At 62.5% G+C, this 908,610-nt stretch carries 839 protein-coding genes, 7 tRNA genes, 38 pseudogenes and 2 riboswitches (2 of these 886 running past the window's edge); of the genes and pseudogenes, 429 read left to right on the forward strand and 455 right to left on the reverse strand.

The features are described 5' to 3' along the window. The 4 genes from ACD578_RS00540 to hemA form a co-directional block, all read right to left on the reverse strand. A protein-coding gene (locus tag ACD578_RS00540; RefSeq protein ID WP_404289934.1) for an alpha/beta hydrolase family protein crosses the window boundary here: on the reverse strand, positions 1-467 show its 5' portion. It extends 340 nt beyond the left edge of the window; only the first 467 of its 807 coding nucleotides appear in the window; it begins with the start codon at positions 465-467; the stop codon falls past the left edge of the window. After that, a complete protein-coding gene (locus tag ACD578_RS00545) occupies positions 451-1,560 on the reverse strand; it encodes a DUF3182 family protein (RefSeq protein WP_404289936.1) in 1,110 nt (369 codons plus the stop codon). The genes ACD578_RS00540 and ACD578_RS00545 overlap by 17 nt, the downstream gene beginning before the upstream one ends. Before the next feature lie 579 nt (positions 1,561-2,139). After that, positions 2,140-2,214 (reverse strand) — tRNA-Thr (locus tag ACD578_RS00550). A gap of 64 nt (positions 2,215-2,278) precedes the next feature. Further along, on the reverse strand, positions 2,279-3,505 hold the full coding sequence (gene hemA, locus ACD578_RS00555; RefSeq protein WP_404293626.1) for a 5-aminolevulinate synthase: 1,227 nt from the start codon (positions 3,503-3,505) through the stop codon (positions 2,279-2,281). Positions 3,506-3,888: 383 nt separating this feature from the next. On the opposite strand from hemA, the gene murA reads away from it, so the two are divergent. From murA to ACD578_RS00580, 5 genes are all read left to right on the forward strand, one after another. After that, positions 3,889-5,178 carry a UDP-N-acetylglucosamine 1-carboxyvinyltransferase gene (gene murA / locus ACD578_RS00560; RefSeq protein ID WP_404289938.1) on the forward strand — a complete coding sequence of 430 codons (1,290 nt, stop codon included), beginning with the start codon at positions 3,889-3,891 and terminating at the stop codon, positions 5,176-5,178. Positions 5,179-5,310: 132 nt separating this feature from the next. Further along, positions 5,311-5,751, forward strand: coding sequence for a DUF2948 family protein (locus ACD578_RS00565; RefSeq protein WP_404289940.1), 441 nt, complete (start codon positions 5,311-5,313; stop codon positions 5,749-5,751). Beyond that, positions 5,751-7,043: a histidinol dehydrogenase gene (gene hisD / locus ACD578_RS00570; RefSeq protein WP_404289942.1), complete on the forward strand. Its 1,293-nt coding sequence runs from the start codon at positions 5,751-5,753 to the stop codon at positions 7,041-7,043. The genes ACD578_RS00565 and hisD overlap by 1 nt, the downstream gene beginning before the upstream one ends. Positions 7,044-7,061: 18 nt before the next feature. Then, entirely contained in the window at positions 7,062-7,547 is a 486-nt protein-coding gene (locus ACD578_RS00575) for a UPF0262 family protein (RefSeq protein WP_152713128.1), read from the forward strand. A 3-nt stretch (positions 7,548-7,550) separates the two neighbouring features. Continuing rightward, on the forward strand, positions 7,551-8,033 hold the full coding sequence (locus ACD578_RS00580; RefSeq protein WP_152713129.1) for a low molecular weight phosphatase family protein: 483 nt from the start codon (positions 7,551-7,553) through the stop codon (positions 8,031-8,033). Here the strand turns inward: ACD578_RS00580 and ACD578_RS00585 are convergent. The 3 genes from ACD578_RS00585 to ACD578_RS00595 form a co-directional block, all read right to left on the reverse strand. Then, positions 7,998-8,321 carry an AzlD family protein gene (locus tag ACD578_RS00585; RefSeq protein WP_404289944.1) on the reverse strand — a complete coding sequence of 108 codons (324 nt, stop codon included), beginning with the start codon at positions 8,319-8,321 and terminating at the stop codon, positions 7,998-8,000. The genes ACD578_RS00580 and ACD578_RS00585 overlap by 36 nt on opposite strands. Next, positions 8,318-9,019: an AzlC family ABC transporter permease gene (locus tag ACD578_RS00590; RefSeq protein ID WP_404289946.1), complete on the reverse strand. Its 702-nt coding sequence runs from the start codon at positions 9,017-9,019 to the stop codon at positions 8,318-8,320. The genes ACD578_RS00585 and ACD578_RS00590 overlap by 4 nt, the downstream gene beginning before the upstream one ends. 78 nt (positions 9,020-9,097) lie before the next feature. Then, positions 9,098-9,769, reverse strand: coding sequence for a TerC family protein (locus ACD578_RS00595; RefSeq protein ID WP_404289948.1), 672 nt, complete (start codon positions 9,767-9,769; stop codon positions 9,098-9,100). 436 nt (positions 9,770-10,205) lie between these two features. On the opposite strand from ACD578_RS00595, the gene ACD578_RS00600 reads away from it, so the two are divergent. The 8 genes and pseudogenes from ACD578_RS00600 to ACD578_RS00635 all read left to right on the forward strand — a co-directional run bounded on the left by ACD578_RS00600 (position 10,206) and on the right by ACD578_RS00635 (position 19,217). Next, positions 10,206-10,877, forward strand: a complete 672-nt coding sequence (locus ACD578_RS00600; protein WP_404289950.1) for a tripartite tricarboxylate transporter TctB family protein — start codon at positions 10,206-10,208, stop codon at positions 10,875-10,877. Continuing rightward, on the forward strand, positions 10,877-12,379 hold the full coding sequence (locus tag ACD578_RS00605) for a tripartite tricarboxylate transporter permease (RefSeq protein WP_404289952.1): 1,503 nt from the start codon (positions 10,877-10,879) through the stop codon (positions 12,377-12,379). Before ACD578_RS00600 ends, ACD578_RS00605 begins: the two co-directional genes overlap by 1 nt. A gap of 61 nt (positions 12,380-12,440) precedes the next feature. Then, positions 12,441-13,413 (forward strand): annotated as a pseudogene (locus ACD578_RS00610) (tripartite tricarboxylate transporter substrate-binding protein). A gap of 121 nt (positions 13,414-13,534) precedes the next feature. Then, positions 13,535-13,611: transfer RNA gene (locus tag ACD578_RS00615), tRNA-His, on the forward strand. A gap of 435 nt (positions 13,612-14,046) precedes the next feature. Then, entirely contained in the window at positions 14,047-15,384 is a 1,338-nt protein-coding gene (locus ACD578_RS00620) for a M10 family metallopeptidase C-terminal domain-containing protein (RefSeq protein WP_404289954.1), read from the forward strand. A gap of 130 nt (positions 15,385-15,514) precedes the next feature. After that, positions 15,515-15,772 (forward strand): hypothetical protein, encoded by a 258-nt coding sequence (locus ACD578_RS00625; protein WP_404289956.1) that lies wholly within the window; start codon positions 15,515-15,517, stop codon positions 15,770-15,772. A 201-nt stretch (positions 15,773-15,973) separates the two neighbouring features. Next, positions 15,974-16,903, forward strand: a complete 930-nt coding sequence (gene rarD, locus ACD578_RS00630; protein WP_404289958.1) for an EamA family transporter RarD — start codon at positions 15,974-15,976, stop codon at positions 16,901-16,903. Between the two features lie 283 nt (positions 16,904-17,186). After that, positions 17,187-19,217, forward strand: a complete 2,031-nt coding sequence (locus tag ACD578_RS00635) for a mechanosensitive ion channel family protein (protein WP_404289960.1) — start codon at positions 17,187-17,189, stop codon at positions 19,215-19,217. Between the two features lie 99 nt (positions 19,218-19,316). Here the strand turns inward: ACD578_RS00635 and ACD578_RS00640 are convergent, their stop codons facing one another. The 5 genes from ACD578_RS00640 to ACD578_RS00660 form a co-directional block, all read right to left on the reverse strand. Further along, complete coding sequence (locus ACD578_RS00640; protein WP_404293628.1) at positions 19,317-20,252, reverse strand: sugar-binding protein; 936 nt, start codon at positions 20,250-20,252, stop codon at positions 19,317-19,319. A gap of 118 nt (positions 20,253-20,370) precedes the next feature. Continuing rightward, positions 20,371-21,420 carry an ABC transporter permease gene (locus ACD578_RS00645; RefSeq protein WP_404289962.1) on the reverse strand — a complete coding sequence of 350 codons (1,050 nt, stop codon included), beginning with the start codon at positions 21,418-21,420 and terminating at the stop codon, positions 20,371-20,373. Beyond that, positions 21,420-22,160, reverse strand: coding sequence for an ATP-binding cassette domain-containing protein (locus ACD578_RS00650; protein WP_404289964.1), 741 nt, complete (start codon positions 22,158-22,160; stop codon positions 21,420-21,422). Before ACD578_RS00650 ends, ACD578_RS00645 begins: the two co-directional genes overlap by 1 nt. A 229-nt stretch (positions 22,161-22,389) precedes the next feature. After that, a complete protein-coding gene (locus ACD578_RS00655) occupies positions 22,390-23,232 on the reverse strand; it encodes an amidohydrolase family protein (protein WP_404289966.1) in 843 nt (280 codons plus the stop codon). Between the two features lie 5 nt (positions 23,233-23,237). Continuing rightward, on the reverse strand, positions 23,238-24,251 hold the full coding sequence (locus ACD578_RS00660; protein ID WP_404289968.1) for an aldo/keto reductase: 1,014 nt from the start codon (positions 24,249-24,251) through the stop codon (positions 23,238-23,240). Between the two features lie 308 nt (positions 24,252-24,559). Between ACD578_RS00660 and ACD578_RS00665 the strand changes: the two genes are divergently transcribed. Then, positions 24,560-25,252: a FadR/GntR family transcriptional regulator gene (locus ACD578_RS00665; protein WP_404289970.1), complete on the forward strand. Its 693-nt coding sequence runs from the start codon at positions 24,560-24,562 to the stop codon at positions 25,250-25,252. A 97-nt stretch (positions 25,253-25,349) separates the two neighbouring features. Here ACD578_RS00665 and ACD578_RS00670 read toward each other — a convergent pair whose 3' ends face one another. From ACD578_RS00670 to ACD578_RS00695, 6 genes are all read right to left on the reverse strand, one after another. Then, positions 25,350-26,924 carry a polysaccharide lyase family 7 protein gene (locus ACD578_RS00670; RefSeq protein ID WP_404289972.1) on the reverse strand — a complete coding sequence of 525 codons (1,575 nt, stop codon included), beginning with the start codon at positions 26,922-26,924 and terminating at the stop codon, positions 25,350-25,352. 533 nt (positions 26,925-27,457) lie between these two features. Further along, positions 27,458-27,982 (reverse strand): hypothetical protein, encoded by a 525-nt coding sequence (locus tag ACD578_RS00675; RefSeq protein ID WP_404289974.1) that lies wholly within the window; start codon positions 27,980-27,982, stop codon positions 27,458-27,460. A 199-nt stretch (positions 27,983-28,181) separates the two neighbouring features. Continuing rightward, complete coding sequence (locus ACD578_RS00680) at positions 28,182-28,427, reverse strand: hypothetical protein (protein WP_404289976.1); 246 nt, start codon at positions 28,425-28,427, stop codon at positions 28,182-28,184. 179 nt (positions 28,428-28,606) lie between these two features. Continuing rightward, entirely contained in the window at positions 28,607-30,322 is a 1,716-nt protein-coding gene (locus ACD578_RS00685; protein WP_404289978.1) for a methyl-accepting chemotaxis protein, read from the reverse strand. 269 nt (positions 30,323-30,591) lie between these two features. Continuing rightward, positions 30,592-31,530 carry a dihydrodipicolinate synthase family protein gene (locus ACD578_RS00690; RefSeq protein ID WP_404289980.1) on the reverse strand — a complete coding sequence of 313 codons (939 nt, stop codon included), beginning with the start codon at positions 31,528-31,530 and terminating at the stop codon, positions 30,592-30,594. A 32-nt stretch (positions 31,531-31,562) separates the two neighbouring features. After that, positions 31,563-33,296, reverse strand: coding sequence for an IlvD/Edd family dehydratase (locus ACD578_RS00695; RefSeq protein ID WP_152714756.1), 1,734 nt, complete (start codon positions 33,294-33,296; stop codon positions 31,563-31,565). Positions 33,297-33,459: 163 nt separating this feature from the next. On the opposite strand from ACD578_RS00695, the gene ytfQ reads away from it, so the two are divergent. The 8 genes from ytfQ (at position 33,460) to mmsB (ending at position 42,922) form a co-directional block, all read left to right on the forward strand. After that, positions 33,460-34,422 (forward strand): galactofuranose ABC transporter, galactofuranose-binding protein YtfQ, encoded by a 963-nt coding sequence (ytfQ, locus tag ACD578_RS00700; RefSeq protein WP_404289983.1) that lies wholly within the window; start codon positions 33,460-33,462, stop codon positions 34,420-34,422. A gap of 66 nt (positions 34,423-34,488) precedes the next feature. Beyond that, on the forward strand, positions 34,489-35,997 hold the full coding sequence (gene ytfR / locus ACD578_RS00705; RefSeq protein WP_404289985.1) for a galactofuranose ABC transporter, ATP-binding protein YtfR: 1,509 nt from the start codon (positions 34,489-34,491) through the stop codon (positions 35,995-35,997). Beyond that, positions 35,998-37,002 carry a galactofuranose ABC transporter, ATP-binding protein YtfT gene (gene ytfT / locus ACD578_RS00710; protein ID WP_404289987.1) on the forward strand — a complete coding sequence of 335 codons (1,005 nt, stop codon included), beginning with the start codon at positions 35,998-36,000 and terminating at the stop codon, positions 37,000-37,002. Next, a complete protein-coding gene (gene yjfF, locus ACD578_RS00715) occupies positions 36,999-37,958 on the forward strand; it encodes a galactofuranose ABC transporter, permease protein YjfF (protein WP_404289989.1) in 960 nt (319 codons plus the stop codon). Before ytfT ends, yjfF begins: the two co-directional genes overlap by 4 nt. Positions 37,959-37,978: 20 nt before the next feature. Beyond that, positions 37,979-38,749, forward strand: coding sequence for a FadR/GntR family transcriptional regulator (locus tag ACD578_RS00720; RefSeq protein WP_404289991.1), 771 nt, complete (start codon positions 37,979-37,981; stop codon positions 38,747-38,749). Between the two features lie 314 nt (positions 38,750-39,063). After that, positions 39,064-40,107 (forward strand): multiple monosaccharide ABC transporter substrate-binding protein, encoded by a 1,044-nt coding sequence (chvE, locus tag ACD578_RS00725; protein WP_404293629.1) that lies wholly within the window; start codon positions 39,064-39,066, stop codon positions 40,105-40,107. Positions 40,108-40,191: 84 nt separating this feature from the next. Beyond that, entirely contained in the window at positions 40,192-41,721 is a 1,530-nt protein-coding gene (gene mmsA, locus ACD578_RS00730; protein ID WP_404289993.1) for a multiple monosaccharide ABC transporter ATP-binding protein, read from the forward strand. Between the two features lie 13 nt (positions 41,722-41,734). Beyond that, entirely contained in the window at positions 41,735-42,922 is a 1,188-nt protein-coding gene (gene mmsB, locus ACD578_RS00735; protein ID WP_404293630.1) for a multiple monosaccharide ABC transporter permease, read from the forward strand. Positions 42,923-43,008: 86 nt separating this feature from the next. On the opposite strand, the gene ACD578_RS00740 is transcribed toward mmsB, so the two are convergent. Beyond that, positions 43,009-43,323 carry a hypothetical protein gene (locus tag ACD578_RS00740; protein ID WP_404289995.1) on the reverse strand — a complete coding sequence of 105 codons (315 nt, stop codon included), beginning with the start codon at positions 43,321-43,323 and terminating at the stop codon, positions 43,009-43,011. Between the two features lie 182 nt (positions 43,324-43,505). Continuing rightward, entirely contained in the window at positions 43,506-43,679 is a 174-nt protein-coding gene (locus ACD578_RS00745) for a hypothetical protein (RefSeq protein WP_404289997.1), read from the reverse strand. Between the two features lie 230 nt (positions 43,680-43,909). Here ACD578_RS00745 and ACD578_RS00750 point away from each other — a divergent pair, with 230 nt between their 5' ends. Beyond that, positions 43,910-44,134, forward strand: coding sequence for a hypothetical protein (locus tag ACD578_RS00750; RefSeq protein WP_404289999.1), 225 nt, complete (start codon positions 43,910-43,912; stop codon positions 44,132-44,134). A gap of 76 nt (positions 44,135-44,210) precedes the next feature. On the opposite strand, the gene ACD578_RS00755 is transcribed toward ACD578_RS00750, so the two are convergent. From ACD578_RS00755 to ACD578_RS00770, 4 genes are all read right to left on the reverse strand, one after another. Then, complete coding sequence (locus ACD578_RS00755; RefSeq protein ID WP_404290001.1) at positions 44,211-44,912, reverse strand: outer membrane protein; 702 nt, start codon at positions 44,910-44,912, stop codon at positions 44,211-44,213. 296 nt (positions 44,913-45,208) lie between these two features. Beyond that, on the reverse strand, positions 45,209-45,643 hold the full coding sequence (locus tag ACD578_RS00760) for an NUDIX hydrolase (RefSeq protein ID WP_404290003.1): 435 nt from the start codon (positions 45,641-45,643) through the stop codon (positions 45,209-45,211). A 62-nt stretch (positions 45,644-45,705) separates the two neighbouring features. Beyond that, positions 45,706-46,197, reverse strand: a complete 492-nt coding sequence (locus ACD578_RS00765) for a phasin family protein (RefSeq protein ID WP_404290005.1) — start codon at positions 46,195-46,197, stop codon at positions 45,706-45,708. Between the two features lie 35 nt (positions 46,198-46,232). After that, positions 46,233-46,613, reverse strand: coding sequence for a phasin (locus ACD578_RS00770; RefSeq protein ID WP_152711510.1), 381 nt, complete (start codon positions 46,611-46,613; stop codon positions 46,233-46,235). A 202-nt stretch (positions 46,614-46,815) separates the two neighbouring features. Between ACD578_RS00770 and ACD578_RS00775 the strand changes: the two genes are divergently transcribed. Next, positions 46,816-49,485, forward strand: coding sequence for an ATP-binding protein (locus ACD578_RS00775; RefSeq protein ID WP_404290007.1), 2,670 nt, complete (start codon positions 46,816-46,818; stop codon positions 49,483-49,485). 91 nt (positions 49,486-49,576) lie between these two features. Further along, positions 49,577-52,300, forward strand: coding sequence for a bifunctional acetate--CoA ligase family protein/GNAT family N-acetyltransferase (locus tag ACD578_RS00780; RefSeq protein ID WP_404290009.1), 2,724 nt, complete (start codon positions 49,577-49,579; stop codon positions 52,298-52,300). A gap of 237 nt (positions 52,301-52,537) precedes the next feature. Here ACD578_RS00780 and bfr read toward each other — a convergent pair whose 3' ends face one another. From bfr to ACD578_RS00815, 7 genes are all read right to left on the reverse strand, one after another. Then, entirely contained in the window at positions 52,538-53,023 is a 486-nt protein-coding gene (bfr, locus tag ACD578_RS00785) for a bacterioferritin (protein WP_404290011.1), read from the reverse strand. Between the two features lie 81 nt (positions 53,024-53,104). Beyond that, entirely contained in the window at positions 53,105-53,362 is a 258-nt protein-coding gene (locus tag ACD578_RS00790; RefSeq protein WP_152711507.1) for a bacterioferritin-associated ferredoxin, read from the reverse strand. Positions 53,363-53,480: 118 nt separating this feature from the next. Continuing rightward, positions 53,481-54,050: a putative glycolipid-binding domain-containing protein gene (locus ACD578_RS00795; RefSeq protein WP_404290013.1), complete on the reverse strand. Its 570-nt coding sequence runs from the start codon at positions 54,048-54,050 to the stop codon at positions 53,481-53,483. Between the two features lie 431 nt (positions 54,051-54,481). Continuing rightward, complete coding sequence (locus ACD578_RS00800) at positions 54,482-55,153, reverse strand: lactate utilization protein C (protein WP_404290015.1); 672 nt, start codon at positions 55,151-55,153, stop codon at positions 54,482-54,484. Then, a complete protein-coding gene (locus tag ACD578_RS00805; RefSeq protein WP_404290017.1) occupies positions 55,150-56,583 on the reverse strand; it encodes a LutB/LldF family L-lactate oxidation iron-sulfur protein in 1,434 nt (477 codons plus the stop codon). Before ACD578_RS00805 ends, ACD578_RS00800 begins: the two co-directional genes overlap by 4 nt. Before the next feature lie 9 nt (positions 56,584-56,592). Beyond that, positions 56,593-57,378, reverse strand: a complete 786-nt coding sequence (locus ACD578_RS00810; RefSeq protein WP_404290019.1) for a (Fe-S)-binding protein — start codon at positions 57,376-57,378, stop codon at positions 56,593-56,595. An 8-nt stretch (positions 57,379-57,386) separates the two neighbouring features. Further along, on the reverse strand, positions 57,387-57,776 hold the full coding sequence (locus ACD578_RS00815) for a c-type cytochrome (RefSeq protein WP_404290021.1): 390 nt from the start codon (positions 57,774-57,776) through the stop codon (positions 57,387-57,389). A gap of 135 nt (positions 57,777-57,911) precedes the next feature. Between ACD578_RS00815 and ACD578_RS00820 the strand changes: the two genes are divergently transcribed. From ACD578_RS00820 to ACD578_RS00855, 8 genes and pseudogenes are all read left to right on the forward strand, one after another. Continuing rightward, a complete protein-coding gene (locus tag ACD578_RS00820; RefSeq protein WP_404290023.1) occupies positions 57,912-59,345 on the forward strand; it encodes an FAD-linked oxidase C-terminal domain-containing protein in 1,434 nt (477 codons plus the stop codon). Further along, positions 59,342-60,525, forward strand: a pseudogene (locus ACD578_RS00825) (FAD-binding protein). Before ACD578_RS00820 ends, ACD578_RS00825 begins: the two are co-directional and overlap by 4 nt. A gap of 67 nt (positions 60,526-60,592) precedes the next feature. Further along, positions 60,593-61,144: pseudogene (locus ACD578_RS00830) on the forward strand (DUF2585 family protein); the annotation flags it as partial. A gap of 9 nt (positions 61,145-61,153) precedes the next feature. Then, a pseudogene (glcF, locus tag ACD578_RS00835) lies at positions 61,154-62,508 on the forward strand (glycolate oxidase subunit GlcF). A gap of 244 nt (positions 62,509-62,752) precedes the next feature. Next, positions 62,753-64,120 (forward strand): chromosome partitioning protein ParA, encoded by a 1,368-nt coding sequence (locus ACD578_RS00840; RefSeq protein WP_404290024.1) that lies wholly within the window; start codon positions 62,753-62,755, stop codon positions 64,118-64,120. A gap of 324 nt (positions 64,121-64,444) precedes the next feature. Then, positions 64,445-65,296: an SDR family NAD(P)-dependent oxidoreductase gene (locus ACD578_RS00845; RefSeq protein ID WP_404290026.1), complete on the forward strand. Its 852-nt coding sequence runs from the start codon at positions 64,445-64,447 to the stop codon at positions 65,294-65,296. 71 nt (positions 65,297-65,367) lie between these two features. Continuing rightward, the gene (locus ACD578_RS00850; protein ID WP_404290028.1) at positions 65,368-65,949 is read left to right on the forward strand and encodes an NUDIX hydrolase; all 582 of its coding nucleotides are present in this window, start codon (positions 65,368-65,370) and stop codon (positions 65,947-65,949) included. A gap of 57 nt (positions 65,950-66,006) precedes the next feature. Continuing rightward, positions 66,007-66,729, forward strand: coding sequence for a DUF2076 domain-containing protein (locus ACD578_RS00855; protein ID WP_404290030.1), 723 nt, complete (start codon positions 66,007-66,009; stop codon positions 66,727-66,729). Between the two features lie 51 nt (positions 66,730-66,780). On the opposite strand, the gene ACD578_RS00860 is transcribed toward ACD578_RS00855, so the two are convergent. After that, entirely contained in the window at positions 66,781-67,110 is a 330-nt protein-coding gene (locus ACD578_RS00860) for a DMT family transporter (protein ID WP_404290032.1), read from the reverse strand. 120 nt (positions 67,111-67,230) lie between these two features. After that, positions 67,231-67,989, reverse strand: a complete 759-nt coding sequence (locus ACD578_RS00865) for a L,D-transpeptidase (RefSeq protein ID WP_404290034.1) — start codon at positions 67,987-67,989, stop codon at positions 67,231-67,233. Between the two features lie 209 nt (positions 67,990-68,198). Here ACD578_RS00865 and ACD578_RS00870 point away from each other — a divergent pair, with 209 nt between their 5' ends. After that, positions 68,199-69,044 (forward strand): DMT family transporter, encoded by an 846-nt coding sequence (locus ACD578_RS00870; protein ID WP_404290036.1) that lies wholly within the window; start codon positions 68,199-68,201, stop codon positions 69,042-69,044. On the opposite strand, the gene ACD578_RS00875 is transcribed toward ACD578_RS00870, so the two are convergent. Together ACD578_RS00875 and ACD578_RS00880 are read right to left on the reverse strand one after the other, a co-directional pair. Next, the gene (locus ACD578_RS00875) at positions 69,041-69,529 is read right to left on the reverse strand and encodes a PaaI family thioesterase (RefSeq protein WP_152711492.1); all 489 of its coding nucleotides are present in this window, start codon (positions 69,527-69,529) and stop codon (positions 69,041-69,043) included. The two genes, ACD578_RS00870 and ACD578_RS00875, sit on opposite strands and share 4 nt — an antisense overlap. Positions 69,530-69,588: 59 nt before the next feature. Further along, positions 69,589-70,023, reverse strand: coding sequence for a MarR family winged helix-turn-helix transcriptional regulator (locus ACD578_RS00880; RefSeq protein WP_404290038.1), 435 nt, complete (start codon positions 70,021-70,023; stop codon positions 69,589-69,591). A gap of 196 nt (positions 70,024-70,219) precedes the next feature. Here ACD578_RS00880 and groES (ACD578_RS00885) point away from each other — a divergent pair, with 196 nt between their 5' ends. Next, positions 70,220-70,507 carry a co-chaperone GroES gene (gene groES, locus ACD578_RS00885; protein ID WP_152711490.1) on the forward strand — a complete coding sequence of 96 codons (288 nt, stop codon included), beginning with the start codon at positions 70,220-70,222 and terminating at the stop codon, positions 70,505-70,507. 56 nt (positions 70,508-70,563) lie between these two features. Continuing rightward, positions 70,564-72,210, forward strand: coding sequence for a chaperonin GroEL (groL, locus tag ACD578_RS00890; protein ID WP_404290040.1), 1,647 nt, complete (start codon positions 70,564-70,566; stop codon positions 72,208-72,210). Positions 72,211-72,289: 79 nt separating this feature from the next. Here the strand turns inward: groL (ACD578_RS00890) and gstA are convergent, their stop codons facing one another. Together gstA and ACD578_RS00900 are read right to left on the reverse strand one after the other, a co-directional pair. Continuing rightward, entirely contained in the window at positions 72,290-72,904 is a 615-nt protein-coding gene (gstA, locus tag ACD578_RS00895) for a glutathione transferase GstA (protein WP_404290042.1), read from the reverse strand. A 26-nt stretch (positions 72,905-72,930) separates the two neighbouring features. Further along, complete coding sequence (locus tag ACD578_RS00900) at positions 72,931-73,380, reverse strand: DoxX family protein (protein WP_152711487.1); 450 nt, start codon at positions 73,378-73,380, stop codon at positions 72,931-72,933. A gap of 122 nt (positions 73,381-73,502) precedes the next feature. On the opposite strand from ACD578_RS00900, the gene ACD578_RS00905 reads away from it, so the two are divergent. From ACD578_RS00905 to ACD578_RS00925, 5 genes are all read left to right on the forward strand, one after another. Further along, entirely contained in the window at positions 73,503-73,934 is a 432-nt protein-coding gene (locus ACD578_RS00905; protein WP_404290044.1) for a MarR family winged helix-turn-helix transcriptional regulator, read from the forward strand. 99 nt (positions 73,935-74,033) lie between these two features. Continuing rightward, complete coding sequence (locus tag ACD578_RS00910; RefSeq protein ID WP_152711485.1) at positions 74,034-74,555, forward strand: VOC family protein; 522 nt, start codon at positions 74,034-74,036, stop codon at positions 74,553-74,555. Between the two features lie 82 nt (positions 74,556-74,637). Next, complete coding sequence (locus ACD578_RS00915; protein ID WP_404290046.1) at positions 74,638-75,024, forward strand: hypothetical protein; 387 nt, start codon at positions 74,638-74,640, stop codon at positions 75,022-75,024. Between the two features lie 102 nt (positions 75,025-75,126). Further along, on the forward strand, positions 75,127-75,633 hold the full coding sequence (locus ACD578_RS00920) for a sigma-70 family RNA polymerase sigma factor (protein ID WP_404290047.1): 507 nt from the start codon (positions 75,127-75,129) through the stop codon (positions 75,631-75,633). After that, entirely contained in the window at positions 75,630-76,439 is an 810-nt protein-coding gene (locus ACD578_RS00925; protein WP_404290049.1) for an anti-sigma factor family protein, read from the forward strand. Before ACD578_RS00920 ends, ACD578_RS00925 begins: the two co-directional genes overlap by 4 nt. A 15-nt stretch (positions 76,440-76,454) precedes the next feature. Here the strand turns inward: ACD578_RS00925 and ACD578_RS00930 are convergent, their stop codons facing one another. Further along, positions 76,455-77,282: an aldo/keto reductase gene (locus ACD578_RS00930; RefSeq protein WP_404290051.1), complete on the reverse strand. Its 828-nt coding sequence runs from the start codon at positions 77,280-77,282 to the stop codon at positions 76,455-76,457. A 149-nt stretch (positions 77,283-77,431) separates the two neighbouring features. Here ACD578_RS00930 and ACD578_RS00935 point away from each other — a divergent pair, with 149 nt between their 5' ends. Beyond that, entirely contained in the window at positions 77,432-78,511 is a 1,080-nt protein-coding gene (locus ACD578_RS00935; protein ID WP_404290053.1) for a flavodoxin family protein, read from the forward strand. Between the two features lie 51 nt (positions 78,512-78,562). Here ACD578_RS00935 and ACD578_RS00940 read toward each other — a convergent pair whose 3' ends face one another. The 3 genes from ACD578_RS00940 to ACD578_RS00950 are packed head-to-tail and all read right to left on the reverse strand — an operon-like array spanning position 78,563 to position 81,132. Next, on the reverse strand, positions 78,563-79,348 hold the full coding sequence (locus ACD578_RS00940; protein WP_404290055.1) for a MetQ/NlpA family ABC transporter substrate-binding protein: 786 nt from the start codon (positions 79,346-79,348) through the stop codon (positions 78,563-78,565). 34 nt (positions 79,349-79,382) lie between these two features. Further along, positions 79,383-80,048, reverse strand: coding sequence for a methionine ABC transporter permease (locus ACD578_RS00945; protein WP_152711478.1), 666 nt, complete (start codon positions 80,046-80,048; stop codon positions 79,383-79,385). After that, complete coding sequence (locus ACD578_RS00950; RefSeq protein ID WP_152711477.1) at positions 80,038-81,132, reverse strand: methionine ABC transporter ATP-binding protein; 1,095 nt, start codon at positions 81,130-81,132, stop codon at positions 80,038-80,040. Before ACD578_RS00950 ends, ACD578_RS00945 begins: the two co-directional genes overlap by 11 nt. 261 nt (positions 81,133-81,393) lie before the next feature. Between ACD578_RS00950 and ACD578_RS00955 the strand changes: the two genes are divergently transcribed. Beyond that, complete coding sequence (locus tag ACD578_RS00955; RefSeq protein ID WP_404290058.1) at positions 81,394-83,490, forward strand: ABC transporter ATP-binding protein/permease; 2,097 nt, start codon at positions 81,394-81,396, stop codon at positions 83,488-83,490. 218 nt (positions 83,491-83,708) lie between these two features. Here ACD578_RS00955 and ACD578_RS00960 read toward each other — a convergent pair whose 3' ends face one another. The 7 genes from ACD578_RS00960 to ACD578_RS00990 all read right to left on the reverse strand — a co-directional run bounded on the left by ACD578_RS00960 (position 83,709) and on the right by ACD578_RS00990 (position 90,939). Further along, positions 83,709-84,188, reverse strand: a complete 480-nt coding sequence (locus ACD578_RS00960; protein WP_152711475.1) for an META domain-containing protein — start codon at positions 84,186-84,188, stop codon at positions 83,709-83,711. 141 nt (positions 84,189-84,329) lie between these two features. Continuing rightward, positions 84,330-85,304 carry an ATP phosphoribosyltransferase gene (hisG, locus tag ACD578_RS00965; RefSeq protein WP_404290061.1) on the reverse strand — a complete coding sequence of 325 codons (975 nt, stop codon included), beginning with the start codon at positions 85,302-85,304 and terminating at the stop codon, positions 84,330-84,332. Further along, complete coding sequence (locus ACD578_RS00970) at positions 85,304-86,398, reverse strand: ATP phosphoribosyltransferase regulatory subunit (RefSeq protein WP_404290063.1); 1,095 nt, start codon at positions 86,396-86,398, stop codon at positions 85,304-85,306. Before ACD578_RS00970 ends, hisG begins: the two co-directional genes overlap by 1 nt. Before the next feature lie 260 nt (positions 86,399-86,658). Continuing rightward, the gene (locus tag ACD578_RS00975; protein WP_404290065.1) at positions 86,659-87,123 is read right to left on the reverse strand and encodes a hypothetical protein; all 465 of its coding nucleotides are present in this window, start codon (positions 87,121-87,123) and stop codon (positions 86,659-86,661) included. Positions 87,124-87,193: 70 nt separating this feature from the next. Beyond that, positions 87,194-88,678, reverse strand: coding sequence for a histidine--tRNA ligase (gene hisS, locus ACD578_RS00980; RefSeq protein ID WP_404290067.1), 1,485 nt, complete (start codon positions 88,676-88,678; stop codon positions 87,194-87,196). 542 nt (positions 88,679-89,220) lie between these two features. Beyond that, positions 89,221-90,570, reverse strand: coding sequence for an aspartate aminotransferase family protein (locus tag ACD578_RS00985; RefSeq protein ID WP_404293632.1), 1,350 nt, complete (start codon positions 90,568-90,570; stop codon positions 89,221-89,223). 147 nt (positions 90,571-90,717) lie between these two features. After that, positions 90,718-90,939, reverse strand: a complete 222-nt coding sequence (locus ACD578_RS00990) for a heavy-metal-associated domain-containing protein (protein WP_152718581.1) — start codon at positions 90,937-90,939, stop codon at positions 90,718-90,720. A 285-nt stretch (positions 90,940-91,224) separates the two neighbouring features. Between ACD578_RS00990 and ACD578_RS00995 the strand changes: the two genes are divergently transcribed. The 3 genes from ACD578_RS00995 (at position 91,225) to ACD578_RS01005 (ending at position 94,754) form a co-directional block, all read left to right on the forward strand. Next, a complete protein-coding gene (locus ACD578_RS00995) occupies positions 91,225-92,520 on the forward strand; it encodes an EAL domain-containing protein (protein ID WP_404290069.1) in 1,296 nt (431 codons plus the stop codon). Between the two features lie 165 nt (positions 92,521-92,685). Next, on the forward strand, positions 92,686-93,561 hold the full coding sequence (locus ACD578_RS01000) for a TIGR01459 family HAD-type hydrolase (RefSeq protein WP_404290071.1): 876 nt from the start codon (positions 92,686-92,688) through the stop codon (positions 93,559-93,561). 248 nt (positions 93,562-93,809) lie between these two features. Next, positions 93,810-94,754 (forward strand): bifunctional riboflavin kinase/FAD synthetase, encoded by a 945-nt coding sequence (locus ACD578_RS01005; RefSeq protein WP_404290073.1) that lies wholly within the window; start codon positions 93,810-93,812, stop codon positions 94,752-94,754. 213 nt (positions 94,755-94,967) lie between these two features. On the opposite strand, the gene ACD578_RS01010 is transcribed toward ACD578_RS01005, so the two are convergent. Continuing rightward, the gene (locus tag ACD578_RS01010; protein WP_404290075.1) at positions 94,968-96,137 is read right to left on the reverse strand and encodes a DUF3095 domain-containing protein; all 1,170 of its coding nucleotides are present in this window, start codon (positions 96,135-96,137) and stop codon (positions 94,968-94,970) included. Positions 96,138-96,145: 8 nt separating this feature from the next. Then, positions 96,146-96,649 (reverse strand): peptide-methionine (R)-S-oxide reductase MsrB, encoded by a 504-nt coding sequence (msrB, locus tag ACD578_RS01015; RefSeq protein ID WP_404290077.1) that lies wholly within the window; start codon positions 96,647-96,649, stop codon positions 96,146-96,148. A gap of 294 nt (positions 96,650-96,943) precedes the next feature. On the opposite strand from msrB, the gene ileS reads away from it, so the two are divergent. The 8 genes from ileS to ACD578_RS01055 all read left to right on the forward strand — a co-directional run bounded on the left by ileS (position 96,944) and on the right by ACD578_RS01055 (position 108,750). Next, positions 96,944-99,892: an isoleucine--tRNA ligase gene (gene ileS, locus ACD578_RS01020; RefSeq protein ID WP_404290079.1), complete on the forward strand. Its 2,949-nt coding sequence runs from the start codon at positions 96,944-96,946 to the stop codon at positions 99,890-99,892. A gap of 149 nt (positions 99,893-100,041) precedes the next feature. After that, the gene (gene lspA / locus ACD578_RS01025) at positions 100,042-100,509 is read left to right on the forward strand and encodes a signal peptidase II (protein ID WP_338105315.1); all 468 of its coding nucleotides are present in this window, start codon (positions 100,042-100,044) and stop codon (positions 100,507-100,509) included. A gap of 87 nt (positions 100,510-100,596) precedes the next feature. Beyond that, positions 100,597-101,235 carry a hypothetical protein gene (locus ACD578_RS01030; protein WP_152711356.1) on the forward strand — a complete coding sequence of 213 codons (639 nt, stop codon included), beginning with the start codon at positions 100,597-100,599 and terminating at the stop codon, positions 101,233-101,235. Positions 101,236-101,450: 215 nt separating this feature from the next. Further along, positions 101,451-102,782, forward strand: coding sequence for a M16 family metallopeptidase (locus ACD578_RS01035; protein WP_404290081.1), 1,332 nt, complete (start codon positions 101,451-101,453; stop codon positions 102,780-102,782). Positions 102,783-102,808: 26 nt separating this feature from the next. Further along, a complete protein-coding gene (locus tag ACD578_RS01040) occupies positions 102,809-104,086 on the forward strand; it encodes a M16 family metallopeptidase (protein ID WP_404290083.1) in 1,278 nt (425 codons plus the stop codon). Positions 104,087-104,237: 151 nt separating this feature from the next. Then, positions 104,238-105,554, forward strand: coding sequence for a glucose-6-phosphate isomerase (locus ACD578_RS01045; RefSeq protein ID WP_404290085.1), 1,317 nt, complete (start codon positions 104,238-104,240; stop codon positions 105,552-105,554). 289 nt (positions 105,555-105,843) lie between these two features. Continuing rightward, positions 105,844-107,697, forward strand: coding sequence for a DNA mismatch repair endonuclease MutL (gene mutL, locus ACD578_RS01050; protein WP_404290087.1), 1,854 nt, complete (start codon positions 105,844-105,846; stop codon positions 107,695-107,697). Positions 107,698-107,895: 198 nt separating this feature from the next. Further along, positions 107,896-108,750: a transporter substrate-binding domain-containing protein gene (locus ACD578_RS01055; protein ID WP_404290089.1), complete on the forward strand. Its 855-nt coding sequence runs from the start codon at positions 107,896-107,898 to the stop codon at positions 108,748-108,750. A gap of 111 nt (positions 108,751-108,861) precedes the next feature. On the opposite strand, the gene ACD578_RS01060 is transcribed toward ACD578_RS01055, so the two are convergent. The 5 genes from ACD578_RS01060 to ACD578_RS01080 all read right to left on the reverse strand — a co-directional run bounded on the left by ACD578_RS01060 (position 108,862) and on the right by ACD578_RS01080 (position 114,645). Next, complete coding sequence (locus tag ACD578_RS01060) at positions 108,862-109,266, reverse strand: PilZ domain-containing protein (RefSeq protein WP_404290091.1); 405 nt, start codon at positions 109,264-109,266, stop codon at positions 108,862-108,864. Positions 109,267-109,378: 112 nt separating this feature from the next. Further along, positions 109,379-110,422 carry an L-glyceraldehyde 3-phosphate reductase gene (gene mgrA, locus ACD578_RS01065; protein WP_404290093.1) on the reverse strand — a complete coding sequence of 348 codons (1,044 nt, stop codon included), beginning with the start codon at positions 110,420-110,422 and terminating at the stop codon, positions 109,379-109,381. Positions 110,423-110,706: 284 nt separating this feature from the next. Then, positions 110,707-111,747 carry a zinc-dependent alcohol dehydrogenase family protein gene (locus tag ACD578_RS01070; protein ID WP_404290095.1) on the reverse strand — a complete coding sequence of 347 codons (1,041 nt, stop codon included), beginning with the start codon at positions 111,745-111,747 and terminating at the stop codon, positions 110,707-110,709. 94 nt (positions 111,748-111,841) lie between these two features. Beyond that, positions 111,842-112,399 (reverse strand): 16S rRNA (guanine(966)-N(2))-methyltransferase RsmD, encoded by a 558-nt coding sequence (gene rsmD / locus ACD578_RS01075; RefSeq protein WP_404290097.1) that lies wholly within the window; start codon positions 112,397-112,399, stop codon positions 111,842-111,844. A 164-nt stretch (positions 112,400-112,563) separates the two neighbouring features. After that, positions 112,564-114,645, reverse strand: coding sequence for a pseudouridine synthase (locus tag ACD578_RS01080; protein ID WP_404290099.1), 2,082 nt, complete (start codon positions 114,643-114,645; stop codon positions 112,564-112,566). A gap of 57 nt (positions 114,646-114,702) precedes the next feature. Here ACD578_RS01080 and ACD578_RS01085 point away from each other — a divergent pair, with 57 nt between their 5' ends. Continuing rightward, positions 114,703-115,179, forward strand: coding sequence for a nucleoside deaminase (locus ACD578_RS01085; protein ID WP_404293634.1), 477 nt, complete (start codon positions 114,703-114,705; stop codon positions 115,177-115,179). A gap of 63 nt (positions 115,180-115,242) precedes the next feature. Here the strand turns inward: ACD578_RS01085 and ACD578_RS01090 are convergent, their stop codons facing one another. From ACD578_RS01090 to purD, 4 genes are all read right to left on the reverse strand, one after another. Beyond that, positions 115,243-116,244, reverse strand: a complete 1,002-nt coding sequence (locus tag ACD578_RS01090) for a YsnF/AvaK domain-containing protein (protein WP_404290101.1) — start codon at positions 116,242-116,244, stop codon at positions 115,243-115,245. A 170-nt stretch (positions 116,245-116,414) separates the two neighbouring features. Further along, positions 116,415-116,852, reverse strand: a complete 438-nt coding sequence (locus ACD578_RS01095; protein ID WP_404290103.1) for a YsnF/AvaK domain-containing protein — start codon at positions 116,850-116,852, stop codon at positions 116,415-116,417. 75 nt (positions 116,853-116,927) lie between these two features. Continuing rightward, on the reverse strand, positions 116,928-117,836 hold the full coding sequence (locus ACD578_RS01100) for an alpha/beta fold hydrolase (protein WP_404290105.1): 909 nt from the start codon (positions 117,834-117,836) through the stop codon (positions 116,928-116,930). A gap of 144 nt (positions 117,837-117,980) precedes the next feature. After that, positions 117,981-119,258: a phosphoribosylamine--glycine ligase gene (purD, locus tag ACD578_RS01105; protein WP_404290107.1), complete on the reverse strand. Its 1,278-nt coding sequence runs from the start codon at positions 119,256-119,258 to the stop codon at positions 117,981-117,983. 185 nt (positions 119,259-119,443) lie between these two features. Between purD and xseA the strand changes: the two genes are divergently transcribed. Continuing rightward, positions 119,444-121,018, forward strand: coding sequence for an exodeoxyribonuclease VII large subunit (gene xseA / locus ACD578_RS01110; protein ID WP_404290109.1), 1,575 nt, complete (start codon positions 119,444-119,446; stop codon positions 121,016-121,018). Positions 121,019-121,088: 70 nt separating this feature from the next. Beyond that, on the forward strand, positions 121,089-121,310 hold the full coding sequence (locus ACD578_RS01115; RefSeq protein WP_152711385.1) for a DUF2093 domain-containing protein: 222 nt from the start codon (positions 121,089-121,091) through the stop codon (positions 121,308-121,310). A 36-nt stretch (positions 121,311-121,346) separates the two neighbouring features. Here the strand turns inward: ACD578_RS01115 and lpxK are convergent, their stop codons facing one another. The 7 genes from lpxK to ACD578_RS01150 all read right to left on the reverse strand — a co-directional run bounded on the left by lpxK (position 121,347) and on the right by ACD578_RS01150 (position 126,987). Then, positions 121,347-122,360, reverse strand: a complete 1,014-nt coding sequence (gene lpxK, locus ACD578_RS01120; RefSeq protein WP_404290112.1) for a tetraacyldisaccharide 4'-kinase — start codon at positions 122,358-122,360, stop codon at positions 121,347-121,349. Beyond that, the gene (locus ACD578_RS01125) at positions 122,360-123,649 is read right to left on the reverse strand and encodes a 3-deoxy-D-manno-octulosonic acid transferase (protein ID WP_404290114.1); all 1,290 of its coding nucleotides are present in this window, start codon (positions 123,647-123,649) and stop codon (positions 122,360-122,362) included. The genes lpxK and ACD578_RS01125 overlap by 1 nt, the downstream gene beginning before the upstream one ends. Beyond that, entirely contained in the window at positions 123,646-124,380 is a 735-nt protein-coding gene (locus ACD578_RS01130; RefSeq protein ID WP_404290116.1) for a lysophospholipid acyltransferase family protein, read from the reverse strand. The genes ACD578_RS01125 and ACD578_RS01130 overlap by 4 nt, the downstream gene beginning before the upstream one ends. Positions 124,381-124,394: 14 nt before the next feature. Further along, positions 124,395-124,628, reverse strand: a complete 234-nt coding sequence (locus ACD578_RS01135; RefSeq protein ID WP_152711373.1) for a DUF4170 domain-containing protein — start codon at positions 124,626-124,628, stop codon at positions 124,395-124,397. A 59-nt stretch (positions 124,629-124,687) separates the two neighbouring features. Next, positions 124,688-125,503, reverse strand: coding sequence for an inositol monophosphatase family protein (locus ACD578_RS01140; protein WP_404290118.1), 816 nt, complete (start codon positions 125,501-125,503; stop codon positions 124,688-124,690). A gap of 67 nt (positions 125,504-125,570) precedes the next feature. After that, complete coding sequence (gene ubiA, locus ACD578_RS01145) at positions 125,571-126,500, reverse strand: 4-hydroxybenzoate octaprenyltransferase (RefSeq protein WP_404290120.1); 930 nt, start codon at positions 126,498-126,500, stop codon at positions 125,571-125,573. Positions 126,501-126,516: 16 nt separating this feature from the next. Next, a complete protein-coding gene (locus tag ACD578_RS01150; RefSeq protein WP_404290122.1) occupies positions 126,517-126,987 on the reverse strand; it encodes a hypothetical protein in 471 nt (156 codons plus the stop codon). A gap of 216 nt (positions 126,988-127,203) precedes the next feature. Between ACD578_RS01150 and ACD578_RS01155 the strand changes: the two genes are divergently transcribed. The 4 genes and pseudogenes from ACD578_RS01155 to ACD578_RS01170 all read left to right on the forward strand — a co-directional run bounded on the left by ACD578_RS01155 (position 127,204) and on the right by ACD578_RS01170 (position 133,546). After that, positions 127,204-127,950 (forward strand): 16S rRNA (uracil(1498)-N(3))-methyltransferase, encoded by a 747-nt coding sequence (locus tag ACD578_RS01155; protein ID WP_404290124.1) that lies wholly within the window; start codon positions 127,204-127,206, stop codon positions 127,948-127,950. 174 nt (positions 127,951-128,124) lie between these two features. Beyond that, entirely contained in the window at positions 128,125-129,264 is a 1,140-nt protein-coding gene (locus ACD578_RS01160; protein WP_152711377.1) for a carboxylate-amine ligase, read from the forward strand. Positions 129,265-129,522: 258 nt separating this feature from the next. Continuing rightward, a pseudogene (locus ACD578_RS01165) lies at positions 129,523-130,892 on the forward strand (glutamate--cysteine ligase). 218 nt (positions 130,893-131,110) lie between these two features. Continuing rightward, a complete protein-coding gene (locus ACD578_RS01170) occupies positions 131,111-133,546 on the forward strand; it encodes a hypothetical protein (protein WP_404290127.1) in 2,436 nt (811 codons plus the stop codon). A 2-nt stretch (positions 133,547-133,548) separates the two neighbouring features. On the opposite strand, the gene ACD578_RS01175 is transcribed toward ACD578_RS01170, so the two are convergent. The 4 genes from ACD578_RS01175 to ilvD all read right to left on the reverse strand — a co-directional run bounded on the left by ACD578_RS01175 (position 133,549) and on the right by ilvD (position 137,862). Beyond that, positions 133,549-135,042: a sensor domain-containing diguanylate cyclase gene (locus ACD578_RS01175; RefSeq protein ID WP_404290129.1), complete on the reverse strand. Its 1,494-nt coding sequence runs from the start codon at positions 135,040-135,042 to the stop codon at positions 133,549-133,551. Between the two features lie 24 nt (positions 135,043-135,066). Then, entirely contained in the window at positions 135,067-135,384 is a 318-nt protein-coding gene (gene sugE, locus ACD578_RS01180) for a quaternary ammonium compound efflux SMR transporter SugE (protein ID WP_404290131.1), read from the reverse strand. Between the two features lie 138 nt (positions 135,385-135,522). Continuing rightward, the gene (locus tag ACD578_RS01185; protein ID WP_404290133.1) at positions 135,523-135,822 is read right to left on the reverse strand and encodes a hypothetical protein; all 300 of its coding nucleotides are present in this window, start codon (positions 135,820-135,822) and stop codon (positions 135,523-135,525) included. A gap of 210 nt (positions 135,823-136,032) precedes the next feature. Further along, positions 136,033-137,862 (reverse strand): dihydroxy-acid dehydratase, encoded by a 1,830-nt coding sequence (gene ilvD / locus ACD578_RS01190; protein ID WP_404290135.1) that lies wholly within the window; start codon positions 137,860-137,862, stop codon positions 136,033-136,035. A 262-nt stretch (positions 137,863-138,124) separates the two neighbouring features. Here ilvD and ACD578_RS01195 point away from each other — a divergent pair, with 262 nt between their 5' ends. Beyond that, a complete protein-coding gene (locus ACD578_RS01195) occupies positions 138,125-138,727 on the forward strand; it encodes a cation transporter (RefSeq protein WP_404290137.1) in 603 nt (200 codons plus the stop codon). Positions 138,728-138,774: 47 nt separating this feature from the next. Further along, positions 138,775-139,011, forward strand: a complete 237-nt coding sequence (locus ACD578_RS01200) for a hypothetical protein (protein WP_152716783.1) — start codon at positions 138,775-138,777, stop codon at positions 139,009-139,011. Here ACD578_RS01200 and ACD578_RS01205 read toward each other — a convergent pair. Both ACD578_RS01205 and ACD578_RS01210 read right to left on the reverse strand, forming a co-directional pair. After that, complete coding sequence (locus ACD578_RS01205; protein ID WP_404290139.1) at positions 139,008-139,445, reverse strand: YqaA family protein; 438 nt, start codon at positions 139,443-139,445, stop codon at positions 139,008-139,010. The two genes, ACD578_RS01200 and ACD578_RS01205, sit on opposite strands and share 4 nt — an antisense overlap. A 219-nt stretch (positions 139,446-139,664) precedes the next feature. Beyond that, complete coding sequence (locus tag ACD578_RS01210; protein WP_404290141.1) at positions 139,665-140,135, reverse strand: aminoacyl-tRNA deacylase; 471 nt, start codon at positions 140,133-140,135, stop codon at positions 139,665-139,667. 308 nt (positions 140,136-140,443) lie between these two features. Between ACD578_RS01210 and ACD578_RS01215 the strand changes: the two genes are divergently transcribed. The 3 genes from ACD578_RS01215 (at position 140,444) to ACD578_RS01225 (ending at position 143,035) form a co-directional block, all read left to right on the forward strand. Continuing rightward, positions 140,444-141,622: an NAD(P)/FAD-dependent oxidoreductase gene (locus ACD578_RS01215; RefSeq protein WP_404290143.1), complete on the forward strand. Its 1,179-nt coding sequence runs from the start codon at positions 140,444-140,446 to the stop codon at positions 141,620-141,622. Between the two features lie 112 nt (positions 141,623-141,734). Beyond that, positions 141,735-141,980, forward strand: coding sequence for a hypothetical protein (locus ACD578_RS01220; RefSeq protein WP_404290145.1), 246 nt, complete (start codon positions 141,735-141,737; stop codon positions 141,978-141,980). Between the two features lie 113 nt (positions 141,981-142,093). Then, entirely contained in the window at positions 142,094-143,035 is a 942-nt protein-coding gene (locus ACD578_RS01225; protein ID WP_404290147.1) for a D-alanyl-D-alanine carboxypeptidase family protein, read from the forward strand. Between the two features lie 158 nt (positions 143,036-143,193). On the opposite strand, the gene ACD578_RS01230 is transcribed toward ACD578_RS01225, so the two are convergent. Further along, positions 143,194-143,457, reverse strand: coding sequence for a glycine zipper domain-containing protein (locus tag ACD578_RS01230; protein WP_404290149.1), 264 nt, complete (start codon positions 143,455-143,457; stop codon positions 143,194-143,196). Positions 143,458-143,948: 491 nt separating this feature from the next. Between ACD578_RS01230 and ACD578_RS01235 the strand changes: the two genes are divergently transcribed. Together ACD578_RS01235 and ACD578_RS01240 are read left to right on the forward strand one after the other, a co-directional pair. Then, positions 143,949-144,518 (forward strand): DUF1269 domain-containing protein, encoded by a 570-nt coding sequence (locus ACD578_RS01235; protein WP_404290151.1) that lies wholly within the window; start codon positions 143,949-143,951, stop codon positions 144,516-144,518. Between the two features lie 258 nt (positions 144,519-144,776). Next, a complete protein-coding gene (locus ACD578_RS01240) occupies positions 144,777-145,349 on the forward strand; it encodes an HdeD family acid-resistance protein (protein WP_404290153.1) in 573 nt (190 codons plus the stop codon). 22 nt (positions 145,350-145,371) lie between these two features. Here ACD578_RS01240 and ACD578_RS01245 read toward each other — a convergent pair. Next, a pseudogene (locus tag ACD578_RS01245) lies at positions 145,372-145,680 on the reverse strand (SLC13 family permease); the annotation flags it as partial. Between the two features lie 382 nt (positions 145,681-146,062). Between ACD578_RS01245 and ACD578_RS01250 the strand changes: the two are divergent. Next, entirely contained in the window at positions 146,063-147,082 is a 1,020-nt protein-coding gene (locus ACD578_RS01250; RefSeq protein ID WP_404290155.1) for an AI-2E family transporter, read from the forward strand. Here the strand turns inward: ACD578_RS01250 and ACD578_RS01255 are convergent. The 4 genes from ACD578_RS01255 to kynA form a co-directional block, all read right to left on the reverse strand. Continuing rightward, a complete protein-coding gene (locus tag ACD578_RS01255; RefSeq protein WP_404290157.1) occupies positions 146,976-148,835 on the reverse strand; it encodes a metallophosphoesterase in 1,860 nt (619 codons plus the stop codon). The genes ACD578_RS01250 and ACD578_RS01255 overlap by 107 nt on opposite strands. A 64-nt stretch (positions 148,836-148,899) precedes the next feature. Further along, the gene (locus tag ACD578_RS01260; RefSeq protein ID WP_404290159.1) at positions 148,900-150,234 is read right to left on the reverse strand and encodes an alpha/beta fold hydrolase; all 1,335 of its coding nucleotides are present in this window, start codon (positions 150,232-150,234) and stop codon (positions 148,900-148,902) included. A 240-nt stretch (positions 150,235-150,474) separates the two neighbouring features. Next, positions 150,475-151,668, reverse strand: coding sequence for an aminotransferase class V-fold PLP-dependent enzyme (locus ACD578_RS01265; RefSeq protein WP_404290161.1), 1,194 nt, complete (start codon positions 151,666-151,668; stop codon positions 150,475-150,477). A gap of 15 nt (positions 151,669-151,683) precedes the next feature. Further along, on the reverse strand, positions 151,684-152,508 hold the full coding sequence (kynA, locus tag ACD578_RS01270) for a tryptophan 2,3-dioxygenase (protein ID WP_404290163.1): 825 nt from the start codon (positions 152,506-152,508) through the stop codon (positions 151,684-151,686). A 179-nt stretch (positions 152,509-152,687) separates the two neighbouring features. Here kynA and ACD578_RS01275 point away from each other — a divergent pair, with 179 nt between their 5' ends. Beyond that, positions 152,688-152,930, forward strand: coding sequence for a DUF3297 family protein (locus ACD578_RS01275; protein WP_152714691.1), 243 nt, complete (start codon positions 152,688-152,690; stop codon positions 152,928-152,930). A gap of 110 nt (positions 152,931-153,040) precedes the next feature. Further along, a complete protein-coding gene (locus ACD578_RS01280; RefSeq protein ID WP_404290165.1) occupies positions 153,041-153,334 on the forward strand; it encodes a hypothetical protein in 294 nt (97 codons plus the stop codon). A gap of 71 nt (positions 153,335-153,405) precedes the next feature. Here ACD578_RS01280 and ACD578_RS01285 read toward each other — a convergent pair whose 3' ends face one another. The 6 genes from ACD578_RS01285 to ACD578_RS01310 form a co-directional block, all read right to left on the reverse strand. Beyond that, positions 153,406-154,809 carry a virulence factor family protein gene (locus tag ACD578_RS01285; RefSeq protein WP_404290167.1) on the reverse strand — a complete coding sequence of 468 codons (1,404 nt, stop codon included), beginning with the start codon at positions 154,807-154,809 and terminating at the stop codon, positions 153,406-153,408. Next, positions 154,806-157,292 (reverse strand): bifunctional lysylphosphatidylglycerol flippase/synthetase MprF, encoded by a 2,487-nt coding sequence (gene mprF, locus ACD578_RS01290; RefSeq protein ID WP_404290169.1) that lies wholly within the window; start codon positions 157,290-157,292, stop codon positions 154,806-154,808. Before mprF ends, ACD578_RS01285 begins: the two co-directional genes overlap by 4 nt. A 29-nt stretch (positions 157,293-157,321) precedes the next feature. Beyond that, a complete protein-coding gene (locus tag ACD578_RS01295) occupies positions 157,322-157,465 on the reverse strand; it encodes a hypothetical protein (protein WP_404290171.1) in 144 nt (47 codons plus the stop codon). A gap of 88 nt (positions 157,466-157,553) precedes the next feature. Then, positions 157,554-157,964, reverse strand: coding sequence for a hypothetical protein (locus ACD578_RS01300; RefSeq protein WP_404290173.1), 411 nt, complete (start codon positions 157,962-157,964; stop codon positions 157,554-157,556). Positions 157,965-158,411: 447 nt separating this feature from the next. Continuing rightward, complete coding sequence (locus tag ACD578_RS01305) at positions 158,412-158,678, reverse strand: hypothetical protein (RefSeq protein WP_404290175.1); 267 nt, start codon at positions 158,676-158,678, stop codon at positions 158,412-158,414. Between the two features lie 120 nt (positions 158,679-158,798). After that, positions 158,799-159,212, reverse strand: a complete 414-nt coding sequence (locus ACD578_RS01310) for a response regulator (RefSeq protein WP_404290177.1) — start codon at positions 159,210-159,212, stop codon at positions 158,799-158,801. A gap of 216 nt (positions 159,213-159,428) precedes the next feature. Here ACD578_RS01310 and ACD578_RS01315 point away from each other — a divergent pair, with 216 nt between their 5' ends. Next, on the forward strand, positions 159,429-159,752 hold the full coding sequence (locus tag ACD578_RS01315; protein WP_404290179.1) for a hypothetical protein: 324 nt from the start codon (positions 159,429-159,431) through the stop codon (positions 159,750-159,752). Positions 159,753-159,882: 130 nt separating this feature from the next. Here the strand turns inward: ACD578_RS01315 and ampC are convergent, their stop codons facing one another. Further along, entirely contained in the window at positions 159,883-161,049 is a 1,167-nt protein-coding gene (ampC, locus tag ACD578_RS01320) for a class C beta-lactamase (protein ID WP_404290181.1), read from the reverse strand. 49 nt (positions 161,050-161,098) lie between these two features. On the opposite strand from ampC, the gene ACD578_RS01325 reads away from it, so the two are divergent. The 4 genes from ACD578_RS01325 to ACD578_RS01340 all read left to right on the forward strand — a co-directional run bounded on the left by ACD578_RS01325 (position 161,099) and on the right by ACD578_RS01340 (position 162,915). After that, positions 161,099-161,338 (forward strand): hypothetical protein, encoded by a 240-nt coding sequence (locus tag ACD578_RS01325; RefSeq protein ID WP_404290183.1) that lies wholly within the window; start codon positions 161,099-161,101, stop codon positions 161,336-161,338. A 32-nt stretch (positions 161,339-161,370) separates the two neighbouring features. After that, complete coding sequence (locus ACD578_RS01330) at positions 161,371-161,667, forward strand: hypothetical protein (protein WP_404290185.1); 297 nt, start codon at positions 161,371-161,373, stop codon at positions 161,665-161,667. A 508-nt stretch (positions 161,668-162,175) separates the two neighbouring features. Further along, complete coding sequence (locus tag ACD578_RS01335) at positions 162,176-162,484, forward strand: putative quinol monooxygenase (RefSeq protein WP_404290187.1); 309 nt, start codon at positions 162,176-162,178, stop codon at positions 162,482-162,484. A 173-nt stretch (positions 162,485-162,657) separates the two neighbouring features. Beyond that, positions 162,658-162,915, forward strand: coding sequence for a DUF6894 family protein (locus tag ACD578_RS01340; protein ID WP_404290189.1), 258 nt, complete (start codon positions 162,658-162,660; stop codon positions 162,913-162,915). A gap of 124 nt (positions 162,916-163,039) precedes the next feature. Here the strand turns inward: ACD578_RS01340 and ACD578_RS01345 are convergent, their stop codons facing one another. From ACD578_RS01345 to ACD578_RS01355, 3 genes are read right to left on the reverse strand one after another with little or no spacing between them, the layout of a single operon-like run. Continuing rightward, positions 163,040-163,810, reverse strand: coding sequence for an ABC transporter ATP-binding protein (locus tag ACD578_RS01345; protein WP_404290191.1), 771 nt, complete (start codon positions 163,808-163,810; stop codon positions 163,040-163,042). Continuing rightward, positions 163,804-164,868 (reverse strand): FecCD family ABC transporter permease, encoded by a 1,065-nt coding sequence (locus tag ACD578_RS01350; RefSeq protein ID WP_404290193.1) that lies wholly within the window; start codon positions 164,866-164,868, stop codon positions 163,804-163,806. Before ACD578_RS01350 ends, ACD578_RS01345 begins: the two co-directional genes overlap by 7 nt. A 4-nt stretch (positions 164,869-164,872) precedes the next feature. Next, complete coding sequence (locus ACD578_RS01355) at positions 164,873-166,009, reverse strand: ABC transporter substrate-binding protein (protein WP_404290195.1); 1,137 nt, start codon at positions 166,007-166,009, stop codon at positions 164,873-164,875. Between the two features lie 207 nt (positions 166,010-166,216). Between ACD578_RS01355 and ACD578_RS01360 the strand changes: the two genes are divergently transcribed. Both ACD578_RS01360 and ACD578_RS01365 read left to right on the forward strand, forming a co-directional pair. After that, the gene (locus ACD578_RS01360) at positions 166,217-166,999 is read left to right on the forward strand and encodes a class I SAM-dependent methyltransferase (RefSeq protein ID WP_404290197.1); all 783 of its coding nucleotides are present in this window, start codon (positions 166,217-166,219) and stop codon (positions 166,997-166,999) included. A gap of 71 nt (positions 167,000-167,070) precedes the next feature. Then, positions 167,071-167,754 carry a hypothetical protein gene (locus tag ACD578_RS01365; RefSeq protein WP_404290199.1) on the forward strand — a complete coding sequence of 228 codons (684 nt, stop codon included), beginning with the start codon at positions 167,071-167,073 and terminating at the stop codon, positions 167,752-167,754. A 153-nt stretch (positions 167,755-167,907) separates the two neighbouring features. On the opposite strand, the gene ACD578_RS01370 is transcribed toward ACD578_RS01365, so the two are convergent. Further along, positions 167,908-168,915, reverse strand: a complete 1,008-nt coding sequence (locus ACD578_RS01370) for a threo-3-hydroxy-L-aspartate ammonia-lyase (protein ID WP_404290201.1) — start codon at positions 168,913-168,915, stop codon at positions 167,908-167,910. A gap of 226 nt (positions 168,916-169,141) precedes the next feature. On the opposite strand from ACD578_RS01370, the gene ACD578_RS01375 reads away from it, so the two are divergent. Beyond that, a complete protein-coding gene (locus ACD578_RS01375; protein WP_404290203.1) occupies positions 169,142-170,197 on the forward strand; it encodes a hemerythrin domain-containing protein in 1,056 nt (351 codons plus the stop codon). Between the two features lie 87 nt (positions 170,198-170,284). Here ACD578_RS01375 and ACD578_RS01380 read toward each other — a convergent pair whose 3' ends face one another. The 5 genes from ACD578_RS01380 to ACD578_RS01400 all read right to left on the reverse strand — a co-directional run bounded on the left by ACD578_RS01380 (position 170,285) and on the right by ACD578_RS01400 (position 175,574). Beyond that, positions 170,285-170,422 (reverse strand): hypothetical protein, encoded by a 138-nt coding sequence (locus tag ACD578_RS01380; protein WP_404290205.1) that lies wholly within the window; start codon positions 170,420-170,422, stop codon positions 170,285-170,287. Positions 170,423-170,434: 12 nt separating this feature from the next. Beyond that, entirely contained in the window at positions 170,435-172,930 is a 2,496-nt protein-coding gene (locus tag ACD578_RS01385; protein ID WP_404290207.1) for a glucose/quinate/shikimate family membrane-bound PQQ-dependent dehydrogenase, read from the reverse strand. A 93-nt stretch (positions 172,931-173,023) separates the two neighbouring features. Continuing rightward, positions 173,024-173,797 (reverse strand): ABC transporter permease, encoded by a 774-nt coding sequence (locus ACD578_RS01390; RefSeq protein ID WP_404290209.1) that lies wholly within the window; start codon positions 173,795-173,797, stop codon positions 173,024-173,026. Further along, the gene (locus tag ACD578_RS01395; protein WP_404290211.1) at positions 173,794-174,600 is read right to left on the reverse strand and encodes an ABC transporter ATP-binding protein; all 807 of its coding nucleotides are present in this window, start codon (positions 174,598-174,600) and stop codon (positions 173,794-173,796) included. Before ACD578_RS01395 ends, ACD578_RS01390 begins: the two co-directional genes overlap by 4 nt. Then, on the reverse strand, positions 174,600-175,574 hold the full coding sequence (locus ACD578_RS01400) for an ABC transporter substrate-binding protein (RefSeq protein ID WP_404290213.1): 975 nt from the start codon (positions 175,572-175,574) through the stop codon (positions 174,600-174,602). The genes ACD578_RS01395 and ACD578_RS01400 overlap by 1 nt, the downstream gene beginning before the upstream one ends. Positions 175,575-175,927: 353 nt before the next feature. Here ACD578_RS01400 and minD point away from each other — a divergent pair, with 353 nt between their 5' ends. The 3 genes from minD to ACD578_RS01415 all read left to right on the forward strand — a co-directional run bounded on the left by minD (position 175,928) and on the right by ACD578_RS01415 (position 178,118). Beyond that, a complete protein-coding gene (minD, locus tag ACD578_RS01405) occupies positions 175,928-176,737 on the forward strand; it encodes a septum site-determining protein MinD (protein ID WP_404290215.1) in 810 nt (269 codons plus the stop codon). Then, positions 176,734-177,012 carry a cell division topological specificity factor MinE gene (gene minE, locus ACD578_RS01410; RefSeq protein ID WP_152712542.1) on the forward strand — a complete coding sequence of 93 codons (279 nt, stop codon included), beginning with the start codon at positions 176,734-176,736 and terminating at the stop codon, positions 177,010-177,012. The genes minD and minE overlap by 4 nt, the downstream gene beginning before the upstream one ends. Before the next feature lie 170 nt (positions 177,013-177,182). Then, entirely contained in the window at positions 177,183-178,118 is a 936-nt protein-coding gene (locus ACD578_RS01415) for a DUF5996 family protein (protein ID WP_404290218.1), read from the forward strand. A 169-nt stretch (positions 178,119-178,287) separates the two neighbouring features. Here the strand turns inward: ACD578_RS01415 and ACD578_RS01420 are convergent, their stop codons facing one another. Then, the gene (locus ACD578_RS01420; protein ID WP_404290220.1) at positions 178,288-178,584 is read right to left on the reverse strand and encodes a hypothetical protein; all 297 of its coding nucleotides are present in this window, start codon (positions 178,582-178,584) and stop codon (positions 178,288-178,290) included. On the opposite strand from ACD578_RS01420, the gene ACD578_RS01425 reads away from it, so the two are divergent. The 6 genes and pseudogenes from ACD578_RS01425 to ACD578_RS01450 all read left to right on the forward strand — a co-directional run bounded on the left by ACD578_RS01425 (position 178,583) and on the right by ACD578_RS01450 (position 183,011). Continuing rightward, positions 178,583-179,038: a ComEA family DNA-binding protein gene (locus ACD578_RS01425; RefSeq protein ID WP_404290222.1), complete on the forward strand. Its 456-nt coding sequence runs from the start codon at positions 178,583-178,585 to the stop codon at positions 179,036-179,038. The two genes, ACD578_RS01420 and ACD578_RS01425, sit on opposite strands and share 2 nt — an antisense overlap. Positions 179,039-179,274: 236 nt before the next feature. Continuing rightward, positions 179,275-179,386: riboswitch (TPP riboswitch) on the forward strand. Then, positions 179,377-179,985, forward strand: a complete 609-nt coding sequence (locus ACD578_RS01430; RefSeq protein ID WP_404293636.1) for a YkoF family thiamine/hydroxymethylpyrimidine-binding protein — start codon at positions 179,377-179,379, stop codon at positions 179,983-179,985. Its footprint overlaps the riboswitch before it by 10 nt. Positions 179,986-180,023: 38 nt before the next feature. Next, the gene (locus ACD578_RS01435) at positions 180,024-180,608 is read left to right on the forward strand and encodes an ECF transporter S component (protein ID WP_404290224.1); all 585 of its coding nucleotides are present in this window, start codon (positions 180,024-180,026) and stop codon (positions 180,606-180,608) included. Further along, positions 180,580-181,065, forward strand: a pseudogene (locus ACD578_RS01440) (ATP-binding cassette domain-containing protein); the annotation flags it as partial. The gene ACD578_RS01435 and the pseudogene ACD578_RS01440, both read left to right, overlap by 29 nt. Positions 181,066-181,375: 310 nt before the next feature. Beyond that, positions 181,376-182,167, forward strand: a complete 792-nt coding sequence (locus ACD578_RS01445; RefSeq protein WP_404290226.1) for an energy-coupling factor ABC transporter ATP-binding protein — start codon at positions 181,376-181,378, stop codon at positions 182,165-182,167. A gap of 64 nt (positions 182,168-182,231) precedes the next feature. Next, positions 182,232-183,011, forward strand: a complete 780-nt coding sequence (locus tag ACD578_RS01450) for an energy-coupling factor transporter transmembrane component T family protein (protein WP_404290229.1) — start codon at positions 182,232-182,234, stop codon at positions 183,009-183,011. Positions 183,012-183,165: 154 nt separating this feature from the next. On the opposite strand, the gene ACD578_RS01455 is transcribed toward ACD578_RS01450, so the two are convergent. Then, positions 183,166-184,068: a CAP domain-containing protein gene (locus ACD578_RS01455; protein ID WP_404290231.1), complete on the reverse strand. Its 903-nt coding sequence runs from the start codon at positions 184,066-184,068 to the stop codon at positions 183,166-183,168. Between the two features lie 242 nt (positions 184,069-184,310). Between ACD578_RS01455 and pepT the strand changes: the two genes are divergently transcribed. The 3 genes from pepT to ACD578_RS01470 all read left to right on the forward strand — a co-directional run bounded on the left by pepT (position 184,311) and on the right by ACD578_RS01470 (position 187,448). After that, positions 184,311-185,546, forward strand: a complete 1,236-nt coding sequence (pepT, locus tag ACD578_RS01460; protein WP_404290233.1) for a peptidase T — start codon at positions 184,311-184,313, stop codon at positions 185,544-185,546. 179 nt (positions 185,547-185,725) lie between these two features. Continuing rightward, positions 185,726-186,265: a hypothetical protein gene (locus ACD578_RS01465; RefSeq protein ID WP_404290235.1), complete on the forward strand. Its 540-nt coding sequence runs from the start codon at positions 185,726-185,728 to the stop codon at positions 186,263-186,265. A 178-nt stretch (positions 186,266-186,443) separates the two neighbouring features. Then, positions 186,444-187,448 (forward strand): Bug family tripartite tricarboxylate transporter substrate binding protein, encoded by a 1,005-nt coding sequence (locus tag ACD578_RS01470; RefSeq protein WP_404293638.1) that lies wholly within the window; start codon positions 186,444-186,446, stop codon positions 187,446-187,448. A gap of 27 nt (positions 187,449-187,475) precedes the next feature. Here the strand turns inward: ACD578_RS01470 and ACD578_RS01475 are convergent, their stop codons facing one another. The 3 genes from ACD578_RS01475 to ACD578_RS01485 all read right to left on the reverse strand — a co-directional run bounded on the left by ACD578_RS01475 (position 187,476) and on the right by ACD578_RS01485 (position 191,293). Further along, the gene (locus ACD578_RS01475; RefSeq protein ID WP_404290237.1) at positions 187,476-187,736 is read right to left on the reverse strand and encodes a hypothetical protein; all 261 of its coding nucleotides are present in this window, start codon (positions 187,734-187,736) and stop codon (positions 187,476-187,478) included. A gap of 313 nt (positions 187,737-188,049) precedes the next feature. Continuing rightward, positions 188,050-189,198 (reverse strand): glycerophosphodiester phosphodiesterase, encoded by a 1,149-nt coding sequence (locus ACD578_RS01480; protein ID WP_404290239.1) that lies wholly within the window; start codon positions 189,196-189,198, stop codon positions 188,050-188,052. A 220-nt stretch (positions 189,199-189,418) separates the two neighbouring features. Further along, the gene (locus ACD578_RS01485) at positions 189,419-191,293 is read right to left on the reverse strand and encodes a calcium-binding protein (protein WP_404290241.1); all 1,875 of its coding nucleotides are present in this window, start codon (positions 191,291-191,293) and stop codon (positions 189,419-189,421) included. A gap of 708 nt (positions 191,294-192,001) precedes the next feature. On the opposite strand from ACD578_RS01485, the gene ACD578_RS01490 reads away from it, so the two are divergent. After that, positions 192,002-193,285, forward strand: coding sequence for an epoxide hydrolase family protein (locus ACD578_RS01490; protein WP_404290243.1), 1,284 nt, complete (start codon positions 192,002-192,004; stop codon positions 193,283-193,285). Between the two features lie 182 nt (positions 193,286-193,467). Here the strand turns inward: ACD578_RS01490 and hmpA are convergent, their stop codons facing one another. From hmpA to ACD578_RS01510, 4 genes are all read right to left on the reverse strand, one after another. Then, on the reverse strand, positions 193,468-194,679 hold the full coding sequence (gene hmpA, locus ACD578_RS01495) for an NO-inducible flavohemoprotein (protein ID WP_404290245.1): 1,212 nt from the start codon (positions 194,677-194,679) through the stop codon (positions 193,468-193,470). 258 nt (positions 194,680-194,937) lie between these two features. Continuing rightward, on the reverse strand, positions 194,938-196,218 hold the full coding sequence (locus tag ACD578_RS01500; RefSeq protein ID WP_404290247.1) for a family 1 glycosylhydrolase: 1,281 nt from the start codon (positions 196,216-196,218) through the stop codon (positions 194,938-194,940). 248 nt (positions 196,219-196,466) lie between these two features. Further along, complete coding sequence (locus ACD578_RS01505) at positions 196,467-196,940, reverse strand: VOC family protein (protein WP_404290249.1); 474 nt, start codon at positions 196,938-196,940, stop codon at positions 196,467-196,469. 173 nt (positions 196,941-197,113) lie between these two features. Further along, positions 197,114-199,654, reverse strand: coding sequence for an AMP-binding protein (locus ACD578_RS01510; RefSeq protein ID WP_404293640.1), 2,541 nt, complete (start codon positions 199,652-199,654; stop codon positions 197,114-197,116). A 549-nt stretch (positions 199,655-200,203) separates the two neighbouring features. Here ACD578_RS01510 and ACD578_RS01515 point away from each other — a divergent pair. Then, positions 200,204-200,476, forward strand: coding sequence for a DUF2312 domain-containing protein (locus tag ACD578_RS01515; RefSeq protein WP_213562749.1), 273 nt, complete (start codon positions 200,204-200,206; stop codon positions 200,474-200,476). Positions 200,477-200,560: 84 nt separating this feature from the next. Here the strand turns inward: ACD578_RS01515 and ACD578_RS01520 are convergent, their stop codons facing one another. Both ACD578_RS01520 and ACD578_RS01525 read right to left on the reverse strand, forming a co-directional pair. After that, the gene (locus tag ACD578_RS01520) at positions 200,561-201,151 is read right to left on the reverse strand and encodes a hypothetical protein (protein ID WP_404290251.1); all 591 of its coding nucleotides are present in this window, start codon (positions 201,149-201,151) and stop codon (positions 200,561-200,563) included. Between the two features lie 57 nt (positions 201,152-201,208). Continuing rightward, complete coding sequence (locus ACD578_RS01525) at positions 201,209-202,024, reverse strand: hypothetical protein (RefSeq protein WP_404290253.1); 816 nt, start codon at positions 202,022-202,024, stop codon at positions 201,209-201,211. A 198-nt stretch (positions 202,025-202,222) separates the two neighbouring features. Here ACD578_RS01525 and ACD578_RS01530 point away from each other — a divergent pair, with 198 nt between their 5' ends. Both ACD578_RS01530 and ACD578_RS01535 read left to right on the forward strand, forming a co-directional pair. Beyond that, positions 202,223-203,023 (forward strand): class I SAM-dependent methyltransferase, encoded by an 801-nt coding sequence (locus ACD578_RS01530; RefSeq protein WP_404290255.1) that lies wholly within the window; start codon positions 202,223-202,225, stop codon positions 203,021-203,023. Positions 203,024-203,294: 271 nt separating this feature from the next. Continuing rightward, positions 203,295-204,227, forward strand: a complete 933-nt coding sequence (locus ACD578_RS01535) for a DMT family transporter (RefSeq protein ID WP_404290257.1) — start codon at positions 203,295-203,297, stop codon at positions 204,225-204,227. A 13-nt stretch (positions 204,228-204,240) separates the two neighbouring features. Here the strand turns inward: ACD578_RS01535 and ACD578_RS01540 are convergent, their stop codons facing one another. Then, entirely contained in the window at positions 204,241-205,131 is an 891-nt protein-coding gene (locus tag ACD578_RS01540) for a LysR substrate-binding domain-containing protein (RefSeq protein WP_404293642.1), read from the reverse strand. 289 nt (positions 205,132-205,420) lie between these two features. Here ACD578_RS01540 and ACD578_RS01545 point away from each other — a divergent pair, with 289 nt between their 5' ends. Then, on the forward strand, positions 205,421-205,747 hold the full coding sequence (locus tag ACD578_RS01545) for a DUF1127 domain-containing protein (protein ID WP_404290259.1): 327 nt from the start codon (positions 205,421-205,423) through the stop codon (positions 205,745-205,747). Here ACD578_RS01545 and ACD578_RS01550 read toward each other — a convergent pair. The 3 genes from ACD578_RS01550 to ACD578_RS01560 form a co-directional block, all read right to left on the reverse strand. Further along, positions 205,744-206,493 carry a DUF937 domain-containing protein gene (locus tag ACD578_RS01550; RefSeq protein WP_404290261.1) on the reverse strand — a complete coding sequence of 250 codons (750 nt, stop codon included), beginning with the start codon at positions 206,491-206,493 and terminating at the stop codon, positions 205,744-205,746. The two genes, ACD578_RS01545 and ACD578_RS01550, sit on opposite strands and share 4 nt — an antisense overlap. A 123-nt stretch (positions 206,494-206,616) precedes the next feature. Further along, the gene (locus ACD578_RS01555; protein ID WP_404290263.1) at positions 206,617-207,963 is read right to left on the reverse strand and encodes an MATE family efflux transporter; all 1,347 of its coding nucleotides are present in this window, start codon (positions 207,961-207,963) and stop codon (positions 206,617-206,619) included. A 32-nt stretch (positions 207,964-207,995) separates the two neighbouring features. Beyond that, a complete protein-coding gene (locus ACD578_RS01560; protein ID WP_404290265.1) occupies positions 207,996-209,846 on the reverse strand; it encodes a monovalent cation:proton antiporter-2 (CPA2) family protein in 1,851 nt (616 codons plus the stop codon). Between the two features lie 296 nt (positions 209,847-210,142). On the opposite strand from ACD578_RS01560, the gene ispH reads away from it, so the two are divergent. Genes ispH through rnhA form a run of 3 tightly spaced genes read left to right on the forward strand, consistent with a single transcriptional unit; the run spans position 210,143 to position 212,535 of the window. Further along, positions 210,143-211,102: a 4-hydroxy-3-methylbut-2-enyl diphosphate reductase gene (ispH, locus tag ACD578_RS01565; RefSeq protein WP_404290267.1), complete on the forward strand. Its 960-nt coding sequence runs from the start codon at positions 210,143-210,145 to the stop codon at positions 211,100-211,102. 3 nt (positions 211,103-211,105) lie between these two features. Next, positions 211,106-212,071: a homoserine kinase gene (locus ACD578_RS01570; protein WP_404290269.1), complete on the forward strand. Its 966-nt coding sequence runs from the start codon at positions 211,106-211,108 to the stop codon at positions 212,069-212,071. After that, a complete protein-coding gene (gene rnhA, locus ACD578_RS01575; RefSeq protein WP_404290271.1) occupies positions 212,068-212,535 on the forward strand; it encodes a ribonuclease HI in 468 nt (155 codons plus the stop codon). Before ACD578_RS01570 ends, rnhA begins: the two co-directional genes overlap by 4 nt. A gap of 246 nt (positions 212,536-212,781) precedes the next feature. Here rnhA and ACD578_RS01580 read toward each other — a convergent pair whose 3' ends face one another. Continuing rightward, a complete protein-coding gene (locus tag ACD578_RS01580) occupies positions 212,782-213,264 on the reverse strand; it encodes a peroxiredoxin (RefSeq protein WP_152711801.1) in 483 nt (160 codons plus the stop codon). Between the two features lie 41 nt (positions 213,265-213,305). Continuing rightward, positions 213,306-214,133: a protein-disulfide reductase DsbD domain-containing protein gene (locus ACD578_RS01585; protein ID WP_404290273.1), complete on the reverse strand. Its 828-nt coding sequence runs from the start codon at positions 214,131-214,133 to the stop codon at positions 213,306-213,308. A 106-nt stretch (positions 214,134-214,239) separates the two neighbouring features. Here ACD578_RS01585 and ACD578_RS01590 point away from each other — a divergent pair, with 106 nt between their 5' ends. Continuing rightward, positions 214,240-214,851 carry a YqgE/AlgH family protein gene (locus ACD578_RS01590; protein ID WP_152711798.1) on the forward strand — a complete coding sequence of 204 codons (612 nt, stop codon included), beginning with the start codon at positions 214,240-214,242 and terminating at the stop codon, positions 214,849-214,851. Positions 214,852-214,862: 11 nt separating this feature from the next. Here ACD578_RS01590 and ACD578_RS01595 read toward each other — a convergent pair whose 3' ends face one another. From ACD578_RS01595 to ACD578_RS01610, 4 genes and pseudogenes are all read right to left on the reverse strand, one after another. Continuing rightward, positions 214,863-217,742 carry an EAL domain-containing protein gene (locus tag ACD578_RS01595; protein WP_404290276.1) on the reverse strand — a complete coding sequence of 960 codons (2,880 nt, stop codon included), beginning with the start codon at positions 217,740-217,742 and terminating at the stop codon, positions 214,863-214,865. 199 nt (positions 217,743-217,941) lie between these two features. After that, on the reverse strand, positions 217,942-219,225 hold the full coding sequence (locus ACD578_RS01600) for a M16 family metallopeptidase (RefSeq protein WP_404290278.1): 1,284 nt from the start codon (positions 219,223-219,225) through the stop codon (positions 217,942-217,944). Next, positions 219,222-220,636, reverse strand: a pseudogene (gene thrC, locus ACD578_RS01605) (threonine synthase). The gene ACD578_RS01600 and the pseudogene thrC overlap by 4 nt, the downstream one beginning before the upstream one ends. 75 nt (positions 220,637-220,711) lie before the next feature. After that, complete coding sequence (locus ACD578_RS01610; RefSeq protein WP_404290280.1) at positions 220,712-221,239, reverse strand: GNAT family N-acetyltransferase; 528 nt, start codon at positions 221,237-221,239, stop codon at positions 220,712-220,714. A gap of 235 nt (positions 221,240-221,474) precedes the next feature. Here ACD578_RS01610 and ACD578_RS01615 point away from each other — a divergent pair, with 235 nt between their 5' ends. Continuing rightward, positions 221,475-221,831: a hypothetical protein gene (locus ACD578_RS01615; RefSeq protein ID WP_152711791.1), complete on the forward strand. Its 357-nt coding sequence runs from the start codon at positions 221,475-221,477 to the stop codon at positions 221,829-221,831. Here ACD578_RS01615 and ACD578_RS01620 read toward each other — a convergent pair. The 8 genes and pseudogenes from ACD578_RS01620 to coxB form a co-directional block, all read right to left on the reverse strand. Continuing rightward, positions 221,814-222,575: an SURF1 family protein gene (locus tag ACD578_RS01620; protein WP_404290283.1), complete on the reverse strand. Its 762-nt coding sequence runs from the start codon at positions 222,573-222,575 to the stop codon at positions 221,814-221,816. The genes ACD578_RS01615 and ACD578_RS01620 overlap by 18 nt on opposite strands. Next, positions 222,575-222,946: a DUF983 domain-containing protein gene (locus ACD578_RS01625; protein WP_404290285.1), complete on the reverse strand. Its 372-nt coding sequence runs from the start codon at positions 222,944-222,946 to the stop codon at positions 222,575-222,577. The genes ACD578_RS01620 and ACD578_RS01625 overlap by 1 nt, the downstream gene beginning before the upstream one ends. Before the next feature lie 117 nt (positions 222,947-223,063). Beyond that, entirely contained in the window at positions 223,064-223,921 is an 858-nt protein-coding gene (locus ACD578_RS01630; RefSeq protein ID WP_152711787.1) for a cytochrome c oxidase subunit 3, read from the reverse strand. 68 nt (positions 223,922-223,989) lie between these two features. Then, complete coding sequence (locus tag ACD578_RS01635; protein WP_152711785.1) at positions 223,990-224,580, reverse strand: cytochrome c oxidase assembly protein; 591 nt, start codon at positions 224,578-224,580, stop codon at positions 223,990-223,992. 10 nt (positions 224,581-224,590) lie between these two features. Continuing rightward, the gene (locus ACD578_RS01640) at positions 224,591-224,752 is read right to left on the reverse strand and encodes a hypothetical protein (protein ID WP_162866276.1); all 162 of its coding nucleotides are present in this window, start codon (positions 224,750-224,752) and stop codon (positions 224,591-224,593) included. Between the two features lie 4 nt (positions 224,753-224,756). Then, positions 224,757-225,712: pseudogene (locus ACD578_RS01645) on the reverse strand (heme o synthase). 133 nt (positions 225,713-225,845) lie between these two features. Beyond that, positions 225,846-227,465 carry a cytochrome c oxidase subunit I gene (gene ctaD / locus ACD578_RS01650; RefSeq protein ID WP_404290288.1) on the reverse strand — a complete coding sequence of 540 codons (1,620 nt, stop codon included), beginning with the start codon at positions 227,463-227,465 and terminating at the stop codon, positions 225,846-225,848. 28 nt (positions 227,466-227,493) lie between these two features. After that, positions 227,494-228,351 (reverse strand): annotated as a pseudogene (gene coxB / locus ACD578_RS01655) (cytochrome c oxidase subunit II). A 312-nt stretch (positions 228,352-228,663) separates the two neighbouring features. Here coxB and ACD578_RS01660 point away from each other — a divergent pair. Continuing rightward, the gene (locus ACD578_RS01660) at positions 228,664-229,176 is read left to right on the forward strand and encodes an invasion associated locus B family protein (RefSeq protein WP_152711777.1); all 513 of its coding nucleotides are present in this window, start codon (positions 228,664-228,666) and stop codon (positions 229,174-229,176) included. Between the two features lie 27 nt (positions 229,177-229,203). Further along, complete coding sequence (locus ACD578_RS01665; protein ID WP_404290290.1) at positions 229,204-229,776, forward strand: hypothetical protein; 573 nt, start codon at positions 229,204-229,206, stop codon at positions 229,774-229,776. Positions 229,777-229,779: 3 nt separating this feature from the next. Here the strand turns inward: ACD578_RS01665 and ACD578_RS01670 are convergent, their stop codons facing one another. Continuing rightward, positions 229,780-231,084: a hemolysin family protein gene (locus ACD578_RS01670; RefSeq protein ID WP_404290292.1), complete on the reverse strand. Its 1,305-nt coding sequence runs from the start codon at positions 231,082-231,084 to the stop codon at positions 229,780-229,782. Between the two features lie 170 nt (positions 231,085-231,254). After that, positions 231,255-231,346, forward strand: a riboswitch (glycine riboswitch). 157 nt (positions 231,347-231,503) lie between these two features. Here ACD578_RS01670 and gcvT point away from each other — a divergent pair. From gcvT to gcvPB, 5 genes and pseudogenes are all read left to right on the forward strand, one after another. After that, positions 231,504-232,651, forward strand: a pseudogene (gene gcvT, locus ACD578_RS01675) (glycine cleavage system aminomethyltransferase GcvT). A 21-nt stretch (positions 232,652-232,672) separates the two neighbouring features. Beyond that, positions 232,673-233,047 carry a glycine cleavage system protein GcvH gene (gene gcvH, locus ACD578_RS01680; RefSeq protein ID WP_404290294.1) on the forward strand — a complete coding sequence of 125 codons (375 nt, stop codon included), beginning with the start codon at positions 232,673-232,675 and terminating at the stop codon, positions 233,045-233,047. A 14-nt stretch (positions 233,048-233,061) separates the two neighbouring features. Next, positions 233,062-233,538 (forward strand): OsmC family protein, encoded by a 477-nt coding sequence (locus ACD578_RS01685; RefSeq protein WP_404290296.1) that lies wholly within the window; start codon positions 233,062-233,064, stop codon positions 233,536-233,538. A 108-nt stretch (positions 233,539-233,646) separates the two neighbouring features. Then, positions 233,647-234,987 carry an aminomethyl-transferring glycine dehydrogenase subunit GcvPA gene (gene gcvPA / locus ACD578_RS01690; RefSeq protein ID WP_404290298.1) on the forward strand — a complete coding sequence of 447 codons (1,341 nt, stop codon included), beginning with the start codon at positions 233,647-233,649 and terminating at the stop codon, positions 234,985-234,987. Next, positions 234,987-236,630, forward strand: coding sequence for an aminomethyl-transferring glycine dehydrogenase subunit GcvPB (gene gcvPB, locus ACD578_RS01695; RefSeq protein WP_404290300.1), 1,644 nt, complete (start codon positions 234,987-234,989; stop codon positions 236,628-236,630). Before gcvPA ends, gcvPB begins: the two co-directional genes overlap by 1 nt. 209 nt (positions 236,631-236,839) lie before the next feature. Here the strand turns inward: gcvPB and ACD578_RS01700 are convergent, their stop codons facing one another. The 9 genes from ACD578_RS01700 to ACD578_RS01740 all read right to left on the reverse strand — a co-directional run bounded on the left by ACD578_RS01700 (position 236,840) and on the right by ACD578_RS01740 (position 245,096). Continuing rightward, entirely contained in the window at positions 236,840-237,490 is a 651-nt protein-coding gene (locus ACD578_RS01700) for an HAD family hydrolase (protein ID WP_404290302.1), read from the reverse strand. 67 nt (positions 237,491-237,557) lie between these two features. Continuing rightward, on the reverse strand, positions 237,558-238,043 hold the full coding sequence (locus ACD578_RS01705) for an ATP F0F1 synthase subunit B (RefSeq protein WP_404290304.1): 486 nt from the start codon (positions 238,041-238,043) through the stop codon (positions 237,558-237,560). A gap of 13 nt (positions 238,044-238,056) precedes the next feature. Beyond that, entirely contained in the window at positions 238,057-238,605 is a 549-nt protein-coding gene (locus tag ACD578_RS01710) for a F0F1 ATP synthase subunit B' (RefSeq protein WP_404290306.1), read from the reverse strand. Positions 238,606-238,725: 120 nt separating this feature from the next. Beyond that, positions 238,726-238,950: a F0F1 ATP synthase subunit C gene (locus tag ACD578_RS01715; RefSeq protein ID WP_152711757.1), complete on the reverse strand. Its 225-nt coding sequence runs from the start codon at positions 238,948-238,950 to the stop codon at positions 238,726-238,728. Between the two features lie 55 nt (positions 238,951-239,005). Then, a complete protein-coding gene (locus tag ACD578_RS01720) occupies positions 239,006-239,734 on the reverse strand; it encodes a F0F1 ATP synthase subunit A (protein ID WP_404290308.1) in 729 nt (242 codons plus the stop codon). Between the two features lie 59 nt (positions 239,735-239,793). Further along, the gene (locus ACD578_RS01725; protein ID WP_404290310.1) at positions 239,794-240,165 is read right to left on the reverse strand and encodes an AtpZ/AtpI family protein; all 372 of its coding nucleotides are present in this window, start codon (positions 240,163-240,165) and stop codon (positions 239,794-239,796) included. A 206-nt stretch (positions 240,166-240,371) separates the two neighbouring features. Beyond that, complete coding sequence (gene smc / locus ACD578_RS01730; RefSeq protein WP_404290312.1) at positions 240,372-243,830, reverse strand: chromosome segregation protein SMC; 3,459 nt, start codon at positions 243,828-243,830, stop codon at positions 240,372-240,374. 45 nt (positions 243,831-243,875) lie between these two features. Continuing rightward, positions 243,876-244,514, reverse strand: a complete 639-nt coding sequence (locus ACD578_RS01735) for a DsbA family protein (protein ID WP_404290314.1) — start codon at positions 244,512-244,514, stop codon at positions 243,876-243,878. Positions 244,515-244,586: 72 nt separating this feature from the next. Continuing rightward, positions 244,587-245,096: a DUF721 domain-containing protein gene (locus ACD578_RS01740; protein WP_404290316.1), complete on the reverse strand. Its 510-nt coding sequence runs from the start codon at positions 245,094-245,096 to the stop codon at positions 244,587-244,589. Between the two features lie 57 nt (positions 245,097-245,153). Here ACD578_RS01740 and mutY point away from each other — a divergent pair, with 57 nt between their 5' ends. Further along, positions 245,154-246,257 carry an A/G-specific adenine glycosylase gene (mutY, locus tag ACD578_RS01745; protein ID WP_404293643.1) on the forward strand — a complete coding sequence of 368 codons (1,104 nt, stop codon included), beginning with the start codon at positions 245,154-245,156 and terminating at the stop codon, positions 246,255-246,257. Here the strand turns inward: mutY and ACD578_RS01750 are convergent, their stop codons facing one another. From ACD578_RS01750 to ACD578_RS01780, 7 genes are all read right to left on the reverse strand, one after another. After that, entirely contained in the window at positions 246,258-247,154 is an 897-nt protein-coding gene (locus tag ACD578_RS01750; protein WP_404290318.1) for a LysR family transcriptional regulator, read from the reverse strand. Positions 247,155-247,463: 309 nt separating this feature from the next. Beyond that, positions 247,464-249,272 carry an ABC transporter permease gene (locus ACD578_RS01755; protein WP_404290320.1) on the reverse strand — a complete coding sequence of 603 codons (1,809 nt, stop codon included), beginning with the start codon at positions 249,270-249,272 and terminating at the stop codon, positions 247,464-247,466. After that, a complete protein-coding gene (locus tag ACD578_RS01760; protein ID WP_404293644.1) occupies positions 249,269-250,225 on the reverse strand; it encodes an ABC transporter substrate-binding protein in 957 nt (318 codons plus the stop codon). The genes ACD578_RS01755 and ACD578_RS01760 overlap by 4 nt, the downstream gene beginning before the upstream one ends. 167 nt (positions 250,226-250,392) lie before the next feature. Beyond that, entirely contained in the window at positions 250,393-251,589 is a 1,197-nt protein-coding gene (locus ACD578_RS01765) for a site-specific DNA-methyltransferase (RefSeq protein WP_404290322.1), read from the reverse strand. Between the two features lie 159 nt (positions 251,590-251,748). After that, positions 251,749-252,387, reverse strand: a complete 639-nt coding sequence (locus tag ACD578_RS01770) for a ribonuclease HII (protein WP_404290324.1) — start codon at positions 252,385-252,387, stop codon at positions 251,749-251,751. Between the two features lie 11 nt (positions 252,388-252,398). Continuing rightward, positions 252,399-252,806: a GFA family protein gene (locus ACD578_RS01775; RefSeq protein ID WP_404290326.1), complete on the reverse strand. Its 408-nt coding sequence runs from the start codon at positions 252,804-252,806 to the stop codon at positions 252,399-252,401. A 247-nt stretch (positions 252,807-253,053) separates the two neighbouring features. Further along, on the reverse strand, positions 253,054-254,139 hold the full coding sequence (locus ACD578_RS01780) for a PA0069 family radical SAM protein (RefSeq protein ID WP_404293647.1): 1,086 nt from the start codon (positions 254,137-254,139) through the stop codon (positions 253,054-253,056). Between the two features lie 220 nt (positions 254,140-254,359). On the opposite strand from ACD578_RS01780, the gene ACD578_RS01785 reads away from it, so the two are divergent. Continuing rightward, on the forward strand, positions 254,360-254,851 hold the full coding sequence (locus ACD578_RS01785; RefSeq protein WP_404290328.1) for a hypothetical protein: 492 nt from the start codon (positions 254,360-254,362) through the stop codon (positions 254,849-254,851). A gap of 6 nt (positions 254,852-254,857) precedes the next feature. On the opposite strand, the gene moaB is transcribed toward ACD578_RS01785, so the two are convergent. From moaB to ACD578_RS01805, 4 genes are all read right to left on the reverse strand, one after another. Next, positions 254,858-255,412: a molybdenum cofactor biosynthesis protein B gene (gene moaB / locus ACD578_RS01790; RefSeq protein ID WP_404290330.1), complete on the reverse strand. Its 555-nt coding sequence runs from the start codon at positions 255,410-255,412 to the stop codon at positions 254,858-254,860. Between the two features lie 261 nt (positions 255,413-255,673). Next, complete coding sequence (locus ACD578_RS01795; RefSeq protein ID WP_404290332.1) at positions 255,674-256,543, reverse strand: neutral zinc metallopeptidase; 870 nt, start codon at positions 256,541-256,543, stop codon at positions 255,674-255,676. A gap of 89 nt (positions 256,544-256,632) precedes the next feature. After that, complete coding sequence (locus tag ACD578_RS01800) at positions 256,633-257,469, reverse strand: uracil-DNA glycosylase family protein (protein WP_404290334.1); 837 nt, start codon at positions 257,467-257,469, stop codon at positions 256,633-256,635. A 249-nt stretch (positions 257,470-257,718) separates the two neighbouring features. Beyond that, positions 257,719-258,285 (reverse strand): methylated-DNA--[protein]-cysteine S-methyltransferase, encoded by a 567-nt coding sequence (locus tag ACD578_RS01805; protein ID WP_404290336.1) that lies wholly within the window; start codon positions 258,283-258,285, stop codon positions 257,719-257,721. Positions 258,286-258,559: 274 nt separating this feature from the next. On the opposite strand from ACD578_RS01805, the pseudogene ACD578_RS01810 reads away from it, so the two are divergent. From ACD578_RS01810 to ACD578_RS01820, 3 genes and pseudogenes are all read left to right on the forward strand, one after another. After that, positions 258,560-260,223, forward strand: a pseudogene (locus tag ACD578_RS01810) (electron transfer flavoprotein-ubiquinone oxidoreductase). 293 nt (positions 260,224-260,516) lie between these two features. Beyond that, positions 260,517-262,307 (forward strand): tetratricopeptide repeat protein, encoded by a 1,791-nt coding sequence (locus tag ACD578_RS01815; protein WP_404290338.1) that lies wholly within the window; start codon positions 260,517-260,519, stop codon positions 262,305-262,307. Between the two features lie 224 nt (positions 262,308-262,531). Further along, on the forward strand, positions 262,532-263,395 hold the full coding sequence (locus ACD578_RS01820; protein WP_404290340.1) for a 4-(cytidine 5'-diphospho)-2-C-methyl-D-erythritol kinase: 864 nt from the start codon (positions 262,532-262,534) through the stop codon (positions 263,393-263,395). Positions 263,396-263,532: 137 nt separating this feature from the next. On the opposite strand, the gene ACD578_RS01825 is transcribed toward ACD578_RS01820, so the two are convergent. Beyond that, positions 263,533-264,339, reverse strand: coding sequence for a MetQ/NlpA family ABC transporter substrate-binding protein (locus ACD578_RS01825; protein WP_404290342.1), 807 nt, complete (start codon positions 264,337-264,339; stop codon positions 263,533-263,535). 539 nt (positions 264,340-264,878) lie between these two features. Here ACD578_RS01825 and ACD578_RS01830 point away from each other — a divergent pair. Further along, on the forward strand, positions 264,879-266,909 hold the full coding sequence (locus ACD578_RS01830; RefSeq protein ID WP_404290344.1) for a glycoside hydrolase family 113: 2,031 nt from the start codon (positions 264,879-264,881) through the stop codon (positions 266,907-266,909). A gap of 45 nt (positions 266,910-266,954) precedes the next feature. On the opposite strand, the gene ACD578_RS01835 is transcribed toward ACD578_RS01830, so the two are convergent. Then, positions 266,955-267,974 carry a polyprenyl synthetase family protein gene (locus ACD578_RS01835; protein WP_404290346.1) on the reverse strand — a complete coding sequence of 340 codons (1,020 nt, stop codon included), beginning with the start codon at positions 267,972-267,974 and terminating at the stop codon, positions 266,955-266,957. 114 nt (positions 267,975-268,088) lie between these two features. Between ACD578_RS01835 and ACD578_RS01840 the strand changes: the two genes are divergently transcribed. Together ACD578_RS01840 and ACD578_RS01845 are read left to right on the forward strand one after the other, a co-directional pair. Beyond that, positions 268,089-268,313 carry a DUF2007 domain-containing protein gene (locus ACD578_RS01840; RefSeq protein WP_404290348.1) on the forward strand — a complete coding sequence of 75 codons (225 nt, stop codon included), beginning with the start codon at positions 268,089-268,091 and terminating at the stop codon, positions 268,311-268,313. A 7-nt stretch (positions 268,314-268,320) separates the two neighbouring features. Further along, positions 268,321-269,061 (forward strand): tRNA1(Val) (adenine(37)-N6)-methyltransferase, encoded by a 741-nt coding sequence (locus ACD578_RS01845; protein WP_404290350.1) that lies wholly within the window; start codon positions 268,321-268,323, stop codon positions 269,059-269,061. A 62-nt stretch (positions 269,062-269,123) separates the two neighbouring features. Here ACD578_RS01845 and ACD578_RS01850 read toward each other — a convergent pair whose 3' ends face one another. Beyond that, on the reverse strand, positions 269,124-269,453 hold the full coding sequence (locus ACD578_RS01850) for a hypothetical protein (RefSeq protein ID WP_404290352.1): 330 nt from the start codon (positions 269,451-269,453) through the stop codon (positions 269,124-269,126). A 163-nt stretch (positions 269,454-269,616) separates the two neighbouring features. Here ACD578_RS01850 and ACD578_RS01855 point away from each other — a divergent pair. From ACD578_RS01855 to ACD578_RS01895, 9 genes and pseudogenes are all read left to right on the forward strand, one after another. Next, a pseudogene (locus ACD578_RS01855) lies at positions 269,617-270,502 on the forward strand (S49 family peptidase). Between the two features lie 76 nt (positions 270,503-270,578). Beyond that, positions 270,579-271,520, forward strand: coding sequence for a glycine--tRNA ligase subunit alpha (locus tag ACD578_RS01860; protein ID WP_404290354.1), 942 nt, complete (start codon positions 270,579-270,581; stop codon positions 271,518-271,520). A 44-nt stretch (positions 271,521-271,564) separates the two neighbouring features. Continuing rightward, positions 271,565-273,521 (forward strand): annotated as a pseudogene (gene glyS / locus ACD578_RS01865) (glycine--tRNA ligase subunit beta); the annotation flags it as partial. Further along, on the forward strand, positions 273,501-273,821 hold the full coding sequence (locus tag ACD578_RS01870) for a DALR anticodon-binding domain-containing protein (protein WP_404293650.1): 321 nt from the start codon (positions 273,501-273,503) through the stop codon (positions 273,819-273,821). The pseudogene glyS and the gene ACD578_RS01870, both read left to right, overlap by 21 nt. Before the next feature lie 189 nt (positions 273,822-274,010). Further along, positions 274,011-274,649: a L,D-transpeptidase gene (locus ACD578_RS01875; protein ID WP_404293653.1), complete on the forward strand. Its 639-nt coding sequence runs from the start codon at positions 274,011-274,013 to the stop codon at positions 274,647-274,649. 514 nt (positions 274,650-275,163) lie between these two features. Continuing rightward, positions 275,164-277,842, forward strand: a complete 2,679-nt coding sequence (gene ppdK / locus ACD578_RS01880) for a pyruvate, phosphate dikinase (protein WP_404290356.1) — start codon at positions 275,164-275,166, stop codon at positions 277,840-277,842. A gap of 2 nt (positions 277,843-277,844) precedes the next feature. Beyond that, on the forward strand, positions 277,845-278,111 hold the full coding sequence (locus tag ACD578_RS01885; protein ID WP_404290358.1) for a hypothetical protein: 267 nt from the start codon (positions 277,845-277,847) through the stop codon (positions 278,109-278,111). A gap of 20 nt (positions 278,112-278,131) precedes the next feature. Then, positions 278,132-278,482 (forward strand): GFA family protein, encoded by a 351-nt coding sequence (locus ACD578_RS01890; RefSeq protein ID WP_404290360.1) that lies wholly within the window; start codon positions 278,132-278,134, stop codon positions 278,480-278,482. A gap of 169 nt (positions 278,483-278,651) precedes the next feature. Next, a complete protein-coding gene (locus tag ACD578_RS01895; protein ID WP_404290362.1) occupies positions 278,652-281,426 on the forward strand; it encodes a PAS domain S-box protein in 2,775 nt (924 codons plus the stop codon). A gap of 169 nt (positions 281,427-281,595) precedes the next feature. On the opposite strand, the gene ACD578_RS01900 is transcribed toward ACD578_RS01895, so the two are convergent. Then, positions 281,596-281,997, reverse strand: a complete 402-nt coding sequence (locus tag ACD578_RS01900; RefSeq protein WP_404290364.1) for a hypothetical protein — start codon at positions 281,995-281,997, stop codon at positions 281,596-281,598. A 127-nt stretch (positions 281,998-282,124) separates the two neighbouring features. On the opposite strand from ACD578_RS01900, the gene ACD578_RS01905 reads away from it, so the two are divergent. The 5 genes and pseudogenes from ACD578_RS01905 to ACD578_RS01925 all read left to right on the forward strand — a co-directional run bounded on the left by ACD578_RS01905 (position 282,125) and on the right by ACD578_RS01925 (position 288,298). Continuing rightward, positions 282,125-282,973, forward strand: coding sequence for a helix-turn-helix domain-containing protein (locus tag ACD578_RS01905; RefSeq protein ID WP_404290366.1), 849 nt, complete (start codon positions 282,125-282,127; stop codon positions 282,971-282,973). 111 nt (positions 282,974-283,084) lie between these two features. Next, a complete protein-coding gene (locus ACD578_RS01910) occupies positions 283,085-284,314 on the forward strand; it encodes a cell wall hydrolase (RefSeq protein WP_404290368.1) in 1,230 nt (409 codons plus the stop codon). A gap of 86 nt (positions 284,315-284,400) precedes the next feature. Beyond that, complete coding sequence (locus tag ACD578_RS01915; RefSeq protein WP_404290370.1) at positions 284,401-285,831, forward strand: M10 family metallopeptidase C-terminal domain-containing protein; 1,431 nt, start codon at positions 284,401-284,403, stop codon at positions 285,829-285,831. Positions 285,832-285,984: 153 nt separating this feature from the next. Next, the gene (locus ACD578_RS01920) at positions 285,985-287,226 is read left to right on the forward strand and encodes an MFS transporter (protein WP_404290372.1); all 1,242 of its coding nucleotides are present in this window, start codon (positions 285,985-285,987) and stop codon (positions 287,224-287,226) included. Between the two features lie 84 nt (positions 287,227-287,310). Beyond that, positions 287,311-288,298: pseudogene (locus ACD578_RS01925) on the forward strand (MDR family oxidoreductase). 125 nt (positions 288,299-288,423) lie between these two features. On the opposite strand, the gene ACD578_RS01930 reads toward ACD578_RS01925, so the two are convergent. Next, the gene (locus ACD578_RS01930; protein ID WP_404290374.1) at positions 288,424-289,371 is read right to left on the reverse strand and encodes a LysR family transcriptional regulator; all 948 of its coding nucleotides are present in this window, start codon (positions 289,369-289,371) and stop codon (positions 288,424-288,426) included. A 171-nt stretch (positions 289,372-289,542) separates the two neighbouring features. Between ACD578_RS01930 and wrbA the strand changes: the two genes are divergently transcribed. After that, positions 289,543-290,145 (forward strand): NAD(P)H:quinone oxidoreductase, encoded by a 603-nt coding sequence (wrbA, locus tag ACD578_RS01935; RefSeq protein ID WP_404290376.1) that lies wholly within the window; start codon positions 289,543-289,545, stop codon positions 290,143-290,145. Positions 290,146-290,297: 152 nt separating this feature from the next. On the opposite strand, the gene ACD578_RS01940 is transcribed toward wrbA, so the two are convergent. Beyond that, positions 290,298-291,269 carry an L-threonylcarbamoyladenylate synthase gene (locus ACD578_RS01940; protein WP_404293655.1) on the reverse strand — a complete coding sequence of 324 codons (972 nt, stop codon included), beginning with the start codon at positions 291,267-291,269 and terminating at the stop codon, positions 290,298-290,300. Between the two features lie 138 nt (positions 291,270-291,407). Between ACD578_RS01940 and ACD578_RS01945 the strand changes: the two genes are divergently transcribed. The 4 genes from ACD578_RS01945 to ACD578_RS01960 all read left to right on the forward strand — a co-directional run bounded on the left by ACD578_RS01945 (position 291,408) and on the right by ACD578_RS01960 (position 296,243). Continuing rightward, a complete protein-coding gene (locus tag ACD578_RS01945; RefSeq protein WP_404290378.1) occupies positions 291,408-293,186 on the forward strand; it encodes an acyl-CoA dehydrogenase in 1,779 nt (592 codons plus the stop codon). A gap of 4 nt (positions 293,187-293,190) precedes the next feature. Continuing rightward, positions 293,191-294,042, forward strand: coding sequence for an SDR family oxidoreductase (locus ACD578_RS01950; protein ID WP_404290380.1), 852 nt, complete (start codon positions 293,191-293,193; stop codon positions 294,040-294,042). A gap of 300 nt (positions 294,043-294,342) precedes the next feature. Next, positions 294,343-295,338 carry a magnesium transporter CorA family protein gene (locus ACD578_RS01955; protein ID WP_404290382.1) on the forward strand — a complete coding sequence of 332 codons (996 nt, stop codon included), beginning with the start codon at positions 294,343-294,345 and terminating at the stop codon, positions 295,336-295,338. A gap of 155 nt (positions 295,339-295,493) precedes the next feature. Then, on the forward strand, positions 295,494-296,243 hold the full coding sequence (locus ACD578_RS01960) for an SOS response-associated peptidase (protein WP_404290384.1): 750 nt from the start codon (positions 295,494-295,496) through the stop codon (positions 296,241-296,243). Positions 296,244-296,512: 269 nt separating this feature from the next. Here ACD578_RS01960 and ACD578_RS01965 read toward each other — a convergent pair whose 3' ends face one another. After that, positions 296,513-297,763 (reverse strand): class I SAM-dependent RNA methyltransferase, encoded by a 1,251-nt coding sequence (locus ACD578_RS01965; protein WP_404290386.1) that lies wholly within the window; start codon positions 297,761-297,763, stop codon positions 296,513-296,515. Next, a complete protein-coding gene (locus ACD578_RS01970) occupies positions 297,756-298,484 on the reverse strand; it encodes a TlyA family RNA methyltransferase (protein ID WP_404290388.1) in 729 nt (242 codons plus the stop codon). Before ACD578_RS01970 ends, ACD578_RS01965 begins: the two co-directional genes overlap by 8 nt. Positions 298,485-298,587: 103 nt before the next feature. On the opposite strand from ACD578_RS01970, the pseudogene ACD578_RS01975 reads away from it, so the two are divergent. After that, positions 298,588-299,300: pseudogene (locus tag ACD578_RS01975) on the forward strand (superoxide dismutase). 196 nt (positions 299,301-299,496) lie between these two features. On the opposite strand, the gene dxs reads toward ACD578_RS01975, so the two are convergent. The 10 genes from dxs to ACD578_RS02025 all read right to left on the reverse strand — a co-directional run bounded on the left by dxs (position 299,497) and on the right by ACD578_RS02025 (position 310,964). Beyond that, positions 299,497-301,404: a 1-deoxy-D-xylulose-5-phosphate synthase gene (gene dxs / locus ACD578_RS01980; RefSeq protein ID WP_404290390.1), complete on the reverse strand. Its 1,908-nt coding sequence runs from the start codon at positions 301,402-301,404 to the stop codon at positions 299,497-299,499. 101 nt (positions 301,405-301,505) lie between these two features. After that, the gene (locus ACD578_RS01985) at positions 301,506-301,754 is read right to left on the reverse strand and encodes an exodeoxyribonuclease VII small subunit (RefSeq protein ID WP_404290392.1); all 249 of its coding nucleotides are present in this window, start codon (positions 301,752-301,754) and stop codon (positions 301,506-301,508) included. Between the two features lie 35 nt (positions 301,755-301,789). After that, positions 301,790-304,480: a DUF2339 domain-containing protein gene (locus ACD578_RS01990; RefSeq protein WP_404293658.1), complete on the reverse strand. Its 2,691-nt coding sequence runs from the start codon at positions 304,478-304,480 to the stop codon at positions 301,790-301,792. Between the two features lie 56 nt (positions 304,481-304,536). Next, positions 304,537-305,055 (reverse strand): tyrosine phosphatase family protein, encoded by a 519-nt coding sequence (locus tag ACD578_RS01995; RefSeq protein ID WP_404290394.1) that lies wholly within the window; start codon positions 305,053-305,055, stop codon positions 304,537-304,539. 297 nt (positions 305,056-305,352) lie between these two features. Next, on the reverse strand, positions 305,353-305,946 hold the full coding sequence (locus ACD578_RS02000) for an HD domain-containing protein (RefSeq protein WP_404290396.1): 594 nt from the start codon (positions 305,944-305,946) through the stop codon (positions 305,353-305,355). Then, entirely contained in the window at positions 305,946-306,554 is a 609-nt protein-coding gene (locus ACD578_RS02005) for a DNA-3-methyladenine glycosylase I (RefSeq protein WP_404290398.1), read from the reverse strand. Before ACD578_RS02005 ends, ACD578_RS02000 begins: the two co-directional genes overlap by 1 nt. Positions 306,555-306,820: 266 nt before the next feature. Next, a complete protein-coding gene (gene aac(6'), locus ACD578_RS02010) occupies positions 306,821-307,267 on the reverse strand; it encodes an aminoglycoside 6'-N-acetyltransferase (protein WP_404293659.1) in 447 nt (148 codons plus the stop codon). A gap of 16 nt (positions 307,268-307,283) precedes the next feature. Then, positions 307,284-307,931 (reverse strand): FMN-binding negative transcriptional regulator, encoded by a 648-nt coding sequence (locus ACD578_RS02015; protein ID WP_404290400.1) that lies wholly within the window; start codon positions 307,929-307,931, stop codon positions 307,284-307,286. A 98-nt stretch (positions 307,932-308,029) separates the two neighbouring features. Continuing rightward, positions 308,030-309,976, reverse strand: coding sequence for a PAS domain S-box protein (locus ACD578_RS02020; protein ID WP_404290402.1), 1,947 nt, complete (start codon positions 309,974-309,976; stop codon positions 308,030-308,032). A 109-nt stretch (positions 309,977-310,085) separates the two neighbouring features. Further along, positions 310,086-310,964: a YgfZ/GcvT domain-containing protein gene (locus tag ACD578_RS02025; protein ID WP_404290404.1), complete on the reverse strand. Its 879-nt coding sequence runs from the start codon at positions 310,962-310,964 to the stop codon at positions 310,086-310,088. A gap of 73 nt (positions 310,965-311,037) precedes the next feature. Here ACD578_RS02025 and ACD578_RS02030 point away from each other — a divergent pair, with 73 nt between their 5' ends. After that, positions 311,038-312,372 carry a dihydroorotase gene (locus tag ACD578_RS02030; protein ID WP_404290406.1) on the forward strand — a complete coding sequence of 445 codons (1,335 nt, stop codon included), beginning with the start codon at positions 311,038-311,040 and terminating at the stop codon, positions 312,370-312,372. Between the two features lie 339 nt (positions 312,373-312,711). Here ACD578_RS02030 and ACD578_RS02035 read toward each other — a convergent pair whose 3' ends face one another. The 4 genes from ACD578_RS02035 to ACD578_RS02050 form a co-directional block, all read right to left on the reverse strand. Then, positions 312,712-312,975 carry a hypothetical protein gene (locus tag ACD578_RS02035; RefSeq protein ID WP_152714631.1) on the reverse strand — a complete coding sequence of 88 codons (264 nt, stop codon included), beginning with the start codon at positions 312,973-312,975 and terminating at the stop codon, positions 312,712-312,714. A 251-nt stretch (positions 312,976-313,226) separates the two neighbouring features. Further along, positions 313,227-313,811: a TIGR02301 family protein gene (locus ACD578_RS02040; protein WP_404290408.1), complete on the reverse strand. Its 585-nt coding sequence runs from the start codon at positions 313,809-313,811 to the stop codon at positions 313,227-313,229. Beyond that, positions 313,808-314,257, reverse strand: a complete 450-nt coding sequence (locus tag ACD578_RS02045) for an NUDIX hydrolase (protein ID WP_404290410.1) — start codon at positions 314,255-314,257, stop codon at positions 313,808-313,810. The genes ACD578_RS02040 and ACD578_RS02045 overlap by 4 nt, the downstream gene beginning before the upstream one ends. Continuing rightward, positions 314,257-315,387: a citrate/2-methylcitrate synthase gene (locus ACD578_RS02050; protein ID WP_404290412.1), complete on the reverse strand. Its 1,131-nt coding sequence runs from the start codon at positions 315,385-315,387 to the stop codon at positions 314,257-314,259. Before ACD578_RS02050 ends, ACD578_RS02045 begins: the two co-directional genes overlap by 1 nt. Positions 315,388-315,463: 76 nt before the next feature. On the opposite strand from ACD578_RS02050, the gene ACD578_RS02055 reads away from it, so the two are divergent. Both ACD578_RS02055 and ACD578_RS02060 read left to right on the forward strand, forming a co-directional pair. Continuing rightward, complete coding sequence (locus tag ACD578_RS02055; RefSeq protein ID WP_404290414.1) at positions 315,464-316,534, forward strand: citrate synthase/methylcitrate synthase; 1,071 nt, start codon at positions 315,464-315,466, stop codon at positions 316,532-316,534. 187 nt (positions 316,535-316,721) lie between these two features. Beyond that, positions 316,722-318,704 (forward strand): acyltransferase family protein, encoded by a 1,983-nt coding sequence (locus ACD578_RS02060; RefSeq protein WP_404290416.1) that lies wholly within the window; start codon positions 316,722-316,724, stop codon positions 318,702-318,704. A 25-nt stretch (positions 318,705-318,729) separates the two neighbouring features. Here ACD578_RS02060 and ACD578_RS02065 read toward each other — a convergent pair whose 3' ends face one another. The 3 genes from ACD578_RS02065 to pdxH form a co-directional block, all read right to left on the reverse strand. After that, positions 318,730-319,155 (reverse strand): hypothetical protein, encoded by a 426-nt coding sequence (locus ACD578_RS02065; protein WP_404290418.1) that lies wholly within the window; start codon positions 319,153-319,155, stop codon positions 318,730-318,732. Between the two features lie 11 nt (positions 319,156-319,166). Further along, positions 319,167-319,889 carry an SDR family NAD(P)-dependent oxidoreductase gene (locus tag ACD578_RS02070; protein WP_404293661.1) on the reverse strand — a complete coding sequence of 241 codons (723 nt, stop codon included), beginning with the start codon at positions 319,887-319,889 and terminating at the stop codon, positions 319,167-319,169. 104 nt (positions 319,890-319,993) lie between these two features. Next, positions 319,994-320,602 (reverse strand): pyridoxamine 5'-phosphate oxidase, encoded by a 609-nt coding sequence (gene pdxH, locus ACD578_RS02075; RefSeq protein WP_404290420.1) that lies wholly within the window; start codon positions 320,600-320,602, stop codon positions 319,994-319,996. A gap of 99 nt (positions 320,603-320,701) precedes the next feature. On the opposite strand from pdxH, the gene ACD578_RS02080 reads away from it, so the two are divergent. The 9 genes from ACD578_RS02080 (at position 320,702) to ribB (ending at position 330,491) form a co-directional block, all read left to right on the forward strand. After that, positions 320,702-321,127 carry an RT0821/Lpp0805 family surface protein gene (locus tag ACD578_RS02080; protein ID WP_404290422.1) on the forward strand — a complete coding sequence of 142 codons (426 nt, stop codon included), beginning with the start codon at positions 320,702-320,704 and terminating at the stop codon, positions 321,125-321,127. A gap of 119 nt (positions 321,128-321,246) precedes the next feature. Further along, positions 321,247-322,185 (forward strand): DnaJ C-terminal domain-containing protein, encoded by a 939-nt coding sequence (locus tag ACD578_RS02085; protein WP_404290424.1) that lies wholly within the window; start codon positions 321,247-321,249, stop codon positions 322,183-322,185. A 265-nt stretch (positions 322,186-322,450) separates the two neighbouring features. After that, the gene (gene fabI, locus ACD578_RS02090; protein WP_009764813.1) at positions 322,451-323,275 is read left to right on the forward strand and encodes an enoyl-ACP reductase FabI; all 825 of its coding nucleotides are present in this window, start codon (positions 322,451-322,453) and stop codon (positions 323,273-323,275) included. Positions 323,276-323,315: 40 nt separating this feature from the next. Further along, positions 323,316-323,909, forward strand: a complete 594-nt coding sequence (locus ACD578_RS02095) for a histidine phosphatase family protein (RefSeq protein WP_404290427.1) — start codon at positions 323,316-323,318, stop codon at positions 323,907-323,909. A 116-nt stretch (positions 323,910-324,025) separates the two neighbouring features. After that, positions 324,026-324,379, forward strand: a complete 354-nt coding sequence (locus ACD578_RS02100; RefSeq protein ID WP_404290429.1) for a hypothetical protein — start codon at positions 324,026-324,028, stop codon at positions 324,377-324,379. A 315-nt stretch (positions 324,380-324,694) separates the two neighbouring features. Then, complete coding sequence (locus ACD578_RS02105) at positions 324,695-326,605, forward strand: potassium transporter Kup (protein WP_404290431.1); 1,911 nt, start codon at positions 324,695-324,697, stop codon at positions 326,603-326,605. A 705-nt stretch (positions 326,606-327,310) separates the two neighbouring features. Then, a complete protein-coding gene (locus tag ACD578_RS02110) occupies positions 327,311-327,703 on the forward strand; it encodes a hypothetical protein (RefSeq protein ID WP_404290433.1) in 393 nt (130 codons plus the stop codon). 122 nt (positions 327,704-327,825) lie between these two features. Further along, the gene (gene aroC, locus ACD578_RS02115; RefSeq protein WP_404290435.1) at positions 327,826-328,941 is read left to right on the forward strand and encodes a chorismate synthase; all 1,116 of its coding nucleotides are present in this window, start codon (positions 327,826-327,828) and stop codon (positions 328,939-328,941) included. A 260-nt stretch (positions 328,942-329,201) separates the two neighbouring features. Continuing rightward, a complete protein-coding gene (gene ribB / locus ACD578_RS02120) occupies positions 329,202-330,491 on the forward strand; it encodes a 3,4-dihydroxy-2-butanone-4-phosphate synthase (protein WP_404290437.1) in 1,290 nt (429 codons plus the stop codon). A 147-nt stretch (positions 330,492-330,638) separates the two neighbouring features. Here ribB and ACD578_RS02125 read toward each other — a convergent pair whose 3' ends face one another. Continuing rightward, on the reverse strand, positions 330,639-331,040 hold the full coding sequence (locus tag ACD578_RS02125; protein WP_404290439.1) for a hypothetical protein: 402 nt from the start codon (positions 331,038-331,040) through the stop codon (positions 330,639-330,641). A gap of 276 nt (positions 331,041-331,316) precedes the next feature. Here ACD578_RS02125 and ACD578_RS02130 point away from each other — a divergent pair, with 276 nt between their 5' ends. Both ACD578_RS02130 and ACD578_RS02135 read left to right on the forward strand, forming a co-directional pair. Beyond that, entirely contained in the window at positions 331,317-331,745 is a 429-nt protein-coding gene (locus tag ACD578_RS02130; protein WP_404290441.1) for a hypothetical protein, read from the forward strand. Positions 331,746-331,841: 96 nt separating this feature from the next. Beyond that, positions 331,842-332,843, forward strand: coding sequence for a hypothetical protein (locus ACD578_RS02135; protein WP_404290443.1), 1,002 nt, complete (start codon positions 331,842-331,844; stop codon positions 332,841-332,843). 44 nt (positions 332,844-332,887) lie between these two features. Here the strand turns inward: ACD578_RS02135 and ACD578_RS02140 are convergent, their stop codons facing one another. Further along, the gene (locus ACD578_RS02140; RefSeq protein WP_404290445.1) at positions 332,888-333,829 is read right to left on the reverse strand and encodes a histone deacetylase family protein; all 942 of its coding nucleotides are present in this window, start codon (positions 333,827-333,829) and stop codon (positions 332,888-332,890) included. 195 nt (positions 333,830-334,024) lie between these two features. On the opposite strand from ACD578_RS02140, the gene ACD578_RS02145 reads away from it, so the two are divergent. After that, positions 334,025-334,612: a L,D-transpeptidase gene (locus tag ACD578_RS02145; protein ID WP_404290447.1), complete on the forward strand. Its 588-nt coding sequence runs from the start codon at positions 334,025-334,027 to the stop codon at positions 334,610-334,612. 698 nt (positions 334,613-335,310) lie between these two features. After that, positions 335,311-338,562 carry a peroxidase family protein gene (locus ACD578_RS02150; RefSeq protein ID WP_404290449.1) on the forward strand — a complete coding sequence of 1,084 codons (3,252 nt, stop codon included), beginning with the start codon at positions 335,311-335,313 and terminating at the stop codon, positions 338,560-338,562. A 94-nt stretch (positions 338,563-338,656) separates the two neighbouring features. Here the strand turns inward: ACD578_RS02150 and ACD578_RS02155 are convergent, their stop codons facing one another. The 4 genes from ACD578_RS02155 to ACD578_RS02170 form a co-directional block, all read right to left on the reverse strand. Next, the gene (locus ACD578_RS02155) at positions 338,657-338,845 is read right to left on the reverse strand and encodes a hypothetical protein (protein WP_404290451.1); all 189 of its coding nucleotides are present in this window, start codon (positions 338,843-338,845) and stop codon (positions 338,657-338,659) included. Between the two features lie 131 nt (positions 338,846-338,976). Then, on the reverse strand, positions 338,977-339,447 hold the full coding sequence (locus tag ACD578_RS02160) for a DoxX family protein (RefSeq protein WP_404290453.1): 471 nt from the start codon (positions 339,445-339,447) through the stop codon (positions 338,977-338,979). A 55-nt stretch (positions 339,448-339,502) separates the two neighbouring features. Next, the gene (locus ACD578_RS02165; protein WP_404290455.1) at positions 339,503-340,348 is read right to left on the reverse strand and encodes a patatin-like phospholipase family protein; all 846 of its coding nucleotides are present in this window, start codon (positions 340,346-340,348) and stop codon (positions 339,503-339,505) included. Between the two features lie 8 nt (positions 340,349-340,356). Then, positions 340,357-340,839, reverse strand: a complete 483-nt coding sequence (locus tag ACD578_RS02170) for a MarR family winged helix-turn-helix transcriptional regulator (RefSeq protein WP_404290457.1) — start codon at positions 340,837-340,839, stop codon at positions 340,357-340,359. A 197-nt stretch (positions 340,840-341,036) separates the two neighbouring features. Between ACD578_RS02170 and ACD578_RS02175 the strand changes: the two genes are divergently transcribed. The 3 genes from ACD578_RS02175 to ACD578_RS02185 are packed head-to-tail and all read left to right on the forward strand — an operon-like array spanning position 341,037 to position 344,124. Further along, the gene (locus ACD578_RS02175) at positions 341,037-342,257 is read left to right on the forward strand and encodes a YjgN family protein (RefSeq protein WP_404290459.1); all 1,221 of its coding nucleotides are present in this window, start codon (positions 341,037-341,039) and stop codon (positions 342,255-342,257) included. 8 nt (positions 342,258-342,265) lie between these two features. Continuing rightward, positions 342,266-343,345, forward strand: a complete 1,080-nt coding sequence (locus ACD578_RS02180) for a M48 family metallopeptidase (protein ID WP_404290461.1) — start codon at positions 342,266-342,268, stop codon at positions 343,343-343,345. Then, positions 343,345-344,124: a DUF1499 domain-containing protein gene (locus ACD578_RS02185; RefSeq protein WP_404290463.1), complete on the forward strand. Its 780-nt coding sequence runs from the start codon at positions 343,345-343,347 to the stop codon at positions 344,122-344,124. Before ACD578_RS02180 ends, ACD578_RS02185 begins: the two co-directional genes overlap by 1 nt. A gap of 124 nt (positions 344,125-344,248) precedes the next feature. Here the strand turns inward: ACD578_RS02185 and ACD578_RS02190 are convergent, their stop codons facing one another. Then, on the reverse strand, positions 344,249-345,160 hold the full coding sequence (locus ACD578_RS02190) for an MBL fold metallo-hydrolase (protein WP_404290465.1): 912 nt from the start codon (positions 345,158-345,160) through the stop codon (positions 344,249-344,251). 324 nt (positions 345,161-345,484) lie between these two features. On the opposite strand from ACD578_RS02190, the gene ACD578_RS02195 reads away from it, so the two are divergent. After that, positions 345,485-346,093: a biotin transporter BioY gene (locus ACD578_RS02195; protein ID WP_404290467.1), complete on the forward strand. Its 609-nt coding sequence runs from the start codon at positions 345,485-345,487 to the stop codon at positions 346,091-346,093. A gap of 204 nt (positions 346,094-346,297) precedes the next feature. On the opposite strand, the gene ACD578_RS02200 is transcribed toward ACD578_RS02195, so the two are convergent. Beyond that, positions 346,298-346,588 carry a hypothetical protein gene (locus ACD578_RS02200; protein WP_404290469.1) on the reverse strand — a complete coding sequence of 97 codons (291 nt, stop codon included), beginning with the start codon at positions 346,586-346,588 and terminating at the stop codon, positions 346,298-346,300. 175 nt (positions 346,589-346,763) lie between these two features. Here ACD578_RS02200 and ACD578_RS02205 point away from each other — a divergent pair, with 175 nt between their 5' ends. After that, positions 346,764-347,462 (forward strand): hypothetical protein, encoded by a 699-nt coding sequence (locus ACD578_RS02205; protein WP_404290471.1) that lies wholly within the window; start codon positions 346,764-346,766, stop codon positions 347,460-347,462. A 55-nt stretch (positions 347,463-347,517) separates the two neighbouring features. On the opposite strand, the gene ACD578_RS02210 is transcribed toward ACD578_RS02205, so the two are convergent. Continuing rightward, the gene (locus ACD578_RS02210) at positions 347,518-347,925 is read right to left on the reverse strand and encodes a DoxX family protein (RefSeq protein WP_404290473.1); all 408 of its coding nucleotides are present in this window, start codon (positions 347,923-347,925) and stop codon (positions 347,518-347,520) included. A gap of 615 nt (positions 347,926-348,540) precedes the next feature. Here ACD578_RS02210 and ACD578_RS02215 point away from each other — a divergent pair. The 3 genes from ACD578_RS02215 to ACD578_RS02225 all read left to right on the forward strand — a co-directional run bounded on the left by ACD578_RS02215 (position 348,541) and on the right by ACD578_RS02225 (position 351,162). Further along, positions 348,541-348,864: a hypothetical protein gene (locus tag ACD578_RS02215; protein ID WP_404290475.1), complete on the forward strand. Its 324-nt coding sequence runs from the start codon at positions 348,541-348,543 to the stop codon at positions 348,862-348,864. A gap of 80 nt (positions 348,865-348,944) precedes the next feature. Further along, positions 348,945-349,115, forward strand: a complete 171-nt coding sequence (locus ACD578_RS02220; protein ID WP_404290477.1) for a hypothetical protein — start codon at positions 348,945-348,947, stop codon at positions 349,113-349,115. Positions 349,116-349,989: 874 nt separating this feature from the next. Next, positions 349,990-351,162, forward strand: a complete 1,173-nt coding sequence (locus ACD578_RS02225; RefSeq protein WP_404290479.1) for a GNAT family N-acetyltransferase — start codon at positions 349,990-349,992, stop codon at positions 351,160-351,162. An 825-nt stretch (positions 351,163-351,987) separates the two neighbouring features. On the opposite strand, the gene ACD578_RS02230 is transcribed toward ACD578_RS02225, so the two are convergent. After that, positions 351,988-352,305, reverse strand: a complete 318-nt coding sequence (locus ACD578_RS02230) for a LuxR C-terminal-related transcriptional regulator (protein WP_404290481.1) — start codon at positions 352,303-352,305, stop codon at positions 351,988-351,990. 360 nt (positions 352,306-352,665) lie between these two features. Further along, a tRNA-Pro gene (locus ACD578_RS02235) sits at positions 352,666-352,742 on the reverse strand. A 148-nt stretch (positions 352,743-352,890) separates the two neighbouring features. Here ACD578_RS02235 and ACD578_RS02240 point away from each other — a divergent pair. Next, positions 352,891-352,965, forward strand: a tRNA-Gln gene (locus tag ACD578_RS02240). A gap of 115 nt (positions 352,966-353,080) precedes the next feature. Next, positions 353,081-353,590, forward strand: a complete 510-nt coding sequence (locus ACD578_RS02245; RefSeq protein WP_404290483.1) for a DUF6538 domain-containing protein — start codon at positions 353,081-353,083, stop codon at positions 353,588-353,590. Between the two features lie 398 nt (positions 353,591-353,988). On the opposite strand, the gene ACD578_RS02250 is transcribed toward ACD578_RS02245, so the two are convergent. The 8 genes and pseudogenes from ACD578_RS02250 to ACD578_RS02285 all read right to left on the reverse strand — a co-directional run bounded on the left by ACD578_RS02250 (position 353,989) and on the right by ACD578_RS02285 (position 362,535). Then, positions 353,989-354,693, reverse strand: coding sequence for an RraA family protein (locus ACD578_RS02250; protein ID WP_404290485.1), 705 nt, complete (start codon positions 354,691-354,693; stop codon positions 353,989-353,991). 50 nt (positions 354,694-354,743) lie between these two features. Further along, the gene (locus ACD578_RS02255; RefSeq protein ID WP_404294064.1) at positions 354,744-354,947 is read right to left on the reverse strand and encodes a hypothetical protein; all 204 of its coding nucleotides are present in this window, start codon (positions 354,945-354,947) and stop codon (positions 354,744-354,746) included. 116 nt (positions 354,948-355,063) lie between these two features. Further along, positions 355,064-355,639: pseudogene (locus ACD578_RS02260) on the reverse strand (NAD-dependent epimerase/dehydratase family protein); the annotation flags it as partial. Between the two features lie 216 nt (positions 355,640-355,855). After that, positions 355,856-356,782, reverse strand: a complete 927-nt coding sequence (locus tag ACD578_RS02265; RefSeq protein ID WP_404290487.1) for a 3-keto-5-aminohexanoate cleavage protein — start codon at positions 356,780-356,782, stop codon at positions 355,856-355,858. 22 nt (positions 356,783-356,804) lie between these two features. Next, the gene (locus tag ACD578_RS02270; protein WP_404290489.1) at positions 356,805-357,737 is read right to left on the reverse strand and encodes a 3-hydroxyacyl-CoA dehydrogenase; all 933 of its coding nucleotides are present in this window, start codon (positions 357,735-357,737) and stop codon (positions 356,805-356,807) included. 20 nt (positions 357,738-357,757) lie between these two features. Continuing rightward, positions 357,758-360,274, reverse strand: coding sequence for an ATP-binding cassette domain-containing protein (locus tag ACD578_RS02275; protein WP_404290491.1), 2,517 nt, complete (start codon positions 360,272-360,274; stop codon positions 357,758-357,760). Positions 360,275-360,278: 4 nt separating this feature from the next. Then, positions 360,279-361,154 carry a branched-chain amino acid ABC transporter permease gene (locus tag ACD578_RS02280; protein ID WP_404290493.1) on the reverse strand — a complete coding sequence of 292 codons (876 nt, stop codon included), beginning with the start codon at positions 361,152-361,154 and terminating at the stop codon, positions 360,279-360,281. Positions 361,155-361,284: 130 nt separating this feature from the next. Then, positions 361,285-362,535: an ABC transporter substrate-binding protein gene (locus ACD578_RS02285; protein ID WP_404290495.1), complete on the reverse strand. Its 1,251-nt coding sequence runs from the start codon at positions 362,533-362,535 to the stop codon at positions 361,285-361,287. A 73-nt stretch (positions 362,536-362,608) separates the two neighbouring features. Here ACD578_RS02285 and ACD578_RS02290 point away from each other — a divergent pair, with 73 nt between their 5' ends. The 11 genes from ACD578_RS02290 to ACD578_RS02340 all read left to right on the forward strand — a co-directional run bounded on the left by ACD578_RS02290 (position 362,609) and on the right by ACD578_RS02340 (position 372,707). Beyond that, positions 362,609-363,334 carry a GntR family transcriptional regulator gene (locus tag ACD578_RS02290; protein WP_404290497.1) on the forward strand — a complete coding sequence of 242 codons (726 nt, stop codon included), beginning with the start codon at positions 362,609-362,611 and terminating at the stop codon, positions 363,332-363,334. 82 nt (positions 363,335-363,416) lie between these two features. After that, entirely contained in the window at positions 363,417-364,193 is a 777-nt protein-coding gene (locus ACD578_RS02295; RefSeq protein ID WP_404290499.1) for an SDR family oxidoreductase, read from the forward strand. A 40-nt stretch (positions 364,194-364,233) separates the two neighbouring features. Next, entirely contained in the window at positions 364,234-365,187 is a 954-nt protein-coding gene (locus ACD578_RS02300) for an NAD(P)-dependent oxidoreductase (protein ID WP_404290501.1), read from the forward strand. Positions 365,188-365,455: 268 nt separating this feature from the next. Continuing rightward, the gene (locus tag ACD578_RS02305) at positions 365,456-366,445 is read left to right on the forward strand and encodes a TRAP transporter substrate-binding protein (protein ID WP_404290503.1); all 990 of its coding nucleotides are present in this window, start codon (positions 365,456-365,458) and stop codon (positions 366,443-366,445) included. A 67-nt stretch (positions 366,446-366,512) separates the two neighbouring features. Further along, positions 366,513-367,067: a TRAP transporter small permease gene (locus tag ACD578_RS02310; protein ID WP_404290505.1), complete on the forward strand. Its 555-nt coding sequence runs from the start codon at positions 366,513-366,515 to the stop codon at positions 367,065-367,067. Continuing rightward, a complete protein-coding gene (locus ACD578_RS02315) occupies positions 367,067-368,386 on the forward strand; it encodes a TRAP transporter large permease (RefSeq protein WP_404290507.1) in 1,320 nt (439 codons plus the stop codon). Before ACD578_RS02310 ends, ACD578_RS02315 begins: the two co-directional genes overlap by 1 nt. Positions 368,387-368,449: 63 nt before the next feature. Next, positions 368,450-369,238, forward strand: a complete 789-nt coding sequence (locus tag ACD578_RS02320; RefSeq protein WP_404290509.1) for an SDR family NAD(P)-dependent oxidoreductase — start codon at positions 368,450-368,452, stop codon at positions 369,236-369,238. 254 nt (positions 369,239-369,492) lie between these two features. After that, positions 369,493-369,612, forward strand: a complete 120-nt coding sequence (locus tag ACD578_RS02325; protein WP_404290511.1) for a DUF2938 family protein — start codon at positions 369,493-369,495, stop codon at positions 369,610-369,612. A 143-nt stretch (positions 369,613-369,755) separates the two neighbouring features. Further along, positions 369,756-370,730 (forward strand): Bug family tripartite tricarboxylate transporter substrate binding protein, encoded by a 975-nt coding sequence (locus ACD578_RS02330; RefSeq protein WP_404290513.1) that lies wholly within the window; start codon positions 369,756-369,758, stop codon positions 370,728-370,730. 14 nt (positions 370,731-370,744) lie between these two features. Then, a complete protein-coding gene (locus ACD578_RS02335) occupies positions 370,745-371,203 on the forward strand; it encodes a tripartite tricarboxylate transporter TctB family protein (RefSeq protein WP_404290515.1) in 459 nt (152 codons plus the stop codon). 13 nt (positions 371,204-371,216) lie between these two features. Then, a complete protein-coding gene (locus ACD578_RS02340) occupies positions 371,217-372,707 on the forward strand; it encodes a tripartite tricarboxylate transporter permease (protein ID WP_404290517.1) in 1,491 nt (496 codons plus the stop codon). Between the two features lie 42 nt (positions 372,708-372,749). On the opposite strand, the gene ACD578_RS02345 is transcribed toward ACD578_RS02340, so the two are convergent. Both ACD578_RS02345 and ACD578_RS02350 read right to left on the reverse strand, forming a co-directional pair. Next, a complete protein-coding gene (locus ACD578_RS02345) occupies positions 372,750-373,295 on the reverse strand; it encodes a 2,4'-dihydroxyacetophenone dioxygenase family protein (protein WP_404290519.1) in 546 nt (181 codons plus the stop codon). Between the two features lie 29 nt (positions 373,296-373,324). Beyond that, a complete protein-coding gene (locus ACD578_RS02350; RefSeq protein WP_404290521.1) occupies positions 373,325-374,074 on the reverse strand; it encodes an SDR family NAD(P)-dependent oxidoreductase in 750 nt (249 codons plus the stop codon). A gap of 361 nt (positions 374,075-374,435) precedes the next feature. On the opposite strand from ACD578_RS02350, the gene ACD578_RS02355 reads away from it, so the two are divergent. After that, positions 374,436-375,614 (forward strand): iron-containing alcohol dehydrogenase, encoded by a 1,179-nt coding sequence (locus ACD578_RS02355; RefSeq protein WP_404290523.1) that lies wholly within the window; start codon positions 374,436-374,438, stop codon positions 375,612-375,614. Between the two features lie 46 nt (positions 375,615-375,660). Here the strand turns inward: ACD578_RS02355 and ACD578_RS02360 are convergent, their stop codons facing one another. From ACD578_RS02360 to ACD578_RS02370, 3 genes are all read right to left on the reverse strand, one after another. Continuing rightward, positions 375,661-376,104: a hypothetical protein gene (locus ACD578_RS02360; protein ID WP_404290525.1), complete on the reverse strand. Its 444-nt coding sequence runs from the start codon at positions 376,102-376,104 to the stop codon at positions 375,661-375,663. 550 nt (positions 376,105-376,654) lie between these two features. Continuing rightward, positions 376,655-379,183, reverse strand: a complete 2,529-nt coding sequence (locus ACD578_RS02365) for an ATP-binding protein (RefSeq protein ID WP_404290527.1) — start codon at positions 379,181-379,183, stop codon at positions 376,655-376,657. After that, a complete protein-coding gene (locus tag ACD578_RS02370; protein ID WP_404290529.1) occupies positions 379,129-381,300 on the reverse strand; it encodes a putative bifunctional diguanylate cyclase/phosphodiesterase in 2,172 nt (723 codons plus the stop codon). The genes ACD578_RS02365 and ACD578_RS02370 overlap by 55 nt, the downstream gene beginning before the upstream one ends. Positions 381,301-381,847: 547 nt before the next feature. On the opposite strand from ACD578_RS02370, the gene ACD578_RS02375 reads away from it, so the two are divergent. Next, a complete protein-coding gene (locus ACD578_RS02375; RefSeq protein WP_404290531.1) occupies positions 381,848-382,816 on the forward strand; it encodes a crotonase/enoyl-CoA hydratase family protein in 969 nt (322 codons plus the stop codon). Positions 382,817-383,143: 327 nt separating this feature from the next. Continuing rightward, positions 383,144-384,031, forward strand: coding sequence for a LysR substrate-binding domain-containing protein (locus ACD578_RS02380; RefSeq protein ID WP_404290533.1), 888 nt, complete (start codon positions 383,144-383,146; stop codon positions 384,029-384,031). Between the two features lie 117 nt (positions 384,032-384,148). Here the strand turns inward: ACD578_RS02380 and ACD578_RS02385 are convergent, their stop codons facing one another. The 3 genes from ACD578_RS02385 to ACD578_RS02395 form a co-directional block, all read right to left on the reverse strand. Continuing rightward, on the reverse strand, positions 384,149-384,586 hold the full coding sequence (locus tag ACD578_RS02385; RefSeq protein ID WP_404290535.1) for a DoxX family protein: 438 nt from the start codon (positions 384,584-384,586) through the stop codon (positions 384,149-384,151). 172 nt (positions 384,587-384,758) lie between these two features. Further along, positions 384,759-385,778: an aldo/keto reductase gene (locus ACD578_RS02390; protein ID WP_404290537.1), complete on the reverse strand. Its 1,020-nt coding sequence runs from the start codon at positions 385,776-385,778 to the stop codon at positions 384,759-384,761. Positions 385,779-385,856: 78 nt separating this feature from the next. Continuing rightward, positions 385,857-387,197, reverse strand: coding sequence for an NAD(P)H-dependent oxidoreductase (locus tag ACD578_RS02395; RefSeq protein ID WP_404290539.1), 1,341 nt, complete (start codon positions 387,195-387,197; stop codon positions 385,857-385,859). 66 nt (positions 387,198-387,263) lie between these two features. Here ACD578_RS02395 and ACD578_RS02400 point away from each other — a divergent pair, with 66 nt between their 5' ends. After that, positions 387,264-387,500, forward strand: a complete 237-nt coding sequence (locus ACD578_RS02400; protein ID WP_404290541.1) for a hypothetical protein — start codon at positions 387,264-387,266, stop codon at positions 387,498-387,500. A gap of 7 nt (positions 387,501-387,507) precedes the next feature. Here ACD578_RS02400 and ACD578_RS02405 read toward each other — a convergent pair whose 3' ends face one another. From ACD578_RS02405 to ACD578_RS02440, 8 genes are all read right to left on the reverse strand, one after another. Then, entirely contained in the window at positions 387,508-388,494 is a 987-nt protein-coding gene (locus ACD578_RS02405) for a ketopantoate reductase family protein (RefSeq protein WP_404290543.1), read from the reverse strand. Positions 388,495-388,593: 99 nt separating this feature from the next. Next, on the reverse strand, positions 388,594-389,238 hold the full coding sequence (locus ACD578_RS02410; protein WP_404290545.1) for a ThuA domain-containing protein: 645 nt from the start codon (positions 389,236-389,238) through the stop codon (positions 388,594-388,596). Between the two features lie 30 nt (positions 389,239-389,268). Next, positions 389,269-390,444 carry a Gfo/Idh/MocA family protein gene (locus tag ACD578_RS02415; RefSeq protein WP_404290547.1) on the reverse strand — a complete coding sequence of 392 codons (1,176 nt, stop codon included), beginning with the start codon at positions 390,442-390,444 and terminating at the stop codon, positions 389,269-389,271. Between the two features lie 5 nt (positions 390,445-390,449). After that, the gene (locus ACD578_RS02420) at positions 390,450-391,217 is read right to left on the reverse strand and encodes a sugar phosphate isomerase/epimerase family protein (protein ID WP_404290549.1); all 768 of its coding nucleotides are present in this window, start codon (positions 391,215-391,217) and stop codon (positions 390,450-390,452) included. Between the two features lie 70 nt (positions 391,218-391,287). Next, entirely contained in the window at positions 391,288-392,367 is a 1,080-nt protein-coding gene (locus ACD578_RS02425; RefSeq protein ID WP_404290551.1) for an ABC transporter ATP-binding protein, read from the reverse strand. Positions 392,368-392,370: 3 nt separating this feature from the next. Continuing rightward, positions 392,371-393,255, reverse strand: a complete 885-nt coding sequence (locus ACD578_RS02430) for a carbohydrate ABC transporter permease (RefSeq protein WP_404290553.1) — start codon at positions 393,253-393,255, stop codon at positions 392,371-392,373. Further along, positions 393,252-394,136, reverse strand: a complete 885-nt coding sequence (locus tag ACD578_RS02435; protein WP_404293663.1) for a carbohydrate ABC transporter permease — start codon at positions 394,134-394,136, stop codon at positions 393,252-393,254. Before ACD578_RS02435 ends, ACD578_RS02430 begins: the two co-directional genes overlap by 4 nt. 245 nt (positions 394,137-394,381) lie before the next feature. Then, entirely contained in the window at positions 394,382-395,620 is a 1,239-nt protein-coding gene (locus ACD578_RS02440) for an ABC transporter substrate-binding protein (RefSeq protein WP_404290555.1), read from the reverse strand. Between the two features lie 181 nt (positions 395,621-395,801). On the opposite strand from ACD578_RS02440, the gene ACD578_RS02445 reads away from it, so the two are divergent. The 3 genes from ACD578_RS02445 (at position 395,802) to ACD578_RS02455 (ending at position 399,587) form a co-directional block, all read left to right on the forward strand. Next, the gene (locus ACD578_RS02445; RefSeq protein ID WP_404290557.1) at positions 395,802-396,848 is read left to right on the forward strand and encodes a LacI family DNA-binding transcriptional regulator; all 1,047 of its coding nucleotides are present in this window, start codon (positions 395,802-395,804) and stop codon (positions 396,846-396,848) included. Positions 396,849-396,892: 44 nt separating this feature from the next. Next, positions 396,893-397,891: a Gfo/Idh/MocA family protein gene (locus ACD578_RS02450; protein ID WP_404290559.1), complete on the forward strand. Its 999-nt coding sequence runs from the start codon at positions 396,893-396,895 to the stop codon at positions 397,889-397,891. A 235-nt stretch (positions 397,892-398,126) separates the two neighbouring features. Continuing rightward, positions 398,127-399,587 carry a phosphomannomutase gene (locus ACD578_RS02455; RefSeq protein ID WP_404293665.1) on the forward strand — a complete coding sequence of 487 codons (1,461 nt, stop codon included), beginning with the start codon at positions 398,127-398,129 and terminating at the stop codon, positions 399,585-399,587. Here ACD578_RS02455 and ACD578_RS02460 read toward each other — a convergent pair. Further along, a complete protein-coding gene (locus ACD578_RS02460; protein ID WP_404290561.1) occupies positions 399,564-400,469 on the reverse strand; it encodes a glycosyltransferase family 2 protein in 906 nt (301 codons plus the stop codon). The genes ACD578_RS02455 and ACD578_RS02460 overlap by 24 nt on opposite strands. 446 nt (positions 400,470-400,915) lie before the next feature. Here ACD578_RS02460 and ACD578_RS02465 point away from each other — a divergent pair, with 446 nt between their 5' ends. The 14 genes and pseudogenes from ACD578_RS02465 to ACD578_RS02530 all read left to right on the forward strand — a co-directional run bounded on the left by ACD578_RS02465 (position 400,916) and on the right by ACD578_RS02530 (position 416,367). Further along, on the forward strand, positions 400,916-402,223 hold the full coding sequence (locus ACD578_RS02465; protein WP_404290563.1) for a nucleotide sugar dehydrogenase: 1,308 nt from the start codon (positions 400,916-400,918) through the stop codon (positions 402,221-402,223). Positions 402,224-402,363: 140 nt separating this feature from the next. Continuing rightward, positions 402,364-403,167, forward strand: a complete 804-nt coding sequence (locus ACD578_RS02470; protein WP_404290565.1) for an ABC transporter permease — start codon at positions 402,364-402,366, stop codon at positions 403,165-403,167. Between the two features lie 9 nt (positions 403,168-403,176). After that, complete coding sequence (locus ACD578_RS02475) at positions 403,177-403,935, forward strand: ABC transporter ATP-binding protein (RefSeq protein WP_404290567.1); 759 nt, start codon at positions 403,177-403,179, stop codon at positions 403,933-403,935. A gap of 181 nt (positions 403,936-404,116) precedes the next feature. Beyond that, on the forward strand, positions 404,117-406,009 hold the full coding sequence (locus ACD578_RS02480; protein ID WP_404290569.1) for a glycosyltransferase domain-containing protein: 1,893 nt from the start codon (positions 404,117-404,119) through the stop codon (positions 406,007-406,009). Positions 406,010-406,173: 164 nt separating this feature from the next. Continuing rightward, complete coding sequence (gene rfbB, locus ACD578_RS02485; protein WP_404290571.1) at positions 406,174-407,235, forward strand: dTDP-glucose 4,6-dehydratase; 1,062 nt, start codon at positions 406,174-406,176, stop codon at positions 407,233-407,235. A 57-nt stretch (positions 407,236-407,292) separates the two neighbouring features. Further along, positions 407,293-408,231: a glycosyltransferase family 2 protein gene (locus ACD578_RS02490; protein WP_404290573.1), complete on the forward strand. Its 939-nt coding sequence runs from the start codon at positions 407,293-407,295 to the stop codon at positions 408,229-408,231. Between the two features lie 8 nt (positions 408,232-408,239). Further along, on the forward strand, positions 408,240-411,074 hold the full coding sequence (locus ACD578_RS02495; RefSeq protein ID WP_404290575.1) for a glycosyltransferase: 2,835 nt from the start codon (positions 408,240-408,242) through the stop codon (positions 411,072-411,074). A 171-nt stretch (positions 411,075-411,245) separates the two neighbouring features. Further along, the gene (locus ACD578_RS02500) at positions 411,246-411,500 is read left to right on the forward strand and encodes a hypothetical protein (protein ID WP_404290577.1); all 255 of its coding nucleotides are present in this window, start codon (positions 411,246-411,248) and stop codon (positions 411,498-411,500) included. Between the two features lie 334 nt (positions 411,501-411,834). Then, positions 411,835-412,917, forward strand: a complete 1,083-nt coding sequence (locus tag ACD578_RS02505) for an NAD-dependent epimerase/dehydratase family protein (protein WP_404290579.1) — start codon at positions 411,835-411,837, stop codon at positions 412,915-412,917. Between the two features lie 510 nt (positions 412,918-413,427). Beyond that, positions 413,428-413,985, forward strand: coding sequence for a dTDP-4-dehydrorhamnose 3,5-epimerase (rfbC, locus tag ACD578_RS02510; RefSeq protein ID WP_404290581.1), 558 nt, complete (start codon positions 413,428-413,430; stop codon positions 413,983-413,985). A gap of 111 nt (positions 413,986-414,096) precedes the next feature. Beyond that, positions 414,097-414,966: a glucose-1-phosphate thymidylyltransferase RfbA gene (gene rfbA / locus ACD578_RS02515; RefSeq protein WP_404293667.1), complete on the forward strand. Its 870-nt coding sequence runs from the start codon at positions 414,097-414,099 to the stop codon at positions 414,964-414,966. Positions 414,967-415,275: 309 nt separating this feature from the next. Beyond that, positions 415,276-415,695, forward strand: a pseudogene (locus tag ACD578_RS02520) (helix-turn-helix domain-containing protein); the annotation flags it as partial. Between the two features lie 43 nt (positions 415,696-415,738). Continuing rightward, positions 415,739-416,167: a transposase gene (locus tag ACD578_RS02525; RefSeq protein ID WP_404293668.1), complete on the forward strand. Its 429-nt coding sequence runs from the start codon at positions 415,739-415,741 to the stop codon at positions 416,165-416,167. A 5-nt stretch (positions 416,168-416,172) separates the two neighbouring features. Continuing rightward, positions 416,173-416,367, forward strand: a complete 195-nt coding sequence (locus tag ACD578_RS02530; protein ID WP_404294067.1) for a hypothetical protein — start codon at positions 416,173-416,175, stop codon at positions 416,365-416,367. 14 nt (positions 416,368-416,381) lie between these two features. Here ACD578_RS02530 and ACD578_RS02535 read toward each other — a convergent pair whose 3' ends face one another. The 3 genes and pseudogenes from ACD578_RS02535 to ACD578_RS02545 form a co-directional block, all read right to left on the reverse strand. Next, complete coding sequence (locus ACD578_RS02535; RefSeq protein WP_404290583.1) at positions 416,382-417,476, reverse strand: acyltransferase family protein; 1,095 nt, start codon at positions 417,474-417,476, stop codon at positions 416,382-416,384. 443 nt (positions 417,477-417,919) lie between these two features. Next, entirely contained in the window at positions 417,920-418,222 is a 303-nt protein-coding gene (locus ACD578_RS02540) for a hypothetical protein (protein ID WP_404290585.1), read from the reverse strand. Positions 418,223-418,303: 81 nt separating this feature from the next. Further along, positions 418,304-418,642: pseudogene (locus ACD578_RS02545) on the reverse strand (transposase); the annotation flags it as partial. Positions 418,643-418,797: 155 nt separating this feature from the next. On the opposite strand from ACD578_RS02545, the gene istA (ACD578_RS02550) reads away from it, so the two are divergent. Further along, positions 418,798-420,060 (forward strand): IS21 family transposase, encoded by a 1,263-nt coding sequence (gene istA, locus ACD578_RS02550; RefSeq protein ID WP_404289333.1) that lies wholly within the window; start codon positions 418,798-418,800, stop codon positions 420,058-420,060. Continuing rightward, positions 420,057-420,914, forward strand: a complete 858-nt coding sequence (gene istB, locus ACD578_RS02555; protein WP_404289335.1) for an IS21-like element helper ATPase IstB — start codon at positions 420,057-420,059, stop codon at positions 420,912-420,914. The genes istA (ACD578_RS02550) and istB (ACD578_RS02555) overlap by 4 nt, the downstream gene beginning before the upstream one ends. A gap of 78 nt (positions 420,915-420,992) precedes the next feature. Here istB (ACD578_RS02555) and ACD578_RS02560 read toward each other — a convergent pair. The 6 genes and pseudogenes from ACD578_RS02560 to ACD578_RS02585 all read right to left on the reverse strand — a co-directional run. Next, a pseudogene (locus ACD578_RS02560) lies at positions 420,993-421,976 on the reverse strand (IS5 family transposase); the annotation flags it as partial. 230 nt (positions 421,977-422,206) lie between these two features. Next, a complete protein-coding gene (locus tag ACD578_RS02565; RefSeq protein WP_404290587.1) occupies positions 422,207-423,343 on the reverse strand; it encodes an acyltransferase family protein in 1,137 nt (378 codons plus the stop codon). 225 nt (positions 423,344-423,568) lie between these two features. After that, positions 423,569-424,677 (reverse strand): IS3 family transposase gene (locus ACD578_RS02570; RefSeq protein WP_404290589.1). Its coding sequence is split into 2 segments (ribosomal slippage): positions 423,569-424,425 and positions 424,425-424,677, totalling 1,110 coding nucleotides; the frame shifts between segments, so codons are not numbered across the junction. A gap of 91 nt (positions 424,678-424,768) precedes the next feature. After that, positions 424,769-425,925: pseudogene (locus ACD578_RS02575) on the reverse strand (IS3 family transposase); the annotation flags it as partial. 246 nt (positions 425,926-426,171) lie between these two features. After that, positions 426,172-427,407: a class I SAM-dependent methyltransferase gene (locus tag ACD578_RS02580; RefSeq protein WP_404290591.1), complete on the reverse strand. Its 1,236-nt coding sequence runs from the start codon at positions 427,405-427,407 to the stop codon at positions 426,172-426,174. A gap of 517 nt (positions 427,408-427,924) precedes the next feature. Then, on the reverse strand, positions 427,925-430,042 hold the full coding sequence (locus ACD578_RS02585) for a glycosyltransferase (protein ID WP_404290593.1): 2,118 nt from the start codon (positions 430,040-430,042) through the stop codon (positions 427,925-427,927). A 326-nt stretch (positions 430,043-430,368) separates the two neighbouring features. On the opposite strand from ACD578_RS02585, the gene ACD578_RS02590 reads away from it, so the two are divergent. Then, positions 430,369-431,889 carry a glycosyltransferase gene (locus ACD578_RS02590; RefSeq protein WP_404290595.1) on the forward strand — a complete coding sequence of 507 codons (1,521 nt, stop codon included), beginning with the start codon at positions 430,369-430,371 and terminating at the stop codon, positions 431,887-431,889. A gap of 25 nt (positions 431,890-431,914) precedes the next feature. Here ACD578_RS02590 and ACD578_RS02595 read toward each other — a convergent pair whose 3' ends face one another. Beyond that, entirely contained in the window at positions 431,915-433,597 is a 1,683-nt protein-coding gene (locus tag ACD578_RS02595) for a glycosyltransferase family 2 protein (protein WP_404290597.1), read from the reverse strand. Between the two features lie 760 nt (positions 433,598-434,357). Here ACD578_RS02595 and ACD578_RS02600 point away from each other — a divergent pair. From ACD578_RS02600 to ACD578_RS02615, 4 genes are all read left to right on the forward strand, one after another. Beyond that, complete coding sequence (locus tag ACD578_RS02600; RefSeq protein WP_404290599.1) at positions 434,358-435,161, forward strand: hypothetical protein; 804 nt, start codon at positions 434,358-434,360, stop codon at positions 435,159-435,161. A 33-nt stretch (positions 435,162-435,194) separates the two neighbouring features. Further along, complete coding sequence (locus ACD578_RS02605) at positions 435,195-435,830, forward strand: hypothetical protein (RefSeq protein WP_404290601.1); 636 nt, start codon at positions 435,195-435,197, stop codon at positions 435,828-435,830. 144 nt (positions 435,831-435,974) lie between these two features. Continuing rightward, positions 435,975-436,145 (forward strand): antitoxin, encoded by a 171-nt coding sequence (locus tag ACD578_RS02610; RefSeq protein ID WP_404293670.1) that lies wholly within the window; start codon positions 435,975-435,977, stop codon positions 436,143-436,145. Continuing rightward, the gene (locus tag ACD578_RS02615) at positions 436,145-436,558 is read left to right on the forward strand and encodes a type II toxin-antitoxin system VapC family toxin (protein ID WP_404290603.1); all 414 of its coding nucleotides are present in this window, start codon (positions 436,145-436,147) and stop codon (positions 436,556-436,558) included. Before ACD578_RS02610 ends, ACD578_RS02615 begins: the two co-directional genes overlap by 1 nt. A gap of 93 nt (positions 436,559-436,651) precedes the next feature. Here the strand turns inward: ACD578_RS02615 and ACD578_RS02620 are convergent, their stop codons facing one another. Then, entirely contained in the window at positions 436,652-437,029 is a 378-nt protein-coding gene (locus tag ACD578_RS02620) for an HNH endonuclease (protein WP_404290605.1), read from the reverse strand. A 962-nt stretch (positions 437,030-437,991) separates the two neighbouring features. On the opposite strand from ACD578_RS02620, the gene ACD578_RS02625 reads away from it, so the two are divergent. After that, entirely contained in the window at positions 437,992-438,132 is a 141-nt protein-coding gene (locus tag ACD578_RS02625) for a hypothetical protein (RefSeq protein WP_404290607.1), read from the forward strand. A gap of 271 nt (positions 438,133-438,403) precedes the next feature. Here the strand turns inward: ACD578_RS02625 and ACD578_RS02630 are convergent, their stop codons facing one another. The 3 genes from ACD578_RS02630 to ACD578_RS02640 all read right to left on the reverse strand — a co-directional run bounded on the left by ACD578_RS02630 (position 438,404) and on the right by ACD578_RS02640 (position 442,035). Continuing rightward, positions 438,404-439,309 (reverse strand): calcium-binding protein, encoded by a 906-nt coding sequence (locus ACD578_RS02630; RefSeq protein WP_404290609.1) that lies wholly within the window; start codon positions 439,307-439,309, stop codon positions 438,404-438,406. Positions 439,310-440,032: 723 nt separating this feature from the next. After that, on the reverse strand, positions 440,033-440,506 hold the full coding sequence (locus tag ACD578_RS02635; protein ID WP_404290611.1) for a peptidoglycan-binding protein: 474 nt from the start codon (positions 440,504-440,506) through the stop codon (positions 440,033-440,035). 401 nt (positions 440,507-440,907) lie between these two features. Continuing rightward, entirely contained in the window at positions 440,908-442,035 is a 1,128-nt protein-coding gene (locus ACD578_RS02640) for a calcium-binding protein (protein WP_404290613.1), read from the reverse strand. Between the two features lie 978 nt (positions 442,036-443,013). On the opposite strand from ACD578_RS02640, the gene ACD578_RS02645 reads away from it, so the two are divergent. Next, positions 443,014-446,778, forward strand: a complete 3,765-nt coding sequence (locus tag ACD578_RS02645; protein ID WP_404290615.1) for a beta strand repeat-containing protein — start codon at positions 443,014-443,016, stop codon at positions 446,776-446,778. 94 nt (positions 446,779-446,872) lie between these two features. Then, positions 446,873-447,055, forward strand: a complete 183-nt coding sequence (locus tag ACD578_RS02650; RefSeq protein ID WP_404290617.1) for a hypothetical protein — start codon at positions 446,873-446,875, stop codon at positions 447,053-447,055. A gap of 51 nt (positions 447,056-447,106) precedes the next feature. Here the strand turns inward: ACD578_RS02650 and ACD578_RS02655 are convergent. Beyond that, positions 447,107-448,088, reverse strand: a pseudogene (locus tag ACD578_RS02655) (aldo/keto reductase). A gap of 1,694 nt (positions 448,089-449,782) precedes the next feature. On the opposite strand from ACD578_RS02655, the gene ACD578_RS02660 reads away from it, so the two are divergent. The 3 genes from ACD578_RS02660 (at position 449,783) to ACD578_RS02670 (ending at position 451,788) form a co-directional block, all read left to right on the forward strand. Further along, the gene (locus tag ACD578_RS02660; RefSeq protein WP_404290619.1) at positions 449,783-450,001 is read left to right on the forward strand and encodes an antitoxin; all 219 of its coding nucleotides are present in this window, start codon (positions 449,783-449,785) and stop codon (positions 449,999-450,001) included. Continuing rightward, positions 449,998-450,414 carry a type II toxin-antitoxin system VapC family toxin gene (locus ACD578_RS02665; protein ID WP_404290621.1) on the forward strand — a complete coding sequence of 139 codons (417 nt, stop codon included), beginning with the start codon at positions 449,998-450,000 and terminating at the stop codon, positions 450,412-450,414. The genes ACD578_RS02660 and ACD578_RS02665 overlap by 4 nt, the downstream gene beginning before the upstream one ends. Before the next feature lie 426 nt (positions 450,415-450,840). Next, entirely contained in the window at positions 450,841-451,788 is a 948-nt protein-coding gene (locus ACD578_RS02670; RefSeq protein ID WP_404290623.1) for an NAD(P)/FAD-dependent oxidoreductase, read from the forward strand. 8 nt (positions 451,789-451,796) lie between these two features. Here ACD578_RS02670 and ACD578_RS02675 read toward each other — a convergent pair whose 3' ends face one another. Beyond that, positions 451,797-452,816: an alpha/beta hydrolase gene (locus ACD578_RS02675; protein ID WP_404290625.1), complete on the reverse strand. Its 1,020-nt coding sequence runs from the start codon at positions 452,814-452,816 to the stop codon at positions 451,797-451,799. Between the two features lie 161 nt (positions 452,817-452,977). Here ACD578_RS02675 and ACD578_RS02680 point away from each other — a divergent pair, with 161 nt between their 5' ends. Further along, the gene (locus tag ACD578_RS02680; RefSeq protein WP_404290627.1) at positions 452,978-454,309 is read left to right on the forward strand and encodes a solute carrier family 23 protein; all 1,332 of its coding nucleotides are present in this window, start codon (positions 452,978-452,980) and stop codon (positions 454,307-454,309) included. A 130-nt stretch (positions 454,310-454,439) separates the two neighbouring features. Further along, positions 454,440-455,300, forward strand: a complete 861-nt coding sequence (locus ACD578_RS02685; protein ID WP_404290629.1) for an SDR family oxidoreductase — start codon at positions 454,440-454,442, stop codon at positions 455,298-455,300. 50 nt (positions 455,301-455,350) lie between these two features. Here the strand turns inward: ACD578_RS02685 and ACD578_RS02690 are convergent, their stop codons facing one another. Continuing rightward, on the reverse strand, positions 455,351-455,608 hold the full coding sequence (locus tag ACD578_RS02690) for a hypothetical protein (protein WP_404290631.1): 258 nt from the start codon (positions 455,606-455,608) through the stop codon (positions 455,351-455,353). Between the two features lie 144 nt (positions 455,609-455,752). On the opposite strand from ACD578_RS02690, the gene ACD578_RS02695 reads away from it, so the two are divergent. After that, the gene (locus ACD578_RS02695) at positions 455,753-455,926 is read left to right on the forward strand and encodes a DUF1328 domain-containing protein (RefSeq protein WP_009494036.1); all 174 of its coding nucleotides are present in this window, start codon (positions 455,753-455,755) and stop codon (positions 455,924-455,926) included. A 95-nt stretch (positions 455,927-456,021) separates the two neighbouring features. Here ACD578_RS02695 and ACD578_RS02700 read toward each other — a convergent pair whose 3' ends face one another. Both ACD578_RS02700 and ACD578_RS02705 read right to left on the reverse strand, forming a co-directional pair. After that, positions 456,022-456,567 carry a sigma-70 family RNA polymerase sigma factor gene (locus ACD578_RS02700; protein ID WP_404290633.1) on the reverse strand — a complete coding sequence of 182 codons (546 nt, stop codon included), beginning with the start codon at positions 456,565-456,567 and terminating at the stop codon, positions 456,022-456,024. After that, positions 456,564-456,788 (reverse strand): NepR family anti-sigma factor, encoded by a 225-nt coding sequence (locus tag ACD578_RS02705; RefSeq protein ID WP_404290635.1) that lies wholly within the window; start codon positions 456,786-456,788, stop codon positions 456,564-456,566. The genes ACD578_RS02700 and ACD578_RS02705 overlap by 4 nt, the downstream gene beginning before the upstream one ends. A gap of 183 nt (positions 456,789-456,971) precedes the next feature. Between ACD578_RS02705 and ACD578_RS02710 the strand changes: the two genes are divergently transcribed. The 5 genes from ACD578_RS02710 to ACD578_RS02730 all read left to right on the forward strand — a co-directional run bounded on the left by ACD578_RS02710 (position 456,972) and on the right by ACD578_RS02730 (position 461,876). Further along, entirely contained in the window at positions 456,972-457,778 is an 807-nt protein-coding gene (locus ACD578_RS02710; RefSeq protein ID WP_404290637.1) for a response regulator, read from the forward strand. A gap of 39 nt (positions 457,779-457,817) precedes the next feature. Continuing rightward, complete coding sequence (locus ACD578_RS02715) at positions 457,818-458,597, forward strand: hypothetical protein (protein ID WP_404290639.1); 780 nt, start codon at positions 457,818-457,820, stop codon at positions 458,595-458,597. A gap of 400 nt (positions 458,598-458,997) precedes the next feature. After that, the gene (locus ACD578_RS02720; RefSeq protein WP_404290641.1) at positions 458,998-459,726 is read left to right on the forward strand and encodes a PRC-barrel domain-containing protein; all 729 of its coding nucleotides are present in this window, start codon (positions 458,998-459,000) and stop codon (positions 459,724-459,726) included. Positions 459,727-460,281: 555 nt separating this feature from the next. Then, the gene (locus tag ACD578_RS02725) at positions 460,282-460,830 is read left to right on the forward strand and encodes a hypothetical protein (protein WP_404290643.1); all 549 of its coding nucleotides are present in this window, start codon (positions 460,282-460,284) and stop codon (positions 460,828-460,830) included. A gap of 143 nt (positions 460,831-460,973) precedes the next feature. Continuing rightward, positions 460,974-461,876, forward strand: a complete 903-nt coding sequence (locus tag ACD578_RS02730) for a DMT family transporter (RefSeq protein WP_404290645.1) — start codon at positions 460,974-460,976, stop codon at positions 461,874-461,876. 80 nt (positions 461,877-461,956) lie between these two features. On the opposite strand, the gene ACD578_RS02735 is transcribed toward ACD578_RS02730, so the two are convergent. Further along, complete coding sequence (locus ACD578_RS02735) at positions 461,957-462,151, reverse strand: general stress protein (RefSeq protein ID WP_152712488.1); 195 nt, start codon at positions 462,149-462,151, stop codon at positions 461,957-461,959. 441 nt (positions 462,152-462,592) lie between these two features. Here ACD578_RS02735 and ACD578_RS02740 point away from each other — a divergent pair, with 441 nt between their 5' ends. Beyond that, positions 462,593-463,018 (forward strand): HIT family protein, encoded by a 426-nt coding sequence (locus ACD578_RS02740; protein ID WP_404290647.1) that lies wholly within the window; start codon positions 462,593-462,595, stop codon positions 463,016-463,018. A 27-nt stretch (positions 463,019-463,045) separates the two neighbouring features. Here ACD578_RS02740 and ACD578_RS02745 read toward each other — a convergent pair whose 3' ends face one another. The 4 genes from ACD578_RS02745 to ACD578_RS02760 form a co-directional block, all read right to left on the reverse strand. After that, positions 463,046-463,195, reverse strand: a complete 150-nt coding sequence (locus tag ACD578_RS02745) for a hypothetical protein (protein ID WP_404290649.1) — start codon at positions 463,193-463,195, stop codon at positions 463,046-463,048. A gap of 45 nt (positions 463,196-463,240) precedes the next feature. Then, positions 463,241-464,737 (reverse strand): glycerol kinase GlpK, encoded by a 1,497-nt coding sequence (gene glpK, locus ACD578_RS02750; RefSeq protein WP_404290651.1) that lies wholly within the window; start codon positions 464,735-464,737, stop codon positions 463,241-463,243. Between the two features lie 14 nt (positions 464,738-464,751). Continuing rightward, positions 464,752-466,272 carry a glycerol-3-phosphate dehydrogenase gene (locus ACD578_RS02755; RefSeq protein WP_404290653.1) on the reverse strand — a complete coding sequence of 507 codons (1,521 nt, stop codon included), beginning with the start codon at positions 466,270-466,272 and terminating at the stop codon, positions 464,752-464,754. Positions 466,273-466,474: 202 nt separating this feature from the next. After that, a complete protein-coding gene (locus tag ACD578_RS02760; protein ID WP_404290655.1) occupies positions 466,475-467,677 on the reverse strand; it encodes an MFS transporter in 1,203 nt (400 codons plus the stop codon). A 271-nt stretch (positions 467,678-467,948) separates the two neighbouring features. On the opposite strand from ACD578_RS02760, the pseudogene ACD578_RS02765 reads away from it, so the two are divergent. Both ACD578_RS02765 and ACD578_RS02770 read left to right on the forward strand, forming a co-directional pair. Then, positions 467,949-469,431: pseudogene (locus ACD578_RS02765) on the forward strand (DEAD/DEAH box helicase). A 204-nt stretch (positions 469,432-469,635) separates the two neighbouring features. After that, on the forward strand, positions 469,636-470,889 hold the full coding sequence (locus tag ACD578_RS02770) for a DUF763 domain-containing protein (RefSeq protein ID WP_404290657.1): 1,254 nt from the start codon (positions 469,636-469,638) through the stop codon (positions 470,887-470,889). On the opposite strand, the gene ACD578_RS02775 is transcribed toward ACD578_RS02770, so the two are convergent. The 9 genes from ACD578_RS02775 to ACD578_RS02815 all read right to left on the reverse strand — a co-directional run bounded on the left by ACD578_RS02775 (position 470,886) and on the right by ACD578_RS02815 (position 483,515). Next, the gene (locus ACD578_RS02775) at positions 470,886-471,833 is read right to left on the reverse strand and encodes an acetamidase/formamidase family protein (protein WP_404290659.1); all 948 of its coding nucleotides are present in this window, start codon (positions 471,831-471,833) and stop codon (positions 470,886-470,888) included. The two genes, ACD578_RS02770 and ACD578_RS02775, sit on opposite strands and share 4 nt — an antisense overlap. A gap of 73 nt (positions 471,834-471,906) precedes the next feature. After that, complete coding sequence (locus tag ACD578_RS02780) at positions 471,907-473,070, reverse strand: ABC transporter permease (protein ID WP_404290661.1); 1,164 nt, start codon at positions 473,068-473,070, stop codon at positions 471,907-471,909. Further along, the gene (locus tag ACD578_RS02785) at positions 473,067-474,086 is read right to left on the reverse strand and encodes an ABC transporter permease (RefSeq protein ID WP_404290663.1); all 1,020 of its coding nucleotides are present in this window, start codon (positions 474,084-474,086) and stop codon (positions 473,067-473,069) included. The genes ACD578_RS02780 and ACD578_RS02785 overlap by 4 nt, the downstream gene beginning before the upstream one ends. Continuing rightward, on the reverse strand, positions 474,083-475,996 hold the full coding sequence (locus ACD578_RS02790) for an ABC transporter substrate-binding protein (protein WP_404290665.1): 1,914 nt from the start codon (positions 475,994-475,996) through the stop codon (positions 474,083-474,085). The genes ACD578_RS02785 and ACD578_RS02790 overlap by 4 nt, the downstream gene beginning before the upstream one ends. Further along, complete coding sequence (locus tag ACD578_RS02795) at positions 475,996-477,861, reverse strand: dipeptide ABC transporter ATP-binding protein (protein WP_404290667.1); 1,866 nt, start codon at positions 477,859-477,861, stop codon at positions 475,996-475,998. Before ACD578_RS02795 ends, ACD578_RS02790 begins: the two co-directional genes overlap by 1 nt. Positions 477,862-477,892: 31 nt before the next feature. Beyond that, positions 477,893-479,833 carry a glycosyltransferase gene (locus ACD578_RS02800; protein WP_404290669.1) on the reverse strand — a complete coding sequence of 647 codons (1,941 nt, stop codon included), beginning with the start codon at positions 479,831-479,833 and terminating at the stop codon, positions 477,893-477,895. Between the two features lie 9 nt (positions 479,834-479,842). Beyond that, positions 479,843-480,961 carry a glycosyltransferase family 4 protein gene (locus tag ACD578_RS02805; protein ID WP_404290671.1) on the reverse strand — a complete coding sequence of 373 codons (1,119 nt, stop codon included), beginning with the start codon at positions 480,959-480,961 and terminating at the stop codon, positions 479,843-479,845. Beyond that, on the reverse strand, positions 480,958-482,229 hold the full coding sequence (locus tag ACD578_RS02810) for a glycosyltransferase (RefSeq protein ID WP_404290673.1): 1,272 nt from the start codon (positions 482,227-482,229) through the stop codon (positions 480,958-480,960). The genes ACD578_RS02805 and ACD578_RS02810 overlap by 4 nt, the downstream gene beginning before the upstream one ends. A gap of 8 nt (positions 482,230-482,237) precedes the next feature. Next, positions 482,238-483,515 (reverse strand): glycosyltransferase family protein, encoded by a 1,278-nt coding sequence (locus ACD578_RS02815; protein WP_152712475.1) that lies wholly within the window; start codon positions 483,513-483,515, stop codon positions 482,238-482,240. Positions 483,516-483,661: 146 nt separating this feature from the next. Here ACD578_RS02815 and ACD578_RS02820 point away from each other — a divergent pair, with 146 nt between their 5' ends. The 3 genes from ACD578_RS02820 to ACD578_RS02830 all read left to right on the forward strand — a co-directional run bounded on the left by ACD578_RS02820 (position 483,662) and on the right by ACD578_RS02830 (position 488,078). Next, on the forward strand, positions 483,662-486,376 hold the full coding sequence (locus tag ACD578_RS02820) for an ABC transporter transmembrane domain-containing protein (RefSeq protein WP_404290675.1): 2,715 nt from the start codon (positions 483,662-483,664) through the stop codon (positions 486,374-486,376). Further along, entirely contained in the window at positions 486,373-486,819 is a 447-nt protein-coding gene (locus ACD578_RS02825; protein WP_152712473.1) for a Crp/Fnr family transcriptional regulator, read from the forward strand. Before ACD578_RS02820 ends, ACD578_RS02825 begins: the two co-directional genes overlap by 4 nt. Positions 486,820-486,989: 170 nt before the next feature. Then, positions 486,990-488,078 carry a transglycosylase SLT domain-containing protein gene (locus ACD578_RS02830; RefSeq protein ID WP_404290677.1) on the forward strand — a complete coding sequence of 363 codons (1,089 nt, stop codon included), beginning with the start codon at positions 486,990-486,992 and terminating at the stop codon, positions 488,076-488,078. Positions 488,079-488,164: 86 nt separating this feature from the next. Here ACD578_RS02830 and ACD578_RS02835 read toward each other — a convergent pair whose 3' ends face one another. Then, on the reverse strand, positions 488,165-488,524 hold the full coding sequence (locus ACD578_RS02835) for a winged helix-turn-helix transcriptional regulator (protein ID WP_404290679.1): 360 nt from the start codon (positions 488,522-488,524) through the stop codon (positions 488,165-488,167). A 103-nt stretch (positions 488,525-488,627) separates the two neighbouring features. On the opposite strand from ACD578_RS02835, the gene ACD578_RS02840 reads away from it, so the two are divergent. Next, positions 488,628-489,236 carry an NAD(P)-dependent oxidoreductase gene (locus ACD578_RS02840; RefSeq protein ID WP_404290681.1) on the forward strand — a complete coding sequence of 203 codons (609 nt, stop codon included), beginning with the start codon at positions 488,628-488,630 and terminating at the stop codon, positions 489,234-489,236. Between the two features lie 42 nt (positions 489,237-489,278). Here the strand turns inward: ACD578_RS02840 and ACD578_RS02845 are convergent, their stop codons facing one another. The 3 genes from ACD578_RS02845 to ACD578_RS02855 all read right to left on the reverse strand — a co-directional run bounded on the left by ACD578_RS02845 (position 489,279) and on the right by ACD578_RS02855 (position 491,893). Beyond that, a complete protein-coding gene (locus ACD578_RS02845) occupies positions 489,279-489,944 on the reverse strand; it encodes a DUF924 family protein (protein ID WP_404290683.1) in 666 nt (221 codons plus the stop codon). Positions 489,945-490,111: 167 nt separating this feature from the next. Next, positions 490,112-490,348: an Lrp/AsnC ligand binding domain-containing protein gene (locus tag ACD578_RS02850; RefSeq protein WP_009494007.1), complete on the reverse strand. Its 237-nt coding sequence runs from the start codon at positions 490,346-490,348 to the stop codon at positions 490,112-490,114. Positions 490,349-490,588: 240 nt separating this feature from the next. After that, complete coding sequence (locus ACD578_RS02855; protein ID WP_404290685.1) at positions 490,589-491,893, reverse strand: UDP-glucose dehydrogenase family protein; 1,305 nt, start codon at positions 491,891-491,893, stop codon at positions 490,589-490,591. A gap of 170 nt (positions 491,894-492,063) precedes the next feature. Between ACD578_RS02855 and ACD578_RS02860 the strand changes: the two genes are divergently transcribed. Then, complete coding sequence (locus ACD578_RS02860) at positions 492,064-493,077, forward strand: asparaginase (protein WP_404290687.1); 1,014 nt, start codon at positions 492,064-492,066, stop codon at positions 493,075-493,077. 7 nt (positions 493,078-493,084) lie between these two features. Here ACD578_RS02860 and ACD578_RS02865 read toward each other — a convergent pair whose 3' ends face one another. From ACD578_RS02865 to ACD578_RS02875, 3 genes are all read right to left on the reverse strand, one after another. Then, positions 493,085-493,909 carry a hypothetical protein gene (locus tag ACD578_RS02865; protein WP_404290689.1) on the reverse strand — a complete coding sequence of 275 codons (825 nt, stop codon included), beginning with the start codon at positions 493,907-493,909 and terminating at the stop codon, positions 493,085-493,087. A 602-nt stretch (positions 493,910-494,511) separates the two neighbouring features. After that, a complete protein-coding gene (meaB, locus tag ACD578_RS02870; RefSeq protein WP_404290691.1) occupies positions 494,512-495,495 on the reverse strand; it encodes a methylmalonyl Co-A mutase-associated GTPase MeaB in 984 nt (327 codons plus the stop codon). Positions 495,496-495,526: 31 nt separating this feature from the next. Continuing rightward, a complete protein-coding gene (locus ACD578_RS02875) occupies positions 495,527-496,285 on the reverse strand; it encodes a DUF3750 domain-containing protein (RefSeq protein WP_404290693.1) in 759 nt (252 codons plus the stop codon). A gap of 174 nt (positions 496,286-496,459) precedes the next feature. Between ACD578_RS02875 and ACD578_RS02880 the strand changes: the two genes are divergently transcribed. After that, the gene (locus ACD578_RS02880; RefSeq protein WP_404290695.1) at positions 496,460-497,431 is read left to right on the forward strand and encodes an alpha/beta hydrolase; all 972 of its coding nucleotides are present in this window, start codon (positions 496,460-496,462) and stop codon (positions 497,429-497,431) included. Between the two features lie 201 nt (positions 497,432-497,632). Here ACD578_RS02880 and scpA read toward each other — a convergent pair whose 3' ends face one another. The 3 genes from scpA to ACD578_RS02895 all read right to left on the reverse strand — a co-directional run bounded on the left by scpA (position 497,633) and on the right by ACD578_RS02895 (position 502,563). Further along, a complete protein-coding gene (scpA, locus tag ACD578_RS02885; RefSeq protein WP_404290697.1) occupies positions 497,633-499,795 on the reverse strand; it encodes a methylmalonyl-CoA mutase in 2,163 nt (720 codons plus the stop codon). A gap of 216 nt (positions 499,796-500,011) precedes the next feature. Continuing rightward, entirely contained in the window at positions 500,012-500,380 is a 369-nt protein-coding gene (locus ACD578_RS02890; RefSeq protein WP_404290699.1) for a hypothetical protein, read from the reverse strand. A 215-nt stretch (positions 500,381-500,595) separates the two neighbouring features. Beyond that, the gene (locus tag ACD578_RS02895; RefSeq protein WP_404290701.1) at positions 500,596-502,563 is read right to left on the reverse strand and encodes a methylmalonyl-CoA mutase family protein; all 1,968 of its coding nucleotides are present in this window, start codon (positions 502,561-502,563) and stop codon (positions 500,596-500,598) included. Positions 502,564-503,268: 705 nt separating this feature from the next. On the opposite strand from ACD578_RS02895, the gene ACD578_RS02900 reads away from it, so the two are divergent. Continuing rightward, positions 503,269-504,645, forward strand: coding sequence for an IS110 family transposase (locus ACD578_RS02900; protein ID WP_404290703.1), 1,377 nt, complete (start codon positions 503,269-503,271; stop codon positions 504,643-504,645). A gap of 272 nt (positions 504,646-504,917) precedes the next feature. Here ACD578_RS02900 and ACD578_RS02905 read toward each other — a convergent pair whose 3' ends face one another. Next, positions 504,918-505,298 (reverse strand): DUF2267 domain-containing protein, encoded by a 381-nt coding sequence (locus ACD578_RS02905; protein ID WP_404290705.1) that lies wholly within the window; start codon positions 505,296-505,298, stop codon positions 504,918-504,920. A 231-nt stretch (positions 505,299-505,529) separates the two neighbouring features. Here ACD578_RS02905 and ACD578_RS02910 point away from each other — a divergent pair, with 231 nt between their 5' ends. From ACD578_RS02910 to ACD578_RS02920, 3 genes are all read left to right on the forward strand, one after another. Further along, entirely contained in the window at positions 505,530-507,068 is a 1,539-nt protein-coding gene (locus tag ACD578_RS02910; RefSeq protein WP_404290707.1) for a helicase HerA-like domain-containing protein, read from the forward strand. Positions 507,069-507,318: 250 nt separating this feature from the next. Continuing rightward, positions 507,319-507,975: an SGNH/GDSL hydrolase family protein gene (locus ACD578_RS02915; RefSeq protein ID WP_404290709.1), complete on the forward strand. Its 657-nt coding sequence runs from the start codon at positions 507,319-507,321 to the stop codon at positions 507,973-507,975. A 55-nt stretch (positions 507,976-508,030) separates the two neighbouring features. Beyond that, positions 508,031-509,413, forward strand: coding sequence for a M20/M25/M40 family metallo-hydrolase (locus ACD578_RS02920; protein ID WP_404290711.1), 1,383 nt, complete (start codon positions 508,031-508,033; stop codon positions 509,411-509,413). A gap of 121 nt (positions 509,414-509,534) precedes the next feature. Here the strand turns inward: ACD578_RS02920 and ACD578_RS02925 are convergent, their stop codons facing one another. Beyond that, positions 509,535-510,212: a haloacid dehalogenase type II gene (locus ACD578_RS02925; protein ID WP_404290713.1), complete on the reverse strand. Its 678-nt coding sequence runs from the start codon at positions 510,210-510,212 to the stop codon at positions 509,535-509,537. A gap of 169 nt (positions 510,213-510,381) precedes the next feature. Between ACD578_RS02925 and ACD578_RS02930 the strand changes: the two genes are divergently transcribed. Beyond that, on the forward strand, positions 510,382-511,257 hold the full coding sequence (locus ACD578_RS02930; protein ID WP_404290715.1) for a branched-chain amino acid aminotransferase: 876 nt from the start codon (positions 510,382-510,384) through the stop codon (positions 511,255-511,257). Between the two features lie 101 nt (positions 511,258-511,358). On the opposite strand, the gene ACD578_RS02935 is transcribed toward ACD578_RS02930, so the two are convergent. Beyond that, a complete protein-coding gene (locus tag ACD578_RS02935; RefSeq protein ID WP_404293673.1) occupies positions 511,359-513,158 on the reverse strand; it encodes a methyl-accepting chemotaxis protein in 1,800 nt (599 codons plus the stop codon). A 374-nt stretch (positions 513,159-513,532) separates the two neighbouring features. Here ACD578_RS02935 and ACD578_RS02940 point away from each other — a divergent pair, with 374 nt between their 5' ends. Both ACD578_RS02940 and ACD578_RS02945 read left to right on the forward strand, forming a co-directional pair. Next, positions 513,533-514,252 carry a DUF1194 domain-containing protein gene (locus ACD578_RS02940; protein ID WP_404290717.1) on the forward strand — a complete coding sequence of 240 codons (720 nt, stop codon included), beginning with the start codon at positions 513,533-513,535 and terminating at the stop codon, positions 514,250-514,252. Between the two features lie 71 nt (positions 514,253-514,323). Next, positions 514,324-515,493 (forward strand): adenylate/guanylate cyclase domain-containing protein, encoded by a 1,170-nt coding sequence (locus tag ACD578_RS02945; RefSeq protein ID WP_404290719.1) that lies wholly within the window; start codon positions 514,324-514,326, stop codon positions 515,491-515,493. On the opposite strand, the gene ACD578_RS02950 is transcribed toward ACD578_RS02945, so the two are convergent. The 5 genes from ACD578_RS02950 to ACD578_RS02970 all read right to left on the reverse strand — a co-directional run bounded on the left by ACD578_RS02950 (position 515,482) and on the right by ACD578_RS02970 (position 519,813). Then, a complete protein-coding gene (locus ACD578_RS02950) occupies positions 515,482-516,195 on the reverse strand; it encodes an RNA polymerase sigma factor (protein ID WP_404290721.1) in 714 nt (237 codons plus the stop codon). The genes ACD578_RS02945 and ACD578_RS02950 overlap by 12 nt on opposite strands. Positions 516,196-516,265: 70 nt before the next feature. Beyond that, positions 516,266-516,781, reverse strand: a complete 516-nt coding sequence (locus tag ACD578_RS02955) for a plastocyanin/azurin family copper-binding protein (protein WP_162866294.1) — start codon at positions 516,779-516,781, stop codon at positions 516,266-516,268. After that, positions 516,778-517,197 (reverse strand): DUF5602 domain-containing protein, encoded by a 420-nt coding sequence (locus ACD578_RS02960; RefSeq protein WP_404290723.1) that lies wholly within the window; start codon positions 517,195-517,197, stop codon positions 516,778-516,780. Before ACD578_RS02960 ends, ACD578_RS02955 begins: the two co-directional genes overlap by 4 nt. Positions 517,198-517,294: 97 nt before the next feature. After that, complete coding sequence (gene murJ, locus ACD578_RS02965; RefSeq protein WP_404290725.1) at positions 517,295-518,821, reverse strand: murein biosynthesis integral membrane protein MurJ; 1,527 nt, start codon at positions 518,819-518,821, stop codon at positions 517,295-517,297. A 5-nt stretch (positions 518,822-518,826) separates the two neighbouring features. Next, positions 518,827-519,813: a glycosyltransferase gene (locus ACD578_RS02970; protein WP_162003269.1), complete on the reverse strand. Its 987-nt coding sequence runs from the start codon at positions 519,811-519,813 to the stop codon at positions 518,827-518,829. A 96-nt stretch (positions 519,814-519,909) separates the two neighbouring features. On the opposite strand from ACD578_RS02970, the gene ACD578_RS02975 reads away from it, so the two are divergent. Continuing rightward, positions 519,910-520,761, forward strand: coding sequence for a ChbG/HpnK family deacetylase (locus ACD578_RS02975; RefSeq protein ID WP_404290727.1), 852 nt, complete (start codon positions 519,910-519,912; stop codon positions 520,759-520,761). Positions 520,762-520,765: 4 nt separating this feature from the next. Here ACD578_RS02975 and ACD578_RS02980 read toward each other — a convergent pair whose 3' ends face one another. Together ACD578_RS02980 and ACD578_RS02985 are read right to left on the reverse strand one after the other, a co-directional pair. Beyond that, entirely contained in the window at positions 520,766-521,245 is a 480-nt protein-coding gene (locus tag ACD578_RS02980; RefSeq protein ID WP_404290729.1) for a DUF2938 domain-containing protein, read from the reverse strand. A 70-nt stretch (positions 521,246-521,315) separates the two neighbouring features. After that, positions 521,316-521,915 carry a superoxide dismutase gene (locus tag ACD578_RS02985; RefSeq protein ID WP_404290731.1) on the reverse strand — a complete coding sequence of 200 codons (600 nt, stop codon included), beginning with the start codon at positions 521,913-521,915 and terminating at the stop codon, positions 521,316-521,318. 286 nt (positions 521,916-522,201) lie between these two features. Here ACD578_RS02985 and ACD578_RS02990 point away from each other — a divergent pair, with 286 nt between their 5' ends. After that, on the forward strand, positions 522,202-523,152 hold the full coding sequence (locus ACD578_RS02990) for a hypothetical protein (RefSeq protein ID WP_404290733.1): 951 nt from the start codon (positions 522,202-522,204) through the stop codon (positions 523,150-523,152). On the opposite strand, the gene ACD578_RS02995 is transcribed toward ACD578_RS02990, so the two are convergent. The 3 genes from ACD578_RS02995 to ACD578_RS03005 form a co-directional block, all read right to left on the reverse strand. Continuing rightward, complete coding sequence (locus tag ACD578_RS02995; RefSeq protein WP_404290735.1) at positions 523,145-523,699, reverse strand: hydrolase; 555 nt, start codon at positions 523,697-523,699, stop codon at positions 523,145-523,147. The genes ACD578_RS02990 and ACD578_RS02995 overlap by 8 nt on opposite strands. A 6-nt stretch (positions 523,700-523,705) precedes the next feature. Then, a complete protein-coding gene (locus ACD578_RS03000; RefSeq protein ID WP_404290737.1) occupies positions 523,706-526,093 on the reverse strand; it encodes a PAS domain-containing protein in 2,388 nt (795 codons plus the stop codon). 87 nt (positions 526,094-526,180) lie between these two features. After that, a complete protein-coding gene (locus ACD578_RS03005; RefSeq protein ID WP_404290739.1) occupies positions 526,181-528,292 on the reverse strand; it encodes a S9 family peptidase in 2,112 nt (703 codons plus the stop codon). Positions 528,293-528,714: 422 nt separating this feature from the next. On the opposite strand from ACD578_RS03005, the gene ACD578_RS03010 reads away from it, so the two are divergent. Then, a complete protein-coding gene (locus tag ACD578_RS03010; RefSeq protein ID WP_152715227.1) occupies positions 528,715-529,149 on the forward strand; it encodes a MucR family transcriptional regulator in 435 nt (144 codons plus the stop codon). A 114-nt stretch (positions 529,150-529,263) separates the two neighbouring features. On the opposite strand, the gene ACD578_RS03015 is transcribed toward ACD578_RS03010, so the two are convergent. Beyond that, the gene (locus ACD578_RS03015; RefSeq protein WP_404293675.1) at positions 529,264-530,409 is read right to left on the reverse strand and encodes a transcriptional regulator FtrA; all 1,146 of its coding nucleotides are present in this window, start codon (positions 530,407-530,409) and stop codon (positions 529,264-529,266) included. A 67-nt stretch (positions 530,410-530,476) separates the two neighbouring features. Here ACD578_RS03015 and ACD578_RS03020 point away from each other — a divergent pair, with 67 nt between their 5' ends. Continuing rightward, complete coding sequence (locus ACD578_RS03020; RefSeq protein ID WP_404290741.1) at positions 530,477-530,911, forward strand: rhodanese-like domain-containing protein; 435 nt, start codon at positions 530,477-530,479, stop codon at positions 530,909-530,911. 187 nt (positions 530,912-531,098) lie between these two features. Continuing rightward, complete coding sequence (locus ACD578_RS03025; RefSeq protein WP_404290743.1) at positions 531,099-532,067, forward strand: DUF6456 domain-containing protein; 969 nt, start codon at positions 531,099-531,101, stop codon at positions 532,065-532,067. Here the strand turns inward: ACD578_RS03025 and ACD578_RS03030 are convergent. Next, on the reverse strand, positions 532,064-532,492 hold the full coding sequence (locus ACD578_RS03030) for a SufE family protein (RefSeq protein WP_404293677.1): 429 nt from the start codon (positions 532,490-532,492) through the stop codon (positions 532,064-532,066). The two genes, ACD578_RS03025 and ACD578_RS03030, sit on opposite strands and share 4 nt — an antisense overlap. A 68-nt stretch (positions 532,493-532,560) precedes the next feature. Continuing rightward, positions 532,561-532,884 carry a hypothetical protein gene (locus ACD578_RS03035; protein WP_404290745.1) on the reverse strand — a complete coding sequence of 108 codons (324 nt, stop codon included), beginning with the start codon at positions 532,882-532,884 and terminating at the stop codon, positions 532,561-532,563. A 354-nt stretch (positions 532,885-533,238) separates the two neighbouring features. On the opposite strand from ACD578_RS03035, the gene ACD578_RS03040 reads away from it, so the two are divergent. Next, positions 533,239-534,096 carry a peptidoglycan-binding domain-containing protein gene (locus ACD578_RS03040; protein WP_404290747.1) on the forward strand — a complete coding sequence of 286 codons (858 nt, stop codon included), beginning with the start codon at positions 533,239-533,241 and terminating at the stop codon, positions 534,094-534,096. Then, positions 534,096-534,437 carry a DUF1491 family protein gene (locus tag ACD578_RS03045; protein WP_404290749.1) on the forward strand — a complete coding sequence of 114 codons (342 nt, stop codon included), beginning with the start codon at positions 534,096-534,098 and terminating at the stop codon, positions 534,435-534,437. Before ACD578_RS03040 ends, ACD578_RS03045 begins: the two co-directional genes overlap by 1 nt. Here the strand turns inward: ACD578_RS03045 and ACD578_RS03050 are convergent. The 9 genes from ACD578_RS03050 to ACD578_RS03090 form a co-directional block, all read right to left on the reverse strand. Further along, entirely contained in the window at positions 534,434-535,480 is a 1,047-nt protein-coding gene (locus tag ACD578_RS03050; RefSeq protein ID WP_404290751.1) for an aldo/keto reductase, read from the reverse strand. The genes ACD578_RS03045 and ACD578_RS03050 overlap by 4 nt on opposite strands. 3 nt (positions 535,481-535,483) lie before the next feature. Then, positions 535,484-536,719, reverse strand: coding sequence for a multidrug effflux MFS transporter (locus ACD578_RS03055; RefSeq protein WP_404290753.1), 1,236 nt, complete (start codon positions 536,717-536,719; stop codon positions 535,484-535,486). A gap of 48 nt (positions 536,720-536,767) precedes the next feature. Beyond that, the gene (locus ACD578_RS03060) at positions 536,768-537,343 is read right to left on the reverse strand and encodes a TetR/AcrR family transcriptional regulator (protein ID WP_404290755.1); all 576 of its coding nucleotides are present in this window, start codon (positions 537,341-537,343) and stop codon (positions 536,768-536,770) included. Between the two features lie 173 nt (positions 537,344-537,516). Further along, on the reverse strand, positions 537,517-538,101 hold the full coding sequence (locus tag ACD578_RS03065; protein ID WP_404290757.1) for a carboxymuconolactone decarboxylase family protein: 585 nt from the start codon (positions 538,099-538,101) through the stop codon (positions 537,517-537,519). A 124-nt stretch (positions 538,102-538,225) separates the two neighbouring features. Then, positions 538,226-539,233, reverse strand: a complete 1,008-nt coding sequence (locus ACD578_RS03070) for a hypothetical protein (protein WP_404290759.1) — start codon at positions 539,231-539,233, stop codon at positions 538,226-538,228. A gap of 486 nt (positions 539,234-539,719) precedes the next feature. After that, positions 539,720-540,229, reverse strand: coding sequence for a GNAT family N-acetyltransferase (locus tag ACD578_RS03075; RefSeq protein ID WP_404290761.1), 510 nt, complete (start codon positions 540,227-540,229; stop codon positions 539,720-539,722). Between the two features lie 5 nt (positions 540,230-540,234). After that, positions 540,235-540,798 carry a hypothetical protein gene (locus ACD578_RS03080; protein WP_404290763.1) on the reverse strand — a complete coding sequence of 188 codons (564 nt, stop codon included), beginning with the start codon at positions 540,796-540,798 and terminating at the stop codon, positions 540,235-540,237. Continuing rightward, complete coding sequence (locus ACD578_RS03085) at positions 540,795-541,445, reverse strand: DUF1214 domain-containing protein (RefSeq protein WP_404290765.1); 651 nt, start codon at positions 541,443-541,445, stop codon at positions 540,795-540,797. The genes ACD578_RS03080 and ACD578_RS03085 overlap by 4 nt, the downstream gene beginning before the upstream one ends. A 20-nt stretch (positions 541,446-541,465) precedes the next feature. Continuing rightward, positions 541,466-543,649: a transglycosylase domain-containing protein gene (locus ACD578_RS03090; RefSeq protein WP_404293679.1), complete on the reverse strand. Its 2,184-nt coding sequence runs from the start codon at positions 543,647-543,649 to the stop codon at positions 541,466-541,468. Positions 543,650-544,001: 352 nt separating this feature from the next. Between ACD578_RS03090 and ACD578_RS03095 the strand changes: the two genes are divergently transcribed. From ACD578_RS03095 to ACD578_RS03105, 3 genes are all read left to right on the forward strand, one after another. Continuing rightward, positions 544,002-544,505 carry a YcgN family cysteine cluster protein gene (locus tag ACD578_RS03095; protein ID WP_404290767.1) on the forward strand — a complete coding sequence of 168 codons (504 nt, stop codon included), beginning with the start codon at positions 544,002-544,004 and terminating at the stop codon, positions 544,503-544,505. Positions 544,506-545,034: 529 nt separating this feature from the next. Continuing rightward, positions 545,035-546,426 carry a M10 family metallopeptidase gene (locus ACD578_RS03100; RefSeq protein ID WP_404290769.1) on the forward strand — a complete coding sequence of 464 codons (1,392 nt, stop codon included), beginning with the start codon at positions 545,035-545,037 and terminating at the stop codon, positions 546,424-546,426. A 23-nt stretch (positions 546,427-546,449) separates the two neighbouring features. After that, positions 546,450-546,671, forward strand: coding sequence for a hypothetical protein (locus ACD578_RS03105; RefSeq protein ID WP_404290771.1), 222 nt, complete (start codon positions 546,450-546,452; stop codon positions 546,669-546,671). Positions 546,672-546,713: 42 nt separating this feature from the next. Here ACD578_RS03105 and ACD578_RS03110 read toward each other — a convergent pair whose 3' ends face one another. The 6 genes from ACD578_RS03110 to ACD578_RS03135 form a co-directional block, all read right to left on the reverse strand. Then, entirely contained in the window at positions 546,714-547,061 is a 348-nt protein-coding gene (locus ACD578_RS03110; protein WP_404290773.1) for a hypothetical protein, read from the reverse strand. A gap of 281 nt (positions 547,062-547,342) precedes the next feature. Further along, a complete protein-coding gene (locus ACD578_RS03115) occupies positions 547,343-548,425 on the reverse strand; it encodes an AI-2E family transporter (protein WP_404290775.1) in 1,083 nt (360 codons plus the stop codon). Positions 548,426-548,818: 393 nt separating this feature from the next. After that, on the reverse strand, positions 548,819-549,133 hold the full coding sequence (locus tag ACD578_RS03120) for a glycine zipper domain-containing protein (RefSeq protein WP_404290777.1): 315 nt from the start codon (positions 549,131-549,133) through the stop codon (positions 548,819-548,821). Between the two features lie 86 nt (positions 549,134-549,219). Beyond that, positions 549,220-549,810, reverse strand: coding sequence for a DUF2939 domain-containing protein (locus ACD578_RS03125; RefSeq protein ID WP_404290779.1), 591 nt, complete (start codon positions 549,808-549,810; stop codon positions 549,220-549,222). A gap of 160 nt (positions 549,811-549,970) precedes the next feature. Next, positions 549,971-551,059 carry a TRAP transporter substrate-binding protein gene (locus tag ACD578_RS03130; RefSeq protein ID WP_404290781.1) on the reverse strand — a complete coding sequence of 363 codons (1,089 nt, stop codon included), beginning with the start codon at positions 551,057-551,059 and terminating at the stop codon, positions 549,971-549,973. A 535-nt stretch (positions 551,060-551,594) separates the two neighbouring features. Then, positions 551,595-551,789 (reverse strand): hypothetical protein, encoded by a 195-nt coding sequence (locus ACD578_RS03135; RefSeq protein WP_404290783.1) that lies wholly within the window; start codon positions 551,787-551,789, stop codon positions 551,595-551,597. A 160-nt stretch (positions 551,790-551,949) separates the two neighbouring features. Here ACD578_RS03135 and ACD578_RS03140 point away from each other — a divergent pair, with 160 nt between their 5' ends. The 9 genes and pseudogenes from ACD578_RS03140 to ACD578_RS03180 all read left to right on the forward strand — a co-directional run bounded on the left by ACD578_RS03140 (position 551,950) and on the right by ACD578_RS03180 (position 561,013). Next, positions 551,950-552,996, forward strand: coding sequence for an endonuclease/exonuclease/phosphatase family protein (locus ACD578_RS03140; RefSeq protein ID WP_404290785.1), 1,047 nt, complete (start codon positions 551,950-551,952; stop codon positions 552,994-552,996). A gap of 893 nt (positions 552,997-553,889) precedes the next feature. Next, positions 553,890-554,441 (forward strand): hypothetical protein, encoded by a 552-nt coding sequence (locus tag ACD578_RS03145; protein ID WP_404290787.1) that lies wholly within the window; start codon positions 553,890-553,892, stop codon positions 554,439-554,441. Further along, a complete protein-coding gene (locus ACD578_RS03150) occupies positions 554,374-555,702 on the forward strand; it encodes a DNA-packaging protein (RefSeq protein WP_404290789.1) in 1,329 nt (442 codons plus the stop codon). Before ACD578_RS03145 ends, ACD578_RS03150 begins: the two co-directional genes overlap by 68 nt. A 1,143-nt stretch (positions 555,703-556,845) precedes the next feature. After that, positions 556,846-558,018: a phage portal protein gene (locus ACD578_RS03155; protein WP_404290791.1), complete on the forward strand. Its 1,173-nt coding sequence runs from the start codon at positions 556,846-556,848 to the stop codon at positions 558,016-558,018. A gap of 485 nt (positions 558,019-558,503) precedes the next feature. Then, complete coding sequence (locus tag ACD578_RS03160; protein ID WP_404290793.1) at positions 558,504-558,704, forward strand: hypothetical protein; 201 nt, start codon at positions 558,504-558,506, stop codon at positions 558,702-558,704. After that, on the forward strand, positions 558,701-558,850 hold the full coding sequence (locus ACD578_RS03165; protein WP_404290795.1) for a hypothetical protein: 150 nt from the start codon (positions 558,701-558,703) through the stop codon (positions 558,848-558,850). Before ACD578_RS03160 ends, ACD578_RS03165 begins: the two co-directional genes overlap by 4 nt. Further along, positions 558,847-559,382 (forward strand): annotated as a pseudogene (locus ACD578_RS03170) (HK97 family phage prohead protease). The gene ACD578_RS03165 and the pseudogene ACD578_RS03170 overlap by 4 nt, the downstream one beginning before the upstream one ends. Before the next feature lie 107 nt (positions 559,383-559,489). Further along, positions 559,490-559,693 carry a hypothetical protein gene (locus ACD578_RS03175; protein ID WP_009493947.1) on the forward strand — a complete coding sequence of 68 codons (204 nt, stop codon included), beginning with the start codon at positions 559,490-559,492 and terminating at the stop codon, positions 559,691-559,693. Between the two features lie 81 nt (positions 559,694-559,774). Beyond that, positions 559,775-561,013, forward strand: coding sequence for a phage major capsid protein (locus ACD578_RS03180; protein ID WP_404290797.1), 1,239 nt, complete (start codon positions 559,775-559,777; stop codon positions 561,011-561,013). Between the two features lie 266 nt (positions 561,014-561,279). Here the strand turns inward: ACD578_RS03180 and ACD578_RS03185 are convergent, their stop codons facing one another. Further along, positions 561,280-562,077 carry a S1 family peptidase gene (locus tag ACD578_RS03185; protein WP_404290799.1) on the reverse strand — a complete coding sequence of 266 codons (798 nt, stop codon included), beginning with the start codon at positions 562,075-562,077 and terminating at the stop codon, positions 561,280-561,282. 384 nt (positions 562,078-562,461) lie between these two features. Beyond that, positions 562,462-563,205: a trypsin-like serine protease gene (locus ACD578_RS03190; RefSeq protein WP_152712425.1), complete on the reverse strand. Its 744-nt coding sequence runs from the start codon at positions 563,203-563,205 to the stop codon at positions 562,462-562,464. A 23-nt stretch (positions 563,206-563,228) separates the two neighbouring features. On the opposite strand from ACD578_RS03190, the gene ACD578_RS03195 reads away from it, so the two are divergent. From ACD578_RS03195 to ACD578_RS03225, 7 genes are all read left to right on the forward strand, one after another. Further along, complete coding sequence (locus tag ACD578_RS03195) at positions 563,229-563,795, forward strand: head-tail connector protein (RefSeq protein WP_404290801.1); 567 nt, start codon at positions 563,229-563,231, stop codon at positions 563,793-563,795. Between the two features lie 298 nt (positions 563,796-564,093). Continuing rightward, on the forward strand, positions 564,094-564,429 hold the full coding sequence (locus tag ACD578_RS03200) for a phage head closure protein (protein ID WP_404290803.1): 336 nt from the start codon (positions 564,094-564,096) through the stop codon (positions 564,427-564,429). Then, positions 564,426-564,836 (forward strand): DUF3168 domain-containing protein, encoded by a 411-nt coding sequence (locus tag ACD578_RS03205; protein ID WP_404290805.1) that lies wholly within the window; start codon positions 564,426-564,428, stop codon positions 564,834-564,836. Before ACD578_RS03200 ends, ACD578_RS03205 begins: the two co-directional genes overlap by 4 nt. Before the next feature lie 290 nt (positions 564,837-565,126). Further along, complete coding sequence (locus ACD578_RS03210; RefSeq protein ID WP_404290807.1) at positions 565,127-565,537, forward strand: phage major tail protein, TP901-1 family; 411 nt, start codon at positions 565,127-565,129, stop codon at positions 565,535-565,537. A gap of 252 nt (positions 565,538-565,789) precedes the next feature. Beyond that, positions 565,790-566,167: a gene transfer agent family protein gene (locus ACD578_RS03215; protein WP_404290809.1), complete on the forward strand. Its 378-nt coding sequence runs from the start codon at positions 565,790-565,792 to the stop codon at positions 566,165-566,167. 8 nt (positions 566,168-566,175) lie between these two features. Continuing rightward, the gene (locus ACD578_RS03220; protein ID WP_404290811.1) at positions 566,176-566,346 is read left to right on the forward strand and encodes a phage tail assembly chaperone; all 171 of its coding nucleotides are present in this window, start codon (positions 566,176-566,178) and stop codon (positions 566,344-566,346) included. Between the two features lie 307 nt (positions 566,347-566,653). Then, the gene (locus tag ACD578_RS03225) at positions 566,654-567,337 is read left to right on the forward strand and encodes a phage tail tape measure protein (protein WP_404290813.1); all 684 of its coding nucleotides are present in this window, start codon (positions 566,654-566,656) and stop codon (positions 567,335-567,337) included. Between the two features lie 7 nt (positions 567,338-567,344). Here ACD578_RS03225 and ACD578_RS03230 read toward each other — a convergent pair whose 3' ends face one another. Next, positions 567,345-567,590, reverse strand: coding sequence for a YdcH family protein (locus tag ACD578_RS03230; protein ID WP_404290815.1), 246 nt, complete (start codon positions 567,588-567,590; stop codon positions 567,345-567,347). An 84-nt stretch (positions 567,591-567,674) separates the two neighbouring features. Between ACD578_RS03230 and ACD578_RS03235 the strand changes: the two genes are divergently transcribed. The 20 genes from ACD578_RS03235 (at position 567,675) to ACD578_RS03330 (ending at position 592,649) form a co-directional block, all read left to right on the forward strand. Further along, on the forward strand, positions 567,675-568,313 hold the full coding sequence (locus tag ACD578_RS03235) for a TIGR02217 family protein (RefSeq protein WP_404290817.1): 639 nt from the start codon (positions 567,675-567,677) through the stop codon (positions 568,311-568,313). 159 nt (positions 568,314-568,472) lie between these two features. Then, entirely contained in the window at positions 568,473-569,363 is an 891-nt protein-coding gene (locus ACD578_RS03240; RefSeq protein ID WP_404290819.1) for a DUF2163 domain-containing protein, read from the forward strand. A 232-nt stretch (positions 569,364-569,595) separates the two neighbouring features. Beyond that, positions 569,596-570,024 carry an NlpC/P60 family protein gene (locus ACD578_RS03245; protein WP_404290821.1) on the forward strand — a complete coding sequence of 143 codons (429 nt, stop codon included), beginning with the start codon at positions 569,596-569,598 and terminating at the stop codon, positions 570,022-570,024. Continuing rightward, entirely contained in the window at positions 570,024-573,881 is a 3,858-nt protein-coding gene (locus ACD578_RS03250) for a glycoside hydrolase/phage tail family protein (protein WP_404290823.1), read from the forward strand. The genes ACD578_RS03245 and ACD578_RS03250 overlap by 1 nt, the downstream gene beginning before the upstream one ends. A 231-nt stretch (positions 573,882-574,112) precedes the next feature. Further along, positions 574,113-575,651, forward strand: a complete 1,539-nt coding sequence (locus tag ACD578_RS03255; protein WP_404290825.1) for a DUF2793 domain-containing protein — start codon at positions 574,113-574,115, stop codon at positions 575,649-575,651. Positions 575,652-575,661: 10 nt separating this feature from the next. Beyond that, positions 575,662-576,210, forward strand: coding sequence for a glycoside hydrolase family 108 protein (locus ACD578_RS03260; protein ID WP_404290827.1), 549 nt, complete (start codon positions 575,662-575,664; stop codon positions 576,208-576,210). Position 576,211: 1 nt separating this feature from the next. Further along, positions 576,212-576,421, forward strand: a complete 210-nt coding sequence (locus ACD578_RS03265; RefSeq protein WP_152712451.1) for a hypothetical protein — start codon at positions 576,212-576,214, stop codon at positions 576,419-576,421. A gap of 95 nt (positions 576,422-576,516) precedes the next feature. Beyond that, a complete protein-coding gene (locus ACD578_RS03270) occupies positions 576,517-576,831 on the forward strand; it encodes a PepSY domain-containing protein (RefSeq protein ID WP_152712453.1) in 315 nt (104 codons plus the stop codon). 14 nt (positions 576,832-576,845) lie between these two features. Beyond that, the gene (locus tag ACD578_RS03275) at positions 576,846-577,517 is read left to right on the forward strand and encodes a response regulator transcription factor (protein WP_162002980.1); all 672 of its coding nucleotides are present in this window, start codon (positions 576,846-576,848) and stop codon (positions 577,515-577,517) included. Then, positions 577,514-578,911, forward strand: coding sequence for a sensor histidine kinase (locus ACD578_RS03280; RefSeq protein WP_404290830.1), 1,398 nt, complete (start codon positions 577,514-577,516; stop codon positions 578,909-578,911). The genes ACD578_RS03275 and ACD578_RS03280 overlap by 4 nt, the downstream gene beginning before the upstream one ends. 65 nt (positions 578,912-578,976) lie before the next feature. After that, complete coding sequence (ccmI, locus tag ACD578_RS03285; protein ID WP_404290832.1) at positions 578,977-580,077, forward strand: c-type cytochrome biogenesis protein CcmI; 1,101 nt, start codon at positions 578,977-578,979, stop codon at positions 580,075-580,077. Further along, positions 580,074-580,532, forward strand: coding sequence for a cytochrome c maturation protein CcmE (gene ccmE / locus ACD578_RS03290; RefSeq protein ID WP_404290834.1), 459 nt, complete (start codon positions 580,074-580,076; stop codon positions 580,530-580,532). The genes ccmI and ccmE overlap by 4 nt, the downstream gene beginning before the upstream one ends. 15 nt (positions 580,533-580,547) lie before the next feature. Next, positions 580,548-582,530 (forward strand): heme lyase CcmF/NrfE family subunit, encoded by a 1,983-nt coding sequence (locus ACD578_RS03295; protein WP_404290836.1) that lies wholly within the window; start codon positions 580,548-580,550, stop codon positions 582,528-582,530. Positions 582,531-582,533: 3 nt separating this feature from the next. Continuing rightward, positions 582,534-582,992 carry a cytochrome c-type biogenesis protein CcmH gene (locus ACD578_RS03300; protein WP_404290838.1) on the forward strand — a complete coding sequence of 153 codons (459 nt, stop codon included), beginning with the start codon at positions 582,534-582,536 and terminating at the stop codon, positions 582,990-582,992. Between the two features lie 194 nt (positions 582,993-583,186). Next, on the forward strand, positions 583,187-583,612 hold the full coding sequence (locus ACD578_RS03305) for a hypothetical protein (protein WP_404290840.1): 426 nt from the start codon (positions 583,187-583,189) through the stop codon (positions 583,610-583,612). Positions 583,613-583,740: 128 nt separating this feature from the next. Further along, on the forward strand, positions 583,741-584,955 hold the full coding sequence (locus tag ACD578_RS03310; protein ID WP_404290842.1) for a S1C family serine protease: 1,215 nt from the start codon (positions 583,741-583,743) through the stop codon (positions 584,953-584,955). A gap of 140 nt (positions 584,956-585,095) precedes the next feature. Further along, the gene (locus ACD578_RS03315; protein ID WP_152712461.1) at positions 585,096-585,794 is read left to right on the forward strand and encodes a response regulator transcription factor; all 699 of its coding nucleotides are present in this window, start codon (positions 585,096-585,098) and stop codon (positions 585,792-585,794) included. Positions 585,795-585,804: 10 nt separating this feature from the next. Beyond that, complete coding sequence (locus ACD578_RS03320) at positions 585,805-587,238, forward strand: ATP-binding protein (protein WP_404290844.1); 1,434 nt, start codon at positions 585,805-585,807, stop codon at positions 587,236-587,238. Positions 587,239-587,502: 264 nt separating this feature from the next. Then, complete coding sequence (locus ACD578_RS03325) at positions 587,503-590,490, forward strand: bifunctional [glutamine synthetase] adenylyltransferase/[glutamine synthetase]-adenylyl-L-tyrosine phosphorylase (RefSeq protein ID WP_404290846.1); 2,988 nt, start codon at positions 587,503-587,505, stop codon at positions 590,488-590,490. 479 nt (positions 590,491-590,969) lie between these two features. Next, positions 590,970-592,649 carry a calcium-binding protein gene (locus ACD578_RS03330; protein ID WP_404290848.1) on the forward strand — a complete coding sequence of 560 codons (1,680 nt, stop codon included), beginning with the start codon at positions 590,970-590,972 and terminating at the stop codon, positions 592,647-592,649. A 294-nt stretch (positions 592,650-592,943) separates the two neighbouring features. Here ACD578_RS03330 and ACD578_RS03335 read toward each other — a convergent pair whose 3' ends face one another. Beyond that, on the reverse strand, positions 592,944-595,217 hold the full coding sequence (locus ACD578_RS03335; RefSeq protein WP_404290850.1) for an ATP-binding protein: 2,274 nt from the start codon (positions 595,215-595,217) through the stop codon (positions 592,944-592,946). Positions 595,218-595,462: 245 nt separating this feature from the next. Next, positions 595,463-598,114 carry an aminopeptidase N gene (pepN, locus tag ACD578_RS03340; protein ID WP_404290852.1) on the reverse strand — a complete coding sequence of 884 codons (2,652 nt, stop codon included), beginning with the start codon at positions 598,112-598,114 and terminating at the stop codon, positions 595,463-595,465. 197 nt (positions 598,115-598,311) lie between these two features. Here pepN and ACD578_RS03345 point away from each other — a divergent pair, with 197 nt between their 5' ends. After that, complete coding sequence (locus tag ACD578_RS03345; RefSeq protein ID WP_404290854.1) at positions 598,312-598,752, forward strand: VOC family protein; 441 nt, start codon at positions 598,312-598,314, stop codon at positions 598,750-598,752. A gap of 96 nt (positions 598,753-598,848) precedes the next feature. Here ACD578_RS03345 and ACD578_RS03350 read toward each other — a convergent pair whose 3' ends face one another. After that, the gene (locus tag ACD578_RS03350) at positions 598,849-599,640 is read right to left on the reverse strand and encodes a calcium-binding protein (RefSeq protein WP_404290856.1); all 792 of its coding nucleotides are present in this window, start codon (positions 599,638-599,640) and stop codon (positions 598,849-598,851) included. 870 nt (positions 599,641-600,510) lie between these two features. Between ACD578_RS03350 and xdhA the strand changes: the two genes are divergently transcribed. The 6 genes from xdhA (at position 600,511) to ybaK (ending at position 607,019) form a co-directional block, all read left to right on the forward strand. Then, complete coding sequence (xdhA, locus tag ACD578_RS03355) at positions 600,511-601,992, forward strand: xanthine dehydrogenase small subunit (protein ID WP_404290858.1); 1,482 nt, start codon at positions 600,511-600,513, stop codon at positions 601,990-601,992. Positions 601,993-601,996: 4 nt separating this feature from the next. Beyond that, the gene (xdhB, locus tag ACD578_RS03360) at positions 601,997-604,327 is read left to right on the forward strand and encodes a xanthine dehydrogenase molybdopterin binding subunit (protein ID WP_404290860.1); all 2,331 of its coding nucleotides are present in this window, start codon (positions 601,997-601,999) and stop codon (positions 604,325-604,327) included. Continuing rightward, entirely contained in the window at positions 604,324-605,289 is a 966-nt protein-coding gene (xdhC, locus tag ACD578_RS03365; protein WP_404290862.1) for a xanthine dehydrogenase accessory protein XdhC, read from the forward strand. Before xdhB ends, xdhC begins: the two co-directional genes overlap by 4 nt. 6 nt (positions 605,290-605,295) lie before the next feature. Next, positions 605,296-605,781, forward strand: a complete 486-nt coding sequence (locus ACD578_RS03370) for a nucleoside deaminase (protein ID WP_244627228.1) — start codon at positions 605,296-605,298, stop codon at positions 605,779-605,781. 71 nt (positions 605,782-605,852) lie between these two features. After that, positions 605,853-606,518, forward strand: a complete 666-nt coding sequence (locus ACD578_RS03375) for an urease accessory protein UreE (protein ID WP_404290865.1) — start codon at positions 605,853-605,855, stop codon at positions 606,516-606,518. Between the two features lie 30 nt (positions 606,519-606,548). Further along, entirely contained in the window at positions 606,549-607,019 is a 471-nt protein-coding gene (gene ybaK, locus ACD578_RS03380; RefSeq protein ID WP_404290867.1) for a Cys-tRNA(Pro) deacylase, read from the forward strand. Positions 607,020-607,190: 171 nt separating this feature from the next. On the opposite strand, the gene ACD578_RS03385 is transcribed toward ybaK, so the two are convergent. Both ACD578_RS03385 and ACD578_RS03390 read right to left on the reverse strand, forming a co-directional pair. After that, a complete protein-coding gene (locus tag ACD578_RS03385) occupies positions 607,191-608,351 on the reverse strand; it encodes a M20 aminoacylase family protein (RefSeq protein WP_404290869.1) in 1,161 nt (386 codons plus the stop codon). Between the two features lie 10 nt (positions 608,352-608,361). Beyond that, on the reverse strand, positions 608,362-609,561 hold the full coding sequence (locus ACD578_RS03390) for a diaminopropionate ammonia-lyase (protein ID WP_404290871.1): 1,200 nt from the start codon (positions 609,559-609,561) through the stop codon (positions 608,362-608,364). A gap of 108 nt (positions 609,562-609,669) precedes the next feature. On the opposite strand from ACD578_RS03390, the gene ACD578_RS03395 reads away from it, so the two are divergent. From ACD578_RS03395 to ACD578_RS03410, 4 genes and pseudogenes are all read left to right on the forward strand, one after another. Then, entirely contained in the window at positions 609,670-610,155 is a 486-nt protein-coding gene (locus ACD578_RS03395; protein WP_404290873.1) for an Lrp/AsnC family transcriptional regulator, read from the forward strand. Between the two features lie 251 nt (positions 610,156-610,406). After that, positions 610,407-610,835, forward strand: a complete 429-nt coding sequence (locus tag ACD578_RS03400; protein WP_404290875.1) for an Lrp/AsnC family transcriptional regulator — start codon at positions 610,407-610,409, stop codon at positions 610,833-610,835. Between the two features lie 117 nt (positions 610,836-610,952). Beyond that, positions 610,953-613,985, forward strand: coding sequence for an aminotransferase class III-fold pyridoxal phosphate-dependent enzyme (locus ACD578_RS03405; protein ID WP_404290877.1), 3,033 nt, complete (start codon positions 610,953-610,955; stop codon positions 613,983-613,985). Positions 613,986-614,161: 176 nt separating this feature from the next. Then, positions 614,162-615,411: pseudogene (locus ACD578_RS03410) on the forward strand (NAD(P)/FAD-dependent oxidoreductase). Between the two features lie 117 nt (positions 615,412-615,528). On the opposite strand, the gene ACD578_RS03415 reads toward ACD578_RS03410, so the two are convergent. The 3 genes from ACD578_RS03415 to ACD578_RS03425 form a co-directional block, all read right to left on the reverse strand. Continuing rightward, positions 615,529-616,641, reverse strand: coding sequence for an amino acid ABC transporter permease (locus ACD578_RS03415; protein WP_404290879.1), 1,113 nt, complete (start codon positions 616,639-616,641; stop codon positions 615,529-615,531). A 3-nt stretch (positions 616,642-616,644) separates the two neighbouring features. After that, the gene (locus tag ACD578_RS03420) at positions 616,645-617,817 is read right to left on the reverse strand and encodes an amino acid ABC transporter permease (RefSeq protein WP_404290881.1); all 1,173 of its coding nucleotides are present in this window, start codon (positions 617,815-617,817) and stop codon (positions 616,645-616,647) included. A 66-nt stretch (positions 617,818-617,883) separates the two neighbouring features. Beyond that, complete coding sequence (locus tag ACD578_RS03425) at positions 617,884-618,903, reverse strand: amino acid ABC transporter substrate-binding protein (RefSeq protein WP_404293681.1); 1,020 nt, start codon at positions 618,901-618,903, stop codon at positions 617,884-617,886. Positions 618,904-619,115: 212 nt separating this feature from the next. Between ACD578_RS03425 and ACD578_RS03430 the strand changes: the two genes are divergently transcribed. Continuing rightward, positions 619,116-620,753 carry an amidohydrolase gene (locus ACD578_RS03430; protein ID WP_404290883.1) on the forward strand — a complete coding sequence of 546 codons (1,638 nt, stop codon included), beginning with the start codon at positions 619,116-619,118 and terminating at the stop codon, positions 620,751-620,753. 85 nt (positions 620,754-620,838) lie between these two features. On the opposite strand, the gene ACD578_RS03435 is transcribed toward ACD578_RS03430, so the two are convergent. From ACD578_RS03435 to ACD578_RS03460, 6 genes are all read right to left on the reverse strand, one after another. Then, complete coding sequence (locus ACD578_RS03435) at positions 620,839-621,555, reverse strand: amino acid ABC transporter ATP-binding protein (RefSeq protein ID WP_152710371.1); 717 nt, start codon at positions 621,553-621,555, stop codon at positions 620,839-620,841. 74 nt (positions 621,556-621,629) lie between these two features. Further along, the gene (locus tag ACD578_RS03440; RefSeq protein ID WP_404290885.1) at positions 621,630-623,081 is read right to left on the reverse strand and encodes an amidohydrolase family protein; all 1,452 of its coding nucleotides are present in this window, start codon (positions 623,079-623,081) and stop codon (positions 621,630-621,632) included. 51 nt (positions 623,082-623,132) lie between these two features. Continuing rightward, complete coding sequence (locus ACD578_RS03445; protein ID WP_404290887.1) at positions 623,133-623,804, reverse strand: aspartate/glutamate racemase family protein; 672 nt, start codon at positions 623,802-623,804, stop codon at positions 623,133-623,135. 7 nt (positions 623,805-623,811) lie between these two features. Continuing rightward, positions 623,812-625,182 carry an amidohydrolase family protein gene (locus ACD578_RS03450; protein ID WP_404290889.1) on the reverse strand — a complete coding sequence of 457 codons (1,371 nt, stop codon included), beginning with the start codon at positions 625,180-625,182 and terminating at the stop codon, positions 623,812-623,814. Positions 625,183-625,332: 150 nt separating this feature from the next. After that, positions 625,333-626,796, reverse strand: a complete 1,464-nt coding sequence (gene hydA / locus ACD578_RS03455) for a dihydropyrimidinase (RefSeq protein ID WP_404290891.1) — start codon at positions 626,794-626,796, stop codon at positions 625,333-625,335. A 405-nt stretch (positions 626,797-627,201) separates the two neighbouring features. Further along, complete coding sequence (locus ACD578_RS03460; protein WP_404290893.1) at positions 627,202-627,903, reverse strand: FRG domain-containing protein; 702 nt, start codon at positions 627,901-627,903, stop codon at positions 627,202-627,204. Between the two features lie 162 nt (positions 627,904-628,065). Between ACD578_RS03460 and dusA the strand changes: the two genes are divergently transcribed. From dusA to ACD578_RS03490, 6 genes are all read left to right on the forward strand, one after another. Next, complete coding sequence (gene dusA / locus ACD578_RS03465; protein ID WP_404290895.1) at positions 628,066-629,082, forward strand: tRNA dihydrouridine(20/20a) synthase DusA; 1,017 nt, start codon at positions 628,066-628,068, stop codon at positions 629,080-629,082. 1,083 nt (positions 629,083-630,165) lie between these two features. After that, on the forward strand, positions 630,166-630,417 hold the full coding sequence (locus ACD578_RS03470) for a hypothetical protein (protein WP_404290897.1): 252 nt from the start codon (positions 630,166-630,168) through the stop codon (positions 630,415-630,417). Between the two features lie 264 nt (positions 630,418-630,681). After that, positions 630,682-630,915 (forward strand): hypothetical protein, encoded by a 234-nt coding sequence (locus ACD578_RS03475; RefSeq protein WP_404290899.1) that lies wholly within the window; start codon positions 630,682-630,684, stop codon positions 630,913-630,915. 49 nt (positions 630,916-630,964) lie between these two features. Continuing rightward, positions 630,965-631,762, forward strand: coding sequence for an ADYC domain-containing protein (locus ACD578_RS03480; protein ID WP_404290901.1), 798 nt, complete (start codon positions 630,965-630,967; stop codon positions 631,760-631,762). 410 nt (positions 631,763-632,172) lie between these two features. Then, positions 632,173-632,448, forward strand: a complete 276-nt coding sequence (locus tag ACD578_RS03485) for a hypothetical protein (RefSeq protein ID WP_404290903.1) — start codon at positions 632,173-632,175, stop codon at positions 632,446-632,448. A 129-nt stretch (positions 632,449-632,577) separates the two neighbouring features. Then, positions 632,578-632,721: a hypothetical protein gene (locus ACD578_RS03490; protein WP_404290905.1), complete on the forward strand. Its 144-nt coding sequence runs from the start codon at positions 632,578-632,580 to the stop codon at positions 632,719-632,721. On the opposite strand, the gene ACD578_RS03495 is transcribed toward ACD578_RS03490, so the two are convergent. Genes ACD578_RS03495 through cobS form a run of 3 tightly spaced genes read right to left on the reverse strand, consistent with a single transcriptional unit; the run spans position 632,705 to position 634,473 of the window. Continuing rightward, positions 632,705-633,406 (reverse strand): TIGR02281 family clan AA aspartic protease, encoded by a 702-nt coding sequence (locus ACD578_RS03495; RefSeq protein WP_404290907.1) that lies wholly within the window; start codon positions 633,404-633,406, stop codon positions 632,705-632,707. The two genes, ACD578_RS03490 and ACD578_RS03495, sit on opposite strands and share 17 nt — an antisense overlap. Beyond that, positions 633,406-633,621, reverse strand: a complete 216-nt coding sequence (locus ACD578_RS03500; protein WP_152716863.1) for a DUF1289 domain-containing protein — start codon at positions 633,619-633,621, stop codon at positions 633,406-633,408. Before ACD578_RS03500 ends, ACD578_RS03495 begins: the two co-directional genes overlap by 1 nt. A gap of 15 nt (positions 633,622-633,636) precedes the next feature. Beyond that, positions 633,637-634,473: an adenosylcobinamide-GDP ribazoletransferase gene (gene cobS, locus ACD578_RS03505; protein ID WP_404290909.1), complete on the reverse strand. Its 837-nt coding sequence runs from the start codon at positions 634,471-634,473 to the stop codon at positions 633,637-633,639. A 77-nt stretch (positions 634,474-634,550) separates the two neighbouring features. Here cobS and cobT point away from each other — a divergent pair, with 77 nt between their 5' ends. The 3 genes from cobT to ACD578_RS03520 are packed head-to-tail and all read left to right on the forward strand — an operon-like array spanning position 634,551 to position 636,086. Further along, positions 634,551-635,576 carry a nicotinate-nucleotide--dimethylbenzimidazole phosphoribosyltransferase gene (cobT, locus tag ACD578_RS03510; protein WP_404290911.1) on the forward strand — a complete coding sequence of 342 codons (1,026 nt, stop codon included), beginning with the start codon at positions 634,551-634,553 and terminating at the stop codon, positions 635,574-635,576. Next, positions 635,573-635,731, forward strand: a complete 159-nt coding sequence (locus ACD578_RS03515) for a hypothetical protein (protein ID WP_404290913.1) — start codon at positions 635,573-635,575, stop codon at positions 635,729-635,731. Before cobT ends, ACD578_RS03515 begins: the two co-directional genes overlap by 4 nt. Next, positions 635,706-636,086, forward strand: coding sequence for a thermonuclease family protein (locus ACD578_RS03520; RefSeq protein WP_404290915.1), 381 nt, complete (start codon positions 635,706-635,708; stop codon positions 636,084-636,086). The genes ACD578_RS03515 and ACD578_RS03520 overlap by 26 nt, the downstream gene beginning before the upstream one ends. A gap of 36 nt (positions 636,087-636,122) precedes the next feature. On the opposite strand, the gene ACD578_RS03525 is transcribed toward ACD578_RS03520, so the two are convergent. Next, positions 636,123-636,545 (reverse strand): VOC family protein, encoded by a 423-nt coding sequence (locus ACD578_RS03525; protein ID WP_404290917.1) that lies wholly within the window; start codon positions 636,543-636,545, stop codon positions 636,123-636,125. 220 nt (positions 636,546-636,765) lie between these two features. Between ACD578_RS03525 and ACD578_RS03530 the strand changes: the two genes are divergently transcribed. The 5 genes from ACD578_RS03530 to ACD578_RS03550 all read left to right on the forward strand — a co-directional run bounded on the left by ACD578_RS03530 (position 636,766) and on the right by ACD578_RS03550 (position 642,066). Continuing rightward, positions 636,766-637,401 (forward strand): uracil-DNA glycosylase family protein, encoded by a 636-nt coding sequence (locus ACD578_RS03530; protein ID WP_404290918.1) that lies wholly within the window; start codon positions 636,766-636,768, stop codon positions 637,399-637,401. 121 nt (positions 637,402-637,522) lie between these two features. Then, on the forward strand, positions 637,523-637,726 hold the full coding sequence (locus tag ACD578_RS03535; RefSeq protein WP_404290920.1) for a hypothetical protein: 204 nt from the start codon (positions 637,523-637,525) through the stop codon (positions 637,724-637,726). 910 nt (positions 637,727-638,636) lie between these two features. Further along, entirely contained in the window at positions 638,637-639,428 is a 792-nt protein-coding gene (locus ACD578_RS03540; RefSeq protein WP_404290922.1) for an enoyl-CoA hydratase-related protein, read from the forward strand. A gap of 12 nt (positions 639,429-639,440) precedes the next feature. Then, entirely contained in the window at positions 639,441-639,647 is a 207-nt protein-coding gene (locus tag ACD578_RS03545) for a hypothetical protein (protein ID WP_152717277.1), read from the forward strand. Between the two features lie 106 nt (positions 639,648-639,753). Next, complete coding sequence (locus ACD578_RS03550; RefSeq protein ID WP_404290924.1) at positions 639,754-642,066, forward strand: caspase family protein; 2,313 nt, start codon at positions 639,754-639,756, stop codon at positions 642,064-642,066. A 66-nt stretch (positions 642,067-642,132) separates the two neighbouring features. Here ACD578_RS03550 and ACD578_RS03555 read toward each other — a convergent pair whose 3' ends face one another. The 3 genes from ACD578_RS03555 to moaA form a co-directional block, all read right to left on the reverse strand. Beyond that, positions 642,133-642,999, reverse strand: coding sequence for an NAD(P)-dependent oxidoreductase (locus ACD578_RS03555; protein ID WP_404290926.1), 867 nt, complete (start codon positions 642,997-642,999; stop codon positions 642,133-642,135). A 220-nt stretch (positions 643,000-643,219) separates the two neighbouring features. Continuing rightward, positions 643,220-644,008, reverse strand: coding sequence for a transporter substrate-binding domain-containing protein (locus ACD578_RS03560; protein WP_404290928.1), 789 nt, complete (start codon positions 644,006-644,008; stop codon positions 643,220-643,222). A 28-nt stretch (positions 644,009-644,036) separates the two neighbouring features. Further along, positions 644,037-645,074: a GTP 3',8-cyclase MoaA gene (gene moaA, locus ACD578_RS03565; RefSeq protein WP_404293684.1), complete on the reverse strand. Its 1,038-nt coding sequence runs from the start codon at positions 645,072-645,074 to the stop codon at positions 644,037-644,039. A gap of 94 nt (positions 645,075-645,168) precedes the next feature. On the opposite strand from moaA, the gene ACD578_RS03570 reads away from it, so the two are divergent. Continuing rightward, a complete protein-coding gene (locus ACD578_RS03570; RefSeq protein WP_404290930.1) occupies positions 645,169-645,537 on the forward strand; it encodes a gamma-butyrobetaine hydroxylase-like domain-containing protein in 369 nt (122 codons plus the stop codon). A 121-nt stretch (positions 645,538-645,658) separates the two neighbouring features. Here the strand turns inward: ACD578_RS03570 and ACD578_RS03575 are convergent, their stop codons facing one another. Continuing rightward, positions 645,659-646,243, reverse strand: a complete 585-nt coding sequence (locus ACD578_RS03575; RefSeq protein ID WP_404290932.1) for a L,D-transpeptidase — start codon at positions 646,241-646,243, stop codon at positions 645,659-645,661. A 247-nt stretch (positions 646,244-646,490) separates the two neighbouring features. Between ACD578_RS03575 and ACD578_RS03580 the strand changes: the two genes are divergently transcribed. Then, positions 646,491-646,565: transfer RNA gene (locus ACD578_RS03580), tRNA-Val, on the forward strand. A 69-nt stretch (positions 646,566-646,634) separates the two neighbouring features. On the opposite strand, the pseudogene ACD578_RS03585 reads toward ACD578_RS03580, so the two are convergent. Next, positions 646,635-647,335 (reverse strand): annotated as a pseudogene (locus ACD578_RS03585) (HAD family hydrolase). Positions 647,336-647,426: 91 nt separating this feature from the next. On the opposite strand from ACD578_RS03585, the pseudogene ACD578_RS03590 reads away from it, so the two are divergent. The 3 genes and pseudogenes from ACD578_RS03590 (at position 647,427) to ACD578_RS03600 (ending at position 649,325) form a co-directional block, all read left to right on the forward strand. After that, positions 647,427-647,880, forward strand: a pseudogene (locus ACD578_RS03590) (hypothetical protein). A 211-nt stretch (positions 647,881-648,091) separates the two neighbouring features. Continuing rightward, the gene (rpiA, locus tag ACD578_RS03595) at positions 648,092-648,787 is read left to right on the forward strand and encodes a ribose-5-phosphate isomerase RpiA (RefSeq protein WP_404290935.1); all 696 of its coding nucleotides are present in this window, start codon (positions 648,092-648,094) and stop codon (positions 648,785-648,787) included. Positions 648,788-648,818: 31 nt separating this feature from the next. After that, positions 648,819-649,325 carry a DUF2059 domain-containing protein gene (locus ACD578_RS03600; protein ID WP_404290937.1) on the forward strand — a complete coding sequence of 169 codons (507 nt, stop codon included), beginning with the start codon at positions 648,819-648,821 and terminating at the stop codon, positions 649,323-649,325. 60 nt (positions 649,326-649,385) lie between these two features. On the opposite strand, the gene ACD578_RS03605 is transcribed toward ACD578_RS03600, so the two are convergent. The 3 genes from ACD578_RS03605 to ACD578_RS03615 all read right to left on the reverse strand — a co-directional run bounded on the left by ACD578_RS03605 (position 649,386) and on the right by ACD578_RS03615 (position 652,406). Next, positions 649,386-650,885 (reverse strand): tripartite tricarboxylate transporter permease, encoded by a 1,500-nt coding sequence (locus ACD578_RS03605; RefSeq protein ID WP_404290939.1) that lies wholly within the window; start codon positions 650,883-650,885, stop codon positions 649,386-649,388. 9 nt (positions 650,886-650,894) lie between these two features. Then, entirely contained in the window at positions 650,895-651,368 is a 474-nt protein-coding gene (locus tag ACD578_RS03610) for a tripartite tricarboxylate transporter TctB family protein (protein WP_404290941.1), read from the reverse strand. A gap of 66 nt (positions 651,369-651,434) precedes the next feature. Then, entirely contained in the window at positions 651,435-652,406 is a 972-nt protein-coding gene (locus ACD578_RS03615) for a Bug family tripartite tricarboxylate transporter substrate binding protein (protein ID WP_404290943.1), read from the reverse strand. Between the two features lie 228 nt (positions 652,407-652,634). Between ACD578_RS03615 and gor the strand changes: the two genes are divergently transcribed. From gor to ACD578_RS03630, 3 genes are all read left to right on the forward strand, one after another. Beyond that, positions 652,635-654,020 carry a glutathione-disulfide reductase gene (gor, locus tag ACD578_RS03620; protein ID WP_404290945.1) on the forward strand — a complete coding sequence of 462 codons (1,386 nt, stop codon included), beginning with the start codon at positions 652,635-652,637 and terminating at the stop codon, positions 654,018-654,020. 32 nt (positions 654,021-654,052) lie between these two features. Then, positions 654,053-654,280 carry a hypothetical protein gene (locus ACD578_RS03625; protein WP_162003052.1) on the forward strand — a complete coding sequence of 76 codons (228 nt, stop codon included), beginning with the start codon at positions 654,053-654,055 and terminating at the stop codon, positions 654,278-654,280. A gap of 297 nt (positions 654,281-654,577) precedes the next feature. After that, a complete protein-coding gene (locus ACD578_RS03630) occupies positions 654,578-655,963 on the forward strand; it encodes a class II 3-deoxy-7-phosphoheptulonate synthase (protein ID WP_404290947.1) in 1,386 nt (461 codons plus the stop codon). A gap of 81 nt (positions 655,964-656,044) precedes the next feature. On the opposite strand, the gene ACD578_RS03635 is transcribed toward ACD578_RS03630, so the two are convergent. Beyond that, positions 656,045-656,353: a hypothetical protein gene (locus ACD578_RS03635; RefSeq protein ID WP_404290949.1), complete on the reverse strand. Its 309-nt coding sequence runs from the start codon at positions 656,351-656,353 to the stop codon at positions 656,045-656,047. 110 nt (positions 656,354-656,463) lie between these two features. Here ACD578_RS03635 and ACD578_RS03640 point away from each other — a divergent pair, with 110 nt between their 5' ends. Together ACD578_RS03640 and gltX are read left to right on the forward strand one after the other, a co-directional pair. Beyond that, positions 656,464-658,197, forward strand: coding sequence for an NAD+ synthase (locus ACD578_RS03640; protein WP_404290952.1), 1,734 nt, complete (start codon positions 656,464-656,466; stop codon positions 658,195-658,197). A 209-nt stretch (positions 658,198-658,406) separates the two neighbouring features. Beyond that, positions 658,407-659,747 (forward strand): glutamate--tRNA ligase, encoded by a 1,341-nt coding sequence (gltX, locus tag ACD578_RS03645; protein WP_404290954.1) that lies wholly within the window; start codon positions 658,407-658,409, stop codon positions 659,745-659,747. Positions 659,748-659,852: 105 nt separating this feature from the next. Here gltX and ACD578_RS03650 read toward each other — a convergent pair whose 3' ends face one another. From ACD578_RS03650 to ACD578_RS03665, 4 genes are all read right to left on the reverse strand, one after another. Further along, complete coding sequence (locus ACD578_RS03650) at positions 659,853-660,614, reverse strand: ABC transporter permease (RefSeq protein ID WP_404290956.1); 762 nt, start codon at positions 660,612-660,614, stop codon at positions 659,853-659,855. Continuing rightward, the gene (locus ACD578_RS03655; RefSeq protein WP_404293686.1) at positions 660,611-661,582 is read right to left on the reverse strand and encodes an ABC transporter ATP-binding protein; all 972 of its coding nucleotides are present in this window, start codon (positions 661,580-661,582) and stop codon (positions 660,611-660,613) included. The genes ACD578_RS03650 and ACD578_RS03655 overlap by 4 nt, the downstream gene beginning before the upstream one ends. Positions 661,583-661,792: 210 nt before the next feature. Continuing rightward, complete coding sequence (locus tag ACD578_RS03660) at positions 661,793-662,458, reverse strand: DUF2865 domain-containing protein (RefSeq protein WP_404290958.1); 666 nt, start codon at positions 662,456-662,458, stop codon at positions 661,793-661,795. After that, on the reverse strand, positions 662,395-662,916 hold the full coding sequence (locus ACD578_RS03665) for a hypothetical protein (RefSeq protein ID WP_404290960.1): 522 nt from the start codon (positions 662,914-662,916) through the stop codon (positions 662,395-662,397). Before ACD578_RS03665 ends, ACD578_RS03660 begins: the two co-directional genes overlap by 64 nt. Positions 662,917-663,072: 156 nt before the next feature. Between ACD578_RS03665 and ACD578_RS03670 the strand changes: the two genes are divergently transcribed. Together ACD578_RS03670 and ACD578_RS03675 are read left to right on the forward strand one after the other, a co-directional pair. Then, positions 663,073-663,456 carry a VOC family protein gene (locus tag ACD578_RS03670; RefSeq protein ID WP_404290962.1) on the forward strand — a complete coding sequence of 128 codons (384 nt, stop codon included), beginning with the start codon at positions 663,073-663,075 and terminating at the stop codon, positions 663,454-663,456. 63 nt (positions 663,457-663,519) lie between these two features. Beyond that, positions 663,520-664,026, forward strand: a complete 507-nt coding sequence (locus ACD578_RS03675) for a CreA family protein (RefSeq protein WP_404290964.1) — start codon at positions 663,520-663,522, stop codon at positions 664,024-664,026. Between the two features lie 12 nt (positions 664,027-664,038). On the opposite strand, the gene ACD578_RS03680 is transcribed toward ACD578_RS03675, so the two are convergent. Continuing rightward, a complete protein-coding gene (locus ACD578_RS03680) occupies positions 664,039-664,650 on the reverse strand; it encodes a LysE/ArgO family amino acid transporter (RefSeq protein ID WP_404290966.1) in 612 nt (203 codons plus the stop codon). Between the two features lie 94 nt (positions 664,651-664,744). Here ACD578_RS03680 and ACD578_RS03685 point away from each other — a divergent pair, with 94 nt between their 5' ends. Next, positions 664,745-665,650: a LysR family transcriptional regulator ArgP gene (locus ACD578_RS03685; protein WP_404290968.1), complete on the forward strand. Its 906-nt coding sequence runs from the start codon at positions 664,745-664,747 to the stop codon at positions 665,648-665,650. A gap of 12 nt (positions 665,651-665,662) precedes the next feature. On the opposite strand, the gene ACD578_RS03690 is transcribed toward ACD578_RS03685, so the two are convergent. Further along, on the reverse strand, positions 665,663-665,986 hold the full coding sequence (locus tag ACD578_RS03690; protein WP_152713111.1) for a hypothetical protein: 324 nt from the start codon (positions 665,984-665,986) through the stop codon (positions 665,663-665,665). 293 nt (positions 665,987-666,279) lie between these two features. Between ACD578_RS03690 and cysS the strand changes: the two genes are divergently transcribed. The 4 genes from cysS (at position 666,280) to ACD578_RS03710 (ending at position 670,640) form a co-directional block, all read left to right on the forward strand. Beyond that, a complete protein-coding gene (gene cysS / locus ACD578_RS03695) occupies positions 666,280-667,749 on the forward strand; it encodes a cysteine--tRNA ligase (protein ID WP_404290970.1) in 1,470 nt (489 codons plus the stop codon). A 151-nt stretch (positions 667,750-667,900) separates the two neighbouring features. After that, on the forward strand, positions 667,901-668,410 hold the full coding sequence (locus ACD578_RS03700) for a GNAT family N-acetyltransferase (protein WP_404290972.1): 510 nt from the start codon (positions 667,901-667,903) through the stop codon (positions 668,408-668,410). Next, positions 668,407-670,002 carry a citramalate synthase gene (gene cimA / locus ACD578_RS03705; protein WP_404290975.1) on the forward strand — a complete coding sequence of 532 codons (1,596 nt, stop codon included), beginning with the start codon at positions 668,407-668,409 and terminating at the stop codon, positions 670,000-670,002. The genes ACD578_RS03700 and cimA overlap by 4 nt, the downstream gene beginning before the upstream one ends. 188 nt (positions 670,003-670,190) lie before the next feature. Continuing rightward, the gene (locus ACD578_RS03710; protein ID WP_404290977.1) at positions 670,191-670,640 is read left to right on the forward strand and encodes a DMT family transporter; all 450 of its coding nucleotides are present in this window, start codon (positions 670,191-670,193) and stop codon (positions 670,638-670,640) included. A gap of 10 nt (positions 670,641-670,650) precedes the next feature. Here the strand turns inward: ACD578_RS03710 and ACD578_RS03715 are convergent, their stop codons facing one another. Beyond that, entirely contained in the window at positions 670,651-671,259 is a 609-nt protein-coding gene (locus ACD578_RS03715) for a TIGR00730 family Rossman fold protein (RefSeq protein WP_404290979.1), read from the reverse strand. 128 nt (positions 671,260-671,387) lie between these two features. Between ACD578_RS03715 and ACD578_RS03720 the strand changes: the two genes are divergently transcribed. The 7 genes from ACD578_RS03720 (at position 671,388) to ACD578_RS03750 (ending at position 677,706) form a co-directional block, all read left to right on the forward strand. After that, positions 671,388-672,692 carry a LysM peptidoglycan-binding domain-containing protein gene (locus ACD578_RS03720; RefSeq protein WP_404290981.1) on the forward strand — a complete coding sequence of 435 codons (1,305 nt, stop codon included), beginning with the start codon at positions 671,388-671,390 and terminating at the stop codon, positions 672,690-672,692. Between the two features lie 130 nt (positions 672,693-672,822). Further along, a complete protein-coding gene (locus ACD578_RS03725) occupies positions 672,823-674,736 on the forward strand; it encodes an ABCB family ABC transporter ATP-binding protein/permease (RefSeq protein ID WP_404290983.1) in 1,914 nt (637 codons plus the stop codon). A gap of 53 nt (positions 674,737-674,789) precedes the next feature. After that, positions 674,790-675,491 carry a phosphatidylserine decarboxylase gene (locus ACD578_RS03730; protein ID WP_152713118.1) on the forward strand — a complete coding sequence of 234 codons (702 nt, stop codon included), beginning with the start codon at positions 674,790-674,792 and terminating at the stop codon, positions 675,489-675,491. Positions 675,492-675,629: 138 nt separating this feature from the next. Beyond that, complete coding sequence (locus ACD578_RS03735; RefSeq protein WP_404290986.1) at positions 675,630-676,484, forward strand: CDP-alcohol phosphatidyltransferase family protein; 855 nt, start codon at positions 675,630-675,632, stop codon at positions 676,482-676,484. A 108-nt stretch (positions 676,485-676,592) separates the two neighbouring features. Continuing rightward, positions 676,593-677,243 (forward strand): Maf-like protein, encoded by a 651-nt coding sequence (locus tag ACD578_RS03740; RefSeq protein ID WP_338105391.1) that lies wholly within the window; start codon positions 676,593-676,595, stop codon positions 677,241-677,243. A gap of 82 nt (positions 677,244-677,325) precedes the next feature. Continuing rightward, positions 677,326-677,529 carry a DNA gyrase inhibitor YacG gene (yacG, locus tag ACD578_RS03745; RefSeq protein WP_152713121.1) on the forward strand — a complete coding sequence of 68 codons (204 nt, stop codon included), beginning with the start codon at positions 677,326-677,328 and terminating at the stop codon, positions 677,527-677,529. 101 nt (positions 677,530-677,630) lie between these two features. Continuing rightward, positions 677,631-677,706 (forward strand) — tRNA-Phe (locus tag ACD578_RS03750). Between the two features lie 213 nt (positions 677,707-677,919). Here the strand turns inward: ACD578_RS03750 and ACD578_RS03755 are convergent. From ACD578_RS03755 to ACD578_RS03785, 7 genes are all read right to left on the reverse strand, one after another. Next, the gene (locus ACD578_RS03755) at positions 677,920-679,278 is read right to left on the reverse strand and encodes a tyrosine-type recombinase/integrase (protein WP_404290989.1); all 1,359 of its coding nucleotides are present in this window, start codon (positions 679,276-679,278) and stop codon (positions 677,920-677,922) included. Then, entirely contained in the window at positions 679,256-679,627 is a 372-nt protein-coding gene (locus ACD578_RS03760) for a helix-turn-helix transcriptional regulator (protein WP_404290991.1), read from the reverse strand. The genes ACD578_RS03755 and ACD578_RS03760 overlap by 23 nt, the downstream gene beginning before the upstream one ends. An 84-nt stretch (positions 679,628-679,711) precedes the next feature. Next, on the reverse strand, positions 679,712-680,209 hold the full coding sequence (locus tag ACD578_RS03765; protein WP_404290993.1) for a hypothetical protein: 498 nt from the start codon (positions 680,207-680,209) through the stop codon (positions 679,712-679,714). A gap of 356 nt (positions 680,210-680,565) precedes the next feature. After that, positions 680,566-681,393 (reverse strand): hypothetical protein, encoded by an 828-nt coding sequence (locus ACD578_RS03770; RefSeq protein ID WP_404290995.1) that lies wholly within the window; start codon positions 681,391-681,393, stop codon positions 680,566-680,568. 53 nt (positions 681,394-681,446) lie between these two features. Then, the gene (locus tag ACD578_RS03775) at positions 681,447-681,746 is read right to left on the reverse strand and encodes a hypothetical protein (RefSeq protein WP_404290997.1); all 300 of its coding nucleotides are present in this window, start codon (positions 681,744-681,746) and stop codon (positions 681,447-681,449) included. Positions 681,747-681,858: 112 nt separating this feature from the next. Beyond that, entirely contained in the window at positions 681,859-682,491 is a 633-nt protein-coding gene (locus tag ACD578_RS03780; protein ID WP_404290999.1) for an SGNH/GDSL hydrolase family protein, read from the reverse strand. 246 nt (positions 682,492-682,737) lie between these two features. Then, complete coding sequence (locus ACD578_RS03785; protein ID WP_404291001.1) at positions 682,738-684,111, reverse strand: cytochrome P450; 1,374 nt, start codon at positions 684,109-684,111, stop codon at positions 682,738-682,740. 349 nt (positions 684,112-684,460) lie between these two features. Here ACD578_RS03785 and ACD578_RS03790 point away from each other — a divergent pair, with 349 nt between their 5' ends. Both ACD578_RS03790 and ACD578_RS03795 read left to right on the forward strand, forming a co-directional pair. Then, the gene (locus ACD578_RS03790; protein WP_404291003.1) at positions 684,461-685,111 is read left to right on the forward strand and encodes an HAD hydrolase-like protein; all 651 of its coding nucleotides are present in this window, start codon (positions 684,461-684,463) and stop codon (positions 685,109-685,111) included. Positions 685,112-685,165: 54 nt separating this feature from the next. Continuing rightward, positions 685,166-685,579 (forward strand): VOC family protein, encoded by a 414-nt coding sequence (locus ACD578_RS03795; protein ID WP_404291005.1) that lies wholly within the window; start codon positions 685,166-685,168, stop codon positions 685,577-685,579. Between the two features lie 75 nt (positions 685,580-685,654). Here the strand turns inward: ACD578_RS03795 and ACD578_RS03800 are convergent, their stop codons facing one another. Both ACD578_RS03800 and ACD578_RS03805 read right to left on the reverse strand, forming a co-directional pair. After that, positions 685,655-685,981: a hypothetical protein gene (locus ACD578_RS03800; RefSeq protein ID WP_404291007.1), complete on the reverse strand. Its 327-nt coding sequence runs from the start codon at positions 685,979-685,981 to the stop codon at positions 685,655-685,657. Positions 685,982-686,019: 38 nt separating this feature from the next. Beyond that, a complete protein-coding gene (locus ACD578_RS03805; protein WP_404291009.1) occupies positions 686,020-686,544 on the reverse strand; it encodes a DUF6398 domain-containing protein in 525 nt (174 codons plus the stop codon). Positions 686,545-686,720: 176 nt separating this feature from the next. On the opposite strand from ACD578_RS03805, the gene solA (ACD578_RS03810) reads away from it, so the two are divergent. The 3 genes from solA (ACD578_RS03810) to ACD578_RS03820 all read left to right on the forward strand — a co-directional run bounded on the left by solA (ACD578_RS03810) (position 686,721) and on the right by ACD578_RS03820 (position 690,491). Further along, positions 686,721-687,863, forward strand: coding sequence for an N-methyl-L-tryptophan oxidase (gene solA, locus ACD578_RS03810; RefSeq protein WP_404291011.1), 1,143 nt, complete (start codon positions 686,721-686,723; stop codon positions 687,861-687,863). Between the two features lie 650 nt (positions 687,864-688,513). Next, the gene (locus ACD578_RS03815) at positions 688,514-689,623 is read left to right on the forward strand and encodes a hypothetical protein (protein ID WP_404291013.1); all 1,110 of its coding nucleotides are present in this window, start codon (positions 688,514-688,516) and stop codon (positions 689,621-689,623) included. 709 nt (positions 689,624-690,332) lie between these two features. Beyond that, positions 690,333-690,491: a hypothetical protein gene (locus ACD578_RS03820; protein ID WP_404291015.1), complete on the forward strand. Its 159-nt coding sequence runs from the start codon at positions 690,333-690,335 to the stop codon at positions 690,489-690,491. On the opposite strand, the gene ACD578_RS03825 is transcribed toward ACD578_RS03820, so the two are convergent. The 8 genes from ACD578_RS03825 to ACD578_RS03860 all read right to left on the reverse strand — a co-directional run bounded on the left by ACD578_RS03825 (position 690,451) and on the right by ACD578_RS03860 (position 697,709). Then, the gene (locus ACD578_RS03825) at positions 690,451-691,992 is read right to left on the reverse strand and encodes a hypothetical protein (RefSeq protein WP_404291017.1); all 1,542 of its coding nucleotides are present in this window, start codon (positions 691,990-691,992) and stop codon (positions 690,451-690,453) included. The genes ACD578_RS03820 and ACD578_RS03825 overlap by 41 nt on opposite strands. A 594-nt stretch (positions 691,993-692,586) precedes the next feature. Then, positions 692,587-693,543: a site-specific integrase gene (locus ACD578_RS03830; protein ID WP_404291019.1), complete on the reverse strand. Its 957-nt coding sequence runs from the start codon at positions 693,541-693,543 to the stop codon at positions 692,587-692,589. Positions 693,544-693,895: 352 nt separating this feature from the next. After that, entirely contained in the window at positions 693,896-694,273 is a 378-nt protein-coding gene (locus ACD578_RS03835; RefSeq protein WP_404291021.1) for a nuclear transport factor 2 family protein, read from the reverse strand. Positions 694,274-694,307: 34 nt separating this feature from the next. Next, positions 694,308-694,670, reverse strand: coding sequence for a DsrE family protein (locus ACD578_RS03840; protein WP_404291023.1), 363 nt, complete (start codon positions 694,668-694,670; stop codon positions 694,308-694,310). A gap of 136 nt (positions 694,671-694,806) precedes the next feature. Beyond that, positions 694,807-695,517, reverse strand: a complete 711-nt coding sequence (locus ACD578_RS03845; protein ID WP_404291025.1) for an NAD-dependent deacylase — start codon at positions 695,515-695,517, stop codon at positions 694,807-694,809. A 144-nt stretch (positions 695,518-695,661) separates the two neighbouring features. Further along, positions 695,662-696,504, reverse strand: a complete 843-nt coding sequence (locus ACD578_RS03850; RefSeq protein WP_404291026.1) for a hypothetical protein — start codon at positions 696,502-696,504, stop codon at positions 695,662-695,664. A gap of 300 nt (positions 696,505-696,804) precedes the next feature. Beyond that, positions 696,805-697,170, reverse strand: a complete 366-nt coding sequence (locus ACD578_RS03855; RefSeq protein ID WP_404291028.1) for a GlsB/YeaQ/YmgE family stress response membrane protein — start codon at positions 697,168-697,170, stop codon at positions 696,805-696,807. A gap of 80 nt (positions 697,171-697,250) precedes the next feature. Further along, positions 697,251-697,709, reverse strand: a complete 459-nt coding sequence (locus tag ACD578_RS03860) for a hypothetical protein (RefSeq protein ID WP_404291030.1) — start codon at positions 697,707-697,709, stop codon at positions 697,251-697,253. Positions 697,710-697,877: 168 nt separating this feature from the next. On the opposite strand from ACD578_RS03860, the gene ACD578_RS03865 reads away from it, so the two are divergent. The 3 genes from ACD578_RS03865 (at position 697,878) to ACD578_RS03875 (ending at position 700,900) form a co-directional block, all read left to right on the forward strand. Beyond that, a complete protein-coding gene (locus ACD578_RS03865) occupies positions 697,878-700,076 on the forward strand; it encodes an ATP-dependent RecD-like DNA helicase (RefSeq protein WP_404291033.1) in 2,199 nt (732 codons plus the stop codon). A 52-nt stretch (positions 700,077-700,128) separates the two neighbouring features. Next, positions 700,129-700,326: a hypothetical protein gene (locus tag ACD578_RS03870; protein WP_404291035.1), complete on the forward strand. Its 198-nt coding sequence runs from the start codon at positions 700,129-700,131 to the stop codon at positions 700,324-700,326. 154 nt (positions 700,327-700,480) lie between these two features. Beyond that, on the forward strand, positions 700,481-700,900 hold the full coding sequence (locus ACD578_RS03875; RefSeq protein WP_404291037.1) for a hypothetical protein: 420 nt from the start codon (positions 700,481-700,483) through the stop codon (positions 700,898-700,900). Positions 700,901-701,100: 200 nt separating this feature from the next. Here the strand turns inward: ACD578_RS03875 and ACD578_RS03880 are convergent, their stop codons facing one another. From ACD578_RS03880 to ACD578_RS03895, 4 genes are all read right to left on the reverse strand, one after another. Next, a complete protein-coding gene (locus ACD578_RS03880; RefSeq protein WP_404291039.1) occupies positions 701,101-702,942 on the reverse strand; it encodes an adenylate/guanylate cyclase domain-containing protein in 1,842 nt (613 codons plus the stop codon). A 112-nt stretch (positions 702,943-703,054) separates the two neighbouring features. Continuing rightward, entirely contained in the window at positions 703,055-703,849 is a 795-nt protein-coding gene (locus ACD578_RS03885) for a class I SAM-dependent methyltransferase (RefSeq protein ID WP_404291041.1), read from the reverse strand. Positions 703,850-704,079: 230 nt separating this feature from the next. Continuing rightward, positions 704,080-704,622 carry a YqhA family protein gene (locus ACD578_RS03890; RefSeq protein ID WP_404291043.1) on the reverse strand — a complete coding sequence of 181 codons (543 nt, stop codon included), beginning with the start codon at positions 704,620-704,622 and terminating at the stop codon, positions 704,080-704,082. Positions 704,623-704,917: 295 nt separating this feature from the next. Next, positions 704,918-705,196, reverse strand: a complete 279-nt coding sequence (locus ACD578_RS03895; RefSeq protein WP_404291045.1) for a hypothetical protein — start codon at positions 705,194-705,196, stop codon at positions 704,918-704,920. A 745-nt stretch (positions 705,197-705,941) separates the two neighbouring features. Between ACD578_RS03895 and ACD578_RS03900 the strand changes: the two genes are divergently transcribed. The 4 genes from ACD578_RS03900 to ACD578_RS03915 all read left to right on the forward strand — a co-directional run bounded on the left by ACD578_RS03900 (position 705,942) and on the right by ACD578_RS03915 (position 709,355). After that, complete coding sequence (locus ACD578_RS03900; protein ID WP_404291047.1) at positions 705,942-706,172, forward strand: hypothetical protein; 231 nt, start codon at positions 705,942-705,944, stop codon at positions 706,170-706,172. Further along, positions 706,162-706,707: a sigma-70 family RNA polymerase sigma factor gene (locus tag ACD578_RS03905; RefSeq protein WP_404291049.1), complete on the forward strand. Its 546-nt coding sequence runs from the start codon at positions 706,162-706,164 to the stop codon at positions 706,705-706,707. The genes ACD578_RS03900 and ACD578_RS03905 overlap by 11 nt, the downstream gene beginning before the upstream one ends. Positions 706,708-707,588: 881 nt before the next feature. Further along, a complete protein-coding gene (locus ACD578_RS03910) occupies positions 707,589-708,116 on the forward strand; it encodes a response regulator (RefSeq protein WP_404291051.1) in 528 nt (175 codons plus the stop codon). 99 nt (positions 708,117-708,215) lie between these two features. Next, positions 708,216-709,355, forward strand: coding sequence for a sensor histidine kinase (locus tag ACD578_RS03915; RefSeq protein WP_404291053.1), 1,140 nt, complete (start codon positions 708,216-708,218; stop codon positions 709,353-709,355). A 384-nt stretch (positions 709,356-709,739) separates the two neighbouring features. On the opposite strand, the gene ACD578_RS03920 is transcribed toward ACD578_RS03915, so the two are convergent. Continuing rightward, a complete protein-coding gene (locus ACD578_RS03920; protein ID WP_404291055.1) occupies positions 709,740-710,144 on the reverse strand; it encodes a PRC-barrel domain-containing protein in 405 nt (134 codons plus the stop codon). A gap of 152 nt (positions 710,145-710,296) precedes the next feature. Beyond that, complete coding sequence (locus ACD578_RS03925; protein ID WP_404291057.1) at positions 710,297-710,896, reverse strand: hypothetical protein; 600 nt, start codon at positions 710,894-710,896, stop codon at positions 710,297-710,299. Positions 710,897-711,273: 377 nt separating this feature from the next. On the opposite strand from ACD578_RS03925, the gene ACD578_RS03930 reads away from it, so the two are divergent. Beyond that, complete coding sequence (locus ACD578_RS03930; RefSeq protein ID WP_404291059.1) at positions 711,274-711,501, forward strand: hypothetical protein; 228 nt, start codon at positions 711,274-711,276, stop codon at positions 711,499-711,501. 384 nt (positions 711,502-711,885) lie between these two features. On the opposite strand, the gene ACD578_RS03935 is transcribed toward ACD578_RS03930, so the two are convergent. Then, positions 711,886-712,020 carry a hypothetical protein gene (locus ACD578_RS03935; protein ID WP_404291061.1) on the reverse strand — a complete coding sequence of 45 codons (135 nt, stop codon included), beginning with the start codon at positions 712,018-712,020 and terminating at the stop codon, positions 711,886-711,888. A 28-nt stretch (positions 712,021-712,048) separates the two neighbouring features. Then, positions 712,049-712,252 carry a hypothetical protein gene (locus ACD578_RS03940; RefSeq protein WP_404291063.1) on the reverse strand — a complete coding sequence of 68 codons (204 nt, stop codon included), beginning with the start codon at positions 712,250-712,252 and terminating at the stop codon, positions 712,049-712,051. A gap of 260 nt (positions 712,253-712,512) precedes the next feature. On the opposite strand from ACD578_RS03940, the gene ACD578_RS03945 reads away from it, so the two are divergent. Next, positions 712,513-712,731 (forward strand): hypothetical protein, encoded by a 219-nt coding sequence (locus tag ACD578_RS03945; RefSeq protein WP_404291065.1) that lies wholly within the window; start codon positions 712,513-712,515, stop codon positions 712,729-712,731. Positions 712,732-713,229: 498 nt separating this feature from the next. Here ACD578_RS03945 and ACD578_RS03950 read toward each other — a convergent pair whose 3' ends face one another. Continuing rightward, positions 713,230-713,538 (reverse strand): SWIB/MDM2 domain-containing protein, encoded by a 309-nt coding sequence (locus tag ACD578_RS03950; RefSeq protein ID WP_404291067.1) that lies wholly within the window; start codon positions 713,536-713,538, stop codon positions 713,230-713,232. 55 nt (positions 713,539-713,593) lie between these two features. Continuing rightward, complete coding sequence (locus ACD578_RS03955) at positions 713,594-714,280, reverse strand: sigma-70 family RNA polymerase sigma factor (protein WP_404291069.1); 687 nt, start codon at positions 714,278-714,280, stop codon at positions 713,594-713,596. A 155-nt stretch (positions 714,281-714,435) separates the two neighbouring features. Between ACD578_RS03955 and ACD578_RS03960 the strand changes: the two genes are divergently transcribed. Both ACD578_RS03960 and ACD578_RS03965 read left to right on the forward strand, forming a co-directional pair. Next, on the forward strand, positions 714,436-714,894 hold the full coding sequence (locus ACD578_RS03960; protein WP_404291071.1) for a YybH family protein: 459 nt from the start codon (positions 714,436-714,438) through the stop codon (positions 714,892-714,894). Positions 714,895-714,977: 83 nt separating this feature from the next. Next, positions 714,978-715,501: pseudogene (locus tag ACD578_RS03965) on the forward strand (arsenate reductase ArsC). Between the two features lie 31 nt (positions 715,502-715,532). Here the strand turns inward: ACD578_RS03965 and ACD578_RS03970 are convergent. Together ACD578_RS03970 and ACD578_RS03975 are read right to left on the reverse strand one after the other, a co-directional pair. After that, entirely contained in the window at positions 715,533-715,889 is a 357-nt protein-coding gene (locus ACD578_RS03970) for a hypothetical protein (protein WP_404291073.1), read from the reverse strand. A gap of 59 nt (positions 715,890-715,948) precedes the next feature. Then, positions 715,949-716,095 (reverse strand): DUF6894 family protein, encoded by a 147-nt coding sequence (locus ACD578_RS03975; RefSeq protein ID WP_404291075.1) that lies wholly within the window; start codon positions 716,093-716,095, stop codon positions 715,949-715,951. A 172-nt stretch (positions 716,096-716,267) separates the two neighbouring features. On the opposite strand from ACD578_RS03975, the gene ACD578_RS03980 reads away from it, so the two are divergent. After that, positions 716,268-716,564 carry a hypothetical protein gene (locus ACD578_RS03980; protein WP_404291077.1) on the forward strand — a complete coding sequence of 99 codons (297 nt, stop codon included), beginning with the start codon at positions 716,268-716,270 and terminating at the stop codon, positions 716,562-716,564. 248 nt (positions 716,565-716,812) lie between these two features. Here ACD578_RS03980 and ACD578_RS03985 read toward each other — a convergent pair whose 3' ends face one another. Both ACD578_RS03985 and ACD578_RS03990 read right to left on the reverse strand, forming a co-directional pair. Beyond that, the gene (locus ACD578_RS03985) at positions 716,813-717,205 is read right to left on the reverse strand and encodes a response regulator (protein WP_404291079.1); all 393 of its coding nucleotides are present in this window, start codon (positions 717,203-717,205) and stop codon (positions 716,813-716,815) included. A 141-nt stretch (positions 717,206-717,346) separates the two neighbouring features. Beyond that, the gene (locus tag ACD578_RS03990) at positions 717,347-717,610 is read right to left on the reverse strand and encodes a hypothetical protein (RefSeq protein ID WP_404291080.1); all 264 of its coding nucleotides are present in this window, start codon (positions 717,608-717,610) and stop codon (positions 717,347-717,349) included. Positions 717,611-717,887: 277 nt separating this feature from the next. Here ACD578_RS03990 and ACD578_RS03995 point away from each other — a divergent pair, with 277 nt between their 5' ends. Together ACD578_RS03995 and ACD578_RS04000 are read left to right on the forward strand one after the other, a co-directional pair. Next, a complete protein-coding gene (locus ACD578_RS03995; protein ID WP_404291082.1) occupies positions 717,888-718,307 on the forward strand; it encodes a hypothetical protein in 420 nt (139 codons plus the stop codon). A 36-nt stretch (positions 718,308-718,343) separates the two neighbouring features. After that, complete coding sequence (locus ACD578_RS04000; protein ID WP_404291084.1) at positions 718,344-718,823, forward strand: hypothetical protein; 480 nt, start codon at positions 718,344-718,346, stop codon at positions 718,821-718,823. Between the two features lie 381 nt (positions 718,824-719,204). On the opposite strand, the gene ACD578_RS04005 is transcribed toward ACD578_RS04000, so the two are convergent. Further along, entirely contained in the window at positions 719,205-719,828 is a 624-nt protein-coding gene (locus tag ACD578_RS04005; RefSeq protein WP_404291086.1) for a PRC-barrel domain-containing protein, read from the reverse strand. An 882-nt stretch (positions 719,829-720,710) separates the two neighbouring features. Between ACD578_RS04005 and ACD578_RS04010 the strand changes: the two genes are divergently transcribed. Next, positions 720,711-720,968, forward strand: coding sequence for a hypothetical protein (locus ACD578_RS04010; RefSeq protein ID WP_404291088.1), 258 nt, complete (start codon positions 720,711-720,713; stop codon positions 720,966-720,968). Positions 720,969-721,064: 96 nt separating this feature from the next. Next, positions 721,065-721,307: an RNA chaperone Hfq gene (gene hfq, locus ACD578_RS04015; RefSeq protein ID WP_404291090.1), complete on the forward strand. Its 243-nt coding sequence runs from the start codon at positions 721,065-721,067 to the stop codon at positions 721,305-721,307. 73 nt (positions 721,308-721,380) lie between these two features. Here the strand turns inward: hfq and ACD578_RS04020 are convergent, their stop codons facing one another. Next, positions 721,381-721,932, reverse strand: coding sequence for a sigma-70 family RNA polymerase sigma factor (locus ACD578_RS04020; RefSeq protein WP_404291092.1), 552 nt, complete (start codon positions 721,930-721,932; stop codon positions 721,381-721,383). Then, entirely contained in the window at positions 721,929-722,129 is a 201-nt protein-coding gene (locus ACD578_RS04025) for a NepR family anti-sigma factor (protein WP_404291094.1), read from the reverse strand. Before ACD578_RS04025 ends, ACD578_RS04020 begins: the two co-directional genes overlap by 4 nt. A 483-nt stretch (positions 722,130-722,612) precedes the next feature. Here ACD578_RS04025 and ACD578_RS04030 point away from each other — a divergent pair, with 483 nt between their 5' ends. Continuing rightward, the gene (locus ACD578_RS04030) at positions 722,613-722,819 is read left to right on the forward strand and encodes a hypothetical protein (protein WP_404291096.1); all 207 of its coding nucleotides are present in this window, start codon (positions 722,613-722,615) and stop codon (positions 722,817-722,819) included. An 83-nt stretch (positions 722,820-722,902) separates the two neighbouring features. On the opposite strand, the gene ACD578_RS04035 is transcribed toward ACD578_RS04030, so the two are convergent. After that, entirely contained in the window at positions 722,903-723,625 is a 723-nt protein-coding gene (locus tag ACD578_RS04035) for a Crp/Fnr family transcriptional regulator (protein WP_404291098.1), read from the reverse strand. A 330-nt stretch (positions 723,626-723,955) separates the two neighbouring features. Between ACD578_RS04035 and ACD578_RS04040 the strand changes: the two genes are divergently transcribed. From ACD578_RS04040 to ACD578_RS04060, 5 genes and pseudogenes are all read left to right on the forward strand, one after another. Further along, positions 723,956-724,723 (forward strand): LuxR C-terminal-related transcriptional regulator, encoded by a 768-nt coding sequence (locus ACD578_RS04040; RefSeq protein WP_404291100.1) that lies wholly within the window; start codon positions 723,956-723,958, stop codon positions 724,721-724,723. A gap of 1,611 nt (positions 724,724-726,334) precedes the next feature. Continuing rightward, positions 726,335-726,586 (forward strand): annotated as a pseudogene (locus ACD578_RS04045) (MHYT domain-containing protein); the annotation flags it as partial. 66 nt (positions 726,587-726,652) lie between these two features. Next, positions 726,653-729,334, forward strand: a complete 2,682-nt coding sequence (locus ACD578_RS04050; protein WP_404293688.1) for an EAL domain-containing protein — start codon at positions 726,653-726,655, stop codon at positions 729,332-729,334. Between the two features lie 457 nt (positions 729,335-729,791). Further along, positions 729,792-729,980 (forward strand): hypothetical protein, encoded by a 189-nt coding sequence (locus ACD578_RS04055; RefSeq protein WP_404291102.1) that lies wholly within the window; start codon positions 729,792-729,794, stop codon positions 729,978-729,980. A gap of 104 nt (positions 729,981-730,084) precedes the next feature. Further along, positions 730,085-730,411, forward strand: coding sequence for a hypothetical protein (locus ACD578_RS04060; RefSeq protein ID WP_404291104.1), 327 nt, complete (start codon positions 730,085-730,087; stop codon positions 730,409-730,411). 128 nt (positions 730,412-730,539) lie between these two features. Here ACD578_RS04060 and ACD578_RS04065 read toward each other — a convergent pair whose 3' ends face one another. Beyond that, positions 730,540-730,857, reverse strand: coding sequence for a hypothetical protein (locus tag ACD578_RS04065; RefSeq protein WP_404291106.1), 318 nt, complete (start codon positions 730,855-730,857; stop codon positions 730,540-730,542). Positions 730,858-731,186: 329 nt separating this feature from the next. Between ACD578_RS04065 and ACD578_RS04070 the strand changes: the two genes are divergently transcribed. Then, complete coding sequence (locus tag ACD578_RS04070) at positions 731,187-731,669, forward strand: MucR family transcriptional regulator (RefSeq protein ID WP_404293690.1); 483 nt, start codon at positions 731,187-731,189, stop codon at positions 731,667-731,669. An 86-nt stretch (positions 731,670-731,755) separates the two neighbouring features. Here ACD578_RS04070 and istB (ACD578_RS04075) read toward each other — a convergent pair whose 3' ends face one another. The 4 genes from istB (ACD578_RS04075) to ACD578_RS04090 all read right to left on the reverse strand — a co-directional run bounded on the left by istB (ACD578_RS04075) (position 731,756) and on the right by ACD578_RS04090 (position 735,892). After that, entirely contained in the window at positions 731,756-732,613 is an 858-nt protein-coding gene (gene istB / locus ACD578_RS04075) for an IS21-like element helper ATPase IstB (RefSeq protein WP_404289335.1), read from the reverse strand. Then, on the reverse strand, positions 732,610-733,872 hold the full coding sequence (gene istA / locus ACD578_RS04080) for an IS21 family transposase (RefSeq protein ID WP_404289333.1): 1,263 nt from the start codon (positions 733,870-733,872) through the stop codon (positions 732,610-732,612). Before istA (ACD578_RS04080) ends, istB (ACD578_RS04075) begins: the two co-directional genes overlap by 4 nt. A 739-nt stretch (positions 733,873-734,611) precedes the next feature. Further along, positions 734,612-734,743 (reverse strand): hypothetical protein, encoded by a 132-nt coding sequence (locus tag ACD578_RS04085; protein WP_404291108.1) that lies wholly within the window; start codon positions 734,741-734,743, stop codon positions 734,612-734,614. 633 nt (positions 734,744-735,376) lie between these two features. Then, complete coding sequence (locus tag ACD578_RS04090) at positions 735,377-735,892, reverse strand: hypothetical protein (RefSeq protein ID WP_404291110.1); 516 nt, start codon at positions 735,890-735,892, stop codon at positions 735,377-735,379. Positions 735,893-736,328: 436 nt separating this feature from the next. Between ACD578_RS04090 and ACD578_RS04095 the strand changes: the two genes are divergently transcribed. Further along, on the forward strand, positions 736,329-736,709 hold the full coding sequence (locus ACD578_RS04095; protein WP_404291112.1) for a hypothetical protein: 381 nt from the start codon (positions 736,329-736,331) through the stop codon (positions 736,707-736,709). A gap of 104 nt (positions 736,710-736,813) precedes the next feature. On the opposite strand, the gene ACD578_RS04100 is transcribed toward ACD578_RS04095, so the two are convergent. The 4 genes from ACD578_RS04100 to ACD578_RS04115 form a co-directional block, all read right to left on the reverse strand. Next, complete coding sequence (locus ACD578_RS04100) at positions 736,814-736,948, reverse strand: hypothetical protein (RefSeq protein ID WP_404291114.1); 135 nt, start codon at positions 736,946-736,948, stop codon at positions 736,814-736,816. A 40-nt stretch (positions 736,949-736,988) separates the two neighbouring features. Beyond that, positions 736,989-737,450 (reverse strand): hypothetical protein, encoded by a 462-nt coding sequence (locus tag ACD578_RS04105; protein WP_404291116.1) that lies wholly within the window; start codon positions 737,448-737,450, stop codon positions 736,989-736,991. Between the two features lie 151 nt (positions 737,451-737,601). Further along, positions 737,602-737,835 (reverse strand): hypothetical protein, encoded by a 234-nt coding sequence (locus tag ACD578_RS04110; RefSeq protein WP_404291118.1) that lies wholly within the window; start codon positions 737,833-737,835, stop codon positions 737,602-737,604. Positions 737,836-737,865: 30 nt separating this feature from the next. Further along, positions 737,866-738,306 (reverse strand): GNAT family N-acetyltransferase, encoded by a 441-nt coding sequence (locus ACD578_RS04115; protein WP_404291120.1) that lies wholly within the window; start codon positions 738,304-738,306, stop codon positions 737,866-737,868. Positions 738,307-738,786: 480 nt separating this feature from the next. On the opposite strand from ACD578_RS04115, the gene ACD578_RS04120 reads away from it, so the two are divergent. Beyond that, positions 738,787-739,164 carry a response regulator gene (locus ACD578_RS04120; protein WP_404291122.1) on the forward strand — a complete coding sequence of 126 codons (378 nt, stop codon included), beginning with the start codon at positions 738,787-738,789 and terminating at the stop codon, positions 739,162-739,164. Between the two features lie 82 nt (positions 739,165-739,246). After that, entirely contained in the window at positions 739,247-740,401 is a 1,155-nt protein-coding gene (locus ACD578_RS04125) for a sensor histidine kinase (RefSeq protein WP_404291124.1), read from the forward strand. A gap of 247 nt (positions 740,402-740,648) precedes the next feature. Here ACD578_RS04125 and ACD578_RS04130 read toward each other — a convergent pair whose 3' ends face one another. Further along, the gene (locus tag ACD578_RS04130) at positions 740,649-740,813 is read right to left on the reverse strand and encodes a hypothetical protein (RefSeq protein WP_404291126.1); all 165 of its coding nucleotides are present in this window, start codon (positions 740,811-740,813) and stop codon (positions 740,649-740,651) included. Between the two features lie 1,517 nt (positions 740,814-742,330). Further along, positions 742,331-742,555: a hypothetical protein gene (locus ACD578_RS04135; RefSeq protein ID WP_404291128.1), complete on the reverse strand. Its 225-nt coding sequence runs from the start codon at positions 742,553-742,555 to the stop codon at positions 742,331-742,333. A gap of 333 nt (positions 742,556-742,888) precedes the next feature. Between ACD578_RS04135 and ACD578_RS04140 the strand changes: the two genes are divergently transcribed. Beyond that, a complete protein-coding gene (locus ACD578_RS04140; RefSeq protein ID WP_404291130.1) occupies positions 742,889-743,146 on the forward strand; it encodes a hypothetical protein in 258 nt (85 codons plus the stop codon). 245 nt (positions 743,147-743,391) lie between these two features. On the opposite strand, the gene ACD578_RS04145 is transcribed toward ACD578_RS04140, so the two are convergent. The 9 genes and pseudogenes from ACD578_RS04145 to hutI all read right to left on the reverse strand — a co-directional run bounded on the left by ACD578_RS04145 (position 743,392) and on the right by hutI (position 753,392). Then, on the reverse strand, positions 743,392-744,543 hold the full coding sequence (locus tag ACD578_RS04145) for a hypothetical protein (RefSeq protein ID WP_404291132.1): 1,152 nt from the start codon (positions 744,541-744,543) through the stop codon (positions 743,392-743,394). 208 nt (positions 744,544-744,751) lie between these two features. Then, positions 744,752-745,543, reverse strand: a complete 792-nt coding sequence (locus ACD578_RS04150) for an ABC transporter ATP-binding protein (RefSeq protein WP_404291134.1) — start codon at positions 745,541-745,543, stop codon at positions 744,752-744,754. Continuing rightward, complete coding sequence (locus ACD578_RS04155) at positions 745,540-746,316, reverse strand: ABC transporter permease (protein ID WP_404291136.1); 777 nt, start codon at positions 746,314-746,316, stop codon at positions 745,540-745,542. Before ACD578_RS04155 ends, ACD578_RS04150 begins: the two co-directional genes overlap by 4 nt. Before the next feature lie 108 nt (positions 746,317-746,424). Continuing rightward, a pseudogene (locus ACD578_RS04160) lies at positions 746,425-747,365 on the reverse strand (ABC transporter substrate-binding protein). Between the two features lie 188 nt (positions 747,366-747,553). Beyond that, the gene (locus ACD578_RS04165) at positions 747,554-748,135 is read right to left on the reverse strand and encodes a HutD family protein (RefSeq protein ID WP_404291138.1); all 582 of its coding nucleotides are present in this window, start codon (positions 748,133-748,135) and stop codon (positions 747,554-747,556) included. After that, positions 748,135-749,799 (reverse strand): urocanate hydratase, encoded by a 1,665-nt coding sequence (hutU, locus tag ACD578_RS04170; RefSeq protein WP_404291141.1) that lies wholly within the window; start codon positions 749,797-749,799, stop codon positions 748,135-748,137. Before hutU ends, ACD578_RS04165 begins: the two co-directional genes overlap by 1 nt. 16 nt (positions 749,800-749,815) lie before the next feature. Next, positions 749,816-750,646, reverse strand: a complete 831-nt coding sequence (gene hutG / locus ACD578_RS04175) for an N-formylglutamate deformylase (protein ID WP_404291143.1) — start codon at positions 750,644-750,646, stop codon at positions 749,816-749,818. Beyond that, complete coding sequence (hutH, locus tag ACD578_RS04180) at positions 750,643-752,178, reverse strand: histidine ammonia-lyase (RefSeq protein ID WP_404293692.1); 1,536 nt, start codon at positions 752,176-752,178, stop codon at positions 750,643-750,645. The genes hutG and hutH overlap by 4 nt, the downstream gene beginning before the upstream one ends. A gap of 11 nt (positions 752,179-752,189) precedes the next feature. After that, positions 752,190-753,392, reverse strand: coding sequence for an imidazolonepropionase (gene hutI / locus ACD578_RS04185; protein ID WP_404291145.1), 1,203 nt, complete (start codon positions 753,390-753,392; stop codon positions 752,190-752,192). A gap of 150 nt (positions 753,393-753,542) precedes the next feature. Here hutI and ACD578_RS04190 point away from each other — a divergent pair. Next, positions 753,543-754,900 (forward strand): annotated as a pseudogene (locus ACD578_RS04190) (formimidoylglutamate deiminase). Positions 754,901-754,918: 18 nt separating this feature from the next. Continuing rightward, positions 754,919-755,623: a histidine utilization repressor gene (gene hutC, locus ACD578_RS04195; protein WP_152714374.1), complete on the forward strand. Its 705-nt coding sequence runs from the start codon at positions 754,919-754,921 to the stop codon at positions 755,621-755,623. Positions 755,624-755,873: 250 nt separating this feature from the next. On the opposite strand, the gene ACD578_RS04200 is transcribed toward hutC, so the two are convergent. Continuing rightward, complete coding sequence (locus tag ACD578_RS04200) at positions 755,874-757,034, reverse strand: cystathionine gamma-synthase (protein ID WP_404291147.1); 1,161 nt, start codon at positions 757,032-757,034, stop codon at positions 755,874-755,876. Continuing rightward, positions 757,031-758,407: a pyridoxal-phosphate dependent enzyme gene (locus ACD578_RS04205; RefSeq protein ID WP_404291149.1), complete on the reverse strand. Its 1,377-nt coding sequence runs from the start codon at positions 758,405-758,407 to the stop codon at positions 757,031-757,033. Before ACD578_RS04205 ends, ACD578_RS04200 begins: the two co-directional genes overlap by 4 nt. A gap of 539 nt (positions 758,408-758,946) precedes the next feature. On the opposite strand from ACD578_RS04205, the gene msuE reads away from it, so the two are divergent. Next, a complete protein-coding gene (msuE, locus tag ACD578_RS04210) occupies positions 758,947-759,531 on the forward strand; it encodes an FMN reductase (protein ID WP_404291151.1) in 585 nt (194 codons plus the stop codon). Between the two features lie 125 nt (positions 759,532-759,656). Here the strand turns inward: msuE and ACD578_RS04215 are convergent, their stop codons facing one another. The 3 genes from ACD578_RS04215 to ACD578_RS04225 form a co-directional block, all read right to left on the reverse strand. Next, on the reverse strand, positions 759,657-762,578 hold the full coding sequence (locus ACD578_RS04215; protein ID WP_404291153.1) for a hypothetical protein: 2,922 nt from the start codon (positions 762,576-762,578) through the stop codon (positions 759,657-759,659). Further along, the gene (locus ACD578_RS04220) at positions 762,566-764,143 is read right to left on the reverse strand and encodes a hypothetical protein (RefSeq protein WP_404291155.1); all 1,578 of its coding nucleotides are present in this window, start codon (positions 764,141-764,143) and stop codon (positions 762,566-762,568) included. Before ACD578_RS04220 ends, ACD578_RS04215 begins: the two co-directional genes overlap by 13 nt. Before the next feature lie 466 nt (positions 764,144-764,609). Then, entirely contained in the window at positions 764,610-764,915 is a 306-nt protein-coding gene (locus ACD578_RS04225) for a hypothetical protein (RefSeq protein WP_152717967.1), read from the reverse strand. 117 nt (positions 764,916-765,032) lie between these two features. On the opposite strand from ACD578_RS04225, the gene galE reads away from it, so the two are divergent. From galE to tyrS, 5 genes and pseudogenes are all read left to right on the forward strand, one after another. Next, the gene (gene galE, locus ACD578_RS04230; protein ID WP_404291157.1) at positions 765,033-766,025 is read left to right on the forward strand and encodes a UDP-glucose 4-epimerase GalE; all 993 of its coding nucleotides are present in this window, start codon (positions 765,033-765,035) and stop codon (positions 766,023-766,025) included. A gap of 118 nt (positions 766,026-766,143) precedes the next feature. Further along, the gene (locus tag ACD578_RS04235; protein ID WP_404291159.1) at positions 766,144-766,686 is read left to right on the forward strand and encodes a DoxX family protein; all 543 of its coding nucleotides are present in this window, start codon (positions 766,144-766,146) and stop codon (positions 766,684-766,686) included. A gap of 244 nt (positions 766,687-766,930) precedes the next feature. Then, positions 766,931-768,004 (forward strand): outer-membrane lipoprotein carrier protein LolA, encoded by a 1,074-nt coding sequence (locus ACD578_RS04240; RefSeq protein WP_404291161.1) that lies wholly within the window; start codon positions 766,931-766,933, stop codon positions 768,002-768,004. Positions 768,005-768,138: 134 nt separating this feature from the next. Further along, a pseudogene (locus ACD578_RS04245) lies at positions 768,139-769,114 on the forward strand (phosphoribosylaminoimidazolesuccinocarboxamide synthase). A 205-nt stretch (positions 769,115-769,319) separates the two neighbouring features. Further along, the gene (gene tyrS / locus ACD578_RS04250) at positions 769,320-770,573 is read left to right on the forward strand and encodes a tyrosine--tRNA ligase (protein ID WP_404291163.1); all 1,254 of its coding nucleotides are present in this window, start codon (positions 769,320-769,322) and stop codon (positions 770,571-770,573) included. Positions 770,574-770,757: 184 nt separating this feature from the next. Here the strand turns inward: tyrS and ACD578_RS04255 are convergent, their stop codons facing one another. Continuing rightward, positions 770,758-771,603 carry an alpha/beta fold hydrolase gene (locus tag ACD578_RS04255; protein ID WP_404291165.1) on the reverse strand — a complete coding sequence of 282 codons (846 nt, stop codon included), beginning with the start codon at positions 771,601-771,603 and terminating at the stop codon, positions 770,758-770,760. Between the two features lie 278 nt (positions 771,604-771,881). Then, complete coding sequence (locus ACD578_RS04260) at positions 771,882-772,649, reverse strand: EAL domain-containing protein (RefSeq protein WP_404291167.1); 768 nt, start codon at positions 772,647-772,649, stop codon at positions 771,882-771,884. Positions 772,650-772,864: 215 nt separating this feature from the next. On the opposite strand from ACD578_RS04260, the gene ACD578_RS04265 reads away from it, so the two are divergent. Then, the gene (locus ACD578_RS04265) at positions 772,865-773,824 is read left to right on the forward strand and encodes a homocysteine S-methyltransferase family protein (RefSeq protein ID WP_404291169.1); all 960 of its coding nucleotides are present in this window, start codon (positions 772,865-772,867) and stop codon (positions 773,822-773,824) included. Here ACD578_RS04265 and ACD578_RS04270 read toward each other — a convergent pair. From ACD578_RS04270 to ACD578_RS04280, 3 genes are all read right to left on the reverse strand, one after another. Continuing rightward, positions 773,807-774,190, reverse strand: coding sequence for a DUF1622 domain-containing protein (locus ACD578_RS04270; RefSeq protein WP_404291171.1), 384 nt, complete (start codon positions 774,188-774,190; stop codon positions 773,807-773,809). The genes ACD578_RS04265 and ACD578_RS04270 overlap by 18 nt on opposite strands. A 320-nt stretch (positions 774,191-774,510) precedes the next feature. After that, complete coding sequence (locus ACD578_RS04275; protein ID WP_404291173.1) at positions 774,511-774,714, reverse strand: DUF2892 domain-containing protein; 204 nt, start codon at positions 774,712-774,714, stop codon at positions 774,511-774,513. Between the two features lie 105 nt (positions 774,715-774,819). Further along, positions 774,820-775,518, reverse strand: coding sequence for a L,D-transpeptidase (locus ACD578_RS04280; protein ID WP_404291175.1), 699 nt, complete (start codon positions 775,516-775,518; stop codon positions 774,820-774,822). A gap of 290 nt (positions 775,519-775,808) precedes the next feature. On the opposite strand from ACD578_RS04280, the gene ACD578_RS04285 reads away from it, so the two are divergent. Beyond that, a complete protein-coding gene (locus tag ACD578_RS04285) occupies positions 775,809-776,387 on the forward strand; it encodes a tyrosine phosphatase family protein (protein ID WP_404291177.1) in 579 nt (192 codons plus the stop codon). Between the two features lie 264 nt (positions 776,388-776,651). Here the strand turns inward: ACD578_RS04285 and cueR are convergent, their stop codons facing one another. Together cueR and ACD578_RS04295 are read right to left on the reverse strand one after the other, a co-directional pair. After that, positions 776,652-777,107, reverse strand: coding sequence for a Cu(I)-responsive transcriptional regulator (gene cueR, locus ACD578_RS04290; protein WP_404291179.1), 456 nt, complete (start codon positions 777,105-777,107; stop codon positions 776,652-776,654). Further along, the gene (locus ACD578_RS04295) at positions 777,104-779,629 is read right to left on the reverse strand and encodes a heavy metal translocating P-type ATPase (protein WP_404291181.1); all 2,526 of its coding nucleotides are present in this window, start codon (positions 779,627-779,629) and stop codon (positions 777,104-777,106) included. The genes cueR and ACD578_RS04295 overlap by 4 nt, the downstream gene beginning before the upstream one ends. Positions 779,630-779,880: 251 nt before the next feature. Here ACD578_RS04295 and ACD578_RS04300 point away from each other — a divergent pair, with 251 nt between their 5' ends. Together ACD578_RS04300 and ACD578_RS04305 are read left to right on the forward strand one after the other, a co-directional pair. After that, complete coding sequence (locus tag ACD578_RS04300; RefSeq protein ID WP_404291183.1) at positions 779,881-780,690, forward strand: endonuclease/exonuclease/phosphatase family protein; 810 nt, start codon at positions 779,881-779,883, stop codon at positions 780,688-780,690. Between the two features lie 158 nt (positions 780,691-780,848). Next, positions 780,849-781,646 (forward strand): glycosyltransferase family 2 protein, encoded by a 798-nt coding sequence (locus tag ACD578_RS04305; protein WP_152712928.1) that lies wholly within the window; start codon positions 780,849-780,851, stop codon positions 781,644-781,646. Positions 781,647-781,660: 14 nt separating this feature from the next. On the opposite strand, the gene ACD578_RS04310 is transcribed toward ACD578_RS04305, so the two are convergent. Beyond that, positions 781,661-782,014: a RidA family protein gene (locus ACD578_RS04310; RefSeq protein ID WP_404291185.1), complete on the reverse strand. Its 354-nt coding sequence runs from the start codon at positions 782,012-782,014 to the stop codon at positions 781,661-781,663. Positions 782,015-782,156: 142 nt separating this feature from the next. Then, on the reverse strand, positions 782,157-783,248 hold the full coding sequence (locus ACD578_RS04315) for a C45 family autoproteolytic acyltransferase/hydolase (RefSeq protein ID WP_404291187.1): 1,092 nt from the start codon (positions 783,246-783,248) through the stop codon (positions 782,157-782,159). A gap of 226 nt (positions 783,249-783,474) precedes the next feature. Here ACD578_RS04315 and ACD578_RS04320 point away from each other — a divergent pair, with 226 nt between their 5' ends. Both ACD578_RS04320 and ACD578_RS04325 read left to right on the forward strand, forming a co-directional pair. Further along, positions 783,475-784,251 (forward strand): SDR family NAD(P)-dependent oxidoreductase, encoded by a 777-nt coding sequence (locus ACD578_RS04320; RefSeq protein WP_404291189.1) that lies wholly within the window; start codon positions 783,475-783,477, stop codon positions 784,249-784,251. A gap of 37 nt (positions 784,252-784,288) precedes the next feature. After that, positions 784,289-785,029, forward strand: a complete 741-nt coding sequence (locus ACD578_RS04325; protein ID WP_404291191.1) for an SDR family oxidoreductase — start codon at positions 784,289-784,291, stop codon at positions 785,027-785,029. 197 nt (positions 785,030-785,226) lie between these two features. Here the strand turns inward: ACD578_RS04325 and ACD578_RS04330 are convergent, their stop codons facing one another. The 3 genes from ACD578_RS04330 to ACD578_RS04340 form a co-directional block, all read right to left on the reverse strand. Next, positions 785,227-785,598 carry a response regulator gene (locus tag ACD578_RS04330; protein ID WP_404291193.1) on the reverse strand — a complete coding sequence of 124 codons (372 nt, stop codon included), beginning with the start codon at positions 785,596-785,598 and terminating at the stop codon, positions 785,227-785,229. A 36-nt stretch (positions 785,599-785,634) separates the two neighbouring features. Continuing rightward, positions 785,635-787,086, reverse strand: a complete 1,452-nt coding sequence (locus tag ACD578_RS04335) for an ATPase domain-containing protein (RefSeq protein ID WP_404291195.1) — start codon at positions 787,084-787,086, stop codon at positions 785,635-785,637. Between the two features lie 560 nt (positions 787,087-787,646). Then, a complete protein-coding gene (locus ACD578_RS04340) occupies positions 787,647-787,907 on the reverse strand; it encodes a DUF6894 family protein (RefSeq protein WP_404293694.1) in 261 nt (86 codons plus the stop codon). Positions 787,908-788,055: 148 nt separating this feature from the next. Between ACD578_RS04340 and ACD578_RS04345 the strand changes: the two genes are divergently transcribed. Together ACD578_RS04345 and ACD578_RS04350 are read left to right on the forward strand one after the other, a co-directional pair. Continuing rightward, positions 788,056-788,793 (forward strand): Crp/Fnr family transcriptional regulator, encoded by a 738-nt coding sequence (locus ACD578_RS04345; RefSeq protein ID WP_404291197.1) that lies wholly within the window; start codon positions 788,056-788,058, stop codon positions 788,791-788,793. A 45-nt stretch (positions 788,794-788,838) separates the two neighbouring features. Then, entirely contained in the window at positions 788,839-788,967 is a 129-nt protein-coding gene (locus ACD578_RS04350) for a DUF2934 domain-containing protein (RefSeq protein ID WP_404291199.1), read from the forward strand. Positions 788,968-788,981: 14 nt separating this feature from the next. On the opposite strand, the gene ACD578_RS04355 is transcribed toward ACD578_RS04350, so the two are convergent. Continuing rightward, positions 788,982-789,389 carry a hypothetical protein gene (locus ACD578_RS04355; RefSeq protein WP_404291201.1) on the reverse strand — a complete coding sequence of 136 codons (408 nt, stop codon included), beginning with the start codon at positions 789,387-789,389 and terminating at the stop codon, positions 788,982-788,984. Between the two features lie 110 nt (positions 789,390-789,499). Here ACD578_RS04355 and ACD578_RS04360 point away from each other — a divergent pair, with 110 nt between their 5' ends. Further along, a complete protein-coding gene (locus tag ACD578_RS04360) occupies positions 789,500-789,688 on the forward strand; it encodes a hypothetical protein (RefSeq protein ID WP_404291203.1) in 189 nt (62 codons plus the stop codon). A 23-nt stretch (positions 789,689-789,711) separates the two neighbouring features. Here ACD578_RS04360 and ACD578_RS04365 read toward each other — a convergent pair whose 3' ends face one another. After that, positions 789,712-789,897, reverse strand: coding sequence for a hypothetical protein (locus ACD578_RS04365; protein ID WP_404291205.1), 186 nt, complete (start codon positions 789,895-789,897; stop codon positions 789,712-789,714). Positions 789,898-789,909: 12 nt separating this feature from the next. On the opposite strand from ACD578_RS04365, the gene ACD578_RS04370 reads away from it, so the two are divergent. After that, positions 789,910-790,140 carry a DUF6894 family protein gene (locus tag ACD578_RS04370; RefSeq protein WP_404291207.1) on the forward strand — a complete coding sequence of 77 codons (231 nt, stop codon included), beginning with the start codon at positions 789,910-789,912 and terminating at the stop codon, positions 790,138-790,140. A gap of 230 nt (positions 790,141-790,370) precedes the next feature. Here the strand turns inward: ACD578_RS04370 and ACD578_RS04375 are convergent, their stop codons facing one another. From ACD578_RS04375 to ACD578_RS04405, 7 genes are all read right to left on the reverse strand, one after another. After that, a complete protein-coding gene (locus tag ACD578_RS04375; RefSeq protein WP_404291209.1) occupies positions 790,371-791,978 on the reverse strand; it encodes a hypothetical protein in 1,608 nt (535 codons plus the stop codon). A 46-nt stretch (positions 791,979-792,024) separates the two neighbouring features. Next, positions 792,025-792,768 (reverse strand): SDR family oxidoreductase, encoded by a 744-nt coding sequence (locus tag ACD578_RS04380; protein ID WP_404291211.1) that lies wholly within the window; start codon positions 792,766-792,768, stop codon positions 792,025-792,027. Beyond that, positions 792,768-794,102, reverse strand: coding sequence for an FAD-binding protein (locus ACD578_RS04385; protein WP_404291213.1), 1,335 nt, complete (start codon positions 794,100-794,102; stop codon positions 792,768-792,770). Before ACD578_RS04385 ends, ACD578_RS04380 begins: the two co-directional genes overlap by 1 nt. Next, a complete protein-coding gene (locus ACD578_RS04390) occupies positions 794,099-794,494 on the reverse strand; it encodes a GtrA family protein (RefSeq protein WP_404291215.1) in 396 nt (131 codons plus the stop codon). Before ACD578_RS04390 ends, ACD578_RS04385 begins: the two co-directional genes overlap by 4 nt. A gap of 9 nt (positions 794,495-794,503) precedes the next feature. Then, positions 794,504-796,048, reverse strand: a complete 1,545-nt coding sequence (locus ACD578_RS04395) for a UbiA family prenyltransferase (RefSeq protein ID WP_404293696.1) — start codon at positions 796,046-796,048, stop codon at positions 794,504-794,506. Positions 796,049-796,644: 596 nt separating this feature from the next. Next, positions 796,645-796,971, reverse strand: a complete 327-nt coding sequence (locus ACD578_RS04400; RefSeq protein ID WP_152717484.1) for a hypothetical protein — start codon at positions 796,969-796,971, stop codon at positions 796,645-796,647. Between the two features lie 29 nt (positions 796,972-797,000). Further along, the gene (locus ACD578_RS04405) at positions 797,001-797,345 is read right to left on the reverse strand and encodes a response regulator (protein WP_152717482.1); all 345 of its coding nucleotides are present in this window, start codon (positions 797,343-797,345) and stop codon (positions 797,001-797,003) included. 496 nt (positions 797,346-797,841) lie between these two features. Between ACD578_RS04405 and ACD578_RS04410 the strand changes: the two genes are divergently transcribed. Together ACD578_RS04410 and ACD578_RS04415 are read left to right on the forward strand one after the other, a co-directional pair. Next, the gene (locus tag ACD578_RS04410) at positions 797,842-798,648 is read left to right on the forward strand and encodes an SGNH/GDSL hydrolase family protein (protein ID WP_404291218.1); all 807 of its coding nucleotides are present in this window, start codon (positions 797,842-797,844) and stop codon (positions 798,646-798,648) included. 86 nt (positions 798,649-798,734) lie between these two features. Continuing rightward, positions 798,735-799,091, forward strand: a complete 357-nt coding sequence (locus ACD578_RS04415) for a DUF2934 domain-containing protein (protein ID WP_404291220.1) — start codon at positions 798,735-798,737, stop codon at positions 799,089-799,091. Positions 799,092-799,158: 67 nt separating this feature from the next. On the opposite strand, the gene ACD578_RS04420 is transcribed toward ACD578_RS04415, so the two are convergent. Continuing rightward, on the reverse strand, positions 799,159-799,848 hold the full coding sequence (locus ACD578_RS04420) for a PRC-barrel domain-containing protein (RefSeq protein ID WP_404291222.1): 690 nt from the start codon (positions 799,846-799,848) through the stop codon (positions 799,159-799,161). A gap of 516 nt (positions 799,849-800,364) precedes the next feature. Here ACD578_RS04420 and ACD578_RS04425 point away from each other — a divergent pair. The 4 genes from ACD578_RS04425 to ACD578_RS04440 all read left to right on the forward strand — a co-directional run bounded on the left by ACD578_RS04425 (position 800,365) and on the right by ACD578_RS04440 (position 802,337). Continuing rightward, positions 800,365-800,628, forward strand: a complete 264-nt coding sequence (locus tag ACD578_RS04425; RefSeq protein ID WP_404291224.1) for a hypothetical protein — start codon at positions 800,365-800,367, stop codon at positions 800,626-800,628. A 92-nt stretch (positions 800,629-800,720) separates the two neighbouring features. Then, positions 800,721-800,981 (forward strand): NepR family anti-sigma factor, encoded by a 261-nt coding sequence (locus tag ACD578_RS04430; protein WP_404291226.1) that lies wholly within the window; start codon positions 800,721-800,723, stop codon positions 800,979-800,981. Beyond that, positions 800,971-801,522: a sigma-70 family RNA polymerase sigma factor gene (locus ACD578_RS04435; protein WP_404291228.1), complete on the forward strand. Its 552-nt coding sequence runs from the start codon at positions 800,971-800,973 to the stop codon at positions 801,520-801,522. Before ACD578_RS04430 ends, ACD578_RS04435 begins: the two co-directional genes overlap by 11 nt. Positions 801,523-801,746: 224 nt before the next feature. Beyond that, entirely contained in the window at positions 801,747-802,337 is a 591-nt protein-coding gene (locus tag ACD578_RS04440) for a LemA family protein (protein ID WP_404291230.1), read from the forward strand. A gap of 29 nt (positions 802,338-802,366) precedes the next feature. Here ACD578_RS04440 and ACD578_RS04445 read toward each other — a convergent pair whose 3' ends face one another. Both ACD578_RS04445 and ACD578_RS04450 read right to left on the reverse strand, forming a co-directional pair. Then, complete coding sequence (locus ACD578_RS04445; protein WP_404291232.1) at positions 802,367-802,648, reverse strand: hypothetical protein; 282 nt, start codon at positions 802,646-802,648, stop codon at positions 802,367-802,369. Between the two features lie 292 nt (positions 802,649-802,940). Further along, the gene (locus tag ACD578_RS04450; protein WP_404291234.1) at positions 802,941-803,120 is read right to left on the reverse strand and encodes a hypothetical protein; all 180 of its coding nucleotides are present in this window, start codon (positions 803,118-803,120) and stop codon (positions 802,941-802,943) included. A gap of 199 nt (positions 803,121-803,319) precedes the next feature. On the opposite strand from ACD578_RS04450, the gene ACD578_RS04455 reads away from it, so the two are divergent. The 5 genes and pseudogenes from ACD578_RS04455 (at position 803,320) to ACD578_RS04475 (ending at position 807,838) form a co-directional block, all read left to right on the forward strand. Then, entirely contained in the window at positions 803,320-803,601 is a 282-nt protein-coding gene (locus ACD578_RS04455) for a hypothetical protein (protein WP_152717292.1), read from the forward strand. Positions 803,602-803,936: 335 nt separating this feature from the next. Continuing rightward, a pseudogene (locus ACD578_RS04460) lies at positions 803,937-805,138 on the forward strand (tyrosine-type recombinase/integrase). A 509-nt stretch (positions 805,139-805,647) separates the two neighbouring features. Continuing rightward, entirely contained in the window at positions 805,648-805,899 is a 252-nt protein-coding gene (locus ACD578_RS04465) for a helix-turn-helix transcriptional regulator (RefSeq protein WP_404291236.1), read from the forward strand. Between the two features lie 291 nt (positions 805,900-806,190). Continuing rightward, the gene (locus tag ACD578_RS04470) at positions 806,191-806,502 is read left to right on the forward strand and encodes a hypothetical protein (RefSeq protein WP_404291238.1); all 312 of its coding nucleotides are present in this window, start codon (positions 806,191-806,193) and stop codon (positions 806,500-806,502) included. Between the two features lie 757 nt (positions 806,503-807,259). Next, positions 807,260-807,838 carry a hypothetical protein gene (locus tag ACD578_RS04475; protein ID WP_404291240.1) on the forward strand — a complete coding sequence of 193 codons (579 nt, stop codon included), beginning with the start codon at positions 807,260-807,262 and terminating at the stop codon, positions 807,836-807,838. 55 nt (positions 807,839-807,893) lie between these two features. On the opposite strand, the gene ACD578_RS04480 is transcribed toward ACD578_RS04475, so the two are convergent. From ACD578_RS04480 to ACD578_RS04525, 10 genes are all read right to left on the reverse strand, one after another. Continuing rightward, positions 807,894-809,393: a hypothetical protein gene (locus ACD578_RS04480; RefSeq protein ID WP_404291242.1), complete on the reverse strand. Its 1,500-nt coding sequence runs from the start codon at positions 809,391-809,393 to the stop codon at positions 807,894-807,896. A 268-nt stretch (positions 809,394-809,661) separates the two neighbouring features. Next, positions 809,662-810,645: a DUF4238 domain-containing protein gene (locus tag ACD578_RS04485; protein WP_404291244.1), complete on the reverse strand. Its 984-nt coding sequence runs from the start codon at positions 810,643-810,645 to the stop codon at positions 809,662-809,664. Positions 810,646-811,328: 683 nt separating this feature from the next. Beyond that, positions 811,329-812,417, reverse strand: coding sequence for an NYN domain-containing protein (locus ACD578_RS04490; RefSeq protein ID WP_404291246.1), 1,089 nt, complete (start codon positions 812,415-812,417; stop codon positions 811,329-811,331). Positions 812,418-812,584: 167 nt separating this feature from the next. Next, on the reverse strand, positions 812,585-813,067 hold the full coding sequence (locus tag ACD578_RS04495) for a hypothetical protein (protein WP_404291248.1): 483 nt from the start codon (positions 813,065-813,067) through the stop codon (positions 812,585-812,587). A gap of 607 nt (positions 813,068-813,674) precedes the next feature. Further along, positions 813,675-813,765: transfer RNA gene (locus ACD578_RS04500), tRNA-Ser, on the reverse strand. Between the two features lie 386 nt (positions 813,766-814,151). Next, positions 814,152-814,415, reverse strand: a complete 264-nt coding sequence (locus ACD578_RS04505) for a hypothetical protein (RefSeq protein ID WP_404291250.1) — start codon at positions 814,413-814,415, stop codon at positions 814,152-814,154. 124 nt (positions 814,416-814,539) lie between these two features. Continuing rightward, a complete protein-coding gene (locus tag ACD578_RS04510) occupies positions 814,540-814,839 on the reverse strand; it encodes a hypothetical protein (protein WP_152710463.1) in 300 nt (99 codons plus the stop codon). A 268-nt stretch (positions 814,840-815,107) separates the two neighbouring features. Further along, entirely contained in the window at positions 815,108-815,350 is a 243-nt protein-coding gene (locus ACD578_RS04515) for a hypothetical protein (RefSeq protein WP_404291252.1), read from the reverse strand. 211 nt (positions 815,351-815,561) lie between these two features. Next, positions 815,562-816,053, reverse strand: a complete 492-nt coding sequence (locus ACD578_RS04520; protein ID WP_404291254.1) for a YidB family protein — start codon at positions 816,051-816,053, stop codon at positions 815,562-815,564. Between the two features lie 85 nt (positions 816,054-816,138). Then, positions 816,139-816,363, reverse strand: a complete 225-nt coding sequence (locus ACD578_RS04525; protein WP_404291256.1) for a hypothetical protein — start codon at positions 816,361-816,363, stop codon at positions 816,139-816,141. 159 nt (positions 816,364-816,522) lie between these two features. Between ACD578_RS04525 and solA (ACD578_RS04530) the strand changes: the two genes are divergently transcribed. Both solA (ACD578_RS04530) and ACD578_RS04535 read left to right on the forward strand, forming a co-directional pair. After that, positions 816,523-817,662, forward strand: a complete 1,140-nt coding sequence (gene solA, locus ACD578_RS04530; protein WP_404291258.1) for an N-methyl-L-tryptophan oxidase — start codon at positions 816,523-816,525, stop codon at positions 817,660-817,662. A gap of 31 nt (positions 817,663-817,693) precedes the next feature. Beyond that, complete coding sequence (locus ACD578_RS04535) at positions 817,694-818,812, forward strand: branched-chain amino acid ABC transporter substrate-binding protein (RefSeq protein WP_404291260.1); 1,119 nt, start codon at positions 817,694-817,696, stop codon at positions 818,810-818,812. 82 nt (positions 818,813-818,894) lie between these two features. On the opposite strand, the gene ACD578_RS04540 is transcribed toward ACD578_RS04535, so the two are convergent. From ACD578_RS04540 to ACD578_RS04550, 3 genes are all read right to left on the reverse strand, one after another. Next, positions 818,895-819,341 carry a hypothetical protein gene (locus ACD578_RS04540; protein ID WP_404291262.1) on the reverse strand — a complete coding sequence of 149 codons (447 nt, stop codon included), beginning with the start codon at positions 819,339-819,341 and terminating at the stop codon, positions 818,895-818,897. A gap of 151 nt (positions 819,342-819,492) precedes the next feature. Further along, complete coding sequence (locus ACD578_RS04545; protein WP_404291264.1) at positions 819,493-819,777, reverse strand: hypothetical protein; 285 nt, start codon at positions 819,775-819,777, stop codon at positions 819,493-819,495. Positions 819,778-819,882: 105 nt separating this feature from the next. Next, positions 819,883-820,668 carry a Crp/Fnr family transcriptional regulator gene (locus ACD578_RS04550; protein WP_404291266.1) on the reverse strand — a complete coding sequence of 262 codons (786 nt, stop codon included), beginning with the start codon at positions 820,666-820,668 and terminating at the stop codon, positions 819,883-819,885. Between the two features lie 354 nt (positions 820,669-821,022). Between ACD578_RS04550 and ACD578_RS04555 the strand changes: the two genes are divergently transcribed. The 5 genes from ACD578_RS04555 to groL (ACD578_RS04575) all read left to right on the forward strand — a co-directional run bounded on the left by ACD578_RS04555 (position 821,023) and on the right by groL (ACD578_RS04575) (position 825,967). After that, positions 821,023-822,483, forward strand: coding sequence for an amidase (locus ACD578_RS04555; protein ID WP_404291268.1), 1,461 nt, complete (start codon positions 821,023-821,025; stop codon positions 822,481-822,483). Positions 822,484-822,687: 204 nt separating this feature from the next. Continuing rightward, on the forward strand, positions 822,688-823,443 hold the full coding sequence (locus ACD578_RS04560; RefSeq protein ID WP_404291270.1) for a rhodanese-related sulfurtransferase: 756 nt from the start codon (positions 822,688-822,690) through the stop codon (positions 823,441-823,443). Beyond that, a complete protein-coding gene (locus ACD578_RS04565; RefSeq protein ID WP_152710453.1) occupies positions 823,436-823,648 on the forward strand; it encodes a SlyX family protein in 213 nt (70 codons plus the stop codon). The genes ACD578_RS04560 and ACD578_RS04565 overlap by 8 nt, the downstream gene beginning before the upstream one ends. A gap of 324 nt (positions 823,649-823,972) precedes the next feature. After that, positions 823,973-824,287, forward strand: coding sequence for a co-chaperone GroES (gene groES, locus ACD578_RS04570; protein ID WP_404291272.1), 315 nt, complete (start codon positions 823,973-823,975; stop codon positions 824,285-824,287). Positions 824,288-824,341: 54 nt separating this feature from the next. Continuing rightward, a complete protein-coding gene (gene groL, locus ACD578_RS04575; RefSeq protein WP_404291274.1) occupies positions 824,342-825,967 on the forward strand; it encodes a chaperonin GroEL in 1,626 nt (541 codons plus the stop codon). A gap of 82 nt (positions 825,968-826,049) precedes the next feature. On the opposite strand, the gene ACD578_RS04580 is transcribed toward groL (ACD578_RS04575), so the two are convergent. Further along, complete coding sequence (locus ACD578_RS04580) at positions 826,050-826,841, reverse strand: hypothetical protein (protein WP_404291276.1); 792 nt, start codon at positions 826,839-826,841, stop codon at positions 826,050-826,052. A 536-nt stretch (positions 826,842-827,377) separates the two neighbouring features. On the opposite strand from ACD578_RS04580, the gene ACD578_RS04585 reads away from it, so the two are divergent. Together ACD578_RS04585 and ACD578_RS04590 are read left to right on the forward strand one after the other, a co-directional pair. Then, positions 827,378-828,466, forward strand: a complete 1,089-nt coding sequence (locus ACD578_RS04585) for a TRAP transporter substrate-binding protein (RefSeq protein WP_404291278.1) — start codon at positions 827,378-827,380, stop codon at positions 828,464-828,466. Positions 828,467-828,634: 168 nt separating this feature from the next. Continuing rightward, the gene (locus ACD578_RS04590) at positions 828,635-829,633 is read left to right on the forward strand and encodes an LLM class flavin-dependent oxidoreductase (RefSeq protein WP_404291280.1); all 999 of its coding nucleotides are present in this window, start codon (positions 828,635-828,637) and stop codon (positions 829,631-829,633) included. Between the two features lie 148 nt (positions 829,634-829,781). Here ACD578_RS04590 and ACD578_RS04595 read toward each other — a convergent pair whose 3' ends face one another. The 3 genes and pseudogenes from ACD578_RS04595 to ACD578_RS04605 all read right to left on the reverse strand — a co-directional run bounded on the left by ACD578_RS04595 (position 829,782) and on the right by ACD578_RS04605 (position 833,256). Further along, positions 829,782-830,624 (reverse strand): ABC transporter permease, encoded by an 843-nt coding sequence (locus ACD578_RS04595; protein ID WP_152710447.1) that lies wholly within the window; start codon positions 830,622-830,624, stop codon positions 829,782-829,784. Next, positions 830,621-831,567: pseudogene (locus tag ACD578_RS04600) on the reverse strand (ABC transporter permease). Before ACD578_RS04600 ends, ACD578_RS04595 begins: the two are co-directional and overlap by 4 nt. Positions 831,568-831,774: 207 nt before the next feature. After that, entirely contained in the window at positions 831,775-833,256 is a 1,482-nt protein-coding gene (locus ACD578_RS04605; protein WP_404291282.1) for an ABC transporter substrate-binding protein, read from the reverse strand. Between the two features lie 200 nt (positions 833,257-833,456). Between ACD578_RS04605 and ACD578_RS04610 the strand changes: the two genes are divergently transcribed. Next, positions 833,457-833,744 carry a DUF2218 domain-containing protein gene (locus ACD578_RS04610; protein ID WP_404291284.1) on the forward strand — a complete coding sequence of 96 codons (288 nt, stop codon included), beginning with the start codon at positions 833,457-833,459 and terminating at the stop codon, positions 833,742-833,744. A 156-nt stretch (positions 833,745-833,900) separates the two neighbouring features. On the opposite strand, the gene ACD578_RS04615 is transcribed toward ACD578_RS04610, so the two are convergent. From ACD578_RS04615 to ACD578_RS04625, 3 genes are all read right to left on the reverse strand, one after another. After that, the gene (locus ACD578_RS04615; protein ID WP_404291286.1) at positions 833,901-834,650 is read right to left on the reverse strand and encodes an SDR family oxidoreductase; all 750 of its coding nucleotides are present in this window, start codon (positions 834,648-834,650) and stop codon (positions 833,901-833,903) included. A gap of 235 nt (positions 834,651-834,885) precedes the next feature. Then, complete coding sequence (locus ACD578_RS04620) at positions 834,886-836,358, reverse strand: aldehyde dehydrogenase family protein (RefSeq protein ID WP_404291288.1); 1,473 nt, start codon at positions 836,356-836,358, stop codon at positions 834,886-834,888. A gap of 13 nt (positions 836,359-836,371) precedes the next feature. Continuing rightward, a complete protein-coding gene (locus tag ACD578_RS04625) occupies positions 836,372-837,985 on the reverse strand; it encodes an ABC transporter ATP-binding protein (protein WP_404293698.1) in 1,614 nt (537 codons plus the stop codon). A 133-nt stretch (positions 837,986-838,118) separates the two neighbouring features. On the opposite strand from ACD578_RS04625, the gene ACD578_RS04630 reads away from it, so the two are divergent. Further along, positions 838,119-839,546 carry a coniferyl aldehyde dehydrogenase gene (locus tag ACD578_RS04630; RefSeq protein ID WP_404291290.1) on the forward strand — a complete coding sequence of 476 codons (1,428 nt, stop codon included), beginning with the start codon at positions 838,119-838,121 and terminating at the stop codon, positions 839,544-839,546. A gap of 50 nt (positions 839,547-839,596) precedes the next feature. On the opposite strand, the gene ACD578_RS04635 is transcribed toward ACD578_RS04630, so the two are convergent. Continuing rightward, entirely contained in the window at positions 839,597-841,705 is a 2,109-nt protein-coding gene (locus ACD578_RS04635) for a sensor histidine kinase (protein WP_404291292.1), read from the reverse strand. A gap of 245 nt (positions 841,706-841,950) precedes the next feature. Here ACD578_RS04635 and ACD578_RS04640 point away from each other — a divergent pair, with 245 nt between their 5' ends. Both ACD578_RS04640 and ACD578_RS04645 read left to right on the forward strand, forming a co-directional pair. Next, positions 841,951-843,762, forward strand: coding sequence for an ABC-F family ATP-binding cassette domain-containing protein (locus ACD578_RS04640; protein WP_404291294.1), 1,812 nt, complete (start codon positions 841,951-841,953; stop codon positions 843,760-843,762). A 636-nt stretch (positions 843,763-844,398) separates the two neighbouring features. Beyond that, the gene (locus ACD578_RS04645; RefSeq protein ID WP_404291296.1) at positions 844,399-845,364 is read left to right on the forward strand and encodes a DUF6454 family protein; all 966 of its coding nucleotides are present in this window, start codon (positions 844,399-844,401) and stop codon (positions 845,362-845,364) included. Between the two features lie 537 nt (positions 845,365-845,901). Here the strand turns inward: ACD578_RS04645 and ACD578_RS04650 are convergent. After that, on the reverse strand, positions 845,902-846,117 hold the full coding sequence (locus ACD578_RS04650) for a dodecin (protein WP_152710437.1): 216 nt from the start codon (positions 846,115-846,117) through the stop codon (positions 845,902-845,904). A 198-nt stretch (positions 846,118-846,315) separates the two neighbouring features. Between ACD578_RS04650 and ACD578_RS04655 the strand changes: the two genes are divergently transcribed. Continuing rightward, positions 846,316-846,846 (forward strand): DUF4142 domain-containing protein, encoded by a 531-nt coding sequence (locus ACD578_RS04655; protein WP_152710436.1) that lies wholly within the window; start codon positions 846,316-846,318, stop codon positions 846,844-846,846. A 78-nt stretch (positions 846,847-846,924) separates the two neighbouring features. Here ACD578_RS04655 and ACD578_RS04660 read toward each other — a convergent pair whose 3' ends face one another. After that, on the reverse strand, positions 846,925-847,944 hold the full coding sequence (locus ACD578_RS04660; RefSeq protein ID WP_404291299.1) for a fumarylacetoacetate hydrolase family protein: 1,020 nt from the start codon (positions 847,942-847,944) through the stop codon (positions 846,925-846,927). Positions 847,945-848,017: 73 nt separating this feature from the next. Between ACD578_RS04660 and ACD578_RS04665 the strand changes: the two genes are divergently transcribed. The 5 genes from ACD578_RS04665 to ACD578_RS04685 all read left to right on the forward strand — a co-directional run bounded on the left by ACD578_RS04665 (position 848,018) and on the right by ACD578_RS04685 (position 853,392). Next, a complete protein-coding gene (locus ACD578_RS04665; protein ID WP_404293699.1) occupies positions 848,018-849,106 on the forward strand; it encodes a TRAP transporter substrate-binding protein in 1,089 nt (362 codons plus the stop codon). Positions 849,107-849,307: 201 nt separating this feature from the next. After that, a complete protein-coding gene (locus ACD578_RS04670) occupies positions 849,308-849,811 on the forward strand; it encodes a MarR family winged helix-turn-helix transcriptional regulator (RefSeq protein ID WP_404291301.1) in 504 nt (167 codons plus the stop codon). Next, positions 849,808-850,434, forward strand: a complete 627-nt coding sequence (gene maiA, locus ACD578_RS04675; RefSeq protein ID WP_404291303.1) for a maleylacetoacetate isomerase — start codon at positions 849,808-849,810, stop codon at positions 850,432-850,434. Before ACD578_RS04670 ends, maiA begins: the two co-directional genes overlap by 4 nt. Positions 850,435-850,522: 88 nt before the next feature. Then, entirely contained in the window at positions 850,523-851,638 is a 1,116-nt protein-coding gene (hppD, locus tag ACD578_RS04680; protein ID WP_404291307.1) for a 4-hydroxyphenylpyruvate dioxygenase, read from the forward strand. A 500-nt stretch (positions 851,639-852,138) separates the two neighbouring features. Continuing rightward, positions 852,139-853,392 (forward strand): porin, encoded by a 1,254-nt coding sequence (locus tag ACD578_RS04685; RefSeq protein WP_404291309.1) that lies wholly within the window; start codon positions 852,139-852,141, stop codon positions 853,390-853,392. Positions 853,393-853,617: 225 nt separating this feature from the next. On the opposite strand, the gene ACD578_RS04690 is transcribed toward ACD578_RS04685, so the two are convergent. Both ACD578_RS04690 and ACD578_RS04695 read right to left on the reverse strand, forming a co-directional pair. Continuing rightward, positions 853,618-854,499, reverse strand: coding sequence for an alpha/beta fold hydrolase (locus ACD578_RS04690; protein ID WP_404291311.1), 882 nt, complete (start codon positions 854,497-854,499; stop codon positions 853,618-853,620). Positions 854,500-854,545: 46 nt separating this feature from the next. Continuing rightward, complete coding sequence (locus ACD578_RS04695; RefSeq protein WP_404291313.1) at positions 854,546-856,588, reverse strand: transglycosylase SLT domain-containing protein; 2,043 nt, start codon at positions 856,586-856,588, stop codon at positions 854,546-854,548. Between the two features lie 192 nt (positions 856,589-856,780). Here ACD578_RS04695 and dapA point away from each other — a divergent pair, with 192 nt between their 5' ends. Genes dapA through ACD578_RS04710 form a run of 3 tightly spaced genes read left to right on the forward strand, consistent with a single transcriptional unit; the run spans position 856,781 to position 858,726 of the window. Beyond that, entirely contained in the window at positions 856,781-857,665 is an 885-nt protein-coding gene (gene dapA, locus ACD578_RS04700) for a 4-hydroxy-tetrahydrodipicolinate synthase (protein WP_404291315.1), read from the forward strand. 6 nt (positions 857,666-857,671) lie between these two features. Beyond that, positions 857,672-858,145: an SsrA-binding protein SmpB gene (gene smpB / locus ACD578_RS04705; RefSeq protein WP_404291317.1), complete on the forward strand. Its 474-nt coding sequence runs from the start codon at positions 857,672-857,674 to the stop codon at positions 858,143-858,145. Between the two features lie 50 nt (positions 858,146-858,195). Continuing rightward, on the forward strand, positions 858,196-858,726 hold the full coding sequence (locus tag ACD578_RS04710; RefSeq protein ID WP_152710426.1) for a glycine cleavage system protein R: 531 nt from the start codon (positions 858,196-858,198) through the stop codon (positions 858,724-858,726). A gap of 56 nt (positions 858,727-858,782) precedes the next feature. Here ACD578_RS04710 and ACD578_RS04715 read toward each other — a convergent pair whose 3' ends face one another. The 6 genes from ACD578_RS04715 to rpoZ all read right to left on the reverse strand — a co-directional run bounded on the left by ACD578_RS04715 (position 858,783) and on the right by rpoZ (position 864,533). Further along, positions 858,783-859,430 (reverse strand): NYN domain-containing protein, encoded by a 648-nt coding sequence (locus tag ACD578_RS04715; RefSeq protein WP_152710425.1) that lies wholly within the window; start codon positions 859,428-859,430, stop codon positions 858,783-858,785. A 242-nt stretch (positions 859,431-859,672) separates the two neighbouring features. After that, on the reverse strand, positions 859,673-860,257 hold the full coding sequence (gene pyrE, locus ACD578_RS04720) for an orotate phosphoribosyltransferase (RefSeq protein WP_404291320.1): 585 nt from the start codon (positions 860,255-860,257) through the stop codon (positions 859,673-859,675). A gap of 73 nt (positions 860,258-860,330) precedes the next feature. Further along, a complete protein-coding gene (locus ACD578_RS04725) occupies positions 860,331-861,035 on the reverse strand; it encodes an HAD family hydrolase (RefSeq protein WP_404291322.1) in 705 nt (234 codons plus the stop codon). 24 nt (positions 861,036-861,059) lie between these two features. Then, positions 861,060-861,761 (reverse strand): gamma-glutamyl-gamma-aminobutyrate hydrolase family protein, encoded by a 702-nt coding sequence (locus tag ACD578_RS04730; RefSeq protein ID WP_404291324.1) that lies wholly within the window; start codon positions 861,759-861,761, stop codon positions 861,060-861,062. A gap of 8 nt (positions 861,762-861,769) precedes the next feature. Beyond that, on the reverse strand, positions 861,770-863,941 hold the full coding sequence (locus tag ACD578_RS04735; RefSeq protein WP_404291326.1) for a RelA/SpoT family protein: 2,172 nt from the start codon (positions 863,939-863,941) through the stop codon (positions 861,770-861,772). A gap of 184 nt (positions 863,942-864,125) precedes the next feature. After that, a complete protein-coding gene (gene rpoZ, locus ACD578_RS04740) occupies positions 864,126-864,533 on the reverse strand; it encodes a DNA-directed RNA polymerase subunit omega (protein WP_404291328.1) in 408 nt (135 codons plus the stop codon). A 409-nt stretch (positions 864,534-864,942) separates the two neighbouring features. On the opposite strand from rpoZ, the gene fabD reads away from it, so the two are divergent. From fabD to gmk, 7 genes and pseudogenes are all read left to right on the forward strand, one after another. Next, a complete protein-coding gene (gene fabD / locus ACD578_RS04745) occupies positions 864,943-865,890 on the forward strand; it encodes an ACP S-malonyltransferase (protein ID WP_404291330.1) in 948 nt (315 codons plus the stop codon). A gap of 12 nt (positions 865,891-865,902) precedes the next feature. Further along, positions 865,903-866,640, forward strand: a complete 738-nt coding sequence (gene fabG / locus ACD578_RS04750; RefSeq protein WP_404291332.1) for a 3-oxoacyl-[acyl-carrier-protein] reductase — start codon at positions 865,903-865,905, stop codon at positions 866,638-866,640. A 234-nt stretch (positions 866,641-866,874) separates the two neighbouring features. Then, positions 866,875-867,111, forward strand: a complete 237-nt coding sequence (locus ACD578_RS04755) for an acyl carrier protein (protein WP_009764365.1) — start codon at positions 866,875-866,877, stop codon at positions 867,109-867,111. A 67-nt stretch (positions 867,112-867,178) separates the two neighbouring features. Next, the gene (fabF, locus tag ACD578_RS04760) at positions 867,179-868,441 is read left to right on the forward strand and encodes a beta-ketoacyl-ACP synthase II (RefSeq protein WP_404291335.1); all 1,263 of its coding nucleotides are present in this window, start codon (positions 867,179-867,181) and stop codon (positions 868,439-868,441) included. A gap of 207 nt (positions 868,442-868,648) precedes the next feature. Further along, positions 868,649-870,016: an endolytic transglycosylase MltG gene (mltG, locus tag ACD578_RS04765; RefSeq protein WP_404293701.1), complete on the forward strand. Its 1,368-nt coding sequence runs from the start codon at positions 868,649-868,651 to the stop codon at positions 870,014-870,016. A 93-nt stretch (positions 870,017-870,109) separates the two neighbouring features. Beyond that, positions 870,110-870,995 (forward strand): annotated as a pseudogene (locus ACD578_RS04770) (YicC/YloC family endoribonuclease). 4 nt (positions 870,996-870,999) lie between these two features. Beyond that, positions 871,000-871,650: a guanylate kinase gene (gene gmk / locus ACD578_RS04775; protein ID WP_404291337.1), complete on the forward strand. Its 651-nt coding sequence runs from the start codon at positions 871,000-871,002 to the stop codon at positions 871,648-871,650. 24 nt (positions 871,651-871,674) lie between these two features. Here the strand turns inward: gmk and ACD578_RS04780 are convergent, their stop codons facing one another. From ACD578_RS04780 to lptF, 6 genes and pseudogenes are all read right to left on the reverse strand, one after another. After that, on the reverse strand, positions 871,675-872,787 hold the full coding sequence (locus tag ACD578_RS04780) for a D-alanine--D-alanine ligase family protein (RefSeq protein WP_404291339.1): 1,113 nt from the start codon (positions 872,785-872,787) through the stop codon (positions 871,675-871,677). 152 nt (positions 872,788-872,939) lie between these two features. Beyond that, the gene (gene rsmA, locus ACD578_RS04785) at positions 872,940-873,743 is read right to left on the reverse strand and encodes a 16S rRNA (adenine(1518)-N(6)/adenine(1519)-N(6))-dimethyltransferase RsmA (protein ID WP_404291341.1); all 804 of its coding nucleotides are present in this window, start codon (positions 873,741-873,743) and stop codon (positions 872,940-872,942) included. 52 nt (positions 873,744-873,795) lie between these two features. Next, positions 873,796-874,805, reverse strand: a pseudogene (gene pdxA / locus ACD578_RS04790) (4-hydroxythreonine-4-phosphate dehydrogenase PdxA). Positions 874,806-874,820: 15 nt separating this feature from the next. After that, positions 874,821-877,319 carry an LPS-assembly protein LptD gene (locus tag ACD578_RS04795; protein ID WP_404291343.1) on the reverse strand — a complete coding sequence of 833 codons (2,499 nt, stop codon included), beginning with the start codon at positions 877,317-877,319 and terminating at the stop codon, positions 874,821-874,823. Positions 877,320-877,354: 35 nt separating this feature from the next. After that, positions 877,355-878,440: an LPS export ABC transporter permease LptG gene (gene lptG / locus ACD578_RS04800; RefSeq protein ID WP_152713246.1), complete on the reverse strand. Its 1,086-nt coding sequence runs from the start codon at positions 878,438-878,440 to the stop codon at positions 877,355-877,357. Between the two features lie 2 nt (positions 878,441-878,442). Continuing rightward, a complete protein-coding gene (gene lptF, locus ACD578_RS04805; RefSeq protein WP_404291345.1) occupies positions 878,443-879,603 on the reverse strand; it encodes an LPS export ABC transporter permease LptF in 1,161 nt (386 codons plus the stop codon). A 203-nt stretch (positions 879,604-879,806) separates the two neighbouring features. Here lptF and ACD578_RS04810 point away from each other — a divergent pair, with 203 nt between their 5' ends. The 4 genes from ACD578_RS04810 (at position 879,807) to ACD578_RS04825 (ending at position 884,063) form a co-directional block, all read left to right on the forward strand. Beyond that, positions 879,807-881,300: a leucyl aminopeptidase gene (locus ACD578_RS04810; protein ID WP_404291347.1), complete on the forward strand. Its 1,494-nt coding sequence runs from the start codon at positions 879,807-879,809 to the stop codon at positions 881,298-881,300. A 65-nt stretch (positions 881,301-881,365) separates the two neighbouring features. Further along, on the forward strand, positions 881,366-881,818 hold the full coding sequence (locus ACD578_RS04815; RefSeq protein ID WP_404291349.1) for a DNA polymerase III subunit chi: 453 nt from the start codon (positions 881,366-881,368) through the stop codon (positions 881,816-881,818). 299 nt (positions 881,819-882,117) lie between these two features. Then, positions 882,118-883,680 (forward strand): S10 family peptidase, encoded by a 1,563-nt coding sequence (locus ACD578_RS04820; protein WP_404291351.1) that lies wholly within the window; start codon positions 882,118-882,120, stop codon positions 883,678-883,680. 5 nt (positions 883,681-883,685) lie between these two features. Further along, positions 883,686-884,063, forward strand: coding sequence for a hypothetical protein (locus tag ACD578_RS04825; RefSeq protein ID WP_404291353.1), 378 nt, complete (start codon positions 883,686-883,688; stop codon positions 884,061-884,063). Positions 884,064-884,124: 61 nt separating this feature from the next. Here ACD578_RS04825 and ACD578_RS04830 read toward each other — a convergent pair whose 3' ends face one another. The 6 genes from ACD578_RS04830 to ACD578_RS04855 all read right to left on the reverse strand — a co-directional run bounded on the left by ACD578_RS04830 (position 884,125) and on the right by ACD578_RS04855 (position 888,262). After that, a complete protein-coding gene (locus ACD578_RS04830) occupies positions 884,125-884,322 on the reverse strand; it encodes a hypothetical protein (RefSeq protein ID WP_404291355.1) in 198 nt (65 codons plus the stop codon). 439 nt (positions 884,323-884,761) lie between these two features. Continuing rightward, positions 884,762-885,049, reverse strand: coding sequence for a hypothetical protein (locus ACD578_RS04835; protein ID WP_404291357.1), 288 nt, complete (start codon positions 885,047-885,049; stop codon positions 884,762-884,764). A 147-nt stretch (positions 885,050-885,196) separates the two neighbouring features. Further along, a complete protein-coding gene (locus ACD578_RS04840; protein WP_404291359.1) occupies positions 885,197-885,334 on the reverse strand; it encodes a hypothetical protein in 138 nt (45 codons plus the stop codon). A 74-nt stretch (positions 885,335-885,408) separates the two neighbouring features. Beyond that, positions 885,409-885,591 (reverse strand): hypothetical protein, encoded by a 183-nt coding sequence (locus ACD578_RS04845; RefSeq protein WP_152713238.1) that lies wholly within the window; start codon positions 885,589-885,591, stop codon positions 885,409-885,411. Positions 885,592-885,766: 175 nt separating this feature from the next. Further along, positions 885,767-886,159, reverse strand: a complete 393-nt coding sequence (locus ACD578_RS04850; protein ID WP_404291361.1) for a hypothetical protein — start codon at positions 886,157-886,159, stop codon at positions 885,767-885,769. Between the two features lie 225 nt (positions 886,160-886,384). Beyond that, positions 886,385-888,262, reverse strand: coding sequence for an ABC-F family ATP-binding cassette domain-containing protein (locus ACD578_RS04855; protein WP_404291363.1), 1,878 nt, complete (start codon positions 888,260-888,262; stop codon positions 886,385-886,387). Between the two features lie 216 nt (positions 888,263-888,478). Between ACD578_RS04855 and ACD578_RS04860 the strand changes: the two genes are divergently transcribed. Then, entirely contained in the window at positions 888,479-889,165 is a 687-nt protein-coding gene (locus ACD578_RS04860) for a Crp/Fnr family transcriptional regulator (RefSeq protein ID WP_152713235.1), read from the forward strand. Here ACD578_RS04860 and ACD578_RS04865 read toward each other — a convergent pair. After that, positions 889,125-889,826, reverse strand: a complete 702-nt coding sequence (locus ACD578_RS04865) for a TetR/AcrR family transcriptional regulator (protein WP_404291365.1) — start codon at positions 889,824-889,826, stop codon at positions 889,125-889,127. The two genes, ACD578_RS04860 and ACD578_RS04865, sit on opposite strands and share 41 nt — an antisense overlap. Positions 889,827-889,975: 149 nt before the next feature. Between ACD578_RS04865 and ACD578_RS04870 the strand changes: the two genes are divergently transcribed. Then, positions 889,976-891,172, forward strand: coding sequence for an HlyD family secretion protein (locus ACD578_RS04870; protein ID WP_404291367.1), 1,197 nt, complete (start codon positions 889,976-889,978; stop codon positions 891,170-891,172). Positions 891,173-891,177: 5 nt separating this feature from the next. Beyond that, positions 891,178-892,772 (forward strand): annotated as a pseudogene (locus tag ACD578_RS04875) (DHA2 family efflux MFS transporter permease subunit). Between the two features lie 45 nt (positions 892,773-892,817). Here the strand turns inward: ACD578_RS04875 and ACD578_RS04880 are convergent. The 6 genes and pseudogenes from ACD578_RS04880 to ACD578_RS04905 all read right to left on the reverse strand — a co-directional run bounded on the left by ACD578_RS04880 (position 892,818) and on the right by ACD578_RS04905 (position 897,369). Then, complete coding sequence (locus ACD578_RS04880; RefSeq protein WP_404291369.1) at positions 892,818-893,126, reverse strand: hypothetical protein; 309 nt, start codon at positions 893,124-893,126, stop codon at positions 892,818-892,820. 37 nt (positions 893,127-893,163) lie between these two features. Then, positions 893,164-893,646 carry a DUF2267 domain-containing protein gene (locus tag ACD578_RS04885; protein ID WP_404291371.1) on the reverse strand — a complete coding sequence of 161 codons (483 nt, stop codon included), beginning with the start codon at positions 893,644-893,646 and terminating at the stop codon, positions 893,164-893,166. A gap of 64 nt (positions 893,647-893,710) precedes the next feature. Continuing rightward, positions 893,711-893,896 carry a hypothetical protein gene (locus ACD578_RS04890; protein WP_404291373.1) on the reverse strand — a complete coding sequence of 62 codons (186 nt, stop codon included), beginning with the start codon at positions 893,894-893,896 and terminating at the stop codon, positions 893,711-893,713. Positions 893,897-894,176: 280 nt separating this feature from the next. Then, a pseudogene (locus ACD578_RS04895) lies at positions 894,177-895,222 on the reverse strand (HlyD family secretion protein). A 7-nt stretch (positions 895,223-895,229) separates the two neighbouring features. Further along, positions 895,230-896,771 (reverse strand): MFS transporter, encoded by a 1,542-nt coding sequence (locus ACD578_RS04900; RefSeq protein ID WP_404291375.1) that lies wholly within the window; start codon positions 896,769-896,771, stop codon positions 895,230-895,232. Positions 896,772-896,937: 166 nt separating this feature from the next. Beyond that, positions 896,938-897,369: a MarR family winged helix-turn-helix transcriptional regulator gene (locus ACD578_RS04905; RefSeq protein ID WP_404291377.1), complete on the reverse strand. Its 432-nt coding sequence runs from the start codon at positions 897,367-897,369 to the stop codon at positions 896,938-896,940. 228 nt (positions 897,370-897,597) lie between these two features. On the opposite strand from ACD578_RS04905, the gene ACD578_RS04910 reads away from it, so the two are divergent. Genes ACD578_RS04910 through ACD578_RS04920 form a run of 3 tightly spaced genes read left to right on the forward strand, consistent with a single transcriptional unit; the run spans position 897,598 to position 900,475 of the window. Next, on the forward strand, positions 897,598-898,767 hold the full coding sequence (locus ACD578_RS04910; RefSeq protein ID WP_404291379.1) for an ABC transporter ATP-binding protein: 1,170 nt from the start codon (positions 897,598-897,600) through the stop codon (positions 898,765-898,767). 2 nt (positions 898,768-898,769) lie between these two features. Beyond that, on the forward strand, positions 898,770-899,675 hold the full coding sequence (locus ACD578_RS04915; RefSeq protein ID WP_404291381.1) for an ABC transporter permease: 906 nt from the start codon (positions 898,770-898,772) through the stop codon (positions 899,673-899,675). Then, on the forward strand, positions 899,672-900,475 hold the full coding sequence (locus tag ACD578_RS04920) for an ABC transporter permease (protein ID WP_152717371.1): 804 nt from the start codon (positions 899,672-899,674) through the stop codon (positions 900,473-900,475). Before ACD578_RS04915 ends, ACD578_RS04920 begins: the two co-directional genes overlap by 4 nt. Here the strand turns inward: ACD578_RS04920 and ACD578_RS04925 are convergent. Next, positions 900,469-902,280 (reverse strand): AsmA family protein, encoded by a 1,812-nt coding sequence (locus ACD578_RS04925; RefSeq protein ID WP_404291383.1) that lies wholly within the window; start codon positions 902,278-902,280, stop codon positions 900,469-900,471. The genes ACD578_RS04920 and ACD578_RS04925 overlap by 7 nt on opposite strands. Before the next feature lie 361 nt (positions 902,281-902,641). Here ACD578_RS04925 and ACD578_RS04930 point away from each other — a divergent pair, with 361 nt between their 5' ends. Further along, entirely contained in the window at positions 902,642-903,376 is a 735-nt protein-coding gene (locus tag ACD578_RS04930; protein WP_404291385.1) for a CoA transferase subunit A, read from the forward strand. Then, the gene (locus ACD578_RS04935; protein ID WP_404291387.1) at positions 903,376-904,056 is read left to right on the forward strand and encodes a 3-oxoacid CoA-transferase subunit B; all 681 of its coding nucleotides are present in this window, start codon (positions 903,376-903,378) and stop codon (positions 904,054-904,056) included. The genes ACD578_RS04930 and ACD578_RS04935 overlap by 1 nt, the downstream gene beginning before the upstream one ends. Positions 904,057-904,148: 92 nt before the next feature. Here ACD578_RS04935 and ACD578_RS04940 read toward each other — a convergent pair whose 3' ends face one another. The 4 genes from ACD578_RS04940 to ACD578_RS04955 form a co-directional block, all read right to left on the reverse strand. Further along, a complete protein-coding gene (locus ACD578_RS04940) occupies positions 904,149-905,285 on the reverse strand; it encodes a DJ-1/PfpI family protein (RefSeq protein ID WP_404291389.1) in 1,137 nt (378 codons plus the stop codon). A gap of 286 nt (positions 905,286-905,571) precedes the next feature. Next, positions 905,572-907,311 carry an ABC transporter permease gene (locus ACD578_RS04945; RefSeq protein ID WP_404291391.1) on the reverse strand — a complete coding sequence of 580 codons (1,740 nt, stop codon included), beginning with the start codon at positions 907,309-907,311 and terminating at the stop codon, positions 905,572-905,574. Positions 907,312-907,392: 81 nt separating this feature from the next. Then, positions 907,393-908,430 carry a Fe(3+) ABC transporter substrate-binding protein gene (locus ACD578_RS04950; protein ID WP_404291393.1) on the reverse strand — a complete coding sequence of 346 codons (1,038 nt, stop codon included), beginning with the start codon at positions 908,428-908,430 and terminating at the stop codon, positions 907,393-907,395. Positions 908,431-908,580: 150 nt separating this feature from the next. Then, positions 908,581-908,610, reverse strand: the final stretch of a protein-coding gene (locus ACD578_RS04955) for a Crp/Fnr family transcriptional regulator (protein ID WP_404291394.1). 633 nt of this gene lie beyond the right edge of the window; the window shows 30 of its 663 coding nt (coding positions 634-663); the start codon falls outside the window, past its right edge — the gene reads right to left on this strand; it ends in the stop codon at positions 908,581-908,583.

Raw genomic sequence — 908,610 nt, forward strand, 5'->3', positions numbered from 1 at the left:
CGGTAGTCGGCCAGACCGTACTTCTTCAACTGCTGCTTTGGCAGAGGCCAATCCTCGTCGCGGTAGAGTGCCGGAACACGTAAGGCGAGCCAGCGCACGGGACGCAATGAACTCAGGATTGCGGCGAGATAACCGCCATAGCTGCTGCCCACAACCGCGATCGCGTTCCGGTCAACTGCGGGGTAGCGGACCAGCGTGTCGTAGGCCGCAAGCACGTCACCCAGGTTGTCCGCGCGCGTGACCGTCTCCTTCTGCGCTTCGGTTCCGGCATGGCCCCGGAGATCGACTGTCAGACAGACACAGCCCAAGGCTGCAATCTCGCGGGCCCTTGCCAAGTACTGTTGTTGGCTGCCGCCCCAGCCATGCAGAAATAGGACGCCGGGCAAAACCGTTGCCGGTGTAACCAAGGTGCCTGAGATCTGCTGATCGTCGACTTGGATGTCGACCTGCTCATCTCGTATCGCCATGCGCCTCAACCACTACGTACTTGGTCAATAATCCTACCCGGTCATCCGTCCCACGGAAATACACCGTCGCCTGGGGCGGAGGAGCCTGGCTCTCACCGTAGACCTCGTAAGTCGACGCACGCACGACCTGGAGGGCAGGATCGGCCCGGAAGGCCTCAAGCGCGGCGATTTCGGCACCTGTGGCGCCACCCATACGCCAGGACTGCTCCAGAACACCCGAGCGCCACTGGCCGCGTGCGTTCGTTCCTTGAGCCACATCGTAGTTACGCCGTGAGGCAAACATTTCCGGAAAGACACTTGTGGCGGCATCGTAGACCCGAGCCTGCCCCACGGCGATGCGAATGCTCTCGGTCAGCGGAAGCCGGACCAGCGCATCAAAGTCGCCGCGCACGACCACGAGATCGGATCCGCCATAGACCTCATCTCCGGCATTGTCCGTTGTCAGGCGCTGACTGCCATAATATGTGGCTGTGAGGTCGACCACGCGCACTTGGCCCACGCTGTAGGTCGTCACCGCTGTAAGGTTCTCCTCCAGGACCAGCCCGGAGTGTAACAGTTCGGTTGGGTCGATTCTGGTAAGGGCTTCCACGAGCTCGCTCAGGCTCCGGATCACCCTCTGTCCCCGTCCGGCCGTTGCGTGCACTGGCTTGAGGCGAGCAGGCCCGTCCTTCAGAAGACGCTCACCGGCGGCATAGGCTTGGTCTTCCGTAAAGACGGAATACCCCTGAAGCACAGCGCTTTGTACTCGGCGGGCGAAGGAGTTGGACCAGCCCCGGGGTGCAGATGCATTGTGCTCAACGAGTGGATGAGTGATGATTTTGGTGGCAACGAACGGATAAGGCACAGCCCCGCCGAAGAGATCGCGCTCGCCCGTGATGCCAAGCTGCGCTGCCTGCTTGATGCCAACCAATGTGTTGCTGGGGACGAAATAAATTCTGCCAGGATGAAGGGAGGATTGGTCGTATTCGCCCGCATAGTCAAATCCCATCAGGGCAGCCAATCGCTTAGCGACGGCTGCCCGGGTGATCCGCTCATGCATATCGACGAACCCGCCGTCTTGGGGAGAGTACTCGACCACTACATCGTCCGCCAAGCTAAGCCCCCATCCGCAGACATCGAAGACCTGTCAGAGCCGAGTGTTAGCGATGCTGCGGAAACCAAGCTCCCGGGCGACCAAGAGTTCCGGTTTTGATGCAGTCCATCTCACCGTTAGGTCAGGTCGTAGCCTGCGGCGGACCTTAACACAGGGACGTACAAGGTCCCGACGCTCTACCGGTAAAGTCTTGAGATTGCCCAAGGACGGGTATTCGCGACGAAACTGACCAAGAGAAGGGTGAGGACTAGACTTCACCAGGGCGCCGGAACGTCGAGGTCATACAAGACCCGAGCTCACGACATTACTCTCGGTAGGCAGTGCCGAGTCTCGCGCTGTCCTCCGGGTCGTGTCCGCCACGTTCGACTTTGAGGCCAAGCGGTTATCAGCGTGGCCGAGTCCTCGGCAACCACAATCGACGGCGCGCCAACTCAAATTCCCGTTTGCGGCAATTCCTGCTCACGGGAGTGTACAGCCAATCATTTCGGGTATGCCGCCCTGGTGCTGCCCGCGATCTACAGGGGTGATTACCAGGTAAGCGAGAAATCCAAGAAGGTTAGAACCTTCAAAGGGTTTGGCTGGTGCTGCCAGAGAGGATCGAACTCTCGACCTCTCCCTTACCAAGGGAGTGCTCTACCACTGAGCTACGGCAGCGCGCCAACGGGGAGGGCCGCTTACTGCCACAGGGCAGCCCTCCATGCAAGCTTGAAAATGATCTTTACTCGGCCGCCTGGACTTTCGGCTCCAGAGGCAGCCTGAGCGCCGTCCAGACCTCCACCAGGGCGGCGGCGAGGGCGTCGATATGGGCGTTGGAGTGGAACGGGCCGGGGGTGATGCGCAGACGCTCGGTACCACGGGGCACGGTGGGATAGTTGATCGGCTGGATGTAGATGCCGTGCTTGTTCAGCAGGCGGTCCGAGGCCGCCTTGCAGGCTTCCGCATCTCCCACCATCACTGGCACGATATGCGTGACCGTGTCGAGGACAGGCAGGCCGACGCCGCTGAGCACCGCTTTGGTGCGGGCCACCTGATGCTGCTGCTGCTGGCGTTCGGTGGACGATTCCTTGAGGTGCCGGATGGATGCCGTGGCGGCTGCCGCGACCGCCGGGGGCAGGGCGGTGGTGAAGATGAAGCCTGGGGCAAAGCTGCGGATGGCGTCCATCACGGCCTTGGTGCCGGTCAGATAGCCGCCCATGACCCCGAAGGCCTTGCCCAGCGTGCCCTCGATCACATCGATCCGGTGCATCGCGCCTTCGCGCTCGGCAATGCCGGCGCCGCGGGAGCCGTACATGCCGACCGCATGAACCTCGTCGATATAGGTCATGGCGCCATAGCGCTCGGCGAGATCGCAGATGGCATGGATCGGGGAGATGTCGCCATCCATGGAATAGACGCTCTCGAACACGATCAGCTTGGGGCGATCACCGGCTGCCTGGAGCAACTCTTCCAGGTGATCGAGGTCGTTGTGGCGGAAGATCGCCTTGTCGCAGCCGGACTGGCGCACGCCCTCGATCATCGAATTGTGGTTGAGCGCGTCCGACAGGATCAGGCAGTCCGGGATCAGCTTGGCGAGCGTCGAGATGCCGGTCTGGTTCGAGACGTAGCCCGAGGTGAAGACCAGCGCCGCCTCCTTGCCGTGCAGGTCGGCGAGTTCGGCCTCGAGCGCCACGATGGGATTGCTGTTGCCGGAGATGTTGCGGGTGCCGCCGGCTCCGGTGCCGAGGCGCCAAGCGGCTTCGACCATGGCCCGGGTGACGTCCCGGTTCTGGCCCATGCCGAGGTAGTCGTTGGAGCACCAGACCGTGATGGGACGGGCCCCCTCCGGAGAGTGCCAGATCGCCTGGGGATAACGGCCGGCCAGCCGCTCGATATCGGCAAAAACGCGGTAGCGCCGCTCGACCTGGAGACGCTCGAGGGCTGACGTGAAGAAGTTATGATAATCCATCATCTCACCGGGTGGGCAACGCAATGCCCGGGGATACTGGACCTATTATGCCAGATCACATTGATCCGGGTCAAAGTCCTGAACCGTGATATTGCGGTTGAGAGCCGCTTGCGAAGCCTCTATTTGATAAAGGCGACGATGGGTCGCGTGAACCATGACTGACGTGAAATCGCAAGAGAAAGCTGACCGGCTGAAGGCGGCCTTGAAAGAGAATCTTAAGCGTCGCAAGGCTCAAGCTCGGGGACGGCAGGCTGTGAAGACGTCCGGAACCGAAGCTGAGAGCTTGAGCGTTTCAGCTGAGCGCGACAAGCCGTCAGACTAGCCTGAAGGGCTCAAGGCGCGCATAGCGCATAGCTCGCTAAAAATATTGCAAGGGGAATTTGATGGATCGCATTCGCATCCGGGGCGGCGCGCCTCTCAACGGCTTGATTCCGATTTCAGGTGCCAAGAATGCGGCCCTGCCTCTCATGATCGCCAGCCTTCTGACGGAGGAAAACCTGGAGCTCGGCAATGTGCCGCGGCTCGCCGATATCTCCTCGCTCCTGCGAATCATGAGTAATTTCGGTGTCGATCACTCGATTGCCGGCCGCCGGCCCGGCCAGTCCTCGGAGACGGGGCAGACCATCCGACTGACGGCCAAGAACATCATCGACACCACGGCCCCGTACGAACTGGTCTCGACCATGCGGGCGAGCTTTTGGGTCATCGCTCCCCTGGTGGCCCGGTTCGGTCATGCCAAGGTGTCCATGCCGGGCGGCTGCGCCATCGGTACCCGGCCGGTCGACCTCCTCATCATGGCACTCGCCAAGCTGGGAGCGGCCATTGAGATCGAGAGTGGTTACGTGGTGGCGACCGCTCCTAAAGGTCTGATCGGCGCCGAGATCGATTTTCCGAAGGTGACGGTCGGCGGCACCCATGTGGCCCTGATGGCGGCAACGCTTGCCCAGGGCACGACCGTGATCCGCAACGCCGCCCGCGAGCCGGAGGTGGCGGATCTGGCCGAATGCCTGATCAAGATGGGCGCCAGGATTGAAGGAGCCGGCACCTCTGAGATCGTGGTCAAGGGCGTATCCCGCCTCGGCGGGGCCTCCCATGACGTCATGCCCGACCGGATCGAGACCGGCACCTATGCCATGGCGGTGGCCATGACGGGCGGCGACCTCGTTCTGGACAACACCCGGCCCGAATATCTCCAGGCCGCCCTCGACGTGCTGGGTCAGGCGGGCATCGACGTGTCCTCGACCCATGGCGGCATTCGCATCCGGCGCAACGGCAATGGCATCCAGCCGGTCGATATTACCACCGACCCGTTCCCAGGCTTCCCGACCGATCTGCAGGCCCAGTTCATGGCCCTCATGACCCGGGCGAACGGCACGTCCCGTATACGCGAGACGATCTTCGAAAACCGCTTCATGCACGTGCAGGAGCTCGCCCGCCTCGGCGCACAGATACGCCTCGACGGGGACAGCGCCTATGTGGATGGCGTGGCCGGCCTCAAGGGAGCGCCGGTCATGGCGACGGATCTTCGCGCCTCCGTGTCCCTGGTTATCGCGGGCCTCGTGGCTGAAGGCGAGACCACCATCAACCGGGTCTACCACCTGGATCGCGGCTTCGAGGCCCTCGAAGCCAAGCTCGCCCGCTGCGGCGCTCAGATCGAGCGCCTGAGGGGCTAAGGACAGAAGGGCCGGCATTTTCAGCCGGCCTTTTCTTTTCGAGCCATGAAGAAGAAGCCGCAGCCGAAAGGTTGCGCCAGGGCAGGGGGCTCTCTACCTAAACCTTAAAGTTCAACAATAGGTTGGTGCCCCATGGATCTCCTGAGACTTGTCGCTTTCGATCCGGAAGATCTTGCCGTTATCTCCGCCCACTTGCAGGATTCCCTGCTCAGGGTGGGCGATATCGCCTATCTGCCCAAGGAACGGCGTTTTGCCATTCAGACCCGCCGTTATGACTGGGAGGCGGCAACCCCCCAGCGCCGGCTGACCTGCATGCATTTCGAGAATGTCACGGGCGTGCGTGTCCGTGGCATCGACCAGACCAACAAGGATGCGGTTCTTAACCTTCTCGCCATTGCCTTCGAGGAGACCAGCGCCCCATCGGGCACTGCCACCTTGATCTTTGCCGAAGGTGGCGCCATCCAGGTGGACTTGGAGTGCATCGAAATGCAGATGAAAGACACTGGCCCCGTCTGGGCTGCCGAAAGCCGCCCCTCGCACGAGGAACAGCTCCAATCGGCGGAGCGCCTGTAATGGCGCAAAGGCTCGATGCGCGGGAGCCGTCCTTCCCGCAGGCTTTCTCTGCTCTCCTCTCGGCCAAGCGGGAGGTGTCGGAGGATGTGGACCAGGCCGTCCGTGCCATCATCGAGGACGTGGTGGTGCGAGGCGACGAAGCCCTGATCGATTTCACCTATCGCTTCGATGGGCTGGCGCTCCAGCCTGAGACCCTGCGCATTTCGGGTGCCGAGATCGATGCCGCCGAGGCCCAGTGCCCGAAGGAGGCGCTGGAAGCTCTCGCGCTGGCAAAGGAGCGCATCGAGACCTACCACCGGACGCAGCGCCCGCAGGATTCCATGACCACGGACCCGCTCGGGGTCACGCTGGGCTGGCGCTGGACCGCGATCGAATCCGTCGGGCTTTACGTGCCCGGCGGCCGGGCGAGTTATCCCTCCTCCGTCCTGATGAATGCGGTGCCGGCAAAGGTCGCAGGGGTACCCCGCATCGCCATGGTGGTGCCGACCCCGAAGGGCGAGACGAACCCGCTCGTTCTGGCGGCTGCGCGCCTTGCCGGCGTCGACGAAGTCTTTCGCGTGGGAGGCGCGCAGGCGGTGGCTGCGCTCGCCTATGGTACCGAGTCCGTGCGGCCGGTCGCCAAGATCGTCGGTCCCGGGAATGCCTATGTGGCGGCCGCCAAGCGCCGCGTCTTCGGCCAGGTCGGCATCGATATGATTGCCGGTCCCTCCGAGGTGCTGATCCTGGCGGATGCCCACGGCAATCCTGATTGGATCGCCGCCGACCTTCTGGCCCAGGCCGAGCATGACCCCGCAGCGCAGTCGATCCTCGTCACGGATAGCCCTGCTCTCGCCGATGCGGTGGAGAAGGCGGTCGAGCGCCAGCTTCAGACCCTGCCCAAGGCGGAGATCGCCGGCGCGAGCTGGCGCGATTACGGCGCCATCATCCTGATCGATCGTTTGGAGAACGCCATTCCCCTGGTGGACAGGCTTGCTCCTGAGCACCTGGAAATCGAGACGGAGAATGCAGAGGAGCTTGCCTCCAAGGTGCGAAATGCAGGTTCGATCTTCCTCGGCAGCCACACGCCTGAAGCCATCGGCGACTATGTGGGCGGTCCGAACCACGTGCTGCCCACGGCCCGGTCCGCCCGCTTCTCGTCGGGCCTGGGCGTGCTTGACTTCATGAAGCGAACCTCGATCCTGAAATGCGATGCGAACGCTCTGCGTGCGCTCGGCCCAGCGGCGATTACGCTCGGGCGATCGGAAGGGCTGGAGGGGCATGCGCGGTCGGTCGCGATCCGCCTGAATCTCTAAAGGGCGAGCGGAGGGGGGATGGCGAGCGAAGCGAAGGAGCGGACCCGGCTGGTCGCCGTCACGCTCGACGAGGCCTCCATCGGCCGCGGCAATCCCGATCAGGAGCATGAGCGGGCCATCGCCATCTATGACATTCTCGAAGAAAACACCTTCGCCCTGCCGAATTACGACGGTGGGCCTTATGCGTTGCGCATCTCGCTCATCGAGAAAAAACTCTGCTTCGAGGTCACGGCACAGGACGGCGCGCATCTCGTTTCGCATCACCTGTCGCTGACGCCGTTCCGCAGAGCCATCCGTGATTACGAGATGATCTGCGACAGCTATTACCAGGCGATCCGTTCCGCCTCGCCGGCTCAAATCGAAGCCATCGATATGGGGCGGCGCGGATTGCACAACGAAGCGGCCGAACTCTTGATGAAGCGCCTGGATGGCAAGCTGATCCTCGATTTCGATACGGCGCGCCGCATCTTCACTTTGATCTTCGCGCTGCACTGGAAGGGCTGACGCTTGGACGAGCCCCGCTCGAAACGGATCCATTCGGTTCTGTTCGTCTGCGCCATGAATGCCGTGCGCTCCCCCATGGCGGAAGCCATTGCGCGCCATTACTTCGGCAAGTCGATTTATGTGCAATCCGCCGGCGTTCGCAAGAGCGAGACGGATGGGTTCATGGCATCGATCCTGGCCGAGATCGGGATTGATGCATCCAAGCACAAGCCGCGCACGCTCCAGGAGTTGGAGGAGTGGGAGGGGCTCAACTTCGACCTCATCATCTCCCTCTCTCCGGAGGCGCATCACGCAGCGCTGGAGCTGACGCGCACCATCGCCGCCGACGTCGAATACTGGCCGACGCCTGACCCGACGATCACGCAGGGCTCGCGCGAGCAGGTGCTCGATGCCTATCGCAATATCCGCGACGGATTGATGTACCGCATCCGTCTGCGGCTCAAGCAGAGCTCATCCAAAAGCCCTGATGATGGAGAGGGTGCCTAGGCCCACCAGGAGACCGACGATGTCGATCCGCGTCACGACCATCGCCACAATGGCCGCAGTGAGGGCAATGCTCGCGGGCAGACCGTTGTCGATCACCACCGGCAGGATCGTTGCCAGGATGATGGAGCCGGGCAGGGCGCGCAGGCCCCGCTCGATGCGCGGCGTAAGCCGGACCCGACTCATGACCACGACCCCTGCGATGCGGCACAGGAACGTCACAAGGGTCATTGCGGCAATGGCGAGAACGGGTCCCCATGGGCTCTCGATGACGGCACCGAGCGAGTTCATTCGACCAGTATCCCGGCTGCGACCCCGGCCAAAGCGCCGGCGATGATGAAGACATAGCCGGGCACGAGGGCATGGACGACAAGGGAGACCAAGCCGGCCACGAGCCAGGGCAGGGCGGGCTTTGCGCCCTTCCACAGGGGCACGAGCATGACGCCGAAAAAGATCGGCATGACGAGATCGAGGCCGAAGCGCCTCGGCTCCGGCACGAGGGCGCCGGCGAAGAAGCCAGTGAGCGTTGCGACGAGCCAGACCAGCCAGAGGATGATTCCGCACCCCAAAAGCACACCCACATCGCGGCCGCCCTCGCTGTGATAGCGGGTGCCGACGAGCCAGCCCGCTTCGGTGAGGAGAAAGAGGTTGAGGGCAGTGCGGGCGAGCGGCTCATCCTTGAGCCAGGGCTGAAGGGTGGCGCCAAGAAGGATCATGCGCGCATTCACGACTGCGGTGACGGTCATGATCGTGAGGATCGTCGAAGGCGTCCAGACCTGCTGCCAGATTTCGAGCCCGACCATCTGGGAGGCACCGGCATAGACGAAGGCGGAGAGGCCGAGTGTTTCGCCGAGCGACAGGCCCTTCTGGGCCGCTGCCGTGCCGAAGGCCACGGCAAACATGATGAAGCCCGGAAAGGCGGGTAGGGCGGCACGGGCGCCGTGCCGAAGACCTGCAGTGGAAAAATGAGGGCGGAGAGCGGGGGACATGAGCGTCACGCTCTGTGCCGTCCCGCATCCCCGCCGTCAATTGGAGATTAGTGTCTTGTGGGCGAAGGAGCCGATGCTCTAGCCGACGGTGCCGTTGACCATCGGGTAGATCTCGAGGAATCCTTCGTAGATCATCTTGAGCGACACGTAGAGGATGATCGCCAAGCCGACATACGCGATCCAGCGGTAGCGCTGGAGCAGGCGGGCGATAAACGAGGCTGCAATGCCCATGAGGGCGATCGACAGAAGCAGACCGAACGCGAGGATGTAGGGATGCTCGCGTGCGGCGCCGGCCACCGCGAGCACGTTGTCGAGGGACATCGACACGTCGGCGATGATGATCTGCCAGGCAGCCTGGGCGAAGGTTTTGCGCGGGACGCCTCCGGCAATGGTGCCGTCCTCGTTGATGTCGCGACCTTCCAGAGCCTCCTCTGCGGCATGCTGTTCGGCCTCATGGCCGGTACGCAGTTCTCGCCACATCTTCCAGCAGACCCAGAGCAGTAGGATGCCACCGGCGAGGAGAAGGCCCACGATCTGGAGGAGCTGGGTCGTCACCAGCGCAAAAATGATACGCAGGACGGTGGCGGCCAAGACGCCGAGCAGGATCGCCTTGTTGCGCTGCTCCTTGGGAAGACCGGCGGCGGCCAGGCCGATGACGATGGCATTGTCGCCGGCGAGTGCGAGATCGATGCCCACGACCATTAGGAAGGCGACGACCTCGGGTCCGAAAAACTGCGAGAGATCAAACATGCAGTGCCTCATATGTCGGGTTGGGAGCAGCGCATGCGAAACGTTCAAAAAGACGCATCTGGCACTGGCCTGGTCCGGAATTCCTCGGACCGGGAGCCGAAATGCAGGCAAAACCGTCTTTTTGAACGAACCCAGGCCGCCCTGGTTTTCATCCAGTCCGACATCGCCGCTCCTATTCTAAGAGCGACCAGAGGGGCCCGGCCTGGCTACAGGGGTCCATCTAGACAAGATGCCGCGGAGGATCAAGTGATCTCCCGCGGGGCTCTGGCTACTGTCCTATAGTTTAATAGACGTTTTCTCAGGGGCTGTTCATTCGAACAGGTCTTGTTGAGAAGCATTCTCTGCAGGACATCAGAAGCTTGATCCAGGCTGCGGCCTCGGGCCATATCGGTCTCAATAACCTTGGGCGCGGGATGCGCCTGCTGGGAGGTCGTCCATGTCTGTTCTCCATGAAGGCTCCGAGCCTCCGCGGCATCGCGGACCGGTGCGTGCCCCGCAAAGCTTGGCGGGTGGCCTGCTTCTCATCGCACTAGCCGCTCTGGCGCTCTGGCTGACGCAGGATCTCGACCAGGGCACGCTTAACGCCATGGGCCCGGCCATGCTGCCGCGCTGGCTCGCAATCGGAGTCGGCCTGTCCGGCTTGGCTCTGCTGGCCGCGGCCTTCCTCAAGAACGGCGATCGTCTGGAGCGCTGGAGCCTGCGCGGCCCGGTTTTCGTCATCGGAGCCATCCTGGCCTTCGCCCTCACGATCCGCCCCTTCTCCTTCGGCGGCGGCCTGACCACGCCAGGTCTTGGCTTGCTCGTCGCCGGCCCCTTGGCGATCATCCTCGGCGGCTTCGCCACCCCCGAGGCGCGGTTGCGGGATCTCGTGATCCTGGCCTTGAGCCTCACCCCGTTCTGCATGGTGCTGTTCGGCGACCTGTTGAACCTACCCATCCCGGTCTTCCCGCAGGCCCTCACCGGCCTGTTCCCCGCCGATTGGTCGCAGAAGGCAGTGCTACGGGCCACGGCCGCCATCATGGCTGCGGTAGCCATCCTGGTGTTCCTCACCACGCGCAACCGTCGCCGGGCTCCGGTCGATGTCGCCGACCATAGCGGGAGAATCTGATGGGTGATTTCTTTGCCAACCTGAGCCTCGGCTTCGGCGTTGCCCTGACCCCGATCAACCTCGGGCTCGCCTTCCTGGGCTGTCTCGTCGGTACGCTGATCGGCGTGCTGCCTGGCGTCGGGCCGATCGCCACCATCGCCATGCTGCTGCCGATTACCTTCGGGCTCGATCCGACCGGCGCCCTGATCATGCTGGCCGGCATCTATTACGGCGCGCAGTACGGCGGCTCGACCACGGCGATCCTGGTCAACATCCCCGGCGAGGCCACCTCCGTGGTCACCGCGCTCGACGGCCACCAGATGGCCCGCCAGGGTCGTGCCGGCGTGGCGCTCGGCATCGCGGCCATCGGCTCCTTCTTCGCCGGCACCGTGGCGACCCTGGTCATCGCGGCGCTGGGCGCCCCGCTCACCGGCCTCGCCTTGATCTTCGGCCCAACCGAGTACTTCTCGCTCATGGTCATGGGTCTGGTCTTCGCGGTTGTGCTGGCGCGCGGCTCGATCCTGAAGGCCATCGCCATGATCCTGGTCGGCGTGCTGCTGTCCACGGTCGGCACCGATCTCGAGACCGGCGAGGAGCGCATGACCTTCGGGCTGCCGTTCCTGGCCGACGGCATCGACTTTGCCGTGCTCGCCATGGGTATCTTCGGCATCGCTGAGGTCATGCGCAACCTCGACCATACCGAGCACCGGGATGTGATGCGCCAGGCCATCGGCCGCCTCTTACCGAGCAAGGAGGACTTCAAGCAGTCCTACAAGCCCATTCTGCGCGGCACCTTCATCGGGGCGATTCTGGGCATCCTGCCGGGCAACGGCGCGGTACTTGGGCCGTTTGCCGCCTACACGCTGGAAAAGAAGCTCGCCAAGGATCCGCGCCGCTTCGGCCGCGGCGCCATCGAGGGCGTGGCCGGGCCGGAATCGGCCAACAACGCCGGGGCGCAGACTTCGTTCATTCCGCTGCTGACGCTCGGCATCCCGCCAAACGCCGTGATGGCCCTGATGGTCGGCGCCATGACCATCCACGGCATCATTCCGGGCCCGCAGGTGATGACCAAGAACCCGACCCTGTTCTGGGGCATGATCGCCTCGATGTGGGTGGGCAACCTGATGCTGCTCATCATCAACCTGCCGCTGGTGGGCATGTGGGTGCGGCTGTTGAAGGTGCCGTACCGGCTGATGTTCCCGGCGATCCTGATGTTCTGCTGCATCGGCATCTACTCGATCAACTCGCTGCCCACCGATGTCATGTTCATTGGGCTATTCGGCTTCGTGGGCTACGCGCTGATCAAGTTCGGCTTCGAGCCGGCCCCGATGCTGCTCGGCTTCGTACTCGGCAAGCTGATGGAGGAGAACCTGCGGCGCGCGCTGATCATCTCGCGCGGGTCGCTGGAAACCTTCATCGACCGTCCGATCAGTGCCGGCCTGCTCGCCGTCGCCGCTATCCTGCTTGTGATTGCCCTCCTGCCCTCCATCCGGAAGGGACGCGACGAGGTGTTCACGGAGTAGCTTGCCTTCGATCCAGCCTTACCCACATGTAAGGCCATAACTTATCCAGGGAGGAAAACTGATGAAGAAAGTTGTACTGGCTCTTGCCGCTGTCGCCGGCTTGGCCGCAACGGGCGTCCAGGCCCAAGGATACCCCACCCGTCCGATCACCATGATCGTGCCCTTCGCGGCCGGTGGCCCGACGGACGTGATCGCCCGCATCGTCACCGACCACATGAGCCGCACCCTCGGCCAGCAGATCGTAATCGAGAACGTGGCGGGCGCCGGCGGCACCACGGGCATCACCCGCGCTGCCCAGTCCCAGCCCGACGGCTACACCATCATGATGGGCCACATGGGCACTCACGGTGCTGCGCCGGCCCTGTACCCGAACCTGAAATACGATCCGACCAAGGACTTCGCCCCCATCGGGCTCGCGGCCGGCACGCCGATCGTGATCGTGGCCAAGAAGGACTTTCCGGCCAATGACCTGAAGAGCTTCCTCGACTACCTGAAGGCCAACGCCGAGAAGGTGAACATGGCCCATGCAGGCGTGGGCTCCGTCTCCCATTCGACGGGCATCTTCTTCAATTCCGTGGTCAAGGTGAAGCCGACCATGGTCGCCTATCGCGGCACGGGTCCAGCCCTGAACGACCTGATGGGCAACACGGTCGACTTCATGACCGACCAGATCGTCAACGTGGCTCCGCAGATCCAAGGCGGGAACATCAAGGCCTTCGCCATCGCGACCCCCGAGCGCTCCCCGGTGCTGCCGAACGTGCCGACCACCAAGGAAGCCGGTCTTGAGGGTTACGAGGTCAGCGCTTGGAACGCCGCCTTCGCGCCGAAGGGCACCCCCGGAGGTGGTCAAGAAGCTGAGCGACGCGCTCATCAAGTCTCTCGAGGACGAGAACACCAAGAAGCGCCTCCTGGAGCTTGGCGGCGTGATCCCGAGCGCGACCGAGCGGACCCCGGAAGCCTTGCAGAAGCTCGTCGAGAGCGAGGTGGCCCGCTGGACTCCGGTTCTCAAGGCTGCCGGCGCTACGGCCGAATAGGCTTTTCAAAGCTTGAGCATTCAAGGCGGCGGGCCCCAGGCCCGCCGTTCTCATTTCGGGCTTTGAGATCTCGAACAGGACTTGAAATTGCCCGCCCGGGCGATTACACCCTGCCTCACGTGCAGCCGTAGCTCAGTTGGTTAGAGCACCAGATTGTGGATCTGGGGGTCCCCCGTTCGAGCCGGGGCGGCTGTACCATCTATAAAAATAGAGCTTTCCGCGCTTTCGAACCTTCGACCTATGCTCCCCCTTGGGCGCCGGGCTAGACGTTCTGGTTCCTTCAAAGACCTCCCAATCGGTTATAAAATGCTCGGTGAGCATCCGGTCTCCCTGGGCTTGTCCGACCTGCAATTCAGTCACTGAAGGTGGCTATTGCTCGGCTTTGTGGAGTAAATTTTTCCTGTTAAGCTGAACAGGAGATTTGGATCGGTTACAGACTGCCGATTGTGTCATCCTCGACGGGAGGGCGAATATTCGGTCCTATGAGGCGGATAGACCGGGTGCCGAGGCGGTGGCAGACATCGTCGTGCCTGACTTGTCTCATGCCTGCGTGTCCTTCGGAGTGACGCACGCCCCGAATTGAGCGGCACCGCTACTCTTTCTCTAAAGGCACCTGGCCGCGTGCTGACTAGTATGATCGCGCTCGATTCCTGGTCGGAGATTCACGTCATGGCGACATATCCGGGATTTCTCCGTGCAGTGCGCAATGAGAGCGCTGAGACCATCGACTGGCGCTACTACCAGAACACGGCCGATGGAGAGCCGGTCACCATCACCTACAATTTCATGACGGGTCCCATGGGTCCCGCTTGGTATGGCGATCCGAATTATCGTTTCAAGGCTTACTCGGCCCTTGACAAGGCTCTCGTGGAGACCGCGCTTCACGCTTTCGGCGAAATCTCAGGCGTGACCTTCGTCAGGGACAATTCACAGAACGCCGATTTGATGTTCGGCCGATTCGACATCAGCGGCAGCGTCCTTGGCTATGCCGATATGCCATGGGTCAACAAGACGGGACCCGTTACTCAAAGCAGTCAGCTCATCATGATCGACGTCGATCAACCACTGACCACGGCAAGCTGGGGCTATCAGGTGGCGCTGCACGAAATCGGGCATGCCTTGGGATTGAAGCATACCTTCGAAGGACAGAGCCGCCTTTCGCCAGCAGAGGATAACATCGACAACAGCGTGATGTCCTATACGGAGGGCGCCACGTCATATGGTCTTGGGCCTTATGACATCATGGCTTTGCAGAGCATCTACGGGCCGGCCAAAGGGCGCCTAGGTTCATCGACCTACAAATTCGGCGCCAATAAAATCATCTGGGATGGAGGAGGGATCGACACCATCAGCGCGTCCCACCTGCATGAGAAGGTCACCCTCTATCTGGATGACGGCACGCAAAGCTACTTCGGAAGAAAGCATGCGATCCTGGCGAGCAAGCAGGTCTGGCTTGGACATTTCACCATGATCGAGAATGCTGTCGGCGGTACTGGAAACGATGCGATCTACGGCAATGAGCTTGCGAACGACCTGAAGGGTGGATCAGGCAATGACAGGCTGTCCGGCCGTACTGGCGATGACCGGCTCCACGGCGGCAGCGGCAATGATCATCTTTACGGAGGCGCGGGCGCAGACACCCTCTATGGCGGTCCAGGCAAGGATCGATTCATCTTCAAGACGCTTAATGAACTTGGATCGTTAAGCTCCTTCGATCGTATTCAGCAGTTCGATAGGAACGATGTTTTGGATTTCCGCTCCTTCGATGCCGATCCGGTGGCGCCCGGTCGCCAGAAGATCATGTTCACCGGCAATTTCAGCGCAGATGTCGAGCATCAAGCTGCGGGCACAGCATATTATAACAGGGTCACCGACACGCTGATGATCGAAACGACAGGTGACGGCGTCGCCGATTATCAATTGGCGATCAAGGGTGTGGACGTGCTGAAGTCCGCTTATTTCTTTGTCTGAGCGCCTGCGCCCGATGGATGAATCTTCGCTGAAAAATTATCGGATCTCTCGGGAATAAAGCCTAGGCCCAGCTGTCTTTGGCAGGCGGTTCCGTCCGGAGCCTCTGACCAATCTGCGGGGGAGGAGTCCGTTGCCTCCTGCAAATCCTGAGATCGCCGACGATCCTTTCGAGGGGCTGTACCTACCGGTGAGCGCTTGGAAGGCCCTTGAGGAAGCGCACATCACCAGCCTCGAACAGCTCAAGACCATGGTGCCCGTCATCGAGCAGATCCATGGTATCGGGCCGGAGATGGCTCAGGTGATCAGAGACAGAGTTGAGCTGTTGGCCACACGGCGAATTGTACGGGTCAGGCTGATCTTCCCGAAGCGGTCTCACCGCGAAAAATGACGCATTCAATGGAGAGCGGACACTCGTGATCCTTCCCGATCCCTCCATGCATTGTGCAGCGTGGTCATGGACTGAATTGGCCTGCAGTGTCACAAAGTCGGGGCTATCACCCTCGCACGAATCGAAATAGGACCGGGACATGCGGGGAGACTTGGCAAGAAAGGCCTGCCTCGGAGAACCAGGCAAGGCCAGAGGCTCACCATGGAAACAGGATTAGCGGCTTCCGAGGCACGTCGGACACGGGCCGGCGTTCTTTATGCCTTGGCCGCATTCTTCATGTGGGGCTTGGCCGTTCCGCTTCACTTCAAGCTTGTCTCAGCCGTGCCGGCCCTGCAGATCCTCGCTCACCGCATCGTCTGGGCGAGCGTGTTCGCGCTGGGCCTGATCCTCATCGGCCGGCAATGGCGCAAGCTTGTTGAAGCGCTGACCTCCGGCAGCCGGCTCCTGCTCTTGTGCCTATCGGCCGGTCTGATTGCCATCAACTGGCTCATCTATATCTGGGCCGTCAATTCCGGCCATCTCGTTCAGACGAGTCTCGGCTATTTCATCAACCCGCTTCTGAACGTCGCGCTGGGCGTCCTCTTCCTTCGGGAGCGGCTGAACCGGGCGCAGATAGCGGCCTGCATGATTGCTGCGCTGGGCGTGCTTGCCCTCGCCGTCTCCTCGGGTGAGATGCCGTGGGTCGCGTTGGCTCTGGCTTTCAGCTTCGGCTGTTACGGTCTCGTCAGGAAGATCGTACCGGTCGCGCCTCTCATCGGCTTCTGCATCGAGTCGCTTCTGCTCACTCCCCTGGCCTTGGGCTACCTCGTTCATACGGCCGTAAATGGCCAATCCGTGGCATTCCGGGGCGATCTGCGCCTTGACGCGCTTCTCATCCTGACGGGGCTCAGCACCGCTTTGCCCCTCATCTGGTTTGCGGCGGCCGCTCAGAGGCTGAAACTCTCCACCATCGGCCTGCTGCAATATCTGGCGCCATCATGCCAACTTGCGCTTGGGGTCTTCGCTTATGGAGAGGCCTTCGGGCGGATCGATGCCATGGCTTTCGGGCTGATCTGGCTCGCTCTTGCGATTTATACCGTGAGCGCCCTGAGGTCCGCTCCTCCGGTGCCAAAGCCGGCGAGCGCCGGTTAAGGAGTTGGAGCGCCACCCAGGGAAGGGGCAAGCTGATGAGCCGGTGGACTTTTTGAAGGCTTGGCCCGATGCTGTGGACCAACCGCGGCCGGGCCTGCGCGAAGCCTTTCAGATCAGGCCCTGAACAGGATGCTTGTCTGTGATACGTGGGCACTTATGGAGCAAAGTGCTGGCAGCAGCCTTTTATGGCGTGGTTCTCCTATTCCTGGCTTCCGCAGGCTCCCTAGGAGCCAAGGCTCAGTCTGCGCCGGCTCTAAGCCCTCCGCCACCCCAGGTTCAGCAATTGCTGCAGCTCCTGCAGGATCCCGCCGTCCGCTCGTGGATCGACGAACAGCGGAAGCCTCCCGTCGCGGTGACGGCATCTGAACCCGAGCCGACGACATCTGAGATGATGATGCAGCGGATCACGGGCCTGCGGGAGCGCCTTGCAGCCTTGGCCGCTGCCATGCCGCGACTGCCGGACGAGTTCCGGAACGCGTCCGGTCGGCTCCTTGGCGAACTCCAGGGGCGAAGACCAGTTTCCGTGTTGCTCCTGGTCATCGGGTTCCTGGCCCTGGGAACCGGCGCCGAGCGGCTGTTCCGCAGAGTGACGGCCTCGTCCAGGAAGCGGGTCGTGACCCGGCCGGTGAACGCTACCTCCGAGCGACTGCACGCGATCGCCCTGCGCTTCGTTTTCAACCTGGCCGACATCGCGATCTTTGCAGTCGGGAGCATCGGGGCGTTCCTGGCACTCGATTGGCCGCCGCTTCTCAGGCAGGTCGTGGTGGCCTATCTTTTTGCCGCCGTCATGTTGCGTCTGGTCCTGATGGCAAGCCGGCTCCTTCTCGCACCCGATCATGCCGCCCTGGAGGATGCTGAACGGTTCCGCCTGATCCCGATGGGCAGGGCAGCCGCGCAATTCTGGCATCGGCGGTTGGCCCTGTTCGTCGGCTGGTTCGCCTTCGGATGGGCCACCGTCGACGTGCTCAAGATCCTGGGCTTCACGCCGGAGGCGCGCGCCGTGGTGGCCTATATCCTCGGGCTGGGGCTTCTCGTCATCGCTCTCAACGCTGTCTGGACACGGCCCCTGCCGGGATCGAGCGAAGTCTCGGAGACCAGGGCGCCGAGGCGTATGTCTCATACGGTGGTGGCCAGCCTGTTTTCCGTCTATTTTATTCTTATCTGGGGTCTGTGGGTGGCGGGCCTCATGGGCTTCTTCTGGCTCGCCTCCGTCGCTTTCCTGCTCCCGGCCGCGATTACCATCACCGAGAAGGCAAGCCGCCACGCCCTTCGCCCGCATGAGGGCTTGGGAACCTCGGGGCAAACGGGATTGATGGCGGTCTATCTGGATCGCGGAATCCGGGCGCTGCTCATTGCCGGAGCAGTGCTGCTGCTGGCCGATGCCTGGCACATTGATCTGGTCGAGATGACAAGCCGCGACACGCTTCTGACCCGCCTCATCCGGGGCGCCCTGAGCGCCGTGGTCATCCTGCTCGCTGCCGATCTGGTTTGGCAGATGACAAAGACCTTGATCGATAAACGGCTCACGCGCGCGCAATCTGCCACCTCCGTGAACAGTGAAGTCGCGTCGCGAGAGGCAAGGCTGCGTACGCTCCTGCCGATCTTTCGCAATGTGGCTTTCGCCGTTCTGGCAATCGTCGCCGTGTTGATGGTTCTCTCCGCGCTGGGAGTGGAAATCGGTCCATTGATTGCGGGCGCAGGCATCGCGGGCGTAGCCATCGGCTTTGGTGCGCAGACACTGGTCAAGGATGTGATCAGCGGCGTTTTCTATCTCCTCGACGATGCCTTCCGGGTCGGAGAATACATCCAGAGCGGCAGCTACAAGGGAACGGTTGAATCTTTCTCCTTGCGCTCGGTCAAACTGCGCCACCATCGCGGGCCGGTCTACACAGTTCCTTTCGGCGAGCTTGGGGCAGTGGAGAACATGAGCCGGGACTGGGTAATCGACAAGTTCCAGATCGGCATCACCTATGACTCCGATCTGGAGAAGGCACGCAAGCTCATCAAGAATATCGGTCAGGACATGGCTGCCGACCCGGAGTTCGCTCCGAACATCATCGAGCCTCTGAAGATGCAGGGCGTAGAGCAATTCGGGGAGTTCGCAATTCAGATCCGCTGCAAGATGACGACACGCCCAGGCGAGCAATTCGTGATCCGCCGCAAGGCCTTTGCCCGCATCAAGCAGGCATTCCAGGACAACGGGATCAAATTCGCGGTCCCGACGGTTCAGGTCGCCGGCGGCGGCGGGGAGGCGGCGGCAGCCGTTGCGCAGGAAGGGCTTCAACTCGTCAAGCCGGCGGGCGCGGCAGAATAAGTCTCACCGCAGAATCAGCGGAAAGCAGGATGTGAAAAGATCGCCCTGGAAAGACGATCGTCTTTCCAGGGCGAGTTCGCCGTTGGTTGGAATGTCAGCTCACTTCAGCATGGAAGCGACGTTGTCCTTCGTCACGCGGTCGATACCGGCATAGACGATGTCCTGAACCTTCTCGCCTTTCTTGAGCTGCAGTAGGATGTCCATCGCCTTCTCGCCCATCTCGTAGGGCCGCTGTCCGACGAGAGCGTTGGCATAGCCGTCGCGCAGCAGCTCGAGCTGGACTTTCAGGGTATCTGCCACCACGAGCGTGAACTTGTTCTGGTCCATGGCAGCCTTGTTCTTGTTCACGAAGCTCTTGTAGGCCTCCGGAACGAACATCGGCCAGCCGCCGACGGGAACGATGGCGGCGAGATCCGGATTGGCGGTCTTGAGATCCTGCATCTGCTGCACGGCGAGCGCGAGATCGTCATTGCAGTAGGTGGGCGAACCGGACACTTCCGCCCACTTGGACCCTTTCAGAGCATCCCGCACGCCCTCGACGCGCTCCTTCAGGTTGGCGGCCGCCGGACCGCCTGACACCATGGCGTATTTGCCGCCTTCGGGCCGCAGCCTCAGGAGCTCCTCGCCAAGGGCGCGGCCCATGGCCCGGTTGTCGGTACCCACATGCGCCTGGCGCGCGGAGCTCGGCGCATCCGCGTCGAAGGTGATCACCGGAATGCCGGCATCGCGAGCTGCCTTGATCACGCGTACGGCTGCGGCTGCATCCGATACCGAAATGGCGATGCCGTCGACCTTCTGACTGATCAGATCCTGAATGATCTGCGCCTGGCTTGCCGGTTCATGCTCCACCGGGCCCTTGTAGATGCATTCGATATTCCCGAGTTCCTTTGCGCGCTTGATGCATCCGTCGCGGGAGAGATCGAAATAGGGATTGTTCATCGCCTTCGGAACGATGGCGAATTTGTATGTCTGCTGTGCCATGGCCGGGGCGGTGAGCGCCGCAGCGGCGACTGCGGCAAGGATCAGGCGCTTCATCATGTCTTCCTCCTGGTTGATTGATCGCCCCATGCCTGGGGTCTCGTGACCGGCTTCTGTCGGCCGGTTGTTCGCATCCGCCTTCGAAGCAAGACGTGCTTGCCTCCGACAACGGTATTCAAGACGTCATGCGCAGGGTCCGCAGGCGGTCGACCAGGACCGCGAGGATGATGATCCCGCCGACGAGCACGATCTGCCAATAGGCATTGATACCCGCGAGCACGAGGCCGTTGCGGATGACTTCGATCAGAAGAGCGCCGATGACCGCTCCGGCCGGCCCGCCTATGCCGCCGTTGAGGTTCGCGCCGCCGATGACGGCCGCGGCAATGATCGTCAGTTCATATCCCGTGGCCAGATTGGCCGGAGCGGAGCCGAGCCACCCAACCATCAGGATGCCGGCGAGTCCGGCGGAGAGGGCAGACAGCACATACACGGCAATTTTGACGCGCTCGACCGCAATGCCGGTGAGGGCTGCGGCCTTCTCATTGCCGCCGAGCGCGAAGACATGCCGCCCAAAGGCCGTGTGATGAAGGATGACGCCGATGATCGCAGCGAGAACGAGAAGATAGATGACGGCCACTGGAACGCCGGCGATGTTGCCGTCCGTGATGTCGTAGAAGAGGTTCACGTCCGGCCCGGTCGGGGCCTGCCCACGGCCCTCCGTGACTGCATAGGCGAGGCCGCGGACGATCGAGAGCATGCCGAGCGTCGTCACGAAGGGAGAGAGCCCCACGCGGGCGATCAGCAGGCCGTTCGCCAAGCCAATCAGCAGCGCGACACCAAGGCCCGCTCCGAGCGAGACCACCATGCCCGCAAGCGGAATGCTGTCGAGCACTGTGCCGCTCACCGCCTGCATGACGATGGCGCAGGTGATGGCCGACAGCGCCATGGTCGAGCCGACGGAGAGATCGATGCCGCCGGTGACGATGACGAGGGTGACTCCCAGCGTCACGATGCCGACGAAAGAAAAGTTCTTGGCGACATTGGCCAGGTTGCCGGGGCTGAGAAAAGCCGAACTTAGGAAGGACATCACGATCATGATGACGATGAGGGCGGCCGCTACATAGGCGGTCTGGCTCGCGAAGAAACCGCGCCGCCACCAGCGGGCCCGCCCCACATTCGAGAAGTCGCTCGTTTCCGTGCCGGTTGCTGGAGAGAGTTCGCTCATCACGCCGCTTCCTTGGCGCCCGTAATCAGCGCGGTGACTTCCTCGGGGCTCGATTCGCTGATCGGCTTGTCCGCCACCTTGGTTCCGCGGCGCATCACGACCACCCGTTCGCATACCGAGAACACATCCGGCATGCGATGCGAGATCAGAATCACGGCGATGCCTGCATCCTTCAGGCGGTGGATGAGATCGAGGACCTCGGCCACCTGACGAACGGAAATCGCCGCGGTCGGCTCATCCATGAGGATGAGCTTGGCCTTGGCGAGGCGCGTCCGGGCAATCGCGACCGCCTGCCGCTGCCCGCCCGACATGGTGCGGACCAGATCGTCCGGTCGTGTCTCGGATTTCAGTTCGCGAAACAGGGCCGCCGTTCTCTGGTTCATCGTGGCGTGGTCGAGAAACGAGAACGGCCCGACCTTGCGTTTCAGTTCGCGCCCGAGAAATACGTTGGCGGCCGCCGTCAGGTTGTCGGCGAGGGCTAGATCCTGGTAGACGACCTCAATGCCGACCGAGCGGGCATCGATCGGTCTGGTGAAATGAACCTCTTGGTCCTCGAACAGAACTTTGCCGTGCGAGGCCGGGAAGTTGCCGGCGATGATCTTCACCAGGGTCGATTTGCCGGCACCGTTGTCGCCCATCAGACCGACGACTTCTCCGGGCTTGATCGTAAGATTGACATGGGACAGGGCCCGGATGGCGCCGAATTCCTTCCCGACGTCTTGCAGGACGAGGAGTGACAAGAGCGTTCCTCCCTTTATATCAGGCTATCGCCTGTGCGGCGTCTTTGCGCCATCGTTGATCTAAGCACGGGGCCCCGTGCGATGTCATCTGCACCTTTGGTGAAAAAGATGCGAGCGAAGGCGATCTCACCTCAGATCGTTCCGGTACTTGCGGCGTTTCAATAAGGCCAGGCGTTCTTCCCCTGAACGCCCGTATGTGAGGGTGAAACTTTGCCGTTCATGTTCGGTATCATGCCTCCTGCTCATGATGGCTCACATCGAGCTTGTAGAAACGGCTCGCATTCGCTCCGAAGACCATGTCGTGATGGCTGACGGGTACGAGCGTCTGACACATGGCGAACCAATCCCCATAGTCGCCGGCAAGCCTGAGAACGGGCCAGTCGCTGCCCCAGATGAGGCGCTCCGGGCCAAACAACTCCAGGAGAGTGCCGGCATAGGGCATGATCGATGCCGCATCGCGCCGCTCTCCGGCCTCCGTGAGAAGGCCCGACAGCTTGCAATGAACATTGGGGAGGGTCGCCAAGCCGGCCATGGATTCGCGCCACTGGCGGATCTCGCCTGTTGCGATGCGAGGCTTTGCTCCATGATCAATCACGATGGAAAGGTCAGGGTGGCGCTTGGCAAAGGCCGTCAGCGCCCTCAGGTGCTGCGGCATCACCAGGGCGTCGAAACGCAGATCCGCCTCTTTCATGGCTGCGATGGCAGGATCGAGATGCGGGTCATCGATCCAGTCGGGATCCGGAATATCCTGCAGCATCGGCCGCAGGCTCTTCAGTTTCGGATGCGCCGCGAGGCGGGCGATATCGGCGGAAGCATCGGAGGACTTGAGATCGACCCAGCCCACGACGCCAAGGATGAAGGAGTGTTGGTCTGCCAGTTCCAACATGAAATCGGTGTCGTCCAGCGTCGGAAGAGATTGCACCAGGACCGTGCCGCCGATGCCGCAGGACCTTAAGGTCGGCTCCAGATCGCGCGGCATGAAATCGCGATGGATGTCTGCCAGGTCCGGCGGCGGCCACTGGCCCTTTCGGTTGCGCATCAGCCAGAAATGCTGGTGAGCATCGATCCGCATGGGGCTCATTCGCCTTTGCCGGGGAGGGGGGCGGCTTCGTTCACCAATCCGAGCTTCCGGAGCGCTGTCCAGAGTTCGGCCGGGATGGCGCTTTCGAACCAAGCCGCATTGGTCTGAAGCTGCCGAGCGTTGCAGGCTCCGACCACACAAGAGACAACCGCCGGATGAGCCATAGGAAATTGAAGGGCCGCCGCAGGAAGTGGGACATCGAAATCGTCGCACACGGCTTTCAGGGCCTGGACGCGCTGCACCACATCGGGCGGCGCATCCTGGTAGTCGAACTTGTTGTTTCCGACGAGGATGCCGGAATTGAAAGGACCGGCGACGACGATACCAGTTCCTGCGCGAACGCATTTCTCCAGCAATGGAAGGCTCATCTGCTCCAGCAGCGTGTAGCGGCCCGCAAGCATCACGACATCGAGATCCGCCTCCTGCATGGCATCGTGAACGACCTCCGCCTCGTTGACCCCGAGGCCGATGGCCGTGACGCGTCCACTGCGACGCAAATCCAGGAGCGCCCGGAACCCGCCGCCGGCGGTGAGCTGGCGCCAGTAATGCTCATGCCGGTCGCCATGGGTGTAGCGGCCGATATCGTGAATGTAGAGAATGTCGATCTTGGTGATTCCGAGGCGCTGCTGGCTGTCCTCAAAGGATTTCAGGATGGCGTCATAGGTGTAGTCGTAGGTAGGGCGGAACGGAAGAGGGCGGACCCAGCTATTCTCTTCATCGCTGACCCCGTCATCGGGCACCATCAGGCGCCCGGCCTTCGTGCTGATGACGTAGCTATCCCGCGCGCGGTCGCACAGCAAAGCACCGAGGCGGCGCTCGGATCGCGTGTAGCCGTAATAGGGAGCGGTGTCGAAATAACGAATTCCCTGGTCCCAGGCGGCTTCCGTGGCGGCCTGAGCCTCGGCATAGCTGGTGGGGCTATAGAGCCCACCCATCGGCGCACTCCCAAGACCAAGCGCGGTGAGGGGCAGATCTCTGCGAGGAAGGGCGCGGCGATCGGAAATCTTCATGACAGACCCTCGGTCGGCGGGCGACAGGAAACAGCCAACCGCTGAGCCCTTTCAGGCCCTGTCGGCGTGCCGGTGCAATGACGAAGATGGGCTGTCAGGCCTCGCATGTTCCTCCCTCTGCAACATGGCCCGTCTTCTGCAGGGCTCTCTAATGGCTCGAATTGGTCAGGCCAATCCGAGCGCTATAGGAATATGGCCGGGAGTAATAATTGGTCAAGTCGAAAGGATAGGCAGGTGGTGCTAGCCCGACCCTCATTGTCAGGTTCCGGAGCGAGGCTTATGGTCAGGCCAATTTCAGGTTCCCGCTCATGTCGATCCCATTCAAGCCAATAGAGACCAGGCGCCTTTATCAGCAGATCGCCGATCAGATCCGCGGCCTGATCCAAGGAGGCCAGTTCGTGCCTGGCGCCCGCCTTCCTGCCGAGCGGGATCTCGCGCACCAATTGGGCGTTTCGCGCCCGTCGCTCCGCGAGGCGCTGATCGCTCTCGAAATCGACGGGAGCGTCGAAATCCGTTCCGGATCGGGCGTCTATGTCTGCACACCGGTCGAACGGCCGGCCCATATGATCCGCTCGATGGGGGAGAGCCCATCGGAACTCATGCAAGCGCGGGCGGCTATTGAGGGGACGGTTGCTGCTCTTGCCTGCGCGCGTATGACACCGGAAGGGCTTGCTTCCCTTTACTCAACGATTCAAGCAATGCGAATCGATATTGCCGATGGACGCGACCCGCTCGAGCAGGACCGCCAATTCCATCTCGCCATTGCGGGCTTGTCGGGCAATTCGGTGCTCGTGCGTATCGTGCGCGACCTGTTCGATGAACGCCATAGCCCCATTTCCGCTCAGCTGAGCGTCAGATTCGACAGCCGCGAAGGTTGGCGCGCCGCTCTTTCGGAGCATGAGTCGATTTATGCAGCCCTGGAGGCTGCGGATCCGCTTCTGGCGCAAGCTGCGATGCGGATGCATCTCGACGCGTCGAAGAAGCGTTGGCTCGGGGATTGACGCGAGGCCGACGGCGCTTTGGACGTTACGTACACCATAAAGAAAAAGCGGCTCCGGTCTGGACCGGAGCCGCTTCAAAAAGCTCGATCTGAATCGCTTAGATCACAAGGAAATCGGCCGCCGTGAGCTTGGCGAAGTTCTCGATGACGGCGAACTTCACCGCTGCCGTCGAGCCCGTGCCGTCCGCATCATAGGAGAGCACGCCTGTCTTGTCGTTGTAGATGATGCGATCACCGGCATCCAACGCCTTCGTGCCGATGACGAAGCTGCTCGAGGAGAGCGCGCCGTACTTGAGCTTGGTGAACGCCGTGTCGTTGAGGCGGATCGTGTCATCGGCGACACTGAAGTCGACGATCACGTCCACATTAGCGCTGCCCGACTTGGTGTCGAAGGTGAAGGTGTCCTTGCCTGCACCGCCTATCAGCACGTCGCTGCCGTTCTTGGCCCAGATCTTGTCATCGCCGCCCTTGCCGTCGATCAGGTCGTTGCCGGACGTGCCCGTCAGGCTGTCGGCACTGCTCGTGCCATTGACCGTCTTCGTGGTGGTGGGCCGCGGCGAGGGCGTCGGAGTGGGTGTCGGGGTCGGGGTTGTCTCAGGTACGTCGGTGACCTGGAAGGTGACCGCGCCGGTGTCGGTGTCACCATCCACGTCCTTGGCGGTGTAGCTGAAGCTGTCCACACCGGAGAAGTTGGCCTTCGGCGTGTAGACGAAGGAGCCGTCGACGTTGAGCTTTATGCTGCCGCCCTGAGCGGTCGCGAAGGTGCCGGCAATCGCCGCTTTGCCGCCATCGGCCGCAATGTCGTTGGCGAGCACGCCCTGGGCTGCGGAGATTGTGAGAACCGTGTCCTCCGTCGCAGCATAGGTGTCGTCTGTCGCGGTGACAGGCTTGTCGCCCGCCCCAGGTGTCGGATTCGGTGTCGGTGTCGGCTCCGTCGGCGTGGTGCCGGTGCCGTTGTGGTTGAAGCTCAGGGCATAGAACGAGGTCTGGCCGTAGCCCGAACCATTGCTCTCGTTCGCACCCAGATAAGCGCCGGCCTTGAAGTAGAACGTATCCGACTGCCACACGCTGTTGATCTTGCTGACCGACTTGTAGATCTGGCCGTCGGCGAAGACCGTCACCTCGAGGTTATCGCCCTTGGCGTTGATCGTGTAGGAGAAGCGTTCGTCCAGGGACACGTCAGGCTGCTGGCCCGAAGCGTTCACGAAGTAGAACTTCGTCTCGCTGTTGTTGGAACCGGCCTGATCGTTGGCGAAGTAGAGCTTGCCGTTCTCCCAGTAGAGACGGACCAGTTCGTCGTCTTGGCCGTGGATCTGCCCGACGACGATCTTGCCGCCAGCGCCATCGCGGTTCGGAGCGGCGTCGACTTCAAGGGTGGCGCTCATGAAGCCGCCGGTCTGGAGGTTCCAGGCGGCGTTGGCAGTGCCGTTCATCTCGCGCAGCTCGGAGCGGGCATAGGAGGAGCCGCTGGTGGTAGCGCCCTCGACGGGAGCCACGAAGGTCATGGCGCCGTCGGCCGCAGTGTAGAAGTACTTGGAATGCTGGTAGCCAGAAAGATTTTTCACTTCCATGGCGGTGCCGCTGAATTGGCCATTCGAATCCACAGGAAGGGTGATCTTCCAATTGGACAAGTCAAAGTTGCCGCTCGGTGCGACAGAAGAATTCAAAGCCATGTTGTCTGCCCCATAATTGAGCGAGCCTCTTTTCCGAGGCTTCTGAATAAGAATTGTGCAGTTCTATTGAGAGTTTGCCAGGATGCTGGCGGAAAGTGACACGGATACGCACAGTTAGGAAGAAGCGTTAATCTACACGCTGACAATACTGCGGCACTTGAGAGTTATATCTCGCTATCCGCTTGTGGTGTTCTGCTAATGGAATAAGGCAACATCGTGGCATTGCAGGAAGAATTCAGCTTGCAGGTAAGTATTCTGTCGCCCCATAAGATTATAGAGATTGGAGAGGACTTTAAGCCTTATGGCTGCTATCCTGGGGGCCGCTTCCGAAAGGGCACGGTAGCCTGGAGGTCTGATAGACGTGAGGTGATGATCAGCTAGGTGCCATCTCGGATCGTCCCAAAGAAAGAGCGCCCGTTGTTTGGCGCTCTAGGTAGGCCGCTGTTGCGACCAGAGGGAGGACCGTGCCAGCCAGGCACATGAGAAGGCTGCGCCTGAAAGGTAAACGAGTGGTTACGAAAAGCGCGCGATGGCTAGTCTTTTAAAACGTCCTCCGGCCGTGCCACGTCTCGCGGATCTGCTGCCTCGACGGGTGCATAGCCGAACCGCTTCGTGAGAGCATCGAATGTGTCGCTGGTGTGGTGCCCGCTCTGCACGCCATGGCAGACGGCAAAATACTCGATGACGGCATTCTCCTCAGCCCCGGAGGGCGAAGCCAGGTTCAGGATGGCCACCTTCCATGACCCTGCATCGTCCTGCCAGATGGCGGACGGCTTCGTCTTGGAACAGAAATAGTAACCCATCGACGCTTCACCGCCTGTCCTGGGACGGCGCCTGTCATAGATGCCGTTCGGGTGATGGGACGTCCATTCCTTGGAGATGACCCTGAAGAGGGCACCATTCGCATTGGAGCCGACGATGTCGCGGCTCTCTATGCTGAACCACGCGCAATAGTCCATCCGGCAACGGCCCTGCATCAGTTCGGCCGAGAGCGCAGCCCCACTCGATGTGAGGCCGCCGATGCAGGCGATGAGTGCGGCAGTGTAGGCAAGTTTCATAGAGACCCTTTGGCAACGACGTGGCTCGTCAGTGTAATACAAGAAGCCAGCCGACCAACGCCACGGGGGCGATGATGCCGAGAACGAAGGAAACAGCACCATGAGCCATGGAAACCTCCTGCCAACTTCCTTAACGTAATCCCATGGGGCTCAGGAGGCGGTGCGCTGCAGCACGTCCCATGGAAGCGGGCATTCCGGTTCAGGATTTCTGATCGCTTGACGACCCAGGTTCGGGAGGGGAGGTTGGGGTCGTTCCATCTTCGGCAGGCGTGCCGTTCCGGGCCTTGCGCTTCTTGCCGAGCCATTTGAACAGCATCCACCCCAAGCCCGAGCTGAGGGCCGCAATCACCACAAGGCCGGAACTCGGATAGTCACGGAAGTTGATGCGCTTCGTGCCATTCAGCTCTTCCAGTTCATCTTCCGGCTGTTCGTCTGTCTCGGGCATGAAACGGGTCTCGCAGGGGGTTCCTCCCATATAAGCCTCGCAACCCGGGTTTCCATCGCTTTCTGAAAGCAAGTGGCACGAGAGGCTCTGTGTCTGGAGAAGCTCTCGTCTGTAAGTGTCAAAGAAAACGCCCGGCTCGGGTGAGCCGGGCGGGAATGTTAAGTTCTGTGTGGGCCGGGTCAGGCTGCTTTGACGCCGTGGAGGAAGGTTTCGACCTCGCGCCCGAGATCGTTGGAATGACGCGACAGCTCCTGCGCCGCGCCCAGCACCTGGCTCGCCGCCGCTCCGGTCTCGCCGGCGCCCTGCTGCACGTCGCCGATGCTGCCGGTCACCGCTTCCGTACCGCGCGCCGCCTCCTGCACGTTGCGGGCGATCTCGGCGGTCGCCGCGCCCTGCTCCTCCATGGCGGCGGCAATCGAGGTCGAGATCTGGCTCATCTCGGTGATCGTGCGGGCGATCTCCTGGATCGCCGAGACCGTCTGCTGCGTCGCCTGCTGCACCGAGCCGATCTGAGCCGAGATCTCCTCCGTCGCCTTGGCCGTCTGGCTCGCCAGCTCCTTGACCTCGGTGGCCACCACGGCAAAGCCCTTGCCGGCCTCGCCGGCACGAGCCGCCTCGATGGTGGCGTTGAGCGCCAAGAGGTTGGTCTGGCCCGCGATGGTGTTGATCAGCTGCACCACGTCGCCGATCTTGGCCGCGGTCGCGGCCAGGTCCTGCACCGCCGCATCGGTACGCCGCGCGCCCTGCACGGCGCGGTCGGCGATCTGCGAGGACTGCGCCACCTGGGAGGCGATCTCACGGATCGAGATCGACAGCTCCTCGGTGGCGGCCGCTACCGTCTGCACGTTGGCCGAGGTCTGTTGCACCGCAGAGGCGACACCAACCGACTGCTGCGTCGTCTGGCCGGCGATGGCGGTCATCGACTGCGCGGTGGCTTCCATCTCGGTGGCGGCCGAGGACAGCCCTTGCGTCAGGGCCGAGACGTTCAGCTCGAAGCGCTTCGTGAGCTGGTCCAGCACCTCGGCCCGGCGGGTTTTGGCGTCCGCCTCCAGGGCTGCGGCCTCATCGGCCTGCTTCTTGGCGATCATGGCGTCCTTGAACACCTGAACCGAGCCGGCCATCACGCCGATCTCGTCGCGGCGGGAGGTTCCCTCGATCGTCACGCCAAGATCGCCGCTGGCGAGCGCGCGCATGTTCGCCACGAGCTTCTGGATCGGCTTGGAGATGCTGCGTCCGAGACCAAAGGCGATCAGGAGCAGGAACGCTGCGGCGCCTGCAACGAGTGCCAGGAACAGATTGCGGTAGGATGCGGCTGTCGCGGCAAGGTCATCGATGTAGACGCCGCTGCCGATCACCCAGCCCCATTTGTTGAAGTTCGTTGCATAGGAGAGCTTTGGAAGAGGCTCCGGCTGGTTCGGCTTCGGAAAGAGATAGGCAACGAAGCCGCCACCGGTCCGCCCGACATTTCCGATCTCTTTGAGGAATGCGACACCGTTGGCGTCCTTCACTGCGGAGTTGTCCTTCCCTTCCAGGGTCTTACTGAAGGGATGCATCAGCATCACCGTCTGGTAATCCTGGATGAAGAAGTATTCAGAGCCGCCATAGCGCAGAACGCGCAGCGTATCGGAAGCACGCTTCTTCGCTTCGTCCTCTGACATTTCTCCACGCTTTGAGCGGGTTTCGAAATCAGCCACGATGCTGACGGCCGTTTCCACGAGGTGCTTGAGCTCGGTTTTCTTCTGTTCGGTCAGGACGGTCGAGATCGTGACGGAGCCGAAGATCGCGAGCGCAATCAGGGCCACGATTCCTGCCGCGATCCCGGCATAGAACCGGCCGGCAACACCGGAGAACGAACGCGTCAGCTTGTTGCGAATGGTAGAACTCTTATCAGACATTTTTCTTTGCGAACCTGCCCGCATCGCCACGGGGGGCGCGTGCCCCCACGACACGCTCTACCAGGTGCTTCAAGTCTGAAAAAGTTGTCGTGGTCGTCAATAAGTGAAAACACTTAGCGTTTTCTGGCACCTTGTTATCAGTTCGTTAAATCAGCTGACAGCGCCTCTTCGCGGAGAAGAATATTTGCCTCAGTTAGAAAGAAAAAGCCGCAGATGTTATGCATCTGCGGCGAATTATACTTTAGATGATGTCAGATCGCGGCTTCATTTTACCGGCCCCAGCGCAACACCATCGGGTCGAGGCGGCGGGCGACCTCGATCAGGCCTTTCCGTGTCTCGGGATGAAGGGGCTGCAGCGGACGGCGGACGGCTTCCGACTGAATGACGCCGCCTTCCTTCATGAGCACCTTGGCGGCCAGAAGTCCGCACTGCCGGTTCTCGTAGTTGATCAGCGGAAGCCAGCGCTCGTAAGCCGCGGCGGCCTCTTCTTTGTTGCCGGCCATGTAAGGATCGATGATCTTGCGAATGCCGTCCGGATACGCTCCGCCCGTCATGGCGCCCGTGGCGCCGGCATCAAGATCGGCCATGAGGGTGATCGCTTCCTCGCCGTCCCACGGTCCTTCGATGGCATTCCCGCCGAGAGCGATGAGATCGCGCAGCTTGGACGCCGTGCCGGGAACCTCGATCTTGAAGTAGGAGACATTGGCGATTTCCTTGGCCATGCGCGCAAGGAATGTGGCCGACAGGGAGGTGCCTGCCATCGGTGCGTCCTGGATCATGATCGGGATGCTGATGGCATCCGAGACCTGACGGAAGAACTCGTAGATCCCAGCTTCCGAGACGCGCAGCGTCGCGCCGAAGAAGGGCGGCATGATCATGACCATGGCTGCACCTGCGGCTTCCGCCCGTTTGCAGCGATCGACGCAGATGTCCGTCGAGAAATGGCTGGTGGTGACGATGACCGGAACACGCCCGGCAACGTGATCGAGCACCGTTGTCATCACGGTCTCGCGTTCGCTGTCGGTTAGAAGGAACTGCTCGGAAAAGTTCGCGAGAATGCAGATTCCGTCGGAGCCCGCATCGATCATGAAATCGATGGCGCGCTTCTGCCCTTCGAGATCAAGTTTGCCGTTATCATCGAAAATGGTCGGTGCCACCGGAAATACGCCACGATAGGAGCGCGTGGAAGTCTTGCCAGACAAGGACATGGTTTCTCCCTTCAATATCTACAGTATCGTGTTCAATGGTTGTCGCGTGGAACGGGCGATCCTGTCCGTCCGACGAGAAAGTCCAGATCGACACCTTTGTCGGCCTGCAGAACGTGGTCGATATAGAGCTTGGCCCAGCCCCGATCGGCATGCGGTGTGGGCGGAACCCACGCGGCGCGCCGGCGCTCCATCTCCTCGGCCTCGACGTGAAGATGTAGGCTGCGCGCTGCCACATCGAGGGTGATCAGATCGCCGTTCTGCACCAAGGCGAGCGGGCCGCCGGCGGCAGCCTCGGGTGCCACGTGCAGTACCACCGTGCCGTAGGCGGTGCCGGACATGCGCGCATCCGAGATGCGGATCATGTCGCGAATGCCCTTCTTGAGCAGCTTCTGCGGGAGCGGCATGTTGCCAACCTCCGCCATGCCCGGATAGCCCTTCGGGCCGCAGTTTTTCAGCACCATGATGCAGGTCTCGTCGATGTCGAGATCCTCATCGTCGATGCTGTGATGCAGATCCTCGATGGTCTCGAACACGACCGCGCGGCCCGTGTGCTGCATGAGCTCGGGCGAGGCCGCCGACGGCTTGATGACGGCGCCGTTGGGGGCGAGATTGCCTTTCAGGATCGCAATGCCGGCTTCCGGCTTGAAGGGCTCCTCGAAGGTGGTGATCACCTCGCGGTTCCAGCACGGTGCGTCCTTCACGTTCTCCCAGATCGGCTTGCCGTTGACGGTGAGCGCATCCTTGTGCAGCAGGCCACGCTCGCCCAGCGTGCGCAGAACGACCGGCAGACCGCCTGCATAATAGAAATCTTCCATCAGGAATCGGCCGGAGGGCATGAGATCGACGAGGCAGTGGATCTCGCGGCCGAGCCTGTCGAAATCGTCGAGGGTCAGGTCGATGCCGACGCGTCCCGCGATGGCGAGAAGATGCACGACCGCGTTGGTCGATCCGCCGATGGCAGCAAGCGTGCGGATGGCGTTCTCGAAGGCTTCGCGCGTCATGACCTTCGACAGCACGAGGTCTTCGTTCACCATTTCGACGATGCGCCGTCCGGCCATGCGCGCGAGATGGTTGCGCCGTGCGTCGGCGGCGGGGATCGCCGCATTCTCCGGCAGGCCGACGCCGAGCGCCTCGACCATTGACGCCATGGTGGAACCGGTGCCCATCGTCATGCAGTGACCGGCCGAGCGGTTCATTCCGCCTTCCGCCTCATGGAATTCCTGCAGCGTCACTTCCCCGGCGCGCAACTGCTCGCTCATGGAAATGATATTGGTGCCGGAGCCGATATACTTGCCGCGATAGACGCCGCGCAGCTGGGGACCGCCCGACACGCCGATGGTCGGCAGATCTGCCGAGGCCGCGCCCATCAGCAGGGCAGGGGTGGTCTTGTCGCACCCCATGAGGAGCACGACGCCATCGAGAGGATGAGCGCGAATGGCCTCTTCCACGTCCATGGCCGCCAGATTGCGGAACAGCATGGCGGTCGGGCGCATGGTCACCTCGCCGAGGGAGGAGACGGGGAATTCGAGCGGGAAGCCGCCGGCATCCAGCACGCCGTATTTCACATGCTCGGCAATCGTGCGGAAATGGGCGTTGCAGGGTGTCAGCTCGGACCAGGTGTTGCAGATGCCGATCACGGGCCGGCCCTCGAACTGATCCTGGGGGAAGCCGCTGTTCTTCAGGAAGGAGCGATAATAGAAGCCCATCTTGTCCTGACGGCCGAACCAGGCTTGGCTGCGTAGCTGGCGTTTCTTGTCCTCAGTCATTCTCTTGGTGCCTTTGAAACTCTGTATCGCCTCGCCGAAGGAGGCTTAAGGGAACGCGACTTTGGTTGAATAGGCGCTCAATTCGATTCATATAATAGTACTAATAGTCAGCTGTTAAGGCTGCTAAAGTCGAACAGCAACGACTAATTTAGGGAGAAAGCTCATGAAGGCCCGTCATCTTCTGACGACAATCGGCATGGCTGCGCTGATGCTGTCCTCAGGCGCCGCCTACGCCCAGAACAAAATGACCATTGGATTTTCGCAGGTCGGATCGGAATCCGGCTGGCGGGCTGCCGAGACGAAGGTCTCGAAGATCGAGGCCGAGAAGCGTGGCGTCGATCTGAAGATCTCCGACGCACAGCAGAAACAGGAAAACCAGATCCGCGCCGTCCGGTCGTTCATCGCGCAGGGTGTGGACGGCATCTTCATCGCGCCGGTTGTATCGACCGGTTGGGACGCCGTCCTGAAGGAAGCCAAGGACGCCAAGATCCCGGTCGTTCTCCTCGATCGTTCCATCGACACGAAGGACGAGTCTCTCTACCTCACGGCCGTGACCTCCGACACCGTCTATGAAGGCAAGGTGGCCGGTGAGTGGCTCGCCAAGGAAACCGGCGGCAAGTGCAATGTGGTGGAGCTGCAGGGAACGGTCGGCTCGAGCCCGGCGATCAACCGCAAGAAGGGCTTCGATCAGGTCGTCGCCGCCAACCCTGGCATGAAGATCGTCCGCACTCAGTCCGGCGACTTTACCCGTACCAAGGGTAAGGAAGTGATGGAAAGCTTCATCAAGGCCGAAGGCGGCGGCAAGAACATCTGCGCCGTCTACGCGCATAACGACGACATGGCGATCGGTGCGATCCAGGCCATCAAGGAAGCGGGTCTCAAGCCCGGCAAGGACATCAAGATCGTCTCCATCGACGGCGTTCCTGACATCTTCAAGGCCATGTCCGATGGAGAGGCCAATGTCACGGTCGAGCTGACACCGAACATGGCAGGCCCGGCCCTCGATGCGCTCGCGGCCTTCAAGAAGGACGGCACGGCGCCGAAGAAGTGGATCCAGACGGAATCCAAGGTCTTCACGCCCGAGACGGCGAAGGCCGAATACGACAAGCGCAAGGATCTCTACTGAGATCTTCTTTGTAGGCAGCAGGCGGGCAATCGCCTGCTGCCTTGCGTGTGAGGCGTCGAGGACGTGATGCAGCCATTGAGTGAACAGCCTCAGCTTCTTGAGATCAGGAGTCTGACAAAGGGCTTCCCGGGCGTGCAGGCGCTCGACCGCGTGGATTTCACGCTGCATACGGGTGAGATTCACGGCCTTTTGGGTGAGAACGGCGCCGGCAAGTCGACATTGATCAAGGTGCTGACCGGTGTCTTCAAGCGCGATGCCGGCACCATCCGCCTCGATGGACAGGAGATCGAGGCGCGGGATCCTGCGGACGCGCTCTCGCTGGGCATCGGAACCGTCTATCAGGAGGTCAATCTGCTGCCGAATCTGTCGGTGGCGGAGAACCTCTTCATCGGTCGTCAGCCGCATCGCTTCGGCCTCGTGCGCACGGGCGAGATGCGGCGCCTGTCCGAAGAGCTTCTGGCAGGCTACGGTCTCGACATCGACGTCGCCAATCCCTTGAGCACCTATTCGGTGGCCGTTCAGCAGATCGTCGCCATCGCCCGTGCGGTCGATCTCTCGGCCAAGGTGCTGATTCTCGACGAGCCGACGGCGAGCCTCGATGCCCATGAGGTTGAAACCCTTTTCAAGATCCTGAGGGATCTCAAGCGCCGCGGCATCGGCATCGTGTTCGTCACGCATTTCCTCGATCAGGTTTATGCGGTCTGCGACCGGATTACCGTTCTGCGCAACGGGCGTCTCGTGGGATCCCGCCCCATCGCGGAATTGCCGCGGATCGAGCTCGTCTCCATGATGCTAGGGCGCGAGCTTGCAGCAGAAGCGCTCCACCGCAACCAGCGCAGCGCCGTGACGGCAGAACCGCTCGTCGCCTTCAAGGATTACGGGAAGCGCCGCCTCATGGAACCGTTCGACCTGGCGGTGCGTCCCGGCGAGGTGGTGGGGCTCGCAGGTCTTCTCGGGTCCGGCCGGACGGAGACGGCTAAGCTGGTCTTCGGCATCGAGCGTGCCGACAGCGGGCAGGCGTTCGTCGACGGCAAGCCCGTGCGCATCGCCACGCCACGCGACGCCGCCCGGCTGCGGTTCGGCTTCACGCCCGAGGATCGCAAGACGGAAGGCATCGTGGCGGAATTGTCCGTGCGCGAAAACATCATCCTGGCTCTCCAGGCGCAGCGCGGCTGGCTGCGCCTGATCCCGAGACGCAAGCAGGAGGAGATCGCCGACCGTTTCATCAAGCTTCTCGACATCCGAACGCCGGATGCGGAAAAGCCCATCGGGCTTCTCTCCGGCGGCAATCAGCAGAAGGCGCTGCTCGCCCGCTGGCTCGCCACGGAGCCGCGCTTCCTCATCCTGGATGAGCCGACGCGCGGCATCGATGTGGGTGCCCATGCCGAAATCATCCGCCTGATCGAGCGCTTGTGCGAGGATGGGCTTGCCCTTCTCGTGATCTCGTCCGAACTGGAGGAGATCGCCTCCTACAGCGATCGGGTCGTCGTCCTGTGCGACCGGCGGCACGTGCGGGAACTCTCCGGCTCGGAGGTGAGCGCCGACACCATCATGACAACCATCGCAGGCCATTGAATGAGCGCTATGATTCAGGCCGGTCCCTCGCGCATCCTTCCCAAGGGGCTTCCGCAGGTTGCGGCGCTTCTCATCGTCTTTCTCGTCAACTGGCTCGTGTTCCGCGACTTCTTCGCTCTGCGCCTGCAGGATGGACGCCTCTTCGGCAGTCTCATCGACGTGCTGAACCGTGGCGCGCCGGTCGCCATTCTGGCCTTGGGGATGACCCTCGTCATCGCGACCCGCGGCATCGATCTCTCCGTCGGTGCCGTCATGGCGATCGCCGGTGCAACGGCCGCGGCATTGACGGCTCAGGGCTATCCGCTGCCTGTCGCGCTCGGAGCGGCAGCCGGGATCGGCCTTCTTTGCGGCTTATGGAACGGATTTCTCGTCGCGGTTCTCGAGATCCAGCCCTTCGTGGCGACCCTGATCCTGATGGTGGCCGGGCGCGGCTTCGCGCAATTGATCACGGAAGGACAGATCATCACCTTCGTGAGCGAGGGGTTTGCCGCCATCGGAGGCGGCTCCTTCCTGATGCTGCCGATGCCGGTCGTGATCGCCATCGTGATGCTGATCATCACGCATTTCATTGTCCGGTATACGGCCTTGGGTCTCTTCATCGAATCGATCGGCGCCAATGTCCGATCGAGCGCTTATGCCGGCATCGGCACCAAGGTCGTGACCATCGCGGTCTACATGTGGTGCGGCCTGTGCGCGGCCATCGCGGGGCTGATCGTGACGGCGGACATCCGCGGCGCCGACGCCAACAATGCCGGTCTCTGGCTCGAGCTCGATGCGATCCTCGCCGTGGTGATCGGCGGCACGTCCCTGTTCGGCGGGCGCTTCAGCCTCGGCCTCTCCGTTGTCGGAGCCCTGATCATCCAGGCCATGAACACGGGCATCCTGCTCAGCGGCTACCCGCCCGAATACAACCTCATCGTGAAAGCCATCGTGGTGCTCGCCGTGCTTCTCGCCCAGTCGCCCGTTCTGTCGGCCGTCCGTTCCGTGTGGAAGGCAAAGGCATGATCAGGCGCCACCTTCCCGTCCTCATCACGCTCGCCGTCTTCATCGTCGGCTATCTGATCTGTCTCGCGCAGTTTCCGAGCTTCGCCTCGACCCGGGTGATCGGTAATCTGCTGACTGACAATGCGTTTCTCGGCATCGTGGCAGTCGGCATGACGTTCGTGATCCTGTCCGGCGGCATCGATCTCTCGGTCGGCTCCGTCATCGCCTTCACCGGCGTGTTCCTCGCCGTCACCATCGAGAAGTACGGGCTCAACCCCTATTTCGCCTTCGTCCTCGTCTTAGGCGTCGCAGCCCTGTTCGGGGCCGGCATGGGCTTCCTGATCCACACCTTCCAGATCCCGGCCTTCATCGTGACGCTGGCGGGCATGTTCCTGGCGCGGGGCTTATGCTTCGTGCTCACCACGGATTCGATCCCGATCAACGCTCCGGCCTATGGCCAGATCACGGACATCGCTTTTGGACTGCCCGGCGGTGGCCGGCTGACCTTCATCGCCATGATCATGCTGCTGACTTTCGCGGTCGGCATCGTCGTGGCGCATTTCACCCGCTTCGGCGCCAATGTTTACGCGCTAGGCGGCAACAGGACCTCGGCGGAGCTGATGGGTGTGCCGGTGGGGAGGACAACCGTCCGCATCTACATGCTGTCGAGTTTCCTCGCGGCCTTGGCCGGAATCGTTTTTTCCTTCTATACCTCCGCAGGTTACTCCTTGGCCGCGACGGGCGTCGAACTCGACACGATCGCGGCGGTCGTCATCGGCGGCACCCTTCTCACGGGAGGCTACGGGACGATCATCGGCACGCTCGTGGGCGTGCTCATCCAGGGGTTGATTCAGACATACATCACGTTCGAGGGAACCCTGAGTTCCTGGTGGACCAAGATCGCCATTGGCGCCCTGCTGTTCGCATTCATCGTGCTGCAGCGCGGCCTGTCGGCGGCATCGCTTCGGACAAGGTAGAGTAAAAAGGGAGAATGGTGTTGCTGCACGATGTCCAAAGGCCTTCGAGAGCGCGATCAGCCCACGATCTCGTTGCCCATGGGATCGGCCAGAACATCATGCAGGGCCGCTTCCCCGTCGGCAGCATCCTTCCGGGCGACGCGGAATTGATGGAACTCTTCGGAGTTTCGCGAACCGCTCTCCGGGAGGCGTTGAAGACCCTCGCGGCGAAGGGCCTGATCGAGTCCAAGACGAAGGTCGGCACGAAGGTTCTTGATCGGAACAACTGGAACATGTTCGACGCCGATATCCTCGGGTGGCATCTCGAGATGGGTGTCGATTCCCGCTTCCTCGGGTGGCTCTTCGAGATCCGGCAGATGCTGGAGCCTTTGGCCTGCGCCACCGCCGCCGTGCGGCGCACGGCGGAGCAGCTCGAGGGCATGCACAGGGCGCTCCAGGCCATGTACCAGTGCGAAAGCAGCCGGCAAGGCTTCACCAAGGCGGATCTCGCCTTCCATCAGGCCATTCTGGAAGCCTCCGGCAATCCCTTCCTGCAATCGATCGGATCGGTCATCGGCGCGGCGCTCGCCACGTCGTTTACGATCAGCTCCCCGGTCTCCAGCGACGCCCGCTTCAGGGAGGTGATGCGGCAGCATCAGGCAGTGTTCGATGCCATCGAGCAGCGCAACCCTGTCGCTGCAAGTGAGGCCATGTCCGAGCTGATCCTGCAGGCGGCGGAGCGGGTTCAGATCAAGCATGTGGAGAGTTCGCTCGCGGTGGTCCAGATCCACGCCTTCTCGGGCGTCGAGTAGATCTGCCGGCTATTGGTTTCCGACGGCGAAACCAGAGGCTTCGGTACCTTTCAGGAGCCTTGCCGGACCAAATAGTATTATAGTATGATTTATGGGCTGGCATGAGAGGTCTAACACTCGGCCCGCCAAGAGGCAGGTGGGGCTGTTCCAAGGCGCCTTTCTGCCTTTATCATAGGATCAAAAGGGGCTGCTGGGCGGCGTCCGAAGCCGCGAGCTGGCCTGGAATGAAGAATGCTGAATATGCGCCGGGCGAGATGATGTCGTTCCGGGCATGGACTAGAGGGAGAACGACCTTGAAGACATTCACGACCACAATGGCGGCCGTGGCTCTTGGAGCCTTTGGCCTGCTCGGCGCCGCCCAGGCGCAGGATAAGGGCACGGTCGGCGTGGCCATGCCGACGAAGTCGTCCGCGCGCTGGATCGACGACGGCAACAACATGGTCAAGGTGCTCAAAGAGAAGGGCTACAACGTCGACCTGCAATATGCAGAGGACGACATCCCGAACCAGCTGGCCCAGATCGAGAACATGATCACCAAGGGCTCCAAGGTGCTCGTGATCGCGGCCATCGACGGCACGACGCTGTCGGACGCGCTGCAGCAAGCCGCCGACAAGGGCATCAAGGTCATCGCCTATGACCGTCTGATCCGCAATTCCAAGAACGTCGACTACTACGCGACCTTCGACAACTTCCAGGTCGGCGTGCTCCAGGGCGGCTATATCGAGAAGGCGCTCGGCCTGAAGGAGGGCAAGGGCCCGTTCAACATCGAGCTCTTCGGCGGTTCGCCCGACGACAACAACGCCTTTTTCTTCTACAACGGCGCCATGTCCGTTCTCGACCCCTACATCAAGAGCGGCAAGCTCAAGGTCGCCAGCGGCCAGACCGGCATGGACAAGGTCTCGACCTTGCGCTGGGACGGCGCGGTCGCTCAGGCCCGCATGGATAACCTTCTGTCCGCCTACTACACCGACAAGCGCGTCGATGCGGTTCTCTCGCCCTATGACGGCCTGAGCATCGGCATCATCTCCTCGCTCAAGGGCGTAGGCTACGGCACCCCGAAGCAGCCGATGCCGGTCATCACCGGCCAGGACGCGGAAGTCCAATCCGTCAAGTCGATCCTCGCCAAGGAGCAGACCTCGACGGTGTTCAAGGACACCCGCGAGCTCGCCAAGGTCACGGTCAACATGGTCGACGCCGTGCTCTCCGGCAAGCAGCCGGAAGTCAACGATACCAAGACCTACGAGAACGGTGTGAAGACCGTGCCGTCCTATCTCTTGAAGCCGGTCAGCGTCGATGCGTCGAACTGGAAGGAAGTTCTGGTCGGCAGCGGCTACTACAAGGAAGACCAGTTCAAATAATTGGTTTTCTCGACGATACGGACCCTGCGCGCCCGCGCAGGGTCCTTGCTCATTTCTGGAAGGCCTGTTGCCTGAGGTTATGCGATGAATGCGATCCTTGAGATGCGGGGGATCACCAAGACGTTCCCGGGCGTGAAGGCGCTGGACAACGTCAATATCACCGTGAAGGCCGGCGAGATCCACGCGCTGGTGGGTGAGAACGGCGCCGGCAAGTCCACGCTGATGAAGGTCCTGAGCGGCGTCTATCCGCACGGCTCCTATGGCGGCGAGATCCGTTACGAGGGCGAGGAGCGCCGCTTCTCCGGCATCGCCGACAGCGAGAAGCTCGGCATCATCATCATCCACCAGGAACTGGCCCTCGTGCCGCTCCTGTCGATTGCGGAAAACATCTTCCTCGGCAACGAGCAGGCCCAGTACGGCGTCATTGACTGGTCCGCGGCGTTTGCCCGAACGAAGGAGCTGCTGAAGCTCGTCGGCCTGAAGGAGTCGCCCGAGGAGCTGATCACCAATCTGGGCGTCGGCAAGCAGCAGCTGGTTGAGATCGCCAAGGCGCTCTCGAAGAAGGTGAAGCTGCTCATCCTCGACGAGCCGACCGCGAGCCTGAACGAGAAGGACAGCGACGCGCTCCTGAACCTTCTGCTCCAGTTCAAGGCGCAGGGGATTTCCTCGATCCTGATCTCGCATAAGCTGAACGAGATCTCCAAGGTCGCCGATTCCATCACGGTCCTTCGCGACGGCGGCACGGTCGAGACGCTCGACTGCCGGGCAAAAGAGGTGAGCGAGGACCGCATCATCCGCGGCATGGTGGGCCGCACCATGGAGGATCGCTATCCGAAGCGCGAGCCGAAGATCGGCGAGACCATCTTCCAGGTCGAGAACTGGTCGGCCTATCACCCGCTCCACAACCACGTGCAGGTGGTCAAGAACGTCAACCTGAACATCCGGCGCGGCGAGATCGTCGGCATCGCCGGACTGATGGGGGCAGGGCGGACCGAGTTCGCCATGAGCCTGTTCGGGCGCAGCTACGGCCAGAACATCTCCGGCCGGGTGACGCTGCACGGCAAGCAGATCGACGTCAGCACGGTGGAAAAGGCCGTCTCCAGCGGGATTGCCTATGCCACCGAGGATCGGAAGACCTATGGCCTGGTTCTGGCCGAGGACATCCGCAAGAACGTGACGCTCGCCAATCTCGAGGGCGTCTCCAGCAAGTTCGTCATCGACGACATCCGGGAGCTGGCGGTCGCCAACGACTACCGCGCCAAGATGCGGATCCGCAGCCCCAGCGTCTTCCAGGAAACGGTGAACCTGTCGGGCGGCAACCAGCAGAAGGTGGTGTTGAGCAAGTGGCTCTTCTCCGATCCGGAGATCCTCATTCTCGACGAGCCGACCCGCGGCATCGATGTCGGGGCGAAATACGAAATCTATACGATCATCAACAGGCTGGCCGATGCCGGCAAGGGTGTTCTCATGATATCCTCGGAGATGCCGGAACTGCTCGGCATGTGCGACCGGATCTATGTCATGAACGAAGGCTCCCTGATTGCCGAGCTCGACATCGCCGAGGCATCCCAGGAAAAGATCATGCACGCTATCGTTAAGTCGGGGAGGCGCTGAGATGGACACGAGAATCGCTGACGAGATTCAGGTTCCCCAGCAAAAAGCGTCGTGGACGGCGTTCGTCAAAACCCATTTTCGCGATTACGGCATGCTGCTGTCGCTGCTGGTCATCATGCTGTTCTTCCAGGTGGTGACCGACGGCACCCTGCTGCGGCCGCTCAACCTCACCAACCTGGTGCTCCAGAACAGCTACATCGTCATCATGGCGTTGGGCATGCTTCTGGTCATCGTCGCCGGGCATATCGACCTCTCGGTCGGCTCTATCGTCGGCTTCGTCGGCGGTCTGGCTGCCATGATGATGGTGCGCTGGGGCTTCGATCCCGTGACGACCACCATCGCCTGCCTCATCGTGGGCGGCATGATCGGCGCGGCTCAGGGCTATTGGGTGGCCTATTTCAAAGTGCCGTCCTTCATCGTCACGCTCGCCGGCATGCTCGTCTTCAAGGGCCTGACCCTGGCGCTCCTCGGCGGCATGTCGGTCGGCCCGTTCCCGGTGGTGTTCCAGCGCCTGAGCTCCGGCTTCATTCCGGATGTCTTCGGTGGCGAGGGCTTCAACTACACCGCGCTGTTCCTCGGCGTCGCAAGCGTCGCCGTCATCATCTATTTCAGCTTCCGCAGCCGCGCCAACCAGTTGAAGCACGCGGTCGAGACGGCACCGTTCGGCCTGTTCGCTTTCAAGAACGTTCTGCTGGCCCTTCTCGTCGTCGCGTTCTGCTATCTGATGGCGACCTATCGCGGTCTGCCGAACGTGCTCGTCATCATGGCGGTCCTGATCGCACTCTATGCCTTCGTGACCAACCGGACCACCATCGGCCGGCGCATCTATGCGCTCGGTGGCAACGAGAAAGCGGCCAAGCTGTCTGGCATCAAGACCGAGCGCCTGACCTTCCTCACTTTCGTCAACATGGGCGTGCTGGCAGGCCTCGCCGGCCTGATCTTCGCAGCCCGCCTCAATACCGCCACGCCGAAGGCCGGTCTCGGCTTCGAACTCGATGTGATCGCGGCCGTCTTCATCGGTGGCGCCTCGGCCACCGGCGGCGTCGGCAAAGTGACGGGGGCCGTCATCGGCGCCTTCGTCATGGGTGTCATGAACAACGGCATGTCGATCCTCGGCATCGGCATCGACTACCAACAGGTCATCAAAGGCCTCGTGCTGCTCGCAGCCGTGTCGCTCGATGTCTATAACCGGAAAAAGTGAGGGTTGTTGGCTTCAAGCAAGCATTCAGCCAAACGGCGAGCCAAGGCTCGCCGTTTCCATATGGAGCTTTTCTGCAGTAATCTAGCTTAGCGTGCCGCCGCGGTCATGCCGGCGGCTTCGGGAACTGGGCTCTTGGTCAGCGTCATCTTGCTGTTGCTGCGATCGCACGACACTGTGACGAAGCCGTCCGACGCGCTGATCCGGACTGTGACCACATCGTTCGTGCTCACGAGCTTGACCGGTTCCTCGTCCACCTCCTGCGCAGCCTCGTTGATGATGGAGAGGCATTCCTCGAATGGCATGGATGCAATGCGCGTGTCAGCGGACTGGGCCAGGACAACCGAGCCGCTCGCAAGGACACCCATGGTGCCGAGCATGATTGCAAGCAAAGAGGAGCGCATTGACCGATTCTCCTAACGCTCGGAGAACACCACTCCCGAGGGTTTTCCGCTGTGTCCTATCGCACACGGGGAAGGAACGTGCCTCACCACAGACCGTTCCTCGCTGTCAATGTCGCAGGGGAGGGCGGGCCGCCGTCATCGACAGACATCGCACGGCCACCGTTAGAAATGTCTGAAGAACCTTAGCCGCTGGATTCTTTCTGATGCCCAGAAAACTGGCGTCCTCGTTGCTCGGCCCTTTCCAAGGCGTCAGCGAGTAGGCGGCGGCTCTGCATCAGGGCATGTTCATCCGCCATCGCCGTTCTCAACGTGGCGAGGATCCTCTCGGCCTCCATCTCGTGGCGTGTTTCAGGCATGACAATCTCCAGCAAGCTATGCCGATGCAACTTCCTGACGTCTTCCCGGTTCCCGCACGCCGGATCGGACCGCGTCAGGACCATATTTTTGGCGTAATAATATCTAGCTTGATCAATATTGCGCGATGGCTTCAGGGACTATGTTCCTGGCCGGCAAAACCGATTAATGTTCAACCTCACACATTGCGCGTTCAGACATGATTCATCCCCGGATTGTCAGGGATGGTCCTATGGCGACAGACGGACCAGACCCGTTGAAGGATGCTCTCGCTCTCCAGGCTCGGGTAAGGGGCTTGCAAGCGCTGCTCGAGTTGCAGCGCTGGCAGATCGAAGTGCTCAACAAGAGGCTCTATTCGCCGGAGCCGGGTGGCGTTGCCGCGCGGCGCCTGCTGGCCCTGAAGCGAAGCGAGAAGGAAGCTGAGTTCAAGGTGCCGAAAGGTGTGAACGATCCCTGACGCAGCGATGATCGCCCAAGACACAAAAAGGCCCGGTGCTGCCACCGGGCCATTGGATTTCGAACGCCTTGCTTGATCAGTTGAACTTGTAGTTCACGCCCGCACGCAGCACGCCGAACTCCGCATCGCGATCCACGTTCACGCGGCCGCCGAGGGTGTAGTTGTCCTTCGTGTCGAGATCGACATAGAGGCCTTCGACCTTGGCGGTGAAGTTGTTGGTGATGGCGTATTCCACGCCGCCGCCGAGGGTCCAACCCCAGTTGATCTCGTCGCCGCTGTGATAGCCGAGCAGCGTGTCGTAGCCCCGGTTGCCGCCGATATCGCCATAGGCGAAGCCGCCGGTGCCATAGACGAGAGCGCGGTCGAAGGCGACGCCGGCGCGGGCGCGGATCGTGCCGAAGAAGCCGTCCGAGTCGCCCGGGTAATAGGTGGTGCCGTAGGAAGCGCCCTTGTTGCCGACGGCGGCATACTGAAGGTCCGTCTCGAGGCCGCCCACGAACATGCCGAACTGATAATTATAGCCGGCTTGGGCACCGCCGACGAAGCCTCCGCTCCGTTTGCCGTTCCTGAATGCCGGATCGTAATAGCGGCTGTCGCCGACGTTCCAGCCGTAGCCGGCATTCAGACCGGCATAGAAGCCGGTCCAGGTGAAGACTGGAAGCGCATTGTAGGCCGGAGCAGGAGAATAGCGGCCCGGCAGATCAGCCGCGTGGGCCGTCGAGGCCGCAATGGCGAGAGCCGCTGTGGCAGCGAGCAGTCCAAGAGCAGAGGTACGCATTACTGTATTCCGTGCTTAACAACAGAGATTAGATAGGCATTTATTACCTGTCACGGATCTAATAAGGGATGACGAGAGATTGTTGCAATATGCTCGCTTGTAACCATTCGAAACATGATTGACGGTTTATGAATGTTTACTGTTCATCAACCATGACATCCGTGCTCGACTTGAGATCACAGGCCGATTGTGCGCAGATCAGAGCGTGAAGTTCGGCCGTGAGGCCTCAAAGTAAGAGACAAAACTTGGCCTCGCCTTTTTCGAGGCGGGGCCTTTTTCGTTATCTTAAGCAATGCTCAGGGATCGCCCAGGTTCGAAGCCACGTGAGCGCGCCGGGCAATCACATCCACATCAACACTCATGGCCAGCGTGTCCGGATCGAGTTCCGCGATCGGAAACCAGCGTGCCTCGAGAGCATCGTCGCCGGCAACGGGCTCGCCTGAAATCCAACGGCATTGAACGGCGATCAGGATGTAGTGCTGACGAACGTTGCCACCGACATCCCGCACCAGAACATCGAGCGTGGTGAGGACGTCCCGGGCTTCCGCATGAACTGCGGTCTCCTCCAGAAGCTCCCGAATTACTGCATCCTTGACCATCTCGCCGAACTCGATCTTTCCGCCCGGAAAGCCCCACAATCCGGCATCGGGCGGATTGGCCCGCCGCACGAGCAGGGTCCAGCCGTTGCGGATGACGACGGCGATGACGGCGGGAATCGGAGATGGGGACATGAAAAAGGCCCGGCCAAGGATGGCCGAGCCTTAACGCATACGATCGCCGCTGGGTAGCTTGATCAGCGACCCGAACGGTGCAGCGCCGATTGCAGGGGCTCGAGGCTCTTGGTGAACCAGAGCGCCGTGGTCTCGGCGATGTCCTTCCACTGGGCGGAAGCCGTCTCGTAGGCCTGGCGTGTCGCCTGGCTCTGCGCCTTGAGGGCCTCGGGTAGAGGAGAGGGGCTGATCGCCGAGCGCCACAGATCGAGGGCAGCAAAGCGCTGCGTGTTCATGGCGTCGATGATCTTGTCGTTCACTTCCAGGGCACCCTTGGCCGAGGCCGACACGGCCTCGCTCATGGCCTGACGGAGGGCGTCACCCTGCTTCTTGGCGGAAGAGAAGATGGCTCCTGCCTCAACAGGTGTCGCGCCGATCGCAGGAAGCGAAGTGGGCTTCGCCTCTGTCACGGCCTCGACAGTCTCGGCTGCCGAGATGGCGGCCATCTCGACAAGATCGGCCTTCGGCGCGCTTTTGACTGTACTCTTGGCTCTGGGCTTCTTCACTTCCGCCATCGTGACGTCCTCGCAAGATTCTAGGGAGAAGGAGTTTACTTCTTGGAGCCCGGCTGCTTCATGGCCGACTGGGCCAGGGAGCCGAATTCCTTCATCTGGGACTGCATCGCCTCGAACTGAGTGCGGACGAACTCGGCTTGGATCTGCATGGCTTCCTGCATGTCCTTGGCGCGCACCATCCTCTGAGCGAGGTCGAAAGCAGCCGAGAGGTTCTGCTCCGTATAGGAGAAGGTCTTGCGGGCGGCATCCTTGGCGCTGGTCTGGACGGTGTTCGCCGAACCTTCGAACGTGTCGGCCGTCTTCTGCGCGGCGCTCATGAAGCCGTCGATGGCCTTGCGGGCCTGCTCGACGCTCTTCTCGGCGAAATCGCGCATCTCCGGGGGAATCTCGTAACCTTGGGGTTGGTTAGTGGCCATGGACTGCTCCTTGTTGCTAAGACATTTGTGCAGTGCAATATCACATTGTGCACCGCAAAATCAACTCCCTCATGCCTTGTCCTATTAAGGTTACCTCAAAGTAAAAGGATTCAAGTGTCCCGCCTTGCATGCTTGGCCGCTGATATTAGTCTAGAAGCTGTTGAAGAGGTGACTCTGAGACCTTTCACAGCAAAGGCCGTTGATGACCGGTGGTGCCAACCCATTCGAAGCGCTGATCGCGCGGCTTGCCGCCGAGCCGGACCTGGGCCTTTTGGCCGGGCCTGGAGCGGGCGTACTCGTCTGGGATCAGGCGGGGGAGACGCTGCTCTGGACATCGCCGGCCGCCGAGGGATTGCGCGGCGCCTTCACGGATGAAGCCGGCCGGGTGATCCCAGGCTTCCGGGCGCACGATCGCATCAAGGCCCTGGCCGGCGGCCGTGCCCCACGGCAGGGCACCCGCCAGGAGCGCCTGCGGCTCGATCCGACCCGCCCCTGGCTGCCGGTTCCCACCATCTGTCGCCTCGCATCCCTGGAGAACGGCGAGACCGTCCTCGTGATTGCATTCACAGGACCCGTGCCCAAGGCATCCTCTTTTCCTGCCACGGCCCGGCGGATCGAGCCTGCTAGTCTTGAGCCGGTGACGCAAGCCGAAGCCGCTCCCCGACCGGAAGGGCATACCGGCCCGATCCGTTTCATCTGGCACACGGATGCGGAAACTCGTTTCACCGATGTGTCACCCGATCTTGCCCAGGCTGTCGGCGCCATGGCCGGCAACATCGTCGGACAGACCTGGGAGGAGGTGGCGCGCTCGGTCGTCGAGGATCCGGGTGGAGCCGTTGCGGCCTTGTTCGCCCGCAACGAAACCTGGAGCGGACGCACGGTCCTTTGGAACATCGACAATTCGCGCCTGCAGGTGCCGGTCGATTGGGCCGGCATGCCGGTTTTCGGTCCAGGCCGGGAACTCATCGGTTTCCGCGGCTTCGGTCTCCTGCGCATGGATGCCATCCAGGAGCGCGAGGCCTCGGACGTCGCCGCCGATCTGATCGCGCAGAGCCTGGTCCATGGCGAGACGCTCCCGTTCCGTCCGCCCGAGGAAATGCCGGCGCAAGAGCCTGCTGCCGAACCCGAGCCGCGCGAGGAGGAAAGCTGGTTTTCGAACCTTCGCGATCAGGTGGCCGAAGCGCTCGGCAGCACTAAGCCGGAGCCCGCCCAGCCGACCCGCCCGGCCGAGAAACCGGCCCAGACATCGGGCCTCTCCAATGCGGAGCGCAGCGCCTTCCGTGAGATCGCCCGCGCTCTCGGAGCGCGCTTAGAGGAAGATACGCCGACTCAGGTTGATAGCCGAGAGGAAGCGGCTGTCTCTGAAACGATTGAGTCTGCAGCCACGTCGGAACCGGCTCCTTCGCTGCCGCCAGCAACTCTTGCCAAAAGCAATCCTGTACTCGACCGGCTGCCGATCGGAATCCTGGTCCACCGCGGCGAGACCATCCTGTTCGCCAACCGCTTTCTTTTGGACCTGACCGGCTATGACGATGTCGAGCAGATCCGATCCGACGGCGATCTCGTACATCTGTTCCGCGGCTCTCCTGCGCTTCGAGGACAGGGCGACGAGGATTCCGCGCTGGCGCTCACCACACGGGGCAGCGAGAACATCGCCGTCACCGTGCGCTCCTCATCCGCCGAATGGGATGGCGAGCCGGCCGATCTTATGGTCATCCGCAAGGCGTCCAGCATGGAGGCTCCACCGCCTCCGCAAGACAGCCGCGTCCATGAACTTGAGGCGATCCTCGATACGGCGACCGACGGCGTCATCGTCCTCAACGAGACCGGACGCATCCTGTCCCTCAACCGCTCGGCCGAAGCGCTGTTCGGATATGACGAGCGGGCGGTTGCGGGCGATGCCATTACCGTGCTTCTGGCGCCCGAGAGCCATATGGTGGCCCTCGATTATCTCGAAAGCCTGCGGTCGCCGGGCGTGCGAAGTCTGCTCAACGACGGGCGCGAGGTTCTCGGCCGGGAGCGTCAAGGCGGGTCGATCCCTCTGTTCATGACCATGGGGCGCCTGGGCGACGGACCCGATCGCCGGTTCTGTGCGGTTCTTCGCGACATCACGGCCTTCAAGAAGGCTGAGGGCGAACTGATCGGCGCCAAGCATGCGGCCGAGGAGGCGAGCGCCCAGAAATCGGATCTTCTGGCCAAGATCAGCCATGAAATCCGGACGCCGCTGAATGCCATTCTCGGCTTTGCCGAGGTCATGCTCGAGGAGCGGTTCGGAGCCATCGGCAATGACCGCTACAAGGAATATCTCAGGGACGTTCACGCCTCCGGCTCGCATGTGATCAGCCTCGTGAACGATCTGCTGGATCTCGCAAAGATCGAGGCCGGCCGTCTGGAGTTGTCCTTCACAAGCGTCAGCCTCAACGAACTGGTCTCGTCCTGCGTAACCCTGCTTCAGCCGCAGGCCGCACGCGACCGCATCGTCATGCGCATGAGCTTCGCGCCCAAGCTGCCGCCTGTGGTGGCCGATGAACGCTCCATGCGCCAGATCGTGCTCAACCTCGTCTCCAATGCCATCAAGTTCACCGATGCGGGCGGGCAGGTCATCGTCTCAACGGCGACGACGGATCGGGGCGAGGTGGCCTTCCGGGTGCGTGATACCGGCATCGGCATGACGCCGGACGAAGTCGAGGCCGCCCTCGAGCCGTTCCGGCAACTCGCCACCTCGCGAAAGCGCGGCGGCACGGGGCTTGGATTGCCACTGACCAAGGCTCTCGTCGAGGCGAACCGGGGCGCTCTGCAGATCGCCAGTCAGCCGAGCGAGGGGACGCTCGTCGAAGTCATCTTCCCGCCGACGCGGGTTCTGGCGGAATAATCGTCATCGACAGCAAAAAGACCGATTCTTGCAGGATTGGCATTAGCCTGTAAGTCATAGGCTCTCCGCCTCCACGAGACGAAGGATTGTCATGTCCACCTATCGCCTCGATAAGCTCTTCAATCCCCGCTCCATCGCGGTGGTCGGCGCGAGCCCACGTCCCGGTTCTCTCGGCCTGACCTTCCTGCGCAATCTCATCGCGAGCGGCTTCGAGGGAGAGCTTTTTCCCGTCAACCCCCATCATGTCGAGGTCGAGGGGAGGCCCTGCTTCGCCTCCCTGTCCGGGCTTCCCGAAGCACCGGACCTCATCGTCGTCGCCGTGCCGCCCGAGCGAGTGCTCGGCGTGATCGAGGAGGCCGGGAGCGTAGGAGTGAGCGCCGCCATCGTGGCCACAGCGGGAATGGGCTACGGACCGAACTCTCTGGGCGATCAGGTCAGGCTTGCGGCACGCGCCCATGGCCTGCGCGTCGTCGGTCCAAACTGCATCGGCGTTCTGGCGCCTCGTGCCAAGATGAATGCCAGCTTCGCTGCTCACAGCGTGAGGCCTGGGGATTTAGCTCTCGTCTCCCAGTCCGGTGCGCTTGCAGCGGGTCTTGTGGAGTGGGCGGCCCAGCGACAGGTCGGCTTTTCGGCCATCGTTTCGCTGGGTGACAAGGTCGACGTGGATTTCAGCGATTGCCTGGATTTCTTCTCCGCCGACAGCGGTACCCGGGCGATCCTGCTCTACATCGAGTCCATCGACAACGCGCAGAAGTTCATGTCGGCCGCCCGTGCCGCCGCGCGCGTGAAGCCGGTGGTGGTCATCAAGGCCGGGCGGCATGCTCAAGGAGCGAGGGCGGCTGCGACCCATACCGGAGCTTTGGCGGGGTCTGATGCGGTCTATGACGCCGCTTTCCGCCGGGCCGGCCTGCTGCGGGTTCTCGATCTCGACCAGCTTTTCGCCGCAGCCGAAACGCTGGGTCGGCAGAAGCCGTTTCCTGGCAGCCGATTGGCAGTTCTTACCAATGGAGGTGGTATCGGGGTTCTCGCCGTCGACCGGCTGGTCGATCTCGGCGGAACACTCGCCACCCTGTCGGAGAAGACCCGGAACTCCCTCGACGCCATTCTGCCGTCGACCTGGTCCCATGCCAATCCCATCGACATCGTCGGGGATGCGGACCCGGCCCGTTATGCGGGGGCTCTGGAGGCGCTGCTCGCCGATCCGGAGAACGATGCCGTTCTCATCCTCAACGTGCCGACGGCAATCGCGGGAGCCTCCGACGTGGCCGCAGCCGTCGCCAATGTCGTCAGGCGCGATCGTTCCAGGGGCTATCGCCAGAAGCCGGTCTTTGCCGCCTGGATCGGCGAGGATCCGGACTCGGCCCGCGTCTTCGAGGAGGCGCGTATTCCCCATTATGCGACTGAGGCCGATGCGGTCCGCGGCTTCATGCAGCTCGTCCGCTACCGGGAGGCGCAGGACGAGCTGATGGAGACGCCCGATAACCTCCCGCACGACTTCGAGCCGGATCCGGAGGCAGCCCGCGCCGTCGTCGACCATGTCCTGGCGCAGAACCGCCGCTGGCTCGATCCGCTCGAGGTCAACGCGCTCCTGCGGGCCTATGACATTCCGACCGCCCCGGTGACCCTTGCGACCACGCCGGCCGAGGCGGCCGAGGCGGCCCGGCCGATCATTGCCGAGGGCGGCACGGTCGCCGTCAAGGTACTCTCGCCCGACATCGTGCACAAATCCGACATCGGCGGCGTGAAGCTCGATCTCACGACCGAGGAGGCGGTGAAAAAGGCGGCTGCCGACATCTTCGAGCGCGCCGCTCGCCTGAAGCCCCAGGCCCACGTGGCCGGCGTGACCGTTCAGCCCATGGTGCGGCGGGCGAAGGCCCGGGAGCTGATCGTCGGCCTGGCGGACGATCCCTCCTTCGGCCCCGTCGTGCTGTTCGGGCGCGGCGGCACGGCCGTCGAGGTCATCAACGACAAGGCGCTGGCGCTGCCGCCGCTCGATCTCAAGCTCGCCAATGATCTGATCGCCCGCACCCGCGTGTCGCGCCGCCTCAAGGCCTATCGGGACGTCCCGGCCGCCGACGAGGGCGCGATCGCCCTCACATTGGTGAAGCTGGCGCAAATGGCGGCCGATCTGCCCGAGATCCGCGAACTCGACATCAATCCGCTGCTGGCCGACCATACCGGCGTGGTCGCGGTCGATGCCCGCGTGGCGGTCGCGCCCGAGACCCGGAAGGGCAGCGGCCATCCGCGCTTCGCCGTCCGGCCCTACCCCAAGGAGTGGGTGCGCCACATCAAGCTCCGCAACGGGCAGAGTGCTTTCGTTCGGCCCGTTCGGCCGGAGGACGAGGAGGAGTTCCGGCGTTTCTTCGAGAAGATCACGCCGGAGGATCTGCGGCTTCGCTTCTTCGCCCCGGTCCGGGATTTCAGCCACACGTTCCTCGCCCGCCTGACGCAGCTCGATTATGCCCGCGCCATCGCGTTCGTCGCCTTCGATGAGGAGACCGGGGAGATGATGGGTGCGGTCCGCCTCCATGCGGATGCCAACCACGAGACCGGCGAATACGGCATTCTTCTTCGCTCCGACCTCAAGGGGCTCGGACTGGGCTGGGAGCTGATGCGGCTGATGATCGAATGGGCGAAGTCCGAGGGATTGCGCGAGATCGACGGGCAGGTCCTGCGCGAGAACTCCACCATGCTCGACATGTGCCGCAGCCTCGGCTTCTCCATCCGCATCGATCCGGACGACCCGGAACTGCGCCTCGTCACCCTGCCGATTGCCTCGATCGAGGAGCCGGAAAAGCTCGCTCAATCGACGTGACAAGAAAAAGCCCGCCGTAAGAGCGGGCCGTTGCAATTTCTTCTAGAACTTCATCCTGAGAGTTTCGCTGATCGTCCTCGACCTCATCCTGAGGAGCCTGCGCGGCAGGCGCCTCGAAGGAGGACCCAGTGTGCGCTGGAAGCGCCCTGATCCTTCGAGACACCGCCTTTGGCGGCCCCTCAGGATGAGGGCTCAGGGGAGAGCCGGCTACTGAGCCGGACTCTCAGGAGCAGAATCTCAGTCGTGGCCTTCGAGCCCGCCGATATGCTTCTGGGCGTAGAGTTCGATGCCGACCTGCTCGACCAAGTTGATCTGGGTCTCGAGGAAGTCGATATGGCCTTCCTCGTCCTTCATCAGCTCTTCGAACAGGTTCTTCGAGACGCGGTCGCCGACGCTCTCGCAATAGGCGGCTGCCTCGCCGTAGAGGTTGCGGGCCTCGTATTCTGCCGCGAGGTCGGCTTCGAGGATTTCCTGGATGTTCTGGCCGATGCGCAGGGGATCGAGCACCTGCAGGTTGGCAAAGCCCTCAAGGAAGATGATGCGCTCGATGAAGCGATCCGCGTGGTGCATCTCCTCGATGGATTCCTTGCGCCAGGTTTTCGCAAGCTCCTTGTATCCCCAATCGTCCAGCAGCCGGTAATGCAGCCAGTACTGGTTGACGGCCGTCAGCTCGCTGCGCAGGCCGCGATTGAGATACTCGATTACCTTGGGATCACCCTTCATCCTACCCTCTCGTCCAATCGGCGCCGGATTCGCCGGACCATTCCTTAGAGGATTTATGAACTAGGGTGAAAGTCCTTTTCTTCAAAGGGTGGGTTCGGCCGCCGCTTTTTCCAATGTCGTCGGGCAGCAGCCGCGGTTGCAGGCAGCGATGGGTTCCACGCCCGCGTCGCTCAGGGCCTGGTCCATGATGGCGCGGATCGTCCGTGCGCAGCGCCCGCAATTGGGACTGCAGCCGAGACAGCGATAGACCTGCGCCGGAGTGCGCGGACATTCCGGTCCCGGTCTAAGGCACGCTTTGACATCACCGTCGGAGAGGATGTTGCAGGAGCAGACGATCATTTGTTGTTCTAGTTTAGAATGACTAAAAACTACATGCGATTTCAAATACTTAGCTGAGAAATGGGCCAAGGGCCAGCACTATTCCCTGTGCCCAGATGTCACGGTTAAGGCGTCACCCTCAAGCGAGGCGCTTGAACAATCGCGGGTAGTCCAGGACGAAACCATCCTCATCCACGGGGAGATCTGCGGTAAACCCACTCTCCAGGCTCTCGAACCGATAGAGGGTGCCTGCATCGAGGGCTGTATAACGCTGGTTGGCGGGTGAGGCGGTCAGATCCGGCATGTCGATGTAGCAGAGGCGGATGTCCATGCTCTCGTCGGTCTCCAGGTCGAGGCGCCGGATGGGTAAGGTGTTGGTGAGCGGTGTCGCCTGGATGTCGACATCGATACAGCCCTGAAGATCCGGCCGGTCCCTGCCGTTCTCCCGCCAATGCCCCCGACCATCGCTCTCCAGATGCAACGCGTGGCCGGACGTGGTTCTCAAGCGAACCTCCTTCGTATGCCACAGGGCATCCAGCTTGACGCGATAGGTTAGGCCGAACTCGGTCTCGCACTCTTGGGCGATCACGACGCCGGAGATGGCAAGCCCGCCATCGGCCGGGCGCACGTCCACATGCTCCAGCCCCGCCTCGCAGCCGTCCCAGGCCGACCAGCGGATGGTGCGGAAGATCAGGGTCGGAATGGACATGCCGTGGCTCCAAGCTTTGCCGCTGCTTTGCCGGACGATTATGGCCCTGCCGAACGGCTTGTCGAATCGGGCGCTCGTCGGAAGCAGTCCGCGATATGCCGCGCGCTTTTCCTCCCCCTTGCGGGAGGGGCGGGGGGAGAGTGAACGGCTGGGTGAAACTTTCCCGTCCTGGCCGTCCCCGGACTTGATCCGGGGATCAGCCCCGGCCGTCTCGCTAAGGTGATGCTCAACATTTCCTGTGATCGGGATCACCGGCACAAGGCCGGTGATGATGTGGAGAGAGCGGCGCCGGATCCATCCGGTCCAGCGCTCTGACTTTTCGACTCATACCCTTTTGAATCAGGTTTTCAGAGGACAAGCCCGACCCGGCTCGTGGACGTCTCCAGCCGAACGCCATCATGCGTGATCGGCGGTGCCGTTTGAGCTTGTCCTCAATCCCTGACGACCACCACATGCAGCCGCCGCGGGCCGTGCGCGCCGAGCAGCAGAGTCTGCTCGATGTCGCCCGAGCGGGAGGGCCCGGTGATCCAGTTCACCGTACGCGGCATGGTGCTCTTGCCGTAGGCGAAGCGCACCCGGTTCCAGACGGATTCGTAGTCGCTGGCGATGTCCTTGGCCGAGACCACGATGATGTGGTTGTCGGGCAGGAAGTTGAGGGTAGACGGATTGTCCGCGCTCGACACCATCGCGAGCGTGCCGGATTCGGCGATGCCCCCGAAGGCATGGCTCACCGCGTTGAGATCGCTGCCCTGGCTCGGTCCATGGGCGATCTCGAGCGTCGTGTCGGACCACGGCATCGCCTTGAGGCGCGGATCGTCGCCCATGCGCAGGGTCGCCGGCAGGTTGTGGTTGCGCAGGAAGAGCGCGATCGACTGCGGCACCTCCGCCGGGGAGGCGACTTCCGTCACCGTGGCGAGAGCGGTCTCGACCATGGTCTTGAAGAGAGCGATCCGCTCGTCGCCGGAAACCTGTCCGCGCTTGGGAATCACGCCCTTGGGCGCGCGCTCCAGGCGGTCCGCCACGATCTGCTGTCGGATGGTCTCGCTGCCCTTGACGCCGAGCGACCGGCGGATATTGGCGAAGATGTCGTCGCGGGCGCTCATGCGGAGGCTCCCCGGCGCTCGCGCTTCCAGCGCTGCTGGAACGTCTCGCCCTGCGGGGCCGGAAAATCACGATACTTCGTCCAGCCCTTCGACATGGGCAGCCATGTGAAGCGTCCACGCCGGCGGCCCGCCAGGGCGAGTGCGCCCATCGCGACGCGGGTCGCCAGCCGGTAGAGGGCAGGGCGCTTGGCGAAGAAGCCCCAGAACTTGAGGCCGGAGCGGACGGTGGCGGGAGTCAGGTGCCGCTCGAATTCCCGCTCGCGCCAGTGGCGCATGAGCTTGGGGAGAGGAATGCGCACCGGACACACGCTCTCGCAGCGTCCGCAGAAGGTGGAGGCGTTGGGCAGATGCCCGGCCTGGTCAACGCCGATGAGGGAGGGCGTGAGCACCGCGCCCATGGGACCGGGATAGACCCAGCCATAGGCGTGTCCGCCGACCGCGTGATAAACCGGGCAATGGTTCATGCAGGCGCCGCAGCGGATGCAGCGCAGCATCTCCTCGAAGCTCGTGCCGAGCATGGAGGAGCGGCCGTTATCGATGAGAACCACGTGGTAGTTCTCCGGCCCGTCCGCGTCGGCGCTGCGGCGGGGACCCGTGGAGAAGGTGGTGTAGACCGAGAGCTCCTGGCCGGTCGCCGAGCGGGCGAGCACGCGCAGCAATTGGCTCACATCCTCCAATGTCGGAACGAGCTTCTCGAGGGAGGCCAGCACGATATGCGTTTTCGGCAGGATCTGGGTGAGATCGCCATTGCCCTCGTTGGTGACAATGACCGACGTGCCGGTCTCGGCGACGAGGAAGTTGGCGCCCGTGATGCCCACATCGGCCGCGAGGAACCGCTCGCGCAGAACGGCGCGGGCTTCGGTGAGAAGCTGCACGGGCTCGGAGAGATCGCGCTTGGCGTCGAGATGGGTGTGAACGCGCCGGAAATCCTCCTCTACCTGCGTGGCGTTGAGGTGGACGGCGGGTGCGATGATGTGACTGGGCAGCTCGTTGCGGAGCTGGATGATGTATTCGCCGAGATCCGTCTCGATGGGCCTGATGCCGTTCGCTTCCAGGTGATGGTTGATCCCGATCTCCTCCGAGATCATGGACTTGCCCTTCGTGACCGTCCTGGCACCGGCCTCGCGGCAGATGGTGAGAATGATGTCGCGAGCCTCATCGGCATTGCGGGCGAAATGCACATGCCCGCCGGAGGCCTTCACCTTCTCCTCATAGGCCTCGAGGTAGAGGTCGAGGTGCTCCAGGGTGTGGTTCTTGATGTCCCGTGCCGCATCCCGCAGCGCCTCGAATTCCGGCAGCTTGTCGGCGGCCATCCGGCGCTTGTCGATGAAGCCCTGCTTCACGTTGCCCAGCGCCTTCTGCAGCTGAACGTCGTTCAGCGCCCGCGCGGCATTCTGCTTGAACTGGGGAGAAGTGGAATGAACGGTCATGATTGACTTCTACTTGATCGCGTCAGCTTTTGCAGCACCGATCGGCGGTTCGTCCGTCATGCCGGCCAGAACCTCCGCCACGTGCCGCACTTGAATCGGCTTGCCGTCGCGGCTGAGCTTGCCGGCCATGTTCATGAGGCAGCCGAGATCGCCCGCGAGCAGGGTGGGCGCATGGGTCGCCTCGATGTTCTTGGCCTTGGCATCGACGATGGCACCGGAGATGTCGCTGTATTTGACCGCGAAGGTGCCGCCGAAGCCGCAGCAGACATCGCTGTCCATCATCTCGACGAGGGTCAGGCCTTCCACGCTGGCGAGAAGTCTGCGTGGCTGGGTATTCACGCCGAGTTCCCGCAAGCCGGAGCAGGAATCGTGATAGGTCACGGCGCCGTCGAAGGAGGCATCGACCTTCGTGACACCGAGCACGTCGACCAGGAAGCTCGTCAGTTCATAGGTCTTGGCGGCAAGCGCATCGGCCTTGGCGCGCCAGTTCGGATCTTCCTCGAAGAGCTCCGGGTAATGGGCCTTGATCGTGCCGGCGCAGGATCCGGAGGGGGCGACCACGTAATCGTAGCCGTGGAAGGTCTCGATCACCTGCATCGCGAGATCGCGTGTCGTGCCGCGGTCGCCCGAATTGTAGGCCGGCTGGCCGCAGCAGGTCTGGATGGGCGCATCGACGATGCAGCCGGCATCCTCCAGGAGCTTGACGGCGGCAAAGCCCACGGAGGGGCGCATCAGGTCGACGAGGCAGGTGACGAAAAGGCCGACGCGGGTTTTCTTCGGGCGGCCTTGCGACATCAAAACGCTCATTGGGCGGCCTTCTTGCCCGACGCATCGAACTGCTTGAGATAGGCGACGAGATCGTTCACCCTCTGCTCGTCCTTGACGCCGGCGTAGATCATCTTGGTACCCGGAATCTTGGCCCGCGGATCCTTGATGTACTCCCGGAACGTGGCCTCGTCCCAGGTGATGCCGGAATTCTTGTTGGCCGGGGAGTAGTTGTAGCCTTCGACCGATCCCGAGTGGCGACCGAAGAGGCCGTTCAGCACCGGACCCACGGCATTCTTCGCGCTTTCGCCGATTTGGTGACACGCCCGGCATTGCGTGAACACCTTCTCGCCGGCGGCGGCGTCCTGAGCCTGGGCGGAACCGAGCCCGGCCAGAAGCAGGGCGGCGGAAAGAACGAAGGAACGCATCAAAAACTCCTTTGCTGGACCCCTGTCCCATCTTAGAGACATTCTACATTATTGGAAAACGCCTCCAGGGAAAGCCGCCTTATTGTTAAGGTAGCCATACCTTGAGCGCAGTGATGATTCCCCAGGGAGGGTGCCATGACCATTGCATTTCCGAAACCGGACGAAGCGGTTCTGGCGCGCCGGAAGGAGATCGTCGAGGGTTTGGGACGCCTTGTCGCGTCTGAGGCGTTGATCGTCTCCGAGGACGAGCGCCGGGCCTTCGAGACCGACGGCCTGACCTCCTATCGCCAGATTCCCCTCGCGGTGGTGCTGCCGTCCACGACGGAAGAGGTCTCTGCCATCATGCGCTTCTGCAATGAGCATGGAGTGAAGGTGGTCCCGCGCGGGGCCGGGACTTCGCTCTGCGGCGGCGCGATCCCGCAGGCAGACGCCATCGTGCTCGGCGTCGCCAAGATGAACCGGGTGCTGGACGTCAATTTCGAGGGTCGCACGGCTCGCGTTCAATCGGGCATCACCAATCTCGGCATCAGCCAGGCGGTGGCCCATGAGGGCTTCTTCTACGCTCCCGATCCTTCGAGCCAGCTCGCCTGCACCATCGCGGGCAACATCGCCATGAATTCCGGCGGGGCGCATTGCCTGAAATACGGCGTGACCACCAACAACCTGCTCGGGGTCACCATGGTGCTCCTCGACGGAACGGTGGTGGAGATCGGCGGCGAGCATCTGGATGCTGCGGGCTACGATCTCCTCGGCCTCGTCTGCGGCTCGGAAGGCCAGCTCGGCGTGGTCACGGAGGCGGTGGTGCGGATCCTGCGCGCCGCAGAGGGCGCGCGGCCGGCGCTCTTCGGCTTCGGGTCGGTGGAGGCTGCCGGCGCCTGCGTGGCGGCGATCATCGGGGCGGGCATCATCCCGGTGGCGCTCGAATACATGGACAAGCCCGCGATCCAGATCTGCGAGGCCTTCGCCCATGCGGGCTATCCGCTCGACGTGGAGGCCATGCTGATCGTGGAGGTCGAGGGCTCCGATGCGGAGATCGACGACATGCTTCGCCGCATCGTCACGATTGCCGAGCCGTTCAAGCCGAAGACCATGAAGGTCTCGCAATCCGAGGCCGAGAGCGCGGCGATCTGGAAGGGGCGCAAATCGGCCTTCGGCGCCACGGGCCGCGTGGCCGATTACATCTGCATGGACGGCACGATCCCGACGGGGCAGCTGCCTTACGTGCTCAACCGCATCGACGAGATCGTGAAATCCTACGGGCTCGGCGTCGCCAACGTGTTCCATGCGGGCGACGGCAACCTGCATCCGCTCGTCATGTTCAACACCAACGTGCCGGGCGAGATGGAAAAGGCCGAGAAGGCGGGCGAGGACATCCTCAAGCTCTGCGTCGAGGTCGGCGGCTGCCTCACCGGCGAGCACGGCGTCGGCATCGAGAAACGCGATCTGATGACCTGCCAGTTCAACGCCACCGATCTGGAGCAGCAGATGCGCGTGCGCGGCGTGTTCGATCCGCGCTGGCTGCTCAATCCCGCAAAGGTCTTCCCGCTCGAAGGAAGGTTCGCCGCGTGACAACCCATACCCCTCGCGACGAGCAGGACGCATCGATCATCATCCGCGAAGCCGCCGGCACAGGCACGCTTCTGAACGTTTCCGGCAATGGCACGAAGGCGCCGATGGGCCGCCCGAACCAGACCGACGCCTCGATCTCGTCGTCCGCCATGGCCGGGATCACGCTCTACGAGCCGGCGGAACTGGTGATCTCCGCCCGCAGCGGCACGCCGGTGCTGGAGGTCATGCGGGTGCTGGCCGCGAAGGGGCAGGAGCTGCCGTTCGAGCCGATGGATTACCGTTCGCTCCTCGGCACCAGGGGCGATCCGACCATCGGCGCCATCGCGGCCATGAACATCTCCGGCCCGCGCCGGATCATGGCCGGTGCCGCCCGCGACAGCCTGATCGGCGTGCGCTTCGTCAACGGGCGGGGCGAAGTGGTGAAATCCGGCGGCCGCGTGATGAAGAACGTCACCGGCCTCGATCTGGTGAAGCTCATGGCCGGCTCCTGGGGTACCCTGGGCTTTCTCACCGAGGTCACGTTCAAGGTTCTGCCCAAGCAGGAGCGCATGGCGACCCTCGTCATCCGTGGCCTCGACGACAGGCAGGGCATCGAGGCCCTGTCGATGGCCCTCGGATCGCCCTTCGACGTGACAGGCGCCGCCCATGTCCCGGATCGCGACCGGCGCGGCGGCAGCACGCTGATCCGGCTCGAGGGATTCAGGGTCTCCGTTGATTACCGCATGAACGAGCTCAAGCGCCTGCTGAAGCGCTTTCGGTTCATGGATCTGCTCGAAGGCGTCGGGGCCGAGGCGCTCTGGCAATCGGTGCGCGATGCGACGCTTCTGACCGATCGGGGCGAGCGGGCGATCTGGCGCGTGTCCACCGCGCCGACGAAGGGGCCGGATCTCGTAGCCCAGGTTGCGCGATCTCTCGATGCGCAATGGTTCTACGATTGGGGCGGCGGACTTCTCTGGATCTCGACGCCCATTGACGACGATGCGGGCGCCTCCGTCATGCGCGAGGCGACCAGAGCCTTCGGCGGCCATGCCACCCTCGTGCGCGCGCCGGCCGAGATCCGCTCCACCCTCGACGTGTTCGAGCCGCAGTCCGACGCCTTGATGACGCTTACCCGCGGCATCAAGGCTTCCTTGATCCCGCCGGAATTCTCAATCCGGGCCGGATGTATGCGGGGATCTGAGATGGTGGGCACGGCTTCTCTCGCGTCGGAGGCGAGGACGTTGAGCGGCTCGCGGACGGTCCTCATCGTCGGCCTTGCCCTCGGGCTCATCGCGCTCACCGCCGCCATCCTTCTCATGATGGGCCGCACGCCGATCTGCACATGCGGCACCGTCGAGCTGTGGCACGGAACCGTGAAGGATTCCGGCAATTCGCAGCACCTGACCGACTGGTACACGCCCTCCCACGTCATCCATGGCTTCCTGTTCTATCTGGGGGCTTGGAGCATCGGCGTCCTGCGCGGAAAGGCGCTTCCCCTCGGTGTCGCGCTTCTGCTCGCCATCGGGCTGGAGGCAACGTGGGAGATCGCCGAGAATACCGACTCCGTCATCGATCGTTATCGTGCAACGACCATCGCGCTCGATTATTATGGCGACAGCGTCGTCAATTCGGTCTCGGACATATTCGCCATGATCGCCGGGTTCGTGTTGGCCCGCCTATGGCCGGTCTGGCTGACGGTTCTGCTGGCGGCGATCATGGAAGCGTTCGTCGGGTTCTGGATCCGCGACAACCTGATCCTGAACATCATCATGCTGATCCATCCCATTGACGCCATCAATCGATGGCAAGGGGCGATGTGAGATAAAACGATGCAAACCAATTTCACGCCCGATCAGCTCAGAGATCCCGCCATGGCCAGTTCGGAGAAGATCCTCCGGACCTGCGTCCATTGCGGCTTCTGCACCGCCACCTGCCCGACCTATCTGCTGCTCGGCGACGAGCTCGATTCCCCGCGCGGGCGCATCTACCTGATGAAGGACATGCTGGAGAGCGGGAAGCCCGCCTCTCCGGAGGTGGTGAAGCACATCGACCGCTGCCTCTCGTGCCTGTCCTGCATGACCACCTGTCCGTCCGGCGTGCATTACATGCATCTGGTCGATCACGCCCGCGCGTATATCGAGGCCACCTATACGCGGCCCTGGCATGATCGGCTCCTGCGCTGGGTTCTTGCCAGCGTGCTGCCATATCCGAACCGCTTCCGCGTTGCTCTGGGCGCGGCGATGCTGGCCAAGCCCCTCAAGGGCGTGATCGGCGCGTTGCCGCTCGTCGGCAACCGCCTGCAGGCGATGATCGAGCTGGCGCCGGTGAAGGCTCCCGCGCGCTCGCCCTTCGATCAGCCCGGCACCTTCAAGGCGCATGGGGAGCGCCGGGGCCGGGTCGCCATCCTGTCCGGCTGCGCCCAGCCGGTGCTCAAGCCTGGCTTCAACGAGGCGGCCATCCGCCTCCTCAACCGTCACGGCGTCGATGTGGTCCAGCCCAAGGGGAGGGGTGCTGCGGCGCGCTCGTTCACCACATGGGCCGCGACGAGGAGGCCCACGGCTTCGCCAAGCGCAATATCGACGCCTGGATCGCCGAGATGGACGGGGCGGGGCTGGACGCCATCATCATCACGGCGTCGGGCTGCGGCACGACGATCAAGGATTACGGCTTCATGTTCCGGGAGGACCCGGACTATGCCGAGAAGGCGGCCCGCGTCTCCGCCATCGCCAAGGACATCACCGAATACGTCATGTCCCTGAAGCTCATGGAGCCGGTGCGTGAGACGGACCTGGTGGTGGCCTACCATTCCGCCTGCTCCATGCAGCATGGGCAGGCGATCCGCACCGAGCCGAAGACTCTGCTGAAGCAGGCGGGCTTTGCCGTGAAGGACGTGCCGGAAGGGCATATCTGCTGCGGCTCGGCCGGCACCTACAACCTGCTCCAGCCGGAGATCGCCGCCCAGCTCCGGGCCCGGAAGGTCGCCAATATCGAGCGCACCAAGCCCGACCTCATCGCCACCGGTAATATCGGCTGCATGACCCAGATCGGGAAAGGCACCGAGATCCCCATCGTCCATACGGTTGAGCTTCTCGATTGGGCGACTGGCGGACCCATGCCGGAAACGCTGGAGGCGGCGGGTTTTCAGAAGCGCGTGTCTCGGCCGTTAACCGTCGCGGCAGAGTGAGCCTGCTACATTCTTACGCAACGAAATTTCATTTCCAAACTGCTCCCATCTGAGCTAAAAGTTAGGAAAGTGTAAATTTCAGGGGCGTAAGGGCCGGCACATGTCTTCGGGATGGACGTCTTTCAGGAACCGTTTTGGCAAGAGGCAGGATGATGCTGAGGTCAGCTCTCTGCACGAGAGGGGCAGGAGCGCCGAGGCCGTTGCCGCGACTGCCGTTGCTTCTCCGGAAAAAGGCGAGACGATTGTGGTTCGCCCCAACGCAGCGCTCGATTCTGTCGGCCAGAAGAACGAACTGATCCGCGTCCGCTTCGCCAACATGATCGACCGGCTGGAGGAGATCCGCAGCCTCAAGGAGGATTTCGCCCTCCTCAACGAGCCGGTGATCGAGCTCATCCGCAGCTATCCGCAGCTTCAGTCGCGCCTTCTCGAAACCGAGGCGGTGCTCAAGCAGGAAACCGAGACGACCCTGGCGCTGCGCCGGGAGCTCGGCGATCTCAACAGCCTTCATGCCCGGACGGTGGACGATCTGAATTCTGCGGTTTCGCAGCTGCGCAAGGCGGAGACCAGGGTCCGCGAGCAGGATTCCTTTGTCGAGGACCTGCGCCTCAATGTGAAGGACAAGGAGGCGATCGTCACCGATCTGGAGAATCAGCTCTCCATCGAGACCGAGCGAGCCCGCAACATCACCGAAGAGAACCAGGCCCTGCGCCTTGAAACCCAGGAGGCCGACCAGACGGTGGCCCGCGCCGAGCGCGAGCTCATCGAAACCCGCGAGCGCAATGGCCTGCTCGATCACGAGGTCAAGCGTCTGCAGAAGGTGGCGGAGGAGCAGAATTATCGCCTCTCCAGCCTGACCAATCGGTACGGCGAACTGGAGACCCAGCTCGAGGCCACACGCCAGCGCGCCTCCGAGCTCGAGACCAAGCTCATGGCCGAGCAGGTGCTGCGCCAGCGCCTGGAGACCCAAATCGATTCCGAGCGCTCGGCCCACCAGACCGACCTTTCGTCCCTCGACATGAAAATCGAGGGCCTCAATTCACGCCTGTCCGCCACGGACAAGATTCTGGCCCATACCCGCGATCAGCTGCGGGACAAGAACGAGGCTCTGCGCGGCGTCGAGCGTTCCTTGAAAGAGACCACCATCGAGAAGAACACCCTCGACCGGCGCCTGGAGGCGACCCAGCAGGAGGTCGAGCGTCAGGTGGCCATGGTCAACGAGCTTCAGCGCTCGCGCATCGAGCTGCAGGAGCGCGTGGAGATGCTCAACAAGGCCATCGCGGCCAAGGACTTCCAGATCGAAAGCTCCGACAACAAGCTGGCGAGCCTTTCCGAGCGCATCGACCAGGTCACCAAGCGCTTCGAGCAGGAGCGCAACACCCTGGAGGCTGCCAACCGCCGCCTCACGGAAGAGCTGCAGAACGAGAAGGCCGAGCGCTCCCTCATGCAGGGCGCCCTCGAGATCGCCCGCGAAAGCCGCATCAAGATCCAGAAAAAGTATATCTCGCTGCGCAAGAAGACGCGCCTCGACGCGCAGGAGGACGATCCGACCCTCTTCGACGAAGATGAAATCGAGACGAATGTCCGGCCTCTGAAATCGTCCGACGCGGAGTAGACCCTTTACCTCAAGAGCCCCGCAGAGACGCGGGGCTTTTTCTTTGGAATTGGAACTCCTCTCCACCACGTCATCACCGGCCTTGTGTCGGTGATCTCGATTGGAAAAGCGCTGCACCACACCGTATCGGGATGGCCGGCACAAGGCCGGCCATGACGGGGAGGGTGTCATCTCCGACGGCTGGAAGGCCAAACACGAAGAACGATGTGTCGGACGCATATTGCCGATCCTTTCACGGCCCTTGGCGAACGATCCGCTGCGCGCCACTTTGGGCTCATAGTCGAATCGCACACGTCTCCAGAACAACAACGAAGGATCCAAGCGATGGCCCAGCATCCAGCAATCGCCCCCGAGCGCGTCGCCGTCATCACAGGAGCCGCAAGCGGCATTGGGCTTGCGGCCGCCAAGCGGTTCGCGGAACTCGGGATGAAGGTCTGCTTGGCGGATCTCGAGGGCGAAACGCTCCAGCGCAGCGCCGTGGACGTGGCACGCGTTGCCGGCAAGCCGGAAAACGTCCTTGCGGTGGCGACCGACGTCAGCCGGCTGGAGGCCGTCGAGAGCCTCAAGGAGAAGGTCTATGCCGCTTTCGGCGAGGTGGCTCTGCTGATGAACAATGCCGGGACCGAGGGCGGCGGGCAGATGTTCGGCGATCCGCAGCGCTGGCACTCCATTATCGAGACGAATCTCTGGGGCGTCATCAATGGTGTTCATGTCTTCGCACCGGCCATGATGGACCAGAAAAGCCCGTGCGCGATCATCAATACGGGATCGAAACAGGGGATCACCACGCCGCCCGGCAACACCGCCTACAATATCTCCAAGGCCGGCGTGAAGGTTTTCACCGAAGCCCTGGCCCACGACTTGCGCAACAGGCCCGATTGCCAGGTCAGCGCGCATCTCCTCATCCCGGGCTTCGTCTATACGGGCTTCACCAAGGCGAGAGGCATCACGGAGAGGCCGGCCGGCGCCTGGGAGCCCGAGCAGGTCGTCGACTTTCTGCTGCCGGCCCTGGAGCGAAACGATTTTTACGTGCTCTGCCCCGATAACGAGACGACGCGGGAGATGGACGAGAAGCGCGTCCGCTGGGCCGCCGAGGACCTCATCGAGAACCGCCCGCCGCTGTCGCGCTGGCATCCCGATTACAAGGAGGCGTTCGCCAAGGTGATGGAAGGCTAGAGCATCGTGCGGAACCGAAGGTCCGCGTCAGCGAAAAGCGGATTCATTCGATGCTCCAGGAGAGTTCGTCCGTGAGTTTCGATCCGGCAGCCTTCCGGAATCATGTCGGAACGATCCTCGACGATCACGCCGGGGCCTTCGGTGTGCCCGATGACAGACACGCCATCCTCCGTCGCCAGATCGAAAGCGGGGATGACATTCATTCCCGCCGCACCTTTCCCGGGCATGTCACGACCTCGGCGTTCATCCTCGATCGGACGGGACAGCGGGTTCTCCTGATCCACCACCGTTCCCTCGGGCGTTGGCTGCAGCCGGGCGGCCATTACGAGCCGCCGGACGATCTGGCGGAGTCCGCTCTCCGGGAGGCTATGGAGGAAACTGGCCTGAACCGTCTCTTCATCGACCCGTGGCATGAAACATCCGGCATGCCCATCGACATCGACAGCCACCGCATACCGTCCCGGCCCGAGCGGGGTGAGCCCGAGCATTGGCATCATGATATCCGCTATGTCGTGAGGGCAGAGGAGGGTGATGCCATTCGTGCCGATCTGCGGGAGGTGCATGGTGCCGAATGGCGCGACCTTCGGGATCTGGAAAGCATCGCTGCGCAGGGCTTACGGAATATGCGCAAGCTCGGCCTTGTCCGCCCCTAACAAAAGCAAGGGCCATACTTACATCCTTCTCCAACGATCGATTGAAGGAGGCATGCCATGAACGATCAGGAACGCCAGGTCATCAGCGATATCTTCCGACGCCTGGAGCAGGTGGCGAACCAGCCGCGGGATCCGGAGGCCGAGCGCTTCATCGCCGAGAAGCTGCGCCAGCAGCCCTATGCGCCCTACGCCCTGGCGCAGGCGGTCTTCGTTCAGGAGCAGGCCTTGGCCAATCTCCAGGCTGAGAATGAGCAGTTGCGGGCCGAGGTCGATCACGCCAACCGCCAGCCCCAGCAGGGCGGTTTCCTGTCCAGCATCTTCGGCGGCGGCGCATCGCGCCCACCGGGACCAGCCTACAACACACCGCCGGTCCGCCAGGCGTCGCCGTGGGGTCAGCCCCATCCGCCCCAGCAGCATTACGGCGCTCCCCAGGGTGGCATGATGGGCGGCGCGCCCGGTCCCTGGGGCGGCGGCATGATGCAGCGCGGTGGCGGGGGCGGGTTCCTCGGGACCGCTCTCACGACGGCGGCGGGTGTCGCGGGCGGCATGATGATCGCCAATGCCCTGACCCATGCCTTCAGCGGTGAGAACAACCCCTTGGGCGATGTGGCGTCTGCGGCCGGTCTCGGAGGGGCAGATAAAGCGGCCGATGCGGGTGCGGCCGATGCGGGCAATGCCGGCATCACGGACTCGCTCTACCAGGACGCGAGCCAGCAGGAAGACCAGGGCGACTTCTCCGACTTCGGCGGCGATGGTGGAGACGAGGGCGATTGGACCTGAGGACCGGTCATCGGTTTCGGAAGCGCCCGCCGGATGGCGGGCGTTTTTGCTTCAGTGACCAGCGGTCTTCGAAAACACATTGATGATCAGCACGCCCGCCAGAATGAGCGCCATGCCGATGAGCGCAGGTGCGTCCAGCGATTGGCGGTAGAACAGCAGGCCCACGAGAGCGATCAGCACGATGCCGACGCCGGACCAGATCGCGTAGGCGACGCTGATAGGGATCGTGCGCATCGTCAGGGACAGGCAATAGAAGGCAAGCCCATAGCCGACGATCACGATGACCGACGGCCAGAAGCGCGAGAAGCCCTCTGCCGCCTTCAGGGCCGAGGTCGCGATGACTTCGCTGACGATGGCGGCGAAGAGATAGACGTAGTTCATGACGTCCCTCGTGCGGCAGGCGATGTCGCCTTCAGCAAGACTTCCCGCGATTCTCAAAAGCGAATGGCCGGGGCGAGCCCGGCCATCACGAACGACGATGAATGTCGATCTAGGGCGCGATCAGATCACGATCACGGCCGTTCCGACCTTCACGCGGTTGTAGAGATCGACCACGTCGTCGTTGAGCATGCGGATGCAGCCGGAGGAGACGGCCTGGCCGATGGTGTGCGGCTCGTTGGTGCCGTGGATGCGATAGAGCGACGAGCCGAGATAGAGCGCGCGGGCGCCGAGCGGGTTATCCGGACCGCCTTCCATGAAGCGGGGAAGGTCGGGACGACGGCGCAGCATGTCGGCCGGCGGACGCCAGGACGGCCATTCGCGCTTCATGGAAACGGTCTGGCGTCCGCTCCACTCGAAGCCTTCGCGGCCGACGCCGATGCCGTAGCGGATGGCGCGACCGCCATCCTGAACGAGATAGAGGAACTTGTTGTTGGTATCGACGATGATCGTGCCGGGACGCTCGGCGCCGCGATAGGACACGAGCTGGCGCTGGAACTCCGGCGCGATCGCATAATCGATGCTGTTGTCGTAGCCCGTGCCGTTCCCGTAATCCTGCGGCAGGGAGGCAACCGTGCTGCCGGTGGACGTCACGTCGTAGGGATAGCCGGCCTGATTGGCGCGGGCGCGGGAGGACGGACGCGTCACGAGAGGATAGCTCTCGGTATAACCGTCCTCGGCCCGCGCATAGGGGTAATCGTAGCCCGGAGCGACGTAGGTATTGCCGTAGAAATTGCCGCTCCTGGGGACGGGCTGAGCCGAGGCGGCCGTCGGAAGGAGGGCGGCCAAAAGCATTGCAGAGCAAGGGATCCAAGCACGCATTGAAATATCCTGTTTTCCGTGTTTTGCAGAATAAACGGCAAGCGCGGCTTTTGTTTCCGCCAAGCTCCATGAATTTAAGCGGAAGCCCGAGGAGAGCTTTCCTGTCGATGCCCTGAAAAGAAGGATGAAGCTTCGCGGAAAGTGCTGTAAGAGCCTTTTTCCTTGACGGCGCTCATCCCGGACGCCGACCTTCACATCGTCGTGACATCATGAAATTCGGTCCCGCTTTGCGGGCGGCTGCAGGCATCGCGGTTCTGTCCATCATGGATGCGGTCATCAAGGGGATGTCCGTCTATTACCCGACCTTCCAGGTCGCCTTCCTGCGCTTTGCCTGCGGCTCGTTGGTGGTTGCGGGCGTCGTGGCCGTCCTGAAGCCCGGGTGGCCGAGCCGCGAGACCGTCGCGGCCAACGCGATCCGCTCCGTGATCGCGGTCGTCACGGCCTTGAGCTTTTTCTATGCCCTGGGGCAATTGCCCCTGGCCGAAACCCTCGTTCTGTCCTTCCTGTCGCCGATGTTCATTGCCCTGTTCGGGATGCTGATGCTGCGGGAGAAGGTCGATGCCCGGATCGTCGGCGCCATCGGCATCGGATTTCTCGGAACGCTCGTCGTTGTCCTGGGCCAGACGGAGGAGGCGGGTGCCGCCCGCTCTTGGCTGGGCGTCGGCGCGGCGCTGCTGTCGGCCATCACCTATGCGCTGAGCCTCGTGCTGCTGCGTCAGCGCGCTCAGCGGGACAAGTTCCTGCACATCGTCATCTTTCAGAACATCGGGCCGTTTCTGCTGGTCGCACCGTTCGGCATCTGGGCATGGCAGCCCCTGAACTACGCGCACCTGGCCTGGTTCATGCTGATGGGAGTGCTGGGCGTGATCGGCCATGTACTCATGGCGACCGCCTATGCCAAGGCGGAGGCCGCGCGGCTGGCCCCGCTCGAATATACCGCCCTGATCTGGGCGGTGCTGATCGGCTACGGCGTGTTCAGCGAAATCCCGACTTGGGCGACGCTCGCCGGCGGCATCCTCATCGTCGGCGCAGCGATGCTGACCTCGCGCCGTTAGGCCGCTTTGCGCGCAGCCGCATCGAAGATCATGCAGGTCTCCGTGCCATGGGCCAGAAGTCTCCCCTTCGCATCGAAGAGCTTGCCCTCGGAGGTTGCGAGCGTGCCGCCGCGATGGATCAGAACGCCCTCGCAGGTGACCTTGCCCATGTTCGGCAGGATCGGCCTGACGAAATTGAGCTTCATCTCCACCGTCGTGTAGCCCTGGCCGGCCGCCAGGGTCGTATGGACGGCGCAGGCCATGGCGCTGTCGAGGATCGCGGATGTCCAGCCGCCATGAATCGTGCCGAGCGGGTTGAAGAAGGCCTCTGTCGGCTCGCCCTCGAAGACCACCCGGCCTTCCTCCACATGGGTCATGTAGACATGGGTCGTGCGCGAGAAGGGTGGAGCCGGGTGGCGGCCGTCGAGCATGCTGCGCAGGAAGGCGAGCCCCGGCTCGGCCGTCAGAACGTCCCGCGATACGATTCCGTGAACCCGCTCAAGCATCGCCACCTCCGTCTGTGCAGATACACACTATGGCAGGCTTGGAGGCTTCGCAACGGTTCTTAAGAGGGGTAGGCGGCGTTCCGCAGGGCGCGCATGGCCTTGCGGGCCTCCTCGGCATCGGTGTCCTTCAGTTTGGCTTCCAACCGGTCTTGGGCCTTCTGCCAGAGCGGGATCGCAGCCTCCAGAATGGCTTGCCCGGCAGGCGTCAGCCTGTGGCGCAGCCCCCGGCCGTCCCCCGTTACAGGCTCGATCCAGCCATTCTCGGCCAGGACCTTCAGGTTGCGCACCAGGGTGGTTCGTTCCAAGCCCAGGCGGTCCGCCAGAACGGTTTCGGAGGCCGTCGTTCCATGGCCGATGGCTCCGAGGATGCCGAACTGGGGCAGCTTGAGGCCCAGGGGGCGCAGCGCCGCCTCGTAGGTCCGGCTCAAGAGCCGGGCCGTCATGCGGGCATGAAGGGCAAAGCAGGTCTTGCCGATGGCTTCCAGGTCGGTCATGAAACGATCATGACCCGCCCTTATGGAGCGTCAAGCCTCACTTTTTTGAAGCTGACCTTTAGGCAGGCGTCTTGACTCCCTCGTCGCATATGCCTATCTCGCGGCCAGCGTTAGCACTCGTCAACGAACAGTGCTAACAGCCAGCAGACCACGGTGCGGCCAGAGGGGCCGCGCCCATCGTCAAAGGGGAAGTTCCATGAAGTTCCGTCCGCTGCACGACCGCGTTGTCGTCCGCCGCATCGAAGCCGAAGAGAAGACGGCCGGCGGCATCATCATCCCGGACACCGCCAAGGAGAAGCCGCAAGAGGGCGAAATCGTCGCCGTCGGCCCCGGCGCCCGTGACGAGAGCGGCAAGATTGCTGCCCTCGACGTGAAGGCCGGCGACCGCGTGCTGTTCGGCAAGTGGTCCGGCACCGAGGTGCGTATCGACGGTCAGGATCTCCTGATCATGAAGGAATCCGACATCATGGGCATCGTCGGCTGATCGAGCCGCCAAGAGCCCTACTCTCAAGTTTCACAATTTAACTGGAGGCATAGCCCATGGCTGCCAAAGACGTTAAGTTTTCCTCGGACGCTCGCGACAAGATGCTCCGTGGCGTCGACATCCTCGCCGACGCGGTGAAGGTCACCCTCGGTCCCAAGGGCCGCAACGTGGTGATCGAGAAGTCCTTCGGCGCGCCGCGCATCACCAAGGACGGCGTCACCGTCGCCAAGGAGATCGAACTCGCCGACAAGTTCGAGAACATGGGCGCCCAGATGGTGCGCGAAGTGGCCTCGAAGACCAACGACATCGCTGGTGACGGCACCACGACGGCGACCGTGCTCGCCCAGGCCATCGTCCGCGAGGGCGCCAAGGCCGTGGCCGCCGGCATGAACCCGATGGATCTCAAGCGCGGCATCGACATGGCCACCGCCGAGGCCGTGAAGGACATCCAGTCCCGCGCCAAGAAGGTGAAGTCCTCCGACGAGGTCGCCCAGGTCGGCACCATCTCGGCCAACGGCGACAAGGACATCGGCGAGATGATCGCCCATGCCATGCAGAAGGTCGGCAACGAGGGTGTCATCACCGTCGAGGAAGCCAAGACCGCTGAGACCGAGCTCGATGTCGTGGAAGGCATGCAGTTCGACCGCGGCTATCTCTCGCCGTACTTCATCACCAACGCCGAGAAGATGGTGGCCGAGCTCGAGGATCCCTACATCCTCATCCACGAGAAGAAGCTCTCGTCGCTCCAGCCGATGCTGCCGATCCTCGAAGCTGTCGTTCAGACCGGCAAGCCGCTCCTCATCATCGCCGAGGACGTGGAAGGCGAGGCTCTCGCCACCCTGGTGGTCAACAAGCTGCGTGGCGGCCTGAAGATCGCCGCCGTGAAGGCTCCGGGCTTCGGCGACCGCCGCAAGGCCATGCTCGAGGACATTGCCGTTCTCACCGCCGGCCAGACGATCTCCGAAGACCTCGGCATCAAGCTCGAGACCGTTCAGCTCCCGATGCTCGGCCGCGCCAAGCGCGTCCGCATCGAGAAGGAGAACACCACGATCATCGACGGCGCCGGCCAGAAGGCCGACATTGAGGCCCGCGTTTCGCAGATCAAGGCGCAGATCGAGGAGACCACCTCGGACTACGACCGTGAGAAGCTCCAGGAGCGCCTGGCCAAGCTCGCAGGCGGCGTCGCGGTGATCCGTGTCGGCGGCGCGACCGAGGTCGAGGTGAAGGAGAAGAAGGATCGCGTCGACGACGCTCTGAACGCCACCCGCGCTGCGGTGGAAGAGGGCATCGTTCCCGGCGGCGGCACGGCTCTGCTGCGCGCCAAGGGCGCGGTTGCGAAGCTCACGACCGACAATCCGGACGTGCAGGCCGGCATCAAGATCGTGCTGCGCGCGCTTGAGGCTCCGCTCCGCCAGATCGCCGAGAACGCTGGCGTCGAGGGCTCGATCGTTGTCGGCAAGATCAACGACAACACCAAGTCCGACACTTACGGCTTCAACGCTCAGACGGAAGAGTTCGTGGACATGCTCCAGGCCGGTATCGTCGATCCGGCGAAGGTCGTGCGCACGGCTCTGCAGGACGCCGCTTCGGTGGCCGGCCTGCTCGTCACCACCGAGGCCATGGTGGCCGAGGCTCCCAAGCGCGAATCCGCTCCGGCCATGCCGGGCGGCGGCATGGGCGGCATGGGCGGCATGGACTTCTAAGTCCTGCCCGAACGGCTCTGACTTAACGAGAGGCCCCGGAGGAAACTCCGGGGCCTTTTTTATGTGCGGCCGATGAAGCTTACGCCGCCTGCTTCAGGCCTTCTGCCTCAAGAGCTTCCTGCACCTTGGGACGCGCGGCGACGCGGGTCATGAAGGCGCTCAGGTGCCTGAATGACGAGATGTCGATGGCGTGGAAGTTCGTCCAGTTCACCACCGTGAAGAGATAGGCGTCGGCAATCGTGAAGGTCTCTCCCATCAGGTAGGGCTGCTTGGCCAGAATCTCGTCGAGATAGGCGAAGCGGCTGGCGAGACGATCCTTCGTGGCAGCCTTCACGCTATCGGGCGTGGCGGGGTTCCAGAGCGGGCCGAAACCCTTGTGGATCTCGGAGCTGATGAAGGTGAGCCACTCGATCAGGCGATAGCGCTCCGTGGTGCCGTTCGCGGGCGCGAGGCCGGCGCCGGGCTTCTGGTCGGCGAGATACTGGATGATCGCCGCCGCTTCCGTGAGCATGGAGCCGTCGTTCAGGGCGATGGCGGGCACGTACCCCTTGGGGTTGATCGTGCGGAAGTTCACGCCGGTCTCGGTGAGATGCTTCGCGAGGTCCACCTTCTCGAGGGTGACCGGAAGGCCGGCCTCGCGGGCCACGATATGGGGAGCGAGCGAGCAGGCGCCGGGAGCATAATAGAGCTTCATGGGAGTGGTCCTTTTCTGTGGAAGATTCAGGCAGCGGGCTTCAGGGCAGCCTGGGCGGCAGGAAGGGGGAGGCGGGAGGAAGGCTTAAGTGCATAGGCGCCGTCGCCAAGAAGGGCCTGTGCCACCGAGAGCACGATGAGGTAAAGCGGATATTCCCATCCTCCGCCGGCGGCGGAGAAGACCCAGCCGTTGCCGGAATGAACCCAGGCGGCTCCGGCGAGGATGGGCAGGAGAGCCAGCGCCACCCAGCGGGTCTGGACGCCGAGAACCAGCAGGATCCCGCCGGCGAGCTCGGCAAGGAACGTGGCGTAGGCCAGGACAGCGGGAAGTCCGAGGGATTCGAAATACTGCGCAGTGCCTGCAAGCGTGAAGGTCATGAGCTTCAGGATAAGGCTGTGGGCAATGAACATGACGCCCAGGGAAACCCGGAGGAGAAGAACCCCATAGGCGGTGCTTGAGGAGGTGTGATGTGCCATCGGAAAACTCCATGCAGATGCATAGATATTTATATGCACTTGCATGGAAATGTCAAACATGATGCAATTGCATAGAAACAAGAGGAGCTTTGCCGTGGTGCAAGACATGCAGGAGCCGTCGGATGCGGTCACCGACGCCTGGGTCCACTTGGTCCGGGCGGGGAGAGGAGGTGGTCGGCCAGATCGAGGCGGAGCTGAGAGGCGCCGATTTTCCCAACCTGTCCTGGTACGATGTGCTCCTTCACCTGAAGCGTCGGCCCGATGGCCGCTCCTCGCCGCGGGAGATCGAGGACGCAGGGCTCTTCGAGCAATACAACCTCTCCCGCCTTCTGGACCGCATGGAGACCGAGGGGCTCGTGCGCCGCGTCCCGTACCCGGGCGACAAGCGGCGGCAACTGGTCGAGATCACGGAAGAGGGGCGATTGCTGCAGCGGCGCATGTGGGGTGTCTATGGCCCGGCCATCAACCGATCCATCGGTGAGAAGCTCACCGATGAGGAGGCCGCGCACTTGGCCGCTCTGCTCCTCAAGCTGATGCGTTCCGAGAATACCTGAAGCCCCAAGAACGATCTGGACCGACGGGCGTTCATGGAAGTAGACGGCTAAGTTCCGTTTGCCGATGAGGGACGATCCGTGAAAGCATGCTCCGCCTCAATGTCTCGCCGATTGCGCCACATCCTGCAGGCTCTGGCTCTCTTGTTCATCGGCGCTTTCCTGTTTTCGACGGGACCTTCCGTCCAGGCGCAATCGGCATCCACTCCGCGACCGAGCTCAGCTTCGATTCGGACGCCGGACTTCGACGAGAGCGTTCAGTGGTATCAGGACAAGCTGGGCTTTCGGCTGCTCGGCAGTCAGAGCCTCGTTCCCGGACGACGGGCCGTGATGGAGAGGAGCGGGTTCCTGCTCGAAATCAACGAGGCCGATCACATCCTGCCCTCGGAGCCGGATACGACTGCGACCGTTCAGGTGACCAAGGCTCCCGTCGTGAGCGTGCTCGTCCCCGATGTGGACAAGGAGATCGAGCGCCTGCGGAAGGCGGGCGTGGAGGTTCTCCAAAATCCCGAAGACGAGCTTGACGGCCGCTTTCGCACGGCCCAGATCCGCGACAACGGCCGCCATCGGATCGAGCTGCGCGAGCCTATCGACGAAAACGGCTTCAACGCGATGGGACGGTGAAGAAAATTTCCCGATGCCGGGAATAATGCCAAGCGTGGTGTGTCTTAAAGGCGTGGTCACCATCGACCTCGGGAGGACACCCATGAAGCTGTTTCTGCGTCACGCCATCCTGACCGGAGCCCTCGTCGCCGCATCCGTCGCGTTCGCGCAAACCGCAACCCCTGCGAAGGTGGCGGATACGAGCAAGGGCAAGGCTCTCGTCGACGCCAAGGGCATGACTCTCTACACCTTTGACCGCGATACGATGGGTAAGTCGGCCTGCAACGGCCAATGCGCCCAGAACTGGCCGCCGCTCATGGCGGCTGGCGGTGCCGCCGCATCGGGCGAGTGGAGCGTGGTGACCCGCGACGACGGTTCCAAGCAATGGGCCTATAAGGGCAAGCCGCTCTATCTCTGGGTCAAGGACACCAAGCCCGGCGAGGTCACGGGCGATGGCGTCAACAACGTCTGGCATATCGCTGCGCCTTAGCGCATCGCGCGAAAAGTGGTGTCCACTTTCGGGTTCGATGCTCTGGGCTTGCAGGACGAGCAGGTTCATCGTTGAATGATGCCTGATGCGTGAGAATTGACCTTGGACGAGATCGCTTCCCTTCTCGAGCCGCAGATTCCGGGCTTGCGCCGTTACGCCTGGGCCCTTCTGCGCGATTGCGAGGCGGCGGACGATCTCGTCCAGGATACTCTGGAGCGTGCGATCAGCCGCTGGAACCAGCGACGCGACGGCGATCTGAGAGCCTGGCTCTTTGCCATCCAGCGCAACTTGTTCATCAACGGCTTGCGCCGGCGCAAAGCGCGCGGCACCCGCGTGGGAGAAGAGGCCCTGAACGATGTTCCGGCGCCCGGGATGAGCCCCGAGAGCCATGCCGGTCTGCGCGACGTTCTGAAGGGGCTCGATGCCTTGCCGGAGGAGCAGCGCTCCATCCTGCTGCTGGTCGGCGTCGAGGACCTGTCCTACGAGCAGGCCGCGCAGGTGCTGGACATCCCGCTTGGCACGGTGATGTCTCGCTTAAGCCGGGCGCGTGCGCGGCTGAGAGAGTTCATGGAGACTGGACGCGGCGCCGTCTTGAGGAGAGTGAAGTGACGGGCGAGCGACCCATCGGAGAAGACGATCTGCAGGCCTTCGTCGACGGCAGGCTCTCACCGTCGCGGCTCGAGGCGGTGAGGGCGTATCTCGCCGATCATTCGGCGACGGCCGAACAGGTCGAGCGCGAGATCGAGCACCGCGAGGCCTTGCGCACACGACTCGCCTTCAAGGCTCAGGAGCCCATTCCTTCGCGCTTGCGCATTGCCAATCTCGTTGCAGCCCAACGCCGTTCTCCGCTGGTTCGTCCGGCCGCTTACGCCGCCGCATTGGCGTGGCTTGCAATCGGCGGAATCCTTGGAGCTTGGGGCGGAGTCTGGTGGGCGTCCCGCGCACAGACGCAATCGGCGGCTATAAGCGTTGCCGACAATGCCATTGCGGCGCATCGCATCTATGTCAGCGAGCGGTTGCACCCTGTGGAAGTTCCCGCCGATCAGGAGGCGCATCTCGTGCAATGGCTGTCGCGCCGTGTGGGCAAGCCGTTGACTGCCCCGAACCTCAATGCCCAGGGCTATCATCTCATCGGGGGCAGACTGCTTCCCGACAGCGGCGAGGCCGCGGCGCAATTCATGTATGAGAATGTGGGGGGCAATCGCCTCACACTCTATGCCCGCTCCGGGGGAAGCGAGGCGCAGACATCCTTCCGCTTCGAAGAGCAGGGCGGTGTGTCGGCATTCTCCTGGATCGATAAGGGATTGTCTTACGTGGTCTCCGCCAAAGCGGATCGGACCCAGCTCCTGCCGATCGCCGAAGCGATCTTCAAACAGTTCGAGGCTGCAGGCGACCCTGCGAAGGGTCACCTGTAGCATTCGTTGCAATCTTCAGCCGAAGACCGCCGGATCGGGTCCGACACGGCCGGAAGCATCATTGAGACCTTCGATCGCGCGCATATCCTCCGCATCGAGCTTGAAGTCGAACACGCTGATGTTCTCGCGCATGCGGGAGGGCGTCACGGATTTCGGAATGACGACGAGGCCGTTGTCGAGATGCCAGCGCAGGATGACCTGAGCCGGCGTCTTTCCGTACTTGCGGCCGATCGCGGCAAGGGTTTCATCGGCGATGAGGGTGCCTTGTCCAAGCGGGCTCCAGGACTCCGTGGCGATCCCGTTCTTGGCATGGAACTCGCGAAGTTCCGTCTGCTGGAGGCGGGGATGAAGCTCGATCTGGTTGACGGACGGCGTCACGCCGGTCTCGTCGATCAGCCGCTGCAGATGCTGCACCATGAAGTTCGACACACCAATGGATTTCGCACGTCCATCCTGCTTCAGCTTGATCAGCGCACGCCATGTCTCGCGATAGGCCTCGCTGCCCGCGACGGGCCAGTGGATGAGATAGAGATCGACATGATCGAGCTGGAGACGAGCCAGGCTCTCGTCGAAGGCGCGCAGCGTCTCGTCATAGCCGTGACGGTCGTTCCAAACCTTCGTGGTGATGAAGAGTTCGTCACGCGAGACCGGCGCTGCCTTGATGGCCTGTCCGACGCCTTCCTCGTTGCCGTAGATGGCCGCCGTATCAATGGAGCGGTAACCTGCCTTGATGGCCTCGCCGATAGCGCTCGCGGCTTCCTCGTTGGAGACCCGCCAGACGCCGTAGCCGAATTGCGGCATGGCGTTTCCATCGTTCAGGCGGACAGTGGGTATGGTCGACATGGACTGCTCCATTGATTGTGCGGCAGGAAGATAGAGCTCATTGGGACTAAGCAAATAGTGATCGCCCCGAGCCAGCGCCATGCCGGAACCGGCATGGCCAACCTGCGTTGCAAGCTTGGCACACCAATTCCTTGCAGCAGGAGCTCGTCTTGTCCGTTCCAGAAGCGCGGAAAGGCACGCCCGATCCGACCCTTGACGAAGGTGAGTTCCGGAAGCGATTTCTCGAGCAGTTCCAGGACCCCGCTTTCGAGGCACTGGGAGGCGAGCTTCAACGCGTCGCCGATGCTGCCTGGGATGCCTACAGCCATCACAGGAAGAGCCCTAAGACTCGCAAGGCGGGCCCAGGTTTCGCCGATCCCGAGTACGATCTCGCGGTCGATTGGATCGCCGCGAAGGAAGCGATCGACCTTGCGCAGAAGCGGCACGAGGACAGGACGGGGCCAGCCCGCTTTCTCCTCGTCTCCGCTTCGTCTCGCAGCGAACATACCTGTCCCGGCGAGATGTCCAAAAGCTATCGCCTTGTCGAGATTGCGCATCAGGTTCTTGCCAGTGCCGGCAACACCGAGGTCGAAGTGCTCGAATTGAGCCGTCTCACCGCCGAGTACGGCCGTCACATCCATCCCTGCAAGGCCTGCTTCTCGACGGCGGCCGCTTTGTGCCACTGGCCCTGCTCCTGCTATCCCAACTACTCCCTTGGCCAGACGCAGGACTGGATGAACGAGATCTATCCCCGCTGGGTCGAGGCTCACGGGGTGATGATCGTTACTCCCGTCAACTGGTATCAGGTCTCATCCCCCTTGAAGCTGATGATGGACCGGCTCGTCTGCGCCGATGGCGGCAATCCTGACCCGACCTCGACCCAGGGCAAGAAAACCGATCTCGCGAAGGGTCTCGAGCTGAAGGGCTGGGATTATCCCAAGCACCTGGAGGGCAGGCTCTTCTCCGTCATCGTCCATGGCGATACCGAAGGCGCGGGCGGCGTCCGCCGCAGCCTGTCCGACTGGCTGCGCGCCATGGACCTCGTGCCCGCCGGCGGGGCAGCGGAATTCGACCGCTATATCGGCTACTGGAAACCCTATGCCACCAGCCACGAGGAGCTCGATCAGGATCGGGCCGTGCAGGACGAAGTGCGCAACGCCGCCTGGACTTTGCTGGAAGCCGTCAAGGCCAAACGGGATGGAAAGCTGAGCGCCGCTGGAGAGAACTTGAAGGAGCCGCGGCAGAAATAAATGGAAAAGCCGGCCCTTTGGGCCGGCTTCCTGAAATCTCGGACGGAGAGCTTACCAGCTGGTGAGCACTGAGCCTTTGAACTTCTCCTCGATGAACTGCTTCACCTCGGGAGTGTGGTAGGACTCGACGAGAGCCTTCACCCACGGCTTGTCTTTGTCCTCGCTGCGTACCGCGATGAGGTTCACGTAAGGACCTTTCGGATTCTCGCGGGCGATCGGATCCTTCACCGGATCCAAACCGCCCGATGTCGCATAGTTGGTGTTGATGACTGCGGCATCGACGTCGTCGAGCACGCGCGGTCCCTGGGCAGCTTCGATCTCGACGAATTTCAGCTTCTTGGTGTTCTCTGTGACGTCGAGAGGCGTCGGCTTGTAGCCTACACCGTCCTTCAGCTTGATGAGGCCCTTGTCCTGCAGAAGAATGAGCGCACGGCCGCCATTGGTCGGGTCGTTCGGGATCGAGATCGTCGCACCGCTCGGCAGCGCCTCGAGGCTCTTGTGCTTCTTCGAGTAGATGCCGATCGGGAAATTCACGGTGAGCGCGACGCTCTCGATCTTGAAACCGCGGTCGGCGACCTGATTGTCGAGATAGGGCTGGTTCTGGAACGAGTTCGCCTCGATGTCGCCGCCGGCCAGAGCCGTATTCGGCACCACGTAGTCAGAGAACTCGACGATCTTGAGGTCGAGCCCCTTCTTGGCGGCGATCGGCTTCACGGCTTCGAGGATCTGCGCGTGCGGGCCGGGCGTGGCGCCGATGCGGACGGTCTGCGTCTGCGCGAGTGCGGGCAGGGCAGCGAACGAGAGGAGGGCGGCGAGGCCCAGTTTCTTCAGGGACATGTTGGTACTCCTTGTACGATATTTTCTTGAAGGGTTAGGCGTGACGGATGCGCTTGTTGAGGCTGCGTGCAAGGCGGTCGCCGATGCTCTGCACCGCCTGAACGAGAACGATGAGGACGACCACGACGGCGAGCATCATTTCGGGCATGAAGCGCTGGTAGCCGTAGCGAATGCCAAGATCGCCGAGGCCGCCGCCGCCGACTGCGCCCACCATGGCCGAGAAGCCGAGGAGCGAAACGATGGCGAGCGTCAGGCCGAGAACGATGCCGGGCAGGGCTTCCGGGATCAGCACCTTGCCGACGATCTGCAGCGGGCTTGCGCCGAAGGCGCGCGCGGCCTCGATCAGTCCCTGGTCCACCTCGCGGATCGCGCCTTCGATGAGACGCGCGATGAAAGGCGTGGCAGCGATCGTCAGCGGCACGATGGCGGCGTTGGTGCCGATGGACGTGCCGGCGATCAGACGCGTGAAGGGAATGATCGCCACGACGAGAATGATGAACGGCGTCGAGCGCGTGGCGTTGACGACGACGCCGAGCACGCGATTGACCCAGGGCGCGGCAAAGAGCTCGCCCTTGCCGGACGTGGCGAGAAACACGCCGAGCGGCAGGCCGAAGGCCGTTGCGATCAGCGCCGCGACCGCGACCATGTAGAGGGTTTCGCCAGTGGAGTTGGCGATGAGGCGGATCATCTCAGGCGACATGGCCGAGGACCTCCGTGTCGAGACCGTGCTTGTTCAGGAAATCGAGTGTAGTGGCGAGGAACTGCTCCGGCACGCCGACGACGAGGGTGCCGAAGGGGCGGCCTGCGATTTCGTCCACCGAGCCCGACAGGATGTTGGTCTCGATGTTGAGATCGCGCGCGAGCCGCGCGAGAACCGGATCGGTCGCATGCGGACCGCGGAAGCCGATCCGGATGACCGCCTGGCTGCCGGGCGTCGCCTCGGGCCGAAGCCTGCTCTGCACATAGGGCGGCAGCGCGCGGCCGGACTCGTCGGCCAGGAAGGAGCGGGTGACTTCGTGCTGCGGGCGGGTGAAGACCTCGAACACGTCGCCCTGCTCGACGATGCGTCCGCCTTCGATCACCGCGACCTCGCGGGCGATGTTGCGGATCACCGCCATCTCGTGGGTGATGAGCAGGATGGTCAGGCCGAGCTCGTCGTTGATGCGCCCGAGCAGGTCGAGGATCGAACGGGTGGTTTCCGGGTCGAGGGCTGAAGTTGCCTCGTCCGACAGGAGAACCTTGGGCTTGGTGGCGAGCGCACGGGCGATGCCGACGCGCTGCTTCTGGCCGCCGGAGAGCTCGGACGGATAGCGGTTGCGCTTGTCCGAGAGGCCGACGAGGGCCAGCAGCTCCTCGACGCGGGTCTTGATCTCGGCCTTGTCATAGCCCGCGACCTCGAGCGGCAGGGCAATGTTCTGAGCCGCCGTGCGCGAGGAGAGCAGATTGAAGTGCTGGAAGATCATGCCGATGGAGCGGCGGGCATGGCGAAGGGCGGCCTCGGGAAGGGCCGCGATATCGGCGCCGTCAACGATCACCTTGCCGGAAGTAGGCTTTTCGAGTCCGTTCACCAGCCGGATCAGGGTCGATTTGCCCGCGCCGGAACGGCCGATCACGCCGAGGATGGAGCCCTGGGGTACGGCGAGGTTGATCTCCTGCAGCGCGGTCACGGGCTGGCCGTCACGGCCGGGGAAGGTCTTCGACGCCTTTTCCAGGCGCACGATGGGCTCCGCCGGGATCAGGCGCTGGGCAGTCTGCTCGCCGAGATATCCAAGAGGGGCGTTCATGGGGTCGCCTTTTCCAGTGACGTGGGGATGTCGAAATGACACATGAAACATCCCGTTCTCTAAGTCAACCTTTTCGTTCTTTAAACAGGACAATCTGTTTTGTCGAACGTGATAGGCCAATAACCGCCTATTGCTCTTCTCACAAGGCTGCTATCGCTTGTGCCGGAAGGAAGTTCCTCCTTTCTTTCGCCACAAGCACGATTGATCCGGCTTCTCCAGGTTTCTATGGAGCCGAGAACGGGATCTCGGCAGGAGATATGTATGATCAAGGCGAGCATTGCGCTGGCACTCATAGGTCTGGGCGTCCTGGTGGCTTCCCTGTCCGGGGCGGCTGCGGTTCCGTTCTACCTGCCCCTCTCGACCCTGGCCCTCGCCGGGATCGTGTTCGTCGGACGGGATATTCCCAAGTTCCTGCGCATCTTCGTTGTGATGCTGTCGGCGACCCACCTTGTGCTTGTGGCTCTTGTCCTCGGTGCAGCCGCAGGGGTGATCACGGGCGACTACACGGGATATGTTCCGCCGCCGTCTGCCGCGCTTGGCGCGACGGGCTTCGGTGCCATCATTTATGGCCTGTCCTACGTTCCCGTCGTCCGCACCATCTGCCGCATCACCGATCTTTATCTCGCCTCCCAGGCCGATAGCGTCATCCGCATCCCTTTCATCGGTCTCGTGCGGGCTCGCGAAGGTGTCATCGGCACCTGGATGATCGGAATTCTCATCGCGATCAACCTCGCTCAGGTCGCGCTCAACGTCCGTCTCAGCTTCTTTTCGCGCGATATGTTCAATGCGCTCGAGGCCAAGGATGCCGCGGCCTTCTGGTATCAGCTCTTCGTCATCTTCACGCCTTTGGCAGCCGTGTTCGTGGCCATCGCGCTGACCGAGGTGCTGCTGCAGAACGTGCTCACCATCCGCTGGCGTGCCTTTCTCAACACCTATTACCTGCGCGAGTGGCTCGGCGACGGGACGCATTACCGGATGCAGATCATGGGCCGTGGCGCGGACAATCCGGACCAGCGTATCTCGGAAGACCTGCGCAAGTTCGTCGAGAGCACTTATTCCCTGTCCGTCGGCCTGATGAACCAGGCCGCGACCCTCGTCTCCTTCGTGGCCATCCTCTGGACCATCTCGGCCGGCTTCACCTTTCCGGGGACGAGTGTGGAGATACCGGGTCTGCTGGTGTGGGTCTGCGCAGGGTACGCCATTCTCGGCACGTGGGTGACGCACCTCATCGGTCGACCGCTGATCGCTCTGAACTTCGAGCAGGAGCGTGTGGAGGCGAACTACCGCTTCTCCCTGGCACGCCTGCGCGAATACGCGGAGCAGGTCGCACTTCTCTCCGGCGAGTCGGCCGAGCGGGAAGGCCTTGGACGACGGTTCGGACAGATCGTCGACAATTACATGCGGATCGTGTTCCGCCTCATCAAGCTCAACACCTTCACCTCGGCCTATTTCCAGGCCAACGTGGTGGTGCCTTACATCCTGACCGCGCCCTACTACTTCGTCGGCAAGATCTCCCTGGGCCAGATGCAGCAGGTGGTGGGCGCGTTCTCACGGGTGGAGTCGGCGCTGACTTACTTCATCACGATCTATACGACGCTTGCCGACTACAAGGCCGTGCTCGACCGTCTCACCACGTTCGAGGGCGCGATTGCGTCCGCTCAGCGCGTCGGTGGCGATAGCAAGCTGGCGATCACTCCGAAGGTAGGCCGTGAGCTGCACCTGGAGGATCTCGACGTGCGACTGCCCGATGGGAGCGCCCTGCTGCACACGGACGAGCTTGATTTCCGCCCGGGCGAGCGCACCCTGATGACGGGTCCATCGGGCTCGGGCAAATCGACCCTCTTCCGTGCCATCGCGGGCATCTGGCCCTTCGGCGAAGGGCAGATCCAGGTGCCGGAGGGGCAAAGCATGATGCTCCTTCCGCAACGCCCCTACATTCCGATCGGGACGCTGCGCGATGCCGTGACCTATCCGAGCAAGGTCGATGCCTACACGGATTCCGAGATGGCGGAAGCCCTGCGCACCGCCAAGCTCCCGCAGATCGCGGACCGGCTCGACGAGGAGCGCAACTGGGGACAGACCCTGTCGCTCGGCGAGCAGCAGCGCCTCGCGGTCGCCCGCGCACTTCTCGCCAAGCCCGACTGGCTGTTCCTGGATGAGGCGACGGCCGCCCTGGACGAGCCCACGGAGGCGGAGATCTACCGCATCATCAGGGAGAAGCTGCCGAACACGACGGTCGTCTCCATCGGTCACCGCTCGACGCTCGCCGCCTATCACGACCGGCGCATCGACATGAAGAAGACCGAAGGCGGCCTCTCGACCCCTGTCGACCTGCGGCAGGCCGAGCCCGCGGAGTAAGCCTCTCCAATACTTTCGTCATGCCCGGCACAAGGCCGGGCATGACGGTATGGGATCATCCTCAGGCCAAGCCGAAGGCGAGGGGAGGGATTCACCCACGCGCACTGAGCTGAGGGATTCCTTCCCCTGGGATGGCTGCGCCATCTCCGGCCGGCAATGACCAGGACAACGAAAAAGGCCGGCGTGAAGCCGGCCTTCGTTCGAATAGAGCGAATGCCTCAGAGCGACCGTTCGAAGCGCAGTTCGCCGCCGTTCTGGGTGCGGATGATCAGGTTGCGGCCCTGGATGTCCCACTTGCCGGAGGAGCGGAGCGCCACGAGGAAGGCCTGTTCGATGGCCATAGTGGTCTTGTCGCAGCTCTTCTTCGTCAGGGCGAAGGGGCCGACTGCCAGACTCTGCTCGCGCAGGGGATAGGCGGCGGTCGCATAGGTGTTGCAGCCGCTGAAACCCGTGGCTCGGAGCTGATCGTCGAGCTTGAAGCTCGGGCGGTCGCCGGAGAAGGGCTTGCCGTTCAGGCTGACGGCCACCCAAGAGGAGTTCAGCGGGAAGATCTTGCCTCCCTCGCCCGGCTGCGGAACCTTGTTGTCCACCTGGCGGGTCGGGCCGACCGGCCGGCCGAGCGTCGCGGCTGTCTGGGCGTGAGCCATGGAGACGGTAGCGAGGGCCGCCAAGAATGTCGCAAGTCGAAGGGCGTTCATCGGAACCTCTTCATCGAAAAAACGCAGGGACCATAAGGGGCCTTGAGCATTGAGGCAACGCCCAAGGTGATGTTGTCTTGTCTCTCACGTAATGGAACGCACGAAACCTGAAGTCTTCGTGAAAGAGGCTGCAGGATCATGCTATCCAATCCGCCGCAGGAGCCGCTCGGTGAGAGCATTGGTGGGGCGAAACAGATAGTCGAAAGCGCGGACCGTGATGTCCTGCGCACCGATGCCCTGCAGGGCCGCCACGATCTCGAACACCGTCGCTGCCCGGCAATGCAGCACGACCTCTCGGCCCAGAGCATTGCCATAGGGGAGCGCGGCGCCGTGGCCCTTCGCCAGCGACACGAGCGCGGAGGCCCGGGCCGGATCGAGCGCCGCCCGCACCTCGCGGCTCGTGCGTGCCTCTTCCTCGGCGGCGATGCGGGTCAGCACGGCGGTCGCGGCAGCCCGCGCCCGATCCGTCCAGGGAGCGCGGGCCGAAGCCACGAGGTTGGCCTCGGAGCGCAGCATGATGCCATCGTCGAGGATCTTCAGCGCGTTGGCCGCAAGCGTCGCGCCGGTTGTGGTGATGTCGACGATGAGCTCCGCCGAGCCCGCGCCCGGCGCGCCCTCGGTGGCGCCCAGGCTCTCGACGATCCGGTAATCCGCCACGCCCTGCTCGGCAAAGAAACGGCGGGTGAGGTTCACGTATTTGGTCGCGACCCGCATCTTGTAGCCGTGACGGGCGCGAAGATCGGCCGCCACCTCGTCGAGATCGGCCATGGTGCGCACGTCGATCCAGGCCTGCGGCACGGCGACGACCACATTGGCATGGCCGAAGCCGAGCGGGGTCAGCATCTCCACGGCCTCGTCCGCATCCGCGATCTGCTCGCGGATCAGATCCTCGCCGGTGATGCCGAGATGGGCCATGCCGCTGGCGAGCTGGCTCACGATCTCGGAGGCCGAGAGGAAGGCGACCTCCACGTCGGGTACGCCGGCGAGCGTGCCGCGATAGTCGCGCGCGCCGCGGGACTGGGTAAAGACAAGGCCGGCACGGGCGAAGAACGCAGCCGCGTTCTCCTGCAGGCGCCCTTTGGAAGGGACGGCCAGAATGAGAGGAGAATCGGTCATCAGGGCCTCCCCACGATGCGGTCGAGCCAGAAGGAGCAGCCGACCGCCGGGATCGGAGCCTCGGCGCCGAGATGCTCGAGCAGGCGGTCATAGCGTCCACCGCCCACGATGGGCTTGCCGTCGCTGCGGCGGGGGTCCTGCACCTCGAAGATGAAGCCCGTGTAGTAGTCGAGATTGCGGGCGAAGGTGGCGGCGAACGAGAAGGCGCTCACATCGAGGCCTCGGGCCGCCATGAAGCCGGTGCGCTCCTCGAAGGTGGCGAGCGCCCCGTTGAGGTCGAGCCCCGCATCCTTGGCGAGGGTCCGGACCGCATGGGCCGCCTGGTCCGGATCGCCGGCGATCGTGAGATAGCGCTCCAGGACCTGCCGCGCTTCGTCGGACAGGCCGGTGCGGTTCGCCGCGCGGGCCAGGAAGCGCTCGGCGATCTCGCCCGCGCTGCGCCCACCGACGCGGGCGATGCCGGCAATCGACAGGATGTCTTCCACGAAGGCTTTGGCGGCCTGGGGCGCCTGGCCCTCGATGGCGGCGAGCAGGCCTGCATGCTCTTGGGCACCCGGCCCCTCGGGCTCGGCGAGGCTGGCCAATCCCTGGCCCGACACGATGGCCCGGATCACGCGCCGCTTGGCGGCGGGCGCGATGCCCAGGGCATCGATCAGGGCGTGGAGAAGGCCCATGTCGCCCAGCTTCACGATGGGGGCGGGGCCGTCGATCTGCTTGAGGCCGTCCAGGGCGAGGGCGAGGATCTCCGCATCGACAGCCGAGACATCGGTCCGGCCGATGGATTCAAGGCCCGCCTGCAGGAACTCGCCGCTCTCGCCTGCACGCATCCGGAAGACGGGGCCGCCATAGGAATAGCCGGAGGGCTGGGCGCCATGCCGGGAGAGGTGCTGGAGGCAGGCGGGGATCGTGTATTCGGGCCTGAGGCACAGTTCCGTGCCCGAGGCATCCTGGGTCACGAACATACGGCGCCGGATATCCTCGCCGGAGAGGTCGATGAACACGTCCGCAGGCTGAAGTACCGGCGGCTCGATCCGCGCATAGCCCTCGCGCTCGAAAAGCGCGATCAGCGCAACAATGGCATCCGTCTCCGTCACTGGCCTTGCCCAATCCTTGTGTCGGCATGCTCTCTAGCAATGCCCGGCCAGGAAGGCGATTGTTTTTGACGGGAAGGGTGAATGGGGCGGGAAAGTGCGTCGTTCCGGGGCTGCGAAGCAGAACCCGGAACTCATGGATACTTGGTTGGAGGAAAGAGCGGTGGTGTAACCGCTGCATCGATCCGTAGGCCGGCAGCAATTATGGGTCCCGGGTTCGCGCCAAAGGCGCGCCCCCGAATGACGGCGTGGCGATGAGAAACTCAGGGCTTCTCGGCCGTTTCGCTCTTCGCGCTCTTTGCCCTGGTCGTCTTCCGCTTGCTGTGATCGCTGGAGCGTTGGACGTACTTGACCTTCTTGGGCTCGGACTTGGCGCCGCTCTCGGCCTCTCCTTCGCCCAGGAGGCTGGGGGGCAGGAAATGGCGGGCGGCTTCCGTCACGACGCCGGCGACGGCGCCTGCAGCCGTCTGGGTCAGGTCGGCGCCCTGTGCGCCCGTATTGGCCAGGGCGGAGCCTGCCTTCTTGGCCGTGCGGGTCTTGGTGAGGGCGGCAGCGGCAGCGCCGGCGGCGGCGATCAGGGCATCCGCGAGGATCTCACGACCGAGGTCCGTGTTGATCAAGTCCATAAGGCCGGACCTCTTCGCCGATTTCGCCAGCTTCGTACCGGAGCCCTTGCCCGAACCCTTCTTCGATTTCGCAGTGCTCTTCTTGTCCTTATCCTTCGGCATATTCATCTCCTGATGGTCAAGCTTGGGAGATAACCCCTATGAAACCATAGGGGTTCCCGAAAGGCCAAGCTTATCCGAAGTGGCGGCCCAGGACCTCGCGCACCGCCTTGACGAGATCCGGTTCAGAAACGGAAAACTGCGCCGGACGCGCAGCCTTCCACTCCTCGTTGGACGCGATGGCCTGGGCCGCCTTGGCGCCTTCGATCAGGTCCTTGATCTCGACCTCGCCGCGCTCGCGCTCGTTGGATCCCTGGATCACGACGCAGGGGCTCTGCCGCCGGTCGGCATATTTCATCTGCGCCTTCATGCCCGACGAGCCGAGATAGAGCTCGGCGCGGATGCCGGCTTGGCGCAGGGTGAAAACCATGCGCTGGTAGGCGGCGATCTGGTCCTTATCCATGACGAGCACGACCACCGGACCGGGCTTTTCTGCCCCGGCGACGATGGGGCTCTTGACCATCTGCAGGGCCGAGAGAAGACGCGAGACGCCGATGGAGAAACCGGTGGCCGGAACCGGCTCGGAGCGGAAGCGGCCCACGAGGCCGTCATAGCGCCCGCCGCCTCCCACAGAGCCGAATCGGACGGGACGCCCGTCCTCGTCCTGGACCTGGAAGGTCAACTCGGCCTCATAGACGGGGCCCGTGTAATATTCGAGACCGCGCACCACGGACGGATCGATGGTCACGCGATCCTCGTAGCCCGAGGAAGCGACGAGCGATGCGATCTCCGCGAGCTCGTTCACGCCCTCGACGCCGCGGGCGGACGAGCCCACGACCCTGCGCAGATTCTCGACCGTCGCCGCATTGTTCGCGCCCTTGGCATCCGTGAAGGCGAGCACGCGCGCGATGGCATCGGGCACGAGGCCCGCGCCCTTGGTGAAATCGCCGCTCTCGTCCTTGCGGCCCGCGCCGAGGAGCTGGCTTACGCCCTCGGGACCGAGGCGATCGAGCTTGTCGATGGCACGAAGAACCGTCAGGCGCTGATCGGCCTTGTCCTCGCCGCCGAGACCGATGGCTTCGAGCACGCCGTCGAGAACCTTGCGATTGTTGATCTTGATGATGAAGTCGCCGCGCTTGAGGCCGAGCCTCTCCATCGTGTCGGCGGCCATCATGCAGATTTCCGCATCAGCCGCGACGGAGGCGGCGCCCACCGTATCGGCGTCGAACTGCATGAACTGGCGGAAGCGGCCGGGGCCCGGCTTCTCGTTTCGGAACACCCAGCCGACCCGGTAGCTGCGATAGGGCTTCGGCAGGGCATCGAAGTTCTCGGCCACGTAACGGGCGAGCGGCGCAGTCAGGTCGTAGCGCAGGGACAGCCACTGCTCGTCGTCGTCCTGGAACGAGAACACGCCCTCGTTGGGACGGTCCTGGTCGGGCAGGAATTTGCCCAGCGAGTCGGTGTACTCGACGAAGGGCGTCTCGACACCCTCGAAGCCGTAGAGCTCATAGGAGTCGCGGATCGCCGCGAGCATGCGCTCGGTGGCGGCGAGGTCGGCGGGAGTACGGTCGGCAAAGCCGCGCGGGGCGCGGGCCTTGATCTTGTCGGCCTTGGACATGGTTTTTACAGCAGCCGTTGGATTGGAAAAACGTGCTGCGGTCCTACTCCCTGCGGCGGGGAGGGGCAAGGCTTGTTGCCATATCGGCAACGTTCGCCGTTCGGCCCTCGCGCCCTCCGACTGCACCCTCAGCCGTCATCGCCGGCCTTGTGCCGGTGACCTCGATGGATAGCCGGCGCCTAGTTCCGCTTGCGATTTCATTTGGCCCTCGCGTTCCCCAGCGTCATCGCCGGCCTTGTGCCGGTGATCCCGATGGTCTGAAGTACCGAGCCTCACCGGATCGGGATGGCCGGCACAAGGCCGGCCATGACGGGAGAGGGTGTCCAGGGCGGTGATCCCGTTCGTCTCGCACGGCCTCATCCTAAGGAGCAGCCGTGAGGCTGCGTCTCGAAGGAGGGTCCGGAAGAGCACTGAACTCCTCCTTCGAGACGCCGCTTGCAGCGGCTCCTCAGGATGAGGGCGATGAGTCTGAAAGCGGGATGGCCCGGACCGATCCCCGGATCGAGCCCGGGGACGGCCATGGCGAGGGAGAATGTGGAGCGTTACGCCACTGTCTTGATCACCTTGGTCAGCTTCTCGACGATCTCGCCGATCTGCTCCTCGGTGATGATGAGCGGCGGGGAGAGGGCGATGGTGTCGCCGGTGACGCGCATCATCAGGCCGAAATCCTGGAAGGCCCGGTCCATGGCCTCGTAGGCGCGCTTGCCCACGCCGTCGGGACGCGAGGCGAGGTCGATGGCGGCCACGATCCCGATGGTGCGGATGTCGAGCACGTTCGGCAGGTCCTTCAGCGAATGGATCGCGTCGGCCCAGACCGGCTCCAGGGTTTTGGCCCGCTCGAACAGCTTCTCGTCGCGGTAGATGTCCTGGGTGGCGAGCGCCGCCGCGCAGGCGAGCGGGTGGCCGGAATAGGTGTAGCCGTGGAACAGCTCGATCATGTGCTCGGGGCCGTTCATGAAGGTGTCGTAGAGGCCCTCGCGCACCAGCACGCCGCCCATGGGCACGGTGCCGGAATTCACGCCCTTGGCGAAGGTGATCATGTCGGGCACCACGCCGTAGCGCTCGGCGGCAAACGCCGTGCCGAGGCGGCCGAAGCCCGAGATGACCTCGTCGAAGATGAGCAGGATGCCGTGCTTGTCGCAGATCTCGCGCAGGCGCTTGAGATAGCCCTGCGGCGGCGGCAGCACGCCGGTGGAGCCTGCCATCGGCTCGACGATCACGGCCGCGATGGTCGAGGCGTCGTGGAGCGTCACGATGCGCTCCAGCTCGTCGGCGAGATGCGCGCCCCATTCCGGCTCGCCCCGGGAGAAGGCCTGCTCGGCCCGGTTGTAGGTGTGGGGCAGGTGGTCGACGCCCGCCAGCAGCGAGCCGAAGAACTGGCGGTTCTTGACGATGCCGCCGACCGAGATGCCGCCGAAGCCGACACCGTGATAGCCGCGCTCGCGGCCGATGAGCCGCGTCTTGCTGCCCTGGCCCTTCACGTTCCAATAGGCGAGAGCGACCTTGAGGGCCGTGTCCACCGCCTCGGAGCCGGAATTGCAGAAGAAGACGTGGTTCAGGTCGCCCGGCGCGAGCTGGGCGAGGCGCGAAGCGAGGGCGAAGCCGCCCGCATGGCCGAACTGGAAGGCGGGCGAGTAGTCGAGCTCCTGCGCCTGAGCCTGGATCGCCTGCGTGATCTCGTCCCGGTTATGACCGGCATTGCAGCACCAGAGGCCGGCGGCGCCGTCGATCACCTCCCGACCGTCCGGGGTGTAGTAGTACATGCCCTTGGCGCGGGCGATCATCCGGGGGCGCTGCTTGAAGGAACGGTTGGCCGTGAACGGAAGCCACCAGGCATCCAGGTCGTTGGGTGCAATGAGGTCGTTGGCGGCTCTGGAGGTTTGGGCGGTCATCATGGTCCCCGAAAATGGCTGGCGGAAGGGAACCTAAAGCATCGGCCCCGAAAGTGGAATCCACTTTCGGGGCCGATGCTACTTTCCTATCAAGGCGCCGCAAAAAGACCTTCGGGCGAAGCCCTGGAGCCGGGCGCGACCCTCGGCTCATCCGGTCATGGCGCGGGCCTCATAGCCGGCCGCATCGAGGGCGCGCGCCACCTCGACGCTCTGCGCCGTGGTCGCGACATGGACGCGCCCATGCTCCAGATCCACCTCGACCCTGGCGCCCGGATCGAGACGCTGGATCGCCTTGGTGACTGAAGTGACACAACCCTGGCAGGTCATTCCATCGACCTGCATCAGCAGATCCTTGCGGGGCTCTTCCATCGGATATGTCCTTTCTTATGCGCCGCCCTGTCCATCGACGCCATGGGCGGGCAACGCAGGGCTGCGAAAAAATGTCCATTGCGGGAATGCGAAACTTGCCCGGCGATTCGCCGTGATTCATTGTCTGTTAACAACTGATTCGCGCACTTTCGCCGAGCCAGGGGAGCGGGGGCACCCATGGTGACGAAGAACAATAAGATTTCGGGCCGAGAGCACTGGACTCAAAAGTGGATTCCGCTTTTGGATTTCATCCGACGCTCCTTTCCTTTCCAAGGGCATCGTTCGGTGCGAACCGAAGGTCCGCGTCCGCGAAAAGCCGGGTCCCCTTTTCCGCACGATGCGCGAGGGGACAGGAAGACGGCGCTCCTCGCCTTCACGCCGGCCTTTCTGACGGTCGCCGCTTCGGCCTATGTGCCGATGGAGGCGAGCCTCGTCCTGCCGCTTCTCGGCCTCGTGATCATGACCGTCTTCTTCGGTCTTGTCGTTCTGTGGTGGCAAGCAGAAACGGAGCGGCAGACATTGGCCATCCAGCTTGCGGGCCTCGAGCAGGAAGAGCGGATTCCGGCCGCTCCGCTGGTCCTGCGCCCACCGGTGCTTGCGGACAGCCCGGTGACTGTACTGCGCGAGCTGGCGCTGTCCGTCAGCTTGCAGGAAGCCAGCGCGGAGACGAGCCCGATGCTGCCCGAGCGCGTGCAGGCCGCGCGCTTCCCCGAGCCGTCCCTGCTGCCCTCCATGCGCAACCCCTCGGCCGAAGAGGTCAGCCGCATGAGGCTGGTGACCCAGGCCTTCGAGGCCGACCAGATCGAGCTGCACCTGCAGCCCGTGGTTTCGCTGCCGCACGGCAAGATTCGCTTCTACGAGGCGCTGGCCCGGCTACGCTTGGCGGACGGAACCCTGCTGGGACCGGCTGAATTCCTACCTCTTCTCGAGGCTTCCGGCCGCGCGTCGGATTTCGACCGGCGGGTCCTGATCCGCTCCATGGCCATCGCCCGCCATCTCGTCGCCCGCGGCAGCGAGGCCATCGTGGGCGTCAACCTCACGGCTCATTCCATCGCTGAGCCCGGCTTCCTGTGGTCGCTTGCCGGCCTGCTCGACACCAGCCCCGATCTTCTCGGCAAGATCGTCCTGGAAATGCCCCAGCACAGCTGGCGCCATCTCGACGCGGATCACAGAGCGGCGCTCGCAATGTTGCGCGAGCGTGGCGTGCCATTCTCCCTCGATCGCGCCACCGATCTTCGGTTCGACCCCAAGGCGCTGGCGGATCTCGGCATCCGGTTCATGAAGTTGCCGGCCGATCTCATGATCGAGGCGGCCGAGCAGGCGGATGGCCGCTATGCCGGGCCGGAGCTCGACGTGCGCGATTTCGCCTCGGCCCTGCGCCGCCAGGGCATCCGGCTCATCGCCGAGCGGGTAGAAGAGGAGGACACGGTGCCCATGCTCTGCGATCTCGGCGTGCCGCTGGCGCAGGGCTTCGTCTTCGCGGGACCTCGCCCGGTCAAGCCGGAGATTGCCGGTGAGCAGACGGCTCCGCAGCCCTTCGGCCTGGAGGATGCGCCGACCCTTCTGCGCCGCGCTGGCTGACCGGAACGACGCAAGGGCCTACCCGCCCGGGTTCGTCACAAGAGCGCCGGACCTGAACGTGGAACCCACTTTTAGGATCAATCCGACGCTCGTCATCTTGACTCACGCACCGTTTGGCGCGGAAAACCGGGCCCACTTTTCCGCCCGATGCGCTAGTGAGACCCCATGACCGCCTTGACCCGCCCTGTTCACGTCAAAGGCCTGCAACATCTCGCCGACCGCTACGATCTCGTCCTGTGCGATGTCTGGGGCGTGCTGCATAACGGTGTGAAGGCCTATGGGGCGGCCAGCGATGCGCTCACGCGCTTTCGCGCCAAGGGCGGACGGGTCGTCCTCGTCTCCAACGCGCCGCGTCCCGGTGCGTCGGTCGGGACGCAGCTCGACGGCTTCGGCGTGCTCCGCGCGGCCTATGACGCCATCGTCACCTCCGGCGATCTGACGCGGCTCGCCATCGAGGAGCGCATCGACAGGATCGTTCACCATGTCGGCCCGCCACGCGACATGCCGATCTACAACGGGCTCGATGTCCGTTTCGGCTCCATCGACGAGGCCGACTACGTGGTCTGCTCCGGTTTCGACAACGACGAGGAGGAGACGGTCGAGGATTACCGGGCCCCGCTCGAAGCCATGCGCCGGCGCGACCTGCTCATGGTCTGCGCCAATCCCGATCTCATCGTCGAGCGCGGGAACATGATTCTGCCCTGCGCGGGAACGATTGCCCTGGCTTACGAGGAAATGGGCGGCAAGGTCTTCTATGCCGGAAAGCCCCACGGTCCTGTCTATGATCGGGCTCTTAACGTGGCGGCCGAGTTGAGCGGCCGGGCCATTCCGAAGGAGAGGGTGCTCGCCGTCGGCGATGCGATCCGCACCGACATCGCGGGCGCCGTGGGTTTCGGCATCGACTCGCTGATGGTCGCCCGCGGCATTCACGCGGAGGAACTGGGCCTTCACAACGGGGGCTTGGTCTCGGATCACGTGCAGGATTGGGTGGACCGGCAGCCGGTCCGGCCCACAGCTTTTACGGAAGTGCTGTCCTGGTAGAGCCTGCCCGAGGCCCCTCACGTCATCAGGGGCCTAGTGCCGGTGATCCCGATGTGAGAGGCGCCGCGCTTCAAAGAAACGGGATGGCCGGGACAGGTCCGGCCATGACGTCCGAGGGTGTTATCGTCGTCCGAGAATAACGTCGGATTGGATCGCTAACGCAGCCTCCCTTGACCCGAGAGCCGGTTTTCGACAGGGTCGCGCCCGCACCGATACCTGCACAGATGAGTTCCGAGGTTTCTCTCCCGATGCCCACCCCGTTCGCGATCTGCCGCGATGGCGAGCCCGTGCCCGAGAGCCTCAAGGGAGCCATGGCGGCCATCGGCAATTTCGACGGCGTGCATCGGGGACACCAGCATCTCCTGAGCATGGTCCTGACCTCCGGAAAACCGGCGACGGTCGTCACCTTCGAGCCGCATCCGCGCACCTTCTTCCAGCCCGACAGGCCGCTGTTCCGGCTGACGCCCGAGGCCGTGAAGCTCAGGATCTTCGCGCGTCTCGGCCTCGACGGCGTTTTCCAGAGAAGGTTCAGCGGAAGCCTCGCGGCGCTGACGGCGCCGGGCTTCGTGGATCTGCTGGCGCAGGAGCTGCAGCTCTCAGGGGTGGTGATCGGCCACGATTTCCATTTCGGCCGCGGACGCGAGGGCAATCCGGCACGCATGGCCGAGCTTTGCCGCGAGCGGGGACTCGAATGCCTGATCGCTCCGGCCATCGTCGAAGGAACGGAGCCCGTTTCCTCCAGCGCCATTCGCGCCGCTCTGGAGGCGGGGGACATCGCCACCGCCAACCGGCTTCTCGGCTATCGCTGGTTCGTCCGGGCCGAGGTGCGCCACGGTGACAAGCGCGGTCGGGTCCTCGGCTATCCCACGGCCAATATGCGCCTGCCTGACGATTGCCGCCTCCGGCATGGCATCTACGCGGTCAGGGCTTCGGTGGCAGGCAAGCCCGTTGACGGCGTCGCCAGCTTCGGCCGCCGCCCCACCTTCGACAACGGCGCGCCGCTGCTCGAGGTGCATCTCTTCGATTTCGCCGGCGATCTCTACGGGCAGGTTCTTGACGTGGAGTTCATCGGCTGGATCCGCGGCGAGGAACGTTTCGACGGCATCGAGGCACTGATTGCGCAGATGGACCGGGATTCCGTCGAGGCGAAGCGGGTGCTCGCCGCGGACGGCACGGTGTCGATGATCGCTTAGCTGCGGTCAGCCCGGGGCTGCGCCGCGGTACGCGGGATCTGCCCCGAAGCTTCCACGTTATGGCCGGCCTTGTGCCGGCCATCTCGATAAAGTGGAATGCAGCGCTTTTCACAACGGGATCACCGGCACAAGGCCGGTGACGACGCAAATGGATATGCCCTTCCGCGCCCGAGCTCGGAGTCTGCTTCGCAGCTCCGGGAGTGACATGTAAGTCTATCCGGCCGGCTTCAGCGTCCGTGCGGCCATGGCATAGCCACCCATGGCGCCGTCGACGAAATGGATGTGATCGCTGCGGGTGGCCGAGGGCACGAAGCAGGTCATGAGGGCGGCGTCCTGCCGATGCAGGCCGTACTGGGCCGTCCCCTTGTGCTGCGCCTCCATGAGCAGGGCCTCCAATCGGTCGGCGAGGGCAGGGGTGCAGTCGAGCGTCATGCGCAGGCCATCGTCGAATTTGCGGAAGTCGGTGTTCTCGACGAGCTGGCGCCGATAGCGGGCGGGATCGAACCCGCCGACCTTCAGTCCGAACCGGAAGACCAGGAAGGAGATCAGGCGACGTCCGGCCAGCTTCGCCAACGCGCCGAGGCCCGCTCCACCCTTCTTGACGGTTTTCGCCTCCATGCCGAAGCCCTTGAAGGGCGTGGTCAGGGCGGGCCCGCCCTCAGGGAGGGGGCGGCCGGCCTCCTGGCCGTCGACCAGCGAGAGAACCTGCCCGACGAGAGCGTTGAAGGCGTCCGTGCTCGCCTTGGGATCGGGAAGAAGGATCAGGGAGAGAATGACGCCGCGCTCGGGGGTGATCTCGTCGAAGCGGCAGGTGAGACCGGTAAGGTCGGGCAGGGTGCCGGGTTGTGCGGGAGGAATGGTGAAGACGCCCTCCTTCATCCGCTGTTCGGCATAGGCGAGGCCGCCTCCGGAAAACATGGCATAGGAGACGTCGGGAGAAGCCGCGAAACGGGCGATACGCACGTCATGGCCTTTGGCTCGGATTTCCGACACCGGAACGACCGCGATGCGCAGTTCGAAATCGAACGAATCGCGCACCCAGGCCGCCACGGCCGAAAGCACTTCCCGCGCCAGATCGGATTGCGAGGCGGGCAGGGCGAAGCTCGCCCCGTCCCCGCCGAACACGAAGGGAAACTCGCTCGTGCCGAGCCTGTTGGAGACCGCCGCGATGACGGAGGCGGCGGCCGTGTTGACCTCCTTGTAGCGCCCGGCCCCGATGGCGGAGGTCGAGCGCACGATGTCGCTGAGGCCGAGCACCCAATCATCCGGTACCGGCATGTAGAGCCCGGGATCGGTCAATTGGGAGAAATGATCGAAGACGGGCAGGCGGGCGTAGAAGTCCGCTTCCGCCCTGCTGCCCGTCTGGGGACCAGTGGCGTCCATGGGTGGCCTTAGCCCACCACTTCGCCCTCCGGCGCTCCTCGGCCCAGCTCGTCAGGCAGCGGATCGCCTTCGGCCACGAAGCGCAGGGAGACCGAGTTCATGCAGTAGCGCTCGCCCGTGGGAGGCGGGCCGTCGTTGAACACGTGGCCGAGGTGACCCTCGCAGCGGGCACAGCGGATCTCGATGCGGACCATGCCGTAGCTGGTGTCGCGCACGAAGGCGACATGATCGCGGTCGATCGGGTCGAAGAAGCTCGGCCAGCCGGTGCCGGATTCGAACTTGGTGCCGGCGTTGAACAGGGGCAGCCCGCAGAGGCGGCAGCAATAGGTGCCCTTCTCCTTGGCCTCGTTGAAGATGCCGCAGAACGGGCGCTCCGTGCCGTGCTCCAGAAGAACCCGGCGCTCCTCGTCGTCGAGATTGTCGGTGAGCCTGCGGAGTTCCTCAGGATTCGGGGGTGTCAGGTCGAAGCCTGCGCGGGAGCGCTGTCCGGCCGTGGTGGTTGAGTCTGCCATGGTTCGATCCTTCCTGCCCGTCCTGTTGCTCGGGAGAGTATAGAGCTGGTTTCTGCCCTTAAATAGGGAGCCGTCCAGGCAATCACCACGCTTTATTATCCGGCCCGGCGCTGCTAAAAGGCTCGTCATGTCCATGCTTTCTCAGGCTCAGCTGGCGGCCCGCATAGGCGCTGCGCGAATTATCGGCCCGGCTTTCGCATGACCTGCGAAGGTCCGGGATCCTAGCCGCTCGCCCCTGACAGAAGCCTGATGAGCCCGCCTGATTTACGGGCCTCACGAGACCGATTGACCGTCATGACCGATAAGCCTGAAAGCGCCGCCCGAGACTATTCCGAGACCCTGTTCCTGCCTCAGACCGAGTTCCCCATGCGGGCCGGACTGCCGCAGCGCGAGCCGCAGCTCCTGCAGCGCTGGAACGAGAACAATCTCTACGAGCGCCTGCGCGAGGTCCAGAAGGGCCGTCCGCGCTTCGTGCTGCACGACGGCCCGCCCTATGCCAACGGGAACATCCATATCGGCCATGCGCTCAACAAGATCCTGAAGGACATGGTGGTCCGCTCGCAGGGCATGCTGGGCTTCGATTCCAATTACGTGCCGGGCTGGGACTGCCACGGCCTGCCGATCGAGTGGAAGATCGAGGAGGAGTATCGCGCCAAGGGCAAGAACAAGGACGATGTGGACATCGTCGAGTTCCGCCGCGAATGCCGGGCCTTCGCCGAGAAATGGATCGACGTGCAGCGCGAGGAGTTCAAGCGCCTCGGCGTCGAGGGCGACTGGACGAACCCCTACCAGACCATGTCGTATGACGCGGAAGCGCAGATCGCCCGCGAGATCATGAAGTTCGCGGTGAGCGACCAGCTCTATCGCGGCTCCAAACCCGTCATGTGGTCCTCCGTCGAAAAGACCGCGCTCGCCGAGGCCGAGGTCGAGTATCACGAGAAGACCTCCACCACGATCTGGGTGAAGTTCAAGATCACCAACACGCTCGACGGCGATCTCGACGGCGCGTCCGTGGTCATCTGGACGACGACTCCCTGGACCATCCCGGCCAACCGCGCCATCGCCTATGGCGAAAACATTGCCTACGGCCTCTACGAGGTCACGGAAGCGGCGGAAGACAATTGGGCGAAGGTGGGCGACCGTCTCGTCATTGCCGACAAACTTGCCGCCGACGTGTTCGCATCCGCCCGCGTTGCCGAATACAGGCGCGTGAAGGACGTGCTGCCGGTGATGATCGAGCGCTGCGCGCATCCGTTCCGCGGGCTCGACGGCGCGAACGGCTACTGGGACTTCGGCGTTCCGGTGCTGCCGGCCGATTACGTGACCGACGATGCAGGCACGGGCTTCGTGCACACGGCTCCCGGTCACGGCGCGGACGACTACAACACGTACGTGAAGCACCGCGACGTGTTCGCCGCCTGCGGTACGAAAGAGGTGCCGCACACGGTCTCGCCGGATTCGTCCTACTTCCCCGACGTGCCGTTCTTCGCGGGCGAGCGCATCTATGACGACAAGGGCAAGGACGCGGGCGCCAACGAGGCGGTGATCAGGAAGCTCGTCGAGGTCGGCGCGCTCATCGCGCGCGGGCGTCTCAAGCACCAGTATCCGCATTCGTGGCGCTCGAAGGGCCCGCTGATCTTCCGCAACACGCCGCAATGGTTCATCTCCATGGACAAGCCGCTCGACGACAAGGGCGACACCCTGCGTCAGCGCGCGCTCCATGGCATCAAGACCGTCGAGTGGGTGCCGGAGACGGGCGAGAACCGCATCAACGGCATGATCGAGAACCGGCCCGACTGGGTGGTCTCGCGTCAGCGCGCCTGGGGCGTGCCGATCGCGGTCTTCGTGAAGAAGGGCTCCAACGAGATCCTCAAGGACGACCGTGTCAACAACGCCATCGCGGAGGCCTTCGAGATGGAGGGCGCGGATGCATGGTACGCGGATGACGGTTCGCGCTTCCTGAAGGCGGGCGGCCACGACCTCGACGATTTCGACAAGATCAACGACATCCTCGACGTGTGGTTCGATTCCGGCTGCACCCACGCCTTCGCCCTCGAAAAGCGCGACGACCTGAAGGTCACGCGCAAGGTGGATGGCGGGCCCGATCAGGTTATGTATCTCGAAGGCTCCGACCAGCATCGCGGCTGGTTCCACTCCTCGCTGCTCGAGAGCTGCGGCACGCGCGGCCGCGCGCCCTACGACATCGTTCTGACCCACGGCTTCGTCCTCGACGAGAAGGGCCAGAAGATGTCGAAGTCGCTCGGCAACGTGGTCGCGCCACAGAAGGTGATCCAGGATTCCGGCGCTGACATCCTGCGCCTTTGGGTGGCGGCGTCTGACTATTCGGACGACCTGCGCATCGGCCCGGAGATCCTGAAGACCTTCGTCGAGACCTATCGCAAGCTGCGCAACACGGTGCGTTGGATGCTGGGTTCGCTGGCGCATTTCCGCGAGACCGACAAGGTTGCCGTGAACGAGATGCCGGAGCTGGAGCGCTTCGTGCTGCATCGCCTCGCCGAGCTCGATGGCGAGATGCGCGAGGCCTACTCCACCTTCGACTACAAGCGGGTGATCGCGCTTCTCAACTCGTTCATGACGACGGATCTGTCGGCGTTCTATTTCGACATCCGCAAGGACGCGCTCTATTGCGATCCGATCTCGAGCCCCGTTCGCAAGAGCGCGCTCACCGTGATCGATCAGGTCTTCCGGTGCGTGGCGACTTGGATCGCGCCGATCCTCGCGTTCACGGCGGAGGAAGCCTGGCTCGCGCGCTATCCTCAGGCCGAGTCGGTGCATCTCGAAACCTTCCCGCAGGTCCCGGCGGAATGGCGCGACGAGGCGCTTGCCGAGCGCTGGGCGAAGATCCGCCGCGTGCGCCGCGTGGTCACCGGCGCGCTGGAGATCGAGCGTGCGCAGAAGCGCATCGGCGCGAGCCTCGAGGCGGCGCCTGTCGTCCATATCGCCGATGAGAGCCTGTTCAAGGCCGTGCAGGGTCTCGACCTTGCAGAGATCTGCATCACGTCCGGCATCCAGGTGGCGAAGGGTGATGGCCCGGCCGAGGCCTTCCGTCTTGAGGACGTGAAGGGCATCGCCGTCGTGCCGGCACTCGCTCAGGGCCGCAAATGCGCCCGCTCGTGGAAGGTCACGCCCGATGTCGGCACCGATCCCGATTACCCGGACGTGACGCCCCGCGATGCGGCGGCCTTGCGCGAGTGGGATCAGCTGAAGGCGGCGGCGGAATGAGCAAGTCCGAGGATACCGGCTCGCCGCTCACCGATGCGGGGATGACGTCTCGACCCGGCTCGCCGCGTCCGCGCGTGGCGAACCGGCCGCGCGCCTCGAAGGGATCGGGCAGGGGCCGTACGGCTCAACGAGGCCTGTCCGTCGCTGCGATCCTCGGCTTCTCGGCTGCCCTGATCACCCTCATTCTCGATCAGGTCACCAAGCTCTACAGCCTGTTCGTCTACGACTTGCCGGTGAAGGAGCCGGTCGAGTTCGCTCCCTTCATCAACCTGATCGTGGTCTGGAACCGGGGCATTTCTTACGGACTGTTCCAGCAGAACTCGGAGATCGGCCGCTGGGGGCTGATCGTTATTTCCATCCTGGCCGCCATCGGCCTGTCCTTCTGGATCCGCCGGACCACGGCCAAGCTGCTCGCCGTCTCTCTCGGGCTGATCGTGGGCGGAGCGATCGGCAATGTCATCGACCGGCTCGCCTACGGGGCCGTGTTCGATTTCATCCAGATCCACATCGGCTCGTGGTCCTGGTACGTGTTCAATGTGGCGGACGCCGCCATCGTTGCGGGGGTGGTCGGTTTGCTTTATGACTCCTTCGTCCTGGAGGGGCGGCGGGCAAAATAACGATATTTTATCGCGCCGTCTGCCATATGTTCGCCAGAATGAGCGATCAGGCCTTCCGGCCACAATGAGAAACTAATGGTGGGTGCCATGAAGGGAATGAAAATCATCGGCCGGGCGGGGGCCTTGGCGCTTCTGATCGTCGCCACCGGCGCTTCGGCCCAGGAAGGCGAGGCCGTGAAGAGCCTTCTCGGCAGCATCGGCATCCTTCCCAAGGAAAAGGCACCCATCACCTACAACGAGCGTGCTCCGCTCGTGCTGCCGCCCAAGATGGACCTGCCGGCTCCGGCCGCAGGCGGCGGTGCCGAGGCGCGCAACGGCAGTTGGCCCAAGGATCCGGACGTGGCCGCTCGCCGTAAGGCCGCCGCCGAGGCCCGCACGCCCTATACCAGCTCCGAGCTCTACAAACACTCCGAAGGCAAGCCCCTCTCCATCGAGGAGATGCGTGCCGGACGTAACCCGAACAATTATTCGAACGGCCCGCAGGGCCCCGTCGGCCGCCAGACCGATATTGGCCGCATGAGCCCCGACGAGCTGCGCGCCTTCGCGAAGGATGATAAGCCGGAGCTGCAAGGCAATGGCCTCGACCGCCGCTACCTGAGCGATCCTCCGGGCACACTGCTCAAGGCCCAGGGCGGCGGCCGGCTCAAGGCTTCCGCCGATCCGATCCCGTCGGGCGATCCCGACAGCCCGTCGGCCTATCTCCGCCAGCAGCAGAGCAGGCAGTAAGCATTGTCTCTCCCTTCTTTCTTCAGGCGAACGGGTTCACCCGCTTCGCCTGAAAACGTTATGGGGACTATGAAAAGCCAAGTCTGTCCCAGCGACTCCAGACAAAGAGTGCCGCACAGGAAAGATCAGCGGCTTCGCTTGCATAGCCCCCTAATTTGACTATCCCGTAGGAACCATCCTGCGAAACGATTTGATGTCGCTAAGGTTGAAACGTCATGGACACTGCCTCAAAGCCCCTTCTTCGCGCTGACGCCGCCTCCTTCGGGCGGACGGAAGGCAGTGGTCCGAACCTGTCCTCCTTCACGCTCGATAACGGCCTCGATGTCGTCGTCATTCCGGATCGCCGCGTTCCCGTCGTCACGCACATGGTCTGGTACCGCAACGGTTCGGCGGACGATCCGCTCGGACAATCGGGCATCGCGCACTTCCTCGAGCACCTGATGTTCAAGGGAACCGAGAAGCATCCGGCCGGCGAGTTCTCGAAGGTGGTCTCCGGCCTCGGCGGTCAGGAGAATGCGTTCACCTCGTTCGACTACACGGCCTACTTCCAGCGCGTCGCCCGCGAGAACCTCAAGACCATGATGGAGTTCGAGGCGGATCGCATGACGAACCTCCTTCTCGAAGAATCCGTCATTGCCCCCGAGCGCGACGTGGTGCTGGAAGAGCGCCGCATGCGCGTCGAGACCGACCCTTCCGCTCAGCTCTCGGAAGCCATGGCGGCTTCGCTCTTCGTGCATCACCCTTACGGCATTCCGATCATCGGCTGGATGCACGAGATCGAGACGCTCAATCGCGACAACGCGCTCGATTACTATCGTCGTTTCTACACGCCCGAGAACGGCATCCTGGTCGTTGCAGGCGACGTGAGCGAGGACGAGGTACGCCGCTTGGCCGATGCCACCTATGGCCGCATCGCGCCGCAGGGCAAGCGTCCGGTGCGGCTGCGTCCGCGCGAGCCGGAGCCCGTGGCTGCGCGTCACGTCACCGTAGCCGATCCCAAGGTCGAGCAGCCGACCATGCAGCGGCTCTATCTCGTGCCGTCCTGCCGCACGGCATCGCAGCGCGATTGCTATGCGCTCGAGCTTCTCGCCGAAGTGATCGGCGGCGGCCCGACATCTTATCTCTACCGCAAGCTCGTGATGGAGCGCGGCATCGCCGTGAACGCCGGCGCCTGGTACATGTCCTCCGCCATGGAGGACACGCGTTTCTGCGTCTATGCGGTACCGGCCGAAGGCGTATCGCTGCAGGCGCTGGAAGAGGCCGTCGATCAGGTGCTCAAGACGATTCCCGCCGAGGCGCTGGATGCGGATTCCATCGAGCGCGCCAAGACGCGCCTCGTTGCCGAGACGATCTATTCCACCGACAGCCAATCCTCGCTCGCCCGCATCTACGGCTCGGCGCTCGCCATCGGCGAGACCATCGAGGAGGTGCGTCGCTGGCCGGTCGAGATCGAGACCGTTCTGAAGGACGATCTGGCCTCCGTCGCCGAGCGCTATCTCACCCCCCGCCGTTCCGTGACGGGTTATCTGCAGAAGTCGGCTTCCTGACCGCCTGCACAAGAACCGAGGTAACCATGACAGCTTCTGTCGAAACCATGTCCTCGTCTCCGACCACGGTGAAGGCCCTGACCTCAGCCCGCGGCGTCGAGGCTTGGCACGTCGAATCCGACGTGGTGCCGCTGATTGCCGTTTCCTTCATTTTCGAGGGCGGCTCGGCACATGATCCTGCGGACAAGCCCGGCGTGGCGCAGATGCTCGCGCGTCTGCTCGACGAAGGTGCGGGTGAATACGATTCCGATGCGTTCCAGGAGCGTCTGGCGGCGAACGCCATCGAGCTGTCCTTCAATGCCGGCAACGATGCGCTCGGGGGTTCCCTGAAGACGCTGGTCAAACATGCGGACGAAGCCTTCGAGCTGCTGCGCCTCGCGCTCGCCGAGCCGCGCTTCGATCAGGATTCCATCGAGCGCGTCCGGGCCCAGACCATCGCGGGCCTGAAGTACCAGCAGAACGATCCGGGCGTCATGGCGACGCGCCGGTTCTTCGAGGAAGGCTTTGCCGGCCACCCCTATGGTCGCCCGACCTCCGGCACGCCCGAGAGCGTTGCGGCAATCACGCGGGATGATCTCATCGACATGCATAAGGCGATCATCGCCCGCGGTCGCGTGAAGGTCGCCGTCGTTGGGGCCATCGGCAGCGACAATCTCTCGGTTCTGCTCGACAAGGTGTTCGGCTCCTTGCCCGAGGCCGAGGCGCTCAGCATCATCGAGCCCGCGTCACTGCAGATGCTGGGGTCGCGCATCGTGGTCGATCTTGACGTGCCGCAATCGGTCATCCGCTTCGGCATGAACGGCATTGCCTGGCGTGATCCGGGCTTCATCCCGGCCTATGTGCTCAACCACATCCTCGGCGGAGGCGCCTTCACCTCGCGCCTGTTCCAGGAGGTGCGCGAGAAGCGCGGCCTCGCCTACAGCGTCGGCACGTCCCTCGTGAGCTACCGCTCGGCGAGCATGACCTGGGGCTACACCGCCACCAAGAACGAGCGCGTGGTCGAAGCGCTCGACGTCATCGCCGACGAGATGGCGAAGCTGACGAGCGAAGGCCCGTCCGACGACGAGTTGCAGAAGGCCAAGGATTATCTCATCGGTTCCTATGCACTCGGCTTCGACACGTCGACCAAGATCGCCCATACCCTGGCGCAGATCGCCTTCGAGGGCCTCGGCATCGACTATATCGGCCGCCGCAACGGCCTAGTCGGTGCGGTGACGCAGGCCGACATCCGCAAGGCCGCCGAACGCATCTTCGGCGACGGAAAGATGCTCACGGTGATTGCTGGACGGCCGACAGGGGTGTGAGGCTGCCATGATGGTCGGAGATTTCCGGCCATCGCACGGAATAACCATCGGGCACAGGTGCGATCGGTGAGGCCGAAATCCTCGACCCTAGCCTCGGGCCCCGCTCTGCCCTAATCTTTCGCTCCCACTTTGAACGAGTCGGAGTACGCTCATGGCCCTGCAGCAATCGATCGATCTTGCCCTTGACGCCAATATCGGGGGAGGCGGTCTGACGCAGGCGGCGCTCGACGACGCGCTGGGGCTTGTCGGAGATGCCATGAAGCGGCTGGCCGAGGACGATGCTTCGGGCCGGCTGCCGCTGCTCCACATGCCTCGCACCACGGACGATCTGGCAAGCATTCGCGAGGCGGCGGCCTTTCTGCGCGATGATGCGACGGATGTGGTCATTCTCGGCGTTGGCGGATCGAGCCTCGGCGGGCAGACCCTGGCTCAGCTGAAGGATTATGCGGTGCCGGGCACCGGGCGGTTCACCGAGAGTCCGCGCATCCACTTCCTCGACAATCTCGATCCCATCACCTTCGACCGCGTCCTGCACAAGCTGCCGCTCTCCTCGACCAAGTTCGTGGCGATCTCGAAATCCGGCGGTACGGGCGAGACGCTGATGCAGACCATTGCCGTGCTCACGGCCCTGGAGAAGGCAGGCCTGCGCTCCCATCCCAATGATCTGTTCCTCGGCCTGTCCGAGCCTCGCAAGGATGGCGGCAAGAATGCTCTTCGCGATCTCCTGGAGCCTGAGGGGGTGCGCTTCCTGGACCACCACACGGGTATCGGCGGGCGCTATTCGGTGCTGACCAATGTGGGCCTTTTGCCGGCCGCCGTGCTCGGTCTCGACATCGAAGCCATCCGGCAGGGCGCGGCGGATGCCTATGAACCCTTCCGAAAGGGTGCGGCGGCCAAGGACGCGCCGGCCGCTCTGGGCGCTGCGCTCAACGTCGCGGCGGCGAAGGCCGGCAAGGGCATTGCGGTCACCATGGCCTATGCGGATCGTCTCGAGCGCTTCACCCGCTGGTGGGTCCAGCTCTGGGCCGAGAGCGTGGGCAAGGACGGCAAGGGCACGCAGCCCGTCGCCGCCATCGGGCCGGTGGACCAGCACAGTCAGCAGCAGCTCTATCTTGCCGGCCCCAACGACAAGCTCTTCACGGTGTTGACCACCGGCGTTGCCGGCAAGGGCCCCGTCATGAATGAGGCGCTGGCCAAGCGCGCGGGCCAAACGGGCTTCGCAGGCAGGACCATCGGCGACCTTGTGGCTGCCCAAGGCCGTGCCATGGCGGACACCTTCGCCAAGAACAGCCGCCCGACCCGTCAGATTCATATCGAGACCCTGAACGAGCGTGCTCTGGGCGAGCTTCTCATGCATTTCATGCTGGAGACGATCCTGGCCGGCTACGCCACGGGCGTCGACCCGTTCGATCAGCCGGCCGTGGAAGAAGCCAAGATCCTGGCGAAGGAGTATCTGACGCAGGGGTGAGGGATCATCATTCCACGTCATGCCTCCACATCATGCCTCCATGTCATGGCCGGCCCTGTGCCGGCCATCTCGATAAGGAGAGGCGCGCCGCTTCATGCAATCGGGATCACCGGCACGAGGCCGGTGATGACGGCAAGCGATATGTCCATCCTGGGTACCGATCCCGGATCGGCTGCGCCGTCCGGGATGACACGTGAAGTCAGCAGGGGAATAACGTCGCGCGTTCTGGTTTCCGCCGCCTTCAGCCCCTATGTTCTCTTCTTACGAATCTGAAGGTTAGACGCCTCGCATGCATGTCCGCCGCCTCGATCCCATCCTCGTCGACCGCATCGCTGCGGGCGAGGTCGTCGAGCGCCCGGCGGCAGCGGTGAAGGAGCTCGTGGAGAACGCCGTCGATGCGGGCGCCTCCTCCATCGAGATTGCCGTCGAGGCCGGCGGGCGGCGCCTGATCCGCATCATCGACGACGGCCGGGGCATGACCCCGGAGGATGTGGAGCTGGCGGTCGAGCGCCACGCCACCTCCAAGCTGCCGGACGGCGATCTGTTTTCGATCAACACGCTGGGTTTCCGCGGCGAAGCATTGCCCTCCATCGGCGCGGTCGCGCGCCTCGCCATCGTCACCCGGACGGCCGAGGCCGAGACCGGCTCGTCCATCGTGGTGGAGGCCGGCGTCAAGGGTCCGGTGCGACCGGCACCCGCGCCCAAAGGCACGCGCGTCGAGGTGACGGATCTGTTTGCCGCTACGCCCGCGCGTCTGAAATTCCTCAAGAGCGACCGCTCCGAGGCTCAGGCGGTGGCGGAGATCGTCAAGCGCTTGGCCATCGCGCATCCGACGATCCGCTTCACCCTGTCGGGCGAGCACATCACCGCCTTCACCTACCCGCCGGAGGAGCCCGGCGAGCATGGTTTCCTGCGCCGTCTCTCGCGCGTGCTGGGGGCGGAGTTCCACGAGAACGCCATGTCCATCGGCGTCGAGCGCGAGGGCGTTCGGCTCACCGGCTTTGCGAGCCTGCCGACCTATCATCGCGGCACCGGCACCGCGATCCATTTCGTGGTCAATGGGCGGCCCGTGCGCGACAAGCTGCTGCTCGGCGCCGTGCGCGGCGCCTATGCCGATGTGATGGCGTCCGACCGGCATCCGGTGCTTGCCATCATGATCGATCTCGATCCCCGCGCGGTGGACGTCAACGTGCATCCGGCCAAGACCGAGGTGCGCTTCCGCGATCCTGCTTTCGTGCGCGGCTTCGTGGTGGGGGCGCTGAAGGAGGCCATCACCCGCTATGCCTTCCGTGCCTCGTCGACCGGCGGCACGCGTACGCTGGAAAGCCTGCGTCCTCATGGGGCGCTGCCGTCGCCTCGGGCCTATCCTCATCGCACGCATGGGATGATCCGTCCGACCAGCGCCTTTGCCAATTGGCAGGCTCCGCTCGATGGATCGGAGAGATCGTACGCTCCGGCGTCCGGACTTGCCGAACGACAGGCGAGCCTTCCCGATCTTGCAAGCCCCTCCGCCGACAGCCGGGCAACGCTTCACGAGGTCGAGTCGGAAACGGAAGAGGCGCCTCTCGGCGCCGCCCGCGCGCAATTGCACGGCACCTACATCGTCGCACAGACGCAGGACGGCATCGTCATCGTCGATCAGCACGCGGCGCATGAACGCCTCGTCTACGAGCGCCTGAAGCGTGAGCGCGCTTCGTCGGGCATTGCGCGGCAATTGCTGCTGATCCCCGACGTGGTGGATCTCGATCCCGTCGATGCCGACCGCGTGCTGGCGGAGGCCTCGTCCCTCGAGAGCCTCGGTCTCGTGGTCGAGCCTTTCGGTCACGGCGCACTGCTCGTGCGCGAGGTGCCCTCCGCGCTCGCGGGCGGGCGTATCAAGGCGTTGGTGCAGGACGTGGCCGATGCGTTGGCCGAATGGGGGCAGGGGGCTGCGAGCCCGCTGGAGGAACGTCTGGACGCCGTGCTCTCGCGCATGTCCTGCCACGGCTCCATCCGGGCGGGGCGGCGCATGCGGCCCGAGGAGATGAACGCCCTGTTGCGCGAGATGGAAGCGACGCCGCTCTCCGGCCAGTGCAATCACGGACGGCCGACGTACGTGGAGCTCAAGCTGACGGATATCGAGCGGCTGTTCGGGCGGCGATAGGGAACACTGCCGTGGAGGGCGGACGTTCTACGCATATGCGTGAAAATGCGCTAAAGTTGCTAGTGCTGAGATAGGTTTTATCCCGTGCTGCCGGCGCCTTTGTTCGCCCTAAGTCATCACAACGGTGTGACGTGCTTCGAACGATTACGAGCAGCGCGATTTAACCTTAGGCCAGCCCTTTGAAACAGGAGAATGGCGATGAAGGTCTCAAAAATCGTTGGTGTATCTCTCCTCGGCGCCGCGCTGGCGGTTGGTGGCGCCTTCGCACAGGGCAAGAAATGGGAAACCGTCAAGATCGCCACCGAGGGCGCCTACGAGCCGTGGAACTTCACGGGCCCCGGCGGCAAGCTCGAAGGCTTCGAGATCGACCTCGCCAACGAACTCTGCAACCGAATGAAAGTGAAGTGCGAGATCGTGGCCCAGGATTGGGACGGCATCATTCCGGCGCTCACCGCCAAGAAGTACGATGCCATCATGGCCGGCATGAGCATCACCGACGAGCGCAAGAAGACCATCGACTTCTCGAACCCCTACGCCGCCGGACCCAACGGCTTCCTCGTTTCCAAGGACTCGCCGCTCGCCAAGATGCCGGGGACCGGTCAATCCTTCAATCTGTCGACCCAGCAGGCGGCTGCCGAAAAAGCCATCGCCGATCTGAAGCCGCTCCTGAAAGGCAAGACCATTGGCGTCCAGACCTCGACCATCCACTCGAACTTTGCCGACAAGTATCTGAAGGACGTCGCCGAGATCCGCGAGTACAAGACCACAGAACAGCATGATCTCGATCTTGCGGCGGGGCGCATCGATGCGGTTCTGGCGGATGCAACGGCTTTGAGCGGAACCCTGCGCAAGCCCGAGTTCAAGGACTATGCCCTGGTCGGACCGTCGATCACCGGTGGTCTTCTGGGACCTGGCGTCGGTGCCGGCCTTCGCCAGGAAGACACCGATCTGAAGGCCATGTTCAACGATGCGATTGCAGCCGCCAAGGCGGATGGAACCATCAAGAAGTTGTCCGAGAAGTGGTTCAAGATCGACATCACGCCGGTGACTTGAACGGCGTCGCAATCACTGAATGTCGGCTGACGGACAGTGATTGCCATGAACCACGGGCTCGGCAGCAATGCGCGATCAATTCGCCTGCCGGGACGATGTGCTGACGATCGGTTAGACGGAAGTGCGGTAGAGCTTGAGCTCTTTGCGCGCCGGAGCCGATGCAAGATGGGCCGGCATGGCGGCCTGATCGAGGCAATCCTCGAATCGCAGTGACTCGGCTGCATTCACGGCCGGGGTCATATCGGATTCTTCGGCGCTGAACGCGACGCCCGCGAAATCGCCATGGCGCCAGCACACCCGTGCGCGGCGAACCTGCAGGTCATGGGCCGCGATGTACAACTCGAAGGTTTCCGGCAGGTCCATGTGCCGCTTGACCGCGATCCTGGCCCCGCCGGTGGAGATATCCTTCACCAGGCAGGAGATCATCGCCTCAGGACCCAGCATGATTTTTGCCGGGTGATGGGTGCGAAAACGCCTGGCTTGCCGACGATTGTCGATGGCGGTGACGGGAACCATGGAAGCGACCTTGGGACAAATGGCCAATGAACCTTGGCATTAACCATTTGTTAACCGGCATCTCAAGTCCCTCCTAAGGGGTATTCGCCTAATTGCTGAGCCTCCTCGCGATTCAGCGCGACGGTCCTTTGCGCTCCGCCGAGGCCGCCCAGATGTTCAGGTTGCCCTCGCCGGCATGTCGGTCGATTTCGGCGAGCTCGTCCGCCGTGAACGACAGGTTCTTGAGCGCGCCGACACAATCGACGACCTGCTCGGGGCGGCTCGCGCCGATGAGCGCCGAGGTGACGCGTCCGCCGCGCAGAACCCATGCCAGCGCCATCTGCGCCAGGGTCTGGCCGCGCCGTTCGGCGATGCCGTTGAGGCCGCGGATGCGGGCGATGTTGTCCTCGTTGAGGAAGCTCGTGCGCAGAGACTTGCCCTGGGCCGCGCGGCTCTCGTCGGGAATGCCGTCGAGGTACTTCGTCGTCAGCATGCCCTGCGCCAGCGGCGAGAACACGATGGAGCCGAGGCCCAGATCCTCGAGGGTGTCGAGCAGCCCGTCCTCCTCGATCCAGCGGTTGAGCATGGAATAGCTCGGCTGGTGGATGATGCAGGGAGTCCCGAGCTCGCGCAGGATGGCGAGAGCCTCGCGGGTGCGCTGGCTGTTGTAGGACGAGAGGCCGACATAGAGCGCCTTGCCCTGCCGCACGGCCGAGTCCAGCGCCAGCATGGTTTCTTCCAGAGGCGTGTCCGGATCGAAGCGGTGGGAATAGAAGATGTCGACATAGTCGAGCCCCATCCGCTTGAGGCTCTGGTCGAGGCTGGAGAGGAGATACTTGCGGCTGCCCCACTCGCCGTACGGGCCGGGCCACATGCGGTAGCCCGCCTTCGTGGAGATCACCAGCTCGTCGCGCAGGCCATGGAAATCGTTGCGCAGAATCTCGCCGAACAATGTTTCTGCCGAACCGGGAGGAGGGCCGTAATTGTTGGCGAGATCGAAATGCGTGATGCCGAGATCGAAGGCTGTCCGGCAGATCTCCCGCGCGGTCGCGGCCGACTTGTCCTCGCCGAAATTGTGCCAGAGCCCGAGCGAGATCGCCGGCAGCAACAGTCCGCTGCGGCCGCACCGATTGTAGATCATCTCGTCGTAGCGATTTTCAGCGGGCAGGTAGGCCATCGAACTCTCCAGCGGGCAATTAGGCAGAAGAGTTACATAGCGCGTCTCGTGCTTGTTCAACAACATGAACGCACGATGTGGCGCGTGTTTCCCTCCCCCTTGCGTGGAGGGGCCGGGTGGAGTGGTGCAGCTGGGTGAGTCCTTCCCGTCATGGCCGTCCCCGGACTTGATCCAGGGGTCAGTCCCGGCCATCCCGATCAGGAAGAGCGTTGCCCCTCAATCAATCGAGATCACCGGCACAAGGCCGGTGATGACGAGCGAGGGGTATGGAACGTTTGCCGTTCTCAGAAACGCGTAATGACGCTGATGCCAAGTCCTTCGAACCGATCCATGGCCATGAGGGCGTCGGGCGCCTCGTCGAGGCTGATGTGCTTGCCGACGAGTTTCTGCGGCGCGAGCTTGCCGGTGCGGATCATGGCCATCATCTCCTGGTAGCGGAAGGCCTGCATGCCGTGGCTGCCGTAGACCTCCAGCTCATGCGCGATGATCTGCGCCATCGGCACCTGCGCGCGGGCATGCTCGCCCACCATCAACCCGACCTGCACGTGACGCCCGCGGCGGCGCAGATTGGCGATGGAGTTGAAGCAGGTGGCCGGATGGCCCAGGGCATCGATGGACACATGTGCGCCGCCCTTGGTGATTTCCTTGACAGCTCCGACCACATCCTTGCTGTCTCGCGCATTCACCGTCGCCACGGCTCCCAAGGCTTTCGCGAATGCGAGCTTCTCGTCCGTGAGATCGATGGCGATCACGTTCGCCCCCATGGCGCCCGCGATCATGATTGCGGACAGCCCCACACCGCCGCATCCATGCACCGCCACCCATTCCCCGGGCTTTACGCGTCCTTGGTCGACGATGGCGCGGAACGACGTGACAAAGCGGCAGCCGAGGCTCGCCGCGGTGGCGAAATCCAGTTCCTCCGGGAGCGGGACGAGGTTCGTATCCGCGTAATCGACTGCCACATATTCCGCGAACGAGCCCCAGGCCGTGAAACCCGGTTGGAATTGCTGCTCGCAGACCTGGTGATTGCCGGAATGGCATTCATGGCAATGGCCGCATCCGCCGACGAACGGCACCGTGACGCGATCACCCTTCTTCCAGCGCGTGACCTGCTTGCCGGTGGCAAGCACCGTGCCGGCGAGCTCGTGCCCCGGCACATGCGGCAGCACCACGTCGGGATCGTGTCCCATCCAGCCGTGCCAGTCGCTCCGGCACAGGCCGGTCGCCTCGACCTTGATCACGACGCCTTCCGCGGAGGGCGTCGGGTCCGGCACGTTCTGCACGCGCGGCGGCTGCCCGAACTGCTCGAAGAGAACTGCTTTCATGATGAGCCTTTCCTACGCGACCAACAGGGAAGGGGCGGTATAGCGGGCAGATGATGATGGGACAATCGCACGGACATCTGCCGGCTGAGGAGGGTTAAGCGCGATACCGCCCGAACACCACCTTCGTCTCCCCGTAATCGCGCCGCTCGATCTCCTCGAAACCTTCCGGCAGCGTGAACTCGACGCCTTGCGCCTCTTCCACGATCACAAGCGCATCGGGCACGAGCCAGCCGCCCTCGGCGCAGGAGCGCAGGGCTTTCGGCGCGAGGTCCCGGCCGTAGGGCGGATCGCAGAACACGATGGAGAAGGGCGCATTGGGCGCGGCCCCGCCCATGCGGGTGGCGTCGCGGCGGAAGAGGCGGGTGGCGCCGCCGGCGCCGAGAGCCTCGACGTTCTCGCGGATGATGCCGCGGGACTGCGCCCCGTCGTCGACGAAGAGCGCGAAGGCGGCGCCGCGTGAGAGCGCCTCCAGCCCCAGGGCGCCGGTGCCGGCGAAGAGGTCGAGCACGCGCGCGCCCTCGACGGGATCGTCATAGCCGTGCTGCAGGATGTTGAAAAGCGTCTCGCGCAGGCGGTCCGAGGTCGGGCGGATCGCGTCCGAACTCGGCCCCTTGAGCGAGCGGCCGCGCCAGCGCCCGCCCACAATTCTCATGGCATGATTCCCAATTCAGAAACTCTTCAGAAGCCTTCGACCTGAGGAGGCCTGAAAGGCCGTCTCGAAGGACGAGGGCGTCTCCGATGCTCTCCGGACCCTCCTTCGAGACGGTCGCTTCGCGACCTCCTCAGGATGATGACCAGGATGGTGTCAGGCGCTGGTCAACGGCGACCGCGCGGGCCGCCCTTGGAACCGCCTTTGAAGCCGCCCTTCGAGGCTCCGCCCTTGGACGCGCCTCGAGGACCGCTCTTGAAGCCGCCGCCTCTCGGGCCGCCACGGGAAGGGGCATCCCCTCGCGGGGGGCCACGGCGGGGACGGTCGTCATCGCCACGGGCGCGGAACGGACGGTCCCCCTGTGGCTTGCGCGGGCGGTCGTCCCCGCCCTCGCGGGACCGGAAGGGGCGCTCGCCTTGATGAGAGCGCGGACGATCCTCCGCTCCCTCCGAGCGTGCCCGGAAGGGCCTGTCGCCGGCGGGACGCCGCGGGCGCTCGTCATCGCGGCGCGAAGGACGTTCTCCACCCTCGCGACCGCGGCGGGCCGGAGCCGCATCGCGGTCGTCACGGCGGCGCGGACGATCCTCGCCACCGGCAGCGCTGCGGCCCCTGCGGGGAGCGGGCGCCTCCTCTTCCTGCGGCTGGCGCACGAGGCGCTCCACCACGACCTTGCGGCCTTCGCTCGACGAAATGGCGCCGACACGCTCGCGCTGACGCTCCGCGCTGGCTGTGCGAGCCTCCTTCGGATCGGCACCGCGGCGCGGGGTCTTCCGGCGCGGGGCGTCCTCGTCGGTTTCACCGGCGCGCCACACGCTCGTCTTCACATCGAGGCGCGACGGGCGCTTCCTGGGTTCCTCCTCGTCGCGGCTGAAACGGTCGCCATCGCGGGAGCGTGATGGCCGCTCATCCCCATCGCGGTGACGGCGGGGGCGCTCGTCATCCCGGTCTCTGCCAAAGCGCGAGGGGCGCTCGCCGCGCTCATCACGATCCTGCCCCTTGGGAGAGCCGAAGGGCGCGATCGGCTCGCGCACCGGGCTTTCGAAATCGACACCCGCCTCGAGGGCGAGCGCTTCGCCAAGCTGATCCTTCAGCACCTTGGTGCGCACCTCTTCCACGAGGCCGACCTCGAGGTCGCCGAGCTGGAACGGGCCGAAGGACATGCGGATCAGGCGGTTCACCCGGACGCCCAGATGCTCGAGGATGCGCTTGATCTCGCGGTTCTTGCCCTCGCGCAGGCCCATGGTGATCCAGGCATTGTCGCCCTGCACCCGGTCGAGACGCGCCTCGATGGGGCCGTAATCGATGCCGTCGATGCTGATGCCGTCGCGTAAGCGGTCGAGGTCCGCCTGGTTGATCTCGCCGTGGGCGCGCACCTTATAGCGCCGCAGCCAGCCGGTATCGGGATGGGCGATCATGCGGGCAAGACCGCCGTCGTTGGTGAGCAGCAGAAGCCCTTCCGTGTTGATGTCGAGCCGACCGACCGCCACCACGCGGGGCAGGTCCTCGGGCAGGTTGTCGAACACGGTCGGCCGGCCTTCCGGATCGCGGGCCGTGGTCACGAGGCCGCGCGGCTTGTGGAAGAGCCACAGGCGCGTGCGCTCCTTGGCCGGCAGGGGCTCGCCGTCCACGGTGATCTTGTCGGCCGCCGTCACGTTGATTGCGGGGGATTCCAGCACCTTGCCGTTGAGGGTGACACGGCCCTCCGCAATCAGCACCTCCGCGTCGCGGCGGGACGCGATGCCGGCACGGGCGATGACCTTGGCGATACGGTCCTCGGTGGGCTCCTGCGGTTCGGCCTGAACCTCGGGGCGCTCTTCGCGGGCGCGGCGCGGACGATCCTCGGCGGAGCGGTCGAAGCGACGCGGGCGTTCGTCGCCGGAGCGGCCGCGGAAAGGCTTGTCACCGGCGCTGCGGGCGCGGAACGGCTTGTCGCCACCCTCGCCGCGGGGCCGGAAGGGCTTCTTGTCGCCGCTCTCGAAGCGGCGAGGACGATCATCGTTATCCCGGCTGCGGAACGGCTTATCGCCACCTTCTCCGCGCGGGCGGAACGGCTTATCGCCATCGCGGCTGCGGAAAGGCCGGTCGCCTGCTTCACGCGGCTTGCGCGGGCGGTCATCGTCGCCTCGGGCGCGGAAGGGGCGCTCGCCGCCCTCGCGGGGTTTGCGGAAGGGCCTGTCACCGGAGGTGCGGCTGCGGTCGGAGCGTCCCGAGGAGCGGCCCCTGCGATTATCGTCGTTGCTGTCGGTCATGGGAGCCTGATAGCAGAGGAGTGGCAGAGAAGCGAGGATTAAGGAACGAACCGATTGATGGATAACGCCGATCACGAGCCGCTTGATCCGGGAAGACCGGATCCCATGAGCGTGGCCTTCGACGAGGCCCGCGCCGCTGCGGCGCGCGGGGAGGTGCCGGTGGGGGCCGCCATCGTGAAGGACGGCCGGGTCGTCGCCTCGGCGGGCAACCGCCCGCGCGAGCTGCGGGACCCCTCAGCCCACGCGGAAATGCTCGCCATCCGCCGCGCCTGCGAGGCTCTGGACGACGAGCGGCTTTCCGGCTGCGATCTCTACGTGACGTTGGAGCCCTGCACCATGTGCGCGACCGCGATCTCGTTCGCCCGTATCCGGCGGGTCTATTACGCGGCTTACGATCCGAAGGGCGGCGCGGTCGATAACGGCGTGCGCTTCTTCGACCAGCCCACCTGCCACCACGCCCCGGAGGTTTATGGCGGCATCCGGGAGAGGGAGGCGGCGGCGCTGCTGAAGGAGTTTTTCGAGGGCCGGCGATAAAGGGTTGCATGAAACAGGCCCGGAGCGACGCTCTCCGGGCCTGCGCTTCTTCCGGTGTGAGGATTAACGGCTGTTATCCGTCGTGCCGGTGCGGGAGACGGTGTTGCCCCGCTCGTCCTCCACCTCGACCTCGGTCTTGCGAACCGTATCGGAGATCGTCTCGGTCCGCTGGTCTGCTTCCTTGCGCACGACAACCTCCTCGACGACGCGAGCCTCCTTGGAGACCACCGCTTCCTCGGCGCGTTCCTCCATCTCTATGGTACGCTCCTGGAAGAGATCGCCATCGTTGATGGATCCGGCATGCAGGGAGCCTTCGACCGGGCGGCGCTCGACGGCGACGCGCTCCTCGGAGAGGGTAACCTGCTCCTGCACGGGACGCTCGATCACATGAGAGCGAATGCGCACGCGGCCGTGGCTGACCTCGCGCTTGCCCACATGCAGCTCTTCCTCCGCCACGGGGATCACTTCGTCGCCGCGGCTTACGTCCCCGCCGTGAAGCTGGGTTCGATCAGACCCGAGATCCGTACCAAGGGCCGTGCGGTCATCAGACGTCGCATAGGTGCGATCTTGCGCGATGTCACTGTCGCGCATGTCGCTGCCGCTCGTCAGCCCTGCGCTACCCAGCATGCCGGACGATGTGGTGGCAGCGCCGGAGCCGAGATCGGAAACACCCGAACCGTAATTGCTCCAGCCTTCCGAACGCCAAGCACCCTGACGCTCGTCGAGGTCGAGAACATCGTCATTGTCGAGGATATCTACGACCCGATCCGCCTCGCCGTCATCGCAGCGTACGGCGATGAGAGCGTGGCCGCGGCGCACGCCTTCTGCATAAGCGCGAGCATCGTCACGTGGCACGCCGTTGGTGGTGAGGTAATTCTCGACGCGATCATGGTGCGATCCACCTGAGCTTTCGTCGAAGCTGCTGGCGTCATCCCAGAAGCGGTTGCTGCCCGAGTTGGTGAACATGCAGATCTTGCCCTGCGAGATGCCGGATTGCTCCAGCTCACGAACGATTGCAGAAGCTTGAGAGTCGCTGCCATAGAGGCAGGTTACAGTCTTGGCCATTGCGAAGAGCTCCAGAGGTGATCGACAAACAAATGGAATTTTGCGAAGTCTAGCTCATGCTCAATTACTGCTGCCGTATTACTCAATTCAGCACGGCTTCAGGCGCACTGATCTACCAATTGCTGCTGGGCAACTTCGTTCCCAAAATCGATTTGTTGATGCTTGCAATCTCACGAACTGGTGTTCGTGTCGTCCTCATCTGCGGGAAGCCGTTCGATGACGGCATGCTGCTTGCGAAGCTCAACCGGGATCTCAACTTCCTCCGTCGTTGCAAGCTTGCGAATGTGCACTTCCTCTTTCAGGACGAGGCGCTTTTCGATGATGAGAACTTCTTCCAGAACGGGGATGATGGTCACATTGTCTTCGACGCGGATGCCGGGAGCCTGATCCACGATGCGGTCGATGGGAACGCGCGTGATATCGACTGTCTCGCCGTCGAGCGTACCTTTTGCCAGCTCAGTCTCGACGTCGACGATTGTACGAACACGAACCTTGCCCGTTGTCACCATGCGCTTGTCGAGCCGCACTTCCTCTTCAGCACGAGCAATGACTTCCGCCTCGGAGGAGGTGTCCTGTGAGACCGGCTGGTCTGGAATGTGCTTTGTCATTGAAAAGGTCCCGTCTGCACCGGTGAACGTGCGCTGATCAGACGGGTTCCTCAGGCAGAAGCGCCAATCGAAGCTTCAGCTCTGCAGGAAAGCCTGCAGCGCCTCCAACGTCGCGCTCGGGTTTTCTTCTGCTACGAAATGCCCTGACGTGACCCCGATGCCGGTCGCTTTCGGGGCGAAGCTCTGGTGCCAGATGTCGAGTGGTTGCTTCCGGTCGCCGACGGGGCCGCTGACGAGATAATAATCGCTCCAGATCACATAGGTCGGGCACTGGATGGTCTTGCCTGCGGCGAGATCGGCTTCGTCGGCCTCGATGTCGCGGGTGGCGCCGGCCCGGTAATCCTCGCAGAAGGCGTGGATGCGGCTGGGTTCGTTGCAACTCTGCCAGTAGGAGTGGAGCGCGCGATGGTCGAAGGCACTGAGATCGCCCGCGGCCGACCATTCCCGCATCAGGCCTTCGAAATACGGGATCGGATCGCGCCCGATCTCTTCCTCGGGTTTCGGTCGGGGCTGTGAAAGATAGCCCCAGTGAACTTCCGGAATTCTGCCTGCTCCCATCTGCTCCCACACATGGTAGGTCGGCAGAATGTCGAGAAGGGCGAGCCGCTCCACCCGGCCCGGATGGTCGAGGGCGAGCCGGTACGCGACACGCGCTCCGCGGTCGTGTCCGACGACGGCGAAATGCACATGGCCCAAAGCCTCCATGACCCGCACGACATCCCGGCCCATGGCGCGCTTGGAATAGGTCTCGTGCTTCGGGTCGCCTTCCGGCGCTGAGGACCAGCCATAGCCACGCAGGTCCATGCAGACGACCTTGTGGGTCTCGGCCAGAGTCGGCGCGAGGTGGTGCCACATGGCATGGGTTTCAGGAAAGCCATGCAGCAGAACGAGCGGCTTTCCCGTGCCTTTGGAGCGGGCGAAGATGCGCCCGACCTCCGTGTCGATCCAGTGGCTTTCGAAATCGGGAAAGAGTTCGTCGCTCATGGATGGCCGCTCGCTGTTGTAAGAAGATCGCTTCCAGAAGCTAGAGCATTCCCATGCGAATTGGATGAGGCCGCTTAGGAAAAAAGAGAGTTACAACTTAAAGTGGACTATGTTCCGTCGCGTCATCCCTCGATTGAAGTACGCTCAGTTCAGCTCACGCTCCACTGCACGCCAGCCGATGTCCTTCCGGCAGAAGCCCTCCGGCCACTCGATCCTGGCAACAGCCTCATAGGCTTTCCTTTGCGCCTCGGAGATCGTGTGTCCCAACGCCGTGACATTGAGCACGCGTCCACCATTGGCAACGATCCTGTCGCCGTCCTGTTTCGTGCCGGCATGAAACACGATGACGTCGTCCAGCTCTTCAGCCTTGTCGATGCCCCTGATCTCCGAGCCCTTCTCGACTGATCCCGGATAGCCCTGCGCGGCCATGACGACGGTGAGCGCAGCTTCGTTGGTCCACTGCAGGGAGATGCTGTTCAGAACGCCGTCGCAGGCGGCAAGCAGCGCCGTCACGAGATCGGATTTCAGGCGCGGCAGCAGAACCTGGGTTTCGGGATCGCCGAGGCGGGCATTGTATTCGATGAGCTGAGGCCCGTCCTTGGTGAGCATCAGCCCGGCATAGAGGATGCCCGTATAGGGCGTGCCGCGTGCCTTCATGCCCGCGAGAGTCGGCTCGATGATGTCCCGCATGGCGCGGGCCTGGAGCTCCGGCGTCATCACGGCGGCCGGCGAATAAGCCCCCATCCCGCCGGTGTTGGGTCCCTGGTCGCCGTCGAAGACGCGCTTGTGGTCCTGCGCCGTGCCGAAGGGGATCGCATGCGTGCCGTCGCAGAGGGCAAAGAAACTCGCCTCTTCGCCTTCGAGAAACGCCTCGATCACCACCTCGGCTCCGGCCGCTCCGAGACCGCCGCCGATCATCATGTCGATGGCCTCTTCAGCCTCCTCGAAGGAGGTAGCGACGACCACGCCCTTGCCGGCGGCAAGGCCGTCCGCCTTCACCACGGTCGGCACGCCGTAACTGCGGACGTAAGCCTTGGCCGCTTCCGCATCGGTGAAGCGCCGATAGGCAGCGGTCGGGATGTTGAATTCGGCGCACAGATCCTTGGTGAAGGCCTTCGAGCCTTCGAGCTGGGCGGCGGCCTTGCTTGGCCCGAACGCCTTGATTCCCGCAGCCGTGAGATCGTCCACGAGTCCTGCCACCAGCGGCGCCTCCGGCCCGACCACGACGAAATTGACCTTCATCACCCGGCAGAGATCGATCACCGCCCGATGGTCCGTCACATCGAGCACGACATTGGTGCCGTGCTGCGCCGTGCCGGGATTGCCGGGGGCGACGAGAAGCCTGTCGCACAGGGCACTCGCCGAGAGGCTCCTGGCCAGAGCATGCTCCCGTCCGCCGGACCCGATGAGAAGAATGTTCATGACTTTCGCCTCCCTGTGCTGCTGCGCTCTTAGCGGCTATGGGCTTTTGCGCCTAGTCTTGAAAGTGCGAGGCCAAGACCTGTTTTGCGGGCGCGGCGAAATGCACAGGGGATAGGTTGCCATTGTGAACGTCTGTTGCGGCCGTGCCCTTGGCAGGCCCCGGGTGGGCGGATTAGGTTCACCTCATGTTCGCAGAAAAAGCTCCCTCGAATGCTTCCGAATGGTCGGTGTCCGATCTGGCGGGCGCCCTCAAACGCACCTTGGAGGATGCGTTCGGCCATGTGCGCTTGCGTGGCGAGGTCTCGGGCTATCGCGGGCCTCACTCGTCGGGGCATGCGTATTTTTCCCTGAAGGACCAGAATGCCCGCATCGACGCGGTGATCTGGAAAGGGGCCTTCGCCAAGCTCAAGATCCGCCCCGAGGAGGGAATGGAGGTCATCGCCACCGGGCGCATCACCACCTTTCCGGGCTCGTCCAAGTACCAGATCGTCATCGATACGCTCGAGCCCGCCGGCATCGGCGCGCTCATGGCGCTGCTCGAAGAGCGCCGCCGCAAGCTGAATGCGGAGGGGCTGTTCGCTCAGGAGCGCAAGCGCCGGCTGCCTTTCCTGCCGCAGGTGATCGGCGTCGTCACCTCGCCGACCGGCGCGGTGATCCGCGACATTCTCCACCGGCTGGAGGATCGATTCCCGCGCCGGGTGCTGGTGTGGCCCGTGCGCGTGCAGGGCGAAACCTGCGCGGCGGAGGTCGCCGCCGCCATCCGCGGCTTCAATGCGTTGGAATCCGGCGGGCGAATCCCGCGCCCCGACGTACTCATCGTGGCCCGCGGCGGCGGATCCATCGAGGACCTGTGGGGCTTCAACGAGGAGATCGTCGTGCGGGCCGCGGCCGAGAGCGGCATCCCGCTCGTCTCGGCGGTCGGCCACGAGACCGACTGGACCCTGATCGACCATGCGGCCGACATGCGTGCGCCGACGCCCACGGGCGCCGCCGAGATGGTGGTGCCGGTCCGGGTCGAGCTCATGGCCGCCGTGAACGATCTCTCCCGGCGCCATGTGGAAGCAGCCCTTCGCCTTGTGGAGCGCCGCCGGTCGGACCTGCGCGCCACGGCCCGTGCCCTGCCGAGCCCAGAGGCCCTGTTCTCGCCCAAGCGGCAGCGGCTCGATCTTGCGGCCACCAAGCTCTATCCGGCGCTCGCCCGCAACGCCCGCGGCCACGAGGAGCGGCTGCTCAAGGTTGCGCGCCAGCTTGCCCATGTGTCGCCGGTGGCCAACGTCGCCCGCATGCGCGCCAGGCTCGATGCGGTGGGGCCGCGCCCTTACAATGCAGCCTGCCGCTCCATCCTGCTGCGCGAGGAGAGCCTGAAGCAGATCGGCCGCCGTCTGGTGGTGTCCCGAGAGGCGCTGTTGCGCGCCGAGCGGGTGCGTCTTGCTCAAGGGCATGAACTCACCCAGCGGGTCGCCGAACGCCTCGGGCCGGCGCTGCAAGGCCAGATTGCCCGCAAGGCCGACAAGCTGGACGCAGTGTCCAAGCTCTTCGACAGCCTCAGCTACAAATCCGTGCTCAAGCGCGGCTTCGCCCTCGTCCGCGATGCGGACGGACAGCCGCTCAACTCGGCGGAGGCGGTGCTGGACGGCCAGGCCCTCGTGCTCGAATTCGCCGACGGCAAGGCGGATGCCACCGGTGGGCGGATCGGGACGAGGCCAAGGGTAGCCAAGCCGAAGCTTGTGGCGGCGGAAGAGCAGGGCGCCTTGTTTTGATTGAGGATTGGAAATCCTCGTCTAGCCTGCTTATGTGGAAGACAGCGCAACGCATTTCTTGATGTCATCGATGTTGAACAAGATCGAACGCAGCGGCGGCGAAGCCGTCGTGCAATATCTCGACAGCAACCTCCGGGTCTTGAAGCCCGGGGCGTATGTGCGTTGCGCGGTGACGGGTGTCGAGATCCCCCTCGACGAGTTGAAGTATTGGAGCGTCGAGAGGCAGGAGGCCTATGCCTCGCCCGAGGCGGTGATGATGCGCATCACCGGCGGGGGCGGGCCTCAAAAGTAGAGTGCTTCCGGCGAGGTGGATCCGGTTCGCCGTCGTTCATGCGACATGCAGCCGCCTTTCGTTGATGCGGCGCAGGAGCAGGTTGCGCAGGCCCGCCTCGTTCTCGATCCGAAGCCGCACCCGCAGCACCATCAGATCCGGCCAAGGCTCGGCCTCCTTCACCGCCGCGATCCGTGCAAAATCCTTCTCCGTGGTCACGGCCTGAAGCCCGCGTGCCTCCGCTTCCTGGCGCAGAGCCGTGAGTTCGGCCGCCTTGTAGCGATGGTGGTCGGGGAACGGATGTACGGCTTCGACGATGGCGCCGCAGGCGTGCAGGGTGTCGAAGAACTTTTCGGGCCGTCCGATCCCTGCAAAGGCCAGCACCTTCTTGCCTTGGAGGGATTTGGCCACATCCATTGCCGGTTCGAGCCTTGCTCCGAACACGCGCTTGCCGCGCCGTTCAGCTTCCTCGGCAATCTGTCGTCCCGGCTCTCCACTGCCGATGATGAGAACCGCATCGATGGCGGGCCATTGCACTTTCATTGGCGCGCGCAGCGGCCCGGCAGGCAAAGGCAAACCATTGCCGATTCCCGTTGCTCCATCCACGACTGCAATGGCGCAATCCTTGATCAGCGACGGATTCTGGAGCCCGTCATCCATGATGACGACGGTCGATCCTATCTCGTAGGACAGCCGGGCCCCGGCCGGGCGGTCGCGGGAGACGATGGTTCGCGCCGCGCCCGAGAGCAGGATGGGTTCGTCGCCCACATCGAAGGCCGTGTGCTTCATCCGGACCTGCACCGGGCCGCGCAGGCGACCGCCATAACCCCGTGACAGGAAGGCGGGGCTTTCACCCGCCGCATCGAGTATCTTGGCGACGGCAAGTGCCGTCGGTGTCTTGCCGGCGCCGCCCACGGTGAAATTCCCGATGCAGATGATGGGAAGATCCGCCTTCTCGCCCTGTCGCCGCATCCGTTGCGCGGCGATGGAGGTGTAGATGATGCCGGCTGGGCGCAGCAGACTGGCCTGCAGCGAGGGGGAGGGCTGCCACCAGAAGCGTGGTGCGCGCATCAGCGGCGCGCTCCCAGTTTCGCCTGGACGATGAAGGGCTCGACCGATTGCATCGTCCGGTCCACGGCGCCGCCGAGCGCCTGCACAGCCTCCCCGGACTTGCGAGCCATATCGCGCGTAAGGGCCGCGTTGTTCAGCAATTCGTTGACCGCCCGCGCCAGGGTGGCGCTGTCCTTCACCATTACTGCGCCCCGCGACCGATCGAGGGCCTCATAGATCTCGGTGGCGGTATGGACATGTGGTCCGTGCAGGATGGCCGCGCCCAGCTTGGCCGGCTCGATCGGGTTATGCCCGCCGATGGGAACTAGAGTGCCGCCCATGAGGACGATGGGGGAGAGCCGGTAGAACAGGCCCATCTCGCCGACCGTGTCGACCACGTAGATATCCGTCGCCCGATCGGGGTGAATGCCCTCGGAGCGCCGGCTGGCGCGCAGATCGGCCTGTCTGGCAAGGGAGGCAACGTCCGGCCCGCGATGGGGATGCCGTGGGGCGATGATGGTGAGCAGGTGAGGATGGCGATTCGCCAAGGCGCGGTGCACGGCGATGATCGCACTTTCCTCGCCGGGATGCGTGCTGGCTGCAAGCCAGACCGGGCGCCCTGCAATCAGCCCCGAGAGATGTGCCACCACCCGCGGGTCCGCTGGCGGGGGAGCCGCATCGAATTTGATGTTGCCCGTCACGATCACCCGGGGAGCACCGAGCCGTGCCAGACGTTCGGCGTCGTCGGACGTTTGGGCAAGGCATAGGGCGAACCGTTCGAGAAGGCCTCTGATGATGCCCGGCATTTTCTGCCAGCGCTGGTACGATCGATCCGACATGCGGCCGTTGACCATGACGAGCGGGATGTCACGCTCGGCCAGCGCCATGATCGTGTTCGGCCAGATCTCGGATTCCGCGATCAGGGCCAGATCGGGATGCCAGTGCTCCAGGAAGCGTTTTATATAACGTGGCACGTCCAGCGGGACAAACTGATGAATGGCGCCGGGCGGAAGCCGCCGGGCGATCAGAGAGGCCGATGTCTTCGTGCCTGATGTCACCAGGACCGCAAGGCCGCGCTGGGTCATCCGTTCCACGATCGGCAGCAGGGACAGGGTCTCGCCGATGCTGGCACCATGAACCCACATCAGGTGGCCCTTGGGCCGTTGGCGGCTGGGATAGCCCTGCCGCTCGCCGAGCCGCGTGCGATCCTCGCGACCCTTGTGCCGGCGCCAATACAGGAGGCCGAGCACGGCCGGCTCCAGCATGGACACCGCCGTGCGGTAGGCCTTGAAGATGATCGGGAAGCTCATGCCCGGAAGCCTCCCATGAGCACGGGACTGGGTTTGGCGCCCGGATCCCTCGATCCGATCAGAGCATAGGCCCGCTCGTGCACTCGGTCGAGTTCCCTCTCGACGGTCTTTCTTAAGGATTCCAGCGTCTGCTCGTCCGCTTCCCGCGGGATATGGATCTGATCTCCGAGCACCATGGCTCCGCGGCCGAACGGCAGCCCGATGCTGGCCCTGTCCCAGCTGTCGAAGTCGATGCGGCGGCTCGTGACCACGGCGACCGGCACGATGGGACGACCGGACAGCTGGGACAGAGTGACGATACCTTGGCCGCAGATCCGCGAAATCTTCGGGACGTCGGCGGTCATCACCACCATCTCTCCATCGCTCAAGGCCCGCAGCATGGCCCGCATGGCCTGGGCACCGCCCTTCTTGCGGATGTCGCGGCCGCGTGCACCGGAGCCGCGGATGGCCCGCACCCCCAGATGGCGCAGCGCGACGGCATTGAACTCACCGTCGCCCGAGCGTGAGACGAGGCTCGCGGCGCGGTCCTGCGGCCTCTTGGCGAAATGGATCATGAAATGCTGCCCGTGCCACATGGCGGCGATCACGGGCATCTCGACTCGGTCATAAGCATCGGCCGGCTCCATGACGAACCGGTTCGTGCGCTGCACGAACTTGAGATAGCCCGCGACAAGAAAGCCCAGGATTTCCTGGACCGCTCGCGACCGGGTGATGCGCTTCATGAAACCCATTGTGACCTGAGGAATCAGCCGATCTGCGGATCCAGCAGGCGGTGAAGGTGGACGATGAAGTAGCGCATCTGCGCATTGTCCACCGTCGCCTGTGCCTTGGCCTTCCAGGCCGCGTGAGCACTGGCATAGTTCGGGAAGATTCCGACGATTTCGAGCTTGGAAAGATCCTTGAAGTCGACGGATTCGAGGCTGCTGAGTTCGCCGCCGAAAACCAGATGCAGGAGTTGCTTGCCAGGCGTGTCGGTCATGATGATAGGGCTCTTCTGAAGAGGGTTGGAGGGTCGGTGTTGATGTGAGCCAACTTTGTTCAGGCTCTCATGGCTCCAATAGCACGAGGATGCAACCGTGACGCAACGGCAATCATCTCATCGTGGGAGGGATAAGGCTTGTTGTAGATCGGGGTCGAACCGTCGAGACCGGTCAGGCATGCGCCTGCTTCCTGCAGGATGAGGTCCGCGGCCGCGATGTCCCAATCCTGGGCATTGGCCGAGACGAGGCCGATATCGATGGAGCCTTCCGCCACCCGCGCCAGTCTGAGCGCCAGGGACGGCACCTTGGGCAGGCGCTCGACCGGGCCCATGTGGCGCTCGAGCTGGTCCACGAGAGGCTTGGGCCCCGCAACCCGGGCATGTGGGACATCTTCGGCCTCGGACACCTGCAGCCTCTCGCCGTTGCACCAGGCTCCTTCGCTGATCCTTGCTTCGTAAAGACGATCATGGATCGGCGCATAGAGGATGCCGAGAACCGGCCTGGCGTCCCTGACCAGGGCGATGGAGATGGCCCAATCGGGATGGCCCGAGGCAAAGGCCCGGGTGCCATCGATGGGGTCGACGATCCAGACATAGCTCTGCTCAAGGCGCGCCGGGTCGTCGGCCGTCTCCTCCGAAAGCCAGCCGGCTTGGGAAAACAGCGCGGAGAGATGCTCCTTCAGGAAAACGTCGAGGGCGATATCCGCTTCGGTCACCGGGGAGCTGTGCCCCTTGTACCAGAGCTTGGCCGCCGTCTGCGCGCCGGCGCGGAAATAGGGCAGGGCCAGATCTCCCGCCCGGCGGGCGGCATCCCGCACGGCGGGCGCGAGGGAGGGGCCTGGATGAGATGAAGGAGACAGCATCGAACCTGACATGGGGGCCATCGGGAGGAGATACCATATCCCTCGAGCCCAAACCTTCCTTTTCGAAAGGTCGGCCTTTCTAGACGAGGCAGTCGAGGGTCATGGCCGCGAACAGGATCAGGCCCGCATCCCGATTCGAGCGGAAGAGACGCAGTGCGCCGGTGCCGTCCGCCCGGTCGATGCGGGCGACCTGCCAGCCCAGGTGAACGGCAAAGAGGCTCAAGCCGGCAAAGGATGGCAAGCCTGCGCCTGCCAGAACCAGCGATGCGGTGATGGAGACGATGGTCAGCGCATAGCAGATGCCGACGCCGAGCTTCACGTTCTCGCCGAAGAACCGGGCCGAGGATTTGATCCCGGCAATCTCGTCGTCCTCGATGTCCTGCAGGGCATAGATCGTGTCGTAGCCCACCACCCAGGCGATGCTGCCGAGATAGAGCAGGATGGCGGCCCAGCCCAAAGATCCGAAGGCGGCCGTCCAGCCCATCAGGGCCCCCCAGGCGAAGGCGAGGCCCAGCACGATCTGCGGCATCCAGAAGAAGCGCTTCATGAAGGGGTAGAGCGCGACGATGCCAAGCGAGGCGAAGCCGGTCGCGATCGCGAAGGCATTGAACTGGAGCAGGACCAGAAGGCCCAGGATGGCCTGAAGCGCGAGAAAGGCCAGAGCCCCTTTCAGGGTGACCTGGCCTGAGGGAAGGGGGCGCTGACGGGTGCGCTCGACGCGGGTGTCGAGATCCCGGTCGACGATGTCGTTATAGGTGCAGCCCGCTCCACGCATGGCCACGGCGCCGATCAGGAAGAGGAGGCAATGGACCGGGTTCGGCCAGGGCTGTCCCGCCGCGATGGCGGCGAGCGCCGCCGACCACCAGCAGGGCAGGAGAAGCAGCCACCAGCCGATGGGTCGCTCGATACGGGCGAGGCGCAGGTAAGGCTTGAGGCCCGCCGGCGCCGATCGTTCGGCCCAATGGCCCTTGACGGCATCAGGCAGGGACGGGTCCGCGGGACGCTCCATAACTTAAAGGACCGGCTTAGAGCGCGCCCTTCGGGACGCTCAGGGTGCCGGTCAGACCGCCGCCCATCTTGCCGGCAGGACCACCTTGCTGAGTCTGCTGCTGCTTGGCGCGCTTTTCCATCTCGGCCATCTTCGCGACAGCGCCGCAGGCCTGACCCTTGAACTGCTGGGAGCGCTTGTGATCCTCGGCAAAGCTCTGGACCAGCTGATCGGGAACCTGGCACCAATCCTTGTTGTCGGTCATCCACTTCTGACCGGCGGAGCCATTGGTCACGAGCTTCGAGAAGATGGTGCAGGCTGCGCGCGGGTCGATCTGCTTGTTCTTGCCACCATTAGTGAGCTTGTTGACCTGCTGGATCAGGCTCTGCCGCTCCTGCAGAATCTTCTGCCCTTCCTGGCAGGCGCTCGACTGCGCGAAGGCAGGAGCTGTCACGAAAATGCCGGCGACGGCCAACGCAGCCAGAAGATGCGAACGGATATGCATCATGCCCAAAATTCCCTCAAAAAGCGCGCGACGTCTCGCACGCCTGCGTTCTGTTAACAGGTTCAGGGCCTTGAGGCCAAGAGGCGAATGGTCGCCTTAAGCTTAAGCTGTGCCATCCCGCACCTGAATTTCACGTGACCAAAAGGGCCGACCCACTCCCTCGGGGCGGGGGAACTTGATACAGGGAGAGCGGTTCAGCACAAGGTTCCCAGATCCCCAATGGCCGAATACGATTTCAACGCTCCCCGTCTCTTCATCGATGCGCCCCTCCAGGCCGGGGCCAGGATCGCCCTCGACCGGGGACAGGCCAATTACCTGCTCAACGTCCTGCGCCTGAAGGCCGGGGAAAGCGTGCTGATCTTCAACGGGCAGGATGGGGAATGGCGCGCCGAAGTCGAGGTCGAGGGGCGCAAGGCCGCCGGTCTCGTCTGCGTGGAGCGGACCCGGGAGCAGGGGGCTGCCCCCGACATCATCTATGCCTTTGCGCCGCTCAAGCACGCCCGCCTCGACTATATGGTCCAGAAGGCGGTGGAGATGGGAGCGGGCGTACTCCAGCCCATCCTGACGCGCCGGACCCAGGCCTCCCGGGTCAATCTCGAGCGCATGCGCAGCAACGCCGCCGAGGCGGCCGAGCAGTGCGGGATCCTATCGATTCCGGAGGTGCGCGAAGAAGAGAATTTGGAGCGTTTTCTCAAGGGGTTGGAGAAAGATCGCCTGGTCGTTTTCTGCGACGAGAATGCGCCGGTTTCGAACCCTGTCGCGGCTCTGGCCAAGCTTGGGAACAATCAAGCTGGTCTGGCCGTTATTGTGGGCCCCGAAGGAGGGTTCACCGATCAGGAGAGAGCGCTTGTCGCCGCCCACGAAAGATGTGTTTGCGTATCGTTGGGTCCGCGAATCCTGCGAGCTGACACAGCCGCTGTGGCCGCGCTGGCGATCGTTCAGGCCGTGCTTGGCGATTGGAACTGACCTCATCGTCCGACAACGGCTAAAACCAAACCGCCTCTAGCTTCAAAAGCTTAGCAGTTTCGCGTCGATTCGCCCCATTCTGGCCCCATTAAGCCGGAGTTTGGGCTCGGTCGCCGCAGGCCGGTCCGCATGCGCGAAAGGCCATTTCTGAATAAGAACAGAGGACACAGGGAAATGAGCTGGGACTTCAAGTTCGGCATCGAGGAAGAGTATTTCGTCAACGATGCGCCGAGACGGGATATCGCCAGGGGGAGGATCAAGGAATTCTTCGCCGCCTGCCGTGACAACATCTCCGGCGACATCCAGCCCGAGATGCTGGAGCCGCAGATCGAGGTCGCGAGCAAGCCGGCCGTGGAATTCTCCGAGGCCCGCGCGCAGCTTGCCGAGCTGCGCTCGTCGGTGGGATCCGTCGCCCGCGATTTCGGCCTGTCCATCATGGCCTCCGGCACCCATCCGCTCGCCATCTGGTCCCGGGTGCGTCCCACGGCGCAGCCACGCTATGGCAAGGTCATGCACGACCTGCAGATGCTCGGCAGCCGCAACGTGCTGTGCGGCATGCATGTCCATGTGGAAGTGCCCGACCTGAGTATGCGCGTGGACATCATGAACCGGATCCAGCCCTACCTGCCGCTGCTGCTCGCGCTCTCGACCTCCTCGCCGTTCTGGCAGGCGCAGCGCACGGGTCTTCTCGGCTACCGGCTTGCGGCCTATCGCGAGCTGCCGCGCACGGGATTCCCCGACCTCTTCGAGAGCGCGCAGGACTATCAGCGCTATATCGACACCCTCGTGGCCGCCCGCGCCATCGAGAATTCCAGCTATGTCTGGTGGGTCATCCGGCCGTCCCTGAAGCATCCGACCCTCGAGCTGCGCGTCGCCGACAGCTGCACCCGGCTCGACGACACCATCGCGATTGCCGCGCTCTATCGCTGCCTTGTCCGCCGCCTGAGCCTGGATACCACGCTGAACGCCGGACAGACGGGCGCCTCCCGCGCCATCAACGACGAGAACGGCTGGCGGGCCCAGCGCTACGGCATCCACGGCAGCTTCGTCGATGAGAAGACGCGCACCGCAAAGCCGGTGCGGGAGCTCCTCGACGAGACGCTCGATCTCGTGGCCGAGGATGCCAAGGCCCTCGGCTGCCAGCGCGAGCTCGATCTCGCCCGCTGGATCGTGGCCCGCGGCACCAGTGCCGACCAGCAGCTGACGCTCTATACTGAAGCGGTCGGCCGCGGCCTGTCGAACCGGGACGCGCTTGCCGGCGTTGTCGACTGGCTCAGTGCGGAGACGATGGGAGAAACGACGATCCGTCACTAGCACATCGTGCGGAACCGAAGGTCTGCGCCTGCGAAAAGTGGACCCTGTTTTCCGCATCAACGGTGCGCCAGCGATGAGGAGAAGCATCGGACCACCCTCGAAAGCGGTATCCACTTTTGAGGCCGATGCTTTGATGGGGGCGGCACCGCCTCGTCGCTTTTATGTCTTCGTCCCTCATTGCGCCTTGGCCTTAAGCCCCTTATGGAGTCCCGACCCTGAGTCGGCGCGCCTTGAACGCGCTTTTTGATGAGGTGATGCATGGCGCGGGACGTATCCGATACGACCCCCATTGGTGCACGGTCGGAGCTCGTGGATTGGATCGCCTCCGGCGAGAAGCCGCGCGAGGCTTGGCGGCTCGGCACCGAACACGAGAAGATTCCGTTCTACACGGCCGATGCCACGCCCGTGCCCTATGACGGGGGCAAGGCATTCGCGCCCTCCTGGAGGGCTTGCAGGAGCGCACCGGCTGGGCGCCGATCATGGAGGGCGACCACCCCATCGGTCTCGCCGACGAGGTCGGCGGCGGAGCGATTTCGCTCGAACCCGGCGGGCAGTTCGAGCTGTCGGGTGCGCCGCTCGAGACGCTGCACGAGACCGCCCGCGAGACGGCGCAGCATATCGCCGATGCGAAGGCTGTCGCGGAGGGACACGGCATCGGCTTTCTCACGCTCGGCATGAGTCCGCTCTGGACGCGCGCCGAGACCCCTGTGATGCCGAAAGCCCGTTACCGCATCATGACGGACTACATGCCGAAGGTCGGCTCGCTCGGCCTCGACATGATGTACCGCACGTCCACCGTGCAGGTGAATATGGACTATGCGTCCGAAGCCGACATGGTGAAGAAGCTGCGCGTCTCAATCGCGCTGCAGCCGATTGCGACCGCGGTCTTCGCCAACTCGCCCTTCACCGACGGCAGGCCCAACGGCTACCTGTCCATGCGTTCGCAGATCTGGCGCGACACGGATAACAATCGCGCAGGCATGATTCCCTTCGTGTTCGAGGACGGGTTCGGCTACGAGCGTTATGTGGATTGGGTGCTCGACGTGCCGATGTATTTCGTCAAGCGCGACTCGACCTATCACGACGTGGCGGGCTCTTCCTTCCGCGACCTCTTTGCTGGCAGGCACCCTCAATTGCCGGGCGAACACGCGACGCGCTCGGATTGGGCGAACCACGTTTCCACTGTCTTTCCGGAAGTGCGTCTCAAGCGCTATCTCGAAATGCGCGGTGCAGATGTGGGCAACCTCGAACACATCGTGGCTCTCTCGGCCTTCTGGACAGGCCTTCTTTACGATGACGCCGCTCTCGACGGTGCGTGGGAACTGGTGAAGCATTGGAATGCGGACGAACGCGAGCAACTGCGCGCCGACGTCCCGAAGCAGGCCCTCAAGGCCCGCATCGCGGGCCGCTCCGCGCAGGAGGTCGCCCGGGACGCGCTGGCGCTCTCCCGCGCCGGTCTCCAGCGCCGCGCGCATCGCGACGAAGCGGGCCGTGACGAGACGCTTCATCTTGCCTATGTGGAAGAGATCGTCGCCTCGGGCCGCACGCCGGCAGAGCGGCTGCTGGAATTGTACCACGGGTCGTGGGGTGGATCGGTTCTGCCTGCCTTTAGGACATGCGTGTTCTAGCACGGGAAGGGCGGCGGGGTCTCCGTCGCCCCTGACACTCTTCAGGCGCCGAAATTCTCCGCAGCCGAGGCGCAATATCCTTTCTTGAGGAGGGGACTTTTCTTATCGGTCTTTATAACATAATAACGTTCATCGAATTGCTTGGTCCAAATGACTCTGCCGTGGAGACCCTGGCAGGTGTCCTGTCCAGGACCGAAGCCCTGCAGGGGAGATGAACGATGGCCGGTCCGCAGATCCACAATCTTGGCTTTACGTCCATTCTGCGAAAACCTGGGGAACCCGTCTTCATCGACCAGGGAAGTGATGCGGTCGTCGTGGAAGGGGATCATCCCTTCCGATACCTCGATGTCTATTTTGGACCCTCAGAGGTGACCGATGTTCTCGGTGTCCGCACCACGGTGGGCGAGGTCGAGTTCCCGGACGGTCTCGAGACAGGCAAGAAGATCATCGTTGCGAACGTGGAAATCGGATTTGTCTCTTACGCCGATCAAGACGCCCTTCAATTCGAGTTTAATGACGATGCGACGGCCGAGCGGGTTCAGACTCTCATCCGTTCGCTGACATACACCGACGAATCGACCGAAACCGGTTTCTCGAATACCCGGTACCTGACGGTTGCCCTAACGGATAGCAATAACGATTATGCTCAATTCGAGGTCACCGTCGGCGACGGCATTCAGGGAACGGCCGGGGACGACGTCTTCACGGCCGAAGAAGATGCGATCGGTTCAGGAGACGAACTGGACGGGGGAGCGGGCAACGATACCCTTAAGTTGACCGGCGGATACTATCGTCTTGATCTCATGAGCAAGCTCACGGGTGTCGAAACCCTCGAAGGCTCATCGACGGATGATTTGATCATAATCGAGAGCGAGCAACTGGCCGGACTTCGGCGGATCGACGGAAAGGGAGGTGGAGCCATAGGGGATAAGCTCTTCGTCGATGGCACGGATATCGATCTGACCGTCAAGACGATCTCGGGCTTCGACATCCATCTCAGGTCCGACCTTGCCGAGATTACGGTCGATGGTTTCGATTTGGCGCAGCATGTTTACGGGTATGAAACCGACAATGACACGCTGATCCTGAAATCCGGAACGCTCAGTGCCGACGAACGGCTTCTGATCCATCGGCACGGGATCGATACGATCGTCACGCTCGACGGTCACCCCCCGACGACGCACCATGCCCCTCAGCTGACGGCCTTCGCCGAGGGCGCTGTCCACGCGGAACGGGGAAAGCTGACGTTCCTCGATGTGGGCCGAAACGCCGGTCTCAGCGCCGATGATGGCCTCATAAGAACGCTGCAGGTTTTTCTCCTCGGGGATGACTCGCACGAGAGGTTGGGGATTGATGCGTCCAACGGCATTGCGCTCGTCGGTTCCGCTTCATCCGGACAGAAGATCTTCGTCGATGGAACCCATATCGGTGAGCTGTACGATAACGACAGCTTCATAAGCGTTTACTTCAATGGGAGCGCGGTGCCTGCGCTCGTTCAGAAGGTCATTCAATCCCTCACCTATCGCAACGACGGCGAGGGTGGGGCTGGAACACGGCAGATCACCCTTGTTCTGGACGATCCGGGCCTCCGCGAAACGACCGTCCAGTTCAACGTCGATCTCGCGGCGAGCGTCCCTCCCGAGCCGAACAAGCCGCCGACGGATATCGCGCTTCAAGGCTCGTCCGTTCTCGAACTGGCGGCGAACGGCACCAGGATCGGCGACTTCTCGGCCACGGATGCGGCAGGCAGCAGCTTCACGTTCCAGATCCTCAAGGCGGACGGGACCTGGGGCGCGACGGACGGGCGTTTCACGATTGAAGGCAGTCAGCTGAAGGTGGCGAATGGCCTCCTGCTCGATTACGAGCAGGCCAAATCCTATACGATCAAGATCAAGGTCACCGATGGAGGAGGGCTTAGCTCCGAGAAGGAGTTCGTCGTGACCGTCGGTGACGTCAATCCTGAGAATGCCAGTGGATCTGCCGGAAGCGACTCGCTTGTCGGCGGTTCGGGGGACGACATCCTGAACGGCATGGCAGGGGCAGACGTTCTGGTGGGTGGCGGCGGGAATGATACCTACTATGTCGACGATGCCAACGATCGGGTGATCGAGACTGCCACCGGCGGGATAGCCGATGAGATCTACACCACCATCAGCTACACCTTGGCGGCCTATGTAGAGCGTCTCACGGGCAGCGGCTCCGCGGCAATCAACCTGACCGGCAATGCCCTATCCAACAGGATCAAGGGGAATGCCGCCGCCAACAAGATCAACGGGGGCAACGGCGACGACACGCTCGCCGGCGGTGCTGGCAACGACAGGCTCACCGGTGGCAACGGCAAGGATGTGTTCGTGTTCGACACGGCTCCGGCCAGGTCCGGCAACAAGGACACGATTATCGACTGGAGCGCCAAACACGATACGATCCAGCTTGAGAACGCCGTCTTCAAGGCGCTGAAGAAGACCGGCGGGCTCAGCAAGTCTCATTTCGTCAAAGCGGCCAAGGCGCTCGATGGCAACGACTACGTCGGGTACGACGCAACGACGGGCAATCTCTGGTACGATCACAACGGCAGCAAGGTCGGCGGTCAGTTGGTCTTCGCCAATATCGGCAAGCACAAGTCCATTGCTTTCAACGACTTTCTTGTCATTTGATCTCAGGCGGCTTTCGCGGTCGCAACGCGGTTGCGGCCATCCTGCTTGGCACGGTAGAGGGCTGCGTCGGCGAGCGTGATCAGGTCCTCCGGGCCGTTGCGGGACCGGTCCAGGCTTGGAACGCGGGTCGCGCTGCCGATGCTGACGGTCAGGGTGCGCGACGGGATATTGGCCTCGTGCCGCACGCGAAGCGCCTCGACTTTCGCGCGGATGTCCTCGGCCACGGCCGCCGCGCCGGCCTCGTCGAGGTCCGGCAGAAGAACCACGAGCTCCTCGCCGCCATAGCGCGCCACCAGGTCGCCCGGTCTGCGGGCTGCGCCCGCGATCGCCTTGGCGATGGTGCGCAGGCATTCGTCGCCGGCCTGGTGCCCATAGATGTCGTTGTAGGCCTTGAACTGATCCACATCGACGAGAAGCAGGGAAACCTGTGATTTCTCCCGCGAGGCCCGAATCCACTCCGTCTCGAGCTGCTTGTCGAACATGCGTCGGTTGGCAAGACCCGTCAGGCCATCGGTAACGGCAAGGACGGAGAGCTCGGCCTCTGCCTCCTCCCGGCGGCGCAATTCCGCAGACAGGATCCAGCCGAGGGTGGCGATCGTCGTGACGAGCAGGCTGATGACGATGGTGCGGAAGACGAACTCACGATTCCAACTCGCCAGCGCCTCGTCTCGGCCGACGGATGAGAGAACGCCGATGGGAAAGATGTGGTTGCGGTAATAGCCGCCCATGCGGGTCACCCCGTCGACCGGGGAGACATATTCATAGGAACCCGATCCTTTTCCTTCCCGGAAGCGAGGTTGGTTCGACAGGTCGGTCCCGATGGCACGTTCAGTATAGGGGTAGCGCGATAGGAGCGTACCGTCCTTGTGAATGAGCGTGATGCTGCCCTGCGTTCCGATATCGAAGCGGCCGAAGAAATTGGCGAAATAGCGGGGCGGAATGCTGGCCTGAACGACGCCGCCGAAGCTGCCGTCCGGCTTGTCGAAGCGGCGGGAGAGGGTGAGAACCCAGTCGCCGCCGAGCGGGTCGCGGATCAGGGGGCCGAAAAACCAGTCGCTGCTGGAGGATGCCTTGTGATGCTGGAAGAAAACTTGGTCTTTGGCGTTCACCTTGCCCCGGTGGCCGGGCAGGGAACTGGTCAGGAGAAATCCATCGTCCTCATAGACCGACAGGGACTTGATGCGCTGCAGGGACTGAACCCGCTCGACCAGGAACGTATCCAGTCTCTTGACCGCAATGGGGAGCACGCCGCCGGCCTCGACCCGGTCCGCCACGTCCACCAGAAGGGCGTCCGCCACCTCGAAGGTGTCCTCTGCGTGCTGGACCAGCGATTTCGCGAGGTTCAGGGTCTCCGCGCTGATCCGGGCAATCTCCTGCTCCCGCTCGTTCCAGTCGCGCCAGCCCTCAAGGCCGACGATAACGAGGCATACCACGACGACGAAGGCTTTCAGCCCTCGTGCCGCAGATTTCGGCCTAATGTGAGCAAATGCAGTCATGACCCCTAACCATAACTGCCGTGGCTAGCCTGAGGCTAACTTCAGGCCAAGGATTCCGGATACGATCAGGCCGATGCAGACCAGGCGCGTCGCTGTCGCGGGCTCGCTGAAGAGATAAATTCCCAGCAGCGCCGTGCCGACCGTTCCGATCCCGGTCCAGACCGCATAACCCGTTCCCACGGGGAGGGTTTTCAGCGCCACGCCGAGCAGTACGACGCTGATGACCATGCTCACAGCGGTCAGAATGGAAGGAATGGGGCGGGTGAAGCCATCGGTGTATTTCAGGCCGATGGCCCAGCCGATCTCGAACAGGCCGGCAAGACCGAGCCAAGTCCATGCCATGACAGGACCTCCGTCATTGGCAGGGCCGTCCCTACCGGTGTCATGAAGGCGCGAGGTCGTCCTCACCCCTTCGAATATAGGGGGAACGGAAAAGGTTCTCAATACGCTGCAAGCGCGGCCAAAAGTCAGTTTGCTGGCTTAGTTACCGCCTTCTTCCGAGGGCGGGTTGGAGCGGCCCAGTGAAGCGAGAGGATTGAAGGGAGTGTAGATCTGGTGCTTCCACCCGTCGCCGCAATTGACGCAGATCGAACGGATCATGTGGTTGCTCTGCTCGAGCCGCTTGAGCAGCTTTTGCTGCCGCTCGGTCGCTTCGTTGGCCTCGGCCTCATAGCCGGATGGGCGGACGGTCAGCTGGAGGGCCTCGCTCTCCGGAGTTCCCTGGGCGAATCCGGGGCCGGCAAGGAGAAGGAAGCTGACGGTCAAGGCGAAGCGGGTCATTCAGGATCCTGCAGCGAGCTGATTTGGGCTTTTACCAACTGGACCCCAGGAGACAGTGTTTCGTCAAGGTTCGAGATCTGACTGAGACCTTTGGCAGCGCCAGAACATCGGGCCCCAAAGTGGAGCGCACTTTTTGGTCCGATGCCTATTCTCTTCACCTGCGCATCGTTCGGCGAGACGCTTATTCGTCACCCACCCAGCCGATGAGGGTCAGATCTGCCGGACGGCGCCCTTGGCGGCGCTGGTGGCGAGCATCGCGTAGGCCTTGAGGGCCGCCGAGACCTTGCGCTTGCGCGGCTGAGCCGGCTGCCAGCCCCTGGCCTGCTGCTCGGCGCGCCGCCGCTCCAGCTCGGTATCGGCCACGGCCAGATGAATGCGGCGGTTCGGGATGTCGATCTCGATCCGATCACCGTCCTGCACGAGGCCGATGGTGCCGCCTTCGGCGGCTTCCGGCGAGGCGTGGCCGATGGAGAGGCCCGAGGTGCCGCCGGAGAAACGCCCGTCGGTGATGAGGGCGCAAGCCTTTCCGAGGCCCTTCGACTTCAGGTAGCTCGTGGGATAGAGCATCTCCTGCATGCCGGGTCCGCCGCGTGGGCCCTCGTAGCGGATGACGACCACGTCGCCCGCGGCGACCTTGCCATTGAGGATGCCGCTGACGGCATCGTCCTGGCTCTCGAAGACGATCGCCGGGCCGGAGAACTTCAGGATGCTCTCGTCGACACCCGCCGTCTTCACGATGCAGCCGTCGAGGGCGAGATTGCCGGAGAGAACGGCGAGACCACCGTCCTTCGAGAAGGCGTGGTCCTTGTCGCGGATGACGCCGCCCGCCCGGTCCATGTCAACGCTGTCGTAGCGGCTTTCCTGGCTGAAGGCGGTCTGCGTCGGTACGCCACCGGGGGCGGCGCTGAAGAATTCATGCACGGCATGGCTGTTGGTGCGGCATACGTCCCAGCGGTCGAGGGCGGCTTTCATGCTCTCCGAGTGGACCGTCGGCACAGAGGTGTCGAGCAAGCCCGCACGGTCGAGCTCGCCCAGGATGCCCATGATGCCGCCGGCGCGATGCACGTCTTCCATGTGCACGTTGGCGATGGCAGGCGCGACCTTGCAGAGCACCGGCACGCGGCGCGACAGGCGGTCGATGTCGTCCATGGTGAAATTGACCTCCGCCTCATGGGCGGCGGCTAGCAGGTGGAGCACCGTGTTGCTCGAGCCGCCCATGGCGATGTCGAGCGTCATGGCGTTCTCGAAGGCCGCGAACGAGGCGATGGAGCGCGGCAGCACGCTCGCGTCGTCCTGCTCGTAATGGCGGCGGGCGAGGTCGACGATCAGGTGGCCGGCTTCCACGAAGAGGCGGCGGCGGTCGGCATGGGTGGCGAGCGTCGAGCCATTGCCAGGGAGCGAGAGGCCCAGCGCCTCGGTGAGGCAGTTCATGGAATTGGCCGTGAACATGCCGGAGCACGAGCCGCAGGTGGGGCAGGCGGAGCGCTCGATGACCTTGATGTCCTCGTCCGCGATTTTGTCGTCGGCGGCGGCGACCATCGCGTCCACGAGGTCGAGCTTCTTGGTCACGCCGTTGAGCACGACCTTGCCCGCTTCCATCGGCCCGCCGGAGACGAAGACCGTCGGAATGTTGAGGCGAAGGGATGCCATCAGCATGCCGGGGGTGATCTTGTCGCAGTTGGAGATGCAGACCATGGCGTCGGCGCAATGGGCGTTGACCATGTATTCCACGGAATCGGCGATCAGCTCACGCGAGGGCAGGGAATAGAGCATGCCGTCATGGCCCATGGCGATGCCGTCATCCACCGCGATGGTGTTGAACTCCTTGGCGACGCCGCCCGCCTTCTCGATCTCCCGCGCTACCAACTGGCCAAGGTCCTTGAGGTGGACGTGGCCCGGCACGAACTGGGTGAAGGAGTTGACCACGGCAATGATCGGCTTGCCGAAATCGGAATCCTTCATGCCCGTGGCCCGCCAGAGGCCGCGAGCCCCCGCCATGTTGCGGCCGTGGGTGGTGGTACGAGAGCGATAGGCTGGCATGATTTCCCCTAGAGCATCAGACCCAAAAGTGGACTCTACTTTTGGGATCGATCCGATGCTCGATCCCTTGAGTGGCGCATCGTCCTTCGCGGAAAATCGGGTCCACTTTTTCGCACGATGCGCTGAACTTTGCCGCCTTGTTCAACTGAAATTGCGCGGTTTGCAAGAAAATTTGCCATTCCTTGTGGTCGCGCCTGCTTTGCCGCAATGGAATTGCTGATGGCCCGGAACGAGACGAAGCGGCCGTAGGAGTGCGAATACCATGAATGATCCAAGTTCCAGCAAGGGCCTGCGCCGGGTCGTTGTCATCGTGGCGGTCCTGAACCTGGGCTATTTCGGGATCGAGTTTGCGGTCGCGCTCGCCATCGGCTCGGTGTCGCTCTTCGCCGACAGCGTCGACTTCCTGGAGGATGCCTCGATCAATCTCCTCATTTTCGCGGCCCTCGGCTGGGGACCGCGGATGCGGGCACGGGTCGGGATGGTGCTGGCGGGGATCATCCTCGTGCCGGGCCTCGCCACCCTCTGGACGGCCTGGGGCAAGTTCTGGGTGCCGATCGCGCCCGATCCGGTTCCGCTGACGCTCGCCGGGGCAGGGGCTCTCGCGGTCAATCTCGCCTGCGCCTTCCTTCTCGCACGCTATCGCCATCATGGCGGCAGCCTCACGAAGGCGGCCTTCCTGTCGGCCCGCAACGATGCCGTTGCCAATGTTGCCATCGTAGGGGCGGGCCTGGTTACGGCCATGATGGTCTCGGCTTGGCCGGACCTGATCGTGGGTCTTGCCATCGCGGCGATGAATGCCGATGCCGCGCGGGAGGTCTGGGAGGCTGCCCGCGAGGAGCACCGGGCTGAAACGCCTTCAGCCTGAAGAACGTTGTCCTGCTCAAGCACCCCTAACGAAGGCAGGACCGCGACATGCTCACCAAAGCCGAATTGGATGCTCCGGCCCATCTGCAATACGAGCCGATCGGCACGACCGGCCAGGGCCATCCCAGCGACGTGAGGGAATTCGCCACCCTCCGCGAAGCCGTTCACTGGGCCATGAACAACGAGCCGCCGGCCGGCATGGAGGCCGTCATACGTGCCGCCTCCGGCGCGGTGCTGGGGCCACGCCATCTGGAGGAGATCTGGTCGAGCCTGCAGGGACCCTAGATCCATCCCAGGCTCAGCGCTCCGACGGCGAGATAACGCCCCGTCTTGGCGAGCGCCACGAGAGGCACGAAGACCCGCAGGGGTTCCCGCATCAGGCCCGCCACGATGGTGAGCGGATCGCCGACGATCGGCAGCCAGCTCAGAAGCAGCGTCCAGCGTCCGTATCGATGATACCAGCCTTCGGCCTTGGCCACTTGCTTGCGCTTCACCGGAAACCAGGGGCGATTCTCGAAATGGGCGAAGAAGCGGCCCAGGAACCAGTTCACGATGGAGCCGAGGATGTTGCCCACGCTCGCCACGAGAATGAGAAGCCACGAGGGATAATGCTCCGCCGCCAGCATGACGAAGAGCACGGCTTCGGACTGAAAAGGGAAGATGGTGGCCGAGAGAAAAGCGGCTGCAAACAGGGCGCCGTATTCGGCGAGATGCGGCATGAGGCGAGGATCACGTTGGACTGAGGACGGGCGGGTTCAAGGCTTTGCACGAAGGCGGAATGAAACGAGCCTTATCACGGTTCCTGGATGCCGCCGAGCTGACCCATCGAGCGCACCGGATCCAAAAGTGCAGATCCACTTTTGGATCCTATGCTCCAGTGATAGATCACCTATCGGCACTCGTACGCCACCGCACGCATGCCTCACCAACTCCCAGCATCATATCCGGTCGCTGAACGTGCCGTGCTGAGCCCGCGGGTTGAGGCGCGCGAAGTCATCCCCTTTCACGTGAACCAGCGTGGCATGATCGCCGCCTTCGAAATAGACGTCCGGCTGCCGCTCCACGCTGTCTTCGACGATGACATCGAGGCCATAGCATGTACCGACGGGCGGGATGGCGCCGCGATCGCAGTCGCGGAATACTTCGACGATCTCATCCTCGGAGGCCAGACGCAGTTCCTGGCCCAGCTCCATCTTCAGGTCGGACAGACGCAGGTGATGCGACGCCGGCAGAACGGCGAGCATGTAGTTCTGCCCGTTGCTGAGCATGATGCCCTTTGCCAGCCGATCGCCCGGCACATGCCCAGCATGGGCCGTACCCAGCGACGTCATTGCCGGTTCATGTTGGATCAGGTCGTAGCTGATGCCTTGATCGGACATGTAGCGTTGAAGGGTTGGTGCGATCGTCATGACAACCTCCGATGAGACGAGGACGCTCGCATGCCAGGAGGGCGGCTGTACTGACACACCGTCGCTTCGGGATGCGCGGTTGCTTGGAAACGCCTCGATGGTACACCCCTGACGGACCGGCTTCAATCGACTGACTGCTGTGGCCGCAAATAATGCCTGATGCGGCTGAGCTTCAACGCAGTCCTCCTGCACGATACTTGCGCCTTCTTCCGAGGTTCACTACGAACAGCCTTTCCATGTCCTCAGGCTAAGTTCTCCATGCGTCTCTCAAGCGGAGGCGTCAGAAATTTCTTTCAGGAAGACCTCTCTTGGATCAGTTCGACGTTGTGGTGATCGGCGCCGGAGCCGCTGGGATGATGTGTGCGGCGGAGGCCGGCAAACGCGGCCGTTCCGTGCTCATCCTCGACCATGCCGCGAAGCCCGGTGAGAAGATCCGCATCTCCGGCGGCGGACGCTGCAACTTCACCAATCTCAATGCCGCGCCGGCAAATTTCATCTCGCAGAACCCAAGCTTCGCCATTTCGGCCCTGCGCCGCTACACGCAACGCGACTTCATCGCTCTCGTGGAGCGCTATGGCATCGCCTATCACGAGAAGACCTTGGGCCAGCTCTTCTGCGACGGCTCGTCGAAGCAGATCATCGATCTGCTGTTGAGCGAGATGCGACAGGGTAATGTGGAGCTTCGTCTCTCGACCTCCGTCGAGAGCGTGGAGAAAGCACCGGAAGGATTTGCGCTGAAGCTTACGCAGGGCGCAGTGCAATGCCGTTCCGTCGTGGTGGCGACGGGCGGAAAGTCCATTCCGAAGATGGGGGCTACCGGGTTCGGCTACGATCTCGCGCAGCAATTCGGCTTGAAGATCGTCGAGACGCGGCCGGCTCTCGTTCCGCTGACCCTGGAGCCGACCTTGCTGGAGCGCCTTACGCCTTTGGCGGGCGTGTCGGTCGATGTGGTGGCGGGCTGCCGGAAGACCACGTTTGCCGAGGCCATGCTCTTCACCCATCGCGGCCTGAGCGGCCCCGCGATCCTGCAGATCTCCTCCTATTGGCGCGAGGGCGACGAGATCGTGCTCTCCATGTTGCCGGGCGTGAACCTCTTCGAGGAGCTGCGTGCCGCCCGCGCGCAAAACGGCCGGCAGGCCCTGCAGACCGCTCTGTCCGCCTTCCTGCCCAAGCGCTTGGCACAACTGATCGCCGAGACGGAGAAGGGGCCGGCCAACCTTGCCGATTATTCCGACAAGAAGCTTCGGACCATCGACGAGGCCGTGAACCGCTGGCGTTTCAAGCCGGCCGGCTCGGAAGGTTACCGGACGGCCGAGGTGACGCTCGGCGGCGTCGACACCCGCGAACTCGACTCCAGGACCATGGAAGCCAAGGCGGTGCCCGGTCTCTACTTCATCGGTGAGGTGGTGGACGTCACCGGCTGGCTCGGCGGATATAACTTCCAGTGGGCTTGGTCGTCCGGCTGGTGTGCTGGACAGGCGGTCTGACCACAGCGACGATGATGTCTCCGTACTTCTCGTTTCGGCCAGCCCAACGCCTGGGTTCTCTTGGAGCCCTGTGCTATGCTCGCGAGCATTGGACCTCATCAGGGAGGGTTTCATGCAGTCGGGCATGCTCCTCATCTGGATCGGTGCGCTGCTGATCGTGGGCGGGATCGTGCTCGCGGCAGGTCAGGTTCTCTGGAAAGGGCGCCTGAGCGACCCGCATCGCATGGGCTCGACGGGATCGGGCGCGACCCTGGAGCCGCGGGAGCGGGTGCGCGCTCTTCATCCCAAACACCACTGGCCCAGCATCGTCATGGTCGCGCTGGGAATCGTCCTCCTGCTGGCCGAGGCGGCCGTCTGACAGACCTGGGGACCACTCCCAAATCCTTTTGCGACAACCCGAAAGTAGTAGAGCGGGACGGTTTTTGCCGTCGGGTGCTTGCGTAAGGCCGCGGTTCGGGCAACGATCCGGGCATGAAGCCGCTCTCGATCCTCCTGGCTGCCGGCCTTCTCCTGACGCCCTTATCCGTCGGCGCCTCTCCCATGCTGCTGGTGGATGCGTCCACTGGCGACATTCTCGCCGCACAGGAGGCGACACGCTCCTGGCATCCGGCATCGCTCACCAAGATGATGACTGCCCATCTGGCGCTGACGGCCGTCAAATCGGGCCGGGTCAGCATGGACACGTCGATCGTCCTGAGCCCAAGGGCGACCGCCCAGGCGCCGACGAAGCTCGGTGTCCCGCCGGGCACGTCGCTTCGCTTGGAGGACGCACTCACGGTCATGATGGTCAAGAGCGCCAACGACGTGTCGTTCGCGATTGCGGAAGCCATCGGCGGAAGCGAGGAGGCCTTCGTCTCGGCGATGAACCAGGAGGCGAGGCGCCTCGGAATGACCGGGACCCGGTTCGTCAATCCGACCGGCCTGCACGATGACCGACAGGTGACCAATGCGCGGGATATGGCCGTGCTGATGCTGGCACTCCTGAGCTACCATGCCGATTACCTGGACCTCCTCAGGACGCCCTCCATTACGGTCAACGGGCGGATGCTCAAGAACACCAATAAGCTGGTGGAGGATTACACAGGTCTCGAGGCCTCGAAGACGGGCTATGTATGCGCCTCCGGGTTCAATGTGACCGTCTCGGCCCTTCGCGGGAACCGACGCGTCATCGGCGTGGTTCTCGGATCGCCCAGCGCGGCGACACGGACGCTGGTCATGCGGGAACTCCTCAACACCGGCCTGTCGGAAGCGGCGAGTCCCGTCGGCAATCTCCGCACGATGAAGGCCGAAGCGCCGATGCCTGCCGCTGACCTGCGTCGTCTCAAGTGCGGGCGGCAGGATCCCGCACGATTGGAGGCCAGGGCTGTCGGCACCATTGCGAAGCATACGGAGGTTCAGCCGCTTCGTCGATGACGGAGGGCCTAAGGCTTGCAATGGCACAACGCGTCGGCTGATACAGCCCTGGCTGGCATACGGGTACAGTCGCCTGCTCCCGCACCGCTAAGTTACGGGGTCAAGCGACTGCAGAACGCATCAGCGAACGATAAGTCCTACGCCTCTGCTTCGGACCGTCAACGGCAAAACAGATTGCCGGAAGCATCCCGGTAGGTGCCATAGGGGCATGGGCTGCGCGGGGCGGTCGATGCTCCGACGATCGCGCCGCCGGCAGCACCGACGGCCGCTCCGGCCAAGGCTCCGCTCGTCCGGCCCGTTGCCGCTCCGCCGACCGCGGCACCCGTAACGCCGCCAATGACCGCACCACCGGCCGCGCGTTCTCCCGGTGTGGTGCAGGCCGCCATGGAAAGCATGAGCGTACTCGCCGCGATGGCTGTCATGATTGTCCTCATCGCACTTTCCTTCCTCGGTTCTGGGTTTTGGACCCGGCTGCGGGCCACGGCATCGGCCCCAAAATTGGAACACACTTCTGGGATCCATCCGATGCCCAATCCTCAAGTAGCGCATTATGCGCAGCGGGAAACCACGTCGGCTTTTCGCTGACGCAGAGTTTCGGTTCCACGCGACACGATCGGATCGGATACAGCCTCACCCGAGAGGCCGGATTCGGCTACTCGGGAAATCCCTGGTTTCCCGTGGTGCAAAGCCTGATCTATGGCCGCAGCAATCTCCCTTTTCCAGGGTTTCTCTCCCGTGATGGACAAGAGTTCATGCAACTCCGCAGCCACGAATGATGCTTCGCACCGTATCAGGACTGAATATTCAGCCGAGCCTCATGAGAATCCCCGCACTGGCTCGGGGTAATACCTGATGGACGTATCAGCCATTCACTTTACTCTCCAGGGACTGTCGCTACAGGAGGAGGGGTCTCATGGCCGAGCTGGTAGTCGTTGGATTCGACAACCCGAATGATGCAGACCGTGTCCTGACGGAACTGACCCGACTGCAAAAGGAATACCTCATCGATCTCGAGGACGCCGTCGTCGCCATACGTGGATCCGACGGTGCCGTGCGTATCAAGCAGAGCATGAATCTCGTGAAGCTCGGAGCGACCTCCGGCGGTCTGTCCGGCGCGATGTGGGGCAGCCTCATCGGGTTGCTGTTCCTCAATCCGCTCGCTGGCCTTGCCATCGGCGGCGCCGTCGGAGCAGGCTCGGGAGCCTTGTCCGGGAGCATGATCGACTACGGCATCAACGACGACTTCATCAAATCCATCGGCGAGACGCTTCAGCCCGACACCTCCGCCTTGTTCCTGCTGATCCGGAAATCGCAGCCCGAGAAGGTGCTGGCCGAACTTTCAGGGTTCAAAGGGCGCGTCATACGTTCCTCGCTGTCGCCGGAACAGGAAGCAAAGCTCCAAGCTGCCCTGTCGCAGGCCCATGCGCCGAGTCCGGGCGAGGGCGTCGCGGCTGCAGGCGCAATGGCGGCGGAAACACCGTAGACGGGTCCGGGCGATCGAAGCGATCCGAAGTTGCTCTTTCTGGGCTCCTGCCGGTGTATCGGGAAGGAGGCAGTAAGCTGCGTCTTTCAGTGGAGATGCAGAGCACTAGTTTACCGACATGAGCGTTCTCAAGCCCTTCATGTTCGCACTCGTCTGTGCTTCGGGGAGTATGGTTTGGGATCCGACTGGCCCACAGGCATCGAGCGCGGTGCGGGTGTTCGGGAGCTGACGTGAGCGCTGAGATGTAGAGAGGGTGCTATGGCAATATCGTTGGACGCCGCGGCGGAAGTGTTCCGCGAAGCGATGCGGAATGCCGTCAAGCGTTATTCGCTATGGTATCTCATCGAGGGGCTCCTTCTGATCGCAGCCGGCGTTCTTGCGATTGTCTATCCTATCTTTTCATCGACGGCAGTGATCGTTCTCCTCGGCTGGCTGTTGGTGATCAGCGGCCTGCTGCAGGCGCTCAGTCTCATCAGCGCACGGCACGTGCCGCATTTCTGGCTGCAGCTGATCTCCATCTGCCTTGCCATGCTGATCGGCTTCCTGTTCCTGCGCGACCCGGAGCAGGGACTGACGACGATCACGCTCCTCCTCATCGTGTTCTTCATGATGGAAGGTATTTCCAAAGTGGTCTTCGCACTGACGATCCGGCCGTTCCCCAACTGGGGCTGGGTGCTGGCAAGCGGCATGGTCGGCATCGTGCTTTCACTCGTCCTCTGGGTTAATCTGCCGGTGACTTCCGTATGGCTTTTAGGATTTCTGCTTGGCATGAATCTGATCAGCGTCGGCTCGGCGATCGCCTATCTCGCCTGGCAGGTGCGGATGAGCTGATGTCGAATCGTCGACGAGCCGGTCAGAATCGCCAGATCAGCGGCACCAGGAAGACCGACACGACGAAGAACCAGATCATCAGCGGCAGTCCGAGCTTCCAGTAATCGCCAAACGCGTATCCTCCCGGTCCCATGACCATCAGGTTCGTCGGCGTTGCGACGGGGGGCAGGAAAGAACCGGCTGCGGCCACCGCTATGCTCATGAGAACGGGGCGTGGCGAGATCCCCATGCTTGTCGCGGCCGCCAATCCGATGGGAATGACGATCAACGCGGTCGCGGTGTTGCTGATCAACTGACCCATGATGGCGGTGAGCACCAAAAGACCGGCAAGGGTATCGATAAAAACCCTGGAGGAGCCAGGTAGAAGTCCTGATCTGCGACTTTTCCTCGAGCTTCCTGCATCAGGCGGATGTCATCTCCTTGCAGAACGAGGCTCATTGGGCATGCAGCGATCAGCCGATTGCTCCTGATGCGAACTCTCGGTATTGTATAACGAAATCGCGTTGCGGCGTGCCACTCCGGAGCCGTCGAGACAGAGGGTATCTGAAATCCCGGCAAGCGCCGTGACGACAGACGGCAACGGATAGAGCCACTGATCTTCGACGCTAGGGTGAACCGGGAGAGACGACGTGAATCGGCCTCAAGCTCCCTTGAAAGAAACGCATCGCGTACCCTCTGACTTTGGCTTGATTCACTGGGCTTTGATCACGCTCGTGATCCTGGCTTTCCTCGGCGCGATCTATGTGGCCGAGGCGGTTATCGCTCCGGTTGCCTTCTCGCTGTTTCTGATCTCGATCGTCTGGCCGCTGCAGTTCCGTCTCCAGGCCTACATTCCACGCCTTATCGCGTTGGCGATCAGCGTCCTGCTGCTCGTGGTGGCGTTCAGCGGCTTCGCCTCGCTCATCGTCTGGGCCTTCAGTCGGGTCGGGCGTTGGATCCTCATCAACTTGAGCCGGTTCCAGGCGCTTTACAACCAAATGACTTCCTGGCTCGAGGAGCAAGGAATTGCCGTGGCGAGCCTCTGGGCCGATCACTTCAACGTCAGCTGGATCGTGGGCCTCATGCAGAAGCTCACCGGCCAGGTGAATACGACCTTGAGCTTCTGGCTCGTCGTTCTCGTCTACGTCATCATCGGCTTGCTCGAGGTCGAAGGGACGGCGAGGAAAATCGAGGCTCTTCCGAACCGTCGTATCGCGCGGGTCCTGCTCGCCGGAAGCGAGGAGACAGCGGCGAAGATCAGGCGATACATGGTGGTGCGAACCATGATGAGCGTTCTGACCGGTGTACTCGTCTGGGCCTTCGCGATGCTCTTCGGTCTGCCGCTCGCCCAGGAGTGGGGAGTGATCGCCTTCACGTTGAACTACATCCCCTTCATCGGTCCCTTTATCGCGACCCTGTTTCCGACGTTGCTCGCGATGGTCCAATTCGACACCTGGCAGGCCGTCATTGTGGTTTTCGCCTGCTTGAATGTAATCCAGTTCGTGGTTGGGAGTTATATCGAGCCGCGCCTTTCCGGTACTGTGCTCGCCATGTCGCCCTTCGTCGTGCTGTTCTCGATTTTCCTCTGGACGTTCCTATGGGGATTGCCGGGAACGTTCATCGGCCTCCCGATCACGATTGCCGTTCTCACCTACTGTGCTCAGGATCCAGCGACCCGATGGTTGGCGATCCAACTGGGTCCGCCGGAGGAGGCGGATCTGCCGGCCCCCGATCACCCTCGTCCGGAAGCTTGATCTCCACTCGCTCCGGGGCGGCGAGCTTCAGCTCACCGCCGCTGACCGCAAGGGTGTGTATGAGGAATGAAACGCTGCCGTTCTGCGCCGGATTCATCACGGGAGAGGCGGCGGAGACGATCCGAACGCCTCCGGATTGCCCGATCCATTCGGTGTGCCGGTGCCCGTGGAACACCACCAGCCGGTCGGCAAAGGGGCGGAGTTGCCTGACGAACCAGGAGCCGTTGATAAGAGCCGTGCCAATACGCTCGGAGAATGCTTTTGCCGGCGTGGGATACTCCACGAGATGGTGGTGAAGCGCCACGATCCAGCCGGCGCGCGGATATCGCTCCATGGCGGCCATGAGATCTTGCGCTTGAAGAGCGGATATGATGCCAAGAGCGTTCGTGAAGGAAAAATGTGCTTCCGCATTCGAGTTGAGAAGCATGACGCCGATCCCATCATCCGTTTTCGGTGGAACGATCATGGGGAACACGTCATCCCAGATCTGTGCCAGTCGAAGGGATTGGCGGATCCCTCCTGTATCGGCAAAGGCCTCGATATCGTCCCGGTACGGAGCGAGTCTCTCGGTCAGAGTGGGGCCGAGGCGCCCCTTGTCGGAATCGAAGCAGAAAACCTTGTCCCCATGCAGAGCTTCGATCGCGGAGAGCGTTCGAAGTTGGCGAAGGCGCTTTCCTGGACTCGTCGGCAACTCGAGTCGAGCCGGATTGGCGCGATCGACGACATTCACGTCATGGTTGCCGGGAAGGATCAACAGGCGCTCCGCCAGACCGGGATGAGCCGCGACCGCATCCATGAACTCCGCCCACTCTCCAGACCGGCCGGCATCCGTCATGTCGCCGGTGATCAGCACAAGGTCCAAGGGATGCTGTGCGTGAAAAGCATCCAGTCGATCGAGGACACGGTGTATCTTCTCGTTGCCTTGAGGTCCCGTCCGGCCGCTTTCGATCCGGAATCCGTAGCGCTCTCCGACCACATGGAGATCGGAAAGATGTGCGACGCGCCAGGTCCGGGCCTCGGACGGCATGTCGGCGAAGGCCATGAGATCGGCGGGCCGCCCCAGGGCGCCATCCGCAAGGGCCCATATGAGGGCGGCGCCTGTGACATAGCATCCTATGATGACTACAGCATTGGCGAGGGCGGGGACGATCAGCTGGAAAGGCGCCAGAATGTCTCCCGCTTCACCGACCCAGCGCGAAGCGGGCCAGGCAAGGACGACGAACCAAAACGACAAGGAGCTCACCAAAACGCCGCCTCCGACTGCAGCGATGGCGTAGAGATGTGTATGGCGGCGCGGCCTGAGATCGGGAGCGAGTTTGCCGATGATGTGCCGCAACCCTTCTCGAAACAGGGCATAGACGGGCTGAACGGCCAGTGCATTGAGCGACCAGAAGCTTTGTTCGGCTGCGCGCAACACAGGCTTGCCGCCGATCCACGCGAGGCTGATGAGACCGGCAACGATCAACAGCGACCAGAATCCTGCCAGTGCGGTCGCGACCTGTCCGGATATCGTGGTCGCCCATCCCAGAATGACCAATGGCGCAAGTCCCAGGAGGATGGCAGGAAGGCCGATCAGCATGAACCAGGCGACGGCGAGCTTCGGAAGACTGATTTCCGCAAGAAGTCGTCCGCCGATGGCAACGAGTGACCGGCTCTTGGTACTCGCGATGTCGTCCTCCGCATCGCCAAGGCGCGGATCGATCAGCATGGGCTTCCACAGATGCATTCGTGGCAACGGATTCGGCTCCTGCATGGTCTCTCACCTGCCAAGCTCTGCCGCTGCCGTCTCTTCTGCGGCAGTCGGAACAATCACCAAATCAAGCGCCCATTCCCGCTCGCTGAAGCGCTGCAACGGCATAGAGCGGCATGCGCTCACTCAGTCCCTTCAGGGCAAAATTGCCCCTTTCCTCCAACGGCAAATCGGATCCGGCGACGAGATCGCGCACCGTCCGCGATACCAGTACGTCACCGCCATCTGCCAAGGAGGCGATCCGGGCTGCGATATGAACCGCAATGCCGCCGATATCGTCACCCTTCATCTCGACCTCGCCGGTATGGACGCCACATCTGACATTCAGGCTCAAGGGATGAAGCGCGTCGATGATCGCGCTCGCGCATCGGACGGCGCGTGCAGGGCCGTCGAAGGTGGCCAGAAACCCATCGCCGAGAGTCTTGATCTCACGTCCCCGGAACCGGTCGATTGCGGCGCGGACGATCCTGTCGTGCTCGTCGAGAAGGGCATGCCAGCCGCGGTCGCCCATCGCTTCTGCTTTTCGGGTTGAATCCACGATGTCCGTGAACAGGACGGTCGCCAGCACACGGTCCGGTTCCTTCTCGCTATGCGTGCCGGTGAGAAACTCCTCGATCTCATCCGCCAGCGGATTCACGTTGCCGGCCCACATCACATGATCCATGCCCGGAAACTCTACATATTTCGCTCCTGGTATGTTGGCTGCGAGATAGCGACCTCCCTCCACATTGACCCGCGTGTCGCCCGAGCGATGCAGGACGAGTGTCGGCACGCGGATCGCCGAAAGGATGTGGCGCACGTCGATCTGGCTGTTCATCCGCATGAGGGTGATGACGGCCGAGGGACTGGCGCCTAGCCGCTCGAAGCGCGCCCACCATTGTTTGAATCGCTCATCCGCCATCATGGTCGGCGCAAAGGCGCTGAGACTTTCGCCTTGTCCCCAGGTCCTGTCGATCTTCTCCAGAAACGGCTCGAACCGCTCAGGCGGCAGCACCCAGGTGTGGAAATCGGCATAGGTGCCGTAGAGGATCAGAGCCTGTGTTCGTTCAGGATAGGTTGCCGCAAAGAGCATGCTCATTGCGCCCCCTTCGGATATTCCGAAGAGGGCGGCTCTCTTGCTGCCCACGGCATCCATGACCGCGCGTACATCGTCCATGCGCTCTTCGAGTGTCGGAAGGTTCCCCAGGCGGTCCGAGAGCCCGGTGCCGCGCTTGTCGAAGAGGATGAGACGGCTGAATGCACTCAGGCGAGACAGGAAGTGAGCCATGTTCGGCTCATCCCAGTAAAGATCGAGGTTCGAGATGAACCCTGGGACAAAGACCAGATCGAGCGGTCCTCGGCCGACCACCTGGTAGGCGATCCGGAGATCACCGCTTCTGGCGTAGTATGTGTCGACCGGCATGGCCTGGCTCCGAAGCTGGCTGTCCGACGCGACGGTCGGAAGCAGGGGATTCAGGTTGGGTCCGACACGGATATGCCACCATGGCATCGTGCGGGCTGAAGCAGGGCTAAATGCTCTGCTCCATGCCGCGTCATGTCAAATCGAAAAGGCGAGGGAGCAAGATCACGGATTCAGGCAAGTGACAGCGAAACTGTGTTTCCTCGCGCTCGACGGAGTGGTGCATGTGGGGTGCGGTCTTCTTCAGGCCGCCGAGGATGTATTGACGGGCAGGGACTCCAGCGCGCCCGCCTCGTCGATGCGGCGCACGAGATCGTCCACTTCTTCTTCCGTCTGATAGATGCCGAACCCGAGACGCAGGCGTTGGCCGCGGACATCGGTCACCACGCGCAGCTCTGCAAGGTCGCGATAGATCCTTTGAGCCTCTGGGGTCTGAAAGGTGAGGAAGTTGCCGCGCCGTGTCTCGTCGGCCGGCACCACGAGCGTGGCTTCCGCGAACAAGGCGGATGCACTGATGCAGCGCAGGAAATGCTGCTGCAGCGCCTTCGCGTGAGCGTGGATGATGCCGGGCGTGATGCCTTCATCCGCAAGCCAGCGCATGACCGCATTGAAGCGGTAGAGACCCGAGGGATCGAAGGTCGCGCCCATGAAGCGCCAGGCATCGTCGCTGTAACCGACCTGTCCGTTCTGCGCGCTGGCGAGGTTGCCGAAGGCGGCATACCAGCCGGTGTCGCGCGGGCGCAGACCCCATCCGGGCGGGCAGTGCATGAAGCACGCACCTTCGCCCGCCATCGCATATTTGTAGCCGCCCGCGATGTAGAACACCCGCTCCGCGATGCTGCCGAGATCGGTCGGCCGTGCCATGAAGCCGTGATAGCCGTCGATCACGATCATGGCGCCGTCGCAGGCGCATTCCGCGAGCCTGCGCCCATCCGGTGCAAAGCCCGAATTGAAGAAGACCTGGCTTACGAAAACGAGATCGTAGCCTTCCTGCGCAGCCGTGAAGAAGCGGTCTTCGAAGGTCGTGAACGGTTCCGCCGGCACGCGTGTCACGGCAACGATCTGCTCTTCCTCCAGGCGCGCAATCTGGCGCGTGAAGGAATGGAACTCGCCGTCCGAGGTCAGGATGCGGACCGGGCGATCCGTAGGGAGGCAGGAGAGAATGCGCTTCAAGAATTCATGCGTGTTGGGTGCAACCGCGATGGTCGACGGATCCGGCAGGTTGAGGTGCCCGGCCACATGGCCGCGATACTCTTCAAGAACAGGTCCTAAGACATGCTCCCACTTGTCGTCGATGAGGCGGGCAGCATCGTCCCAGGCTTGGAGCTGCGCGTCGCGCGTCACATCCGGCCAGGGATGGTGACTGTGGGATGCAAAATGCAGGCGGTCCGGCTCGGTGTTGAGGAAGCGGGAAAATTGTGAACGAAGGTCAAGCATTGCGTATTTCCCCCGTCACAGCCTGCCGCGCACGGACCAGAGTTCGGGAAAGAAGTAGTGTTCGAGCGCCTTGCGCAGATAGGTCACGCCGGTGCTGCCGCCCGTGCCGCTGCGCATGCCGATGATGCGCTCCACGGTCTTCATGTGCCGGAAGCGCCATTGCTGGAAGGCGTCCTCCAGGTCGACCAGCTCCTCGGCGAGTTCGTAGAGATCGAAATGCTCGCCCGCATGGCGGTAGATCTCCCCCCAGGCGGCCTCGACGCTGGGATGTGCCGTGTAGGGTTGAGTTACATCGCGGTCGAGCACTTCGGCCGGGATCGCGTAGCCGCGCCGCGCCAGCAGGCGCAGGGCTTCATCGTAGAGGCTCGGCGCCTGGTAGGCGGCTTCGAGCTGGTCCGCGAGGTCGCTCCGGTGCTTGTGCGGCGCCATCTTGATCGCGTCCTTGGCGCCGAGCTTGAACTCCACCAAGCGGTACTGCCAGGACTGGAAGCCGGAAGATTTGCCGAGCGCCGGCCGGAAGCTCAGGTAGTCGGAGGGCGTCATGGTGGAGAGCACGGTCCAGGCCTGGATCAGCTGCTCCTGGATCCGGTTGATGCGTGCGGTGCATTTGAAGGCGGGCTGGAGTTCGTCCGCCCGGATATGGGCCAGCGCCATATCGAGCTCCCGGTTCAGGAGCTTCAGCCAAAGCTCCATCACCTGATGGATCGTGATGAAGAGAAGTTCGTCGTGCTCGGCCGTCAGGGGAGATTGGGCGGAGAGGAGGGTGTCGAGCCGGAGATAGTCTCCATAGCTCATGCCTTCTGAAAAATCGGTGTGAATCCCGTCTGTCGCTGCGGACAACGCTGTCTCCCTGATCTGTCTCCGCTTTGCCGCGGATTATCGTCTTACCCTTAGAAGAGTTCGACGAAAGTAGGACATTGCGGCGAGCTTGTCACGTCGGGCGCGTCACAATTGGCATCCTGGTCCCAAGAGGGTAGGTTGCCCGCCCCAGATTGACCCATCATTGGAGAAACCTTCGCATGACCGACACGCTTCCCGACCGCCTGTCCTCGAACCCGAACAGCCCCTATTTCAACGAGGAGTTGATCGCCAAGGGGGTAGGCATCCGGTTCAACGGGGTCGAGAAGACCAATGTGGACGAGTATTGCATCAGCGAAGGCTGGGTCCGTGTCACCGCCGGCAATGCCAAGGATCGCTTCGGTAATCCCATGACCATCAAGCTCAAGGGCAAGGTCGAGCCTTATCTGCAGCCCAAGGAGTGAGGCCTTATTGGGCCTAGGGCAGAGGACTGGACGCGCGGTGTAGCGCGGGCCAAGATCCGGGATGAGCTTGTCAATCGGGGAGTTGCTTCCTCGGGAAAGGCCTGTCCTGGATGGCCGATTGCCGACGGCGAACGATACTCGTGGTAGCGGGTTGGCTCCTCAGCGCGCCCGCCCTGGCCCATAGCTGGTACCCGGCCTGGTGCTGCAATGATCATGATTGCCGAGAGCTGATCGAGGCCAGAGGCGAGACCGTGACCGAGACGGAAGACGGCTGGAGGCTCTGGGATGGGCGCCTCGTCGGTCGGGACTATGCCAAGATGTCTCCCGATGCGAAATTTCACATCTGCGAAGAGCCGAAGACGCGAGCCATCATCTGCTTCTTCGCTCCACAAGGGGCGTCGTGATGGCGGGCTCCGTTGATTGTCCCGTGATGGTCCCCTCTTGATGGGTGCATCGTTCGGTTCCTCACGATGCGTTAGGGAGCCGGGTTCAGCCGCCCCCAAATCGCTTCCGCGGCTTTGCTGTAATCGCCGTCGAAATGATGCCCACCCTCCAGTGCGACCCGCTGCGCTTCGCCAAGTTCGGGTGCCGTGCAGGAGGTCTCGTTGTCGTCCGCCTCCTCCGTGCCGTAGATGCATTGCGTCCTGTCCAGCGGCAATTGATGCAGGAGAGGAGCCAAGGGACGGCTTTCGGCCGAGGCTGAGCCGATGAAGCCCTCCACGGTCACTTCGAAATCGGCATTGGTGCCAAGCGCAAGAAGCGACACGACACCGACGCGGTCTCGGATCGTTTTCGGCAGTTCGGGCCACACGTCGGGCATGATGTCGGAACCGAACGAGAAGCCGACGATCGCGTAACGGTCGGTGCCGAATTCGGCGCCGTAATGATCGAATAGCAGGGCGAGATCGGCAGCAACGTCCTTCGGATTTTTCTTGGACCAGAAGTAGCGCAGCGAATCCAGCCCCACGACGGCAACACCTTTCTGTGCCAGCCACTCGCCGATGGACTTGTCGATATCCCGCCAGCCGCCGTCTCCTGAGACGATCACGGCCATCCCTTTCACAGGGCCTTCGGGTCGGATGACCGAAACGGGCATCTGAGAATGCCCGCGCTCGCCGGTCTTGCCCAGTTCGACGGCGTTCTCGATCAAGGCTTCACGGATTGCGGCGTCATCTTCGGCAGGCACGAATGCCACGTCACCGTCGATGCCCTGGAAGGCCTCGGTGCTTTGGCGCTCGCGTTCGGGTGCAATGGCCCGCCAGGGTGCAGGCAGATCGGGCACCTGGCGCAGGGCAAAGTATCCGTCGCCAGCAGGTTCCAGCTTCGGCTCGAAGCAATAGGTTCTGTCGGTTCTCAGCAAGGGCTTGAAGCCGATGCCGATGGCGCCTCCCAGGGTATTCGCCGGAGCCTGCGCCAGAGCGGCATAAGCGAAGGCTGCTCCATCACCCCGCCCAACGATTACGGGAAAGAAGTAGCGCTGGAGCCCGAGCTTGCGCTGCACCGCCTGAGCGAGATCCTTGAGGTCGTCCGACACGTAGTGACATTCGTCGGTTGGCGGCGACTTGGCAAAGTCTGCGCGCAACGCCTCGAAGTTGAACGACACGGCAACCAGCCCGGCCTTCGCCAGCGCGAATGCATCCTGTCGGCCTGCGGTCGCATCGGCTTCATTCGCCGCCAGAATGACCAATCCCCGAGGCTGACGATCCTCCGCTTGGACAACATCGACAGGGCCGAACTCATCCACATCGATCCTCATGGTGGTGATGGTGGGCGGCATCAGGGCGGACCAGGCGGAGCGTCCGAGCAGAATGCTTCCGAACAGCAGGGCGGCGAGCGCCAAGATGACGGTCAGAATGTGGATCGGCTTGAGCGGCTTCATGATCTGGCCCCCTTGCTGATGGTTTTGATCGGGCCGCCCGAAATCAAATTGCTGACGTCGAGCAGAATCTGCGGCAGTGCCCATCCGCCGGGGCTGGCGAGATAGCGCGGTTCCCAGACGGGGCCGAACTTTTCCTTGTAGGCCCTCAATCCCTTGAAGCCGTAGAAACGCTCGCCGTTACGAGCAACGAAGGCTGCAACCTTGTGCCAACTCGGAGCAAGGCGATGGTCGGACAGGCCCGAGAGCGGCGCCATGCCGAGGTTGAACCAGCGATAGCCTCGCGCCTTGCCCTCCTGCATGAGCGTGACGAAGAGAAGATCCATGATGCCGGCGATATCCGGCAGATGGCGCATGAGATCGATGGTGATCTCGCCTCCGGGCTGGCCATACCAGATATTCGCGAAGGCGACGATGCGGCCTTCGCGGCGAATCACGGCAACGTCGAAATACGACACGTAGCGTTCCGACCAGAAGCCGATGGAGAAGCCCTTCTCGCCTGCACCGCGTACGGCCAGCCAGGCATCGGAGACAGTCTTGAGTTCGGCGAGATGCGCGGGCACCTCGGCGGCGGGGATGATTGCGAATTCCAGGTTCTCGCGTTTGGCGCGGTTGAGTGCGGCGCGCCAATCCTTGCCGACCTTGCCTTCGGTCGTGAAAGTCTCAAGGTCTACATGCGCCTCTTCGCCGAGCTTCACGAGGGACAATCCGCCGTCGAGATAAAGAGGCAGGTGCGCGGGGCTGACCTGATAGAATACGGGCCAGCCTGCATGCCGATCAGCCTCCTCAAGGAATTGCCACATGAGATCGGCCGCATGTTCGGGCTTCCCGATCGGATCGCCCATGGCGATCCAGCTCTTGCCGCGCACGGCATACATGAGGAAGGCCTCGCCTGATGCGTGGAAGAGGAAGCGCTTGTCCTCCAGGAGAGCGAGATGCGCGTCGGCCCGCTCCGCATGGGCCAGCGCGGGAGCAAGCGCTCCGGTCTTCAGGGGCTCCACCCGTCGGACACCGGGATGGCGATGGATCATGGCGTAGAGCGACAGGGCCGCGCCGATGATGATGGCACCGAGGCTGCTGCGCAGGAAGCGGGAGGCATCGTCGTGCCAGTTGAACTGCCACCACAGGTCATGGCTGTAATCGACATCCTGGAACGTCGTGAGGCCGAGCCAGATGCTGCAGCCGAGAATGAAGGCCACGGCGACCAGCCATCGCGGCTCAAGCGGTTCGGTGAAGATTCCTGCTCTTCGGTAAAAGGCCGAGCGGTGGGTCAGGAGCAGAGCGAGAACGGCGCCAAGAACGAGCGCCTCCTCCCAATCGAAGCCTTTGGCCAGCGATACCACGATCCCGGCGCCGATGACGACGATGGACAGGCTCCAGGCACTCGAAAGGCGGCGCATCAGCCCCCGGGACAGGATGAGGAGCACGACACCGGCCGTGCTGCCGACGAGGTGCGAGACCTCCGCAAAGGGCAGAGGCACCAGAAGCCGCAGGGCACGCACGCGCGAGTAGTCGTTGGGAAGCGCGCCGGAGGTGAGCAGCACGAGGCCGCCGATGAATGTGAGAATGGCGAGGGCCGCGGGCACGAAGGGCAGCACGAGATGGCGGACGCGCCGTGCCGCTCGTGTGAGCTTTGCGTCCCATCGTTTCACTTCGTGGACCGCGAAAAGCACAACGGCGAAAAGGAATGGGATCAGCGTATAGGTGAGCCGCCAGACGAGAACGGCAGACAGCAACTCGGCTGACGGAACATGTGGGAAGGCCAGCAGGATCGCCGCCTCGAAAGCGCCGAGCCCGGCCGGGACGTGACTGACGATGGCCAGCAGAATTGCGCTGGCGAAGACGGCGGCAAAGGCCGGAAAGCCGATGCCGATATCCTGCGGAAGAAGGACCCAAAGGGCTGCGGCGGCTGCGCATATGTCCGTCAGGCCAAGGCCGATCTGGACAAGCGCCGCTCCGCCGCCCGGAAGGCGGATCCGCACATTGCCTCGGCCGATCTCCCGGCCGCCCCTGCGGCTCCAGGCCAGGTAAACGGCAAGACCGGCCAGCAACACCATGCCGATGGCGCGGTTGAGGCCGTCGGGCAGATGGTCGAGGGAGGCGAGAGCCTGCGGCTCGGAGGCGGCGCTCAGCCCAAGAACCCCGGCCATGCCGATCCACAGGGTCATGGCGGCAACAGCCGTGAGCTTCGCGACCTCGCCCAGGGTCAAGCCGGCTCTGCCATAAACGCGCCAGCGCACGGCGCCGGCCGTCATGAGAGGAAAGCCGAGGGTATGGCCGATGGCGTAGCTCGTGAACGACCCGAGGGCGACAGTCTTGAGCGGTACCGCCTTGTCCGTCGCCGCGCGGATGCCGAAGACATCATACCCGATCAGGGCGCCGTAGCTTGTGGCCGCAAGGAGAAGGGAGAGCCCGATGAGCTGGAGCGGTGTGCCGAGGGCGCTCGCAGCCACGGTCGAAAGATCGAGCCCGGACAGAAGCTTCATGAGCAGAAACGCCAGACCGGCACATCCTGCTATGGCAAGAGCCGGCATCGTCCATCGTAGGTGTGGATACCGACGGCGAGGGAATCGACCGCAATGGGGCGGGACGCATCGGGCGCCTGCTGCGCCCCGATGGCGGGCCTCACCTCGGCTGCACGAAGAGCGTTGGTTGGCATGGGAGAACTCGTCTGATTTTCAGGGCGCCTGCAATCTCGGCGCCGGGATGCCTCGACCGTCGGTCAAAGCATGAGCAAGGATGGTGTGCTAAGGCTGCACACGCGGGCGCTCACGCACGCGGGAAAGCGGCGTAGCGGCGGGCTCAGACGAGAGGGGGCCGGTCGGTGGGGCGGCGCAGGGCCTGTGAGAGGGCGGTGCGTTGGGATAGGAGACGCAAGATATCCTGATCAGACGGGCGTGATCGAGAACGATGGTCGGCGCGGCGCCGGGCAGGACGGACCCCGAATCGTCATCGCCGCCACTGGGCGCGGCCTGGAAGTATAACGAGGTGTCTTCAAGCGGGGCGATGACATCGCCGGAAAGGCTCAGCGTGCTTTCACCCGATTCGATCCGGTCCCTGGCCTCGAAGAGGCATGGCTTCGCCTGCACTGCGCCTGCCATGAGCAGAAGCGCCAGAAGCGACTGGGCGAGAGCCAGAAGGATTCGGTGCGGGATCACGGAAGAATTGCCTTAACGCCTATGCGATCATTTCACAGGAAAACTGAATGATTCCTGATTGCGGCAAAAGCAAGTGGAGGCCGGATCGTCAAAAAAGAAAGCGCCCGCTTCAACGGGCGCTTTAAGGTCCGACCCGTAGGGGCAAATAAGAAGGTCGTGAACCTATCTATTCGTGGAGTATTTTGGCCGAATTGTGACCGTTCGTGGTCTGAATAGGATGTGTCAATAGAATATCCGCGCTATTCTGACGCCCTCCGATGGTTCATTTGCAAACTATTTGGACTTGATCAGCCATAATATCTGATTTATGTCGAGCCAACCGTAGGGGCAAATACGGTTCGAAGGGTCGCGAACACAGTCGTTTAAAGACTGGGCGCGGCCCTTTTCTATATATGGCTATGATTTCTGTTTATTGCTAGCATGGGGAGTGTTTGGGAATGGGGTCCGTTATTTGGGCCTGCTGCGGGCCTCCTGCAGCCGCTCCATCATCGCCTTGATCTCCTCAGCCGCCTTCAACCCGCGAATGCCGATCACCCCGCGGTCGATGCTTCGTCCGTTCTCGTCCTTCCGGCCGTTGAAGAAGACGTCCCGCTCCTGCTTGGACATCTTGAGGACGGCGCGGGCCTCCGTCTCGATCCTCCATTCCTCGGACCAAGTGCTGACGGGCTCGCCGGTGAATTCTGAAATGGCTTTGGTGTCGCGGGAATAGGTCATCCCGCCTGTATGCCGGACGGGCGTGACAAGATCGTTAATGCTCGTGTGATCGCCACGGCAACACGGCAAGGTCGTCGACCAGCAGGCCGAGAGTTTGGCTGCGGCTGCGAGTGAAACGGATCAGGCGGCCTTCGAGCTGGGAAATGGGAGAACTTGAGCCGCTTCCGGACTCCTCAGAGCCTGCAGGACCTCGAGAACTCTGACCGGAGATGCCGGCGGGACAAAGACCGCGTGTGCAGATGGGATCTCGGCCGGGTCGAGGGCCGCGATCAGCAGCACCGGCCGATCGGGATGATGGCTCTGGTACTCGTCTTTCAGGATCCAGCCACAGACGAGCCCTGGCAGGTTCACCTTGCTCACGAGCCAGTCGATCTCGTCTCCTTGCTGGCACAAGATCAGCAACGCGCGCTCTCCGTTGGGTGAGGCCATCACCTCGAACCCGCTCGTCTGCAGAAGCTGAGCCAGGAGCTCGCGGGTAATCGCATCATCTTCGACAACAAGGACCGTAGCCCTGGATCGAGAAGCGGAAAGCATTCTGGTTCCCCCAGATGACAGATGAGTCTCCGCCTTTTCCGATTAACGCCGTCTTAATCGAGGCTGCTCCTTCCGGGGGATCGTACCGAATGGTCGCTGCCACGTCCCCGAGGCAGACGTCGGGTCCTGGCCGAGGTTTGAGAATGCCGCCACGCTGAAACGGGAGGCCGCCTTCGCCGTTATCAAGGCGTCCTTTGAAAATTTGGAGAACGAGCCATGCGTGCCTCTAATCTCAAGTTTGCGGTTGCTGCGGTGCTGGTCGCGGTTCCGACTCTGGTATGTGCGGAGGAGGGTGGTGCGGCGGCAGGCGCGATTGCCGGCGGCACGGCGGGGGCCGTCGTGGGCGGGCCTGTCGGTGCAGCTGTCGGAGCGGGCATCGGTGGGGTGGCCGGTGGCGCCGTGTCCGGCCCGGATCAGAAGAACGTGATCATCGAGCACCGGGATGTGGGGACGACCGGCAGCACCGGATGCTCAACAACGACAAAACAGAAGACGGACGAGTTCGGCGACACCACGACGAAACAGAAGACCGAGTGCTAGCGGATCATGCGGACCTTCGGTCCAATACTCTCGTATTGCCGAGGGCGAGAGGCCCGAAGGGCGCCGCGGCATTGGGCGGCGCTGGGTGAGATGGGATACGCCATTGTCGAACGAAATCTCATCGTGAGTTCTATTCCGTCAGGCGCGAAAGCACTTGATGGGCCGCCTTCACGCGGGCGTCATTGGGATACCCCTTGTTCGCCAGAATGACGATGCCGACCTTCTTGTCCGGAATGAAAGCCGCATAGGCTCCGAATCCGAGGGTCGATCCGGTCTTGTTGATGATCACGTTTCCACGCGGCGCCATGGGCGGATCGATCGCAGTTGCAGGATGCGCCTTCTGGTTCATCGTGTTGCCGGCAATGAATTTGTCCAGCGCAACCGGATAGGGATATTGCTCCCAGATGAGATCCTGGATCAGTTCGCCCGAGCGGAAGTAGCCTTTGTGTGTTGCACGGACGGCTTGGGCGAGTTTCTCCGACACCGAGCCGATGCCCATGTTCACCTCGAGGAAGCGGATCATGTCGACGGCGTTCGACTTCACGCCATAGGCTTCGTCCGCGAGCAGGGCTTGAGAGACGCGGATGGGCTTGTCGTCGCGGCTGTAGCCCCAGGCGTATGATTTCATCTCGGCCGCGGGAACATCGATATAGGTTCGCTGCATCCCGAGTTCAGAAAACAATCGGCGTTCCGCAAGGGCCTTGAAACTTGCGCCCATGGTTCGTGCGGCGACCGTGCTGAGAAGCCCGATGCTCGGATTGGCATAGCTGCGATACGTCCCCGGAGCGTATTTGGGCTTCCACGCGCGATAATAGGCGATGAGCTGCTCTTGATCCTTCACGTTTCCGGGCAGCTGTAGCGGGAAGCCGCCGGCGGTATGCGTCGCGAGATCCAGGAGCCGCACCTTGTCGAGGGCGCTGCCCTTCAGCTCGGACATGTGTTGGCTGACGCTATCGTTCAGCGACAGCTTGCCCTCGACCTCGGCATAGGCCGCCAAGGTTGCAGTAAACGTCTTGCTGATCGATCCCAGCTCGAAGAGCGTATCGCGCGTGACAGGAGCCCGGGATTCCTTCGAGGCCAGGCCATACTCGATGAAATGGCGTTGTCCATCAATTGTCACCGCAACGGCTAGGCCGGGAATTCCATATTGCTCGATGACCGGCTTCATCGCGTCGTCGACGGCCTGCCGTACCCTGGCGTCCCGATCGGGACCTGCGGCGAACGCGTGCGACAGGGTGAAGGCAGAGGCGACAAGAGCGGCTGCAAGCCTGGGGTAAAGTCGCGACAGCAAAAGCATCTCCTTTCGGCCCGGCATATGGGCCTTTGATGAGGATACGTCCTCACTCATGTTGCCGATGGCGAGCGAAATGATGCTCAATCCCATAAACGGCGCATCGTCCCTCGCGGGAAACCGGATCCTCTTTTCCGTACGATTCGCTAAACAAGAGGTCATGACGGTTCGGCTGATGCTCTCGGCAACGATGGTGGCGCATAGGGAAGGGCTGGTTGAGCCCGGAGTTCGCCGCTTTCAACAGAGATCACTGTATTCCATCAAGAAAGTCTTTGCTTTGCTGACGACATCTTGAGATCTCTACTCACGTTCTCCTGGAGCCCGACAATGCGCTATGTGGCAATCGCTTCGCTTCTGATCATCGGCTTGACGAGTCAAGCCGTGGGCCAAACCGGCCCTGCGCCGACAAACGACGTCGTGACCGCAAGCCGGACGGAAATGCGCGAGCTGATCGAGGCGACGCAGGCCGTTGCGAAGGCATCCCGTGAGAACGTTGATCATGCCCGGGTCGTCCCGGACCTCCTCTACCAGATCCTGACGAAACTCGATAAAATCGAGGACAAGCTCGACAAGGTCGAAACGACCCTCAAAGCGACCCAGGCGGCCGCTTCCAGGAAGCGATAGGCCGCAGTCGGCAGCGAGCACAAGCCTTCATCGCAGCCTTGCCTATCCCGTCGAGCCTTTAAAGAATTCCTTGAGCCTTCAGGAGGACCGCAACGGCTATCAGAGTGCCGCTGACGGCATAAGGAAACCAATTGGGATAAGGGCGGTCATGCCCGTTGTAATTGCTCATCATGAGCCCCATTGCAGTTCATAATGCTGTGCTCCGGTTGCCCATCATGGGCACGACACAGCTTGCAGCGATGATCATACGACTAAAGTCGATAATGACCAGCGGAAATCTGCCGTAGGGTAAACATTATGCCCGGCGGCTTTGGCCCGTGCGTTTGGAGATGGCAGCGGTGCCGCGGGAGCATGTCATGCAGACGGCATGGTCGAATCGGTGAAGAGAGCTTTAGCCTGCTGCCCTACCGGAGAGGGAGAAGGTCGATGATGGACCGACCTAGGCGTTGCCTGCACGCGCTCCATATTCTTGCCAGCCGTCTCAAAGGGGCCGGAAAAGGATCGTGGCATGGCCAAACTCGCTCTGTATGTGGCTCTCGAGGCTAGGGCGGACAAAGAGGAGGAGGCGGCGGAGTTTCTGCGCTCGCTGTTATCCCTCGCGCAGGAGGAGCCCGGTACGACCACCTGGTACGCGGTTCGCTTCGACCACAATACCTTTGCAATCTTCGATGCTTTTCCCGACGAGGACGCCCGGAATGCTCATCTGGCGGGTCAGGTTGCCGTGACCTTGATCCAACAGGCTCCCGATCTGTTCGTCGACCCTCCCGAGATCCAGCGCCTGGAGATCCTGGCCTATAAGCCTCATCAGGCGCCGTAATCTCCCCACCTGATGCCGCCGCTCAGTCGCCAAGGTCCCGAGTGGGTAGCCGGGTGGCTCGGAGATGGCAGTGATGTCATGGGCATAGGTCATATTCAGGTCTATGATCGGATGGAGTGAACAAAGGCTGCGCGCAACCATTGACAGCCACAGCTTTTCGCCCGGGGAGTTCAATGCCGCGCTTCTTCTTCGACACTTATGATGGGGAAAAACTCATTCCCGATGATGTGGGTTTGGAACTGGAAAGCCTGGAGGTTGCCAAAACCGAGGCACAGAAATGCTTGCCCGAGATGGCGAAGGATGCTCTTCCTGACGACAATCACCGAACCTTCGTGGTCAACGTGAGGGATGAAGCGGGGAAGGTCATGCTGCGGATGGCCCTCTCTCTTGTCATTGAAGAGGGCGCGGTCGACGATCAACCTGTCGAATAGGTCTTCCCTTGGTATGGCAGATGATGTCGGACGGCATTGACGCTCCCACCTCTTGAAAGACTCGGCAGAAGAGGGAGCAAGTCGGTGGGTCTTAAAACCTCGTAAGCCTAGGCCCTGTTGCCGCTCACGCCCGCTCGAGAGGGCCGTCGATAATCACATGAGGACAGAGGCGGGAGCATTGCTCGATGCGGCCTTCCACCTTGTAGATGTTTTGGAGCAGGGTAGAGGTGATCACCGTGTCCACCGGACCGCAGGTCACCATGGTGCCGGCATCGATCACCATCACCCGGTCCGCTACGCGCAGAACCTGGTTGAGGTCGTGAATGGCGAGGACGACACAGATTTCGCGGTCCTTCGCGAGCGAGCGGATCAGGGCCAGCACCTCCACCTGCCGGTGCAGATCGAGGGCGCTTGTCGGCTCGTCGAGAAGCAGGATCTTCGGGGTACGCACCAGCACCTGGGCGAGCGAGACCAGCTGACGCTGCCCGCCGCTGAGTTCGTGCAGGCCCTTGAAGGAAATAGGCTCGATCTGAAGGCTGTAGAGGACGCGGTCGACCTCCTCGAGATCCTCGTCGGTGACCTTGCGGGCAGCACCCTGCTTGCGGGCGAGCAGGATCGACTCGTAGACGGTCAGCACCGTGTTCACGGAGGTGTCCTGCGGCATGTAGCAGACATGGCTCGAGCTTGCCTTATGCGCCGTATCGTCGATGCGGATGACGCCGGGACCGTCGAGCAGGCCGGCGATGCGTCGGAACAGGCTCGACTTGCCGGCGGCGTTGGGCCCGATCACGGCAGTGACCTCGCCGCCCTTCAGCAACGGCGTGGTGACGCCGGAGAGGACCTCCTGCTTGCCGTAGCGAACGCCGACATCGGTCAGTTGCAGGGTCGCTACCATGAGCGCCTCCGGCTGGACATGATCAGACTGAAGAGGAACGGCACGCCCACGAGTGCCGTGATGATGCCGATGGGAAAGATCGTTCCGGGCACGATGGATTTGCTGACGACCGAGGTGAGCGACAGGATCGCAGCACCCGACAGAACGGAGGCCGGCAGGAAATAGCGCTGATCCTCGCCCACCAGCATGCGCGCGATATGCGGACCGACGAGACCAATGAAGCCGATGGTACCCACGAAGGCCACGGGTACGGCGGCCAGCAGGCTGATGATCATCATCGTCTCGAGGCGCAGCCAGCGTACGTTGACGCCGAAGCTTGCCGCCTTGTCTTCGCCGAGGCGAAGAGCCGTGAGCGCCCAGGCGCGACGCATGAAGAGCGGAAGCGAGACCGCGACAACGATCGTGGTGATGGCAAGCTTCGGCCATGTGGCGCGCGTCAGGCTGCCCATGGTCCAGAACACCACGGCGGACAGCGCCTGTTCGGAGGCGAGATACTGCACCAGTGCGAGAAGCGCGTTGAAGGTGAAGACGAGGGTGATGCCGAGGAGCACGATGGTCTCGACGGTGACGCCGCGCTTCTGGCTCATGAAATGGATGAAGAGCGCAGCTGCCATGGCCATCAAAAGCGCGTTGATCGACACCACGTAATCGATGGCCCAGGGCAGGATGCCGACACCGAAGACGAGCGCGATCGAAGCGCCGAAGCTCGCCGCCGCCGAGATGCCGAGCGTGAAGGGGCTGGCGAGCGGGTTGTTGAGGATGGTCTGCATCTGCGCGCCCGCCGCCGAGAGCGCTGCGCCCACAACGACCGCCATGAGCGCGACCGGCATGCGGATCTCCCAGATCACCACGCTGATCTGCAGCGAGACATCGGGCGAACCCATCAGCGCCAGCACGACTTCGCGCATGGTGTAGCGGGCCGGTCCCAATCCGAGATCTGCGATCACGGAAAGGGCCAGAACAAGGCTCAGTGCAAGAAGCACGAGCTTCTTGCGCTGCACGAGGACGCGGTAGGCCCCGCGTCCCTTAAGTACGCCGATGGCGGGCGAGTGAGCCAAGGGGCTATTCCTTGTCGGTGAGCGACACCCAGTATCCGGTCTTGTAGGGAACCGGCAGGAAGCGATCATAGAGTGCCTTCATGGTCTGCTCAGGGTCGATGTCCTTGAACAGGTCAGGGTGCAGCCACTTGGCCATCGCCTGGATGGCGATGAACTGGTAGGGGCTGTTGTAGAACTGGTGCCAGACGGCGTGGACCTGATTGTCGCGCACGGCCTTCACGCCGGTATAGGCGGGACGCTTCATCAGTGCGGCGAGCTTGTCGCGCGCCTTCGCCTTGTCCGCGCCGGAGCCGACGCCGACCCAGGCGCCGCCGGGAACGTAGAGCTCCCAGTTCGAACCCGTGATGATCACCTGATCCGGATTGGCCGCGATGATCTGCTCCGGATTCACCACGCCGAAAGTGCCGGGGATGATCTTGGCCGCGAGGTTCTGCCCGCCCGCGACTTCCACGAACTTGCCGAAGTTCTCGTTGCCGAAGGACATGCAGCAATCGTCGGAATAGCCGGCCGCGCGCTCCACCATCACCACCGGCTTCGTCGGGTTGGCCTTGGCGAGGCGCTCGGTCACGAGGTCGATCTGCTGTTTACGAAATGCGATGAACTCCTCCGCGCGCGCCTCCTTGCCGAACAGCTTGCCGATGAGACGCATGCTCGGATCGGTGTTCTCGAACGGCTTCTCGCGGAAGTCGACGAAGACGACCGGGATGTCGATCTTGGCGAGCTTCTCGATGAGCTTGGCGTCGTCGGTCGCCGTCTTCGCCTCGATGTTGAGGAGGATCACGTCGGGCTCGAGGGAGACGGCCTGCTCCACATCGAAGGTGCCTTCCTTGAAGCCGCCGAAGGTCGGGATCTTGTCGATCTGCGGATACTTGGCGAGATAATCCTTGTAGCCGTCGAGATCCGCCTTCTGCAGATCGTCGCGCCAGCCCACCACGCGCTTGAACGGCTGGTCCGTGTCGAGGGTCGCCACGAAGTACATCTGGCGGCCTTCGCCGAGGATTACCTTCTCGACCGGGGCTTTGACCTCGACCTGACGGCCGGTGATGTCGGTCACCTTGATCTTGTCGGCGGCATGGGAGGAAACGGGCAGGAGCCCGACCAGCGCCACAGCGGCACCGAGAGCCAGTTTGGAGAGTTGCATGACGCGCCTCGTATCAAGGGAAAGCGGGCTTTTCCTATGTCCGGGCCAAGTGTCAGGCAAGCAATATCTTTTAGAATTACTTTAATTAAAAAGTGAAAACTCCAGTTTAAAATCGTTCTATTCTACAGTTTATAGTCATTACAATTTGACGTCCTCCGGATTTATGCCTAGAGGAGCGCCGAAACAACCTGCATTCATGGGCCCTCGATGAACTCGAACTACACTCTTCGGGACGAGATCCGCGACTATTGGTCTTTACGTGCGCCGACCTTCGACGAACAGGTCGGGCACGAGATCTTCTCGGAGGCGGAGCGGCAGGCGTGGCGTGATCTTGTCCTGCGCCATCTCGGCCCCGGCGAGGGCCGCAGAGCGCTCGATCTCGCCAGCGGCACCGGCGTGATCTCGCACCTGCTGCACGGCGTCGGCTTCGACGTCACGGGTCTCGACTGGTCTGAGGCGATGTTGAACCAGGCGCGAACCAAGGCGGCCAAGCGCGGCGCCGACATCCGGTTCGTCATGGGCGATGCGGAACGCACCCTGGAAAGGCCGGAGAGCTACGACGTGCTCGTCACGCGCCATCTGGTGTGGACGCTCGTCGATCCCAAGGCCGCGTTCCGGGAATGGCACTCCCTGCTCAAGCCCGGTGGGCGGCTTCTCATCGTCGACGGGGACTTCGTGTCGGAGACGCTCGTCAAGCGCATGATCCGGTTCGTCGAGAAGCTAGTGCCGGGACTTGCCGGAGCCTCGCATGCGCCCAATGCCATGCGCGAGACCCATGAGCGTATCCTGCGCCGAGTCTACTTCTCCAAAGGCGCGCGGGCGCAGGAGGTGGCGGCGCTGCTGCACGAGGCCGGTTTCGCGCAGACGATCATCGATCGCGATCTCACGCAGATCCATCGGCAGCAGGCGAAGAATCTGCCGCTGCTCAAAGGCCTCGAGCGCGCGACGCAGCATCGCTATGCGGTTCTCGCGGTGAAGGCCCCCACCTGAAAAGCCATGGCTTGTGGAGCCGGATCGTGCTCTCCTGATGCACTCTCTAGAGCGGCATCGGGAGAAGACCCATGGGACACAGCCTGATCAAGCTTGTCGTCGTCTGTGTTGCCCTGACAGGCGGAATGACTTTTGAGGCACGGCCGCAGCAGCGCCCCGATATCGATGTCGCAACGCCGGAAGGCCTGCCCGCCATCGGCAGATGGATGCTGACGGCCCAGAGTGTGCCCTCTGACTGGCTCGGCGAAATCTACGAGGGCAGGAATCTGCGCGAGCCCATCAATGTCATCATCGTCGATGAGGGAGCCTCGAGCGTCGACGATGCAAAGGCACGGCTGCTGGCTGCTGCTGCTCGTGCCGGCTATCCCATCCGCTTCGGCCATTCGACGGGCTACCAGGGCTTCATCGGCGGACAGCTTTATGCGCAACTGCCCCAGGGCAGGGACGATGCCTTCTCAAACGACATCTTCGAGGTCAGCAACAATCACGGCCGCATCTTCGGGCCACATCAATTCGGACAAGGATATCTCTTCGCAGGTGCCTTCAGCCGTGAGGAAATCGACCCGATTCGCGATCCGCCGCACAGTTACGGCTCGTTCAACCGGGCGCGGGACGATTTCACCCAACGTCTCAACCGCAGCACCGACTTCAAGGTGAGCCGGTTCGTCGATCTCGGCAACGCGCTGATCGGCGATCCCAAGCTCACGACCGGCGATCACGACGGGATCGCCGTTGTCGTGCGCGTTGGGCCGTGAAGCAGAAGTTTGGAGGCGTCCACGCACTTTTCACGTCATCACCGGCCTTGTGCCGGTGATCTCGATATCAGAGGTGCGGCGCTTCACAGCATCGGGATGGCCGGCACGAGGCCGGCCATGACGTGGTCGTGTGTCACCCCCGGCGCGCGAAGGTTACCCCGCCAGAAATCCCGCCAGCGCTCTCGGGTCCACGTTGCCGCCGCTGATGATGATGCCGACCCGCTTGTCCCTGCAGGGCACGAGGCCGTGGAGGGCGGCCGCGGCCGCGAGGCATCCGGTGGGCTCGACCACGATCTTCATGCGCTCGACGAAGAAGCGCATGGTGTCCACCAGCTGCGCGTCCGACACGGTGAGGATGTCATCGACGAGGGCGCGCATGATGGGAAACGTCTTGTTGCCCACATAGGTCGTCTGCGCGCCGTCGGCGATGGTGGCGGGCACGGGGATCCTGACGATGGAGCCCGTGCGGAACGATTGCTGCGCATCGTTGCCGGCTTCCGGCTCGACGCCGTAAATTAAGCAATCGGGCGAGAGCGCCTTGGAGGAGAGCGCCGAGCCCGCGAGCAATCCGCCGCCGCCGACGCAGACGAGCAGCATGTCGAGCGGGCCGACCTCTTCGATCAGCTCCTTCGTCGCCGTGCCCTGGCCGGCGATCACGTCCTCATGGTCGTAAGGCGGGATGAGGGTCAGGCCGCGCTCCTGCGAAAGCTTGCGCCCGATGGCCTCGCGATCTTCCTTGTAGCGGTCGTAAAACACCACCTCGCCGCCATAGCCCTTGGTGGCCGCGACCTTCATGGCCGGCGCATCCTGCGGCATGATGATGACGGTCGGCACCTCCTGCAGCTGCCCGGCATAGGCGATGGCCTGGGCATGATTGCCGGAGGAGAACGCCACGACGCCGCGCTTTCTCGCGTCCGGAGACAGCCGTGCGATGGCGTTGTAGGCGCCGCGGAACTTGAACGCGCCGCCGCGCTGGAAGTTCTCCGCCTTGAAGAACAGCCTTCCGCCCGTGCGCTCGTCGGCGGTGCGGGATGTCAGAACCGGCGTTCGATGGGCCACCCCGTTGATGCGCCACGCCGCCGTGACGACGTCGTCGTAAGTCGGCAGGTTCACCGAGGCAGGGGCGACGGCCTCAACGGCTTGCAGGGTTTGCGCGTTCATCGATCTCTCACGCTTTTTGAAGCTTCGGACAAGCCCTTACGCCTCCCATGCGCAAGGCCCAGCTCTGGTTTTTGTCCATAGCAACTTTGTGCAATGCTTGTCACCTTTGGGGCTTTTTTGAGAGCCGGGAGGTCTTTCGGATTAGGTTTGGCCAAAGTCCATCGCCAGCGGAACAGCCCTCCGCTCCGGCCGTTCATGCTTATCAAGGCAAGACAGGAGGCCTCCCATGGACCTATGGCAAATGGTGGTGACGGACCACGCGAATATCGAAGAGCTCTGTCGCGAGGTTCTCCGGGCCACTGGCACCGGGCCCAACAGCCGCGCCGAGCTCTTCGCCGATCTCCAGGACGAGCTGGAACGGCACATTGCAGCGCAGCAGAACGTGCTTTATCCGGCTTTGTCAGGCCACGAGCGCACAGCCAGCTACGTGGCCGATCTCGAGAGATCACAGGACGATATCCTGCGTCAGATCGATGAACTCGCTGCCCGGCCCGACAAGAACAGCCAGGATTGGGCTGCGGACTTCAAGGACCTGACCAGCTCCATCCGGCACGCCTTCACGCTCGAAGAAAACGGCGTGATGATCGTCGCCCGCGGCGTCCTCTCCCCGAGCGAACTCAAGAGCCTCCAGCGCACCTACGAGCGCGAGCGGATCGCATCCTACGAGGCGGAGCGCTGGCATATGCCGCAATCCATGATGCCGAGCCGCTACGGCCTTCCCTCCGGCACTGTGTTCGGCGTGCTTGCAGGCGTTGCCGCCATCGGGGCCGGTGCGCTCCTGTGGACCATGACCCGGTCCGGCCATACCGGCTCGCGGCAGAACAGGCCGATGCACGTGGCACGCCGGCGTCCCGAGCCGCCATTCCCGCTCGAGAGCGGAGTCATCGACCGGAGCCTCGAAGGCTCCCACCGTGGCACCACGGGGCAGACGTCATCCGGGGCCCGGACATACAAGGCCGCAGGTGCAGCTTCCACCGGTGCGGCTTCCACCACAGGAACGTCGGCGAGCAGGATGGGCGGCGAGCAGGGAGCGGCCCAGGGCGACGAAGCGCTGCTGCACGGTGCAGGCGGAACGTCTCCGGCAGCGGGCGGAAGCCCCTCGGACGACAACTGGTTCTCCTCGGCCCATCCGCCGCGCGCTCCCTCGGGTCTCTCGACCCCGCTGCAACCGGGCGGAACGCTTCCCGCGGGCGGTCCTGCTGCCTCCACGGGCTCGGTCGGCACCGGCGGCGCTCAGACGGGCGGGGCGGATTCAGGGTCGCTGAAACGGGACGGGCGGTAACAGCCGCCCTTCTTCCCTACGTTTAAGTCCGGTTCCGTTTTCTGGCGAAATACCAGATGGCGAGAACCGCCACCACGGCCAGGACGATCAGCCACCAAGCATTCCCGGCGCCATCTGCAGCGCCGGGCGTGTTGGGGGAGCGCCTTCCACGGGCGGGCTGGCCTGTGCCAGCGCAGCCGATGTCGAGAGAAGCAGCGTCATCAGGCCGGCGACGATCCTGCGCATCGAATCCTCCCATCAGGTCCTCGGCAGGGCATAGGCGATGACGTAATCGCCCGCCTTGGTGCCGAGCGAGCCGTGGCCGCCCGCCACCACGAGCAGATATTGCCGCCCATCCGCCCCGGTATAGGTCATCGGCGTCGCCTGTCCACCGGCGGGAAGCCGCGCCTCCCAGAGCTGATTGCCGTTGGACACGTCATAGCCGCGCACGAAGTAGTCGATCGTGCCGGACAGGAACGCGACGCCGCTCGCCGTCATCATCGGCCCGCCGAGATTGGGCACGCCCATCGGGAACGGCACGGGGATCGGCGAGGCGTCGCGCACGGTGCCGTTCTTGTGCTTCCAGGCGATCTTGCCGGTGGTGAGATCGGCTGCCGCCACATAGCCCCAGGGCGGAGCCTGACAGGGGACGCCGAGCGCGGAGGTGAAGGCGGAAAGCTTCACCGCAAACGGCGCGCCGAAATTCTCGTTCAGCGCCGGCAGGCTGCTCTCGGGTCGGTTCTCGCCCTGCACATAGAGCGTCTTGTCGTCCTGGCGCGGCACGAGCTGCGACACGAAGGCGATGTAGGTCGGCGTCGTGAACGCGATCTGCCGCTCCGGATCGACCGCGACGCTGCCCCAGTTGAACACGCCGAAATTGCCGGGATAGACCAACGTGCCTTCAAGCGAGGGCGGCGTGTAGCGGCCCTCGTAGCGCAGCTTCTTGAACGCAATGCGGCAGGCGAGCTGGTCGAATAGCGTCGCGCCCCACATGTCGCGCTCGGTGAGCGGTGGCGGGTCGTAGGACAGGGCGGAGACGGGCTGCGTCGGAGACGTGCGGTCGCCCGGTGCCGCGCCCTGCGGCGCGGGCTTCTCCGTCACGGGCAGGACAGGCTGTCCCGTGCGCCGGTCGAGCACGTAGAGTTCGCCCTGCTTGGTCGGCTGCACGAGAGCCGGCACAGTCTGGCCGCCGATATTCAGGTCGATGAGGCTCGGCTGGGAGGGAACGTCGTAATCCCACAAATCGTGATGCACGGTCTGGAAGACCCAGCGCAGCTGCCCGGTCGCGATGTCGAGCGCCACGACGGAAGAGGAGAAACGGTCCACATTGGCGCTGCGGTTGCCGCCCCATTGATCCGGCGGCTGGTTGCCGAGCGGAATGTAGATGAGACCCAAGGCTTCGTCGACGCTGGAGATCGACCAGGAGTTGGGCGAGTTCGGCACGTAGGTCTCGCCCGGCGCCAGCGGCGTCGTGACATCGGGCCTGCCCGAATCCCAGTTCCACACCAGCGCGCCCGTATTCACGTCGAAGGCGCGGATGACGCCGGATTGCTCACTGGTCGACACATTGTCGAGCACGGTGCCACCGACGATGATGAGGTTTCTCGCGATGGCGGGCGGCGAGGTGGAGTAATAGGCGCCCGGCTTCACATTGGGCATGTTGGCCCAGAGATTGATCTGCCCCGTGCCGCCGCCGAAAGCGGTGCAGACGGCGCCGTTCTCCGGGTTCAGGGCGATCAGGCGCCCGTCGGCGGTGGGCATGAAGAGCTTGGTCGGGCAATTGTCCGCAGCCGGGCGCTCGCTCGCTGCAACCGGCAGGTCCGGAAGTGGCGAGGCCGTCGTGACAGGCGCAGGAGTTGGAGGCGGCGCGGCCGCAGCAGCACCATTGCCGCGATAATAGGACAGGCCCCGACAGGTCAGATGCTGCAGGGCGAGTTCGCCGCGGATCTTCGGGTCGTAGCGCCAGACCTCCTTTCCGGTCGTGTCGTCCAGCGCGATGATCGATTGATGCGGCGTGCACAGGTGCAGCCGGTTGCCGAACTTGAGCGGCGTCACTTGGAATGTGGTCTCCTCAGGATCGCCGGGGCGTCCCCTCACGTCGCCGGTGCGGTAGGTCCAGGCTTCCTGGAGGTTGGCGACGTTCTCGGGCGTGATCTGGTTGAGCGGCGAGTAGCGCTGGCCGAAAGCCGTGCGCCCATAGGCATGCCATTCGCCTGGCGGAACGCCGAGCATATCGTCGGGCACGTCCGCGCGCGGCCCCGGGGCCGTGCCTTCGATCCGCGTGGGATCGGTGAACCACGAGGCCGCCGCCACCGCAAGCGCAATGGCCAAAACTCCGGTCAGCGGCAGTCCTGCGCCCCGGAAGGCCGAGACGCGCCGCGCTGTTGCATCTCGGTCCGATGTCGAAGCGGCCGGTCGATTATCGAGGCTGCGGGTCACCCAGGGCGTGAGCAGCAACAGGCCGATGAGGAACACCACGTCGCCACGCGCCGCGAGAGGCCACCAATGGAGACCCACCTCCCACAGGGCCCAGCCGAGCGTGCCGGCGAGGACGAGTGCGAAAACCCACAAGGCTGCGGGCTTCTGCGCGAGGAGGAGAATGCCCGTGAGGAGAAAGCCGACGGCCGCAATCGCATAAAACCAGGAGCCGCCGAGCGTGATCAGCCATATGCCGCCGATGGCGAGAGCCACTCCGATCAGAAGCGTGAGAATGGCCGCGATGATGAGAACAGGGCTGCGTCCCGGGCCAGGCATGAATAGACTCCTCCGGACATTCGGCTTCCAACGTCAGGGGAGGGGAAATGTTTCACAGGAATACGACGCCAAGGCAGCCGCAATGCAGCCCTGCTATGCCTCCTTCACATTCGTGCCCCAGCGCCGATGCAGGAACCGTTCCCAGGGCGAGAACAGCAGGCGATCCACCAGAAGCCCAATCACCACGATGACGATCATGATGCCGATCACCTGCTCCATGGCGTTCAACTCGCGTCCGTAATGCAGCAGGTGGCCGAGGCCGAAGCCGGTGAGGATCGTCACATAGATTTCCGCCGCCATCAGGGAACGCCACGCAAAGGCCCAGCCCTGCTTCATGCCGCTGACCAGGAAGGGGAGCGAGGCGGGCAGGATTACCCGGGTCCATTTATGGAAGCCCTCCGATCCCATGGTGCGTGCCGCGCGCGCATAGATGGGCGGGATGTTGCGTGCGCCGTGATCGGTCGCGAGAATGACGGACCACACGGTGCCCATGACCACCACGAACAGCATCGCGCCTTCCGTCTGCCCGAACCAGACGAGGGCGAGCGGCACCCAGCACACGCTCGGCAATGTCTGGAACCCGAGAGCCAATGCTCCGATGGTGTCTTCGAAAACCTGCGACGTGCTAGTCAGCAGGCCGAGTGGCAGGCCGACGAGAACGCCCACGGCATAGCCGACCAGAAGCCGCTTGAGCGTTACCCAGGTGGATTCGAGAAGCGTGCCATCGAGCAGCGCATTCCAGATGTATTCGCCGACGAAGATGGGCGAGGGAAGAAGAACGATGGACCAGCGGCCGGTGCGCACGGCAAGTTCCCACAGGCCGATCAGCGCGGCAAAGAAGAGGAGGGCGACAGCCAGACGCTTCATTCGAAGACCGCTCCCTTCAGAGCACCTTTGAGGGCTGCTGCGATGCTGGAGGTGTTGCCGGCCAGATCGCGGCTGTTGATGTCGCGCGGACGAGGCAGGTTGATGTCGAAGATTTCCGAAATACGGCCCGGCGAGGGCGACATGAGCACGACGCGATTTCCCAGGCACACCGCTTCGCGCACGTTGTGCGTGACGAAGACGATGGTCTTCCGGCTCTCCATCCAGATGCGCTGGATGTCGTCGTAGAGCTGATCGCGGGTGAGCGCATCGAGCGCGGCGAACGGCTCGTCCATGAGCAGTACCTGCGGATCGGGCGCGAGCGCGCGGGCCAGTGAAACGCGCTGCTTCATGCCGCCCGAGAGCTCGTGCACATGCGAGCGCTTGAATTTCTCGAGGCCGACGAGGTGCAGAAAATGATTGGCGATGTCCTTGCGCTCCGCATGGGTCAGATCCGGTCGCAGCTTCAGCCCGAACATCACGTTCCCGAAGGCATCGAGCCAGGGAAACAGCGCGGATTCCTGGAACATGACGAGGCGCTGCCGGCCAGGACCTTCCACGAGCTTGCCGTCGGCGAGCACGCGGCCCGAATCCGGCATGGTGAGCCCCGCCATGATGTCGAGAAGAGTGGACTTGCCGCATCCGCTGGGGCCGATCAGGCAGACGAATTCCCCCTCCGTGACGGTGAGGGAAACGTTCTCCAGCGCCTGCACGGTGGCGCGCGATGACGTGAAGCGCTTGGAGACGTTCTCCACGAGGAGTTTGGCAGGTCTGGCCGTAATGGAATCCGGCTGGGATACCTCCATCAAGGCGCCTCGATCAGACGGGACAGATCGGGCGTGTCGCGCAGGAAGCCGACCTTCTGAGCACTGGTCACGAAGGATTGAAACGCCTCGCGCGACGTGTCCGGCGTGATCACCATGCGGCTCCAGGCACGAGCAACGAGCTCCGGCGACATGTCGAGGCGGAAGGAGGCCCGCAGCTCCTCGCGGGCCATGCGCTGGGCCTCGTCCGGGTTTTTCTGAATCCAGTCGGTGAGTTCGCGATGGGCTGCCACGAAGCGCTTGGCGAGATCGCGGTTCTTCTCCAGGAAACCCGCGCTCGACACAAGGATCGTCGTGATGGCGTCCTTCTCCTCCACCAGCACCTTGCCGCCAGCCTCGGATTCCAGCCGCGAGACCCAGGGCTCCACGGTCCAGACCGCATCGAGCTGCTTACTCTGGAACAGGGAGAGCTGATCGGGATTGCTGGTGGGCACCACATGTGCGTCGCCGCCGGTTTGGGTAATGCGCAATCCGCCTGCGACGAGCCAAGCGCGGGCTGCCACATCCTGCGTATTGCCGAATTGCGGGGTGGCAATGCGCTTGCCTTTGAAGTCGGTGGGCTTGGAGAGGGGCGAATCTCCCTGCACGACCAGAGCCGAGCCGCCGTTCACGGCGCCACCGATCACGCGGACCTCGGCGCCGCGGGAGCGGGCATAGGCGTTGAGCGCCGGATTGGGGCCGACATAGGTCAGGTCGAGGGAGTTGGCGAAAATCGCCTCCATGGCGCTCGGACCGGCATTGTAGGTGTACCATTCGATCTTCACCCCAGGCCCGAGCCGCTCCCCGAGCCAGTTCCGCCCCTGCCGCTCGAAGGCGCGGGCCACCAGGGCCTGCACATGGGTGATATTGGGAAAATGCCCGACCCGGACCGTCGTGCTCTGCTGAGCAAGCGTCGAGGCATGAGCCGCAACGAGGGACAACGCCGACAAGAGAAGTAGCCGCCATCCGTACCGCATCGGAGGTCCTCCAGTGACATCGATTCAAGGCTAGGGGTTCCCGGCTGAAGGTCAATGGGAAGGCGGCGACGGGCGCCGGTACATGCGGCTTTATTTCCTTATAGAGGATCTAATTCCTCAACCGTTTCGAATCCGGCTGAAAACGTTGGTTTTTCAACAAAAAACTTGCTTCCAGCAGGAAATATTAACCGCCCGGTAACCATACTGGGCGCCGAATAAGATGCATCACGTAGCGTAAGAAATCCGCGACAGCCTGATCCGCCTCCACTCTCCGAACATGTTCTGCGGTCCTCCGGGGAACCTGCTGGTGATGCCGTCGCAGGAGCAGCTTTGTAGGGTGAGGAGAACCAAGGATGGCGAAAGTACTTGTCGTGACATCGGGCAAGGGCGGTGTCGGAAAGACGACATCGACGGCGGCGCTGGGCGCCGCGCTGGCACAGAGCGGCCAGAAGGTGGCCATGATCGATTTCGACGTGGGCCTGCGCAATCTCGATCTGATCATGGGCGCCGAGCGCCGGGTCGTGTTTGACCTGATCAACGTGATCAAGGGCGATGCGAAGCTCGAACAGGCGCTCATCCGCGACAAGCGCATCGAGACCCTGTACCTGCTGCCGGCCTCGCAGACGCGTGACAAGGACAACCTCACCGACGAAGGCGTCGAGCGCGTCATCAACGGCCTGCGTGAAAAGTTCGACTGGATCATCTGCGACAGCCCGGCGGGCATCGAGCGTGGCGCGACGCTCGCCATGCGCCATGCGGATGTTGCCGTCGTCGTGACGAATCCGGAAGTCTCCTCCATCCGCGATTCCGACCGCATCATCGGCCTGCTCGATTCCAAGACGGAGAAGGCGGAAAAGGGCGAGCAGGTGGAAAAGCATCTCCTGCTCACGCGTTACGACCCGGCGCGCGCTCAGCGCGGAGAGATCCTCAAAGTCGAGGATGTGCTGGATATCCTCTCGATTCCGCTTCTCGCCATCATCCCGGAAAGCACGGAAGTGCTGCGCTCGTCGAACCTCGGCGCGCCGGTGACGCTCGGCAGCCCGAACTCCGCACCGGCCCGGGCTTATCTCGAAGCCGTGCGCAAGCTCCAGGGCGAGACGATCGTCGAAGTTCAGAAGCAGCGCGGCCTGTTCAGCAAACTCTTCTCACGGAGGGCCGCATGAGCCTGTTCAATTTCTTCAAGCGCAACACGTCCGCACCCGTCGCCCGCGAACGGCTTCAGGTTCTGCTCGCCCATGAGCGCACCATCGTCGGGGGCGGCGAGTCCGATCTCGTGGCGATCCTGCGCGAGGAGATCATGGCCGTCATCGCCAAGCACATGGCGGTGCCGCAGGACAACGTGCAGATCAAGATGGACCGCGGCGCCTCCGTGTCGACCCTGGAGGTCGATATCGAGATCCCGACAGCCATCGCAGCTGGCATGCGTCCGGCCGCGTGATCGTGAAAGTCTTCTGAACCGGCGTGGCATTTCATCGGAATGCCACGCCGCTTCAGCTGCACGCTGGATCGATGTGAATGTTTGCTGTTCGTCGGTTTTAAGTCGCCCGGTTGCCTGCCCCGAACGATGCCCTAGCTTTGCTTGAGGTCCGTTTCTCACGGGAGCGCTTGATGCGCGACGCTTCTTGGCCTGAACTGTCCTATCCCGCTTGGCGGGACACGGCAGCGACCCTGCAGCTCTGGACGCAGATCGTCGGCAAGATCAGACTCTCGCTCTCGCCCTGGCTCAATCACGGCTGGCAGGTCCCGCTCTATATCAGCGTGCGAGGCTTGGGAACGTCACCCATTCCCATCGGACGCGAGATCCTGGAGATCGAGTTCGACTTCATGTCCCACCTCCTGCTCGTGCGCACGAGCAGCGGGGAGGAACGGGAACTGCCGCTGCAGCCGCAAAGCGTCGCGGAATTCTATTCACGCATCCTCACGGTCCTGAACGATATCGGCGTCGAGGTTGCCATCAACGGGATGCCGAACGAGGTGGCAGATCCCATTCGCTTTTCCGAGGATCGGGTTCATGCCTCATACGATCGGGATGCGGCGCATCGCTTCTGGCGCGTGCTCGTGCAGGTGGACCGAGTATTCAAGCACTTCCGCAGCGGGTTTCTCGGAAAGTCCTCGCCGGTGCATTTCTTCTGGGGCAGCTTCGATCTCGCGGTGACGCGCTTTTCGGGGCGCAGCGCTCCTCTCCATCCCGGCGGTGTGCCCGGCCTGCCGGATCCGGTGACCCGCGAGGCCTATTCGCACGAGGTCAGCAGTGCCGGCTTCTGGCCTGGCAGCGATGCCTTTCCGCAGCCGGCCTTTTACTCCTATGCCTATCCCGAGCCGCCGGGCTTTCGCGATGCGAAGGTCACGCCGGGCGCTTCCTTCGACGCCACGCTCGGCGAGTTCATCCTGCCTTATGACACGGTGCGCCAGGCAGACGATCCCGATGCGCTGCTGCTCGACTTCCTCGTCACGACCTACAATGCCGCGGCCGATGCGGGCGGCTGGGATCGCGCCGCGCTCGAATGCACCATCGGCGCGCCCGCGAAGGTGCGGACAGTTTGAAACCGCATCTTTCGAAAGGTGATGACGTTGCCGGTCGCCGTCATCGACCCTCGGAAGATATACGCGCCTAGCCGAAATTGCCGTTGAAGCCGCTTTACGTGTGCCGATTGCCACGCCTGCGCCACATCCTCCGTCTAGCCCTAACCCACATCACGGTTCCGTCGTCGAGTCAAAGTGCGAGGATCCCATGCAGGTTGGCAATTTGTCCCGAACCCAAATGCCCCGCGAACCGCACGACAACGCGGCCTTCCAGGCCATCCGCGTTCTGCTCGTAATCGGTCTCATGAGCGCCGGGTGGCTGGCCCTGTGGCGGACCCAGGGAAGCGGCCCCGCCACGGAAGGCATGGTGGCCGCCGCCCCGCCACAGACGATCACCGTGGAACCAAGAACTGCAGTTCCACCCGATCGGACCGATCGCGTTCAGGTTGCCGATGCGAGATCCATCCGCGCCGATCGCGCTGCCCATGAAGCGGCCGGCAGTCGCTCCTCCGCCCGAGACGGACGAGCAGGATTTCGACCAATCCTCGGTCGAACCTGCCATCGACCGCGCTTCCATCGGGCTCGCTCACGATCATTCCCTTGCCGTCTTGCAACAGTTCGAGGCCGTCGTCCGACAATCGTCCAAGAGCAAACCTGCAAAGCCGCTGCCTGCTGCACCCACCGACATGAATACGACGGGCACCGTAACGGAGCAGGCGAGCCTTGCGGATTCTTACGTCCCTGCCGGGGATGCTGCGGCAACTGTCGTCGATCTCAACAAGGGCTCCGTCGAGCAGCTTAACAGGCTGAAGGGTGCCGGTTCGCTCGGCCGCGCCATCGTCAGGGGACGTCCGTATAAATCCGTGGAAGACCTCGTGACGAAGAGGGTGGTGCGCCGCGCCGCCTACGAGAGGATCAAGAATCAGGTCGCTGTGAAGTAGGTGCCCTGATCCGTCTTCAAAGTCTGGCTCGTGAACCGTCACCCTCATCCTGAGGAGCCTGCGCAGCAGGCGTCTCGAAGGATAACCCAGACTGCGCTGGAGTCGCCCTCGTCCTTCGAGACACCGCCTCCGGCGGTCCTCAGGATGAGAGCTGTGGGGAGCCATCGATTGCGAGCCTGCTTCTCTGCAAGCATGCGGCCTGCTTGCCATGCCGCGGCAATAGGTGCTAAGGAGTTCGCATCTGACAGGGGTGCTCCGTATTGCCGGGGCTGAGATAACGGCGCGAAGCCGTTGGACCCTCAAGCTGATCTGGGTAATGCCAGCGGAGCGAGGTGACGATGTTTTCCGGCGCACAAATATCCCTCTACCCGATGACGGACGATTTCGTCGATGTCATCCTCGGCGCCATCGGGGCGCTTGAACCGTACCGTCCCAATTTCAGAATCGAGACCGACGACATCTCGACTCTGATCGTCGGCCCGCCCGAACAGCTCTTTCCCGCCATGCGCGATCTGTTTCTCGCCGCATCGGGCCGCGGCGTTCACTGCGTGCTCGCCGCAACCGTCTCGCGCGGTTGTCCGGGCGAGCCCGACGATCCGATCTGCACGCCGATTGCCGGTTCGAACCACGATCAACCGCTCGCAGCGCGCATTGCCGCCGCCGTGAGGCATGTGGAGGCGGCTCCCAGGACCGGGCAGGTCGTAGCCGCGCAATTCTCGCTCTATCCGCTCGGCAGCGGACATCACATGGACGAGATCTACGGCTGCATCGACTTTCTGAAGGCATCCGGCGTCTTCGACCGCTCGAAGAATTTCTGCACCAAGCTGCGCGGCGATGCGGGCCCGGTCTTCGCCACGTTGAGCGAAGCCTTCCTGCGCTTCGGCGCACCGCAGGGCCATGTGGCGCTCGATCTCAAGGTCTCGGCGAACAGCCCGAGCAAAGCGTAATTTTCCGCAACGACTCGTCGCACAATAAGGAGGTCGTCATGTCCGTGTCCCGTGGCTGGACATTGAGGGAAACCCTCATCGTCACCGTGATCGGCGCGGTGTTCGCCGTGCTCTATCTCGGCTGGGTGCAGGTGTGGCTGATCGCGCAGGCAGCCTTCGGCCCCCTGACGATGGATGTGGTGATGGGCTTCTGGTTCGTCGCCTCGATGGTGGCCGCCGCCATCATCCGCAAGCCCGGCGCCGCCTTCGCGGCCGAAGTGCTGGCCGCCGCGGTGCAGGTGCTGCTGGGAAGCCCCGCCGGCTTGCTGCTCGTGGTCAGCGGCATCGTCCAGGGCGCGGGCGCGGAAGCGGTCTTCGCGGCAACGCGCTGGCGCAATTATTCGCTGCCGGTGCTGATGGCCGCAGGCGTGGGCGCGGCGATCTTCTCCTACATCTACACCTGGATCCGGTTCGATTACGGCGCGCTGCAGCCGACGCTGCTCGTCGCCATGTTCGTGCTGCGGACTTTAAGCGGTGCGCTGCTCGGCGGATGGCTTGCCCACATCATCGTGCAGGCGCTCTACAAGACGGGCGCGCTCGCGGGCCTTGCGATCGATGTCGAGAAGCGCTCCGCTGCCGCCTGAACCCGCCGCGGAATGGAGTGGGGTCGAGATCCACTATCCCTTCGCCAGGCGCCCCGCTGTCGGACCCGTGGACCTGTCGATCAGGCCGGGCGAGCGGGTGCTGCTGCTCGGCCCGTCGGGCTCCGGAAAATCCACGCTGCTGCTGACGCTGACGAGGCTCATTCCCGACAGCATTCCCGCCGAGGTGAGCGGACATGTCCGGCTTTTCGGTCAGGATGTCTCGTCGCAGAAGCCGTGGGACTGGGCGCGCCAGGTTGCGCAGTATTTCCAGGATGCGGACCAGACGCTCTGCGGCATGCGGGTTGAGGACGAGCTCGCCTTCGCGCTCGAAAACCGCGCCCTGCCGCCGGAGCGCATCACGCAGGCCGTCACAGAGGTCATGCGAAAGGTCGGCTTGCCGGAGGAGTGGCGCCACCGCCGCTCCGCGCAGCTCTCGGGTGGCGAACGGCAGCTCGTGGCGCTGGCGGCGACCCTCATTCAGGACGCACCGCTCTTCGTCGCCGACGAGCCGACCGCGCATCTCGCGCCGGAAGCCGCGCGCCGCCTGCACGCTCTGCTGACGAGCGGTGAGGGCGGGCAAACGATCCTCATCGTCGATCACAGGCTCGACGGCCTGATCGAATCCATCGACCGCATGGTCGTGCTCGGAGCGCGACGGCACCGTCATCGCACAAGGCGAACCGCGCGCGATCTTTCGCGACGAGCGCGCGCTTCTGCAATCGCACGGCATCTGGTGCCCTGCCGCCAGCGCGCTCGATGCGGCACTGATGCGGGCGGGCATCGCCGCGCCGGTCGCGCCGCTTTCTGTCGAAGAAGCGCTCGCGCATCTCGATCCCGATGGCGCTCCGAGCGAACATCTCGACAGAGCGCGTCCCGCCGTAGAGGCCTTCGTTGCCTCGGCCAAGTCGACGATCGCCATGCGCGATGCACCTGTGCTCGTTCAATTGGCAAAGGCCGATTGCGCACCCTTCCTCGGCCCCACTGTGCTGCGCGGCGTCGATCTCGCGATCCGCCAGGGCGAGGTCCTCGGCGTGCTGGGCAGGAATGGCGCAGGCAAGTCGACGCTGGGTCTCTGCCTCGCCGGTCTCCTGCCGCTGAAGGCGGGCACGCGCCAAGGCCCATCGGGCGGCTATGCGTTCCAGCGTCCCGAGAACCAGTTCACCGCCGGCACCGTGTACGAGGAGCTGCTCACCGCGCTGCCGGAGCGCATGAACACGGATGAGAAGGCGGAGCGCGTGGCGGCGGCGCTGGAGGCCTGGGGCCTCGCGGAGCTCACGAGGAACCATCCGTTCGAACTGTCGCAGGGCCAGAAGCGCAAACTCGCGCTGGCCTCGCTCACCCTGTCGGACCGTTGGCCGCTCCTCGTGCTCGACGAGCCCATGGCGGGGCTCGATGCCCATGGCGCCGCGCTCCTGACACAGGAGATCCTGTCCCTGCGCGAGAAAGGCCATACCCTTGCGCTGATCACGCACGACTTGGATCTCGCCTTGAAGCTCTGCCCGCGTTCCATCGTGGTCGGGGAGGGGGAATCCTGGCCGATGGTCCCACGCAGGAGCTGATGAACGATGCCGCTCTTCTCGGCCGTGCCGGGCTTGCGGAGCCTGCCTGCGCTGCGGCGATGCGATGGCTGAAGGCCACCGCCCGACGGCTGGCGGTCGTCCCGTGCTGACATCGCTCAACCCGCTATCGAAACTTGTCGTCTGCTCCATCTGGCTCGTCGCCGCGGTGGTGGTCTTCGACCCGCGGTTCCAGCTCGCGGCGATCCTGGCGCCGGCACTCGCGCTCGTCGTCCTCCATCGCACCTCGCCGCTGGTGCTGCTCGTGCTGATGGTGCCGTTCGCCCTGTTCGGCTTCGGCTTTCTCACCACCAGCCTGCTGTTTCGCCAGGAGAGCGATTTCGCCTTGCGCATGGCAGGTGAATCCGTTCTCGCCTCGCCCGAGTTCTCGGCGGGCGTCACCCTGTTCCTGCGCGCGCTCGCTTGCGGCATGATCTCCCTGTTCTTTGCGCTCACCACCGATCCCGGGCTCTTCGTGCGCGCTCTGATGCGGCACGCCGGACTGCCGCCGCGCATCGGCTATTCGCTGTTTGCGGCCATGCAGCTCGTGCCGGACCTGGCCGGGGAGGCGCAGCAGATGCGGCTTGCCCGCGCCATGAAATCCGGCCGCCGCCCGCGGCGCATCCCGGGGCCCTTCGAGCTGACGAGCCTCGTCATCCCGTTGCTCGCCTTCGCCATCCGCCGCGCCGGCCGCACGGCGATCGCCATGGAGGCGAGGGGCCTCGGCACTGCTGGCCCACGCACGATCATGAACGCGCCTGCGTTTCACGGGCGCGATGGGGTGTTCGTTGTCGTTGCGTTGGGAGTGCTGGGAGGATGCGTCGTCGCGGTGGTTGGGGGCTTCTGAGAGCGCCGCCGATCACGATCGCCGGCGCATCGTATCCCCTTCGGGATCACCGGCACCAGGCCGGTGATCCCCAAGGTTTGAAGCGCTGAGCCTCTTCTCATCGAGATGGCCGGGACAAGCCCGGCCATGACGTGGTGAGATTATGGCTCGTCCGTTAGAGCACGAAATCGGTGCTCATGAAGCTATGAGCCCCAAGCGCCTTGATCGTGAAATCGGCAGTGCCGTCGCCGTTGACGTCCCCGGCAAGGTACGTGTTGCCGCTCGATTGATACGCCTTCAGCTCCCCGGCGACCTTGTGGAATCCCTGCGTGTCGATGAACTTGAACGCCTGGTTTCCGGATGCCCGGGTGCTGGCATCGATGCCCGACAGGTTGATCTTGTCGGTGCCATGGACGAAGTCGCTGATGGTGTCGCCGTTGGCTTCCGATGCCGTATCGAACACGAAGGTATCGCTGCCGGAATGGCCCCAGAGCACGTCCCGCCCGGCGTTGCCGTTGAGGGTGTCGTTGCCGGAGGTGCCGTACAGCGTGTCGTTGGAGTTGTTGCCGATGACGGATTGTCCGGTGGGCGTAGTCGGAGTGGTCGGAGTGGTCGGCGTTGTGGTGCCGACGTCGTTCGCCTCGGCCCGCTCCGTCGCATTCGGCGTGCCGAAGTTCTGCGTCACGAACACGACCTTGTAGCCGTTGATCGTGCCTTCCTTCAGGCCGATCCCGATCTCCTCGAACGAGCCGTTGACGATGTTCGCGTAGTGGCCCGGCGAGTTCATCAGGTTGGTGTGCAGCTGGCGGACGGTCGCTTCGGTCATTCCGCCGCTCACATAGGCGATGTTCTCGCCCCAGCCCTGCCATCCGTAGCCGGCCGAGGTCATGCGGGCGCCCGCGCTGGAGCCGTTCACGCCGGTGTGGGAGAACGTGTCGGTCTGGTCCATCCATGCGCTGTGAGCGTCAGTGGAGTCTAGAAGTTCGCCGTCGAACGTAAGCGGCTTGGCCCCGGCATTGGCACGAGCCTCGTTGATGAGCTGCAGAAAAAGCGTTTCTAAATTGGTTGGTGTCGTCATTCTTGAAAAGGCCCCTTGGAAAAACGTCTTAGGCTTACATTCCGACGCAATAAAACGGTCTTGTTCATTGTCGGAACGAAAGACCGCGCATGACCCGCCAATGTGTTGACAATGTGATTGGCGCCCCCAGCAGCAGGCCTGTCCCGACGGTCAAGAAGAAGAATTTCCCGTCGGCCCATTCACGAGACGGCTTTGCCCCGCTACAACTCCGTTGCATCTCCTCGCAATCCGGATCACCAGCCATGGCCGCCAGCGTTACAGACCGTTTCCTCCGCTACGTCGTCATCGACACCCAGTCGGACGCCCAGTCTCCGACCCAGCCTTCGACCGAGAAGCAGAAGAATCTCGGCCGCCTCCTGGTCGAGGAACTGCTCGAGATCGGAATCTCCGACGCGCATCTCGACGAGCACGGTTACATCTATGCGACCATTCCGTCGAATACGCCCAAGAACAACGTGCCCGTGATCTGCTTCTGCGCCCACATGGATACGGCACCGGACTTTTCCGGCACGAACGTCAAGCCGCAGGTGGTCCGGAACTACCAGGGTGGCGACATCCGCCTGCCGGGCGATCCTGCGCAGGTCATCCGCGTCGCGGATCAACCCGTGCTGAAGGACCTGATCGGCCACGACATCGTCACCTCGGACGGCACCACGCTTCTCGGCGCCGACGACAAGGCCGGAATCGCCGAGATCATGGCGGCGGCAGAGTTCCTGATCAACAACCCGGATATCAGACACGGTACGATCCGCATCCTCTTCACCGTGGACGAGGAGATTGGCCGCGGGGTCGACAAGGTGGATCTGAAAAAACTCGGCGCCGATTTCGGCTACACCATGGACGGCGAGACGGCCGGCACCATCGAGGACGAGACCTTCTCGGCCGATGCGGTGGAGATCGCCATCAAGGGCGTGGCGATTCATCCGGGCTTCGCCTACGGAAAGATGGAAAACGCCATCAGGATCGCCGGCGACATCATCGCGCGTCTGCCCAAGGACATGGCGCCCGAGACCACGAAGGGCCGCGACGGCTTCATCCATCCGACGGGCGTCTCCGGCGTGATGGAGAAGGCGAACTTGAGCTTCATCATCCGCGATTTCACGGAGGAGGGGCTCAAGACCAAGGAGGCGCTGCTGGAGAGCATCACCCAGGAGGTGATGAAGAATTATCCGGGCTCCGGCTACACCTTCACGGTCAAGGAGCAGTACCGCAACATGAAGGTCGTGCTCGACAAAAATCCGGAGATCGTCGAATACGCCGTGGAGGCGATCCGCCGGGCCGGCATGGATCCGGTGCGCGGCAGCATCCGCGGCGGCACGGACGGTTCGCGGCTCTCCTTCATGGGGCTGCCCTGTCCCAACATCTTCGCCGGCGGCCATGCCTTCCATTCTCCGCTGGAATTCGTCAGCAGCCAGGACATGGACAAGGCCGCGACGACCATCGTCGAACTCGCCAAGCTCTGGGAAGAGCGCGCGTAACGCGCCTCCTCTTCAGAACATGCCGATGTTGATGCGGCGCGGGATTTTTAAGACATCGCTAACCATAAAATCGAGAAACGGGACTTGCCGCATGCGATCATGGGAATCCTGCGTTAGGTTAAGGGCGTTCCCAGGACAACACGTTCATTTCGCACGATATCGCGCGGGCACGATCCATTATGCTGCGTTTCCTCATTCTCCTCACCCTCGTTACCATCTTCGTTCATTTGTATGGACCGGTGCTCTTCAGCCGGGCTCCGCTGCTGAGCAAGCTGAAGCGAATACCGATCCAAACCGGTGTCTTCGCCATTCTGGCGCTCGCGACCGTCAACGGATTCCGTGGCGATCCGCAGGCCGCCGAGCCGCAGGTGTCCACGACGAAGCAGGCGCCGGACGTCGAGACGACAGCGGCCATCGCGCAGCCCGTCGCGCCCGAGCCCCTGCTGCCGAAGGACGCCGCGGCAGCCTGTGTCGAGCAGGCCCTGAGCGAAGCGCGCGCCACGGAAGACGTGGTCGGCCAAACCTGGTTGTCGTCCGTCGAAGGTTTTATCGAGACGGCTCCTGGAGAAGTGACGGTTCAGTTTGCCGTCGGGCCGAGAGCCGGCCCGCCGAAGGGGCCTCAATGCCGGTCCGAGGCACGCCTGACCTGTGCCGTCGCCGGTCGCGATGTCAGGCCCATCACGCCCGTTCACATGACAGGGGCTCAGATCGCCTGCTGAGGTGATCAGCACATGCCGGTCGGGGCATCCGGGCCGGAGAGATGCTGGTCGAGGAGAGCATTCCCGGCGCACGATCAAGCACAGTTCAACTCCGTACCGGTTTCCGGGCCATGGACATGGCCCGCCTGTCGGTTATGTGAGACTGCCATGGGGGGCTCCTTCCAGTCCCTTGCCCAACATGGGAGACATCATCGTGATCAAGACAACACGACGCCAAGCCGTTCTCGCCGGCGGCGCCCTTCTGGCCGCGACTGCTCTGGGTCTGGCCCCAGCAGCTGCTCAGACCTTCCCGACACGCCCGATTACCATGGTCGTGCCCTTCGCGGCCGGCGGCTCGACCGACGTGGTCGCCCGCATCATCGCCCAGAAGATGTCCGAGGGCTTGGGCCAGCAGGTGATCGTCGAGAACGTCGCCGGCGCCGGCGGCAGCACGGGCGCCGCCCGGGTCGCCAAGGCCGATCCCGACGGCTATACGATCCTGATGGGCACGGTGGCCACGCACGCGCTCAACCCGCTCATGCTCAAGCGCAAGCCCTACGATGCGGTGACGGACTTTACGCCGGTGTCGCTCCTGGTCATCGTGCCGAATGTGCTGGTGGTTCATCCCAGCTTGCCGGCCAAGACCGTGCCGGAATTGATCGCGCTGCTGAAGGCCGATCCCGCCAAGTACAACTACGCTTCCTCCGGCGTCGGCACGCCCCTGCACCTGTCGGGCGAACTCTTCAAGAGCATGGCCAAGGTGTCGATGCAGCACATCGCTTATCGCGGCTCCGGCCCCGCGTTGAACGACGTGGTGGCGGGCCAGGTGCCGATCATGTTCGACAATCTGCCGTCAGCCTCCGAGTTCATCCGCGCGGGCACGCTGCGGGGTATCGCGGTGACGACCAAGGAGCGGGCGCCGTCCTTCCCGGACATGCCGACCATCGCCGAGGGCGGGCTCGCCGGTTACGAGACCTATACCTGGAATGCCTTGTTTGCCCCACCCAAGACCCCGAACGAGATCGTCGACCGGCTGAACGCCGAAGCCCTCAAGGCCGTCAAGGACCCGGCCGTGCAGGAGCGGCTGAAGACCTTCAGCGCCACGGTGGTCGGCTCGACCCCGGAAGCCCTGGGCGAGCATGTCAAGACCGAGATCGCCAAGTGGACGCCGGTCGTGAAGGAAGCAGGCGTTCAGATCGACTGATCCGCTTCGAAGACGGCGGGCGCGACCTCAGTGCAGCGCGGACATGATGCGCCGGATGGTCGCCTGGAGGAGCTCGATCGCGGGCTCCTCCTGATCGGCGAGCATCGCAAGGGAGGCATCGCCCCGGCTCGCCATCGCCGTGTCGAGCACCGCGTAATAGGCGAGATCCCGGGTCCGGCCGCTAGTCTGATCCCGGAGAGAGCTGATCGCTTCGATGATCCCGAGCGACTGCCCGCTGCCGACGAGGTCGCAGGCCTTCTTCAGAACGCCGAGGACGGTGGTTTCCATGAGACATGCCCCTGTTCAGCCGGGTTCGACCCGGCCTGATCCCGTGATGGTGTCGGTCGGCCCAGGTGAGCCCGAGCCTGATGGGCAGAATATCATAACGACCCGGCCGCGAACCATGCGTTTTGTCGCGCCGGCCGCACGGTCCTGAGCGCGCCTGACGGGACACGGAAACGAAAACGCCCCGGCCCGTGACGAAGCCGGAGCGTTTTCGTGAATGCAGGTCCGATGCTCAATCCCTCAAGCGGCGCATCTTTCACCGCGGAAAACCGGGACCGCTTTTCGCGGGCGCGGCACTTCGGGTCCGCACGATGCGCTAACGCGCCTTCACGGCGTGATCGGTGAAGTCGCTGAAGAGGCCGTCGACCCCGAGCGCATAAAAAGCCTTGTATTCCGCCGCCGGCTCGCCCTTGAAGTCGGAGGTCAGGCGCTTCGGCTCGCTGCGGAAGGTCCAGGTGAACACCTGGAGGCCGGCGGCATGGGCATCCTTGACCACGCTCGACGGTTCCACGAGCACGCGGTCGCGCTCGTCGATCGCGCCGTCGCCGTTGAGATCGTCCGGCTTGCCGTCGTTGTTCCTGTCGACCTGCCGGCTCGCCAGGATGTACGGCTTCCACGGAGCGATGATGTCGGCATAGGTCTTGACCTCGGCCAGACCCTCCTTCGTCAGCAGGTCCTTGTTGGTGCGCTTGTCGCCGATCACCACGAAGTCATAGGGCTGCGCGTATGGCGCCTCCGTCACCATGTTGCCGTCCTTGTCGACATCGGCCCCGTCGACGAGCTGCGCCAGGCGCACGTCGATCCTGGTGTTCAGGTACTTGAGATTCGCGGTCTCGAAGCTCTGGATCACCACGGGCGAGTCCTTGGCCGTCCAGCCGGACTTCGTGAGCGCGGTGACGAGGCGATCCTCGATCGGCAGGCCCAAAGCCGCGTGGAAGGTGGGATGCTTGGTCTCGGGTGCGATGCCGACGGTGCGCCCGCGCGCCGCCGATTCCTTCTTCACCAGGTCGATCACTTCGTCCAGGGTCGGGATCTGGAACTGGCCGTTCTTGGACTGGTCGCGGTCCGCCATGGCCTGCTTGGCGCGCAGCTGCTTGATCTCGGCCAGGGTGAAGTCGCCGGCGAACCAATCGGTCGTGTCGACGCCGTCGACCTTGCGGGTGGTCTTGCGCGACGCGAATTCCGGACGGTTGGCGACATCGGTCGTGCCGCTCAGCATCGGCTCGTGACGGGCGACCAGCACACCGTCCTTGGTCACCACGAGGTCGGGCTCGACGAAGTCGGCACCCAACTCGATGGCGAGCGTGTAGCCCTCGAGGGTGTGTTCCGGGAGATAGCCGCTGGCGCCGCGATGGGCGACCACGGTGGTTCGTTCGCCGGTCAGTGTCTTCTCCTGGGCCATGGCGGGCCCGAGCAGCGCGGGCAGCGAGACGGCGAATGCACTCAATATCGCAATGGGCTTCATGGGATCCTGTTCCTCCTGGACCGGTCACCTGCCATTGAACCCGTGACATCCCGATGACGAAGATGCCACGGTCCTGGCGACCGGTTTGCGGACAAACGTCTCACAATTGGGCTGAGGACGGAACAGGTGGATCCAATGAAGTCTGACCGCCGCGTCGGCTGGATCCGAAGCCGCCACCGAGAGCCTCGGTGGCGGCTTCGTCACATGACAGGCGTGAACGTCAGAGGACGAACGTCACGTCATTGATATTGGTGATGCCCTGGAGCACCACGATGTCGTTGTCGCCGCCGGCAAGGGTCAGCTGGAGATTGCCTCCAACAACCGTGTTACTGGCCACGTCTGCGTCGATCAGATCCAACTCGGTTTCGCTGTAGCCGATAATGAGGTCCGTCTCCGTCACGCCGTTCGCAGTCGCGCCACCGAAGACGAATGTGTCGCCGCCGAGACCACCGGTCAGAGTGTCGTTCCCGGCGCCGCCATCCACAATGTCATTATCAGCATCGCCAGATATGGAATCGTTACCCGCACCGCCGGTTAGAGTGTCATTCCCGGCACCGCCGCTGATCTCCAGCGCAACGGCGATGTTCGTCTGGCCTGAACCGTCGATGGAGTCGGCTCCGCCCAATCCGTCGACGTCGACCCGTTCCACATTGGTGGTGTCGACGATGATGTTGCCGACATCGCGGGTGAAGCGGAATCCGCCGCCGGCGAGGTCGGCGATCGTCATGACCTCAGGGGCGTCCGAGCCGTTGAAGATCAGCGTGTCCGTGCCGGCACCACCGTCGAAGAGGTCGTTGCCGTCGCCCGGGTTCCAGGTGAAGCTGTCGTTGCCAAGACCGCCGGCCGCGGTATCGTTACCGGTGTTGCCGATGATGGCATCATTCCCCGCGCCACCCGTCAGGCTGTCGTTCCCGGCACCGCCGCTGATTTCCAACGAAACGGCGGCGTTCGTCTGGCCCGAGCCGTTGATGGTGTCGTTGCCGCCCAATCCGTCGACATCGACCCGTTCCACATTGGTGGTGTCGACAATGATGTTGCCGACATCGCGGGTGAAGCGGAATCCGCCGCCGGCGAGGTCGGCGATCGTCATGACCTCAGGGGCGTCCGAGCCGTTGAAGATCAGCGTGTCCGTGCCGGCACCACCGTCGAAAATGTCGTTCCCGTCGCCGGGGTTCCAGGTGAAGCTGTCGTTGCCAAGACCGCCGGATGCGGTGTCATTGCCTCGATTGCCGATCATCGTGTCGTTGCCGTCGCCGCCGTCGAGACTGTCGCCGCCGGCACCACCTAGCAGGCTGTCGTCGCCGGCACCGCCGCTGATGTCCAGCACGACGCCGGCATTGGTCTGACCCGAGCCGTCGATGGAGTCGTTGCCGCCCAATCCGTCGACGTCGACCCGTTCCACATTGGTGGTGTTGACGGTGATGTTGCCGACGTCACGGGTGAACAGGAACCCGCCATTGGCCTGGGTGGCGATCGTCATTCGCTCGGCGGCGTCCGAGCCGTTGAAGATCAGCGTGTCCGTGCCGCCGCCGCCGTCGAAAATGTCGTTCCCGTCGCCGGGGTTCCAGGTGAAGCTGTCGTTGCCTTCGCCGCCGAATGCGGTGTCATTGCCGGTGCCGCCCCGCAGCACATCGTTGCCGTCGCCGCCATCGAGGTTGTCGTTGCCGCTGCCACCCAGCAGGGTATCGTTGTCGCTGCCGCCGGACAGCCGGTCATTGCCGCTGCCGCCGTCGAGAGAGTCGTTGCCCCTGCGCCCGTGCAGACGGTCATGGCCGTTGTTGCCGAACAGCCGATCGTTGCCGTTGCCGCCGTCCAGGGAGTCCTGACCGTTGCCGCCGAACAGACGGTCGCGACCGTCATTGCCGAACAGCCGATCGTTGCCGCTGCCGCCGTCGAGCCAGTCATTGCCGCTGCGGCCCAACAGACGGTCGTGGCCGTTGTTGCCGAACAGACGATCATTGCCGCTGCCGCCATCCAAAGTGTCGTTGCCGCTCAGGCCGGACAGGCGGTCGTTGCCGCCTCTTCCGAAAATTCGGTCCGTGCCATTGGTGCCAATCAGATTTTCGCTACGTCCGCGGCCAAATATGAGTGCCATTCGATCCTCCCGTTACAGGGAACTTTGCTGATGGGACTTGGAGGCTTCTACTACGCCTTCTGCGGTACGCCTTTTGCAGTATGTGAACTTGTCTAAACCGGCAGTCATTCCTCTCGATAAGTATATATTGAACGAAGAGAGTTTTCGGAGGTGATCGTCTGTTAAAGAATTCCTGTCTTGCTTCGAGAGTTGCGCGGTTATTCGTAGCTCTTCAGATCTCAAGCGAGCGTGATTATCTCGATGTTACATGCGAGTACGCATCGATACTGGTCGAAGACATAGCGCGAGAATAAGTCCATTTAGCGTCGAACCGCGGCGCCCTTCATGAACCCGTCTGCAGGACGCGCCACCGAATGGTGCTGCTTGCTATGCGGGCCACCGAGGCGTATCCTCCCCGACCAATCAACGTCCCTGCGTTCGACCTGGCCTCCCGACAGGCCGCTTTTGATCGACAGCCTTGCCGACGTCGCTCCTGAACCGAGTGGTTGCGTAACCCGAAGGGGGAGGATCTGACAGCAAGAGCTGCAGACTCCCTTGAAATGCGCGGACTTGACCGCAAAGCCGAAGCCTTCATCGACGTGTGAGAGTGGTCCAGGAACGACTGCTCTGCGGTGGCTTGTGCATGCACAAGCCACGCGGCTCGCGGCTGTCCGCTCGTCAATCTCGAGGAACGTCACGTGTGGCGCCTCGAACGAATGGAGACAATCAATGTCGGAGCCATCATTACTGCCGAACCAGCCCGACCTTCAGGCTGCATCGGCGGCTGCAGCTGCCTTGAACATGCTTTCCGAGGACGTGACCAAACCAGCTGAAGGCGATGCCATCCGCCCCTTCCGCGCCGACATTCCGGAAGCGGACCTCGTCGACCTTCGCCGGCGCATCGCCGCAACTCGCTGGCCTGAACGGGAAACGGTCGCGGATGATACGCAGGGCGTGCAACTCGCGACGATCCAGAAGCTCGCGCAATATTGGGCAACGGAACACGACTGGCGCAAGGTCGAGGCGAAACTGAATGCCTATCCGCAGTTCATGACCGAGATCGACGGCCTCGACATTCATTTCATCCACGTGCGCTCGAAGCATGAGAATGCGTTGCCGCTCATCGTCACGCATGGCTGGCCCGGTTCGATCATCGAGCAGCTGAAGATTATCGAGCCGCTGACCAATCCCACGGCTCATGGAGGACGTCCGGAAGATGCTTTCCATGTGGTGATCCCGTCGATGCCCGGCTACGGATTTTCGGGGAAGCCAACCACGGCGGGCTGGGATCCCGTCCGCATCGCCCGTGCCTGGATCGTGCTGATGAAGCGCCTCGGCTACACGGGATATGTCGCGCAGGGCGGCGACTGGGGCGCGCTCATCGTGGACCTGATGGCGGTGGAGGCGCCATCGGAACTGCTCGGCATCCACACCAACATGGCTGGCACCGTTCCGGCCGATGTCGGGAATGCCCTGCAGGTTGGCGGTCCGCCGCCGGCAGGCCTCGCAGGCGAGGAGAAGAGCGCCTGGGATCAGCTCGACTTCTTCTTCAAGCGCGATGTCGCCTACGCCCAGGAGATGGGAACCCGCCCGCAGACGCTGTACGGGATTGCGGATTCACCGATCGGCCTCGCGGCCTGGATCCTCGACCACGACATCCGCAGCTACGAGCTCATTGCCCGTGTCTTCGACGGTCAAGCCGAGGGCCTGACGCGAGACGACATCCTCGACAACATCACGCTCTACTGGCTGACGAACACGGCGGTCTCTTCGGCTCGTCTCTATTGGGAGAACAAGCTCGCCTTCTTCGCCCCCAAGAATGTCACGATCCCGGTGGCCGTGAGCGTCTTTCCCAATGACATCTATGCGGCACCGCGGAGCTGGACGGAACGCGCCTATCCCAAGCTGATCCACTACAACCGGCTTCCCAAGGGCGGCCACTTCGCGGCCTGGGAACAGCCGGAATTCTTCACGCAAGAGGTCCGGGCGGGGCTCAGGTCCCTGCGCATGTAGTCGAAGCGTCGCGTGCGCGACGCCGGTCTCGTTATGGCCGGGCTCGTCCCGGCCATCCGCGCCGCAGGCGTGGAAACCCGTGGACACGGACGTTTGAGAACAACGCGGACGGCGTCACACGTCATCGTTGACTGTTGTGGATCCACGCCATCGCTGGGATGACACCGGAGAGAAGGATCATCTCAGGCCGCTGCCAGGATCTCGTCGGCAGGCCCGAAGAACTCGTAGTGGATGCGGTTCAACCGAACGCCGGCCAGCGCCAAGCCGCCCACGAAGGCGCGCAGGAACGGCCGCGGGCCGCAGAGGTAATAGCCCGCCTCGTCCAGCGGCGTGTTGGCGCGCAACCATTCGACCGTGATCAGGCCCTCGTGATCGTAGTCGGTCCCGGGCCGATCCTCCGGTCGCGGCTCGACATAGAAGGTCGTGGCTTTGATGTTCGGGTACGCTTGCGCCAGGGTCCTGACCCGTTCCTTCATGGCATGGGTCGCGCCGTTCAGGGTGCCATGCACGTAATGGACGGCCTTGTCGGGGTACCGGGCGGCAATCGTCTCCAGCATGCTCATCATCGGGGTCAGGCCGACGCCGCCGCTCAGGAGCACGACCGGGCGCGGCGATTCCTCGTTGAGGAAGAACTCGCCGGCGGGCGGCGCCACCTTCAGCACCGTCCCGATCTCGGCCTGATGCAGCCAGGTGGACGCGATGCCCTGCGGCTCCCGCTTCACGGAGACGCGATAGGTCTCGTCGTTCGGCGCGCTCGAGATGCTGTAGTTGCGCTTGAGCGGGTGCTGGCCCGGCACCTCGAGCCAGAAGGTGAGGTACTGCCCCGGCTGATGGCGCAGGACCGGCTGGCCGTCCTCGGGCCGGAGCACGAAGGAGGTGATGATCTCGCTCTCGTTCTGCTTGCTCTCGATCCGGAAATTGCGCCAGCCGTTCCAACCCCCGGGAGCGGTGGCGAGATGGGTGTAGATGGCCTTCTCGCGTCCGATCAGCACATGGGCCAGGAACCAGTACGCCTCGCCCCAGGCGGCCAGGATCTCGTCGGTCGCGGCGTCGCCGAGCACGTCCTTGATCGCGCCGAGCAGCGCCTCGGCCACATGCGGATAGTGCTCGGGCAGGATGTTGAGTCCGACGTGCTTCTGCGCGATGCGTTCGACCGCCGGGACCAGCGCCCCGAGGTTGTCGATGTTCTGGGCATAGGCGAGGATTGCGGTCGCGAGCGCCTTGGGCTGCGAGCCGGTCTCGCCGTGATGCGACTGGTTGAAGAGATCACGGATCTCCTCGTTCTGGAACATGCGTTCGTACATGCGCTTCGTGATCGCCAACCCATGCTCCTGGATGGCGGGAACGGTGGCCTTCACGAGATGTATGGTCGTGTCGCTGAGCGAGGTGGACATGGGATCATCCTTGACACTTCGTCGTGGGCGGACGGGATGATCGCAGACATACGAGGCATCGGTATGGCGCAATCCGTATGGTCGTCCCGTCCCTGAGGATGACTGACGGATACGCCGGGACGAGGTGGCCGGGAACTCAGATCATGTCCCTAAGGAGTTGTCCTGAGCACCACCGGTCGCAGCGCTCCGGCAGGCTCTCAAAGCTCCGCAATCAGGCTTTGCAATCGGCAAGCCACGAGTACCCATGGCCGTTTCCGGTCAGCACCAATCCTTGTCCGACGTCATCTTCATCTCATCGGCCGCTTTCTTGATGTCGGCGAGATCGACCGGATCGCTGAACGGGTCCTCGTCGAGTTCCGTCACCCGGTTCAGGCGCTTCTGCCAGCGCCTCAGTTCGTCGATGTAAGGCTGGAACGGAACCCGCTTCAGGCGGCCGCTCTCTTCCACCAGATCGCAGAGGCCGTTGTGCAGCCATTCGCCATTGTGCCAGTCGGGCATGTCGATGGCGGGGAACAGGCACACGCCGTGAAGATCGATGCCCTTGCGCACGGCGGCGAGCGATTCCTGGACGATGTCGCAGAGCCAGTCCGGCCGCCCTTCGCGCAGGCCGCTCGTCTCGCCCACGATCATCGGGCGGCGATAGCGCTCCCAAGCGTAGGTGAGCAGGTCGCCGAGCGGCCGGATGCGCTCGTCATGGGGCTCGAGCGATGCATGCGGTCCGTTCTCGCGATACTCCATCTGGCCGAACGAGTAGCAGTTGACCCCGACGATATCGAGCACCTCCGGCGATCCGCCGAGCTCAGGGTGGCGGTGTCCCGCGATCACATCCCAGGCGTAAAACGTGTCCACAAAGGTCTCGCGCTCCGCATCATCCCGAAGGTCCGGCCGATCCTTCGGCGCGACCACGAGGATGAGCGGATCGATGTGCACCATGCGTGCCTGCGGATCGACCTCGCGAATGGCTTTGACCGCCGCGATATCGGCCCGGCACAGGGCAAGCCGCAGCTTCTGCCGCTGCTCGTCCGTCTTGCCGAAGGGCGCGGTCCAACCCCATTCGCCACCCATGAAGGCGAAGAAGGTGATCTCGTTGATCGGCGTGAAGAAATGCGGGCCGCGGATCCGCGGCGTCACATACTCGGCCGCCGCTTTGGCATAGGCCGCAAAGCGATCGGCGAATTCGGGGGCGAACGGATCGGCATCGTCTGGATAGCCGTAATGGCACAGGTCCCAGATCGGCAGGATCTGGTAGCGGTTCATGGCATCGATGAACGGATCGAGGCCCGAGAAATCGTACGCGCCGCCCTTGTCCACGAAGGGCCAGGGAATCCCCTGGCGGGCGACCGCGATGCCGAGCGAGCGCAGGAAGGCGTAATCCTCGTCCACGTGCTCGCGGTGCTGCGTCTCGGCCACGAGATCGCGCCGGCCCTGATCCTTCCAGATGAAGGTGGAGCACTCGAAGCCCGACAGGAAGAAGGTCGGGAAGATGCCCGCCTGAACAGAGGTTCGTGCCGGACTTTCCGATGGTGATGGGGTGTTCAAGAAGATGTCCTCATGGCCAGCCGTACAGACCTATGTAGGCCCCTCCGCTCGATCGGGAACATGCGGAACCTGCTCGAGGGCGTTCCCCGCCTCCTCAAGGCGGATGGTCTCCCGAGGTTCGGGCCGTGAAGTTCGCCGACTTTCGGAATGTCTGGTTCCGTGAGATTGCTGCCCTCGGGCTCAGGTCTCAGGTGCGCCGGGAGCGGACAAGGGCTGGCAGCGATTTCGCCGCCAGCCGCGCTGGAGCATCAACCGCGCCGCGCCGCCTCGATCGCCGCGACGTCGATCTTCTTCATGTTCATCATCGCGTCGAACGCGCGTTTGGCTTGATCGCCGCCTGCCGCCATCGCTTCCATCAGTGCGCGCGGCGTGATCTGCCACGACACGCCCCAGCGGTCCTTGCACCAGCCGCACGCGCTCTCCTGGCCGCCGTTGCCTACGATGGCATCCCAGTAGCGGTCGGTCTCGTCCTGATCGTCGGTGGCGATCTGGAACGAGAAGGCTTCGTTGTGCTTGAACGTGGAGCCGCCGTTGAGGCCGATACAGGCCACGCCCGCAACGGTGAATTCGACCATCAGCACGTCGCCCTCCTTGCCGGACGGAAAGTCGCCGGGAGCACGGTACACGGCGCCCACCGCGCTGTCGGGAAAGGTCTCGGCGTAGAAGCGGGCGGCAGCCTCGGCGTCCTTGTCGTACCAGAGGCAGATCGTATTCTTCGCCATTTCGTGTTCCCTTCGTGTCGAAGCCAATAATCCGGCCTTTTCCCCGCCGCTCTTCCGAGACAGGCAGCGAACCGCATTTCTCCATCCGGATCAAGTCCGGGAGGTGGTGACGGGTGAGGATGTAGCCAGTGACGGTGTCATTCCCGAAAGAACGCGAAGCAACACGGCTTTGCTCATTTCTGTGGGATCAGGCCACCAGCGACGGAATCGATCCGCTGCCGCAGGTGCTTGACCAGAACCTCTGCGCCGATGCTGAGGCAGTGGTCGTGTCCCACCGACATCTCGATCACTTCAAGTTGGGAGCTGAGCCGCCGCCAGGCCCGGCCGTCGTGACCGGCTGAAAAGAAGATCACGGGCACGTCGAAGGGCGCCGGCCGGTACTGCGCCATCGCGGTTGTATACGGATGCCATCGTAGCAGGTGCAATCGTTGTTTATCGGCCTTGAGCCGCGCTTGCATCTTGGCGAGCAACTCGCCCGACGGCATTCTGAGAACCCGCTCCACTCGGCCGATCTGGTCATAGATCCGGCCCAAGTAGTGTGGCGACACAAGGGGCTTCAACAGCTTGAGCAACGTCCGCATCGCCGGGCGAGCGCTGACGGTCGGCGGGTCGACCATTGCAACCATCTCAACCCTGTGGCCAGCTGCGACCAACAGGCGGGCTGTTTCGAATGCCACCAGAGCGCCGTTGCAATATCCTCCCAGAAGGAACGGCCCGCTCGCGTGCTTCTCGAGAATGAGCGGCAGACGCTCGGCTGCCATCGCCTCGATGGACGCTGGAGACGGCTCGCCATACAATCCATGGGGATCGATGGTGATGATCGGCTGGTCGGGTCCGAGAAGCTGAACCATGCGCCGTGCGCCGAGGCCGCCGCTCGCGAAGTCGCCGTGAAAGAAGAACAGCGGGGGCCGGCTGCCATCAGCGTGGAACGAGTGCAATGGGGTTGCCGACACATTGATCTGCTCGGCAAGCCGCGGGAGAAGCTGACGGATCGTTTCCGCCCCGACCATGATCGCTTCCGGCACGGGATGGCCAATCAGGCGCTCGACCTCGATGAGCATTTCCGTCGCCAGAAGAGAATCGCCGCCGCTTTCGAAAAAGTCGTCGTTGTCCGACAGCGTCTCGGATTTGAGCAGCCTCCGCCACAGCATCAGCAGTTCGGCTTTTAGATCCTGTGGTGCTTTGGTCATGGCAGGCAGATGCTCCGCCGGTTCATGCAGCGGCGGACCGAGAATCCCAAGCATCCGGCGGCGCTGGACCTTGCCCGTGGTGCCCTTGGGCAGCTGCTCGAGGAAGTGGATGTGGCGGGGGATCTTGAATGAGGCCAGTTCACCCTGAAGAAACCGGCGGAGATCAGCAGGTGTCGTCATCGCGCCTGGATGCAGGACGACCGCAGCGGCGACGTCCTCGCCGAGGCGCGGATGGGGGACAGCGTAAGCGGCAGCCTCGGCGACCGCCGGATGGCGCACGAGCGCGGCATCGATCTCGGCGGGGGCGATTTTTTCTCCGCCACGATTGATCAGTTCACTCAGGCGGCCATGCAGGGAGAGATAGCCGTCCTCATCAAGACTGCCGATGTCGCCTGTGCGAAGCCAGCCGTCGACGAAGGCGGACCGATTGAGTTCCGGCGCATCGAGATAAGCGGTCATCACCGTGGGGCCGCGGACCCAAACCTCCCCCTGCTCGTTGGCCGGAAGCGGGCGCCCGTCCTCGCCAGAAATCATGACCGTGCCAGGCCAAGGTTGTCCGCAGGTCCCCGGCCTGCTCGGACCGGGCGGCGGCTGGTTGGAGGCGATTTGCGCGGCTTCGCTGGAGCCGTAATGCTCCAGCACCGGCACACCCAGGACCTGCTGGAGCTCGTCCCGCACCGCCCCCGAAAGCGGCGCGCCACCGGACACGACCATGCGCAGGGTATGCATCGCCTGCGCATCCACAAGACACCTCGCTTTGTCCAGCACGGCATTGTGGAGCGTTGGACCCGCCGAGTACCACGTCGGCCGCAGGACATCGAACCATTCAGCCAGGTCGACCGCGGCGGCATTCGTCGGCAGCGCGATGCTGCCACCGGTGAGGAGCGGCGTGAACACCGTCACTTTGAGCCCATGAGAATAGTACGGAGGCGAGACGCTCAGGCAGCGATCCTGCGCCGTAAGCCCGAACCACGTTTCGAGCCGCGCCGCCGCTGCCAGCATGTTGGCGTGGCTGAACGGAATCAGCTTCGGCTCGGCCGTCGTGCCGGAGGACTGCAGAATGAAGGCCGGCGAGCCTGGATCGGGTTCGGTGTCGATAGCCGGGGATGCGGAGAAAGGCACGGTCACGTCGAGCCCGAGCCGACCGTCTCCGATCGCGGCGGCTTCGAGGATGGGAAGCCTTTTCCGCTCCGCGGTCCGACGGGCTTCGGAGGCACTCCCGCGCAGGACGAGAAGAGCGTCGAGCCGCAACATGTCGAGCCGCTGATCGATTTCCGCCGGAGACAGTCGCGGATCGAGCGGGACCGCTGTGCTGCAGCAGGCCACCGCCACGATGGCGAGAATGGCCTCCGGGCCGCTTGGCATCAGCACCCCGATCCGTGTGTGGCAACCGAACCCGGCTTGGCGCAGCTGCCGACGGATCCTCTCCAGCTGTCGCTGCAGATCCTGGTAGGTCAGAGGCGGGAATGCGGGTGAGACGATCGCGGGCTGGTGCGGAACCCGCAGGGCATTCCGACCTATCACCTGACCCAAGGTGGGTTGTGCTCCAGGCCCTGCTCCGGCGGAGCAATCCGGGCCAGCCGATTTCTCGTTCTCAAGGAACACATTCCCCTCCCTGAACTCGGTACTCCCCCGGTGGATCGCCATGCGGTGCTGTCATCGCGAGACCGTGACGGCTCTCGAGACAGGCTGCACTAAGTCACTGCAATTCCAAAGATCTCCAAAGGAGCCTAGGTGGATCAAAGGGAGGATGATCCGTTTTGCAGTTGACGCGGGAACCGACCGAGATGAGTACCCCAGGAAGGCTGGTCGAATTTTAACCTATGTTATTTCCACTGCGCGGGAAGGTAGCGTTTGGGCCAAAGAGGATTAGCGGGTGAGGCCGCCCGGCGGTTCGCCGGCAATCCGTGACCTGATCTCGAGGCTTTCTCCCTAAATCCCCCCACCGTCCTTGAACCACCATTCGCGCACCTCCCAGCCGTAGCCTTCCTCGTGCCTCCACCCCGCCGCATTAACGGCGCGCTTACTCCGCCTGCCCGATAGTGCCTGTCACCCCAAGGCAAAGGAGAAGCCATGAGTGACGTCGTTGGAATTCCGGGCAATCGGATCCGCTCGTTCGTGGAGCGCATCGAGCAGATCGAGAACGAGATCAAGGAGCTGAACGAGGCCAAGAAGGAGGTCTTCTCCGAGGCCAAGGGCGAGGGCTTCGACGTGAAGATTCTCAAGGAGATCATCAAGCTGCGCAAGCAGGACCAGGACGAGCGCGACGAGCACGAGAGCCTGCTCGACGTCTACATGCGGGCCATGGACGAAGCCGGCCCCGCGCCGGTCGCCGAGGCGGCCTGACAACGCCTGAGAGCATCCGACAATGAGAAGGCCGCCTGCGACGAGGCGGCCTTTTTTGCGGTTCCGCGCGATGCGCCCGCCGCCTTAAGATTTTTTGCGCGAGGAGGTCCGCCCGCCGGTCCGGCTGGTGCCGTTGCCGCCGTCCTCGCCTGGCGCGCCCCTGAGCGCACCCGTCAGGACGTCACCGGCGGCTCCGATGGCCGCGGCGGCAACCTCCAGGGGAGCGGCCACGATCTCGGCCCCGAGGCTTCCGGCGGCCGACACGGCCCTGCGGCCTTCCTGCGCTCCACCGCCTTTGCCGTGCTCGCCGCCCCGCGGCGCCTCTAGCACGTTCGCCACGGCCCTGAGGGCCTCCGCCATCACGGCCCGTGCCTGCGGAGAGGTCAGAGTCGTTTCAAGGGTCGAGAGCCACGCCATCGGATTCAGCAGGCCGCTCTGCTGGCGGGATGCGGAGCGGCTCCGTGTCGTCGAGCGTGCCGATGAGCGCGATCCTGCGGAGGAGCGGGCTTTTGCGGGAACGGCCTGGGACTTCGTCGCGGAGCGCGCGCTGGCCTTGGGTTGCGCGCGCTTTTGTGCGCCAGTTCCTTTCCTGGCCGCAGATCGGGAGGCGGACTTCTCCGATGCCTTCCGGCTCCTGCTGGGTTGTGACGTTCCGTCCTTCTTATTCGTTGCCATCGTCAGCTCCTCTTACTCTCGAATCCGAAAGCCGGCCGCGCCGAGGAGCGGCCGATCTCACCCATGACAATGACAGCGAGTCCATTCGGTTCGCACGCACCGGCGATCGATGACGGGGAATCCTGTCACCGAGGGGTGCGGGCAGGTTCGTCGGTGGCGGCTCCGCCCCGGGTCAACAAAGCCGCCGGGCGATGCCGCGCAACGATCCGTCAACCGTTCCGTGTCGGCGCTCAAATCCCCCCCGCCGTCCTTGAACCACCATTCGCGCACCTCCCAGCCGTAACCTTCCTCTCGGTTGATGCGCTCGAGATGGGCGGCGAGCTCGTCGCGCAGCTCGTTGAGGCTGCGGCGGGGCTTGGGGGCGTCGAGGGCGCCGTCGGGCGCAGCCAGGGGCGGGCGGATGTGCTTGTCCATCTCGCCGAGCGTCCGGGTGAGGCGGGCGAGCGGCTGGAGGGAGCGTTCGGCGCGCTCGATGGGCTGGGTCTCCAGCACCTCGGCGTGGCGCTCGGCGAGGGTCCAGAGCCGGTCGACGATCTGGTCGCGCCGGTCGGCCGGCGGGGCGTCCCGGCGGGCGCTTTGCCCGGGCGGGGCGGGGCTCGGAGACACGGGGTTCGGGGTCTCGGGGTTCGTGGGCGCGGGGCTCGGGGTCTCGGGCCTCGGGGTCTCGGGCCGGTCCGGAGCCGCAGAATCGGCCGGGCGCCGCCAGCCTTCCTGGCGCGCATAGCGCGACACGGTGGTGGCCGACAGGCCCAGCGCCTGGGCGATCTGCCGGAAGGAGAGGGTGGAGCCCTCCACCCGCGCGCGCATCTCGGCGACCTGTTCGGGCGTGAGCTTGTCCCGGTAAAACGCGGACAGGGGCAGGACGGGCGGCATGGCTTTCGCCTCTTCGGACCAGAACAAAGAGTGAACAATATAACGGTCGCACGGAAACCGTCAAGGTCGGAAGGGGCGTCCGCAAGCGCGAGCGTTGCCGCGCCGGGCCGGGCGGCGTAGATTTTTCGGCAGGGGGTCTCTTGGGGATCTCGCAAGGGATCTCATGGAGACCTCTTGAAGGCGCGGAGGATCTGTCGGATGCCTGTTCAGCCGGGTCTTTGGAGCGGAAGCGAGGCTTACGAGCGCTATATGGGCCGCTGGAGCCGGCGGGTGGCCGCCCGCTTCGCCGACTGGATCGGGGCTCCGCCGCAATCGGGTATCATCGACGTGGGGTGCGGGACGGGCGCTCTCGCGGCCGCTCTGCTCGGGACCTGCGATCCGGCGCGCCTCGTCGGCATCGACAGCGCGCCGGCCTTTCTCGACGCGGCGCGGGAGCAGGTGCGGGACCCGCGCGCCTCCTTCGCCCAGGGCGATGCCCAGGCGCTGCCCGGGGCGGACGGCGCCTTCGACGTGGCCGTCTCGGGGCTGGTGCTGAATTTCGTGCCCGACAAGGCGGCGATGATCCGGGAGATGGCCCGAGTGGTGCGGCCGGGCGGAACGGTGGCGCTCTATGTCTGGGATTATGCCGGGCACATGCAGATCATGCGGCCCTTCTTCGATGCGGCCACGGCGCTCGATCCCCGGGCCCGGGAGTTCGACGACGGCGTGAAGGCGCCGGTCTGCCGGCCGGAGCCCCTGCGGCGGCTGTTCTCGGATGCGGGCCTCGAGTCCGTGGAGGTGCGCGCCATCGACATCACGGCCGAGTTCGCGGATTTCGACGATTACTGGACGCCCTTCCTCGGCGGAACCGGATCGGCCCCGAAATACTGCCAGTCCCTCGACGAGCCGTTGCGCGAGCAGGTGCGGGAGAGCGTGCGCCGGCGGCTTCCGACCGGACCCGACGGCGAGATCCTGCTGGCGGTTCGGGCCTGGGCGGCAAAGGGACGGGTCGCCGGGTAGGGGCCTCGGCCCGGGTCGCGCGCCCATCCGCCGGGGCGGCGATCGAGACCGGGCACGGGCTGTGACGCGTCACAGCCCGTCACAGCCCCGTAACAGCCCCGTAACAGCCCCGTCACAGCCCGTTTCAGGGGGTGTCACAGCCCCCGTTTCAGGTTGGCAGCCGTTTGCCGTGTGTTTCATCACCGCTGCAAGGGCAATCGATCAGATTTCATCATTTGTGCTGATGCGTGGCTGAGCGTATTCCGATTCTCTCAAAGGGGACGGGAATGCCATGAGTCACGCCAGCGCCGCCATGCCCGCGCAGAACCTGAAGGGAATCGACGGGACGACCCTCGGGCTCTATGCGGCCACCGTGTTCCTGTGGGGCGTGAGCTGGATCGGCATCCGGGCGCAGCTCGGCGTCGTGGCGCCGGAGATGTCGGTGCTGTGGCGGTTCCTGCTCGCGGCCGCACTCATGTGGGTCTGGGTGCTCGCCACCGGGCACCGGGTGCGCTTTCCGCTCGCCGATCACCTGCGCTTTGCAGCCGTGGGCTGCTGCCTGTTCTCGTTCAACTTCATCTCGTTCTATTACGGCGGTTTGAGCGTGCCGTCCGCGCTGCTCTCGGTGGTGTTCTCGCTCGCCTCCGTGTTCAACTTAGGTCTCGGCTTCGTGATCTTCCGGCAGAAGGTCGAGCCGCGGGTGGCGCTCGGCGGCGTCATCGGAGTTGCGGGAATCGTGTTCCTGTTCTGGCCGGAAATCACCGGCGCGGGCTTCAACGCGGCGGCGCTGAAAGGCCTCGGGCTCTGCGTGATGGGCACGCTGTTCTTCTGCTCGGGCAACATGATCTCGACGGTCGTGCAGCGCCGGGGCGCGCCGCTTCTCTCCGCCACCGCCTGGGCCATGACCTATGGCTGCGCGGTGCTGCTGGCGCTGAACCTCTTGCGCGGCAACGCCTTCATCATCGAGCCCACGGTGAAGTACATCGGCTCGCTGCTCTACCTGTCCATCGGCGCGTCGGTGCTCGCCTTCATGTCGTACCTCACCCTGCTGCGGCGGCTCGGTGCCGCGCGGGCGGGCTACGCCACGGTGCTGTTCCCCATCGTGGCGCTCACGGTCTCGACCCTGCTCGAGGGCTATGTGTGGACGCCGCTTGCCGTGATCGGCGTCGTGCTGGCGCTCGCCGGCAACGTGCTCGTGCTGCGCAGGCCCGCGGCGAAAGCCTGATCACGAAGCCTCGTCACTCCGCCGCGAGCGGCGCCATCGCGCGGGTCGAACCGAGATTGTCGAGCGACTGCTTGATGTGAACGCCCAGGGCATCCGCGAGCGGGTTCTCCTCGCCGCGGGCGCGGATGAGGCCGATCTTGCACGAGGGCAGGGCCGGGAAGCCGTCGGACGGTCCGAGGATGCGCATGCCGGAACGCACGGCGCTCTCGGGCAGGACCGAGACCGCAAGTCCCGCCAGCACGGCCGCGCCCACGGCCGTCGAGTGATAGCTCACATAGGCGACGCGGAAGGTGCGGTCGGCGCTTTCCAGCGCTTCCGTGGCCGAGTGGCGCCAATCGCAATTGGGGCGGCCGAGCGCCAGCGGGACCGGGCTTTCCTCGTGCACCCCGTGGCGGGCCGAGGTCACCCAGAGCAGCTGCTCGATGCGCACGATCTCGGACGGGCCGCGCCGGTCCACATGGGTGATGATCGCGAGATCCAGGTCGCTGTGCTGCACCCGCTCGATCAGGTTGTGGCTGGGCTCGCACACCACCGTCACCTCGGCCTTCGGGTTGGAGCGCGAGAAGCGGGCCAGGATCTCCGGCAGATAGCGGTCGGCGTAATCGTCGGGAAGGCCGAGGCGCACGCGGCCGGTGAGCTCGTGCTCGTTGAAGGAGGCCATGCATTCGGAATTGAGCCGCACGATCCGGCGCGCGTAGTCGAGCAGGCGCTCGCCTTCGTCGGTGAGCTTCGACAGGCGCCCGTCGCGCTCGAAGATCGTCTTGCCGACGCGATCCTCCAGCCGCTTCATCTGCATGGACACCGCGCTCTGCGTCTTGTGCACGATCTCCGCCGCGCGGGTGAACGAACCGGTATCCGCAATGGCCACGAAGGTCCGAAGCTGGTCGATATCAAGCAGATGCATGGCGATGCCCTCATCATCAATCATGTTGATGATACATATCTCAAACAATCGTTTCAAGTGATGATAAGCGTCTGGTACAACCGTCCACAGGATGGAAATATACCAGCGGAATCAGTGGCTTCACTGAGAGCTGCCTGGTGCATTCTTCCATCGCGCGGCTACCAGAATCCTGGGATTCCCTTGCAACGGCCTTGCAACAAGCCTTGCAACAGGTGCTGAAACGCCTTGAAACGCTGTAACAAGCTGTTTCAAGGCAATTGAATTGAAAGTGAGAGCAAGGAGACCTCCGATGAACCGGTCTGCATTTTCGACGACGCCCTTCTCAGGAATGGCTGCCCTGAAGCAGTTCACCCGTTCGTTCGTCGCTCTCACGCAAGCGTTGAGGCACCGCCGGGAGGTCAAACATCTCGCCGAGTTCGACGACAGGATGCTCAAGGATATCGGGTTGACGCGCAACGATGTGTCGAGCGCGCTCGCCGAGCCGTTCACGCGCAATCCGTCATGGGTGCTGATTCGAAGTGCGGAGCGACATTCCCGCGCTGAAAAGCCCGACTACTCGGCCAGGCAGGCCCGACCCGTGGTTCCCATGGTGACGCCGGTCAAGCGCTGCGCCTAGGACTTCGAAGAATCCGTCTTCCAGGCATCGCTGAAGATCGATTGCAGGGACGCGAGATACTGCAACTGCATCTCGCGTCCTTTTTCCATCATCTCGTCGAAGGACGGCGAGGGTCGCGGCTCCTCCTTGGGCGCTTGCTTGGGCGGTTGCGGAATCTGCATCTGCAGAACGCTTGCCATCATGTCCTCGAACGGATTGGCATGCTTCTTCTCGGGCGCCGTCGCGGTCGTCCAGCCTGCCCAGAGATCCGCCCAAGGGTTGACGGCGCCGCTTGGCTTGTCTTTCGCGCCGTCCTTGGAGGATGCCATGGACTGGATCGCATGCGCGTGCGCCGTCATCCAATGCGACATGCCTCCCGCCATGACGCCGGCGAGAACCGGCAGCAACTGCTGCATGGTCTCGGTGCTGACGCCCGCGTAGTCGGCGGCCTGATGTGCCACGCGGCGGCTGATCTCGTCGGAGCCGAAGAGCTGGTCGAGCAGCCGTCGTCCTTCCTGCTGCGCCTGCGGGGTGAAAGGGTTGCCGGCGGCCTGCCAGAAATTCTGGTAGGCGCCGCTCATCATGGATTGGAACAGGCGGGCAGGATCGCTGGACGCGGTGGCGTGCTGCAGCCCCATGGCGAAGGCCGGCATGAAGGCCGCCATGGTCTTCTGCGTCTGATCACCTGAAAGGTTAAACTGCTGCGCGAGGGAGGCCAGGGCCGCATTGGTCTGGGCTTGGCGCATCAGGTCGAACCAGTTGAACATGGCAGCCTCCTCGAATTGAAACGCCTGCGGCACTTCTTAGGCCGGCGGATCGTTGTGCGCGACCCGAAGGGCCGCGTAAGCGAAAAACCGGATCCACATTTTGAGCCCGATGCGCCTGGAACGTCACACGGCTCGAACAGCTTGCCTCTCCAAACGCCGGATTGTCCAGAACGCAGTGATGACGGCTGCAATTCCAAACACCACGGATCCCGCGCCGATCCCCAGGAGGGCCCCCTTGGGGCCGCCGATCTGGGCCCCGAAATAGGCGAAGGGAATCATGCCCAGCGTGGCCCGTCCCCAGTTGAAGAAGGTGGAGAGCAGGGGATAGCCGAGGTTGTTGAACGAGGCGTTGGCCACGAAGACGAGGCTGACGAAGAACCAGATGAAGCCGCTGAGCTGGCAGAAGAACTGGACGATCTCGGCCGTTGCCGGCGGTGCATTGAAAGCTTGGGTGATCGGGACTCGCACGAGAAACAGGATCAGCCACATGCTGCCGACATAGGCCACCGTGAAGATCAGTGCGTCCTTGAGCGTCTGCTTCATGCGGTCATAGCGCTGCGCGCCCCAGTTCTGCCCGAGCACAGGGCCGATGGCTCCGGCGAGCGCAAAGACGCCCGCGAAGGACACGGGCGTGACCCTGTCGATGATCGCCGAGGCGGCAATCGCCTGATCGCCGAACTGCGCCATCACCCCCATGAAGAAGGCGTTGGCGATGGGAGCCGCGATATTGGTGAGGACAGCCGGGATCGCAATGGAAAAGAACGACCGCGCATCACCGGCGATCGACGTCCAGTCGGGCCGGGCCAGAAGGTGGTGGGCACGAGTGAGGTAAAGGAAGGCCACATAGACATAGGCGACGCGCGCGATGTTGATGGTCAGCGCCGCGCCGTTGGCCTTCAGGCCCAGTCCGAAGATGAGAATTGGATCGAGAGCGACCGTGACGGCTGCCACGGACAGGCTGGCATACATGCTGCGCTTGGCATCGCCCGCAGCGCGCAGGACGGTGGAGAACGCCATGCCGATGGCCATAAGAACGTTCGTCGGCAGCGCGATCCAGAGGAAGCTCTTCGCGACCTCGTAGGCTTCGTCGCGTGCGCCCATCGTACCCAGGATCAACGGCAGCAGAGGCAGAATGATCAGGCTCACGAGGGCTGCGACCGCCGCCATGAGGATGCTGCACGAGGTCGCCAGGCGGCGCGCATCGTCGGGCCGGCGCGCCCCGAGGGAGCGCGAGACGAGCGCTCCGATGGGAATCATCAGGCCCACATTGATCGAGACCGTGAAGAACATCACCACTGTGGCGAGGCCGACGCCGGCCGTCAGGCTCGGATCGTGCAGCCAGGAGATGTAGAGCAGCGAAACGAGGTCGACGATGAAGATCGCAATGAGGCCGGCTGCTGCCGTTCCCGTCATGACGAGAACGTGGCGCATGGTCGAGCCGACCACGAAGCGCGGTGACTCACTCGTCATGTCGGTTTTCTTCACCGAAGGCTCAGCATCCATCACGTCACGCCTTCGCCGAGGATGTCTCGCGTCTCCGGGCTCAGCGCCCTGGCCCTGCTCGTGGGAACCGTAAGCGGTTCCGGGGTGATCTTGGCGCCCACCACGAGCTCGGCGCCGCCCATGGTGCCGACTTCCTTCTGCAGCACGAGGCGCGCGATATCGCGCTTGCGCACGTCGTTGGCCGCGGAAGCCGCCGCATCGGGCTCGGTCCCGAGTTCCTCGAGCGCCGCCCGCCCGAAGACGATGGCGGATTCGAACACCTCGCGGATCTGATAATCCACATCCCGGTTCATGAGCTCGATGGCGTGAATGCGATCGAAGGCGCGCACGAAGCTGCGGGCGTTCTGGAAGTTCTCATGAATGATCTCGATGATCTTCATCATCGCTTCCTGATCGTCGATGCAGATGCAGATCATCTCGGCCTTCTCTGCACCGGCCGCGCGCAGCACGTCGAGGCGGGTGCCGTCGCCGTAATAGACCTGGAGCCCGAAGCGCCCCGCATCGCGGATGCGCTCGACATCCTTGTCGATCACGGTCGCGTGAATGCCCTGCGCCAGCAGAACCTGGTTCACGATCTGCCCGAAGCGGCCGAAGCCGATCACGAGAACGCGGCTCTCAAGCTCGCCTTCCTGACCGGGAAGTCCCTGCAGATCCGGGTCTTCCTCGCTCTCGCCGCTCCTGGCGACCATCTTCTCGACGAAGGTCGACAGGAGCGGGCCCAGCAGCATCGTGATGGCGGCGAGCGCCGTGACCGGCTGCGCCTCGGCCGGAGACATGACGCCGAGCCCCATCGCAACGGGGAGAAGGACGAAGGCGAATTCGCCCGCCGTGCACAGAAGCGTTCCCGACCGCAATCCATCGCGCCAGCTTGCGCCGAACAGCTTCGACAGGACGGCGATGAGAAGGCTCTTGCCGATGATGATTGCAGGTGCGGCGATGGCGAGCAGCACCCATTGCTCGCGAACGAGGGCCAGATCGATCGACATGCCCACGCTCATGAAGAACAGGCCGAGCAGCATGCCGCGGAACGGCTCGATATCGGCTTCGAGCTGGTGGCGAAAATTCGATTCAGCGAGCAGCAATCCTGCGAGGAACGCACCCATCGCCATGGAGAGGCCGACCTCCTGCATGAGCAGGGCGGCGCCGAGCACCACGAGCAGCGCCGAGGCGGTCATGACCTCGCGGGCGCCGCTGCGGGCGAGGATACGGAAGAAGGGATTGAGCCCGTAACGGCCGATCAGCACGACGGCCGTGATGCCGAGAAGCGCTTCGCCGACTGCCAGGAGGCGATCCATGAGTGAACCATGATCCGCAGCCGCCCCGGAGGCGAGAAGCGGCAGGATGGCCAGGAGCGGAACGACGGACAGATCCTGGAACAGCAGGATCGCGAAGGAGCGCTGGCCGTAAGGGGTCGGCAGATCGTTTCTCTCGCCCAGCATCTGCAGGGCGATGGCTGTCGCCGAAAGCGCGACGGCGACGCCCGTGACGAAGGACGCCTTGGGCGAGAAGCCGATGGCGTAGGCAGCGGCACCGAGGCAGAGGGCCGTCACGGTCAGCTGAGCGAAGCCGAGGCCGAAAATGTCCCGCTTCATCTCCCAGAGATGGGACAACTTCAGTTCTAGCCCGATGATGAACAGAAGCAGCACCACGCCCAATTCCGCGACCGTCGCGATGGTCTCCGGGTCCTCCACAAGGCTCAGGCCCGACGGGCCGATGGCGACGCCGGCCGCGAGATAGCCCAACACGGCGCTCAGTCCCAAGAGGCGGAACACGGGCACGGCCACAACCGCCGCCCCGCAGAAGGTCAGGATGGGTGGAAGGAAGCTGACGTGGGAAGCGGTGGAGGCCATGAGCGATCAGGGGAAATGAAGGGCTGTTTCACCTTTCTAGGGATTCTTATGGGCAAGAGCGAGCGATTCTTGACCGGAACAGCCCCGCTTCGTGCCTCATCGCACAGGTTCGGGAAGGCCACTCCACGTCATCACCGGCCTTGTGCCGGTGATCCCGATCTAAAAGGCGTGATGTTTCATGTGGTCGGGATGGCCGGGACATGCCCGGCCATGACGTCGGAGGGCGTCATCTCCGCCGCGAATAAGCGTCGCTCCCGCTTGACAGGAGGGGCCTCGTCTCGCCACATCGCCAGATCATGACGAAGCCCTCTCTCGACATTCTGCTCTGTGCCCCGCGCGGCTTCTGCGCCGGGGTCGTCCGTGCCATCGATGCGGTCGAGAAGGCGCTCGCGATCCATGGCGCGCCGGTCTATGTGCGCCACGAGATCGTGCACAACAAATATGTCGTGGAAAACCTGAAGCGGAAGGGCGCGGTCTTCGTCCGGGAGCTCGACGAGGTGCCGGATACGCAGGCTCCGGTGATCTTCTCGGCCCACGGGGTCCCCAAGTCGGTGCCGGAGGCGGCAGAGGCGCGCAACCTCTTTGGGATCGACGCCACCTGTCCGCTGGTGACCAAGGTGCACCGGGAGGCGCAGGTCCACCACAAGCGCGGCCGCCACATCATCCTGATCGGTCATGCGGGGCACCCGGAGGTGATCGGCACCATGGGGCAATTGCCTCAAGGAGCGGCCACCATGGTCGAGACCGTGGACGATATCGCCCGGCTGCAGCCTGCGGATCCGGACAATCTCGCCTTCGTCACCCAGACGACGCTCTCCGTCGACGATACCCAGGACATGGTGGATGCCCTGAAGGCGCGGTTCCCATCCATCGTCGGGCCGCACAAGGAAGACATCTGCTACGCCACCACGAACCGCCAGGGCGCGGTCAAGCGCGTGGCGCCCCAGGTCGATGCCATGATCGTGGTGGGCTCGCCGAATTCCTCCAATTCCCAGCGTTTGCGCGAGGTCGCCGAGCGGGAGGGCTGCCCCCTGGTCCGGCTGATCCTGCGGGCCGAGGACATCGACTGGAGCCTGTTCGACAACATCCGCAGCCTCGGCATCACCGCCGGCGCCTCCGCACCCGAGATCCTCGTCGAGGAGATCATCGACGCGTTCGCGGCTCGCTACGAGGTGTCGGTCGAGAGCGTGTCGACGGCCGATGAGAGCGTGTTCTTTCCTTTGCCTCGCGAGCTTCGTGAGCAGGCGGCGGAGTAAGCGGTGGCAGTCTATACGGAAGTCGGCGACGAGGAGCTCTCGGCCTTCCTCGAAACCTACGACATCGGCACGGTGCTCTCCTACAAGGGCATCGCCGAGGGCGTGGAGAACACCAACTATTTCCTTCATACCACGAAGGGCTCGTACATCCTGACCCTCTACGAGAAGCGGGTGCGGGAGGACGATCTGCCCTTCTTCCTCGGCCTCATGCAGCATCTGGCGCTGAAGGGGCTGAATTGTCCGCTGCCGGTCGACAACCGCCGCGGCGAGCCTCTCGGCCGGGTGGCCGGACGGCCCGCGGTCATCATCACGTTTCTGGACGGCATCGCGGTCCGCCGCCCCACGGCGCAGCATTGCGGCGCGCTCGGTGCCGCCCTGGCGAAGCTGCATCTCGCCGGACATGACTTCTCCATGCAGCGGCCCAACGCGCTTTCGCTGGAAGCCTGGGCGCCGCTCTTCGCGCAGGCCGAGGCCCAGGCCGACACGGTGTCTCCCGGCCTCGCCGAGCGGACGCGGCGCGAGCTCGCGAGCCTGCAGGACACCTGGCCCCGCAATCTGCCCTCCGGCATCATCCACGCGGATCTCTTCACGGATAACGTCTTCTTCATCGGCTCCGAGGTTTCGGGACTGATCGATTTCTACTTCGCCTGCACGGATTCCTTCGCCTACGACGTCGCGATCTGCCTCAACGCCTGGTGCTTCGAGATCGACGCCTCGTTCAACCTGACCAAGGGCAAGGCAATGCTCGCAGGCTATCAGTCCGTTCGCCGGCTCGAGCCGCGAGAAGTCGAGGCCCTGCCGGTGCTCTGCCGGGGATCGGCCATGCGCTTCATGCTGACGCGGCTGGTGGATTGGCTCAACGTGCCGCCGGGTGCGCTGGTGAAGCCGAAGGACCCGCTGGAATACGACCGCAAGCTCAACTTCCACCGCCATGTGAAGCATGCGCGCGAATACGGACTCGACGCATGAGCACACCTGAGCGCGTGATGATCTACACGGACGGAGCCTGCTCGGGAAATCCTGGACCGGGCGGCTGGGCCGCGATCCTGTTCTTCAAGGGCAGCGAGAAGGAGGTCTCCGGCGGGGAGGCGCATACTACCAACAACCGCATGGAAATCCGCGCGGCCATCGAGGGCTTGAACGCCCTCAAGCGTTCCTGCGCGGTCGATCTGTTCACGGATTCCCAGTATGTCCGCCAAGGCATCACGCAATGGATGCACAACTGGAAACGGCGCGGCTGGCGCACGGCCGACAACAAGCCGGTGAAGAACGAGGATCTCTGGCGGGAGCTCGACGAAGCCGCGTCCCGGCACGACGTCGCTTGGCACTGGGTGAAGGGCCATGCGGACGATCCGACCAATATCCGCGTCGACGAACTCGCCGTTGCCGCCATGAAGCCGTTCAAGAGGCAGGGCCGGAGGGTCAGCGTCTGACCGTTTCGGCTGGTGAGGCCGGACGAGAATGACACTCTCCCACGTCATCACCGGCCTCGTGCCGGCCACGACGTTTGTTTGATGCGCAGCGCCGAGGAGGCGCTACGGTGTCATCCCCGGCGAGCCGCAGGCGAGGGAAGGGGATCCACGATCAAGCGATGAGTTGATGGATTCCCTTCCCCTCCGCTGCGCTCCGGCCGGGAATGACACCGTTGCACTCCGTTCCCGGATATGCCCCGAGAGCGATCAGAGATCCTTCATGATGTTGTCGGCGCCGGAATGCTGCGCCTTGGAGGGAGCGTCCTCCACGTTGATCGCCTTCACCACGCCGTCGTCGACAACCATGGAATAGCGCTGCGAGCGCGTGCCGAGGCCGAAGCCCGAGCCGTCCATGGAGAGGCCGATGGCTTTGGCGAAATCGGCATTGCCGTCGGACAGAAAATCGATGCCTTCGGCGCCGGAGGCCTTGCTCCAGGCTTCCAGAACGAAGACGTCGTTGACCGAGGTCACCAGGATGGAATCCACGCCCTTGGCTTTGATCTCGTCCTTCTTCTGCACGTAGCCGGGCAGATGGTTGCGATGACAGGTCGGGGTGAAGGCGCCGGGCACGGCGACGAGAACCACCTTGCGGCCCTTGAACAGATCGTCCGTCGTTTTGGCCACGGGCCCCTCCGCCGTCATGATGCGGAAGGTGACCTGGGGAAGGCGTTCTCCAACCTGGATGGGCATGGGCATATTACTCCAAAGGGATGCCGTTGTGTGCTTCATCCCTAGCGCGGTTGCCCGTTGCCGTCGAGGCTGACTTCCGTCTCGACGGACCTTCCGCCCGCCACCAGGGTCAGGCGCACGGGAATCGGGCCCGAGGCATCCTTGGGCTTTTCATCCACGATCACGGTAAAGCGGTTCGCGTCGTCGGGCAGGGAGGTCGAGAGATACCAGTTCTCCGGGCCCTCGGCGAAGAGGGAGGGTTTTGCGCCCTCCGGAGCACGGACGGTGACGGAGAAGGTGGGCTTGTCGTGGATCGCGGGCTCGACGGAGAGGACGGACAGATCGGCCTGCGCCCCCAAGGCCTGCGGGCGCGGCACCTTCGCCAGAGCGGCCTCGATGACGCTGCGGTCCGGGCCATCCTGGGTCAGGTCCAGGGTCAGATCCGCTCGGGCCGGGATGCAGATATCCTTGCAGACCCCGTATTCGGCCGAAAGCACAAGCGTGACCGGCTTGTCCCTGTCCTTCGCCGTGACCAGGACCGGCAGAACGACCTTCTTGCCGTACACATAGGCCACGCCCGCGGCATCCATGTGCCGGTACGGGGCGGGAAAGCGGATGTCAGCGCCGGCCACATTCTCGGATCGCGACCAGTCGAAACGGGGCGGCAGACCGGAATCGCCCGGATTGCGCCAATAGGTCTTGAAGCCCGGGTCGAGGGTGATCTCGATGCCGGCAAGCCAGACATCGCCCTGCCGGCCGCCTGAGATCAGACGGGCCTGAGAGTGAAAACCCTGGGTGACGGCGGTCGGCTTGGACGGTTGCGCGACAACCGCGGCAAAGGACAAAATCGAAAAAATCGCGGCCGAAACGGTGCGGAGCATGAATGCCATGGAACTGACGCCTCCCTGACGCGCTTCCCTTATGCGTTTTATCTTCGGGTCCGCCATCCACGATCCTGTGATCAGACGGCAGGTCCGGCAAGGCAGAATTTGGAATATGGGCTCTCAGCTTCCTCCCTACGATACCGAATCCCCTTACCTGGATGGGCAGGTCCTCGTGGCCATGCCGGGCATGATGGACGAGCGTTTCGCGCGATCCGTCATCTATGTCTGTGCCCATTCGGCGGAAGGCGCGATGGGGATCGTCCTCAACCGGCCCGCCGCCAACCTGAACATGCCGGATCTGCTGGTGCAGCTCGAGATCCTTCCCGAACCGGAGCGGATCCGGCTGCCGCAAAGGGTGGGCAGCATGCAGGTGCTGATGGGAGGGCCTGTGGAGACGAGCCGGGGCTTCGTCCTCCACTCGCCGGACTTTCATCTCGCCCAATCGACCCTGCCCATCGACGACAGCATCTGCCTGACCGCAACCATCGATATCCTGCGGGCCATTGCCCGCGGCGACGGGCCGGAGAATGCCGTGCTGGCACTGGGCTATGCCGGCTGGGGCGCCGGACAGCTCGAGATGGAGCTTCAGGCCAATGGCTGGCTCAATTGCCCGGCCGACGCGGAGCTGATCTTCAACACCGCCGCCGATCTGCGCTACGAGATGGCCCTGCGCCGGATCGGGATCGAGCCGGCCATGCTGTCGATGGAAACCGGCCACGCCTAAACAGTGATGCTCTAAGCTGCCGCCGGGGCCGCGCCGACGAGTTGGCGGGCCTGCAGCGTCGACATCGGCTCTCCGAACACGGGACCCTGCGCATATTCGCAGCCGAGCTGGTAGAGCTCGATGGCCTCGGATTCGCTCTCTGCGCCTTCCGCCACGATCGCCATGCCGAGCTCATGCGCCATCTTCACGATGGAGCGCAGGATGACGGGCTTGCCGGCGGCCATCAGGCGCACGAAGGATTCGTCCACCTTGATCGTGTCGAATGGGAAGCGCTGCAGATAGGAGAGGGCGGAATAGCCCGTGCCGAAATCGTCGAGCGAGAGGCCTGCCCCGAGATCGCGCAGGCGCGTGAGCATCTGGGCCGAGTATTCCGGATTTTCCATCACGAGGCTCTCGGTCATCTCGATCTTGAGAGTGCCGGGAATAACGCCCGAGCGGGCGATGACCGTCTTCACGTCCTGCAGCAGATCGTGGCGCAGCAGGTGATGGCTCGACATGTTGACGCTGGCGAAGATCGGCGGCTCGACTTCGAGCGCGTTCTGCCAGGCGGCGAGTTCGCGCCCGGTCTGCTCCAGCAGGAAGACGCTCAACTTGATGATGAGGCCGGTTTCCTCGGCAATCGACATGAAGTCTTCGGGCCCGATGCGGCCGAGGCGCGGGTGATCCCAGCGCAGCATGGATTCGAACCCGGCGATGGTCCGGTCTTCCAGGCGCACGATGGGCTTGAACAGCACCTTCATCTCGTTGCGGTCGAGCGCGTGGCGAAGGTCGGTTTCCATCGTGAAATGGTCGCTGCGATCCGAGCGCATGGTGGGCCGGAAGACCTCGATCCGGTCGCCGCCGTGGCGCCTTGCATGAGCCATGGCGATCTCGGCGTTCCGCAGCACCTCTTCGCGCCGTGCGGCGATCTGCGGATCGTACAGGGCGATGCCGATGGAGGCAGTGAGGAAGATCTCACGCTCCGCATAGGTGAAGGGCGTCGTCACGACGCGCCGCACCATGTCGGCAAAGGAGATGATGCGATCCGGTTCGCGCTCGGAAAGCAGGATGATCGCGAACTCGTCACCCGAGATGCGCGCCAGGGTGTCCTGCGGCTTGAGCAGGCGACTCAGGCGGCGGGAGAGGGTGAGCAGCACCGAATCGCCGGCGGCATAGCCCGCCGTGGCATTCGCATCCTTCAGCTTGTCGATGTCGATGACGAGTACGGTGGGACGCAACGAATCGTCCTGGCTGGCGTAGGTGAGGGCCGCCTCCAACCGGTCGTAGAAGAGTTGTCGGTTCGGTAGACTCGTCAGGTTGTCGTGCACCGCGTCATACAGCAGGCGTTCCTCGGCGGTCTTGCTATCCATGACGTCGGCAAGAGTGCCGACGATGCGCAGCACCTCGCCGTCCGAGCCGATCACCGGGCGGGCCTTGAGGCGGAACCAATTGTGGGTGCCCGAAGAAGAACGCAGGCGGAAATCCTGGGTCAGGCGGCCCCGGCGCTGCTCGATCACCGCATCGAGGGCGAGCCGGTAGCGGTCCTTGTCGAAGGGGTGAATCAGGTTGAGCCAGGCGGAGGCGGGGCCTTCGAGCGAGCCACGCTTGAGCCCGAGCTGATGTTCGACCTCCGGGCTGACGAAGATGTTGTCGGAAACCACGTCCCAGTCGAACACGATGTCGCCGGCACCCGTCAGGGCCAGGGCCCGGCGTTCCGTGTCGTTCACGAAGCCGCGGGTGAAGGCGCCGCCGGCAAAGGCGTGCTGCATCACGGTGAAGCCGATGAGCATGACCACCAGAACAAGGCCGCCGACGAGGGCAGGCGGAACGAGATCCGACGAGAGCTGGCCCACGACCGTGAAGCTCGCCGCCGTCACCCAAGCCACCAGAAGGAGCCAAGTCGGGACGAGCATCACGGCCCGGTCATAGCCGTGCGTCGCCAGATGGATCACGAGGACGAAGCCGATGCCGGCAACGGCCGCAATGGACATCCGAGCCACGCCCGAGGCCACCGGCGGATCGACGATGGCGAGCGCCACCATGGCTCCGAGGAACAGCAGCCAGAAGGCCGTCACGTGGCTGTAGCGCACGTGCCAGCGGTTCAGGTTGAGATAGGCGAAAAGGAAGACGAGGAGCGTTGCCGACAGCACCGCCTCCGCACCGGCGCGGTAGATCTGCTCCGTTGCCTCGCTTATCGGAAAGATGCGCTGGAAGAACCCGAAATCGATGCAGGCATAGGCCAGCACCGCCCAGGCCAAAGCCGCCGCCGCCGGGAAGATCAGGGCACCCTTCACCACGAAGACGATGGTGAGGAACAGGGCCAGAAGGCCCGCGATGCCGATAATGATGCCCTTGTAGAGCGTCAGCCCGTTGATGCGGTCCTTGTAGGCATTCGCGTCCCACAGATGGAGTTGGGGCAGGTTGTTGGAGCGCAGCTCCGCCACGAAGGTGACAGTCGTGCCCGGATCGAGGGTAATGAGGAAGATGTCCGCATCCTCGCTGTCGTCGCGGTCCGGCCTGATCCCCTGGCTCGCAGTGATCGCCGCGATGCGGGTCGCGCCGAGATCGGGCCAGAGAACGCCGGAGCCGGTGAGGCGAAAGTGCGGAGCGACGAGGAGGCGGTCCACCTGCTCGTCGGTATCGTTGGTGAGTGCGAAGACGATCCAGTCGGGCCGCGTGCCGGCCTCACGCGCCTTCACGGCAATGCGGCGGACGATGCCGTCACGCCCCGGCGCCGTCGAGATCCTGATCTCGTCCCCGTCCGAGTTGTAGCGCTCGATGGCCGGGGTGAGGTCGATGGCCTTCATCTTAGGGTCGACGCGAACGGATTCCACCGCCCAGCCGGTCGACGGCAAAGCCAGCCCCAGGAATGTCGCCAAAAGAAGGGTTATGGCGAAAGATACGATCCGCAATGCTTCGGTCTTTCGTCCGGTACTAAACAGTGGAACAGGATTGGTACCGGTCAGGAGCCTTGAGAGCAAGCTGGAGCCGGAGAGGCTCCCCACTTGTCCGCAGGACTCATTTGTTATCGTTACTATGTGGCCATGAGACCAGTTTGCGGCGGGATTGAGGAGAATCGCCCGTGACCAAAGGGAAGGTGTGGCGGAAAATTCAGCCCTGCAGCCCTGAGGCGATGCTGTCCAGCGATGGCAGCCCTTTGATGGGGCCGATGGCCGCGAGCGTGGGTGCGCTCTTCAGCAGGCGACGTCCGGCTTCGCGCACATGCTCCACCTCAAGAGCATCGACCTTCCTGACGATCTCCTCGCTCGCCACCACGCGTCCCCAGGACAGGAGCTGGCGGGCCACGCGCTCGATGCGGCCGCCGGGTGTCTCGAGAGCGGTGAGGAGCGCGACTTTCATCTGCGCCTTGGCGCGCACGAGTTCGATCTCGCTGATGTCCTGGGTCGCCTGAGCCATGCAGGCGAGCGTGACGTCCATCAGCTCGCGCACGTCCGAGCCTGCCGTTCCGGCGCCGATGCCGAAGAGACCGCAATCGGAGAAGGGCCAGTGGAAGGAATCGATCGAATAGGCGAGGCCCCGGGTCTCGCGCACCTCGTGCCAGAGGCGCGACGTCAATCCGCCGCCGAGCATGTGGGCGAAGAGATGGACGGCGTAATAACCGGGATCCTTGAACGAAAGGCCCGGCAATCCGAGCACCAGATTGGCCTGTTCGAGCTTGCGTGAAATCCGCCTCTCCCCGCCCGTGTAGCGTCCCGATTCCGGCTGCTGCGGGGCGATTGCGGGCATGCCGCCGAAGAGGCGTTCCGCCATGTCGACGATCTGAGCATGGTCCACATCGCCTGCGGCTGCGAGCACCATCTTGCCCGGTGTGTATTCCCGCGCCAGGAAGGCGCGGATCGTCGCCTCGTCGAAGCTTTTGATGGTGTCCGGCGTGCCGAGGATCGGACGTCCGACGGCCTGTCCCGAGAATGCCGTTTCCATGAAGGCGTCGTAGATCAGGTCGTCGGGCGTGTCCTCGACGGCGGCGTATTCCTGCAGGATGACGCCTTTTTCACGGGCGAGCTCGCCGGGATCGAAGGCGGAATTGATGAGAATGTCGCCGAGCACATCGAGAGCGACATCCACGTCCGCGCCGAGAACGCGGGCGGTGTAGCTCGTGTATTCGACGCTCGTCGCGGCGTTGATGTCGCCGCCCACATTCTCGATGTCTTCGGCGATCTGGCGCGCGGAGCGGCGGGCCGTTCCCTTGAACGCCATGTGCTCGATGAGGTGCGACAGGCCATGCTCATGGGGACGCTCGTGCCGTGAGCCGGTGCCGACCCAGACGCCGAGCGTCGCGGTGGCGATCTCGGGCATGCGTTCGGTCGCCACCATCAGGCCGTTGGACAGGGTGGTGATGTCGACCCGCTTCTCGCGGACGAAGTGCTGATTCATGCGGCGGCGCCTTTGACCGCCCGCGCGCGCTCGCGGATGAAGCGCTCGACCGCAGCCTGGTCGTTGGGAAGAACCGTGAAGCTCTCCTTGCGCTCCATCAGATCAGCCATGTGCGGCGGAAGTGCGGGGCGAACGCCCGTCGCGCGCTCGACCGCATCCGGGAACTTGGCCGGATGAGCGGTGGAAAGCGCCACCACGGGAGTTTCGGGATTCTCATTGAGCAAGGCGCGTCCGGCGCGGGTGCCGACGGCGCTGTGCGGATCGAGCACGTAGCCGGTCGTGCGGTAGGTCTCGGCCATTTCGGCGACGACGCTGTCCTCGTTCACGGCCCGAGCCGAGAACTCCTCGCGGATGCGCGACAGCGGCTGTGCGTCGATCATGAAAGCGTGCGACTGATTGAGGTTCGCCATCAGGCGCCGGATCGCTCCGCCGTCGCGGCCATAGGCCTCGAACAGCAGGCGCTCGAAATTGGACGAGATCTGGATGTCCATGGACGGCGAGGTCGTGGGCTGCACGCCCTTGATCTCATAGGAACCGGAGCCCAGCGTGCGGGCCAGGATGTCGTTGGCATTGGTGCCGATCATCAGCTGCTCGACGGGAAGGCCCATCCGCTTGGCGGCCCAGCCGGCGAGAATGTCGCCGAAATTGCCGGTGGGCACGGAGAAGGAAACCGGCCGGTGAGGGGAGCCGAGCGCGACGGCGGCGGTGAAGTAATAGACCGCCTGCGCGGCGACGCGGGCCCAGTTGATGGAGTTCACACCGGAGAGCTGCAGCTCGTCGCGGAAGCGGGCATGGTTGAACATGCCCTTCACCATGTTCTGGCAATCGTCGAAGTTGCCCTCGACGGCGAGCGCATGCACGTTCGGCGAGGCCACCGTCGTCATCTGCCGGCGCTGCACGTCCGAGACGCGGCCATGGGGGTAGAGGATGAAGATGTCGACCTGATCCAGGCCCTTGAACGCCTCGACCGCGGCGCTGCCGGTATCGCCCGAGGTGGCACCGACGATGGTGGCCCGCGCTCCACGGGCCTTGAGCACGTGATCCATGAGGCGGCCCAAAAGCTGCATCGCCACGTCCTTGAAGGCGAGCGTGGGGCCGTGGAACAGCTCGAGCACGAAGAGATTGTCGCCGATCTGGGTCAGCGGGCAGACGGCCGCATGCCGGAACGACGCGTAGGACTCGTCGATCATGCGCCCGAGCGTGGCCTCGGGGATGTCGCCGTCGACGAGCGGCCCGAGCACGGCCTTCGCGGCGTCCGCATAGGGCTTGCCGGCAAAGCCCCGGATCGTCTCCCGGGCCAGGGTCGGCCAGCTTTCCGGCAGGTAGAGGCCGCCGTCCCGGGCAAGACCGGTCAGCAGGGCATCGGCGAAACCGAGCGCGGGGGCTTCCCCCGGGTCGAGACATGGAGCACGTTCGATCTCCTGGAAATTCGGCCGGACATTATGGGTATGGACCGGTTGCGGCAAGCCGCATCCGGTCGCAGATTTCACGGTTTTATCCGCGCCATGGCATAGGCATCGACGAAGACCCCGCCCCGGAAGGCGAAATCCCGGTGGGTGCCTTCGATCTCGAAACCGTTACGCTTGTAGAGCGCGATGGCCGGCGCGTTGTCCACATAGACCGTGAGCTCGATCCGGCGCAGGTTCAGCCAGTCGTCGGCGATCATGATGATTTCGCGCAAAAGCCGGAAGCCGATGCCTTGGCCGCGAAAGTCGTCATGCAGACCCATGCCGAGATAGGCCGCATGGGAGCGGCGGCCGGGCAGGCGCTCGAAACCGCCCAGACCGATGATCCGGCCGTTCTTCTCTACCACGAGACTGACATTGTTGGGGCCATTGCCTTCAAGCCGTTTGCGGGTCTCTTCGGGGCTTTGATAGGGCAGGCGCAAAGTGCCCCAGCGATAGCCGGGCATATTCCCCAGCGCGGCGATTCCTTCACAATCGATAGGACGCGCCGCACGGATGACGACGTCGTCGGTAGGATTGGGCGGATGGACAGCTGGTTCCGCGTTCATGTCGCTCTCCTCTGGATGAGGCGGAGGCGAACGGAACCTTCGAGAAGCCCTGCTCGTCTCCGCAGGGCTTGCCGGGAATGCTCGACGCTTGTCTAACCGCGCAAAGCCTCTCCCGTGCGCCCTGCAAGGCGCATCGTGAGATGGGTTACGGTAATGACGAGCGTGAACATGCGAAGCATGGTATATTACATAGGATCATAAGCCAAGCTCGTCTCGTTCGGAGATGCTTTTGCCCGTGCGCATGACCCGGATCGACTGGATCCTGCTGCCCGTTCTGGTCGGCGTGCTGGCGGGGGTGGTCGTGGGCGCGTTCCTGCTCGCGGGCTTCCTTGGATTAGGCATTCTCGGACTTATCGTCGGCGTTATGGCCCAGCGCATCGAACTCGAAAAAGATGGTGCCACCAGCAACGACATGACGACGTCCCTCTATGCGCAGCAATTCAAGGCTCAGGAAGGCATGACCCGCGCCGAGCGCGCGGAGCGGAAGGCCGAGAACGAGGCTCTTCTGGCGTGGCTGTTCGTCGCCAAGGTCGTTAGCGCCGGACTGATCATCCTCGGCTTCGGCCTCTTCGTCCTATTTCAGCTCGGCTGAACCCGGCTCCTTCAACCGACCCCGGGCGAAAGCGGTAAAGACGCCGATCAGGGTCAGCGCGATGCCGAACCAGGTGACCGCGTATTGCAGATGGTTGTTCGGCAGAGTGAGCGGGGTCTGGCCGCCTCGCGGCCAGCCGCCCGGGTTGGGGCTGGCATCCGCGTCGATCAGGAAGGGCGCCACACGTTCGAGATTGTGGGCCACTGCAATCGCCTGGGGGTCGCGGGCGAACCACTGGTTCCGGGCGGGATCGTCGCTGGGCGTGAAGGGATTGCGGGCTTCGGGCGCACGCACGAGGCCGGTGACCGTCACCTCGCCCTGCGGCTGGCTCTCCGGGCGCCGGGCCGGGTCGCGCAGGTCCGTGGGCACGAAGCCTCGGTTGACCATCACGATGGAGCCGTTCGCGAGCTTCAGGGGCGTGATCAGGTAATAGCCCTGGATCGGCGCGCCCTGGCGCTCGCCGGGGGCGAGGCCGTAAACGGGGGCTTCGAACGGGTGCAGGAAGGAGCCGGTCAGCCGCACCTTGCGGAACTCGTCCTGATCGGCGCGCCAGGAGGCCCAGTCCGCCTCCGGGACGATGGCGCCGGGCTCGCCATAGGCCCGGGCCCCGATCTGCGCGATCAGGTCTTCCTTCCACGCCTTGCGCTGGAGCTGCCAGGTGCCCAGGCCGATCAGGATGGCGAGGGCGACCAGCGCCGCCAATCCGGGAACGATCAGCGAGCGGGCCTTGTGGGAGGCGGCCATCACTTCTGGAAGCGCCCTTCCTCGGCCTTGTGGTGATATTGCAGGGCGACCAGAACGCCCTTCAGCGGACGGACGAGGGCGAGGCTCAGGACGATGCTGAGAGTGGACCACATGACGAGATGGAGCCAGATCGGCGGGGAATAGGCGAACTCGGCCCAGAGGGCGAGCGCCACCACCACGATGCCGACGATGGACATGACGAAGAAGGCCGGGCCGTCGCCGGTATCGGCGAAGGCGAGATCGAGGCCACAGACCTCGCATTTCGGCTGAACCTTCAGATAGCCCTTGAACACATGTCCCTTGCCGCAGCGGGGGCACAGGCCCTTGAGGCCGGTGATGATGGGGGAGGGGGCGGAAGGATCGTGTGCCACGGCTTTTCTCCAAACGGTTGCCGGTCAACGAACTCCCGAGCCAATGGTGCCGGGGAGCCCAAAAAGCGAAGGGCGGCTTCGAGAGCCGCCCTTGCTGAGTTTGTCATACTGAGCGGCTTAGTGGCCGGCTGCGTGGCCGCCGAAGCCCCAGACGTAGATGGCGGCGAAAAGGAAGAGCCACACCACGTCGACGAAGTGCCAGTACCAGGCCGCGAACTCGAAGCCGAGGTGCTGCTTGGGCGTGAAGTCGCCGCGATAGGTGCGCAGCAGGCAGACGGCCAGGAAGATCGTCCCGATGATCACGTGCGCGCCGTGGAAGCCCGTCGCCATGAAGAAGGTGGCGCCGTAGATGTTGCCTTTGAAGCCGAAGGTGGCGTGGCTGTACTCGTAAGCCTGAACGCAGGTGAAGATCAGGCCCAGGATCACCGTGAGCCACAGGCCCGCCTTGAGCCCCTGACGGTCGTTCTCCAGCAGCGCGTGGTGCGCCCAGGTGACCGTGGTGCCGGAGGTGAGCAGGATCAGGGTGTTGAGGAGCGGCAGGTGCCAGGGATCGAAGGTCTCGATGCCCTTGGGCGGCCAGACGCCGCCGAGAGCCTCGACGCGGGCATAGAGCTGCGGGTCGCCGGCATAGAGGGCGGCATCGAAATAGGCCCAGAACCAGGCAGCGAAGAACATCACCTCCGAGGCGATGAACATGATCATGCCGTAGCGGTGGTGAAGCTGGACCACGCGGGTGTGGTAGCCGGTATTGGCCTCGCGCACCACGTCTGTCCACCAGCTGAGCATGGTGTAGAGCACGCCGATGATGCCCGCGCCGAAGATGAACGGACCGAGATGCATCCCGGCGATGGCGATGTCCTTCCACCAGGTCACGAACCCGGATGCCATCAGGAAGGCACTGACCGCGCCGATGAGCGGCCACGGGCTCGGTTCAAGAATGTGGTAGTCGTGGTTCTTGGCGTGGGCCTCGGCCATTTCGTGTCGTCTCCGTGCCTCAAATGTGAACTCGCTTTAAGACGTTTCCGCCCAGCTTGTCACGTCCCTTATTGCGCAATGGGTTTGGTGGATGATGTCACCTCCGCCACCGGCTTGCCCCCCTTGGAGGGGAAGTAGGTGTAGGAGAGGGTGAGAGAGGTCAGGTCCTTCACGTCGGGATCCTGCACGAGGCGGGGATCGACGTAGAATACGACCGCTGATTCCAGGGTCTCGCCCGGCTGCAGGGTCTGCTCGGTGAAGCAGAAGCATTCGAGCTTGGAGAAATAGGTCCCGGCGAGATCGGGCTGCACGTTGTAGGTGGCGATGCCCGTGCTCGCCTTGTCGCCGGTATTGGTGACCTTGTAATAGACCGTCGTGGTCTCGCCGAGCTTGACCTTGACCTCCGGCTTCTCCGGCGCGAAGCGCCAGTTCAGGCCGGGCGCGACATTGGAATCGAAGCGGACGGCAATCGTCCGGTCCATGACCTCCGAGCCGTTGGCATCGCGGACGATCGGGGTGCCGCCGAAGCCGGTGACCTTGCAGAAGAGATCGTAGAGCGGCACGGAAGCATACGCGAGGCCGACCATTCCCACGGCGACGCCGACGCAGGCGAAGGCCGTGCGGTGCATCTTGCGTTGAAGGTTGGAGGTTTCTGCCATCGATTCAATCTCACAGAGGCCGCTGCATGACGCCCGGCCCAAGCTTTGCGATCGTGACCACGTAAAAAATCAGCACGAGGGCACCGAGAATGAGCGCCAGAGCAAGCGAACGCTTGCGACGGCGCTTCTGTTCCTCGGGGGTCAGGCTATGAGGAGCTTTGTTACCGGCCATCCGATCACCCGAAGACCGGCCGGAAGAAGCCGAAGCCATGCTCCGCGAGAAGGGTCGCGAAGAGGAGGAAGAGATAGAGGATCGAGAAGCCGAAGAGCTGCTGGGCCACGCGCATGGCGGGCTCGCCCTGGCGCACGCGATAGACCTGTACCGCGAGCGCCAGCATGCCGAGGCCTCCAATCAGCGCGATGATGGCATAGGCCAGCCCGCCGAAGCCGAGAGCCACCGGAGCCAGGCCCAGCGGGGCCAGGAGAACGGTATAGGCCAGGATCTGGAAGCGCGTGGAATCGGGGCCGGCGACGTTCGGCATCATCGGAATGCCGGCGCGCTCGTAATCGCCCGACTTCACCAGAGCCAGGGCCCAGAAATGGGGCGGCGTCCACATGAAGATGATGGCGAACAGCACGACGCTGTCCCACGCGACATGACCGGTGACGGCAGCCTGCGCGACGATCGGGGGAGGGCGCCCGCCGCACCGCCTATGACGATGTTCTGCGGCGTCGAGCGCTTCAGCCACATGGAATAGACGACCACGTAGAAGAAGATCGTGAAGGCGAGCAGCCCGGCCGCAAGCCAGTTGCTGACGAGACCGAGAATGATCACCGAGCCGACGGAGAGCGTCACGCCGAAGGCCAGAGCCTCACCCGGCTGGATCTTCCCGGCCGGGATCGGACGCTTGCGGGTGCGGATCATGATGGCGTCGATATCCGCATCCCACCACATGTTCAGGCAGCCTGACGCGCCGCCGCCGACGGCAATCATCAGCAGCGACACGAACGCCACGACCGGATGAACGTCCGGATGGCTCACGACCATGCCGACGAGCGCCGTGAACACGACGAGAAACATCACGCGCGGCTTGAGGAGGGCGAAGAAGTCGGACACGTCACCCTGCGAGAGGCCTGCCGTGGCAAGTTGCTCTGCGTGGTTATCGGCCAAACTGTTCGACATGGTGCTCATGACTGATTGATCTTCCGAAATGCCGGGACGAGGCCAAAAAAGCCTCCGGATTGTCGGCTCCTCGCCGGAAGGCTTGTCATCGCAAGCCCTCTGGGGAGGAGCGGGCGGCATAGGGCCGCCCGGCTCGCTTTAGTTAGTGTCCGGTGTCGACGATGCGGGGCAGCGTCTCGAACTGGTGATACGGAGGCGGAGAGGACAGGGTCCATTCCAGCGTCGTTGCACCTTCACCCCACGGATTGTCGGCAGCTCTTTCCTTGCGGATGAAGGCATAAACGACGCCGAACATGAAGATGAAGAGACCGGCGAAGAAGATGTAGGAGCCGATCGAGGAGACGAGGTTCCAGCCGGCGAAGGCGTCCGGATAATCCGCATAGCGGCGCGGCATGCCGGAGAGGCCGAGGAAGTGCATCGGGAAGAACAGCACGTTGGCGCCGATGAAGGCCACCCAGAAGTGCAGCTTACCGATCCATTCGGGGATCATGTAGCCGGTGATCTTCGGGAACCAATAGTAGATGCCTGCGAAGATCACGAAGACCGCGCCGAGCGACAGCACGTAGTGGAAGTGAGCCACCACGTAGTAGGTGTCGTGCATGTACCGGTCGACGGGAGCGTTCGCCAGCACCACGCCGGTAACACCGCCGACCGTGAACAGGAACACGAAGCCCACCGCCCACTGCATGGCCGCCGTGAAGCGGATGGAGCCGCCCCACATGGTGGCGATCCACGAGAAGATCTTCACGCCGGTCGGAACCGCGATCACCATCGTGGCGAACACGAAGTAGGCCTGTGTCTGGAGCGAGAGGCCGACGGTGTACATGTGGTGCGCCCACACGACGAAGCCGACCACGCCGATCGCCACCATGGCGTAGGCCATGCCGAGATAGCCGAAGATCGGCTTCTTGGAGAAGGTGGAGATGATGTGTGACACGATGCCGAAGGCCGGCAGGATCATGATGTACACTTCGGGATGGCCGAAGAACCAGAACAGGTGCTGATAGAGCACCGGGTCGCCGCCGCCCGACGGCTCGAAGAAGGTCGTGCCGAAGTTGCGGTCGGTGAGCAGCATCGTGATCGCACCCGCGAGAACCGGCAGCGACAGGAGCAGCAGGAACGCGGTCACCAGCATCGCCCAGGCGAAGAGCGGCATCTTGTGCAGCGTCATGCCCGGAGCGCGCATGTTGAGGATCGTGGTGATGAAGTTGATCGCGCCCAGGATCGAGGCCGCACCGGCAAGGTGCAGGGCCAGGATGCCGAAGTCGAGCGCAGGGCCGGGATGGCCCACGGTCGAGAGCGGCGGGTAGACCGTCCAGCCGCCGCCGAAGCCGAGCGAGCCTGGAGCGCCTTCGACGAAGAGCGAGCAGAGCATCAGGCAGAAGCCCGAAACGGTGAGCCAGTAGGAGATGTTGTTCATCCGCGGGAAGGCCATGTCCGGCGCGCCGATCATGAGCGGGATGAACCAGTTGCCGAAGCCCCCGATGAGCGTGGGCATCACCATGAAGAACACCATGATGAGGCCGTGACCGGTCACGAAGACGTTGAAGGCCTGCGGGTTCGAGAAGAACTGGAGGCCGGGCTCCTGGAGCTCCAGGCGCATGCCGATGGACAGAAGGCCGCCGACGATGCCGGCCGTGAAGCCGAAGATGAGGTAGAGCGTGCCGATATCCTTGTGGTTCGTGGAATAGAACCACCGGCGCCAGAAGCTCGGAAGATGATCGTGGTGATCCGCATGAGCGGCATCAGCTGCATGTGCCATGATGAGACCTCTGTGGTCCTTCTTACAATTACTGAGCGGTCGCGAACTTGAGCGGGGCTGAGCCCTCGGTCGAAGCATACTTCTGCTTCGCCTCGGTAAGCCAAGCGGCAAATTGCTGCTCGCTCACGACACGGATTTCGATCGGCATATAGGGATGGCCGTTGCCGCAGAGCTCCGAGCACTGGCCGTAATAGACGCCTTCCTTCTCGGCCTTGAACCAGACCTCGTTCAGGCGGCCGGGAACCGCGTCGACCTTGATGTAGAACGACGGCATCGCGAAGGCGTGGATCACGTCCGCGGCGGTCACCTGAACGCGCACGACCTTGCCGACCGGCACGACCATGGCGTTGTCGGCGCCCAGCAGACGCGGCTGATCCGGCTTCAGGTCCTTGGCATCGGTGATCATGTTCGAATCGAACTTGAAGCCGCCGCCCTGGTCGGCCGGATACTCATAGCCCCAGTACCAGGCATAGCCCGTCGCCTTGACCACGAGATCGGCCTGCGGCGGCACGAGGCTGCTGGCGCAGGAGACGGAAGGAGGGAATGGCGATCGCCACGAGGATCAGGACCGGAACGATGGTCCAGGCCACCTCGAGCAGGGTGTTGTGGGTGGTCTGTGAGGGAACCGGGTTCTTGCGCTCGTTGAAGCGGGCAACGATCACAAGGAGCAGGGCCAGCACGAAAAGGCAGACCACCGTGATCAGCCAAACCAGGTATGTGTGGAAGTTGGACACGCTCTGTCCCAACTCGGTCACCATCTCCTGCATGCCGGTTTCCCAGGGGAGGGCCGGCCGGCGGCGGCCCATGCCTCACTTATGCCCAACACAAGTGCGACCGCTGCCGTGGAGAGGGCGGTCACCGATCGACGTCCAGTCTCGATCCGCATCGGCGTTCCAAAGCTCCTAAAGATGTGTGGCGCATGGCCATGAAAGCATCGGGGAAGGCGCGGGCGTGCGGAAGGCGGTGCCCGGCTTGCGCCATCACCTTTGATCTGCGTCAAAGATCACAGGACGCGCTCAAGCGCAACGGTAGAAGCGTTCCAAACTGTGCGTCATAACCGCCAAAAATCATTTCGGCCCTCCAAACAGCCCCTCTCGCTTGACATCGCGCCCCCTGCCATGGTCCCAACGGGCCAAAGATGGACCGAAGCGGCGGCCGGCCGCGACCCTTTCAGCAGGGTTATTGAATGGAGAAACCGATGGGCGCATCGCGGTGGGCTCGCCATTGTGCGGCGGCAATCCTGGGGCTGTCGGCCCTTTTCGGGGCCAGTGGCGCCGGCGCTCAGGGCATGGTCAAGAACACCTACGGGGAATGGCAGATGCGCTGCGAGACGCCGGCGGGCGCGACGGCCGAGCAATGCGCCCTCGTGCAGAACGTCGTCGCCGAGGACCGCCCCAACGTCACCCTCGTCATTATTGTGTTGAAAACCGCCGACGGTAAAAGCCGCCTCCTGCGCGTCGTCGCGCCTCTTGGTATTCTGTTGCCGTCAGGCTTGGGTCTCAAGATCGACCAGACGGATATCGGCCGCGCCGGGTTCGTGCGCTGCCTAGCCACGGGCTGCGTGGCCGAGGTCGTGATGGAAGACAACTTGATCAACCAGATGAAGACGGGTCAGGCGGCCACCTTCATCGTCTTCCAGACGCCTGAGGAGGGGATCGGGATTCCCGTGTCCCTGAACGGATTCGCGGCCGGGTTCGATGCCCTTCCGTAACAGATGAACAAGAAGGTGGGGGCGAACATGAGAGATGGATTGAGCCGGAAGGCCGGGTGGACGCTCGCTGTGCTCGGCCTGTCGGCCCTGACGGGCTGCGGCGCGCCGGGAGAGGGCGGCTTCGGCGTGGGCGACATGCTGCTCACGGCGGGAACGACCCAGGCGCCGGCCCAGTCGGCCGAGATCCGGGACGTCTATTGCCCGACCGTCGACATCGTCGATGGGGGCGCCGCGATCCAGGTCCGCGGGGGCGGGGAGGGCGGTTCCGTCCGAAGCCAGGTGTCTCTGGGCGAGGTGGCGCGCGAATGCATCGGCCAGCCGGATGGCTCGACCCTGGTCAAGGTCGGCGTCGAGGCGCGGGCGCTTGTGGGCGTCGGCGGATCGTCGGGGCGCTACGACGTGCCGATCCAGATCGTCGTGAAGGACGGCTCGACCGTCTTCGCCAACCGGTCCCGCCGCGTCGCGGCCGCGATCCCGGCCGGACAGTCCCGGACGACCGTGTCGGTGATCGAAGAGGGCATCGTGGTTCCCGCCTCCTATGCCAACAGCTTCGAGATCGAGGTCGGCCTCGGCGGCCGCGCGGCAGGCCGGCGCGGCTAAGCCTCAATAGAGCGTTGCGGCGCCCGCTCTCTGGTTGAGAGGAGCGGCCAGGACCTTGTCGATCCGCCGCTCGTCCAGATCGATCACCTCGAAGCGCCAGCCAAGGGTGTCCACATGCTCGCCCGTGCTGGGCAGACGCTGGAGTTCGCTGATCACCAGGCCCCCGACCGTGTGATAGCTGCGGGTCTCGGGCAGCGTGACGCCCAGGACCTCGGCCATTTCGTCGACCGGCATGGAGCCCGCGAGCAGCCATGAGCCGTCATCGCGCCGGATGGCATCCGGCTCCGGCGTCTCCCCGTCGGAGCGGAAGGCGCCGACGATGGCCTCCAGGGCATCGGCCGGGGTCACGACCCCTTCGAAGTGCCCGTACTCGTCATGGACGATCGCCATCGGCACCTCCGCATCGCGCAAGGTCGCAAGCGCATCCAAGGCATAGAGCGTATCCGGAATGACGGGGGCTTGCTGCACGTGCCCGCGGATGTCCAGGGGCTGGCCCGACAGCATGGCCGCGAGAAGCTCGCGCGACTGGACGACGCCGATCACGTTGTCGGGCGTCCCCTCGCTGACGGGCAGGCGGGAATGTGGCGTCTCGATCAGCAATTCGCGGATCGCCTCGTCGTCGTCGTCGAGGTCGATCCAGTCCACATCCGTGCGAGGGGTCATGAGCCCGCGCACCGTGCGGTCTCCGAGGCGCAGCACGCCCGAGATCATGCGCCGCTCCTCCTCCTCGATCACGCCGGCGCTCTCGGCCTCACCGACGAGCATCTTAATCTCTTCTTCCGTAACGGTCGACGAGTCGTCGGACTTGGCCCCGAGGAGGCGGAAGATCAGGCTCGTGGAGGCGTTGAGCAACCAGACGGCGGGGGCGGCGACCTTCGAGAGCACCAGCATCATGGGCGCCATGGTGCAGGCGATGCCCTCCGGATTGCGCAGGGCGATCTGCTTCGGCACCAGCTCGCCGATGACGATGGAAAGATAGGTGATGATGCCGATCACGATGCCGTAGCCGAGAGGCTCGGCCGCACCCTCGGGCATGCCCTGGGCAAGAAAGATCTGGGTCAGCCGGTCGCCGAGCGCGGCACCCGAGAAGGCACCGGCCAGGATGCCGACGAGGGTGATGCCGATCTGGACCGTGGAGAGGAAACGGCCCGAATCCTCCATGAGGGTCAGGGCCGTGTCGGCGCCCGAACGGCCCTGTTCGGCCATGGCCTTGAGGCGGGCCCGGCGGGCGGAGACGATGGCGAGTTCGGAAAGAGCAAAGACGCCGTTGAGGGCGACGAGAGCGAGAGCGATGATCAGTTCGAGCAACGATGCGTGGAGCTGCCGACCGGATCAGGTCGCGTTCTCCCCTTCTGTGAATGAGGCGCTTAGGATGGAGTGTCCGGAGGCTGCCGTCAATTAAGGCGGGGAGATATCCCGTGCGGCAGCCTGCTTTGTTGACAGGAGTGCAATTCCTCTTCAGAGCTTAAACCCAGCCGATGATCCCCGCGGAAGAGACCGGACCTCAGCGTCCGGCGCCGAAGGCGCAACCGCCCCGGAAACGCTCAGGCCAAAGGACCGCGCGGGAGCTGGCACTCTGGAAAGCGGCGACGTTTCAAAGCGTCGCCCACCGACGGGCGTAACCTGCCGCGAAAGCGGTAAGGGAAATCTCTCAGGTCTCGGGACAGAGGGGGCGCACAGCAACGGGCCGCGAGGCTCGATGGAACGCGCACCTTTGAGGGAACCCGATGGCCGAGCCAGCACATAGCGACGAGCCGCTCCTGCAAACCCCGCTTCATGCCGAGCATGTGGCCCTTGGTGCCCGCATGGTGCCCTTCGCCGGCTACGACATGCCGGTGCAATACCCCGCCGGCATCCTGACCGAGCACAATTGGACCCGCGAGCATGCGGGCCTGTTCGACGTCTCGCACATGGGCCAGGCCTTCCTCGTCGCCGAGGACAAGAGCCACGAGACCGTGGCCAGGGCGATCGAGGCGCTGATTCCCGCCGACGTCCTGAACCTGAAGCCGAACCAGCAGCGCTATTCGCAGCTTCTGGCGGACGACGGCGGCATTCTCGACGACCTCATGGTCACCCGCGTCGGCGCCCCCGGTCACGAAGGCTGGCTCTATCTGGTGGTGAACGCCTCCATGAAGGACGCCGATTACGCCCATATCCAGGCTCGCCTGCCCAAGGGCGTTTCCCTAAACCCCAAGGACGGCCTGGCGCTGATGGCCCTGCAGGGGCCCTCAGCCGAGGGCGTGCTCGCCAAGCTCGCGCCCGAGACCGCCGATCTGCCGTTCATGATGTCGGCCGACGTGCAGATCGATGGCATCTGGTGCCACGTCTCCCGCTCCGGCTACACGGGCGAGGACGGTTATGAAATTTCCTGCCACGCCGCAGATGCCGCCAAGCTCTGGAACACGCTCCTCGCCGATCCGGAGGTGAAGGCCATCGGCCTCGGTGCGCGCGATTCGCTGCGCCTCGAAGCGGGCCTGTGCCTCTACGGCCATGACATCGACACCACGACTTCACCCATCGAGGCAGGCCTGATCTGGTCGATCCAGAAGCGCCGCCGCGAGGAGGGGGCTTCCCCGGAGCCGAGCGCGTTCAGCGCGAGATCAGGGACGGTGCTGCGCGTGTGCGCGTCGGCATCAAGCCCGAAGGCCGTGCTCCGGCCCGCGAGGGAGCCGTCATCACGACGCCCGATGGCCGCGAGGTCGGCATCGTGACCTCCGGCGGCTTTGGTCCCACGGTCAACGGCCCGGTCGCCATGGGCTATGTCGCGAAGGACGTGTCCGCTTCCGGCACGGACCTTCACCTCATCGTTCGCGGCAAGCCGCTGCCGGCCAAGGTCGCGGCCATGCCTTTCGCCCCCCATCGCTACAAGCGCTGACATTCAAAGAGGGAATTCACCATGACCACGCGCTATACCAAGGATCACGAATACGTCCGCATCGAGGGCGATGCCGGCATCGTCGGAATCTCCGACTACGCCCAGGGCCAACTTGGCGATGTCGTCTTCGTGGAGCTGCCGAGCGTCGGCAAGACCCTGTCGAAGGGTGACGAAGCCGCCGTCGTCGAAAGCGTGAAGGCCGCGAGCGAAGTCTATGCTCCGGTGTCCGGCGAAGTGGTCGAGGTCAACAGCGATCTCGAATCGTCTCCCGGCACGGTCAACGAGGATCCCGCCGGCCGTGGCTGGTTCATGAAGATCCGCCTTACGGACCAGAGCGAGCTCGACGGCCTCATGACCGAAGAGCAGTACCAGGAATTCGTGAAATCGATCTCCTGAACGAGAACACGGCAATGGCGCACGAATACAAGGCGACAATTCGCTGGATGCGCGGGGCGGACGAGACCTTCTCCGACAACCGCTACGGCCGCGGCCACACCTGGAGCTTCGATGGCGGCATCGAAGTGCCGGGCTCCGCGTCGCCGTCCGTCGTGCCGTTGCCTCTCTCACGGGAGGATGCCGTCGATCCGGAAGAGGCCTTCGTGGCGGCGGTCTCCAGCTGCCACATGCTGACCTTCCTGTCGATTGCCGCCAAGAAGCGCTTCGTCGTCGATGCTTACGAGGACCAAGCGCTCGGGATCATGACCAAGAACGAGAACGGCAAGCTATTCGTGTCCAGGGTCACCCTGGACCCAAGAATCGAATTCTCGGGCGACAAGGTTCCGACGCCGGAGCAGATCGCCGACATGCATCACCTCGCCCACAAGGAATGCTTCATCGCCAATTCCGTTCTCACGGAGATTGTCGTGGCCGGCATTCCCTCGCCGTAGTGCGTCTCCGTGGAGACGCACTACGTTTATAGAAAGCCGCATTTTCTGACGCAAAACCGGTGTCCACATTTGCGGAAGATGCTCTAACCCACTCAAGGTTTTTTGCCGATGCGCTATTTGCCTTTGTCCGACACCGACCGCGGCGAGATGCTCGCGCGGATCGGCATCAACCATGTCGATGAGTTGTTCGCCGACGTGCCGAAGAACCTGCTCCTCAAGGAGCCGGTGGATCTGCCGCGGCGCAAGGGCGAGCTGGAGGTGGAGCGCATCCTCTCCCGCATGTCCGCGAAGAACATCTCCGCCTCGTCCGTGCCGTTCTTCGTCGGTGCGGGCGCCTACAAGCATCACGTGCCGGCGACCGTCGATCACCTGATTCAGCGCTCCGAGTTCCTGACGAGCTACACGCCGTATCAGCCGGAGATCGCACAGGGCACGCTGCAATATCTCTTCGAGTTCCAGACGCAAGTAGCCGCGCTCACCGGCATGGATGTGGCGAATGCCTCCATGTATGACGGCTCCACCGGCACGGGCGAGGCGGTGCTCATGGCGCATCGCGTCACCAAGCGCCGCAAGGCCGTTCTCTCCGGCGGCCTGCATCCGCATTATGCCGACGTGGTGAGAACCCTGTCCGACATGGCGAGCGACGAAGTCGTCACCATGCAGCCGGACGTGAGCGGCACCGAGGACATCCTCTCGCAGATCGACGACAAGACTTCTTGCGTCGTCGTGCAGACACCGGACGTGTTCGGCAATGTGCGCGATCTGAAGGCCATCGCCGACAAGGCGCACCAGCACGGCGCGCTGCTGATCGCCGTGTTCACGGAAGCCGTGTCGCTGGGCCTGCTGAAATCTCCCGGAAGCCAGGGCGCCGACATCGTGGTGGGCGAGGGCCAGTCGATCGGCAATGCGCTGAACTTCGGCGGGCCTTATGTCGGCCTCTTCGCCACGCAGTCGAAATACATCCGCCAGATGCCGGGCCGCCTCTGCGGCGAGACGGTGGATGCGGACGGAAATCGCGGCTTCGTGCTGACGCTCTCGACCCGCGAGCAGCACATCCGCCGCGACAAGGCGACTTCGAATATCTGCACCAATTCAGGACTTTGCTCGCTCGCCTTCACCATTCACATGACCTTGCTCGGTGAGGCAGGCCTGTCGCGGCTTGCCCGCATCAATCATGCGAATGCGGTGAAGCTGGCGGATGGGCTCGCGGCCGTGAAGGGCGTCGAGGTTCTCAACAAGACGTTCTTCAACGAATTCACCGTGAAGCTCGCAAAGCCCGCGGCGGACGTGGTCGAGCGGCTGGCCGAAAAGGGCGTGCTCGCGGGCGTGCCCGTGTCGCGCCTCCTGCCGGGCGCCGGCCTCGACAACCTGTTGCTCGTCGCTTCCACCGAAGTGAACACCGATGATGATCGCGCGGCCCTCTGTGCCGCCTTGAAGGAGGTTCTGTGATGTTGAACCGCCAGGGACGTCCCTCCGCTCCGCAAGCTCACGGCGTGTCCGATCCGGCCGCCGGCATGGGCGATCAGGCTGCTCGCCTGCAGGGCGATGCCAGCCGCGCTACATCTGGCGCCGGCAGCCATCCGACCTTCACCGGCAACAAGGCGCTGGCGCAGGTGGAGCCGTTGCTCTTCGAGATCGGCCGCTATGACACGACCGGCGTCGACCTCGACGAGCCGGAGGATTTCCAGCCGCGCCTCGGTGGGCTGGAGCGCAAGGAGCCCATCGGGCTGCCGGGTCTCTCCGAGCCCGAGACCATGCGCCATTACGTGCGCCTCAGCCAGCAGAACTACGGCATCGACACGGGCCTCTTCCCGCTCGGCTCCTGCACCATGAAGCATAATGCGCGCTTGAACGAGCGCGTGGCGCGCCTGCCGGGCTTCTCCGATGTGCACCCGCTGCAGCCGGTCTCGACCGTGCAGGGCGCGCTTGAGCTCATGAACGAGCTCGGGCGCTATCTCGTCACCCTCACCAACATGACGGCCGTCGCCCTGTCGCCGAAGGCCGGCGCTCATGGTGAGCTCTGCGGCATGATGGCGATCAAGGCCGCTATCGAAGCCAAGGGCGAAGGCAAGACCCGCAATGTGGTGCTGGTGCCCGATTCGGCCCACGGCACGAACCCGGCGACTGCCGCTCTCATCGGCTTCGTGGTGAAGCCCGTGCCGGCGCGCGAGGACGGCTGGGTGCATGTGGAGGACGTGAAGGAGCGACTCGGTCCCGATGTCGCCGCCATCATGCTCACGAATCCCAACACCTGCGGGCTCTTCGAGCCGCAGGTGGCGGAGATCGCGAAAGCCATCCACGATGCAGGCGCCTACTTCTACTGCGACGGCGCCAACTTCAACGCCATCGTCGGCAAGGCGAAGCCCGGTGATCTCGGCGTCGATGCCATGCACATCAACCTGCACAAGACCTTCTCGACGCCGCATGGCGGCGGCGGCCCAGGCTCGGGTCCGGTGGTGCTCTCCGCCCGCCTGGCGCCTTTCGCCCCTGTGCCGTTCGTGCGGGCCGGTAAGGATGGTTTCGAACTCGTGGAACAGGAAGGCGACGCGGCGGAAAAGCCCTTCGGCCGCATGACCGCCTTCCATGGCCAGATGGGCATGTATGTGCGCGCTCTGTCCTACATGCTTTCGCATGGCGCGGATGGCATGAAGCAGGCGTCGGAAGACGCCGTGCTCAACGCTAACTACATCCGCGCAGGCCTTGCCGATCTCCTCTCGCTTCCCTTCGGCAACAAGCCTTGCATGCACGAGGTGCTGTTCGACGATGCGTGGCTCAAGGACACGGGCGTGACCACCCTCGACGTGGCGAAAGCCATGATCGACGAGGGCTACCACCCGATGACCATGTACTTCCCGCTGGTGGTGCATGGCGCGATGCTGATCGAGCCGACCGAGTCCGAATCGAAGTCGTCGCTCGACCTCTTCATCGCGACCCTGCGCGACCTCGCCATGGCGGCGAAGAACGGCGACAAGGAGCGCTTCACCGGAGCCCCCTACCACGCCCCGCGCCGTCGCCTCGACGAGACCCGCGCGGCCCGCAATCCGGTGCTCAAGTGGACCCCGCCCGCGCCGGTGGCGGAGGCGGCGGAGTAAAACTCTTAAGAATCCAAATGCCCGGCCTAGTGCCGGGCATTTTCATTTCGGGGCACTTCACTTTGGGCATGCGGAAGCGCGGGATATCTGTTCCTCGTCATGGCCGTCCCCGGACTTGATCCGGGGATCGGTCCCGGCCATCCCGCCTCGGAGAGCATCGCGCTACTTGCATCGGGATCACCGGCACAAGGCCGGTGATGACACGGTGGTTAGCAGGAGGTCGACACGGCGGCCGGCAAATCGGACATCCGCTCAATGATAACGGGAGCACCCGCCTGACGCAGCTTCTCCGCATGTCCCGGTCCGCAATGGCTGCCGCCGACGAAGCCGATGACGCGCATGCCGGCGGCTCGGGCAGCCTGAACGCCCGCGATAGAATCCTCGATCACCAGGCACTCCTCGGGAAGAGTGTTCATCCGGCTCGCAGCATGCAGGAACAGGTCCGGTGCGGGTTTCCCGCGCGCGACCTGGGTCGAACTGAAGACGTTGTCGAACAAGTCCAACAGGCCGGTGACCCGCAGCGACAACGCGATTCGCTCAGGAATAGACGACGAGGCGACGCAGCGGGGGAAGGGGAAGGAGAGAATGGCGTCCCGAACGCCTTCGATCGGCTTCAGGTCCGTCTCGAAGCGCTGGAACAGGGTGCGGTTGAGCCGTTCCGTGAAATCGTCGGGAAGCCTGATGCCACGTTCCGATTCGATGCGGGTGATCTGGTCCTTGACGCTGACGCCGGTGAAATCGCGGGCCACCTCCTCGGCCGTGTAGGGCACGCCGCATTCCGTCAGAATCTCGGCGTCGATCCGGCAGCTTAAGGTTTCCGAATCGACCAGGACTCCATCGCAATCGAAGATCAGCAGCATGATATCCTCCAAGCAAAAAGGCCGCCTCGAGGGGCGGCCTTGATAGGGTTGGTTCGGGACGAAGCCTTTACTGCAGCTTCGTGCGCACGTCGTTGAGGCTGGCGGTCACGAACGAGGCAGCGGTGGTGCCGGTGATCTCGTCGCGCAGGACGCGCTCGGAGGCCTTGATGGCGGCGTCCACGGCGGCGGCGCGCACCTCGGCGGAGGCCTGAGCCTCGGCCTGGGCGATCTTGGCCTCGGCGGTGGCCGTGCGACGCTTCACGAAATCGGCCATCTTCTCCTGGGCTTCGCGGGCGAGACGCTCGGCCTCGTCGCGGGCATTGGACACGATGTCGGCAGCCTCGCGCTCGGCAGCCGCGCGCTTAGACTCATATTCCTTGAGGAGCCGTTCGGCGTCCTGGCGCAGGCGCTTGGCCTCGGCCAGTTCGTCGGCAATGCGCTTGCCGCGGGAATCGAGCTGATTCATCACCTTCCCTGGAACGCCGTTGTAGAACAGGATACCCCAGAAGATGACGAAGGCGACCGCAACCCAGAATTCAGCGCTATGTAACATGCGGATCTCCCGATCAGGCCTTGATCTGGTTGAGAGCGGCTTCGACCTTCTGCGGGGCCGGGGCCTTGCCGGTCAGGCGCTCGATGATGGCGGAAGCCGTGTCGCGGGCGATGGCATGCACGTGGCTCATGGCCTCCGCCTTCTTGGAAGTGATCGTCGCTTCCGCATCGGCCAGGCGCTGGTTGAGGTCGGCCTCGAGTGCCTTGCGGTTCGCGTCGCTTTCGGCGGAGAGCTTGGCGCGGGTTTCTTGCGCGAGTGCCTGTGCACGGCCCTTGGCTGCGGCGAGAGCCGCCTCGTAGGCGGTGCCGGCTTCTTCCGCGCGGGACTTCATGGCAGCCGCGTCGTCGAGATCGTTGGCGATCATCGCGCGGCGGTTCTCGATGATTCCGCCCAGACGCGGGAGGACCAGCCGTGAGAGCAGGGTGTAGAGCACCACGAAGGTGATCGCCAGCCAGAGGAGCTGACCGGCATAGGTTTCCGTCTCGAAGGGCGGAAAGCCGATATCCTCATGAGCGCCACCGGGGGCCTCTGTTGTGGCGTGGTTCGTCTGAGCCTGAGCCATGGAGCAGATCCTAAAGGATAGACAATCCTAGAAACAATGAATGACGGCGGTTGAGCCCGCCGTCACCCTGGTCGAGGCGAAGCGTTCGCACGCCTCGACCTCCCGATCACCGTCTTGAGATTAGGTGAAGAGCAGAACGAGAGCGACGACGAGGCAGAAGATGCCGAGACCTTCTGCGAGCGCCGCACCGATGAAGGCGCGGGCGAACTGGCTGTCGGCCGCCGACGGGTTGCGCAGAGCGCCGGAGAGGAAGTTACCGAAGATGTTGCCAACGCCCATAGCGGCGAGACCCATGCCAATGCAGGCGAGGCCCGCGCCGAGGTACTTGAAAGCAACCGGATCCATTGTGATCTCCTTGGGAATACTGTGATCGGGAGGGAAGGTGTAACTCAGCGCAGACCTAGTGGCCCGGGTGCAGCGCGTCGTTGAGGTAGATGCAGGTCAACACCGTGAAGACGTAGGCCTGCAGAGCGGCGACGAGGAACTCGAGCGCCATGAGAGCAACCGCCATGAGAAGCGGCAGCGGAGCGAGGATCGTCAGGGCGCCGCCGGCAGCCAGAAGGCTAACGACGAAGCCCGCGAAAACCTTCAGCGCGATATGTCCCGCGAGCATGTTCGCGAAGAGACGCAGGCTGAGCGAAATCGGGCGGGAGAGGAATGAGATAACCTCAATGACGACGATGAAGGGCAAAAGCCAAACCGGCACGCCCGACGGCACGAAGAGGCCGAGGAAATGAGTGCCGTGCTTGATGAAACCGTAGATCACCACCGTGCCGATGACGAGCATGGCGAGGGCGAAGGTGACGATGACGTGGCTGGTGACCGTGAAGAAGCCCGGGATCATGCCGAGCAGGTTGGCGGTCAGCACGAACATGAAGAGGGAGAAGACGAGGGGGAAGAACTTCATCCCCTCCTTGCCTGTCGCATCGACCAGCGTGTTCGCGACGAAGTCGTGCAGAACCTCGGCCACAGACTGGGCGCGGCCCGGAATAACGGCGCGCTTGCGGGTCGCCAGCATCAGGCCACCCACGATCACGGCGGCTGCGCCGATCATGAACAGGGACGAATTGGTGAAGTTGATGACCGGAATGATGGGCTTGATCTGGAATTGTTCGATCGGGCTCGCCATGATCCGCTCTCAAAGTTCGATGTTATCAAATGCCGTTCGGCGTTCGAAGGTCGGGTTCGTTACCGCTTGTCGTCATACCGGGCGGATTTGACCATCCCGGCTGCTCGCATCAGGTTGAGCATCCCGGCGCAGAAGCCGAGTATCAGACAAACGATCAGACCCCAAGGGGACGTCCCGAACAGGCGGTCGACAATCCAACCCAGAATTCCACCGGCGGCGACCCCTGCAACGAATTCTGCCGAGAGCCTGAAGGCTTGGCCGAGAGCGTTGGAATCTGACGTCGGACGGGCACGAGGTTCTGACTCGGCTCGATGCGCGGAAGCTTGGGAGATCCGTGCATCGAGAGACTTCAGTCTCGCTGACAGGTCGGCATCGTCGGCGCTGCCCGGTTTCCGCTCATTTTCACCGTTCCGCTCGTGAGGGTCCGCCATTGCGATCTCCTTTGAAGCGTTGCGGGAAAATGCTTGGAAGCCCAGCCCCGAAAGCCGGGCGCACCATATGAGCGGGGGTCCCCCCTGTCAAGAACCGTCTGAAAAGATCTAAGTATTTGAAAATGCTTCGGTATCAGTGTTTTCAGGCGAGCTGCAGCTCAAAGCGCACATGTTTTTGAGGCTGGAGCAAGGCAGGGCTGAAAGCCTTAGGCTACCTCAAGAATGCGCTCCGCGCTCTGCAGGTCGACGGAGACGAGCTGCGAGACGCCCCGTTCGGCCATGGTGACGCCGAAGAGACGGTCCATCCTGGCCATGGTGATCGGGTTGTGGGTGATGACCACGAACCGGGTTTCGGTCTGGCGGGCCATGTCCTCCAGGAGGGCGCAGTAGCGCTCCACGTTGGCGTCGTCGAGCGGCGCGTCGACCTCGTCGAGCACGCAGATCGGAGAGGGATTCGTGAGGAACACGGCGAAGATCAGCGCGGTGGCCGTCAGGGCCTGCTCGCCGCCGGAGAGCAGGGTCATGCTCTGAGGCTTCTTGCCCGGCGGCCGAGCCAGGATTTCGAGGCCCGCTTCCAGCGGATCGTCCGAATCGACCAGGGTCAACTCCGCCGTGCCGCCGCCGAAGAGAGTCGTGAAAAGACGCTGGAAATGGTTGTTCACCACGTCGAAGGCAGCCAGCAGGCGCTCGCGGCCCTCGCGGTTGAGGCTGCCGATGGCCTGGCGCAGGCGCTTGATGGCCTCGACGAGGTCGTCGCGCTCGCCCGCGATGCTGTTGTACTTGGCCTCGAGCTCGGTCAGTTCCTCGTCGGCCCGCAGATTGACGGCGCCGAGGCGCTCCCGGTCGGATTTCAACGAGTGGAGCTTGGATTCGATCTCCCCGTGGGAGGGCAGCTCGACGCCTTCCTTCAGGCCCGCAAGCTCGATGAGCCCCGCCGGGGTCGTCTCCAGGTTTTCCGCAATGTTGCGGGTGATCTCGGCGAGACGCGCAACGGCGGCCTCTTGGCGCGCCTGCGAGCCCGCCCGGGCCTCGCGGGCGGCGGACAAGGCTTCCAGAGCCGCGCGGGCGGCGCGGTCCGACTCCGCCAGGCTCGTCTCGGCATCGGCGAGATGGTCGGCGGCTTCCTTGCGCTTCGCCTCGGCCTCTTCGACTTCGGCAATGAGGGCACGGCGGCGCATGAGATAGGTGTCGGGCGCTTCCAGCAGCCGCTGATGCTCGTCCTGGGCCCGCTCCAGGCGCTCGCCCAGATCCTCGAACGCCTTAGCGGCGCGGGCGGCGCGCTCGGTCCAGAGGCGGGTATCGGCAGCAATCGCATCCTGCCGGCGGCGGCGCAGCTCGGCTTCGTGCATGAGGGATTGCAGGGCTGCGCGCGCCTCGGAGGCCGCAGCACGGCGCTCGGCCACGCGGGTGCGCTCCTCGAGCAGGCGGCTTTCGAGATCGGGCGCGGGCGCGAGGTCCTGCAGGGCGCCCTCGGCATCCTGCACGCGCTCCAGGGCTTCCGCCTCGCTCTCGGAGAGGCGGGTCAGGCCCTCCTGCAGGGCCGAGCGGCGCTGGCCGAGCTCGGCCTCCTTGCGCTCCGCGGCGGCGAGCCGCGTCCGGGCGGCGTCGAGCGCCTGACGGGTCCGACGCGCGGCCTCGATGGCCTGCATTTCATGGGCGGCCGTCTTGCGGACGGCCTCACCGGCCGCTTCGGCCTCGTGGCGCAGGTGCTCGGCCTGCTCCCGCGCTTCCGCGGCCTCGCGCTCCAGATCGCCAAGGCGATTCTTCTCCGCCAGGCGACGGGCAGCCGGGGAGGGCGCTTCGGCGGCAGCGGTAAAACCGTCCCAGCGCCACAGGTCGCCTTCCTGGGTGACGAGGCGCTGGCCGGGCCTCAGAAGGCCGCGCAGGCGCAGGCCGTCGGCCTTGCTGACCACGCCGATCTGGCGCAGGCGGCGCTGCAGGGCAGCCGGAGCCTGGGCGAGATCCGCCAGGGAGCGGACGCCCTCCGGCAGCGCCGGATCGCTCTCGCCGGCATGGGTCTCGGCCCAATGGTGCGGCGCTGAAGGATTGATCGAGGCTTCGAGATCGTCGCCCAGGGCTGCCCCCAGCGCCGTCTCGTAGCCCTTCTGCACCGTGATCTGGTCGACGGCCGGGGGCCAGAGGTCGCCGGTCGCGGACGTCACGAGCTTGGCGAGTGTCCGGGCTTCGGTCTCGAGTCGCTGCGCCTTGCGCTCGGCCTCGTTGAGGGGTTGGCGCAGGCGGTTTTCGGCCTCGCGGGCGACCGAGAGGGTCTCGCGCGCCTCGATCACCGCCTCTTCGGCGCCTTGCGCCGTTTCGTCGGCAATGGCGGCTTCCTCGCGCAGGTCGTCGAGAGACGGGCCATCCTCGGGCGAAGCGGAGAGCGCCGCGATCTCGCGTTCGAGCCGCTCCTTCTCGGATCGGAAACGGGAGGCGCGCTCCATCTCCTCGCGCACGGCGCGCTCCAGGGCGGCGCGGCGGGCGTTGAGGTCGGAGGTCTGGGCCTGAAGGGCGCTCAAGGCACCTTCGGCTTCCGCCAGCTCGGCCTCGGCGGATTGAAGTCGCTCCTCGGCCTCGGCGCGAACATCGTCCGCCCCGTCCGTGGTGAGCGATATCTCGGCGGCTTCCGATTGGAGGCGCTCGATGGTGGCTTCGGCGTCCGTGCGCTGCGCCGCCTCGCGGGCGATGTCGCGGTTCAGGTCGCCAATATGGCGCTCCAGCTCGACCACGCGCTCCTTGGAGCGGCGCTCTTCCGATTCGAGCTCGTTGCGGGCATGGGTCAGACGCTGCAGGGCGGCCGCGGCGGCGGCTTCGGCCTGCCTCAGGGCCGGAATGCCATGGGCGGAGACGGCCTGGGCCGTGGCGGCCCGGGTCTGTTCCTCGGTGGCGTCGGCAACCGCCTTGAGATCCTCGGCGACCTGGCGTTCGGCGGTGGCGGCCTGCTCGCGGGCCTCGGAGAAGCTGATGGCATACATCAGGGCTTCGAGACGGCGGATCTCGGCCGAGAGGTTCTTGTAGCGGGATGCCTGGCGGCCCTGGCGCTTCAGGCTCTCGATCTGGCTTTCCAGCTCGCGGGTCACGTCCTCGACGCGAACCAGGTTGTCCTCGGCCGCCTTGAGGCGCAGCTCGGCCTCGTGCCGGCGGGCATGGAGGCCGGCGATGCCGGCGGCATCCTCCAGGATGCGGCGGCGGGCCTGGGGCTTGGCCGAGATGATCTCGCTGATCTGGCCCTGGCGGACGAGCGCCGGCGAGCGGGACCCGGTGGCAGCATCCGCGAACAGGATCTGCACGTCGCGGGCCCGCACTTCCTTGCCGTTGACCCGGTAGGTCGAGCCTTCCTCGCGCTCGATCTTACGCGAGATTTCCAGGAGATCCGTGTCGTTGAAGGCAGCTGGGGCCGTGCGCTCGCCATTGTCGATGGTGAGCATCACCTCGGCCCAGTTGCGAGCCGGACGGCCGCCGGAGCCGGAGAAGATGACGTCGTCCATCCCCGTGGCGCGCATGTTCTTGAAGGAGTTCTCCCCCATGACCCAGCGCAGGGCCTCGACGAGGTTGGACTTGCCGCAGCCGTTCGGCCCGACCACGCCGGTCAGACCCGGCTCGATCAGGAAATCGGTGGGCTCGACGAAGGTCTTGAAGCCTGCGATGCGAAGGCGCGTCAGCTTCATGGACGCGCCTTCCCGCCCCGCCCCTCGGGGGCGGGTTCAGGGAGCTTATTCTCCCAGGAGAGGCTTGATGACCTTTTCAATATCATCGATCGAGAGGCTTCCAGGATGACGCTGACCATTGATGAAGAAAGTCGGCGTGGAGTCCACACGGAACTGCTCCATACCCCGGTTCTTCACTGCATTCACCGCGTCATATAGTTTCTGGTCCTTGAGGCAAGCGTCAAATTTTTCCTGTGAAAAACCTGCCTGGCGCATGAGCCCGCGCAGGGCATCGAGCGGCTTGTCCACAAAGGCCCAGTTCCGCTGCTGCTCGAAGAGAAGGTCGGTGATCGGGTAATACTTGTCGTTGCCATCGCAGCGGGCGAGCATGAAGCCGGCGGTGGCGAGGGGGTCGAGCGGGAATTCGCGTAAGGTGAAGCGGATCTTGCCCGTGTCGATATAGCGCTTCTTCAGCTCCGGCCAGGTGGTCTTGTGGAAGTTGGCGCAGTGCGAGCAGGTCATCGAGGCATACTCGATGATCGTCACCTTGGCGTTTTCCGGACCCAAGGCCACGTCGCCGAGGGGGCCGGGGACCGCGAGATCCGATGCGGCCACGTTCTGGGCCAAGGCCGGCAGGCTCGTAGCGAGATAGGCGGTTGCGGCTGCGGTTCCGAGAAGCTGAAGCGTCTGACGCCGGGTGATCATCGTGGGGAGGCTCCTGAAGAGATTTCGTCCTGCGGTAGAATGACTTGGGGTTTCTGGCAAGCGCCGGCTATCTCACGCTTTCGTGCGTGAACCGGAGCCGACGATGGCCTGGCCCAGCCTGTCGAGCGCTGCCTTCAAGGCTTCCTCCTCGATGGGCTGGACGGCCTTGCCGACCTTCTCCCGGTCCGCAGGAGTGAGAACGGGCGCGGTCGGGCGCTTCTTCTCAACCCGCCGCACGGGCCCTTGTTTCAGCACCAGTTTCCCGATGCAGCGCCAGCCGTAATAGGTGTTCACCCGGTCGATGATGGTCGGCGCGAGGTGCTGGAGTTCGAGGGCGAAGGCGCTCTCGACCCGGATCACGAGGGTTGCCGGGTCGGGCCGCGCCTCCGGATCCGCATGGGGAGCTTTGCGCTTCCACTCGATCTTGAGGGGCTGAGTGAAGGCGGCCAGCCGCTCGCCGACGATATCGGGCCAGGCCATGATGATGTCGGAGGTGGCAAAGCCTTGCGCCGCCAGGCTGGGGGACAGGCAGACGTCGAGAAACTCGGCAAGCGGGCGGGCGAGAGGTCTCGGTCGTCTCATGTTGAATGTCCAAAAGCCGCGTTGGAATCTGCGATGAGGATCGTTATTCCACATCACATGTTAACGCCCGCTTCGAGCGCGACCAAGCCCGACCCGCAGGATCTCCTCGCCTGGTACGATCGTCACCGGCGGGACCTGCCGTGGCGTGCCAAGCCCGGCGTGACCGCAGACCCTTACCGCGTCTGGCTTTCCGAGATCATGCTGCAGCAGACGACGGTGGTGGCGGTCAAACCCTATTACCTGAAATTCCTCGAGCGTTTCCCGACTGTCGAGGCCTTGGCCGAGGCGCCCTCCGAGGCGGTCATGCAGGCTTGGGCGGGGCTCGGCTATTATTCCCGCGCCCGCAATCTTCATGCCTGCGCCAAGGCGGTTGTGGATAAGCATGGTGGACGCATTCCAGGGACGGAAGCGGAGCTCCTGAAGCTTCCCGGCATCGGCGCCTATACGGCGGCAGCGGTCGCGGCCATCGCGTTCAACGAGAAGGCGGCGGCGGTGGACGGCAATGTGGAGCGGGTCATGTCCCGCATCTTCATGGTCGAGGAGCCGCTGCCGAAGGCCAAGCCCCTGATCCGCGCCCTGACCGAGGCTCTGGTGCCGGCGGACCGGCCGGGCGACTTCGCGCAGGCCGTCATGGATCTCGGCGCTACCATCTGCACCCCCAAGCGCCCAGCCTGTGCGCTTTGCCCCTGGATGGTGCCCTGCCGCGCTCGCGCCGAGGGCCTGCAGGAGACCTTTCCGAAAAAGCAGAAGAAGGAGAGTGGGCAGCTGCGCAAGGGTGCGGCCTTCGTGGTGCTACGCGCCGACGACACGATCCTGCTCCGCACCCGTCCGCCGCAAGGGCTTCTCGGCGGCATGGCCGAGCCGCCGACGAGTGCCTGGGAGCCCGATTACGAGCCCTCCCGTGCCGTGCTCGACGCACCCATCGAAGCGCGCTGGCAGCGTCTGCCGGGCACGGTGAAACACGTGTTCACCCATTTTCCGCTGGAGCTCACGGTGCTCTTCGCCAAGGTCGCGAAGGGCACGCCCGCGCCCGAAGACATGCGCTGGACGCCGCGCATGGCCCTGCACGAGGAGGCGCTGCCCGGCGCCATGAAGAAGGTGCTGGTGCATGCGCTGGGAGACATTCCAGGCCCGAAGGCGAAGGCTTCCGCAAAGACCTGATCAGCCGCCCACCAGCGCCTTCTGATTGCGCTTGAAGAGGCTTGCCAACGCGTTCGCCACCCGCGTCACATTGGGGCGGTTGCGGCTGCGCCGGTGCATGACGAGGAAGACGTCCTCGATCAGGTCGCCCTCCGGCTTCGTCACCTGGACGAGATCCGGGTCCGAATCGCCGAGCCAGCAGGGGAGGAAGGCGGCGCCGAGGCCCGCTTTCGCCGCCTGGTAGCGGATTGGCATGTCACCGATGCGGGCCGCGATGGTGCGTCCCTGTGCGAACTCGGCCACATAGGCCGCCTGCCGCGACAGGGTGGGATCCTCCGGCGGCGCGATGACGGCTTTGGGATTTTCCGTGCGGGCATAGATGGCGAACGCGATCTGCCCGATTTTTCTTGCCACGAGATCGTCGCTTCCTTCCGGCAGGTGGCGCATCCGCAGGCCGATATCGGCCTCGCCGGAGGCGAGGTCGAGTCGGTGGCGGGTCGGGATATAGGCGATCTCCACGGGAGCTGCTGCCTCGTGCAATTCCCCCGCGTAGAGAGACAGGAAGAGCGTTACCGAGGCGGTCGCCGTGATCCGCACCGGCGCATCGGGATCGGGCCGATAGGCTGCCGCCGTTCGCGACACGACGGCGGCCGCTTCGCCCATGGGAGCGGCCGCGTCTAGTATCGCCTGTCCGGCTTCCGTCAGTTCGAGGTTGTTGGGCCCTCGCTGGAACAGCGAGAGACCGAGCGTCTCCTCCAGCACCTTGATGCGCCGCGCGACGGTCGGCTGGCTCTGACCCAGTGCCTTCGCGGCGCTGTTCATCGATCCATGAGCCACCACGGCGAGAAAGATCCGCAGGTCGTCCCAGGACGGTTCGGTGAAGGCGAGGCGGAAGGGATCGAGAGACGAAGAAGCCATGAGATGATGCTAAAGCGTTGAACCCGGTTCGGCATAGGGGGATGTTCCGGCCTTTGAGACAAGCCGACCATCGCGCAAAGGCCGTTCTCCCGCAGCCCGCCAGAGGCGGGGGAGAGCTGTTCAGTTTTGGAGAGGTTGGGTGCGTGCGTTGGCGCGTGATCGATCCTCCCACGTCATCACCCGCCCTGTGCCGGTGATCCCGATGGCTTGAAGCGCTGAGCTTCACAGCATCGAGATGGCCGGGACAAGCCCGGCCATGACGTAGCAATTATTAATCTCGGCAAGCCGCAGGCGAGGGAAGTGATTTTATCAGCTCAACGCCGGCTTTGGTTCAAGCTGCTTGATCGCTGGAGCGCGAGCAGGAATATGGAGCGGCTTCGCGTTCATGCGCTCTTCGCCTTCCATCTCGCATTGCCATGGCAGAGCCCCGGCCGGCAGATACTTGCCCAGCGCGTCGAGGACGAGCATGGCGATTGTCACGACGCCGATGATGACGATGGCGACGGCGGAGGCTTGGCTTGCGAGCCCGGCCTCTTCGAGATTGTAGAGCACCACGCCGATGGTTTCCGTTCCGGCCGACCAGAGCAGGGCCGAGACGGTGAGCTCGCTGAAGGCGAGCAGGAACGCCATCAATCCGCCGGCGACCGCGGCGGGGAGCAGGGAGGGAAGCACGATGCCGAAGAGCCGCTGCATCAGGCGGGCGCCGTCGATGGCTGCGGCTTCCTCCTGTGCAACATCGATCTGCACCATGCCCGCCAGCACGGGCTTCAGCGCCACCGAGAGGAAACGGGCGAGATAGGCGAACACGATGATCCACGGTGTCGCATAGAGCGAGAAGCCCACGAGCGGCATCGGCTTCAGGAAGAGCAGAATGCACGCGATGGCGAGCACGATGCCCGGCAGCACATAGGAGATCTCGAGGAGGGACACCGCGAGAATTCTCGAGCGTCCCACCAGCCGGATCAATCCGTAGGCAACGGGCACGACGAGCAATGCCAGCACGCACGCCGCACCGCCGGCATAGATGAGCGAGTTCGTGAAGGCGCGGATCGTGACGTCCTGGCGTGCCAGCACTTCGATGAAATTGTCGAGGGTGACCGTCGCGAGCGAGAGAGGCATGCCGTAGGACGGAACGAGAGCGGCCGCCAGCAGCGACAGGATCGGCAGGACGAGGGTCACGGCCAGGACGACCGTAACGAAGATTTCGACAGCGATGCGCGCGTGGCCGAGAGGCCAGAACGGTTTCAGGGGCGTGTCGTCCTCCAGATGCACGCCATGCTTCCGCGTGAGAAACTGGCTTGCCGCAACGCAGACGATCGCGATGGCTGCGACCAGAAGGCCGAGGGCCGACACATCGCCGATCATATCGGTGCCGAAACTCGACAGCCGGCGATAGATGAGCACAGGAAGCGTCAGGTAATTCACTGGCGCGCCGAGCAGCGCCGGAATGCCGAAATTGCCGATGCCGGCCACGAAAGCGAGCAGGGCCGCGCTCACGAGATGCGGGCGCAGCAGCGGCATCAGGTGATCGACGAGGATGCCCAAGGGCCGCGCGCCGTCGATGCGGGCCGCTTCGACGACGGCCAGCGGGATGCGCTTCAGGCCGGCGCTCATCACCACATAGACGAGCGGCGCATGGTGCAGGCCGAGCACCAGAATGATGCCGCCGCGTCCGAGCATCGGATTGGCGCTGCCTGCTTCAGGCGCGAGGCCGAGCGCGTTCAGGATGGGCGAGGCCGGGCCTGCCAGATGCAGAAAGGCGAGGGCGATCACCTGGGGCGAAATCATCACCGACAGGACGAAGAGGAACGACGCGATGCGGCGCCTGCGGATATCGGTGACGCCGAGGACAAGCGCCATGGCAGTGCCGAGCGGCAACGCCAGAAGCGTCGATAGCAGCGCCGTTTCCAGCGTCGCGCGGGCCGCGTTCATGGCCGAGCGGCTGGAGAGCGCCGAGAGCATGGCATCGGGATTGAAGACGCCGCCGGGAAAGAGCGCGGCCAGCAACAATCTTGCGGCGGGCAGGACGTCGAAGGCGAAGACGATCAAAGCGACAAGAGCGAGAAGGCCGAAACCTCCCCGCTCCAGGAACGACTTGGTCTGAGCGCGATGTCTCACTGCCCGAAAATCTCGGCGAAGGCCGCCTTGTTCTTGGTTTCATCCGCGAGCGCTTTAGCCGCGTCGAAGCTCATGACCTTGATCTGATCGCGCAAAGGATAGCCGGCCGGCAGCGCGACGGCGGGATGGGCTGCGATATAGCCCTGCTTCAATGCCAGATCCTGGCCGTCCTTCGAGAGCAGGAAATCGACGAAGGCGCGGGCGGCGTCCGGGTTCTTCGTGCTCTTGAGAATGGCGACGGGTTCGGACACGGCCGAGACGCCTTCCTTCGGGAACACGAACTCGACCGGCGCGCCCTTGGCCTTCTCGCGGATCGGCATGTAGTCGACGATCACGCCGTAGAGCTTCTGGCCGCCGGCCACCTGCTTCAGCACGTCGCCGTTGCCGCCGCCGGCGACGGCGTTGTTCTCCTTGAGCGCTTCGTAATACTTCCAGCCGTCGTTCATGCTGCCCGTCAGGGTCGCGGCATGGATGAGGGCCGCGCCCGAGGTGAGGGGGCTCGGCATGACGAGCTGGCCCTTGACCTCCGGCCTGGTGAGATCCTGCCATGAGGTCGGCTTGAAGCTCGCCTTGGTGTTGTAGGCGATGCCCGTGGTGATCAGCTTGGTGGCGAACCAGAATTTTTGGGCATCGTGCGTGCCTGCCGGATATGCCGAGACATCGGCCGTCTCATGGGCCAGAAGGCGGTCCTCCTTCTTCAGGCCCTCCATGGTGACGCTGTCGGCGATCAGCAGCACGTCGGCCTGGGGCTGCCCGGCCTCGAACTCGGCGCTCAGCTTGGCGAGGATCTTCGGGGTGCCGTCGCGTACGAAAGTGACGTTGACGCCCGGATGCCTGGCCTTGAAGGCGTCGATGGTCTGCTGCGCGTCGGTGTTGGGCTGGCTCGTATAGAGGACGAGATTGCCCGAGAGCCCTTGAGCCTGCGCGAAGGACGGCATAAGGGCGACGACCATAGGGAGAAGGATGCGCTTGAAGGACACGGGGCGGTTCCTCGCTTTCGGTAAGGCTTTCCCCGCGCTAGCGGCCTTGGATGACGCCTCTGTGACGATAGGGTAGTGCGCTAAAGGAAAAGGGCCAGCTTTGGGCTGGCCCTCTCGGAAAATCCAAATCCCGCTAAAGGTCAAGCGGCCATTTCAGCGCGCACCTTCGCACGGAACTCGTCGATGGAGACGAGCTTGCCCTGTCGCTCCACGTTCCAGAAGGTCCAGCCGTTGCAGGAGGGGAACCCTTGCGTGAGCGCGCCGATCTTGTGGATCGAGCCGACGATGGCGCCGAGCGCCAGGGTGCCGTCGGCGCGGACCACCGCCTTGTGACGACGGCGTTCGTCCACCAGCGTCTCGCCCGCCTTCACATGACCGCTCTCGATGAGCGACAGGAAGGGCACGCGCACTTCCGTGCGCTTTTCCGGCGCAGCCGCGATCGACACGTCGGAGAGAGGCTCGACCGCATCGATTCGCGCCCGTGCCGCCTTGGCATAGGTCGAATCGCGCTCGAGGCCGATGAAGTTGCGCCCGAGCATCTTGGCGACCGCGCCCGTCGTACCGGAGCCGAAGAAGGGATCGAGCACCACGTCGCCGGGATTGGTCGATGAGAGCAGGATGCGTGCGAGCAGTGCCTCGGGCTTCTGCGTCGGGTGGACCTTGCGGCCCTGAGCATCCTTCAGGCGCTCGTCGCCTGTGCAGAGGGGGATGAACCAGTCGGAGCGCATCTGCACGTCTTCGTTGCCGGCTTTCAGCGCATCGTAATGGAAGGTGTAGCCCTTCGAATCCGCGCTCTTCGAGGCCCAGATCATGGTCTCGTGCGCATTGGTGAAGCGGCGGCCCTTGAAGTTCGGCATCGGGTTGGCCTTGCGCCAGACGATGTCGTTCAGGATCCAGAAATCCAGATCCTGCAGGGCCGCGCCCACCCGGAAGATGTTGTGATAGGAGCCGATGACCCAGAGCGTCGCGTTCTTCTTCATCACGCGGCGCACGGCGGAGAGCCAGGCGCGGGTGAACGCGTCGTAATCGGCAAAGCTCGCGAACTTGTCCCAGTCGTCGTCGACCGCGTCGACGAGGCTCTGGTCGGGGCGCGTCAGCGCCTGTTCGAGCTGGAGATTGTAAGGCGGATCCGCAAAGATCACGTCCACGCTCTCAGGCGGAAGCTTCTCGAGATTGGCGATGCAGTCGCCGAGGAGGATCTCGTTGAGAGGAAGAGATTTCGGCAGGACGGAGAGGGGCGGTTTACGCCCCGTCCGAGGTGCCGGCGCAGACCGCCCGGTACGCGAGACATGGATCCGGGAGGCGGCGCCGGCAGCCCCGGTACGCGAGGTACCCATGGGTGATCACCGGTTACGCAACTGACACTCCGGATCATGGTCCGTTAGGGTAAAGATGAAGTTTCCAAGTGGAAAAAAGCGCGTCTTATTTTGGGTCGGCAAAACTTGCCGACTTCTTGAAAACATTGATCTTTTCGGGTTAACGGGCGTTAAGTTCGGTTACAGGTCCAGTAACCCTTGGCGCAGGGGTGAAAAACTCAGGCGATGGAACGGGCAGGGACCCTCGCTCGCGATCACCGTGAGATGCGCCTTCGTGCTGTAGCCCGCGTTGCTGGCGAAACCATAGGCAGGATAAGCTTGTCCGAGCCTCGTCATCATGCGGTCGCGGACCACTTTCGCCACGATAGATGCCGCTGCGATCGAGGCGATTCGCGAATCACCCTTGATGACAGCTTCCGTCGAGCAGGGCAGGTCGGGCGGATCGTTGCCGTCGACGAAGGCCATGTCGGGCTTGCAGGGAAGCGCGGCGAGCGCCCGGCACATGGCGAGCAGGGAGGCCTGCCGGATATTGATGGTGTCGATCTCCTGATGCGACACCGAGGCGATGCCGACATGGGACGTCGCGAGGATTTCCGGAAACAGCGCCTCGCGCTTGGCCGCCGTCAAAGCCTTCGAATCGGCCAGGCCCTCAGGCACGTTGTCGAGATCGAGCACGACCGCTGCCGACACCACCGGTCCTGCCAGCGGCCCACGCCCGACCTCATCGAGGCCGGCGATGCAGGTGAAACCCTGCGCGCGGGCGGAAAGCTCCCGGTCGAGGCCGAGGCCGGATTGAGGAGGGCGAATCAGGACGGTCATGGCTCGCAGGCTTATAGGCGATCTGCTTCTTCTCGGGGACCGGGCCATTCAGCGCGGGCCACCGGGTCGACGATCGACATGCCTACTCCCTCCGTCGCTCGGGTCGGGATAGTCGAAGGATCGAAGCCATCGAGGCAGAAGATGTTCACACCGTAATGGTCGGGCGCCGATCGCTTGCGGTGAAAGGTGTAGATGCCGCAGCGCGAACAGAAGTAGTGCTTCGCTCGTTTCGTGTTCCACTGATAGAGCGACAGGGCTTCCTCGCCTGCCAGGATGGTCAGGGCGCTCTCGTGGACCTTCGTCATCAGGGCGTTCTTCTTCACGCAGAGCGAGCAGTCACAGGTCGTCAGCTCGCCGATCTCCGCGTCGATGCAGAAACGGACGGTGCCGCAATGGCATGACCCTGTGTGGCGCTCCACGGTGCACTCCGGCGTTTAGGCTTATAAGGAGAAGGGCAATATACTGATCGGCCGTCGCGTGACCAGAGCGATACCGGGTGAGACCTCCCCGTCATAGCCGGGCCTGTCCCGGCCATCTCGATACGGTGAAGCGCAGTGCTTCAATCCATCGGGATCACCGGCACAAGGCCTGTGATGACGTGCAGAGATGACTCGTTGTCTGCATCAGGTGCCGCGCTCCGTCCGGGATGCCGCTCAGGGCAAGCGATCAAAACAAACTCAGCTGCCCCGCCTCTTTCGGCGGCACGGTGAACAGGTCCTTGCGCAGGCGCAGGTTCCGCTTGTTCAGCCCGAGCCGTTCGGCGGCGGTCTCGAACCTACGGCCGAGCATCCAGGCATAGGGACCGACGCCGGATTGTCGGGTGCTCCACTCGGCATCGTAGTCCTTGCCGCCGCGTGCCTCCTGCAGCAGCGTGAAGACGTGCTTGAGCTTGTCCGGGTAATGCTCGGCGAGCCAATCGCGCATCAGGTCCTTGAGATCGTGCGGCAGGCGCAGGAGCACATAGCCCGCCTCCTGCGCACCGGCCGCGGCACAGGCCTTCAGGATCGCTTCGATCTCGTGGTCGTTGATCGCCGGAATGATGGGAGCAACCAGAACCGACACCGGAATGCCGGCCTCCGTCAGCTTTCTGATCGTCTCCAGGCGCTTGGCCGGAGCGGCCGCGCGGGGCTCCATGCGCCGGGCGAGCTTCGGGTCCAGGGTCGTGACCGAGATCGCGACCTTGGCGAGCTGCCGTTCGGCCATCTGGCTCAGGATGTCGATGTCGCGGGTGACGAGGGCCGATTTCGTCACGATGCCGACGGGATGGTTCATCCGGTTCAGCACTTCGAGGACGGACCGGGTGATGCGGAAGCGCCGCTCAACCGGCTGGTAGGGATCGGTGTTGGAGCCGAGCGCGATCGTCGTCGGCTGATAGTTCGAGGCCCGTAGCTCCTTTTCCAGCAATTCCGCCGCATTGGGCTTCGCGAAGATCTTGGTTTCGAAATCGAGCCCCGAAGACAGCCCCTGGAAGGCATGGGTGGGCCTGGCGAAGCAATAGGCGCAGCCGTGCTCGCAGCCGCGATAGGGGTTGATCGATTTCTCGAAGAGGATGTCCGGCGAATCGTTCTTGGTGATGATCGTGCGCGGCTTCTCGACGATCACTTCGGTCGGCAGGGAGGGCAGCTCCTCCTCGATCTCCCAACCGTCGTCGAATCCTTCGCGCTGCGCCGGCTCGTAGCGTCCGGACGGGTTCGCGGACGCGCCCCGGCCCCGGCGGCGGTCCACCTCGACGCGGTACGCCGTGTCGTCCATGCGCCGCCGCGCGGCCTCCGCCGCTTCCAGCGGGGTGCGCTTCGCAGGCCGGCTGCGGAAGGGATCGCGGGCGGGATCTTTAACGCGAACACTCATGGCGGCCTCGAGCGAGATCTATCGTGAAGGCCTCGAGCTTAAGAACAAAACAGGAACAAAATCAAGAGGGCATCGGCAAGTATGTCCTAGCGACGGCATGGCGCGAAGGAGCTATAGTATTCAGATGATTACCGTTCTCGTTCGCGTCACCCATGGGCCCGAGGCCCTCGCCGCCACCCTGAGCGCCCTCGTTCCGGCTGTTGCCGCCGGGCTGATCGGCGATGCCGTCATCCTGTCCGACAGGCAGGATGAAATCCTTGCGAAAGTGGCCGACGCCGCCGGTGCGACCCTGGTGGTTGCGCAAGGGGATTCCTGGACGGAAGGAGCGAAGGTCGCGCGGCGCGACTGGCTCTTGTGCCTCGACGACGGCGATATTCCGCAGGAAGGCTGGATCCGGGTGCTCGACCGGTTCGTGGCTCTGTCCAAGCCCGAACGCGGACTGGCACGGATGCGGCGACAGCGGGCGGGTGTGGTCAATGCATTCCTCAACCTGTTCGCGCGCTCATCGATACGGGGAGGGGATCTGGTCCATCGCCGCGTGTTGATGAACGAGGTGAGGGCCCACATGCCCGTGCGGCTCTCCGCCACCATCGAGCGCGATCCGGTTTTCGGCTGAACCCGTTCACCCCTTCAGCTTGCCCCGCTTCAGGTGCTCGTCGAGGCGCGGCATGATCTCGACAAAATTGCACGGCCGGTGCCGGTAATCGAGCTGGTTTGACAGAATGCCGTCCCAGGCATCCTTGCAGGCGCCGGGCGAGCCCGGCAGCACGAAGATGAACGTCGTGCCGGCCACGCCAGCCGTCGCCCGCGACTGGATCGTCGACGTGCCGATCTTGTCGTAGGAAATTCGATGGAAGATGGCGGAAAAGCCCTCCATCCGCTTGTCGAACAAAGGCTCGATCGCCTCCGGCGTCACGTCGCGGCCGGTAAAGCCCGTTCCGCCGGTGGTGATGACCACGTCGACGGTGGGATCAGAAATCCAGCCCTGCACCTTCCCGCGGATCGTCTCGATGTCGTCCGGCACGATGGCCCGGTCCGCGAGCCGGTGGCCTGCCTTGGTGAGACGCTCGGCCAGAGTCGAGCCCGACTTGTCATCCTCCAGAGAGCGCGTGTCGGAGACCGTCAGCACGGCGATGGTGAGCGGAATAAAGGGAAGGGCGTCATCGATGCCGGGCATGGAGGGACTCTCGAATGCGAGTTTTCCATGTAACGCAGGAAAGCCTGCACTTCCACAAGCATTCATCCCGAGCCTCTGCTGACACTCTGCCGGAACTGATCCCTCCACGTCATCATCCGCCTTGTGCCGGTGATCCCGATGGAAAAGACTCCGCGCTTTTCCAATAGAGATGGCCGGGACAAGCCCGGCCATGACGAAGAGAATTTGTGAACGATTTCGGATTCTGCTCTGCAGCCCCGGAATGACTTCAGACAGTTCGTTTTAAAGCTTGCTCGCCCGGAACGTATCGCAAGCCTGGACCTGTCCCGTTTTCAGGCCCGTGGTGAGCCAGCGCATGCGCTGCTCGGAGGAGCCGTGGGTGAAGCTGTCGGGCACCACGCGGCCCTGGCTCTGCTTTTGAAGCCGGTCGTCGCCGATGGCCTCGGCGGCGCGGATGGCCTCCTCGATGTCGCCCTGCTCGAGCGATTGCCAGCGCTGGTTGGAATGGTGTGCCCAGACGCCGGCGAGGCAATCCGCCATCAGCTCGACGCGCACGGAAAGCTGGTTGGCTTCCGCACGCCCGACCTGCTGCTGCCGCTCCTGAACGCGGGGCAGGATACCGAGCTGGTTTTCGACGTGGTGGCCGACCTCGTGGGCCAGCACATAAGCATTGGCGAAATCGCCGCCGGCGCGGAAGCGGCGCTGCATCTCCTCGAAGAACGACAAGTCGATGTAAACGGTCTGGTCGAGCGGGCAGTAGAACGGCCCCATGGCCGATTGCGCACCACCGCAGCCGGACCGGGTGGCATCCGAGAAGAGCACGAGCTTCGGAGCCTGGTATTGCCTGTTGGCCTGCTGGGGCAGCACCGTGTTCCACACGTCTTCCGTGTTGCCGAGAATGGCGGCGGCGAAGCGTCCGGCTTCATCCTGCGGCGCGCCCTGGCGGCCCTGCTGTTGCTGCTGGTAGCCGGAGCCGCCGCCCGTCATCATCTCGGCGCCGCCGATCAGGATGCGCGGGTCGATGCCGAGCACCCAGCCGACGAGGCCGAGGATCACGATGGTTCCGATGCCGAGCCCACCCGCACCTCCGGGCAGACCCATGCCGCGACGGTCTTCCACATTGGACGAGCTTCGAAAGTCTTCCCAGCGCATGATCCACCTTCAGGCAGCGGCATACCTTACCGCAGAAGCTTAAGGCGTAAGCATATAGACCGGTTCCGAACCTGACTGCGAGAGCCTCTTTACTCCCGGCCGTCCAGAGCCCGCCGCAGGGCCTGGAAATCCCGCCAGCCGAGCCGCTTCTGCAGGGGCTGGCGCAGGAGATAGGCCGGGTGCAGGGTCGGCAGTGCCCTGATCTCCCGCCCGTCCTCGGTCTTGTAGGTGAACCAGCGACCGCGGGTGCGCAGAATCCCGTCCTTGATACCGAGCAGATTCTGGGCCGCGGGACCGCCGAGGCAGAGCACGAATTCCGGGCTCGCCAGCTCGATCTGTCGCGTGATGAACGGCTTGCAGATCGCCACTTCCTGCGGGGTCGGCGTGCGGTTGCCGGGCGGGCGCCAGGGCACGATGTTGGCGACGTAGACCTGCGTGCGGTCGAGCCCGATGGTCGCGAGCATCCGGTCGAGCAGCTGGCCGGAGCGGCCCATGAAGGGCTTGCCGATCCGGTCCTCGTCCGCACCGGGCGCTTCGCCGACCAGCATGACGCGACCTTCCGGATTGCCGTCCGCGAAGGCCAGGTTCTTGGCAGAGAATTTCAGGGCGCAGCCGTCGAAGCCGGCCAGAATGGCCTCGAGCTCCTCCAGGGACTGCGCATGGCGCGCCTGCTCGCGAGCCATGCTCGCCACCTCTTCCGGGGCGCCCGCAGCCGCTTTCGGCAACGCGCGGGGAGAAGGAGCTGACGGGGTGGGGGATGCCGTGGACGCGGAAGCGGGAGCCGGGGCCCTGGCCGTAGCGCGTTCGGCCTTCGGTTCGGCAAAGCGATTGTGCGGGGTCTCGTCGAGCGCAAGATCAGCCCCCGCCTCGACATGGAAGTCGAGGAGCGCCTGGAGAGCATCGCGGTCGGAAGGGAGATCCTGCATAGGGACTATGTAAGCATCCCGAGGGTTGTGGACAACTCAGGCCTGCAAAGGAACCGATGGATCTTGCTGTCTGACTTCGGGCTAAAACGCCGACCTTGTCCAGAGAGTGGGGCCGAACATTCCCTGCCACGTCCTCACCGGCCTTGTGCTGGTGATCCCGATGCTGTGAAGCGCCGCACCTCTCCGATCGGGATGACCGGGACAAGCCCGGCCATGACGTAAGAGGGGCGGAGCATCTTCGCCGATCCCTCACGATATCAGGTCGAAGAGTGTCGGGCTCTCGTCGCGTCTGGCGTCTTCGATGGCAAGGAGGCGACGCTTGGTCGTGGCACCGCCGTTGGCCGAGAAGCCGCCGAGCTTGCCGCTCGCCGCGACAACCCGGTGGCAGGGCACGATGACGGCGAACGGATTGCGCCCGAGAGCCTGGCCGATCGCCCGGGCGTTGTTGATGCCGAGCCGGGATGCAATCTCACCGTAGGTCAGCACGCGGCCCGGCGGAATGCTGCGGGCGATCTCATACACCCGACGGTCGAAGTCCGATACGCCTTCCATGTCCAACAGTACGGTGGACAGATCGCGTGCTTCGCCTCGCAGCAGAGCCGTCACATCGGCAATGATGCCTTGAACGTCCGGTGGTGGCGGGGCCTCGAAGATCCCGGGAAAGCGCTTGGCGATGCGGCCGCGTGTGTCGGATGCGTCGTCCTCGGGGAGCTGAAAGCCCACGACGCCGCGCTCGTTCCAAGCCAGCCCGCAGAGGCCGATGGATGTCTCGAAAAGCGTGTAGAACGCCGGAGGGCTGGATGGATAATCCCGCATGCTCTTTTGTAGACCTCCTGGCGTCGTCGAACAACTCGGGATGTTCTTTCCCACTGCGGTGGTCGCTCTGCTGGATTGAGCTGAGCCACGTCCCTCGAAACAGACGGCGATCATCGGATTTCCGCATAAGGTTATGCGGAAAGAGAACTTTCAGCCGTGCATCGATGAAGCTAGGAAGGTGCCTTAGTTAGAATGACTTGAGAATTCGGGCATATCGTTCATATGTAAACCATATGCCCGCTCAAGCGTTGAAGCCGCGTACCAGGAGGAAGCCATGTCCGATCTGCCCGCTCGTGAATCGATGGAGTTCGACGTCGTCGTCGTGGGCGCGGGTCCTGCAGGCCTTGCCACCGCCATCCGGCTCAAGCAGCAGGCGGCGGAGGCGGGGACGGACATCTCCGTGGTCGTGGTCGAGAAGGGCTCCGAGGTCGGCGCCCACATCCTGTCCGGCGCGGTCATCGACCCGATCGGCCTCGATGCCCTCCTGCCGGACTGGCGCAGCGATCCGGATCGGCCCCTCAAGACGGAAGTCACGGCCGACGAATTCATGTATCTGGGCCATGCCGGCGGCATCCGCATGCCCAACGTGTTCATGCCCAAGCTCATGAACAACCACGGCAATTTCGTCGGCTCGCTTGGCAATGTCGCCCGCTATCTCGGCCGCAAGGCGGAGGAACTCGGCGTCGAGATCTATCCCGGCTTCCCGGCGGCCGAGGTGCTGATCGAGGACGGCAAGGTGGTGGGTGTGGCGACCGGCGACATGGGCATCAGCCGCAACGGCGAGCCCAACGCCAACTTCACGCGCGGCATGGAGCTGCGCGCCAAGTACACGATCTTCGGTGAGGGCGCGCGCGGCTCGCTCACCAAGCAGATGGTCGAGCGCTTCGGCCTCAACGAGGGCCGCGATCACCAGAAATACGGCATCGGCATCAAGGAGCTCTGGCAGGTCAAGCCCGAGAAGTTCCAGCCGGGCCTCGTGCGCCATTCCATGGGCTGGCCGCTGCCGAACAATGCCGGCGGCGGCTCCTGGCTCTATCACTTCGACGACAATCTCGTGTCCGTCGGCTTCGTGGTGCATCTCAACTACAAGAACCCGACCCTCTCGCCCTTCGACGAGTTCCAGCGCTTCAAGACGCACCCGATGGTGCGCGACGTGTTCGAGGGCGCAAAGCGCATCGGCTACGGGGCGCGGGCGATCATGGAGGGCGGCTGGCAATCGGTGCCGCGCCTGTCCTTCCCCGGCGGCTGCCTTGTCGGCGACTCGGCCGGCTTCGTGAACGTGCCGCGCATCAAGGGCAGCCACAACGCCATCCTGTCGGGCATGCTCTGCGCCGATCACGTCTTCGCGGCCCTGCAGGCGGGCCGGACCAATGACGAGGTCTCGTCCTACGAGGACGCCTGGCGCTCCTCGCCCATCGGCTACGACCTCAAGCGCGTGCGCAATGTGAAGCCGCTCTGGTCGAGATACGGCACGGCGGCCGGCGTGGCGCTGGGCGGCCTCGACATGTGGCTCACCGAGATCTTCGGCTGGTCGCCCTTCGGCACTATGAAGCACGGCAAGCCCGATCACGAGAGCCTGCTGCCGCTCTCGTCCGTGACGCCGATCAAGTACGACAAGCCGGACGGGGTGCTCACCTTCGACAAGCTGTCCTCGGTGTTTTTGTCCAACACCAATCACGAGGAGGACCAGCCGGTCCATCTCAAGGTGAAGGATCCGGCCCTGCAGAAGGCCTCCGAGCACGATGTCTTCGGCGGACCCTCGCAGCGCTATTGCCCGGCGGGCGTCTACGAATGGGTGGAAGGCGAGGGGGCGTGCGCTACCAGATCAACGCCCAGAACTGCGTCCACTGCAAGACCTGTGACATCAAGGACCCGAACCAGAACATCAACTGGGTCACCCCCGAGGGCGGCGGCGGGCCGAACTACGTGAACATGTGAGGGCGCTCGTACTTCCCCTTCCCCGAGAGGTGAGCGGCTGACAGGGTGAGACCTTCACGTCATGGCCGGGCTTGTCCCGGCCATCCCGATTTGAAGAGCGTTGTGCTCCGCCATCGAGATCACCGGCACTAGGCCGGTGATGACGTAGCGGTGTATTCGGCTCCTCACGCGGCTTTTACGTTGCCAGCGGCAATCTTCCCCTTGCGGGCACAGGTGGGAACCGCCATTCTCCGGCCTGATTTGGCGCACATCTCAACCGTCAAGAGATGCTGCGATGATTGGAGCCGCGCTTCGTGCCCATTTTGAAACTGCCTTTGGCCTATAAGGGCCTGCCTGCATTGATGTTTTTGGCTGCCGGCCTCCTGACCGCCCCGGCCGTGGCCGCCAATACGGCCGAGGACGAGGTTCTGCGGCCTGCCCAGAGCCTCGAGGGCAACTTCCTGTCGGCCTATGTGGCCGGATCCGCGCGGGATACCGAGGCTGCGACCATCTTCTTCCGCGAGGCGATCCAGGAGGATTCCCGCAACCAGGAGCTACTGGAGCGGGCCTTCGTGGCTTTCCTGGCCAACGGCTCCATGACCGAGGCCGTTCGCGCGGCCGAGCGCCTCTCCGTGCAGGATCCGTCGAACAACCTGGCGCAGTTCGCTCTCGCGGTCCGCTCCCTGAAGGGCCAGAAATATGCCGATGCCCGCACCCGCCTTTCGAAGGGCACCCGCGGACGTCAGGCGGATCTGACGGCAACGCTTCTCACCGCCTGGACCTATGCCGGTTCCAAGGACGGCAAGCAGGCGCTCGCCACGATCGACAAGCTCAAGAACGAGCGCGCCTTCGACCAGTTCCGCGAATACCACGCCGCCCTCATCGCGGATGTGGTGGGCAACCCGGCCGAGGCCGAGAAGCGCTTCAAGGCGGCCTATGAGGGCGAGCGCAACACCCTGCAGGTGGTCGATGCCTACGGCCGCTTCCTGGCCAAGCGGGGCCGCAAGGACGAAGCCCTGAAGATCTACAAGGCCTTCGACGAGGCGGCGCCGCGTCATCCGATCGTTCGCGCTGCCATGAAGGCGCTTGAGGAAGACAAGCCGCTCATGCCGCTCGTCACCAGTGCGCAGGACGGCGCGGCGGAGCTGCTCTACGGCCTCGGCGTCGTCGGCAACACGCAGGGCGACGAACTCACCGCCATCATCTACTTGCGGCTCGGCCTCGACCTGAAGGGCGATCATCCGCTCGCCCTCGTCACGCTGGGCGACGTCTACGAGCGCCTGAAGCAGTACGACAAGGCCAACGCGATCTTCGAGCGGATCCCGAAGGACTCGCCCGTGCGGCCGAGTGCCGATATTTCCATCGGCCACAATTACGAGCTGATGGGCCGGGGTGACGACGCCATCTCCCATCTCGAGACGCTCATGAAGGAGCGCCCGGACGACGTGGAGGTCGTCATGGCGCTGGGCAACGTGCAGCGCTCGCGCAAGAAATTCGCCGAGGCTGCCGAAACCTACGATAAGGCCATCAAGCTGATCGGCCAGCCGGAGCGCGGCCACTGGATCCTCTACTTCTATCGCGGCACGTCCTACGAGCGCGCGAAGCAGTGGGACAAGGCGGAGGCCGATCTGAAGAAGGCCCTTGAGCTCGTTCCCGAGGGGCTTCCGGCCGGCCGGGCGCAGGTGATGAACTACCTCGCCTATTCCTGGGTCGACCAGAACATGAACATCGACGAAGCCTTCAAGATGCTCACGAAGGCCGTGGAGCTCGCCCCCCGCGACGGCATGATCATCGACTCGCTCGGCTGGGCTTATTTCCGCATGGGCCGCTACGACGACGCCGCGCGCGAAGTGGAAAAGGCCGTCGAGCTGAAGCCGGGCGATCCGACCATCAACGACCATCTGGGCGATGCCTATTGGAAGGTCGGCCGCAAGCTCGAAGCCAAGTTCCAGTGGGACCACGCCAAGAACTCGGATCCGGAGCACGAGGAACTCGTGAAGATCCTCAAGAAGATCGACAACGGTCTGGACGAGGAGCCGAAGCCGGCTGCCGCCGAAAATGCGCCTCCGCCGCAGCCGGAATTGCCGAAGCACAACGGCGGGTAAGGCAAACCCGAATTTCGCTTCTCCACGTCATGGCCGGGCTTGTCCCGGCCATTTCAGTTTTCTGATGCTGACCGCTCTTCGAATCGGGATCACCGGCACAAGGCCGGTGATGACGGGAGGAGGGGGCAGACCCTTAGGAGCCGGATTCTCGGGATGAGGTCTGAGAGGGGCGACTATGGCGAGTCGCTCTTCCCATCCGCTCCGCTCTCGGGCATGGAAGCGCCATGCCTCCGCCGCTCGCCACCCGCGCTCCCGCGAAGATCAACCTGACGCTCCACGTGTTCGGGCGCCGGGCGGACGGCTATCATGAGCTGGAGAGTCTGGTGGCGTTCGCCGGCACGGGCGACGATCTGCGGCTCGAGCCGGGGCCGAGGCTGGCGCTTCGGGCCCGCGGTCCGACGGCCATTCTCGCCGGAAGCGATGCCGACAATCTCGTCCTGAAGGCCGCGCGGCTTCTGGCAGATCGTGTGGAAGGCTTGCAACTCGGCACCTTCCATCTGACGAAGCGCCTGCCGGTGGCTGCCGGGATCGGGGGCGGATCCTCGGATGCCGCGGCGGCCTTGCGGCTTCTGGCCCGTCTCAACGGCCTGCCGCTGTCTCACGCCGGGTTGCGAGAGGCGGCCCGCCTCACGGGGGCGGATGTGCCCGTGTGCCTGGAACCGAGGGCCCGCATGATGCGGGGAGCGGGCGAGGAGCTCGGAGCTCCGCTGAACTTGCCGCGCCTGTTCGCCGTGCTGGTCAACCCGCGCGTGCCGGTCGAGACGCCGGCGGTGTTCAAGGCGCTCGGGTTACGGCTCGGCCAGGCTCTGGCGGGAGCGGAGCATCCAAGCATCGAGCGAAGCGCGCTGATCGATACATTGAGCGCTGCGCGCAACGATCTCGAACCGCCGGCGCTGCACATTCAGCCGCTGATCGGCGAAGCGCTTGGCCTGCTCCGGCAGACGAGAGGCTGCCGACTGGCTCGCATGTCGGGGTCGGGCGCGACTGTGTTCGGCCTCTACGACGATTGCGAGGCAGCTGCCGCGGCGGCGAAGGCCGTCAGGCGCGCACGGCCGGATTGGTGGGTCAAGGCGACGAGCCTTCGGTAAATCCAACTCGCCCTCGTCATCACCGGCCTTGTGCCGGCGATCCCGATTCGAAAAGCGGTCAGCATCAGAAAACTGAGATGGCCGGGACAAGCCCGGCCATGACGTGCGGAGTTTATCAGTTTTCTCTTAGAAGCCGCTTACCACGCCGGAATGATGGCGCCCTTGAAACGTTCTTCCAGGAACTTCGCGACCTCGGGGGACTGATAGGATTCCACGAAGGTCTTGATCTCCGGACGATTGTCGCCCTGACGAGCGGCGACGAAGTTGGCATAGGGATTGCCTTCGCGCTTCTCCACCGCGATCGTGTCCTTGCGGATGTCGAGGCCGGCATTGAGCGCATGGTCGGTGTTGATCACGGCTGCGTCGAGATCGGGCAGGGCGCGGGGCAACTGCGCCGCGTCGAGCTCGGAGAACTGAACGCCTTTCGGGTTCTCGGCGATGTCGAGCAGGCTCGGCGACAGACCCTGGCCCTCCTTGATCTTGATCACTCCTTCAGCGGCGAGCAGGTTGAGCGCGCGGCCGCCGTTGCTCGGATCGTTCGGAATGCCGATCTTGGCACCCTTCGGCAGGGCGGCGACGGCCTTCACCTTGGTGGAGTATAGGCCGATGGGTTGGACGAAGGTGAAGCCCACGGGGACGATCTTGTAGCCGCGAGCGGCGATCTGTGCCTCGAGATAGGGCTTGTGCTGGAAGGCGTTGGCATCGAGGTCCTTGCGCTCCAGGGCCTCGTTGACGAGGGCGTAATCGGAGAAGGGCACGAGCTCGACATTCAGGCCCTTGGTGGCCGCAACCTTCTGGACGATCTGCGCCACCTCTTCCTCGGCGCCTGACATGACGCCGACCTTGATGCTCTTCTGCTGGGCGGCTGCCGGCAATGCGGCGGCCAGAGCAGCGCTGAGCGCGAAGGTCGCGGACAGGAGGGTGCGGCGGGTGAAAACGGACATGGGATTACCTTTCGGGCGAAGTGTATCCGGGCTTCAACTCGAAGCCGGACAGGTGGTTCGGGGAGATGGGAAAGATCAGGCTGTGAGGCGACAACACCGTTCAGCCTGCAGGGGCTGAAGGACGGGCATGGATGCCGTCATGGAAGTCAGGCGCGTCATAGCCGATCAATCCTCGTGAACCACGAGGCGGAGGCCGCTCGTGGCGCTTTAGCCTTTGATCACGCGGGGCAAGCTGCTCGTCTCAAATCACCGCGGTTCGAGGTAGTGGGAACCGCCTCAAGACAAGAATCCTTCTATACCGGCTGACTTTTATGTCAACCGAATTGTTCTGTAAAAAGAACAAGTCTGTTATGCGCGGGATGCCAGGGCGATGCACTCACGCTGCTGGACGGAGTGCCATCGTGATTCTGCTCAGGTCGACTAAGCGACCTAGACCGGTTAGCCGAAGGGCGGGCGAGATGTGATATGTTATAAAATAATAAACGATTCGGCTGATATCATTTGGGCAAATTGTCAGCCAATGAGAGCAGGGGCCAGCTATGAGTGATTCCGGTCAGATATTCGAGTGGGAAAGTATTACGCAGCCTTCCTATTGGGGCGGACAAATCCTCGATCCCAACGGCCTGAAAGCCATGAATCAGATCGTGGCCACCGGCGCCAATACGGTCACGATCATTCCTAACTTCTTTCAAACGGACAAATTCAGCAGCTCGACGGGACTGAGGCTCGGCGATCCAACCAATCCATGGGACAACGAGAGCGACACCTTCGAGCAGGTCAGGCAATCCATTCTCGAGGCCAAGGCACGCGGCCTCAAGGTCGTGGTCAAGCCCCATCTGGAAACGAACAATCGCGTCTGGCGCGCCGAGCTCGCACCGACCGACCCTAAGGCCTGGTTCGACAGCTACAAGGCCATGATGGTCGAATACGCCAAGGCGGCACAAGCGGGCGGCGCGGAGATGATCTGCGTCGGCACCGAGATGAACAGCATGATCGATCCGACCAAGGTCTGCAGCGACGGCAAGACCTATACCCAGAAATGGATTGAGATCATCGATGCCGTGCGCGCCGTCTATTCCGGCAAGGTCACCTATGCGGCAACCTATGACACGGTGCAGAAGGTCGGCTTCTGGGACAAGGTCGATTACATCGGCGTCGACGCCTATATTCCGTCTTCACTAAGCAATAATCCGACCGTCGATCAGATCGTGGATGCCTGGGTCAAGCCGCATTTCAACCCTTGGATCCGTGATACCCTGCATGGGGGAAAATCCGTCGTCGATTATTATAAGATGCTCTCGGAGAAGTACGGCAAGAAGGTGATCTTCACCGAGGTCGGCTACAAGAGCATGGACGGGGCGAACAAGGACCCGGGTGTTTTCGGCGGTGACGGAACATACGACCCTCAGGAACAGGTCGACTGCTACACGGCCCTCTTCAAGGTGATGGAGAACTACGGCGGACAATGGCTCGCCGGGTCGTTCCTCTGGAGCTATTACTCCTTCGAAAATCCGATGGCTCCGGTCGCAGAAGGTGGACGGGACGTCAAGTGGACGGACTACACCACGCAGCACAAGCCCGCCAATGCCGTGGTAACCGCCCATTATTCGGGACCGGCCCATGTGACCGGCCTCGTCTGGAATGGCACAACCGGCGCCGACAAACTCGACGGCGGCTATCACAACGATACGCTGAACGGTGCTGCCGGCAACGACGTGCTCTGGGGCGGCGCAGGCAACGACGTCCTCTCGGGCGGTGACGGGGCCGACGCAATGACGGGCGGAGACGGCGATGACGTCTATTCCGTCGACGCAAGCGGCGACACGGTGATGGAAACCGCCTCCGGCGGCACCGACCAGGTGATGTCCGGCATCAGTCATGCGCTGGGCGCAAATGTCGAGAACCTCGTGCTGACCGGCACGGGCGCCCTTGCCGGTACCGGCAACGAGCTCGCCAACACACTCGCTGGCAACAGCGGTGCCAACCTGCTCGTCGGCGGGCTTGGTGACGACCAGCTCTTCGGCTGGGCCGGTAACGACCCGCTTTCCGGCGGAGCAGGCGGCGACCGGCTGTTCGGCGGGGTGGGCAATGACACGCTCAAGGGCGATGGCGGCAACGACATCCTCGTGGGCGGGGCCGGCAAGGACACGCTCACGGGCGGCAAGTGGAGCAAGGCGGATGCGAACAGGGACGTGTTCCTGTTCGACTTCAAGGTGACCAAGAGCAACGCCAGGGGGCACGCCGACACGGTGAAGGACGCCCAGTTCAAATACGACGCGTTCTACTTCGACGATGCGGCCTTCGGCAACGCGACCATCGCCAAGTACCTGAAGGGCAAGGACGCCTCGCTCGATCACGCTATCGTCATCAAGAAAGGCTGGTTTGCCGTCGATCAGGCCAAGGACCGGGACGACTTCTTCATCGCCAGGAAGGTCAATGCCAAGACCTACAAGCTGTTCTTTGATGCCGACGGTTCGGGCACGAAGCAGAAGGCTCTGGAGGTCGCCACCGTCACCTACGACAAGAAGGTCGGTGGCGACATCACCTACAAGGACTTCCTCTTCGTCTGAGGCAAGTTCGTCGGAGGCAGGTTCGTCGGAGCAAAGAGCGCGTTCTCAGTAGGCGCGGGCGATGCAGAAATCGACCGCGTCGAGAAGGGCCTGTTTCATCGGGCTCGAGGGGAAGAGGGCGAGCGCATCGCGGGCCATGGCGCCGTAATGGCGCGCGCGCTCGACCGTGTCCTCCAGCGCCCGGTGACGGCGCATGATGGCGATGGCCTGTTCGAGATCCGCATCCTCAATCTCGCCCTGTTCCAGCACCCGCTTCCAGAAGGCGCGCTCCTCGTCCGTACCGCGGCGGAAGGAGAGGACCACGGGGAGGGTGATCTTCCCCTCGCGGAAATCGTCGCCCACGTTCTTGCCGAGGGTCGCGGCCTTGCCGCCGTAATCGAGGGCGTCGTCCACGAGCTGGAAGGCGATGCCGAGATTCATCCCGTAGGAGCGGCAGGCGGCCTGCTCGGCCTTCGGGCGCCCGGCGATGACGGGCCCGACCTCGCAGGCGGCGGCAAAGAGTTCCGCCGTCTTGCCGCGGATCACGGCGAGGTACTCGTCCTCGGTGGTCTCCGTATTCTTGGCGGCGGCGAGCTGCATCACCTCGCCCTCGGCGATCACGGTCGCAGCGGCGGAGAGGATGTCCAGGGCGCGGAGCGAGCCAACTTCCACCATCATGCGAAAGGCTTGGCCGAGCAGGAAGTCGCCGACGAGCACGCTCGCCTCGTTGCCCCATTTGATTCGGGCGGCGATCTTGCCGCGGCGCATATCGCTCTCGTCGACCACATCGTCGTGGAGGAGGGTGGCGGTGTGCATGAACTCGACGGAGGCCGCGAGCTTCACATTCCCGTCGCCCTGGTAGCCGGACAGGCCGGCGGTCGCCAGCGTCAGCATGGGCCTAAGACGCTTGCCGCCTGAGGAAATGAGATGGTTCGCCACCTCCGGGATCATCGTGACCTCGGAACCCGTGCGCGACAGGATCATCGCATTGACCCGTTCCATATCGGACGCCACAAGGGACACGAGCTTCTCGATGCTCGCATTCTTCTCGGGATGCTTGTCTTCGAACGGAACGACGACGCCCACGTCTCACTACCCGGGTTGCCGGCCGGCTTGGCCGGTAGGAATATCAGTCACCGTGGCATGGCACTTTCCATGCTGCAATGCAAACGCTTACCGCAAGGGAAGGATCTCAGGCCGATGGTCGAAATCGTCCGCACCAACGATCTCGTTCTGATCGGCTTCCTACAATCTCTCCTGGAAAACGCCAAGATCCCCGTTCTGGTCGCCGACATGCATATGAGCGCTCTGGAGGGCATGATCGGCGCCTTTCCGCGCCGGATTCTCGTGCCTGACGATCATCTGGCGCAGGCACGCCGCCTGATCGCCGAGGCCGGTCTCGAGGCCGAGCTGCGGCATGGATGAGAGCGGGATGGGTGAGATCACCGAGGATCTGCTCCTGGGCGGGCGTGTCCACCTCGTCCAGCCGGAGAAGGGGCATCGGGCGGGCACCGATGCGGTGCTGCTCGCAGCGTCGGCGCCGGTGAAGCCCGCCGACGTCGTGCTGGATGTGGGCGCGGCGACGGGGGCCGTCGGGCTCATGGCGGCAGCCCGGGAGAAGGGCGCACGCTTTCTCTTCGTGGAGCGGGATCCTCATCTCGCCGAGCTGTGCCGCCGGAACTGCCGGGACAACGGCGTCCTGGGCGAGGCGGTCGCCGCGGACGTGCTGGACAAGGCCTCACGCCAGGCTGCGGGGCTGAACCCGGAAAGCGCGGATCTCGTCCTCACCAATCCACCGTTCCTGGACGAGGGGCAGGCCCGGATCTCTCCCGACCGACGTCGGGCGGCTGCCCATGCTCTGCCGGCGGGCGGACTGGAGGATTGGCTCAAAGCCTGCGCGGGGCTTCTCAAGCCCAAGGGCCGTCTCGTCCTGATCCATCGGGCCGACCGGGTGGCCGAATGCCTTCAAATTCTGGAAAAATGGCTTGGCGGCCTGGAGCTTCGCTTCGTGCATCCGAGTGCCGACCGGCCTGCGATCCGCTTCCTCGTCTCCGGAATCAAAGGCAGCCGGGCTCCCATGAGCATTCTGCCGCCGCTGATCCTGAACGGCCCTGACGGGCGCTTCACCCCGCAAGCCGAGGCCCTGCACCGCGGGGAGGCCGATCTCCTGTGAGGTCGACGCTTCTGTGGAAAAGGGCGCCCAAGAGCGCCCTGTTCCGATGATCGATTGCTGAATTACCAGCGGTAGCCGGGCCGGCCGCCTGAGCGGCAGACCTCGATCGGACGGCGCACCCAGCGGTAGCCGTTCCAGACCCGCCGGGGCTCGACCCAGCAGCGGCGCGCCGTACGGACCGGGCGATAAGCCCCGTAGGGACGACCGTAATAGGGACGACCGTAATAGGGACGACGCCCATAATAGGGGCGCCCGTACTGGACGGTCACGACCGGCGCGGGGCTCCGGTAGCCGTAGCCCGGATAATAGGGCTGAGCCTCGGCCGGCTGCACGGACAGGGTGCCGAAGCCCAGGGCTGCAAAACCAAGAAGACCGAAAACAAGTTTGCGCATCTATATCTCCTCAACTCCGCCCAGACACCGGATTGAAACGGTGTCACGCCCGGGCTGTTGTCCATGATCAAGGTTTAAACGACCTTAACTGAACGCAGCCCGACAATTTCCCTAACGGTATGTTCATCTTGGGAAGCCGGGCCACGCACCCTACATAACAGCCATGGCTCAAACATCGTTCTCCTCCATGCTCCCGGCACGTCTGCAATTTCTCCTCCCAGCCAAGTATCGCGTCTATCCCAATCCCGTCGTGCCCGTGGTGCGCCTGTCGGGGCCCATCGGGGCCGTGATGCCCCTGCGGACGGGCCTTGCCATGTCGAGCGTGGCGCCGCTTCTGGAACGCGCGGTTTTCGGTCCCGGGCGCGAGGGCGGTGGCGCTGGTCATCAACTCGCCGGGCGGCTCGGCGGCGCAATCGCACCTGATCTTCAAGCGCATCCGAGCCCTTGCCGAGGAGAAGAAGCTTCCCGTCATCGCCTTCGTGGAGGATGCGGCGGCCTCCGGCGGCTACATGATCGCCTGCGCGGCGGACGAGATATATGCCGATCCGGCCTCCATCGTCGGCTCCATCGGGGTGGTCTCCGCGAGTTTCGGCTTCCATGAACTGATCGAGCGCATCGGCATCGAGCGGCGCGTGCATACCGCCGGCAAGAGCAAGGCGATGCTGGACCCATTCCGGCCCGAGAATCCGGAGGATGTGGTGCGCCTGAAGGGGCTTCAGCGCCAGATCCACGACGTGTTCGCCGGCCTCGTCCGTGATCGACGGGGCGAAAAGCTCAACGATTCCTACGACGATCTCTTCTCCGGTGCCTTTTGGGTCGGGGCGGAGGCGCTCGATCTCGGCCTCGTCGACGGGCTCGGCGACATCCGCACCATCCTGCGCCAGCGCTTCGGTGAGAAGGTGCGGTTCCGGATGATCGAGCCGGCGCGCCCGCCGTTGCTGGGACGCCTGCTCGGCCGCCGGTCCCTGGGGCAGAGCAGCCTGATCGACCCGGGCGAGATCGTCGGAGCCCTCGAAGAGCGCGCCGCCTGGGCGCGGCTGGGGCTGTAGAACCTCGCCGCTTGACTTGGGCCGCCCGTCATCCCAAGGGTTCGCCTGACATTTTCGAGACAAACCGGACGCCGATATGACGAGCGAACCCGCGCACATGAACCCTGCGCGCTCTTTCCAGGGCCTGATTCTCACGCTCCAGCGCTATTGGGCCGAGCAGGGCTGCGTCATCCTCCAGCCGTACGACATGGAGGTCGGTGCGGGCACCTTCCACCCGGCCACCACCCTGCGGGCTCTCGGCCCCAAGCCCTGGCACGCGGCCTATGTGCAGCCCTCCCGCCGCCCGAAGGACGGGCGCTACGGCGAGAACCCGAACCGGCTCCAGCATTATTACCAGTTCCAGGTGATCCTGAAGCCGAACCCGCCGAACCTGCAGGAGCTCTATCTCGGCTCGCTCAAGGCCATCGGCATCGATACCTCCGTCCACGACATCCGCTTCGTCGAGGACGATTGGGAAAGCCCGACGCTCGGCGCCTGGGGCCTCGGCTGGGAATGCTGGTGCGACGGCATGGAAGTGTCGCAGTTCACTTATTTCCAGCAGGTGGCCGGCTTCGAGTGCTCGCCGGTCGCGGGCGAGCTGACCTACGGTCTCGAGCGCCTCGCCATGTATCTGCAGGGCGTGGAATCGATCTACGACCTCAATTTCAACGGCCTCGAAGGCGACCGGAAGGTCAGTTACCGCGACGTCTTCCTGCAGGCCGAGCAGGAATATTCGCGCCACAACTTCGAGTATGCCGACACGGAGATGCTGTTCCGGCATTTCCGTGACGCGGAGGCCACCTGCCGCAAGTATCTCGCGGACGGCGAGCCGCAGCCCGGCTCCAACGACAACCGCCATCTGATGGCACTGCCGGCCTACGACCAGTGCATCAAGGCGAGTCACGTGTTCAACCTGCTCGACGCCCGCGGCGTGATCTCCGTCACCGAGCGCCAGAGCTATATCCTGCGCGTCCGCGAACTCGCGAAGGCCTGCGGCGCGGCATGGCTGAAGACCGAGGGCGGGGGCGTGGCGGCCTGACCGCTGCTCCCATCCGTTTCCTCACTCAGACATAAAGTTCTCCGATGCCCGATCTTCTCCTCGAACTCTTTTCCGAAGAAATTCCCGCCCGCATGCAGCGTCGTGCAGCGGAGGATCTGAAGAAGCTTGTAACCGATGCGCTCGTGGAGCGCGGCTTCCTCTATGAGGGCGCGAAGGCCCTAGCGACGCCGCGGCGGCTGGCGCTCCATGTCGCGGGCTTGCCCGTGAAGGGGCAGGACGTGCGCGAGGAGCGCGAAAGGTCCGCGCGTCGGCTCGCCGGAGGCTGCGATCCAGGGCTTCCTGAAAGGGGCGGGGCTTTCCTCCATCGAGCAGGCGAAGATCGAGAGCGATCCGAAGAAGGGCGAGTTCTACGTCGCCATCATCGAGAAGCCCGGCCGCTCGACCCCGGACGTGCTGGCGGAGATCCTGCCCGGCATCGTGAAAAACTTCCCCTGGCCGAAATCCATGCGCTGGGGCGCGGCCTCGAAGGAGCCTGGTTCGCTCCGCTGGGTGCGTCCGCTCCATTCCATCATCTGCACCTTCGGGCCCGAGACCGAGGATCCGGAGGTGGTGCGCTTCGAGGTCGACGGCATCGCCGCGGGCGATGTCACGAAGGGCCATCGCTTCCTCGCGCCGGGCGAGATCCGCGTGAAGCGCTTCGACGATTACGCGCCGGCGCTGGAGCGCGCCAAGGTCGTGATCGACACGGACCGCCGCAAGGACATGATCCTGCACGACGCGAAGGACCTCGCCTTCGCGCAAGGGCTCGAACTCGTCGAGGACGAGGGGCTGCTCGAGGAGGTCGCCGGCCTCGTGGAATGGCCCGTGGTGCTCATGGGCTCGTTCGACGAAGCTTTTCTCGACATTCCGCCGGAGGTGATCCGCACCACCATTCGGGCGAACCAGAAGTGCTTCGTGCTGCGCAATCCCAGCACCGGCAAGCTCGCCAACAGGTTCCTGCTGACGTCCAACCTCATCGCCGGCGACGGCGGCAAGACGATCGTTGGCGGCAACGAGCGCGTGGTGCGCGCGCGCCTCTCCGATGCGAAATTCTTCTGGGAGACGGACCAGAAGGTGAGGCTGGAAGAGCGGCTGGAGAAGCTGAAATCCATCGTCTTCCACGAAAAGCTCGGCACGCAATACGAGCGCGTCGAGCGCATCGCGGCGCTCGCCAGGGAACTGGCTCCCGTCGTCGGTGCCGATCCTGCATTGGCCGAGCGCGCCGCGCGCCTCGCCAAGGCCGATCTCGTGACTGAGATGGTGGGCGAGTTCCCCGAACTGCAGGGCCTCATGGGCCGCTACTACGCGACGCTGCAGGGCGAGCACGCTTCCGTCGCCGCTGCCATCGAAGAGCACTACAAGCCCCTCGGCCCCTCCGACCGCGTGCCGACCGATCCGGTCTCGGTCGCCGTGGCGCTCGCCGACAAGATCGACACGCTCGTGGGCTTCTGGGCCATCGACGAGAAGCCGACGGGTTCGAAGGATCCTTACGCACTGCGTCGCGCGGCGTTGGGCGTGATCCGGCTGGTGCTGGAGAACAATCTCAAGCTGTCGCTGATCTCCCTGCTTGCGAAGCCGTTTGCGCGCGATGCGAAGGACGTTCTCTTCGAGGAGTTCCTGCAGGCCAGGAAACTCATTGAAGCCATCGAGGACAGCGCTCTCGCCGGGATTATCAACCATCCCGCGCTTCCAGATCTGGAATCCATTTTCCGGCAGCGGCAACTGGGGAACTCCGAAAGTCTGGCACGCATCATGTATGTGCGTGCGCTCGACCTCCTCTCCTTCTTCGCCGACCGCCTGAAGGTCTATCTGCGCGATCAGGGCGCGCGTCACGACCTCATCGACGCGGTGTTCGCGCTCGAAGGCCAGGACGACCTCCTCATGATCGTGCGCCGCGTCGAGGCGCTCGGCCGCTTCCTCGATACGGAGGATGGCAAGAACCTGCTCTCGGGTTACCGCCGTGCGGCCAACATCCTCCGTATCGAGGAGAAGAAGGACGGACACCCCTATAACGAGGCGCCCGACCTCCAGATCGTGAACGACCAGGGACAGATCGAGGAGAAGGCGCTCGCCGTGGTCCTTCACGGGGCGAAGGAAGAGGCGCAGAAAGCCATCGAAGCGGAGGATTTCGAGGGTGCGATGCGCGCTTTGTCCCGTCTTCGCCAGCCCGTGGACGCATTCTTCGACAAGGTGACCGTCAACGCGGAGGATCCCACGCTTCGGGCGAACCGCCTGCGACTCCTCAACGACATCCGCGAGGCGACCCGCACGGTGGCGGATTTCTCGCGCATCGAGGGGTAGCCTTGTCCCGCGAAGCGGCTCCGGCTTGCCGTCGGAAGATGCGATGCATGAAAATGGAGGGTTGCGCCACGCGCATGGGGCAGCCCCCAAGGGTTAATTCATGTTAAGGTGTGGCGTGAGGGGCACAGCCAATCGGCCACCTAGGCTCTAGGTAGGCGGCAACCGATTCAATTCAGAAGACCGATGATGATGATGATTCGACGCCTCCTGATTGCCGCTCTTCTGAGCGCCCCCCTTGCTGCCTGTCAGACCGCTCAGCAGCCGGTCGCCACGGCGGACGATTCCGCCTGGTATGTCGGCATGATGCCGGACAAGCCGCACAACATCCCGCTGGTCGATCGCCGCAAGATGGACGCGAAATACGCCCGCCAGACGGTGGAGTACAAAGGCACCGAGAAGCCGGGCTCGATCGTGGTCGATATCGACGAGCGCATGCTCTACCTGGTCCAGCCCGAGGGCAGGGCGATCCGCTACGGCGTCGGCGTCGGCAAGCAGGGCTTCTCCTGGAAGGGCATTGCGTCCGTTGGCCGCAAGGGCGTCTGGCCCAACTGGTCGCCCACCAGGACCATGGTCGGCATCAAGCCCGAGCTGCCGCGCTACATGGAAGCCGGCCTCGACAACCCGCTCGGCGCCCGCGCCCTCTATCTGCACCAGAACGGTGCCGACACGCTCTTCCGCATCCACGGCACCAACGAGCCCTGGAGCATCGGCGAACAGGTCTCCTCGGGCTGCGTGCGCATGCTCAACGAGGACGTGGCCGACCTCTACGAGCGCGTTCCCGTCGGCACGACGGTCTATGTGAAGCGCAACGGGCGGTACCGGGTTTAACGTATAGGCGGCCTTCAGGGCCGCCTTTTTCTTTGCATGACGTATTCGTCTGCGGGCTCGCCAGCGACCGCCATGGTACTCCCTATGGGGACGAATGATGTGCCGCGCCGTGTCTTCGAGCATAAGGCCAAGGCTATCAAAGGCTTCACATCGAAATGTGATGTGACACGTCTCGTCCGTACGAGGCTTTTGACCGGATTGCCCGTGCCATTGATCGAGAGAAAGTCCTCAAGAAATGGCGCCGGGATTGGAAAATCCGGCTGATCGAAGAGATGAATCCCGAATGGGGGATCTCAATCTCACCCTAAATCGGTGAAACACTGTCGTTCCGGGTTCCGCTTCGTGGTCCTGGAATCACAGTGAGACAGCCGTTCCAGGACTCGTGTCCTGCCTCGATGCCTGCCTGCTCCGAAAATTCCGGAACCGTGGCTGTTCAGCTTGCGTTTGGGCTCCACATGTTTCAAGCCAGCACCTGCGCGGCAGCAGGGTGTATTCAGAGCCAGGGGATCGAGCGATGACGCAGTGGGTCTATACCTTCGGGGACGGTAAGGCCGAGGGCCAGGCGGGGATGAAGAACCTGCTGGGCGGCAAGGGGGCCAATCTGGCCGAGATGTCCAATCTGGGACTGCCGGTCCCTCCGGGCTTCACCATCACGACGGAAGTCTGCACCTATTACTACGATCACGGCCGCTCCTATCCTGAGGAGCTGAAGACCCAGGTCGAGAACGCCCTGACCTATATCGGCCGCCTCACGGGCCGGACCTTCGGCGATGCCGAGAACCCGCTTCTCGTCTCCGTCCGCTCCGGTGCACGGGCCTCCATGCCCGGCATGATGGACACGGTGCTCAATCTCGGCCTCAACGACGTCACCGTCGGTGCCCTGGCCAAGGGCGCGGGCGACGAGCGCTTCGCCTATGACAGCTATCGTCGCTTCATCACCATGTATTCCAACGTGGTGCTGAATATCGAACACCACCATTTTGAGGAGATCCTCGACGAGTACAAGGATCGCAAGGGCTACAGCCTCGACACGGACATGACCGCCGAGGACTGGAGGGCCATTCTTCCGCGCTACAAGAACCTCGTCGAGAAGGAACTCGGCAAGCCCTTCCCGCAGGAGCCACAGGAGCAGCTGTGGGGCGCCATCGGGGCCGTGTTCGGCTCCTGGATGAACAACCGCGCCATCAAGTACCGCGAGCTGCACGCCATCCCGGCGAGCTGGGGCACGGCGGTGAACGTGCAGGCCATGGTGTTCGGCAACATGGGCGAGACCTCCGCCACCGGCGTCGCCTTCACCCGCAACCCCTCTACCGGCGAGAGCGAGCTCTACGGCGAGTTCCTCATCAATGCCCAGGGCGAGGACGTGGTGGCGGGCATCCGCACCCCGCAGGACATCACCGAGAAGGCCCGGATCGCATCCGGCTCCGACAAGCCCTCGATGGAAAGCGCGATGCCGGAGGCTTACAACGAGCTCGTGCGCATCTACAGCATTCTCGAGAAGCATTACCGTGACATGCAGGACATGGAATTCACGGTCGAGACCGGCAAGCTCTGGATGCTCCAGACCCGTAACGGCAAGCGCACGGCGAAAGCCGCCTTGCGCATTGCGGTGGAACTCGCATCCGAGGGCCTGATCACGCAGGAAGAGGCCGTCACCCGCGTCGAGCCGGCGGCCCTCGATCAGCTGCTCCATCCCACTATCGACCCGAAGGCCGAGCGCAAGATCCTGGCCACCGGCCTGCCGGCCTCACCCGGCGCGGCCTCGGGCGAGATCGTGTTCAACTCGGACGACGCGGAAGCCGCCAAGAAGGCCGGCCACAAGGTCATCCTGGTGCGCGTCGAGACCTCGCCGGAGGACATCCACGGCATGCATGCGGCGGAAGGCATTCTGACCACACGTGGCGGCATGACCTCGCACGCGGCGGTGGTCGCCCGCGGCATGGGCAAACCCTGCGTGTCGGGCGCCGGCCAGATCCGCGTCGACTATGCCTCGCAGACGCTCACGGTGGCGGGTCAGACGCTCAAGAAGGGCGACATCGTCACGATCGACGGCTCCAACGGCCAGGTGCTGCTGGGCCAGGTGGAGATGCTGCAGCCGGAGCTGTCGGGCGAGTTCGCCACGCTCATGGGCTGGGCCGACAAGGTGCGCCACATGAAGGTGCGCGCCAATGCGGAAACGCCGCTCGACGCCAAGACAGCGCGCAATTTCGGCGCGGAGGGCATCGGCCTGTGCCGGACGGAGCACATGTTCTTCGAGGGCGACCGCATTGTCGCCGTGCGCGAGATGATTCTCTCCGACGACGAGGCCGGCCGCAGGGCAGCGCTCTCCAAGCTGCTGCCGATGCAGCGCAAGGATTTCGTCGAGCTGTTCACGATCATGAGCGGCTTGCCCGTCACGATCCGTCTGCTCGATCCGCCACTGCACGAGTTCCTGCCGCATTCGGAAGAGGAGATGCAGGAAGTGGCGAAGGCGATGAACGCCTCCGTCGACAAGCTGAAGCACCGCGCCCGCGAACTGCACGAGTTCAACCCGATGCTCGGCTTCCGCGGCTGCCGTCTGGCCGTCGCCTATCCTGAGATCGCCGAAATGCAGGCGCGTGCCATCTTCGAGGCGGCGGTGGAAGCCGGCAAGACAACGGGCCAGCCCGTCGTGCCGGAGGTCATGGTGCCGCTCGTCATGACGAAGGCGGAGCTCGATCTCGTGAAGGCGCGCATCGTCGCCATGGCGGAAGCGGTGGCGAAGGAGAGCGGCGTGAAGGTCGATTATCAAGTCGGCACGATGATCGAGCTGCCGCGTGCGGCTCTGCTGGCCGGCGAGATCGCGGAATCGGCGGAGTTCTTCTCGTTCGGCACCAACGACCTCACGCAGACGACGCTCGGCATCTCGCGCGACGACGCGGCATCCTTCCTTGGTCCGTACACGCAGAAGGGCCTCCTGCCGGCGGATCCGTTCGTGACCATCGACCAGGAAGGCGTGGGCGAACTGGTGAAGCTCGCGGTAGAGCGCGGCAAGAAGACAAGGCCCAACATCAAGCTCGGCATCTGCGGCGAGCACGGCGGCGATCCGGCGTCGATCCACTTCTGTCAATCGGTCGGGCTCGATTACGTGTCCTGCTCGCCGTACCGCGTGCCGATCGCGCGTCTTGCCGCGGCGCAGGCGGCGCTCGGCAACAAGGCCGCGAGCCAGGCGTAAAAATGGCTCTGTCGCGCGGCCGCTTGCTCTACATCATCGCGGTGCTGATCTCCGGCATCGCGGTCGGGCTTCTCATGCTGCAGCAGCCTCACCTGCAGCAGACCGCCGTTCCGCCGGTAGCCTGGCCCTTTGCCGTCTCGCTGGTGCTCGATCTTGCGATCGGTCAATTGGCAGCTCAGAATAAGACCGAGCCGCTTACCATGGGAGATCGATTTGTAGCCGTCATCGGTGCAGGTTTGATCGTCACGGTAATGGTGGCTTTAGGATAACAACATCGAAGCGGGGGAAAATGGCGCTGCACAAGGGTTCATGTCATTGCGGCAAGGTGGCGTACGAGGTCGAGACGGATCTTGAGCAGGTGATCGAATGCAACTGCTCCATCTGCAGCCGGAAGGGCCATCTGCTCACCTTCGTGCCGCGCGTTGCCCTGACCGTGATTCAGGGCGAGGAGCATCTCTCCACCTATACCTTCAACACGCACACCATCCGGCATCGCTTCTGTGCCACCTGCGGCTGCGCGCCCTTCGGCGAGGGTCGGAAGCCCACGGGAGACGCGATGGCGGCGATCAACATTCGCTGCCTCGAGGACGTCGATCTGTCCCATATCGAGGTCACTCCGGTGGATGGGCGGAGTTTCTGAAGCCGGCCCGGAACCGCTTATGGCCAGCCGAATCTGACCCAAGGGCAATTGAAACGAAATAAAATATCACTTATAATAACCCTTCTCGCTGGGGCGGGCAGCTTTTCTTGGTCAGAACAGAAGGGGTGGTGGCGGTGGAAGACCGGCGCTGCATTTCCGAAGGCTCAGGATGCCAGACAGTTTGAGCGTTGCGGAGGATAACGTCATTCGTGACTTGCGCGGCACCCAGGCTGCAGCCAAGGGCTTTGATGCGCCCGACGCTTCAAGCGCACAGCTTCTCTCCGTCCTCCGGCAAGTCCCTGGTTTCTTTTGCTTTCTGCGTTGCCCTGATGATGTCGTTACGCTGACGAACGATGCTTTTCGGCAATTGACCGGGGGTAGGGCTATCACCGATCTAGCCCTGGACGAGACGCCGCTGGCCCGTTGGCCGGGCTTTCAAGAGCGCCTCGATCAGGCTCGCTCCGGCACTGCGCCGTCCGGGCCTCTTCGGGTGGCCATCCATTCTCAAGCGGACCCCAAGAGCACAGTCGAGGAGCAGTTCGTCCAATTTTCCTTCCAGCCCGTCTGGGGCGTGAGCAGGACACTTCTCGGAGTCGCCGTTCATGGCAGTGACGTGACCGAGCATGTCCGGCGCGAGCAGGAATTGAACGCCAGCAACGAGCAGGCGGAGGCGATCCTCGAAGTTCTTGGCGATGGTTTCGTCGCCTTCGATAAGGAATTCCGGGTCATCAAGCTCAACCCTGCTGCTCTTAGATATGACGGGCGTCAGGCCGATGAGATCATTGGCAAGATCCAATGGGAGGCGTGGCCCACATCGGCGGGCTCCGCTTTGGAGGTCGCGTATCGAAAGTGCCTTGCAGAACAGGTGCAGGTCTCACTCGAGCGCCGTTATCTCGGCTTTGGAAAAGACCGGTGGCTGGAATTGCGTGCCTGCCCGGTTCCGGGTGGCATCGTCAGCTTCTATCGGGATATTACCGAACGGAAGGCTTCCGAAGAGGCGTTGCGCGCCAGCGAGGAGCGCTTCAGGGCTCTGGTCGAGGCCGTTCCCCACCAAGTGTGGGAAGCCGGACCGGACGGATCGGTCGAGTGGTCCAATGGACGCCTTCCCGAATATCTGGGCACCACTCTCGATGATCTCGGAAACGGTGCATGGGAGCGCATCGTCCACCCGGACGATTATCCGGTTGTGCTTCAGGCCTGGCGGCAGGCACTGCAGGATGGAACGGTCTTCGAAAGCGAAATCAGGCTTAGTCGAGCGCGCGACGGGACCTACCGCTGGTTCCTGTCGAAAGCCGTTCCCGTTCGCGATCCCGCCGGGAGCGTCATCCGGTGGATCGGCACGAACACCGATATCCATGATCGAAAGATGGCCGCGGAGGAACTGGCCCATCTGAATGCCAGACTGGAGAAACGTGTCGAGGAGAGCACGCGGGACCGGGATCGCCTCTGGCATCTCTCGACAGACCTCATGCTCGTTGCCGACTTCGAGGGAACGATCCTGACGGCAAATCCAGCCTGGAGCCGCATGCTCGAGTGGAAGAACGGCGATCTCATTCGAGCATCCGTCCTCGATTTCGTTCATCCAGAGGATCAGGACGATGCTCATCTGGCCGTCAGGCGGCTTTCCCGCGAGCTGACCACGTGCGGCATCCAAAGCAGGCTTCGCCACCGGGACGGGTCTTATCGCTGGATCGCCTGGACGGCCGTGTCGGATGAGCGTTTCATCCATGCGATCGGCCGCGACATCACCGCCGAGGAGGAGGCGTCTCAGGCCCTGAAACAGGCCGAGGAAGCGCTGCGGCAATCGCAGAAGATGGAGGCCGTAGGACAGCTGACCGGTGGAATCGCTCACGATTTCAACAATCTGCTGACCGGCGTGATCGGTAGCCTGGATCTCATCCAGACCCGCGTCGCGCAGGGACGAACAGGCGATATCGGACGCTATATCGACGCTGCCATGTCCTCGGCGAACCGGGCTGCTGCGCTCACGCATCGCCTTCTTGCATTTTCCAGACGCCAGCCGCTCGATCCGAAGCCTGTCGATGCGAACGCCCTCGTGGGGTCGATGGAAGAGCTGTTCCGGCGCACGGCGCGCGAGACGATCCGGGTCGAGCTGCGGGCCGGCCAAGATCTCTGGCTGCCTCTCTGCGATCCCAACCAGCTGGAAAACGCACTGCTCAATCTCGTCATCAACGCCCGCGATGCCATGCCCGATGGAGGGGCCATCGCGATCGAGACGGCGAATGTCGAGCTGGATCACGCCTATGCCGCCACGCAGCAGGATGTGAAGCCCGGTCAATATGTTGCGTTGTCAGTGTCCGATACCGGTTCCGGCATGTCCGACGATGTGCTCGCGAGGGTCTTCGAACCCTTTTTCACCACGAAACCCATCGGTCAGGGCACAGGTCTCGGTCTTTCCATGGTCTACGGATTCGTCAGGCAGTCCGGCGGACATGTCCGGATCACTTCGGGAATAGGCCAAGGCACGACCGTCAAGATTTTCCTTCCTCGGTATCTTGGAGACGCCGTGCCTCGGGACCTGTCTGCCACGAACGCGTTGGCAACGCGCCCCAAGGCTCACGAGACCGTGCTCGTGGTCGAGGATGAACGCGTCGTGCGCGATCTCATCGTGGAAATGCTCGAGGAGCAGGGCTATCGCGTTCTTCAGGCCGAGGACGGGCCGAAGGGTCTCGCGATTCTACAAACCGGGCAACCGATCGATCTTCTCCTGACCGATGTGGGGCTGCCCGGCCTGAACGGGCGGCAACTTGCCGATGCCTTCCGGGCGCAACGGCCAGATCAGAAGGTGCTCTTCATGACCGGCTATGTAGAGAGCAATCTTCTCTCGGCTGGATTCTTGGGGCCGGGCATGGAAGTCATCGCCAAACCATTTCCCCTTGAAACCCTCGCGGCCAAGATCGAGGCCATCATTCACGGTCCTTAGAGCCTGCTCGGAGACGGGATCCAAGAGCTCGCCGGCCTTGCGCGAGCAAACTCACGCTGTCATGGCCGGCACAAGGCCGGCCATCCGGATGATGTGAAGCTCCGCATTTTCCCAATCGAGATCACCGGAACTGGCCCGGTGATGACGTGGGAGGGAATGGCGGCGGCATTCAGGCCGCAGCCGCCTCCGACCGGCGCAGACCGACGATCTGAAATTCCGCATACATCAGCACCACGAGTGCCTGCGCGATCACGAAGGCATAGCCTGCGCTCGTCGGCGACACCCAGCCGCTCACCAGCAGCAGCAGGCTGTCGACGACCCAGAGGGCATTGCCGAGCACCACGGCCCATGCGATCGGCTTCTGGATCTGCTCCCGCAGACCGAGCCAGCCGATGAAGGCCGCATAGGGCAGGAGAACCAGGCCCGCGATGCGCAGGAGCATGTCCGGCAACCCGAAGATCCCACTCAAGGGCCCTACACCGATCAGCATCATGAGGCCGAAGGCAGCGCTGGTGGTGGCATCGGCCACGAGAGCCTGGCGAAGAAGCGGGGAGGATTGGATCGTCATCATGGCTGTCTCCTTGTGGTTGTTCGGTTGAGAGCCTCAACCTGGCTTCAAGGATTCCGCAGGCCGTGAGCGCAGTCGATTACCTGCGAGGTCATGGAAGATCGGCCGGCATCACGTTATGGTCCGCCCCATGAAATCTGCGAGCACCCAATCCGTGAACACCGACCGACATGTGGGCGATTTCCTGCGCGAATGGCGCCAGCGCCGGCGCCTCAGCCAAATGGATCTCGCTCTCGAAGCCGAGATCTCCACCCGGCATTTGAGCTTTCTCGAAACCGGCCGCTCGCAGCCGAGCCGCGAGATGGTGCTGCTCTTGGCGGAGAAACTCGACATGCCCTTACGCGAACGCAACATCATGCTGGTTTCGGCGGGCTTCGCGCCGGTCTACTCGCAGCGCTCCCTCGACGATCCGGCTCTCGCGAGCATGCGTCAGGCCGTGGATCTCGTGCTGAAAGGGCACGATCCTTATCCCGCGCTCGCCGTCGACCGGTACTGGTCGCTCGTGTCCGCGAACGATGCCCTCGTGTCGCTGATCGGCGACGTCGACCCGGCGCTGATGAAGCCGCCCGTCAACGTGCTGCGCCTGAGTATCCATCCCGCAGGCCTTGCCCGCCGTATCGTGAATTTCACCGAGTGGCGCAACCATCTCGTCCATCGTCTGCACCGTCAGGTCGACGCGACAGGCGATGCGGTTCTGGCCGCACTGATCGAGGAATTGCGCTCCTACCCGACGCCCGATGCGGCCGCGCGGGCACCCAAGTCGAACCATGACTATGCCGGCATCGTCGTGCCGCTCCAGATCATGACGGGGGAGGGTATGCTCACCCTGTTCAGCACGACGACGATCTTCGGCACGCCGGTCGACGTGACCTTGTCGGAACTCGCCATCGAGGCCTTCTTCCCGGCCGATTCCGGGACGGGCCTCGCGTTGGGGCGTCTCGCCGAGAAGCGTCAGGCTGCCGCAGCGGCAAGCAGATGAGGGGAGCCCTGTCTTAACCACCCATCAACCTTAACCCGCGATAACTTTACGACATCGGAGCCCTCCTGCTGGATGCTCCGGATTGTTCGAGTTTTTTGCAGGGTGTAGCGCGTGCGTCTTCCGTATCGTCGATCTCGGGTGAAATGGATCTGCGCCACAACGGCTCCCTGGGCGCTGGCGACCGGCCTCCTGATCTCGTTCACGGCCTCGGCCAGCAACGACCTGCATTCCGGGGTGAGCTTCGCGCCGCGCAGCGCGACCGCCCGTCTCGTCGACACCGCGCTCGTCCCGCCCACAGGTGCCTCCATCATCGATGGAAAGCTTGGAATCGAGCGCGACATCCTCCGCTCCATGCCGCGCTACGATCTGCCCGATGAAGCGGCCGATTCCGCGCCCCTCAAGGCCGACCGGAAGGCCGATGTGAGCGCCGATGCCGTCATCGACCGCTCGCTGAAAGGCAACCCGCTGGTGGCGCCCCATGCCACCCTGTCCCGCCGCGCCAGGCAGTTGCGTCCGACCCTCGATCAGGCCGGCAGCGCGCGGCTGCTCTACAGCCGCGACGAGCGGCTCCTGCCGCCGACCGTCCTCATGGAGGGCCAGCTCGAAGCGACGGAGACGGAGCAGGTCTTCGAGCCCTGGCAGGCACCCGAATACACCACGACCCGCCAGGCCACCTCCGTGCAATCGCCGGCCGCCGCCGCAGCAGGCTCCACCGGAGCCTCCGCGAGCCCGACGACCCCCATGGTGAGGCGTGCCGTCACCCTGTCCTCGGCGACGCCGGCTCCGGTCGAGGCGACGCCCATCGAGATCGCGGCCGCTCCCGTGTCCCTGCAATCGCCGCGTCTCGACCGAGGCGACAGTGACATGTCGATCCTGCCCAAGAGCGACGACCCGGATCGTCCGCGCTATGCCGACCTGATCGATCCGGACAACTTAGGCAAGGAGCAGCGCTGTCTCGCCGAAGCCGTCTATTTCGAGGCCCGCAGCGAGACCGTGGAGGGGCAGGCGGCAGTCGCCCAGGTGGTGCTCAATCGCGTGAAGAGCGGGCTTTATCCCTCGTCGATCTGCGGCGTGGTCTACCAGAACCGTCACCGCCATCTCGCCTGCCAGTTCACCTTCGCCTGCGAAGGCAAGGCCCTGCGCATCCGCGATACCGAGTCCTGGGAGCGCGCCAAGAGCGTCGCGAGTGCCGTGATCGAGGGCAAGACCTACCTCGCCGATGTGGGTGGAGCGACGCATTATCACGCCGACTATGTCCGCCCCTACTGGGCGCGCCGCCTGAAGAAAATGGACGTGATCGGACGGCACATCTTCTACAAATTGAAGCCCGGCCAGACCTGAGAGTAAATCGTCGCACGTGCGCTTCGGCACTTTGAAAAATGCGATAATATAATAGAACTTTCAGGAGCGGCGTTGAAGGCGAGGAAATGGTGGCGAGCATCCGAAGTTCTGTTCCGGGCTCCGGCTATGGCAATGCCTACCTGGATTCCATCGTCTGGGGCGGCGCGGCCTGGAACGTCGCGAGGGGGCCGATCAAGGTCTGGTTCGGTCAAAGCGGAGATTTCGCGGCAGCCAGCACCCTTCATGACCCCAGTGATATCCTGACGAGCGGCGCGTCGGCTCAGACGTGGAGCGACGCCGAGAAGTCCGCCTTCGATTATGCGACCCAGGTTTACGAAAGCGTCTCCGGGCTGAAATTCGAACTCGCCAGTTCCGTCGCACAGGCCGATATCGTCTGGTGGAAGACTGCCTTGGGCGGCACTCTCGGCCTGCACGAACTGCCGGATAACAATCAGATCTGGGGGTATTTCGACCCTGCGGCACCCTCGTGGAGCAGCCTGTATTTCGGCGGCGACGGACTCAACACCGTGCTGCACGAACTGGGCCATGGCATGGGCCTGGCCCATCCGCACGATGGCGGGACACGCGAGGACGCAACGACCTTTCCTGGCGTCACGGATCCCTTTTCAACCGGGCCGAACGGTTTGAACCAGGGCATCTGGACGATCATGTCGTACAACCCAGGATGGGACCGTGCCGGCTATGACATGACCTACGGAAACCAGGCGGGGCTTGGGGCTTTCGATATCGCCGCGTTGCAGGCTCTCTATGGAAAGAACATGGAAACGGGCCGGGGGAGCGATGTCTACGTGTTGCCTACATGGAACTTGAATGTCGATGAGCGGGGATGGTTCTGCCTCTGGGATGCGGGCGGCCGGGATACGATCACCGCAGCGCAGGCATCCGCGGGCGTCGTCATCGATCTTCGCGCCGCGACCCTGCTGCAGGGCAACCCCCATGCGGGCGGCTTCGCTTCCTACGAGAAAAGGGTCGCCGGCGGCTATACGATCGCCAACGGCGTGACGATCGAGAACGCCACCGGCGGACGCTTTGCCGACAAGCTCCAGGGCAATTCCGCCGCCAACGTGTTGAGGGGTGACGGCGGCGCCGACACGCTGCTCGGGGACGACGGCAACGACATCCTTTTTGGCAGCGCAGGCAACGACAAGCTCTATGGCGGTGCGGGCCGGGACGTCTTCGTGTTCGACACCAAGCCGAGCAAGGCGAGCAATCTCGATCGGCTCTCCGACTTCGATCAGACCTACGATTCGATCCGCCTCGACAACAAGATCTTCACCGAATTGGGTTCGGGCAGTGCGTCCCGCCCGAAGACGTTCACGGCCGACATGTTCGTCAGGGCCTCGAAGGCGCAGGACCGGGAGGATCGGATCGTCTACGACAAGGCGACCGGTGCGCTCTCCTATGATGCGGATGGCACCGGTGCCGCCGCCCAAGTAAGGATTGCAACCCTCGGCAAGAACCTGAAGCTCGCTCACCAGGATTTCTTCGTGGTTTAAAAGGAAGGGCCAAGGTCGAGAAGCACGCGCCGTCCTTTCGCTGCCCCGGGATACATCACAAAGCGTCATACCAAAGGCGATAAACTTTCAATGTTGCTGATGCGCGAGTTCGGATAGTCTGCGCACCCTTGTATCCCCTTGAGGGCCGTGAGCATGTCCGCTTCCTCCGCTCGATCCCGTTTCTCACCCGAACTCATCATTGTGTGCGGCTGCCTGATCGCCCTGATCACCTTCGGCCCGCGGGCATCGTCCGGCCTGTTCCAACTGCCCATGATCACGGAATACGGCTGGGGGCGGGATACTTTCGGCTTCGCCATCGCGATCCAGAATTTGCTCTGGGGCGTGGGCCAGCCCTTTGCCGGAGCGGTGGCTGATCGGTTCGGGGCGTTCCGGGTTCTCTGCACGGGCGCGCTGCTCTATGCGCTCGGCCTCGTCGTCATGGCCTACGCGACGTCGCCGGGCGTTCTGCATATCGGCGCCGGCGTGCTCATCGGCTTCGGTCTCTCCGGCTGCTCGTTCAATCTGGTGCTCGGCGCCTTCGGCAAGCTGCTGCCGGAGAAGTGGCGGCCCATGGCCTTCGGCGCGGGCACGGCGGCAGGCTCTTTCGGCCAGTTCCTGTTCCCGCCCATCGGCAACGTGCTGATCGATTCCGTCGGCTGGCAACAGGCGCTGCTGGTCTTCGCCGCGAGCGTGCTGCTCGTCATGCCTCTCGCTCTCGCGCTCGCCACGCGGCCGACCGGAGACGCTGCCCAGGCGGGGGCGGCTGCGATCCCGCACCAGTCGATCCGCCAGGCGCTGACGGAGGCGTTCCAGCACCGCTCCTATGTGCTGCTCGTGCTCGGCTTCTTCACCTGCGGCTTCCAGCTCGCCTTCATCACCGTGCACCTGCCGGCCTACCTCAAGGATGCGGGTCTCTCGGCCGCCGTCGGCGGATGGACGCTCGCGGTGATCGGGCTTGCCAATGCGGTCGGTTCGCTCGGCTCGGGCTGGCTCTCCACCCGCATGTCGAAGCGCTGGCTGCTCGCCTGGATCTATCTCGGCCGGTCGGTGGCGATTGCCGCCTTCATCCTGGTCCCGGCCACGCCCGTGACCTCGATCCTGTTCGGCATCTCCATCGGTCTGCTCTGGCTCTCCACCGTGCCGCCCACATCCTCCCTCGTGATGCTGATGTTCGGCACCCGCTACATGGCCATGCTCTATGGCTTCGCGTTCTTCTCGCACCAGGTCGGCGGCTTCCTCGGCGTGTGGCTCGGCGGATTGCTCTACGAGATCAACGGGAATTACAGCGCGGTCTGGTGGCTCTCGGTTCTGCTGGGCCTCGCCTCCGCTCTGATCAACCTGCCGATCAAGGAGCAGCCCGTCGCGCGCGCGCCTGCCTTGCAGCCTGCGGAGTAACCTAGCGTCTGCTGCGAAGGACTAAAACCTTTTCGCTTGCCTGACCCTCCACCGCGCCACAAATGGGTGCGGGGAGGAATCGACATGAGCACGTTCAAGGCCGTCGTCATCGACAAAACGGAAGCAGGTCAGACTGTCGGAATCCGCGCGTTCGACGAGGCGGATCTCATGGACGGCGACGTGACTGTGCGCGTTTCGCATTCGACGCTGAACTACAAGGACGGTCTCGCGATCACCGGCAAGGCGCCGGTGGTGCGCCGTTTTCCCATGATCCCCGGAGTCGATCTGGTCGGCACTGTGGAAGCCTCCTCGAACCCTGAGTTCAAGCCCGGCGACGCGGTGGTGCTCAACGGCTGGGGCCTGGGCGAAACCCATCTCGGCGCCTACGCGGAAAAGGTACGGGTCAGGGGCGACTGGCTGATTCCGCTGCCGCAAGGCCTGTCGCCGCTTCAGGCCATGGCCATCGGCACGGCCGGCTACACGGCGATGCTCTGCATGATGGCGTTGGAGCGGCATGGGCTGCGTCCCGATCGCGGCCCCGCCATCGTCACGGGCGCCGTCGGCGGTGTCGGCTCGGTCGCCGTGGCGCTCCTCGCCAAGGCCGGATGGCATGTGATCGCCTCGACCGGGCGTCCTGGAGGAAGCCGATTACCTGAAGGGACTCGGAGCGGCCGAAATCCTCGACCGCAGCGAACTCTCCGGCCCATCGCGGCCGCTCGCCAAGGAGCGCTGGGCGGCGGGCGTCGACACGGTCGGTTCCACGACGCTTGCCAATGTCCTGGCCATGTCGAAATACGGCGGTGCGATCGCGGCTTGCGGACTGGCGGGCGGGATGGATCTTCCCACCACCGTCGCGCCGTTCATCCTGCGCAACGTGGCGCTGCTCGGGGTCGATTCGGTGATGGCTCCGAAGCCGCTGCGGATCGAGGCCTGGAATCGGATCGCCCGCGAACTCGATCACGACAAGCTCGCGGCCATGACCTCGACGATCCCGCTCGATCAGGTGCTCGAAGCCGGCAAGCAGATCGTCGAGGGCAAGATCAAGGGCCGCGTCGTGGTGGAAATCTCCTAGAGCATCGATCGCAAAAGTGCAGTCCACTTTTGGGTCCGATGCTCACCTTCTGAATCGGCGCATCGCCCGCGCGGAAAACTGGATTTGCTTTTCGCTGGCGCGGACCTCCGGTTCCGCACGATGCGCTAGACCGCCGGAGCCAGGACCGGAATTTTCTTCCCGGCTCCCTCGATCCATTTCTTCTGCTTGGCGATCTCGGCTGCCATGAAATCCATGAAGGCGCGCACGCGCGCCGATTGGCGCAGGTCCGGATGCGTCAGGAGCCAGAGGCCCGCCGAGAAATCCGGGTTGATGTCGGACAGTCGGACGAGATCGGGATTCGAATCCGCGATGAAACAGGGCAGGGGACCGATGCCGGTTCCGGCCTGAACGGCCTCGGAGAGGCCGAGCACTGTGTTGACCTTGTAGACGACATTCTCCGGCGTCACGTGCTCGCGCACGAATCGGGAGACCTTCATGGTCGCCAGATTGTCGCCGAGCGCGACCCAATGACGGTCGAACAGATCGGCGAGGCTGATATCGCCTGGGGCCCGAACAGCGGGAAAATCCGCCACCCGGCCGTAGATTGCCCAGGCAATCGTCGCAACGCGGCGTCCGACGAGCGTCTCGGGCGGATCGTCGGTCGCGCGGATCGCCACGTCCGCGTCGCGCTTTGACAGATTGAGCGCCTGATTGGCGAGCACCACGTCGAGCCGCATCTCGGGACAGGCCGTGATGAAGCGGGCAAAGATCGGAGTCAGAAGGTGGACGAGGAGCGTGTCATTGGTCGTGACGCGCAACTCCCCGGTGGGAGCCACGGCCTGGCCGGCGAGCTTGCGCGTGAAGGTGGTGACGTTCTCGTCCATCTGCTCGGCGAGCGCCGACATCTCTTCGCCGGCAGGCGTGAGGACATATCCGGTCCGGTGGCGCTCGAAGAGCTTGACTCCGAGATTGTCTTCCATCTGGCCGAGCCTGCGGAAAACCGTCGAATGATTGACGCCAAGCCGCTCGGCGGCACCGGCAAGGCCGTGGGCCTCGGCGATGATCTTCACCAGCCTGAAATCGTCCCAGTCGAGATTCTGCTGTTTGGTCATTGGTTTGCATTCGCGCAAGAGAGGCCCTGCAAATCTAACACTGGTTTTGCAGTAGGGAAAGATTATCCTCCACCACGTCCAACAACAGCAAGCGACGCTCTTCCAGCCCGAGGCAATGCGAGGCCGGAAGTCGGCCGCTCTGCGTCCCATTTTCAACTGATCGGAGTTCACATGACCAAGGTTCTGGTTCTGTATTATTCGTCCTGGGGGCACATCGAGCAGATGGCTTACGCCGCCGCCGAAGGTGCCCGCGAGACCGGCGCCGAGGTCGTGGTGAAGCGCGTGCCGGAGCTCGTCCCGGCTGAGGTGGCTCAGGCTGCCCATTACAAGACCGACCAGAAGGCTCCCATCGCCACCGTCGAGGAGCTGCCTGAATACGACGCCATCATCATCGGCACGCCGACCCGCTACGGCACCATGACGGCGCAGATGAAGAACTTCCTCGACCAGACCGGCGGTCTGTGGGCGCAGGGAAAGCTCATCGGCAAGGTCGGCTCGGTCTTCACCTCCACGGCCACCCAGCACGGCGGCCAGGAGGCCACCATCCTCACCACGCTGCCGGTGCTCCTGCATCACGGCATGGTGGTCGTCGGCCTGCCTTACTCTTTCCAGGGCCAGATGGGCGTCGACCAGATCCGTGGCGGCTCACCCTATGGCGCCTCGACCATCGCGGCCGGCGACGGCTCGCGCCAGCCGAGCGAGATCGATCTCGACGGCGCCCGCTTCCAGGGCAGGCATGTCGCCCAGATCGCTGCGAAACTCGCTGCGAAGTAAGAAACCCTCACGTCATGGCCGTCCCCGGACTCGATCCGGGGATCAGTCCCGGCCATCCCGATCCTGTGAGGCTCTGCGCTTCAATCCATTGGGATCACCGGCACAAGGCCGGTGATGACATGTTGCTGTTCGACGGAATCCTTCGAAGCGGATCACCGCTCCGCGGCGGCGCGCCTCAGGCGGTCGTTGATGGCCTCTCCCAGTCCGGTTTCCGGAATGGAGCTCACTGCAATGGTCGCAGCACCCGACGCGTCGAGCTGCCTGAGATAGGAAAACAGATGAGCGGCGGCCTCCACGAGGTCGCCGTTTTTGCTGAGGTTCAGTGTGGCGCGTGCCGTTTCCGCTCCCGAAAGAGGCTCGGCGCCGAAGAGCAGCGCAGCCTCGCCGGGCCGGATGTTCGTCGCGTTCAGGCGCACCTGCGCCCGCGGGGCATAGTGGGAGGCCAGCATGCCGGGCGCGAGCGGGTTGGTGCCGGCCTCCGAGCCCGTCTCGAGCTTTGCACCGATCAGCGCTTCGATGGCTTCACGCGCGACCCCGCCGGGCCGCAGCAGACGCGGCGTCCCGCCGAGGCATGAAACGATGGTCGATTCGACGCCGACCTGGGCGGCTCCGCCGTCGAGCACCGCATCGATGCGTCCGTCGAGATCCCCCAGAACATGGTCCGCATCAGTCGGGCTCACGCGCCCCGAGCGGTTGGCCGAGGGTGCGGCCACCGGGCGGCCGGTCTGTTCCAGAAGCGCATGGGCGAGGGGATGGGCCGGGACCCGCAGGCCGATGCTGTCAAGGCCGGCGCGGGCGAGATCGGAGATCATGCAGGTGGGGGCAACCGGCACCACGAGGGTCAGGGGACCGGGCCAGAAGGCCTCCGCCAAGCGCGCGGCCGTCTCATCGAACAGGCCCTGTTTTTTCGCCGACTCGAAGCTGTCCACATGGGCAATCAGGGGGTTGAAGCTCGGGCGCTCCTTGGCGGCATAGATCCGGGCGACGGCCTCCGCATCGGTCGCATCGGCGCCGAGGCCGTAGACCGTCTCGGTCGGAAAGGCCACGAGGCCGCCGCGCCGCAGGATGGCGGCCGCCTGGGCAAGACCCGCCGCATCGGCCGCCAGACGCTCCGTTTGGCGCATTGACCCGTGATCGTTCACGTCTAAACTATCCTCTAACCTTTGGGCATTCGCCCATCTGTATTTGCCCTTGCCGGGCGGGTTTAACGGCGCGAGAACACGCGTCAACATGAAAAGCCCCGTATTTGAGAGGAAACGCTGATGACCTACCGTGCGCCTGTCTCGGATATCGTATTTACCATGCGCCATGTGGCAGGCCTCGACCGTGCCATGGCCGATGGTGTCTATGGCGACCTCTCCGCCGATCTGAGCCAGACGATCCTAGAAGAGGCGGGCCGCTTCGCCAACGACATGATCGCTCCCCTCAACCGCGAGGGCGACAAGCACGGCGCGACCCTCAAGGACGGCGTGGTGACCACCGCGCCAGGCTGGAAGCAGGCCTACAAGGCCTGGACCGGGGCCGGATGGAACGCGTTGCCCGGCCCGGTGGATTATGGCGGGCAGGGCCTGCCGACCCTGCTCAATTCCGCCTGCGTCGAGATGTGGAACTCCGCCTCCATGGCCTTCGGCATCGGCCCAATCCTGACCATGGGGGCCATCGAGGCGCTCATCGCTCACGCGTCGGACGATCTGAAGAGCCGCTATCTCGAAAAGCTCGTCTCCGGCGAATGGACGGCGACCATGAATCTCACGGAGCCGCAGGCCGGCTCGGATCTCGCGGCGATCCGCTCCCGTGCCGAGCCCTCGGGTGACGGCACCTATCGCATCACGGGCCAGAAGATCTTCATCACCTACGGCGAGCACGATCTCACCGATAACATCGTCCACCTCGTGCTCGCACGGCTGCCCGATGCGCCGGCCGGCACGCGCGGCATCTCGCTGTTCCTAGTGCCGAAGTTCCTGCCCGACGGAAAGCGTAACGACGTGCGCTGCCATTCCATCGAGCACAAGCTCGGCATCCATGCCTCGCCCACCTGCACGATGATCTTCGGCGACAACGGCGGCGCCATCGGTTGGCTCGTCGGCGAGGAGAATCGCGGTCTCGCCTGCATGTTCACGATGATGAACAACGCCCGCCTCGCAGTGGGGCTCCAGGGCGTGGCGATCGCCGAGCGCGCCTATCAGCAGGCGCTGGCCTACGCGAATGAGCGCAGGCAGGGCCGCGCCATCGGGGCCGTGGAGGGCATGAGCCCGATTGCCGTGCATCCGGACGTGCAGCGCAACCTGCTTACCATGAAGGCGCTGACCGCTGCGGCGCGCGCGATCTGCTACATGACGGCGGAGGCCATCGACCGCGCTCATCTCGAAGAAGATCCCGCGCGCCGCAAGAAGGCCAACGAGCGTGCCTCGCTTTTGACTCCCGTCGCCAAAGCCTTCTCGACCGATATCGGCGTGGAGGTCGCCTCGCTCGGCGTGCAGGTCCATGGCGGCATGGGCTTCATCGAGGAGACGGGCGCCGCGCAGCACTTCCGCGATGCCCGCATCGCGCCGATCTACGAGGGCACCAACGGCATTCAGGCGATCGACCTCGTCATTCGCAAGCTGCCGCTCTCCGGCGGTGAAACCGTGCGGGCGCAGATCGCTTCCATGCGCGCTACGGTCGCGCGCCTGCTGAAGGAGAGCACACCCGCCTTCGGCGCCACCGCGCCGCGCCTGCGCGATGCCATCGAGAGCCTCGACCGGGCGACGGGCTTCCTGCTGCAAGCGGTCTCGTCCAATGCGCAAGGCGAGGCGCTGGCCGGTGCAACGCCATACTTGAGGCTCTTCGCGCTGGCGCAGGGCGGCGCGGCGCTCGCCGAAATGGCGCTCGCGGCGAACGCGCAGGCAGCCGCCGGCGATGCGGATCCGGCCCATGCCGGCCGCATCGCGCTCTGCCGCTTCTTTGCCGAGAACATCGCCGTAGGGGCGAAAGGCCTGGAGGATACGGTCATGAGCGGTGCAGGTTTCCTGCAGGATGCAACCCTGGCGCTGGCGAGCTGATCCCATGAGTCTCAAAGATAAAACCCTCTTCATCACCGGCGCCTCGCGCGGCATCGGTCTTGCCATCGGCCTTCGCGCCGCCAGGGACGGCGCGAACGTGGTCATCGCGGCCAAGACGGCCGAGCCCCATCCGAAGCTGCCCGGCACGATCTACACGGCGGCGGAAGAGATCGAGGCGGCGGGCGGCAAGGCGCTGCCGCTCGTGGTCGACGTGCGCGACGAGGACGCGGTGAAGGGCGCGATCGAAAAAACGGTCGCGACCTTCGGCGGCCTCGACGTCGTGGTCAACAACGCGAGCGCCATCAATCTCACGCCGACGCCGCAGACCGACATGAAACGCTTCGATCTGATGCACCAGATCAACACGCGCGGCACCTACATGGTCTCGAAATACGCCATTCCGCATCTGGAAAAAGCCGAGAATCCGCACATCCTCATGCTCTCGCCGCCCCTCGACATGAGCGAGAAGTGGTTTGCGCCGCATCTGGCCTATTCGCTGGCCAAATACGGCATGAGCCTCTGCGTCCTGGGACTGGCGGGCGAGTTGAGAGCCAAGGGCATCGCCGTCAACGCGCTCTGGCCGCGCACGACCATTGCCACCAGCGCGGTCAGGAACCTGCTCGGCGGCGATGCGCTCGTGCAGGCAAGCCGGACCCCGGAGATCCTGGCCGATGCGGCCTATGCCATCTTCCAGAAATCCTCGAAGAGCTTCTCGGGCCACTTCCTCATCGACGATGTCTTCTTGCATGGCGAGGGCGTGACCGATTTCGAAAAATACCGGGTCGACCCGAGCCAGCCCCTCGCGCCCGATTTCTTCGTGCCGGACGACACGCCGCCCCTGTCATCCCTGCGTTAAGTGGAACGTCTTCACTTCGGCCGGGAATGATACTCTCCCACGTCATGGCCGGCCTTGTGCCGGCTATCCCGCTTCTGTGAAGCGCCGCGCCCAACGGATCGAGATCACCGGCACGAGGCCGGTGATGACGTGGCAGATGTTGTCCAGCCATAGGTTGGTCAGGGGATCATGACGTTGTGCTCGGTCGTGGATTCTCTTTCCTTCCGCTGCGCTGCGGCTGGGAATGACATGGAGGTTCCGTGGGATTACAAGATCTGCATCGACCTGAAATGATGTGACTTCCAAGGGGCGAGAACGCAGATGATTTTGATCCACAGGCCGGCGCAGGTGAAAGGCCCGATAGGTGAATCCCTCGACCGCCAAGTTCTCCCGCCGGGTGAGCCGATCCCCCATGATGCCCTGTGGATCGACCTGATCGATCCGACCAAGGAGGAGGACAGGCTCGTCGAGGCTCATCTCAATATCGAGATCCCGACCAAGGAAGAGATGGCGGATATCGAGCCGTCGGAGATCCTCTACAACGAGAACAACGCGCGCTACATGACGGCGCGCGTTCTGTGCAGTTCCGACACGGACAATCCGAAACTCATCGACGTCTCGTTCATTCTCACCGAGCGGGCCCTCGTGACCGTTCGCTACGGCGAGCCGCGCTCGTTCAGCATGTTCATGGCGCGCGCCGTGAAGCCGGGCGGATGCCGGCATCGGCCCGAGGCCGTGCTCGACGGCCTCATCGAGACCATCATCGATCGCGCGGCCGAGATTCTCGGAACCGTCGGCTCGCGCATTGACCGCCTGTCGCAGGCGATCTTCGAGAACGAGAAGCAGGGCACGCGCCGGGCGGCCTCCTACCGGGTTGCCCTGAGATCCATCGGCCGCAAGGGCGACATCATCTCCAACGTGCGCGAGAGCATGGTATCGGTGGAACGCATGCTGCTCTTCCTGTCCGCCAGCATGCCGCGACCGCAGAAGACGGCGGGCTACCAGTCCGAATGGCGCACGGCGCTTCGCGACGTGCAATCCATCGAGGAGCATGCGACGTTTCTCTCCAGCAAGGTTCAGTTCCTGCTGGATGCAACGCTCGGCTTCGTCACCATGGAGCAGAACGACATCATCAAGATCTTCTCGGTCATGTCGGTGATCTTCCTGCCGCCGACCCTGGTCTCGTCGCTCTACGGCATGAACTTCAAGATCATGCCGGAACTCGACTGGGAATTCGGCTATCCCTGGGCGATCGCCCTCATGGTGCTCGCCGCCGTACTGCCCTATCTCTTCTTCCGCTGGAAGCGGTGGCTGTAGCATCTTGCGTTCGTTCCATCCGAGCCCTCATCCTGAGGAGCGTAGCGTCTCGAAGGATCACGGCGTCTCCCGTGCGCTCTGGACGCTCCTTCGAGACGCCGCTTCCCGGCTCCTCAGGATGAGGGAGAGAGAATGCTAAACACCTGGAGGCACTCATGTGCGGGCGCTATGCGATCACACTCCCTCCCGACACCTATCGGGACTTCTTCGGCTATTCCGAACAGCCGAACTTTCCTCCGCGCTACAACGTGGCTCCCACGCAGCCCGTCCCGATCGTGCTGGAGGACCGGGGCGAGCGGCATTTCATGCTGGTGCGTTGGGGTTTCCTGCCGTCATGGGTGAAGGACCCGAAGGATTTCCCCCTCGTCATCAACGCACGCGGCGAGACGCTGCAAACCAAGCCGACCTTCAAGGCGGCGTTGAAGCGCCGGCGCTGCATCTTTCTCACCGACGGGTTTTATGAATGGCGGCGCGAGGGACGGGAGAAGACGCCGTTTCTGATCCGCCCGCGAAGCCGCAAGCCCATGCCGCTGGCAGGCCTGTGGGAGACCTACAGCAGCCCGGATGGGGCTGAGATCGACACCGCCGCCATCGTGACCACCGATGCCAACGGCACCCTCTCCGCCGTGCACGACCGCATGCCTGTGATTCTCTCTGAAGACGACATCGCTGCATGGCTCGATGTGCGCGACGAGCGTGCCGACGTGATGCGCCTGGTACGCCCCTGTCCCGACGACTGGCTCGACATGGTGCCCGTCTCGAGCCGCGTGAACAAGGTCGAGAACGACGATCCGGACCTGATGGAACCTCTCGCCCATCCCGAGCCTGCACCGGTCAAGGAAAGCAAGCGTAAGGCGAAGAAGCCGCTGTCCAGCGACGAGGACGAGCAGGGGAGCTTGTTTTAGGCGCGACCTTTTCCTCCCCGCAGGTGCGCGCAGGACGGGGTGGTGCGACCAGGTAAGCGGCAAAACCAGTTGTGTCATCACCGGCCTTGTGCCGGTGATCCAGATCATCTGAGACTCTGCGCCCTTCGGTTCGGGATGGCCGGGACAAGCCCGGCCATGACAATGGTGGGCTGTTGCGCTTCCTGGATTAGGCGCACGGTTCTGACCTTGCGACTCCCACCCTCAATTCCTCTCCACCCCACGTGGGTCGGCCCGAGAGGGACGCTGTGTCACCGCCGCTTCTTCACCACGTCCCGCCTCAGGATTCCGACGACCTCCAGGTGCGGCGAGTGCTTGAACTGGTCGACCGGGATCACGCGCTCGAGACGATAGCCGCTGCCGATCAGGATGGCCGCATCGCGGGCGAAGGTGGCGGCGTCGCAGGAGACGCTGACGACGAGCGGGACTTTCGACACCGCGAGCTGCTTCACCTGCGCTTCGGCACCCACGCGCGGCGGATCGAGCACAACGGCGTCGAAGGCGTTGAGTTCAGGTGTCAGCAGTGGTCGTCGGAAGAGATCGCGCGCCTCGGTCGTGACGCGACGCAATCCAGGCGTTGCGCGCACGGCCTTGTCGAGGGCAACCATCGAACCCTTGTCGAATTCGACGGCATGCACGTCCGCCTTCTCCGCAAGCCGCAATGAGAAGGGGCCCGTTCCGGCAAAGAGATCGGCGACGCGCTTGGCGCGCGCGCAGGCCTCGGTGACGAAGCCGGCAAGCGTTTCCTCTCCGAGCTTCGTTGCCTGCAGGAACGAGCCTGCAGGCGGGACGACGGCAGCGCGGCCCATCGCGACGGCGGGAGGGCGCCGCTCCACGATCACGTCGCCGTGGATCGAGAGGCGCGAGAGATCGAGGTTGGCAGCAAGATCGATGAGCCGAAGACGGTCCGGATCCTTCAGGGGACCGTACCCGCGCACATCTACGTCGAAGCCGGTCTGCGTTGCGGTAATCTGGATGTCGAGCGGCTTGCGCGGCCCCTTCAGATATTCGCCGACGGCGCGCGCGATGGCGGGGGCCTGCTCCTTCAGGCCGGGTTCCGCGATGGGGCAGAAGGCGATCTCGACAATCTGGTGGCTGCGCGGGGCCATGAAGCCCACATGCATGGCGCGGTCGGGAAAGCGCACATGCAGCGTGACGCGCCGACGCCCGGCACCGTGGGCGTCGATGAGCGGCTCGATGGGGGCCTCGATCCGCGCCTGCCTCAGGGTATGGACGAGCGTGTCGTGCTTCCATGCCTGATAGAAGCCGTGCTTCATGTGCTGCGTCGCGCAGCCGCCGCATTCATCGAAATAGGGGCAGAACGGCGTCTCGCGCTCGGGCGAGGCCACATCGACGCTGACGAGGCGCGCATGCGATCCGTCGCGCTCGATGGTCACGGTCTCGCCCGGCAGCACCTTCGGTACGAAGACGGGTCCCGAGCCGCCCTCCGCGATTCCGTCGCCCTTTGCGCCGAGGCGCTTGATCGTTACCTGTTCAGCCACGGCGGGCTCCCAATAAAAATTCACGATTGCCGTCCCCGCCCTCGATGGGCGAGGGGACGAGCCCGATGATGGTGAAGCCGAGCGAGGCGACGAAGGCCGTCAGGTTCTCGCACACGGCGCGGTGCATGGCCTCGTCGCGCACGATGCCCTTCTTGACGTGATCGCGGCCGGCCTCGAATTGCGGCTTCACGAGAACGGCAAGTTCCGCGCGGGGCTTCAGCACGGCGATGGCGGGAGGCAGGACGAGTTTGAGTGAAATGAAGCTCACATCCGAGACGAGGAGATCGGCTGCTCGCGTGATGAGATCGGGATTCAGCGAGCGGGCATCCGTGCCTTCGAGATTCGTCACCCGCGCATTCCCGACGATGGTCGGATGCAGCTGACTGTGCCCCACGTCCACCGCATAGACATGCGCCGCGCCGCGCGTCAGCAGCACTTCCGTGAAGCCGCCCGTGGAGGCGCCGACATCGAGGCAGGTCTTGTCCTTCGGATCGATATGGAACGCATCGAGCGCCGCCGCCAGCTTCACGCCGCCGCGGGACACATAAGGGTGCGGCTGCTCGGCCGTGATGACGGCCTCCTCGGGCACCGCATCGGACGCCTTGCGGATGACGGCGCCGTTCACCGTCACGAGGCCGGCCGCAATGGCCTCCTGCGCCCGGGCGCGGCTTGCGAAGAAGCCGCGCTCGACGAGAACCACATCGGCGCGCTTGCGGGTCATCGAGGCCTCGAATACATCTGGTTCACGATCCTTTCATAGGCCGGAACCGAGTCCCGCCCTAGAATATCTCCGTTCACAATCCCCACAGGCCAACGGAGGTCCCATGCTCAGCCGTCGACATCTTCTGACAGGTGCAACCCTGCTGGCCGCCAGCGCTGCCATCCCCCCGCCTGGGCGCAAGCCCCGACGGGGCCGTTCAAGCTCGATCCCCTGCCTTATGCGCCCTCCAAGAACGAGCCGCATATCGATGCCCAGACCATGGAGATCCACCATGGCAAGCACCATGCGGCCTATGTCAACAATCTCAACACGGCCCTGAGCCAGAACGCCGAGGCGGCCAAGATGCCGCTCCAGGACATGCTGGCGAATCTGAGCAAAGTCCCTGAATCGATTCGTCCGGCGATCCGCAACAATGGCGGGGGGCACGCCAACCACACCATGTTCTGGCAGATCATGGGCGGGTCGGGCGGCGAGCCCTCGGGCGATCTGAAGGCTGCCATCGACCGGGATCTTGGCGGATTCCAGAAATTCCAGGCCGATTTCAACACGGCGGGCGAGAGGCAGTTCGGCGCCGGCTGGGTCTTCGTCACGGTGTCCCGCGACGGCAAGCTCGCCCTCGTGTCGAGGCCAAACCAGGACACGCCCCTGATGGACGGGCAGCGGGTCCTGATGGGCAACGACGTGTGGGAGCACGCCTATTACCTGAAATACCAGAACCGCCGGCCGGATTATCTCAAGGCCTGGTGGAACGTGCTCGACTGGAACAGGATCGGCCAGCGCTATGCCGCCGCCAAGGCGGGAACGCTGACGATTTAGTGAGATGTCGTAGTCCCATCACTTGAGCCTCATCCTGAGGAGCAGACGAAGTCTGCGTCTCGAAGGAGAGGGCGTCTCCAGTGCACATTGGATCCTCCCTCGAGACGGTCGCGTCGCGACCTCCTCAGGATGAGGACGGGAGAGTGGCGGAACGATGGGGATCGCCGGGACAAGTCCGGCTATGACGGGTGGGCGCTCAAGCCCGTGCCTTGCGGGCCTCTTCCTGTCCGAGAGCCTCGAACACCTTGGTCACGATGCCCGCAGAATCGAGCCCGGCCTTGGCATACATGCGCTCGGGCTTGTCGTGGTCCTGGTAGATGTCGGGCAGGACCATGGAGCGCACCTTGAGGCTGCCACGGTCGAGCGCGCCCTTGTCGGCGAGAAGCTGCAGCACATAGGACCCGAATCCGCCGATGGAGCCTTCCTCGACGGTCACGAGAACCTCATGATCGCTGGCAAGCCGCAGGATCAATTCCTCGTCGAGCGGCTTGGCGAAGCGGGCATCCGCCACGGTGGTGGAGAGGCCGCGGGCTTCCAGCTCCTCCGCTGCCGTCAGGGCTTCGGCGAGGCGGGTGCCGAGCGACAGGATCGCGATGCGGCTGCCCTGCTTGACGATCCGGCCCTTGCCGATGGCAAGCGGGATGCCCTTTTCGGGCATGTCGACGCCCACGCCCTCGCCGCGTGGGTAGCGGAAGGCGATCGGGCCTGAATCGTAGGCTGCCGCGGTCGCCACCATATGGACCAGCTCCGCTTCGTCGGCGGCGGCCATGACCACCATGTTCGGCAGGCAGCCAAGATAGGCGACGTCGAAGGAACCGGCATGGGTCGGGCCATCGGCGCCGACGAGGCCGGCGCGGTCGAGGGCGAAGCGCACGGGCAGATTCTGGATTGCCACGTCGTGCACCACCTGGTCGTAGGCGCGTTGCAGGAAGGTGGAATAGATGGCGCAGAATGGCTTGTAGCCCTCCGTCGCCATGCCGGCGGCGAAGGTCACCGCGTGCTGCTCGGCGATACCCACGTCGAAGGTGCGGGTGGGGAATTCCTTGCCGAAGAGGTCGATGCCCGTTCCCGATGGCATGGCGGCCGTGACGGCGACGATCTTGTCGTCCTGTCGAGCCTCCTTGATCAGGCTCTCGCCGAACACTTTGGTATAGGAGGGAGCGTTGGCCTTGGCCTTCGTCTGAGCGCCCGTGACCACGTCGAAGGTGACGACGCCGTGGTACTTGTCGGCTGCCGCCTCCGCGGGCGCGTAGCCCTTGCCCTTCTTGGTCACCACGTGGACGAGGACCGGGCCGGTCTCGGTGTCGCGGACGTTCTTCAGGATAGGCAGCAGGTGGTCGAGGTTGTGCCCGTCGATGGGACCGACATAGTAGAAGCCGAGCTCCTCGAACATGGTGCCGCCGGTCCAGAAGCCGCGGGCGAATTCCTCGGCGCGCTGGGCCTTCTCGTAAATGAATTTCGGCAGCTTCTTCGCCAGCTGCTTGGCCGTCTCGCGGATGCCGCGATAGGTGCCGCCGGAGACGAGGCGGGCGAGATAGGACGACATGGCGCCGGTCGGCGGCGCGATCGACATGTCGTTGTCGTTGAGGATGACGATGAGGCGCGAATGCATGGCGCCCGCATTGTTCATGGCCTCGTAGGCCATGCCGGCCGACATGGCCCCGTCGCCGATCACGGCGATCACGTTGTTGCGCTTGCCGTCGAGATCCCGCGCCACGGCCATGCCGAGGCCGGCCGAGATCGACGTGGAGGAATGGGCCGCGCCGAAGGGGTCGTATTCGCTCTCCTGGCGCTTGGTGAAGCCCGACAGGCCGTCGGCCTGGCGCAGGGTCCGGATTCGATCCCGGCGGCCGGTGAGGATCTTGTGCGGATAGGCCTGGTGGCCCACGTCCCAGATCAGCCGGTCGCGAGGGGTATCGAACACATAGTGCAGCGCCACAGTCAGCTCGACCACGCCCAGGCCCGCGCCGAGGTGCCCGCCGGTGACGGACACGGCGCTGATCGTCTCGGTCCGCACCTCGTCCGCCACCTGCCGGAGCTGGTTTTCGGGCAATTGACGCAGATCGTCCGGGGACTTGATGGTGTCGAGGAGAGGTGTGGACAACGTTATACTCGCCAAGCTTCAGCCGGAGGCCATCTCAAGGAGATAAGGTCGCGCAGGGCCGGGGTCAAACGCGACACTCAGGCATTCCCTGCAAAGCCTGACTACTCCGCGACATCCAGCGGAGTCGCGCCGGAGGCTGCGCCGTCGGGGCCGATGGTGATTTTTTCGATGCGGGCCTCAGCTTTCTTGAGGAGCTGCTCGCAATGCTTCTTCAGGGCCTCGCCGCGCTCATAGATCGCGATCGAGTCCTCCAGAGGCACATCGCCGCGCTCGAGGCGGCGAACGATATCCTCCAGCTCGGCCAGGGCCTTTTCGAAGGGGAGGGTCTTGAGGGAAGCGGTGTCGGTCATGCGGTTATCCGTCAAATGTCTGTTCTTGCGCAATCTCACGATGGAATTGCGGCATCGCTTGGTCGGCGTGCGAGGAGTCTCTGATAGACGAGACCGATGCCGATGAGAACAAGCCCGAGCCCGATAAATGACAGAGCCCGCATGACGCCCTCCAGATTGGCGAGGTCGATGATGAAGACCTTCGCGACGGCCAGCACGAGATAGATCGCCGAGACGAGGCGGGCGGGGCGGTTGTTGAAGGCGAGCCCGAGGCCGAGCAGGAGGATGCCGATGAGGAGCAGGGCCAGGGAATAGCTCCATTGCTCGCCTTGGGTGAATCCCTGCCAGAGCGCCAGCTGAGGACCCGCGGCGATCCGCCTGATCGCCAGCCCGATATAGGCCGAGAACAGGAGCAGGCTTAAAGTCGCCGAGGACAGGCTGTAGAGGCGTGGCCGGGCGCGCCGCTCCAGAAGGGCCAGTGCAGCGGCCAGGACGGAGGGCAGCAGATAAGCCGGGATCAAGGCATTGAAGAGCGGCCCGCCCGGGATCTCGACTTCCGTCAGAAGGGGGTTGGCCACGAGAAGGAGCCCGCCTGCGCAGAGGACGAGGGACAGGATCTTGAAGATCAGCGAGCCCCAGCGATAGACCGGGTCGGATTGCCGGATATCCAGGCGCGTGAGGACAATCGCGAAGACGAGGCTTTCTGTCGCAACCAGCCCGATCTCCAGAAGATCGGTGGTCACTGCCAGCGGATCTCCGGCGCGGAGCGCGTGGCGGATCTCGAAGAAGACCAGGAAGGCCGCGAACGCGACGCCTAAGCTCTCCGTCAGCCGCACGGTCCAGTCGCGGCCGGTTCGCTGGAGCAGGCGGGCAGCGGCGAGGAAGGCCAGGGCCGGAACGCCGTAGCCCCAAAGGAGCCAGTTGACCAGAATCGGACCAGGATCGCCGCCCACGATGGTCGGGTCCCAGATCAGCCTCCCTAAGATGATCACGCCGATGGCACCGACTGCGTAGCGGAGAGCCGGAATGACGACCCTGTCCGCCACCCAGGCCGTGCCTAGGGCGGTCAGGGCGAAGGCGACAGTGAGCATGCCCTTGTCGAGGGCGAAGGTCAGGCCCAGCGCCAGGGCGGCGAGGGCCGCCGAGGCGGTTGCGCCGAGCGTCAGGCGGATCGGGCCGGGTTGCCCGGAGGTCCGGCGGCTCAGCCAGCCGGCGGCGGCGATGAAGGCCAGGGCGAGCCCGCCCGCCACCAGGGCGAAAGGCAGGCTCCGCTCGAATTCCGCAACCCGCCAATAGGCCGCGATGAGCGCGAGGAGCGGGCCGATTGCGGCCGTTCCCGCATACCAGGCGGTCGCGGACACGTTCAGATCGGGCGACCGCACCGCCCTGAGCAGGCAAGCGCCCGCGATGGCGGCTGGAGCCAGAAGGGCGAGCGCGAGATAGGTCTCGATGGCATGGGGCCGCACGGCGAAGGCATCGCCGCTTTGATAGAAGAGGCTTTCGGGCGTGCCGCCGATCTCGGCCGCGATAGGCCAGACGAGAAGCGCGCCGGCGACGGTCAGGGCCGCCCAGGCGGAAGCCGGAGCGGCCGGCGGGAAGCGGAGGCCCGCTGCAAGCAGGACGAGCGCCATCACGGCGACGAAGACCGGGCGCCCGTCCCCGGCAATGACCGAGCTGGAGATGGCAATGCCGGCGAGCGCAAAGGCAAGGAGAATGCCGCTGGCGGGCCAGTCGATGCGGGCCTGCGCATCCGGAACGTCCCGGTAGGGGACGATCGCGAGGAAGACGACGGCAAGGCCGGTCTGGACGACGAGATGCACCATGGCCGGCAAGGCATCGGCGTCGTCCATGATGAAGATCAGGAACGTCCAGGCCAGCACTCCGATGGGTGCGGCGAGCGCAAGCCAGCGCCAGAGGCGCAAACGCGCGACGCCATAGGCGGGCAGCACGACGAAGGCGAGATAGATCACCAGGGCCCAGGGCTGAGGCTTGTCCGAGGATACGAGAAGGGGGCTGCCGATCGCGCCGAGCAGCCCGAGGGCCGCGAGAATGGGGCCGTGCAGCGTTGCCGCGATCATGGTCAGGACGGCCACGAGGCCCAGAAGCACGAAGGTCGCGCCGGGGCCGATCAGGCCGTAAAGGGCATAGGCCGCATAGGCCGAGGCAAAGACCGTGCAGGTGCCCGCTGCCGTGAGAATGGCCGGCACGTTCGCGCCCGGAATGCCCGGCAGGCTGACACGGTGCTCGCGGCGGCGCAGCCATTCGCCCGCTCCGATCAGGAGAAGCGCGAAGAGCCCGCCCAGGGCGATGCGGGTCCCGGGGCTGAGCAGATTCTGCTCGATGGAATAGCGCACGAGAAAGATCCCGCCGAGCGCCAGCGCGACGCCGCCGACCCAGACGGCCCAGCGCGAGCCGAGCTTCTCCTCGAAGTCCCGCGTCTTTGGGGCCGGCTGCGCGGCCGCGGCCGGGATGGCCGGGACGGGCGCCGTCGCTCGACCGGGCTCGGGAGGTGCTGCAGGTTCCGGCGCCGGTTCGGCGGGCTGCTCGGTGGCCGCTTCCGGGAGGGGGGCACGGTCGGCCGATGGCGCCGGCTCGCCTCCGTGAGCCCTGATCGCGCGCAACTCTCCTTCGAGGTCCGCGACGCGCCGATGCAGGATGTCGAGCTTGCTGCGCGCCGACAGGCCGAGAACCAGACCCGCGATGGCGCAGACCGGGATGCTGAGGACCAGCAAGGCGAGCAGGATCATGTCCAAGAGAAAGCCCCGGATGACGCGTCGGCCGTCGCCGTTCCCAAGGGAATCGGCTAGCAGCCGTTAAGCTGTAACATGAAGGGCGTGCCCTCCATAGCCTCGGCTCCCCGGCCGATGGCACGGATCGCGTCCACCATGCGGCCGCGCCTGTTCAGGACGTCGTCTGCGAGAGCGATGAAGCGGGCATTCGGTGTCGCGCTGGGAGAGGCTTGCCGCAGGGCCGCGGCAATTGTCGTTTCGTCATGGTCCGGCGCCAGGGCGCAGGCGGCAATGTAGGCGGCGGCCGTGGACCGGCTGATTCCGGCCCAGCAATGGAGGACGAGAGGGCTTTCCCGGCCCCAGGCCCGCACGAAGGCGAGAAGCTGCTCGACATGCTCCGTGGCCGGCAGGACATAGCCCTCCAGGGGCTCCACAATATCGCTGACGCCGACGAAGAGGTGGCGCTCGGCCACGATCGACGCGGGGCGCTCGATCTCGGCGCCGGCTCCCATGAGGCTCACCACATGGCTCGCGCGTGTCTCGGCCACGGTCTCGTGCAGGCGGGAGAGGGGACAGACGTGCAGGGTCGGCATGGGCTGGATCTCGAGGTTGGCGGGCAGGCATACACGATTCGGATCGCGGCCATGAACTCAAGACCGATGTCATTCCCGTCCGGTGGCCGCCGGGGGACGACACCCCCACCGTCATGGCCGGGCTCGTCCCGGCCATCCCGATACGGAAAGGCGCAGCGCTTCAAGAAATCGGGATCACCGGCACAAGGCCGGTGATGACAGAGTGGTGAGCGTTATCAGAGCTCGCCAGGATCGGTGCCTTGATTTGACAAGCGCACCTTCAATCCTGCGCCACAAGGGGAAATGAGAAGCAAGAGATCACCCCACCAGCGCCGCCGTCACTTTCTCCCGGTAGCGGTCCTCGGCGTCCGCGACGGGCCAGGGCTCGAGAAGGGTGAGGACCGTCCGGGGCAGGGGCTCGGGCCGTCCGAAGAACTTGATCGCCTCCTCGCGGCCGAAGCCGGCGAGATGGGTCGCCTCCAGAAAGGCCGCCTGACGGTCCGCCTGCTTGATGAAGCGCTTGAGCGCCGCGGCGGGCTGGGCGGGCAGGCCGAAATGCAAATGGATGGCCCCGAGCAGGCCCGACTCGATGGACTTGTAGGCATCGCCGATCACGGCCTTGAAGGGCGAGATGATGTCGCCGATCACGTATTCCGGCGCATCGTGCAGCAGCACCGCGAGGCGCCAGTCCGGCGACATGTCCGGATTGATGTGGCTCGCGATCGCTTCCACGAGCAGGCTGTGCTGCGCCACGGAGAAGATGTGCCCGCCCACCGTCTGGCCGTTCCAGCGCGCGACGCGGGCCAACCCGTGCGCAATGTCGTCGAGTTCGACGTCGAGCGGCGAGGGATCGAGCAGGTTGAGGCGGCGGCCGGAGAGCATCCGCTGCCAGACGCGGGGTTCCTTTGGCATCAGCGATTCTCGGCGAGTGCCCTGCATTCCGCGTGGCGGTAGCAGCCGGTGAGGTGGTCGTTCACCATGCCGACCGCCTGCATGAAGGCATAGACGATGGTGGGACCGACGAAGTTGAAGCCCTCGGCCTTCAGCGCCTTCGAGATCCTGCGGGAAACCTCCGTTTCCGTCGGCACGTCCTTGCGGGTCTTCGCATTGGTCTGGACCGGCCGCCCGTCGACGAAGTCCCACAGGAACCGTGAGAAGCCGCCGCGCTCCTGAATCACGAGCCAGGCGCGGGCACCGGCGATCGTCGCCTCGATCTTGGCGCGGTTGCGCACGATGCCGGTGTCGAGCATCAGCGCCTCGACCTGCGCCTGATCGAAACGGGCGATCACCGCGGGTTCGAACCCGGCGAAGGCGCGGCGGAAGTTCTCGCGCTTGCGCAGGATCGTGATCCAGGAGAGGCCCGCCTGAAAGCCGTCGAGAATGAGCTTTTCGAACAGGGCGCGGTCGTCGAATTCCGGCACGCCCCATTCCTTGTCGTGATAGTCGACATAGAAGGGGTCGATGCCGGGCCACCAGCAGCGGGTCTTGTGGTCGGGATGAAGGATCAATCCGTCGGTCATGGGACGTGTGTAGCGGGCCTGCAGGGAAACGGGAAGATATGGGCCTGACTGTCCGGCGCATAAATACTTCCCTTCATCGTGGCGTCCGACCGGGCACTCAAATCCTTCGTCATCACCGGCCTTGTGCCGGTGATCCCGATTGGGTGAGGCGTCCTGCTTCACGGGATCGGGATGGCCGGGACAAGCCCGGCCATGACGTGCAGAGGCTATCCACGAAAATCTGGTGAGTTCCTTCTTCCTCCTGCCGGCCAGACTTTAAGCACTGGTCAAGAGGATGACAGCGGCTTCCGGTAATAGACGACCCGCTCGGTTTCCTTGAAGCCCAGGGCCTTGTGCATGCCCTGCGAAGCGGTGTTCCCGAGGAGGACGTCGGATGCGAATTCGCTGCAGCCGAGGCGTCTCGCCCAAGTCTCGACAGCCCGGCACAGCCGGCGCGCGAGCCCCCGGTTGCGATGCTCCGGCTCCACAAAGATCCCTTCGAGGAAGGCCACCGGGGACGTGCTGCAGCCGTTCACGTAGTCATGGCGCAAGGCGGCTTCCGCGAAACCGGCTGCCGTGCCGTCGGCTAGGCGGACCAGGAAGGCGGCAGCCTTCTTCTGCTCCCAGAGCATGGCCTGCGCTTCGGAGCGGTGCTCCTGCACCGGAGCCTCCGGCCAGAGGGCATGGCGCAGGGCGGCCCATTCCTCCAGCGACTGAAGGGTGCAGGGCTCGATCCTGGGGCAATACCCATCATTCACGGGGCAGGGCTCCGCGCGCATCGACCAGTTCCGCCATCTGGTGCGAAGCGTCGTCCTGGGAGAGACGCAGGCCTGCCGACACGCCGAGCCGGTCGGCCTCGGGGCGGTTCTGGCTCACCTTCCACTTGCCCTCGATCCGGGTGATCTCGATCTCGATGCCCACGATGCCCTTGAGCTGCGCGGCAACGAAGGGAGCGGGCGCATCGTTCACATTCCACGGCTCCGGTCGCGGGGCTTCCTGCATGTCCGTCATGGTGGTGATCTGCTGCAGCAGCCAGTCCGGATCGTCCCTGATCGTCAGGCGGCCGCGGGCCTGGACGATGGCGTAGTTCCAGGTCGGCACGACCTTGCCGTGCTCGCGCTTCGCCGCGTACCAGGACGGTGTGATGTAGGTCTCAGGCCCCTGGAAGACCACGAGGGCTTCCTGTGCGGGTTCGAAAGTCCGCCATTGGGGATTGGCACGGGAGAGATGGGCCTTGAGGGTTCCCAAGGACGAGGCGGAGGCCTCCAGCACGAAGGGAATGGGATTGGCCTCGAGCCCCGTGGTGCCGAACGTCACCAGCAGCCCGAGCGGATGGGCCCTGATGAGGGCGTGTTGAACCGCGAGGTCGTCCTCGCGAAAATGCGGCGGCTGGTACATGGCATTCCCGGCGTAACAGGACGGGAATGCTAGCGATTCACGAAGGCCCGGACCAATCAAAAATCCCGATGCTCTGCATCACGTGAGGCGATGGCTTGTCAGGCTCCGGTTCGGAGACCCCGCAGCTTCTCGGCCAGTTCCGTCCAGCGATAGGGCTTGCTGATGAAAGAGACCCCTGCGCCCAGGCCTTCGGAGGGGAGAGCCGACATGGGGTAGCCCGAGGCGAGCAGGATCTTGAGATCGGGCCGCATCTCGCGGGCTTTCCGGGACAGCTCCACTCCGTTCATGCCGTTGGGCATGATCACGTCGCTGAACAGGACATCGATGGAAAGATTGCCATCGAGGACCTTGATCGCCTCGTTGGCATCGGTCGCCGTCACGACGTCATATCCTAAGCTGTCGAAGATATCGCTTGCGACCTCCAGAACGGCAGGTTCGTCCTCGACGATCAGTACAGTCCCGGCACTGTCACGGGCGGGACGCTCCATTTCGTCTTCCTCCTCGGACATCTCGATTCCGGTCTCCTGGGCCGGCAGCAGCATGGTGACCTTGGTCCCCTGACCGGGGGTGCTGTCGACCTTGATATGCCCGCCCGACTGGGTCACGAAACCGTAGACCTGGCTCAAGCCCAAACCCGTGCCCTTGCCGATCTCCTTGGTGGTGAAGAAGGGCTCGAAGACCCGGTTGACGATTTCCGGCGTCATGCCGGTGCCCGTATCCTGCACCGCGATCGAGGCATACTGGCCCGGCGGCAGGTCGGATGAGGCGGAATCCTTTTCGCTTAAGGTGACGTTTCCCGTCATGATCTTGAGGGAGCCGCCATTCGGCATCGCGTCGCGCGCATTGACGATCAGATTGAGCAGGGCCGATTCGAATTGCGGCGCGTCGACCGAAACCCACCGGATCCGCGGCGCAAGCGAAAGCTGCAGCCTGATCATCTCGCCGCAGGCCCGGCGCAGAACCGATTCGAAGCCTTCGATGAGCGTGTTCGGATTATGCGTATCGGGCTGCAAGGGCTGGCGGCGCGAGAAGGCAAGGAGCTGCTGCGTCAGCTTCGCGCCACGCTCGGCCGCGCGTTGCGCGCTTTCGATCAGCTTGACGTCTCGGGGTTCGCGCGCATTGCGCGTCAACAGGTCCAGATTGTTGACGATGATCGTCAGAAGATTGTTGAAATCGTGCGCGACGCCGCCTGTGAGCTGTCCGACCGCTTCCATCTTCTGCGCCTGAAAGAGCGCGGCCTGCGCGTGGTCGAGCGCCTCTTGCGCCTGTCGGCGTTCGGTGATGTCGCGGGTGATCTTGGCGAAGCCGATCAACTCGCCCTGATCGTTGCGGATCGGATCGATGACGACGCTCGCCCAGAACCGTGTGCCGCCCTTGCGCAGGCGCCAGCCCTCGGCTTCGAACTTTCCCTCGCGCGCTGCCGTTTCCAGCGCTCGCCGTGGCAGTTCCGTCGCAAGATCCTCATCGGTGTAGAACTGCGAGAAGTGGCACCCGAGGATCTCGCTCTCCGCATATCCCTTGATGCGCTGTGCCCCGGCATTCCAGTTCGTCACGTGGCCTTGCGGATCGAGCATGTAGATGGCGTAGTCCGTCACGCCCTGCACCAGCAGGCGAAAGCGCTCTTCGCTCTCCCTGAGGGCCTGCTGAGTCTTCTTTCTCTCGGTGAGGTCGCGGGTGATCTTGGCATAACCAAGCAAGTTGCCCCGAGCGTCGCGAATGGGATCGATGACGACATGAGCCCAGAAGTGTGTGCCGTCCTTGCGGACGCGCCAGCCCTCGGCCTCGAACTTGCCTTCGCGCGCTGCGATCTCGAGGGCGCGCCGTGGCAGTTCCGTCGCAAGATCCTCTTCGGTGTAGAAGCGCGAGAAATGCGTGCCGAGGATCTCGCTTTCCACATAGCCCTTGAAACGCTGAGCTCCTGCGTTCCAGCTCACCACGACGCCAGTCGGGTCGAGCATGTAGATGGCATAATCGGTGACCGCATCGACGAGGAGCTGGAAGCGTCCATCCTGCGATGTTGTCGTTTCCCTAGGCACTACATTCATCCAAAAAATTCCCCAGCCGGACCGTCTGTGCGTTTCTTCGGCATATAATCCGGCCCAGTGGATTATAACACCGACCGGGTTCCCAAGGTTCCTCAAGCCTGACTAGAACTTAAGACGGAAGCTCCGCTTCTCCGGGAAACGGAAAACCGATCCAGGAGGGCTTCTCGAGCCGCACCGGAATGCCGCCGGCCCGGATCACCTCGCCGGCCTTGAGCGCGTCGGCCACCCGGTCGAGGCGGATCATCAGGAGGCCCTTGCCCTCCGCTCCGGTCCCGGTCCTGCCCAGGGCCTTTTCCCCAGCCGTCACCTCGACGCCGACATCCGCTGCGAACCCGCCTTCGTAGAGGGCGGGCACGATCCGCGTCCGGGCGGTGCCCCGGTGCTGCATGCGCGAGACGACCTCCTGGCCGACATAGCAGCCCTTGTCGAAATCGACCCCGTTGAGCTGGTCCATTAGGGCCTCGTGCGGGAAGGCATCGCCGAACAGGAAATCGCGGCCGCCCTCCGGTACGCCAAGCGAGATTCGATGGGCGTGGTAGGCCTCGGCCGGATCCTTGCCGAACTCCGCTGCGTCCTGGGCCGCCACGAGGGCGCGCCACCCGAGAGCCGGCAGGCGCGGATCCTCGACCACGAGACCCGCCTCGTCGTCCGGTCTCGTTGCGTCCCAGCCTGCCACGATGGCGAGGGACTCGGACAGGTCCTCGACCGCCACCTTCGCCCGCAGCTTGTAGAAGCCGAGCCGCTTTGCGAGATCGGGGGCAAAGACCTTGAGAACGTCGAGATAATAGGCCCCGCCGATCTCCTGCGGAGCCTGGAAGACGATGAAGTCGAACAGGATCTTGCCCTGCGGCGTCAGCAGGGCGCCGAGGCGCGCGGTGTGCGCGGACACACGGTCCAGGTCGCAGGTGATGAGGTTGTCGAGAAAACTCTTGGCGTCCTCGCCCGAAACCCTTACCACGCCCCGGTCGGCCAGATGGACTGACGGCATGTGCCCGCTCCCCTTTCCTGATACAAGCGTGACATATGCCCGATCCGCAGCGGCCTCAAGGGATAGGATTGCCATGCCCCAGACCTTCGACCTGATCCTCAAAGGCGGCATCGTCGTGAATCACGACGGACGCGTGGAGCGCGACATCGGCGTGCGTGGCGGCCGGATCGCCGCCATCGGCGATCTGTCCCAGGCCTCCGCCGCACGGGAGATCGAGTGCCGGGGCCTGCACATCCTGCCGGGCGTCATCGACACCCAGGTGCATTTCCGCGAGCCCGGCCTCGACCACAAGGAGGATCTCGAAACGGGCTCCCGCGCGGCCGTCATGGGCGGCGTCACGGCCGTGTTCGAGATGCCCAACACCGATCCGCAGACCACGACGCCTGAGGCGCTCGCCGACAAGGTGCGGCGCGGCCATCACCGCATGCATTGCGACTTCGCCTTCTGGGTCGGCGGCACGCATGAGAATGCGAGCGACGTGCCGGAACTGGAGCGCCTGCCGGGCGCCGCCGGCATCAAGGTGTTCATGGGCTCATCCACCGGCTCGCTTCTGGTGGAGGATGACGCGGGCATCGCCAACATCCTGCGCCGCACCCGCCGCCGCGCCGCGTTCCATTCCGAGGACGAGGCGATGCTGCGCGAGCGCAAAAATCTGCGCGTCGAGGGCGATCCGCGCTCGCATCCGGTCTGGCGCTCGGCGGAAGTGGCGCTCGCCTGCACGCAGCGCCTCGTGCGCATCGCTCGGGAGACGGACGCGCGCATCCATGTGCTGCACATCACGACCGCCGAGGAGATGGCGCTTCTCAAGGATCACAAGGATCTCGTGACGGTGGAGGTCACGCCGCATCATCTGACGCTGGTGGGTCCGGAGGATTACGAGCGCCTGGGCACCTACATCCAGATGAACCCGCCCGTGCGCGATGAACTGCATCGTGCCGCTCTCTGGCAGGGTCTCGACGAAGGCATCGCCGACGTTCTCGGTTCCGACCACGCGCCGCATACGCGCGAGGAGAAGGACAAGACCTATCCCAACACGCCGTCCGGCATGACCGGCGTGCAGACCCTCGTGCCCGTGATGCTCGATCACGTGAATGCAAGCCGGCTCACGCTGGAGCGCTTCGTCGATCTCACGAGCGCCGGCCCCAAGCGCCTCTTCGGCATCGCGAACAAGGGCCGCATCGCCGTGGGCTACGACGCGGATTTCACGGTGGTCGATCTGAAGCGCACCGAGACGATCACCAACGACTGGATCGCCTCGAAATCTCAGTGGACGCCGTATGATGGCAAGAAGGTCACCGGCTGGCCCATCGGCACGATCGTGCGCGGCAACGTGGTGATGTGGGACGGTTCGCTCGAGGCTTCGTCTCAGGGCGAGGTGGTGCGGTTCGAGGAGACGGCGGGCAGGTAAGAGCTAGCCTCTGCTCCTAAGGGGCAATTCGCGCCACCACAGCCTGATCCTGAGGAGGACCATAGGTCTGTCTCGAAGGACGAGGCGTCTCCAGTGCACTCTGGACCATCCTTCGAGACGCGGACTGCATCTGCTCCTCAGGATGAGCTTGGGTTTATATTAATTCTGCGTCTCAAACTCGTCGGATGTACTCGCGGACTTATGACGCAAGCGATAGCTTTTCGACAATCCTTGCTGCAAGAAGCGGCAGGGAAAGTGAGACACTTTCATCGCTCATCGGAGCACCCACCGAGACGGCTACCGACGCTCCTCAAGATGAGGTGGCCTTTCGCGAATTCCTCAATGCTTCAGCGACATCGCCATCGAGAACGCACCCGTGCGGATCTTGTCCGGCAGGGTGGCCGCATATTCCGCAACGGCATCTTCGCCATAGGTGGCGACGAGTTCGGTGAAGGCCGCGAAGAGGGCGGCCTGCGCCATGCAATCGCCGTCGAGCCCGTCGAGCTCGGCCTCGGCGAAGGCCTCGGTCACATAGCTCAGGGCCGCCTGCTTGAGGGCGCTGAGTTCGGGCAGCTCGTCGAGAGGGACGTCGTTTTCGTTCATGATCCAGGCCCCTTTGAGGGGCGGCGCGCGAGTTCGGTTGAATCATTCTTAGACGTCGCGCCGACCCACCGCCAGCATCACCTTGCAAGGAGGTTAACGCGAGAGGGGCTGGATCGATAAATGTGGATAAGAGGCGTTTCTGCAACACCGGCGGCTACAGGTCGACGAAGGGCCGCCCGTCAGCTCGCGTCAATGTCCAACGCGATAGTAAGGGCCGACTCTCAGGGTCACCCGCTCTTCATGGCTATCCATCACCCGCCGTAGCGGCCGGTGATGTTGCGGGCGAGCTGTTCGCCTTCGCTCAGGAAGCGGACGGAGGCCTCCTGGGCGGACGGCGTGCAGACCCGATAGGTAAGGGCATAGGCCTGATAGCCCTTGTTGTAGGCTCCGGCGAGACGCTCGCGCCGGCCGGGCGTCGTTCCCTCCGCCTCGAGCAGGACTTGCATGCGCCGGCTCCATTCGGTGGCATCAGGCGCGCTGCAGAGGGGGCGCAGCATCGCGAGCGATCCCATGACTTCGGCGAGCCGCAGCAATTCCTTCTCGTAAGGCGCCGGTGGCGGCTCGACTGCCGGAGCGGGCTCTGCCTGCTGCTGCGGCGGCTGTTGTGCGGCGGGTCTCTGCGATTGCGGCTGCTGAGGGCGCCGCTGCTGCTGGGGTGACTGCTGCTGCGGTCGATATTGTGGCTGGGGGCGATACGGCTGCTGCGGGACAGGCTGGCCCGGCTGCGGCCGCGGAGGAACGCCGAAAAGCCGCTCGAAGAAGCCTTGGGCCGCTGCGGGCTGAGGCGCGGCCAGCCAAAGGGCTGGAAGGACGAGGAGCAGGCCTGTGCGCTTCATGGCGTTGAGTCCTCGCGGGCGAGCCTGAAGGCCTGCTCCAGAATCCCGGTGAGTCCTGCCGTCATCGGCAGAGCGGCGATGTCTCGTTCCGTGACCCAACGGATTTCCTTTGCTTCCGGACCTGTCTGGGGTTCGCCGGAAACCCAGCGGGCGGCATGGGCGGCGATGACGACGTGATGCTTTATATGGCCTTTCTCGTCCCTTTCAATGAATTCGACGGGAGCGATCAGGCCGATGAGCCTGGCCTCAACCCCGACTTCCTCGCGAAGCTCCCGCAAGGCGGCCTCGCCCAGGGTCTCGCCGGTTTCGACCATGCCGCCGGGCAGCGAGAACAATCCCTCGCTGGGCGGCTTGCCGCGTGCGGCGAGCAGGATGCGCCCCTCTCGCAGCACGGCGACGGAGGCTGCGAGGATCGGACGGGATGGATAGAGGCGGTCGCTGGTCATCAGGAAGATTTCTGGGCAGGTGGTTCGTCCGCCGCCACATAGCGGGCCCGCGGCCGGATGAGGGCCGCCTGGCTGCGCTGCTCGATGGCATGGGCGAGCCATCCGGCCGTGCGTCCGATGGCAAAGACCGTAAACGCAGCCCCCACCGGCAGTCCATAGGCCCGCTCCATCATCACGAGAGCCACATCGACGCTGGGACTGTCGCCGGAGGCGTTTGCGATAGTCTTCAGGGTCGTGGCGTCAGAGGCCAGGAGCGGCACATTCTCCAGAAGCACCTGAGCCCGAGGATCGCCATCCGGATAGAGGCGGTGTCGGAAGCCAGGGTGTGGCGCCGTTCCGGGGTTGTCCAGAAAGGCTCTGACCCGCTCTGTCATCCCCCCATGGTAGGGGCCACTCAGAGCCACGAGGCCCGCGATCGTCGCATACCGCAGGGATGCCCCGGTCGAGGCCGTGACCCGCACCGCGAAGGACGATGAACTGAGTTCATGGTCGGCGCAGAGGACGAGGGCGCGCCGGATCGCATCCTTCGCCTGCAGGGGAGCCCTCCAGGCAGAAACCAAGTGCGTATGAAGCGGCTCGATCCCCGGGTCGGCGCCACTGGCAGCGGCGGCCATCAGGCGCAGGATTGCCGCCACCTCCGCCGAGCGGGTCTCCTTGGGCGCCGGCTCCGACAGGAGGCGGACCGCCTGCGCCACGAAGGCATGCGGACCGAAGGCCGGGCCGGGCAGGGGCCTCGGGACCCGGGACGGGCGGATGAAGGCTTCCTCATCCAGGCCGCCGATCAGCAGGCGAGCGGCGCCCTCGAGGCTGGCGGTTCGGGCCAAGGCGACGGCATCCTGCCCGCGATAGAAGAGGCGCCCATCCTTGATCTGGGTGATGCTCGTTTCCAGCACGGGCAGCCCCCAGTCGAGAGCGGTCGCGGCCGCGACGGCGGGGCGGCGGTAGCGTGCCTTGCGCTCCACCAGCGTCTCCACGTCCTTTACGGCATAGAGCCGCTGACGTGGATCGTGCGGCGAGGAAAAGGAGCGGATCAGACCCCGGCTCACATAGGCATAAAGGCTCGCACGGCTGATGCCGAGGCGGGACGAGGCCTCGTCGGCCGATGCGAGATCGAGGGATGCGGTGCTCATATGTTGATATGTTGATTCAAGATTGACCGTCCGGCAAGTCCGGCATGAAGCTCTCTCGCGACGAAGGAGAAAGCGCATGACCATTGGACTTGACGATGTGGTAGCGGCCGAGACAGCTCTCAGCCACGTGGACGGTGAGGCCGGGCGCCTGATCATCGGCGGGCACGATCTCGAGGAGCTCGCCGGCCGCGTCGCCTTCGAGGATGTCGTGGCGATGCTCTGGAGCGGCCTTGCCCCGGAGGTTTCGGCCGATCCTCGCGCGCGTCTCGGCAAGGCCCGGGCGAGGGCTTACGGGCATCTTGCTCCGCTTGCCGTACAATTGGCCGGTCTCACCCCCGTCGAGGGCATGCGGCTGCTCCTTTCGAGTCTGCCCGATGCGGAAGAGGACCATCCCGCTCTGGCTGTCGGGGCCGCCGGCGTCGCGGCCGCCATGGCGGTGCGGGGTGCGCAGGGTCTCGCGCCGATCGAGCCCGATGCCTCCGCGGGTCACGCAGCCGATATTCTGCGCATGCTGCGCAACGGGCCCGCAGCCACGGACGAGGTGCGGGGGCTCGACACCTATCTCGTGACGGTGATCGACCATGGGCTCAATGCCTCGACGTTCACGGCACGCGTGGTCGCCTCGACGCAGGCCGGCATCCTGTCGTCCGTCGTGGCCGGGCTCTGCGCCCTGAAGGGGCCGCTGCATGGCGGCGCGCCGGGCCCCGTGCTCGACATGCTGGATGCGATCGGCAGCCTCGAAAATGCGGACGCTTGGCTCGATGCCGCGACGGCTCGGGGCGAGCGCCTCATGGGCTTCGGTCACCGCATCTACCGGGTGCGCGATCCGCGGGCGGACGTGCTCAAGGCCGCCGTCGGAGGGTTGAAAGGAAAGGACAACCGCATCGCCTTCGCGGAGGCCGTCGAGGCCACGGCCCTGAAGGTGCTGGAGCGCCGCAAGCCCGGACGCCGGCTCGACACCAACGTGGAGTTCTACACCGCCGTTCTGCTCGACGCGCTGGGCATTCCCCGCGAGGGTTTCACGCCGCTCTTCGCCGCCGGGCGCACGGCGGGCTGGGTGGCCCATGCCATCGAGCAGAGCCGCACCGGCCGCATCATCCGGCCCCAGTCGCGCTATGTCGGGACCTGGCCCGCTCAGGCGGCGTGACCGGGCGGGTCCGCGCAACGTCTGACAAAATGTCACAGTCTGGTCCTGCTCCCGGAGCAATGGTTGAGGACACCCTGAAGGCAATCCGGATCCGTTTGCGAGGGGGCCACTTGCCAGCAGTTTTGATCCAGAGTATCAGCCGCCCGGACTTGACGGGGGCTGGAACCCTGACGGACTCAGGGCTCCAATGCACCAGACCCGCGATCACATCGTCAAAGAGGTTCAGGGACTTCGGGCCATCGCCGTCCTATCCGTCCTGATCTATCATCTCTGGCCCGCAGTCCTGCCGGGCGGGTATGTCGGCGTCGACGTGTTCTTCGTGATTTCGGGCTTCCTGATCACCGGCTCGCTCATCAGGGAGTTCGAGACCACGGGAAGGATCAGCATTTCAGGGTTTTATGCCCGTCGGATCAGGCGCCTGCTTCCTGCGGCAACGCTCGTCTCGGCGGCGGTCGCGCTATCCATCCCCCTTTTCCCCAAAGGCTCTTGGCCCGACATCGTCAGCGGCATCATGGCAAGCGCCGCCTATGTCCAGAACTGGCTTCTGGCCGAGCAGGCCGTGGACTACCTAGCCGGCGATGCGAAAGGGCCCATGAACCACTTCTGGTCCCTGTCGGTCGAGGAGCAGTACTACATCGTCTGGCCCTTGATCCTGGCCCCAGTTGTCGCCGCTGCTCGCAGCGCTGGCTTCGACCCCCGCCGAGCGTTCGGATGGATTATTGCCATTATAGGCGGCGGATCGCTGGCTTATTCCGTTTTCCTCACTCCGCTTGACCCCGGAACAGCCTATTTCGCAACCACCACCCGGGCCTGGGAACTGGCGCTTGGCGGCGCTCTCGCCATCGTCCTTGCCAGGAGCGTTCTCGTTGATTCCCAGCGTGCGACCCTGGGACTGCTCGGCATTCTTGGCATAGCTGTCGCCTGCACTGCCTATGACGAGAGCACGGCTTTTCCCGGCTATGCGGCGCTCCTCCCCACCGTGGCCGCAGCGGCGGTGATTGCCTCAAGCGGATCGCGCGCAGTCTGGTCGGCGCGTGGGATCCTAAGTTCACCACCCTTCCAGTACTTCGGCGACATCTCCTATTCCCTTTATCTCTGGCATTGGCCGCTGATCGTCGTGTACGGCGAGGCCACCAGCCGCACCATTGGGCTTTTCGAAGGCCTCGCGCTTCTCTTGGTGTCGTGCGGTCTTGCGCATCTGAGCAAGGTCTATGTCGAGGATCGTTTCAGGATTCCCTCCTTCTCCGTTAGGGGCACCGTTGCAGCCGGTGCCGCATGCATCGCGGCGACGCTCCTGCTGGGAGTGGCTTATCTCGGAATAAGTGGGCCGGGCCAGGATGTGCTGGCCTCGGGCGAGAACAGGCGCGGGGCTCTTGCGATGGTCGATCCTCGATACGATTGGCGCAACGAGGATATCGACGATGTCATTCCGAAGCCGGAGAACGTCAAAAAGGATGTGCCGAAAATTTATGCAAGCAAGTGCCATCAAGAACAGAGGAGGTCAGAGGTTCTGACCTGCGCTTATGGAGATCCAGGCGCCGAGATCAAGATCGTCATGATCGGGGACTCCCATGCCGGACATTTCTATCCAGCGTTCGAGGAGCTCACGCGCAATGGATCGCTCTACTTTCGGGGCATATCCAAGTCGGCGTGCCTGTTTTCAATGGAAGCGTTTTATCACCGGCCCTTCAAGCGCCTCTATACCGAGTGCCTCGAGTGGTCGAAAAACGTCATTGCTTGGCTGGAGCGCGAGCGACCTGATCTTGTTCTGATCTCACAATCGACCAGTTATCCCGAGACAGCTCCGAAGGCCATGGCGGCCGCATGGTCGCGTCTGATCGAAATGGGGCTCGATGTGCGCCCTATACGCTCTACTCCAGTGCTCGCGTTCGATCCGGACAAATGCTTAATCGATAGCAAGAACTGGAGCATCGATTGTGCTCCAACGCGAGACATCGCCTTCAGAACGGACCTCGTAGCGAAAGCCGCCGATGAACTGAAGCTGCGCGTCTTGGATTTGACGAAATATCTGTGCGGTGCCGATCGATGTCCGATCGTGATCGGCGGCACCTTGGTCTATCGAGATCGGCACCATTTGACGGCGACATTCGCCAGGAGCCTCGGCAACGCCTTTGAAAGGGAATTGTATCTTGATGCTCGCATGAACTAGTTCATGCAAATCAAGTAATGCCCTCTCACGGCTCCTCCGGCCGCCGCGCAAGACAGGGGTCAAGGACGATGTAGTCCGGATTCGGGCGGCTGTAGCCGCCGGTGACCGTCACCACGTCGCCGACCTTCATGTCGTTGGTCTGGTAGGTGACGCAGAGCACCTTCGGGTCGGGCGCGGTGCCGCACAGGCCGAGATAGGCCAGCGTGCCGTCGAAATGGACGAGGGCGAGGGGGCCGGTCACGCTGAAATCGATCCGAGTCGCACCCGTTTCTCGATCCTTCGTCAGCTCGCGAACCTCATGGCATCGCGCCTGATAGTCCGGTTTCATGTCCGGGTCTGCGAACGGATTTTTCCCAGGCTGTTCCTGGCCGCGTGCGTCCGGCATCGAGCCGATGACCAGCACGGCCGTGAACGCGAGCATGAGGCTTCGTGCCGGTTGCCGGAGTGGCATCGTTCACCTGCCTAAACGTGCTGGCCGCCGTTGATGTGGAGCTCCGCGCCGGTGACGTAGGAACTCGCATCCGTGCAGAGGAAGTAGATGGCCTTGGCGACCTCGTCCGGGGTGCCGAGGCGGCGCATCGGCAATTGCTCGACGATCTTCTCCGTCCCGGGCGAGAGGATCGCCGTGTCGATCTCTCCCGGCGAGATGGCGTTCACGCGCACGCCCAGCGGTCCGAAATCGCCGGCCATCTCGCGGGTGAGGGCCGCGAGCGCCGCCTTGGAGGTGGCATAGGCCGCACCCGCGAAGGGGTGGACGCGGGAGCCCGCGATGGAGGTCACGTTGACCACCGAGCCCTTGGCCTTCGTGAGTTCGTCCTGCAGGCCGCGGGCGAGCATGATCGAGGCGAAGAAGTTCACCTGGAAGACCCGCACCCAGTCCTCGTAGCTGGTGTCGAGGGTTCCGAGCCGGGAGCCGCCAGATCCTTTGGGGGAGATGCCCGCATTGTTCACGAGCGCATGCAGGCAGCCGCCCTCGACGGCAAGCCGCTCCTTGACCTCCGTGATGGCGCGGCGGGTGTCCTGCGCATCCGCAAGATCGACCTGCAGGTGGTCTTCCGGTCCCATCTCCCACGGGCAGTTCTCGGGAAAGCCGTGCCGCGAGCAGGTGATGACCCGCCACCCGGCCGCCGAGAAACGCTTGACGGTGGCATGCCCGATCCCCCGGCTGGCGCCGGTGAGCAGCATGATGCGGCGGGAATTGCTGCGCGAAGAGGACATGGAGGTTCTCTGTAAGAGGGTGCAGACCCTTATCCCGGTTCGGGGTCAGGGTCTATGGCGCGGATCGCGTATCAGGGATACAACCGCACCTTCCGCCAGCCGTCGCCCTCGCGGGTGAAGACGACCCGATCGTGGAGCCGAAACGGCTTGTCCTGCCAGAACTCGATGGACACCGGATCGATGCGGAAACCCGTCCAATAGGGCGGACGCGGCACCTCGCCGATGGCGTATTTGGCCGTGTTCACGGCCACGGCCTTTTCCAGGGCGAAGCGGCTCTCCAGCGGACGCGATTGCTGGCTCGCCCAGGCGCCGATGCGGCTGTCGCGGGCGCGGCTCTGGAAATAGGCGTCGGCTTCCGCGTCGCTGACCACGGTCACCGGACCCCGGGCGCGGACCTGCCGGCGCAGGCTCTTCCAGTGCAGAACGATCGCGGCCTTCCTCTGCCCGAGCAACTCGCGGCCCTTGTTGGATTCCGTGTTGGTGTAGAACACGAAGCCGTTCTCGTCGAAGCCCTTGAGCAGCACCATGCGGACATTGGGCAGTCCGGTCTCGTCGACGGTCGCCAGCGCCATGGCGTTGGGATCGTTGGGCTCCGACGCCTCGGCTTCCGTCATCCAGGCGTTGAAGAGCGCGAAGGGCTCTTGCGATTCAGTGAAGTCACCGGTTGTTAACGGGTTCAATGTCTTATCTCGTTCTGTGACTTTTGGTTCTGGGGGATCCAACGCGTGACGTGGATCAATGCGCGCCGTTATAGATCAGATGCTTGCCGGAGCGAAGCCATGAAGCTGCTGGCGGTCGGCCTGATCGCCCTGTGCACGAGCGCGTGCAGCTTCTCCTTCGGCCTCTCCGCCCTGGACGACGAAGAACCCAAGTCGACGGGCGCCATTGCCGCCAAGGCGGTCACCCCCCTGTCCGCCGATCTCGACGGCGAGGACTGGCGCCGGGCCAAGGCGGCGCTCGCGGTGGCCCTCGATCCGCAGGGCCCCGGCACCCAGGTGTCGTGGGACAATCCCGCCACCACCATGAAGGGCACCTTCACGCCGGTGGGCGCGCCTTTCGTGAAGAACGACGAAATCTGCCGCAGCTTCTCGGCCCATCTGAGCGGCCCTTCTGCATCCTCCCTCCATGGAACGGCGTGCCGCCCTTCCGGCGGCGAATGGACGATCCAGGACGTCAAACCCCTGAAGGCCCAAGCCAAAGTTTAGGTCTTGCAAGGTCTAGCTTTAGTCGGGTGTGGCGTTGCAAACGGGCAACACTTCGCCCATATGACCGTCAAACCCGTTGAGCTCTCAAGCTCCCAATCCGACGGTTCATGGATTCCACAATGCGAAACCCCTACGACGTTCTAGGCGTATCCCGCTCCGCGAGCGAAGCGGAGATCAAGAAGGCGTTCCGCAAACTCGCCAAGACCTACCATCCCGACAGCAACAAGGACGACCCCAAGGCGAAGGACAAATTCGCCGAGGCGAACTCCGCCTATGAGATCCTCGGCGATGCGGGAAAACGTGCCCAGTTCGACCGGGGCGAGATCGATGCGGAGGGCAAGCCGCGCTTCCAGGGCTTCGAAGGGTTCGGCGGCGGGCGGGGCGGTGCGCGGTCCGAGGACTTTTCCGGCTTCAGCGGCTTCGGCGGCGGCTCCCGTCGTTCGAGCCGGAGCGGGTTCGGAGCCGATCTCGGGGACGACATCTTCTCCCAGTTCTTCGCCGACGCCTTCCGCCAGGGTGGCGAGAGCCCACGCCAGAGCCGCGGTCGCTCCCAGAAAGGCGAGGACGTGGCCGCGACCCTGACCGTGACCCTGGAAGAGGTGGCGCAGGAGGCCAAGAAGCGCATCAGGCTCTCCACCGGCCGTGACGTGGACGTGGTGATCCCCAAGGGCGTGAGCGATGGCCAGGTGATCCGCCTGCGGGGTCTGGGCCAGGGGGCTCCCGGCATCGATCCCGGCGATGCGCTGCTCACCATTGCTTTCGCCCGCCATGAGCGCTTCACGCCGGAAGGGTCCGATCTGCGCCTGCGGCTGCCGGTCGAGATCGAGGAGGCGATCCTCGGCGGCTCGATCCGCGTCCCGACCCTGACCGGCACGGTGGAGATGGCGATCCCGCCCATGACCAATTCCGGCCGCACCTTCCGCCTGCGCGGCAAGGGCCTGCCCACCAAGACCGGGCACGGCGATCTCTTCGTGACCACGGAGATCAGGCTGCCCGAGGTCGTGGACGAGGAGCTGATCGACTATGCCCGCAAGCGCCGCTCGGCCAAGGCGAAGTAAAGATTGGTCGTGGAAGGTCTGCTCCTCCCATCGGGAAGAACACCCTCCCACGTCATGGCCGGGCCTGTCCCGGCCATCCCGACCCTGTGAAGCGCTACGCTGTTCCAATCGGGATCACCGGCACAAGGCCGGTGATGACGTGGTGGGGATGTCGCTCCAGGCGGCCGGATCGTCTCAAGCCTTATATGAGGGCTTCCCCGTGGTCGCTCGGTCGGCTAAAGAGGCCGTTCTTTATTGACCTGTCCAGCGACGATCTAGGTGAATCATGGCGGAGACGAAGGCCACCGGCATTCTGGCCGGTAAGCGTGGCTTGGTGATGGGCGTGGCGAACAACCGTTCGATCGCCTGGGGCATTGCGCAGGCTGCCCGCCAGCACGGAGCGGAACTCGCCTTCACCTATCAGGGCGATGCCCTGAAGAAGCGCGTCGAGCCCCTGGCGAAGGAACTCGACGCCCATGTGGTCGGCCATTGCGACGTGACGGACGGCGCCACCATCGATGCGGTGTTCGAGGAAGTGAAGCGCCTCTGGGGCTCCATCGACTTCGTGATCCACTGCATCGCCTTCTCGGATAAGGACGAGCTCACCGGCCGCTACGTCGAGACCTCCGAGGGGAACTTCACCAAGTCGCTCCTGATCTCCTGCTATTCCTTCACGGCGATCGCCCAGCGGGCCGAGAAGCTGATGAACGACGGCGGCTCGCTGCTGACGCTGACCTATTACGGCGCCGAGAAGTGGATGCCGCACTACAACGTCATGGGCGTGGCCAAGGCGGCGCTCGAGGCTTCGGTGCGCTATCTGGCGGCCGATCTCGGCCCCAAGAACATCCGCGTCAACGCCATCTCGGCCGGCCCGATCAAGACGCTCGCCGCCTCCGGCATCGGCGATTTCCGCTACATCCTGAAGTGGAACGAGTACAACTCGCCGCTCCGCCGCACGGTCACCATCGAGGAGGTCGGCGAGACGGCCGCCTATCTCGTCTCCGACATGTCCCGCGGCATGACCGGCGAGATCCTTCATGTGGATGCCGGCTACCACGTGGTCGGCATGAAGAACCCGGAAGCGCCGGATCTGTCCCTCGACAAAGAGTAACCCAGCGTATCGCGTCATCCAGCGTATCGGACTTAAAGCCGTGACCCCGTCCCGCCCCAAGATCTACTTCATTCGCCATGGCGAGACGGACTGGAATCTGGAGGGACGACTCCAGGGCCAGAAGGACATCCCGCTCAACGATGTCGGCCGCGTCCAGGCGGAAGAGGCGGCGCGCAAGCTTCAGGCCCTGGTGCCTCACTATGAGGACCTCGCCTATGTGGCGAGCCCCATGACCCGCACCCGCGAGACCATGGAGATCCTGCGCGCGACGCTCGGCCTGCACCCGGAAGTCTACCGGCTCGACGATCGCCTGGTCGAACTGACCTTCGGCGTCTGGGAGGGCATGACCTGGAAGGAAGTGCGCAAGGCCGAGCCGGCGCTGGCGGCCCTGCGCGAGCAGGACAAGTGGCATTACGCTCCACCCGGCGGCGGCGAGAGCTACGCCATGCTGGTCGACCGCATCCGCCCGATCCTGGACGATCTCACCCGCGATACGGTGATCGTCGCCCATGGCGGTGTCGCCCGGGCCTTTCTGGCGATCTGCTGCGGAGTCTCCTCGCGCCAGGCCGCCAGCATGGACATCTGGCAGGGCCGGATCCTCGTGATCGAGGGACGCAATCACCGCTGGGTGTGACGGGGCTGGCGTCGAGACAACTTATCGCCGCGTTCCCGCGTTGTCAGAATATGCAATACGTCTGCGATGCTCCGGGGGCGAAGACGTGGTTTCGGATCGAGACCGAAGGCGAGGCCGTGCGTGAATCGGATGCGATGGGCCACGCCGTCGAGAAGCACTTCCGCCATGCCTGGGAGGCTGCCGCCAACAGCTATCAGGCGACCTCCAGTCCCTTCATCGAGCGGAATATCGGTCTTAAGGCACACGTGCAGCGCATGATGCCGCTGTTCCTGACCTTGCGCGACGATGAGGGAAAAACGCTCGTTACGGCGATGCTGCCGCCGGGTGGGGAGGACGATCCGCATTTCAGGATCATCGTCGTCGGACCCGGGAACCGCGATCCTTATTCGGAGCACGGGGATGCCATCGGCGCGCTGGGCGGACATTTCGGCCTCGTCCTCAACCGCGACCGTTGCTATCCGTATCGGTAAAGGTCGACGCCGATGGCATAAACCCGTGACGGTCCACGTCCAGGACTCCGGCTTGAAACTCACTCTCCACGTCATCACCGGGCTTGTCCCGGTGATCCCGATGGATTGAAGCGCCTGCGCCTCACCGGATCGGGATGGCCGGCACAAGGCCGGCCATGACGGGAGAGGCTATCCACGGAAGGCTGGTGCGATGCCTGTCGTCCGCCAGGCTCAAGGGCTGATCACGCAGCTTGCTCCGTCCAGGAACTGAGCAGTATCATTCCGGTTATACCTGAGCGCGCAGGCCGCATGGGCCTGCCGTGGATCTAGACCGTCATGGCCACACTCGCCGACGCCCATACCGATGATGCGAGAGCCGGCAGCGCCTCGCGGACGGTGGTCCTCGGCGCTCTGGGGGTCGTGTTCGGCGATATCGGCACCAGCCCGCTTTACGCGTTGAGGGAAGCGGCGACCGCAGCCAACCACGGGGTCCTGTCGCAGGCGACGGTCATGGGGGTGTTGTCCCTCATCCTGTGGTCGCTGATCGTCGTCATCTCGATCAAGTACTGCCTGTTCATCCTGCGGGCCGACAACCGCGGCGAAGGCGGGATCATCGCGCTGCTCGCGCTCCTGGGCGTCCGGCGCATTCAGCCCGGCTCCTGGCGCATGTACCTGTCCGTGCTCGGTCTCATCGGCACGGCGCTGCTCTATGCCGACGGCACGATCACGCCCGCCATCTCCGTCCTGAGCGCCATCGAGGGCCTCTCCGTCGACTCAGACCGGTTCCAGCCTTACGTGCTCCCGATCACGATGGCCATTCTGGTGACGCTGTTCGCCGTTCAGCGCATGGGCACCGGCCGGATCGGGCGCATCTTCGGCCCGTTCATGCTAATCTGGTTCTCGGTGCTGGGATTGCTCGGGCTCGGCGGGATCGTGGCCGCTCCCGGGGTGGTCGCCGCGATCAACCCGGTCCATGCGCTGGCCTTTCTGATCGACACGGACATCTCGGTCACGCTCGCGGTTCTCGCTGCGGTGTTCCTCACCGTGACGGGCGGAGAAGCTCTCTATGCCGATCTCGGCCATTTCGGTCCGGTCCCGATCCGCAACGCGTGGTTCTTCATCGTTCTGCCGGCCCTCATGCTCAACTATTTCGGCCAGGGGGCGCTCCTGCTGACGAACCCGGGTGCGGTCGAGAGCCCGTTCTATCACCTCGCTCCCGATTGGGCGCATTATCCGCTCGTGGTCCTCGCCACCTTCGCGACCGTCATCGCCTCGCAGGCCGTCATCACGGGCGCCTTCTCGCTGACGCAGCAGGCGATCCAGCTCGGGTTCCTGCCCAGGATGCGGGTCATCCATACGTCGAGCCACGAACGGGGCCATGTCTATGTGCCCTTCGTGAACTGGGCCCTTGCCCTGCTGACCTTCGCGGCCGTCCTCGGTTTCGGTTCGTCCAGCAACCTTGCCGGCGCCTATGGCCTGGCCGTGTCGCTCGACATGGTGATCACGACGATCCTGGCGACCTTCGTCGCCCTGCATTGGGGCCATCGACCCATCCTCGTCTATCTGCTGAACGGGTTCCTGCTGCTGGTCGATCTGGTCTTCTTCGCGGCCAACACGACGAAGCTCCTGGAGGGCGGCTGGTTCCCGCTTCTGATCGCGCTGAGCGCGGCCTTCATGATGCTGACATGGCGCAAGGGGCAGCAGCTCGTCCAGCGGGCGCGGACGCACTTGCGCATGTCCACGAAGGATTTCCTGCACCTGCTGGAGCAGCAGCCGCCGATCCGCATCCCGGGCACGGCGGTGATCATGTCCGCATCGCCGACGGGCATTCCCGGAACCCTTCTGCATCACCTCAAGCACAACCGGGTGCTGCACGAGACCGTGTTCCTGGTGTCGGTCGTGGTCACCGACGAGCCGACGGTCAAAGAGGACGCGTGCGTTCATCTCGTGCCGATCGGCGAGGGCGTTCAGCGCCTTGTCCTGCGTCTCGGCTTTACCGAAAAGCCTGATGTGCCCTCGGTGCTGCGTCTCGCGGCCGCTCACCTTCGCCTGCCCGATTTCGATCCCGACGCCATCACCTATTATGTCGGCCGCCAGACGGTCGTGGCCTCCAAGGCGCTTCCCGGTATGGCCTTCTGGCGCGAGGTTATCTTCGCCATGCTGAACCGCAACGCCGAGCTGACCGCGGACTATTTCTGCATCCCGGCCGCTCAGGTCGTCGAGATCGGCAGTTCCATCGAAATCTGATCCGATACGTGTAGCATTCCCGGCGGCCGCAGGCCGGGAGGGGGACATTCGCTCTCGGCCTGGCTGACGGGTTCCCGCCCCCCTGCGCTGCGCTTCGGCCGGGAAGGACACCGGCTGGTTCCCGTGCATCCTCTCCCCCGTCATGGCCGGGCTTGTGCCGGCCATCCCGATCCGGTGAGGCGCAGTGCTTTGCGGATCGGGATCACCAAGACGGGGGCGGTGGTGACGGAGAGGGTGAGATGGTATGTTCTCACTTCGTTCCTGACACTGTGTTTCATCCGGGCTAGACCCTGCTCATCCCGGCCCGACGGGGGACGCGCTCGCGAGGCGTCGCAAGAGTGGGGCGGGGAGCGGTCCTGCAGCAGGCCTCGCACGCCGGTTGGCGGGAGGCCCTTGGCAGCCCTGGGCTGGTCCAAGTCTAAACCCCTAACAGTCCCGCGTGCGAGGCGCCGTCCGGCTCTTCCCATTCCACCATCCACATCGAGCCGGGCTGCCCAGCGCGCCACCCTCGATCACCTCACGGCTCGGAGCCCACCGGCTCCGGGCCTACAGGTGCTGGCTCTGTGACAGACGCATGACAAGACTTGCATGGCCGGATGCCACCACCGCTGGTGCAGGCTTTCGGTTATCGAAACGACCGGTTGTTGAGCCATAGCCAAGAATATGATCTTGATAGATACTATGTTTCATATTCCGAGGTTCGTCATGTATCGCATCTTCGTCGCCGCAGCGGGGCTGGCCCTGCTCACAGGGTCCGCATCCGCCGAGACCATCGAGCGGACCGTAAAGGCAAACACGATTTCGGCGCTTGGTGGGTTCCTGGGCTACGAGGTGAACACCTGCTATCCCTCGGTAATCCCCGACGTGAAGGTTCGCCAGGCGCCTGCCAATGGGACCATTCAGATCCGCCCGCATGAACAGGCGCTGGGGAAGGAATCGCGCTGCCCAGGCACGAAGATTCGCGGTCTCGCCTACGTCTACACACCGAAGAAGGGCTTCAAGGGAACGGATGAGATCGTTCTCGACATCCCTTGGACCTGGAATGAAGTCAGCCCCCAGTCGATCATAACCTATACCTACCGGATCCGCGTGGAATAACGCCGGACAAGACACAGCCCGTCGGTCAGCAGGAATCGGGAATACGGCTGAGGAGCAAATTGCATCGCACGTGACACCCGGCCGCTTTGGTTCTAAGACGCCGTGAACATCGAAGAAGCGCCATGTCCCACAACACCTTCGGCCACCTGTTCCGCGTCACCACCTTCGGCGAAAGCCATGGCCCCGCCCTGGGCTGCGTGGTCGATGGTTGCCCGCCCATGATCCCGCTCGAGGCGTCCGAGATCCAGGCGGAGCTCGACCGCCGCCGTCCGGGCCAGTCGCGCTTCACCACCCAGCGCCAGGAGCCGGATCAGGTCAAAATCCTCTCCGGCGTGTTCATGGACGAGCGCACGGGCAGGCAGGTGACGACCGGCACGCCGATCGCGCTGATGATCGAGAACGTGGACCAGCGCTCCAAGGATTATTCGGAGATCAAGGAATCCTACCGACCGGGGCACGCGGATTTCACCTACGACGTGAAATACGGCATCCGCGACTATCGTGGCGGCGGCCGCTCCTCGGCCCGCGAGACGGCGGCCCGCGTGGCGGCAGGGGCCATTGCCCGCAAGGTGCTCCCCGGAATCACCATTCGCGGCGCCCTCGTGCAGATGGGGCCGCACGCCATCGAGCGCGGCAACTGGGATTGGGACGAGGTGGCGCGCAACCCGTTCTTCTGCCCGGACGCGAAGGCGGCCCAGTTCTACGAGGACTATCTCGACGGCCTGCGCAAGGACGGCTCCTCCATCGGGGCGGTCCTGGAGATCGTGGCGGAGGGCGTGCCCGCCGGCCTCGGCGCTCCGATCTACGGCAAGCTCGATTCCGACCTCGCCTCGGCGCTGATGTCGATCAATGCGGTCAAGGGGGTCGAGATCGGCGATGGCTTCGCGGCGGCGGCCCTCCGCGGCGAGGAGAATGCGGACGAGATGCGCCCCGGCAACCAGGGCGCACCCACATTCCTGTCGAACCATGCCGGCGGCGTGCTCGGCGGCATCTCCACGGGCCAGCCCGTGGTGTGCCGCTTTGCCGTGAAGCCGACCTCCTCGATCCTCACCCCCAGGGCCAGCGTCACCCGCTCGGGCGCCGAGGCGGAGGTTCGGACCAAGGGGCGGCACGACCCCTGCGTGGGCATCCGGGCGGTGCCGGTCGGTGAGGCCATGGTGGCCTGCGTTCTGGCGGATCACCTCTTGCGCCATCGCGGTCAGGTCGGCCAGGGAGCCTCTTGGCCGTTCGAGGCTTGAGATCATCCAGGCGTTACCAGCCTCATCTGCAGGTTGAGGGAACAGGAAAGAGCGTGGACACAACCTGAACGTCATGGCCGGCCTTGTGCCGGCCATCTCGATCGGAAGAGCGCGGTGCTTCAAGCGATCGGGTTCACCGGCACAAGGCCGGTGAGGACAACGGAGTTGGATCTGGTGCCCTCAGCCCTGCAGCGATTCTGCAAAACCCGGATTGTAGATTTTAGTTTTACTAAAATCTCTCCATCCGCTAAGCCTCCGGCATGAGACTGGCTGATTGGTTGTCCCGCAACAGTGTGTCGCGCGTCGCGTTCGCGCGGCGGATCGGCGTCACTCCTGGCGCCGTCACCCAGCTGTGCAATTCCAACCAAGCCTGGCTCTCCCGGGACACAGCCGAATTGATCACCCGTGAAACCCGAGGGGCCGTCACGCCCAACGATTTTCTGCCCGAATCCGCCAAGGAGGCCTTGATGCCCCATTCCGTCACCGAAGCCGTCGAGGCTTTCGCCCGTGGTGAAATCGTGATCGTCACCGACGACGACGACCGCGAGAACGAAGGCGATCTCATCGTCGCCGCCTCCCTCTGCACGCCGGAGAAGATGGCCTTCATCATCCGCAACACCTGCGGCATCGTCTGCGCGCCGCTCACCGTCGCGGAGGCCCGCCGCCTGCGGCTCGACCCGATGGTGCAGGCGAACGACGCGCCGCTCGGCACGGCGTTCACGGTCACCGTGGACGTGAGGCACGGGCTGACCACGGGCATCTCCGCCGAGCAGCGTTCGAACACCGTGCGGGCGCTCGCCAACAACAATATGGGTGCGGCCGATTTCGTGCGCCCCGGCCATGTCTTCCCGCTCATCGCCAAGGATGGCGGCGTGCTCATGCGCTCCGGCCACACGGAGGCGGCGGTCGACCTGTGCAAGCTCGCGAACCTGCCGCCGGTCGGCGTGATCTGCGAACTCGCCAACGACGATGGCACGGTGATGAAGGGGCCGCAGATCGATGCCTTCGCGGAGACGCACAATCTCAAACGCATCTCGGTCGCCGATCTGATCGCCTACCGTCAGGCGCGGGAAAAGCTCGTCGAGCGGATCGGGACGTTCCCGGTGGAGACCCAGTGGGGCCCGTTCACGGGCTATGCCTATTCGACGCCCTTCGACAGCGTGCAGCATATCGCGCTCGTCCATGGCCGCATCGGCGACGGCACGAACATTCCGGTACGCCTCCACCGTGCCAATGCGCTCACCGACGTGTTCGAGGGCGGCAAGACGGTGAACGCCGCTCTCCAGCGTTTCGTCAAGGAGGGCAGGGGCGTTCTCGTCTATCTGCGCGACGGCACCGCCGGCGTTCCGACCACGTCCTTCTCGGACAGCGAGGAGGCGGGCTCGGAAGCGATGCGCTCGAGCCAGTGGCGCGAGATCGGCCTCGGTGCGCAGATCCTGCGGGATCTCGGCGTCGCGTCGATCCGCAACCTCGCGACGTCGAACCGTTCCTATGTGGGCCTGAGCGGCTTCGGCATCGAGCTGCTGGGGGACGAACCGATCGAGTGTTGAGGCGCGGGATTGGATCGTCGCACCGGAAACGCCAAAGCCTAAAGCCGCTTTTGCCGGGGGTAGCGCCAGTCTAGCCTTTGCCGTGACGGTCTCTCACATGGGTTGGAGCCTGCTCTCTGTAAGAGGCAGGCTCCAGGGTCGATGAACTTACCTCATCTCCGCTTCCAGGGCGATGACACGATTGTTATCATCGAGCACGCAATAGGATGCGTTGCGGATCCTGCGTGTTTCCACGACCTCTTCGCCCTCGAACGTGTCTTCACGTACGGCCATGCTGACATGCTTATGGCCGCCGAAGAGATTTGGAACACGTGCCACGCTGTAGAAAGTGATTTGAATCACTCTTTCGGAATCTTGTGATGCATCACGTGGATCGCGGAACATCCGATTGTACTTCGACTCGACATATTGCGCACAGCTTCTTGCTTCGGGCGTGTCCCAGTTTCCACGGTGCAGCCTTTGCGCCAGCGCCGATGAGGATGTGGCTAAGGCTGTAAACCCGCATGTTACAGCGAACAGCAGGCCATAAGTCATTTTCGATACTGTCATTGCGCCCCCTAAATGGCGGCATGAAATATCGTGTGGTTGAGCTGGGCAGTAAACAGGTGGGCAGGTTAGTCTTTGTGTATAGGTAAATTAATGTACCTAATAACATTTCAATTCAAAATGGATATGCAACTAAGTTGCTTATTTGAATGAGCGGTAATCATAAAGCTTATAAAGTACCGGGAATCACAACTTTCGAAACGTTGGATCTTGACTAAAATGTGGCAAAGAACTTCCCTTTCCCCATGAACCGATAAGGTTCAATTTTTGGGGGCATTTATGAAGAAGTACATTTCACTCGCTCTGGCGGGATCGCTGGCGATCGCTCCGATCGCCTCGGCCAGTGCACAAGGATTGGGTGCCGTTCTTGGCGGCGGATTGGGAGCTGCGGTCGGAGCCGCTGCCGGCGGCCGTCATGGAGCTGGGGGAGCCCTTGTTGGCGGTATCATCGGCGTTGCGATGGGCACCATCCTTGAGCAGTTGAGCCAAGCTGAGCAAAACAACCGGCAGCAGGCCTTGCAGAAGGCTGCTCGTGGAAAGTCGGCCAGCTGGTCGAGCTCCGGCAAGAGCGGAAAGAAGGCGCGATACGTGAACAAGGGCACGGTCGCCTCTGCCGATGGCAAAAAGTGCTCGAAGATCCAAGAGACGATTACTCTCCCGGACGGAAAGCAGGGTACGTCCGAAGAGACGGTCTGCTTCGCAGCCTAATGCAGGTCAAAGACAATGGCTTCTTATCGCTTAATAGTCGGTGCCCTGCTGTTGGGAACCTTCGGTTGCTCCCTTGCGGCACAGGCTCAAGAGCTCGTGCTTGACGGTCTCTATGACTGCGCTCGCGCGACGAATGGCCGAACCTACTGCCGCCAGAGGGCGACCAAAAACTTCACTCCCGTAAGCGAGGAATTCTACCAGCGGTATCAAGCCATCCGGACCGGCGCACCCATGGGTGCGCCGGCCACCGTCAACCAGACGCAAACGAACCAGCAGCAGATCAACAACACGACGAACATCAACATCATCGTCGACAACCTTGATCGGGAAACGGCTGATATCGAAGGGCAGATGGCGCTTCTGTCCAAGGTGATCGAGGAGCAGCGTGAACTGAAAAGCTCTGGTCGCGAGGCCTCCGTTGCCGTGGATCGCACACTTGCCGCGATCCAGAGCCGGATGGACAAGCTGAAGTCTGTCCACTCCGATAAAACCAAGGAACGTTCGAAGTACCAGACGAATGTTCGTCCGATCAACGAGAACCCGTACATCACGGCCCGTAAGGCGTCGGAGATCTATCCCAAGATCCCCTATTATATCCCTGGGACAAAGGAGATCGGAGAGTTCTGGGTGGAGCCGCAGGTGAGCGACGAGGGGCAACTCATCTTCAAGTTCCGCTTCATCGATACCGGCTCACAGGAAGACAAGACTCGCGCCGTGATCGAGATGCGTCCCGGCGATCTGGAGCGCACTCAGAAGGCGTTACTGAAGCTCTATGAGTGGTCCGAGATTGCTCAGGAGAAGAAGATCCGCAAGAGCTATACGAAGCGCCTCGATTGCTTCCCGATGGAGAACTGTCCGCCCGAGGGCCAGAAGATCGACGGCAAGGCCTCTACGGAAATCCTGTTCGAAGTGGACAGCGATGGAGCCACCAACGGACGCATCCAGCGCAACAAGGGCCGCTTCGAGGAAGCCTACAACGTCTCGGTCGAGAGCGGCCTGATGCTGCAGGCCTATATGCGCTACGTTCTTAAGGAAGGGCGGCAGGAGCACGAGGCAGGTTCGCAGACCAAGGAAGATCTGGACAAGATATTCAACTGAGTGCAAGGCGCGTCGCGGGTGGCGACGCGCCTTTGTGAACGCCCTTAAGCCCCGGTCTCGCGCCCCATCAGCGCATCGAGGTGGAAGGCGGTCGACTTCGCCAGACCTTCGAGGTCGTAGCCGCCTTCGAGAACGGAAACGATCCGCCGACCACAATGGCGCTCGGCGAGATCCATCAGCTTCTGCGTTGCCCAGGCGAAGTCCGTTTCCATGAGGTTCAGGCTGGCGAGCGGGTCGCGCCAATGGGCGTCGAAGCCTGCCGAGATGACGATCAGGTCAGGGGCGAAGGCATCGATGCGCGGCAGGATGGCCGTGTCCACCGTGTCCCGGAACGCGTCGCTGCCATCGCCCGCGTTCAAGGGCGCATTGACGATCGTGCCGTGCTCGCCCGTCTCGGAGAGGGCGCCGGTCCCCGGGTACAAGGGGGCTTCGTGGGTCGAGCAGTAGAGCACGCTCTGATCCGACCAGAAGATGTCCTGCGTGCCATTGCCGTGGTGCACATCCCAGTCGAAGATCGCGACCCGCTCGGCGCCATGGCGCTTCTGGGCATGACGCGCGGCGATGGCTGCGTTGTTGAAGAAGCAGAAGCCCATGGCCCGGATGCGTTCGGCGTGGTGCCCCGGCGGGCGCATGGCGACGAAAGCGTTGGTCGCCCGGCCCGACATGACCTCGTCCACCGCCAGCACCGCGCCGCCGGCACCGCGCAGGGCCGCCTCGTAGGTGCCCGGCGACATCACCGTATCCTCGTCAATCCTGACTAACCCTTCTCGGGGGCTGATGTCCCGGAGCCGGACGATGTAGTCTTCCGGATGGGCAAGGGCGAGGCTCTCCATCTCGGCCATCGGCGCCTGCTCGCGGATGAGCGAGGTGAACCGCTCCTTCTCAAGGGCGCGCTCGATGGCGCGGATGCGGTCGGGCCGTTCGGGATGACCAATCGGCGTCTGGTGGTCGAGGCTGGCCGGATGGGCGATGTAGAGCGTGGACATGTGCGTTCTTGAATAAGGATTGTCGCGAGTGTCGCAGCGTCACGAGCGGCTGTCTATGTTGTTGCGATGCAACACTTTCCAATGCGGAGCCGTGCCATGGTGTGTTTCGATTCGACTTAACGACGTCACGGCCTATAACCCGGCCTGAAACGAAATTTTGTCTCGACCCACGCTGAGTTTGCAGAGCTTTACACGATGCGCCTTTCCCGTCTGCCCCTTCTTTTGGCAATGATCACGGCTCTCGCCGGATGCAACTTCAAAGGCGTCCCGGATCCCCAGGTCTCGGCCCGTGATACCGAGTGGATGGCGCAAGTCCCGAAGGCCGAGGACGATCCACGCTTCGGCCGCTACCTGATCGATGATCCCACGGGCGAGGCACCGGGCACCATCGTGGTCGACACCAAGGAGCGCCAGCTCTACTACGTTCAGGCCAACAAGAAGGCGATCCGCTACGGCGTCGCCGTCGGCGACGAGGCCTATGGCTGGACCGGCACGGCCACCATCGCCCGCAAGGCGGAATGGCCGGATTGGAATCCGCCCGCCGAGATGAAGGCCCGCTGGCCGCATGTCCAATACACGAAGGGCGGCCCTGACAATCCGCTCGGCGCGCGCGCTCTCTACCTTTACGAGGGCAACAAGGACACGCTCTATCGCATCCACGGCACGAACGAGCCGGAGAAGATCGGCCATGCGGTGTCCTCGGGCTGCATCCGAATGCGCAACATCGACGTCGTCGACCTTTACAACCGCGTTTCCCTGAACACGAAGGTCATCGTCCGCTAGAGCATCGAGCCCACGCGCGAGATGCACTTTTGATCCGCACCAGATGCGCCCCATTCAGGCGGCGCATCGGTCGGCGGGAAAATCGAGAAACTTTTTCAATCACGGTTCGCCAGATTCGCCGCCAGGTGGCTTAGCTGTTCTCATGTCGAGCGGGATGCAGCTATCTGGCTCTCGGAAGCCTTTGCTGATCTTTTGCGTGTGATGCCGCGCGATCTCGGGCGAAATACTGGAGATAAGCAGGACATTGCTTGGGCCCGGAAACTGGCCATGTGTCCAGCTTGACCATGCGGCGCCTTTTATTGAGTTAAATCCCACTTCATCGGTTGAGTTGGCAGGCATGGGCACATTTCTCCCACCGAGGGGTTAACCCGCCCGCCCGCAAAGCTGAGTTATCGTATATCCAAAGCTGAAGCCTCGAGTTTTCTATCTTGTTACAGCTTCGCTTCGACCGGTGCAGTCCGTGCTTCGCTGTCACTATTCCATCAGGTATTAACGGTAAGCACAAACTATTACTTGAATTAAAATCTATGTTATCTGCGATAGATATCGTGTTAATTGCATAAAGTATGCACGAATAGGGCTAATCTTAAGTAATTTACTGAGATCTACATTATTTTTGGCAAGCTTTTAACTTATGCTCGCCACAAATCGTGGCCCTACTCCTCCGTCCCCGCGGACCAATTCGGAGGAGACATGTCATGTTGCTCATTCGGTCCGATCTCGAATTCATTCTCTCCCAGATTCTCCAGAGCGAGACGCACACGCCGATCAATGATCCCTCCCTGCCGTTCGGCCTTCGAACGGTCAACGGCTACGGCAACAGCATCGTGTCCGGACAATACGGCTATGGCGCCGCGGATCATGTTTTCCCCCGCCTGACCGATGCTGAATTCCGCGCGGCCGAGAACGGGACGTCATACGAACAGGTTCTGAAAGATTCGACTGTGATGGATCCGCAGCCGCGTATCATCAGCAATCTGATCGTGGATCAGAACGGGGAAACCAATCCCGCTGCACGCGCCGCCGACGGGAACGGAGACGGTCTGATCGTAAACGTGGCGCCCGATGCCAATGCTGCGCCGTTCAATCAATGGTTCACCCTGTTCGGCCAGTTCTTCGATCATGGGCTCGATCTCGTCAATAAAGGCAAGAGCGGATCGGTGATCATTCCGTTGCAGCCGGACGATCCGCTCTACGTGGCCGGCAGCAATGAAAACTTCATGGTGCTGACGCGAGCGACCAATCAGCCGGGCCCCGATGGAATCGTCGGCACCGACGATGACATCCACGAGCACACCAATCAGACCACGCCGTTCATCGATCAGAACCAGACTTACACGTCACATCCTTCGCATCAGGTGTTCCTGCGCGAATATGCGCTCGATGCCGGCGGCAAGCCCGTCGCCACTGGGGCGTTGCTCGATCATGCCGGCGGCGGCCTCCCGACCTGGGGCGATATCAAAGCCCAGGCCAGAGCCATGCTCGGCATCAATCTCACCGACGAGGACGTGACCAACATCCCGTTGCTCGCGACGGACGAGTACGGCCAATTCATTCGCGGCCCGAACGGCTTCGCTCAGCTTGTCCTGCCGGGTCCGGACGGACTTGCGGGCACGGATGACGACGTTCTGGTCGAAGGCAATCCTTCGGCTCCTGTCGACACGACAGGCGCCACCCATACAGGTCATGCCTTTCTCGATGACATCGCGCATGATGCCATTCCGACCGGCAAGGTTGCCGATGGCGACCTCGAGGTCAGCCTCGCCAATCTCGACGGCTCGGATACGAGTGGTAATTACGACAACGAACTTCTCGATGCGCATTTCATCACGGGCGACGGGCGCGGCAACGAGAATATCGGCCTGACGGCGGTCCATCACATCTTCCACGCCGAGCACAACCGGCTTCTCAATCATATGAAGGATCTGATCCTCGCCGAACTGCCCTCCGATCCGGATTTCGTGCGCCAGTGGCTGCGGCCGGGAGCAGATCTGAGCGACGGTATTCAGGCGAGCGAATGGAACGGCGAGCGACTCTTCCAGGCTGCCCGCTTCGGCACCGAGATGCAGTATCAGCACCTGGTGTTCGAGAATTTCGCGCGGCGCATCCAGCCCAAGATCGACGAGTTCGAAGCACATGACGTCAACATCGATCCTGCCATCACGGCGGAGTTCGCGCACACGGTCTATCGCTTCGGGCATTCCCTGCTGCGAGAGACCGTCGACCGCATCGATGCCAATGGCAACCTCGTGGATGCGGACCCCAACACGGCGGGCGACCAGCAATTGAGCCTCGTGAGCGCGTTCCTGAATCCGGTGGCCTACGCACAGCGGGGCGAGTCCGGCACTGCGGCGGCGGAAATCGTCCGCGGCGCGACCAAACAGGCCGGCAATGAGATCGATGAATTCGTGACCGACGCCCTGCGCAACAGCGTCTATGGGCTGCCGCTCGATCTCGCGGCCATCAATCTCGCGCGCGGGCGGGATACGGGCATTCCTTCTCTCAACAAGGTGCGCGAGCAATTCTTCGACGGAACCGGAGACGCCGATCTCAAGCCTTATGAAAACTGGGCGGAGTTCGGCGGCAACATCCGTCATCCCGAGTCGCTGATCAACTTCATCGCGGCCTACGGCATTCATCCCCTCCTTGATCAGACAACGACGGCGGCGGAGAAGCGTGCCGCCGCCACCGCGATCATCGAGGGGCGAGATGACGATCCCGCGACCCCTGAAAACGAAAGTGCCGCTCCGGATACCGACTTCCTGAATGGCACCGGCGATTTCGCAGGACGCGAGACAGGCATCGACGATGTCGATCTGTGGATCGGTGGTCTTGCCGAAAAACCCCTGGCATCCGGCGGCCTTCTCGGTTCGACATTCAACTTCGTCTTCGAGACGCAGATGGAGAACCTGCAGAGCGGAGACCGCTTCTATTACCTGTCGCGCCTGGAAGGCACCAACTTCCTGACGCAGCTCGAAGGAACGTCCTTTTCCGAACTGGTGATGCGCAACACCGGCGCGAAGCATCTTCCCTTCGATGTGTTCTCGGTGCCCGCCTATACGATCGAGGCCGGTGATCCATCGGCCGACCCGGCGGGCGGTTCAGGCAAGGTCGTCCGAAGCGACGGTTGGGTGTCCTATGAAGGCACGGCCCATGTGGTCATGGGCGGAACCGAGCGGAACGACCAGATCCGATCCGGTGCCGGGGACGACACGCTCTGGGGCGACGGCGGCGATGATGTGCTCGTCTCAGGTGTCGGGGACGACGCGCTCATCGGCGGCGATGGCGACGACCGGATGTCGGGCGAGGATGGCGACGATTTCTTCAAGGGTGCGGGCGGCAACGACACCATGGAGGGAGGGCGTGGAGCCGACCTGCTCGTCGGCCTTGAGGGCCGGGATCGCATCTCGGCCGGTGCCGGCGACGATGAGGTCTTCGGCGGCCTCGACAAGGACCGGATCGACGGCGGCAGCGGCGACGACGACCTGCTCGGAAACGAAGGCGACGACTGGATCAAGGGTGGCGAAGGCAACGATCATCTGGTCGGCGACAACGGCAATTCCTTCAGCGGTCCGCTTGCGGATTCCGACACGGCCGCCTTCTCCGGTCGCTTGCGCAACTACACGATCAAGCACAATGCCGACGGTACGTTGACCGTCACCGACAAGGCGGGAGAGGACGGGACCGATACTCTCGAGAACATCGAGAAGCTGCAATTTTCGGATCAGTCGGTTCTCGTCGATGACGGATTGGCCTTCAAGGAGCAGTCCCCCGCGAATTCCGCAACGCAAGACTCCACTGCCAATTTCGCAGACGTCGTAGCTGCGTCGGAGGACGTGCAGCCGAACTCAGGCACTGCGAGCGGTGAAGCCGGTGCTCCGGATCTGTCGCACTCGGAGCCCAGCCCGCAACCGCTGTCGTTCAGTCAGGGCGATCTCATTCTGACCTGAGCGGATTGAGCGGCGCTGTACCGAGACGCTGCGGAGCCGCCGCTACGCCTGTAGTGGCGGCTCCGCTGCATTATTGGGCTTGGCCAGAGATCGATTAGCCCAGCATAGCTTCCTTGCGCAGGAATGCGGGAAGCTCGGAGGTCTTCGGACGGCTCTGCTGCAGCTTGGCCGCGTGAACGGCAGCGGCGAGGGCGGGCAGGGCGACGGCCTTGAAAGCCGGGATGGAGCGGGCGGCGTTCTGTTCGCCCGGTCGGAGATCACGGTTTGAAGCGTGCTGGGTCATGGATCCTCTCTGGAAATCAGGCTGTCATTGCAACCTGCCCTTATGATCCGGCTGCCTGTGACTGCTTTGGGGCAGACCTGTGATCATGTGCTGGCTTGGCTGCAAATGAACCACTCAAGGTGAACCAATGCTTAACGCTGCAACATTCCTGCCGAGGCAGCGGTCGGTTCGTCAGCATTCTTGATGGACCGGGCTGTGGGGCTCGGGCGCAGAGCCAGGATCGAGACCAGGATGAGGGCGCCGATCATGCCCACATGCTCGCCGGCCGTATGAAGCGCGGTGATCGCCCGTTCGCCCTCGAGGCGCCAGAAGGCGTGGACGATCAGGATCGTCAGGAAGGTGAACACCCCGAGGGCTCCGGCGCCGAGCCAGGTCCAGCGCTTCGCGATGATGAGGGCGGACCCGGTCAGTTGGACGACAATCGTGAGGCTGTTGAAAAGCCAGGCCGGATCCAGGCCGAACTGACGCATCTCCGCCACGCCGCTCGGGAAATCCAGCAGCTTGATCAGCCCGCTGGCCCAGAACGGAAAGGTGAGCAGAACCCGGGCGACGATTTCCGTTCCCCGGCTCGAGAGCAATGCGTCGATCCAGCGTGGCGTCACGGTGGCTTCCCCTTATTGACGTTAGGACAGGCAAGTCTTCTAGGGCCAAGCTTCGTTACAAGCTGTGCGCACCCGCACGTTTTGCAAAAGCCTCGCCATCCTTCAGTCCCGTCTCGTAGGCTTTGCGGATGCCGGCCGGATTGGTGATGTCGAACTGCCCGATCGAAATGGGTTCGGATGGCTGGATGTAGGTGCGGCCCTTCACGTTCGGAAATGCGCGATAGAGGCGCGAGAGGATGACCAGGGTTTTGCCTCCCTGCTCTTCGATCGGAAGCAGGGGCTCCGTCGGCACGTTGTCGACGAGCCCGCCATCGAGCGCCACCATGCCGCCGACGAGGCCGACCGGCATGAAGGGCGGCACGCTGGCGCTCGCCATGAGGGCGGCGGACAATTCCGCGGGCGAGGTCAGGTCCTGCACGCGGATGAATTCCGGACGAAACCCCAGGGCGCGCCCGCCGCGCGGATGAACCGGGGAGCGCCATTTCTTCTCGATCTGATAGGTCGCAAACCCCAGCGGAACGGCGAGCGAGAGAGGCAGGTGGCGCGGCTTGCGGGCGAGCCCGATCAGGATGCTCGGACCCTGCTTCAAGCGCTCCAGGGCATTCTCGTCGATGATCGCTTCGATCAGACTGCGATACATGAGCGAGACAGGCCAGGGCGAGCCTTCGCTGCGCCAGGCGCGCCATTCGAAATTGCGTCGCCCGAGGCTGCAGCCTTCCGCCACCATCTCATTGACGCGTCGTCCGAGCCCAAGGAGGCTGTAGCAGGCGGACCAGGCGCCCGCGCTCACGCCGACGACCATGGCGGGCGTCAGGCCGAGCAGGGGGGCCGCGGCTTCCCAGAAGCCGCCCTGCCAATAGCAGCGGTTGCCGCCGCCCGCGAAAGCGACTGCGTCGAACATCGACGGTTCTATCGCTGCTTGGGGGAGGGAGCGTCTTCCTCGGCCCGCGCCCGATCCCGCCAGGCCAGAACGATGCGCTCGAGATCGGCCAGATCTTGAGCCGGGAGGGTTCCGAGCGTGCGCATGACATAGGCACGCTGCGCGGCAATTCCGCGGTTGGCCAGATCGCGACCCTTCGAGGTCAGGTACAGGGCATTGGAGCGCCGGTCCCCGGGGATCGAACGCCGCTCGACGAGTTCGGCTTCGACCATGCGGTCGAGAAGCCCCGAGACATTGCCCTTGGTCACGTAAAGGCGCTCCGCCAGTTCCTGCTGGCTCATGCCCTCGCGCTCCGTGAGGGTGGAGAGCAGATCGAACTGCGGAATCGACAGGCCCAATTCTTTCAGTTCCGCAGCGACCGCGTTGGTCGCCCGGCGGTTCAAGCGGATGAAGCGAAACCAGATCCGCAAGGGATCGGCGGTCTCGACGGGAGCAGGGGCGGGTGACGGCATCAAAGGCTTTGGACTCCTGATACGAGCAATAGTTTATATTGAAACCATTTCGTCCGTCACCCCTCTCGGACAGGGGTAGCGGGTGTTTACCAAGAAATTGCCTTGGATCCGTGAACGCAGGGCAGCTTGCCGCGCGATATGTTCTATTGTTGACCTTCCGTGGTAAGGATGAGGCACTATGCCGCTGAAGGTTTGATATGACCGCCTCTCTCCATGCCGACGGATCGCTCCCCGCATCGCAACGCTCACCCATGTCCTTCTCAGGACAGGGCCGCGAATTCCTGAGGCTTCTGATCACTGGAAGTCTTTTCCAGATTCCGACATTCGGGTTTTATCGCTTCTGGCTGATCACCAAGTTGCGCCGCCACCTGTGGGCCAATACTCAGATCGAGGGCGAGGCATTCGAGTATACCGGCACGGCCAAGGAACTGCTCATTGGTTTCCTCGTCGCCCTGGCTGTGCTGGGGCCGCTCTATCTTGCGTACGCCATTCTCGGTGTCATTCTCGAGGAGCAATATGCGTTCGCCAGCGTGCCGCTCGTCGTCATTATGTACGTGCTTGCTCATTTCGGCAGTTATCGCGCCCGCAAATACCGCGCGAGCCGGACGGTGTTTCGAGGCATACGGTTCTGGATGAAGGGATCGGGCTGGCCCTATGCCTTCAGGGCCGTCCTGTGGGATCTCTCAACGTTTCTCACCCTCGGTCTCGCGCTGCCATGGGCGATGGCCTCGCTCGAACGCTACAGAATGCGCAACACATACTTCGGCAGCGTCCAAGGCGATTTTGCCGGGACGGGTTGGTCTCTTTTCAAACGCGGTTGGTGGGTCTGGGCGCTTGGCCTCATCGGCCTGGTCGGCTTCGCGTTGCTTGCCTTTGTCCTCAGCAAACTTTCAGTCGGAAGAGGCGAGACGGCGTTACAGGTCATTCCCTTCCTGCTGATCCTGGTCGGCTTGGCTCTCCTGCCCTTGGCCATGGCGATCTTCACCCGCTGGCACATCGATGGCTTGCGCTTCGGCGATGTCACTGTGGCAAGCAGCTTCCGAGCCGGCACTTATTACGGCTTGTTCTTCAAGCTGATCTTCTCATCTCTCGGCTTCCTGCTGGCCTTCAGCCTCGTGGCCGGATTGCTGGGCTTTCTCTTCGCCACTGTCTTCAAAGGGGTGATGACGGTAGCTGAGGGCCTTTCCTGGGCTTCGGTGAGCGCCGGCCTTCTGGTGGCCATCGGCTATCTCATTGCGTTGCCCGGCCTCGGCGTCCTTCAACGCTATTTCCTCGGGCGGGGCCTGTGGGCTGCTATCGTGACTTCAACGGCGATCACCAATCTGCAGTCGATCGATGCGGCAGTGGCGGCTGGCGAACCGGCCGGCGTTCTGGGAGAAGGACTGGCCGACGCTCTCGATTTCAATGTCGGCATATGAGGTCGGTCATGGTGGATGCGGTGTTCTATGACGGCGAAAGCGCCCGTCGAAGAACGGTTTCCCTGAACATTGCCGCGTCCGCCATCGATATTCACGAGGGCCGCGAGTGGATCGCTTCCTGGCCTGTCGCGGAGGTGAGACAGCGGGAAGCGTCCAATGGCGTCCTGCGGCTCACGCGCAGCGGCGTATCCTCGCTTGCACGACTTGATGTCACCGATGCGGAGCTCCAAGCCGCCATCCGCCTGAGCTGCCGGCATCTCGATGACTCCGACCGACGCGAACGGACGGGGCGGATCCTGTTCTGGTCCGCTGCGGCGACCGTGTCGATTCTCCTCTGCGTCTTCCTACTGCTCCCCATCCTGGCCGAGCGGCTGACGCCCCTCATTCCAATCTCCTACGAGCGCCGGCTTGGAACAGCGGTCGACAACCAGGTGAGGGCTATCTTCAGCGGGAAGATCTGTGAGGAGCCTCGCGGTCTTTCGACATTGAAGGTGCTCACGGCACGCCTGCAGAAGGCGCAAAATCTGCAGGTGGATGTCGATATTGCGGTTCTGGAATCGAAGGTTCCGAACGCCATCGCTCTGCCGGGCGGGCGGATCTATCTATTCAAGGCTCTTCTGGACAAGGCGGAATCTGTCGATGAGATCGCCGGCGTGCTGGCGCATGAAATGGGTCATGTCGCTCATCGCGACGGGCTCCGCAAAATGATCCAGGCCGGCGGCACATCCTATTTGCTCGGATTGTTGCTGGGCGATGTGACGGGCGGGGGTGCCATCGTCCTCGTCAGCCGCTATCTCATCGACAGTGCCCATTCACGCGAGGCGGAAGCGGCTGCGGACGATTTCGCCGGAAGGACCATGGCGGCTCTGGGGCGTCCGGCTTATGCGATGGCCCTGCTGCTCAAGCGGATCGAGGGCGACAGGACGAGCGATGGGAACGATTTTGCGATCCCGGCTTTTCTGTCCACCCACCCCGTCACCGACCAACGGCTGAAAGCTTTGGAAAAACAGGTGCTGCCCCACCAAGGCGAGCCGCTTCTTAGCCAAGAGGAGTGGCGCGCGCTCAAAGAGATTTGTAAGACGACCTGATGCGCCGTCTCATCATCGAAGAACCAGTCTCCCGCCCGGCTAAGTGGTCTCCCACGCTCGCATGGTTTGCGCTCGTCGTGACCGTGTTCGCGGTGCTGCTGATCCGCTTCAACCGGATCGACTATCAAGCGGGCTTCATCGCGCTCGGCGCGGGCATCACCATCGCGCTCCTGGCCGTGGGCATGTCCTTCGTCGGCTTCGTCCGAATCTGGCAGGAGGGGCGTCAGGGGCTGGGAAGCGCCATCAGGGGGCTTTTCCTCGCGGCGCTCGTCCTCGCCTATCCGGGCTTCATGGCGCTCAAGGCCGCGACGCTGCCGCCGATCGCCGATATCAGCACCGACACGGACGACCCGCCGGCCTTTTCCCGCTCCCGAGCCGCACTCCAGGCCCGTGACGGCCGCGTCCCTCCCGATATCCCGCCGGAGGCGCGCGAGATGCAGCGGGCCTCCTATGTGCAGATCGCGCCACTCACCCTCGATATCGGTCCGGACGAAGCCTTCGCCATCGTGCAGAAGGCGGCTCAGAATCTCGGCTGGCAGGTGATCGAGGCCGTGCCGCCCGGCGGGCGCGTCGGCCTGGGGCGGCTGGAGGCGGTCGACCGTACGCGCCTGCTCAAGATGCCGAGCGATATCACCGTGAGGGTCCGCCCGCGCGTCGACGGCACGCGCATCGACATCCGCTCGGCCTCCCGCTTCGGCAGCCACGATCTGGGCGCCAATGCGGGGCATATCCGCGACTTCCTCGAGGAAGCCTCGAACCTGGCGATTGCGGTGCGTTAACGGACGATTCCCTCTCACGTCATGGCCGGGCTCGTCCCGGCCATCCCGATTGTCTCGATCGCCGCGCCTCCCATCATCGGGATCACCGGCACAAGGCCGGTGATGACGAGAGAGTAGGCACAAGTCACGCGAGCCGGTATTCGCTGTCCAGGGCAGGGATGCCGTCCACGACCGCCTGTCCCTTGGCGACGAGATCTTCCAGATGCGCGAAGACCGAGAGGCCTGCGGCTCCGACCAGGGCCGGATTCAATCCCTGATAGATCGCGGCCACGATCTCGGGGATCGTTCGGTCGCCGGCCTTCAGGCGGTTGAGGATCGAGGTCTCGCGCTGGCGCCGGTGATGGATGAGGGCCCGGACGAAACGCCGGGGCTCCTGCACCGGGCCGCCGTGACCGGGCCAATAGAGGGTTTCCCCGCGGCCCTTCAGCTTGTCGAGGGAATCCATGAAGGCGCTCATCGATCCGTCGGGCGGCGCGACCACGGTCGTGGACCAAGCCATCACGTGATCGCCCGAGAACAAGGCCTTCTCCTCCGGCAGCACGAAGGCGAGGTGGTTGGCCATGTGACCGGGTGTGGCGAGCGCCTCCAGGGTCCAGCCGGGACCTTCGACGGCATCGCCCTCGCGCAGTTCCCGGTCGGGCGCATAATCCTTGTCGGAACTGGCCTCGAGGAAGTTGACCTCGCCGGAAAACAGAGGCCGGGCGCTATGATGGGGCGCACAGCCGACGATCTCGGCCCCCGTGACAGCTTTCATGGCGCGGGCGGCGGGCGAGTGGTCCTTGTGGGTATGAGTGACGAGGATGTGGGTCACCGTCTCGCCCCGCACCGCGTCGAGAAGCGTCTCGATATGGCCGGGCACGTCCGGCCCCGGATCGACGATGGCGACGCTCCCTGAGCCGACGATATAGCTGCAGGTGCCCGTGAACGTGATCGGGCCGGGGTTGTTGGCGACGATTCGGCGGACGAGAGGGCTCACGCGCACGCATTCGCCCGACCGGGCAGGAGGGCGGATGTCGAAGGTGAGATCGTCGGCCATGCGGGAATCCTCAGGGATGCGGCGGGGAGCATCTGGCGCTTCCTAGAGCATCGGACTCAAAAGTGGAGTCCACTTTTGGATCTGTCCGGCGCTTATGCTCTGCGCTGGCGCATCGCGCGGAAAACCGGTTCCACCTTTCCGCACGATGCGCCAGCGAACCGCAACCCGGCCGCAAGGGTTCTATTCCTCTCCGGAATATTGGACTAATGGGTGTCCACAACACCCGGAAATGCTCGAACCCGCAGCTTGAGGCACGGGCCGGACCTCCCTATAAGGCTTCATGAGCCGCCGCGCGAATGGCGGAAGGATCTGGAGATTCAATTCATGACGACCGGCGTCTCTTCGCTGTCTTCTCCGTCGACCCTCGTTGGCCTCCTGTGGCCGTCCCGGGACGATGCCCGCTTCGCTGCCCTTCGCGCCATCGTGCTGATGGTGGTCGGCACGGCGCTTCTCACCGTTTCGGCCAAGGTCCAGGTGCCGCTGCCTTATGTTCCCATGACGTTGCAGACCCTGGTCGTGCTGCTCATCGGCGCGTCCTACGGCTGGCGCCTCGGCGGTGCGACTGTTGCTCTCTATCTGCTTGAGGGCGCCATGGGCATGCCTGTTTTCGCAGGCCCGGCAGCTGGTATCGGCTACCTGATGGGTCCTACCGGTGGCTTCCTCCTCGGCTTCCTGGCTGCAGCCATCGTAATGGGCTTCATGGCCGAGCGCGGCTGGGACCGTTCTCTCCTGCGCGTGGTTATTATGATGAGCATCGGCCACGCCGTGATCTTCGCCTTCGGTCTGGCGCAGCTGTCCCTGGTCATGCCCTTCGCGAAGGCCTGGACCGTGGGTGCCGCTCCTTTCGTGGCAGCGACCTTCGTGAAGACCGCGCTGGCCGTGGCCCTGATGCAGGCGGCCTGGTCCGTGACCCGCCGCGGCGGCAAGGCCTGATCGGGCCGTCACGATCAAGTCTTCCGGAAGCCGCCTTCGGGCGGCTTCTTCGTTTTTGCGACCAGATCAGGCAATCAGGCAGGTGTCGATCGCGACATCGCGCAGAAAAGCGCACCCGGTTTTCCGCACCAACGCTGCGCCGCCTAAGGGATTGAGCATCGAAACGGATCCCAAAAGGGGAAACCCCTTTTGGGATCCGAGGCTCTAGCCGACCGAATGCACCAGCTTGAGCTTAGGCTTAGATTTGGCTGTGCCGTAGAGGAAGGTGATATCCGCCCATTCCTCATCGCCGCCGACTTCCTCGAGGCGGTAGCCCATCTGTTTGGCAATGGCCTCGACCTGACTGAGGTTCGACCGTGCGATCCAGCGGGAAAATTCGCCCAATCCCTGATCCATCAGAACGGCAATCATGCCGATCTCGACGCCTTGATCGAAGTCCTCGCTGCGGCCGGGAAAACGCAGCCGCAAACCGTCATCCAAGTGGATATGTCGCATAATGGAAAGCCCCCAAATCACCCTTTCCGGGCACCTTTTGTTGGAATGTATCAAGAAACGCCTACAGCGGGAAGGCGGCATGGACGCGCATCTCAATCGTCCCACCAGACGCAAGGGGGAACCCGCCCGGCAAGCCGCTCATTAGCCCTGCGATCGTCCGAACAGGAGGGCTCCCATGGCCGAACGCAGGATCACCGCCTTCTTCGACACCTACGACGAAGCCGCGCGGGCGGTGGAGCGGCTGGAGGCAGCTCATATTCCAAATTTCGAGATCAGCTTCGTCTCCAACAACTTCAACGATGCCTATACGCATCACACGACACGCTCGTTCGACAAGGAGGAAACGTCACACGAATTCGCAGGAGCAACGGCCGCTGCCGGCACGATCGCCGGAGCCGGAGCCGGCCTCCTGGCAGGACTCGGCACAGTGGCCGTTCCGGGCTTCGGGCCTGTGATCGCAGCGGGATGGATCGTCTCGACCCTCGTGGGTGCCGGTGCCGGGGCTGCCGTGGGTGGCCTCGCGGGAGCGCTGGCGGATGCCGGTCTCAGCGATGAGGACGCTCAGAATTATGCAGAAGGCGTTCGCCGTGGCGGAGCGCTCGTGACCGTGAAGGTCGACGAGGCGCAGAGGGACAGGGTGGTGAAGATTCTCGACGACGAGGGCGAGATCGAGCCGAGCGAAGAGGAGAGGGCGGCTGCGAGGGAAGAAGATGAGGCTCCGGCGCCTCCCATCGGCGCTGCTGCTTCCACCACCACTGGCCTGACGACGGATCTCATGCCGATTCCCTTCGACGAGGATGCCGACGATCATACGCTCCACGTCGAATTGGAGGACGAGCGCCTTCGCCGCCCGACGGGTACGAGGTCCGAATAGGAAAGGGCGAGAGACATCTTCTGCCTCTCGCCTTCCACGTCTTCACGTCACTTTATTAAGCCGCGCGACCGTTGCGCAGAAAGCGATCCAGGCTCCATGCGCCGCCGCCGGCCGCCGCGATGAACAGGAAGACGAAGCAATAAAGAATGGCTGCGTCGCCGCCGTTCAGAACGGGGTAGACGCTGCGCGGAGCATGGGCGATCCAATAGGCTGCGGCCATCAGACCCGAGAGAACGAAGGCGACCGGACGCACGAACAGGCCAGGAACCAGGAGCGCTCCCCCGAGAATTTCCAGAACACCTGCAATCCAGGGCAGGCTGAAGGCTGCCGGTCCAGGATTGGGAGAGACCGGGAAGCCGAGAAGCTTCTGCGTGCCATGCGCCATGAAGATGAGCGCGGCAACGATGCGCAGAATGCTGAGAAGGCGCGGCGCCCAAACGGTCTCAAGTTGAGTGGTGTTCATCAATTGGTCTCCAGGCTGGAAGAATACAGCGGACGGCTTGGCCGATCCGCCAATGAGCGCAATCCCGATACAAGTTCAGCTTGGAACTTCCCACCCCCTCGAAGCGCAGCTTCCGGTAACGAATTGCTTACCACGTTCCCAACACGGTTTGATCCAGCGCAGGCCTCAGGCGTTTCTCCTACGCCAACAGAACGGGAAGCTTTCATGACCATCCTCGATCCCAAGACCGGTCAACTCGTCACCATCAATCTCACATCCAAGCCGCGCCGCGCCTGAAGCGGTTTCACAGTATTTCTCCGATTTTTCAGCGAGATTTTATTTCACAACATCATAAATATTGTCCTTCTCCCTCTTTTTTGATCTTCCTCTCCGCTGATCAGACGTGAAAAGCGCCTTAGTTAACTTCCAGCGGCATGGGTTCGTGACCTAACGCACATCGCGAGCGTGACATCTTGTCGATAGTTCAAGGGCCGGAACCGTTGCTCCGCAAAGGCATTGGCTAGCAGGAATGGATTCATTCGGGCGCCAAGGCCAAGGTTTGTTGGCAGATTGATCAGCAGCTGGAGCGTTGGCGCTCTACATTTTTTGAAGAGATCGAAAGTTGAGGAGAGTCGAATGGCTCTGACGGGACGTTTTAATCTTCGCAAAACCATGACCGGCCGCATCGTCCTGCAGGTCGAGGAGGAGGTGACGGGCTTCTGGAGCCGGATGTTCGGCAAAGCCAAGCTGCATCGCCGCTGGCGCGATGCGAACGTGCTGGATCTCGCTGCGCCGGAGCTGAGGAGCCTCGTCGATCTGCGTTTCCGCCCGCGCTACATGCCTCAGACCAATGAGACCCCGCAGGACTGGCCGAAGTCTCCGCGTCAGCTCGAGGCGATTCCGGCCCAGACTCTCCACTATGAGACTTATCCAGAAGACGGGCGCTTCTCGACGCATTGAGCGGCCATTGAAGAACACGTTCGAGGAACCGACCCATTCGGTACAAGTTCAAAACTTCTACAGTCGGATGGGAGAGTTTCATGGGAACACGTAGCTGGGCGGCGTTGGCGGCCATCGCGGTTGTGGTCGTGGCAATCTTCTTCGCCCTTCGCGGAACGCATTCCGACCCTGAGAGAGCTCCCGGTCGAGCAGCCAGTCAAGAGACGATCAAGCCTATCCCGTCCAGCCCTGATACGGTCACTCCACGCTAGGATTTCGGTGGCAGGTTCCTATCCCTCTTGGCTTCTGGCTGCCTGCACCTGCTCCGTCGTTGCCCGAAATCCTCGGCCGCCGTCAGTCCCTGGTTCCGACGAGACCCTGACCCAGGATTTTGCCGCTTTCGCCTTCCGGCCGTTGAAGAAGATGTCCCATACGGCGAGAGGACGTCTCAAAGATGTGTCAATGGCCGGGGAAACATTGCGGGCTCTCGCGCGTCCGATGCACGTAGGCTGAAATCGGGGACTTCCAATGATCAGGTCGTATGGCCCCGCAATCGCTGGGATCTTGCTCGCTGGACTTGGGCCTGCGTTCGCCGAGCCCGGCCCTCGAGAGAGACAGTGCATGGTGGGAGAACGGCGAGTCGATGGCGAGTGCCGTCCCTTATCGCAGGGCTCTGGCGGTCGAGGAGATCAGGGCAATACAGGGAATCGAGGGGATGCCAGCAGATAGCCGGGCCACTCCCACCCCACGGGTTGGACCATGAGCTTCGAGATAGCAGCGGTGTCGCGGGAGTAGGTCATTGGGAAGGGTATGAAACGAGGGGATGAAAGCTGCCCCTCGTGTTCACCGATGATTCACGGGCATGCATTCGTCCTAAGCTATCGGTCACCCAATCATGCTCCCGATCGGGCCTAAGGTCCTAATGATGCAGAACTCTTCACCGCTCGATCACCCTCTCTGATTAGCTCTAACTTTCCGGAGCGGCGTCCCAGTTTCGCTATGGTTTGCTGTTGTCCTGAAGCAGGGGCATTCAGTGCTCCAGGATGTCTCCGGATCCAGGATGTCTCCGGTATGACGCAAAGTACCGAGAAGAATGGATTGGATAGCGAGAACCCTTGCGGTTCCCGCAGTTCCTCTCCTGTCGCTGTGCGGATCGTGACGGTCCATGAACTCGACGGATTGCAACCACATTTGGCAGCTTGGGATCATTTGGCCTGGGAGTCTCCACAGGCGCTTGCGACCATGCTGCCTGCATGGGCAGAGGCTGTCTTCCGCCATGGTCTCTGGCCCAACTGTCGATGGACCTGCTGTTTTGCTTATGCGGGCGAAAGGCTTGTGGGCGTTCTGCCGATCATCGTGACGCCGCATCCTGTTCTTGGTCAGCGCCGGCCCATCCTGCGCACCAACGGCAAGCTGACACCGTCCGGCGATCTCCCTCTCGCACCTGACTGCGCAACCGAAGCGTTTCGGGCCTTGCTGGTAGAGGTCCGTCGTCAAGTGCCGAACTATTGCGAACTCAGTCTTCCAGCCGTGCGGCAGAACTCGCCTGTCTTCATAGCCCTGCAAGACGGGATGGATGGACATCTCGTCATCCGCAGCGCGCGCAAAAGGTTCTCCCGCCTCGATGTGACCGGTCGCTACGAGGAATATATCGCTAAACTGGGCAATATACGCAAAAACCTGAAACGGTATGGTCGCAAGCTCAAGGATCGTGGGAACGTCACCGTCGAAATCAGGCAAGGAGCGGATGCGAAGGCCGATTTCACGCCGGAGTTCATGGCTCTCGAGGCTTCGGGGTGGAAGGGACGCTACGGGCGAGCCATTCTCGCCCACGTAGATTCCATTGCCTTTTACACCGCACTTATCGAGAATTTTGCGGCGCAGGACCGTCTGGAGTGGCACCTGATCTGGGTCGACGCCATTCTCGTGGCCGCGCGACTGATCCTGAGATGCAATGCAGCACTTATGCTTCTGAGGTATGCCTTCAATGAGGACTTCGCCGAGTGCCGGGTCGGCACGCTCCTCAATGAGGCAACCTTCAAGGATGCTTTTGCCCGGCCTGAAGTCCATGAGCTCAATCCGATGAGCAAGGCGCAGGCACATGCCTTCTGGCACATGTCTGACGAGGAATATGTAGATATTCATCTTGTGCGCCGTGCTGCTGTGCCAATGCTCTTTCAATTGCCTCAGGTCTTGCTGCGAGCGGCGTACTGGACCCATGTTCGCCCGCGCGTGCCGGAGGCGGCAATACGGGTCTATCGCAGGTTCCGACGCAGGGGCGGCCTCAAACCGCGACGGGCTGCAGAGGTGATACGCTGACAGATCTCGGCGCCCTGCTACTTATGCCGCTGAGCGCGCAACGATCATCACCCGGATCTCCGCAGACAGGTCGAAAGGTCTCGGAAGGCCATTTTATGACAGGCTGTGCGAGAGACGGCCAAGCCATTACGGGCGGGTTCGGGTCCCCGCGGTGCACAGAGGCGTGACCGATGAGGCGCGCTATCAGCGGCCAGCGCCCGTATGAAGGAAGAGGTAAACCCCTATGACTGCGCCGATAGCGATGAGAACGGCAATGGCAGACAGAGTGGGCCAGCCAATTCGGGTTTCCCGAGCCAAGCGGTCTTCCACCTCGTGTCGCTTCTGATCTAGCGCCACATCCGTCTCATTGTGCCCGTAAACCATTGCTGCCCCACCAGAGATGGCACGTCTCCGGCAAGGTCCGACAGGTGCACTCTTGTTTCCAATTTTACGACAGCCGCATATGCTGTGGCGACGTCCATAAGGGGGTAGAGAGGTGTGGCAGTACGTCGTGCCGAGGGCATGATGAGGCTGAACAAGGGATGCTCCCCGGTTGATAGCTACAGGTCTACGGCATTGGAGCGCTGATGCCCCGCTTTCTCTTCGACGTCTATGATGGTGAACGCTTAGTTGCCGACGAGGCTGGATGAGAGCTTGACGGCATGATGCGGCCAAGCTGGACGCTCGGAAGGCTCTCCCTGGTATGGCAAGAGATGCTCTCTCGGGCGGTCACTTTCGCGCCTTCGTCGTGAAATCAGAGATAAAACCGGGCAAGGAGTTATGCGGTTAGCCCTCTCCCTGGTCGTCAAGGAAGGCGCTCTCGACGATTGGGCCTCCGGATGGCGGTTAAGTTTTCTCCACCAAGTGGAAAGGGTTTGTCGGGTGGCGGACGCTCTGAACCGTGACGTGCCGATCCCCCAGATGCTTCGTCCTGTCCCGATAGCCGATAGCCTTTCGCAAGATCGATTTGATGTGTTCTTTCACAACTGCTTGGCCGGTGTTTACCTCAGCAGCAACCTCGGCGTTCTCTTTCCCTGCTTGCAACAGAAGAAGAATTTGCGCTTCTGGATCTGACAGGCTGAAGCTCTGAGGGTCGTTTATGTTTGCAGCGGATAGCGCTGTGTCTTTCCCTAGGTACTCAATTCTTGTGCTTACCTTGGCCATGGCTCCCCCATACCTCGGGAGGTAACCCTCGGTAAGGGTTTGTCTCTTGGACCTGAGGAAATTGCTATAGCGATTCGGGAGTACGGTCTGGTTCTTCTACCTCGTCCGAGCGCCAGTCGGTTATGCTGACAGCATAGGACGAACGAGAGGCAAAGAGAAAGCCGCGCCCAGCTTTGCGCCGTGCTCAAGCCAGATTTCAGGATTCAGGCATAAAACACGCTCGCAGCGCGTTCCGGCAGTTCTTGTGAATCAAACTTGGGATTAGCTACGGTCACAGATAGGCGCAGCGGTTTGAGGGGAACAGACCCCGAAACCATTTTATGTTTCTGTCGGGGAGGGTCCCGTTTTTCGGCTAAAGAATGGTCGGAGTGGCAGGATTTGAACCTGCGACCCCCACGTCCCGAACGTGGTGCGCTACCAGACTGCGCTACACTCCGACACCGAAAATTCTCGGGAGGCCGGTCTTATAGCGGTGAGGGGGGAGCGCCGCAAGGGGAGAATTGAACCTTTCTCGCAGATATATGCCCCCTCGCAAAACGGTGTTGCCAGCCGCGTTCTTGCCGATTATGTACACGCCACACCTATTGGGGCGTCGCCAAGTGGTAAGGCAGCGGTTTTTGGTACCGCCATTCCCAGGTTCGAATCCTGGCGCCCCAGCCATCCCTCCTAAGCCTCTGAAACCTTTGCAGATCGCTCCAGCTGGAGAGCTTTGTGCCCCAGTGGGACACGCGCCTGCGGCACAGGTCTGGGACACGGAGGGCTGCACGCGCCGGTGGTGTCGAATCTGGAGCGGCGAGGGGCCGTTTACTATTGGCGGCGTAGAATGCCGCCGCAGCTTGCTCGGATCGCCGGGCAGACGCACCTTAAGATCAGCCTGCAGACCAAGGAGCCGGCACATGCCCGATTCCTCGCCGCCCATTTGGATGCCACCGCGGCACACGTCTTCATGTCAGCAGATCCCCGCTTTATCACGAAGGAGCAACTCACCGAACTGTTTCGGCAGGTCTTTGAGCAGCACCGAAACAAAGTTGCTTTGATGGCCGACTTCAGTCGCCAGGAAGCCGGGTTCGATCCGGCCCTAGAACCGGTGGATGATCAGGGGATGGGATGGGCCTATCGGGCGATCGCCAAAAATGGAGTTGCAGCTCGGGTCGGGGAGGGGGACCGGCTCGCCATGACCGAAGCAGGAATTGATGCGCATGGGATCGCTTCGATTGAGCTTACGCTCGCTGCAATGCAGCACACGGGCGTGGCCAGACCGTCTCGTTGCGCAGTTTCAAGTTAGGGCTATAGGTGAGAAATGATCTTTGAGGATCTGCTTCCTACGCGGCTCCGATATTTCGGCAAGCAACCGATGACAGGGTTCCACCGCCATTTTTTACATCGTTATCCTGGGTGAGCCTAACGTTGCCTGCTTTAGGGCGGTCACAGCCTACTCAACTGAAAACCATTCTTCTTCATCGGAAGCCACCTTCGCACCTCCAAGAAATCTGTCTCGTTTCAGGTGCGGGACATCCATCCCCAATTGCTCGATATCGCACGCTTGTGAGGCTTGGAACTGCGGGCAGTAGGTGGTACACAGTCCAAAGCGCCGCAGGCGAGTATTCATTGTTTTTCAGGTAGTTAGAAAAGGTCGGGCCGTAGCTGAGTATTCTGGCCGCACAGGTTGAACCGCCAAGCACGTTAGTGAATGTCCTCCGCCTCACCCCAAGCCTCGATCAGCTTCTCCACAATAAAACCTGGACTGCGGGCAGCTCTCAAGATCGGAGCTTCCTTTCGCATGATGAGATCAATTGCACGGGGAAGTTCATGGGCAATCTCAGGGTCGATGATGACAGCGCCATGGCGGTCGGCGTGAACGAGATCATTGGGTTTAATCCTCAACCCGAAGACCTCCACCGGACACTCAAACTCCTCGATTCGGACAAAGGCATGGCTCGGGCTGAGCGAGTCGGCCAGGATCTGAAATCCGGGATCGACGGCGCCGAGGTCGCGCATCGAGCCGTTGGTCAGAACTCCCTGAGCTCCCAGGCCTTTATGAATTGCTACGTTGACCTCACCCCAGAACGCGCCGAGCCCGGGACGGGGATCGACATCCTGCAAAACCACGACGGCAGGGCTAGGTTGGGTCGCGACATATCTGTAGTAGGCGATCCGGCGAGCCCTCAGAGCCTCAGGTGAGTCTTCGCTTGGCTGCGAGCTACGGATCAGCCCCGTGCGGGCGTAGCCTACGATGGCAGGCAGATTGGGATGAGCAGCGAGAACCGGCCGAGTCGTGAAGCCCTCCGCTGTTCGGCGGCCGAGGGCGAGCTCGATGGCGTTGCACACCGTCGGCGTATCAACAGCCGTCAGGGCAGCAAAGACTTCGGAAGACAGCACCTGTTCCATTTCCAAGCTTTCCTACGTCAATCCGTTGTCATCGAAAGGCCTCTACAGCCTCAAACGACATGGTCCCAGATATCGTCCTGCGGCTCGTAGCCGATGAGCCGGCAGGTGGTCTCGATATCCCATGGCATGCCTCGATTGGCCGACATGCCGTTGACCACGATCCCAGGCTGCGGCCAGGCTTCCGCATCGGCGAGAAGCGCCCGTTCCATGACGGCCGCGAAGTCCCGGTTCGAGAGCCCATGTTGCGAAACCACCGCAGGTCGCGTTCGGTGTCAGGACCTGTGCTCTCCTCCGCGCCGGGCAGGCCAGATGTGTCGATCGTCTCCAGCCTGTTCTCCCCCGGCTGGCACCAGCCGATCCGAGCGCACACGCTAGTCAGGCCCCCCGAGCGATGCGCCTCAGCGAAACGTGCTCTCTCGCCCATCAGTTTCGACGCTGCGTAGGCGAAGCCCTGCACCATCTCACGGCCGCTGAACCAGCGCGTTCCCGGACCTGGCCGCAAGACCGTCGTCAGAGCACCTGCGGTCAGACCATCGCACAAGGGCGGGTCCTTGTATTGACCCATTACATGATTAGACGAGGCGAACACGACGCGGCGCGTCCCCGCCCGAGCAGCGGCGGCCAACATGTTGAGCGTCATGTCGAAAGACGCACAGGCGTCGCTCCATGGCGCATCGGAATAACGATTCTGGGCTGCGAAATGAACCACGGCATCAACCCTGGCCAAAGCTTCGCGCCACCCTGTTTCGGATGGATCTGTGAGATCAGCGGTGACCCATTCCACCCGGTCCAAATGCGCTGCCGCGGATCGCCGTGGCATCCTGTGGTCGTGCGCGACGATCCATTCACACCAGTCCCCCGCCAGGAGATGGCTGATCAGCTTCTGTCCGAGATTGCCTCCCGCGCCTGTAATGAAAACAGTGCGGACAGGTTTGGATTGGCTCATGGCGTAGCTGGCTCTCCGGAGTGATGTTTACTACTCACCGTACTACCCTAGCGTCCTCCGCTGATGTCTGTAATGGACTGCAGCATCTATCATGACCCTGAACCGCAGGCGGGCTGTAATCTGCCCGGCGAGTCTACGCACGTCTCAGAGAGCAACCACATGCGTTTGGCCCCAAAAAGGATGGCGATGGAACCCAAAGCAAAGGAGGGTCAATCCTTAGAAATTGACGCGGTCACCTCCTTTGAGTGACAGCATATTGCGTGCATCGTCAGGGGTAGCGATTTCCAATCCAAGTCCCTCGATGATCTGGCGCGCCGCTTTCACCTGCTGCGCATTCGATTCCGCAAGTTTGCCCGGGCCGATCCAGAGCGAATCCTCCAGACCGACGCGGACATTGCCCCCCATGGCCGCCGCTTGGGCCGCAATGGGAAGCTGGTTCTTGCCGGCACCGAGCACCGACCATTGGTAATCATTTCCGAACAGCCGGTCGGCCGTGCGCTTCATGTGCGCCACGTCCTCGGGATGCGGGCCAATGCCGCCCAGAAGACCAAACACGCTTTGGACAAAGAGAGGCGTCTTGATGAGACCACGGTCCACGAAGTGAGCGAGAGTGTAGAGATGGCCGATGTCGTAGCACTCGATCTCGAAGCGGGTGCCATTCTCGGCGCAGGTCGTGAGGATGTACTCGATATCGGAGAACGTATTGCGGAAGATCCTGTCACGCGATCCTTCCAGGTACGGTTCCTCCCAATCGTACTTGAACTCTTTGAACCGGTTGAGCATCGGATAGAGCCCAAAATTCATCGAGCCCATGTTGAGGGAGGCGACCTCGGGCTTGTAATGAGCCGCAGGGCGCACCCGCTCCTCAACGAGCATGGTCGGCGCACCGCCCGTCGTGATGTTGATGACGCAGTTGCTTCGCTGCTTCACCACCTGGAGGAACGGGGCGAAGGCTTCCGGCGACTGATCAGGCTTGCCGTTCTTCGGGTCTCGCGCGTGAAGGTGCACGATCGCAGCTCCAGCTTCCGCGGCGCTGATGGCGGCCTCCGCGATCTCCTCAGGCGTGATCGGGAGATGAGGAGACATGGAAGGCGTATGGATCGCGCCGGTCACGGCGCATGTTATGATGACTTTGCGAGCCATGGGCTTGGTTCCTCTCGGGAGATCACTGATCTGGTTGCGACTTCTTGTGGGCTTTCAACGCAGCCAAGCGTTTGTCCCGCCAAGCAGAGCGCTGTGCGAGCTCATCGGGTCCAGGCACTTCGCCCCAGGTCTCCAGGATTCGGCTCACATTCTCCTTGTCCCAGACATGAGGCCTAGCGGCATCCTCAGAGAGACTCCGGTAGAAGCCTGTATAGCGGTTACAGTAATCGGCGATGCCACCAGGTGCGTTGAGCTCGATGGTTCCAAAGGGACCAAGGAAGGACCAGCGCAAACCGAGACCGTCCTTGACGGTCTTATCAAGATCCTGCGGGCTCACCACGCCCTCGCCGACGAGCCGGAATGCCTCTGCCAAGAGTGCACCCTGGAGCCGGTTCAGGACGAACCCCTCGACCTCGCGGTTTACGACAATGGGCACCTGCTCGACACTCTCATAGATTGTTCGCGCCCGAGAGACTGTCTCGGGGGCAGTCCAGGGAGCTCCGCACAACTCAACGACTGGCACGAGATGAGGTGGGTTAACGGGATGGGCTACGAGGCAGCGGGCGCGACCCGACAGCCCTTCGGTGAAGTGGGACGCGACAATCGCGGAGGTCGAAGAGGCAAGAATGCAGTCTGGTGGCGCGAGCCGGTCGAGCTCCGCGAAGATGAGCCGCTTGGTCTCGACGATCTCGGGGCCGTTCTCCTGAACGAGGTCGGCTCCACTCACAGCCTCCGCGAGTGAGGATACTGCCACGACGTGAGCTGATGCATTTTCAGGGTTGGCAACGAGGCCATGCCTTGCGAGCTCCTCGAGGCCCTCGCGGACGAGGGTCGGTGCCTTCTCAAGCGTCTCGGGGTTTGGGTCAGTGATGCGCACGTCCCAGCCGGCCCGCGCGAAAACGATCGCCCAAGAACGGCCGATCAGCCCCGCACCAATGATTGCAGCACTCGGCATTCGGTAATCTCCCTCAAGGCTCACAGCCATAGGACCTTGCGACGGAGAGCAAGATCGTCTCGCAGATCCTTCGATGAACCGGTATGGATCACCCGCCCACGTTCAAGTGCAACGGTCCTGTCGGACAGGGCGAGTGCGAGGTCCAGGTGATGGTCGACAATGATGATCGAAACCTCATGGCGGAGCTTATCGAAACTTTCGAAAAGTTGCTCGATGACGGTTGGAGCAAGACCCTCGAAGGGCTCGTCCAGGAGCAGCACCTTGACGTCGCCCGAGAGGGCGCGTGCGACCGCCACCATCTGCTGCTCGCCGCCGGAGAGGAAATCCGCCGGGGTGTCGAGCCTCTCACGAATCCGCGGGAAGTACTCGAAGATCTTGTCCAGATCCCACCGGACGCCATGGCCGGTTTCTCGCTTGAGCCGTCCGAGCTCAAGATTCTGGGCCACAGTCATTCCGGCAAAGAGTCCGCGCCCCTGCGGCACATAGCCAATTCCCAGACGCGCGATCTCAGAAGACGGACGGCCGGCGATCTGCTGGCCATCAAGCCTGATCGAGCCTGAACCGGGCAGTGCAATGCCGATCAGCGTTTTGAGCAGGGTCGACTTGCCGGCGCCGTTGCGGCCCAACAGAGCCAAGATCTCATGCTGGCGCACATCGAAGGACACGTCGGTCAGGACATGGCTCTTGCCGTAGAACGTATTGACCTTCTCTACGGCGAGCAGGGTCGCCGCTCCGACAGCGCTCTGCCGAGGCTTCGCCGCAATGGTCGCTGCGCCGGAGCCGATGTAGATTTCTTGGACTTTCGAGCTGGAGCGAGCATCCTCCACCGTCCCGTCAACCAGCACTTGACCCGCATTCATCACCGTGACGGCATCGGCGATCTGGAACACGCGATCGATGTCGTGCTCGACGAGAAGCATCGGGACGTCCGCAGAAATGCGCTTGATGATGTCGCCGATGCGCTGGCGCTCAGCGGCGGCCAGACCGGCGAGCGGCTCATCAAGCAGCAGCACCCTCGGTTTCGTGGCAAGCGCTAGGCCCATGTCCAGGAGTCGCTGCCCGCCATATGAGAGGGCGCCCGCTTCGGCCCTTTCGATGCCGGCGAGTCCGAGATAGCGGATGACCGCTGAAGTCTCGGCTTCGATCTGCTTGATTGATCGCGCGGCCACCCACGGATTGAAACGCTGCGGGTGGCGGGCCTGTACGGCAAGGCGGATATTCTCTTCGACGGTCAGGGCCGGGAAGAGGTTCGTGATCTGGAACGAGCGTCCGATGCCAGCGTGCGTGATTGCTTCAGGGGAAAGTCCAGCGACGGACCGCCCCTGGAGGAGGACGTCGCCTTCGTCAGGCGTGTAGTACCCGGAAATCAGGTTGAAAGCCGTTGTCTTTCCGGCGCCATTGGGCCCGATCAAGGCACGGAGACTGCGGTCGTGCACGGCGATGTTGACCGACTGAACGGCCTTGAGTGCGCCAAAGCTCTTCGTAATGCCGCGAGCTTCGAGAATGACGCCCTCCGCATGGCTGGTCGGCTTGAGAAACGGGGGCAGAGGCTCGTCGGTCAGGGTTCGGCCTGCCATGGCGGCTTCTTCCGTCACCCTGGCCCGGAATAGAGCTGTTATGCGCTGCGCGACCTCGACCAGTCCCGTTGGCGAGAGAACGATGAACCCGACGAAGAGGATGCCGAAATAGAGCAGCCAGTGCGGGGTCCAGATCGACAGGAACTCGCGGAACAGAATGTAGAAGAGCGCTCCCAGGGCCGGCCCGAGAAAACTGCGCATTCCGCCGATCACCACCATCGCGATCAGCTCACCAGAGAAGGCGACGGAAAGGGGCTCGGCTGAGGCGAAGCGATGGTTGAAGACCGAAAGGATACCTGCAATGCCCACTACCGTGGCGGACACAACGAACCCGAGAAGCTTGTAGCGATTGGTCGGATAGCCGAGAAAGCGGGCGCGTTGCTCGTTCTCTCGGATCGCCACCAGCACGCTCCCGGCGGGCGAGCTGTGGAAGCGCAGCAGGGCAAAGCAGACGGCAAACGCCACCGCCGCCGCGAACCAGTAGTAGGTCCAGTCCGAACTCAGATCGAGGCCGATCGCGCGGGTGCGGACTACGCCGCCGAGCCCGCTCTCTCCACCTGTCAACGCCGTCCAGCGGTAAGCGACTGCGAAGAGCATGGCCGCCAATGCCAGTGTCAGCAGGGAGAAGTAGACGCCCCGGCGCCGCAGGATGAGCGCACCGAGGAGCGAAGACGCTCCAGCGATGGAGACGATGGCGAAGAGAGCCGGAAGAACAATACCGTCTGGAAACCAGTGGATCTGGCTCAAGGCCGCCGCGTAAGCCCCAAGCCCGAACCAGACGCCGTGCCCGAAGGAAACGAGACCGGTGTAGCCGACCAGAACGTTCAGGCCGAGGCAGGCGATGGCGAACACCACCACGTCGATCGACGAGCGAAGCGGCAGGCCGATGGGGTCGAGGATGAAGGGCAGCAGCATGAGTGTTGCCGCGGCTGCGAGGAGAGGCCAGTAATTCGTGCGCATCGATCTACTCGAATTTCTGGATGCGTTCGCCGAGCAACCCGCGTGGCCGCAGAAGCAGCACGAGAGCCATCAGCAGGTACATTGAGGCTTCGCCGGCGGGTGGGAAGAAATAGATCGTGAGGCCGCGCACTACGCCTACGAGTGCGGCGGCGGCGATCACGCCCCAAAACGACCCGAGCCCACCGATGACCACCACCACGAACGCGGCTGTCAGAATCTCCGCCCCCATAGCAGGGTGCACTCCCGAAATCGGGGCCAGCAGGACTCCGGCGAGACCTGCGAGTCCGATGCCGAGCGCGGCGACGGCTGTCATGTACGGCTGAAGCGAGATGCCGAGCGCTCCCACCATGTCTGGGTTTTGCACTCCGGCCCGGACCACACGGCCAAAGGCGGTGCGATAAACCAGGAACCAAGTCGCGATGACAGCTGCGAGCGCCACCCCGAAGATGATGAGACGGTAGCGCGGATAGATGAAGCTGCCGAGAAAGACCTGCCCCCGGAGAGCCGTGGGGATGGAAAAGGGCAGGGGAGCCGCCCCGAAAATTATCCGCAGGCTCTGCTCGATGATCATGGCAAGCCCAAAGGTCAGAAGCAGGCTGAGAATGGGGTCCGAGCGGTAGAACCTTCGAAAGAGCAGGCGCTCAATGACGACGCCCAAGAGCGCAACGAGCAAAGGAGACGCGACGAATGCGCCGGAAAATCCAATCCTGGATGTCAGCGTCACGGCAAGATAGGCGCCAACCGCATAGAACGCGCCGTGGGACAGATTCACGATTCCGCCCAGGGAGAAGATCAGCGACAGGCCGAGGGCGATCAGCAGATAGTAGGCGCCCACCAGAAGGCCATTCAGCACCTGCTCAAGAAGAAAGACGAACGCCACGCGAGACTCCCTTTCCGGTCATTGGAGGCGGCCTCCCGCGAGGAGCCGGAACTGAGGGGATACAGAATGCCGTGCTTCCCGGTGGGCCGGAACGGCGGTCAACCGTTCGGCCCAACCGGTGTGTGATGCGTCACGCCTGCATCTTGCAGGTTCCGTCCTTCGGAGGAGCCAGAGCTTCAAGGTCCTCGTTCGGGCCAGGGACGGAGCCCAACGGATCATAGATATCCCACTGATCCTTCATCTTGTCAGAATCCTTCGCCCGGACGGCATACATCTCCTGGACCATCTGGTTGTCGTAGGCCCGGAAATAGCCTTCGCGGCTCTTCAGAATGTCAAATTTCGCACCCTTCCGCAGGTGCTCGGCGAGCTTTTGCGGGTCGGCCGCTTTCATCTCGGTGAAGGACTGCGCGACGATCTTGAGGGAGTTATAGTCGCCCCAGCATTGGTTCTCAGGCGGTTTGCCGTATTTCTTGGTGAAGGCCTCAACGAACTTCTTCGACGATGGCGTATCGACCATGTGGTGCCAGATCAGCGGCCAGATGCCAGAGAAATTCCCCTTGCCGGCGCCCCAGGCTACCGCCGTGTCGAAGCCGAAGCCGGTGATCGGGAACTGGAGACCGTACTCGGCATACTGCTTGATGAAGTTCGTGATCTGATTGCCGGCAAGATTCGAGGCGACGATATCCGGCTGGGCCTGCCGGATCTTGAGGAGGTAGGGACTGAAGTCGGTGGCATCGGTGGGGACGAGCTCCTCGCCGATGAATTCGCCGCCGTTCTCCGTCACGAATTTCTTAGCAACCCGGAAGAGATCGTGGCCAAAGGCATAATCCGCCGTGAGGGAGTACCACTTCTTGCCCTTGATCATGTTCTCGGTCTTCAGATACGTGCCGACCGCCGTGACCATCATCGAGTTCGCAGCCTCGATGTGGAACATGAAAGGATTGCAGCTCGCCCCGCGCAGGGCGTCGGAATTGGCACCGGTGTTGATAAAAACCGTCTTGGTCCTGTTGGCCACCTGACCGATGGCAAGGGCCGATGCAGACGAGATTTCGCCGATGATCATCGCGACCTTGTCGCGCTCGATCAGGCGTTCGGCCTTGGCGGAGGCGGTCTGCGGGTTCACCGAATCCTCGATCACGAGCTCGATCTTGCGACCCAGGACGCCACCAGCGGCGTTGATTTCCTCGGCAGCGAGCTTCACGCCCATCTGGGCGAACTCGCCGAGCGGTCCCAGGAAGCCAGTGATGGGCGTGAGGTGCCCGATCCGGATCACGTCAGATTGCGCCTTCACGATTGCAGGCATCCCGAGGCCTGCAAGCGCAGTCGCGCCGGCCGCGCCCTTCAGGAGCATACGACGGGTCAAGTCATCAGAATGTGCCATGGCCGTTTCCTTCCTCCCATGATGCTGTCGCGTTGCTTGCCGCGATCTGTGATCACAGTTAGACTGTCGGAAAATGAGCAACTTGTCGAGCCCCCGCCCTACCAGGACTCCATCGGCCATCGCCCAGATCGGCCGGCTGGAACGCGTTACCCTGGGCGAACGCGTCCATATCAAACTACGTGAGCTGCTGATGAGCGGTGAGCTCGCCCCCGGGCAGAAGATGTCCCTACGCAGCGTGGCCGAAACCCTCGGCGTCTCGATGATGCCGGTGCGGGAGGCGGTCTCGCGGCTTGTCGCCGACCAATCCCTGGAGGTGCTGCCGAACCGAGCGGTGCGCGTCCCGCTGATGAACCTCGCACGCTTCCGGGAACTGACGACCGTGAGACTCGCGGTCGAGGGCTTTGCGGCGGAGCAGGCGGCGAGGAGCCGCGTGGAGGCCGACCTCGCCGCCATGCGGCAGTTTGAAAAGGCATTTCTTACCGAGGCTCGAAGGTCCGATCCTCATGCGGATCGGGCCGTCCGAGCCAACAAGGAGCTGCACTTCGCCGTTTACCGGGCAACTGGCCTGCCGACGCTGGTTGGGATCATCGAGGGACTCTGGCTGAAAATTGGGCCAATTCTGAATCTCGACCTCAAAGCCTCGCCAGAACGGTTGCGAACGGGCGGTGCAGCCGGACATCACCGTCGTCTTGTCGCTGCTGTGAAGGATGGTGACGGAGCCGCCGCGCGCAAGGCGCTCATCGACGACATTGAAGGCGCAGCCTGCTTCATCGAGAGCACCGGACGTCTGCTGGAGTAAGTCGACGCCCCAGCTCTCGGACATCACAAGACGAGCGGGCGCCGAGTGCAAGGGGCCCGCTTCAGGGATGGAGACGACGAAGATGGACCTCAACATCGCCGGGTTGCGTGTGTTGGTGACGGCTGGCGCGGCTGGCATCGGGCTTGAGATTGCCCGTACCTTCTACCGTGAGGGCGCGCGCGTGCATGTCTGCGACATGGATCGCACCGCTCTCCAGGAGGCGACCGTGACCGATCCGGACCTGACCTCCTCCTATGGCGATGTGGCGAGTCGAGCTGATGTCGCTCGGATCTTCGAGGAGGCTCTGGGACTTCTCGGCGGGCTGGATGTCCTCGTCAACAATGCCGGCATCGCAGGGCCGACCGCCCGAGTTGAGGAGATCAACCCGGAGGACTGGGACCGCTGCCTTGAGGTCTGCATCACCGGGCAATTTAATTGCACACGTCTTGCAGTGCCCTACCTCAGGCAAAGCCAGAATGCCTCGATCGTGAATCTGTCCTCCGCCGCAGGCCGGTTTGGTTTCTCCCTGCGCTCCCCGTACGCCGCTGCTAAATGGGCCGTGATCGGCTTTACGAAGTCGCTCTCACGCGAATTGGGCGAGGACGGCATCCGCGTGAACGCGATCCTGCCCGGGGTCGTCGCCGGCGATCGCCAGCGCCGGGTGCTTGAAGCCAAGGCCCAGCAGCTCGGCGTATCGTTCGAGGAGATGCAGCGGCGGGCGCTCGAGAACACATCTTTGAAGGAATACGTAACGGCACAGCAGCTTGCCGATCAGATCGTTTTTTTGTGCTCGCCACTCGGACGTACAATTTCAGGGCAGGCCATTGCCGTTGACGGGGATCTCCAGACCCTTTTCTGACGACTGCATCAACTGCTCCGTCGGAGCCGAGGCTTAGACCTTGAAGTGCCGGGCCTCATCTAAGGAACTGAGTGCGAGCTACGAAACAGGGAGGATGAACATGGCCAGTATCGGCTTCATCGGAATCGGCCTCATGGGCCATGGCATGGCCAAGAACCTCATCGAGAAAGGTCATAGGCTTACTGTCGTGGCCAATCGCAGTCGTGAACGGGTGGATGATCTCGTCGCCCGTGGCGCAACGGAGGTGGATACACCGCGCGAGGTGGCTGCAGCGTCCGAGATCATCTTCACCTGCGTGCCGACGTCCAATGACGTCGAAGGTATCGTCTACGGGGAGGATGGCATTATGTCTGGCGCACGCGAGGGGCTGATCCACGTCGATACCTCCACCGCCAATCCCATCTCGACGATTAAGATCGCGACCGATTATCAAGCGAGAGGTTTTCGTTTCGCCGATGCGCCGCTCACCCGTACGCCGAAGGAAGCCGAGGAGGGGCGTCTCAACGTTATTGTGGGTGCAAGCCCGGCACTCTTCGAGGAGATCCTTCCTGTCCTCAAGTGCTTCGCCGAGAACGTTTTCCACGTGGGCGGGGTCGGCGGAGGGCACAAGATCAAACTGATCAACAACTTTATCGCGATGAGCCATGCGAGCGTCGTTGCGGAGGCGGTGGCGGTGGCCCGCGCGACGGGCGTCAATCCGAAGGCTCTGTATGACCTAGTCTCGGCCGGTGGCGCGAACAGCGCGATGTTTCAGATGATCATGCCCTACGTGCTTGAGGGCGATCCCAGCCGGTTGCAGTTTGCCATCGGCAACGCCCGCAAGGATCTCGCCTACTTCATTGCGATGGTGAATGACGCGAAGGCGACGGGACTCATAGGTCCTGCCGTTCTGCAGACGCTCACCATCGCCAGTGCAATGGGCAACAGCGGCAAGCACATGGCGCATCTGACGGATGTCCTGACACAACTCAACGGGAGCAAAAACTTGGGCTGAGGACTGACGCCTGCACGTGACGCTATCAGAGACTGAAAACGAGCGGCCTGCACACCAACAACCCCTGTCGCTCGACGACTCAGGGGAGATAGTGTTGTTGTCAAGTAAGACGCAGCAATGGTGACACTTTGCTGAGAGATAAGAATTCAAATGCTGGCATAAACGGAGATGATTCTTGCAATATACTGAATAAGTATTGAAAATGACGATGCTGGCCTACAGTATCGTGCTTTGGCCCCGCCAGAGGGTCACCAGGGAGGATACGGATATGAGGAAGATACTCGCTACCGGGTTGCTCGGGCTCGGGTTGGCTCTCGGCCCTTCAGGAGTGTCCGCCCAGCAGGCGATCGAGCTCCACGGCGCGTCCCAGTTCAACGACGACCATGCCTTCACCAAATCGTTGGCCAAGTTCGGGGAACTCGTACAGTCCTGCTACGGCAAGCCGCTCAATATCATCCTGCACAAGAATAGCGAGCTCGGCCTGGAGAAGCAGTATTTCGAATACATGTCGCAAGGACGCGCGGTCGATTTCGCGATTGTCTCGCCGGCGCATATGTCGACCTTCTCGAAGGCCGCTCCCTTCATTGATGCACCGTTTCTATTTCGCGACCTCGCTCATTGGAATAAGGTTCTTGACCGGGACCTGTTTAAGCCGATTGCGGACGAGATCGCCAAACGTGCCGACGTCATGCTGATCGGCTATGCCGGCGGCGGCACCCGCAATATCTTCGTCAACAAGCCGGTTGCCAATCTGGAAGAGATCAAGAGCCTCAAGATCCGCGTCCAGGGCGCCCCAATCTGGAGCCGCACATTCGCTGCGGTCGGCATGTCGCCAACCGTCATTGCCTATAACGAGGTTTACAACGCGATCCAGAACGGCGTGATCGCCGCGGGCGAGAACGAAGCTGCCGGCGTTGAGCAGATGAAATTCTTCGAGGTGGCGCCTAACCTGGCGATGACCAAGCACGCCATCACGATCCGGCCGCTGGCGTTCTCCGGCAAGACATTCCGCAACCTTCCTGTCGAGTTGCAGTCCTGCGTGATCAAGTCTGGCAAGGAGGCCGGCGCGCACGGCCGGGCCATCGAGTCCAGCGAGGATGCGGCAAAGCTCGATGCCCTGGAGAAAGCCGGTAAGCTGAAGCAGGTCACCTTCAAGGATCGTGATGCCATGAAGAAACTCGTCGATCCCGTTCTGGCGACCTATGCCAAGGAGATCGAAGCTGACAAGATCCTGGCGGAGATCAACGGCATCGAGTAGTGCGCCGCGCTTCGTGACACGGTCAGGGAGCAATCCCTGACCATCCTTATCATGGAATGAGGAGTTTATGGCAACACCAATGTCCGAACGGCGCAGCATGTGGCGTAGAATTACCGCGTGGTACAGCCTGTTTTTGTCCTGGCTCGTGGCGATTTCCACTGCGGTACTGGTCATCCCAGTCACATTGCAGATCTTTTCACGCTTCACCTCGATCATCCCGCATTACATCTGGACAGAGGAAATGGCGCGTTTCCTGCTGGTCTGGACGGTTATGATAGGCGCTATGATCGGCGTTCGCGAGAGCAGTCATTTCGAGGTTGATGTCTGGCCACGGCTGTCGCCGCGCCCAGAAGCCGCCGTGCGGTTGATCGCCCGCATCTGCGTGCTCATCGTTGCGCTCGTTTTCATTTGGTCCGGGATCGAGTTCACGCAGTTTGCATGGTACCGGATCTCCGAACTGGCCGAACTGCCGCTCTGGGTCATCCATATTGCCTGGCCGATCACCGGTATCACTTGGCTTATCTTTCTTGGCGAGCAGATGTGGGATGAGCTGAATGTGCTGCTCGACCGGGGAACTCTGCCGCCTGCAGACCCTATCCCGACTCCGGAGGGGCCCTTCTGATGACCGGCGCTCTGCTTTCCCCCGGCCAAGCGGCACTTGTCCTGTTCGGCATCTTCTTCGGATTGATGTTGCTCCGCGTTCCGGTTGCTTTCGCATTGGCTCTGGCCTGTCTGCCGATCCTGATCATCGAGCCTCGGCTTTCCGCAATGACCCTCGTGCAGGAGACCTTCAACGCGTACAACTCCTTCATCCTGCTCGCCGTCCCATTCTTCTTACTCACTGCGAACCTGATGAATGTCGGCGGCATCACGGAGAGGCTCATGAAGCTGTCCCGGTCGATGGTTGGGCACTTCCCCGGAGGATTGGCGCAGATCAACGTGGTGCTTTCCTTCTTCTTTGCGGGCATATCGGGCTCTTCGACCGCGGACGCAGCAAGCCAGTCGAAGATCTTTATCGAGGCGCAGCGCCGGGAAGGTTACGATGACTCGTTCTCCGTCGCGATCACTGCCGTCTCAGCGGTTTTGGCGGTTATCATCCCGCCGTCGATCCTGATGATCGTCTGGGGCGGAGTGTTGACGGTTTCCATCGGCGCGCTCTTCCTCGCGGGAGTGATACCCGGTCTGCTGATCGCTCTCGCCCAGATGGCGACGGTCCACGCCTATGCAACTCTCAAGGGCTACCCGACCTATCCACGTGACAGCTGGAGGACCTTCTTCAAGTCCACACTCGCTTCGGTTCCGGCCCTGATGACGCCGCTCATCATCATCGGTGGGAAGATCTTCGGCTGGTTTACGGCAACGGAGTCCGCCTGCATTGCCGTGCTTTACGCTGGCTTCCTGTCCATTTTCATCTATCGCGAAATGGACTCTGCAGCGTTCCGGGAGGCGCTCGTCGACACGGGCAAGTTCGCCGGGATAACTCTTTTCTGTGTCGGCACAGCGAGCGCATTCGGCTGGTTGCTTGCCTATTACCAGATCCCCAGGGCCATCCTGTCTGGTGTTTCAGCCTGGGAACTCGGGCCGATCGGAACCGGTTTCTTCATTGCATTCGTATTTCTCGTCGTCGGATGCTTTCTCGATGCCATTCCCGCCATCATTATTGTGGGAACGATCCTGGAGCCACTGGCGCGTTCCGCTGGCCTCGACCCAGTTCACTTCGCCATGATCGGCATAGTGTCGCTGGCCTTTGGACTCGTCACGCCACCATATGGCCTCTGCCTGATGATCGCATGCTCAGTCGCCGGGATTCGGATGCGGCAGGCGCTCAGGGATACCATGATCATGCTTGTCCCGATGTTCATTGTCTTGGCCCTCCTCATCGTCTGGCCACAGGTCGCACTTTTCGTGCCCAGTCTTGTCTCGCCGGAGTTTCTGAAGTGAGCCCCCCTCCCTGCACAAGCCTGTGGGGCTCTTCTTTCTTAACTCGTGATTGGAGTTCCCTTAGTGACCGCTCCTGAAATCTACCCCACCATTCCCGACCTTGCTGGAAAGGTTGTCCTCATCACCGGCGCGAGCACCGGGATCGGAGCAGCGGCCGCAGTCGCGTTCGGTCACAACAAGGCGCGCGTGGCGATCCATTACAATGCCAGCGAAGATCCGGCGCGGCAGGTTGCCGAAGAGGTAAGGGCGGCTGGCGGGGAGGCGTTCCTGGTTCAAGCGGATGTCACCGAGCCCGAGGCAGCGGCGCGGGTCGTGGCCGAGACCGTTGAGCATTTCGGCCGGCTCGACGTTCTCGTCAACAATGCCGGCGGCCTCGTCAGGCGGACGCCGATCAAGGATTACTCGGACGAGTACGTGGATGCCGTTCTGGCACTGAACGTCGAGCAGGTCGTGCGCTTCATCCGCGAGAGCGTTTCGCACATGAGGGCGCAGGGCAGTGGCTCCATCATCAATGTGTCATCAATCGCGGCGCGCCACGGGGGCGGACCGGGCTCCGTCATCTATGCCGCGGCCAAGGGATTTATCTCAGTGGCGACGCGGGGTTGGGCCAAGGAACTAGTCAAGGACGGCATTCGGGTCAACGCAGTTTCTCCTGGTGTCATCATGACACCGTTCCACGAACGTTATTCGACCCCAGAGCAGCTTGCTGCCATGCAGACCACCATCCCCATGGATCGTCTCGGCACACCAGAGGATTGCATCGGCGCCTTTCTTTATCTCGCCTCTGACCGGCTCAGTGGCTACGTCACGGGGCAGGTGATGGAGGTGAACGGCGGCCAATACATGCCCTAGAGCGCTCTGTGCGCGAAAGGATGGAAGCGTGGACCTGAACAGATGATCGATTTTCTCAGCCGCACAGTTCTCATTGGAGTTGGCGCAACAGCGCTGCTCGATCTCTGGGCTCTGCTCCTGCAGCGGTTTTCCAAGGTGCCGGCGCCCTCCTGGTGTTCACGCGCCCGGACTGGGCATCAGCGCCGACTTTGGCTCCCGCACTCGCCATGGGCATCACCACCGTGTGAGCCGGATGGTTTCTGCTCCAGCCCGGCATGGGAGCGGCTATTGCCGCCTCGAAACGGCCCAACGCCAAACAGATCAGGGTGCTCAACATTGCCGGCCATATCGTCTTCGATTGCGGGGTGTACGCGAGCTCGCTTCTTGTCCGATAGAATTCTCGCAGGGAGATGCCACAGGACATCAGGTAATCGTGAAGTGGAAAACATGTAAGACTTGCCAATAATGTTTTCGTGACTCAACCTAAGCCAAAGACCGGCTCCAGGAAAATGAGGAGCCGGCGCATCGGGAGGAAAGAATGCTGCGTCGTGGTTTCCTGAAGACACTGGCCGTTGCTGCCGTTTCGCTGGTCTCGGCTACCGGGTATGCGTGGGCCGCCTATCCTGAGCGACCGATCACCATCATCGTTCCCTGGGCTGCCGGCGGCGGCACGGATGCAACCGCCCGCATCATTGGCTCCCTGCTCGAGAAGGAGCTTGGCCAGCCTGTCAATGTCGTCAACAGGACCGGAGGCAGCGGTGTCGTGGGACATGAAGCTATCGCGGCGGCCGCGCCGGATGGCTACACTCTTGGGCTGGCGACGGTCGAGATCGGCATGTTGCATTGGCAGGGGCTCACCCAGCGCGATTATAAGGACTACACGCCGGTCGCTTTGATGAATCTTGATCCGGCAGGCGTTCAGGTGCGCGCCGACGCACCTTACAAGACGGTCAACGATCTGTTGGAGGATATCAAGAAAAACCCGGGCAAGTTCAAGGCGTCGGGGACAGGACAGGGTGGCATCTGGCACCTGGCAATCGCCGGCATGCTCGATAGCGCTAAAATCGATCCCAGCACTGTCCGCTGGGTGCCAAGCCAGGGGGCGGCGCCCGGACTCCAGGATCTCGTCGCAGGCGGTGTCGAGATCGTTCCCTGCTCGCTCCCGGAGGCACGCTCCCTTATCGATGCCGGGCGCGTAAAGAGCATCGCCATCATGAACCCTGAACGCAATCCGACCTTCCCGAACGTCCCCACGCTCGCGGAGCAGACCGGCAGCCAGTGGGCCATCGGCGCATGGCGTGGCATCGTCGGACCGAAAGGCATGCCGGCGGATGTGACGAAGCGGCTCACGGATGCCTTGGACAAGATCTACAAGGGCAAGGAGTACAACGACTTCATGAGCCAGCGCGGCTTCGGCGTGAAGTTCGCGGCGGGCGAGGAGTTCCTAGCGTTCTGGAGGAAGAGTGATGAGGACCTCGGGGCTGTCATGAAAAAGGTCGGGTTGGCGAAGTAGTCCGGCCGACCTCGATGCGCATCAACGATGCCATCATCGGAGCCGTGCTCCTCGCGTTCGCGATCGCGATGTTCGCCTATGCGAGGACACTTCCGGCCATTCCAGGACAGGAGTACGGCGCGGCCGTCTTTCCGGTGCTCGTCGCCGTGGGCCTTGCGGGCTGTGGCATCCTGCTGATTGCCTCGGGCCATCGGCACTGGCAGGGCGCCGTGTCCTGGAGCGATTGGGCTCGCACCCACCATGCCTGGGTGAGACTTGTCGTCATCTTCACCTTGATCCTGGCCTATATCCTGGCTGCGCCGGCACTCGGTTTCGTGCCAACATCCATCGCTATCCTGCTGGTGTTTCTGCTGATGATGGGAGTCCGCTGGTGGATAGCCGCGGCCGTGGCGATCGCCGCAACTATCTTGATTCAGCAGACCTTTGTCGGATTGCTGCGCGTCCCCCTTCCACTTGGGCTCCTTGGGCCCTGAGTCTGATAATGTCATGAGCGCAATCCAGACAGCTTTCGGCCTCGTGTTCCAGCCGGCGGTGCTGGTGACCATCTTCCTCGCCGCCCTGTTCGGGCTCGTGGTCGGCGCAATTCCCGGCCTGACTGCCACGATGGCGATCGCGCTCCTGGTCCCAGTAACTTTCTTCATGGATCCTGTGCCGGCGGTGGGCGCCATGGTGACCTGCTCTGCCATGGCCATTTTCGCGGGCGACATCCCCGGCACGCTGCTGCGCATCCCGGGAACTCCGGCGTCGGCGGCCTACACAGACGAAGCCTACATGATGACCCGCAACGGCGAGGGGGAGATCGCGCTTGGCGCCAACCTGCTCTTCTCGGCCATTGGAGGATTATTCGGCACACTCGTGCTGATCCTGGCCGCCCCGGCCCTCGCCGAGGTTGCCTTGCAGTTCAGCTCCTTCGAGTATTTTTGGATGGCATTGCTTGGTTTGACCTGTGCGGTGTTCATCGGAACGGGATCGCCGGTGAAGGGGCTCGTGAGCCTGTTCATCGGCCTGTTCGTTTCGACGATCGGACTGAACAATCCAGCCGGCGTGCCCCGCTTCACCTTCGGAAACGCCGAACTCACCGGAGGCGTGAACTTCATTGCGGCGATGATTGGCCTCTTTGCCGTATCCGAGGTCTTTCGGTTTGCCATTTCCCATAGCGTCCAGACCGTGCCGCAGGCTGTGATCGGTAATCTCTTCCGAGGCTGGGGGCGGATGATGGTGCAGTACTGGCCGCAGCAGCTGCGCGGCAATGTGCTGGGCACGATCATCGGCGCGCTGCCGGGGGCGGGCGCCGATATCGCAGCCTGGGTCAGTTATGCAGTCAGCAAGAAAATGTCCCGCACTCCCGAGAAGTTCGGAAAAGGGCACATAGAAGGAATCATCGAGAGTACATCCTCGAACAATGCCGCACTTGCAGGCGCCTGGGTTCCGGCGCTCGTCTTCGGCATCCCTGGCGACAGCATCACGGCCATTGTCATCGGCGTGCTTTACCTGAAGAACATGAACCCGGGTCCGACGATCTTTCTGAACAATCCCGAGTACATCTATGCGGTCTTCATCATCTTCATCCTGGCCAACCTAGTGATGCTGCCCTTGGGGTGGGCCGCCATCAAGGGCGCCCGGACCATTCTGCGCATTCCACGCGAGATCCTGATGCCGTGCATTCTCATGTTCTGCATTGTGGGAGCCTTTGCGATCAACAACTCCGCCTTCGGCGTGGCCGTGATGCTGGTGTTCGGCGTGCTCGGTTTTCTGATGGAGGAGAACGATATTCCCGTCGCTCCCTGCATCCTCGGCATCGTGCTCGGCCCGATGCTTGAGGAGAACTTCGTGACCTCCATGATCAAATCGGACGGCAGCTATCTTGCCTTCTTCGAGCGGCCGATCTCAGGTGCGCTCGGGGTCGCAACGCTGCTGATCTGGCTAGCGCCGGTGCTGCTCATGGTGCTGCGCTCCAGAAAGACGGCAATGCCATGACAGGGCTGACGATCAGGCGATCGGAACCTCCACAGATTGCCGTCAACGAATGAACTGGTCGATGTAGTCGGCACCGAGTCCGTTATTCGCATAATGCGCCCGGCACTTCTCGATTCGCGTGAAGACGTCGTCGAAGCCGGTCGCATTGCCATCCGGATCGACGTAGATCATGGCTCCGTTCACCTGAAACAGAGTGATCATCTCCTCGACGTGCGGATCGACGACCAGCGTATGCGTCTCGCCGGGGGCCTCGTAGGCATAGGAGCCCTCGGTGGCAATCCAGTCATGCTCCAGGTACCGCCATTCTCCCTTCAGCACGAAGGCATGCACCGGTTGGGGATGGCGATGGCGTGAGAGCACGCCCGACTTTCGCACCCGCAGCAGGTTCATCCAGTACCCGCGCGAGGCCGCAAGCAGCAGCGGTCGGAACCATACGTTCTCCTCCACAGGAACCCAGATCCGTTCGTCGGTGGGGATGGCGTTCGGGATCACGAGCTCGGGCGGGGAGTCCTTCGGCTGCGGATGTCTGTAGGGCATCCACTTGTCGTTCATGCGGGTGCCGGGGGAGGTGGGCTCTGTGCTGGACATTCAATCTGCTCCTCTGAGGCGGGTTGTGGTCAAATAGTCAGATAGCCGCCATCGATGGCCAGGATGGCGCCCGTCACGAACCGAGCCGCGGGCGATGCCAGGAAGACGGCGCCGCCGGCCACTTCCTCCGGGGTGCCCCAGCGGCCCATGGGAGTGCGGGACAGGATCGGGGCGCTGCGCTCCGGGTCATCCTGCAGAGCCTGCGTGAGAGGCGTCGCGATCCAGCCTGGCGCAACGGCATTGACGCGGATGCCGTCGGCCGCCCATGCGGCGGCGAGGCTCTTGGTCAATTGGCCGATGCCGCCTTTCGAGGCGCTGTAGGCCGGAACCCGGGGACCGCCGAAGAAGGTGAGCATGGACGCGACATTGACCACGGAGCCCTTGGTTTCGATCAGCCTTGCTTTTGAGGCGGAGCAGACCCGCATGGCGCCGGTCAGGTTGACTGAGATGACGTCCGCAAAGACGTCCGGGTCGTGTTCCAGGTCACGGCGAATTACGCCCGCGGCGTTGACCAGGATATCCAGGCGGTTGAATTGCGTGACCAGATGGTCAACCGACGGACCATCACGGACGTCGAGAACCGCAAACGAGATCCCTGCATTGGTCTCGTCGCCTGCCGCCCGCATCCGCTCGGCCTCACTCGCTCCCGTCGCCGTGACGTTGGCACCCAGGTCTCGGAAGGCCTTGGCGCAGGCAAGCCCGATTCCGCTTGTGCCGCCCGTGATCAAAGCGGTTTGGCCGTTGAATAGATGAGGAGCAAAAGCATCGGTGATCGGCATTCCGCTGTTCTCTCCGGGGTGTTGATCGGATGCTCGGCAGGATTCGAAACATAGTGCTTGAATGGGTGTAGCCAAGCAAACTCTACCAGGGACCTCGGCCGCTGCCGAGGACTTCAGGCAGCTCACATGGAGAATTGCCGGATCGGTCGCGGCGTTCGGCCAGCAGATACAGGTGCAAGCTAACGCCGATGCTGGGACATCGCGAGGGAGGGATTCAAGTAGCTCCACGTGAAATGTCGCCTCGAGCCAAAGAGGATTGATCTGGTAGGCGCTTTCGCGTGATGCTGGACCTGAAGCAGGGGCGCTGCGGCAGAATGTTGCCTGCGGACGCACCCAACGCAACCGGGACGGAGGAGCAGGGATGTCTTTGATCTCCTATTTGACCACTGTTCGGTTCCAGGCTGGCGCCCTGTCGGACGTCGGCAGTGATATGCGGGAGCTTGGAATAAGGACGCCCCTCATCGTTACCGATGCGGGAATCGCGCGCGTCGGCTTGGTCGATCGCCTGATAGGTGTTCTCTCTGCAGGGCAGCATATTCCGGTCTTCGCCGATACGCCCACGAACCCCACGGAGGGCGCAGTGATGGCCGCGCTGGATCTCTACCGTTCCCATGGCTGCGATGGCCTGATTGCCATCGGGGGCGGCTCCCCGATTGATCTGGCCAAGGGTGTGGCGCTTCTGTCGACCCACGATGGACCCTTGGAGCAGTATGCGGCGATCCTGGGCGGAATTCCTAAGATCTCCGCGGCCGTGGCCCCGCTCATGGCCATCCCAACCACTGCCGGGACAGGCAGCGAGGTCGGCCGGGCGGCCCTGATCACCTTGGAGAATGGCCGAAAGCTCGGATTTATCTCTCCCCATCTCATCCCGAAGCGCGCCATCTGCGATCCCGATCTCACGCTCGGGCTGCCCCCGGCCCTGACGGCGGCGACCGGAATGGACGCGATCACCCATTGCATCGAGACCTTCCTCAGCCCGCGCTTCAACCCACCGGCAGAGGCCATCGCGCTCGACGGTCTGGTTCGTGCCATCGGCAATATCGAGCGGGCGGTGGCCCAGGGGGCGGATCGCACGGCCCGGCACGAGATGATGATGGCCGCGCTCGAGGGAGGCCTGACCTTTCAGAAGGGCCTGGGTGCCGTCCATGCCCTCTCGCATCCTCTCGGAGGTCTGAAGCGGGTGTCGCTGCATCATGGCACCCTCAATGCGGTGCTGCTGCCCTACGTGCTTGAGTTCAACAGGAGCCATGCCGAGGCAAAATACGCTACGATCCGCCATCGGTTGGGCCTCAACGACGGCGTGGATCTGGCGGATTATGTCCGCAGTCTCAACTCGCGGCTTGGCATGCCGGCAACTCTGGCTGAGATGGGGGTGCCGCGAGACAGCTTTGCCCTGATCGCAAAGAGCGCGACTGAGGATCACTCCTCCGCGACCAATCCTCGTCCGGCCAGCGAGGCGGATTACCAGGCGATCCTCGAGGCGGCCTATGCAGGGACCCCGGTCCAACCGGGGCCTGATCCATCCACCGCACCTTTCTAGCCGTCCGGGAAAGGTTTGGTCGAAGAGGAGGCCTATCGGAAGACGCCTACCAGCCCCGCCGTCCTCCCCCGTGGTGCGGGACATCGTCGAAGTCGGACGGCGCCTCATCGACCTCGCCATGCCGGGGCTGCCGCTGGTCGACCCAGCGCGGTTCCGGCTTGGCCCCATGCCCGGCGGGACCATCGAGGAGGGCCAACATCCCCTGTAGGACAGATCGGGCGGCACCCACCGCCAAATCGGCTAGGTCGCGCAGGCGGAGGTCGCCAATGTTGCCAGGATGCTCCTGTGCTCGGGTATACGGCATCGATTGATCTTCCGGATAACGATCCGGTGCGCGATCCGGCAGGAGGCCTGAGAGGGCGCCGGCACCCCCTAGAACCAGGATCAGGACCACGGGGACGACGAGGCGAAAGGCAAGGCCAATGACCTTGGAGAGGATGACATAACCGACGATCAAGATAATCGCGGTGGTGATGAAGCCGGCGCTCAAAGTCTCTGCCTCCCTGTCGGGCTGGATATGAGGCGCAACGCCATCACCGACATCCGCGGCCGTTTTATGGTCACCCTGACTCAAACGCGGTTGGTCCGAATCGGCCGAGATCAACCCACCCCTCAGACCTGGAAACATGAGGTTCTATCGAACCGGACGAGCCGCGCAGCATCGGCTTTGCGGGGTGTCACACACAAGTGCTTCACACGCTCATCCCGTGCCGCGGGAAGGCACGCGGTTTCAATGACTTAGCTGATAGGAATTCCTTAGCTCAGAAACCGACGCCCCAGCCATTCCATGTTAAAGAATTGGCGTTAAAGGCTTTTCTGCTGATTTCAGACGCGCCCTCCGCGGACGTCGGGCGTCGAGTCCCTTGGGTAGATGAGCGGGTAACTGCGATTGTCGGTGGAGCAGGCGGCCTTCAGCTGAATGCTATGGCCGGTGGCGCTCGAGTTTCGGGAGCAAGCGTCAAGATTCTTCGATGGCAACGGCCAGATCGCGGTAACCATCGCTGGCGCTCGCTTACAGAACCGGCCGGGTGACCGAAACGCTATTGCACGAAACCGAGCGTCTTTGTGGGACGAGATCCCACGGTCAGATACTGCTTCAGCGTAGTGTGAGTGCGTTCGAGCTCCAGTGCCAGGTGCTCGACCTGTTCCGACCCGTTGCACAGGAGGTCGGCGCTCGTAATCTTTCGCCAGCCGACACAGATCTCATGCACCGTCCTCGCCCCAACGTTGGCTGATGCGCTCTGCAACCCATGGGCTTCGAGACGAAATCTGTGGGAGTCTCCCGAGGCCGCAGCAGAGCGCAACTCGTCGATGAGTTGATTGGCATCCAAGAAGAACTCGTCCACAAGGCTCAAAACGAAATCGCGCCCGCCCAGCTGTTCCAATTCCACAAGAACTGGTTCGTCGACCAAGGTAGTTTGGACTGTCGAGGGCGTGACGAGAGCTTCATCGATCGCTAATGGTACGGCATCCGTTTGGGAACCGACTCGCTCTTCGATCAGTCTGAGGAGCACCGCCGGCTGAATGGGTTTTGTCAGGCATGCATCCATACCCGCCTCAAGAGTTCGAGCAGCAATCTCGGGTGTCGCGTCGGCCGTCAGCGCAAAAATGGGCATGCGGACGCCCGATGGTTCTGTGAACCGAAAGATCTTCGTTGCCTCCAATCCAGTCATGACAGGCATGTTGATGTCAATGATGACGAGATCGAAGCTCTCCGTCGCCAGTGCGTCGAGCGCATCCTCTCCGTTAGCGACGCATCGCGTGGAATGTCCACCGCGTTCCAGGATCTTCGTGATCACCAAACGGTTCGTCGAATTGTCATCTGCAACAAGGATCGAGAGGCGCCTGGATGCTGTGGGAAGCTCGATGTCGCTGGGCCCGCGCCAGATCGATTGGGCCGATGACGTCTGCATTGCCGCTGCAATGGACGCGACTCTTGCGTCCTCCCCGGTAAAGTCGAGCGGGAGCAGGCTGCTAGATAAACGCATCAGCCTCGTGCTTGAGGCGATCTTTGATAGATCTGAACGTATCAGTACCGGATTTGCCGTCAGATCCGCCTGCTCGATCTCGTCCGCAAGGAGCTCCTCAGGCAAGTCGCTGTAGTAGAAAATCAGCCATTCTGCGGCACTATGCTGTTTTGCATAGTCTCTTGCCTCTGCCGGCGTCCTCGCGACAAGGACTTGGTCTGGGCGGCCAAGTCGAGATGCGATGCTGCTCGCGAGATCCATGCTCGAACAAATCAGAAGAGGCCGAAACCCGTTCAGCAATGGCTGGGCTGGATTCTTCTGGTCAGGGATGCCGACCGGAAGGGTAACCCAGAACGAGCTGCCGTGGCCTTCCTCGCTGTCGACGCCGATCGTGCCTCCCATGGCGGTGATCAGCTGTCTGCAAATGGAGAGCCCCAAGCCGGTTCCGCCATAACGGTTGATGATGGTTTCGTCTGCCTGGGTGAAGCTCTCGAAAATTCTGCCGATCGCACGAGGAGCAATGCCGATGCCAGTATCGGATACGGCAAAGCGGATGAACGACCCCTTGTCCGTATTCAACGGCCGGGTGTCGAGTGTGATATACCCGCTATCAGTGAACTTCACTGCATTGCCGAGAAGATTGAGGAGGATCTCCTCAAGGTGGTGCCGCGAGCCATGAACGTATGAAGGTGTCCCGGGCGCCACGTGGATCGTCAGGCGAAGACCTCTCTGCTGAGCTTGAGGGAGCATCATCGCCCGAGCGGTGGATAGGACCTCCAACAAGTCGAAGTCGACCTTCTCCAAGGGCATCTGGCCCGCCTCAATGCGGGACAGGTTCAGGATGCTGTTGATCTGCCGGAGCAAAGTATCGCCCGCCGAGCCGATCGTGCGAATGATCCCACGCTGCTCGGCGTCAAGTTTCGTCCCAGCTATCAGGCTGGAGAGGCCGATGATCGCATTGAGCGGAGTTCGGAGTTCATGGCTGACGCTGGCGAGGAAAAGCGTCTTCGCGCGATAGGCGGCCTCGGCTTGCGCCTTCGCGTTGGAGAGCTTGCGGATCAGCGTGCTCGCATAAAGCGGAAGAACGATGAGGCTTAGCAATAGTGTTGCCGACAGGTAGATGTCATCGTGCCATCGTGGCGTCGTGTAAATGACGGCGCTGAAGCAAACTGCAGATACTGCCATGGCAATATACAGGAAGCGGACCCCAAAGCGGAATCCGTTCCCGAAGGTGATCCATAGGTACAGCAGAAAAAGGACCGAAGAGGTTTCCCCGACATAGCGCAACTGGAACGACAGGGTCGTTAGATCGCAGACAATGGCGATGATGCGTCGAATGGTTGATTGGTGGGGGCGGACCAGGATATGGACGACGATACCGGCAGAGATGAACGCAAACACGGTCGCGCTGATCAAGGCCTCCCGCGGTACGGAAGGATTGATCCAGAAGGTATAAGCGGCGATCAAGCTCAAAAAGATGAGTCGATTGAAACTCATCTCATGTTCACGATCAGGACTGCTTCTAAACCGGGCCAAGAGGTTGGCAATCACCGGGTGCGCGCTTTCCTGAGAGGAATGTCCTGACTCGGGAGCGGAAAACATGGACGTTCCTTGAGCAGCCCGTCGAATATCTCCGAAGGCACTGGCCGGCTGAACAAATAGCCTTGTGCCTCATCGCAGGGGTGGTTGAGCAGGCACGCAAGCTGCGATTGCGTTTCGACGCCCTCCGCTACGACTTTCAGTTCGAGGCTCTCTGCCATCGAAATGATCGCTCTGACAATGGCTTCGTCACGGGTCCCATCAGAGAGGTTGGAAACGAACGACCGGTCAATTTTCAACGTGTCGACGGCAAAGTTCTTGAGATAGCTGAGCGAGGAGTAGCCAACGCCGAAATCGTCGATTGCTATCTTCACTCCTAGGTTCTTGAGTTCGTTCAGAATCAGCTTGGTTCTTTCAACGTCCTTGAGAAGGCTGCCTTCGGTGAGCTCAAGCTCAAGATATTCCGGCCTGAGACCGGTTGCCTCCAAGGTCTCCGCAACGAGCTGGACGACGTCTTGGCGCAAGAATTGCACTGGCGACAAGTTCACCGCGACCCGCAGGGGAGCATACCCGAGGTCGTGCCAGGCAGCAGCCTGGGTGCAGGCTTTTCCAAGAACCCAGGCGCCGATCTCGTTGATCAGGCCCGTCTCCTCGGCAATGTCGATGAAGACATGGGGTGACGTGATGCCAAAGTCAGGTCTGACCCAACGTAAAAGGGCCTCCGCTCCCACGATCGCTCCTGTCTTCAAATCGACCTGAGGCTGATAGTGTAGAACGAACTGCTCCTGCGAGATAGCCTTCAGAAGGTCCGCTTCCAGACTGATGGTGTTCAAGGTGACACTTTCCATCTCCTGGGAGTAGAAGCGGGCAGTATTCCTCCCTTCGGCCTTGGCTTGATACATTGCCAAATCGGCGTATCGAAGGAGTTTCTCCACATCTCGTCCGTCGCCCGGAGATAATGCAATCCCGATGGTGCAACCGAGCCTCAGCTCATTTCCGTCCAGTAGAAAAGGAGCTGATAGGCTGTCTATGATTTGCCGCGCGAGCTCCTCTGCATCGTGTCCCGCATCGATATTCGTCTGGAGTACGACAAACTCGTCGCCGGACATCCTTGCGACGAGATTGGTGCTTGGCACACAACCGATGAGGCGACCTGTCACCTGCTGAAGGATGCGGTCGCCGCCCGCATGACCAAGGGCATCATTGACTGACTTGAACCGGTCGAGGTCGATCAGGAGTAACGCGAACTGGCCTCGCTCACTGTCGATCTCCTGTTGAACTCGCTCGTAGAGCATCCTGCGGTTAGGCAAATCGGTAAGAGTGTCATGTAGTCCGATATGCCGGAGGGTATTCTCTGCTTGTTTCCTCTCGGTAATGTCGATCGACGTGGTGAGGACGCCCGTCACACCACCTGTAAGCTCACGCAGTGACGTTTTGGTCGTCAGGAATGCACGCTCCGAGCCCGTGCTGTCGGAGATACGTTCCTCGAAGCTGGAAGACGCTCGTTGCTTTCCCAGGATGGCTTTATGAACGTGTTCGCCATATTCCGCATTGTCGCTCCGAAGGACGGAGTGCAAGTGCCTCCCCAGGAGGGATTCGGGCGAGATGCTGGCGAATTCGGCAAAATAAGCGTTGACGAAGAGGATGCGGTTGTCTTCGTCGGTTGCGCTGATCATTGCTGGAACGCTGTCGATGACCTGCGTTAGTGCCTCTCGGCTGCTGCGGACCAGTTCTTCTTGAGAGCGCTCGCTGATACGGAGTTGCTGCTCGAGGGCCAATGCGCGACTTTTAATGAACTGCTGTTGCCTTTGCAGCTTGAGAAGATTGCGCGCGCGGGTCGTGAATTCATAATGATCCACTGGCGATCTGAGAAAGTCCGTAGCGCCTGCCTCGAGAGCCTGGAGCCGGAAAGCCCTGTCATCATAGGCTGTTATGACGATGATTGGAACATCGGCTCCATTGACGCTGTTTCTGGCATGCCTCGTGAACTCAGCTCCGTCCATGCCAGGCATTCGAAAGTCGGTGATGATCAGGTCGGGACAGTTGCCCGCAAGCCAGTCGAGGGCCTCGTTAGGGGACGCAGAGGCGTGTACCTCCGCCCCTTCCTCGATAGCCCGCGCCAGCCGAGAGAAGATGTTGCGGTTCGTGCTTCTGTCATCAACGATCAGAATGCGCGCCATGTACTGCCCCCCGGCATCCTGGCCAATGAGATAGGTCTGTCTCCGAGTCTGCTTTGCTACCGTCTCAAGAGACGATCTGTTTGATGATGGTCATTCGGTCGGCCATGGGGTCTGTACTCGCTCTAACATGGTTTAGGTCCTCCGCAGAGGTCGGCAGGCTCGCCCATTAGTGATGCAAAGGTGCAGTTGATCGTCATTTCTCTGACTAAACTAGGCTGAGCTCACACGGAACGAGTAATTTATACCACAATAACGTTTAGGCATGTGTCGGCGGATACTGAATTCTTCAGGTATTGGTTAATCCAGGCTTATTGCCGCAGCATGACGACCGCAGAGCGACACTGATCGATCTTGTTCCTGAGGTGGCAAGCGCCGATAGGGCCCCGACAATTAACCAAGATACTTACCAAACGGAGCAGGCGGCTACACAGGCTGTCGTTAATCGATCATTATCCATAGGAAAGGACGCCTGTCGGACCGACGGCGTACTCAAGATCGGCGAGATGAAGCTCGTCGTGTCCGAATTTCTCTATGATGGAGAATATTGATGCCGGCCCCCTCGGCCAAAGTCACTGGCCATGCCCGTGACGCGGCTAAAACTGTCGATTACGAAGTAGCTTCGCCTCCAAGCCCGTCGCATAAGCCGGTTCCCGGGTTGTCAGCGGGCCGCACCACGAACCTTCTCCTGCCCCATATCGATGTTAATATCGACTTCGAGCGAAGGACTTATTGGGCTGCCATGCGTTCGAGCCGGCACCCGATGATCACGATGGAGCTGCTGCAGGACATGATGTGCGTACAGGAATCTGTCCGTGTCATCATCGAGGAGGGCAACCGCGAGCAGCATCAGCACCTCGAGTACTTTGTTGCGGCATCCCAGACACCCGGCGTTTACAATTTCGGCGGGAACTTAGCTTATTTCGCGGATTGCATCCGCCGCAAGGATCGCGAGGGCCTGCGGGAATACGCCTATGCGTGCATTGACGTGGTCTATGGGAATGCCATGGCATTTCATACGCCCCTGATAACGATCGCGTTGGTCCAAGGTGATGCGCTCGGCGGCGGCTTCGAATGCGCGCTCTCCTTTGATGTCCTTGTCGCGGAAAGAAGCGCGAAGATGGGTCTGCCGGAGGTCCTGTTCAATCTGTTCCCGGGAATGGGGGCATACAGCTTCCTGTCCCGCAAGATCGGCACAGCAGCAGCCGAGAAACTCATCATGAGCGGCACGGTCTACACGGCTGAGGAACTGCATCGGCTCGGTGTCGTCGACATCCTCGCGGACGACGGTCAGGGTGAAAACGCGGTTAGGGACTATATTGCCCGCAACAGGCGCAAGCATAATGCCCATAAGGCAATCTACCGTTCCAGACGGCGCATCAATCCACTGACATATGAGGAATTGCGGGACATCGTCGATATCTGGCTGGACGCAGCCATGGAATTGGAAGAGCAGGATCTTCGCAAGATGACACGCCTTGTGGAAGCTCAGGGCCGCCGTCTCGACAAGGAGGATTGATGGGGCCTGCCCTGATCTTCCTTTTCGCGCTAGCCGCCAAGAGCTGACTTGTGGGAAGACGCGATTAAACTCGCTGGTGGAGTGGATGTGCATTCTGCTGATGGAGGGTTTCGGTCGAACGGCAGATCCGCCAATTGCTCAAGAGTCATGCGCCTTAGAGCCGGATGGGACAGAGGATCATCAGGGCAATCGTCTACGTCCTTGTGCAGGTAACAGCCGCTGAGAAGCTGCTTTGCGAGAGCGAAAAGGTTTGCCATCCCTGCATGATGCCTCTTTCCTTCTGTTGGCGGGATGGCTTTTATCTGCATGGGGTTATAGAAAAACTATATGCGAAACTTGAGCCGCTTCCATCTCACGGGTCTGCGCGCCGTCGAGGCAGCGGGGCGGTTGGGCAGCCTGCGGGCCTCTGCCGACGAACTCGGCGTCACCGTAGGCGCCGTCAGCCAGCAGATCCTGAAAGCCGAGGAGCAATTCGGGCAGCGCTTGTTCGAGCGACTGCCGAAAGGCCTGAAGCCAACGCCGTTCGGACAGGACATCCTGAAATATCTGAGCGCTGGATTTGCGGAGATCTCGGCCGGGCTTGCCCTCGCCGAACGCCGCCGCGAGGATGTCCTGACGGTGTCCGTTGCGCCTGTCTTCGCAGGCAAGTGGCTGGTGTGGCGCCTCCAGCGGTTTCACGAGCAGTATCCCGATATTCGCATCCGCATCGATGCGGATGTGGCGCTCGTTGATCCGGATACATCCGATGTGGACGTGTGCATCCGGGTCGGCTGGGGCAACTGGCCCCATGTAAAATCGGAGAAGCTGATCGATCAGCTGATCTTCCCCGTCTGCAGTCCGCCGCTCGCCGAGCGCCTGCGAAAGCCCGCCGATCTTGCCACCGTTCCCATCATCCGCGAGCCGACGCCCATGTTCGGCTGGAACGCTTGGCTCGGCCCGAACGGTCTCGACGAGACGATCCTTGGCGATGGGCCAGTCTTCTCGGACGCCTCGCTCTGTCTGGACGCCGCCATTGCAGGGCAGGGCGTGTTTCTGGCGTGGGAAACGCTGGCGGGAGATGCCATGTCCCTCGGGCGTCTGTCGGCTCCCTTTCCGGACCGCTATTCCACTGGCATCGCCTATTGGTTCGTCACGTCCCGAACCCGGCCGCGGACGCGGGCGGTAGCGGCCTTCCACGATTGGCTGAAAGCCGAGCTGGCCGGCATGGAGCAATGATGGCGCGTGACGATGCCGCGCTGAGTTAAGGACTCGTTCGCCTGAAGCCGCTCATTCGTTGAACGGAAGAACGGCCGCGCGGAATGCGCACGACCGCTCATGATTTTTGTCGAAAAGTTACCCGATTCGGGGGCGAAGCGGAGTTGCGTAGCCGAGGCCGAGGCTCACGGGCTTCACCGCGAATGCACCGTCGCCGATCAGGACATGTGCAACGGCGGCGAGTGCCAGAAAGGCGGGATATTCCCAGCCGCCATTGGGGGCATTGAACACCCATCCGTTGGGAGCGTGCACGAGCACAGCGCCCAGGAGAACCGGCAGAAGTGCGAGGGACACTGCGCGACCGTAGACGCCCAGCAGAATGGCAAGACCGCCGAACAGCTCGGCCAGGATGATCGGCCATGCCAGAGTGGCCGGGAAGCCGACCTGCGCGAGGAAGTCGGCAAAGCCTGGAACCGTGAAGACGGCGATCTTCAGATAGGCATGGGCGATGAACATGACGCCAAGAGCCACACGCAGGGCGAAAGCACCATAGGGAGCAAGGCGGGTATCGATCATGGTTTTTCTCCAGGACCCGAACGGTCCGTGTGCCAAGAACCTGATCTTTTCCATAGTGCAATGCAATGGAGCGATCTGCAGTGATTTTCTTGCATAAATGCAAAAACCGTTCGGTCGCGAGCTAGCCACGTATACTCCGATCCTTCGCGTACGACCCGCACTGAACGATGCTCTAGTCGGATGAAGATGTCCGTGGAGACCGCCCTTCTACCGGATAGGCGGGATCGTTGTATCCGGGCGTGGAGGGATGCCCGGTTGCGACGAGGCTGTCGACGAGGGCTTCGTCCTCGGCCGTGAAGCGATAGTCGAGGGCCTTCAGGTAATCGTCCCACTGTTCCTCCGTACGCGGACCGGCGATCACGGACGTGACGAAGCGATTGTTCAGAACCCATCCCACCGCGAACTGGCCTGCGGTGATTCCACGAGCCTCGGCATGGCGCTTGATATCCTGTGCGATCTGGAGGGATTCCGGACGCCATTCGGTTTGCATCATCCGGCTGTCCTGCCGGCCGGCGCGGCTCGCCTCCGGCGGTGGAGCGTCGGGGCTGTACTTGCCCGTGAGGACGCCGCGTGCGAGCGGAGAGTAGGGCACAACGCCGAGGCCATAGTAATCGCAGGCCGGCAGATGCTCGACCTCCGGCATCCGGTTCATGGCGTTGTAATAGGGCTGGCTCACCACGGGGCGATCGATGCCGAGATCGTCGCAGAGGCGGCAGATCTCGGCCACGCGCCAGGCCCGATGGTTCGAGACGCCGAAATACCGGATCTTGCCCTGGCGCACGAGATCTCCCATGGCGCGCACCGTCTCCGGCAGCGGCGTCGCATGATCCTCCTTGTGGACGTAGTAGATGTCGATCCACTCCGTGCAGAGGCGCCGCAGGCTCGCCTCCGCGGCCTCCACGATGCGCCGACGCGAGAGACCGCGCTCGTTGGGACCTTGTCCGGTCGGATTGGCCACCTTCGTGGCGAGCACCCAATGGGAGCGATGTGAGTTGACCGCACGTCCGGTGATCTCTTCGGACCGGCCTTCGTTGTAGACATCGGCCGTGTCGATGAAGTTCACACCCGCTTCGTGCGCCTTTGCCATGATGCGTGCGGAGAGAGCTTCGTCCGTCGGGCCACCGAACATCATCGTGCCAAGGCAGATCGGTGAGACCTTGAGGCCGGAGCGGCCCAAATTTCGGTAATCCATCTGAAGCTCCATAATCGGTGGTGGTCGGAAGATAGGGTGCTCGTCCGGCATCTCTACCGGTGAGGACAACGAGCCCGCTCACGATCTGACATGCAGGTCGGCTCCGTCTTCATGACTGCCATAGCGGCTGCACATCTCTCGCCTGACCTGAACGGCCAGCCGGCCGGGATCGAGATCCACATCGTCTTCCGTGACTACGGAACCCGCAGCCACATCGCGGTTCAAGCGGACACCGTGCGCGAGGCCGATGGGCAGCATGCGCCGAGCCTTGCTGCGGGCGGCTGGCGCCAGCCGCCCATAGACGGTGTAGCCGCCTTCGCCATCCAGGCTCTCTCCAGCCTTGAGATCGCGCTTCGCAACCGCCACCGCATCGCCGCGCCATGTCCGGCACGAGCCCGTCGGTTCGCCGCGCAGGGCGGCGCTCAGAACCGAGATCGACAATTCGAGGCCGATCAGATGGAAGGGTTTGTACATGGCCGCATAGCGGCCCGTTAAATCGGTGGGAAGACCGTACTGCTTGAAGCAGGCCGCCACATAATCGTTGGGGGCCTTGAGCACAACGTAGACGCCCCAGCGTAGATCCCGGAACACCGGCCTGCCGTCGCGCTCGAGCGAGGACACCACTTCCACCATGCCGTCACGATCGAGCTGACCGCCGACGGCACGCGGGCGCAGGATATGCGCGAGGTCGTCGACGCCGCAGGGCGGGAAGCGCAGTCCGTCGTCCGGCACATCGAGGTCGCAGGCATTCGCAATGGCGGCCATTTCAATGGCGGATTTGGTACCGTCGAGGAAGGAATTGAACATCTGCGGATTCATGCCCGCCGCCCTGGCCTGCTCCGATGTCAGGCCATAATGCGTCCAGACCTCGTCCGGGGTGACATTGTGATAGGCAGGAAGGTATTTCGTTCCCTTGCCCGCTGCGGCGACCGTGAATCCTGCAGCACGGGCCCAGTCCACCATCTCGGACACGAGCGCCGGCTGGTCGCCATAGGCCATCGAGTAAACGATCCCGCGCTCTCGTGCCTTTCCGGCGAGGAGGGGACCAGCCAGGACATCGGCCTCGACATTGACCATGACGATGTGCTTGCCGGCCTCGATGGCCGCCAGTGCATGCCTGATTCCCGCTTCGGGATGACCGGTGGCTTCGATCACCACCTCCACATCGCCCGCAGAGCACGCCGCCGTTCCGTCCGTGGAGAAGCGCGTGCCAGCAATTCTTTCCTCTTCCCAGCCAACGGTCCGGCAGGCCTCACGTGCCCGATCCGGCTCGAGGTCGGCGATCATGGCAACCTCGAGCCCGGCGATGGTCGGCACTTGGGCGAGGAACATCGAGCCGAATTTGCCGGCGCCGATGAGCGCCACGCGAACGGCGCGGCCTGCATCGAGCCGTTGGCGGAGCAGTGCTGACAGGTTCATGGCGTCTTGCCTCCGATGCTGCGCTTCCTTGTCTGGTCAGGCTCGAGGCTGCGAAGGCGCGAGTCAATGGGCGGAGAGGCAGGCCGCATCGAGCAGGGAAGGCCGGTTCAGGCCAAGGTATTCGGGCAGATGGAAAGCTACGATCCCGCCGCCGACACATGGCTGCAACACGCCCCGATGCCGACGCCGCGGCACGCGGTGGGAGCCACGGTGATCGGAGACTGGGTCTATGTGGCCGGAGGTGGGGCGGTTCTGGGCGGATCGATCCAGTCTGCCGTGCATGAAGCTTTCACGCTCGGCTGACGGGGCATCACCCCGGCAATGCGCCGAGCGCCGACAGTTCCGCCTCGGCCTGGGCAGCCGAGATCGCTCCGGGCTTGAGCCCTTCCCGGGCCATGCGGGCTCCGAGTTCCGCGAAGTAGGTATTCGCAGGGGCCGGTACGCCGTAAAGGCGAGCCAGCAGCACGATCTCGCCGTTGAGGTAATCCGTCTCGATCGAACCGCCGCCTCGCGCAAGGCTCTGCGTCGTCGAGCTGCCCAGGGGGTCGATTCCGGTGATCGGCTTCTGGTTCATCAACTGTGCCCTGCGGGCATCGGCTGCACCCACATCCAGCCACGCGATGCCAGCCGCCTTGTAGGTGGCTTCCGCCTCAGTCCGGAGCAGCGCTTCCAGGTGCCGGTAATCGGCATCCAAGCCGAGCGCCGCCTGCAAGATGTTGCTCAGGTTGAGAAGCAGCTTTCCGTACTTGCTCTGCATCACGTCCTGTGAAACGAAGGCTGCGACATTGGCAGCTTCCAGAGATTTTGCGAGCTTGGTATCGTGATCATTGCTGCCGCCGGGATAGCGGCCGATGTCGAAGATGCCGTGACGCGGCACGGAGAAGGCGCTGACCTCGCCGGGTGCCGAGATGGCAGCCGGCATCATCACTGTCACGCCGTGCACCTCCGGAAAGGAGCGCAGGGCGAGGCGCTCATTGGTCACGCCGTTCTGAACGCAGAAGATGGCCTGCCCGACGACGCCAGCAGCGCGCAGCCGGTCCAGCGCGGCAAGCGTGTCCTGGGTTTTCATTGTCAGCAGGATGGCATCGTCTGGGCGAAATTCGATCTCGGTGGGGTCCGATACGCAGGGAAAACGCACGCGTTCAGTCTTCTCGGGAGTGCGCAGGAGCAGTCCATCGGACTGGATAGCCTTGAGGTGGGCGCCGCGAGCAATGCCGATCACCTCTTGTCCCGAGAGCGCCAAGGCCGCAGCCACCGTCCCACCAATCGCGCCGACGCCATAGACAATGATCCGCATGATGCTCCTCGCGTGAATGCTGGATGAGAAAGGAAAACGCCTCCACATCCTTAAACGCGATATCGCGCGTCTTCCAGCTTTTCGAATAAGGCGGTGATATCAGTCCCGCGCCGCCCACTCCATTCCGCGCCTCAGGATGGTGAGCATCTCGGGCACGTCGAACTCCTTCGCCACGTGTCCGAGGGAGCTGTAGAAGACACGGCCCTGACCGTGCCGGCGCTTCCAGACGACCGGCATGACGACGCCCTCGATCCAAGGGGCGTGCTCCCCTGAGAATGTCGTCGTGGCGAGAACCTCGTTCGAGGGGTCCACATGCATGTAGTACTGCTCTGAGTGGTAGTCGAAGTCTCGGATCCCCTGCATGACCGGGTCGTCGGGCTGGGCGACGTTCACGCGGTAGTCGATAATGTTGCCGGGATGGGCCACCCATTGGCCACCGCACATGAACTGATATTCGACCGCCTCGCGGAAGGCATCGCCCATGCCGCCGTGAAAGCCGGCCAAGCCAGAGCCTTCTCGGACCGCCTGGGAGAGGTTGGCGACCTCGTCCTTCTCGATCTTCGACATGGTGTAGATCGGCACGATGAGACTCATCGTGGAGAGCTGTGGACTGGCAAAGGCGCGGGTCGAGTTTTCAAGATGAACCTGGAAACCTTCGTCCCGCAGCATGTCGGCCACGATGGCGGCGCATTGCTCCGGCTCATGGCCGTGCCAGCCGCCCCACACGATGAGTGCTTCGCGCATTGTTCGTTCTTTCTATCGCTTCAATCGATGTCAGGCTGCAGAGGCCGTCTGGGGTAGGCCCTTCCAGAGAATCGCCGCGTCGGCATCTTCAAGAATGCCTGGCCGTTCGAGGGTTGTCGTAATCGCCCGAGGCTGGCCGGTCGCGGCTCCCTCGAGGATGCTGTGCATGACCTCCAGAACGTGCAGACCGAGGCGACCGCTGGAGCGGTGCGCGGTACCGTTCAGGACGGAGCTCGCGAGGTCGGCGAGGCCGAGGGCGCGATAATTCGCCTTGTTCGGAACATCGGGAGCCCAGTTGGGGGAGCGCCAGTTGGGGGATCCGAGCGGCATTTCGCTCGAGTCGACGGCGCGCCAGTCCCCGCCGCGCTCGGTGATCTCCACATGGCCGCCGAAGAAATTCGGGTCCGGAACCCGCAGCGATCCTTCGGAGCCGTAGATCTCGATGGCCGGATGGCTGTGCTTCCACACGTCCCAGCTCATGCAGAAAGTGACCTGCGCGCCTGAGGCGAACTCAAGCAGGGACATCACATGGGTCGGTGTCTCGACCGGGATGCGGTGGCCCTTGCGCGGCGATTCGGATGTCACGATGCGCTCGGCAAAGCCGATGCTCGACATGGCGAAGACGCGCTGAACCGGACCGATCAAATTGACGAGGGTGCTCAGGTAATATGGCGCCATATCGAGGATCGGGCCGCCGCCGGGCTTGAAGAAGAATTCCGGATCCGGATGCCAGTGCTCCATGCCATGCGACATTAGGAACGCCGTTCCCGAGAGGATGTGCCCGATCTTGCCATCGTCGACGAGATTGCGCGCAAGGCGTCCGCCGGCGCCGAGGAAAGTGTCCGGAGCGCAGCCGAGGTGAAGGCCGCGCGCCTCCGCTTCGTCCACGAGCCTGCGGCCCTGCTCGAAATCCACGGCGAGGGGCTTTTCCGAGAAGACGTGCTTGCCGGCACTCAGCGCCGCGAGCGACACGCCGAAATGGGCAGCCGGGACAGTGAGGTTGACCACGAGGTCAATATCCTCTCGGGCGAGAAGCTCATCGACGGACAGGGCCTCGATGCCGTGTCGGCTCGCCTGCGCCTGCGCTACCTCCGGCTTCATGTCCGCACAGGCACGAAGGGTGAGGCCGCGATAAGCGGGGATGTTCTGGAGATAGATGCCCGAGATGTTGCCGCATCCGATGATGCCGACGTTGAGGGAGTTCATGATCCTTAGTCCTCGATAGTGCGCAGGAAGGCGAAGCTGTTGCGGGCCGTCTCTGCCGGGTTTGTCGGCTTGTCGTGTTCGACCACCATCCATTCGGCGCCCGCCTCGCGGCAGACGCGCCAGAGGTCGCGCCAGTTCAAGGTGCCTGAGCCGACATCGGCCCAGCCGTCCTGATCCTCGTTCTGGCCTGCCGGCGCGATGTCCTTCACGTGAGCGGCCGTAATTCTGCTGCGGTAGCGGTCGATCCATTCCTTCGGATCGACATTGCCGCGCACGAGCCAGGCGACGTCGGCCTGCCAGGTGAGGGGACTCGACCCGGCGGCCTCGAAGATCAGTTCGAGGGCGGTCTTCGCCCCGTCTTTCGGCTTCAGCTCCCAATGGTGGTTGTGATAGCCGAGGCGAATTCCTTTCGTCTGGAAGCGCTCCGCGATCTGCCCGAGCTCACGGCCGAGCGAACGCCAGCCATCGGCGGCCATGTCGCGCTCTTCGGGCGGAACGGCAGGCATGTAGAGATGCGTGAGACCCAGGGTGTTGCATGCATCCACGATAGCATCGGGCTTCTCGCGCAGAGCCGCCATGCTGACGTGGCTGGACGAGGCCTTGAGGCCGCGTGCATCGAGCTTCGCGCGAACTTCCGCTGGCTTGTCGAGATGCGAGCCGACAGTCTCCACATTCCGGTAACCGGCGTCAGCGACGGTATCGAGAATTAGGTCGAGATCTTCCAGGGATCTCAATGTGTAGAGTTGAATGGAAAGAATATCCGTGACGCTCATGGGATCCTCAAGGTTCGTGATGGCAGGCGCGACAGGCCATGCAATAAGGTCTATCGCGAGAATGATGTGATTACAGACGCTCGCCGGTTTCGTCCGAAAAGAGCGAAACTTGTGAGGGGTCGACGTGAAGCGTCAGATTCTCGCCCGGGGCGGCCTTTCGGCTGCCGGTGGTGCGCACCTGGACAGAGCCGCCGCCGTCGCTGCACCAGATGACGGTGTCGGCGCCCATCGGCTCGACGATGTCGACCTTGAAGCCCGGCCATATGCCGTTGCTTGCAATCTCAAGATGCTCCGGGCGAACGCCGAGTACGACCTCCTGCCCGGCCGAGGGTGCGGTGGCAAACTGATATCCGGAAAGCGAGAGACGGCGGTCGCCGGCGAGGAAACTCAAACCTTCCCCGGTATTCTCAAGGCGGCCCTTGGTGAAGTTCATCTGCGGCGAGCCGACGAAGCCCGCCACGAACAGGTTGGCCGGGCGGTGATAGATCTCGTCGGGCGTGCCGATCTGCTGGATCTTCTGCTCCTTCATGACCACGATTCGATCGGCCAGCGTCATGGCTTCGATCTGGTCATGGGTGACGTAGACCATGGTGGTCTTGTCGAGACGGGCGTGCAGCCGCTTGATCTCGACCCGGAGTTCGTTCCGCAGCTTGGCATCGAGGTTGGAGAGCGGTTCGTCGAACAGGAATACGGCAGCGTCGCGGACCAGAGCGCGACCGATCGCGACGCGCTGTCGCTGGCCGCCGGAGAGCTGGTCCGGACGGCGGTCGAGAAGGGGTGTGATCTGCAAGAGTTCCGCCGCCCTGGCGACACGTTTTTCGATCTCGGGCTTCGGCGTCTTCGCCATTTTCAGGCCGAAGGACATGTTTTCGCGCACGCTCATACGCGGGTACAGGGCGTAGGACTGGAACACCATGGCGATGCCGCGATCCTTGGGCTCCTCCCAGGTGACATTCTTGCCATTGATCCAAATTTGCCCCTCGGCCACATCGAGCAGGCCTGCGATGGCATTGAGCAGGGTGGATTTACCGCAGCCCGACGGGCCGAGCAGCACGATGAACTCGCCTTCCTGGATATCGAGGGAGAGGCCGTCGAAGACATGGACTGCTTCGAAGGCCACACTTACGTCACGCACGGAAACGGTTGACATGCCTTATCCCTTCACAGCGCCGGCGGCGATGCCGCGGACGAACCAGCGTCCGGACACGAAATAGACGACGAGCGGAACGAGCGCGGCGAGCATGGTGGCTGCCATGTCGACGTTGTAGGCGCGCTCGCCCTGCGTTGAGTTCACGATGTTGTTGAGTTGCACGGTCATGGGCAGGTTCTCCCGGCCCGCGAAGGTCAGCCCGAAGATGAAATCGTTCCAGATGCCGGTGACCTGCAGGATGGTCGCCACCACTAGGATGGGCGTCGACATGGGCAGGATCACATGGAAGAAGATGGACCAGAATCCGCCGCCGTCGATGCGCGCCGCCTTGAACAGTTCGAGCGGGAGGCCGGCGTAATAGTTGCGGAATAAGAGGGTCATAGTCGGAAGCCCGAAGATCACGTGGACCAGCACGATGCAGGTGAGCGAATTGTAGATCCCGGTCATCGAGAAGATGCGCACCAGGGGATAGAGAAAGACCTGGTAGGGAATGAAAGCGCCGAGCAGCAGGATGCCGAACATGACGTTGGCGCCCTTGACCCGCCAGAACGACAGGGCATAGCCGTTGATGGCCCCGGCAATGATCGAGAAGATCACGGAGGGAATCAAGATGCGCACCGAGTTCCAGAAGCCGACACTGATGCCGTTGCACTCGAGGCCGGTGCAGGCTGACGACCAAGCCTTGGTCCAGGCGTCGAAGGTCAGTGCTACGGGCAACGCGAGGATGTTGCCGAGTCTGATCTCTTCCATGGGTTTTAGCGAGGTCACGACCATGATCCAGAGCGGCAGCAGGAAGAACAGGGCTGCCGTCACCAGGAAGGCATAGATGCCGATGCGGCCGATAGTGAGGTGGCGGGGGCGGCGGCCTTGCGGCTCGGCAGCGTTCATGCGTGCCTCCCTTGTGGGCGGATATAGCGGGCATAGACCCAGGGTGCCAATACGATCACGACAGTGATCAGCATGATGGTCGCGGCGGCCGTTCCGAGGCCGATGTTATTGCGCTCGAACAGATGATCCATGACGAACTTCGCCGGCACCTCGGTGGCGATGCCAGGACCGCCCAAGGTCATGGCGACGACGAGATCGTAAAGCTTCACGACGCCGGTCGCGAGCAGCACGACTGCAGTAACGATCATGGGCCGAAGCAGGGGCAGAACGACGGAGGTGTAGACGCGCCAGGTCGGAATGCCATCGACCTTCGCGGCTTTCCACAGATCCCTGTCCACGCCGCGCAGGCCGGCGAGCATGATGGCCATGGTGAGGCCGGAGCCATGCCAAAGGCCTGCAATGACAATGGTGTAGATCGCCATCTTCTGGTTCACGAGCCAGTCGAAGGTGAAATTCTCGAAACCCATGTCGCGCACGAGCTTCTGCAGGCCGAGCCCTGGATTGAGGAACCATTGCCAGGCCACGCCGGTGACGACGAAGGACATGGAAAACGGGTAAAGGAAGACCGTGCGGAAGAGGCCTTCGCCGCGCACGTTCTGATCGATGAAGACGGCGAGCAGAAAGCCGATGATGAGGCAGCCCGAGATGAAGAGCACACCGAAGATGACGATGTTCTCGGCCGAGGTGACGAAGCGGTCATTGGCGAAGAGGCGGCTGTATTGCGTCAGGCCGAACCAGTCGAGCTTAGGCAGAAGGGTCGAACTCGTGAACGAGAGCCGCACGGTCCAGAGCATGCAGCCGATATAGACCACAAGGACGATGAGCGCGGTCGGCAGAAGGGCGAAGGCTGCGGGCAGGCGAGTTCGCACACTGCGCCGGATTCTTGTGCCACTTGGGCCGACATTGGGGGCGCTGATCGAAATGGTATCCACCAGAAAGGCTCCATTGAGTGTGCTCGAGCATCGGACCCAAAAGTGAAATGCCCTTTTTTGGGATCGATCCGATGCTCACTTCTTTAAGCGGCGTGTCGGTTAGGGCGGAAAGCCGGATCCGCTTTTTCGCACGATGCGCTAAGACTCAGTGATGGAGACCTCGCCCCGGTCATGCCGGGGCGAGGTGGCGTTTTTTAAGTCGCATCCCGCATCGCGGTGGTGATCTTCTCGATGAACGTGTCAGCCGACATGTTCGGGGTGTTCCAATACTGCGTGACAGCATCCTGCATGGCGCCCGAGAAGTTCGGAGGGCTCAGGATTTCCATGCTCTCCACCTGGTTAGCCGGATCCTTCAAGATGGAGTGGGACTTCTGAGCGCAGATGTCCATGGACGACACGTCCACATCCATCCGTACTGGGATAGATCCCTTTTTCTTGTTGAACTCGATTTGGCTGGTGGGATCGAGCAGCACCTGGATCAACTTGTCCTGGGTAGCCAGTGCCGTCTTGTCCTTGGTTACAGGAAAGACGAAGACGTCGCCGCCAATAACGAGCTTAGGCTCCTGACCGACGACGGTGCACCCAAACTCCTTGCCGGCAGTCTGGCCTGCGGCAATGAACTCACCCTTGGCCCAGTCGCCATTAAAGTGCATGGCTGCCTTGTTGGTGATAACCAGAGCCGTCGCGTCGTTCCAGTTGCGGCCCGGGCTGCCTGGGTCGACGAGGCCGCGCATCTTGCCGAAGATCTCCACCGTTTCCTTGAACTTGGGGCTCTTCACAACATCTGGTTTGCGGGTGCCATAGAGCTGGCGGAACATGTCGGCTCCACCATGACCGACGACGACGGCCCGGAAGAGGTTGTGCTCCCAAGTGGGCTGGCCCCCGAGAGCCAGTGGAATAATGCCCTTGGCCTTCAGCTTTTCTCCGCTTGCGATAAGTTCAGGGAAAGTCTTCGGAGGCTCAAGGCCAGCATCGGCGAAGATCTTGGTATTGTAGAACATCCAGTTCTGGCCGTGAATATTAACCGGAACCGCGAAGAACTTGCCTTCGCGAACAGTCGCATCAACAATCGGCTTAGGCATCAGCTCGCGCCATTTGCCGGCTGTTGCGATTGTATCGACGTCGCGCACCAGATCGTTGCTGACCAGTTCATCGAACTGCTTGCCGGTATTGAACTGCATCATGGTCGGGGGATTGCCGCCGACCATCCGGTTGATGCCGGCCGTGCGGGCATTGACGCCTCCCGCAATGGCATTGTCGACCCAGGTTCCGCCGGCCTTGGTGAACTGATCCGCAAACACTTTCACGGAGGCGGATTCACCAGCCGAGGTCCACCAATGCAGAACCTCGGCCTTTTGTTGCGCGAATGCTCCAGTACTGCAGACGAGGGCAATAGAAAGGGTATACGCGGAAACGCGTGTCTTCATGCTCATGGCTTCCTCCCAGAAGCGTTCATCGACTTTTGTAATCGATTACATCTTGCGATATAGGTTGTAGTGGCTTTTTAGATTAGTCAAGACACTAGTTGAGGTAAGTTGTTTCCTGTGAGAGAAGGTAACATATCTTGCTGAGGGCCCAGAGGTAACCTGCATGAGCCGGAACAGATGGAGCTCCGTGAAGGACATACGCATCGCCGACGTGGCTCGACTTGCCGGGGTATCGACGGCGACCGTCAGTCGCGTGCTGTCTGAACCGGGGAAGGTGAGGCAGAAAACGCACGACCTCGTGATGGAGGCGGTGCGCCGCAGCGGCTACATCCCCAACAGTACAGCGCAGAAACTGCGCACTCGCCGCACCATGAACGTGCTGGTGGTGGCGCCACGGCTCACCAATCCAGTCTTCGCCGAAATCCTTCGCGGAGTCGACGATGAGCTGACGCAATCGGGCTATGGAATCATCATCGGCAATCTGGACAACCGCAGGGAGCGCGAGGCGCGCTATGTCGATCTCGCCCTGTCCCGGCAGGTGGACGGTGTCCTTCTGCTGACGGGTTACATTCCGGAGAACGGCAGCCGCGACATGAGAGAATCCGGGCTTCCGATCGTCGCCATGTGTGCTGCCATCGATGACGACAAGATCCCGAAGGTAGTCGTCCAGGATCGCGAGGCCGCCAATAAGGCTGTGGAGTATCTCACCCAACTCGGGCATCGCAGATTCGGCTACATCTCCGGTACGCCCAGTTCGATCATCGAACGCGAACGGTTCCAGGGCTTCCTGGAGGGTATTGATGGAGCCGGATTCGGTCGGGACAACTTCGTGCGTTGGGAGGGACCCTTTGTGTTCTCGACCGGCGTTGCCGCTGCCGAATCTTTCCTGAAGATGAAGGATCGCCCCACCGGGATTTTCGCCGCTTGCGATGAGAGTGCCATCGGCTTCATCAAGCGCGTCCGGGAGGAACGGATCCGCATACCGCAGGATGTTTCGGTCATCGGATTCGACGGGATCGAATTCGCCGATTACATCGAACCGACGCTCACCACGTTCCGACAGCCATTGCATGAACTGGGGCGCGTGGGCGCTGACGTTCTCATGAAGCTGATCCGGAAAGACATGAGGCCTGAAGATTGGAATGTCCGGCTGCCGTTGACCCTCCTGGAGCGCGATACGACCGGGCCAGTTCTGCACAAGGATTACAGGTCCCTGCGGCGATCCACGATTTGAGGTCGCAGCACGATCGACAGTTATCAAGATATGAGGAGAGCGCCATGCAGCCGGTCCGTTGGGGAATTCTGAGCACTGCGAAGATTGGCCGAGTGAAGGTTGTCCCGGGCATGATGAAAAGTCCGCTCTGCGATGTGGTTGCCGTCGCATCGCGCGACGCACAATCCGCTCGGGGCATGGCGGAAGAACTTGGAATCGCAAAAGCTTATGGCTCGTATGAAGCCCTGCTCGCCGATCCAGAGATCGAGGCGATCTACAACCCGCTGCCCAATCACCTGCATGTGCCGATGACCCTGGCGGCCGCGGCCGCCGGTAAGCATGTTTTGTGCGAGAAGCCGATTGCCATCACGGCCGACGAGGCGGAGCAGCTCAAGCGGGCCGCATCTCAGGTGCTGATTGCGGAGGCCTTCATGGTTCGCCACCATCCGCAATGGCATCGAGCCCGCGATGTGATCCGAAGCGGCGACATCGGAGAACTGCGCTCAATCCAGATCATCTTTTCATACTTCAATGCCGATCCGGGAAATATCCGCAACAAAGCCGATATCGGCGGGGGAGGGCTGCTCGACATCGGCTGCTATGCCGTCGTCGCAGGCCGCTATTTCTTCGATGCCGAACCCCTTCGGGTCGTCACGCTCATGGACCGGGACCCGACCTTCGGCGTCGACCGCACCACCAGTGCCCTGATGGATTTCGGCGCCGGGCGGCAGTTGGCCTTCACGGTCTCGACCCAATCCGTGCCGTATCAGCGGGTTCAAATCCTCGGAACAAAGGGGCGGATCGAGATCGAAATCCCCTTCAATGCACCGCCCGATGTCCCCACTCGCATCTTCGTCGATGACGGCAGCATGCATGGCAATCGCTCCGCCCGAGGCATCGACTTTCCTGTGGTGGATCAATATCGCCTTCAGGGGGAGGCTTTCAGCCGGGTGATCAGGGGCGCTGCGCCTCTCGACTACGGTTTGGAGGATGCGATCCTGAACATGCGCATCCTGGATGCCTTACGGCGGTCGGAAACAACTGCCGCATGGGAGAGGGTTTAGAATCAGGCTCTGTGCACAGTCCAATGGCATTAGTGCTGCAATGCCTTTGCGGTAGCTCGAATAGCGGCCTCCCCCATCTGGGTGACCCGTCCGAGCCGACTGAGTGCGTTGACTTGCATCACTGGGCTCGGAATTATTCTCATGACCAAATGTCGAAGAATGCTGCTCTTTGATTGAGGAGCGGCTCCAAGCCCCAGATTACAGGCAGGCACTCCTCATGGATATGAATCCAGCAATCGCCCCCTCGTCCCTGAAATTCGGCACGAGCGGATTGCGAGGCCTTGTGGTCGAGCTGAATGGCGCGCCGGCATTCGCCTACACCCGCGCTTTCGCCGAGATGCTCAAGGAGGACGGCGTGGCGGCTGCGGCCAGCAACGTCGTGCTGGTCGGACGGGACCTGCGTGAGAGCAGCCCGAGTATTGCCCAGCTCTGCTGTGCGGCGCTGCAGGAATCGGGGCTCGTCCCGCTCGAGTGCGGCGCTCTTCCCACGCCGGCGCTCGCCTACCACGGTATGCGCTTCGGTATCCCGGCAATCATGGTCACAGGGAGTCACATTCCGGAGGACCGCAATGGGCTGAAATTCTATCGGGCTCAAGGCGAGATCGACAAGAAGGACGAGGCCGGGATCCTGGCTTGGCATGCGAGGCTGGGCATCACAGCCGTGCCGGACACAGACCGTGCCGTCCGCGCCGGAGCGCCGGATCTCGATCTGATCGCCGCCTACAAGGCCCGCTACCACGATTTCTTCGGAGCAGGGGCGCTGGCAGGCCTCACGGTCGGCGTCTACCAGCATTCCTCGGTGGCGCGGGATGTCATCGTCGAGATGCTCGAAGCGCTTGGCGCTCGGGCCGTGCCGCTGGGGCGAGCCACGAGCTTCATCCCCGTCGACACCGAGGCCCTGCGCGAGGAGGACGAGACTCTGGCGCGGCAATGGGCCGGCGAGCAGTCGCTCGATGCCATCGTTTCGACCGATGGCGATGCGGACCGTCCTCTGATCTCCGATGCAAGCGGCACATTCCTGCGCGGCGACCTGGTCGGAGCGATCACGGCCAAGTCTCTGGGAGCGGACGCGATCGTCACGCCCGTGACTTCCAACTCCGCCCTGGAGGCGTCGGGCAACTTCAGAACAGTCCTTCGCACGCGGGTTGGCTCACCTTATGTCATCGAAGGCATGGCCGAGGCCTCCAACTCTGGGGCGCAGGCTGTTGTCGGCTTTGAAGCCAATGGCGGCGTGCTGCTCGGCTCCGACGTCGTGCGTGAGGGCCGCCGGCTTGCAGCCCTTCCCACCCGGGATGCCATGCTGCCCATCCTCTGCGCACTCGGCGAGATCGTCGCTCAGGGTAAGCCTCTCGCTGACATCGGGGCCGCCTTTGCCTTCAAGGCGGCGGCCAGCAATCGGCTGAAAGATGTGGCGACGGATAAGAGCGCGGCTTTCGTTTCCCGGCTGCAGCAGGATGAGGCGTTCCTGTCCGATCTGATGGCGCCTCTGGGAGGGGTGGCCCGGGTCAATTCCCGGGATGGATTGCGGATCATGGCGAAGAACGGGGAGGTTGTGCACTTCCGTCCTTCCGGCAATGCGCCGGAGTTGCGCGTCTATGTGGAGGCCGGGACGGAGGAGCGCGCCGAAGGTTTGCTGGATTGGGGGCTGACAGTCGCGCAGCGGCAGGTCCAATCAGCTTCCACGTCCGCCATTTAGAGGACCGAGACGGCCGGCCAAGCTATCGCGAATCCCGCGGAGGATCAGCTGCAGTCTGAGGGCTCGCTTGTCGGCCAGAGTCGTATAAGTGGCCAGAAAGGCCAAGCTTCGGCTGACGAAATAGAAGCGCCAAGCGAGAGGGGTATAGGACTGGCGGGCCAGCCAGAGCGCATTTCTCACCCAGTAGTAGTTCCGGATGGGCACATGGACGGCAACCTCGCGTGGCCCGACCTGAACGGTTCCGCTTCCGAGCCGATGCTCCACCACAGCCGTGGGCGAGAGAAAGCTCCGGTATCCAGCGGTTCGGGCGCGGAAGCACCATTCCACGTCGACTAGATCGATGAAGAGCTCCTCCTTGAATCCTCCCACCGCCTTCAGGACTGACAGAGGGATCAGGGAGCCCGAAGCGATGATAAAGTCGCTGGCAACCGGATGCGTCTCGTTGGCAAGCGACAATCGGGACAAGCGCACCCCGTCGGCGCGATAGGCTCTCGTCTGTCGCTGGCTATTGAGTTCGAAATAAGCCGGTCCGATGGCGGCTACTCCTCCCGGCTCCCGTTCGAGAGCGTTCAGGTTCTCTTCCAAGTCCATCACCATTCCGGGTGCGAGAACCGTGTCCTGATCGAGCAGGAGAACATGGGTAAAGCCATCGGCGCCGGCGCGTTCAACGCCCTGATTCTGCGCTGCGGCGATGCCGATATTCTTTTCATTTTCAATGAAGTGCCCGCCGGATCGGGTAACAACGTCCCAGACATCCCTGGCATTGGCGGAACCATTGTCGACCACCACAAGGCCCTGCACCTGCGGCGAAGCCGATCCAAGAACCTGGGCGAGCAGTGTAATCTCCGGATTATATGTCACCGCAACGGCCAAGACGCGCATGAAAGGTCCCTGGATCAGGTCAGCCGTAGTAGAGGGATCTCAGGGAGCGGGCAAGCGCGGAAGGGAGGCGGTTGCCTGCCCCGCCTCGGGAGCTGCGCGGCATATAGCCCAGCTTTCCAGGGAGCATCTCCGGTGGCGTGCCGCCTTTGGGCTAACCACAAAAAAATCATGTTGTTTCAAGAGCTTGGTTCTTCTTTTTGTCGCGGGCGATGCGGCCTCACTCCGAAAGATCAGCTGACCGGAAACCGGCAGCGTGGCCAGGGTTGCTGGAGCAGGGCCGAAGGGGTATAGCGGCGTCTGAAGGAGCTCCAGTCAGGCTTGCCAGCTGGAATGTCCTTCCCTTGCGAAAGGCGCGGCACTATGGCGCTTTCCGGAGGTATGCGGTCTGGATCAATGCCCTTATAGAAGGGGCGCGCTGTCCCACGAGCCTGAAGCCGAGATTTTCGATGCACAAAGATACGCTGCTGAAGAAGCTGAACGACAAGACCGCTGTGATCGGTATCGTCGGCTTGGGCTATGTCGGTCTGCCGTTGTCTCTTCGGTATTCCGAAGTCGGATACAAGGTCGTCGGCTTCGACATCGACCAGAGCAAGGTCGACGTCCTGAAGCAGGGGCAAACCTATATCGAGCATATCGGCTCCGAGGGCATCGCCAAGGCCATCAGGAATGGGTTTGAGCCGACCGCCGATCTGTCTCGAGCTCGTGAGGTGGACGCGCTGATCCTGTGCGTTCCAACCCCTCTCAACAAATACCGTGAGCCGGATCTCAGCTTCGTGCTGAACACGGTCGATGCTCTTGTGCCGCACCTGAGGGCGGGCCAGGTCATGTCTCTGGAGAGCACAACCTATCCCGGCACGACCGAAGAGGAGTTGCGTCCCCGGCTTGAGAAGGCCGGCTTCACGGTGGGGGAGGACGCCTTCCTCGTGTTCTCGCCGGAGCGCGAAGATCCGGGCAACGCGAAGTTCAGCACGCACACCATTCCCAAGGTCTGCGGTGGCAGCACCCCATCCTGCCTTGAGGTCGGTGTCGCCCTTTATGGTCAGGTGATCAACACGGTCGTTCCGGTGAGCTCGACCCAGGCCGCGGAACTGACGAAGCTGCTGGAGAACATTCACCGTGCCGTGAATATCGGTCTCGTCAACGAGATGAAGATCATCGCGGATCGGATGGGCATCGACATCCACGAGGTCATCCGCGCGGCCGCGACCAAGCCTTTCGGCTTCGTACCCTATTATCCGGGTCCGGGTCTCGGCGGTCACTGCATTCCGATCGATCCCTTTTATCTGACCTGGAAGGCGCGGGAGTACGGTCTGCATACGCGCTTCATTGAGCTGGCCGGTGAGATCAACAGCACGATGCCGGAATGGGTCGTCGAGAAGATCGCCGATGCCTTGAATGAGCGCGAGAAGCCGATCCGCGGCAGCAAGATTCTCGTCCTCGGTATCGCCTATAAGAAGAATGTCGACGACATGCGGGAGTCGCCGTCCGTTGAGCTGATGACACTGCTTCAGGCGAAGGGCGCGGAGATCGCCTACAGCGATCCGCATGTCCCGAGCTTCCCGAGAATGCGGCGTTACGCCTTTGATCTCGAAAGTATCGAGCTGACCTCCGATACGTTGGCCAGCTACGATCTGGTGCTGCTGGCCACGGATCACGACAAGTTCGACTACGACACCATCGAAAGACACGCCAAGCTCATCGTGGATACCCGGGGGCGGTATCTGGGCGTCCGCAGCAATGTGGTGAAGGCATAACGCTGGGAAAGGTAGCCGTGAGGCAGAGGTCGGTTCCTAGATTGTGAGGCGTAAAGTTCGCCATCACCTCAACGGCGCTAGAATGCAAAAGGCTTGGTTCCGCAATTCATGATCCAAGCGTGAGATTAGGGATAAATGTGTTGAAAGCCAAGGGTTCAAAATTGGTGGACGCGTGGCGTGAAGTCCGCGAGGGATGGCGTTGGCATGAGCTATGGCTGACACTCGGGTGGCGAGACATCCTTTCCCGTCATCGCCAAACGCGTCTGGGGCCGCTCTGGATTTCGCTGAGCATGGCCTTCGTTGCGTTTGGTATGGGCACTCTGTACGCCGGCATCATGGGACAGCCTATTCACGACTACATTCCCTATCTCGTGGCAGGCTTTACCACATGGAATTTCCTGCAGGCGGTGGTGAACGAAGGCAAGGATGCTTTCGTTGCAAATGCTTCGGCCATTAGAGAGATCCCCGTACCGAGCACCGTGTATGTGTACCGGCTGTTGTGGAAGAACCTACTGATCTTCGGATACAACGCGGTTGTATTCGTCATTGTGCTTATCATCTTTCGAGTCTGGCCATTCCCCGCCATGTTTTTGGCACTTCCAGCGCTGGCGCTGATCCTTTTGAACGGTGTTTGGATGGGTATGTTGCTTGGATTGATCAATGCACGCTTTCGAGATCTCGGTCAGTTGATCCCTAACGCGATGAGATTGATCTTCTTTGTCACCCCGGTTCTTTGGCATGCCGAGAGTGCAGTGGGCGCGCGAATGATCTTTGTCCATTTCAATCCGGCATATTATTTCGTCGAAATCCTACGGGCTCCGCTCTTAGGCCAGGTTCCGAGCCCACTGGTCTGGGCAGTGGTGCTGGGAGTTACCGTTGTCGGTTGGGCCATTGCATTGCCGGTCTACGCGTCGTGGCGCCGTCAGATTGCCCTGTGGATCTGAGGTGTCGTCATGGCGTTGCTAAGGCTTGAGAATGTTACCCTGGATTTCCATGTCCTGGAAAACAGAGGCTCCGGAAAACGGAAGGTCGTCCATAGCAATGCTGTCGGAGGGCAATTGGCGACGGGAACCGCGGGTTACCTCCGCGTGCGTGCTTTGGACGATGTCTCTCTTCGCCTTGAGCCGGGTGATCGACTGGCACTCCTTGGTCATAACGGAGCCGGCAAGTCGACGTTGTTGCGCGTTATGGCAAGGCTCTACGAGCCCACACAGGGTGAAGTGGCCGTCGAGGGACGGGTTGCTCCGCTCCTCAACCTTGGCTTCGGCCTCGATATGGAGGCGACCGGCTACGACAATATCCTTATTCGTGGCCTCTTCCTTGGAATGAGCCGGGCCGAGATCAAGCGGAAGATGGAGAGTATAGCCGAGTTCAGCGAGCTTGGTGAGTTCCTGGATCTTCCTATGCGGACCTACTCATCCGGTATGCGCGCTCGTCTCGCGTTCGCTGTCTCAACTCATGTCGAAAATGATATTCTTCTGCTCGATGAAGTCGTCGCAACAGGTGATGCCGCCTTTCTGCGGAAAGCTAACGAGCAGTTAGAGGGCTTCATGATGCAATCCAAAATCATGGTCTTGGCGTCCCACTCTAATGCCGTTTTGCGGGATCTCTGCAACAAGGCTTTGCTTCTGGAGCACGGCCGAGTGAAGGCTCTCGGAACAGTGGATGACGTTATCGAGGTCTATAAGGACATGTCACACGCGAAGACATGATCGCATGGGAGGAACTCGCCCGCCTCTCGCTGACTAAGTGAATGGAACAATTCACTGGTCAGGTTCGCCACTCAGTAATCGTGCAAGCCAGAAGTAGGGAGTTCTAGCACTCCTCTTATGGCTCAGATCAGGCGGTGGAGCATCTGCCTCTTCGCGCTGAACGACCAAGGAGAATGACGGGATGCGAAGTGCCCCTTCGAACATGCTGAAACACCCTTTGCGCGTTCTGGCTCGTCGTGCCCCCGGTCTTGCGAATTCCGTCCGTCGAATGCTTGACGTAACGAAAGATACTTTGTGGGCAGTGCTTCCGAAGCGCGCTGTCGCGGTCCTTGCCGACAATCACTGGGAGTTGCGTCCGGATATCGAGAAGGCAGTCGAAGATTACCGCAAGGTGGAGCATGCAGTTGATCGAAAAATTGTCGTCTATACGGCTATCTTCGGCAAGTACGACAATCTGCTGCTTCCAGATGTCATTGATCCAGGCATCGACTACGTTTGCTTTACGGACCGTCCACGAGACGATTACGGCGTATGGCAAATGCGGTCGGCTGCTTATTACCACCCTGATGCGACTCGCATAGCGAGATGGGTGAAGACGCACCCGCACGACCTGTTTCCCGATCACGAAGTTGCCGTGTGGCTGGACGCCAATATCATCCTAAAGGGCGATGTCAGGCAGTACATCGAACAGATCGGTCGTGAGAGGAGCGATCTCGGACTGGTGTCACATCCTCATCGGGGATGTTTTTACGAAGAGGCTGAAGCTTGCAAGCGGCTCAAGAAGGACAGCACAGCGGCTATCGACAGCCAAATCGAGCATTATAGACAAAGTGGCCTTCCGGAGAGCCAGCCTGTATTCGAAACCGGCTTCATGATCGTCGATCTGCGGAGTTCGAAGACCGCTGCGGCCCTTCATTTATGGTGGCAGCAAATCGAGCAATTCAGCCGTCGCGATCAGCTTGGGTTAGCCTGGGTTACGTACAAGCTTCCCAATCTCAAGATTGCTCCTCTTCTGCCTCCCGGGTACTCAGTGCGCGATCATGCGGACTTTCGCTATTTCCGCCATATCCATGCGCGTACACTGATCATCCCCAACAAACTTCTGCGGCTTGGCGCGAAGGTGAGTCCGGCTGACGGGACACCCTTTTCTGATGTCAAGGATCGGCGACTGCAACTGCTGATGGATGTCCCGATTGACATCATCATTTGCGTCCACAATGCGCTCGAGGATGTCCGCCTATGTCTTGAATCGGTTCGGACAAGCTTGTTAGCCGAACATCGGATCATTATTGTGAATGACAGGTCAGATGAGCAAACATCTGCCTATCTTCGGCAGTTTGCAGACGACGAGAGCCAGGCAACTCTGATCGAGAACACGCAGAATCTCGGCTATACGGGCTCAGCCAACCGCGGCTTGGCGGCCGGGACCGCCGAGTTCCGCATCCTCCTGAACAGTGACACGATCGTCTGCCCGAACTGGGCACTGAAGCTACTTGAGGCCGCCAACCGGAGCGACCAGATCGGCATCGTTGGTCCGCTCTCGAATGCAGCCGGTGCGCAGTCTATCCCTCATGTTAGGAACATCGGTAACAATACAGCGATCAATGCCCTTCCAAGAGGAATGAATCTCGTTGATCTCGACTTGGCCTGTGAGCGGTGGAGCCATGCGGACCTCTTGCCGCGGGTGCCACTCGTCCATGGTTTCTGCTTGGGAGTGAAAAAGGACGTCATCGAGAGGATAGGACTTTTTGACGACGAGAATTTCAAGCGTTTCTATGGCGAAGAGAATGATTACTGCTTCCGAGCCTTGAAGGCTGGTTTCGAATTAGCCATCGCCACCAATACGTTTGTATTCCACCGCAAGTCTCGAAGCATTGAGGAGGAAAAACGTGTTGTCCACATGGCGGAGGCTTGGAAGCGCCTACGGGAGATTTATGGAGCAGACCGGATTTTGGGCGCTTACCGACAGGTCGAGGAACATCCGTTTCTCGAGGTTATTCGGCGTGAGGCAACGGTTTATTTCAAGGGCGCTCACGGAGGAACGTCAAGCTATTTGAAGACAACTAGAAGCTGAAATTCTTCGCCGTGCGACACCTTGCTAATCGGTTAAGAATCCGTCGACAATGTTACCTTGATAGGCTAGTAGCGGTTCCAACCAAGAATATCATCGATGTCCACACTTATGGCAGCCTTGCCAAGAAGTGAAAATAATCGCTGGCGACAAACAGAGCAAGTTATATGGCAAAGAAGTATTTGATCACCGGAGGGGCTGGGTTTATTGGATCGGCCGTTGTTCGTAAGCTGATTTCCAGTACTCCGCATCAGGTGCTGGTCGTCGACAAGCTGACCTATGCGGGAAATCTCGATTCGCTCGCGAGCGTTGCGGGCAGCGACCGCTACAAATTCGTGCGTGCCGATATTGTTGATGCCCAGCGCATGCGTGCTGTGATCGGAGAATATCAGCCGGACATCGTGATGCATCTCGCAGCCGAAAGCCATGTCGATCGTTCGATCGACGGCCCCGGTGAGTTCGTGCAGACGAATGTTGTTGGAACCTTTACGCTGCTTCAGGCTGCGCTCGCCTACTGGAACACGCTCGATGCCGGGCGCCGCAGCGGGTTCCGCTTCCACCACATTTCGACCGACGAGGTATTCGGGTCTTTGGGTGAGGTGGGCTTTTTCCATGAGGAGTATCCTTACCAACCCAACTCCCCGTACTCGGCTTCCAAGGCAGCTTCGGATCACTTCGTTCGTGCCTGGTACCACACCTACGGCCTGCCAACGCTGATCACGAACTGCTCCAATAATTATGGTCCATACCATTTCCCTGAGAAGCTCATCCCGCTGATGATCCTGAACGCGCTCGAAGGTAGGTCGCTTCCTGTCTATGGCAAGGGCGACAACGTGCGAGACTGGCTTTATGTCGACGACCACGCGGAAGCTTTGATCCTTGTCGCTGAGAAGGGCAGGGTTGGCGGGAGCTACAATATCGGGGGCTGGAACGAGCGGACGAATATCGATGTCGTTCGCGCAATTTGCGGTCTTGTGGATGAGATGGCCCCGAATGCAGATATCGGCTCGCGCGAGAAACTCGTTACCTTTGTAACCGATCGGCCCGGGCACGACCTGCGCTATGCCATTGATGCGGGCAAGATCGAGCGTGAACTGGGATGGCGTCCGGCCGAGACCTTCGAGACGGGTTTGCGGAAGACCGTCGCCTGGTATCTCGACAATCGTGCTTGGTGGGAGCGCGTTCGTTCCGGTGGTTATCAAGGCGAGCGGTTGGGGATCGCGGTGTGACCGTCAAACGTCCTATCATCATCAGCATGCATTGCCAGTAACGAAGTAGAGTGCTCCATGAACAGCCAGCCGTCTGAAACGACACACGATGCGCAAGGTCCTGCATCCATTCGTGTCCAATCCGTCGTATATCGATTAGCACCCGAGGCAATGGAGAGGACACTGACATACCTGGACAATGCGGCACGGTTGGGTATGGGAGACGGATCTGTCCGCGAGGTGATGGTTTCCTATGGTGACTGCTCGCCTGAACCGACGATTAATGAGGCGATGCTGAAGGCTTGGCGAGAGCGTTTCCGTCATCTACGCACGATCGACTATACCTTTTTTGATGCCAATCTTGGTTCAGCTGCCGGACACAACCGCCTGCTCGAAAAGGCGGATAGCGATCTCGTTATGATCCTGAACCCCGACGTACTCGCCTCTCCGACATTGTTCATTGAACTGAGTCATGCCTTGCGTCGCCCCGGCGTCGGCCTCGTCGAGGCCAAGCAGATTCCCATCGAGCACCCAAAGGATTTCGATCCAGAAACCGGCGAAACTAGCTGGGCCTCGACAGCGTGTGCGATGGGACCGCTGGAAGTCTTCCGCCAGATCAATGGATTTGATGCCGACAGCTTCTTTCTTTATGGCGACGATGTCGACTTCTCATGGCGCGTGAGGCTCGCCGGACATAAGGTCGTACATCAGAGCTCAGCGTTCGTATTCCACGATAAGCGGCTCAGTCATGAAGGGCGTTGGATGTCCAGCGCTGCGGAGCAATTTTATTCGGCTGAGGCGACGCTACTGCTCACATACAAGTGGTCGCGCAGTGATCTGACGGCGAAGTATCTCAAAATCTTTAGCTCTCTGAAAGAATCGGTCCACGAGAAGGTCGCTATCGCTTTCGAGAAGCGCCGTGAAGCTGGGAGGCTCCCGGTGCAGTTGGATCCGGATCACAAAGTCGGGCAATTCATCAATGGTGCCTATGCTCAGCACCGCTTCCCAGCGCGCTAGGATCAATTATGTCGATCGTCTATAAGCACTCCTACGATCCTCTAAGCATGTATGGGAATGTCGTTGCGCTATTGCGCGAGCATATTTCGACGACCGGCGTCCATCTTGATATTGGCTGCGGTTATGGTGCCATCGCGGAGCCAATACGTGATGAGCTAGGACTTGTCTATCTTGGATTCGATCTTGCCGAAGATGGGCTTCAATCCCTCAACGGGCGGGGATTTGATACGCATGTCATTGATCTATCCGAACTCCCGCATGCCGAAGCCATCATTAAGAGGGCGATCCAACATCGGCCCATAGCATCAATCAGCTTTCTTGATACCATGGAGCATCTCACAAACGGCCCTGACGTGCTGGCAATGCTGCGCCGCCTGGCTGACGGCTCAAAGGCTCCACTCGTCATCAGTGTTCCCAACATAACCCACAAAGATGTTGCAATTAAGCTTCTTCTAGGTCGCTTGGATGTCACCGAAGCGGGGATCCTCGATCATACGCATTTCAGCCTTTTCAGCGAGGGGTATCTGAAACGTGTCACGGCGAGCAGAGGCTGGAGCCAAGTCAGCGCCAAAGACTGGCTTCTTGAGCAGAGTGATCAGTCTTTCCCTTCCGATTTAGCCGCACTCGACCATCGGACCCCTATTGGAGGCAAGCTACGCTCACTGAGCATGCAAGCAAACCGGCACGCCTTGGTGAACCAGTTCGTGCGGGCTTATCTCCCTGGGGAGGCGCTGCCGCTCGACCTGTATGACGATCGCTCGGAGCCGAAGCGCCCATTTCTCTCCATTTTGGTCGATGCCTACCAAATGGATGCTGACGAGATAGCGCGGATCCTGCACGACATGGAGAGCCAAACGAACCAAGACTTCAACGTCGTCTTGGTAATTGATTCTGCTCTTGGTGCTTCAGCCAGTCATTCGCTTTCGCACGCGCGGAGCATCTTCGATGGCCGAATTACAATGCTCGAAAGCAATGAGGCAGTGCGGGCCGAACGGCTAAACCATGCGGAAACAGCGATCTCTGGACAGTTTATGGCGACCCTGATCGCTGGCGACCGATTGAGCGAAGATTGGGTCGCCTCCTTTGCTGCCTTGGCAAAAGACGGCCGAAAGGCTGTGCTGCATGTCAGACGGACTCCGACGTCAGTTCATGATTCGCTTCCTCCGAGGGAGGCAATCCTGTCTGTCCCGACGCGAGGAACCGTTTCCGTTGCCGAATGGGCTGTCCCCGGAAGCGCGATCCGTGATCTCGGCGTTGGCTTCGATCCTAATATCGGAACAGCGGATCTTCGAGACTTTGTTATCCAATCGGCTATTCTCTATGGAGTGGGTCAGACACCTGAGTTGGAGGCGTCGCAAGTCGACAACGATTCAGTCGTGGGTGGCGAGAAAATCGACGACGATAGCTCCCTTGCTCTACTGACGAAGCTCAACGCTAACCCTTTGCTTCTTCCATCCGGTTCGGCGGAAAGGGTAGAGCGTCTGTCCAAAGTTATGGACGGTCTCCTGCCGTTGGGCTCTGCGGAAATGACAGAGCAACTCGCAGATTCCTTGCGGATCGCCGATCTTGTGGCGGCGAGCCCGCTCTTGTCGCGATTCATTGCGAGCTTTCCGCATCGGTCTGGCCACGAGGATCAGCCGGCTGAAGACAACGTGCCTCAGCCGTTTCTATCGGTGATCATGCGAACACAGGGTGCCGAGGCCCGTATCGGTACGCTTCGAGAGGCCATTCTAACCCTTGCTGGGCAAAGCTCTCAGAATTTCGAAGTTCTGCTCGTCGTGCATTCCGATGACGAGGATCGCTTCTCAAGTGTAAGGGACCTCGTGGCTCAGTTCCCGGTCGACCTGACGCAGCGCGTCCGTATACTGAAATGTGACCGCCTTGGACGAGCTTCTCCTCTCAATCTTGCGATCGATCATGCGCGCGGGCAGTATGTTGCTGTCTTCGACGACGACGACCTCCTGTTTGCCCATTGGGTTGAAACCTTCGAGGAACTCGCGCAAAAGGCACCCGGAGCCATGCTCCGGGCAGTAACCGCGCGGCAGGATTTCAAAATGCTTGGAGCAGGTGGTTCCGAGCGTTCCCGTGGCGAATCATGGTTTCAACTGGCGTGGCATTCTGAGTACGATGCCGTCGAGCATCTACGGACCAATTTCACGCCGTTTATGAGCATGGCGTTCCCGATCGCTGCATTTAGAGAAATCGGACTAAGATTCGATGAAAGCTTGAGCACTGCGGAGGACTGGCAGTTGTCGACCCGGGTTGCGATGCTCTGTGGCGTGCACTCCGCACCAGACATCACGGCGGTGTATCGCTGGTGGACAAACGGTCATTCCTCATCGCTGCTGGTCCCTCGTGATGAATGGGAACAGAACCGCCAACAGGTGCTCGCGAGGCTTAACAGGCAGCCCGTGCTTCTGCCGCCAGGTTCAACAGAGAAGATCGTTGACCTTATAGACGAGGTGCTTGCTCTACGGCGCAGAGTTAACGCCTACGAACGCGAGCAGTCAGACGAACGCGAGCTTCCCGCGGCTGTGCATCACAAAGCGTCCAGCACAAGATCAGGAATGGCCAAGGTCGACAGGAAGAAGCGAGACCGGGCCCAGCGTCGTCTCAAGGAACTCCTGGAGAGCCGCTCCTGGCGATCGACAAAGCCATTCCGTCTAACAGTCAACTTGTTGCGTGGACGAACTGGCAGCGGGCTGACCGCAAGTGATATGCCAAAATCTGTGGAAGCCAATCAACGCCTCATTAACGAGATCCACAAATCTGCGTCGTGGCGGATTACTGCTCCGCTTCGGGTTATTGGCATTCTGACGCGACGACTGACCGGCCGAAATTGATTTAGAGAGTCTTTCTGCTGCCAGACAATTTGCATAATCGTAACTCCAGCCCTCTGCTGCATACTCAGCAGACGTCTATTCTCAACCGATGTGGCAAGGTGACCTGCTGCCTTGCCCCTCTCGCAATATCACGCTAGGGAAAGGTTCTACATAGAGTTTTTGGAGGCAACCATGCAGAACGAAAAGCACATGGCGGACATTTTGATGCTACGCCTCGTGCGAGCTGGACTATTTGCACTTACCGCTTACGCGTTGCTTTGGCTTCAGAGCATCTATAGCGGATCGTACCTTATCGCAGCCGGCGCTCTATTTTGCATTTCTATGGTCAATGGCGCTCAGCGTCTCGCTAAGGCAGTTGTCGGGATGCTCTTTATCATTGCATTGCTCGCAAGCCCAATTGAACTAATAATCGCCAAGATACTCTAGAGATGATCCCAAAGTGGAGTTCTATTACTTTCGGGCGGATCGTTTCATAGCTGCATCGGACTTGTTCAGAAACTGATCTGTGTGGTCTTTGGCAGAGCCTGCTTAGGTCTGTATGATGATAGAATTTATTCTTGTTCCATTATGGCATAAAAAATGGGCGAGTTAGTTCCGAGTTAAGGCAAGAACAATTAAGCTGAATCAGCTTGTTGCGAGGGAAGTTATAGGTCGCTAAGAACTTCTGTGGCCCTGTGGGGCAACTCGGTCTCTCCTTTGTACTCGTCTGATCGGTAAGGCCCGATCAAGAGTTCTTTGGCTTCAGATACTAAAAAGGGGCATGATGAAAAGCAAGATTTGTCTCGTCACTGGTGGGGCTGGCTTCATTGGCTGTGCCATCTCTAAACAGTTGGCCGACCGGTTCGAACGTGTTGTCGCCGTTGACAATCTGCATCCGCAGATCCATGCCCGATCAGAGCGGCCTACTGCCCTTGATGGGCGTGTCGAGCTCCTGGTCAAGGATATAACGAACCCGGAGCACTGGTCCGAAATCCTCGGCTTTGTGCAACCGGAGATCGTAGTACATCTCGCGGCTGAGACGGGAACGGGCCAATCCCTTACCGAATCAACCCGGCATGCGGCCGTCAACGTAGTGGGCACAACCGTAATGCTGGATGCCCTCTCACAGCGTCAACTGTTCCCCCAGGCAATCCTGCTCACCTCCAGCCGCGCCGTCTACGGCGAGGGAGCTTGGCGGCAACCGGACGGGGAGGGGATTGCCTATCCGGGGCAGCGCACACGGGCGCAACTGGAGCGAGGGGAGTGGGATTTCCCCGGGTTGGAGCCCATGCCGTTCGCCGCCGGTGTCACGGAGCCGCGGCCGACAAGCGTCTACGGCGCGACCAAGCTGGCTCAGGAGAACGTGCTTTCGGCTTGGTGTCTCTCCTTCGACGTGAAGCCAATCATTCTGCGTCTGCAGAACGTCTTTGGACCCGGTCAGTCTCTGATCAATCCTTATACTGGCATTGTGTCGCTCTTCTGCCGCCTTGCCCGGGAAGGCAAGAGTATTCCCGTTTACGAGGATGGTGCCATTGTTCGTGACTTCGTCCTCATTGATGACGTTGCGGCAGCTATCAATGTCGCTCTTGGTCGCGTCGATCAATTGCCTTCCGGAGCTGCGCCGTTCGATATCGGGAGTGGTGAACCGGCGACCATCGCCGAGGTGGCAGATTGGATCTCAAGGAGATACGGAGCGCCTGAGCCGCACGTCAATGGCGCATTCCGGTATGGGGATGTCCGCCACGCAGCTTGCACGATCGACAGGACCATTTCAGAGCTTGGCTGGAAGCCGGCTTGGTCTCTTGATCAAGGCCTTGAGGCTCTCGTAAGTTGGATTGAGTTGCAACTTGCGGCCAAACAGTAGAGGGGCTGGCGAAGAACTATCGGGCAAGGTTGTGCCGAGGGGCTCACTTATCCGCACCTCTTCGCCAGATCTCCTATGGATAGTCAGGCCTGCGCGATGGTATCGCGCTACGGAAAGATGTTGACGTTCTTTTATGCTGGGAAGTTGAGGTGAGCTTCTTATTTGAGAACCGCACCACTCTTGCTTTCAGCTATGGTCGTTGCAGTTTTTATGCATGTATTTATTGTTGTATGTTTTTCACGAAGTTGTCAGCTGATATTGCCGTACTGATCGCCCTGCTACTTGCTTTCCTTCCGTGGATCGATATTGAGGAGCAGGCTCTTGGTGCCCGCCGGTTGACCCCAAGTCGACTGCCAAGCTCGCCCGTGGAATGGCAAACTGAGGCTGCCGTGTAGCGAACTCAGCGTCATCGACCATGAGACGATGTGCCAGTAATGCGGCGGAAACGCTCCTGTGGCAGGAGGGGCTGAGGGTCAAGGGCTAAAACCCTGTTTATGGAGTGGAGTTGTCGTGATTGAGGTCGAATGCACCAAGCTGCCTGATGTGAAGATCATCCGCACGAAAGTGTTCGTCGATGCCCGTGGCTACTTCATGGAAACATACAACAGGCAGGCTTTCGTCGGTGCAGGCATCACGGAAGAGTTCGTCCAAGACAACGTCTCGCTGTCTGCAGATGTAGGTACGGTTCGAGGACTCCACTTCCAAACACACCCGTTTGCTCAAGCGAAACTTGTACGGGTTCTGCGGGGTCGCATCCTTGATGTGGCTGTGGATCTCAGACGTTCCTCGGCAACGTATGGACAGCATGTCGCGGCGGAACTGACAGCGGAGAATCGCTTACAACTGCTCGTGCCGGTTGGATTTGCCCACGGCTTCTGCACCCTGGAGCCCAATACCGAAGTCGCCTACAAGGTTACCGCACATTATTCGGCTGCGCATGATCAGGGTGTTGCCTGGAATGACCCGGTAATCGGAATTGCTTGGCCCATCGGTGCCGACCAGGCTATCCTTTCCGACAAGGACACCCGCTATCCGTCGTTGGCCGATCTGCCAACCTACTTCCCGTGAACATGATGCCTCGTGTGCGGTGTCGTCACTGCGCGCATTATACGCAAGGTAAAGGTTTACACATTGTTCATCGATGTCCCGGTTATTGAGGCGGGTTCAGGAGAAGCTAAGATGAAAGGCATTATTTTAGCAGGCGGCACCGGTACGCGACTGCATCCCATGACCTATGTCACGTCGAAGCAACTTCTGCCGATCTACGACAAACCGATGATCTATTATCCGCTGACCACGCTGATGCTGGCAGGGATACAGGACATTTTGATCATTTCCACGCCGGACGACCTGCCGAAATTCAAGCAATTGCTAGGAAGCGGCGAGCGCTGGGGAATCCGGCTGTCCTATGCAGAACAACCTAAGCCCGAGGGTCTGGCTCAGGCCTATGTCATCGGTGCCGAGTTCGTAGCAGGTGGACCTTCGGTGCTGATCCTCGGCGACAACGTCTATTATGGACACGGACTTCCGGAGTTGATGCGGGACGCGCGTCGGCAGATCGTAGGCGCTTCCGTGTTTGCATATCATGTCACTGATCCGGAGCGTTATGGAGTAGTTGAATTCGACCCTGCTGGGCGGGCAATCTCCATCGAGGAGAAGCCTGCTCGTCCGAAATCAAGCTGGGCCGTGACGGGCCTCTACTTCTATGACGAGCAAGTCGTCGACATAGCAGCCGACTTGAAACCATCAGCGCGCGGCGAATTGGAGATCACTGACGTCAATCGAATCTATCTCGAGAAGGGACAACTTCACGTTCAGCGTATGGGGCGCGGGTATGCTTGGCTCGATACTGGCACACCTGACAGCCTCGTCGAGGCCGCCGAGTTCGTGCGCGCCCTCGAAAAGCGTCAGGGCTTCCGCATTGCCTGTCCGGAAGAGGTCGCCTTCAGCCTCGGATGGATCGAGAGGGATCAGCTAGTTCACCTTGGACGAGAGCTTTCGAAAAGCAGCTATGGAAAGTACCTTCTGCAAGTTGCTGATCAATTCTAACAGGCGCAAATTCTGACAATTCGCCACTTCAAGTCTCCCAGTCGCATGATGGCGTACTTCCACATCTCATCGATTTTCGTGTGGTTCGAGCCGCTAGAATGCAAAGGGATTGTAAGAGTAGCAGTCCGCAATCTGAAGTGCTCGCGCGCTTGGATCCCAAACTCGCATATCATTGTTCGGGATCCTTGCTAAACTTCATCTGCCCTGCATGATGATGGCACTGTGGGCTGCTGAGGACGTGAGCTGTCTGAGCTAAGTAGTTCGCCATAAGACTTGCAACGCGAGAGCTGCGGGTGTTTCCTGGGGAGCATGCAACGACATGATCACTCTCCCGGGACGGGTCTCGACGAGGCGGATCGCACGCGGCTGGCCGCCGCGCTTGCTGGCGCCCGTGAGGCTCGTGTGTATCGCCGCCTCGAGGCGCTGCTGCTGGTGGCCGAGGGCCATTCCATGGCTGAGGCGGCCCGCCGCTGCCGCGTCAACCGCTCCAGCGTGCACCGATGGTTGATGCAGTACAAGGCTGAGCATGAGGCCAGCGCGCTCCTCGACCGGCCGCGCAGCGGGCGGCCTCGCCTGCATCGCCCGCTGACGCCGCAGCGACTGGCGGCGGCCCTGGCGCGCGACCCACGCCGCTGCGGCTATCAGGCCACGAGCTGGACGGTGCCGCTGCTGGCGCACGACCTAAGCGCGAAAGGCATCGCGGTCAGCCCCCGGACCTTGCGGCGGCGGCTGCACGAAGCGGGCTATCGCTGGAAGCGGCCGCGCTACGTCTATGTCGCGCGCGCGCCTCACCTGCCGCAGAAAAAGGGGGATCACCCGACGTCTGAAGGCGGGCTGGCACAGGGGCGATCGGCTGCTGTGCCTCGGCTGGACGCTGCTGCGGCTGTTTCCGCCGCTGCGCGCGACTTGGGCGCTCAAGGGCGCTCAGGCGGTCGTGCCGATCACCGGCCGCAATGCCAAGCGGGTACTGTTCGGGGCCATCGACCTGCAAAGCGCGCGCCGGGTGGTGCTGATCCGTTCCCACGCCGGTCAGGCCGATGCCCAGGCGTTCCTGCGCACGCTGCGGCGCCGCTACCGCCGCGCCGGCTGGCTCTGGCTGCTGACCGATCGGGCCAGCGCCCACACCGCCCCGCAGACCCAGGCGCTGGCAGCCCGGTTGCGCATCCACTTCGTGTGGCTGCCCCGGCAGGCCCCGAACTGAGCCCGATGGATCAGCTTTGGCGTGAGCTCAAGCGGCTGGTCGCCGCCAACCGGCAGGCCGCGTCCATCGATGCTCTCGCCGCCGATGCCGCAGCCTGGGTGCTGACGCTGACGCCGCAACAGGCATGTCGCAAGGCGGGCATGGCCTCCAAACACTTCTGGCTCAGAAAAATGTTGCAGAACTTTTGGCGACCTACTTAGTATTCACCCATAGATTACAGAGCTGCTAGCCTCTCCTCCTCTGTCTTGCCTACTCTGGCTTTTCGAGCTGAGATCGAGTCCGCGATTTTGGCGCCGAGTCGTTGGCCTGGGACTTCGATCAAGTGATAAGTCAGGAATGACAGAAAAAGGGTCAAGGGCAGAACAAGGGTAAACAGCAATACTGGGTCAGCGATGCCATTCCTCCTGAGGACGTGCAACACAAAAGTCTGCCACAGATAAACGCTAAATCCGACAACACCAATTGTCGTTACAACCCTGTTGTTTAGAATCCATGACGCGTTGCCGGCAGCGCCAAAGACAGTCAGTCCGGCGAACGGGTAGATCAAGATGGGAATTCTCCAGGGCAAGTTGTCGACTGGGATTCCGACAGATTCTCTGAATGCGATTAGAGGCGCAATATCTGAAGACAACGCGACTAGACCAACCGCTCCGATCCAGAAACTCAGCTTGCGCAGCCTAGCGACCGCTGGAGTAACAAAAGCCAGTGCCATTCCAAGCAGGAAGGGTGTGGCATACACAGACATCTCTCTTTTCAGATCGGTTCGAATGATAAAGATGGTTGAGTGCTCGGTCAGCCAGAACGACCCGGCCAGTACCAGCGCCAACCCTACTGCTAAGCGCCACCCCTGCAGGGCAGCCATGGCCCAAACGATGATTGGTAGCACGAGATAAAGCAGCATCTCGGTCTTAGTGGTCCAGAGATGCCATCTTGAGACTTGAAAAGTGACGTGCTGCCAAAACAGTTCGAGGTTGAAGATTCCCCTCTTCGGCGCCCAAATCACGACGCAAGCCACAGCCACCACAACGATTAGGGCAGGCATGATTCGAAACACACGCCGGATCACATACGCTGCCACCTCCCTTAGGGCACTAGTGGATCGGACGGCGCGAACCAGGCTTGGCGTTAGGAGCAGCCCGCTCAAAACGAAGAACAGCCATACACCGGTTGCTCCCCACCCTGGCGCGACAAGGTTTGAATGAGCCAGAATAACGAAGAGAGCTGCGTAGCAGCGTAAACCGTCTAGACCAGGAATGACGGCGTCTCTACTTGCTCGGAAGCATAAAGTCCTAATCAGGTCTGATGGCACGGCTGTCCCCGAGTAGACTAGAGAGCGAGAGTTGATCCTGTCCTGCCCTCTGTCGAATGAAGAGAGGGTATGTCAATTGACTCCGAATGTCTCACCTCCTAGCAGGGATTTAGCCAAAGCTTCTCTATAGGACTCGGCATGCGCCGACAATCAACCGTAGTTGCTTGCACGCAGAACCACAGGATCCGTCGCAAGTCGGCCTCACGTGCTCTGTCAGGCCTCATCGGTTTCATGCGGCATAAATCGTCGCTCGAGTGTTCCGGTACCCATGGTGACCTCGTAATAGGTATGTGAAAAAGCCGCTTGCGAAGTGTGGCTAAACCCGCGACCCCTACGGCGCTAAACCGCGGCCGTCTGGTCGGGTAAAATCAAGCTTCCTTGGATATGGAAGACGGCGAAACTTCGACCGTCGAAGCCGATTTCCAACAGAGCCGCTTGCCGATCTAAATGAACGGCGTCTCGATCCAACGGTATGCGGCCCAGGAGACAGCCAACGTCGCTGGAATGCTTAGAATGGCCAAAGCACCAAAGTAAGACCATGTGCCGAAGGTGAAGTGCTTGTGCACGATCTTGTATTGGAACAGGACGATAACAATCAGATGCATCAGGTAGACACTGAAAGATATCATCCCCATGAACGTGAGCGGCTTCAGATTTAGCAACTGCCCGATCCGGGGAGAGACTGTCACAGCTGCAAATAAGACAATCCAGATCGCTGTGACATACGAACCTGTCAGCCAGACCATTTCCGCTTACTCCGGTTCGTATCCGGCGGCCCTGAAGTAGTCGGCCCTGAACAATGCCGTTTGATCAGGCGGCGATTGGATTCAAGGTTCGTGGGCAGTATCCGATGGCGCGAACGAACCCATCAGGACTGCCAGGAACCAAGCGACAAAAAGCCTGAGCCAGTTCAGGACCAGCCGCAGATTGTGCCCGGCGGCCACCAGCAGCGCGTTGATCGCATCGCCGGCTGCTCCGAGCAGGTGATTGCGTCCCAGCCGCCCGTCCGCCTTCATGTGCCCGATCATCGGCTCGATCGCCGACCGGCGTCGCAGCTCGCGTTTGATGGTGGGCGTGAGCCCCCGCCGCTGTCGCGTGATGAACACGCGCTCCTCGTGCACATAGTCGTGCCCACGATAACCCTGGTCGACGTAAATGCGCGCGGGCTGTCATAGGGCGGTGAATATTGCCTGATTGTGGGCTTCGAAAATTCCCTAGCTGATGCCCCTGCCTTCACGTCCTGAGGCATGCTCCGGCCGTGCAGGTGCTCCCGCCGTCGTCGATGATCCCCTCCGAGACAATTCGGACGGGAGTGGCGCCGGTGATCCAGCTTGGAGAATTGCCTATGATCCTCGACCTCCATCGTCAGGGATTATCCATCTCAGCCATCGCTCGCCGCACCGGCCGCGATCCCAAGACCATCCGCAAGTACATCGCCCGCGGCCTCGAACCGCCTGTCTATGGCCCACGGCGGGGCAGTCGCTCCGGCAAGCTGGCGCCGTACCGCGACTACCTGCGCGAGCGCGTCACCGCCTTTCCCGACCTGAGCGCGGTGCGGCTCACCCGTGAGATCCGAGAGCGCGGGTATGAGGGTGCCTACACGGCCGTGAAGCGCTTCCTCTGCGCCATCCGCCCGGCCGATCGGCCCAAGCCCTTCGAGATCCGCTTCGAGACGCCTGCCGGCCAGCAGGCCCAGGTCGACTTCGCTCGCTTCGTCACGGTCTTCACTGACCAGCCGGAGATCACCCGCATCGTCTGGCTGTTCTCCCTCGTGCTCGGTCACTCGCGCTACATCTTCGCCCGCTTCGTCCTGCACCAGGATCTGCAGACCCTGCTGCGCTGTCACATGCTGGCGTTCGAGAGCATCGGCGGCGTGCCGCTCGAGATCCTCTATGACCGCATGAAGACCGCGGTGACCGGTGAGGATGGCGAGGGCCAGATCATCTACAACCGGGCGCTGCTCACCATGGCGCAGCACTACGGCTTCCTGCCCAAAGCTTGTCGGCCGTACCGGGCCAAGACGAAGGGAAAGGTCGAGCGGCCCTTCAGCTACATCCGGCAGGACTTCTTCCTGGCCCGTTCCTTCCGTAATCTCGACGACCTTAACGCCCAACTATGCGACTGGCTCGCCACAGTGGCCAATGCCCGCCTACACGGCACGACCCAGCGCATCGTCGCGGAGGCCTTTGCCGCCGAGCAGCCGGAGTTGCAGTCCCTGCCGGCCTTCCCCTTCGATGCCCTGCTCAAGCTCGAGCGCCGGGTCAGTCATGATGGGCTCGTGTCGATCGGCGGCAACTACTACAGCGTTCCGGATCGCACCCGACGCATCGTCGAGGTACATCAGCTTCCCGACCGGATCCGCATTCTCGATGCGGGCCGAGTGGTGGCCGAGCATCCGGTGCTCGAAGGGCGGCGCCAATCGCGGGTCGATCCAGTCCATCGCCAGGGGTTCATCGCAAACGCATCGCGCAGCGCGTCCGAGGCGATTATGGTCGGACGCCCAGGCGATCGGGTCGCGCGTCGCTCGCTGGCCTTCTATCAGGCGGTCGCGGATCGCCTGGCCGCCACGGGAGGCCGGGCATGACAGGCCATGGACACCCTACGATTGAGAGTATCCGGAGAAGTCTGGTTGGCTTGCGGATGCCCCGCGCCCTGGAGATGCTCGACGCAACGCTGCGGCGCATCGAGCAGGGCGAGATCGACGGGATCGCAGCGCTCGATCACTTGCTTTTGGAAGAGCTCACGGTGCGCGAGAGCCGACGCATCAAGGCGGCCCTGATGATGGCGCGGCTGACCACGGTCAAGACCCTGGCGAGCTTTGACTTTGCCTTCCAGCCCTCGCTCGACCGCAACCGCATTCTGGCCTTGGCCGAGCTGAAGTTCATCGACCGGGCCGAGGCGGTGCATCTGCTCGGCCCGCCTGGCACGGGCAAGAGCCATCTGGCGACAGCCCTGGCAGTGGAGGCGGTGAAAGCCGGCAAGAGCGTCTACTTTGCGACCCTGGCCGAGATCATTGCCTCTTTGGCAAAGGCGGATCGGGAGGGGCAACTGCGCGAGCGCATCCGCTTTCTGTCGCGGGCTTCCCTGCTGGTGGTGGATGAGATCGGCTATCTGCCGGTCACGTCCGGCGGCGGCAATCTGTTCTTCCAGCTCGTCAATGCCCGCTATGAGAAAGGCGCCATGATCCTGACCTCCAATCGCGGTTTTGCCGAATGGGGCGAGGTTTTTGGCGATCCTGTTGTGGCCACGGCGCTTTTGGATCGCCTGCTCCACCATGCGGTTGTGATCCAGATCGAGGGCTCAAGCTACCGCTTGCGTCAGCATGCCGAGCTGGTTCCCGAGCACGTGCGATCGAAAGCCCTAATTACGCCACCGCCGGCACCAAAGCGCCGCGGCCGACCACCCGGAGGGACATCGATGGATCATTCAACCGGCTGATCACCGGAAACAGCCCCACCCATCAGGTAGGGAAAATTGAAGGCCCACAAATGCGGAAGCTTCAACGCCCGTTGACACGGGCTCCACGTCCGTCATGGCGATGACCTGATCTATGGTGGCGTCCAACGTATGGCCATCATACGGATTGCCCTCGAGCGATTTGGACGCGAGGACGAAGCCCTCCCGGTTCGTCACCGCCACAGCCACCTTGGAGCCAAATTCGTACGGCCGATGCGCCTTCCCCTTGGCGATGCACACCACCTCGGGCGCATGCAAGCTGTAGAGCTTGTTCTTGCTCGTGCGCTCTTGGGTCAGAAGACGCTCCGTCAGGCCGAGCAAACGTGCAAAGCGAAAGGCGAGGCCCTCATCCGCGGCGACTTTGCGGGCGACGTCGCGATACACGCGTCTGAGATAGGTCTTCAGCCGCTTCAACTCGCGCCGCATCTGACGGGCATGAGCATAGCGGCCCACCTGCACGGCGGCGCGTTTGGCCAGATGGGTGTGAGCCTGCCGCAGCTTGAGGCCATGCCGCTTGGCCTGCCGCACCAGAGCCTGCAAGGCCTTCAGGTACAGCTTCGCGTCGGTGGGATGAGTGATGGCCTTGGGCTGCACGGTGGTGTCGACGCTGATCCGGTCCAGGCTGGAGGGCCGCACCGCGCCGCTCTCCAGCCCGGCCTGGATGGTAGCGGAAAGCAGCGTCTCCAGTCCCTCGGGTCCAAGCCGCTTGCGCCAGCGCGTCAGCGAACTCAGATCACACGGCAGCTGATGCTGGAAGTACTCGCAGCCGCAGAACCACTGCCAATAGGGATTCTCGATCCAACGCTGCACCACCGCCGCATCGGACAGGTTGAAGGTGTGCTGGAGATACGACAGACCCACCATCAGCCGGGTCGGTTTGGCAGGCCGTCCGAGCGGGCGGTAGAAACGACCAAACTCGTAATCGAAGCGGTGCCAGTTGATGAGAGTGGCAAGCCGGAACAACTCGTGGCGCTGATCGAGGATCTGGTCGAGACGGCTGCGGAAGAGGTCGCCGGAGCTTGGCATCGTCGGCTTGGGTCCCATGGCAAAACACCGGTTTTGGGTGGGTCACTCCCCAGGAACCGGCATTTTACAATGCTTCGCCAAGACAAAGAATCCTTCCATCTCAATTACTTGTGGGTTGTTCAGGGCCGACTAATTACTTCCACCATGCGGCTGGTCTTTAGAGCATTTTTCGGCGAAGTGGATCCGGTTCGCCGTCAAAATGCGGCAAAGCAAAGAAGAGAGATGATTCCACGTAAGTGGAAAAAGCTCTAGGCTGCTTTGTTAGATCTGTCCGCCACAAGGGTCAGCACGGGCTTGGAGGATGGCTTCAAACGAAGAGCATTCTTCTCGATGAGATGCCAGGACGCAAAGGCGCAGGTCCCGGCGAGAAGGGTAGTAGAGATCGTTAGCGATCCTGGCGTGATGGCGGTCTTGTTGACGTAGACGAGCAACTGCTGGATTGGGAAGGAATAAAGATACAGCCCATAGGACAGATCTCCGAACCGACCGAACCGCCGCAGGACCGGCGTCGACTGTGTGCCAAAGGCGAGAACCATATAGGGGATGACAACCCAGCTCAGGGCCAAAAGAGCAAGGCCTAAGCCTAGTCCTTCGATCGCGAACAGGCTGAAAGCCAGGACGAGGGCCAGATCGAGCCGGAACGGGATCCTGTCTTTCAAGGCGCAATAGACGGCTCCGACCATGAAGAACGGCATCACGGAAGTAGCCTGCGCAACGTCCGTCGCATAAAAGACGATCTGCGGGCCGTGATAGGCCAGCATCAGATAGCCGCCTGTCAGGCAGACTGCGAGGGCCGCTGCTGAAACGACAACCGGATGCAGCCTCCGGTGCCCCAGCCCCATCGCGCCGACAGCAATATAGCAGAAAAACTCAGCCGGCAGGCTCCAGAGGGAGCCGTTGACGGCATGCTTATAGACGTTGTTCTCAAATACAGCGGGGAGGTTATACCGGGTCCAGAGGACAATATTGGTGAAATATCGAGCAAAGTGCGGGTTGCTGAAGTAGTCGGACAGGGACAGGCGCGTAACGCTGGGGCCGAGCAGACAGGCGGTCGCGATTACGCAGACGATCAGACCTGGGAAGATCCGCAGGGACCGTTTCAGGAAGAAGTGCCTGAGACGCGGGTCTCGTTGCCAGCTTTCCGTGACCAAATACCCGCTCAAGGCGAAAAAGATCACGACACCCATGGCCGAAATCGGCGTGCCCCAAAGGCGAGAGTAAGGAATGCCAAGGAGCGCTTGACTGTGGCCGTAGATCACCAGAAGCGCAGCAGTAACGCGAAGAAAGTCAAAGTTATTGTCTCGATGAACCAGTTTGGTCTGAGCTTCTGCTGACATGATTACCCCCCCGCTTAACTTGGTCTCTAGGCGGATTTCGGTCAGCAAGCAAGCGTAACAATTACCATTTTGATAGCCTGAGTTTCCACCATCACGAGGACATCGTGACGACCGAGATCATCCGGCGGGTGCTTAATCGCCTCTCCTTCTTCGCATGTGTTCGGTCGCCCTTCGTGACCCGCCCCCATTGAGTGGTCCGGTTGGAATGTTAATGGAGTGATGGCTGTGGACCTGCCCCGAACGCTGGACCACGGCCGAGCGGAACTTCCGGCCTCATGACCCCATCGGCTGGCTGGGAGCTCCGAAGGATTTCATGAACTCGACCGGGGTCTTATGCCCGATTGAGCTGTGCGGTCTTTCACAATTGTACTCGTGTCTGAACGCCTCACATTTTAGCCTGGCGTCGGCCAGAGACAAGAACCAGTTCTGATCAATGCACTCGGCCCGAACCTTGCCATTGAACGCCTCCACGAAGCTGTTGTCGGTGGGCTTGCCAGGACGGGAGAAATCCAGAACAACCCCATTCCGATACGCCCATAGGTCAAGAGCGCGCGAGACGAATTCGGGACCGTTGTCCAGACGAATCGTGCAAGGAACACCGTACACGCCCACGATCCGCTCCAGCGTCGTGACCACATCAGATCCGGTGTAGCGGAAACGCACGTCGATGGCCGGCGAGAGCTTTGAGAACGCGTCCACAATCGTCAGGATCCGGATCTTGCGGCCGTCGAAGAGCTGATCGGACAGGAAGTCCATCGCCCACACCTCATTCGGGGCCGAGGGCGGCTTGCGGTCCGAGCGCACCTTCGCGGCCACCTTGCGCTTCGGCCGTTTGTTCCTGATCTGCAAGCCTTCTTCGACATACAGCCGGTACACGCGCTTGTGGTTCACGCTCCATCCCTCCCGCTGCAGCAGCACATGAATGCGTCGATAGCCGTAGCGCACGCGGGTCTCGGCGATCTCCCGGATGCGCTTGGTCAGAGCAGCCTGCGACAGGCGGCACGAGCGGTAGAAGGAGGAGGATTTCTGGAACTGCAGCACGTGACAGGCCCGTCGGATCGAGACCTGGAACGCGCCCAGCAGACCATCCACCAGCCGCCGCACCCGCGCAGGCTTCAGAGCTTTTTTGACAGCACGTCCTGCAGCATGGCTTTGTCGAGCGAGAGGTCCGCCACCATCTGCTTCAGGCGCCGGTTCTCCTCTTCGAGCTGCTTGAGACGGCGCACCTCCGAGGGCATCAGTCCGCCGTACTTCTTGCGCCAACGGTAGTAGGTCTGCTGCGAGATCCCGGCCTTGCGGCAGACCTCCTCGACGCTCACGCCGTCATCGACCTGCTTGAGCAGGACAGCGATCTGCTGCTCTGAAAACTTGGACACCTTCATGGCCTTTCCCCTTCTCCCAGCCGGGAGACATTACGGGAAAATTCTCACTTTGGCCGGTCCAGTTTCCGGGGAGAAGGTCAGGCCTCAGCGCTAGCGCGGGCGGCGGTGCTGGTTGGGGTTGCGGAGCGGCCCGCGCGGACATGGCGGGCACGAACACCTCCGGGGCCGGCGGTTTGTACCCGAGGGACCCGTGGGGCCTCAGGGTGTTGTAATGGCGGCGCCAGCTTTCGATCACAACCTGTGCCTCTTTCAGCGAGTAGAAGATCTCGCCGTCGAGCAATTCGTCTCGAAGCCGGGCGTTGAAGCTCTCGATGAAGCCATTCTCCCACGGGCTTCCCGGAGCGATGTAAGCGGTCTTCGCCCCGACGGCAGCGATCCACTCCTGGACGGCTTTGGCGTTGAACTCCGCGCCATTATCTGACCGAATGTGGTCCGGCACGCCACGCAGGATGAACAGGTCCGAGAGCGCGTCAATCACATCGACGGCTTTCAGTTTTCGGTTCACTCGGATGGCCAGGCACTCATGCGTGAACTCGTCGATCACGTTCAGCATCCGGTACTTCCTGCCATCATGGGTGCGATCCTCCACGAAGTCGTAGCTCCAGACGTGATTGGGCCTCTCGGCTCGCAGCCGGATACAGGATCCGTCGTTGAGCCACAGACGCCCTCTCTTGGGTTGTTTGGCAGGCACTTTCAGCCCCTCCCGTCGCCAGATCCGCTCGACCCGTTTGTCGTTGACGACCCAGCCAGCTGTTGAGCGCAGGAGCTGTGCGATCTTGCGGTAGCCGTAACGACCGTACAGGCGGGCGCGATCGATGATATCGGCGGTGAGCCGTGCCTCATCGTCTCGTCCTTGCGGGATGCGCCGCTGCGTCGAGCGATGCTGTCCGAGCACACGGCAGACCCGCCGCTCGGACAGCTCCAGGGTCGATCGAACATGCTCGATGCAGGCGCGGCGACGGGCGGGGCTCAGAAGTTTCCCGAGGCGGCTTCTTTCAGGATCTGCTTGTCCAGGGTCAGATCGGCCACCGCGCGGCGAGGCCGGGCATTCTCCGCCTCCAGGTCCTTCAGGCGCTTGACCTGATCCGACTTGAGCCCACCGAACTCGGATCGCCAACGGTAATAGGTCACCTCGGTTACGCCGATGGCGCGAACCGCATCGGCAACCGATTGGCCTTGTGAGACCATCACATCGACCTGGCGTAACTTGGCAACGATCTCTTCCGGCTTGTGACGCTTCTTGAGCATTTTGGTCCTCCTGTGAGCCTCAAGACATACTTCAGGGTGGACCATTTCAATGGGGGTGGATCAGTTCTAAATGATCCGTAATCCGACTACCTCAGCGGTTGATATCCTCTTCAACACTTCCCCGACCGCTCTGATCATACCGGCCGGGTTCACTCAGGGGCATCAGATCGGTATGTTCCTCTGCATCAGCGGGATCGTTGCAGCCTATTGGTCTGGTCTCTCTACGGCGGCTCGCTTCCAACCTGCTCAGGCTTTCCGCATCCAAAAGGCACCACCTACGAGCGGGACCCCTGCCCAGGGCAGGGTAGAGCCGACTCCTGCGAGCATATTCGAGAGCAGATATGGGTTCTGAGCGAGATAGGCGACTGGAAGCTCGATCTCGTCTCCGCCCGCTCCTCCCAGGAGATAGGTCATTAACAGATACTGTTCGTTGTAGAGCCGATCAGACCAAGCGTCAGGATAATCAAGGGGGAGGAAGATGTCGTGCACGCCCCAAATCACGCCCGGCTTCAAAAGAGGAAGGACCTCTGTGAAAAACACGGTGACGTCAGAGTTCTGGAAGCTCCGGTGGCTGTTGTCAACAAACATTATATCTCCGGGTTGCAGATCCTGAAACCGAGAGAGATCAATGTTCTCGAATGGGGTGCGGATTACCTCATCACAAAGCGCATCGATGTTGGCTCTGGGGTATGGGTCAATAGATATGACCTTCGTTTGCAATCCGTGATCATTAATGGCGCGGCGTACAAACTTCGTGGAATTGCCGGAGCCGACCTCAATGTAAAGCCTTGGGTTAGTCCGGGCAATTAGCCCATACAAGCAAATTCCATCCAAAGGCGGGAACCAGCCGTTGTTCCAGAAGGGCTCAGTACCCTCAGGATCCCCTTCGTAGGAAATGGCGGCATAGGATGCCGCAAGAGATGCAAAGGCGGTTATCCAAGTCTGAAAGGCGTCGTGCCGAGCTGAGATGATCTGACGATAGAGATTGCCTTGAGGTAAGGCATCCCAATCTCGGAGATGAGGATGATAAGCGTAGTCGAATTCGAACAGGCGTGACTCGCTGCGGGCACGGCGAAAGGCATCCACTTGCCGCTGGAGACTCTCTGAGGACCAGTGCCAACGATTACGTTCAGCATTCAGGGCATTCAAGGATGAGCTTGACCGCTCAAGCCCATCCTTTAGGGAAGCTACCTCTCGTCCGAGAGCTTCGGCGGTCCATTGCCACTGATTGCGCTCAGTATTGAGGGTGTCCAAAGACGAGTTGCTCTGCTCAAGCCCCTTCTTCAATAAAGCCGTCTCTCGTTCGAGAGCTTCGGTCGCCCACTTCCAGTGATTGCGTTCGGCATTCAGAGCGTTGAAGGACGAGTTGTTCTGTTCAAGTCTATTCTCTGCACTTTTGCATTGCTTCAGTAATTCCGCGTTGTCAGCAGATAGAGCCGCGACAAAAGGAACTCTCATCAAGAGGCGTTCGAGGAGACGCACGTTCTTTCCCTTTGAATTCGAAACAACATGACGGCAGATTTTGACTTGATCGCTCAGGTGGATACCGAGCCATTAGAGTTCTGTCTAGACATCGATTTTCCCTCCTACCGCGAGGACTTCACGACCACCGAGAAGTTCGGGCGGTTGCTTCGTTGCGCCTGTGAGGCCGTCCTTTAGCAATCCCCAACCATTCAAGAGGATCCCCATGGTGGTCGTGCTTCGCGTTAGATACTGCAGGCGAACGGCTTGAAGCGGTTAAGGTGGGCTCAGCGTTCAGGCTTTAGGGAGCTTGGGTCCAGACCTAGAGAGATCCATGTCACTCTGTCCGACATTGAGTGGTGATGTCCCGCGGCCACAGCAACCGTCGCCCATGCGGCCTTTCCCGGCCTTGAGATCACGACGTCGAACGACCTCAACCTAGCGACGACCTCTCCAGGCTTGTGGCGCTTCCTGGTCTTGACGCTCCTCCTGCCTGCCTCAAGTCATGCTTCAAGGTAGACCATTTCATCAGAATGGATCAGATTAACGTTTTAGGGTGACTCAGATGTTTCACAATTAACGATGTCCTTTTTGCCGTCGCCACCCCCTGAAGATGATAAACCTTGCTGAACGGCGTGTAGACGATCCTTCGCTTGAGAGTCCGCCGCAGGGCTTCGCAGAAGATCCAGTCCGAGCGGTAATGGGGTCCGTTGCGATGGTCCAGGCCGCCGAGAGCCCTGATCGCCTCCGGCCGAACCAGGCCGCAGAACAGGGGAGCGAAGGTAAGCTCGACGAGGTTATCGTCCGGGTCGAAGTCGGGATCGAGGACGTTGTCGTGCTGGCTGGAGAGGTTGATGTCACACTCGAAGTCAGCGTCGGCCGCCGGCATGTGAAGCTTGAGGGCTTTGGCCCCCGCCGGAATTACCTGTCGCGGAACGGCCATGCCTGCATCCTCATGCTTGAATAGGACATATCTCAGCTCATCGAGCCAATCGGGCGTTACCAGGGTGTCGTTGTTCAGGATGAGGATCTTGTCGTTGCTGTCGGCGATCTCGGCAAGGCCCCGGTTGACGGCAAAAGAGAAGCCGGACGCGGTGGTCTCGCGAAGCAGGCTGGCATGGTCGAACGATGCGATCATCTCTTCGAGGCGCGCGTAGGTTTCATCGGACGATCCGTTGTCGACGACCAGCACGTTGTACGGTGAGGGGGTGTGCTCGACGATGGAGGCAAGGCACATCTCGAGTTCGCCGAGGGATTCGTAGTTCGGGATGATGATCTGGACGCGCTCGGCCGGCAGGCCGGCCAGCTTCGCCCTTCGAGCGCTCCGCACCGAGCGGCTGTTCGAGAACGCCAGGTGTTCGCGTCGGTCCGTCGTCATGAAGGGCTGCGCCCAGTCTGCCCTTGCGGCGAGTTTGGCTCTGGCTTCGTGAAGAGCCGCTTCCCCGCCGCCCCGATCGCCCGCTGCGCTCTCGATGGCTGCCTCGGGCGCTTGGCTCTCGTTCCGTTGCCGCAGGAAGCGGTGGCCAAGCAAGCACGGAACCGCTTCCGGGCGCGTCGCATCCGTCATCCGCGTGATCCATTCCCAATCCACATGACCGCTCAACGAGTCGTCAAAGGGCCCGACCTCTTCGAACAGGGAGCGGTGATGGATCAGAACCGTCGTGGATAGGGTGTCCAGGTTCTCGATCAGGCTGCGGTTGAACGGCGAGAACCGGATGGATTTGAAGGACCAGCCCAGGCGGGCATCCGCATCGAAGCCGTCCCAAACGGCCTGCGCTCCGTAACTCGCACGGGCACCGGTCGCGCGCATGCGGTTGCTCAGGACAAGAAGGCAGTCGGGATCCCATAAGGTGGTCGGGGCGAGATAGGCGATGAGATCGCCCGATGACGCTGCGACACAGGCATTCCGCGCCTGACCGGGTGTGGTGTGCCTATCGAGCGGCAAGCGCTTGATGCGGGCATCGTCGAACTGGCGGACGACGGCGTCGACCTCCGCGCGATCCCCGATATTCGCGACGATCAGTTCCCAAGTTTCATGGGACTGCATCAGAACCGAGACAATCGTGTCTTCCAGCACCCCAACATCATCGGCGGCGACCAGGACAATCGAGACCATGTCTGCCTGAGAGGCTTCGCTATTGTCAGCGGAGAACCTCTTCTTCTCGCCGTCCATATACGCGACGATCCGAAGGTCATACTCGGTCAGATCGGGCCCGATCAGATCAGGCTTGATCATGGCGCGCCGGAGATACTCGGCGAGCGTGCCGCTGGGGCGGTGAACCGTGCGCTTCTCTCTGAAGCGGTAGAGTTCCAGATATCTCGTCGGCGGCATGCGAGAGAGGATCGGGGAGGCCGTCACGCGGAAGAGATGCTCTTGCGGCAGCGTCGTGCGCGCGGGAAGGCGAAGATCAGCGAACAGCGGGCTCGGCCGGCGGCCCGCCGGCCTCCCATTCGTCTGATAGTCCTTGTAGGCCTCGTCCTCATCGGCCGGAGCCTCAGGATGCTGGCTGACATACCACGATGCATCGAAGAGGAGGCGCGCGATGTCCTTCCGCGGCGGCTCTTTCGGAACTGGTGTAGGTGGCGGAGCCTGGACCGGCGCGGAGACAATCTTGGCCGTTGCCGTGATGATCGTGCCCGGCACGACGGCTCTCATCGCCCGTTTCACCGGCCGGGGGATCCTGAATAGCGCGGCCTTCAGAAGAGCTCTCATCGTTCCCATGGTGGACTATGGCGGCAGGGGATGCCCTGGCCCTCTTCAGCCAAGGGCCTGTAACAGAAATACTCCAAAGTCAATGAAGGATCGGCCGGCCGGCGGCCGGCGAGGGGGCAGACGCGGCTGAAGGGGGGAGGCTTGCCCCGCCGACTTGCCGGATGATAAGTCTCGCGCCTCTTGTGCAACAGGCTGACCTTTCCCCGATGAAACACCTCCTCCGGCGAACCGTCGTTCGGCTCAAGCAGAATAATCTCCTCAGGAGGGTGGTGTTTCAGTTGAGGGCCCATTCACCGGATCGCCAGACGGCGGTCCTGGGACGGGCCGGAACTCTCCTCGATGCGGGCAACTTCAACCAGGCAGCAGAGTACCTGGCCGAGGCCGAACCGAAGACGGTCCGGACCTGGCGAGCCCTGCTCAATGCTTTCCTGGCGGCCCACCGGTTCGAGGAGCTCGTCCAGACCTATGAGACGATGCCTGAAGAGGCCAAAGCGGATTTCGACTGCCGGTACCTTTACCTCCTGGCTGCGGCCAATCTGAACCGCTTCGATGTCGTGAGGCGCATCATCGAGACCGTTCTGAAGGAGCCGGACAGCGAAGAGGCGTCTGTGTTCCTGGCGAAAGTTTACCTGTTTACCGGGAACCTGGATCCGGCGGCCGGCGGGAAGGCGCTGAGGCGCATTCTGGGCCACGGACCCTCGCTGGCAGCAACGCATTTCGACATCACCCTGAAATGTGCTCACCACCTCCGGGCAGGCGGTAGGACCACGGAAGCTCTCGAGCTTGAGGCTGCACTCAGGCACGAGGCGCGCAGCGACCGGAAAAGGGCCAAAGTCGACATTCTGGATGCGCAGATTCATTTCTGGGGCGGCCGCTATGACCTTCAATTGGCCAGCATCAATGCCGTTCTTGCAAGGCAGAGCCTCGACCCGGTTGCTCTGATAGACGAGCGCGCGCCGCTGTCTTGCGACAACCTCACAGCGGTCGCCGTTGCGACAACCCCAGTGCGCGGACCTCTGGTCTCGATCCTGATGCCCGCCTACAACAGCGCGCAGACCCTTCCCTACGCTCTGGATTCCTTGCGCCACCAGACCTATCAGGATTTCGAAGTCATCATCGTCGATGACCGCAGCACGGACGAGACGACCCTGATCGCCGCTCGGTTCTGCGACGCTGATCCACGATTTCGCTTGATCACCTTGGAGCAGAATTCGGGAGCCTTTGTCGCCAGAAACATGGCGCTGTCGGCTGCAGCAGGAGAGTTCGTCACCAATCAGGATGCCGACGATTGGGCTCACCCGCAGAAGATCGCCACAGCCGTTGCCGAACTGCAGAGGAGCCGTTCGGCAATTGCGACCTGGGTTGAGCACATTCGCTGCTCCCGTGAGCGGGGATTCAGAGCGTTGAACGGCTATCTCCGGCCGGATGCCTCATCGTTGATGTTCAGGCGCAGCGCAGTCATCGGCAAGATCGGATGGTATGATTCCGTGCGGGCGGCAGGCGATGGAGAGTTCCATCTGAGGATGGAACGGGCCTTTGGGCGGCACAGCATTCTGAAGATCAATAAGCTGCTGTCGTTCGTCCATTGGTCGGAAGCGACGCTCTCGGGCGGCGGCGCCTTCGCAATCGACAGCGAAATGGGCCTCTTCAGCCCGGTGCGCAGCGCCTATCGCCGATCATTCGGCCTTTGGCATGAAATGGCGGAAACGCTCTACATGCCCTTTCCGCTCAAGACGCGCCCATTTCCCGTCCCGGAGGGCCTGCTCCCTGCACCGGACCGCGGGAACTGAGTTCGATCAATCCGCATTAGGCCATTCACTGCGAGGGTGCCGCTTGCTTGTAGGCATCGATCCAGTCCAGCGCAGGGGCCACGTAGTCGTCGCCAATGATGAGCGGAGCGCAGCCGAAATAACCCTTTGCTTCCGCCTCGTGGCGCCCCGAAAGCTCAGCACTGCCTGTCACGACAAGATGCTCGGCCGAGAGAGCAGGAAGCGGGGACGGAGGATCATCGAGAAGGCTGGCGTCCAGGAGAACGGCGAGCTTGCACGCTGCACTCTCACCCGGAACGATATTCTCAATGAGGCCCGCGGCGATCGCGGAACGAACCGGGGGCATGATATTGGCCTCGGCTCGCCTGAAGCTCGGCCAGTGGACGAGGCCGAGTTTCAGGCCGGCTTTCGCTAACTGCTCCCAATAGGCGACATCCTGCACGAATGGCCGCGCGGCATCGGCAAAGTTCCCGACGATAACGGCGTCGACGTCTTGGATAGGTTCCTTGCGTCCCAAGATAATCCGAGGCGCTGGGAAACGTCGTTCCGGCGTCATGCGCAGGTCCGGGTCAGGCTTCGCCATCTCCGTGGCGTGCCAGAAGCGATAGGCCTCCTTGTACTGTCGGCGAGCGCCATAGTTTACAGTCGCAATTCCGGCAGCCTTGGTCTGGGTGAGCGAGGAACCGCTGAACAGAATGAGCGTCAGAGGGGTTGCGGGAAAGAGCTTGTTCGCTGCGAGATTGTGCCTGGCCCTGATGCGCTCATACAGTTCCGAGTCGGCCCCGAGCCGTGTAACATCCCAGCCGCCGAGATCGACCATGGTCTGCCGTTTGACCAGCAGCGACGAGGTGTTCTCCATCAGCATTCCGGCCATGTTGGCCTTGACGTCGAAGCGGAGATCCATTGAGACACGAACACCAATGGTCGTGCCGATGCCCTCCGGGTGAGCAATGGCATGGATCATCTGTGCAGCGAACTTTTCTGGATGTGACCAATCATCCGCATCATGAACGGTGACAAAGTCTCCTGTTGCATGCGCGAGGGCCGTGTTCCTGGCTGCGTAGGCGCCGCCATTCTTCTCATGCCGCAACGGGATGACGCGGCTATCCTGCTGAGCAAAGCGCTCGATGACCTCCCAGGTGTTATCCGGGCTCCTGTCATCGACAATCACCACTTCGAGGTTTCGCCAAGTTTGGCTGAGAATACTGCTCAGGGCGATCGGCAGGGTCTCGGCGCAGTTGTAGGCCGGCATCAAGACGCTGAGCTTCGCAGGCGCCTCGACGGAGCGAGGATTGGCAACTGTGATGTTGTCGAGACTCAACGGTGCTTTCTCATTCAGCTTGTTGACTGGTGAGAAGCCGCTGTCCTCGTAAACCTTGTTCAGCCAATTCAGGCGCTCGGAATCGGCTGCGTCGACGGATCCAGCTCTGAGGGCCAGCGCGTGGCTAATATTCGCGGCTGAGAAATAGAACTCTGCTCGGAATCTGGTGCCTTTTGAGGCCCATTGCAGCCACTCTCGGGCTTCGTCCGGGCGATCCAGCCGGAGAAGGCATTCGACGATCATGGTTTGCGCATAGACATTCCTGCGCGTCCTAGGAGCCGCAGTCGTCATGAGGATCAAGTTGTCGAGGGCTGCCTCGGATTGCCCGTTGTAGGCGTACCACTTGGCGAGGGACCAAGCCGTTGCCGCTAGAGTCGCCCGATCCCGCTGAGCCAAAGGTTTGGACAACTCCAACTCTCTGGCTGCTCGCTCGCCGAACCCAGACCACATCTTGGCAAAGAGAGGGTGGGGTTCTCGGTTAGGATTGGGGTGCCAAAATCTCTCCCAAGCTTGGCCGTTAAGCACGAGCGGGATCGAGTCCACACCTATTGCAAGCTTCTTAATAGGCTCAGGAAACTTTCGCTTAATGCGCGTCCGGGCCCCGCTCGGGATAATATGCTTGAGGTTCTGTGCAATGCTCATTTTTCAGGATCTCATCCCGATAGTGGGTCGGCATGATCAGAAACGACTCTGAACCGGAATCTGCACCTATATATCCACCGGGCTCCCAAGCAAAGGAATTCAGTCGAGGCGATTCTATCGCCCCCACGTCTGGCGACAGGAAGGCTAGGACGCGGCGGCTGCTCTCTGTTCGAGCGATTACTCGGTTCGCTTGTGCTTTTCAGCAGCTCTGTCCCCAAAGCCGTTATAGGAAGCACGGCGTCCCCGGTTCAATCCTGGGCACAGCCAAAGGCCTCGAGAGCTTGTAGGCCAGGACAATCGTCATCTGGTATTTCGTTGCAATAATTTCCACAATGGTTTCCGCGGTCACCCTGATCAGCAACCTCTTGTTTTACACCCGGCCGTACGCTTGAAGAGCTTTGACCGAGACCACTGGCAGGAGCTGTTTTCAGGAAGCATCGCTCGCTGGTGAGCCGCCTCCGACTAGCGCCTTCAGTATCTGGCAAGGCAACAGAATTGCTCGCACTCACCAACATTGGCTCTGATCATGGTCAAGAAATCACCGACCTCGCCTGTGCCGACGCCTATATTTTCTACTACTGAAATCGACCCGGAAACCTGGGACCCGAAGTTTTTGGGCTTCGTTTATTCGACAGAACCCGCAACACAGCCGCTTCCAGCGGAGCCGGTCCAGAGGCCCGCATCGTCGGCCCCCGTCCAACAGACACTCGCCGAGCCTCCCGCAAATGCCCCACCAGTTGAAGCGGTCAAGGCTCCTTCCGATCCCACCGATATTCAGCGTTTTCCAAAGGATCTCGGGGGCCTGTTTGCCAAGCGTCCCCTTGTCCTTGGCGAAAGCGAAGCCGACTATGATGAGCTCCTGTCCAGGACCACTGCGGCCGTCAAACCGACAGACACCATTGAGGCCGTGTGGATCAAGGATATGGTCGACCTCGTATGGGAGTCGCAGCGCCTGAGACGGTTCAAAGCGAGCCTGCTAATGGGGGCTGGCCGTCAGGCACTGACAAACCTGCTGGCGACGACAAAGGATGCTGGGCAAGCCAACGGCGTTCGCGTCTTCAGCGTCCCGGAGTTGATCTCGGCGTATACCACGGGAGAGGTTGCCGCGGTGACGGAGGTGGACATGATCCTGCGTCGGCGTGGCTTGGACATCGACACGCTGATGGCGCAAGCGCTTGCGGAAAAGCTGGATGACCTTGAACGGATTGATCGGCTGATCGCCGGAGCGGATGCTCGCCGCAACCGCGCTTTGAATGAACTTGAACGCCGGCGCGATTCCTTTGCGCGCCGCCTTCGTCTCGCGGCACAGGATGTTGCCGATGTTAGGTGACCCACTGCGGCAAAGCATCAATGGTGTTGATCCATGCCTTCATCGCGAAAATTAGCCACCAACCGGGCCAATGCTCAGCACAGCACCGGACCCAAATCCCGGGAAGGTAAAGCGCGCTCTCGTGTGAACGCCCTCAAGCACGGGCTCGCCGTCTCCGCTTCCACGATCCCAGCCCTCGCACCGGAGATCATGCATCTCGCCCAGCTCATTGCTGGAGAGAACGAAAGGGATCCTGTCGTGTGGGAAGCCGCACGACAGGTGGCCAGTGCTGCAATTGATGTGGTCCGCGCGCGAAGAGCACGCACAGAACGCCTCGGGCAAATGTCGCAAGGGGCATATTTCTTACCGGTTCCATCCTTGGAACCAATGCCAACCCAGTTCCTGTCGTACAAGTCGTCATCGCTCGATACGCGGATCCGAGCAGTTCTAGATGGGACCATCGACGAGTTGCACCGGAGAGAATCGGCCCAGATCAATCGTGTGTTCAAAGCGTATGAGGAGACACAGCGGATCATACAACACAACGCGCAGGTGAGGCGATCACTCTCGGAGTGGGATCAGCTTGAAAGGCTTGACCGATATGAGCGTCGTGCCCTGTCCCGGCGCGACAAGGCCATTCGACGGTTGGATGAAGCGCGAGCGGTGGTCCGAAGCAAGACCCATTTGTGAGCCAAGTGCCAGTGTCCCTACAAATGGATAGGAGATCTTTGAATTTGCCGGCCGAATCCGTATATACTCAAGTGTATATACGGAGGAGATGATGGCTATCGCCAAGGTTTTTCGATCCGGCAACACAACAGTCAGGCGGTCCGGCTGCCCAAGCAATTCCGCCTCACCAGCGATGAGGTCGAGATATTTCGCCGCGGCGATGAGATCGTGCAGCGGGACAAACCTAAGTCGCTGGCGCGGGCGTTTGAGTGGTTGTGTGACCTGCCTGATCTGACCCGGGAGGATACCGCGCCGCAGGAGCGCGAGGGGCTCTGATGGCTCAAGCCCAGTATCGTCTCGACACTAACATCTGCCTCTCCATCCGCCGGGAGCGGCCGCAAGTCGTTCTGGACCGCTTCAAGGTGCTGGCTCTCGGCTCGACAGCCATTTCCGTCATCACCTACGGTGAGCTGGCCTATGGGGTTCAAAAGAGCCCGGACCCGCGCCAAGCCATGTTGATCTTGGAGGAATTGACCACTTTGATCCCGGTCGTCCCCATGGCTGCTGATTTGGCCAAGACTTACGGCGTGATTCGAGCGGATCTCGCTGCTCGCGGCGAACTCATTGGCAACAATGATCTCTGGATTGCAGCTCACGCGAAGAGCCTGGGGTTAATCCTTGTCACCAACAATGAACGCGAATTTCAGCGGGTTGATGGGCTCACCATCGAGAATTGGATCAAGGAATAGAACGCGGTCGGTTGGACTGTCCTAGGAGTGGTCCATTCAGTGACGACGCGGCACCCTGGCTTAACCAGCTCACCCGTGCGAAATGACGGAGAGTTATTCTCGCGGTACGACAGTGCCATCGATCTTCTTCTTCCAGCGACTCCGTCTTCCGCAGGGAAAGGGGCGCTTGGTCTGGTCGGCGCCGAGATGCCGGATCTTCTGCCGTTTGGCTTTCGCCGTGCGCTGATGGTCGTCGCGGGTCTTGGCCCGTGCACAGGTCGCATGTGCAGGGCCCAGATTATCCGGTTCGTCACGGCCTCCCAACTCTAGGGCTCGGATGTGCTCGATGATCCAGCGCTCGCGAACGCCATCGATGCGCCGCTCACACAGGACGCAGATCCCTCGGGCCTGTTCCCATATAGCAAGCCGCACTCGCGGCGAGAGCCGAGCTCGTCGCGTTGTCCCGAGGTCTGACGGATCCACAAGGGGCATGCTGCATGCTCCTCATCGCTCGACGATGCCAGGAGGTGCTTTGGCTTGCGTCGGCTGAGAAGTGTTGTCCGTTTGCTCTTCGGCCGCAGGGCTCGTGTCATCGTCAGCCTCAAATGGAACGAGCCGAACCCGCAGCCCAAGCGAGGCGACCGTCGGTCTTTGAGAGGCATCAGGCTCGGATGTCGGTGCGTCGCCGCGTCTCTGTCTTCTCGAGCAACCTCCGCGCTGTTGTTGGACAGGGCGATTTTCATCTCCGAGATCGCAATTGGGCGTGACCGAGAGCAGGCTTTGTGTGGGGGCGGAGCCTCGACAAAGGAGAGCACGTGGTCTGCGCGGCGAACGAGGGCTGCCGTTCTAACAGCATCAAAACCAAATTGCGGGCTGAACGGACCCCGCAGCACGATCACAAGATCCCGGATCAAGCGGATCAGGAGATCGCAGTCACGGCAGGTGCGGAGGGCCGCTTCCTCGGCGGCATTCCGATCGCGCGCGATCAGAGCCTCGACAACCGCCCGAGCCGAACGAATGGCATAACTGAGCTCTGCAGGAGGGCAGGGGGAGTTGACGGACGAATCTTGATCATCAGCCATGGCAGAGCTCTCCATACGATAATTAACGATATATCGTTAATTATCGTATGTCAATCTTTAGTCCCTTTGAGCTGCGGTGGCTACCTTCCTATGTAACGCGGCTGTACCCTGACAGCTCATGCATCAGAGAGCGGGTGTTCAGTCTCCGGCGTTCATAAAAAGGATTGGGCAGAACGATACCAAACGCCTCTGCGCATCGGTGAGACGTTGGCCACGGCAATGGCCCGATGACTGAATCTGGGGGCTAAACCATGTTCGATACTTTCCTGCTCCCGCATGTTGTGGCTTTTGTGTTCGTCAGGAAGGTTGCGCGATCGGGGTCGAACGGGAATATTCTGCGCTGCTTGGCCGTTGGAGGAGGGCCAGGAGCTGATGACGGCGTTGGGTATGCCCCGCTTCAAGCACCAGTTCTTGGTGGTGGAGAGCTGCACGCTATGGGTGGCCCGGATAGCCACCAGCGCCAACATCCCGGTCTTCGGAGAAGGCATCTCCGACGAGTATCTGATCCAGTGAGTGGATCGGAAACATAATGCTATGGGAAAGTCGAGCTGGGCAAAAAGTAAGCGCCACCCGAAGGCGGAGCTGAAATTTGGTTTGTACGGGCATCATGAGCAGGGGCCGCGAATTTGGTCAACAGACTGGGCGCGGCCCCGACCTCATCGTGATAAGGGAGCAGGAGCATCCATGCAGTGCGAGCATGCTCCTGTTGCAGGTTATCACCCCGTCACAGATTTTGATCTATGACGGGTCGAAGTTTAGAGCCGCAAGATGGCCCCCATTGCTCCTAGAGCAGGAACCAGTTTGCGTTCACGCCCAGTTGCTCGATGTGAATGACGGCTTCCGCATCTGTGTCGGCGTCGGTGTTCAGGGCAAGGAAGGTATCGCCCGCGCTCACCGAGAAATTGACCTGGCCTGCCGCTGTGAAACCCGTCGTTCCAATAAAGGTGAACGCCTGATTTCCTGATTGGCCCTCGTTGGCATCAATCCTGCTCAAGTCGAGACGATCGCCTCCGGCAAACGAGAAATCACCAATGTAGTCGGCCGTCTCGTTGGTAGTGCCAGTATCGGTGAGATTTCTGAGGACAAACCGGTCAGCTCCGAAGCCACCCCAAAGAGTGTCAGTCCCGGCCCCTCCGTTGAGCACATCGTTGCCTCGGTCGCCAAAGAGGACGTCTGATCCGGCGTTGCCGGACAGGGCATCATTGCCCAGGTCGCCATCGACAAGGTCGTCTCCGTTGCCACCACTGACGGTATCGTTGTCATCGCCGCCAGCGACAAAATCGTCGCCATCGTCTCCATAAACAAGGTCGCGCCCGCTTTCGCCAACGAAGAAGTCGTTGCCGTCGCCGCCGAAGAGTTGGTCGTTGCCTGGATTGCCGGCAGCGTAATCGTCTCCCAAGCCGCCGAAAATCGTATCATTGCCAAACTCACCGATCAGCTGATCGCTTCCGTCATCGCCGAAGATCCGATCCCGGCCATTACCGCCCGCGATGAAATCGATGCCGTTTCCTCCACTGAGAAGATCGTTCCCGTCCTGCCCATCGATGCGGTCAAAATCATCGCCACCGAAAATATTATCGCGACCGAGAAGGCCCAGGAGAATGTCGTTCCCTGCCAGCCCATTGATTGTATCTGAGTTATTGGTTCCGCCGATCCTGTCGGCTCCTGCCGTTCCATCGAAAATGGCCATTGACTATGGTCCTACTGTGAAGGTTGCATGGGTACTCATGGCAAACAAGAAAACGCCGATAAAGATCAGCTTGTATAAGGCTAAGGTTGCGTTAGTAAGAGTAGAGTCATTGCAAGCGTAGGCGTATTCTTTGTCGTTTCCATCGCCTATGAATTATTTACGTACTTCTTAGTTCCTAATCAAAAAGTATTACCGCAATGCACAACTGAAGCTCGGCGCTGGCAACCGGATCCTCCGAATTCTACAATTTCGGGTCATAATAAGGCCGCAGGCGCGATCACCCGCATCCACTGGCCTGGCCGAAAGAACAAGATTGTCTGGTCCATGACAAATGGATCGGTATGTCAGTGCAGATTATGTGAAGATGATGGGTCAACGCCGTTCGCAGCGAGCCTCCTGCAGCCGCTCGATCGTCATCATCTCCTCGGTCGCCTCTGATCCCCGGATGCCGATCACTCCGCGATCGATGCTCCATCTGTTCTCGTCCTTCCGGCTGAGGAACACGTCCTATTCTTGCTTCGACATCTTCAGAACGGCTCAGGCCTCGTTCTTAATCCGCCATTCCTTAGACCAGGCGCTGACGGGTTGGATGGTGTGTTTGGAGACGGCCGCGGTGTCGCGGAGAAGGGTCATGCTGAGGGTAAGGCTGAAAGCGAGGACGTGCCACGGATGCCCTGCGCTCCAAACCAATTGCTCAAGAGTTGATCCTTTAAGTTCTGACGGTCAGGGCTGCGCAGTAGTTTGGCTGTCTTTGATCGTTCTGAGGGTATCGGCCTCGAGCTGTCCGGTCACCGGCAGCCCCTTCGCTCGTTGGAAGGCCTCAATTGATCGGCGAGTACCCGGCCCAACGATCCCGTCCGCTTTCAAAGGTCCGTAACCCAGCCTAGTAAGCGCCTGCTGCGCGTTGCTGATGTCCTCTTTAGAAAGAGGAATGCTCCCTACAGTGAGAGGGTCAGACGTCTCACCTGGAGGTGATGCTTGAGATGGAGCTCTCGAGGGCTGAGGACGGGTTGTGTCGATCTCGCCACTGACCCTGCCCCGAAGATACTGCAGGTGCTTCAGTTCCTGAGCAGCGGCGGCGATCTGCTTCTGGATATGCCGGAGATCCTGGTTCCCCTCTATGAACCGTTCCAGTTCTGCGGCAAGAGCTTCGCGGTCTGCACTGGCAGTCTCAGCCGCCTGGGACAAGCGTGCCATGTTAGTCTGTGCGTCAGTCACAGACGATTGAGGACCTAGCAATGAGAAAGCAAACAGAGCCCACCCTGCTACGGCCAGACCTATTGTCAGACGGTTCATCACCACACCCCGATCCAATCTCGCTTCGTGTATGCCGCTGGTACGGTCTGCTGTGGGTATGGCAGGAAGGGGTGAAGAGAGAGTTGATCAGACCTGAGGTGCAGGCTCGGCTTCTGGGAAAAAGCTCGGATCGTTGAAATAAGCGAGGAAAGCCCAGAGCCGCATGCTGTCGGCTCAGGACACTCACTGGGCTGATACGCAACGCGCCCAGTGAGTGTCTTATGAGACAGCCAGGGTTAACTTCGTGTGTATTCCCACCCGCGCAGCCTCGGCTCCATCTCGCGGGATCTTCGTGACCGAGCCTAGATGACGAGAATGTCCAGGTTCGTCATCTTCAATCCTGTGGAGAGCTTCGCCACCACGACCTGCTCTGTCGCTCCAGAGCCGTCCTGATCGTAGTAGAGGACACCGTTGGTGCGGTCGTAGATGACACGGTCCGTTGCGTCATGCGCCTCCGTTCCCGTCCGGAAGGCGGAGGATTTCAACTCGCCCTCGCTTCCTAGCCCTGTGAACACCTTGTTGTTCAGCCAGAAGGTGTCGTGGGCGACCGAGAAGTCCCGGATGGTGTCGACGTCTGCTGGGCTGTTCGGAACCGCATTATAGACGAAAGCGTCCTTTCCCGAACCGCTGTGAAGAGTGTCCGCGCCCGACTCGCCATAGAGACGGTCATTGCCGCTCCCAGCGCTGAGAACATCGTCACCGAAGCTGCCATAGAGATGGTCAGCACCGCTGCCGCCATCGAGAGCATCATTACCGGCTCTCCCGTCCAGACTGTCGTTGCCATTCCCACCATAAAGACGGTCATCGCCAGAGCTGCCATGAAGCCGGTCACTGCCATCTTCCCCATAAAGACGGTCGTTCCCATCTCGACCGTAAAGCCGGTCATCTCCGACGCCGCCCAGAACCCAGTCACTGTTCGCTGTTCCGAAGAGCGCGTCGTCCACGTTCATGTACTGGAGTTGCCCATAGAGAGGGGCGTCCGATCGGCTGACACCGACCGGGAGGCTTGTGCTCAGGTTCAGACCCACCGAATGCAGCACTGAGGCAACGACAGAGTTGCTGTTCAGGTCTCCTCCGGAAACCTCCTTTAGGATATCTACGCTATAGTCGAGGTCCGCTTTCTCGATGTTATTGGCATGCTGAACCATGATCTGCCAGACATCATCGGCGTCCCGGGTGCCGAGATCGAGGACCTTGCGGTGCCTCTCCTCATGCGTGTCTGAGCCCCTCCGGTCAGGCGAGGTGGCCAGATTAGCATCGACCAGCGTCTCAAGATCGCCATTTGATCCTGCTGTGCCCCGGATCACCTTTTCTGAGACGACACGACCCTGGTCATCCGTGACGGTCTTGACGAGGTAGAGGTGAAGGAAGCCGCTGTCCAATCCTTCGAACTCAACGGGCTTGGCTTCAATGGCAATGACGGTGGGCATGGGTAACTCCTCGAGCAACTCGGCGATCTTGGCGCCGTCTGAGTGACGGCAATGTCATCAACATTGTTGGTAGCCTTGCCGTTCCATTCGGCATCAAGGGCGACCGGCGATGGCGACCGACACCATTGTATGAACCTTGGCAGTCTAGAGGACGGTGATCCGTCGATGACTTGATTTGTCGTTACTGTTCTAGCGCCGCCACTGAGAATTCGGTCGCTCACCTGTGGGCCGGGTTAAGCGTCGAAAACTCCAAAAGAGCGTCCGGCGATTGCTTGCGAGGTCAGCTCGCTCTTCTAGGGATAGCTCGCACAGCTCGCTGCCGAGGGCACCTCCTTCTCCAACGCAGTAGTATCAACGGAAGCGGTTGTTTACAGCCTGCGCGCTCTGGCCGAAATCTTCTCTCTTCAGGATTTGCTTTGATGCTCGGTATTCCCGTTGCTGATGCTGCGGCCGCCAGACGCCAATCATTGCGCTGCTGGCGACTTGGAGAGGAACGAGGGCAGGGTACGCGGCCAAGAGGATCTCATCACCGGAACAATGTCTCAGCCGGCGCCACGGTCTTTGCTGACACGGCAGCCATGACCCGCTCGACACATCCGAGGCCATCGAGGCAGGAGAGCGGCAGCAGGCTAGCCATCGTGCAGATGAACTTCGCAGTCTGACGAGTGCCTTGAGGCCCGAGATCATTGAAACACTCAGTTGGGCTGAGATGCGCTAACCACAAACACAAATGCAACACCGGATCGGAATCTTATCATATGGTTAAGAAATCCTGGCGGTAGGCATTGACTCCAAGCCTATGCGCCGAAGACATTCCGTAGCGTCAATTCTGGCGATACTGCCTAGCTTCTGCATGCTCAGCGAGGTGTGCGAGCAGCTTGATGGCAGCGCTTTGAAACTTAATAACATATAGCGCTCAGGCCTAAGGGACTTCCACGAGGTTCCGCCATCGCTTGGTGAGCGCTTCGAGGGGCAGCTATGGCTTACAGAACGATCGCCTTTGAAGGCGCCGAGATTACCGACTTGGACACCTCTGATAGTGTAGTCGTAGTCGGCGGCCTCCGATTCACCGTCATGGCTCAGGGCAATTGGACTCTCAATTTCAGTAACGGGCACCTTAATTTCGCGGAAGACGCAAACTTCGCTGGAAGCCAATTCAGGATCGAGGTTACCAGCGTTACAGGCGGATCCTTTCAGTACAACGACTATATCTTAAATTATCAAGCAAGTCCGAACTCGGATGGCTATCTTGTCTTCACGGCTGCCGGTAGTTCAACCAGCAACCCCGATTCGGATCTTATCCAGAATTACTTTCACGATGGCGTTTGGGTTTCTAAGTATCAGATCAATGGGTTTCCCCCCATGCCTGCGTCGGGTGTGACGAACAAACTCGTCATTACGGACATTCCTGGAAGCTCCGGCGGCAATCCAAACTCAACTTTCTGGCTCGATCAATTCGTCGTCGACACGGATTTCCCTCCGCCGAATGTCGCGCCGACTTTTATTGGTTCAATCACCTCAATATCCGCCTCAGAAAATGGTACAATAGTCGACGTTTCAGCATTGCTTCACGTGAGCGACAGTGACAGCACTCAGACCCTGACTTGGTCTGCAGTAAGTGCCCCAAGTCACGGAACCCTTGACGTTTCCGGTGCAACGGCAGCTTCCGGCGGCACGAACATCGGCCCTGGCGGTACTATCAGTTATACCCCTGCTGCGGGTTTTGCAGGTGTCGATACCTTCACTGTTCAGGTCAGCGATGGCACGTCGACCAGTACGCGGACGATTACCGTCAATGTGAGCCCGTCCAGCCCAGGCACCCCGGATCTCACTCACGCCTCCGATACCGGCCTCAGCAGCACTGACAATGTCACTGCGGCCTCGATGTTGGCGTTTTCGGGCACAGGACCCGCGGGCGACACCACCAGCACAGTGCGCGTCTTCATCGACGGGAACGGCAATGGAGTTTACGACGCGGGAACCGATGGGAGTGCTACCGCCACCGTCAACAACGGGGCATGGTCCGTCAGCGGGCTATCCACAGCATCACTCGCCTCTGGCACCTATAACGTGTACGCGCTGATCACGACTGCAAGTGGCGGGCTGATCAGCGCGTCAAGCGGTCCCCTGGCCATCACGCTGGACAAGACAGCGCCGTCCATCACGTTAAGCGGTCTAAATCTATCGTCCGATACTGGCGGTAGTGGTTCCGACTTCATCACAAGCGTAGCAGCGCAAACCATCACAGGCACATTAAGCGCATCGCTCGAGAGCGGTGATCGCGTAATGGGCTCGCTCGACAACGGTGCTACGTGGACTGACATCACGAGTCAGGTTTCCGGTACAACTCTCACATGGAGCGGCGTCACACTTCCCGGCAGCAATACCGTCAGGCTCCAAGTTGTGGATCAGCATGGTAATAGCGGTGCGACTTCCTCCCAAGCCTATGTGCTCGATACGACAGCGCCAACCACGACGGTCGGCAGCGCGGCGCTCTCCGTCGATTCTGGATTGTCGGTGACGGACTTCGTGACCAGCGCGGCGGCGCAAACCATCAGCGGCACATTGTCAGCTAACTTGGCTGCGGGTGAAACCGTTCAAGTCTCTCTCAACAACGGCGCTACATGGACAACCGCGGTCGCCTCTGTCGGTTCGAGTGCCTGGTCGTTGGCAGGAGTGGTGCTTTCCGGCAGTAACACCCTGCTCGTTAAAGTGACAGATCCCGCCGGAAACGATAGCACTGTCTATGCTCAGGCCTTTGTGCTTGACACCACTGCGCCGGTTCTGGCGATCACCAGCGACAGGTCTGTGCTCAAAGCAGGCGAGACAGTAACCATCACCTTCACCTTCAGCGAGGATCCGGGTGCGACCTTCACTTGGAACGGGTCTGCCGGCGACGTTCTGATCTCTGGCGGCATGCTCGGCGCGATTTCTGGGAGTGGATTGACGCGCACAGCCGTCTTCACGCCGACCACAGGCGTCAATGGCGGCACGGCCAGCATTGCGGTTCCCGCTGGCGCCTATGCTGATGCGGCAGGCAACATCGGAGGTGCAGGCTCGACGCATAGCATCTCGTTCGACACGCTGGCTCCGGCTGCTCCAATCATCCTCGCGCCTGCCAACGGAGCTACAACGAACGATGGTAGGCCTTCCATCATCGGTACGGCTGATGCCGGCACAACGGTCACTGTCATGGTCGATGGAACGGCTGTTGGCGCCACGTTGGTGGATGGCAGTGGGAACTGGAGTTTCACCGTTCCCACTCCCCTTGCAGGAGGAGCACATACCTTCAGAGCTCAAGCCACCGATGCTGCCGGAAACACGAGCGCCCACTCGAGCACGGTTAACGCGACGATCGACAATGCTGCTCCAGCCGTTACGATCACGTCCGGAAGCTGGACAGATGATCCCACTCCCGTGATTTCTGGAACGGGTGAGGTGGATGCTACCATTCGCCTTACCATTGGTGGTGCGACTTACATCACGACAGCCGCGAACGGCACCTGGAGCATCGATTTAGCAGAGGCAACGCCCGTTTCAGGCAGCCTGTCGCTGGACATGAATGGTGACAATCTCGTCTCCGTCACGGCGACCGACACCGTAGGGAACGGCTCTACCGCTGTTACCCAGACATTGGAAATCGACATCAACGATCTGCCAACGGGCGCGGTGGCCATCAGCGGGGTGGCCGTCAAGGGTGAGATGCTGACAGCCAGCCATACTTTGGGGGATGCCGATGGCCTCGGGCTCATCGCCTATCAATGGCAGGCTGATGGGGCGGACGTCGCAGGTGCGACGGGCGCGACTTTCATTCTGACTGAAGCTCAAGTGGGTAAAGCCGTTACGGTAAAGGCGAGCTATACTGACGGTGGTGGACATGGCGAGAGCGTTACGTCTGCCGCTACGGCTGCGGTCATGCTCATGCCGGATCCGGTGACTGCTCCCAATGCCAGCGGCGGCATGGACATCACTATCACGGACCCGTCGCAGTTGACGGCCTCACTCGGCACGAGCGGCATCGATCATGTATACTACAGCGGCTCGGGCACTGTTGTCCTACCGGACACCATTGAGAACATCACCCTGAGGGGGAGTGCCAACGTGGTGGGGAACGCGCTCGGCAATGACATGCGCAGCGGCGTCGGTCAGAATGTGCTGAATGGGATGGGCGGCAACGACACGCTTTACGGCTACCATGGCAGCGATTGGATTTACGGCGGGTCCGGCAACGATGAGATGTCAGGCAGTTCTGGCCAGGACTGGGTCTATGGCGGCTCAGGAAGTGACACCGTCAACGGCGGTTCCGGTAACGATTGGGTCTGGGGCGATGCGGGCCGTGACACCGTTTACGGTGGGCTCGGCAACGATACGGTCAATGGCGGTGCAGGCAACGATACCCTCTATGGCAATGCAGGCCGCGATACCTTCGTGTTCGACACAAAGCTGAACCAGACCAGCAATGTCGATCTGATTAAAAACTTCAGCATCCCCTATGACAGCATCTGGCTGGACAATGCAGTCTTCGCCAAGCTGGGAAAGGGCTCTGCCAAGGGCGTGAAGCTGGCGTCCGACATGTTCGTGACGAGCAAGACGGCGCAGGATGCGCAGGACCGGATCGTCTACGACCGGGATACCGGCTCGCTCTACTATGACCGGGACGGTACTGGCTCCGCCGCGCAGGTGAAGTTCGCCACTCTCTCCAACAAGGCCAAACTCACGTATCACGACTTCTTCGTCGTCTAAGCTGTGCGAACGTCACGCGATAAGGCGCCCCATTGGCTCAGGCTGGCGGGGCGCGTTATCGTTTCGGGCCACTATCCAGGGATCGGGAAGGTTTATGTCCAAACTCGACATCGTTGACCGGCTCAAGGCAGCTTCTGAACGCGAGGGAAATCTGCCCCTCGGCGAGGCGCAGGCCCTCCTCATCGAAGCTGCCGAGACGATCGAATTCCTTCGGTCCCTGCTGGGGCCATTGGAGGACGTTGGGCTCGAGGACCTGCCGCCCAAGGGCAGTGCGTAGAGTGCGGTGAGGCATCGCGAACATGCCCCGGCATAGGAAAAGAGGAGAGGCTTAGAGCCCAACCATCTTCATGCCTGGCTCCGGGTAGCGCGTGCCGGCGGCAGCGCCCGGCGGGAGGATGCGGTCGATGCGCGCCAGATCGTCCGGGGTGAGCGTCACGTTCAGAGCGCCCACATTCTCCTCCAGATAGCGGCGGCGCTTGGTGCCGGGGATCGGCACGATGTCGTCGCCCTGCGCCAGCACCCAGGCAAGGGCGAGCTGCGAGGGCGCGCAGCCCTTCTCCCGAGCTATCGCTTCGATCTCACCCACGAGATCAAGGTTCCTCTGGAAATTCTCGCCCTGGAAGCGCGGCGAGTTGCGGCGGAAATCATCGGCGGCAAGATCGTCCACGCTCCTGATCTGCCCGGTGAGGAAGCCGCGGCCCAGCGGCGAATAGGGCACAAAGCCGATGCCGAGCTCGCGCACCGTCGGCAGGATCTCGTCCTCCGGATCGCGGCTCCAGAGCGAGTATTCCGTCTGCAGCGCGCTGATGGGATGAACCGCATGGGCGCGCCGGATCGTTCTGAGGGCCGGCCTCCGAGAGGCCGAGGTAACGGACCTTGCCCGCGCGCACCAGGTCGGCCATGGCACCAACCGTGTCCTCGATCGGCGTCTCGGGATCGACACGATGCTGGTAGTAGAGATCGATCGCCTCGACGTTCAGCCGCTTCAGGCTCGCCTCGCAGGCTTGGCGCACGTAATCGGGCTTGCCGCTGATGCCGAGGCGCTCGCCATTCGGGCCCCGCACATTGCCGAACTTGGTGGCAAGCACCACCTTGTCGCGCCGGTCCGCAATGGCGCGACCGACGAGTTCCTCGTTGCGGCCAACGCCATACATGTCGGCGGTGTCCAGGAAGGTGACCCCCAGCTCGATGGCGCGATGAATCGTGGCGATGGACTCGGCCTCGTCGCCACTGCCATAGAACTCAGACATGCCCATGCAGCCGAGGCCGAGGGCGGACACCTGCAACGGACCAAGCTGACGCTGCTGCATGGAAGATCTCCGGTTCTGAACGGTCTACATGGCCACAGGTATCGTGGCGGACGCGGCTTGAACTGGACCGATCCGGCCCGGTTTCAAGCCTCGAAAGGATGGTCAGTACATCGTGTCCCGCGCGGTCGACGGGCCTTCCATGGTGGACTTGATCTCCTCAGCGGCCTTACGACCACGGACATCGGCAAGGCCTCAATCAATGGTCTTCCCGTTCTAGACCGGCCCCTGAAGAACCCGTCCTGCTCGGCGTGACGGCTTCTCAAAGATGTGTAGGTGGCCACGGAAACAATGCGAGGTCTCGGGCGTCCCGTGCACCTAGCCAGATACGGGAGGGCCCCATGATCAAGGCATACGGGGTCTCAATCGCTGGGATCTTGCTCGCTGGGCTCGGGCCCGCAGCTGCGTATTCCGACAAGCCCCTTTTCAAACGAGATAGGGTGGCGCGGCATTCATAAGATCGCCCTATTTCACTTCAAGATGCTCCGCTTACCACCTAACGCATCATTCCCCGCTATCAGACTATACCCTCAGAACATCTTCTGCTTCACCTCCATTCCATCGGGAGACGCGCATGAATGTCGATGGCAGCTACGTGATCCGACGGGCCTATGGTGTGTATCAACCTTGTCTCATCGTGCGGGCAGACGAGAGGCACCTATGGGTTGTGGGCTTGAATCCTGGGAACGAGCCTAAAGGGCGACAGCGTCTACTGGTACGTTCGGGCGCCTTGGGAATCTTCGCGAGTTATGAGGAAGCGGTCTCACGGGCTGAGAACGCGAACGCTGTCGATCGCGAGTACCGCGTTCAGATTGATGCCACACGGGAAGCCCTTCGATCGGTGCATCTCGAGCGGGACGAGGCCGTGCAGGCAGCCCTTCATCCTGCTGAGACATGAACCAGAAGGGCCCGACGCGCCGTAAGCAGGCTTGTTAGCCATCTCATATGTGCATCTCCGCTGGTCGGGCTCGTCTGTCGTAGTAACGAACCAATATTCCTATAACGTTCCGCAATTTCGCAGGGTGGGCCTCATAGATCTGCCAATCTTCGGACCAAGTGTTGATGGTCCGGTTAGCCCTTGAACTCGGAGGCGGTTACTGCCCACGGGCTGCGACGGGCATGGCTCCTTATGATCTCAGGCTGTTACCCAGCGAAGGTGATGGGGAAGGCGAGTGTCCAAGTTCAATATTGCGGCCCGGCCCTGATCAGCTTCAGAATGAGAGGGGGAGAGTTCCCGTGACGAGGTACAGGCCCTCCTCATTGAGGCGGCGAAGTTGATTGAGTTCCTGCGGCTGCTGCTGGAGTCATTCGAGAATATCAGGCTCAAGGACTTGCTGCCTCAGGGCAGGGCTTAGGCAAAGGGGCAAGAACACGCCTGGAGGCTGAGGAAAGTCGAGCCCTGACGCTGATAAAAGAGGAGCGCCCACCGTCTCAAGGGAGCGCTCGAAGTGCCGGCCCGTAGGGGCAGAAAGAGCCGGAAGTCTGAGTGTACGCAATCCTGCTCCCTGCCGTCTGTCGGGAAAGCAACAGTTCTGTGAAAAACTCACCCGGCTTCCAACATCGTCAGGACGGCTTGGGCCTCGGTCTTAATTCGAAACTGCCTGGATCAAGTACAGGCGACCCTGTCAGCGGCCGCAAGGATCTTGAACTGAACTGCATACTCCGTATATACTTATCTGTATATACGGAGACGAAGGATGGCCATTGCCAAGGTTTTCCGGTCCGGCAACAGTCAGGCCGTTCGATTGCCCAAGCAGTTTCGCCTCACGAGCGATGAGGTCGAGATCTTCCGCCGCGGCGATGAAATCGTCCTGCGGGAAAAGCCCAGGACCCTGACGCGGGCGTTCGAGTTGCTGTGTGATCTTCCTGATCTGACCCGGGAAGATGCGCCGCCGCAGGAGCGCGAGGGATTGTGACCCCCCACCCCCAATATCTCCTCGATACCAACATCTGCATCTACATCCGCCGCGAGCGCCCGCAAGCCGTTCTGGATCGCTTCAACGTGTTGCCTGCAGGCTCCGCAGCCATTTCTGTCATCACCTACGGTGAGCTGGTGTATGGCGTTCAGAAGGGCCCTGATCCGCGCAAGGCCATGTTGATCCTAGAGGAATTGACCACTGTGATCCCGGTGGTGCCAATGGCTAATGATGTAGCCAAGACTTACGGAGCCATCCGATCGAATCTGGCCGCTCGAGGCGAGCTCATTGGCAACAACGATCTTTGGATCGCAGCTCACGCGAAGAGCCTTGGATTGATCCTTGTCACCAACAATGAACGCGAGTTTCTGCGCGTGGAGGGACTTGCCATCGAGAACTGGGCGAGGGCCTGAGAACCCTTGATACCGTGATTGCAGCCAGAGCCAACCTGCATGTCATCTGAAGTGCAGTGAATGCGACACTGGCGTCGTTCATCGACTGAGAGAGACCTCGTCGCGCGTCAGGCACTGTGCCACAAGAGCTGCGTGTCGGTACCACAAACCTCAACTCCATGACACCACATTGCGGGGCAGGGTGCTCGCTACTGCAGGAATTTCGATGACAATTAAATTAGCCGGCTATATAAATGAGCGGCTCTAGCGGCTCGTAGATCCCTCAGCACTCGGCCCGTTTTGGCAGAACGAACCCAACCCTCTCGGAGGCCATACGGCGTGAGTTTAATCGGCATTACCGGCTTGCTCCGCCGGCCCGGACCTCCGCGATCTTTTCCCGCCCTCAGGTGTTGTGTTTTCTGTGACTGGCGGGAGGATTGTGCGGGAATGGGGTCGAACAGGGATATCCTGGATTGCCTGATCGTCGGAGGAGGGCCAGCCGGATTGACGACGGCGCTGTACCTGGCCCGCTTCAAGCGCCGTTTCCTGGTGGTGGACAGCGGCACGCCCCGGGCGGCCTGGATACCCACCAGCCACAACATCCCGGTCTTCGCAGAAGGCATTTCCGGCAAGGATATTCTGGCACGGGCCCGCGCCAATCTCGAGCAGTATGGGTCTGCGATCCAGACGGGACGAGTCACGGGCCTGCGCAAGCAGCCGGACCGCTTCATCGGGGTCGTGGAGGACAATGATGGCGGCATGAATCAGATCGCGGCCCGGCGCGTGGTGCTGGCCACGGGCTCCGTCGATATCGAGCCCGATCTGCCGGACGTGCCCAATGCCGTCCAGCGAGGACTCGTTCGCTATTGCCCGATCTGCGACGGCTACGAATCCCGGGATCGGAAGATCGCCGTCATTGCTTATGGCTCCCATGGGATAGGCGAGGCGGTCTTCATCGCCCGCACCTATTCCCGCGACGTGACCCTGCTCACGTTGGGGCAGCCTCTGGAGCTGAGCCCGGAGCAGCGGGCGACGCTCAAGGAGCACGACATCAGGATCGTGGAGACCCCTGTCGAGTCTCTCGACATGGAGGGCGACCGGATCTCCGCCGTGCATATGGGCGGCAAGGAGCACCGCTTCGACGTGCTCTACTCGGCGCTTGGGCTGAAGTATCGCTCGGACCTGGCGATTTCGCTTGGCGCCGAGCACGATCGGTCGGGAAGCCTGATCGTCGACAATCATTGCCAGACGACCGTGAAAGGCCTCTACGCCGCCGGCGACATCGTCCGCGGTCTCGACCAGATCGTGGTCGGCATGGGCCATGCTGCGCTCGCCGCGACCCATATTCACAATCACTGTGAGTTGCCGACCGAGGACGAGCCAGGCGGGGCGTGATGCTGCCCTCAGGAAAGGGCTTTTGCGAGGAGCGGTAGGCTGATGTCCATACGGTAATCGACCGAGGAATGGTCGTCGTGGAACTCCTCGTAGGTGTGAGGAATGCCTGCGGCCTCGAGCTTCCGGTGCATGATCCGCGACCCATAGACCATGTTGTACTGGTCGATATCCCCGCAATCGATGAGGAAGGCTTTCAGCTTGCGCAGGTTCGCCTGATGCTCGGCCTGATCGACCATGCGCAGCGGATCCCAGTGCAGCCAGTTGGCCCAGCGCTCCTCGATGACCTCGCAGGTCTGCAGATCCACCGGCAGGCGGATGCCATAGAATTGGCTCGGATCGGGGTCGAAGCTCGCGGCCTGAGCGAGCAGCATCAGCACGTGCCAATCCTTGTCCTTCGCCTTGGGACCAGCCTCGAATTTGCGCAGGAAGGCCTCGATGGACATGTTGTGGTCGACGAGGTGGCGCAGCGCCCCGGCAAACTCGCCGAGATGGTAGAGATATTCGAAGCCCACGTCGCCCGAATGGGAGGCCGCCGCCGACCAGACCGAGCCGCCATGCCGCAAGGCGTGGACCATGGCGCCGTAGCCGCCCGAGCTCTTGCCGAATACGCCCCGGCGTCCGTCCCCGCCGCAACTGAAGCGGTCCTCGACGAAGGGCAGCATCTCGCGAATGAGGAACGTCTCCCACAGTCCCATGGCGGCGCTGTCCACATATTGATTGCCGCCAAGGCGTGTGAAGCAATCGGGAAAGGCCACTGCGACCGGCGGCATGGCCCCGGTGCCGATCAGGCGGTCGAGGCGCTCGGGCACGTTCTCGCCGTAATTCTTCCAGTTGGTGTGAGCGGGACCGCCCGCGGTATAGCCGACGAGATCGACGAGGAGAGGCAGGTTCCGGCCGTCATGGCCCGCCGGCACATAGACGTCGATCCGGCGGCGGGACGGGTCCCCGAGAAGGTTGTTCTTGAGGCTTCGGCTGTCGAGCCAGAGGCTGTGTACCGTGCCTGCCGGCACATCATGGTCCTTGCGCATCGTCATCCTCATCCCTCGCGATCGGAATGATGTGACCCTCAACAGGGGGATTGTCCAGAATTCGGCCCGTCTCGCCGGTTAATAAGTGCCGGGCCTCCCTAGCCATTCCTGAGGTCCCGGCGCTACGGTGCGGCCGAATTCGTTACTACTGGGGGGATCTTATGAGCGACAGTTACTTGCCACGATGGAGCCTGAAGACCGAAGGCGTCATCATGCCCGATGAGAGGCTGCCGACCGGCCAGATGGTTGTCGTGGGCCTGCAGCATGTGGTCGCCATGTTCGGCGCAACCGTGCTGGCGCCGATCCTCATGGGCTTCGATCCCAACGTCTCGATCCTGTTCTCCGGTCTGGCGACGTTCATCTTCTTCCTCATCGTCGGCGGTCGGGTGCCGAGCTATCTCGGGTCGAGCTTTGCCTTCATCGGTCCGGTCCTCGTTGCCACGGGTGCGAGCGTGGGGAGCCCCAACCCGAACATTTCCCTGGCGCTCGGCGGAATCATCGCGGCGGGTGCGCTCTATTTCCTGATCGGTCTCGTCGTACAGATGGCGGGGCACCGCTGGATCGAGCGGCTGATGCCGCCGGTGGTCACGGGTGCCATCGTCGCCGCCATCGGCCTTGTGCTTGCGCCCATCGCGATCAACAGCGCTTCCGGCATCACGCCGGACAATCAGGCCGGCAGTGATTTCGCGCGCTGGATTGCGCTTGCCACCGTGGTGGCGGTCGGCCTCGTCGCCGTCTATGCGCCGGGAACGATGCGCCGTCTGCCGGTGCTGATCGGTGGCGCCGCCGGCTACCTGATCTATTACATCTGCGCCAATGTCCTGGGCCTCGGGCAGCCGATCGACTTTGCCAGGATCGGCCAGGCCGCCTGGTTCGGCCTGCCGACGTTCCAGAGCCCCGTCTTCGACGCGCGGGCGATCAGCCTCATCGCGCCCGTCGCGATCATCCTCGTGGCGGAGAACCTCGGGCACATCAAGGCCATCGGCGCCATGACGGGCCGCAACCTCGATCCCTATCTCGGCCGCGCCTTCATGGGCGACGGTCTTGCCACCATGCTGTCCGGTTCCGCCGGCGGCACGGGCATGACGACGTATGCCGAGAACATGGGCGTGATGGCCGTGACCCGCATCTACTCGACGCTGGTCTTCATCATCGCGGCCGGGTTCGCGCTGCTTCTCGGTTTGTCTCCCAAGTTCGGAGCCTTCATCGGCACCATTCCGGGGCCGGTGCTCGGCGGTTTGTCCATCGTGGTGTTCGGCCTTATCGCCGCGACCGCAGGCCGGATCTGGGTCGAGAACCGGGTCGATTTCTCGAACCCGCGCAATCTCATCACGGTGGCGGTCGCGCTCGTCCTGGGTGCCGGCAACTTCAAGCTGAATGTCGCGGGCTTCACCCTGGACGGTATCGGCACCGCAACCTTCGGCGCCATCATCCTCTACCACCTGCTGCGGATGACGCCTGCGACCGCCGAGCGTCCGCACGCTGCGGAATAGGCACGATCCTTTTTCAGGAACACGCATTTCAAGCCCGCGTTGAGGCTCAACGCGGGCTTCGTCGTGCATGGTTCGTCCTCAACCGCGGCCGGCCGGAGGTCCGCACCCTTATCTCGTATGGGATGATGCCATGAGCTCCGACGAAAAACAGACCCTGCCTCCCCAGGTCCAGGACCAGCAGCCCGGTCGCGAGACCGAGATGAATCCGCGGCCCGATTACGAACCCCGCTATCCCGGCAGTGGACGATTGAACGGGAAGGTTGCCCTCATCACCGGGGGCGACAGCGGCATCGGGCGGGCCGCCGCCGTTCTCTTCGCCCGCGAAGGCGCCGATCTCGCCATCCTGTACCTGAACGAGGGCGAGGATGCGCAGGAGACGAAGCGTCTCATCGAGCGGGAAGGGCGCTCGTGCCTGACGATTGCCGGAGATGTCGGCGATCCGGACTTCTGCCGTTCTGCCGTCGATCAGGCCATCCAGCGCTTCGGCAAACTCGACGTGCTCGTCAACAACGCGGCCGAACAGCATCCCAAAAAGGACATCGGCGAGATCACGCCCGATCAGATCGACCGTACCTTCCGAACCAACATCTTCGGCTATTTCTACATGGTGCAGGCGGCCATGCCGCACCTCAAGAAAGGATCCGCGATCATCAACACCACGTCGGTGACGGCCTATCGCGGCAGCGGCGATCTTCTCGATTACAGCGCCACCAAGGGTGCCATCGTGGCCTTTACGCGTTCGTTGGCGCAGAAGCTTGCTGGCGAAGGGATTCGTGTCAACGGCGTGGCGCCGGGGCCGATCTGGACGCCGCTGATTCCGTCCACCTTCCCGCCCGAGAAGGTCAAGCAGTTCGGAGCCAACACGCCCATGAAGCGTCCAGGGCAGCCCAACGAAGTGGCGCCGTCGTATCTGTTCCTGGCCTGCGAGGATTCATCCTACATCACCGGGTCGGTCCTGCATCCGAATGGCGGCGATCCAACGGAGGCCTGAAACGAAAAGGGCGGCTCGAAAGAGCCGCCCTCTCCAAAAACGAAGGTTGATCAGCGTCTGCGACGGACACGAACCGGAACGAGGCTGTGCGTTGGTGTCGTCAAGGCAAAGAAAAGCATGACGGCTGAAAGCGACCCGCCGATCAGGAAAAGTATTTCGGCGATTTCGACCTGAGAGGCCGCGCCGGTAATGGCCGCAAGAGCAGTAACAACGGCAAAGATACAAAATGCACGAAGGGCAATCGAACGAGTCATTGACCATCTCTCCCAAGTGATCTGGAAAACGTATGGGTCGAAGGCGAGTTCCATGTGAATGAAAGCCTGCAGGAATACTTTTGAACGATCGATGAACGCCGTTGATCATGGTTCCTGGAATGGAACCCTACAGTCGCGCTTGGCGTTGTTTGGACATCGTCGGCTTGTAGTCGATTGTACAGTTAGCGAGGTAACACCATGCTCGGTTGGGCAGTCACTTTTCTCATTATCGCTCTGGTCGCAGCTCTGTTCGGCTTTGGCGGCATTGCCGGTACGGCCGTCGAGATCGCGAAGCTGATCTTCTTCGTTGCGATCGTCCTCTTCGCCATCTCGGCCGTGATCGGCCTGTTGCGCGGACGAAGCCCCATGTGATGCCGACAAGGCACCCTAGGTAACGAGCGCCGCCTCACGAGGGCGGCGTTTTCGTTTGCGACATGGACGATGCGGAAGGCGGAGAGGGCAGACGTTCAACCCTGCAGAGCCGCCCTTGTCATGCTGTCGGGGCCCAGGTCCTCGATGTCCTCGACGTTCAGCAGGGAAGCAAGACGAAAGCGGGCACGGTTCACGCGGCTCTTGATGGTGCCAACCGCACAGCCGCAAATATGCGCGGCCTCCTCGTAGGAAAATCCAGAGGCACCGACCAGAAGCAATGCCTCGCGTTGGTCGGAGGGAAGGTTGGCGAGTGCACTGCGAAAGTCCTCGAAATCAAGGTGAGAGCCCTGTTCGGGCTGCACCTTGAGGCGCCCGGCATAGGATCCGTCCGGATCCTCGACCTCACGGCGGCGCTTGCGGTACTCGGAATGGAAGAGATTGCGCAGGATCGTGAAGAGCCAAGCATTCAGATTCGTTCCTGGTTCGAATCGATGCAGATTGGCCAAAGCCCTGAGGAGGGTATCCTGAACCAGGTCGTCTGCCCTGTCGACCTGACCCGACAGCGAGATGGCGAAGGCCCGAAGGCTGGGAACCGCCGCGAGAAGTGCCTCTCGTAACTCTGGTTCGGGTTCTGGGGTCATTGAGACCCGCCCTTTCCCCCGTTCTTCTTGTCCAGTTGATCGAGCAGTTCCTTGAAACGGTCAGGAACAGGCTGCTGCATGAGCTCGTCATACATGGCGCGAAGCTGGTCGCCGATGCGCTTCTGGCTTCCGCTGTCGAGTTTGGGATCGGTTGTGAGCTTATCGTTCACGGACGTGTCCAGAATGGTCCGAGCAAGCTTCTTCCCCTTTTCAACCGTCATCGTCGTCCCCTTGCCATCCCATATCTTTCAGAGGGATAGCCAACCTTGGCAATATCCATATATTAGTTTTCGAGCAATAACGCTCGTTACTCCACGCGGTTCCATTCATGGAACTTTTGCAGCTTTGCCACGTTGAATGGACCGTCGGTACAACGAGTCAAAAGCACAGTTAAGGGGAAGCGAATGTCGACAGCGCAGCTTGTCGTCCAGCATTTACCGTATCTTCGCCGCTACGCACGCGCTCTCACAGGCAGCCAGATGGCTGGAGACGCCTATGTGGCCGCCACCCTGGAAACCCTTGTCAGCGAGCCTGAGACCATCGGTCCTTCCGGAAACGTGAAGGTCGAGCTCTTCCAGGTCTTCACGCGAATCTGGAATTCCCTGTCGGTGAACGGTCGCAGCGAGCAGATCCAGCGCGATCTGCCGGCGGAAGTCCGTCTCGGACAGATCACCCCGCTCCCCCGCCAGGCCTTCCTCCTGTCCTGCCTTGAAGGCTTCGGAGAGGAAGAGGTCAGCCAGATCCTCGATGTCGACACGAAGACCGTTCGTGAACTCGTCGACGAGGCAGGCCGGGAACTCGCGGCCGACATGGCAACGGACATCCTCATCATCGAGGACGAACCCTTGATCGCCATGGATCTCGAAGCCCTGGTCGAAGGCCTCGGCCACAACGTGACGGGCGTCGCCCGTACCAGGACAGAAGCCGTCAAGCTCGCCTCGGCCAAGCAGCCGGGTCTGATTCTGGCGGATATCCAACTTGCGGACGGCAGCTCCGGTCTCGATGCGGTCAACGATCTCCTCAAGGCCTTCGAGGTGCCGGTGATCTTCATCACGGCCTATCCGGAGCGCTTCCTGACGGGTGAGCGGCCTGAACCGGCCTTCCTGATCGCCAAGCCCTTCCAGCCGGCCAACGTCTCCGCCGTGATCAGTCAGGCTCTGTTCTTCCAGCAGAGTGCCCGGCGTCGTGAGGCTCGTGCCGCAACGGCCTGAATCCCAGGCTGATAGGATTACCAAGTAATAGCCCGGCCAATGGCCGGGCTTTTCTTTTATAATGATGTATTAGGGGCAAAAAAAGACGGGCTCATGAGCCCGTCTAAGGTGCCGGCCAATGCACAAGGGGAATGCGGGGAGGACCAGGAGGCCGGTGCTTTAAGAACGCCCTATCGAAAACAAATGTTCCCAGCTTTTTTATTCCCCTTTTTATTCGTCAGTCCTACGCAGAGAGACAGGAACATCAAAGATACGGTCGCGTTGTTCCCCCGAATTGTTGAGCTGGGATGGCAGGAGAGAGGGATGTTCCGTACACCTGTAGCTTTGGTCGGACTGGCTGGGGCTTTCTTCGTGGCCGGAAGTTTCGCCCCTGCTTCCTTCAACATGTCTCCCTTGGCTCAATCCGGGTCGCTACCCTTCGAAAACTCTGTGTCGACAAGAGGCGATCGCGTAGCGGCGCCTGTTCCTGCGCGCAGCCCGACGACCGTATCGATCGTGGAGCTCGTCGGGGTGGCCAATGCTGCGGTGATCCTGCGGGATCATGATGGAAAGGTGCTCTACAAGTCGGATCCGCGCACCGGTATCACGACCTTCGCGCGAGATACGGATCTGCCGGTCGTCACCTTGAAGGAAGAGGTGCAGGGTCCGGTCGCACAATACCCCGCCCGCCGCAAAGAGGGCAACGAAACTCCGCAGGAACAGAAGCCAAAGAGCCGCAATCCGGTCGGCTGCATGGGCGATGTCAGTCCTCTTGCCAAGGCGAGCGCCAACCGGATGCCGAGCCTCTGTCTGGCTCTTCTCGAGCAGTCGCTTTCCTGAATAGCTGGCGGCAAGCTGCATCCATCAAGGCAGACTCAATTCCAACTGACGTTCCAGGCTTCCGATACAGGTGCCGATCTGATCCGACATTCGATCATGTGCGGCCGCCGGGTTCCGGGCCCGACTAAATCGTCCCGCGATTCGAGGTTGGAACCATTCGTCTGAAAAGTAGTTGCCAATGTTGGCGTTACTGTTGCTGCTTGTCGGCGGGCAGGTGGCACGGACGATCTGTTGTCATACAATATTAACAAGTATTCATTTCCAGGTTCCACAATATAGATCCGGATAACATTGACTTGATTGGGTCGATATTCGGAACGGTCGCTGATGCTGTGCGTTACACTCCCGCGCACTTCGGTGCACAACGCGATTTTTAGTGGATCCTCAGGAGAAAGAAACAATGCTGAAGAAGCATATGGCAGCTTGCCTTGTCGTGACGGCTTTCGCGGCTGCGCCCGCCCTTGCACAGACGTCGTCTCCGTCGGCCCCGACCGACCGTCCGGCCGCTTCGGGCTCGGGCACGACCACCACAGGTTCGCCGGCCATGCAGCCAGGCGCTTCCGGCTCTTCCACCGCGGGTCAATCGTCGACTTCCATGGGCCAGAGCAGCGCCACGTCCGGCCAGTTCATGACCAAGATGGAAACGAACCAGATCATGGCCTCCGATCTGATCGGCACCCGTGTGGTCAGCGCCAACAACGAGTCGATTGGCGACATCAATGACGTGATCGTGGATCGCAACGGTCAGGTCATGGCCGCTGTCGTCGGCGTGGGCGGTTTCCTTGGCATCGGCGAAAAGGATGTGGCCGTTCCGTTCAAGTCGCTGGAGTTCATGAGCAGCCAGCAGGCCCAGGCGATGGACAACAGCAAAAGCGGCAATAACAACGTGAACACCACAGGCTCGACGGCTACGACGGGCAATACAACCACGTCTGGCTCGGGCTCTGCCGGCTCGACCAACACGGCGGCGAATACCTCTTCGAGCAATCAGAACCAGCCCGAGCGCGTCATGCTTCGTATGACGAAGGCTGAACTTCAGGCTGCCCCGGCATTCGATGAGGACGGCGACAACAACGCCAACAACTCGACCACCGGAACGACCGGCGCCACGACCGCGCCGAAGCAGTAATCGGCACAGCGGTTCCTGCTGAGAGGCGGCGCCTGGGGAAACTCAGGCGCCGTTTCGTTTTGGAGGGTGCCGCTATCGGATCACCAAAAATAAAAGGCGCAGCTGATTCAGCTGCGCCTGGAAGGTGCCAGTCCAAGGGGGCATTCGGACCGGTTGAGATCCTAACGCCGTTCCATCGGGGCGGTTCCGAAATCCATGCGAGATTCTTTCCCGTCTGCCCCGCAAAGGGGCCAGACGTCTTGCCGCACGGAACCGAGGATTGGCGCATACGTTGCCGTTCCAAGCGCAACGCGGAGGGAGCGACGATGACAGCCACGAATGAACTGGACGCGGTGCTTTGCCAGGAAGAGCTTCCAGATGAGTTTTCCCGGCTCGCTTCGAGTTCCCCCCCGAGAGACAGGCCGTCTGTAGCCTCCATGCTCAGCGGCATCATTCCCGTTTGCAGTCAGGACGAGGTGACCTGCCCCCTGTTGCTGAGACGGCATCTGCTCGTCCCGGCATTGCCCCACGTGGTGCCGACGGCAAGCAGTCCGCGTATCTAAGGTTTGTCTATCGATGGTTGAAGTGTCCCTGCATTCGGCAACTCCTGGATCTGTCGCATTCCTGTTTCATCCGAGCATGGTGGGGGTCATCGACGTATTCCGGTCGCTCAGCAGCCTCGAGGATCAATACGATCTGGCTCTTCTCGACGGGCCGGAGCAGGGGCTGGCAGCCTATACTCAACCCGAAGCGGCCAAGGGCATCGTGTCGGACGCCTTGCTGCTGGCCTTCGCTTTGACCCGGCAGCGAGGCAGGCCGTTTTCCCATCGGCCTCTCGGATCCCGTCACGGGAGCATGGACGAGTACTGCCTGCTGGCGTTGATGAGTTCCCTGCGCAATACCGCGTCAGACGTCGCCCTCGAGGCAGCCGCATACCTGGATATCGCGTCGCTCGATGTTGTGGTGACACTTGCCGGAGAAGTCGTCCGTCAGATGGACCTCGGGACTCTTGTATTCGAAGCTCCAAGCCTGCCCGACTTCAGGGCTATGATGGGCTATGGACCATCCGAAGCCGTCGTCGTTGAGGCCACTCTGGGCAAGGCGGAGTTCAACTTCAGGAACTAAGCTCGATCCCGATCGAGCTCAAAAACCTTGCCTTGCCTGTGAAGAGCCGCGCAATCGGCTGTTCAATCCCTCTCCCTGCTGGCACGATGACCCGGTCGCAATCGATCATTGGAAAACGGAATGACCGTCTTCGGGCCTAGAGCGTGAGTCGCATCGCAGCTTTCGCCCTGATGGCGCTCATCTGGGGACTGACGTGGCTGCCGATGAAGGTAGCCTCGGAGGTCGTCCCGCCGATCTTTCTCGCCGCGATGCGCTTTCTGCTTGCCGGACCCTGCTTTCTCGTGGTCGCCATGGCGCAAGGCCTGTCCCTGCGCTCCAGCCAGTTCGGCCGCATCGTCGTCGCCTCTCTCCTGATCACCACGGGTTGCTACAGCTTCCTGTTCTGGGGTGTCGCGAGAGCTCCGAGCGGCCTGTCCGCGATCGTGAACCTGTCGCTGATGCCCATCTTCCTGGTGATCATTGGAGCCCTCTACGGCCAGGAGCGGATCACGATGCGGCGCATCGGCGCCATCGGGCTCGGGGTCCTGGGGCTCGTTCTTCTGTTCTCCGGTCGAACGGGCGAGGCTCAGAGCGGCACGATGCCGGTCTTCGGTCTTATCGCGGTTGCCATCGGGACCGTGTCCTATGCCTGGGGCTCGGTGATCAGCCGACCGCTGACCCTGTCCATGCCGCCCCTGGTGCTCGCCTTCTGGCAGAGCCTCATTGGGGGAATTGCGCTCGTCCCTGTTTCCCTCCTCATCGAAGGATACGATCCAGCGCATTTCGCCGGGCTTTTGGACGCAAGAGCCATTTTCGGCCTGAGCATCCTGGTATTTGGAGGGTCGCTGATCGCGTTCTGGATCTATCTTGGGCTCGTGCGCGACTGGGGCGCCTTTCGGGCGGGGCTTTATGCCTTCGTCAGCCCGATCATCGCCGTTGCCGTCGGGGTCGTTTATGCGAATGAGCCGTTCGGTTGGGCCGAAGGTGTTGGCATGGGAATCATGCTGGCCGCGACGGCTCTATCCCTTTCGGAAAAGAAGAACATGAAGACGGCAGCATCCGGATGAGGCGCCGGGAGCTTTTATGTAGAATTCAAAAGTAAAGGGGCCGCTGAGCGGCCCCCAAACCCGTATGCATCAGAAATGAATTATTCCTGGTTGCCACGCGTGTTGCCCGAGGCCTGACCGCCTTTGCGGCCGGCTTCGGAGGCGAGTTCGCGATCCTGGGAGAAAGACCGCTTCTCGGCGGGAACGCTCTTACCCCCTTTGCTCGCAATTTCGCGCTGCCGGTCAGAGTCCATCGACGCGAAGCCACGCTTCGAGGTCGAACTACCTGGCGTCATTTATGCCTCCTTATCGAATCGTGTCCGTGCTTCTTCAACCGCTCTCGGATTCGATGGTTCCGATGAGGAAGAGCGAACCTTTGCAAAAAATTCCATGAAAATATTCATTCGATACGAATTGTTACGCTTAGCGCAAATGTTTGAGCCGGATAAACGTGGCAACATCTTGTTCATGGGAATATGAACCAAGAAGGTACTTACTTCATCGCAGGTTGGAGAGCGGTTCTATTTGCGAATAAATCGGCGGCTATTCTCGTCGTCTGAAACAAGGAGCCAGGAATGCTGCGACGTCGGCAGGGGATGACTCTCGACAAGGAGACTTGGCTGCGGGCGCCGACGCCGATCAGGAGAGATGATTGTCCGCCTGGAACGGTATAAAAGACGTGGCGCAGGCGTTCCTTCAGGGGCGCTCAGGATGATGGTTCAGGAAGAGAGGGCGGGATGACCTACGACGACGACAACGTGTTCGCGAAGATCCTACGCGGTGAGCTTCCATGCCAAAAGGTTTACGAGACGGATCGCGTGCTCGCCTTCATGGACGTCATGCCGCGCGGCAACGGGCATGTGCTTGTCATTCCCAAAACCAAGGCCCGCAACCTCCTCGATGTCGAGCCCAACGATCTGGCCGAACTGGCGAAGGCGGTTCAGATCGTCGGGAAGGCCGCCAAGAAGGCGCTTTCGGCCGACGGCCTGACGATCCAGCAATTCAACGAGAGCGCAGGCGGGCAGGTGGTCTTCCACATCCACTTCCATGTGCTCCCCCGCTTCGAAGGGGTGGCGTTGAAGCCTCATACGGGTCAGATGGAAAAACCTGAGGTGCTGGAGGATTTCGCCTCAAAGATCCGCGCCGCTCTGCCGGCGGCATGACGCGATGAGGATTAGCTGCAACGCAAGTCATTGTTGCCGCTTGGATCGTTCCCGCGATAGCACCACCGTCCAGGTCATCACCGGCCCTGTGCCGGTGATCGCGCTTCGGTAAAGCGCGGCGCTTTTCTCAATCGGGATGGCCCGATCTGCCCCGGCCATGACGTGGAGAAGGGCCATCCCGTCGATCCTTCGGGGAAGGCTTCAATCCCGAAGCGCAGTGCGTCAGTCCGCCCAATCGAGAGAGCGGGCGATCGCCTTGTCCCAGACGGCATTCAGTCGCTCGCGGCGAGACGCCTCCATGGCCGGCGTCCAGCGCTTGTCGACGGCCCAATTGCGCACCAGTTCGTCCGTTCCGCTCCAGAAGCCCGTTGCCAGCCCGGCCGCATAGGCGGCTCCGAGAGCCGTGGTCTCGATCACCTTGGGGCGCACCACGGGAACGTTCAGGATATCGGCCTGGAACTGCATCAGCAGCTCGTTGACGACCATGCCGCCGTCCGTGCGCAGTTCCTTGACGGCGATATCGGTATCCTTGGTCATGGCCTCGAGCACCTCGCGGGTCTGGAAGGCGGTGGCCTCGAGCGCCGCGCGGGCGATGTGGCCCTTGTTGGCGAAGCGCGTCAGGCCGCCGATCAGGCCACGGGCATGGGAGTTCCAGTGCGGTGCGTAGAGGCCCGAGAAGGCAGGCACGATGGTCACGCCGCCATTGTCCTCGACGCCGCGGGCGAGGGTTTCGATCTCGGTGCTGTTCTGGATCAGTCCGAGATTGTCCCGCAGCCATTGCACGAGGGCGCCGGCAATCGCGATGGAGCCCTCCAGGGCATAGACGGGCTTTCCCTGGCCGAAGCGGTACCCGACCGTGGTGAGCAGGCCGCATTTCGAAGGGTAGGGGGTTTCGCCGGTGTTCATGAGCATGAAGCAGCCGGTGCCATAGGTGTTCTTGGCCTCCCCCTGCTGGACGCAGGCCTGCCCCACCAGGGCTGCCTGCTGGTCGCCGAGAATGCCCGCGATGGGAACGCCCGCGAGGCCGTCGGTCGCCTCGCCATAGACTTCGCTCGACGAGCGGATCTGCGGCAGGCATGCCTTCGGGATGTCGAAGAGCCTCAGGATCTCCTCGTCCCACTCGAGGCTCCGGAGGTTCATGAGCTGCGTGCGGCTGGCATTGGTCACATCGGTGATGTGGCAGCCGCCGTTGACGCCGCCCGTCAGGTTCCAGACCAGCCAGGTGTCGATATTGCCGAACAGCACGTCCCCGGCCGCTGCCTTCTCCCGGGCGCCCGGGACATTGTCGAGAAGCCAGCGCAGTTTCAGCCCCGAGAAATAGCTCGCCAGCGGCAGGCCGGTCTTGTCACGGAGACGATCATGACCGCCGTCCCGTGCGAATTCCTCGACGATGGAATCGACGCGGGTGTCCTGCCACACGAGGGCGTTGTGAAGAGGCTTGCCGGTACGTCTGTCCCAGATCAGCGTCGTCTCGCGCTGGTTGGTGATGCCGATGGCGGCGAGGTCCTGGGTTTTCAAGCCCTTCCTGGCCAGCGCCTGCTGAATCACCTCCTGCGTGTTCCGCCAGATCTCAAGCGGGTCGTGCTCCACGTAGCCGGGCTTGGGATAGATCTGTTCGTGTTCCTTCTGGCCGACCGAAACGATCGCGCCGGCCTTGTCGAACACGATGAAGCGCGAGCTGGTCGTGCCCTGGTCGATGGCACCAACGTAGCGAGCCATATCCTTCCCCGATGTTACTGCGCGGCGACGGACGCCACGTTCTTCTTGGCCAAATAGGCATCGATCTTGGCCGCAGCGTCAACCGGCACATGCAGCCCGAGCTTCGAGCGGCGCCAGAGGATGTCTTCGGCCGTGCGCGCCCATTCGCGGCGCACGAGGTAATCGACCTCCGCCGCCAACAGCCCGGCGCCGAAATCCTCGCCGAGATCGGCGAGCGACGTGGCGGAACCCAGAAGCTCTTCCATCCGCGTGCCGTAGGCCCGCGCCAGGCGATGGGCGAGATGCTCGGGCAGGAAGGGCCAGCGCTGGCGCACGGTGGCGAAGAAGCGGTCGAAATCCGCATCCGGCATGTCGCCGCCCGGCATCTTCGCCTTCTCCGTCCAGGACGGCTTCATGCTGGGGAAGAAGGGCTTCAACTCCTCGAGGGCGTGCTCGGAGAGCTTGCGGAAGGTGGTGATCTTGCCGCCGAAGATCGACAGCACCGGCGCCTGACCCTGCGGCGCGTCCATGTCGAACACGTAGTCGCGGGTCACCGCGGAGGCGTTGCTCGAGCCGTCATCGAAGAGCGGGCGCACGCCGGAATAGGTCCACACCACTTCCGCTGGCGTGACCTGGCGCTTGAAGAAGTGGTTCACGACGTTGCAGAGATACTGGATCTCGTCCTGGCTGATCTCGACCTTCTTGTCTGGAACCGACTCGACCGGAATGTCCGTGGTGCCGATGAGGGTGAACTTCTCCTGGTACGGAATCGCGAAGACGATCCGCTTGTCCGTATTCTGGAGAATGAAGGCTTCCTTGGTGTCGAAAAGCCGGGGTACCACGATGTGGCTGCCCTTCACCAGGCGCACGTTCTTGGTGGTGTTGAGACCAAGCTTGGAGTTCAGCACGTCGGCCACGAATGGACCGCCTGCATTGACGATGACCCGTGCACGGACCTCCTCGGTCTGTCCCGACTCCACGTCCTGGAGGCTCGCCACCCAGAGATCGCCCTCGCGGCGGGCGGAAATGAGCTTGGTGCGGACCCGGATGTCGGCGCCCTTCTCGAAGGCGTCGAGAGCATTGAGGGCCACCATGCGGCTGTCCTCGACCCAGCAGTCGGAATAGACGAAGGCGGTGTCGAAGCCGGGCTTGAGGGCCTGGCCGGCAGGGTGCCGGGTGAGCTTGATCGCTTCCGTCCCCGGCAGCTTCTTCCGCGGGGCCAGGTGGTCGTACATGAATAGGCCGAGGCGTACGAACCAGGCCGGGCGAATACCCTTCTCGTGAGGCAGGATGAAGCGCAGGGGCCAGATGATGTGGGGAGCGGATTCCAGCAGGCGCTCGCGTTCGAACAGGGCCTCGCGCACCAGCCGGAACTCATAATATTCCAGGTAGCGCAGGCCGCCATGGATCAGCTTCGTGGAGGCGGAGGAGGTGTAGCCGGCCAGGTCACCCTGCTCGCAGAGCACAACCGAGAGGCCTCGGCCCACTGCATCGCGCGCAATGCCCGCGCCGTTGATGCCGCCGCCCACAATCAGAAGATCAGTCACTGTCGTCACGAGACTCGTCTTTCCTTGCAACCCGGGTCCCCCAGGAACCCTGCACATGATTTCCTTAGCCGTCTAATGCATCGGACCCCAAAGTGGAATGCACTTTTGGGGATCGATCCGCTGATAACATTTCTAACTTGTGCACCGTTCAGAGTGGAAGCCGGCCCATTTTTGCGCATCGTGCGCAAAAGCAAGTGAATTCTCGAGAGGATCAGGGCTCTTTTGCCAAGGCTAAGTTTAACATGAAAGCGCCGAAGGCGCACACGGCCATTCCCAAGCACAGCAGCACGACGGCATCATAACTGCCCCGCCAGGCCCAGAGAGCCCCGAAGGCGAAGGGGGCGCCTGCCATGGCGATCCGGACCGGCATGGCGATCATGCCCTGGATCGCCCCGTAATCCTCCCGGCCGAACAGTTCAGGCGGCAGAAGGGCGCGCACGATGGTGAGCATTCCGTTGGCCGCGCCATAGAGGCCTGCGAATCCCAAAATCAGCCAGGATCCGCCTGGGACGAAAGGCAGGAGGGCGAAGGCAAGGACGCTCAGGGCCATCGTGGCGACGCCGATCCCCCTCAGGCTCATGGCGCGCTCACCGAATCCGGTCATAAACCGCGCGGCGACCTGGGCCGGACCGATCACCGTGTAGGCCGCCACGGCGGCATCGATGGTGAAGCCCCTCTCGAGCAGGATCGGAATCAGATGGACCGGGATTCCCGTGGAGATGATCCCTTGGAGGACGTTGGTGACGACGAACAGCCAGAAGGCCGGCTTGGTGAGCACGCGGCGGGGATCGGACGCAGACCGGGCGGCGATGTGGCTTTCGCCGCTCTGCTTGGGACGGGTTGGTGCAGCCGGGATGCTCGACGCATGCAGCACGGCGCAGATGGCCAAGTTCAAGGCAGCCAGAACGAGCAGCGCGCCGCGCCAGCCATAGGCCTCGATCAGCACATGGGTGAGGGGGATGAAGACCGTGCTGGCGAAGCCGCCGACGAGGGTCATGATGGTGATCCCGCGGCGGGTCAGAAGGCCGAGCCGGGAGGCCAGAACCGCAAAGCCCGGTTCGTAGAACACGGCGCTCATGGCCGCGCCGATGCCGAGCCAGATCAGCACGAAAGGCAGGTAATGGTCCGTCCATGCCCAAAGAGCGAGGAACAGGGCGGCGAGGATGGAGCCGCCGGTCATCACGGCTCGGCCATAGCCCCGGTCGATCAGCCGGCCGACCGGAAATGCGAAGAAGGCGGAGGAGACGAGGGCCAGGGAATAGGCGGCGGTCAGGGCGGTCTTCGACCATCCCAGCTCCCGCTCCATGGGCTCGATCAGGAGCGCGAAGGCGTAGAAGAGCGTCCCGTAGGAGATCAGCTGGGTGAACGACAGGGCCGAGACGAAGCGCCAGGGCATTGAGCCGGGGGGAGACATTCTTGCTTTATGTCAGGCCTTGAGGTTGACGGATAGGTTTTTAGCCTCCATATGCACAGCAGGCGACGGCGCTCGATCATCGAGCAGCTTGAGCGGGACTGCGTGACGGATAATCGCGAAACGGCGAAGACCCCGGTTCCCTTCTTCAATCGCTCAATCATACGACGGCCCCATCACGCGGGCTCTCGCCTTAAAGAGCCCTGAAGCGCCTTTGCTTTATCAAGCCGAACCTGCTTTGCGGCTCACCGCATCCGTTCGAAAGACATCCACTTTGACACTCTTCACCGATTTCGGATTGGCCCAGCCGATCCTGAAGGCCTTGACTGCCGAGGGCTATGAGAAGCCCACGCCGATTCAGGCCCAGACCATTCCCTATGCCATGGAAGGCCGCGACGTCTGCGGCATTGCCCAGACCGGCACCGGCAAGACGGCCGCCTTTGCGCTGCCGATCCTGCATCGCCTGAATGCGAACCCGAAGCCGCGCCGGGCCAAGAGCCCCCGTGTGCTCGTTCTCAGCCCGACCCGTGAGCTCGCCAGCCAGATCGCTGACAGCTTCAAAGCCTATGGCCGGAACCTGCGTCTCACCACCGAGGTGGTGTTCGGCGGCGTCACCATTTCCCGCCAGGAGAAGGCGCTGGCCAACGGCGTCGACGTCCTCGTCGCCACGCCCGGCCGCCTGATCGACCTCATCGACCGCAGGGCGCTGAGCCTGCGCGAGATCGAGATCCTCGTCCTCGACGAGGCCGACCAGATGCTCGATCTCGGCTTCATCCATGCGCTCAAGCGCATCGTGACCCTGCTGCCGAAGGATCGCCAGAGCCTGTTCTTCTCGGCCACCATGCCGAAGACGATCTCGACGCTGGCCGATTCCTTCCTGCGCAATCCGGCCAACGTTGCCGTCACGCCGGTGGCGACCACCGCCGAGCGCGTCGAGCAGAGCGTGATCTTCGTGCAGACCGGCCGCAAGCAGGTCCTGCTCGAAACGCTCCTGCGCGATCCGTCCATTGAACGCGTCCTCGTCTTCACCCGCACCAAGCACGGCGCGGACAAGGTGGTGCGCGGCCTCGACAAGGCCGGCATCGCAGGCGCGGCCATTCACGGCAACAAGTCCCAGCCGGCAGCGCGAGCGTGCGCTCGCCGGGTTCCGGGACGGCTCGTGCCGGGTTCTGGTGGCGACCGATATCGCCGCGCGCGGCATCGACGTCGAGGGCGTGAGCCACGTCATCAACTACGACCTGCCGAACGTGCCGGAATCTTACGTCCACCGCATCGGCCGCACGGCCCGTGCCGGGGCGACCGGACTCGCGATCTCGTTCTGCAACGACGAGGAAAAGGCTTACCTCAAGGACATCGAGAAGCTGACCCGCCTCAAGGTGCCGGTCATGCCGCTTCCCGAAGGCCTTCCTGCCGGTTCCGCCCCGTCGGAATCGTCCGAGCCGCGCCGCGAACAGCCGCAGCGCGGACGTCCGGCTCCCCATGCCCGCGGGCATCAGGGCCACGGCCAGCCGCGCAGCGCCGATCCGAATGCCGATCGCGGCCCCAAGCGCCGTCGCGGTCGCGGCGGAAAGCCCGGCGGCAACGCTCAGCCGCAGGGCGGCCAGCCCACCGGCAACCAGCAGAGGCCGGCACAAGGCCAGCGCCCGGCACAGGGACAGCGGCCCGCTCAAGGGAAGCCCGCATCCGGCCGTCCGGAAGGACGCCGCGGAGACGGGGCCCAGGTGGCCTGGCTCGAAAAGAGCCCGCGCCGCCGCTAAGGCACGACAACAGGAAAGGCGCCGCAAGGCGCCTTTTTCTATTCAAGCCCATTCTTTCGCTCCCCTTTGTGGGGAGGAGGGCTCATTGCGCTATTCTGTTGTCACTCGGAAGCAGGAATTGGGTAGATCCGTATCGTGACCGATGAGGGCGGATCATGGCATAGCAATTTCTGCAAAACCTAAACGACGTGGAGACACCGCCTAATGGCCAAACGGGCCGGAAGTGCCGACTTGCCGCTGCATAGCGGCCATGTGCCGAAATGGCTGGCCGACCGCATGACCCGCCTCGGCGGTGTGATGAGCGAGGCCATCGTGCATCATTACGGGCGGGACGAGCTGCTGCGTCGGCTCGCGCACCCCTTCTGGTTCCAGTCGTTCGGAGCCGTGATGGGGATGGACTGGCATTCCTCCGGCATCACCACCAGTGTCATCGGTGCCCTCAAGCGTGGACTGACCCCGCTCTCGAAAGAACTCGGAATCCATGTCTGCGGCGGGCGCGGGCGGAACTCGCGCCAGACGCCGCACGAACTGGTCTCCATCGGCGAGCGCGTCGGCTTCGACGGTTCGGCTCTGGCCAATGCCAGCCGGCTGGTGGCGAAGGTCGACAGCGCCGCCATTCAGGATGGTTTCGACCTTTATCTCCATGGCTTCATCGTCACGGATGACGGCAAATGGGCGGTCGTCCAGCAGGGAATGAACGACGGGCGCCGGCAGGCGCGTCGCTATCACTGGCTGTCCGAGGATCTCGAAAGCTTCGTCGACGAGCCGCACACGGCCATCGATGGCAAAGGGCTGGGCATGATCGTCAATCTCACCGACCGCCGGGCTGAGGCCTCGCGCAAGGCCCAGATCGAGGTTCTCGGTTCGCTCGGACCCGATGGCGTTGCCCGCAAGTTTCTGGCGCTTGAAGAGCGCGAGGCGGACGCGGCACCTGCCGCAAACCCGCAGCCCCTGCTGCCGCATCTGGTGATGCCGGAGCATCACGATGTTCGGCCGAAGGACGTGGTGTTGCGCCGCCTGCACGGGAGTCTTGCTGCGGCGGCCGATCGTGGGCCCGCGGATTTTCCCGATCTGCTGATGACGCCCGGAGTGGGACCGCGGACCGTACAGGCCCTCGCCATGGTGGCGGAAGTCGTCCATGGCACACCATGCCGCTTCAGCGACCCGGCCCGCTTCTCCTTCGCCCATGGCGGCAAGGACCGGCACCCCTATCCGGTGCCGGTGCGGGTCTATGACGAAACGATCCGGGTGCTGAAATCGGCCGTCCAGAAGGCGAAGCTCGGGCAGCAGGAGGAGCTTTTCGCCCTCAAGCGTCTCGATGACCAGGCCCGTCGGCTCGAGCGCCATGCCTCGGGACCCGATGTGGAGGAGCATATCCGGCAGGAGCGGGCGAAGTCGCATTCCTACGGCGGCCGCTCGATCTTCGGAGACGAGCCGCCGCCGGACGAGACGGTTTAACGCTGGGCCTTCTGCAGCAGGCTCTTGTCCAGCATCACGTGGACGCCCTTGTTGCCGTTCACGACCTGCGTGATCCGCAGATCCGCCGCGAGGCTGCACAGGGCATAGGCCTCCGCCTTGGTGATGCCGGTGCGGGCGACGATCAGGTCGATCATGTCGCGCAGCGCGATGACGACGCAATCGTCGAGATCCGGATCGAACGCCATGGTCATGATGTGCGTCGGCGTCTCGGCCAGGGGCCATGTCAGCCGCATGTTCTCGCGCAGATGGAGCTCGAACGTGCCGATCAGACCGGTTTCGATGGCCGTCACGCAGACCTCTCCGTCGCCCTGAACCCCATGCCCGTCGCCGACGGAGAACAGGGCGCCATCCACATGGATCGGCAGGTAGAGGGTCGTTCCCGCAACGAGCTCCTTGTTGTCGAGATTGCCGCCGTTGCGGCGCGGCGGCAGCGTGCTGAGCGCGCCCCAGGACGCGGGCGGCGCGACCGCCATGACGCCGAAGAACGGCTTCAAGGGCAACTCGAGTCCCCACGGCATACGACCGGTCATCCGCTCGCGGTCGAGCGGGATGTGCATGAGATGCATTTCGTCAAAATCGTCAGGCAGGGCGCCTTTGAGCGGCGCCACATAGGTGAAGCCCCAATCGTAGTTCAGCTCGATACCCTTGATGCGCACTTCGAGAACATGACCGGCCTTGGCACCCCGCACCTCGACAGGCCCGGTACAGATATGGCCGGGCAATTTGGGGCGTTGCGTGGCGTGGAGGGTCGACAAAGACTCAGGGATCACGAAGGGCGGCTTCGGCATCACCTCAGGACCGCCGGAGATCGTCGAGATCGTGACCGTGTCGCCGGAATCGACGGTGAGGAGCGGGGAAAGCCCCGCGTCGAAATAACCCCAGTGAACGCTCTCCGGGGAAGCATCAATCCGGTAATCGGCCACGAAACACCTCTGTCATCGCTATTGCTTCAGGATGTCTCGCATTCCCTTGCCCTTAGGACAACTGACGTTCCGCCTAATGATAAGGATCCGCTGCGTCTCTAAGGCCATCGCCCATGAAGTTGAAGGCCAGCACCACGATCACCACCGGGACCATCGGGAAGAGCAACCAGGGGTGAAGCTGCACGGCGGCGAGGTTCTGCGCCTCGTTGAGCAGGACGCCCCAGCTCGTCACCGGCGGACGCAGACCCAGTCCTAGGAAGGAGAGGGCCGTCTCGCCGAGGATCATGGAAGGGATCGAGAGCGTTGCCGAGGCGATCAGGTGGCTCATGAAGTTCGGGATGAGGTGGCGCGCGATGATGCGTTGCTTGGACGCGCCCATCAGCTCCGCCGCCTTCACGAAATCCTCCTCGCGCAGCGAGAGCAGCTTCGAGCGCACGGCGCGCGCGAGGCCCGGCCAGTCGAGAAGGCCGAGGATGATCGTGATGCCGAAGAACACGAGGATCGGGCTCCAGTTCGCCGGGAGGGCGGCGGAAAGGGCCAGCCAGAGAGGCAGCTCCGGAAGCGAGCGCAGGATCTCGATCATGCGCTGGATCACGTGATCGACCCAGCCGCCGAGATAGCCGGCGAGGCCGCCGAAGAAGAGGCCGAGCGTGAACGACACGGCAATGCCGACGATGCCGATGGTGAGCGAGATCCGCGCCCCATAGATGATGCGCGAGAGCAGATCGCGCCCGAGACGGTCGGTGCCGAGCAGGAACATGGTGCCGCCTTCCGGAGGACAGGCGAGATGGAAATTCATCTCCCACATGCCCCAGAACTGATAGGCATCGCCCCGGCAGAGGAAGCGGATCGGTTGAGGCTTCGAGGTATCGACCGTGTAGACGCGCCGGAAGCTCTCCAGGTCGAAGCTGTAGGTGTAGGGATAGGTGAAGGGCCCGATGAGGCGGCCCTCGTGCATCAGGTGAACGCCCTGCGGCGGGGCATAGAGAAAGTCGCCGTGGCGCTTGGTCTGGTTGTAGGGCGCGATCACCTCGACGAACGGCACGAGAGCGTAGAAGGCGAGCAGCACGAAGGCCGCCGCCACCGCCACTTTATGGCGGCGGAACTTCCACCACATCAGCTGCCAGGACGAGGCGCGGTAAAAGCTCTCGCTCTCGGCGCCCACGGGCTCGGTCTTGCCGGGATCGAAGGGCGCCGGGTCGACGTAATGACCCTTGGACGTGAGAGCCGTGTTCATCGCCCGCCTCCCATCCGGATCCGCGGATCGAGCCCGGCCAGCAGGAGATCGGAAATCAGCATGCCGACGACCGTGAGCACGGCGACGAACATGAGGATGAAGCCGGCCAGGAACTGGTCCTGGCTTTTCAGCGCACTCAGGAGAATCGGCCCGACCGTCGGCAGGCTCAGCACCAGCGAGACCAGAACCGAGCCGGATACGAGATGCGGCAGCAGGTTGCCGATATCGGCGATGAAGGGATTGAGCGACATGCGGAAGGGATATTTCAGCAGGGCCTTGGTGGGTCCCAGGCCCTTGGCCTTCGCGGTCACGTAATATTGCTTGCCGAGCTCGTCGAGCAGGTTCGCGCGCATGCGCCGGATCATGGCCGCCGTGCCGCCGAGGCCGATCACGACAGTCGGGACCAGGAGATGCGAGAGCAGGGATTGCGTCTTGGCCCAGGTCCAGGGCTCGCCCGCATATTGCGCATCGTAGAGGCCGCCGATGGAAACTCCGAACCATCGGTTCACGTAATAGAGCAGGATCAGCGCGAGCAGGAAGCTCGGAGTCGCAAGCCCGATATAGCCGATGAAGGTGGCGACGTAGTCGCCGATGGAATATTGCCGCGTCGCCGAATAGATCGCGATGGGGATCGAGATGACATGGATGAAGATCACCACCGCGAGGTTGACGAGAAGCGTCAGCCACAGGGCATCGCCGATCACGTCCACGACGGGCTTGTCGTATTCGAACGACCATCCCCAATCGCCCTGCAGCAGGCCGGAGAATCCGTTCGGTCCGGGCATGACGCCGAGCCACACCAGGTATTGCTGCCAGGCGGGTTTATCGAGGCCGTACTGCATGATGAGAAACTCCGCCTTCGCAATGGAGGCGGATTCGCCCTGCGCCCTCAGTTCGGCGATCTGATTGGACAGAAAGTCACCCGGTGGCAGCTTGATGATGAAGAAGACCAAGGCCGAAATGATCAACAAGGTCACCGCCATGGTGACGAAGCGACGCAACAGGAAACGGATCATCGACGGGCCTCTTTGCCGGCGGCTTTGTTCCAGAAGATTTCATCAGGGCGATAGATGCCGATCATGGCCGTCGGCTCCCAGCTGTAAAGCGCCTTGGCGGGAAGCCCCTGCAACCCGTTGCGCATGACGATGGGCTGCAGCGCGCCGGAGATGGTGCCGATGGACCATTGATTTTCGGCATGGTTGCGCAGCATCTCGCTCCAGGCGTCTCTCTGGACGTCCCGGTTTCCGGTGTTCATCCATGTCGTGTAGAGGTCGAGAAGGCGCTGGGCTTCGGGAATGTCGACCTGTTCCCCGTTCTTGCCCTTGGTCTCCGCGAACTGACCCCATTTGGGCCAGGTGTAATTGTCCTGGCGCATAGGGGCGAGTTCGGTCGGCGGCATGATGACGGTGGGGATCGCATTGTCGAGACCGGGGGCCGCCACCATGACCGTCAACCCTGCATAGGAGCGGTTGCGCAGAACGGTGCGGTCCTGCGGCTTCACGAAAAGCCTCGCGCCGATCTCGCGCCAGAACTCCCCAATCAGGGTCAGGCCATCGACCACGAGGCTGCTCTCACCGTCGGTTTCGACAATGATCTCGAGTTCGCGTCCGTCGGGAAGCAGGCGAATGCCGGCGCCGTTGCGCTTCGTCAGGCCGATCTCGTCGAGCAGGCGTGAAGCCTCACCCGGATTATAGTCGGCATTGGTCGTGCGCAGCTCCTGCGAGAAGAGCGGGCTTTCCGCCACGATGGTGTTGTTGCCCTCCGTGCCGAGCCCGAAGAGCAGTGCGTTGTTCAAGGTCTTGCGGTCGATGCCGAGCGACAGGGCGCGGCGGAAGCGGATGTCCCGGTTGAGCTGGCGCCAGACCGGATCCACGGTGTTGAGGTTGGGATAAAGCGCAAGCTCGGTGCCCCGTGCATAGGGCCAGAGCAGGGTCGTGTAGCCCTTCGCCTTCTCGCCCTCCTTCAGTACCGGGATGTCGCTCATGGAGAGGCCGCGGAACAGGAGGTCGAGCTCTCCCGCATTGGCTTTCGCCGCGAAGAGACCGCTCGCCGACACGTCCATGATGAGCCGGTCGACGTAAGGCAGCTGCTGCCCTTGGCGGTCGATCCGGTGGTAGTAGGGGTTGCGCTCGAAAACGAAGCGGTTGGCCGGCGCCGCCGTGATGACGCGCCAGGGCATGAGCGTGGGGAGGGCCGGGTTGGTCTGCTCCTTCATGTCGTCCAGGCGGTTGTGCAAGGCGGCCCAGGATTTCAGCTTCTGCTGCTTTGCCTTCTCTTCGAGGGCGGCTTTGTCCGCGTATTTGGCATGGAACTGCTTGAGATAAGCGGAAGCCCGGTAGATGCCGGGATCGAGCGCGCCGGCCAATTGCGGCAGGAAGCGGGGGTTGGGTTTGTCCCAGGTGAAGCGCAATGTCCGCTCATCGAGGATCTCGAAACGCGGGGACTTGCCGTCCACCATCATGAACTCGGGCGGCCCGGCCGGCGAGAGATCCGCGTTCTGCGCCACATCCTCCCAATAGTAGCGGAAATCCTCCGTCGTGAAGGGAGAGCCGTCCGACCAGCGATGGCCGGGGCGAAGGGTGAATGTGAAGACCCGGTCGTCCTCGTTCTCGAGCTTTTCCAAGAGATCGGGCTGAAGCTGCAGGTTTCTGTCGTAGCCGACGAGCCGCGTATAGGTGAATGTCGAGATGTAACGGATGTCGCGCGGCCGCGGCACCAGGGTGACGATATCGCCGCCGTACTGACCCGCCGCGTCGACCACGATGGGCGCTTTCGGAATCCGCTCCGCGAGGGGCGGCAGCTTCTTGTCCTTCACCTGATCGGCAAAGAAAGGCGCGTCCTTGAAGTCCTGCGCCGGAGCAGGCAGGGCCAGCAAGCCGAGGGCGGCGGCGAGGACGAGCGATCGTGTTCGGGTTTTGAGCAGCATCACGCAGCCTCCCGGGCTGTCAGGTGCCCCACACGAACCTTGTGGCCAGGTTCGATCTCTTTCATCAGGCCGAACTCGCCGGGCTTGATGCGGAACGGCTCAGGCCATTCCGACGGTTGCGAGAAGCGGCCGGTTCGCAGTTTGGCGAAATCCAGCGGCCGGTCAATGTCAGGATCCGGCACGGCGGCGAGAAGCGCCTGCGTATAGGGATGCACCGGGTTGCGGAAGAGGGAGGATTTCGGCGCTTCCTCGACGATATAGCCCCGGCACATGACCGCGATGGTATCGGCGATGTAGTCCACGACCGCGAGGTTGTGGGAGACGAAGAGATAGGACAATCCGAGGGCCGATTGCAGGTCCTTGAGCAGGTTGAGCACCTGCGCCTGCACCGACACATCCAGCGCGGAGACCGGCTCGTCGCAGAGCAGCACGCGCGGCTCGAGGGCGAGCGCTCGCGCGATACCGAGGCGCTGGCGCTGGCCGCCGGAGAAGGAATGCGGATAGCGCCTGAGGAATCGCTGATCGAGTCCTACCATGTCGAGGAGCTGCTTCACGCGCTCATAGCGCTCGTCCGAGGTGCCGATGTCGTGGATGCGCAGGGGCTCGGTCAGAAGCTCGTAGACCGTCATGCGCGGATTGAGGGACGAGAACGGATCCTGAAAGATGAATTGCACCGACCGGCGATAGGCGGTCAGCGCATCCCCTTCCAGCTTGTGCACGTCCTTCGGCCCCGTGCCGTCGTCGAACAGCACGCGGCCCGAATTGGGGTTAAGCGCGCGCATGATCATCTTGGACACGGTGGTCTTGCCGCAGCCGGATTCGCCCACGAGCCCCAGCGTCTTGCCGGCGGGAAGGGCCAGATCGACCTCGCTGACGGCACGGATCTCCTGGGTCTTGCCGGAGAACCAGCCCGATCGGAGGGTGAAGCATTTGGTGAGGTGCTCGGCCTTCAGGATGGGACCTTTGGGCTGAACGCGCTCGGGCGCGTTGACCGATGCGAGGGTTGCACTCGTCACCTCGCGGATCGGGGTCAGGCGCTCGTTCTCCGCCATGGCAAAGCGCGGGACGGCGCGCATGAGCGCCTGGAGATAGGCGTGCTGCGCGTTGCGGAAGATGTTCTCCCGGGAGCCGGCCTCCATGATCCTCCCGCGATACATCACCACCACCTCGTCCGCCACATTGGCGACGACGCCGAGATCGTGCGTGATGAGAAGCACCGACATGCCGGTCTCGACCTGAAGCTCCTTGATGAGATCCAGGATCTGCGCCTGCGTGGTCACGTCGAGCGCCGTCGTGGGCTCGTCCGCGATCAGAAGAGCCGGGCGGGTGATGAGCGCCATGGCGATCATGGCGCGCTGACGCAATCCGCCGGAGAGCTCGAACGGATAGGTCGTCAGGGCTCGCTTCGGATCGGGGAAGCCGACCCGTGCCAGCACCTCCATGGTGCTCTGGTTCGCCTTGGCCTGATCCACATCGGCATGGATCATCAGCGCTTCGGAAATCTGGTCGCCGATGGTGTGCAGCGGGGACAGGGATGTCATCGGCTCCTGAAAGATCATGGCGATGCGCCCGCCGCGCAGGGCATGCATGGCGTCGCTCTCGGGCTGGAGCGCCGCGATGTCGACCGCTTCGCCGTTCGTGGGGTCGTCGAACACGATGGAGCCGCTCGTGATCTTGGCTTTCTTCGACAGGATCTGGAGGATGGCTTGCGCCGTCACCGATTTGCCGGATCCGGACTCGCCGACGAGCGCCACCGTCTTCCCCTTGGGAATATCGAGCGTCAGACCGTCGACAGCCCGGAAATTTCCGGCATCGGTGTTGAAATCAACTGTCAGTTGGCGAACCGACAGGAGTGGCGCTTCCATATGCTCCTCCAGAGACTATGAGCATAACGCATCAAATCTCATTAGATCTCAAATGTGATCTTGTTTCCATGCCGAAACACTCATCAAGGCACAGGAAACGTATGCCTCTGGCGGCGAGATGGGCGATAAGCCTTTCGCATAACGACCAGATGACGTCGTCATGAACGAGATGATGCGTCAGAAATCCGATCGGCTCGTCGCGATCCGCATGGCCGGCCAGTCGCCGCTCGATCGCCCCGGCGAGACTGGCGACGATCGATGCCGGGTCGGTCAGGCTTCTCGTGCCGTGCCAGTCGATGGGATCCACATGGGTGTTGATCTGAAAAAGTCCCGCTACGGGATGGGCAGCCTTCCGGTCCGTAAAGGTGGATAATCCCCGAAATCCCAGGCGCGGCAGGTGCGGGACGAGTCCCGGTGAAATCCGATTCCAGGGCGGCACGAAGACCGGCAGGAGCCTCGATCCGAGGCGCTCCCGCGCCCGGTGCAGAGCCTGTTCCGCTTCGGCTGCCATGGGGTCCAAGGGACGATGAGCGCCGAATTCCGCCTTCTTGTCGTCGCCAGGGGCGTGATTGGCATGGCGCCAGCCATGGACGAGGGCGACGGCTCTCGGCTCCTGTGCCAGGCGCGCCGCAAGCGAGGCGTCGATGCCTTCAGGAATGACCGCCAGGCCAATTCCGGCTTCGTTGCGGCGCGCAAGACCGAGAAGCCGATCGAGCTGGGGCGTATCGGCCACCGCATCGTCGTCCCGCCACCAGAAGCGTATGGGGCAGCCCTGATCCCCGGCTCGGTCGAGGGCCCGATCCAGCGGTGACCAGTCGATGGTCTGGTGAAGAGCGGGCATGGAGTGCGCGAGACTTTCGGCCACGACAACGCTCCGCCGGGCTCCGTCGATGGATATGGATGGAGGCGGGGAGGGCGCCCCGGTCAGGCCGCGCCGGATCGCGTCTGCCAGGTTCTGCGGCGACAGGTCTGCCTCGGGCAGGATCTCGGCAAGCCCCAGCGCCGTCAGGCGTTCGGCGCGCAGGCGCTGCTCCGTCTCATGGTCCACCTCGAAGGGGACGAGAACCGATCTGACCCCGCAGCGCAGGAGGTCGACGGTCGTATTGTATCCGGCCTGGCTCACGGAGAGTTCGGCCCCGGCGAGCAGGGCACGGAAATCGGGTCTTGCCCGCTCAACGACGACATGAGCCGGAGCGCTCTCCCGGATGGAGAGGAAGTCCGGTTCCGTGACACCCCGGCCGATAAGAATGTGCCAGGGCCGGTCGGCGATCTCCCGTGACGCCGCAATGGCTGCACGGTAGAGCGGCAGGCTCGCTGCGCTCGATCCGCCCGAGACCACGATTCCATGTCTGCGAGATGCCGGGACAGGTCCCTCATTCTCGTCCACATAGCCGGTGTAGCGGATAAGAGGCGCGATCCGCTCGTCCAACGGCCAGGAGGCCTCGAGCGGCACCAGCGCCGGATCGCCGTGAACGAGAACGGCATCGTAGTCGCGCAGCACCCGCTCATGCGTTTCCGCGATCCTCGAGGCCTTGGAGGAGGGCACCAGGATGTCCCGGATCGAGCACAGAACCAGCGGGCGCGGATTCGAGCTGCGTGCGGCATCGAGCAGGGCCGAGAACTCGTCCGCCAGAACCCGGCGACCGAAAGGAAAAAGCTCGGTGATGAGAATGTCGGGCCGGACGGTTTTGAAGGTGTCGAGCAGAAGGGTGCGGCGCCTTTCGAGATAGGCCGCATCGACGGGTTCGAGGTCTTCACCGAGCAGCGTCTTGAAACTCGTCCCGACGGTTCGCACGGGCGGCAGCTGGACGAAGGTGACGGTCTCCAGATCGGCCAGGCGGGCAGGGCTTCCGCCCGACATCAGCGTCGTGTCATGTCCCTTCCGCGCAAAAGCCCGTGCCAGGGCGGCTGCCCTCGTCAGGTGGCCTGCTCCCAAGAGATGCGTGACGGCGATCAGAACGCGCAAGCTCATTCTCCCGCTCTAATCCGTGAGCGGTTCGAGCGCATTGCGCAAGCGCAAAGCGGCGTGAGCGAGATCGCGTTCCTGCCTGACGAACCGGGACGCGTTGGCGCCGAGGTCCCGCAGCCGTTCCCGATCCCGCAGGAGATCGCTTAATGCATCGGCGAAAGCTGTGATCTCACCGGGTGGCGTCAGCAATCCGGTCTCGCCATCTCGCACCACGCTGGCAACGCCGCCATAGGCGCCCGCAACCACCGCGCAGCCCAGAGCCTGAGCCTCCAGCAGCACCATGCCGTAGGCCTCGTTGACGGCGGGCCAGACCAGGAGTTCGGCGGCCTCATAATGCACTTTCAGATCGGCCTTGCCCTCAATCTGCCCATGAAAATGCACGCGGTGTGACATGGGGGAGAACAGCCGCGCGATCTCATCCCGCGCCTCGCCGTCTCCGACGACATCGAGGGTCCAGGGCAGGTGCTGCAGCCGCTCCAGGGCCGCAGCCAGAATACGATAGGAGGCGAGCTTGTCGCCCTCCCGCATCATCGCCACCGTGAGAAGGCGCGGTGCGGCTTTCGGCAAAGGGCGAGAGCTCGATGCAGGCCATTCCCGCAAGTCCAGAAACGGTGGCAGATCCGCCAGGGTCTGATGCTGCGGTCGCGCGATCTCCAGAGCCTCCCGGTCGTGGGCCGTCATGACGAAGATCGCATCGGCGCGGTCCAGCGCCGCTTCCGCCCCTTCGTGGCCGAGAGCCCATGATCCTTGCGCACGCTTTGCCGCCCGTGAGCCTTCCGCGACCGCATAGGCAATGCCGAGTGCGTCGGCGACGCGCGGCCCGATCCAGTCCGGCGCCTTGTAGTAGACGTGATAGGTGAACCACAGGCAGGGACGCATCTCCTCGGGCAGCGCCCTGTAATGGGCGATGAGGCGGTCGGCCTCTTCCAGCGCTTGCTGCCGGAGGCTCTCCTGACGCTGTCGGTCGCCTGTCTTGTCGAGCGTTCGCAACTCGCTGGCGAGGAATGGCGAATAGCCTGCCTGGTCGAGAGCCTTCATCAACAGGCGCGCCATGGTGCGGTCGCCCGAGGGAAGCGGATGGTTCGGGCTCTTCAAGGGGGCGTAGAACGCGACCGGCCGCGAGATCGTCACACCCGCTCCGGTTCTCTCTTGGGGTTCGCCGTCACGGCTCGCAGACGGGCTTCCAGCTCGTCGATCCCGCCTTCCATGGAAAACTCCCGCCGCAGGCGCGAAAAGGCGGCAGCGCCAAAGACTTTGCGGCGCTCGGGATCGCGGGCGAGGAGGTTGAGCGCGTTGGACAAAGCCTCCCAATCGCCCGGCGGCACGAGCTGGCCTTCCACATCGTTGCGGATGAATTCGGGAATGCCCGCAAAGTCCGTCGCCACGATGGCGAGCCCCTGGCTCGCCGCCTCCATGATCACGTTCGGAAGCCCGTCACGGTCACCCGATTTCGCTTCCTTCGAGGGCAGGACGAAAAGGTCCGCCTCGCGCAGGAGCGCGATGATGTCGGGCTGCGCCTTGGAGCCGAGGAAGGCCACCTTGTCGGCGATGCCGGCCTCCTGCGCCTGCTTTTTCAGGCTGTTGAGCAGTTCTCCGCCGCCCACATGGGCGAAGCGCCAGTGGAGATCCTGAGGCAGTGCTGCGAGCGCCTGGATCAGATCGCCAAAGCCCTTCTTCGCCACGGCGCGCCCGACGGACACGATGCGCACCGGATCGAGCGGGTCGGAGCCGTCCCGGACCGGGCGGCTTTCGGGCGGCGCAGGAAAGCGGGAGAGATCGAGCCCGTGATAGACGAGCGACACCCGTTCAGGCTGCGACAGCGATCGAAGATTGCCAGCCCCTTGCGCCGTGCAGGTCACGCCCCAGAGGGCTTCCGCCATCTTCTCGCGCTTTTCCCAATCGGGCGTTGTCCAGATGTCCTTGGCATGGGCCGAGAAGGTCCAGCCGCGCCCTGTGAGCAATGCGGCATACCGGACGACGGATGCCGGCGTGTGAAGGTAGTGCACATGCAGATGCCGCACGTCCTCCGGCATCTCCCGCGCCATCACGAAGGCCTGGCCGAGGCGGCGCACCCGGTTGGCGGTGAAATCTCGCTTCAGATCGCGCCAGAAGGCCCGGATTGTGGGGCCGAAGCCTTTCTGGCTCAGGCTCCAGACGGCGCCGCGCAGCACGCGCAGCGGCTCCTCGTAAAGATATTCCGGCAGATAGGCGACCCGTGCCTTGATCGCCTTGTGCATGGGATGCACGGCCCGTTCCGTCGGATGCCGGAGGGACCAGATCTCAAGCTCCAGTCCACGCTGCTCCAGGGCCAGGATCTCCTGGGCAATGAAGGTCTCGGAGAGGCGTGGATAGCCTTTCACGACAACGGCGATGCGCCGGGCTGTCATCGAGGGAAGCATGGATACGATTACTCGGCCGCCTGATGATACACGGTGGCAAACCGCGCCGTGGAGGTTGTGAGAGCCTTCAGCCGCTCCTGCACCCGGTCGAGTCCATCGAGGAGGCCGGGAACGATCACCTCCGACGGGCGCGGCTGCGACGACAGGGACCGCAGGGCGGCGGCCATGCGCTCCGGCGTCCGCGGCTTCTTGTAGTCGCTCAGCATGCTCACCAGCCCGAGCCGCTCGCCCTCGACGGCGCGGATATACTGCTCGAGGCGGGGACGGGTGCGCGGAACGATCAGCGTGCGCTTGTCGAAGGACAAGGCCTCGCAGAAGGTGTTGTACCCGCCCATGGCCACGATGGCGTCCGCCTTCTTCATAAGCCATTCGATCTTGTTGTCGAAGGACATCACATCGAGCTTCGGCTGCTTGGTGATGCGCTCCACGAAAGAGCGGCGCTTGTCCCGGTCGATGAAGGGTCCGAAGAGGATGAGCGCCGGCTGCTCGAGCTCCGCGTCGGCCTCATAGGCCGAGATCACCCAGTCGATCAGGTCGTCGCCGTCGCCGCCGCCGCCCGTGGTCACCAGGATGAAGGGCTGCTTCGTGATCTTGGGGTACTTGGTCAGGGACGGGGTTGGCGGCACGTCCCGGCGCAGATAGCCGGTATAGGTGATGCGCTCTTCCACGTGAGGCGGCAGATCCAGGGCCTTGAGAGGCTGATAGACGTCCTTGAGGCCGTAGACCCAGATCTCGTCGTAATAGTGGATCAGGGCTTCCTTCGCGCCTTTGCGCTCCCACTCCGGCACGAGAAGGGCCGGCTCATCCATCACGTCGCGAATGCCGAGCACGAGGCGGCAGCCGGCTGCCTTAAGGTAATCGAGCGCCGGCACGACTTCGCCGCGGAATCCCGTCGGCTCCTTGTCGACGATGAACACATCCGGCTTGAAAGCCTTGGCGGCCTGGAGAATGAGAGCCTGGCGCAGGCCCACCGCCTCATCCAGTTCCACATTGAGGTTGAGGCTGCGGTAATCCCCGTCCGGCAGCTTCGTGACTCCCGGGATGCGGATGTAATCGACGCCGCTGTCGAACTCGAAATTGCCGATGACGGGCGAGCCCGAGATGATGACGACAGAGGTGTCCGGCCGGTCCTGCACGATGGCGTTGGCAATCGCCCTCGAGCGGCGCAGATGCCCGAGGCCAAAGGTGTCGTGGCTGTAGATAAGGACTCGCGTTCCACGGCCGCTCACGGGCTGCGCCGGGGAAGGACCTGCGTCCTGATCAAAGTCCGTCACCAGGTCTGCCATGCGGCTGCCCCTACGATAAGGCCGGCGGGTCGATTGACGACCCATCCACCTTCTCTACCTTCTACGGTCCCTATCGATCAAATAAGGCGTTGCCCGAGATCGGAAAGAGGTTCATCCAGGCGTACAGAAGTGGTAACCGTTGAGCAATGGAAAAGAGCCTCTTTAGGTATATTTGGACACATTCTAAGCGCGACCAGCTGATCGTCTGCGCCGTGGTGCTCGCTTCCCTGCCGTTCTACTTCATGTCCCTGGATCTGCCTCGCCAGATCGTGAACCAGGCCATCCAGGGCGAGGCTTTCAGGGACGGCAATCCGACGGCTCACTTCCTCCATCTCAGCTATGAATGGCCGAGATGGCTGGGCGGCGGCACCCTGGAGATCTTCGAGGGCTTCCAGGTCGGCCGGCTCGGCCTGCTCTTCGGCCTCTCGACCGTGTTCCTGTTCTTCGTCATCATCAACGGGGCCTTCAAGTACTGGATCAACGTCGCCAAGGGGATCCTGGGCGAGCGGATGCTCAGGCGCATGCGCTTCGACCTGTTTTCCATGATGCTTCGGTTCACCCCGGATGCCCTGCGCACCGTCAAAGCGTCCGAGACGGCAACGATCATCAAGGATGAAGTCGAGCCCATCGGCGGTTTCATCGGGGATGCGTTCATCACCCCGATTTTCCTTGGCATGCAGGCCATCACGGCGCTCGCCTTCATCATGATCCAGAACGTCTGGCTCGGCCTGATCGCGCTGGCGGTGATTGCCATACAGTTCACGATCATTCCGCGGTTGCGGCGAGAGCTGCTTCGCCTGGGAAGGCAGCGGCAGATCGCCTCCCGTCAGTTGGCAGGGCGCATCGCCGAGGTCCAGGACGGCATCGAGGTCGTTCACGTTCACAATAGCTATGGCTGGGAGCGGGCCGAGATCGGTGAGCGCCTCTTCAATCTCTTCACCATCAGGCTCAAGATCTATAATCGGAAATTCTTCGTCAAATCGCTCAACAACTTCCTGGCGCAGCTGACGCCGTTCTTTTTCTACGCCATCGGCGGCTATTTCGCCCTGCGCGGCACCCTCGACATCGGTCAGCTCGTGGCCGTCATCGGCGCCTATCGCGAGCTGCCGCCGCCTCTGAAGGAACTGATCGACTGGGACCAGCAGCGTCTCGATGTCCAGGTGAAATACGATCAAGTCACCCAGCATTTCTCCGAGGAGCGGCTTGCACCTCTGCTCGAAGCCGGTGAGGGGGCGGAGGATCAGCGGCTGGTCGGCCCGTTCGTGGCCGAGGATATCCGTGTTGCCGGCCCCCATGGCGATATGATCATCGAAGGAGGCGCCTTCGCCATCGATCTGCCCGCGAGCGTTGCGCTGGTGTCCAATGGCGGCGGCGCGGCCAACATGCTGGCGCGCATCGTTGCCCGGCGCACGTCGGAATTCAGCGGCCAGATCCGTATCGGTGAGCGCGATCTGACGCAGCTTCCAATTTCCCTGGTCGGGCGCCGGATCGCCTATGCGGGCGTCGATCCCATTCTCTTCCCCGGCAGCATCCGCGACAACCTGGTCTACGGCCTTCGCTCGAAGCCCCTGGGCAGGATCGAGGAGGAGAAGCGCGAGATGGATCGCCGGATTGCCGAGGCGATCAAAACGGGAAATCCAGTCGAGAGCATCGCCGATCAATGGGTGGATTACGAGCGGGTCGGCGCGAGGGACGAGAGCGACCTCGATCGCATTCTCCTCGATCTCCTGGACCGGGTCGGCATGGGCGACACGATCTATCTGTTCGGCTTGGCGGGCAGGATCGATCCCGAACGCCACATGGCTCTTGCCGAGCGTGTCGTCGAGGCCCGGCGACGCCTGCGCGAAACGTTCCAGTCGAACGGCATGGCCGATCTGGTCGAGCCCTTCGATCCGGCGCGCTACAACAGCCAGGCCACCGTTGCCGAGAACCTTCTCTTCGGGGTCCCGATCTCGGAGGAATTCAAGGGCCGCAATCTGGCTGAGAACGGCCAGTTCCGCAGCGCCATCGACAGGGCCGGTCTGACCGACGATCTCGTCCGCATGGGCCTGCAGATCGCAGAGACCATGACCGAAATCTTCGAGGGGCTGCCTCCCGGCCATTCGCTGTTCGAGCAGTTTTCCTTCATCGGCGCCGAGGAATTGTCGGAATTCGAAGCCATTCTACGCCGGCGTGCCCGGGGCGAAGGCAATCTGAAGCGAGAGGACCGGACCCGGCTTCTCGCCCTCCCGCTCGCCTATATCGAAGCCCGGCACCGCCTCGGGCTCCTCGACGGCAGATTGATGGATCGGATCGTAGAGGCGCGAGGCCTCATCCGAGAGGTCCTTGAGACGTCCGCCGAGGGTGTGGAGTTCTACGATCCTGAGCGCTACTGCGCCGCGGCGCCGTTGAGGGACAATCTCCTGTTCGGTCGCGTCAGCTACCAGGTCGCCAATGCCCGCATGCGGGTCGCCGAAGCCATCGGAACGGTCGTCCGGGAACTCGACCTGCTGGAAGACATCGAGCGGATCGGCCTCGATTATCAGGTCGGCACGGCAGGCAGGCTCCTGTCGCCGCAGGAGCGGGCGAGCGTGAATCTCGTGCGCTGCCTCGTGAAGCGCCCGGACATTCTCGTCATCGATGGGGCGCTCGCACCTTTCGACGAGGCGCGCAGCCAGCAATTGCTCGAATTGCTGCTGGAGTTTCTCGATCAACAAAGCCTGTTCATGGTCCTTCCGAATGATCGACAGGCAGGCGCTTTCGATGTTCAGTTGCGCTTCCGTGACGGACAGATCATCACAGAAAAGACGGCCGCTCCGGCTCTCAGGCCTGCCAGACTTGAGCCGGAGACCGCCCAGAGAGTAACAGGAGAAGTGGCATGACGCTTGAGACAGAGGTTCAGTCCTTGCGGCAGGTGCCGATGTTTCGGGATGTGGATCCGGCCCGCCTGAAGCTTCTCGCCTTCACGAGCGAGCGGGTGCAGTTCTCCGGCGGGCAGCGCTTCTTCTCGCAAGGGGACCCGTCCGACGCCGCCTATGTGATCCTCGACGGCCGGGCGAACGTGCTCCTCAACACACCCGGCGGGGATATCCAGGTGGCCGAACTCGGGAGCAACGCCCTCGTCGGCGAGATGGGCATCCTCTCGGATACGCCGCGCTCCGCCACGATCATGGCGGCCGAGCCGACCACGGCCCTGCGAATCGACAAGCGGGTCTTTCTCGAGCTTCTCGCCCAGTTTCCCCAGATGTCCCTGGCGATCATGCGGGAGCTGGCAAAGCGCCTCGAGCGGACGAACGCACAGCTTGTCGCACAGTCCTCATCCTAAATTTCCAGGCAAACCCTGAGATTTTTTCGGGGAAAAGCCGGTTAAGGTTAGCGAAATCCTACCTCTTATGGCCAAGCTGACCGATTCTCGTCACAACTACCCGTCAACCCTTGTCCCAGAATGAACAAGGGAAGGCTCAGCCATCAGGTTGGGCTGTTGCGGGATAAGTGATGATGAGTAACGCGAGATCGCTGCTGTGCGCAGTTCCGCAGCCCGTTGCGGATGTGCGCAAGTCCGGACTTCGCCGCCGTTTCCTTCACTTGACCTTGGCCACAGGCCTGATTGTGGGCCTCCAGGGACTCGCAGCCGGACCGGCCGCCGTAGCCACCCTCCCGAGTGCCTTGCTGGCCAGACCTGCCACCGTTTCCGCGATGCAGCCGATCACCACCGGCTCGATCATCACCGCCTCCGCGGATTTCACCCCGACCCTGATGAAGGATCCGAGCCTCTTCAAGGCCATTCTCGAAGGCGCATTTTCCTTCAAGAAGCCGCAGGCCGTGAAACCGGCGCCCCAGGAGACGCAGGACGAGGTGGCCGGCGATCCGGACGAACTGATTCCGTTCAATGGGCGCACCATTCCACGCTGGCTGGTACATTCCATCCTCAAGGCCGCCCATGTGACCGGGGTCGACCCGGTCTACATGATGACCCTGGCCGACGTGGAATCGAGCCTCTCGCCGGAAGCCAAGGCGCCGACCTCATCGGCCCAGGGGCTGTTCCAGTTCATCGACAGCACCTGGATCGAAATCGTCTACCACCATGCTGCCGATTATGGTTTCGGTGCAGCCGCGGAAGCGATCAGCTACGTCAACGGCGAACTGGACGTGGATGCGAAGAGCCGGGAATGGATCATGAGTCTGCGGACCGATCCCTATTTCTCCGCCCTCATGGCGGGCGAACTGATCAAGGACGTGGAGCGCGCGCTCCAGGCCGAAGGCGAACGGGAGTTGGCCGAGGCCGAGCTCTACCTCGCTCATTTCCTGGGTGCATCCAGCGCCGTCCGTTTCCTTGATGTTCTCGATCAGGACCCGAACATGAAGGCCTCCAAGCTCTTCCCGAAGGCGGCCAAGGCCAATGCCGGGCTGTTCATGGAAGGCAAGGGGCGTAAGCGCCGCTCGGTCAGCGTGGCGGAGCTCTACAACAAGATCGACTCGAAGATCGTCCGTCGCCTCGACCGCTACGAGGGCATCGGCCCCTATCTCGCCGAGATCTCCCGTCAGACCGAGCGGACGGCCGAGGCGGCGGCGCTCGTGCAGTAAAAGGCCTGAGCAGCCGCGCCGGCGTTCGGCACCTCAGCGTTCGACGAGCAGGAAAGAACGTCTCTGCTCGATCCTCCCCTGAAGATTCAAGCCACCGTGTCGTAGCGCTTTTGCGCGTCAAGGACCTCCCCGATGTGGCTCTCGGCCCAGATCCGGAGGGCATCCAGCGTGGACGTGAGGGTCTGACCGAGCGGCGTGATGCTGTACTCGACCGTGACCGGCACGGTGGGAAAGGCCTTGCGGCTGATCAGTCCATCTCGCTCGAGGCTTTTGAGAGTCTGCGAGAGCATCTTCTGCGACAGACCTTCGATCTGGCGGCGCAATTGATTGAACCGCATCGGCCCATTGGCCAGCAACCCCAGGATCAGCACCGTCCATTTGTCCGCGACCCGGTCGAGCACGAGGCGCGTCGGACAAGTCGCGGCATAGGGATTGGGTATCTTCATGCCGGTATCTCCCGGGTGACTAGGTGATCTGAAAGTGCCTTCTTTACACCAACAAGACTTTATCACACCTAGTAACTTATAGAAACCTTGTTGGAGATCGATCATGAAAGTTGCACTCATCGGAGCGACCGGTAACGCAGGCTCGCGGATCCTGGCTGAACTCTCCCGCCGCGGGCATGAGGTCACGGCCATCGTGCGCAATCCGGACGGAGTGCCGACCGAGGCTCACGTCACTGCCAGGAAAGGCGATGTGAGCGACGAAGGCCCCTTGTCCGAGCTCCTGGCCGGCCACGACGTTGCCGTGAGCGCCGTCCGTTTTGCGCAGAGCGACCCGCATAAGCTGATCGGAGCCGCGCGCAGCTCGGGGGTGGCGCGCTATCTTGTGGTGGGCGGTGCCGGCAGCCTCGAGGTCGCGCCGGGTGTCAGGCTGGTCGATACGCCGGATTTTCCGAGCGCCTACAAGGCCGAAGCCTCGGCAGGGGCCGCCTTCCTCGATCTTCTGCGGCAGGAGAGGGAACTGGATTGGACGTACATCTCGCCCTCGGCGATGTTCGTTCCGGGAGAGCGCACCGGCCGCTTCCGTCTGGGCCGTGACCAGCTCCTCGCCAACGAGAACGGCAGCAGCATCTCCTTCGAGGATTATGCCATCGCCCTCGTCGACGAGGTGGAGAAGCCCGCCCATTCCCGCCAGCGCTTCACGGTCGGCTACTGACGGCCTTCGATATCGGGGAAGGGGTGACGGCCCCTTTCCCGATCAACCGATCGCACTGATGGCCGAGGACGCGGACTCGGGCAGCGAGCGCGTGTGCACGAAATCGCCCTTGGCGAGATAGGTGAGCTCCTCCGGCGTCGAGGTACGCCCGAGGACCGGGTTGCGGTGCGGGAAGCGGCCGAAACGGGAGATGATGTCGAAGTTGGCCTGAGCCTGGCTGAGAGAGAATTGCCAGACCGGCTTGAGATGCTCGGGAGCTTCCTCAACGACCCGCTCCGAGATGGCAACGATGCGCCGCATCCGGTCCAGATGGTCCGGACCCTCCGCATGGGCGAGGGGAAGGAAGTAGAAGAACCTCTCGTAAGGACTTGTCAGGGCATCGTAATGCCCGTTCCTGAACCCCTCCTCGGCGATCCTCAGGGTCTCCAGGTCGGAGGAATAGGCTTCCGGCGTGCCCGCGAACAATCCGCGCGGGAACTGGTCCAGGACGATGATCAGGGATAACCGTCCGCGCGGCGTGCCGAGCCAATGATCGAGCTGGCCGGCCTTGCCCGCGTGAACCAGGGGAGCGAACTGGTGTAGTTCCGCATTGGCCCCGCCGCGCATCCACCAGGTGAGCATCTGCCAGTGTGCCGCGACGCCGGAGCCCGACAGGTCGACCGGAAACCAGAAGTCGTAGACCCTGCGCCAATCCATATGAGATGACATGGGCTCCTCCTTGAAGGAGCGTCGATATTATCGCGGGTGGAATCCCCGTGCTGTGCTTGGAAACACCTGAAGACCGTCAGGGGTCGGAGCGCATCGTGCGGAACCGGAGGTCCGCGTCGGCACAACGTGGATCCCAACAGGGCAGATCCACTTCTGGGTCCGATGCTCTAGAACGCCTTGAACGTGATGATCGTATGCGTGTCGGCGATCTCGGGGATCACCTGCACGTTCTCGGCGATGAAATGGCCGATATCGACCCCGTCATCCACGTGGAACTTGGCAAGGATGTCGTAATTGCCGGCCGTCGAATAGATCTCGGACGCGATTTCCCGGTCGGCAAGTGCGTTCGCGACGGCGTAGGTCTTGCCGAGCTTGCATTTGATCTCGACGAAGAAAGTCTGCATGGGGGGCTCCGAGGGCGTCGTCTGAAATCGATTGTCAGGGAGATATGGCACGGGACCGCGCCCGTGAGAACCTCTCCGGTGCCATGTCGCACCGTGTCGGTCCCGGCCATCCCGAGGGAAAGAGTGCTACGTCTCACTTGATCGGGATCACCGGCACAAGGCCGGTGATGACGGAGGAGGGCGCGGACAGATGATCCGCCTCGCGGTCTGGCAGACCGCCGGGGACGACATGGGCCGAATTCAGGTCCGCCCGACGCTCACATAGGTGAAGCCATGGCGCTGCATCTCCTCCGGGCGATAGACGTTGCGCAGGTCCACCACCACCGGGGCGGCCAGAGTGGCCTTCAGGCGGGTGAGGTCGAGGGCGCGGAACGTGTCCCACTCGGTCACCAGCACCAGGGCATCGGCACCGCGGGCGCAGTCATAGGCATCCTTGGTGTACTGCACGTCCGTCAGGACGGACTTGGCCGCCTCCATGCCCTCCGGGTCGTAGGCTTTCACCCGGGCGCCCGCATCCTGCAGGGCCGTGATCACGTCGATGGAGGGCGCGTCGCGCATGTCGTCCGTGTTGGGCTTGAAGGTCAGGCCGAGCACCGCGATGGTCTTGGCCCGCACGGAGCCGCCGCAGGCGGCGATCACCTTGCGGCCCATGGCGCGCTTGCGCTGGCTGTTGACCGCCGCGACCGTCTCGACGATGCGCATCGGCGCCTCGTGATCCTGCGCGGTCTTGATCAGGGCCAGCGTATCCTTCGGGAAGCAGGAACCGCCATAGCCGGGGCCGGCATGAAGGAATTTCGAGCCGATGCGGTTGTCGAGCCCGATGCCGCGAGCCACGTCCTGCACATTGGCGCCCACCTGCTCGCACAGATCGGCGATCTCGTTGATGAAGGTGATCTTGGTAGCCAGGAACGCGTTGGCCGCATACTTCGTCAGCTCCGCCGTGCGCCGGGACATGGCGAGCAGGGGAGACTGGTTGAGGTAGAGCGGGCGGTAGAGCTCGTTCATCACGCCCTTGGCACGCTCGTCCTCGGTGCCGACGACAATGCGGTCCGGGCGCTTGAAATCGGCAATGGCCGCGCCCTCGCGCAGGAATTCCGGGTTCGATACCACGGCAAAGTCCGCCTCAGCCCGGGTCTCGCGGATGATCCGCTCCACCTCGTCGCCGGTGCCCACGGGCACGGTCGATTTGGTCACGACCACGGTGTAGCCGTCCATGGCGGCGGCGATGTCGCGGGCGGCCTGGTAGACATAGGACAGGTCGGCATGGCCGTCGCCGCGGCGGGACGGCGTGCCCACCGCGATGAAGACCGCCTCGGCGTTCTTGACCGCTTGCGACAGATCGGTCGTGAAGGTCAGACGATCCTCGCGCACGTTCTTGGCGACGAGTTCGGCCAGGCCCGGCTCGAAGATGGGGACACCGCCCCGGTTGAGAGCCTCGATCTTGGCCGGATCCTTGTCGACGCAGCAGACCTCGTGGCCGAAATCCGCAAAGCAGGCGCCGGAGACCAGGCCCACATAGCCTGCTCCGATCATCGCGACACGCATCGAGAGCTCCCTGATTGTTCGAACCTTGGGTTTAGTGTGGCGAGGGCTTCGCAGCAACCCATGGCTTTAGACGATTTCGGGGCAGGTTTTCCGGCTTTTGCAACAATGCTCCCTTTGACTTCTGGGGCAAGTGCCTCCACAACACCGCCGCTTTTCCGAACGGGGCATTGATGAACAATCCTTTTCTTGTCGAGGTCACCCGCGGCAACCTGGTCGAGTCGCGCCATAGGGGCAGCGTCTCGGTGGTCGATGCCGAGGGGGCCACGGTTCTGTCGATTGGAGACGTGGACCGGCGCGTTTTTCCACGCTCCGCCGTGAAGGCGCTCCAGGCCATGCCGCTGGTCGAGAGCGGGATCGCGGACAAGTACGGTCTGACCGACGAAGAGATCGCGCTCGCCTGCGCGTCCCATTCGGGCGAGCCGGACCATGCGGCGACCGCCAAGGCCATGTTGGCCAAGGCCGGACAGGATGTCGGCTGCCTCGAATGCGGCGTGCACTGGCCCATGGGCGAGGCCGCCAACCGGGCGCTGGCCGCAACCGGCGGAAACCCGAGCGCCTTGCATAACAACTGCTCGGGCAAGCATGCGGGCTTCGTCTGCCTCGCCTGCGGCCAGGGCCAGAATCCGAAGGGCTACGTGCTGGCGGACCATCCGGTGCAGCGCAGCGTGCGTGAGGCCCTGGAGGAGATCACAGGCGCCTGCCATACGGTCGAGAAGAGCGGCATCGACGGCTGCTCCATCCCGACCTATGCGATCCCGCTTCCCTCGCTCGCTTTCGGCTTTGCCCGTTTCGGCACCGGGAGCGGGCTGCCGGGCGATGGGAAAGCTGCGGCCGCCCGGATTCGCAGGGCCGTGGCGCGCCATCCCTTCATGGTCGCGGGCACCGGCCGTTTCGACACCAAGCTGATGGAGCTTCTCGGCGAGCGCGCCTTCGTGAAGGTGGGGGCCGAGGGCGTCTATTGCGCCTCCCTGCCGGAACTCGGCTACGGCGTCGCCTTGAAGATCGAGGACGGCAATGGCCGCGCGGCCGAGGCCATGATGGCCGGGCTCGTCCTCCGTTTCCTCAGCCTGGACATCGAGGAGCGTCGCGCTGTCGAAGCCCTGGCCCAGCCGGTGCTCAAGAACTGGAATGGGATCGAAGTCGGACAGATCCGCGTCTCGTCGGAGATCAAGGGCGTGGCTTAAAGCTGGCTCACGGGCGCGGGATCATCTGCTGGCGGGCCTGAACGAGGTCGTCCGGCTGAAGGCCGTGCGCGCCATGGAACGGCCGGTCGAGGACGCTGACCATGTAGACGACCAGGCCGACGAAGATCATGAGCACGCCGCCGAGCAGGAAATGCGTCGTCCGCTTCAGATCGAACAACCACAGAATGAAGACGTTCAGGCCTGCGCCGACAATGACCACCGACCAGATCACTCTTGGAATGCTGGTGCCCGCCGCCTGAATGCGCAGGCGGCGCTGCTCGATGAAGTCCTCGAAGATCCGCAGGGCCGCCTGATGAATCAGGTCCTCACCTGCATCGCGATTGGGCCTGAAATCCAGGAGCTGGCGGCTTATCCGGTCGACCAGCATTGTCCCAGGGGTTGAGGCCTGATTGCTCCGCTGGGAAGCCCAGCCCGGTCCCGCCTCCTCGTCGACATATTGGCGAAGCGTATCGGACAGGGATGTGCGGATCGGTTCCGGATAGCCGCTGACGGTGCGGTAAAGGGCGATGATGCTGGACGCCTCGCGCCCCACCGCATCCTGGGCCTTGCCGTAATTCTCGAACACCGCGATGGAGAGCAGCGCCAGGAGAACGCCGTAATAGAGCGAGAAGGCGTTCAGGAGCAGCCCGACGACCGTGTTCGGATCCCGCTCGTCGCGCAGAAGGCGGCCGACAGCAGGCTGCAGGAGCGCCGAGCCGATCAGGGTCGGCACCAGAAAAAGGAAGCAGACGATCACGGCGCCCATCACAATGGGCAGTTGATGCAGCCTGTCGATCACGATGCGGTTCGCTTCTTCGCGGTGGGCCGTCACGTACTCGCCGAGTGAAGCGGATTTTCCGAAAGAGATCAGGTGGAATTCCGGATAGAGCCGATGGAATTTCCTGCTAGCGCATCGCGCAGAAAACGAACTGACTTTCACTGATGCAGTCCTTCGGCCCCTGACAATACGGCCAGAGGAGGTTCATTACCTCTCCCCGGTCATGGCCGGACTTGTCCCGGCCATCCCGATGCGGAAGAGCGCAGCGCTTCAAACAATCGAGATCACCGGCACGAGGCCGGTGATGACGTCGGAGGGTGCAGTCGGAGCGTGCGAGGGTCGAGCAGGCTCCGCCGATCTACGCTGTCGGACACACGGCCCTCATCCTGAGGAGCCGCGCAGCGGCGTCTCGAAGGGGGCTCCAGAGAGCATCGGACGCGCGCTGTCCTGCGCGACGCTTCGCTCCTCAGGCGCGGCCCAATCTGCGGCTTTCCTCGCCGTCATGGCCGGCCTTGTGCCGGCCATCTCGATACGGAAAAGCGCTGCGCCCCAATCGTCGGGATCACCGGGACGAGCCCGGTGATGACGAAAAAGATCGGTGCATCCTGAAAAACTCGAGCATCGAAAAGCACGGTTCGTCGGTTTCGCACGATGCGCTAGATCCCCAGCAGCTTCACGATCTCGCTCGCCCCGGCATTCGGCGACAGGGCGCCGTCCGCGATAGCCTTCTCGATCTCCGGTACGCGCTGACGCAAAGCCCAATCGTGATGAAGGCGTTCGTAGAGGCGCTCGTGAACGAGCGCCCACATCCATTTCGTATCCTGCGCCCGGCGCTTGGCCGACAGTTCTCCTGTTGCCTCCAGGCGCTTGCGGTGCTCCAGAACCTTGATCCAGAGCTCGTCGAGGCCCTGGCCGGTCAGGCCCGAGATCGTGAGCACGGGTGGCGTCCAGGTCGGAGAGGCGGGCGCCAGGATGTGAAGGGCGGCCTTGTACTCGGCGGCGGCGGCCTTCGCCTTCGCACCCGCATCGTCGGCCTTGTTGACGGCGATCAGATCGGCGAGTTCCAGAATGCCTTTCTTGATCCCCTGCAGCTCGTCGCCCGCGCCCGGCAGCATGAGGACGAGGAAGAAGTCGGTCAGATCCGCAACGGCGGTCTCCGATTGGCCGACACCCACGGTCTCGACCAGGATCACGTCGAAGCCGGCGGCCTCGCAGAGCAGCATCGTCTCCCGCGTCTTCGCCGCGACGCCGCCCAGCGTGCCGGAGGACGGGGAGGGGCGGATGAAGGCATCGGGGTCGACTGCCAGCCGCGCCATCCTGGTCTTGTCGCCGAGGATCGCGCCGCCGGTGCGCGTGGAGGAGGGATCCACCGCGAGCACGGCGACCCTGTGCCCCTTTTCGGTGAGCATCGAGCCCAGCGTATCGATGGCGGTGGATTTGCCGACGCCGGGAACGCCGGTGATGCCGATGCGCACGGCATGGCCGGTGCGGGGCATCAGTTCCTGAAGAAGCGCGCGTGCGGCCTCGCGATGATCCGGGCGGCGCGATTCCATCAGGGTGATGGCGCGCGCAAGCGCGGCCCGGTCGCCTTTTGCGACCATCTCGGCCGTCACTGCCGTTTTTGGTGAGCCCCCGGTCATGGGAGAGGTTTAGCGCATCTGCGCCATGCTTTCACCAAGTGATCGGGTCCATGCCGATTCGTCCCCAGGCGGGAATCTTGACGGCCGGGCGGCGCACGTCGATGCCGGCGACGAGGCCCATGAAGTCGATCTCGATCCCCTCGACCCAGCCAAGGGCGATGCCGGCATAGCCGCCGAGCGAGATCTGGATGCCGGTGCGGCTCGGGGTCAGCCCGACGATGTCGCGCCAGGGCTGCCAGTCCTTGCCGAGGGCTGTCGGCGGAAGCGCTGCGCTGAGTTCGGGAACCGAGCGCATCACATGGGCCACGAAGGTGTTCGAGTTCGGGCCGGGCCAGGCGTTGTAGGCGCCGAAGGTCTGGTAAGGATAGCTCGCCACCGCCCGGCGGACCTGCGGGATCAGCCGCTCCGCCGCTTCGCCCTCGATCACCACGATGGGATGCGGCGCGTTGCCGAACCAGCGGCCGTCCGGCGCCCATCCGTTGGTGCGGACCGGGCTGCCCCAGCCGACCTTGTCGTAGCGGGTATAGGTGTTGGCGCCGGCCTCCTTCACGACCACCCAGGTATGATGGGCGAAGATGCCGCGCCAGCGGCCGACCCGCGCCGCATAGACCGCCACGATGGCCTGCGGCGCTTCGGACACGGCCGGCAGGAGCTTCGCGCTCGACCAGTCGGCGGCGCGCCAGCTCGGCGCGACATCGTCGCGCATCGCCCACCAGAGCGCATGAGCTCCCAAGGGCAGAAGAAACAGACCGACGATGACAAGGAAAACACGGGAAAGGAACGCAAGCATCGTGCCAAGGTACGGACGCTCCGCCAGAGCATCAAGGTGACATGCAGGCGCTCTCGTTCACCATTGGGTTACCATATTTCCGCTCCGACGCGTCTTCAGCGGGACTCTGCCTTGCGCATGCCATGATCGAGGACAAAACAGCACTGCCCCCATTGTCTCTTGAAACCAGGCCTCATGCTCCTCCCCATTTCGCGCCTTGCTCTCGTGTGCCTTGCAAGCCTCGCTCTGTCCGGCTGCCTCGGAGAGGAATCGGCGCTCACCGCACCGGTCTCATCGCAGGTCGGTCTCGCGCGGGATCCGAAGCTCCTCGTCGCGACCACGCGGCTCCCGGTGGGCGATCCGCCGAAGAAGCCCTGGTTCAGCAGCGAGCGCTCTGCGGATCTGGTGTTCGCGGAAGCGCGCCTGTCTCCGCCCTCCGATTCCCTCCTCGGACACAACGGCTGGAGCATCGCCAAGGTCGAGAACGTGGATCACAGCAACGCGGCGCAGGCCTTCGCCCAGGCGGCCTTCGGGCACAACCTGCTGCTCTACATCCATGGCTACAAGGAAAGCTTCGAGACGGCCGCGACCTCGACGATCGATCTCTCAGAGGGCATCAAGTTCGGCGGCGCGACGGGCCTGTTCACCTGGCCCTCGGCGGCGTCCACCTTCAGCTACGTGGCGGACCGCGAAAGCGCCATGTGGTCCCGCGACGCCCTGGAGGATCTTCTGACCGCCATCGCCAAGACCCCGAGCGGCGGGCGTATCCACATCGTCGCCCACAGCATGGGCACGCTGCTCACCCTCGAGACCCTTCGGATGCTGCGGGCCTCGGGCGGGGAGAACGCCATGGAGCGCATCGGCGCCGTCGTGTTGGCAGCCCCCGACATCGACATCGATCTTTTCGCCCGCGGCCTCGAGCGTCTTGGACCCGATGCCAAGAAGATCACCGTCATCAGCTCCACCAACGACCGGGCGCTCGCCGTCTCGAGCCGTCTCGCCGGCGGCATCATCCGGGCAGGCGCGGCCGACCGCGAGCGTCTGGAATCCTTGGGCGTGCGCGTGGCCGACGCCTCCGAGTTCGGCGGCGGCATCATCAACCACGACCTCTTCCTGACGAACAAGGAAGTTCAGCAAGTGATCAAGCGGGCGATCGAGCGGTCTTAGGAGGCAGGTTCATAAAGGACCAGCAGCCTTCCTCACGTCATGACCGGCCTTGTGCCGGTGATCCCGATTGTTTGAGGTCCGACGCTTCACAGGAACGGGATGGCCGGCACAAGGCCGGCCATGACGGAGAGGGGAGCGCATGATGAGACGGACCCTTAGGATGAGGCTGACGATTCATGAACCAGCCTCCGAGCGCCGTCGCTATTCCGCCGCCTGTTTCGGCCCGTATCCCAGACGCCGGTTGAGATCGTCGATCAGGTTCACGGCCGCATCGGCGATCACGGTGCCGGGCGGGAAGATCGCCGAGGCGCCGGCTTCGGTGAGCGCGTCGAAATCCTGCGGCGGGATCACGCCGCCGACCACGATCATGATGTCGTCGCGGCCAAACTTCGCCAGCTCGCTTTTCAGCTCCGGAACCAGCGTCAGATGGCCTGCCGCCAGCGACGACACGCCGATGATGTGCACGTCGTTCTCGATCGCCTGACGGGCCGCTTCCGCCGGCGTGGCGAAGAGCGGGCCGATATCCACGTCGAAGCCGAGATCGGCGAACGCTGAGGCGATCACCTTCTGGCCGCGATCGTGCCCGTCCTGGCCCATCTTGGCGACGAGAATGCGCGGCCGCCGGCCGTCGTCGTGCTCGAACTGCTCCACCAGTTGGCGGACCTTCTCCACGGCTGGTGAAGCCATGCCGACCTCCCGTTTGTAGACGCCCGAGATCGCCCTGATCTCGGCGCGGTGACGGCCCCAGACCTTTTCCAGCGCATCGGAAATCTCGCCCACCGTCGCCTTGGCGCGCGCCGCCTGCACGGCGAGGTCGAGCAGGTTGCCCTCGCCGGATGCCGCCTGCGACAGGGCGGAAAGCGCTGCATCCACATCGGCCTGGCTGCGCTCGGCTTTCAGGCGCCTGAGCTTCTCGATCTGGCTGGCGCGCACGGCGGCGTTGTCCACTTTCAGGATGTCGATCACGGCTTCATCCGTGGTGCGGAACGCGTTCACGCCGACGATCTTCTGATGGCCGGAATCGATGCGGGCCTGCGTGCGGGCTGCGGCTTCCTCGATCTTCAGCTTCGGAATGCCCGCCTCGATGGCCTTGGCCATGCCCCCGAGGCTCTCGACCTCCTGGATGTGAGCCCAGGCTTTCTGCGCCAGTTCATAGGTCAGCCGCTCCACGTAGTACGAGCCGCCCCACGGATCGATGATGCGCGTGGTGCCGCTCTCCTGTGCCAAGAAGAGCTGCGTGTTGCGTGCAATACGTGCCGAAAAATCGGTCGGCAGTGCCAATGCCTCGTCAAGGGCATTGGTGTGCAGCGACTGCGTGTGGCCTTGCGTTGCCGCCATCGCTTCGACGCAGGTGCGTACCACGTTGTTGAACACGTCCTGCGCGGTCAGCGACCAGCCCGAGGTCTGGGAGTGCGTGCGCAGCGGCAGCGACTTCTCGGATTGCGGGTTGAACCCCTTCACGAGCTTGGCCCAGATGAGGCGCGCGGCGCGCATCTTGGCCACTTCCATGAAGAAGTTCATGCCCACCGCCCAGAAGAAGGACAGGCGCGGCGCGAACTGGTCGATGGTGAGACCCGCCGCGATGCCGGCGCGGATGTACTCGACGCCGTCGGCCAGCGTATAGGCGAGTTCCAGATCCTGCGTCGCGCCCGCCTCCTGCATGTGATAGCCGGAGATCGAGATCGAGTTGAATTTCGGCATGTTCGCCGAGGTGTAGGCGAAGATGTCCGAGATGATGCGCATCGACCCTTTCGGCGGGTAGATGTAGGTGTTGCGCACCATGAATTCCTTGAGGATGTCGTTCTGGATCGTGCCCGAGAGCTTGTGCGGCGGCACGCCCTGTTCCTCGGCCGCGACGATGTAGAGCGCCAGGATCGGCAGCACGGCGCCGTTCATGGTCATCGACACGCTCATCTGGTCGAGCGGGATGCCGGCGAACAGGGTGCGCATGTCGTAGATGGAATCGATGGCGACACCCGCCATGCCCACGTCGCCCGACACGCGCGGATGATCGGAATCGTAGCCGCGATGGGTGGCGAGGTCGAAGGCGACCGAGAGACCCTTCTGCCCGGCCGCAAGGTTGCGGCGGTAGAAGGCGTTGGAATCCTCAGCCGTGGAGAACCCGGCATATTGGCGCACGGTCCAGGGCTGATTGACGTACATGGTGGGGTAGGGACCCCGCAGGAATGGCGCGATGCCCGGATAGGTGTCGAGGAAATCCAGCCCGACGCGCTCCTCGGAGCCATAGGCTGCCTTGACCGCAATGCCCTCCGGCGTCAGCCACGGCTCGGAGGCGGCTTGCGAGGAGGATGCCAGGGGAGCGTCGGCGAAAGCGACGCTCGAAAAGTCCGGGATGCTGGTCATGGCCTTGGAACGGGTGCTCCTGACGGATGAAACAATGTGAACGGCTTCATTTTAGGGCATCGGGCACCGGGATGCTATCGGCGCATGGTCGGAGAAGGCGGGCCTGATGCTCGACCTTGTCATCACCGGCCTTGTGCCGGTGATCCCGATCATCTGAAGCGCCGCGCCCCACAGAGTCGGGATGGCCGGGACACGCCCGGCCATGACATGGGGGCATCACCCCCGCTTCTCCGCGTTCCAATAACCCGAACAGACCCGTCCGCCCAAGGTCGACCACGTGCCTCGGCCGGTATTGCCCGACAGGCGGCCGGAGACGTTGGCCCGGTCCTGGCCGCGCGAGATGCTGGCGGACACGGAGCCATTCGAACTCACCTGGCCGTTCACGTTGAAGTTTTCCGGTCCGCCATAGCGGGCGCGGCCGTTCTGGACGACGACTGCATAGCGATAGGCCCGGTCGCAGGCGCCTTTCTCCGTGACGACTTCCACGCTCCAGTTGCCGTCGAACCGGTTGGCCTGCGCATGAGCTTGGGGCGCAAGGAGGATGGCCGTCAGGGTTGCCGCGCCAAGCCAGGACATCACACCCATGGAACGCTCCGAAACATCGAGGGATGGGCTGAACCAACGTGAGGTTTTCGGGCGGGTTCCTGCATGGCTTTTCAGCATTGCGTGAGCCACGAAAAAGCCGCGGCATCGGTGGATGCGGCGGCTTGTGGAGCATCGATGGACGAGGACGGATCAAGCGTCGCTGAAACGCCTCTGGGCTGTCCAGCGGCCAAAGGACCGAGAGGAGGCCCAAAGCCTCAGGCGCAGGCCTCGTCGAGAGCCCGGCTCAGTACCTCGAGAGTGTCGCACCCGGCATAGATGAACGTGGTGATACCGGTGCGGGTCAGCTGCTCTTCACGCTCACCCGGTCGCCCCGCGAGGGAGATGAGCGGCGATCCGGCCGAACGCAGGGTTTCTGCGGCATCGAGAGCATGCTTTTCATAAATTTCATCCGTCGAGCAGATGCAGGACAGTTTGGCTTTGCTTTCGATATAGGCTTGTCGGAGCTTGTCGTTGTCTGAAAAGCCATCGTTCATGACGGCTTCAATTCCGCCCGCCTCGAAGAAATTCTTGGCGAATGTGGCGCGGGCCGTGAAGGCCGAGATCGGACCGAGATTGGCGAGGAAGACCTTGGGGCGTTCTCCGGTCTTGGTCCGATAGGCATCGGCGCGATCGCGCAGGCGCTCGAAGGGCTCGGCCGTCCGAATGGAGGGCAGCGGAGCGACGGAGACCGGCGAGGGGCCGGAGGCCGTGCCGGCGAGTTGGGGCAGGTTTGCGCCTTGTCCCGCCATCTGGACGAGGGAGGCAAACGAGGTTTCCGCAGAGGCCAGAGATGAGGGAGATGATGAGGAAGCCGTGCTCTTCTCGGCCGTTGGCATCGGCAGGAGCACACTTACATCCGCCTCATTGATGTTCGGGAACTCGCTCGTGCCGGTGATCGGCTCCTTGCGGGTGGCGACGGCCTTCTCTCGCTGTGCCCGCACGGCGGCGATGCGAGCCTGAAGCGTGCCGCTTTTCAGGCTCTCCAGGATGCCGCCCTCGCGCTCGATCTCCTGGAACAGCGTCCAGGCCTTTTCGCAGAGGGCATCGGTCAGTGCCTCGAACCCGCCGGCCCCTGCCGCCGGATCGGCCACGCGGAACAGGTTCGATTCATCCAGCAGGATCGCTTGAGTGTTGCGCGCGATCCTGCGGGCGAAGGCGTCGGGCAGACCGAGGGCCGCCGTGAGGGGAAGCACCGTGATGGCATCCGCTCCGCCGATGCCGGCGGAGAAGACCGCCACAGTGGTGCGCAGCATGTTCACCCACGGGTCGCGCCGGGTGGTCATGCGCCAGGCCGTTTCCGCATGCAGGCGGATCGGCTTCGGCTCCAGGCCGCAGGCCTGCTCCACCCGCGCCCACAGGCGCCGTAGCGCGCGTAGCTTCGCCACGGTGAGGAATTCGTCCGCGTCGGCCACGAGCAGGAACGAGATCGCCCGGCGCGCAGCATCGAGGGAATGACCCCGCACTTCGAGAGCGCGCAGGGTGCCGAGGCCTGTTGCGAGCACGACAGCAAGCTCCTGCGCTTCGCTGGCGCCGGCCTCGTGATAGACCCTGCCATCCGCCAGGAAGGCGCGGCCGCCAAAGCCTTGAGCGGCCAGGTGGCTCAGCGTGTCGCCCATGCGCTGGGCCACGGCGTCCCACGAGGCGGACATCCGCCCTTGCGCGGCCATGGCGCCGATGGGGTCGAGGCCGAGATCGAGGGAGAGGTCGGAGAGTTGGTGGCCGCGCCGTTCGGCCAGCGCCAGCACCAGCGCCGCCATCTGGCGGCCATGACCCCCTGCATCGACGCGCAGGTGGATGAGGTCGAGCATCACGCCCGTCAATGCCCGGTCGAGATCGTCGAGACTGTCGATCCGCACGCCGAAGCCCCGGGCGGCGGGAGCCCGGTGGGTCACGAGCGTCAGCGCATCCGCGCCGCCCTCGAGATCGAGCAGGGCGAGTTCGTTGGCCTTTTGCGGATCGGGATGGTCGACCCGCTGCGACACCCGCCAGCGGCCGGCCTGCTCGCGCGCAATCGGCGCGGACCCTTTCGCCTTCGGATAGAGCGGCTGGATGGCGATGCCGTCATGGCTGCGGGAGACGAGCTTCTTCTGAAAGTCCGCGCCCTTCAGCACGCCCTCGACCAGCTTGAGCCATTGCTCGCGGGTGGCTTGCGGGAAATCGGCGGCGAGGGAGAGATCGTCCATGGGTGTTCTCGTCCGGGAGAGGGCTGCTCAATTGCGCCGGACAATACCGGGATGGGGAGACGGTGGGAATGCCCCAAAGGACGGGATTGCGCGGGCGTGCCGTCATTCCTCCGTCGTCATGACCGTCCCGGGATTGATCCCTGGATCAATCCCGGCCGTCCCGATGCGGTGAGGCGCTGCGCTTGACGGATCGGGATGGCCAGGACGAGGCCGGTGATGACGGGGTGAGATGTTATGTTCTCACTTTGTTCTTGACGGCGGGGGTAAGCTGAGCTATATCATTGCGCAGATCTGCTTCTGAGAGGGGCGCGCTCGCGAGGCGTCGCAGTGCGGAAGCAGGCACGGTCCCGTGGCAGGGTTCGCACCCCTGTCGACGGGAGGCCCAGGATGTGGGCGGGTAGTCGGGATCGGTCGCAGGCCCCCGTCGAGCAGACGGACCACGCCTGCGGCGGTTGACTGAGCTTGCCTCTCCTGTCCGCCTAAAAAACCGTCGCGGACTGGGTCCGCCTGTGGGGTCAGAAACAGCTTGCTGGTAGACTGGTGCCGGAGGGGAGCGGCCGTTGGCTTATTGGTGGCGCGTGACCCCGTTAAAAAACATGGTCCATGGACTGTTGCGCGCTTGAGAGTGGTGACGCCCCAGAGCGATCCCGGTTAGGAAGTTGACCTTTGGCGCAGTCCAGCCCCTCCCACCCCAAGGAGGAGCCGATGAGACGCAAACGAGAAGCAGGCAAAGAGCGGCGGAGCCTGCCGCTGGTTCATCCCCATGCCGCAGCCATTGATGTCGGGGCCACGATGCACATGGCGGCCGTGGGGCCTGACCGGACAGACGAACCCGTGCGCAGCTTCGGGACCTTTACCGCCGACCTGCACCAGTTGGCCGACTGGTTCGAGGTTTGTGGCGTCACCAGCGTCGTCATGGAATCGACCGGCGTTTACTGGATCCCGGTCTTTGAGATCCTGCAGGATCGCGGCCTCGAGGTGCTTCTGGTCAATGCGCGCGACGCCAAGCAGGTGCCCGGGCGCAAGACGGATGTGAAGGATGCCCAATGGCTCCAGCGGCTCCATGCTTATGGCCTGCTGCGCGCCAGTTTCCAACCCAAAGCCGAGATTGCGGAGTTGCGCGCGTATCTGCGCCAGCGCGAGCGCCTGCTCGAATATGCCGCCTCGCACATCCAGCACATGCAGAAGGCGCTGACCGAGATGAACCTGCAGCTTCATCACGTGGTCAGCGACATCACCGGCGCCACAGGGATGCGCATCATCCACGCTATTCTGGGCGGGGAACGTGATCCCGGCGTCCTGGCGAGCCTACGGGACATCCGGTGTCACTCCAGCCTTGAGACGATCGAGAAGGCGCTGACGGGTCATTATCGCGCCGAGCATCTGTTCGCGCTCGAACAGGCGCTGGCCCTTTATGACACCTATCAGCACAAGGTGGCGGCGTGCGATCAGAGGATCGAGGCCGTCCTCAAGGCGCTAAGCACCCATGGGCCTGATCCCGCTTCCTTGCCGGCGCCTCGCCGGCGCATGAGCCGCCAAGTCAATGAGCCGGGCTTCGACCTTCGCCGCGCGCTCTATGCGGTTCTGGGCCAGGACTTGACCCAGATTCATGGTCTTGGGCCTTCCTTGGCGCTCAAACTGGTTGCCGAGTGCGGGACGGATCTGACGGCTTGGCCCAGCGCCAAACACTTCACCTCCTGGCTCTGCCTCGCGCCCGGCAATAAGATCTCCGGTGGCAAGGTGCTGTCCTCCCGGACGCGCCGGTCAGGCAGTCGGGCGGCGGCACTTCTGCGGCTGGCGGCAGTGACAATTGGCAAGACGGAGACGGCGCTGGGCGCCTTTTACCGGCGCCTGTCGACGCGGATCGGCAAGGCCAAAGCTGTCACCGCAACCGCCCGCAAGATAGCGGTGCTGTTCTACAACGCCCTGCGCCACGGCATGGATTACGCTGATCCGGGAGCGTCCTATTACGAGGAGCGATATCGGAAGCGGGTGATTGATAATCTGCACCGCCGCGCCAAGGCCTTCGGCTTTGTGCTGCAGGAGGTCGCTGTTGACGCTTCCACGGGCGCTGTTTCTTAGGAAGCCGTGCGCGAAGAGGCACTCCGGCTCTTCCATTCCACCATACCCATCGAGCCGGGCTGCCCTTCGCGCCACCCTCGATCGTCTCAAGCCCAGGGCTTTCGAGCCCTGGGCCGCAGGTGCTGGCTCTGTGACACACATCATTCCCGCGCCCGACCTCACACCCACCACGTCTTGGCCGGGCCTGTCCCGACCATCCCGATGCGGAAATGCGCAGCGCTTCGATCCAACGTCATCACCGGGACAAGGCCGGTGACGACGATTTTGGTCACTTAAACGAACTGCGACAGGCCGGGGATCGAGCCGACGATGGGGCCCATCACGTCTTCGCCGGCCTTCTCGCGGCCATAGGCGAAGAGTTCCTTGCCGAGGGGCTGCATCTGACCCATGGAGACGCCGGCGCCCATGAGCTGGCCGCCGAGCGCCATCACCCCGCCTCCCATGGAGCCCACCATGCCCATGAGGCCGCCGCTGGCGCCGGTCTTGGACTGCTCGATGGCTTCCTCGGCACCCGGCAGGGCTGCAATCAGCTGGTTGACCTCGTTCTGCGGTCCCTCATTCTGGAGGTAGCCCAGAATGATGCCGATGGCCTTCCGGGCGGTTGCCTGCTCGAGGCCGGTCGTCTGCGTCACGCGGGCGATGAGTTCTTCCATCTGATTCTCCTGAGACTGGAACTAGGCCGATAGTTCACAACTAAACCGTTAAATCAAGAAATCCGAGAGTGGAAACTCGCCACAAGGCATCTAAGATCCTTAGCGCATCGTGCGGAAAAGTGGATCCGGGTTTCCGCTTTAACGATGGGCACATTAAGAAGGAAGCATCGGACTGATGCCAAAAGTGCGATCCGCTTTTGGGCCCGATGCTCTGGATTCTGGAGAGACACGATGCTCGAGGACGGGAAGATCTTCATCGGCAAAGGCACCAAGCCGGAATATCTGGATCTGAGGCTTGCCAACCGCCACGGCCTGGTGACGGGCGCCACGGGCACGGGCAAGACCGTCTCGCTCCAGGTGCTGGCGGAAGGGTTTTCCAACGCGGGCGTGCCGGTCTTCGCCGCCGACATCAAGGGCGATCTCTCCGGCATGGCCGCCCCCGGCAACGGCAAGGAGCCCCTGGTCAAACGGGCCAAGGAGATCGGCATCGAATACGTGCCGGACAAATTTCCGGTGGTGTTCTGGGACCTGTTCGGCGAGCAGGGGCATCGCGTGCGGGCAACCATCTCCGAGATGGGGCCGTTGCTTCTCTCCCGTCTTCTCGACCTCAACGATACGCAGGAAGGCGTGCTCAACATCGCGTTCCGCATCGCCGACGAGCAGGGGCTACTGCTGCTCGACTTGAAGGATCTGCGTGCTCTCCTGCAGCTCATCTCCGACAATGCCAGCGAGCTCACCACCACTTACGGAAATGTGTCGAAGGCGACCATCGGCACCATCCAGCGGCAGCTTCTTGTCCTGGAAAACCAGCAGGGCGATGAATTCCTCGGCGCACCGGCGCTCGACATCAAGGACCTGATGCGCACGGATCGCGACGGGCGCGGCGTCGTCAACATTCTGGCGGCGGACAAGCTCATGAGCAATCCGCGCCTCTACGCCACCTTCCTTCTGTGGCTGATGTCCGAACTGTTCGAGGAACTGCCGGAAGTCGGCGATGTCGATCAGCCCAAGCTCGTCTTCTTCTTCGACGAGGCCCATCTTCTCTTCAACGATGCGCCGAAGGCGCTCGTCGATACGGTGGAGCGCGTAGTTCGCCTCATTCGTTCGAAAGGCATCGGCGTTTATTTCATCACGCAGAACCCGGTCGATGTGCCCGAGAGCGTGCTCGCGCAGCTCGGCAACCGGGTGCAGCACGCGCTTCGCGCCTATACCCCGCGCGAGCAGAAGGCGGTGCGCGTGGCGGCGCAAACTTTCCGCCAGAACCCGGCCTTCGATACGGAGAAGGCCATCACCGAACTCGGCGTCGGCGAGGCCCTGGTCTCGACCCTGGAAGGGAAGGGGGCGCCGTCCATGGTGGAGCGTACGCTGATCGCGCCGCCCATGGCGCAGGTCGGGCCGATCGAACTCACGGAGCGCCAGCAGATCATGGCTTCGAGCCCCATGAGGGGCAAATACGACCAGCTGGTCGATCCGGAATCCGCCTATGAGATGCTCGCCAAGCGCGCCGAGCAGGCGGCGGCCGAAGCCAAGGCGGCCGAAGGCGGAGGCGGCATTCTGGATATGCTCGGCGGGCTCTTCGGCACGACGGGCCAGCGCAAGGGATCGATGACCGCGACGCAGCGGGTGACGCGTGAGGTCACCCGCACGATCGTCAACCAGACGGTGGGCGGCCTGGCGGCCGAGATCGGCAAAACCATCGGTGGTCGCCAGGGCAGCTCCATCGGCCGCGCCATCGTGCGCGGAACCCTGGGCGGTCTCCTGCGGCGGTAAGGTAAAAATGTCACAACATCTCTTAATCAAGGAGAAACGCGGTAAGTGAATATTGGGTTTTGCAGTGTAATTATGTAAGGAAGTGGCAGGCGTATCTGCGTGAACCCATTCCGACCCTCTGATGTCCTTCAGTTTTTTCCACTCCTTCCCTCGGACCCGCTTGGCCGGAAGCCCCCTTGGCTTGGTCGCGGTTTCTCTTGGGGTCCTTGCCCTCTGCGGTGGGTTGGCATTCTGGGCCGGAACGAAGCAGATGAGGAGGCTCAATTCCGAAACTTATGCGGAGGAGCGCCTGCCGCTGATCAACGCCCATCTCGACGAGGCCCGGAAGGGTTTCATCTTTCTCGCAGGTGATTCACACGCCGAGCTGTTCAACGAAACCTACCGCCTGTGCGGCCGCGAGATGGTGAACGGCGGGATAAGCGGCGCAAAATCCGATCTCTACCGGGACTTCGCGCCGAGGCTCGAGTTCCGGTCTCGTCCGGAGGCGATCGTGTTGACTATCGGCACGAACAACCTGACCCGGAAAAGGGATCCGCTAGCACCGTCATCGCAGCGCGCTTATGAACGCGACGTTTCGCAAATCGTCGCGACCTTCCGGAAATTGGCGCCTCGCGTGATCGTCACGGCCGTTCCACCGATCAGCTCCTTCAGGGACGGTTTCGAGATTCCGGCCGTCGCGGCTTATTCGGAGGAGCTCCGCAAGCTGTGCGCCCGCGAGGGATGCGAATATGTCGATCCCTACGACTCCGCTCGCGAACGGGACGGAAGCACGGCTCAGCCCGGCACGATGCGGGACGGGGTGCATTTGGCTTCGTACCGCGCCGTCCAGGCCCGGCTTGGCGCCTTGCTGTGCCCCGGTGGCAGCCTGCAACCCGTAGCGTTGAAATCCGCAGAGGCCTTGCAATAAGCCAGGATCGGGAGCATGGAATCGGCAGCTTGTCCCCAGTGAGTTGCATTCTTCCATGTCCCATCTCGATCAAGTTCTTCAGCGCATCGATACCGATCTCGACGCTTCTTTGGAGCGGCTGTTCCAGTGGCTGAAAGTGCCATCCATCTCCACCGATCCAGCCTACAAGGATCATTGCCGCATTGCCGGGCAATGGCTGGTCGAGGAGCTGAAGAGCATCGGCGTCGAGGCCTCCCTGCGCGAGACGGGCGGGCATCCGGTGGTGCTTGGCCATGCCGACGGCGAGGCGAAGCTGCATGTGCTCTTCTACGGGCATTACGACGTGCAGCCGGTCGATCCGCTCGAACTCTGGGAAACGCCGCCCTTCGAGCCGCGCATCATCACGCTTGCCGACGGCCGTAAGGCCATCAGCGCCCGCGGCTCTGCTGACGACAAGGGGCAGGTGATGACCTTCGTCGAGGCCTGCCGCGCCTGGAAGGCCGCGACGGGTTCGCTGCCGATCGACATCACCTTCCTTGTCGAGGGCGCGGAAGAGGATGGCTCCAAGTTCCTGCCCGAATTCATCGTTGCCAACAAGGACGAGTTGAAGGCCGATGTCGCCCTCGTCTGCGACACCGGCATGTGGGACCAGGATACGCCTGCCATCACGTCTTCCTTGCGGGGCATGGTCTATGAGGAAGTGATCGTGCGCTGCGCGGACCGCGATCTGCATTCGGGCGCCTTCGGCGGCGCGGCTCGCAATCCGATCCATGTGCTCTCGAAGATCATCGCGGCCATTCACGACGACGATGGTCGGATCACGATTGCGGATTTCTACGAGGGCGTGCCCGAAACGCCGACGCAGGTCCTCGATCAATGGAAGGGTCTCAATCTCACCGAGGAGGAGTTCCTCGGCCAGATCGGCCTGAAGCATTCCGCCGGCGAGAAGGGACGCATGCTCATCGAGCAGATCCAGTCACGCCCCACCTGCGACGTGAACGGCATCATCGGTGGCTATACCGGCGAGGGCACCAAGACGGTCATTGCGGCCGAAGCCCGCTGCAAGGTCTCCTTCCGTCTCGTGGGCGATCAGGATCCGGCGAAGATCTCCGAGAATTTCCAGGCCTTCGTGCGCGAGCGCATTCCCGCCGATTGCTCGGTAGAATTCATCAAGCACAAGGGCTCGCGCGCTTTGGCGCTTCCGCACGATTTCCCGGCGATCACCGCCGCGAAATCGGCGCTGCACGACGAATGGAAGAAGGATCCGATCGTCATCGGCATGGGCGGCTCGATCCCGGTCGGCGGCGATTTCAAGCGGACGCTTGGCCTCGACACCCTCTTCGTCGGCTTCGGTCTCGACGACGACCGCATCCATTCGCCGAACGAGAAATACGACCTCAAGAGCTTCCACAAAGGCACGCGCTCCTGGGCGCGGATCCTGGCGGCTCTGGCGAAGTGAATTGTTTTACGTTCGGTGCTCCGCACACGTCATCACCGGCCTTGTGCCGGTGATCTCGCTTCGGTAGAGCGCAAGCCCTTCTGATCGGGATGGTCGGGGCAGGCCCAGCCATGACGACGTTCTAAACAAGCTCACCAAGCGACGACACCACCGCCTGGGGCGGGAGGTCCGAGTACTCCTCCGGCAGCCCAAGCCGGTTCACCCAGACGGGCGTGAAGCCGAATGCGGCGGCGCCTGCGATGTCCCAGCGGTTCGAGGAGACGAAGACAACTTCGTTTGGGGCGACGGGCAACGCCTGAAGTACGAGTTCATAAGTGCGGGGGCTCGTCTTGAACACCTGTGCCGAGTCGACCGACAGGATTGCATCGAAATCGTCGGCCAGACCTGCCGATGCGACCGCCGCGTTCAGCATGCCCGGATCGCCGTTCGAAAGGATACCCGTTCTCAAGCCTTGTACCCGCAGGGCGCTCAATGTGGGCCGGACCTCCGGGTAGGCATCCAGTGTGCGATAAGCCTCCAGCAGGAGCGGTCTGACCGAACGATCGATCTGCGGAAACCGGGCAAAAGCATAGTCGAGTGCCTTCTCGGTCAAGGTCCAGAAGGGCTCGTAGCGGCTGGCGAGCGACAACACCCAGGAATATTCGAGCTGCTTCGCGCGCCAGATCTCGGAGAAGCGCGCCGCGTCCGGTCCGACTTCGGCCATGTGGCGGGCGACGGCCGAGTGCACGTCGAACAACGTGCCATAGGCGTCGAAGATGACCGCCTTGGCATGGGCAGGGATGATGGCTGAGGAGGGCATCCGGCAAGGTTCTCACTGGTGGCGATCAATGGCAATCCGACCAATGATCAGCCCTCCTCATGAATTCCATCACAAGTCTTTATGTCCCAATGGCCGAAGGAACGATTGACGGGTAGGCCCATAGGGGATTCGATGCGGCAGGCTTTCCGACCTGAGAGGATTGAGACAAGTGGCTTGGCATTCGCAGACCTGGAACTGGTTCAACGGCGCATGGCATGAGGGCAATCCGCCCCTGATCGGGCCGCGCTCCCATGTCTCCTGGCTCGGCTCGTCCGTGTTCGATGGCGCACGCATATTCGAGGGCGTCGCGCCCGATCTCGAGCGCCATTGCGAACGCGTGAACCGCTCAGCCCCCACCATCGGCCTCAAGCCCACCATGGACGTCGGGACCATGCTCGATCTCGTTCGCGAGGGCGTGAAGAAGTTCGCTCCGGGCACGGCGCTCTACGTGAAGCCCATGTATTGGGGCGAGGCCGAGGGCTTGGCCACGATCGCGCCGGATCCGGAATCGACCCAGTTCTGCCTCTCGCTGTTCGAGGCGCCGATGCCGGTGCCGGGCGGGCTCTCGGTCATGAAATCGAGCTTCCGCCGTCCGACCCTCGAATCCATGCCGACCGACGCGAAGGCCGGAGCGCTCTATCCCAACAATGCCCGCGTGCTTCGCGAAGCGAAGGAGAAGGGTTTCGACAACGCGCTTGTCTGCGATGCGCTCGGCAACGTGGCCGAGACCGGTACGTCCAATGTGTTCATGGCCAAGGGCGGCGTGGTCTATACGCCGTATCCGAATGGCACGTTCCTGAACGGCATCACCCGCCAGCGCGTGATCCAGCTTCTGCGCGACGACGGCGCCGAGGTGGTCGAGGGAACGCTGCGCTACGAGGATTTCGCCAATGCCGACGAGATCTTCATCTCCGGCAACTATTCCAAGGTGATGCCGGTGCTGCGCATCGACAGCCGCGATCTTCAGCCGGGCCCGTTCTATCGCCGGGCGCGCGAGCTCTACTGGGCCTTCGCCCATGACAAGGGGATCCTCAAGGCCGCCTGAGGCCACGCCGGGGCGAGACCACCTGCGTAAAAGACAATGGGCGCGAGAGGCTTTTGATAGCCTCTCGCGCCCATCTTGTTTGAGCGGCGTTGCTTTGAAATTCAGGCAGCCTTGACGCCGTGCAGGAAGGTCGAGACCTCGTGGCCGAGGTCTTCGGAGTGACGGGCGAGCTCCTGGGCCACGCCCAGCACTTGAGAAGCTGCAGCGCCGTTTTCCTGGGCCGCCTGCTGTACACCGACGATATTGCCGGTCACCTGCTCGGTTCCCCGTGCCGCCTCCTGCACGTTGCGGGCGATCTCGGCGGTGGCCGCGCCCTGCTCCTCCATGGCGGCCGCGATCGAGGTCGAGATCTGGCTCATCTCGGTGATCGTGCGGGCGATCTCCTGGATCGCCGCCACGGTCTGCTGCGTCGCCTGCTGCACCGAGCCGATCTGAGCCGAGATCTCCTCCGTCGCCTTGGCCGTCTGGGTGGCTAAGTCTTTCACCTCCGAAGCTACCACGGCAAAGCCCTTGCCGGCCTCGCCGGCGCGTGCCGCCTCGATGGTGGCGTTGAGCGCCAAGAGGTTGGTCTGGCCCGCGATGGTGTTGATCAGCTGCACCACATTGCCGATCTTCTCGGCGCTGGCGGCAAGCTCCTGCACCGTGGCGCTGGTGCGTCGGGTGCCGGCCACCGCCCGTTCCGCCACTTGCGAGGATTGCGCCACTTGGCTCGCGATCTCGCGGATCGAGATCGACAACTCCTCGGTGGCGGCCGCCACCGTCTGCACGTTGGCCGAGGTCTGCTGGGCCGCCGACGAGACGGTGACCAGCTGATCAGCAGCCTGCTCAACGCCCGTCGTCATGGTCTGCGCGGTGGCTTCCATTTCGGTGGCGGCCGAGGACAGGCCCTGCGTCAGGGCCGACACGGTGGCATCGAAGCGCTTCGTGAGTTGGTCGAGCACCTCGGCGCGGCGCATGCGGGCATCTGCATCCTGAGCGGTAGCGGCGTCTGCCTCTTTCTTGGCAATCAACGCATCCTTGAACACTTGGAGGACCCTCGCGAGCATGCCGATCTCGTCGCCCTTGTGAGCATCCGTGACGTGGACCGCCAGGTTGCCGCCCGCGAGATCCTGCATTTGGCCCGTGATGCGTGTCAATGGACGGGAGACGCCCGCAAGGACCCACCAACCTGCAAACACAAGAGCGATCGCGCTCAAAGCGACGACTGCGATGAACGCCATGCTGATCGTCGAGAACAGGCTGTTCGCCGCGTCGGCCCGCGCTTTCGCGGATTCAAGCTGGATGTTCACGAGTTTGCCGATGGCTTCGGAAACAGGATCGATAGCGGCATAGAGATCCGTCATCGTGAAGAATGTCAGGCTGACCTTGTCTTCCGCCTTCAGAAACTCCGTGAGCTTCTCGATTGCGGCATCGGCCTTTTTCATCAGCTCCTGAGCGTCCTGGGCAGATTTCAGTTCGCTCGGATCATCGATTTTCGCCTTATAGGCTGACCAGTGCTTGCTGATGTCCGCCTTCGCGACTTCAACGCCCTTCAGGGCGTCGGCCCATCCTAGATTGTCATTGCGCACCTTATGGGAAGTATCGACGATGTTCACCGCGTAGAGATCGGCGACCATCTTCAGATCTCGCAGCGGCACGACGCGATCCGCATAGATCCTGTCGACGGAAGCATGCATCGATTGGGTCCCGAACCAACCTCCGCCGACTGCGGAGACGATCAGAAGCGCCAAGACACCAAAGACGAGAAACAGTTTAGTCCGGATGGACCAGGATCGCAGCGAGAAAGACACGTGATTGCCCCATGAGAATATCTTGTCCTTGCAGGAAAGTATTTCAGGAATTGTGAAACGTCGGGTTAACCGTGTTTGATCTTTTGCGGATGTGGTCGATGAGCGCCACATCGTTGTCGGCAATGACAACAATCTGCCCTTCTCCTCCAGCCGCGAGCCCGACAACGAATTCGTTCTGCTCGATGTCGCGGATCTGCTGAAGGCCCGGTGATATTTCCGTGTCATCCCCGGCAAGCGTCGGCCGGAAAAGTAACCTCACACGTCATCACGGGCCTTGTGCCGGTGATCCCGGTGTTGAGGAGCACGGCGCTTCTTCTGATCCGGATGGCCGGGACAGGCCCGGCCATGACGGAAGGGCCTAAGATCCGACATCGGCCGGGAACAACGCGAGGAACCGCCAACAAACTTGTGATCGCTCGGAACAACGGCCCTCCTTCAGAGCGCCCTAAATGGCTCCAGCATTGTGCTCAACGCTGGAGCCCTCGATGCGTTTTGTTCTGACAAGCCTTGTCGCTCTCGGACTCCTGACCGCCCAGGCATCCGCGGAATCGGTCGATCTGGAACTGGTTTTCGCCGCAGATGGCTCGGGCTCCATCGACGATGCCGAGTTGCGGCTTCAGCGGCAGGGCTGGGCCGATGCGCTGACGAGCCCCGATGTGCTCACCGGCATCACGGATGGGCCCGTCGGCGCCATCGCGGTCGCCTTCATGGAATGGGGTGGGCCGAGTTCACAGGTCCTCATCGTCGACTGGCACGTGATCCGTGACGAGGCGAGCGCGAGGGTCTTCGCCGACAAGCTCATGAGCGCGCCGCGGGGAGCCTATGGCTACAACTCCATCTCCAATGCCATCGACTTTTCCGTGCGCCTCGTCGAGACAAACGCCCATGAGGGCACGCGCAAGGTCATCGACGTGTCGGGCGACGGTCCGAACATGAACGGCCGGTCGCTGGAGCAGGCGAGAGCGGATGCCCTGGCCAAGGGCTTCACCATCAACGCCCTCGCGATCCGTCGCCCCGGCAGCGGCCGTCCAGGTGGGCCCGGCGGCATGTCGCTGGAGGATTACTATGGCCAGAGCGTCATCGGGGGGCCTGGTTCCTTTGTCGAGATGGCCGATGAAATGCGCCCCTTTGCCGTAGCCGCCCGCCGCAAGCTCCTGACGGAAATCGCAGGAACGGGCGGAGCCTCGCGCCACGCAAGCCGGTGAACCGGTTCGAACATCGGATCGATCCCAAAAGTGGTGTCCACTTTTGAACCCGATGCTCTAGAGTGGCCGCCATGGCGAATCTCGAAGACTGGATCATTGAACAGGGCCTGCGGGGAGCGGATGTCGGCTCGTTGCTCTCAGGCTTCGCCGAGCGGCTGGTGACCGAAGGGATGCCGCTGGTCCGGGTCTATCTCGCCCTGCCGACCGTCAATCCGACGATCCGCGTCTACACCCATGTCTGGACCCGCTCGGCCGGCCTGATGGTCGAGGGCGTCTCCCATGAGCGCAATGAACTTGCGTTCGATCGGAGCCCCTTCGCCTACATGATGCAGACCGACCAGACGAGCTGCCATTGGCATGTCGATGATCCGAAAGACCGGCAGTTCGACGTATTCGACGATGTCAGGCGCGAGGGTGGGACCGATTATCTGGCGCGCCTCTTCAGCTTCGAGAACACGAGCGCCCCGGACCTCCGGGGTATCGGTATCTCCCTTTCCAGTAGCCGTCCCGTGGGGCTCCAGGCGGAGGAGATTGCCCGGATCGATGCACTTCTGCCCCTGTTGGGCCTGGCCGCCTATCGCATGACGCTGTTCGACCTCACGGTGGCCATGCTCGACACCTATGTGGGGCTCTCCGCCGGAAGACGGGTCCTGAGCGGCGAGATCCGGCGCGGGTTCGGCACGACCGTGACGGCCGCGCTCCTGTTCGCGGATCTGCGCGGCTTCACCAGTCTGGCCGACACCGCCGGCATGGACCTGATCGCCCGGCTCGACCAGCATCTCGAGGCCATGGCGGATCCCGTGGCGGAGCAGGGCGGTGAAGTGCTCAAGTTCATGGGAGATGGCGTCCTGGCGGCGTTTCCGATCACGGAGGAGCGTTCCCGCGAGAGCGCCTGCGCGGCGGCGATACAGGCTGCGCGAACGGCGCTCGAACGCAATGACGCCGTCAACCGCCTCCGTGCCGGCGAGACGCCGCTCAACCTCGACATCGCGCTCCATTGCGGGGATGTATTCTACGGCAATATCGGTGCGGCCGGGCGACTCGATTTCACGGTCATCGGCCCCGCCGTCAACGAGGTCAGCCGCATGGAGGCCCTCTGCAACAGTCTCGACTGCTCCGTCGTCCTGTCAGACAGCGTTGCCTCGGTGAGCCCGGTCCCCGTCCGCTCCCTCGGCCGACACCGCCTCCGGGGCATCGCGGCGGAACGGGAGCTGTTCACATTCACGACATCAGGAGACTGAACACGGAGTCGGTTCGACAAGTCGCTCCAGAACGACTTGCGTGATCCGCGCGCAGCGGGCTCCTGCGAAGGGAAAGGCGTCGGTGAGTGCCGTCGAGAGGGTCTTGTCGAGGCTTTGCCTCAGGAGGCGCCGGGCGCGGTGAAGCCGTGTCTTCACCGTCTCCGGGCGCAGGCCGAGCTGACAGGCCGTCGCCTCGATGCTCATCTCCTCGATATCCCGTAGAACGAAGACGATGCGGAACGAGTCGGGCAACTGGTCAATGGCTCGTTCGATCAGGCGGCGGATTTCGGCACGGGCGGCGGCGGCTTCGGGATCGCCCTCCTGTCGGGCCGTGGGCAGGAAGATGACGCGGGCCTCTCCCTGGTCATCGATCGTGTCGATTTTCTTCAGCTCGACAGAAGGCCGCCTGTTCCGAAGTCGGCCCAGTGCCTCGTTGAGCGCGATCCGCGTGAGCCAGGTCGCAAGACGCGCCTCGCCACGGAAGCTGTCCAGATGGGTAAAAGCACGAAGATAGGCCTCCTGAACCGCATCTTCGGCCTCGGCATCGTCGCCGAGAACGCTGCGCACGATCCGGTAGAGCTGCCGGTTGTGGCGCTCCATGATCAGGCGGAGGGCCGCTCCATCCTGCCGCTTGGCCCGCTCGACCAGAGCCATGTCATCCAGGTTGTCCAACGACGGAGTTATGGCGGTCCCCGATTGCATGGGCAGTCTCCCGTGTCTTGCCATTAGATGGTCAGGCGTCTCAAACGTTCCCAGGTGATATGGACCGGTTTCATGTTCGGCGAACGGTGCCCCGCTGCATGATCTCGTCAATCGACGGGAACGCCTGCAAGGCGATGTCCGGGAGCGCCTGTGCAGCCGACCCGCCTGAAGGACGGCTGCCCGGATGCCCCACGACGATCCGCCCGACCATCCCGGCGTGCTCGTGCGGAATGCAGAAGAAATCGTACACGCCTTCCACCCTGAGCATGACCGAAAAGGCCTCATTGGGAAGGAGATAGTCCGAGTTCCAGGGCTCGGCACCCTCGGGGATGCGCAGCGGGCGCTCAAAATTGTTCGGATGATAGGCCGTCGCCGTATGCGAGTTTCCGGGATCCCGATTGACCCAGCGGATCGTCTGGCCGGGCTGGACGTGAAGGCCGACGGGATCGAACCATACATGCGAGCCGTCCGCCTTGCCCTGCATCCTGATCTCGACCGGTTCGCCGGCAAGGGACGGGCGGTACCATGCCAGACCGGCGAGGAGACCCCCGCCGATCCGCAGGACATGTCGCCGCGACGGCATCATTTTGCCGCCACCCGCGACTCGTCGGCCTTCGGCACATGCCACAGGACGACATGCGCATGGGGCTTCTCGACGCCGGGATGCCCGGCATTGAAATAGACGTCCACGTGGTCGACCTTGCCGCCGGGGGCCGCGAGATCGTCGAAGCGCTTGTCTTTGTTGGTGAGGTCCTCGATGGGGAGCATGTAGACCGTGCTGACGAGCCGTCCCTCACGGTCATAGGCTAGGAACGGCCCGGCAGGCAGGGTCTTGGGATCGACATAGAGCTGACCGAGGCCCGGCAGGAAGTCGGGCAGCTTCACGAGTTCGCTCACCTTCTTGTAGGCCCCCGTCGGTGGAGCCTTCTCGACCTGATCGGCGGCCAAGGCCGGCAAGGCAAGCGTCAGGATTCCAATCGCAGCAGCGAAGCGGAAGATCATGATGTCATCCTCTCTCTGGGCCAGGCAATTCCCGGCACATCCGATTGGATGGAATCTCAGTCGAGAAGTTCCCGAATATCTCTCACCATTGGGGGTATCAGCGCCGCGACAGCCGAACTCCCAGCACCTTGAGGCCTGCCAGCAGCACGCCGCCATAGATCAGGGCGCCGGCGGCGCCGAGAACGGCAAGCAGGATCTCGTTGCGCCAGGCGGGGAGAGTGGCGGTCCATTCCGCGAGAGGCACGGGCGCAAACCACGCGAAGGCGGCAAGCAGCAGGCTTGCAACGGCGACCGCAGCCGACGTGCGGCCCAAGGTACGGCTCGGATCCATCCAGTCCCGGCGCATGGCGAGGATCACGAGGAGCCCGAGATTGACCCAGATGCCGATGGCGGTGGCGAGCGACAGGCCGACGACCCCGTAGGGGCCGGTCAGAACGATCTTCAGCGCCACGTTGACGGCGACCGCCGTGAGCGAGGCGATGAGCGGCGTCACCGTGTCGGAGCGGGAATAGAAGCTCGCCACGGCCGACCGGATGAGGACGGCGGCGGGCAGGCCGACGGCATAGGCCGCGAGCACCGCGCCGGAGCGCTGGGCGGCAGCCGCATCGAAGGCGCCGCGTTGGAACAGGGCCGACATGATGAGATCCGGCATGGTCAGGAAGGCCACGACGAACGGTGCCGCGAGGGCCAATGTCAGCCCCACCGCCCGGTTCTGGGCACCATGGGCTGCCGCAACATCGCCCGCGGCGATCCGGCGGCTCATCTCCGGCAGGAGCACGGTGCCGGCCGCGATGCCGATCACCCCGAGAGGCAGTTGATAGATGCGGTCGGCATAATAGAGCGAGGCCACCGCCCCTGTGGGCAGGAAGGAAGCGATGATCGTGTCGGCGAACATGGCAAGCTGCACGCCCGCCGAGCCGATCACGGCCGGGCCGAGGATCTTGAAGAAGTGTTTCATGGCCGGGTCGAGGCGCGGCGCCTCGATCTCGGGTGCAATGTCCAGCCGCTTGGCCGAGACCCAGACCAGCAGCAGTTCGAGCACGCCCGCGACCGTGACACCCCAGGCCGCCGCATAACCGGCATTGGGGAACAGGAAGGCGACGGCGAGAGCCGCCACGATGGAGACGTTGAGCAGGACGGGGGCTGCGGCGGCAGCCGCAAACCGTTCATGGGCGTTGAGGATGGCGGAGAGGATCGTCACCAGGGTAACGAAGAGGAGATAGGGGAAGGTGATGCGGGTGAGCGTCACCGCCAGATCGAATTTCGCCGGGTCCTCCGAGAAGCCGGGAGCGAGCAGGGTCACCACCACCGGCATCGCGAAGAGCGCCAGCACGAGGAGCACGACCTGCACGATCAGCATGAGTGTGCTGATGCGGCTGGCAAACGACCGGGCCGGCGAGGCCCCCTGCGTTTCCAGGACCTTCGCATAGGTGGGCAGGAACGCGCTGTTGAAGGCGCCCTCGCTGAAGATGGCCCGGAAATGGTTCGGGATGCGGGAAGCGACCACGAAGGCATCGGCGATGGGGCCGACGCCCATGACGGCCGCGATCACCACGTCGCGGATGAAGCCGGTGAGGCGCGAGACAAGCGTCCAGCCGCCGACGGAGAGGATTTTTCGGAACATCGCTGTCAGGCCCGGCGCATGCGGTAGTTTTCGGGAACGAGATCACTCGAGACTTCCGCCGCGCCGCCGATCCGCTCCGCCACCACATAAAGCGGCCGTCGCTTCACCTCCGCGAAGATGCGGCCGACATATTCGCCGACCACGCCGAGCGACATGAGCTGGATGCCGGAAAAGAACATGATCGAGACGATCAGGCTCGGGAAGCCGGGGAGGTCGGTGCCGAACAGGAGCGTGCGGATCACGAAGAACACGGCGGTGGCGATCGACAGGATCGAGATCAGGAAGCCGATATAGGTCCAGATCCGCAGCGGCACCGTCGAGAAGGCGGCAATGCCGTCGAAGGCGAAGCGGAAGAGCGTCCTGAAGCTCCATTTCGAGTTGCCGAACTGGCGCTCTTCCACCACGAAGGGCACACCGGTCGCCTTGAAGCCGATCCAGGCATAGAGGCCCTTCGAGAAGCGGGCCTTTTCGCCGAGGGTCCGCAGCACCTCGACGCCCTTGCGGTCGATGAGGCGGAAATCGCCTGCGCCTTCGGGCAGGCCGATTTCGCCGAAGCGGGAGAAAAGCTGATAGAACAGATGGGCGAAGCCGCGCTTGACGCGGGTTTCGTCGGAGCGGTCCGTGCGCTGCCCGTAGACCATGAGATAGCCGTCCCGCCAACGCTCCACGAAGGTCTCGATCATCTCCGGCGGATGCTGCAGGTCCGCATCCATGATCACCACGGCTTCGCCCTGTGCATGATCGAGCCCGGCCGCGATGGCGATTTCCTTGCCGAAATTGCGGCTGAAGGAGACGGCGCCGATGCGAGGCTCGGCGCGTCTGATCTCCTTGATCTTGTCCAGGGTATCGTCCCGGCTTCCGTCATCGATGAAGATCACCTCCCAGACAGAAGTGATCCGGCTGAGGATGGGGAGCAGGCGCTCGCACAGCGGTGCGATGTTCGCGCTCTCGTTGTGCACGGGGATGATGACGCTGAGCTGAGGCGACGCCACTGGAAAGACCCTTGATTATCGGGCTGCATCAAGAGCCGAGTTTGCGCCTTTGCTCAAGGGCATTAGGGTGCGGCAAAGCCGATTTTAAGGACAATCATGAGTTCCTTCCGTTCCGTAATACTCTGTGCCGATGATTTCGGCCTTGCCGATGGGGTCAGCCGGGGCATCGTGGAACTGGCGGAGATGGGCCGTTTGTCCGCGACCGGGGCGATGACCAACATGCCAGGGTGGCGCCGGGCGGCGCGGAGCCTAATGCCTCTCCGTGATCGGATTGCGGTCGGGTTGCACCTCAATTTCACCGCGGGCTCACCTTTGGGACCGATGCCGAGGCTTGCGCCCTCGGGCAGGTTTCCGGACTTGAAGGACCTGCTGCCGAAGGCCTTGAAACGGCAATTGCCCGGCGGCGAAATCGCTCAGGAAATCAGCCGCCAGATCGAAGCCTTCGAGGAGGCCCTCGGCCACGCACCCGCCTTCGTCGACGGCCACCAGCATGTCCATGTCCTGCCGGCGATCAGGCCGGCTCTGATCCAGGCTCTGAACGCGAGGGGCTATGCCGGGCGCGTGTGGCTGCGCGATCCCTCGGACAAAGCCATGGCGATCCTGCGCCGACCCATCGGGCGCAGCAAGGCACTGATCGTCAAATCCCTTGCCCGCGGCTTTGCTCGAAGCGCCCATGCGGCGGGCTTCCGGACGAACAAGGGCTTTTCAGGCTTTGCCCCGCTCGATCTCTCGGTTCCGGCTGCCAGAGTCTTCGAGGAAGCCTTCTCGAAACTCGGAGCACACCCCCTGGTCATGTGCCATCCGGGCTATGTGGATGACGAGCTGCGGGCCCTCGACCCGGCGCTGGAAAGCCGGGTGGAGGAGCTGAACTATCTGAAGTCCGACGCTTTTCGCGACTTGCTGGAGCAGCGAGGACTGAGACTCGTCCCGCGCCCTGAGGCTTCCTGATGCCTCAGCGGATGAGAAGGGCACTCGCGTAAAGGCCCAGTCCGAACACGATGTGTCCGGCGATGTTGAGAGCCCTGATCCGGTTCGCGTTGGGCCGCCTCGAGGCAGCGATGCCTGCGCCCATGCCGGGTTGAAGCAGGAACCAGCCCGCGCCGACCGTAACGAGGCCGACAATGAGGGCAGGTATCAGGGTCGGCTGCTGGAGCCAGTTGGAGGGCACGACAGCCAGCAGGATGGCCGCAAAGAGAATGCCGACGGCATAATGACCGATCCAGCCCCATGCCCGTTCATATGCAAAGGGACGGGCTTTTGCGATGTCCTCGTGATACACCGTACCGCCGGCAAGATGACAGAACCAACGGCCGACCAAGCCCCAGTTTGCCCCGGGAAGTCCAAAGGCATACCTCAGAAACAGCCCCCACAGATCGAAAACCGCTGTCGCGCCAATTCCGATCAGAATGGAATGGTACAGGAAGTCGATCACGGTCCGATCTCCACGGGAGTGACATGAAACGGGCCTCCGAAGAGGCCCGTCTAACGTATCGCTGTTTCGCTTACTTGGTCGCGTTCTCGTACATCTCCTCGACATGCTCCCAGTTCACGAGATTGTCGAGGAAGGCCTTGAGGTAGTCGGGACGGCGGTTGCGGTAGTCGATGTAGTAGGAGTGCTCCCACACGTCGCAGCCGAGGATCGGCTGGGCGCCGTGAACGAGCGGGTTCTCGCCGTTCGAGGTCTTCATGATGGTGATCTTGCCGTCCTTCACGGCAAGCCAGGCCCAGCCGGAGCCGAACTGGCCGACGCCGGCCTGGATGAAGTCCTCCTTCATCTTGTCGACCGAGCCGAGGTCCTCGACGATCTTCTTCTCGAGCTTGCCGGGAAGGGCGCCGCCGCCATTGGGCTTCATCCACAGCCAGAAATGGATGTGATTGTAATGCTGCCCGGCATTGTTGAAGAGGGCCTGGTTTTTGCCGTAGGAGCCTTCCACGACCTCCTCGACGCTCTTGCCCTCGAATTCCGTGCCTTTCAGCAGGTTGTTGCCGGTGTTGACGTAAGCCGCATGATGCTTGTCGTGGTGAAACTCCAGGGTTTCCTTCGACATGTAGGGCTGCAGAGCATCATAGGCATAAGGCAGTTCGGGCAGAGTGAACGACATCGGGGTCTCCTTTGGATTGAGCGACCTGAAGCGTTAGTTAAAGCGCCACCTGCCCAAGAGCAACGGCCAAGCTGCGGACTTTTTTCTGCTCAAGCTTCCCAGCCGGTTGTCTTTTGCCTATAGAGGCATAGCTTTGCCTTGATTATCTTAGCGCATCGTGCGGAAAAGTGGATCCGGTTTTCCGCCCCGAACGATGCGCCCTTATAGGGGGAGCATCGGATTGGATCCCAAAAGTGGGGTCCACTTTTGGGTCCGATGCTCTGGGTTTGCGTATGATGGAGACGGCATGATCATCGCTCTTCTGGCCCTCGCTTTTGCGATGATCGTTGGTGGGCTGCTCGCCGCTTTCTTTGGATGGGATATCGTTCTGGTCGAGCGCGGCTGGACGATGGTGATCGCCGGCAGCATCACGGCCGCGAGCGGCGCGATTCTGCTCGGCATCGCCGCCGCCGTCTCCAAGCTGGCGAAGATCGAGAAGCGCCTGTTGCAGCTCCAGGGCGGCTTCGACGAAGAAGCCCTTCTCGGGACGCCGAAATCATCGAAGAGACTTTCGCTTGCGGCGCTCTCCGGTGGCCTCGTGGCCGGAAAGACGGCCGCCGAGACTGACGACGGCGAGCGTGCCGATGACGCGCAGGCCACCCTTCCGCTCTTCGAGGATGAGGGCAAGCACGAGCCGATCAAGGAGGAGATAGAGGCTGCCAAATGGCCAGAGGAACCCAAAGTTCCCGACACTCTTCCGTCGTTCCCACCCAGGACAGGCCCGTCCTCTGCACCGTCCCATGAAGAAGACGAACTGGACATGAAGGTGCCCGACTTCCTTTTGGCGGAACGGGCGCGCGATGAGGACGAAGAGCCGCGCGTCAGTGACGGTGCCGACATCTATCATCGCGACCTGGATGAGCGTGGGCCCGAGCCGCGCGATCTCGACGAACGTGACGAGCGTCCGGAGCCCGTTGTCGAGATCGTGTCGGATCTTGAGCCGGAGCCCGATCGCGAGCCTGCCGTCACGACGGACGTCGAACGGGAAGCGGAGCTCGAAGATGAAACCGCTTCCGATGCATCGCGCCCTGCCATGGTCGTCGGCACCTACAATTCCGGCGACAATAAGTACGTGATGTTCTCGAATGGCTCCATCGAGGCGCAGACCCCGAGCGGTGTGTTCCGTTTCAAGTCCCTGGACGAGCTGAAGGAGTTCATCGCCGCAGGAGGCGAGGGAAGCCCGTCGTCCTCTATCTGAAGAGGGGAGCCAGCGCGCGGAAATCGTCCGTGGCCGCTTCTCCCATCCACTCGAAGGCGACCATCTCCGTCGTCACCCAATGGCAACCGGCATGAAGCAGCCGCGCGCAGGCGGTGGCGACGCTGTGGTTCGAGCGGCTCGACACCGCATCGGCAACGACGAAGACGTCCAGGCCCGTATTCCGAAATTCCAGAGCGCTTTGCAGCACGCAGATATGGGCTTCGGTTCCACAGATCACGAGCTGATTCAGGCCGCTGCCGCGCAAAGCTGCGATCCGCTCGGCAATCGCCGGGTCGCGGGCGGCGGAGAAGGCGGTTTTGGCCAACGTGACCGTTTCAGCCGGCAGCGCCTCCAGCACCGACGGTACGGTTGGGCCGAGGCCCTTGGGATATTGCTCCGTCACCGAGACGGGAATTCCCAGCCGCTTGGCAGCTTCCAGCAGGATTCTCACATTCCGGAGGACATTCTCGCCTTCATGGATGGCAGGCATGAGCCGGGCCTGGAGATCGACGACAAGAAGATGAGAGCGTGTCGCGTCGAGCAGCATGGAACCCTACGTGTCCGGATTGAAGGTGGGAGGCTCGGTCGGGATCGGCATTTGCATCGAGAAGTGCAGACCCTCCTCGATAAAGTTCATGGAGACGTCCGCCTGCAACTGTGTAGCCAGTACCCGCTGGAGCAGACGTGTGCCGAACCCTTGGCGCGTGGGTGTGCTGACCCGCGGCCCACCATGCTCCACCCAGGAGAAATGCAGCATCGGGCGCTCCTCTCCCGGCTCCACCCGCCAGCGAACCTCGACCTGCCCGCCGAAGGTGGATAGGGCCCCATGCTTGGCCGCATTCGTGGTCAGCTCATGGATCGCCATGCCGATCGGCACCGCCGCTTCCGAGGGCAGCTCGAGGTGCGGGCCCTCGATGGTGATGCGGTTTCGTGCCTCGTCCTCGTAAGGCCCGAGCTCGGTCTTGACGAGCTCCTCCAGCGCCGCCTTCTGCCATAAATCCTCGGTGAGGAGGTTGTGGGTGCGCGCGAGCGAGACGATACGACCCACGAAGCCCTGGTAGAACTCGTCGATGCTGGAGGCGGTGCGGGCAGTGGAGCCGACGATGGCTTGGACGGTCGCCAAAGTGTTCTTCACCCGATGGTGGAGTTCGCGAATAAGAAGATTCTGGCGATGCTCCGCATCTTTGTAGCGTGTGATGTCGATATTGACTCCCACCATGCGCAGCGGAGCGCCTTTGTCGTCATAAAAGAACAGCGCAGTCGTATCGATCGTGCGGATGTTTCCGTCGGGGCGCCGGATCCGATAGGCCAGGTTGATCTCGGGGTCATGACGGGCCAACGCCTCTGCTATAGTTCTGTTGGCGGGCTCCAGATCCTTCGGGAGCACTCTTGCCTCCCAACTGGAGAAATCTTCTCCGAACGTGCCCTTCTCAAGGCCGAACAGGCGTTCCTGCTCGGCCGTCCATGTTACCTTACCGGCAGGAACGTCCCAGTCGAACACGCCGATTCCGGCAGCGCGCTGCGCGAGCGACAGACGTTCCTCGCTGATCCGCAAGGCTGCTTCCGTCAGCTTCAAATTATGGATGTCGACGCTCGTGCCGACCCATCCGTTGAACTCTCCCGTGGCGGCATTGTGCACCGGGGCTGCCCGGATGATATGCCAGCGATACTCCCCTTCCGCCGAGCGGTAGCGGACCTCGGTCGTATAAGGGATTTCATTGGCCATGACGGGTTTCAGCTCCTCGGTCATTCTCGCCCAGTCGTCAGGGTGAATGGCAGCTGTCCAGCTATGTCCCAGCGCGTCTTCCGGAGGCAGGCCCGAGTAGGTGACCCATCGTTCATTCGTGTAGGTCAATTCCAGGTTCGGCTTAACGATCCACACGAGAGCGGGGAGCGACTCGGCGATGAGCTTGAATCGCGCTTCGGTTTCGCGGAGTTTCGTCTCGGCCCGGACTTTCTCTATCGCCAGCCAAGTGCGTTCCGCCACATCTTCGACAAGTGCGATCTCGTCGCTCGTCCAGTCGCGCGGCACCGATGAATAGACGTAGAATTCGGCGATGAAACGCCCGTTCTTGTGAATAGGAACGGCGAAACCCGACCGCGCGTTGATGGTGCTGTAGAAGGCTTGAAGAGCAGGGTCATCGAGGCGCGGGTCCGTTCTCACATCGTTGATGATGGCGGGTTGTCCGCGCTTTAACAACTCGATGATCGGGCTGGCCTGCTGGTCGATCTTTTCAACCTTGCCTTCATTGGTAATGAGCCCCCAGGACCACTCGCGTTCAACGATGATGACGCCGCGATCCTGATAGACTTCACCATAGCCCGCGGTGTCGACCTTCAGAAGTTCGCTCACATTGCGTGCGGCGATCTCCATGATTTCGTATTGGTCGTCGATATTGCTGAGCTGGTCGTTGAGCTTGAGGAGGAACTCTTGGCGGCGTTGGGCTTGGCCCATTTCCTCCCTGATTTTCTGCCGCTCCTTGATATCCTGCAGCACGCCGACGAAACTTGTAGGCTTGTTACCCTCATAGATGATGCCGCCACGCACGTGGACGTGGCCGATGCTTCCGTCAGCCCTCAGGATTCGATGCTCGATATTGAAATCCGTCTTGGTGCGGAGCGCATAGGAGATCGCCTGGTTGATGCGCTCGAGGTCGGCCGGATGGAACATGGCCTGCAGTTCGGCATGGGTGAGCTTTGCGTCCGACGGGAGCCCGAGATAGGCCTTGAAGACGGCTGTGCCCGTGATCTCGCCAGTCTCCAGATCCCGCTCCCATGCGCCAAGCCGGGCAATGTCGAGGGCCATTCTCAACTTGAAGTTGCTGGAGCGCAGTGCTCCCTCCGCCAGAGCCAAGCGAGATTCCAGCTCTGCGATACGTTGCTTATCGCCTTCCTGAGAGGCGATATCGTCCTCAGCCGTTAGACTGCCGCGCTTGGTCATCGGTCTGTACTCTCATAGTCTTGTACGCTCTGCGGCATGGTGCAGCGGCTTCTCTCGAAGTGTTATGTTTTCACATAGCGCATCGAGTCAGTTCTGGAACCCTTCAATGCATCGAATGGCAAAGGTATAGGCAAGGGCGACCTCCTCAAGCCGATCGAAACGACCGGCGGCACCGGCGTGTCCGGCCTCCATGTTGAGTTTGAGCACGACCGGACCCCCGCCCGTCATGGTGGCCCTTAGCCTTGCGACCCATTTCGCGGGCTCCCAATAGGTGACGCGAGGGTCTGTGAGACCGGCGAGCGCCAGGATTGCCGGATAGGCCTGAGGCTTCACGTTGTCATAGGGCGAATAGGACAGGATCGACTGGAAAGCCGCATCGTCCGCGGCCGGATTGCCCCATTCCGGCCATTCCGGCGGGGTGAGGGGCAGTTCGCTGTCGAGCATGGTGTTGAGCACGTCGACGAATGGCACCTCGGCGATGATCCCCGCAAAGAGGTCCGGTGCCAGGTTGGCGACCGCTCCCATGAGCATGCCGCCCGCACTGCCGCCATGGGCGACGATGCGTCCGCGGGAGGTGTAGCCCGCCTGGATGAGAGCCTCGCCGCAGGCGATGAAGTCCTTGAACGTGTTCGTCTTCTTCTCACGCTTGCCGTCCATGTACCAGCGCCAGCCTTTTTCCGTGCCGCCCCGGATATGGGCGATGGCATAGACGAAGCCACGATCGACGAGGGACAGGATTCCGGTACGAAAGCTCGCGGGCATGGACATGCCGTAGGAACCGTATCCATAAAGCAGGCATGGCGCGGAGCCATCGAGCGCGACCTCGCGCCGGTGCACGAGCGAGATGGGAACCTGTTCGCCATCGGGAGCCATCGCAAACAATCGGCGGGTCACGTAATCCGCCGGGTTGTGGCCGCTCGGCACTTCCTGCCGCTTGCGAAGCGTGCGCTCCCCGGTGCGCAAATGATAATCGATCACCTCGCTCGGCGTCGTCATCGACGAGTAATGGTAGCGGATGACGTCCGTGTCGAATTCGTAGCCGGCCGAGAAGCCGAGCGAATACGCTTCCTCCTCGAAGGCGATGCTCTCTTCGCGGCCTGTTGCGAATTCCCGCAGCACGATTCGGGGATTTGCATTCTCCCGCTCGAGTCGCACGAGATAGCGGGCAAGCGCAACCACGGAGAGGATCATCGTGCCGGGTCGATAGGGCACGAGATCCTTCCAATGGGCCCGTCCCGGCGTCGCGACTGGCGCCATGACGATCTTGAAGTCCTCGGAGCCATCCGCATTGGTGAGGATGATCAGGCTGTCACCGTGATGCTCCACGTCGTATTTCAGCTTCGGCGTGCGCGGCTCGACGAGCCGTGGCGATGCCGATGCGTCCGTCCGGTCGAGCAGCCAGATTTCGGAGGTTTCGTGGTCGCTCGCCTCGATGAGGACGAAGGCGTTCGACTGCGTGATGCCGAGCTTCACGAAAAAGCCGGGGTCCTTCTCCTCGTAGATCACCTGATCCTGCTCGGCGCTCGAACCGAGAAGATGGCGTTTGACGCGTACGGGGCGGTGGTTTTCGTCGAGCTCGACGTAGTAGAAGCCGGAAGAATCGTTGAGCCATACGGCGCCGCCCGATGTTTGCGCGACCTCGTCCGGCAGATCCGCGCCGCTTTCAAGATCTCGCACGCGAATCGTGAAGTATTCCGAACCTTTGATATCTGCACCCCAGGCCATCAGGCGATGGTGAGGCGAGTGATCCGCCCCGCCGAGATCGAAGAAGGGCCGTCCTTCGGCTTCCTTGTCGCCGTCCAGCATGATCGTCTCAGGCCCACCGTCGCGAAGCTGTCTGCAGACGAGGGGATGCTGCCCGCCCTCACGGTAGCGGGTGAAATAGGCGAAGGGCCCATCCGGCTCCGGAACGGTGGAATCGTCCTCCTTGATGCGTCCGCGCATTTCGGCCACAAGGCGGGCCTGAAACTCCTCCGTTCCGGAGAAGGCTGCCGCTGCGTAGGCGTTCTCCTGCTCCAACGCAGTGCGGATGGAAGGATCCAGAACCGAAGGATCTTTGAGAACGTCCTTCCAATTCTCGGCCTTCAACCACGCATAATCGTCCTGGATCCGAGTGCCATGCACTTCGAAGACATGCGGTTTGGCCGGGATCGACGGGGCCGCAGGCAAGGGATGGAGGGGAAGCCGTTCAATATTCATGAAATTATCCAGGCAAATCATCAAGAGGCGGGATTATGCACAGATAACGGAGATTGCCCATGCTGGGTCCGCTTGGGCTCGGGGGATCTCAATCGTGCAAAATAAGTGCCTTTCTAGTTACTTCTTCGGATCGAAAGGATGAAATTTATGTGACGAAAGCCTTAACCTATGGCGGAATGCATTAACTGTTCAACGTAGGTTTATTGCATAGTGCAAGTTGATATGAAGTTTTCCAAAGTTTTCCTTTTGCACATCTTGCAATGGGGCTCGATTTGACATACTTGGACGAGCGAGCACGACTTCTGTGCAAGTACGGTGCGGCTCAAGCAAGAGGCAAGCATTGCTTCAGACGAGAATGCTCAAATTTAGGTTGAAATGCTTTTTTGAGTGATTCTAAAGAGCCGGAAAGGAAGAAAATCAAAATGAGCGACAACATCGCTGCTTCGAACTACATTGAGCTAGCTGCGGATATCGTTTCGGCCTACGTCAGCAATAATTCTGTTCCTTCGGGCGACTTGCCGACGTTGATCAGCGACGTCCATTCGGCTCTTCTGCGTGTCGGGGGCGGCACCGTGGAAGTGCCTGTCGAGGCGCCGAAGCCGGCAATCCCGGTCAAGAAGTCCGTTACGCCGGACTACATCGTCTGCCTCGAGGACGGCAAGAAGTTCAAGTCGCTGAAGCGCCATCTGCGCACGCAGTACAACATGACGCCCGAGCAATATCGCGAGAAGTGGGCTCTGCCCGTCGATTACCCGATGGTGGCTCCCAACTATGCCAAGGCTCGCTCAGAGCTCGCCAAGGAAATGGGCCTCGGCCAGCAGCGCCGTAAGCGCCGTTCCTCGCGCAGCAGCAGCTAGAGCATTTTTCGGCGAAGCGGATTCGGTTCGCCGTCAAAAATGCGGTAAGCCAAAGAAGAGAAATGCTTCCATGCAAGTGGAAACAGCTCTAAGGATCGGCCTTCCGAGCTGAAATCAGCCGCCCCAAGGGGCGGCTTTTTGCTTTTTCGGGCCTGCCCTGTCGGCAGCCCGAGCCACTCCCGAAGCGAACCGGTTGCGGTAGGCCACGGGACTCGTGCCGAGCCGCGCCCGGAAATGGTGGCGAAGGGTGGCTGCGGAGCCGAAACCGGTCGCATCGGCAATGCTCTCGATGGAATGGCCCGTGGTCTCCAGCAATTCCCGCGCGCGGACCAGGCGCTCCGTGAGCAGCCATTCCCCCGGCGGCAGGCCGGTCGCGGCCTTGAAGCGGCGCAGAAAGGTGCGCACGCTCATCCCGGCCTCGGCAGCCAGCTCGGCGACCGGCTGCTCCTCGCCAAGGCGCGCCCGCATCTTGTCGAAGAGGGGCGCGAACCGAAGGCCCTCGCGAGCCGGCGGCACGGGCCGCTCGATGAACTGCGCCTGTCCGCCTTCACGATGGGGCGGCACCACGAGGCGGCGGGCGAGGCGGTTGGCGATCTCGGGTCCGAAATCGGCGCGCACCACATGGAGGCAGAGATCGATCCCGGCCGCGCTGCCGGCAGAGGTCAGCACCCTGCCTTCGTCCACATAGAGAACATCCGGCTCAACCTTGATATCCGGATAGGCCTGCGAGAGCTGCTCCACGTAATGCCAATGCGTGGTCGCCCGTTTGCCGGACAGAAGTCCCGTCGCGGCAAGCGCAAAGACGCCGGAGCAGATGGACATCAGGCGCGCGCCTCGCGCATGGGCCCGTTGCAAGGCGGCGATCAGCGCCGGAGGCACGGGCTCGCCAGCGCATCGTGCGGACCTTTGGTTCGTTCCAGACGATGCGCTGCTTTGGGAAATGAGCATCGAATCGACCCCGAAAGCGGATTCCACGTTCGAGTCCGATGCTCTGGACGCTCCGCGCCAGCCCGGGATGACGATGGTGTCGGCCTGGTCCAGCAATTCAAGCCCGCCATCCGCCATGATCTGGAAGCCCCCGATGGCCCGTAGGGGACCTGGCTCGATGGCGCAGACCGCGAAGCGGTACCAGTCCGGTCCCATCTCGGGCCGGGGCAGGCCGAAGATCTCGACGGCGATGCCGAATTCGAAAGTGCTCAAACGGTCATAGGCGAGGGCGACGACAAGGCGGTTTGGCATGATGTTTACGTCTGTTGGCAGAAGCGCCACTTTTCACCATGACGCCTCTGCGGAAATCTGGCGACGGCTTTTTCACAAGGAGGTTGTCATGCCAACGAGTTCCGTCGCCGCCATTCCCGCGGCTGCTCCGTTCAAGGCTGCGAAGCATTTCGCAAGTCGCCTGTCGCTCGAAACGGATTGCGCCGATGTGCACGAATCCCTCTCGGGCGGAACCGTCGATTTCGTGCTCATTGATGCACGTGGACCCAAGTCTTACGCGCGCAGCCACGTGCCGGGCGCGCTCAATCTTCCGCATCGGGAGATGACGGCGGAGCGCATGGCCGTCTGGCCCGAGAACACCCTGTTCGTGGTCTATTGCGCCGGTCCGCATTGCAATGGCGCTGACCGCGCGGCGCTGAAGCTGTCGCAACTCGGCCGCCCGGTCAAATTGATGGTCGGCGGCATAACCGGCTGGGCCGATGAAGGATTCCCTTTCGCGCAGGGCTCTGGACCCGGATCGCCGGCGGTGTCGTCCGCCGCCTGATTCAGCATAGTCCTTCGCAGTCAAAGGCGAAGGACTAATGCGGCCTTTATGCGGATGAAGCATGTGCCGTCCGACTTATCCTCACTCTTATCAACAGTTTTGAATCTTCGTTGACAACTAGGAATATGCCCCCACTATCGAGGGTGGAAGGGGAGACCCTTCCTTAGTTTATTTATAGGAACAAAACATGAACATTGAAGACGGCGATGCGGTTCATCAAAGTATTGCCGCACCAAGGATTTCCGCCCCGAAGGAGACCCGTTCGAAGAGGCGTGTGCGGAAGGGAGACAGCAAACCGGGAGCGACGGTCGGACGCAAGGCGGGCGATTCCCTGCCCAGGGAGGCGCGGCGGCTTCTGACGGCACTCGGCCAGCCCGAGACCTGGGCCATCGTCGATCCGACGGATCCGGCAAGCGTGCTTGTCCACAGGCGCCGGTCGGGAATCTCGGTGGGAGCAGGGCGCTTTGCCTATGCCGTGGCGGAAGCTCTCGTCCGCCAGGATCTCGGCTGCTGGGAGCAGACTGCGTCCGGTCGGAAAACCCTGCTGCTGACGAAGGCCGGCAAAGCCCATCTGCGCCGGGCGTCGGCGCCGGAAGCGGACATGGCTTTCTTTCACCAGCATCGCGAGACGGATCTCGCTACCGTCGAGACGGAGACTGGAACCACAAGTGTGCGCGTGGACTCGGATGAGAGCCCGCTCGATTGGCTTCGCCGCCGGAAAGGTCGTGACGGCGAGCCGATGATCGATGAAGCTTCGTATCAGGCCGGCGAGCGCCTGCGGACCGATATCATGCTGGCGGGGCTGCTGCCTGGCGTGACGGCCCGCTGGGACGGCATGCCGAAAAGCGGCGGTCCTGCCTCTCCGGGCGAAGCCACGGATCGGATGGTCGCTGCCCGTCAGCGGCTGCGGAACGCCTTCGATGTCATCGGCGGCGATTTCAGCGACCTGCTCCTCGACCTTTGCGGCTTCCTGAAAGGTCTGGAGCAGATCGAACGCGAGCGGCAATGGCCGCCGCGCTCAGGGAAAATCGTGGTGCGGCTCGCCCTGGCGCGGCTTGCGGAGCATTACGGCATCGAAGCCTCGGCCCGCGGCCCAGCCGCCTCACGCGGCATCCGCGCCTGGCAGGCGGTGGTGATCGAGGGTGGGCGGGTTTAGGAGGCCGCCAGGGCCATCTGCGCGTCGCGACGGATGCGTTCGACCATGGATCTGACGCCGTTCGAACGTTGCGGCGTCAGATGCTCCGACAGGCCGAGCTCCTTGAACAGCGCCAGGGCGTCGGTGGAGAGGGCCTCGGAGGGTGTCTTGCCGCCGTAGAGGGAGATCAGGAGTGCCACGAGGCCGCGGACGATGTGGGCGTCGCTGTCGCCGCGAAGATGCAGGAGGGGTTCGCCGTTGGAGAAAACGAGATTGGTCTGGAGCCATACTTGGCTAGCACAGCCCTGGACCTTGTTGACGTCGTTATACGCGTCTTTCGGCAACGGCTCCATGAGCCGGCCGAGCTCGATGACGTAGCGATACCGCTCCTCCCATTCGTCGAGCAGCTCGAAATTGGAAACGATTTCGTCGATTGTCGGCAGCATGGCAAACCCGTGTTGTCTGCCTGTCATATAATCATCACCAAGCATTTTGGCGACGGAAGGAGCCGGATTTAGGTGCGAGGCTTGGACGCAGCAGGCTCGCGGTCCTCGGGTCGCAGGGTGTCCGATGACTTGGCCGGGCCGGCGACGGGGAAGCCTGAGGTGGTGAGAATCTTGTCGACGACGGCCTGCTTGGCGCCCTCGGGAAGCGCCTTCCATACGGTCTCGAGATGGCCGGTCTTATCCGTGGCAGGAGCAGGACTGGCAGCCGTCGGTTGGCTCGTCTTCGGCGTCAGGAAAGCCTCGATCGCAGCCGTTCCCTCGCCCTGCTGGCGCACCGGCGAGTAATAGAAAATCGCGCCGACGATGAGGATGAAACGAAGGATCGAAAACATGAAGCGGCCGGTTGCCTGAAACGAAGAACGATGCAGCACCATAACGTACGCAGGCGGCGCCGCGTAGGAGGTGCGCGAGGAATCTGGAAACAGGATGAATAAAACCTTGCTGCGCGCGAGCTTCGCCAAGTGCCTGAGAAGGCAAGAAAAATTCTAACCGAGCATGAGCCCTGGCACCGTGCTGCTTCCTCTCGTCGGCTCGTTTCCACGGTCGATCCTAAGCAATTAGGTTTCGCTTAAACCGGCTCTGTCAGGCTTTGCCGTCAGAAAGACAAGAAACGGTGCCCTGCCGTCTTGTTTTACTGGCTGCGCGGACCAAAACGACATCATTCTTCGAAGACGGAAACGACTCCCTTGCGTGAAGCTTTTGTCGATCATCCCGATGACGATCTCGACCTGCCCGCAGTCGTACGGCGGAAGGCTCCGGCGCGGCCGACGCAAAAGCGCGCCGCCAAGCCGCCGCGCAAGCCGAGCGTCGGCGAGAGGGCGGCTTCCTTCGTTTTCAGCCATCCGCGCCAGATCCTTGCTGCCCTGTTACTGACCGGATGCGGCGGCGCGATTGCCTGGAATGCGCTGGCGCTGCAAAGCAACCGCCATCCGGCGCCCCTCTTCAACACGAGGGAGATCGTGCTGGCTCCCGAGTCCGAGAGCGAAGCCGTCCAGCCTCTGCCTCCCGCGCGTCCTGGAGCACAGCAGGCCGCGGAGCTGGCGGCTGCGCCCGCTTCGCATGAATCCGTCGCGCATTCCGCTCCGGAGGCCGCGCCTGCCTCGGCTGTCGCCATACCCAAGCCGCCTGCGCGCAATCCGATTGCCGATATGATCCGCAACGGCGGCCCGCCTGTTCCCGCCGCGGCACCGCCGGCCCGCGCTCCGCAGCCGGCCGCCTCCGCGGCGCCTGCGCCCACCGCGCTTGCGTCTGCGCCTGTGCGGAGTGCCACGCGCGATCCCATCGCCGACATGATTCGCATGGGCGGACCGGTGCCGGTGCCGCCCGCCAATGTGGGCCGCTCGGACCCCGGCGACACCGTCCTGGCGGGCCAGCGCGCGCTGGCGCGATTGGGCTACAGCGTGAAGGTGGACGGCATGATGGGCTCCGGCACGCGGCAGGCCATCGAGCGGTTCGAGCAGGACCGACGGTTGCCTGTCACGGGCGAGTTGAACGCACGGACGATTCGCGAGCTTGCCGCAGCATCCGGCATCACGGTTCAATAGTGTCGAGGCTTCGCTCGGACTTCTGGGTTTCCGCCTATCTGCGCCGCTGCTCTGTGGAGGGAATCGAGGCCGCTCTTCGCAAGCGCGGCGCCGCCGAGGCCGGCGCGATCTTCGTGAAGGTAGATCGGCTTGACGGCACCGCGAGCCTCTACGGTCCCGCGCCACAGCTCTTTCTCGATGACAGCGGCGAGCGCCTGTTCTCTCCGATCCTGCAGAATGTGATGCCCCTCGACGTGGAGGAGCGCATGGCGCGCGAACTCCGCTTCGATCCCGACCTTTGGCTCGTGGAGGTCGACGACCGGGCAGGGCGCCACTTCCTCGACCTCGCCGCGGAAGACTAAGCCACCGGAACGGCGGGATGGTCGAGCAGGTCGAACTTGCCGCCGGCGCCGCGCTGCTGCGTTCCTGCCTCATGGATCATCGTGTAAGGGAACACCGGCGGCAGGCTGCTGACCTTGTCGAGACGCGCGATCTGCTCAGGCGCCAGTTCGACCTTCGCTGACGCGAGATTGCTTTCGAGTTGGGCCACGGTGCGGGGCCCGATGATGGGAAGCGAGCCTTTGGCGGCGACCCAGGCGATGGCGACCTCACCCGGCGCGACGCCAAGCTCTTCGGCCACCGTGATCACCGTGTCGAGCACCGCGCTGCGCTGTGCGGAGTTCTCCGCCTGGAACACCTTGCCGCCGAGCCCCTGCGCGCGGCCGGCCTCTCCCTGCCGGTATTTGCCGGTGAGCATGCCGCCGCCGAGCGGCGACCACGCGACGATGCCGAGGCCGAGCGCCTGACCCGCCGGGATGAGTTCCTGCTCGGTCGTGCGCTCCACGAGGCTGTGCTCGACCTGCAGGCCCGCGATGGGAACGGTGCCACGGAGTTCGGCGATGGTGGCTGCGCGCGCCACGCGCCAGGCTGGGAAGTCCGAGAGACCCGCATAGAGAATCTTGCCGGCCCGCACGAGATCGTCGAAGCCGCGCACGATTTCCTCGGTCGGTGTGACGCCGTCCGAATAATGCACCCAGTAGAGATCGATATGATCGGTCTTCAGGCGCTTGAGGCTCGCCTCCACCGAGGACGCCATCGCCTTGCGGCTGTTGCCGGTGACGAGGATGCCATCCTTCGGGTTGGCGCGCTGCGTGAATTTCGTCGCCACGACGAAATCGTCGCGCCGTCCTTGCAGCAGGTCGCCCAGGATCTCTTCCGATTGACCGAACTGGTAGCTGTCCGCCGTATCGATGAAGTTGCCGCCGGCTTGCGCATAGGCGTCGAGGATGCGGCGGGCCTCGTCAGGCTCGGTGCCGTGGCCCCAGCGCGTGCCGAAGTTGCCGGTGCCGAGAACCAGTTCGGAAACACGAAGTCCCGTATGCTGGCCGAAGAGCTTGTAGCGCATGACTTAAGCCTTTCCATGATTGGATTCGCGGCGCTGCCGGAGGAAGATGACAAGGGCGAGGGTTGAGCCGCCGGTGAGGATGATGCTCAGCGCGCCCAAGGGTGAGAGTGGAAGGGCGGTCGTAAGGGCGGTGCCCGTAGCTGCGCAGGCCATCTGCAGGAAACCGAGAAGCGCCGAAGCCAAGCCGGCCTGCCGTCCGAACGGTTGCAGCGTGATGGCCGTGCCGAGCGGATTGACCAACCCCATGCCGAGCAGGAAGACCGCGATCGCAGCTGCGAAACCCGGAAAGGTCGGTGATTCGCTGATCGCAAGCAGGAAGCCGCCGCCGAGCATTGCCAGGACGATGCCCATGACAGCGATGGAGCGCGCTCCCCATTTGTGTGCGAGGCGCGGTGCCAGCAATCCGCCGGCGAAGACGACGAACACCGTCGTGGCGAAGAACAGGCCGAGCTGCAGCGCGGATAGGCCGAGGCTCAGCATCAGGATCGCAGGTGCCGCAGCGAAGAAGGCGTAGAGACCGCCGATGATGAGGCTGACGGCAAGCGCCGGCAGAATGAAGCGTGCGTCTGCCAGAAGCCGACGATAGGCATGCATGGTGGCGGAGAGTGAAGCTGCCGAGCGGCGATCCGGTGGATGCGTTTCGCCTGCGCTGAGCGCGTAATAGGCCGCGAGGACGGCGCCCGAAGCACCGACCATCACGAAGGCCGCGCGCCAGCCGAACTGCGCATCGAGCGCACTGCCGAGGAGGGGAGAGAAGCCGGGCGCGGCCGCCATGGCGACCATGGTCAGCGACAGTGCTTTCGCAAGCGCTTCGCCATCGAAGAGATCGCGTGCGATGGCGCGCGAGAGAACGGACGCCGCACAGACGCCGAGCGCCTGAATGATGCGGCCGACGATCAGCATCGGAAAGCTTTCGGCTCCGCCACAGATTGCGCTGCCGATGATGAACACCGTCAGGCCGCCGAGCACGAACCATCTGCGGCCGTAGCGGTCGGACAAGGGGCCGACGAACAGCTGCCCGATGGCGAAGGCGATGAAGAAGCTGGAGAGCGTCAGGCCGAGATCGCGGGCCGGAACGTTCAGCGCCACGCCGATCGACGGAAAGGACGGAAGAATGATGTTGGTGGAGAGCGCGCCGATGGCCGCCAATCCTGCCAGCAGGGCCAGGAGCCCGGCGGTCAGTTTGCGCTCTGCGGCAGGCTCCGCCGTTTCGGTCGAAAACGTTTCGATGATGGACACAGGTATTCTCCTGCGGGATGTGGGGGCATGAATTGTGCCGCTTGCCGCCTATTCCGATTTGGCCGCGATCTCGTCGGCGGCCGCAGAGAGGATCTTCTGCGACAGCGCCTCATCGCCGACAGCGCGCGACAGGACGAGAGCCCCGACCATGGTGGACAGAGCGACGATGGTTTTGTCGCGCCGCTTTTCGCCGGATGACGCCGACATGATGCCGTCGAGAAGCTCCAGATAGCCTTCGATGCCGTCCTTGAAGGCGGCCTGAAGCTCCCGGCCGTAGCGCGGGGCATCTCCTCCGAGCGCCGCAAGCGCACATCCTTCGCCGCGCCGGTCCCGATGAGCGTCCGACAGGTAGAAGCGGGCGAGAGCGGAGAGCTTCTCGCTCGGTGTCTCGGCGAGGACCTTGGCCCATCTGTCCTTGTTCCTGGACAGGGCACGGCGACTCGCCTGAATCTTCAAATCTTCCTTGGACTTGAACTGACCGTAGAAGCCGCCGTGGGTGAGGCCGGCCTCCTTCATGAGGTCGGCAACGCCGATGCCCTCGAAGCCCCGCTCGCGGAAGAGGCGGCTGGCGACATCGATCACGTGCTCTCGGTTCTTATCCGCTTGTTCCCGGCTGACTCGCATCTGCACTCTCCAACAAGGAAGATCATGACACAGATATATGATGATCGAAATCTAAATGCAAGAATAAATGTTGATCGTCATTTAAAATGGCTGAAAGGCATGAGAGACGGAGCGGCTTTCAAGATCTCGCTGGACCTTGAGAGCGAAGTGTCTGAATGGGCCGTTCTGCTGCTTTAGAGCGAGCGGCCGACGCTCATACTCGTCCGGAACTCTGTATCATCGTCGATGAAGACAGCCTCGGTCCCTGCGCCCGTGGCGTCGAAGAAGCGGCTGACGAAGCAGCGGAAGGCGGTGCAGAGGGCGATGTCGCAGATCTGCTGATCCGAGAACCCGACCGCGTGCAGGCGGTCGATATCGGTGTGAGAGACCCGGGATGCGTCCTGGGCGATCTTCTCCGCGTAGGCCAGCATTTCGACATCCCTGTCCGATAAGCCGGCGGTCCGGAAGTCGCGCTGGACGGCGAGCACGGCCTCCTTCGAGCCGAGATCGTCGATGAGCTGCTTGCCGTAGACGTGGGAGCAATAGGTGGAGGGGATGTGCTTTGCCGCAATCAGCGTGATCAGGCGCCATTCCCGAAGGCCGAGCGAGAAGCCGGCGCGGATCCTGTCGGAAAAATCCGTATAGATCGGCAGCAGGTCTGGCCGGGCAGTGAAGCATTTCGCCGCTTCCATGACGAAACCGAGTTGCGCTTTCTGCTTCTCGTATATTTCCGCGACTCTGCCGGTTGCTTGTTCGTCCTCGATCGTTCGCAGGAACATCCGACCCTCCAGTCAGACTGCCACTGCAAGCAGTCTAGCAGAAACCGGGTTCAGACAGCATCCATCCTTTGCACCATCTAAGGTGAGGACCTTCGATCATTTGCCCGGCGGCCTACGCGAGCGCTTATCCCGAGAGGATCCTGACGTCCAGAATCGACTCGATGAGGACGAGGGCGACTGGACCGGGAACATCCCGCATTTCTTGCACCAATGTCCTGATGACGGAGAGCGGGTAGGACAGGGCAGGGTGCAGGGTGAGGAAGATCCTTATCGCATCCCTCTGCGACACGCCCAACACCGTCAATGCAAGAGCGAGAAGGCTGTGGCGTCCGATTTCGAGCACGCGCCATTCCGTCGACGCGGGAAAGCCGAAAAGGGAAGTCAGGAGAGTTTCCAACCTCCGGTCGTCGCCTTTGAGACCGGCAGCCAGGAGGTCGGCAAGATCCTGCTCGGTCAGCGTAAACGACAGGGTGACGCGCCGGTGGGCGAGGGAGGCAGCGACACGCTCCCGGATCGCTTTGCGGCGCCCCGCATCCGCTGCGAGATAAAGGGACGCCTGACCGGCCGTCGGGAGGTCAGCCCGCTCGAGAAGAATGGCCGCGAGGGTGGCGCGATGGCGTGCCCGCCGCAGCAGATCCGTGAAAAGCGTTGTGTCGGGAGCAAAAGCCGGATTGGAAGCGAGCGCGTCCTCGACCGCGCTCTCTCTCAGCGCCAGCAGTTTTTGAACGGTCGTCGGATCGAGATCCGATTGCGACGCGAGGTAGAGGCGCCCCTCCGGCGTCGCAAGCTGCTTGCTGCCTAAAGCGGGTGGCAGTCGCGCCGCATGATGGTGCAGGATGTCGCGCGCGTCGGGGGAATGCTGCGCCAGGTAATCGAGAACGGAGGCCGGCGTGTCCGGGCAGGGAGCCAGGATGCGGGCGAGCTCGAGAAGAGTCGCGGGATCGGTTTTCGGCAGGAAGCCAAGAACGAGAGTCTCGAAGGTCTCGATGCTCTCGCGGTCGCGTGCCGCAGCGGCGACGAACATCTCCGCGTTCACTTTCAGGAGAGCGGCCCGCGCATCGGAATTGCTGCCGTCCGAAGACCCAAAACCCGACAGGTCGGACCAGAGGTCCGGATTCGCCGACGACGCCATACTCGTACTCGCTTCAACGCAATCGGCCGAAGGCTAGGAGCCGTTCCTTAGCGCATCTTTAACGGGCATGAGAGACTTGGATTTTAGACGATCCGTAGGGGGAACATAAGCGCGGCAGTGGGTGTTGTTTTCATGCCAGGGAAAGCATTTTTCTGCAGCGCACAGCCCGGCAGAAACGAACTGTTAACCATAGATCTCTTTTTGTGAGTCAGTCGTAGAGGCAGTCAGTGGCACAATAGAGGAGGGCACAATGCGAGACATCTGGACCAGATCACCGGGAGTGGTGATCGCCTTTCCGGATAATACGGTGCGGCCGCAGCGCCCGCTCTTGTCCGCAGATGAGCCTCGGGGCGAGATCCTTCTCTTCACCGGCGTTCGCTATGAGAGGCCTTCCCCCAATCCCGGTCCTTCCCGCCCACTGGCCTCCAACAGCCCCGGACGTCGTCGCTCGTAACTCAGTTTGATTTTCATGACGATGAGACGCCGTTAGGCGTCATGTGTCGGCCTTGCCAGATCGCGCACCATGAGCACCGCATCCTGCCCGTAGCTCGCGAGCTTTGCGTCCAGGCCGGCTATGGACAGCACGCGAAAGCCGACCCTCTCCCAGAACGCCTGAGACCTGTTGACTGCGACGAGCGACAGATTGCCGAAGGCTGCCGCGCGCGCATGGGCAATCAACCTGTCCGCCGCCTGCACCGCATATCCCTTACCGCGCGCGACCGGCAGCAGCGCGACATCGTGGATGTAATAGGTCGTGGGGGCGACAGGGAGTTTGCCTAGCAGCCCATTCAGGGGCGGCGGCTCGCCATAATGCCAGGGATGCGTGAGCGCATAGCCGATGGCCTGTTGGTCCTCGGTCAGCATGAGGCAACCCTGCGGATAGAGGCGCTGGCGCTCGGCCAGGACCTCCAAGTCCTCCGGATGGCCGACATGGATCGTATCCGCAAGAACCTGCACCAGGGGCATGTCCTCGGGCATCATGGGGCGCCAGGACATGGTTTTTAGGCGTCCTGCTCGGCCGTGCAGGATACCGCCTTTGCCGCCTCCTCTGCCTGAGGCCGCAGGCTTGGGCTAGGAGCGGCCACGCGCACAATGACGAAGCCCTGCCGTTCCGGCGAGACGATCCGCACATCGCGCGAGGGATCGTTCTCGTCCTCCGCGGCGCGGGCCTCGTCGAGTTGGCGGGCAGTCATGGCGACGATCTCGAGCTCGCCCCGCACGGCCGCGCGGTCCGTGACGGCAAAGAACACTCCGCCCGATTCCTTATGAAAGGAGAAGGACAGCGGGAGCGATCCGGTCCGGGCCGCGATGCGCATGGGGCCGTTGCGGAGATCGAAGGCGCAGGTCGCCACGGCAACGGCTGGATCCGGTCTCGGCAACCAGGTGTTCTCACCGCCCGGTGCGCCGATGATCTGCGCCTTGTCGGCGGTCAGCGTGGTCTGGACCTTGGTGAAAGCATCCTGATCGGCAAGATACGGAGCCGCAAGGATAGCCGCGATATGAACCCCCGCCGCGATCACGATGCCGCAGAGGGTGGCGACGAGAAAACGACCGAAGCCTCTCATGCTCCGCACCCCAGACGTTGGATGACAGGAAAGTCGACTTCCTCAAGATTGGCGCCGGCGGCCCCTGGAGGATCGTAGAGACGCAGCACCACGGTGAAGGGACCGGATGCGGGGAGCTGGAGCCAGTTGCCCGGCTGCAGATTGCGGGACAGGGCGATGGTGAACAGGTCCTGAGAATCCCGGAGCAGTTCCGCCGAGGTGAAGCTTCGGCGTCCAAGCGCAGTCGCAGGCAGGTGACCGTCCTCGTCGTAAAGGGTCAGGGTCCAGAGCCGCGCGATAGGGGCGACGGCTCCGATGGTGTAGGTGCAGGCGGAGTCGAGCGGCCTGCCTTCGCTGTCCGTCTGGGCGGTGAAGCCCAATCCTTCGCCGGTGGCCAGCGGAACATCGCCGCGCCGGGCGATGATCGCGCGCATGTAAGGATCGGCCTCGGGCGAGCCCAGCTTCGGCCAAGCCTGCCATGACCCGAGGCGCAGCCTGCCGAAGGGTGGATCGCCGTTCATGGCCCAGTAGGCCGAGCTCAAGCCCACTCCCAGCGCCAGAAGCAGCGCGTAGACGATGAGGAAGGCTGTTGGGACGCGTCTGGTGGTCACGGGCGATAACGGGGTCGATGGCGCGCGCATGGAAGCGGCCGCAGGGGCGTTCGTCAAGTGAGCCTCTGTCTGCATTTTTAAGGCATTGCGACTTGGCGACGGGCATCCACGGCGGCGGAGCTGCGCGGCGTCTCCGAGGCCTTGCCCGTCGTCACGGAGCGGTCGACCGACTTGAACAGCGTGCCGATGCCGCCCAGAACCTCATAGGACTTGCGGGAGAGAGTGCCGGCCAGGAAGGATTGCGCGGGTGCCTGGGCCTGATCCGCCGCCGGACCTTTGGCGGAGGCTACGCGGGAAGCATTGGCCGGGCTCGCGCCGGGGATGGGACGGATTTCCAGGTTCTGGTGGGCGAGGTTCATCACCTCATGCCAAGTCATTGCCGGAAGCGTACCGCCGGTCATGTCGTTCATGGGACTGGAATCGTCGTTGCCGTACCAGACACTGGCGACGAGGTTGCCGGTGAAGCCCACAAACCAGGCATCCTTGTAGCCGTTGGTGGTGCCGGTCTTGCCCGCAACCGGAATACCTTCGAGCGCCGCGCGCTTGCCGGTTCCTTCCTCGACCACCTTGTTGAGCATGAAGTTCATGTCATGAACGACGCGGGTGTCGAGCACCTGCTTGGGCGGCGTATCCCGGTCATGACGGTAGATGACCTCGCCTGAGGAGTTGCGGACCTCCCACGCGGCGTAGGGGTCCGCGCGCTTGCCGCCATTGGCGAAGACCGCATAGGAGGCCGCCATGTCGATAGGCGTCACCTCGGCGGCGCCGATGGGCAGCGAGCTCGAATCCGTCAGTGGGTGGGTGAGGCCCATGCGCTTGGCCGTATCCACGATCACCGCGCGGCCCGCCTTGGCGTTGCCCTTGCCGATCTCCACCGACATGATCACAGGGATAGAGTTGATGGAGCGCGCCAAGGCAGAGACGAGCGGCATCGAGCCGGAGAAGGAGCGACCATAGTTCTGCGGACACCAATTGCCGAGGCAGATCGGCCGGTCGACCACGATCGAGTTAGGCCGAAGCTTCGGATTGGTGGTCAGGGCCGCGGCGTAGACGAAGGGCTTGAAGGAGGAACCGGGCTGCCGCAGACCCCCGGTGGCGCGGTTGAACTGGCTCTGGCCGTAGTCCCGTCCGCCGACGATGGTGCGCACGGCACCGTCCACGTCCATCACGACGATCGCGCCCTGGCCCGCCTTGTACTGGCGTCCATGCTGGCGGAGCATGTTTTCCAGCGTCTCTTCCGTGTGCCGCTGAAGCCCCGTGTCGAGGGGCGTTTTCACGATCAGCACCCGCTCGTTGCCGAATTTCTTCTGGGCAGCGAGGCTCTTCACCTGGTCGAAGGCCCAATCGAGGTAGAAGTCGGGGGTCGTCTCGCGCTCCCGATTGACCGGAGTCGCCGGATTGCGGCGCGCCGTCTGGATTTGCCCTTCGGTCAGGAACCCGGCCTCGACCATGTTGCGCAGGACCTCGTTGGCCCGGGCGCGGGCCGCCGGCAGGTTCACGTGCGGCGCGTATTTGGTTGGCGCCTTGAACAGGCCGGCCAGCATGGCGGATTCGGCCAGGGTCAGCTCCTTGGCGGGCTTGCCGAAATAATAGTCGGCCGCCGCTACGACGCCGTGGGCGCCACCGCCCATATAGGCGCGGTCGAGATAGAGCTTGAGGATCTCGTCCTTGGTCAGGTGGAACTCGAGCCAGGCCGCGAGAAAGGCTTCCTTGATCTTGCGCTCAAGGGAGCGCTCGTTGGTGAGGAAGAGATTCTTGGCCAGCTGCTGGGTGATCGAGGAGCCGCCCTGCACCACGCCGCCGCCCTGAGCATTCACCAGGACGGCACGGAAGGTGCCGATCGGGTCAATGCCCCAGTGGTCATAGAAGCGCCGGTCTTCCGTCGCCAGGGCGGCCTTGATCATGTAGTCCGGGAAGTCCTCGAGCTTGTAGGAATCGTCGAGGTGGAGGCCACGGCGTCCGACCTCCTGGCCGTAGCGGTCGAGGAAGGTGACGGCGAGATCCTGGGTCTTGAGCCAATCATCCTCCGTCTCCCTGAAGGCCGGGAGGGCGAGCGCCAGCATGACGATGCCGCCCACGGTGCCCAGGGTGGTCGCCTCGCTGGTCAGATCCAGGATGCCGCGAAGCGGGCCGCGAAACCGCAGGCACGTCAACTTTTCCGAGTACCAGCTCCACGCGCCCGCCAGTCCTCGCCCGCTCTGGAACAGCGCGGAGTTGAGCCACGCATCGAACCAAAGCGCGCCGCGCTTGATCCGCGTCATAAGAGGGATGGGGGGCTGCTGGCTCACGACGGTCCTCGGGCAGATCAGGGGCCTGACATGCCTTGTTTATGATCTTCGAAGTCCTAGAGCATCGGCCCAAAAGTGGAAACCACTTTCGGGATCCCTCCGGTGCTCCTTCTGCTGTCTGGCGCATCGTTGGGTGCGGAAAACCGGATCCATCTTTCCCCACGATGAGCTAGCGGCAACGCCGAAGCGTGGCGATGCTGATATATATAACTCAGAACCTTGTTTGTAGGTTCACAGAGATTTACCTCTTCGGAAGTACTGACTGGCCGATGTGCGGTTTAGCACCTTCCTTCAAACCGCCTCAAAGAGACGTCAAAGCGCCCACATGCCAAATGCCGCACCCGCCACCCGCCCTCAGCCGGAGGAGCAACCCTTCTGGCACGTGAAGTCCCTCGAGGCCATGAGCCTCGACGAGTGGGAGAGCCTGTGCGACGGCTGCGGGCGCTGCTGCCTTGTCAAGCTCGAGGACGAGGATACGGCCGAGGTGATGTACACCGATGTGGGCTGCACCCTCCTCGACGACCAGACCTGCCGCTGCCGCGACTACCCGAACCGCCAGGCCAAGGTTGCCGATTGCGTGCGCCTGACGCCCCAGGCCGTGCGCAGCCTCTCTTGGCTGCCCCACACCTGCGCCTACCGTCTCCTGGCCGAGGGCCACGACCTCTACTGGTGGCACCCACTCGTCTCGGGCGATCCGGCAACGGTGCACGCGGCCGGGATCTCCGTCCGCGACCGGGTCGCCGGGCCGGAGGAAAACTTCACAATCGCCGAACTCCTGGAGCGCATCACCGACTGGCCGATGGAGGACACCGGCGCCCGAGATGAGTGAACGCCATTCGGGCGGCTGAGGACGGTCCTTGCCCTCCGAGGAGTTCAGCCGCAGGGAGCGACTGTCGGCGGCCCGATACGGCCTTCGACCTAAGGCCTTCGTTGCGCGGAGAGGATACGGACTATGGCAACTCCGCGACGGGCAATGTCCGGAGCAGCCAAACGATTGCAGCAGGACAGCCCAAGCTCATCCGCAGCGCATACGCAATTCATCGATCCTACAAGCCGAGGCCCTGATCGCACACGGGGGTTTCTGAGCAACGATCGCCTCAACGTCAGTGAGGCGCGAATTACAGGGCAAAGCGTCGCAGATTTGATCATCTCAATGATCTGACGGAGCCCCTCTCCTAGGAGAGGGCACAGTGATCGGCTGCACGATGCAAGGGTGGCTGGGTACAGAAACGAATTACAAAACGGAAGACTACCTCTTTGGTGTAATTGCCAGCATCCCGTTCAAAGGCAAACCTTGTCGGCCCACGGCAGTTCTGATCCCCCTATTCTTCAGAATAATTTCCGAACAGGATGGTTTTATGCCTGCTATTGCTACTTATGGCCTGACTGGAAATACGTATATCGATGGTGTTCTTGGCGAATATAAATGGGCAGTCAACAACGTAACCTACAGCTTTCCTACAAACGGATCGTATTACGGTAATTCATACGGCACAGCGGAGAACATCACGAACTTCAGGAGCCTCGGTACAGTTCAGCAGACAACAGCTCGCAATGCCCTGAAGACATACGCCTCGGTGGCGAATCTGACTTTCACGGAGACCAGTGAAACCGCAACGCAGCACGCGGATCTGCGCTTGGCGATGTCGGACAAGACCGGCTCCGCATGGGCCTATCTCCCCAACACGGTGGCTGAGGGCGGGGATGTCTGGTTCAATATCTCCAACGGCTATTTCACCAGCCCGGTGAAGGGCAATTATGCCTTCATGGTCTTCCTGCACGAGATTGGGCACGCGCTCGGACTCGAGCATACGCACGAAGGCAATGCCATGCCGCAGGACCGGGACTCGCTCGAGTACACGGTCATGAGCTATCGCTCCTATGTCGGGGGCTCGACGACCGGGGGCTACACGAATGAGACCTGGGGCTATGCGCAGTCGCTGATGATGTACGATATCGCGGCCGTGCAGCACATGTATGGGGCGAACTACGCCACGAATGGCGGCAACTCGACTTATTCCTGGAATGCGACGACCGGCGAGATGGCCGTCAACGGTGTCGGTCAGGGTGCGCCCGGCGGCAACAAGATCTTTCTGACCGTCTGGGACGGTGGCGGAAACGACACTTACGACCTCTCGAATTATTCGACCAATCTCAAGGTCGATCTTCGCCCCGGAGAATTTACGAAGACATCCGCCGCTCAGCTTGCGAAACTGCACTGGGACGGCTCGAAGGTCGCGGTCGGCAACATCGCCAATGCATTGCTCTATCACGGCGATACGCGCTCGCTCATCGAGAATGCCGTCGGTGGATCCGGCAACGATTCGTTGACCGGCAACGACGGCATCAACCTGCTCAGAGGCGGTGCCGGCTCGGACACGTTGTACGGGCTTGGCGGAGGCGATTCCCTGGATGGCGCAGCCGGAGCCGATACGCTCTCAGGCGGCACCGGGACGGATATCTTCGATTTCAACTCCGTGAAGGATTCCCTTTCGAGCGCGCGCGATACGATCCAGGACTTCGTGCGGGCCGTCGACCGCATCGATCTGCGCACCATCGATGCCAACACCGCAACCGGCGGAGATCAGGCTTTCTCGTTCATCGGAAACATGGCCTTCACGGGCCAGAGCGGACAGTTGAACTTCATCGGCAATGTGCTTTCGGGAGATGTGAACGGCGACAGGACGGCGGATTTCCGCATCAACGTCACAGGCATCTCGACGCTGGCGATCGCCGACTTCTATCTCTGATAGAGGCTCATAGGATAAGATCGATGAACGATTGGATCGATTTCGACCAATGGCATAACTGCGCGCGGATGGAGCGGCCCGGCTTCGTGTTCGAGGTCCGGAACGGGGAGGGGCGGAGTCTGCTGACCCTCTGCACCGCTCCTCTCCAACTGCCATTCGAGTGGAGATCGCCACCGGTGGATTTCCGTCTCGTCGAGGCACCGAAGCCGCGCCGCTCAAATCCCATCCCGAAGCCGCAACTCTGACGATGCGGGTCGGAAGCTTATGAAAGGCTCTGCCGCAAGCCCCTATTGCGCGGGCTTGCGGCGGCGCGACGACGATGTCGGCGTCGCTCCCTGGGCGATCTGCAAACAGGTGAGCATGTCGACATAGCTCGGCGTCCCGCCAATCTGCGCTTCCTGTCCGCACATGTTGCGCTGGTTCACAGCCGCACTGCTCCAGATGTCGCGGAGCTGCTGTTCCGCTGCTGTCTCATCCCTCATGCAGCTTTCGTACGGGTTCGTGTCCTGGGCGGAGAGGGGCTGGGCCGCCTTGCAGGTCGCCTCGACGTTGAATCGGGGAGGTTCTTGTGCCGTGGCGGGAAAGCTCGAGAGGCTTCCCAACAGCACCATCATACCGAGCGTGTATGCCTTCATGGCAGCCTCCCTGCTTTACGTGTCGATTGCGCGCGACCTCAATCTCAGAATCCAATTCCGGAACCTAAAGTACTTGAGACCTGCATGATTTGCCCGACGGCACAATGCGCAGAGCCTCATTCCGCCGCGCCCAAGCTCAAACATAGTGTAAGGCACGCGCCCCAGCCCTCAAGGGTGCACGCTGGTGGCATTTCAGACCGGTTCCGGCTCGGTGTAAATCCGCTTGCGCCTTTAGAGCCATCAAAGATGATGGATGGTCGATTCCCGAGCTAACCTCAGGGCTACGAGCCGGCCTCCTGCCTGCCGTCATTGCCGGGTTCGCCCGGAACGTCGGTTCGCTCACCGAGCGTCTCGCGCACGTAAAGCTTCTTCACCAGCACGTAGGTGACGACGGCGAGGGGGAAGCCGAAGATCAGGCCAAGGGTGCCGAACAGAACGCTGCCGATCAGGATGGCGAATAGGGCCAGGGCGGGAGGAATGCTGATCACGCTCCTCGCGACGAGAGGGAAGATGACATTGCCCTCGATCTGCTGAATCACGATGACCGCCAGCACGGTCCAGAGCGCCGTCTCTCCGCTCACGCTGAAGGCGATCAGGACGGCGGGCAGCGCTCCCAGGATCGGTCCGAGGAAGGGGATGAAATCAGCGAGGCCTGCGATGAGACCGAGCGCAATGGACGAGGGCAGTCCGATCAGCCAGAAGGCGATGGCCGACAGCACTGCGACGCAGGTCATCGCGATCAGCTGCGATGTCAGCCACAGTCTCAGGGCCTGTCCGGACGCCTGCAGGGAGCTTTCGACCCGTGCATGGTGGCGGATCGGAAACAGCTTGACGAAGCCCTCCCGGTAGAGACGCGGAGAGGCGGCAACGTAGAGACCCGCAATCACCACGAGGATGAAATCCGCCAGGCCATCGAGAATGGCGCCGCCGATCCCCGCAAGACGTGCCGCCATTCCGCCGGTCGGCGCATTGTTCACGATCTCCGACAGATCGTCGCTCACGGCGCCGAGGCCCAGTTGTTTACTGAAATTGTCGATCGCGAAGGGAAGCCGTTCGACCACGTTGGAGAACTGGGCCCGAACCTGCGTTCCGAAAAGGGCAATGATGGCGAGGAACAAAATGAAGATGAGAAGGCTCGCGGCGGTCAGGCCCCAGCGTTCGGGCACCCTGAGATAACGCACAAGCGCGTCCGAGGCCGCATGCAGCAGAATGGCGACCAGCACGGCGCCGAAGGCGAGAAGAAGAACATCCGACAGCTTCCAAAGCAGGAGGGCCAGCAAGCCAAGTCCGAGGACGATGAGGGTCTTTCGGACGAACTCCGCATCTCCCATGAGCCTTCGCACGGAACGGTCCTGATCATTCATCGTTTACGCCTCACCTTCGACCTTGTGACAATCGAGGGGGCGAGGCTCGGTTCCCTCCATCGATGTCGATGTAGATCCAAGTTATTCGAGACTACATCTTTATGACTTGATCTTAAGTCCGTTTGTGCAGTTTCGTAATTCGGCGGAACGTATTTTAACCTTCTTGGTTGTCGTGCCATGGAGGGGATTCAAATGACCTCACAAGTCATCTGTTTTATTCTTGGCACTGTGTTTCCGCTTGCAATGGTCGGGTGGTTATTCGTCCATTGATGATTGTTTCAAATATTCTTCTCTGTGGACGAGGAGTGTATCGGAATTGATTGAGTGCCGCGTATCGAAAAGCCCGCCTGACATTTTCAGGCGGGCTTTTCGATGTCTTGGATCTACTTCTTATTATCGCACAACTTCCGTACAGGCCTGATTGCCGTAAGTATCCACCGTGCAGGTCCGTTGATTGATCGAACCGGTTGTTGCTGCCTCAGGGACAACGACAATTCCGGGGGCGGTCTGCATCTTCGCGTTCTGCTCGGCGAGGCCGCCCGCGATGCCACCGACGCCTGCGCCGACAACCGCACCCACAGGTCCGCCGACGATGGCGCCCGTCACCGCGCCGGTTGCGACACCGGCAGCCGTTCCTTCCTGCGCCGAAGCAAATTGAGGCATGGTCAAGAGGGATGCCGCGGCGAAAATAAAAGCAAGTTTACGCATAACTCGATCCCCGATCAGATGTTTGTCTGATCGGGAACGCTTCTGTTATGCTTCAGGTTCCAGTATTACCCTTGGAACGGGGCGTTCTACTTCGTCGCGGCTGCTGCTCGCTTGATCAATTCATCCTTGAGCGGCTCGGGGAGGTCGATCCCGGTCAGGCGCCAGGTCGTGCCCCTCAGGCGCAAGGTAATCTTGAATTGCTTGTCTCTGGGTTCATCGGCCGGAAGCGGGATGGTGATGGCACGAAAACCCTGTGTCTCCGACATGATGAAGGTCCGCCAAGCCTTCCCAAGAGAGGCTGTGTCGAAGCCGAGCGGGAAGAAACTGCCGTTGCGCCCCTGGGGTCCCGTAGCCCGCTGCAACTGGCCGTCATCGAGGAGGTCGATGACGGCCTGAGGCGTGATGAGTTCCTCCAGGACTGGGTTGAGGACGGCGGTTCCCGCCTGGGTGGCAGCCTGCTGACCCAGCCCGTCGAGATCCTGCGTCTTCAGATACTCGCCCAGGATCTGGCGCGCGAGGGAAACCCGAAGAGCGTTGAAGTTCACCCGCTCCGTGATCCGGTCCATGTCCCGGGCCTCGATGGCCTTGGACATGTCGTACAGCGCGACGAAGGGCGAGACCATGAAGATGGCCCAGGCCAGAAAGAGGAGAAAGCTGATCCGCAGAGTCCAACGCATTGTCTGTCGATTGCCCTTCGATACTCACAGGACGGCCGACCGCCGGTCGAAGGGGACGGCACGATGTCTGTTGAGAAGGGGCCTTATGTAGGGATACCGAAGTCAACAAAAAAGGGCGACCGAACGGCCGCCCTTTCTCAAGATCATGACTTCGGAGAGATCAGCCGCGGGCGCGGGCGCGGATCATGAAAGTGTCGTAGGCGTATTCGGCCACTTGGAACCAGAGATACCCTTCGTTTCGGAAGGCCTTGACCGAATCGACGACCTTCTTGAAGTCCGCGTTCTTGGCCGAGACCTCGTCGAAGACCTCATTGGTTGCCTTGTAGGCCGCTTCGAGGATCTCCTGCGAGTAAGGACGCAGCTGCGTGCCGGCCCCGAGGAGACGCCGGAGGGCGGCCGGATTGCGGGCATCGTACTTGGCCAGCATGTCGTTGTTGGCATAGCCGGAAGCGGCGGTCAGGATCGCCTGATACGCCTTCGGGAGCTCTTTCCACTTGGCCTGATTGACGAACAAGTGGATCGCGGGGCCGCCTTCCCAGAAGCCCGGATAGTAGTAGTACGGAGCGACTTTCGAGAAGCCGAGCTTCTCGTCGTCGTAAGGGCCAACCCATTCGGCGGCGTCGATGGTGCCGCGCTCGAGAGCCGGGTAGATGTCGCCGCCGGGGATCTGCTGCGGCACGGCGCCGAGCTTCTGGAGCACCATGCCGGCGATGCCGGCGATGCGCATCTTCAGGCCCTGGAGGTCCTGAACCGTCTTGATCTCCTTGCGGAACCAGCCACCCATCTGCACGCCTGTATTGCCGGCGGGCATGCCGTAGAGATTGTGCTTGGCGTAGAACTCGTTCAGCAGATCGTTGCCGCCGCCCTGGTAAAGCCAGGCGTTCATCTGGCGGGCATTCAGGCCGAAGGGAGCCGCCGTGCCGAGGGCGAACGTCGGATCCTTGCCGAAGTAGTAATAGGAGCAGGTGTGCCCGAGCTCGATCGTGCCGTTGCCGACCGCATCGGCCACCTGGGGCGTGCCGACGATCTCACCGGCCGCGAAGGGCTGGATCTGGAACTTGCCGTCGGTCGCCTCGGAGACGAACTTCGCGATCACTTCCGACGCGCCGTAGATGGTGTCGAGGGCCTTGGGGAAGCCCGATTGCAGGCGCCACTTCATTTCCGGCATGGACTGGGCGATGGCCGGGGCGGCAACCGCGGTCGAGGCGGCGCCGATTGTGGCGGCCTGCAAAAACTGACGACGTTTCATTGTTCTTTTCCTCTCTGGATCGTGACTTTGGTCACTTGGCCCTATTGACACTAAATTCGGTTACGTCCGCAAGAAGCCTGACGGCTCTATCGACTAATGATCTATGGGCCTTTTGAAAACGTGCTTGAGATCGCTCGAGAAAGCGGCGGGTCGATCGTGCCGATGAGCGCCTCGGGTCGTCAATGACCTGGCGCGGACCGTGGCGGTTCTCAGCGTCGGCCAGGTGATGGGAACGCCCATGGCTCCGGATCCGACGGCCGCGGGATAGAGTGCATCTCCGATGCCCTGCAGCCCTTTCAAGGGCTGAGCTTGCAGCGCTCGACCTCGTGGGCGAGGGTCGGCCGCCAATTGAAGGATGCGGGCAAAGCGCGGCTGGACATGCTCACGACCTGAAACATAATCACGAGTTCTAGCGAGGCGCAACGACGCCACGTTAGGCTCGAGACGCGCTTGTCTCGGATGTGGAATGAGATGTCTCGTCGGCACCGTCCATGAAGCCTGGCAATCAAACCCGGGCGGTCGTGCAGTCCCGGATTCAGGATTTGGGCCGGGCGTGGCTTTCGTCGAAGCTCGGATTCTTCGGAATGCTGAAGACTTCCGCGGCGCAGACGAGCATGAACAGAGCAATGACGCCGCCGATTTCGGCGAGGCTCACAAGAGCGGAAGAGAGGTCGCCCCAATAGGCGAAAGCGCCCGTGACGAGCGCGAAAACAGTAGCCCAAAAGACCATGGGCTTTCTCCCCGGCAAAGCTTGATGCGGACAAGTAACGGCTTAGGTCCCAATAAGTTCCTAAGGCCATGCTAAAAAATTCCTGAGACGCGCGTTTCCGTCAAGCAGCAAAGCGCCCTAATTCCGACAAGCGATAAAACTTTTTCGAAGCGCTTCTTCCATGCGCCCTGTGATCGATCGGATTGTCCCCAAACTCGAGGCTCCGGAAGCTTCTCTCCTGGAGGAGGCACGGCGGGCCTCGATCCTGCGGGAGAATGCTCATCAGGTGTTCTTGGAACGCGTTCCCGCTTTTCGCGCCGTCGAACAGGCTCCGCCCGCTCACCCTGTCCCCGCTCACCCTGTCCCATGGACGGGGACGCTCAGGATTGCGGCCTTCAACGCCGAGCGTCTCAAGAACCGGCCGGCGACCCGCCGCCTCATGCAACAGTCGGGTGCCGATATCGCCCTGTTCAGCGAAGTCGATCTCGGCATGGCGCGCTCCGGCAACGTGCACAACATTCGCGACCTGATCGCAGGCACCGGCGAGGGATATCTCTACGGCGTCGAATACGTGGAGCTCGATCTCGGCGACCGCGGCGAGATGCACGAGCATGCGGGCGAACGCAACGCCTGCAGCCTCCATGGCAATGCCATCGTAACCGGGTTCACCCTGGAGGCGGCGCACCTGATCCCGCTCGAGGAGAACGGGTTGTGGTTCTCCGGTTTCAAGGGTGCGCAGAGGCGCATCGGTGGGCGCATGGCGCTCGCCGCCCGCATCGCCGGCGCCCCGAGACCCGTGTGGGTCGTCGGCACCCATCTCGAAAGCAAGACCGATCCCGCCGACCGGCAGGCGCAGATCCGGACATTGCTGCGGGCGCTCGATGTCATCGCGCCCGGTGAGCCTTGCGTGATCGCCGGAGACTTCAACACCAAGGCACTGCCCCGCACCGATGACGAGCGGCATCTCCTGCTTGAGGCTCCCGAGCGCTGCGAGCCGCTCTTCGCCGATCTCAGGCAGGCTGGATTTGCCTGGGCCGGCGCCAATCTCGCGCTCCCGACGCAGACTCCGGGTCCGAAGGACAAGCACAAGCCGCCTTTCGGCAAGCTCGATTGGATCGTCGTGCGCGGTCTTGCGCCGAGCAATCCGCAGATCGTCCCGGCTGCCGATGAGGAGGGCAGGGCCGTGTCGGATCACGAGATGATCGCCGTGGATGTGATCATTCCGTGACCGTAAGACCCGGCGCTGCATCAGAATTTCCCCGTAACCTACATGTCCATATAGGTTATTAGTTAGTCTTCTTAAGTATTGCCCTTCAAACGAGTGGCTGCCTATTCATAGGGGTTGCTGGCATCTGCTTTCCTAGATCGTTTCCAGGTTTTCACTTCATTGCTCATATGTTCCGATTTTGATCGCGGAATCGCGTAACAATGTCCGGCATAAGACTTAGTAGGAGAACTTTCCGCGAACGTCTTTGAAATGGGAAGGGATTCGACCGGAGAGGTATCGATTCGCTTTTTAGCGCTGAAATGACAAAGCGGCATTCTTCTCTTCATAGCCGATACAAGGCCGGGGTGATGAGCCGTGTCGTCCCCCGGGCGGCTCGCAGAGCCGAGAAGGGGACTCCGTTGTTCCTCGCGTGCAAGTGGATTCCCTTCCCTCCGCTGCGCTCCGGCCGGGAATGACACTCTCCTCGTCATCACTGGGCTCGGCCCGGTGATCTCGATGGGTTGAGGCCGCAGCGTTTCACAGGATCGGGATGGCCGGGACAAGCCCGGCCATGACGGGGAGGATGTGACCAAGGACAGTCGACCGAGAAGCGCGTGACCAGGGATAGTGTCATGCCCCACCCGTCATCACCGGCCTTGTGCCGGTGATCCCGATGCTGAAAGGCGCCGCGCCTCCCAGGGTCGGGGTGGCCGGCACAAGGCCGGCCATGACGGGGAGAGGGCATCCCGCCACCTTGGAAAATTCACCTTGACAGCGGGACGCTGATAGAGTACAAAACGTGAACACTGAGGAAGTGTGAATGCAGCCCCGCTTCACAGGTCCGGTGCAACCTCCGCCGCTCAAGCCCCCGCTTGGGCGGTTTTTTGTTGGCTTTTTCAGGCCTCAGAGAATTCATGCCCCAGAGAATCGAGATTACCGACGAGCAGAAGCGGCAGGCCTGGGAATACTATGCCCGCGAGCCGAAGAAGCATCTGCCGGACATCCAGAAATTTCTCGGCGTAAGCCCGAGCAGCTTTGCGCGGCTGCGCCAGCGCTGGGGCTGGCCGCCGCGCCAGGCCGTTCTTGCCGAGAATGCCTTGAGCAAGGCCGCGAAGGACGAGGGCGGAGTCGCAGGCCTTCAGAAGGCTGCCGCCGCTTCCGTCAACGATGCGGCGCGGGCTCTGGCGCAGGCGACGCGGGCGCAGATCGACGCTCTCATGGACGAGCAGCGCACCGGTCGCGCCAAGGATCACGACAAGACGGCCCGTAGGCTCGCCTCCTATGCCAAGACGCTGGCGTCCGCCCGGGCTCTCCTGGAACAGGAAGGCTCACGGCTCGATGAAACCGAGCATCACGACAACAAACCACGGCGCAGCCTCCACGAGCTGCGCGACGAGCTTGCTCACCACCTTAACCGGGTTATCGCGGAAGAGGAGGCTCGCGGACGCGACGGCATCCTGGTCTGAAGATGAATTCGAAGAAGTCCTGCGTCATTGGCCGATCCGTTGCCGGCCCGAGCAGCGCCTGCCGGGCTTGGCGCGTGTGCACGATCCGTGGACGATCTGGCTCATGCTCGGCGGACGAGGGGCGGGCAAGACCCGCACGGGCGCCGAATGGGTGCGCGGCATCGCGCTCGGCAAACCTGATTTTGCGCATGACGCCTCCCGTCGCATCGCGCTGATCGGCGAGACCTTTTCGGATGCGCGCAACGTGATGGTGGAGGGGCCTGCCGGCATTCTCTCCATCCATGCGCGCCATGAGCGGCCTGCCTGGTCGCCTTCGCTGCGCAAGCTCGAATGGGCGAACGGCGCGGTGGCGCATGTGTTTTCGGCCGAGGATCCCGACTCCTTGCGCGGTCCGCAATTCGAGGCCGCGTGGGCGGACGAGCTCGCCAAATGGAGGCACGTGGAGGAGACCTGGGACATGCTGCAGTTCGGCCTTCGCCTCGGGGCGCATCCGCGCCAGATGGTGACGACGACGCCGCGCCCGATCCCGCTCATCAAGCGCTTCCTCGCGGATCCGACGGTGGCGGTGTCGCGGGTCAGGACATCCGACAACGCGGAGAACCTGGCGCCCGTCTTTCTCGACAACGTGATGCGCCGCTATGCGGGCACGCGTCTCGGCCGGCAGGAGCTTGAAGGCGACATCATCGAGGATCGCCCCGACGCCCTGTGGACCCGCGATGTCATCGAGGCAAACCGCGTCTGCGCCGCGCCGCCTCTCATGCGCATCGTCGTCGCCGTCGATCCGCCGGCCTCATCGTCGAAACGTGCCGATGCCTGCGGGATCGTCGCAGTCGGCGTGGCTGAAAGTGGCGTTTCGTATGTGCTGGAGGACGCGACGGCCTCAGGCCTGAAGCCGCCGGATTGGGCCGCCAAAGCCGTGGCGCTCTATCGACGGCTCGAGGCCGATGCGCTCGTCGTCGAGACGAACCAGGGCGGCGAGATGGCGACCGGCGTGATCCGCGAGGTCGATCCGTCCGTGCCGGTCGTCGGCGTGCGCGCGACGCGCGGCAAGTATCTGCGCGCCGAGCCGGTCTCCGTGCTCTACGCGCAGAGCCGCGTGCGCCATGTGGGCGCGCTGCCGGAGCTCGAGGACGAACTCTGCGATTTCGGCCCCGGCGGCCTCACGTCGGGCCGCTCGCCCGACCGCATGGACGCGCTCGTCTGGGCGCTGACCGAACTGATGCTGCGGGAGAGACGCGAGCCGCGGGTGCGGATGCTGTGAAGGCCATGAGGGCCATAAGCTGCTCACGTCATCACCGGCCTTGTGCCGGTGATCCCGATACGAAGGACGCCGCGCTCTTCCGATCGGGATGGCCGGCACAAGGCCGGCCATGACGGCGGAGGGTGACATCACCGAAGGTTGCAGGCCGGAAGTGGCGGGCGCGAAGGATCAGGCGTGACCAGCGCGCTCTGGATCCCCCTTCGAGACGCAGCTTCGCTGCTCCTCAGGATGAGGTTTGATACAACAGCAGAAAAACGCCCCAGCCGGAGGACGGTGTTCACGCACATCTCCGGCCGGGGCGCCGTGACTCCCGTAGGGGCAAAGATGGGGTCACGGTTCATAAGCTAAGCGGCGGCGGACGATCCTCAACGTCTCCTGATGGAGTGAGCCTTTCGGGCGCGCCTGTCTCCAAAGGAGCATTGCAACGGCGCTGACGGGTTCTCGAAGGTGGGAGTGTTCGGTCGCTGGAAGGCTGGGGCGGATGGCAGTCCATCCGTGCCGATCCGCCCCGCCATCTGCCTCGTGTCGTCCCAAACAGGAGAAAGGACGACAGAGCTCGAGAAACTGATGGTCGCGCCAGCCGAGAGGGGGGACCAACTCGGCTGGCGCGTGAATGTCGCCGGATGCCCCGCAACATCTCAAGATTACCCCATGGCCTATGACCGTCCAATGACAACACGGCAAGAATTGCCGCCTTCTTCATCACCAGGTGCGGAAGTTGTCGCCATTCTGAATCAACGCAAGGCAGTGATGTGCCCTTGTATCGGAAGGCGGCATCGCGCTGTCACCCTCGGCGGCCCCAGGCCGGGATGCCACCTCTCACGTCATCGCCGGGCTTGTCCCGGTGATCCCGACGGCCTGAAGCGCCGCGCCTCACGGCATCGGGGTGGCCGGGACAAGCCCGGCCATGACGTCGAGGATTGATGCAACCGTTCGGCCCGGCCTGATGCGGCCGGGAATGACACCTCTCACGTCATTACCTCCTCCACGTCATCACCGGGCTTGTCCTGGTGATCTCGATCCGAAGGGCGCGGCGCTACACAGCATCGAGATGGAGCCCGACCATGACGGGGAAATCCGCCGAGGCTCACATGCTTCGCCCTCATTCACCCTTCATGCCCTCATCCCGGGCAGGAGTTTCTCATGTTCAATCGACTGACCCGCTGGCTTCAGGCGCCGCCCGAGGCCAAGGCTTCGCGCGTGCAGAGTGCCATCGCGCTCTATGTCGCCGGGCGCGCCGTGTGGACGCCGCGCGATTACGCGGCGTTGTCCCGCGAGGGATTCCAGAAGAACGCGATCGTGCACCGCGCGGTGCGGCTGGTGTCCGAGGCGGCGGCGACGCTGCCGCTCGTGCTCAAGAGCGAGGGCAGGGAGATCACGGCGCATCCGCTTCTCGCGCTGCTCTCCCGGCCTAATGCGCGCGAGGGTGGGCAGCGCTTTCTGGAAAGCCTCTACGGGCACCTGATGGTGTCCGGCAACGCCTATGTGGAGGCGGTGAGCCTCGACGGCGCGCCGCACGAACTCTATGTGTTGCGGCCCGACCGGATGCGCGTGGTTCCCGACGCCGACGGCTGGCCCGCCGCTTACGATTATGCGGTCGGCACGCAGAATGTGCGCTTCGCCATTCGCGAGGACGAGGCGCTGGCGCCGATCCTGCACCTCACGCTGTTTCACCCGGTCGACGATCATTACGGTCTCTCGCCCATGGAAGCGGCGGCGATCGCGCTCGACATCCACAACGCGGCGGGAGCCTGGAACAAGGCCCTGCTCGACAACGCGGCGCGGCCCTCCGGCGCGCTCGTGGTGGGCGGTGCGACCCTCACCGATGCGCAGTTCGACAGGCTCAAGGGTGAACTGGAAGTCAACTATCAAGGCGCCGGCAACGCGGGCCGCCCGCTGCTCCTCGAAGGCGGCCTCGACTGGCGGCCGCTGTCGCTCTCGCCGAAGGACATGGACTTCGTCGAGTCCAAGGCCGCGGCAGCCAGAGAGATCGCACTCGCCTTCGGCGTGCCGCCCCTGCTGCTCGGCCTTCCCGGCGACAGCACCCATGCGAATTACGCCGAAGCGAACCGCGCCTTCTACCGCCAGACCGTGATCCCGCTCGTGAAGCGCACGGCGGAATCGCTGTCGCACTGGCTCGCGCCGGCCTTCGGTGAGACCCTGCGGCTCGAACCCGACCTCGACGCCATCGAGGCGCTCGCCGACGAACGCGAAAGCCTCTGGCGGCGCGTGACGGCGGCGGCGTTCCTGTCCGACGACGAAAAGCGCGAGGCGGTGGGGTATGGGCGTGCCGCCGCGGGGAAGGGGCGGGCGTGAGAAGTGCGGGGCAGTCCCCGCACACGCAACGTCATCACCGGGCTCGTCCCGGTGATCTCGGTTGACTGAAGCGCGGCGCTTCACAGGGTCGGGATGGCCGGCACAAGGCCGGCTATGACGGGGAGAGGTGTCTCGGACGAAGCGCCGTGGAGATCCGGAGTCGTGTCGCGGAACCCGGCATCAGTCAAATCAGACGGTGCCGAACAAGCGAACGGGAAGCCGCTGCGCTCTTCCTGCAGACGTGGCGGCTATGGATCCCCGCCTTTGCGGGGATGACAGCGTTGGGTTTCAGGCGCCGCATCCCGCCGACGATCCCGGATCGCCTTCGCCGTCCGAGTGACCCCCATCAAGGTCCGCGAATACACAGGCGAAGCGCACACGAAGCACTCAGACGAAGCACGCTCACCCAAACCGTCCTACTCGCAAAAACCACTTCACCCCCACGCGCACCCACCCTCAATGGAGCTTTCGCGCAGGAACAAATCATGAACACTTTCGACCAGATCACCGAAGCCGTCATCCGGCGCGGGGATCTTGCCCATCTCGCCCTGTTCGTCTGGGCGAGTGGGGCGTCCGCTTTGCTCGCCATGACCTTACGCGATCTGTTCGCGGCCAATCGCCGGTTCGACGCGTTCGTGCGCGAGTTGTCCCTCTTCAACCGCCGCCATTCGGGAGATCTTCCATGACACGCTCCAGCGCTCGCACGCCGCGCAAGCCCAAGGCCGCGCGGGACGGGCAGAGCCGTGCCACGCTCGTGTTCCGCGACTTCGTGCGCCAGCTCGAAAAGCTCGACGCCAAACCAAGGACGGCAGCACGCGGAGCCGCGCGATGAGGCCCGGCATCGCCATCATCCAGGAGCGGAAGTTCCTGGCCGAACCGCTGAACGCCATCGACGCGGACGGCGTGTTCGAGGGCTATGCCAGCCTGTTCGGCGAGGCCGATCTCGGCAAGGATGTGGTCATGCCGGGCGCGTTCTCGGATACCTTGAGAAAACGCCGCGCGACGGGGTGCGGCTGCTCTGGCAGCATGATCCGGCGCAGCCCATCGGGCGCTGGCTCCTCATCGCGGAGGACCGGCGCGGGTTGCGCGTGCGCGGCAAGCTCAACCTCGCGGTGGAGCGCGCGCGGGAGATCCACGCGCTCATGCGCGAGGGGGCCGTCGACGGGCTCTCCATCGGCTTTCGCGTCGAGCGTGCCCGGGCCGAGCGGCCCACCGGCCTGCGCCGGCTGGAGAAGCTCGACCTGTGGGAGATCTCCGTCGTGACCTTCCCGATGCTGCCCGACGCGCGGGTCGAGACCGTGAAGAACACGGCACCGGAACTCGCCGCCAGCATCCGCAAGGCGACGGTGCGACTATTGTCCTGAACCTAGTCCGTAGGTGCGCGTTAGATGATCGCCCGCACGAATGCGGATACGGCGGGCCCTGTCCTGAGAGGGCGGGTGTCTGTGTTCCGTTGTCTCGGGAGGTTTTGATGAAGAAACTCGCTTTCGTTGCACTCCTCGGCCTGGCGGCCGCAGCTTGCACCACCACGGAAGAACGGGTCGGCGGCGCCGCCGTCGGCGCCGGCGTCGGTGCGGTAGCAGGCCCCGTCGGCGCGGTGGCCGGCGGTGCGGTCGGTGCTGTGACCGGTCCGACCGTCGCGCGGTCGGCGCGCCGCACGGCGCGGCATATGTAAGTATTCTCCTCACAGGGAGATCAACGGGCCCGCCGGAAGGCGGGCCTTTTCTTTTAGGCCCTTTCAAAACGAACGATTGATATGATCCCAGTTGTAGACACCAAATCCGTTTCCGACGATGTCGCCTCGGCCTTCGAGGATTTCGCCCGTGCCTTCGAGGCGTTCAAGGGCGCCAACGATACGCGCCTGTCCGAGATCGAGACGCGGCTTTCGAGCGACGTGGTGACGGACGAGAAACTCACCCGCATCGACAGCGCGCTCGACGACGCCAAGCGCCGTCTCGACCGTCTCGCCCTCGACCGCTCGCGCGCGCCGCTCGGGGCTGGCGCGGAGGCCGCACGCGATCCGGCCCAGGCGGAGCACAAGGCGGCGTTCCATTCCTATATCCGCTCCGGCGAGGCGTCGGGGTTGAAGCGGCTCGAGGAGAAGGCGCTGTCCGCCGGCTCAGGCCCGGATGGCGGCTATCTCGTGCCCGATACGGTCGAGAGCGAGGTTCTGCGCCGCCTCTCCGCCGTCTCGCCGATCCGCGCCATCTCGTCGGTGCGGCTGATTTCCGGCGGCCAGTACAAGCGCGCCTTCTCCACCACGGGTCCGGCAACGGGCTGGGTCGGGGAGACCGCGGCACGGCCGCAGACCGCAAGCCCGACGCTCTCCGAGATGAGCTTCCCGGCCATGGAGCTCTATGCCATGCCGGCCGCTACCCAGACCCTTCTCGACGATGCGGTGGTCGATATCGACCGCTGGATCGCCGAGGAGGTCGAGGCGGCCTTCGCCGAGCAGGAAAGCACTGCCTTCGTGAAGGGCGACGGCGTCAACAAGCCGAAAGGTTTTCTCTCCGCCGACACGGTCGAGGAGGAGATCTGGGAATGGGGCAAGCTCGGAACGATACGGACCGGCGGCGCGACCTTCCCGACCGACAATCCGTCCGATGTGCTGGTGGACCTGATCTACGCGCTTAAAAGCGGCTATCGCCAGAACGCCTCCTTCGTCATGAACCGTAAGACGCAGAGTGCGATCCGTCGGTTCAAGGACGACAACGGTCAGTACCTCTGGACCCCGCCCGCGAGCCTCGGCCAGACGGCGACCCTGATGGGCTTCCCCGTCGTCGAAGCCGAGGACATGCCGGATATCGCGGCGAATGCATGCGCGGTCGCCTTCGGCGATTTCAAGCGCGGTTATCTCATCGTCGACCGGGCCGGCATGCGCGTGCTGCGCGATCCGTATTCCGCAAAGCCCTACGTGCTGTTCTACACCACCAAGCGCGTGGGTGGCGGCGTGCAGGATTATGCGGCGATCAAGCTGTTGAAGTTCGCGGCTTGAGAAACTTCGGAGACATCCCTGACGTCATCACCGGCCTTGTGCCGGTGATCCCGATGATCTGAGGCGCCGCGCTTTTCAGGATCGGGATGGCCGGCACAAGGCCGGCCATGACGGGAGTGGGTGTCATCCCCGGCGAGCCGGAGGCGAGGGAAGGGGATCCACATCCCGGCTGGCGCTATGGATCCCCTTCCCCTCCGATGGCTCCGCCATCTCAGGCCGGGAATGACACGGAGGCCCGCGCTATGCGGTGCGGTGCAGAGACGAACTCAATTCCCTGTCCATGCGCTGTTCCTGCCGTTGAGGCTGCGCATGCTCGACGCGATCCATCCGAGATGCTCGACGATCGGAGTGACGGCCGTGAGGCCGCCGCAGGCGCTCGGCTGGCGGCTTCGCAAGGGGCCGCTCGACCAGCTCGTGATGCCGTAGAGCAGATAGCCTGTCTGGGTCGCGGCCAGGATCGGCCCGCCGGAATCGCCCCGGCAGGCGCCGGCTCCGGCCGTTTCCGCCAGCCGGTTACGATCGACGACGATCAGCACGCGATTGGCGACCTCGATGGGACCGAGCGACACCAGGTTGGTCTGGCGAAGCGTCCGGGCGGTGCGCCTGACCCGCTCGGACAACACGCCGAACCCTGCAATCGTCACGCCGTCGCCCACGTCGATCCGGCCCGCCTGGGTCGGGTCGAGGGCCAGGAACTCGGGGCCGAGCGGCCGATCGAGCTTGAGAATGGCCAGATCGATCCCCGGCTGGGTGCGCGGCGTCGTGCCGGGCACGAACGTGGGATGGACGGCGAGCGCGGCGACATTGAAGCGCTGTTGCCTGAAGGCGCGGTTGAGGGCCGTGACTCGATAGGCGGCCCGATCCGTCATGCAATGGGCGGCGGTGAGCACGAGATCGGGTGCGACCACGACACCGGAGCAGAGTTCGCCGGTGGAGCTCTCGATGGACACCACCGATCGCCGCAGCCCGTTCGGATCGCGCGAGGTGGCGCCTTGCAGGACGGCCCATGCGGGAGTGGCGAAAAGGGTGACGACGGCAAGAGCAAGGGCTGGCAGAGCGCGCATGGGATGATGATGCCGTGTGGGGGAGGGATTTTTTAAGGCAAGGTCTTGGCCGTCAGGATAGTTCCGTTCCCTTATGAATTTCTAACGACAGAGGATAGGACGCAAAGGTGGATCCCACTTCTGGGGCTTCTCGATGCTTGTTCCTGAGAGGCAGGTTCGAAATTGCCTTCAGACCTGAGCCCTCATCCTGAGGGCCGCCGAAGGCGGTGTCTCGAAGGACGAGGGCGCCTCCAGTGCATGCTGGATCCTCCTTCGAGACGGCGCTTTGCACCTCCTCAGGATGAGGACAGAGGTTTATGGGCCAGACTCTGAGGAGCGCATCGACGATGCCCTAACAGCAGAGGAGAGGACTCGAAAGTGCATCCCACTGTTGAACCGGATGGTCTATTCGCTGCCGCTCCACAATGCTGCGCGATTCCAGCCTTTCAGGATCCTGTCGATCCACGCGCGCTGCGGTCCGACGAGGATGCCCTGCGTCAGCCCTCCGCAGCTTCGGCCTTTGACCGGCGATGACCAACTTGTGATGGCAGCGACCGTCGTTCCGGACGCCATCGGACCGCCGGAATCGCCCTGGCATGCGCTCGCCGTGCCTGACCCCTCGGCCCACAGCAGAATCCGGCTCGGGCCGTAGGGCTCGACCGCCGTCAGGGATGCGGTGCGGAATGTGCCGGAGGTTTTCGCGTCGCCCTCGCGGGACAAACCATAGCCCCCAACGACGACAGGATTGTTCTCCGGGACTTTTGCCGCTGTGAGCGTCGCCCGCTCGAAACGGGCGGGCAGGGCCTCGGGAATGCGCACGAGGGCGAGATCGATGGAGCGCTGCCGGGTCTCGATGGCCTTCGCGTTGTAGCCGGGATGCACCGCCTTCGCGGCGGGCGTGATCAGCACGGGCTCGCCGGTCTCGTCACGGAAATGCACCCGGTGCTCGGCGGCGCCCGTCACGCAGTGTGCGGCGGTGAGCACCACGTCCTTCGCCAGCACCACGGCGCTGCAGACACCGCCGTTCGAGCCCAAGACCATCACGCTTTGGCGGGCGAGGGGACCTTCATCCTCGGCGCCGCCGACGATGGCATTCGCCTGTGTCGCCACGAGCGACAGGGCAAGACAGAGCGTAACCAGACGTTGCATGACTCATAAGGATTCCTGTTACGATGATTCCCATATTCATCAGCGGCCCCGCCGTCGAGCCCATAACGCTTGAGGAGATGAAGGCCTATCTTCGGGTCGATGACGATGACGGTACGCAAGACGAGCTGATCACAGGGCTCGTCAAGGCGGCCCGCCTCATGGTCGAGGCGGCGTCACGGCGTATCCTGATCGAGCAGCACTGGCGCGTGGTGCTGGATCGCTGGCCCGCCGGCGGGACGATCCTGCTGCCCCTCTCGCCGCTGATCGCGGTCGACGGCATCAAGGTGACGGATGCATCGGGCACCGCGTCCGACGTTCCGGCGAGCGCCTTCGATACGGACACCTTGAGCGAGCCGCCGCGCATCGCCGTTGCCGATATTCCTGAGCCGGGCAAGCCGAGGAACGGCATCTCCATCGAATTGCGGGCCGGCTATGGCGCCGCACCGGATGCGGTGCCGGCTACGTTGAAGCTCGCGATCCGCATTCTCGTCGCCCATTGGTTCGAGAATCGGGGCGACGTCGTGGGCGAGCAGATCCTGCCGCCCGAGGCGCTCGCCCTGGTGGCGCCGTTTCAAAGGGCGCGGATTTAGCGCTCCCTCATTGTCATTCCGGGAACAACATCCACCACGTCATGGCCGGACCTGTCCCGGCCATCCCGATGCGGAAAAGCGCCGCGCCTCGATCAATCGGGATCACCGGCACAAGGCCGGTGATGACGAGGGGAGTGTGTCAGCTCGAACGGGAACGACATTTTCCACGTCATGGCCGGGCTCGTCCCGACCATCCCGGTCGGAAGAGCACTGTGTTTCGCCAAGTCGAGATTCCCGCCACGAGGCCAAACATGACGTTGCGGTCCGTACGCTTTCCTATCCTCCCAAAGATCTTTCCATGAGAACCAAACCCATTCCCATCGGTGCGCGGGCGCGCCGGTTCGTGCTCGAAATGCCGCTCGAGCGGCCCGACGGTTTCGGCGGCGTCATTCGCACCTATACGTCCGGTCCCCAGATCTGGGGCGCCATCGAAATGCTCTCAGGAGCCGAGCGCGTGCGCGCGGACCGCCCCGAGCAGAGCCTGACGCATCGCATCACCCTGCGCTATCGCGAGGGCGTGACCGGTGCCATGCGCCTGACCTCGGGCCTGCGCCGCTTCGCCATCCGCACGACGGCCGATCCGGACGGATCGAAGCGCGATCTCGTCTGCCTCGTCGAGGAGATGCGGGCATGACGAGCCCCGTTCTCGTCTTGCGCCGCGCGATCCTGGATGCGGCCGCGCTCGATGCGGACCTGCGTGCGCTCATGGGCGGCGCCTTGCGCCTTTACGACGAGCCGCCGCGGGGCTCCGAGCCGGTCTATGCGCTGTTCTCGGATGTCCGCGCGACGGATTGGTCCACCGATCACGACCGCGGCCACGAGCAGGATCTCGGGATCGTGGTGTGGTCCGAGCGCGGCGGCGCGCGAACGGCGCTTGCGGTCGCCGAGCGGTTCGACGCGATTCTCGACCAAGCGTCGCTGGCGCTCGACGGACACCGCCTCATCAACCTGCGCGTCACGGAGCTCGTCTCCGAGCGCGACAAGGACACCCAACTCACCCGCGTCACCTTACGCCTGCGCGCGGTGACGGAGGTGGCGTGAGAGGTGAGACCTTCCCGTCATGGCCGGCCGTGTGCCGGCCATCCATGGCTTCAAGAACCACAACCCTCATCCTGAGGAGCAGACGAAGTCTGCGTCTCGAAGGAGTGTCCGGAGAGTACTGGATCCTCCTTCGAGATGGATTGCTCACGCAATCCTCCTCAGGATCAGGGCAGTGAGTGGGATCGGGATCACCGGCACAAGGCCTGTGATGACGTGGGGAATTCCCATTCCTGCCTGCAAGAGGCCTCTCACGCACATTCAGCTTCCCTCATTCGAACAAAGGACATCCCATGCCTGCTCAGAAGGGCAAGGACCTGCTCGTCAAGATCGGCGACGGCAGTAATGGCTTCGTCACCGTGGCGGGCTTGCGCACGCGCCAGATCGCCTTCAATGCCGAGACCGTGGACGTGACCCATGCGGAATCCGTCGGGCGCTGGCGCGAGCTCTTGGCCGGCGTCGGCGTGCGCCGTGCGTCGATCTCGGGTTCCGGCGTGTTCAAGGACGAAGCATCCGACGCGCGCATGCGCCAGGTCTTCTTCGACGGCGACATTCTCACCTACCAGATCGTCATTCCCGATTTCGGCCGCATCGAAGGTCCGTTCCAGATCACCAGCCTGGAATATCGCGGCGACCATGCGGGCGAAGTGACGTTCGAGATGGCGTTCGAGTCGGCGGGCGCGCTGACGTTCGTGGCGTTGTGAGCGCGCATCCGGCCGCTTGAAAGACACTGACTCTCCACGTCATCATCGGGCTTGTCCCGGTGATCCCGATAAAGACGAGCGTCGCGTTTCACGACATCGGATGGCCGGCACAAGGCCGGCCATGACGTGGCGGATGTCATCCCCGGCGAGCGAAGCGAGGGAAGGGGATCCACGATCAAGCACTGCGCTATGGATTCCCTTCCCCTCCGCTGCGCTCCGGCCGGGAATGACACAAAGCAAGGAAAGAAAACGATGCCCAACAGACGACGGGGCGAGGTGGCGCTGCAGCTCGGCGAGACGCGCTATACCCTCTGCCTCACTCTCGGTGCGCTTGCGGAACTCGAGGACGCATTCGGTGTCCAGGATCTCATGGCGCTTGGCCAACGCTTCGGCACCGGCCGCCTGTCGAGCCGCGACCTGCTCACGTTGCTCGCCATTGCGCTGCGCGGCGGAGGTCACGCGATGAGCGACGCGCAGGTGGCGAACCTGCCGCTGCATGACGGGATCGAACCGGTGGCCGCGGCGCTTGCCGATCTCCTCGTGACCACCTTCGGCGGAGGCGGCGCATCGCCAAACCCTCCGGATCCGCAGGATGCGAGCCTCACGCCTTCCCCTGGGACGATGCGCTGACGCTGGCCTTGAGCATCCTGCGGTGGAGCCCGGAAACCTTCTGGCGCGCGACGCCGCGCGAATTGATGGCGGCGTGGGAGGGATTGCATGGCGGACGAAGGTTAGAGCCGGCGCTGAACGGCGATCTCAGGCGTTTGATGGGGGCGTTTCCGGATGAGGGAAGCTCACACGCCATCTGACTCAAGTGAGCTGCCGTGAGCCATGCCTCATCCAGGCGGCCGCGTGAGCTTATCCTCTGTCCCGAGAAACTTGATGCCCTTTGTTTCGGCACACAGAATGTAGATTCTTCGGAATGTATCCCCGGTGACGTCTCCATATTTCATCGAAGCAACGGCTTTGGCTGCTTCGAATTTACATTCCTTGTCAGCCTGCTCCCACTGCTCGTGAGTAAGCGAGCCTGCGTCAAAAATCAGATCCGGCTTTTTGCCGGGAGCATTGCAGGCGCCGAGAAGGCCTGCCAAGCAAAAGATAAAGTAGGATGGACGAATGGTCCCCAACGAAAAGAGATTGCCGGCCGACTTAGGGCAAGACCCTATGGCGGCCGATCGGACGCGCCAGCTCAACACCCTCATCGGCCTCTCCGAAAAGTTCGGCGACTCCCTGTCCAATGCTTTCGCGAAGAATATCGCGGAAGGCAAGAAATTTGATAACGTTATAAAGTCTGTTCGACAATCCCTTGTGGAAACGGGACTGCGCATGGCGCTGGCGCCCCTGCAAATGGCCTTGAGCCAGAGCGTGAAAGGGATGACGACGGGGTCCCTGCAGGGATCGCTCCCGCTCGACGGGGGTGGTCTGCTCGGCGGCCTCGTCAAGGGGCTGGGCTCGATCTTCGGTTCCCTCTTCGGTGCCGGAGGCTCCGCCTTCGCGAAAGGAGGCGCGTTCTCGCGCGGCATGGTGATGCCGTTCGCGCAAGGAGGGGTGGTCGGTGCGCCGACCTATTTTCCGCTCGGGCGTGGGCTCGGCCTCATGGGCGAGCAGGGCTCCGAGGCGGTGATGCCGCTGGCGCGCGGGCCGGACGGGCGCCTCGGCGTGCGCTCAGGTGGAGGAGGGCGACCGGTCTCCGTGACCATGAACGTCTCGACTCCCGATGCCGAAAGCTTCCGCCGTTCCGAGGCGCAGGTGTCCGCCGCGCTCGCCCGCGCCGTCTCGCGCGGGCAGCGCGGGATGTAAGGGTCGATCAGGTGCCCGCGCCGTCGAGCATCGCCATGATCTCGTCCTTGATGTGCAGGCGGCGGCGCTTAAGCTCCTCCTCGATCTCCTCGGGCTTGGGCTCCACCCGGGTCTCGATCCGGTGGATGGTGCGGTTCAGCTCGTTGTACTCGTCATAGAGCCGCGAGAAGTGATTGTTGCTCGTCTTGAGCTGGTGAATCCGGTCTCGCTTGTCGGGGAAGTCTTCCGCGAGGTCGTTGGGAGCGTTGCTCATCGCCTGCTGCCTCCTAGTCGTCTGGGGTTCGCGACGTCAACGCCACCCCGGCTTTTTTCGTTTCATCTTTCCAAAGGACGGACCATGACGTCCGAATTCCACGAGGTCCGCTTCCCGCTCGATGTCAGCCTCGGCAGCCGGGGCGGGCCGGTGCGGCGGACCGATATCGTCACGCTCGCCTCCGGCCGCGAGCACCGCAACAGCCGCTGGGCCGGGTCCCGGCGCCGCTACGACGCGGGCTTGGGCGTCAGGACCGTCGATGCGTTGCAGATGGTGATCGCCTTCTTCGAGGAGCGGCGCGGACGGCTCTACGGCTTCCGCTTCCGCGACCGGACCGACTGGCGCTCCGGCCCGCCCTCCAAGGAGCCGACGCCGCTGGACCAGCGCATCGGCACCGGCGACGGGCAAAGCTCGCGCTTCCCGCTGGTGAAGACCTACGGCTCGTCCTTCGCGCCCTACAGCCGCCCCATCGCCAAGCCGGTGGGCGGAACGGTCCGGGTGGCGGTCGACGGGATCGAGCAGAGTGTCGGCTCCGGCTTCAATTGCGATCCCGCGACAGGCCTCGTGACCTTCACCGCCGCTCCGCCGGCCGGCGCCGTCATCACGGCGGGCTTTGCCTTCGACGTGCCGGTGCGCTTCGACACGGACGAACTCGACATCGATCTCTCCACCTTCGACGCCGGCGGCATCCCACAGATTCCGCTGATCGAGATCGTTCCTTAGACGCCGTCGCGTCTTGCTGACCCTCCACGTCGTCACCGGCCCTGTGCCGGTGATCCCGATTGTGTGAAGCGCCGAGTCTTTTCGCATCGGGAATGGCCGGGACAAGCCCGGCCACGACGGGAGAGGAGCGAGATCTCGCCATTCATCGCAAGGACCATCATGCGCACCGTTCCCCCAAACCTCGCCGCCCATCTGGCGGACGGGTCGACGAATCTTTGTCATTGCTGGAAGCTCACCCGCCGCGACGGCATTGCCTTCGGCTTCACCGATCACGATCGTGATCTCTCCTTCGCCGGTATTCTCTACGCGGCCCGGACCGGGCTCGAGGCCGCGGAGGCGACGGCCGAACTCGGCTTCGCCATCGGCGGCGGCGAGGTGTCCGGCGCGCTCATCTCCGCAGGTCTCACCGAGGACGATATCGCCTCGGGCCTCTATGACGATGCGAGCGTGGAAACCTGGCTCGTCAACTGGAGCGACGTGGAGGAGCGCCTGCTCCTCGATGTCGGCTCGATCGGCGAGATCCGCCGCGCGGATGGCGGCTTCGTTGCCGAGGTGAGGGGGCTCATGCATCGCTTCGACGAGGAGCGTGGACGCCTGTTTCGCGCCACCTGTTCGGCGGATCTCGGCGACGAGCGGTGCGGCATCAATCTCGCTTCATCCACCTATGCCGATACCGGCACCGTCACGCGCACGGACGGAGCGTTGTCCATTGCCGCTTCCGGCATCGGTTTCTCGGACGGATGGTGCACTGCTGGCAACCTCACCTGGACGAGCGGCGACAACGCCGGCCTCTCGGTCGAGATCAAGGTGCATCGCGCGGTTCAAGGCACGGACGAGTTCGACCTGTGGCAGCGCGCGCCTCGGGCCATCAAGGTCGGCGATACGTTCCGCGTGACAGCCGGCTGCGACAGGACCCATGCGATGTGCCGGGCGAAGTTCAGGAACGCCGTGAACTTCCGCGGCTTCCCGCACATGCCCGGCAACGACTTCATCATCCGCATCCCGCAGCAGGGCGAGCCGGGCCTGGATGGCGGGAGTTTCTTCAGGTGATGCGCCACGGGGGACCTCGATCTCCCCACAGCCTCATCCTTCGAGACGCCTGCTCCGCAGGTTCCTCGGAGGCTGACGCATCATGCGAGTCCCTCGCCGTCATGGCCGGGCCTGTCCCGGCCACCCCGATCCTGTGAAACGCCATTCCCTTCGCATCGAGATCACCGGCACGAGGCCGGTGATGACGTGAGGAGGGCTGGAGGACTTTTCGGTTGGAAGCGAACTTTTGAACATGCCCACACCTCATCTCATCCTCGCCGAGGCCCGTTCCTGGATCGGCACGCCCTACCGCCATCAGGCGTCGCTCAAGGGAATCGGCTGCGATTGCCTCGGGCTGCTGCGCGGCGTGTGGCGCGGCGTCATGGGCGACGAGCCCGAATTGCCGCCGCCGTATTCGCCCGACTGGGCGGAGGCCGGAGCCGATACCTTGCTCGCCGCTGCGCGCAAACATCTCGTCGAGATCGCGTGCAATGAGTTCACGGCCGGCGACGTGCTGCTGTTCCGCTGGCGCGACGCCATGCCGGCGAAGCACTGCGCGGTTGCAACCTCGCCCGACACCATGATCCACGCCCATGACGGCGCATCGGTGGCCGAGGTCGCGTTCCATCCCTGGTGGCGGCGCCACCTCGCCTATGCGTTTCGCTTTCCGGACAAAAACTGATGGCCACAATCGTTCTTCAAACCGTCGGCGCCGCGGTCGGCGGCATGGTTGGCGGACCCATCGGGGCCATGGCCGGACGGGCGCTGGGCGGGCTCGCGGGTGCGGCCATCGACAACGCGCTGCTCGGTGGCGACAACACCAAATACGTCGAGGGTCCGCGTCTCAAGGACATCGACGGGCTCACCTCCACGGAAGGTGCGCCGATTCCGCGAGTTTACGGCCGCGCGCGCATCGGCGGCCAGCTCATCTGGGCAACGCGGCTCGAGGAGGTGGTGAACACCGATGTCGACCGCGGAGCCCAAGGCGGCAAGGGCATGGCCGGGCCGAAGACCGTGACGACCACCTATTCCTATTTCGCCAATCTCGCGGTGGGGCTGTGCGAGGGACGCATCGCCTTCATCCGCCGCGTCTGGGCCGATGGGCGCGAGCTCGATCTCAGCGCCATCACCATGCGCCTGCACCCGGGCAGCGAGACGCAAAGCGCCGATCCGCTGATCGTCGCGAAGGAGGGGGCCCAGAACGCGCCGGCCTACCGCGGGTTGGCCTATGTGGTGTTCGAGCGCCTGCCGCTTGCGGATTTCGGCAACCGCGTGCCGCAATTCTCCTTCGAGGTCATCCGCCCAGTCGACGGCCTCAACCGCATGGTCCGGGCGGTCTGCCTCGTCCCCGGGGCGAGCGAGTTCGGCTACGACACGTTGCCCGTGATGCAGGTGCTCGATCTCGGCAAGACGCGGCCGGAGAACCGACATCAGTTGCATAGCGACACCGACGTGGAGGCGTCCCTCGATGCCCTGCGGGCACTTTGTCCGAACCTCGAGCGCGTGTCGCTGGTGGTGAGCTGGTTCGGCGACGATCTGCGCGCCGGATCCTGCCTCATCGAGCCGCGCGTGGATGTGAAGACCAAGACCAATGACGGCGCCACCTGGTCCGTCGCGGGCCTGACGCGCGAGGATGCGAAGGCGGTGTCCCTCGTCGACGGGGCTCCGGCCTACGGCGGCACGCCGTCCGACGAATCCGTCATCCGCCTGATCCGCGACCTGAAAAGCCGCGGGCTGGAGGTGGTGCTCTATCCGTTCGTGATGATGGATGTGCCCATCGGCAACGGTCTGCCGGACCCCTATGGGGGCACGGGCCAGCCGCCCTATCCCTGGCGCGGGCGCATCACGTGCCATCCCGCGCCGGGGAGGAGCGGCTCGCCCGATGGAACGGGTGCGGCCGCCGCGCAGATCGAGCAATGGTTCACGCGCTCCGCGGGGTTCAACCGCATGGTCGTCCACTACGCCAATCTCGCGGAGCAGGCCGGCGGCGTTCACGGATTCATCCTGGGCAGCGAGCTCGTCGGCCTGACTCGCGTGCGCTCCGCATCGGGCGTGTATCCCGCGGTCGGCAAGCTGAAGGCGCTCGCCGGGCAGGTGAACGCCATCCTTCGCGCGTCCACGAAGATCGTCTATGCGGCGGACTGGACGGAATACGGCGCCCATGTTCTGGATGGCGGTGACGAGGTGCGCTTTCCCCTCGATCCGCTCTTCGCCAGCGATGACATCGATGCGGTCGGGATCGACTACTACCCGCCGATTTCGGATTGGCGCGATGGTCCCGATCATGCGGACCTGCCTGCGGCACGCAGCATCTACGACGTGGATTATCTGCGCACGCGGCTGGGAAGCGGCGAGGCGTTCGACTGGTACTACGCCAACGCATCCGAGCGCGCGGCGCAGACGCGCCGGCCGATTACCGACGGCACCTACGACAAGCCGTGGATCTTCCGCGCGAAGGATCTCGTCTCCTGGTGGTCGAACCGGCATGTGGAGCGCGCGAATGGCGTCGAGATCGGATCGACGTCCTGGCAGGCGAAATCGAAGCCAATCTGGCTCACCGAAATCGGCGTGCCGGCCGTCGACAAGGGGCCGAACGGCCCGAACGTGTTTCCCGATCCCAAGTCGTCGGAATCTGCCTATCCGCCGTTCTCCCGCGGCGTGCGCGACGATCTCGCCCAGGCGCGGACGCTGGAGGCCATCCTCTCGCGCTTCGACCCGGCCCAGAGAGGCTTTTCATCGGAGTACAATCCTTCGTCACCGTCCTACGGCGGGCGCATGGTCGATCCGGACAACGTCTTCGTCTGGGCCTGGGATGCAAGGCCGTTTCCGGCCTTTCCCGATTTCGACATCGTGTGGTCGGACGGTCCCAACTGGGAAACCGGTCATTGGATCACCGGCCGGATCGAGGGCGTGACGCTTGATCGCCTGCTGGCCCGCATCCTGCGCGATTTCGGCTTTGCCGATCCCGGTGCCATCCCGGTCGACGGTTTCATGGACGGCTACGTGATCGACCGGCCCATGTCGGTTCGCGGGGCGCTCGAGCCTCTGCTGCGTCTCTTCGGGATCGATGCCGTCGCGCGTGGCGGCGGCATCGCATGGCAGGGGCGCGGCGGACGGGCAATCGTGCATCTGACAACGGACGATCTCGTGCTCGGCGACAAGGAGCCTTCGCTCAAGCTCACCCGCGCGCAGGAAACCGAACTGCCGCAGCAGGTGGAGATCGGTTTCACGGAAGGCGATACGGATTACCGCCGGGCCACGGTGGCATCGCGGCGGCTGTCCGGTTCGAGCCGCCGGGAGGCGAGGGCGGACAGCGCCGTCGTCACCCGCCGCGCGGAGGCACAGCGTCTCGCCGATACCTGGCTGCAGGATCTGTGGGCTGGACGCGAATGCGCCGAGTTCGAACTCTCGCCCCGGCGGATCGAGCTGGAGCCGGGCGACGTGATTGCGGTTCCCACCGATGCTGGCCCAAAGCTGCATCGCATCACGCGCATCGCCGATGGGCTGACGCGGAAGATCGGCACCCGGGCCGTGGAGCCCGCCGTCTTCGAGCGGCCGGGCTCGTCCGTGGCGAGACCGGTCAAACGTCCGCCGCCGGTGCCCGGCAAGCCGGTTGCGATCGTGCTCGACTTAGCCGTCGTTCTCGGCGACCCCGCGCCTCTGCAATACATCGCGGTCGTGGCGGATCCCTGGCCGGGCGCCATGACGATCTGGCGCTCGGGCAACGGCGCGAGCTTCACACCCACCCGCATTCTCGAGCTGCCGGCCGTGATCGGACGAACGAAGACGGCGCTCGTGCCGGGTCCGCTCTGGCGCTGGGATCCGCGCGCCGTGCTCGATGTGGAGATTTCCTCGGGCGCGTTGAGCGCCATCGACGACGAGGCTGCGCTCGCCGGGCGAAACCTGTTCGCCCTGCAGGGCACGGATGGCCGGTGGGAGATTTTGTCCGCCGCGCGCGCCGAGATGATCGGCGAGCGCACCTATCGCCTCTCGCGCTTCCTGCGCGGCCTTGCCGGGTCGGAGGTAGAGGCCGGGCGCGCGGTGCCGGTGGGCTCTCTGCTCGTCAAACTCGACGAGGCCGTCGTGCCTCTCACGACGAGCCTGCAGGATCTCGGCCAGACGTGGCGCTACAGGGTCGGCCCCGCGGGCCGGGACCATGCGGATCCCGCGGTCGCGGAGATCGTCGCGACGGCCGGACGGGAGGCCCTCAGGCCGCTCAGTCCGGTGCATCCTTCAGCCCATCGCGACGCAGGCGGCATTCGCCTCGACTGGCTGCGCCGCACGCGCCGCAACGGCGACAGCTGGGAGGCCATCGACGTTCCGCTCGCCGAGGATGCGGAGCGCTATGAGATCGACATCCTCAGGGACGGCGTTGTCGTGAGGACGCTCGCGAGCACGCAGCCTTCCATTCTCTATGGCAACGCCGAGGAACTCGCCGATTTCGGCGGGCCTCAATCGGCGCTCAGCCTTCGCATCGCGCAGATGAGCGCCGTGGCCGGACGCGGCTTCGAGCGGCACGCGACGGTCGCCGTACGCTGATCGGCCGTTCGGTTTTTGGAAGTGCCTCGCGATTTTTGGAAGTGCCTCGCTGGGTATGACACCCGCCGCGTCATGGCCGGCCTTGTGCCGGCCATCTCGATCCTGTGAGGCGCGACGCTTCAATCCATCGAGATCACCGGCACAAGGCCGGTGATGACGTGAGGTGGATGACATTGGAATCCAATCCGAGCCTCCACCGATTTTCGTTTCCTTGTCAAAGCAGATCACTCGATGAAATCCACACCCCACCTTTCCCTGCCGCTCCTCGCCGCAGCGCAGGCGCAGAAGCATGTCATCCACAACGAGGCCCTCGCGGCGCTCGACGCGCTCGTGCAGCTTGCCGTCAAGGAGCGCAACCGCACCGTGCCGCCGGCCTCGCCGGCGGAAGGCGACCGCTTCCTCGTCGGCGCCGGTGCGACGGGCGCCTTCGCTCACCAGGAGGGCAACATCGCGTTGTTCGATCTCGGCGCCTGGCGTTTCTTCACACCGCGTTCCGGATGGATTGCCTATGTGGAGGTCGAGGACCTGCAGGTCCTTTTCGACGGGAGCGAATGGAAGACGACCGGCTCGGTCCCGGAAGAACTCGATAATCTGGATCGGCTCGGGCTCGGCACCACGGCCGACGATCTGAATCGCTTGTCGGCGAAGCTCAATGCGGCTTTGTTTGCGGCACTGGGAGCTGAGGAGGGCGGAACGGGCGATCTGCGCTTCGTGCTCAACAAGAGCACGGAATCCGGCGTTCTGTCGCAGCTCTATCAGCGTGGTTTCAGCGGGCGCGCGGAAATGGGCCTGATCGGCAGCGACGATTTCGGCATCCGGGTCTCGGCCGACGGGAGCCAGTGGCGTGATGCGCTGCTGGTGGATCGCCGGACGGGCGTTGCATCCTTCCCCTCCGGTCTCATCAACGTGCCGGGGCCGAACCTCCTGATCAATTCGGCCTTTCTCGTGAACCAGCGCAAGTTCGCCGGGGGTGCGCTGGGAGCGGGCATCTACGGGTTCGATCGCTGGAAAGGCGGGCCGGGCGGTTGTACGCTCGGCCTTGCAGCGGACGGCAGGGTCACGTTGTCCGGAGCTCTCGAACAGGTGGTCGACGTGGCCCAGGCCGCCGCCGAGATCGGCGCAGCCAGTTTCGCAGGCGCGACCTTGACCCTTTCGGTCGAAGATCCTTCAGAGCCCCTGCCTGTCATCATCGGTTCGAAAGCCGCCACGATCCCGGCCGGTTCTGGTCGCCGCTCGGCCAGCGTGACGCTCGATGGATCCGACACGGGCAACATCGCGGTGCGGCTCCAGCCGTCCGGCACGTGCTCCTTCAAGCGCGTGAAATTGGAAGTCGGAGCGCATGCAACCCCTTGGACGGGCGTGCCGCTCGACATCGAAGAGCTCCGCTGCCGGCGCTATTACCAGCGCCTTGCCGTCAGCGGCGGATCCCCTGCGATCGTGGGGGCGCTCGGGCAGCGCTTTGCCAGCAACAACATCGATTTCCCGTTGACCCTGCCGGTGCCGATGAGAGCCGATCCGACGTTGTCGACCAGCGGGTTTTCGTGGTGGAACGGAGCTCCAAACGGCAATCAGATCGGCTTCTATAACAACAGCGGAGCGTCCTGGGTGTCGCTTGCAGGAGCTCTGACGGTGACGACGTCGACGGCGGCCGGCTCATCCGGCATCGTTCTCCGGCTTCAGGCCGGCGCCACCTTCAGCGGCGCGTCTGGAGCCGTCGGCATGCTCTATCTGGGCAACCTGGCCTTCATCGCCCTGCAGGCGGAACTGTGAGGAAACCCGCATGACTGCTTCTCCATCGCGCTTCGAAGAAGCCGTCCAACATGTGCTGAGGCATGAGGGCGGCTTCGTTCAGCACCCCCGCGATCCGGGTGGGGCGACCAAGTTCGGCATCACCCGCGAGACGCTCGCCCGGGCGAAAAAGCGCCCGGCATCCATCAACGACGTCCGCCGCCTGAGCCGGAAGGAGGCGATCGCCATCTATCGGCAGCTCTATTGGGATGCGATGCGCGCCGATGAGCTTCCGCCGGGGCTCGATCTCGCCACGTTCGACCTCGCGGTCAATTCGGGCCCCACGCGGGCCGGGAAGATGCTGCAGGCCGCTCTCGGGGTTGAGGCGGACGGGGTCGTCGGACCGGTCACCCTCGGCGCGGCCCGCAGGGCCGACGTTCCGGAAACCATCCGCCGCCTCACGAAGGCGCGCCTCGGTTTTCTCGGCCGCCTCGCCACCTGGCCGGTCTTCGGCCTCGGCTGGCGCAGGCGCGTCCTCGCCGTCGAGCAGCAGGCTCTCCGGCTCGCATTACCTCCATCTTCCTCCTCAAGGACCGTTTGACATGTTCGATACCAAGACCATTCTCGCCAGCCGCACCGTCTGGGCCAACCTGATCGGGCTGGTGGCCCTCGTTCTCGGCCTGTTCGGCTTCGACGGCTCGGCCCTCGCCACGGGGGCTTTCGAAGAGGCGCTCGTTCAGCTCGTTGCCGCGGCAAGCTTCATCGCCTCGACGATCTTCCGGATCGCGGCCACGAAACAGATTCTGAATTAGAAGCATTCTCAGAGGGATGGGGCCGGTCTCGCCGCATGTGACCGGCTTCGAGAGCATTCAGAATTTGTTCACTGCGGCAAAGGCATGGTCCTTTCATGCGTCTGGTTTGGCTGGTCATAGCGGTGTGGGGCATGATGGGGGCGGCGTTCGCGCAAAGCGCGGCGGCCGCCCTGAAGAATTGCCTGCCGCCGCGCGAGATGCAGGAGGCCGTGGCCGCAAAAGGCGTTGTCGCGCCGGCGTCTGCCGTGATGACGGCGCGGCGCCAGGTACCGGGGGCGGACGTGGTCCGGGCCAGCCTCTGCCGCAACAGCGATGATCTTGTCTATGTGATCATGGTCTTGCAAAAGGATGGTCGCATCGTGCAGGTGATGATCGACGGCTCCTCCGGGCGTGTGAAATCGGTCCATTAGAGAAAGCTCGAACTGTGCGCCTACTCGTTGTCGAGGACGACAGAACCCTCAATAAGCAGATCGTGACTGCCCTTGAACAGGCAGGCTACGCGGTGGATACCGCCATGGATGGCGAGGAAGGGCAGTTCCTCGGAGAGACCGAGCCCTACGACGCCATCATCCTCGACCTCGGCCTGCCGAAGGTGGACGGCGTTTCCGTCCTGACCGCGTGGCGCCGCGACGGACGCAAGACGCCCGTGATCATCCTCACCGCCCGCGACCGCTGGAGCGACAAGGTCCAGGGGTTCGACGCGGGCGCCGACGATTACGTTACGAAGCCCTTCCACATGGAAGAACTTCTCGCCCGCGTCCGCGCGCTGCTGCGCCGCTCGGCCGGTCATGCCACGAGCGAGATCGCCTGCGGCCCCGTGAAGCTCGACACCCGCTCCGGCCGCGTGGCCGTGGACGGCAACCCGGTGAAGCTCACCTCCCATGAGTACCGGCTCCTGTCCTATCTCATGCACCATACCGGCCGCATCGTCTCGCGGGGCGAGCTGACCGAGCATCTCTACGATCAGGATTTCGACCGGGATTCGAACACCATCGAGGTCTTCATCGGCAGGCTCCGCAAGAAGCTCGGCGTCGATATCATCCAGACGGTTCGAGGCCTGGGCTACCTCCTCGACGCGAGCCAGACCAAGACGTGACCGGCCTGTCACCGCTCGTGCGCCGCTTTGCCAGCCGGCCCATCGCGGTCCGTCTTGCGGTCTCTTCGGTCTTCTGGAGCTTCGTGATCCTGCTGATCGCAGGGCTCATCCTCTCGACGCTCTACCGCGACAACACGGAGCGCGCTTTCGATCAACGTCTCCTCGTCTACGCCAACACGCTCGCGTCCAACCTCGTCGGACCGGGCGATCCTGACCGGGATCTCGGCCCCATCGGTGATCCGCGCTTCGAGCTGCCTCTGTCCGGCTGGTACTGGCAGGTGGCGCGGCCCAATGCGGTGCTCGGCGAGATCCGGTCCTCGAAGTCGCTGTTCGGAGGCCAACTGCCGAACCTCGCCTCCGGGGACAACCGCTTCGGTCAGATCCGCCGCGGCTACGGCCGAGCACCTGACGAGCGCTCCTTGCGCCTCATCGAGCGCGACATCGATCTCGGCGAGGACGGACGTTACATCATCCGCGTCGCGGGTCCTGCCGATGAGATCGATGCGGCCGTGCGGGATTTCATCTTCGCGCTCACCGTCACCTTCGCGCTTCTCGGCATCGGCTTGGGCTTCACCACGCTCCTGCAGATCCGCTTCGGCCTGCGGCCGCTCGCCAATCTCCGCAGCGCGCTCGGGGCGATCCGGCGGGGCGAGGCGGAGCGGATCGCAGGCGAATATCCCCGGGACATCTCCCCGCTCGCCGGCGAACTGAACCTCCTCCTCGACACCAACCGTGAGATCCTGGAGCGCGCCCGTACCCAGGTCGGCAATCTCGCCCATGCGCTCAAGACGCCGCTCAGCATCATCATGAACGAGGCCGAGAACGCGCCCGAGGATGTCGCCGCCAAGGTCCGCGAGCAGGCGATGACCATGCGCGATCAGGTCAATTACTATCTCGACCGGGCCCGCGCGGCGGCGCTTGCGGGGACACTTGGGACGCTGACGGAGGCCGAGCCCGTCATCGCGGGCCTCGCCCGCACCTTCGCCAAGATCTATCGCGACAAGGATCTCGAGGTGGCATTGGCCATCCCGCCGGATCTGCGCTTCCGCGGCGAGAAGCAGGACCTGGAAGAGATGGCCGGCAATCTCATCGATAACGCGTCCAAATGGGCCGCGAATAAGGTGGAGGTGTCGGTCGAGATCGTGCGCGAGGACAACCGGCCCCGTTTCCGCCTGCTCATCGACGACGATGGGCCGGGCCTGCCGGAAGCGGCGCGAGAGGAGGTGCTCAAGCGCGGCCGCCGCCTCGATGAAACCAAGCCCGGCTCGGGCCTGGGGCTTTCCATCGTCAGCGATCTGGCAGCCCTTTATCGCGGCTCCCTGAGGCTCGACGCTTCTCCCACGGGCGGCCTCAGAGCCATCCTGGAACTCCCCGGGGATAGGAGTTCGACCTAGGGAGATTTACGCGTGACACCGTGCCACCGTCGTGCTTGAGGGTGAGACGCGATATTTAGGATTTTATGGTGATCTGGATAATCCTCCTGGCAATGACGGCAGCAGCCGTGATGGCGGTGCTTTGGCCGTTGTCGCGTCATTATGCCGTGGCACGGCAGGCGGATCCGGACACGCAGTTCTATCGTGAGCAGATTGCCGAGATCGAGCGCGACCTGGCGCGCGGTGTGCTTCTGCCCAGCGAGGCCGAGGCCGCCAAGGCCGAGGCCGGGCGACGCCTCCTGCGGGCGACGGGCCAGCGCGGCGAGACCTTCGCGGCCGTGGGAGAGCCGGCTCTGCGCCGCCGCCGCGCCGCCTCGACCCTGGCCCTGTCGGTCATCCCGATCCTGGCGCTTGCGACCTATGAGATCTACGGCTCGCCTCAGGTGCTGACTCAGCCGCCCGCGGCGCAGCTGCCGCAGCAGGCCGGCAATGTCGACCTCATGACGGCGGTGGCCGAGATCGAGAGCCACCTGGCGAAGAACCCGCAGGACGGCCGCGGCTGGGAGGTGATCGCCCCGGTCTATCTGCGCATGGGCCGGATCGACGATGCCGTGAAAGCGTATGAGGCGGCAGTCCGTTATCTGGCGCCGGATGCCGACCGCTTCGCCAATTACGGCGAAGTCCTGGTGATGGCCAAGGACGGGCTCGTCTCGGGCGAGGCGCAGGGCGCTTTCGAGCAGGCGGTCAAGCTCGATGCGGCATCGCCGAAAGCCCGCTTCTATCTCGCCCGCGCGGCTGTCCAGGATGGGAAGGTCGAGAAGGCAAAGGCCGCTTATGCGGAGCTGCTCTCCACATCGCCCGCGGACGCTCCCTGGATTGGGGCGGTGAAACAGGAACTCGCCTCGCTCGGCGCGCCCCAGGCGACGACGGGCTCGGCGGGCGAACCCCAGATCGGACCTGAGGCGATTGCCGGCATGGTGGCGGGCCTCGCCAGCCGCCTGGAGGCCGAAGGAGGCACGGCGGAAGAATGGGCGCGACTGATGCGCTCCTATGCGGTTTTGGGCCAGCGTGATAAAGCCATGGCCGCAGCCCAGCGCGCCCGGGAGGCGCTGGCGCAGAACGACGCCGCCTTGAGGACCATCGACACGATGGCGCAGGAACTGAAACTGACCGACGCCCAGCCATGACGAGAAAACAACGCCGCTTGACCCTGATCGGTGTCGCAGGATGCGTCCTCGCGATTGCGCTCGGTCTCGTGCTCTACGCCATGAACGACACGATCGTGTTCTTCAATTCGCCGGCCGATATCCAGGCGAAGAACGTGCCGCCCGGCACGCGCATCCGCCTCGGCGGTCTCGTCAAGGAAGGCTCGGTTCAGCGCGGCTCCGATCAGCAGATCACCTTCGAGGTCATGGACGCGCAGGCCGCGATCCAGGTGAGCTACAAGGGCCTGCTGCCCGACCTGTTCCGCGAAGGGCAGGGGGTCGTGACCGAAGGCGTGCTCGTCAGTCCGAGCGTGTTCCGGGCCGATTCCGTTCTGGCGAAGCATGACGAGAACTACATGCCCCGCGAGGTGGCGGATACCTTGAAGAAGCAGGGTCACTGGATGGGCGAGGCCAACGCTTCGCCCAAGACGCAGTAGCAAGGGAGATCCCTCGTGTTGGTCGAGGCTGGACATTTCGCACTCGCGCTGGCGCTTGGATTGTCCCTGATCCAGTTCGTCGTGCCGCTCTGGGGCGCGCGCGCCAACGATCCTGTGCTGATGGCCGTTGCGCCGGCGAGCGCGCTTGCCGTGCTCGCCTGTATCGCGTTCTCGTTTATCGCGCTGACCTTCGCTTACCTGAATTCCGATTTCTCGGTGCTCAACGTCGTCCAGAACTCCCATTCGGCGAAGCCGCTGATCTACAAGATCTCCGGCGTATGGGGGAACCACGAAGGCTCCATGCTGCTCTGGGTGCTGATCCTCGCCCTCTTCGGGGGCGTGGTGGCGCTTGCGAGAAACAGCATCCCGATGCGGCTGCAGGCGAATACGCTCGCGGTTCAAGCCTCGATCACCATTGCCTTCCTGCTCTTCATCCTGACGACATCGAACCCTTTCACGCGCGTCATCCCGGCGCCGCTCGAGGGACAGGATCTCAACCCCTTGCTGCAGGATCCCGGCCTCGCGATCCATCCGCCGCTGCTCTACATCGGCTATGTGGGCTTCTCGATCTCCTTCGCCTTCGCCTGCGCGGCCCTGCTCGATGGGCGCATCGATGCGGTCTGGGCCCGGATCGTGCGCCCCTGGACCCTCGGCGCCTGGGCTTTCCTGACCCTTGGGATCGCCATGGGCTCCTACTGGGCCTATTACGAGCTCGGCTGGGGCGGCTGGTGGTTCTGGGATCCCGTGGAAAACGCCTCGCTCATGCCGTGGCTCGCGGGCACCGCGCTCGTGCATTCCACCGTGGTGATGGAAAAGCGCGATGCGCTGAAGGTCTGGACGATCCTTCTCGCCATCCTGACGTTCTCCCTGTCGCTGCTGGGCACCTTCCTCGTCCGCTCCGGCGTGCTGACCTCGGTCCATTCCTTCGCGGTCGATCCTGAGCGCGGCACCTTCATTCTCGGCATCCTGATCCTGTTCATCGGCGGATCGCTGGCGCTTTTTGCCTGGCGCGCGCCCATGCTCAAGCAGGGTGGCCTGTTCGCGCCCATTTCCCGTGAGGGAGCGCTCGTTCTCAACAATCTCTTTCTCGCCACCGCGTGTGCCACCGTGTTCATCGGTACGCTCTATCCGCTGGCGCTCGAGGTGCTGACCGGCGAAAAGATCTCCGTCGGCGCGCCGTTCTTCAACTTCACCTTCCTGCCGCTGATCGTTCCGCTGCTGCTGCTTCTGCCGCTCGGTCAGACGCTTGCCTGGAAGCGCGGCAACTTCCTCGGCACGGCCCAGCGCCTTTATGCCGTGTTCGGCATTTCGCTGCTGGCGACCATCGCCATGTTCGCCCTCCAGCACGGCGGGCCGGCGGCTGCGCCGCTCGGCGTCGGCCTCGGCGTCTATCTGGTTCTCGGCTCGATCAACGAGATCGTCAGCCGTTCCTGGTCCAGGGGCGCTCCACTCTCCGTTGCCTGGCGCAAGGCGAGGGGCCTGCCGCGCTCGGCCTGGGGCACGTCCATCGCCCATGCGGGCGTAGGCCTCACGGTCATCGGCATTGCGGCCACCGCCTGGGGCGTCGAGTCCATCGGCAGCCTGAAGCTGGGCGAGCGTCTCAAGGCGGGCGACTACGAAGTGCGGCTCGAACAGGTCACCCCGCGCGTCGAGGCCAACTACCGGGAGGATGTCGCCGTCCTGACGGTCATCGGCGCCGGCCGCGAGCTCGGTCGTATCGAGACCATGAAGCGGCTCTACGTGGCGCGTGGCATGCCGACGACGGAAGCGGGAATCCTGACCACGGGCCTCGGCCAGATCTACGCCAGCATCGGCGAGGTGCAGGCGGATGGATCCATCGGCATGAGACTCTATCACAAGCCGCTGGTTCTGCTGATCTGGATCGGCTCCCTCGTGATGGCGGCAGGCGGTGCCCTGTCCCTGACGGATCGGCGCCTGCGCATCGGCGCTCCGGCACGCGCGAGAGTCGCGCCACCGGCTGCCGTTCCGGCGGAGTAGACCATGCGCTTCGTCCTGGCCCTCATGGCGGCGCTTCTGTTCGGCGGCCCGGTCTTTGCCGTGCAGCCGGACGAGGTGCTCAAGGATCCGACTTTGGAGAAGCGCGCCCGCGAGATTTCGGCGGGGTTGCGCTGCCTCGTCTGCCAGAACCAGTCCATCGACGATTCCGATGCGCAGCTTGCCAAGGATCTGCGTCTCCTGGTGCGCGAGCGCCTAGTAGTGGGCGACACGGACACGCAGGTGCGCGACTTCCTCGTGCAGCGCTACGGCGAATTCGTCCTGCTCAAGCCCACCTTCGGAAGGCATACGCTGCTGCTCTGGCTGACGCCCGCTCTCGTTCTTGCCCTCGGCGGCATCGGCGCCTACGCGGCCATGCGACGCCGCCCGCGTCCCGCTTCTGCACTCGATGCCGAGGAGCAGAGGGCGCTCGAGGATCTGCTCAAGCGCGATCAGGGCGCTTGAACTCCAAGAACCGTTCCGGCCTATCGACGATCGTGCGACAGAGGAATAAACAGCATTTCGTAGGCTGCAATTCCTTAACCTGAGCAGGCGCCAATTCTTTCTGGGGATCATGCCATTTTGTCGCGGTGCCAAGGAGAAATCCGGCTGATATCGGGCTCTCACGTCTCCCGATATCCCCCGCGAAAGGTACGGTCGTGAAGCTTGCGGCCCCTGGATTGTGTCTGATCCTTCTTGCACTCCCTTCTGCGGTTCGATCGAGTGAAGATCTCGTCGCCAAACGCGAGGCCTGCCGCGTGGAGGCGAGGAGCCGCATCGCACCCAGGAAAAAGATCGAGGTCGACGATTATCGGCGCATCGTGGAGCGTCGCGCGGCCCACATAGCTCAGTGCATCAATCGAACCGTCGTCGCCCGCAGCAACGCTCCGCTCCCGCCGCAAAGAGTGCTCGACGATGCGGTGGACAGCGACACGCTGCGTGTCGTCACATCGAGCCGAAACGAGCCCCGTCGCATGGCAGTGCGTGCGGACCGACATAAGTCGAAGATGGCTTCGATCAGGACGACCAAGACGACGAAGCTCAGGGGCAAGAAGGTCAGACTTTCGTCCCGCCGGGGCAAGTGAAAGCCTCCCGGCCGGGCCCTTTTGAAACCTTACCAACAATTCATCTCGGGGTGAGGGTACCGTAAGGCTTGAACCCCCATCTTGCTCTCATGACGAACCCAAGAGGGTTCATCCAGGAGAGACAAGACATGTTGGACAAGGTTTCCACTCCCGCCCGCAAGCGCACCGCAAAGTGGCTCGGCGCAGCGGCCGTGGCCGCGATCATCGCGGGCGGCGCCGTCGAGAGCGGTCTGGTTGCTCCCAGCCCCGCCCATGCCGAACTGCGCTCCATGGCGCAGCCGGTGCAGGGCGTGCCGTCCTTCGCCGACGTGATCGACCGGGTAAAGCCCGCCGTCGTGGCCGTGAAGGTCAAGGTGCAGAACGTCGCCGACCGAAACGACGATAACGAGGACGGCCAGCAGTTCTCGATGCCGGACCTGCCTCCGGGCCACCCGATGGAGCGCTTCTTCCGCCAGTTCCGCGACCAGATGCCCGGCCGTGGCGACCGTAATCCGCGCCAGGAGCGCCCCCGCCAGTTCGGCCAGGCTCTCGGATCCGGCTTCTTCATCTCGGCTGACGGCTATGTCGTGACCAACAACCACGTGGTCGAGAACGGCTCCGAGGTGCAGGTCACCATGGACGACGGCAAGACCCTCGACGCCAAGGTCATCGGCACCGACCCGAAGACGGACCTTGCCCTCTTGAAGGTCGAAGGCAACGACTTCCCCTATGTTCGCCTCGCCGGCCAGAAGGCCCGGATCGGCGACTGGGTGATGGCGATCGGCAACCCGTTCGGCCTCGGTGGCACGGTGACGGCCGGCATCGTGTCGGCCCAGCACCGGGATATCGGCAGCGGTCCGTACGACGACTTCATCCAGATCGACGCCTCGGTGAACAAGGGCAACTCCGGCGGCCCGACCTTCAACCTGTCGGGCGAGGTCGTGGGCGTGAACACGGCGATCTTCTCGCCGTCGGGCGGCAATGTGGGTATTGCGTTTGCCATCCCGGCGAGCACCGTCGAGAACGTGGTGGCCTCTCTGAAGGACAAAGGCTCCGTGACCCGCGGCTTCATCGGCGTGCAGATGCAGCCGGTGACCAAGGAGATCGCCGAGGCCATCGGCCTCAAGGAGCCCAAGGGCGCCCTCGTGGCCGAAGCCATGAAGGACGGTCCTGCCGCCAAGGCCGGCGTCCGGACCGGCGATACGATCGTCGCCGTCGACGGGCAGACGATCAACGAGGCCAAGGATCTGTCCCGCAAGGTGGCCAACGTCGCCCCGGGCAAGTCCCTGTCTCTCACCCTCTGGCGTGAGGGCAAGGAGCGGACCGTGACCCTCGAGGTCGCGAGCCAGCCGAAGGGCGTCTGATCCTTCATCAAGAGCAAAGGGCACCAGGCTTTGTAGTTGATTGCCCCTGACACCTGGTGTCTTCTGCCCACGGCAGGCTGGCCTCTCCCCCTCCAAGGCCGGCCTGCCGTCGGGATTTCAATTGCGTTACAAGTAGGCTTATGCGGATTCTCATCATCGAGGACGACAAAGAGGCGGCCTCCTACCTCGTCAAGGCGTTTCGCGAAGCGGGCCATGTGGCGGACCACGCCGCCGACGGCCTCGACGGTTATGCCATGGCGGAGGAGGGGGATTACGACGTGCTCGTGGTCGACCGCATGCTGCCCAAGCTGGACGGCCTTTCCCTGATCCGCTCGTTACGCGAGCAACGGGTCGAGACCCCGGTCCTCATCCTCTCCGCCCTAGGACAGGTCGATGATCGCGTGAAGGGCCTGCGCGCGGGCGGCGACGATTATCTCCCCAAGCCTTATGCCTTCTCCGAGCTTCTGGCGCGCGTCGAGGTTCTCTCGCGCCGCCGGGCATCGGCTCCCAATTCGGAGCCGACACTCTATCGCATCGCCGATCTCGAACTCGACCGCCTGTCGCATCGCGTGACGCGCTCCGGTCAGGAGATCGTGCTGCAGCCGCGCGAGTTCCGGCTGCTCGAATACCTCATGAAGAACGCCAACCAGGTGGTCACCCGCACCATGCTGCTGGAACATGTGTGGGATTACCACTTCGACCCGCAGACCAACGTGATCGACGTTCACGTCTCGCGGCTGCGCGCCAAGATCGACAAGGGCTTCGACAAGCCGCTGATCCACACCATCCGCGGTGCGGGCTACATGGTGCGCGTCGGTGCTGCGGACGACGAGGAATGAGCGCGAAGCGATGAACGCCTTCATGAGCGCCCTCGGCAAGCTCGTCCGGACGACCGCCTTCAAGCTGTCCTTCGCCTATCTGCTCATCTTCACAATCTTCGCCTTCGTGGGCCTGGGCTATGTCGCCTGGAACGCCCAGCGGCTTCTCACCGACCAGTTCGTGTCCACCATCGAGAGCGAGATCAACAACCTGTCGGAGCAATACAGGTTCGGCGGCCTGCGCCGTCTCGTGAACATCGTCGAGCGGCGCTCGCGCGCGCCGGGCGCCATGCTCTACCTCGTCACGACCGATGCCGGGGAGCGCGTCGCCGGCAATGTGGGCGCCCTGCCGCCCGGCGTGATCGGCCGCACGGGACAGTTCGAGACGCTTTACAACCGCACCGACGAAACGGAGGCGCGGCCCGACATGGCCATCGTGCGCGTCTATCTCCTCCCCGGCGGGTTCAGGCTCCTCGTCGGCCGTGACATCGAGGAGCGTCGGCGCCTTCAGGAGGTCATCTATCGCGCCTTCGGATATTCGCTGCTCTTCATCGTCGTGCTCGGCTGCGTCGGCGGCTGGTTCATCACCAGACGCGTCCTGAAGCGCGTCGACGACATGACCGAGATCACGCGCCACATCATGACGGGCGATCTGGGAGGACGGCTGAAGATCGCCGGAACCGGCGACGAGCTCGACCGGCTCGCCCAGAACCTCAACGACATGCTCGACCGCATCGGTGAGCTGATGCGCGGCATGCAGGAGGTCTCGGACAACATCGCCCACGATCTGAAGACACCGCTGACGCGCCTGCGCAACAAGGCCGACGAAGCCCTGCGCACCGCGAGCACGCCCGATGAGCTGAAATCGGCTCTCGAAGCCACCATCGAGGAAAGCGACAACCTCATCCGCATCTTCAACGCGCTGCTCATGATCGCGCGCTTGGAGGCCGGCAATGCGCGCGAGGGGCTGGCGGATTTCGATGCCGCCGAGGCGGTGCGGGACGTGGCGGAACTCTACGAGGCGCTTGCCGAAGAGGCGGGCGTGTCGCTGGAGGTTTCCGTGGAGGATGACCTGCCGATCCATGGCAGCCGCGAGCTGCTGGGGCAGGCCATGGCGAACCTCCTCGACAACGCCTTGAAGTACGGATCCGCAACCGGACGAACGCCGCAGACGATCGGCGTGTCTGCCCATCGGAGCGACGGCGAGGTGCGGATCGTGGTGGCCGATCGCGGCCCTGGCATTCCGGAAGCCGAGCGCGGACGCGTGCTGGAGCGTTTCGTTCGCCTCGAGACGGCCCGTTCGCGACCCGGATTCGGCCTCGGTCTCAGCCTGGCCGTCGCCGTTGCCCGGCTCCATGGCGGAACCCTGCTGCTGGAGGACAACGGGCCCGGGCTGCGGGTGGTCCTGGCATTGCCCCTGAAGGCCGTCGAACTGCCGCAGCCTCCCCTGCAATCTGCGGCCTGAATCCGAAATACGATGATGTAAGGCCAAAATTTCGGCAGTGCCGTTTGCGCTGCCTGAAGATGCACTCCCTCGTCGTGGCCGGGCTTGTCCCGGCCATCCCGATCCTATGAAGCGCCGCGGGTCACCCTCCACGTCATCACCGGCCTCGTGCCGGTGATGACGTGGAGGGTGTCAGGTCAAACTGAGGCACTCCCAAAATTTCGATTGCCTCCGGCTCTCCGGCGTGAACACTCAAGGCGCCCGCAGATACCCGATGGATTGGCCGTGCCGGACCAGACGAATTCCCTTCTCGACCGCCTGACGAAAGCCCCGCTGGTTGCGGATACGAGGCGCGCGAAGACGCAGCTGGCGGACTTCGTCAAACGTGTCCGGGAAGAGCCCGAGGCCGAGGCGCTCTCGAGCCATCTCGACAGCGGATTGCTGCGCGATCTCCTTCTCGCCCTGGCCGACCATTCTCCCTTCCTCTGGCAGCTCGTCGTCAACCATCCGGCCCGGATGGCGAGGCTCGCCTTTGAGCCGCCGGAAGAGGCGCATCGCGCCCTCGTCGAGAGCCAGCTCAATCTGTTCCGTGACCTGCGGTCCGGCGCGATCGCGCGACACGATGCCGTGCGCGCATTCCGGCAGAACCGCAACACCCATGCGCTTCTCGTGGCCCTCGCCGACATGGGCGGCCTGTGGAGCACGGAAGAGGTCACGCAGGCCTTGTCCGACTTTGCAGATGCCTCCGTGGCCGGTGGCGTGAACCTGGTTCTCACCGAGACAGCGGATCTCGGCCGCATCACTCTCAAGAACATTGACGCTCCAGGAGAGGGTTCGGGCTTCACCGTGCTGGCGCTCGGCAAGCATGGCGCCGGCGAGCTCAATTATTCGAGCGACATCGATCTCGTCATCTTCTTCGATCCCGAGACGACCGTACTGAAGGACGCGTCGGAAGCGGCGACGGTCTACACGCGCGTCGCCCAGCAGCTCGCCAAGCTCCTGCAGGAGCGCACCGCAGACGGCTATGTGCATCGCGTCGATTATCGCCTGCGTCCCGATCCGGGCTCGACGCCGACGGCCATGTCGCTGTCGTCCGCTTATGTCTATTACGAGACGGTCGGGCAGAACTGGGAGCGTGCCGCCTTCATCAAGGCGCGCCCCGTGGCAGGAGATCTCGCACTCGGCGATGCCTTTCTGAACGAGCTTCGTCCCTTCATCTGGCGCAAATACTTCGACTTCGCCTCCATCGCCGACGTGCACGCCATGAAGCGGCAGATCCATGCGGTGCGAGGGCATGACGAGATCGCGGTCGCGGGCCATGACATCAAGCTCGGACGCGGCGGCATCCGCGAGGTCGAGTTCTTCGTGCAGACGCAGCAGCTCGTTTTCGGCGGACGCCGGCCGGCCTTGCGGGGACGGCGCACTCTCGACATGCTCAAGGCCCTTCACGATGAGGGCTGGATCACGGCGCAGGCGCGGGACGAACTCTCCGACGCCTATCGATTCCTGCGCACCATCGAGCACCGGCTGCAGATGGTGGCGGACGAGCAGACGCAGCGCCTGCCGACGGACGAGGAGCAGCTCAAGCGTTTTGCCAAGTTCTGTGGCTATCCCACGTTAAAAGCCTTCTCCAAAGCCCTTACGGACCAGGCGAAGATCGTGCAGGGGCATTACGCGCTTCTCTTCGAGGAGGGGCCGGAACTCGCCTCCGATGCCGGCAGCCTCGTCTTCACCGGCACCGCCGACGATCCGGAGACGCTTGCCACTCTCCAGCGCCTCGGCTTTCGCGAGCCCGAGCGCGTTGCGGAAACCGTGCGCGGCTGGCATTTCGGTCGCCGTCCCGCGATCCAGAGCGCGCGTGCCCGCGAGGTGCTCACCGAACTGACGCCGGCACTGCTTTCCGCGCTCGGCGGCACGGCCGATCCCGATGGCGCGCTCGCTGCCCTCGACAGCGCCTTCGGCCGCATGCCCGCCGCCGTCGAACTCCTCACCATTCTCCAATCCCACGACAAGCTGCGCCTGCGCTTCGCGGATCTCCTCGGCACCGCGCCGCGCCTTGCCAACACGGTGGCGCAATCCCCGCACGTGCTCGACGTGCTGATCGACCCGGCCTTCAACACCCCGCTTGTCGACGAGACCGCCATCGAAGAGCAGGTGCGCCAGATCATTGGCCATCCCGAAAGCTATGAGGACTTCCTCGACCGCGCCCGCGACGCGGCCCGGCAGATGCGCTTCATTACCGGTGCGCGCCTCCTCTCCGACATCATTTCTCCCGCGCAGGCCGGCGGGGCCTATGCCGCCGTCGCGACCGCCATCGTCCGGGCTTCCTTCGAACGCGTGCGGCAGGAGTTCGAGGCGGACCACGGCACGGTGCCGGGGGCGAGCATCGCGATCCTCGGTCTGGGCCGTCTCGGAACGAAGGAACTCACGGCCGGGTCCGATCTCGATCTTGTCGTCATCTATGATTTCGATGAGGAACGGCGCGAAAGCACGGGTCCGCGCCCGCTCGACGTGGTGGTCTACTTCACGCGCCTGACCCAGCGACTCGTGGCGGCGCTCACGGTGCCCACGCGGCGCGGCCTTCTCTATGAGGTCGATCTGCGCCTGAGGCCACAAGGGGGCAAAGGCCCGGTGGCATCGCAGTTCAAGGGCTTCGTCGCCTATCAGACCACGGAAGCGGATCTCTGGGAGCACATGGCCCTCACGCGCGCCCGCGTGCTGGCGGGCGACGAAGCCTTCGGCACGGTGGTCGAGGCTGCTGTGCGGCGGATCGTGGGAGCGCCCCAGGAGCCGGCAAAGGTCTTCGCCGAGGTCCGCTCCATGCGCGAACTCATTGCCCAGGAAAAAGGCGACGACGATCCGTGGGATCTCAAGCTCGCCCGCGGCGGTCTGACCGATCTCGACTTCATCGCGCAAGCCCTCGTACTCGCGCACGGTGCCGCCCATCCGAGCCTGGTCGGCCATGCATCGGAGGAAACGTTTGCGGAGGCGAGCAAGGCCGGGCTGATCGGCGAGGAGGAGGCGCGCAGCCTCGTGGAGGCGCACCGCCTGTTCAACGCGATCTTTCAGTGGCAACGCCTCACCATCGAGGGGCGCTTCAATCCCGCATCTGTCTCACCCGCCATTCTCAAGCGGCTTGCGACCGTCGCCGGCCTGCCGAACCCAAAGGTGCTCCTGCACCATCTGAGGGAGACCGCGAGCCAGGTGGCTGGCCTCTATAATCGGCTACTGATGGTTGCAGATGGTCCGAAATCCACAGGCCGCCGCGCTTGATGGATCGACCCCATCAGCCCGGAAATTGAGAGGGCGATGTCACCCGGATGAAGCATGGCCGTTGGCCTGCCGTAGAGAAGCCTTGAGGGGTTCACAATTCTCGCTGCGACCACAGAGCCAATAACAAAATAATTTTCGGAATTATACCGCATAAATGCGACTTATAATCATGTTTAGATGGATAATATCTAAGTATTGCTTCTAAATCAATCGTGTTTTCAGGAGTCGCAACAGGATTTTATTAATAAAACTTCGGGGTTTGCTTCGCTGAAGCTAGTGAAACCTCTGGTTGTGCCCAATGATAACTATCGATGGATGGAAAAGCACTTGCCAAAGATATGTATCATTATAACATCAAAACCGTTCAGGGCTGAACAATTCTGGTTGGCCTTTCGAACGTAATCAGGCTTGCGGTTGGCCTCTCTCTAGCTGCAACGGATGCGTTCCCCGGGCCATCCTCGTCTGAAGGGGGCAAGACCATGGCTACGGCCGCGACGATCTTTGAACTTGATATGCAGCGCGTGTTCAGCAACACGGGTGGCGGCGGAATTGCTTGGGGAGGGACTGGCCAAACCGGAACCATCACCGGCAACCAGACAGGCGGTTCCGGAACGGGTTCTTCGTATTCCTCAGGCGGTTCAGGGCAGGCGCAAGGCTCCGGATCGAACGATCCTTATGCGGGCATCACGGTCGTCTATAATCCGGTCACGAGTCGAATAGATACGTTTGATCCCACTCTTCTCCAGAGCGTGATGACGCCGGACGGAACTCCAATTCTCTTGGTTGGGGAAGAGCTGGTCTTAACCTTGTCGCCATCTCCTAAGATCGTGCAAGGCGAAGAACTGGTCTTAACCTTGTCGCCATTACCCAAGATCGTGCAAGGCGAAGAGCTGGTTCTTGTCTTGTCGCCATTACCCAAGGTCGTGCAAGGCGAGGAACTGATCCTTTATTTATCGCCATCTCCTAAGATCGTGAAAGGCGAGGAACTGGTCCTTCATTTGTCGCCTGCCCCCGGCGGGGTGCACGGCACCATCCAAGGGCACGACAAGTTGGGGGCGCTGCAGACCATCGAATTCAGAATCGCATCCGACGCCAGCGATATTCTCTCCGGACGCGGGATTCTTGACGGGCGAGCCGGAAATGACGGCATCACGGGCTCTGGCGGAGCGGATACGCTTCTCGGCGGCACGGGCAACGACTGGCTCGACGGCGGTGCGGGCGCCGACCTGATGGACGGCGGCGAGGGCTGGGACGTGGTCTCCTACCAGAGCGCCACCAGCGGCCTGACCGTCGATCTCACCAGCAATGCGAACAGCGGCGCGGCTTCCGGCGACAAGATCCTCCACGTCGAGGTGCTTCAGGGCACGAACCACAACGACCTGCTCACCGGCCTCGACCGTGGCGGCGGCAGCGGCGTGCAGCTCTACGGCGAGGGCGGCGATGACGGGCTCACCGGCAAGGCCGGCGGCGATGCCCTGTTCGGCGGCGCCGGCAACGACTGGCTCGACGGCGGGCCGGGCGGCGACATCCTCGACGGCGGCGCCGGCTGGGACGTGCTGTCGTACCAGAGCGCCACCAGCGGGGTCGTGGTCGATCTCACCGGCAACGCCAATGGCGGCGCGGCTACTGGTGACGTGATCTCCAACATCGAGGTGCTGCAGGGCTCGAACTTCGCCGACACGCTGACCAGCCTCGACCGCGGCGGCGGCTCGGGCGCGCAGCTCTACGGCGAGGGCGGCCACGACACGCTGCTCGGCAAGGCCGGTGGCGACTACCTGTTCGGCGGGGCCGGCAACGACCTGCTCGACAGCGGCTTCGGCGGCGATGTGCTCAACGGCGGCGCGGGGGCGGACACGTTCCGGTTCTCGTCCAGTCTCGGGGCCGGCAATGTCGACACGGTGCAGGACTTCTCGGGGGCCGAGGGCGACCGGATCGTGCTGAGCCGGAGCGTGTTTGCGGCGGCGGGCTATGATGCTCTGGCGGGCTCGGCCTTCACGCTCGGGGCGGCGGCGAGCACGGCGGCGCATCGCATCGTGTACAACCAGAGCACGGGCGATCTGTTCTACGATGCCGACGGAGTGGGGGGCGTGGCGGCGATCAAGTTCGCCGTGATCGCCACCCATGCGCAGCTCAGCGCCGCGAGCTTCCAGATCCTGTAAGACAACGATCAGGCTGCAGGCTCGCTTGCGCCGCGCAGAAAGAAGCCACAGGGCGCGGCAGCAGCTGCGCCCTTCCTCTGTCGCTGAAAGCCTTGCTTCCAGATCCGACCATCGGAAGCTCGTCGAGAACCGCGCAAACAGAGATTGACTGTGAGTGAGCGTTTCTGTGCCCTTATCGTTCACGCGGGTTGAAGGCGACAGGTCTCTTGTCTCACACAAAGGCAAGATCAGCATTCTCAGCATCATCCGAGCGATTCTAGATCGTGCACCCGTCCTGTCCGGTCCGGCTCTTTATCAAGCTGCCGCGTCGGCGAGGGCGATATCGGCGTTGGTCGCTTCCGTCAGCGGCAGGTGGACCAGGACGATGGTGCCGAGGCCTTCCTGGCTTCTGATACGGAGCGAGCCGCCGTGGAGCTCGGCGAGGGAGCGGGCGATGGCGAGGCCGAGCCCCGAGCCTTTGTAGCTCTTCGAGAACTCGGTCTCGACCTGCTCGAACGGTTGCCCCAGCTTGTGCAGGGCGTGATCGGGAATGCCGATGCCGTTGTCTTCCACGTAGATGTTGACGGCATTGCCGGCCTGGCGGGTCCGCACCGTGATGCAGCCGCCGTCGCTCGTGAACTTGGTCGCGTTCTGGAGCAGGTTGACGAGGATCTGGTGAAGCGCACGCTCGTCCGCCGGCACGAGGATGTCCTCGGGGTTCACATCGACGGTGACGGACAGGTTCTTGGCCTTGGTCTGCTCGCCTACCAGCTTGAGGGCGCGCTGGATCGAGGCGTGGACCTCGATCGGCTGCTTGGTGAGCGAGGTGCGGCCTGCTTCGATGCGCGACATGTCGAGAATGTCGTTGATCACCGACAGGAGATATTCGCCGCTCGAGCGAATGTCGGTGCAGTATTCCTCGTACTTGTCGGAGCCGAGGGAGCCGAAGATGCCGCTCTGCATCACCTCGGCGAAGCCGATGATGGCGTTGAGCGGCGTGCGCAGCTCGTGGCTCATGTTGGCGAGGAATTCTGATTTTGCTCGGTTGGCGCTTTCGGCCTGCGCCTTCTGGTCGAGATAGCGTTCGGCGAGATCGGCCAGCTGATGCGTCTGCGCTTCGAGCTTCTGACGCGATTGCTTGAGATCGAGAACGGTCGCGATGAGCTCCTTCTCGGACTCGACGAGGCGGTGCTCGTGGCGCTTGAGCGCGGTGATGTCCGTGCCGACGGACACGTAGCCGCCGTCCTTGGTGCGGCGCTCGTTGATCTGCAGCCAGCGGCCGTCCTGCAGGCGCGCCTCGAAGGTGCGCGCACCCACATCCTGCTGTTCGCGGCGCAGGAACTGATGCTGCACCTCCGGCGGACGGCCGAGGGCCATCACTTCCGCGTACGACTTGCCCTGGAGCTGGGCATCTGCCGGCAGCTCGTGGAGCTTCTGGAACTTCGAATTGCAGAGCACGAGATTGTTGTTGGCGTCCCACAGCACGAAGGCTTCGGAGATCGCCTCGATGGCATCGTGCAGGCGCGCATCGGCTTTGGCCGTCTTCTCTTCCAGGCCGCGCTGCTCGGTCACGTCCACGGCGATGCCGACGAGATGGCTGGCCGCATCGTCCGGATCGTTCATCAGCTCGGCGCGGGCGCGCAGCCACACCCAGTCGCCCGAAATGCTGCGGATGCGGAACTCGTAGTCGACGAGCGAGGTGCTGGCGGAGGCGAGCTGCTCGGCGAGAGTGAAGAGATCCTGATCCTCAGGGTGGATCATCGTGTTCACTTCGCCAAAGGAGAGGAACTCGTCCTGGCGCTCGTAGCCCAGGAGCTCGTACATCGAGTCGGACCAGTAGATGCGTCCGCGGCCGATATCCCAGTCCCACAAGCCGCAGCGTCCACGGTTGAGCGCGGAGTCGATCCTGTCGCGCACCTTCTCGCAGACCTCGTCGGCGGCGCGGGCGCGGTTCGCCTGCATTACATAAGCTACGCCGATGCCGAGCAGAACCATGATCGTGGCGCCGAGCAGCGAAACATGGCCGATGGTGCGCGTCCACCAGCCGGACAGAATGTGCGGCATCGGCTGTACGAGCGCGATCTGGCCGGAGGAGGCGTGAAGCGCACGGACGGTCGCCATGCCTTCGATGCCGCCGGGAAGCTTGATCGTCATGACGCCGGCGCGGTCCGCGAAGAGCATCAGGGGCTGCGCTTCGCCCAGGATATCCGTGAGCTTGGCCGGAGCCTCTTCCATCGGCGGGTAGACCGCCAGGATCGCGCCTGCCTGATCGACCAGCATGAGAGAACGGTTCTGCGTCAGGGCGATCGGCGGCATATCCTTCGCCAGGCGCTCGAGCTGAGCCGAGGCCTGTACGCGGTCGGCGGGTGCACGGGCGGTGCCGAGCTTCGCAGCCGAGAGCGAAGCGATGATGTCGATGTCATTGATGGCGTCGAAAAGCGTGTCCTTGCGGCCATCGCGGATCTGGATCCAGGCGCTGCCGGCAAGCGTGATGAGAAACAGGACCAGGAGAGCGGGAACCGCCAGCCTCAGCAGCGGCTCATATTGCTCGAGCCGTCGATATGCCGGGTTCGCGTCTGATCGCGTCACCCCTAGAATCGTACCCGCGCGTGCGGGTACGCATGCGGTCACCGCCCCCGCCATGCGATGCTTCCTCCGGAACCATTTTCGTCCTGCATCGGAGGACGTGCCGCATCTCTCCGAATCACTAACAATAGAATCTTGAGCGGGTGATTTGTCTAGTTAGTAGAACCCGAAGGTTAATAAAAAATTTCCCATCCTGCGTTCCCTTGGGGAAATCCGGGACAACTCGATAACCTTTTCAAATAAAAAGCTTATTTCGACTGTCCATCTTCGAGAGAGCGACTCACGATATCCCCTACATCGCGGGAAAGATTGGGCTTTTGCGCGATGGAACGCAGGGCCTGTTCCGCGTGCGATCGACGAGTGCTTTCCATCATGCGCCACGTGCTGAAGGCGGTCAGAAGGCGGGCCGCGAGCTGTGGGTTCAGTTCGTCAGCACGCAGAACGATCGAGGCCAGGAAGCGGTAGCCTGCTCCGTCGGCCCGATTGAACTGAACCTGATTCAGCATGGCGAAGCTACCGATGAGCGAGCGCACGCGATTGGGATTGGCGATGGAGAAGGCCGGATGCTGCATCAGAGCCTTGACCCGCTCCAAGGTGCCGTCCTCCGGGATCGCAGCCTGCAGCGTGAACCATTTGTCGAGCACGAGAGGCTCGTTGCGATAGCGGTCCCCGAACCGGGCGATGGCTTCCTCGCGCACCGCGCCGGGCAAGGTGGTCAGAATGCTCAGTGACGCGAGGCGATCGGTCATGTTGCTCGCGAATTCAAGCTGCCTTACGGCGAGCGCTTCGCCCGCGCCCGGATCGGCTGCAGCGAGAAGATCGAGGGATGCATTGCGCAGAGCGCGCCGTCCAGCGCTTGCCGCATCCGGGCTGTAGGGGCCGGACTCGGTCAGCGACTCGTAGAAGCGCTGCAGATGCTTGGCGCAGCCTTGACCGATGCGACGCCGCATCTCCGAGCGTGCGCGATGGATGGCGTCGGGGTCCACGTCCTGCCCGATCTCCTGTGCAACGTCCGCTTCGCTGGGAAGGGTGACGACAAGCGCCGCGAAGGCAGGATCGTCCTGGGCATCCCGGTCCGTGAAGGAGCAGAGAGCGGCCGAGAAGGCATCGATGTCCTCGTCAGCGACCTCAATACCCGTCGAGAGGGAAACCAGCAGGCGCATGGCAACGGATTGGGCGGCCTGCCAGCGATTGAAGGAATCCGTGTCGTGCCGGAGGAGAACCAGCAATTCCTCGTTCGGCAGATCGAGCGACAGCTTGACCGGGGCGGAGAATCCCCTAAACAGCGACGGGACGGGCAGGGACCCCACGCCCGTGAAGGTAATGCTGTCCTCAGGCTTGTCGAACAGGAACACGCCTCGCTGGTCGACACGGTCGCAACTCGCACTCATCGCCGATCCGTCATGTGCAACCAGACCGAGGGCGACCGGGATCGCCATGGCTTCCTTCTTCGCCTGGCCAGGCGTCGGAGGGGTGCTCTGCGCAAGATCGAGGCGGTAGGTCCTTTCGTCGGGGTCGTAATGCCCCTTCACCTTGACCCGTGGCGTACCCGACTGCTCATACCAGCGGGCGAAGTGCGACAGATCCCGGCCCGTCACATCGGCGAAGGCGCGCAGGAAGTCCTCGACCGCGGCGGCGGTGCCGTCGCAGCGCTCGAAATAGAGATCCATGCCGCGCCGGAAGTCGTCGTCACCGATGATTGTCTTGAGCATGCGGACGATCTCCGCACCCTTCTCGTAGACGGTGGCGGTATAGAAGTTGTTGATCTCGCGATACTGGGTGGGCCGCACCGGATGGGCGAGGGGGCTCGAATCCTCCAGGAACTGCCGCGCCCTTAAGGTCTTCACTTCGGCAATGCGGTGCACGGGGCGGGACCGCTCGTCCGACGAGAACTCCTGGTCGCGGAATACCGTCAGGCCTTCCTTCAGGCAGAGCTGGAACCAGTCGCGGCAGGTCACGCGATTGCCGGTCCAGTTATGGAAATACTCGTGCGCGATGATCGCTTCGATATGGGCGTAGTCCGTATCGGTTGCGGTCTCAGGGCTGGCCAGAACGTATTTGTCGTTGAAGATGTTGAGGCCCTTGTTCTCCATCGCGCCCATGTTGAAGTCGGACACGGCGACGATGTTGAACACGTCGAGGTCGTATTCGCGCCCGAAGATCTTCTCGTCCCAGCGCATGGAGCGTTCGAGCGCATCGAGAGCGTAATCCGCCCGATCCTCCTTGCCGGGTTCCACGTAGATCGCCAGTTCCACCTCGCGTCCGCTCATGGTGGTGAAGGTCTTCGATACCCGGCCGAGGCGCCCACCCACCAGCGCAAAAAGATATGACGGCTTCGGGTGCGGATCGTGCCAGATAGCATAATGCCTGTCGGAACCGTCGATGGACCCGCTTTCGATTCGGTTGCCGTTGCCCAGGAGAACGGGAACGTCGTCACGGTCGGCCTCGATGCGCGTGTTGTAGACGCTGAGAACGTCGGGCCGGTCGAGGAAATAGGTGATGCGCCTGAAGCCTTCGGCCTCGCATTGCGTGCAGTAATTGCCGCTCGACCGATAAAGGCCCATGAGCTTGGTGTTGGCGGTCGGGTTGAGCTCGGTCTCGATGGTCAGCGTAAAAGGCTGGCGGGGGGCTTGTGCAATCGTGAGCGATTGCGGAGAGGCTTCGAACTCTTCGGCCGTCAGGGTGCGTCCGTTCAAAGACACGGCCTTCAGGTTCAGCTCTTCGCCGTCGAGGACGAGAGGGGCGTCCGAGCGGCCCTCCGGATTGGGCCTCATGACGAGGGTGGCCGTGACCCGGGTTTCCGTCGGGTGCAGTCTGACGTCGAGTTCGACACGATCGATCAGGAAGTCGCTGGGCTGGTAGTCCTCAAGGCGAACGATCTGGGCTGTATCGGTGCGCATCAAATACTCATTTGAAACTGAGTTGCGTCGGAAGCTAGGGCCTTGGGGAGAGACCGCAAGACTGCTTGGAGCAGCATTCGTTAAAAGTCACCTGATCTTGAGCAAATCCAAGGCTTTTTCGGCGCAAGAAAAAGGTACCTCTTGATCTCCTCGGCAAATACGCCATCACCTATGCCCGACCCATAGGGAAACTGATCATGGAATATCTGCACACGATGGTTCGCGTCGCGAACCTCGAAGAGTCTCTCGACTTCTTCTGCAACAAGTTTGGGCTGGTCGAGGTCCGCCGGACGGACAACGAGAAAGGGCGCTATACCCTTGTCTTCCTGGCGGCACCCGGCGATGTCGAGAGGGCCAAGGATTCAAAGGCGCCGCTCTTGGAGCTCACGCACAACTGGGACGAGAATGAGTACGCCGGAGGCCGCAATTTCGGCCATCTCGCGTACCGGGTCGACGACATCTACGAAACCTGCCGCAGGTTGATGGAAGCGGGCGTCGTCATCAACCGTCCGCCTCGCGACGGCTACATGGCTTTCGTCAAGTCCCCGGACAACGTCTCGATCGAGCTGCTCCAGCGCGGCGAGCCGAAGCCGGTGCAGGAGCCCTGGGCGTCCATGCCCAATACCGGAACCTGGTGAGCATCGAGCGTCCTTCGGACGAGCACGAGCGATCAAAAGGCGCGGCTTTTGGACCGCGCCTCGAAGTTTTTCAGCAGATCGCTGCCGATAGATCGCTTACAGGATCTGGAAGCTTGAGGCGCTGAGCTGCAGATGGTTGGCGATCACGGCGAACTTGATCGCCGCCACGCCCCCCGCTCCGTCGGCATCGTAGAACAGATCGCCCGTGCTCTGGTTGTACACGATGCGATGCGCCGCCGTGCTCGCCGCCGCCCCGAGCGTGAAGGCCGAGCCCGCCAGAGCATCATAGCCTGCCGCCGCAAACACGCTCCGGCTCAGCACGATCCGGTCGCCCTCGGCCCCCGAGAAGTCCTGCACCGTGTCGACATTGCCGGCCCCGAGACTGGACGAGAACCGGAACGTGTCCGCCCCCGCGCCGCCGTTGAGCACATCGCCGCCGAAGCCGCTGTCGAGCAGGTCGTTGCCGGCCCCGCCGAACAGGTAGTCGCCGCCGGCCCGGCCGAGCAGCGTGTCGTGGCCGCCCTCGCCGTAGAGCTGGACACCGCTGCCGCCGCCACGGTCGAGGCCGGTGAGCCTGTCGGCGTGGTTCGAGCCCTGCAGCACTTCGACGTGGAGGATCTTGTCGCCGAAAGCCGCGCCGCTGTTCGCATTGCTGGTGAGATCGACGGTCAGGCCGCTGGTGGCGCTCATGTAGGACACCACGTCCCAACCGTCGCCGCCGTCGAGGAGATCCGAACCACCGCCGCCCTTGAGCATATCGCTGCCGGAGCCGCCCTCGAGGATATCGGCTTCGCTCCCGCCGGTGAGATCATCGTTGCCGGCACCGCCAATCAGCCAGCCTTCGCCGGTCAGTTGATCATCGCCGTCATGACCGACGGTCGTCGTCATGAAGGGGACCCCGTCCGCCACTTTGAATTTTGGGGCGTAATTTACACCCAGTACTCCACCGACATACCCACCCTGGTACCATGCTGGGCAGATGGGGAAAGCGCCTCGTACTCCTCCACTTGAAGTTTCATATAGATATATGCCGTCGCAGAGGCCGTATGTGTATGTCCCGTCAGCCAGTTTAAGCCTATAGACATTTAGGAACGCCATGCTGCCTGTGAAGCCGGGACTGGAGCCGTAGAGGTAGGTCGTGCCGCCCTGTCCAAAATAACCCTCAGCAATCTGCGAATATTCAGCCGCCGAACGAACTCCCAATATGTGCGTGACGTATTGCAGTCCTTGTGTCGTCCAATCACGGACGGGACCCATGTAGGTTCCACCGGTCCCTACATGCACATATTCTCCATTATGGTTCCGAAGATAGAGAGTACCGTCGGCACCGATTTGGTACCTGCCATAGGAACTCCCGCTTCCCCCGCCGCCTGTCGGGTTGCCGGTGATGTCGCCGCCTTGACCGGTCCCACCATACCCGGCGCCACCGCCACCGCTATTGTCAAAGTACTCTGCTAGAGCCTAGTCGAGTGAAAAGGCCATGGTCCCCCCTTGTTGCTGGAGCGTCGGTGCATATGCCAAGCCGGCGTAAGGATCCGACGCCGCAAATGTAATAAAATATCTCTTTCAGCAATCAAGCGTAAGTTGTCAAAGAGCGGACATATTCCACAACAGTTGCAGGAAAAGGTGCCTAAAGCCTTTCTCCAACAATGATTTCCAGCCAGCCTTGGCTTGGGAGAAGACCTATTGCGAAATCCTGCCGCTCGGTCATTCTATAATGCTGGTCAGCGAACCGGGGCGAACCCGGCGGAGGACGATTTGAGGCGTGCAGCAATCCGCTTCTGGCGGAACGGACAGGCAGTCGAGGTTTCAGGTTTTCACCCGCGCACCACGCTTCTGGACTACTTGAGGCTTCAGGAGCGTCGCGTCGGCACCAAGGAGGGGTGCGCGGAGGGCGATTGCGGCGCCTGCACCGTGGCTTTGGGTCGGTTGAGGGGCGGGCGCGTGCATTACGAGCCTATCAATGCCTGCATCCTGCTGCTCGGCCAGATTGACGGGGCGGAACTCGTCACGGTCGAGGATCTCAGCGCGACGGGCGAGTTGCACCCGGTCCAGTCCGCCATGGTGGCGCAGCACGGATCGCAATGCGGATTCTGCACCCCCGGCATCGTGATGAGCCTCTTCACCCTCTATCACGAGGGCGAACGGCCCTTGAGCCGCGAGAACGTCAACGATGCGCTTGCCGGCAATCTCTGCCGCTGCACCGGCTACCGGCCGATCGTCGATGCGACCCTTCAGGCCTGCCATCAACAGCCGAACGACACGTTCGCCGCACGCAGCGAGCAGACCGCTCAGGGTCTCATGAGCCTTGCCGACGGCCGCGATGTCTTCATCGGGAACGAGACCCGCTTCTTCGCCGCGCCGGCGAACGAGGCCTCGCTCGCGACGCTCTATGCACAACATCCGGACGCGACGCTCGTCGCCGGCTGCACTGATGTGGGCCTTTGGATCACCAAGGCCATGATGGAGATCGAGAAGATCATCTGGCTCGGGCGCGTGGCCGGGCTGGATCTCATCGAGGATTCCTCGGAGGCTCTCGGCATCGGCGCGACCGTGACACACTCCGAGGTTCATCCGTCGCTGGCTCGGATCGATCCCGATCTCGGCGAGATCATGCGCCGGTTCGGCTCGGTGCAGGTGCGCGCTTCGGGAACCGTCGGCGGCAGCATCGCCAACGGCTCGCCCATCGGCGATCTCGCGCCGGCCTTCATTGCGCTCGGCGCGGAGCTGGAACTGCGGCAGGGCGAGACCGTCCGCACCATGCCGCTCGAGAGCTTCTTCATCGCCTATCGCAAGCAGGATCGCCTGCCGGGCGAATTCGTGCGCCAAGTGAGGGTGCCGAAGCTGAAAACCGACGAAGTCTTCCGCGCCTACAAGATCTCGAAGCGCTTCGACGAGGACATCTCGGCGGCCCTCGGCGCCTTCAAGTTCACCCTCGACGGGCGGCGCATCGCGGATGCCCGCGTGGCGTTCGGCGGCATGGCGGGAACGCCCAAACGCGCCACCGAGACGGAACGGGCGCTGATCGGCCTGTCCCTCGACGAGCCTTCGTCATGGGGCGAAGCCATGGCGGCCATCACGCGCGATTATCAGCCTCTCGACGATCACCGGGCCTCATCCGCATACCGCTCGACAATCGCCCGCAATCTCGTGTTCAAGGCCTTGAGCGAAACCGCATCGGGCGAGACACGGGCCACGCGGATCGTCGGCGTGCGCGAAGTATTCGAAGCGGCGGAGTAGGGCCATGAACGCACCCGCCAAACCGACCATGGATGCGGAAGCCCTCCGTCATGTCCGCCAGCCCCTGCCGCACGATTCCGGCGTCAAACACGTTCAGGGTTCCGCGCAATATATCGACGATATCCGCGAGCCCGAGGGCACGTTGCACATCGCCATCGGTCAGTCGCCGAAGGCGCGCGGGCGACTGCTCTCCCTCGACGTATCGACCGTACGCGCCGTACCGGGCGTCGTGGCGGTTCTCACCACGGCCGACATTCCCGGCAAGAACGACGTGTCGCCCGCCTTCGGCGACGATCCGCTCTTCGTCGACACCGACGTCAGCTTTCTGGGCCAGGCCCTGTTCGCCGTCGTCGCGACGGACCGCGACGTAGCGCGCCGCGCCGTCAAGAAGGCCGTGGTGGAGATCGAAGCCGAGGTGCCCAGCATCACGGTCGAGGATGCACTGGAACGCGGCGAGACCGTGCTGCCGGACTATTCTTATGGGCGCGGCGATCCGCATGCGGCGATCGCGCAGTCGCCGAAGAAATTGCAAGGCCAGTTCCGCGTCGGCGGGCAGGAGCACTTCTATCTCGAAGGCCAGATCGCCCTGGCGATCCCGGGCGAGGATGGCGACATCCATGTCTATTCCTCGACGCAGCACCCCACGGAGGTGCAGCATGTGGTCGCCCGCGTGCTCGATATTCCCGATGCCTACGTGACCTGCGAGACGCGGCGCATGGGCGGCGGCTTCGGCGGCAAGGAAAGCCAGGCGACGCAATGGGCCGTCACCGCGGCCCTCGCGGCGCGCGTGACGGGAAGGCCTTGCAAGCTGCGCCTCGACCGGGACGACGATTTCATCCTTACCGGCAAACGTCACGACTTCCGCTGCGACTGGGAGGTCGGGTTCGACGGCGAGGGCCGCATCCAGGGCTATGCGGTCGATCTGCTGGCCCGATGCGGCTACTCTGCAGATCTCTCCAGCGGCGTCGTCGACCGGGCCATGTTCCATGCGGACAACGCCTATTGGCTGCCGGCCGTCCACATCGCCTCGAAGCGGCTGAAGACCAACACGGTCTCGAACACCGCCTTCCGCGGCTTCGGAGGCCCGCAGGGCATGCTCGCCATCGAGCATGTGATGGACCAGATCGCCTGGGCGACGGAGCGCGATCCGCTCGATGTGCGCTACGCCAATTTCTATCGGCCGGGCGAAAACCACACGCCCTACGGCATGGAGGTCGAGGAGACGGATACGCTCCTCAACCTCGTGCGAACGCTCGAGCAGACCTCGAACTATCGCGCGCGTCGCCAGGAGATCACGGCCTTCAACGCCTCCTCGCCGATCATGAAGCGTGGGCTGGCGCTCACGCCCGTGAAATTCGGCATCAGCTTCACGCTCACCCACATGAACCAGGCGGGCGCCCTGGTGCATGTGTACCAGGACGGTTCCGTGCATCTGAACCACGGCGGCACCGAGATGGGGCAGGGGCTCTACATCAAGGTGGCGCAGGTCGTGGCCGAGGAGTTCGGCATCGCCATGGAACGGGTGCGCATCACCGCGACGACCACCGCGAAGGTGCCGAACACCTCGCCGACGGCGGCTTCCTCCGGGTCGGACCTCAACGGCATGGCGGCGCGCATTGCCGCGGGCGCGATCAAGAAGCGCATGATGGCCTATGCGGCCGAGGCCTACGGCATTCCTGAGGACCAGATCGAGTTCCGCGACGACCGGGTCTTCATCGGCAATCAGAGCCTGTCCTTCGACGAGTTGGCGAAGAAGTGCATCGCGGCCCGCGTGCAGCTCTCGGAGGCCGGACATTACAAGACGCCGAAGATCACCTGGAATCGTGAGAAGGGGACCGGGCGGCCCTTCTTCTACTTTGCCTATGGCGCGGCCTGCTCGGAGGTGATCGTCGACACGCTCACCGGCGAGAACCGCCTAGTGCGCACCGACATCCTCCACGATGTCGGACGCTCGCTCAATCCGGCCATCGACATCGGCCAGATCGAGGGCGGCTTCGTGCAGGGCATGGGCTGGCTGACGACGGAGGAACTGGTGTTCGGAAAGGAAGGGCATCTGCTCACCCACGCTCCCTCCACCTATAAGATCCCGGTCGCCTCCGACGTGCCTGTCGATTTCAATGTCGCGTTCTATCCCAACGAGAACCGCGAGGAGACGATCTATCGCTCCAAGGCCGTGGGCGAGCCGCCGATCATGCTGGCCAACAGCGTGTTCTGCGCGCTCGCCGATGCGATCCATACGCTCGACCCGTCGAAACCCGCACCGCTGAACGCACCCGCGACGCCGGAGGCGATCCTGCGCGCCTGCGAGAGCCTGCGGGGGAGGCCGATGGGGTGAGGGTCTGGAACCAGCTCACCGACTTCGTGACGCGGCACGGCAGCGCCGCCCTGATCACCGTGCATGACGTGAAAGGCTCCGCTCCACGGGAGGCCGGCGCGCATATGGTGGTTCGGCCCGATGGGGCTTTCCACGGCACTATTGGGGGAGGGCAGCTCGAATTCCGCATGCTCGACATCGCCCGTGAGATGCTGGGTGCAGGCCGCGGACCGGCGCGGATCGTCGATCAGGCGCTCGGGCCCGATCTCGGCCAATGCTGCGGCGGCCGGGTGAAGATCCTGATCGAGACCTTCGACGAACGGGATCGCGAAGACCTCGGGCCGCTCGTGGAGGCCGAAGCCGGGGGCGGGCTGTTCGAGGTCGAATGCCGGATGGAGGAAGGCCGCGTGCGGCGTGAATTCTCCTCCGCCGTGGGTGACGACCGTTGGACCGGCTGGCGTGAGACCCATGGCGAGGCCCGCACGCCCGTTCTCATCTTCGGCGCCGGCCATGTGGGCCGCGCGCTCGTCCTCTCGCTCGCGCCTCTGCCCTTTGCAGTGCGCTGGCTCGACGACCGGGACGACGCGTTCCCCGCCCATCTTCCAGCGAACGCGAAGGCGGTCCGCATGTGGGATCCGGAGGCCGAAGTCGCGGAGGCGAAGCCAGGCTCCCTCATGCTGATCATGACTCACGATCATCCCCTCGACATGGCGATCACCGCGGCGGCCCTGAAGCGGGACTTCCCCTATGTGGGCCTCATCGGCAGCGCCACGAAACGGGCGCGCTTCGAGAAGCGGTTTCGGGAGCTGGGACTTGCGGAGGAGAAAATCCGCTCGCTCGTCTGCCCGATTGGACTGCCCGGGATCGCGGACAAGGACCCGGCGGTCATCGCCGCCTCCGTGACGGTGCAGCTGCTGCAGGTTCGCGAACACGGGCGCCTTGAGCGAAATCTCTCGCCTCCCGCCGCCTCAAACGATACATAAGCCACCATGAACACCATGAAGACCGACGATCAGCGCTATCTGGCGCGTGCCATCGAGTTGTCCCGCGAGCACATGGACAAGGGAGCCGGAGGCCCGTTCGGCGCCGTGATCGCGCGCGACGGCAAGGTCCTGTCCGAGGGCTGGAACCAGGTGACCTCCGCCAACGACCCGACGGCCCATGCCGAGGTCACGGCGATCCGGCGCGCCTGCCAGGAAATTGGCGATTTTTCCCTGGAGGGCGCCACGCTCTATACGAGCTGCGAGCCGTGCCCCATGTGCCTCGCCTCGGCCTATTGGGCGCGGGTGAGCCGGATCGTCTTTGCCAACACCCGGCAGGATGCCGCCGATATCGGCTTCGACGACAGCCTGATCTATGACGAGATCCCCAAGCCCATAGCCGAGCGCATCCTCCCCATGGATCATCTGCCAAGCCTGGAGGCCCGAGCCGTCTTCGACGCCTGGGCGGACAAGGACGACAAGATCAGCTATTAATTCGGAGCCGGTCTGGGTTCCGCCGGACGTCTTCCTATCTAAGCCTCACCCGACATTCATCGAGACAGCCCATGCCCCGCGTCACCACCATCGTCCGCAAGCCCGCCGTGAAGGCGGACCGTGTCGTCGCCACGATCACCCTCGACCACGAGGCCCGCAGCTGCCGTCAGGGGACGCTGAGGGCCGAGGGCGGGACCGACGTCCTGCTCGATCTCGATATGGAAACCACCATCAACGACGGCGATGCCCTGCGGCTCGAGGACGGCCAGCTCATCCAGGTCAAGGCTGCGGCCGAGCCTCTGCTGGAGGTGAGGGCCGAGAATCCCTTACGCCTCACGCGCCTCGCCTGGCATCTCGGCAGCAGCCATGGCTTGGTCGAAGTCACGGCAGACGCCCTCTACGTCGAGAACAACCCGGCTGTCGCCGAACTCGTGCGCGGGCAGGGCTGTACGGCAACTCCCGTCGAGCGGCCCTTCAAGCCGGAGCGCAGCGCCCATGTCTGCGACCACGATCATGAGCATCACCATCATCATCACGGTCACGGCCATAGCCACAGCGAGAGCCATAGCCACAGCCAAGCTCATTCTCACAGCCATGAGCATCATGACCATGGGCACGATCATGCGCACGACCACAAGCTTGGTCACGACCATCATCACCACGACCATGAGCATCATCACGAACACGGTTCCGGCTGCGGCTGTGGTCACCACCACGGGCACAAGCACGATCACTGATCGGGCCTAAGTCCTCGACTTTTCACGACCATGTCCAAGACCACCCGCGCGACCCAGGCGCTGCAGCAGGCCGGAATCTCCTTCTCCGTTCATGCTTACGAGTACGACCCGAATGCAGAGCGTATCGGCCTGCAGGCGGCCGAGGCCATGGGGGCCGATCCGTCGAGCGTACTCAAGACCCTGATGGTGCTGGTGGACAACAAGCCGGCCTGCGTGATCCTGCCCTCGGATCAGGAAGTGAACCTGAAGAAGCTGGCATCAGTTCTGGGCGGCAAGGCCGCTCAGATGATGAAGCCCACGGACGCCGAGCGCGTCACCGGCTACCACGTCGGCGGCATCAGCCCCTTCGGCCAGAAGAAGCGCGTTCCGACCGTGCTGGAGCAATCGGCCTTCGAGCACACGCAAGTGTTCATGAATGGCGGCCAGAGAGGCCTGCAGGTGAAACTCGACCCTCGCGCGGCGGTGGCAGTGCTGGACGCGAAGGTGGCTGGGGTGATCTGAACCGTGGCGCTTCGTGGTACCGGCGCAAGTCCTGAGATCGGGGCCGCCGTGCCGGCGCAGTCAAGTCTACAATGAATCGGTGAGCGGACCGTTGTACGGCCGTGTTTAAGGAGCGCCTGTGACACAGAGCGATCCTCTAAGCGGTGGATCCGACATGCTCGGTCTATGCGGTCAGACCGATGGCAAGCGCTGTCGGACAATGGCGGCGTGAAAGCGTGCGCCGTAGAGAAGCCCTTCATCGTTGAAGTCATAGGACGGGTTGTGGAGGGGCGCGGAATCCTTACCGTTGCCGACAAATACGAAACAGCCGGGCACGTGCTCCAGGAAGCGGGCAAAGTCCTCCGAGCCTGTCATCGGTTCGCGGGCGGTCGAGACGTGGTCTGCCTCAAACACGGCCCGGGCAGCTGCGAATGCCTCGTCCACCAGGGTGGCATCATTCAGGAGCGGCACGAACTCGCGCGTGTAGGTCACCTCGGCGGTGACATTGTACGTTAGAGCCGTGCCCTCGGTGATGATGCGCATCTGCCTCTCGATCTCGGCACTGATCTCGGGCTGGAAGCTGCGGGCGTCGCCGAGGATGCGGGCAAGCCCCGGCAGTGCGTTGCGCGTCCCGTCGGTGATCAGCTCCGTCACCGACACGACGCCGATGTCGGTCGGGCTCAGGCGACGGGACACGATGGTCTGGAGGTTCATCACGGTCGCACAGGCGGCGACAAGCACCTCATTACCCCAGTGCGGGCGAGCGGCATGCCCACCAACGCCTTTCAGAACGATCTCAAAATTGTCCTCCGCCGACATGATCGGCCCCACGCGGGTCTGGAAGTGGCCGACCGGCAGGCCCGGCATGTTGTGCAAGCCGTAGATCTCCTCGAACGGGAATCGCTCCATCAGCCCATCGCCCAGCATGGCGAGTGCGCCCTTGCCCCATTCCTCGGCAGGCTGGAAGACAAAGCGTACGGTGCCGTCGAATCCGCCTTCGTCGGCGAGCAGTTTGGCAGCCCCGAGCAGCATGGCGGTGTGGCCGTCATGGCCGCAGGCGTGCATCGTGCCGGGGTTCTGCGAGCGGTAGTCCTGCATTCCCTGTTCGGTGATGCGCAGGGCGTCCATGTCGGCCCGGAGCGCGACGGCCCGGTTGCTGCTGCCGCGTGTGAGCGTGCCGACGACGCCAGTGCCGCCCACGCCCTCGACCACCTCGTCGAGGCCGAACTCCCGCAGCTTGGCGACGACGAAGGCGCTCGTGCGCTTCTCCTCGAAGCCGAACTCCGGATGGGCATGTAGGTCACGCCGCCAAGCGGTCATTTCCCGATTCAACGCGTCCAGGTCCAGGGGCATCGACGTCTCCTTATTGGGCTGAGAGGCGGTTGACGGCGTGGGGGCGCATTCCGACCAACTCGGCATAGCGCTCCGGATCCGTAGCGCCTTCGGTGTTGATGACGAAGACGCGTGACGCCTCGTTGAGGTTAAGTGCCGTTCGGATCTCCGGATCCGCCGCGGCGCGAATGAGGCCGGCGAGGCCGGCGCCGCCGCTCTCGCCCGCCACGATGGCCGGGTCGTTCCCGGCGGGGCGGGCCAGGCGGTTCATCACCGCAACCGCATCCTCCTCGTCGACGGTCATGAAAGCATCGGCAACGCGCGACAGCACCCGCCAGGCAACCAGAGACGGCTCGTAGCATTCCAGCATTGCCATGACCGTCGGCTCGCCATGCGTGATCTTGACCGGGTGGCCCGCTCGTGCAGTCTCGAAGAGACAGGCGGCGCGGGCCGGATCGACCACAACGAAGGTCGGCCGCTGGTCTCCAAGGGCGAGAGCAAGATGCCCCGCGACGGCAGCCGCGACGCCGCCGACGCCGGCCTGCACGAACACATGGGTCGGCGGCTCGGGAAGCTGGCGCAGGGTTTCGCGCACCATCGCGGTGTAGCCCTGCATCACCAGCCCGGGGATGCGCTCGTAGCCTGGCCAGGAGGTATCGGAGACCACAATCCAGCCCTTCTCGGCGGAGACATGGGCCGCCTCAGCCACCGAGTCATCATAGGTGCCTTTGACGCGGATCATGTCCGCCCCGAACCGGGCGATGGCCGCCACGCGCTCCTCGCTGACGCCGGAGTGAACGAAGATGGCGGCCTTGGCACCGACAAGTTGCGCGCCTTGGGCCACCGAGCGACCATGATTGCCGTCGGTGGCACAGGCCATCGTCATGCCAGCGGCGATGGAACGAACCTCGGGCGCGTGCAGTTCGGCGATGTCGATCTGCCTTCCGAGCCGGCGGCTGGCTTCCTCCAGCACGAGCCGGATGACCGCGTAGGAGCCACCCAGGGCCTTGAAGCTGCCGAGGCCCAGCCGGAAGCCCTCATCCTTGACGTGGATCGTTCCGACCCCGAGTTCGGCGGCCAGAGCCGGTAGGGTGTGGAGAGGCGTCGGCGCATGATTGTCACGGTAGGTGAGGTAGCGCTCGACCTCCTCGGCGGCCGTCATGCCCAACATCGCAGCAACGACCGGGTCGAGGGGCTTGCGGTAGTCGGAGTGCTGGTTGGAAACAAACATCGCCGTCCTTTTGGCTAGAGCGGCGAGAAGATATTGCACTTCGCACGATAAAGGCGCTCTATTTCGGCCCGCCGAATGCAAGTTCTTTTCGTGTAAGTGGAGTCCGCGGTGTCCAGGTCTTCGTCCTCGATCACCCTTGATGCCTTCGACCTGGCGATCCTGAACATCCTCCAGCGGGACAACTCCACCCCGCAGCGGGTGATCGGCGAGGCCGTCAGTCTGTCGGCCCCGGCCGTACAACGCCGCATTCGGCGGATGGAGGAAGCAGGCGTCATCCAGGCCAATGTCGCGGTCATCGATCCGGCTCAGGTCGGGCAAGCCATCACGATCTTCGTCGAGGTCGAGGTGATCAGCGAGACGGCGGAGTTGATTGATGCCGCCAAGCGGGAGTTCACCTCGGTTCCCGAGGTGCAGCAGTGCTACTACGTCACTGGAGAGGCCGATTTCGTTCTGGTGGTCGTGGTGTCGACGATGACGGCCTATGAGGCGCTCACGCGTCGCCTGTTCTTCGGGAATAACAACGTGAAGAGGTTCCGCACCTTCGTCGCCATGGACCGCGTCAAAGTCGGATTGGCGGTTCCTCTGCCGGGATGATCGAACTACCTAGCCACTGCCCCAATCCGACTGTTGGTGAATAACGCTCCGTCATCGGGCAGACTTTGGCGCGATTTTTCGCGTTCGGGCGGCAAGGCGACCTTCACAAACATCGAGGCTTACCCAGCCGTTGTGAGCGTATTTCATGGGTTCCCGGCGCTCGTGATACGGTATAGGCAATTGGCTGCCGAACCTTAACTCTTTAGGCGGGCCAACATTTTTGCCTGTAACCGTTCTAGGCATGTCACCGCATGGACGAAAAGAACCACCAGATATTGCGTCTTCTCCAGCAGAACGCCCGGCTTCCCCTCAAAACCCTGGCCGGCAAGGTCGGGCTGGCGCGCAGCTCCGTTCGCGAGCGGATTGCCCGCATGGAGGCAGAGGGCATCATTCTTGGCTATAAGGCGGACGTGCAGCCAGACCATTGGGGCGGGCAGGCCGTCCGGGCACTGCTGATGATCCGGCTTGGGCGAACGCCGGCGCGCGAGACCGTTTCCCGCATCACAGCCCTTCCGGCTGTCCGCCGGTGCTTGTCGGTCAGTGGCGACCTGGATCTGGTGGTCGAGATCGAGTCAGGTGCCATGTCGGGACTCAATGTCGCCCGAGACGAGATCGCCCTCATGCCGGATGTCGCGGATGTTACGACGGCGATTGTCCTCAAGGACGAGAAGCCTGCCTGAGTGGTGCAGATCCATGGTCGAGCCGCCAATATGGCGGCCGGACCGCCATATTGACTGGTGCAGTCGCCACTCCGTCAATGTCAGATTTCGGGAAAGCCACAAACTCGGAATGCTGTCGTGACCATCGTCAACAACCCTCGTCCTGCCTTTTCGAGTGCCGAAGCGCGCGAGCTTCTGCGGGCGCATTTCGGCATCGAGGGTGAGCTGACCTCTCTGCCGAGCGAGCGCGACCAGAACTTCCGTGTCGAGACGGCAGACGGGCGGGGTTTTACGTTCAAGATCATGAACGCGGCAGAGCCGCTCTCCGCCATTGAGTTTCAGACTGCTCTCCTGCGTCACCTGGAAGGTTGCGATCCGGACTTGGCCGTGCCGCGAATTGTGCACACGACCGGCGGTCAGGATTATGCTCTTATCGATGGCGCGGACGGACGATACGCCGTGCGTCTTGTCACCTATCTCGCGGGGTGCCCGCTCGCCGAGCAAACGAAAACACCGGAGATCCTCCACGGCACCGGGCGCCTGCTCGGGCGCCTCGATCGAGCGCTTGCCAGCTTCGGCCACCCGGGAGCGCACCGTTCCTTCGATTGGGAGATCCGGACGGCGCCCTTATCACGGGCGCGCCTGCATGCGGTCGCCGATCCCGAGCAGCGCCGCCTCGTCGAGAGCGCTCTCGACATTTACGATAGCCGTGTCGCGCCGCTTCTGAAGCACCTGCGCTGTGGGGTGATTCACAACGATGCCAACGATTGGAATGTCCTCGTTGCCGACGGTCGCGTGAACGGCCTGATCGATTTCGGTGATGCGGTGCATTCGCCGATCGTTGCCGAACTCGCCGTGGCCTGTACCTATGCCATGCTGGACGAGGCCAGCCCCATCGAGACGGCTGCCCGGATCGTCGCCGGTTATCATGCCGAGTATCCTCTGCAGGATGCGGAATTCACCGTGATCCTGCATTTGATCATGGCCCGCCTTGCCATCAGCGTCACCATGTCGGCCGCCCGTCGGCTGGGTGCAGCCCAGGATCCGTATCTCTTCGTGAGTGAAAAGCCCGCTTGGGATCTTCTACGAAAACTCTCCGTCATCGACCATCGCATTGCGACTGGCATTCTGCGGCAGGCGTGCGGGCTCGAAGCCGCCCCGGGAGCCCGCCGCATCCGGGAGTGGCTCTCCGCCAATCGCCGGAATCTTGCACCTCTCATGAGACCGCACCCGGCGCGCCAGGCAAAGCATGTTCTGAATCTCGGCAGCCTTGACGAGCCCTTGGCTGCTGCAAGCGCGGCCCAGGACAATGACGGTGCCGAGCGCGCCTATGCCGAGCTCGTGCGCGAGCACGGGTTCACCCTCGGTCTCGGACCCTGGGGGGAGCGGCGCATCATCTATACGGCACCCTTCTTCGAGTCAGTGCTGGCGGAAGGCAAGCGTCGCAACGTGCATCTTGGGCTCGATATTTTTGCGCCGGCGGGAACCGAGATGTTCACGCCCCTGGCCGCAACGGTCGTTGCAACCACGATCAACCCAGATCCACAAGACTATGGCGGGCTCATCCTGCTTGAGCATGAGCCGGAGCCTGGCCTGCGCTTCTGGACGCTCTGGGGGCATCTCGACCATGCCTCGGCCCGTGAGCGCCGTATCGGCGAGCGCCTAGAAGCGGGCGCCCTTGTGGCCCGGCTTGGGGATTATGCGGAAAACGGCGGTTGGGTGCCCCATATCCACCTGCAGCTGATCACGGTCCCTTACGAGGATCTCAGCATCATCCCCGGTGTCGGCGAAGAGGCCTTCGTCCCGGTCTGGGAGGACCTGTATCCACGCCCGTACGATTTTGCGGGCCTGATATCCGAAGCCTTCGAGCGAAGCGGCCGCACGAGGGAGGAGTTAATCGAGAAGCGGCGTGAGCGACTGGGACGCAATGTCAGCATGTCCTACCGCACACCGCTCAAGATGGTGCGAGGCGAAGGCGTCTGGCTCATCGATGATGCAGGGCGCGCTTATCTCGACTGCTACAACAATGTCGCCCATCTCGGTCATTGTCATCCTAACGTGGTGCAAGCGATTGCCCGTCAGGCTGCGCTTCTCAACACCAATACGCGTTATCTTCACGACACCATCATCGACTATACGGACCGACTGGCCCAGTCCCTTCCGAAAGAGCTCGACACGTTTTTCATCGTCTGCACGGGGAGCGAGGCCAATGACTTGGCCTTGCGTATGGCGCGGACCTTCACCGGTCGCAACGACATGCTGGTGCTCGACTGGGCCTATCATGGCCACACGCAGGCTCTGATCGATATCAGTCCCTACAAGTACAAGCGAAAGGGGGGACGCGGACGGCCTTCCTTCACCCACGAGCTCCCGATCCCGGAAGTCTATCGGGCTCCCATCGTAGGGACGCCAGAGGAGATCGGTCACTATTACGCCGAGGAGGCAGGGAGGCTTATTTCCGGCCTCCCGTCGGGCCATGCTCCAGCGGCTTTCATCGCGGAAACGATTCCGAGCGTGGCCGGCCAGGTCTTTCTTCCGCCGGGATACCTGAAGAGCGTCTATGCCAGTGTTCGCGCCGCAGGCGGCGTCGTGATCGCCGACGAAGTGCAGGTCGGTCTCGGCCGCGTCGGTGACTCCATGTGGGCATTCGAGGAGCATGGGGTCGTTCCGGATATCGTCACCATGGGCAAGCCCATCGGCAATGGCCATCCGCTTGCGGTCGTCGCGGTGCGCCGGGAGATAGCCGAGGCCTTCGCGAACGGCATGGAATACTTCAACACCTTCGGCGGAAATCCCGTGTCCTGTGCCGCCGGGCTTGCGGTTCTGGAGACACTCGAACAGGAGAACCTGCTCGCCAATGCCTCCGAGCAGGGCGCCTATTTGCTCGATGGGATGAAGCGCCTTCAGGAGAAGTATCCGGCGATCGGCGACGTACGCGGCCGAGGTCTGTTCCTCGGAATTGAGATCGTGAGGGACCGGGCAACCAAGGAGCATGCAGGCGACCCGGCCTCCAGGATCTCCAACAGGGCAAAGGAGCTCGGTGTTCTCATGGGTACGGACGGTCCCCATGACAACGTCATCAAGCTGCGCCCCCCAATGATCTTCAAGCGCGAGCACGCGGACCTGCTTATCCAGATTCTCGACCGGTCGATGGCCGATGTTCTCCAGTGATCCCGAAGGCGGCGGAGCGCTCAGGCAGCATATAGAACGGTTAGATCATCTGCTTAGGCGCCCAAGGAAGCTTTCAAGCTGCCGGCTATCTCGATAGGATTTGAGGCGATTGCAAGGATCGGGGGCTTTTCATGAACGGCTACGGAGATACCTACTACGCCCGCACGCTCACGGATATGGCGCAACATCCTTCCCTCGAGGGACTTGTGGCGGCCGATGTTGCCATCGTCGGCGGCGGGCTTGCAGGTCTCACGGCGGCTCTCGATCTGGCACGATCAGGCCGCTCTGTGGTGGTGCTGGAGGCGGAGCGGGTCGGTTGGGGAGCATCCGGCCGGAATGGAGGCTTCGTCGGCCCAGGCTATGCGACGAGCCATGCCAATATCGCCCGCATGGTTGGGGGCGAGAAGGCGAAGGCTTTGCACCGACTATCGATCGAGGGCGTGCGCATCGTCGAGGAGAACATCGACAGTCTTGCCGTGAGCGACAACAAGCGGGTCTACGGCAAGATGAGCGTGCTCCGATATCATGATCCGGAAGGCCTCGCGAGACAGTGCGAAATGATGCAGCGGGAATTCGGTTATCATCTCGATGTGATGCCGACCGACGCCGTGCGATCCGTCCTGCGCTCACCAAAGTACTACCAGGCGCTTCACGATCCTGCCTGCTTTCACTTTCACCCTCTCAATTATGCCCGCGCTCTGGCGCGAGCCATCGAGGCGAACGGGGGCGGGTCTTCGAGAAATCCCGCGTCACCGGATGCGATCTCAATGCTGCGGAGAAAACCGTCAGGACGGCACGCGGTGAGGTGAGGGCGCGTGACGTGATTCTGGCAGGGGGAGGGTACACGGACAATCTGGTGCCTCGCCTACGCCGCAGCATTTTGCCGATCGCGACTTACGTGCTTCTTACGGAAGCGGCACCGGAGAGGATCGCAGAGGCGGTGCGCACGCCGATGGCGATTAGCGACAACCGTCGTGCTGGGGACTACTACCGCCTCGTCGATGAGGGAGAACGCCTTCTCTGGGGTGGGCGGATCACGACGCGCACGACCGAGCCTCGCCGCCTCGCTGAGATGATGCAGAAGACGATGGTCTCCACCTATCCGCAACTCGAAGGCGTGCGTGTGGAGACCGCCTGGTCGGGCCTCATGGGATATGCTCGCCATCTGATGCCTCTCATCGGACAACTCCAGCCGGGAGTCTGGTACGTCTTTGGGTTTGGCGGGCGTGGCATGAACACTACGGCCATCGGAGGGCGGGTGATCGCGGAAGGGATTCTCGGCCGGAGCGATCGCTATCGCCTCTATGAACCTTTCGGCCTTGTGTGGAACGGGGGGCCTTTCGGCGTTGCCGCGGCACAACTCACCTACTGGACCTATCAAGCGATGGATCTCGCCAAAGAGCGACGTGCGGCACGTGCCGCCTGATAGAGGCTTTCGATGCCAACGGCATCCTGGGACTAACTTGAAGGGCACCTCGATCCATCGAGGTGCCCTTTGCTTTCGAGCAGTCCGAATAGCTGTGGAGACAGCGCTCTCGCTGGTCTAATCGAGTCCGAGACGCATGCGACGCTCCAGAAAGCGGCTATAGGCGCCCATTCCATAGGAAAAAACCAGGAACACGACGGCTGCGAAGACGTAGCCCTCCATGACGGCGATGCCGACCCAGTTTGGATCTGTCATCGCCGTACGAACGGTGGAGAGGAAATCCAGAAGGCCTATGATCGTGACGAGCGTCGTGTCCTGAAAGAAGCCGATGGAAATGTTCACCAGCGGCGGAATGGCGATCTTCAACGCTTGCGGCAGAACGACGAGGCGCATGGCCTGCCAGTAATGCAGGCCCATCGCGCTGGAAGCCTCGTGCTGTCCCCGCGGAATCGCCTGCAAGCCACCACGAACTGCTTCTGCAATATAGGCCGCCGCGAAAATCACGATGGCAATTTGTGCCCGCAGCAGCTTGTCGACCGTGATCCCGCTCGGCATGAAGAGCGGCAGCATGACGGATGCCATGAACAAGATGCTGATGAGAGGCACACCCCGGATCACCTCGATGAAGACGATGGCGATCACGCGAATGGCGGGGAGCTTCGAGGAGCGTGCCAGGGCCAGAATGACCCCCAGAGGAAAGCCGAAAGCGAGTCCGACAGCCGAGAGCAGGAAGGAGAGGGGCAGTCCGCTCCACTGCGTCGTCGGTACATACGAAAGGCCGAACACGCCGCCCCAAATCAGGATTGCGGCCCCGACGATCGTCATGCTCCAGAGAACGAGAAGATTTCGGTTCCAGAAGCGCGGGATCATCGTGATTCCGATAGCCCCCAAAAACAGGATCATGGCGAGGGCCACGCGCCAGTGCTCGTCATAAGGATAGACGCCGAAGATCATGAAGCGAAGCTTCGCTTCGTAATAGGGCCAGCAGGCGCCATGCCCGACCTTGCAGGCCTGGGCTCCACCCTCCGTGACGGCCCGGGTCACGAGCCAGCCGTATGCGCCCTTGGCAGCAAGCCACAGGATCCACAAGCAAGCCAGCGTAACGATGGCATTGACGGGTGTCCCGAATAGAGGCTTGAGTGTGCGATGGAGCAGGCGACGCTCCACACTTGGCTCACGCTGAGCCGGCATCTTCAACTGTGATTCGGCAATGTCGGTCGCGGTCGTCATGGCCTAGCGCTCCTTCAGCGCAACGCGGCTGTTGTACCAGTTCATGAACAGGGAGATCATGATCGACAGGCCAAGATAGACCAGCATAAAGATCGCGATTCCCTCAATCGCCTGCCCGGTCTGGTTCATGGTTGTGTTCGACACCATGACGAGATCCGGATAGCCGATGGCGATTGCAAGCGACGAATTCTTGAAGAGGCTCAAATAGCTGCTGGTGAGCGGGGGAATGATGACGCGAAGCGCCTGCGGCAGAACGACGAGGCGCATGGTCAACCCGTCCCTCAGGCCCAGTGCACGCGCCGCCTCCCACTGCCCTTTGCGCACCGACAATATTCCGCTTCTCACAATCTCCGCGATGCCGGCTGAGGCGGAGAGTGCGAGACCGACGAGGAGAGCCGTGAATTCCGGGGTGAGCTGAGAACCGCCCGTCAGTCGAAAGCGTCCTTTCTCTGGGATGCTGAGTGTAATATCGGGTTGAACGGCGAGGATTGCGAGAACGGGTGGGAGAAGAAGAACCAGTGCAACCAGAGGCCAAGTCACTCGCGCCTGACCCGTTCTGATGCGCTCGGCCGTTGCGCGGCGGTTCACGAAAATTCCGAGAATTCCTCCCAGAACCAACGCCAGAAGAATGATTGTATGGGCGCTCGTCCATATCAGGGACGGCACGGTCAGGCCGCTATTGCTCAAGAAGACATGGGGCAAAATCTCCCATGCGTCGCGCACGGCCGGCAGTCCCGTAACGATGAGGGCATACCAGAGGAAGAGGTAGAGCAGGAGGGGCACATTGCGCAACGCTTCGACATAGAGGAAGGCCAGGAAGGCGAGCAGCGGGTTGCGAGAAAGACGGGCGATGCCGACGAAAAGGCCGATGATCGTGGCGAGCGCCACGCTCCAGACCGAAACCCAAACCGTGTTGACGATGCCAACCAGGATGGCTCGGCCATAGGTATCGGTGGGCTTGTAGTCGATCAAGGACTGGCTGATGACGAAGCCGGCTTCACGGCCCAAGTAGCCGAAGCCTGTAGCGATGTTCTGCTCCGCTAGCTTCTGCGATACGTTTGAAAACAGGTAAAGGCCGACAAGGACGATGCTGCCGACGGCGAGCACCTGATAGAGGATGGCCCGAAAGCGAAGATTGTAAAGAAGACTCGTCCCGCTCGACGCATCGACGCGCATGATGATCCTTTCCGGATTCTGCCGAGGGCGAAGCGGGCGGCCGAAGGGCCGCCCGCTGAACTCAGATTACCGGAACGGCGGTGCGTAAAGCAGACCGCCCTTGGTCCAGAGTTCGTTCGGGCCGCGGGATAGACCCAGCCGGGTCTTGGGGCCAAGATTGCGATCAAAGACCTCCCCGTAGTTACCGACGGACTTGACGATGTTGTAAGCCCACTTGTTGTCGAGGCCGAGCATCTTCCCGAAGTCGCCGTTTACACCGAGCATGCGCTGGATCTCGGGGTCCTCGCTCTTGAGATACTCGTCCACATTGGCTTGCGTCACGCCCTTCTCCTCGGCGCCAATGAGGGCATAGACCGACCAGTTGAGAATATCGCGCCAATTGGGATCATTCTGGCGAATGGTCGGAGCGAGAGGCTCTTTCGAGATGGTTTCGGGCAGAACCACATACTGCGAGGGATCGTTGGCGATGGCGCGAACGGAAGCAAGGTCCGAACGATCCGTCGTGATGGCGTCGCAGCGTCCGTTAAAGAAGGCGTTCCGCCACTCGTCGGAGTTCTCGAACACGACGGACTCGTACTTGATGTTCTTGGGCCGGAAGAAGTCCTCAAGGTTCTGGAGCGTCGTGGTCCCAGGCAACAGGCAGATCGCGGCATCAGCGAGTTCGCTCGCACTCTTGACGTTGAGCTTGGCCGTCGTCATCAGGCCTTGGCCGTCGTAGAACACGACAGGTCCGAAATCGAGACCGAGAGAGGCGTCGCGCGAGAAGCTCCAGGTGTTCTGGCGAGACAGAATGTCCACTTCGCCGGACTGAACGGCCTGGAAGCGCACGTTGGTGTTGAGCGGGACGTATTCGACCTTGTCAGCGTCGGCGAAGATCGCTGCCGATACAGCCCGGCAGATATCAACATCGAAGCCGCGTCGAACGCCCTTGTCGTCGGCATAGGAGAAGCCGGGAGCGACAGGGGACACGCCGCAAAGAATCTTGCCGCGCTTCTTCACCGTATCGAGTGTCGCCTGCGCAGATGCAGGTGCCGCCGAAACAGCGGCAACGCCTGCGATGAGGCCCACCGCAAGCCAACGGGCCATAAATTTGGATTGTATCATTGTACTCCCTCTTTCCATGCGCCTTATTTGGTCGCTGACACTTGAAGCTAGACCCGAAAGAGCCAGCGTATCAAGGGCAGATTTTCCCACCGTAAAACATCTCTGAACTTGCTGACTGACTAAAAGGTATGCAAACTCGACTTGTTCTCAGCGACAGCCTCTGCTGTCACTGTTCTTCGTTGCGCGAGTAGTTCATGCCCTTTTTGCCCAAAGCCGACATCGTCCTCACAAACGGCCGGGTCTTCCGCGGCCTTTCAGAGCAAGTGACTGAAGCGGTGGCCCTCTGGGCCGGGCACGTCTTGGCAGTGGGATCGGCAGCCGATATGGAGCCCCTCATCGGCCCGTCGACGCGCGTGATCGATCTCGCGGGTCGCCTCGCAACGCCGGGGCTGTGCGACTCGCACATGCATCTTCTGCCCTACGGGATCATCATGGGACATGTGGATGTGCGCCCTGCCTCCGCACCCACTCTTACGGCCTTACTTGAAAGGGTTAGGCAGCGCGCCTCGGCCACGCCGCCCGGTCAGTGGATCCAAGGGCGTGGCTATGATCAGTTCGAACTTGATGTCAGGCGTCATCCCCTCCGTGAGGAACTTGATGCAGTCGCGCCCGATCATCCCGTTGCGATCGTGAGAGCCTGCGGCCATGTGACGATCTGCAACTCAAAGGCGCTCGAACTGGCAGGAATCGACGAGACGACCCCCGTCCCGCAGGGCGGCGCCATCGAGCAGCGGGACGGGCGGCTGACTGGCCTGCTGGCCGAAACCGGCCGTGACCGCCTGAAGGCGGTTTTGCCGGAACCGACGGATCAGGAACTCGTTCAGGCCATCGACGATGCCGGTAGAGCATGCCTGTCCTACGGCATCACCAGCGTGATGGATGCCGGCGTCGGCATGAGGGCAGGCTATCGTGAGGTTGCGGCTTACCGCACAGCCCAGCGCCTCGGCCGCCTGCCCGTGAGGACGACCCAGTGCCTGCTAGGAGGGCCGGGCGGCATCGTGGAACAGGCCTATGCCGATGGAGTAGTGACGGGCGTAGGCGATTCCATGCTGCGCGTCGGGCCAGTGAAGATCTTTACCGACGGCAGCGCCGGCGGCCGGACTGCCGCCATGACCGAGCCGTATGTCGGAGAGCCCAAAACCACCGGCCTGATGCTCCTGCACGACAACGAGATGAATGACCTCGTGCATGATTATCATGCAAAGGGCTATCAGTTGGCCGTTCATGCCATCGGCGATGCGGCCATCGAGCAGACTTTGAATGCCTTCGAGCGAGCCCTCGAAGTGATCCCGGATCCCGATCGCCGCCACAGGATCGAGCATGCGGGCTATGCAAGAGCCGACCAGAACACCCGCATGAAACGCCTCGGCGTTCAGCCGGTGCCCCAGCCCGTGTTCATCTATGACTTCGGCGATCTGTACATTTCCGTTGTGGGCGAAGAGCGGGCAAAGCCTTCCTATCCACTCAGAACCTGGATTGATCTTGGCTTCAAGCCTGCAGCCGGCAGTGACGCCCCTGTCTGCGGCATCAATCCATTCCCAAATTTTTTCTCTATGATCACCCGTAAGACGTCCCATGGCACCGTCATGGATGAGCGGGAAGTGGTATCCATCGAGCAGGCTATCACCGCCTTTACAGAGTTCGGCGCTTACGTGAACAAGGCCGAGCATGAATGGGGCCGCCTCGTTCCCGGCCTCGCGGCGGATGTTGCGGTGTTCTCGCGCGATCTCCTGACAGCCTCCCCGGAGGACGTGCTCCATGACACTCGCTGTGATCTCACGATCCGTGGGGGCGAGATTGTCTTCGACCGACATGGAGAGACGGCTCACTGATACGAGTTGTCTCGAGAAGAGGTGCCGTACCAACAGAAAAAGGCCCCGGGGGTGTCCGGGGCCTTTTGCGTTTCGGGGATCCGTCTCAGTGCAGGATCTGGGACAGGAAGAGCCGGGTGCGCTCGTGCTGCGGGTTCTTGAAGAACTCGTCCGGGGTGTTCATCTCCACGATCTGCCCGTAATCCATGAAGATCACCCGATCGGCGACCTGGCGGGCAAAGCCCATCTCATGGGTGACGCACAGCATGGTCATGCCCTCGTCGGCCAGCCCCACCATGGTGTCGAGCACCTCCTTGACCATCTCGGGATCGAGCGCCGAGGTCGGCTCGTCGAACAGCATGATCTTGGGGCTCATGCACAGCGAGCGGGCGATCGCCACGCGCTGCTGCTGGCCGCCGGAGAGCTGGCCCGGATACTTGTTCGCCTGCTCGGGGATCTTGACCCGCTTCAGGTAGTGCATGGCGATCTCTTCCGCCTCCTTCTTGGGCATCTTCTTGACCCAGATCGGAGCCAGCGTGCAGTTCTCGAGAATCGTCAGGTGCGGGAACAGGTTGAAGTGCTGGAACACCATGCCGACCTCGCGGCGCACCTCGTCGATGCGCTTGAGATCGTTGAGAAGCTCGGTGCCATCGACGATGATGCGGCCCTTCTGGTGCTCTTCCAGGCGGTTGATGCAGCGGATCATCGTGGACTTGCCCGAGCCCGAGGGACCGCAGATGACGATGCGCTCGCCGCGGCGCACGTTGAGGTTGATGTCCCGCAGCACGTGGAACTCGCCGTACCACTTGTGCACGTCGATCATCTGAACGGCGGCCTCCGCCTTGGGATCGACGTCAATGGAGCGAATGGTCGACAGGGTCATGTGCCGTCCCTCGATCAATTGCGCACAGGGAAGACGCGGGGGCTCAACTGCTCGAGACTGCGGCCTGCCCAGTCGCGCTGGGGCGCTGCCGCAATCGCTTCGGCTTGTCCCCGGCGCAGCATCTCGAGATCCTCACCGATGTCGAAGTCCAGCACCTCGCCGTCGCGGACGACCTGACGGCCGTCGACATAGACGTCCTTGATCGCCCTGTCATTGGCCGAGTAGACGAGGCTGCGAATGGGCTCGTAGTCGGGCTGCATGTAGGGATTGCTCATGTCGACGACCGAGAAGTCCGCTTTGCACCCCGGAGCAAGGCGCCCCAGGTCCGGCCGGCGGATCATGTCCGCCCCGATGGCCGTAGCGGCCATGAACGCATCTCTCGTGGTCGCTGCCGTGAAGCTTCCCGCGATGATCCGGCCCGCGTAACAGGCCATGCGGAGTTCATCGAGCATGTTGTGGGGGAAGCTGTCCGTGCCGATTCCGCAGCGGATGCCCGCGTTCATGTAACGGCTCAGGGTGTTCAGGGCAATGCCACGCCGGGCGAAGACGACGGGGCAATGCGCGACCTGAGCCCCGCTGTCCCGCAGGCGCTCAAAATCGCTGGCGTGGGGCCAATGCAGCCAGGGATGGTCGTTCAGGAAGATGCAATGGCCGATGATCGTGTCCGGCCCCAGGGCTCCTATTTTGTCGAGCCATTCGATGGGCGTGCAGCCGTAGCGGCGCATGATCTCCTGAAATTCAACGATGCTCTGCGCGGCGTGGATCTGGATCGGCTGATTTCGCTCGCGTGCGGCGTCGAGGGCATCGCGGATCTGCCCCTCCGTGCAGGTGTCGATCTGGGCCGGTGCGAAGAATCCGGTGATGCGTCCGCTCGAATGCTTCGAGGCGGCGTCCGCAATCTCGATCGCCTCGCGCAGCAACCGGTCGCCGGTTGCAGGATCGAGGTCGTAATCCACCGAGTGGCCATTGGTGGTTTTCCAGGGGCCGGACCGGAACATCCCCCAGAGAACGGCGCGGATGCCGGTTTCCGCATATTCGTCAGCCCAGGTTTCTCGCGGCCTGCCGAGATCGCAGATGGTCGTGACGCCGCTCTTCAGGAGCTCCGACGCCGCGACACGAAGCGCCGGGCGCGTGTATTCCGGGCCGATCTGAAAGACCGGCATGAACTCGTATAACGAGCTCTGGCCGAGGCGCGGGCTTCCGAGCTCTTCCAGCATGCCTTTCCAGCCGGGCTCGTGGCCGGGATGACTGTGGATGTCCACGAAGCCGGGGATGATCATCATCCGGCGGGCGTCGACCTCCGCATCGACCGGGCCGGAATAGCCTTCCCCGACATGGATGATGTCCGCGCCTCGAATCACGAAGTCCGCGTTGCGGAGGTAGACGTGGGATCGGGCAGCCTCGTCCCAGGCCACGATCCAATCGCAGTTCCGGAAGAGGGTCGTCTTGGCGACAACGCTAGTCATTTAAGGCTCCATGAGGGCATAGAAGGGTTAGGCAGAAAAGTGAGAGCGCCGTCAGGGCGCGAGAGCCTGCGAGAGGCGGACATGACCGACCGCCATGGCGACGGCGGCCTGCGTCGGCTCGATGACCGGGACCCCGACGGCCTCCTCCAGGGCAGCGCGATAACGAGCCATGCCGGCACAGCCCATCACGAGGACGTCAGCGCCATGAGCAGCCTTCAACGTACGGCCGACATCGACCATGCGGCCCAACGTATGCGCCTCGTCGGAGAGCTCGGCAACGGTAAGCCCGATCGGAAGGTCGGCGGCGAAGCGATCCATGACACCCATCGCGCCGAAATAGCGGAGATGCCTTGGAACAGAGGTTGGCAGGATGGCAATGACGCCGAAGCGCTGCCCGAGAGTGAGCGCCGTCAGCACGCCGCATTCGGCAATCCCGAACACGCGACGGCGGCTCTGTTCGCGCAGAGCATGGAGGCCGGGATCCGAGAAGCACGCGACGACGAAGGCGCTTGCGCTGTCCTCCAGCTCGGACGCCTTGTAAAGCAAGGGCATGATAACGCCGTCCACATCCCGTTGAGACTGGATGCCGGGTGGGCCTTCGGCCAGGGACAGGCACACGATGTCCGGTCCATCGGCGCTCCTCAAGGGAGCCACGGCCCTGTCGATTTCTGCCGTGACATACTGTGAGGAATTCGGATTGATGACATAAACCGAAGATCCCATAATTGCTTCATCCTCGGGCAGCGAGCGGCAGGGAATAGGGAGCCAAAGTAGCGAGGGGACGGCCTTGCGGATCTTCCCGCTCCGCCCGTCGAGAGGCGCGCCTCTGCGCGTCCTGCAGCTCTCGAACCGCGCCATCGTAGTCCAGATTGGCGACGCGATGGTCCTTGACCACAACCTGGCCGTCTACATAGACGTCACGAATGGCGCGCTCCGCAGCGCAATGGATCAGATTGCGCAGCGGATCGTGGATCGGCTGCATGGCCGGGTGGCTCAGATCCACAAGAGCCAAATCCGCCTTGGCGCCGGGCGCCAACCGCCCGATGTCGCTGCGGCCAAGGGCCATTGCTCCTCCGGTGGTCGCCGCAGAAAACAAGCCGCTCGTATTCAGGTCGAACACGCTGCGTCCGGCAACGCGCGAGCAGATCATGGCCTCGCGCATTTCTTCCAGCATGTTGAAGGGATAACTGTCGGTGCCGATACCGACATTGACCCCTGCGCGGAGATAGGCGCCGAGGCTTTCGAGCGTCATGCCGCTGCGTGCGAAGGTAACGGGACAATGGGCTACGGAGGTGCCGCTTCGGGCAAGGCGGGCGAGGTCCTCGCGGCTACGCTGCCGGGCCCAGGAATGATGATCGAGAAAGATGCAATGCCCTAGGATCAGGTCCGGTCCAAGGACGCCCAGGCGCTCCAGCATGGCCGGAGCCGTCTCTCCGGTCCGCCGAAGCAACTCCTCGTGCTCGGCCATGGTCTGCGCCGCATGGATGGTGATCCGCATCCCGCGGTTGCGTGCTTCAGCGACCGCATCCTGGATCAGCCCCTCGGAGCACGTTTCGATCTGCGATGGTGCTATCACCCCGTCGATACGGCCACTGGGATGAGCACGCGCCTGGTCCACGAAGGCCAGAGCTTCGGCGAAGCGCTCGCGCCCCTGCGCCTCGTTCCACTCGAAGTCAAGGCGGTGGCTGCCGGCCATGCGCCATTGCGCTTCGCGGAAGCCGGGGGCGAGATAGGCTCGCATTCCGCTTTCCGCCGCCAGGGAGAGCCATTTGGAATGAGGCGACGCGATGTCGAGATGGGTGGTCACGCCGCTGCGCATCAGATCGCTCAGCATCACCGTCTGGCATGCGGCCTTCGCATCCGCATCGGAGTCGACGAGGGCCGAATATTCATAGAGGGCGTTGCCCCAAAGAACCGCGGTTCCAACATCCTCGAACAGGCCCTTGGCAATGGGCTCGTCCCCGGAGTGGCAGTGGATGTTTACGAGGCCGGGCATCACCATGATGGATGCGCCGGCGATCTCCTCGTCTACGTGACCGTCGTAGGTTGGCCCCACATACAGCACCCCGGCCTTGGAGAAGGCGACATCGGCATCTTGCATGTACACGTGTTGAGATGCGCCTCCGTCCCAGGCGACGACCCAAGCTGCCTTTCGAACGACCGTTACTGGTTCAGTCATGATATCTGGAGCCGATGCTGATGTGTTGAATATTGACTGGCCGGCGGACCAGTGGGATCTCGAGGGTGTGGATCACAGGAGCTGAGCGCCGAAGTTGCTCGCCGGATCGAACTCGGGACTGAGGACGCCGGTTGGTCTCATCGAGGCAGCCCGTCCGCGCACCTGCAATTGTCCCGATCCGGGAGCGGCCTGGAGCTCTCCGTCGGCGACGATCACATCACCCCGACGCAGGACGATCTCGGGCCAGCCCCGCAATGTGCGGCCGGCGAAAGGATTGTAGCCGACATTGTCGTGCAATCCGTCATCGGTGAATGTTACCTCGCGATCCGGGTTCCAGATCGCGATATCGGCGTCGGCACCGACCGCGATAGCGCCCTTGCGCGGATGGAGACCGTAGATCTTCGCCGGAGCCGTCGCCGTTATCTCGACGAACTTCTCCAGGCTCGATCTTCCTTGGCTCACCATGGCATCGAACAGAAGCGGCAGGCGTGTCTCGAGCCCTGGGAGACCGTTGGCGATTTGCTTGAAATCCGGGTTGGGGCCCGCTGAAAGCTTGCCGCTTTCGTCAAACCTGTATGGCGCATGGTCGGAGGAGACGACCTGAAGATCGCCGAGTTCAAGCGCCTGCCACAATGCGTTCTGATCGGCTGTTGAACGCGGAGGAGGGCTGCACATCCACTTGGCACCTTCGAGGCCGGGGCGATCCAGGTCCTGCGCAGTCAAGAACAGGTACTGCGGGCACGTTTCGGCGAAGACCTTGATGCCTTCACCACGTGCGCGCCGGATAACGGCAGCGCCCTCGGCGGTGGAGACATGGAACAGCATGATGGGCTGATCCAGGAGCCGGGAGAAGCGAATGAGGCGCTCGAACGCCTCGATCTCGCACACGCGGGGATGACTCACACCGTGGAACTTCGGCTCGACATAGCCACGCGACACGAGCCGGTCGGCCATCCACTTGATCATCCCATGATTTTCGGCATGGGCACAGACCAGGGCGCCGTGCTCCCGGGCCACCATCATCACGTCCAGGACCTGCTCGTCGAGAAGGCGCACGCGATCATAGGTCATGAAGATCTTGATCGAGCGATGGCCGCTCTCGATCAACTGGGGCAGGTCGTGTTCCAGCGTTTGCGGCGTCGGATCGGAAATCCAAAGATGAAAGGCGTAATCCGTCACCGCGCCGCTCGCAGCAAGGTCCGAGTAGTTCCGGACGACATCGAGCAAACTGTCTCCTCGATGCTGGGCTGCGAAGGAGATGACGGTCGTCGTGCCACCGAAAGCGGCAGAGCGGGTGGCCGTCTCGAACGTGTCGGCATTCATCAGACCGCCACCGGAGAGTTGCTCGATGTGACAATGAGCATCGACCCCACCCGGGAGAACGAGCTTACCCGTGGCATCAATCGTGCGCCGCCCCGGCTGTAGGTCCCAACCGAGCGCGGCGATCTGGCCACGATAAATGGCCACATCCATCGTCGAGACGCCCTCGGTGGTCGCAATGCTTCCACCCTTGATGACCAGATCGTACGCGACCAATGACTCCCCCGACGCTTGGGATGGCGATATGGTTCAGCCTGTATGCTGCCGACAGCTTATGCGGATGAAGCGAACCGCAGCAAGGAGAACTTAAGGGTAGGATCGGGACTGTCGTCTATATTCAAATGCTGCACGCATCTTTGTCTGCTGGCCGCGATTTCAGCGACAGCTCCATAGACACTGAGCTCATCTTTTTGATTCTGCGCTGCACAATAATATTGGGCGAGTTGGTGCGAGCGACATTCTCTACCGATCTCAGCAAGAGGAGCACGAGTGGGGCGGCGTGTTCGGGCGGTGGCAGGCAAATGCTTGCTACGGGAGCATTCGTGGAGATGGCCATATCTGCAGGCTAACGAAAGAAGCTGCCGACGAGATCACGCGGCTTCGCCTGCCGCTCGCCCAGTGTCAGGAGCCGCCGCCAAACTTTAGGTACGAAACAGTTCTCGCTATCCCATCTAGCCCAGGGAATAAGACCTTTGCAGTCATCCCATATCGGTGAAGTATTATCCTGAGATTGTGCTTCAGCTCTGCTGGGATTACGGCCCTGTAGATAAAAGGGGACGAGAATATCTCGGTCGGATCAGCATGTGCCGTGAATACACTCTCCTGAGCAACGATGCGTGGTGAGATCCGATGGGAAATGAACTGCCAGTTTTGTGAGATCGAAAGCGGATCTTGTGGCGGATCTTCGGCATCTGCCAAATCGGGCATCATGTTAGCTCCAAACCCGTAGATGACGCCATTTGCAGGCTGGTCATCACGGACAGCAAAGTACAGAGCAACCATGGGATTGTGTGTCCAATCCAGCAGCCTTGTAGGTAGCCCGTGATGCTGAGCGAGCGCCAACATCTCCCATCTATTCGGCTCCGGCCCGGATACGAAGGCCATCGCCTCTTTCTCAAAAATGTCGAACGACCACCGCTCTTGGTCGAGCAAATTCTGCTTTGTTTTCTTGTCGCCCACAAACTTCGCGAGCTGCCGGCCGACGCTTGGCATCAGCAAGTAGTCGATGTTGGCATGTCCTCGGAAGAGGGAGCCATGATCCAAGAAGTGGTCGAACACCCATTTGTGGAAGTCCTCATAGCTCTTGATCACGTGATCGACCATGGTCGCCTTGCCCCTTGGTTTTATGCCACCATCTCTGTACGGAATAATCCAAAATCAGCCATTCCGCATTTTGCTCCAATGAAATCATTGAGGTTTTCTGGGGAGAAAGCGTAACGTGCGCGAATGTACGAGAATGTTGCCTGGATCGACTGAGACAGTTAAGTGATTGCAGATATTGCTAAAATTTCCATTGCGCCCATGATGGACTGGACCGACCGGCACTGCCGGGCGTTCCATCGCGTCCTGTCGCGCCGGGCGCGGCTTTATACGGAGATGGTCACGACGGGGGCGGTCATTCATGGACCGCGGGAACGGCTGCTGGGCTTCAGCGAACCTGAACATCCCGTGGCGGTACAGCTCGGCGGGTCGGATCCGGCGGATCTGGCGGAAGCCGCGAGGATTTGTGCCGATTTCGGCTATGACGAAATCAACCTGAATGTCGGCTGTCCCTCCGACCGGGTGCAGAACGGCCGCTTCGGCGCCTGCCTCATGCAGGAGCCCGTGCTCGTGGGCGAATGTGTGGCGGCCATGAAGGCGGCCGTGTCCCTGCCGGTAACGGTGAAGTGCCGGATCGGCGTCGACGACCAGGACACGGAGGAGGCCTTGAACCGCCTGTCCGATTGCGTCGTGGCGGCCGGTTGCGACGAGTTGACGGTCCATGCCCGCAAGGCCTGGCTGCAGGGCCTGTCGCCGAAGGAAAACCGGGACATCCCGCCGCTCGACTATCCGCGCGTCTATCGCCTCAAGGCAGCACGGCCCGATCTGCCGATCGCCATCAACGGCGGCATCAAGACCTGGGCCGAGATCCACGAGCACCTGAAGCATGTGGATGGCGTCATGCTGGGCCGCGTGGCCTACCATGAGCCGGAGATCCTGCTCGGCGTCGACCGCGAACTCCATGGCGAGGAGTCGCCGGTGGCCGACAGCTTCGAGGCGGTGGAGGCCTATGAGCCCTATGTGGCGGAGCAGCTAGCGAAGGGCGAACGGCTTCACAACATCACCCGGCATATGCTGGGACTCTTTACCGGACGCCCCGGAGCGCGGGCCTACCGCCGCCACCTGGCGACAGAGGCGGTGAAGCCGGGAGCCAATCTCAACACACTTCGCGATGCGGTGGCGCATGTCTCCGGAGCGGTGGAACGCTTGGCCCCGGCGGATGCATCGGCGGACGCAGCCTGACTGGTCGGACAAGCCGTGCCTGCCATTCGGAGATGCGAAACTCCTAACGTCACCAACACGGCTGGGCGCGCTTGCGCCGATTTATCGAGGAAACCAATCTCACGCTGGCAGGACTTTGGTGCTCGCAACAGCCTGATTCCCTAGAGGTATAGATAATAAGTGCCTGATAATAATGGGGTATTAGCGATAACTCTCAATAATAGTAATAAGATTACATTAGTGATTCTGAGGTTTGCCCCACTTATCTAGGGTTGGGATTGTTGCATGACTCAACATCCAGTTTACGTTTAGCCCCCTTCAGTATTCAGCTGAAGTTGTATTTCTTAACTCAAGATTGCAAAATGATATTCCATTCGTTTTTGCGCTTTACAAAAACGTTATCACATTTATTCTCCTTTACGAGAGCTTGAACAGCCCTGGGGATGGTCTCTAGGGAAGCTCTCGTAAAGAAATGACAAAGGGGAATATTATGCTGGTGCACATTTATCCTACTTCTGTCTATCCTGCCGTTCGTTATCCTGAACAGCTGCCTGCTCGCTACCCGGAGCAACTCCCCCGTTGAGTTGATCTGAAAACGATCATCCTGCGGGATGATCAAGCTCCGGTCATCGAATGGTGACTATACGGAGCGAGGAGCCTCTTAAGGTCTCAAAGAGGCTCCTCCTTCTCATAAGATCATCTTCCATCACTGCAGTTCTACAGGCCGATACGCTCGCGTCAGTTGTGACAGACGGTTTGAGCATGGAAAACCATTTCATATCAGCTGCCCTGACCTAGTGCCTGGGCTTTTCGTAACCGTTTAGACTTCCTACTGGCGGCCAGTGCATCACGGCCGCCTCGCTGCAATATATATTCAAATTCAATGAAGCTTTACTGGTTCAGACGTAAGTCAAAATAAGGCAGACTTAAGCTTATCGTGTTATTATGTCGACAGTTATTGACAATATGCAATCTTTATTTGAAGTATGTATTAAATATAAGGAAAATAAATCTTTGATATTGGACCAATTTACGTAGTTTTACTTCGCGTTTCTATACGGAATGGCGTTTTAAGGTCGCGAAACAACAGCTAAGGGAAAGAACATGTTTATCCGCTCTTATATTTCGGTTCTTACGGTCGCGTTTGGACTTTCGATTGCAACAGATGCAAGCGCACTCGAGGTGGCAAACGGCCTCAGCGTCAACGGATTGAGCGTGAATGGCCTCAGCGTGAACGGTCTCAGCGTCAACGGCTTGAGCGTAAACGGTCTCAGCGTGAACGGCACAGAAAAGTCTGCCGGTCTGAGGCTCAAGGCGATCGTCTTGCAGGACGAACAGGTCCTGCTCATTGAATAATGCTGATATGAAGCGAGAAGCCTCTTCAAGCGGTGGAGAGGCTTATTCTTCCTCTCGGATCTTCTAAGGTCGTGGATCCAGACTGCTAACATCCACGACTATGATTGTTGCAAAGCCCTTTTCTGAAGGAGCGATGTGCCGTTCCGCACTTCTTGATACAAAATAACAATATGAGGCCTTTACTGAAACAATATTCACCCTACCATTTGGGCGGTGGCAATGGCCTAGCTTGGCCGTGGTCACCAAACATCATGGGAGGCCATCATGAAGATCCGCTCTCTATCAGCCATCCTTGCCTTAGGGCTTGGGCTCGCAGCAACCGCAGAGGCTCAGGCCTGGTTCGCGGAGATCGATGACGAAAGGCCGCCGCCGAACGGCGCAAATGGCCAGAGTGCAAATGGTCTGACAATCAATGGGTTCGCACCACAGGGCGCCACCGGCACGGTGCAGATCAAAGCCGTCATCCTGAAGGACGGCTCTCGCGTCCGTCTCAAGTAAGCTCATCGACAAGGAGCGGCTCCTCGGTCGCCCGGGGAGCCGTCAACTCATGCACAAATCGTTTCTCATCGCTCTCGGTCTGATCCTTGCCCTCGCCTTCGAGAGAGCTCAGCCGGTGCTGGCCCTCGAGGGGCAGATCAGGCTTGAGGAGACCGAGCTCGTTCTCAGGCTGGAGGACGGACGCGTTCTGCGCCGGGATGGTCTCATCGGGCTGAAGTTGATCCTTGGGAACGGTCAGCAGGACGTGGAGGTGCGGATCGACGGTTTCGAGGAGGACAGGACCATTCTTCGCGCGCCCATGCCGCTCTACCGCTTGTCGGTGCGCCAGGCTGACGGGAGTGTGGGCGATCTCTGCCACCCCGATCCGAGCGGGCGCCACGCGGCCTTCGCATTTCCGGACGGGAAGGGCGGTTTCAATCTCACCTGCACCAGCGGCGCCGAGGGCAAATGCGTCCTGTTCGGATATCGTCCCTGGGAAACCAGGGAGGGCGTGCCGATGCGCGACCTCCTCCAGGCCTGCATCCATCTGCTTCGTGCCGATTACGGGGGCGACGACCGCCCGAGCACGAGGAACGGAACCCTGATCAACCTCTATGACCGCTTCGGGATTCAGGATCCAGGGGCCGCTGCCGGAATGGAATTCGAGGCGGCCTGGGGACCGGAAGGAGCCGTCTGCGTCGCTCATCCGCGCATCCCCGACGCCATCACCCTCGAACAATTGGCCGAGCGTTACCCACGCCTGGAGGGCCATCTGGGACCGGAAGCCTGCAGCGAGGACGCCATGCGGGCGAATTCGCACGCCCTCATCTTCAACCAGTCGGCCGTGGTGGCTCCCCTTCGCAAGTGAAGGTCAATCCGATCGGCTGACAACGTCCCGCGCATTTAAGATCATTCTGTCTCAACACATCTGGTCAGGTGCGAGGCGCTCCAGAAAGGTCCAGGTGAGGAGATCGGCGTGGTGCTCCGCGATGGCATGATCTACGCGCGCAACGAAAACAAAAGGGAGCACTCGACCCGCATAACTCTAAGTTAAAAATAAATACTGTCAGCAACTTCGATTGTTTTCAGCCTGATACTTTTGCTATCTATAATTGTTTCTACAACTAAGAATATATGCTCCATGTGAGAATTCACACAGAGTCTTGCCGATTTTGGCACAAGTCTTTGCCTCCGAGCTTTACTGTAACAATATACACCTTATCCTCCCTGCAGCGGACAAGCTCCGGCGCCCTCTTACTCACGTTGGAGGAAAAGTACATGTCTCTTCGTTCATGCGCTGCCATCCTGGCCATCGCCGTTGGACTCTCAACGGTATCTGTCGCGCAGGCGGCTCAGGTCGCGAACGGCCTTACCATCAATGGCCTCAGCGCCAATGGTCTAACTGCTAACGGTCTGACTGCTAATGGTCTGACGGCGAACGGCCTCACCATCAACGGCAGGAATGTCCAAGGGCGCTTTCGTGATGCCTCCTCCGGCACGATCGGGTTGAAGGCCGTGATCCTGCAGGACGGCTCGACGATCGACCTTCAGTAACAAGCGATTTAGCCCTCCGCGCAAGCGGGGGCTCTACGGCCACACGTTCTTTCAGCTGCGACTGGAGTTTGTCTTTCATTCGTTTCAATTCCCATGCTGCCAGCTTTTGTCCGGCGGGCACATGCTGAAATGGACAACGCAGAATACGAAATCAGGGTCGATAACGGCCGTATCCTGCGGCGCGAAGCGCTGATCGACGTCGGACTGATCCTGACCCGTCTCGATCGCGGGGCCGAGGCTCCGCCTCCGCACGAGTTCAAGGGCTCGTCTTAGCTCTCAAGATCAGCCTGTTGCCGCGCACTTCATAAGAGCCAAGGCGCTCGAGAAACGACATGCCGAGAAGATTGGCGTGGAGCACGCCCGAGCGGGCGATCAGCGCGCGGACGTTGCGCTCGGTGATCGAGCCGACGGTCAGGCGGCTGATGACGACAGGGGCGGCGAGGGCGCCGCCGTTGGCGGTGGCGACCGGGATGGAATAGTCGAGGCTGTCCAACTTGAAGCCGAGAGCGGCTGCGTCCTCCGCCCGCAGAACGACGGTACTGGCGCCGGTATCGAAGATGAAGCGGGTCTCGTGGCCGTTCACCTCGCCCTTCACCAGGAAGCTTCCGTCCGTCCGGCGCGCGGCCACCACCTCGCCCTCCGGCATGACGACGGTGCGACCGACCGCGATGTCACCGATGGCGCGGTCGATCACGGTCTGCAGTTCGCCCCGGGACGCATAGGTCGCCAGCAGGGCGATGAGTATGCCGCCGCTGACCGCAACAACCTGCACGCCATAGGTCCAATGACGCGAAAAGCCCTCGACGATGGAAGCTGCCATGAGGAGGGAAAGCCCGCCAAGACTCAGCAGGCCCGCAGCCTCCATCGGCGCGAACTCGCCGATGGGATCCTCGGCGAACAGCCCCACAACGAGAGCCGCGAGGAGAACGAGAAAACCCGCGCCGCGAATTCCTGGCATCAATCCGCCTTGTCCGGTTCGGGCGCGAAGGGCGACTCGAGGGCGAAGGCCTCACGCATGCGCCTCGGCAGCTCCGCCATGATTTTCTGGCGTTCCTCCTCGCTCATCCGGTACCAGCCGGCGATCTCAGCCCGCGTGCGGCCGCAGCCTTCGCAGAGGCCTGTTTCGGGATCGAGCATGCAGACACGGATGCAAGGGCTGGAAACGCGGGTCATCTCATCTTCATGTCGTCACGGTTGAATGACGGTCAAGAGGCCGATCAGCGCAGCAATCTCCGCCACCTGCTGGGCCGCGCCTGCGATATCTCCGGTCTGCCCTCCAAGGTGCCGCGATGCGAAGCCGGTGAGCGCAACGCCCGAGAGCCCTGAGAGCACCAGCGTCAGGGCGACGCCGATCGGCGGCAGGCCGGCGAGGGCACCCAGGACGACGGCGATTCCGCCCGCAATCCCCGCCGCGAGCCAGAACGTCTCGCGCGCCGGCTGCCCGACCGCCTGGGACATGCCATCCCGACGGGCCGGGGAGAGAAAGACGAGGGGCATCAGCCCTGCCGTGCGCGACAGGGAGGCAACAAGGAGTACCACCGCCGTGACGGCTCCGCCATCGATGCGGGAGGCGAGGGTGGCGAGGGCGCCGATTCTGAGCGCCAGGGTCAGAAAGAGGGCCGAAGCACCGAAGGAGCCGATCCGGCTGTCCCGCATGATTTCCAGACGCTTCTCGCGGGTCGAGCCGCCGAAGCTGTCGGCAACATCGGCAAGTCCGTCCTCGTGGAGGGCGCCGGTCGCCAGCACCATGGCGCCCACCGACAGAATGGCGGCGAGCCAGGGGCCGAGATCGAGAAGGAGAGCGCATCCCAGCACCGCCGCAGGCACGAGTCCGATGAGGAGGCCCGCAAATGGGATCACACGCACGAGGCGCGGGAAGCTCGGGAGCGCATGGGCATTCTGCTCCCAGGGCAGGGCTGGCACTGGAAGGCGGGAATAGAAGCGCACGCAATGGGCTAGGTCGACCGTGACGGCCTGCCAGCCACTGACGGTCGCCGCCTCACCCTGTTCAAATTGCTCCGACATGCTTCACCCCGCGTGCATGGATCGTTATAGGTCACGCCTCTTCGCGTTCTGCAATGCCCCATGGGCCGGAGCCCTCCATGTCTGATGCCGTGTCCTCACCTTTCGACGATATCCGCCGTCTGATCACGACCATGCCCGGTCCGGACGAGGCCGCCGTCGAGGCCGTGCGGCTGCGCGACCGGCAGCTCACCAAGCCGGTCGGGAGCCTGGGCCGCCTGGAGCGGATCGCCGAGTGGCTCGCGGCGTGGCAGGCGAAGCCGAATCCGAGCGTGGATCGTCCGTTGGTCTGCGTCTTCGCGGCGAGCCACGGCGTGACCGCCAAGGGCGTCTCGGCCTTTCCCTCGGACGTGAACCGTCAGATGCTCGAGAACTTTGCCGCGGGCGGGGCCGCCATCAATCAGATCTGTGCGGCCTATGGGCTGGGCTTCAAGGTCTTCGACCTCGCCATCGACATGCCGACCGGGGACATCACCGAGGCCGATGCCATGGATGAAAAGTCCTGCGTCGCCACCATGGCCTTCGGCATGGAGGCGATTGCCGGCGGCACCGATCTTCTCGCCATCGGCGAGATGGGGATCGGCAATACGACGATTGCCGCCGCCATCTACACGGCGCTCTATGGCGGGCCGGCCGAGCATTGGGTCGGGCGCGGCACGGGGGTCGATGACGAGGGCTTCAAGCGCAAGGTCGCGGCGGTCGAGGCGGCCATCGCTCATCACGGCGACCATCTGAAGGACCCTCTCGAAGTGCTGCGCCGCCTAGGTGGACGCGAGATCGCCGCCATGGCGGGCGCGATCCTGGCCGCTCGGCTGCAGCGGATCCCGGTGGTGCTCGACGGTTATGTGGCGACCTCCGCCGCCGCCATCCTCCACGCCATTCATCCCTCGACCATCGACCACTGCATCGCCGGTCATCTGAGTGCCGAAGGTGCGCATCAGGATGTGCTTGGCCGGCTCGGCAAGATCCCGCTTCTGGCGCTCGGCATGCGGCTCGGCGAAGGATCGGGCGCGGCGCTGGCCGCCGGTCTCGTGAAGGCGGCGGCGGCGGTTCACCGGGACATGGCCACCTTCGGGCAGGCGGGAGTTTCCGAGCGCCTGTCGTGAGACGGCTGGGGCGCCGCTCGCGGTCGAGCGGCATCACCTCCCTGGCGATCGCGCTGGCGCTCGCCGCCGGGGCCGGGTTCGTGCTGAAACCCAGCGGACGCTCCCTGGAAGGTCGGGCCCAGGTCACCGATGGGGACACGATCTCGCATCGGTGAGGCCCGCATCCGTCTCAAAGGCATCGATGCGCCCGAGATGGAGCAGCGATGCTCCCGCACCGGCCGTTCCTATGCATGTGGCGAGACTTCGCGCCGGACCCTGATCGATCTCGTCTCCGGCGAGACCGTGCGCTGCCGCGCCACCGGCCGCGACCGTTACCAGCGCATTCTCGCCAGCTGCACCGTGAACGGGCGAGACATCGGAGCCCACATGGTGGAGGAGGGCTGGGCCGTCTCCTACGGGCGCGACTACGACCATGAGGAAACCCGTGCCCGCAACCGCTCGGCCGGCCTCTGGGCGGGCGAGTTCACGCGCCCACAGGATTGGCGCAGGCGGCGTGCCCAAGGAAGCTGACCTCGGCTGAAGGCTTCCCGCTCAATCTGCAGGCGATCAATCTGCAGGGAGGAAGGCCGGATTCCAGACGATCTCCCAGACATGTCCGTCAGGATCCTGAAAATAACCGGCATAGCCTCCGTAGAACGTGTCCTGCGCCTCCTTGACAATGGTAGCGCCGGCTCGTCGCGCCTGCTCCATCACGTCATCGACCTCGCTCTTTTGGGAGACGTTGTGGCCGATCGTGAAACCGGTGGGGCAGCGAGCCGTCTTCGGAAGGCTGGCGTCATGGGCAAGATCGTCCTGCGCCCAGACCGCCAGCTTCAGTTGCGATTGCAGGTCGAAGAAGGCGACGGCGCCATGCTCGAACTCCTTGCCGATGATGCCTTCGGTCGCGAGCCCCAATCCGTCGCGATAGAAGGCGACGGCCCGCTCCAGATTGTCCACGCCAAGCGTCAGCACCGAAATTCGCGGTTTCATGTGACCTCCGTTCAACGCCCGGATCCCCAGTGAGAACCGTAATCGGATTGTATCATCGTCTGCCGGATGATGAGCCTCCCTCTCGCCGAAGGAGGCGACAGACTGTCGTCCCCTCAGGTGGCCTGCAATCGGATGGATGGCGCATGGCCAAGTCGTGCTGAGACGTTTCGCCCGAAGCTCTCGATCTCAATAAATGCCATCCCGACACCATCTGATAGGGATGAATCCCTCTCCGAATTTCGACGAACTCGCCACGCAGTTGAGAGCCTGCCGGATCTGCCGCGATGCGCCGCGCTATGGAACGGCCCTGCCGCATGAGCCGCGTCCGATCATCCAGGGCAGCCCGACCGCGCGTTTGTGCATCGCCAGCCAAGCGCCGGGAACCCGGGCCCATGCCAGCGGCATTCCGTTCGATGACCGTTCGGGAACTCGGCTGCGCGATTGGTTCGGGATCGACAAGGCCACCTTCTATGATTCGTCAAAGGTCGCCATCGTGCCCATGGGCTCCTGCTTTCCGGGACAGGATGCCAAGGGCGGTGACTTGGGCCCGCGCCGAGAATGCGCCGAGGCCTGGCGCCAGCCGCTCTTCGAGGCGCTTCCCGATCTCGACCTCGTCCTGCTGATCGGGCAATACGCCCAGTCATGGCATTTGGGCGACGCGTACAAGGATGGCCTTACCCAGACCGTCCGGCGCTGGCGGGACCTTCTCGGAAACCAGCAGAAACCGCGCATCCTGCCGCTACCTCACCCATCCTGGCGCAACAACGGCTGGCTCAAGAAAAATCCCTGGTTCGAAGCCGAATTGTTGCCCGTGCTGCAAGCTGAAATTCACACTCTGCTCCGGCAGGATAAATAACCGCAAAATAAAAGCAAAATGTAGGTTAGATTTGTCTGTAATCATTATTATATAAAAGCGCAGAAATATTTTGGAACGATAAATCTTATGGGCCGTTATCAAGATACAGTTTGGGTAATTCATGCCACAAATTCAAGACGATCATATTTTTGCAGGGCGCAACATGCGGGAGGTCCAAGCCAAATGGGATCGCCTGTCCATGTCGGACCTCGCGCAGATCAAGACGAAAGCGGATCTGATCGCCCGCGTGCAGGAACAGTACGGACTGGATCGCGAAGTGGCAGCTCAGGACGTCGAGATCTGGAATTCGGACCGGCACTTCTGATCGATCCGGCTCGCGGCCCGCCACAGGGGCGAACGCCCGTCGTGCACCGGGTCCTGCGCGGACATCATGAAGGAGTGAACCCCATGAAAGCTCACCATTTCGCTGTCGGAGATCATGTTCTTTATACGGAGCAGCGTTTTCCTCACCTCGTTTGCAGGCAGCCTTACACGGTTGTCGGCTGCCTGGATTCCAGACGTTCCGAGCCGCAGTATCAGATACGATCCGCCACACGACCGTGTGATTGCGTGGCCGGCGAGGACGAACTCAGCCGGGACGCTTCGCCGTTGAGCACCTTTCGGGAAGTAAGTGCGTCAAACTTTCTTGGTGCAAGCGGCATGAACGAACGTGCCAATCTGAACCTTGTTCCTTGGCCAAGCCTGCCGCGCAGGGCCCAGCACAAGAACGAGCAGGCTCATCCGTTCAGACACTAGCAGCCATGATCAAGCGAGAATCCCTTCTGACAGAGAACGGGCGGACATCGCTTATTCCCGTCCCGCTCGCCGCGAGGCCTTGCGGCAGACCTCATCCGAATCTCGAAAGGAATTCCTTGTGTCCGAGTATCTCTATGCCCGTGGTCAACATGTGACATTCACGGCCAAACGCTTTTTTGGCCCGTGGTCAGGAGCGTTCGTCGTCACGAAGCTGCTACCCTCCGGAGGCGAGGAGCCCCGGTATGAAATCAAAGGGATAGGGGAAACTTTCAGTCGAGCAGCTTTGGAGAGTCAGCTGAGTGCCCGCCTGGAGCTTTCTCAATCAGCCGGTCCCTGACGCAACGTCCCAGAGAGAAGCGCCTCATCGATTTAAGGGGCCAGCAGCGCAAGCATCCGTCCTTAGTCTGAACGGAGCTTTTCCAGGTTCTCCGCTTCCAGATCCGTACTATGTTCAAGCTCGACGACAAGGAGCTTGAGGCATGAGCCCGACGACCCTGCGCTGCACCGTCGATGGACCGGTCGCGACGATCACGCTCGCGCGGCCCGAGAGGATGAACGCGTTCAACGCCGCCATGCACGCGGACCTGCGTGATGCGTTGGACCAGTGCGAACGGGACGATGCGGTGCGCGTGGTCGTGCTGACCGGGGAGGGGCGGGCCTTCTCCTCGGGTCAGGACCTGACGGTGGACCTGAAGCGCGACGAGCAGGGCCGCATCGATCTCGGACCCGCGCTCACCCGCGACTACAACCCACTGGTACTGCGGCTCTCCGACTACGCGAAGCTGTCCATCGCCGCCCTGAACGGTCCGGCGGTCGGGGCCTCCATGAACATCGCGCTCGCCTGCGATATCGTCGTGGCGGCGCGCTCGGCCTATCTGCAGGAGGCCTTTGCCAGGATCGGCCTGATCCCGGATGCCGGCGGCACCTGGATCCTGCCGCGCCTCGTCGGCCCCAAGCAGGCGCTCGCCCTCATGCTGAGCGCCGAGGCAATTTCCGCAGAGGATGCCCAGCGCATGGGCCTCGTCTACAAGGTTTTCGACGACGCGTCCTTCGCGGTCGATGTGGCGGCTTTCGCGGCAAGCCTCGCGGCGGGTCCGGGGCTCGCCTATCGGCTCACCAAGCAGGCGGTGGCGCAGAGCCTGGCCAACGACCTGGAAACGCAGCTCGATCTCGAAGCCAGGCTCCAGGCCGAGGCCGGATCGAGCGACGATTTCATGGAGGGGGTCGCGGCCTTCCGCGAAAAGCGAGCTCCCCGGTTCGAGGGACGATAAGGAGATCGACCCATGCGTCCCACCTACTGGATCCTGGGCCTCGCCACCCTGAGCGTCGTGATCGGGCTCTTCATGTCGCGCGATCCCGAGCGCGCCGAGCGGCTCTCGCAGATGTACCGGGACGCGGCCCTGACGGGCGAGACACGTCAGATGGTTCTCATGGGCCTCGCCATCGCGATCGGCGGGTTCATCGTCTATCTGACGATGACCCGACGCTGACCTTTCAGCTTGGGCCTATTGTCCTGTTTTGTTCACAGCCTATTCAACTGCCTTGACCTTATCTGCTCGCGAAGACCCGCAAGGCGGGTGAAAGGGTGCGTCGACCGTGTCTCTTCTGAAACGTGCTATCGTTTTCATCAGCCTTGCCTTCGCGGCCATAGCCGGGCAGGCGTCTGTTGCGTCTGCTCAGGGTCGTCTTGCGCTTGTGGTCGGGCAGGGCGCCTATGAAGGCCGCCCGCTGCCGACCGCCGTCAACGATGCCGGCCTGATCGCCCAGACTCTCACCAGTGCCGGTTTCGAAGTCATCCAGGCGCGCGATCTCGGCGCCAATGATCTTCGCAGCCTCGTCCGCGATTTTCTCGACAAGGCTCAGGACCTGGAGCCCGGTTCAACGGTCATGGTCTATCTCGCCGGCCACGGGATCCAGCTTGAAGGCGACAACTACCTGCTGCCGGTCGATGCCCGCATCGAGCGCGACGTGGACGTGCCGATCGAGGGCTTCCGCCTCTCCGATCTCGTCCGCTCCCTCGAGCGCAGCCCCGCGCAGGTGCGGGTGATCGTCGCCGACATAGCGCGGGATTATCCGCTCGGCTCCACGGGCGAACCGATCGCCAAGGGACTTGCCCTCATGGAGCCGCCCGCCGGATTTCTGATGGCCTTCTCATCCGCCCCCAACATCGCCGCGACCGACGGCCAGGGACCCTACGGCGCCTATGCGACGGCCCTTGCGGAGATGATCCGCCAGCCGGGCATGCCGCTCGACGAGGTCTTTGCTCGCACGCGGCTTCGGACGCACGAATCGACGAACGGCCTGCAGATCCCCTGGCATTCGGCCAATCTCGGCAATGCGTCCTTCGCCTTCTTCGAGCAGGCGGAGGCGGCCGCGCCGCTGGTGCGCGAGGTGCGCCGGATCGAGGAGGTGCCGGCCGACGAGGCCTATGCCATCGTAGTCGAGCGCGACACGATCCAGGGTTATCAGGCCTTCCTGCGCCGCTACCCGGATCATCGCCTCGCTCGCCGGGTGACGGCGCTCCTCGCCGCCCGCCGCGAAGCCATCGTCTGGCGCCGCACACTTGGGAGCAACACGCGGGAAGCCTATTGGACCTATCTGCGCCGCTACCCGAATGGCCCGCATGCGCCGGACAGCCGGCGCCGGCTCGCGCGCCTGTCCGCACCCTACGCGCCGCCGGCGGCTTTCGAGGAGGTGGTCTACGAGGACCTTCCCCCGCCCTTGCCCGAGGTGGAGCGGGTCGAGGTGGTGGAGGTCGTGACGATCATCCGCGACGTGCCGCCGCCCCGGGTTCCGGCCTACCTCCTGCCGTCTTGGGACGAGGACGAGGACTTCGTCACGATCATCCGCGAGCCGCCGCCGCTACCGATCATGGCGGGCGTGCTGCCGATCCCGATGGCCATTCCGGTTCCCATGCGCGCCCGGCCGCCCCGTTCGTTCTACCAGCCCATCGCTCCGATCACGCCGCGTGGTCCGGTCGCCATTCCCGTTGCCGCCCCGCCGGTCTTCGGCGCTCTCATGGGCGACGAGCGTGGTCCCCGCCCGCGCCGTGGACTGCGTCCCGAGCCGCCGGTCGTTCCGCGGCAGCCTGGGCTCGCCGCGCCGGTTCAGCCGATTCCGGTCTCGGTCGTCCCGAGGTCGCCGCGCGAGGACAGGGGCGCTCGCCCCGGCGATCCGCCGCGAGGGCGTCCCGGCCGCATTCCCGCGCGCCCGATCCCGCTCGTGGATGTGCCTCAGGAGCGGCCTCGTCCGGGCCGGTCCGATATCGGCGAACCGGCGGTGCGTCCAGAAGCGCTGCGCGGTCTGCGCCCCACCGGGCGCGATCCTGATCCCCGTGCGATTCGTCCGGAGGCTCCCGTGCGGGATGCCGCCCGTCCGCGAGATCCGCGCCTCGACGGGAGCGAAATTCTCCCACGGCAGGTCCGGCCTGAGAGGCCGCAGATCGAGATGGAACGGCAGCGGCCCGGAAGGAGCGACTTCAATCGTCCGGATCCGCGCATCGGACCCGAGCGAGGCGCCCCCGTTGCCGGTCGTCCTGCTATCGTCTTGCCGCAACCTGAAGAGCGCCGTTCTCGCGGGGACGACGGGCTTCGTCCGCGAATCGAACGCGAGCGGCCTGTCGCGGTGGAGAGGCTCGATCGCGAGCGTCCTTCGCCTCGTATCGCACCGCGGATCGAGCGCCCGGAGGCGCCGGTCTTCCAGCCTAGGCCTCTTCCTCGCATCGAAGCACCTCGGGAGGAGCGCGCCTTCCGCGAGCCGCCGCGCCCATCGGTCCAGCCTCGTCCCGGTCGCGATTTCGAGAGGCCGCCGCAGATCCGTCCCGGTCCGGGGTCCTCTGTTGGACGCCAGGGTGGAGGCAATACGGAGCGTTGTCGGCCGGGACGTCCCTGTAACGAGGAAGTCCGCTGACACGAAAGCGCCGGAGCCTCTCGGTTCCGGCGCTTCGTTTTCGATCCTCGGATTGCGAGCGAGCGACTACTTGTCGAGCCGAGCGATCAGGCTCGACGTATCCCAACGCTTGCCGCCCATCTTCTGCACGTCGGCGTAGAACTGATCGACCAGGGCCGTGACCGGCAGGCTGGCGCCGTTCTTGCGGGCCTCGCCCAGCACGATGGACAGGTCCTTGCGCATCCAGTCGACGGCGAAGCCGAAATCGAACTTGCCCTGGTTCATGGTCTTGCCGCGGTTCTCCATCTGCCAGGAGCCGGCGGCCCCCTTGGAGATCACCTCGAGCACCGCCTCGACGTCGAGGCCAGCCTTCTTGCCGAAATGGATACCTTCGGCGAGGCCCTGCACGAGGCCGGCAATGCAGATCTGATTGATCATCTTGGTGAGCTGGCCGGAGCCGGCCGGGCCCAGGAGGCGGGAGGCGCGGGCAAAGCTCATGATCACGGGCTCGGCCTTGGCATAAACCTCCCCATCGCCGCCGCACATGACCGTGAGAACGCCGTTCTCTGCGCCGGCCTGGCCGCCCGAGACGGGAGCGTCGATGAAGGAAAAGCCCCTGTCGTTGGCGGCCGCATAGAGCTCGCGCGCCACTTCAGCCGAGGCGGTGGTGTGATCGACGAAGATGGTTCCTTTGCCCATGCCGTGGAAGGCGCCATCGGGACCGAGCGTCACCTGACGCAGATCGTCATCGTTGCCGACGCAGGCGAACACGATCTCCTGGCCCTCGGCTGCCTCGCGCGGCGTCTTGGCGGCTCGTCCGCCGTTCTCCGCCACCCACTGCTCGGCCTTCGCCGCCGTGCGGTTGTACACCGTCACCTCATGACCCTTCGCCTTGAGGTGACGCGCCATGGGATAGCCCATCACGCCAAGTCCGAGGAATGCAACCTTCGCCATCGTCTGCTCCCTGAATGTTCAGCCGGTTCTAGCGCATCGTGCGGAAAAGTGGACCCGGTTTTTCACGATCTCTGGTTCGGGAATGACACAGAGACCGATACCACCCTCTCACGTCATCACCGGCCTCGTGCCGGTGATCCCGATTGTGTCAAGCGCTGCGCTTTTCGGATCGAGGTGGCCGGCACAAGGCCGGCCAAGACGGCTGAGGGCAACAACGCCCTTACTTGATGTCGAAGGAAAAATATTTGGCGCGGATCCGATCATACGTGCCGTCGGCCTTCACCTGCGCGATGGCGCGGTTGAACTGCTCGCGCAGGCTTTCATCCTCCTTGCGCAGGCCGATGCCATAGGCCTCGCGCTTGTAGGCGGGCTCTGCCGGTGCGTCGCCGAGGATGTGGCAGCAGGCTCCCTCGCGGCTTTCCAGAAACTTGGAGAGAAGCAGTTCGTCGGCGAAGACGGCATCGATACGCCCGACGAGAAGATCGAGATTGGCCTCCTCAGCCTTGGCGAAGAGGACGATCTCGGAATCCTTGTAGTAGGTCTTGAGATAGCTTTCGTGATCGGTGCGCTCGATGGTGCCGATCTTTTTTCCGGACATCGCGGCAGGCGTGACCTCGCCGGGATCCGTCTCCTTGGAACCGATGAAGACCGCCGGGATGCGGTAGTACGGATCGGAGAAGGCGATCCGCTTCTGGCGTCGTTCCGTGATTTCCAGCGACGACATGACCGCGTCGTATTCGCGATTCGCGAGGCCCTTGATGATGCCGTCCCAGGCATGGGGTACCAGTTCGCATGCCGCCTTCATCGCGTCGCAGAGGCTCCTGAGAAGATCGACCTCGAAGCCCTGCAGCTCATTGTTGGCGTCGATGAAGTTGAAGGGCGGATAGGCACCTTCGATGGCGATGCGGATCGTGGGCTTCGGTGCGGAAGCAGGATCCTGCGCAAGGCTCGCATGGCTCCCGAACGCGATCAGCAGGCCCGCAAGGATCGCCAGCCTTTTGCCGAACATCGAAAGTCTCATACTCATCGAAAAGCGCTCAGCCCCCTGTCACGCTCATGTGACGGCTCAGCGCCGGGCGGGCGTGGCGCCGGTCGATGATGAAGTCGTGGCCCTTCGGCTTGCGGGCGATGGCATCGACGATAGACCGTTCGAGAAGCTCGTTGCTTTCGGAGGCGCGCACCGGTGCCCGCAGGTCGGCGGCGTCCTCCTGGCCGAGGCACATGAAGAGCTGGCCAGTGCAGGTGAGGCGCACCCGGTTGCAGCTTTCGCAGAAATTGTGCGTCATCGGTGTGATGAAGCCCAGCCGCCCACCGGTCTCCTTCACCCGCACGTAACGCGCCGGCCCGCCGGTGCGATCCGCCAGATCCTCCAGCGTGTAACGCCCGGCGAGGCGGGCGCGCACCAGCGAGAGGGGCAGGAACTGATCGATGCGCTGCCCGTCGATCTCGCCCAGGGGCATCACTTCGATGAGGGTGAGGTCCATGTCGCGCCCATGGGCCCATTCGAGCAGGGGCTCGATCTCGCCCTCGTTGACGCCCTTCAGGGCGACGGTGTTGATCTTGACCTTGAGGCCGGCATTCTGAGCGGCATCGAGCCCCTGAAGCACTTTTGTCAGGTCGCCCCAGCGGGTGATGCGGCGGAATTTCTCGGCATCGAGGGTATCGATCGACACGTTGATCCGCTTCACGCCGCAGGCGGCGAGCTCCTTCGCGTGGCGGGCGAGCTGCGAGCCGTTGGTGGTGACGGTAAGTTCGTCCAGGCCACCCGAATCCAGGTGCCGGGACAGGGAGCCGAACAGGGTCATGATGTCCCGTCGCACCAGGGGCTCGCCGCCGGTGATGCGCAGCTTGCGCACGCCCCGGTCGACGAAGGCCGAGCAGATCCGGTCGAGCTCCTCCAGGGTGAGCAGGTCGCGCTTGGGCAGGAAGGCCATGTCCTCGGACATGCAATAGACGCAGCGGAAATCGCAGCGATCCGTCACCGACACGCGAAGATAGGTGATCGCCCGGCCAAACGGGTCCAGGAGGGACCGGCCGGTATCGGAATTCTCGAGATGAGCCGGCAGGGCTCCCATGGCGGAGAAATCCTTGTTCGCGCGAAGACTTGCCTTCAACTTGATGATCAAGCAGTTAGCGTGAAATCGCAAACCAGAAAAGGGGCTCGGGCCTATGACATCTGAGCGCTGGCCGATGGAACTCCGCCTTGCCAAGGACAGGCGCAGCCTGCGCATCGCCTTCGATGACGGCACCGCCTTCGACCTGCCGGCCGAATACTTGAGGGTGACGAGCCCTTCGGCCGAGGTCCAGGGTCACAGCCCTGCCGAGCGCAAGACTGTGCCGGGCAAGCGCGAGGTAGAGATTGTCGGCGTGGAGCCGGTCGGCAATTATGCCGTCAAGCTCGTCTTCGACGACATGCACGACAGCGGGATCTACGGCTGGGACTATCTCTACAGGCTCGGAGCCGAGCAGGGAGAGAAGTGGCAGGCCTACCTCGAGGAACTGGCCGCCAAGGGACTCTCGCGGGATCGGTTGCGCTGAAGCGGACATCGCCACTGTCATCCCACACTCTGCTGCGTGGCCCCGGAATGACAGTGAAGAACGGTTCAGAAGCAGAAATGGCCGGGACGGGCCCGGCCATGACGCGTGGAGTTATGCAGGCTCAGCGCTGAACGACGACCCGCGCGCCCACCCTGGCGCGGCTGTAGAGGTCGGTCACGTCCTCGTTGGTCATGCGGATGCAGCCCGAAGAGACGGCCTCGCCGATGGTTTCCGGTTCGTTCGAGCCGTGGATTCGATAGATCGTGCTGCCGATGTAGAGGGCGCGGGCGCCGAGCGGATTGTCCGGTCCACCCTTCATATAGCGGGGTAGGTCGGGACGGCGCTTGAGCATGGATGCCGGGGGACGCCAATCCGGCCATTCGCGCTTCATCGTGACCGAATGGCTTCCGGCCCAGGTGAAGCCCGGTCGGCCTACGCCGACGCCATACTGAATGGCCTGACCGTTACCGAGCACGAACCAGAGACGACGCTCGCTGGTCGACACCACGATGGTGCCGGGCGCGTAGCGGCCGGTGAAGGCGACGACCTCGCGCGGAACCGGCGCGGCCTGGGCCTTCAGGGCCTCTTCAGCGCCGTAGAGCGGCTGGCGGGTGAGAGGGTCGATTGCCGTAAATGCCGCAGCCGGCGTCGCGAGAGCGACGAAGGCGCAGGCGAGCCCGGAGAGGGCAACGCGAGTGCGTCCCATTATTGCCTCAGATAGAACATGGTTGATGGCCGGTTCTGCGATTGCTCAACGCAACAGCCCCGCTTCGGATCCAAGCTCTATCAAGGTTTTGCTATAAAATCCTAGTGCAGAAATGCCTCATTCCCGACACATCGTAAGCAACCGGTTAAAGTCACGGTGCCATAATTTGCGAAACAAAATACTTCGCTCACGCTGCGCTTCTTTGGCTTGACGCCAGGGGTTCTGCGCCTTTAGAAGGCCCTTGTCAGGGCGCGTAGCTCAGCGGGAGAGCATTCGCTTCACACGCGAAGGGTCACAGGTTCAATCCCTGTCGCGCCCACCATTCCTTCCTGATAAGCCAAGCTTCACTTTTTCGTGTGCAACCGATTGCACGCACGATAGCCTCTGTGCGTCAGGCCGCCAGCGGCCTCATGACGGCCTGCACGGCGCCGAACAGATCGTCGAAGTGATCGATGACCAGATCGGGTCCCAGCTCACGGACCGGCACGTCGGTGTAGCCGAACGGGACCGCGACCACCGGGATGCCGGCATTCTGCGCCGTCACGATGTCCGTCCGGGAATCGCCGATCATCACCGCCCGACCGGGATTTCCGCCGGCACGCTCGATGGTCAGTGTCAGGTGGCGTGGATCGGGCTTGAAATAGGGGAACGTGTCGCGGCCGCAATTGGCCGCAAAGCGGTGGCCGATGCCGAGCTCGTCGAGCAGCTTGACCGAATGCTCCTCGACCTTGTTCGTGCACACCGCCAGGATGAACCCTGCCTCTTCCAGCCGGTCCAAGGCTGCGGCCACGCCCGGATAGAGCTGCGTCCGGAGGCAGATATTCTCGCCGTAATGAACCATGAACTGACGAAACAGCTCGTCGAGACGGGCGGGCGTCAGCTCCTTGCCGGCGGCCTCGAAGCCGCGCTCGATCAGAGCCCGTGCACCGGCGCCGATCATGTCGCGCGCCTTGCCGACCGGAAGGGGGCGAGCCCCTCCCGCTCAAGGATCACGTTGAGAGTCCCGACGAGGTCGCCGGCCGTGTCTGCCAGGGTTCCATCGAGGTCGAAGACGGCGATGGGCGAGACGATGTGCGGGGTATCAATGGCCATGAAGGTCGGCTACCTGCTGGAGGCAAGGGAATCAAGCCTTGGAATGATATGGTGCCTATGGTTGATTCGATCTTACCGAATGGAGTGGTGAATGCGGCCCCTTGGTTCCGCTGCGTTGATTTTGGCAGTCCTGGCGCTGGGAGGCCTCTCCGGCCCCGCCTTGGCCGCATCTTATGATTTCGTGCCCGCGCCTCAGACCGACCTGAACAGGATTTATAGGATCGATCGGATCACCGGCGAGGTGAGCTCCTGCCAATATGGTCTCCAGGAAGGCACGGTCGGGGTCACCCTCTGCTACAGTGCAGGCGAGGGCGCCGGAGCCCAGCCGCCGGGGGAATACGGGCTTGTCGCCTCCCGTCACGAGCGGGAAGGGGGGTGTTTCGGGTCAATTACCGGACCGGACAGATGAGCATCTGCTACGTTTTCGACGAGCGGGTGGTCTGCACCCCCAGATGACTCCGTCGCCCGCCGCATCGACGGCTGCACCGACGGCCGCCACGCCGAGCGTCAGCTCGGGTATGGGGGCATCGCCGCAGCGTCCCTGAGGCGCTGGCGCATCAACGATCCGCCGCATAAGGGATTGAGCGTCGAATCGATCCCAAAAGTGCAAATCCACTTCTGGGATCGATGCTCTCGGCGAGGAATTCTGCGACCGACCAAAGGTGAAACGTTCTTTCTTCCAGCCGTCCTGACATGCTAGAGGCGAGCAGAACAGCTTTTCGCAAACCAGAGCGGATGCATTCTTAGAGGATTTCAGTGAGCGACAATCTCAAGCGCGCTGCAGCCGAGAGGGCTGCCGAGCTCGTCACGGATGGCATGAGGCTGGGCTTGGGCACCGGCTCGACCGCGGCGCATTTCGTTGCGGCCATCGGCGAGCGCGTTCGGAGCGGGCTCAAGGTGGTGGGCGTCCCCACCTCCGAGGCGACCCGCGACCAGGCGCAGCGCGAGGGCATCCCCCTGTCGACCCTCGACGAGACCCCCGACCTCGACCTGACGGTCGACGGAGCCGACGAGCTCGACGACGATTTACGCCTCATCAAGGGCGGCGGCGGCGCTCTCCTGCGCGAGAAGATCGTCGCCTCCGCGAGCCAGCGGATGATCGTCATTGCCGACGGATCCAAGCATGTCGCGAAGCTCGGCCGCTTTCCGCTCCCGATCGAGGTCGTGCCCTTCGGCCTCACGGCCACCGAGCGGGCCATTGCCAGGCTTCTGGACAGCCTGGGCATGAGCGGCGAACTCCATCTGCGGCATGCTCCCGACGGTGCAGCCTACGTCACGGACGGGGGCCATTTCATTCTCGATGCGCATCTCGGGCGCATCGACAAGCCGAACGTGCTTGCCTCGACGCTGAACAACATTCCCGGCGTCGTGGAGCACGGTCTCTTCATGGGCCTTGCCACCGGGGCGATCCTCGCAACGGGCGACAGGCTTGTCGAACTCGGTCAGCTCTGACCTTAAAGCTATGACGATTGGAGCCACTTCTATGATCCGCAACGCCTCCCGCCTGGCTGCGACCTCGGTCGCATTGTTCATGCTCGCGAGCCCGGCTTTCGCCCAGCAGGCGCAGCAGCCCAGCGCCAGCCACCTTGCCGCTGGCCGTGACGTCGCCATCAGCTCCGGGATGACGGGCGCCTTCGATGCCATGACCGGCCCGCTGCTCAACCAGCTTCAGCAGATGAACGTGACCCGACCGGAGATCCGGCAGGATCTGGAGCAGGTCGTGGCCATCCTCCGGCCCGAGGTCGACCAGAAGAAGCAGGAGATGATCGACAGCACCGCTCGGATCTTCACGACGCGGATGACCGAGGCCGAGCTGAAGGAGGTTGCGGCCTTCTACAAGTCTCCGGTCGGCCAGAAATACGTGCTGATCCAGCCCGGTGTCCTCGACGACGTGGTCCGCGATCTCTCCATCTGGTCGCAGCGGACCTCGGAGTTCATCATGGACCGCGCCCGCCAGGAAATGAGCAAGCGCGGGCACCAGCTGAACTGAGATCGATCGTTCTTCCGACATGAAAAAGGCCCGGTTTCCCGGGCCTTTCTGTTTTATGGGTTAGTCCTCGACCGCCTTGAAGCGTCCCATGCCTTTGAGGAAGAAGGGCAGGACCAGGGCGATCACCGCGATGCCAAGCAGCGTCGCCGAGATCGGGCTCTGCAGCAGCACCATCGGATCGCCTAGGCTGATCGAGAGGGCGCGGCGCAGCTGGCTCTCCGCGATCGGCCCCAGGATCAGTCCCACGACGACCGGGGCGATGGGGAAGTCGAAGCGCCGCATCAGGAAGCCGAGCACGCCGAACACCGTCAGCATGATGAGTTCAACCGGCGACGGATTGGCCGCGATCGTGCCCATGGTGGCGAAGACCAGGATGCCGGCATAGAGCCAGGGTTGCGGAATCGCGAGCAGCTTTACCCAGAGCCCTACGAGCGGGAGGTTCAGCACCAGCAGCATCGCGTTGGCGATGAACAGGCTGGCGATCAGGCCCCACACCAGATTGGGCTGCTCCGCAAAAAGCAGGGGTCCGGGGTTGAGGCCGTATTGCTGAAAGCCCGCCAGCATCATGGCCGCGGTGGCCGAGGTCGGCAGGCCCAGGGTCAGCAGAGGCACGAGGGTGCCCGCGGCGGACGCATTGTTGGCGGCTTCCGGACCGGCGACGCCTTCAATGGCGCCCTTGCCGAAATCTTCAGGGTACTTGGTCAGGCGCTTCTCGGTGGCGTAGGACAGGAACGTCGGTATCTCCGCGCCGCCGGCCGGAAGGGCGCCGATCGGGAACCCATAGAGCGTCCCGCGCAGCCAAGGCTTCCAGGAGCGTTTCCAGTCCTCCTTGGTCATCCAAAGGGAGCCGCGGACGGGCTCGAGCTTCTCCTCGTGGATATGCCGGCGGGACGCCACGTAGAGCGCTTCGCCGACCGCGAAGAGACCGACGGCCAGGGTTGTCACCTCGATATTGTCGTAGAGCTCGGGGACGCCGAAGCTCAGGCGGGACTGGCCGGAGAGAATGTCGATACCGACGAGGCCGAGCAGCAGACCGATGAACAGGCTCGTGAGGCCGCGAACCGGAGAATCGCCGAAGGTGGCGGAGACCGTCACGAAAGCCACGACCATCAGGGCGAAGTAATCCTCGGGGCCGAAGCTTACGGCGATTTCCACGAGATAGGGGGCCAGCAGCGTGAGCCCCAACGTGGCGATCGTGCCGGCCACGAAGGAGCCGATGGCGGAGGTCGCAAGCGCCGGGCCGCCGCGGCCCGCCTTGGCCATCAGGTTGCCCTCCAGGGCGGTCGCCATGGAGGCGCTTTCGCCTGGCGTGTTGATCAGGATGGCAGTGGTCGAGCCGCCATACATGCCGCCGTAATAGATGCCGGCGAACATGATGATCGATCCCCCCGGATCGAGCTTGAAGGTGATCGGCAGGAGTAGCGCAACGGTGAGCGCCGGGCCGATGCCGGGCAGCACGCCGACGGCGGTGCCGAGAAGAACGCCGATGAGCGCAAACAGCAGGTTCATCGGCTGAATGGCGACGGCAAGGCCGCCTGCTAAGGATGTGAAAGCTTCCATGGACAAGCCTCAGAGCAGACGTTCGAGCGGCCCGGCCGGCAGGGACAGGGTCAAAAGCTTGGCGAAGAGCACATAGACGAACACGGCGATGACCGCGCCGATCAGAAGATCCGTCAGGAACGCACGACGCCCGAAGGCTGCCGATGTGGTGGCGAACAGAAGGGCCGTGCCGATCATGAAGCCACCGCCGATGGCGATCAGGATGATCAGGCAGGCGAGCCCGCCAAGGATCAGTATGATCGGGTTCCAGTCGAGGCTGTCGCGGGCCGGGAGATCGCCGCGCAAGGCTCCAATGGCGTTGCCGATGGCGAGCAGGGTCAGGCCGACCGAGACGACGATGGGCATGACCTTCGGGCCGAGGTCATAAGGAGAGAGAATCTGGAGCTTGGTCATGTCCCACCAGACCAGGCCGGCAAGGACAAGAAGAAGGAGCGCGATGACGAGGCCTGCCACGTCGATGCGCCGCTGGGGAGATGTAGCCATGGAATGTCCCAAAAAGAAGCGCCGCGCTCAGAAACGCGGCGCTTCCAACGGCCTTTAGCTTGAAATTTAAGACTTCACCAGCCCCACCGCAGTGAGCACTTCTTTCGTGAGAGCCTGTTCGTTAGCCAGGATCTTGGCGAAGGCGTCGCCGGAAACGTAGGCGTTCTCCCAGCCCTTGGCCTTGAGAAGTTCCTGCCACTCCTTGGACTGGGCCAGCTTGTCCATGGCGTCCGTCAGAGCCTTCTTCTGGTCGGCGGAGATGCCGGGAGGGGCAACGACCGCGCGCCAGTTGGCGATCTCGAGATCGATGCCCTGCTCCTTGATGGTGGGCACGTCCACATTGGCCGTCTTGGTCGCCGAGGTCAGGCCGATGAGGCGCAGCTTGCCCGCCTTCACCTGGCTCTCGAACTCGCCGTAACCCGAAATACCCGCCGTCACCTTGCCGCCGAGGATGGCCGCCAGAGCCTCGCCGCCGCCGGAGAACGGGATGTAGTTGATCTTGGTCGGGTCTGCGCCCGCAGCCTTGGCGAAGAGAGCCGCCGCGATGTGGTCGACGCCGCCGGCCGAACCGCCAGCCCAGGTCACCTTGGCCGGATCGGCCTTGATGGCCGCGGCGAGATCCTTGGCGTCCTTGATCGGTGAGCTGGCCGGGACCACGATCGCCTCGTATTCCGTCGTCAGGCGGGCGATGGGAGTCGTCTGATCGAGGGTTACCGGCGACTTGTTGGTGAGAAGCGCGCCCACCATCACATAGCCCATGACCATGAGCTGATGACCATCGCCCTTGGAATTGTTCACGAGCTGGGCGATGCCGATGGAGCCGCCGGCGCCCGGCACGTTGGTGACCTGCACGCTCTTGGCGATGCCGGACTGGGTCAGGGCCTGCTGCATGGAGCGGGCGGTCTGGTCCCAGCCGCCGCCCGGCGCTGCCGGAGCCATGATCTTGAGCTCCATCTGAGCTGCCGCCGACGTCACGAATCCTGCCACGGCCGCCGCAGCGAGAGCGCTGCGCCAAAGACCTTTACGAAGTTGGCTCATAAGTTTCCTCCATTGACGCTGACATCGGGTCAGCGTGTCCGGGCAGACCCTAATGAGGGAACGAGGGAGCGGCAAGCGCTTGGTTCTTTATCGTTGTTGAACCTTCGCGTAAGAGCTTCGTCACCGGGTGAGCAGCCATGTGCGCGAAGCAGGGCTGGCGGGCGACTTCGCCCGAAACCATCCTTATATGTCTAAGTCGAAGACGCAGAATTAAGCGGAGACCGCCTCATGTCCTCATTCGATGTCGACCTCTTCGTGATCGGAGGCGGGTCCGGCGGCGTCCGCGCGGCGCGCATCGCCGCGAGCTACGGCGCGAAGGTCATGGTGGCCGAGGAGTACCGGGTCGGCGGAACGTGCGTCATCCGCGGCTGCGTGCCGAAGAAGCTGATGGTCTATGCCAGCCGCTTCGTCGACGATTTCCACGACGCGGAAGGCTTCGGCTGGAGCATCGGCGAGACGCACTTCGACTGGACGACCCTGATCCGCAACATGGATCGGGAGATCGGCCGCCTCGAGGGGATCTATCGCGCCAATCTGGAGAAGGCCGGCGTTGAGATCGTCGACAGCCGCGCCGTGATCGAGGACGCTCATACGGTTCATGTGCTCAAGACCGGGGAGCGCATCCGCGCCCGCTACATCCTGGTGGCGGTCGGAGCACATCCGACCCTGGAGCCGGTCATCCCGGGCGGCGAGCTCGGCATCACCTCCAACGAGGTCTTCCATCTGGAGAGCCTGCCGAAGCGCATCCTGATTGTCGGGGGTGGTTACATCGCGGTCGAGTTCGCGGGCGTCTTCGCCGGACTCGGCAGCGAGGTCACGCTGCTTCACCGGGGCGATAAGCTCCTTCGCGGCTTCGACGAGGACGTGCGCGATGCGCTCGGCGAGGCCTATGCCCAGCGCGGGATCAAGTTGGCTCTGGGCACGACCCTCAGGAGCATGGAGAAGACACCCGAAGGAATCGCCGCGACTTTGTCCGACGGCTCCGTGCTCACGGTCGATCAGGTGCTCGTCGCCACGGGGCGGCGGCCCAACACGAAAGGGCTCGGGCTGGAGAATGCCGGCATTGCCGTCGACGAGGTCGGCGCCATCCCGGTCGACGGCTATTCCCAGACCCTCGTGCCCTCGATCTACGCGGTGGGCGATGTGACCAACCGGGCGAACCTCACCCCCATTGCCATCCGCGAGGGCCATGCCTTCGCGGACACGGTGTTCGGAGGCAAGGAGACCATCGTCGATCATGATTTGATCCCTACGGCCGTCTTTTCGACTCCGGAAATCGGCGTGATCGGCTGCGGCGAGGCCGCGGCGCGGGCGATCTATGGCGATATTGACGTGTACAAGACCGCCTTCAGGCCGATGAAGGCCACGCTCTCAGGCGGCAAGGACCGAGTCTTCATGAAGCTCATTGTCGACAAGGCCAGCGACAAGGTCGTGGGCGTCCACATTATGGGTCACGATGCGGGTGAGATGATCCAGCTTGCAGGCGTCGCCGTGACCATGGGCGCCACCAAGGCCGATTTCGACCGCACCGTCGCGGTTCACCCAACGGCAGCAGAGGAGCTGGTGACCATGCGCACGCCTGTGGTGGTCAAGAAGCCGGTGGCGGTGGGATAGACAAGCCGGGACGGCATTGCAGGGGGCGCCGAGTGAGCCTGATCCATAACGAGCAGACCAAGTTGACCGCGACGGCGCTCAACAATGTCGCCGTCGCGTTCGTCATCGCCGGGTTCGTGGGGCCGATGGTGGCCGTTGGTTACGGATCGGAGGCTATGCCAAGGGATGCTATCGCCATTGTGGTCAGCATCATTTGGCTTTTCGTCGGGTTTATCCTACATTCCATAGCGAAGTTGATCTTGAGAGACCTGAAGCCATGACCCTCCTGGAAGCCTATGTTTACTTCGGCATCCCGGTCATCGCCGTGGCGATGGGGTTTGGCGCCCTCTGGATGTCCCGGCGCGAGAGCCGTCAGCGCCACGCACGCTGAGGAACGCATTTTCTCCATTTCGCGGGATTTCAGGCTCGGTTCGAGGGGACGCGACACGCAGTCCCCTGGTGCGCGTCGGTGCACTAACGCACTCGCCTTTTTGTTTATGTCGTGTATAGGTGCCGTTCCGTGCCGCTTGTTGCGGTGAACGGCGAGAATTTCGAGAAAGGACACGGGGGTAAGTGTCATGACCGAGCGGTGGACGCCCGACAGCTGGAGAAACAAGCCGATCCAGCAGGTTCCGGCCTTTCCGGACCTTGAGGCGCTTGAGAGCGTCGAGCAGCAGCTCGCCGGCTTTCCTCCGCTCGTCTTTGCGGGCGAGGCCCGCAAGCTGAAGCGCACCTTGGCCAAGGTGGCCAAAGGCGAGGCTTTCCTTCTGCAGGGCGGCGATTGCGCCGAGAGCTTCGCCGAGCATTCGGCCGACAATATCCGCGATTTCTTCCGCCTCTTCCTCCAGATGGCCGTGGTACTCACCTATGCGGGCGGCTCGCCCGTGGTGAAGGTCGGCCGTGCGGCCGGCCAATTCGCCAAGCCGCGCTCGGCCCCGACGGAGACCATCGACGGCGTCGAACTGCCGAGCTACCGGGGCGACATCATCAGCGACATCGCCTTCACGCCGGAGGCCCGCACGCCCGATCCGCGCCGCCAGCTCATGGCCTACCGCCAGTCGGCCGCGACCCTCAACCTGATTCGCGCCTTCGCCACCGGCGGCTACGCCAATCTCGAGAACGCCCATCGCTGGATGCTCGGCTTCGTGAAGGATTCACCGCAATCCTCGCGCTACAGCGAGCTCGCCGAGCGCATCACCGAGAGCCTGAACTTCATGCGGGCCATCGGCATCGATCCCGAGACGCATCCCGAAATGCGCTCGACGGATTTCTACACCAGCCATGAGGCCCTGCTGCTCGGCTACGAGGAGGCCATGACCCGCGTCGATTCCACGACCGGCGACTGGTATGCCACCTCCGGCCATATGGTCTGGATCGGCGACCGCACCCGCCAACTCGACCATGCTCATGTGGAATACATGCGCGGCATCAAGAACCCGATCGGCCTCAAATGCGGTCCGTCGCTCTCAGCCGACGGGCTGCTCAAGCTGATCGATACACTCAATCCCGAGGACGAGGCCGGCCGCCTGACCCTGATCTGCCGCTTCGGCGCCGACAAGGTGGGTGATCACCTGCCGGGCCTGATCCGCGCGGTCCAGAAGGAAGGGCGCACCGTCGTGTGGTCCTGCGATCCGATGCACGGCAACACCATCAAGGCGGCCTCGGGCTACAAGACCCGGCCCTTCGAGAGGGTCATGGGCGAGGTGCAGGACTTTTTCGCCATCCATCAGGCGGAAGGGACGCATGCGGGCGGCATCCACCTGGAAATGACCGGCAAGAACGTAACGGAATGCACTGGCGGCGCCCGTGCGCTCACCGATGCGGACCTGCGCGACCGCTACCACACTTATTGCGATCCGCGCCTCAACGCGGAGCAGGCGCTCGAAATCGCCTTCCTGACCTCAGAGCTCATCAAGCGGGAGCGCCAGTCAAGGGAACAACCGACCGCCCTAGCGGCGGAATAAACGATTGGGCCGATTAAGAAAAAGGGGCGCTTTTGGCGCCCCTTTTTCTTTACGCATACGCAACTCTACTAGAATATGAGCTTAGCTCAGCCAGCCCATGAAGAAGAGGATAAGAATGATCGGCAGAGGAATGCCGATGAGCCAAAGCAGTCCGCCTTTAAACATGTCAGTCTCCCATGCAATTCGTGTTGGGACAACGAACTGGACTGTTCCGGGTTCCCACAAAGCTTGAGCTTTGCAGAAGCTGTTGAATCGCGAGCCCCTGACCTTAGCAAGCCTCATGCAAAGGCGCTGGATCAGCCCTGCTCGATGAGCGTTTAAGAGTTCATGGGAAAGCTTTAGCCTTGCATTGCTGCGTCCCCCAGGGCGCGCTAAATCGAAGCGCATCATGCGGAAAAGTGGTCCCGGTTTTCCGCGCCGGATGATGCGCCTATCAAGAAAGGGAGCATCGGATGGATCCCAAAAGTGGCCTCCACTTTTGAGTCCGATGCTCAGGTATCATGGCTCAGAACACGCTCAAGATCGCTCTCGCGCAGCTCAATCCCATCGTCGGCGATGTCGCCGGCAACGAAGAGAAGGCGCGGGCCGCCCGCGCGGAAGCGGCCCGGCTCGGGGCCGATATCGTGATGTTCGCCGAGCAGTTCCTCGCGGGCTATCCTGCCGAGGACCTCGTGCTGAAGCCGGCGTTTCAGGATTCCTGCCGCGCTGCGCTCGAACGGCTGGCTCGCGAGACGGCGGATGGCGGGCCCGGCATGCTCATCGGACTGCCCTGGCGGGAGGGCGACGCCCTCTACAACGCCTATGCGCTTCTCGACGGCGGCTCGATTTCCGTGCGCTTCAAGGTCGACCTGCCGAATTACGGGGTCTTCGACGAGAAGCGCAATTTCGATGCCGGGCCTCTGCCTGGGCCCGTGAATTTCCGGGGTATCCGGCTCGGGCTTCCGATCTGCGAGGACATCTGGACCGGCGATGTCGTCGAGTGCCTCGCCGAGACGGGCGCCGAGATGCTCCTCGTGCCCAACGGCTCGCCGTATTGGCGCGGCAAGACCGAAGAGCGCTTCAACATTGCGGCGGCCCGCGTGACCGAGAGCGGGCTCCCGCTGGTCTATCTCAATCAGGTCGGGGGCCAGGACGAACTGGTCTTCGACGGCGCGTCCTTCGTGCTCAATGCCGATTGCTCACTCGCCTGCCAGCTGCCCGCCAACGAGGAGATCGTCGCGCTCACCACCTGGGTGAAGGGCGAGGACGGCTGGGCCTGCCGCGAGGCCCCCGTCGTGACGGTGGAGGAGGGCGAGGAAGCGGACTACGCGGCTTGCGTTATGGGCCTGCGCGACTATGTCGACAAGAACCGCTTCCCCGGCGTGGTGCTGGGTCTGTCCGGCGGCATCGATTCCGCCATCTGCGCCGCCATGGCGGTCGACGCGCTCGGAGCCGAGCGGGTGCATTGCGTCATGCTTCCGTATCGCTACACCTCGGGCGAGTCGCTGAAGGACGCGGAGGACTGCGCCAAGGCGCTCGGCGTCCGCTACGACATCCTGCCGATCGCTGCGCCCGTGGAAGGCTTCGAGGCGGCCCTGGAGCCGATCTTTGCCAGCGCCAAGCGCGACATCACGGAGGAGAACCTCCAGAGCCGGGCCCGCGGCACCATCCTCATGGCCATCTCGAACAAGTTCGGCGCCATGGTGGTGACCACCGGCAACAAGTCGGAAATGTCGGTGGGCTATGCCACCATCTATGGCGACATGAATGGCGGCTTCAATCCGATCAAGGATCTCTACAAGATGGAGGTCTACCATATCTCGGCCCTGCGCAACCGCTGGAAGCCGAAGGGCGCTCTAGGTCCTGACGGCATCGTCATCCCCGAGAACATCCTGACCAAGGCGCCCACGGCCGAACTGCGCGAGAACCAGAAGGACCAGGATTCGCTGCCGCCCTACGAGGATCTCGACGAGATCCTGCGCGGCCTGGTGGAAGAGGAACTGCGCGTCTCCGAGATCGTCGCGAAGGGCTACGATCCGGAGATTGTCAAGAAGGTGGAGCGGCTGCTCTACATCGCCGAGTACAAGCGCCGCCAGGCCGCGCCCGGCGTGAAGGTCACGCGCAAGAATTTCGGCCGTGACCGCCGCTACCCCATCGTCAACCGCTATCGCGACCAGGGCTTGGTGGCTCACCAGAAGGACGAGGCCCTGGAACGCGCCATCGGCAAGCCGCGGGTGGGTTCGCAGGACGTGTAGAACACGCGCCACATACCATCCACGCCATCTCCGGCCTTGTGCCGGTGATCCCGATCACTCGAAGCGCGGCGCTTGTCCGTATCGGGATGGCCGGGACAAGCCCGGCCATGACGTCGTGGGTATCATCCCGGGCGACTGCTGGCCGGGAATGACACTGAAAAGTCCGTCACCCCTTGCGCCGCCGGGCTCCCTTCGCCATAGGGTTGGCCATGTCCAAGCCCATCGTTCGCTTCGCCCCGTCTCCGACCGGGCACATCCATATCGGCAACACCCGCGTCGCCTTGCTCAACGCGCTCTATGCGCGACGGGAAGGCGGCACCTTCATCCTGCGCTTCGACGATACGGATGTGGCGCGCTCGAAGAAGGAATATGCGGATTCCATCGAGACTGATCTGAAGTGGCTCGGCATTGCTCCCGATGTGATCGTGCGCCAGTCGGATCGGTTCGATCTCTATGACGCCGCCGCCGAGCGGCTGAAGGCGGTTGGCCGCCTCTATCCCTGCTACGAGACGCAGGAAGAGCTCGAATTCCGCCGCAAGCGCCAGCTCGCCCGCGGCCTGCCGCCGATCTACGACCGGGCAGCCCTCAAGCTCACCGACGAGGACCGGGCCAAGCTCGAACAGGAGGGACGAAAGCCCCATTGGCGCTTCCGCCTCGAGCCCACGAATGTCACCTGGGAAGACCTCGTGCGAGGCCATTGCCACGTGGATTGCAGCTCGCTGTCCGATCCGGTGCTGGTGCGCGAGGACGGGACCTATCTTTACACGCTGCCCTCGGTGGTGGACGACATCGAGCTTAAAGTGACCCATGTGATCCGGGGTGAGGACCACGTCACCAACACGGCGGTGCAGATCCAGATCTTCGAGGCGCTCGGCGCTGCCGTTCCCACCTTCGCCCATCACAGCCTGCTGATCACGGCAAGCGGCGAGGGCCTGTCCAAGCGCCTCGGCCATCTCTCGATCAAGGGCCTGCGCGATGCCGGGCTGGAGCCGCAATCGGTGGCCTCGCTCGCAGTGCTGGTCGGATCGGCGGAGGCCGTGCGGCCGGTGGCCGATCTCAACGAACTCGCCCGCCTGATCGACTTCTCCCACATCTCCCGGGCCCCCGCGAAGTTCGACGAGAGCGAGCTTGAGCACCTGAATGCCCGCCTCATCCACGAGATGCCCTATGAGGCCGCCCGCGAGCGTCTGGCGCAGCTCGATGCGGATGCGGGCGAAGCCTTCTGGCTCGCCGTGCGCGGCAACCTGACGAAGGTTCAGGATGCGGTCGAGTGGGCGAAGGTGGTGCGCGGTCCCGTAACGCCGGTCATCGAAGACAAGGCCTTCATCGAGGCGGCGACAAACGTCCTTCCGCCGACGCCGTGGGATGCAGCGACCTGGAAGGCTTGGACCGAAGCCGTGAAGACGGCCACCGGCGTGAAGGGCAAGGCGCTGTTCATGCCCCTGCGTCTCGCTCTGACGGGCCTCGATCACGGTCCGGAACTGGGAGCGCTGCTTCCGCTGATCGGACCCGAGCGCGCGAAGGCGCGGTTGTCGGGGCAGGCGGCTTAACCCTATCCACATCATGGCCGGGCCTGTCCCGGTGTCTGATACGGAAAAAGCCGCGCCTCATTCCATCGAGATCACCGGCACAAGGCCGGTGATGACGTGCGGTGGTTACGCCTTGATCTTGTACCCCGACCTGAAGATCCACCAGACGGCGGACAGGCAGATCAGCATGAAGACGAGGGTCATCGCTAGGCTGATCCCGACGCCCACGTCGGCGACGCCGTAGAAGCTCCAGCGGAAGCCGCTCACCAGATAGACCACCGGATTGAACAGGGCGACCGTCTGCCAGAACGGCGGCAGCATGTTGATGGAATAGAAGCTGCCGCCCAGGAAGGCGAGGGGCGTCACGATCATCAGCGGGACGACCTGCAGCTTCTGGAAGCTGTCGGCCCAGATGCCGATGATGAAGCCGAAGAGGCTGAAGGTGACGGAGGTCAGCACCAGGAAGGCGATCATCCAGAAAGGATGCTCGATCGAGAAATCCACGAAGAGCCGCGCCGTGATCAGGATGATGGCGCCGATGATCACCGACTTGGTGGCGGCCGCCCCCACATAGCCGATCACCGTCTCGAGCGCCGAGATGGGAGCGGACAGGAGTTCGTAGATGGTGCCGGCGAATTTCGGCATGTAGATGCCGAAGGAGGCATTCGAGATGCTCTCCGTCAGGATGGAGAGCATGATCAGGCCCGGCACGATGAAGGCGCCGTAGCTCACGCCGTCGATACTGGCCATGCGCGAGCCGATGGCCGATCCGAAGACGATGAAATAGAGCGAGGTCGAGAGAACCGGCGAGGCGATGCTCTGCATCAGCGTCCGCCAGGTGCGGGCCATTTCGAAGAGATAGATGGCCTTGATGCCGTAGAGATTCATGGGCGTCCCCTGACCAGGCTGACGAAGATCTCCTCGAGCGAGCTCTCGGAGGTCTGCAGGTCCTTGAAATCGATGCCGTGCTCGTTCAGGCGGCGCAGAAGGCCGGCGATGCCTGTCTCCTGCGTCTGCGTATCGAACGTATAGACGAGTTCGGTGCCGTCGGCGGAAAGCTGCAGGTTCTCGGATTGCAGCTCGGTTGGAAGCACCGAGAGAGGGCTCTGCAGGTGCAGGGTGAGCTGCTTCTTGCCGAGCTTCTGCATCAGGACGTTCTTGTCCTCGACCAGGATGATCTCGCCCTTGCTGATCACCCCGATCCGGTCGGCCATCTCCTCGGCCTCTTCGATATAGTGGGTGGTCAGGATGATCGTGACGCCACTCTCCCGCAAACGACGGACCATGTTCCACATGTCCCGCCGCAGCTCGACGTCGACACCCGCGGTCGGCTCGTCGAGGAAGAGGATCTTGGGCTCGTGCGACAGCGCCTTGGCGATCATGACCCGGCGCTTCATGCCGCCCGAGAGCGTCATGATCCTGCTGTCCCGCTTCTCCCACAGGGAGAGGTCCTTCAGGATCTTCTCGAGATAGGCCGGATTGGGCGGCTTGCCGAAGAGCCCCCGGCTGAATGTCACCGTCGCCCAGACGCTCTCGAAGGCATCGGTGGTGAGTTCCTGCGGGACGAGGCCGATCTTGGTGCGCGCAGCCCGATAATCGCGGATGATGTCGTGGCGGTCGGCGGTGACGGTACCCGTGCTCGGATTGACGATCCCGCAGATGATGCTGATCAGGGTCGTCTTGCCGGCGCCGTTGGGCCCGAGCAGTGCGAAAATTTCGCCTCGCCGGATCTCCAGATCAACCTTTTTCAGGGCCTGGAAGCCCGATGCATAGGTTTTGCTGAGCCCGGAGACAGCAATGATGGGATCCGATGCGCCCGCGGGCCGGGGCATCTCAAGGGAATCGAGCGGTTTCATGCCGGGGTGATAGCATGACCGGAGGCTGTGCGGAATGCGCGGGCTCGTACGCTCCCTTGTCATCACCGGCACAAGCCCGGCCATGACGTGGAGGGTGTTATCCCCGGCAGTCCGAAAGGACCGGCAAGGGGACCATAACCACGCGTCCGGATTTAGATTCCCTTGCCCTCCGTTGCGCTCCGGCCAGGAATGACACCGTTCTGAACGCAATCAGTTCTGCGCGTGCGGGACCGGGATCAGGTTGGGTGCGATCACCCGCACCGTCTTCTTCTGGCCATTGCCCGCAACGACTTCCTGCTTGGAGCCCTCGCCCTGGCTGACCACGGCGTTGGTCTCGATCGATTGAGGGCCGATACCGGCCGATTCCTTGCTGGCGGTCGGAGCAGCGGCGGCGATCTCGGCCGCCTCCTTGGTCTCGTCGTCGGCCTTCTTGTCGGCGGCCTTGCGGGCCGCCTGCACCTTCGGCCTGGAGAGTTCCTCCGCCTTCTCGGCGGTGACGATCATGTCGCCCTTGCGCTGCTGGAGCATGCTCTCCGCCTTGCGCAGAACCACCGCCCAGCTCTCGTCAGACTTCTTGCAGGCGCAGCTCTCGTCGAAGGTCTTCCGGAACTTGAACGCGTTCGCCAGCGACGTATAGGGCTGGTTCGAGGAGAGCGAGGCTGCCCGGTTGAGGCCTTGATCGCCGCCCGGATAGGCGAAGGCCAGGGTTTCCGTGCCGGGGCAGAGGGACTGGCACATCTCGTTGGCGCTCTGACCGCCGCCCGGAGGAGTGGTGAGCGGGAAGAACGAACCGTCGCAGGTCTTGACGCAGATCAGGCGTCCGCCGCCCATTGACCGTGGTCCGTCATCGGCGATGATGGGCTGCCCCTCGGGCATGATTTCCTGCTGCTGTTGCTGGCGCGGAGCGCCGAACAGGATTCGAAGAACCCGCGCGGCTGATCGGTGGAGCAGGTCTGCTGGACGGCCACCTGCAGCTGCCGGCGGCGCGCGTCGACCTGGCTCTGATCGACGGCCTGCGAGGCGAGGCGGGCATAGCCGGCCTCGAGCTGGCGGATCTGCTGGGCGATCGAGCCGCATTCGGCCGGCGCCGGGCCGGCGAGGAAGCCGAGCGGTCCGCGCTCGCAGCCGATATTGCGGTAATAGCCGACGAGACGGTTGATCTCCGCCCGCTGGGCCTGCATCTGGCCGGTCGGCGCGCTCCCGCTGCTGCGGTCCAGGGCCGCCAGTTCGGCCTGAAAACGCTGGCACTGCGCCGACTGGGCATAGGCTGCCTGTCCGGCGGCCAGGAAGGCCGTCACGGCGATGAGGGAGCGGAGAAATGATGTCTTTGCCATAGAGCTGATCGCAGAACCGGTCCGTTGCGGCGTCACATGCCTGGGTAAGCTGGTCATGTGCCGCTGGAATTTGACCCTATTGTGATTAACGCCTTGTCCCCTTCGAGGAAAGCTGTCTAGCTCTCCCGGAACAGCGACTCCGAAAAGTGACCCTGCATGTACTCTCATACGACCATCGGAGCAAATGACCTCGGTCGGGCGAGGGGCTTCTACGATGCCGTGCTGGCTCCCTTGGGGCTCGAGGTGCGGTTCTCGGATAACGGCATCATCGGCTGGGGCCTTCCCGGCGGGCGACCGCAATTCCTGGTCGTGCACCCGTTCGACGGCACGGAGCCGAACCCAGGCAACGGTTCCATGATCGCGCTGCTGGCCTCGAAGCGCAGTCTTGTCGATGCCTGCCATGCCGCGGCCATGGAGCACGGCGGAGCGGACGAGGGCGGGCCGGGTCTGCGACCGCACTATCACCGCAACTATTACGGCGCCTATTTCCGGGATCTCGACGGCAACAAGATCTGCATCGTCAGTCATCACGCCGAATAGCCTCTCGTCAAAGGCTCAAACCATCCCCACATGACAGCGTAACCGTGGGAGTTGATTGGAAAGATGCTTGCTCGAATTGCTTTGGCCCTGGCCCTGACGATGGGCGCGTTGACTGGCGCCGCCGCTCAGGAGCCCGACCTGATTTTCAAGAAATCGACGGTCTGGCGGGCGCTGACTCCGGACGACAAGCTCGCAATCTACGGGATCGACGATCCCGTAGTCGATGGCGTGGCCTGCCACTATACGACTCCCGAGCGCGGCGGCATTTCCGGCACCTTCGGCGTGGCCGAGGAGGTCTCCGACATCTCGTTGTCCTGTCGGCAGGTGGGCCCGGTGAAGTTCAAGCAGAAATTCGGCCAGGGCGACGTGGTGTTCAGTGAGCGCCGGTCGCTGATCTTCAAGAAGATGCAGATCGTCCGCGGCTGCGACGCGAAGCGCAATACCCTGGTCTACATGGTTTATTCGGACCGGCCCATCGAAGGCTCACCCAAGAACTCCACCTCGACGGTCCCGCTGATGCCCTGGGGCACCGAGGTTCCGCCGAAATGCGGGGAATGGCTGAAGTCGTAAGGGACCACACCCTCAGACCGAACCGTCGCTTAGTAGCAGCCTTGCGGCCGTCGCCCACATGATGAGCCCGATGGCGATGTCGAGGATCCGCCACGTGACGGGCCGGGCGAAAAGGGGCTTCAGGAGGCGGGCGCCAAAGCCGAGGGAGAAGAAGAACGTGAAGGACGCCAGCATGGCGCCAGTGGCGAACAGTGCCTTTCCCTCGTCGAACTGGGTCGAAATCGAGCCGATCAGGACCACCGTGTCGAGATAGACATGCGGGTTGAGCCAGGTCAGGGCCAGGCAGGTGAGAACCACCCGGCCAAGTCCGGTCTGTGCCACGTCGGATGGCCTTAAGGACTCTGACTTGAAAGCGGCCACGAAGCTGCGCGCTCCATAGGCGATAAGGAAAGCGGCTCCCCCGTAAAGCAGAACCGTTTCGGCCCAGGGCACCCGCGCGCTGAGTTGCGCGAAGCCGGAAACGCCGGCCAGGATAAGCAGCGCATCCGAGAGGGCGCAGGTCAGGCACACCGCGAGAACGTGCTCGCCGCGCAGGCCGACGCGCAGCACGAAGGCATTCTGCGCCCCGATGGGGAGGATCAGGCTGAGGCCGAGCAGGAAGCCGGCGAAAAGGGGAGCGGTCATGTCGATGGTCCAAGGAGGAATCGACGTTTCCTAAGTGCTGTCCTAGGATTAGGGAAATTAAAGTCCCTGAACCTAATTTAGAAAAATTAATCCGATGCTGGATTACGCTCTTCTTTCCGCCCTGGCTGCAGTGGTGCGCACCGGTAGCTTCGAGCGGGCGGCGCAACAGCTCAACGTGACGCCCTCCGCCGTCTCCCAGAGAATCAAGCTGCTGGAGGAGCGCATCGGGACCGTTCTCGTCATTCGGGGGCAGCCGTGCCTGGCCACCGAAGCGGGCCAGCGCCTGTGCCAGCATGTGGAGCAGGTCGCCCTCCTCGAAAGCGCCCTGCGCCAGAACCTGCCCGGGCTGGAATCCGAGACCCGCCCGGTGACCCTGCGCCTTGCTGTCAACGCGGACAGTCTCGCCACTTGGTTCATCCCGGCGATGGCTAGGACGGAGGGCTTGCTGTTCGACCTGGTTCTGGACGATCAGGATTACAGCGCGGATTGGCTGCGGCGCGGCGAGGTCGTGGCGGCCGTGACCTCCCACGGCAGGCCGATTCAGGGCTGCAACTGCTATCCCTTAGGCGCCCTGCGCTATGTGGCGACGGCGAGCCCCGGCTTTGTGCAGCACTGGTTCGCCGAGGGATTTAGCAGGCAAGCGGCGGCTCGTGCCCCGTGTCTGGTTTTCAACCCGAAGGATCAGTTGCAGGCGATATGGCTGCGACAGGCCCTTGGAAGCCAGCCCCTCGGGAGCGAGGTGCAACCGCCGCTCCATTGGCTCCCGTCGTCGCAGGCTTTCGTCGATGGGGCCCTGGCAGGGCTGGGCTGGGGCATGAACCCGGAACTGCTGGTCCAGGACCATCTCCAGGCAGGGCGGCTGGTGGCGTTGAAGCCGTCTCAGCCTCTAGAGGTGCCGCTTTACTGGCAGCAGAGCCGGATCGTCGGTCCTCTGCTGGCGGACCTGACCCGAGCCGTCCTCGCGACTGCTCGGGCCATGCTTTCGCCGATGTCGTCTTAGGTTGGATCCGTCTCAGTTCGAGCAGGTCACGGAGACGGGCGGCTCCTTGGGGCCGAGCGATGCCTTCTGGATGTTGCCCGTGACTTCCTCGGGCGAGATCTGTCGGTAGGAAACAGCCTTGGTGTAGCCATGGGCCTCGCACCAGGCGTTTGCCACAACTTGGCCACAAGCTTGGTTTGTGATCAGGCATTCCGCGACGCCATAGCCGTCGGCGGCGGGAACCATGAAGGTGGCTTCGGTCGAAGAGGCCTGGGAGCCATTGGGGAGCAGCGTCAGGGACGCGGCTGCAAGAAACACAACAGTACCCATTCCGAGCATCGTGAATGCGCGGCGCATCGAAGACCTCATTGGTTGAACTCGTGCCATTATGTCACGAGTGTGCGTGAACAAAGCTCTAACGCGCTTGGCCGGAACCCGTTTCATGCGGTCGTGCAAATTAAACATGATTACCAAATCGGAAATCTTGACGTTCTGAGGCTGAAAAGGCATTGATGGCTTCATGAACACGGCAACGATCCTCATTTCCGGGATTATTTGCGGCTAGCGCATTTCGCTGGCTGGAGCCGTCTCGTTCTCATTCCAAGATCGAAACCACCCTCCGGCCTGCGGCCTGACAGGGATTTGGTTTCATGGCGGCAAGCTTGAGGCTCTACAACACGCTGACCCGGTCGAAGGACGTTTTCGTTCCGATCGATCCTGAGAACGTGCGCCTCTACGTCTGCGGACCCACCGTTTACGACTACGCCCACATCGGCAACGCCCGCCCGATCATCGTCTTCGACCTTCTCTTCCGTCTGCTGAGGCATGTTTACGGTAAGGAAGCCGTCACGTATGTGCGCAATATCACCGATGTGGACGACAAGATTAACGCCCGCGCGGCCCGGGATTACCCGGACCTGCCCCATAACGAGGCCATCCGCGTCGTCACCCGGAAGACGGAAGAGCAGTTCCACGCCGATATCCGGGCGCTGGGCGTGCTCATGCCGGAGGACGTGAACGAGGCAGGGAAGCTTCCTCGTTTCGTCGAACCCCGGGCGACCGAGCACATCGACGAGATGCGCATGATCATCGAGCGGCTGATCGACCGCGGGGCGGCCTATGTGGCCGAGGAGCACGTGCTCTTCTCCGTCGCCGCGATGCAGAAGCTGCCGAACGTGCCGCAATACGGCGCCTTCTCGAAGCGCTCCCTCGACGAACTGCTCTCCGGCGCCCGCGTGGACGTGGCGCCCTACAAGCGCGACCCGATGGACTTCGTGCTCTGGAAGCCCTCGGGGCCGCAAGATCCTGCTTGGGCGTCACCGGCCGGCATCGCAACCCCGGGCCGTCCCGGCTGGCACATCGAGTGCTCGGCCATGTCCTGGAAGCACCTGGTCCAGGCCTTCGAGACGCGGCTCGCCTGCGCGGACCCGACGGCCCGCGAGATCTTCGACATTCACGGCGGCGGCATCGACCTCGTCTTCCCGCACCACGAGAACGAGATCGCACAAAGCTGCTGCGCCTTTGACACGCCGCGCATGGCCAATGTGTGGATGCACAACGGTTTCCTGCAGGTGGAAGGGGAGAAGATGTCGAAGTCGCTCGGCAACTTCTTCACGATCAACGAGTTGCTGCAGGATTGGCCCGGCGAGGTTTTGCGCTTCAACATGCTGCGCACCCATTACCGCCAGCCGATCGACTGGACGATCAAGGGCCTCGAGGAAAGCGAGAAGATTCTCGACCGCTGGTATGAACTTGCCGGCCGGGGAGAGGCTGTTTTCCTTTCGGATCAGATTATCGACGCGCTCGCGGACGACCTCAATACGCCGAAGATGCTGGCGGAGCTTCATGCTCTCGACGGGCAAGGCGCTCATGAGGAACTCGGTGCGAACCTTCGTGCGCTCGGTTTCCTTCTCGAAGGAGCCGAGGCCTGGGAGGCCCGCAAGCGGGCTTCGCTCAGCATCGATCCCGCGCAGGTCGAAGCGCTGATCGGGGCCCGCAAGGAAGCGCGCGTTGCCAAGAACTGGGCCGAGTCCGACCGCATCCGCGACGAGCTCGCGGCGCTCAATGTGGTGGTGAAGGACAACAAGGACGGCACCACCACTTGGGAGGTTGCGCGATGAGTGCGTCATTACCCTCCACCGTCATCCCCGGGCTAGTCCCAGGGATCCCGATCGGTAAAGCGTTGCGCTCTTCCCATCGGGATGGCCGGGACAGGCTCGGCCATGACGTGCGTGAAATGTGCTGCACATTCAGGAATGGGGGTGCGTGCTGATGGGACAGGCATCGCCGAAACCGGGGCTTCGGCCCTTCCTGCCCGCCGATCTGCCGGTGCTCGTCGACATCTACGAGGAGAGCATCGCGGAGCTGACGGGCGAGGATTACAGCGAGAGCCAGCAGGAAGCCTGGATGGCTCTCGCGGAGGATGATTCCTTCGCAGAGAAACTGACGAAGGGGCTAACCCTGATTGCGACCGTCGAGGGTTCTCCCGCCGGCTTCATTGCGCTCAAGGACAACGAGGTGATCGAGCTGTTTTATGTGCATCCGGCAGCAGCCGGGCAGGGGATCGGCACGATGCTCTACGACGCCATCGAAAAGCTCGCCGGCGCACGCGGCGCCTCGCGTCTCGTGGCGGAGGTCAGCGACAATGCGCTGCCCTTCTTCCAGAAGCATGGCTTCCAGCCGCAGCGCCGCAACACCGTGCCGCTCGGCGACGAATGGCTCGGCACCACCACCATGGAAAAGCGTCTGACGCCCCAGGAAGACAGGAAGTTGTCGTCATGAGCCGCGAGCGCATCACTCTCTTCGACACTACCCTGCGCGACGGTGCGCAGACCACCGGCGTGGATTTCTCGCTTGAGGACAAGAAAGTGATTGCCACGCTTCTCGACAAGCTCGGCATCGATTACGTGGAAGGCGGTTATCCCGGTGCGAACCCGCTCGACACCACGTTCTTTGCCGAGAAGCGCACGAAGAATGCCAAGTTCACCGCCTTCGGCATGACGAAGCGGGCAGGGCGCTCGGTCTCGAACGATCCCGGCGTCGCGGCGCTGCTCGAAGCGCAGGCCGATGCGATCTGCTTCGTTGCCAAATCCTGGGATTACCATGTCCGCGTAGCGCTCGAGACGACGCTCGAGGACAACCTCGCCGGCATCCAGGAGAGCGTCGAAGCCGCTCGCGCAAAAGGTCGCGAGGTGCTCGTCGATTGCGAGCATTTCTTCGACGGCTACAAGGCCAATCCCGATTACGCGCTCTCCTGCGTGAAGACGGCCTACGAGGCCGGTGCACGCTGGATCGTGCTCTGCGATACCAATGGCGGCACGCTGCCTCACGAGGTGACCGAGATCGTCACGGCTGTGACTAAGATTGTGCCCGGCGCGCATATCGGCATCCATGCGCATGACGATTGCGGCTGCGCGGTTGCCAATTCGCTCGCCGCCGTGGAAGCGGGCGCACGCCACATCCAGGGCACGCTCAACGGCCTGGGCGAGCGCTGCGGCAACGCCAATCTCATCACGCTCATCGGCGCCTTGAAACTGAAGGACGGCTATGCCGCCCGCTTCGATCTCGGCGTCACGGACGAGACTTTGAGCCAGCTCACCCATGTCTCGCGGCAGGTGGACGAGATCCTCAACCGTCAGCCGAACCGCCATGCGCCTTTCGTGGGTTCAAGCGCTTTCGCGACGAAAGCCGGCATCCATGCCTCCGCCGTGCTGAAGGATCCGCGCACCTACGAGCATGTGGAGCCGGAAGTCGTCGGCAACGCGCGCAGGCTTCTCGTGTCCGATCAGGGCGGGCAATCGAACATCCTGGCCGAGTTGAAGCGCTGCGGCTTCGAACTCGAAAAGGGCGATCCGCGTATCGTGCGCGTGCTCGACGAGGTGAAGCGCAAGGAGGCGCAAGGCTTCGCCTTCGAAGGCGCGGACGCGTCCTTCTACGTGCTCGTCAAGCGCATGCTCGGCGAGGTTCCGGCCTTCTTCGACGTGGAGCGCTTCTCCGTCAACGTGGAGCGCCGCTTCAACGCGGTCGGCGAGCTGGTCACCGCATCGGAGGCCATCGTGAAGGTGCGCGTGGGCGACGAGGTGCTGATCTCGGCCGCCGAGGGCAACGGCCCGGTGAACGCGCTCGACGTGGCGCTGCGCAAGGATCTCGGCAAGTATCAGAACCTGATCCAGGACCTGGAGCTGGTGGATTATAAGGTCCGCATCTATCAGGGCGGATCGGATGCCGTCACGCGCGTGCTGATCGAGTTCATGGACGGCTCCGGTGAGCGCTGGACCACCATCGGCGTCTCTCCGAACATCATCGACGCCTCGTTCCAGGCGTTGACGGATTCGATGGTCTACAAGCTTCTCAAAAGCGGAGCGTCGCTCTAACAAGTCTCTTGCAACGCGCGACCTCATCCTGAGAGCCTGGCTCATCATGCACTCCCTCGCCGTCATGCGCAGCACAAGGCCGGTGATGACGCGAGGAGGCCGCTGGCCCTTTACGAGCCAGACTCTCACGATGAGGTCAGTGTCCGCATCCGACACTGCTGAAACCGAGCATCATTCCAGGCAATCCCATGAACGTCTCGATCCTGCTACCGCTCTCAGGAATTCTTCTGGGCGGCGTGTTCCTCTCGTCCCAGGCGCCCATCAATGCCGCCCTGGCGCGATCCCTCGGCGATCCGGTGCTGGCGGCCTGCATTTCGTTCGGGATCGGTTTTCTCATCCTGGCGGCGATCAGCGTCTTTCGGGGTTCATGGCCGTCCGGCGGCGCCATTGCCGCAGCGCCCTGGTGGTCCTGGCTCGGAGGTTTCCTCGGCGCCTTCTATGTCGCCATCGTGATCTGGGGCGTGCCGCAGCTCGGCGTGGTCAGCACCGTGGCGGCCTTGGTCTTCGGTCAGGTGGCTGCCGCACTGGTTCTCGATGCCGTGGGAGCCTTCGGCCTTCCCGTGCAGGCGATCACCTGGCAGCGATTGCTGGCAGCAGGCCTCATCCTGAGCGGGCTCGTGCTGTCGCGCGCAGGATGAGGACGGTCTTTTAGAACTGGCTCTCGATGGCCTCTTCGTTGCTCACGATACCGATCCGCCGGGCGGCGTTTTCGAGCATGGGAATGACCTCTTCCACCCGTTCGGCCACGAGGTAATTGAGCTCCAGTCCGGGACGGACGAAACCTTGTTCGCGCATGTGGGCGATCAAGGTGAGAAGGGGCTTCCAGAAGCCCTTGGTGCTCAGCATCAGGATCGGCTTGGTGTGCCGGCCGAGCTGCGACCAGGTCATCTGCTCGACGAGCTCCTCCAGTGTCCCGATCCCGCCGGGCAGGGCGACGAAGGCGTCGGCCTTCTCAAACATCAGCCGCTTGCGGGTGTGCATGTCAGGCACGACGATGGTTTCCTGCACGTCGTCGAGGAGCTTCTCGCGGGACTTCAGAAAGTCAGGGATGATCCCTGTGACATAACCGCCGTGATCGAGCACGGATTGAGCCACCGTGCCCATGAGGCCCACATTGCCGCCACCATAGACCAGATTGATCCCCTGTTCGGCCATGGAGCGGCCCAATACCGCCGCATTCTCAGCGAAAACGGGGTCGTCCCCGAAGCCGGAGCCGCAATAGACGCAAATGGATTTGATCGATCTGGTGGATGACATGGGCATATCGGGGAGGCGGGGAGCCTCCCGCGTTGAGTCGTAGAGCATTATTTGTCCTTTATGGCCGTAGCCTTTTGAAAGATAAACGGTTTAAATGCACGAAAGTGCCGCGTTCGAGAAAAAGCACCATGGCGCATCCGAAGGAAATCAAAGGTACAATTGCGTTGCTGGCCGCCGCCGCTGCAGCCGTTGTCGCAGTCCTTCTCGGAGTGCTTTACTGGTCCTGGTCCGACAAGCCAGGGACCTCGCAGAACGCCGCTCCCGCCCAGACGGCCCAGCCATCCGCTCCGACCCAGGCGGCATCGGGCCAGCAGGCGGCGGCCAAGCCGGCAGCTCCGAGCGAGGCTCCCCCGGCCCAATCCAAGGGTGGGCCTCTCGCGCCTTCCTTCGACTTGGTGCGCGTCGAGCCTGATGGCGAGAGTGTGATCGCAGGGCGCGCCGCTCCCGGTGCGACCATCGAATTGCTGAGGGGCGATCAGGTTCACGCCCGCGCCGCGGCCGATGCCTCGGGCCTGTTCGCTATCGTGCCTCCGCCCCTGCCGCCCGGTTCCCATCAGGTGGTGCTGCAATCCATCGCCCCGGACGGCACCCGCCAGCGCTCCGCCCAGAGCGTGACGGTCGTCATCACCGACGCCAAGACGCGGCCGCTCGTCACTCTGACGGCTCCGGACAAGCCGACGGTGGTTCTCTCCAATCCCGAACTGCCGGCAAAGGTGGCCGAGGAGCCCAAGCCTGAAACGAAGACGGCCGAAGCCAAGCCGGCAGAGCCTCAGCCGGCTCAGCCCGGGCCGCAGCAGGCCGGCGTCGCGCCGACGGTTTCTCCGCCGCCGGCTCCTCCTGGGCCATCGGCCCCGCGGCCCGAGATCAAGATCGTGACCGTCGAGGCGGAGGAGGGGAAACTCTTCGTATCCGGCCTGTCGGCACCCGGAGCGACCGTGCGCCTCTACCTCAACGAGAGCCTCATCGCTCCCGGCGGGGCGGGCGGCGACGGCAAGGTGTCCTTCTCGATCGGCAACGGCGTGAAGCCCGGCGATTACCGGATCCGCCTCGATGACGTGGATCCGGTCTCGGGTCAGGTCAGGTCCCGTGCCGAGGTCGGCTTCAACGTGCCGGTCCAAGTGGCGTCCGTGCAGCCGCAGGCTCCTGCATCGCCTCAGTCGACCAGCCCATCCGCCCAGCCTTCGCGAGAGGTGGCCTCCGCCTTACCTGAAGGTCAAATGGCCAGTGCCGGAACGATCGTGATCCCCAACATCAACACCACCATCGTGTCCCGCGGCGACAATCTCTGGCGGATCAGCCAGCGGATCTACGGCAAGGGCTTGCGGTATACAGTGATCTATGGTGCGAACCAGGAGCAGATCCGCAATCCGGACCTGATCTATCCCGGTCAGGTTTTCGTGCTGCCAGGCGAGCAGGGGCCGAAGAGCAACTGAAGCTTTCCCCGCTGAAGCCCTCCGATCCCATGCGATTGTCCTGGTAAACTGGAACAATTACAGACTCGGGGTGAATTCATCCTGCCGATCGCCTATATCGAGGTCCGATATTTCGATTGGATTCTCGCGTATGCCTCCCTCCACCGCCGTCCCGACGACGAGCGTTGCGGCGCCAAAGCCCAACGGCTTGGCAGCCATCTGGACAAAACTCTGGCCTTATATCTGGCCTCATGGCAGGCCCGATCTCCAGCGCCGCGTCTTCCTGGCCTTCGGGCTCCTGCTGGTGGCCAAGGGCGTCACCATGGTGACGCCGTTCGCCTTCAAATGGGCGACGGATGCACTCGTCGCCGCGACCGGCGGCGCGGGCCAGGGCGCCGAGGCAGCGGCCACAGCCGGGTCCTGGATCTGGAAGGCGCCGATCCTGCTGACCGCGATCTACGGCCTCACCCGCATCCTCATGGCGGTATTGACCCAGCTGCGCGACGGTCTCTTCGCCAAGGTCGCCATGCATGCGGTGCGCAATCTCGCGTTGCAGACCTTCGAGCACATGCACCGCCTGTCCCTGCGCTTCCATCTGGAGCGCAAGACCGGCGGCCTGACCCGGGTGCTGGAGCGCGGCCGCGAGGGCATCGAGGAACTGTCGCGCCTCGTGGTGCTCACCCTCGTCCCGACGATCTTCGAGTTCATCCTCGTGCTGGGATTGCTCGCCTGGGAGTTCAACTGGCTCTATTCCGCCGTCGTGTTCGCGATGGTGGTCGTCTATCTCGCCTATACCTACAAGGCGACCCAGTGGCGGATCTCGATCCGCAAGCAGATGAACGATTCCGATACGGACGCCAACACCAAGGCAGTCGACTCGCTCCTGAACTACGAGACGGTGAAGTATTTCGGCGCCGAGCAGCGGGAGACCGCCCGCTATGACCGTTCCATGGCGGGCTACGAGAAAGCGTCGACCCAGACCTATACTTCGCTCGCCGTGCTCAATGCGGGCCAGGCCGTGATCTTTTCCATCGGCATGGCCATCGTGATGGTTCTGGCAGCGCGGGACATCATGGCGGGGCGGGCCTCCATCGGCAGCTTCGTGCTCGTCAACGCCATGCTGGTGCAGCTCTATATTCCGCTGAACTTCATGGGAATGCTCTATCGCGAGATCAAACAGGCTCTCATCGACATCGACGACATGTTCGCGATCATCGAGCGCAACCCGGAGATCCAGGACAAGCCCAGCGCCAAGCCGCTCCAAGTGGCCGAGGGCGTTGTGCGCTTCGAGGACGTGCATTTCGCCTATATACCCGAGCGCCCCATTCTCAAGGGCGTGAGCTTCGAGGTTCCGGCCGGGCATACGGTGGCCATCGTCGGCCCTTCGGGCGCCGGCAAGTCGACCATCTCCCGCCTGCTGTTCCGCTTCTACGAACCCACCAGCGGCCGCATCCTCATCGACGGACAGAACATCGCCGACGTGCAGCAGGCGTCCCTGCGCAAGGTCATCGGCATGGTCCCTCAGGACACGGTGCTCTTCAACGACACCATCGGCTACAACATCCAGTACGGCCGCTGGGATGCGACCCCGGAGGAGATGAGGGAAGCCGCCCGCCTGGCCCAGATCGACCGCTTCATCAGCCTCCTGCCGGAGGGCTATGACACGCCTGTGGGCGAGCGCGGCCTGAAGCTCTCCGGGGGAGAGAAGCAGCGCGTGGCCATCGCTCGCACCATCCTCAAAAGCCCCCCGATCCTGGTTCTCGACGAGGCGACCTCGGCGTTGGACACTTTTACCGAAAAGGAGATCCAGGACGCCCTCGACCGGGTCAGCCGGGGCCGCACCACCCTGGTGATCGCCCACCGGTTGTCCACAGTCATTGGCGCCGACGAGATCATCGTCCTCGACCAGGGGAGGGTGGTCGAGCGCGGCAATCATACGAGCCTGCTCGCCCATGGCGGGGTTTATGCCGCCATGTGGAACCGCCAGCGCGAGGCGGATCAGGCGCGCGAGACCCTCAAGCGGGCCGAAGAGGAAGAGCGCAGCCCCGAGAGCGTGGCAGGTTGACGGAAACGCTCCCGCCTGCCATCCCCACGCAAACTCTCTGAGGCTTTACCGATATGACCGATGTCCTGGAATCGATGCGCCGCATCTTCGTGCCGATCCACAAGGAGGGCTATCCCTTCATCCTGATCGCGCTGTTTGCGACGATTGTCCTGGCTTGGCTGTGGTCGCCGCTCGGTTGGATCGGCACGATCCTGACCGTGTGGGTCTGCTATTTCTTCCGTGATCCGCCGCGGGTGACGCCGATCCGGGAAGGCCTCGTCGTCTCCCCCGCCGACGGCCGGGTGAACCTCATCACCACCGCCGTGCCGCCGGCCGAGCTCGACCTCCCGCCCGAGCCGATGACCCGCATCTCGGTCTTCATGAACGTGTTCGACTGCCACGTGAACCGCTCGCCGGTCACGGGCCGGATCGCTCAGATCCTCTATACGCCGGGCCTCTTCCTCAATGCCGAGCTCGATAAGGCGAGCGAGGACAACGAGCGCAACGCCCTCGTGATCGAGACGGCGGGCGCCAAGATCGGCGTGGTCCAGATCGCAGGCCTCGTGGCACGCCGCATCGTGTCCTTCGTGAAGGTGGGCGAGGCCTTAAGCACCGGCGAGCGCTTCGGCCTCATCCGGTTCGGCTCCCGCCTCGACATCTTCGTGCCGCTCAATGCTCAGGTGCTCGTGGGCCTTGGCCAGACGGCGGTCGCCGGCGAGACGGTGCTCGCGGACCTGACCGCCAACGAGCCCGCGCGCCAGTACCGGGTGGGCTGATCATTGCGCCTGCAGGGGAGAAGACCTTCCTGCGGGTCCTTTGGACGGAACCGTCCACCGCGGTTTGCGCTTCTTCCATCACCCGCAAACTGCCCAGCTCTGCTTGCCGCTCGGGCTGGCTCCTCCTAGGTTGTTGCCATGAGTGACCTTTTCCCGCCCTTCGCCCCGGACCCGAACGAACCGCGCAAGCGGCTCTTCAAGCCGGTTCCGTTCCGGATGATCGCCCCGAACATCATCACCTTGATTGCCCTTTGTCTGGGGCTCTGGGCCATCCGGCTGGCCTTCGACGGGCAGTACGAGAGGGCGGTCGTGGCTGTGATCGTGGCCGCCTTCCTGGACGGCGTCGATGGGCGGATCGCCCGCCTTCTCAAGGGGACCTCCCGGTTCGGCGCTGAACTCGATTCCCTGGCCGACTTCCTGAATTTCGGTGTCACCCCGGCGCTGATCCTCTACAGTTTCGTCCTGCACGAACTGGGGCGGGTGGGCTGGATCGGCTCCATCGTGCTCGCGATCGCGGCGGCTCTTCGCCTGGCTCGGTTCAACGTCATGATCGACGATCCCAACCGCCCCGAATGGAAGAAGAACTTCTTCGTCGGCATGGCGGCCCCCATGGGCGCCATGTGCGCCCTGCTGCCGCTTTACCTGTCCTTCCTTGGCATCCCCATCCAGGACTCCTCCGTTGCGCCCGTCATCCTGATCTATGTGGTGGGCATCGCGTTTCTGATGGTTTCGACGATCCCGACCTACTCGGGAAAGACGATGGGCAAATATGTGCCGCGCCAGTGGGTTCTGCCGATCTTCGTCCTGTCCGTCGCAGCGTTCGGTCTGCTCGTCAGCTTCCCCTGGGAAATGCTGAGCTTGATCACGGTCGTCTTTCTCCTGACGATCCCGATCAGCGTAATGCGCTACCGTAAGCTGGACCGGCACGACACCACGAGCGATGCCGAGGACAAGCCGTCCCCGTCCGGAATCGAGCCGCCGCCTGTCGCTTGATCGACTTGATTCAACGGTCCCCGGTGCCATGTTGCGCCGTGTAAAACCTGATGACGTTGTGAGTGTTCTTGAGGGGTCCTGAAAGGATCCCGGAGCGTGGAGAGAAAAGTGGCGTCTTCTTCAGAGGTGTCGAATCCCAGCTGGCGTCCGAAGCTCGTTCTCGCGTCCGCCTCGCCACGCCGGCTCGCTCTCCTGCAGCAGGCCGGCATTGAGCCCGATGCCCTTCTGCCGGCTGATGTGGATGAGGCTCCCCTGAAGAACGAGGGCGCCAAGGAACTGGCCAAGCGCCTGGCCCGCTCGAAGGCGGAGGTGGCCCGGAAGGTCGCCCGCACCCGCGACGACCTGAAGGATTCCTACATCCTCTCCGCCGACACCGTCGTGGTCGTCGGCAAGCGTGTCCTGCCCAAGGCGGAGCTCGTGGATGAGGCAGCGGCGTGCCTGAGGCTGCTCTCGGGCCGCGCCCACCGGGTCTACACCTCCATCTGTCTGATCACGCCAAAGGACTCCGTCCGTGAGCGTCTGGTGGAAACCCGCGTCCGCTTCAAGCGCCTCTCCCGGGACGAGTTCGAACGCTATCTCGCCTCGGGCGAGTGGCGTGGCAAGGCGGGCGGCTATGCCATCCAGGGGCTCGCCGGCACCTTCGTGGTCAAGCTGGTCGGCTCGTATTCCAACGTCGTGGGCCTGCCTCTCTACGAGGCGGCAGCCCTGCTTGACGGGGAGGGGTATCCCGTCCGGTTCAGCTGGCTCAACGCGGCCTGAGCTTCCTTTCCGGCATGAGATCGGCTTGCGAGAGGGCAAGTCAGCGACCACGTTGCCATTCAGCAAGGAAAGGAGGCGAGCCATGAACGCCGCCAACGAAAACAAGCCCCTGGCTTCATCCGGCAAGTGCCCGATCTGCGGCAAGCCTAGCCAACTGGAGTACCGGCCCTTCTGCTCCAAGCGCTGCGCCGACGTGGACCTGAACCGCTGGCTCTCGGGCAATTACGCGATTCCAGCCGTCGAGAGTGAGGAAAGCGATCAGGACGAGGACGACCGGGAAGCCTGAGTACATTTCCCGCAATTTTTGTCGCCCGAACCGCTGGACATGCGATCCATGTCTGACTATACACCCCTCCACGACGCGCACGGCTTCGCCGCGCATCGGATGCCCAGGTAGCTCAGTTGGTAGAGCATGCGACTGAAAATCGCAGTGTCGGTGGTTCGATTCCGCCCCTGGGCACCACTCCTTCTCCGAAAGCCTTATGTCTCAAGGGTTTGATCCCGGGAAGTTTCCCACTTTTGTGGGATGAGCGAACTGAGTGGGAAACTTTTGACCTCCTTCCGTTCTCGACATAGTCAATTTTGAGCCTCTGAAATCGTCCTCGTATTTCGCATGGCGTACGAAAAAGCCGCCTCATAGGGCGGCTTCGGAAATTCCACAATCCTCCAGTCCGAATCATGCGGCAGCAAGCAACTGCTCGACCTGCTTAAGGATACTGTCATCGATCTTGTCCTTGGCGCTTTCGAGCAGCTTTGTGAGGGCCTTCATCCGGGCTTCATCGGTGGTTCCAGCAGCGCCATGCTTCGAGAGCCACTTGTCAAAGACGGCCTCGGCGGCCCGCTCCCGGAGGTACTGACGACCATAGCGCTCGATCTCTTTCATCGTCCGATGGCCCGTCACCGCCATGATCTCGAACGGCGTATGATCGTCCATTATCATGCGTACCACGCACGCCTTACGCATGCCGTGGGAGTTGCAGTGGGGGAGGCCCGCCTCTGTGAACCACTTCTTCATCCGGTTCGAGAAGCCCTTTTCAGTGAACGCCTTGCCCCACTGGTTGAATACGATAGCGGTCACGCCATCAGGCCGAGGCGTCTCGTCGAGCACGGCCTGGAGGGCTGGCACTACTGGGATGAAAGCTGTAACCGGGTTCTTGTGCCGGTTCTTCTTCTGCTCGTAGACGATCATCTTACGACCGCCGACCTGCCGGATGTGCCGCAGGTCGAGGTTGCTGGCATCGCTCGCCCGAGGACCGCCATATAGAAGAAGTTCGAGGGACAGGCGAGCCACGGAGCCGGGTTGATGATAAGCCCGGTACTGCTCTATCTCCTCAATCGAGACCGTGTGATAGCCGTTCGGGTTTGACGAGGCGACCCGCTCCGCATCCTTGGCAAAATTAGTGGAGACGAGGCCCGCCTTTTTGGCGAACGTCAGGACCGAGCCACAATGGATCAGCATGCGGTTGGCTGCTTCGTGCCCTTCTGTCACTGTGTGCAAGGTTGTACGCCCGGTGACTGGGTCCACGTGCGCTTTTTCGATGTGCCTGAGCTTCCGCTTTTTCAACTCTTCGAAATCCTGGGTTGTCAGCGAAGCGATGGGCTTGTCTCCAAATTTTTTGGATGATCCCGGCTTGATTGGTTGATCAAAAGTCGCCTCCAAGATCGAACGCTGGATGCCACGATAACGGGCGCTGCCAAGGCCGAGATGTGCCTCCGACCTGAAGAACTTCTGCACCAGCCAGCGCCACGTTTGTGGGGTCGCAGGAACGATAACAGGCATTTCGGGCGGCTTGGCCACTGCCAGTGCTGTCTTGCCGTCAAGGGCATCGGCGACCTCGCGCCGGAACCCGGTCTCATCGTCAATAGCTGTCCGAATGCGAAATTTGGGACCAGTCTTACCGTCCACCTTCTTCCAGACGTAAACGCGCGCATTGCCATAGCGGTCGAAATCTACGTAGCAATGTTGGCCGCCGAGGTTCTTGACTTTCGTCTTGAACCCCTTCCGGCCTTTCTCAGTGGTATACTGCTTGCTCACGCAACGACCTTCCAATCGTCGTCATCCTCTGAGGTATTCCGCGTCTCGCCGCCCTGGCGGGGAGCTTGCGGAAGGCTTTCGCCAGTTCAACGGCATCCCAGCGGACGCAGCCCCTGGCCATACGGGCGCGTGGCATTTCACCAGATACGACCATGCGGTCGAAGGTGGATACCGACACCCCAACGAGTTCGGCAGCTTGCTCCCGAGTAAGCCCGAGCGGCAAGACGCCTTGAGGGAGATGGTTCAGCGGCATGCCGCCAGCCAATGCAAAAATCGTCAATGAAAATACTCGAAGATGCACCGGCAAAAAGCCGGGACCGGGAATGGCTACCCAATCTTCGAGATTCAACGGAGAGGCGGCTCCAGAGCATCTTATTCATTGTCTGCGACTTCTAATGCTACACGTACGATTTCCGTTTGCCTCAGAGTAATCTTAGATAGTTGTCAGGTGAGTGAAAACTTGGCGCATGTATATGTCGGCATGTAGACGGAGCGAATTTTTTATAATATTAATATTATCAGTGTCTACTTCGAATATGTTGGGATTTATTAGTAAGTATTTCTCTTTCCATTCAAGGATATCCTCGTCAGATGTCTCCGAAATGACAATTTCACGTAGAAAGTGCCAAGCCTCCCAAATGGACTTGCCGCCATCCCATGCATCAAGCTCAATTGCACTTATCTGCGCGCACTCGATTGCTGTTGCGATAAGTTTGTTGTCGAGATTATCCGGCCTCGGCAGGCGGTATAAAAACGAAAAATGATGTGTGTAGCCCGGATAGCCACGCAGGAATTCAATGTCTGCATCTGAGTCCTCTTCAGTAATCGCGAACCAGACCTGCATCATGTTGCAGCAGTTCCAGAGGAACACGTGCATTGGCGAAACAGTAATCGGAACAAAACCCGGTGTCATTGTGGAAATTTCATGCATGTTTGGTCCCCATAACCATTAGGCGTAGCGTATTGTTAGAACGCTTGGAGAAAGCGCCCGTTGGTTTTTCGTATTAGGAAAGTGTTCGAAGAATGCCTGCGCTTGCTTCGCTGCTGGGCGATTAGATAGACGGCGTTCGAAACGGCTGCAACAAATAAATTATTCCGTTTCGGAATAATGAAACTAAATCATAAAACTGATATTAGCTTTTAATTGAGAGTATATTTAAGCTGAATGATAATTACTTTTATCATATATAGCGCATGCTGAGCAAATGTATCAGTGCATTCGCCTTTCACATCCCCATACTTCATTGGCCTCGTTCAGCACTTATGCATCCGACCTTGAACGCTGCTTCACGAGTCATGCACCGTCAGAACCCGGCATGCGAGGTCCTTAATCCCCCACTTCGGTGTTTCCTCCTGCATCAGGCCAACCTGAAAAGCGAAACTCTTCACCTCGCCAGGAGGCACATACACGTTGGTGTAACCGGACACCGTACGCACCTGACCAAGCTCATTCACGAGGCCAGCACACGTCAGGCTGATTGCCGTCAAAACCTTGTTCGAATGATTGTTGATCAGCCCCTCAGCAATGATCTTGCGCCGGTCGATCTTGGTGCGATCTCCCACACGCGCATTGATCTGGACATCCGTCTGGGCAATCAGGACGTCCCCGCTGTTCTTCGGCTTCACGATGTTGGCTCGCATGAGATCGCCTTCGTCAAGCCGAACCACGGGATCGCACAGAAACGAAGACGGGATCGCGTCCGAGGCTGCGTCACGCAGCCAGAACGAGATGCGTTTGCTTTCGTTCGGATTGATGAAACCCGTCGAGGCCACAGGCGTCGTGAGTCTCCAACGCTCGTCCTCGTCGGGCCGTTCATACGAACACTTCAATTGAAGATCGGAAACCCGCGCAATTGCTCCGTTGAAGACGGTACCGATAGCTTCGCGATCCCCATACTTCTCGAAGACGATCTGAAGGCCCTGAGCCAGGACCTTGCGCTTCTGGTCCTGGACCGCATCGTATTCCTGGTTACGAAGCTCCATCTGGTGGTAGTGTTCGACCGGATCGCTGGTTAGCCAGTTGTGGACGTAAAGGATTAGGCCGAGGATCAGAAGCGGCTTCAGAAGAGGACGAAAAAGCACCCAGATGATGCCGCCGACAATTCCACCCCACATCTCATCGGTATCCTGAGATAGCAAAGCCCTTTCTTGGCAGAACCGGACTGCGATCAGGCGTCGTCAAATATGATTTCCGCGACACCCACAGTGAAAAGCTGGCCATCAGGAGTTCTGATCTTGAAGGACGGTACCGGCTCAATCTGGACGCTGCTCACCGTGGCTCTCGTGCCCGCCGGATAACCCGCGACTTGAGACCTGAGCACCACTGGCCGACTTTGATGCCGCTCCGAAAAAGAGGAGTCTCGACGGATTGCCTCGTCCCAGGGGAGCGAGAACCATTCGAGGATTGCACCTCCGGTCAGCCCGACTGGCATCCTGACCGATGCGCTCTTTGAAGCTTTGGTCAGCATGAGCGAGAACTTCGGGGCAACGCGGAGCCTGGAAAAGCACCTGTTGCAGCGGTGGCCCGTCCTAGAACGGTTACGTCGGGCTTTGGTGGCCATAGGGCTTGCTCGCCAGCAGTCAGCATGTGTAGACGAGTGATTTCGGCACGGTACTGTTCCGTGTCGCCACGTTCACAATGGCCGCAGCAATCTTCTCGCCGCCCTTCGAGGATGGTTCTATGGGATTGGCGTAATCGTCGGGTTCACCGCATACCAATCGCAAGTCAATGACAGGCAGACCACGCCGAAACGCCTCACGCGTCATGACATCATTGAACATCGAGAGGGCAGTCGTGTTCACGCGCTGCTGCATCTCAGAATCGGCATATCCGTCATAGATCAGACAGATCGCTGTCGGTAGCTGCCGCTCCATGACAGCATCGAGCATGGCTCGATATTCTGTAGCGAACTTCTCCTGGACAGCCGAGAGCTTCACCAGCGCCTCTGCAACAGACCGAACGCTGTCGAACAGAACGTGGGCCGCATTGAGTGCATCGTTTCCACCTACGGAAATGACGATATTAGAGGTGTCGCTCGGCAGGTTTCGAAGCTGGTTGCGCACCTCGCGGGTTACGGCCCCGTCACGCGCGAGGAGAGAGACGCTCCAATTGGTGGGAATCCGTGCACGCACTTGCTGGATCACATCAGGCTGACCAGGAACATAGGCTGCGTTGTCGAAGATTGAGTCTCCAAGGAGGGCGATATGATACATGACCGCTCAGGCATCCTTTAGCGATAGTGACTCGTGCGCGCTCTTGCGCACGAGCAAACTTCTAACAGGTAGCCTAGAACCCAATTTCGTCAACGAAACTGCTGGTGTGAATCAGCCTACATCTCGCCATTGAGCCGAGGTTTTCGCAAGCAGCGTCTTCAGGGCTTGGTACTTCTGCGTACGTTCAGGTGATCAATGGCACGTTAGTCAAGCGGGTGCTCTCACGATGTAACTGGGTGAGCAAACTCAGGGACGTGTATATGGTCTCACCCAAACACCGCCTTTCGGGCGCAGAGTGATGGAGGGCAAAGGTCTTACAGGGTGTCCTTTAACCCGCTCGATCCTGAACTGCTGCACCATCGTCGCGAAAACCAACACTGATTCCATCATTGCAAAGCGATTGCCGATACAGACCCGAGGCCCGCCACCGAAGGGAAAGTAAGCAAAGCGGGGAAGCTGCTTTGCCAAGTCACCTCGCCACCTGCCGGGTTGGAACTCCTCGGGCTCCTCGAAGTAGCTGGAGCTACGGTGAATGACCCATGGACTCATATAGATCGTGGTTCCCGCTGGAACTGCGTATTCGCCGATCTCGCAGTCATACAACGCCTCTCGCCCGATAAGCCATGCGGGCGGGTAAAGCCGCATGGCCTCTAGTAACACATGCTCCGTTGAACGAAGACGCGGGAGGTCCTCTACTGTGGCCGGTGCACCACCCAGGGTGCCACTCACGTCAGCCGCTAGTTCTTCCTCTAAATCAGGATGCTCAGTTAGAAGGTGCCATGTCCATGAGAGCGCCAGTGCGGTGGTCTCATGCCCTGCCAGGAAGATCGTGATTGCCTCATCCCGAAGCTGCTGATCCGACATTGGCTGTCCGTGCTCATCCCGAGCCTGCATCAGCATAGAGAGAAGATCGGCTGTCTCCTCGCCTTGGGAGCGTCGCTTGCTGATCATCCGAGCGATCACCTGCTCAATCTTGCGCAGACCTCGACGGTAGCGAATGTGACCAGGAAGCGGAACGCTATCGGAGATCACGAAGGGGCGGGCCATGCGCGTGGCAATCTCCTCGGCAAGGACATTCACTGCATGATCGATCTCATCAATATCCTCCTCGACCTCTGACCCAAATAAGGTCTCGGCGGCGATCCGGAGCGTCAGTCCCATCATGTCCGCATGAAGATCACGCTCTTGTCCGACCTCCCACCCGGCGAGCATGCGTTGAGTTTGTCGGACCATCACCTCGCCGTAGCGGGCAAGCCGTTGGCCTGTGAAGGCGGGAGCCGCGAGACGGCGCTGGCGGTGCCAGAAGTCACCTTCACTCGTCAGGAGACCGTTGCCGAACACAGCCGTAACCTGACGCCAGAAGAATCTGTTCTTGACGAAATTACGGTGATCCTTGACGAGCACGTATTCAACAAGCTCGGGATCACTGATCAGAAGCATGGGCCATGTGCCCAGGCGCAGGGCGACGGCATCGCCGTATTCACGATAGCATTGCGTGAAGAAGCCCAGCGGATCGCGGGCAAGGTGGCCGAGATGACCAAGAACCGGAAGCCCTCTTGGCCCACGAGCTTCTCGCCGAGCTAAGACCGCACCTTCGGATGATGGTTCAGATGGGCGCATGGTGTCGGCTCCATCGGACAGTTGAAGAGATTTTCGGCACCACTCTGCATTATACGCTGTTTCAGGCTGCTCGGAATTCTTCTCTGCTGGTGTATGTTGCCCGATCTCAAAAGCAGCCGTTGCCGATAGGGGACTGCCAAAGCTGGGTGGTGTGCTGGCTTGGATTGGGTCCGCAAGCGATCAGGCCCGCGATTTAGTCTCTTCGTCATGCCATCCACACGGAGGGCCGCGAGTTCCTCATCCAGGGTGGACATGGGCTGGGAAACAAGGTTGAGAGGGGCTTGCCTCCATCGGTTGGTTCTCATCAGGTGGGGAACATTGTACCGCCAGCCTTGACCCAGGAGCCTCCGTGTTTGCCATCCTCGTTGATCTTGACGGCACCATCATCAACTCTGCGCCGGGGATCATCGGCTCGTACCAGCATGCCTTACGGTGCATGGGAGTGGATTGCCCACCTGCCGAGGACCTCACCTGGGTTGTCGGCCCACCCTCCCGGCGCTCCTTCCCGAAGCTGATCCGGCCCGACCAGGACGTGGAGGAGGCCGTCCGCCTCTACCGTGCCCACTACGAGGAGCATGGGCTGTTTAACGGCACAATCTACCCTGGGATGCAGGAGGCGCTTACCGATCTCTATGCCCTTCCGGCGCGCTTGTTCGTCTGTACGGCAAAGGTCCAGAGCTTTGCAGAGCGGATCATTGAGCACTTCGGCTTGGGGCGACTGTTCGAGCGGGTGTACGGAGCGGAACCTGATGGCAAGTTCGACGACAAGGGCCTGCTGATCGAGCACATCATCGGGGTGGAGCAAATCGACCCCAGCCGGATGGTGATGGTCGGAGATCGCGCCAATGACATGCTGGCCGCCGCGCGGCATGCCATTCCCGGCGTGGGAGCCCTGTGGGGCTACGGCAATGAGACTGAACTGATGGAGGCAGGGGCAACCATCCTGTGCCCTTCACCCCATGACCTCGCCGCTGCCATTAGAAACCTTCTCCAGGTCTGATTGGCATCGCACAGCGCAGGACAGCGTTGGTTCAACGATAGCGAGGAGCCACGTATGCCGAAGCTGACCCGAGTTCTTGAAACCGCCCTTTACGTTGCTGACCTCGACAGGGCTGCGGCCTTCTATGGTGAGGTACTGGGGCTGCCCTGCATTCACGAGGACCACCGGATGGGGGCCTACGATGTTGGTGGCAACGGTGTCCTTCTCCTCTTCCCACAAGGTGGATCGCTCAAGCGCATCGAGACCCCTGGCGGCTCCATCCCGCCCCATGACGGCCACGGTCCCATGCACGTCGCCTTTTCGATTCCGCCGGATGAACTGGAGGAGTGGCAGCGGCATCTCACGAAAGCAGGTGTCGCACTGGAGGGGCGGACGCAGTGGCCGAGAGGCGGGGTAAGCGTGTACTTCCGTGATCCAGACAACCATCTGCTGGAGATTGCGACGCCTGGACTGTGGAAAGAATATTAGGGCGAGAACAACCACGTCATTTATATGCGCTCACCCAAACAAGCTCTTTCGCCTGAAACGGCTTTCACCGTCCCTTTAGCCACCCTGCACCGTCTGAAGGTTCATCCCATCGATAAGCTCGTCCCGGCGCGCTTCAGATGCACGGATTTTGCTGGTGATATGCTCCAAGGAGCCTCGGCTCGATCCCAGCAGGCCGATCCCGGCCAGCGTCGCAGCAATCCCGATCACGAGAATGAGGGCATCGGTCCGGACAAACCCGGATAGAGACGCTCCGACCAACAGGACACCAGCTATGACCGCCAGCCGTGCCACAATCATACTCTTCCGGCATCGCTCCGCCGCATCAGACAGCGCGTCGATGTCAGCTTCGAGATCGGCAATCTGTTGATGGAAGTCGGTCATTCAGGCGCGCCACAGATCAATGAGTTTTGAGCAACAATCTAACCTTGTTCCCGATCAGCGGGAATATAGGGGATCATACCCTTCTCAAAGGCAATCTCCTGAACCTCCCGTGGCATGTCGCGGAGGTCCACCAGCAGGCCGTTCACCTCGGCCATCCAGACCAGCGGGTTCTTCTCCAAACGGCTCGGCAGCAACCATTTCGGGTTCATTCGGTGGGCATCGAGCGCTCGCGAGATCACCTGTGCCTTGGCGCTCGCCGTACTTTGCCCAACCCCGAATCCAGCGCAGACATCGGCCATGGTCATGTAGGGCTTGAATGACTTGTCCGAGAGAAAGTTGATTTGGCCGAGCACGTAGATGATGCCACAGGCCCAGGTACGGGGCTGGCCAGAAGAGACTGGGCTTGGCCGCTTTCGGCAGAGCGCGGCCACCATATCCCGCGCCAGTTCAAGGTACTCATCGTCCAGATGATCCCGGCAGAACGCATCCGTCAGAGCGGTGATGGTGTCGTAGGTCGCCTGCATGGCTTTCGGCACGGACTTGGAGTGGGTGAGTTTCGCCATATCAAACCATTGCGCGTTCATTGCCTGATCTGTGCTGGCCCGAAACGTCGGACCGGCCCCTGGTCCAGCAATTATGGCATGGATGATCCCCTCGTGCAGGATCGTTGCGCCGGGGCCACGAGCGGATAAACTCGCCCAGTTAGAACCAGGATGTTCGCGAACGAGGTCACATCGGGATGAAGAGCTTTGATACCATTGTGATTGGCGTAGGCGGGATGGGCTCTGCCGCCTTGTGGCATTTGGCGCGCCGGGGTCAGAAGGTGCTGGGCATCGAGCGGTTTGATCTCGGCCACAGCATGGGCTCGTCGCACGGCCTGAACCGGATCATCCGTCTGGCATATTTCGAGCACCCGAACTACGTGCCGCTTCTGCGTAGGGCCTACGAGCTTTGGCGGGAGACCGAGCAGCTTACCAAGGAGCAACTCCTGTTCGTGACTGGCGGGATTGATGCAGGAGCGGAAGACAGCCGGATCGTCCAGGGCGCATTGATGGCGTGCCGGGAGCACGACCTCCCTCACGAGGTGCTGACCGCCCGTGAGACGACGCAGCGATTCCCCGGCTACAAGCTCCCTGACCAGTATGCCGTTGTCTACCAGCCTGACGCGGGCTTCGTGGCATCGGAACGCGCCATCCTGGCCCACGCCTCCCTTGCCGTGGCGGCTGGGGCGGAAATCCACGGGCGTGAGAAGGTGCTCGCCATCGAGCCTGCCCAGGGGCGGGTGGTGGTCGTGACCGACCGGGATCGCTACGAGGCAGGGCGGGTCGTGGTGTCAGCGGGCGGATGGATTTCAGACCTCATCCCCGCGCTGAAGACCAAAGCCGTGCCGGAACGCCAAGTCCTGGGCTGGTTCCTGCCGCAGAAACCGGACCTGTTCAGGCCAGAGAATTTCCCGGTCTCTAATATTTCGAGCGAGGTGGGGCACTTCTATCAGTTCCCAACCTGGGGCATCCCCGGCTTCAAGATCGGGCTCTATCACCACTTCCATGAGACCGGCCACGCCGACGAGCTTCCCCGCGAGCCGACACCTGCCGATGAAGAGGCTCTTCGCAAGGGCATCCGGCATATGTTCCCCGATGCCGATGGCCCGACGCTACGGCTTGCATCCTGCCTGTTCACCAACACTCCGGACGAGCATTTTGTGATCGACACCCTTGCCGATGCTCCGGAGGTTGTGGTTGCCTCGCCGTGTTCAGGGCATGGCTTCAAGTTCGCAAGCGTGATTGGAGAGGCACTGGCTGATCTCGCCACCAATGGGTCGAGCAGCCTTGATCTGTCGCTGTTCAATATCCAGCGGTTTGATCAACCTGAACCGACCTGATTGGGAGGACTACCAAGAATCTCTGCCGTGTCACCTTCCGGCAGCTTAGTTTCGAAGTTCGATCAGCATTTCCAATCGCGAGGGATATTTGGGAAGGGATTGAACTGCTCTCCCCAGATCAGCGCCTCCTCCATCGAGCGCGGACGGTGCGGGCTTGTCTCGGTATAGGCCCACTATGCGTCATCCAGGGCGCGGGCGGTTTGGGCATCCTGGCAAAGGACCTCGATCTCTAGGACTGGGATGATTGGAACCTGCTTGACCCCGATGATCTCGACGGGCGCGTGCTTGGCACAAATAGCTTTCAGGTCGTCTCTTTCTGCTTTGTAGACGGATAGATTTACGACGCAGTCGGGCCTGTTGAGTTTGGCAGGATGGTTGTCGATTTGACAGGATTGCATTGCGAGCCTCGAAACTGGTGCTTCGAAGTATTTATCCATCGCATCTGGGCCATTTCCAAGCGTGCAGTGATCGGTGACGCTGGCATGTCTCGTGGGACACAAGGTCCAGGTTCATATTCTCGGTCGCAACGACCGTGCGAGGAGATGTCGATTAATCAACTAAACGAACCCGTTGCTACTGTTCGAAATGAAGGAATGGCATTACTCACGAGCCAGTGATCACCTAGTTTACAAGAATATCGCGGGGCGAGAATGGAACGGCTGGCAGACCTGGATGAACTGGTCCTTCGGTGCCGAAACGACGAAGCGAAAAGCTATATTTCCGAAGCTGTGGGTGCCTACAGAAGTGCTTGTTATAGGTCAGCCATTGCTTCGACATGGGTGGCGGTCGTTTACGACTTAATAAGTAAAATTAGAGAGGTCGCAATTGCAGGCAACAATGAAGCCAAGCAATTCGCTGAGGACCTCAGCAAGATTTATGAGGAAATTCACCAAGGGAGCAGCACGGGAATTCAGCGTGCATTGAAAGTTGAACGGGAAATCCTGGAAACGGCAAAATCTAAGTTTGAGCTTCTGGATCAGATACAGTTCGAAGATTTGTCTCGCCTTCGGGATGATAGGAACCGATGCGCACATCCGACATATCATCTTGCTGGCAGTCCTTACCTGCCCAGTGCGGAGCAGGCACGTCTGCACATCCGTAATGCCATTTCGCACGTATTGAGCCAACCTCCCGTTCTCGGAAAAGCGGCCACCGCCGCCCTGGTCACCGTTGTCTCGTCTGATTACTTTCCAGATGATGGGGGCCGCGCCAAAATACAGCTTCTGGAGTCCGGGTTCGGGCGGCCTAACCTTTCACTGGTCAATGGTTTCATCGACGCTCTAATGTTTGGAGCCGTCGAGAAAGGCAATCCGCTCTACCTGAAGCGGAAAGCCGTTGTCGCACTTGCGGCAGCCGCCAAGATTCAACCCGCCCAAGCTGAGGCTCGAATTGTCTCCAACATAAACAAACAGATCAAAAGCACCCCGGAACAGAATGTTGTTCAATTCCTGCTGGCAGTAATCGTGATGGTGCCTCAAGTGTGGGACTCGTGCAATCAATCAACCCGAGACATGCTGGTAGAGTTCGTCAAGAATGAGAAACTGTCTATATTCGTGAAAGGATTAGACGACATTAAGCAGATTCTGATTTGCGCGCGGCCCTTGAAGTCCGAATTGGCGAAATGCCGACCGAAGATTTGGAGCAAATCCTCAGCAGCTATCAGGAGCCTACTGTCATCACCCGGTGTGTCGATTTATTCTCACAGTCCTCGAATTGGTACGTCGCACTCGGACGCTACAAGCGCCTCATTTTCCCGATAATATCCAAGATCACAAAAGAACACGTCCATTATGTCCTGGATGCCACGTCTAAGAAGCAGAATGATTTGAGGGGTAGTACAGGCTTCCAGGAATTTCTCCAGGCAATTCTACAGCGCGGCCTGTTCACACGAGAGCAAATTCTCGAAGTATTGAGCGCTTACGGACTGCCTGAGTACATGCCTGATGATAAGGGTGAAGCGGCTGACGACGATGACATCCCGTTCTAGGAATGATGCGCCAATAACCTTCTTGTCATACATGTGGTCAGGCCCAGCCTGAAAAGCGACTGAATTTTCAGGCGGCGGTTCTATCAAAGAACACTCAAGAGCTAAAGGTCACTCCATGCTCCTGAGGGAGATCAAACGATAACCCCCATCTATATCTTAGCAGGGATTGCTGGGTTCTAGGAAAGAGGCCGATTAGGATCAGACTCTCGGAAATTCAGGATGGTCTCCACCAGACGGCTTCGGTTCGCGAGTAGTCTTCGAGAGCAAGGTCGCCAACCGCTTCGTTGCGAGCTTCCTTTCCCTTTTGCTTCCGGATTTACATCGAGGGCGGCTGCGGGTTGGGCTGGGCGAAGGGCATTCGGCGGCGCTCGAAAGCCTCCCACGTGATTGTCGGATCATCATTCGGATCATGTGCTGGTAGCTCGCACCTGGATGTTCATCTGGACCGCGCCCAAGGCAATAAGCGCTTGGACAGTCCACCCATGTTCGATGCGAAGGTCGAGCAGATCAAGCGGGCGTTGATGGCGGGTCGAGGTATCCGTCAGACGGCCCGCGAGACCGGTGCGAGCACGACCTCATTCATGCGGGTTGCCCGGTCGATCACGGTTGAACAGGACTGTCCGGAGATGGTGGCGGTGTGACCGGCTGCCCGCAGATTGTCGTCGGTTCCTTGGAAGCCTTGGTCGGACGACCCGGCTTCCGCCGGTAAATTCCCTGACGCTCCTCCTCAGCCTTGTCTTTGCTACGCTTGCGCTGCTGCCGCTCTGCATCATCTGCCCGCTTCTGGTCCTTGCGCTCCTTCAGGCTGCGCGGGTCTTCGGGTTCAGAACGGGGCCGACCACGGCCAGAACGGCTCATGTCGAGCAAGCCTGCTTCTTCAACCGGAACGAGTTCGACAGTGCCCAGTCCGTGCTCGGTAAGATAGGCGGCCAGCGCCTCGGCCTGATACCGGTCATAGAGGTAGACATTGTAATCGCCGGTCGCGTCCGGGTTCCGCAAGTCTCCACGGAATACAAACTGCAAAACGTCCTCGATCTCGCGCGCCCGCTCGATCTCCTCACGGTTCAACCCGAACACCTTGATGAGAGGCTCGTCATCTGGAAGTGCTTTGCTGCTGTAGATGAAGGCGCAGGATTTATGGTGCATCAGGCCGTTGGTGCCCTCGGCCTTGGGGGACACCATGTCGCCTGAGAGCCGCTCGTAGAAGTAGTCCGTGACCACTTCATTACCTGACCAGTAGCCAAGCGACACCTTCTCCAGATACCGACATACCTTCGCGAGGCATTCGCGACCTTTACCTTTGCCTTTGCCTTCCCAGAAGGTGCTCGCCCCACGATGCGCTTGCGTGAAGTAGTGGATCAAGACCCGCCGAGACTGGCGGGGGCGACCAACGACGTGAACGTCCTCGATCTCGATCTGCCCTGGATAGAGAGCTTCTATCGCCTTGGCGAAGATGCTGTGGTGATAGCTGGCTCCCGCAATCGTCACGCTGTCGGCAGTCTGCAACTGAAGCGGCGTCCACACTGACCACCAGTGCAACTTGCGCCCGCGTAGGCGCAGATCGGTCCAGTCCTGGACATCCACATACACGCCCTGGGCGGTACGTGCCCGCTTATCGAGCGGCACCAGTTTCCCCAGGAGATCATCGTGTAGCACTGATCGCGTTCCCGGCGCATCATCCCGAACCTGGAGCCTGGACCATGGGGTGCCTGGAATCGGGTCAAGGCCGAAGCTCTGCTTAAAGTAGCTCGCCGCAGCCTCGACTCCCATCTTGCCCGCCAAGACGGCCAGCGGCATCTCGTCGATTTTAACGTGCCATCCGGCAAGATTGTCGAGGTCGGCACTCATCATGCCTTCATGGGTGATGAGCAGGATGACGTGCTCGTCGTCCTGGTGCTTCTCGATGGCTTCAACAATCCGCTCAGGCACGGGCCTGGGACGGGACTGGCCGCTATAGATCATGCGTACGAGGGGTGACGTTTCGGAGGCTGCCGCCAAAGTCTTCAGGTCGTGCTCGCGTTCCTTGATCAAGCTGATGCGTGGAGATGCGAGAATGTAGCGGCCTGGACGATCAATCATCTCGGATAATAAGGCCCATGTCTTCCCGCAGCCGGGAGGGCCAGAAACAACTTTAATCTTCATTATTCAAAAATGGCTCTTAATCAATAAGCTAAATGTAATCACGTCACGTGTTTATTTCAATATAATATTAGCGTGACGGAATTATTGTTTGGCTGAGGAGCAGGGAGAAAGGGAGTCGAGGACCGAGGCGGCTGCCGAGGCCCGGAGGCTGCCTTCGCCTTGCTCCTTGGCCTTGGGTGCTGACGCGTGAGCGGCTGCACCCATCCCGTGAGGGACTGAGGTTCAATCCGGGAGGTTCATCGAGGAGATCAGACGCGCCACCGAGCCCTCGCGCCTTGTCGCTCAGGTCTCGTGGCGGTGCTGAGATGTCCTGCTGACGGGCGACAAGCGCCCCTCCGCAGCACACCTCAGCTTTCTCTGCTTCATGTCACCAAAAGAACTATCCTATATCAGCGGCGTAGCCGCCGTGGAAACACGTGAACGACAGAATTACGCGGGCGACCTTAGCGCAGGAACAGCGGCGGCGTCATCGAACAAGGCGGCGAACTGGAAGAGGCCCCAATCGGATGACGGGTTGATGGCGTCTAGATTAGCCGATCACCCAGTAGATTGATGATAGGAAGCAAAGCTCGCCCTGGCACTTACCACGAGAGACTACAGACCCAGATCGGAGGTAACTGCACTCGCAAAAAGGTTTCCCTCGCGGATGTATTTGCGGAGCACGTCCATATTCTTATGGCGAGTGGTCATGGCGATTTTGCGCTCTTCGACACCACTGCGAGCGGCTTGAGTTGCGAAGCCAGCGCGGAGGCTGTGGCCGGAATAATCGCCTTCAAGACCCGCCCGTCCAGTGAGCTTCTTGACGATGAGGGCCACACTCTGGTCCGTCATACCGGCTTTGACATTGCCGTGCCTGTCAATGGCCCTGAAAACACGACCCTCGGTGATGCCAGCCCGCTCCAAGTAGGCTTCCAAGTTGGCGACAGGACAAAGGTTTGTACTGGTACGTGCGACAGCGATCACCTGACCTTCCCCATGCTGATCTCCTTTGGAACGCCGGATCACGATCCGAACTCCCTCGGGCGAATAAGTAAGGTCCGAGACTTCCAGCGCGACAATCTCGGAGCGCCTCAGAGCGCCTGCCATCCCCAATAATGCAAGGCTCTTATCTCGCTGACCTGCCAGTGATTTCGACGTATTGCTGAGCGCACGCTCTAGCAATGGTGTGGTCAATGCCGTCACCTGACGTTGACGGACTGTCTTGGTGCGACGGAGCCCATCCATCACGAGTGCTATTTCACGACAGCGAGTGTCGAAGGGGTAGTCGGCCATCCGGTGGGCGGCTGCAATCGCGGACAGGCGACGGTTGAGAGTCGCCACCGCATAATGGTCCTTATGTGCTGCCAAATAGAGGGCGACGGTCCGAGGTGGGGCAGGGAGTGCCTGGAGGCCCATATCACAGCACCATGAGGAAAAGTGCACCCAGTCATTCCGGTAAGCGCGCACAGTGTTGGCTGAACGCGCATGTGAGGCGATCTCGGCAGCGTCTTGTTCGAGCCTGATCAGGTCAGGCGAGGGGAGAGTATGCGAAACAATAGAAAGGTCGATCATCAGCTTCTCACTAGCTATAGATCGTCTTATCATTAGTTAGGATTTTGGCTAGGAAACTGCTGCTCGCGCAGCGTGCTATCAGAGTGTAGCAAGCAGCCTTATAGCTTCGACAACGCAAGCTAAACCGTTTGCCTCCAGTAGGTTGAGTCCACCCAGAAATCACTCCGATGATAAATTAATGTATGGGTGGAATATGCCGATCTGATCACCGATGCGGACAGCTTGCGTGCGAGAAATGTGCCCGCCGCTATGCAGGCGGTGTCGTTCGACGCATGCTCAGAACAGAAGCTCGCAACCTGTGCGTCGTCGAGATCGATCTTGCACGGTCGTCGCTCGCCGGGAAATTCCGGGATCAGCCGGTCCGCTGTTTCCGGTACGAGTTCTTTACTGCGATCATTCCGTCCCTGAACGTGAACACATCGCAGCCCTGGACTTCAACGCGAGCGCCATCCGGCCCGGTTGCCGTGAACACCCACTCTGAGACGCCGCGATCCCCAGCAATGAAATGCCTGGGGTCATTCCATCGCGCATCGGGAAAGGTAGCAAAGACCTCCTCGATCCCACGGCGAACTTCGCTCTGGCCTTTATAAACGGTCCCCTTCACGTCAGGTCCACGACTGGCCTCGAACACACAGCCTTCCGTCATCATCGACAGGATTGCATCCGTGTCGTGCCGGTTCCAAGCCGCCGCAAAGTCGTCGAGGAGTGCAATGGAAACGGTGTTTGGCATCTGAGTTCCCATCCCGACTCGTGTTCTCACCGGGTCAGTAGACGATGTTCCGGTCGCATTCCATGATCAACCGAACCAAGGTTGGCGGGGCTCCCTTCTCATAGGGAACACCTTGGAGGTCCTCATCGGTTACTCCTCGTGCGGCGCAGGACCCGCCCGAGAGGTAGAGACGACCGCCTCCAGCGATAATCTTCAAATAGTGTTCGTTCAGCGCACCTGTGCCGAGCCCTGTCAGAGCATTCCGCACGGGTTCGCGCAGCAGTTGGACAGCATCCCCTGCCAGGAAGACATGAACCTCATGTCCCGCTTCAACCGCCGCCGCTGCGACAAAGAAGGCGAGGGTCGCCTTGGTCGGGTTCTCAGGCCCGCAGGTGACGTGGACAAGGAGGCTGGGCATGAACACCTCACCTAAGGATGCAAATGAGGACATTGCTCAGCATCAACTATGCGCACGATCATGCGGTGCGCCAACGTCCCGGTGCGACTATTCTGGATGAGGTGCTTTGGAGGGCCGAACGAGGCACCGTCGCTCCCTAAGCTCTTCCGCACGAGAGGACCTGCTCGACCCAAGCCGGGACAGCTTCGCCCGCTGGTCCATATCGCCTCTCGTCGAACTGTCGGGCATTGTCCGAGGGTTCCAAATTAATCTCGCAAGTGCGGATGCCATGCCCTCGCGCTTCTGACACGAACCCAGCAGCCGGGTAGACCGAGCCTGAGGTGCCGATGGCGACGAACAGGTCGGCTGCGAGGAGAGCATCATAGATCGCATCCATCTCCAGCGGCATCTCGCCAAACCAGACTACGTGCGGCCTCAATCCTCCAGAGCGGCAGCAGGACGGGCAGGGGACCTCGACGCTCAAATCCTCACGCCATGTCATCGTCTCGCCGCAGGCTGTGCAACGTGCCTTCAATAGCTCTCCATGCATATGTATGACCTGCTTTGATCCAGCCCGCTCGTGCAGATCGTCAATGTTCTGCGTACACAGGAACAGGCTGCCACCGCGCTCCACTAAACCGGTTTCTAAGTGGGCAAGCGCCAGGTGCGCGGCGTTAGGCTCCGCCGACAGGAGGTTCTGGCGGCGCATGTTGTAGAAGCCATACACCTGATCAGGATCGTGGGCGAAAGCCGCTGGCGTGGCGAGCTTCATCGGATCAAAACGCGACCACAGCCCATCCTTATCCCGAAAGGTGCCCAGGCCGCTCTCGGCTGACACGCCAGCCCCGGCCAGTACAAAGACGTTCATCAGTTTCCTCCACAGAGGCTATTCATAGAGAGCCGAGAGATAGTGATCAGTCATCAAGTGTGGTTCGGGACAAATCCTGGGGCAAGTACTGGAGACGGCAGGGCCATATTATCCGAGCGCTTCCCCACTTTCACCTGAAGCTCCTCAGTGGACCGCTCCCGTCCGCACCGGCACCTTGACCTTGAATCCGACCACCGCATCGAAGAGGGCAGTCTTCCGGTATACGGCAGGCCGCATCCAGTCGGCCTGGACTTCATCATCTCGGCGGGCCATCTCCATCAGCCCGAACCACGTGAGCGGGCGGAGTACGCGGCTCCTCATAGCAGGCCCCGAAAAGTCCCTGACCGTATGGTCGAGACGCTCGTCGCGTACAGTGCAGACCTGAGCAAGCATGTCGGCATCCAACCAGTTGTTGGCCGCCGCTGACAAACACCAGAGCACAATGCCGATATGGTCCTGCGGCCAGTGCTCGACTGGGAACCGGTCGAAGTAGCTGAGGCTGACCCGCCACAGGGTCGCCTCGAACAAGAACGCAAAGAGATCGGCAGATGCGTTCGGATCAAGAAGGGCTTGAGCCTTCTTGGTGGCGATCAGCATCTTTCCACGACGGCGCAGCAGGCCCGCCATTTGGAGCACGATGCGGGTGACATGAACCGGCAGGGCATCGGCTTCGTTCAGCACCCGATTGACGGCAAGCACCTCATTCTTGGCGTAGTCGGGCCAGTCGATCAGGTCAAAGAGGGCTCGCGTATCAGCCCGTGACAGGGCACCGGCTGCGGTCAGGGGCAAGCCGCCTTGTGCGGCAGCCCGTTCAATCACCTGACGGGCTGCCATGACCAACGGGACAGCGCTGATCTCGTGCCGCGCTCGGTTCGGAGTGAGGAAAATGCCCTCAGGTAGGCCGCGCCTTGGTGCGCCCACAAGCGCATGAAGACCCTCTCGATCCAGAAGCCGCCAAGCGGGAATGAGGTGGGTTTCCGCTGCCATGGTGACGCTCGCAATGGCTCCAATCTTGTCGATCCCGCAGTGCCTCGACGGTCTCCTATTCCTGCGCCGCCTACGGGAATTCGATCCGATGTATTCACTTACTGTATCCACCTATGGCCGGGAAAGAAAAAGGGCGGCTCTGGAGCCGCCCGGTTGCTCGGAAATCAAGCCACCTGAGTGCGCTTGGTGATGTGAGCGCGGCAGGCTGCGGCTGATACCATTGAAATGGTGCCTGCTTCGGTGAGCTTGGTTGTCTCGGGCTTGGCCTGTCGTGCGCCTTGTGGCAGGCGGAAATGCCTCTCAGCCGATGATGCGGGCGAGGACGACGACGATCATCGCCCCTATGGTTGCGGTCGCAATCCGGCTGGCGGTCTGATTGCGGATGCCGAGGTCAATTCCAAAGCGCTCCAGAAGAAAGCCGCCGACGAGCGATCCGGCAAGTCCGGTGACCACGTAATGGAGGAGGCCAGAGCCGCCCACAAGCCAGCTTGCCAGCCAGCCTGCCACGACACCGACCCCAACCTGGGCAGCGATGGCTCGCTTGTCCAGGGCGTTCAGTGCCTCCCGATCAACGCTGATGCGGATCGGCAGCCAAGCGCTGGGTGGCTCAGGTGCCTTGCGCCTGCCTCGCGTTCCGCCTGGGTTGCTCTTTGAAGTTTTTGCCATGCGTTCGATATGGATAGTCGGGAAGAGACTATCCAGGAGCTTCAATGGGAGAACCGTAGACCGACCGGCTTCTCCGATCATCAGGACAGCAAGGGCTGAGGTGATCCCCGTAGGTCTGCCCCTGTGGCCCTATTGCTCGGTGAGTGGACCTTTGCTCCAGCTTTCAGTTTCGCGTTCTCGACCCGGAGCGCATCGACCTTCTCCACATGCTCCCGATTAGCGCGGGTCAGTTCCTTGATCTCACCCTTCAGGTCAGCAATCTCAACTTTGAGTTCCTCGCGTTCGGCAGCGAGGCCATCCTCGTGTTTGGCCTGAGCTTGTAGCTCACGAATCTGCTGCTTCTGATCCGCGACCTTCTCTTGCAGCTTCCTGATCTGCTGCTCAGCTTTTGCGAGCAGCCGCTTCATATCCTTTGCCTGCTGCTCGGCTTCGCTCGTCTCAGTGAGCTTTCGGTCTGATCCGGTGCGAATCATGTTCTGGTGGACCTCTCTTGATCTATGCCTCGAAAAGAACAAACATAGAACATACATCAGGGTCAAGTCACGCTTTGACCTCCTGTGTCTTCCTTCGAGCTTGCTGAGAGCCGTCCGCGAGGCCGGTACTGACAGTCTTGGATGGAAGGGGATGGGAGCGAAGGAGCACCACCTCGTCAGCAGCGCCATCCAGCGATAAAGTCGAAGAGGCTGGGAATCCTCCCAGCAGGCACCATGAATCAGATGTTCCGACCCGCACAGGCTGATCAGAGACCTGTCCTGGAGACCCTCGCAGGCACCATCGAGCGTGTCACCTTCCACAATGCCGAGAATGGCTTTGCTGTCGTGAAGGTCCAAACCCGTGGAAAGCGTGATCTCGTCACAGTCGTTGGCCACTCACCGGCTGTCTCGGCAGGTGAATGGATCACGGCCAGCGGCCTCTGGATCAGCGACCGAGATCATGGCCTCCAGTTTAAGGCCGAGGTCCTGAAGACCACGCCGCCGACCGGAGTGGAAGGGATCGAAAAGTACCTTGCCTCGGGCCAGATGCGCGGCATCGGACCAGCCATGGCCAAGCGCATCGTTGCCGCCTTTGGGGTGGACACCTTTGAGATCATCGAAGCCAGTCCTGAGCGCCTGACCGAGGTGCCGGGGATCGGACCCATGCGGGCCTCCCGGATTGTCTCGGGCTGGGCTGAACAGAAGGCGGTGCGGGAAATCATGATTTTCTTGCATGCGCACGGCGTTGGAACGGCCCGAGCGGTGCGCATCTTCAAGACCTACGGCTATGAGTCCGTCCAGGTCATGACCGAGGACCCATACAGGTTGGCGAAGGACGTGCGCGGTATCGGCTTCCGGACAGCCGATGCCATTGCGGCCAAGCTCGGGATGGAGAAGACCGCGCCTCAGCGCATTCGGGCCGGTATCTCGTTCGCGCTTCAGACCGCCACCGACGAGGGCCATTGCGCCCTGCCGGTCGAGGCTCTCACCCGGCTGGCGGAACAACTGCTTGAGGTGGACGCAGCCCTGATCCGCTCGGCAATCTCCGAAGAGCTTGCAAAAGGAGAGGTCGTCTCGGACACAATCGGTGACGAGACCTGTCTGTTCCTCAAAGGGCTTCATCTGGCCGAGCAAGCCATCGCCTCCCGCCTCGCTGAGCGCGGGTCTGGTCCGCCGCCCTGGCCAGAGATCGACCTCGACAAAGCCATTCCCTGGGTGGAGGGCCGCACAGGCAAGACCCTGGCAGCCTCCCAGCGCGAGGCGCTCAAGCTGGTGCTCGTCTCAAAGGTAGCGGTGGTGACCGGTGGCCCAGGTGTCGGCAAGACAACCCTGCTGGATACCATCCTGCGCCTGCTCGTCGCCAAAGGGGTCCGGGTTGCGCTGGCGGCCCCTACAGGACGCGCGGCTAAGCGTATGACGGAGCAGACCGGACTAGAGGCCAAGACCATCCACCGGCTCCTGGAGATCGATCCCAAGCACGGCGGCTTCTCACGCACGGAGGATAACCCGCTCGACTGCGACCTGCTGGTCGTGGACGAAACCAGCATGGTCGATGTGCCACTGATGAACGCCCTGACCAAGGCCATACCGCCCCATGCGGGCCTGCTGCTGGTTGGGGATGTGGACCAGTTGCCATCGGTTGGTTCCGGGCAGGTGCTGGCTGATATCATCGCCTCGGGCCGCATCCCCGTTGCTCGCCTAACCGAAGTGTTTCGGCAGGCGGCTGAGAGCCGGATCGTGGTGAATGCCCACCGCATCAACAAGGGCCAGATGCCCGAGCCGCCCAAGGCTGGCGAAGAGAGCGACTTCTACTTCATCGAGATCGGTGACCCCGAAGAAGGTGTGCCGAAGATCATTCAGATGATCAAGGAGCGGATGCCGCGCCGGTTCGGCCTTGATCCGATGAAGGACATCCAGGTGCTCTGCCCGATGAACCGGGGTGTGCTCGGAGCGCGCAACCTCAACATCCAGCTTCAAGAGGTGCTCAACCCCAACCCTCCTACTAAGGTGGAGCGGTTTGGCTGGCGCTTCTCGCCCGGTGACCGAGTGATGGAGACGCAGAACGACTATGACCGGGAGGTTTTTAACGGCGACCTCGGCACCGTGGTGCGGATTGATGACGAAGAAGGTGCCTTGATCGCGTCCTTCGATGGCCGGGAGGTGTCGTATCCGTTCGGCGAACTCGACACCCTGGTACCCGCCTATGCCACGACGATCCATAAGTCGCAGGGCTCGGAGTATCCCGCCGTCATCATCCCGGTTGTGACGCAGCACTTCACAATGTTGGCTCGGAATCTGCTCTACACGGGCGTGACACGGGGCAAGCGTCTGGTGGTGTTGGTAGGGCAAAGGAAAGCGGTGGCGATGGCTGTGCGCGGTGGGAACATGAAGCGCCGCTGGACCAAGTTGCGGGAGTGGCTTTCGGCCTCTTGAACACCCAAGCTTCGACCTCCACATCGCCGCCGTAACCACCCGGAGGTCATTGATGAGCCGAAAATCGCGTGGCTGGATCATGCCCGAACCAGAGATCACCTCTATGCTGAAACTGATTGAGGAGAGGATACGTTCGCGCGAGATCGACGTGCGTCACCGCGATACACTAATCCGGCTCCGAACTATTCTGGAAAACGATCTGACCGCGTATCGCCCTGACGTATCCGAAGAACAGGCACTGGGTCAGTAGATAGCGGCCCAGCCCCAGACTCGAACACACGGATAGCAGTATCCGACGCCCACCATCACGTCTTGGATCGCGAGCTTCGAAATGTCCTCGGCCTCAATGATGAGGCTCGCAAAGCGGCGCATCTGCCTACGGGTATTTGGTCGGAACTGCGCTCTTGATCCGCGCGTTTGATCCGATCATGGGAGTTGCCTTTATGAAGAAGCAAATTTTTGTCGGTATGATTGCACTGCTTACTCTGGGTGCTGTCCCGGAGGCAGCGCAGGCTCAACCCGGTGGGTGCCTGAAATACGGTGCCGGTGGTGCCGTCGCGGGTCATTTTGCCGGTGGTCATCGCTGGAAAGGTGCGGCAGCAGGCTGCGCTCTTGGCTACTTCCGCCGGAAACAATGGGAACGGCAGCAGGTTCAGCGCCAACGGTTTGACCGTGATCGCTATGAACGTCGTCGGTATGATGAGCCTCCGGTTGTCCGTCGCCAGCAGCGCGAATGGGACCCGAACGAGACCGGTAGTATTCGCCGTCCGCAGCGCGACTTCGAAAGCGACGGTAATTTTCTTCGTCGTGACAGGGCCTACTGAGCTAGTCAGTGCCGCACTCGGTCGTTGGTGCGGCGCTGCATCTTGTTCGAATGCGTGTGTGCCTCCACTCGATCTCTTCTATTTATCAAATCACATCCTGTAGCCGGAACGCAAATATAAAGCCTTACTGGAATTGCGCCCATCGGGGCTCGGTCCTGCACCAGAGGGTAACAGGGTAGTTCGGCGCTCCCGAGCACCGTTCATGGTTTCGGCGGCTCATCCCCAGTCTGATGAACTGCCGTCTCAATCTCTCCAGCCCAGGCGGAATTGAATCTGGCGATGCTCTGGATGAGATCGCCGCCAGAGTCGCGGACCTGAAGCTCCATGACGGCAGATCGAGCCTGCTGTAGATCGCCAAGCGCCCTACAGCACAACACAACCAGTTTAAGAGCAGCGTGCCAGTGCGGGCGCAGCGACAGCGCTCGCCGAGCCGTGCTGAGTGCCTGTTGAGGCTCAGCCGCGAAGTGATAGGCCAATGCCAGAAGCAACAGCCAACTGAAGTTCTGTGGGTCATAGGGTGAAAGCCGAAGCCCATGCTCCAGAGGATCAATGGCCTCCTTGGGCTTCCCCGCATACAAGTGCGCGGCTCCAAGGACGAGGTACCCGAGAGCAAAGCTGTGGCTCAAAGAGACGGCGCGTTGCGCCGCCTGGATGGCTGTCTCAAACGCGCCTGAAAAGGTATGAGTGATGGCGACTGCATAATGTGAGTAGGGGTTCCGCTCGTCTAGCTGAACGGCCTTGAGACTAGCTGCCATCCCGTCCCGCAAGTTCGTATCAGGATCGTTACTCCAGCCGTATGCGGCAAATCCAGCCTCGACCCGTGCCAACCAGATGTACCCATCCGCTGAGTTAGGCTCGATCTCAATCGCGTTCAGAAAATGGGCGCGCGCACTGCTATGCGATTCCGGCTTGATCTTGTGGAACTCCCACATGCCGCGCCGAACCAAGTCCCAAGCCGTTAGGCTTTGGTGGCGCTCAGCACCCCTCTGCCCCTCTTTTTTGAGAAGCTCGGGCTCGATGGCTCCAGTGACCTCTTCGGCGATCTGATCTTGGAGCACGAGGATATCGCCGATGTCGCGGTCATACCGTTCGGCCCAAATCGAGCCGCCGGTCTCCGCTTCGGTGAGTTGGGCTGAGACACGGACGTGATCGCCACCCCGACGTACGCTGCCGCTCAGGATGTAACGAACCCCTAAGCGGCGGGCGACCTGATCAGTCTCTATGGCCTTGCCTTTGAAGGCGAAGGACGAGTTGCGAGCCGTGACGAACAGCCAGCGAGTCTTCGTCAAGGCCGTGATGATGTCGTCCGTAATGCCGTCAGCGAAGTACTCTTGCTCGGGATCGCCACTCAGGTTGGTAAAGGGAAGAGCCGCGATAGAAGGCTTGTCAGTGTGGTTCGGAGTCGGTCGGGCTGCCTTCGGCTCACGAGACGATATCTCCGCAGGTTTGAGAGCATAGACGTGTATGGGCCGTGCAATGTTCTTGAGACGATGCTCGCCCCGGTCCTCGAATGGCAGCGACAGTTTGCCCTCAAGTTCATCGAACACCTTTCCCGAGATGCAGATGCCGCCAGGATCAGCAATACTCTCAAGGCGGACGGCAATGTTCACGCTATCTCCGAGGATGTCGCCATCTTCAGTGATGACAATATCGCCCAGATTGATACCCATCCGTAATTGGACAGCTTGATCTCCGGATTGCGGCTCAACCCATTGGGCGATCCCAGTCTGAGCTTCGACAGCGCAGAGGACAGCCTCGACCGGACTGGCGAACTCCAGGAGTGCTCCATCGCCCATGGTCTTCACTATCCGTCCTCGATGCCTGGAAGCGGCTGGTTCGATGATCTGCGAAAGAATGGTCCGAATAGCCGACAGGGTGCCTGCCTCATCCGCCTCCATCAGCCCCGCCGCACCTACCACGTCAGCCGCTAGTATAGCTGCGAGCCGCCGCTCAACCTTGTGCTCCTGACGATCCATGAGACCCTCGGCTGTTCTGGGTAGGATTCTGATGTGGGTTGGGGCTGGTGTCCAGCCTCGCTCCATAGGAGGATGAGCGTCCGAACGCCAAGCTTTGCTCGCGGCAACAGGTGGGCGCGGGCAGTTACGGAAGAGTTGAACCCGAGCCAGTAGGGTCAGAACGGATAGGTCCGCCACCCTACCGGCGTCCGCTCCCGATCAGGACCTCCATGTCGATTGTGAATGGCCGATCCGAGCCTGAGCCAAGGAGACCGCGCCAGACCTCCTCCCGAACGTCACGCTGTGCATCTGGGCTAAGCTGAAGATACGCTTGACCTGCGGTGCCAGCACCGCTTGCGACATGTCTAAAATAGCTGTTGAACGAAGCGAAGGCGATCCTTCGCCTTTCGCTCCGCACATCGGTTTCGCCCAAGCCCGCCTGCTCCAACAGAGCGCCGAGGCGACGTGGGTCTCCTAAAGCAAAGAGTCTACGGAGCGCCTGCGCTTTTGCTGGGAGGTGGCGGGCGATGGCGAAGCCCACCCGGAAGTACAGCGTACGCTCAGGAGCAGCGCTGGTGACGGAGACGGCGACGCACCCACCCTCGCGTACCACCCGCCGAAACTCGGACACACCGCGTGTCGGGTCGGGAAAGAACATTAGACCAAGCTGACACACCAGCGCATCAAAACTCGCATCGCGGAACGGGAGAGCCTGCCCGTCCAAAGCCATAAGGGCGACCGGTAAGCTCCGAAGGTTCCGTCGCGCTTTCTCCAGCATCGCACAGGAGAGATCGCCGCCAACGACGTACCCTGCTGGTCCGACCACTTCAGCACAGGAGAGGGCAGCCGCTCCCGTGCCGGTCGCCACGTCGAGGACGCGGTGGCCGGGGGCAAGTGCGGCGGCTTGGACCAACGGTGGGATGAAGAGCCGGGTTACCCGCGCAAACATCCGGTCATAACCAGCAGCCCCGGCGTCGTAGGTTAGCTCCGTCACGGATCACTCCTGAACTTGTCCGACCGCCTCGTCGCGCCCCCAAGTTTATCACGAAGCAAAGGTGCTGTGGCGCTCAGCACCCGGTCTTGAGGTTTCGAATGGGCGCTGAATACCAAGGTCTCACGCTTGTTTGAGATGATCCAACGTGCCGCACAGGAACGTGACCTCCTGGAACTTTCAATGCTCGCAGACGATCAGGTGGGCGTGAACGGTTGTAGGAGGGCGGGCGATCATTTTTCAGCGACGTGCCGGGTTGTCTCGGATGTTCGCCGAGGTTGTTCGGAAGCATCCGGCTGATCATTCAGGTGCATGGTGCTAAGCAGACGGAGGGCTACCGCGATCAACACAATGGCAGTCGGTTTCACGAGCATCTCCCAGGTAACGCGGGTCTCGGCCTCCACCACGTCGGTTACGAAATCCACCACCAAGTAGACCAGGACCACCTGAATCAATGTAATCTTGATTTCTCCGAGACCCTCAATGTGCACCCACAGCGGTGCCTTGGCTCGAACGCTATTCGGGAGGTCGAAGGCAAAGCCGAAGGTGATCGCATAGGCGAACACGATCAGGACGAGGCCGAACAGGAACGCATCCGTGGCTTGCATCACTGTGGCAATGACCGACGTTTCAGTGGCGGCGCTCGACTGCACCACCATCTCCAGGGCATAGGCCAATTTCAGGCAACCCTCGAAAAACATCAGCATGGCCCCGAGTGCGGCCCCAAGAGCAGCAACCAGGGTGACCCAGCGCAGGGACAGGATAGAGTGGAGCATCTGACGGGAGAGTCCTCAGCCAGTATTGTGGTCTGGGTACAGCTTTACCATACTCGCCAGGAAATACTCGCTATCTGAGCCGGAACGATTGCGGCAGCCGCTCGACCTTGTGCTCCTGCCGATCCATCGGACCCTCGGTGGCATTCCGGAACAATTGTGCTGCCGGTCGGGCAGGGTGTCCAGTCAGGGATGATTGCCTCATCCCCGCCCACGATGCGTACCGCCTCACCAGGCCCCTGAGCGTCGGCCTTCCTCGCGCACAAACCTATTGACCGAAATCCGAGGCTAGACGTGGCTATTCATTTTGCAACGGCGGTGCAGGTGCAGCGGTTTGGTCGGGTTCCTCAAGCACGCTTGCTTCCGGCGTGAGCACAACATCTTCCTTAGACGGTCCCTCACCGGGAACCTCAACAGTCTTGCAATCCTTCAGAACCGCATTCTGTGGTTCGAGAGTGGATGCCTGTTTCAGGCAGTCATCATAGCTTGGAAACAGCTTATCCCAAGCCTGCGCGACATGTTGTTCAGTCGGGTTTGCGCTGCTGAGAATGAAGATCAAGACGTACTTCACGGCCATGGGTTGTGACCCTCCGACCTTATGGGGAGTTAAACTCGCCAGTCACATTGTCGTTCACAAGGTTGGAGTCTGAATAGGACCGTTTGTTTCCTCCCCACAGTCGGGGCACAGTCGGGGATGCCATCGCGGGGCAAGGACTGTGGCGCAGATGACGTACTGCGGTTCCCAAAGGTCTGAATCCGACTCTCACTCACCGGAAAGCCTCTCGTGCTCCTGCGTATAATGATAGATTCTGCATGAATTGTTCCGCACGCTGGGGCACAACGAGCAAGGAAATTTGCCCAGAGCCTTCGTGGGGGTAAGCATCTCGCTAAACAGGAGGAAGGAGCGAGCTTTATCGACTTCTGAGCCCTGCTACAATTGAGCCGCCAAGTGGATGACAGGCGCAGGCTAAGAGCAAAGCCCTCCAAGCAACTATCCAGCATATTTAGGAATCAGTCGGCTTTGCTAGTATTATCCAAACATGCGGACCCATCAATGCCCCGCATTCCCTTGTGCAGATGGGTCCAAGACTTACGAGATACACATTGCTCGACCCGGCGCTTGAAAGAGCAGCCGGGTTCTTTTTAGCTCAATTACCCGTCCCGTCTTCGATGGCGACATCAGACGATTTCACCGGTCCAGCCCCACTACACGTGACATTAACATAAGCTAAAAATTTGTGTTCCGCTTCCTGGAACGTCTCAGAACCTTTGCTGTTGATTGTCGTGCTCCAGCAAGAGAGCGGATTGAGAGGAAACGCCTCATGGCACCTGCTGCGGATGAAGATTGGCCCGTGGGCCAGATCATTGTCGTTCCCCATGCGTGGAGAGACGACAGTCTGTGGAAGGACATCCAAGCGGAAACACGCGACCGGATCGGGACGAATCTGCAAGCGATTTATGCTGGATTGCTCCAGCAACCGCTATCTCCTCCGCTGATGAAGCTGGCCTGTGAGATCGAGACGTGCTTGGAGACACCGCAGCATGTTGGTTGAGGGAGCGTCGCTGCGGGATGAACTGCTCGCCGCTCTCCCGAGCCTCCGTGCCTTTGCCATCTCCTTCACCAACAACCGCGACCGGGCTGACGATCTGGTGCAGGAGACGATCCTGCGCGCCTGGGCCAACATCGACAAGTTCGAACCCGGCACGAACCTCAATGCGTGGTTGTTTACGATTCTGCGCAACCTCTTCCACTCCGATTACCGCAAGCGCAAGCATGAAGTCGAGGATGCGGATGGGGCCTATGCCGCGCGGCTCAAAACGCACCCGGATCAGCAGAGCCATCTCGACTTCGAGGATTTCCGCGCGGCTCTGGCGACACTCCCCAAAGAACAGCGCGAGGCGCTTCTCCTCATTGGAGCACACGGGCTGTCCTACGAGGAGGCCGCTCAGGTGTGCAACGTGGCGGTCGGCACTGTTAAAAGTCGCGTCAATCGGGCTCGCCTGAAGCTGACCTACCTTCTGGACGTCACCAGCGAAGCTGAACTCGGACCTGACAATGTGACCAAAGCGGCACTGGCGGCGGATTAGAGTGGATGCGTTGCCTGACCTCACCGTCAAGCTCGCTTGTGCAAGGATGGTCCAAGCCTACCGTACGGGACGTAACTTGAAGCTTGGCTCTTATGGCTCCCGCTGAGATCGAGGACGATGCGAGAATACCAGTCAGCAAGGCTCATGGGCGAGCCTTTGCGGGGGATCAGAATGTGGGACGAGGTGAACTTTCACAGCAAGCCGCAATCGCACACATGGGCTGGGTACAGCATCCTCGCCGCGTCACCCATCATTGCTGTCACAGTCGCTGCAAGCGTCTAAACCGCGAGCGAGGTTCGCGCCCAGTGCGCTGCGGGTCGGCCCAAGTTGCTATTTTGGCTTTGTGCATGAGAGATGCGGGCCAATGCGGCTTCGATCCTCGGCGGCAAGGGCTGGCGGATGATATCGGCATAGAAGCTGCGGAGGTCTTCGCTGATGGTTCGCAGAAGCTCCTCATCAGAGATTAGCGATTTGCGTCTTCCACCCTCTCTCATGCTGCCCATCGCCGCCTCCAAGTCACCGTCACAGTAGAAGTAGCGGGGCGTTGAGAATGCGTTAACCATATTTGTGAGAGGCTGTGGATAGCGGGCAGAAGATCGGATTTTCTCGTGTCGCGCACTTGCCTACTTCTGACTGCGACGGGGGAGGCACAGTGCCAATACTGGCGCGGAAATCAGGCCGATTCCTCGAATGAAGCGGTAGCCAGCGCAAGAAAATACGACGCTTGCATGGAGTACATTTCGTCAGTGGCATCAACAAGCGGTCAGATGTCTTGAGCCGAGCAGGAATGGAACTCTCCGGTGGTTGCAGGATTAGTCAATCAGAGAGACCCGCTATACCCCGCATTCCCCTTGTGCAGTGGGTCCAAGACTTACGAGAGATTGCTCGACCCGGCGCTTGTGAAAGCAGCCGGGTTATTTTTTATCATCACCAGCCAGCCGCTTGGTTCATGCCGCCGACAAAACAATGCTCTCAATGGTCACGGTTGGCCGTTCAGGTCCGATTCAAATCAGATGGCCAAGGCTCATCGCATGACTAAGCTCACAGACAGCAAGCCGCTTGTCCTTGTCTTGGAAGACGAGGCTCTCATTGCCATCAACCTTCAGGATGAGTTGCAGGATGCGGGCCATGAGGTGGCGGGTCCCTTCACGGACTGCTCTGCCGCCCTGGAGTGGCTTCAGACCGCCACGCCGGATATGGCCATTCTGGATGCGACACTCAACGATGGCTCATGCCATAGCGTCGCTGTTGAGCTAAGCCGTCGTGGGGTGCCGTTCCTGATCTACTCAGGCCATCAGAAGGACCACCCGCTTCTTTCAGACTTCCACCCCATCGCCTGGATCGAGAAGCCAGTCCCACCTACGATTCTGGTTCAAGCCTGCGGGCAGCTTCTGGTCGGCTGCGACTAAACTATTCAGGGGAAATCAACGGCTTCGTTTGAACGCAAGTACACGAAGCACGTTCTCACGAGCGGTCTCAGCAGTAAGTGACTCGTGGTGAACAACAAAATGCAGCCTGCCTTGACGGAGAGTGAGCGGCTTGCAGCCCTGCGCAGCTACCGGATTCTCGACACGCCGCCAGAACCTGAATTCGACGATCTGGTCCAGCTTGCCGCTCGCGCCTGTCAGACGCCTGTTGCCTTGATCAGCCTCATCGACGAGCGCAGACAGTGGTTCAAAGCCCAGTTGGGGCTCGGCGTCCGCGAGACGCCGCTCGACCGCTCGATCTGCCTTAGCGCCATGCTTTTGCCTGGGCTGACCATCGTTCCAGACCTGACTGAAGACCCTCGGTTTGTCGACAACCCTCTGGTAACCGGGGAGCCGCACCTGCGCTTCTACGCCGGGGCTGTATTGAGAACGCCTGATGGGGTTCCCTTGGGAGCACTATGTGTACTTGACCATATGCCCCGCGACCTTACCCAGGAGCAGGCGTCCACTCTTACGATGCTGGCGTGGCAGGTGATGTCACAACTGGAACTGCGCCGTGCGATTGCCGAGCGGGATGATGTGCTGGAAGCAAATCGCACGTTTGAGCAGCGGCAATCCCTGCTGGTCAGAGAGCTTCATCACCGGGTGAAGAATACCTTGGCCACTGTCCAGGCACTCGTCGGAGCCACGCGGCGGTCCACCGGCAGCTTTGACGCGTTCTACCGCTCGTTCTCGAACCGGATCACCTCGCTTGCGAAAACTCACAACCTGCTGACCGAGGACTACTGGCAGACCGCACCCCTGCGCGAGATCGCCCTCAACGAACTCAAGCCCTTCGCCGAGAGCCGACAGCCTCGGTTCATGTTGATTGGTCCACCCGTGGAGCTATCGGCTGATCTGGCGGTTCCGGTCGGTATGGCCCTTCACGAACTGACCACGAATGCCATCTGCCATGGGGCTTTATCCGTTCCAGACGGACACGTCGAAGTCAGGTGGAGCGTCGATGAAGTGGAGGGTGTTAGAAAACTTCATCTCGAATGGAGGGAGCGTGGCGGACCTCCCGTGGGCGAGCCGCAGCACCAGGGCTTTGGCACAACGCTGCTCCAGCGGGTTCTGCCCATGCAATGCAAGGCCGAGGTGGAGGTCCAGTATGATCCGGAAGGCTTACGGTTTCGAATGCAAGCTCCCCTGATCGAGCAGCGGCTGGTGCCGACTTATTGAGGGCAGTTTCGAGGCTTCCGCCAGCAGAAATGCATCGGCAGTTACTCCGCAAACCGGACGAGGGCTCTCAGCCCGTTGATCAGAAGCTCGCGCTAATCATCTGGGAGATAGCCCTTGCAGGTGGAATCCACGAGTGCGGCAAGTTCCTCCCTGCTGGGTCGCCGCTCTCTGATTTCGCTCGCCCACATGATAATGTCCGATGCGCGGCTGGCACAGGATGGGCACTCATCGGCGATCTGGCGTGCCAGTGCAACAATGCTATCGAGCGGTGACGCTTCGGAATGATCGGGCATCTGTCACTGACCTGGAATTGGCCGACAGCCACGGGAGCGCTTCGGCTCCCATGCCTGTCTCATGCAACTTGCGAGAGGCCCTCTACTAAGCTTAGATGCCCCAATAGTATGGTGTTCTCCAGTAGTCGTGCAGTTCGCGCTCGCGCTCCCGGTCGGACCAGTCGTAGTCATCACGATCCCGGTAGAAGGTCGGTGCCCCGCGTAGCTGCTCTTCCGTGATGTCCGTGCGGTAGCCGCCCAAGCCAGTGTCGTAGGTGAGCTTGCTCCAGGGAATGGTGTGTTCGTCTTCGCCCATGCCGAGAAAGCCGCCGAAGCTCATCACGGCATACGCGACCTTGCCGCTGATCTTTTCGATCATCAGCCGCTTGATCGAGCCGAGATGGTTGCCTTGCGGATCATACACAGCCGTGCCCTCAACCCGATCACTCTCGATCAAGGGTTTGCCGGTCATCACGCCGGGAGCATTGGTGTTGGTTGTAGCATCCGTCTGAGTCATATGGCGTCTCCTCTCCGAGTTACAGAGGACCTCGATGCCCCTGATCACCTCTAATTCGCTGTGCGGCGATAAGGTGTTTGTCTGGTTAGGGTTCCGATCAGAGCCTTTGTTTGATCTCCATGTTGTGTCTATCTCCATAGCTGTTCGCAAATCTATCGACGCTCCTGGCTACGGTGTGGGGCATAGCCCCGGCCCGTTCGGCTATAATCCGGCACGTGTCTGTCCCGGTTTCGCCGCTCGCCATGGATCATCCAAGCCAGCGCATAGCCGAGGGCTCCAGCGACGACGAGCGATAGCAGAGGGCTCCCGGTGGTGTGACGGGTGACGAGCCGCTGAGCCTCACGAGCATACTGCTGAGCTTCGGGGTAGCGCTCACCGGCTTGTCGCGCATAGTTCTCGCCTTGGCGGTACACAGTCCCAGCGACCTCAGCGGCATTCCCGGCAACATCATTGAGCGCCTCCCGCACCTGATCCAGAACGTGCGCGGTTGAGTCCTGCCTCGGTTGGCTCTGCTGGTCATCCGCCGATGAGGAACTGGCTTCCTGATCAGGGCGATGAGGCTCAGGGCCTTTGGTGATGGTCACGGAAACCGGATCGCTCGTCGGGAAGGTCTCCTCGATGGCATGGTCGAGCCTTGCATCGAGGTTCTCCTGCGAGTTCTCGGGCAGCTTGCTGTCCGGGGGACACTCCGCAGACTTACCCTTCTCCTGGTCAGGAGTGGGTTGGCTGCTGATACCGGATGCGTTCACCATGCGAGCCCTCCAGGACACTCAGAGCAGGTGTGTCGGCAACCTGCACCAATTGTAACGCCAAGGCTGCGAGCACCGTTCCAGGATAGGCTTAACCTATGTGAAGACCCTGGTTGAGGAGCTATGCAGGGTAAGCGCTGCCATGTGACAAAAGTATCCTGACTGTTTGAGCACAACCTTGCTTTCCCGATCCACGGGACCACGGTGAGACCTGCCGAACGGATTGACCTAACTTTATTCGGGTAAATCAGCCTTCCCAGACCCTGCTGAAGATGTGGCTGAGGTTCGAATGAGGAAACACTCATTCACTCAGAGGGCACTTTCTGGCTTCTCACGAAATCTGTACAGTGGACGCGCCATGTCGATCGATAGGAGCCCACATGAAGAAGGCGCGTAAGCTCTACGACGGTGCAAACGGTGACCGCTGGTATTTGATCCGCGACCCTTCAGGGGCTCTGTTCATCCATCACGAGACCAATGCGGCGTCCGGAGGGCACGTGGACCATGAGGACATTGTCGCCTTCCTGAGTCGAGGCGATGGTCCGGAACAGCGGGAATTGCTGCGTCTGATCGGAACCCTTGTCGAGGAACACCCCGCCGACACGTGACCATTCCATGAAAGCGTGATTGGGTTAGTAGTCGTGAGAACGGCTTGGCGAGGCAAGTCAGCTTAGACAGCCGACGAAAGGAAGGTCAGCCTCACGGCTAGTTTCCACTCAGTTCTCGTCTCCTTCCGGCAGAGACTCGATCCGCCCGATTCTCCAAGCGCGATGACCAGATTGCCTTTCCAAAGCTTCGACCTGTCGCAGAAGCTGTGTCGCGAGTCTTGCTTCGCGCCGGAAGCCCTCATCCCCAGGGTCGCCTCCCAAGCGCGTGTGCATGTCACGCACTCTCGCTTCATGGGCTCGCCTGAGAACGCCCAATTGCTCCTGATTCAGTTCAAGCACCATGTGCGTCGAGCCTCGCGCTCCCGCTGACGATAAGCCTACCTCCTAGAGCAGGAGGGCGGCAGCCCACCAGCACAAGCCGATGCCGACCACGACGGCGGTCCAGTTCAGAATACGAGCGAAAAGTCCACGTGGAGCCATCTCACGATCACTTGGCTGCGGCGGCAGGTCTACAGGCATGGCGCTCCCCCTTGCAGCGGTGAGAGCTTCACGGGAGACTTGCCTCTGTTTTCATTCCTTTGATTTGTGTCTCGCCGACGACGCACTCGGTTGCGCTTGAGAGCGATTTGATCCGGTACTGGCGCTCGTGCGAGGTCTCAGGCAGCACCTGGACGATCACGTAGGAGCCAGGATTGGCTCCCCTGGGATGGGCTGGGAGCACCGTCTGTCCAACCTGGAATTTCTGCGCCATGGGACACCTCGCCTCGACAACCTCACCGGTACTCGAATCTGGACTGGACCTACGATGACGACGGGATGCTGGTCGGAGCCCTCTACAGGGGCATGAAGCCGCACAAATGCTCTGCGGCAAGACAGCATCCGGTTGACGGCCACGGTTGCACTTTTCTTAACCTATGTAAACTGTCTCGCCGAAACCGAAGCGCCTGCTGGAGGTTGTCCCTGACAACACGTTGAACGGGTTCGAGGGCGAGGGGCAGCCGGAAGAGTGAAATGGCTGCGGACACACCGGACGACGGCGGACCTGACTCCCCGAAGCCCAACGGCGGGGCGAACACCCCCTTTAGAGGCGTACTGACACCTGCCGAGCTTACAGCCGAGATCGGGCGCTGGCTCCAGTCCCAGCACCCGGTGCCCCTCCAAGAGCCGCTTCCGGAAGAGCTTGCCTCCCTCATCCGCCGCTTACAGGAGCGGGACGGCGGGGCAAGTTGAGCAAGACATTATCGCAGCACGATGCTGATCGGCTTTGCGACTTTGTCGGTCTCTGCCAGGGAGCGTAGTGCAATGCGGGGACATACAAGACTGGCAGACACGCCAAATCCCGGCCATTGTCTTAATGAGACAACAGTCTCGGCAACCTCTGTTCAGACGTAATGTTCTGCGAGATTGCCTCTCTTCCGAATGCCGAGATTTGGTGCGCGGATGATCAGAATCTGCCATCCGCCAGAACCTCTTCAGCACGCGAAGGCCCTTGAGCACTGGGCTGAGTGTCGCGAGCGTGCTGTTGCGAGGCTGGAGCGTAAGGTCGAGCGCTTGCTTGATCAGAAGCGAGTGAAACAGGCTGCACGTCTTTGCTACGCAGCCCGTTACCTGCGCCACGCGGCGCTCCGCGAGCGTCTGCACGCCGCCGCCTTGAGAGAAGCGGCTCAGCCATAAAGCTGTGACGCAGTTCCCCTCTTGCAGGCTTGCATTGCTCACGGCTCAGAGAATTCACTTGAGGTGCTGGGCAAGGTGCTTGTTCATCTCGAACATGCTGACCTTGTTCTTGCCTCCGAACACCGCCTGAAGCGTCTCGTCCGCCATGATCTCGCGCTTGTTCTGCGGGTTCTGGAGCTTGTGCTTCTTGATGTACTCCCAGACCTTGCTCACCACCTCCGGGCGCGGCAAGGGAGCCGAGCCGACAATGGCAGCCAACTCCTGTGACGGTTGGAGCGGCTTGAGGAAAGCCGAAGTTGCCCTCTTGCCTTCGCTCGGGTCTGCCTTTCCCTGCTTGGGTTTCTCCGGTGTTGAAGGCGGCATGTGGTCCTCCCTCTGGGTGGAACCGAGAATGGATTTAGATGGCAGTCACGACCTTCTAGTGTTGGAGGGCGGCTTGCATCAGCCGATCTGGGCCGAGATCGTGCCGGTTTTCCATCTGCAACATCGCGGCAAGCTGGGTGCGAGCCCGGTTGACGCGGCTTTTGAGCGTGCCCACGGCAACACCGCACAGAGTCGCCGCGTCCTCGTAGGTCTCGCCTTGCTCCACCACCAGAAGGAGAGCCTTGCGCTGTTCTTGCGACAGATACGCCAGCGCCTCGTGAAGGTCGTCCAGCATCAGCTTGGATTCCTGCTCGGGCTGAACCATCAGGCGTCTGGCAAAGCCGCCCTCTGGGTCTTCAATCTCCCGTCTGCGCTTACGGTGCTCCGAGTAGACGCAATTGCGCAGGATCGTGAACAGCCATGCCTCCAGGTTGGTGCCACGCTGGAAGTGATCCAGGTTCGTCCACGCCCGCAGGAGTGTGCTCTGCACGAGATCGTCACTCCGGACCGGATCGCGGGTCAGATGCAGCGCAAATGCTCGCAGGTGGGGCAGAAAGGCGGGAAGCTGATCGCGCATGTATTGCGAGCGGCGGCTCGCGCGGACGTCCTCAACCAGCGCGAGGTGCTCGACGTGCGAGAGTGGATGGATGTGACGGAGCCGTGCCTGCTTGCGTCGTGCAGACCGACTGTGATCGGTCGCTTTGGAAGCGGGATGGCTGTGTCGGCGAGCGGCTTGGGTCATGGCCGTGCTCCACCTTGGCTACAGCGTCACCATACACCTACGGTTGCCCGTCGGCCAGCTAATTCAGGGCGACAGTAGAGCCTGCGGGCGGCTTGACGCTCTGCGGGGGCAAGCGCACCATGCCTGTCACCTAGCCTCAGTCTGCGGAGGCTGTCATGGCTGAACATGATGACGATGTTGCCCTGATCCGCCGCTGGTTCCAGAAGCTCCAACTCTGCGTCCAGACGGTGGATTTCGCGGGCTCGCGCCCGCTCTTCGCCGACGACATTATTACCTTCGGCTCCTTCACAGCGTTCACGATGGGGCGCGAGGCCACCGAACACGAGCAGTGGCGTCAAGTCTGGGGCCATATCGACCAGTTCCGCTGGCGGTTGGATGATCTGCACACCATCATCTCTGGTGACCGGCTCACGGCAGTGGGCATGGCGGTGTTCGAGTCTACCGGCTACACCGAAGGCGGCAAAGCGTTTGATCGGCCCGGACGAGCGACGGTGGTGCTCGGGCGGCAGGTTGTCGGCGAGGAATGGATCGCCCAGCACACCCACGTGTCGCTGTTCCCTGGCACTCCCTCACGCTCCTTCGGCACCAAGCGGGAGCATCCGCCTGCTTTGTAGAAGAGACAACGCAGCCGACTGGAGGAGCTTGGTGCTTCAGAGCACGAGGCTGAGGTGCAATGACTGGCACGGGGAGGTCACCCATGACCGAACGAACCTACAATCTCCTGTTTCTCTGCACCGGCAACTCTGCCCGGTCGATCCTGGCCGAAGGCATCCTGCGCAAGGACGGGCAGGGCCGCTTCGCAGCCTACTCGGCAGGCAGCCAGCCGAAAGGCACAGTCAACCCGCTGGCCCTGAAGGTGCTGGGCGACCATGGCTATCCGACAGACGGATATCGCTCGAAAAGCTGGGACGAGTTCGCGGCACCTGGAGCGCCTGTCATGGACTTCGTGCTCACCGTCTGCGACAGCGCGGCTGGTGAAGCCTGTCCGGTGTGGCCAGGACACCCTTCCATCGCGCATTGGGGCATCGAGGACCCAGCGCCGAGAAGGAGCAAGCCTTCCTTCGCGCCTTCGAGTTCCTGAAGAGCCAGATCGGCACGTTCCTCCACCTGCCGCTGGTCAGCCTTGATCGGTTCACGATGGGCACCCGGCTTCAGGCCATTGGCCATTTAGAGGAAGCAGGCATGACTCCATCGAGTGGCATTGACCGGCATCAGCGGTAGGGTGTGGCCGAGCAGCGCAAAGGCGACAACGTCAAACTGGTGTGGCTGGGTCGCTCGCTGAATGCTGGACTTCCGCCAGGATGGGCTCGGGTGTGAACGGCGAGCGCTCAACCAGCAGCACCTTGGCCATCGCGCCAAAGGCGCGCAACTCGTCGAGAACATGCTTCATCGGTTCCGACGCTGCGGCTTGCCGCGCCTCCTCGATGGAGTGGAACTCCAGCAGGGTGAACGTATCAGGGCTGTTTTGATGAGCGGCGCGATAGGCCATGAAGGAAACGCCTCCAGGCATCTTCAGAAGCTGGGCGATCCAGTCTTGAACGTGCCGGTTGTAGTTGTTCCAGTTCCGGGTGTCGGTTGGACGGTCATACTGGAACATCACATAAGCCATGGCTTCCCTCTCTGGCGCGTCACCCTAAACTGGTAACCACCTGACAGCCTCTCACCTCGTCACATGTCCTGAGCCGTCTGGAACGTCTCCAGATAGGCGGCTCCTGCATCGGGAAGCTCAAGCCCGATCTCGTTAGGGTTGAGAGCCCGTGCCGTTCTGAGATGAAAATAAAAAAGGCATGGTGGCTTCCATTGCGCTTGGCCCACTCGCAAGGCCGTTCATATCAATGTGCTGATACTACCTGAGTTGCTGCTGGCAAGAAGAGCCTGCTTGATCACTGGCTGGGGCACGCTGTGGTGCGCTGCGGGACCGTCCGATGTTCTTAATGTCCCGCTAGGTGTAAAATGCCCTCAAGCACAAGAACTGAGGGAGGCCATCATGGCACGCGTTCCAGTTCACAAACCAGCAGCCTTGTCGCCATCTAATTGCGGTGCTCTGACGGCAGAAATACAGCGCGTGCTGGCTGTGTTGTCCGAAGTCGAAGCCTGCTACGAAAGTGACCGGGAGTGCCTCAAGGGCTGGTCTGGCCCCGAAGCGATCAGAGTGCGCCTTAGTGAGCATCTTGAGGCTCACCATGCTCAGGAGCGGGAGCCTCTTATTCGGCGTCTTGCTGATCTGCACCAGCAGACCACCACGGCGGCGATGTTCCAGAGCCTGCGCGATTTGAGGCACTGAGGTGCCGAGGTCCACAATGGCTCTGGGCGAGGTGTGGCGATCTCGCGGTTATAGCCCGCGCTGTTCATCACGATGAGGAGCATAGCCTCGGCTGGTCCTGCCATAATCCGGGACGTGGTCGTCCCGCCCGCGCCGCTGATCATGGATCATCCAGGTTGAGGCATACCCAGCGGCTACGGCGAGCAGTAGTGACATCAGCGGGTTTTCTGTTGTGCGCTGGCGGATCGCTCGCTGATTATGTAGCTGGCCTAAGCGGCAATCTGGTGTGCTGCCACCTTGATTTCGTGCAGCAACGTTTCCGCTGGAACAGGGCGAGGCAGAAAACAGCCGCCGCCAGGAACGTCGTCCGGACGCAGATGTCGGACCTGCCCCGATGTGATCACCAGTCCAATGGACGGCCATTGGTCGTGGACCTTGCGAGCAAACTCCAAGCCATCCGCTCCATTGGAAACGTCGAGATCAGTGAGCAGGACTCGGACATCAGGTTGGGCTTCAAGCGTGGTCCATGCCTCACCTGTGCTCTCTGCTTCGATGACGTTGAACCCAGTCCTAATCAACGAAACGGCCACGTCAGTACGAGCCGCAGGCTCACTCTGCACCAATAGGACAGTCGGCTTGATCACAGATTCACGTGTTGTCACGAGCCTACCCCTACACATGCTCATATAGGAAAATTTCGGTTTGTTGCCGCCAGTTCCGGCCAACGGTCCGCCTCAGCGCACACAAGTGCGTGGCGGGCCGAAACCAAACTTCATCGGCGGCGCAAGGCTGTCACTCAGGCATCAGGCCGCCAGCGCGTCGGTCCGCTCCCGCAAGGCCGCGAGTTGGTGAACATAGGCAGCGCGCCGCTCGCGGTGGCGCTGCTGAAGCGTGGCAATGACCTTTCGCTTCAAGCCCTCGTCCATAGCGCTGTTCTTTACGACCTCAAGATCGCTCTCAAACGCGAAGTCGATTTCGGCAAGGGTCGCCCGCAGGGCCTGAATGTCTAGCGAAGACCGATGAGCCGTGCGTGCGCCTCCTGTGGATCGCAGGCGTTCGGTGTTCATGGGCATTGTGTTTCCTCAAGGTGCTTTTTGTTTTGTTCGGCCGTGTCGCCGGGTGTTAACCCATGTTAAATACGAAACACTTTGACGAAGATGAGGCAGATTGGGCGATCCTGGCTGGGATATGCTGCCAACGATAGATGCGCATGGCGGGGCTGAGTGAGAAGCGCCGATGGAGTCCGCCAGTGGCGAAAGCTTCCATCAGCACCTCACTGTTCTGCGGGAGTGCATCCGACGAGCGTGGGCCTGAGCCAGCAATTTGCCTTGCAGGCAAAGCACTATGACTGACCAGGAAGTCGAAGTCGTGGCCGAGGAGCTTGCCAAGCTTGTTCATGTTCCCTGGGCTCCAGGCTATGAGACCAGTCCTCTGATCCACGTGGTCACCGAGTGCCACCGCGCTGAAGCTCGCGCGATCCTTGCGGCGCTGGATCAGATCAGGCCCCGTCGCAGCGGCTCCGCGTTTCAGGCTCCACGAAGCAATGAGCCGCAGGGGATTTCCTGTCAGAGCCGACGCGGTGAGGTTCGCCCTGGGATGACGGTGATCTACCGTCCTCCCGGCGATCAGCGCGCTTACCCGTGCCGGCTCGTGGAAATCCAGGGGAACCGTGCCTACTTGGCTCCTATTCTCCGGACCTGCGTCGGATGGATGTCCATCGAACGACTTCAGGTCGCAGCGGAGGAAGAGGTGTCGGAGACCTAAGTACCTGCACTTGAGCTTGCTGAAGAAGGATCAACGATGAAGATTGCAGTCGGCGATGAGGTCCGTGTGTACTACCATCCTCCTGGCCCCAGGCAGAGCTTTGTCGAGGGTGTGGTAAGCCGGGTCGAAGTATCCACCTTGCGCGGGCGGGTCTTTGTCGTTGATGCGACCTATGAGGTCATTCTTGATCGCGAGCAGCCGATCAAGGATGGCTATCAGAACTACATTCTGTACGAGCGTTGGGAGGAGTTTCCAGGGCGGATCGAAGTGCTGTCCGAGGCACAGCAGGAACCTGGACGCACACCAGATCACGGACTGGAGCCAGAGGGGGAGCATCAACCAGAGCACGAGTTAGAGCCCACGTCCCAACCGGGACCAGAGGTGGAGGCCACGCCTGAACCGGACTCTGAACCTCAGTTGAAAGCAGAGCCTGAGCCGTTGCAGATCGAGGTTGAGCATCAGGACACACCTAAGCGATCCAACTTGATCACAGCCCTGTTCGGAAAGCGGAGATAACGGATTTTGACGGGGCGGCCACTGCTGAGCCCGATGGCTTGTGGATTCCGCTGTGCTGGAACTGTATGCCGCGTTCAGCACTTCAGGGCAGATGCAGACGACAGATGGCGGTAAACGCATTCTCAGACGAGCGCTCAAGAATTTGGAGCGCGAAGTCCCCTGGACGGGTGGCTTGGGGCAGTCAGAACCTACGCCAGCTTGACGCTAAATGGGTTGTGAACAACCACACGGTGCTGGTTGATCCGCAAAACCGTCAGATCGTCGAGATCATCGAGGAACGCCTCGCCAGACTCGGATGAGAGTTATGGCTCTGTGCATCGCGCGGCTGTAGCGCAGGGGCGAAAGGGGCCTTGCGGCCCCTTCCTGGTAGGATTCATCTTCTCAGCGAGCGTATTTGAACTCAGGAGCCGCCTTTAGCTGGTCCTTGGTCATGTTCGTTGTCAGCATCGCATGATCGGGAGCCGAACGGGCTGCCGCATCAGCGGTCCGATCTGTGGCCACGGTGCCGGTGGTGGTCGGCGCAGTCGGGCTGGCCGCCCCCGGAGCCGTTGCTGTGGCCCTTGGAGTGGCCGGGGCATTCGGATTGGCTGTCGTGGGACCACCCGGCGTAGTGGCTGTGGTTGCCACAGCCCGCGGCTCGTTCACGAGTTTGATCTGGTCGAAGGGAATGGCCACGTCACGCTCGCCGAGGCCCAGGAACCCGCCGACGCCGACGACTACGGCCTGAATTTTGCCGCTGCTGTCCACGAGCAGTTCGCTGATGTCGCCGATCTTCTCGTTGTTCTGGTTGTAGATATCCAAGCCTTCAAGTTTGGAGGCCCGCCACTGCCCCGGCTGTTCCTGAGTCATCCAGTTGCCCGTGTTCATCGGCCCGGATGAGGGGGCTGCCGTCGAACCAGCGGCAGGAGCCGTGGTCGAGCCTGCGGGCGGGCTGGTTTGAGCCAGAGCCGGGGCGGCGATCAGGGTGGTGCCGAGCAGAGCCAATGCCAGATGCTTACCAAGCATGTGTTCCTCCATCGTCTTGTTCGCGCCATAGGGCGCATACAAGAATAACGGAAAGCTAAACCCTTCGTTCGGCTCAACTTTCTTTCTTCCAAGCGAGGAACTGGCGCGGGTGGGGCAGCAATGCTTTACACAGCATGATTTCTCCTGAACTCGAACTCTGTCCGCAGACGGGATTTTTGTTGGCGGCAACCTATCAGCCTCGTCGCTGATCACGGCGAAGCTCTTCGAGCCTGTGGCCTCAAGAGGCTACATCCCTGCCTCGCCAGCGAAGCCGAGATGACGGCGATACAGGCACTCTCTGGCTTCATCATATGAATCGAGCGTCGCGCTTGCCTTATCAGGCTTGTAGGCTGACAATCTGCTCGTAAGAGTCACCTCAGCAAAGCCGTCCTGAACTATGACTGATCCGCCCGACGAGCGCTCGGTTGCCCTAAAGCGCCCGGATGGATCACGACCCATACTACCGACCTTGATCGCGCCTACTTATCAAACTGCCTGAGTGCGCTTTGTAATATGCGCCCGGTACACGGCGGCTGACTTCATGGTGATGGTCCCAGCCTCGGTGAGCTTCACGACCTCGGCTTTGGCCCGTTGCGCCGCCTGTGCGGTGTAGGACGGCTTCAGCGTGACCTAAACTCGGCTGGCGACGTGTCGCCGATAGGCACCGGCCTGTCGTGGTTTGAGGGTCTTCTTGGCGACAAGCTGATCCAGTTGCTCATAAGCCCGCTTGGCTTCTGTGGGTGTGTAGCTCTGCTTCTTCTCAAGAATAGAAGTATCCTTTCGGTGATAAACTGGGCCATATGGATACTGGCCTCAGTTATTCTCAGAGGTCCTTCTATCTTTCTACCCAGACGTTTACCGCATCTCGAACGGGAGTGCTCTATGGCCATGAAGTACGTCATGCTCAGACTCGATGGCGGCGAGTTGCTCCCGCTGCTCTTTCCCGCGTTCATGCAGCACGCTCACATGGCTCAGTCAGTGCCAGCCGCTGTGGTGAGCGCCGGTCGCGTTCATCTGGAGAACGGGAAGGTCATTGCCGGTGGCGCATCAGGCTCACTGAACATCTCATCATGCAAAGAGGACAGCGGCATTATCCAAGCGTATTTTGAGGGTCAGAACGTCATCCAGCAGGAGTTGTAATCCCCAGAAACAGAAGGCACTGTCGGTCCATCGGCCTATTTGTCTTCAACGATGACAGCCCGCGCTGGCGCAGTGCGCCTACAACAGGAACAGGAAATGGCTGCACCAAGCACTTCGACTCTTCAGGACCTGTTCCTGAAGCATCTTCGTGATCACAGCGTTGAAGTCACCATCTTCTTGGCCAATGGAATCAGGCTCCAAGGCCAGATCAGATTGTTCGACAACTACACGGTCCAGCTTGCGAGAGGCAGTAGCTCTCAAGTCGTCTTCAAACATGCGATCTCGGCGATCAACCCGGCGCAGCCCATCGAACTGACGGACCCGACCTCATCCGGGTAGAGCAGCCGTAGCAACCGACTTCCCTGCAAACCACAAATTCAAATAGACAGCAGTGTCAGCCGGGAGGTTTTTATCAGGAGCACGTCTCGTTGAAGATCGTTGCTTTCAGCACCCGATCTGCCCCGATGTCCTCCGGACTTTCGATTCCAAGCAGTTCGGCAAGTCGGGTCCGGGCACGATTGATCCGACTTTTGATCGTCCCAATCCGTGCTCCGCAAATCTCAGCCGTCTCCTCGTACGAGAACCCTTGTGCTCCTACAAGCAGGAGGGCCTCGCGTTGGTCGATGGGAAGTTGGGCCAAAGCAGCCTTGAGGTCCTCCACATCAAGGTGTCCATCTTGCTCGGGCGGGACGGCGAGGCGGGCAGCGATGCCGCCATCGGGGTCTTCCACTTCACGCCGTCTCTTCCGGAACGCTGTGTGGAACTGGTTGCGCAGGATCGTGAAGAGCCAAGCCTGAATGTTGGTGCCGGGTTGAAACTGATTGATGTAAGCCAGTCCGCGCACCAGCGCTTCCTGAACCAGATCGTCAGCCTGATCGACATTGCCGGTGAGGGACATGGCAAAAGCCCTCATCGACGGAATGGACTGGAGCAGGCCGTCGCGAAGGTCTGGGGGCAGTGTCATGGCTTTCCCCTTGAACGAGGCTGACCCAACTGCCTCACGAGGGCGAGGAGGCGGTCGGGAAGAGGCTCCTCCTCAAGCTTTCCATACATCGCGCGAAGCTCCTTCCCGAGCTTGTCGCGGACAGCAGAGACGGTGCGCGGGTCTGGTCGGAGGAGACCCGTTCGGGATGTTGGCTGGCGCTTGTAAGTCTTGCTCATGCGTGGGAACTCCTGAGCTAAGCTCCAGTCCCAGAGGCTAGGCGATCATCATCATCGCTGGTCGGAAACGATAGGGTGTCCGACTAAACGAGTCCTTAAAGCGCAAACTGGGAGTGGACAGCCAGTCGCGTGTGGACAGGCGATAAAGAAGCGTTCCCGTCGCCACAGGGGCATCGCTCCAGCCGAAATTCTTGAAGGGCAGAAGGGTCTTTTCAAGAAGCGCAGCTACGGCGACTGCCACAGTTGGTTGGTGCGCGGGATTGCAGGAATGAACGCCAACCGCTCCTACCCATTCCGGGGCAGTAAGAGCGGGTTGCCTCATCCATAGTCGAGACTGAACTCGGTACGGCCACAGAGTACGCCCAACACGTTGATCGTACATTCGCCACAAATTCCCGCTGTTTTCCAAACAATGACCCTGAACAAGGGCAAGGACACAGGGGCATTCACCGGCACATTCGCGCCCTCAACGAGAGTGTCTCAATGCAAGCTCTGCTCCCGACAGCCACCCCACCAGTTAGGTATCCTCGTCCATCCGGCCCCATGCCGAACCAAGCGCGGGGCTCCTATGACCTTCAGCAGCTTGAAGAGCGCTTGCGGATCGCCTACGGTCCGGTCGAGGCTCCCCTCCCAGCCCGATTGGCAGAGCTTGTGGAGCGGCTCGCACGACGCGAGCAGCCTAAGGATTAGGTCGCGACTCATTAATGGGCTCGGCTTGAGCCTCTCACGGGGAAGAGACGTGATCTTTACGGACTTCAACCTGATCTATCTGGTCAATCTCTCCCTTCGTGCTCCAAGTGCAGGTATTGCGGGTTGAACATCGACAGGGTCGCGAGCCGGTCAAAGTCGAGAATCGTCAGTTTATGCCGCGTCCAGGTGATCAGCCGTTCGGCTCGAAGGTTCTGGAGTATTCGGTTGGTGTGGACCAGGGTCAGCCCCACCGTGTCGGCCAAATCGGTCTGCGTGACCGGAAAGTCAAAGCTCAATCCGTCTGAGAGGCCAACGGCTCGGGTGCGCACGAACATCTCGCAGATGAGATGTGCTACCCGCTCCAGCGCTTTGCGCTGCCCCACATTGACCACCCACTCGCGGGTGACCGCTTCGTCCACCAGTGTGTTCCACCACAGGGCCTGTGCAATCCGTGGGTGACCGTCTGTGAGATCAATCATGGTCTGCGCTGGGATTGTGACCACAGAGGCAGCGGTCAGCGTTGCAATGGAATGGTCCATGCGCGTCAGAACAAAGATGCGCTGATCACTTAGATCGCCAGGGATGAAGTAGTCCATAATCTGCCTCTTCCCATGCGGCAGAACCTTATAGCGGCAAGCCCAGCCAGTAAGGACCAGGTAGACGCGGTCCGGGGCAGCGCCCTCGCGGATCATCAAGTCAGTGTGGGCGACAATATGCTCGGGTTTCCGCGAGAGGGCCTCCAGCACTGTTCTGTCAGCTTGTGGCAGATCGATGTAGTTGCTGAGCTTGCGGATGAGAGGGTTCATCAGGAAGGGACCCGGATCAGGACCTTCATCGGTGGGCTTTGAGGGCGCATCGCCTTCCTCCCTGTCAATCAGGGACAAGATCACCATACCATAGCTGGCACCTGCCCTCACTAAGGCCGGTAACACCCAATGGAGAACGCACCAGTTTTTGCAGACAAGAAAGCTCTAATAGGAATGTCAAAGTTCCATATTTCTATGATTATTTGCCTGTGAATGCTGGAACTCCGAGCTTGAGGGGCTTTATTCCCGAGTTGTGTCCGATAGCCGACAGACAGAATGATTACTCTCTTTTAAGTTTTTGCTGAGTTTTCCAGGAAAGAGGGGACCAAAATGGCCGAGCAGGTGACCCCGTTTATCGCCAATCAGGCGCTTAGGGCATCCCACCCGTCTGATCATCCTGCGCCAACGGTGACGACAGTCCTGCTCTGCGACAACTCCCTTTTGCGTTCCGGACTTCAGAGCATCCTGCGGGGAGGACCGTTTGCTCCTGCCATGACAGCCTCAACCGCCAATGCAACTCAGGCCCACGATGTGGCGTCGGGGTCTGCCCTTGTTCTTATCGAAGCCAGTCAGAGCATCAGTCACCTGCTTGATGTGATCAGGCGGGTAAAAGAGCAGTCTCCGAAAGCTCGGATCGTCGCCCTGGCGGATCGGTTCGACCTCGACTTCGTGCGGCTGGGACATCAGGCTGGCGTGGACGGCTTCTGTTCCGCCGCCAGTGCCCCTGAGGTTCTGATCAAATCCCTTGAACTGGTCATGCTGGGCGAGCCTTTGATCCCCTCTGGGGTCCTTCGTTCCATCGCGGACAGGGCCTTCGATTGCCCTCAACAACTACTTCGCGAACATGGGTCAGAAGAGCCGAACTCTCCTGACCTGATGGGCTGCAAACTCTCGACGCGAGAGACGCAAATCCTGAATTGCTTGCGGCAGGGAGCGCCCAACAAGGCCATCGCGCGCCGACTGGATGTGGCCGAGGCTACGGTGAAGGTCCATATCAAAGCCATCCTGCGCAAGATCGGTGCCTCGAACCGCACCCAGGCTGCCATGTGGGCCACCACGCACTTGCCGCCGCGAGGGGCAGCAGTCCAGCGCATTTGATGGAGCGGCTCTGAAGCTTACCCCCTGGATGGAAGGTCCGCATCCATGATTATCCGCTCGGTTCTGGATCGAGTCTCTCAGCATCGGGAGTGGAACGGGACATGGTGTGTTCTTCTGGCGTGATGGTGAGCGATGGAAATGGCCCCTACGAATGGCCGAGTGCGTTTCCATGCCGTCAGAAATGATGGCGGGGTTGATTTAACAGTGATCGTCGATGGCCGAACACTCGCTGTTATACGATTAAGCGCCTCAGAGCTTGAGGATATGGTTAGGACCATAGACGACGCTCTTACCAAGAGACCTGACGGGGAAGAGAACGGCCCAGCGAACGATGAGGGGTAATCCTCTCGTTCCTCCAGTATTCCAGAGCATGGGTGAGTGTCAGGAAATCGGTCCACGCGAGAGCTTGATTGCCGCGCTCTGTGGGCGACAGAAATAAGCAGCAATTACCTCCCAAGAATTAGCAGGACGGAGTTCTCGTTTTGTCGGCATTCAGACAGACACAATGACAGTGCTGTGATTGATAGGTGGCGACGCCTCAGCAGGCAGAGGCTACTGGCATAATCCGGAAGTCTAGTTGCAGATCGCCTGTGGCATTGGCTATAACACGCCACCTAAGAAAAAAGGCCGTTGTTGCCAACGGCCCGAAGTTTAGGGAGGAAACGCCCAAGAAGGGCAGCAACACGGCAATGCCAATCGCTGTGCTGCACTGCAAAAGATAGTTCTCGCCTGAACAATCGGCAAGCTCATATGGGCAGCATCGCTGCCCATTTTTGCGACTACTGGCATGCGAGAGGTGCAGAACGCTCTGTAATCGAAAGCCCGCCTCAGCTTGTCTCTTAATGCTGCGGCAGGACGTTTTGGTTCAGCGGGCTGCTGGGTCCAGCATTAGCTGAAGGCTGCAAGCTCAAGCCGCCTCCGCCTTGATGGTTGGCGCAATGGGAAGCGGCATCCAATACGTGGGTTCCAGACGCTTCGGGCGCTCGTGGACATGGCGCTCATCCCGAGACAGCCACCGGCCAGAGACACTGCTGAAGTATCCAATCTCAACCCGTCCCACCCAGAGCAGGACATCATCTTCGGTCCTTGGCGCGGTCTCCATCGGCAGCCACTCGTCCATTCAATTGTCCTGCGTTAATCAATCGTGAACCGTCAAGCTAGAGGGATCACGTCAGAGATAAAGACTTGACAGGACATTGAGCCGCCGCGTTGCTCGCTGAGACCCTTGGATGCATTGGCAGATCGCCTTCCAATGTCAGGACAATTTCAACAGCCACCGTGACCAAGATGCCGCAGAGCAGGTCTCAAGCGGGTACTATTAAGGCAAAGTTTGGTCACCGCTTGCCACCATGATTGCCTCTGTCCAGTATTGGTGCCGCTCGCCAAGCCGGAACAAGAATGACACACGTTGGAACCCACGATGGTACGCTGGTCGGCCTCTCAGTCCTCATCGCAACGGTAGCATCCTACACCGCCCTTGACCTAGCCGGTCGTGTTCACGCGTCACACGGTTGGGCCAAACATGCATGGCTGGCCACAGCCGCCCTCGCTATGGGCGGCGGTGTGTGGGCGATGCACTTCGTTGCCATGCTCGCCTTCAGCCTTCCTGGGATGCATGTCGATTACGACCTCAGCCTCACAGCCGTGTCCCTTGTCCTGCCGATCCTCGCCACGGGCTTCAGCTTTTACCTTGTGGCGTGGACCGACAGTGGTCTCCCAGCCTTGATCCGCAGTGGCCTCGCCATGGGGGCGGGCATCGTCGGGATGCACTACACCGGCATGGCGGCGATGCGCATGGCGGCTGATCTCAGCCATGAGACGCTGTGGGTTGCCGTATCGGTTCTGATTGCCATCGGGGCATCTACGACTGCGCTCTGGCTCGCCTTTCGGAACGTCGGCCTCGCCCAAAGGCTTCTGGCGGCTCCTGTTATGGGCCTCGCCATCGCCGGAATGCACTACGCGGCTATGAAGGGGGCAATCCTTACGGCACACTCGCCCGTGGACGAGGCTCACGGGCTTGCAAGCCTCAGCCAGACCAGCTTGGCCATCGCTGTCGCGGCAACGACCTTTTCGATCCTGTTCCTGGCCCTGGTTGCGGCGCTGTTCGACCGTCGTTTCGCCGCTCTGGCAGAGCGTGAAGCTCTAGCCCTGCGGGAGAGCGAGGAGCGCTATCGTGCGCTGCTTGAGGCCAGCGCGGTGGTTGTCTGGTTCGCCGCACCGAGCGGAATGATCACGCGCAGTCACGGCTGGACCAAGCTCTGTGGCCAAACCGAGAGTGAGTATGCCGATCTCGGATGGCTCAACGTCGTCCATCCTGATGATCAGGGCCGCGTCATCTCTCTTTGGCAACGGGCACTGTCGTCAGCGGGCTTTTACCAGGGCGAGTTTCGGGTTCGGAACCCCAATGGCGAGTACCGCTGGGTGCTTGCCAGTGCCGTTCCGCGCAAGAACCCGGATGGCACAATCCTGGAGTGGGTTGGCGGTATTTCGAATATCCACGCCCGCAGGCTGGCGGAGGAGAGGCTGCAAGCCAGTGAGCAGCGGCTGCGGCTGGCGATTGAAACGACAGGGCTCGGTATCTGGGACGTTGATCTCGTCACGGGTGAGCGCGAGTGGACACCTGAAACGAGAGCCATCGTCGGCGTTGCTCCTGACGCTCCGATCAAGCCTGATACCTTCATGAACTGTGTCCATCCGGATGATCGTGGCCGCGTGGGGAAACGAGACTATGGTGCTTCGTCAACCAGCGAGCGGGGTTATAGTGACACATACCGCATCCTCCGTGCCGATACAGGCGAGGAGAGGTGGGTCACGATCAGCGGTCGAACGCTCACCGATGACAATGGGCAGCCTGTCCGTAGGATCGGAACAATCCAGGACGTGACCCAACACAAGCAGGCGGAAGATGCTCTTCGCGGCAGCGAGGAGCGGCTCGGGCTTGCCCTGTATGCCGGGAGAATGTTTGCCTGGGAGCAAAACCTTGCCACGAACTATGTTACGCGCTCCCCGCACGCACAGACCCTGCTTGGTGTGGGGTCTGGCCCGCTTTCAGAGTTCCTGGAAAGGGTCCACCCCGACGACCGCTTCTCGCGCAGCCAATTCGTTGACCGCATAAACGCAGGCGGCGTTGAGACGATGGAGTTCCGTTACCTGCTCCGAGATGGCAAGACGATCTGGCTGGGATCGCGTGGAGAGCAGGCAGGACCTGACCGGATCGTGGGAGTATCATTCGACATTACAGACCGAAAGATGGCTGAGGCGGAGCTTTGGCGGGTCGCCAATCACGATGCGCTCACGGGCTTGCCGAACCGCGCTCTCTTTCAGCAAAGGCTCGACCATGCTCTCGACGAGGCCGCAAAGAATTGCGGTCGCGTCAGTCTTCTGCTCTTCGACCTGGACCGCTTCAAGGATGTGAATGACGCCCTTGGTCATGATGCGGGTGATGCCCTGCTGAAGAGGACAGCCGCGTGCCTCCAGAGCAGTGTCAGGGGCTGTGATACAGTTGCGCGATTCGGCGGAGACGAGTTCGCGATTGTGTTCACGCAGCTACCAACTGTGGAGCGTGCGTATGAGAGGGCTCAGGAAATCATCGAGAAGCTCCGCGAACCGTTTGTTTACGAGGGCCGAACCTTTGCCAGTAAGGCAAGCATCGGCATCGCCGCCTTCCCGGATCATGGCTCCACCTCCAAGGATTTGCTGAAGGATGCGGATATCGCCCTCTATCGCGCCAAGGCTCAGGGACGCAACTGCGCCGTGATCTATACCACTGAACTGCGGGCGGCGGTCGAACAGCGGCTTTCTCTCGGGCACGATGTGCGTGAGGCGCTGTCCAGAGGTCACATCATCCCGTTCTATCAGCCCAAGGTGTGTCTCTCGACGGGAAAGATCATCGGCTTTGAGGCTCTGGCGCGGTGGCAGCACCCGAGCAAAGGCATTCTGACGCCTGCCTCATTCGGTGCAATCTTCAACGAGCCTGAACCTGCGATGGAAGTGGGGCGTCACCTGATGGCGAGAGTAGCCTCGGACATGCGCGTATGGCTCGATGCTGGGCTCAATCCCGGACGGGTTGCCGTCAATTTATCAGCGGCTGAGTTCATGCAGCCCGATCTTGCAGATTACATTTTGCTTCTTCTCGCCGAGAAGGACATCCCAATCAAGAATTTCGAGGTTGAAGTCACCGAGACTGTGCTGCTCGGCAGGCGCTCTGAAGTGGCAGCCGCAACCCTGGAGCAACTTCATCAGCAAGGTGTTCTCATTGCTCTCGATGACTTTGGGACGGGCTATGCGTCTCTCACCCATCTCAAGCAGTTTCCGGTCGATCATGTCAAAATTGATCGCAGCTTCGTCATGAACCTAGAGCGGGATGTTGGAGATGAGGCCATTGTCGCTGCCGTCGTCGGTCTTGGAAGAAGCTTGAACCTTCAGGTCACAGCCGAGGGGGTGGAGACGGAGGGGCAGGCGCAACGTCTTCGCACGTTAGGGTGTCAGAATGCCCAAGGATACCTCTATGCGAAACCGATGAATGCTGCGGACGTACCGGCATTTCTCTCTAAGCGGATGATTGGGACGCATCATCCTGGGAACATCCGTCTTGTAGACACACCTAGTTAGATTGGTCCTAGCTTCCTATGGTGCGAGGGTTGGAGTTTAACGTCTGCCCACGCTCCGCCTATGGAGTTCCGGCCAGCCCATTTTGCCACAAAGGCTTTCGGTTCGAAGCGGATATGAAGGGCGACCGCCCAAAGGACCTGGGGAGGGGCAGTCCGATTAACTGGAAATTCGACGCTCAGCCCGTCACACCCTCAATGGCAGTCAGCTTTCGCACCACGGGCGGAAGTTCCGGGGGAGGGCGGCTGGCCACCTCCAAGTCCGTGAACCGGCCTTGCACCTGGGATCATCCTGGTTCGAAGGACGCTCCGCCGGAGGGATTTTCGAGGGCAGTCGAATACGGTCCCATCCGATCTCGCTTTACGGTCCATTCGGTTTTCTCTGGCATCCATCGGCTGAGTCACGGAAGACAGGAAGAGCGGTAGTGTTCGGCCAATCGCATTCGCACAGAATCTGGCGCATGATGAACTCTCTGATTGATGCTCGCCCCGAATGGGCCGACCAGGACACCTTCGAGGCCGACCGTGAGAAGATGCTTCGGTATGGCCTCTCAGCAGGCATGACTCTGGAAGAGCTTCTGAGGATCACCGATCCAGATGTAATCCTGGGGTTGTGGACGGTGGCGGAGGCTAAAACCGCAGAAGCCTGAGACGAAAATACCCCCTTTGCTTCGGCTCTGGTTCACTGATCCACTTGCGAAGCTTGAGGTTGCCCGACACACTTCTGTGAAGCACAAATCACGGGAGGATCACCATGACGCAGCAAGCGATGGACGTGTCTGCTCCGGGTCTGCTGGATGCCTCAACCAAGATCAAAGCTGTGGCACAGAAGACCCCGGTACGTCAGGCTCACAAGGCACGCCCGTCTAAGGAGCCAGCAAATCCGATTTACCTTCTTGCGGCAATCACGCTTGGCATTCCGGTTCTGTCGATGATCCCCTTGGTTGGAATGAACCCTGGAGTGCAGGAAGGGACGCTCGCGACCATCACAATGTTCCTTGTCTTTTCCGCCTTCCTCGTCGCTGCGGTCTTCGAGATCAAGAGGTTTGCGGATCAGCCGTCTGATCCAAACCAGCACTGAAGGATCAGGTATACATCCTGTTCCCTATGCCTCCTGACCAGACCGGGAGTATCACGGGCACACAGAGGTTGGGCCGACGACCAGTGAACAGGCGGTGCAGGAGCTTGCACCGCCTGACGGGAATGCCTTCAGCAGTTGGTTTGCTGTTTGGTCGTGGTGCCTGTTGCGTCGGAAGTCTGTTTTGTTGTTGTCGAGCAGCCGGTGCTGCCGGTCGTGCCAACGTCCCGGTTCTCAATGACAACATTCTTCTGGTCCGGTCCTGACGCAGCATCACCAGTCGCGCCACCCACACCCGCACCAACTGCTGCACCCACTGGACCTCCAACCACAGCACCCGCCGCGCCGCCTGCGGCAGCACCGGCTGCTGCACCACCCGGATCGGCTACAGCGAGGGACGGGAGCAGGAGGGCGGTTGCAAGAACAGCATATTTCATCTCGACACGCATGACTGTTTCTCCACACGAGCCAATCGCGAACTGCGATCTGCTGCCGACTCAACGGCTGCGGCACCAAGGTGTTTCAGCTTGGCATTTCTTGGCGGGAAGGGTTCCGGGGTATACAAACCCCAATCCTAAAGTTGAATGGCGCAGACATAGCATCCAATATTGATTTCGGAAGAACGCTCTTGCCAAAGCTAAGCAAGGAGCATAGGTGAGACTAAGATCACAGGCATCTGTTATGCTGTACGGGTCGTTCCTGCTGATCCTGTTAGAGCATCAACTTGTTCTATACACCTTCCCACTTCCATTCCCGTGCAGCCGAGGACAAGAACAACATGAGCGAGAGCGCAACCTCTCCGAACTACATCGAACTCTGCGCTGACATCGTCTCAGCTTACGTCAGCAACAACTCCGTACAGGCCGCTGATCTGCCATCCCTGCTCCAATCTGTCTATGCCGCTCTGACGAACACCGGACAGGGGCGACAGGAGGAAGCCAAGGTTGAGTTGACCCCGGCTGTTTCGGTGCGGAAGTCCGTCACTCCAGACTACATCGTCTGCTTGGAGGACGGGAAGAAGTTCAAGTCGCTCAAGCGGCATCTGCGCTCCACTTACGACATGACACCCGAGCAGTACCGCGCGAAGTGGAGCCTGCCAGCGGATTACCCGATGGTTGCACCCAACTATGCCAAGGCACGCTCCGAGCTTGCCAAGACCATGGGGCTCGGCCAGCAGCGTAAGAAGGGCAAGGCTCCGGTTGAAGCTGTGGCCAACGATGCTGCTCCCGCTAAGGGCCGTCGCACCAAAAGGGCAGCCTAGCTCATCCCGTGTCAACGGGCGTTGAAGCTTCCGCATTTGTGGGCCTTCAATTTTCCCTACCTGATGGGTGGGGCTGTTTCCGGTGATCAGCCGGTTGAATGATCCATCGATGTCCCTCCGGGTGGTCGGCCGCGGCGCTTTGGTGCCGGCGGTGGCGTAATTAGGGCTTTCGATCGCACGTGCTCGGGAACCAGCTCGGCATGCTGACGCAAGCGGTAGCTTGAGCCCTCGATCTGGATCACAACCGCATGGTGGAGCAGGCGATCCAAAAGCGCCGTGGCCACAACAGGATCGCCAAAAACCTCGCCCCATTCGGCAAAACCGCGATTGGAGGTCAGGATCATGGCGCCTTTCTCATAGCGGGCATTGACGAGCTGGAAGAACAGATTGCCGCCGCCGGACGTGACCGGCAGATAGCCGATCTCATCCACCACCAGCAGGGAAGCCCGCGACAGAAAGCGGATGCGCTCGCGCAGTTGCCCCTCCCGATCCGCCTTTGCCAAAGAGGCAATGATCTCGGCCAGGGTCGCAAAGTAGACGCTCTTGCCGGCTTTCACCGCCTCCACTGCCAGGGCTGTCGCCAGATGGCTCTTGCCCGTGCCAGGCGGGCCGAGCAGATGCACCGCCTCGGCCCGGTCGATGAACTTCAGCTCGGCCAAGGCCAGAATGCGGTTGCGGTCGAGCGAGGGCTGGAAGGCAAAGTCAAAGCTCGCCAGGGTCTTGACCGTGGTCAGCCGCGCCATCATCAGGGCCGCCTTGATGCGTCGGCTCTCGCGCACCGTGAGCTCTTCCAAAAGCAAGTGATCGAGCGCTGCGATCCCGTCGATCTCGCCCTGCTCGATGCGCCGCAGCGTTGCGTCGAGCATCTCCAGGGCGCGGGGCATCCGCAAGCCAACCAGACTTCTCCGGATACTCTCAATCGTAGGGTGTCCATGGCCTGTCATGCCCGGCCTCCCGTGGCGGCCAGGCGATCCGCGACCGCCTGATAGAAGGCCAGCGAGCGACGCGCGACCCGGTCGCCTGGGCGTCCGACCATAATCGCCTCGGACGCGCTGCGCGATGCGTTTGCGATGAACCCCTGGCGATGGACTGGATCGACCCGCGATTGGCGCCGCCCTTCGAGCACCGGATGCTCGGCCACCACTCGGCCCGCATCGAGAATGCGGATCCGGTCGGGAAGCTGATGTACCTCGACGATGCGTCGGGTGCGATCCGGAACGCTGTAGTAGTTGCCGCCGATCGACACGAGCCCATCATGACTGACCCGGCGCTCGAGCTTGAGCAGGGCATCGAAGGGGAAGGCCGGCAGGGACTGCAACTCCGGCTGCTCGGCGGCAAAGGCCTCCGCGACGATGCGCTGGGTCGTGCCGTGTAGGCGGGCATTGGCCACTGTGGCGAGCCAGTCGCATAGTTGGGCGTTAAGGTCGTCGAGATTACGGAAGGAACGGGCCAGGAAGAAGTCCTGCCGGATGTAGCTGAAGGGCCGCTCGACCTTTCCCTTCGTCTTGGCCCGGTACGGCCGACAAGCTTTGGGCAGGAAGCCGTAGTGCTGCGCCATGGTGAGCAGCGCCCGGTTGTAGATGATCTGGCCCTCGCCATCCTCACCGGTCACCGCGGTCTTCATGCGGTCATAGAGGATCTCGAGCGGCACGCCGCCGATGCTCTCGAACGCCAGCATGTGACAGCGCAGCAGGGTCTGCAGATCCTGGTGCAGGACGAAGCGGGCGAAGATGTAGCGCGAGTGACCGAGCACGAGGGAGAACAGCCAGACGATGCGGGTGATCTCCGGCTGGTCAGTGAAGACCGTGACGAAGCGAGCGAAGTCGACCTGGGCCTGCTGGCCGGCAGGCGTCTCGAAGCGGATCTCGAAGGGCTTGGGCCGATCGGCCGGGCGGATGGCGCAGAGGAAGCGCTTCACGGCCGTGTAGGCACCCTCATACCCGCGCTCTCGGATCTCACGGGTGAGCCGCACCGCGCTCAGGTCGGGAAAGGCGGTGACGCGCTCGCGCAGGTAGTCGCGGTACGGCGCCAGCTTGCCGGAGCGACTGCCCCGCCGTGGGCCATAGACAGGCGGTTCGAGGCCGCGGGCGATGTACTTGCGGATGGTCTTGGGATCGCGGCCGGTGCGGCGAGCGATGGCTGAGATGGATAATCCCTGACGATGGAGGTCGAGGATCATAGGCAATTCTCCAAGCTGGATCACCGGCGCCACTCCCGTCCGAATTGTCTCGGAGGGGATCATCGACGACGGCGGGAGCACCTGCACGGCCGGAGCATGCCTCAGGACGTGAAGGCAGGGGCATCAGCTAGGGAATTTTCGAAGCCCACAATCAGGCAATATTCACCGCCCTATGACATCCCGCCACTAGGCGGATCAGCCATCGCCGCTCAGACGAATCCCTGCGAACCTGGTGCTACCCAGTACCGGGTTTTTCTTTCGAGGCTTGTCTGATCCCTGCTCCGTGACCAAGACCACGAGGCAGATGTTGAACATGCTCAAGATGGCTTGGCGCAGGGCCAAGGACTACTTTGCCGGGACAGGCTCTTTTGCTGGTGTGGACGCCGCCTTCTGCGCCGCTACATCAGCATCGTGTCTCAGCTTATCGACAGCCTCGGTGCGTTTGACCTGAAGCTCCCTCTGGCGATCAGCCTCAGCCTTTGCTCTGTCCTCGGACACATACGATCCGCGATAGTGGCACATAATGTCCTCCGTCTCTCGATTGGTCGCCCGAATGATCAGTAAAGCCCATCTAAGGGCTAAGGTCACACTTGGCCCAGAGTTTCAGCATGGCTGAAAAGAAAATAGACCGACCGGTGTCGGGCCTTAAACCTCACAGCCGGTTTGGAGAGACGGGAAAGGGCGCACCCACCGTAATCTCTTAGGATCGGCAGAAGTAGGCAGCAACGGGATGCCGCTACGCTTTTGATGAAGGACCATGCGCCTAGTGCTTGGAACTGGCTTTTGCTTCAACCACTTCGCTGACAGCCCATTGGCTGGGCTGCATTTTCGTGCTGCCTTTATCTTTCTTGGGCTTCTTGGTCTCGCGATTACCATGCTGTTCGCGATGTGCCATGGCAGAGCCCTCCAACGGTTCAGGAGACGTGATACAGTAAGTTACCGCTCCAAGAGCATACAATAGCAGGCCGGTTCTTTGCTGGTCTATTGGTTTTGATCCTGCGCCCGTGAGCGGGCGGCGCGAGCTTCCTCAATCAGGACTATCTGCTGTTCGTGGGTCATGCGGTGGATGTGCCGCAGGTGCTCCCGGCGACGCTTGGCTCCATCCTTCGGGAGATGGGTGCCAGGAGGAGCCGAGATAGATATTGCTGAAGGTGTCTGTGACATGGCTTTGTCCTTTCAGCACCAGCTTCCCCAGGATACACCAACAAGGATTTCGCCACCACAAGGAGGGCACGTGCGCGGCGACACAACTTTTCTAAGTAGGCTGCCGTGACAAGGGTGAATCGGAGTGCCCTGGCGAATGCTAACACCGCTCGACGCTCCCTTGATCCGGTACTGCGGCTCGGGTGAGGGTTCAGGCAGCATCTGCACAATCACGTATGTATCGGGTTCAGACCGCCTGGGATGGGCCGGTAGAACCGACTGCCCGACCTTGAACTTGTGCCTCATGGATTGCTCCATACAAAGGTTGCTCCTACATCTGGAACCAATCTCTCCTGCACCCAAAGCCGTTCCTGCCGGGTGATCATCATTGCCGCCATGGCGGCTGGTGTTGTGTGAACACCTCGCCTGACCAGAACCTCATGAGCCCCAGCGGGTCAGGCCAAGCCTGAGCAAATGGTTCTTGCGTAGAGCCTGATCCGATTGGCAACTCGTCAGGCTCCAGGCCGGGGTGGCCAAGGCGGTTCGCTGTCTTGCGAGCATTTTGGTTTGTTGTGGCCATCCACGGCTCGGCTAGATGCGCCGTCTCCTGCCACTCCCGCGACACCTCTTGGCTCATGGTCTGTGCGAAGGTCGTGGTCAGGGCTGCCGCCGAGGCCCAGTCCCGACAGCGTGAGAGCGCACTCATGTACTCCATCTGTCTCTGCGTCTGGCGCAGCATCAGCCGCAGGGTATCGGCAGCTAACGAGGTAAGTCCGAGCATCTGCTGCTGCTGGTCGAGAAAGGCACTGGCGAACTGAAACGCGTCGGCAACATCCGGCATGCGGGTTGCATCAGCGCCGCTCGGCGTCGCGGGTGACGAATTGAAATGTCGAGAAGCCATGGGTTTTCTCCTTGTTGGTCAGCTAAAAGGGCCGCCACGCGCTCAGTTTGCCAAGCTTGCCCGCTCAGTGACGGTGCAAATTGTACTGACGATGGTTCGTTCAAAGCGGGGCCGATTGAAATTATAAACTAGATCAATAACCTCAGGTGGATCAGGAGGTCCCGGCTAAGTGATAATTTTCAAAGAATAATTGCCCGTCCAGGACGTAGTGCAGCATGCAAGACCAGCATCCTAGATGCTGCACCGAGATACACACATAGAACAGTAAAGTCCTGTGTTCCCTCATCAGGTGGTGCAGCTTGTCACAGCCCCTGGCGAGTGGATCGTACTGTCTTACGTATTCTCCGATATCTCCATTTTAAGCTGTTCCTGACCAACCGCAGCATCAAGGTTGATGCTGCGGTGAGTGGTGTTTCGGGACACGACGGTGAGTTCGATGACGCGTCCTAAAGCGAAGCAGCCGAAGGTCCTCCTTCTTGAGACAGCGCAACGGTGCGCCTCGACGATTTCGATCCTGGTGAAGGCCGACTTTGAGGTTATCGCGGTCCAAAACCCGAATGAGGCATGGGCAACATTGGAAGCGCAGGATGATGTAGACGTTCTCCTCGCTGACATCGACATCTCCAGCCCAACAGGCGGTGTTGACCTGGGCCGGTACATCCATGACCGCTGGCCTGGGTTGGGACTGGTCCTGACCTCAAATCAGGTGCGTCATCTTCGCCCCAACGAGGTTCCCGGCAACGGATGTTTTCTGCCCCATCCGATTCCGGCAGATACCCTGTTAGACGAGGTTAGAATGGCAGTGCGCCGTCATTAGACGCACTCTGCGCCTATGAAGCTCGCAGACTGTTCCTCGCGACGGTCAGGACAGCACGGCGGCAACGCTCCCTGTCGTGCGCCACAAAAACCCACGCTGTTGGCTTACCAAGCTTTCGTCACATATTTTGCCTTCGCGCTCTCAGATTGGAGCGCCTCGTCCTTGGTCACGTGCTCGCGGCTGGTGCGGGGCGTAGCAGCAGACATGACATTGCAGCCATAAAGCGGCGTGATGCTCATGTTCTTGTTTCCGGGACAGGCTCACAGGTCGTCTGCCTCGTCATCGCCGTCCCAAGACATCCTCATTGTCCCAAGAGCCAAACTGCTCAGGGGCCTGTCCCATCGTCTTGAGCACCTTCGGGTAACAGGTCTTCGCAGCCTTCTTGCCGCGCCTGATCACCTCAATGACGAACCGCCAGTTGTCGGCATAATCAAGCATGAGGAGCATCGTGTGACCTACGTTGGGGAAGGCGTTGGTCAAGCAAGTCCGTCGTACATTCCTGGTGTCAGACTCCTCACTCTCGTCAGCGGACAATTCAAAGCTGGGCTGCGCGCGCAGCACGTCCGGTCCAGTGAGCTTGGGGTAGAAGCCGAAGTGATGCCCGAGTTTGAAGTTGAAAGCGTGGACGCTAACCTCGGCCAGATCACTAGGTGTTCTACGGCTTTCAATCTCGATCTCTCGGTAAACCGAGGGCTCGCCTTGGAGAGTGATCCGAAGGATGTGGGTGCCAGCCTTGGACATGGGCTCCTCCACTCGTCAGCCCATTCTCGCAAACCAACCTCGATCCGGCCATGCAAATCATTCGACGAACTCCTACCTGTCCGATCTTTCGGGAGAACAGTCTGGGAGGTTCAGATGGCGACAGTCTATCAGCATCGTGGAGGGCTGCTGCTCAGTTCTCGTCGTCTTCCGGCAGGGATTCGATATGCCCTATTCTCCAGGCGCGGTGACCAGCCTGCCGCTCCAAGGCTTCCACCTGCCGAAGAAGCTGTGTTGCCAGTGTCGCTTCGCGCTGAAAACCTTCATCCCCTGGGTCGCTCCCCAGGCGCAGGCGCATATCACGCACTCTCGCCTCCAGGGCTCGCCTGAGAACACCCAAATGCTCTTGGTTCAGTTCCAGCAACATTGTCCTGCTCCGTGGGCTGGATTTCAGAGTTCAGGCTGCACGATCCAACTTGCGACGCATGACGAATGTGCTGTGGGTCTCTTGAACGACCTCAAAGCCATGCCGCTTATAGAACCGAAACGCTGGGTTATTCTTCAGCACGAACAGGGCCATGGACTTTGCTGCTCTACCCTGTTCGTTCAGCCGCCGCATGACCTGTGAGCCGATGCCGCGCCGTTGATGCAGGGGCGCGACATACAGTTGCTTCAGGAAGGTTTCGTCGCCTGTCTGGCGAAACTCGACCCAGCCGATCTCCTGACCATTGAGCGTAATGATCCAGGTGTCGTCTGGACGCCACAGGTTTGCAAACTGTGCTTCTTGCTCGTGGTCTACCCACGCCATCCAGGCAATGGCCAGAGGTTTGATCGTTTGAACATAAAGATTGAGAGCAAAGGAATAGTCGGCTGAAAGAGCCGGTCGGAGGGTAATCATTGTGTGATCGGTTAAGGAATGCGGAGGTGGTAACCAGAGAGCGTATCTTGAGTGGTTACTTTTGGACTTCGCGTTGATTTCCTCCTACCACACGAGATCAGCTATGGGGAGTATGAGCACGATCCTTGTGGGCTCTGTCGGCGTCACACGTTCAGCCCTGCTATTCTCGGGAATGATGCTCATGAGCTTCGGAACTTCAGACATGAGCGGGTTGGCAAATTCGGAACTGATCGGCGGCTATAGAATTAGTTGAACATACGGACCCTCTATTATCCCCGCATTCCCCTTGTGCAGTGGGTCCAAGACTTGCGAGAGATTGCTCGACCCGGCGCTTGCGAAAGCAGCCGGGTTCTTTTTTGTCATCACGGGACAGCCGCTTGGTTCACGCCACCAACGAATACTGCCGCTTCACCGATAATCTCGATGGCCAAGCTTGCCTGTTCAGGTTAGATTCAAGACTAAGGGGCAAAGGCTTATGGGATGACCAAGCAGGTTGACGGCAAACCGCTCGTCCTCCTTCTGGAGGACGAGGCCCTCATTGCCCTCAACCTTCAGGACGAGTTGCAGGATGCAGGCTATGAGGTGGCTGGTCCCTTCACAGCCTGTGCCGCTGCTCTGGAGTGGCTTCAGACAGTCACCCCTGCGATGGCCATTCTGGATGCGGCTCTGACGGATGGTTCCTGTCGGGAGATCGCCCTGGAGCTAACCCGTCGCGATGTGCCGTTCCTGATCTACTCAGGATACCAAGAGGACCAGCACCTTTTGGCCGAGTTCCAGCATGTCACCTGGATCGAGAAGCCTGTTCCGTCTGAGGTTCTGGTCCAAGCCTGCCAGCAGCTTCTGGTCGGCAGTCCCTAAATTGCTTAGGAAATCAACCGCTTTGCTCGAACTAACATAGGTTAAGCACGTTCTCACGAGTGGTGTCGGTGGTAATCCTCTCGTGTTGAACGACAAATTGCATCCTTCCTGGACGGAGAGTGACCGGCTCGCAACCCTGCGCAGCTACCGGGTGCTCGACACGCCACCGGAACCTGCGTTCGACGATCTGGTGCAACTTGCCACCCGTGCCTGTCAGGCTCCGATTGCCCTGATCAGCCTCATCGACGAACGCAGGCAGTGGTTCAAGGCCGAGGTGGGGCTCGGCGTTCGTGAGACACCACTCGACCGCTCAATCTGCCTCTCAGCCATGCTTCAGCCTGGGTTGACCATCGTTTCCGACCTGAGTGAGGACCCTCGCTTTGCTCGCAACCCGCTGGTGACGGAGGAGCCGCACCTGCGCTTCTATGCTGGGGCGGTGCTGAGAACGCCAGACGGAGTGCCTTTGGGAGCGCTGTGTGTGCTCGATCATGGACCTCGTGATCTGACGGAGGAGCAGGCTTCCACCCTTACACTGCTCGCGCGACAAGTGATGTCGCACCTGGGACTGCGCCGAGCCGTAGCCGAACGGGATGAGAAACTGGATGCCAGTCACAGGATCGAGCAGCGGCAGGCTCTGCTGGTGCGGGAGCTTCACCACCGGGTGAAGAACACCTTGGCGACCGTCCAGGCGCTGGTCGGTGCTACAGGCCGGTCCACCGACAGCTTTGACGAGTTCTACCGCTCCTTCTCAAACCGGATCACCTCGCTGGCGAGAACCCACAATCTCCTGACTGAGGATTACTGGCAAACCGCACCCTTGCGGGAGATCGCCCTCAACGAACTCAAACCGTTTGCGGAAAGCCGACAGCCCCGCTTCATGCTGATCGGACCACCCATCGAGCTATCGGCTGACTTGGCGGTTCCAGTCGGCATGGCCCTCCACGAACTGACCACGAACGCTGTCCAGTATGGGGCTCTGTCGGTGCCGACTGGCTACGTCCAGGTTCGGTGGAGTGTGGCCGAGATTGAGGGTGCCAGGAGGCTCCATCTGGAATGGAGCGAATTTGGTGGTCCGCCCGTGAGCAAGCCGCAGCACCAAGGCTTTGGCTCGACGCTCCTCCAGCGGGTTCTCCCCATGCAATGCAATGCCGAGGTCAGCGTCAATTATGATAGGGCGGGCCTGCGGTTCTGCATGGATGCTCCCATGATCGAACAACGGCTGGTCCCAGCTTACTGAGGGCTGTACCAGATAAGACGACGCGCCAAGATCAGCTTTTGGATTTCCTCCGTGCCCCGGCTGACGCTTTTCTGGGCGAGCTTTTGGCAGCGGGCTGCCGTTTTGGCTTTGTCATCTCATTCAGCATCGCCCTCTGCTGACGCTGCATCTCTGCCGTCCAGAAGCCACGGGCCGCACCAACCCAAGTGTTTGCCGCACTCAGCCAGAGGCTCATCCAAGGGTTCTTTGCCATCTCGACCTCAGTCTTTCAGATGCTCCCGGCACTCTGGCCGTCACTGGGATTGATCCCATCGCCGAGGTCATCCTTCAGGGCCATCTCGCAGCGCTCCACGTGGCTCATGGCTCGCTGGCGCATCTCCTGCGGGTCGTGGCAGGGGTCTTTCACGTCCTGCTGGCAGAACTTGCAGATCATTGGACTGGCCTTTTTGTTGGCGGGGCGTGCTAGGCCAACAAAGGTTCGGGATCAGGGTTCCCTGTGCTCCGTTCAGCCCTTTCCACCCTGAATGGCATCAGCTTCCGCATCATCGGTGGGAGGTCGGGAGGAGGGCGGTTCGTCGCCTCCAAGTCGGTGAACCGGGCCTTGCACCTGGGATTATACTGACCTGGAGGCCGCTCCCACGGGAGGGACTTTCTCGGGCAGCGAAGGCAATCCTATCGATTAGATGACGTAACTGGATGTCGGCCCCCAAACTTCTCGACCAGTCGGGCCAACCGGTACTGACCTCTGCGGTGCAGGCAGAGGGGACAATCAACCCGGACGATTATTCATGGAAAGTCGGACAGCCGTTCGACCATGACCTTGCGAGGTAGTGGGCTTAGAACAATTAGAGAACGAATATGTCGGGCTCGGGTTCGACTGGTTAGTGCCGTCAGAGCCTACAGAGGGATGCGCATAGCTGCTTAGGAGTGGGAAACCTAGAGACGAAACAGGACCAAAATAGGTTGGCTTAGCCGGTTTCCCACTTCGTCTAAGTTGCGGTAAACATTAATAATTTTCGCCCCGCCCCTGGGCACCACTTATCTCCATTGATATTTCTAAGGTTATTGGTGTCCTGCTTGAGGGTTCGAGAGTGCTTGTCCGCTTTGGGGCGCACTGGGGAACAACTTCATTCATTTGGCTCTAGAACGGCTATAGCGGATCAAATCTCCAGAGACGCTCTGCTTTCCAAACTATAGTCGGCTTGCCCCAGCGTGACTTGGCTTGTTTGGACCTGAAAATCCTATCGCATACGACAGGGCGCTGTGTCGCCAGCATCATAAGGTCGAGAACACGTTCGCTAAGCCCGAGGACTGTCGCTGGATTGCGACCCGCTACGACCGCTGCGCTCACACCTTCTCGGCCATCTGCATCTCGGCCACCGTCGCCTTCTACGTCAATTAACGGGTCCTGAGGCTAGTTTGCCGGACCAGATCCCGGCCCTGGTCTGCCGGACGGTGTTCCGTCAGGATTCATGCCGTATTTCCTGTATGTCGCCTGCAGATCCTCTTCCTCGGCGGCTTTCATGCGGGTATCGCTTCTGGCTTGATAAGCTGCATTTGAAGCATTCACGCCTACGATCAGCGGAATGGATGACAAGCCCGTTTTGTCCACGGACGCTGCCATCGCGGCAACGCCTTGTGCGGTGCCGAGAGCGCGTGCCTCGGCCTCCAGTTCGGCATGGGCTCTCGCTGAGGCGGATCCGGGCTCATCAATGCCTGCGGTATGGGGGGCTGCGGTGGTCATCGAGCCCGCGGTGCTTTGGCACCCGACGAGGGCCATGAGGGATGCCACGGCAATTATGGTCTTTCTTGCTGCAGATGACATGGGTCGGACCTGTGGTAGCGTAGCGTTATTCTGCTACCTTAACACGGCGCTGACTTTGCCTTCCCATCTGAACGTAGAGGGTCGAGCATGTTTGTCCGCTAGCCCCAATTGACCTGCAGCTACAATCAGGATGGGAGTTGTACGCTATTCTCATCATGAGCGGCTTCCAAGACCTTCGCCGGCGTGAGAGAGGATCGGCAATGGGAGATCTGCTGGTGCAAAAGCGTGATGGCCGTGCGGGCGAGATCCCGGAACTGCTGCTGCAGGATCTCCGGAGCATCGTCCCAGTCGCCTGAATACTCGGCGGCATAAAACGCCTGCGCGACAAGCTCGACTTGGTCTGGCGGCATGCAAGTCTCCCTGCACCTGTTAACCAGATAGGTACTTAGAGAGGCATTCGTTCCCTGTCTCTTTGGGATTACCACTTACGAGAGGTCGGAAGTCATTGATATTGCTGAACCTGCTACCCTTTCCGAGCAGGGGATGATTTTAGGAACATTTACATAGGTGAACTTTGGCCTGTTCTTTGGCGCACATCTGCCGCTATTCCTCATGAAACAGGTTTGAAATGAATGTGACATTCTGAAGGATCTTCTCTACTACTCTTGGATTACACCTATGTGCTATTATTAGCTTCTTGGCGCAGTCCCGAAGCGCGGATTGTGCGATCTGAGACATAAGCGATGACGGATCTGGACGAATTGAAGAAGATCATTGTCGCGACGTGGCGCGATGAGGAAATGGCATCGTCTGCATGCTACGGCGTCGACGCCTATTCGAAGCACTGGCCCTATGTCTTCATGGTCAATGACTGGCGTGTCTGGAACGAGAGCGGGCGAGACCTGAACCAGGAGGTCGTCCGATGGCTCGACGAGCAAGGGGGGCCTGGGACTTCTATCATCTGCTCGATGAGTGGGGTTTGGTGGGCTTCGACGACCTGAGAGCCGCGACGCGCTTCAGGCATCGCTGGTTCGGGGCGATCAAGGTTGTATCGTCGTCCGACAACACATGGAACCCGCATCCGCTCAGCGGCACCTTTGCTCCCAGCCTCGTGGATGAGAACTCGATGCAGGCTCGCAAAGACAGCCACGCAGTTCGATAGTCCCGCTGTACCGGTCCTGCCGCCCGCCTCTGTCCTTGACGCGTGACGGCGCTCTCTGCAGGCCTTTTCCAACGGTCCAGTCGGTCACTTCTTCGCGCAGATCGCCCGAGCGATCATGCCCTTTGGGCTCTCGCTGGTGGAGAAGCAATACACGCCCACTTCATCCATATCGAGACGGTCGCCACGGTTGCAGGTACCGTTGATCGGGTATTCATCCTGGTCGCAGCGAGCCATGCATCGGCCCTGGGATGTGCATTCCTGCACGAAGACGCGCAGAATCGTTCCGGCGAGCCCCGGCTTCCCTTCAGGTCCCATCTTTCCCTCCGGACCGATGGAACCCGGAGGTCCGGCAGGACCAGTGAGCCCAGCCGGGCCGATGGGACCGATGGGGCCAGGAGGTCCAATCGGCCCGATGCCTCCGGCAACACCTTGCGGTCCCGGAGGCCCGGCAGGCCCCACGGGCCCGATAGATCCTTCCGCGCCAACAGGACCAGCCAGTCCGATCGGACCAGGTGGGCCGGCGGGTCCGGGTTCGCCTCGCGGCCCCGGCGTCCCCTGAGGTCCCTGCGGCCCCTGGTGGCCTGCAAGACCCTGTGGCCCCTGCGGGCCGGGAGGCCCCGCCGGGCCTTCGGGCCCGATAGGACCCGCTGGTCCCGCAGGGCCTGGCTGCGCGTCAGGGACGGCCCGTGCCTCCGTATTCCCTGGTGGTCCCGGAGGTCCGGCAGGTCCTTGTGCCCCAACCGGGCCTGCCGGTCCGGGTTCTCCGCGCGGCCCGGGAGGACCTGCAGCCCCTTGTGGGCCGGGAGGTCCTTCCGATCCCGGGTCGCCCTTCGGTCCGGGGGCGCCGTCGCGCCCGGGTTCGCCTTGAGGGCCGGGCAGGCCTGCAGGCCCAGGCTGGACGGGTTCAACGGCCGCAGATTGCTGTGCTGCGCCCGATCCTTCCGGACCTTTCTGGCCGCAGAAGCCGACAACCGCCTGGCGCTGCTCATTCTCCGCCTGGAGGTTCACGACGCAGCTGGCGGGATGATAGGCGATCCGGAAAGTGAACCGACCGTTGGCATCGGCTTTCGTCTCGAAGCGTTCATCGAGGAAGATCGACACCTGCCGTGGTTTGCTCAATCGACCGACGACACGCAACTCGCCGGCGGTGATCATGGCCTGATCGATGACGATATCGGCCATGGCTGGCGTGCCGCTGGCGATCAGGATGGATCCGGCTAACAGGCGTTTGAGCATCGTGCCTTCCCCGCATCAGAGACATTAAGCGTCGCCTGAAGAAGGCCGAAGCGTCAATTCACCCGGAAGGATATCGGGAGTGCCTTACGCCGTACGCATTGTGGCTGCAGAGAGTGCGAGCGCATCGTGCCGAACCGGAGGTCCGCGCCCGCGAAAAGCGGCTCCGGTTTTTCACCCCGAATGATGCGCCGCTTAAGGGTCCGAGGCTCTAATGCACGCCTTCCGCCTGCATTGCCTCGACGCGGATCTCCTCCGTCAGCTGCGCCTTCAGGCTTGAAAACTCCGGGGTGGTCTTCATCGTGTAGTGTCGCGGGTGAGGCAGGTCGACGGGGATGTCGGCCTTGATGCGGCCGGGGCGGGCGGACATGACGATGACGCGGGAGGCGAGGAAGATCGCTTCCTCGATGTCGTGGGTGACGAAGAGCACGGTCTTGCGCTCGCGTTCCCAGATGCCCAGCAGCAGTTCCTGCATCAGGCCGCGGGTCTGGTTATCGAGGGCGCCGAAGGGCTCGTCGAGCAGCAGGATTTCCGGATCGTTGGCGAGCGCGCGGGCAATGGCGGTACGCTGCTGCATGCCGCCGGAGAGCTGCTTCGGGTAATGGTTCTCGAAGCCGCGCAGGCCCACCTTCTCGGTGAAGGACGCGACGATGTCTTGGCGCTCCGCTTTCGGCATGCCCTTTTCGCGCAGGCCGTAGGCGATGTTCTCAGCAATCGTCAGCCACGGAAACAGGGTATAGGACTGGAACACCATGCCCCGGTCGGCACCCGGACCTTTGATCTCGCGGCCATTCAGAAGAACGCGTCCGCCGCTCGGACGGTCGAGGCCTGCCACGATGCGCAGGAGCGTGGATTTTCCGCAGCCGGAGGGGCCGAGAATGGTGATGAAGTCGTTCTGCGCGACCTGCAGGTTTGTGGGCTCGAGCGCGCGCACGGGCGCGCCGCCGCGCACGCCCGGAAACACCCGCGAGACGCTGTCGATCTGGAGGATCGTGCCGGTCATGCGAGCCTCCACGGGAAGAGCGAACGGTTGAGAGCTTTGAACAGAAAGTCGGAGATGAGGCCGATGACGCCGATGACGATGATGCCGAAGATCATCTGACCGGTGGCCAGAAGCGCCTGGCTGTCGATGATCATGTGTCCGATGCCGGAGGATGAGCCGATGAGCTCCGCGACGATCACATAGGTCCAGGCCCAGCCGAGAACGAGGCGCAGGATCTCGGCGATCTCGGGCGCATTTGCGGGGATGAGCACGCGCTTCACCACGCCCCGATCCTTGGAGCCCAGCGTATAGGCGGCCTCCACGAGATCGCGGCGGGTGTTGCCCACGGCAACCGCGACCATCAGGATGATCTGAAACACGGAGCCGATGAAGATAACAAGGAGCTTCTGCATCTCTCCGATGCCTGCCCAGAGGATGAGTAGCGGCACGAAGGCCGATGCGGGCAGATAGCGTGCGAAGGACACGAAGGGCTCGAGGAATGCCTCGAAGGACTTGTAGGCGCCCATCATGATGCCGAGCGGCACGGCGACGGCTGCGGCCAGGACGAAGCCGCCAACGACGCGCCAGACCGTGATGCCGATATCGCCCATGAAACCGAAGCGGGTGAGCAGCAGCCATCCGTCCTGCACCATCGTGATCGGATCGGCGAGGAAGGTCCGCGAAACGAAGCCGCCAAGGGTCGCGACGGCCCATGCTGCGAGGAAAAGGATGAAGAAGGAAATGCCGAGCGTGACGCGCGTGCCCTGGCTGACGGGTTCGAGAGGACGAGGCATGAAGGATCTGCTCTGCCATCCGGACCTGGTGTGCCGGAGGGTGCTTGTGAGGAAGTGATCAGGCGGCGGCCCGCGTGGAACCGGGCCGCCGCCGCGTTAGGGAGATCGCTACTGGATGAAGCTGGTATCGGCCAGCGCTTCCATGTCGGGCTTCTGCTTGATGATGCCGGTCTCCAGGAGCAGGTCGGCGGCTTCCGCCGAGAAGGTCTTGAACTCGCTCGCGAAGAACTTCTTGTTGGCCTCGCGGTCCTGCCAGCGCAGGAACTGGGCCGACTTGCCGAAGGCCTCGCCGGTCTGCTTCACGTCCGCACCCATGATGTCATAAGCCTTCGCCTGATCCTTGGCGATCATGTCGAGCGCTTCGAAATAGCTGTCGGCAAAGGCCTTCGCAGCCTTCGGGTTGTCGGCAAGGAATTTCGGCGTGCAGCCGAAGGTGTCCATGACCATCGGATAATCGAGGGTCGTGGCGATGATCTTGCCGGCCTGAGGGCTGCGCGCACCGAGGAGAGGTAGGGCTCGTAGGTCATGGCCGCATCGTTCTGGCCGGCGATGAAAGCCTGCGCGGCCGGGCCCGGCTCCATGTTGACCACCGTCACATCCTTCACCGAGAGGCCGTTCTTCTTCAGCATCCAGGAGAGGGCGAAGTAGGGCGACGTGCCGGGCGCGGAGGCGGCCACCTGCTTGCCTTTGATGTCCTTGATGGCAGCGATGTCGTTTTTCACCACCATGCCGTCAGCCCCGTAGCTTTTGTCGAGCTGGAAGATCTGCTTGGTGGGGACGCCGTTCGCGTTCCACACGATCCAGGTCTCGACCGTGGTGGCGGCGCATTGGATGTCGCCGGACTGGATGGCGAGATGGCGGCTGGCCTGCGGGACCTTCTTGATCGTGACGTCGAGGCCGTTCTTCTTGAAGATGCCGGCTTCCTTCGCGAGCGTAAGGGGCGCGAAGCCCGTCCAGCCCGAGATGCCGATGGCCACCTTCGTCTCCTGCGCCGAGGCGGACCCGACCGCCAGCGCCAACACGGCCAAACTACCCAATACCGCCTTCATTGCAGCCTCCGTTCTATCCAAATCCTCTGGCTCGTTTCGCCGATCGCGCTCTCCGGTAGGTTCCAGGAATTCAGGCGCCGGGCATTCTTTTCGAGCGGGCGAATGGCACCATGCCGGAGCGGCAATGTCAAATGTATAGACATTTTGACCTGCCGCTGTTTTGGGCATCGCGCGTCAAATATTGGCTCCTATGTCGACGGCTCAGGCGAGATCTCGACGAGGATCGCACGGCCGGTCCCGGAGAGCAGGACAAGTTCCTGCGTCGCCTCCAACATCAGCGCATCGAGCACCTGGAGCGAATGGATCGTCGAATCGAGCGTCACGTCGAAAGGACCGTCGAGCGGCACGAGAAAGGCGACAATCGTGTCCTCCGACAGCAGCGCCACGCCGGATCCAATGAACCGCGTCCGGTGCCGGAACTGTCCGCGCCGCGTCATCACGTTTAGGTCGCGGATCGGGCCCGAGAGGAGCCGCCCGATGGTGACGTCGTCGCCGGAGAAAGAGAGCTTGGGAGAGACCCTGTCGAGCGGATAAGCGATACCCTCCACGTCGAGCTCGATGCCGTCGCCCTTGACCACGATCAGCGTGCGGTCGATCCCTGGAAAAAGCGAGAACGGTCCGTCGGACGCGACATCCGCCATGCTGACGCGCCATCCGAACGTCTCGAAACCCGAGCCTTCCGGAAAGGCGGCAACCTCCGCGGTGGTGCCGCCGCCGTTCTTCCACGGAACCCGGACGAGATCGTGCTCGCGGATGACGCGCGCGCCCATTACCGCAGGCTCGGCAGGTTGAGGCCGTGTTCGCGGGCGCAGTCGATGGCGATGTCGTAGCCGGCATCCGCATGACGCATCACGCCGGTCGCCGGGTCGTTCCAGAGCACACGCTCGATGCGCTTGGCCGCTTCCGGCGTGCCATCGCAGGCGATCACCATGCCCGAATGCTGCGAGAAGCCCATGCCGACGCCGCCGCCATGATGCAGCGAGACCCAGGTGGCGCCGGACGCGCAGTTGAGCAGCGCGTTGAGGAGTGGCCAATCGGACACTGCATCGGAGCCGTCCTTCATGGCTTCCGTCTCGCGGTTCGGGCTGGCGACCGAGCCGGAATCGAGATGATCGCGGCCGATCACGATGGGTGCCTTCAGCTCGCCCTTGGCCACCATCTCGTTGAAGGCGAGGCCAAGCCGGTGACGGTCGCCCAAGCCCACCCAGCAGATGCGCGCGGGCAGGCCCTGAAACTTGATGCGTTCCTTGGCCATGTCGAGCCAGTTGTGCAGGTGCTTGTTGTCGGGCAGCAGCTCCTTCACCTTGGCGTCAGTCTTGAAGATGTCTTCCGGATCGCCCGAGAGCGCAGCCCAGCGGAACGGTCCGATGCCGCGGCAGAAGAGCGGACGGATATAGGCCGGCACGAAGCCCGGGAAGTCGAAGGCGTTGTCAACGCCTTCATCCTTCGCCATCTGGCGGATGTTGTTGCCGTAATCGAGGGTCGGTACGCCTGCCCTGTGAAAGTCGAGCATGGCGCGCACGTGCTCGGCCATGGATTGCTTGGCAGCGTGCTCCACGGCTTTGGGATCGCTCTCGCGCTTGGCGTCCCACTGGCTAAGCGTCCAGCCCTTCGGCAGATAGCCGTTGATCGGATCATGCGCCGAGGTCTGATCGGTCACCGCATCGGGACGGATGCCGCGGCGGTAGATCTCCGGAAAGATCTCGGCGGCGTTGCCGAGGAGGCCTACGGAGACCGGCTTCTTGTCGCGGCACGATTGCTCGATGATGGCGAGTGCCTCGTCGAGCGTATCGGCGCGCTGGTCGAGGTAGCCGGTGCGCAGGCGCATCTCGATGCGGCTCGGCTGGCATTCCACCGCAAGGCAGGAGGCGCCCGCCATGGTGGCGGCGAGCGGCTGCGCGCCGCCCATGCCGCCGAGGCCACCGGTGAGGATCCAGCGGCCGGAGAGATCGCCGTTATAATGCTGACGACCCACCTCCACGAAGGTCTCGTAGGTGCCCTGCACGATCCCCTGCGTGCCGATATAGATCCAGGAGCCGGCCGTCATCTGGCCGTACATCATGAGCCCCTTACGATCGAGCTCATGGAACTTGTCCCAGGTGGCCCAGTGCGGCACGAGGTTCGAATTGGCGATCAGCACGCGCGGCGCATCCGCGTGGGTGCGAAACACGCCGACCGGCTTGCCCGACTGCACGAGGAGCGTCTCGTCGGCTTCAAGGTTTTTGAGAGCTGCCACGATGCGGTCGAAGCTGTCCCAATCGCGTGCGGCACGGCCAATACCGCCATAGACGACGAGTTCGCCCGGCTTCTCGGCGACATCGGGATCGAGGTTGTTCATCAGCATGCGCAAGGGCGCCTCCGTCAGCCAGCTCTTGGCCGACAATTCGGTGCCATGCGGAGCGCGGATCACGCGGGCGTTGTCGATGCGGGTCATGGGACGGATCCTCGGGTCAGGCTTTGGAACGGGCGAAGGTGAGACAGGTTTGAAGAATGAGGGCGAGTGCCGTCCGCATGGGCGCGGCATAATCCTCGTCGTAGGCGCTGGGCCACTCGCCTTCCGCTACAGGGCCGGGCGGCTCTTTCATGTAGCCGCGGCAGGCAAGCTCCATCTGGACGGCATGAATACCGGCCCGCGGATCGCCGAAGCTGCGCGTGATGTAGCCACCCTTGAACCGACCGTTGACCACATGGCTGAAGCCGCTGCCGATGCAGATCTTCTCGATGGCGTCGCTCAGGGATGGGGCACAGGTGGTGCCGCCATTGGTGCCGATGTTGAAATGAGGCAGGGTGCCGTCGAACAGGCGAGGTATGACCGAGCGGATCGAGTGGCAATCATAGACTACGACTGTGGCATGCCGTGCCCGCAGCCGGTCGATCTCCGCGTGAACGGTCGCATGATAGGGATCGAAGAAACGGACGCGGCGCTCGGCGATCTCGTCCTCCGTCGGCTCTGTTCCCGGCTCGTAGAGCGGCTCGCCGTCGAAGGTGGTGGTGGGGCACAGCTCCGTTGTCGCCTGTCCCGGATAGAGCGAGACGCCGGACGGGTCGCGGTTCACGTCGATCACCGTGCGGGAGATCGTGGTGCGGATCACGGTTGCGTCGAGGTCGGCGGCGAAATCGTAGAGTCGCTCGATCCACCAATCCGCATCCTTGCGCGCCAGCCAGGGCGAGACGAGGCCGCGTTCGTACGCGGCGGGAATCGCCGTTCCGGTATGCGGCAAGCTCACCACGAGCGGCGCTTCTCCACGGACGACAGTGAGCCAGTCCGGATGCTCGCTCATGCTCGAACCTCATCGGTCACGAGCGGCAGCACGTCGACGCCGGCGGCTTCCGCAAGGGCGCCGGAAACAACGAGAGCCGTGGCCTGCTGCATGTCGGGCGCCATGTGCCGGTCGTCATCGAGATGCGGAACTTTCGCGCGCAGCAGCGCGCGGGCACTCTCGAGGCGCTCGCTCGATTTCATGGAGGCGTGGAAGTCACAGCCCTGGACCGCGGCGAGCAATTCGATGCCGATGACGTTGGCAGTATTCGCCGCCATCGGGAGGAGACGCCTTGCCCCGTGGGTCGCCATGGAGACATGGTCTTCCTGGTTGGCGGAGGTCGGGATCGAGTCCACGCTCGCCGGGTAGGCGCGCTGCTTGTTCTCCGACACGAGAGCCGCCGCCGTCACCTGTGGGATCATGAAGCCGGAATTGAGCCCGGGTTTCGGCGTCAGGAAGGCGGGAAGGCCCGACAGGGCCGGGTCGACCAGCATGGCGATGCGCCGCTCGGCGAGAGAGCCGATCTCACAGAGGGCCATGGCGAGCATGTCGGCAGCAAAGGCCACCGGCTCCGCGTGGAAGTTGCCGCCGGAGATGACCTCTCCGGTCTCCGCGAAGACGAGCGGGTTGTCGGATACGCCGTTCGCCTCGGTGCCGAGCGTCTCGCCGGCCTGACGCAGCAGGTCGAGCACGGCGCCCATCACCTGCGGCTGACAGCGCAGGCAATAGGGATCCTGCACGCGGTCGTCGTTGGTGAGGTGAGACGCCCGGATGGCGCTGCCCTGCATCAGCGCGCGCAAGGATGCGGCGACCTCGATCTGCCCGCGGTGACGCCGCAGCTTTTGAATACGCTCGTCGAATGGTCCATCCGACCCCTTGGCGGCATCGGTCGCCAGTGCGCCTGTGACGAGCGCGGCGCGGAACACGCGCTCGGCTTCGAACAGGCCGGCCAGCGCGAGCGCGGTCGAGACCTGCGTGCCGTTGAGAAGCGCCAGACCTTCCTTCGGACCAAGCGCCAACGGCGCGAGGCCCGCTTGTGCCAAAGCTGTTTCTGCCGGAATGCGCACGCCGTCGACGAAGAACTCGCCGACGCCCATGAGCGCTGCCGTCATGTGGGCGAGGGGAGCCAGATCGCCCGAGGCCCCCACCGATCCTTGCCCGGGAATGACAGGAATGAGGTTGGCGCGCAGGCAAGCCGTCAGGTGCTCGATGGTGGACCAGCGCACGCCCGACGCTCCTTGAGCGAGGCTGGCGAGCTTGAGGGCCATGACGAGCCGCACCGCCGCAATCGGCAGGGGCTCACCGACGCCTGCCGCGTGCGAGAGCACGATATTGCGCTGGAGAGTCGCGAGATCGGCGGTGCCGATGCGCACGCTCGCGAGCTTCCCGAACCCCGTGTTGATGCCATAGACCGGCTCACCCTTGGCCACGATGGCCTCGATGGTCCTGGCGCCGGCCTCGATAGCCGGGCGGCAATCCTGATCGAGCGCGACGTCGGCACCGAAATAGACGTGGCGCCAATCGGCGAGCGAAACGGAGCCGGGATGAAGCATTACTTCTTGAGTCACTGTCCTCTCCAGACACGGGCATGAAGCGGGTTGAATCCGATGCGGTAGACGAGCTCCGCCGGGCGTTCGATGTTCCAGATTGCGAGATCGCACGACTTGCCCACTTCCAGCGTGCCGATCTCGTCAAGCTTTCCAAGAGCACGCGCCGCCTCTCGCGTGACGCCGGCGATGCATTCCTCGACCGTCATGCGGAACAGGGTCGCGCCCATGTTCATGGTGAGCAGGAGCGATGTCAGCGGCGAGGTGCCGGGGTTGCAATCGGTTGCCAGTGCCATGCGCGTGCCTGCTTTACGGAAGGCGGCGACCGGCGGCGCTTTCGTCTCGCGCAGCATGTAGAAAGCGCCCGGCAGCAGCACCGCGACCGTGCCCGCCTTCGCCATCGCCGCGGCCCCATCCTCGTCGGTGTATTCGAGGTGATCGGCGGAGAGGGCGCCGTGGTCTGCGGCGAGCTTCGCGCCGTGCAGGTTGGAGAGCTGGTCGGCGTGGAGCTTGATCGTCAGGCCGTGCGCCTTGGCGGCGTCGAACACGCGGGCGGTCTGCTCAGGGGAAAAGGCGATGCCCTCGCAGAAGGCATCGACCGAATCGACTAGTCCTTCGCAGGCAAGCGCCGGCAGTATCTCGTGGCAGACCTTGTCGATGAAGGCCTCCTTGTCGCCGTTCGCCTCCGGCGGCAGGGCATGGGCGCCGAGGAAGGTGGTCGTGATGGATACGGGGCGCACGTCGGCAAGACGCCGCGCGGCGCGCAAGGACCGGGCCTCGGTCTGCAGGTCGAGGCCATAGCCCGACTTGACCTCGACGGTGGTGCAGCCTTCCGCGATGAGATGGTCGAGGCGGGGCAGGGCGCTGGCGACGAGCTCATCCTCGGTTGCTGCGCGGGTGGCCTTCACGGTGGAGACGATGCCCCCGCCGGCGCGGGCGATCTCCTCGTAGCTCGCGCCGTTCAGCCGCAGCTCGAACTCATGCGCCCGGTCGCCTCCGAAGACGAGATGGGTGTGGCAATCGACGAGGCCGGGGGTGATCCAGCGACCTTGGCAGTCGATCCGCTCGGCCGCATCCCAACCGGTCGGGAGATCCTTCGCCGGTCCGGCAAAGGCGATCCGACCATCCTTGGCGGCAACGGCTCCGCTCTCGACGATGCCGAGACCGTCACCGGCCAGAGTAGCAAGGCGAGCATTGAACCAGACCCGGTCGAAGCGCATGTTCCTGCTCCGGTGAGGTTGCGATAATGTCTATACATAATCGCGAAAGATCGATATTGTCTAGACGTATTCGATCGGCTCTGATGGTCCGGCGTCGGCATGGCTTTTTGGCGGCTGTGGTCCGGCGCCATCGACAGTGAAGGTGTCAGCATGCGCAGGCTCATTCTCGATCACGCCCTTCTGCCGGATGGCTGGGCGGAGAATGTCGGAATCGACATCGACGGCGGGATGATCCTCGCCGTCCATGCGAAGGCCTCCGCCGACGGACGCGAGCGCATCGCCGGGATTGTGCTTCCCGGATTGCCGAACCTGCACTCTCATACCTTCCAGCGCGGCATGGCGGGGCTTGCCGAAACCCGAGGACCGGAAGGGGACAGCTTCTGGACCTGGCGGCAGGTCATGTATCGGTTCCTCGGCTCACTCACTCCGGACGATGTGGAGGCCATCGCGGCCTTCGCCATGATGGAAATGCTCGAGGGGGCTTCACTGCGCTCGCCGAGTTCCATTATCTGCATCGTGATGTCGACGGCCGCCCATATGCCGATATCGCGGAGCTCTCCCATCGTATCGCGGCTGCGGCACAGGAGACCGGCATGGGCCTGACACTCCTGCCGGTCTTCTATGCGCAAGGCGGCTTCGGCGGCGTGGCGCCGACTGAGGGCCAACGGCGTTTCATCAATGACGTGGACAGCTATGCCCGGCTGCTCGAAGGTGCTCGCAAGGCCGTGGCCGAGCTCGATGATGCCGTCATCGGCGTCGCGCCGCACAGCCTGCGCGCCGTCACGCCCGAGAGCCTCCGCGATGTCGTGCCGCTGGCCGGCGGGGGGCCGATCCACATCCACATCGCCGAGCAGGTGAAGGAGGTCGAGGATTGCCTGACATGGTCTGGCCAGCGCCCCGTCGCATGGCTGCTCGACCACGCGCCTGTCGACCGGCGCTGGTGCCTGATCCACGCAACCCATCTCGATGCGCGGGAGGTCAAAGGCATCGCGATGAGCGGCGCGGTGGCAGGCCTGTGCCCGATCACCGAGGCCAATCTCGGCGACGGCATCTTCGAAGGTGTCGATTATCTCGCAGCCGGAGGCCGGTTCGGCTTCGGGTCTGATTCCAACATCGAGATTTCGGCGTCGGCGGAGCTCAAGCAGTTCGAGTACAGTCAGCGCCTCAAGCACCGCGCCCGCAATGTCCTGGCCGAGCACGAGGGGCAATCGACTGGGCGCAGCCTCTATGACAGGGCGCTGGCAGGCGGCGCTCAGGCGCTCGGCCGTCGTATCGGAGCCATCGAGGCAGGGCAGCGCGCCGATCTCGTGGTGCTCGATGCCGGCCACCCGGACCTCGCCGCCGTCTCAGGGGACCGCTGGATCGATTCTTACGTGTTCGTCGCGGGCAAGGCTGCCATCGACACGGTGTTTGTTGCGGGCAATGCCGTTGTCAGGAGCGGCCGGCACATCCACCGTGAAACGTTCCGCGCTCGCTACGGACGTGCCATGGCCCGCATCCTGGCATGAGAGAAGATTGAAGGCGGCATGAAACATCTGCACCAGCGCATCCGCGACGATATCGAGGCCCGGATCATGTCGGGCGAGTGGTCCCCGGGCCACCGCATTCCATACGAGCACGAGCTGATGACCGAGTACGGCTGCTCGCGCATGACGGTGAACAAGGTGCTGTCGACGCTCGCCGCCAACGGCCTCATCACGCGGCGACGCCGGGCGGGCTCGGTGGTGGCGGAGCCGAGCAGCCAGCAGGCCGTGCTGCAGATCCAGGATTTCGCCCTCGAGGCGGCGCGGGCCGGCATCGAATATCGCTTCAAGATCCTGCACCGCTCCATCGAACCCATCGATGCCGCCGCCGCACAGCGTACCGGTCTGCCGGTGGAGACGAAGATGCTCTGCCTCTCCACGCTTCACGTCATGGATGACGTGCCGCAAGCCTTCGAGCAGCGCCTGATCAACCTGGCCACCGTGCCCGAAGCCGACCAGGAGGCGTTCAAGGACGATCCGCCGGGCACATGGCTGCTGCGGCGCGTGCCGTGGACGGATGCGGAGCACATCGTGCGCGCCGTCAATGCGGACAGCACGATGGCGAAGCGTTTACAGGTTCAAACGGGAACCGCCTGTCTCGTGCTGGAGCGGCGCACCTGGCAGGCGGGCGCCTTCGTGACCGAGGCGAGGATCACCTATCCTGGTGACCGTCACCAGCTCGTCGGGCGGTTCTCGCCGGTTGCGTGACGGTCCTCGTCATCCTCGGCGAGCCGCAGGCGAGGAAACTGGATCCATTACGCTGGGCGTGGGAGGGGATTCCCTTCCCCTCCGTTGACGCTCCGTCTGGGAATGACACCCTCCTGTCATGGCCGGGCTTGTCCCGGCCATCCCGATTAGGAAGAGCGTTGCGCCTCAATCGATCGAGATCACCGGCACAAGGCCGGTGATGACGAGCGCGTGTTTCGAGGCACGGGACCACGACTAAGGAGCTAATCGCTTACGACAGCGCCGAGCGCAAATCCTGAATCAGGTCGTCCGCATCCTCGATGCCGACCGACAGACGCACCAAGCCATCGTCGATGCCGAGCTCGGCCCGGACCTCCGGCGGCACGGAGGCATGGGTCATGATCGCCGGATGTTCGATCAGGCTTTCCACGCCACCCAGACTCTCGGCGAGCGTGAAGAGCTGGCAGCGCTCCAGGAAGCGTGTCGCGCCGTCGAGGCCGCCCTTGATGCGGGCGGTGATGATGCCGCCGAAGCCGCGCATCTGGCGCTTGGCCAGCTCGTGCTGCGGATGCGAGGCGAGGCCCGGATAAATCACGCCGTCCACGCCTGGATGGCTATCCAGTAACTGGGCGATCTTGAGCGCCGAGGTGCAGTGCCGCTCCATGCGCAGTGAGAGCGTCTTGAGGCCGCGCAGGGCCAGGAAGCTGTCGAAGGGTCCGGAGACGGAACCGACGGCGTTCTGCAGGAAGGCGATCTTCTCCCGAACCTCTTCATTCTGGCCCACGATGACGACACCGCCGACCATATCGGAATGGCCGTTGAGGTACTTTGTCGTGGAATGCACGACGATGTCGAAGCCGAATTCGAGCGGGCGCTGCACCCAAGGGCTGGCGAAGGTGTTGTCGGCGACGAGCCAGGTGCCGTGCCCGCGCGTGGCGGCCGCGATGGCTTCGAGGTCGGCGAGCTTCAGGAGCGGGTTGGTGGGCGTCTCGACCCAGACGAACTTGGTGTTGGGACGCAGAGCCGCCTTCACCGCATCCGGATTCCCAAGATCGACATAGGTTATGTCGAGCCCGGCCGATTTCCTGCGCACGCGCTCGAAGAGGCGACGCGTGCCGCCGTAGAGATCGTCGGAGGCCACGATGTGCGAGCCATGCTCCAGCATGTCGAGCACGGTCGCGCTCGCCGCGAGTCCGGATGAGAAGGCGTAGGCCGCGGTGCCGCCCTCGAGATCCGCGATGCATCGCTCGAAGGCCATGCGGGTCGGGTTCTGCGAGCGGGCATATTCGAAGCCCTTGTGAACGCCTGGGCTTTCCTGCGCGAAGGTCGAGGTGGCGTAGATCGGCATCATCACCGCACCCGTGGTGGGATCCGGCGACTGGCCTGCATGGATGCAGCGGGTGGCGAAATCGAGCTGGTTGCGGGCGGTCATGAGGCCTTGATCCGGAAGAAGTTGATGAGGTCGATGCGGGTGGCGAGACCGACGAAGGTGTCGCCATCCATGATCACCGGCACGAGACCGGCTGCGAAGAGGGGCAGAAGCTCCTTGACGGGAGCATCGGCGGAAATCGTCTGCAGGCGCGACACCATCACGTCGCGCACCGGCTTGTCGAAGACGCTCTGGGGAGCGCCCTCATTGGCGACAAGCGCATCGAGGATGTCGCTTTCGTCGATGAGCCCGACCACATGACCGTCTTCGATCACCGGCAGCTGCGAGATGTCGGAGGAACGCATGCGGGCGAAAGCGGAGCGCAGGGTCTCGCTGGGCGACACGAAGATGGTCGCGCCTTCGCCGAAGGGATTGATCACCACATCGCGCGCGGTGCCGGTCGTCTTGCGGTCCAGCCAGCCTTCCTGCGCGATGAAGGCATCGTTGAACACCTTCGACAGGTACTTGGCGCCCGTATCGCACACGATGGTGACGACCCGCTTCGGTTCCGTCTGCTCGCGGCAATAGCGCAAGGCGGCCGCGAGGAGGGTGCCGGAGGAGGAACCTGCCAGAATGCCCTCCTTGCGCAGGAGCTCGCGCGCTGCCGAGAAGCTCTCCTTGTCGCCGATGGAATAGGCCTTCTTCACCAGCGAGAGGTCGCAGTTCGGCGGGACAAAATCCTCGCCGATCCCCTCGACGGCCCAGGAGCCGGCTTCGGTCATCTGTCCGGTCTCGACCAGCGGGGCGAGGATCGAGCCTGCAGGATCTGCCAGCACCATGGCGGTCTTGGGCGAAGCCTTCTTGAGATAGCGCCCGACACCCGTGAGGGTGCCGCCGGAGCCGACGCCGACCACGACGGCATCCACGTCGCCTTCCATTCCTTCCAGGATCTCAGGGCCGGTGCTCGCCTCGTGGGCGGCCGGGTTGGCGGGGTTCTCGAACTGGTTGATGTAGACGGCGCCGGGCGTCCTGCCGGTGATCGCCTGGGCGAGGTCTTGGTAATAATCCGGGTGGCCCTTGCCCACATCGGACCGGGTGATGACGACTTCGGCGCCCAGGGCCTTGGCGTGCAGGACCTTCTCCCGGGACATCTTGTCCGGCACCACGAGGAGCGTGCGGTAGCCCTTGCTGGCGCCGACCAGCGCCAAGCCGACGCCGGTGTTGCCGGCTGTCGCCTCGATGATGGTGCCGCCCGGTTTCAGGCGTCCGTCGGCTTCCGCCGCTTCGATCATGGCGCGCGCCGGACGGTCCTTGATGGAGCCGCTGGGATTGGCGCTCTCAAGCTTGAGGAAGAGCCTGCACGGACCGGTGTCCAGACTCGTCACCTCGACGAGAGGCGTTTTTCCGATCAGGTCCAGGGCTCCATGGGCAGCCATTTCGCATCTTTCTAATGTGGAATAGATTATTTGTTTCTTTTTTGACGTGAAACAGGATTGTCCTTACAGATCCTTCCGTGGATTGTCACCTGTCGTTCTGATCGCTCAACTTCGATCCACTGCCTTTGGTCCCTTGGGACCGGCGGCCCGACCCGCTTCGGTCGAAGCCGGATGCACCTCGCGCGGCAGAATCTCCCAAAGCACTGCAAAAGAGAAAATTTTTCTTTTTGTTCGGTTTAAAGAACAATTGCGTTGACAGAGCGGATATCGCGGATGAACCTGCTTCTGTTTTCAGGGCTCAGGAGCCTGCGAAAACCGCGGTGACTTAAGGTGAGCAACTTGCGCCGCGTGATCAGACGCTAGCGCATTGCGCGGAAAAGTGGACACGGTTTTTCACTGACGCGGACCATCAGTTCGCGCCGAGCGATGCGTCAGCCAGGAAAAGGAACATCGGATCAATTCCAAAATGGATTCCACATTTGGATCCGATGCCAAGGTGCTGCGGGGCAAAGGACGCCTCGCATCAGAAAGGGTTCTCCATGACGCACCCTCGGATTGTCGGCATCGCCGGCAGCTTCCGCCGCCCGTCCAAGACACGGTCTCTTGTCGAAACGATCGGTGCCGAGATCGGGCGGACTCGATCGGTCGACTTCGTCGTTCACGATCTGGTGGAAATCGGACCTGGTCTCGGCGGTGCCTTCTCGCGCACGCAGTTGGCGCCGGACGCCGCCCGCGTCCTCAGGGACATCGAGACCGCGGATGCCCTGATCGTGGGAACCCCCGTCTTTAAGGGATCCTATACGGGCCTGTTCAAGCACCTGTTCGACCTCGTCGAGCCCGACGCTCTGAGGGACGTGCCCGTGTTGCTGACCGCGACGGGCGGTGGGCTGCGCCACGCTCTCGTGGTCGAGCACTACCTGCGCCCGCTTTTCGGCTTCTTCGAGGCGCTCACCATCCCGACCGCCGTCTATGCGAGCGAGAGCAATTTCATCGACGGCACACTCGTGGACGCCGCCGTGCGCGAACGAGCCTCGACGGCCGCCGCGCAGCTCTCGACCGTGCTGGGTCAGCGCGTTGAGCAGACACGCAGCCGTGAACCGGTACGGCTCGCCGCCGTCCGCTGAGGGGCAGCTCATGTGAGCGAGCGATCCTGAAGCGGCTTAAGCCGGCCGCATTCTTGCTCTGCTCAAAAGATCAAAAAGAAAGGGCCCCATAGCCGTTGGCCGGGGCCCTCTTTCATTCCGCCGCGTTAGATCACGAAGAAGTCCTTGTAGGTCAGCTTGAGGTTCTTCGAGAGCTGCGCGAATTCCACGGCCTCCTTGGATCCCGACCCGTCGGCATCGTAGCTGAGGACGCCCGTCTTCTTGTTGTAGATCAGGTAGTCGTCCTTCTCACGCGCCTTGGTGCCGGTGACGAAGAACTCCTTGTTCAACTGTCCCGGATTGGATGACGTCCCGCTTCCCAGCTTCCTGAAGATCGCGTTGTCGAGCCAGAGGCTGTCGGACGTGACGCTGAAGTCCTTGATCGTGTCGAAGTTGACCTTGCGATCCGTGCTGGGCGTCCCGAGTTTGTCGCTGAACACGAAGGCATCGCTGCCCGCATTCCCGTAAAGGATGTCGTTGCCGGAATCGCCATCGATCACGTCGTCGCCGGAACCGCCGTAGACCATGTCGCGACCGCCGCCGCCATTCACGTGGTCGTTGCCGGCGTCGCCATAGACCTTGTCGTTGCCGGCGCCGCCATAGACACGATCCTTGCCAAGACCGCCATAAACCAGGTCATTGCCGCTGTCGCCGTAGAGCCAGTCATCACCGTTGTCGCCATAGACTTTGTCGTGTCCAGTGCCGCCGTAGAGCTTGTCATCCGCGCCACGGCCCTTGATCACGTCGTTGCCGCCTAGACCCTTCATGATGTTGATGTTGTCATTGCCGGTGAGGGTGTTCCCCTTGGACGTGCCGTTGCGGGTTTCAGTCGGAATTGTGGGAACTCCGGGATCGCTCGGAGTGCCGGTGCCGCCAGGAGTGCCGGTGCCGCCAGGAGTGCCGGTGCCGCCAGGAGTGCCGGTGCCGCCAGGAGTGCCGGTGCCGCCAGGAGTGCCGGTGCCGCCAGGAGTGCCGGTGCCGCCAGGAGTGCCGGTGCCGCCAGGAGTGCCGGTGCCGCCAGGAGTGCCGGGGTCGGGCGGCGTTACAAGGGTGTAATCGCTTGCATGAATCGGAGCGCCACCGGATACGCGGAAGCTCTCGGAGTAGCTCCCGTCTGTAACGGTCCAGTTCCCATTCCCGGCGTTGGCCAGGGTCGCCTGACTGGAGAAGCCGACGAATTTAATCCGGTCGCCTGCCAGCGCGTTGTTGCCGGTAAAATCGGCAATCGTGTCCCCCTGGAACTCACCCTTGCGGAGGATGAACACATCATCGCCCGCACCGCCCGTCAACGAGTCCATTCCCGCGCCGCCGTCGAGCGTATCATTGCCACTCTGGCCGTACAGCTTGTTATTGTGATCGTTGCCGGTAATGACATTGTTGAGCTCATTTCCCACACCCTGAAGGTCAGGTTTCGTCGCATCTGCAGGAACACCCAGCGTAAGGTTCTCGACATTGGCAGCCAGTGGTCTGTCGAGGGGAACGGAGATTGAGCTGATCACCGTGTCGGTTCCGGCATCGGCAGCCTCGTTCACCACGTCGCCCGTATGATTGACGTGGTAGATGTCGTCGCCCGCTCCTCCATTCATCGTATCGGCCCCGGAGGTGCCGGTGATCTCGTTGTCACCGTCGTCACCTGTCAAAACAGGTTCGGGCGGCGTCAAAAGGTTGTGATCGCTTGCATGAATCGGAGCGCCACCGGAGACGTGGAAGCTCTCGGAGTAGCTTCCGTCATTAACGGTCCAGATCCCGTTCGCGGCATATGACAGGACCGCCAGACCGGAGAACCCGACAAACTCGATCCGGTCGCCTGCCAACCCGCCGTTGCCGGTGAAGTCGAAAATCGTATCACCCGCGAACTGGCCCTTTCGGAGGATGAAGACATCATCTCCCGCACCGCCATACAACGAGTCGGCTCCCGCGCCGCCGTCGAGCGTGTCATTGCCGACAAGGCCGTACAGCTTGTTATTGTGATCGTTGCCGATAATGACATTGTTGAGCCCATTTCCCGCACCCTGAAGGTCAGGTTTCGTCGCATCTGCAGGAACACCCAGCGTAAGGTTCTCGACATTGGCAGCCAGTGGTCTGTCGAGGGGAACGGAGATTGAGCTGATCACCGTGTCGGTTCCGGCATCGGCAGCCTCGTTCACCACGTCGCCCGTATGATTGACGTGGTAGATGTCGTCGCCCGCTCCTCCATTCATCGTATCGGCCCCGGAGGTGCCGGTGATCTCGTTGTCACCGGCATCCCCATTCAGGATCGGGCCTGGTGCCGACAGAAGATTGTGATCGCTTGCGTGAACCTTAGCCCCGCTGGAGACGCGGAAGCTTTCGGAGTAGCTCCCGTCGGTGACTGTCCAGGTACCGTTCCCGACATAGGACAGGATCGCCTGACTGGAGAAGCCGACGAATTCAATTCGGTCGCCTGCCAGCGCGTCGTTGCCGGTAAAATCGGCAATCGTGTCGCCCTGGAACTCACCCTTGCGGAGGATGAACACATCGTCGCCCGCACCGCCCGTCAACGAGTCCACTCCCGCGCCACCGTCGAGCGTGTCATTGCCGTCAAGGCCATACAGCTTATTGTCCTGAGCATTGCCTGTAATGACATTGTCTAGCCCGTTACCCGTGCCTTCGGTGGCAAGCCCCGTCAGCACGAGGTTCTCAACGTTGGCCGCCAGAGGCTTGGTGCTCGAAATGGACACCGAGCTGATCACCGTGTCGACTCCGCCTCCGGCTCCGGCAGCCTCGTTCACAACGTCCCCACTGTGATCGACATAGTAGGTGTCGTTGCCCAGTCCGCCGTTCATTGTATCGGCGCCGCCATGGCCGTCGAGCGCGTTGTCGCCGTCATTGCCGTTCAGGACGTTCGCACCCGTGTTGCCGGTGGCATTCAGGTTGGCCGAACCCGTGAGCGTCAGTTCCTCTACCTGAGCAGAGAGGACGTAGCTGACCGAGCTGAACACCCGATCATAACCGCCCAGTTCGTTACCACTTGCGTCCTTGCTGGCTTTCTCGACGATCAGATCAGCCACGTTGTCGACATAATACGTGTCGTGGTCGTTGCCGCCATCGAGGCTGTCCGCGCCGGCGGCGCCATCAAGGTATCCTGGCCGTCACCGCCCTTCAGCGTATTGTTGGCCACGTTGCCGACGATCAGATTATCGAGTTCGTTGCCATATCCGTTGACGGTGGCCGTATCCGTCAGAGTCAGGTTTTCCACATTGGAGGTCAGGGTGTAGGTAATGGAGGAATAAACATGATCCGTTCCCTCTCCAACATTCTCGATGACCAGGTCGCCCGAGTGGTTGACCGTGTATTCATCGTTGCCCGCGGCGCCGGCCATGGTATCGGCGCCCTCGGTGCCGGCAATGGCGTTATCGCCCGCATTGCCGGTCCAGATGTAACCTGGGACCGAGATATCACCTGAGTCCATGCCGCTGATCGTATTTCCGGAAACGTTTGTGCCGGTCGGGCCGGCATCGTCGTTGGTCGGCTCCTCGCGGACGCCGTAGCGGGAATTGACGTTCCCAGTCGAGGAGATCTGATTGTTCAGGATCTGCGTGTTGTGGGAATAGTAGGTGTTCTGCGAGTAATCGTCGTCGAAGCGCTCGCGGATGTTGATCTCGTCATACTTACCGTCGAGTTCCTGCGAGTTGTTGGAGATACGGCTGTCCTGAACCGTCACATCGGTCGATCCCTCAATCTTAACGCCTTGGCGCTCATTGCCGTAGATGGCGACGTCCGTGATGGTGATCTGCTCCGACAGCTTGACAAGGATGCCTTCCTTGCCGTTGTCATGATAGGAGCCGCCGATGATCTCGATGTCGGATACCCAGGGGATCTCCATCGAGCCCGCGGGAGGAATGTTGCCGCGCTGGATGGTGAGTCCGGCGCCTCCGGCCAGAGCGCCCTGGTACATATACAGGTAGCCGTTACCGTAGGCTTCGTTATCCTTGAGAACGAGGTTCGTCGTTTCGTTCTGAATGTTGAAGCCGTGTCGATCGTTGTCGTAGGCGATGTTGTTCTCGTAAAGGCCACCCACAACCGCGTCCGCCACGAAGCCATCAAGTCCGTTGTTGTGAGACTCGGAATTCATGATCGTTAGGTCATATGTGACTTCGTGCGGGTTAATCCCATAGGCCGTACAGTTCATCACCTCTACGTTATCAATGGTGATGTCGGACTGGGTGCGGCCGGTGCCGTCCTCCTTGATGCCGCAGATGAACCCTGCTTGGTGTCCAGTATTGTTCTCCCGATTGCCGTCGATGACGAGATTGGACATCGAGACATTCTCGACGGTCTCTAGTTCCGTCCGCACGATGCCATTGATTCTTTCATTGAAATTATCAACTAGCTTGATCGTGGAATCGCGTGTGCCCGCGCCGACAAGAGCAACGCCCGACATGAGCTCAACTGCACCCTTGGAAGGGTTCGTTGGGTCACCGCTCACCATATACGTTCCGGTGGCAAGCTGAACCGTGACCTGACCTTCCGATTGATGAGATTTATAATACGCGTTTGCGGCCGCGATAGCGCTATTGATGGCCGCCATGTCTTTTGTGGCATCGCCGGTTGGCGTATCGACATTGAAGATCATGATAATGTCCTTGCAAATCCAAATGTGTGCGTGTCAGCTCGATCGCGAGCGTCATCGTCACCGGAACGTCTCCAGTGCGCGCATTGCGAAAGCCGATTGTTCTGGGGTGACCGCCGGCAGAGCGGCGGTGTTCAGATGTGTGGCGCTAGAAATCTGCAAAAGCGACGCTGCCACAAGGGCAGGTTACCCATTCGGGTCTTCGAGACGGGATTGGCTTCCGTCTCGCTTGAAGTCATGAGCATCGGGGCGTTTTCCTCTGCGGTATCGGCCTGATTACTCAGAATTAAATAGGCATATTACCCAAAGTGAAATGGATCTATTTTATACTCGTGGGGCAATTCGGAGTTAATGAATCGGATGTCATGAATAGGTGTAATGCTGTTGAAGTATAAGCCTACCTCGAATGGGAGGAATCCTTTTGGTAATGCCCTAATATCCAAATGGATCAGGTTGCGCAGGCGTTTGATCATTTGAGGAGATCGAAAAGCTGTCCCGAGCATTGGGCGACAAGGATCAGCAGGAGAATGCCGATGAACCACAGCCAGGAGCCTCTCCGCTGCGGTTGGGTGGTCGGCGGTTGGGGCACATGAGGTCTGATGACGGGTGTCGGAGGTGCAGGCAGGCGCTCGATCAGTTCGGCCGATGCGGCGGCAATGCTGCCGGCCGTTCCGATGAACCTGAAGCTCATGGGAATTCCGCCGACGAAGCCGACCTCGGCCGGCTGAACCGTGCCGTCATGATGAACCCACCAGTATTCCTTGCGATCATCCATCCTGCATCCTTTCAAAATCGACCCGCTGGCCTTCCCTTGGGATCAAACTGATCTAGAAATTCAGAGCCAATAAAGCCAGCATGGCGAAAAGTTGAGCAGGGTTTTTCAGGAGATCCCATGAACGTTCTCGTAACAGGCGGGGCAGGGTATATCGGCGGCCATATGGTTCTGGCGCTGCTGGATGCGGGCCACAAGCCGGTCGTGTTCGATAATCTGTCGACCGGTTTCCGCTGGTCGGTTCCGGACGGCGTACCTCTCGTCGTCGGCGACGTGGGCGATTACGAGCTGGTCCTTCGGACGCTTCAGCAGCATCGGATCGATGCCATCGCCCATTTCGCCGCGAAGCTCATCGTGCCGGAATCCGTGTCCGATCCGCTCGGCTATTACCTGAACAATACCGTCAAGAGCCGCTCCCTCATGGCGGCGGCCGTTGCTGCGGGCGTTCGGAAGTTCGTGTTCTCGTCGACGGCCGCCGTCTACGGCGACACCTCCGACAAGCCGATCGATGAGGATGCGCCTTTGGGACCCCTGTCACCTTACGGCAGCTCGAAGCAGCTGACGGAGGTGATGCTGCGCGATGTCGCGGCGGCTCATGACATGCGCTACGTGGTCCTGCGCTACTTCAACGTGGCGGGGGCGGATCCGCTGATGCGCCACGGCCAGTCGACGGCGAATGCCACCCATCTGATCAAGGTGGCGGTCCAGACGGCGCTCGGCATGCGATCGCACATGGAAATCTACGGCACGGATTATCCGACGCCGGACGGCACCTGCATCCGGGACTACATCCATGTGAGCGATCTGATCGCGGCCCACATGCAGGCCCTGACCCATCTGGATGAGGGTGGCGAGAGCCTCGTCATGAACTGCGGCTACGGGCACGGCTATTCCGTGTCCGAGGTCATCGAGACGGTTCGACAGGTCTCGGGCAAATCGGTGGACGCACGGATCGGGCCACGGCGAGCCGGCGATCCGGCGACGATCGTGGCCGATCCGTCCCGCATCCGCTCCAGGCTCGGATGGGAGCCGCGCCATGACGATCTCGCCACCATCGTGGACCACACCCTGCGCTGGGAGACCATGCTCCGGGAAAGGAACCTCAGGCTCTGAAGACCAGTGAATCGTGGCCCGCCGCTAAGAACGGGTTAAGAACCTCTGTCTCAAATGCTCGTCAGGCGGCCGGCCGATCCCCGGCGCCGCCGGAACTGACGAGTTGGAGGGCGAAGGCATGGGCGAGGACAGAAGCGCGGGCGTCAATGGAATTCTGCTGCTGAACCGCCTCCTGCTGGCAGGCTGCTTTCTGCCGGTCGCCATCGGGCGCCTCTCGAACATCTCCGGGCTTGCCGCCGCATTGACCCTGAAGGGCATGCCCTATGGCGATGTGGTGGCGACTGCGATCATTCTGGCCGAGGTGTTCGGGCCGCTGGCCCTGATCTTCGGGATCGCGCCGCGTCTGAGCGCCTCCGTTCTCATTGCGGCGCTGGTAGTGACGACAGGCACCCTGCATCGCTTCTGGGACTATGGCGGCCTGAACCGCCAGGCCGAGCAGGCGGTATTTCTGTCTCATCTCGGGGTTCTGGCCGGTCTGCTTTTCTACGGCCTGACGGGCCCCGGTGCGTGGAGCTGGCAGGGCTGGTGGCGAGGCATGAACGGCAAGGCGAAGCCCGCCAAGGGCAAGAAGAAGCAACCGTCCCGCCCGCGCTCTCCGAAGCCCCGGCCAGCGCCAGCTCGCCCCATGGCGGATGAGGACGAACTGGCTGATGCCGCCTGAGATGAGGTGCGTTCGCTCTAGAGCATCGGATGGATGCTCCTCTTGGCAGGCGCATCGTTCGGGCGGAAACCGGGTCCACTTTTCGCTGACGCGGCCCTCCAGGTCCGCACGATGCGCTAGACACGACTCGCTTTTGCCTGCAAGGCTCCTGCCTTCATTCAGCCTCTTATCCAAGCCATAAAGCATTGCTGCGCCGTGCTTTTGCGCACGGGCATCGGTGATTTTTCAGGTTAGCAGTGGCGTCATGCTCAATTCGTCTGTGCGTTGCATTCTTGGTCTTGCCGTCGCTCTCGCGTGCGCATCTCCCGCCGTTGCCCAGCAGCCTTCCGACCCCCTGACACGCTTCCTCGACGGCGTTTTCAAGAAGCCCTCGGCCCCGGCCGCCAGCGCTTCGCAGCAGACTGCGCCGCAGGCCGCACCCCAGCCGCCGGCTGCCCCACGCCCTCAGGCGCAGCCGCAGCAGGCTCCCAAGCCGAAGGCGACGGTGCAGAAGCCTAAGACGCCGCCACAGCGGACTGCTCAACCACAGCCCCAACCCACGCCTCAAACCGCAGCGAAGCCGGAGCCGCAGGCGCCCACTCCCGAGAAGGTGGAGGCGAAACCGGCCGCCCCCGAACCGCAGAAGCCTGCGACCGAAGCGCCCGTGCAGGCGGCCGAGCCGGCCAAACCCGCCCCGCCGCCCCCGGCCAAGGTGGCGGAGCCGCCAAAGCCTGCCCGGTCCACCCCGGCGCCGTCCGCACCTCCTCCGACCTCCGTCGCCGCGCCGTCTTCCACGCCGACGCCGACGTCGCCGCCCGGGCCCCGCACGCCCGAGGAGGCTCTCGACCGGGTCAATGCCTATTTCAACAGCCTCGACGTGATGTCGGCCTATTTCGTGCAGAAGAACCCGAACGGCCAGCAGGCCGAAGGCACGCTCTCCATGCGCCGGCCGGGCCAGTTCCACTTCGCCTATGCTCCGCCGAGCACTCTCGAGGTGGTCTCGGATGGACGCAACGTGGCGATCCGCGACAAGAAGCTCGGCACCAACGATGTCTATCCCGTCGGGCAGACGCCCCTGAAATTCCTGGTCCAGGACAACATCGACCTGTCGCGGGACACCAAGGTCCGTGACGTGCAGGTGGGCCGCGACGGCATGGTGACGGTCCGGTTCGACGACAGCGCGACCCTCGGCGGCACGTCGAAGATCACTCTGCGCTTCGACAGCCGGGCCAATGCGCTCAAGCAATGGACCATCATCGACGCCCAGGGCTACGAGACCTCCGTGACCCTGTCTGGTCTCAACGCCACCTACCGCCGGGATGCCAGGGCTGGCCAGTAGGGCCTGGAATGAGGCCTGTTCTCGTGGACAGGGCAGGTTTTTCGCTGACAGGGCCTAGCACACGCGCGATTTCAGTCTAGAACTCCGCCCAGCCGCCTCCCAAGGGAGGCCCTCGTATCCCTTGGCAGGTGAGCATGGTGGATAAAGCAGCCCTTGGAGCTTATGCCGGTTACGTCCTCGAGGACGCGACCATCCCGGAACTGCCGAACCACTATCGCGGCAAGGTGCGTGACAATTACGACCTGCCGGACGGACGCCGGATCATCATCGCGTCGGACCGCATCAGCGCCTTCGATCAGAATCTGGCCGCCATCCCGCTCAAAGGGCAGGTGCTGACGCAGACCGCCAAGTTCTGGTTCGAGGCGACGGCGGATATCTGCCCCAACCACGTGATCGAATATCCGGATCCGAACGTGCTGGTTGGCCGCAGGCTCACCATCCTGCCGGTCGAGATCGTGGTGCGCGACTATCTCGCCGGCACGACCGGGACCTCGATCCTCTCCCTCTACAAGGCCGGCCAGCGCGAGATGTACGGCATCCGCTTGGCCGAAGGCATGCGCGACAATGCGAGGCTGCCGCAGACCATCATCACGCCGACGAGCAAGGCTTTCCACGGTGGCCACGACGAGCCCCTCACGCCTGCCGAGATCGTCGAGCAGGGGCTCCTGAGCCAGGAGCAGTGGCGAACGGTCTCCGACTATGCTCTCGCGCTCTTCGCGAAGGGCAGGGAGATGGCCCGCGAGCGCGGCCTCATCCTCGTCGATACCAAATACGAGTTCGGCATCGACGAGAGCGGGAAGATCATGATCGCCGACGAGATCCACACGCCTGACAGCAGCCGCTATTGGTTCCTGGAGAGCTACCAACAGCGCTTCGAGGTCGGCGAGAGGCCTGGAGAGCTTCGACAAGGATTTCATCCGCACCTGGGTCGTCGCCCGCTGCGATCCCTACAAGGACGAGATCCCCGAGATCCCGCAGGACGTGGTGCTGGAGACCTCACGCGTCTACATCGATGCCTATGAGCGCATCACGGGCCAGACCTTTGCTCTGCCGCCGAAAGACGTGCCGGTGCTGGAGCGGGTGCGGCGGAATCTGAAGGCATATTTCTGAGGCCGATTGACGATCCGGCCTCACATCCATAAGATCACCCCATGATCACCGGTCGCCACAGCTTCACGAATTATTTTACGCCGTCCCCATAGGGCGGCTCCGTTCGGTTGCGACCAGACGTTCGATGCCGCCGCTCTCCGGCGGCATCTTCATTTGGTGATCAGGTCTCCGGGCAGCGGTTTCCGCAAGCTCCAGGGAGACCCTTATGACGACCCTACGATCCGATTTCCTGAAGACGCTCACCGAGCGCGGCTTCATTCACCAATGCACGGACCTGGATGCCCTCGACGAGCGGCTCTCGGCCGGGCCGGTTGCTGCTTACATCGGCTTCGATGCCACGGCCGACAGCCTGCATGTCGGCAGCCTCGTGCAGATCATGGCCCTGCGCTGGCTCCAGAAATCCGGCCACAAGCCTGTCGTGCTCATCGGCGGCGGCACCACGCGGATCGGCGATCCGAGCTTTCGCGATGCGAGCCGGCCTTTGCTCGACGACGAGCAGATCGCCAGGAATTCTGCGGGCCTGAAGCAGGTCTTTTCCCGTTACCTCACCTTCGGCGACGGGCCGACCGATGCGGTGATGGTGGACAACGCCGCCTGGCTCGATCCGCTGCGCTACCTGCCTTTCCTGCGCGATTTCGGCACCCATTTCACGATCAACCGGATGCTGAGCTTCGACAGCGTGCGCCAGCGGTTGGAGCGCGAGCAGCCCCTGACGCTGCTCGAGTTCAACTACATGGTGCTCCAGGCCTTCGACTTCCTGGAACTGGCGCGCCACCATGCCTGCGAGCTGCAGATGGGGGGCTCGGACCAGTGGGGCAACATCGTCAACGGCATCGAGCTCGCCCGTCGCATCGACCAGCGCCAGCTCTTCGGGCTGACGACGCCGCTGCTCACCACCTCGGCCGGGGCGAAGATGGGCAAGACGGCCAGCGGCGCGGTGTGGCTCAACGCCGACCGCTTGAGCCCCTACGAATTCTGGCAGTTCTGGCGCAACTCCGAGGACGACGATGTCGCGCGCTTCCTGCGGCTCTTCACGGAGCTGCCGCTCGACGAGGTGCATCGCCTCGGCCAGCTGAAAGGGTCGGAGATCAACGAGGCGAAGCGGATTCTCGCCAGCGAGGCAACACGGCTCGCCCACGGGGAGGCGGCGGCACGGGACGCCGCCGACATCGCGCGCCGCGCCTTCGAGGAGGGAGAGAACGCATCCGGGCTTCCGAGCATCGGTCTTGCCCGATCCGAGCTCGAAACGGGCGTCACCGTCGCGCAGCTTCTCGTTCTTGCGGGCCTTTCAAGCTCCAAGAGCGAGGCGCGCCGCCTGGTGCTCAACAGCGGAGCAAGGCTCAACGGAAGTGTCGTGCAGGACGCGGATGCCCAGGTCGGCGCGGCGGATCTTGCCGATGGAGCCCTGAAGCTGACGGCCGGCAAGAAGCGCCATGTGTTGGTGCATGTGAGCGATTGATGGAGAAGCTCTCGTTCTCCGTGTGGGGAGGAGGTGAGATGCGACCGGGTGAAACTTTCCCCGTCATGGCCGGGCTTGTCCCGGCCATCTTGATCCTGTGGGGCGCTACGCTGTTCCAATCGAGATCACCAGCACAAGGCCGGTGATGACGTGGAGAGATCAGATGGAGCGCTGTGCAGTGGCTCTAACCGGAGCCGCCGCTCTTCGCGCATTGCTGCATCCGAAGAAACCGCGTGATCACCTTCGTCACGTCCCTGGCCCGCTCGACGGGAAGCATGTGCGTCTCATTCTCGAACAGGTGCAGCCGTGCGGACGGGATGAGCCGCGCCGTCTCTTCGAGGGCAGCGACGTCGAAGAATGGGTCGCGCGTCGCACCGACGATGAGCGTCGGCGCTGCGATGCGGGCGAGCCATGACGGATCGCCGCCGAAATCCTCTCCCGCAACGGCGTTGAGGCCGCGGACGATCACGGCAGGATCGTTCATCGTCTCATGCAGTCGCTTCCGCTCCTGCCTGAACCGCAGACGGATCAGCCAGTTGAGCCAGGGGCGGCGAAAGACCAGGCCGAACTCGTCTAAGAATCCCTCGAAGTCTCCGGCCCAGGCGCATGCGATCTGCCGGTCGATGCTGCGGCGCCCCTCCGGCGAAAACCGGTGCGCGCTCACCATCAGGATCAACTCCTTCACGAGATCGGGGTGATCCGCCGCGAGCCGCGCGGCGACGAAGCCGCCGAACGAGACGCCTATCACGGTCGCGGGGCCGATCTCCTCTCGAAGGATCTGCGCGACATCCCTCACGATCGTCCCGATGGAATAATCGGGTGAAGGCGCAGGATCGTAGCCCAGCACATAGACCGATCGGCCTGCGGGCAGCAGGCGCGCAATGCGCTCGGCGTCCCGCTGGACACGGGCAGGCGTTGGACGTCTGACGAAGGCTTGGCCGCCGTTCAGGACGACGATGGGGGCGGGACCCGAACCCGTTTTCACAAAGGGGATTCTGTTGAGGAACAGACCCGTTTCGAATGTTCTCATGGACGTATCGCCGGAAGGCAGCGTGCCGCAGCGTCTGTGGCTGCTCCGAACGTGCTGCGCAGGGTTCTCGAAAAGACCTGCCTGAAGGGCTGCCGCTGCTGTACTCGAACGACAGGGAGCGCCAACCACGCGGCTGGAGCGGCTGGAGCGGCAGGAAAGGGCAGGAATGAGAGCCGACGGACACTGGAAGAGTGGCGGCGGCTGGCGGCCGGGACAATTCTCCTAGTGGGACACGACCGTTACGTCAACTGCCGAGTTCGTGTTGTTCGCAGGGTGGATCAGGTGCGGAGCGAAACTGTCGGAAGATCTTCGAGGGCTGGCTTGGCGAAGAGGAAACCCTGGAACAGGTCGATGCCGGCGTCGCGCAGCGTGGCGAGTTCCGCCTCCGTCTCGATGCCCTCGGCAATGATCGTGATATCGAGGGCGCGCGCCATCACCAGGATGCCCGCGATGATGGCCTGACGCGCGGCGGAATCCGTGACGCCGCGGATGATCTCCATATCGATCTTGATGAGATCGGTCTGGAGATTGGCGAGGAGATTCAAGCCCGCATGCCCTGCGCCGAAATCGTCGATGGCCGTGATGAACCCAAGGCGCTTGTACTCCGCAATGATGAGGGCGACGTGCTTGGTGTCCACCATCCGCTCGTTTTCGGTGAATTCGAACATGATCCGCCTGGTGTCGAAGCCCACACGGCGAGCGGTCTCGAGGGATGTCCTGATGCAGGCTGCAGGCTCATAGACCGCGTTCGGCATGAAGTTGATGGAAAGCCGTGTCTCATCGGTTCTCGGGAAGAGACGGCCTGCCAGTTCGATGGCTTTGACGCGGCAGGCCTGGTCGAACTTGTATTGCCGGCCCTCGTCGACCTGACTCAGGATCTGCCCTGCGGGTTGCCCCTGCGTTCCCCTGACCAGCGCCTCGTAACCCCAGACGACGCCCCGGTCGAGATCCACGATCGGGTGGAAAGCCATGGTGAAGTCGAACGGAAGCGGTTCACTGCTCCTGCACCCCTGGCATCCCACCTTCGTATTCACTGACGCTTCCATTCCGATCTTTGAAGAATTCCACAGGACGATATGGGGAAAGGTCTTGCGATTGCCCTAACGTGAGGAAAGGCACATCAAGATCATGGGCATTCGGGCAATCTTGCTGCCTGCCGCAGCCCGCGATCCTGTGTCGACAGAACAAACCATAAAGCCGATTGTCCTCTCGGGTCGGGCTGTCGGGGCACCGTTGTCGCAAGAAATGCGGGAGCACTTCCATGACCAGCAGCCGATTTGCCTTTCCACCCTCGAGCGATGCGGTCTTTCTGACCGATGGCGGTCTCGAGACGACGCTCGTCTTCCTCGATGGTGTCGATCTTCCCTGCTTTGCTGCGTTTCCGCTTCTGCGCAGCGCGGAGGGACGGGAAAGGCTCGAACGTTATTTCGAGCCCTATATCCGCACTGCCGTGGAGCGGGATGTCGGATTCATTCTCGATACACCCACCTGGCGGGCCAATGCCGATTGGGGCGCGAAGCTCAATGTCTCGCCCGACGATCTGGCGGATGTGAATCAGGATGCCGTGCGCTGGGCGTCCAGTCTTCGCGACAGGCTCCCCGATCATCAGGACCGTATCCTGATCAACGGCGTGATCGGTCCGCGCGGAGATGGTTATCGAGCCGATACGCAGATGAATGCGGAGGAGGCGCAGGTCTATCATGCGCCGCAGGCGGAAGCCTTTCGCGAGGGCGGGGCGGACATGGTGAGCGCCATCACCATGAATTATGCGGAGGAGGCCATCGGCATCGCGCGTGCGGCAGAGGCTCTCGGCATGCCGGCGGTGATCTCGTTCACAGTCGAGACGGATGGCAAGCTGGCCTCTGGCGAGACGCTCCAGTCCGCGATCGAGAGAACAGACCGCGAGACCGGCCACATTCCGGCCTATTACATGATCAACTGCGCGCACCCGACCCATTTCGACGGGATCTTATCGGAGAGCGATGAATGGACTCGACGCATTCGCGGGCTGCGGGCCAATGCGTCGGCGAAAAGCCATGCCGAACTCGATGAATCCACCGAGCTTGATCCGGGCGATCCCGACGATCTTGCCCGCCGCTATCGAGGTCTGCGCGAGCGCATGACGCAGCTCGCCGTGCTCGGGGGATGCTGCGGCACCGATCACCGCCATGTCGCGGCCATCTGCGAGGCCTGCGTTCCGGCATCAGGCCGTGCGGCGTGAGACGCTGTCGCCATCACCTTTGTGACGGTCCCAGGGCCAGCGCCCCTCGATCTCGACTTCGAGCGAGAAGCTCAGGAAGGTCCGGATGAGGACGATGCCGCCAAGGATGAGGAGACTCTGGAGCGTCGGCTCGATGGCTACCGTGTTGATGATGTCGGCGGCGACGAGGAACTCGAGGCCGAGCAGGATGGCGCGTCCCACATTCGAGCGATAGAGGTTGAACGCCTCCGATCCCGAGCGGCCGTGCAGAACCTGCCAGAGGACCGCGACGCTCGACCCGAGGAGACCGAGGACGATGATGGCAATCCCGCCGACCTCGATGGCGCGTGTCGTCAGTTTGAGCGCCGAGGGAAACCAGTCGTCCATGAGCGATCCTTCGCATGCCCCGTGAACATTGCCTCATAGGACATACACGGCAAAGCCTCCAGGGGAAGGACGCTCGAGCCAGTGCTCCACTCGGCACTGCTCCACGCCCTCATTCTGAGGCTCCGAATCATAACGTGCTGCCGTCGTCGTCATGGCCGGGCTTGTCCCGGCCATCTCGATACTTTGAGGCTCAGCGCCTCAACCAATCGAGATCACCGGCACAAGGCCGGTGATGACGACCGAGGTGAATTCCCGGCTAAACTTTCAGAGTGAGGTCGAGATCGATGGGCCAGATTGAAGAGAGCCGTTCGTCCGTGGCATCAGGCGAATCCCGGTTTGCTCGGAAGCCCCATGCGCTTGAACATCATCACGACCGGGCACATGCCTGTGAAGGATGCCTGCACCAGATGCGCGCCGAGGAGCCCGGTGAGCCAGAGCCAGTTGATGTTGACATAAACGGCGAGCAGGACACTGACGATGATGAGCCCGCCGACAGTCAGAAGGATCGCGCGTTCTACGGTCATGACCATGCCTCCATCAGAGACCGCTCGATCTTACATCAAGCCTAACGGGGATAAAGAAAAAGGGCCAGCCTGCGGCCAGCCCTTTTGATCTATATGCCATCAACCTCAGTAGGCTGAGGACACCCGCATTTCATCGTCGACGTCGAACAGACGCTGTCCCTGGAGCACGACCACGGGCGAGCCCACCGGCACACGGTTGTAGAGATCGATCACGTCCTGATTGAACAGGCGGATGCAGCCGCTCGACACCGATTGACCGATTGACCAAGGCTCCGTGGTGCCGTGGATGCGGTACATCGTATCGCGGCCGCCATCGTAGAGATAAAGAGCGCGTGCACCGAGCGGATTGTCCAGACCGCCCTGCATGCCGCCGGCCCACTTGCCGTTCCGCTCGGGCTCACGCCGGATCATGGCAGCAGTCGGCGTCCAACTGGGCCACATGGCCTTGCGGCCGACCCGCGCGCGACCGCCCCAGGCGAGGCCTTCCTTGCCGACGCCGATGCCGTAGCGGATGGCCCGGCCGCCCTCGCGCACGAGGTAGAGATGGCGAGCCGCCGTATCGACCACGATGGTGCCGGGCTCCTCACGGCCGTAATAGGCAACCTCGCGGCGCAGGAAGCGTGGATCGACCTCGGAGATGTCGGTGGCCGGCAGAGGATGCGACTCGTCGGGGCGCGGCCCGTACATGGCCACATAGGCGGGATCGATGCGGCGCAGGGCTTGCTGCTGAGGTGATTGTGTCGAGACACAGGCCGCCAAGGCCAACGGAAGAAGAACCGCGAAGAAGCGGATTGCGTTTTTCAACGGTGACGGGCTCGAGGCCGTGGCAGCAAACATCAGTGGGTGACCTGCAGTTTCTGTTTTTGGTTTCATCTGCCGACGCTTAGGAGCGGCAGCGCTACTCTTGAAGAGACATAGCCTTGGCGGTGACGACAAGGTGGATCTCGCGTGGCGAAAATGTGGCAAAGGACAACTGTGATTTGCAAGACACAGTATTTTGAACGCTTCGATCCATTTCGGTCGCGGCGAGTTAACTCATTCGATAGGTTCGTTAAGGTTTTTGTCCCATTCCAGCCGTCGAACGAGCGTTTTTCATGCACCGCATACCCGTTCAGATGCTCACGATCTGCGGCATCTCGGAATTGCCGGACCAGCGCGAGCGGTCCGTAACCCATGTTCTCTCAATCCTCGACCCGGATCATCCCGATCCGGAGGCATTCGGGGCCTACGATCCCCATCACAGGACGATCCTGCGCTTCCACGACATCATCCATCCGACCCCGGGCATGATCCTGCCGGCACCGAAGGATGTGGAGGCGATCCTCCGTTTCGGGGACGAAGTGGCGGACGGACGGGCCGAGCATGCGGAGGGGCACCTGCTCGTCCACTGCCACATGGGCGTCTCGCGCTCGACCGCCGCGATGCTGACCCTCATGGCCCAGGCCAATCCGGACGAGAGCGAGGACAGGCTGTTCGAGCGATTGGTGGAGATCCGGCCGCAGGCTTGGCCGAACTCCCTCATGGTCGACTTCGCCGACGAACTCCTGTCGCGCAAAGGGCGCCTCACCGAAGCCCTGCGCCGGCATTACGGCCGCCAGATCCAGCGCATACCAAACTATGTGCAGCTGATGCACGATCTCGGCCGCGGCCGCGAGGTCGAGATGGCGGCGTGAGGCCGCCTCACAAATCACTGACCTGCCTCGTTAAACCGACCCTGACACCCACCCCGTCATCCCCGGGCTTGTCCCGGGGATCCCGATCCGAAGAGCGCGGCGTTCCACACAATCGAGATGGCCGGCACAAGGCCGGCCATGACGTCGAGGGTGTGACCAAGCCCGGTGATCCCGATCGGTGAGGCGCTGCGCTTCAGACCATCAAGACGGCCACGACGGAAGAGAGGATCACGTCTGAAGCTTGCCTACGGCCGGTGAGCCCGTTCAACGGGCCGCAGCCTTTCCCAAAGCGCCGAACTTCGCATCCGGCTTCACCGGAGGAGCCGCCGCGTCGTCGTTCGCCAGTTCTTCGATGATCGGACAATGGGGACGGGCGTCGCCATGACAATTCCTGGCGAGGTGTTTCAAGGTCGAAGCCATCTCCTGCAGTTCCCGGATCTTGCGCTCGAGCACGCCGACATGGTCGAGCGCGATGGCCTTCACATCCTTGCTCGCCCGCTCGCGGTCCTGCCACAGGGAGACGAGATCCGCGATCTGCTCGACGGAGAAGCCCAGATCCCGCGACCGGCGGATGAAGCGCAGGGTATGCACGTCGTGATCTGAATAGACCCGATATCCCGATTCCGTGCGCACGGTCTTCGGGATCAGCCCGATGGACTCGTAATAGCGGATCATCTTGGCCGAAACGCCCGAGGCCGCTGCTGCCTGTCCGATGTTCATGCGACACCTTCGACCGTTTGAGTGTGAGGCGCTGCCTGCGCCGATGCGATGGGAGCCTTGAAGCGGCGCAGGCGCAGGGCATTGCCGAGAACGAACACGCTGGACAACGCCATGGCGCCGGCCGCGAAGATCGGCGAGAGCAGGGTGCCGTTGACAGGATAGAGCACACCCGCCGCGACCGGTATCAGCAGCACGTTATAGGCGAAGGCCCAGAACAGGTTCTGCTGGATGTTGCGGATGGTCGCCTTCGAGAGGGCGATGGCATTGACCACGCCGCGCACGTCGCCGGACATGAGCACCACGTCGGCGCTCTCGATGGCGATGTCCGTGCCCGTACCGATGGCGATACCGATATCGGCTTCCGCCAGCGCGGGAGCGTCGTTGATGCCATCGCCCACGAAGGCGATTTTGCCGTGCTGCTGGCGCAGGCGCTTGACGACCGCCACCTTGCCGTCGGGCAGAACCTCGGCCGCCACCTCGTCGATCCCGATCCGTTTCGCGATGGCCTCGGCGGTCTTGCGGTTGTCGCCGGTGATCATGGCGACCTTCAACCCGAGCGCATGCAGAGCCGCGACGGCTTCCGGGGTCGAAGGCTTGATCGGATCGGCGACCGCGATGATGGCGGCGAGTTTGCCGTCGATGGCGGCATAGAGCGGGCTCTTGCCCTCGACGCCCAAACGGGCCGCACTATCGGCGAAGGTGGAAACGGTCAGACCGAGCTTCGTCATGAAGCGGTCCGCCCCCACATCGACCTTCCGTCCCTCGACCATGGCCGAAACGCCGAAGCCGGGTACCGCCTCGAAGCTTTCGGTGGAGGGCAGGCTCAGTCCCCGCCGCTCAGCGGCCGCGGCGATGGCCTGCGCGATCGGGTGTTCGGAGCGGATTTCCACGGCAGCGACGAGCCGCAAGGTCTCGGCTTCGGAGAAGCCGGGCGCCGTCACGAAATCCGTCAGTTCGGGACGTCCCTGGGTCAGGGTGCCGGTTTTGTCCAAAGCGACGACGCCGACCTCCTTGAGGCTCTGCAGGGCTTCGCCCTGGCGGAAGAGCACGCCGAGCTCCGCCGCCCGGCCCGTGCCGACCATGATCGAGGTGGGGGTCGCCAGACCCATGGCGCAGGGGCAGGCGATGATCAGCACCGCGACCGCATTGACCAGCGCGAAGGTGAGGGCCGGATCGGGACCGAGGACGAGCCAGACCAGGAAGGTGAGGAAAGCTGCCGCCATGACGGCGGGCACGAACCAGGCGGTCACCTTGTCGACAAGAGCCTGGATCGGCAGCTTCGACCCTTGAGCCTGCTCGACCATGCGGATGATCTGGGCCAGCACCGTATCGGCGCCGATGCGGGTGGCGCGGAAGGTGAAGCTGCCGGTCCTGTTGATGGTTCCGCCTACCACTTCCCTACCTTGAGACTTCTGCACCGGAACCGGTTCGCCGGTGATCATGGATTCATCGACGAAGGAAGAACCTTCCACCACTTCGCCATCGACCGGAATCTTCTCGCCGGGGCGGACTTGGACGAAATCGCCGGCCAAGACCTGGTCGAGGGGGATCTCCCGAGCCTCGCCGCTGCGCACCACGCGGGCGGTCTTCGCCTGCAGCCCCACGAGGCGCTTGATCGCCTCCGAGGTCCGTCCCTTGGCTTTTGCTTCGAGATAGCGACCCAGCAGGATCAGGGTCACGATGACGGCCGCCGCCTCGTAATAGACGTTGTCCATGCCCTCGGGCAGGAAGCCAGGCAGGAAGGTCGCCACCACCGAATAGGCATAGGCAGCGCTCGTACCGAGAACGACCAGCGAGTTCATGTCCGGCGACTTACGCAGGAGGGCAGGGACGCCCTTCCGGAAGAAGCGCAGTCCGGGCCCGAAAAGGACGAGGGTGGTGAGGGCGAACTGCAGATACCAGCTGTTGCTGTGTCCGAGCGTCCCCATCACCCAGTCATGGATGGCGGGAATGAAATGGGAACCCATTTCCAGAGCGAACACCGGCAGGGTAAGGATCGCCGCAATGAGCACGGAGCGCCAGAGGCCGGCGATCTCGGTAGCCCTAGCCTCTCGCTCGCCGTCAGCCTGAGCATCCACGCGTTGGACCGGCTTTGCCTCATAGCCCGTCTGCTCGACCGCGCCGATCAGGCGGTCCACGATGTCCGCGTTGCCGAGATAGCGGATGGAGGCCCGCTCAGTGGCAAGATTGACCGATGCACTCTCCACCCCGGGAACGCGCCCGAGCGCCTTCTCGACCCGATTGACGCAGGAGGCGCAGGTCATCCCATCGATCTTCAACTCGATCGTGTTCTCGAAGGGCTCGTAGCCTGCAGCCCGAATGGCATCCGCGACGGCCGCAGGGTTGGCCTCGGAAGGGGCGAATTCCACATGCGCCCGTTCGGTCGCCAGGTTGACGTTTGCAACCGCAACGCCCTCCACCGAGCGGATCGCCTTCTCCACGCGGCCGACGCAGGAGGCACAGGTCATGCCCTGAATGGGAATGTCGATGCTGTCGATAGGGGCAAGCTTGCCGGCGGCCATGGTGAATCTCCTGATCCTCATATGGGAAGAGGGTGTAATCCTTCCAATCATGGGAAGGTCAAGCGGGTACGGAAAGTACTTCGGGGAGGTTCGGATCCGACGGGTCCGAGGCCTCGCCCAGGGGAACCATGCTCGAGCCTGGGTCATTGATCCGACACGTTTGCCGCTTAGGTGGCGAGGACGATTTCCTGCTTGTGCCGAATGACGCGGTGCCTTTACCTGTAACGAACGAATTGAGCCGGTACTGACCTTTGAAGCATAGCGACAAACAGGGGCAAACCCTTCGGATCCTCACCTACAATGTCCATCGCTGGCTCGGCACGGACCGGCAGATATCACCGCACCGGATAGCGGACGTCATCGCGTCCTGTGGCCCGGACGTCGTCGCGCTGCAGGAGGTTCGCGTCGGCCGCGCGCGGGCAGGGGAGATCGATCAGGCCGCTGCCGTGGCATCCAGGCTCGGTATGGATCTGCATTTCCAGCCCACGATCCGCATCCTGGGCGAGCAATACGGCATTGCCGTCCTGACCCGCCACTCCTCCAGAATCGTGAGGTCGGAGCGGCTCCCCACGCAATCGACACGGCCCTCCTTCGAGAAGCGCAGCGCCCTCTGGGTCGCCGTCGAGGTCGATGGCCAGACGATCCACGTCGTCAACGCTCACCTGTCGCTGCGCTCCGGCGAGAGGCGGGCGCAGGCCGCAGCTCTGATCGGGCCGGATTGGGTCGGCCATCCGGATTGCGCCGATCCGGCCGTGCTGCTGGGCGATTTCAATGCGCCGCCGTACTCACGCTCCTACCGGCTGATCGCAGACCGGATGCAGGATGCCCAGCTCTCCAATTCCTTTGGCGAACCTCAGCCGACATTTCATACGAGAGCACCCGTTCTGCGTCTCGATCATGTCTTCGTGACGAAATCCATCGAAGTGGTCGATGCCGGGCCGGTTCGGAACCCTCTGACCCGGGTGGCATCCGATCATTTTCCGCTCCTGGCAGAGCTGCGCGTACGCAAGAGACTCGGGGTTTCCACGGGAAGCCAAGCCCGTGAGGGCGAACTCCTCTGACAATCTCTTTCGCCGGTTCATGCGACGGGTCTGCAAGCGAGAGTTGGTCACGCGATTGCGGAACCGGCCTTAGTGGGCGCAGGACGACTGCACCACAGCCCATGAAGAGTCCCAAAGCCCTTGCCATGGAACTTCAGGGCGGCTAGGCACCCGTTGCCATGGTTCCTGTTTCCGTTTTCATCATTGCCAAGAACGAGGCCGACCGGATCGGAGCGACCATCCGCGCCATCCGGGGGCTGACGGACGATCTCGTCGTGGTCGATTCAGGCTCGACGGACGGAACCCAGGCGGTGGCCCAGGAACTCGGCGCCCGGGTGATCTTCAATCCTTGGCCCGGCTACGGGCTCCAGAAGCGCTTCGCGGAAGATCAATGCCGGCACGGATGGCTGTTGAACCTCGATGCGGACGAGGAGGTTTCTCCGGAACTGCTGGCCGAGATGCGCGCGCTGTTCGCCCATGGAGAGCCATCCTGCCAAGCCTATGGGATCCGCATCGCCGAGACCTATCCGGGAGAGAGCGCTCCCCATCTCCTGGCTTACCGGATTGCGCCCGTGCGGCTCTATCGCCGAGACGCCGGCCGATATTCCTCCTCGCTCGTCCATGACCGGGTCGACCTGAAGCCGGGAACCAAAGTCGGCAAGCTCAAGGGGCTCGTGCATCACCGGTCCGTGCGCTCCCTCGGTGACCAGCTCGCCAAGCTTAACAGCTACGCTGATCAGCAGGCCGTCGACCTCGAGGTGAGGGGCATCTCGATCCCCACATGGCGCGTCTATTTCGAGTTTCCCGCCGCATTCCTGAAGGCTTATTTCGGACGACTGCACTTTCTGCGCGGCACCTACGGCTTCCTCATCGCTATGAACTACGCCACGTGGCGTCACCTGCGCCTGGCAAAGCACTATGAGCGCAAGCGCCTGGGAGCACTCGCGAAATCGACCGCCCGGACGGAGCGGGCTTAAGCGGGGCTGCAGGATCAGAGGGCGGCGATGACCTGGATCTCGAGCTTGTAATCCGGGTTGGCCAGCCTCGCCTCGACACAGGCGCGCGCCGGAGCCTGCCCAGGAGCCACCCAAGTGTCCCAGACCGTGTTCATCTCGTCATAGAAGGCGATGTCCGCCAGCCAGATCGTCGCCTGCAGCAGCTTGGATTTGTCGCTGCCGATCTCGACGAGGGACTGCTCGATCTGCCCGAGGATATCCCGGGTCTGTTCCGAAACCGAAAGGCCCAGGGTCGTCTCGGGCACGTAGCCCGAGAAATAGGCCGTTCCGTCATGGATCACGAGGTCGCTGTAGCGTGCGGCAATGCCGATCCGTCGGATGTCTGTCACGATACCGCTCTCCTCATATCCGAGCACCATTCCGGCTCCTACCACAGGTCAGGCCCTTGGCGACAGCCGGAAGGCCCGCCTCCGGATCGGCCTGAGTTTGGCTGGATAGGGCACCATCCGCACTCGATCGTCCCCGTGGAGGTCACCCAGCCGGTCCTTCCTGGGCGGCCGAGCTCCACCCAAGCTGCTCCCACTGATCCGACGTCGGCAGGCCGGGACAGAAGTGAGCCCGAGGTGACGGGGTCAGCTCGAAGATCACGGAGCCGAACGTTGTGCTGTTCCGCTCGCGGGTTGGGGTCTTGCAGATTGGCACCGACCGATCGGCCAGCACGCGCCTAATGTCGGCTATTTGCCGGATCGATGCGCTTTGCTCGTTCAGGAACTCAAGGCGCCGTTTGGAGTCGGCGATGCTGCCACGCTGCTCCAGCGCGGCCTCGGCGACAGGATCGATCTCATGGTTTGCCAAGGGATGGTTGGTGTGGATGAGGGCTGACTCTGAGGCGGGCGGGCTCAGAGTTTTGCCGGTCGCCGAGCATTCGAGGCCCATGACGCCGCCGGGATCACCCACCGCATAATGCTGGCCGCTCGCGTGCGACACCGATTGCAGGAAGGCCAAGGCAGCATCGCGCCGCTCATGACGCAAAGCCCCTCGGATCACAGCCGTGACCGGCAGGCCGCTGCGGCTGTGCCGGAGCATGAGAAGCGTGTTGACGCAGAGCCCCAAGCCAGCCTGGTTGACGCCGGTCAGGCCCAGCAGGCCCGCGGCAGACAACACCAACTCCTCCGGCTGTCCCGGCGCTTGGATCCGGAGCACCACCTGGCCGCCATCCATGTAGGCGGGAAGGTCCATGTTCTGCCCCAGGAGAACGGCCCCTGTGCCCTGATCGGCAAAGGCGACGACACTGCATCCGGGTTCCGCGTTCGGGGTTCGCTCCAGATCGTACCACCATTGCTCATCCATCAGGTTGTAGGCGGCAACCTGATCAAACGGCACGCCGGCGCCATCGGCAATGCCACGCATCTCCTCGACAAGGTCCGGGAGCCGGGTCTCAATCGCGGCGAGGAGCGCGGTGTCCGACAGAAAAGCCGAGACATAGCGCGTGATCGGGATCCCTGCGGCGCCGGCGGTTGCATCAGCCCAGCGCTGGAGCCCGTCGCGGATCAAACCTCTTGCCGCCTCTCCATGCATGCGCCCCCGGCTGCGGCCATCGCCCGTGCACTCAATCACAATCATCGTTTCAACCTCCAGACCGCAGTTTTTCCTCGAACCTTTTATGACATTGGCGGCCGAGCGACCCGTGTCAGGAAGCCCCACCCGCTTCTGTGCGAGTCTGCCTCCGTGCCCGGTCTTATGGTGCTTGTTGCCAATCTGTCTTGCGGCAAACCGGCTTATGCCCCGTGGGAACAACTCCAGCTCGGGCTGCTTCTCCGATGAACTTCTCACCTCACGGAACGGTCTCATGCCAAAGCTCCAGGACAAGATTGCAGTCATCACCGGGTCCGACTCAGGGATGGGGCAAGCCATGGCCGAGGAGTTCGCCAAAGAGGGCGCTCACGTTGCCGTCATCTTCCACACGGACGAGGCGGGAGCTCAGGAAACACGCAGGCGGGTTGAGGCTACAGGGCAACGCTCATTCGTTCGGCAGGTCGACGTGCGCGACGAAGCGAGTGTCGCGGCCCTGTTCGAAGCGGTGGAGCGCGAACTCGGAACTCCGGACATCCTCGTCAACAATGCCGGCGTGGGCTCCAGCGGCTCAACGGTCGCCGAGACGAAGACCGAGGAGTTTGACAAGGTGATCAGGACGGATCTCTACGGTCCGTTCTTCTGCTGCCGGGAGTTCATCCGCCGTCGCAAGGCCGTTGGTCCCGGCGGAAAGATACTGAACATCACCTCTGTGCACGAGGCCATCCCAAGCCCGATGAACGCCGCCTACGGGGCCGCCAAAGGCGGCCTCCTGACCTTCACCCGCAGCCTCGCGCTCGAACTCGCGCCAGAGCGGATCAACGTGAACGCCATCGCCCCGGGTCTGATCAGGACACCCATGACGATGAAGCGCACGGACGATCCCGAGAAGCGGCGGGAGGAGATGCCGAACATTCCCTGGAACCGGCCGGGCGAGCCGTGGGAGATTGCAAAGCTCGCCCTTTATCTCGTCTCCGAAGATGCCGACTACGTCACCGGACAGAGCTTCACGATCGACGGTGGCCTTGAGATGAACTGGGGCCAGGGCGCTTGAGACAGGAGACCGACCTGGCACAGACTGGAGGATGGCGATGAGCCCCAATATCGCCGGCAAGGTCGTCGTTATCACGGGCGCCAGCAGCGGAATCGGCGAGGCCACGGCCCGGCTCCTGACCAGCATGGGCGCGCATGCGGTGCTCGGGGCACGTCGGCAGGAGCGCCTGGAGGCGATTGCCGCCGAGATCCGGGCCGAGGGAGGCCGGGTGGAGATCGCCGCGACGGATGTGGCCCGGCGCGATCAGGTGGAGGCACTGGTCAGGACGGCCGAGACCGCCTTCGGGAGGCTGGACGTGATGATCAACAATGCCGGGCTGATGCCCCTGTCCCGGCTCGATCAGACCCGGGTGGAAGATTGGGAGCGCATGATCGACATCAACCTGAAGGGCGTGCTCTATGGCATGGCCGCCGCGCTTCCGATCATGCAGCGACAAAGGAGCGGTCACATCATCAACATCGCTTCGACCGCAGGACTGCGGGTCCGTCCCACCATGGCGGTGTACTCCGCGACCAAGTTTGCCGTGCGGGCCATCTCCGAAGGACTGCGGCAGGAAGCGACGCTCTACAACATCCGCAGCACGATCATCTCGCCAGGGCCGACTCAAACTGATCTGCCGAGCAGCGTCACGGATGAAGCCGCTGCGGCGGCGACCCGGGAGCAACATGCGCTGGCGATTCCTGCGCTGTCGGTGGCCCAGGCTATCGCCTTTGCAATCAGCCAGCCTGCGGAGGTGGATGTGAATGAGATCGTTCTTCGCCCGACGGCGATTTCCTGATCATCGATATCCGGTCCGGCTTCGACATGGAAGCCGCTGTTTCAGGATCGACCGAAGTCGGGGCCGAGCGCCATTCCCTGCCATGACATCCACGCTGCCAGAGACCGATACCGACGTGCCCCGCAGCCGGCATTTGCCCTGATTGCAGGGCGGTCGGTTCGGGCTTTGGTTCAGCATGCTGCGTGCTGATCAGGAACTCATGAGCGTGACGGGTTGCCGATAATCTCCCTGACCATGGCGACGACTGTCTCGATCCTGAAAGGCTTGTCATAGACAGCTACAAATAAATCCGGGTAGCCACGGGCGATCGCTCCTTGCGCCCCGCTCAACAGAATGACCGGGATCTGGGCCCAACCGGGGTTGGCTTTGATCGCCTGGGCGAGCTCCAGCCCGTTCATCAGCGGCATCATGAAGTCGGTTACCACAAGTGCCGGCGTTTCCTTGTCCAGGATCTCCAGGGCTTTCCGGCCATTCGAGGCCGTCAGCACCCGAAAGCCTTCCTCCTCCAGGGCATCAACGAGAATGTCCGTGATGAGGAACTCGTCATCGACTACGAGGATGGTGGTCATTCTCCGGCCCTGCTCCCGCTCAGACAACGTGTAGTTTCATGAGCGGGTCCCATCATTGGGCCGGGCGGTGCCTGCCAGCACTTGCTCCGACCTGTCGAAGGATCGGGGGAGGGTGACACCATGGTCGCTGATGGCGAACTCCCGGAAGGAGGGATCGAACGCACTGTCCCGAACCTTCATGATCGAAATCAGGCGGCGGAGCTGGGCGTGCTGGTCCACGAAGCGCAGGGTAATCAGGTTGTCGATCACGCTGGAGATCTCAGGCGTCGGGGCCTGGATCTGCCGGCTGAACAGGTCGGTCAGCTCCCAGGTGCCGAGCGTCGTGACGCTCAGGGCGCGCAGCTCGTTCGTCAGCGCGGTGAAGAAGTCGACCAGGCGTGAGGGATCGATCGCGGCTCGTTCAAACCCGCCAAACCCGTCAATGAACAGCCGCTTCACGCCGCGGCGGTCCACTGCGTCAAGAAGCTTGTGGGCGAGCCCGTCCAGCAGGTTCTCCGTTGAAGGCTGCCACAGGATCTCCAGGGCCCCGGAGGCGAGCAGCGGATCGAGATCAAGCCCGATGGAGCGTGCCTTGAGCTTCAGACGCTCCGGTGTCTCATAGAACCCGAAGTGCAGCGCGGGCTCATCGGGAGTGGATCGGGCCAGAAAGTTCAACCCAAGGGTGGTCTTGCCGGTTCCCGAAGCACCGATCACCAGCGTGCCGGAGCCCTGTTGCAGACCACTGCCGATCATCGCGTCGAGATCGGCAACGCCCGAGGTGGTTCGGGCCATGGTGGGGCTGTCCGGCACGGAGGGCCAGCCCAGAACCGCTTCGAGCCGCGGGTAGATCACCACACCCCGGTCCAGGATCTCGAACTGATGGTGGCCGTGCAGAGCCTTCACGCCCCGGGACTTGCGGATCTGGAGGCGACGCACCGAGCGGACGCCGACAAGCTCCTCCTTGAGCTGGATCACGCCGTCGACCATCGTGTGCTCCGGGCTGGACTCGTCGACCTGCGCGCTGGTGAGAAAGACCACGGTGCAGCCGGCAAAGGCCGCATGCCCCTGCAACTCGGCGATGAATGTCTTCACATCCAGGTTGCTCTCCGCCTTCTCACGGGCATTGAGAAGCCCATCGAGGATCAGCAGTGTCGACTTCTTGCGTGCAATCTCCTGGCGCAGGAGCTTGACGACCGCGGTCAGGCCTTCGTCCCGCAAGGTCGTGAAGGCGCTCACATAATCGATGCCGTTGCCCAGCCGCTCCGGGTCGAAGAACGTCATGGTGGAGAGGTTCTCGAACAACCGCTCGTGTGACTCGGCGAGCAGCGTCACGTAAAGGATGTGCTGACCGAATGCGGCCTGATGGAAGGCGATCTGGTTGGACAGGATGGTCTTGCCGGCGCCAGGAGGGCCCTGGATGATGTAGGACGAGCCGGAGACTAGGCCGCCACGCAGCACCACATCAAGACCTTCCACACCCGTCTCAACGCGGGTCAGCTCATGGGGCACGGTTCAAGCTCCTTGAAGACGCTGTCCCAAAGGAATGGCTCGCCAAGGGAGGGGACAGAGAACCCTATCGCAGCATTATGCTCTCTTGATCCAGGAGTCCAAGCCAATCGCCGTCGGTTCGGCGCCTGTGTGGATGGGAATCGATCATCTGCCGAAGGTTCGGACTGGCGTTCCTGACTTCGCTCAGACGCTCGAACGAAATGCGTGAGGCCGTGCCGGGCATCTGCGCCACAAAGCGCCGGAACTCCCCGGTCTCAACGGTGTCGCCATCCATTGACGATGGAGGCGATGACCTCATGCGGGAAGTAGGTGTCGTGAACGATATCCCCCATTCCGTAGAGCACCTGACCGCGCCTGAGGTCGTTAACTTCAAGAGGGGGCTAGAGCAGCGCAAAATCCTCGGGCTCCAGAGCGGCCCGGAGCCGGTTCGTGCGAGGATCTGCTTTCGGAGCATGGGGAATGACAACATCGTCACCCCCGTTCACATGACACGGATGAGAGCGGATCGTCTCAGCGGGGCCGGTTCCCATAGGCACTTCCGTGAATGACGCGATTTGATTTTACGTGCGCGGAGGTTGTGGCGGCGGGTCAACTCGGTCGACTGCCAACGAAACCTTGATGGTCAGCACCCGGTGGCGGTGTTCGTTCCTGACCTCGACCGTGACCTCACGGCTGTTGCCGTGCGGCAGCCGGTCCCGTCCGATCTCAGCCGCCATGCAGGCCGCCTCGTGCTCGGCAGCACCCAGGCTGTCGAACTCGGTGCCCTCGTCATCGGGAGCGAAGCGCCCTCCCTCCCGCACGTCGAAATAAAAGCGAGGCATGCGGTTCAACGAAGGCCACTGCTTGGCGTTCCAATGCCTTGCTCTCACCGCATTAACCTATGATAATCTCGGGATTGTCAGCATGCGATCCTGTAGCGCTGACGACTGAGAGACCTGCGCTCCCGCCTGCTCACCAGGGGAGACTGTCTTGGACGCCATTCACCACACCGCCGCGTTGGTCCGCAAGCTGGAGAGCATCGCTACACTCACGGCTGAGGAGAAGGCCGCTCTGCTGCGCCTGCCGCTGCGGCTGAAAACCGTCGCGGCACGCCAGGATATCGTCCGTGAAGGCGACACCTCCTCCGAGTGCTGCCTCCTGGTTGAGGGCTTCGCCTGCCGCTACAGCCTCACCGCCGAGGGCAAACGCCAGATCCTGTCGTTCCACATCAGTGGCGACATTCTCGATCTTCAGACTCTGCACCTGGAGACGATGGATCACAGCTTGGCCACGCTGGTCCCCTCCATCCTCGCCTTCATCCAGCCTGATGACCTGCGCACCTTGATGCTTAGCTACCCCCGTCTCGGCGACCTGCTCTGGCGCGACACTCTCATCGATGCGGCAGTCTTTCGACAATGGATGGTGGGGCTCGGGCGGCGCAACGCTTATGGTCGGATCGCGCACGTTTTGTGCGAGCTGCTGGTGCGGCTGCGGGCCGTCGAGCTGGTGGAGGATCATGCCTTCACTCTGCCGGTGACCCAGGCGGAGCTGGGCGATGCGTTTGGGCTCTCGACGGTGCATGTCAATCGGGTGCTCCAGGATCTCCGGGGCGACGGCCTGATCACCCTGCACGGAGGCTCCCTGAAGGTGCTGAACTGGCAGGGGTTAAAGAAGGCCGGCGAGTTCGATCCGACCTATCTGCATCTGGTGAAGAAGGAGGCGCTCTGACCGGGATCAGAGTTTTCGTCAGCGATCCTCGACTGGAGGCGAGCCATGGGCGGTCGCGCAGAGAAGATCCGGGTGAGAACCAATGAGGTCTGGGAGCGTCAGGGCCGCAGTGGCAGTCCGGAGGATCACTGGCTTGAGGCAGAGCATGAGCTAGGGTTCACCATAGGTCCATAAAAGCGCCATCGGAATTACCGCTCGTCCTTTAGCGTCCGCGAGGCATTGTTCTCTTCTTCACTGATCCGTTCGAGTTCACGGTTCAGATCGGCCACGGACTGGCCCAAGGCTTGCGAACGAGCAATCTCGGCACGTGATCCCTCAATCGCCCGATTGGCCTGATCGATGGTTTCATTGAGAGCGTTGCGTCCCTGTTCGGACTTGCTGTCAGGGGGATCTGGCTGATCAGGAGTCATAGCTGACGGGACTTCAAAAGAAGATCGTATCATCAAGCTTACATAGTGCGGCACAGCTAAGCGCAAACCTATGTTAACGCTACGGTGCGGCTTGTTCTCCCCTCTGTAAATAATGCTGATTTCGCCATGATGATTGGAGGATCTGCAGGAACGGGTCATGTTTTTTCTAAACACAACATAGATCAATGACAGAGCTCCATTTCCGTGCACTAAGTCGTTTATTATCGGCAACCGATTTTAGGCGCTGATAGCTGAGAGATCCGACGTGCTCCCGCCTGCAACAGGAGGAGCGCCGCATGCATGCCTCTCTGCATCCCCGCGGCAATCCGCTCATCCGCAAGCTGGGGAGCGTCTTCGCGCTCACCGAGAACGAGCGCCAAGTGCTCGAGACCCTGCGCGACATCTGCCTCGACACCGCCCAGGACTGGATCGCACAGCGTCTTCTCATTGCGGGACGATACGAGACAAAAAAGCTCCCTCGTTGACGATTGCCAACGAGGGAGCAGGGTCAGAAATTGACCTCAAGTCCAGGGAGGAACGTGCCTTGCGACACATCTCCAAGATAGTCCGCCAGAGGTGAACTCCCATCACTTAAGTTAAACGTGACAAGAGCAATCGTACGAACTTGGTTCGGCACGATGACCCCCGCCGAACTTCCGACGGCTGCTTGTTGTTTGAGGAGAGCTTGAGCCATCAGGGTGCAGCCATGGCGCGCTACTGTTTCCATGCCTACAGCGGGATCTGCTTTGCGCAGGATTTCGAGGTCCAGGATCTGCCCAGTCTCGAAGCCGCCCGTGCTGCAGCTCGGCATGTCGCCGACCATTTCTGGGTCTATCTGCCCCGTCACCTGCGGCAGGAGAGCCTGACGATCGAGATCGAAGAAGAGGCAGGTCAGGGATACGCGTCCGTGTGTTTCCCAGGAAGGGAACGGCGCTGAACGCTCCATCGGGCACGCACCCGCTGCTGAACGGTGCGCATCTCATGACTGCCTCACGCCGATTATAGGTAAATGGCGGAGCCCCTCCGGTCGGCCACCGGCGGGACCAGCTCGATAGCTGCATCCGCGGTCGAAGCCCGGCGTATGAGAGGCGAAGGATTGCGCCGGACCAGTCCGGCCGTGCCCGAGCAGCGCTATTCCGGCACCACATCCTGATCGAAGTCGCCAGTCTAGCCGCCGCTGTGCGGAAGGTTGTCCTGTCGCTTGTCTGGATCCGAGCCGGAGGACCGGCTCACCGTCTCGGAAGACGGGTCACGGAGCACGTAGACGCTCCAGTCCGCCGTCTCGCGCCCGAGCTTGAAATGCTCGTCGAGATACTCGCCATAAAGCCGTTGAAGGCCTTCGGCGGTGGAGACCTCGATTGGCCATTTCGGTACCATGACCACATGCACGTCGCGCAGGAGCGTCTGGGCTTGCAAGTGATTACCTTCGTTGACCGTGCGTCCCCAATGATGCCAGGTGCCGTCGCCATGGGGGGACTTGAGGCCAAGACCGGCCGAGAACGGACCCACGAAGTCGAGCACAAACACATGGTCCGCTTTCCATTCGAGGCTCGAAAGCGCGTGTGCGCCATCTTCCAGGCTTGCCAGGTAGCGGCTGAAAATCGCGTACTCGCCCTTGCTCCATAACTTCACGAGCCGGATCCGGTCGAAGTTCACTAACGGCACGGCCTGTCCCTGTTTCAGTAACGCGAGACCTGCATGAAGGCTCAGGGCCGCAGCATTGTGGATCATCGCCGGCAGCAGAAGGGCCAAAAGAAGAAGTTGGGCACCCGCCGTGATGGATGCGCGACGTTCGTCCGCTTCGAGAGCGTCCTTCCGGGCGGCGGTTTCCACGGCCACGGCCGCTCCGGCCACCAGTGTGACGATGCCCCAGTTCTGGAAATTCTGTGCCATGAGCACGTAGCCGGAGCTTGCGCAGAAGCCAAGGAAAAGGGCATCGCGGAGGCTCCTCGTGCGCCGGAGCGCCAGAGCGGTGAAGATCGCGAACAGGACATAATCGGCAAGATTCCTGAAGAGCACCGTAGCCAGTTCATCGAGGGTGTCGACGTTGCCGCTGACTCGACCGGCGAGCAGAAGGTCCGCGATGTGGTTCGCTGTCCCGCCCCAGAAAAGTTCAATCACCAGCCCAGCAAGGAAGACGATAGCGAATGCCGCAACTGCCCAGCCACGCTGACGGGAATCGAGCAGCATCAGGGCCAGAAAGCCCAATCCCACTAAGCCATAGCTGATCTTGATGTACAGCATCAGGAGGATCAGGAAGGCCGCGCAGAGAGTATCGATCCACTGATGATGACGGCGAGAATGCTCGGGCCGAAGATACATAACCAGCAGCAGCCCGAGCGCGGACCACCCGATCCGGTTGTAGAACATGGCGAAGGAAAGGGCTCCGATGCTCTCGCCCAGGTTGATCGGAACTGCTGCGACCAAGATCAGATAGGCCCCGAGCGGAATGGCGATGGCCGGCCTGAGGCGCGAACTGACGATATACGCGGCAGCCGGCGCGAGTGCGAGCACCAGGAGGGCCATTCCAGTCGGCATGGCGCCACCGAAGTTGCCCGAAAGCCAGTATCCTGCGGCCGGCGCATAATAGACGAGTGGTCCCAGGGCTGTATGGAAATCGCGGTTGGGCACCTGGCCTTCCGCGATGCGGTGAACTCCGTCGAGGAAGAGGAAAAGGTCATTCAGGTAGTTCGTCGTAACCGTCTCGCCTGGAACGGCAAGCAGAAGGGCGCAGACAGCACCGAGCGCGAGCAGGAGCAGACCCGTCGATCGCATCCGTACCGCTCCCATCGACATCGTACTCATTCTCCACAGACCAGAGTCAGAGCTTCAAGCGCTTGAAGATCGTTTCGGGAATGCCGCCGATCACCATCATCACCGGCTGCCAGATGCGTCGGACATAGATCACGTCTCTGCCGCCCTTTTCGGCCGCGTTGAAGATCGCTCGACCGACCTCGTCAGGATCTGCCGTCAGCACGGGAGGCAGCTTCATGCCCGCCGTCATCTGCGTACGCACGAAGCCCGGCTTCACCGTGATCACCCGCAGGCCCTTAGGCGCGAGCCGGTTGCGCAGACCTGACAGGAAAGCGGTGAAGCCCGCTTTCGCTGCGCCGTAGAGATAGTTCGATCCGCGCCCGCGGTCACCGGCCACGGAACTGACACCCACGATGGTGCCGGATTCGCGCGCGAGAAAGTGCTCGGCAATCGCCCCAAGGAGGAGAGCCGGGCCCTCGAAGTTGGTGCGCACAAGCAGTGTTGCGTGGGCCAGATCGCTCTGTGCCCGCACTTGGTCGCCGAGCTCGCCGACGACGCACACGGCCGTGTCCGGCGGCTGGGGCAGGTTGTCGAGGAAGCTCCCGAAGCGATCCGTCTGGAGAATGTCCAGGCGATGGGTCGTGACCTCCGCTCCGGTGCGGGCCGCGATGTCCTCGGCATTGCGACGGGCTTCCTCCTCATTCCGCGCAGAGAGCAGAATCCGCCACCCGGCCTTGGCGTAGCAGAGCGCCGTGGCCCGGCCGATGTCGGAGGTGCCGCCGATGAGGAGAAGGGTTTTGGAGGGCGCCATCAAATCCCGAGCCTTGTCGACAAACGTGAAGAAATCCGGCCTGCTGCCCCGATGCTTCGCCGGATGTCCCGGAAGTGCGAAAGGCCGGGGTAGCCGGCCTCGAAGGTCTCAGGCGATTGCCGCGCGTCCTTGGCGAGATAGAGCCGACCTCCGGCTTCGACCACCGATCGGTCGAGCTCGTCGAGCAGGGGAAACATATCGTCACCGACGGGCAGATCGAGAGTCAGCGTGAAGCCTTCGAGAGGAAACGAGAGATCGCCGTGGCTCGGCCCCAGCTGCTTCAGCACAGCCAGAAAGGATGCTGTGCCGCGATGGGAGACCCGCTCAAGGATCGTGCCGAGCACGCTCTGAGCCTTCGCCGTCGGGATCACGCATTGGTACTGGAGGAAGCCCCGGCGGCCATAGATGCGGTTCCAGTCGCCGATTCCGTCGAGGGGAAAGAAGTAGGGATCCCAATGCACGAGATGGGGATACCCGGCTTTCATCGCGCCGATGCGGAAGTACATTTCATTGAACGCGGAAACCGACAGCCTGTTGAGGGTGAATGACGGGAGATCGACCGGTACGGAAAGCCGTCCGGGCCGGGAGGAGGGGAAGCGCTCTGCGCCGGGTCGAAGCCTCTCCAGATCCTGGTGAGTGGCATGTTCGGCGGCAAAGATCAGCGAACGCCCGAGCGAAGCACCGCGGGCCAAGCAGTCGATCCAGGCAACTGAATAGGTGGCAGTTTCGGCTTCTTGCAGGACGCGCAGCGCGTCCTCGAGATTGGTCGCGACGGTGGTCTTCTGCCGCATCCACCCCGTCTCGACAGGGCGGAGGCGGATGGACGCCTCAAGGATCGTGCCGGTGAGGCCCATCCCCCCGATAGTGGCCATCAGAAGTTCAGGGTTTTCGTCCCGAGAACACTTGATTGTGCTGCCGTCAGGCAAGGCGAGCATGAGTTCCTCGACGTGTTCGCCAAAGCCCCCATCCCCGTGATGGTTCTTGCCATGCACGTCCGAAGCGATCATGCCGCCGATGGTGACGAACTTCGTGCCCGGCACGACGGGTGGAAAGAAGCCCCGGGGCGTCACGACCGACAGGAGATCCGCGAGAAGGACACCGGCTTCCAGTCGGATGCGGCCTGTTGACGGATCAAAGGCCCGGATGCGGTCCAGCCCTAACGTCGTGAGTGTGGCCCTCTCGCCGATGGCCGCATCGCCATAGGCGCGCCCGTTCCCGCGCGCCACAAGGCCCGAACAGGACGCCATGAGTGCAGGTATGGCTGCAGGCGTTGAAGGGCCGATCACCTGCGATGGGTGGCGGGGGTATCGCCCCCAGCCGGCGAGTTCCATCATGCCTGGCGCTCCTTGAAAACGAAGGCTCGGTCGAGCACGAATTTCGCAGCATAACCGATTGCGAGCCCAATCACGGCGCCAGTATACTTGGCGAAATCTGTACGCCAGATGACCCAGAAAACTACCTCGAAGCTCCAGAAGACCAGGGTGGTGAACACGCTGAAGACGCCATAGAGGGTGATCTTCTGCAATTCCTGTCGATGACCGCTATAACCGTCGTCAAACACCCATTTCTTGTCGAGCAGGTATTTCAATATGAAGCCCGTCGCAGTGCCCATGAGGATCGACAGGGCGAGCGGAGACAAGGGGGCGACACGGACCACAGCCTCTTGGGTTGCGAGGTTGGCAAGCGTTGCGATGCCGGCAAACACCACATACCGGATGAACATCATCGCCAGGCTCTAAATCGCGGCGAAGAGCAGGGCGGCGATTGCCCCAATCGTCATGAGGCTGGTTCTGTCCTTGATGGCGAACACCACCGGGTCGTCATCCATCTGCCTCCGGCTGGCGAGCATCATGGCGCGGGAAATCCAGAACAGGAGGAGCGGGCCCACCAACCAGAGGATGCCAGGGTGGCTGTAGAGCTGCTTCACAGCAGGGCTGGAGATGTAGAGCGTGAAGATCGTGACGGCATTGAACCCTGCCGCCGCCGCCAGCGCCGCCACGATGTCGAGATCGCTGTTCCGATAGTCGCGGCTGGTCGGATCGGGCAAGTTCGCATCCCGTCGGGCGGCGAGTTCCACATAGCGCTTGATGAGTGCCAATGACATGAAGATCATCATGCAGAAGGCCAGAAGCCACTCCGAAACCACAATGCTCGTGGCTACGGCTCCGCCGATCACCCGTACTGAGTAGAGTGCTGCCAGAGTGATCACATCGACGACCATCATTCGTTTGAGGGCAAACGAATAGGCCGTCGTCAGAGCGAAATAGCCGAGCAGAACGCCCAGGAAGGGCAGCGAGATGGCAGATCCGACGGCGAGCGCACCAAGGAAGAGAATCGGGATTGCGGCCATCCCGTGCTTGAGAGGGATTGCCCCGCAGGCTAGAGGGCGCTTGCATTTACTGCGGTGGCCGCGATCGTCCTGTAGATCCACCAGATCGTTGAGGATGTAGATGCTCGAGGCGCAAAGCGAAAAGGCGATAAAGGCCAGAACAGCGTTCGCAAAACCCTGCAGGGTGAAGAGGTGCGAGGTTATCAGGGGCAGAAAGACCAAGGCGTTCTTGGCGTATTGATGCACCCGTAGCATCTTTGCCCAGGTTCGCCAGTTGGGAAGGCTGCAGGGCAGATATTCCACCTCTTCGGCAGCACGGAGGGCGAGCTTCTTCCTGACCCCGGCTGGAGCACGTATGGCGATGACCGTTGCAGCTTTCTCCCAGACCGGCAGGTCGGCGGCATCGTTGCCGATATAGTCGAAGCCGCGCTCGCCGAACGTCGTGACGAGCTGTTCGGCCTTCCGGATGCCGGCCAGGTTGGTGGTCTCGTCGGAAGCGAACCAGCCGTCGAACACCCCCAAATGGTCGGCTACGCTCTCTACCAGCCGGCGGTTGCTGGCCGAGGCGAGGTAGACAGACCGCCCGCCGGCGCGGGCCTTGCGGATCGCTTCAAGCACTTCCGGATCGTAGGGCAGGGTAGCCGGATCGAAGGCTGAAGGTGCAGCCAAGCGGTGCTTCAGAGCGGCCTTGCCACGAGAGAGGGCAGCCAGCATCTCGATCAGGGAATGAGGGTGCCGCCCCAGTTCCGAAAATGCGGTCTCGATCAGCAGGTCAGAGGCGATGAGTGTTCCATCAAGATCCACCACGAGAGGGCGAGGGTTTCTGCTTCCGGGCGTTTGGATCTCTAGCGTAGTCCATTCACGGTCCTCATAAGAGCGCCCGGGTGTTTCGTAAGGACCGGAAGCAGGAGCCGTGCGATAGGTAGGCTTCGCCTTGAGTTCGGACTGCACCAAGAACAATGCTCCTATTTTTGAGGCATTCAATTCGCCTTGTCGTCCCGTCGCTCGCCGTGACGCCGCCATTTGATAGGGCGTCGATAGAACATTCGGGCAAAGCCCCAGGCTCCTCCGATCAGGGGCCCAAGTAGGAGAAGATCAATTATGCGCTCCCTCGCTTAGAAGCCGTTCGAAGATCCCTGCACGGCAGCTTTGCCTTCCGGATCTTACGGAGCCACCGGCATTGACGAGGTATTCTGTGCGATCCGCAGGAACCAGAAAGCAACTGGATCGTCACTCAACAACCGGGGCCGTAAAAAGTTTCAGGTCACTCGCGCGGGTCTGCCGCGCCCGAGACGACTGGACGATACTGATCAGGCGGCGAACAACCTCTGAGACTCAAGGGCGGAAACGCGAAAAACCATTGAGGTAATGACAGGTCGATGGCAGTGCCCGAGCGTCGGGCATGGGTACAACGTCCAATCCTGCCGCGGTATCCGCTTCCCAGTTGAAATCATCGACTGGGCCGTTTGGTTGGATTGCTGCTTCAGCTTAGACATGAGCGAGGTCGAACCGGACTTTACAGCGCGACCCGCACGGCCGACCTTGGCCTACTTGCTCTGAAGCTCCGGTGGGACCGCCAACGTCTCCTCATGATCGTGATCGATCGGCACGAGGAAGGTCACGAAGACGCCGTCATCCTCCTCGTCTTCATCATCATCGTCGACGTCGAATTCAGGAGCCTCGAACGCAGCAACCTCCTCCTGGGACGCAGGCCGGATGCGCAGTGGCGCCTGCCCGTCCCACAACGGTGCTCCCTCGCTGGTCATCACGGTCAGGTCCTGCCTGAACTCGTCGCTCTCGAAGATCTCTCGTGCCTGAGCCTCTTCGGTATCCGTGATCGCAATGGGCTTGCCGCCGATTTCAAGAGTAAACATCGCTCCTCCTGTGTAAATGAAATCGCCGTTCAGGCGTCAGTTCCATGGAGGCGGGTGAGAGCTTGGGTGAGTTCTTCACGTGGAACAGGCTTTTCCAGCCACGGCACGCCTTTGAGCTCCTCCGGCAGGCTCGCGGTGTAAGGCAGGCCCGAATAGATGGCGAAAGGCGTATTCCGGCCCTTCAAGGCTTGGGCGATCGGCAGGGAGGTGCCATCTCGGAGGGACACGTCCAGCACCGCAACCTGCGGCGTGTTGTGCTCCAACCATTGGAGCGCGTCGGCGCAGGACGGGAACGGGCCGGCCACGGAGAACCCGGCGTCCTCCAGGTAGGCTTCAAGCGCCATGCCAATGAGCGCCTGGTCTTCAACGATCATGCAACAGGGTGGAGTTATCACATTAGGCCTCGTGATACGCTTCTAAGGCAACGAAGAGAGCCCCGTTGAGGGCGTAACCTCAACTGTCACACATCTTGCCTGCGGGAGAGGATCCCCTCACTCACCCAAGTTAACCTTGGCTTTATTTATCGATGAGCACCCTCCGCCGAGGTTACTCGTCGGTCGTCGACCGTCGAGCGTCACAGTCTGCCGAACGATCCATGCGTAGGAACGCCGCCTGGAATCCGGGATCCCCGTCGAGAGCATCCATAGGCGGGGGTGCAATTCCGCGGGAGCGAGCCTTCTCGGGCACATTCGCTCCGTCACGGAGTTCTGGTGAGATACGCTGGAAACCTAACCTGGGAAAGGACGGCAGCGTTGGCGGATAGGCTGCACAATGAAAAGGTCGTGATCAGCGGCGTCGCCAGCTGCATGAGAGAGGCTCCTCCGCGGGCCGGCAGGCAGCATGACGTCTCGATCGCAAGCCGTAACCGCCATGCTCCGCTCCCTTAGTTCCTTCATCATCATTGCCGTGATTTCTCTCATGAACGTCTCCGTTCAAGCTCAGCCTGCCTTTGATCAGATCGTGGTTTTTGGTGACAGCCTTTCGGACAACGGCAACGCGGGACGCTCTTCCAATGGGCCGGTTTGGGTCGAGCACCTCGCCGAACAGCTCGGCCTCTCCCTCGGGCCGAGCCAGGCGGGCGGGACGAACTTCGCGGTCGGCGGGGCCCGGCTCGATCCGCGTTCCGGGAACACAAGTCTGCGCGCCCAGGCCAGTGCCTATCTGCGCACGTCCCGTCCGCCCGGACGCAGTCTCAACATCGTCTACGGTGGAGGTAACGACCTGCTGGCTGCTGTTGGAGATCCTGGCGGAGAGACGATGGTTGCGTCGGCCGTGGCGTCGTTGCGGAGCATCGTCGCGGATCTGGTAGGTCAGGGCGCGACCGACATTCTGGTGCCCAATCTTCCCGCCATCGGGATTGCTCCGGCCGTGCGAGCTCGGGGCGGCCAAGCCGTCGAGGCAGCGAATGGGCTGGCGGCGCGCTTCAATAAAGCTCTCGATCAGGCTCTCTCCGGGTTTTCGAGCCATACGGGTCTGCGTCTGTACCGTCTCGACGTGTGGCAACTGGCGGAGCGGGTGAAAGCGGACCCTGCCGCGGCGGGCTTCGTCGACATCACCAGTCCATGCGCACAGCATCGGCGCTGCGAGGGATATCTGTTCTGGGACGATGTTCACCCCACGACGCAGGCTCACCGGCGCCTGGCGGACGCCGCCCTTCAGGTGCTGAAGGCGCCATGAGCCGGAAATCGGGTATGGCTCCATTCGACAGGCAACATGTTCTCGCACTCAGCATTAATCTCCGAAGGTTCAGGATAGGAGGCAGCATGGCCCAGGAGAAAACCGGTCCGGATGCGACGCCGCGCATGGGTCTCGATCTCGGTCGTCAGATCTTCGACGATCAGGGCGGCAGTGATCAGGACGAGAAGCACCGTCGTGCAAGTGAGGATATGATCCGACAGAGAGCCTACGAGCTCTGGGAAAGCGGGGGGCGCACAGGCGATCCGCAGGATCACTGGTACAGAGCCGAGCGTGAGTTGAATGAGACCACGCAGGAGCGCTCTGAAGCCACTGTCGAGAATGCTTCTCCCGCCGCGGCAGCAGAGGCAATGGGAGCCGTCAGTGTCCCGACCGCTGCAGAGGAAGTTGTCCGGAAGAGATCCCGGAGCAAGCGAACTACCTGAGCATTTCTACGAAATGCAACGAGCTGGCAGCCGGCGACAAGGCCCTGCCAGCTCTGGTTCACCGCTCCTACTGCCGTGGCGTGTTCGGCGGCGTGTTGCCGGGCGTATTGACGTTCTGTGGCGGCGGATTGGTGTTGCCTGCGGATCCTGCCCGATTCTGGTCGTTCGCGTAGCGGAACTCGGGCGTGTTCTGCAGGTCCGCCTTGGTCATCTTGACCATGGCCCGCGCAGGCGTGTTGGGATCGTTGCCTGCACCTGCCGCCGCGCCAGCGTTGCCGGCCGGAGCGGTGCCCCCGGTCATGCCACCCGAACCACCTGCTGCGGTGCTGCCGGTGCTCGTCGGCTGACCAGCTCCGCCGGTTGCGGTGCTCGGCACCGTCGTGTCGGCGGTTCTTGCGCCACCTTGGTTGGCGTTCGCGGAGGCCTGGATCTCCTGGTTGGACATCCATTGGACCTGGTCGAACGGAATAGCCACATCCTTCTGAGCGATGCCCAGGAAGCCGCCGACGCCGACGACGAGGCCGTGAATCTTACCCTGCCGGTCCACCAGGACCTCGTCGATGTCGCCAATCTTCTGATTGTCCGCTCCATAGACATCGATGCCCATCAATTGCGAGCCTCGCATGAGCCCCGGCGGCATCTGCGTCATGACCTGACCCGACCCGACGGGTTGGGTGGGAGCGGATGTCTGGGCCAGGGCTGTGCTGGCGATCAGTGCGGCAGTGGCGAGACCTGCTGCAAACTGTGTCTTCCGCATGATTTCCTCCGTACGATCAAGAGCACCGCAATTGGTGTCTCGAAAGTCAACAAGAGTGCAGGGGAGGGAGTTCAGAGCCTGCGAGCACCGGCTTGCGTCGAGCGGTATCGAAATCATGCCCGCCATCGTGACTGGGTCTGACGACGTGGACGTGCCGATCCGAGCACCTCCGCAAGAAACCAGACAACTCCTCTGAATCCCTGTCGGAGCTACCGTCCGTTGTCGATCTCGACGGATCTGCAAACGCCCCCGATCGGACACTGAGCGCTATCGGACGTTCTTACCCAGGTGGGGCGAGCAACTTCCTGAAGCGCGCAGAAGCTTCCATCACGAACGTAGCGGTCGAAGGTGTTCGGTCCCGTGTGCAGAACGACGGACCCTTGGGAAGAGACGATCCCTCTGGCTTGGGCACAGGTCATGGTGAGGGTGGTGGAACCCGATTGGGCCATGGCGCTAGTCGACACACATGCACTCGTCGACATGCATGCAATGACGAGGGTCATGAGGATCGATTTCATGGTGCAACTTCCACTGATCGTCGCGTGTCCTCCCAACAAGCTCAATTCAGCTCTGTTCCGGCACGGCACCTGCCGGAATGACGCAAACAGGCGAGCCAAGGGGGTGAATGCCATGCTGCATGGCCATGTGGCCGGGGCAGTGGATCTCGAGCAAACCTGTCTTGTCGGCTACCAGGCGATCTTCCTCAACAAGATGTCGAGCCATCTCATAGTCGCGGAGACATCCCGTCAGCAGGTGTCCCCGGTTCATAGGGCCCATTAACCGGTAGATACGGGAAACACGGTTCGAGACCATCCATGCTCTCAAGCTGATCATAGGTTAATGGCAGGCCTGCATGACTCGCTTAGGGATGGATGATCTTCTCGAGAGGCGGAGGAACCCGCGTGCTCACCGTACTACCCGAAGTCGCACAGGAGACACCTGGCGAACTCTACGAACCTCAGTCCACTGCGCGCGAAGGCTATCAAGAGCCGAGCCTCCCACCTCAGGTTATCGCCTGTCTCGGGGAACGGCTCCGAGCATTTTACGCGCAGTTGGTAAAGGAACCTGTTCCTGACGCCTTGCTCCAGATCCTTGGTCCTCTGAACAAGGGGAGGGCAAGCCATGGTCATTGACCCACCGGTTCGGCAGGCGATGCTGAATGCGATCCCGCATCTGCGCGCGTTCGCCATTTCCTTGTCAGGCGATGTCACTTATGCGGACGACCTCGTCCAGACGGCCTTGATGAGGGGGCTTGAAAATCTCGATAAATTTCAGCCGGGTACCAGTATGCAGGCTTGGCTCTTCACCATTTTGCGCAATCAGTTCTATACCGAGATACGAAGACGTCGCAGGGAAGTAGCCGATCCTGATGGGTCCATGGCTGGGAAGCTCGCTGTCATGCCTGAACAGGGCGCACGCCTGGATTTCACCGACATGCAGGCGGCCTTGGCCCAACTCAGCGTCGAGCAGCGCGAGGCGCTCTTGCTGGTCGGGGCGGAGGGATTGTCCTACGAGGAGACAGCGCGGATCTGCGGCACAAATCTCGGCACGATCAAAAGCCGCATCAACCGCGCTCGTGCCCGGCTGGCCGAATTGCTGGACCTTTGCCCTGGTGAGGACTTTGGGCCGGACCGGCTTGTTAGGGCCAGCCTTTTCATCCATGCCTCATCGTGAGAGCCGCACAGGCGATCCGCAGGATCATTGGTGCAGAATTGGTACAGAGCGGGGCGTGAGCTGAGCCAGACCACGCGAGAGCGCTCTGAAGCCCCAGTGGAGAATGCGTCCGCCGCAGCTGTTCCGGGAGTGGCACAGGTTGGCAACCAGAAAGTGCCGCCACGGTCAAGGCGAGCGACCGCGACATCGACGAGTAACCAGGCCCTGCACGGCCGGAGGAGATATTGCTCACGCGCTTGGTACGGTGGAGTTTTGCTGTCGGGCTCGCCTTGACCGTGGCGGCATGCGGCCATGGCCAAGTTCCCGCTCTGAAGGAGCGGGCGCAGCAGGCCTGGACCGAGGTGCAGAACCAATACCGCCAGCGGGCCGACGAGGTGCCGCCGCTGGTCGAGGCTGTGCGAAGGCAAGCTCCCGGCGAGCGCGAGGTGCTCGACGAGGTCATGGCGGCCCGTGATGAAGTCGTGGCCATCCTGAACGCGGACGGCTTCATCGCCGAGCCGGAGCGCTTCCGGCATTATGTGGAAGCCCAGCGCCGGCTCTCTGCCGCTCTCGGCGACCTGTACGAGACCATCGAGCGGTATCCCGAGCTGACCGGCGACACGCGCTTCGCAGCGCATCTGACGGAGTTCCAGCGGCGGGAGGACAGGATCGTTGTGGCGCGCAGCGACCTCATCAGCGCCGTCCGGGCCCACAATCAGGAACTTCGGGCATTCCCGGATGGCTGGGTTGCAGCCATTTTCAATCCGGATGCGAAACCCCTGACGGCTTTCGCCCAGGCCCAACTGGAACGCCCGCCCGTGCGCTCCCACCAATAGACCTCGCAAGGTGGTTCGCCGCCGCTCAATCAACGGGTAGCGTTCGGGTCCTCCGTGTCCGAGCCTTGCGGCTCGGGCGGGATCACCGCATCGAGTGGATTGGGCCTGCCGGCAGTCACCGGGTTCTCACCGACAACCTCCTGATAATCGCGGGTCGAGCCGCCGCTGCCGTACCCGGCGGAGTCGCCGAAGTCGCGTCCCGCCGGATCCGACGCCGGTCCAAGGTTTGGGACGTCACCTTCGGTTTGCGCAGGCTCTCTTCGCGCCCCGGCCGACGAGGGATCGCGGTTCGGATCGTCTGGATCTGGCATGGGAGGTCTCCTTGGGTCCGGACCGTCAAGCGACCGGTATGTTTGCTACCCGTGACCGCGGCTCCGCTTGCGATTATCCACGTTCTCGTTCGCGTGGCTTTTGCCAGTAGTCGGGCGATCGTTGTGAAAGAACAGCGCTCCATCTAGCTGCGCTTCTGGGTGACCTTCTCCGCACGCGATCCGGACGGCTGGCTTTTGATCCGCTTTGCCTTCTTCCAGGATGGTCGCATGCGAGCTTTCTTGGCCATGATGGTTCCTTTGATCTGCAGTGATCGTTGAATGTTGAATGCGCCTAGCTCCGGCCACCGGACATGTTGCTCGGCGCACGACCGTCTGTTCCGGTCCCAGGATCAAGCGGCTTCGCTTCCGTGTTTCCGGCTCCGGTTTCATTGTCCTGCCGGCGCTTGCTATCCGCGCTCTTGTCCTGCGTTTTGTTGACCCCGCCCTGATTGGCGCCTGCGTTCTGTGCCATCTACCTTCTCCAAGGTGGTGTGACCGGACACAGGCAACTAGGACGAGAGATTAATGTTCCTCTTTCCGCTTCGTTCTGATCGACCCACCGCGACATGGCGGGGCAGGTTCGAGGCAAGTCGGGGCGCTACAACGGGAACGTGCCCACATTCATACGATTGAGTGATTGGGGCCGAGCTTCTCATGAGGGAACCGTCAGCATGACCGACAGCAAGGACAAGAAGACCACGATCACCCTGGAGCCTGGACAGGTCGCCATCGTCCTGGGCATGGAAGACGGCCAGATCAGCCGCCAGCTTTTCGCCAGTCCGGAAGTCGACGCCATGCTCGATGATGAGAAATCCGAGATTCCGTTCCACTACTTCCTGGCCTCAGCCTTCCTGGTGCGCCTGGATCAGGATGAGAATTTCGCCTCCGACTTGGCCGAGTGGTACGATGAAAAGCTCAACGGAGAAGCAGGCGAGGCAGACACCGGGCAATGATCGCCGGATCCGATAGGGACGCGGATTGAGGCAGTGCTTGTTAGTGCGGCCCTGGCCCTCATCGGTATCTGTCCCGCGGTTGGCAAGACGCTAAGCCTCGTCATGGTGCGGGAGCCCCAGGGCGCTGGTATGAAGTCCCAATGGGTCCAATGACTTAGAGCAGAAGGATGGCGGAGACGGAGTCCGCCATACTAGTGTCCAGCCACATTTAGCCGCATCCAGAAAAGTCGTTAAAAACTAGGCTTTTGCACTGCCGTGTATCTTACGGTGTCCATCTTCATCCGCTACAATCCAGCCTCAGAGGTGGGGAAGAAGGTGGGGAAGGACAGGGGAAGATGGCACGACAGCTACACACGTTGAGCGCCAGGACGGTCGCAACAGTGACAAAGCCAGGGCGGCACTCGGATGGCGGAGGGCTGTACCTGAACATCACCGCCAGCGGTGCTCGCTCATGGGTGTTCATGTGGAAGGTAGACGGCAGGCGCCGAGAAATGGGGCTTGGCGCCTTGCGGGATGTGCCTCTCGCCAAAGCCCGCGAAAGAGCTGCCGAAGTCCGGCAGAAGCTTGCGGATGGGATGGACCCCATCGCGGCACGAGACAAGCCCAAAGTAATGACCTTTGGCGAGGCTGCCGATGGTCTGATTGAGAGCATGTCGTCTTCCTGGCGCAACGAGAAGCACCGCGCCCAGTGGAAGATGACCCTCACCGTGTACTGCGAGCCGCTCCAGACCAAGCCGGTGACCGAGATTGGCACCGAGGATGTCCTGAAAGTTCTGAAGCCTCTTTGGACCACAAAGCCCGAGACGGCCTCACGCCTGCGAGGACGAATAGAACGGGTACTAGATTTTGCCCGTGCGCGGGGGCAAGGAACGGGCGAGAACCCGGCCCGGTGGCGAGGGCATCTGGACGCCGTTCTGCCAAAGCGAACCAAGCTCACACGAGGCCATCACAAGGCGATGCCATTCGATGACGTGCCTGAGTTCGTTGTTGCTCTGCGGGAGCGAGATGGCATCGCGCCACGGGCGCTGGAGTTCGCCATTCTCACGGCAGCCCGGTCCGGCGAAGTATTCGGAGCCTTATGGGGGAGTTCGACCTTGAGGCGTGTATCTGGACAGTTCCTGCGGCTCGCATGAAGGCTGGTCGGGAGCATCGTGTGCCGCTCTCAGCCCGTGCAGTCGAGATCCTACAGCAAATGAAGCAGAACCGGCTCAGCGCCCTTGTTTTCCCCGGCACTAAGCCTGGACGGCCTCTGTCGGTGATGGCGCTGGAGATGGTACTCCGCCGGATGAAGCTTGATGTGACGGTTCATGGTTTTCGCAGCGCCTTCCGTGATTGGGCGGGCGAGCGCACGCACTTTCCAAGGGAAGTGGCTGAGGCCGCTCTGGCACATCTTGTGGGCGATGCGGTCGAGCGGGCATACCGGCGCGGTGATGCGTTGGAGAAGCGACGCAAATTGATGGATGCTTGGGCTAACTTTCTTGAGCAGCAAGCTCGAAGCAACGTCGTGTTGCTGAATGCAGGCACTGCATTTCCATGAGCGTTTATTACGCCAGCCATAGCGTTGCGCAGCAGTGTGTAAGCTGGGGACAAGGTGTGTGGATTTGTGTGAATATAGATCTGCCGGCACAAACATCCCGCCCCTTTTCAAGGCGACTCTGAGCCGATTAAGCTTGGCCGTTGCAGAATCCCGGAACGGATTTTCCGAGGAGTTTCTGTGTCTTAGCTGGTTGTCCACACTCTTAACAATCTTCACACTATATATAGTTGGAACCGTGAGCCGCGACACAAGTTCTTGACGTTAGGCTCGCAACACTCATACCTTCTCGTCCAGTCCCGAGCGCCTAAGTCCAAGGCGCTTCGGTACAGCGATGTGGAAAAAGAGAACCGCCCGACCCGGCAAGGTCAAAGCGGTTCTGGTGGGCCGAAACCCGTACTCCTTCAAGAGCGGGCTAAGCCTACCGGGGGCTTAGTGTGAGAGTCAATCAGATCTCGCCAGCTTCGCCAGTCGTTTCCTTCATAAATGGACGATGAAAGGACGCGAGCCCTATGGCTTTGCAGAGAGATGACGCACGCCTGAAGACATTCTCTTCAGCAGCAACAGAACTCCCACCGACTGGCTTTGTCCGGCTTCCTGGCATCCTCGCTCCAATTGGTCCCATCCCTGTCAGCAAGTCCACATGGTGGGCAGGCATCAAAGATGGGCGCTATCCCAAGCCTGTGAAACTCGGCCCACGCATAACCGCGTGGCGTGTGGAGGACATCCGCCGCCTCATTGCCGGGGCCGCGAACGACTGCTGAGAGCTAGAAGCTCTCGCCTTCTGAACCCATCGCATTCATGACCGTGCAAAAGAAAGCCCCGTCCGAGGGGCTCTCGCACGGGGCTTAGGACATCGATTATGTATAGCCTACACAAGCGGCGCTTGCGTCGCAATGAGAACCTGTGCCTGCTTCCGCTCTTTGCTTGGGCGGCATCACAGCCACTCCGATCTCATCCTCGTGTCGTCAAGAGCCTGTCCGCGCGGTTCGGACTGTCTCCAGCGCTTGCGCTGACCATCGCAGAACTGGCGGGCCTAAGCACGGAGGGTAGCAATGTTTAACGATGTTGTTGAACTCCTCGTGCAGCGGCTCGACACCCCCGAAACCTTGCGTCTGAAGGGGCGTGAGGCATGGACGCTCGCCTGCCTCATGGAGGTGCGTGAGCACGGAGTGATTCCATTGGAAAGACCAGCCCCACGCTGGTCAGCATATGTACACTCTCTGCGAAAGCGCGGGATTGTCATCGACACCATCGATGAGCCCCACGCTGGTCCATATTCCGGGACGCACGGGCGCTACATCCTGCGCACGCCCTTGCGGGTGCTCAAGGCAACTTCTGCCGGGGAGAGACGCCGTGCGGCCTGACAGGTCGTGCGCCCCATAGCGGTTTCTGACTCTTTAAAGCCCAGCAGCCGGAGACAGGCCCCGGCTGCACCTTTCTCATCAATCTTCAGAAATGGCGCCCTTGAGCTTCTTAGGGCCGCTGAGAGGCACCTCATGCCCAGACGTCACAACCACAAGGGCCGAAGCACAACAGAGCGCTTCGTCTCCCTTCCTCATCACATGCTGCGTTCACATGCTTGGCGGTCGCTTTCATCAGTCGCTCGCAGCGTCTTTCTTGAACTGGCAGCTATCTACAACGGCGGCAACAATGGCTTCATCGCTCTCTCAACCCGCGATGCCGCCAAACACGTCCGCTGCTCCAAGGACACAGCTGCAAGGGCACTCGTAGAGCTGACGGAGAGAGGCTTCATCGTCTGCTGCTCACGGGGCCACTTCGACCGCAAGAGCCCTCATGCGAGCGAGTATCGGCTGACATTGTATCCCTGCGACCGTACAGGCGAGAAAGCCTCAAAAGCCTTCATGCGCTGGCAGGCGGGTAAGCCTAAATCTGTAGCCGGTCCGATGGGAGGGACAGCCGGTCCGACCTCAGGGACAGTAACTAATCTCACGAAAGAAAATTACCGCCTACGGTCTGATGAGAGGGACCGTGCCCCCTCCAATGAGCCCTCCAGCGGTCCGACTACAGGGACACATATAATCTACCAGACGGGGTCCGAGGTGGAGGGAATGAGCGAGCAGTCAGGTGTCGTGGTGAAACTGCAGCCGAGAGGACATCACCATGCCTCCTGACCGGCAGCGCCTCACTTTGGAGAGCGGGCCCAAGATGGATCTCGCCAAGCTCATTCCGAGCGGTGCGGGTAAGCCGGGTAGCCATATCCAATGCCTGCTCACCTATGGCTCGGGCGAGACCATCACTGCCACGTTGAGGCTGCATAAGCATGGTGGGCTCATGCAGCTATCGTGCCGGGAGCGCCAACAATCTTTCTCTCTGGTGTCGGATCCGAGGAATTTTGGCGGCCTGCAATGGTACGCTATCTGCCCAAAGACCGGACGGCGGGTGCGGGTGCTCTACAGACCACTGGGAGCGGCGTTCTTTGCCAGTCGGTATGCCTGGGGCCGCAGGGCTGCTTATGCCTCACAGTTCCTTGACCCAATCGGGCGGGCGTGGCGCACCAAGGCGAAGGTGAAAGCTGCTCTACTCGGGGATGAGGATCCGGACGAATGGGATCTGCCACCGAAGCCGAAGGGCATGCGATGGGCGACCTACAAGCGATGGGTGGCGAAATACGATGCGGCTGAGGAAATGCTGGATGCGCAGCTCGTCATGGCAGCGGCACGGCTGATGAAGCGGTTATAGACGGAAATAGGAGAGTGCTCCAGTTGTAGCTGGAGCACTCTTATTTGCATCGGCCTCAGATGACAAAGAAGTCGTTGTATTTCAGGGCGAGGCCCTTTTTAAGCTGGGCGAACTCGACCGCTTGCCCGTTGCCCGAACCATCTGCGTCATAGGACAGCACGCCGGTCTTCTTGTTGTAGATGAGGTAATCCTTTCCATCCTTCGCCTTGTCGAGGCTAAAGAACTTGCTTGACAGGAGCTTGGGCTTGGACGCTGAGCCGGAACCCAGTTTCTTGAAGATAGCATTATCGAGGTAGATGCTATCATCTGCCACCGAGAAGTCCTTGATGGTGTCGTAGTTCACTTTACGGTCGGTCGCAGACGTGCCGAGCTTGGTGTCAAAGATAAATACGTCACGTCCTGCATCGCCAGTTAGAGTGTCGTTGCCCATGCCGCCTATCAGAATATCGTCACCAGCGCCGCCGTTCAGTCTGTCAGATCCGCCTGCACCAACAAGCCTATCGGCTCCTATGCTGCCAATAAGTGACTCAGACCTAGAGGTGCCGGTGCTAGTCTCCATCACGTCTTGAACGTTGATGGTGAAAACATGGTCGAAGGTCAGTCCTTTTTGGTCGACAGCTCGGATCTTGATTGTGTGGCTTGTAGCTTGCTCATAGTCGAGCGTGGCACTGGGTGCGACCTCAAGACTGTTGCCCCAAAGCTGAAACCGCCCACCCGCATCTTCAAGCAGTTCAAACCTAACATTATCGCCTGCGTTTGGATCAGTAGCAGATAGCAGTCCGACTTTGGCCCACCAGCCGTTCTCTGAGACGTAGGAACTGGTAAGTGAGATACTCGTAGGTGCTTTGTTCAAGAGAGTGGCAAGGTCGACAGTACCATCACTGAACTTGAAGTTTTCCACTCCCACGATGGTATCAATTCCGTCTCGTTCTGCTGCACCATCAGAGACAACAATCGTTCCGTCAGCGGTTTGAACTACCGTGTACTCCGACCTGCTCCCAATGAAGGCAGCACTGTCGATACCTTCCCCTCCCTCTAATCTGTCATTGCCCGCCTCGCCCCAAAGTTCATCGTTGCCGAGGTGCCCATAGATGGCATCGTTCCCCTCACGCCCGTGAAGAGCATCAGCTTTATTGGAGCCTTGAAGAACGTCTGCCCCAGCCGTTGGACGGTAGCCCGCCGTGTAGATTTCGAAACCGGTAGAAAAGCCTAAACCGCGTAGGTCCGAAGTACTATACGTACGGGTATTCCCTGCTGCATCACGAACATCCACGCTCGTTACAGAATAGGTGCCAGGGGCATTCCACTGCGAAACGTTCCTTGTCGTGCTGGAATGACCATCCGCCCAACTATCACCGTAGCCAAAAAGACCAACGAGCGCGAAAGTGCCGATATTGTCAGTGAACGACCTATCAAGCCATATAACAACTTCTTTGACACCTGATTCTGCGTCTAAAGCAGACGCATTAAATGTACCCGAGAGGTCCGTATTTGAGAAATCGTACACTGAAGAGAAGCTGAGTCCGGTGAGAACAGGCGGTGTTGTGTCTGCCATTTAAGCTAGGCCTTTATGAAAGAACAAAAGCTATCGCACGAACTTCTCTACGAAGCACGTGTCGGAATAGGTTATTTCCGGGTCTTTCGTATTATTATTCCTATCAAAAGGCTAACATTCTTTATAGCGGTCTGTAGTGACATTGGGTCACGTAGTGGCTCGACACGACAGTGCTGGAGAGATGCGCGAAGCGAGACGCCGGATGGCGCGCAGCTGATGAACCAGCTCTAGACAGGGACCTTATGTCATCAGGTAATGCTGCTGCATCTTAAGTTGTCGCGCCGTCCGTGTGAGAAGCTGGGGCAGCCACTGGCTGAACGCTCACAGTGGACCAAAGGAAGTCCTTGTTGTCGACGGCGATACGCTGGGTCTTCGGTTCAAGCCGGTATCTTTGGTTTTTGGCAATAAACCTTGCAATCCAGTCATGTTCATCGCGGTAGAACACGAGTTCCTCCGAACATTGAACAATCAAAGCATTGATGCCCCTGATCTCGTCGAGCTTGGGCTTTCGGATGCGGTATCTGAAGTGACGAAAATTAATGTCCCGGTCGGCTCTCTCGGAATCGAGCATTGGGCGGATCCGTATAGCCAAATCCGGCGCGAGTGGCACGACGCGGTTCAGAATGCGAGGATCCTGGGTCTTCTCAAATGTGACCGGGAAGTCGCTAGTGAAATATGGGCTGTTTTCCTCGGTGTTGATGAGAACTTCCCAATGGAAGTTTCCAAATCGAGCGACCAAGTCGAGGATAGAACTGATCCCAATAGCTTGCGGATACTTTCCGTCAATTTCGATATTCACCCGCCCGGTCTGTAAGAGGTCGGACAGCGATCCTCCTCCAAGTTCGGGTGGAACTGGCGGTAGATCCCCACGCCTTTCGAGTATGCCTGCCGTCACTGCAACAGGATGGCGAAGCGTGTCGGAAAGGAGGCGCATGGCCGCTGGGGCGCAACTACCCACGTAGGCCACAAACCCTGCGATAACATAGACACAGTCATGGTCGATTCTGCCGTTCCTGAGTTGCTCGACCGCGCCGTTGTAGCGGGGCTCGATCTCCTTCAGGAACTCTTCAATCACCCTATCATGTTCAAGATAGGCATTGGTGCTGCCGTTTTCTATGCGGCAGACGTCCTTGGGGCTGCATGGGAATTTGCGCAGGTCGCGCTTCCGCACTCCATACATCTTAGTCCCGTCGAGCGCTGGAGATGCAAAGTTCTTGAGATGCACCTGGGATACATAGTGGTCGAGGGGCATTGCCGATCCGTTCTGAAAGCAATTTAGATGGCTTTAGCTAAGAGATTTCGATTCAGAAACCGACAATGTGGCGGTAGCCGCCTGCGCTGATGAGCTAGGGCCGTTGAGCGTTGCAGCCAAGCGAATGTGAAAGGCGAGCTACAACTGGATCATATCGAGCCTCCTTCTGCGCAGGGTACTCGATTTGGATTTCATGGGCTGCGCCACAGCCCTCAACGACCTTCCTATAGACGATATAGGTGCCTTTGGTCCCAGAGAGGACGAGCCAGTTCTTCCCTTCTGCCTTGTAGGTCACACGGTCCAAGTCAGTGTGCTTGAGCAACCACGCTTTGTATTCTTGGAAGGTGTCTGTAACGACGGAGGGCCCGTAGCTTCCTGAGATCCATAGTCCTGCTCGTCATCAGCCCTGAACTCTCGGCCATCCCCGTTGGCAGCTGGAGGCTCGACAAGCCTGAACACGTGACGCGGCACATCCGCGACCGTCCCAAACCGCTCATTCGTGTACCGCTCCCATCCTTTGCCGAGCGGTACCCATATGTTGTCAGCGACTGCTGGGCTTATGGCAGAAGGAACGGCTGCAAGCGCCAGCAGAGCCACACGGATTGGGATGAGGTGGTGCGTGAGAGCTTTCATTAGTGGGCGCAGTTGGGGCCACAAGATGCCCTTGTCCAGGAGGCGAGAGTTCAATGACGCAGCGGTTTATATAAGCTGAACCCCGCTGTTCCGTCGTCGTTGTCGAACATGTGGATCTCAAAATTGTTATCTAGGCTGTTAAATATTCTACACAACGCGCCTAACTCATCCTTGGAAACATTGTAGAGCGCGGGCTCAACTAGCTCTGTAATAACTCTGAGTGGCCACGCTCTGTCCATATCAACAGTTATGTGGTTTGCTCCCATGCCTTTTATTTTTCTTCCGATATTACGATGATTGGAAAATTTGGCGGCATCAGCGTGATATGTTTTTATACCTGTCTGCTTGAGACGGGCATGAAGTGGAAAGAAGTCTTGGTCTGAAGATACAATGCAGACGTTATCGTATTTTTTATCGATACATTGTTCCATGGCGCGTATTGCAATCCTTATGTCAACCTCTTTCTCATCGAAAAACTTGATGCCGTTTTGATCTACTTGGAAATTAAAGAATCCTTCTTCCGATCTAACGACTAGGGGCTCGCGTTTCAGCTTTGAAATAAAGTCAGCGTACACCCTATAGTCGCGGTCCATAGATTTGAATCTTACTTTGCCCTTTGAAACGTCTGCGAATTGCCGAGATACTTCAGAATTTCGGCTGGATTTGTTCTTCTGCAGCTCCCACTTAAGATCTTTAAGCGGAGATGGAGCGTAGAATAGCTCAATCGCAAAATTGTTTGTCATAACAGCGCCAGAGACGTTGATGTTGTCCCCCTCTCTGTTGGCAATTTTTTTAATTAAATCTTGATAATCTATTGCTCCTTTCCCTGATAAAGAAAGCATATCGTTCTTTATTTTAGAAATAACGTCCAATATTAAGTATAATGCAAACCTGCTTGGGATTCGCCCATCATGTATAGGGAAGTCATTATCATTTAGCCATTTGATGGATGATAAGTATAAACCTTGTAGGTCAATTAATATAAGCGTATTTTTCGTTATCTTATTTATTTCATCCAATTTCATTATTTCATCAGCGATGATTTTGCTTTCGCGATAGCGCCTCGCGTTTGAATCTATCAACGATTCATCATTTTCACTGAGATTACTAATCGACTTCTTGGGGTCTTGATTTGGCATGAGGCGCTCGTGGGTTTTTGATTCTTTGCTGTTTTCGCTCGACTTTTGCCAAAAGATTTCGATGCAAAATCAAGGCTCAATTGGCAGCCTGGGCGACTGCTGACTTCCGTAGAGTGGTGAAAGATTGAGAACAGGCAGAGTTTCCTACTGCCCGCCATCAAGTGTGGTCACAAGCAAGTGTGAATGCCTGATTTAACGAGGTCAGCCCATTCAACCCCAAGCGTCTGCCGGGCATCAATGGCGTTCTCAGCGCCAAGCTCGCCATTGCGGAACATCACAACACCGAGTTGCCTGTCATGGCTGCCGCTAACAATAGTCGGGCCAGGAGCGTAGGTGGTTGTTGCACTGTAGGAGCGATAGCCGCCACCAATGTAGGTGCTGGAGCCGACCGTGTTGAACTGCCCCGGCATCTGGGTGGTCGAGACATTATTCTGTGAGGCAGCGCCGGTGATGATGTACCTGTCGTAGCCTGCACGGATGGTTTCAACGGCGGCGCTCTTCGCCGCCACCTTTGCTGCGCCCTGAGAGCCACAGGCTGGAGCCGCGCCAGCGTCAATAACCATCGTGTTCGCGGAAGTGCGGGTTGCTTGAGCACCTGCGCAAGCAGCCAAAGCTCCCATCAATGGGAGCACTAGAATGACATGTTTCAAGGATAATCCCCCCAGGATTATAGACTCCGCAACCGTAGCCATTGCGAGCAACAAGTCCAGCCAGACTCTTGGAGAAGGTGAATCGCCTTTCCGCTGCAGCAGAGTTCTCACTTGGTCGCCCACAGGAGTCCTTGGGTGCCTGATCCACACTCTTCACACGCTGACTTGCAAGGGAGGAACTTCTCTCGACAGCTCTGCTTATTCAAGTAGATGTTCGCTTTATGTTCTTTTGAGCGTGGCACGTGGATGGGCAAACCAAGCTAACGGTGGAGCAGGTCTTGGAGGCACGATTACGCTATGCCGCTGGCGAACTGAAATGGAGCAAACTCGCCCACGGGTACGGCGTCAGCCCGGAGGCTGTACGTAGTGCGGCCGAGGGTGTGACCTTCAAGCACCTGCCCATGGCTCCCAAGAAAGACAAGGCTGAATTGGGGAGAAACCCAGAAGCACCGACCATTGGGTAAGCACCGCAGGACCACAGATCTCGGGCTGAACAGGCGCGATAGCTTTAATAGCCAAGCCAACAGCGAAGGTGGGGAATAGGGTGGGGAAGCCTTGGGCCGGCCTCGCAATAGCTCAGACTTTACAACGCTTTAGAAAGAAATGATGGCGGAGACGGAGGGATTCGAACCCTCGATACCCTTTTGGGGTATGCTCATTTAGCAAACGAGTGCCTTCAGCCGCTCGGCCACGTCTCCAGGCGAAAAGACCGGATCTGAGATCCCGCTTCGCAGGTGGCGCAATAGACGCGAACAGGGTCTTTTCGTCAAGGTCCAAAATCGCCCGATCGCATCAGTCGCAGAGGGAAAAGCCGCCCCCAGGCACCCGATGGGCGGGTTTCACCAGAACAGATGGGAAAGGGCGAGACTCGCAAGCCCGATGCCGGAAAGGAAGACCGGAAACCACTTCGGGCATGAGCACTTTGCTTCGTTGAATTCCACCCCGTTCCCCCAATCGGTTGCTGAGCCGAGCCCATCAAAGCGGTTGCTGGCCCAGGAGGGAAGGGGGGCGGGTGGTGAAATATGAGCCGGTGAGCCCAAATGCAGGGCATCATGACTGCCGAGGGAGCGTCACTCCGCTTCGCTCATGTCGCCGGCGCCATCTCAGCCGTCTCGTAGAGATGCCGGATCTCCTCGAAGCTGCGGATGGCCGGGGCCGACCGCCTGAGGATGACGGCACTCAACTGCCTGAACTTGTCGTCGGCCCAATCTTCGACGACCAGGGTGACGGCATCCCGAAGCGGCAATGTCGCGATCTTGCACGCCATGTTCATGCCCGCCGATCGCTCGAACGGCCGGCTTAATGCGAGTAGATCCACCATCTCATCGAAATCGTGGGCTGCGGTCACGATGCTCTCCACTGCAAAGGCTCGAACAATCTCGGCCATTGGCAGCGAATTGTGGCAACCCAATGCCCAAGCTTGCCGTAGGCTTGCTTGAGGAGGGGAAGTTCAGCGGAAAAAACCGTTCGGCCTAAGACAACGGCCTTCGCGCCGGATATTTGAAGTGCTTGAGCAACTCGTCGTTGTGACCGACAAGCAGTGCAGCCTCCGAAGGCAGTGCCTCCTCGGTCACGCATTCAAAGCCTGAAAAGGAGCCCAGAAACGTCGTATTCGGAAGGCTCATGAGGAAGATCGATTGGCCGGACGTCGGGTCGGACGCAGCGGCGAGCATCATCTGCTTCGGGCTTCCGAGCTTGACGAAAAGCTCTTCGAACTGGTCCTGAGTCGGGCCCCATTCAGCGGGACCGATTGCCTTCTTTGCCCAGAGCATCGCCGACGTCCCGCTCCCAAGGAGCACATCCAGTATAATCCTAACCTAGAGCATCGGACCCGAAAGTGGAAACCACTTTTGGATCCATCCGATGTTTAAACCCTTGGGATAAGCATCGTCCCGCGCGGAAAACCGGATCCACATTTCGCTGACGCGCACCACCGGTTCCGCACGATGCGCTACTATCGGCACACAAGCGAGCGAATGCTCGAAGGCGAGGCTAGGGGATCGAGAGAAGGTGGGAGACCGCGTCGAAGCGAGGACGGCTCTAATTCAGGCTCTTCTTCCGGATGGATCTTTCCATGTGCGGATAGGGTTTGGGGACATTCTCCGAGACATCCGGGATGATGAGCACGGAAACGGCATGGCCATTGGATGCGAGCGTATCCGCCGCGTCGAAAGCCGACCGTTCCGCGTCCTGACGCGTTGCGAATGCCGTCTGTTCCCGGTCTGCGTAGGTTACCAGCCACTCGTCTTGAAACTTGAAGACGACAAAGCGGTCAGTATGCATCAGCCCCTCCCACGCTCCGCTTCGCAACGGAGCGAGGGAAGGCTACCTGATTACTGGTTTTCAGGAACGAGGCGATGGAGGTAGGGGGCAGGTCAAAAGGATAGAGCGCCCGGCCTTGCAAGAAAGCCGAGGCGCTCTGCCATGGTCAGTATTCGTGAGTGCCGTTGACCTTATGGGCGGCGCTCACCTTTCGAATGACCAAGCGGTTCCGTCATGCGCTGGGGATCCGTCCTTCGGGCGTATACTGATCAACGGCCTGCGGAAGCTCCTTGGACAGTCGCGCAAGGATCTCCTCTCGCGACAAACCGGTTTGCTGCGTCAGAGCCGCCAAGACGTCAGGTCCGATCGCCTGCTCCAATTGCTGTGGAGCGACCTCCTTGTTCGGGCCGGTGCCAACCCAGGAATCGGCAACATCGCCCTGGCCATTCTGTCGGAAGCTGTCGACCAACTCACCCAAGCCGCCGCTCAGCAGACCGCCGGGATTCTGTCCGCCCAAGCCGCCCAGCAATCCGCCCAGGCCGCCTAAACCGCCTAGGCCACCTGCGCCGGCCGGGCCGCCTTGTTGATGTCCCGGGCCACCCGGAGCCCCGCCTGGGTTGGATGTAAGGCCGCCGAGCATCTCAGCAATCTTATCCCTATTCTGGAATCCTGCGACCGCAAGAAGCCCCAAGAGGGCCGTCATGGATGGAAAGCCTCGGCTCATGTGTTCCTCCTCGTCTGATCCACGAGAACAGCAGCCGCGTCAAAAGGGTTCCAATATCTGCGTCCCGCCGCAGCCTGCCGATCCATTATAGGTCGGAATGAATCACCGAGGAGGGCAGGGTCTTTTCGCGATGCCGGGTGACAGAGGATTCTTCATCCAGATAGTCGTTCGCGAGCGATATCAAATAAAGATGCGGAATAATATTCAGTGTCGTGTGTGGCTGCGCACGGCCCGGAATGGGCCTGTCGGCGCGACACGTAACACGGCGCTCAGCACCGGCATCCATCAGCGAGAAGGACTTTTTCATCATCTAAGGTGTGCTCATCGGCCTCGCAGGAAACTACCGGGGCTTTTGCTTAAGGCCCGTAACCCATGCTCAGGACGGCTCTCAGAGGGCCGGATTGACGAACCATTGCGCGCCGCGGAATGTAGGCGCCCGCGTTCGGCAGGGTCTTGAAAGGTAGGGTCGATGACGACGTTCGATGTGGCGGTGATCGGGCTTGGCGCGATGGGGAGCGCCGCCCTCTTCAATCTTGCTCGTCAGGGACGGCGCGTCGTCGGCATCGAACAATTCGAGCCGGGGCATGACAAGGGCTCTTCGCATGGAGAGAGCCGGATCATCCGGCTCTCCTATTTCGAGCACCCGTCCTATGTTCCCTTGGCGCGTCGCGCGATGGAGAAGTGGCGCGAGCTGGAGCAGCTCTGCGGCCACAACATTCTCACCGTCACCGGAATCCTCGAGGCGGGCTATCCCGGCTGCCCGATCGTCGAGGGCTCCCTCGAAGCGTCCAGGTTGCATGGCCTCGACCATGAGGTCCTAGACGCGGCCGAGATCAACCGGCGGTTTCCGGCTTTCAAGGTGCCGCCCCACTGGACCGGATTGTATCAGCCTGAAGGCGGTTTCCTGCGGCCGGAGCTCGCCATCCAGCAATTCGTCGGACTGGCGGAAAGACATGGCGCCGAAGTCAGGACGGGGACACGTGTCCTGGCCATCGAGCCGCTCGGCTCCGGCGTGCGTGTGAGGACGGAAGCCGGTGAGATCGAGGCCGGGTCCGTGATCGTTGCGGCGGGTGCCTGGATCGGCGATTTCGCGCCCGAGCTGAAGCCGCATCTCAAGCTGACGCGCCAGGTGCTCGGCTGGTTCGAGCCTCTGCAACCGGCCTATTACGCCCCGGATCGCTGCCCGGTCTTCATTCTCGAATCCGAGGACGATGCCTGCTACGGTTTTCCGGATTTCGCCGGCACGGGCGTCAAGGCGGCGTCCCACCGCAAGGGTGCCTATCTCCCGTCGGCCGACGATTTGAGCCAGGACGGCGGAGCCGCCGACGAGGCGCAGATCCGGCGCATGCTCGCCCTGGCGATGCCGGAGGCGAACGGGCCGCTCCGGGCCATGCGGACCTGCATGTACACTCGGACCCCGGACGAGGATTTCGTGATCGACCGGTCTTCTGCCGATCCGCGGATTATCCTGGCCTCGCCGTGTTCGGGGCATGGCTTCAAGTTCGCCAGCGTGATCGGAGAGGTGCTGGCCGACCTCGCCCTTGGAAAAACACCTGCGAACGACATCTCTCGTTTCAAGCTCGAACGCTTCCGGCGGCAATCGGCCTGAAGCGGCGAAGCAGAAAGCTGGAGGCACTGCCATGAAGAGAGGGTCCGCCTATCGTCTGTCCATCCTGGCCTTGCTGGCGGGAACCGGGGTTGCTCGCGCAGAGGATATCACCATCGCCGTGGCCGGACCGATGACCGGTGCGGTCGCCAGCATCGGCGAGCAGCTCAAGCACGGCGCCGAACTTGCGGCACAGGCCATCAACAAGAATGGCGGCGTCAACGGGAAGACCCTCAAAGTCGTCCTTTATGACGATGCCTGCGATCCCAAGCAGGCCGTCGCCATCGCCAACCGCATCATCGCCGACGGCATCAAGTTCGTCGACGGCCATGCCTGCTCCGGCTCCTCGATCCCGGCCTCCGAGGTCTATGCCGAGGCTGACGTTCTGATGATGAGCCCGGCATCCAGCAATCCGGCGATGACCGACAAGGCGGCCGAGCAGGGCTGGTCGACCATCATGCGCCTCTATGGCCGCGATGACGCGCAGGGCAAGTTCATCGGTCCGTGGATCAAGCAGAATTACGGAGCCAAGAAGATCGCCATCCTTCATGACAAGAGCGCCTATGGCAAAGGACTCGCCGATGTGGTGAAGGCCTCCCTCAACGGCGCTGGTGTGAAGGAGGTGATGTACGAGGGTATCAACCCGGGCGAAAAGGACTACAAGGCCGTGGTCAATCGTCTCAAGAGCCAGGGCGTCGAGTTCCTCTATTTCGGCGGCTATCACACCGAGGCCGGCCTCATCATGCGTCAGGCCGCCGATCAGAATTACAAATTCCAGCTGATGATGGGCGACAGCATCGCGACGCCGGAATTCGGCGCCGTGGCAGGTCCCGCGGCTGACGGAACCCTGTTCACCTTCCCGCCCGACGGTCGCGACAGCGAGGCGGCCAAGGGGGCGCTGGCCCAGTTCCAGCAGATCGGTTTCGTGCCGGAGGGCTTTACCCTGTTCTCCTACGCGACCGTTCAGGCCATCGCCGGCGGAATCGGCAAGGCCGGGAGCGCGGATCCGAAGGCCGTGGCAAAGACCCTGCGCAGTACGAATGTCGACACGGTGCTCGGGCCGGTGACCTTCGACGAGAAGGGCGACATCAAGGACCCGAAATACAACATCAATGTCTGGAAGGGCGGCACGTACAGCAAGCTGACCCAGTAAGCGGAGGCTTGGTCGGACAAAGCGAGGGCGGCTCCCTACAGAGCCGCCCTGACGGTGTTTCCTGACGGTCTTTGGAGATGGTTCAGTCGTGGGCCGCAGCCTTGTCGGGTTCCTGCGCCGGGACGAGGTGCTCGATGGAAACCCAGTCCGTGCAGGCCCGAAGGATGGGGGCAAGGTACGCACGATTGCCCTCGATCTCGACAACTCGGCAGGAATAGGCCCTCCGATCCCCCGGAGGACGGTATATGACGGTCGTCCCAGGTCTGATCTCGTCATGAGTCGATGCATGCGTCTTGGCATGCGGCTTGCTGCTCGTCGAGAGCCTGTCGGCCTGTCCGTTGTCTTGCGAGAGAGACGCTTGCCGACCGGACCGGTAGCGATCAAGGGCTTCGATCGCCACCCTGGCCCTATCGCGGTAGCGGTCGCAGACGACCCTCATCAGGGTTCCCTTTTCACGTCCGGGATACCAAGTCACGCCACCGATCTTGGCCAGTTCCTCCGCAACGATTTCGATTTCTTCCTCAGTCATTGGCTACAATCCCTCGTGAGCAGGTGGTGTGTGCTCAGGTCTTGTGAACGCACTCATCTGACCTGACTCGTTGAGTGCTTATGCCCCAAAGAATATTGTTCTTGACCTCGACGCCTGGCGTTTGAATCGCGCCTAATAGTGAGACGTTTGACTACGCTCTTAATTCCATCATGCGTTTCTGCAGAATGGCGAGTTGCTGGATGTAAGGCTGCCGGCGCTCGTAGTGGCGGGCTTTCAGCTTCTCGAGAGCGCGGATCTTGATGTTGGTGTCCGGTGAGTTGATGCTCAGCTTCTCGCGTTCCTGCTCGTAGTCGAAATCGATGTCGGCCAAGGTCGCGAGAAGGGACTGAAGCAAAGGCTGGAAGGTGGGTGAATACATTCTGGGAAGGAGAGCCCCGTTGTTCGATTCATTGTTATGAAACTTAGTATCGTTCATCTCGTCCCTCGTATTAACTTTGCGTTAATAGAGTTTAAGAATACTAAGGTAGGGTTACCCCGTCTGTTGGGAACCCGACAAAACCAGAAGAAATCTTTCTTCCGATTACCTCGCCGTGTTGCGATTCTTTGCCGGAGCAAGGCGAGGCTTCGCCATTGGCTCGGCCCGCTCGGGGCCTCCCGGAAAGAGCCTCTCGAAGCTTTGACGGATCGCGTGGTAGCACTCGCATGCCGTCTCCTCGAGTCCGGTCCGATCGGTAATCCTGACCGTCCCACGGCCCTGACTGATCAGGCCCATCCGCTGGAGCGCGCTCGTGACGCTGCTCACGGTCGAGCGCTGAACCCCGAGCATCTCTGCCAGGGTTTCATGGGTGAGCGGAATGTCGTCCTTGTCGGTTCGGTCGCGGGTGCTCAGGATGGCGCGGCAGCACCGGGCTTCCACGCTATGAACCGCATTGCAGGCGACGGTTTGCAGGGTCTGCGCCAAAAGGGCTTCCGTGTAACGGAACAGCACACGTCGAATTTTCGGGCGCTTTTCAAGAGCCTCGCTCAGGCGATCCAAAGCAACACGCGACGCTGTTCCGGAAATCTGAGTAACGTAACGTCCGAAGGATTGACGGGTGACGAGCGCGCTCACGAAGCCGAATACGGATTCCCTCCCGAACACGGCCATTTCGACAGAGCCGCCATTCCGCAGAACAGTGACCAGTGAAACGACGGCGTCATGGGGGAAATAAGAGTATCGGAGCGACTCGCCGGTCTGATAGACGACCTTGCCCCGAGGCAAGTCCACGACTTCGAGATGAGGTTCGAGCCACAAATAATCATCTGGCTCCAAAGCAGCGAGGAGCTGGTTTCTCCGATGAATGGCGGCCTTCGTACCATTCTTCATGGCAGGGTATCACCGCGTTGCAGATCCCCGGGGAAGAAGCCGGGCACCTCTACAGGATAATAGTTACACAACTTCAGAGTGTGCAATCTCGGCGTACCTTTATGAACAGGCGTTTCGCACCCGTTGATGAGGCCTCCTTGCAGGAAAGGGTCGGGATCGGGGCAACAACTCTTCGGTGACTGGGAAACGAGAAGGCCTCGGCTTTGTGCCATGATCCGGCGGGCATGCCTCCAAAGAGTATCATGCCGGAGGCTCTTTCTGTCACCCTCACACCCTGCCTCTGCGTTGGTGGCATAGGCCTATGCGCGCGGGCAAAGACAAAACCGGTTTACCGGTCTCACGGAAGGCTCCAGCATGGCTGCGGGCCGATTCCTTGAGGAGAATTTCGCATTGAGTACGCAATCATCTTCGTATCAGACACGCGGCAGCTCATCGGCCGATCTGGCCGATTGGTCCGCTCCTGAGCTTCTCGAAGCTTTTGCCCGCAAGGCGGTGTCTCCCGTCGAAGTCGCGAAGGCTGTGATTGCACGCATCGATGCTTATGAGCCGCGGCTCCAGGCGCTCTATGCCTTCGACCCGGACGCGGCGCTTCGCGATGCGCGCGCCTCCGAGCAGCGCTGGATGAGGGGACAGGCGAAGGCGCTCGACGGCATTCCCGCGACCATCAAGGAAAACATTGCCACCAAAGGAACGCCGGTGCCGCTCGGCACGGCGGCGCGCCCGCTCATCCCGGCTACCGAGGATGCGCCGTCGGCGGCACGCCTGCGCGAGGATGGCGTGGTCATTCTCGCCAAGACCACCATGCCGGATTACGGCATGCTTTCGTCCGGGTTGTCGAGCTTTCACCCGCTCGCGCGCAATCCATGGGACCTCTCGAAGAATCCAGGCGGCAGCTCGGCGGGAGCGGGCGCTGCGGCGGCGGCCGGCTATGGGCCGTTCCATATCGGCACCGATATCGGCGGCTCGATCCGCCTGCCGGCCTCCTGGTGCGGCGTGTTCGGCCTGAAACCGAGCTTCGGTCGCATCCCCATCGATCCGACCTATTACGGCCGCGTCGCGGGACCGATGACGCGCACGGTGCGCGACGCGGCTCTCATGATGAAAAGCCTAACGCGTCCTGACGTGCGCGATCCGATGAGCCTGCCTTACCAGGATCTGCCCTGGCTCGATCTCGACATCGACATCAAAGGCCTGAAGATCGGCGTGATGATGCAGGCGGGCATCGGCATGCCTCTCGACCCGGAGGTCCGAGAGGCCGTGGAACGCGCCGCGAAAGCCTTTGCCGAGGCCGGCGCGATCGTCGAAGAGGTACCTGCCTTCATCACCCGCGAGATGCTCGACGGCCTCGACGATTTCTGGCGCCAGCGGGCGTGGATGGACATCGCTCCCTTGAGCGACGAGGATCGTGCGAAGATCCTGCCCTACATCCTACAATGGGCCGAAGGCGGAAAGGCGCTGACGGGCGCCGAAGTCTACAGCGGCATGAACCAGATGATGGTGATGCGGCATGCAGCCGTCGCCGCCACGCATCGCTTCGACTTCGTGATCTCGCCGGTGGCGCCCTGCGTCGCCTATCCGGCGGAGCTGGCGTCCCCCATCCACAATCCCGAGGAACCGTTCGAGCATATCGGCTACACGGTCGCCTTGAACATGTCGGACCAGCCGGCATCCTCCGTCAATGCGGGCTACACGACGGCGGGACTGCCCATCGGTCTCCAGATCATCGGCCGCCGCTTCGACGATGTCGGCGTGCTGCGGCTCTCGCACGCCTGGGAGACGATGTGCCCGGACAGGCGGCCCTGGCCGAAGCTGTAGGCGGTAAGAACGTGCAATCTCCGTCGTCATCACCGGCTTCGTGCCGGTGACCCCGATCGGGTGAAGCGTTGTGCCTTTCCGTATCGGGATGGCCGGGACTGATCCCCGGATCAAGTCCGGGGACGGCCATGACGGGACACGGGGCGACACCAAGGACGGGATGTGTGGGTTTCCCGCCTCGGCTCCGGCTGATAAACAGCGGCCATGACGTACGAAGTTGCCGCCCTTTACCAGTTCGTTCCGTTGCCGGACTTCCGGGAGCTGAAGGACCCGCTGCACAAGCTCTGCCTGGAACTTGGGGTCAGGGGCACGCTCCTGCTTGCCCACGAGGGCATCAACGGGACGGTCGCCGGAAGCCATGAGGCCGTCGATGCGCTCATGATCGAGCTGCGCGAGGGTACGCTGTTCATGGGCCGTCTCAACAATCTCGAGCTCAAGTTCTCGACCGCGACGGAGATGCCGTTCAAGCGGATGAAGGTGCGGCTCAAGAAGGAGATCGTGACCCTCGGCGATCCGCAGACCGACCCGCTGCGCCGGGTCGGAACCTATGTGACGCCGGCCGAGTGGAACGGGCTGCTGGAAGAGCCTGGTATTGTCCTGCTCGACACCCGCAACGATTTCGAGGTCGAGATGGGCACCTTCGAAGGGGCGGTCGACCCGCGGATCAAGCGCTTCAGCGAGTTCAAGGATTTCGTGAGGAACGAGCTCGATCCGGCGCAGCACAGGAGGGTCGCCATGTTCTGCACCGGCGGCATCCGCTGCGAGAAGGCCAGCTCCTACATGCTGGCGCAAGGATTCGAGGAGGTGTTCCATCTCAAAGGCGGCATCCTCAAATACCTTGAAGAGGTTCCGGAAGCGGAGAGCCGCTGGAATGGCGGATGCTTCGTCTTCGACGAGCGGGTCGCGCTTGGCCACGGGCTCGTGGAGCAGGCGGGCGAGACGGGACAATCCGATGAGTGATCTTGAGGCCCGCATCGAAGCGCTCGAGGTGCGCGTCGCGTATCAGGACCAGATGATCGAGGATCTGAACCAGACCGTCATTGCCCAGTGGAAGCAGATCGACAGCCTGAAGCGCCAGCTCAACGAACTGCTCGACCGCGTCCAGGAGGTCGCGGACAATGCGGGTGGACCATCGGCGCCCGAGCCTCCGCCGCCGCATTACTAGCCGATCGAAAGATCATACCGGGGCTGCGGAACAGAACCCGGGAGCGCTTTCAAACTCTCCATGTCATGGCCGGGCTTGTTCCGGCCATCTCGATTGTCTGGAGCGTAGCGCTTTTCATGACCGGCACGAGGCCGATGACGACGGGGAGAGAAGCGCCCAGTTTTGCGCCCGATAGGCGAATTGCCGCCCTGTTCCCAGGAGTGCCAAATTTTTTTTATCGCTCCTCTTGAACGGTAAAGCTTGTTCAACCAAATCATCGGCCGCGGAGGCCCGCAGAGGCTCCGCGTGAACAGTTAACATGCTGATATCATTGGAGGAAGCTTCATGAAGTTCCGTCCTTTGCACGACCGTATCGTGGTCAAGCGCATCGATGCCGAGGAGAAGACGGCCGGCGGGATCATCATCCCCGACACGGCCAAGGAGAAGCCCCAGCAGGGCGAGGTAATCGCTGTCGGTCCCGGCGCCCGCAACGAGCAGGGCCAGCTCGTTCCCCTCGACGTCCGGGTCGGCGACACCGTGCTCTTCGGCAAGTGGTCCGGCACGGAAGTGAAGATCGATGGCGAGGATCTCCTGATCATGAAGGAGAGCGACATCATGGGCGTGCTGGAGCAGGCCGCCGCCCAGAAGAAGGCCGCGTAAGGCCGATCCCATTCAGAGTCACACATCGTTACGTCTCATCAGGAGTGACGGACAATGGCTGCTAAGGAAGTCAAATTTGCCCTGGACGCCCGCGAGAAGATGCTCCGTGGCGTCGACATTCTCGCCGATGCCGTGAAGGTCACGCTCGGGCCCAAGGGCCGCAACGTGGTGATCGAGAAGTCCTTCGGCGCGCCGCGCATCACCAAGGACGGCGTCACCGTCGCCAAGGAGATCGAGCTCGCCGACAAGTTCGAGAACATGGGCGCCCAGATGGTGCGCGAAGTGGCCTCGAAACAGAACGACCGCGCCGGCGACGGCACCACTACCGCGACCGTGCTCGCCCAGTCCATCGTGAAGGAAGGCGCCAAGGCCGTGGCTGCCGGCATGAACCCGATGGACCTCAAGCGCGGCATCGACATGGCCGTCGAAGCCGTGGTGGCGGACCTCAAGGCGAACGCCAAGAAGGTGACCTCGAACGATGAGGTCGCCCAGGTCGGCACCATCTCGGCCAACGGCGACAAGGACATCGGCGAGATGATCGCCCATGCCATGCAGAAGGTCGGCAACGAGGGTGTCATCACCGTCGAGGAAGCCAAGACCGCTGAGACCGAGCTCGAGGTGGTGGAGGGCATGCAGTTCGACCGCGGCTATCTCTCGCCGTACTTCATCACCAACGCCGAGAAGATGGTGGCCGAGCTCGAGGATCCCTACATCCTCATCCACGAGAAGAAGCTCTCGTCGCTCCAGCCGATGCTGCCGATCCTCGAAGCCGTCGTTCAGACCGGCAAGCCGCTCCTCATCATCGCCGAGGATGTGGAAGGCGAGGCTCTCGCCACCCTGGTGGTCAACAAGCTGCGTGGCGGCCTGAAGATCGCCGCCGTGAAGGCTCCGGGCTTCGGCGACCGCCGCAAGGCCATGCTCGAGGACATCGCCGTTCTCACCAAGGGCCAGGTTGCGTCCGAGGATCTCGGCATCAAGCTCGAGAACGTGACCCTCAACATGCTCGGCCGCGCCAAGAAGGTGGTGATCGAGAAGGAGAACACCACGATCGTCGATGGCGCGGGCGATAAGCGCGACATCGAAGCCCGTGTCGGCCAGATCAAGGCGCAGATCGAGGAGACCACCTCGGATTACGACCGTGAGAAGCTCCAGGAGCGTTTGGCCAAGCTCGCAGGCGGCGTCGCAGTGATCCGCGTCGGCGGAGCGACCGAGGTCGAGGTGAAGGAGAAGAAGGACCGCGTCGACGACGCCATGCACGCCACCAAGGCAGCCGTCGAGGAAGGCATCCTGCCCGGCGGCGGCGTGGCCCTGCTGCGTGCCCTCAAGGCTCTCGAGACGGTGAAGCCTGCCAACGACGATCAGAAGACCGGCGTCGAAATCGTGCGCCGCGCGCTTCAGTCTCCGGCGCGTCAGATCGCTCTCAATGCCGGCGAAGACGGCTCCGTGATCGTCGGCAAGGTGGCCGAAGCCGAGGACTACTCCGCCGGCTGGAACGCTCAGACCGGTGAGTATGGCGACCTCTACAAGTTCGGCATCATCGATCCGGCGAAGGTCGTCCGTGTCGCCCTCGAGGACGCCGCTTCCGTCGCGGGCCTTCTCATCACCACCGAGGCCATGATCGCCGAGAAGCCGAAGAAGGAGACCGCTCCGGCGATGCCGGCCGGCGGCATGGACTTCTAAGAGCTCCGGCTTCATCGGAAGCATAGGGACGGCGCCGTGAAACCGGCGCCGTTTTCTTTCGGCTCACGGCCTCCCCAGCATTCTAACGATGCCGGATCAGGGAGCCGTCGTCCGGCTCGGCCACGCTGGTTCTAATCGAGCCGGTCGCTTCCTCAGGCGCGCTCTTGCGCAGCTGGTTCACGAAGGCCGTCAGACTGTTCGCCTTTTCCGGTTCGGGAGCCAGGAAGACAAGAGCGCTGCTGTCGAACGGCTCCTCCTCGATCGTCCCGTCGATCATGATCGTCGTCTTGATGCCCGTCTGCATATCGAAGGAGACGGACTTCACCTTCGTCTGACGCTGCGGGGCGACCGGTTCGGCGATCACGAGGGATGCCGTCGACGCCGACATTCGGATTGGCTTGGCCGGCGCTCGGACCACGACGATGGGCTTCTGAGCATCCTTGGCGGCGGAAGCCTGACGTGGCTGCTTGTCCTGTGGCTGCTTGTCCTGAGGCTTCTTGTCGGAATCGCCGACGCGGTCTGGGACGGGTTGGGAAACCGCCATGTACTCCGTCGGGCCGGAAAGGATTTGCCGAAGCCGCTCATCCGCCTCTTTGGCCTCCTTCTGCGTGGAGGATCCGAAGGCTGCCGCGAGAGGGTTCTTGGATTTTTCCACATCGGCCTTTGCCTTTGCAGCCTCGGCCGTCTTTGCAGCCGCAATCCGCTTCCTGGCCTCGGCCGTCTGGGCGTGATTGTTGGTGCTGTAGGAATACTGTTTTCCGTTGATCTCGTAGCGGACCAACCGGGCCTCCGCCCCACCGAACATCATCCCTTGCGCGACGATGGAGGCACCAAGCAACATAAGCGTCTTGTTCATCGGCCTATAAGAGCGCATTGGCTCTTCCCCTTGCTCGAGTCAAACTCATTTAATAACTGTGGCGAATCTGTGGTCGACAGTAAGTAATGCGCTGACTCGTTCGAGGTATGCTTCCGTAATACTGATGCTTTTTAAGTAAATGCTACAGGATTCACATCGGTTACTAATGAGGATTATTTATCTTCGGGATGACTAAGTTCATCTACTTTATATCATTGTAATACGGCTCTGGAGAGGTGGCAGAACGGCTTGTTTGCAACGTTTTTCCCTGTTTGGCATGCAAGCTTGGCGGGCTGGGGCTGCGCTGAGATCATGCCCAATGGCCCATCGCGGCGACACATGGACGGAATCCCGTTCAGCGTCCGGAGCCACACCCTCGTCATATCAACGACTTGACGCCGAAGCGGCCCAAGGAACAGGGGGAGGGAGATCCGGTTGCCATGGATAGAGCGATGCGACCTTCGTCTTTCGTCTAGCTTTACTCAGGGTCATCCATCGCTTGTTACCGAGCCTTCCTCAAAGCGCGACATGCCCTCGAACTGGAGTAGGCACCCATGAAACGCCGTAATTTTCTCGCCACGGCTGGCGCCGGCCTCGCCGCAGGCGCCGTCGCCAAGCCCGCCATTGCTCAGTCCAATCCGGAAATCCGCTGGCGTCTGACCTCGGGCTTCCCGAAGTCGCTCGACACCATCTATGGCGGCGCCGACTTCCTGGCGAAATTCGTTTCGGAGGCAACGGAAGGCAAGTTCCAGATCCAGCCGTTCTCGGCCGGTGAGATCGTGGGTACCTTCCAGGCTGCCGACGCCGTGTCTTCCGGCACGGTCGAGATGGCCCACACGGCCGCTTACTACTATGTCGGCAAGGACCCGACCTTCGCGGCTGCCGCGGCGGTGCCGTTCACGCTCAACGCCCGCCAGCTCAATGCCTGGCAGTATCACGGCGGCGGCATCGGCCTCGTGAACGAATTCATGGCCAAGCACAACCTCTACGCTCTTCCCGGCGGCAACACCGGCACCCAGATGGGTGGCTGGTTCCGCAAGGAGATCAAAACGGTTCAAGACCTGCAGGGCCTGAAGATGCGCATCGCCGGCATCGCCGGTCAGGTGATGGCGAAGCTCGGCGTCATTCCGCAGCAGGTGGCGGGTGGTGACATCTACCCGTCGCTGGAGCGCGGCACCATCGATGCCGCCGAGTGGATCGGCCCCTACGACGACGAGAAGCTCGGCTTCCAGAAAGTCGCCCCGTACTACTACTATCCGGGCTTCTGGGAGGGCGGCCTGACTCTGCACTTCATGTTCAACAAGGGAAAGTGGGAATCCCTGCCGAAGAACTATCAGGCGATCCTGCAGGCAGGCTGCATGGCCGCCAACATGGACATGCTCGCCAAATACGATGCCAAGAACCCGGCCGCTTTGCGCAGCCTGGTGGGTGCCGGCGCTCAGCTGCGTCCGTTCTCGCAGGAGATCCTCGACGCCGCCTACAAGGCGACGAACGAGGTCTATGCGGAGATCTCCGCCCAGAATGCGGACTTCAAGAAGCTGATCGACTCGCTTCGCGCCTTCCGCAACGAGGAATACCTCTGGTTCCAAGTGGCCGAATACGCCTTCGACACCTACATGATCCGCGCCCGCACCCGCGGCTGATCCCCGTTCCATCGAGCCATCGAAAAGCCCGGCGTCGAAAGCGCCGGGTTTTTCTTTGCAGGGCTGCCGTGCCCCGAGCGGGCGGCTTCACGGGTTGCATCCGGGGCTCTGAATGATGATCTCATGGCAACCCTCGTTCGGCTTTGAACCGCACCAGAAAGATTGTCCATGCCTCCCTTTTCCGTTCTCGATCTCGCGCCCGTTCCCGAAGGCTTCACGCCCTCCGATGCCCTGCGCAACACCCTCGATCTGGCACAGCACGCCGAACGGTGGGGCTACAATCGCTACTGGCTGGCCGAGCACCACAACATGGTCGGCATCGCGAGTGCGGCGACGAGCGTGGTGATCGCCCATGTGGCCGGCGGCACCAGGACCATGCGCATCGGCGCGGGCGGCATCATGCTGCCGAACCACTCGCCCCTGGTCATCGCCGAGCAGTTCGGCACCCTGGACGCCCTGTTCCCGGGGCGCATCGATCTCGGCGTCGGCCGTGCCCCAGGCACCGATCAGCGAACGCTGCGGGCTTTGCGGCGCGATCCGACCTCCGCCGATACCTTCCCGCAGGATGTGCTCGAACTGCAGGCGCTCCTCGCGGCCGTGCAGCCCGATCAGGCGATCCAGGCGGTGCCGGGGGCGGGCTCGAACGTGCCGATCTGGATCCTCGGCTCCAGCCTGTTCGGCGCGCAGCTCGCGGCGATGCTCGGCCTGCCTTATGCCTTCGCGTCGCATTTCGCGCCCGGTGCCCTGATGCAGGCGCTGCAGGTCTATCGCGAGCGCTTCCAGCCCTCGGCCCAGCTCGACCGGCCTTATGCCATGGTCGGCGTCAACGTGATCGCTGCCGATACGGACGACGAGGCGCGCCATCTCTTCACCTCGGCGCAGCAATCCTTCACCAATCTGTTCCGCGGCGCCCGCGGCAAGCTCCAGCCGCCCATCGACGACATCGAGAGCTATTGGTCGCCGCATGAGAAGGCGCAGGCCATGAACATGCTGTCCCGCTCCTTCGTCGGGTCACCCAAGACGGTGCAGGGCGGGCTGGAGACTTTCATCGCGGAGACCGGCGCCGACGAGGTGATGGTCGCGGCCGCGATCTACGACCATTCCAAGCGTCTGCGCTCCTACGAGATCCTCAGCGACGTGCGGGGGGCGATGAAGACGGCGGCTTAGAGTGTTTCGGTAACGACTGCCCTCATCCTGAGGAGGTCGCGAAGCGACCGTCTCGAAGGAGGATCCAGTGCTCGCTGGAAGCTCCTTCGAGACGCAGACTGCGTCTGCTCCTCAGGATGAGGGCGGCACATGATTTTGTTGGGTGCTCCTAAGCGGTGGCGCCTCTGCCTTTCAACGTCGGGTCGAGTGCATCGCGCAGACCGTCGCCCAACAGGTTCAGGCCCAGCACCGAGAGCGCAATGGCGATGCCGGGCGCGATGGCGAGGTGAGGGGCCTGCGAGAGATAGGTCTGCGCATCGCTCAGCATGCGGCCCCAGCTCGGATTGGGCGGGCGCACGCCAAGGCCGAGATAGCTCAGGCCCGCTTCGGTCAGGATGGCGAGCGCGAGCTGGATCGTCACCTGGACGATGAGCGCGCCCGCGATGTTCGGCATCACGTCCTCCCAGGTGATCCGCAAGGGATGCTTGCCGATGGCGCGGGCTGCCGCGATGTAGTCGAGCGTCCAGACCTGGAGCGCGACGCCGCGCGTAACGCGGGCGAACACGGGGATGTTGAACACCGCAATCGCCAGGATCGCCGCGAGAGGGCCGGAGCCCACGAGCGCTCCGATCATGATCGCGGACAGCACGGCGGGGAAAGCGAAGACCACGTCCGACACGCGCATGGCGATCTCGTCGGCGATGCCCTTCCAGGCCGCCGCCGCGCAGCCGATGGCGGTGCCGATGGCGGCTCCCAACAGAACGGCCGGCCAGGCGATGGCGAGCGAATTCCAGGCACCTACCATGAGGAGCGAAGCGACGTCGCGACCGAAATGATCTGTGCCGAGAAGGCCGACTTCTCCGGGGCCTTTCAGGCGCATGGCGACACGCACGCGGGTCGGCACCTCCGGCGTCCAGACGAGCGACACGAGCGCGGTGACGATGAGCAGCGCGGTGAGAATGCCGCCGACGACGAGGGCGGTGTTCAAGGGAATGCGGGAGCGCTTGCTCATGACCGTCCCCTGAGGCGCGGATCGAGGATGGCATAGCCGATATCGACGATGAAATTCACCACGATGACGAGGCCGGAAAAGATCAGCACAATGTCCTTGATCACCACGAGGTCGCGCTGGTTGAGCGCCTGATAGGCGAGCCGTCCGAGGCCCGGCAGGTTGAACACGTTCTCCACGAGGATCGCACCGCCGAAGAAGAACGAGAGCTGCAAGCCGAGGATGGTGGTGACCGGAATGAGCGCGTTCGGCACCACGTGCCGGCGCAGCGTTCCTCCCTGTCGACGCCTTTGGCGCGGGCGGTGCGCACGAAATCGGCGCCGATCACTTCGAGTGTCGCCGAGCGGGTCACGCGGGTGAGCACAGCGGCCTGCGGCAACGCAAGGGCCACGGCGGGCAGGAGAAGCGCCTGGAAGGCAGGCCAGATCCCCGCGCTCCAGCCGGGAAAGCCTCCGGCCGGAAACCAGCCGAGCCAGGTCGAGAAGAAGAGAATGAACAGAAGGCCGATCCAGAAATTCGGCACCGCCACGCCGAGCTGGCTGAACACGAGCACGGCGCGATCCACCGCTCCGTCGCGCCGCGCCGCGGCCGCGACGCCGAGCGGAAGCGCAAGCGCAGTCGAGATGAGAATGGCGAGCAGGCTCAACGGCAGCGTCACGTTCATGCGCTCGGCCACGAGCGTGGACACCGGCATCTTGTACGTGATCGAGGTGCCGAGGTCGCCGTGCAGCAGGCCGCCGATCCATTGCAGGTAGCGCACGAGCGCCGGCTGATCGAGCCCGAGCTCCTGCCGCAAGGCCGCGAGCGTATCTTCGCGGGCAGCCGTGCCGAGCATGATCGCGGCCGGATCGCCCGGCAGGACTTCCAGGATCAGGAAGATTGCGAGCGAGACCGCCAGAAGGGTGACTGCCAGCGAGACAAGTCGGGATAATACAAGACGCAGCATGAGTTCATGAACCCGGCTTTCCCTCCCCACATGGGGAAGGGGTGACGTGACTGGATGCGGCGACACCCCTCCCGGCGTCATGGCCGGCCTTGTCCCGGCCATCTCGATTGGAAAAGCGCCGTGCCTTTCAGATCGGGATCACCGGCACGAGGCCGGTGATGACGTGGAGAATCCTCCTGGAGGACGGCGCGAGAATACGCCCCGGTTTCACTCCGTCCAGGACACTTCCGTCACGTCGTTCGACGGGATCGGGGAGTTTTCCCACAGGCCCTGCACTTTTGCGTTCCACACCCCGAGCTTCGGCAGCTGGAACAGGAAGAGGGCAGGGACGTCCTCGGCCAGGATCTTCTGCGCCTCCGCGTATTTGGCGTAGCGTGCCTTCTCGTCCGTGGTCTTGGCGGCTTCCGCCAGAACGGCTTTGAACTTGTCGTTCTTGTAATTGAAGTAATAGCTGTCGCGGGCGAAGATATCGATGTCGAGCGGCTCCGTATGGGACACGATGGTGACGTCGTAATCCTTGTTCTTGAAGACCTCCTCGATCCACTTCGCCGGGAATTCCGTCGGAATGATCTTCAGGTCCACACCGACCTCGGCCATCATGGCGGAGAGCAGCTCCGCCGAGCGGCTGGCATAGGCCATCTGGGGCGACTTGATGGTGATCGACAGACCGTTGCCGTAGCCTGCTTCCTTCAGCAGGGCCTTGGCCTTCTCCACATCGTAGGGAACGATATTGGTCGTATCGACGAAGGCCGGATGGTTCGGCGAGAAGAAGCTGCCGATGGGCTGGCCGAAGCCGGAATAAGCGCCTTCGACCAGCGCCTTGCGGTCGACCGCATGCATGAGGGCGCGGCGCACGCGCACGTCGTCGAAGGGCTTCTTGGCGCTGTTGAGGCCCGCGACGGTCTCGCCTTCCGTGTTGCCGGCCACCGCCTTGAAGCGCGGATCCTTCTGGAACTCGGCGAAGAGTTCGGGTGCTGCGAGATTCGGGAAGGCGTCCACATCGCCCGCTTTCACGGCGGCGACTTGGGCCTGCGAGTCGCTGATGAAGCGGAAGGTGACGTTGTCGAGCTTGATCTTGTCCTTCTGCCAGTAGTCCGGATTGCGCACGAGTTCGACCCGGTCGCCGCGCGTCCAGGACTTGAACTTGAAGGGACCGGTGCCGACCGGATTGGCGGCATTGCCGGCTGCAGTCTCCGGCGCCACGATCACCGCGTCGCCCCAGCCGAGATAGTAGAGGAAGTTGCCCGACGTCTCCTTCAGCTTGATCACCACGGTCGCCGGGTCGGGCGTCTCGATGGAGGCGATGGGCGCAAAGATCTGCTTCTGCGCATTGGTCGATTTCGGATCGCGGGCGCGGTCGAAGGCGAACTTCACGTCCGCTGAATCGAAGGTCGAGCCGTCATGGAACTTCACGCCCTCCTGCAGGCGGAACGTATAGGTCAGGCCATCGGGAGAGACCTCCCAGCTCTTCGCCAGGAGCGGCTGAACCTTGCCGGTCCGGTCGATGCGCACGAGGCCTTCGTAGAGGTTGACCCAGGTGACTTCGCGGATGGCCACGGGAGCCGCAACCGTCGGATCGAGGCCCGGCGGCTCGATGGGCATGCCCACCACGAGAGAGGTCTTGGCCGCAAAGGCCGGGATGACGCTGACGGAGAGGAGCAGGGCGGCAGTCAGGAGGCGCTTCGTCATCAGGGCTTGAACTCCATCAGGTATGGGCTGCGACAGGTCGCGGTGGGCCTAAGCTTACGCAGGACCGCGCCGGATGGAAGATGCTCATTACCGATTCTTCACTTAACTTCAGCGTGACCGAAGCCTAAGCATCGGGAGTGAACGGATCCGCCGGACGCCGGCCTGTTCAAGGCCGCAGGCGGAATGAAAGGCTTGAAATCATGGTTCTTGAGACCGCACGGGTGCCCACCGCCAACGGCGCCAGATACCTCCAGCAGCTCTGCAAGCACTGGAGCCACAAGCTGGACGTCCAGCTCTCGGAGAACGAAGGGATCGTCCGCTTCCCGGCCGCCGTCGCGACCATGAAGGCAGACCCGGAGGCGCTGACCGTGAGAGTGGAAGCGCAGGACCACGAGACGCTCCAGCGGATGAAAGGCGTTGTCGCCTCCCATCTCGACCGGTTCGCTTTCAAGGAGGCTCCGCTTCCGTTCGAGTGGTCGAAGGGATGACGTGCTCTTTCCCTCCCCTGAGGAGGGACCGACCGGGAGAGAACTTCACATCGAGATGGCCGGGCTTGTCCCGGCCATCTCGATGTGAAGAGCGATGCGCTTTTCAAATCGGGATCACCGGCACGAGGCCGGTGATGACGTCGGAGGGAACTCGTCCTAAATGCACCGCCCGCCGTCGACCTCCAGAACAACGCCGGTGATCATGCTGGCTTCGTCGGACGCGAGATAGAGCGCCGCGTTGGCGATGTCCTGCGGGGTGGAGAAGCGGCCGAGCGGGATCGAGTTGACGAACAGCTCGCGCTTCTGGGGCGTGTCTTCGCCCATGAAGGTGGCGAGCAGCGGCGTCTCGCCGGCCACGGGGGCCAGCGCGCAGACGCGGATCTTGTTGGGAGCGAGTTCCACGGCCATGGACTTGGTCATGGTGTGCACGGCGCCCTTGGTGCTGTTGTACCAGGTGAGGCCGGGACGCGGGCGCAGGCCGGCTGTCGAGCCGACGTTGATGATCGCGCCGCCGCCCTGGTTCTGCATCAGCGGAACCGCCGCCTTGGCGAAGAGATAAATTGACTTCACGTTGACCGCGAAGACCCGGTCGAACTCGTCTTCCTCCACCTCCAACATCGGCCGGTTGCGATGGCTGATGCCGGCATTGTTGACGACGATGTCGAGCTTGCCGAAAGCGGCAACGGTCTTCTCGACCGCGGCATTCACATCGGCGGCCTTCGACACGTCGGCGGCAAGACCGATGGCGGCAGAACCGATCTTCTCCGCGGCGCTCTTGGCCGCCACTTCGTTGATGTCGATGATGGCGACCTTGGCGCCCTCGCGAGCGAACGTTTCCGCGATGCCCAGACCGAATCCGGAGCCGGCGCCCGTGACCAGCGCCACCTTGCCTTCAAGGCGATTCATGTTTCTTCCCTTTCATACGTCAACTTATTTCATCCTCCCCTCGTTTGGAGAGGCGCTTCATTTTCGTGTCCCTTCCCCTTGTAGGCAGGGGTGGGGGTGGTGAGACGGACGGAACGTCCTCTGACGTCATGGCCGGGCTTGTCCCGGCCATCCCGATCCTGTGAAGCGATGCGCTTTTCCAATCGAGATCACCGGCACAAGGCCGGTGATGACGTGGGAGGGTGAGCTGAGACGCCTACCCGTGCGCGATGACGAGCGTCTTCGTGGTGGTGAACTCGATCAGACCCTCGAAGCCCTTTTCGCGGCCGTGGCCCGAGCGGCCGAAGCCGCCGAAAGGCAGCTCGATGCCGCCGCCGGCGCCGTAGCAGTTCACGAAGACCTGCCCCGCGCGCATGGAACGGCCGACGCGGGTCGAGCGCATGGCGTCGCGGGTCCACACGCCCGCGGCAAGCCCGAAGGGCGTACCGTTCGCCAGCCGGATCGCCTCGGCTTCATCGTCGAAGGGCGTCGCCACCAGAACCGGGCCGAAGACCTCTTCCTGCGACAGGATGCTCTCGTGCGGGACGGGGGCCAGGAAGGCCGGAGCCACGTAATAGCCGCCCGCAGGCGCATCGGACGCCACCGCGCCTTCGCCGATGACGTTCAGCCCCTCGTTGCGGCCGCGCTCCAGGTAGCCGAGGACGCGGCGCTGCTGGGCCTGGTTGATCATCGGACCCAGATCGGGCTCGTGCTCTGGATGTCCGGCGCGAAGTGCGCGGAAGCGTTCCGCCACCGCATCGACCACATCCTGGAAGATGCCGCGCTGGATCAGAAGGCGGCTGCCCGCCGAGCAGGTCTGGCCGCCGTTCTGGATGATGGCATTGACGAGGGTCGGCAGGGCGCGCTCGAGATCGGCATCGTCGAACACGACCTGGGCCGACTTGCCGCCGAGTTCGAGGGTCACGCCCACATGATTCTTCGCCGCCGCCGTCTGGACCGCCGTGCCGGTCTCCGGGCTGCCGGTGAAGGACAGGAAGTCGATGCCAGGATGGGCAGAGAGCGCAGAACCCGCCGTGCGGCCGAGGCCCGTCACGACATTGATCGCGCCATCGGGGAAGCCGACTTCGCGGGCGAGCGCAGAGACGCGCAGGATCGTCAAAGACGCATCCTCCGCAGGCTTCACCACGGTGGCGTTGCCGGCGGCCAGAGCCGCGCCGACCGAACGGCCAAAGATCTGCATCGGGTAGTTCCACGGCACGATATGCCCGGTCACCCCGTGCGGCACCCGCTCGACGCCGATGAAATGGGTGTTGAGATAGGGGATCACGTCCCCGTGCAGCTTGTCGGCGGCGCTGCCGTAGAACTCGAAGTAGCGGGCGAGCGCGATGGCGTCGGCGCGCGACTGGCGCAGGGGCTTGCCGTTGTCGCGGCTTTCCAGGATGGCGAGTTCGTCGGCATGGGCCTCGACCACTGCCGCGAGCTTCATGAGCAGGCGCCCGCGCTCGGTCGCCGTCAGCTTGCCCCATGGGCCCTCGAGGGCAGTACGGGCGGCTTTCACGGCCTCGTCGATGTCCTGGGCCGTCCCGGCGGCGATCCGGGCGAGGAGCGAGCCGTCGACCGGCGAGAGGACGTCGAGATTCATGCCGTCCGAAGCCGGGCGGTCGCGTCCGCCAATGAGATTCTGGAACACCATGTTGGGCGCGAGCGTCGCGCTGACCTGATCGTTCATGGTCGTCGTCTCCCTAAATCATCTTGTTCATGCCCGGCACGGCGGCCAGGAGCTGGCGCGTATATGCGTCCCGCGGGTGGGCGAAGAGTTGCGCGGTTTCCGCCATCTCCACAATCCGCCCTTTTTGCATGACTGCCACGCGGTCGCAGATCTGGGCTGCCACCCGCAGATCGTGGGTGATGAACAGAATGGCAAGACCGAGCTCCTCCTGAAGCCCCCGGATCAGCTTGAGAATCTCGGCCTGGACCGACACGTCGAGGGCCGAGACGGCCTCGTCCGCCACCAGCACGTCCGGCTTCATGGCGAGCGCCCGGGCGATGCCGATGCGCTGGCGCTGGCCGCCGGAGAACTCGTGCGGATAGCGCTCGATGGCACGGGCGGGCAGGCCGACCTTTTCCAGGAGGATGCGGGCCTCGTCCAGGGCCTTGGCCGGGTCTTCTCCCTGTGTGATCGGTCCCTCGGCGATGATGCGCCCGACGGTGCGCCGCGGGTTGAGGGAGGCGAAGGGGTCCTGGAACACCATCTGGATCCGGCGCCGGTAGGGACGCAGCTCGCGCTGGGACAGGGCGCCGAAGTTCAGGTCTCCGATCTCGATGGCGCCTCCGTCGGGTTCGATCAGGCGCAGCACGCAGCGCCCGACCGTCGATTTGCCGGAACCGGATTCGCCCACGAGGCCGAGGGTCTCGCCGCGCCGGATATCGAAGCTCACGGCGTCGGCAGCCTGGACCTCGCGGCTTTTGCGGAAGAAGCCGCGTCCACCATAGGATTTGGTCAGGGCGTCGACCTTCAGGGTAATGGGCTGTCCCGCGAGCTGCTTCGGCGCCGGCGGGGTCAGAGAGGGCACCGCCGCCAGGAGGCGCTTGGTGTAGGGGTGCTGCGGGCGGGTCAGCACATCCTCGGCCGTTCCCTGCTCGACGAGTTCACCATGCTGCAGCACCGCGACCCGGTCGGCGATCTCGGCGACCACGCCGAAATCGTGGGTGATGAAGAGCACCGCCGTGCCCTTCTTGCGGCGCAGGTTGTCGATCAGCTTGAGCACCTGGGCCTGGGTCGTCACGTCGAGCGCGGTCGTCGGCTCGTCGGCAATCAGGAGCTTCGGCTCCAGGGCAAGCGCCATGGCGATCATCACCCGCTGGCGCTGGCCGCCGGAGAGCTCGTGCGGATAGGCCTTCGCGATCAGCTCGGGGTTCGGCAGGTTGACCTCGGTGAGGAGGTCGAGCACCCGGCGGTCGCGCTCGGCGGGCTTCAGCAGATTGTGGGCGCGAAAGGTTTCCGAGATCTGGTCCGCCACCCGCATCACCGGGTTGAGCGAGGTCATCGGCTCCTGGAACACGGTGCCGACCTCCCGGCCGCGAACGTCGCACCAGCCCGCCTCGTCCAGGCTCAAGAGATCCCGGTCGCCGAGCCTGATCGAGCCGGACAGGACCTGGACGCCGCCGGGCAGGAGACCGATGACCGCCATCGCGGTCATCGACTTGCCGGAGCCGGATTCCCCCACGACGCAAAGGGTCTCGCCCGGATTGATGGAAAGCGACAGGTCCTTGATCGCGTGCCGACGGTCGGCCAGGGCGGGGAGGCCGATGGAGAGGTTCTGGATCGACAGCACGGGGGAGGGGCTGCTCAACATCATGCTCCTGCTGGAGGGAAAGGCTCATCCTTGCGATCTCTGCCGCTTCGTCAATCCGTCTTGGCCGATGCCATGTTGAGAATGGTTTCAGCTCCGCCATATCATGACGTTCATCAAGCGGAGACCCGACCCCGTGCACGATGCCGTTCCCAATCCGGTGAGAGACCGGCTGCAGGCCTGCCTGAACGCGCAGCGCGCCGCCTCGGCCGAGCACGGGCCTCTCTCGCCCGAGCGGCGGGCCGAGTGTCTCGATGGACTGGCGAACGCCCTCATCCGTCATGCGGACGATATCGCGACCGCCATCGCGGCGGATTTCGGGCATCGCTCCGTGCACGAGACGAAGCTCGCCGACGTCTATTCCGTCGTTGCGGCCTTGCGCCATGCCCGCAAGCATTTCCGCACATGGATGAAGCCGCGGCGACGGCCGATCGAATGGATGTTCCAGCCCGGAACGGGGCGCATTCTCTATCAGCCCCTCGGCGTCGTCGGAGTCATCAGCCCGTGGAATTACCCGGTCCAGCTGACGCTCTCGCCGCTCGCCGGAGCATTGGCGGCAGGCAACCGGGTCATGATCAAGCCGTCCGAAATCACGCCGCGCACATCCGCCTTGTTGGAACAGGTCATCGGCGAGGTGTTCGATCCGGCCGAGGTCGCGGTGGTGCAGGGCGGGCCGGATGTGGCGAAGGCTTTCTCAAGGTTGACGTTCGATCACCTGTTCTTCACCGGCTCCACGTCGGTCGGGCGTCAGGTCATGCAGGCGGCGGCCGACCATCTGGTGCCTGTGACGCTGGAGCTCGGAGGAAAGTCTCCCGCGCTCCTGATGGCGGACTATCCCATCGAAAAGGCGGCGGAGCGCATTGCCGTGGGCAAGCTGTTCAATGCCGGGCAGACCTGCATCGCGCCCGATTACGTGCTGGTGCCGCGTGACAGGAAAGAGGCTTTCATTGCGGCTTTTCGAGATGCCGTGGCACGGCTTTATCCGACGCTTGCAGTCAATCCCGATTACACCGCCATCATCAACGAGCGGCATTATGAGCGCCTTCACCATCTCGTGGCGGATGCCCGGTCCTGTGGCGCCTGCCTGCACGAGATCAATCCAGGCCATGAAACGTTCGATCCGGCGCAACGAAAGATCGCTCCCGTCATTGTGACCGACGTGCCGGATCATGCGCTCGTCATGAGCGAGGAAATCTTCGGTCCGGTGCTGCCCGTGGTGGTCTATGACGATGTCGATGAGGCCTGCCGCTTCATCGCCGCGCGGCCGCATCCGCTGGCGCTCTATCCGTTCAGCCACGATCGGAAGACGATCGATCGCGTTCTCGAGCGCACCCGGTCGGGCGGCGTCGCCGTCAGCGATACGCTCCTCCATTGCGTGCAGGAGGAATTGCCCTTCGGTGGCGTGGGAGCGAGCGGCATGGGAGCCTATCATGGCGAGGCAGGCTTTAGAACCTTCAGCCATGCGAGGTCCGTTTTCCACCAGGCCCGTCTCAACGGAGCCGGCATGACGAGGCCGCCCTATGGCAGCCGCATGAACCGTCTCCTGTCTATGCTGCTGCGCTAGCGCATCGTGCGGAACAGCGGTCCCGGTTTTCCACTCTGAGGATGCGTACCTTACGAAGGAAGTACCGGATTGATCTCGAACGTGGAATCGACTTTCGAATCCGATGCTTTGGACGCCTGGGCGAGCGGCACCGAAATGTCGTAGGAGACACCGCCTTCCGCAAAGTTGAGCACCATGTAGCCGCCCAGCTCTCCCTCGATGCTGCGGCGGATCAGGCGCGAGCCGAAGCCCTGGCGTTTCGGCGGCGCGACGGGCGGCCCGCCGCTCTCCGTCCAGTGGATGCGCAGCTGATCCGGACGATCCTCGTTCTCGACAACGGTCCAGTTCATGTCGAGATGCCCCGCATTGGTCGAGAGCGCCCCGTACTTGGCGGCATTCGTCACCAGTTCGTGCAGCACGAGGCCGAGGTTGATGGCGTAGCGCGCCGGCAGCCTGACATTCGGCCCGTCGAGAACGACCCGCTCGTCGCCCTGCTTGCGATAAGGCGCTAGTTCCTGCTCGGCGACGTCGCGCAGTTCCGCCTCGCGCCAGGACTTCCGGGTCAGCAGGTTGTGCGTTTTCGAGAGGGCGAGCAGGCGGCCCTCGAAGGCTTCCTTGAACTGCGCCGAGGTCTCCGTCGTGCGCAGGGTCTGGGACGCGATGGACTGCACGGTGGTCAAGGTGTTCTTCACCCGGTGGTTCAGCTCGTCGAGGAAGAAGCGCTGCTGCTCTTCGGCGTGCTTCTGTTCGGTGATGTCCTGGAAGATGCCGATGAAATAGACCGGCCGTTTCTGAATATCGAAGAAGACGCGTCCCCTGGAGTTGATCCATCGAAGATCGCCGTTCGGGAGCCGGATCCGATACTCGTCCTGGTAGTCGCCCTGGTTCTTGACGGAATCGTGCCATTTCCGAACGACCCGATCCAAGTCCTCGGGATGGAGGATGTCCAGCCAATGCTGGTGATCCATGACCTCGCTGGCATGCGGAAACCCGAGCATGGCGGTCGCCTGGGTGGACCAGCCGCCGACACCCTTGTTGGGGTCGTACCACCAGGTCCCCATATGGCCTGCTTCCAGGGCGAGGCGCGCGCGCTCCTCGCTGGCCTGCAACGCGTGCTGCCGCTCGGCCACGTCGTCCATCAGATCGTTGAACGCCCGCCCCAGGATGCCGAATTCCCCGGACTTTCCCGGAAGGTCGATGCGCGCCTGGTAATCGCCCTGGCGCCAGGCCCGGATGCCGTCCGTGACGATCTCGAAGGGCTTGGTGATGAAGGCGCGGCTGAGCAGGGCGGAGAGGGAAAGGGCGAGGATGAGTGCGGCCGCGATGAGCATGAAGCCGCGTCTCGCCGCCTGGTTGATCGACGCGAAGGCAGCCCTCGTGGAGAGGCCCACGTTGACGTAGATGTCACGCGGCGGAACCGCGAGCGGGATGTAGCCGACGATACGCTTGAGGCCGTCGGCGCTGATGGTTTCGGCGGTCCCGATGGTCTTTGCGCTGGCTTGCGCCAAATATTCCTGAGGGAGCAGCTTTCCGAGCATGCGCTCCGGATGAGGATGCTGCACGATCATGATGCCTCTTCGGTCGGCGACCGTCACCGAGCCGTTCTCCGGCACGGTGCGCTCCTTCACCTTTTGGTTGAGCCATGCCAGATCCAGGGCCGCCGCCAGGACGCCGACCACGTCGCCTCTGTCGTTCCAGATCGGCAGCGCGAGAGGCAGCACGGGCTGGGGAGCAAGCCCGCCCTCCTCGAAGACGGGGGTGTAATCCCCGACGACGAAGCCCAGCCTGCTCAGGGCTTCGTGAAAATAGGCGCGGTCGGCGAAATAGTGCTGCGTATCGATGGTCCCGAGCGGGCGGCAGCGGATATGCCCGCTGATGTCCATCGCCACGAAGGAGAGAATATAGGGAACCTTTTCCTGAATGGCCTTCAGATAGGGGCTGCACGCAGCCGTGTCGAAGGCGCGGATGGAGGGGGTCTCGTCCACGGCGAGCAGCAGGCTGTGGATGCCGTCGAAGACCCTCTCGAGCTCCGCGCCCACCAGCTGCGCCTGCCTGATGGCGAGGTCATTCACCTCAGCCTCCCGGGCACGGCGCAATGAGACTTCCGTGTAGGTCCAGATGACGATCGCCGGCAGAACCGAGATCAAAGCAAGAAGAAGCAGACGCCTCGTCAGTGTCATTCAAACGCTCAGCTTAACATCGGAAGGGGATCACAAACTTCGATGACCGTCCACCCTTCTCACGCATCGTGCGGAAAAAGAGGCCCGGTTATTCGCTGACGCGGCCCTTCGGGTCACGCCGAACGATGCGCCAGCTGAAAGTGAGCATCGGATCGATCCCAAACGTGCCATCCACTTCGGGTCCGATGCTTTAACGGAGGCGGGCGGTCTTGCATCTGCGACTGAGAGGTGTCAGGTGAGCGGGAATGGCGCTTCCTCCTCTTCTTCTCCTTCAAGATATCGCGCTCACCTTCGGCGGCACGCCGTTGGTCGAGAGTGCCGAGCTTTCCGTCTCCCCGGGCGAGCGGGCCTGCCTTGTCGGCCGCAACGGCTCGGGCAAGTCCACCCTGCTTAAAATCGCCGCAGGGCTCATCGAGGCGGACCGTGGCAAGCGCTTCGTGCAGCCGGGAGCAACCGTGCGCTATCTGGCGCAGGAGCCGGATCTCTCCGCCTATCCCACGACGCTCGCCTATGTGGAGGCGGGGCTTGGACCGGGCGACGACCACTACCGGGCGCGCTATCTGCTGGAGCAGCTGGGTCTGACCGGAGACGAGAAGTCCGCCGACCTTTCCGGCGGCGAGGCCCGCCGCGCGGCGCTTGCCCACGTGCTGGCGCCTCAGCCCGACATCCTGCTGCTCGACGAACCGACGAACCATCTCGACCTGCCGGTGATCGAGTGGCTCGAAGGCGAGCTGAAGAGCCTCCGCTCGGCGATGGTGCTCATCAGCCACGATCGCCGTTTCCTGGAGAGCCTCTCCCAGGCCACGATCTGGCTCGACCGGGGCAGGACGCGCCGCATGGATCGGGGCTTTGCCCATTTCGAGGAGTGGCGTGATCAGGTCCTGGAGCAGGAGGAGGCCGAGCACCACAAGCTCGGGCGCAAGCTCGTGGCCGAAGCGGACTGGCTGCGCTACGGAGTGACGGCACGGCGCAAGCGCAACGTACGGCGCCTCGGCAACCTCCACGCCATGCGCCAGCAATACCGCGAGCGCACGCGCGCCGTTGGCACGGTCAATGTGAGTTTGGCCGAGGCGGAGCAGTCCGGCACTCTCGTGGTCGAGGCGGAGGGCATCTCGAAGACCTACGGCGACCGCGCCATCGTGTCGAACCTTTCCTTACGCGTCCTGCGCGGCGACCGCCTCGGCATCATCGGTCCGAACGGCGCCGGCAAGACGACCCTCATCAATATGCTCACCGGTGTCCTGGATCCGGACGGGGGTCGGGTTCGCCTCGGCTCCAACCTGCAGATGGTCACCCTCGACCAGCGCCGCGCCAGCCTCGACCCCGACGCCACCGTGGTCGAGACCCTGACCGGCGGGCGCGGCGATACGGTCACCATCGGCGGGCAGACCAAGCACGTCATCGGCTACATGAAGGATTTCCTGTTCTCGCCCGAGCAGGCCCGCACCCCCGTGGGCGTGCTCTCGGGTGGCGAGCGCAACCGCCTCATGCTGGCCCGCGCCCTGGCCCAACCGTCCAACCTGCTCGTGCTCGACGAGCCGACCAACGATCTCGATCTGGAAACCCTCGACCTCCTCGAAGAGATGATCCAGGACTATTCCGGCACCGTGATCCTGGTCAGCCACGACCGCGACTTTCTCGACCGCACGGTGAGTTCCGTCCTGGTGTCGGAAGGCGAGGGGCGCTGGCTCGAATATGCGGGCGGTTACACGGACATGGTGGCCCAGCGCGGCCGGGGCGTTCAGGCCCGCGTCGTCGAGAAGGAATCGAAGCCGAGGAGCGCCGACAGGCCGGCTGTCTCGGCTCCGGCGCAAGGCAAGCGCAGGCTCTCCTTCAACGAGCAGCACGACCTCAAGACGCTGCCGAAGCGCATGGGCGAGATGGAAGCCAGGATCGCCAAGGTGCAGGAGATCCTCGCCGATCCCGAACTCTATTCCCGCGATCCGGCCCGCTTCCAGAAGGCCATGGATGCGCTCACGCAGCTTCAGACGGAGCTGCACGCGGCCGAGGAGCGGTGGCTGGAGCTGGAGATGCTGCGGGAGGAGTTGGAGGGGTAGGGCCGGGCAGGCCATGTACGGCGCTATGGACCTCTTCTCCGCTGTGCGTCCTTCGAGGAATGTCAGTCACCACGTGATGGCCGGCCCTGTGCCGGTCATCCGTGCTTTAAGACGCACTGCCCTCATCCTGAGGAGGTCGCGGAAGCGACCGTCTCGAAGGAGGATTCAGTGCTCTCTGGATCCTCCTTCGAGACGCAGACTGGGTCTGCTCCTCAGGATGAGGTGTGAGAGAGTTGAAAGCGAGATCATCGGCACAGGGCCGGCCATCACGTGAGAGGATGGGGAAGGCGTTCAGCCCTCATGGAGATTGCTGGCGCTATCATTCCATCTGCCGTCATCCCCGGCGGTGCGAAGGACCGGAAGGGGGATCCAATTCCACGCTCAGAGCTGATGGATTCCCTTCCCTCCAGCGGCTTTCGCCGCTTCCGGACGGGAATGACGCCGTTGCACCCCCTCCACGTCATGGCCGCGCCTGTCCCGGCCATCCCGATTGTTTGGAGCGCAGCGCCTTTCCAGCCGAGATCACCGGGACAAGGCCTGTGATGACGTGAAGAGAGAAGCTGACAAGATCCTCTGCTTCACTAAAGTGACGTCACCCGCTCGCTAGAAGCGGATCGTCACTGACGGAGGAACGCGATGGACTGCTTTTCGAGACGTTGCCTGACCACGATTCTGACGATGCTCTGCCTCGGGGTCGCGCCCGCGGCTCTCATGGCCGCGGAGCCCGACCGGGACGCCTTGGCCGAGCGTGTGACGAAACTGTCGCGCGGCACCCAGTGGAAGCCCGTTTCGGCCGTGCCGATCAATTTCCTGACCCATCACCCGCAGGGCATGGTGAAGATCGGCGATACGCTGTTCGTGTCCTCGGTCGAGATCAAGGAGCCGACCAAGCGGTTCCCGCAGCCGGTCGACGGATACGACCGCGATACGGGTGCCGGCGTCGGGCACCTGTTCAAGATCGACATGAAAGGCAACCTGATTGCCGACATCACCCTCGGCGAAGGCACGATCTATCATCCGGGCGGGATCGATTTCGACGGGAAGCATATCTGGGTTCCCGTGGCCGAGTACCGGCCGAACAGCCGCTCCATCGTCTATCGCGTCGATCCGGAGACCATGAAGGCCGAGGAGATGTTCCGCTTTCCGGATCATGTCGGCGGCGTGGTGCACAACACCGACGACAAGAGCCTGCATGGGGTGAGCTGGGGCTCGCGCCGCTTCTACCGCTGGTCTCTCGATGCGAATGGGAAGCCCACGAACGCGAGCGAAAACCCTGAGAAGCTGAGGGCGCTGAACACGTCTCATTATCTCGATTACCAGGACTGCAAATATGCCGGCAAAAGCCGGATGCTGTGCTCCGGCGTGACGGAGATGCGGATGACGCCTGAGGCCGCCCCGTTCCGCCTCGGCGGGCTCGATCTCGTCAACCTCGCCGATGGCCGCCCGATCTTCCAGACGCCGGTGCTGCTCTGGACCGCCTCAGGGTTCGACATGACCCACAATCCGGTCTGGATGGAGACGAGCGATGCGGGGATCCGCGGCTACTTCATGCCCGAGGACGACAAGTCCACGCTCTACATCTATGAGACCGAGGTGAAGTAGCGGGCGGATCGCGCTGCAAATCTCCCGTCATCACCGGGCTTGTCCCGGTGATCCCGATCATGATGAACGCTGCCCTCAAAGCAATCGAGATGGCCGGGACAAGCCCGGCCATGACGGGGAAAGGTCGTGCGGGCCTTGTGTTCAGTCTCACGTCATCACCGGCCTTGTGCCGGTGATCTCGATTGGAAAAGCGCATCGCTTCACAGGATCGGGATGGCCGGCACGAGGCCGCCATGACGTGGTCGTGTGTCACCCCCGGCGCACGAAATGCGGGAAGGGGGTCCATCGTGCCGAGGGTACGAGTGGATTCACTTCCCCTCCGATGGCTTTTGCCATCTCCGGGCGGGAATGACACCCTCTCCCGTCATTCCGGGGCGGCGTAGCCGAGCCCGGAATCCATAACCGCAACCGGTGAAGAACGATGCACAACATTTGGCACATTGTCCTGAGACGCCAGCGGTTATGGATTCCCGCCTTCGCGGGAATGACTGTGGAGTGTCCGGTGCCGCTGTTCGAGTCGAATGGGCAAACGGCGGATTACTCCCCCGCCTCCAGGGTGAACCCGGCCTTGAGCACCACCTGATAGTGGCGCACCTCGCCATCCGCGACATGGCCGCGGGTCTGGACGACCTCGAACCAGCGCAGGTTTCTCAAGCTCTGGCTCGCGCGGCGGACCGCCGTCTGGATGGCATCCTCGATGCTGGTTTCGGACGAGCCGACGAGTTCGACGATCTTGTAGACATGATCATCCATGAGGCGCTCCATTTCTCTTCGTCGAAGAGCAAAACTAGAGCGCATTGGAGAATCGCCTACCGTTCCGAGCGTCCTTGAAAGTTATGAGCCCCGCTGAAGCAAAAAACTCCGGGGCATTAGGAACTTAGGAGGATGTGCCGTCGTTGGGGAGCCGTCAGCTCGACCATACGGGGTCGGGCGGAGGAAGGACTTTCTGCGATGAACCTCAAGATATTGTTTGTTTCGAGCGCCCTGGCGCTTGGCGTTGCCGGATGCATGACCCCGATGGCCTCGGCTCCTGCACCCGTTGCGGTCACCAGCGCGGCCGAATTCGTGCCTACGGCGACGTCCTCGAACCTGTTCGAGATCGAGTCGAGCCGCCTGGCCCTGCAGCGTTCGCGCGACCCCGAGGTTCGTCGCTTCGCCCAGCAGATGATCCGTGATCACAACGCAGCCTCGCGCCGCATGACGTCGGTGGTGCGCCGCGCCGGCCTGCCGACGCCGCCCCCCGCCATGAACGCCAAGCACCAGCAGATGCTGGCGACCGTCCAAGCCGCCCCCAACTTCGATGCGGCCTATGTGAACGCCCAGCTCATGGCGCACCAGGAGGCCGTGGCCCTGTTCACGTCCTACTCGCAGAACGGCGACGTGCCGCAGCTTGCACAGTTCGCCGGCGCGACCCTGCCTGTCCTGGAAATGCATCTCGAACATGTCCAGAGCCTCAGCGGCGGCGCAGCCCGCGCCATGTAAGAGTTTCCGCTGTTCCTAAGTCAGGCCGCCGGGAGAGTTCCGGCGGCTTTTTTGGTTGAGGCCCGACCGTTCGAGGCTTCAGCCTTCCTTCTGATAGGCTTGAATTTCCTGCTCGATGGCGCCGAAGATCGAGTGGCCCGCCTTGTCCTTCATCTCGATGCGGATCGTGTCGCCGAAGCGCATGAAGGGGGTGCGCGGCTCGCCGTGGAGAAGTATCTCCACCGTGCGCAGCTCCGCGAGGCAGGAATAGCCGAGGCCGCCCTGATCGATGGGTTTGCCCGGTCCGCCGGCCTCGTCCTTGTTGGAGACCGTGCCGGAGCCGATGATCGTGCCGGCCCCGAGCGGCCGGGTCTTGGCCGCGTGGGCTATCAAGGTCGGGAAGTCGAAGGTCATGTCGACGCCCGCATCGGGCTTGCCGAAAGGCTTGCCGTTGAGGCTGGAGAGCAGGGGCAGGTGGAGCTTGCCGCCGTCCCAGGCGTCGCCCAGCTCGTCGGGCGTGACGGCCACGGGCGAGAGGGTCGAGGAAGGCTTGGCCTGGAAGAAGCCGAAGCCCTTCGCCAGCTCGGCGGGGATCAGGTTTCTCATGGAGACGTCGTTGACCAGAACGATCAGCCGGATGGCTCGGGCTGCATCCTCCCGCGTCGCGCCCATCCGGACGTCGTCGGTGATCACCGCGATTTCGGCCTCGAAGTCGATTCCGTGGGCCTCGTCGATCGCCTGGATCGGGTCGCGCGGCCCGAGGAAGGAGTCGGAGCCGCCCTGATACATGAGCGGGTCGGTCCAGAAGGAGTCCGGCATCTCGGCGCCGCGAGCCCTCCGCACCAGCTCGACGTGGTTCACATAGGCCGAGCCGTCCGCCCATTGATAGGAACGGGGCAGGGGCGAGGCGCAGTCGTGCTCGTGAAAGCGGAAGGCCGGGATCGAGCCGTGCTCCAGCTGCTCCGCGAGATCCCGCAATTGAGGCTCGACTTTTTCCCAATTGTCCAAGGCTTGCTGAAGCGTCGGAACAATGAAAAAAGCATCCGTCGCGCGGGTCAGGTCTTTCGACACGATGACGAGGCGGCCGTCACGGCCTTGGTTGAGGGAAGAGAGCTTCATTGCCACCGACCAGGTTGTTATGGTCCATTCAACTTGCAACAGAATGCTTTCCGGGGAAACGCCAATGACGACGATGAAGAGAAGAAACTTCCTGAAGGGGGCAGGGCTGGCAGTTGCGGCCGGTACGGTGGCCGCTCCGGCGATTGCCCAGAGCATGCCGGAGATCCGCTGGCGTCTGACCTCGAGCTTCCCGAAATCCCTGGACACGATCTTCGGCACCGCCCAGACCTTCGCCAAGTACATGGCGGAAGCGACCGACAACAAGTTTCAGATCCAGGTCTTCGCCCCCGGCGAGATCGTCGGGGGCCTGCAGGCCATGGACGCGGTGCAGAACGGTTCCGTGGAATGCGCCCATACCCCGCTCTATTACTACATCGGCAAGGAGCCGGCTCTGGGAATGGGCACGGGCCTGCCGTTCAGCCTCAACGCGCGTCAGCTCCATTCCTGGTGGCACTTCGCCGGCGGCAAGGAGATCATCAACGAGGTGATGGGCAAGTATAACTGCACCTCCCTCGTCTGCGGCAATTCCGGCACCCAGATGGGCGGCTTCTTCCGTAAGGAAATCAACACGGTCGACGACCTGAAGGGCCTCAAGTTCCGCATCGGCGGCCTGGGCGGGCAGGTCCTGGCCAAGCTCGGCGTCGTGCCGCAGCAGCTCGCTCCCGGCGACGTCTATCCGGCGCTGGAGCGCGGCACCCTCGACGCGGCCGAGTTCGTCGGTCCCTACGACGACGAGAAGCTCGGCTTCCTGAAAGTTGCCAAATACTATTACGCGCCCGGCTGGTGGGAGGGTGGCGCCATGCTGCACCTCGTGGTCAACCAGCAGAAGTGGAACGAGCTGCCAAAGCAGTACCAAGCCATCATGAACCAGGCGACGGAAGCGGCGAACAACTGGATGCTGGCCAAGTACGACGCGGTGAACGGCCAAGCCCTGCGCCGCATGGTCGGCGCCGGCGCGGAGCTACGCACCTTCTCTCCGGCCATCATGGAAGCCTCTCTCAAGGCTGCCAACGAGCTTTATACCGAGCTTTCGGCCAAGAACGCGGATTTCAAGAAGGCCTACGATTCCATGGTGGCCTATCGCAACGATGTTCTGCCCTGGTGGCAGCTCAACGAATACGCCTTCGACACCTTCATGATCCGCACCCGCGGGCGGGCGTAGGCCGAGAGCGGCCATGCTCCGAGGGCCTTAGGTTTCGTCAGTACTAACGGCTCGGCATAATCGCAAGATTCCAAAAACGGCGCGGTCGGATCAACCGACCGCGCCGTTTTTGTTTGATCGCACTTGACCTAAGGTCAGAAAATCTAGTTGCCCGTGCAACGAATTCTGCTATTGGTTGCCTATGCAACGATTGACGTGACGATGGCAACTGGATCTGCAGCGAAGAAGAGAGAGCCCGAGCCGCTGGTGGTTCTGGAGCAGTTTCTGCCGTACAGGCTCAATGTTCTGGCCGGACTGACGTCGAGTGCGCTCGCCCAGATCTACGCCGAGCGCTTCGGTCTCTCGATCCCGGCCTGGCGGGTCATCGTGACCCTTGGGCAATATGAGGCCCGCACGGCGCGGGACATGGCACCCGATGGCGTCATGCATAAGTCCACGGTTTCACGGGCCGTCTCAGCGCTCGAGAAGCGCGGCCTCATTGTTCGTCGCCCCAATCTCGAGGACCGCCGGGAGGAGTGGCTGGCCCTGACACCGGAAGGGCGGGCGATCTACGAGGCGGTGGCTCCTGAGGCTCTTGCCGTCGAGGAGCGTCTCCTGTCGGTCCTGACGCCTCAGGAACAGAAGGCGCTTGCCGCCTTGATCGACAAGCTCACCCAGCAGGCCCGGTCGCTGGCGCCTCAGAGTGTCGAGGAGGGTGACGCGTGAAGCTCTATACCTATTTCCGTTCGTCTGCCGCCTACAGGGTCAGGATTGCCCTCAACCTGAAGGGCGTGACGTACGAATCGGTGTCGATCAATCTGTTGAAAGGGGAGCAGCGCGAGGAGGGCTACAAGGCCGTCAATCCTCAGAAGCGCGTGCCATCCCTCGATATCGGCGCCACGACGCTGATCCAGTCTCCGGCCATCCTCGAATATCTCGACGAGGTTTATCCGGAGCCTCCCTTGCTGCCGGTCGGTGCCGTCAACCGCGCCAAGGTGCGGGCGATTGCCAGCCTGATCGCCTGCGATATCCATCCGCTCAACAATTCCGGAACGCTGGCCTATCTCAAGAACCGGCTCGGGCACGACAAGGCAGCTGCCGACGAATGGTATGCCCATTGGGTGCGGGAGGGTTTCGAGGTTATCGAGACCCTGCTCGGGCCAGGACCCTATGCTTTCGGTCCCCGGATCACGCTGGCCGACGTTTATCTCGTGCCGCAGGTCTTCAACGCTCGGCGCTTCGACGTCCCGCTCGATGCCTATCCGAAGATCGCCGCGGTGGATGCGGCTTGCGCCGCGCACAAAGCCTTTCAGGACGCCGCTCCGGCCAATCAGCCCGACGCAACCTGAAGAAGAATCGCATCCGTCACAGGGGCGAATGCGTTGTTTTCACAACCGGAGGCCTCTCGATCGGCAGAGGCACAACAGGAGGATAATCATGGGTCCGTTCCCGCACGATGCGCCGCCAGCCGCCATTTCCGAAGAGAACCCCATGGGCACCGACGGCTTCGAATTCGTGGAATTCTGCCATCCCGACCCGCAGGCTCTGGATCGTCTCTTCAAGACGATGGGCTTCAGCGCCGTCGCCAGGCACCGTTCGAAGAACGTCATTCTCTATCGCCAGGGCGATATCAATTTCATCGTCAATGCGCAGCCGGGCTCCTTTGCCGAGCGTTTCGCCAGCCAGCACGGTCCGTCGGCTCCGGCCATGGCCTTTCGGGTCGCCGATGCGAAATACGCCTATGACCGCGCGCTTTCCATGGGTGCCAGACCCGTTCAAACGCAAATCGGCCCCAATGAGCTCGAGATCCCGGCCATCGAGGGAATCGGCGGCTTGCAGATCTATTTCGTCGACCGCTATGGCGCGAAAGGCTCCATCTACGATGTCGACTTCGAATGGCTGGGCGAGCCCGACCCGAAGCCGAAGGGCGTCGGCCTCTATTACATCGATCACCTGACCCATAACGTCTATCGCGGGCGCCTGAACGAATGGGCAGGATTCTACGAGCGCCTCTTCAACTTCCGCCAGATTCGCTACTTCGACATCGAAGGCAAGCTGACGGGTCTGCACTCCCGCGCCATGACGAGCCCGGACGGCAAGATTCGCATCCCGATCAACGAGGACGCGGGCGAGACGGGGCAGATCGAGGAATATCTGCAGGAATACAAGGGCGAGGGCATCCAGCACGTGGCTCTCGGCGCGCACGATCTCTACGAATCCATCGAGACGCTCATCGAGGGCAGGCTTGAGTTCATGCCCGCCCCGAACGAGATCTATTACGGCCGTATCGACAAGCGCCTGCCCAGCCATGAGGAGCCTCTCGATCGCCTCAAGAGAAACGGAATTCTGATTGATGGCGAGGGCGTGGTCGAGGGCGGCTTCACGAAAGTGCTGCTCCAGCGCTTCGGCAAGACCGCCATCGGGCCGATCTTCTTCGAGTACATCCAGCGCAAGGGCGATGACGGATTCGGCGAGGGCAACTTCAAGGCCCTCTTCGAATCGATCGAAGAAGACCAGATTCGCCGAGGCGTGATCGGTCCGAAGGTTGCCTAAGCTCTGACAGGCCGACGATTCGAGAGAGGCCGGGCTCGCTCGGCCTTTTTCATTGGCTCTGGGAGAGCGAACTATCGAAATTGTGACGGGCGTTATTCACAGGGCCGGTTTATCGTCTGCCTCCGCAAAACTTCCATTCGAGCCACCTGAGTGGTGATCAGACAAAGTCCAAACCCTTTCCCCTTAAGGATTTGTGAACTCCAGGGTCAGAGTCTTAACGAAAAGTAAAGAACTCAGCTTTGAACGTTGCGTTTGTGCAACATGCCCCTGAAAAGCCCCGTCTCTTGCCCGTTTTGCGCCTTCATTCAGTTGCTTGCGATCCAGTCCTGGATAATGTGGCTGCAGCGACGGGGGCACCCCAGTCGTCTTCCTGGTGGGTTCGACCGAAAAGGCGGGCCGCCGGGTACTTAGGGGAAAAGGGACGTGTTTAGGGCTTCGTTGAAGCATTCGAAGCACAAAAACCCGGCCCCCCAGGGTCTCGAAACTTTGGAGGTTTAACCATGAAGCTCGCTAAGAGCCTCTTCCTCGGATCGGTCGCGGGTCTCGCGGCTGTTGCCGGAGCTCAAGCCGCCGACCTTCCCGCGAAGAAGGCCGCTGCTGTTGAATACGTTCGCGTCTGCTCCACCTACGGCGCAGGCTTCTTCTACATCCCCGGCACCGAAACCTGCCTCCGCGTCGGCGGCCGTGTTCGCGCCGAGTTCCGCTATGTCGAGCCGACCGACCGCTCGCAGGATGCCATCGGCTTCCGTACTCGTGGTCGTCTGAACATCGATGCCCGCACCGCCACCGCTTACGGTCTGCTCCGCACCTTCGTGCGCTTCGAGATGACCCGCGACACCGGCGTGTACGGCTTCAGCTCCACGACGGCCAACGTCGACCAGGCCTTCATTCAGTTCGGCGGCCTCACCGCCGGTCGTACGGTGTCGTTCTACGACAACAGCGACCTGCCCACGGGCCACTTCGGCACGCTCCGCTTCTCGGACGCTCCGACGGTGAACGTGTTCGCCTACACCTTCTCCTTCGGCAACGGCTTCTCGGCCACGATCGCGGCTGAAGAAGGCCGCTTCGCCGGTACGCAGTTCGGCGCCACCTCGGTGTTCGCCGAAGCCGGTCAGACCTATCCTGACCTCGTCGGTAACCTGAAGTACGCCGGCACCTGGGGTTCGGCTCAGCTCTCCGGTGCTCTGCACCAGCTGCGCAGCGACAACCTGGTTGAAGTTGCTCCTGGCGCCTTCGACTACCCGGACAGCGAACTCGGCTGGTCGGTCTCGCTCCAGGGCTCCGTTAACCTGCCGATGCTTGCTGCTGGTGACGCCCTCTGGCTCGCTGCCTCCTACGCTGACGGCGCTCTCGGCTACCTCGGCTTCGGTTCGAACGTCACCGTTGGTGCGCTCACCGAGTCCGTTGTCGACGCTTTCGTGACGGCTGATGGCGACATCGAGACCGGCCGCGGCTGGTCGCTTGCCGGTGGTCTGCGTCACTACTGGACCCCGACCATCCGCCAGAACGTGTTCGGTTCGTACGCTCGCGTCGAGTACGGCAACGAGGCTCCGGCTGCCTTCCCGGGCGGTCTCGGCATCGCGGCTGACTTCAACGAGTGGCGCGCTGGCACGAACGTGATCTGGTCGCCGGTGGCTGGCCTCGATCTCGGTGTTGAGGTTCTCTACGCCAACATCGACCCGCGTGGCCCGGATCCGGTCAACCTGAAGAACGACGTTTGGGAAGGCCGCCTGCGCGTTCAGCGCGACTTCTAATCGGCTTATCCTGATTGGATAGAAGAACCCCGGTGGCAACACCGGGGTTTTTCGTTTTAGCCGGTCAAACGATACAATTGGGTCGCTTACGCAGTTGAAGCGTTTGGGCGAAGGGGACTCGGGTAATCGCGACGGAAGCCGTAGATCAAGAAAGCGGAATAGGTCCCGGCTGCGAAATAGCTCCGCAAGCTTTTCCGCCTGACCCGACGGGGAAGACGCTGCCTTTCAGTCCCGGAGATCAACTCCAGCGACAAAATCTCTGACGATTGGGATGAGATCGCCTTCAAGTGAGGGGGCGTGGCCCTGCTCCGGCACCGTGATAGCCGTGAGGCGCGGATGCCGTTCCTGCATCATCTGCAAGGTCTCAGTTGTCAGCAGATCGGAGTGGCTGCCCCGGATGGCGAGGACGGGGAATGGCTTCATGGCCTCGAAGAGCGGCCACAGATCCGGCAAGGGCGTTTCGAGATCGAGACCCTCGAGCGTTTTCATCAGATTGGGATCGTAATTGAGAACGAGCCCATCTTCACTCTCATGCCAAGTGCCCCGCGCCATCTTCTCCCATTGCTCGTCCGTGTGGCCGGGAAACTGGGCTTCCGAGCGCTGCCGCAGGATGTCAGCAGCCTCATCCATGGTTCGAGGTGTGGGGAGTTTGCCGACATAGCTTCGGATCCGTCTCAGTCCGCCGGCTTCAAAGACGGGACCGACATCGTTCAGAACCGCTCCGGCGATGAGTTCGGGATGAACCGCGCTCAAGGCCATCGCAATCAAGCCTCCGCGGGAGGTGCCGATGAAGATCGCCTTTCCAATTCCAGCGGTTGCCAGAACCTGCAGGGTATCGTTCAGTTCGATCTTGATGTCGTAGTTGCGCCAGTCTTGGTCCCATCCGGAGCGCCCGCGCCCGCGATAGTCAAGGCACAGAATTCGGCGTGGTCGAGAAGGATCTTGGCTCAGTGCTTCTGCCAAGTCATGAAAATCCTCGGACGTTCTGGCAAGTCCGGGCAGGCATATGACGGGCAACGCATCGGCCCGCTGCGGGCCATAGTCGCGGGCGTAGAGCCGTAATCCGTCTGCGGCGGATACGAAAAGGTCGCGGTAGGAGCAACTCATCTCAGTCCGGTTTCAGTGAATTTTTGGCGAGCCGCATCCCGCATCATCAATTGGTGCTTGTCGCATCCGCTGTCGCTGGGACGAGCGGCGCGGACTTCTCGTTCAGGCGCTGCCGGTAGACTCTCAAGTTCTCCAGCACGCGTTGGACGTAGTTGCGCGTCTCATAGAATGGAATCCGTTCGACCCAATCGACCTCGTCCACATCGGGCTTACGAGGATCGCCATAGCTCTTGATCCACTTGATCACGTTGCCGCCGCCCGCATTGTAGGACGCGAAGGCGAGAATATAGGAGCCCTTCCAGTCCTCCATCAGCTCGCCCAGATGGGCCGAGCCGATCTTTGCATTGTAGGACGGGTCCTCGATCAACCGCTTCAGATCGAAGCCGACGCCGAATCGCTGCGCCGTTCTCTTCGCTGTGGCGGGCATGAGCTGCATGAGTCCGCGCGCTCCTGCGCTCGAGATGGCGCGCGGGTTGAAAGCACTCTCCTGCCGGGCGATGGCATAGACCATGGCAGGCTCGACCTCGTCGCCGACAGGCTGAAAATCGGGAATGGCCGCAAGCGGATAGGCATGCTGATCGAGCGGGAAGCCGCGTTGCAGGGCCATCTTGCCGATGGAGAGCACCGCGCGAGGATTCTGCTGGGACGTGGCCAGACTGGCCAGAGCATCGAGCTGTCCCGGATCGCTCAAGGATTGGGCGAGATCGGTGTATAGGCTGAGGGCGAGATCCTGCTCGCCGATCTGCTGCAGCAGCTTCACTGCCTGGACGGGAACGAGGGCATCGAATCCCTTCCGCTCCTCCTCCGAAAGCGGATCGACTTTTCGTAGCGAGATGGCCTGACCCAGCTTCGCCTGAGCCAGTTGCCCATAATAGGTCGTGGGCTGCTCGGCTGCCCGTTCATAGTAGATTCTGGCGTCCTGCCCTTGGCCGGCCGCCTCCGCCGCGCGTCCCTGCCAATAGGCGACGCGGGAGATGGAGATCGGCGTCGAGGCCGTTTTGGCGACTGTCGCGAAGTGGTTCGAGGCCGTTCCCGGATCGCTCAGGAAGCGAAGTGCAATCCACCCTGCATGAAACTCCGCCTCGATCTGCTGCACCGGCGATTCGGCGGCGTGATGGCTTGCCACCTCATAGGCCGTCTTGGGATTGCCCTTGTCGAGCAGGGCGCGGGTGATCAGGCGCTGTTCGGCCCACCATTCGTCGCCGTCGACGCGCAACTCGGGATCTCGCGGCGCCTCCATGATGATCGCAGCCGCCTCCACCAGGTTGTTGCTCCGGCGCTGGAGCAGCGCCCTGGAGAACAGATAGGAAGCGTCGCTGCGCAGGGAGGCAGGCACGGCGGCAAAGGCTTTCTCGGCCTTCTTCTTGCCCTGGAAGACAGCCATTCGCGCCTTCACGAGCAACTCATACTCCTTGCCCGCATAGCCGGCCGCGCGCTGGGCTCCCCCCCAATTCTCCTTCAGGAGAAGCCGCTCCATGCGGAAGCGATGGTCGGCTTTTGCGAGAACATCCGGAAAGCGGTCGAGGATGCGGCGCTCCGCGTCGGCGCCGAAGGTGTCCTCCCGCCAGATATGGCGGATCTTTTCGTTCGCATCCTGTGCGAGGCCTTCCGTCTGAAGAGCGAGGGCGAGGGCGATCCGCCCGGCGGGGGTTCCAGGAGGTTGCTTTGCGAAAAAGGCACGAACCTGGGAAGGAGGCCTGCGCTCGGCCAGCAGCGCATCCTCACTCCGTCTCCGAAGCTGGCTGGTGACCGGCCAGTCCGGGTAATCCTTCTGAAAGGCGAGGATGCGATCGAGGCCCATGGTGAGGCCGCTGCGGATCGCAAACCATTCGACGGTGGCATGGGCGGCGGGCTGGGTGAGCTTGGTCTTGAGGATCTGAGCCTCGGTCAGATCGTTGTCTCGATAGGCCTTGAAGATCCCCGGCAGGTGATCCAGGTCCCCCGGCACCGGCGGGGTGGGCACGAAGCTTTCCAGAGTGGTGGGTTGTGCCGGTACCGGCGTGGTGGGAGGAGTTTCAATCGCGTGGGCGGTGAGAACGGAAAATTGGACAAGCGCGACGGATGTCACAAGACATATGAGAGGACGCATGTTGAGGCTCACCCGCTAACCCCTTTGCTGCCGCCTTTTATCTCATTGTGACGACGTTTCTCTTGAGGAAACACTAAGAGCCGAGCTAGGACAACTCCCCGAACGAACGTTTGCGCGCATGCGCCGCACCTCCTATGTGTAAAACCGTTGTGGCCCAAGAGAAGGCCCGGCGCGAATTTCGAGGATAACCCCATGATGCAATTCAAAGGCTCCATCACGGCTCTGGTAACCCCCTTCAAGGATGGAGCCGTGGATGAGGCGGCGTTCCGGTCCTTCATCAACTGGCAGATCCAGGAAGGGACGAACGGCCTCGTTCCCGTGGGAACGACGGGTGAGAGCCCCACGCTGAGCCATAAGGAACACGAGCGGGTCGTCGAGATCTGCGTCGAGGAGGCGAAGGGCAGGGTACCGGTGATTGCGGGTGCCGGCTCCAACAGCACGGCGGAGGCGGTCGCGTTCTCCAAGCATGCGGAAAAGGTCGGCGCCGACGCGGTGCTGATCGTGACGCCCTATTACAACAAGCCGACGCAGGAAGGCCTCTACCAGCACTTCAAGGCCATCAACGATGCCGTCGGGATCCCGATCATCATCTACAATATCCCAGGCCGTTCGATCATCGACATGTCGGTGGAGACGATGGCGCGGCTCTATGAGCTCAAGAACATCGCCGGCGTGAAGGATGCGACCGCCAACATGGCGCGCGCGAGCCAGCAGCGGCAGGTGCTGGGGCCCGATTTCATCCAGCTCTCGGGTGAGGACGCGACCGCGCTCGGCTTCATGGCCCATGGCGGACATGGCTGCATTTCGGTCACCTCGAACGTCGCGCCCCGGCTCTGCGCGGAGATGCAGAATGCCTGCCTGAACGGCGACTACGCCTCGGCGCTGAAGGTGCAGGACCGCCTCATGCCCCTGCACACCAACCTGTTCATCGAAACCAACCCGACGCCCGTGAAATATGCCGCGTCCCTGCTCGGCCTCATGGAGGATACGGTGCGCCTGCCGCTGGTGCCCGCCTCCGCGGGCGCCAAGCAGGCCGTTCGTTCGGCCATGGTCCATGCGGGCCTGATCAACGCTTAAGAGCTCATGTCAAAAGATCCAAAGAGTGCCAACCGCGTCGTCGCCGACAACAGGAAGGCGCGGTTCAATTACGAGATCCTCGATACCTACGAGGCGGGAATCGCGCTGACCGGCACGGAAGTGAAATCCTTGCGCCAGGGGAAGGCGACCATCGGCGAGGCCTTTGCCGGTCCGTCGGGAGAGGAGTTCTTCCTCTTCAACGCCTATATTCCGGAATACCTTCAGGCGAACCGCTTCAACCACGAGACGAAGCGTCCGCGCCGTCTGCTGCTGCACAAGCGCCAGATCGACAAGCTGATCGGCGCGACCCAGCGCGAAGGGTTCACCGTGATCCCGCTCAAGATCTATTTCAACGATCGCGGGCGGGCGAAGGTGGAGCTCGGCCTCGGCCGCGGCAAGAAGCTACACGACAAGCGCGAGACGGAAAAAGAGCGCTCCTGGAATCGGGAGAAGGCGCGTCTCATGCGCGAGAAGGGCTGACGGAGCGTTCTTCCGCGCTAGATTTCTCCTCTCGGCTTGGGAGGGAAGACATGGCGTCCGTTGCTCTGGTCTCGGTTCTTGGCCCCGATCGGGTCGGTCTCGTCGCGGCGATTGCGGAGCACCTCTTTGACGTGGGCGTGAACCTGAGGGACACGACCTTTGCTGCGCTAGGCTCCGGCGCCGAATTCGTCGCGCTCTGCGAGCTTCCAGCGGATCTGACGGCCGCTGACATCGAGGCAGGCCTGAAGCTGCTTCCCGAGCTGGACGGGGCCGAGATCCGGGCCGTTCCCTATGCCTTCGACCCGAGCCCCGGTCCTGCGGGAAATATCACCCACCGCATCACCATCAGCGGCGGCGACCAGCTCGGCCTCGTGGCCCGCCTCTCGGAGGTCTTCAAGCAATACGAGGCCAATATCGTGCGCCTCGAGGCGCGCAAGCTCCCGGATAGCGAGGGAGGCCTCTACGTGACCCGGTTCGCCGTTTCTATCCCCGCCGGGCAGACGGATCTCTGCTTGGCGACTGTCAGCAATACGGCCGGATCTCTCAGCCTCAGCTGTCAGGTCGAAGAGAGTTCGCTTTAACAGCAAATGGCCGGGACATGACCGGCCATCATGCGCATTCAGCCAGAGGCTGGAACTCAGATATCGACGTCGCCGTCCTGCGGCTGCCGGATGCCGTAGCGGCTCTCGAGCGCGCCGTTGCGCGGCTGTTGCGGGCGTGAGCGCTCGCCGTTCTCGTTCCCGACGCGCTGCGGACGGTCCGAAGGGTCGCGTCCGATGCGGGACGCCAGCTGCGACAGGTCGAGGAACTCGTCGGCTTGGCGGCGCAGCTCGTCGGCCACCATCGGCGGCTGGGTCGTGACCGTGGAGGCGACGGAAACTCGAACGCCGCGGCGCTGCATGGCCTCAACCAGGGAGCGGAAATCACCATCGCCGGAGAACAGGACCATGTGGTCGATATAAGGGGAGAGCTCGAGCGCATCGATAGCGAGCTCGATGTCCATATTGCCCTTCACCTTGCGGCGACCGGCGGAATCGACGAATTCCTTGGTCGGTTTCGTCACCACCCGATAGCCATTGTAATCGAGCCAGTCGATCAGCGGACGGATGGAAGAATATTCCTGATCTTCTACAAGCGCGGTGTAATAAAAAGCCCGAACCAGAGTGCCCCGACCTTGAAACTCCTTCAGGAGCCGCTTGTAATCGATATCGAAGCCGAGGGTTTTAGTGGTCGCGTAAAGGTTGGCGCCGTCAATGAAAAGCGCAATCCGCTGCTGGGCTGACATAAGTATTCTCTGTTAGTGTCTGCCGGAGCGGCGTAACAACCTTCATTATTCAAGCGACATCTATTATTTACGCAGGCAATTAAATTGCGTGGAAAAATTATGACGCGCCTTAAACCAGGCTGCTATTAACCCTTCGGACGAGTAAAAACGACAATGACAATTACTTAATGGCGTGTAAATTCCAAGAGTCAAGTTGTCAGAACCAAGGCAGTCAAGCCTGTGTGACACAAATAAACAGTTTTTTATGATTTAAGATTGCGACTGCCCGGCTTGATGGCCGGAAGGGCGGCCAATTCCGGCGGCAACTGGCCCGGTGCATAGGCCGGAATGTCGAGCTGAACGAGGGACACCAGGGGAACGCCGAGATCGGCTTTGCCACCGGAGCGATCGATGAGGCAGGCGGCGCCGAGAATCGTGCCGGGATGCTCCCGCAGGGCCGCCAGACATTCCCGAGAGGAAAGACCGGTCGTGACGATGTCCTCCACCATGACGACGCGGGCTCCTTCCGGAATCGTGAAGCCGCGGCGCAGGACGAACACCCCGTTCTCGCGCTCGACGAAGATCGCCTTGCATCCCAAATGCCGGGCCGTCTCGTAGCCTGGAACGATGCCGCCGACAGCCGGCGAAACCACGTAATCGACGGCTCCGAATGTCTCCCTGACCTTCTCCGCCAGCGCCCGGCAGACCCGTTCGGTGCGTGCCGGATCCTGGAACACGAACATCTTCTGCAGGAAGACCGGGCTGTGCAGCCCCGACGAGAGGATGAAGTGTCCCTCCAGCAACGCGCCTGCGGAGCGGAATTCGTCGAGAGCTTCGTTCGGGGTCATGGCTTCGAGTCTCCTGCGTCGGCGCTCTTTGGCAGGCAGACCGGCGCGAGGCAAGGGGAAACAGGATGCCTTATCACGAAGAATCCGCAACCTCAGCCAGCCATCTGGGCAGGTCTGCAAGCGACGGCAGTTCCGCGAAGCGCGGATGTTCTGTCGGGAGTGGGGCATCCTCGTGGGCCCAGACGAGATGGTAAGGAATGAGGACGGCATAGCTGCCGGCCTCGAGAGCGGGCAGGACGTCCGAGCGCACGGAGTTTCCGGCCATCGCGGCATGTTCCGGGCCTGCGCCATGCCGCGAGAAGATTCGCGTGTAGGTCTGCGCCTTCTTTTCGCTCACGATCTCGACACCTGAGAAGAAGTTGCCGAGACCCGATGCGGCGAGCTTCGATTCCTGGTGGAAGAGGTCGCCCTTGGTGATCAGGATCAGCTTGTATTGCGCGGAGAGTTCTTCGAGAGCCTCATGGACGCCGGGGAAGGGCTCTACCGGATGCCTCATCATCTCCCGTCCGGCCGCCAAGATTTCGGTAATGACGTGAGTGGGCACTTGGCCTTGGCTGACTGCGAGCGCCGTCTCCAGCATCGAGAGCGTAAAGCCCTTGGCGCCATAGCCGTAGAGGCCGAGATTGCGCTTCTCGGTCGCCTCGATCTCCGCTTCGAGCGTCTCGGCATCGGCGAAATCGGCGAGGAGCTCATTGAAGCGCTGACGCGTCATCCGATAGAAGGTTTCGTTGTGCCAGAGCGTATCGTCGGCATCGAGTCCTAGAACGGAGATGGGCATCCGGAGTCCCTGCCGTGACCGTTTTCAGTGGTTGCTTCGCGTCGCCTGTACAAAGGCGCCGAACAGGCCGTTGCAGGGATGATCTTGCATGGCAAAGGCCTCCGGGTGCCACTGAACGCCAATGGCGAAGCGCCGGCCTGGAATCTCGATGGCTTCGATCACGCCGTCATCCGCCAGGGCCGACGTGAGGGCTCGATCGGACGCCTCGACAACCGCCTCCTGATGGCGGCTGTTCACGTCGAGCCGTGTCGTGCCCAGGATGCGCGACAGCATCGTGCCCGGCACGATCTCGACGGAATGTATGGCATTCCGATTGTCATGGTCGAGGATATGCGGGCCGGCTTTTCGCACCTCATGCACCATTCGCCCGCCGTGAAGGCAGGCGAGCATCTGCATACCGTTGCAGATGCCGAGCACTGGCTTGTCGCGCTCGAGGAAGCCCTGCATGAGCGCCTGCTCGACCTCGAGGCGCTCCGACGACGGATACCGCGATTCGTCACCAGGGATGTACCATTCACGAGGAAACCGGATGCGTCCGCCGACGCTGACGAATCCGTCGAATTCCGCGACGACGCTTTCGACCATATCGGGGAGATAGGGAATCCCGAACGGCATCCCGCCCGCGCGATGCACGGCCGTGAAATAGGTCTTGGGCATCTCGTATCCGCTGCCGCCTGCGGTGGTGTTTTCATCCATGATGACGGCGATGCGGGGCTTACGCGACATTGAGGGTCCTATCCGGTGACGCGGTCGACGCGGCTCACGACGCGTTTGGCGCGCAGCTCCGCGATGATGGCGTTGAGGTGCTTCAGGTCCCACACCGTCAGATCGATGGTCATGTCGGTGAAGTCCTGGGTGCGCCGCTTCATGGAGACATTGTCGATATTGCCGTCATGATCGGCGATCACCTGGGTGATCTGGGCGAGCGATCCGGGCTCGTTGATCGATTGCAGCTTGATCCGCGCGGGAAAGCGCTGCGTGGAGCCCGATTCGAGATCCCAGCGCACATCGATCCAGCGATCGGGCTCGTTGTCGAACGCGGCCAGCGACGGGGATTGAATCGGATAGATCGTGACACCCTCACCGGGAGTGAGAATGCCGACGATGCGGTCTCCCGGCACGGCGCCGCCATCTGAAGCGAAGCGGATCGGCATGTCCTTGTTGAGCCCGCGGACCGGAATGCCGTCCGGATGCTCGCTCGCCGCTTTCTTGCCCGCCCCGTCAGGCTGCCCGCTGCCCTTGCCGTCGGAGCTGGCTCGCCGCTCGTCCAGATAATCGGGATAAACAGCCCGCACCACGTCGCCGGAGAACATTTCGCCCCGGCCCACGGCCGCCAACACGTCCTCGACGGACACCCGGGCCAGACGGGGCAGGGCGCCTTTCAGCTTCTCGTCGGAGAAGGGACGAACGGCCCGCTCAAAGGCGCGCTCCAGGATTTGATGGCCGAGTCCGGTGTATTGCCGGCGCACAGCAGCGCGGGTCGCGCGGCGGATCGAGGCGCGCGCCTTGCCGGTGACCACGAGGGATTCCCAGGCCGCCGGGGGCGTCTGACCCTCGGCGCGGACGATCTCTACCTCGTCGCCATTCTGCAATTCGGTCAGAAGGGGCGACATGCGGCCGTTGATCTTGCAGCCTACCGCCGTGTTGCCGACATCGGTGTGCACCGCATAGGCGAAGTCGATCGGCGTCGCGCCGCGCGGCAGGGCGATGAGGCGCCCCTTGGGCGTGAAGCAGAAGACCTGATCGTGGAAGAGTTCGAGCTTCGTGTGCTCGAGAAACTCTTCCGGATTGTCGCCCTCGGCCAGGAGGTCGATGGTGCGCCGCAGCCATTGATAGGCACGGCTCTCCGTGGCGAGGCGCGAGTTGTCGTTGACGCCTTCCTTGTAGAGGGCGTGGGCGGCGATGCCGTATTCCGCGACCTCGTCCATGTCGTCGGTGCGGATCTGCAGCTCCACGCGCTGGCTGCCGGGGCCGATCACCGTGGTGTGGATCGAGCGGTAATCGTTCTGCTTAGGCGTCGAGATGTAGTCCTTGTAGCGCCCCGGCACCATCGGCCAGCTGGTATGGACGACGCCGAGCGCCCGGTAGCATTCGTCGATGGTGTTCACGATGATCCGGAAGGCGAAGATATCGGACAATTGCTCGAAGGAGACGGATTTTCGCTCCATCTTGCGCCAGATGGAGTAGGGCCGCTTCTGGCGCCCTGTCACCGTCGCCTCGATTCCTTGGGCGCGCAGCTTGGTCGTAAGCGTCCGTTCGATCTCGTCGACGAGCTTCTCGCTCTTGGTGGAGAGTTCGTGCAGGTGACGCTTGATGGCCTCGTAGGCTTCCGGATCGAGGTTCTGGAAGGACAGCTCCTCCAGTTCCTCACGCATCTCCTGGATACCCATGCGTCCGGCGAGCGGGGCATAGATGTCGAGGGTCTCCTCGGCGATGCGCTTGCGCTTGTCCGGCGGCATGAACTGGAGGGTGCGCATGTTATGTAGGCGGTCGGCGAGCTTGACCAGCAGCACCCGCACGTCGTCCGCAACGGCCAGAAGGAGCTTGCGAAAGTTTTCCCCTTGGGCCGCCCGCTTGGAGACGAGATCGAGCCGCTTGATCTTCGTCAGCCCATCGACGAGAGCACCGATCTGAGGGCCGAAGGTCTTGTTGATCTCCTCCAGCGTCGCCTGCGTGTCTTCCACCGTGTCGTGGAGAACCGCCGCCGCGATGGTCGCCTCGTCGAGCTTGAGGTCGGTGAGGATGGCAGCCACTTCGAGGGGATGGCCGAAGAACAGGTCGCCGGATGCGCGCTTCTGGTTGCCATGGGCCATCATGGCGTACACGTAAGCACGGTTGAGAAGCGCCTCATTGGCCGAGGGGTTGTAGCGCTTGACCCGCTCGACGAGTTCATATTGGCGCATCATGCGGCCGCATTCTCCTTTTGGTCCGTTATCTGGCTGAAATCACGAAGTTATCGAAGATATTGTACAACGTCCTCCAACCGCAAGGCGAATAGCTTGCCGCAGGCTGGCTATGCGGGGGCGTGGTTAAGCCGGCCAATAAAAAAAGCCCGGCATCGAGCCGGGCTTTTGAAATCGGTGCGAGCGCCTATTCGCGGTCGTCGTCGTCCGCGCTGCTGCTCGGGGGCACGAGGCCTTCGAGGCCGCGGAGCAGATCGTCTTCGCTCATGCGGTCGAACTGGACGTCCGCATCGTTGTCGCCCCCGGTCGCGGGCGCGGCAGCCGTGTTGCTGAGCATGGGAACGGCTTCGGCCTCCGGCTCGTCCACCTCGACGTATTTCTGCATCGAGTGGATGAGCTGCTCCTTCAGATCGTCGGGAGCAATCGTCTCGTCCGCGATCTCGCGGAGAGCCACGACCGGGTTCTTGTCGCGGTCGCGGTCGATCGTCAGCGGCGAGCCCGACGAAATGAGGCGGGCCCGGTGGCTGGCCAGCAGAACGAGCTCAAACCGGTTGTCGACCTTGTCGATGCAGTCTTCGACGGTCACGCGAGCCATGCGGGGCTCCTTCTTGAGTCATTGAGAATATCGGAAGAGGGACCGGATACACCGGTTGGCAGGAGAAAACAAGAGGAAGCGTTCTCCGGCAGGGACTTAACCTGAAGTGCGTCTGCACACCCCAGTCTCAAATCGCAGCGTCTATATTATGTTGTATTATAACATCATCTAATAGGTGCTCGTTGACAATCTTACGCAAGGGTCTGCATGCGCTGGGATATTCCTTCGAATGGGTCTTGGCCAGGTTGGGCTTCCGACGGAGCGCTGTCGACAGAAGGCTCCTCACTGGGTGGCGGCGTCTCATCTGATAAACAGGTCAAATGCGGGGCTGCGTGCTCTCCGCCTTGACTCCTCGGCTTCCCGGTGCGAGTCCCGCGCGGAATTCGATTAATTGAGGGTTCCGTTCCTGATGAAGCGCGCATTCATTTTCCCCGGTCAGGGGAGCCAGGCGGTCGGAATGGGCAAAGCCCTTGCTGATGCCTTTCCGCAGGCCAAGGCCGTTTTCGACGAGGTGGACGAGGCTCTCTCCCAGAAACTTTCCACCATCATGTGGGAAGGACCGGCGGAGGAACTGACCCTGACGGCCAACACACAGCCGGCCCTGATGGCGGTGAGCCTGGCGGCCATCCGGATCCTGGAGGCTGAGGCCGGCCTTGACCTCAAGAAGCATGCCACCTTCGTCGCCGGCCACTCGCTGGGCGAGTATTCGGCGCTCGCCGCCGCCGGCAGCCTTTCCATCTCCGATACGGCCCGCCTTCTGCGGATTCGTGGCAATGCCATGCAGAATGCCGTTCCGGTGGGGCAGGGCGCCATGGCGGCGCTTCTCGGCCTGGAATACGACGCCGCCCTCGAAGTCGCCCGCGAGGCGGCGCAGGGCGAGGTCTGCGATGCGGCCAACGACAATGGCGGTGCCCAGGTTGTCGTATCGGGCCATAAGGCTGCCGTGGAAAGGGCCGTGGCGATTGCCCAGACCAAGGGCGCGAAGCGCGCCGTGATGCTGGCCGTGTCTGCCCCCTTCCATTGCGCGCTCATGCAACCTGCGGCCGATGCCATGCGCGAGGCCTTAGGCAGCGTGACCGTCATTGCCCCCGCCGTCCCGGTAGTTGCGAACGTGGAAGCTGCGCCCATCACCGACCCGGCGGCGATCCGCGATGCCTTGGTCCGGCAAGTCACCGGCACCGTTCGCTGGCGCGAGAGCGTGGCCCATATGGCCGCCCAGGGCGTTGAAGCATTCTATGAGATCGGCTCAGGTAAGGTCCTGACCGGGCTCGTGAAACGCATTGCGTCCGGCGCCTCGGCCACGGCCATCGGCACCCCTGAGGATGTCGCCGCTTTCAAAGTCTCCCTGAACGGATAAGAGGAGCCCTGCATGTTCGATCTCACCGGCCGCAAGGCTCTCGTCACCGGCGCCACGGGCGGCATCGGCGGCGCAATCGCCCGCGCTCTCCATGCCCAGGGCGCCACCGTCACCCTGTCTGGAACCCGGCGGGCAGCCCTCGACGAACTGGCTTCGTCCCTGGGCGAGCGGGTCCATGTGGTCGAGGCGAATCTGTCGGACAAGGATTCGGTCGAGGCCCTCGTTCCGGCGGCCGAGGCCGCCATGGGTGGGCTCGACATCCTGGTCAACAACGCCGGCGTGACGAAGGACAACCTCTTCATGCGCATGAAGGACGAGGAGTGGGATACGGTCATTGCCGTGAATCTGAGCGCCTCCTTCCGCCTGTCACGGGCCGCCGTGAAGGGCATGATGCGCCGCCGCTATGGCCGTATCGTCAACATCGGCTCGGTCGTGGGATCCACCGGCAATCCGGGGCAGGGCAACTATGCCGCCTCCAAGGCGGGCCTGATCGGCATGACCAAGGCGCTCGCCGCCGAGGTGGCGAGCCGCAACATTACGGTCAACTGCGTCGCTCCGGGCTTTATCGCCTCGCCCATGACTGACGTGCTGAACGAAAAGCAGCGTGAAGGAATTTTGGGCACGATCCCCATGGGGCGGCTCGGCCAGGGCGAGGAAATCGCTTCCTCCGTGGTTTATCTTGCGTCCGGCGAAGCCGCCTACGTGACGGGCCAGACCCTGCACGTAAACGGCGGAATGGCTATGTTCTAAAGGAACTTATCGCCCTTTCGGGAATCTGTTTGCAGGTGTCGTTCACCCCTCGCCAGACAGGATAAGCTTGTGTTAAGCATGATCCCGATCAGGTCAAAGGGGTTGACCGGCGCTTAAAAATGCGGCTTTGCACGGCGCAGGGTAGCCGTTTCAGCGTTGTCAGCTGAACAGCTGATCTAATTTGATTTCTTAACCCGCCCAATTCCTGAGGCGGCAGCCACTGAGGAAAATACGATGAGTGACGTCGCTGATCGCGTGAAGAAGATTGTTGTCGAGCACCTCGGCGTCGAAGCCGACAAGGTGACTGACAATGCCAACTTCATCGACGACCTGGGCGCCGACAGCCTGGATACGGTCGAGCTGGTGATGGCGTTCGAGGAAGAGTTCAACGTCGAGATCCCGGACGACGCGGCTGAGACCATCGTGACGGTCGGCGACGCGATCCGCTTCCTCGAGAAGAACGCAGCCTAAAGCGCTGAAAGGGCGTCGGATGACTCATTCGACGCCCGAATTTTATTGATCGATAGGGCAGGAATTCATGCGCCGGGTAGTTGTTACAGGTCTTGGCATGGTCACCCCGCTGGGCAGCGGGGTCGATGCCACATGGTCCCGCCTCGTCGAGGGGCAAAGCGGCGCCAACAGGATCACGGATTTCCGGGCCGATGACCTGGCCTGCCAGATCGCCTGTCAGATCCCACGCGGCGACGGCTCTAACGGCACCTTCAATGCCGATGAATGGATGGAGCCCAAGGAGCAGCGCAAGGTCGATCCCTTCATCGTCTATGCGATGGCCGCCTCCACCATGGCGCTGCGGGATTCCGGCTGGGAGCCCAAATCCTATGAGGACCAGTGCGCGACCGGCGTGCTGATTGGCTCCGGCATCGGCGGCATCGGCGGCATCTACGAGGCCTCCGCGACCTTGATCGAGCGCGGCCCGCGCCGCATCTCGCCCTTCTTCATCCCCGGCCGTCTCATCAACCTGGCCGGCGGCTACGTGTCCATCGAACATGGCCTGAAGGGTCCCAATCACGCCGTGGTGACCGCCTGCTCCACCGGTTCGCACGCCATCGGAGATGCGGCCCGTCTGATCGCGTTTGGCGATGCGGACGTGATGGTCGCAGGCGGAACGGAATCGCCGATCAACCGGCTGTCCATCGCCGGCTTCGCCGCCTGCCGCGCCCTGTCCACGAATTTCAACGACGATCCGACGCGTGCCTCGCGTCCCTACGACAAGGACCGTGACGGCTTCGTCATGGGCGAGGGCGCCGGTGTCGTCGTGCTCGAAGAGTACGAGCACGCCAAGGCACGCGGCGCCAAGATCTATGCCGAGGTCATCGGATACGGCCTGTCGGGCGATGCCTACCACATCACCTCGCCGTCCGAGGATGGCGACGGCGCCTATCGTTGCATGGCCGCGGCTATCAAGCGCGCCGGTATCGACGTCTCCGAAATCGACTACATCAACGCCCACGGAACCTCGACACCGCTTGGCGACGAGCTGGAGTTGAAGGCCGTCGAGCGCATCATGGGCAATGCGGCGGGCAAGCTCTCCATGTCCTCCACCAAGTCGGCGATCGGCCACCTTCTGGGTGCTGCGGGCGCCGTCGAGGCGATCTTCTCGATCTTGGCCATGCGCGACGGCATCATTCCACCGACCATCAACCTCGACAATCCGTCGGTGGAAACGGCTATCGATCTCGTGCCCAAGCAGGCCAAGCGTAAGGAGATCAACGTGGTTCTGTCGAACTCCTTCGGGTTCGGCGGGACTAACGCTTCGATCATTCTTCGTCGTGTATCCTAGCGCATCGCGCGGAAAAGTGGCCCCGGTTTTCCGCTCAGGGCGATGGGCCGCTTGAGGGATTGAGCATCGGATCGATCCCAAGAGTGGAGTCCACTTTCGGGTCCGAGGCTTCGATTGGCGACGGCACGTTACGGCTTTTCGCCATAATCCCTGTTAGGGTGTCGGCGGACCGGCAGGACCGCCGGCCTATATCAGAAAAGCGGCGTGATGTTCGGACGAAAGAAAAAGATCCTTCTCCCTCCTGCAGACGAATCCGACCACGGATCGGCGCAGCCCCGTCTGTCACCCCGATCTCCAAACGAGGCCATCAAACCATCGATGGCGCCTCCGCCGCCGCCGAAGCTCCGCCGCCGCCGCAGGGGCATGCTGTCGCTCCTGAGCGGCCTGCTGACCCTTTTCGTCGCCCTGGCGATTGCCGGCATCTTCGGCTTCTCGATGCTGCAGCAGGAGGTGACGGCCCAGGGGCCGCTGCAGAGCGACAAGGTCGTGGTCATCCCCCGCAACACCGGCACAGGCGAAATCGCCAACATCCTCAAGGAAGAAGGCGTCATCAATCAGCCGTTGCTGTTCCAGGTCTACGCCCACATCAACCGGCAGCGTGGCCAGCTGAAGGCTGGCGAGTTCCAGTTCAAGGCCGGTACCAGCATTGAGGACGCCATCGACACCCTCATTCAGGGCAAGGCGATCCTGCATACGGTGACGATTCCCGAGGGGCTGACCAGCGAACAGATCATCGCCCGCCTTTATGAGCATGAGATCCTCACCGGCGATGTGACCGACACCCCGCGTGAAGGTTCACTCCTGCCCGATACCTACAAGTTCGAGCGCGGCACGACCCGTCAGCAGATCATCAGCACCATGCAGACGGCCCAACGCCAGGCCATCGAGCAGATCTGGCAGCGCCGTTCCAACGAGCTGCCGATCAAATCGCCGCAGGAACTCGTGATCCTGGCCTCCATCGTGGAGAAGGAGACGGGCCGGGCGGACGAGCGTACCCGTGTGGCAGGCGTCTTCATCAACCGCCTGATGAAGCGGATGAAGCTCCAGTCCGATCCCACCATCGTTTACGGGCTCGTAGGCGGGAAGGGCACCCTGGGGCGCGGTATCCTGCGCAGCGAGATCGAGGCTGCAACGCCTTACAACACCTATGTGGTCGAGGGCCTGCCGCCAGGCCCCATCGCCAATCCGGGTCGCGCCGCGCTCGAGGCGGTGGCCAACCCCTCGCGCACCAAGGATCTCTATTTCGTTGCCGATGGCTCGGGAGGCCATTCCTTCGCCGAGACATATGAGCAGCATCAGCGCAACGTGACCCGCTGGCGGCAGATCGAGAAGAGCCGCCCGGCTCCCGATGCCGCGGATGTGGACCGGGTGGTGCCCGATGCTGAGGATGTCCGCGGCCAGAATGGAACGCCCATGGTGCCGGGATTGCGGGGGACGGCCAGTGCGCTGCCCGCCGCTGGAGGGCGGCCGGGACGCGGCTTCGATGCGAGCGAGGGGACCGATAAGGACCCGCTCAAGAACAAGACCTTCGACCTGAACAATCCGAAGAACGTTCCGGCTCTGCGGCAGCCTTAAGCTGCAGGACGCAATTCTAAATCCTTGTAATCGACTCTTGGATCGGCGCGCATTATGGTCGCGCCGATTTTTCATTCCGTTTGAGGTTAGCGCATGTCCATTGCGAGCATGACCGGCTTTGCCCGCGAGACCGGCGTCACCGGTTCCTATCAATGGGCATGGGAGCTCAAGACAGTGAACGGACGCGGGCTCGAGGTGCGCGTCCGGACGCCCTCCGGCCTCGATGCCATCGGCGAAGAGGCGCGAGGACAGATCCTCAAGGCGCTGACCCGTGGCCAAGGCCAGCTCAACCTCTCTCAGCAAAGCATCGGCCGCTCCCAAGCTGCGCGTGAACCAGGATGTGCTGCAATCGCTGCTCTCGGCCATCGGCGACCTGACCCTCCCGAACAATGTGAAGCCGGCTTCGCTCGATGGTCTGCTGTCCGTGCGCGGCGTGGTCGAGCTCGACGACGATGCCGCCGATCCGTCGCAGGACGAAGGACTTGCGGCGGCTTTGAGAGCGGGGATCGGCATGCTGATCGAGTCTCTCAAGGCGGCACGGCTGAAGGAAGGGCAGGCGCTGGCCGTCGTTCTCGGACAGCAGCTCGATCTCATCTCCCGCCTCGTCGATGAAGCCGAAGCGGCACCGGCCCGTAAGCCTGATGCCATTCGTACCCGTCTGGAAGCGCAGATTGCCGAGCTGCTCGACGGCAAGGCCAATCTCGATCCGGCCCGCCTGCATCAGGAGGCGGTGCTGATTGCGGCCCGTGCCGATATCCGCGAAGAGCTCGACCGGCTGCGCGCCCATGTGGACGCTGCCCGCAGCCTCCTGCAGGAGGGCGGATCGGTCGGCCGGCGTCTCGACTTCCTGGCCCAGGAATTCGGCCGCGAGGCGAATACCCTGTGTGCAAAGGCCAATGATGTATCCCTGTCGCGGATCGGGCTTGAATTGAAGGCCGTGATCGAGCAATTCCGCGAGCAGGTTCAGAACGTGGAGTGATGCGGTGAGCCAAGATGTGAAGCGTCCGGTCGGCCGTCGCGGCCTCATCCTCATCCTGTCCTCGCCGTCCGGCGCCGGGAAAACCACGCTCACACGCAGCCTCGTGGAGGAGCAGGCCGGCGTTCTCTCGGTTTCCGTCACCACGCGCCCCAAGCGCCCGTCCGAGATCGAAGGCCGTCACTATCACTTCATCGACGTGGAAGAGTTCAAGGCGCTGCGCGATCGCGACGAACTCCTGGAATGGGCCGAGGTGCACGGCAATTTCTACGGCACGCCACGCAAGCCCGTGGAGAAGACACTTGCCGCCGGCCAGGACATGATCTTCGACATCGATTACCAGGGCACCCGTCAGGTGCGGCAGAAGCTGCCCGACGATGTGGTGACCGTGTTCGTCCTGCCGCCGAGCTTCAAGGAGTTGAAGGCGCGCCTGGAGCGGCGGGCAGAGGATGCGCCCGAGGTTATCGCCAAACGCCTTGCCAATGCTCGCGTCGAGATGGAGCGCTGGGTCGAGTACGATTATGTGATCGTCAATGAGGACCTCGACCGCTCATTCCAGAGCCTCAAGGCCATTCAGGCTGCCGAACGCCTGAAGCGCGAACGCCTCGTCGGCCTCTCCGACTTCGTGGAGGGATTGCTGGCGGAAAAGATCGACTAGGCCCCGCTGTTGGCCACGTGCCTCTTAGACGAGAGCCAGCGAATTCCGTCGCTGGTGGCGAGCGATGGCGTGGCCGATCAATACCTCCATCAACTCGTTCTGAGGCAGGCCACCGGCCTCCCAGAGCTTGGGATACATGCTGATCGCCGTGAAACCCGGCAGGGTATTCACCTCATTGACGAAGAGCCCGTCTTCATTCTTTGGATCCAGGAAGAAGTCGACGCGGGCCAAGGCCTCGCAGGCCAGAACCTTGAATGTCTCGACAGCAAGCGCCTGGATGCGGCGCGCCTGATCTGGCGAGAGGTCCGCCGGGATGCGCAGGAGCGCGCCGTCCGCGTCGATGTACTTGGCGTCATAGCTGTAGAAGCCGTGACTGCCGGCGGGCACGATTTCGCCCAGTGGCGACGCACGCACCTCGCCGGCGGCATCCTCCAGCACTGAGCATTCGATCTCGCGAGCACCTGTGACGCTGCGCTCCACGAGCACCTTGCCGTCATAACGGAAGGCGCGTTCGCAGGCGCTGTCGAACTCCTTTGCGGACGAGGCGCGGGACACGCCGACGGACGAGCCCATATTGGCCGGCTTGACGAAGAGATCGGGCGTGCCGAGCGCGTCAGCGGCCGCCCGGTAGTCGACACGGGTGCGCGGCGTCAGCGTCAGGAATGGAACCACCGGCAGGCCGCTGTCGCGCAGCAGGCGCTTGGCGATGTCCTTGTCCATCCCGGCGGCGGAGCCCATCACGCCGGAGCCGACATAGGGAACATTGGCGAGTTCGAGAAAGCCCTGGACCGTTCCGTCCTCGCCGTTCGGCCCATGGAGCACCGGAACGACCGCATCGAGGCGCAGGGAACGCGACGGCGCGCCGCCGTTCAGCACGATCGTCTCGCCGCCGCCGCCGGGAAGCAAGGTCACCTGCGGGGCTCCCTCGGGGATCTCCAGGGACTGAGCACCTCTTCCGCCGCCATTGCCGTTGTCGCAGAGGAGCCAGCGTCCGTCCCGGCCGATGCCGATGGGGACGATGTCGTAACGGTCCGGATCGAGCGCCCGCAGGACATTAGCCGCCGACAGCTTCGAGACCTCATGCTCCGCAGAGCGTCCCCCGAACAGAAGTCCGATTGTCTTGCGCGGCTGCGACATGCCCGCTTCCTCCTCTCGCAGCCAAAGGCCGCACATATAAGGCCGATCTTGGAAGAGGCGCGGTTAAGGTCTCATGAAGAGGGGCCGCCCGCGCCGGTCCAGCGGCTCCATATAGGCGAGGATTGCGTGAGGACGAGCGACAGCCGCAAATCTCAGCCCGGCTGCTTTCTCATCTCATCATAGGCATTGGCGAGCGCCACATAGCCTTCCACCGGGATGTTCTCGGCGCGGATCGTTTCCTCGAGCCCCGCCGCACTGATGATCGGGGCAGGGTCCGGAGCGATGGATTTCAGACTTTGGCGCAGCATCTTGCGGCGCTGACCGAAGGCGGCGCGGGTCACGGCCTCCAGGGCGCCGATGCGGCAGGGTAGCGGGTTGGCGCGCGGAATCAGGTGGACCACACTCGAGGTGATCTTCGGCGGCGGCACGAAGGCGGAGGGCGGCACGTCGAAGAGGATGCGCGCCTCCGTCCGCCAGCCGCAGAGAACGCCAAGCCTGCCATAGTTCTTCGGATCGCTCTCGTCCGCCACGATGCGCTCGGCCACCTCGCGCTGGAACATGAGGGTGAGCGACGCCCACCAGGGCGGCCAGGCCTCGCCGGTGAGCCAGCCGGTCAGCAGGGCGGTGCCGACATTGTAGGGCAAATTCGCGATGATGCGGACGATGCCGTCGCCGACCAAAGGGCGCGGGTCGAACTCCAAGGCATCGGCTTCGACAACCTCCAGTCGGCCCGGATAGCGCTCGGCGATTTCGGTGAGCGCGGGCAGGCAGCGGGAATCGCGCTCGATGGCGATCACTTTTTTCGCACCGGCCGCGAGGATCGCGCGGGTCAGGCCGCCCGGTCCGGGGCCGACTTCGATGACCGTCGCGTCTTCGAGAGGTCCCGCGGAGCGGGCAATGCGGCTGGTGAGATTGAGGTCGAACAGGAAGTTCTGGCCGAGCGACTTCTTGGCCATCAGCCCATGTGTGCGCACCACCTCGCGCAAGGGGGAAGGTCGTCGATCTGGCTCATGGGGATCCCAGGCGGGCGGCGAGCCTAAGGGCCGCCATGAGACTGGCGGGGCGGGCGACGCCCTTGCCCGCGATGTCGAAGGCCGTGCCATGGTCAGGCGAGGTCCGCACGAAAGGAAGCCCGAGAGTGACATTCACCGCCTCGTCGAAGGCAATGGTCTTGATCGGGATCAGGGCTTGATCGTGATACATGGCAAGGGCCGCATCGTAGCGGCTCCGGGCACGGGCATGAAACATGGTGTCCGCAGGCAGGGGGCCTGCCACTCGGATACCCTCGGCGCGCAGGATATCGATGGCCGGGACGATGATGGTCTCGTCCTCCGTTCCCATCGCGCCGTTTTCGCCGGCATGAGGGTTGAGCCCTGCGAGGGCGAGCCGTGGATTGGCGATGCCGAACCGCTCCTGCAGCTCCCGAGCGACGATCCGCCCGGTGAGGACGATCAGGTCCGTGGTCAGAGCCGAGGGCACGTCCGAGAGGGGATGTGGACTGTGACAGGGACAACGGCGAGCTGCTCGCTCCAGAGCATCATCACCGGATGGTAGGTTTGGTCGCTACCTTCCGCAGCGAGAGCTGCGAGAAACTCCGTATGCCCCGGATGCCGGAAGCCGGCCTTATAGAGCACATGCTTGGCGATGGGATTTGTCACGACAGCGGCCGCGGAGCCCGCTCGAACGAGCCGTACCGCCGTCTCGATGGCTTCGATGACCGAGGGAGCATTGGCTGCATCGGGCATCCCCGGCTCGGCGGAAACCGGGACGCTCAGCGGAATAACGGGAAGCGTGCTTGAAAAGGCGGATTGGATTTGCTGCGGCTCGACAGGCGCGATGGGAATCGTCCATCCGAATGTGTCGGCGACCCGGGCGAAATGGTCGGGATCGCCGATGACGGCAAAAGGCGGCAGGGCGGCTCGATCCCGCTCGAGCCAAGCCCTCAGGCTGAGTTCTGGCCCGATCCCTGCCGGATCACCTTGGGTAAGCAGGAGAGGGCGTTGGTTTAAACCTGACACCGGGCCGCTGCCCCATCATTCATCGTCAGTGCCGTTCAGGTTCTGACTATATCCCACTTCGCCCAGAGATCTGAACTCGAGGCTGAAGGCGATGGTGTGGTTCTGGTTCTTCTCACCCGAGTTCCGCACCACCTCGCGCGGGGTCACGCTGTAGCTGATCGAGAAGGTCGTGCACTCGTCTATATAGCCCAGCCCGAGGGACATGCCGCTGAGATAGGCGACATTCGCGCTCTGGTCGACGAGCGCTGTTTGCTGACGCACCAGAAGATAGCGATCGAGATCGAGGAGAACCGAGCCGGTCACGTACCAGTTCGGCGAGATGTCCCACCGGGCCGAGCCAAGCAGGCCTTCGCGGCGGAGCGGGAATCCGATGGCCGGCTGAGCCTCGTAGCGGGCATAGGTCAGCGATGTCGACACCGGCAGGTATGGATTGAAATTCGCCCTCAAGCCGGCTTCGATCCTGTTGACGCCGAAGTCTTCCTGGTCGAAGCGCGCACGGGTCACGAAAGCGAAATTCGAATTCGGGGAGATCTGAAAACGACCGACATAATCGGAGGCACGGTCATCAAGCCCTGAGTCCAATCCCACATTGGCGAGATCGCCCTGCCGGAACGAGTTGCGTCCGGCGATCTGATAGGACTGACCGAACAGCACGTTGGCATAGAAATCGTCGGCACCTGTCACGGTGTACTGGACGCCGAGATTGGCACGGACGCCACCCTCGGCCCGGTCATAGCCGGAGAACTTGTCCCAATCGAACAGGGAGGTGTCGTCAAACACGAGGCTCTGGGCGTCCTCGTTGGGGAGGCTGCCGATCCCGGTCTCGTTCGGGCGGGCGATCACCTGCGCGATGGGCTCGAGGATCTGCTTGCCGGAGGTCCCGAGGCTGGCGATGAAGGGATAGCGGTACTCGACGCCGACGGCCGGCATGGCGCGGAAGAGATAATCGTCGTCCGTGTCGATGAAGTTGCCGAGCTGCGCGTTCTGGTACCCGTTGAAATCCGGGGAAATCCAGAACTGGTCGGCCCTGACATAGGCGAAAGGCGTCCAGACCTGACCGATAGGGTCGACGAACTCACGGCGCCAGGACGCGGTGACCGATGCGCGGGAGGTCGAACCGCTGATGCCACGGACGAGGCAGGAGGCGGGATCGAAGATCACGCAGGTCTGGGCCACACCGTAATAGGTCGTATTGGCGATGGACAGAGGATCGTATTGGGCAGCCTGGCGCGACAGGCTCGTCACGTTCACGTCGAGGGCGAACTCGCCGCCGATGGTCGAGGGCGTGAAGCGCTTGTTATAGTCCAGGACCGGAGCGACGATCGGCTGCTGCTTCTGCCATTCGTTGCTGGACAGGGTCTGGAAGTAATAGCCCCTCACATCGAAGAAGGAGCGGTCACCCTGTCCCTGGAGATACAGGGTCGAGATCGATTCCTTGATGTAGTATGCGCTGAGGCTTTCGCTGCGGATCTTGTAGTTCGACAGGAACCACTTGTCCGAGAGCAGGGCAATGTCCCAGCCCCAACGCCAGTTCTGATTGATATAGAACAGGCCGGTCGTCTCGAGCGAGCCGCGGAAGTCGCGGTCGCCGGCCCCGTAAGGAGGTTGGAGGAAGGCGTCGGGCTCCTGCTGCGAGATGCCGGCAGCCCGAACGGTGTACACGCCGTTCTCGAGCCGGTGGCGCCACTCGGCCTGGGCCAGGAGGCCCTGCCGGCTCAGGAAGGTCGGGCTGATCGTCAGGTCATAGTTCGGTGCGATTGCCCAGAAGAACGGGACGGTGGCACCGTAGCCGATTGAGCTGGAATAGATGTAGCGCGGCGACAGGAAGCCCGTCTTGCGCTTGACCGTCGGATCGGGGGTCCAGAAATAGGGCAGGTAGGCGACCGGAATGCCGAGGAGCTCGAGGGTTGCATCCTCGTAATAGATCGTCCGTTCGCTGTTGTTGTGGATGATCTTCGCGGCCTTGACCTGCCAGAGCGGGGGCCGTTCCGGATTGTCCTTGCAGGGTTCGCAGGCCGTATAGGTGCCGCGCTCGAAAACCGTCGTCTCGCCCTCGGCGCGCTCGGCGCGAGGGGCCGAGAAACGGGTCGTGAGGGGACGGCCCTGCTCGACGGTGGTTTGAACCACCCTCAAGGAATCGATGAAACCGTTCTTGAAGTCGTCCGTCAGCTCGAATCGATCGCCCGTGGCGACGGTGCCGCTGGCATCCGTGAGGCGGGCATTGCCTTCGGCGAAGACTCGACCGGTATTCCGGTCGTAGGTGACCCGGTCAGCCTGGAGCGTCCGACCCTGGTAGTTCATCTGGACGTCGCCGGAGGCGGCAATCGTGTTCTTGTCGTTGTCGTAGACGATTTCCTTGGCATCGACCAGAAGCCGGTCCTGGCCCGATCCGGACTGGGCGCGAGCGCCAATGGCCTCGTTCAGGGTTGCCTGGGCAAGCGCCGGCATAGACCCAGCAGCTAATAGCGCCACTGCGACCGCAGACGTTGCGATCGTTGTCTTAAGCCGCCGCATCCCCACTCCTTCGCAAACCTTCTTATCGAGGCCGGTCAGCCGTCCTCTTGGTGCAATAACGCCAAGGTCCCTAACAGACTGCCTACTACAGCCGGGAACCAGGCCGCAACAAGGGAACTGATGATTCCGGACGCGCCAAGCTCCGCCATAAGCTCCGTGGCGACATAAAGCATGAACCCGGCCGCGACGCCACCCAGAACCATTATCGCTACACCGCCAAATCGAAAGAATCTTAACGATACGGATGCGGCCACAAAAACCATGGCGATGAACAAAAGAGGACGGGCCATAAGCAGGTCGTAATGCAGCTGGTAGGTGGTGGTGTTGATATCCGCCTGCTCCATGCGGTTGATTGTCTCTTTGAGATCCCAGAATGGGACCGCATCGGGATCGATGAAGCTCTGTCGAACCTGCGAGGGCTGGAGGCTTGAGGCGATCAGGTAGCGGTCATGGGCCTGGGGCTCCTCGGTGGCCGAGAGGATCCGGGCATCCTTCAATTCCCAGAAGCCCTCATGCAGGGTCGCCTCCTTGGCTTCGACCCGATGGGTGAAGGTTCCCGCTTGATCGAAGGCATAGACCGTGACCCCGTAAAGGGTTGCCGTGTCGGTGGCCGAGCCGTCGCCACGGAAGATGGCCTGTCCGTCCTGGCTCCTCTGGCGGATCCAAATCGGCTTCTCCCGGGTTTGAACGGCCCGGGAAAAAGTCTGTGTTTCCAAGACGGATGCCCGCTGCTTGAGGACGGCCGAGACCGGGTTGTAGACGGTCACGGACACGACGCCGATCAAGAGAGCGATCAAGAGCCCGGGCTGCAGGAATTGCCATGCGGAAATGCCGGCTGCTCTTGCCACCACCAGTTCGAGCTTGCGGCTGAGCTGAAGGAGCGCTGCCATGCTGCCGAACAACACGGCGAACGGCATGACCTGCTCGGCGATGGCCGGTGTGCGGAACAGGGCGAGCTGGGCTATCACCGCGGGCGTTGCGGCAGGCGCGTCGCCCGCCCGGCGCATGAGCTCCACGAAGTCCAGGGTATAGACTAGCGTGAAGACAGTCGCGAAGACCAGGAAAATAGTCTTGATAAACTGTCGCGAGAAATACAGCCCGAGGGTGCGACCGATCAGCATGGTCAGGCCTTCTGAGGTGCTGGGGAGCGCGACGGAAGCAGATTGCGGATCGCCGCATGAAACTTCGCCTGTGCGGATCGCATGGCCGGTCCCTTGAAGATGAACAGCAGGCTGACGAGGATGCCTGCCAGAGGCACGCCATAGACCGCAATCACCGCTGCGGGTGTTCGCGCAACGGCGCTCGATGCGGCAAAGCCGAGAATTCTCAAGAGCACGATCGCAACGACCGCGCTGGCAATGGCGAGACTGCGTCCCTGACGGGTCGTCCGGGCTTCACCAAGGGCGGCAAAGGCGATGACCATCATGGCAAGCGGGTAGAGCCAGGACGACAGTCGATCGTGCAGCTCGGCCCGGAAGCGCCCCCGCTGCTCCTGGTAAAGAAGCTCGTTCTTGTCAGGGAACAGGAGCTGGGTGGTGCTTCGCTCGCGCGGCTTGTAGATGACTTCTCCGCCTTCCTTGTTGAAGGCCGACAGGTCGACCGCGTAGCGCTCGAAGGCCACGATCGACGAATCGCGGCTGTTGGGCTCCTTCCGCTGAACGCTGCCCTTCTGGAGCACGAGATAGGCGTTTCCGCTCTGTTCGACGGTTTGGCCGCGCTCGGCAAGATAGACGATGGCTTTGTCCTTCTCCCGGAGATCTTCCATGAAGATCCCGAGGAGGGCGTCTCCCGAGCGCTCCCGGTAATGGAAGGTGATGCCGTTCTCCAGGGTGATGAACTGCCCTTCCTTGGCCATGGTCCCAACGAAATCCGCCCTGATCTTCGTGAACAGCTGGCGCAGCTCCTGGAAGCTCGCGGGCATGAGATAGACCGAGATGATGGCCACGACGGCGCAGACGAAGGCGGCCAGGGCCATGAAGGGCCGCAGGAGGCGCTGCGGCGGCATGCCGCCGGCACTCATGACGATCAGCTCAGAATCGCCGTTCAGCTTGTTCAGGGTATAGAGGGTGGCGAGGAACAGGGCGACCGGAGCGATGACATTGATCAGGGCGGGCAGGGACAAGCCCGTCACCGTGAGGAAGATCAGAAGGGTCTGACCCTTGCCTGTCAGCAGGTCGAGTTCGCGCAGGGCCTGCGTGATCCAGATCACGCCCGTCAGAGCGACGAGGCATGCGGCGAAGGCATTGAAAGTGTTTTTCAGGATGTAGCGTTCGAGAAGTGTCATAAAGCCCTTCGCCCCCGGGCGGTGGAGCCCTGGGTATCGTGTCACATGATCTCAGGCAAGACGGCTGTTTTCAACAGCCTGGAATTGCGCCGATTTCACGGCGGCTTCCCCGTGCCATAACCCGCCATATGATATATGTCCCAATCGTCAGCGTCGCAGCCGGCTCGAAGACCGGCGATGTGCATCACAACAAAGAGGATTTCATGGCCGACAGCTTCAAGATCGACTTCCAGGTCCATGCCAAGGTCGAATCCGGCGATCTCATCGTCTTCGTCGGGGAGAATCTCAAGCCCACGGCGGCGGTTGCCAAGCAGCTGGGCCCGAAAGCCGTGGATCTCATCGCCAAGGCGGCGGCGGCGGAGAATTTCAAGGGCAAGGCGAAGTCCGCCATGTCCATCGTCGTTCCCTCCAGCCTGTCGGTCGACAGGCTGCTCGTGATCGGCGTAGGCGGCGAGAAAGATCGGACCAATGTCGATTTCGTCCAGCTGGGCGGCCTGATTGCCGGGAAGGTGAACGGCAAGCTCGCGACGGTGGTGCTGGATCTGCCCGAGATCGAGGTCACGCCGGACGCTGTCGCCGACATCGCGCTCGGCGTCCAGCTGCGCCGCTACAGCTTCGACCGCTACAAGACCAAGAAGGACGACAACGACGCCAAGAATGGCGGCCGCCTCGTTCTCAGCGTGGCGGATCCCGCCGCGGTCAAGAAGATCTACAAGGCTCGCGAGGGCATCCAGCAGGGCGTCATCATCGCCCGCGACCTCGTCAACGAGCCGCCGAATGTTCTCGGTCCCCAGGAATTCGCCGCTCGCGCCCAGGCCCTGAGCAAGCTCGGTGTCGAGGTCGAAATCCTCGACGACAGGGCCATGAAGAAGCTCGGCATGCATGCGCTTCTCGGCGTGGCGCAGGGCTCCGTGCGCGGCGGACGGGTTGCCATCATGCGCTGGAACGGCGGCAGGGCCAACGACAAGCCCATCGCCTTCATCGGCAAGGGCGTGGTGTTCGATTCCGGCGGCATCTCCATCAAGCCGGGCGCCGGCATGGAGGACATGAAGGGCGACATGGCGGGCGCCGCCTGCGTCGTCGGCCTCATGCATGCGCTCGCGAGCCGCAAGGCCAAGGCCAACGTGGTGGGCGCCATCGGTCTCGTCGAGAACATGCCGGACGGCAATGCCCAGCGTCCCGGCGACATCGTCACCACCATGTCGGGCCAGACCATCGAGATCATCAACACGGATGCCGAAGGACGCCTCGTGCTGGCTGACGTGCTCTGGTACGTGCAGGACCGCTTCAAGCCGAAGTTCATGATCGATCTCGCGACCCTTACCGGCGCGATCCTCGTCGCCCTGGCGCAGGAATATGCGGGCCTCTTCTCGAACAACGACGAGCTGGCCGAGCGCCTGACGGCCGCCGGCAAAGCGACGGGCGAACGCGTGTGGCGCATGCCGCTGGGCCCGGAATTCGACAAGATGATCGAATCCCGGTTCGCCGACATGAAGAACGCGGCCGGCCGTTTCGGCGGCTCGAGCACGGCCGCGGCGCTGCTCCAGCGTTTCGTCAACGACGTGCCATGGGCGCATCTCGACATCGCTGGCACCGCCATGGGCTCGCCGCAAAACGAGATCAACAAGGGCTGGAGCTCCGGCTGGGGCGTGCGCCTTCTCGACCGTCTTGTGCGCGACCATTACGAGGCTCGATGATGAGAGCGGAAAAGGGCCTCGCACGCAGTGCAACCCTTTGCGGTCGCAAGGGATTGTGATCATCGATGACCGAGGTCCTTTTCTATCACCTCCAGCATCAGCCGCTCGAGTCCGTGCTGCCCACGCTCCTGCAGAAGACCCTGGAGCGGGGCTGGCGCGCGGTGGTGCAGGTGACAACTGAAGAGCGCATGTCCGCGCTCGACGATCACCTGTGGACGTTCACCGATGAAAGCTTCCTGCCGCACGGCACGGACCGCGAGGCCCATGCGGCGGACCAGCCGATTCTCATCACCCTGTCCGGCGACAACGCCAACGGCGCCTCGATCCGCTTCCTCTTGGAAGGCGCCGATCTGCCGGGTGACATCGCCTCCTACGAGCGGCTCGCGATCCTGTTCGACGGCAACGACATCCAGGCTCTCGCCTTCGCCCGCGATCAATGGCGGGCGGTGAAGGAGGGTGGCCACGACGCGACCTATTGGCAGCAGGACGAGCGCGGACGTTGGCAGCGGAAGGCGTGATCGCGTTCACAGGACTGCACGCTGGATAGCCCTTTCCTAATGGGTTGGCCGCCTCCTCGTCATGGCCGGGCCTGTCCCGGCCATGACGAGGATATGAAGCGCAGCGCTTTTCGGATCGGGATCACCGGCACAAGGCCCGTGACGACGAAGGTGCTGAATGTCCGCCCAGACCCTCGGGATGAGGGTTGAGATTGATACAAGGCGCCCGGACACGAACTCTTCATCGCCTCGGAACTTGCAACGGGAGGGATGCTCTCCAGTTTCAGGAAGGCCAAAAGGATGTCCTGATGAAACGAGCGATGCGCCTTCCTCTGTATGCTGTTCTTGCCCTGTCTCTGGCGATGCCTCTTGGGGCCGGAGCACAGGAGCAGGCGGGCAATCGGGAACAGCCACCTCAAGGTCAGCAGCAGGAGGCGCGCCGGCCCCGGCCTGAAGCCAGGGATGCGCAGGCCCTGCCGCCGGAATCGGTGACGCGCCACAGCCTGCAGCTTCCGGGACGGACCCTGTCCTTCACGGCGACCGCAGGCCATCTGGCGCTGACGGATCAGCAGGGCACTCCACAGGCCGAGATCGGGTTTGTCGCCTATACGCGCGACGATGCGGATCCGGTGACCAGGCCGGTCACGTTCGCCGTGAACGGCGGTCCGGGTGCATCCTCCGCCTATCTTCATCTTCTTGCGGTCGGCCCCTGGCTCCTGCCGATGGATGGGTCGACGATCAGCCCCTCGGCTCCGCCGGCCCTCGTGCCCAACGCCGAAACCTGGCTCGACTTCACCGATCTCGTGTTCATCGACCCGCCCGGCACGGGCTACAGCCGCGTGGTCGGCGGCGATCAGGTGCGGGAGCGGTTCTATTCCGTACAGGGCGATATCGACGGGTTGGCGGCTTTCGTCATGCGCTGGCTGAAGGAGAAGAACCGGCTCACCTCGCCGAAATTCTTCGTCGGCGAGAGCTATGGCGGTTTCCGCGGACCCCTGTTGGCGCAGAAGCTGCAGAGCGATCAGGGCGTCGGCTTCAGCGGTCTGGTTCTCGTCTCGCCGGTGTTCGATTTCGATTGGCTCGAGCAGGGAACCGCAGGAGCGCCCTGGACCAACGCGGCGCTCCTTCCGTCCCTTGCCGCGGCGAAACTCTCCCGCACGGGCCCGGTTTCGCGGGACGCGCTCAAGGAGGCGGAGGCTTATGCGTCGGGCGAGTATCTCGTCGATCTCATGCGGGGGCTACAGGACAGGCAGGCCGTCGAACGGGTCAGCCGACGCGTGGCGGAATTGAGCGGGCTCGATCCCGAACTGACGCGTCGCCTTGCGGGGCGCGTCGACATGCGCACCGTTCAAAGAGAGCTCCGGCGCGGATCGTCCGAGATCGTCAGTGCCTACGATACCAATGTGGCCATCGCCGATCCCAATCCGACCTCCCAATCTTCCCGCTTCGAGGATCCGGTGCTCGACGCGATGACGGCGCCCCTGTCGAGCGCGATCATCCATCACCTGACGCATACCCTGAACTACAAGGCTGAGGGGCGCTACAACCTGCTGAACGGATCGATCAACGGCGCATGGCGCTGGGGCGGCGGGCGCAATGGTCCCGAAAACCTCGATGAACTGCGGCAAGCCCTCTCCCTCGACGGCAAGCTGCGTGTGCTCGTCGCCCACGGCTTCACCGATCTGGTGACGCCGTACTACGCTTCACAGCTCCTCTTGAACCAGCTTCCCGAGCTCGGCCCCCAGACGCGTGTGGCTTTGAGTGTTTACGAAGGCGGCCACATGTTCTATTCGCGACAGGCGTCACGGCAGGCCTTCAAGGCCGATGTGCAGCGGCTTTTCGAAGAGGCCCTGCAGGCGAGGGCGGCCGATAACAGGGATTGACGGTGATGCGTATAAAAGTTCTCTCGAGTGTCGCATTCGCGGCGCTGGTTCTGGCGGCCTGCACCAGCACGAGCAGCGCGCCGCCTGCTTCGGCGGTGGCAACGGCTCCTGCGCCGTCCGCCCGATTGGGTCCCGTCATCGACGGGCCCACGCTCGGACCGGACGGACGCTGCACCGTAACGGGATTCGGGACGGCGACGGCCATCGAACCGGGCATCACGGAATGCGATCTCGTGCGCCTGAAGGGCAAGCCCGCGACGGATGTGCTTGTCGGGGAGAGCGGCAAGGGGCAGCGCGAAGTGCAGGTGCTCTATTCCGAGCCCGGCGGCCGCGAGCTCTACTTCTTCGTGAACAACAGGCTCGACCGGGTGGTGAAGCCGTAATCAAAGTGCCTGATGCCCGGCTCCGCGCCGGGATCCGTATCTTCCGGAGGGTTTGCAGTCGTCATGGCAGCCAGCCATCGATGACGGGCAGATCATCCAGCCGCAGCTTCGGCCAGCCGAAGATCTGTGCGAAGAGACCGTAGAGGCCGCCGCCGATGAACACGATCGCGACCCAAGCGACGGCGGCGGCAGGCCAGCCGCCATGGACACCCGCAATGCAGGCCGGGATCAGCGATAGCACAAGGATCCCGTAGCTCATGAACCCGGTCTTCACGATGTTTCCCCGTAGACGATGTCGTCGATTGATGCATCCGACGCTGTCATGACTGCATATAGTCATGCTGCGAGACGATGCCAGAGCGGGCGATGCCTGTCGACGCTCCGTCCATCTGTGCCGATCAGCTAAGAAGGACAGCCGTCCATCCGAGCATCGCAATGCCGCACAACAATCCAATCCATCGGAAAGCACGAGCCAGATTGTCGTCGGCCGGATTGGAGTGAGGAGGTTCGGAAATGTCGTCGTCTTCGTCCATAGCGGATTTTTTGTTCCTCCGGATTTTTATGGGGAGCAGATCTCAAGCCGGAACAAGAGTCGAGCATCACCGATTGCATGGCACCGCCGATCCAACGCATAGCTCAAAGGCAGCAAGCCCAACGCGAGCAATGCTGTCGGCCGGATGGATTGAGCATGTGGAATGTCAGGAATCGCTTCGGCGTGCCGGCTTGCCGCAGCATCCGGTGCCTGCAATGGCGCAATCGTAGAGATGCTTGATGTCGTCGAGGCTGCGGATGGCCGGACCCGATCGTCTTTGAATGATCGCGCTCAATTGCTTGAACTTGTCGTCAGCCCAATCCTCGATCACCAGGACAACCGCTTTCTTGAGAGGAAGGGTCGCGATCTTCACCGGCATGAGTTCGGGGTTCTTGGATGGCCTGCCGATGACGAACAGGTCGACGATCTCTTCAAGATCATGAGCAGCGGTCAAAGTCCTCTCCATCCAGGCTGCGGGCGGGTGCAGTCCATGGCAGAGGAATGTCGCAGTCGAGGGTGCGAGCGTTCAAATGACCAAAGGAGGTAAGCAACAGCCATCATGGGCGAGCACGCTCCCGGTTCTCGAAACCGGACGATCTCCTTATCGCCACACGCACGGAAACGGGGCCAGCGGATCGTTGTCGTTGCCCGGTTCGATCGCCCTGGCCCTGAGCGGGGCGAGCGGCACGAGCGCGTGCGTGAAGAGCCGCACAGTGCAATAGGACAGGACCTGATTCATCGTAGCCTCCATCAAGGGCAGCAGAACGCTACCTCACGGATGGTCAGCCAGATGTGCTGTCACGCACCTTCTATTTACCTAACGGCAGTTTGTGCGAGACAGGCCACGCGCTTCCAATGCAGGCGGATTTTTCCTTTGGTCTGACAGCGGACCGTATTGTCGTTGACGGCGAGCGCGGAACTCTCCGTCAGATAGGCCATCGGCAAGAGGCCATCCGAAAAGACTTTGTCGGTGCAGGCGGAAATCTGGATTCTCATTCGTCAGCCTCCCCCATAAGGCTCTTTCGAGAATACGTTCCTGCTCCGATTCTGCGTGGACCCCGAGTAGGTAATCCCGGCGCCCTGGGGGAGTAGGCAGGAGGGGGTACGGGTCGGGACGGTGCGCTCGCGTCGTTGATTTCGCTGCTGAGTGTCCGCCGACCCGTGCCTTGCATCAGTAGACGTTGTAGCGTCGGACGGGCCGTTCATAGCCGTCATCATAGTCCCTGAAACCACGGTCATAACCCCGCGGAGGAGGAGGGCCGCGATGGCCGTCGTCGCGCCACCTGTCGCCGCGATCATAGCGGCGGGCCAAATAGGCGCAGCGCTTGGGCACGCCCGGAGCCGGATCGCCGAAGGCGCCGTTCGAGCAGGGAATACCGCCTTCTCGGACGAAGGCTTCCGCGCTCCGTCCAGGAATGCCGTAGATGACGCGCGTCGGATAGGGGACGCGGCAGAATCCGTGCTCCCGCGCACAGGGCACCAGGCTCTGTGCCTGGGCCTCCGGCAGCGCCCCAAACATTGCACCGGTGGCTAGCACCGCTGTCGCCAATACCGCACGAAGCATGTCCGTTCTCCATGGTAAGAACGCCAATATACGGCTCTCATGATGAACGATGTTATAACGGCGAGAAATCCATTGCGACGGATAGACTTCGTAGGCGGTCTTACAACGGGTTTCCTTGGCCCGGGGTGACTGACTCTATCGCATTTTTCGGCGAACCGGATCCGGTTCGCCGAAAAATGCGGCACGGCACAAAGGAGAGGTGATTGCGCGCAAGTGGAAACAGCTCTAAGCGCCCGCTTCCTCGATTTCGCTGCTGAGCATCAGCCATTCTTCCTCTGCGGAAGCCAGGGTCGCGGCCGCCTCGGCGCGCATCTTCGACAGTTCGGTGGCCTTGGCCGGATCCTTCTGGAAGGCGGTGCCGTCGGCGAGTGCGGCGTCGACCTTGCCGATCACGTCTGTGAGTTTTGCCATCCGGCTCTCAAGCGCCTCCAGCTTCTTGCGCAGGGGCGCCAGCGCCACCCGGCGCTCTGCAGCGGCGCGGCGCTCATCGATCTTGGAGGCGGTGGGTGCCTGCGGCCTGTCGGAGCGCTTCTGCGGATCGAGATCGCCGGAGAGCACGAGCTGGCGGTAATCGTCCATGTCGCCGTCGAAAGGCTTTACGCTGCCGTTGCCGACGATCCAGAGCCGGTCGGCGCAGGCCTCGATCAGGAAGCGGTCGTGGCTCACCAGGATGACCGCGCCCGTATAGTCGTTGATCGCCTCCATCAGGGCCGTGCGGCTGTCGATGTCGAGATGGTTCGTCGGCTCGTCAAGGATGAGGAGGTGAGGGCCTCTGAAGGCCGCCAGTCCCATCAAAAGGCGCGCCTTCTCGCCTCCCGACAGGGCAGAGACCGGCGTGTCCGCCTTCGCGCCCGGAAAGCCGATTTGCGCCGTGCGGGCGCGGATCCTGGCGATCGGCGTGTCCGGCATCCGCTCGGCGACGTGGTCGTAGGCGGTCGCCTTGGGATTCAGCTCGTCGAGCTGGTGCTGGGCGAAATAGGCCACGTCCATGCGGGTGGGCGTGCGCATCTCGCCCTTCATGGGCTCGAGCCTGCCACCGATGAGCTTGCAGAAGGTGGACTTGCCGTTGCCGTTCGAGCCGAGAAGGGCGATCCGGTCGTCCGGCGCAATCGTCAGGTTGAGGCGGTCGAGCACGACCCGCTCGCCGTAGCCGACGGCGCCGCGCTCGACCGTGATCAGCGGCGGTGCGGCGGGACGCTCCGGCCCCGGTAGGTTGAAGGGCAGCACGTCGTCTTCCACGATGGTCGTGATCGCCTCCATCTTCTCCAGCCGCTTGACGCGGGACTGAGCCTGCCGGGCCTTCGAAGCCTTGGCCTTGAAGCGGTCGACGAAGGCCTGGAGGTGCTTGCGCTCGGCCTCCTGCTTCGCCGCCATCTTGGCGGTCAGTTCGCGCTTCTCCGCATATTGCTTGGCAAACGAGGTGTAGCCCCCGCGATAGATCGTGAGCTTGCCCCGGTCGAGATGGAGGATGTGGTTGACGCAGGCGTCGAGGAGCTCCCGGTCGTGGCTGATGACCAGAACGGTATGCGGGTAGCGCCCGAGATAGTCGTACAGCCAGAGCGTGCCCTCGAGGTCGAGATAGTTGGTCGGCTCATCGAGAAGCAGCAGGTCCGGTTCGGTGAACAGAACGGCGGCGAGCGCCACGCGCATGCGCCAGCCGCCCGAGAAGTCCGAGCAGGGCCGGTTCTGTGCTTCGGCATCGAAGCCGAGGCCGTGCAGGATCGTGGCTGCCCTGGCGGGCGCCGAATGGGCGCCGATATCGGTGAGCCTGGTTTCGATCTCGGCCCGGCGGATGCCGTCGGCCGTCTCGGCCTCGGCCAGGAGGGCGCTGCGTTCCTTGTCGGCGGCGAGCACAACGTCGATCAGGGACTCGGGCCCGCCCGGCGCCTCCTGGGCCACGGCGCCGATCTTCATGCCGCGAGGCAGAGCGACGCCGCCGCTCTCGGTGGCGAGCTCACCCTGGATGATCTTGAACAGGGTCGTCTTGCCCGCACCGTTGCGCCCGACGAGCCCCACCTTCGCGCCGGTGGGCAGGTTGAAGGAGGCGTGGTCGAGGATCAGCCGGTCGCCGATGCGGTAGGTCAGGTCGTTGACGTGAAGCATGCCGCCTTTTGGCGTGGGATGGCGGCGCTGGCAAGGTCCCAGGCCGTCTCAGGGGAGGGTGAGGATGCGATTCCCTGACTGAGCTGGCAGCGGCCGCCTAGCCTGAATCGCCAGTGACAAAATCGTCGAGGACTGAGAAAGGGATAGCCGACATGATCATACTGGCCATGGAAAATTTGTGCTATAGCCAAGGATAGCATTCAGGGGAGGAGACCGATGGCGCGGCTCGCCGGGATTAAGCTGTTCAAGGGACTGGACATCGACCTTGAGCGTTCCGAGGCGCGGGCCAATTGGCGCCGCTTCGATCCCGAGGAGGTCCTGGTCGACTTCGACGAGCCCTCCACGGACGTCTATTTCCTCCTTTCGGGCGAGGTTCGGGTCCTCATGCGCACGGCCTCCGGCAAAGAGGTCATCCTCTACGAGATGAGGCCCGGCGACCTGTTCGGCGAGCTGGCTGCCCTCGACGGTGTGCCGCGCTCCGCCAATGTCACGGCGCTGACCCGCGGCGAGGCCTGCGTGATGCCGGCCTCTGTCTTCAAGGAGCTTCTCTTCTCGCACCAATCCGTCGCCGAGCGTCTCTTCTGCTTGATGGCCTCCCGCATTCGGGAACTGAACGCCCGCTTCATGGAGCAGACCGTCCTCGACCTCCGGCACCGGCTCTATTCGGAGCTCCTGCGCCTGTCGACGCCACGGCAGGACCGGTCGGGGGAGCGTGTCATTACGCCGCCGCCGTTTCACCACATCGTGGCAGCCCGTATCGGCTGCCGCCGCGAGCAGATCACCCGGGAATTCACCATGCTGACCCAGGAAGGGCTGATCGAGCGCACGCGCGGCGCCCTGATCCTGCGGCAGCCGGACGTGCTCAAAGCCCGCGTAGCCGAGGCCCTGCAAACGGATCACTAGCCGGGTCTTTCGGGCAATAGGCCGCGAAGAACACCCGAAGTGCGTTCTCCACGTTCTTCTGGATCTCAGCTTCAGTCGGAGGCTCGCCTACGGAAAAGAGCAGACGGCGCAGCATGCCTGAGACACAAAGGTCGAGGAAATGCTGCGCGGCGACGCTCGTATCCTCGATGGACAACCTTCCCGCCCCGACCTGATAGTCGAAGTAAGCGCTCAGACGGGCAATGCCCTGGCATGGACCAGCTTCATAAAAGGCCTGCCCCAGACGGGGAAACTTCTCCGCCGCGCCCATGACCATTCGGATTGAAGAAATATGCTCGGGCTTGCCCATGCGGCGCAGATAGCTGATGCCGAGCATTTTCAGGACGCCGCGCACGTCGGGATCGTCGGCGTCGAGCTTGAACAGAACCTCGGCCAGCCCCTGTTTTTCTACTGTGGTCAGGGCTGCGAAAAGGCTCTCCTTGCTGTCGAAGTAGACATAGAGGGTCCCCTTGGAAACACCCGCGACTTTGGCGATCTCGCCCATGCTCGCGCCATCGAAGCCCTCCGCCAAGAAGACCTTGCGGGCACCCTCCAGAATCTGGCGCCTCTTGGCGCTTTCGGTGCAGTCCTCCCCGGTGGGAGAAAGGTTCTGGTCGTGGGTGCGGTCATGCACGGCGCTCATAGCTTCTATTATCCCCTTTCGCGTTTCGCCTATTGACCGAACGGTTCGGTCAACTCATATATGGCAGGTATTCAACAGAGATCAAGGCTGCAACGATAGGCCCGAACCTTTTCGGCTCAAGGGCTTTAAGTTGGCTTGCAGAGGTTCACATGGCTTACCGGGACGAGTTTGAGCAGGGCGCTAAGGACCGCCCGGAAACCGCTAGGGAAGGGCAGTCTGTCCAGGCTTCCCGGCCGGAGACGGTCGCTCCCGTCGTGACATCGCCAAAGGCCACGAAGAAGAGGTTGGGTAAAAAGCCGGTCATCCTGGCCGTTCTGGCGACCGTTTTCGCCTTCGGCGGCTATGAGGGCTTCCACTGGTGGACCGACGGGCGCTTCATGGTTTCGACCGATGACGCCTATGTGCAGGCCGACATCACGATCCTGTCGGCCAAGATCTCCGGCTACGTATCCTCCGTTGCGATCACGAACAACCAGAGCGTCAAGGCAGGCGACCTGATCGCCAAGATCGACGACGGCGATTACCGCCTCGCTCTCCAATCTGCCAATGACAAGCTTGCGACCCAGCAGAGCGCCATCACGCGCATCGGCCGCCAGATCGAAGCGGGTCGCGCCTCTGCGGCGCAGGCCGAGGCGCAGGTGGTCAGCGCGCAGGCCGAGGCCGAGCGGGCCGAGAGCGACTATGCCCGCCAGCAGCAGCTCGCCCGATCCGACTACACCAGCCGCGCCGCGCTCGAGAACGCCAAGGCCGCCCGCGATCGCGCCAATGCCGAGGTCAAGAGCGCCCAGGCCGCGCTGTCCGCCGCTCAAGCGAATGTCCAGGTTCTCGCTGCTCAGCAGAACGAGGGCGAGCGCCTCGCCGCCGAGTACCGGACATCCGTCGAGAAGGCTGAACGCGATCTCTCCTTCACCGAGATCCACGCGCCGGTCGATGGCGTCATCGGCAACAAGGCCATGGAGGTCGGCACCTATGTGCAGCCCGGCGCCCGTCTCGCGGCCCTCGTCCCGCTGACCAGCGTCCATGTGGATGCCAACTTCAAGGAGACGCAGCTCGTCTCCCTGAAACCCGGTCAGAAGGTGCATGTGAAGGTCGATGCCTTCCCCGATTCCGACATCGTCGGCACGGTGGAGAGCGTTTCGCCTGCGGCCGGTGCGGTGTTCAGCCTGCTGCCGCCGGAGAATGCTACCGGCAACTTCACCAAGATCGTCCAGCGCGTGCCCGTGCGCGTCACTGTCAGCCCCGAGGTGGCCCAGCAGGGTCTGCTGCGCCCCGGCCTGTCGGTGGTCGTCGACGTCGATACGCGTACCTCGTCCGAGCCTGAAAAGACGGCCAGCATCAAAGAGTAAGAAACATGGCCGCATCGGCTGCCATTCAAGCAAAGCCTCAAGGCATGCCTGCCGCGAAGCCGGTGCCGCTCGACCGGCGCCGGACCTTCGCGTTCTTCTGCATGGTCTTCGGCATGTTCATGGCGATTCTGGACATCCAGATCGTCTCGGCCTCGCTTGCCGAGATCCAGGCGGGCCTCTCCGCGTCGTCCGAGGAAATCTCCTGGGTCCAGACGAGCTATCTGATCGCGGAAGTGATCATGATCCCGCTCTCGGGCACGCTGTCGCGCGTGCTTTCGACCCGATGGATGTTCGTGATCGCCTCAGGCGGTTTCACGCTTATGAGCGTCATGTGCGCGACCGCGACGAACATCGAGCAGATGATCGTCTACCGTGCACTGCAGGGCTTCATCGGCGGCGGCATGATCCCGACCGTTTTCGCCTCGGCCTTCACGATCTTCCCGCCCGAGAAGCGGCCCGTGATCTCGCCGATCATCGGCCTTGTGGCAACGCTCGCGCCGACCATCGGCCCGACGCTCGGCGGTTACCTGACAGATCTTTTCTCCTGGCACTGGTTGTTCCTCGTCAACATCGTGCCGGGTATCTTCGTCACGGTCTCGACCTATCTGCTGGTCGATTTCGACGAGCCGGATTTCAGCCTCTTCAAGTCCTTTGACTGGGCCGGTCTCGGGTTCATGGCGGCTTTCCTCGGCAGCCTCGAATACGTGCTGGAGGAGGGGCCCAACAACGAGTGGTTCCAGGACGAGGCGGTGCTGATCCTCTTTATCGTCTGCATCGTCGGGGCGGTCGGCTTCTTCTACCGGGCGTTCACCGCCAAGCAACCCATCGTGGACCTGCGCGCCTTCGCCGACCGGAACTTCCTGGCGGGCTCTTCCTTCAGCTTCGTCATGGGCATCGGCCTCTACGGCCTCACCTATCTCTACCCGGTCTATCTGGCACGGGTGAGGGGCTATTCGTCCCTGCAGATCGGCGAGACCATGTTCGTGACCGGCGCCACCATGTTCCTCATGGCGCCGGTGGCGGAATGCTGTCGCGCAAGATGGATCCGAGGCTCATGATGGCCATCGGCTTCGGTGCCTTCGCCCTCGGGACCTGGCAGATCACGGGCCTCACCAAGGATTGGGATTTCTGGGAGTTGTTCGTGCCGCAGATCCTCCGCGGTGTCGGCCTCATGATCTGCATGGTGCCGATCAACAACATCGCCCTCGGAACGCTGCCGCCGGACCGGATCAAAAATGCATCAGGCCTTTACAATCTCACCCGCAATCTCGGTGGCGCGGTGGGGCTGGCAGTCATCAACACGCTCCTGAACAACCGGACCGACCTGCATCTCCAGCGCCTGCGCGAGAGCGTCACCTGGGACAGCTCCACTGCGATGGAGACCCTCAATGCCCTGACCATGAGGTTCCAGGGACTCGGCACGGATGCCAATGCGGCAGCCATCAAGACCATGTCGAACATGGTCAGGAAGGAAGCTCTGGTGATGTCCTTCGCCGACGTGTTCCTGCTCCTGACCGTGCTGTTTCTGGGGCTCGTCTGTGCCTTGCCCTTCATCAAGAAACCCCGCGCGGCGCCCGCAGGAGGCGGGGGAGGGCACTGAGAAGAGACCTCCAAAACTTCAGCCCGGCTTTCGAGCCGGGCTTTTTTATTGACCAAGTGCCTTCAGCTTGAGCTTGCGCAAGAGGTCGTAGACCTCATCCACTGATCGGCAGACCCTATTCAGGTTCACGGGCTGGCGCAGCGCCACGTGGATGTGGTTCGGTGCATGCATGCGAATGGTGCCGAAGTCGGGGAAGCGTCCGTTTCCGGGATGCCGGTTGTTCCAGCGATTGGGAGGTCGGCCGATCCACGGTCTGTAGGTATGCACCGCATCGAGCAGCCGCGCGCCTCTCGATAGAAGCTCTCTTCGACGGCATGCTGCTCCGGTTTCATCGATCCTCGGCGGCAGCTTCACACTGCCTGCTTGCCATCCCGGAGGGGACGATTACGCTTCAGACATCGCGCGAGAAGCGCACCTCGTCGACTTCGATTTCGACGTCGACCGAAACGGGTGAAGGCCAGAGGGCCCGAATGTCCTCCGGCAGAGCATGGCGCACCTTCTCCACCTGTCCCACGGGGATGTGTCGCGACAGGACACTGAAGACCGCGACAGCCGCATCCTGCGGATCGACGGGGCGCGTCGAATTCAGGTCGAAAGACAAGATATCGAGAAACTCGTCGAGCGAGCGATAGCGTTCCGGTGGCGCCGCTGGCCGCCACTGATCGTAGTAGAGCCCGCGCACGAGGAGCGGCAGCTCTGCGCTCAAGTGAGCGCCCAGCTCCACTGGAATGCGGTCGCGCACGGTTCTCAGCACGGCCCCCAACACGTGCCAGGAAACCTGCCGGTCGGAGCCGAGCTCCTCCATGATTTCCTTGAGCCAGGTATGGGTGGTTTGAAGGGTCTTATCAAAGACATCGAGACCGGTTGCGCTCATGGCGAAGCTCCTTGGCCTTCGCAATCGTTCGCGCCATCCAGGGCGGTGCCGTCACCGCATGGCTTCAAGTCTTGGCGCTGGAATTGGGATTCTGCCTGTCGGCGGGAGGAACCCCGCCCTTCGATCCCTTCGAGCCGCCGCCCCATTGCTCGGCGTTCTGAACCGGATTGCCGCCCTTGTGATCGGGCGCATGGGCTTTGGGACTGCCGCTGGCGGCCGAGTCGTGCTTGGTGTCGGGTTTGTCGGGCATCTTGACGCTCCTTCTGCCGATGCACCGGAACGGCAGAGACAGCGGGTTGTTCCGACTGTTCAGCTCAAAAAAGCTCGATCACAGGGAAAGGTGGTGCGGGGGCCAGGGTGTTGCCTCAGAGTCCGGCTCATAAGCCCCGGACCTCATCCTGAGGAGGTGCGAAGCACCGTCTCGAAGGAGGATCCAGAGAGCACTGGAGACGCCCTGATCCTTCGAGACGCCGCCTCCGACGGCCCTCAGGATGAGGACTGCGGGAAAGCAACAATTTCATGCAGTCGCCTCACGAGGGCTGCGCCCGCGTATCCACGCTCACCACCACCGACATGCCGGGCACCAAGCGGTCCGCGAGCGCCTGCCCGGGATCGATGGCGATGCGTACGGGCACCCGCTGTGCCACCTTGGTGAAGTTGCCGGTCGCGTTGTCGGTTCTGATCACGCTGAACTCGGAACCGGCGGCCGGCGAGAAGCGCTCGATGCGGCCTGCGAGCTGAGCATGCTCGAGGGCGTCGACCGTGAAGGTGACGGGCTGGCCGACCATCATGCCCGACAATTGCGTTTCCTTGAAGTTGGCGACCACCCAGATCCGCTCCGGCACGAGGGCCAGCAACTGCGTGCCGGGCGACACATATTGACCGAGGCGCGCGCCGACCTCACCAAGACGTCCGTCCTCGGGCGCCACGATGCGCGTGTTCTGCAGGTCGATCTCGGCCAGCCGGACGGCGGCCTGCGCGCCCTGCACCACAGCTTCGAGAGACTGACGATTGACGAGCGTCGAGGCGAGATCCTGGCGGGAAACGATCAGGGCAGCCTCCGCCTGATGGAGGGAGGCGGTCGCCTGATCGAAGGAAGCACGGGCTTGATCGGCTTGGCTTTGCGTCGCGACCCCCGCTCCAGGAGCGGCGCGATCCTGTTCCAGTTCGCCTCCGCAGCGCTCAGAGCCGCCTTGGCGCTGTCGACCTGCGCCTGGCTCGATTCGATCCGCGCCCGATCCGAGCGCTCCTTCTGCTCGGAATTGGCCAAGGCCGCCTGCTGGCTTGCCAGGGTGGCTTTCGCCTGCTGCAGCTTCTGTTCGAAGATCCGGTCATCGATCTTCACCAGCAGTTGGCCAGCCTTCACATGCTGAAAATCCTGCACCGCCACCTCGGCGACATAGCCGGCAAGCTGGGGAGAGACGACCGTGATCTGACCGCGCACATAGGCGTTGTCGGTGGTCTGGACGGAACTGGCGAAGGGCGGCAGCCGCCATGCATAGAGCACGAGGGCGACACCGGCGATACCGATGATCGCAGCAACGATGGTGGCGGTGGAACGGAAGAACTTGGTCATGACGATGTTAGCTGGCAGCCGGTTGGGGTTCGGGTGAAATGCTTTTGCGGATCGCGCGGATTGCGAGATGGAGGATCATCACTGCAATCGTGCAGGCGGCGAAGAGGGCGATGGCCAGGAAGGCGTCGTTGTAGGCGAGCACGGTGGCCTCGCGGGTGACCTGCTGGCCAAGGAGCGCCACGCCTTCCGCGTTGAGAAGCGATCGGTCGGTGATGACCCGGCCATAGGTTGCGGCAAGCTGGGTAATACGTTGGGCGACAACCGGATCGATCAGGGTCAGGTGATCGGCCATAGCCTGGAGGTGGAACCTCGTGCGCCAAGTGATGAAGGTGCCGACAAGCGCCGACCCGATCACCCCGCCAAGGCTCTGCGTCGTCAGGAAGACGACAATGAAATTCAGGATGAAGGTCGGCCCCCGCTTCAGCGCCAGCGTCAGCCCGGCCGCCATGGCGGGAGGCAGGAACAGGACGCCGGCTACGGCGATCAGCGCCTGGCTCGCATACATCTGCTCGGGCCTGGTCAGGCTCGTCGCGTTGCTATCCATGAGAGCGCCAATCATGAGCAGGCCCAGGGCCACCATCTGGGCCGCATTCTCCCGGCCGGGCTTGACGACGGCGATATAGGCTAGGCCCGCCGCGATGGAGGCACCGATGACCACCAGGGACAGAGTCGCCATCTGGTCGTTCTGCAAGCCCAGGGCTTGGAAGAATGCGAAGGCGCCTGCGGTCTGCTCCGACATGAGGAGGCGGAAGATCATGAGGGTGCCGGCGAGATGCAGGATCTCCTTGCTGGTGAGCCAGCGGATATCGAGAAAGGGTGTCTCGCGATTGAGCTCGATCACGATCGCGCAGGTGAGCGATGCGAGTCCGACGGCGAGCATGACGCCGAGCCAGGGCGCCTCGAACCACCAGTAGACCCGCCCCAGGGCGAAGACCATGGCCGTGAGGCCGAAGCCGACGGCAACGAACAGATAGCTGACGACATCGAGCCAGTGGATGACCTTGGCCCGCGGCGGTGGCGTGAGAGGCAGCAGATACACGGCGGCAAACGCCATCATGGCGAGGGCAATCTCGAACAGGTACAGGCCGTGCCAATCGCCCAGCATCAGAAGATCCGGCGAGATCAGGCGGGCGAGAGGAGCGCCGATCGCAATGTTCGTGAGCACGAGAGGCTGGCCGATGCTCAGTTTCTTGGCCGGAGGAAGCGGCTCCAGCATGTAGAGAAAGGCGAGCGTCGAGATGGGCGCTGCCGCGATGCCGCTGAAGAAGCGCACGATGAGGGCCGATTGCAGATCTCGTACGAAGATGTGCAGCAGCATCACGAGCACGAACAGAAGAATGCTCAGCTCCGCGAAGTTGCGGAGGCCGAACTGGGCTCTGACCTTCACGAGGATCAGCGAGAGGCTGACATTCGGCGCCATATAGGCGGCGATCAGCCATGTGACCTCGTTGGCGGTGGCACCGAGCGGCCCCTGAAGCTGAGGGAGGTTCGCCGCGGCGAGGTTCATTCCCAGCCCCTGGGTGAGGGACAGGAGGAGGGAAGCCAACATATAGAGAGCAGCCCGCGACCGGGACATAGGAGCAGGCGCCGCCGGAGGGGCGGGCGGCGCCTGCGGCTCCACCGGCTTCGAAGAAGTCTCGACCTCGGACCGGTGGGCGTTGGCAGTGCCGGTAGGATTGTTGTCGGAGTTTTCTGTCACCGGAAGCACACCGTCATCAGCTTGCGGCCTCGATGTTCCGGCCCATGGCGTGGAAAACGCGGATGGCAGCCTTTAGGTCATCTTCGCTGACATCTTTCAGGACATCGCTGCGGAATTCCTTGACGAGAGCGTCGACGTAAGCAGCCTGTTCCTGTCCTGCCGCCGTGAGTGCGATCTGCTTGGCGCGCCTGTCGCCGTCCACGGGCTGGCGCTCGATCAGGCCCTGCTTCTCCAAGCTATCAAGGAGCGGGACCAGGGTCGGACCCTCGATCTCGAGCGCATCTGCAAGCTCCGTTTGGGTCATGCAGTCCTTTTTGCCGAGAAGGATCAGCGCCCGCGCCCGTGCCAGTGTCAGCCCCTTGGCCCGAACGCGGGCATCGAACAGGGTGCGCATCTTCCGGCTGATCTTCCAGAGTTCCTCGGAGAACGCCGCTTTGGCAGGGCTCATCGTCATTAGCCTAGGAGTCATATTATTAGGATGCTAATAATGTGGGTGCTTGCTACTTCAACTGCATACCCATCGCAAGACAGCGCGTGGCCCGGATCCAGCAGGGCAGGGTTGCGTCGGATGCGGTTCTCAAGCCGATGAGCCGGGACGTTTAAGCTGTTGTTCTCGGAGGCCGAACATCATAGCTTGCCGGGTGGTTTCCTCGTCTAAGGTCGAAGTCAAAACATCTTGCCTCCTCCGTCTCGCCAATCCGCCTCCGTCGGCGCCGTGCGCCGCTCCTTTGCGCCCTGGTCCGATCCCGATGCCAAGCCGCTCATCCGATTCGAGAACGTCACGAAGCAGTTCGGCGATGCGGTGGCGGTGGACCATCTCTCCCTGAATGTCTTCGAAGGCGAGTTCTTCTGCCTGCTCGGCCCCTCCGGCTGCGGCAAGACGACCCTCATGCGCATGCTCGCGGGATTCGAGACGCCGAGCGAGGGCAGCATCACTCTGGCCGGGCAGAATCTTGCCGGCGTGCCACCGTATCGCCGACCGGTGAACATGATGTTCCAATCCTATGCCCTCTTTCCACACATGAGCGTGGAGAAGAACATCGCCTTCGGTCTCAAGCAGGACGGGATGCCGAAGGACCAGATCGCGGAGCGCGTCGGCGAAATGCTGCGCCTCGTCCAGCTCGAAAAGCTCGCCCGCCGTTATCCGAGCCAGCTCTCCGGCGGCCAGCGTCAGCGCGTGGCGCTCGCCCGTGCGCTTGCCAAGAAGCCGAAGGTGCTGCTGCTCGACGAGCCTCTCGGCGCCCTCGACAAGAAGCTGCGCGAAGAGACCCAGTTCGAGTTGATGGACATTCAGCACGACCTCCACATGACCTTCGTGGTCGTCACCCACGATCAGGAGGAAGCCATGACCATGGCCGATCGGATCGCCGTGATGGACCATGGCCGGATCGTCCAGGTGGCGACGCCGGGTGAGATCTACGAGCAGCCCAAGACCCGCTTCATCGCCGAGTTCGTCGGGGACGTGAACATTCTGGAAGGCCATGTGCAGGGTCAGGAGAATGGCCTCTGGCGCGTGAAGACGTCATCGGCGCAAGTGCCGCTCACCATCGACGATCCGGACGAGGTGCTGCATTCCGGACAGGCGGTGGCGATTGCGGTGCGGCCCGAGAAGATGGTGATCCAGCGTGACCCGCCGGGGCCCGGCGCGATCAACGTGCTCACCGGCGAGGTGTGGGATATCGGCTATCTCGGCGACTGGACGGTCTATCGCGTCAAGCTCGCCACCGGCGAGATCCTGCGCGTCACCCGCGCCAACGCCTCGCGCTTCGTCGAGAACCCCATCGACTGGGACGAGCAGGTCTATGTCACCTTCGCGCCGGATGCGGCGGTGATCCTGGCGGAATAGCCATGATGGAACGCACCCTCACGCGACGCCTGACCGCCGGTCTCGTGCCCGCCGTGCCGTATCTCTGGCTCGGCGTGCTCTTTCTCGTGCCGTTCCTGATCGTCCTCAAGATCAGCCTGTCGGATCCGGCCGTGGCTCAGCCGCCCTACAAGCCTGTGTTCGAGTGGAGCGACATCGCCGGCTTCTTCAGCGGGCTTGATCTGGAGAATTTCGAGCTCCTGACCCAGGACGATCTTTATTTCCGCGCGACGCTCTCGTCCGTGCGCATCGCGGCGATCTCGACATTGCTACTCCTTCTTGTGGGCTTTCCCGTTGCCTACGGCATGGCCCGTGCGCCGGAGCGGTATCGCTCCCTGCTGGTGGCCCTCGTCATCCTGCCGTTCTGGACGAGCTTCCTCATCCGCATCTATGCCTGGGTCGCGATCCTGAAACCCGAAGGCCTGCTCACGCAGGCGCTCACGGGACTTGGCCTCATCTCCGAGCCGCTCGACATCCTCAACACGGAAACGGCGGTCTATATCGGCATCGTCTATGCCTATCTGCCCTTCATGGTGCTGCCGCTCTACGCGACGCTTGAGAAGATGGACGACACGCTGCTCGAGGCGGCCCTCGATCTCGGCTCCACGCCCTGGCGCTCGTTCTGGACGATCACCGTGCCACTCGCCATGCCGGGCATCGTCGCCGGCTCGCTCCTGTGCTTCATCCCGGCCGTGGGCGAGTTCGTGATCCCCGACCTGCTCGGCGGTTCGGAGACTCTGATGATCGGCCGGCAGCTCTGGAGCGAGTTCTTCTCCAACCGCGACTGGCCGCTCGCCTCCGCTGTCGCGATCCTGCTGCTCATCATCCTCGTCGTGCCCATCGTGATCTATCGCGATGTCGAGGCGCGGCGCGTGGAGGCACGGCCATGAACCGGCGCTTAAGCCTCTTCAACGTCACCTCGCTGGTGATCGGCTTCGCCTTCCTTTACCTGCCGATCCTGCTGCTGGTGATCTATTCATTCAACGCCTCTCGGCTCGTCACCGTGTGGGGCGGCTTCTCCACGCAATGGTATGGCGCTCTCTTCCGCAACCAGGCCCTCATGGAGGCGGCTTGGGTGACGCTGCGGATCGCGCTTTTGTCGGCGACGCTGGCGACGGTTCTCGGCACGCTCGCGGCACTCGCGCTCACGCGCTACGGACGCTTTCCAGGCCGGACCCTTTTCACCGGCATGGTCTATGCGCCCATGGTCATGCCGGAGGTCATCACCGGACTGTCGCTGCTGCTCTTTTTCGTGGCCATCGATCTCGATCGCGGCTTCTGGACGATCACGCTCGCGCATACCACGCTCACCATGTGCTTCGTGACCGTGGTGGTGCAGTCGCGCCTCATGACCTTCGACCGGTCGCTCGAAGAGGCCGCGATGGATCTCGGCGCGCCGCCCCTGCGCACGTTCTTTTCCGTGACGCTGCCGTTGATTGCGCCGTCCATCATGGCGGGCTTCCTGCTCGCCTTCACGCTGTCCATGGACGATCTGGTGATCGCGAGCTTCAATGCGGGCCCAGGCGCGACGACCCTGCCCATCAAGATCTACAGCCAGGTGCGGCTCGGGCTTTCGCCGGAGGTGAATGCAGCCTCCACGATCCTGATCGGAATCGTGACGCTGGGCGTGATCTCAGCGACTTTGCTCAGCAAGCGCTCGGTGCTGCGCTCGCGCCGCAATGCTCACTGAGCGGTGGCCTGAGGCCGCTGCTGGTTGGTCGGAACCCGCTCGGAGGGGAAGAGGGGCTTGGCAGCGCCCGAGCGCTCGATAAGGGAGCGGACCTGCGGGGAGACCGCGACGTTGTCCCAATCGCCGATGACGTTGAAGACGAGGGCGGGGGACTGATCCGCGGGAGCGTCAGCCGGCGAAATGTTCGCCGTCATGCTGAGCGTGCGGTCCACCAGAAGCACTTGGCCTTGAAGGTCGGCCTGAACGGAGGGTCCCCTGAGATGGGCTTCCGCGATCTCGCCGACACCATTCTTCACAACGACCTGGGCCTGCGCCTTGTCGAAGGGCGTGCGGCCGCCCTTCCAGTTGAGCGAGGCGAGCAGTGGGCGCTTCTCCACACGGCGAAGGGCATCGTCGAGGGCGATACCGACGATCTCCCCATCGGTGATCTCAACGGACGAGCGGCCCTGCGCCTGACGGATCACATCTGCTGGATTCTTGCCGAGTCCCTCGAAGCTGAACTGCCCATCAGCCCGGCCGGTAATCCAGCGCGGCTCTCCCATGGCGGCAAGGAAGGGGGCGATCTTCACCCCCGCAAAGGTGCCCTGACTCTTGAATTCGACCTGACCGTTCTGCCTCACCAGCGACAGGCGGCCTTTCAGGCTGCCGTCCTGGAAGCCGGCCCGTCCGATGGAGGCCTCGATCCGGCCCGGCTGCACGAGCACGCTGGCGGCCATGTCGTCGAGGCTGAGGCGTCCGAGACTGGCGCTCGCGGCCGAGAGGCGAAGATCGAGGTCGGTGCCGGTGGTCCGCGTCAGGTCGATGGTCTCCTCGCTCCAGGAGCCGGAGGATGTCCGGGTCTGGGAGAAGGGGGCGAACAGGTCAGACAGGTTGAGCGTTTCCGCGGCGAGCGTGCCGGTGACAACGGGCCGGTCCGTATCGAAGCGAACGCCCATGGTGCCTTCAAGCTTGTCGTCTCCCAACACCACCGAAACGGCGGGCCAGGACAGTCGGCGGCGATCCATGGAGAAATCACCTTCGATGGAGACTGCCCGCAGCAGCGACCCGAAGGGCAGTTCCACGCCACTCCAGCGGGTGAAATCGCGCACGGACTTGGCCTGAACGCTGCTTTCCCCCGTGATCCGAGGGGTTTCGCCGAGCTGAGCCTCGCCTTCCGCCGCGATGCGTGCGGAGTGGGTGGAGAGGGTCAGGGTGAAGGGGCTGATCCGGTCGGATACCAGGAGATCCGGGAAAACAGACGCCTGTTCGAGGGAAACCATCTCATCCTGCCAGAGAGCGGATCCGGTCATGGTCATGGGCTCGGCTGTGTCGGCCCAACGGACGACGAGGTTGAGCTGGTCCAGATTGGCTTCCTTCAGATCGGTCCAGCGCAGGGTCGATTTGCTCACGATGAGGCGCCGGGCATAGGTCTCGTTCGACCGGTTCTTGAGAATTTCCGCCCATTTGACCGATTGGAGCGCCTGGGACGATCCCGTGATGCGCGTTTCGGTCAGGTCGAAATCGGAGAGCTCGATCCGGCCGAGGAGCAGCGGCAGGAGGCGGAGCTCGCCTCTCAAGGTTCCGCCCTCGGCCTTGAGGGCATGATCCGGGAACTGAAGTGTCACGTTCTCGAATTTGACCCGCGGAATAGGCAGAATGGCGAAGGTGCTGCGGCCTCTGACCGCCAGGTCGAGCCCGTACCTGTCCTTCACGTGCTGCGTCAGCTCCGCGGACAGACCGCCGCCCGGCAGCGTCCAGGGGGAGGCCGCCGTTCCGAGAACGGCGAGCAAAATCAGCGCAATGAGGAGGACAACGCGGCGGGACATGGGATGAATGTTGTAAACCTTAAGTCCTGCCTCGCAAGCGGAGGTGAGGGGATGTCCTCAGGCAAGACCGAAATCATGAATCATTTCCATATATCCATATGAAGGGATTGTCTAAATTGAGGCCAAGTTGCAGGGTGGCCGCCATTCGTACCTGAGCGGGCGCGCGGCCATATCGTCGCAAGCTGCTCCCGAGGTTTTTCTTCGGATGCTTCCAGCGCATCGTGCGGAAAGGTGGAACCGGTTTTCCGCCCCGGGCGATGCGCCAGTTAAGGGATTGAGCATCGATCAATCCCGAAAGTGGAATCCACTTTTGGGTCCGGCGCTCAAGCGAGCATGAACATGCCCATGGGGAGAGGTTTTGATGGATAAGGTTTACAGCGATGCGCGGGCCGCGCTGGCCGGGGCGGTCAAGGATGGCATGACCATCATGGCCGGCGGTTTCGGCCTATGCGGCATTCCGGAGACGCTGATCGAGGCGATTCGTGATTCGGGCGCGAAGGATCTGACTTTCATCTCCAACAATGCGGGTGTGGACGGCATCGGCCTCGGCCGCTTGCTGGAGACCCGTCAGATCCGCAAGATGATCTCCTCCTACGTGGGCGAGAACAAGCTTTTCGCCCAGCAATACCTCTCCGGTGAGCTGGAACTGGAATTCAACCCGCAAGGCACGCTCGCCGAGCGTATCCGCGCCGGCGGCGCCGGCATTCCGGCCTTCTACACCAAGACGGGAGTGGGCACCCTCATTGCCGAGGGCAAGGAAGTGCGCGAATTCAATGGCGAGAAATACGTCATGGAGATGGGCCTCTTCGCCGACATCTCCGTGGTTCATGCCTGGAAGGGCGATACGGAGGGCAACCTCGTCTATCGCAAGACTGCCCGCAACTTTAACCCGATGATGGCCACCGCCTCGCGGCTCACCATCGCCGAGGTCGAGCATCTCGTACCGGCAGGCGAGATCGATCCGGATTACATCCACACCCCGGGCATCTTCGTGAAGCGCATGGTGCATGTGCCGAACCCGGTCAAACACATTGAGCAACGCACGACCCGCAAGCGCGCCGAGGCCGCGCCTGCCGGAGCAGGGGAGGAAGTCTGATGGCCTGGACCCGTGAACAGATGGCTGCCCGCGCGGCCAAGGAGCTGCGCGACGGCTTCTACGTGAATCTCGGCATCGGCATTCCGACGCTCGTGTCAAACTTCATCCCCAAGGGCATGCGCGTGCAGCTCCAGTCGGAGAACGGCATGCTCGGCATGGGCCCGTTTCCTTTTGAGGGCGAAGAGGATGCGGACCTGATCAATGCCGGCAAGCAGACGATCACCGAGCTTCCGACCACCAGCTATTTCTCGTCTTCCGATTCCTTCGGCATGATCCGCGGCGGCCATATCGACCTGTCGATCCTCGGCGCCATGCAGGTGGCCCAGAACGGCGATCTCGCCAACTGGATGATCCCTGGCAAGATGGTGAAGGGCATGGGCGGTGCCATGGACCTGGTGGCGGGCGTCAAGCGCGTCGTCGTGGTCATGGAGCATGTGGCGAAAGCCAAGGACGGCTCGGAGGACCCGAAGCTCCTGAAGGGGTGCAATCTGCCGCTCACAGGAACCGGCGTGGTGGATCTCGTCATCACCGATCTCGGAGTCTTTTCCATCGACAAGAAGGGCGGCACCGGCATGACGCTGATCGAACTCGCCGACGGTGTGACGGTGGACGAGATCAAGGCCAAGACCCAGGCCGAATTCAAGGTTGCCCTGAACGGCGGTCAGTCCAACGCTGCATAGCAATCAAGGCGCCAATTCGCGGCGATCGAACGTTTCCACATAGGCCTCGGGTACGCCCGAGGCCTTTTCTTTGCTCCTGAAAATTGGAAACGCTATTTCCGATATTCGAGCTGCATAGCGACGAGATCGGCCGTGGGCATTCCGTAGCGCGCTGCAATTCCCTGCAGGGCCTGGTCCAATGCCTGGGCCGGCCGTTGGCTGCCGATCGCCGGCAGCAGATGATCTGCAGACCAGCTCGTCGCAACCCTGTCGGGGATGATGCGGATGCGGCTGCGGGTCTCAAGCGCATCTTCTGTCCGCGCGAACGTCACCGCGCGTGACCGATAGGTCCTCGACCAGGCATCCGCCACGAGGGCAAGCGAGACTTCGTCGGCGCCGGGTCGAAGATCTATGCCGAGCTGCTCGCGGCTCCAGAAGGCGAGCGTGTTTCCGATGGCCGTCAGTGCAAAGGGGCGTGTGAATGTGAACGCGTCGCTCTTGTGGCGCGCGTCCCAGTGGGGAAGACCGAGATCGCGGGCGACCGCTTCGGCCTTGTCGCGGCCTGCGATGGCCTCGATCAAGGTAAGCGCCATCGGCATGGAGGCCGAGATCCCCGTCGTTGTCGCAACGCCCCGGTCGACCACCAGCCGCCGGTCCGCGACATAGCGGATCGCAGGATGCTTCTCGCGCAGTTTATCGAGATAATACCAGTGCGTCGTTGCCGCTTTGCCGTCGAGCAGTCCGGCCGCGCCGACGACCTTGGCGCCTGCGCAAACGGCGATGACGAATGCGCCCTTCGCGGCCTGATTCCTGATCCATTGGAGCACGACCGGATCGTCGTCTCGGCTCATGGCGGGAACGATGACGTAATCGGCGCCGTCCGAATGCCGCGTGTCGAAATCCGCGACCGTCATGTCGGGCACGACCTTGAATGCAGGATAAAGCGTCACTGGCCCGGGCTTCGTTGCCAGCGCCACCACATCGGCGACGTCGGCGCGCTGGAGAATGCCATAGGGCATGAGATAATCGGTGGTCTCGGTCGCGTCATTGATGCCGACAATCGCGATGAGAGGGCGCTGGCGCTTGGGTGGCTTCAAGGCCGCGAGCATGGCATCGGCCTCTTCCTTCGCAATCGGCGGCGCGGCGCCGACATCCGGCGACGGAGGCAGGGAGAGGACCCAAGCCGTACCAATTGTCGCGAGGAGCGCGGCGACACCCAGACCGCTCCACAAGACAAGCCGCTTCTTCATGCCACTCACGCTCCGATGAGCCTGCCGTAAGACATCCTAAAGCATCGGATCCAAAAGTGGACTCCACTTTTGGGATCAATTCCGATGCTTAATTCCTTGGTTACCGCATCGTAGGGGGTGGAAATCCGGATCCACTTTTCGCTGACGCGGACCTTCGGTTCCGCACGATGCGCGAGGCCGTATTCCGGCTGTGGCTCACCGAGTCTCCTTCAGTGCCGTCGCCTCTTCACAGTCTGATCAGACATGATGGCTGCGAAGGCGAATTGTGTAGCTTTTCAAGGATCTCTCAATGCCGATCGTCCGGGCTCGGAGAGCCCGATGCCGCACTGCTCGGGCTCTCCGCCGCTCGCGGCCGGGCCTCGGCGCTGCGCACGAGCTGGATCACCGGAAGGAGGCCGACGAGGACGATGACGAGGGCGGCGAGGGATCCATCCTCGAAGCGGCCCCGCGAGGCATAGGTGTAGACGAGCGTCGAGAGCGTTTCCGTGTTGAGGGGCCGCAGCAGCAAGGTCGCCGGCAATTCCTTGATGCAATCGACGAAGATGAGCAGGGCGGCGCTGGCCAGGGCTGGGCGCATGAGCGGGATCTGAATCGCCCAGACCATTTCCCGCCTTGAGGCGCCGAGGGTGCGCGCCGCATCCTCGAGACTCGGCGATACGCGGTCCAGCCCGGCCGACAGCGAGCCGGTCGCAATCGACAGGAAGCGGATCACGTATGCAATGATGATGCCGCCCGCGGCTCCCATGAGCAGGAGGCCGAGGCGCTCCCCGGTGAGGTTGCGCCAGAGGGTGCCGATCAGATTGTCGATCCCGACCAGCGGCGTCATCAGCCCCAGCGCGAGCACCGTGCCGGGAAGCGCATAGCCTAGGCCTGCGACAAAGAGTGCTCCCCTGGTCAGGGGCGTCTTGGACAGGCGGACTGCCGAGACCAGCACGACGGCTAGAATCAGCACCGCGCAAGTCGCCACGACCGAGAGGCCGATGGTCGTCATGAAATGAGCGAGGAAATCCGCATCGAACTGATCGAAGAGGCTGCCGCGAAATGTCTCGCGCAGCAGGAAGGCCGTTGGCAGAACGAAGCCAAGGACAACCGGCATGGTGCAGAGAACAGTCGCGATCCAGCCGCGTGCTCCGAGGAGAGGAACAGGATGCACCGTGCGGTGCCGCTTGGGCGAAGCGGCGTAGCGCCGGTCCCGCCGGCCGTAGCGTTCGATCAGGATCAGGCCCATGACGAAAGCGAGCATCACACAGGCAATCTGCGCCGCGCCCGGGAGGCTGCCGCGGTTGAGCCAGGTGTTGTAGACCGACACCGTGAGCGTGCGCACGCCGAGATACTCGCTCGCGCCGATGTCGTTTAGCGCTTCGAGAAGCGCGAGCGACACGCCGACTGCGAGAGCAGGACGGGCGAGGGGAAGCGCGATGATGCGGAAGAGCTTGATGCGGCTGGCGCCGAGGGTCCGCGCCACTTCCAGCATGCTCGCGCTCTGCGTCAGGAACATCGCGCGTGCCGCGATATAGATGTAAGGGTAGAGCACCGCAGACATCACGAGGATGCAGCCGGGGAGCGAGCGAACTTCAGGAAACCAGTAATCGCTTCGCGACTTCCAGCCCATGACATCGCGCAGAGCCATCTGCACGAGGCCGGCGGAGTCGAAGATCTCCACGTAGATATAAGCCGTGATGTAGGTCGGCACGGCGAGCGGCAGCGGCAGCAGCCACACCAGGATGCCGCGACCCGGAAAGCGGTGAGCGGTGACGAGCCAGGCCGCCGTGATGCCCATCGAGCCCGCCACGACGCCGATCCCGGTCAGCAGGGCCAGGGTGTCCAGGGTGCTCGTCGGCAGAACGTTTGCGATGAGATGCGGCCAGATCTCCGTATCGCCTTCGGCGGCGATGCCGATCAACGCGGCAAGCGGCAGAAGAACGATAAGCCCGATCGCAGCCACGGCGGCCGAGAGCCACCAGGGAAGGCGCGTTGCCTTTCGCGGGGCTGACAGGCGGAATGCGGTCTGCGTTTCTGCGATCACGATCGAATGGAAACGGCGCTACCGTCGCCGGCAACGCCTCCTGGGAGCAGGAGAGGGCAGCTGGAAATGCTGCCCTTTGTCTTATTGGTCGAAGCGAACCTTGTCGACCAGCTCGCTCGCCTTCTTGCGCAGCTTGGCGATCTCGGCGACCGGCACGTTATCGGCCTTGAGCTCGCCGAAGGACGCGATGGTCGGGTGGATCTTGATGCCCGCCTTGATCGGATATTCGGAATTGGCTTCGGCGTGGATCTGCTGGGACGCATCCGAGACCATGTATTCCATGAACTTCACGGCATTGGCCTTGTTGGGCGCGTGCTTCGCCAGAGCGAGACCCGAAACGTTCACGTGCGTGCCGCCGCCCTCGAAGGTCGGCAGGATCACGTTGATCGCCTCGCCCCACTTCTTCTGTTCGGCATCGTTGCCGTTGAGCATGAGCGAGACGTAGTAGGTGTTGCCGACGGCGATGTCGCAGACGCCGGCGAGGATGTCCTTGGCCTGCTCGCGGTCGCCGCCCGAGGGCTTCTTGGCAAGGTTGGCCTTCACGCCCTTCAGCCACTCCTCCGCCTTCGCCTCGCCCTTGTGGGCGATCATGGCGGCGATCAGGCTGATGTTGTAGAGGTGCTGGCCCGAGCGGATGCAGACCTTGCCCTTCCACTTGGGATCGGCGAGTTCCTCATAGGTGATCTTGTCCTGCTTCACGCGCTCCTTCGAGGCGTAGACGACGCGGCCGCGCAAGGCGATGCCGAACCAATGTCCCTCCGGATCGCGGTACGCTGCCGGGATGACCTTCTCGAGCGCCTCGGATTTCACCGGTTGCGTTACGCCGTAATCCTTCGCGGCCGCCAAGCGGCCGATATCGACGGTGATGATCAGGTCGGCAGGGCTGTTCTGGCCCTCGGTGCGGATGCGCTCTTCGAGACCGTTGGCGATGAAGATCGTGTTGACCTTGATGCCGGTCTCTTTGGTGAACTCGTCAAGGACGGGCTTGATCAGGCCAGGCTCGCGAGTTGTGTAGATGTTCAGCGCCTCTTCAGCCGAGGCCGAGAGCCCCGATCCTGCCAGGATACCGAGAGCCGCTGCACCGAGAAGGAGCCCGCGTCCGAACGAAAAGTTCACCATTATGCATTCCTCCAGCAACCGTGCCGGGCAGGCGTTTCATCCTGCCGCGTTGACGTTGCTAGAACCATGATCGGGATATCGGGTCAATTGAAAATCAAGTGATTTCAATACCTTCTAAGAATTCTAAACTGCAACTTCCTTATAGACATTCTAAGCTGAGGCGGCCTTCTGAATCGGTTC

The sequence above is a fragment of the Microvirga sp. RSM25 genome (assembly GCF_044784385.1).
GTDB classification, from domain to species: domain Bacteria; phylum Pseudomonadota; class Alphaproteobacteria; order Rhizobiales; family Beijerinckiaceae; genus Microvirga; species Microvirga tunisiensis.

Coding starts and splice junctions, on each gene's coding strand:
- ACD578_RS04645 (WP_404291296.1), top strand. CDS start 844,399: ATGGACTGCTTTTCGAGACGTTGCCTGACCACGATTCTGACGATGCTC.
- ACD578_RS04920 (WP_152717371.1), top strand. CDS start 899,672: ATGAACCGGCGCTTAAGCCTCTTCAACGTCACCTCGCTGGTGATCGGC.
- ACD578_RS04135 (WP_404291128.1), bottom strand. CDS start 742,555: ATGCCGCCAGACCAAGTCGAGCTTGTCGCGCAGGCGTTTTATGCCGCC.
- mprF (WP_404290169.1), bottom strand. CDS start 157,292: ATGAAGCTTCTGTCCGGGCTCGATCTTTCGACCGTGGCTGCGAGCGCC.
- hemA (WP_404293626.1), bottom strand. CDS start 3,505: ATGGATTATCATAACTTCTTCACGTCAGCCCTCGAGCGTCTCCAGGTC.
- ACD578_RS04585 (WP_404291278.1), top strand. CDS start 827,378: ATGAAACGCCGTAATTTTCTCGCCACGGCTGGCGCCGGCCTCGCCGCA.
- ACD578_RS02705 (WP_404290635.1), bottom strand. CDS start 456,788: ATGACGGTTGAAAAGGGGAAGAAGCTTGCTCGGACCATTCTGGACACG.
- gstA (WP_404290042.1), bottom strand. CDS start 72,904: ATGAAGCTCTATTATGCTCCCGGCGCCTGCTCGCTCGCTCCCCATATC.
- ACD578_RS01525 (WP_404290253.1), bottom strand. CDS start 202,024: ATGCCGCCCGTCCTGCCCCTGTCCGCGTTTTACCGGGACAAGCTCACG.
- xseA (WP_404290109.1), top strand. CDS start 119,444: ATGTTCGCAGAAAAAGCTCCCTCGAATGCTTCCGAATGGTCGGTGTCC.
- ACD578_RS02180 (WP_404290461.1), top strand. CDS start 342,266: ATGGTGGATGCGGTGTTCTATGACGGCGAAAGCGCCCGTCGAAGAACG.
- ACD578_RS03540 (WP_404290922.1), top strand. CDS start 638,637: ATGAGCCCGACGACCCTGCGCTGCACCGTCGATGGACCGGTCGCGACG.
- ACD578_RS03140 (WP_404290785.1), top strand. CDS start 551,950: ATGCGCCCTGTGATCGATCGGATTGTCCCCAAACTCGAGGCTCCGGAA.
- ACD578_RS03235 (WP_404290817.1), top strand. CDS start 567,675: ATGACGTCCGAATTCCACGAGGTCCGCTTCCCGCTCGATGTCAGCCTC.
- ACD578_RS04415 (WP_404291220.1), top strand. CDS start 798,735: ATGGCCCAGGAGAAAACCGGTCCGGATGCGACGCCGCGCATGGGTCTC.
- ACD578_RS02505 (WP_404290579.1), top strand. CDS start 411,835: ATGATGAAAAGCAAGATTTGTCTCGTCACTGGTGGGGCTGGCTTCATT.
- ACD578_RS02475 (WP_404290567.1), top strand. CDS start 403,177: ATGGCGTTGCTAAGGCTTGAGAATGTTACCCTGGATTTCCATGTCCTG.
- ACD578_RS01945 (WP_404290378.1), top strand. CDS start 291,408: ATGACCTACCGTGCGCCTGTCTCGGATATCGTATTTACCATGCGCCAT.
- ACD578_RS01660 (WP_152711777.1), top strand. CDS start 228,664: ATGGGCGCATCGCGGTGGGCTCGCCATTGTGCGGCGGCAATCCTGGGG.
- ACD578_RS01750 (WP_404290318.1), bottom strand. CDS start 247,154: ATGGCTTCTTCGTCTCTCGATCCCTTCCGCCTCGCCTTCACCGAACCG.
- ACD578_RS01590 (WP_152711798.1), top strand. CDS start 214,240: ATGGGCTCTCAGCTTCCTCCCTACGATACCGAATCCCCTTACCTGGAT.
- ACD578_RS01970 (WP_404290388.1), bottom strand. CDS start 298,484: ATGACCCGCAAGCGCGCCGATGTGGTTCTCGTCGAGCGCGGCTTCTTC.
- ACD578_RS04365 (WP_404291205.1), bottom strand. CDS start 789,897: ATGGCTCAAGCTCTCCTCAAACAACAAGCAGCCGTCGGAAGTTCGGCG.
- ACD578_RS02855 (WP_404290685.1), bottom strand. CDS start 491,893: ATGCGTGTCGCGATGATCGGAGCAGGCTATGTGGGCCTGGTCTCCGGC.
- ACD578_RS01820 (WP_404290340.1), top strand. CDS start 262,532: ATGCCTCCGCCGCTCGCCACCCGCGCTCCCGCGAAGATCAACCTGACG.
- ACD578_RS02330 (WP_404290513.1), top strand. CDS start 369,756: ATGCTGCGTCGTGGTTTCCTGAAGACACTGGCCGTTGCTGCCGTTTCG.
- ACD578_RS02880 (WP_404290695.1), top strand. CDS start 496,460: ATGCTCCTCCCCATTTCGCGCCTTGCTCTCGTGTGCCTTGCAAGCCTC.
- ACD578_RS02110 (WP_404290433.1), top strand. CDS start 327,311: ATGTATCGCATCTTCGTCGCCGCAGCGGGGCTGGCCCTGCTCACAGGG.
- ACD578_RS03575 (WP_404290932.1), bottom strand. CDS start 646,243: ATGGGACGCACTCGCGTTGCCCTCTCCGGGCTCGCCTGCGCCTTCGTC.
- ACD578_RS04715 (WP_152710425.1), bottom strand. CDS start 859,430: ATGTCAGCCCAGCAGCGGATTGCGCTTTTCATTGACGGCGCCAACCTT.
- ACD578_RS04130 (WP_404291126.1), bottom strand. CDS start 740,813: ATGATCTGCAAGTTCTGCCAGCAGGACGTGAAAGACCCCTGCCACGAC.
- ACD578_RS00595 (WP_404289948.1), bottom strand. CDS start 9,769: ATGTTTGATCTCTCGCAGTTTTTCGGACCCGAGGTCGTCGCCTTCCTA.
- ACD578_RS03640 (WP_404290952.1), top strand. CDS start 656,464: ATGGCTCAGAACACGCTCAAGATCGCTCTCGCGCAGCTCAATCCCATC.
- ACD578_RS01255 (WP_404290157.1), bottom strand. CDS start 148,835: ATGCAGGAGCCGAATCCGTTGCCACGAATGCATCTGTGGAAGCCCATG.
- ACD578_RS02685 (WP_404290629.1), top strand. CDS start 454,440: ATGAGCTCCGACGAAAAACAGACCCTGCCTCCCCAGGTCCAGGACCAG.
- ACD578_RS02785 (WP_404290663.1), bottom strand. CDS start 474,086: ATGATCCGTTTCCTGTTGCGTCGCTTCGTCACCATGGCGGTGACCTTG.
- ACD578_RS01125 (WP_404290114.1), bottom strand. CDS start 123,649: ATGAGCTTCCCGATCATCTTCAAGGCCTACCGCACGGCGGTGTCCATG.
- ACD578_RS03145 (WP_404290787.1), top strand. CDS start 553,890: ATGCCCCAGAGAATCGAGATTACCGACGAGCAGAAGCGGCAGGCCTGG.
- ACD578_RS01425 (WP_404290222.1), top strand. CDS start 178,583: ATGAAGCGGCCGGCAGTCGCTCCTCCGCCCGAGACGGACGAGCAGGAT.
- ACD578_RS02740 (WP_404290647.1), top strand. CDS start 462,593: ATGACCTACGACGACGACAACGTGTTCGCGAAGATCCTACGCGGTGAG.
- ACD578_RS00805 (WP_404290017.1), bottom strand. CDS start 56,583: ATGACCGTTCATTCCACTTCTCCCCAGTTCAAGCAGAATGCCGCGCGG.
- ACD578_RS02170 (WP_404290457.1), bottom strand. CDS start 340,839: ATGCCGTCACCCGCCCCTGCTCCCGTCGAGACCGCCGATCCCTTGCGG.
- ACD578_RS01735 (WP_404290314.1), bottom strand. CDS start 244,514: ATGATCACCCGGCGTCAGACGCTTCAGCTTCTCGGAACCGCAGCCGCA.
- ACD578_RS03195 (WP_404290801.1), top strand. CDS start 563,229: ATGATTCCCATATTCATCAGCGGCCCCGCCGTCGAGCCCATAACGCTT.
- gltX (WP_404290954.1), top strand. CDS start 658,407: ATGTCCAAGCCCATCGTTCGCTTCGCCCCGTCTCCGACCGGGCACATC.
- istB (WP_404289335.1), bottom strand. CDS start 732,613: ATGACAGGCCATGGACACCCTACGATTGAGAGTATCCGGAGAAGTCTG.
- purD (WP_404290107.1), bottom strand. CDS start 119,258: ATGAACATTCTTCTCATCGGGTCCGGCGGACGGGAGCATGCTCTGGCC.
- minE (WP_152712542.1), top strand. CDS start 176,734: ATGAGCCTGTTCAATTTCTTCAAGCGCAACACGTCCGCACCCGTCGCC.
- ACD578_RS04380 (WP_404291211.1), bottom strand. CDS start 792,768: ATGGCGCCCTCCAAAACCCTTCTCCTCATCGGCGGCACCTCCGACATC.
- ACD578_RS02025 (WP_404290404.1), bottom strand. CDS start 310,964: ATGCCGTCAGTCCATCTGGCCGACCGGGGCGTGGTAAGGGTTTCGGGC.
- ACD578_RS03000 (WP_404290737.1), bottom strand. CDS start 526,093: ATGACCAAGCGCGGCAGTCTAACGGCTGAGGACGATATCGCCTCTCAG.
- mmsA (WP_404289993.1), top strand. CDS start 40,192: ATGAATGCGATCCTTGAGATGCGGGGGATCACCAAGACGTTCCCGGGC.
- ACD578_RS02745 (WP_404290649.1), bottom strand. CDS start 463,195: ATGGCCCTTCTCCACGTCATGGCCGGGGCAGATCGGGCCATCCCGATT.
- ACD578_RS00795 (WP_404290013.1), bottom strand. CDS start 54,050: ATGTCCATTCCGACCCTGATCTTCCGCACCATCCGCTGGTCGGCCTGG.
- ACD578_RS01340 (WP_404290189.1), top strand. CDS start 162,658: ATGCCGCGCTTCTTCTTCGACACTTATGATGGGGAAAAACTCATTCCC.
- ACD578_RS03075 (WP_404290761.1), bottom strand. CDS start 540,229: ATGTCCTGGCGCCCCATGATGCCCGAGGACATGCCCCTGGTGCAGGTT.
- ACD578_RS04930 (WP_404291385.1), top strand. CDS start 902,642: ATGGATAAGGTTTACAGCGATGCGCGGGCCGCGCTGGCCGGGGCGGTC.
- ACD578_RS01040 (WP_404290083.1), top strand. CDS start 102,809: ATGACAGCTTCTGTCGAAACCATGTCCTCGTCTCCGACCACGGTGAAG.
- ACD578_RS03605 (WP_404290939.1), bottom strand. CDS start 650,885: ATGGAAGCTTTCACATCCTTAGCAGGCGGCCTTGCCGTCGCCATTCAG.
- ACD578_RS03025 (WP_404290743.1), top strand. CDS start 531,099: ATGAACATTGAAGACGGCGATGCGGTTCATCAAAGTATTGCCGCACCA.
- ACD578_RS04535 (WP_404291260.1), top strand. CDS start 817,694: ATGAAGAGAGGGTCCGCCTATCGTCTGTCCATCCTGGCCTTGCTGGCG.
- ACD578_RS03895 (WP_404291045.1), bottom strand. CDS start 705,196: ATGGCCGTGAAGTACGTCTTGATCTTCATTCTCAGCAGCGCAAACCCG.
- ACD578_RS02150 (WP_404290449.1), top strand. CDS start 335,311: ATGTTGCTCATTCGGTCCGATCTCGAATTCATTCTCTCCCAGATTCTC.
- ACD578_RS04020 (WP_404291092.1), bottom strand. CDS start 721,932: ATGACACTGCCCCCAGACCTTCGCGACGGCCTGCTCCAGTCCATTCCG.
- ACD578_RS01720 (WP_404290308.1), bottom strand. CDS start 239,734: ATGGCGAGCCCGATCGAACAATTCCAGATCAAGCCCATCATTCCGGTC.
- ACD578_RS01175 (WP_404290129.1), bottom strand. CDS start 135,042: ATGACTGCATTTGCTCACATTAGGCCGAAATCTGCGGCACGAGGGCTG.
- ACD578_RS04915 (WP_404291381.1), top strand. CDS start 898,770: ATGATGGAACGCACCCTCACGCGACGCCTGACCGCCGGTCTCGTGCCC.
- ACD578_RS03345 (WP_404290854.1), top strand. CDS start 598,312: ATGGAATATCTGCACACGATGGTTCGCGTCGCGAACCTCGAAGAGTCT.
- ACD578_RS01685 (WP_404290296.1), top strand. CDS start 233,062: ATGGCGCACGAATACAAGGCGACAATTCGCTGGATGCGCGGGGCGGAC.
- ACD578_RS01580 (WP_152711801.1), bottom strand. CDS start 213,264: ATGCCCATCCAGGTTGGAGAACGCCTTCCCCAGGTCACCTTCCGCATC.
- ACD578_RS01135 (WP_152711373.1), bottom strand. CDS start 124,628: ATGACCGACACGCCTGGCAAGCAACTCCTGCATCTGGTTTTCGGCGGC.
- ACD578_RS02725 (WP_404290643.1), top strand. CDS start 460,282: ATGGTTGAAGTGTCCCTGCATTCGGCAACTCCTGGATCTGTCGCATTC.
- ACD578_RS04025 (WP_404291094.1), bottom strand. CDS start 722,129: ATGAGCAAGACTTACAAGCGCCAGCCAACATCCCGAACGGGTCTCCTC.
- ACD578_RS04315 (WP_404291187.1), bottom strand. CDS start 783,248: ATGATTGTGATTGAGTGCACGGGCGATGGCCGCAGCCGGGGGCGCATG.
- ACD578_RS00620 (WP_404289954.1), top strand. CDS start 14,047: ATGATCGCGCTCGATTCCTGGTCGGAGATTCACGTCATGGCGACATAT.
- ACD578_RS03615 (WP_404290943.1), bottom strand. CDS start 652,406: ATGAGCCAACTTCGTAAAGGTCTTTGGCGCAGCGCTCTCGCTGCGGCG.
- ACD578_RS03370 (WP_244627228.1), top strand. CDS start 605,296: ATGAACACCATGAAGACCGACGATCAGCGCTATCTGGCGCGTGCCATC.
- ACD578_RS02290 (WP_404290497.1), top strand. CDS start 362,609: ATGAGCAACTTGTCGAGCCCCCGCCCTACCAGGACTCCATCGGCCATC.
- ACD578_RS03255 (WP_404290825.1), top strand. CDS start 574,113: ATGAAATCCACACCCCACCTTTCCCTGCCGCTCCTCGCCGCAGCGCAG.
- ACD578_RS02915 (WP_404290709.1), top strand. CDS start 507,319: ATGAGGAGGCTCAATTCCGAAACTTATGCGGAGGAGCGCCTGCCGCTG.
- ACD578_RS02645 (WP_404290615.1), top strand. CDS start 443,014: ATGGCTTACAGAACGATCGCCTTTGAAGGCGCCGAGATTACCGACTTG.
- ACD578_RS03020 (WP_404290741.1), top strand. CDS start 530,477: ATGCCAACGAGTTCCGTCGCCGCCATTCCCGCGGCTGCTCCGTTCAAG.
- ACD578_RS02920 (WP_404290711.1), top strand. CDS start 508,031: ATGTCCCATCTCGATCAAGTTCTTCAGCGCATCGATACCGATCTCGAC.
- ACD578_RS02770 (WP_404290657.1), top strand. CDS start 469,636: ATGGCCAAACGGGCCGGAAGTGCCGACTTGCCGCTGCATAGCGGCCAT.
- ACD578_RS04555 (WP_404291268.1), top strand. CDS start 821,023: ATGGCTGCGGGCCGATTCCTTGAGGAGAATTTCGCATTGAGTACGCAA.
- sugE (WP_404290131.1), bottom strand. CDS start 135,384: ATGGCATGGACTTGGCTCGGTCTTGCCGGCCTGTTCGAGATCGGCTGG.
- hppD (WP_404291307.1), top strand. CDS start 850,523: ATGGGTCCGTTCCCGCACGATGCGCCGCCAGCCGCCATTTCCGAAGAG.
- ACD578_RS03230 (WP_404290815.1), bottom strand. CDS start 567,590: ATGAGCAACGCTCCCAACGACCTCGCGGAAGACTTCCCCGACAAGCGA.
- ACD578_RS02815 (WP_152712475.1), bottom strand. CDS start 483,515: ATGGCAGACCTGGTGACGGACTTTGATCAGGACGCAGGTCCTTCCCCG.
- ACD578_RS00780 (WP_404290009.1), top strand. CDS start 49,577: ATGTCCACCTATCGCCTCGATAAGCTCTTCAATCCCCGCTCCATCGCG.
- ACD578_RS03780 (WP_404290999.1), bottom strand. CDS start 682,491: ATGTATCATATCGCCCTCCTTGGAGACTCAATCTTCGACAACGCAGCC.
- ACD578_RS03850 (WP_404291026.1), bottom strand. CDS start 696,504: ATGGCAGCGGAAACCCACCTCATTCCCGCTTGGCGGCTTCTGGATCGA.
- ACD578_RS02200 (WP_404290469.1), bottom strand. CDS start 346,588: ATGCGACATATCCACTTGGATGACGGTTTGCGGCTGCGTTTTCCCGGC.
- wrbA (WP_404290376.1), top strand. CDS start 289,543: ATGACCAAGGTTCTGGTTCTGTATTATTCGTCCTGGGGGCACATCGAG.
- ACD578_RS01060 (WP_404290091.1), bottom strand. CDS start 109,266: ATGGTTCCCGTCACCGCCATCGACAATCGTCGGCAAGCCAGGCGTTTT.
- ilvD (WP_404290135.1), bottom strand. CDS start 137,862: ATGCCAGCCTATCGCTCTCGTACCACCACCCACGGCCGCAACATGGCG.
- ACD578_RS01600 (WP_404290278.1), bottom strand. CDS start 219,225: ATGAATCAGCACTTCGTCCGCGAGAAGCGGGTCGACATCACCACCCTG.
- msrB (WP_404290077.1), bottom strand. CDS start 96,649: ATGGCAGACTCAACCACCACGGCCGGACAGCGCTCCCGCGCAGGCTTC.
- ACD578_RS03175 (WP_009493947.1), top strand. CDS start 559,490: ATGAAGAAACTCGCTTTCGTTGCACTCCTCGGCCTGGCGGCCGCAGCT.
- ACD578_RS04620 (WP_404291288.1), bottom strand. CDS start 836,358: ATGAACGATCAGGTCAGCGCGACGCTCGCGCCCAACATGGTGTTCCAG.
- ACD578_RS01640 (WP_162866276.1), bottom strand. CDS start 224,752: ATGGCCGGTAACAAAGCTCCTCATAGCCTGACCCCCGAGGAACAGAAG.
- ACD578_RS03555 (WP_404290926.1), bottom strand. CDS start 642,999: ATGGCGAAGGTTGCATTCCTCGGACTTGGCGTGATGGGCTATCCCATG.
- ACD578_RS01390 (WP_404290209.1), bottom strand. CDS start 173,797: ATGAAGCGTCTGGCTGTCGCCCTCCTCTTCTTTGCCGCGCTGATCGGC.
- ACD578_RS00695 (WP_152714756.1), bottom strand. CDS start 33,296: ATGACTGAGGACAAGAAACGCCAGCTACGCAGCCAAGCCTGGTTCGGC.
- ACD578_RS04565 (WP_152710453.1), top strand. CDS start 823,436: ATGAGTGATCTTGAGGCCCGCATCGAAGCGCTCGAGGTGCGCGTCGCG.
- groL (WP_404290040.1), top strand. CDS start 70,564: ATGGCTGCCAAAGACGTTAAGTTTTCCTCGGACGCTCGCGACAAGATG.
- gcvPA (WP_404290298.1), top strand. CDS start 233,647: ATGCGCTATTTGCCTTTGTCCGACACCGACCGCGGCGAGATGCTCGCG.
- ACD578_RS01705 (WP_404290304.1), bottom strand. CDS start 238,043: ATGTTACATAGCGCTGAATTCTGGGTTGCGGTCGCCTTCGTCATCTTC.
- ACD578_RS01235 (WP_404290151.1), top strand. CDS start 143,949: ATGGCCGAGCTGGTAGTCGTTGGATTCGACAACCCGAATGATGCAGAC.
- ACD578_RS00955 (WP_404290058.1), top strand. CDS start 81,394: ATGATCAAGGCGAGCATTGCGCTGGCACTCATAGGTCTGGGCGTCCTG.
- ACD578_RS03330 (WP_404290848.1), top strand. CDS start 590,970: ATGGCTACGGCCGCGACGATCTTTGAACTTGATATGCAGCGCGTGTTC.
- ACD578_RS01225 (WP_404290147.1), top strand. CDS start 142,094: ATGAAGCCGCTCTCGATCCTCCTGGCTGCCGGCCTTCTCCTGACGCCC.
- ACD578_RS02835 (WP_404290679.1), bottom strand. CDS start 488,524: ATGAAGATACCCAATCCCTATGCCGCGACTTGTCCGACGCGCCTCGTG.
- ACD578_RS03655 (WP_404293686.1), bottom strand. CDS start 661,582: ATGAAACCGCTCGATTCCCTTGAGATGCCCCGGCCCGCGGGCGCATCG.
- ACD578_RS02285 (WP_404290495.1), bottom strand. CDS start 362,535: ATGGCACATTCTGATGACTTGACCCGTCGTATGCTCCTGAAGGGCGCG.
- ACD578_RS01800 (WP_404290334.1), bottom strand. CDS start 257,469: ATGCAGGATCTCCCTTCCGACCGCGATGCTCTCCAGGCGCTCCTCGAC.
- ACD578_RS04295 (WP_404291181.1), bottom strand. CDS start 779,629: ATGGCCGCCGGCAAGCTTGCCCCTATCGACAGCATCGACATTCCCATT.
- ACD578_RS03650 (WP_404290956.1), bottom strand. CDS start 660,614: ATGAATCTCTACGGCATCAAGGCCATCTATCTCTTCGAAATGGCCCGC.
- ACD578_RS02140 (WP_404290445.1), bottom strand. CDS start 333,829: ATGTCCACGCTCTACATCGCCCATCCGGCCAGCCTCGACCACCAGACG.
- ACD578_RS02000 (WP_404290396.1), bottom strand. CDS start 305,946: ATGCCAAAGGAACCCCGCGTCTGGCAGCGGATGCTCTCCGGCCGCCGC.
- ACD578_RS04865 (WP_404291365.1), bottom strand. CDS start 889,826: ATGAGCGCCGTGCATGACCGCACCCACGACCAGAACCTTTCTCCCACC.
- ACD578_RS00745 (WP_404289997.1), bottom strand. CDS start 43,679: ATGCCTGAAACACGCCACGAGATGGAGGCCGAGAGGATCCTCGCCACG.
- ACD578_RS01030 (WP_152711356.1), top strand. CDS start 100,597: ATGAAGGGAATGAAAATCATCGGCCGGGCGGGGGCCTTGGCGCTTCTG.
- ACD578_RS02715 (WP_404290639.1), top strand. CDS start 457,818: ATGGCCGGGCTTTTCTTTTATAATGATGTATTAGGGGCAAAAAAAGAC.
- ACD578_RS01540 (WP_404293642.1), bottom strand. CDS start 205,131: ATGCATCTGCTTGATATCGACCAGCTTCGGACCTTCGTGGCCATTGCG.
- ACD578_RS00880 (WP_404290038.1), bottom strand. CDS start 70,023: ATGACCGACCTGGAAGCCATCGGCAAGACCTGCTTTGCCCTTCATGCC.
- ACD578_RS01725 (WP_404290310.1), bottom strand. CDS start 240,165: ATGGCGGACCCTCACGAGCGGAACGGTGAAAATGAGCGGAAACCGGGC.
- ACD578_RS02375 (WP_404290531.1), top strand. CDS start 381,848: ATGCCGGCCCCCTCGGCCAAAGTCACTGGCCATGCCCGTGACGCGGCT.
- cimA (WP_404290975.1), top strand. CDS start 668,407: ATGAGCCGCGAGCGCATCACTCTCTTCGACACTACCCTGCGCGACGGT.
- moaA (WP_404293684.1), bottom strand. CDS start 645,074: ATGGGAGCCCTGCCGGCTCATCTCGAGAATTCCGATACCGGCCGGTCC.
- ACD578_RS03160 (WP_404290793.1), top strand. CDS start 558,504: ATGAACACTTTCGACCAGATCACCGAAGCCGTCATCCGGCGCGGGGAT.
- ACD578_RS02540 (WP_404290585.1), bottom strand. CDS start 418,222: ATGGTCTGGCTGACAGGTTCGTATGTCACAGCGATCTGGATTGTCTTA.
- ACD578_RS04085 (WP_404291108.1), bottom strand. CDS start 734,743: ATGGCACATCGCGAACAGCATGGTAATCGCGAGACCAAGAAGCCCAAG.
- ACD578_RS02380 (WP_404290533.1), top strand. CDS start 383,144: ATGCGAAACTTGAGCCGCTTCCATCTCACGGGTCTGCGCGCCGTCGAG.
- dapA (WP_404291315.1), top strand. CDS start 856,781: ATGATGCAATTCAAAGGCTCCATCACGGCTCTGGTAACCCCCTTCAAG.
- ACD578_RS03970 (WP_404291073.1), bottom strand. CDS start 715,889: ATGGCTTATGTGATGTTCCAGTATGACCGTCCAACCGACACCCGGAAC.
- pyrE (WP_404291320.1), bottom strand. CDS start 860,257: ATGACCCCGAACGAAGCTCTCGACGAATTCCGCTCCGCAGGCGCGTTG.
- ACD578_RS03450 (WP_404290889.1), bottom strand. CDS start 625,182: ATGCAAGATGCCGATGTCGCCTTCTCCAAGGCCGGGGTGCTGTATGTG.
- ACD578_RS03125 (WP_404290779.1), bottom strand. CDS start 549,810: ATGCGTTGGACTCTGCGGATCAGCTTTCTCCTCTTTCTGGCCTGGGCC.
- ACD578_RS03560 (WP_404290928.1), bottom strand. CDS start 644,008: ATGTTCGGCAAAAGGCTGGCGATCCTTGCGGGCCTGCTGATCGCGTTC.
- ACD578_RS02735 (WP_152712488.1), bottom strand. CDS start 462,151: ATGACGCCAGGTAGTTCGACCTCGAAGCGTGGCTTCGCGTCGATGGAC.
- ACD578_RS04615 (WP_404291286.1), bottom strand. CDS start 834,650: ATGAATCGCCTTGAAGGCAAGGTGGCGCTGGTCACGGGCGCCGGCTCC.
- ACD578_RS03490 (WP_404290905.1), top strand. CDS start 632,578: ATGGACAACGCAGAATACGAAATCAGGGTCGATAACGGCCGTATCCTG.
- ACD578_RS01560 (WP_404290265.1), bottom strand. CDS start 209,846: ATGGCCTCCACCGCTTCCCACGTCAGCTTCCTTCCACCCATCCTGACC.
- pepT (WP_404290233.1), top strand. CDS start 184,311: ATGGCCGCCAGCGTTACAGACCGTTTCCTCCGCTACGTCGTCATCGAC.
- groL (WP_404291274.1), top strand. CDS start 824,342: ATGGCTGCTAAGGAAGTCAAATTTGCCCTGGACGCCCGCGAGAAGATG.
- ACD578_RS03735 (WP_404290986.1), top strand. CDS start 675,630: ATGAGTGACCTTTTCCCGCCCTTCGCCCCGGACCCGAACGAACCGCGC.
- ACD578_RS00800 (WP_404290015.1), bottom strand. CDS start 55,153: ATGAGCGCCCGCGACGACATCTTCGCCAATATCCGCCGGTCGCTCGGC.
- hutC (WP_152714374.1), top strand. CDS start 754,919: ATGAAACATCTGCACCAGCGCATCCGCGACGATATCGAGGCCCGGATC.
- chvE (WP_404293629.1), top strand. CDS start 39,064: ATGGCGGCCGTGGCTCTTGGAGCCTTTGGCCTGCTCGGCGCCGCCCAG.
- rfbB (WP_404290571.1), top strand. CDS start 406,174: ATGGCAAAGAAGTATTTGATCACCGGAGGGGCTGGGTTTATTGGATCG.
- fabF (WP_404291335.1), top strand. CDS start 867,179: ATGCGCCGGGTAGTTGTTACAGGTCTTGGCATGGTCACCCCGCTGGGC.
- ACD578_RS03635 (WP_404290949.1), bottom strand. CDS start 656,353: ATGATGCGCTTCGATTTAGCGCGCCCTGGGGGACGCAGCAATGCAAGG.
- ACD578_RS02720 (WP_404290641.1), top strand. CDS start 458,998: ATGCTGAAGAAGCATATGGCAGCTTGCCTTGTCGTGACGGCTTTCGCG.
- ACD578_RS03690 (WP_152713111.1), bottom strand. CDS start 665,986: ATGCGCCGCGCATTCACGATGCTCGGAATGGGTACTGTTGTGTTTCTT.
- ACD578_RS02940 (WP_404290717.1), top strand. CDS start 513,533: ATGCGTTTTGTTCTGACAAGCCTTGTCGCTCTCGGACTCCTGACCGCC.
- ACD578_RS01140 (WP_404290118.1), bottom strand. CDS start 125,503: ATGTCAGGTTCGATGCTGTCTCCTTCATCTCATCCAGGCCCCTCCCTC.
- ACD578_RS03990 (WP_404291080.1), bottom strand. CDS start 717,610: ATGAACACCGAACGCCTGCGATCCACAGGAGGCGCACGCACGGCTCAT.
- ACD578_RS04465 (WP_404291236.1), top strand. CDS start 805,648: ATGGCTTTGCAGAGAGATGACGCACGCCTGAAGACATTCTCTTCAGCA.
- ACD578_RS01785 (WP_404290328.1), top strand. CDS start 254,360: ATGATTACCGTTCTCGTTCGCGTCACCCATGGGCCCGAGGCCCTCGCC.
- ACD578_RS00905 (WP_404290044.1), top strand. CDS start 73,503: ATGCGGTCACCGACGCCTGGGTCCACTTGGTCCGGGCGGGGAGAGGAG.
- lptG (WP_152713246.1), bottom strand. CDS start 878,440: ATGCTGATCGGTCGCACCCTCGGGCTGTATTTCTCGCGACAGTTTATC.
- ACD578_RS02905 (WP_404290705.1), bottom strand. CDS start 505,298: ATGGAAGAACTCATCGCCCGCGTGACGCAGACGACCGGCCTCGAGCAG.
- ampC (WP_404290181.1), bottom strand. CDS start 161,049: ATGCTTTTGCTGTCGCGACTTTACCCCAGGCTTGCAGCCGCTCTTGTC.
- ACD578_RS02055 (WP_404290414.1), top strand. CDS start 315,464: ATGACCATTGGACTTGACGATGTGGTAGCGGCCGAGACAGCTCTCAGC.
- ACD578_RS04360 (WP_404291203.1), top strand. CDS start 789,500: ATGCATGCCTCTCTGCATCCCCGCGGCAATCCGCTCATCCGCAAGCTG.
- ACD578_RS01310 (WP_404290177.1), bottom strand. CDS start 159,212: ATGCTTTCCGCTTCTCGATCCAGGGCTACGGTCCTTGTTGTCGAAGAT.
- ACD578_RS03765 (WP_404290993.1), bottom strand. CDS start 680,209: ATGCATGAAATTTCCACAATGACACCGGGTTTTGTTCCGATTACTGTT.
- ACD578_RS03060 (WP_404290755.1), bottom strand. CDS start 537,343: ATGCGAGTCAGCCGGGAACAAGCGGATAAGAACCGAGAGCACGTGATC.
- ACD578_RS03205 (WP_404290805.1), top strand. CDS start 564,426: ATGACGAGCCCCGTTCTCGTCTTGCGCCGCGCGATCCTGGATGCGGCC.
- ACD578_RS03010 (WP_152715227.1), top strand. CDS start 528,715: ATGAGCGACAACATCGCTGCTTCGAACTACATTGAGCTAGCTGCGGAT.
- ACD578_RS01635 (WP_152711785.1), bottom strand. CDS start 224,580: ATGGCAGAAACCTCCAACCTTCAACGCAAGATGCACCGCACGGCCTTC.
- ACD578_RS02600 (WP_404290599.1), top strand. CDS start 434,358: ATGGTCAAGAAATCACCGACCTCGCCTGTGCCGACGCCTATATTTTCT.
- ACD578_RS03120 (WP_404290777.1), bottom strand. CDS start 549,133: ATGCGTAAACTTGCTTTTATTTTCGCCGCGGCATCCCTCTTGACCATG.
- ACD578_RS01385 (WP_404290207.1), bottom strand. CDS start 172,930: ATGCCTGGCCCGGGACGCAGCCCTGTTCTCATCATCGCGGCCATTCTC.
- ACD578_RS04825 (WP_404291353.1), top strand. CDS start 883,686: ATGCGTATAAAAGTTCTCTCGAGTGTCGCATTCGCGGCGCTGGTTCTG.
- ACD578_RS01115 (WP_152711385.1), top strand. CDS start 121,089: ATGTTGAACAAGATCGAACGCAGCGGCGGCGAAGCCGTCGTGCAATAT.
- ACD578_RS00910 (WP_152711485.1), top strand. CDS start 74,034: ATGTCTCGCCGATTGCGCCACATCCTGCAGGCTCTGGCTCTCTTGTTC.
- solA (WP_404291258.1), top strand. CDS start 816,523: ATGACGACGTTCGATGTGGCGGTGATCGGGCTTGGCGCGATGGGGAGC.
- ACD578_RS02530 (WP_404294067.1), top strand. CDS start 416,173: ATGGATCAGCTTTGGCGTGAGCTCAAGCGGCTGGTCGCCGCCAACCGG.
- ACD578_RS01085 (WP_404293634.1), top strand. CDS start 114,703: ATGGATAACGCCGATCACGAGCCGCTTGATCCGGGAAGACCGGATCCC.
- ACD578_RS02165 (WP_404290455.1), bottom strand. CDS start 340,348: ATGTTCGACGCAGTCGCTTTCGCGGGCGGCGGCAACCGCTGCTATTGG.
- ACD578_RS01905 (WP_404290366.1), top strand. CDS start 282,125: ATGAAATCTGCGAGCACCCAATCCGTGAACACCGACCGACATGTGGGC.
- mgrA (WP_404290093.1), bottom strand. CDS start 110,422: ATGGCCTACCTGCCCGCTGAAAATCGCTACGACGAGATGATCTACAAT.
- ACD578_RS04260 (WP_404291167.1), bottom strand. CDS start 772,649: ATGGAAGCGTCAGTGAATACGAAGGTGGGATGCCAGGGGTGCAGGAGC.
- ACD578_RS00940 (WP_404290055.1), bottom strand. CDS start 79,348: ATGTCCCTGAAGAAACTGGGCCTCGCCGCCCTCCTCTCGTTCGCTGCC.
- cobS (WP_404290909.1), bottom strand. CDS start 634,473: ATGTCGGAGCAATTTGAACAGGGTGAGGCGGCGACCGTCAGTGGCTGG.
- ACD578_RS04275 (WP_404291173.1), bottom strand. CDS start 774,714: ATGACCGTAGAACGCGCGATCCTTCTGACTGTCGGCGGGCTCATCATC.
- ACD578_RS03935 (WP_404291061.1), bottom strand. CDS start 712,020: ATGCCTGTAGACCTGCCGCCGCAGCCAAGTGATCGTGAGATGGCTCCA.
- ACD578_RS02935 (WP_404293673.1), bottom strand. CDS start 513,158: ATGTGGCGCTCATCGACCACATCCGCAAAAGATCAAACACGGTTAACC.
- ACD578_RS02125 (WP_404290439.1), bottom strand. CDS start 331,040: ATGACAGTATCGAAAATGACTTATGGCCTGCTGTTCGCTGTAACATGC.
- ACD578_RS02850 (WP_009494007.1), bottom strand. CDS start 490,348: ATGCAGACTTTCTTCGTCGAGATCAAATGCAAGCTCGGCAAGACCTAC.
- ACD578_RS01915 (WP_404290370.1), top strand. CDS start 284,401: ATGGTGGCGAGCATCCGAAGTTCTGTTCCGGGCTCCGGCTATGGCAAT.
- ACD578_RS02465 (WP_404290563.1), top strand. CDS start 400,916: ATGCACAAAGATACGCTGCTGAAGAAGCTGAACGACAAGACCGCTGTG.
- ACD578_RS04845 (WP_152713238.1), bottom strand. CDS start 885,591: ATGAGAATCCAGATTTCCGCCTGCACCGACAAAGTCTTTTCGGATGGC.
- ACD578_RS02500 (WP_404290577.1), top strand. CDS start 411,246: ATGCAGAACGAAAAGCACATGGCGGACATTTTGATGCTACGCCTCGTG.
- ACD578_RS04540 (WP_404291262.1), bottom strand. CDS start 819,341: ATGACTGAGGAAGAAATCGAAATCGTTGCGGAGGAACTGGCCAAGATC.
- ACD578_RS04730 (WP_404291324.1), bottom strand. CDS start 861,761: ATGTCGCGTAAGCCCCGCATCGCCGTCATCATGGATGAAAACACCACC.
- ACD578_RS03900 (WP_404291047.1), top strand. CDS start 705,942: ATGGCACCTGCTGCGGATGAAGATTGGCCCGTGGGCCAGATCATTGTC.
- ACD578_RS02050 (WP_404290412.1), bottom strand. CDS start 315,387: ATGAGCACCGCATCCCTCGATCTCGCATCGGCCGACGAGGCCTCGTCC.
- ACD578_RS02220 (WP_404290477.1), top strand. CDS start 348,945: ATGGGAACACGTAGCTGGGCGGCGTTGGCGGCCATCGCGGTTGTGGTC.
- ACD578_RS01210 (WP_404290141.1), bottom strand. CDS start 140,135: ATGACGATCGCACCAACCCTTCAACGCTACATGTCCGATCAAGGCATC.
- moaB (WP_404290330.1), bottom strand. CDS start 255,412: ATGCCCGGCATCGATGACGCCCTTCCCTTTATTCCGCTCACCATCGCC.
- ACD578_RS02615 (WP_404290603.1), top strand. CDS start 436,145: ATGGCTCAAGCCCAGTATCGTCTCGACACTAACATCTGCCTCTCCATC.
- ACD578_RS03425 (WP_404293681.1), bottom strand. CDS start 618,903: ATGGCCCGTTGGCTTGCGGTGGGCCTCATCGCAGGCGTTGCCGCTGTT.
- ACD578_RS03350 (WP_404290856.1), bottom strand. CDS start 599,640: ATGACGACGACCGTCGGTCATGACGGCGATGATCAACTGACCGGCGAA.
- ACD578_RS04890 (WP_404291373.1), bottom strand. CDS start 893,896: ATGCCCGACAAACCCGACACCAAGCACGACTCGGCCGCCAGCGGCAGT.
- ACD578_RS01010 (WP_404290075.1), bottom strand. CDS start 96,137: ATGGACGCCACTGGTCCCCAGACGGGCAGCAGGGCGGAAGCGGACTTC.
- ACD578_RS01760 (WP_404293644.1), bottom strand. CDS start 250,225: ATGGTCGTCGCCCTTATGCCGTCCTTCGCGCAGGCTCAAGGGCTCTCG.
- ileS (WP_404290079.1), top strand. CDS start 96,944: ATGACCGATAAGCCTGAAAGCGCCGCCCGAGACTATTCCGAGACCCTG.
- cueR (WP_404291179.1), bottom strand. CDS start 777,107: ATGAACATCGGACAGGCAGCAGCGGCCTCGGGCGTTTCGGCCAAGATG.
- ACD578_RS04435 (WP_404291228.1), top strand. CDS start 800,971: ATGGTCATTGACCCACCGGTTCGGCAGGCGATGCTGAATGCGATCCCG.
- ACD578_RS04940 (WP_404291389.1), bottom strand. CDS start 905,285: ATGAAGAAGCGGCTTGTCTTGTGGAGCGGTCTGGGTGTCGCCGCGCTC.
- ACD578_RS02950 (WP_404290721.1), bottom strand. CDS start 516,195: ATGCAATCGGGGACCGCCATAACTCCGTCGTTGGACAACCTGGATGAC.
- ACD578_RS00810 (WP_404290019.1), bottom strand. CDS start 57,378: ATGTCGCAAGGCCGCCCGAAGAAAACCCGCGTCGGCCTTTTCGTCACC.
- ACD578_RS01445 (WP_404290226.1), top strand. CDS start 181,376: ATGCGGGCGGGCATCGCCGCGCCGGTCGCGCCGCTTTCTGTCGAAGAA.
- ACD578_RS01380 (WP_404290205.1), bottom strand. CDS start 170,422: ATGCGCAGGATCGTCGCCGGCCTGATGACGCTGCTTCTCTCGACATCG.
- rarD (WP_404289958.1), top strand. CDS start 15,974: ATGGAAACAGGATTAGCGGCTTCCGAGGCACGTCGGACACGGGCCGGC.
- ACD578_RS02065 (WP_404290418.1), bottom strand. CDS start 319,155: ATGCCACTCCGGCAACCGGCACGAAGCCTCATGCTCGCGTTCACGGCC.
- ACD578_RS04005 (WP_404291086.1), bottom strand. CDS start 719,828: ATGCTTGGTAAGCATCTGGCATTGGCTCTGCTCGGCACCACCCTGATC.
- ACD578_RS03820 (WP_404291015.1), top strand. CDS start 690,333: ATGTTCGATGCGAAGGTCGAGCAGATCAAGCGGGCGTTGATGGCGGGT.
- ACD578_RS04560 (WP_404291270.1), top strand. CDS start 822,688: ATGACGTACGAAGTTGCCGCCCTTTACCAGTTCGTTCCGTTGCCGGAC.
- ACD578_RS03720 (WP_404290981.1), top strand. CDS start 671,388: ATGGCGCATCCGAAGGAAATCAAAGGTACAATTGCGTTGCTGGCCGCC.
- ACD578_RS03675 (WP_404290964.1), top strand. CDS start 663,520: ATGCTTGCTCGAATTGCTTTGGCCCTGGCCCTGACGATGGGCGCGTTG.
- ACD578_RS01365 (WP_404290199.1), top strand. CDS start 167,071: ATGGGACACAGCCTGATCAAGCTTGTCGTCGTCTGTGTTGCCCTGACA.
- ACD578_RS03535 (WP_404290920.1), top strand. CDS start 637,523: ATGCCACAAATTCAAGACGATCATATTTTTGCAGGGCGCAACATGCGG.
- ACD578_RS03630 (WP_404290947.1), top strand. CDS start 654,578: ATGACCGAGCGGTGGACGCCCGACAGCTGGAGAAACAAGCCGATCCAG.
- ACD578_RS01315 (WP_404290179.1), top strand. CDS start 159,429: ATGCGTGCCTCTAATCTCAAGTTTGCGGTTGCTGCGGTGCTGGTCGCG.
- ACD578_RS01220 (WP_404290145.1), top strand. CDS start 141,735: ATGCAGTCGGGCATGCTCCTCATCTGGATCGGTGCGCTGCTGATCGTG.
- ACD578_RS03210 (WP_404290807.1), top strand. CDS start 565,127: ATGCCTGCTCAGAAGGGCAAGGACCTGCTCGTCAAGATCGGCGACGGC.
- hutU (WP_404291141.1), bottom strand. CDS start 749,799: ATGACCCGCATCGACAACGCCCGCGTGATCCGCGCTCCGCATGGCACC.
- ACD578_RS03100 (WP_404290769.1), top strand. CDS start 545,035: ATGCCTGCTATTGCTACTTATGGCCTGACTGGAAATACGTATATCGAT.
- ACD578_RS02310 (WP_404290505.1), top strand. CDS start 366,513: ATGGCAACACCAATGTCCGAACGGCGCAGCATGTGGCGTAGAATTACC.
- ACD578_RS02995 (WP_404290735.1), bottom strand. CDS start 523,699: ATGCTGCTCGACGCGACACGCTCTCATCTTCTTGTCGTCGATCTCCAG.
- ACD578_RS02640 (WP_404290613.1), bottom strand. CDS start 442,035: ATGCCCACCGTCATTGCCATTGAAGCCAAGCCCGTTGAGTTCGAAGGA.
- gcvPB (WP_404290300.1), top strand. CDS start 234,987: ATGTTGAACCGCCAGGGACGTCCCTCCGCTCCGCAAGCTCACGGCGTG.
- ACD578_RS03920 (WP_404291055.1), bottom strand. CDS start 710,144: ATGACTCAGACGGATGCTACAACCAACACCAATGCTCCCGGCGTGATG.
- ACD578_RS02430 (WP_404290553.1), bottom strand. CDS start 393,255: ATGAACGCTGCCGAGCCGCAAGGCCGCCGCCCCCGCCACCTCACTATC.
- ACD578_RS02085 (WP_404290424.1), top strand. CDS start 321,247: ATGCGAAACCCCTACGACGTTCTAGGCGTATCCCGCTCCGCGAGCGAA.
- ACD578_RS02390 (WP_404290537.1), bottom strand. CDS start 385,778: ATGGATTACCGAAATTTGGGCCGCTCCGGCCTCAAGGTCTCACCGATC.
- ACD578_RS04330 (WP_404291193.1), bottom strand. CDS start 785,598: ATGACCACCATCCTCGTAGTCGATGACGAGTTCCTCATCACGGACATT.
- ACD578_RS02695 (WP_009494036.1), top strand. CDS start 455,753: ATGCTCGGTTGGGCAGTCACTTTTCTCATTATCGCTCTGGTCGCAGCT.
- ACD578_RS00765 (WP_404290005.1), bottom strand. CDS start 46,197: ATGGCGGAAGTGAAGAAGCCCAGAGCCAAGAGTACAGTCAAAAGCGCG.
- ACD578_RS01285 (WP_404290167.1), bottom strand. CDS start 154,809: ATGAAGCCGCTCAAGCCGATCCACATTCTGACCGTCATCTTGGCGCTC.
- ACD578_RS02080 (WP_404290422.1), top strand. CDS start 320,702: ATGAAGCTGCTGGCGGTCGGCCTGATCGCCCTGTGCACGAGCGCGTGC.
- ACD578_RS00565 (WP_404289940.1), top strand. CDS start 5,311: ATGGATCTCCTGAGACTTGTCGCTTTCGATCCGGAAGATCTTGCCGTT.
- hisS (WP_404290067.1), bottom strand. CDS start 88,678: ATGTCCAAGGCCGACAAGATCAAGGCCCGCGCCCCGCGCGGCTTTGCC.
- ACD578_RS04050 (WP_404293688.1), top strand. CDS start 726,653: ATGGGCCTCGCCATCGCCGGAATGCACTACGCGGCTATGAAGGGGGCA.
- ACD578_RS01260 (WP_404290159.1), bottom strand. CDS start 150,234: ATGCCGGTCGACACATACTACGCCAGAAGCGGTGATCTCCGGATCGCC.
- ACD578_RS00590 (WP_404289946.1), bottom strand. CDS start 9,019: ATGTCCCCCGCTCTCCGCCCTCATTTTTCCACTGCAGGTCTTCGGCAC.
- ACD578_RS03700 (WP_404290972.1), top strand. CDS start 667,901: ATGGGACAGGCATCGCCGAAACCGGGGCTTCGGCCCTTCCTGCCCGCC.
- ACD578_RS03665 (WP_404290960.1), bottom strand. CDS start 662,916: ATGGCAAAGACATCATTTCTCCGCTCCCTCATCGCCGTGACGGCCTTC.
- ACD578_RS02130 (WP_404290441.1), top strand. CDS start 331,317: ATGAAGAAGTACATTTCACTCGCTCTGGCGGGATCGCTGGCGATCGCT.
- lpxK (WP_404290112.1), bottom strand. CDS start 122,360: ATGCGCGCACCACGCTTCTGGTGGCAGCCCTCCCCCTCGCTGCAGGCC.
- ACD578_RS01195 (WP_404290137.1), top strand. CDS start 138,125: ATGAATGATCCAAGTTCCAGCAAGGGCCTGCGCCGGGTCGTTGTCATC.
- ACD578_RS04100 (WP_404291114.1), bottom strand. CDS start 736,948: ATGAGCATCACGCCGCTTTATGGCTGCAATGTCATGTCTGCTGCTACG.
- ACD578_RS01375 (WP_404290203.1), top strand. CDS start 169,142: ATGGACCTATGGCAAATGGTGGTGACGGACCACGCGAATATCGAAGAG.
- ACD578_RS04095 (WP_404291112.1), top strand. CDS start 736,329: ATGACGCGTCCTAAAGCGAAGCAGCCGAAGGTCCTCCTTCTTGAGACA.
- ACD578_RS02305 (WP_404290503.1), top strand. CDS start 365,456: ATGAGGAAGATACTCGCTACCGGGTTGCTCGGGCTCGGGTTGGCTCTC.
- ACD578_RS01845 (WP_404290350.1), top strand. CDS start 268,321: ATGGGTGAGATCACCGAGGATCTGCTCCTGGGCGGGCGTGTCCACCTC.
- ACD578_RS04225 (WP_152717967.1), bottom strand. CDS start 764,915: ATGGATGATCGCAAGGAATACTGGTGGGTTCATCATGACGGCACGGTT.
- ACD578_RS03005 (WP_404290739.1), bottom strand. CDS start 528,292: ATGAATATTGAACGGCTTCCCCTCCATCCCTTGCCTGCGGCCCCGTCG.
- ACD578_RS00660 (WP_404289968.1), bottom strand. CDS start 24,251: ATGAAGATTTCCGATCGCCGCGCCCTTCCTCGCAGAGATCTGCCCCTC.
- ACD578_RS04065 (WP_404291106.1), bottom strand. CDS start 730,857: ATGCGTGTCGAGATGAAATATGCTGTTCTTGCAACCGCCCTCCTGCTC.
- ACD578_RS02710 (WP_404290637.1), top strand. CDS start 456,972: ATGTCGACAGCGCAGCTTGTCGTCCAGCATTTACCGTATCTTCGCCGC.
- ACD578_RS00575 (WP_152713128.1), top strand. CDS start 7,062: ATGGCGAGCGAAGCGAAGGAGCGGACCCGGCTGGTCGCCGTCACGCTC.
- ACD578_RS02910 (WP_404290707.1), top strand. CDS start 505,530: ATGCTCGAGGACGGGAAGATCTTCATCGGCAAAGGCACCAAGCCGGAA.
- ACD578_RS03310 (WP_404290842.1), top strand. CDS start 583,741: ATGTTGGACAAGGTTTCCACTCCCGCCCGCAAGCGCACCGCAAAGTGG.
- ACD578_RS00950 (WP_152711477.1), bottom strand. CDS start 81,132: ATGAACGCCCCTCTTGGATATCTCGGCGAGCAGACTGCCCAGCGCCTG.
- pepN (WP_404290852.1), bottom strand. CDS start 598,114: ATGCGCACCGATACAGCCCAGATCGTTCGCCTTGAGGACTACCAGCCC.
- ACD578_RS03730 (WP_152713118.1), top strand. CDS start 674,790: ATGACCGATGTCCTGGAATCGATGCGCCGCATCTTCGTGCCGATCCAC.
- ACD578_RS03685 (WP_404290968.1), top strand. CDS start 664,745: ATGCTGGATTACGCTCTTCTTTCCGCCCTGGCTGCAGTGGTGCGCACC.
- fabG (WP_404291332.1), top strand. CDS start 865,903: ATGTTCGATCTCACCGGCCGCAAGGCTCTCGTCACCGGCGCCACGGGC.
- ACD578_RS04685 (WP_404291309.1), top strand. CDS start 852,139: ATGAAGCTCGCTAAGAGCCTCTTCCTCGGATCGGTCGCGGGTCTCGCG.
- ACD578_RS02760 (WP_404290655.1), bottom strand. CDS start 467,677: ATGTCTCCCCCCGGCTCAATGCCCTGGCGCTTCGTCTCGGCCCTGTCG.
- ACD578_RS04405 (WP_152717482.1), bottom strand. CDS start 797,345: ATGATCGTTGAAGACCAGGCGCTCATTGGCATGGCGCTTGAAGCCTAC.
- ACD578_RS03610 (WP_404290941.1), bottom strand. CDS start 651,368: ATGGCTACATCTCCCCAGCGGCGCATCGACGTGGCAGGCCTCGTCATC.
- ACD578_RS01990 (WP_404293658.1), bottom strand. CDS start 304,480: ATGATCCTGCTCGCCTTGCTGGTCCTCAGCATCCCGGTCTGCGCCATC.
- ACD578_RS01370 (WP_404290201.1), bottom strand. CDS start 168,915: ATGAACGCGCAAACCCTGCAAGCCGTTGAGGCCGTCGCCCCTGCCTCG.
- ACD578_RS00670 (WP_404289972.1), bottom strand. CDS start 26,924: ATGGCTTTGAATTCTTCTGTCGCACCGAGCGGCAACTTTGACTTGTCC.
- ACD578_RS02395 (WP_404290539.1), bottom strand. CDS start 387,197: ATGAACCTGTCAGCACTGCTCCGCCAACGGCTCGATGCAGGCCGCGCC.
- ACD578_RS02790 (WP_404290665.1), bottom strand. CDS start 475,996: ATGCTGCTCAAAACCCGAACACGATCGCTCGTCCTCGCCGCCGCCCTC.
- ACD578_RS04485 (WP_404291244.1), bottom strand. CDS start 810,645: ATGCCCCTCGACCACTATGTATCCCAGGTGCATCTCAAGAACTTTGCA.
- ACD578_RS01795 (WP_404290332.1), bottom strand. CDS start 256,543: ATGCGCTGGGAAGACTTTCGAAGCTCGTCCAATGTGGAAGACCGTCGC.
- ACD578_RS03775 (WP_404290997.1), bottom strand. CDS start 681,746: ATGCTGACCAAAGCTTCAAAGAGCGCATCGGTCAGGATGCCAGTCGGG.
- ACD578_RS03475 (WP_404290899.1), top strand. CDS start 630,682: ATGAAGATCCGCTCTCTATCAGCCATCCTTGCCTTAGGGCTTGGGCTC.
- ACD578_RS01335 (WP_404290187.1), top strand. CDS start 162,176: ATGGCCAAACTCGCTCTGTATGTGGCTCTCGAGGCTAGGGCGGACAAA.
- ACD578_RS03770 (WP_404290995.1), bottom strand. CDS start 681,393: ATGTGGGGTGGAATTGTCGGCGGCATCATCTGGGTGCTTTTTCGTCCT.
- ACD578_RS02525 (WP_404293668.1), top strand. CDS start 415,739: ATGTCGCGCGCGCGCCTCACCTGCCGCAGAAAAAGGGGGATCACCCGA.
- ACD578_RS03680 (WP_404290966.1), bottom strand. CDS start 664,650: ATGACCGCTCCCCTTTTCGCCGGCTTCCTGCTCGGCCTCAGCCTGATC.
- msuE (WP_404291151.1), top strand. CDS start 758,947: ATGACGCACCCTCGGATTGTCGGCATCGCCGGCAGCTTCCGCCGCCCG.
- ACD578_RS03385 (WP_404290869.1), bottom strand. CDS start 608,351: ATGCCCCTGGACCTGGACGCGTTGAATCGGGAAATGACCGCTTGGCGG.
- cysS (WP_404290970.1), top strand. CDS start 666,280: ATGGCGGCAAGCTTGAGGCTCTACAACACGCTGACCCGGTCGAAGGAC.
- ACD578_RS03660 (WP_404290958.1), bottom strand. CDS start 662,458: ATGCCCGAGGGGCAGCCCATCATCGCCGATGACGGACCACGGTCAATG.
- ACD578_RS02960 (WP_404290723.1), bottom strand. CDS start 517,197: ATGATCTTCCGCTTCGCTGCTGCGATTGGAATCCTGACGCTTGCCTTG.
- ACD578_RS04690 (WP_404291311.1), bottom strand. CDS start 854,499: ATGAGTTGCTCCTACCGCGACCTTTTCGTATCCGCCGCAGACGGATTA.
- ACD578_RS04220 (WP_404291155.1), bottom strand. CDS start 764,143: ATGATCTTCAATGTCGATACGCCAACCGGCGATGCCACAAAAGACATG.
- ACD578_RS02490 (WP_404290573.1), top strand. CDS start 407,293: ATGAACAGCCAGCCGTCTGAAACGACACACGATGCGCAAGGTCCTGCA.
- ACD578_RS04820 (WP_404291351.1), top strand. CDS start 882,118: ATGCGCCTTCCTCTGTATGCTGTTCTTGCCCTGTCTCTGGCGATGCCT.
- ACD578_RS02295 (WP_404290499.1), top strand. CDS start 363,417: ATGGACCTCAACATCGCCGGGTTGCGTGTGTTGGTGACGGCTGGCGCG.
- ACD578_RS00975 (WP_404290065.1), bottom strand. CDS start 87,123: ATGCCGAAGGATAAGGACAAGAAGAGCACTGCGAAATCGAAGAAGGGT.
- ACD578_RS02340 (WP_404290517.1), top strand. CDS start 371,217: ATGAGCGCAATCCAGACAGCTTTCGGCCTCGTGTTCCAGCCGGCGGTG.
- ACD578_RS02155 (WP_404290451.1), bottom strand. CDS start 338,845: ATGACCCAGCACGCTTCAAACCGTGATCTCCGACCGGGCGAACAGAAC.
- ACD578_RS01475 (WP_404290237.1), bottom strand. CDS start 187,736: ATGGAAACCACCGTCCTCGGCGTTCTGAAGAAGGCCTGCGACCTCGTC.
- ACD578_RS03105 (WP_404290771.1), top strand. CDS start 546,450: ATGAACGATTGGATCGATTTCGACCAATGGCATAACTGCGCGCGGATG.
- ACD578_RS01430 (WP_404293636.1), top strand. CDS start 179,377: ATGTTTTCCGGCGCACAAATATCCCTCTACCCGATGACGGACGATTTC.
- ACD578_RS04935 (WP_404291387.1), top strand. CDS start 903,376: ATGGCCTGGACCCGTGAACAGATGGCTGCCCGCGCGGCCAAGGAGCTG.
- aroC (WP_404290435.1), top strand. CDS start 327,826: ATGTCCCACAACACCTTCGGCCACCTGTTCCGCGTCACCACCTTCGGC.
- ACD578_RS02365 (WP_404290527.1), bottom strand. CDS start 379,183: ATGTTTTCCGCTCCCGAGTCAGGACATTCCTCTCAGGAAAGCGCGCAC.
- ACD578_RS02975 (WP_404290727.1), top strand. CDS start 519,910: ATGAGTTCCTTCCGTTCCGTAATACTCTGTGCCGATGATTTCGGCCTT.
- ACD578_RS04780 (WP_404291339.1), bottom strand. CDS start 872,787: ATGTCGCAGCCGCGCAAGACAATCGGACTTCTGTTCGGGGGACGCTCT.
- ACD578_RS04105 (WP_404291116.1), bottom strand. CDS start 737,450: ATGTCCAAGGCTGGCACCCACATCCTTCGGATCACTCTCCAAGGCGAG.
- ACD578_RS00775 (WP_404290007.1), top strand. CDS start 46,816: ATGACCGGTGGTGCCAACCCATTCGAAGCGCTGATCGCGCGGCTTGCC.
- ACD578_RS04055 (WP_404291102.1), top strand. CDS start 729,792: ATGATGAACTCTCTGATTGATGCTCGCCCCGAATGGGCCGACCAGGAC.
- ACD578_RS02680 (WP_404290627.1), top strand. CDS start 452,978: ATGAGCGACAGTTACTTGCCACGATGGAGCCTGAAGACCGAAGGCGTC.
- ACD578_RS03240 (WP_404290819.1), top strand. CDS start 568,473: ATGCGCACCGTTCCCCCAAACCTCGCCGCCCATCTGGCGGACGGGTCG.
- ACD578_RS02875 (WP_404290693.1), bottom strand. CDS start 496,285: ATGCTTGCGTTCCTTTCCCGTGTTTTCCTTGTCATCGTCGGTCTGTTT.
- ACD578_RS00740 (WP_404289995.1), bottom strand. CDS start 43,323: ATGCGCTCCTCTTTGCTTGCAATCATGCTCGGCACCATGGGTGTCCTT.
- xdhB (WP_404290860.1), top strand. CDS start 601,997: ATGAACGCACCCGCCAAACCGACCATGGATGCGGAAGCCCTCCGTCAT.
- ACD578_RS00915 (WP_404290046.1), top strand. CDS start 74,638: ATGAAGCTGTTTCTGCGTCACGCCATCCTGACCGGAGCCCTCGTCGCC.
- ACD578_RS01325 (WP_404290183.1), top strand. CDS start 161,099: ATGTTGCCGATGGCGAGCGAAATGATGCTCAATCCCATAAACGGCGCA.
- ACD578_RS02355 (WP_404290523.1), top strand. CDS start 374,436: ATGTCTTTGATCTCCTATTTGACCACTGTTCGGTTCCAGGCTGGCGCC.
- ACD578_RS03470 (WP_404290897.1), top strand. CDS start 630,166: ATGTTTATCCGCTCTTATATTTCGGTTCTTACGGTCGCGTTTGGACTT.
- ACD578_RS01090 (WP_404290101.1), bottom strand. CDS start 116,244: ATGGCCAAGACTGTAACCTGCCTCTATGGCAGCGACTCTCAAGCTTCT.
- murJ (WP_404290725.1), bottom strand. CDS start 518,821: ATGTTCCGAAAAATCCTCTCCGTCGGCGGCTGGACGCTTGTCTCGCGC.
- ACD578_RS03265 (WP_152712451.1), top strand. CDS start 576,212: ATGTTCGATACCAAGACCATTCTCGCCAGCCGCACCGTCTGGGCCAAC.
- ACD578_RS02840 (WP_404290681.1), top strand. CDS start 488,628: ATGAAAGTTGCACTCATCGGAGCGACCGGTAACGCAGGCTCGCGGATC.
- ACD578_RS04815 (WP_404291349.1), top strand. CDS start 881,366: ATGACCGAGGTCCTTTTCTATCACCTCCAGCATCAGCCGCTCGAGTCC.
- ACD578_RS04520 (WP_404291254.1), bottom strand. CDS start 816,053: ATGAGCCGAGGCTTTCCATCCATGACGGCCCTCTTGGGGCTTCTTGCG.
- ACD578_RS01000 (WP_404290071.1), top strand. CDS start 92,686: ATGACCGCCTTGACCCGCCCTGTTCACGTCAAAGGCCTGCAACATCTC.
- scpA (WP_404290697.1), bottom strand. CDS start 499,795: ATGACCAGCATCCCGGACTTTTCGAGCGTCGCTTTCGCCGACGCTCCC.
- ACD578_RS03190 (WP_152712425.1), bottom strand. CDS start 563,205: ATGCAACGTCTGGTTACGCTCTGTCTTGCCCTGTCGCTCGTGGCGACA.
- ACD578_RS03400 (WP_404290875.1), top strand. CDS start 610,407: ATGGACGAAAAGAACCACCAGATATTGCGTCTTCTCCAGCAGAACGCC.
- rpoZ (WP_404291328.1), bottom strand. CDS start 864,533: ATGGCTCGCGTGACCGTCGAAGACTGCATCGACAAGGTCGACAACCGG.
- ACD578_RS02270 (WP_404290489.1), bottom strand. CDS start 357,737: ATGCCGAGTGCTGCAATCATTGGTGCGGGGCTGATCGGCCGTTCTTGG.
- ACD578_RS02425 (WP_404290551.1), bottom strand. CDS start 392,367: ATGTCAACCGTTTCCGTGCGTGACGTAAGTGTGGCCTTCGAAGCAGTC.
- ACD578_RS01160 (WP_152711377.1), top strand. CDS start 128,125: ATGAGCTGGGACTTCAAGTTCGGCATCGAGGAAGAGTATTTCGTCAAC.
- ACD578_RS03315 (WP_152712461.1), top strand. CDS start 585,096: ATGCGGATTCTCATCATCGAGGACGACAAAGAGGCGGCCTCCTACCTC.
- ACD578_RS00685 (WP_404289978.1), bottom strand. CDS start 30,322: ATGTCTGATAAGAGTTCTACCATTCGCAACAAGCTGACGCGTTCGTTC.
- ACD578_RS04320 (WP_404291189.1), top strand. CDS start 783,475: ATGCCAAAGCTCCAGGACAAGATTGCAGTCATCACCGGGTCCGACTCA.
- ACD578_RS04400 (WP_152717484.1), bottom strand. CDS start 796,971: ATGTTTACTCTTGAAATCGGCGGCAAGCCCATTGCGATCACGGATACC.
- ACD578_RS01095 (WP_404290103.1), bottom strand. CDS start 116,852: ATGACAAAGCACATTCCAGACCAGCCGGTCTCACAGGACACCTCCTCC.
- ACD578_RS00770 (WP_152711510.1), bottom strand. CDS start 46,613: ATGGCCACTAACCAACCCCAAGGTTACGAGATTCCCCCGGAGATGCGC.
- ACD578_RS04385 (WP_404291213.1), bottom strand. CDS start 794,102: ATGATGGAACTCGCCGGCTGGGGGCGATACCCCCGCCACCCATCGCAG.
- ACD578_RS04590 (WP_404291280.1), top strand. CDS start 828,635: ATGCCTCCCTTTTCCGTTCTCGATCTCGCGCCCGTTCCCGAAGGCTTC.
- ybaK (WP_404290867.1), top strand. CDS start 606,549: ATGTCCAAGACCACCCGCGCGACCCAGGCGCTGCAGCAGGCCGGAATC.
- ACD578_RS03530 (WP_404290918.1), top strand. CDS start 636,766: ATGAATCCCTCTCCGAATTTCGACGAACTCGCCACGCAGTTGAGAGCC.
- ACD578_RS03165 (WP_404290795.1), top strand. CDS start 558,701: ATGACACGCTCCAGCGCTCGCACGCCGCGCAAGCCCAAGGCCGCGCGG.
- ACD578_RS03725 (WP_404290983.1), top strand. CDS start 672,823: ATGCCTCCCTCCACCGCCGTCCCGACGACGAGCGTTGCGGCGCCAAAG.
- mutY (WP_404293643.1), top strand. CDS start 245,154: ATGTTAACGCCCGCTTCGAGCGCGACCAAGCCCGACCCGCAGGATCTC.
- ACD578_RS00900 (WP_152711487.1), bottom strand. CDS start 73,380: ATGGCACATCACACCTCCTCAAGCACCGCCTATGGGGTTCTTCTCCTC.
- ACD578_RS02480 (WP_404290569.1), top strand. CDS start 404,117: ATGCGAAGTGCCCCTTCGAACATGCTGAAACACCCTTTGCGCGTTCTG.
- ACD578_RS03185 (WP_404290799.1), bottom strand. CDS start 562,077: ATGCGCGCTCTGCCAGCCCTTGCTCTTGCCGTCGTCACCCTTTTCGCC.
- ACD578_RS00945 (WP_152711478.1), bottom strand. CDS start 80,048: ATGTCGCCTGAGATGATCCGCCTCATCGCCAACTCCACTGGCGAAACC.
- ACD578_RS02230 (WP_404290481.1), bottom strand. CDS start 352,305: ATGGCCAAGGTAAGCACAAGAATTGAGTACCTAGGGAAAGACACAGCG.
- hmpA (WP_404290245.1), bottom strand. CDS start 194,679: ATGTCCACCTCGCTCAGCGACACGACCATACATCTCGTGAAGGCCACC.
- gor (WP_404290945.1), top strand. CDS start 652,635: ATGTCCTCATTCGATGTCGACCTCTTCGTGATCGGAGGCGGGTCCGGC.
- ACD578_RS01275 (WP_152714691.1), top strand. CDS start 152,688: ATGACCGACACGCTTCCCGACCGCCTGTCCTCGAACCCGAACAGCCCC.
- ACD578_RS02495 (WP_404290575.1), top strand. CDS start 408,240: ATGTCGATCGTCTATAAGCACTCCTACGATCCTCTAAGCATGTATGGG.
- ACD578_RS01035 (WP_404290081.1), top strand. CDS start 101,451: ATGGACACTGCCTCAAAGCCCCTTCTTCGCGCTGACGCCGCCTCCTTC.
- ACD578_RS00645 (WP_404289962.1), bottom strand. CDS start 21,420: ATGAGCGAACTCTCTCCAGCAACCGGCACGGAAACGAGCGACTTCTCG.
- ACD578_RS04470 (WP_404291238.1), top strand. CDS start 806,191: ATGTTTAACGATGTTGTTGAACTCCTCGTGCAGCGGCTCGACACCCCC.
- rnhA (WP_404290271.1), top strand. CDS start 212,068: ATGAGCACACCTGAGCGCGTGATGATCTACACGGACGGAGCCTGCTCG.
- ACD578_RS04860 (WP_152713235.1), top strand. CDS start 888,479: ATGGCGCGGCTCGCCGGGATTAAGCTGTTCAAGGGACTGGACATCGAC.
- ACD578_RS03815 (WP_404291013.1), top strand. CDS start 688,514: ATGGAACGGCTGGCAGACCTGGATGAACTGGTCCTTCGGTGCCGAAAC.
- ACD578_RS03070 (WP_404290759.1), bottom strand. CDS start 539,233: ATGGCGTCGTCGGCGAATCCGGACCTCTGGTCCGACCTGTCGGGTTTT.
- ACD578_RS04340 (WP_404293694.1), bottom strand. CDS start 787,907: ATGCCTCGCTTTTATTTCGACGTGCGGGAGGGAGGGCGCTTCGCTCCC.
- ACD578_RS04670 (WP_404291301.1), top strand. CDS start 849,308: ATGGCAACTGGATCTGCAGCGAAGAAGAGAGAGCCCGAGCCGCTGGTG.
- ACD578_RS01825 (WP_404290342.1), bottom strand. CDS start 264,339: ATGTCCGTTTTCACCCGCCGCACCCTCCTGTCCGCGACCTTCGCGCTC.
- ACD578_RS01985 (WP_404290392.1), bottom strand. CDS start 301,754: ATGACCGACACCGCTTCCCTCAAGACCCTCCCCTTCGAAAAGGCCCTG.
- ACD578_RS04625 (WP_404293698.1), bottom strand. CDS start 837,985: ATGTTGAGCAGCCCCTCCCCCGTGCTGTCGATCCAGAACCTCTCCATC.
- ACD578_RS01070 (WP_404290095.1), bottom strand. CDS start 111,747: ATGAAAGCAGTTCTCTTCGAGCAGTTCGGGCAGCCGCCGCGCGTGCAG.
- ACD578_RS01080 (WP_404290099.1), bottom strand. CDS start 114,645: ATGACCGACAGCAACGACGATAATCGCAGGGGCCGCTCCTCGGGACGC.
- ACD578_RS03135 (WP_404290783.1), bottom strand. CDS start 551,789: ATGGTCTTTTGGGCTACTGTTTTCGCGCTCGTCACGGGCGCTTTCGCC.
- ACD578_RS02145 (WP_404290447.1), top strand. CDS start 334,025: ATGCGCCTTTCCCGTCTGCCCCTTCTTTTGGCAATGATCACGGCTCTC.
- ACD578_RS01345 (WP_404290191.1), bottom strand. CDS start 163,810: ATGGTAGCGACCCTGCAACTGACCGATGTCGGCGTTCGCTACGGCAAG.
- ACD578_RS03445 (WP_404290887.1), bottom strand. CDS start 623,804: ATGGGATCTTCGGTTTATGTCATCAATCCGAATTCCTCACAGTATGTC.
- ACD578_RS02895 (WP_404290701.1), bottom strand. CDS start 502,563: ATGGACGATCTCTCCCTCGCCGCCGATTTCCCGCAAGCCACCCGCGAG.
- ACD578_RS01920 (WP_404290372.1), top strand. CDS start 285,985: ATGTCCGCTTCCTCCGCTCGATCCCGTTTCTCACCCGAACTCATCATT.
- ACD578_RS01465 (WP_404290235.1), top strand. CDS start 185,726: ATGCTGCGTTTCCTCATTCTCCTCACCCTCGTTACCATCTTCGTTCAT.
- ACD578_RS01005 (WP_404290073.1), top strand. CDS start 93,810: ATGCCCACCCCGTTCGCGATCTGCCGCGATGGCGAGCCCGTGCCCGAG.
- ACD578_RS04490 (WP_404291246.1), bottom strand. CDS start 812,417: ATGCCAAATCAAGACCCCAAGAAGTCGATTAGTAATCTCAGTGAAAAT.
- ACD578_RS02415 (WP_404290547.1), bottom strand. CDS start 390,444: ATGAACTCCCTCAACGTCGGCATCATCGGATGCGGCAACATCTCGGGC.
- ACD578_RS03955 (WP_404291069.1), bottom strand. CDS start 714,280: ATGACCCAAGCCGCTCGCCGACACAGCCATCCCGCTTCCAAAGCGACC.
- tyrS (WP_404291163.1), top strand. CDS start 769,320: ATGACGACCCTACGATCCGATTTCCTGAAGACGCTCACCGAGCGCGGC.
- ACD578_RS02845 (WP_404290683.1), bottom strand. CDS start 489,944: ATGTCATCTCATATGGATTGGCGCAGGGTCTACGACTTCTGGTTTCCG.
- hutI (WP_404291145.1), bottom strand. CDS start 753,392: ATGCGCTTCGACCGGGTCTGGTTCAATGCTCGCCTTGCTACTCTGGCC.
- ACD578_RS03830 (WP_404291019.1), bottom strand. CDS start 693,543: ATGATCGACCTTTCTATTGTTTCGCATACTCTCCCCTCGCCTGACCTG.
- ACD578_RS02800 (WP_404290669.1), bottom strand. CDS start 479,833: ATGAGCTTGCGCGTTCTGATCGCCGTCACGCATCTCTTGGGAGCAGGC.
- ACD578_RS03835 (WP_404291021.1), bottom strand. CDS start 694,273: ATGCCAAACACCGTTTCCATTGCACTCCTCGACGACTTTGCGGCGGCT.
- ACD578_RS03670 (WP_404290962.1), top strand. CDS start 663,073: ATGTACTCTCATACGACCATCGGAGCAAATGACCTCGGTCGGGCGAGG.
- ACD578_RS03825 (WP_404291017.1), bottom strand. CDS start 691,992: ATGAAGATTAAAGTTGTTTCTGGCCCTCCCGGCTGCGGGAAGACATGG.
- ACD578_RS04285 (WP_404291177.1), top strand. CDS start 775,809: ATGCACCGCATACCCGTTCAGATGCTCACGATCTGCGGCATCTCGGAA.
- ACD578_RS01505 (WP_404290249.1), bottom strand. CDS start 196,940: ATGGCGAAGAATACGATCTGCCTCTGGTACGACAAGGACGCCGAGGCT.
- ACD578_RS02675 (WP_404290625.1), bottom strand. CDS start 452,816: ATGCGCAAGGACCATGATGTGCCGGCAGGCACGGTACACAGCCTCTGG.
- ACD578_RS04000 (WP_404291084.1), top strand. CDS start 718,344: ATGAAGATTGCAGTCGGCGATGAGGTCCGTGTGTACTACCATCCTCCT.
- ACD578_RS03035 (WP_404290745.1), bottom strand. CDS start 532,884: ATGTTTTCGATCCTTCGTTTCATCCTCATCGTCGGCGCGATTTTCTAT.
- ACD578_RS01155 (WP_404290124.1), top strand. CDS start 127,204: ATGGCCGAATACGATTTCAACGCTCCCCGTCTCTTCATCGATGCGCCC.
- ACD578_RS04240 (WP_404291161.1), top strand. CDS start 766,931: ATGCTCAATTCGTCTGTGCGTTGCATTCTTGGTCTTGCCGTCGCTCTC.
- ACD578_RS02345 (WP_404290519.1), bottom strand. CDS start 373,295: ATGTCCAGCACAGAGCCCACCTCCCCCGGCACCCGCATGAACGACAAG.
- ACD578_RS03545 (WP_152717277.1), top strand. CDS start 639,441: ATGCGTCCCACCTACTGGATCCTGGGCCTCGCCACCCTGAGCGTCGTG.
- ACD578_RS01485 (WP_404290241.1), bottom strand. CDS start 191,293: ATGGCACTCATATTTGGCCGCGGACGTAGCGAAAATCTGATTGGCACC.
- ACD578_RS01230 (WP_404290149.1), bottom strand. CDS start 143,457: ATGACAGCCATCGCGGCGAGTACGCTCATGCTTTCCATGGCGGCCTGC.
- ACD578_RS03300 (WP_404290838.1), top strand. CDS start 582,534: ATGCGCTTCGTCCTGGCCCTCATGGCGGCGCTTCTGTTCGGCGGCCCG.
- ACD578_RS03050 (WP_404290751.1), bottom strand. CDS start 535,480: ATGCGCTACAAGCTCTTCGGCCAGCATACGGGACTTCGTGTTTCCGAA.
- minD (WP_404290215.1), top strand. CDS start 175,928: ATGGCGAAAGTACTTGTCGTGACATCGGGCAAGGGCGGTGTCGGAAAG.
- ACD578_RS02810 (WP_404290673.1), bottom strand. CDS start 482,229: ATGCTTCCCTCGATGACAGCCCGGCGCATCGCCGTTGTCGTGAAAGGC.
- ACD578_RS01875 (WP_404293653.1), top strand. CDS start 274,011: ATGATGATTCGACGCCTCCTGATTGCCGCTCTTCTGAGCGCCCCCCTT.
- ACD578_RS02405 (WP_404290543.1), bottom strand. CDS start 388,494: ATGCGGATCATTGTCTATGGCGTCGGCGCGATTGGTGGGACGGTGGCT.
- ACD578_RS04515 (WP_404291252.1), bottom strand. CDS start 815,350: ATGCATACTGACCGCTTTGTCGTCTTCAAGTTTCAAGACGAGTGGCTG.
- ACD578_RS03225 (WP_404290813.1), top strand. CDS start 566,654: ATGGTCCCCAACGAAAAGAGATTGCCGGCCGACTTAGGGCAAGACCCT.
- ACD578_RS02630 (WP_404290609.1), bottom strand. CDS start 439,309: ATGGCCATTTTCGATGGAACGGCAGGAGCCGACAGGATCGGCGGAACC.
- hutG (WP_404291143.1), bottom strand. CDS start 750,646: ATGAGCGAGCATCCGGACTGGCTCACTGTCGTCCGTGGAGAAGCGCCG.
- ACD578_RS02385 (WP_404290535.1), bottom strand. CDS start 384,586: ATGATCGATACCCGCCTTGCTCCCTATGGTGCTTTCGCCCTGCGTGTG.
- ACD578_RS01130 (WP_404290116.1), bottom strand. CDS start 124,380: ATGGGTTTCATGAAGCGCATCACCCGGTCGCGAGCGGTCCAGGAAATC.
- ACD578_RS02370 (WP_404290529.1), bottom strand. CDS start 381,300: ATGGCGCGCATTCTGATCGTTGATGACAGAAGCACGAACCGCAACATC.
- ACD578_RS04455 (WP_152717292.1), top strand. CDS start 803,320: ATGACCGACAGCAAGGACAAGAAGACCACGATCACCCTGGAGCCTGGA.
- ACD578_RS02190 (WP_404290465.1), bottom strand. CDS start 345,160: ATGGCCGACGATCTCACCTTCGACATCCGCCCTCCTGCCCGGTCGGGC.
- ACD578_RS01995 (WP_404290394.1), bottom strand. CDS start 305,055: ATGCCGACCCTGCACGTCTGTCCCCTCTCCCGCCTGCACGAGACCGTG.
- ACD578_RS04550 (WP_404291266.1), bottom strand. CDS start 820,668: ATGAAGAATGGTACGAAGGCCGCCATTCATCGGAGAAACCAGCTCCTC.
- ACD578_RS02350 (WP_404290521.1), bottom strand. CDS start 374,074: ATGCCGATCACCGATGCTTTTGCTCCTCATCTATTCAACGGCCAAACC.
- ACD578_RS02105 (WP_404290431.1), top strand. CDS start 324,695: ATGGCCACACTCGCCGACGCCCATACCGATGATGCGAGAGCCGGCAGC.
- ACD578_RS01765 (WP_404290322.1), bottom strand. CDS start 251,589: ATGGGTACCTCGCGTACCGGGGCTGCCGGCGCCGCCTCCCGGATCCAT.
- ACD578_RS03420 (WP_404290881.1), bottom strand. CDS start 617,817: ATGCGCGTCGATGCGTCGAGCGGGACGAGTCTTCTTTACAATCTTCGC.
- ACD578_RS00930 (WP_404290051.1), bottom strand. CDS start 77,282: ATGTCGACCATACCCACTGTCCGCCTGAACGATGGAAACGCCATGCCG.
- ACD578_RS01150 (WP_404290122.1), bottom strand. CDS start 126,987: ATGATGCATATCCGTTCGCATCTTCTGGCTGCGTTGGCCGTCGCCGGC.
- ACD578_RS01900 (WP_404290364.1), bottom strand. CDS start 281,997: ATGATGACGATCCAATCCTCCCCGCTTCTTCGCCAGGCTCTCGTGGCC.
- yjfF (WP_404289989.1), top strand. CDS start 36,999: ATGATCAGGCGCCACCTTCCCGTCCTCATCACGCTCGCCGTCTTCATC.
- ACD578_RS02420 (WP_404290549.1), bottom strand. CDS start 391,217: ATGAGCGTCACGGATATTCTTTCCATTCAACTCTACACATTGAGATCC.
- ACD578_RS04475 (WP_404291240.1), top strand. CDS start 807,260: ATGCCTCCTGACCGGCAGCGCCTCACTTTGGAGAGCGGGCCCAAGATG.
- ACD578_RS02650 (WP_404290617.1), top strand. CDS start 446,873: ATGTCCAAACTCGACATCGTTGACCGGCTCAAGGCAGCTTCTGAACGC.
- ACD578_RS01480 (WP_404290239.1), bottom strand. CDS start 189,198: ATGAAGCCCATTGCGATATTGAGTGCATTCGCCGTCTCGCTGCCCGCG.
- ACD578_RS02315 (WP_404290507.1), top strand. CDS start 367,067: ATGACCGGCGCTCTGCTTTCCCCCGGCCAAGCGGCACTTGTCCTGTTC.
- ACD578_RS01415 (WP_404290218.1), top strand. CDS start 177,183: ATGCGCGACGCTTCTTGGCCTGAACTGTCCTATCCCGCTTGGCGGGAC.
- ACD578_RS03110 (WP_404290773.1), bottom strand. CDS start 547,061: ATGAAGGCATACACGCTCGGTATGATGGTGCTGTTGGGAAGCCTCTCG.
- ACD578_RS02625 (WP_404290607.1), top strand. CDS start 437,992: ATGACGGCGTTGGGTATGCCCCGCTTCAAGCACCAGTTCTTGGTGGTG.
- ACD578_RS03080 (WP_404290763.1), bottom strand. CDS start 540,798: ATGAGAGGCTTCGGTCGTTTTCTCGTCGCCACCCTCTGCGGCATCGTG.
- ACD578_RS01885 (WP_404290358.1), top strand. CDS start 277,845: ATGGCTCTGTCGCGCGGCCGCTTGCTCTACATCATCGCGGTGCTGATC.
- ACD578_RS02945 (WP_404290719.1), top strand. CDS start 514,324: ATGGCGAATCTCGAAGACTGGATCATTGAACAGGGCCTGCGGGGAGCG.
- ACD578_RS02215 (WP_404290475.1), top strand. CDS start 348,541: ATGGCTCTGACGGGACGTTTTAATCTTCGCAAAACCATGACCGGCCGC.
- ACD578_RS01450 (WP_404290229.1), top strand. CDS start 182,232: ATGGCTGAAGGCCACCGCCCGACGGCTGGCGGTCGTCCCGTGCTGACA.
- ACD578_RS04650 (WP_152710437.1), bottom strand. CDS start 846,117: ATGGATGATCATGTCTACAAGATCGTCGAACTCGTCGGCTCGTCCGAA.
- ACD578_RS00600 (WP_404289950.1), top strand. CDS start 10,206: ATGTCTGTTCTCCATGAAGGCTCCGAGCCTCCGCGGCATCGCGGACCG.
- ACD578_RS01400 (WP_404290213.1), bottom strand. CDS start 175,574: ATGCGGTACGGATGGCGGCTACTTCTCTTGTCGGCGTTGTCCCTCGTT.
- ACD578_RS04270 (WP_404291171.1), bottom strand. CDS start 774,190: ATGGACGACTGGTTTCCCTCGGCGCTCAAACTGACGACACGCGCCATC.
- ACD578_RS04390 (WP_404291215.1), bottom strand. CDS start 794,494: ATGATGTTCATCCGGTATGTGGTGTTTGCCGGCATCGCAACGCTTGCC.
- glpK (WP_404290651.1), bottom strand. CDS start 464,737: ATGGCTCGCTACGTTGGTGCCATCGACCAGGGCACGACCAGCTCGCGC.
- ACD578_RS02670 (WP_404290623.1), top strand. CDS start 450,841: ATGGGGTCGAACAGGGATATCCTGGATTGCCTGATCGTCGGAGGAGGG.
- lptF (WP_404291345.1), bottom strand. CDS start 879,603: ATGACACTTCTCGAACGCTACATCCTGAAAAACACTTTCAATGCCTTC.
- ccmI (WP_404290832.1), top strand. CDS start 578,977: ATGGTGATCTGGATAATCCTCCTGGCAATGACGGCAGCAGCCGTGATG.
- ACD578_RS01585 (WP_404290273.1), bottom strand. CDS start 214,133: ATGGCATTCATGCTCCGCACCGTTTCGGCCGCGATTTTTTCGATTTTG.
- meaB (WP_404290691.1), bottom strand. CDS start 495,495: ATGACCGGGGGCTCACCAAAAACGGCAGTGACGGCCGAGATGGTCGCA.
- ACD578_RS04850 (WP_404291361.1), bottom strand. CDS start 886,159: ATGCTTCGTGCGGTATTGGCGACAGCGGTGCTAGCCACCGGTGCAATG.
- ACD578_RS01535 (WP_404290257.1), top strand. CDS start 203,295: ATGAGTCACGCCAGCGCCGCCATGCCCGCGCAGAACCTGAAGGGAATC.
- ACD578_RS03180 (WP_404290797.1), top strand. CDS start 559,775: ATGATCCCAGTTGTAGACACCAAATCCGTTTCCGACGATGTCGCCTCG.
- ACD578_RS04605 (WP_404291282.1), bottom strand. CDS start 833,256: ATGACGAAGCGCCTCCTGACTGCCGCCCTGCTCCTCTCCGTCAGCGTC.
- ACD578_RS04870 (WP_404291367.1), top strand. CDS start 889,976: ATGGCTTACCGGGACGAGTTTGAGCAGGGCGCTAAGGACCGCCCGGAA.
- ACD578_RS04755 (WP_009764365.1), top strand. CDS start 866,875: ATGAGTGACGTCGCTGATCGCGTGAAGAAGATTGTTGTCGAGCACCTC.
- ppdK (WP_404290356.1), top strand. CDS start 275,164: ATGACGCAGTGGGTCTATACCTTCGGGGACGGTAAGGCCGAGGGCCAG.
- ACD578_RS01200 (WP_152716783.1), top strand. CDS start 138,775: ATGCTCACCAAAGCCGAATTGGATGCTCCGGCCCATCTGCAATACGAG.
- ACD578_RS02040 (WP_404290408.1), bottom strand. CDS start 313,811: ATGAAGCGCACAGGCCTGCTCCTCGTCCTTCCAGCCCTTTGGCTGGCC.
- ACD578_RS03865 (WP_404291033.1), top strand. CDS start 697,878: ATGAATCAGATGTTCCGACCCGCACAGGCTGATCAGAGACCTGTCCTG.
- ACD578_RS01830 (WP_404290344.1), top strand. CDS start 264,879: ATGAGTGATTCCGGTCAGATATTCGAGTGGGAAAGTATTACGCAGCCT.
- ACD578_RS01100 (WP_404290105.1), bottom strand. CDS start 117,836: ATGAGCGACGAACTCTTTCCCGATTTCGAAAGCCACTGGATCGACACG.
- ACD578_RS03215 (WP_404290809.1), top strand. CDS start 565,790: ATGCCCAACAGACGACGGGGCGAGGTGGCGCTGCAGCTCGGCGAGACG.
- ACD578_RS01520 (WP_404290251.1), bottom strand. CDS start 201,151: ATGGCAACGAATAAGAAGGACGGAACGTCACAACCCAGCAGGAGCCGG.
- ACD578_RS01620 (WP_404290283.1), bottom strand. CDS start 222,575: ATGGCCGCCTCCCACAAGGCCCGCTCGCTGATCGTTCCCGGATTGGCG.
- hisG (WP_404290061.1), bottom strand. CDS start 85,304: ATGACCGATTCTCCTCTCATTCTGGCCGTCCCTTCCAAAGGGCGCCTG.
- ACD578_RS01805 (WP_404290336.1), bottom strand. CDS start 258,285: ATGCGGGATTATCCATCCAGCCCTCCGGCGTTCTACACGCTTTTCGAG.
- ACD578_RS04110 (WP_404291118.1), bottom strand. CDS start 737,835: ATGTTGCTGGAACTGAACCAAGAGCATTTGGGTGTTCTCAGGCGAGCC.
- ACD578_RS02005 (WP_404290398.1), bottom strand. CDS start 306,554: ATGACCGACGGATTGATCCTTCATCCCGACCACAAGACCCGCTGCTGG.
- ACD578_RS04445 (WP_404291232.1), bottom strand. CDS start 802,648: ATGCCAGATCCAGACGATCCGAACCGCGATCCCTCGTCGGCCGGGGCG.
- ACD578_RS02450 (WP_404290559.1), top strand. CDS start 396,893: ATGCAGCCGGTCCGTTGGGGAATTCTGAGCACTGCGAAGATTGGCCGA.
- ACD578_RS01700 (WP_404290302.1), bottom strand. CDS start 237,490: ATGCTGCTGATCTTCGATTGCGATGGAGTCCTGGTCGATTCGGAAACC.
- ACD578_RS04265 (WP_404291169.1), top strand. CDS start 772,865: ATGACCAGCAGCCGATTTGCCTTTCCACCCTCGAGCGATGCGGTCTTT.
- ytfR (WP_404289985.1), top strand. CDS start 34,489: ATGCAGCCATTGAGTGAACAGCCTCAGCTTCTTGAGATCAGGAGTCTG.
- ACD578_RS00680 (WP_404289976.1), bottom strand. CDS start 28,427: ATGCCCGAGACAGACGAACAGCCGGAAGATGAACTGGAAGAGCTGAAT.
- ACD578_RS00790 (WP_152711507.1), bottom strand. CDS start 53,362: ATGATCGTCTGCTCCTGCAACATCCTCTCCGACGGTGATGTCAAAGCG.
- ACD578_RS01770 (WP_404290324.1), bottom strand. CDS start 252,387: ATGACCGTCCTGATTCGCCCTCCTCAATCCGGCCTCGGCCTCGACCGG.
- ubiA (WP_404290120.1), bottom strand. CDS start 126,500: ATGGAGCGTCCCGCGGACCCGTCCCTGCCTGATGCCGTCAAGGGCCAT.
- ACD578_RS04010 (WP_404291088.1), top strand. CDS start 720,711: ATGGCCATGAAGTACGTCATGCTCAGACTCGATGGCGGCGAGTTGCTC.
- ACD578_RS02780 (WP_404290661.1), bottom strand. CDS start 473,070: ATGAACACGGCTCTCACGTCCAAGGGTCATTACGTCGACCCGGCGCCC.
- ACD578_RS01630 (WP_152711787.1), bottom strand. CDS start 223,921: ATGGCCGAGGCCCACGCCAAGAACCACGACTACCACATTCTTGAACCG.
- ACD578_RS00690 (WP_404289980.1), bottom strand. CDS start 31,530: ATGTCCTTGTCTGGCAAGACTTCCACGCGCTCCTATCGTGGCGTATTT.
- ACD578_RS00675 (WP_404289974.1), bottom strand. CDS start 27,982: ATGAAACTTGCCTACACTGCCGCACTCATCGCCTGCATCGGCGGCCTC.
- ACD578_RS02820 (WP_404290675.1), top strand. CDS start 483,662: ATGGAAAAGAGCCTCTTTAGGTATATTTGGACACATTCTAAGCGCGAC.
- ACD578_RS02635 (WP_404290611.1), bottom strand. CDS start 440,506: ATGGCACGCTTGTCCCAGGCGGCTGAGACTGCCAGTGCAGACCGCGAA.
- ACD578_RS04695 (WP_404291313.1), bottom strand. CDS start 856,588: ATGCGTCCTCTCATATGTCTTGTGACATCCGTCGCGCTTGTCCAATTT.
- ACD578_RS02210 (WP_404290473.1), bottom strand. CDS start 347,925: ATGAACACCACTCAACTTGAGACCGTTTGGGCGCCGCGCCTTCTCAGC.
- ACD578_RS01665 (WP_404290290.1), top strand. CDS start 229,204: ATGAGAGATGGATTGAGCCGGAAGGCCGGGTGGACGCTCGCTGTGCTC.
- ACD578_RS04480 (WP_404291242.1), bottom strand. CDS start 809,393: ATGGCAGACACAACACCGCCTGTTCTCACCGGACTCAGCTTCTCTTCA.
- ACD578_RS03430 (WP_404290883.1), top strand. CDS start 619,116: ATGCCCTTTTTGCCCAAAGCCGACATCGTCCTCACAAACGGCCGGGTC.
- ACD578_RS01740 (WP_404290316.1), bottom strand. CDS start 245,096: ATGAGACGACCGAGACCTCTCGCCCGCCCGCTTGCCGAGTTTCTCGAC.
- ACD578_RS03090 (WP_404293679.1), bottom strand. CDS start 543,649: ATGACGCGGATCAAGCGCGGCGCGCTTTGGTTCGATGCGTGGCTCAAC.
- ACD578_RS02015 (WP_404290400.1), bottom strand. CDS start 307,931: ATGTACCAGCCGCCGCATTTTCGCGAGGACGACCTCGCGGTTCAACAC.
- ribB (WP_404290437.1), top strand. CDS start 329,202: ATGAGACTGGCTGATTGGTTGTCCCGCAACAGTGTGTCGCGCGTCGCG.
- ACD578_RS03260 (WP_404290827.1), top strand. CDS start 575,662: ATGACTGCTTCTCCATCGCGCTTCGAAGAAGCCGTCCAACATGTGCTG.
- ACD578_RS03415 (WP_404290879.1), bottom strand. CDS start 616,641: ATGACGACCGCGACCGACATTGCCGAATCACAGTTGAAGATGCCGGCT.
- ACD578_RS04200 (WP_404291147.1), bottom strand. CDS start 757,034: ATGACCGCCCGCAACCAGCTCGATTTCGCCACCCGCTGCATCCATGCA.
- ACD578_RS01530 (WP_404290255.1), top strand. CDS start 202,223: ATGCCTGTTCAGCCGGGTCTTTGGAGCGGAAGCGAGGCTTACGAGCGC.
- ACD578_RS01395 (WP_404290211.1), bottom strand. CDS start 174,600: ATGGAGGTATCCCAGCCGGATTCCATTACGGCCAGACCTGCCAAACTC.
- ACD578_RS01850 (WP_404290352.1), bottom strand. CDS start 269,453: ATGCGCAAACTTGTTTTCGGTCTTCTTGGTTTTGCAGCCCTGGGCTTC.
- ACD578_RS00845 (WP_404290026.1), top strand. CDS start 64,445: ATGGCCCAGCATCCAGCAATCGCCCCCGAGCGCGTCGCCGTCATCACA.
- ACD578_RS03520 (WP_404290915.1), top strand. CDS start 635,706: ATGGGGACACGATCTCGCATCGGTGAGGCCCGCATCCGTCTCAAAGGC.
- ACD578_RS03495 (WP_404290907.1), bottom strand. CDS start 633,406: ATGCCAGGAATTCGCGGCGCGGGTTTTCTCGTTCTCCTCGCGGCTCTC.
- ACD578_RS02060 (WP_404290416.1), top strand. CDS start 316,722: ATGCACCAGACCCGCGATCACATCGTCAAAGAGGTTCAGGGACTTCGG.
- ACD578_RS04885 (WP_404291371.1), bottom strand. CDS start 893,646: ATGAGCGCAACCGGTCTCGATGTCTTTGATAAGACCCTTCAAACCACC.
- ACD578_RS04450 (WP_404291234.1), bottom strand. CDS start 803,120: ATGGCACAGAACGCAGGCGCCAATCAGGGCGGGGTCAACAAAACGCAG.
- ccmE (WP_404290834.1), top strand. CDS start 580,074: ATGACGAGAAAACAACGCCGCTTGACCCTGATCGGTGTCGCAGGATGC.
- ACD578_RS03030 (WP_404293677.1), bottom strand. CDS start 532,492: ATGCTGCCGACAATCGACGAAATCGTTTCCAATTTCGAGCTGCTCGAC.
- ACD578_RS02925 (WP_404290713.1), bottom strand. CDS start 510,212: ATGCCCTCCTCAGCCATCATCCCTGCCCATGCCAAGGCGGTCATCTTC.
- ACD578_RS00960 (WP_152711475.1), bottom strand. CDS start 84,188: ATGAACGCCCTTCGACTTGCGACATTCTTGGCGGCCCTCGCTACCGTC.
- rsmA (WP_404291341.1), bottom strand. CDS start 873,743: ATGGCCAAGAAGTCGCTCGGCCAGAACTTCCTGTTCGACCTCAATCTC.
- ACD578_RS03095 (WP_404290767.1), top strand. CDS start 544,002: ATGCCAAATGCCGCACCCGCCACCCGCCCTCAGCCGGAGGAGCAACCC.
- ACD578_RS04150 (WP_404291134.1), bottom strand. CDS start 745,543: ATGACCGGCACGATCCTCCAGATCGACAGCGTCTCGCGGGTGTTTCCG.
- ACD578_RS04425 (WP_404291224.1), top strand. CDS start 800,365: ATGGTGCAACTTCCACTGATCGTCGCGTGTCCTCCCAACAAGCTCAAT.
- ACD578_RS04735 (WP_404291326.1), bottom strand. CDS start 863,941: ATGATGCGCCAATATGAACTCGTCGAGCGGGTCAAGCGCTACAACCCC.
- ACD578_RS03915 (WP_404291053.1), top strand. CDS start 708,216: ATGCAGCCTGCCTTGACGGAGAGTGAGCGGCTTGCAGCCCTGCGCAGC.
- ACD578_RS04145 (WP_404291132.1), bottom strand. CDS start 744,543: ATGCTCAAACGCCTGTTAGCCGGATCCATCCTGATCGCCAGCGGCACG.
- ACD578_RS00865 (WP_404290034.1), bottom strand. CDS start 67,989: ATGCGTGCTTGGATCCCTTGCTCTGCAATGCTTTTGGCCGCCCTCCTT.
- ACD578_RS02700 (WP_404290633.1), bottom strand. CDS start 456,567: ATGACCCCAGAACCCGAACCAGAGTTACGAGAGGCACTTCTCGCGGCG.
- gcvH (WP_404290294.1), top strand. CDS start 232,673: ATGACCACGCGCTATACCAAGGATCACGAATACGTCCGCATCGAGGGC.
- ACD578_RS01240 (WP_404290153.1), top strand. CDS start 144,777: ATGGCAATATCGTTGGACGCCGCGGCGGAAGTGTTCCGCGAAGCGATG.
- solA (WP_404291011.1), top strand. CDS start 686,721: ATGAAGAGCTTTGATACCATTGTGATTGGCGTAGGCGGGATGGGCTCT.
- ACD578_RS03980 (WP_404291077.1), top strand. CDS start 716,268: ATGGCACGCGTTCCAGTTCACAAACCAGCAGCCTTGTCGCCATCTAAT.
- ACD578_RS03065 (WP_404290757.1), bottom strand. CDS start 538,101: ATGTTCCTGCGAACGATCGAGGACGAACAAGCAACCGGCAGAGTCGCG.
- ACD578_RS01420 (WP_404290220.1), bottom strand. CDS start 178,584: ATGGGCAGCGCGATCGGCGCGGATGGATCTCGCATCGGCAACCTGAAC.
- ACD578_RS01890 (WP_404290360.1), top strand. CDS start 278,132: ATGGCGCTGCACAAGGGTTCATGTCATTGCGGCAAGGTGGCGTACGAG.
- ACD578_RS01930 (WP_404290374.1), bottom strand. CDS start 289,371: ATGACCAAACAGCAGAATCTCGACTGGGACGATTTCAGGCTGGTGAAG.
- ACD578_RS01305 (WP_404290175.1), bottom strand. CDS start 158,678: ATGACCTATTCCCGCGACACCAAAGCCATTTCAGAATTCACCGGCGAG.
- ACD578_RS03840 (WP_404291023.1), bottom strand. CDS start 694,670: ATGCCCAGCCTCCTTGTCCACGTCACCTGCGGGCCTGAGAACCCGACC.
- ACD578_RS01185 (WP_404290133.1), bottom strand. CDS start 135,822: ATGACCCGCTTCGCCTTGACCGTCAGCTTCCTTCTCCTTGCCGGCCCC.
- ACD578_RS04115 (WP_404291120.1), bottom strand. CDS start 738,306: ATGATTACCCTCCGACCGGCTCTTTCAGCCGACTATTCCTTTGCTCTC.
- ACD578_RS03890 (WP_404291043.1), bottom strand. CDS start 704,622: ATGCTCCACTCTATCCTGTCCCTGCGCTGGGTCACCCTGGTTGCTGCT.
- ACD578_RS04830 (WP_404291355.1), bottom strand. CDS start 884,322: ATGAGCTACGGGATCCTTGTGCTATCGCTGATCCCGGCCTGCATTGCG.
- ACD578_RS02400 (WP_404290541.1), top strand. CDS start 387,264: ATGGGCGGAGAGGCAGGCCGCATCGAGCAGGGAAGGCCGGTTCAGGCC.
- cobT (WP_404290911.1), top strand. CDS start 634,551: ATGTCTGATGCCGTGTCCTCACCTTTCGACGATATCCGCCGTCTGATC.
- fabI (WP_009764813.1), top strand. CDS start 322,451: ATGGCGGAGACGAAGGCCACCGGCATTCTGGCCGGTAAGCGTGGCTTG.
- ACD578_RS02185 (WP_404290463.1), top strand. CDS start 343,345: ATGCGCCGTCTCATCATCGAAGAACCAGTCTCCCGCCCGGCTAAGTGG.
- ytfQ (WP_404289983.1), top strand. CDS start 33,460: ATGAAGGCCCGTCATCTTCTGACGACAATCGGCATGGCTGCGCTGATG.
- ACD578_RS03200 (WP_404290803.1), top strand. CDS start 564,094: ATGAGAACCAAACCCATTCCCATCGGTGCGCGGGCGCGCCGGTTCGTG.
- ispH (WP_404290267.1), top strand. CDS start 210,143: ATGACGAAGCCCTCTCTCGACATTCTGCTCTGTGCCCCGCGCGGCTTC.
- ACD578_RS01360 (WP_404290197.1), top strand. CDS start 166,217: ATGAACTCGAACTACACTCTTCGGGACGAGATCCGCGACTATTGGTCT.
- ACD578_RS04090 (WP_404291110.1), bottom strand. CDS start 735,892: ATGGCTTCTCGACATTTCAATTCGTCACCCGCGACGCCGAGCGGCGCT.
- ACD578_RS02585 (WP_404290593.1), bottom strand. CDS start 430,042: ATGAGAGCCGTCGTGCCGGGCACGATCATCACGGCAACGGCCAAGATT.
- ACD578_RS01715 (WP_152711757.1), bottom strand. CDS start 238,950: ATGGATCCGGTTGCTTTCAAGTACCTCGGCGCGGGCCTCGCCTGCATT.
- ACD578_RS02325 (WP_404290511.1), top strand. CDS start 369,493: ATGGGAGCGGCTATTGCCGCCTCGAAACGGCCCAACGCCAAACAGATC.
- ACD578_RS03320 (WP_404290844.1), top strand. CDS start 585,805: ATGAACGCCTTCATGAGCGCCCTCGGCAAGCTCGTCCGGACGACCGCC.
- ACD578_RS00820 (WP_404290023.1), top strand. CDS start 57,912: ATGACCATTGCATTTCCGAAACCGGACGAAGCGGTTCTGGCGCGCCGG.
- ACD578_RS03485 (WP_404290903.1), top strand. CDS start 632,173: ATGTCTCTTCGTTCATGCGCTGCCATCCTGGCCATCGCCGTTGGACTC.
- ACD578_RS04660 (WP_404291299.1), bottom strand. CDS start 847,944: ATGAAGCTCTCTTCCCTCAACCAAGGCCGTGACGGCCGCCTCGTCATC.
- ACD578_RS02605 (WP_404290601.1), top strand. CDS start 435,195: ATGCCTTCATCGCGAAAATTAGCCACCAACCGGGCCAATGCTCAGCAC.
- ACD578_RS00585 (WP_404289944.1), bottom strand. CDS start 8,321: ATGAACTCGCTCGGTGCCGTCATCGAGAGCCCATGGGGACCCGTTCTC.
- ACD578_RS03960 (WP_404291071.1), top strand. CDS start 714,436: ATGGCTGAACATGATGACGATGTTGCCCTGATCCGCCGCTGGTTCCAG.
- ACD578_RS04305 (WP_152712928.1), top strand. CDS start 780,849: ATGGTTCCTGTTTCCGTTTTCATCATTGCCAAGAACGAGGCCGACCGG.
- ACD578_RS03500 (WP_152716863.1), bottom strand. CDS start 633,621: ATGACCCGCGTTTCCAGCCCTTGCATCCGTGTCTGCATGCTCGATCCC.
- ACD578_RS01045 (WP_404290085.1), top strand. CDS start 104,238: ATGGCCCTGCAGCAATCGATCGATCTTGCCCTTGACGCCAATATCGGG.
- ACD578_RS01170 (WP_404290127.1), top strand. CDS start 131,111: ATGGCCGGTCCGCAGATCCACAATCTTGGCTTTACGTCCATTCTGCGA.
- ACD578_RS00990 (WP_152718581.1), bottom strand. CDS start 90,939: ATGGAAGAGCCCCGCAAGGATCTGCTGATGCAGGTCGATGGAATGACC.
- ACD578_RS04950 (WP_404291393.1), bottom strand. CDS start 908,430: ATGGTGAACTTTTCGTTCGGACGCGGGCTCCTTCTCGGTGCAGCGGCT.
- ACD578_RS03785 (WP_404291001.1), bottom strand. CDS start 684,111: ATGCGCCCATCTGAACCATCATCCGAAGGTGCGGTCTTAGCTCGGCGA.
- ACD578_RS04040 (WP_404291100.1), top strand. CDS start 723,956: ATGGCCGAGCAGGTGACCCCGTTTATCGCCAATCAGGCGCTTAGGGCA.
- ACD578_RS04855 (WP_404291363.1), bottom strand. CDS start 888,262: ATGCTTCACGTCAACGACCTGACCTACCGCATCGGCGACCGGCTGATC.
- ACD578_RS02250 (WP_404290485.1), bottom strand. CDS start 354,693: ATGGAACAGGTGCTGTCTTCCGAAGTCTTTGCTGCCCTGACGGCTGTT.
- ACD578_RS04795 (WP_404291343.1), bottom strand. CDS start 877,319: ATGCGGCGGCTTAAGACAACGATCGCAACGTCTGCGGTCGCAGTGGCG.
- ACD578_RS00985 (WP_404293632.1), bottom strand. CDS start 90,570: ATGACCGCCCAAACCTCCAGAGCCGCCAACGACCTCATTGCACCCAAC.
- ACD578_RS04350 (WP_404291199.1), top strand. CDS start 788,839: ATGGGCGGTCGCGCAGAGAAGATCCGGGTGAGAACCAATGAGGTCTGG.
- rsmD (WP_404290097.1), bottom strand. CDS start 112,399: ATGAGAATTGTGGGCGGGCGCTGGCGCGGCCGCTCGCTCAAGGGGCCG.
- ACD578_RS02890 (WP_404290699.1), bottom strand. CDS start 500,380: ATGGGTGTGATGTCCTGGCTTGGCGCGGCAACCCTGACGGCCATCCTC.
- ACD578_RS02955 (WP_162866294.1), bottom strand. CDS start 516,781: ATGATGCCGTCGCGGCGACATGTCCTGCGGATCGGCGGGGGTCTCCTC.
- ACD578_RS00860 (WP_404290032.1), bottom strand. CDS start 67,110: ATGAACTACGTCTATCTCTTCGCCGCCATCGTCAGCGAAGTCATCGCG.
- murA (WP_404289938.1), top strand. CDS start 3,889: ATGGATCGCATTCGCATCCGGGGCGGCGCGCCTCTCAACGGCTTGATT.
- ACD578_RS03115 (WP_404290775.1), bottom strand. CDS start 548,425: ATGAATGATCAGGACCGTTCCGTGCGAAGGCTCATGGGAGATGCGGAG.
- ACD578_RS03155 (WP_404290791.1), top strand. CDS start 556,846: ATGTTCAATCGACTGACCCGCTGGCTTCAGGCGCCGCCCGAGGCCAAG.
- ACD578_RS00755 (WP_404290001.1), bottom strand. CDS start 44,912: ATGCGTACCTCTGCTCTTGGACTGCTCGCTGCCACAGCGGCTCTCGCC.
- ACD578_RS01435 (WP_404290224.1), top strand. CDS start 180,024: ATGTCCGTGTCCCGTGGCTGGACATTGAGGGAAACCCTCATCGTCACC.
- groES (WP_152711490.1), top strand. CDS start 70,220: ATGAAGTTCCGTCCGCTGCACGACCGCGTTGTCGTCCGCCGCATCGAA.
- ACD578_RS00750 (WP_404289999.1), top strand. CDS start 43,910: ATGGCGACAGACGGACCAGACCCGTTGAAGGATGCTCTCGCTCTCCAG.
- groES (WP_404291272.1), top strand. CDS start 823,973: ATGAAGTTCCGTCCTTTGCACGACCGTATCGTGGTCAAGCGCATCGAT.
- ACD578_RS03480 (WP_404290901.1), top strand. CDS start 630,965: ATGCACAAATCGTTTCTCATCGCTCTCGGTCTGATCCTTGCCCTCGCC.
- ACD578_RS04545 (WP_404291264.1), bottom strand. CDS start 819,777: ATGAACGATACTAAGTTTCATAACAATGAATCGAACAACGGGGCTCTC.
- ACD578_RS03945 (WP_404291065.1), top strand. CDS start 712,513: ATGGCTGCGGACACACCGGACGACGGCGGACCTGACTCCCCGAAGCCC.
- ACD578_RS02205 (WP_404290471.1), top strand. CDS start 346,764: ATGGCCGAACGCAGGATCACCGCCTTCTTCGACACCTACGACGAAGCC.
- ACD578_RS03925 (WP_404291057.1), bottom strand. CDS start 710,896: ATGGTGAACGCATCCGGTATCAGCAGCCAACCCACTCCTGACCAGGAG.
- mutL (WP_404290087.1), top strand. CDS start 105,844: ATGCATGTCCGCCGCCTCGATCCCATCCTCGTCGACCGCATCGCTGCG.
- ACD578_RS04205 (WP_404291149.1), bottom strand. CDS start 758,407: ATGGCTGCCCATGGAGCCCTGGACCTGATCGGAAAAACGCCTCTCGTC.
- ACD578_RS03880 (WP_404291039.1), bottom strand. CDS start 702,942: ATGGAGCGAGGCTGGACACCAGCCCCAACCCACATCAGAATCCTACCC.
- ACD578_RS02045 (WP_404290410.1), bottom strand. CDS start 314,257: ATGACCAGCGACCGCCTCTATCCATCCCGTCCGATCCTCGCAGCCTCC.
- ACD578_RS01840 (WP_404290348.1), top strand. CDS start 268,089: ATGGTCGAAATCGTCCGCACCAACGATCTCGTTCTGATCGGCTTCCTA.
- ACD578_RS04580 (WP_404291276.1), bottom strand. CDS start 826,841: ATGCGCTCTTATAGGCCGATGAACAAGACGCTTATGTTGCTTGGTGCC.
- ACD578_RS03390 (WP_404290871.1), bottom strand. CDS start 609,561: ATGTTTGTTTCCAACCAGCACTCCGACTACCGCAAGCCCCTCGACCCG.
- ACD578_RS02410 (WP_404290545.1), bottom strand. CDS start 389,238: ATGCGCGAAGCACTCATCGTGTGGGGCGGCTGGCACGGCCATGAGCCG.
- hfq (WP_404291090.1), top strand. CDS start 721,065: ATGGCTGCACCAAGCACTTCGACTCTTCAGGACCTGTTCCTGAAGCAT.
- ACD578_RS02265 (WP_404290487.1), bottom strand. CDS start 356,782: ATGGCTCGCAAAGTCATCATAACATGCGCCGTGACCGGCGCGATCCAT.
- ACD578_RS04410 (WP_404291218.1), top strand. CDS start 797,842: ATGCTCCGCTCCCTTAGTTCCTTCATCATCATTGCCGTGATTTCTCTC.
- ACD578_RS03905 (WP_404291049.1), top strand. CDS start 706,162: ATGTTGGTTGAGGGAGCGTCGCTGCGGGATGAACTGCTCGCCGCTCTC.
- ACD578_RS02175 (WP_404290459.1), top strand. CDS start 341,037: ATGACCGCCTCTCTCCATGCCGACGGATCGCTCCCCGCATCGCAACGC.
- ACD578_RS03805 (WP_404291009.1), bottom strand. CDS start 686,544: ATGGCGAAACTCACCCACTCCAAGTCCGTGCCGAAAGCCATGCAGGCG.
- ACD578_RS02985 (WP_404290731.1), bottom strand. CDS start 521,915: ATGTCGTTCACTCTGCCCGAACTGCCTTATGCCTATGATGCTCTGCAG.
- ACD578_RS01265 (WP_404290161.1), bottom strand. CDS start 151,668: ATGCTTGACCTTCGTTCACAATTTTCCCGCTTCCTCAACACCGAGCCG.
- ACD578_RS04155 (WP_404291136.1), bottom strand. CDS start 746,316: ATGCCTCGTCCTCTCGAACCCGTCAGCCAGGGCACGCGCGTCACGCTC.
- ACD578_RS04525 (WP_404291256.1), bottom strand. CDS start 816,363: ATGATGAAAAAGTCCTTCTCGCTGATGGATGCCGGTGCTGAGCGCCGT.
- ACD578_RS02990 (WP_404290733.1), top strand. CDS start 522,202: ATGATCATCGCTCTTCTGGCCCTCGCTTTTGCGATGATCGTTGGTGGG.
- ACD578_RS01960 (WP_404290384.1), top strand. CDS start 295,494: ATGTGCGGGCGCTATGCGATCACACTCCCTCCCGACACCTATCGGGAC.
- ACD578_RS01895 (WP_404290362.1), top strand. CDS start 278,652: ATGCCAGACAGTTTGAGCGTTGCGGAGGATAACGTCATTCGTGACTTG.
- ACD578_RS03800 (WP_404291007.1), bottom strand. CDS start 685,981: ATGACCGACTTCCATCAACAGATTGCCGATCTCGAAGCTGACATCGAC.
- ACD578_RS04420 (WP_404291222.1), bottom strand. CDS start 799,848: ATGCGGAAGACACAGTTTGCAGCAGGTCTCGCCACTGCCGCACTGATC.
- ACD578_RS04375 (WP_404291209.1), bottom strand. CDS start 791,978: ATGCGATCGACGGGTCTGCTCCTGCTCGCGCTCGGTGCTGTCTGCGCC.
- ACD578_RS03940 (WP_404291063.1), bottom strand. CDS start 712,252: ATGGCGCAGAAATTCCAGGTTGGACAGACGGTGCTCCCAGCCCATCCC.
- ACD578_RS04035 (WP_404291098.1), bottom strand. CDS start 723,625: ATGAACCCTCTCATCCGCAAGCTCAGCAACTACATCGATCTGCCACAA.
- ACD578_RS04070 (WP_404293690.1), top strand. CDS start 731,187: ATGAGCGAGAGCGCAACCTCTCCGAACTACATCGAACTCTGCGCTGAC.
- ACD578_RS04430 (WP_404291226.1), top strand. CDS start 800,721: ATGATCTTCTCGAGAGGCGGAGGAACCCGCGTGCTCACCGTACTACCC.
- ACD578_RS01555 (WP_404290263.1), bottom strand. CDS start 207,963: ATGACGAGTGAGTCACCGCGCTTCGTGGTCGGCTCGACCATGCGCCAC.
- ACD578_RS00815 (WP_404290021.1), bottom strand. CDS start 57,776: ATGCGTTCCTTCGTTCTTTCCGCCGCCCTGCTTCTGGCCGGGCTCGGT.
- ACD578_RS02020 (WP_404290402.1), bottom strand. CDS start 309,976: ATGAATGTAGTGCCTAGGGAAACGACAACATCGCAGGATGGACGCTTC.
- ACD578_RS03130 (WP_404290781.1), bottom strand. CDS start 551,059: ATGAAACGTCGTCAGTTTTTGCAGGCCGCCACAATCGGCGCCGCCTCG.
- ACD578_RS04635 (WP_404291292.1), bottom strand. CDS start 841,705: ATGACACTGACGAGGCGTCTGCTTCTTCTTGCTTTGATCTCGGTTCTG.
- ACD578_RS01055 (WP_404290089.1), top strand. CDS start 107,896: ATGAAGGTCTCAAAAATCGTTGGTGTATCTCTCCTCGGCGCCGCGCTG.
- ACD578_RS01330 (WP_404290185.1), top strand. CDS start 161,371: ATGCGCTATGTGGCAATCGCTTCGCTTCTGATCATCGGCTTGACGAGT.
- ACD578_RS04840 (WP_404291359.1), bottom strand. CDS start 885,334: ATGAATCAGGTCCTGTCCTATTGCACTGTGCGGCTCTTCACGCACGCG.
- ACD578_RS01545 (WP_404290259.1), top strand. CDS start 205,421: ATGAACCGGTCTGCATTTTCGACGACGCCCTTCTCAGGAATGGCTGCC.
- ACD578_RS01355 (WP_404290195.1), bottom strand. CDS start 166,009: ATGCAACTCTCCAAACTGGCTCTCGGTGCCGCTGTGGCGCTGGTCGGG.
- ACD578_RS02660 (WP_404290619.1), top strand. CDS start 449,783: ATGGCCATTGCCAAGGTTTTCCGGTCCGGCAACAGTCAGGCCGTTCGA.
- galE (WP_404291157.1), top strand. CDS start 765,033: ATGAACGTTCTCGTAACAGGCGGGGCAGGGTATATCGGCGGCCATATG.
- ACD578_RS04925 (WP_404291383.1), bottom strand. CDS start 902,280: ATGTCCCGCCGCGTTGTCCTCCTCATTGCGCTGATTTTGCTCGCCGTT.
- ACD578_RS04120 (WP_404291122.1), top strand. CDS start 738,787: ATGACCAAGCAGGTTGACGGCAAACCGCTCGTCCTCCTTCTGGAGGAC.
- ACD578_RS04165 (WP_404291138.1), bottom strand. CDS start 748,135: ATGGGCGCGCGCGTCATCCGCGAGCACGATCTCGTCCGGGTTCCGTGG.
- ACD578_RS03270 (WP_152712453.1), top strand. CDS start 576,517: ATGCGTCTGGTTTGGCTGGTCATAGCGGTGTGGGGCATGATGGGGGCG.
- ACD578_RS04810 (WP_404291347.1), top strand. CDS start 879,807: ATGGCCGACAGCTTCAAGATCGACTTCCAGGTCCATGCCAAGGTCGAA.
- ACD578_RS00875 (WP_152711492.1), bottom strand. CDS start 69,529: ATGCTTGAGCGGGTTCACGGAATCGTATCGCGGGACGTTCTGACGGCC.
- ACD578_RS01955 (WP_404290382.1), top strand. CDS start 294,343: ATGATTTTGATCCACAGGCCGGCGCAGGTGAAAGGCCCGATAGGTGAA.
- ACD578_RS03600 (WP_404290937.1), top strand. CDS start 648,819: ATGATCCGCAACGCCTCCCGCCTGGCTGCGACCTCGGTCGCATTGTTC.
- ytfT (WP_404289987.1), top strand. CDS start 35,998: ATGAGCGCTATGATTCAGGCCGGTCCCTCGCGCATCCTTCCCAAGGGG.
- ACD578_RS02275 (WP_404290491.1), bottom strand. CDS start 360,274: ATGCGCACGAATTACTGGCCTCTCCTCGCAGCCGCGGCAACACTCATG.
- ACD578_RS02335 (WP_404290515.1), top strand. CDS start 370,745: ATGCGCATCAACGATGCCATCATCGGAGCCGTGCTCCTCGCGTTCGCG.
- ACD578_RS04235 (WP_404291159.1), top strand. CDS start 766,144: ATGGGCGAGGACAGAAGCGCGGGCGTCAATGGAATTCTGCTGCTGAAC.
- ACD578_RS04900 (WP_404291375.1), bottom strand. CDS start 896,771: ATGTTGGCTTCCCTCCTCCTGTCCCTCACCCAGGGGCTGGGAATGAAC.
- ACD578_RS01780 (WP_404293647.1), bottom strand. CDS start 254,139: ATGGACGACACGGCGTACCGCGTCGAGGTGGACCGCCGCCGGGGCCGG.
- ctaD (WP_404290288.1), bottom strand. CDS start 227,465: ATGGCACATGCAGCTGATGCCGCTCATGCGGATCACCACGATCATCTT.
- ACD578_RS01950 (WP_404290380.1), top strand. CDS start 293,191: ATGAGTCTCAAAGATAAAACCCTCTTCATCACCGGCGCCTCGCGCGGC.
- ACD578_RS03435 (WP_152710371.1), bottom strand. CDS start 621,555: ATGATCGACGTGCACAAGTGGTACGGCGAGTTCCACGTGCTGCGGGAC.
- ACD578_RS03795 (WP_404291005.1), top strand. CDS start 685,166: ATGCCGAAGCTGACCCGAGTTCTTGAAACCGCCCTTTACGTTGCTGAC.
- ACD578_RS04510 (WP_152710463.1), bottom strand. CDS start 814,839: ATGCTCTGGGCAAAGAAGGCAATCGGTCCCGCTGAATGGGGCCCGACT.
- ACD578_RS02035 (WP_152714631.1), bottom strand. CDS start 312,975: ATGAACGAAAACGACGTCCCTCTCGACGAGCTGCCCGAACTCAGCGCC.
- ACD578_RS03460 (WP_404290893.1), bottom strand. CDS start 627,903: ATGGTCGATCACGTGATCAAGAGCTATGAGGACTTCCACAAATGGGTG.
- ACD578_RS00655 (WP_404289966.1), bottom strand. CDS start 23,232: ATGCGGATCGATGCTCACCAGCATTTCTGGCTGATGCGCAACCGAAAG.
- ACD578_RS02830 (WP_404290677.1), top strand. CDS start 486,990: ATGATGAGTAACGCGAGATCGCTGCTGTGCGCAGTTCCGCAGCCCGTT.
- ACD578_RS01280 (WP_404290165.1), top strand. CDS start 153,041: ATGGCCGATTGCCGACGGCGAACGATACTCGTGGTAGCGGGTTGGCTC.
- ACD578_RS03570 (WP_404290930.1), top strand. CDS start 645,169: ATGACATCTGAGCGCTGGCCGATGGAACTCCGCCTTGCCAAGGACAGG.
- ACD578_RS04665 (WP_404293699.1), top strand. CDS start 848,018: ATGAAGAGAAGAAACTTCCTGAAGGGGGCAGGGCTGGCAGTTGCGGCC.
- ACD578_RS02070 (WP_404293661.1), bottom strand. CDS start 319,889: ATGCTGCTCACCGGCGCCAGCCGGGGGATCGGGCATGCCACCGTCAAG.
- ACD578_RS03440 (WP_404290885.1), bottom strand. CDS start 623,081: ATGACTAGCGTTGTCGCCAAGACGACCCTCTTCCGGAACTGCGATTGG.
- ACD578_RS02195 (WP_404290467.1), top strand. CDS start 345,485: ATGACGACCGGCGTCTCTTCGCTGTCTTCTCCGTCGACCCTCGTTGGC.
- smc (WP_404290312.1), bottom strand. CDS start 243,830: ATGAAGCTGACGCGCCTTCGCATCGCAGGCTTCAAGACCTTCGTCGAG.
- smpB (WP_404291317.1), top strand. CDS start 857,672: ATGTCAAAAGATCCAAAGAGTGCCAACCGCGTCGTCGCCGACAACAGG.
- ACD578_RS02825 (WP_152712473.1), top strand. CDS start 486,373: ATGACGCTTGAGACAGAGGTTCAGTCCTTGCGGCAGGTGCCGATGTTT.
- yacG (WP_152713121.1), top strand. CDS start 677,326: ATGAACGCCGCCAACGAAAACAAGCCCCTGGCTTCATCCGGCAAGTGC.
- ACD578_RS03930 (WP_404291059.1), top strand. CDS start 711,274: ATGAAGAAGGCGCGTAAGCTCTACGACGGTGCAAACGGTGACCGCTGG.
- ACD578_RS01470 (WP_404293638.1), top strand. CDS start 186,444: ATGGGAGACATCATCGTGATCAAGACAACACGACGCCAAGCCGTTCTC.
- ACD578_RS03995 (WP_404291082.1), top strand. CDS start 717,888: ATGACTGACCAGGAAGTCGAAGTCGTGGCCGAGGAGCTTGCCAAGCTT.
- ACD578_RS04060 (WP_404291104.1), top strand. CDS start 730,085: ATGACGCAGCAAGCGATGGACGTGTCTGCTCCGGGTCTGCTGGATGCC.
- ACD578_RS03525 (WP_404290917.1), bottom strand. CDS start 636,545: ATGAAACCGCGAATTTCGGTGCTGACGCTTGGCGTGGACAATCTGGAG.
- ACD578_RS04905 (WP_404291377.1), bottom strand. CDS start 897,369: ATGAGCCCTGCCAAAGCGGCGTTCTCCGAGGAACTCTGGAAGATCAGC.
- hutH (WP_404293692.1), bottom strand. CDS start 752,178: ATGCTTCATCCCGGCTCCGTTTCGCTCGCCGATTGGCGCCACGTCTAT.
- ACD578_RS04725 (WP_404291322.1), bottom strand. CDS start 861,035: ATGCCCATCTCCGTTCTAGGACTCGATGCCGACGATACGCTCTGGCAC.
- mltG (WP_404293701.1), top strand. CDS start 868,649: ATGTTCGGACGAAAGAAAAAGATCCTTCTCCCTCCTGCAGACGAATCC.
- ACD578_RS03950 (WP_404291067.1), bottom strand. CDS start 713,538: ATGCCGCCTTCAACACCGGAGAAACCCAAGCAGGGAAAGGCAGACCCG.
- ACD578_RS01940 (WP_404293655.1), bottom strand. CDS start 291,269: ATGCGCCAAACGGAGCGTCTGGCGGCCGATGCGGCGGGTCTTGCCCAG.
- ACD578_RS04710 (WP_152710426.1), top strand. CDS start 858,196: ATGGCGTCCGTTGCTCTGGTCTCGGTTCTTGGCCCCGATCGGGTCGGT.
- ACD578_RS00870 (WP_404290036.1), top strand. CDS start 68,199: ATGAAATTCGGTCCCGCTTTGCGGGCGGCTGCAGGCATCGCGGTTCTG.
- fabD (WP_404291330.1), top strand. CDS start 864,943: ATGAAGCGCGCATTCATTTTCCCCGGTCAGGGGAGCCAGGCGGTCGGA.
- ACD578_RS03375 (WP_404290865.1), top strand. CDS start 605,853: ATGCCCCGCGTCACCACCATCGTCCGCAAGCCCGCCGTGAAGGCGGAC.
- ACD578_RS04030 (WP_404291096.1), top strand. CDS start 722,613: ATGCAAGCTCTGCTCCCGACAGCCACCCCACCAGTTAGGTATCCTCGT.
- ACD578_RS02440 (WP_404290555.1), bottom strand. CDS start 395,620: ATGAGCATGAAGACACGCGTTTCCGCGTATACCCTTTCTATTGCCCTC.
- ACD578_RS02030 (WP_404290406.1), top strand. CDS start 311,038: ATGCCCCAGACCTTCGACCTGATCCTCAAAGGCGGCATCGTCGTGAAT.
- ACD578_RS01515 (WP_213562749.1), top strand. CDS start 200,204: ATGAGTGACGTCGTTGGAATTCCGGGCAATCGGATCCGCTCGTTCGTG.
- ACD578_RS01295 (WP_404290171.1), bottom strand. CDS start 157,465: ATGCCAACCAACGCTCTTCGTGCAGCCGAGGTGAGGCCCGCCATCGGG.
- ACD578_RS02460 (WP_404290561.1), bottom strand. CDS start 400,469: ATGCGCGTCTTGGCCGTTGCGGTGACATATAATCCGGAGATTACACTG.
- ACD578_RS04640 (WP_404291294.1), top strand. CDS start 841,951: ATGGCGCTTCCTCCTCTTCTTCTCCTTCAAGATATCGCGCTCACCTTC.
- ACD578_RS04255 (WP_404291165.1), bottom strand. CDS start 771,603: ATGAGAACATTCGAAACGGGTCTGTTCCTCAACAGAATCCCCTTTGTG.
- ACD578_RS00760 (WP_404290003.1), bottom strand. CDS start 45,643: ATGTCCCCATCTCCGATTCCCGCCGTCATCGCCGTCGTCATCCGCAAC.
- ACD578_RS01490 (WP_404290243.1), top strand. CDS start 192,002: ATGTCGGAGCCATCATTACTGCCGAACCAGCCCGACCTTCAGGCTGCA.
- rfbA (WP_404293667.1), top strand. CDS start 414,097: ATGAAAGGCATTATTTTAGCAGGCGGCACCGGTACGCGACTGCATCCC.
- ACD578_RS02620 (WP_404290605.1), bottom strand. CDS start 437,029: ATGCCCCTTGTGGATCCGTCAGACCTCGGGACAACGCGACGAGCTCGG.
- ACD578_RS03845 (WP_404291025.1), bottom strand. CDS start 695,517: ATGAACGTCTTTGTACTGGCCGGGGCTGGCGTGTCAGCCGAGAGCGGC.
- ACD578_RS04610 (WP_404291284.1), top strand. CDS start 833,457: ATGGTTCTTGAGACCGCACGGGTGCCCACCGCCAACGGCGCCAGATAC.
- ACD578_RS03710 (WP_404290977.1), top strand. CDS start 670,191: ATGAACGTCTCGATCCTGCTACCGCTCTCAGGAATTCTTCTGGGCGGC.
- hisD (WP_404289942.1), top strand. CDS start 5,751: ATGGCGCAAAGGCTCGATGCGCGGGAGCCGTCCTTCCCGCAGGCTTTC.
- istB (WP_404289335.1), top strand. CDS start 420,057: ATGACAGGCCATGGACACCCTACGATTGAGAGTATCCGGAGAAGTCTG.
- ACD578_RS04595 (WP_152710447.1), bottom strand. CDS start 830,624: ATGAGCAAGCGCTCCCGCATTCCCTTGAACACCGCCCTCGTCGTCGGC.
- ACD578_RS02900 (WP_404290703.1), top strand. CDS start 503,269: ATGAGACGCAAACGAGAAGCAGGCAAAGAGCGGCGGAGCCTGCCGCTG.
- ACD578_RS02795 (WP_404290667.1), bottom strand. CDS start 477,861: ATGGAAGCGCCACTCCTGTCGGTTCGCCAACTGACAGTTGATTTCAAC.
- ACD578_RS01550 (WP_404290261.1), bottom strand. CDS start 206,493: ATGTTCAACTGGTTCGACCTGATGCGCCAAGCCCAGACCAATGCGGCC.
- ACD578_RS01205 (WP_404290139.1), bottom strand. CDS start 139,445: ATGCCGCATCTCGCCGAATACGGCGCCCTGTTTGCAGCCGCTTTTCTC.
- ACD578_RS04370 (WP_404291207.1), top strand. CDS start 789,910: ATGGCGCGCTACTGTTTCCATGCCTACAGCGGGATCTGCTTTGCGCAG.
- ACD578_RS03855 (WP_404291028.1), bottom strand. CDS start 697,170: ATGGCAAAAACTTCAAAGAGCAACCCAGGCGGAACGCGAGGCAGGCGC.
- ACD578_RS00855 (WP_404290030.1), top strand. CDS start 66,007: ATGAACGATCAGGAACGCCAGGTCATCAGCGATATCTTCCGACGCCTG.
- ACD578_RS04655 (WP_152710436.1), top strand. CDS start 846,316: ATGAACCTCAAGATATTGTTTGTTTCGAGCGCCCTGGCGCTTGGCGTT.
- ACD578_RS04140 (WP_404291130.1), top strand. CDS start 742,889: ATGACGGATCTGGACGAATTGAAGAAGATCATTGTCGCGACGTGGCGC.
- ACD578_RS00640 (WP_404293628.1), bottom strand. CDS start 20,252: ATGAAGCGCCTGATCCTTGCCGCAGTCGCCGCTGCGGCGCTCACCGCC.
- ACD578_RS01455 (WP_404290231.1), bottom strand. CDS start 184,068: ATGACGACACCAACCAATTTAGAAACGCTTTTTCTGCAGCTCATCAAC.
- ACD578_RS00665 (WP_404289970.1), top strand. CDS start 24,560: ATGTCGATCCCATTCAAGCCAATAGAGACCAGGCGCCTTTATCAGCAG.
- ACD578_RS01610 (WP_404290280.1), bottom strand. CDS start 221,239: ATGAACGCGGAACCAGCTGTCCATCCGCCCAATCCTACCGACGACGTC.
- ACD578_RS01860 (WP_404290354.1), top strand. CDS start 270,579: ATGACGAGCGAACCCGCGCACATGAACCCTGCGCGCTCTTTCCAGGGC.
- ACD578_RS03245 (WP_404290821.1), top strand. CDS start 569,596: ATGCCCACACCTCATCTCATCCTCGCCGAGGCCCGTTCCTGGATCGGC.
- bfr (WP_404290011.1), bottom strand. CDS start 53,023: ATGAAGGGTGATCCCAAGGTAATCGAGTATCTCAATCGCGGCCTGCGC.
- ACD578_RS03250 (WP_404290823.1), top strand. CDS start 570,024: ATGGCCACAATCGTTCTTCAAACCGTCGGCGCCGCGGTCGGCGGCATG.
- ACD578_RS01710 (WP_404290306.1), bottom strand. CDS start 238,605: ATGGCTCAGGCTCAGACGAACCACGCCACAACAGAGGCCCCCGGTGGC.
- ACD578_RS02690 (WP_404290631.1), bottom strand. CDS start 455,608: ATGGAACTCGCCTTCGACCCATACGTTTTCCAGATCACTTGGGAGAGA.
- ACD578_RS00605 (WP_404289952.1), top strand. CDS start 10,877: ATGGGTGATTTCTTTGCCAACCTGAGCCTCGGCTTCGGCGTTGCCCTG.
- ACD578_RS03870 (WP_404291035.1), top strand. CDS start 700,129: ATGAGCCGAAAATCGCGTGGCTGGATCATGCCCGAACCAGAGATCACC.
- ACD578_RS03715 (WP_404290979.1), bottom strand. CDS start 671,259: ATGTCATCCACCAGATCGATCAAATCCATTTGCGTCTATTGCGGCTCC.
- ACD578_RS02860 (WP_404290687.1), top strand. CDS start 492,064: ATGAACAATCCTTTTCTTGTCGAGGTCACCCGCGGCAACCTGGTCGAG.
- ACD578_RS04325 (WP_404291191.1), top strand. CDS start 784,289: ATGAGCCCCAATATCGCCGGCAAGGTCGTCGTTATCACGGGCGCCAGC.